This is a genomic window from Mycobacterium sp. smrl_JER01 (assembly GCF_048513595.2).
Taxonomy (GTDB): domain Bacteria; phylum Actinomycetota; class Actinomycetes; order Mycobacteriales; family Mycobacteriaceae; genus Mycobacterium.
The window spans coordinates 1193592-2111208 of the sequence record NZ_JBLXXK020000001.1 but is presented as its reverse complement, the minus strand read 5'-3'; the positions used below and the strand labels follow the sequence as shown (position 1 = coordinate 2111208).

The 917617-nt window shown below is 67.3% G+C and carries 829 protein-coding genes, 2 tRNA genes, 1 other RNA gene, 11 pseudogenes and 1 riboswitch (2 of these 844 only partly in view); of the genes and pseudogenes, 356 read left to right on the top strand and 487 right to left on the bottom strand.

Annotated features, from left to right (window positions below; all coding sequences use genetic code 11):
* A protein-coding gene (locus tag ACNUDN_RS09925; protein ID WP_419125095.1) for a 3-isopropylmalate dehydrogenase crosses the window boundary here: on the bottom strand, positions 1-600 show its 5' portion. The gene continues 411 nt to the left of window position 1, outside the view; 600 of the gene's 1011 nt are visible here — the first part of the coding sequence; it begins with the start codon at positions 598-600; the stop codon falls past the left edge of the window.
* Between the two features lie 8 nt (positions 601-608).
* Positions 609-2195 (bottom strand): phosphoglycerate dehydrogenase, encoded by a 1587-nt coding sequence (serA, locus tag ACNUDN_RS09920; protein ID WP_419121779.1) that lies wholly within the window; start codon positions 2193-2195, stop codon positions 609-611.
* A 32-nt stretch (positions 2196-2227) separates the two neighbouring features.
* Here serA and ACNUDN_RS09915 point away from each other — a divergent pair, with 32 nt between their 5' ends.
* Positions 2228-3658 carry a phytoene desaturase family protein gene (locus tag ACNUDN_RS09915; protein WP_419121778.1) on the top strand — a complete coding sequence of 477 codons (1431 nt, stop codon included), beginning with the start codon at positions 2228-2230 and terminating at the stop codon, positions 3656-3658.
* A gap of 51 nt (positions 3659-3709) precedes the next feature.
* Positions 3710-4306: an NAD(P)H:quinone oxidoreductase gene (gene wrbA / locus ACNUDN_RS09910; protein ID WP_419121777.1), complete on the top strand. Its 597-nt coding sequence runs from the start codon at positions 3710-3712 to the stop codon at positions 4304-4306.
* 67 nt (positions 4307-4373) lie between these two features.
* On the opposite strand, the gene ilvC is transcribed toward wrbA, so the two are convergent.
* From ilvC to ACNUDN_RS09895, 3 genes are read right to left on the bottom strand one after another with little or no spacing between them, the layout of a single operon-like run.
* A complete protein-coding gene (gene ilvC, locus ACNUDN_RS09905) occupies positions 4374-5375 on the bottom strand; it encodes a ketol-acid reductoisomerase (protein WP_419125094.1) in 1002 nt (333 codons plus the stop codon).
* 51 nt (positions 5376-5426) lie between these two features.
* The gene (ilvN, locus tag ACNUDN_RS09900; RefSeq protein ID WP_011779352.1) at positions 5427-5927 is read right to left on the bottom strand and encodes an acetolactate synthase small subunit; all 501 of its coding nucleotides are present in this window, start codon (positions 5925-5927) and stop codon (positions 5427-5429) included.
* A 46-nt stretch (positions 5928-5973) separates the two neighbouring features.
* Positions 5974-7839, bottom strand: coding sequence for an acetolactate synthase large subunit (locus ACNUDN_RS09895; protein WP_419121776.1), 1866 nt, complete (start codon positions 7837-7839; stop codon positions 5974-5976).
* Positions 7840-8218: 379 nt separating this feature from the next.
* Here ACNUDN_RS09895 and ACNUDN_RS09890 point away from each other — a divergent pair, with 379 nt between their 5' ends.
* Positions 8219-8614, top strand: a complete 396-nt coding sequence (locus ACNUDN_RS09890) for a PH domain-containing protein (RefSeq protein ID WP_419121775.1) — start codon at positions 8219-8221, stop codon at positions 8612-8614.
* Positions 8615-8628: 14 nt separating this feature from the next.
* Here ACNUDN_RS09890 and ACNUDN_RS09885 read toward each other — a convergent pair whose 3' ends face one another.
* Positions 8629-9459 carry a DoxX family protein gene (locus ACNUDN_RS09885; RefSeq protein WP_419121774.1) on the bottom strand — a complete coding sequence of 277 codons (831 nt, stop codon included), beginning with the start codon at positions 9457-9459 and terminating at the stop codon, positions 8629-8631.
* A 136-nt stretch (positions 9460-9595) separates the two neighbouring features.
* Between ACNUDN_RS09885 and ACNUDN_RS09880 the strand changes: the two genes are divergently transcribed.
* The gene (locus tag ACNUDN_RS09880) at positions 9596-10717 is read left to right on the top strand and encodes a PQQ-dependent sugar dehydrogenase (RefSeq protein ID WP_419121773.1); all 1122 of its coding nucleotides are present in this window, start codon (positions 9596-9598) and stop codon (positions 10715-10717) included.
* A gap of 17 nt (positions 10718-10734) precedes the next feature.
* Here the strand turns inward: ACNUDN_RS09880 and ACNUDN_RS09875 are convergent, their stop codons facing one another.
* Both ACNUDN_RS09875 and ACNUDN_RS09870 read right to left on the bottom strand, forming a co-directional pair.
* Positions 10735-11067, bottom strand: a complete 333-nt coding sequence (locus ACNUDN_RS09875) for a DMT family transporter (protein WP_419121772.1) — start codon at positions 11065-11067, stop codon at positions 10735-10737.
* 5 nt (positions 11068-11072) lie between these two features.
* A complete protein-coding gene (locus ACNUDN_RS09870) occupies positions 11073-11813 on the bottom strand; it encodes an SDR family NAD(P)-dependent oxidoreductase (protein WP_419121771.1) in 741 nt (246 codons plus the stop codon).
* A 115-nt stretch (positions 11814-11928) separates the two neighbouring features.
* Between ACNUDN_RS09870 and ACNUDN_RS09865 the strand changes: the two genes are divergently transcribed.
* A complete protein-coding gene (locus ACNUDN_RS09865; RefSeq protein WP_419121770.1) occupies positions 11929-12588 on the top strand; it encodes a TetR/AcrR family transcriptional regulator in 660 nt (219 codons plus the stop codon).
* Here ACNUDN_RS09865 and ACNUDN_RS09860 read toward each other — a convergent pair.
* The 5 genes from ACNUDN_RS09860 to gatC form a co-directional block, all read right to left on the bottom strand.
* Entirely contained in the window at positions 12536-13894 is a 1359-nt protein-coding gene (locus ACNUDN_RS09860) for a sensor histidine kinase (RefSeq protein ID WP_419121769.1), read from the bottom strand. The genes ACNUDN_RS09865 and ACNUDN_RS09860 overlap by 53 nt on opposite strands.
* On the bottom strand, positions 13895-15397 hold the full coding sequence (gene gatB, locus ACNUDN_RS09855; RefSeq protein ID WP_419121768.1) for an Asp-tRNA(Asn)/Glu-tRNA(Gln) amidotransferase subunit GatB: 1503 nt from the start codon (positions 15395-15397) through the stop codon (positions 13895-13897).
* 93 nt (positions 15398-15490) lie between these two features.
* Positions 15491-16522, bottom strand: a complete 1032-nt coding sequence (locus ACNUDN_RS09850) for an ATP-dependent 6-phosphofructokinase (protein ID WP_419121767.1) — start codon at positions 16520-16522, stop codon at positions 15491-15493.
* Positions 16523-16539: 17 nt separating this feature from the next.
* Positions 16540-18057 carry an Asp-tRNA(Asn)/Glu-tRNA(Gln) amidotransferase subunit GatA gene (gene gatA, locus ACNUDN_RS09845; RefSeq protein WP_419121766.1) on the bottom strand — a complete coding sequence of 506 codons (1518 nt, stop codon included), beginning with the start codon at positions 18055-18057 and terminating at the stop codon, positions 16540-16542.
* Complete coding sequence (gene gatC / locus ACNUDN_RS09840; protein ID WP_419121765.1) at positions 18054-18353, bottom strand: Asp-tRNA(Asn)/Glu-tRNA(Gln) amidotransferase subunit GatC; 300 nt, start codon at positions 18351-18353, stop codon at positions 18054-18056. The genes gatA and gatC overlap by 4 nt, the downstream gene beginning before the upstream one ends.
* An 81-nt stretch (positions 18354-18434) precedes the next feature.
* Here gatC and ACNUDN_RS09835 point away from each other — a divergent pair, with 81 nt between their 5' ends.
* Positions 18435-19094: an ACT domain-containing protein gene (locus tag ACNUDN_RS09835; protein ID WP_419121764.1), complete on the top strand. Its 660-nt coding sequence runs from the start codon at positions 18435-18437 to the stop codon at positions 19092-19094.
* Positions 19095-19130: 36 nt separating this feature from the next.
* On the opposite strand, the gene ligA is transcribed toward ACNUDN_RS09835, so the two are convergent.
* The gene (gene ligA / locus ACNUDN_RS09830) at positions 19131-21224 is read right to left on the bottom strand and encodes an NAD-dependent DNA ligase LigA (protein WP_419125093.1); all 2094 of its coding nucleotides are present in this window, start codon (positions 21222-21224) and stop codon (positions 19131-19133) included.
* Positions 21225-21311: 87 nt separating this feature from the next.
* Here ligA and ACNUDN_RS09825 point away from each other — a divergent pair, with 87 nt between their 5' ends.
* Together ACNUDN_RS09825 and ACNUDN_RS09820 are read left to right on the top strand one after the other, a co-directional pair.
* A complete protein-coding gene (locus ACNUDN_RS09825) occupies positions 21312-21761 on the top strand; it encodes an MmcQ/YjbR family DNA-binding protein (protein WP_419121763.1) in 450 nt (149 codons plus the stop codon).
* A 38-nt stretch (positions 21762-21799) separates the two neighbouring features.
* Positions 21800-23446, top strand: a complete 1647-nt coding sequence (locus ACNUDN_RS09820) for a 4-coumarate--CoA ligase family protein (protein ID WP_419121762.1) — start codon at positions 21800-21802, stop codon at positions 23444-23446.
* Between the two features lie 15 nt (positions 23447-23461).
* Here the strand turns inward: ACNUDN_RS09820 and ACNUDN_RS09815 are convergent, their stop codons facing one another.
* Positions 23462-24472 (bottom strand): uroporphyrinogen decarboxylase/cobalamine-independent methonine synthase family protein, encoded by a 1011-nt coding sequence (locus ACNUDN_RS09815; protein WP_419121761.1) that lies wholly within the window; start codon positions 24470-24472, stop codon positions 23462-23464.
* A 35-nt stretch (positions 24473-24507) separates the two neighbouring features.
* On the opposite strand from ACNUDN_RS09815, the gene ACNUDN_RS09810 reads away from it, so the two are divergent.
* Positions 24508-25146 carry a sensor domain-containing protein gene (locus tag ACNUDN_RS09810; RefSeq protein ID WP_419121760.1) on the top strand — a complete coding sequence of 213 codons (639 nt, stop codon included), beginning with the start codon at positions 24508-24510 and terminating at the stop codon, positions 25144-25146.
* A gap of 19 nt (positions 25147-25165) precedes the next feature.
* On the opposite strand, the gene mnmA is transcribed toward ACNUDN_RS09810, so the two are convergent.
* The 6 genes from mnmA to ACNUDN_RS09780 all read right to left on the bottom strand — a co-directional run bounded on the left by mnmA (position 25166) and on the right by ACNUDN_RS09780 (position 31153).
* Positions 25166-26239, bottom strand: a complete 1074-nt coding sequence (mnmA, locus tag ACNUDN_RS09805) for a tRNA 2-thiouridine(34) synthase MnmA (protein ID WP_419121759.1) — start codon at positions 26237-26239, stop codon at positions 25166-25168.
* 2 nt (positions 26240-26241) lie between these two features.
* Positions 26242-27447, bottom strand: a complete 1206-nt coding sequence (locus ACNUDN_RS09800; RefSeq protein WP_419121758.1) for a cysteine desulfurase family protein — start codon at positions 27445-27447, stop codon at positions 26242-26244.
* A gap of 46 nt (positions 27448-27493) precedes the next feature.
* Positions 27494-28354 (bottom strand): lysophospholipid acyltransferase family protein, encoded by an 861-nt coding sequence (locus ACNUDN_RS09795; RefSeq protein ID WP_419121757.1) that lies wholly within the window; start codon positions 28352-28354, stop codon positions 27494-27496.
* Positions 28351-29211 (bottom strand): GNAT family N-acetyltransferase, encoded by an 861-nt coding sequence (locus ACNUDN_RS09790; RefSeq protein WP_419121756.1) that lies wholly within the window; start codon positions 29209-29211, stop codon positions 28351-28353. The genes ACNUDN_RS09795 and ACNUDN_RS09790 overlap by 4 nt, the downstream gene beginning before the upstream one ends.
* A 151-nt stretch (positions 29212-29362) precedes the next feature.
* Positions 29363-30319: an electron transfer flavoprotein subunit alpha/FixB family protein gene (locus ACNUDN_RS09785; RefSeq protein WP_419121755.1), complete on the bottom strand. Its 957-nt coding sequence runs from the start codon at positions 30317-30319 to the stop codon at positions 29363-29365.
* A 42-nt stretch (positions 30320-30361) separates the two neighbouring features.
* A complete protein-coding gene (locus tag ACNUDN_RS09780) occupies positions 30362-31153 on the bottom strand; it encodes an electron transfer flavoprotein subunit beta/FixA family protein (RefSeq protein ID WP_419121754.1) in 792 nt (263 codons plus the stop codon).
* Positions 31154-31360: 207 nt separating this feature from the next.
* On the opposite strand from ACNUDN_RS09780, the gene ACNUDN_RS09775 reads away from it, so the two are divergent.
* Genes ACNUDN_RS09775 through ACNUDN_RS09765 form a run of 3 tightly spaced genes read left to right on the top strand, consistent with a single transcriptional unit; the run spans position 31361 to position 35018 of the window.
* On the top strand, positions 31361-32188 hold the full coding sequence (locus ACNUDN_RS09775) for a class I SAM-dependent methyltransferase (RefSeq protein ID WP_419121753.1): 828 nt from the start codon (positions 31361-31363) through the stop codon (positions 32186-32188).
* The gene (locus tag ACNUDN_RS09770; RefSeq protein ID WP_419121752.1) at positions 32185-33777 is read left to right on the top strand and encodes a 1,4-alpha-glucan branching protein domain-containing protein; all 1593 of its coding nucleotides are present in this window, start codon (positions 32185-32187) and stop codon (positions 33775-33777) included. The genes ACNUDN_RS09775 and ACNUDN_RS09770 overlap by 4 nt, the downstream gene beginning before the upstream one ends.
* A gap of 2 nt (positions 33778-33779) precedes the next feature.
* A complete protein-coding gene (locus ACNUDN_RS09765; RefSeq protein WP_419121751.1) occupies positions 33780-35018 on the top strand; it encodes a glycosyltransferase family 4 protein in 1239 nt (412 codons plus the stop codon).
* 80 nt (positions 35019-35098) lie between these two features.
* Here ACNUDN_RS09765 and ACNUDN_RS09760 read toward each other — a convergent pair whose 3' ends face one another.
* A complete protein-coding gene (locus ACNUDN_RS09760; protein WP_419121750.1) occupies positions 35099-35836 on the bottom strand; it encodes an acyltransferase in 738 nt (245 codons plus the stop codon).
* 119 nt (positions 35837-35955) lie between these two features.
* On the opposite strand from ACNUDN_RS09760, the gene ACNUDN_RS09755 reads away from it, so the two are divergent.
* Together ACNUDN_RS09755 and ACNUDN_RS09750 are read left to right on the top strand one after the other, a co-directional pair.
* Entirely contained in the window at positions 35956-37341 is a 1386-nt protein-coding gene (locus ACNUDN_RS09755; protein WP_419121749.1) for an outer membrane protein assembly factor BamB family protein, read from the top strand.
* Positions 37342-37477: 136 nt separating this feature from the next.
* A complete protein-coding gene (locus ACNUDN_RS09750; RefSeq protein ID WP_419121748.1) occupies positions 37478-39028 on the top strand; it encodes an alanine/glycine:cation symporter family protein in 1551 nt (516 codons plus the stop codon).
* On the opposite strand, the gene ACNUDN_RS09745 is transcribed toward ACNUDN_RS09750, so the two are convergent.
* The 8 genes from ACNUDN_RS09745 to ACNUDN_RS09710 all read right to left on the bottom strand — a co-directional run bounded on the left by ACNUDN_RS09745 (position 39018) and on the right by ACNUDN_RS09710 (position 45333).
* Entirely contained in the window at positions 39018-39728 is a 711-nt protein-coding gene (locus ACNUDN_RS09745; protein WP_419121747.1) for an esterase, read from the bottom strand. The two genes, ACNUDN_RS09750 and ACNUDN_RS09745, sit on opposite strands and share 11 nt — an antisense overlap.
* 77 nt (positions 39729-39805) lie before the next feature.
* Entirely contained in the window at positions 39806-41011 is a 1206-nt protein-coding gene (locus tag ACNUDN_RS09740; protein WP_419121746.1) for a THUMP-like domain-containing protein, read from the bottom strand.
* The gene (locus ACNUDN_RS09735; RefSeq protein WP_419125092.1) at positions 40969-41967 is read right to left on the bottom strand and encodes a class I SAM-dependent methyltransferase; all 999 of its coding nucleotides are present in this window, start codon (positions 41965-41967) and stop codon (positions 40969-40971) included. The genes ACNUDN_RS09740 and ACNUDN_RS09735 overlap by 43 nt, the downstream gene beginning before the upstream one ends.
* A gap of 64 nt (positions 41968-42031) precedes the next feature.
* Entirely contained in the window at positions 42032-42730 is a 699-nt protein-coding gene (locus tag ACNUDN_RS09730; RefSeq protein ID WP_419121745.1) for an enoyl-CoA hydratase, read from the bottom strand.
* Positions 42727-43572: an NUDIX hydrolase gene (locus tag ACNUDN_RS09725; protein WP_419121744.1), complete on the bottom strand. Its 846-nt coding sequence runs from the start codon at positions 43570-43572 to the stop codon at positions 42727-42729. The genes ACNUDN_RS09730 and ACNUDN_RS09725 overlap by 4 nt, the downstream gene beginning before the upstream one ends.
* Positions 43569-44408 carry an ABC transporter ATP-binding protein gene (locus ACNUDN_RS09720; RefSeq protein ID WP_419125091.1) on the bottom strand — a complete coding sequence of 280 codons (840 nt, stop codon included), beginning with the start codon at positions 44406-44408 and terminating at the stop codon, positions 43569-43571. The genes ACNUDN_RS09725 and ACNUDN_RS09720 overlap by 4 nt, the downstream gene beginning before the upstream one ends.
* An 83-nt stretch (positions 44409-44491) precedes the next feature.
* Complete coding sequence (yczE, locus tag ACNUDN_RS09715) at positions 44492-45109, bottom strand: membrane protein YczE (RefSeq protein ID WP_419125090.1); 618 nt, start codon at positions 45107-45109, stop codon at positions 44492-44494.
* Positions 45110-45180: 71 nt separating this feature from the next.
* On the bottom strand, positions 45181-45333 hold the full coding sequence (locus tag ACNUDN_RS09710) for a hypothetical protein (protein ID WP_419121743.1): 153 nt from the start codon (positions 45331-45333) through the stop codon (positions 45181-45183).
* Positions 45334-45397: 64 nt separating this feature from the next.
* On the opposite strand from ACNUDN_RS09710, the gene yczR reads away from it, so the two are divergent.
* A complete protein-coding gene (yczR, locus tag ACNUDN_RS09705) occupies positions 45398-46840 on the top strand; it encodes a MocR-like transcription factor YczR (protein WP_419121742.1) in 1443 nt (480 codons plus the stop codon).
* Positions 46841-46846: 6 nt separating this feature from the next.
* Here yczR and serB read toward each other — a convergent pair whose 3' ends face one another.
* Positions 46847-48076, bottom strand: a complete 1230-nt coding sequence (gene serB / locus ACNUDN_RS09700) for a phosphoserine phosphatase SerB (protein ID WP_419125089.1) — start codon at positions 48074-48076, stop codon at positions 46847-46849.
* Between the two features lie 56 nt (positions 48077-48132).
* Positions 48133-49878 carry an aa3-type cytochrome oxidase subunit I gene (gene ctaD, locus ACNUDN_RS09695; RefSeq protein ID WP_419121741.1) on the bottom strand — a complete coding sequence of 582 codons (1746 nt, stop codon included), beginning with the start codon at positions 49876-49878 and terminating at the stop codon, positions 48133-48135.
* A 194-nt stretch (positions 49879-50072) separates the two neighbouring features.
* Between ctaD and ACNUDN_RS09690 the strand changes: the two genes are divergently transcribed.
* Together ACNUDN_RS09690 and ACNUDN_RS09685 are read left to right on the top strand one after the other, a co-directional pair.
* Entirely contained in the window at positions 50073-51224 is a 1152-nt protein-coding gene (locus ACNUDN_RS09690; protein ID WP_419121740.1) for an iron-siderophore ABC transporter substrate-binding protein, read from the top strand.
* A 181-nt stretch (positions 51225-51405) separates the two neighbouring features.
* Complete coding sequence (locus tag ACNUDN_RS09685) at positions 51406-52452, top strand: NAD(P)-dependent alcohol dehydrogenase (RefSeq protein WP_419121739.1); 1047 nt, start codon at positions 51406-51408, stop codon at positions 52450-52452.
* 20 nt (positions 52453-52472) lie between these two features.
* On the opposite strand, the gene ACNUDN_RS09680 is transcribed toward ACNUDN_RS09685, so the two are convergent.
* The 4 genes from ACNUDN_RS09680 to ACNUDN_RS09665 all read right to left on the bottom strand — a co-directional run bounded on the left by ACNUDN_RS09680 (position 52473) and on the right by ACNUDN_RS09665 (position 56607).
* Positions 52473-52823, bottom strand: coding sequence for a DUF3349 domain-containing protein (locus ACNUDN_RS09680; RefSeq protein WP_419121738.1), 351 nt, complete (start codon positions 52821-52823; stop codon positions 52473-52475).
* A 73-nt stretch (positions 52824-52896) separates the two neighbouring features.
* A complete protein-coding gene (locus tag ACNUDN_RS09675; RefSeq protein ID WP_419121737.1) occupies positions 52897-53895 on the bottom strand; it encodes an FAD binding domain-containing protein in 999 nt (332 codons plus the stop codon).
* Positions 53892-54434, bottom strand: a complete 543-nt coding sequence (locus ACNUDN_RS09670; RefSeq protein WP_419121736.1) for a (2Fe-2S)-binding protein — start codon at positions 54432-54434, stop codon at positions 53892-53894. The genes ACNUDN_RS09675 and ACNUDN_RS09670 overlap by 4 nt, the downstream gene beginning before the upstream one ends.
* Position 54435: 1 nt before the next feature.
* Positions 54436-56607: a xanthine dehydrogenase family protein molybdopterin-binding subunit gene (locus tag ACNUDN_RS09665; RefSeq protein WP_419121735.1), complete on the bottom strand. Its 2172-nt coding sequence runs from the start codon at positions 56605-56607 to the stop codon at positions 54436-54438.
* A gap of 165 nt (positions 56608-56772) precedes the next feature.
* On the opposite strand from ACNUDN_RS09665, the gene ACNUDN_RS09660 reads away from it, so the two are divergent.
* A complete protein-coding gene (locus ACNUDN_RS09660; RefSeq protein ID WP_419121734.1) occupies positions 56773-57426 on the top strand; it encodes a response regulator in 654 nt (217 codons plus the stop codon).
* Here the strand turns inward: ACNUDN_RS09660 and ACNUDN_RS09655 are convergent.
* Positions 57404-57772: a response regulator gene (locus tag ACNUDN_RS09655; protein ID WP_419121733.1), complete on the bottom strand. Its 369-nt coding sequence runs from the start codon at positions 57770-57772 to the stop codon at positions 57404-57406. The two genes, ACNUDN_RS09660 and ACNUDN_RS09655, sit on opposite strands and share 23 nt — an antisense overlap.
* Before the next feature lie 72 nt (positions 57773-57844).
* On the opposite strand from ACNUDN_RS09655, the gene ACNUDN_RS09650 reads away from it, so the two are divergent.
* Positions 57845-60055 (top strand): PAS domain S-box protein, encoded by a 2211-nt coding sequence (locus ACNUDN_RS09650; RefSeq protein ID WP_419121732.1) that lies wholly within the window; start codon positions 57845-57847, stop codon positions 60053-60055.
* 75 nt (positions 60056-60130) lie between these two features.
* On the opposite strand, the gene ACNUDN_RS09645 is transcribed toward ACNUDN_RS09650, so the two are convergent.
* The gene (locus ACNUDN_RS09645; RefSeq protein ID WP_419121731.1) at positions 60131-60481 is read right to left on the bottom strand and encodes a MerR family transcriptional regulator; all 351 of its coding nucleotides are present in this window, start codon (positions 60479-60481) and stop codon (positions 60131-60133) included.
* 54 nt (positions 60482-60535) lie between these two features.
* Here ACNUDN_RS09645 and ACNUDN_RS09640 point away from each other — a divergent pair, with 54 nt between their 5' ends.
* Positions 60536-61114: an RBBP9/YdeN family alpha/beta hydrolase gene (locus tag ACNUDN_RS09640; protein WP_419121730.1), complete on the top strand. Its 579-nt coding sequence runs from the start codon at positions 60536-60538 to the stop codon at positions 61112-61114.
* Here the strand turns inward: ACNUDN_RS09640 and nrdF are convergent.
* From nrdF to ACNUDN_RS09620, 4 genes are all read right to left on the bottom strand, one after another.
* Positions 61111-62073 (bottom strand): class 1b ribonucleoside-diphosphate reductase subunit beta, encoded by a 963-nt coding sequence (nrdF, locus tag ACNUDN_RS09635; protein ID WP_431961108.1) that lies wholly within the window; start codon positions 62071-62073, stop codon positions 61111-61113. The two genes, ACNUDN_RS09640 and nrdF, sit on opposite strands and share 4 nt — an antisense overlap.
* A 190-nt stretch (positions 62074-62263) precedes the next feature.
* Complete coding sequence (locus ACNUDN_RS09630; protein WP_419121729.1) at positions 62264-62662, bottom strand: Atu4866 domain-containing protein; 399 nt, start codon at positions 62660-62662, stop codon at positions 62264-62266.
* Positions 62663-62732: 70 nt separating this feature from the next.
* Positions 62733-64244 (bottom strand): flavin-containing monooxygenase, encoded by a 1512-nt coding sequence (locus ACNUDN_RS09625; RefSeq protein ID WP_419121728.1) that lies wholly within the window; start codon positions 64242-64244, stop codon positions 62733-62735.
* Positions 64245-64308: 64 nt separating this feature from the next.
* Entirely contained in the window at positions 64309-65049 is a 741-nt protein-coding gene (locus ACNUDN_RS09620; protein WP_419121727.1) for a TetR/AcrR family transcriptional regulator, read from the bottom strand.
* A gap of 107 nt (positions 65050-65156) precedes the next feature.
* On the opposite strand from ACNUDN_RS09620, the gene ACNUDN_RS09615 reads away from it, so the two are divergent.
* Both ACNUDN_RS09615 and ACNUDN_RS09610 read left to right on the top strand, forming a co-directional pair.
* Positions 65157-66338 carry an NAD(P)/FAD-dependent oxidoreductase gene (locus tag ACNUDN_RS09615; protein WP_419121726.1) on the top strand — a complete coding sequence of 394 codons (1182 nt, stop codon included), beginning with the start codon at positions 65157-65159 and terminating at the stop codon, positions 66336-66338.
* 14 nt (positions 66339-66352) lie between these two features.
* Positions 66353-66925 (top strand): hypothetical protein, encoded by a 573-nt coding sequence (locus ACNUDN_RS09610; RefSeq protein ID WP_419121725.1) that lies wholly within the window; start codon positions 66353-66355, stop codon positions 66923-66925.
* 11 nt (positions 66926-66936) lie between these two features.
* Here ACNUDN_RS09610 and ACNUDN_RS09605 read toward each other — a convergent pair whose 3' ends face one another.
* Both ACNUDN_RS09605 and ACNUDN_RS09600 read right to left on the bottom strand, forming a co-directional pair.
* The gene (locus ACNUDN_RS09605; protein ID WP_419121724.1) at positions 66937-67089 is read right to left on the bottom strand and encodes an MFS transporter small subunit; all 153 of its coding nucleotides are present in this window, start codon (positions 67087-67089) and stop codon (positions 66937-66939) included.
* A complete protein-coding gene (locus tag ACNUDN_RS09600) occupies positions 67086-68456 on the bottom strand; it encodes an L-lactate MFS transporter (RefSeq protein WP_419121723.1) in 1371 nt (456 codons plus the stop codon). The genes ACNUDN_RS09605 and ACNUDN_RS09600 overlap by 4 nt, the downstream gene beginning before the upstream one ends.
* A gap of 162 nt (positions 68457-68618) precedes the next feature.
* On the opposite strand from ACNUDN_RS09600, the gene ACNUDN_RS09595 reads away from it, so the two are divergent.
* Positions 68619-69035, top strand: a complete 417-nt coding sequence (locus ACNUDN_RS09595; protein ID WP_419121722.1) for a VOC family protein — start codon at positions 68619-68621, stop codon at positions 69033-69035.
* A 4-nt stretch (positions 69036-69039) separates the two neighbouring features.
* Here the strand turns inward: ACNUDN_RS09595 and ACNUDN_RS09590 are convergent, their stop codons facing one another.
* Complete coding sequence (locus tag ACNUDN_RS09590; RefSeq protein ID WP_419125088.1) at positions 69040-69756, bottom strand: LysR family substrate-binding domain-containing protein; 717 nt, start codon at positions 69754-69756, stop codon at positions 69040-69042.
* A 56-nt stretch (positions 69757-69812) separates the two neighbouring features.
* Between ACNUDN_RS09590 and ACNUDN_RS09585 the strand changes: the two genes are divergently transcribed.
* Positions 69813-70199: a DUF5997 family protein gene (locus tag ACNUDN_RS09585; protein ID WP_419121721.1), complete on the top strand. Its 387-nt coding sequence runs from the start codon at positions 69813-69815 to the stop codon at positions 70197-70199.
* A gap of 102 nt (positions 70200-70301) precedes the next feature.
* Here ACNUDN_RS09585 and ACNUDN_RS09580 read toward each other — a convergent pair whose 3' ends face one another.
* The 6 genes from ACNUDN_RS09580 to ACNUDN_RS09555 all read right to left on the bottom strand — a co-directional run bounded on the left by ACNUDN_RS09580 (position 70302) and on the right by ACNUDN_RS09555 (position 74981).
* Positions 70302-70592 carry a hypothetical protein gene (locus tag ACNUDN_RS09580; protein WP_419121720.1) on the bottom strand — a complete coding sequence of 97 codons (291 nt, stop codon included), beginning with the start codon at positions 70590-70592 and terminating at the stop codon, positions 70302-70304.
* Entirely contained in the window at positions 70589-70753 is a 165-nt protein-coding gene (locus tag ACNUDN_RS09575; RefSeq protein ID WP_419121719.1) for a hypothetical protein, read from the bottom strand. Before ACNUDN_RS09575 ends, ACNUDN_RS09580 begins: the two co-directional genes overlap by 4 nt.
* A gap of 119 nt (positions 70754-70872) precedes the next feature.
* Positions 70873-73041 (bottom strand): class 1b ribonucleoside-diphosphate reductase subunit alpha, encoded by a 2169-nt coding sequence (gene nrdE, locus ACNUDN_RS09570; RefSeq protein WP_419121718.1) that lies wholly within the window; start codon positions 73039-73041, stop codon positions 70873-70875.
* Positions 73008-73454 carry a class Ib ribonucleoside-diphosphate reductase assembly flavoprotein NrdI gene (gene nrdI, locus ACNUDN_RS09565; protein WP_419121717.1) on the bottom strand — a complete coding sequence of 149 codons (447 nt, stop codon included), beginning with the start codon at positions 73452-73454 and terminating at the stop codon, positions 73008-73010. Before nrdI ends, nrdE begins: the two co-directional genes overlap by 34 nt.
* Positions 73455-73594: 140 nt before the next feature.
* On the bottom strand, positions 73595-73849 hold the full coding sequence (gene nrdH / locus ACNUDN_RS09560) for a glutaredoxin-like protein NrdH (RefSeq protein WP_419121716.1): 255 nt from the start codon (positions 73847-73849) through the stop codon (positions 73595-73597).
* A 580-nt stretch (positions 73850-74429) separates the two neighbouring features.
* Positions 74430-74981 carry an NAD(P)H-dependent oxidoreductase gene (locus tag ACNUDN_RS09555; RefSeq protein WP_419121715.1) on the bottom strand — a complete coding sequence of 184 codons (552 nt, stop codon included), beginning with the start codon at positions 74979-74981 and terminating at the stop codon, positions 74430-74432.
* An 85-nt stretch (positions 74982-75066) separates the two neighbouring features.
* Between ACNUDN_RS09555 and ACNUDN_RS09550 the strand changes: the two genes are divergently transcribed.
* Genes ACNUDN_RS09550 through ACNUDN_RS09540 form a run of 3 tightly spaced genes read left to right on the top strand, consistent with a single transcriptional unit; the run spans position 75067 to position 77963 of the window.
* Complete coding sequence (locus ACNUDN_RS09550; RefSeq protein WP_419121714.1) at positions 75067-75684, top strand: TetR/AcrR family transcriptional regulator; 618 nt, start codon at positions 75067-75069, stop codon at positions 75682-75684.
* Positions 75681-76745 (top strand): DNA polymerase IV, encoded by a 1065-nt coding sequence (locus ACNUDN_RS09545; protein WP_419121713.1) that lies wholly within the window; start codon positions 75681-75683, stop codon positions 76743-76745. Before ACNUDN_RS09550 ends, ACNUDN_RS09545 begins: the two co-directional genes overlap by 4 nt.
* A gap of 57 nt (positions 76746-76802) precedes the next feature.
* Positions 76803-77963 (top strand): AAA family ATPase, encoded by a 1161-nt coding sequence (locus ACNUDN_RS09540; protein WP_419121712.1) that lies wholly within the window; start codon positions 76803-76805, stop codon positions 77961-77963.
* A gap of 2 nt (positions 77964-77965) precedes the next feature.
* Here the strand turns inward: ACNUDN_RS09540 and ACNUDN_RS09535 are convergent, their stop codons facing one another.
* Together ACNUDN_RS09535 and ACNUDN_RS09530 are read right to left on the bottom strand one after the other, a co-directional pair.
* Positions 77966-78835 (bottom strand): SDR family oxidoreductase, encoded by an 870-nt coding sequence (locus tag ACNUDN_RS09535; protein WP_419121711.1) that lies wholly within the window; start codon positions 78833-78835, stop codon positions 77966-77968.
* Positions 78836-78899: 64 nt separating this feature from the next.
* Positions 78900-79538: a TetR/AcrR family transcriptional regulator gene (locus ACNUDN_RS09530; RefSeq protein ID WP_419121710.1), complete on the bottom strand. Its 639-nt coding sequence runs from the start codon at positions 79536-79538 to the stop codon at positions 78900-78902.
* Between the two features lie 128 nt (positions 79539-79666).
* Between ACNUDN_RS09530 and ACNUDN_RS09525 the strand changes: the two genes are divergently transcribed.
* On the top strand, positions 79667-81148 hold the full coding sequence (locus ACNUDN_RS09525) for a cytochrome P450 (RefSeq protein ID WP_419121709.1): 1482 nt from the start codon (positions 79667-79669) through the stop codon (positions 81146-81148).
* A 4-nt stretch (positions 81149-81152) separates the two neighbouring features.
* Here the strand turns inward: ACNUDN_RS09525 and ACNUDN_RS09520 are convergent, their stop codons facing one another.
* Entirely contained in the window at positions 81153-81641 is a 489-nt protein-coding gene (locus tag ACNUDN_RS09520; protein WP_419125087.1) for a 2-isopropylmalate synthase, read from the bottom strand.
* 228 nt (positions 81642-81869) lie between these two features.
* Here ACNUDN_RS09520 and ACNUDN_RS09515 point away from each other — a divergent pair, with 228 nt between their 5' ends.
* The gene (locus ACNUDN_RS09515; protein ID WP_419121708.1) at positions 81870-82643 is read left to right on the top strand and encodes a sulfite exporter TauE/SafE family protein; all 774 of its coding nucleotides are present in this window, start codon (positions 81870-81872) and stop codon (positions 82641-82643) included.
* Here ACNUDN_RS09515 and ACNUDN_RS09510 read toward each other — a convergent pair whose 3' ends face one another.
* On the bottom strand, positions 82644-83696 hold the full coding sequence (locus ACNUDN_RS09510; RefSeq protein ID WP_419121707.1) for a phosphotransferase family protein: 1053 nt from the start codon (positions 83694-83696) through the stop codon (positions 82644-82646).
* A gap of 51 nt (positions 83697-83747) precedes the next feature.
* The gene (gene poxB / locus ACNUDN_RS09505; protein ID WP_419121706.1) at positions 83748-85484 is read right to left on the bottom strand and encodes a ubiquinone-dependent pyruvate dehydrogenase; all 1737 of its coding nucleotides are present in this window, start codon (positions 85482-85484) and stop codon (positions 83748-83750) included.
* A gap of 127 nt (positions 85485-85611) precedes the next feature.
* Here poxB and ACNUDN_RS09500 point away from each other — a divergent pair, with 127 nt between their 5' ends.
* From ACNUDN_RS09500 to ACNUDN_RS09485, 4 genes are all read left to right on the top strand, one after another.
* Positions 85612-87129, top strand: a complete 1518-nt coding sequence (locus ACNUDN_RS09500) for a molybdopterin-dependent oxidoreductase (RefSeq protein ID WP_419121705.1) — start codon at positions 85612-85614, stop codon at positions 87127-87129.
* A 44-nt stretch (positions 87130-87173) separates the two neighbouring features.
* Entirely contained in the window at positions 87174-88727 is a 1554-nt protein-coding gene (locus tag ACNUDN_RS09495; protein WP_419121704.1) for an ATP-dependent DNA ligase, read from the top strand.
* 192 nt (positions 88728-88919) lie between these two features.
* Positions 88920-91223 carry a carbon starvation CstA family protein gene (locus ACNUDN_RS09490; RefSeq protein WP_419121703.1) on the top strand — a complete coding sequence of 768 codons (2304 nt, stop codon included), beginning with the start codon at positions 88920-88922 and terminating at the stop codon, positions 91221-91223.
* Positions 91223-91360 carry a CstA-like transporter-associated (seleno)protein gene (locus tag ACNUDN_RS09485; protein ID WP_419121702.1) on the top strand — a complete coding sequence of 46 codons (138 nt, stop codon included), beginning with the start codon at positions 91223-91225 and terminating at the stop codon, positions 91358-91360. Before ACNUDN_RS09490 ends, ACNUDN_RS09485 begins: the two co-directional genes overlap by 1 nt.
* A 55-nt stretch (positions 91361-91415) precedes the next feature.
* Here the strand turns inward: ACNUDN_RS09485 and ACNUDN_RS09480 are convergent, their stop codons facing one another.
* On the bottom strand, positions 91416-92459 hold the full coding sequence (locus tag ACNUDN_RS09480; RefSeq protein ID WP_419121701.1) for a TIGR03857 family LLM class F420-dependent oxidoreductase: 1044 nt from the start codon (positions 92457-92459) through the stop codon (positions 91416-91418).
* 186 nt (positions 92460-92645) lie between these two features.
* Between ACNUDN_RS09480 and ACNUDN_RS09475 the strand changes: the two genes are divergently transcribed.
* The gene (locus tag ACNUDN_RS09475; RefSeq protein ID WP_419121700.1) at positions 92646-94298 is read left to right on the top strand and encodes an acyl-CoA synthetase; all 1653 of its coding nucleotides are present in this window, start codon (positions 92646-92648) and stop codon (positions 94296-94298) included.
* On the opposite strand, the gene ACNUDN_RS09470 is transcribed toward ACNUDN_RS09475, so the two are convergent.
* The 4 genes and pseudogenes from ACNUDN_RS09470 to fabG all read right to left on the bottom strand — a co-directional run bounded on the left by ACNUDN_RS09470 (position 94299) and on the right by fabG (position 98124).
* Positions 94299-94967, bottom strand: coding sequence for a GntR family transcriptional regulator (locus ACNUDN_RS09470; RefSeq protein WP_419121699.1), 669 nt, complete (start codon positions 94965-94967; stop codon positions 94299-94301). It abuts the gene before it with no gap.
* 2 nt (positions 94968-94969) lie between these two features.
* The gene (locus ACNUDN_RS09465) at positions 94970-96163 is read right to left on the bottom strand and encodes an acyl-CoA dehydrogenase family protein (protein ID WP_419121698.1); all 1194 of its coding nucleotides are present in this window, start codon (positions 96161-96163) and stop codon (positions 94970-94972) included.
* A pseudogene (locus tag ACNUDN_RS09460) lies at positions 96160-97327 on the bottom strand (acetyl-CoA C-acetyltransferase). The gene ACNUDN_RS09465 and the pseudogene ACNUDN_RS09460 overlap by 4 nt, the downstream one beginning before the upstream one ends.
* A gap of 56 nt (positions 97328-97383) precedes the next feature.
* A complete protein-coding gene (gene fabG, locus ACNUDN_RS09455) occupies positions 97384-98124 on the bottom strand; it encodes a 3-oxoacyl-ACP reductase FabG (RefSeq protein ID WP_419121697.1) in 741 nt (246 codons plus the stop codon).
* 128 nt (positions 98125-98252) lie between these two features.
* Here fabG and ACNUDN_RS09450 point away from each other — a divergent pair, with 128 nt between their 5' ends.
* Entirely contained in the window at positions 98253-99416 is a 1164-nt protein-coding gene (locus ACNUDN_RS09450; protein WP_419121696.1) for an acyl-CoA dehydrogenase family protein, read from the top strand.
* Positions 99417-99575: 159 nt separating this feature from the next.
* On the opposite strand, the gene ACNUDN_RS09445 is transcribed toward ACNUDN_RS09450, so the two are convergent.
* Entirely contained in the window at positions 99576-100028 is a 453-nt protein-coding gene (locus tag ACNUDN_RS09445) for a MaoC family dehydratase (protein WP_419125086.1), read from the bottom strand.
* A gap of 667 nt (positions 100029-100695) precedes the next feature.
* Here ACNUDN_RS09445 and ACNUDN_RS09440 point away from each other — a divergent pair.
* Genes ACNUDN_RS09440 through ACNUDN_RS09430 form a run of 3 tightly spaced genes read left to right on the top strand, consistent with a single transcriptional unit; the run spans position 100696 to position 105513 of the window.
* On the top strand, positions 100696-101445 hold the full coding sequence (locus tag ACNUDN_RS09440) for a hypothetical protein (RefSeq protein ID WP_419121695.1): 750 nt from the start codon (positions 100696-100698) through the stop codon (positions 101443-101445).
* Positions 101442-103652: an Rv1355c family protein gene (locus tag ACNUDN_RS09435; RefSeq protein WP_419121694.1), complete on the top strand. Its 2211-nt coding sequence runs from the start codon at positions 101442-101444 to the stop codon at positions 103650-103652. The genes ACNUDN_RS09440 and ACNUDN_RS09435 overlap by 4 nt, the downstream gene beginning before the upstream one ends.
* 7 nt (positions 103653-103659) lie before the next feature.
* Complete coding sequence (locus tag ACNUDN_RS09430; RefSeq protein WP_419121693.1) at positions 103660-105513, top strand: putative bifunctional diguanylate cyclase/phosphodiesterase; 1854 nt, start codon at positions 103660-103662, stop codon at positions 105511-105513.
* Here the strand turns inward: ACNUDN_RS09430 and ACNUDN_RS09425 are convergent.
* Positions 105494-106408, bottom strand: coding sequence for a hypothetical protein (locus ACNUDN_RS09425; protein WP_419121692.1), 915 nt, complete (start codon positions 106406-106408; stop codon positions 105494-105496). The two genes, ACNUDN_RS09430 and ACNUDN_RS09425, sit on opposite strands and share 20 nt — an antisense overlap.
* 324 nt (positions 106409-106732) lie before the next feature.
* Here ACNUDN_RS09425 and ACNUDN_RS09420 point away from each other — a divergent pair, with 324 nt between their 5' ends.
* Both ACNUDN_RS09420 and ACNUDN_RS09415 read left to right on the top strand, forming a co-directional pair.
* Positions 106733-107965 (top strand): acyl-CoA dehydrogenase family protein, encoded by a 1233-nt coding sequence (locus ACNUDN_RS09420; protein ID WP_419121691.1) that lies wholly within the window; start codon positions 106733-106735, stop codon positions 107963-107965.
* Positions 107966-109108, top strand: coding sequence for an acyl-CoA dehydrogenase family protein (locus tag ACNUDN_RS09415; protein WP_419121690.1), 1143 nt, complete (start codon positions 107966-107968; stop codon positions 109106-109108).
* Here the strand turns inward: ACNUDN_RS09415 and ACNUDN_RS09410 are convergent.
* From ACNUDN_RS09410 to ACNUDN_RS09395, 4 genes and pseudogenes are all read right to left on the bottom strand, one after another.
* Positions 109095-109656 (bottom strand): annotated as a pseudogene (locus ACNUDN_RS09410) (hypothetical protein). The gene ACNUDN_RS09415 and the pseudogene ACNUDN_RS09410 overlap by 14 nt on opposite strands.
* 86 nt (positions 109657-109742) lie before the next feature.
* Positions 109743-110630, bottom strand: a complete 888-nt coding sequence (locus ACNUDN_RS09405; protein WP_419121689.1) for a universal stress protein — start codon at positions 110628-110630, stop codon at positions 109743-109745.
* A gap of 145 nt (positions 110631-110775) precedes the next feature.
* The gene (locus tag ACNUDN_RS09400) at positions 110776-111888 is read right to left on the bottom strand and encodes a DUF1214 domain-containing protein (protein ID WP_419121688.1); all 1113 of its coding nucleotides are present in this window, start codon (positions 111886-111888) and stop codon (positions 110776-110778) included.
* A complete protein-coding gene (locus ACNUDN_RS09395; RefSeq protein WP_419121687.1) occupies positions 111869-112459 on the bottom strand; it encodes a TetR/AcrR family transcriptional regulator in 591 nt (196 codons plus the stop codon). Before ACNUDN_RS09395 ends, ACNUDN_RS09400 begins: the two co-directional genes overlap by 20 nt.
* Before the next feature lie 26 nt (positions 112460-112485).
* On the opposite strand from ACNUDN_RS09395, the gene ACNUDN_RS09390 reads away from it, so the two are divergent.
* Entirely contained in the window at positions 112486-113730 is a 1245-nt protein-coding gene (locus tag ACNUDN_RS09390; RefSeq protein ID WP_419121686.1) for a sulfotransferase family protein, read from the top strand.
* A 71-nt stretch (positions 113731-113801) separates the two neighbouring features.
* Here ACNUDN_RS09390 and ACNUDN_RS09385 read toward each other — a convergent pair whose 3' ends face one another.
* A complete protein-coding gene (locus ACNUDN_RS09385) occupies positions 113802-114602 on the bottom strand; it encodes an endonuclease/exonuclease/phosphatase family protein (RefSeq protein ID WP_419121685.1) in 801 nt (266 codons plus the stop codon).
* Positions 114603-114649: 47 nt separating this feature from the next.
* Here ACNUDN_RS09385 and ACNUDN_RS09380 point away from each other — a divergent pair, with 47 nt between their 5' ends.
* Together ACNUDN_RS09380 and ACNUDN_RS09375 are read left to right on the top strand one after the other, a co-directional pair.
* On the top strand, positions 114650-115249 hold the full coding sequence (locus ACNUDN_RS09380; RefSeq protein WP_419121684.1) for a hypothetical protein: 600 nt from the start codon (positions 114650-114652) through the stop codon (positions 115247-115249).
* A gap of 269 nt (positions 115250-115518) precedes the next feature.
* Complete coding sequence (locus tag ACNUDN_RS09375) at positions 115519-116196, top strand: Crp/Fnr family transcriptional regulator (RefSeq protein ID WP_419121683.1); 678 nt, start codon at positions 115519-115521, stop codon at positions 116194-116196.
* 20 nt (positions 116197-116216) lie between these two features.
* Here ACNUDN_RS09375 and ACNUDN_RS09370 read toward each other — a convergent pair whose 3' ends face one another.
* Positions 116217-117848, bottom strand: coding sequence for a diguanylate cyclase domain-containing protein (locus ACNUDN_RS09370; RefSeq protein ID WP_419121682.1), 1632 nt, complete (start codon positions 117846-117848; stop codon positions 116217-116219).
* Between the two features lie 540 nt (positions 117849-118388).
* Between ACNUDN_RS09370 and ACNUDN_RS09365 the strand changes: the two genes are divergently transcribed.
* The 3 genes and pseudogenes from ACNUDN_RS09365 (at position 118389) to ACNUDN_RS09355 (ending at position 121475) form a co-directional block, all read left to right on the top strand.
* Positions 118389-119810 carry a hypothetical protein gene (locus ACNUDN_RS09365; protein WP_419121681.1) on the top strand — a complete coding sequence of 474 codons (1422 nt, stop codon included), beginning with the start codon at positions 118389-118391 and terminating at the stop codon, positions 119808-119810.
* Between the two features lie 61 nt (positions 119811-119871).
* Positions 119872-121243: pseudogene (locus ACNUDN_RS09360) on the top strand (HNH endonuclease signature motif containing protein); the annotation flags it as partial.
* Positions 121161-121475: a hypothetical protein gene (locus tag ACNUDN_RS09355; protein ID WP_431959742.1), complete on the top strand. Its 315-nt coding sequence runs from the start codon at positions 121161-121163 to the stop codon at positions 121473-121475. The pseudogene ACNUDN_RS09360 and the gene ACNUDN_RS09355, both read left to right, overlap by 83 nt.
* Positions 121476-121820: 345 nt before the next feature.
* Here ACNUDN_RS09355 and ACNUDN_RS09350 read toward each other — a convergent pair.
* The 3 genes from ACNUDN_RS09350 to pgm form a co-directional block, all read right to left on the bottom strand.
* Positions 121821-121896, bottom strand: a tRNA-Ala gene (locus ACNUDN_RS09350).
* 56 nt (positions 121897-121952) lie between these two features.
* Positions 121953-123221: an MFS transporter gene (locus tag ACNUDN_RS09345; protein WP_419121680.1), complete on the bottom strand. Its 1269-nt coding sequence runs from the start codon at positions 123219-123221 to the stop codon at positions 121953-121955.
* A gap of 13 nt (positions 123222-123234) precedes the next feature.
* Complete coding sequence (gene pgm, locus ACNUDN_RS09340; protein WP_419121679.1) at positions 123235-124881, bottom strand: phosphoglucomutase (alpha-D-glucose-1,6-bisphosphate-dependent); 1647 nt, start codon at positions 124879-124881, stop codon at positions 123235-123237.
* A gap of 139 nt (positions 124882-125020) precedes the next feature.
* Here pgm and ACNUDN_RS09335 point away from each other — a divergent pair, with 139 nt between their 5' ends.
* From ACNUDN_RS09335 to mbtN, 3 genes are read left to right on the top strand one after another with little or no spacing between them, the layout of a single operon-like run.
* Positions 125021-125329 (top strand): acyl carrier protein, encoded by a 309-nt coding sequence (locus tag ACNUDN_RS09335; protein WP_419121678.1) that lies wholly within the window; start codon positions 125021-125023, stop codon positions 125327-125329.
* Complete coding sequence (mbtM, locus tag ACNUDN_RS09330) at positions 125326-126906, top strand: long-chain-fatty acid--ACP ligase MbtM (RefSeq protein ID WP_419121677.1); 1581 nt, start codon at positions 125326-125328, stop codon at positions 126904-126906. Before ACNUDN_RS09335 ends, mbtM begins: the two co-directional genes overlap by 4 nt.
* A complete protein-coding gene (gene mbtN / locus ACNUDN_RS09325; protein ID WP_419121676.1) occupies positions 126903-128081 on the top strand; it encodes a mycobactin biosynthesis acyl-ACP dehydrogenase MbtN in 1179 nt (392 codons plus the stop codon). Before mbtM ends, mbtN begins: the two co-directional genes overlap by 4 nt.
* On the opposite strand, the gene ACNUDN_RS09320 is transcribed toward mbtN, so the two are convergent.
* Positions 128078-128677 (bottom strand): GNAT family N-acetyltransferase, encoded by a 600-nt coding sequence (locus ACNUDN_RS09320; protein WP_419121675.1) that lies wholly within the window; start codon positions 128675-128677, stop codon positions 128078-128080. The genes mbtN and ACNUDN_RS09320 overlap by 4 nt on opposite strands.
* 55 nt (positions 128678-128732) lie before the next feature.
* Entirely contained in the window at positions 128733-129104 is a 372-nt protein-coding gene (locus ACNUDN_RS09315) for a hypothetical protein (RefSeq protein WP_419125085.1), read from the bottom strand.
* A gap of 81 nt (positions 129105-129185) precedes the next feature.
* Here ACNUDN_RS09315 and ACNUDN_RS09310 point away from each other — a divergent pair, with 81 nt between their 5' ends.
* Positions 129186-129380, top strand: coding sequence for a hypothetical protein (locus tag ACNUDN_RS09310; RefSeq protein ID WP_419121674.1), 195 nt, complete (start codon positions 129186-129188; stop codon positions 129378-129380).
* A 127-nt stretch (positions 129381-129507) separates the two neighbouring features.
* Here the strand turns inward: ACNUDN_RS09310 and ACNUDN_RS09305 are convergent, their stop codons facing one another.
* Positions 129508-129819, bottom strand: a complete 312-nt coding sequence (locus ACNUDN_RS09305; protein WP_419121673.1) for a hypothetical protein — start codon at positions 129817-129819, stop codon at positions 129508-129510.
* Between the two features lie 356 nt (positions 129820-130175).
* Between ACNUDN_RS09305 and ACNUDN_RS09300 the strand changes: the two genes are divergently transcribed.
* Positions 130176-130406, top strand: coding sequence for a hypothetical protein (locus tag ACNUDN_RS09300; protein ID WP_419121672.1), 231 nt, complete (start codon positions 130176-130178; stop codon positions 130404-130406).
* Positions 130387-132504, top strand: a complete 2118-nt coding sequence (locus ACNUDN_RS09295) for a DUF1214 domain-containing protein (protein WP_419121671.1) — start codon at positions 130387-130389, stop codon at positions 132502-132504. Before ACNUDN_RS09300 ends, ACNUDN_RS09295 begins: the two co-directional genes overlap by 20 nt.
* A 6-nt stretch (positions 132505-132510) precedes the next feature.
* Here ACNUDN_RS09295 and ACNUDN_RS09290 read toward each other — a convergent pair whose 3' ends face one another.
* Positions 132511-133446: a DUF808 domain-containing protein gene (locus tag ACNUDN_RS09290; RefSeq protein WP_419121670.1), complete on the bottom strand. Its 936-nt coding sequence runs from the start codon at positions 133444-133446 to the stop codon at positions 132511-132513.
* Positions 133447-133704: 258 nt separating this feature from the next.
* Between ACNUDN_RS09290 and ACNUDN_RS09285 the strand changes: the two genes are divergently transcribed.
* Both ACNUDN_RS09285 and ACNUDN_RS09280 read left to right on the top strand, forming a co-directional pair.
* Entirely contained in the window at positions 133705-134397 is a 693-nt protein-coding gene (locus ACNUDN_RS09285) for an HAD family hydrolase (RefSeq protein ID WP_419121669.1), read from the top strand.
* 39 nt (positions 134398-134436) lie between these two features.
* Complete coding sequence (locus tag ACNUDN_RS09280; RefSeq protein WP_419121668.1) at positions 134437-135450, top strand: DNA polymerase domain-containing protein; 1014 nt, start codon at positions 134437-134439, stop codon at positions 135448-135450.
* A gap of 7 nt (positions 135451-135457) precedes the next feature.
* Here the strand turns inward: ACNUDN_RS09280 and ACNUDN_RS09275 are convergent, their stop codons facing one another.
* The 4 genes from ACNUDN_RS09275 to ACNUDN_RS09260 are packed head-to-tail and all read right to left on the bottom strand — an operon-like array spanning position 135458 to position 140986.
* Positions 135458-135772, bottom strand: a complete 315-nt coding sequence (locus tag ACNUDN_RS09275; RefSeq protein WP_419121667.1) for an STAS domain-containing protein — start codon at positions 135770-135772, stop codon at positions 135458-135460.
* Positions 135772-139941: a SpoIIE family protein phosphatase gene (locus tag ACNUDN_RS09270; protein WP_419121666.1), complete on the bottom strand. Its 4170-nt coding sequence runs from the start codon at positions 139939-139941 to the stop codon at positions 135772-135774. Before ACNUDN_RS09270 ends, ACNUDN_RS09275 begins: the two co-directional genes overlap by 1 nt.
* Positions 139941-140285 carry an STAS domain-containing protein gene (locus tag ACNUDN_RS09265; RefSeq protein ID WP_431959735.1) on the bottom strand — a complete coding sequence of 115 codons (345 nt, stop codon included), beginning with the start codon at positions 140283-140285 and terminating at the stop codon, positions 139941-139943. Before ACNUDN_RS09265 ends, ACNUDN_RS09270 begins: the two co-directional genes overlap by 1 nt.
* Before the next feature lie 32 nt (positions 140286-140317).
* Positions 140318-140986 (bottom strand): PAS and ANTAR domain-containing protein, encoded by a 669-nt coding sequence (locus ACNUDN_RS09260; RefSeq protein WP_419121664.1) that lies wholly within the window; start codon positions 140984-140986, stop codon positions 140318-140320.
* Positions 140987-141062: 76 nt separating this feature from the next.
* Between ACNUDN_RS09260 and ACNUDN_RS09255 the strand changes: the two genes are divergently transcribed.
* Complete coding sequence (locus tag ACNUDN_RS09255; RefSeq protein WP_419121663.1) at positions 141063-143699, top strand: ATP-binding protein; 2637 nt, start codon at positions 141063-141065, stop codon at positions 143697-143699.
* 190 nt (positions 143700-143889) lie between these two features.
* Positions 143890-144744 (top strand): class I SAM-dependent methyltransferase, encoded by an 855-nt coding sequence (locus ACNUDN_RS09250; protein WP_419121662.1) that lies wholly within the window; start codon positions 143890-143892, stop codon positions 144742-144744.
* 95 nt (positions 144745-144839) lie between these two features.
* Here the strand turns inward: ACNUDN_RS09250 and ACNUDN_RS09245 are convergent, their stop codons facing one another.
* Positions 144840-146171, bottom strand: coding sequence for an APC family permease (locus ACNUDN_RS09245; protein WP_419121661.1), 1332 nt, complete (start codon positions 146169-146171; stop codon positions 144840-144842).
* Positions 146172-146278: 107 nt separating this feature from the next.
* Here ACNUDN_RS09245 and ACNUDN_RS09240 point away from each other — a divergent pair, with 107 nt between their 5' ends.
* From ACNUDN_RS09240 to ACNUDN_RS09230, 3 genes are all read left to right on the top strand, one after another.
* The gene (locus ACNUDN_RS09240) at positions 146279-147442 is read left to right on the top strand and encodes an LLM class flavin-dependent oxidoreductase (protein WP_419121660.1); all 1164 of its coding nucleotides are present in this window, start codon (positions 146279-146281) and stop codon (positions 147440-147442) included.
* Between the two features lie 19 nt (positions 147443-147461).
* Positions 147462-148307 carry an aminoglycoside phosphotransferase family protein gene (locus ACNUDN_RS09235; RefSeq protein WP_419121659.1) on the top strand — a complete coding sequence of 282 codons (846 nt, stop codon included), beginning with the start codon at positions 147462-147464 and terminating at the stop codon, positions 148305-148307.
* 118 nt (positions 148308-148425) lie between these two features.
* The gene (locus ACNUDN_RS09230) at positions 148426-149100 is read left to right on the top strand and encodes a cutinase family protein (RefSeq protein ID WP_419121658.1); all 675 of its coding nucleotides are present in this window, start codon (positions 148426-148428) and stop codon (positions 149098-149100) included.
* A gap of 12 nt (positions 149101-149112) precedes the next feature.
* Here the strand turns inward: ACNUDN_RS09230 and ACNUDN_RS09225 are convergent, their stop codons facing one another.
* Positions 149113-150093, bottom strand: a complete 981-nt coding sequence (locus ACNUDN_RS09225) for an LmeA family phospholipid-binding protein (protein WP_419121657.1) — start codon at positions 150091-150093, stop codon at positions 149113-149115.
* A 201-nt stretch (positions 150094-150294) separates the two neighbouring features.
* Between ACNUDN_RS09225 and ACNUDN_RS09220 the strand changes: the two genes are divergently transcribed.
* Together ACNUDN_RS09220 and ACNUDN_RS09215 are read left to right on the top strand one after the other, a co-directional pair.
* Positions 150295-151338, top strand: a complete 1044-nt coding sequence (locus tag ACNUDN_RS09220; RefSeq protein WP_419121656.1) for a cupin domain-containing protein — start codon at positions 150295-150297, stop codon at positions 151336-151338.
* Positions 151339-151545: 207 nt separating this feature from the next.
* Positions 151546-152256: a cutinase family protein gene (locus ACNUDN_RS09215; protein ID WP_419125084.1), complete on the top strand. Its 711-nt coding sequence runs from the start codon at positions 151546-151548 to the stop codon at positions 152254-152256.
* 13 nt (positions 152257-152269) lie between these two features.
* On the opposite strand, the gene ACNUDN_RS09210 is transcribed toward ACNUDN_RS09215, so the two are convergent.
* The gene (locus ACNUDN_RS09210; RefSeq protein WP_419125083.1) at positions 152270-153709 is read right to left on the bottom strand and encodes a DUF2252 domain-containing protein; all 1440 of its coding nucleotides are present in this window, start codon (positions 153707-153709) and stop codon (positions 152270-152272) included.
* An 88-nt stretch (positions 153710-153797) separates the two neighbouring features.
* Here ACNUDN_RS09210 and ACNUDN_RS09205 point away from each other — a divergent pair, with 88 nt between their 5' ends.
* On the top strand, positions 153798-154694 hold the full coding sequence (locus tag ACNUDN_RS09205; RefSeq protein WP_419121655.1) for an NYN domain-containing protein: 897 nt from the start codon (positions 153798-153800) through the stop codon (positions 154692-154694).
* Between the two features lie 65 nt (positions 154695-154759).
* On the opposite strand, the gene ssrA is transcribed toward ACNUDN_RS09205, so the two are convergent.
* The 9 genes from ssrA to prfB form a co-directional block, all read right to left on the bottom strand.
* Positions 154760-155128: a transfer-messenger RNA gene (ssrA, locus tag ACNUDN_RS09200) on the bottom strand.
* Positions 155129-155211: 83 nt separating this feature from the next.
* The gene (locus ACNUDN_RS09195; protein ID WP_419125082.1) at positions 155212-157380 is read right to left on the bottom strand and encodes a putative bifunctional diguanylate cyclase/phosphodiesterase; all 2169 of its coding nucleotides are present in this window, start codon (positions 157378-157380) and stop codon (positions 155212-155214) included.
* A gap of 196 nt (positions 157381-157576) precedes the next feature.
* Positions 157577-158422 (bottom strand): DMT family transporter, encoded by an 846-nt coding sequence (locus ACNUDN_RS09190; RefSeq protein ID WP_419125081.1) that lies wholly within the window; start codon positions 158420-158422, stop codon positions 157577-157579.
* The gene (gene smpB / locus ACNUDN_RS09185) at positions 158419-158916 is read right to left on the bottom strand and encodes an SsrA-binding protein SmpB (RefSeq protein ID WP_419121654.1); all 498 of its coding nucleotides are present in this window, start codon (positions 158914-158916) and stop codon (positions 158419-158421) included. The genes ACNUDN_RS09190 and smpB overlap by 4 nt, the downstream gene beginning before the upstream one ends.
* Positions 158917-158918: 2 nt before the next feature.
* Positions 158919-159815, bottom strand: a complete 897-nt coding sequence (gene ftsX / locus ACNUDN_RS09180) for a permease-like cell division protein FtsX (protein ID WP_419121653.1) — start codon at positions 159813-159815, stop codon at positions 158919-158921.
* A complete protein-coding gene (gene ftsE, locus ACNUDN_RS09175) occupies positions 159816-160505 on the bottom strand; it encodes a cell division ATP-binding protein FtsE (RefSeq protein WP_024444307.1) in 690 nt (229 codons plus the stop codon).
* 44 nt (positions 160506-160549) lie between these two features.
* On the bottom strand, positions 160550-161068 hold the full coding sequence (locus ACNUDN_RS09170; protein WP_419125080.1) for an Rv3103c family proline-rich protein: 519 nt from the start codon (positions 161066-161068) through the stop codon (positions 160550-160552).
* A gap of 2 nt (positions 161069-161070) precedes the next feature.
* A complete protein-coding gene (locus ACNUDN_RS09165) occupies positions 161071-162045 on the bottom strand; it encodes a mechanosensitive ion channel family protein (RefSeq protein ID WP_419121652.1) in 975 nt (324 codons plus the stop codon).
* A complete protein-coding gene (gene prfB / locus ACNUDN_RS09160; protein WP_419121651.1) occupies positions 162035-163141 on the bottom strand; it encodes a peptide chain release factor 2 in 1107 nt (368 codons plus the stop codon). Before prfB ends, ACNUDN_RS09165 begins: the two co-directional genes overlap by 11 nt.
* 209 nt (positions 163142-163350) lie before the next feature.
* On the opposite strand from prfB, the gene ACNUDN_RS09155 reads away from it, so the two are divergent.
* Complete coding sequence (locus tag ACNUDN_RS09155; RefSeq protein WP_419121650.1) at positions 163351-164727, top strand: FAD-dependent oxidoreductase; 1377 nt, start codon at positions 163351-163353, stop codon at positions 164725-164727.
* 4 nt (positions 164728-164731) lie between these two features.
* Here the strand turns inward: ACNUDN_RS09155 and ACNUDN_RS09150 are convergent, their stop codons facing one another.
* The gene (locus tag ACNUDN_RS09150) at positions 164732-165103 is read right to left on the bottom strand and encodes a hypothetical protein (RefSeq protein ID WP_419121649.1); all 372 of its coding nucleotides are present in this window, start codon (positions 165101-165103) and stop codon (positions 164732-164734) included.
* Between the two features lie 23 nt (positions 165104-165126).
* Here ACNUDN_RS09150 and hisN point away from each other — a divergent pair, with 23 nt between their 5' ends.
* The 3 genes from hisN to ACNUDN_RS09135 all read left to right on the top strand — a co-directional run bounded on the left by hisN (position 165127) and on the right by ACNUDN_RS09135 (position 168780).
* Positions 165127-165906 (top strand): histidinol-phosphatase, encoded by a 780-nt coding sequence (gene hisN, locus ACNUDN_RS09145; protein ID WP_419121648.1) that lies wholly within the window; start codon positions 165127-165129, stop codon positions 165904-165906.
* A gap of 217 nt (positions 165907-166123) precedes the next feature.
* Positions 166124-167509, top strand: a complete 1386-nt coding sequence (locus ACNUDN_RS09140) for an acyl-CoA dehydrogenase family protein (RefSeq protein ID WP_419121647.1) — start codon at positions 166124-166126, stop codon at positions 167507-167509.
* Positions 167510-167562: 53 nt separating this feature from the next.
* Positions 167563-168780, top strand: coding sequence for an acyl-CoA dehydrogenase family protein (locus tag ACNUDN_RS09135; protein WP_419121646.1), 1218 nt, complete (start codon positions 167563-167565; stop codon positions 168778-168780).
* 9 nt (positions 168781-168789) lie between these two features.
* Here the strand turns inward: ACNUDN_RS09135 and ACNUDN_RS09130 are convergent, their stop codons facing one another.
* Complete coding sequence (locus ACNUDN_RS09130; protein WP_419125079.1) at positions 168790-169788, bottom strand: MDR family oxidoreductase; 999 nt, start codon at positions 169786-169788, stop codon at positions 168790-168792.
* Between the two features lie 158 nt (positions 169789-169946).
* Complete coding sequence (locus tag ACNUDN_RS09125; protein ID WP_419121645.1) at positions 169947-170921, bottom strand: esterase family protein; 975 nt, start codon at positions 170919-170921, stop codon at positions 169947-169949.
* 406 nt (positions 170922-171327) lie between these two features.
* On the opposite strand from ACNUDN_RS09125, the gene ACNUDN_RS09120 reads away from it, so the two are divergent.
* Positions 171328-171717 carry a nitroreductase/quinone reductase family protein gene (locus tag ACNUDN_RS09120; RefSeq protein ID WP_419121644.1) on the top strand — a complete coding sequence of 130 codons (390 nt, stop codon included), beginning with the start codon at positions 171328-171330 and terminating at the stop codon, positions 171715-171717.
* Positions 171718-171762: 45 nt separating this feature from the next.
* On the opposite strand, the gene ACNUDN_RS09115 is transcribed toward ACNUDN_RS09120, so the two are convergent.
* Positions 171763-173178: an HNH endonuclease signature motif containing protein gene (locus ACNUDN_RS09115; RefSeq protein WP_419121643.1), complete on the bottom strand. Its 1416-nt coding sequence runs from the start codon at positions 173176-173178 to the stop codon at positions 171763-171765.
* 168 nt (positions 173179-173346) lie between these two features.
* Between ACNUDN_RS09115 and ACNUDN_RS09110 the strand changes: the two genes are divergently transcribed.
* The 8 genes from ACNUDN_RS09110 (at position 173347) to ACNUDN_RS09075 (ending at position 181156) form a co-directional block, all read left to right on the top strand.
* On the top strand, positions 173347-174450 hold the full coding sequence (locus ACNUDN_RS09110) for a homogentisate 1,2-dioxygenase (RefSeq protein WP_419121642.1): 1104 nt from the start codon (positions 173347-173349) through the stop codon (positions 174448-174450).
* A gap of 2 nt (positions 174451-174452) precedes the next feature.
* A complete protein-coding gene (locus ACNUDN_RS09105; protein ID WP_419121641.1) occupies positions 174453-175631 on the top strand; it encodes an alpha/beta hydrolase family protein in 1179 nt (392 codons plus the stop codon).
* Entirely contained in the window at positions 175628-176830 is a 1203-nt protein-coding gene (locus ACNUDN_RS09100) for a CaiB/BaiF CoA transferase family protein (RefSeq protein WP_419121640.1), read from the top strand. The genes ACNUDN_RS09105 and ACNUDN_RS09100 overlap by 4 nt, the downstream gene beginning before the upstream one ends.
* Positions 176827-177732 carry a hydroxymethylglutaryl-CoA lyase gene (locus ACNUDN_RS09095; RefSeq protein WP_419121639.1) on the top strand — a complete coding sequence of 302 codons (906 nt, stop codon included), beginning with the start codon at positions 176827-176829 and terminating at the stop codon, positions 177730-177732. The genes ACNUDN_RS09100 and ACNUDN_RS09095 overlap by 4 nt, the downstream gene beginning before the upstream one ends.
* Before the next feature lie 6 nt (positions 177733-177738).
* Positions 177739-178359 carry a TetR/AcrR family transcriptional regulator gene (locus ACNUDN_RS09090; protein ID WP_419121638.1) on the top strand — a complete coding sequence of 207 codons (621 nt, stop codon included), beginning with the start codon at positions 177739-177741 and terminating at the stop codon, positions 178357-178359.
* Between the two features lie 38 nt (positions 178360-178397).
* Positions 178398-179636 (top strand): acyl-CoA dehydrogenase family protein, encoded by a 1239-nt coding sequence (locus ACNUDN_RS09085; protein WP_419121637.1) that lies wholly within the window; start codon positions 178398-178400, stop codon positions 179634-179636.
* A gap of 156 nt (positions 179637-179792) precedes the next feature.
* Complete coding sequence (locus ACNUDN_RS09080; RefSeq protein ID WP_419121636.1) at positions 179793-180764, top strand: phosphotransferase family protein; 972 nt, start codon at positions 179793-179795, stop codon at positions 180762-180764.
* A gap of 56 nt (positions 180765-180820) precedes the next feature.
* Complete coding sequence (locus ACNUDN_RS09075; protein ID WP_419125078.1) at positions 180821-181156, top strand: DUF6285 domain-containing protein; 336 nt, start codon at positions 180821-180823, stop codon at positions 181154-181156.
* Positions 181157-181236: 80 nt separating this feature from the next.
* Here the strand turns inward: ACNUDN_RS09075 and ACNUDN_RS09070 are convergent, their stop codons facing one another.
* Positions 181237-181866: a class I SAM-dependent methyltransferase gene (locus ACNUDN_RS09070; RefSeq protein ID WP_419121635.1), complete on the bottom strand. Its 630-nt coding sequence runs from the start codon at positions 181864-181866 to the stop codon at positions 181237-181239.
* Between the two features lie 41 nt (positions 181867-181907).
* Here ACNUDN_RS09070 and ACNUDN_RS09065 point away from each other — a divergent pair, with 41 nt between their 5' ends.
* The 16 genes from ACNUDN_RS09065 (at position 181908) to nuoN (ending at position 198465) form a co-directional block, all read left to right on the top strand.
* Positions 181908-182297: a nuclear transport factor 2 family protein gene (locus tag ACNUDN_RS09065; protein WP_419121634.1), complete on the top strand. Its 390-nt coding sequence runs from the start codon at positions 181908-181910 to the stop codon at positions 182295-182297.
* A gap of 136 nt (positions 182298-182433) precedes the next feature.
* Positions 182434-182853: an Rv3143 family two-component system response regulator gene (locus tag ACNUDN_RS09060; protein ID WP_419121633.1), complete on the top strand. Its 420-nt coding sequence runs from the start codon at positions 182434-182436 to the stop codon at positions 182851-182853.
* A 164-nt stretch (positions 182854-183017) separates the two neighbouring features.
* Complete coding sequence (locus tag ACNUDN_RS09055) at positions 183018-183392, top strand: NADH-quinone oxidoreductase subunit A (protein ID WP_419121632.1); 375 nt, start codon at positions 183018-183020, stop codon at positions 183390-183392.
* On the top strand, positions 183383-183937 hold the full coding sequence (locus tag ACNUDN_RS09050) for a NuoB/complex I 20 kDa subunit family protein (protein WP_419121631.1): 555 nt from the start codon (positions 183383-183385) through the stop codon (positions 183935-183937). Before ACNUDN_RS09055 ends, ACNUDN_RS09050 begins: the two co-directional genes overlap by 10 nt.
* Complete coding sequence (locus ACNUDN_RS09045; RefSeq protein ID WP_419121630.1) at positions 183934-184620, top strand: NADH-quinone oxidoreductase subunit C; 687 nt, start codon at positions 183934-183936, stop codon at positions 184618-184620. The genes ACNUDN_RS09050 and ACNUDN_RS09045 overlap by 4 nt, the downstream gene beginning before the upstream one ends.
* On the top strand, positions 184620-185948 hold the full coding sequence (gene nuoD, locus ACNUDN_RS09040; protein WP_431959721.1) for an NADH dehydrogenase (quinone) subunit D: 1329 nt from the start codon (positions 184620-184622) through the stop codon (positions 185946-185948). Before ACNUDN_RS09045 ends, nuoD begins: the two co-directional genes overlap by 1 nt.
* A gap of 136 nt (positions 185949-186084) precedes the next feature.
* Entirely contained in the window at positions 186085-186954 is an 870-nt protein-coding gene (nuoE, locus tag ACNUDN_RS09035) for an NADH-quinone oxidoreductase subunit NuoE (RefSeq protein ID WP_419121629.1), read from the top strand.
* Positions 186951-188267 (top strand): NADH-quinone oxidoreductase subunit NuoF, encoded by a 1317-nt coding sequence (gene nuoF, locus ACNUDN_RS09030; protein WP_419121628.1) that lies wholly within the window; start codon positions 186951-186953, stop codon positions 188265-188267. Before nuoE ends, nuoF begins: the two co-directional genes overlap by 4 nt.
* The gene (locus tag ACNUDN_RS09025) at positions 188264-190651 is read left to right on the top strand and encodes an NADH-quinone oxidoreductase subunit G (RefSeq protein ID WP_431959718.1); all 2388 of its coding nucleotides are present in this window, start codon (positions 188264-188266) and stop codon (positions 190649-190651) included. Before nuoF ends, ACNUDN_RS09025 begins: the two co-directional genes overlap by 4 nt.
* Positions 190648-191868 (top strand): NADH-quinone oxidoreductase subunit NuoH, encoded by a 1221-nt coding sequence (gene nuoH / locus ACNUDN_RS09020; RefSeq protein ID WP_419121627.1) that lies wholly within the window; start codon positions 190648-190650, stop codon positions 191866-191868. The genes ACNUDN_RS09025 and nuoH overlap by 4 nt, the downstream gene beginning before the upstream one ends.
* Entirely contained in the window at positions 191861-192385 is a 525-nt protein-coding gene (gene nuoI / locus ACNUDN_RS09015) for an NADH-quinone oxidoreductase subunit NuoI (protein WP_419121626.1), read from the top strand. Before nuoH ends, nuoI begins: the two co-directional genes overlap by 8 nt.
* Positions 192382-193155, top strand: coding sequence for an NADH-quinone oxidoreductase subunit J (locus ACNUDN_RS09010; protein WP_419121625.1), 774 nt, complete (start codon positions 192382-192384; stop codon positions 193153-193155). Before nuoI ends, ACNUDN_RS09010 begins: the two co-directional genes overlap by 4 nt.
* Positions 193142-193441, top strand: a complete 300-nt coding sequence (nuoK, locus tag ACNUDN_RS09005) for an NADH-quinone oxidoreductase subunit NuoK (protein ID WP_419121624.1) — start codon at positions 193142-193144, stop codon at positions 193439-193441. The genes ACNUDN_RS09010 and nuoK overlap by 14 nt, the downstream gene beginning before the upstream one ends.
* Before the next feature lie 7 nt (positions 193442-193448).
* Positions 193449-195329 carry an NADH-quinone oxidoreductase subunit L gene (gene nuoL / locus ACNUDN_RS09000; RefSeq protein ID WP_419121623.1) on the top strand — a complete coding sequence of 627 codons (1881 nt, stop codon included), beginning with the start codon at positions 193449-193451 and terminating at the stop codon, positions 195327-195329.
* Positions 195326-196903, top strand: a complete 1578-nt coding sequence (locus ACNUDN_RS08995) for an NADH-quinone oxidoreductase subunit M (RefSeq protein WP_419121622.1) — start codon at positions 195326-195328, stop codon at positions 196901-196903. The genes nuoL and ACNUDN_RS08995 overlap by 4 nt, the downstream gene beginning before the upstream one ends.
* Positions 196900-198465 carry an NADH-quinone oxidoreductase subunit NuoN gene (gene nuoN / locus ACNUDN_RS08990; RefSeq protein WP_419121621.1) on the top strand — a complete coding sequence of 522 codons (1566 nt, stop codon included), beginning with the start codon at positions 196900-196902 and terminating at the stop codon, positions 198463-198465. The genes ACNUDN_RS08995 and nuoN overlap by 4 nt, the downstream gene beginning before the upstream one ends.
* 54 nt (positions 198466-198519) lie before the next feature.
* Here nuoN and ACNUDN_RS08985 read toward each other — a convergent pair whose 3' ends face one another.
* Positions 198520-199122, bottom strand: a complete 603-nt coding sequence (locus tag ACNUDN_RS08985; RefSeq protein WP_419125077.1) for a TetR/AcrR family transcriptional regulator C-terminal ligand-binding domain-containing protein — start codon at positions 199120-199122, stop codon at positions 198520-198522.
* 65 nt (positions 199123-199187) lie between these two features.
* Here ACNUDN_RS08985 and ACNUDN_RS08980 point away from each other — a divergent pair, with 65 nt between their 5' ends.
* On the top strand, positions 199188-200324 hold the full coding sequence (locus ACNUDN_RS08980; RefSeq protein ID WP_419121620.1) for a phosphotransferase family protein: 1137 nt from the start codon (positions 199188-199190) through the stop codon (positions 200322-200324).
* Positions 200324-201439 (top strand): Rv3169 family protein, encoded by a 1116-nt coding sequence (locus ACNUDN_RS08975; protein ID WP_419121619.1) that lies wholly within the window; start codon positions 200324-200326, stop codon positions 201437-201439. Before ACNUDN_RS08980 ends, ACNUDN_RS08975 begins: the two co-directional genes overlap by 1 nt.
* A gap of 20 nt (positions 201440-201459) precedes the next feature.
* Here the strand turns inward: ACNUDN_RS08975 and ACNUDN_RS08970 are convergent, their stop codons facing one another.
* Positions 201460-203001, bottom strand: a complete 1542-nt coding sequence (locus ACNUDN_RS08970) for a flavin-containing monooxygenase (protein WP_419121618.1) — start codon at positions 202999-203001, stop codon at positions 201460-201462.
* 40 nt (positions 203002-203041) lie between these two features.
* Positions 203042-204019: a TIGR03617 family F420-dependent LLM class oxidoreductase gene (locus tag ACNUDN_RS08965; RefSeq protein ID WP_419125076.1), complete on the bottom strand. Its 978-nt coding sequence runs from the start codon at positions 204017-204019 to the stop codon at positions 203042-203044.
* Between the two features lie 124 nt (positions 204020-204143).
* Here ACNUDN_RS08965 and ACNUDN_RS08960 point away from each other — a divergent pair, with 124 nt between their 5' ends.
* Positions 204144-205490, top strand: coding sequence for a flavin monoamine oxidase family protein (locus tag ACNUDN_RS08960; RefSeq protein ID WP_419125075.1), 1347 nt, complete (start codon positions 204144-204146; stop codon positions 205488-205490).
* On the opposite strand, the gene ACNUDN_RS08955 is transcribed toward ACNUDN_RS08960, so the two are convergent.
* Positions 205463-206446: an alpha/beta fold hydrolase gene (locus tag ACNUDN_RS08955; RefSeq protein ID WP_419121617.1), complete on the bottom strand. Its 984-nt coding sequence runs from the start codon at positions 206444-206446 to the stop codon at positions 205463-205465. The genes ACNUDN_RS08960 and ACNUDN_RS08955 overlap by 28 nt on opposite strands.
* Before the next feature lie 122 nt (positions 206447-206568).
* Here ACNUDN_RS08955 and ACNUDN_RS08950 point away from each other — a divergent pair, with 122 nt between their 5' ends.
* Positions 206569-207543, top strand: a complete 975-nt coding sequence (locus ACNUDN_RS08950; RefSeq protein WP_419121616.1) for an NADPH:quinone oxidoreductase family protein — start codon at positions 206569-206571, stop codon at positions 207541-207543.
* An 86-nt stretch (positions 207544-207629) separates the two neighbouring features.
* Positions 207630-210410 carry a helix-turn-helix transcriptional regulator gene (locus ACNUDN_RS08945; protein ID WP_419121615.1) on the top strand — a complete coding sequence of 927 codons (2781 nt, stop codon included), beginning with the start codon at positions 207630-207632 and terminating at the stop codon, positions 210408-210410.
* Here the strand turns inward: ACNUDN_RS08945 and ACNUDN_RS08940 are convergent.
* Positions 210403-211185 carry a glucose 1-dehydrogenase gene (locus ACNUDN_RS08940; RefSeq protein ID WP_419121614.1) on the bottom strand — a complete coding sequence of 261 codons (783 nt, stop codon included), beginning with the start codon at positions 211183-211185 and terminating at the stop codon, positions 210403-210405. The genes ACNUDN_RS08945 and ACNUDN_RS08940 overlap by 8 nt on opposite strands.
* Positions 211186-211370: 185 nt before the next feature.
* On the opposite strand from ACNUDN_RS08940, the gene ACNUDN_RS08935 reads away from it, so the two are divergent.
* The gene (locus tag ACNUDN_RS08935) at positions 211371-212171 is read left to right on the top strand and encodes an SDR family NAD(P)-dependent oxidoreductase (protein ID WP_419121613.1); all 801 of its coding nucleotides are present in this window, start codon (positions 211371-211373) and stop codon (positions 212169-212171) included.
* A 10-nt stretch (positions 212172-212181) separates the two neighbouring features.
* Here the strand turns inward: ACNUDN_RS08935 and ACNUDN_RS08930 are convergent, their stop codons facing one another.
* Complete coding sequence (locus ACNUDN_RS08930; protein ID WP_419121612.1) at positions 212182-212535, bottom strand: Fe-S protein; 354 nt, start codon at positions 212533-212535, stop codon at positions 212182-212184.
* 91 nt (positions 212536-212626) lie between these two features.
* Positions 212627-213166, bottom strand: coding sequence for a cysteine hydrolase family protein (locus tag ACNUDN_RS08925; protein WP_419121611.1), 540 nt, complete (start codon positions 213164-213166; stop codon positions 212627-212629).
* 129 nt (positions 213167-213295) lie between these two features.
* On the opposite strand from ACNUDN_RS08925, the gene gabT reads away from it, so the two are divergent.
* The 4 genes from gabT to ACNUDN_RS08905 are packed head-to-tail and all read left to right on the top strand — an operon-like array spanning position 213296 to position 218468.
* Positions 213296-214648 carry a 4-aminobutyrate--2-oxoglutarate transaminase gene (gene gabT, locus ACNUDN_RS08920; protein WP_419121610.1) on the top strand — a complete coding sequence of 451 codons (1353 nt, stop codon included), beginning with the start codon at positions 213296-213298 and terminating at the stop codon, positions 214646-214648.
* An 18-nt stretch (positions 214649-214666) separates the two neighbouring features.
* Positions 214667-215884 carry an acyl-CoA dehydrogenase family protein gene (locus tag ACNUDN_RS08915; protein WP_419121609.1) on the top strand — a complete coding sequence of 406 codons (1218 nt, stop codon included), beginning with the start codon at positions 214667-214669 and terminating at the stop codon, positions 215882-215884.
* The gene (locus tag ACNUDN_RS08910; RefSeq protein ID WP_419121608.1) at positions 215881-217341 is read left to right on the top strand and encodes an aldehyde dehydrogenase family protein; all 1461 of its coding nucleotides are present in this window, start codon (positions 215881-215883) and stop codon (positions 217339-217341) included. The genes ACNUDN_RS08915 and ACNUDN_RS08910 overlap by 4 nt, the downstream gene beginning before the upstream one ends.
* Complete coding sequence (locus ACNUDN_RS08905) at positions 217338-218468, top strand: CaiB/BaiF CoA transferase family protein (RefSeq protein WP_419121607.1); 1131 nt, start codon at positions 217338-217340, stop codon at positions 218466-218468. Before ACNUDN_RS08910 ends, ACNUDN_RS08905 begins: the two co-directional genes overlap by 4 nt.
* Here ACNUDN_RS08905 and ACNUDN_RS08900 read toward each other — a convergent pair.
* On the bottom strand, positions 218404-219138 hold the full coding sequence (locus tag ACNUDN_RS08900) for a PucR family transcriptional regulator (protein ID WP_419121606.1): 735 nt from the start codon (positions 219136-219138) through the stop codon (positions 218404-218406). The genes ACNUDN_RS08905 and ACNUDN_RS08900 overlap by 65 nt on opposite strands.
* A 10-nt stretch (positions 219139-219148) precedes the next feature.
* Here ACNUDN_RS08900 and ACNUDN_RS08895 point away from each other — a divergent pair, with 10 nt between their 5' ends.
* The 3 genes from ACNUDN_RS08895 to ACNUDN_RS08885 all read left to right on the top strand — a co-directional run bounded on the left by ACNUDN_RS08895 (position 219149) and on the right by ACNUDN_RS08885 (position 221681).
* On the top strand, positions 219149-219385 hold the full coding sequence (locus tag ACNUDN_RS08895; protein ID WP_419121605.1) for a hypothetical protein: 237 nt from the start codon (positions 219149-219151) through the stop codon (positions 219383-219385).
* A 76-nt stretch (positions 219386-219461) separates the two neighbouring features.
* Positions 219462-220160, top strand: a complete 699-nt coding sequence (locus ACNUDN_RS08890; RefSeq protein WP_419121604.1) for an Ntn hydrolase family protein — start codon at positions 219462-219464, stop codon at positions 220158-220160.
* 129 nt (positions 220161-220289) lie between these two features.
* The gene (locus ACNUDN_RS08885; RefSeq protein ID WP_419121603.1) at positions 220290-221681 is read left to right on the top strand and encodes a wax ester/triacylglycerol synthase family O-acyltransferase; all 1392 of its coding nucleotides are present in this window, start codon (positions 220290-220292) and stop codon (positions 221679-221681) included.
* Positions 221682-221795: 114 nt separating this feature from the next.
* On the opposite strand, the gene ACNUDN_RS08880 is transcribed toward ACNUDN_RS08885, so the two are convergent.
* Positions 221796-222458 (bottom strand): TetR/AcrR family transcriptional regulator, encoded by a 663-nt coding sequence (locus tag ACNUDN_RS08880; RefSeq protein WP_419121602.1) that lies wholly within the window; start codon positions 222456-222458, stop codon positions 221796-221798.
* Positions 222459-222560: 102 nt separating this feature from the next.
* Here ACNUDN_RS08880 and ACNUDN_RS08875 point away from each other — a divergent pair, with 102 nt between their 5' ends.
* Positions 222561-225668, top strand: a complete 3108-nt coding sequence (locus ACNUDN_RS08875; RefSeq protein ID WP_419121601.1) for an MMPL/RND family transporter — start codon at positions 222561-222563, stop codon at positions 225666-225668.
* Between the two features lie 362 nt (positions 225669-226030).
* Here the strand turns inward: ACNUDN_RS08875 and ACNUDN_RS08870 are convergent, their stop codons facing one another.
* Positions 226031-227797 carry a DUF3556 domain-containing protein gene (locus ACNUDN_RS08870; RefSeq protein ID WP_419121600.1) on the bottom strand — a complete coding sequence of 589 codons (1767 nt, stop codon included), beginning with the start codon at positions 227795-227797 and terminating at the stop codon, positions 226031-226033.
* Positions 227798-228132: 335 nt separating this feature from the next.
* Between ACNUDN_RS08870 and ACNUDN_RS08865 the strand changes: the two genes are divergently transcribed.
* Positions 228133-228783, top strand: a complete 651-nt coding sequence (locus ACNUDN_RS08865; RefSeq protein WP_419121599.1) for a TetR/AcrR family transcriptional regulator — start codon at positions 228133-228135, stop codon at positions 228781-228783.
* A 104-nt stretch (positions 228784-228887) separates the two neighbouring features.
* Here the strand turns inward: ACNUDN_RS08865 and ACNUDN_RS08860 are convergent, their stop codons facing one another.
* Complete coding sequence (locus tag ACNUDN_RS08860; protein WP_419121598.1) at positions 228888-230300, bottom strand: phytoene desaturase family protein; 1413 nt, start codon at positions 230298-230300, stop codon at positions 228888-228890.
* Between the two features lie 494 nt (positions 230301-230794).
* Between ACNUDN_RS08860 and ACNUDN_RS08855 the strand changes: the two genes are divergently transcribed.
* Both ACNUDN_RS08855 and ACNUDN_RS08850 read left to right on the top strand, forming a co-directional pair.
* A complete protein-coding gene (locus tag ACNUDN_RS08855; RefSeq protein ID WP_419125074.1) occupies positions 230795-231517 on the top strand; it encodes a cysteine hydrolase family protein in 723 nt (240 codons plus the stop codon).
* Between the two features lie 8 nt (positions 231518-231525).
* Entirely contained in the window at positions 231526-231852 is a 327-nt protein-coding gene (locus tag ACNUDN_RS08850) for a hypothetical protein (protein WP_419121597.1), read from the top strand.
* 151 nt (positions 231853-232003) lie between these two features.
* Here ACNUDN_RS08850 and ACNUDN_RS08845 read toward each other — a convergent pair whose 3' ends face one another.
* The 10 genes from ACNUDN_RS08845 to ACNUDN_RS08800 all read right to left on the bottom strand — a co-directional run bounded on the left by ACNUDN_RS08845 (position 232004) and on the right by ACNUDN_RS08800 (position 243735).
* Positions 232004-232612 (bottom strand): hypothetical protein, encoded by a 609-nt coding sequence (locus ACNUDN_RS08845; RefSeq protein ID WP_419121596.1) that lies wholly within the window; start codon positions 232610-232612, stop codon positions 232004-232006.
* Positions 232613-232704: 92 nt separating this feature from the next.
* A complete protein-coding gene (gene fadD8, locus ACNUDN_RS08840) occupies positions 232705-234321 on the bottom strand; it encodes a fatty-acid--CoA ligase FadD8 (protein WP_498450150.1) in 1617 nt (538 codons plus the stop codon).
* Positions 234318-235232, bottom strand: a complete 915-nt coding sequence (locus ACNUDN_RS08835) for an SDR family oxidoreductase (RefSeq protein WP_419121594.1) — start codon at positions 235230-235232, stop codon at positions 234318-234320. Before ACNUDN_RS08835 ends, fadD8 begins: the two co-directional genes overlap by 4 nt.
* Positions 235233-235294: 62 nt before the next feature.
* A complete protein-coding gene (locus ACNUDN_RS08830) occupies positions 235295-236320 on the bottom strand; it encodes an acyl-CoA dehydrogenase family protein (protein ID WP_431959706.1) in 1026 nt (341 codons plus the stop codon).
* A gap of 4 nt (positions 236321-236324) precedes the next feature.
* Positions 236325-237479 (bottom strand): acyl-CoA dehydrogenase family protein, encoded by a 1155-nt coding sequence (locus ACNUDN_RS08825; protein WP_419121591.1) that lies wholly within the window; start codon positions 237477-237479, stop codon positions 236325-236327.
* A 52-nt stretch (positions 237480-237531) separates the two neighbouring features.
* Complete coding sequence (locus ACNUDN_RS08820; protein ID WP_419121590.1) at positions 237532-238539, bottom strand: alpha/beta hydrolase; 1008 nt, start codon at positions 238537-238539, stop codon at positions 237532-237534.
* A gap of 139 nt (positions 238540-238678) precedes the next feature.
* Positions 238679-239593 carry an alpha/beta fold hydrolase gene (locus tag ACNUDN_RS08815; protein ID WP_419121589.1) on the bottom strand — a complete coding sequence of 305 codons (915 nt, stop codon included), beginning with the start codon at positions 239591-239593 and terminating at the stop codon, positions 238679-238681.
* Positions 239590-241374, bottom strand: coding sequence for an N-acyl-D-amino-acid deacylase family protein (locus ACNUDN_RS08810; RefSeq protein ID WP_419121541.1), 1785 nt, complete (start codon positions 241372-241374; stop codon positions 239590-239592). Before ACNUDN_RS08810 ends, ACNUDN_RS08815 begins: the two co-directional genes overlap by 4 nt.
* A 424-nt stretch (positions 241375-241798) precedes the next feature.
* A complete protein-coding gene (locus ACNUDN_RS08805; RefSeq protein ID WP_419121588.1) occupies positions 241799-242599 on the bottom strand; it encodes an SDR family NAD(P)-dependent oxidoreductase in 801 nt (266 codons plus the stop codon).
* Complete coding sequence (locus ACNUDN_RS08800) at positions 242596-243735, bottom strand: acyl-CoA dehydrogenase family protein (protein WP_419121587.1); 1140 nt, start codon at positions 243733-243735, stop codon at positions 242596-242598. Before ACNUDN_RS08800 ends, ACNUDN_RS08805 begins: the two co-directional genes overlap by 4 nt.
* A gap of 74 nt (positions 243736-243809) precedes the next feature.
* Here ACNUDN_RS08800 and ACNUDN_RS08795 point away from each other — a divergent pair, with 74 nt between their 5' ends.
* The 3 genes from ACNUDN_RS08795 (at position 243810) to fdhA (ending at position 247103) form a co-directional block, all read left to right on the top strand.
* Positions 243810-244433, top strand: a complete 624-nt coding sequence (locus ACNUDN_RS08795; RefSeq protein WP_419121586.1) for a TetR/AcrR family transcriptional regulator — start codon at positions 243810-243812, stop codon at positions 244431-244433.
* 152 nt (positions 244434-244585) lie between these two features.
* Positions 244586-245833 carry an acyl-CoA dehydrogenase family protein gene (locus ACNUDN_RS08790; RefSeq protein WP_419121585.1) on the top strand — a complete coding sequence of 416 codons (1248 nt, stop codon included), beginning with the start codon at positions 244586-244588 and terminating at the stop codon, positions 245831-245833.
* A 49-nt stretch (positions 245834-245882) separates the two neighbouring features.
* Entirely contained in the window at positions 245883-247103 is a 1221-nt protein-coding gene (fdhA, locus tag ACNUDN_RS08785; RefSeq protein WP_419121584.1) for a formaldehyde dehydrogenase, glutathione-independent, read from the top strand.
* 85 nt (positions 247104-247188) lie between these two features.
* Here the strand turns inward: fdhA and ACNUDN_RS08780 are convergent, their stop codons facing one another.
* Positions 247189-248013, bottom strand: a complete 825-nt coding sequence (locus ACNUDN_RS08780; protein WP_419121583.1) for a crotonase/enoyl-CoA hydratase family protein — start codon at positions 248011-248013, stop codon at positions 247189-247191.
* A gap of 186 nt (positions 248014-248199) precedes the next feature.
* Between ACNUDN_RS08780 and ACNUDN_RS08775 the strand changes: the two genes are divergently transcribed.
* The 3 genes from ACNUDN_RS08775 (at position 248200) to ACNUDN_RS08765 (ending at position 250645) form a co-directional block, all read left to right on the top strand.
* A complete protein-coding gene (locus ACNUDN_RS08775) occupies positions 248200-249297 on the top strand; it encodes an S-(hydroxymethyl)mycothiol dehydrogenase (RefSeq protein ID WP_419121582.1) in 1098 nt (365 codons plus the stop codon).
* A complete protein-coding gene (locus ACNUDN_RS08770) occupies positions 249297-249920 on the top strand; it encodes an MBL fold metallo-hydrolase (protein ID WP_419121581.1) in 624 nt (207 codons plus the stop codon). Before ACNUDN_RS08775 ends, ACNUDN_RS08770 begins: the two co-directional genes overlap by 1 nt.
* Positions 249921-250027: 107 nt before the next feature.
* Positions 250028-250645: a TetR/AcrR family transcriptional regulator gene (locus tag ACNUDN_RS08765; RefSeq protein ID WP_419121580.1), complete on the top strand. Its 618-nt coding sequence runs from the start codon at positions 250028-250030 to the stop codon at positions 250643-250645.
* A 251-nt stretch (positions 250646-250896) separates the two neighbouring features.
* Here the strand turns inward: ACNUDN_RS08765 and ACNUDN_RS08760 are convergent, their stop codons facing one another.
* From ACNUDN_RS08760 to ACNUDN_RS08750, 3 genes are all read right to left on the bottom strand, one after another.
* Positions 250897-251337, bottom strand: a complete 441-nt coding sequence (locus ACNUDN_RS08760; protein ID WP_419121579.1) for an SRPBCC family protein — start codon at positions 251335-251337, stop codon at positions 250897-250899.
* A gap of 328 nt (positions 251338-251665) precedes the next feature.
* A complete protein-coding gene (locus ACNUDN_RS08755; protein ID WP_419121578.1) occupies positions 251666-251857 on the bottom strand; it encodes a ferredoxin in 192 nt (63 codons plus the stop codon).
* Between the two features lie 110 nt (positions 251858-251967).
* Positions 251968-253287 (bottom strand): cytochrome P450, encoded by a 1320-nt coding sequence (locus tag ACNUDN_RS08750; protein ID WP_419121577.1) that lies wholly within the window; start codon positions 253285-253287, stop codon positions 251968-251970.
* Positions 253288-253359: 72 nt separating this feature from the next.
* Between ACNUDN_RS08750 and ACNUDN_RS08745 the strand changes: the two genes are divergently transcribed.
* Positions 253360-254388, top strand: a complete 1029-nt coding sequence (locus ACNUDN_RS08745) for an AraC family transcriptional regulator ligand-binding domain-containing protein (protein WP_419121576.1) — start codon at positions 253360-253362, stop codon at positions 254386-254388.
* Between the two features lie 57 nt (positions 254389-254445).
* Positions 254446-255054 (top strand): annotated as a pseudogene (locus ACNUDN_RS08740) (IS3 family transposase); the annotation flags it as partial.
* A 79-nt stretch (positions 255055-255133) separates the two neighbouring features.
* Here ACNUDN_RS08740 and ACNUDN_RS08735 read toward each other — a convergent pair.
* Both ACNUDN_RS08735 and ACNUDN_RS08730 read right to left on the bottom strand, forming a co-directional pair.
* On the bottom strand, positions 255134-256453 hold the full coding sequence (locus ACNUDN_RS08735; RefSeq protein ID WP_419121575.1) for a cytochrome P450: 1320 nt from the start codon (positions 256451-256453) through the stop codon (positions 255134-255136).
* Between the two features lie 160 nt (positions 256454-256613).
* On the bottom strand, positions 256614-257897 hold the full coding sequence (locus ACNUDN_RS08730; RefSeq protein ID WP_419121574.1) for an amidohydrolase family protein: 1284 nt from the start codon (positions 257895-257897) through the stop codon (positions 256614-256616).
* A gap of 231 nt (positions 257898-258128) precedes the next feature.
* Between ACNUDN_RS08730 and ACNUDN_RS08725 the strand changes: the two genes are divergently transcribed.
* Both ACNUDN_RS08725 and ACNUDN_RS08720 read left to right on the top strand, forming a co-directional pair.
* Positions 258129-258569, top strand: a complete 441-nt coding sequence (locus ACNUDN_RS08725; protein ID WP_419121573.1) for an SRPBCC family protein — start codon at positions 258129-258131, stop codon at positions 258567-258569.
* An 878-nt stretch (positions 258570-259447) separates the two neighbouring features.
* Positions 259448-260017, top strand: coding sequence for a DUF4334 domain-containing protein (locus ACNUDN_RS08720; RefSeq protein WP_419121572.1), 570 nt, complete (start codon positions 259448-259450; stop codon positions 260015-260017).
* A gap of 170 nt (positions 260018-260187) precedes the next feature.
* Here ACNUDN_RS08720 and ACNUDN_RS08715 read toward each other — a convergent pair whose 3' ends face one another.
* Positions 260188-261810 carry an AMP-binding protein gene (locus ACNUDN_RS08715; protein WP_419121571.1) on the bottom strand — a complete coding sequence of 541 codons (1623 nt, stop codon included), beginning with the start codon at positions 261808-261810 and terminating at the stop codon, positions 260188-260190.
* Between the two features lie 144 nt (positions 261811-261954).
* Positions 261955-263424, bottom strand: a complete 1470-nt coding sequence (locus tag ACNUDN_RS08710; RefSeq protein ID WP_419121570.1) for a flavin-containing monooxygenase — start codon at positions 263422-263424, stop codon at positions 261955-261957.
* A gap of 261 nt (positions 263425-263685) precedes the next feature.
* Here ACNUDN_RS08710 and ACNUDN_RS08705 point away from each other — a divergent pair, with 261 nt between their 5' ends.
* On the top strand, positions 263686-264360 hold the full coding sequence (locus tag ACNUDN_RS08705) for a TetR/AcrR family transcriptional regulator (protein ID WP_419121569.1): 675 nt from the start codon (positions 263686-263688) through the stop codon (positions 264358-264360).
* Positions 264361-264380: 20 nt separating this feature from the next.
* Here ACNUDN_RS08705 and ACNUDN_RS08700 read toward each other — a convergent pair whose 3' ends face one another.
* Together ACNUDN_RS08700 and ACNUDN_RS08695 are read right to left on the bottom strand one after the other, a co-directional pair.
* The gene (locus tag ACNUDN_RS08700) at positions 264381-265421 is read right to left on the bottom strand and encodes an LLM class F420-dependent oxidoreductase (protein ID WP_419121568.1); all 1041 of its coding nucleotides are present in this window, start codon (positions 265419-265421) and stop codon (positions 264381-264383) included.
* Complete coding sequence (locus ACNUDN_RS08695; protein ID WP_431959694.1) at positions 265421-266545, bottom strand: NAD(P)H-dependent flavin oxidoreductase; 1125 nt, start codon at positions 266543-266545, stop codon at positions 265421-265423. Before ACNUDN_RS08695 ends, ACNUDN_RS08700 begins: the two co-directional genes overlap by 1 nt.
* A 219-nt stretch (positions 266546-266764) precedes the next feature.
* Here ACNUDN_RS08695 and ACNUDN_RS08690 point away from each other — a divergent pair, with 219 nt between their 5' ends.
* Complete coding sequence (locus ACNUDN_RS08690) at positions 266765-268303, top strand: carboxylesterase/lipase family protein (RefSeq protein WP_419121567.1); 1539 nt, start codon at positions 266765-266767, stop codon at positions 268301-268303.
* A gap of 67 nt (positions 268304-268370) precedes the next feature.
* Here the strand turns inward: ACNUDN_RS08690 and ACNUDN_RS08685 are convergent, their stop codons facing one another.
* From ACNUDN_RS08685 to ACNUDN_RS08670, 4 genes are all read right to left on the bottom strand, one after another.
* Positions 268371-269465 (bottom strand): acyl-CoA dehydrogenase family protein, encoded by a 1095-nt coding sequence (locus ACNUDN_RS08685; protein ID WP_419121566.1) that lies wholly within the window; start codon positions 269463-269465, stop codon positions 268371-268373.
* The gene (locus tag ACNUDN_RS08680; RefSeq protein ID WP_419121565.1) at positions 269462-270538 is read right to left on the bottom strand and encodes an acyl-CoA dehydrogenase family protein; all 1077 of its coding nucleotides are present in this window, start codon (positions 270536-270538) and stop codon (positions 269462-269464) included. The genes ACNUDN_RS08685 and ACNUDN_RS08680 overlap by 4 nt, the downstream gene beginning before the upstream one ends.
* 192 nt (positions 270539-270730) lie before the next feature.
* Complete coding sequence (locus ACNUDN_RS08675; RefSeq protein WP_419121564.1) at positions 270731-273124, bottom strand: acetyl-CoA acetyltransferase; 2394 nt, start codon at positions 273122-273124, stop codon at positions 270731-270733.
* A 157-nt stretch (positions 273125-273281) separates the two neighbouring features.
* The gene (locus tag ACNUDN_RS08670) at positions 273282-273755 is read right to left on the bottom strand and encodes a DUF4334 domain-containing protein (RefSeq protein ID WP_419121563.1); all 474 of its coding nucleotides are present in this window, start codon (positions 273753-273755) and stop codon (positions 273282-273284) included.
* Between the two features lie 227 nt (positions 273756-273982).
* Here ACNUDN_RS08670 and fadD11 point away from each other — a divergent pair, with 227 nt between their 5' ends.
* A complete protein-coding gene (gene fadD11, locus ACNUDN_RS08665; RefSeq protein ID WP_419121562.1) occupies positions 273983-275779 on the top strand; it encodes a fatty acid--CoA ligase FadD11 in 1797 nt (598 codons plus the stop codon).
* 14 nt (positions 275780-275793) lie between these two features.
* On the opposite strand, the gene ACNUDN_RS08660 is transcribed toward fadD11, so the two are convergent.
* The 17 genes from ACNUDN_RS08660 to ACNUDN_RS08580 all read right to left on the bottom strand — a co-directional run bounded on the left by ACNUDN_RS08660 (position 275794) and on the right by ACNUDN_RS08580 (position 296211).
* Positions 275794-276816 carry an AraC family transcriptional regulator gene (locus ACNUDN_RS08660; protein ID WP_419121561.1) on the bottom strand — a complete coding sequence of 341 codons (1023 nt, stop codon included), beginning with the start codon at positions 276814-276816 and terminating at the stop codon, positions 275794-275796.
* Positions 276817-276864: 48 nt separating this feature from the next.
* A complete protein-coding gene (locus tag ACNUDN_RS08655) occupies positions 276865-278334 on the bottom strand; it encodes a flavin-containing monooxygenase (RefSeq protein WP_419121560.1) in 1470 nt (489 codons plus the stop codon).
* Positions 278331-279170: an SDR family NAD(P)-dependent oxidoreductase gene (locus ACNUDN_RS08650; protein WP_419121559.1), complete on the bottom strand. Its 840-nt coding sequence runs from the start codon at positions 279168-279170 to the stop codon at positions 278331-278333. The genes ACNUDN_RS08655 and ACNUDN_RS08650 overlap by 4 nt, the downstream gene beginning before the upstream one ends.
* 303 nt (positions 279171-279473) lie before the next feature.
* Positions 279474-280424, bottom strand: coding sequence for a metal-dependent hydrolase (locus tag ACNUDN_RS08645; RefSeq protein WP_431959683.1), 951 nt, complete (start codon positions 280422-280424; stop codon positions 279474-279476).
* Between the two features lie 463 nt (positions 280425-280887).
* Positions 280888-281706, bottom strand: a complete 819-nt coding sequence (locus ACNUDN_RS08640; RefSeq protein WP_419121558.1) for a crotonase/enoyl-CoA hydratase family protein — start codon at positions 281704-281706, stop codon at positions 280888-280890.
* Positions 281707-281732: 26 nt separating this feature from the next.
* A complete protein-coding gene (locus ACNUDN_RS08635; RefSeq protein WP_419121557.1) occupies positions 281733-282602 on the bottom strand; it encodes an alpha/beta fold hydrolase in 870 nt (289 codons plus the stop codon).
* A gap of 827 nt (positions 282603-283429) precedes the next feature.
* On the bottom strand, positions 283430-284593 hold the full coding sequence (locus tag ACNUDN_RS08630) for a DUF7802 domain-containing protein (RefSeq protein WP_419121556.1): 1164 nt from the start codon (positions 284591-284593) through the stop codon (positions 283430-283432).
* Positions 284590-285471 (bottom strand): metal-dependent hydrolase, encoded by an 882-nt coding sequence (locus tag ACNUDN_RS08625; RefSeq protein WP_419121555.1) that lies wholly within the window; start codon positions 285469-285471, stop codon positions 284590-284592. The genes ACNUDN_RS08630 and ACNUDN_RS08625 overlap by 4 nt, the downstream gene beginning before the upstream one ends.
* Positions 285472-285861: 390 nt before the next feature.
* Positions 285862-286356: a hypothetical protein gene (locus tag ACNUDN_RS08620; protein ID WP_419121554.1), complete on the bottom strand. Its 495-nt coding sequence runs from the start codon at positions 286354-286356 to the stop codon at positions 285862-285864.
* A 5-nt stretch (positions 286357-286361) separates the two neighbouring features.
* On the bottom strand, positions 286362-287918 hold the full coding sequence (locus tag ACNUDN_RS08615) for a virulence factor Mce family protein (protein ID WP_419121553.1): 1557 nt from the start codon (positions 287916-287918) through the stop codon (positions 286362-286364).
* Positions 287912-289078, bottom strand: a complete 1167-nt coding sequence (locus ACNUDN_RS08610; RefSeq protein WP_419121552.1) for a virulence factor Mce family protein — start codon at positions 289076-289078, stop codon at positions 287912-287914. The genes ACNUDN_RS08615 and ACNUDN_RS08610 overlap by 7 nt, the downstream gene beginning before the upstream one ends.
* A 2-nt stretch (positions 289079-289080) precedes the next feature.
* Positions 289081-290712, bottom strand: coding sequence for a virulence factor Mce family protein (locus ACNUDN_RS08605; protein ID WP_419121551.1), 1632 nt, complete (start codon positions 290710-290712; stop codon positions 289081-289083).
* Between the two features lie 10 nt (positions 290713-290722).
* Positions 290723-292306 (bottom strand): MCE family protein, encoded by a 1584-nt coding sequence (locus ACNUDN_RS08600; RefSeq protein ID WP_419121550.1) that lies wholly within the window; start codon positions 292304-292306, stop codon positions 290723-290725.
* Positions 292303-293328: a virulence factor Mce family protein gene (locus tag ACNUDN_RS08595; RefSeq protein WP_419121549.1), complete on the bottom strand. Its 1026-nt coding sequence runs from the start codon at positions 293326-293328 to the stop codon at positions 292303-292305. Before ACNUDN_RS08595 ends, ACNUDN_RS08600 begins: the two co-directional genes overlap by 4 nt.
* On the bottom strand, positions 293325-294536 hold the full coding sequence (locus ACNUDN_RS08590; RefSeq protein ID WP_419121548.1) for an MCE family protein: 1212 nt from the start codon (positions 294534-294536) through the stop codon (positions 293325-293327). The genes ACNUDN_RS08595 and ACNUDN_RS08590 overlap by 4 nt, the downstream gene beginning before the upstream one ends.
* 6 nt (positions 294537-294542) lie before the next feature.
* Positions 294543-295412 carry an ABC transporter permease gene (locus ACNUDN_RS08585; RefSeq protein ID WP_419121547.1) on the bottom strand — a complete coding sequence of 290 codons (870 nt, stop codon included), beginning with the start codon at positions 295410-295412 and terminating at the stop codon, positions 294543-294545.
* Between the two features lies 1 nt (position 295413).
* Positions 295414-296211, bottom strand: a complete 798-nt coding sequence (locus tag ACNUDN_RS08580) for an MlaE family ABC transporter permease (protein WP_419121546.1) — start codon at positions 296209-296211, stop codon at positions 295414-295416.
* A 150-nt stretch (positions 296212-296361) separates the two neighbouring features.
* Between ACNUDN_RS08580 and ACNUDN_RS08575 the strand changes: the two genes are divergently transcribed.
* The 3 genes from ACNUDN_RS08575 (at position 296362) to ACNUDN_RS08565 (ending at position 298815) form a co-directional block, all read left to right on the top strand.
* On the top strand, positions 296362-296541 hold the full coding sequence (locus ACNUDN_RS08575) for a hypothetical protein (RefSeq protein ID WP_419121545.1): 180 nt from the start codon (positions 296362-296364) through the stop codon (positions 296539-296541).
* 343 nt (positions 296542-296884) lie between these two features.
* Positions 296885-297556, top strand: a complete 672-nt coding sequence (locus ACNUDN_RS08570) for an Abi-alpha family protein (protein ID WP_419121544.1) — start codon at positions 296885-296887, stop codon at positions 297554-297556.
* A complete protein-coding gene (locus ACNUDN_RS08565) occupies positions 297553-298815 on the top strand; it encodes a DUF445 domain-containing protein (RefSeq protein ID WP_419121543.1) in 1263 nt (420 codons plus the stop codon). The genes ACNUDN_RS08570 and ACNUDN_RS08565 overlap by 4 nt, the downstream gene beginning before the upstream one ends.
* A gap of 78 nt (positions 298816-298893) precedes the next feature.
* Here the strand turns inward: ACNUDN_RS08565 and ACNUDN_RS08560 are convergent, their stop codons facing one another.
* The 6 genes from ACNUDN_RS08560 to ACNUDN_RS08535 all read right to left on the bottom strand — a co-directional run bounded on the left by ACNUDN_RS08560 (position 298894) and on the right by ACNUDN_RS08535 (position 306904).
* Positions 298894-299661: an AfsR/SARP family transcriptional regulator gene (locus tag ACNUDN_RS08560; RefSeq protein ID WP_419121542.1), complete on the bottom strand. Its 768-nt coding sequence runs from the start codon at positions 299659-299661 to the stop codon at positions 298894-298896.
* 43 nt (positions 299662-299704) lie between these two features.
* Positions 299705-301489, bottom strand: a complete 1785-nt coding sequence (locus ACNUDN_RS08555; protein WP_419121541.1) for an N-acyl-D-amino-acid deacylase family protein — start codon at positions 301487-301489, stop codon at positions 299705-299707.
* A 216-nt stretch (positions 301490-301705) separates the two neighbouring features.
* Complete coding sequence (locus ACNUDN_RS08550) at positions 301706-302566, bottom strand: SDR family NAD(P)-dependent oxidoreductase (protein WP_419125072.1); 861 nt, start codon at positions 302564-302566, stop codon at positions 301706-301708.
* 47 nt (positions 302567-302613) lie between these two features.
* Positions 302614-304278, bottom strand: coding sequence for a thiamine pyrophosphate-binding protein (locus tag ACNUDN_RS08545; RefSeq protein WP_419121540.1), 1665 nt, complete (start codon positions 304276-304278; stop codon positions 302614-302616).
* Between the two features lie 64 nt (positions 304279-304342).
* Positions 304343-305806 (bottom strand): flavin-containing monooxygenase, encoded by a 1464-nt coding sequence (locus ACNUDN_RS08540; RefSeq protein WP_419121539.1) that lies wholly within the window; start codon positions 305804-305806, stop codon positions 304343-304345.
* Positions 305807-305953: 147 nt separating this feature from the next.
* On the bottom strand, positions 305954-306904 hold the full coding sequence (locus ACNUDN_RS08535; RefSeq protein WP_431959683.1) for a metal-dependent hydrolase: 951 nt from the start codon (positions 306902-306904) through the stop codon (positions 305954-305956).
* A gap of 208 nt (positions 306905-307112) precedes the next feature.
* On the opposite strand from ACNUDN_RS08535, the gene ACNUDN_RS08530 reads away from it, so the two are divergent.
* The gene (locus ACNUDN_RS08530) at positions 307113-307823 is read left to right on the top strand and encodes a TetR/AcrR family transcriptional regulator (RefSeq protein WP_419121538.1); all 711 of its coding nucleotides are present in this window, start codon (positions 307113-307115) and stop codon (positions 307821-307823) included.
* A 21-nt stretch (positions 307824-307844) separates the two neighbouring features.
* On the opposite strand, the gene acs is transcribed toward ACNUDN_RS08530, so the two are convergent.
* The 11 genes from acs to ACNUDN_RS08475 all read right to left on the bottom strand — a co-directional run bounded on the left by acs (position 307845) and on the right by ACNUDN_RS08475 (position 323530).
* Entirely contained in the window at positions 307845-309827 is a 1983-nt protein-coding gene (gene acs / locus ACNUDN_RS08525) for an acetate--CoA ligase (protein WP_419121537.1), read from the bottom strand.
* Between the two features lie 50 nt (positions 309828-309877).
* Positions 309878-310903: an alcohol dehydrogenase catalytic domain-containing protein gene (locus ACNUDN_RS08520; protein WP_419121536.1), complete on the bottom strand. Its 1026-nt coding sequence runs from the start codon at positions 310901-310903 to the stop codon at positions 309878-309880.
* Between the two features lie 80 nt (positions 310904-310983).
* Entirely contained in the window at positions 310984-312111 is a 1128-nt protein-coding gene (locus ACNUDN_RS08515) for an NDMA-dependent alcohol dehydrogenase (protein WP_419121535.1), read from the bottom strand.
* A 97-nt stretch (positions 312112-312208) separates the two neighbouring features.
* Entirely contained in the window at positions 312209-314020 is a 1812-nt protein-coding gene (locus ACNUDN_RS08510) for a DUF3556 domain-containing protein (protein WP_419121534.1), read from the bottom strand.
* Between the two features lie 44 nt (positions 314021-314064).
* Complete coding sequence (locus tag ACNUDN_RS08505; protein ID WP_419121533.1) at positions 314065-314856, bottom strand: enoyl-CoA hydratase; 792 nt, start codon at positions 314854-314856, stop codon at positions 314065-314067.
* On the bottom strand, positions 314853-315998 hold the full coding sequence (locus ACNUDN_RS08500; RefSeq protein WP_419121532.1) for an acyl-CoA dehydrogenase family protein: 1146 nt from the start codon (positions 315996-315998) through the stop codon (positions 314853-314855). The genes ACNUDN_RS08505 and ACNUDN_RS08500 overlap by 4 nt, the downstream gene beginning before the upstream one ends.
* Complete coding sequence (locus ACNUDN_RS08495) at positions 315982-317844, bottom strand: acyclic terpene utilization AtuA family protein (RefSeq protein WP_419121531.1); 1863 nt, start codon at positions 317842-317844, stop codon at positions 315982-315984. The genes ACNUDN_RS08500 and ACNUDN_RS08495 overlap by 17 nt, the downstream gene beginning before the upstream one ends.
* Positions 317841-319808 (bottom strand): acetyl/propionyl/methylcrotonyl-CoA carboxylase subunit alpha, encoded by a 1968-nt coding sequence (locus tag ACNUDN_RS08490; RefSeq protein WP_419121530.1) that lies wholly within the window; start codon positions 319806-319808, stop codon positions 317841-317843. Before ACNUDN_RS08490 ends, ACNUDN_RS08495 begins: the two co-directional genes overlap by 4 nt.
* A complete protein-coding gene (locus ACNUDN_RS08485) occupies positions 319805-320650 on the bottom strand; it encodes an enoyl-CoA hydratase/isomerase family protein (RefSeq protein WP_419121529.1) in 846 nt (281 codons plus the stop codon). The genes ACNUDN_RS08490 and ACNUDN_RS08485 overlap by 4 nt, the downstream gene beginning before the upstream one ends.
* A 14-nt stretch (positions 320651-320664) precedes the next feature.
* Positions 320665-322299: an acyl-CoA carboxylase subunit beta gene (locus ACNUDN_RS08480; protein ID WP_498450149.1), complete on the bottom strand. Its 1635-nt coding sequence runs from the start codon at positions 322297-322299 to the stop codon at positions 320665-320667.
* Between the two features lie 619 nt (positions 322300-322918).
* Positions 322919-323530 (bottom strand): TetR/AcrR family transcriptional regulator, encoded by a 612-nt coding sequence (locus tag ACNUDN_RS08475; protein WP_419121527.1) that lies wholly within the window; start codon positions 323528-323530, stop codon positions 322919-322921.
* A gap of 128 nt (positions 323531-323658) precedes the next feature.
* Between ACNUDN_RS08475 and ACNUDN_RS08470 the strand changes: the two genes are divergently transcribed.
* Together ACNUDN_RS08470 and ACNUDN_RS08465 are read left to right on the top strand one after the other, a co-directional pair.
* Positions 323659-324774 carry a DmpA family aminopeptidase gene (locus tag ACNUDN_RS08470; protein ID WP_419121526.1) on the top strand — a complete coding sequence of 372 codons (1116 nt, stop codon included), beginning with the start codon at positions 323659-323661 and terminating at the stop codon, positions 324772-324774.
* A 68-nt stretch (positions 324775-324842) separates the two neighbouring features.
* On the top strand, positions 324843-326195 hold the full coding sequence (locus ACNUDN_RS08465; protein WP_419125070.1) for an APC family permease: 1353 nt from the start codon (positions 324843-324845) through the stop codon (positions 326193-326195).
* On the opposite strand, the gene ACNUDN_RS08460 is transcribed toward ACNUDN_RS08465, so the two are convergent.
* Positions 326196-327815, bottom strand: coding sequence for a PucR family transcriptional regulator (locus ACNUDN_RS08460; RefSeq protein ID WP_419121525.1), 1620 nt, complete (start codon positions 327813-327815; stop codon positions 326196-326198). It lies immediately after the preceding gene.
* 81 nt (positions 327816-327896) lie between these two features.
* On the opposite strand from ACNUDN_RS08460, the gene ACNUDN_RS08455 reads away from it, so the two are divergent.
* A complete protein-coding gene (locus ACNUDN_RS08455; RefSeq protein WP_419121524.1) occupies positions 327897-329387 on the top strand; it encodes a CoA-acylating methylmalonate-semialdehyde dehydrogenase in 1491 nt (496 codons plus the stop codon).
* 173 nt (positions 329388-329560) lie between these two features.
* The gene (locus tag ACNUDN_RS08450) at positions 329561-330949 is read left to right on the top strand and encodes an aspartate aminotransferase family protein (protein ID WP_419121523.1); all 1389 of its coding nucleotides are present in this window, start codon (positions 329561-329563) and stop codon (positions 330947-330949) included.
* Between the two features lie 64 nt (positions 330950-331013).
* Here ACNUDN_RS08450 and ACNUDN_RS08445 read toward each other — a convergent pair whose 3' ends face one another.
* From ACNUDN_RS08445 to ACNUDN_RS08430, 4 genes are all read right to left on the bottom strand, one after another.
* Positions 331014-332312, bottom strand: a complete 1299-nt coding sequence (locus ACNUDN_RS08445) for an HNH endonuclease signature motif containing protein (RefSeq protein WP_419121522.1) — start codon at positions 332310-332312, stop codon at positions 331014-331016.
* 28 nt (positions 332313-332340) lie between these two features.
* On the bottom strand, positions 332341-332985 hold the full coding sequence (locus ACNUDN_RS08440) for a DsbA family protein (RefSeq protein WP_419121521.1): 645 nt from the start codon (positions 332983-332985) through the stop codon (positions 332341-332343).
* Positions 332986-333165: 180 nt separating this feature from the next.
* Entirely contained in the window at positions 333166-334437 is a 1272-nt protein-coding gene (locus ACNUDN_RS08435; protein ID WP_431959674.1) for a L,D-transpeptidase, read from the bottom strand.
* A 208-nt stretch (positions 334438-334645) separates the two neighbouring features.
* Positions 334646-335182 carry a sigma-70 family RNA polymerase sigma factor gene (locus ACNUDN_RS08430; RefSeq protein ID WP_419125068.1) on the bottom strand — a complete coding sequence of 179 codons (537 nt, stop codon included), beginning with the start codon at positions 335180-335182 and terminating at the stop codon, positions 334646-334648.
* 124 nt (positions 335183-335306) lie between these two features.
* Between ACNUDN_RS08430 and ACNUDN_RS08425 the strand changes: the two genes are divergently transcribed.
* The 4 genes from ACNUDN_RS08425 to ACNUDN_RS08410 all read left to right on the top strand — a co-directional run bounded on the left by ACNUDN_RS08425 (position 335307) and on the right by ACNUDN_RS08410 (position 340760).
* Positions 335307-337532 carry a heavy metal translocating P-type ATPase gene (locus tag ACNUDN_RS08425; RefSeq protein WP_419125067.1) on the top strand — a complete coding sequence of 742 codons (2226 nt, stop codon included), beginning with the start codon at positions 335307-335309 and terminating at the stop codon, positions 337530-337532.
* Between the two features lie 105 nt (positions 337533-337637).
* On the top strand, positions 337638-338354 hold the full coding sequence (locus tag ACNUDN_RS08420; protein WP_419121520.1) for a superoxide dismutase: 717 nt from the start codon (positions 337638-337640) through the stop codon (positions 338352-338354).
* Between the two features lie 148 nt (positions 338355-338502).
* Complete coding sequence (locus ACNUDN_RS08415) at positions 338503-340143, top strand: PepSY-associated TM helix domain-containing protein (protein ID WP_419121519.1); 1641 nt, start codon at positions 338503-338505, stop codon at positions 340141-340143.
* Positions 340140-340760, top strand: a complete 621-nt coding sequence (locus ACNUDN_RS08410; protein ID WP_419121518.1) for a DUF5134 domain-containing protein — start codon at positions 340140-340142, stop codon at positions 340758-340760. The genes ACNUDN_RS08415 and ACNUDN_RS08410 overlap by 4 nt, the downstream gene beginning before the upstream one ends.
* Positions 340761-340763: 3 nt before the next feature.
* Here ACNUDN_RS08410 and ACNUDN_RS08405 read toward each other — a convergent pair whose 3' ends face one another.
* Positions 340764-341465 carry a zf-HC2 domain-containing protein gene (locus ACNUDN_RS08405; RefSeq protein WP_419121517.1) on the bottom strand — a complete coding sequence of 234 codons (702 nt, stop codon included), beginning with the start codon at positions 341463-341465 and terminating at the stop codon, positions 340764-340766.
* A 136-nt stretch (positions 341466-341601) separates the two neighbouring features.
* On the opposite strand from ACNUDN_RS08405, the gene ACNUDN_RS08400 reads away from it, so the two are divergent.
* Positions 341602-343554 carry a cytochrome c oxidase assembly protein gene (locus tag ACNUDN_RS08400; RefSeq protein WP_419121516.1) on the top strand — a complete coding sequence of 651 codons (1953 nt, stop codon included), beginning with the start codon at positions 341602-341604 and terminating at the stop codon, positions 343552-343554.
* 37 nt (positions 343555-343591) lie between these two features.
* Here ACNUDN_RS08400 and ACNUDN_RS08395 read toward each other — a convergent pair whose 3' ends face one another.
* Positions 343592-344023: a BlaI/MecI/CopY family transcriptional regulator gene (locus ACNUDN_RS08395; RefSeq protein ID WP_419121515.1), complete on the bottom strand. Its 432-nt coding sequence runs from the start codon at positions 344021-344023 to the stop codon at positions 343592-343594.
* Between the two features lie 355 nt (positions 344024-344378).
* Between ACNUDN_RS08395 and ACNUDN_RS08390 the strand changes: the two genes are divergently transcribed.
* Positions 344379-345854 (top strand): PepSY-associated TM helix domain-containing protein, encoded by a 1476-nt coding sequence (locus ACNUDN_RS08390; protein ID WP_419121514.1) that lies wholly within the window; start codon positions 344379-344381, stop codon positions 345852-345854.
* A complete protein-coding gene (locus ACNUDN_RS08385; RefSeq protein WP_419121513.1) occupies positions 345854-346333 on the top strand; it encodes a hypothetical protein in 480 nt (159 codons plus the stop codon). The genes ACNUDN_RS08390 and ACNUDN_RS08385 overlap by 1 nt, the downstream gene beginning before the upstream one ends.
* Before the next feature lie 125 nt (positions 346334-346458).
* Here the strand turns inward: ACNUDN_RS08385 and ACNUDN_RS08380 are convergent, their stop codons facing one another.
* The 4 genes from ACNUDN_RS08380 to ACNUDN_RS08365 form a co-directional block, all read right to left on the bottom strand.
* Positions 346459-347508, bottom strand: a complete 1050-nt coding sequence (locus ACNUDN_RS08380; RefSeq protein ID WP_419121512.1) for a substrate-binding domain-containing protein — start codon at positions 347506-347508, stop codon at positions 346459-346461.
* A gap of 69 nt (positions 347509-347577) precedes the next feature.
* Positions 347578-348618, bottom strand: a complete 1041-nt coding sequence (locus ACNUDN_RS08375; protein WP_419121511.1) for an ABC transporter permease — start codon at positions 348616-348618, stop codon at positions 347578-347580.
* Entirely contained in the window at positions 348615-350183 is a 1569-nt protein-coding gene (locus ACNUDN_RS08370) for a sugar ABC transporter ATP-binding protein (RefSeq protein ID WP_419121510.1), read from the bottom strand. Before ACNUDN_RS08370 ends, ACNUDN_RS08375 begins: the two co-directional genes overlap by 4 nt.
* Positions 350180-351217 (bottom strand): NAD(P)-dependent alcohol dehydrogenase, encoded by a 1038-nt coding sequence (locus tag ACNUDN_RS08365; RefSeq protein ID WP_419121509.1) that lies wholly within the window; start codon positions 351215-351217, stop codon positions 350180-350182. The genes ACNUDN_RS08370 and ACNUDN_RS08365 overlap by 4 nt, the downstream gene beginning before the upstream one ends.
* Before the next feature lie 177 nt (positions 351218-351394).
* Here ACNUDN_RS08365 and ACNUDN_RS08360 point away from each other — a divergent pair, with 177 nt between their 5' ends.
* Positions 351395-352315, top strand: a complete 921-nt coding sequence (locus ACNUDN_RS08360; protein WP_419121508.1) for a sugar-binding transcriptional regulator — start codon at positions 351395-351397, stop codon at positions 352313-352315.
* Between the two features lie 46 nt (positions 352316-352361).
* Positions 352362-353135, top strand: a complete 774-nt coding sequence (locus tag ACNUDN_RS08355; RefSeq protein WP_419121507.1) for an SDR family oxidoreductase — start codon at positions 352362-352364, stop codon at positions 353133-353135.
* 22 nt (positions 353136-353157) lie between these two features.
* On the opposite strand, the gene ACNUDN_RS08350 is transcribed toward ACNUDN_RS08355, so the two are convergent.
* Entirely contained in the window at positions 353158-354015 is an 858-nt protein-coding gene (locus tag ACNUDN_RS08350; protein ID WP_419121506.1) for a helix-turn-helix transcriptional regulator, read from the bottom strand.
* 95 nt (positions 354016-354110) lie between these two features.
* Here ACNUDN_RS08350 and ACNUDN_RS08345 point away from each other — a divergent pair, with 95 nt between their 5' ends.
* On the top strand, positions 354111-355271 hold the full coding sequence (locus tag ACNUDN_RS08345) for an aldo/keto reductase (RefSeq protein WP_419121505.1): 1161 nt from the start codon (positions 354111-354113) through the stop codon (positions 355269-355271).
* A 49-nt stretch (positions 355272-355320) separates the two neighbouring features.
* On the opposite strand, the gene ACNUDN_RS08340 is transcribed toward ACNUDN_RS08345, so the two are convergent.
* Entirely contained in the window at positions 355321-356613 is a 1293-nt protein-coding gene (locus ACNUDN_RS08340; RefSeq protein WP_419121504.1) for an MFS transporter, read from the bottom strand.
* Positions 356614-357113: 500 nt separating this feature from the next.
* On the opposite strand from ACNUDN_RS08340, the gene ACNUDN_RS08335 reads away from it, so the two are divergent.
* Positions 357114-357656 (top strand): TetR/AcrR family transcriptional regulator, encoded by a 543-nt coding sequence (locus ACNUDN_RS08335; protein WP_419121503.1) that lies wholly within the window; start codon positions 357114-357116, stop codon positions 357654-357656.
* Here ACNUDN_RS08335 and ACNUDN_RS08330 read toward each other — a convergent pair.
* The 8 genes from ACNUDN_RS08330 to ACNUDN_RS08295 form a co-directional block, all read right to left on the bottom strand.
* Positions 357600-358760, bottom strand: a complete 1161-nt coding sequence (locus ACNUDN_RS08330; protein ID WP_419121502.1) for a sulfotransferase family protein — start codon at positions 358758-358760, stop codon at positions 357600-357602. The genes ACNUDN_RS08335 and ACNUDN_RS08330 overlap by 57 nt on opposite strands.
* Positions 358757-359539, bottom strand: a complete 783-nt coding sequence (locus ACNUDN_RS08325) for an SDR family oxidoreductase (RefSeq protein WP_419121501.1) — start codon at positions 359537-359539, stop codon at positions 358757-358759. The genes ACNUDN_RS08330 and ACNUDN_RS08325 overlap by 4 nt, the downstream gene beginning before the upstream one ends.
* Positions 359540-359543: 4 nt before the next feature.
* Positions 359544-360671, bottom strand: a complete 1128-nt coding sequence (locus ACNUDN_RS08320) for a hypothetical protein (RefSeq protein WP_419121500.1) — start codon at positions 360669-360671, stop codon at positions 359544-359546.
* Positions 360672-360838: 167 nt separating this feature from the next.
* Complete coding sequence (locus ACNUDN_RS08315; protein WP_419121499.1) at positions 360839-361690, bottom strand: mycofactocin-coupled SDR family oxidoreductase; 852 nt, start codon at positions 361688-361690, stop codon at positions 360839-360841.
* 143 nt (positions 361691-361833) lie between these two features.
* The gene (locus ACNUDN_RS08310; protein WP_419121498.1) at positions 361834-362349 is read right to left on the bottom strand and encodes an SRPBCC domain-containing protein; all 516 of its coding nucleotides are present in this window, start codon (positions 362347-362349) and stop codon (positions 361834-361836) included.
* A 194-nt stretch (positions 362350-362543) separates the two neighbouring features.
* Positions 362544-363605 carry a 4-hydroxy-2-oxovalerate aldolase gene (dmpG, locus tag ACNUDN_RS08305; RefSeq protein ID WP_431959665.1) on the bottom strand — a complete coding sequence of 354 codons (1062 nt, stop codon included), beginning with the start codon at positions 363603-363605 and terminating at the stop codon, positions 362544-362546.
* Entirely contained in the window at positions 363602-364534 is a 933-nt protein-coding gene (locus ACNUDN_RS08300) for an acetaldehyde dehydrogenase (acetylating) (protein ID WP_419124196.1), read from the bottom strand. The genes dmpG and ACNUDN_RS08300 overlap by 4 nt, the downstream gene beginning before the upstream one ends.
* A gap of 12 nt (positions 364535-364546) precedes the next feature.
* Positions 364547-365332 carry a 2-keto-4-pentenoate hydratase gene (locus ACNUDN_RS08295; RefSeq protein ID WP_419121495.1) on the bottom strand — a complete coding sequence of 262 codons (786 nt, stop codon included), beginning with the start codon at positions 365330-365332 and terminating at the stop codon, positions 364547-364549.
* Between the two features lie 221 nt (positions 365333-365553).
* On the opposite strand from ACNUDN_RS08295, the gene ACNUDN_RS08290 reads away from it, so the two are divergent.
* Entirely contained in the window at positions 365554-366408 is an 855-nt protein-coding gene (locus ACNUDN_RS08290; protein WP_419121494.1) for an alpha/beta fold hydrolase, read from the top strand.
* Here the strand turns inward: ACNUDN_RS08290 and ACNUDN_RS08285 are convergent.
* Genes ACNUDN_RS08285 through ACNUDN_RS08270 form a run of 4 tightly spaced genes read right to left on the bottom strand, consistent with a single transcriptional unit; the run spans position 366395 to position 370542 of the window.
* Positions 366395-367249: an SDR family oxidoreductase gene (locus ACNUDN_RS08285; RefSeq protein WP_419121493.1), complete on the bottom strand. Its 855-nt coding sequence runs from the start codon at positions 367247-367249 to the stop codon at positions 366395-366397. The genes ACNUDN_RS08290 and ACNUDN_RS08285 overlap by 14 nt on opposite strands.
* 42 nt (positions 367250-367291) lie before the next feature.
* Positions 367292-368131, bottom strand: a complete 840-nt coding sequence (locus ACNUDN_RS08280; RefSeq protein ID WP_419121492.1) for a mycofactocin-coupled SDR family oxidoreductase — start codon at positions 368129-368131, stop codon at positions 367292-367294.
* A gap of 2 nt (positions 368132-368133) precedes the next feature.
* A complete protein-coding gene (locus ACNUDN_RS08275) occupies positions 368134-368931 on the bottom strand; it encodes a mycofactocin-coupled SDR family oxidoreductase (protein ID WP_419121491.1) in 798 nt (265 codons plus the stop codon).
* Complete coding sequence (locus tag ACNUDN_RS08270; protein ID WP_419121490.1) at positions 368932-370542, bottom strand: flavin-containing monooxygenase; 1611 nt, start codon at positions 370540-370542, stop codon at positions 368932-368934. It abuts the gene before it with no gap.
* 129 nt (positions 370543-370671) lie between these two features.
* Between ACNUDN_RS08270 and ACNUDN_RS08265 the strand changes: the two are divergent.
* Positions 370672-371436, top strand: a pseudogene (locus tag ACNUDN_RS08265) (FAD-binding oxidoreductase); the annotation flags it as partial.
* 449 nt (positions 371437-371885) lie between these two features.
* Here ACNUDN_RS08265 and ACNUDN_RS08260 read toward each other — a convergent pair.
* A complete protein-coding gene (locus ACNUDN_RS08260) occupies positions 371886-372455 on the bottom strand; it encodes a polysaccharide deacetylase family protein (RefSeq protein ID WP_419125066.1) in 570 nt (189 codons plus the stop codon).
* A 477-nt stretch (positions 372456-372932) separates the two neighbouring features.
* Between ACNUDN_RS08260 and ACNUDN_RS08255 the strand changes: the two genes are divergently transcribed.
* A complete protein-coding gene (locus tag ACNUDN_RS08255; protein WP_419121489.1) occupies positions 372933-373457 on the top strand; it encodes a glyoxalase superfamily protein in 525 nt (174 codons plus the stop codon).
* Positions 373458-373523: 66 nt separating this feature from the next.
* Positions 373524-374072 (top strand): GNAT family N-acetyltransferase, encoded by a 549-nt coding sequence (locus ACNUDN_RS08250; protein ID WP_498450148.1) that lies wholly within the window; start codon positions 373524-373526, stop codon positions 374070-374072.
* 108 nt (positions 374073-374180) lie between these two features.
* Here the strand turns inward: ACNUDN_RS08250 and ACNUDN_RS08245 are convergent.
* The 6 genes from ACNUDN_RS08245 to ACNUDN_RS08220 form a co-directional block, all read right to left on the bottom strand.
* A tRNA-Met gene (locus tag ACNUDN_RS08245) sits at positions 374181-374254 on the bottom strand.
* Between the two features lie 100 nt (positions 374255-374354).
* The gene (gene htpG, locus ACNUDN_RS08240) at positions 374355-376310 is read right to left on the bottom strand and encodes a molecular chaperone HtpG (RefSeq protein ID WP_419121487.1); all 1956 of its coding nucleotides are present in this window, start codon (positions 376308-376310) and stop codon (positions 374355-374357) included.
* An 82-nt stretch (positions 376311-376392) separates the two neighbouring features.
* On the bottom strand, positions 376393-377781 hold the full coding sequence (locus ACNUDN_RS08235; RefSeq protein ID WP_419121486.1) for an FAD-binding oxidoreductase: 1389 nt from the start codon (positions 377779-377781) through the stop codon (positions 376393-376395).
* Positions 377782-377995: 214 nt separating this feature from the next.
* Positions 377996-381376 carry an ATP-binding protein gene (locus ACNUDN_RS08230; RefSeq protein ID WP_431959660.1) on the bottom strand — a complete coding sequence of 1127 codons (3381 nt, stop codon included), beginning with the start codon at positions 381374-381376 and terminating at the stop codon, positions 377996-377998.
* Between the two features lie 60 nt (positions 381377-381436).
* Complete coding sequence (locus ACNUDN_RS08225) at positions 381437-384469, bottom strand: UPF0182 family protein (RefSeq protein WP_419121484.1); 3033 nt, start codon at positions 384467-384469, stop codon at positions 381437-381439.
* 88 nt (positions 384470-384557) lie between these two features.
* Positions 384558-385580: a YlbL family protein gene (locus ACNUDN_RS08220; protein WP_419121483.1), complete on the bottom strand. Its 1023-nt coding sequence runs from the start codon at positions 385578-385580 to the stop codon at positions 384558-384560.
* Positions 385581-385693: 113 nt separating this feature from the next.
* Here ACNUDN_RS08220 and ACNUDN_RS08215 point away from each other — a divergent pair, with 113 nt between their 5' ends.
* The 3 genes from ACNUDN_RS08215 to ACNUDN_RS08205 all read left to right on the top strand — a co-directional run bounded on the left by ACNUDN_RS08215 (position 385694) and on the right by ACNUDN_RS08205 (position 389334).
* Entirely contained in the window at positions 385694-387070 is a 1377-nt protein-coding gene (locus ACNUDN_RS08215; RefSeq protein ID WP_419121482.1) for a zinc-dependent metalloprotease, read from the top strand.
* Between the two features lie 62 nt (positions 387071-387132).
* Positions 387133-387954 (top strand): cyclodehydratase, encoded by an 822-nt coding sequence (locus tag ACNUDN_RS08210; RefSeq protein WP_419121481.1) that lies wholly within the window; start codon positions 387133-387135, stop codon positions 387952-387954.
* 42 nt (positions 387955-387996) lie between these two features.
* Complete coding sequence (locus ACNUDN_RS08205) at positions 387997-389334, top strand: macrolide-binding ATPase MABP-1 (protein WP_419125065.1); 1338 nt, start codon at positions 387997-387999, stop codon at positions 389332-389334.
* A 19-nt stretch (positions 389335-389353) separates the two neighbouring features.
* On the opposite strand, the gene ACNUDN_RS08200 is transcribed toward ACNUDN_RS08205, so the two are convergent.
* The 3 genes from ACNUDN_RS08200 to ACNUDN_RS08190 all read right to left on the bottom strand — a co-directional run bounded on the left by ACNUDN_RS08200 (position 389354) and on the right by ACNUDN_RS08190 (position 392203).
* The gene (locus ACNUDN_RS08200; protein WP_419121480.1) at positions 389354-389629 is read right to left on the bottom strand and encodes a WhiB family transcriptional regulator; all 276 of its coding nucleotides are present in this window, start codon (positions 389627-389629) and stop codon (positions 389354-389356) included.
* A 151-nt stretch (positions 389630-389780) separates the two neighbouring features.
* Positions 389781-389972: a hypothetical protein gene (locus ACNUDN_RS08195; RefSeq protein ID WP_419121479.1), complete on the bottom strand. Its 192-nt coding sequence runs from the start codon at positions 389970-389972 to the stop codon at positions 389781-389783.
* Between the two features lie 110 nt (positions 389973-390082).
* Entirely contained in the window at positions 390083-392203 is a 2121-nt protein-coding gene (locus ACNUDN_RS08190; RefSeq protein ID WP_419121478.1) for an ATP-dependent DNA helicase UvrD2, read from the bottom strand.
* 82 nt (positions 392204-392285) lie between these two features.
* Between ACNUDN_RS08190 and mrx1 the strand changes: the two genes are divergently transcribed.
* On the top strand, positions 392286-392537 hold the full coding sequence (mrx1, locus tag ACNUDN_RS08185; RefSeq protein WP_419121477.1) for a mycoredoxin Mrx1: 252 nt from the start codon (positions 392286-392288) through the stop codon (positions 392535-392537).
* A gap of 76 nt (positions 392538-392613) precedes the next feature.
* Here the strand turns inward: mrx1 and nudC are convergent, their stop codons facing one another.
* The gene (gene nudC / locus ACNUDN_RS08180) at positions 392614-393540 is read right to left on the bottom strand and encodes an NAD(+) diphosphatase (protein ID WP_419121476.1); all 927 of its coding nucleotides are present in this window, start codon (positions 393538-393540) and stop codon (positions 392614-392616) included.
* Positions 393541-393577: 37 nt separating this feature from the next.
* Positions 393578-394657, bottom strand: coding sequence for a potassium channel family protein (locus tag ACNUDN_RS08175; RefSeq protein WP_419121475.1), 1080 nt, complete (start codon positions 394655-394657; stop codon positions 393578-393580).
* A 46-nt stretch (positions 394658-394703) separates the two neighbouring features.
* On the opposite strand from ACNUDN_RS08175, the gene ACNUDN_RS08170 reads away from it, so the two are divergent.
* Positions 394704-395108 carry a DoxX family protein gene (locus tag ACNUDN_RS08170; RefSeq protein ID WP_419121474.1) on the top strand — a complete coding sequence of 135 codons (405 nt, stop codon included), beginning with the start codon at positions 394704-394706 and terminating at the stop codon, positions 395106-395108.
* Positions 395109-395154: 46 nt separating this feature from the next.
* Here ACNUDN_RS08170 and ACNUDN_RS08165 read toward each other — a convergent pair whose 3' ends face one another.
* Complete coding sequence (locus tag ACNUDN_RS08165; protein WP_419121473.1) at positions 395155-398439, bottom strand: ATP-dependent helicase; 3285 nt, start codon at positions 398437-398439, stop codon at positions 395155-395157.
* On the bottom strand, positions 398436-401567 hold the full coding sequence (locus ACNUDN_RS08160; RefSeq protein WP_419121472.1) for an ATP-dependent helicase: 3132 nt from the start codon (positions 401565-401567) through the stop codon (positions 398436-398438). Before ACNUDN_RS08160 ends, ACNUDN_RS08165 begins: the two co-directional genes overlap by 4 nt.
* A 110-nt stretch (positions 401568-401677) precedes the next feature.
* On the opposite strand from ACNUDN_RS08160, the gene ACNUDN_RS08155 reads away from it, so the two are divergent.
* A complete protein-coding gene (locus ACNUDN_RS08155; RefSeq protein ID WP_419121471.1) occupies positions 401678-402460 on the top strand; it encodes an alpha/beta fold hydrolase in 783 nt (260 codons plus the stop codon).
* A gap of 4 nt (positions 402461-402464) precedes the next feature.
* Positions 402465-402761 (top strand): MGMT family protein, encoded by a 297-nt coding sequence (locus ACNUDN_RS08150; RefSeq protein WP_419121470.1) that lies wholly within the window; start codon positions 402465-402467, stop codon positions 402759-402761.
* 75 nt (positions 402762-402836) lie between these two features.
* On the opposite strand, the gene ACNUDN_RS08145 is transcribed toward ACNUDN_RS08150, so the two are convergent.
* From ACNUDN_RS08145 to ACNUDN_RS08135, 3 genes are all read right to left on the bottom strand, one after another.
* Positions 402837-403691, bottom strand: a complete 855-nt coding sequence (locus tag ACNUDN_RS08145; protein ID WP_419121469.1) for a TIGR02569 family protein — start codon at positions 403689-403691, stop codon at positions 402837-402839.
* 36 nt (positions 403692-403727) lie between these two features.
* On the bottom strand, positions 403728-404906 hold the full coding sequence (moeZ, locus tag ACNUDN_RS08140; protein ID WP_419121468.1) for an adenylyltransferase/sulfurtransferase MoeZ: 1179 nt from the start codon (positions 404904-404906) through the stop codon (positions 403728-403730).
* Between the two features lie 94 nt (positions 404907-405000).
* Positions 405001-406059 (bottom strand): DUF3152 domain-containing protein, encoded by a 1059-nt coding sequence (locus ACNUDN_RS08135; RefSeq protein WP_419121467.1) that lies wholly within the window; start codon positions 406057-406059, stop codon positions 405001-405003.
* A 189-nt stretch (positions 406060-406248) separates the two neighbouring features.
* Here ACNUDN_RS08135 and fasR point away from each other — a divergent pair, with 189 nt between their 5' ends.
* Positions 406249-406923, top strand: a complete 675-nt coding sequence (gene fasR / locus ACNUDN_RS08130) for an HTH-type transcriptional activator FasR (protein ID WP_419121466.1) — start codon at positions 406249-406251, stop codon at positions 406921-406923.
* 163 nt (positions 406924-407086) lie between these two features.
* Here the strand turns inward: fasR and ACNUDN_RS08125 are convergent, their stop codons facing one another.
* Entirely contained in the window at positions 407087-407338 is a 252-nt protein-coding gene (locus ACNUDN_RS08125) for a DUF3107 domain-containing protein (RefSeq protein ID WP_419121465.1), read from the bottom strand.
* Between the two features lie 430 nt (positions 407339-407768).
* On the opposite strand from ACNUDN_RS08125, the gene ACNUDN_RS08120 reads away from it, so the two are divergent.
* Positions 407769-408605 (top strand): hypothetical protein, encoded by an 837-nt coding sequence (locus ACNUDN_RS08120; protein ID WP_419121464.1) that lies wholly within the window; start codon positions 407769-407771, stop codon positions 408603-408605.
* Positions 408606-408649: 44 nt separating this feature from the next.
* Here the strand turns inward: ACNUDN_RS08120 and ACNUDN_RS08115 are convergent.
* Positions 408650-409344, bottom strand: a pseudogene (locus tag ACNUDN_RS08115) (ferritin-like fold-containing protein).
* A 386-nt stretch (positions 409345-409730) separates the two neighbouring features.
* On the opposite strand from ACNUDN_RS08115, the gene ACNUDN_RS08110 reads away from it, so the two are divergent.
* Both ACNUDN_RS08110 and ACNUDN_RS08105 read left to right on the top strand, forming a co-directional pair.
* The gene (locus tag ACNUDN_RS08110) at positions 409731-411218 is read left to right on the top strand and encodes a DEAD/DEAH box helicase (protein ID WP_419121463.1); all 1488 of its coding nucleotides are present in this window, start codon (positions 409731-409733) and stop codon (positions 411216-411218) included.
* Between the two features lie 45 nt (positions 411219-411263).
* Complete coding sequence (locus tag ACNUDN_RS08105; protein WP_419121462.1) at positions 411264-412505, top strand: Rv3212 family protein; 1242 nt, start codon at positions 411264-411266, stop codon at positions 412503-412505.
* Here the strand turns inward: ACNUDN_RS08105 and ACNUDN_RS08100 are convergent.
* Entirely contained in the window at positions 412489-413331 is an 843-nt protein-coding gene (locus tag ACNUDN_RS08100) for a ParA family protein (protein ID WP_419121461.1), read from the bottom strand. The genes ACNUDN_RS08105 and ACNUDN_RS08100 overlap by 17 nt on opposite strands.
* Positions 413332-413424: 93 nt before the next feature.
* Here ACNUDN_RS08100 and ACNUDN_RS08095 point away from each other — a divergent pair, with 93 nt between their 5' ends.
* Genes ACNUDN_RS08095 through ACNUDN_RS08085 form a run of 3 tightly spaced genes read left to right on the top strand, consistent with a single transcriptional unit; the run spans position 413425 to position 415627 of the window.
* Positions 413425-414036 carry an acid phosphatase gene (locus ACNUDN_RS08095; protein ID WP_419121460.1) on the top strand — a complete coding sequence of 204 codons (612 nt, stop codon included), beginning with the start codon at positions 413425-413427 and terminating at the stop codon, positions 414034-414036.
* Positions 414033-415130 carry an isochorismate synthase gene (locus ACNUDN_RS08090; RefSeq protein ID WP_419121459.1) on the top strand — a complete coding sequence of 366 codons (1098 nt, stop codon included), beginning with the start codon at positions 414033-414035 and terminating at the stop codon, positions 415128-415130. The genes ACNUDN_RS08095 and ACNUDN_RS08090 overlap by 4 nt, the downstream gene beginning before the upstream one ends.
* Positions 415127-415627: a GNAT family N-acetyltransferase gene (locus ACNUDN_RS08085; RefSeq protein WP_419121458.1), complete on the top strand. Its 501-nt coding sequence runs from the start codon at positions 415127-415129 to the stop codon at positions 415625-415627. Before ACNUDN_RS08090 ends, ACNUDN_RS08085 begins: the two co-directional genes overlap by 4 nt.
* On the opposite strand, the gene ACNUDN_RS08080 is transcribed toward ACNUDN_RS08085, so the two are convergent.
* Positions 415561-415989: a hypothetical protein gene (locus tag ACNUDN_RS08080; protein WP_419121457.1), complete on the bottom strand. Its 429-nt coding sequence runs from the start codon at positions 415987-415989 to the stop codon at positions 415561-415563. The two genes, ACNUDN_RS08085 and ACNUDN_RS08080, sit on opposite strands and share 67 nt — an antisense overlap.
* Positions 415986-416429: a type II 3-dehydroquinate dehydratase gene (gene aroQ / locus ACNUDN_RS08075; RefSeq protein WP_419121456.1), complete on the bottom strand. Its 444-nt coding sequence runs from the start codon at positions 416427-416429 to the stop codon at positions 415986-415988. The genes ACNUDN_RS08080 and aroQ overlap by 4 nt, the downstream gene beginning before the upstream one ends.
* 87 nt (positions 416430-416516) lie before the next feature.
* On the opposite strand from aroQ, the gene ACNUDN_RS08070 reads away from it, so the two are divergent.
* Together ACNUDN_RS08070 and whiB1 are read left to right on the top strand one after the other, a co-directional pair.
* Positions 416517-417473 (top strand): diacylglycerol/lipid kinase family protein, encoded by a 957-nt coding sequence (locus ACNUDN_RS08070; RefSeq protein WP_419121455.1) that lies wholly within the window; start codon positions 416517-416519, stop codon positions 417471-417473.
* Between the two features lie 278 nt (positions 417474-417751).
* Positions 417752-418006 carry a transcriptional regulator WhiB1 gene (gene whiB1 / locus ACNUDN_RS08065; RefSeq protein WP_003929142.1) on the top strand — a complete coding sequence of 85 codons (255 nt, stop codon included), beginning with the start codon at positions 417752-417754 and terminating at the stop codon, positions 418004-418006.
* 106 nt (positions 418007-418112) lie between these two features.
* On the opposite strand, the gene ACNUDN_RS08060 is transcribed toward whiB1, so the two are convergent.
* Positions 418113-419603 (bottom strand): sensor histidine kinase, encoded by a 1491-nt coding sequence (locus ACNUDN_RS08060; RefSeq protein ID WP_419121454.1) that lies wholly within the window; start codon positions 419601-419603, stop codon positions 418113-418115.
* A gap of 47 nt (positions 419604-419650) precedes the next feature.
* A complete protein-coding gene (locus ACNUDN_RS08055; protein ID WP_419121453.1) occupies positions 419651-419866 on the bottom strand; it encodes a biotin/lipoyl-binding carrier protein in 216 nt (71 codons plus the stop codon).
* A 240-nt stretch (positions 419867-420106) separates the two neighbouring features.
* Here ACNUDN_RS08055 and ACNUDN_RS08050 point away from each other — a divergent pair, with 240 nt between their 5' ends.
* Complete coding sequence (locus tag ACNUDN_RS08050) at positions 420107-420202, top strand: 50S ribosomal protein bL37 (protein WP_006245863.1); 96 nt, start codon at positions 420107-420109, stop codon at positions 420200-420202.
* A 94-nt stretch (positions 420203-420296) separates the two neighbouring features.
* Here the strand turns inward: ACNUDN_RS08050 and rsrA are convergent, their stop codons facing one another.
* Together rsrA and ACNUDN_RS08040 are read right to left on the bottom strand one after the other, a co-directional pair.
* The gene (rsrA, locus tag ACNUDN_RS08045) at positions 420297-420611 is read right to left on the bottom strand and encodes a mycothiol system anti-sigma-R factor (RefSeq protein ID WP_419121452.1); all 315 of its coding nucleotides are present in this window, start codon (positions 420609-420611) and stop codon (positions 420297-420299) included.
* A complete protein-coding gene (locus ACNUDN_RS08040) occupies positions 420608-421273 on the bottom strand; it encodes a sigma-70 family RNA polymerase sigma factor (protein ID WP_419125064.1) in 666 nt (221 codons plus the stop codon). Before ACNUDN_RS08040 ends, rsrA begins: the two co-directional genes overlap by 4 nt.
* Before the next feature lie 232 nt (positions 421274-421505).
* On the opposite strand from ACNUDN_RS08040, the gene ACNUDN_RS08035 reads away from it, so the two are divergent.
* From ACNUDN_RS08035 to ACNUDN_RS08025, 3 genes are all read left to right on the top strand, one after another.
* Positions 421506-421997, top strand: coding sequence for an aminoacyl-tRNA deacylase (locus tag ACNUDN_RS08035; RefSeq protein ID WP_419121451.1), 492 nt, complete (start codon positions 421506-421508; stop codon positions 421995-421997).
* A gap of 10 nt (positions 421998-422007) precedes the next feature.
* Positions 422008-422853 (top strand): SDR family oxidoreductase, encoded by an 846-nt coding sequence (locus tag ACNUDN_RS08030; RefSeq protein ID WP_419121450.1) that lies wholly within the window; start codon positions 422008-422010, stop codon positions 422851-422853.
* Between the two features lie 139 nt (positions 422854-422992).
* Positions 422993-423766 carry a class I SAM-dependent methyltransferase gene (locus ACNUDN_RS08025; protein WP_419121449.1) on the top strand — a complete coding sequence of 258 codons (774 nt, stop codon included), beginning with the start codon at positions 422993-422995 and terminating at the stop codon, positions 423764-423766.
* On the opposite strand, the gene ACNUDN_RS08020 is transcribed toward ACNUDN_RS08025, so the two are convergent.
* Together ACNUDN_RS08020 and ACNUDN_RS08015 are read right to left on the bottom strand one after the other, a co-directional pair.
* On the bottom strand, positions 423751-425259 hold the full coding sequence (locus ACNUDN_RS08020) for a DUF7782 domain-containing protein (protein ID WP_419121448.1): 1509 nt from the start codon (positions 425257-425259) through the stop codon (positions 423751-423753). The two genes, ACNUDN_RS08025 and ACNUDN_RS08020, sit on opposite strands and share 16 nt — an antisense overlap.
* A complete protein-coding gene (locus ACNUDN_RS08015) occupies positions 425256-426065 on the bottom strand; it encodes an SOS response-associated peptidase (RefSeq protein WP_419121447.1) in 810 nt (269 codons plus the stop codon). Before ACNUDN_RS08015 ends, ACNUDN_RS08020 begins: the two co-directional genes overlap by 4 nt.
* A 106-nt stretch (positions 426066-426171) precedes the next feature.
* Here ACNUDN_RS08015 and aroA point away from each other — a divergent pair, with 106 nt between their 5' ends.
* The 3 genes from aroA (at position 426172) to ACNUDN_RS08000 (ending at position 429438) form a co-directional block, all read left to right on the top strand.
* Positions 426172-427503, top strand: coding sequence for a 3-phosphoshikimate 1-carboxyvinyltransferase (aroA, locus tag ACNUDN_RS08010; RefSeq protein WP_419121446.1), 1332 nt, complete (start codon positions 426172-426174; stop codon positions 427501-427503).
* A complete protein-coding gene (gene rsgA / locus ACNUDN_RS08005) occupies positions 427500-428480 on the top strand; it encodes a ribosome small subunit-dependent GTPase A (RefSeq protein ID WP_419121445.1) in 981 nt (326 codons plus the stop codon). Before aroA ends, rsgA begins: the two co-directional genes overlap by 4 nt.
* 109 nt (positions 428481-428589) lie before the next feature.
* Complete coding sequence (locus tag ACNUDN_RS08000; protein WP_419121444.1) at positions 428590-429438, top strand: aldo/keto reductase; 849 nt, start codon at positions 428590-428592, stop codon at positions 429436-429438.
* 158 nt (positions 429439-429596) lie between these two features.
* On the opposite strand, the gene ACNUDN_RS07995 is transcribed toward ACNUDN_RS08000, so the two are convergent.
* The 6 genes from ACNUDN_RS07995 to ACNUDN_RS07970 form a co-directional block, all read right to left on the bottom strand.
* Positions 429597-430853 (bottom strand): fatty acid desaturase family protein, encoded by a 1257-nt coding sequence (locus ACNUDN_RS07995; RefSeq protein ID WP_419121443.1) that lies wholly within the window; start codon positions 430851-430853, stop codon positions 429597-429599.
* 72 nt (positions 430854-430925) lie between these two features.
* The gene (locus tag ACNUDN_RS07990; RefSeq protein WP_419121442.1) at positions 430926-432086 is read right to left on the bottom strand and encodes a ferredoxin reductase; all 1161 of its coding nucleotides are present in this window, start codon (positions 432084-432086) and stop codon (positions 430926-430928) included.
* Positions 432087-432183: 97 nt separating this feature from the next.
* Entirely contained in the window at positions 432184-432729 is a 546-nt protein-coding gene (locus ACNUDN_RS07985; protein ID WP_419121441.1) for a DUF6912 family protein, read from the bottom strand.
* A gap of 18 nt (positions 432730-432747) precedes the next feature.
* On the bottom strand, positions 432748-433581 hold the full coding sequence (ppk2, locus tag ACNUDN_RS07980; protein WP_419121440.1) for a polyphosphate kinase 2: 834 nt from the start codon (positions 433579-433581) through the stop codon (positions 432748-432750).
* A gap of 11 nt (positions 433582-433592) precedes the next feature.
* On the bottom strand, positions 433593-435320 hold the full coding sequence (locus ACNUDN_RS07975; protein ID WP_419121439.1) for a BCCT family transporter: 1728 nt from the start codon (positions 435318-435320) through the stop codon (positions 433593-433595).
* A 59-nt stretch (positions 435321-435379) separates the two neighbouring features.
* A complete protein-coding gene (locus ACNUDN_RS07970) occupies positions 435380-436789 on the bottom strand; it encodes a WS/DGAT/MGAT family O-acyltransferase (RefSeq protein WP_419125063.1) in 1410 nt (469 codons plus the stop codon).
* Positions 436790-436957: 168 nt separating this feature from the next.
* Here ACNUDN_RS07970 and ACNUDN_RS07965 point away from each other — a divergent pair, with 168 nt between their 5' ends.
* Complete coding sequence (locus tag ACNUDN_RS07965) at positions 436958-437491, top strand: Rv3235 family protein (protein ID WP_419121438.1); 534 nt, start codon at positions 436958-436960, stop codon at positions 437489-437491.
* Between the two features lie 13 nt (positions 437492-437504).
* On the opposite strand, the gene secA is transcribed toward ACNUDN_RS07965, so the two are convergent.
* From secA to ACNUDN_RS07860, 21 genes are all read right to left on the bottom strand, one after another.
* Positions 437505-440336, bottom strand: a complete 2832-nt coding sequence (gene secA, locus ACNUDN_RS07960) for a preprotein translocase subunit SecA (protein ID WP_419121437.1) — start codon at positions 440334-440336, stop codon at positions 437505-437507.
* 169 nt (positions 440337-440505) lie between these two features.
* On the bottom strand, positions 440506-441165 hold the full coding sequence (hpf, locus tag ACNUDN_RS07955) for a ribosome hibernation-promoting factor, HPF/YfiA family (protein ID WP_419125062.1): 660 nt from the start codon (positions 441163-441165) through the stop codon (positions 440506-440508).
* Positions 441166-441494: 329 nt separating this feature from the next.
* On the bottom strand, positions 441495-442154 hold the full coding sequence (locus ACNUDN_RS07950; RefSeq protein WP_419125061.1) for a ComF family protein: 660 nt from the start codon (positions 442152-442154) through the stop codon (positions 441495-441497).
* A 341-nt stretch (positions 442155-442495) separates the two neighbouring features.
* Positions 442496-442924 carry a QcrA and Rieske domain-containing protein gene (locus ACNUDN_RS07945; protein ID WP_419121436.1) on the bottom strand — a complete coding sequence of 143 codons (429 nt, stop codon included), beginning with the start codon at positions 442922-442924 and terminating at the stop codon, positions 442496-442498.
* 110 nt (positions 442925-443034) lie between these two features.
* Positions 443035-444783 carry an MtrAB system accessory lipoprotein LpqB gene (gene lpqB, locus ACNUDN_RS07940; RefSeq protein ID WP_419125060.1) on the bottom strand — a complete coding sequence of 583 codons (1749 nt, stop codon included), beginning with the start codon at positions 444781-444783 and terminating at the stop codon, positions 443035-443037.
* Between the two features lie 5 nt (positions 444784-444788).
* Complete coding sequence (gene mtrB, locus ACNUDN_RS07935) at positions 444789-446444, bottom strand: MtrAB system histidine kinase MtrB (RefSeq protein WP_419121435.1); 1656 nt, start codon at positions 446442-446444, stop codon at positions 444789-444791.
* Positions 446441-446569 (bottom strand): hypothetical protein, encoded by a 129-nt coding sequence (locus ACNUDN_RS07930; protein WP_419125350.1) that lies wholly within the window; start codon positions 446567-446569, stop codon positions 446441-446443. Before ACNUDN_RS07930 ends, mtrB begins: the two co-directional genes overlap by 4 nt.
* On the bottom strand, positions 446566-447252 hold the full coding sequence (gene mtrA / locus ACNUDN_RS07925) for a two-component system response regulator MtrA (protein WP_024448556.1): 687 nt from the start codon (positions 447250-447252) through the stop codon (positions 446566-446568). Before mtrA ends, ACNUDN_RS07930 begins: the two co-directional genes overlap by 4 nt.
* Positions 447253-447460: 208 nt before the next feature.
* On the bottom strand, positions 447461-448096 hold the full coding sequence (locus tag ACNUDN_RS07920; RefSeq protein WP_419121434.1) for a hypothetical protein: 636 nt from the start codon (positions 448094-448096) through the stop codon (positions 447461-447463).
* A gap of 140 nt (positions 448097-448236) precedes the next feature.
* The gene (locus ACNUDN_RS07915) at positions 448237-448923 is read right to left on the bottom strand and encodes a cysteine peptidase family C39 domain-containing protein (RefSeq protein WP_419121433.1); all 687 of its coding nucleotides are present in this window, start codon (positions 448921-448923) and stop codon (positions 448237-448239) included.
* Positions 448924-449024: 101 nt separating this feature from the next.
* The gene (locus tag ACNUDN_RS07910) at positions 449025-450533 is read right to left on the bottom strand and encodes a serine/threonine-protein kinase (protein WP_419121432.1); all 1509 of its coding nucleotides are present in this window, start codon (positions 450531-450533) and stop codon (positions 449025-449027) included.
* Between the two features lie 27 nt (positions 450534-450560).
* Entirely contained in the window at positions 450561-451715 is a 1155-nt protein-coding gene (locus ACNUDN_RS07905; RefSeq protein WP_419121431.1) for a BTAD domain-containing putative transcriptional regulator, read from the bottom strand.
* A 128-nt stretch (positions 451716-451843) separates the two neighbouring features.
* Positions 451844-453331 (bottom strand): hypothetical protein, encoded by a 1488-nt coding sequence (locus ACNUDN_RS07900; protein ID WP_419121430.1) that lies wholly within the window; start codon positions 453329-453331, stop codon positions 451844-451846.
* A 109-nt stretch (positions 453332-453440) separates the two neighbouring features.
* Entirely contained in the window at positions 453441-454067 is a 627-nt protein-coding gene (locus ACNUDN_RS07895) for a dTMP kinase (protein WP_419121429.1), read from the bottom strand.
* Positions 454068-454135: 68 nt separating this feature from the next.
* Complete coding sequence (locus ACNUDN_RS07890) at positions 454136-454618, bottom strand: hypothetical protein (RefSeq protein WP_419121428.1); 483 nt, start codon at positions 454616-454618, stop codon at positions 454136-454138.
* Between the two features lies 1 nt (position 454619).
* A complete protein-coding gene (gene ahcY / locus ACNUDN_RS07885; protein WP_419121427.1) occupies positions 454620-456077 on the bottom strand; it encodes an adenosylhomocysteinase in 1458 nt (485 codons plus the stop codon).
* A gap of 190 nt (positions 456078-456267) precedes the next feature.
* Positions 456268-456921: a TetR family transcriptional regulator AlkX gene (alkX, locus tag ACNUDN_RS07880; RefSeq protein WP_419125059.1), complete on the bottom strand. Its 654-nt coding sequence runs from the start codon at positions 456919-456921 to the stop codon at positions 456268-456270.
* Between the two features lie 35 nt (positions 456922-456956).
* Positions 456957-457136, bottom strand: a complete 180-nt coding sequence (locus ACNUDN_RS07875) for a rubredoxin (RefSeq protein WP_059099021.1) — start codon at positions 457134-457136, stop codon at positions 456957-456959.
* A gap of 83 nt (positions 457137-457219) precedes the next feature.
* The gene (locus ACNUDN_RS07870; RefSeq protein WP_419121426.1) at positions 457220-457381 is read right to left on the bottom strand and encodes a rubredoxin; all 162 of its coding nucleotides are present in this window, start codon (positions 457379-457381) and stop codon (positions 457220-457222) included.
* Positions 457378-458556 (bottom strand): alkane 1-monooxygenase, encoded by a 1179-nt coding sequence (locus tag ACNUDN_RS07865; protein ID WP_419125058.1) that lies wholly within the window; start codon positions 458554-458556, stop codon positions 457378-457380. Before ACNUDN_RS07865 ends, ACNUDN_RS07870 begins: the two co-directional genes overlap by 4 nt.
* Before the next feature lie 288 nt (positions 458557-458844).
* Positions 458845-460323 (bottom strand): APC family permease, encoded by a 1479-nt coding sequence (locus ACNUDN_RS07860; RefSeq protein ID WP_419121425.1) that lies wholly within the window; start codon positions 460321-460323, stop codon positions 458845-458847.
* A gap of 57 nt (positions 460324-460380) precedes the next feature.
* Between ACNUDN_RS07860 and ACNUDN_RS07855 the strand changes: the two are divergent.
* Positions 460381-461741: pseudogene (locus tag ACNUDN_RS07855) on the top strand (FAD-dependent oxidoreductase).
* Here ACNUDN_RS07855 and manA read toward each other — a convergent pair.
* From manA to ACNUDN_RS07835, 4 genes are all read right to left on the bottom strand, one after another.
* Entirely contained in the window at positions 461686-462912 is a 1227-nt protein-coding gene (gene manA, locus ACNUDN_RS07850; protein WP_419121424.1) for a mannose-6-phosphate isomerase, class I, read from the bottom strand. The pseudogene ACNUDN_RS07855 and the gene manA sit on opposite strands and share 56 nt — an antisense overlap.
* Positions 462913-462917: 5 nt before the next feature.
* The gene (locus ACNUDN_RS07845; protein ID WP_419121423.1) at positions 462918-464033 is read right to left on the bottom strand and encodes a TobH protein; all 1116 of its coding nucleotides are present in this window, start codon (positions 464031-464033) and stop codon (positions 462918-462920) included.
* A complete protein-coding gene (locus ACNUDN_RS07840) occupies positions 464030-465424 on the bottom strand; it encodes a phosphomannomutase/phosphoglucomutase (protein ID WP_419121422.1) in 1395 nt (464 codons plus the stop codon). The genes ACNUDN_RS07845 and ACNUDN_RS07840 overlap by 4 nt, the downstream gene beginning before the upstream one ends.
* A gap of 97 nt (positions 465425-465521) precedes the next feature.
* On the bottom strand, positions 465522-465941 hold the full coding sequence (locus ACNUDN_RS07835) for a DUF3499 domain-containing protein (protein WP_419121421.1): 420 nt from the start codon (positions 465939-465941) through the stop codon (positions 465522-465524).
* 131 nt (positions 465942-466072) lie between these two features.
* Between ACNUDN_RS07835 and ACNUDN_RS07830 the strand changes: the two genes are divergently transcribed.
* A complete protein-coding gene (locus ACNUDN_RS07830; RefSeq protein WP_419125057.1) occupies positions 466073-466495 on the top strand; it encodes a metallopeptidase family protein in 423 nt (140 codons plus the stop codon).
* A 78-nt stretch (positions 466496-466573) separates the two neighbouring features.
* Here the strand turns inward: ACNUDN_RS07830 and ACNUDN_RS07825 are convergent, their stop codons facing one another.
* A complete protein-coding gene (locus tag ACNUDN_RS07825) occupies positions 466574-466975 on the bottom strand; it encodes a WhiB family transcriptional regulator (protein ID WP_419121420.1) in 402 nt (133 codons plus the stop codon).
* 290 nt (positions 466976-467265) lie between these two features.
* Between ACNUDN_RS07825 and cofD the strand changes: the two genes are divergently transcribed.
* The 3 genes from cofD to ACNUDN_RS07810 all read left to right on the top strand — a co-directional run bounded on the left by cofD (position 467266) and on the right by ACNUDN_RS07810 (position 470298).
* Positions 467266-468264, top strand: a complete 999-nt coding sequence (cofD, locus tag ACNUDN_RS07820; protein WP_419121419.1) for a 2-phospho-L-lactate transferase — start codon at positions 467266-467268, stop codon at positions 468262-468264.
* Positions 468261-469601, top strand: a complete 1341-nt coding sequence (locus ACNUDN_RS07815) for a coenzyme F420-0:L-glutamate ligase (RefSeq protein ID WP_419121418.1) — start codon at positions 468261-468263, stop codon at positions 469599-469601. The genes cofD and ACNUDN_RS07815 overlap by 4 nt, the downstream gene beginning before the upstream one ends.
* A gap of 145 nt (positions 469602-469746) precedes the next feature.
* Complete coding sequence (locus tag ACNUDN_RS07810) at positions 469747-470298, top strand: NUDIX hydrolase (protein WP_419121417.1); 552 nt, start codon at positions 469747-469749, stop codon at positions 470296-470298.
* 116 nt (positions 470299-470414) lie between these two features.
* Here ACNUDN_RS07810 and ACNUDN_RS07805 read toward each other — a convergent pair whose 3' ends face one another.
* The 4 genes from ACNUDN_RS07805 to rfbD form a co-directional block, all read right to left on the bottom strand.
* On the bottom strand, positions 470415-471281 hold the full coding sequence (locus tag ACNUDN_RS07805; protein ID WP_419121416.1) for a putative endonuclease domain-containing protein: 867 nt from the start codon (positions 471279-471281) through the stop codon (positions 470415-470417).
* A gap of 248 nt (positions 471282-471529) precedes the next feature.
* Entirely contained in the window at positions 471530-472609 is a 1080-nt protein-coding gene (manB, locus tag ACNUDN_RS07800) for a mannose-1-phosphate guanylyltransferase (protein ID WP_419121415.1), read from the bottom strand.
* 28 nt (positions 472610-472637) lie between these two features.
* On the bottom strand, positions 472638-473513 hold the full coding sequence (locus ACNUDN_RS07795; protein ID WP_419121414.1) for a glycosyltransferase family 2 protein: 876 nt from the start codon (positions 473511-473513) through the stop codon (positions 472638-472640).
* 34 nt (positions 473514-473547) lie between these two features.
* The gene (gene rfbD / locus ACNUDN_RS07790; RefSeq protein WP_419121413.1) at positions 473548-474414 is read right to left on the bottom strand and encodes a dTDP-4-dehydrorhamnose reductase; all 867 of its coding nucleotides are present in this window, start codon (positions 474412-474414) and stop codon (positions 473548-473550) included.
* A 66-nt stretch (positions 474415-474480) separates the two neighbouring features.
* Between rfbD and ACNUDN_RS07785 the strand changes: the two genes are divergently transcribed.
* The 5 genes from ACNUDN_RS07785 (at position 474481) to ACNUDN_RS07765 (ending at position 478783) form a co-directional block, all read left to right on the top strand.
* The gene (locus tag ACNUDN_RS07785; RefSeq protein ID WP_419121412.1) at positions 474481-475962 is read left to right on the top strand and encodes an LCP family protein; all 1482 of its coding nucleotides are present in this window, start codon (positions 474481-474483) and stop codon (positions 475960-475962) included.
* A gap of 1 nt (position 475963) precedes the next feature.
* Positions 475964-476674: a TIGR03089 family protein gene (locus ACNUDN_RS07780; RefSeq protein ID WP_419121411.1), complete on the top strand. Its 711-nt coding sequence runs from the start codon at positions 475964-475966 to the stop codon at positions 476672-476674.
* Between the two features lie 144 nt (positions 476675-476818).
* Positions 476819-477148 carry a hypothetical protein gene (locus ACNUDN_RS07775; RefSeq protein ID WP_419121410.1) on the top strand — a complete coding sequence of 110 codons (330 nt, stop codon included), beginning with the start codon at positions 476819-476821 and terminating at the stop codon, positions 477146-477148.
* A 384-nt stretch (positions 477149-477532) separates the two neighbouring features.
* Positions 477533-477889: a hypothetical protein gene (locus tag ACNUDN_RS07770; RefSeq protein ID WP_419121409.1), complete on the top strand. Its 357-nt coding sequence runs from the start codon at positions 477533-477535 to the stop codon at positions 477887-477889.
* 117 nt (positions 477890-478006) lie between these two features.
* Entirely contained in the window at positions 478007-478783 is a 777-nt protein-coding gene (locus ACNUDN_RS07765; protein WP_419121408.1) for a biotin--[acetyl-CoA-carboxylase] ligase, read from the top strand.
* Positions 478784-478937: 154 nt separating this feature from the next.
* On the opposite strand, the gene ACNUDN_RS07760 is transcribed toward ACNUDN_RS07765, so the two are convergent.
* A complete protein-coding gene (locus ACNUDN_RS07760) occupies positions 478938-480107 on the bottom strand; it encodes an acyl-CoA dehydrogenase (protein ID WP_419125056.1) in 1170 nt (389 codons plus the stop codon).
* 124 nt (positions 480108-480231) lie between these two features.
* Here ACNUDN_RS07760 and ACNUDN_RS07755 point away from each other — a divergent pair, with 124 nt between their 5' ends.
* From ACNUDN_RS07755 to ACNUDN_RS07745, 3 genes are all read left to right on the top strand, one after another.
* Complete coding sequence (locus tag ACNUDN_RS07755; RefSeq protein WP_419121407.1) at positions 480232-480423, top strand: hypothetical protein; 192 nt, start codon at positions 480232-480234, stop codon at positions 480421-480423.
* Positions 480424-480976: 553 nt separating this feature from the next.
* Complete coding sequence (locus ACNUDN_RS07750) at positions 480977-482077, top strand: type III polyketide synthase (RefSeq protein WP_419121406.1); 1101 nt, start codon at positions 480977-480979, stop codon at positions 482075-482077.
* A gap of 11 nt (positions 482078-482088) precedes the next feature.
* Positions 482089-482589: an isoprenylcysteine carboxyl methyltransferase family protein gene (locus tag ACNUDN_RS07745; RefSeq protein WP_419125055.1), complete on the top strand. Its 501-nt coding sequence runs from the start codon at positions 482089-482091 to the stop codon at positions 482587-482589.
* A 367-nt stretch (positions 482590-482956) separates the two neighbouring features.
* On the opposite strand, the gene ACNUDN_RS07740 is transcribed toward ACNUDN_RS07745, so the two are convergent.
* Together ACNUDN_RS07740 and purE are read right to left on the bottom strand one after the other, a co-directional pair.
* Positions 482957-483796: an endonuclease domain-containing protein gene (locus tag ACNUDN_RS07740; RefSeq protein ID WP_419121405.1), complete on the bottom strand. Its 840-nt coding sequence runs from the start codon at positions 483794-483796 to the stop codon at positions 482957-482959.
* 442 nt (positions 483797-484238) lie between these two features.
* Positions 484239-484739, bottom strand: a complete 501-nt coding sequence (gene purE / locus ACNUDN_RS07735) for a 5-(carboxyamino)imidazole ribonucleotide mutase (protein ID WP_419121404.1) — start codon at positions 484737-484739, stop codon at positions 484239-484241.
* Between the two features lie 152 nt (positions 484740-484891).
* Here purE and ACNUDN_RS07730 point away from each other — a divergent pair, with 152 nt between their 5' ends.
* Genes ACNUDN_RS07730 through ACNUDN_RS07705 form a run of 6 tightly spaced genes read left to right on the top strand, consistent with a single transcriptional unit; the run spans position 484892 to position 491493 of the window.
* On the top strand, positions 484892-486382 hold the full coding sequence (locus tag ACNUDN_RS07730) for an aldehyde dehydrogenase (protein WP_419121403.1): 1491 nt from the start codon (positions 484892-484894) through the stop codon (positions 486380-486382).
* Between the two features lie 12 nt (positions 486383-486394).
* Positions 486395-487777, top strand: a complete 1383-nt coding sequence (locus tag ACNUDN_RS07725; RefSeq protein ID WP_419121402.1) for an MFS transporter — start codon at positions 486395-486397, stop codon at positions 487775-487777.
* A complete protein-coding gene (locus tag ACNUDN_RS07720) occupies positions 487774-488973 on the top strand; it encodes an FAD binding domain-containing protein (protein ID WP_419121401.1) in 1200 nt (399 codons plus the stop codon). Before ACNUDN_RS07725 ends, ACNUDN_RS07720 begins: the two co-directional genes overlap by 4 nt.
* 23 nt (positions 488974-488996) lie before the next feature.
* The gene (locus tag ACNUDN_RS07715; RefSeq protein ID WP_419121400.1) at positions 488997-489434 is read left to right on the top strand and encodes a cupin domain-containing protein; all 438 of its coding nucleotides are present in this window, start codon (positions 488997-488999) and stop codon (positions 489432-489434) included.
* Positions 489431-490402: an amidohydrolase family protein gene (locus ACNUDN_RS07710; protein ID WP_419121399.1), complete on the top strand. Its 972-nt coding sequence runs from the start codon at positions 489431-489433 to the stop codon at positions 490400-490402. The genes ACNUDN_RS07715 and ACNUDN_RS07710 overlap by 4 nt, the downstream gene beginning before the upstream one ends.
* A 2-nt stretch (positions 490403-490404) precedes the next feature.
* Positions 490405-491493 carry an NADH:flavin oxidoreductase/NADH oxidase gene (locus ACNUDN_RS07705; protein WP_419121398.1) on the top strand — a complete coding sequence of 363 codons (1089 nt, stop codon included), beginning with the start codon at positions 490405-490407 and terminating at the stop codon, positions 491491-491493.
* Here ACNUDN_RS07705 and ACNUDN_RS07700 read toward each other — a convergent pair.
* Positions 491484-491615: a pentapeptide repeat-containing protein gene (locus ACNUDN_RS07700; protein WP_419121397.1), complete on the bottom strand. Its 132-nt coding sequence runs from the start codon at positions 491613-491615 to the stop codon at positions 491484-491486. The two genes, ACNUDN_RS07705 and ACNUDN_RS07700, sit on opposite strands and share 10 nt — an antisense overlap.
* Positions 491594-492754, bottom strand: coding sequence for a 5-(carboxyamino)imidazole ribonucleotide synthase (locus tag ACNUDN_RS07695; protein ID WP_419125054.1), 1161 nt, complete (start codon positions 492752-492754; stop codon positions 491594-491596). Before ACNUDN_RS07695 ends, ACNUDN_RS07700 begins: the two co-directional genes overlap by 22 nt.
* A 141-nt stretch (positions 492755-492895) precedes the next feature.
* Between ACNUDN_RS07695 and ACNUDN_RS07690 the strand changes: the two genes are divergently transcribed.
* From ACNUDN_RS07690 to ACNUDN_RS07680, 3 genes are all read left to right on the top strand, one after another.
* On the top strand, positions 492896-493582 hold the full coding sequence (locus ACNUDN_RS07690; RefSeq protein ID WP_419121396.1) for a GtrA family protein: 687 nt from the start codon (positions 492896-492898) through the stop codon (positions 493580-493582).
* Between the two features lie 61 nt (positions 493583-493643).
* Positions 493644-494024 (top strand): chromosome condensation protein CrcB, encoded by a 381-nt coding sequence (locus ACNUDN_RS07685; protein ID WP_419121395.1) that lies wholly within the window; start codon positions 493644-493646, stop codon positions 494022-494024.
* Positions 494021-494386, top strand: a complete 366-nt coding sequence (locus ACNUDN_RS07680) for a hypothetical protein (RefSeq protein ID WP_419121394.1) — start codon at positions 494021-494023, stop codon at positions 494384-494386. Before ACNUDN_RS07685 ends, ACNUDN_RS07680 begins: the two co-directional genes overlap by 4 nt.
* Here ACNUDN_RS07680 and ACNUDN_RS07675 read toward each other — a convergent pair.
* The gene (locus ACNUDN_RS07675) at positions 494383-494949 is read right to left on the bottom strand and encodes a YdcF family protein (protein WP_419121393.1); all 567 of its coding nucleotides are present in this window, start codon (positions 494947-494949) and stop codon (positions 494383-494385) included. The genes ACNUDN_RS07680 and ACNUDN_RS07675 overlap by 4 nt on opposite strands.
* Before the next feature lie 61 nt (positions 494950-495010).
* Complete coding sequence (locus tag ACNUDN_RS07670; protein ID WP_419121392.1) at positions 495011-495529, bottom strand: PH domain-containing protein; 519 nt, start codon at positions 495527-495529, stop codon at positions 495011-495013.
* A 403-nt stretch (positions 495530-495932) separates the two neighbouring features.
* On the opposite strand from ACNUDN_RS07670, the gene ACNUDN_RS07665 reads away from it, so the two are divergent.
* Entirely contained in the window at positions 495933-498521 is a 2589-nt protein-coding gene (locus ACNUDN_RS07665) for a glycosyl hydrolase family 28-related protein (protein ID WP_419121391.1), read from the top strand.
* 4 nt (positions 498522-498525) lie between these two features.
* Here the strand turns inward: ACNUDN_RS07665 and ACNUDN_RS07660 are convergent, their stop codons facing one another.
* From ACNUDN_RS07660 to ACNUDN_RS07645, 4 genes are all read right to left on the bottom strand, one after another.
* Positions 498526-499914: an NAD(P)/FAD-dependent oxidoreductase gene (locus ACNUDN_RS07660; protein ID WP_419121390.1), complete on the bottom strand. Its 1389-nt coding sequence runs from the start codon at positions 499912-499914 to the stop codon at positions 498526-498528.
* A gap of 3 nt (positions 499915-499917) precedes the next feature.
* Positions 499918-500583 carry an undecaprenyl diphosphate synthase family protein gene (locus ACNUDN_RS07655; RefSeq protein ID WP_419121389.1) on the bottom strand — a complete coding sequence of 222 codons (666 nt, stop codon included), beginning with the start codon at positions 500581-500583 and terminating at the stop codon, positions 499918-499920.
* 61 nt (positions 500584-500644) lie between these two features.
* Positions 500645-502183: a sugar transferase gene (locus ACNUDN_RS07650; protein ID WP_419121388.1), complete on the bottom strand. Its 1539-nt coding sequence runs from the start codon at positions 502181-502183 to the stop codon at positions 500645-500647.
* Between the two features lie 144 nt (positions 502184-502327).
* Positions 502328-503047, bottom strand: a complete 720-nt coding sequence (locus ACNUDN_RS07645) for a GAF domain-containing protein (protein ID WP_419121387.1) — start codon at positions 503045-503047, stop codon at positions 502328-502330.
* Between the two features lie 133 nt (positions 503048-503180).
* On the opposite strand from ACNUDN_RS07645, the gene ACNUDN_RS07640 reads away from it, so the two are divergent.
* Positions 503181-504296 (top strand): glycosyltransferase family 4 protein, encoded by a 1116-nt coding sequence (locus ACNUDN_RS07640; protein WP_419121386.1) that lies wholly within the window; start codon positions 503181-503183, stop codon positions 504294-504296.
* 18 nt (positions 504297-504314) lie between these two features.
* Here ACNUDN_RS07640 and ACNUDN_RS07635 read toward each other — a convergent pair whose 3' ends face one another.
* From ACNUDN_RS07635 to ACNUDN_RS07620, 4 genes are read right to left on the bottom strand one after another with little or no spacing between them, the layout of a single operon-like run.
* Positions 504315-505628 carry an O-antigen polymerase gene (locus ACNUDN_RS07635; protein ID WP_419121385.1) on the bottom strand — a complete coding sequence of 438 codons (1314 nt, stop codon included), beginning with the start codon at positions 505626-505628 and terminating at the stop codon, positions 504315-504317.
* Complete coding sequence (locus ACNUDN_RS07630; RefSeq protein WP_419121384.1) at positions 505625-506794, bottom strand: hypothetical protein; 1170 nt, start codon at positions 506792-506794, stop codon at positions 505625-505627. The genes ACNUDN_RS07635 and ACNUDN_RS07630 overlap by 4 nt, the downstream gene beginning before the upstream one ends.
* Positions 506787-507932: a glycosyltransferase gene (locus ACNUDN_RS07625; protein WP_419121383.1), complete on the bottom strand. Its 1146-nt coding sequence runs from the start codon at positions 507930-507932 to the stop codon at positions 506787-506789. Before ACNUDN_RS07625 ends, ACNUDN_RS07630 begins: the two co-directional genes overlap by 8 nt.
* Positions 507929-509134: a YveK family protein gene (locus ACNUDN_RS07620; RefSeq protein ID WP_419121382.1), complete on the bottom strand. Its 1206-nt coding sequence runs from the start codon at positions 509132-509134 to the stop codon at positions 507929-507931. Before ACNUDN_RS07620 ends, ACNUDN_RS07625 begins: the two co-directional genes overlap by 4 nt.
* Before the next feature lie 381 nt (positions 509135-509515).
* On the opposite strand from ACNUDN_RS07620, the gene ACNUDN_RS07615 reads away from it, so the two are divergent.
* On the top strand, positions 509516-511549 hold the full coding sequence (locus ACNUDN_RS07615; RefSeq protein WP_419121381.1) for a hypothetical protein: 2034 nt from the start codon (positions 509516-509518) through the stop codon (positions 511547-511549).
* 38 nt (positions 511550-511587) lie between these two features.
* On the opposite strand, the gene ACNUDN_RS07610 is transcribed toward ACNUDN_RS07615, so the two are convergent.
* From ACNUDN_RS07610 to ACNUDN_RS07600, 3 genes are all read right to left on the bottom strand, one after another.
* Entirely contained in the window at positions 511588-513078 is a 1491-nt protein-coding gene (locus tag ACNUDN_RS07610; RefSeq protein ID WP_419121380.1) for a sugar transferase, read from the bottom strand.
* Between the two features lie 280 nt (positions 513079-513358).
* Positions 513359-513955 (bottom strand): arsenate reductase/protein-tyrosine-phosphatase family protein, encoded by a 597-nt coding sequence (locus tag ACNUDN_RS07605; RefSeq protein WP_419121379.1) that lies wholly within the window; start codon positions 513953-513955, stop codon positions 513359-513361.
* Positions 513956-514817: 862 nt separating this feature from the next.
* Entirely contained in the window at positions 514818-516137 is a 1320-nt protein-coding gene (locus ACNUDN_RS07600) for an IS256 family transposase (protein ID WP_419121378.1), read from the bottom strand.
* Positions 516138-516193: 56 nt separating this feature from the next.
* Here ACNUDN_RS07600 and ACNUDN_RS07595 point away from each other — a divergent pair, with 56 nt between their 5' ends.
* The gene (locus ACNUDN_RS07595; RefSeq protein WP_419121377.1) at positions 516194-516610 is read left to right on the top strand and encodes a glycosyltransferase; all 417 of its coding nucleotides are present in this window, start codon (positions 516194-516196) and stop codon (positions 516608-516610) included.
* 202 nt (positions 516611-516812) lie between these two features.
* A pseudogene (locus tag ACNUDN_RS07590) lies at positions 516813-517145 on the top strand (UDP-glucose 6-dehydrogenase); the annotation flags it as partial.
* Between the two features lie 23 nt (positions 517146-517168).
* Here the strand turns inward: ACNUDN_RS07590 and ACNUDN_RS07585 are convergent.
* Positions 517169-518397 (bottom strand): IS3 family transposase gene (locus ACNUDN_RS07585; RefSeq protein WP_419120833.1). Its coding sequence is split into 2 segments (ribosomal slippage): positions 517169-518085 and positions 518085-518397, totalling 1230 coding nucleotides; the frame shifts between segments, so codons are not numbered across the junction.
* Positions 518398-518408: 11 nt separating this feature from the next.
* On the opposite strand from ACNUDN_RS07585, the gene ACNUDN_RS07580 reads away from it, so the two are divergent.
* Positions 518409-519482 carry a UDP-glucose dehydrogenase family protein gene (locus ACNUDN_RS07580; protein ID WP_419125053.1) on the top strand — a complete coding sequence of 358 codons (1074 nt, stop codon included), beginning with the start codon at positions 518409-518411 and terminating at the stop codon, positions 519480-519482.
* A 108-nt stretch (positions 519483-519590) separates the two neighbouring features.
* Here ACNUDN_RS07580 and ACNUDN_RS07575 read toward each other — a convergent pair whose 3' ends face one another.
* The gene (locus ACNUDN_RS07575; protein WP_419121376.1) at positions 519591-520871 is read right to left on the bottom strand and encodes a lipopolysaccharide biosynthesis protein; all 1281 of its coding nucleotides are present in this window, start codon (positions 520869-520871) and stop codon (positions 519591-519593) included.
* Positions 520872-521748: 877 nt separating this feature from the next.
* Here ACNUDN_RS07575 and ACNUDN_RS07570 point away from each other — a divergent pair.
* Together ACNUDN_RS07570 and murB are read left to right on the top strand one after the other, a co-directional pair.
* Entirely contained in the window at positions 521749-523071 is a 1323-nt protein-coding gene (locus tag ACNUDN_RS07570) for a UDP-N-acetylglucosamine 1-carboxyvinyltransferase (protein ID WP_419121375.1), read from the top strand.
* A complete protein-coding gene (gene murB, locus ACNUDN_RS07565; protein ID WP_419121374.1) occupies positions 523068-524054 on the top strand; it encodes a UDP-N-acetylmuramate dehydrogenase in 987 nt (328 codons plus the stop codon). The genes ACNUDN_RS07570 and murB overlap by 4 nt, the downstream gene beginning before the upstream one ends.
* A 144-nt stretch (positions 524055-524198) precedes the next feature.
* On the opposite strand, the gene ACNUDN_RS07560 is transcribed toward murB, so the two are convergent.
* From ACNUDN_RS07560 to ACNUDN_RS07540, 5 genes are all read right to left on the bottom strand, one after another.
* Positions 524199-525119: a hypothetical protein gene (locus ACNUDN_RS07560; protein ID WP_419121373.1), complete on the bottom strand. Its 921-nt coding sequence runs from the start codon at positions 525117-525119 to the stop codon at positions 524199-524201.
* 322 nt (positions 525120-525441) lie between these two features.
* A protein-coding gene (locus ACNUDN_RS07555; protein ID WP_085981177.1) for an IS3 family transposase occupies positions 525442-526589 on the bottom strand; the annotation gives its coding sequence in 2 pieces (ribosomal slippage) (positions 525442-526313 and positions 526313-526589; 1149 coding nt in all).
* A 292-nt stretch (positions 526590-526881) separates the two neighbouring features.
* A protein-coding gene (locus ACNUDN_RS07550) for an IS3 family transposase (RefSeq protein WP_419120833.1) occupies positions 526882-528110 on the bottom strand; the annotation gives its coding sequence in 2 pieces (ribosomal slippage) (positions 526882-527798 and positions 527798-528110; 1230 coding nt in all).
* Positions 528111-528403: 293 nt separating this feature from the next.
* The gene (locus ACNUDN_RS07545) at positions 528404-529657 is read right to left on the bottom strand and encodes an O-antigen ligase family protein (protein ID WP_419121371.1); all 1254 of its coding nucleotides are present in this window, start codon (positions 529655-529657) and stop codon (positions 528404-528406) included.
* A gap of 168 nt (positions 529658-529825) precedes the next feature.
* A complete protein-coding gene (locus ACNUDN_RS07540) occupies positions 529826-531118 on the bottom strand; it encodes a glycosyltransferase family protein (protein WP_419121370.1) in 1293 nt (430 codons plus the stop codon).
* 406 nt (positions 531119-531524) lie between these two features.
* Here ACNUDN_RS07540 and ACNUDN_RS07535 point away from each other — a divergent pair.
* Positions 531525-532753, top strand: a protein-coding gene (locus ACNUDN_RS07535) for an IS3 family transposase (protein ID WP_419120833.1) whose coding sequence is annotated in 2 segments (ribosomal slippage) — positions 531525-531837 and positions 531837-532753 — 1230 coding nt in all. Because the reading frame shifts where the segments join, the coding sequence is not laid out codon by codon here.
* Here ACNUDN_RS07535 and ACNUDN_RS07530 read toward each other — a convergent pair.
* From ACNUDN_RS07530 to ACNUDN_RS07515, 4 genes are all read right to left on the bottom strand, one after another.
* Positions 532731-533210 carry an SGNH hydrolase domain-containing protein gene (locus ACNUDN_RS07530; protein WP_419121369.1) on the bottom strand — a complete coding sequence of 160 codons (480 nt, stop codon included), beginning with the start codon at positions 533208-533210 and terminating at the stop codon, positions 532731-532733. The genes ACNUDN_RS07535 and ACNUDN_RS07530 overlap by 23 nt on opposite strands.
* Before the next feature lie 126 nt (positions 533211-533336).
* Positions 533337-534152 (bottom strand): ExeA family protein, encoded by an 816-nt coding sequence (locus ACNUDN_RS07525; RefSeq protein ID WP_011896180.1) that lies wholly within the window; start codon positions 534150-534152, stop codon positions 533337-533339.
* Positions 534149-535636 carry a DDE-type integrase/transposase/recombinase gene (locus ACNUDN_RS07520; protein WP_041801157.1) on the bottom strand — a complete coding sequence of 496 codons (1488 nt, stop codon included), beginning with the start codon at positions 535634-535636 and terminating at the stop codon, positions 534149-534151. Before ACNUDN_RS07520 ends, ACNUDN_RS07525 begins: the two co-directional genes overlap by 4 nt.
* A gap of 113 nt (positions 535637-535749) precedes the next feature.
* Complete coding sequence (locus ACNUDN_RS07515) at positions 535750-536046, bottom strand: hypothetical protein (protein WP_419121368.1); 297 nt, start codon at positions 536044-536046, stop codon at positions 535750-535752.
* A gap of 107 nt (positions 536047-536153) precedes the next feature.
* Here ACNUDN_RS07515 and ACNUDN_RS07510 point away from each other — a divergent pair.
* A protein-coding gene (locus ACNUDN_RS07510; protein ID WP_419120833.1) for an IS3 family transposase occupies positions 536154-537382 on the top strand; the annotation gives its coding sequence in 2 pieces (ribosomal slippage) (positions 536154-536466 and positions 536466-537382; 1230 coding nt in all).
* Positions 537383-537753: 371 nt separating this feature from the next.
* Here the strand turns inward: ACNUDN_RS07510 and ACNUDN_RS07505 are convergent.
* From ACNUDN_RS07505 to ACNUDN_RS07480, 6 genes are all read right to left on the bottom strand, one after another.
* A protein-coding gene (locus ACNUDN_RS07505) for an IS3 family transposase (protein WP_085981177.1) occupies positions 537754-538901 on the bottom strand; the annotation gives its coding sequence in 2 pieces (ribosomal slippage) (positions 537754-538625 and positions 538625-538901; 1149 coding nt in all).
* Positions 538902-539139: 238 nt separating this feature from the next.
* Positions 539140-540738, bottom strand: a complete 1599-nt coding sequence (locus ACNUDN_RS07500; protein ID WP_419121367.1) for an acyltransferase family protein — start codon at positions 540736-540738, stop codon at positions 539140-539142.
* Between the two features lie 413 nt (positions 540739-541151).
* Positions 541152-542654, bottom strand: coding sequence for a tyrosine-protein kinase domain-containing protein (locus ACNUDN_RS07495; protein WP_419121366.1), 1503 nt, complete (start codon positions 542652-542654; stop codon positions 541152-541154).
* 103 nt (positions 542655-542757) lie between these two features.
* Entirely contained in the window at positions 542758-544527 is a 1770-nt protein-coding gene (locus tag ACNUDN_RS07490; RefSeq protein WP_431961092.1) for a DUF4012 domain-containing protein, read from the bottom strand.
* Between the two features lie 194 nt (positions 544528-544721).
* Positions 544722-545144 carry a hypothetical protein gene (locus ACNUDN_RS07485; protein WP_419121364.1) on the bottom strand — a complete coding sequence of 141 codons (423 nt, stop codon included), beginning with the start codon at positions 545142-545144 and terminating at the stop codon, positions 544722-544724.
* A 245-nt stretch (positions 545145-545389) separates the two neighbouring features.
* On the bottom strand, positions 545390-546358 hold the full coding sequence (locus ACNUDN_RS07480; protein WP_419121363.1) for an endonuclease/exonuclease/phosphatase family protein: 969 nt from the start codon (positions 546356-546358) through the stop codon (positions 545390-545392).
* Positions 546359-546572: 214 nt separating this feature from the next.
* On the opposite strand from ACNUDN_RS07480, the gene ACNUDN_RS07475 reads away from it, so the two are divergent.
* Together ACNUDN_RS07475 and ACNUDN_RS07470 are read left to right on the top strand one after the other, a co-directional pair.
* Complete coding sequence (locus ACNUDN_RS07475) at positions 546573-548213, top strand: acyl-CoA carboxylase subunit beta (protein WP_419121362.1); 1641 nt, start codon at positions 546573-546575, stop codon at positions 548211-548213.
* 40 nt (positions 548214-548253) lie between these two features.
* Entirely contained in the window at positions 548254-548535 is a 282-nt protein-coding gene (locus ACNUDN_RS07470) for an acyl-CoA carboxylase subunit epsilon (protein WP_419121361.1), read from the top strand.
* Between the two features lie 89 nt (positions 548536-548624).
* Here ACNUDN_RS07470 and ACNUDN_RS07465 read toward each other — a convergent pair whose 3' ends face one another.
* Complete coding sequence (locus ACNUDN_RS07465) at positions 548625-549065, bottom strand: hypothetical protein (RefSeq protein WP_419121360.1); 441 nt, start codon at positions 549063-549065, stop codon at positions 548625-548627.
* 331 nt (positions 549066-549396) lie between these two features.
* Between ACNUDN_RS07465 and ACNUDN_RS07460 the strand changes: the two genes are divergently transcribed.
* Positions 549397-550023 carry a Maf family protein gene (locus ACNUDN_RS07460; protein WP_419121359.1) on the top strand — a complete coding sequence of 209 codons (627 nt, stop codon included), beginning with the start codon at positions 549397-549399 and terminating at the stop codon, positions 550021-550023.
* 146 nt (positions 550024-550169) lie between these two features.
* Here the strand turns inward: ACNUDN_RS07460 and ACNUDN_RS07455 are convergent, their stop codons facing one another.
* The 4 genes from ACNUDN_RS07455 to ACNUDN_RS07440 all read right to left on the bottom strand — a co-directional run bounded on the left by ACNUDN_RS07455 (position 550170) and on the right by ACNUDN_RS07440 (position 552444).
* Positions 550170-550580 (bottom strand): hypothetical protein, encoded by a 411-nt coding sequence (locus tag ACNUDN_RS07455; protein WP_419121358.1) that lies wholly within the window; start codon positions 550578-550580, stop codon positions 550170-550172.
* Between the two features lie 361 nt (positions 550581-550941).
* Entirely contained in the window at positions 550942-551331 is a 390-nt protein-coding gene (locus ACNUDN_RS07450) for a hypothetical protein (protein ID WP_419121357.1), read from the bottom strand.
* Between the two features lie 212 nt (positions 551332-551543).
* The gene (locus ACNUDN_RS07445; protein ID WP_419121356.1) at positions 551544-551912 is read right to left on the bottom strand and encodes a hypothetical protein; all 369 of its coding nucleotides are present in this window, start codon (positions 551910-551912) and stop codon (positions 551544-551546) included.
* A 163-nt stretch (positions 551913-552075) separates the two neighbouring features.
* Positions 552076-552444, bottom strand: coding sequence for a hypothetical protein (locus ACNUDN_RS07440; protein ID WP_419121355.1), 369 nt, complete (start codon positions 552442-552444; stop codon positions 552076-552078).
* Between the two features lie 275 nt (positions 552445-552719).
* Between ACNUDN_RS07440 and ACNUDN_RS07435 the strand changes: the two genes are divergently transcribed.
* The 7 genes from ACNUDN_RS07435 (at position 552720) to ACNUDN_RS07405 (ending at position 560272) form a co-directional block, all read left to right on the top strand.
* On the top strand, positions 552720-554018 hold the full coding sequence (locus tag ACNUDN_RS07435; RefSeq protein ID WP_419121354.1) for an acyltransferase family protein: 1299 nt from the start codon (positions 552720-552722) through the stop codon (positions 554016-554018).
* An 82-nt stretch (positions 554019-554100) separates the two neighbouring features.
* Entirely contained in the window at positions 554101-555000 is a 900-nt protein-coding gene (locus tag ACNUDN_RS07430) for a sulfurtransferase (RefSeq protein ID WP_419121353.1), read from the top strand.
* Positions 554997-555410, top strand: coding sequence for a SufE family protein (locus ACNUDN_RS07425; protein WP_419121352.1), 414 nt, complete (start codon positions 554997-554999; stop codon positions 555408-555410). The genes ACNUDN_RS07430 and ACNUDN_RS07425 overlap by 4 nt, the downstream gene beginning before the upstream one ends.
* A gap of 67 nt (positions 555411-555477) precedes the next feature.
* On the top strand, positions 555478-556731 hold the full coding sequence (locus tag ACNUDN_RS07420; protein ID WP_419121351.1) for a sensor domain-containing phosphodiesterase: 1254 nt from the start codon (positions 555478-555480) through the stop codon (positions 556729-556731).
* Between the two features lie 206 nt (positions 556732-556937).
* Positions 556938-557267, top strand: coding sequence for a hypothetical protein (locus ACNUDN_RS07415; protein WP_419121350.1), 330 nt, complete (start codon positions 556938-556940; stop codon positions 557265-557267).
* Positions 557268-557798: 531 nt separating this feature from the next.
* Complete coding sequence (locus ACNUDN_RS07410; protein WP_419121349.1) at positions 557799-559601, top strand: ATP-binding protein; 1803 nt, start codon at positions 557799-557801, stop codon at positions 559599-559601.
* Positions 559602-559954: 353 nt separating this feature from the next.
* A complete protein-coding gene (locus ACNUDN_RS07405) occupies positions 559955-560272 on the top strand; it encodes a hypothetical protein (RefSeq protein ID WP_419121348.1) in 318 nt (105 codons plus the stop codon).
* 130 nt (positions 560273-560402) lie between these two features.
* Here the strand turns inward: ACNUDN_RS07405 and ACNUDN_RS07400 are convergent, their stop codons facing one another.
* Complete coding sequence (locus ACNUDN_RS07400; protein ID WP_419121347.1) at positions 560403-560948, bottom strand: nucleotidyltransferase family protein; 546 nt, start codon at positions 560946-560948, stop codon at positions 560403-560405.
* A 253-nt stretch (positions 560949-561201) separates the two neighbouring features.
* Here ACNUDN_RS07400 and ACNUDN_RS07395 point away from each other — a divergent pair, with 253 nt between their 5' ends.
* Positions 561202-561645, top strand: a complete 444-nt coding sequence (locus ACNUDN_RS07395; RefSeq protein WP_419121346.1) for an STAS domain-containing protein — start codon at positions 561202-561204, stop codon at positions 561643-561645.
* On the opposite strand, the gene ACNUDN_RS07390 is transcribed toward ACNUDN_RS07395, so the two are convergent.
* Together ACNUDN_RS07390 and ACNUDN_RS07385 are read right to left on the bottom strand one after the other, a co-directional pair.
* Positions 561616-562341 (bottom strand): RNA polymerase sigma factor SigF, encoded by a 726-nt coding sequence (locus ACNUDN_RS07390; protein ID WP_419121345.1) that lies wholly within the window; start codon positions 562339-562341, stop codon positions 561616-561618. The genes ACNUDN_RS07395 and ACNUDN_RS07390 overlap by 30 nt on opposite strands.
* A gap of 62 nt (positions 562342-562403) precedes the next feature.
* Positions 562404-562838, bottom strand: a complete 435-nt coding sequence (locus tag ACNUDN_RS07385) for an ATP-binding protein (RefSeq protein WP_419121344.1) — start codon at positions 562836-562838, stop codon at positions 562404-562406.
* Positions 562839-563196: 358 nt separating this feature from the next.
* Between ACNUDN_RS07385 and mbp1 the strand changes: the two genes are divergently transcribed.
* On the top strand, positions 563197-563433 hold the full coding sequence (gene mbp1 / locus ACNUDN_RS07380) for a microaggregate-binding protein 1 (protein ID WP_419121343.1): 237 nt from the start codon (positions 563197-563199) through the stop codon (positions 563431-563433).
* Between the two features lie 120 nt (positions 563434-563553).
* On the opposite strand, the gene ACNUDN_RS07375 is transcribed toward mbp1, so the two are convergent.
* The 3 genes from ACNUDN_RS07375 to ACNUDN_RS07365 form a co-directional block, all read right to left on the bottom strand.
* Complete coding sequence (locus tag ACNUDN_RS07375) at positions 563554-564438, bottom strand: type IV toxin-antitoxin system AbiEi family antitoxin (RefSeq protein WP_419121342.1); 885 nt, start codon at positions 564436-564438, stop codon at positions 563554-563556.
* 201 nt (positions 564439-564639) lie between these two features.
* Complete coding sequence (usfY, locus tag ACNUDN_RS07370; RefSeq protein ID WP_419121341.1) at positions 564640-564948, bottom strand: protein UsfY; 309 nt, start codon at positions 564946-564948, stop codon at positions 564640-564642.
* 31 nt (positions 564949-564979) lie between these two features.
* Positions 564980-565372, bottom strand: a complete 393-nt coding sequence (locus ACNUDN_RS07365) for a hypothetical protein (protein ID WP_419121340.1) — start codon at positions 565370-565372, stop codon at positions 564980-564982.
* Between the two features lie 165 nt (positions 565373-565537).
* On the opposite strand from ACNUDN_RS07365, the gene ACNUDN_RS07360 reads away from it, so the two are divergent.
* Complete coding sequence (locus tag ACNUDN_RS07360) at positions 565538-566137, top strand: restriction endonuclease (RefSeq protein WP_419125052.1); 600 nt, start codon at positions 565538-565540, stop codon at positions 566135-566137.
* On the opposite strand, the gene lat is transcribed toward ACNUDN_RS07360, so the two are convergent.
* Positions 566124-567455 (bottom strand): L-lysine 6-transaminase, encoded by a 1332-nt coding sequence (gene lat, locus ACNUDN_RS07355; RefSeq protein WP_419121339.1) that lies wholly within the window; start codon positions 567453-567455, stop codon positions 566124-566126. The two genes, ACNUDN_RS07360 and lat, sit on opposite strands and share 14 nt — an antisense overlap.
* Before the next feature lie 49 nt (positions 567456-567504).
* On the bottom strand, positions 567505-567984 hold the full coding sequence (locus ACNUDN_RS07350; protein WP_419121338.1) for an Lrp/AsnC family transcriptional regulator: 480 nt from the start codon (positions 567982-567984) through the stop codon (positions 567505-567507).
* Positions 567985-568116: 132 nt separating this feature from the next.
* Here ACNUDN_RS07350 and amaB point away from each other — a divergent pair, with 132 nt between their 5' ends.
* Positions 568117-569670 carry an L-piperidine-6-carboxylate dehydrogenase gene (gene amaB, locus ACNUDN_RS07345; protein ID WP_419121337.1) on the top strand — a complete coding sequence of 518 codons (1554 nt, stop codon included), beginning with the start codon at positions 568117-568119 and terminating at the stop codon, positions 569668-569670.
* 84 nt (positions 569671-569754) lie between these two features.
* Complete coding sequence (locus ACNUDN_RS07340; RefSeq protein WP_419121336.1) at positions 569755-570564, top strand: SDR family NAD(P)-dependent oxidoreductase; 810 nt, start codon at positions 569755-569757, stop codon at positions 570562-570564.
* Positions 570565-570585: 21 nt separating this feature from the next.
* Here the strand turns inward: ACNUDN_RS07340 and ACNUDN_RS07335 are convergent, their stop codons facing one another.
* Positions 570586-570948, bottom strand: a complete 363-nt coding sequence (locus tag ACNUDN_RS07335) for a carboxymuconolactone decarboxylase family protein (RefSeq protein WP_419121335.1) — start codon at positions 570946-570948, stop codon at positions 570586-570588.
* 49 nt (positions 570949-570997) lie between these two features.
* Positions 570998-572374 (bottom strand): cytochrome P450, encoded by a 1377-nt coding sequence (locus ACNUDN_RS07330; protein WP_419121334.1) that lies wholly within the window; start codon positions 572372-572374, stop codon positions 570998-571000.
* 49 nt (positions 572375-572423) lie between these two features.
* Between ACNUDN_RS07330 and ACNUDN_RS07325 the strand changes: the two genes are divergently transcribed.
* Positions 572424-573071: a TetR/AcrR family transcriptional regulator gene (locus ACNUDN_RS07325; RefSeq protein ID WP_419121333.1), complete on the top strand. Its 648-nt coding sequence runs from the start codon at positions 572424-572426 to the stop codon at positions 573069-573071.
* A 24-nt stretch (positions 573072-573095) separates the two neighbouring features.
* Here ACNUDN_RS07325 and ACNUDN_RS07320 read toward each other — a convergent pair whose 3' ends face one another.
* From ACNUDN_RS07320 to ACNUDN_RS07305, 4 genes are all read right to left on the bottom strand, one after another.
* On the bottom strand, positions 573096-573410 hold the full coding sequence (locus tag ACNUDN_RS07320) for a heme-binding protein (RefSeq protein ID WP_419125051.1): 315 nt from the start codon (positions 573408-573410) through the stop codon (positions 573096-573098).
* Between the two features lie 33 nt (positions 573411-573443).
* Positions 573444-573770, bottom strand: coding sequence for a heme-binding protein (locus ACNUDN_RS07315; protein WP_419121332.1), 327 nt, complete (start codon positions 573768-573770; stop codon positions 573444-573446).
* 28 nt (positions 573771-573798) lie between these two features.
* Positions 573799-574161 (bottom strand): hypothetical protein, encoded by a 363-nt coding sequence (locus ACNUDN_RS07310; RefSeq protein ID WP_419121331.1) that lies wholly within the window; start codon positions 574159-574161, stop codon positions 573799-573801.
* A gap of 299 nt (positions 574162-574460) precedes the next feature.
* On the bottom strand, positions 574461-576590 hold the full coding sequence (locus tag ACNUDN_RS07305) for a winged helix-turn-helix domain-containing protein (protein WP_419121330.1): 2130 nt from the start codon (positions 576588-576590) through the stop codon (positions 574461-574463).
* A 168-nt stretch (positions 576591-576758) separates the two neighbouring features.
* On the opposite strand from ACNUDN_RS07305, the gene ACNUDN_RS07300 reads away from it, so the two are divergent.
* The 3 genes from ACNUDN_RS07300 to ACNUDN_RS07290 all read left to right on the top strand — a co-directional run bounded on the left by ACNUDN_RS07300 (position 576759) and on the right by ACNUDN_RS07290 (position 582988).
* Complete coding sequence (locus ACNUDN_RS07300) at positions 576759-581381, top strand: ATP-dependent helicase (protein ID WP_419121329.1); 4623 nt, start codon at positions 576759-576761, stop codon at positions 581379-581381.
* Entirely contained in the window at positions 581381-582133 is a 753-nt protein-coding gene (gene nei2 / locus ACNUDN_RS07295) for an endonuclease VIII Nei2 (RefSeq protein ID WP_419121328.1), read from the top strand. The genes ACNUDN_RS07300 and nei2 overlap by 1 nt, the downstream gene beginning before the upstream one ends.
* A 171-nt stretch (positions 582134-582304) precedes the next feature.
* Entirely contained in the window at positions 582305-582988 is a 684-nt protein-coding gene (locus ACNUDN_RS07290) for a GAP family protein (RefSeq protein ID WP_419121327.1), read from the top strand.
* A 27-nt stretch (positions 582989-583015) separates the two neighbouring features.
* Here ACNUDN_RS07290 and ACNUDN_RS07285 read toward each other — a convergent pair whose 3' ends face one another.
* Both ACNUDN_RS07285 and ACNUDN_RS07280 read right to left on the bottom strand, forming a co-directional pair.
* On the bottom strand, positions 583016-584170 hold the full coding sequence (locus ACNUDN_RS07285) for a 2-oxo acid dehydrogenase subunit E2 (RefSeq protein WP_419121326.1): 1155 nt from the start codon (positions 584168-584170) through the stop codon (positions 583016-583018).
* Between the two features lie 34 nt (positions 584171-584204).
* Complete coding sequence (locus ACNUDN_RS07280) at positions 584205-586535, bottom strand: thiamine pyrophosphate-binding protein (protein ID WP_419121325.1); 2331 nt, start codon at positions 586533-586535, stop codon at positions 584205-584207.
* 182 nt (positions 586536-586717) lie between these two features.
* Between ACNUDN_RS07280 and ACNUDN_RS07275 the strand changes: the two genes are divergently transcribed.
* A complete protein-coding gene (locus tag ACNUDN_RS07275) occupies positions 586718-587203 on the top strand; it encodes an Lrp/AsnC family transcriptional regulator (protein ID WP_419121324.1) in 486 nt (161 codons plus the stop codon).
* A 58-nt stretch (positions 587204-587261) separates the two neighbouring features.
* On the opposite strand, the gene ACNUDN_RS07270 is transcribed toward ACNUDN_RS07275, so the two are convergent.
* From ACNUDN_RS07270 to ACNUDN_RS07260, 3 genes are all read right to left on the bottom strand, one after another.
* On the bottom strand, positions 587262-587687 hold the full coding sequence (locus ACNUDN_RS07270) for an MTB12 C-terminal domain-containing protein (protein WP_419121323.1): 426 nt from the start codon (positions 587685-587687) through the stop codon (positions 587262-587264).
* Between the two features lie 145 nt (positions 587688-587832).
* The gene (locus ACNUDN_RS07265; RefSeq protein ID WP_419121322.1) at positions 587833-588972 is read right to left on the bottom strand and encodes a fatty acid desaturase family protein; all 1140 of its coding nucleotides are present in this window, start codon (positions 588970-588972) and stop codon (positions 587833-587835) included.
* Positions 588973-589081: 109 nt separating this feature from the next.
* On the bottom strand, positions 589082-590137 hold the full coding sequence (locus tag ACNUDN_RS07260; RefSeq protein ID WP_419121321.1) for a ferredoxin reductase: 1056 nt from the start codon (positions 590135-590137) through the stop codon (positions 589082-589084).
* 69 nt (positions 590138-590206) lie between these two features.
* Between ACNUDN_RS07260 and ACNUDN_RS07255 the strand changes: the two genes are divergently transcribed.
* Together ACNUDN_RS07255 and ACNUDN_RS07250 are read left to right on the top strand one after the other, a co-directional pair.
* Complete coding sequence (locus ACNUDN_RS07255; RefSeq protein ID WP_419121320.1) at positions 590207-590875, top strand: TetR family transcriptional regulator; 669 nt, start codon at positions 590207-590209, stop codon at positions 590873-590875.
* A gap of 10 nt (positions 590876-590885) precedes the next feature.
* Complete coding sequence (locus tag ACNUDN_RS07250) at positions 590886-591665, top strand: enoyl-CoA hydratase/isomerase family protein (protein WP_419121319.1); 780 nt, start codon at positions 590886-590888, stop codon at positions 591663-591665.
* A 154-nt stretch (positions 591666-591819) separates the two neighbouring features.
* Here ACNUDN_RS07250 and ACNUDN_RS07245 read toward each other — a convergent pair whose 3' ends face one another.
* From ACNUDN_RS07245 to ACNUDN_RS07220, 6 genes are all read right to left on the bottom strand, one after another.
* Entirely contained in the window at positions 591820-592590 is a 771-nt protein-coding gene (locus tag ACNUDN_RS07245; RefSeq protein ID WP_419121318.1) for an SDR family NAD(P)-dependent oxidoreductase, read from the bottom strand.
* Between the two features lie 13 nt (positions 592591-592603).
* Positions 592604-592960, bottom strand: a complete 357-nt coding sequence (locus tag ACNUDN_RS07240; RefSeq protein ID WP_419121317.1) for an RNA-binding protein — start codon at positions 592958-592960, stop codon at positions 592604-592606.
* 502 nt (positions 592961-593462) lie between these two features.
* Positions 593463-594320, bottom strand: a complete 858-nt coding sequence (locus tag ACNUDN_RS07235) for a pseudouridine synthase (protein ID WP_419121316.1) — start codon at positions 594318-594320, stop codon at positions 593463-593465.
* Complete coding sequence (locus ACNUDN_RS07230) at positions 594317-596047, bottom strand: glycerol-3-phosphate dehydrogenase/oxidase (protein WP_419121315.1); 1731 nt, start codon at positions 596045-596047, stop codon at positions 594317-594319. Before ACNUDN_RS07230 ends, ACNUDN_RS07235 begins: the two co-directional genes overlap by 4 nt.
* 15 nt (positions 596048-596062) lie before the next feature.
* On the bottom strand, positions 596063-597784 hold the full coding sequence (locus ACNUDN_RS07225; protein ID WP_419121314.1) for a hypothetical protein: 1722 nt from the start codon (positions 597782-597784) through the stop codon (positions 596063-596065).
* 79 nt (positions 597785-597863) lie between these two features.
* The gene (locus tag ACNUDN_RS07220; RefSeq protein ID WP_419121313.1) at positions 597864-599279 is read right to left on the bottom strand and encodes an NAD(P)H-quinone dehydrogenase; all 1416 of its coding nucleotides are present in this window, start codon (positions 599277-599279) and stop codon (positions 597864-597866) included.
* Positions 599280-599362: 83 nt separating this feature from the next.
* Here ACNUDN_RS07220 and ACNUDN_RS07215 point away from each other — a divergent pair, with 83 nt between their 5' ends.
* The gene (locus ACNUDN_RS07215) at positions 599363-599836 is read left to right on the top strand and encodes a gamma-glutamylcyclotransferase family protein (RefSeq protein ID WP_419121312.1); all 474 of its coding nucleotides are present in this window, start codon (positions 599363-599365) and stop codon (positions 599834-599836) included.
* A gap of 1 nt (position 599837) precedes the next feature.
* Here ACNUDN_RS07215 and ACNUDN_RS07210 read toward each other — a convergent pair whose 3' ends face one another.
* Complete coding sequence (locus tag ACNUDN_RS07210; RefSeq protein ID WP_419121311.1) at positions 599838-600446, bottom strand: TetR/AcrR family transcriptional regulator; 609 nt, start codon at positions 600444-600446, stop codon at positions 599838-599840.
* Between the two features lie 144 nt (positions 600447-600590).
* Here ACNUDN_RS07210 and ACNUDN_RS07205 point away from each other — a divergent pair, with 144 nt between their 5' ends.
* Positions 600591-601337: an SDR family NAD(P)-dependent oxidoreductase gene (locus ACNUDN_RS07205; protein WP_419121310.1), complete on the top strand. Its 747-nt coding sequence runs from the start codon at positions 600591-600593 to the stop codon at positions 601335-601337.
* A 55-nt stretch (positions 601338-601392) separates the two neighbouring features.
* On the opposite strand, the gene ACNUDN_RS07200 is transcribed toward ACNUDN_RS07205, so the two are convergent.
* Positions 601393-602115: a GGDEF domain-containing protein gene (locus ACNUDN_RS07200; protein WP_419121309.1), complete on the bottom strand. Its 723-nt coding sequence runs from the start codon at positions 602113-602115 to the stop codon at positions 601393-601395.
* Positions 602116-602122: 7 nt separating this feature from the next.
* Here ACNUDN_RS07200 and ACNUDN_RS07195 point away from each other — a divergent pair, with 7 nt between their 5' ends.
* Positions 602123-602443, top strand: coding sequence for a hypothetical protein (locus tag ACNUDN_RS07195; RefSeq protein WP_419121308.1), 321 nt, complete (start codon positions 602123-602125; stop codon positions 602441-602443).
* A gap of 488 nt (positions 602444-602931) precedes the next feature.
* Here ACNUDN_RS07195 and ACNUDN_RS07190 read toward each other — a convergent pair whose 3' ends face one another.
* From ACNUDN_RS07190 to ACNUDN_RS07180, 3 genes are read right to left on the bottom strand one after another with little or no spacing between them, the layout of a single operon-like run.
* Positions 602932-603885 carry a LysR family transcriptional regulator gene (locus ACNUDN_RS07190; protein WP_419121307.1) on the bottom strand — a complete coding sequence of 318 codons (954 nt, stop codon included), beginning with the start codon at positions 603883-603885 and terminating at the stop codon, positions 602932-602934.
* Positions 603886-603921: 36 nt separating this feature from the next.
* A complete protein-coding gene (locus ACNUDN_RS07185) occupies positions 603922-605112 on the bottom strand; it encodes a DUF3500 domain-containing protein (RefSeq protein WP_419121306.1) in 1191 nt (396 codons plus the stop codon).
* Between the two features lie 16 nt (positions 605113-605128).
* Entirely contained in the window at positions 605129-605878 is a 750-nt protein-coding gene (locus tag ACNUDN_RS07180; RefSeq protein WP_419121305.1) for an RraA family protein, read from the bottom strand.
* Positions 605879-606187: 309 nt separating this feature from the next.
* Here ACNUDN_RS07180 and ACNUDN_RS07175 point away from each other — a divergent pair, with 309 nt between their 5' ends.
* The 5 genes from ACNUDN_RS07175 to ACNUDN_RS07155 all read left to right on the top strand — a co-directional run bounded on the left by ACNUDN_RS07175 (position 606188) and on the right by ACNUDN_RS07155 (position 609780).
* On the top strand, positions 606188-606976 hold the full coding sequence (locus ACNUDN_RS07175) for an SDR family NAD(P)-dependent oxidoreductase (RefSeq protein ID WP_419121304.1): 789 nt from the start codon (positions 606188-606190) through the stop codon (positions 606974-606976).
* Positions 606977-607052: 76 nt separating this feature from the next.
* On the top strand, positions 607053-607649 hold the full coding sequence (locus tag ACNUDN_RS07170) for a VOC family protein (RefSeq protein WP_419121303.1): 597 nt from the start codon (positions 607053-607055) through the stop codon (positions 607647-607649).
* Positions 607646-608380, top strand: a complete 735-nt coding sequence (locus ACNUDN_RS07165; RefSeq protein WP_419121302.1) for a hypothetical protein — start codon at positions 607646-607648, stop codon at positions 608378-608380. Before ACNUDN_RS07170 ends, ACNUDN_RS07165 begins: the two co-directional genes overlap by 4 nt.
* Positions 608381-608483: 103 nt before the next feature.
* On the top strand, positions 608484-608936 hold the full coding sequence (locus ACNUDN_RS07160) for a PPOX class F420-dependent oxidoreductase (RefSeq protein ID WP_419121301.1): 453 nt from the start codon (positions 608484-608486) through the stop codon (positions 608934-608936).
* A gap of 187 nt (positions 608937-609123) precedes the next feature.
* Positions 609124-609780 carry an SDR family oxidoreductase gene (locus ACNUDN_RS07155; RefSeq protein ID WP_419121300.1) on the top strand — a complete coding sequence of 219 codons (657 nt, stop codon included), beginning with the start codon at positions 609124-609126 and terminating at the stop codon, positions 609778-609780.
* Positions 609781-609804: 24 nt separating this feature from the next.
* Here the strand turns inward: ACNUDN_RS07155 and ACNUDN_RS07150 are convergent, their stop codons facing one another.
* From ACNUDN_RS07150 to ACNUDN_RS07140, 3 genes are all read right to left on the bottom strand, one after another.
* Positions 609805-612669 (bottom strand): MMPL/RND family transporter, encoded by a 2865-nt coding sequence (locus ACNUDN_RS07150; protein WP_419121299.1) that lies wholly within the window; start codon positions 612667-612669, stop codon positions 609805-609807.
* A 192-nt stretch (positions 612670-612861) separates the two neighbouring features.
* Positions 612862-614037 carry a M20 family metallopeptidase gene (locus tag ACNUDN_RS07145; protein ID WP_419121298.1) on the bottom strand — a complete coding sequence of 392 codons (1176 nt, stop codon included), beginning with the start codon at positions 614035-614037 and terminating at the stop codon, positions 612862-612864.
* Positions 614034-615185 carry a M20 family metallopeptidase gene (locus ACNUDN_RS07140; protein ID WP_431959599.1) on the bottom strand — a complete coding sequence of 384 codons (1152 nt, stop codon included), beginning with the start codon at positions 615183-615185 and terminating at the stop codon, positions 614034-614036. The genes ACNUDN_RS07145 and ACNUDN_RS07140 overlap by 4 nt, the downstream gene beginning before the upstream one ends.
* A 60-nt stretch (positions 615186-615245) precedes the next feature.
* On the opposite strand from ACNUDN_RS07140, the gene ACNUDN_RS07135 reads away from it, so the two are divergent.
* Complete coding sequence (locus ACNUDN_RS07135) at positions 615246-616049, top strand: purine-nucleoside phosphorylase (RefSeq protein WP_419125050.1); 804 nt, start codon at positions 615246-615248, stop codon at positions 616047-616049.
* Here the strand turns inward: ACNUDN_RS07135 and ACNUDN_RS07130 are convergent.
* Positions 615995-617116 carry an AbrB family transcriptional regulator gene (locus ACNUDN_RS07130; protein ID WP_419121296.1) on the bottom strand — a complete coding sequence of 374 codons (1122 nt, stop codon included), beginning with the start codon at positions 617114-617116 and terminating at the stop codon, positions 615995-615997. The genes ACNUDN_RS07135 and ACNUDN_RS07130 overlap by 55 nt on opposite strands.
* Positions 617117-617205: 89 nt before the next feature.
* On the opposite strand from ACNUDN_RS07130, the gene ACNUDN_RS07125 reads away from it, so the two are divergent.
* Together ACNUDN_RS07125 and ACNUDN_RS07120 are read left to right on the top strand one after the other, a co-directional pair.
* Positions 617206-617655 carry a MarR family winged helix-turn-helix transcriptional regulator gene (locus tag ACNUDN_RS07125; RefSeq protein WP_419121295.1) on the top strand — a complete coding sequence of 150 codons (450 nt, stop codon included), beginning with the start codon at positions 617206-617208 and terminating at the stop codon, positions 617653-617655.
* A gap of 56 nt (positions 617656-617711) precedes the next feature.
* Positions 617712-619310 carry a phospho-sugar mutase gene (locus ACNUDN_RS07120; RefSeq protein ID WP_419121294.1) on the top strand — a complete coding sequence of 533 codons (1599 nt, stop codon included), beginning with the start codon at positions 617712-617714 and terminating at the stop codon, positions 619308-619310.
* A gap of 49 nt (positions 619311-619359) precedes the next feature.
* Here the strand turns inward: ACNUDN_RS07120 and upp are convergent, their stop codons facing one another.
* Positions 619360-619983 (bottom strand): uracil phosphoribosyltransferase, encoded by a 624-nt coding sequence (upp, locus tag ACNUDN_RS07115; protein WP_419121293.1) that lies wholly within the window; start codon positions 619981-619983, stop codon positions 619360-619362.
* A 51-nt stretch (positions 619984-620034) separates the two neighbouring features.
* On the opposite strand from upp, the gene ACNUDN_RS07110 reads away from it, so the two are divergent.
* Both ACNUDN_RS07110 and ACNUDN_RS07105 read left to right on the top strand, forming a co-directional pair.
* Entirely contained in the window at positions 620035-620340 is a 306-nt protein-coding gene (locus ACNUDN_RS07110) for an ESX-1 secretion-associated protein (RefSeq protein ID WP_419121292.1), read from the top strand.
* Complete coding sequence (locus ACNUDN_RS07105) at positions 620340-621488, top strand: C40 family peptidase (RefSeq protein ID WP_419121291.1); 1149 nt, start codon at positions 620340-620342, stop codon at positions 621486-621488. The genes ACNUDN_RS07110 and ACNUDN_RS07105 overlap by 1 nt, the downstream gene beginning before the upstream one ends.
* 4 nt (positions 621489-621492) lie before the next feature.
* Here ACNUDN_RS07105 and ACNUDN_RS07100 read toward each other — a convergent pair whose 3' ends face one another.
* Both ACNUDN_RS07100 and ACNUDN_RS07095 read right to left on the bottom strand, forming a co-directional pair.
* A complete protein-coding gene (locus ACNUDN_RS07100) occupies positions 621493-624585 on the bottom strand; it encodes an ATP-binding protein (RefSeq protein ID WP_419121290.1) in 3093 nt (1030 codons plus the stop codon).
* 232 nt (positions 624586-624817) lie between these two features.
* Positions 624818-625699: an LLM class F420-dependent oxidoreductase gene (locus tag ACNUDN_RS07095; protein ID WP_419125049.1), complete on the bottom strand. Its 882-nt coding sequence runs from the start codon at positions 625697-625699 to the stop codon at positions 624818-624820.
* 150 nt (positions 625700-625849) lie between these two features.
* Here ACNUDN_RS07095 and satS point away from each other — a divergent pair, with 150 nt between their 5' ends.
* Complete coding sequence (gene satS, locus ACNUDN_RS07090; protein ID WP_419121289.1) at positions 625850-627097, top strand: protein export chaperone SatS; 1248 nt, start codon at positions 625850-625852, stop codon at positions 627095-627097.
* A gap of 249 nt (positions 627098-627346) precedes the next feature.
* The gene (locus tag ACNUDN_RS07085; protein WP_431959594.1) at positions 627347-630373 is read left to right on the top strand and encodes a beta-propeller fold lactonase family protein; all 3027 of its coding nucleotides are present in this window, start codon (positions 627347-627349) and stop codon (positions 630371-630373) included.
* Positions 630374-630424: 51 nt separating this feature from the next.
* On the opposite strand, the gene ACNUDN_RS07080 is transcribed toward ACNUDN_RS07085, so the two are convergent.
* The 3 genes from ACNUDN_RS07080 to ACNUDN_RS07070 form a co-directional block, all read right to left on the bottom strand.
* Positions 630425-631513, bottom strand: coding sequence for an adenosine deaminase (locus ACNUDN_RS07080; protein ID WP_419121285.1), 1089 nt, complete (start codon positions 631511-631513; stop codon positions 630425-630427).
* A gap of 10 nt (positions 631514-631523) precedes the next feature.
* Positions 631524-632840 carry a thymidine phosphorylase gene (locus ACNUDN_RS07075; protein WP_419121284.1) on the bottom strand — a complete coding sequence of 439 codons (1317 nt, stop codon included), beginning with the start codon at positions 632838-632840 and terminating at the stop codon, positions 631524-631526.
* Between the two features lie 80 nt (positions 632841-632920).
* Positions 632921-633343, bottom strand: coding sequence for a cytidine deaminase (locus ACNUDN_RS07070; RefSeq protein WP_498450147.1), 423 nt, complete (start codon positions 633341-633343; stop codon positions 632921-632923).
* 216 nt (positions 633344-633559) lie between these two features.
* On the opposite strand from ACNUDN_RS07070, the gene sdhC reads away from it, so the two are divergent.
* From sdhC to ACNUDN_RS07050, 4 genes are all read left to right on the top strand, one after another.
* A complete protein-coding gene (gene sdhC, locus ACNUDN_RS07065; protein WP_419121283.1) occupies positions 633560-633988 on the top strand; it encodes a succinate dehydrogenase, cytochrome b556 subunit in 429 nt (142 codons plus the stop codon).
* Positions 633989-634002: 14 nt separating this feature from the next.
* Entirely contained in the window at positions 634003-634476 is a 474-nt protein-coding gene (locus ACNUDN_RS07060; protein WP_419121282.1) for a succinate dehydrogenase hydrophobic membrane anchor subunit, read from the top strand.
* A gap of 13 nt (positions 634477-634489) precedes the next feature.
* Complete coding sequence (sdhA, locus tag ACNUDN_RS07055) at positions 634490-636244, top strand: succinate dehydrogenase flavoprotein subunit (protein WP_419121281.1); 1755 nt, start codon at positions 634490-634492, stop codon at positions 636242-636244.
* Positions 636245-636314: 70 nt separating this feature from the next.
* Positions 636315-637097, top strand: coding sequence for a succinate dehydrogenase iron-sulfur subunit (locus tag ACNUDN_RS07050; RefSeq protein WP_419121280.1), 783 nt, complete (start codon positions 636315-636317; stop codon positions 637095-637097).
* 50 nt (positions 637098-637147) lie between these two features.
* Here the strand turns inward: ACNUDN_RS07050 and ACNUDN_RS07045 are convergent, their stop codons facing one another.
* A complete protein-coding gene (locus tag ACNUDN_RS07045) occupies positions 637148-638362 on the bottom strand; it encodes an AI-2E family transporter (protein WP_419121279.1) in 1215 nt (404 codons plus the stop codon).
* A 74-nt stretch (positions 638363-638436) separates the two neighbouring features.
* Entirely contained in the window at positions 638437-639300 is an 864-nt protein-coding gene (locus tag ACNUDN_RS07040; protein ID WP_419121278.1) for an alpha/beta fold hydrolase, read from the bottom strand.
* Between the two features lie 106 nt (positions 639301-639406).
* Between ACNUDN_RS07040 and ACNUDN_RS07035 the strand changes: the two genes are divergently transcribed.
* Entirely contained in the window at positions 639407-639919 is a 513-nt protein-coding gene (locus ACNUDN_RS07035; protein ID WP_419125047.1) for a CGNR zinc finger domain-containing protein, read from the top strand.
* A 40-nt stretch (positions 639920-639959) separates the two neighbouring features.
* Here the strand turns inward: ACNUDN_RS07035 and ACNUDN_RS07030 are convergent, their stop codons facing one another.
* Entirely contained in the window at positions 639960-641180 is a 1221-nt protein-coding gene (locus ACNUDN_RS07030) for a glycosyltransferase (protein ID WP_419121277.1), read from the bottom strand.
* Positions 641181-641236: 56 nt separating this feature from the next.
* Between ACNUDN_RS07030 and idi the strand changes: the two genes are divergently transcribed.
* A complete protein-coding gene (idi, locus tag ACNUDN_RS07025; RefSeq protein WP_419121276.1) occupies positions 641237-641782 on the top strand; it encodes an isopentenyl-diphosphate Delta-isomerase in 546 nt (181 codons plus the stop codon).
* Here the strand turns inward: idi and ACNUDN_RS07020 are convergent.
* From ACNUDN_RS07020 to ACNUDN_RS06995, 6 genes are all read right to left on the bottom strand, one after another.
* Positions 641779-642801 (bottom strand): DUF5914 domain-containing protein, encoded by a 1023-nt coding sequence (locus ACNUDN_RS07020; RefSeq protein WP_419121275.1) that lies wholly within the window; start codon positions 642799-642801, stop codon positions 641779-641781. The genes idi and ACNUDN_RS07020 overlap by 4 nt on opposite strands.
* The gene (locus ACNUDN_RS07015; RefSeq protein WP_419121274.1) at positions 642798-644327 is read right to left on the bottom strand and encodes an FAD-dependent oxidoreductase; all 1530 of its coding nucleotides are present in this window, start codon (positions 644325-644327) and stop codon (positions 642798-642800) included. Before ACNUDN_RS07015 ends, ACNUDN_RS07020 begins: the two co-directional genes overlap by 4 nt.
* A gap of 26 nt (positions 644328-644353) precedes the next feature.
* Positions 644354-645301 (bottom strand): phytoene/squalene synthase family protein, encoded by a 948-nt coding sequence (locus ACNUDN_RS07010; RefSeq protein ID WP_419121273.1) that lies wholly within the window; start codon positions 645299-645301, stop codon positions 644354-644356.
* On the bottom strand, positions 645301-646833 hold the full coding sequence (crtI, locus tag ACNUDN_RS07005) for a phytoene desaturase family protein (RefSeq protein WP_419121272.1): 1533 nt from the start codon (positions 646831-646833) through the stop codon (positions 645301-645303). The genes ACNUDN_RS07010 and crtI overlap by 1 nt, the downstream gene beginning before the upstream one ends.
* Complete coding sequence (locus tag ACNUDN_RS07000) at positions 646833-647930, bottom strand: polyprenyl synthetase family protein (RefSeq protein ID WP_419121271.1); 1098 nt, start codon at positions 647928-647930, stop codon at positions 646833-646835. The genes crtI and ACNUDN_RS07000 overlap by 1 nt, the downstream gene beginning before the upstream one ends.
* 91 nt (positions 647931-648021) lie before the next feature.
* A complete protein-coding gene (locus ACNUDN_RS06995) occupies positions 648022-650286 on the bottom strand; it encodes an MMPL family transporter (RefSeq protein ID WP_431961088.1) in 2265 nt (754 codons plus the stop codon).
* 121 nt (positions 650287-650407) lie between these two features.
* Here ACNUDN_RS06995 and ACNUDN_RS06990 point away from each other — a divergent pair.
* Both ACNUDN_RS06990 and ACNUDN_RS06985 read left to right on the top strand, forming a co-directional pair.
* Positions 650408-651022 (top strand): annotated as a pseudogene (locus ACNUDN_RS06990) (carboxymuconolactone decarboxylase family protein); the annotation flags it as partial.
* 43 nt (positions 651023-651065) lie between these two features.
* Positions 651066-651236 (top strand): hypothetical protein, encoded by a 171-nt coding sequence (locus ACNUDN_RS06985; RefSeq protein ID WP_419121270.1) that lies wholly within the window; start codon positions 651066-651068, stop codon positions 651234-651236.
* Here ACNUDN_RS06985 and ACNUDN_RS06980 read toward each other — a convergent pair.
* On the bottom strand, positions 651226-652158 hold the full coding sequence (locus ACNUDN_RS06980) for a sigma-70 family RNA polymerase sigma factor (RefSeq protein ID WP_419121269.1): 933 nt from the start codon (positions 652156-652158) through the stop codon (positions 651226-651228). The genes ACNUDN_RS06985 and ACNUDN_RS06980 overlap by 11 nt on opposite strands.
* 124 nt (positions 652159-652282) lie before the next feature.
* On the opposite strand from ACNUDN_RS06980, the gene ACNUDN_RS06975 reads away from it, so the two are divergent.
* Together ACNUDN_RS06975 and ACNUDN_RS06970 are read left to right on the top strand one after the other, a co-directional pair.
* Positions 652283-653794, top strand: coding sequence for an APC family permease (locus ACNUDN_RS06975; protein WP_419121268.1), 1512 nt, complete (start codon positions 652283-652285; stop codon positions 653792-653794).
* A 16-nt stretch (positions 653795-653810) separates the two neighbouring features.
* The gene (locus ACNUDN_RS06970; protein ID WP_419121267.1) at positions 653811-654674 is read left to right on the top strand and encodes a universal stress protein; all 864 of its coding nucleotides are present in this window, start codon (positions 653811-653813) and stop codon (positions 654672-654674) included.
* 133 nt (positions 654675-654807) lie between these two features.
* Here ACNUDN_RS06970 and ACNUDN_RS06965 read toward each other — a convergent pair whose 3' ends face one another.
* On the bottom strand, positions 654808-656304 hold the full coding sequence (locus tag ACNUDN_RS06965) for a gamma-aminobutyraldehyde dehydrogenase (protein WP_419121266.1): 1497 nt from the start codon (positions 656302-656304) through the stop codon (positions 654808-654810).
* Between the two features lie 123 nt (positions 656305-656427).
* Here ACNUDN_RS06965 and ACNUDN_RS06960 point away from each other — a divergent pair, with 123 nt between their 5' ends.
* The 4 genes from ACNUDN_RS06960 to ACNUDN_RS06945 all read left to right on the top strand — a co-directional run bounded on the left by ACNUDN_RS06960 (position 656428) and on the right by ACNUDN_RS06945 (position 660210).
* Positions 656428-656949: an Lrp/AsnC family transcriptional regulator gene (locus tag ACNUDN_RS06960; protein WP_419121265.1), complete on the top strand. Its 522-nt coding sequence runs from the start codon at positions 656428-656430 to the stop codon at positions 656947-656949.
* Positions 656946-658331, top strand: coding sequence for an aspartate aminotransferase family protein (locus ACNUDN_RS06955; protein ID WP_419121264.1), 1386 nt, complete (start codon positions 656946-656948; stop codon positions 658329-658331). The genes ACNUDN_RS06960 and ACNUDN_RS06955 overlap by 4 nt, the downstream gene beginning before the upstream one ends.
* A 170-nt stretch (positions 658332-658501) precedes the next feature.
* Complete coding sequence (locus ACNUDN_RS06950; protein WP_419125046.1) at positions 658502-659233, top strand: FadR/GntR family transcriptional regulator; 732 nt, start codon at positions 658502-658504, stop codon at positions 659231-659233.
* Between the two features lie 77 nt (positions 659234-659310).
* The gene (locus ACNUDN_RS06945; RefSeq protein WP_419121263.1) at positions 659311-660210 is read left to right on the top strand and encodes an SMP-30/gluconolactonase/LRE family protein; all 900 of its coding nucleotides are present in this window, start codon (positions 659311-659313) and stop codon (positions 660208-660210) included.
* Positions 660211-660218: 8 nt separating this feature from the next.
* Here ACNUDN_RS06945 and dhaL read toward each other — a convergent pair whose 3' ends face one another.
* The 6 genes from dhaL to ACNUDN_RS06915 are packed head-to-tail and all read right to left on the bottom strand — an operon-like array spanning position 660219 to position 666671.
* The gene (dhaL, locus tag ACNUDN_RS06940; RefSeq protein WP_419121262.1) at positions 660219-660851 is read right to left on the bottom strand and encodes a dihydroxyacetone kinase subunit DhaL; all 633 of its coding nucleotides are present in this window, start codon (positions 660849-660851) and stop codon (positions 660219-660221) included.
* Between the two features lies 1 nt (position 660852).
* Positions 660853-661857 carry a dihydroxyacetone kinase subunit DhaK gene (locus tag ACNUDN_RS06935; RefSeq protein ID WP_419125045.1) on the bottom strand — a complete coding sequence of 335 codons (1005 nt, stop codon included), beginning with the start codon at positions 661855-661857 and terminating at the stop codon, positions 660853-660855.
* Between the two features lie 23 nt (positions 661858-661880).
* Entirely contained in the window at positions 661881-662927 is a 1047-nt protein-coding gene (locus ACNUDN_RS06930) for an ABC transporter permease (RefSeq protein ID WP_419121261.1), read from the bottom strand.
* On the bottom strand, positions 662924-663916 hold the full coding sequence (locus tag ACNUDN_RS06925) for an ABC transporter permease (RefSeq protein ID WP_419121260.1): 993 nt from the start codon (positions 663914-663916) through the stop codon (positions 662924-662926). Before ACNUDN_RS06925 ends, ACNUDN_RS06930 begins: the two co-directional genes overlap by 4 nt.
* Positions 663913-665439, bottom strand: a complete 1527-nt coding sequence (locus ACNUDN_RS06920; RefSeq protein ID WP_419125044.1) for a sugar ABC transporter ATP-binding protein — start codon at positions 665437-665439, stop codon at positions 663913-663915. Before ACNUDN_RS06920 ends, ACNUDN_RS06925 begins: the two co-directional genes overlap by 4 nt.
* The gene (locus tag ACNUDN_RS06915) at positions 665436-666671 is read right to left on the bottom strand and encodes a type 1 periplasmic-binding domain-containing protein (RefSeq protein ID WP_419121259.1); all 1236 of its coding nucleotides are present in this window, start codon (positions 666669-666671) and stop codon (positions 665436-665438) included. Before ACNUDN_RS06915 ends, ACNUDN_RS06920 begins: the two co-directional genes overlap by 4 nt.
* Before the next feature lie 294 nt (positions 666672-666965).
* On the opposite strand from ACNUDN_RS06915, the gene ACNUDN_RS06910 reads away from it, so the two are divergent.
* From ACNUDN_RS06910 to ACNUDN_RS06865, 10 genes are all read left to right on the top strand, one after another.
* Positions 666966-667670, top strand: a complete 705-nt coding sequence (locus ACNUDN_RS06910; RefSeq protein ID WP_419121258.1) for a cysteine hydrolase family protein — start codon at positions 666966-666968, stop codon at positions 667668-667670.
* A 47-nt stretch (positions 667671-667717) separates the two neighbouring features.
* Positions 667718-668287 carry a type 1 glutamine amidotransferase domain-containing protein gene (locus tag ACNUDN_RS06905; RefSeq protein WP_419121257.1) on the top strand — a complete coding sequence of 190 codons (570 nt, stop codon included), beginning with the start codon at positions 667718-667720 and terminating at the stop codon, positions 668285-668287.
* A gap of 98 nt (positions 668288-668385) precedes the next feature.
* Entirely contained in the window at positions 668386-670050 is a 1665-nt protein-coding gene (locus ACNUDN_RS06900) for a GMC family oxidoreductase (RefSeq protein WP_419121256.1), read from the top strand.
* A 38-nt stretch (positions 670051-670088) separates the two neighbouring features.
* Positions 670089-670790, top strand: coding sequence for a gluconate 2-dehydrogenase subunit 3 family protein (locus tag ACNUDN_RS06895; RefSeq protein WP_419121255.1), 702 nt, complete (start codon positions 670089-670091; stop codon positions 670788-670790).
* Entirely contained in the window at positions 670787-671905 is a 1119-nt protein-coding gene (locus ACNUDN_RS06890; protein ID WP_431959582.1) for a mandelate racemase/muconate lactonizing enzyme family protein, read from the top strand. Before ACNUDN_RS06895 ends, ACNUDN_RS06890 begins: the two co-directional genes overlap by 4 nt.
* Positions 671902-672546, top strand: coding sequence for a bifunctional 4-hydroxy-2-oxoglutarate aldolase/2-dehydro-3-deoxy-phosphogluconate aldolase (locus ACNUDN_RS06885; protein WP_419121253.1), 645 nt, complete (start codon positions 671902-671904; stop codon positions 672544-672546). Before ACNUDN_RS06890 ends, ACNUDN_RS06885 begins: the two co-directional genes overlap by 4 nt.
* Positions 672543-673625, top strand: coding sequence for a PfkB family carbohydrate kinase (locus ACNUDN_RS06880; protein ID WP_419121252.1), 1083 nt, complete (start codon positions 672543-672545; stop codon positions 673623-673625). The genes ACNUDN_RS06885 and ACNUDN_RS06880 overlap by 4 nt, the downstream gene beginning before the upstream one ends.
* A 33-nt stretch (positions 673626-673658) precedes the next feature.
* Positions 673659-674342, top strand: coding sequence for a gluconate 2-dehydrogenase subunit 3 family protein (locus ACNUDN_RS06875; protein ID WP_419121251.1), 684 nt, complete (start codon positions 673659-673661; stop codon positions 674340-674342).
* 13 nt (positions 674343-674355) lie between these two features.
* Positions 674356-676017 (top strand): GMC family oxidoreductase, encoded by a 1662-nt coding sequence (locus ACNUDN_RS06870; protein ID WP_419121250.1) that lies wholly within the window; start codon positions 674356-674358, stop codon positions 676015-676017.
* 78 nt (positions 676018-676095) lie between these two features.
* On the top strand, positions 676096-677082 hold the full coding sequence (locus tag ACNUDN_RS06865) for an SMP-30/gluconolactonase/LRE family protein (protein WP_419121249.1): 987 nt from the start codon (positions 676096-676098) through the stop codon (positions 677080-677082).
* A 118-nt stretch (positions 677083-677200) separates the two neighbouring features.
* On the opposite strand, the gene ACNUDN_RS06860 is transcribed toward ACNUDN_RS06865, so the two are convergent.
* A complete protein-coding gene (locus tag ACNUDN_RS06860) occupies positions 677201-678025 on the bottom strand; it encodes an alpha/beta fold hydrolase (protein WP_419121248.1) in 825 nt (274 codons plus the stop codon).
* 182 nt (positions 678026-678207) lie between these two features.
* Here ACNUDN_RS06860 and ACNUDN_RS06855 point away from each other — a divergent pair, with 182 nt between their 5' ends.
* Complete coding sequence (locus ACNUDN_RS06855) at positions 678208-678501, top strand: hypothetical protein (protein WP_419121247.1); 294 nt, start codon at positions 678208-678210, stop codon at positions 678499-678501.
* 89 nt (positions 678502-678590) lie between these two features.
* On the opposite strand, the gene ACNUDN_RS06850 is transcribed toward ACNUDN_RS06855, so the two are convergent.
* Complete coding sequence (locus ACNUDN_RS06850) at positions 678591-679436, bottom strand: helix-turn-helix transcriptional regulator (protein WP_419121246.1); 846 nt, start codon at positions 679434-679436, stop codon at positions 678591-678593.
* Positions 679437-679495: 59 nt separating this feature from the next.
* On the opposite strand from ACNUDN_RS06850, the gene ACNUDN_RS06845 reads away from it, so the two are divergent.
* Complete coding sequence (locus ACNUDN_RS06845) at positions 679496-681196, top strand: AMP-binding protein (RefSeq protein ID WP_419121245.1); 1701 nt, start codon at positions 679496-679498, stop codon at positions 681194-681196.
* Positions 681193-682929: an AMP-binding protein gene (locus tag ACNUDN_RS06840; RefSeq protein ID WP_419121244.1), complete on the top strand. Its 1737-nt coding sequence runs from the start codon at positions 681193-681195 to the stop codon at positions 682927-682929. The genes ACNUDN_RS06845 and ACNUDN_RS06840 overlap by 4 nt, the downstream gene beginning before the upstream one ends.
* A gap of 53 nt (positions 682930-682982) precedes the next feature.
* On the opposite strand, the gene ACNUDN_RS06835 is transcribed toward ACNUDN_RS06840, so the two are convergent.
* Both ACNUDN_RS06835 and ACNUDN_RS06830 read right to left on the bottom strand, forming a co-directional pair.
* Complete coding sequence (locus ACNUDN_RS06835) at positions 682983-683153, bottom strand: hypothetical protein (RefSeq protein WP_419121243.1); 171 nt, start codon at positions 683151-683153, stop codon at positions 682983-682985.
* Between the two features lie 111 nt (positions 683154-683264).
* Complete coding sequence (locus tag ACNUDN_RS06830) at positions 683265-684533, bottom strand: metallophosphoesterase (RefSeq protein ID WP_419121242.1); 1269 nt, start codon at positions 684531-684533, stop codon at positions 683265-683267.
* Between the two features lie 208 nt (positions 684534-684741).
* On the opposite strand from ACNUDN_RS06830, the gene ACNUDN_RS06825 reads away from it, so the two are divergent.
* Positions 684742-685959: a D-alanyl-D-alanine carboxypeptidase family protein gene (locus ACNUDN_RS06825; RefSeq protein ID WP_419121241.1), complete on the top strand. Its 1218-nt coding sequence runs from the start codon at positions 684742-684744 to the stop codon at positions 685957-685959.
* Here ACNUDN_RS06825 and yhjD read toward each other — a convergent pair.
* The 3 genes from yhjD to ACNUDN_RS06810 are packed head-to-tail and all read right to left on the bottom strand — an operon-like array spanning position 685956 to position 688447.
* On the bottom strand, positions 685956-686999 hold the full coding sequence (gene yhjD / locus ACNUDN_RS06820; protein ID WP_419121240.1) for an inner membrane protein YhjD: 1044 nt from the start codon (positions 686997-686999) through the stop codon (positions 685956-685958). The genes ACNUDN_RS06825 and yhjD overlap by 4 nt on opposite strands.
* 14 nt (positions 687000-687013) lie before the next feature.
* On the bottom strand, positions 687014-688027 hold the full coding sequence (gene trpS / locus ACNUDN_RS06815; protein WP_419121239.1) for a tryptophan--tRNA ligase: 1014 nt from the start codon (positions 688025-688027) through the stop codon (positions 687014-687016).
* A 33-nt stretch (positions 688028-688060) separates the two neighbouring features.
* Positions 688061-688447, bottom strand: a complete 387-nt coding sequence (locus tag ACNUDN_RS06810) for a MarR family winged helix-turn-helix transcriptional regulator (protein WP_419125043.1) — start codon at positions 688445-688447, stop codon at positions 688061-688063.
* A gap of 90 nt (positions 688448-688537) precedes the next feature.
* Between ACNUDN_RS06810 and ACNUDN_RS06805 the strand changes: the two genes are divergently transcribed.
* Together ACNUDN_RS06805 and ACNUDN_RS06800 are read left to right on the top strand one after the other, a co-directional pair.
* On the top strand, positions 688538-689158 hold the full coding sequence (locus ACNUDN_RS06805; RefSeq protein WP_419121238.1) for a TIGR03086 family metal-binding protein: 621 nt from the start codon (positions 688538-688540) through the stop codon (positions 689156-689158).
* Positions 689159-689205: 47 nt separating this feature from the next.
* A complete protein-coding gene (locus ACNUDN_RS06800) occupies positions 689206-690219 on the top strand; it encodes an esterase/lipase family protein (RefSeq protein ID WP_419125042.1) in 1014 nt (337 codons plus the stop codon).
* Between the two features lie 17 nt (positions 690220-690236).
* On the opposite strand, the gene ACNUDN_RS06795 is transcribed toward ACNUDN_RS06800, so the two are convergent.
* Positions 690237-691061, bottom strand: coding sequence for an exodeoxyribonuclease III (locus tag ACNUDN_RS06795; protein WP_419121237.1), 825 nt, complete (start codon positions 691059-691061; stop codon positions 690237-690239).
* A gap of 89 nt (positions 691062-691150) precedes the next feature.
* On the opposite strand from ACNUDN_RS06795, the gene ephH reads away from it, so the two are divergent.
* From ephH to ACNUDN_RS06775, 4 genes are all read left to right on the top strand, one after another.
* On the top strand, positions 691151-691981 hold the full coding sequence (gene ephH / locus ACNUDN_RS06790; RefSeq protein WP_419121236.1) for an epoxide hydrolase EphH: 831 nt from the start codon (positions 691151-691153) through the stop codon (positions 691979-691981).
* A 54-nt stretch (positions 691982-692035) separates the two neighbouring features.
* Positions 692036-692155: riboswitch (SAM riboswitch) on the top strand.
* Positions 692156-692193: 38 nt separating this feature from the next.
* Complete coding sequence (locus ACNUDN_RS06785; RefSeq protein WP_419121235.1) at positions 692194-693528, top strand: bifunctional o-acetylhomoserine/o-acetylserine sulfhydrylase; 1335 nt, start codon at positions 692194-692196, stop codon at positions 693526-693528.
* Positions 693528-694655, top strand: a complete 1128-nt coding sequence (gene metX, locus ACNUDN_RS06780; protein ID WP_419121234.1) for a homoserine O-acetyltransferase MetX — start codon at positions 693528-693530, stop codon at positions 694653-694655. Before ACNUDN_RS06785 ends, metX begins: the two co-directional genes overlap by 1 nt.
* The gene (locus tag ACNUDN_RS06775; RefSeq protein WP_419121233.1) at positions 694652-695383 is read left to right on the top strand and encodes a class I SAM-dependent methyltransferase; all 732 of its coding nucleotides are present in this window, start codon (positions 694652-694654) and stop codon (positions 695381-695383) included. Before metX ends, ACNUDN_RS06775 begins: the two co-directional genes overlap by 4 nt.
* Positions 695384-695438: 55 nt before the next feature.
* Here the strand turns inward: ACNUDN_RS06775 and erm are convergent, their stop codons facing one another.
* The 3 genes from erm to ACNUDN_RS06760 all read right to left on the bottom strand — a co-directional run bounded on the left by erm (position 695439) and on the right by ACNUDN_RS06760 (position 697612).
* The gene (gene erm, locus ACNUDN_RS06770; protein WP_419121232.1) at positions 695439-696227 is read right to left on the bottom strand and encodes a 23S ribosomal RNA methyltransferase Erm; all 789 of its coding nucleotides are present in this window, start codon (positions 696225-696227) and stop codon (positions 695439-695441) included.
* Between the two features lie 237 nt (positions 696228-696464).
* The gene (locus ACNUDN_RS06765; RefSeq protein ID WP_419121231.1) at positions 696465-696758 is read right to left on the bottom strand and encodes a DUF3017 domain-containing protein; all 294 of its coding nucleotides are present in this window, start codon (positions 696756-696758) and stop codon (positions 696465-696467) included.
* Positions 696755-697612, bottom strand: a complete 858-nt coding sequence (locus ACNUDN_RS06760) for a bifunctional methylenetetrahydrofolate dehydrogenase/methenyltetrahydrofolate cyclohydrolase (protein WP_419121230.1) — start codon at positions 697610-697612, stop codon at positions 696755-696757. The genes ACNUDN_RS06765 and ACNUDN_RS06760 overlap by 4 nt, the downstream gene beginning before the upstream one ends.
* 58 nt (positions 697613-697670) lie before the next feature.
* Between ACNUDN_RS06760 and ACNUDN_RS06755 the strand changes: the two genes are divergently transcribed.
* Positions 697671-698867, top strand: coding sequence for an NADH:flavin oxidoreductase (locus ACNUDN_RS06755; protein WP_419121229.1), 1197 nt, complete (start codon positions 697671-697673; stop codon positions 698865-698867).
* Here the strand turns inward: ACNUDN_RS06755 and ACNUDN_RS06750 are convergent.
* Positions 698851-699414 carry a TetR/AcrR family transcriptional regulator gene (locus ACNUDN_RS06750; RefSeq protein WP_419121228.1) on the bottom strand — a complete coding sequence of 188 codons (564 nt, stop codon included), beginning with the start codon at positions 699412-699414 and terminating at the stop codon, positions 698851-698853. The two genes, ACNUDN_RS06755 and ACNUDN_RS06750, sit on opposite strands and share 17 nt — an antisense overlap.
* A 475-nt stretch (positions 699415-699889) precedes the next feature.
* Here ACNUDN_RS06750 and ACNUDN_RS06745 point away from each other — a divergent pair, with 475 nt between their 5' ends.
* Positions 699890-702448, top strand: coding sequence for an FHA domain-containing protein (locus ACNUDN_RS06745; protein WP_419121227.1), 2559 nt, complete (start codon positions 699890-699892; stop codon positions 702446-702448).
* Positions 702449-702581: 133 nt separating this feature from the next.
* Positions 702582-703142, top strand: a complete 561-nt coding sequence (locus ACNUDN_RS06740) for a TetR-like C-terminal domain-containing protein (protein WP_419121226.1) — start codon at positions 702582-702584, stop codon at positions 703140-703142.
* Positions 703143-703235: 93 nt separating this feature from the next.
* On the opposite strand, the gene ACNUDN_RS06735 is transcribed toward ACNUDN_RS06740, so the two are convergent.
* The gene (locus tag ACNUDN_RS06735) at positions 703236-703538 is read right to left on the bottom strand and encodes a hypothetical protein (RefSeq protein WP_419121225.1); all 303 of its coding nucleotides are present in this window, start codon (positions 703536-703538) and stop codon (positions 703236-703238) included.
* Positions 703539-703738: 200 nt separating this feature from the next.
* On the opposite strand from ACNUDN_RS06735, the gene ACNUDN_RS06730 reads away from it, so the two are divergent.
* On the top strand, positions 703739-705454 hold the full coding sequence (locus tag ACNUDN_RS06730) for an HNH endonuclease signature motif containing protein (protein ID WP_419125041.1): 1716 nt from the start codon (positions 703739-703741) through the stop codon (positions 705452-705454).
* Between the two features lie 131 nt (positions 705455-705585).
* Here ACNUDN_RS06730 and ACNUDN_RS06725 read toward each other — a convergent pair whose 3' ends face one another.
* The 5 genes from ACNUDN_RS06725 to ACNUDN_RS06705 form a co-directional block, all read right to left on the bottom strand.
* Positions 705586-706824, bottom strand: coding sequence for a globin domain-containing protein (locus tag ACNUDN_RS06725; protein WP_419121224.1), 1239 nt, complete (start codon positions 706822-706824; stop codon positions 705586-705588).
* Between the two features lie 153 nt (positions 706825-706977).
* On the bottom strand, positions 706978-707670 hold the full coding sequence (locus tag ACNUDN_RS06720; protein ID WP_419121223.1) for a hypothetical protein: 693 nt from the start codon (positions 707668-707670) through the stop codon (positions 706978-706980).
* Positions 707667-708389, bottom strand: coding sequence for an Rv1363c family protein (locus ACNUDN_RS06715; RefSeq protein ID WP_419121222.1), 723 nt, complete (start codon positions 708387-708389; stop codon positions 707667-707669). Before ACNUDN_RS06715 ends, ACNUDN_RS06720 begins: the two co-directional genes overlap by 4 nt.
* Before the next feature lie 34 nt (positions 708390-708423).
* Complete coding sequence (locus ACNUDN_RS06710) at positions 708424-708813, bottom strand: Rv2576c family protein (protein WP_419125040.1); 390 nt, start codon at positions 708811-708813, stop codon at positions 708424-708426.
* A gap of 37 nt (positions 708814-708850) precedes the next feature.
* On the bottom strand, positions 708851-709243 hold the full coding sequence (locus ACNUDN_RS06705; protein ID WP_419121221.1) for a hypothetical protein: 393 nt from the start codon (positions 709241-709243) through the stop codon (positions 708851-708853).
* A gap of 142 nt (positions 709244-709385) precedes the next feature.
* Between ACNUDN_RS06705 and ACNUDN_RS06700 the strand changes: the two genes are divergently transcribed.
* The gene (locus ACNUDN_RS06700; protein ID WP_419121220.1) at positions 709386-709901 is read left to right on the top strand and encodes an Rv2253/PknI dimerization domain-containing protein; all 516 of its coding nucleotides are present in this window, start codon (positions 709386-709388) and stop codon (positions 709899-709901) included.
* A 28-nt stretch (positions 709902-709929) separates the two neighbouring features.
* On the opposite strand, the gene ACNUDN_RS06695 is transcribed toward ACNUDN_RS06700, so the two are convergent.
* Genes ACNUDN_RS06695 through ACNUDN_RS06660 form a run of 8 tightly spaced genes read right to left on the bottom strand, consistent with a single transcriptional unit; the run spans position 709930 to position 719045 of the window.
* Positions 709930-711408, bottom strand: a complete 1479-nt coding sequence (locus ACNUDN_RS06695) for an MCE family protein (protein WP_419121219.1) — start codon at positions 711406-711408, stop codon at positions 709930-709932.
* A complete protein-coding gene (locus tag ACNUDN_RS06690) occupies positions 711408-712544 on the bottom strand; it encodes an MCE family protein (RefSeq protein ID WP_419125039.1) in 1137 nt (378 codons plus the stop codon). The genes ACNUDN_RS06695 and ACNUDN_RS06690 overlap by 1 nt, the downstream gene beginning before the upstream one ends.
* Positions 712545-712576: 32 nt before the next feature.
* Entirely contained in the window at positions 712577-714073 is a 1497-nt protein-coding gene (locus ACNUDN_RS06685; protein WP_419121218.1) for an MCE family protein, read from the bottom strand.
* A 2-nt stretch (positions 714074-714075) separates the two neighbouring features.
* The gene (locus ACNUDN_RS06680) at positions 714076-715152 is read right to left on the bottom strand and encodes an MCE family protein (protein ID WP_431959567.1); all 1077 of its coding nucleotides are present in this window, start codon (positions 715150-715152) and stop codon (positions 714076-714078) included.
* Positions 715152-716180, bottom strand: a complete 1029-nt coding sequence (locus ACNUDN_RS06675; RefSeq protein ID WP_419121216.1) for an MCE family protein — start codon at positions 716178-716180, stop codon at positions 715152-715154. Before ACNUDN_RS06675 ends, ACNUDN_RS06680 begins: the two co-directional genes overlap by 1 nt.
* Positions 716177-717364, bottom strand: coding sequence for an MCE family protein (locus ACNUDN_RS06670; protein ID WP_419121215.1), 1188 nt, complete (start codon positions 717362-717364; stop codon positions 716177-716179). Before ACNUDN_RS06670 ends, ACNUDN_RS06675 begins: the two co-directional genes overlap by 4 nt.
* Positions 717365-717374: 10 nt before the next feature.
* Positions 717375-718220 (bottom strand): MlaE family ABC transporter permease, encoded by an 846-nt coding sequence (locus ACNUDN_RS06665; RefSeq protein ID WP_419121214.1) that lies wholly within the window; start codon positions 718218-718220, stop codon positions 717375-717377.
* 12 nt (positions 718221-718232) lie between these two features.
* Complete coding sequence (locus tag ACNUDN_RS06660; RefSeq protein WP_419121213.1) at positions 718233-719045, bottom strand: MlaE family ABC transporter permease; 813 nt, start codon at positions 719043-719045, stop codon at positions 718233-718235.
* 217 nt (positions 719046-719262) lie between these two features.
* Between ACNUDN_RS06660 and ACNUDN_RS06655 the strand changes: the two genes are divergently transcribed.
* A complete protein-coding gene (locus ACNUDN_RS06655) occupies positions 719263-719718 on the top strand; it encodes a hypothetical protein (RefSeq protein ID WP_419121212.1) in 456 nt (151 codons plus the stop codon).
* Positions 719719-719736: 18 nt separating this feature from the next.
* Here the strand turns inward: ACNUDN_RS06655 and ACNUDN_RS06650 are convergent, their stop codons facing one another.
* The 5 genes from ACNUDN_RS06650 to ACNUDN_RS06630 are packed head-to-tail and all read right to left on the bottom strand — an operon-like array spanning position 719737 to position 724177.
* The gene (locus ACNUDN_RS06650) at positions 719737-720285 is read right to left on the bottom strand and encodes a pentapeptide repeat-containing protein (RefSeq protein WP_419121211.1); all 549 of its coding nucleotides are present in this window, start codon (positions 720283-720285) and stop codon (positions 719737-719739) included.
* Entirely contained in the window at positions 720286-720852 is a 567-nt protein-coding gene (locus ACNUDN_RS06645) for a GTP-binding protein (RefSeq protein WP_419121210.1), read from the bottom strand.
* Positions 720833-721210 carry a DUF742 domain-containing protein gene (locus tag ACNUDN_RS06640; protein ID WP_419121209.1) on the bottom strand — a complete coding sequence of 126 codons (378 nt, stop codon included), beginning with the start codon at positions 721208-721210 and terminating at the stop codon, positions 720833-720835. The genes ACNUDN_RS06645 and ACNUDN_RS06640 overlap by 20 nt, the downstream gene beginning before the upstream one ends.
* Before the next feature lie 7 nt (positions 721211-721217).
* Positions 721218-721607 carry a serine protease inhibitor gene (locus ACNUDN_RS06635; protein WP_419121208.1) on the bottom strand — a complete coding sequence of 130 codons (390 nt, stop codon included), beginning with the start codon at positions 721605-721607 and terminating at the stop codon, positions 721218-721220.
* Complete coding sequence (locus ACNUDN_RS06630; protein WP_419121207.1) at positions 721607-724177, bottom strand: ATP-binding protein; 2571 nt, start codon at positions 724175-724177, stop codon at positions 721607-721609. Before ACNUDN_RS06630 ends, ACNUDN_RS06635 begins: the two co-directional genes overlap by 1 nt.
* A 313-nt stretch (positions 724178-724490) precedes the next feature.
* On the opposite strand from ACNUDN_RS06630, the gene ACNUDN_RS06625 reads away from it, so the two are divergent.
* Entirely contained in the window at positions 724491-724643 is a 153-nt protein-coding gene (locus ACNUDN_RS06625) for a hypothetical protein (protein ID WP_419121206.1), read from the top strand.
* Here ACNUDN_RS06625 and ACNUDN_RS06620 read toward each other — a convergent pair.
* A complete protein-coding gene (locus ACNUDN_RS06620) occupies positions 724622-725248 on the bottom strand; it encodes a class I SAM-dependent methyltransferase (RefSeq protein ID WP_419121205.1) in 627 nt (208 codons plus the stop codon). The genes ACNUDN_RS06625 and ACNUDN_RS06620 overlap by 22 nt on opposite strands.
* 17 nt (positions 725249-725265) lie before the next feature.
* On the opposite strand from ACNUDN_RS06620, the gene ACNUDN_RS06615 reads away from it, so the two are divergent.
* Complete coding sequence (locus ACNUDN_RS06615; RefSeq protein WP_419121204.1) at positions 725266-725730, top strand: tRNA (cytidine(34)-2'-O)-methyltransferase; 465 nt, start codon at positions 725266-725268, stop codon at positions 725728-725730.
* 6 nt (positions 725731-725736) lie between these two features.
* Here ACNUDN_RS06615 and ACNUDN_RS06610 read toward each other — a convergent pair whose 3' ends face one another.
* The 4 genes from ACNUDN_RS06610 to ACNUDN_RS06595 all read right to left on the bottom strand — a co-directional run bounded on the left by ACNUDN_RS06610 (position 725737) and on the right by ACNUDN_RS06595 (position 731895).
* Positions 725737-726378, bottom strand: a complete 642-nt coding sequence (locus ACNUDN_RS06610; RefSeq protein ID WP_419121203.1) for a nitroreductase family protein — start codon at positions 726376-726378, stop codon at positions 725737-725739.
* A 17-nt stretch (positions 726379-726395) separates the two neighbouring features.
* Positions 726396-729689, bottom strand: coding sequence for an error-prone DNA polymerase (locus ACNUDN_RS06605; protein ID WP_419121202.1), 3294 nt, complete (start codon positions 729687-729689; stop codon positions 726396-726398).
* A gap of 31 nt (positions 729690-729720) precedes the next feature.
* Entirely contained in the window at positions 729721-730908 is a 1188-nt protein-coding gene (locus ACNUDN_RS06600) for a GGDEF domain-containing protein (RefSeq protein ID WP_419121201.1), read from the bottom strand.
* Between the two features lie 120 nt (positions 730909-731028).
* On the bottom strand, positions 731029-731895 hold the full coding sequence (locus ACNUDN_RS06595) for a MaoC/PaaZ C-terminal domain-containing protein (RefSeq protein ID WP_419121200.1): 867 nt from the start codon (positions 731893-731895) through the stop codon (positions 731029-731031).
* Between the two features lie 80 nt (positions 731896-731975).
* Here ACNUDN_RS06595 and ACNUDN_RS06590 point away from each other — a divergent pair, with 80 nt between their 5' ends.
* Together ACNUDN_RS06590 and ACNUDN_RS06585 are read left to right on the top strand one after the other, a co-directional pair.
* A complete protein-coding gene (locus ACNUDN_RS06590) occupies positions 731976-734006 on the top strand; it encodes an SDR family oxidoreductase (RefSeq protein WP_419121199.1) in 2031 nt (676 codons plus the stop codon).
* A gap of 26 nt (positions 734007-734032) precedes the next feature.
* Positions 734033-735100: a nucleoside hydrolase gene (locus ACNUDN_RS06585; protein WP_419125038.1), complete on the top strand. Its 1068-nt coding sequence runs from the start codon at positions 734033-734035 to the stop codon at positions 735098-735100.
* Here the strand turns inward: ACNUDN_RS06585 and ACNUDN_RS06580 are convergent.
* Genes ACNUDN_RS06580 through imuA' form a run of 4 tightly spaced genes read right to left on the bottom strand, consistent with a single transcriptional unit; the run spans position 735087 to position 738363 of the window.
* Positions 735087-735512 (bottom strand): organic hydroperoxide resistance protein, encoded by a 426-nt coding sequence (locus tag ACNUDN_RS06580; protein WP_419121198.1) that lies wholly within the window; start codon positions 735510-735512, stop codon positions 735087-735089. The genes ACNUDN_RS06585 and ACNUDN_RS06580 overlap by 14 nt on opposite strands.
* 13 nt (positions 735513-735525) lie before the next feature.
* Complete coding sequence (locus ACNUDN_RS06575; RefSeq protein ID WP_419121197.1) at positions 735526-736017, bottom strand: MarR family winged helix-turn-helix transcriptional regulator; 492 nt, start codon at positions 736015-736017, stop codon at positions 735526-735528.
* Positions 736018-736066: 49 nt separating this feature from the next.
* Positions 736067-737641 carry a DNA polymerase Y family protein gene (locus ACNUDN_RS06570; RefSeq protein ID WP_419121196.1) on the bottom strand — a complete coding sequence of 525 codons (1575 nt, stop codon included), beginning with the start codon at positions 737639-737641 and terminating at the stop codon, positions 736067-736069.
* Positions 737638-738363, bottom strand: coding sequence for a DnaE2-dependent mutagenesis accessory factor ImuA' (imuA', locus tag ACNUDN_RS06565; protein WP_419121195.1), 726 nt, complete (start codon positions 738361-738363; stop codon positions 737638-737640). The genes ACNUDN_RS06570 and imuA' overlap by 4 nt, the downstream gene beginning before the upstream one ends.
* A 157-nt stretch (positions 738364-738520) precedes the next feature.
* Between imuA' and ACNUDN_RS06560 the strand changes: the two genes are divergently transcribed.
* From ACNUDN_RS06560 to ACNUDN_RS06535, 6 genes are read left to right on the top strand one after another with little or no spacing between them, the layout of a single operon-like run.
* Entirely contained in the window at positions 738521-739516 is a 996-nt protein-coding gene (locus tag ACNUDN_RS06560; protein WP_419121194.1) for an alpha/beta hydrolase, read from the top strand.
* Between the two features lie 3 nt (positions 739517-739519).
* Positions 739520-740359 carry an SDR family NAD(P)-dependent oxidoreductase gene (locus ACNUDN_RS06555; RefSeq protein WP_419121193.1) on the top strand — a complete coding sequence of 280 codons (840 nt, stop codon included), beginning with the start codon at positions 739520-739522 and terminating at the stop codon, positions 740357-740359.
* Positions 740360-740367: 8 nt separating this feature from the next.
* Positions 740368-741309 (top strand): ferritin-like domain-containing protein, encoded by a 942-nt coding sequence (locus ACNUDN_RS06550; RefSeq protein ID WP_419121192.1) that lies wholly within the window; start codon positions 740368-740370, stop codon positions 741307-741309.
* A 2-nt stretch (positions 741310-741311) separates the two neighbouring features.
* A complete protein-coding gene (locus ACNUDN_RS06545) occupies positions 741312-742814 on the top strand; it encodes a flavin-containing monooxygenase (RefSeq protein WP_419121191.1) in 1503 nt (500 codons plus the stop codon).
* A 13-nt stretch (positions 742815-742827) separates the two neighbouring features.
* Positions 742828-743691 carry a MerR family transcriptional regulator gene (locus tag ACNUDN_RS06540; protein WP_419121190.1) on the top strand — a complete coding sequence of 288 codons (864 nt, stop codon included), beginning with the start codon at positions 742828-742830 and terminating at the stop codon, positions 743689-743691.
* Between the two features lie 18 nt (positions 743692-743709).
* On the top strand, positions 743710-744273 hold the full coding sequence (locus ACNUDN_RS06535) for a TenA family protein (RefSeq protein ID WP_419121189.1): 564 nt from the start codon (positions 743710-743712) through the stop codon (positions 744271-744273).
* An 82-nt stretch (positions 744274-744355) separates the two neighbouring features.
* On the opposite strand, the gene guaA is transcribed toward ACNUDN_RS06535, so the two are convergent.
* From guaA to ACNUDN_RS06515, 4 genes are all read right to left on the bottom strand, one after another.
* A complete protein-coding gene (gene guaA, locus ACNUDN_RS06530) occupies positions 744356-745915 on the bottom strand; it encodes a glutamine-hydrolyzing GMP synthase (RefSeq protein WP_431959557.1) in 1560 nt (519 codons plus the stop codon).
* 283 nt (positions 745916-746198) lie between these two features.
* Positions 746199-746879, bottom strand: a complete 681-nt coding sequence (locus ACNUDN_RS06525) for a response regulator (RefSeq protein WP_419121188.1) — start codon at positions 746877-746879, stop codon at positions 746199-746201.
* Positions 746880-747320: 441 nt separating this feature from the next.
* The gene (locus tag ACNUDN_RS06520) at positions 747321-748157 is read right to left on the bottom strand and encodes a cysteine peptidase family C39 domain-containing protein (protein ID WP_419121187.1); all 837 of its coding nucleotides are present in this window, start codon (positions 748155-748157) and stop codon (positions 747321-747323) included.
* An 18-nt stretch (positions 748158-748175) separates the two neighbouring features.
* Positions 748176-749912, bottom strand: a complete 1737-nt coding sequence (locus ACNUDN_RS06515; protein WP_431959554.1) for an FAD-dependent oxidoreductase — start codon at positions 749910-749912, stop codon at positions 748176-748178.
* Positions 749913-750141: 229 nt separating this feature from the next.
* On the opposite strand from ACNUDN_RS06515, the pseudogene ACNUDN_RS06510 reads away from it, so the two are divergent.
* Positions 750142-751009 (top strand): annotated as a pseudogene (locus tag ACNUDN_RS06510) (type IV toxin-antitoxin system AbiEi family antitoxin).
* Positions 751010-751177: 168 nt separating this feature from the next.
* On the opposite strand, the gene ACNUDN_RS06505 reads toward ACNUDN_RS06510, so the two are convergent.
* Both ACNUDN_RS06505 and guaB read right to left on the bottom strand, forming a co-directional pair.
* Positions 751178-752305 carry a GuaB3 family IMP dehydrogenase-related protein gene (locus ACNUDN_RS06505; protein ID WP_419125036.1) on the bottom strand — a complete coding sequence of 376 codons (1128 nt, stop codon included), beginning with the start codon at positions 752303-752305 and terminating at the stop codon, positions 751178-751180.
* Positions 752306-752345: 40 nt separating this feature from the next.
* Positions 752346-753905, bottom strand: a complete 1560-nt coding sequence (gene guaB, locus ACNUDN_RS06500) for an IMP dehydrogenase (protein WP_419121186.1) — start codon at positions 753903-753905, stop codon at positions 752346-752348.
* Between the two features lie 160 nt (positions 753906-754065).
* Here guaB and ACNUDN_RS06495 point away from each other — a divergent pair, with 160 nt between their 5' ends.
* Positions 754066-754470, top strand: coding sequence for a DUF5319 domain-containing protein (locus ACNUDN_RS06495; protein ID WP_040540522.1), 405 nt, complete (start codon positions 754066-754068; stop codon positions 754468-754470).
* 22 nt (positions 754471-754492) lie between these two features.
* On the opposite strand, the gene ACNUDN_RS06490 is transcribed toward ACNUDN_RS06495, so the two are convergent.
* The 3 genes from ACNUDN_RS06490 to ACNUDN_RS06480 all read right to left on the bottom strand — a co-directional run bounded on the left by ACNUDN_RS06490 (position 754493) and on the right by ACNUDN_RS06480 (position 757228).
* On the bottom strand, positions 754493-755725 hold the full coding sequence (locus tag ACNUDN_RS06490; RefSeq protein WP_419121185.1) for an anti-sigma-D factor RsdA: 1233 nt from the start codon (positions 755723-755725) through the stop codon (positions 754493-754495).
* A complete protein-coding gene (locus ACNUDN_RS06485; RefSeq protein WP_419121184.1) occupies positions 755718-756296 on the bottom strand; it encodes a sigma-70 family RNA polymerase sigma factor in 579 nt (192 codons plus the stop codon). The genes ACNUDN_RS06490 and ACNUDN_RS06485 overlap by 8 nt, the downstream gene beginning before the upstream one ends.
* A 155-nt stretch (positions 756297-756451) precedes the next feature.
* Entirely contained in the window at positions 756452-757228 is a 777-nt protein-coding gene (locus ACNUDN_RS06480; RefSeq protein WP_419125035.1) for a tetratricopeptide repeat protein, read from the bottom strand.
* 501 nt (positions 757229-757729) lie between these two features.
* On the opposite strand from ACNUDN_RS06480, the gene ACNUDN_RS06475 reads away from it, so the two are divergent.
* Positions 757730-758020: a WhiB family transcriptional regulator gene (locus tag ACNUDN_RS06475; protein WP_067952340.1), complete on the top strand. Its 291-nt coding sequence runs from the start codon at positions 757730-757732 to the stop codon at positions 758018-758020.
* 114 nt (positions 758021-758134) lie between these two features.
* Here the strand turns inward: ACNUDN_RS06475 and ACNUDN_RS06470 are convergent, their stop codons facing one another.
* Together ACNUDN_RS06470 and ACNUDN_RS06465 are read right to left on the bottom strand one after the other, a co-directional pair.
* On the bottom strand, positions 758135-759028 hold the full coding sequence (locus tag ACNUDN_RS06470; protein ID WP_419125034.1) for a DUF4349 domain-containing protein: 894 nt from the start codon (positions 759026-759028) through the stop codon (positions 758135-758137).
* Positions 759029-759241: 213 nt separating this feature from the next.
* On the bottom strand, positions 759242-760303 hold the full coding sequence (locus ACNUDN_RS06465; protein ID WP_419121183.1) for a 3-deoxy-7-phosphoheptulonate synthase: 1062 nt from the start codon (positions 760301-760303) through the stop codon (positions 759242-759244).
* A 297-nt stretch (positions 760304-760600) separates the two neighbouring features.
* On the opposite strand from ACNUDN_RS06465, the gene ACNUDN_RS06460 reads away from it, so the two are divergent.
* Positions 760601-761125 carry a nuclear transport factor 2 family protein gene (locus ACNUDN_RS06460; RefSeq protein ID WP_419121182.1) on the top strand — a complete coding sequence of 175 codons (525 nt, stop codon included), beginning with the start codon at positions 760601-760603 and terminating at the stop codon, positions 761123-761125.
* On the opposite strand, the gene ACNUDN_RS06455 is transcribed toward ACNUDN_RS06460, so the two are convergent.
* The 3 genes from ACNUDN_RS06455 to groES all read right to left on the bottom strand — a co-directional run bounded on the left by ACNUDN_RS06455 (position 761118) and on the right by groES (position 763809).
* The gene (locus ACNUDN_RS06455) at positions 761118-761486 is read right to left on the bottom strand and encodes an Rv1352/Rv1906c domain-containing protein (protein ID WP_419125033.1); all 369 of its coding nucleotides are present in this window, start codon (positions 761484-761486) and stop codon (positions 761118-761120) included. The genes ACNUDN_RS06460 and ACNUDN_RS06455 overlap by 8 nt on opposite strands.
* A 308-nt stretch (positions 761487-761794) precedes the next feature.
* On the bottom strand, positions 761795-763420 hold the full coding sequence (groL, locus tag ACNUDN_RS06450) for a chaperonin GroEL (RefSeq protein WP_419121181.1): 1626 nt from the start codon (positions 763418-763420) through the stop codon (positions 761795-761797).
* Between the two features lie 86 nt (positions 763421-763506).
* Positions 763507-763809, bottom strand: a complete 303-nt coding sequence (groES, locus tag ACNUDN_RS06445; protein ID WP_003929249.1) for a co-chaperone GroES — start codon at positions 763807-763809, stop codon at positions 763507-763509.
* A 491-nt stretch (positions 763810-764300) separates the two neighbouring features.
* On the opposite strand from groES, the gene ACNUDN_RS06440 reads away from it, so the two are divergent.
* From ACNUDN_RS06440 to ACNUDN_RS06415, 6 genes are read left to right on the top strand one after another with little or no spacing between them, the layout of a single operon-like run.
* Entirely contained in the window at positions 764301-767093 is a 2793-nt protein-coding gene (locus tag ACNUDN_RS06440) for a DUF4040 family protein (RefSeq protein WP_419121180.1), read from the top strand.
* Positions 767090-767533, top strand: coding sequence for a cation:proton antiporter subunit C (locus ACNUDN_RS06435; protein ID WP_419121179.1), 444 nt, complete (start codon positions 767090-767092; stop codon positions 767531-767533). Before ACNUDN_RS06440 ends, ACNUDN_RS06435 begins: the two co-directional genes overlap by 4 nt.
* Positions 767530-769059 carry a monovalent cation/H+ antiporter subunit D family protein gene (locus ACNUDN_RS06430; protein ID WP_419121178.1) on the top strand — a complete coding sequence of 510 codons (1530 nt, stop codon included), beginning with the start codon at positions 767530-767532 and terminating at the stop codon, positions 769057-769059. The genes ACNUDN_RS06435 and ACNUDN_RS06430 overlap by 4 nt, the downstream gene beginning before the upstream one ends.
* Positions 769056-769427: a Na+/H+ antiporter subunit E gene (locus tag ACNUDN_RS06425; protein ID WP_419121177.1), complete on the top strand. Its 372-nt coding sequence runs from the start codon at positions 769056-769058 to the stop codon at positions 769425-769427. The genes ACNUDN_RS06430 and ACNUDN_RS06425 overlap by 4 nt, the downstream gene beginning before the upstream one ends.
* Positions 769424-769681: an MrpF/PhaF family protein gene (locus ACNUDN_RS06420; protein WP_419121176.1), complete on the top strand. Its 258-nt coding sequence runs from the start codon at positions 769424-769426 to the stop codon at positions 769679-769681. The genes ACNUDN_RS06425 and ACNUDN_RS06420 overlap by 4 nt, the downstream gene beginning before the upstream one ends.
* Positions 769678-770019: a cation:proton antiporter gene (locus ACNUDN_RS06415; RefSeq protein ID WP_419121175.1), complete on the top strand. Its 342-nt coding sequence runs from the start codon at positions 769678-769680 to the stop codon at positions 770017-770019. The genes ACNUDN_RS06420 and ACNUDN_RS06415 overlap by 4 nt, the downstream gene beginning before the upstream one ends.
* 4 nt (positions 770020-770023) lie before the next feature.
* On the opposite strand, the gene ACNUDN_RS06410 is transcribed toward ACNUDN_RS06415, so the two are convergent.
* From ACNUDN_RS06410 to glmS, 12 genes are all read right to left on the bottom strand, one after another.
* Entirely contained in the window at positions 770024-770467 is a 444-nt protein-coding gene (locus tag ACNUDN_RS06410; RefSeq protein ID WP_419121174.1) for a nuclear transport factor 2 family protein, read from the bottom strand.
* Complete coding sequence (gene tsaD, locus ACNUDN_RS06405; RefSeq protein ID WP_419121173.1) at positions 770464-771486, bottom strand: tRNA (adenosine(37)-N6)-threonylcarbamoyltransferase complex transferase subunit TsaD; 1023 nt, start codon at positions 771484-771486, stop codon at positions 770464-770466. The genes ACNUDN_RS06410 and tsaD overlap by 4 nt, the downstream gene beginning before the upstream one ends.
* Complete coding sequence (gene rimI, locus ACNUDN_RS06400) at positions 771483-771935, bottom strand: ribosomal protein S18-alanine N-acetyltransferase (protein ID WP_419121172.1); 453 nt, start codon at positions 771933-771935, stop codon at positions 771483-771485. Before rimI ends, tsaD begins: the two co-directional genes overlap by 4 nt.
* Complete coding sequence (gene tsaB, locus ACNUDN_RS06395; protein WP_419121171.1) at positions 771932-772564, bottom strand: tRNA (adenosine(37)-N6)-threonylcarbamoyltransferase complex dimerization subunit type 1 TsaB; 633 nt, start codon at positions 772562-772564, stop codon at positions 771932-771934. The genes rimI and tsaB overlap by 4 nt, the downstream gene beginning before the upstream one ends.
* Complete coding sequence (gene tsaE, locus ACNUDN_RS06390; protein WP_419121170.1) at positions 772561-773040, bottom strand: tRNA (adenosine(37)-N6)-threonylcarbamoyltransferase complex ATPase subunit type 1 TsaE; 480 nt, start codon at positions 773038-773040, stop codon at positions 772561-772563. Before tsaE ends, tsaB begins: the two co-directional genes overlap by 4 nt.
* Entirely contained in the window at positions 773033-774121 is a 1089-nt protein-coding gene (locus tag ACNUDN_RS06385; protein ID WP_419121169.1) for an alpha/beta fold hydrolase, read from the bottom strand. The genes tsaE and ACNUDN_RS06385 overlap by 8 nt, the downstream gene beginning before the upstream one ends.
* A complete protein-coding gene (gene alr / locus ACNUDN_RS06380; RefSeq protein ID WP_419121168.1) occupies positions 774118-775326 on the bottom strand; it encodes an alanine racemase in 1209 nt (402 codons plus the stop codon). Before alr ends, ACNUDN_RS06385 begins: the two co-directional genes overlap by 4 nt.
* Positions 775327-775459: 133 nt before the next feature.
* The gene (gene gad, locus ACNUDN_RS06375; RefSeq protein WP_419121167.1) at positions 775460-776836 is read right to left on the bottom strand and encodes a glutamate decarboxylase; all 1377 of its coding nucleotides are present in this window, start codon (positions 776834-776836) and stop codon (positions 775460-775462) included.
* A gap of 10 nt (positions 776837-776846) precedes the next feature.
* Positions 776847-778259, bottom strand: a complete 1413-nt coding sequence (locus tag ACNUDN_RS06370; RefSeq protein WP_419121166.1) for an NAD(P)H-hydrate dehydratase — start codon at positions 778257-778259, stop codon at positions 776847-776849.
* A gap of 77 nt (positions 778260-778336) precedes the next feature.
* Entirely contained in the window at positions 778337-778705 is a 369-nt protein-coding gene (locus ACNUDN_RS06365; RefSeq protein WP_419121165.1) for an STAS domain-containing protein, read from the bottom strand.
* Between the two features lie 273 nt (positions 778706-778978).
* The gene (locus ACNUDN_RS06360) at positions 778979-779869 is read right to left on the bottom strand and encodes an alpha/beta fold hydrolase (RefSeq protein ID WP_419121164.1); all 891 of its coding nucleotides are present in this window, start codon (positions 779867-779869) and stop codon (positions 778979-778981) included.
* On the bottom strand, positions 779869-781734 hold the full coding sequence (gene glmS / locus ACNUDN_RS06355) for a glutamine--fructose-6-phosphate transaminase (isomerizing) (protein WP_419121163.1): 1866 nt from the start codon (positions 781732-781734) through the stop codon (positions 779869-779871). The genes ACNUDN_RS06360 and glmS overlap by 1 nt, the downstream gene beginning before the upstream one ends.
* A 56-nt stretch (positions 781735-781790) precedes the next feature.
* On the opposite strand from glmS, the gene ACNUDN_RS06350 reads away from it, so the two are divergent.
* The 3 genes from ACNUDN_RS06350 (at position 781791) to ACNUDN_RS06340 (ending at position 784168) form a co-directional block, all read left to right on the top strand.
* Complete coding sequence (locus tag ACNUDN_RS06350) at positions 781791-782645, top strand: dienelactone hydrolase family protein (protein ID WP_419121162.1); 855 nt, start codon at positions 781791-781793, stop codon at positions 782643-782645.
* Between the two features lie 66 nt (positions 782646-782711).
* The gene (locus tag ACNUDN_RS06345; protein ID WP_419121161.1) at positions 782712-783749 is read left to right on the top strand and encodes an LLM class F420-dependent oxidoreductase; all 1038 of its coding nucleotides are present in this window, start codon (positions 782712-782714) and stop codon (positions 783747-783749) included.
* Positions 783746-784168, top strand: a complete 423-nt coding sequence (locus ACNUDN_RS06340; RefSeq protein WP_419121160.1) for a PPOX class F420-dependent oxidoreductase — start codon at positions 783746-783748, stop codon at positions 784166-784168. Before ACNUDN_RS06345 ends, ACNUDN_RS06340 begins: the two co-directional genes overlap by 4 nt.
* Positions 784169-784180: 12 nt before the next feature.
* Here ACNUDN_RS06340 and ACNUDN_RS06335 read toward each other — a convergent pair whose 3' ends face one another.
* A complete protein-coding gene (locus ACNUDN_RS06335) occupies positions 784181-784756 on the bottom strand; it encodes a TetR/AcrR family transcriptional regulator (RefSeq protein WP_419121159.1) in 576 nt (191 codons plus the stop codon).
* Between the two features lie 43 nt (positions 784757-784799).
* Here ACNUDN_RS06335 and ACNUDN_RS06330 point away from each other — a divergent pair, with 43 nt between their 5' ends.
* On the top strand, positions 784800-785942 hold the full coding sequence (locus tag ACNUDN_RS06330) for an acyl-CoA dehydrogenase family protein (RefSeq protein WP_419121158.1): 1143 nt from the start codon (positions 784800-784802) through the stop codon (positions 785940-785942).
* Here the strand turns inward: ACNUDN_RS06330 and ACNUDN_RS06325 are convergent.
* The 13 genes from ACNUDN_RS06325 to ACNUDN_RS06265 form a co-directional block, all read right to left on the bottom strand.
* The gene (locus ACNUDN_RS06325; protein WP_419121157.1) at positions 785917-786531 is read right to left on the bottom strand and encodes a diacylglycerol-binding protein; all 615 of its coding nucleotides are present in this window, start codon (positions 786529-786531) and stop codon (positions 785917-785919) included. The genes ACNUDN_RS06330 and ACNUDN_RS06325 overlap by 26 nt on opposite strands.
* Positions 786532-786541: 10 nt before the next feature.
* The gene (locus tag ACNUDN_RS06320; protein WP_419121156.1) at positions 786542-788074 is read right to left on the bottom strand and encodes a hypothetical protein; all 1533 of its coding nucleotides are present in this window, start codon (positions 788072-788074) and stop codon (positions 786542-786544) included.
* Between the two features lie 6 nt (positions 788075-788080).
* On the bottom strand, positions 788081-788386 hold the full coding sequence (locus tag ACNUDN_RS06315) for a type VII secretion target (protein WP_419121155.1): 306 nt from the start codon (positions 788384-788386) through the stop codon (positions 788081-788083).
* A 60-nt stretch (positions 788387-788446) separates the two neighbouring features.
* Entirely contained in the window at positions 788447-789784 is a 1338-nt protein-coding gene (gene glmM / locus ACNUDN_RS06310; RefSeq protein WP_419121154.1) for a phosphoglucosamine mutase, read from the bottom strand.
* A 139-nt stretch (positions 789785-789923) separates the two neighbouring features.
* Positions 789924-790430 (bottom strand): hypothetical protein, encoded by a 507-nt coding sequence (locus ACNUDN_RS06305; RefSeq protein WP_419121153.1) that lies wholly within the window; start codon positions 790428-790430, stop codon positions 789924-789926.
* 301 nt (positions 790431-790731) lie between these two features.
* The gene (gene rpsI, locus ACNUDN_RS06300; RefSeq protein ID WP_419125032.1) at positions 790732-791127 is read right to left on the bottom strand and encodes a 30S ribosomal protein S9; all 396 of its coding nucleotides are present in this window, start codon (positions 791125-791127) and stop codon (positions 790732-790734) included.
* Between the two features lie 104 nt (positions 791128-791231).
* The gene (gene rplM, locus ACNUDN_RS06295; RefSeq protein WP_419121152.1) at positions 791232-791675 is read right to left on the bottom strand and encodes a 50S ribosomal protein L13; all 444 of its coding nucleotides are present in this window, start codon (positions 791673-791675) and stop codon (positions 791232-791234) included.
* Between the two features lie 159 nt (positions 791676-791834).
* The gene (locus tag ACNUDN_RS06290) at positions 791835-793043 is read right to left on the bottom strand and encodes a GAF domain-containing protein (protein WP_419121151.1); all 1209 of its coding nucleotides are present in this window, start codon (positions 793041-793043) and stop codon (positions 791835-791837) included.
* Positions 793044-793075: 32 nt separating this feature from the next.
* Complete coding sequence (locus ACNUDN_RS06285) at positions 793076-793426, bottom strand: glycerol dehydratase reactivase beta/small subunit family protein (protein ID WP_419121150.1); 351 nt, start codon at positions 793424-793426, stop codon at positions 793076-793078.
* Positions 793419-795359 carry a diol dehydratase reactivase subunit alpha gene (locus tag ACNUDN_RS06280; protein ID WP_419121149.1) on the bottom strand — a complete coding sequence of 647 codons (1941 nt, stop codon included), beginning with the start codon at positions 795357-795359 and terminating at the stop codon, positions 793419-793421. Before ACNUDN_RS06280 ends, ACNUDN_RS06285 begins: the two co-directional genes overlap by 8 nt.
* Positions 795266-795847, bottom strand: a complete 582-nt coding sequence (locus ACNUDN_RS06275) for a propanediol/glycerol family dehydratase medium subunit (RefSeq protein WP_419121148.1) — start codon at positions 795845-795847, stop codon at positions 795266-795268. Before ACNUDN_RS06275 ends, ACNUDN_RS06280 begins: the two co-directional genes overlap by 94 nt.
* Positions 795844-797565 (bottom strand): propanediol/glycerol family dehydratase large subunit, encoded by a 1722-nt coding sequence (locus tag ACNUDN_RS06270; RefSeq protein WP_419121147.1) that lies wholly within the window; start codon positions 797563-797565, stop codon positions 795844-795846. The genes ACNUDN_RS06275 and ACNUDN_RS06270 overlap by 4 nt, the downstream gene beginning before the upstream one ends.
* An 8-nt stretch (positions 797566-797573) precedes the next feature.
* The gene (locus ACNUDN_RS06265; RefSeq protein WP_419121146.1) at positions 797574-798002 is read right to left on the bottom strand and encodes a diol dehydratase small subunit; all 429 of its coding nucleotides are present in this window, start codon (positions 798000-798002) and stop codon (positions 797574-797576) included.
* A 64-nt stretch (positions 798003-798066) separates the two neighbouring features.
* Between ACNUDN_RS06265 and ACNUDN_RS06260 the strand changes: the two genes are divergently transcribed.
* The 3 genes from ACNUDN_RS06260 to cobA all read left to right on the top strand — a co-directional run bounded on the left by ACNUDN_RS06260 (position 798067) and on the right by cobA (position 800722).
* A complete protein-coding gene (locus tag ACNUDN_RS06260; RefSeq protein WP_419121145.1) occupies positions 798067-798780 on the top strand; it encodes a (2Fe-2S)-binding protein in 714 nt (237 codons plus the stop codon).
* Between the two features lie 185 nt (positions 798781-798965).
* Positions 798966-799619 (top strand): LuxR C-terminal-related transcriptional regulator, encoded by a 654-nt coding sequence (locus ACNUDN_RS06255; protein WP_419121144.1) that lies wholly within the window; start codon positions 798966-798968, stop codon positions 799617-799619.
* Positions 799619-800722, top strand: coding sequence for a uroporphyrinogen-III C-methyltransferase (cobA, locus tag ACNUDN_RS06250; RefSeq protein ID WP_419121143.1), 1104 nt, complete (start codon positions 799619-799621; stop codon positions 800720-800722). Before ACNUDN_RS06255 ends, cobA begins: the two co-directional genes overlap by 1 nt.
* Here the strand turns inward: cobA and ACNUDN_RS06245 are convergent.
* Positions 800647-801357 carry an MIP/aquaporin family protein gene (locus ACNUDN_RS06245; RefSeq protein WP_419121142.1) on the bottom strand — a complete coding sequence of 237 codons (711 nt, stop codon included), beginning with the start codon at positions 801355-801357 and terminating at the stop codon, positions 800647-800649. The genes cobA and ACNUDN_RS06245 overlap by 76 nt on opposite strands.
* Before the next feature lie 127 nt (positions 801358-801484).
* Between ACNUDN_RS06245 and ACNUDN_RS06240 the strand changes: the two genes are divergently transcribed.
* A complete protein-coding gene (locus tag ACNUDN_RS06240) occupies positions 801485-801883 on the top strand; it encodes a GlcG/HbpS family heme-binding protein (protein ID WP_419121141.1) in 399 nt (132 codons plus the stop codon).
* A gap of 2 nt (positions 801884-801885) precedes the next feature.
* Here the strand turns inward: ACNUDN_RS06240 and glpK are convergent, their stop codons facing one another.
* Entirely contained in the window at positions 801886-803403 is a 1518-nt protein-coding gene (gene glpK, locus ACNUDN_RS06235) for a glycerol kinase GlpK (protein ID WP_419121140.1), read from the bottom strand.
* Positions 803404-803505: 102 nt separating this feature from the next.
* A complete protein-coding gene (gene adh / locus ACNUDN_RS06230) occupies positions 803506-805029 on the bottom strand; it encodes an aldehyde dehydrogenase (RefSeq protein ID WP_419121139.1) in 1524 nt (507 codons plus the stop codon).
* Positions 805030-805165: 136 nt separating this feature from the next.
* On the opposite strand from adh, the gene ACNUDN_RS06225 reads away from it, so the two are divergent.
* Entirely contained in the window at positions 805166-805699 is a 534-nt protein-coding gene (locus ACNUDN_RS06225; protein ID WP_419121138.1) for a TetR/AcrR family transcriptional regulator, read from the top strand.
* Here the strand turns inward: ACNUDN_RS06225 and ACNUDN_RS06220 are convergent.
* From ACNUDN_RS06220 to eccCa, 6 genes are all read right to left on the bottom strand, one after another.
* Entirely contained in the window at positions 805665-806591 is a 927-nt protein-coding gene (locus tag ACNUDN_RS06220; protein WP_419121137.1) for an alpha/beta hydrolase, read from the bottom strand. The genes ACNUDN_RS06225 and ACNUDN_RS06220 overlap by 35 nt on opposite strands.
* Before the next feature lie 86 nt (positions 806592-806677).
* Positions 806678-807979 (bottom strand): helix-turn-helix domain-containing protein, encoded by a 1302-nt coding sequence (locus ACNUDN_RS06215; RefSeq protein ID WP_419121136.1) that lies wholly within the window; start codon positions 807977-807979, stop codon positions 806678-806680.
* A 253-nt stretch (positions 807980-808232) separates the two neighbouring features.
* On the bottom strand, positions 808233-808529 hold the full coding sequence (locus tag ACNUDN_RS06210) for a WXG100 family type VII secretion target (RefSeq protein ID WP_419121135.1): 297 nt from the start codon (positions 808527-808529) through the stop codon (positions 808233-808235).
* A gap of 12 nt (positions 808530-808541) precedes the next feature.
* A complete protein-coding gene (locus tag ACNUDN_RS06205) occupies positions 808542-808874 on the bottom strand; it encodes a WXG100 family type VII secretion target (RefSeq protein ID WP_419121134.1) in 333 nt (110 codons plus the stop codon).
* A 79-nt stretch (positions 808875-808953) separates the two neighbouring features.
* Complete coding sequence (locus tag ACNUDN_RS06200) at positions 808954-810138, bottom strand: type VII secretion-associated protein (RefSeq protein ID WP_419121133.1); 1185 nt, start codon at positions 810136-810138, stop codon at positions 808954-808956.
* On the bottom strand, positions 810135-813638 hold the full coding sequence (gene eccCa, locus ACNUDN_RS06195; protein WP_419121132.1) for a type VII secretion protein EccCa: 3504 nt from the start codon (positions 813636-813638) through the stop codon (positions 810135-810137). The genes ACNUDN_RS06200 and eccCa overlap by 4 nt, the downstream gene beginning before the upstream one ends.
* A 55-nt stretch (positions 813639-813693) precedes the next feature.
* Between eccCa and eccD the strand changes: the two genes are divergently transcribed.
* Both eccD and mycP read left to right on the top strand, forming a co-directional pair.
* A complete protein-coding gene (gene eccD, locus ACNUDN_RS06190) occupies positions 813694-815043 on the top strand; it encodes a type VII secretion integral membrane protein EccD (RefSeq protein ID WP_419121131.1) in 1350 nt (449 codons plus the stop codon).
* Positions 815040-816374, top strand: a complete 1335-nt coding sequence (gene mycP / locus ACNUDN_RS06185) for a type VII secretion-associated serine protease mycosin (protein WP_419121130.1) — start codon at positions 815040-815042, stop codon at positions 816372-816374. Before eccD ends, mycP begins: the two co-directional genes overlap by 4 nt.
* On the opposite strand, the gene eccB is transcribed toward mycP, so the two are convergent.
* Both eccB and ACNUDN_RS06175 read right to left on the bottom strand, forming a co-directional pair.
* Positions 816342-817727 (bottom strand): type VII secretion protein EccB, encoded by a 1386-nt coding sequence (gene eccB, locus ACNUDN_RS06180; RefSeq protein WP_419121129.1) that lies wholly within the window; start codon positions 817725-817727, stop codon positions 816342-816344. The two genes, mycP and eccB, sit on opposite strands and share 33 nt — an antisense overlap.
* A 43-nt stretch (positions 817728-817770) precedes the next feature.
* Entirely contained in the window at positions 817771-818322 is a 552-nt protein-coding gene (locus ACNUDN_RS06175; RefSeq protein ID WP_419125031.1) for a CGNR zinc finger domain-containing protein, read from the bottom strand.
* Between the two features lie 100 nt (positions 818323-818422).
* Between ACNUDN_RS06175 and ACNUDN_RS06170 the strand changes: the two genes are divergently transcribed.
* The 4 genes from ACNUDN_RS06170 to ACNUDN_RS06155 all read left to right on the top strand — a co-directional run bounded on the left by ACNUDN_RS06170 (position 818423) and on the right by ACNUDN_RS06155 (position 821523).
* The gene (locus ACNUDN_RS06170) at positions 818423-819466 is read left to right on the top strand and encodes an EamA family transporter (RefSeq protein ID WP_419121128.1); all 1044 of its coding nucleotides are present in this window, start codon (positions 818423-818425) and stop codon (positions 819464-819466) included.
* 10 nt (positions 819467-819476) lie between these two features.
* Entirely contained in the window at positions 819477-820142 is a 666-nt protein-coding gene (locus ACNUDN_RS06165) for a cutinase family protein (protein WP_419121127.1), read from the top strand.
* Between the two features lie 75 nt (positions 820143-820217).
* Entirely contained in the window at positions 820218-820835 is a 618-nt protein-coding gene (locus ACNUDN_RS06160; RefSeq protein WP_419121126.1) for a cutinase family protein, read from the top strand.
* A 16-nt stretch (positions 820836-820851) separates the two neighbouring features.
* Positions 820852-821523: a cutinase family protein gene (locus ACNUDN_RS06155; protein ID WP_419121125.1), complete on the top strand. Its 672-nt coding sequence runs from the start codon at positions 820852-820854 to the stop codon at positions 821521-821523.
* Between the two features lie 18 nt (positions 821524-821541).
* On the opposite strand, the gene truA is transcribed toward ACNUDN_RS06155, so the two are convergent.
* From truA to infA, 8 genes are all read right to left on the bottom strand, one after another.
* Positions 821542-822420 carry a tRNA pseudouridine(38-40) synthase TruA gene (truA, locus tag ACNUDN_RS06150; protein ID WP_419121124.1) on the bottom strand — a complete coding sequence of 293 codons (879 nt, stop codon included), beginning with the start codon at positions 822418-822420 and terminating at the stop codon, positions 821542-821544.
* A gap of 7 nt (positions 822421-822427) precedes the next feature.
* Positions 822428-823051, bottom strand: coding sequence for a 50S ribosomal protein L17 (rplQ, locus tag ACNUDN_RS06145; RefSeq protein WP_419121123.1), 624 nt, complete (start codon positions 823049-823051; stop codon positions 822428-822430).
* A 98-nt stretch (positions 823052-823149) separates the two neighbouring features.
* The gene (locus tag ACNUDN_RS06140; protein ID WP_419121122.1) at positions 823150-824214 is read right to left on the bottom strand and encodes a DNA-directed RNA polymerase subunit alpha; all 1065 of its coding nucleotides are present in this window, start codon (positions 824212-824214) and stop codon (positions 823150-823152) included.
* A gap of 79 nt (positions 824215-824293) precedes the next feature.
* Entirely contained in the window at positions 824294-824899 is a 606-nt protein-coding gene (gene rpsD, locus ACNUDN_RS06135; RefSeq protein WP_221357967.1) for a 30S ribosomal protein S4, read from the bottom strand.
* An 18-nt stretch (positions 824900-824917) separates the two neighbouring features.
* Entirely contained in the window at positions 824918-825331 is a 414-nt protein-coding gene (gene rpsK / locus ACNUDN_RS06130) for a 30S ribosomal protein S11 (RefSeq protein WP_011778694.1), read from the bottom strand.
* Positions 825332-825337: 6 nt separating this feature from the next.
* Positions 825338-825712, bottom strand: a complete 375-nt coding sequence (gene rpsM, locus ACNUDN_RS06125) for a 30S ribosomal protein S13 (protein WP_419121121.1) — start codon at positions 825710-825712, stop codon at positions 825338-825340.
* A gap of 160 nt (positions 825713-825872) precedes the next feature.
* Positions 825873-825986, bottom strand: coding sequence for a 50S ribosomal protein L36 (rpmJ, locus tag ACNUDN_RS06120; protein ID WP_003879483.1), 114 nt, complete (start codon positions 825984-825986; stop codon positions 825873-825875).
* 33 nt (positions 825987-826019) lie between these two features.
* The gene (gene infA, locus ACNUDN_RS06115) at positions 826020-826241 is read right to left on the bottom strand and encodes a translation initiation factor IF-1 (RefSeq protein WP_003418601.1); all 222 of its coding nucleotides are present in this window, start codon (positions 826239-826241) and stop codon (positions 826020-826022) included.
* A 263-nt stretch (positions 826242-826504) separates the two neighbouring features.
* Here infA and ACNUDN_RS06110 point away from each other — a divergent pair, with 263 nt between their 5' ends.
* Positions 826505-827059: a hypothetical protein gene (locus ACNUDN_RS06110; RefSeq protein ID WP_419121120.1), complete on the top strand. Its 555-nt coding sequence runs from the start codon at positions 826505-826507 to the stop codon at positions 827057-827059.
* Between the two features lie 5 nt (positions 827060-827064).
* Positions 827065-828501, top strand: coding sequence for a flotillin family protein (locus tag ACNUDN_RS06105; RefSeq protein WP_419121119.1), 1437 nt, complete (start codon positions 827065-827067; stop codon positions 828499-828501).
* On the opposite strand, the gene dosR is transcribed toward ACNUDN_RS06105, so the two are convergent.
* The gene (dosR, locus tag ACNUDN_RS06100) at positions 828489-829142 is read right to left on the bottom strand and encodes a hypoxia response regulator transcription factor DosR/DevR (protein ID WP_419121118.1); all 654 of its coding nucleotides are present in this window, start codon (positions 829140-829142) and stop codon (positions 828489-828491) included. The two genes, ACNUDN_RS06105 and dosR, sit on opposite strands and share 13 nt — an antisense overlap.
* A 129-nt stretch (positions 829143-829271) precedes the next feature.
* On the opposite strand from dosR, the gene ACNUDN_RS06095 reads away from it, so the two are divergent.
* On the top strand, positions 829272-830684 hold the full coding sequence (locus ACNUDN_RS06095; RefSeq protein WP_419121117.1) for a wax ester/triacylglycerol synthase family O-acyltransferase: 1413 nt from the start codon (positions 829272-829274) through the stop codon (positions 830682-830684).
* A complete protein-coding gene (locus ACNUDN_RS06090) occupies positions 830681-831682 on the top strand; it encodes a magnesium transporter (RefSeq protein WP_419121116.1) in 1002 nt (333 codons plus the stop codon). Before ACNUDN_RS06095 ends, ACNUDN_RS06090 begins: the two co-directional genes overlap by 4 nt.
* Here ACNUDN_RS06090 and ACNUDN_RS06085 read toward each other — a convergent pair.
* The gene (locus ACNUDN_RS06085; RefSeq protein ID WP_419121115.1) at positions 831632-836089 is read right to left on the bottom strand and encodes a cation-translocating P-type ATPase; all 4458 of its coding nucleotides are present in this window, start codon (positions 836087-836089) and stop codon (positions 831632-831634) included. The genes ACNUDN_RS06090 and ACNUDN_RS06085 overlap by 51 nt on opposite strands.
* Positions 836090-836288: 199 nt before the next feature.
* Between ACNUDN_RS06085 and ACNUDN_RS06080 the strand changes: the two genes are divergently transcribed.
* A complete protein-coding gene (locus ACNUDN_RS06080; protein ID WP_419121114.1) occupies positions 836289-837164 on the top strand; it encodes a universal stress protein in 876 nt (291 codons plus the stop codon).
* Between the two features lie 39 nt (positions 837165-837203).
* Positions 837204-838868, top strand: a complete 1665-nt coding sequence (locus ACNUDN_RS06075) for a cation:proton antiporter (RefSeq protein ID WP_419121113.1) — start codon at positions 837204-837206, stop codon at positions 838866-838868.
* Between the two features lie 10 nt (positions 838869-838878).
* Here the strand turns inward: ACNUDN_RS06075 and ACNUDN_RS06070 are convergent, their stop codons facing one another.
* The 4 genes from ACNUDN_RS06070 to ACNUDN_RS06055 form a co-directional block, all read right to left on the bottom strand.
* Positions 838879-840534, bottom strand: coding sequence for an HAD-IIB family hydrolase (locus tag ACNUDN_RS06070; protein ID WP_419121112.1), 1656 nt, complete (start codon positions 840532-840534; stop codon positions 838879-838881).
* A gap of 61 nt (positions 840535-840595) precedes the next feature.
* Positions 840596-841867, bottom strand: a complete 1272-nt coding sequence (locus ACNUDN_RS06065) for a hemolysin family protein (RefSeq protein WP_419121111.1) — start codon at positions 841865-841867, stop codon at positions 840596-840598.
* Positions 841868-841870: 3 nt separating this feature from the next.
* The gene (locus ACNUDN_RS06060) at positions 841871-843325 is read right to left on the bottom strand and encodes a CHASE3 domain-containing protein (protein WP_419121110.1); all 1455 of its coding nucleotides are present in this window, start codon (positions 843323-843325) and stop codon (positions 841871-841873) included.
* A 108-nt stretch (positions 843326-843433) separates the two neighbouring features.
* Complete coding sequence (locus tag ACNUDN_RS06055; protein ID WP_419121109.1) at positions 843434-843988, bottom strand: redoxin domain-containing protein; 555 nt, start codon at positions 843986-843988, stop codon at positions 843434-843436.
* A 214-nt stretch (positions 843989-844202) separates the two neighbouring features.
* On the opposite strand from ACNUDN_RS06055, the gene ACNUDN_RS06050 reads away from it, so the two are divergent.
* Entirely contained in the window at positions 844203-845093 is an 891-nt protein-coding gene (locus ACNUDN_RS06050) for a universal stress protein (RefSeq protein ID WP_419121108.1), read from the top strand.
* Between the two features lie 28 nt (positions 845094-845121).
* On the opposite strand, the gene ACNUDN_RS06045 is transcribed toward ACNUDN_RS06050, so the two are convergent.
* From ACNUDN_RS06045 to ACNUDN_RS06020, 6 genes are all read right to left on the bottom strand, one after another.
* Positions 845122-846321, bottom strand: a complete 1200-nt coding sequence (locus ACNUDN_RS06045) for an alpha/beta hydrolase family protein (RefSeq protein ID WP_419121107.1) — start codon at positions 846319-846321, stop codon at positions 845122-845124.
* A gap of 135 nt (positions 846322-846456) precedes the next feature.
* On the bottom strand, positions 846457-847059 hold the full coding sequence (locus ACNUDN_RS06040) for a hypothetical protein (protein ID WP_419121106.1): 603 nt from the start codon (positions 847057-847059) through the stop codon (positions 846457-846459).
* Entirely contained in the window at positions 847056-847943 is an 888-nt protein-coding gene (locus tag ACNUDN_RS06035) for a universal stress protein (protein WP_419121105.1), read from the bottom strand. The genes ACNUDN_RS06040 and ACNUDN_RS06035 overlap by 4 nt, the downstream gene beginning before the upstream one ends.
* Before the next feature lie 207 nt (positions 847944-848150).
* Positions 848151-849152, bottom strand: a complete 1002-nt coding sequence (locus ACNUDN_RS06030; protein ID WP_431959521.1) for a zinc-binding alcohol dehydrogenase family protein — start codon at positions 849150-849152, stop codon at positions 848151-848153.
* A gap of 5 nt (positions 849153-849157) precedes the next feature.
* Complete coding sequence (locus tag ACNUDN_RS06025; protein WP_419121104.1) at positions 849158-849436, bottom strand: DUF1876 domain-containing protein; 279 nt, start codon at positions 849434-849436, stop codon at positions 849158-849160.
* 143 nt (positions 849437-849579) lie between these two features.
* Positions 849580-851187 (bottom strand): sensor histidine kinase, encoded by a 1608-nt coding sequence (locus ACNUDN_RS06020; RefSeq protein WP_419125030.1) that lies wholly within the window; start codon positions 851185-851187, stop codon positions 849580-849582.
* A 231-nt stretch (positions 851188-851418) separates the two neighbouring features.
* Here ACNUDN_RS06020 and ACNUDN_RS06015 point away from each other — a divergent pair, with 231 nt between their 5' ends.
* Complete coding sequence (locus ACNUDN_RS06015; RefSeq protein ID WP_419121103.1) at positions 851419-851667, top strand: hypothetical protein; 249 nt, start codon at positions 851419-851421, stop codon at positions 851665-851667.
* Here the strand turns inward: ACNUDN_RS06015 and ACNUDN_RS06010 are convergent, their stop codons facing one another.
* The 7 genes from ACNUDN_RS06010 to ACNUDN_RS05980 are packed head-to-tail and all read right to left on the bottom strand — an operon-like array spanning position 851668 to position 858433.
* Complete coding sequence (locus ACNUDN_RS06010; protein WP_419121102.1) at positions 851668-852822, bottom strand: site-2 protease family protein; 1155 nt, start codon at positions 852820-852822, stop codon at positions 851668-851670. It lies immediately after the preceding gene.
* Between the two features lie 17 nt (positions 852823-852839).
* Positions 852840-853094 carry an acyl carrier protein gene (locus tag ACNUDN_RS06005; RefSeq protein ID WP_419121101.1) on the bottom strand — a complete coding sequence of 85 codons (255 nt, stop codon included), beginning with the start codon at positions 853092-853094 and terminating at the stop codon, positions 852840-852842.
* Positions 853095-853103: 9 nt separating this feature from the next.
* Positions 853104-854405: a dihydrolipoamide acetyltransferase family protein gene (locus ACNUDN_RS06000; RefSeq protein WP_419121100.1), complete on the bottom strand. Its 1302-nt coding sequence runs from the start codon at positions 854403-854405 to the stop codon at positions 853104-853106.
* The gene (locus ACNUDN_RS05995) at positions 854402-855379 is read right to left on the bottom strand and encodes an alpha-ketoacid dehydrogenase subunit beta (protein WP_419121099.1); all 978 of its coding nucleotides are present in this window, start codon (positions 855377-855379) and stop codon (positions 854402-854404) included. The genes ACNUDN_RS06000 and ACNUDN_RS05995 overlap by 4 nt, the downstream gene beginning before the upstream one ends.
* Positions 855376-856347: a pyruvate dehydrogenase (acetyl-transferring) E1 component subunit alpha gene (gene pdhA, locus ACNUDN_RS05990; protein ID WP_419121098.1), complete on the bottom strand. Its 972-nt coding sequence runs from the start codon at positions 856345-856347 to the stop codon at positions 855376-855378. The genes ACNUDN_RS05995 and pdhA overlap by 4 nt, the downstream gene beginning before the upstream one ends.
* Complete coding sequence (gene acsA / locus ACNUDN_RS05985; protein ID WP_419121097.1) at positions 856347-858164, bottom strand: acetate--CoA ligase; 1818 nt, start codon at positions 858162-858164, stop codon at positions 856347-856349. Before acsA ends, pdhA begins: the two co-directional genes overlap by 1 nt.
* The gene (locus tag ACNUDN_RS05980; protein ID WP_419121096.1) at positions 858161-858433 is read right to left on the bottom strand and encodes a hypothetical protein; all 273 of its coding nucleotides are present in this window, start codon (positions 858431-858433) and stop codon (positions 858161-858163) included. Before ACNUDN_RS05980 ends, acsA begins: the two co-directional genes overlap by 4 nt.
* Positions 858434-858592: 159 nt before the next feature.
* Between ACNUDN_RS05980 and ACNUDN_RS05975 the strand changes: the two genes are divergently transcribed.
* The 3 genes from ACNUDN_RS05975 to ACNUDN_RS05965 are packed head-to-tail and all read left to right on the top strand — an operon-like array spanning position 858593 to position 860446.
* Positions 858593-859027 carry a PNPOx family protein gene (locus ACNUDN_RS05975; RefSeq protein WP_419121095.1) on the top strand — a complete coding sequence of 145 codons (435 nt, stop codon included), beginning with the start codon at positions 858593-858595 and terminating at the stop codon, positions 859025-859027.
* Positions 859017-860198, top strand: a complete 1182-nt coding sequence (locus ACNUDN_RS05970) for an Rv2629 family ribosome hibernation factor (protein WP_419121094.1) — start codon at positions 859017-859019, stop codon at positions 860196-860198. The genes ACNUDN_RS05975 and ACNUDN_RS05970 overlap by 11 nt, the downstream gene beginning before the upstream one ends.
* Positions 860195-860446, top strand: coding sequence for an ANTAR domain-containing protein (locus ACNUDN_RS05965; RefSeq protein ID WP_419121093.1), 252 nt, complete (start codon positions 860195-860197; stop codon positions 860444-860446). The genes ACNUDN_RS05970 and ACNUDN_RS05965 overlap by 4 nt, the downstream gene beginning before the upstream one ends.
* On the opposite strand, the gene ACNUDN_RS05960 is transcribed toward ACNUDN_RS05965, so the two are convergent.
* Positions 860424-860867, bottom strand: a complete 444-nt coding sequence (locus ACNUDN_RS05960) for a DUF2267 domain-containing protein (protein WP_419121092.1) — start codon at positions 860865-860867, stop codon at positions 860424-860426. The genes ACNUDN_RS05965 and ACNUDN_RS05960 overlap by 23 nt on opposite strands.
* A gap of 77 nt (positions 860868-860944) precedes the next feature.
* Positions 860945-861799, bottom strand: coding sequence for a universal stress protein (locus ACNUDN_RS05955; RefSeq protein WP_419121091.1), 855 nt, complete (start codon positions 861797-861799; stop codon positions 860945-860947).
* Between the two features lie 177 nt (positions 861800-861976).
* Here ACNUDN_RS05955 and ACNUDN_RS05950 point away from each other — a divergent pair, with 177 nt between their 5' ends.
* From ACNUDN_RS05950 to ACNUDN_RS05935, 4 genes and pseudogenes are all read left to right on the top strand, one after another.
* On the top strand, positions 861977-862384 hold the full coding sequence (locus tag ACNUDN_RS05950) for a DUF5709 domain-containing protein (RefSeq protein WP_419121090.1): 408 nt from the start codon (positions 861977-861979) through the stop codon (positions 862382-862384).
* Between the two features lie 12 nt (positions 862385-862396).
* Positions 862397-863122 carry a GAF and ANTAR domain-containing protein gene (locus ACNUDN_RS05945; RefSeq protein ID WP_419121089.1) on the top strand — a complete coding sequence of 242 codons (726 nt, stop codon included), beginning with the start codon at positions 862397-862399 and terminating at the stop codon, positions 863120-863122.
* Positions 863119-863934, top strand: a complete 816-nt coding sequence (locus ACNUDN_RS05940; RefSeq protein ID WP_419121088.1) for an ANTAR domain-containing protein — start codon at positions 863119-863121, stop codon at positions 863932-863934. Before ACNUDN_RS05945 ends, ACNUDN_RS05940 begins: the two co-directional genes overlap by 4 nt.
* Positions 863935-864007: 73 nt before the next feature.
* Positions 864008-864637: pseudogene (locus tag ACNUDN_RS05935) on the top strand (dienelactone hydrolase family protein); the annotation flags it as partial.
* Positions 864638-864653: 16 nt separating this feature from the next.
* Here the strand turns inward: ACNUDN_RS05935 and ACNUDN_RS05930 are convergent.
* Positions 864654-866759 carry an adenosylcobalamin-dependent ribonucleoside-diphosphate reductase gene (locus ACNUDN_RS05930; protein WP_431959514.1) on the bottom strand — a complete coding sequence of 702 codons (2106 nt, stop codon included), beginning with the start codon at positions 866757-866759 and terminating at the stop codon, positions 864654-864656.
* A gap of 291 nt (positions 866760-867050) precedes the next feature.
* Here ACNUDN_RS05930 and ACNUDN_RS05925 point away from each other — a divergent pair, with 291 nt between their 5' ends.
* The gene (locus ACNUDN_RS05925; RefSeq protein WP_419125029.1) at positions 867051-867668 is read left to right on the top strand and encodes a TetR/AcrR family transcriptional regulator; all 618 of its coding nucleotides are present in this window, start codon (positions 867051-867053) and stop codon (positions 867666-867668) included.
* Between the two features lie 12 nt (positions 867669-867680).
* On the opposite strand, the gene ACNUDN_RS05920 is transcribed toward ACNUDN_RS05925, so the two are convergent.
* The 3 genes from ACNUDN_RS05920 to ACNUDN_RS05910 all read right to left on the bottom strand — a co-directional run bounded on the left by ACNUDN_RS05920 (position 867681) and on the right by ACNUDN_RS05910 (position 872440).
* On the bottom strand, positions 867681-869360 hold the full coding sequence (locus tag ACNUDN_RS05920) for a sensor histidine kinase (protein WP_419125028.1): 1680 nt from the start codon (positions 869358-869360) through the stop codon (positions 867681-867683).
* Between the two features lie 93 nt (positions 869361-869453).
* Entirely contained in the window at positions 869454-870398 is a 945-nt protein-coding gene (locus tag ACNUDN_RS05915; RefSeq protein WP_419121087.1) for a 1-phosphofructokinase family hexose kinase, read from the bottom strand.
* A complete protein-coding gene (locus ACNUDN_RS05910; protein WP_431959511.1) occupies positions 870395-872440 on the bottom strand; it encodes an erythromycin esterase family protein in 2046 nt (681 codons plus the stop codon). The genes ACNUDN_RS05915 and ACNUDN_RS05910 overlap by 4 nt, the downstream gene beginning before the upstream one ends.
* A 165-nt stretch (positions 872441-872605) precedes the next feature.
* Here ACNUDN_RS05910 and ACNUDN_RS05905 point away from each other — a divergent pair, with 165 nt between their 5' ends.
* The 9 genes from ACNUDN_RS05905 (at position 872606) to arcC (ending at position 881968) form a co-directional block, all read left to right on the top strand.
* Entirely contained in the window at positions 872606-873703 is a 1098-nt protein-coding gene (locus ACNUDN_RS05905; RefSeq protein WP_419121086.1) for a 4Fe-4S dicluster domain-containing protein, read from the top strand.
* The gene (locus ACNUDN_RS05900; protein ID WP_419121085.1) at positions 873696-874544 is read left to right on the top strand and encodes an FAD/NAD(P)-binding protein; all 849 of its coding nucleotides are present in this window, start codon (positions 873696-873698) and stop codon (positions 874542-874544) included. Before ACNUDN_RS05905 ends, ACNUDN_RS05900 begins: the two co-directional genes overlap by 8 nt.
* Positions 874545-875393 carry an NADH-quinone oxidoreductase subunit B family protein gene (locus ACNUDN_RS05895; RefSeq protein ID WP_419121084.1) on the top strand — a complete coding sequence of 283 codons (849 nt, stop codon included), beginning with the start codon at positions 874545-874547 and terminating at the stop codon, positions 875391-875393.
* A complete protein-coding gene (locus ACNUDN_RS05890) occupies positions 875390-876682 on the top strand; it encodes a Ni/Fe hydrogenase subunit alpha (protein WP_419121083.1) in 1293 nt (430 codons plus the stop codon). Before ACNUDN_RS05895 ends, ACNUDN_RS05890 begins: the two co-directional genes overlap by 4 nt.
* Positions 876679-877164, top strand: a complete 486-nt coding sequence (locus tag ACNUDN_RS05885) for a hydrogenase maturation protease (RefSeq protein ID WP_419121082.1) — start codon at positions 876679-876681, stop codon at positions 877162-877164. The genes ACNUDN_RS05890 and ACNUDN_RS05885 overlap by 4 nt, the downstream gene beginning before the upstream one ends.
* Before the next feature lie 128 nt (positions 877165-877292).
* The gene (gene arcD / locus ACNUDN_RS05880; protein WP_419121081.1) at positions 877293-878771 is read left to right on the top strand and encodes an arginine-ornithine antiporter; all 1479 of its coding nucleotides are present in this window, start codon (positions 877293-877295) and stop codon (positions 878769-878771) included.
* Positions 878771-880024, top strand: coding sequence for an arginine deiminase (locus tag ACNUDN_RS05875; protein WP_419121080.1), 1254 nt, complete (start codon positions 878771-878773; stop codon positions 880022-880024). The genes arcD and ACNUDN_RS05875 overlap by 1 nt, the downstream gene beginning before the upstream one ends.
* 14 nt (positions 880025-880038) lie before the next feature.
* Positions 880039-881043 carry an ornithine carbamoyltransferase gene (locus ACNUDN_RS05870; protein WP_419121079.1) on the top strand — a complete coding sequence of 335 codons (1005 nt, stop codon included), beginning with the start codon at positions 880039-880041 and terminating at the stop codon, positions 881041-881043.
* Positions 881044-881047: 4 nt separating this feature from the next.
* Positions 881048-881968, top strand: a complete 921-nt coding sequence (arcC, locus tag ACNUDN_RS05865; RefSeq protein ID WP_419121078.1) for a carbamate kinase — start codon at positions 881048-881050, stop codon at positions 881966-881968.
* Positions 881969-882043: 75 nt separating this feature from the next.
* On the opposite strand, the gene otsB is transcribed toward arcC, so the two are convergent.
* Complete coding sequence (otsB, locus tag ACNUDN_RS05860) at positions 882044-885589, bottom strand: trehalose-phosphatase (protein WP_419121077.1); 3546 nt, start codon at positions 885587-885589, stop codon at positions 882044-882046.
* A gap of 190 nt (positions 885590-885779) precedes the next feature.
* Between otsB and ppsA the strand changes: the two genes are divergently transcribed.
* From ppsA to ACNUDN_RS05835, 5 genes are read left to right on the top strand one after another with little or no spacing between them, the layout of a single operon-like run.
* Positions 885780-888074, top strand: a complete 2295-nt coding sequence (gene ppsA / locus ACNUDN_RS05855; RefSeq protein ID WP_419121076.1) for a phosphoenolpyruvate synthase — start codon at positions 885780-885782, stop codon at positions 888072-888074.
* Entirely contained in the window at positions 888071-890728 is a 2658-nt protein-coding gene (gene mgtA / locus ACNUDN_RS05850; RefSeq protein WP_419121075.1) for a magnesium-translocating P-type ATPase, read from the top strand. The genes ppsA and mgtA overlap by 4 nt, the downstream gene beginning before the upstream one ends.
* A gap of 12 nt (positions 890729-890740) precedes the next feature.
* Positions 890741-891541, top strand: a complete 801-nt coding sequence (locus ACNUDN_RS05845; RefSeq protein ID WP_419121074.1) for a universal stress protein — start codon at positions 890741-890743, stop codon at positions 891539-891541.
* A gap of 28 nt (positions 891542-891569) precedes the next feature.
* On the top strand, positions 891570-892451 hold the full coding sequence (locus tag ACNUDN_RS05840; protein ID WP_419121073.1) for a universal stress protein: 882 nt from the start codon (positions 891570-891572) through the stop codon (positions 892449-892451).
* A gap of 2 nt (positions 892452-892453) precedes the next feature.
* Complete coding sequence (locus ACNUDN_RS05835) at positions 892454-894763, top strand: heavy metal translocating P-type ATPase (protein ID WP_419121072.1); 2310 nt, start codon at positions 892454-892456, stop codon at positions 894761-894763.
* Positions 894764-894792: 29 nt separating this feature from the next.
* On the opposite strand, the gene ACNUDN_RS05830 is transcribed toward ACNUDN_RS05835, so the two are convergent.
* On the bottom strand, positions 894793-896265 hold the full coding sequence (locus ACNUDN_RS05830) for a bifunctional aminoglycoside phosphotransferase/ATP-binding protein (protein WP_419121071.1): 1473 nt from the start codon (positions 896263-896265) through the stop codon (positions 894793-894795).
* Positions 896266-896391: 126 nt separating this feature from the next.
* Between ACNUDN_RS05830 and ACNUDN_RS05825 the strand changes: the two genes are divergently transcribed.
* Both ACNUDN_RS05825 and ACNUDN_RS05820 read left to right on the top strand, forming a co-directional pair.
* Positions 896392-897375 carry an Acg family FMN-binding oxidoreductase gene (locus ACNUDN_RS05825; protein WP_419121070.1) on the top strand — a complete coding sequence of 328 codons (984 nt, stop codon included), beginning with the start codon at positions 896392-896394 and terminating at the stop codon, positions 897373-897375.
* Between the two features lie 4 nt (positions 897376-897379).
* On the top strand, positions 897380-898225 hold the full coding sequence (locus ACNUDN_RS05820; protein ID WP_419121069.1) for a universal stress protein: 846 nt from the start codon (positions 897380-897382) through the stop codon (positions 898223-898225).
* A gap of 40 nt (positions 898226-898265) precedes the next feature.
* Here the strand turns inward: ACNUDN_RS05820 and ACNUDN_RS05815 are convergent, their stop codons facing one another.
* The 3 genes from ACNUDN_RS05815 to ACNUDN_RS05805 are packed head-to-tail and all read right to left on the bottom strand — an operon-like array spanning position 898266 to position 900684.
* Positions 898266-899027, bottom strand: a complete 762-nt coding sequence (locus ACNUDN_RS05815) for a universal stress protein (RefSeq protein ID WP_419121068.1) — start codon at positions 899025-899027, stop codon at positions 898266-898268.
* Positions 899028-899065: 38 nt separating this feature from the next.
* A complete protein-coding gene (locus ACNUDN_RS05810) occupies positions 899066-900112 on the bottom strand; it encodes a zinc-dependent alcohol dehydrogenase family protein (protein WP_419121067.1) in 1047 nt (348 codons plus the stop codon).
* Positions 900109-900684 (bottom strand): Rv1733c family protein, encoded by a 576-nt coding sequence (locus tag ACNUDN_RS05805; RefSeq protein ID WP_419121066.1) that lies wholly within the window; start codon positions 900682-900684, stop codon positions 900109-900111. Before ACNUDN_RS05805 ends, ACNUDN_RS05810 begins: the two co-directional genes overlap by 4 nt.
* A gap of 170 nt (positions 900685-900854) precedes the next feature.
* Here ACNUDN_RS05805 and ACNUDN_RS05800 point away from each other — a divergent pair, with 170 nt between their 5' ends.
* Complete coding sequence (locus ACNUDN_RS05800; protein WP_419121065.1) at positions 900855-901397, top strand: GNAT family N-acetyltransferase; 543 nt, start codon at positions 900855-900857, stop codon at positions 901395-901397.
* Here ACNUDN_RS05800 and ACNUDN_RS05795 read toward each other — a convergent pair.
* The 3 genes from ACNUDN_RS05795 to ACNUDN_RS05785 are packed head-to-tail and all read right to left on the bottom strand — an operon-like array spanning position 901375 to position 903789.
* Positions 901375-902265 carry a universal stress protein gene (locus ACNUDN_RS05795; protein ID WP_419121064.1) on the bottom strand — a complete coding sequence of 297 codons (891 nt, stop codon included), beginning with the start codon at positions 902263-902265 and terminating at the stop codon, positions 901375-901377. The two genes, ACNUDN_RS05800 and ACNUDN_RS05795, sit on opposite strands and share 23 nt — an antisense overlap.
* A gap of 4 nt (positions 902266-902269) precedes the next feature.
* Positions 902270-903082, bottom strand: coding sequence for a ribosome hibernation promotion factor (locus tag ACNUDN_RS05790; RefSeq protein ID WP_419121063.1), 813 nt, complete (start codon positions 903080-903082; stop codon positions 902270-902272).
* Positions 903079-903789, bottom strand: a complete 711-nt coding sequence (locus ACNUDN_RS05785) for an SRPBCC family protein (protein WP_419121062.1) — start codon at positions 903787-903789, stop codon at positions 903079-903081. The genes ACNUDN_RS05790 and ACNUDN_RS05785 overlap by 4 nt, the downstream gene beginning before the upstream one ends.
* Positions 903790-903965: 176 nt before the next feature.
* On the opposite strand from ACNUDN_RS05785, the gene ACNUDN_RS05780 reads away from it, so the two are divergent.
* Positions 903966-904397, top strand: coding sequence for an Hsp20/alpha crystallin family protein (locus tag ACNUDN_RS05780; RefSeq protein WP_419121061.1), 432 nt, complete (start codon positions 903966-903968; stop codon positions 904395-904397).
* A 109-nt stretch (positions 904398-904506) separates the two neighbouring features.
* On the top strand, positions 904507-905220 hold the full coding sequence (locus ACNUDN_RS05775; protein WP_419121060.1) for a hypothetical protein: 714 nt from the start codon (positions 904507-904509) through the stop codon (positions 905218-905220).
* On the opposite strand, the gene ACNUDN_RS05770 is transcribed toward ACNUDN_RS05775, so the two are convergent.
* Positions 905221-906072 (bottom strand): universal stress protein, encoded by an 852-nt coding sequence (locus ACNUDN_RS05770; protein ID WP_419121059.1) that lies wholly within the window; start codon positions 906070-906072, stop codon positions 905221-905223. It lies immediately after the preceding gene.
* Between the two features lie 161 nt (positions 906073-906233).
* On the opposite strand from ACNUDN_RS05770, the gene ACNUDN_RS05765 reads away from it, so the two are divergent.
* From ACNUDN_RS05765 to ACNUDN_RS05755, 3 genes are all read left to right on the top strand, one after another.
* Complete coding sequence (locus ACNUDN_RS05765) at positions 906234-907898, top strand: NAD(P)/FAD-dependent oxidoreductase (protein WP_419121058.1); 1665 nt, start codon at positions 906234-906236, stop codon at positions 907896-907898.
* 82 nt (positions 907899-907980) lie between these two features.
* Complete coding sequence (locus ACNUDN_RS05760) at positions 907981-909465, top strand: ATP-binding protein (RefSeq protein WP_419121057.1); 1485 nt, start codon at positions 907981-907983, stop codon at positions 909463-909465.
* Positions 909466-909530: 65 nt separating this feature from the next.
* Positions 909531-910385, top strand: a complete 855-nt coding sequence (locus ACNUDN_RS05755) for an LLM class F420-dependent oxidoreductase (protein WP_419121056.1) — start codon at positions 909531-909533, stop codon at positions 910383-910385.
* A gap of 6 nt (positions 910386-910391) precedes the next feature.
* Here the strand turns inward: ACNUDN_RS05755 and ACNUDN_RS05750 are convergent, their stop codons facing one another.
* The gene (locus ACNUDN_RS05750; protein WP_419121055.1) at positions 910392-911135 is read right to left on the bottom strand and encodes an LpqN/LpqT family lipoprotein; all 744 of its coding nucleotides are present in this window, start codon (positions 911133-911135) and stop codon (positions 910392-910394) included.
* 89 nt (positions 911136-911224) lie between these two features.
* Here ACNUDN_RS05750 and rfbB point away from each other — a divergent pair, with 89 nt between their 5' ends.
* The 5 genes from rfbB to mmsB all read left to right on the top strand — a co-directional run bounded on the left by rfbB (position 911225) and on the right by mmsB (position 916508).
* Positions 911225-912232, top strand: a complete 1008-nt coding sequence (gene rfbB, locus ACNUDN_RS05745) for a dTDP-glucose 4,6-dehydratase (RefSeq protein ID WP_419121054.1) — start codon at positions 911225-911227, stop codon at positions 912230-912232.
* Positions 912229-912840, top strand: coding sequence for a dTDP-4-dehydrorhamnose 3,5-epimerase family protein (locus tag ACNUDN_RS05740; RefSeq protein ID WP_419121053.1), 612 nt, complete (start codon positions 912229-912231; stop codon positions 912838-912840). The genes rfbB and ACNUDN_RS05740 overlap by 4 nt, the downstream gene beginning before the upstream one ends.
* A 77-nt stretch (positions 912841-912917) precedes the next feature.
* Complete coding sequence (locus ACNUDN_RS05735; protein ID WP_419121052.1) at positions 912918-914438, top strand: CoA-acylating methylmalonate-semialdehyde dehydrogenase; 1521 nt, start codon at positions 912918-912920, stop codon at positions 914436-914438.
* Between the two features lie 8 nt (positions 914439-914446).
* Complete coding sequence (locus tag ACNUDN_RS05730; protein WP_419121051.1) at positions 914447-915610, top strand: acyl-CoA dehydrogenase family protein; 1164 nt, start codon at positions 914447-914449, stop codon at positions 915608-915610.
* 16 nt (positions 915611-915626) lie between these two features.
* Positions 915627-916508: a 3-hydroxyisobutyrate dehydrogenase gene (mmsB, locus tag ACNUDN_RS05725; RefSeq protein WP_419121050.1), complete on the top strand. Its 882-nt coding sequence runs from the start codon at positions 915627-915629 to the stop codon at positions 916506-916508.
* Between the two features lie 18 nt (positions 916509-916526).
* Here mmsB and ACNUDN_RS05720 read toward each other — a convergent pair whose 3' ends face one another.
* Positions 916527-917288 carry an HAD family hydrolase gene (locus tag ACNUDN_RS05720; RefSeq protein WP_419121049.1) on the bottom strand — a complete coding sequence of 254 codons (762 nt, stop codon included), beginning with the start codon at positions 917286-917288 and terminating at the stop codon, positions 916527-916529.
* Between the two features lie 103 nt (positions 917289-917391).
* On the opposite strand from ACNUDN_RS05720, the gene ACNUDN_RS05715 reads away from it, so the two are divergent.
* Positions 917392-917617, top strand: partial view of a response regulator gene (locus tag ACNUDN_RS05715; protein ID WP_419121048.1) — the 5' portion only. The gene runs 437 nt beyond the window's last position; only the first 226 of its 663 coding nucleotides appear in the window; its start codon is at positions 917392-917394; the stop codon falls past the right edge of the window.

Genomic DNA, 917617 nt, shown 5'->3' with positions numbered 1-917617 from the left:
GTATTCGGCGGCCACCGCCTGGACGGTGCGCCACCACAACGATCCGGCGTGGGTCAGCACGTTGTTCTTGTGCACCAGGGTCAGCTGCTTGCGCCGCTTCTGGGCCCGGCCGAACGCGTCCTGTACCACCCGGCGTACGCCATAGGCGGTGTTCACGCTGACCTCGGTGGCGATCTCATGTGGGGTACCGACGCGAATGGCGCCCCCGTTGCCGGTGTAGGGCCCCTCGGTGCCCTCGCGAACGACGACGAAGTCGATCTCGGGATTCCCGGCGAGCGGACTCTGCACCCCCGGGTACAGACGTCCGGGTCGCAGGTTGATGTGGTGGTCGAGTGCGAAGCGGATGCGTAGCAGCAGCCCGCGTTCGAGCAGCCCGCTGGGCACCGACGGGTCTCCGATCGCACCGAGCAGGATGGCGTCGTACCCCTTCAGCTCGTCGAGAACCGAGTCCGGCAGCACTTCACCGGATTTGTGGTACTGCCGCGCGCCGAGGTCGTACTCGGTCTTGTCCACGCCGGGCAGGACGGCGTCGAGCACCTTGAGTGCTTCGGCGATGACCTCGGGCCCGATGCCGTCACCGGGGATCACCGCCAGCTTCATCGTCGCGCTCATGTCAGGTCCACCACTTCCAGCGTCGCTGCGTTGACGTCCTTGCCGATGGCGGACAGGACGTCGTCGGGCACCTCGCGGTCGAGCCGCAACATGATGGTCGCGCCGCTGCCGTCGGCATCCTGGCTGAGCTGCGCGGCCAGGATGTTGACCGCGGCGGCGCCGAGCAGGGTGCCGATCTTGCCCAGCGCACCGGGCTGATCGTCGTAGTTGATGATGAGGTTGACGCCTTCGGCGCGCAGATCCAGGTTGCGTCCGTTGATCTGGACGATCTTTTCCACTAGCTGCGGCCCCGACAGGGCTCCGGCGACATTGACCGTGGATCCGTCGGCACCGACCGCACGCACGTCCACCACGCTGCGATGATTCGGGCTTTCCGACGCGGTGTTGATCGACGCCTCCACGCCGCGCTCGGCGGCCAGCGCCGGAGCGTTGACGAAGGTGACCGGATCTTCGATGACCGAGGAGAACAGGCCGCGCAGCGCCGAAAGCCGGAGCACCTCAACTTCTTCGCTGGCCAGCTCGCCCTGCACCTGCACCTGCACCGACACCGGCAGCTCACTAGAGAGCACACCCACCAGCAGACCCAGTTTGCGCACCAGATCCAGCCAGGGCGCCACCTCTTCGCCGACGACGCCCCCGCCGACGTTGACCGCATCCGGGACGAACTCACCGGCCAGCGCGAGCTTCACGCTCGCTGCGACATCGGTGCCGGCCCGGTCCTGGGCCTCGACGGTCGACGCACCGAGATGCGGGGTCACCACGACCTGCGGCAGCTCGAACAGCGGGCTGTCGGTGCACGGTTCGGTGGAAAACACATCCAGGCCCGCGCCGCGCACATGGCCGCCGTTGATGGCGTCGGCGAGTGCCGGTTCGTCGATGAGGCCGCCGCGGGCCGCGTTGACGATGATCACGCCCGGTTTGGTCTTGGCCAGTGCCTCCTTACCGATCAGGCCGGCGGTCTCTTTGGTCTTGGGCAGGTGCACGGAGATGAAATCGGCACGTGCCAGCAGTTCGTCGAGGGACAGCAGTTCGATGCCCAGCTGGGCGGCACGCGCCTGGGACACGTACGGGTCGTAGGCGGTGATGTGCGCGCCGAATGCGGCCAGGCGCTGGGCCACCAGCTGACCGATCCGGCCGAGACCCACCACCCCGACCGTCTTGCCGAAGATCTCGGTGCCCGAGAACGACGAGCGCTTCCAGGTGTGCGCGCGCAGGGTGGCGTCCGCGGCGGGGATCTGGCGCGCGGTGGACAGCAGCAGCGCCACCGCATGCTCGGCTGCGCTGTGGATGTTCGACGTCGGCGCGTTGACCACCAGCACACCGCGCGCGGTCGCCGCGTCGACGTCGACGTTGTCCAGGCCCACCCCGGCGCGGGCGACGATCTTGAGTTTCGGCGCTGCCGCGAGAACCTCGGCGTCGACCGTCGTCGCCGAGCGCACCAACAGCGCATCGGCGTCGACGACCGCGGCCAGCAGCTTTTGCCGGTCCGGCCCGTCGACCCAGCGGACCTCGACCTGGTCGCCCAGGGCCTCCACCGTCGATTGGGCCAGCTTGTCGGCGATCAGTACCACAGGAAGACTCACGAGGCCTCAGCCTAATGGGCTCTAATGGCCGGGTGGAATTGACCGTCGTAGGAAGTGGACCGAACGGACTGGCCGCGGCCGTGATCTGCGCCCGAGCCGGGGTATCGGTGCGGGTCATCGAGGCGCAGTCGACACCGGGAGGCGGGGCACGCACCCTGCCCGACCCGGAGTTCGCGACGGTACGCCACGACATCTGCTCGGCGGTGCACCCGTTGGCACTGGCCTCACCGTTCTTCGCCGAGTTCGACCTGCGGGCCCGGGGGGTGAGCTTGACGGTGCCCGAGATCTCCTACGGCAATCCACTGCCGGGCCGCGAGGCCGCGATCGGCTACCGAGACCTGCAGCGCACCTGCGCCGAGCTCGACGACGGCGCATCCTGGCGAAGGCTGCTCGGCCCGTTGGCCGCTGACTGCGACGGTGTGGTGGGACTGATCCTGGGCGACAAACGCTCGATCCCACCGAGCATTCCCTCGGCGTTGCGGGTTGCTCCGAGGCTGTTGGCGCAGGGCACTCCCGCGTGGGGCACCTTGGCCGGCGAGGACGCCCGCGCATTGTTCACCGGCGTTGCCGCGCATACTATTTCGCAGATGCCGTCGCTGGTTGCCGCCGGCGCCGGCCTGATGCTGGCGACACTCGGTCACGCGGTGGGCTGGCCGATTCCGGTCGGGGGCTCGCAGGCCATTCCGGACGCGTTGCTCGCCGACCTGCGCGCGCACGGCGGTGAACTCGTACTCGGCGAGGAGGTCAGCACACCGCCATCGGGGGTGGTGCTGTACGACACGGCGCCGACAGCACTGCTGCGGATCTACGGCGACCGGTTGCCCGCCCGATACGCCAGGACGCTGCGCCGCTACCGCTACGGTCCCGGGGTGGCGAAGGTCGACTTCGTGCTGTCCGGCGAGATTCCGTGGCGCGATCCCCGGTTGGCCGGCGCACCGACGCTGCATCTCGGCGGCGATCGGGCCACGATGACATTGGCGGAGAAGGAGATCGCAGCAGGCCGGCATCCCCGGTGGCCGATGGTGCTGGCAGCGCTTCCCCATGTCGCCGACCCGACGCGCATCGACACCCAGGGGCGCCGCCCGCTGTGGACCTATGCGCACGTGCCGGCGGGCTCGACCGTGGACATGGCCGAAACCGTCACCGGGATTTTCGAGCGGTTCGCACCCGGGTTCCGCGACCTGGTGCTCGGGGTGCGCAGCGTGCCGGCGGCACGCTTGTCCGACCACAACGCCAATCTCGTCGGCGGCGACATCGGTGTGGGGGGCAACAACATGGTCAGCGCCCTCACCGGCCCGGCCGTGCGCTGGAACCCGTGGTCGACCCCGATCCCCGGGGCTTACCTGTGTTCGTCGGCGGCCCCACCGGGCGGCGGGGTGCACGGGATGGCCGGGTTCTACGCCGCGCGCACCGTGCTGCGGCGCGAATTCGGCGTCGCCGAGCTGCCATCGCTGTCACCCTGACCGGGATTTCCGAACCCTGCCCGTGGATCCGCGCTGCGTAGGCTGGCCGCTATGACGAAACTTGCAGTGATCTACTACTCGGCGACCGGACACGGTACGGCGATGGCCAACCGTGTCGGGGCGGCCGCCGAGGCCGCCGGCGCCGAGGTGCGGGTACGCCACATCGCCGAGACCCGGGATCCGGAGTCGTTCGCCGGAAACCCGGCATGGACAGCGAATTACGAAGCGACCAAGGATCTTCCGGCGGCCAGCGGCGACGACATCGTCTGGGCGGATGCGGTGATATTCGGCTCGCCGACGCGCTTCGGCAACACCGCTTCGCAGTTCCGCGCGTTCGTCGACTCGCTCGGCGGGTTGTGGGCCAAAGGAATGCTCGCCGACAAGGTGTACTCGGCGTTCACCTCGTCTCAGACCGCCCACGGCGGCCAGGAGACGACGCTGATCACGTTGTACATCTCGCTGATGCACTTCGGCGGCATCATCGTGCCGCCCGGATACACCGACGGGGTCAAGTTCGCCGACGGAAACCCCTACGGCGCCGGACACATCACCGGCCCGGAGAATCGCGACGAGCTCGCTGGGGCCACACTCGACGCTCTGGACCATCTGGCGCGCCGGGTGGTCGAAATCGCGGGCCGGCTCAGCTGAGCACTTCAACGATGGGGCGCGTTCGGCCGACCCGGCAGGCCGGCCGAACGCGCCCGATTCGTCACTACTAGGCGGTCTCGGTGATCGGGCGGTCCACCCAGCTCATCAAATCGCGCAGCTTCTTGCCGGTGACCTCGATCGGGTGCTCGGCGTTCTTCTTGCGCAGGTCCTCGAGCTCCTTGTTGCCACCCTCGACGTTGGCGACCAAGCGCTTGACGAAGCTGCCGTCCTGGATATCGGAGAGGATGTCCTTCATCCGCTTCTTGGTGTCGGCGTCGATGACCCGCGGCCCGGACAGGTAACCGCCGAATTCTGCGGTGTCACTGACCGAGTAGTTCATCCGCGCGATGCCGCCCTCGTAGATCAGGTCGACGATCAGCTTCAATTCGTGCAGCACCTCGAAGTACGCGAGCTCGGGGGCGTAACCCGCCTCGACCATCACCTCGAAGCCGGCTTTGATGAGCTCCTCGGTGCCGCCGCACAACACGACCTGCTCACCGAACAGGTCGGTCTCGGTCTCGTCCTTGAAGGTGGTCTGGATGACACCCGCGCGGGCTCCGCCGATCGCCTTGGCGTAGGACAGCACCAGCGCCAGGCCTTCACCCTTGGGGTCCTGCTCGACGGCGACCAGGCACGGAACACCTTTACCGTCGACGAACTGACGGCGCACCAGGTGACCGGGCCCCTTGGGGGCGACCATGCCGATGGTGACGTTGGCCGGCGGCTTGATCAGACCGAAGTGGATGTTGAGGCCGTGACCGAACAGCAGCGCGTCGCCGTCTTTGAGGTTGGGCTCGATGTCGCCTGCGAAGATGTCGGCCTGGGCGGTGTCGGGCGCCAACACCATGATCACGTCGGCCCACTTGGCGACCTCGGCAGGCGTGTCGACCTCCAGGCCCTGCTCGGCGACCTTCTCGCGCGACTTCGAGCCCTCCTTGAGGCCGACCTTCACCTGGACACCGGAGTCGCGCAGGCTCAGCGAGTGCGCGTGCCCCTGGCTGCCGTAGCCGATGACGCCGACCTTGCGGCCCTGGATGACCGACAGGTCCGCGTCGTCGTCATAGAACATCTCAACTGCCATCTTCGTGAATCTTCTTTCTGTTCTTTGCTTTACAGGTATTTACTTGGTGCTGATACCGCGTGGGCCGCGGGACAGCGACACCACACCGGACTGCACGATCTCCCGGATCCCGTAGGGCTCGAGCACCCGCAGCAGCGCTTCGATCTTTCCAGGCGTGCCGGTGGCCTCGACGGTCAGTGACTCGTTGGAGACATCGACGACCTTGGCGCGGAACAAGTTGACGGCCTCGATGACCTGCCCACGGGTTGCGGCGTCGGTGCGGACCTTGATCAGAGCGAGTTCACGCGAGACCGAATTCTCCTCGTCCTGCTCGACGATCTTGATCACGTTGATCAGCTTGTTGAGCTGTTTGGTGATCTGCTCCAGCGGAGACTCCTCGACATCGACCACGATGGTCATGCGCGAGAGGTCCTTGTGTTCGGTGGCCCCGACGGCCAGCGACTGGATGTTGTAGCCGCGCCGGGAGAACAACGAGGCGACACGGGCCAAGACGCCCGGCTTGTCCTCGACGAGCACCGACAGGGTGTGGGTGATGCTCATCTGCTGGCTCCGTTCTGCGCGCAGGCGCTTGACACCGGGCTACTCATCACGCGTGCCCCTCTTCGTTGTCGAACAGCGGCCGGATACCGCGCGCCGCCTGGATCTCGTCATTGCTGGTGCCGGCTGCGACCATCGGCCACACCTGGGCGTCGGCGCCGACGACGAACTCGATCACCACCGGACGGTCGTTGATCGCTCGCGCCTGTGCGATCACGTCAGCCACATCTTCTTCACGCTCGCAACGCAATCCGACGCAGCCGAGCGCTTCGGACAACTTGACGAAGTCGGGGATGCGGCGGGTGTGGGTGGCCAGATCGGTTTGGCTGTACCGCTCTTCGTAGAACAGCGTCTGCCATTGCCGCACCATGCCCAGGTTCCCGTTGTTGATCAGCGCGACCTTGATCGGCACCCCCTCGATCGCGCACGTCGCCAGCTCCTGGTTGGTCATCTGGAAGCAGCCGTCGCCGTCGATCGCCCACACCTCGGCCTCCGGCCGGCCCATCTTGGCGCCCATGGCCGCGGGGACCGCAAAGCCCATGGTGCCCAGACCGCCGGAGTTGATCCATGTCTTCGGCTTCTCGTAGGAGATGAACTGCGCCGCCCACATCTGGTGCTGGCCGACTCCGGCCACGTAGACCGCATCCGAACCGGCCATCTTGCCCAACGTCTCGATCACGAACTCCGGTGACAGGCTGCCGTCGCTCTGCGGACCGTAGCTCAACGGATACGTCGACTGGATTCCGCGCAGGTACTCCCCCCAGGTGTCGTGACCGGCGGGGTCGAACGACCCGTCCCGGCGCAGGACTTCGATCAGCTCGGTGATCACCGCCTTGACGTCACCCACGATCGGCACGTCGGCGTGCCGGTTCTTGCCGATCTCGGCGGGGTCGATGTCGGCGTGGATGACCTTGGCCTCGGGCGCGAACGAATCCAGCTTGCCGGTGACCCGGTCGTCGAAGCGGGTGCCCAACGCGACCAGCAGATCGCTGCGTTGCAGTGCGGCCACCGCGGCGACCGTGCCGTGCATGCCGGGCATACCCATGTTCTGCGGGTGGCTGTCCGGGAACGCGCCCCGCGCCATCAGCGTGGTGACCACCGGAATACCGGTCAGCTCGGCCAGCTCCAGCAGCTGCTCGGTGGCCTCGCCGCGGATGACGCCGCCGCCGACGTAGAGCACCGGCTTACGGGACTCGGCGATCAGCTTCGCGGCCTCGCGGATCTGTCGGTTGTGCGGCTTGGTGTTCGGCTTGTAGCCGGGCAGCTCGAACTGCGGCGGCCACGCGAACGTGCACTCCCCCTGCAGGATGTCCTTGGGGATGTCGACCAGCACCGGGCCCGGCCGGCCGCTGGCGGCGATGTGGAACGCCTCGGCGATCACCCGGGCGATGTCGTCACCGTTACGCACCAGGAAGTTGTGCTTGGTGATCGGCATGGTGATACCCGAGATGTCGGCTTCTTGAAATGCGTCGGTTCCGATCAGGCCACGGCCGACCTGTCCGGTGATGGCCACCATCGGGATGGAGTCCATGTACGCGTCGGCCAGCGGGGTCACCAGGTTGGTCGCGCCCGGACCCGATGTCGCCATGCAGACCCCGACCCGACCGGTGGCGTGCGCGTAACCGCTGGCCGCGTGGCCGCCGCCCTGTTCGTGCCGAACCAGGACGTGGCGCAGCTGCTGGGAGTCGAACAGCGGGTCGTAGACCGGCAGAACCGCACCGCCGGGGATGCCGAAGATGACGTCGACACCGAGTTCCTCCAATGAGCGGATGACCGCCTGCGCGCCGGTCATCTGCTGCGGATCAATACGTTTCGGCTGCGCCTGGGCTGTCGCGGAGTTGCGCTTCGCGGCAGTCGCTGTCCCGTTCGTCGGGGTCACCGACTGCTCGGGCGGTCGCGTGGTGGGTGCGCTCACGGTGTCCTCTGGTCTTTCTTCTCGGCTGATCTTCTCAAATCGGTGCGCAGGCAACAAAAAACCCCCGTCAGCCGGTGGCTGTACGAGGGTTGCGCGTCGATGCGGTTGTGCTATGCCCGGATCGGGGCTAGCGCGGCATCAACGCGCAACCCAATTACTACGAGCGTCCCGGGGGTCTGCATAGCAGACGACGGTAGCCGCCGAACTGGCCAAAGGTCAAATTCGGGGCGCGACGAGCGCTCGCGCGAGGAGCCGAACACCCCGACGAGCGCTCGCGCGAGGAGCCGAACACCCCGACGAGCGCTCGCGCGAGGAGCCGAACACCCCGACGAGCGCTCGCGCGAGGAGCCGACGACAGCCACGGTGCAATGATGGCGATATGCGCACTCCCTCGGCCTCGGAGTCAGCCCCGGTCGTCATCCGGATCTCACCGATGGCACATGTGGCGATCGGCTTCCTGTCGGTGGCACTGCTCGCCGTGGTGTTCGCCGGTCCCCCGTGGTTCCTGCTGCTGTTCCTGATCCCGATGTTCCTGTCGGTCGTGGTGATGCGTTACCGCACGGTGGCCGGCCGGGACAGTGTCACGGCCCGCACCCTGCTGGGTAGTCGGACCGTGCGCTGGGAGGAGATCGACGGGCTGCGGTTCGGTCGCACTGCGTGGGCGGTGGCACAACGTCACGATGGGACGCAGCTGTCCCTGCCCGCTGTGACCTTCTCCACGCTGCCGCTTTTGACCGCAGCCAGCGGCGGCCGGGTGCCCAACCCCTACCAATAGCGGCGACGAGCTCCTCAGGCCAGCGGGTTGGCGCCGTTGAGCAGCACCCAGATCGCCACTGCGGCACCCACGCCCAGCAGCAGAGCGGCAAAGGAACCGATGAACGGCCGTCGGGCCCAACCACGGCCGGCGTCCAGACCGTAGCGGCCCGGGCCGACGAGGATGATCGCCGCGACGACGCACACCAGCACGAGCAGGTACTCGTGACCGTCGGTCAGAAAATCCGAAAGCCGGGCTTCCTGACGCGCGATGGTGACCTCGGCCAGTACCGCGGTCACCAGATAGGCGAGGGCGCCGGCCGCGGCGACCGGGGTGAACAGGCCGATCACCAGCAGCACGCCCGCGGCGATCTGGCCACCGGCGGCGACGTAGGTCAGGATGTCGGCGTGCCGGAAGCCGACATCGGTCAGTAGGTCGCGGAATCCGTCCAGTCCGGACCCGCCCCACCACCCGAACACTTTCTGCAGGCCGTGCCCGATCAGCAGCACACCCACGGCGACACGCAACAGCAGCAGGCCGAGATCCTGGGTCCCTCTGCGGTCGTCGCGCCGGTCCGCGTCCAGGACGCCGACCTCGGTGGGGGCCGCCGTCGAGCCGTAGGCGCCGGGGGCCAGCCCGGCACCGGGCTGCACGTACGGCAGCGGCTCCGGATCGTTCAGCAGCGTGAACGGCTGCTGACCTGCCGGCTGGCCGGAGTCATAGCGCGGGATGGCGGTGGTCTCGAAGTCACCGCCGTAGTTCGGGGAGGGCAGATCGTCTTCCGGGTCCACCAGGCTCGCCGACTTGGGCCGCCCAGTCGTATCGTCGGGCCGCTGCCAGGGGCCGGGGTCATGGGGGCTCGTCACGACAGCCAGGGTAAGTGCTGTGCAGTGCGGAACCGGGGATTGGCGCGGCGCGTTGAGCACGCGTTTCCGCGGCTCGTCCCAGGTCGCCGCGGGAGCGCGTGGCGGACATGCTGCGAGGATCCGTAACCTGGCCTGCATGAGCGAGCGTCGGTCGTTGGGGCCTCTGATTGTGCTGCTGAGCGCAGCACTGCTTGCCGGCGCGGGCTGCGCCCGATTCGACTCCGCGCAATCGCAACCGTTCACGACCCCACCCCGTCTGGCACCGGGTCCCACGACGACGCCACCACCGCCGCCGCCGCTGCCCGCCAAACCCTTTCCGAAGGAATGCCCGGCGCCCGGCGTGATGCAGGGCTGTCTGGAAAGCACCAGCGGGCTGATCATGCTGCCCGACAGCCAGTCCGCGCTCGTCGCCGAGCGCACCACCGGCGCGGTCAAGGAGGTGTCGGTCCGCGCGGAGCCCATCACCAAGATGGTCATTCCCGTCGATCCGGCCGGTGACGGTGGCCTGATGGACATCGTCATGTCCCCCACGTTCGCCCAGGACCGTTTGATGTACGCCTATGTCAGCACCCCGACCGACAACCGGGTTGTGCGGATCGCCGGGGAGGATCCACCGAAGCCGATCCTGACCGGCATCCCCAAGGGGGCCACCGGAAACACCGGTTCGCTGATCTTCACCAGCCCCACCACGTTGGTGGTGCAGACCGGGGACGCCGGCAATCCCGCGCTGGCCGCCGACCCCGGGTCGCTGGCAGGCAAGCTGTTGCGCATCGAACAGCCGACAACTGTCGACCAGGCGCCCACGACGACGGCGCTGTCCGGCCTGGGGCCCGGCGGTGGGACATGTGTCGATCCCGCCGACCAGTCGCTCTACGTCACCGACCGGACACCCACGGCAGACCGGCTACAACGCATCACCAAGGACTCCCGGGTCACGACGGTGTGGACCTGGCCGGACCGTCCCGGCGTGGCGGGCTGCGCCGCCCTCGACGGCACCGTGCTGGTCAACCTCGTCGACACCAAACAGACCGTGGCAGTCCGGCTGGCGCCGGAGACCGGCGCGGTGACCGGGGATCCGGAGGTGGTCCGGGAGGATCAGCACGGCCACGCCTGGGCGTTGAAGGTCTCACCGGATGGCAACGTCTGGGGAGCCACGGTCAACAAGACCTCCGGCGATCCGATGAGGCTCGACGATGTGGTGTTCCCGCTCTTCCCGCAGGGCGGCGGATTCCCGCGTACCAACGCCGACAACACGTAGCCCGGAAGCGGTGTCGCCTAGGGACCCGAGATCGTTGCCTCGGTCAGGCTCAGCCCGACCACACCCACCACGATCGCCGACAGGCAGCACAACCGCGTCGCCGAGACCGGTTCCCCGCCGGCCACGATGCCGGTGAGCGCCACGCCCACCATTCCGATGCCGACCCACACGGCATAGCCGGTACCGGCGGGCAAGGACTTCATCGCCATCGCCAGAAGCGCGAAACTCGTTACCGCGCCCACGATCCCCACCACGCTCGGCCAGAGTCTGGTGAGACCGTCGGAGTGTTTGAGCGCGGTCGCCCAGATCACCTCCAGCAGACCGGCAACGGTCAGCAGCAGCCACGCCATGACGGTCAGGCGTTGGCGCCGGTATCGACCGTCAGCACCGCTCCGGTGATGCTGCGGCCGCCGGGACCGGCGAGGAACGCGACGAGGTCGGCGATGTCGGCAGCATCGGCGTAGCGCCCGAACGCACTCTGGGCGCGCTGTTCGTCGGCGGTGGGGCCGTCCGCGGGATTCATCTCGGTGTCGGTGGACCCGGGTTGCACGAGATTGACGGCGATTCCGCGGGGGCCGAGATCGCGTGCGAGTCCCTTGGTGAGCCCGCGCAGTGCCGATTTGCTCATGGCGTACAGCGCGACACCCGGGCCCGGCACCCGCTCGGCGAGATTGCTTCCGATGCTGATGATCCTGGCTCCGTCGCCCATGTGCCGTACAGCGGCCTGGCTGGCGACGAACGCCGCCCTGGCGTGGATGGCCAGCGCGCGATCAACCTCGGCGACCGAGACCTCGTCGAACGGACCGAACGGGAAGATCCCGGCGTTATTGACCAGCACATCGAGTCGTCCGAACTCGCCGGCCACCCGGTCGACCGCGACGGCGACCTCGTCCGGCGTGGCGCTGTCGGCCTGGATCGCGAGCCCACGTACGCCGTGCGCGGTGATGCTGCCCACCACCGCATCGGCCCGGTCCTTGGATTTCGCGTAGGTGACGGCGACGTGCGTGCCGTCCTGCGCAAGTCGTCGTGCGATCGCCGCGCCGATGCCGCGACTGCCACCGGTCACCACCGCCACCGCACCGTTGTGCCCAGGCATCGTCCCAACCTCCATTTTTATGTCGTTCGATACATAATTATCAGCGCACGTTATACCATGTCAAGGATTAAGCTGTCGTTCGATACACAAGGGATGGAGACATAAGGGGTACGCGATGGCTACTCGGGGCCGGCCGCGGGCATTCGACCGCACGGTGGCACTGCACCGGGCGATGAACGCGTTCTGGGAGCACGGCTACGAGGGCACCTCCATCAGCGACCTCACCACGGCGATGGGCATCAGCTCGCCGAGTCTGTACTCCGCGTTCGGCTCCAAGGAGCAGCTCCTGCGGGAAGCCGTCGCCTACTACGACCGCACCGAGGGCGCCGCGGTCGCCGAGGCGCTCCGCGACCGGGCCACGGCACGGGAATCCATCGCGGCCGTGTTGCGGCACAACGCCGTTGCCTACTGCGCCCCCGACACCCCGGCCGGCTGCATGATCGTGCTCACCGCCAACACCTGCAACGACGACAACCGCGCCGTACACCGGCATCTCGCCGAATGGCGCTCCACGCTCGAATCCGAGTTCGCCGAGCGGATCCGGCGCGGTATCGCCGACGGTGACGTGCCCGCCGACACCGACGTCGAGACGGTCGCCGCGTTCTTCAACACCGTCAATCACGGGATGGCGGTGCAGGCCCGAGACGATCCCGACCCGGTCAAACTCACCCGCATCGCCGAATCGGCGATATCGGCATGGGATCGCCTGGTGACCGCCCCCGCTACGACGGCCCCGGCAGACGGAGCATCAATCGGGTCCCGCCCTGCGGGCTGACCTCCAAAGTTGCTGTCCCACCATGAATCTCGGCCTGTTGGGCCACCAGCGCCAGCCCCAGGCCTGAGCCCGACCGGGAAGCGGTGGTGCCGCGATGGAAGCGTTCGAACACCTCGGCGCGCTCGCCCTCGGGCACTCCGGATCCGTTGTCGTCGACGGCGATCTCCACCCCGGATTGCGAGCTGACCACGCTGAGCCGAATCTGGGTCGCGCCACCGTGTTTGACGGCGTTGGCGATGGCATTGTCGATGACCAGGCGCAGACCCGCGGGCATACCCAACATCAGCACGGTCGTCGACGACGCCAATGACACCTCCAGGCCGGGATAATTGCGCATCGCATCGTGGGCGGCGCGGTCGAGGAGTTCGGCGACATCGACGGGCACGAAGTCGTCCACCGTCGTGAGCTGCCCCTGGGCCAGCCGCTCCAGGGCGGTCAGGGTCGCCTCGATCCGGGACTGGGTGCGAATGACGTCGCCGATGACCTCCGCGCGCTGCTCGGCGCCCAGATCCAGGGTCGAGAGCACCTCCAGGTTGGTCCGCATCGCGGTCAGCGGGGTGCGCAGTTCGTGGGACGCCACCGATGCGAAGTCCCGCGCGGTCTCCAGCGCCGCCCGGGTGCGCTGCTGTTCGTCACCGATCCGCGCGAGCATCCCCTCGACCGCCTCGGAGATCTCGACGGCCTCCCACACCCCGCGCACCTGAACCTCGTCGGGATTGGACTGCGCGTTGATGGCGCGGGCCTGCTGGGCGAGCATCCGGAACGGATTGACCATGATGAGCGAAATCAGCCAACCGATCAGCAGGGTGATCACGATGACGCTGGCGCAGATCCAGAACACCCGCCAGTGCAGCGAGTCGATACGGGCCAGGGTATCGGCCAGCGGGGCCCCCAACGCCACCGACGCCGTGCTGGTGGTGATGGTGCGCACCCGGTACTCGACACCGTCGATGGTCGCGTCGGCGTAGCCGCTGGGAAGCTCGGGCAACACGATGTCGTCCGGGATAGACACCGTCGTGCCGCCCAACCGCGCAGTCCGAACTAGTCCACCCTCAGCCGGTTCCGGACCGACGCCGTCCTGCGCGCTGCGCAGCAGGGTGTTGACATCACCGAGGCTCGACAACGAATCCAGCCGGCGGTCGAGTTGGTCATACTGGTCGTTGGTGACGCCCACCCACACCCAGACACCCAGCGTGAGTACCAGGATGATCACACCCAACTGGGCGAGGATGACGATCGACCGCAACGACAGCAACCGCAGCGGATGCTGCAGGACGCGAAAGACCAGGTCCTGGACGCGGGTCATCTAGCCGCAGGCGGCCATGACGAGTTCGCGCACCCGCGCCGCATCGGCCTGCCCCTTCGTCGCCTTCATGACCGCACCCACGATCGCCCCGGCCGCCGCCACCTTGCCGCCACGGATCTTCTCCACGATGTCGGGGTTGGCCGCCAGGGCTTCGTCGACGGCGGCCTGGATCAGCGACTCGTCGCGCACCATGGTCAGCCCTCGATCGGTCATCACCTGTTCGGGCTCACCCTCACCGGCCAGCACACCCTCGACGACCTGGCGTGCCAATTTGTTGGACAGCTTGCCGTCGTCGACGAGCTTGACCACCGCGGCAACCTGGGCCGGGGTGATGGGCAGCGCGTCGAGCTCGACACCTGCCTCGTTGGCCTTCTGCACCAGAAAGTTGGCCCACCAGGCACGGGCCTGCTCGCTGGATGCGCCATGCTCGACGGTTGCGGCGATCAGGTCGAGGGCTCCGATGTTGACGAGGTCGCGCATGACCTCGTCGGAGATACCCCAATCCTGCTGAATCCGCTTGCGCGCCAACCACGGCAGCTCAGGAATCGTCTGCCGGAGCCGTTCGACGAGCTCGGCGCTGGGCGCCACCGGCTCGAGGTCGGGCTCGGGGAAATACCGGTAGTCCTGCGCGGTCTCCTTACTACGGCCCGGTGAGGTGTAACCGTCCTCGTGAAAGTGCCGGGTCTCCTGCACAATGGTCCCGCCGGAGCGCAGTACGGCGGCCTGCCTGCGCATCTCATAGCGGACCGCCACCTCCACACTTTTGAGGGAATTGACGTTCTTGGTCTCGGTGCGGGTGCCGAACTCGGTCTGGCCGACCGGTTTGAGTGAGACGTTGGAATCGCAGCGCATCGAACCCTGGTCCATCCGGACGTCGGATACGCCCAAGCCGCGCAACAGGTCTCGCAGCGCAGTGACGTAGGCGCGGGCGATCTCCGGGGCGCGTGCGCCGGCGCCTTCGACGGGTTTGGTCACAATCTCGATCAGCGGAACACCCGAGCGGTTGTAGTCGATCAGCGATGTGGTCGCACCTTCGATGCGGCCGGTGTCGCTGCCCAGGTGGGTGAGCTTGCCGGTGTCCTCCTCCATATGAGCACGCTCGATGTCGACCCGCCACGTGGTGCCGTCGTCGAGCGGGACTTCCAGGTAGCCGTCGATCGCGATGGGCTCGTCGTACTGCGAGATCTGATAGTTCTTCGGCATGTCCGGGTAGAAGTAGTTCTTCCGGGCGAACCGGCACCACGGCACGATCTCGCAGTTCAGGGCCAGGCCGATGCGGATAGCGGACTCGACGGCGGTCTGATTGAGCACCGGCAGCGAGCCCGGCAGCCCCAGGCACACCGGGCACACCTGCGTGTTGGGTTCGGCGCCGAACCGGTTCGCGCAGCCGCAGAACATCTTGGTCGCCGTCGACAGCTCGACGTGGACCTCCAGGCCCAGGACAGGATCGTAGTCGGCGATGACCTCGTCGTAATCGAGCAGCTCACCGGTGGTGACAGACATGACCACGATCCTAATGGGTGGCTTTTGCGCCGGGCGCAGGCACGAAGTCACGCGGTCAGGGCGCAATCGCGATGCGCCGTCGCGCTGTGTGGCTCAGCCGAAGAACTCCGCGGCGTCGTCGTAGCGGCTCTGCGGGACCAGTTTGAGTTGCCGGACCGCATCGGCGAGCGGCACCCGGCCGATCTCCTGACCGCGCAGCGACACCATCATCCCGAACTCACCGGCGTGGGCGGCGTCGGCGGCGTTGACCCCGAACCGGGTGGCCAGCACCCGGTCGTAGGGCGTCGGCGTGCCGCCGCGCTGCACGTGCCCGAGCACGGTGACCCGGACCTCCTTGTTGATCCGCTTCTCCACCTCGACGGCCAGCTGTTGGGCAACTCCGGTGAAGCGCTCGTGCCCGAACTCGTCGGTGCCGCCCTGCTTCAGCGACATCGAGCCTTCGGCGGGTTTGGCGCCCTCGGCCACCACGCAGATGAAGTGCGAGTCACCGCGCACGAAGCGCTGTTTGACCAGCCGGCACACCTCCTCGACGTCGAAGGGCTGCTCGGGGATCAGCGTCATGTGCGCGCCCGAGGCCAGGCCGGCGTTCAGCGCGATCCAGCCGGCGTGGCGGCCCATCACCTCGACGAGCATCACCCGCTGATGGGACTCGGCGGTGCTGTGCAGCCGGTCGATGGCGTCGGTGGCGACGTGCAACGCGGTGTCGTGACCGAAAGTCACATCGGTGCAATCGATGTCGTTGTCGATCGTCTTGGGCACCCCGACGACGGGGACGTTCTCCTCGGAGAGCCAGTGCGCGGCGGTCAGCGTGCCCTCTCCCCCGATCGGGATCAGCACGTCGATGCCGTTGTCCTCAAGGGTCTGCTTGATCTGGTCCAGACCGGCGCGCAGCTTGTCCGGATTGACCCGCGCGGTGCCGAGCATGGTGCCGCCCTTGGCGAGCAGCCGGTCGTTGCGGTCGTCGTTCTTGAGCTGGACGCGACGATCTTCCAGCAACCCCCGCCAACCGTCCTGAAACCCGACCACCGAGGAGCCGTACCGCGCGTCGCAGGTGCGGACCACCGCTCTGATCACCGCATTCAGTCCGGGACAGTCGCCGCCACCGGTCAGCACTCCGATTCGCATGTGACCATCCTCCCCTGTTACAGCGCGGTTGGCAGCGGACCCCGTGCGGCTTCGTAGGCGGCACCCACCCGGTAGAGCCGGTCGTCGGCCAGTGCGGGCGCCATGATCTGCAACCCGACGGGCAAATTGTCGTCGTCCGACAGGCCCGACGGCACCGACATCCCGCAGTGTCCGGCCAGGTTCAGCGGAAGCGTGCACAGATCGAACAGGTACATCGACAGCGGATCGTCGACCTTCTCGCCCAACCGGAACGCTGTGGTCGGAGTCGCGGGCGAGACCAGCACGTCGACCTTTTGATAGGCCTCGTCGAGGTCACGCGCGATCAACGTACGCACCTTCTGCGCCTGGTTGTAGTAGGCGTCGTAGTAGCCGGCCGACAGCGCATAGGCGCCGATCATGATGCGCCGTTTGACCTCGGGGCCGAATCCGGCGGCCCGGGTCAAAGCCATCACCTCCTCGGCGCTGTGGGTGCCGTCGTCGCCGACCCGCACGCCGTAGCGCATACCGTCGAACTTCGCCAGGTTCGACGACACCTCCGAGGGCAGGATCAGGTAGTACGCCGGCAGCGAGTAGTCGAAATGCGGGCAGTCCACCTCGCTGACCTCGGCGCCGAGCGCGCTGAGTTGTTCGACGGCCGCGGTGAAGGACGCGAGCACACCCGGCTGGTAGCCCTCGCCAGTGCGCAGCTGTTTGACCACACCGATCCGCACGCCCGTGAGGTCGCCCCGGGCGCCGGCGCGGGCGGCGGCCACCACATCGGGCACCTCGGCGTCCACCGACGTGGAATCACGCGGGTCGTGCCCGGCGATGACCTGGTGCAACAGCGCGGTGTCGAGCACCGTGCGGGCGCACGGCCCGCCCTGATCCAGCGATGACGCACAGGCGATCAGCCCGTACCGCGACACCGTGCCGTAGGTGGGTTTGACCCCGACGGTCGCGGTGAGCGCCGCCGGCTGGCGGATCGAGCCACCGGTGTCCGAACCGATGGCCAGCGGAGCCTGGAAGGCGGCCAGCGCCGCCGCGCTGCCGCCGCCCGAGCCGCCGGGCACCCGCTCGACGTCCCAGGGATTGCGGGTGGGCCCGTACGCGGAGTTCTCCGTGGAGCTGCCCATGGCGAACTCGTCCATATTGGTCTTGCCCAGGATCGGGATGCCGGCGGCGCGCAGTCGGGCGGTGACCGTCGCGTCATACGGCGACGTCCAGCCCTCAAGGATCTTCGAGCCGCAGGTGGTCGGCATGTCGACGGTGGTGAAGACGTCCTTGAGCGCCAGCGGCACACCGGCCAGCGGCGACGCGGGAGCGTCTCCGGCCGCCACCGCCTTGTCGACCGCGGCGGCGGCAGCCAGCGCCCGGTCCGCGGCGACGTGCAGGAACGCGTGGTACTGGCCGTCGGTGGCCGAGATCTGGTCCAGGCAGGCCCGGGTCACTTCGGTCGACGACACCTCCTTGGCGGCGATCTTGGCGCTGAGGGCGGCGGCGTCGAGCCGAACCAGCTCGCTGCTGGTCGCCGATCCGGTGCGCGGCGCGTCGGTCATTCGGCCTCTCCTAAGATCCGCGGCACCGCGAAGCGGCCCTCGGTGGCACTCGGCGCAGCGGCCAGCGCCTGCTCCTGGGTCAGGCTGGGCTGCGGCTCGTCGGCCCGGAATACGTTGACGTCCTTCAAGGGATTGTCGGTGGCCTCGACGCCGGCGACATCGACGGCCTGGATCTGGCTGACGTGGCCGAGGATGGCGTCCAGCTGCCCGGCGAAGCCGTCGAGCTCACTGTCGGTCAGGGCGAGGCGCGCGAGGCGGGCGAGGTGCGCAACCTCGTCCCGGGAGATCTGTGACACGACCACGAAGCCTAGTTCACCCGTGCCGGGGCGCCCGTGCCCGAGTCGCCCGCCTGCGCCTGTCCGTGAAACAGTGTGGCCGTGCGTTCGTATCTGCTGCGGGTCCAGCTGGAGGACAGGCCGGGCAGCCTCGGCTCTCTGGCCGTGGCGCTCGGCTCGGTCGGCGCCGACATCCTGTCGCTCGATGTGGTGGAACGTGCCACCGGCTACGCGATCGACGATCTGGTTGTCGAGCTGCCACCGGGGGCGATGCCCGACATGCTCATCACCGCCGCCGAGAACCTCAGCGGTGTCTACGTCGACAGCATCCGGCCGCACACCGGTCTGCTGGAAGCTCACCGGGAGCTGGAGCTCATCGACCACGTCGCCGCGGCCGACGGAAAGCTCAAGAGACTGCAGGTGTTGGTCGACGAGGCGCCCCGGGTGTTGCGAGTCGGCTGGTGCACGGTGGTGCGGCTCACCGAGACCGGGTCCGAACGGGTGGTGGGAAGTTCCGGAGCCCCCGAAACCCAGGCCGCGCAGACACCCTGGCTGCCACTGCAGCGCGCCGAGGCACTCGACGCCGGCGCCGAGTGGGTGCCGCAGGTGTGGCGTGACATGGACACCACGCTGGCGGCCGCACCGCTGACCGATCCGCACACCGCGATCGTGCTGGGCCGCCCCGGTGGTCCCGCGTTCCGCCCCAGTGAGGTCGCCCGGCTCGGCTACCTGGCCGGGATCGTGACGACGATCATCGGCTGATCATCGGCTGACCATCGGCTGGACGGGCACGCTACGTCACGCCGTCTTCACCCCGTCGGGGCCGTTCGCCAGCAGGCTGCGGAATCCGTCCTCGTCGAGCACAGGCACGCCGAGCTCGACGGCCTTGTCGTATTTGGAGCCGGGAGCATCGCCGGCCACCAGGAAGGCGGTCTTCTTGGAGACCGATCCGGCCGCCTTCCCGCCGCGGGCGATGATGGCCTCCTTGGCCTCGTCGCGACTGAAACCGGTCAGTGAACCGGTGACCACGATCGACAACCCCTCCAGGGTGCGTTCGATGCTGGCGTCGCGTTCGTCGGCCATCCGAACCCCGGCCGTGCGCCATTTGTCGACGATCGCACGGTGCCAGTCGACGGTGAACCATTCGGTAACCGCCGCCGCGATGGTGGGACCCACACCCTCGGTGGCGGCCAGCTGCTCTTCGGATGCTGCGACGATCGCGTCGAGGCTGCCGAACTCGGCGGCCAGCGCGCGGGCCGCGGTCGGGCCGACGTGGCGGATCGACAACGCGACCAGCACGCGCCACAGCGGCTGCGAACGCGCCTTGCCCAGATTGGTCAGCAGCCGCTTACCGTTGGCCGAGAGTTCGCCGGCCTTGGTGGTGAACAGATCGGTGCGCAGCAGATCCTCTGGTGTGAGGTCGAAGAGGTCACCTTCGTCGCTGATCGCGCCCGCCTGCAACAGCGCCGCGGCGGCCTCGTACCCGAGCCCCTCGATATCGAAGGCGCCGCGCCCGGCAACGTGAAACACCCGCTCCCGCAGCTGGGCCGGGCAACTGCGCGAATTGGGGCAGCGGATGTCGGCGTCACCCTCCTTGGCAGGGGCGAGCCGGGTGCCGCACTCCGGACAGTGGGTGGGCATGACGAACTCACGTTCACTGCCGTCACGCAGGTCGACGACCGGCCCGAGCACCTCGGGAATCACGTCACCGGCCTTACGGATCACCACGGTGTCGCCGATGAGCACACCCTTGCGTTTCACCTCGGACGCGTTGTGCAGGGTCGCCAAACCGACCGTGGAGCCCGCGATCTTGACCGGTTCCATATAGGCGAACGGCGTCACGCGGCCGGTGCGCCCGACATTGACCCTGATGTCGAGCAGTCTGGTCTGGGCCTCCTCGGGCGGGTACTTGTAGGCGACCGCCCAACGCGGTGCCCGCGAGGTTGCCCCGAGCCGACGTTGCAGCCCCACGGCGTCAACCTTGACCACCACGCCGTCGATCTCGTGGTCGACGTCGTGGCGGTGCTCGCCCCAGTAGGCGATGCGCTCGGTGACGGCCTCGAGTCCGGTGACCCGGGAGGTGTGCGCCGAGACCGGCAGCCCCCACGCGTCAAGCGCGCGGTAGGCGTCGTGCAACGTGGTGAACGGGAACCCCGCGGCGCTTTCCACGTGGCCCAGGCCGTGACAGATCATCCGTAACCGCCGGCGGGCCGTGACCGCGGGGTTCTTCTGCCGCAGCGAACCCGCGGCACTGTTACGCGGATTGGCGAACGGCGGCTTGCCCTCGGCGACCAGGCCGGCGTTGAGGTCCTCGAAGTCGGCGATCCTGAAGAACGCCTCACCGCGCACCTCAAGCACTCTTGGCAACGGGAATTCCGCTGTGCCGGTCAGTTTCTCGGGGATATCCTCGATGGTTCGGGCGTTGAGCGTGACATCTTCGCCGGTGCGCCCGTCACCGCGGGTGGCCGCCCGTTCCAGACGGCCGTCCCGGTACACCAGCGCCAGCGCCACTCCGTCGATCTTGAGCTCGCACAAATACTGGGCATCCGCACCGATCTCGGTCTTGATCCTGGCCGCCCATCCGGCGAGTTCCTCGGGGGTGAAGACATTGTCGAGGCTGAGCATGCGCTCCAGATGCTCAGCCGGGGTGAAATCGGTGGCGAATCCGGCCCCGCCCACGAGCTGGGTGGGCGAATCCGGGGTCCGTAGCTCGGGATGCGCTGCTTCCAGCGCCTCCAACCGGCGCAGCATCGCGTCGAAATCGGCGTCGGTGATGATCGGCGCATCGCGCACGTAATAACGGAACTGGTGATCCCGCACCTCGTCGGCGAGTTCCTGCCACCGGCGGCGCAGATCGGCATCAGGCGCATCGTCGGCCTGTTCGGCCAGCACTGCCTCGGGATCAGGACTCACCCTGGCAGGCTATCGAAGGGCGCTGACAGCGGTCCGCCGGCCGGCCCGCGCGCGTAGGCTGCGGACATGCCGCACCCGATCATGTTCGGTGACGACGATCCGGGGCTGGCCGAGGTGCGCGCCATCGCCCTCGGGTTCCCCGACGCATTCGAGAAGGTCTCCTGGGGACGGCCGGTGTTCTGTGCGCCCAAGATGTTCGCCATCTACGGGGGCAGTGTCAAAGGCAGCGCCGGTAACGGTGTCAAAGGCAGTGTGAAAGGCAGTGTCAAAGGCAGCGCCGGCAGCCAGTACACCCAGTACCCGCAGTCGGTACTGGTCAAGGTCGACGACAGCGACCGCAACGCGCTGCAACAGGACCGCAGATTCTTCTTCCCCGCCTATCTGGGACCGTTCGGGTGGCTGGGACTGGACCTGACCGCCGCGGCGGTGGACTGGACCGAGGTCACCGAGCTGATCGACGCCTCGTTTCGGATGGTGGCGTCGAAAAAACTGATCGCCCGCCTCGACCAACGCTGACCCGTGGACGCGCCCGTCATGGTTCGATCGGAGACACCATGACCTTTTCGAGCCCCTTCCCCGAAGTCGACATCCCCACCGCCAGCGTCTACGACTACCTCTTCGCGTCGTTGTCATCGTCGTCCGGCCATGACGAGGACCCCCACCTCGACCGGGTCGCGCTGATCGACGCGAAATCCGGCCGGCAGACCACCTACCGCGAGATGCTCGCCCGCATCGACTCGTTCGCCGGCGCCCTGGCCGCCCGCGGGATCGGCGTCGGTGACGTCGTCGGCCTGCTGGCACCCAACAGTTCGGCGTTCGCGGTGGCGTTCCACGGAATCCTGCGCGCCGGCGCCACCGCCACCACGATCAACGCCCTGTTCACCGCCAAGGACATCGCCAAGCAGCTCACCGACTCCCAAGCCCGGATGCTGATCACGGTCACCGCGCTCTTCCCCCAGGCCGCCGACGGCGCGACCGCGGCGGGCCTCTCCGATGACGATCTCGTGGTGCTCGACGGTGCGGGTCGACACGGATCAGGCGTCGGCGCCGGCCATCCCAATGCCGCTGACCTGCTGGCGGAAGGAGCGGGAACCCCTGCGCCACAGGTGAACTTCGCACCGTCGTCGCATCTGGCGGTGCTGCCCTACAGCTCGGGGACAACAGGCAACCCCAAGGGGGTGATGCTCACCCACCGCAATCTGGTCGCCAACGTCGCGCAGATCCGCCCGCTGCACGGGATGCAGCCCGACGACACCGTGCTGGCCGTGCTGCCGTTCTTCCACATCTACGGGATGACGGTGCTGCTCAACGCCGCGCTGCATGCCCGTGCCCGGCTGGTCATCATGCCCAGCTTCGACCTGGGCGAGTTCTTGGGCAACATCGCCGCGCACCGATGCACGATCGCGTTCATCGCACCGCCGGTGGCGGTGGCGCTGGCCAAGCACCCCCTGGTCGACGATCATGATCTGTCCTCACTGAACGTCGTGATGTCCGGGGCCGCGCCGCTGGACGCCGACCTCGGCCACGCCGTGGCGAAACGCCTGGGCTGCAAGGTCGTCCAGGGCTACGGGATGAGTGAGCTGAGCCCGGTCAGTCACATCACCCCGTTCGACGGGGGGCAGGCCGACGTCCACGATGACGCCCCGCTGAGCTCGGTCGGCTGGACGGTGTCCAACGCCGCGTCCAAACTCGTCGACCCCGAGACCGGTGAGGTGATCGAGGTTCCCGAGGAGGGACTGAGCAGGACGGGCGAGCTGTGGTTCAAGGGCCCGAACGTGATGGCCGGTTACCTCAACAACGAGGAGGCGACCCGACAGACCATCGATGAGGACGGCTGGTTGCACACCGGCGACCTCGCCCAGGTCGATGCCAGAGGCCTGGTGTACATCGTCGACCGGCTCAAGGAGCTGATCAAGTACAAGGGCTATCAGGTCCCGCCCGCCGAACTGGAAGCCATCTTGCTGACCCATCCCGACATCGCCGACGCCGCGGTGGTCGGTGTGCGCGATGAGGAGGGCGAAGAGGTGCCGAAGGCGTTCGTCGTGCGGCAGGCAGGTGCCCAGCTGACCGGCGACCAGGTCATCGACTACGTGGCGGGGCAGGTCGCCCCGTACAAGAAGGTCCGTCAGGTCGAGTTCATCGACGCCATCCCCAAGTCGGCGTCGGGAAAGATCCTGCGTAAGGATCTGCGCACCTCCTGATCGGGCTATCGGCCCTCAGACCGCCTCGGGGTCCTGGGCCAACCCGTCGGCGGCACGCTGGGCCAACTCGATCGCGGTGCGCGCCCAGCCCGGCGTCGCGGCGGCCAGACCACAAGCCGGTGTGATCCCGATGCGTTCGCGCAGCACGGTGCGGGCGAATCCGAGCCGATCGGTCACCTCGGCCACCGCGGCGGCGATCTGCTCCGCGGACGGACGCACCGCCGGGGCGGCGCTCGGCACGGCGCCCAGCAGCACCGTGCGATCCGAGTCGACGAACGCGCCGATGCCGTCCAGATCCGCCGGGGCGAGGGTGTTGATGTCGACCGAAACCGCACTCACCGCACTGCGCTGCAACAGTTTCCACGGCAGTTCGGCTGCGCAGCTGTGCACCGCAACCTCACCGCCCACCGTCTCGACGCATTCGTCGAGCAGTGCCGTGACCACCGATTCGTCCACCGGGTGCACGGGGTTCAGACTCGTCACACCGGTCAGCCGTCCAGCCAGTGCGGCGGCCAGCAACGGCTCGTCGAACTGCACCACCACCGCGGCCTCCAGCCGGCGAGCCAGCTGCGCCCGGTGCGCCGCGACACCTTCGGCCAACGATGTGGTCAGATCGCGCACCGCACCGGCGTCGGTGATGGCGCGGTGCCCGCCGGGCAACTCCAGCTGGGCCGCCAGGCTCACCGGGCCGGGCGCCTGCACCTTGACCACCCGCCCACCGCCGCGCAGGCCGGCCCGCTCCCAGGCCTCCTCGAGCGCATCGAGGTCCTCGTCGAGCAGACTGGTCGCACGCCGGGTCGCCGCGCTGCGACCCGCAGCGATGCGGTAGCCGCGGGGCACGGTGTCGAGTCCGATGTCGACGAGGAAGGCACCGGCGCGCCCGATCATGTCGGCTCCCACCCCGCGACCGGGCAGCTCCACGAGATGCGGCAGCCGGTGCAGCTCCCCGACGATCACCTCGGCGGCCTCGCGTGCCGAGTGGCCCGGCCAGGATCCGATGCCCGTCGCGGTTGCGAAAACGCTCACTCGCCTGACGATATTCGACGGATTAGGGTCAGGGTATGACGGGCCGCGCATCAGCGTCGTTGTGGTGCGCCGCGGCGATCCTGGTTGGCGGGTGCACGCACCATGTCGCGGGGACGGCGCTGCGACCGGTGCCGGCCATCGACGAGGATTCCCAGTCGCCGGTCGACGTCGACTCGGTGCTTCTCGACCGCGGACGACTGCAGGCCGTCACCGGCGCCGGCGAGCACCTCACCATGGTTCCGGGAACCGAGAGCAAGGTACCGGTCGACATCGATTTCATGATGGAAAGCGTTCCGGCGCAATGCGAATGGGTCTATGCCGAAAGCCAGGTCTTCGGCTCGGAGGTCGAGGAGTTCCACAAGCAGACCTACCAGAATCCGCCCGGCGGGGCGCTCATCTCCCAGGCCGCCGCCGGCTACCGCGACGCCCCGACGGCCAGGCGCGCATTCGACGCCGTCGCCGAACAGATCGCCGGATGCGACGCGACGCAGCACGGCCCGGCACTGGTCGGCGGGGTGACGAGAACGACGGACTCGGTGCACACCAGACCGGGCGGGTGCGGCCGCGATTACCAGGTGAAGTCGGCGGTGCTGGTCGAGATCACCTTCTGCGCCTTCCCGGCGTCGGTGTCCGACATCGTGATGACCAACATCCTGGCCAACGTACCCGGGTGAGCGGGCCGGGCGGTTGTCGTCAGTCGGCGGACGAGATGGTCGCGCTGCCCAGCACCTCGTCGCCGTCGGGGTCGCGCCGGTAAAGCACCAACGTCTGCCCCGGCGCCACGCCGCGCAGCGGGCTGCGCAAGCTGACCTGCAGGCCGTCGTCGCACAGTTCCGCGACCGCGTCGGCCACCCCGCCATGGGCGCGGACCTGCACCGCGCACTCGACCGGTCCGTCGGGAGCGACCCCGGAGGTGAACACCGGGGCGGCACCTCGCAGCCTGGTCACTTCGAGGTCGGACACGTCGCCGACCTGCACGGTGCCCGTCACCGCGTCGATCCCGGTCACGTAGCGCGGCCGACCGTCCGGGCCGGGGCCTGCGATACCCAGGCCCTTGCGCTGCCCGATGGTGAACCCGTGCACCCCGTCGTGTTCGGCGAGCACCGCGCCGCTGGAGTCGACCACACTGCCACGACGCACCCCGATACGCGCACCGAGGAACGCCCTGGTGTCTCCGGACGGGATGAAGCAGATGTCGTGGCTGTCGGGCTTCTCGGCAACCGCCAGGCCGCGGCGGGCCGCCTCGTCACGGATCGCCGACTTCGGGGTGTCCCCGATCGGAAACATCGCGTGCCGCAACTGTTCGGCGGTCAGCACCGCGAGCACATAGGACTGGTCCTTGTCATGGTCCACCGCGCGCCGCAGTCGCCCGTCGGACAGCCGCGCGTAATGCCCGGTGGCCAGCGCGTCGAAGCCGAGGGCGAGCGCGCGCGCCGCCAACGCCGAGAACTTGATGCGTTCATTGCACCGTACGCACGGGTTGGGGGTCTCGCCACGGGCGTAGGACTCCACGAAGTCGTCGATCACGTCTTCTTTGAAGCGGTCCGCGAAATCCCATACATAGAACGGAATCTCCAGCACATCGGCGACGCGGCGCGCGTCAGAGGCGTCCTCCTTCGAGCAGCACCCACGGGAACCGGTACGCAACGTGCCCGGCGCCGACGAAAGCGCCAGGTGTACGCCGACCACGTCGTGGCCGGCATCGACCATGCGGGCGGCGGCCACCGACGAATCCACTCCGCCGCTCATGGCGACCAATACCCGCATCGCTAGTGCCGTCCCGAGCTGGCCAGCGCCGCCTGCCGGGCCCGCTGAACCGCTGCCGGGAGTACGGCCAGCACCGCATCGACGTCGGCCTCGGTGCTGGTGTGTCCGAGTGAGAGCCGCAGCGAGCCGCGGGCGTCGGCGGGGTCGACACCCATCGCGGTCAGCACGTGGGAGGGCTGGGCCACCCCGGCCGTGCACGCCGATCCGGTCGAGCACTCGATACCTTTGGCGTCGAGCAGCATCAGCAACGAGTCGCCCTCACACCCGCGAAAGGTGAAGTGCGCGTTGCCCGGCAGCCGCCTGTCACCCGGCGCCCCGTTGACGTCGACGTCGTCGACGGCATCGAGCACACCGTCGATCAGACGGTCACGCAGCGCCCGCACCCGTTCGGCACCGGAATCCAACGCACCCACCGCCGCCTGCGCGGCAGTGGCCATCCCCACCACCCCGGCGACATCCTGAGTGCCCGAACGGACGTCACGTTCCTGCCCGCCGCCGTGCGACAACGGCACACATGAGGTCTCGCGCCGCAGCAACAGCGCCCCGACACCCATCGGGCCGCCGAATTTGTGTGCCGTCACGCTCATGGCCGACAGTCCGCTCGCCGCGAAGTCCACCGGAAGCTGACCCACCACCTGCACGGCGTCACTGTGCATCGGAATGTCGAATTCTGTTGCCACCGAGGCGAGCTCGGCGATCGGCATGACGGTGCCGATCTCGTTGTTCGCCCACATCACCGAGATCAGCGCCACGTCGGCCGCATCACCGATGGCCGCACGCAGGTCGGCCGGACTGACCGCGCCGGTGCCGTCGACCGGCAGCCAGCTCACCTCGGCGTCTTCGTGGTCGACGAGCCATTGCACCGCGTCGAGCACCGCGTGGTGTTCGACGGGCGTGGTGATGATGCGGCGGCGGTGTGGTGACGAACTGCGCCGCGCCCAGTAGATGCCCTTGATCGCCAGATTGTCGCTCTCGGTCCCGCCCGCGGTGAAGATCACCTCCGACGGGCGGGCCCCCAACGCCTGCGCCAACGCCTCACGGGACTCCTCCAGCCTGCGCCGCGCCAGGCGGCCGGAACCGTGCAGTGAGGCCGCGTTGCCGACCGTCGCCAACGCGGCCGTCATGGCCTCGATGGCGACGGGGCGCATCGGGGTGGTGGCGGCATGGTCGAGATACACCGGCTGGGGTGTGGGCACCGACGCAGACATAGCCGTTCCAGGATAGCCGTCGCGTCGCCGGTCTTCGCGATCGCGCTCAGGCGACCAGCGCGTGACCCTCGCCGCAGCCCGCACTCGCCACCGACGCCGGCGTCCAGGCCGCACCGCGCACGGCGGTCTCGCACCGGGCCGCCAGCTCGCGCCGGTCCCCGCTGGGCACCTGAAGGGACTCGACCTGGATGTGGCAGACGGTGCGCCGCGCGGTGATGACCCGCTTGATCGAGGTCAGCAGGGAGTCGTCGCCGACGAACGCCGGGACGGTGGAGGGCCGCCCGTCCTTGTGCCGGTAGCTCAGCCGCAACGGCTGGACCGGCCGCCCGGCATCGATCGCCGCCTGGAACATCGCCGGCCGGAACCGGCCGTATCCGAGCCCACACCATGTCGTGCCCTCGGGGAAGGCCACGACGGTGTGCCCGGCGCGCAGGCGCTCGGTGACTTCGGCGACCGCCGCAGGCAGCCTGCGCAGGCTGGCCCGATCGATCGGGATGACCTTCATCAGGCGCACGACCATACCCAGCGCGGGCCAGTCCACCAGGTCCGCCCTGGCCACAAAGGAACCGGGCAGGACCGTGCCGATGGCGAACACGTCCAGCCAGGACACGTGCCCGCTGACCACCAGCACCCCGCGCAGGTTACGGATCGGCCCGCCGGAAACGGCCATCCGAACACCCAGGCTGCGCAGCATCAGCCGGCAGTATCCGCGCTGCAGACGCGCCCGCCCCGGCAGTGGCACCGCCAGCAGCCACACCCCGGCGAACAGCGTCGCCGCGGCGCACACCCGCAGCGTGGTCCGCAGCGCGACCACCCAGCGCCGCCCGGGACCGTCGCCGCCGGCGTGGACGCATCCCGCGCCGCAGGTGGCCCGCTGCAACCAGGCGTGTTCGGAGGCCAGCGTCATGACCGCGGTCCGTCCGTGACGGCGGCCGCAGCCCCAACCGACCGCAGTCGGCGCAGGTAGCGGATGTCGGCCCGGCGCTTGTCCAGCAAGGCCGGGAAGTCGCCGACACCGAAGTCCGCATCGTGGGCGGGCTCGCCGCAGACCTGAGCTCCCAAGCGCAGGTAGCCGCGCATCAGTGCGGGCATGGCCAGGCGGGCCGGCGGCTCGATGTCATCGAGCCCGCGGCCGTCGACCACGACCGGCCGGTACGGGTGGACCGTGAACTCCGCCGGTGCGGCGTGGCGGCGGGCGACGAAGTCGCGCACCCCGCGAAGGCGGCTGCCCGGCGGCGTCTGCCCCTCGGGGTCCTCGATCGGCACCGAGACGCAACCGGTCACGAAGTCGTAACCGCTGTGGTCGAGGTAGGCGAGGATGCCCGCCCACATCAGCAGCACCACCGCACCGTTGCGATGCCCGTCGCGGACCACCGCCCGCCCCATTTCGACCAGTGACGGCCGCAGCCCGTCGAGGGCGGAGACGTCGAATTCGGTCGCGGTGTACAGGCCGCCGGCGGCGATCGCGCCTGGCGGGGGCAGCATGCGGTAGCACCCGACGAGTTCGCCGGAGGTGTCCTCGCGGACCAGGAGATGGTCGCAGTACTCGTCGAACCGGTCGGCGTCGCGGCCTCCCGACCGACCGTCGTCGTCGAGCGTGAAGCCCGGTTCGGTGGTGAACACGTCGTATCGCAGCCGTTGCGCGGCCTCGATCGACTCGGCGTCACTGCACAGCAGCAGGGAGTAGCGGGGATGGTCGGACGCGGATTCGGTCGGGGCGATGCTGTCGAGTTGGCTGGAGATGAGTACAGAGGCAGTGCTCATAGCTGCACGGTCGCCGAGCCGGTGGGCTTGGCGGCAATCGGTGCGTGACGTGTTCGTGAGCGCTGGGTGACGGTTGGGTTGTCCCGCAGACCCGAAAGACCCCCATCCGCGTGCAGGATGGGGGCCTTTCGGAGCGTTCGAGCAGCGGCGGCTACCCCTTGCGGGCCTTGACCGCCTCGGTCAGCTGCGGAGTGACCTTGAACAGGTCCCCGACGATCCCGAGATCGGCGATCTCGAAGATCGGCGCCTCTTCGTCCTTGTTGACCGCGATGATCGTCTTCGACGTCTGCATACCGGCCCGGTGCTGGATGGCTCCGGAGATGCCCAGCGCGATGTAGAGCTGCGGGGACACCGTCTTGCCGGTCTGACCCACCTGGAACTGGCCCGGGTAGTAGCCGGAGTCGACCGCGGCGCGCGATGCGCCGACGGCACCACCGAGCGAGTCGGCGAGTTCCTCGACGATGTTGAAGTTGTCGGCACTGCCGACGCCACGTCCACCGGCGACGACGACGGTCGCCTCGGTGAGCTCCGGGCGGTCGCCGGCGACAGCGGGCTCACGCGCGGTGATCTTGGTGGCGTTCTCGGCCGGCGCTGGCACCTCGACGTTGACCACCTCGCCGGCACCGTCGGCCGGCGCAGCCTCGATCGCGCCGGGGCGCACGGTGATGACCGGGGTGTCCCCGACCGCTTCGGCCTCCACGGTGTAGGCGCCACCGAAGATGGAGTGGATGCCCTTGTTGCCTTCCTGGACGTCGACGACGTCGCTCAGGATGCCCGAGCCGATCCGGGCGGCCAGCCGGCCCGCGATCTCCTTGCCGTCCGCGCTGGAGGCCATCAAGACCGCGGCCGGTGCCGCGGACTCGGCAAGCGAAGCCAGCACGTCCACGTACGGCGTGATCAGGTAGTTCTCCGCGTCGTCGGATTCGGCGACGTAGATCTTCGCCGCACCGGCGGACTTCAGGCCGTCGATCAGGCCCTCGGCGGTGCCGGGCTTGCCGACCACGACGGCGGAGGGCTCACCGAGCGCGCGGGCCGCGGTGATCAGTTCGGCGGTGACCTTTTTCAGCGCACCTTCGGCGTGCTCGGCGAGCACAAGTACTTCAGCCATGGGTTTGGTATCTCGTTTCTCAAGTACGGAAGGAATGGTCGGTTAGATGATTTTCTGGGCAACCAGGTATTCGGCGATCTTGCTGCCGCCGTCGCCTTCGTCGGTGACCTTCTCGCCCGCGGTCTTGGGCGGTTTCGGGGTTGAGGACAGCACCTTCGACCCGGCGTTGGCCACACCGACCTCGTCGCTCTCGACTCCGATCTCGGCGAGGGTGAGCTTGGTGACTTCCTTCTTCTTGGCGGCCATGATGCCCTTGAAGGACGGGAAGCGGGGCTCGTTGATCTTCTCGTTGACGCTGACCACGGCAGGCAGCGACGCCTCGAGGGTGAACAGGCCGTCGTCGGTCTCGCGCTCGCCGGTGACCTTGCCGTTCTCGACGGTCAACTTGCGCACGTGGGTCAGCTGCGGCAGCCCCAGGTACTCGGCGATGATGGCGGGCACGGCGCCGCCGGTGCCGTCGGTGGCCTCGTTGCCCGCGATGACGAGCTCGGTGCCTTCGATGGTGCCCAGCGCACGGGCCAGCGCCCAGCCCGTCTGGACCATGTCCGAGCCGTGCATGCCCTCGTCGACCAGGTGCACCGCCTTGTCCGCGCCCATCGACAGGGCCTTGCGGATCGCCTCGGTGGCCCGCTCGGGACCGGCGGTGAGCACCGTGACGGTGCTGTCCCCACCTTCACGCTCCTTGATCAGCAGCGCTTCCTCGACGGCGCGCTCGTTGATCTCGTCGAGCACGGCGTCGGCGGCTTCCCGATCCAGGGTGTAATCGCCGTCGGACAGTTTGCGCTCAGACCATGTGTCTGGGACCTGTTTGATCAGGACCACGATATTCGTCATGACTCTGGTTCGTCCTCCTCGAAAGGGGCCGGTGGTCGACCCGCCATACCACGTGTGACGCAGGCACCACCATGTTACCAGCGGGTAACTTTGGGTGCGTCGCACGAACACCATAGCTGGTCGAAGTTTGCGATCGACCGGCCCCGCGATCACGTCGAGCTGACGAAGAGTTCGCCATCGGTCCGTTACGGGTTAGCCTGCCTTGCAATGAGCGCATCTGTTACCGACGGTCCCGTCGGCGAGCCCGTCCCGATGGCGTTGACCGGTGAGCGGACCGTTCCCGGCGTGGCGGAGGAAAACTATTGGTTCCGCCGCCACGAGGTCGTCTACCGCCGGCTGGTCGAGCGGTGCCGTGACCGCGACGTGCTGGAGGCGGGGTGTGGTGAGGGGTATGGCGCCGACCTGATCGCCGAGGTCGCCCGGTCGGTGATCGGTCTGGACTACGACGAGTCCGCCGTGGCCCACGTTCGGGCCCGCTACCCGCGGGTCGACATGCGCCACGGCAACCTGGCCGAGTTGCCGCTGCCCGCCGGGTCGGTCGACGTGGTGGTGAACTTTCAGGTGATCGAGCACCTGTGGGACCAGGGTCAGTTCGTCGCCGAGTGCGCGCGGGTGCTGCGCCCGGGCGGGCTGTTGCTGATGTCGACACCCAACCGCATCACCTTCTCCCCCGGCCGCGACACACCGGTGAACCCGTTCCACACCCGTGAACTCAACGCCGCCGAGCTGACCGAACTCATCGAATCGGCCGGTTTCGCGATGGAGGCGATGCTGGGGGTCTTTCACGGCCCGCGCTTGGCCGAGATCGACGCTCGTCACGGCGGCTCGATCATCGACGCGCAGATCACGCGTGCGCTGGCCGACGCCCCCTGGCCGGCCGACCTGCTCGCCGACATCACCTCCATCACAGTCGACGATTTCGACCTGGCCCCCGGCTCGGTGGAGGGATCCGGCACAGACATCGACAACAGCGACATCGACAACAGCGACATCGACGACAGCCTCGACCTGGTGGCGATCGCGGTGCGGCCGTGACAGATCCGCACCCGCAACCGGCACCGGGGCTGTTCACCCTGGTTCTGCACACCCACCTGCCGTGGCTGGCTCACCACGGCCGCTGGCCGGTCGGCGAGGAGTGGCTCTACCAGTCCTGGTCGGCCTCCTACCTGCCGTTGGTACGAGTGCTGCGCACACTGGCCGCCGAGGACCGCACCCACCTGGTCACCCTCGGGGTGACACCCGTGGTGGCCGCTCAGCTCGACGATCCGTACTGCCTGCAGGGAATGCAGCACTGGGTGGCGAACTGGCGGCTGCGCGCCCTGGAAGCGGCAACCATCCGCGCCACCTCGTCCTCCTCACCCGCATCTTCCTCCTCACCCGCATCGGAGCCGAGCGCCCTACGCCGGTTCGGATCTCGCGAGCACGCCGAGGCCGAGCGGGAGATGGGCGAGTTCGACGTGCTGTGGCGCCACGGCGGCAGCCCGGTGCTGCGCGAGCTGCTCGACGGTGACGTCATCGAACTGCTCGGCGGGCCCCTGGCGCACCCGTTCCAGCCGCTGCTGAATCCACGACTTCGCGAGTTCGCGCTCGGTGAGGGCCTCGCCGATGCCCGGCACCGGTTCGGGCATGCGCCGACCGGGATCTGGGCGCCCGAATGCGCGTACGCACCGGGCATGGAGACCGGATACGCCGCGGCCGGGGTGAGCCACTTCATGGTCGACGGCCCGTCGCTGCGCGGCGACACCGCGCTGGGCCGACCGGTCGCCGCTTCGGATGTGGTCGCCTTCGGACGGGACCTGCAGGTCAGCTACCGGGTGTGGTCGCCGCGGTCCGGTTACCCCGGCCACCCGGCGTACCGCGATTTTCACACCTATGACCACGCCACCGGCCTCAAGCCGGCCCGGGTGACGGGGCGTAACGTGCCGTCGGAGGCCAAGGCGCCCTACGACCCGGCCCGCGCGGACGCCGCGGTCGACGCGCACGTCGCCGATTTCGTCGAGACGGTGCGGCAGCGTCTCCGAGACGAGACCGACCGGATCGGCCGTCCGGCTCACGTCGTGGCGGCCTTCGACACCGAACTGTTCGGCCACTGGTGGTACGAGGGCCCGGTCTGGCTGGAGCGGGTGCTGCGCGCGCTGCCCGCCGCCGGGGTGCGGGTGGGCACCCTGTCTGACGCCATGGCCGCCGGATACGTCGGCGCTCCGGTGGAACTGCCCCCGAGTTCGTGGGGGTCCGGCAAGGACTGGCAGGTGTGGTCCGGCGAGAAAGTCGCCGACCTGGTCCACCTCAACAATGAGGTCGTCGACACCGCGTTGAGCACCGTCGACAAGTCCCTGGCCCGCAGCACATCGCTGAGTTCCTCTGCCCCAAGGGATTTCGTGGCGGACCAGATCCTGCGGGAGACGCTGCTCACGGTGTCCAGCGACTGGCCCTTCATGATCAGCAAGGACTCGGCGGCCGACTACGCCCGCTACCGCGCACATCTGCACGCCCACGCCACCCGGGAGATCTCGGCGGCGGTGGCATCGGGACGCGACGAACAGGCACGGCGACTGGCCGAGGGATGGAACCGCGCCGACGGTCTGTTCGGGGCCTTGGACGCACGGAGGCTGCCCAGCCTGTGAAGATGAAGATCCTGCTGGTCTCGTGGGAGTATCCGCCGGTGGTGATCGGCGGCCTCGGTCGCCATGTGCACCATCTGGCCACCGAACTCGTCAGCGCCGGCCACGAAGTCGTCGTACTCAGTCGTCGCGCCACCGCCACCGACCCGCAGACCCATCCGACCACCGACGAGGTGCACGACGGCGTGCGGGTCATCGCGGCCGCCGAGGATCCGCACGAATTCGCGTTCGGCACCGACATGATGCCCTGGACGCTGGCCATGGGCCACGCCATGATCCGTGCCGGGCTGACGCTGACCGACTGGCGACCGGACATCGTGCACGCTCACGACTGGCTGGTCGCTCATCCCGCGGTGGCGTTGGCCCAGTTCTTCGATGTGCCACTGGTTTCGACCATTCACGCCACCGAAGCGGGCCGGCACTCGGGTTGGCTCTCGGGTGCGGTGAGCCGTCAGGTACACGCCCTGGAGTCCTGGCTGGTCCACGACTCGGACTCGCTGATCACCTGTTCGGCGTCGATGCGCGACGAGATCAGCGCGTTGTTCGGACCGGACCTCGGCGAGATCACGGTCATCCCGAACGGGATCGACACCGACGGGTGGCCCTTCGTCGGACACCGTCGCCGCACAGGACCCGCACGCCTGCTGTACTTCGGTCGCCTCGAGTACGAGAAAGGGATCCACGACGCCATCGCGGCCCTGCCCCGTATCCGCCGCAGCCATCCGGGCACCACGCTGACCATCGCCGGTGACGGCACCCAACTCGCCTTCCTGCTCGAGCAGGCGCGTCGGCACAAAGTGGTGAAAGCCACGAATTTCGTCGGGCGCGTGGATCATTCACAGCTGCTGCAGCTGCTCCACGGTGCTGACGCCGCGGTGCTGCCATCGCACTACGAACCGTTCGGCATCGTGGCACTCGAAGCGGCCGCGGCGGGGACCCCGCTGGTGACCTCGACCGCCGGAGGACTCGGCGAAGCGGTCATCGACGGGGTGACAGGCCTGTCGCACCCACCGGGGGACGTGAGCGCGCTGACCGCCGCCGTGCGCGCGCTGCTGGACGCCCCCGACGACGCCAACCGGCGGGCCGTCGCCGCCCGGGACCGACTGACCTCGCAGTTCGCCTGGCACACAGTGGCCGCCGACACCGCCCAGGTGTACCTGGCGGCCAAGCGGGCCGAACGCAGACCACAGCCGCGACGGCCCATCGCGCAGCGCCCGCTGCCCGACTACGGTCGCCCCGGCTGACCCTCGTCCCTCGGCCGGATCGTCAGCCGGCGGGTTTCGATGGCCGTCTTCCTCACCGACCTCGTCCCTCGGCCGGATCGTCAGCCGGCGGCCTTTTTACGCTCGATGTCGGCCAGCGCCGCAGCCAACGCGGCACGCTCGGCGGCCGACGTCTCCCAGGACAGTTTGCGGTTCTTGACGATCTTGGCCGGCGCGCCGACCGCGATCGAATAGTCCGGGATCTCGCCCTTGACCACCGCGTGCGCCCCCAGTACACAGCCGCGGCCGATGCTGGTGCCGCGCAGCACGGTCACCTTGGCCGCGACCCAGGTGTCGGGCCCGATCCGCACCGGGCTCTTGACGATGCCCTGATCCTTGATCGGCAACTCGATGCTGTCCATCTTGTGGTCGAAATCGCAGACATAGCACCAGTCGGCCATCAGCACCGAATCACCCAGCTCGATGTCGAGGTAGGTGTTGATCACGTTGTCGCGTCCCAGCACCACCTTGTCGCCGATGCGCAGCGAACCCTCGTGGCAGCGGATGGTGTTCTTGTCCCCGATGTGAACCCAGCGGCCGATCTCCATCTGCGACAGCTCGGGCGTCGCCTGGATCTCGACGTCCTTGCCGAGAAACACCATGCCGCGGGTGATGATGTGCGGATTCGCCAGCTTGAACCTCAGCAGCCGCCAGTAGCGCACCAGATACCAGGGCGTGTAGGCACGGTTGGCCAGAACCCATTTCAACGAGGCCAGGGTGAGGAACTGGGCTTGGCGAGGGTCCCGTAGACGCGAGCCCCGCCAGCGCTTGTGCAGCGGCGCTCCCCACATCGTTGTCATGCCCGCAGAGCCTACGCGCCCGCTCATGACATTCCTGGGTCGCAGCGCTCCTGCTCTGCGAACGGGTCAACGGTTACCCTCACGTGGGCTCGACGTACACCGCGATCAGAAGGGATCCCGTGCTCCGGCGAATCATCGCATCGACCTCGACGCTGCTCATCGCAGGTCTGCTCGCCGGCTGCGGCACCACCGATTCCTGGGTGCAGGCACGCGCCGCCGATGGCTGGGCCGCACAGTACGCCGACGCTGCCAACAGCAGCTCCACCTCTGTCGCGGGTGCGGACACCCTGCGCCTGGAGTGGGCGCGGTCGGTCAAGGGCAGGCTCGCCGCGCAGGTGGCGTTGGGCTCCGGCAACTTCCTGGCCGCCAACGCACAGACCGAGTCAGGTTGCTCGTTGATGGTCTGGGAGACCGACAACCGTGCTCGCCAACGCTGGTGCACGAGGCTGGTACAGGGTGGCGGCTTCGCCGGCCCCCTCTTCGACGGCTTCGACAATCTGTACATCGGGCAGCCGGGCGCACTGCTGTCGTTCCCGACCACGCAGTGGATTCGGTGGCGTCAACCGGTGATCGGGATGCCGATGACCGCCCGGATCCTGACGCCCGGGCGGCTGCTGGTGGTCACCCACCTGGGTCAGGTGCTGGTGTTCGACGCTCATCGCGGCACCGTGACCGGGACTGCGCTGGACCTGGTTGCCGGCGTCGATCCCACCGACTCCGAGCGCGGACTCGACGACTGCCGCCTCGCCGGTCCGCAGTGCCCGGTGGCGGCCGCACCCGCCTACTCCGAGGTCTCCGGAATGGTGGTGCTGACGCTGTGGGAACCGGACACCGACGCACCCGTTCTGGTCGGGCTGCGCTACCAGCCCGGACAGACTCCGCATCTGGTCCGGGAATGGACCAGCAACGCGGTCGGGGACGGACCGTTGGCCAGCCCGGTGTTGTCCGCCGACGGATCGACGGTGTACGTCAACGGCCGCGACGAGCGCTTGTACGCGCTCAACGTCGAGGACGGCACCGAGAAGTGGTCGGTGCCGCTGGGATACCTGGCGCAGACCCCGCCGTCGGTGACACCGAGCGGGTCGGTCATCGCCGGCGGGGGTCCCGGTTCGCGTCTCACCGCGGTCCGTGACACCGCCGAAGAGGGCGAGGTGCTCTGGACCCGGGACGACACCTCCCCGCTGACCACGTCGAGCCTCGCCGGGGTCGGGTACGTCGTCGTCCGCGACAGCGGTGACGCCGACACCGATGACACCGACACCGATGACGCCGACACCGATGACGCGGGCACCGATGACGCGGGCACCGAGGGTGCAGGCACCGACGACGGACGCTCAGACGGGCCGCTCGCGTTGCGGGTGTTCAGCCTCGGCGACGGCAGCACCGTCGACACCCTGCCCTTGCCGAATGCGACCGGATGGCCGGTCGGGGTGTCGATCGGCCACGACGGACGCGTGGTGACCGCCACCAGTGACGGCCAGGTCTACGGGTTCGTCCCGGCGTGATCGACAGGCTTGTTCACGCCGGCGTCACGACTTGGTAATTCCGATCTTGCGAAGCGGCTTCGGCGTGCACACTCGCATGTGAGCGTGCACACTCTGATGATCCGAAAACGTCAAGAAACCTAACGGGGGGACGCGAGTGTCGGAATTTCTCGGTGCCGTCAACGACCTTGTCTGGCACGAAACGCTGGTCTATCTGTGTCTGGCCGCAGGAGTCTTCTTCTCGATCAGATCCCGCTTCGTGCAGGTACGCCAGGTACCGGAGATGGTCCGGCTGATGCTCAAGGGTGAGAAGTCGCCATCGGGTGTGTCCAGCTTCCAGGCGCTGACCATGTCGCTGGCCGGCCGAGTCGGGACCGGCAACATCGCCGGCGTCGCCACCGCCATCGCCTTCGGCGGACCCGGCGCGCTGTTCTGGATGTGGGCGGTCGCCTTCCTGGGCGCGTCGACGTCATTCGTCGAATGCACGCTCGGACAGATCTACAAGGACCGCGACAAGCTCACCGGTGAGTACCGCGGCGGACCCGCGTACTACTTCAGCACTGCGCTGTCGCACACCGCGGCGGCCGGGGCGATGAAGGTCTACGGCTACATCTTCGCGGCCGTCACCTTGCTGGCCATGGGGCTGCTGCTGCCCAGCGTGCAGTCCAACTCGATGGCGTCGGCGATGAACTCGGCGTGGGGCTTCTCGCAGTGGTGGGTGGCGGTGGGCACCGTCATCGTGCTGGCGTTCGTCATCATCGGTGGCGTCAAGCGGATCGCGACGTTCGCGTCGATCGTGGTGCCGTTCATGGCGGTCATCTACATCGTTCTGGCGCTGATCATCGTGCTGATGAACGCCTCCGAGGTGCCCGCGATCCTCTCGCTGATCTTCTCCAGCGCGTTCGGCTTCGACTCGGCTTTCGGCGCGATCATCGGCTCCGCGGTGATGTGGGGCGTCAAGCGCGGTATCTACTCCAACGAGGCCGGCCAGGGCACCGGTCCGCACGCCGCGGCCGCCGCCGAGGTGTCACACCCGGCCAAACAGGGCCTCGTACAGGCGTTCGCCGTCTACATCGACACGCTGTTCATCTGCACCGCGACCGGCTTCCTGATCCTGTCCACCGGGGCCTACCGGGTGTTCGAAGGCGAGAGCGCCACCGGAGCGGTGATCCGCGAGGGCGGCGCCATCCTGCCCGAGGGGGCCGAGGTCGGGCCCGCGTTCGCCCAGGCCGGCTTCGACACGCTGTGGAGTGGTGCGGGCTCCAGCTTCATCGCCATCTCGCTGGCCTTCTTCTGCATCACCACGATCATCGCGTACTACTACATGGCCGAGACGAACCTGCGCTTCCTGCTCGGCAGGGCCGCCACCTTCGACGTCCCGTTCATCCGCGGCACCCTGGGCACCAACCTGACGATGGTGCTGCAGGCACTGATCCTGGTGTCGGTGACCATCGGCGCGGTCTCCACCGCATCGGAAGCGTGGACGCTGGGCGACATCGGCGTGGGGCTGATGGCGTGGCTGAACATCGTGGGCATCCTCATCCTGCAGCAGCCCGCCTACAAGGCATTGCGGGACTACGAAAGGCAGAAGAAGCTGGGTCTGGACCCGATGTTCGACCCGGTCGCCCTGGACATCAAGAACGCCACCTTCTGGGAGAACTACGATCCCGCGACCGGCAAGGACAAACAGCCGACGGTCATTGGCTGAGGGTGAGCCGCTCCGCCAGCATGGACGCCACCGCCGACCGCGGGACGGTGGCCTGCAGCGCACCCCCGGCACCGGGCATGATCTCCCCCTGGCCGAAGTAGAAGATCAGCGAGTCCTCGGTCAGGACGAACTCCTGGTACTTGGCCGGATCCAACCCGTCGGTCGCCGAGATCGGCGCGTCGACGCCGAGTTGGCGCGAGATGTCGGACTGCACGATCGGGAAGATGACGTCCAGCGGCTGGGTGCCCGGCCGGAACAGTCCTTCGAAGGTGATCGGCGCCCTGTTGACGACGTCCCAGTTGAATGCCTTGAACCAGGTCTGCGGGTGCGCACCGCCGACGTTCTCGTACACCTCGAAGACCACGCTGCGGGTGCCACCGTCGTCGGGTCCGGTCCGGTAACCGGTCCCCCGCGCATCCAGCACGTAGGGCAGGTTCCACGATCCCGGCATCTCCGAGACGTTGACGAACCCGTCACGGGTCTGGGTCAGATACGCGGCCAGCGCCTGCTGATCCGGGTAGTCCACCGGGAAGGCGTAATCGATTCGGTAGGTGGGATTCTCGGCGTGCACGTGACAGATCTGGTCGTCATCGACGGTGCCCCCCAGCTCCGCGCAGGCCGACTGGGCGGCGGCCCCGGGAGCGGACAGCAGGCCCGCCGAGACACCGGCAGCAGTCAGAGCAGCGGCGAATACGCGCATCGTCGGAGTCCTCGCAATCGGCGCCTCGTGATGGTCGGCGCAAGTTCGAAACAGGTACGGCAAGGGTACGTGAGCTTTCAACGTGACGGACGACATATGAATGCCGTTGCCCGGCTTGCCACCCCGGAGCCGAGCCGGGCTATGACCACCGTCACGTGGGACGGCCCCCGCAGCCGGAGCCGGGTGCGCAGGGCATCCGGATCGACGTCGACGCCACGGACCAGGATCTCCACCACGCCGGCCTGGTGGCGGGAAAGGGCCTGGCGCAGGTGCCGCTCGTTGAACGCCAACTGTTCGAGCACCTCGAAACCGCGCACGTCACCGGGTAGCCGGTCACCGGACAGGTAGGCCAGGTCCGCATCGAGTTGCCACAGGCCGTGCCGGGCGCCGTAGTGGCGGACCAGACCCGCCCGCACCACCGCACCGTCGGGGTCGACGATCCAACGACCTGCCGGAGCGACCCCGCATCCGTCGGATTCGGCGTCGGTGATCTGCTCACCGGTGTCCAGTAGCGTGGCCCGCCGCCGCACGGCGCCTTCGGTCAGACCCCGCGACCACAGACACGCTTCGCGCACGCTGCCCGCCAGCGAGGTGACCTCGATCTCGCCGTCGAATCCCAACTGTGTCAGGACCGCGAAATCGATTCCGGGAGCTGTCTTTACGACGTGGTCGCGGTTGCGGAGAACGGTGAGCAGATCGTCCAGCGGCGGTACGTAGCTGCGCGGGTCGAAGCGACGCTTGGTGCCGCTTCGGCGCGCCGGGTCGACGACTACGACGGCGTCGGCGGTCACCGGGCGCAGAGCGTCGGCCCGGCAGAGCGGGATGGACTCGCCCACGTTGTGTCGGGCCATCGCCAAGCGCACCGGATCGATGTCGCTGCCCAGCACGAAGCCGGCCCATTTCCCAAGTGCCACAAGCTCGGCACCAATCGAGCAGGTTGCGTCGTGCACGACGGCACCGGCCAACCGGCGCGCCCGGTGCTCGGTCACAGGCGCGGCGGTCGCCTGCTGCAGCGCCTCGTCGGTGAACAACAACCGTTCGGCGTCGGCGAACTTCGCGGCGGCCTTGCGTCGCAATCGCACGGTCTCCACGAGCACAGCGGTCCGGTCGCCGAAATGCGCTCTCGCCGAGGCGATATCCGATACCAGGGTGGAATCGGCCAACCGGTACCGGGAGACCTCGGCCAGGGCCTGCCGCCCCGCATCACTGCGGAGGTAGGCCACGTCGCCGAGGCCGAACTCTACGACGGTTTGACCCCTGTCACCATGACGTTGTAGAACCACCCCTTGGGCACCAGGCGACGCCAGACGTTGGCGTCGACCCACGACAGTGTCGTCCAACTGCCGAACGCGAACTTCGCCCAACCCCAACCCAGCCGACCCGGCGGCACGGCCGCCTCGAAGGTCCGGACCGGCCAGCCCAGCATCGCGGCGGTGAACTCTTCGCTGGCCGTGCGCACCTCGACGGCACCCGCGTTGGCGGCCATCCGCTCGAGATCGGCGGGATCGAAGGTGTGCAGATCGACCACCGCCTCCAGTGCCGCGGCGCGCGACGACTCATCGAGTTCGGCCTGGGGCCGCCGCCAGTCGGCCAGCATCGGCAGCTTGGTGACGTTGGTCGCGATGCGCCAGGTCAACGTCGAGAGCTCGCGGGCGTAGCGGTTTCCCACCGTCGTCGGCTCACCGGCGAACACGAATCGCCCACCCGGCTTGAGCACCCGCACGACCTCACGCAGCGACAGCTCCACATCCGGGATGTGGTGTAGCACCGCATGCCCGACCACCAGGTCGAACGTGTTGTCCTCGTACGGAATGCCCTCGGCGTCGGCGACGCGGCCGTCGATGTCGAGCCCCAGCGACTGACCGTTGCGGGTGGCCACCTTGACCATGCCCGGCGACAGATCGGTCACCGAACCGCGTCGTGCCACGCCGGCCTGGATGAGATTGAGCAGGAAGAACCCCGTCCCGCAGCCCAGCTCCAACGCCCGGTCGTAGGGTAGTTCGCGCTGCACCTGCTCGGGGACCGCGGCGTCGAACCGGCCGCGCGCGTAATCGACGCAGCGCTGGTCGTAGGAGATCGACCACTTTTCGTCGTAGGTCTCGGCTTCCCAGTCGTGATAGAGCACCTGCGCGAGCTTGGTGTCGTGCATGGCGGCTTCGACCTGCTCCTTGGTCGCGCGGGGCGTCGGAGCCGGAACGGCGACATCAGGCGTCGGAGCCGGAACGGCGACATCAGGCATCGGAGCCGGAACGGCGACATCAGGGCAGGCGCCGGGTTCCTTTGTTTCCGTCATGCAGGGCAGCCTAACGTCCGTCGGCGCTGCGACCGTCACGGCGGGTGAACGAACCCTTCGCCGCGGCCAGGACCTCCCCGGGATAGTCCGCGAACCGCGCCGCCCACGCCAGCGCCGCGTCGTAGACCGCGTCCGGGGCCACCATCTCGTCGATCAACCCCAGCTGGAGCGCTTCACGGGCATCGACGAAACGACCGCTGAACACCAGATCTCTGGCCTTGCTGTGACCGATGGCAGCGACGAGCCGGGCCGCGGCGGTGCGCTGCGGTGCCCGCCCGGCGAGAATTTCGGTCGCACCGAATTTGGCGTTGTCTCCGCTGATCCGCCAATCGGCGGCCAGCGCCAGGTCCAGCCCGGCCCCGAGTGCGTAGCCGGTGACAGCCGCCACCGTGGGTTTCGGCAGCGACGCCAGCGCGCCGATGGCGTCCTCGGCGACCTGTTCGGCGGCCGCGCTCTCCTCGACGGTGAGCGTCTGCAGCTCGGGCATGTCCTCGCCGGCGGAGAAGATCTCGTGTCCGCCGAACACGATGACCGCCGAGACGTCGTCGCGGTGGCACAACTCGGCAGCGGCCGTACCGATCTCCCGGTACGCCTGCCGGGTCAGTGCGTTGGTCGGGGGACGCGAGAGCAACAGCGTCGCGACGCGACGGTGGTCGGCACCGGCCGGGCCCTCCGGCTCGGGGACCACGACGCTGACGAACTCCCTCACGCGAGCGGCGCCCCATCGGTGTAACCCTGGGGTGCGCGCCTGTTGCGGGCCTCGTTGTAGCGGTCGCTGTTGAAGAACTCGATCTCCCAGTTGCCGCCCTCCCGGGCGGCCAGCGACGGTTCGACCGCGACGATCCGGCGCTCCACCGCGAGCACCTCGGCCACGGTGCGTCCGTTGAGCGCGTCCAGCTGTGTCCATGTCGGGGGGAGCAGAAAGCTGCGCCCCTCGGCGAAATCGTCGAGGGCGGCCTGCGGCGTGACCCAGTCGGCCCTGTCGGTCTCGGTGTTGTCGCCGTCGGCCCGCTGCCCCTGCGGCAGCGCACCGACGAAGAAGTAGGTGTCGTAGCGCCGGGTGCGCTCCTCCTTGGGTGTCACCCAGTTGGCCCACGGACGCAGCAGATCGGCTCGCAACATCAGCTTTTCCGAGCGCAGGAACTCGCCGAAGGACAACGACTTGTTCTCCAGCGCCGCGCGCTGGTCGCGATACACCGACGCGTCGTCGACCAGCAGGTCCGGATCGTCGGCGGCACCGGCGAACAGCACCCCGCACTCCTCGAACGTCTCCCGGGCCGCGGCACACACCAGCGCCGCGGCGAGCTCCGGGTCCACGCCGAACCGCTCGGCCCACCAGTGCTGGTCGGGTCCGTGCCAGGCGACGTCAGCGGTGCGGTCCCGGTCGTCGACCCCGCCGCCCGGAAACACCATCACGCCGGCGACGAACTCCATGGCCGAATGCCTGCGCATCAGGAAAACCTCGAGGCCCTTACCGATGCCGTGGGTCTGGTCCCGGATCAGCATCACCGTCGCGGCGGGGCGGGGCACCAGCGGATCGGGGTTGGTCATGCACGTCTCCTGTGTGCGGCGCGGCTGCGGGTGCGGCGCGCGAAGTAGCGTCCGTCGATGTCGTCGAGCGCGATGGACTGCCCGAAGGCCTTGGACAGATTCTCGGCGGTGAGCACATCGTCGAGCAGACCGGAGTCGACCACCTTGCCTTCGGACAGGATCAGACAGTGCGAGAAGCCCGGCGGGATCTCCTCGACGTGGTGGGTGACCAAGACCAGCGCCGGCGCGTCGGGATCGGCGGCCAGGTCGCTCATCCGCGCCACCAGTTCCTCGCGCCCGCCCAGATCGAGTCCCGCTGCCGGCTCGTCGAGCAGCAGCAGCTCCGGGTCGGTCATCAGGGAACGGGCGATCAACACCCGCTTGCGCTCACCCTCGGACAGGGTGCCGAAGGTGCGCTCGGCCAGGTGCTCGGCGCCGACGCTCTCCAGCATGTCGACCGCCTGCTCGTAGTCGACATCGTCGTACTTCTCCCGCCACCGGCCCAGGACTGCGTAGCCGGCCGACACCACCAGGTCGCGTACCGTCTCGTCGTCCGGGATGCGCGGGGACAGCGCCGCACTGCTCAGGCCCACCCGCGAGCGCAGTTCCGACATGTCGACACGACCCAGTCGTTCACCGAGCACGTAGGCCGTGCCCGAGGAGGGATGCTCCATCGCTGCCGCCATGCGCAACAGTGAGGTCTTGCCGGCCCCGTTGGGGCCGATCACGACCCACCGCTCGTCGAGTTCGACCGACCAGGTCACCGGCCCCACCAGCAATCGGCCGTTGCGGCGCAGCGTGACCTTGGCGAAGTCGATCAACAGGTCGGGGTCGGCTGCTGGCACCGGGTCATTCACGTCATCGGACCTGTCGTCGACTGGCACCCGCCCATCGTAGTCAGGGCGTGCCCGGCCGGCCGTAGGCGCCGTTGCGGACCGATTCAGCCGCCGGCGACTCCGAGGGCGCCGCGCGGCGCGCCCCGGTCACCGGTGCCGGCGCGCTGCGCTCGATCCACCCGCGCCCAGCCGCTGACGGCCAGTACCCGCGGTGGTGTCAACCGGACGAACACCCCCACCAGCGGGCCGATACCGAAGGCGTACACGACGGTGCCGACACCGACGGTGCCGCCCAGCAGCCAGCCCACGAACAGGACGGCCACCTCGATGCCGGTGCGGACCACCCGCACCGACATCCCGGTGCGGACCACCAGACCGGTCATCAGGCCGTCGCGTGGACCGGCACCGAGGCCCGCGCCGATGTAGAGCACCGTGCTGAACGCGTTCACGATGACGGCCGCCAGCATCAACGCCGTCCGGACGGGCAGTGTTGTCGGCGCCGGAATGAAGAACAACGCGACGTCGACGGTCACCGCGATGACGATGACGTTGGCGATGGTGCCGATCCCGGGTCGGTTGCGTAGCGGGATCCAGGCCAGTAGCACCGCCACCCCCACCACCGCCGAGGCCAGACCGATCGTCATGCCTGTTCGCCCGGCGAGTCCCTGGTGAAAGACGTCCCAGGGGTCAAGGCCGAGGCCCGCCTGGACCATCATCGCCATCGACACCCCGTACCCGATGAGCCCGGCGAGCAGCGCCGCGCCCCGGATCGCCGCGTGGTTGCGGGCCGTCACTAGGCGTGGTCCGGAAAGTGCATCCGGATGGCGTCGAGTTCGTTGTGCACCCGTCGTGCGTCGGAGTCGCGTTCGTCGAGGGTGGATCCGATCGACGGCAGGTAGTAGAGGTCGGCCAGTCGCTGGCCCAGTCGCGATAACCAGTGAGTCATGTGGCCAATGATCACGGTCAAGTGGCTTGCCTATCAATATCCAGTTGGGCGATACTGGCCATCAATGACTGAAGCAATTGCAGCCAGATCCCTGGATGTGGACCTTTTGGTTCGTGAACTCGGAAACTGGCGGACATCAAGTGGCAGCGGACCTGCCTACCACGGTCTCGCCGACGCGGTGCGGCTCCTGATCATCGACGGTCGCCTCCCGGTCGGTGCGCGAATGCCCAGCGAGCGCGTACTGGCTGATGCGCTGCGGGTGTCTCGCACCACCGTCACGGCGGCGTTCACGCAATTGCGCGACGACGGTTACCTCCACGCGCGGCGGGGCGCCCGCAGTACCACCGCCCTTCCGCTGCGCCCCGTGCCGACGGCGCCGCCGGCCGCCGCGACGGCCAACCTGGCGGCCGCCACCCTGGCTGCCCCGGCGGCCATCACCTCGCGCGCCTTCCTCGAAGCGGCGCACGAGGTCACCCCGTATCTGCACGACATCGGTATCGAGTTGACCGGAGTGCCGCCATTGCGCTCAGCGATCGCGCAACGCTACTGCGACCGCGGGCTGCCGACCGACCCTGACGAGGTCATGGTGACCACGGGGGCGCTCCATGCAATCGGGCTGATTCTGGCCACCTACACCCAGCCCGACGACCGCGTGCTCGTCGAGCAGCCCACCTATCACGGAGCGCTGGCGGCAATGGCCTCGCGGGGCCTGCGGCCGGTCCCGGTGGCAATGGCGCCCGACGGTTGGGAACTCGACGCGGTGGAGGCCGCCGTCCGGCAACTGGCACCCAATCTGGCCTATCTGATCCCCGACAACCAGAACCCCACCGGCATGACGATGCCTGTGCCGGAACGAAACCGGTTGGCCCGCATCATCAGTGACACCCGCACCCGGACCATCGTCGACGAGACCATCACCGACATGTGGCTCGACGAGCAGGTCCCCGCCCCGCTGGCCGCATCCATGACCGGTCGCCGCGACCTCGTGCTGACGGTCGGGTCCATGTCGAAGTCGTTCTGGGGCGGCCTGCGCATCGGATGGATCCGAGCCGACCGCAGCACGCTGGCCACCATCGCCGCGCAACGGCCGGCGATCGACATGGGCACACCGATCCTGGAACAGCTGGCCGCCGCAGAGCTGCTGGCGGCCGCCGACCAGGTGCTGCCCGAACGCCGCGACATCCTGCGCTCCCGTCGGGCCCTACTGCTGCACCTGCTCGCCGAGCACCTTCCGGACTGGCGCCCGGCACCGGGAAAGGGCGGCATGTCGCTGTGGGTGCGGCTACCCGCTCCGATGAGCTCGGCGTTGTCGGCGGCCGCCGCACGCATAGGACTCGAGATTCCTCCCGGGCCCCGATTCGGAGTCGACGGCACCCTGGAGCGTTTCATCCGGGTCCCGTACACATTGCCCGACGACGAACTCGTGGCCGCGGTCGAGGTGTTGGCCCGGGCGTGGCGCACGGTCACCGGGCTCGCGGGTCCGGAACCCGCCGCCGTGGTGGTCTGAGCGACGCTAGTCCGGGATCGCGACGCGGCGCACGACACCGTCGAGAGCATCCGCCGCCTCGATCTCGCCGCGGGTCACCCCGAGGATGAACAGCACAGTGTCCAGATAGGGATGGCTCAACGATGCGTCGGCGACCTCGCGCAGCGCCGGCTTGGCGTTGAATGCCACGCCGAGTCCGGCGGCCGACAGCATGTCGATGTCGTTGGCGCCGTCGCCGACTGCCACCGTCTGCTCCATCGGCACGCCGGCCTGTTGCGCGAAATCGCGCAGCGCCTTGGCTTTTCCCGGCCGGTCGACGACATCGCCGACCACCCGGCCGGTGAGCTTTCCGTCGACGATCTCCAGTTCGTTGGCCGCGACGAAGTCCATCATCAGCTCGTGCGCGAGTGGTTCGATCACCTGGCGGAAACCGCCGGACACGATGCCACAGTGGTATCCGAGTCGGCGCAGCGTTCGCAGTGTGGTGCGTGCGCCGGGGGTGAGTTCGATCTGCTCGGCGACGTCGTCGAGCACCGACGCCGGCAGACCTTTCAGGGTCGCCACCCGCCGATGGAGCGACTCGGCGAAGTCGAGCTCACCGCGCATTGCCGCCTCGGTGACCTCGGCCACCGCCGCCTCGGCCCCGGCGTGCGCGGCCAGCATCTCGATGACCTCGCCCTGGATCAGCGTGGAATCCACGTCGAAGACGATCAGTCGCTTGGCACGCCGCGACAGGCTGTAGTCCTCCAGGGCGATATCGACGCCCTCCTCCACCGCGACCCGCGCCAGCACCGCCTGCAACTGGCGATAGACGCCGGTGGGCACCGACACCCGCAACTCCAGGCCGGTCACCGGATAGTCCGACACTCCGCGGATGAAATCGATGTTCACCGCGAGGGCGGCGGCTTCCCGGGCGACGACGGCGAAGGCCCCCGCGCTGATCGGGCGGCCGAGGACCACGATCGTGTGGGTGGACGGTTCCCGCATGACCGGAAGCCCGTCGCTGCTTTCGATGGTGACCTCGAGGCCGACCGCGTGGATGGCGGCCTCGACCTCGGCGCGCAGTTCGGATCCCCGCGCGACGACGGGGTCGGTGGCGACGAGCACACCGAGTGTCAGCCGCCCGCGGATGACGACCTGTTCGACGTTGAGCAGCGCGACCCGGTGTCGCGCCAACACCTCGAACAGCGCTGAGGTGACGCCTGGCTGATCGCGCCCGGTGACGGTGATCAGCAGCGACGCCGGGTGCCGCGAGATGCCCTCAGTCGAGTAGTGCGCTTCGCTCACGCCCTGGGTGCCGCCCACGTGCTCGGTCAGGTACGGACGTTCTCGTGGTCGAGTCGGGTCACGTCGCCGTCCTCGGGTCCGTGCGCCCGGCCCACGTGCGCCTCGGCGCGCATCCGCTCGATCATGTGTGGGTAGTGCAGCTCGAACGCCGGTCGCTCGGAACGGATCCGGGGCAGCTCGGTGAAGTTGTGTCGCGGCGGCGGGCAACTGGTGGCCCACTCCAGCGAGTTGCCGTAACCCCACGGATCGTCGACGGTGACGACCTCGCCGTAGCGCCAGCTCTTGAAGATGTTCCACAGGAACGGCAGGGTCGACAGCCCGAGGATGAACGCGCCGATGGTCGACACCACGTTGAGGGTGGTGAAGCCGTCGCTGGGCAGGTAGTCGGCGTAGCGGCGCGGCATGCCCTCGTCGCCGAGCCAGTGCTGCACCAGGAACGTGGTGTGGAAGCCGATGAACGTCAACCAGAAGTGCACCTTGCCCAGCCGCTCGTCGAGCAGCCGGCCGGTCATCTTGGGGAACCAGAAGTAGATGCCCGCATAGGTCGCGAACACGATGGTCCCGAACAGCACGTAGTGGAAGTGCGCGATGACGAAGTAGCTGTCGGTGACGTGGAAGTCCAGCGGCGGGCTGGCCAGCAGCACACCCGAGAGCCCACCGAGCAGGAACGTCGCGATGAACCCGATCGAGAACAGCATCGGTGTCTCGAACGTCAACTGGCCCTTCCACATCGTGCCGATCCAGTTGAAGAACTTGATCCCGGTGGGCACCGCGATCAGGAAGGTCATGAACGAGAAGAACGGAAGGAGCACGGCGCCGGTGGCGTACATGTGGTGCGCCCACACCGCCACGGACAACGCCGCGATGCCGAGCGTCGCATAGATCAGCGTGGTGTAACCGAAGATCGGCTTGCGGCTGAACACCGGGAAGATCTCACTGACGATGCCGAAGAACGGCAGCGCGATGATGTACACCTCGGGGTGGCCGAAGAACCAGAACAGGTGCTGCCACAGCAGCACACCCCCGTTGGCCGGGTCGTAGACGTGGGCACCGAGATGGCGGTCGGCGGCCAGGCCGAACAGCGCGGCGGTCAGGATCGGGAACGCCAGCAGCACCAGGATCGAGGTCACCAGGATGTTCCAGGTGAAGATCGGCATCCGGAACATCGTCATGCCCGGAGCACGCATGCAGACCACCGTGGTGATCATGTTGACGCCACCGAGGATGGTGCCCAGACCACCGACTGCCAGGCCCATGATCCACAGATCGCCACCCGCGCCGGGTGAGTGGATGGCGTCGGTCAGCGGCGAGTACGCCGTCCAGCCGAAGTCCGCGGCACCACCCGGGGTGATGAAGCCGGCCGTCGCGATCAACGCGCCGAACAGGAACAGCCAGAACGAGAACGCGTTCAACCGGGGGAAGGCCACATCCGGAGCGCCGATCTGCAGCGGCAGCACCAGGTTGGCGAACCCGAAGACAATGGGGGTGGCATAGAACAGCAGCATCACCGTGCCGTGCATGGTGAACAGCTGGTTGTACTGCTCATTCGACAGGAACTGCAGCCCCGGCGCGGCCAACTCGGTGCGGATGAACAGCGCCATCAGGCCACCGATGAGGAAGAACGCGAAGCACGCGACGCAATACATGATGCCGATCAGCTTGTGATCGGTGGTGGTGATCAGTTTGTAGATCAGGTTGCCCTTGGGGCCCAGGCGCTCCGGGAACGGCCGCCGAGCTTCGAGTTCTCCGATTGGGGGCGCTTCGGCTACCAACTGGTCCTCCAACCTTCCGTATCGCTGACCGGAATACCCGGATCGAACAGTCGGCGAACCGACATTCGGTATGAATCCTAACCCCCCGGGCCCGCCGCGGTCGGGGTGGTCCTACAAACCGTCGTAATTGGCGTCGTGACGATCCCGTGACGCACCCTGACCAGGCGCAAACAGCCGGATGTTAACGTCGGCGCGTGCGGTGGACGGGAGTGCGGGCGCGGTGCCGGGTGTCTCGGTCGGCGGCCCTGACCGCGGTGGGGACCGCCGGCCTGCTGGTCGTGCTCACCGGGTGCGGCTCCGCTGGGGACACCCCGGCCACCGGAGCCGGCCAGAATGCCGTCATCACGAGCACGACCCGCGTCGCCGGTGCGGGTGTGCTCGGCAATGACCGCCGACCCGACGAGTCATGTGCGCCCGAGCCGGTGCGCCTCGACGACGGACCGCCCGAACGCGAGGTGCGCAACGCGACGGGGCACGGTGTCTCTCCCCCGATCCCGGAGGTGACGCAGGTGCGCGCCGATCCCCAGCGCATCGTCGTACTCTCCGGCGATCAGCTCGACGCACTGTGTGCGCTCGGACTGCAGTCCCGGATCGTGGCCGCCGCGCTGCCCGACGGTTCCGATGCTCAGCCGTCCTACCTGGGCGCGGTCATCCACGAACTACCCGGGGCGGGTAGCCGCAGCGACCCCGACCTGGAGGCCATCCGGACAGCCGAACCCGATCTGATCCTGGGCTCGGTCGCGCTGACCCCGACCGATCATCCCGAGCTGTCGGCGATCGCTCCCACGGTGTTCACCGGTCCCGCGGGTGCGTCCTGGAAGGACAACCTGAGGCTCGTCGGAGCGGCGACCGGGCGCGCGGCGGCCGCCGACGAGGTGATCGAGGGGTTCGACCGCGCGGCCGAGACCACGGGACGGGACAACGACGCCACGCACTTTCAGGCATCGGTCGTGCAGTTCACCGACGCCACCATGCGGGTGTTCGGACCCGACAGTTTTCCCGGCAGCGTGCTGGCCGACGTCGGAGTGGATCGGCCGGCCGGGCAGCGGTTCACCGACAGGCCGTACGTCGAGGTCGGCATCTCCGACCAGGATCTGGGCGATTCGCCGGACTTCTCGATCGCCGACGGTGACATCGTCTATGTGTCCTTCGACACGGCTGCAGCCCGCGAACGTGCGCCCGCGGTACTGGAGAGCGACGCATGGCGGCGACTGTCGGCCTATCGGGACGGCCGGGTGTTCGCGGTGAACAACGAGGTCTGGCAGGGCGACCAGGGTGGCGGCAGTGTCGTCGCCGCACGCGGCATGCTCGCCGACCTACGATGGGTCAACGCGCCCATCAACTGACGTGGCGCCCGGGACTAACCGGGCCACCGAAGAAGTTGGATATCAGAGGCCGCATCGTCGCGGCACACCGCGTGGCGTTCCCACCGTCGTGGCGTTCCACCGCATCGGCTGACGCCCGACCACGTGCCAACCCACTCGACCACATGCAGACAACTCGACCACATGCAGACAAGAGGTATCGATGAGCACTGTTTCCGCCTACGCAGCAACGGCTGTCGACGCGCCGTTGACCAGGACGACCGTCACTCGACGCGAGGTCGGATCCCACGACGTGGCGTTCGACATTCATTACGCCGGGATCTGCCATTCGGACATCCACACCGTGCGCGGGGAATGGGGCCCGGCCGCCTACCCGGTGGTGCCAGGCCACGAGATCGCCGGCGTGGTCACCGAGGTGGGGTCCGAGGTCACCAGGTTCGCCGTCGGTGACCGGGTCGGGGTCGGGTGCTTCGTGGATTCCTGCCGCGAGTGCGCTGAGTGCCGCGCAGGCGATGAGCAGTACTGCACCGGCGGCGGGATGGTCGGTACGTACAACGCCGTCGGCCGTGACGGTGAACCCACCCAGGGCGGGTACAGCGGCGCGATCGTCGTCGACGAGAACTACGTGTTGAACATCCCGGATGCCCTTCCGCTGGACAAGGCGGCGCCGCTGCTGTGCGCCGGCATCACCACGTATTCGCCGCTGCACCACTGGGATGCCGGTCCGGGAAAGAAGGTAGCGGTGATCGGCCTGGGCGGTCTCGGCCACCTGGCCGTCAAGCTGGCCGTTGCGATGGGCGCGGAGGTCACCGTGCTCAGCCAGTCGTTGAAGAAGATGGAAGACGGGCTGAGATTGGGCGCCAGCGCGTACCGCGCCACCAGCGATCGCGACACCTTCAAAGACCTTCGGGGCAGTTTTGACCTGATCATCAACACCGTCTCGGCCAATCTGAACCTCGACGACTACCTCAAACTCCTCAAGCTCGATGGAACCCTCGTCGAACTCGGCATGCCCGAGCATCCGATGCAGGTGCCGGCCGGCTCGCTGATCTTCGGGCGGCGCAGCATCGCAGGTTCGTTGATCGGCGGCATCGCCGAGACCCAGGAGATGCTGGACTTCTGCGCCGAGCATGACGTCACCCCGGAGATCGAGGTCATCGAGCCGGACTACATCAACGAGGCCTACGAGCGCGTGCTGGCCAGCGACGTCCGGTACCGATTCGTCATCGACACCAGCTCACTGCGGTAGCCGCCGGTCGCGGCTGTCTCTCACTGCGGTGGCGACTGGCCCAGGGACGTCTCACCAGTGTTCACCCCGGCCAGCGGCCAGCCGGCCGCGGCCAGTGTGGCGGCCACCCGCGCGACGTTCTCCGGCCCGGCGTCGTGGTGGGTGACGTCGCAGATGAAGGCCTCGATCTCGTCGGCGTCGATCGCCGTGCCTGAAGCCGTTGGGGACCGCTCTTCGGTCAGGTGTGCGATGACCTGTCTGACCTGCTCCTCGGTCAACGGCGTGGCACGCAACAGGGCCAGCAGTGGCACGCGGTCCGGACCCGGAACTCCGCCGGGATAGCCGGCACGTAGCCAGTCGAGAATCGAGTGGAACAGGGACTTGGCGGTCACGGCATCAGTGTCCTCTCCCGGACCCGCGGCCGCGTACCCGCAGTGGGGTGTTCGGGCCATGTTTGGGCCGCTGTCACCCGGCATTCACTCGGCGCCCCGCCGCCACCGTCAGCGCTCGAATCACGCTGTTCCCGGCAAGGGTGACCTTGAACGCATTCTGATGCAGTGGCGTAGCGCCGTCGAGCAGCGCATCGGCGGCCGCCCGGAACGTCTTCGGCGACGCGGGACGCCCGACCAGCAGCGCTTCGGCGGCAGGCACCCGCCACGGCCGAGCAGCCACTCCGCCGAGCGCAACGGCGGCGTGCTCGATGACCTCACCGTGGAACCGCAGGGTTGCGGCCACCGAGACCAGTGCGAACGCGTAGCTGTGCCGGTCCCGCACCTTCAGATACCAACCATGGCTGGGTCCGGCGATCGGCGCAAGCTCCACCGCTGTGATCAATTCCGTTGCGCCGACCGTATTGTCACGCTCAGGCGGGTCACCGGCAAGCACGAAGAACTCACCGATCGGGATCGCCCTGGGGCCCTGCGGCCCCCTCACATGCACCACCGCGTCGAGTGCCGCCAGCGCCACCGCCATGTCCGACGGGTGGACGGCGATGCAGGGCGCGCCGGTTCCGAACACCGCATGCTCGCGGTGCAGTCCGTCCCGCGCCCCGCACCCGGATCCGGGATCGCGCTTGTTGCACCGATCGAAACCAGGGTCCATGAAGTACGGGCAGCGCGTCCGCTGCATCAGGTTGCCACCGACGGTGGCCATATTCCGGATCTGGGTGGTCGCTCCCGACAGAATCGCTTGCGACAGTACGGGATACCGGGACCGCACCAGAGCGTGGTTGGCGGCTGCGCTGTTGGAGACTCCGGAGCCGATCAGCACGGTGCCGTCGTCGCGAAGTTCCACCCGGTCGAGACCGAGACCTCCGACGTCGACGAGCCGCGTCGGATTCTCCACAGCCGACTTCATCAGATCGAGCAGATTGGTGCCGCCGGCGTAGAAGCGGGCTCCCGGGACGGACGCCTCGGTGATCGCAGCCTCGACGGTGTCGACCCGTCGATAGTCGAAGGCCCTCATGATGCCTCGTGCACCGCGGTGATGGCGCTGACGATGTTGGCGTACGCCCCGCAACGGCAGATGTTGCCGGCCATCCGTTCCCTGATCTCGGTTTCCGACAGCTGTCGCGGCCCGCTGGTGATCTCGTCGGCAGGACCGTCGAAAGATGCGGCGGACAAGTCACCGCGGGCGTACTCGGTCAGCATCGCGCGGGCTGAACAGAGCTGACCGGGAGTGCAGTAGCCGCACTGGAATCCGTCGTGGTCGACGAACGCCTGCTGCAGCGGGTCGAGCCGGTCGCCGTCGGCGAGTCCTTCGACCGTTCTCACGGTGCAGCCGTCGATCGACACCGCGAGTATCAGGCAACTCAGCACCCGTCGGTCATCGACGTCGACGGTGCACGCGCCGCACAATCCGTGGTCACATCCCTTCTTGGTTCCGGTGAGCGCCAGCCGTTCTCGCAGGACGTCGAGCAGGGTAGAGCGCACATCGGTGCACAGCCGGTGTGCTCGACCGTTGACCGTCAGTTCGATGTCGTGGGTGACTGGCGGGACGCTCATGTCAGTCCTCTCGATCGGCGTCGAACGGTTCCAGCAGCGCTTCCACCGTTATCGGCAATTGCCGCAGCCTTTTCCCGGTGGCGTGGTAAATCGCGTTACCGATGGCGGCCGGCACACCACAGATACCGATCTCACCGACGCCGCGCACACCGATCGGGTCCAGTCCGTAGTCCGGGGTATCGATGAAGGTGATGTCGAACGACGGCCGGTCGGCGTGGGTCGGCACGTAGTATTCGCCCATCGACCGACCGGTGCGGGGATCCTGGGGTACCTGCTCCAGCAGCGCCATCCCCAGCCCGAACAGGATCCCGCCCATCACCTGGTTGACGGCCAGTTTCGGGTTGAGTATCCGGCCGCAGTTCATCACCGCGACCCAGCGGGTCACCGTGGCCCGCCCGATCAGCTCGTCGACTTCGACTTCGCAGAAGTGCGCACCGAACGACTGTGACACCGTGTCCTGGTTCGGGTCCGAACCGGTGGACGCCGTGAACGACAGCGCGGCGGCACGTTGCGACCCGGTGGCGTTGCAGGGCAGGGCATCCGCCCTTCGCCGCCACTCCTGGGCCGCCGCGAACACCGCGGAGCCCACGCTCGCCGATGTCTGCGACGCGCCACTGTAGGGGGCGTCCGGGAACGACGAATCCCCGGACTCGAAACTCACCCGCGACAACGGCAGACCGGTGGTGTCGGCGGCCAGCTGGGTCATCACGGTGCGCACCCCGGTGCCGATCTCGTGGGTGGCGACAGTGAACCTGACGTGCCCGTCCGGCCCGGTCTGCACGCCGCAGCACGCGGGCATCCTGCGTCCCGGGTAGGTGGCTGTGGCCATCCCCCATCCGACCCGTATACCGTTGCGTTGCAACGAGCGTGGTTGCCGAGGTCGACTTTCCCAGCCGAACCGACGTGCCCCGGCGCGGTAACAGCGGGCCAGATGCGCGCTCGACCACGGCCGCCCGTCGGTCTGATCCACCGTGGCCAGGTTGTCCAGCCGCAGAGCCAGCGGGTCTCGGCCGAGGGCGCAGGCGAGCTCGTCCATCGCCGTCTCCAGAGCGAACAGTCCCGGCGCCTCCCCCGGACCGCGCATGAAACATGGTGTCGGTGAATGGATCCGAGCGACCGTGTGGGTCACCGCCAGCCGCGGGGACCGATAGAGAAAGCGGGTCGACAGACCGGCGGGTTCGCAGAAGTGGGCCACCGTGGAGGTCTCGGTCAGCGTGTGATGTTCGGTGCTCAGGACTGCACCGGCCGGATCCGCGACGAGCGTGACCTGCTGTTCGGTGCGCGGCCGGTGTCCGGTCGAGCTGAACATCTGGTCACGGGTGAGGACGAGTTTGACCGGACGGGATAGCTCGCGGGCGGCGACGGCACACAGCACCACGTGCATCCACAGAAAGCTCTTGGAGCCGAACGCACCACCCACCAACGGAGAGACCACCCGGACGTGGTCCTCGGGAATGTTCAGATACGCGGCCAGTACCCGGCGCTCGCCGGTGATCCACCGGGTGCAGTCGTGGACGGTGAGATGTCCGTCTTCCCAGTGCGCAACCGTGGCCGACAGTTCGATCGGGTAATGGGTGTTGATCGCGGTGCGGTACGTCTGGTCGACCTTGACGCCTGAGGGTTCGGCGCTCGGCCCGCGGAAGTCCTGCAGCTTCTCGTCGGTGAGCTTCACGAAATGGTCCGGGCGATAGGCACCGTGCCGGATCGACTCGGCATCGTCGTCGGTGACGTCCCCGGATGCGACGACCCGGCCGGCGTCGAGATCAGCGGGGGCGTCGATGTAGTCCACGTCCATCGACGAGGCGGCATACATCGCGTTCTCCGGCGAGTCGGCGACCACGAGCGCCAGGTGTTGGCCGACATGCTGCACGGTGAGATCCGACAGCGGTGGCCGCCGCTCAACCGGCAGATCCCAGGTCAGCTCCCTCGGGAGAGCCTGCAGCGGTGGGCAATTGGTAGGAGTCAGCACATACAGCACCCCACGCGCCGCGCCGGCGCGCGCCGCTGCGCTGTCCAGGGACTCGGCGGTGACTCGGCCGTGCGGTATCCGCGCCTGGACCAAGGCCGCGTAAACCACACCCTCGACCCGGGTGTCGGCGCTGTAGCGGGCATTCCCCGTCACTTTGTCGACACCCTCGACGCGACTGACGGGTTGTCCCACGGAAGCCTCCATGGGAGTCAGCTTTGTACCGGCCGCGCTGCGCGTCGTCGCGGCTGCCGGGAGTCTCGGGTTACCGCTAGCACCCAGACCGCAGCGCCGGGCGGCTGGCCGCCGCTGCGCCGGCTCGGCGGGTGCAAGAATGGGGCCGCCATGCTCACGCCGGGGGTCGGAGGAAAGATGAGCGCACCGAGGGTCGTCGTCGCCGACGACGATGTGCTGCTGCGCGAGGGACTTGCCAGCTTGCTGGAGCGGTCGGGCTTCGCAGTCGTCGGGCAGGCCGGTGACGGCGTGGCGCTGCTGGAGACGGTGCGGGCACAGCGCCCGACGCTGGTGCTGACCGACATCCGGATGCCGCCCACGCACACCAGTGAGGGGCTCGACGCCGCCCGGGTCATCCGTGACGAGTCCCCCGACATCGGCATCGTCGTGCTTTCGGCGCACGTGGACGTCGACCACGCGATGGAGCTGCTGGCCGGCGGCCATGGCATCGGCTACCTGCTCAAGACGCGGGTGACCGATGTCGCGGACTTCGTCGACACGTTGCAGCGCATCGCCAACGGCGCGTCGGTCGTCGACCCGGCCCTGGTGGCGGAGTTGGTCTCGGCGCGCAAGCGCGACGACCCGTTGGCCGCGCTGAGCCCTCGCGAACACGAGGTGCTGACGCTGATGGCCGAGGGGCTGTCCAATGCCGGCATCGGGCGCCGGTTATGGGTCACCGAGGGCACCGTGGAAAAGCATGTGCGCAGCATTCTGACCAAGCTCGATCTGCCCGAGACCGGCGACGATCACCGCCGGGTCCGCGCGGTGATCATGTATTTGGAGAGCCGCTGAGGCGGTTGAGCAGCTCTCGGACCGCGCCTGGTGACAACGTCATCTTGGCGAGGAATCCGAGTGCCGGGCTGGCGGCGATCAAGTCGGCGAAGTCCTGCTCATCGTGGGTGGAGGTCAGGATGACCGGAACGTCGCTCAGCTGTGCTGCGACGTCGAATCCGCTCTCGCTGCCCAGGTCCACGTCGACGAGGGCGACGTCGGGGTGCAGTTCCTCGGCGCGCCGCAGCGCCTCGGCGGCGTCGCAGGCGGTCCCGACCACCACGATGCCGCCGCGCTCCAGCATTGTGCGGGCGGCCTCGCGGAAGTCGGCGCTGTCATCGACGATCAAGCACCGCGGACCAGTCATTCGTCCAGCTTGTCAGGACCGCGGGCCGACGGCATTCCTGTTAACGGGAAACATCGGGATTACCATCAGCCGGTGACCTGGCAATCGGTGCCCGCCCGCTTTGTGGAGCAGGTGGTGCGGTCCCCGGCCCGGCCGCTCGGTCTGGGCATCGTGGTGGCGGTCGGCTTTTTGATCGCCGAGGTGCTCGCGGTGTTCGCACTGAAGAAGGTGGCGCCGGAGAACGCCTTCGGCGCTCTGCTTCTGCTGGGTGTCTTGGTGGTGTCGGCGGGTTGGGGATTCGGTTTGGCCATCGCCACCTCACTGGCGAGCGCGGCCATCTACGCCTATCTGCACCTCGAAGGCCGGGACAGCCTGGTTCCGGCGCTGATCATCTTTCTGACCCTCGCGTTCCTCACCAACGCCCTGGTGGGTCAGGCCCGGTTACGCGCCGCCGAGGCCGAGCAACGCCGCCATGAGGCCGATCTGGCCGCCGAATTGGCCCGGGTGATGCTGCGGGCTCCGGCCCTGGGCCCAGCGCTGCGTGACGCCGGCCGACGGTTCGCCGAGGTGCTCGGATTGCCGTGGGCCAGGCTCACACTCGGCGCGGCGGATGCCGACGCCGAGGAACTGGCCATCGCCCTGCTCGACGGCTCCGATCACACCGGAACGTTGCTGGTCCCCAGGAGTCTGCGGCCGGCGTCGGTCCGCCGGGTTCATCGCATGGTGCCCGCGCTGCAGGCGCTGATGGCTGCGGCGTGTGATCGAGAGGCCATCACCGCCGAACTGGAGGTCCACCGTCGCGAACTTGAGCGCTTCTTCGCCGTCGCCTCGGATCTGCTGTTCATCGGAACATGCGAAGCCGGGCCGGCCCGGCTCACCCGGGTCAACCCGGCTTTTGAACGGGCCCTTGGCTATTCGGCAGAGGAGTTGGTGGCCCGACCGTTGGTCGAGTTCATCCTTCCCGATGATCGCGACGCCACCGCCGTGGCACTGGCGGCGGTGCCGCATCGCGCGGGCGGCGCCCAGTTCGAGAACCGGAGCCTGCGCCGGGACGGCACCGTGCGGTGGCTGGAATGGAATGTGGTGTTCGACCATGGCGTGCTGGTAGGCGGTGCCCGCGACGTCACCGAACGAAAGCAGGAACAGGAACGCCTGCGCGCGGCGCGCACCCAGCAGGCGGCGCTGCGCCGGGTGGCCACCCTGGTCGCCCGCGGCGCCGATCTGGCCGACGTGTACCACGTCGCAGTCACCGAACTCGCGCACAGCCTCGGAGTCGGCCATGTCACGCTGCTGACGTTCGAACCCGATGACCACGTCCTGGTCCGGGCCGGCCTCGGCAACTACGATCAGCCGGGATTCACGGCGGGAGACCGGTTTTCCCTGACCGGTGACAGCATCAGTTCGAGAGTGCGTAGCACCGGTGCGCCGGCACGCATCGACGACTATGCCCAGGTGCCCGGTGAGATCGCGGACCGTTTACGCGAGCTGGGTGTCCGCTCCGGGGCGGGCGCGCCGTTGATCGTCGACGGCCGGACCAGAGGCGCTCTGCTGGTGGGTTCGGCTGCGCCGCTGGCACTTCCGGACAGCGCGGAGGCTCACATCGGAGATTTCGCGGACCTGATCTCGACGGCCATCGCCAATACCGAAACCCGCGCCGAACTCACCGCGTCACGGGCGCGCATCGTGGCTGCCGCCGACGAAGCCCGCCGGGGTTTCGAGCGCGATCTGCACGACGGTGCGCAGCAGCGGATCGTCTCGCTGAGCCTGCAGCTGCGGGCGGCCGAAGCCGCCGCCGAGGACGACGCGGTGCGCGGTCAACTGTCGACTGTGGTCGACGGCCTGGCGGGGCTGCACAGAGATCTGCAGGAGTTGTCTCGTGGCCTGCATCCGGCGGTGTTGTCCCGGGGCGGGTTGAGGCCGGCGATGCGCAATCTGGCACGGCGTTCGGCGGTACCGGTCGAAGTGACCGTCGAGGTCGACGGCCGCCTGCCCGAACCCGTCGAGGTCGCGGCCTACTACGTGGTGGCGGAAGCGTTGACGAATGTCGCCAAACACGCGCAGGCGGACTCGGTGACCGTCCAGGTGGGCTTGGACCGCGAGCCGGACGGGTCGACATCGCTGCGACTGTCGGTCACCGACGACGGCGTGGGCGGGGCATTGTCGGGCGCCGGCTCCGGTCTGGTGGGTCTGCGCGACCGGGTGGAGGCGCTGGCCGGCCGGTTGACGGTGACCAGCCACCCGGGTGAGGGAACGAGCATCCGCGCAGCCATTCCGATCGAACCGTCGCACTCGGCATCGCGATGACAGGCGCCATCGAAACATTGGGGCCGGTGTGGCCCGCGTCGACGCAGGGAGCTCGGGTCCTCAACTCGCCGGCCCTTAACTCGGGGAAGTGAGGCCACGCAAGCGCGCCCGCTTCGCGTCGAGGGTGTTCTGCTGTTCATCCAGTCGTGCGGCGATCGCGTCTAGCTCCGCCCGTAGGTCAGGACACATCCGCAGCGTCACGCCGTGGTCACCGTCTCGGACGCAGTCGAAGTAACGCCGGATCGTGGTGATCGAAAGCCCTGCGCCGATCAGGGTTTTGATCTGGCGGACGCGGGCGACGTCGGGTTCGGAGTAGATCCGGTAACCGTTGGCGTCGCGGCCCGCCACCAGAACTTCGCAGTCCTCGTAGTGCCGCAGCGCCCGCGCCGAGACTCCGGTGCGGGCGGCAAGCTCTCCGATCAGCATTGCGCCCCTCGCACTTGACCTTCTCGCTGACGGCAACCCTTACCGTCGTGCGTCATGGCAGCAACAACCAACAGATCAGCCCACATCTTCCACGGCTACCACGCGACGCCTCAGGACCATTGGTTCGGTTGGCTCGCAGAGCAACTGGGCGGTCGAGGATTCGCTGTGACAGTTCCCGAGTTACCCGAGCCCACGGCGCCGGCACCGGACCGGTGGGCGACCGTCGCCGCCGAGGCGATCGGCGTGCCGGATTGCTGTGGGGTCGTGGTCGCCCACAGTCTGGGCTGCCTCACGGTGCTGCGGCACCTGTCGTCAATGGCCGGTCCGTGGCGGTTGGCAGCGCTGGTTTTGGTGGCGGGGTTCGTCGACACGTTGCCGGCACTACCTGTGCTGGACCACTTCATCGGCGATGGTGTGGATCTGTCCGGGCTGGCCGACCATGTCGATTCGTTGACCATCCTGCGCTCCGACGACGACCCCTACGTTCCGACCGGGCACACCGATCGTCTGGCTGGCCTCCTGGGCACTTCGGCACAGGTGGTTCCCGGCGCGGGCCACTTCCTGGCGGCCGACGGTGTGACCTCGTTACCGCACGTCCTTGACGTGATCGCGGAACCGCGCGCGGCGAGCTAGAAGTCCCAGTCCTCGTCTTCGGTGTTGACGGCCTTGCCGATCACGTAGCTCGACCCCGAGCCGGAGAAGAAGTCGTGGTTCTCGTCGGCGTTGGGGCTCAGTGCGGACAGAATGGCGGGGTTGACGTCGGTTTCGTCACGCGGGAAGAGCGCTTCATAGCCGAGGTTCATCAAGGCCTTGTTGGCGTTGTAGCGCAGGAACTTCTTGACATCTTCGGTGAGCCCGACCTCGTCGTAGAGGTCCTGGGTGTACTCGACCTCGTTGTCGTAGAGCTCGAAGAGCAGTTCGTAGGTGTAGTCCTTGAGCTCCTGCCGGGTCGCCTCGTCGGCCAACGCCAGACCGCGCTGGTACTTGTAGCCGATGTAGTAGCCGTGTACGGCCTCGTCGCGGATGATCAGCCGGATCATGTCCGCGGTGTTGGTGAGCTTGGCCCTGCTGCTCCAGTACATGGGCAGATAGAAGCCGGAGTAGAACAGGAAACTCTCCAGCAGCGTCGAGGCCACCTTGCGCTTGAGCGGTTCGTCACCCTTGTAGTACTGCATGACGATCTCGGCCTTGCGCTGCAAATTGGGGTTCTCTTCCGACCAGCGGAACGCATCGTCGATCTCGGCCGTCGAGCACAGCGTGGAGAAGATGTTGGAGTAGCTGCGCGCGTGCACCGACTCCATGAAGGCGATGTTGGTGTAGACGGCTTCCTCGTGCGGGGTCAGCGCGTCCGGGATCAGGCTTACCGCCCCCACGGTGCCCTGGATGGTGTCCAGCAGCGTAAGGCCGGTGAACACCCGCATGGTCAGTTGCTTTTCATGCTCGGTCAGGGTGTTCCAAGACGGGATGTCGTTGGACACCGGGACCTTCTCCGGCAGCCAGAAGTTTCCGGTGAGACGCTCCCAGACCTCGGCGTCCTTGTCGTCCTGCAGGCGATTCCAGTTGATGGCCGAGACACGGTCGATCAGCTTGATGCCATCACTCACGAGAACCCCATTTCACCTGGCTTTTTGTGTGGCGTCGCGAAATCTCCCGCGCCGCCAACAACACTACAACTGGTGTGCGACATCTCCGCGCAGTACGAGATGTTGTGTGTCGCGTGTCGCCCGAGCCACCGCAGACGTCGCGGTGGCGGCCGGCCCGGGAGCGCTCCGCGCTCGGGTTTCACGCCGGCTGACGGTAGAAGACCATGCCGCCGTGGTGCAGTTCGTCATCGGAGACGAAGGTGCCGTCCGCGGTGAACCCCGAGTCGTCCCAGTAGTCGATATGGTCCCCACGCACCTCGTACCTTCCGGTGTAGGCGCTCGCGCGGTCGCCCCTGGCTTCGTCGTAACGCCCATCCGAACGCAGTTCCTGGCGGATGTGACCGTCGGCGGTCACCCACATCCCCACGTAGGGATGCGCCGGACCGGCGTCATCCTCGGCGCTGGAGTTGCCGATGTCGGCCCGGCCCGACCGGTCGGGTTCGACGGTGGCGCTGCAGCCCAGGATCAGCGCGGCGGTCAGGGCGCCGATGATCGGTGCTGCGCCGCGGGTGCTGCCGGGTGGCCGATGAAGTGTCATGGGGCCGAAGGTAGGGGCGCCCGCCTCGGTCTGGCAGGACGTAGCACTCCCTGGTTCAGCGCCCTCCGGTTCAGCCGGTGAAGGAGTACTCGGCTGCCTTGAAGCGCTTGGTGGCCAGCCAGTACTGCCAGGTCATCCCGCTCCACAGGGTGCGGTTGACGCCGTGTTCGTCGAGGTACCAGCTGCGGCATCCACCGGTGCTCCAGACGGTGCCGCCGAGCTCGCGTTGCAGTTCGGCGTTGTACCGGTCCTGCGCCGACCGGGTCGGCGTCAGTGCCTGCGCGCCGGCCTTGTCGACGGCGGCGATGGCCTTGGCGGCGTAGCGGATCTGCGACTCGATCATGAAGACCACCGAATTGTGTCCGAGCGCGGTGTTCGGGCCGAGCAGGAAGAACAGGTTCGGCATGTCGGCGACGGTGATCCCGCGCAGCGCGGCGATCCCTTCGCGGTTCCACCGGTCCACGAGGTCCTCTCCCCCGGGCCCCTTGATGTCGACGTAAGTGTAGGAGTCGGTGACATGGAACCCGGTCGCAAAAACCACCACGTCGACCTCGCGCTCGCGGCCGTCGGCAGTGACGATCCCGCGCGGGCTGAATCGGGAGATGCGGTCGGTGATCACCTCGGTCTTCGGGTCGGCGATACCGCGGTAGTAGGTGTCGGAGTTGAGGATTCGTTTGCAACCGGCCCGATAGTCCGGGGTGAGTTTGCGGCGCAGATCGCGATCCTTGACGGATCGGCGGATGTTCCACTTGCCGGCCATCTCCCCGAGTTTGAGCAGCCGGGGTTGCTTGGTCATCGCGAATCCGACGGCTTCGTGCAGCCAGTAGATGCCGGCTCGCATCGCGGCCCTGGTGCCGGGAACAGTGGTGAACACCCGCTGCAGGCCCTCGGGGATCGGATTGTTCGGTCGCGGCATCACCCAGGCCGGGGTGCGTTGGTAGAGCTGCAGTTCTCCGACGTCGTCGACGATCTCGGGCACGATCTGGATCGCGCTGGCACCGGTCCCGATCACCGCGACCTTTTTGCCGGTCAGGTCGACGTCGTGGTCCCACTGCGCGGAGTGGAACGCGACGCGTCCAGCTCCCACGTACTCGTCGAGTCCGTCGAAGTCCGGGATCAGCGGGATGTGCAGGCCGCCTGCACCAGAGACGACGAACTGCGCGATGAACTCGCGTCCGTCCTTGGTGAAGACGTGCCAGCGCAGCTCTTCTTCGTCCCAGATCGCCCGGTCGACGTGCGCGCCGAACTCGATGTAGCGCCGCAACCCGTACTTGGCAGTCACACCGAGCAGGTAGTCCTGAATCTCGGGCTGGAAGGACCACATGTGTGACCAGTCGGGCTTGGGTTCGAAGGAGAACGAGTACATGTGCGACGGGATGTCGCACGCACAGCCGGGATAGGTGTTGTCGCGCCAGGTGCCACCGATCTCGTCGGCCTTCTCCAGGATCAGGAACTCGACCCCGCGCCGCTGCAGTTCGATGCCCATGCCGAGTCCGGAGAAGCCCGAACCGATGATCAACGTGCGCGTGCGCACCGGCGTCTGGCCGGCGGAGGTGGTGTCAGCGTGTTCAGCCACGGTCATGCAGTGACTGTACCTGGGAACGCCGGTACCAGGCAGACCGCTCAGGTTGAGTGGTTGCGGCGCTTCAGGCGACCTGTTCGCGGCGCTTGACACCCTCGTGCAGCGGTACGTCCGGGTCGATCTTGATGCCCAGCACCTCACAGGTGCCGTTGATCGAGCCGACCATGATCGTCGTGAGGTAGTCGACGAACTTCTCCGACGGCAACCGGCGAGGGCTGTCGCGCTCGGCCCCCAACCACCAGTCGGTCGCCGAGGCCGCCGCGCCGAACGTCGCGAAGCCGGCGAGCTCGAACGCCGCGTAGTCGAGTTCCATGTCCCGCAACTCGTTGTTGAACATGTCGGCCATCGCCAACGTGATGTGCCGGCCTTCGTTGAGGGCCCGCATCGTCGACTCGCTCTGCTCGGCGAACCGGCCCTGCATCAGAAATCGCACCACATTCGGGTGCTCGTCGACCAGACGCACGTACTGCTCGACGGCGCGGAAGACGACCGTGCGGGCGGCGTCGGTGGAAAGGTTGATCGACGGGAAGATCGCCGCCCACAACATGTCGCGCATGCGTTGCCCGATCGCCTGGAACAGATCGGACTTATCGGTGAAGTGGCGGTAGATCTTCGGCTTGGCGGTGCCGGCCTCCTCGGCGATCTCGCGCAGCGACACTTCCGGGCCCAGCCGGTCGATGGCGCGGAAAGCGGCGTCGACGATCTCCGAGCGCACCTTCTTGCGGTGCTCGCGCCAGCGCTCGCTGCGGGCGTCCACCTTGACACCCGACTCATCGGCGGAACGCGCCCTCGACCCTCGTCGCACTCGATCACTGTACCCGCTCGACGCCGCTGACCTGCTGAGACCGTCACGGACCGAGATGGCCGAGTTTGGGTACTATCGCTGCGACAGCCGCTCGACGAGAGAGTTCTATGACGCAGCGATACGACCTGGTCATCGCAGGTGGAGGACCGTCCGGTTCGGCCGCCGCATGGCAGGCCGCGCAGACCGGCGCCAAGGTGCTGGTGTGTGACAAGGCACAGTTTCCGCGTGACAAGCCCTGCGGTGACGGACTGACCGCCCGCGCGGTCAGCTATCTGCAGAAGATGGGCCTGGCCGACGAGGTCGCCACCTACCACCGGGTGAACCGGGTCACGGTGTTCAGCCCGAGTCGCTGGGAGCTGTCGTTCCCGAAGCGTCCCGGTATGCCCGATCACGGCCACACCGTCAGCCGCACTCATCTGGACACTGTGCTGCTCAAGCACGCCGAGTCCGCAGGCGCCGAGATCCGCCAGGGCGCCGAGGTCACCGGCCCCGAATTGGATGCCTCGGGCCGGGTGATCGGTGTGGTCCTCAAGGGCGGCGAGAAGGTGTACGGGGACGCGGTGATCGCTGCCGACGGCGCGTACTCGCCGATCAAGCGGGCGTTGAAGATCGATTCGCAGTACAACGGCTATCAGGCGATCGCGATCCGCTCCGAGATGCCGGCCAACCGCGAGGACTCCGACTCACTGGACATCTATCTCAAGTTGATGTTCGAGGGCGACCAGCTGCCGGGGTACGGCTGGGTCTTCCCGATGGGCGACGGCATCTTCAACATCGGTTTGGGCTACGTCAACAGCTACAAGAACTGGCAGTCCATCAACGCCACCCAGTTCCTGGGCGAATTCCTGCGCACCCTGCCCCCCGAATGGGACTTGCCGCCCATCGAGGAGCTCAAGAAGAACAAGAGTGTGCGCGCCTGGCGCCTACCGATGGGCTTCACCGCGTGGCCCCCGTGGCGTCCGGGCGTGCTGTTCACCGGCGACTCGTTGGGAGCGGGCAAGCCCGCCTCGGGTGCGGGCATCTCCAAGGCGCTCGAATCCGGTTTGGCCGCAGGCGAATGCGCGATCGCGGCGTTGACCAACGGCGGTCCCGACGACTTCACCAACTACGCGCAGCGGATGGAAGCGGCGTGGGGTCGGGAGTACAAGCGTGGCCGCTACATGCATAAGCTGATCGGCCAGCCCAAGCTGGCCAACGCCGGCGTCAAGCTGATCGACAACGCGGCATTCCGCGACCGGATGCTCAAAGCGCTGTACAAGAAGGCCCAGGGTCCACAGCACACGTTCTGACCGGCACAGCGCGCATGGCCGACAGCGGTGCGGCTCGGCTCGGCGTCGAAGCCGCTGAACGTCTTTCGTCTCTGGGTTGGCCCGAGGTGGAGGTCGAACGCGGTTTGTCCGACGCCGAGTTCGCGGGCATCGAAGCCGATTTCGGGTTCGAGTTCTCCGACGAGCACCGGGCGTTCCTGGCGGCCCGGCTCCCGGTCGGTCCCTCATGGCCGGACTGGCGCCGCGGAGGGCGCAGAAGTCTGAACAAGTGGCTGGGATTGCCGGTCGAGGGTGTGTTGTTCGCCGTGGAGTGGAGTCAGTTCTGGGGCGACGGCTGGGGCCCGCGCCCAGTCCGGATGAAGGACGCAGTGCGGACCGCCCGATATCGACTCGCCCGTGTCCCGCAATTGATTCCGGTGTTCGCCCACCACTACCTGGCCGCCGGCCGGGCAGCCTCCGGCGGTCCGGTGCTGTCGGTGGTGCGGATCGACGTCGCGGTTGTCGGCAGCGACCTGGTCGATTACGTGGACAATCAGTTCGGCTCGGGCGGGACGCGAACGGCAGGCCCGACCAGGAGCGTCGATTTCTGGTCCGGCCTGATGTCGTGAACCGAATCCGGTCAGGCGCCGAACAGTCTGCCCGCCTTGATCAGCAGTTCGTAGAGACCGTAGGCGAACGGCACGGCCACCCAGATCCACGCCAGGGCGATGTACACCTTGGGCACCGTCGGCGTGTACTCCCGCAGGTCGGTGTCGGCGGGCTGGTCGGTCATCGGACAGCGTCCTTTCGGTTGGATGTGCTCGACTGGTCGGGCTCGTGCCACTTGTCGTTGACCGGCCGGATCAGTTCGTTGGCGATGAACGCCACGATCAACAGCGCGATCATGATGGAGAACGACAGGGTGTAGAGCGCGGGCCCTTCCCGGCCGGCCTCGGCCTGCCGGTCGGCGACGTAGTTGACGATGATGGGCCCGAGCACGCCGGCCGCCGACCAGGCTGTGAGCAGCCGGCCGTGGATCGCGCCTACCTGGAAGGTGCCGAACAGGTCGCGCAGATATGCCGGCACCGTGGCGAAACCGGCACCGTAGAACGACAGAATCAGGATCGTGGCGATCAGGAAGACGACCTTGCTGGAATTCTCCATCAGCGTGATGGTCAGATACAGCAGCGCCCCGACACCGAGGTAGAGCCGGTAGGCGTTCTTGCGGCCGATCTTGTCCGAGAGGCTGGACCATCCGATGCGACCGAGCATGTTTCCCAGCGACAGCATCGCGACGTATCCGGCTGCGGCCGCTGCCAGCCCGGTCGCCGCGCCGCCTGCCGAGGGGAAGTAGTCCTGGTAGATCGGGGATGCCTTCTCCAGGATTCCGATGCCGGCGGTGACGTTGAAGCACAGCACAACCCACAGCAGCCAGAACTGCGGCGTCTTGATCGCATTGTTGGCCGAGACCTGACCGCCGGTGACAATCGAGTTGCTCTGCACGGGTGGGGGCGTCCAGTTCGACGGCTTCCAGTCCGGCCGGGGAACGCGGATCAGCAGCCATCCCAGCGACATGAAGATGGCATAGACAGCGCCGTGCACGGCGAAGGTCTTCGCGATGCCGACGGTGTCCGCGCCGAATGTGTCGAGCATCGCTGTCGACCATGGCGAAGCGATCAGCGCGCCACCACCGAACCCCATGATGGCCAGCCCTGTCGCCATGCCGGGCCGGTCCGGGAACCATTTGATCAGTGTCCCGACCGGCGAGATGTAGCCGATGCCCCAGCCGATACCGCCCAGCAGTCCGTACCCCAGCAGCACGAGCCAGAACTGCCCCATCAGCAGCCCCGCCGACCCGACGAACCATCCACCGCAGAAGCAGCAGGTCGCCGCGAACATCGCCGCCCGCGGGCCGGCGCGATCGACCCAGGTGCCGAAGATTGCTGCCGAGAGTCCGAGGACGACGATGCCGACCGTGAACGGCAGGGCGCTGAGGGTGCCCGAGATTCCGAGCGACTCCTCCAGCGGCAGTTTGAACACGCTCCACGAATAGGCCGCGCCGACCGACAGGTGAATGGACAAAGCCGCAGGTGGGACCAACCAGCGACTCCAGCCCGGTGCGGCGACGATGCGCTCTCGGCTGAAAAACGACGCAGTCATGGCCGGTGGCATACCCAATCGGGCGAGAAATGTGACCCCGGTCATTCATTTCGCCCGAGCCGGTGCGGGAACTTTGTCGAACTGCCCGATTCTCGGGGCTTCGACGATCGGCCGTGCAGCTGTCCCGCGGTCAGAGAGCTGTCGCGCCGTAGGGTTGGGCCCGTGGAGCAGAGAGTCAGCCTGATCACGCTCGGTGTCGACGATCTCACCCGCGCGCGGCACTTCTACGAGCAGGGGCTCGGCTGGGCACCGGCGGCCGCACCAGAGGGTGTGGTGTTCTACCAGTTGCCTGGAATCGCCTTGGCGTTGTTCGGTCGGACCGACCTCGCCGCGGATGCCCGCCAGCCGGTCGACGGCCGCTTCAGTGGGATCACCATCGCCATCAATCAGCGCACCGAATCCGATGTCGATGCGGTCCTGGCGCAGGCCGAAGAAGCGGGAGCGACGATTCTCAAGCCGGCCGAGCGGGTGTTCTGGGGCGGATACTCGGGCTACTTCGCCGATCTCGACGGCCATGTCTGGGAGGTGGCGCGCAACCCCGAGTGGACGATCAACGACGACGGCACGTTGACCATCTGAGCGTTCAGCGCCGTCCGCGGCCTGCCCGTCCCGGTTTACGGGCGACCTTCCCGGCGGCGGCGCGGGCAGCCTGCTTGGCCAGAGTCTTCTCCCGCGCGGTGCGTTTCGGCGCCGTGTGGTCCTGCCCCCGCGACGAACCAGGTTTGCGTCCCCGCACGATCCCGATGAACTCCTCGACCAGTGCAGACTGCTGCCCTTCGGGGACCGCGAGTGCCACCGGGCAGCTGGGTGCGTCGGTGATCGGGCGGTACGTGAGGTCCTTTCGGTGGTGCAACCGCGCCAACGACTGGGGCACGAGCAGCACACCCAGCCCGGCGGCGACGAGTTCGATTGCCGCCGCGGTGGTTTCGGGTCGACGCTGAACGGGCTCACCGGGAATCTCAGGCCAGGCGAGGACGTCGTCGAGCGGGAGCAGTACCGGCTCTGCTTCGAGATCCGCCATGGCGATGGTGTCGGCCACGCTGAGGATGTGGTCGGTGGGTACGACGGCGACCGTGGCTTCTTCGTACAGCGGGATGACCGCCAGCCCCGATGTGTCCGCGGGTAACCGGAGCAACGTCACGTCGACGGTGCCGTTCGACACGGCGGCTGCGGCGTCCACGGCGGCAACGGCGCACAACTGCAAAGGCGCGTCGGGGTGGCGCTCGGCCCAGATGCGGGCCCACTTCGCGGGTGTCCCGCCGGGGACGTATCCCACGGTCAGCGCGGTCTGCGAGGACAGCGAAGACGAAGCCACCGCATCAGGCTACCGGCGCACGCTGTCGATATGGTGGTGCCATGAGCAGGCCGAACGCGCAGTCCATGAAGCCCGCCACGGCGGCCAAGAAGCTGGACGTGTACTTGCCCGCAACGCCTGCAGAGTTCCAGGAGAACGCGATCACCCGCGACGAACTCGCGGCCTTGCAGGCCGATCCTCCGCAATGGCTCATGGATCTTCGCAAGAACGGGCCGCACCCCAAGAACTTGGTGGCGGCCAAACTGGGTGTTTCGATCGCCGGCCTTGCGCGGGGCGGGGTGGTGGATCCGCTCACCACCGAGCAGATCGACGCGCTGCTTGCCGACAAACCGGACTGGTTGGTCGCCGAGCGCGAAAGCTATCAGAACGTGCTACGCGAAGAACGGCGGCTGAAGGCGTTGCGCGCCGACGAGGTGCGCGAACGCTGAGCACCTTCGCTTTGGCGGATATGAGTGCTCCCATGGCCGGGGTCGTTTCACTACTGCGTCCACCGCGACCGCGTCGCGCACACAGGTGCCGGTGTGATGAGATCACGCGGGCTTGCGTCCACGCAGCAGGTAGACGGCCGGCAGAACTCCCGAGGAGGTCACCAGCCCCATCGCTGCGCCCCACAGCCACTTCGGGCCGTTGACCTCGGCGGCGTCGCGTCCGGCGAGGTCACGCAAGGCCCACACGCGCATTCCGGCGTCGAGTGCGGTGATGGCGATGATCGTCGCCTTGCCCGCCGGAGGTAGATCTCTCCACGCCTTGGCCGCCACGGCCCACCCCGCTCCCTGTGCATGATGTCCGGTCTCAGCACCCAGGTTAGCGCTGGATGTCACCGGTCGAATCTGTCGTTGAGACGATCGAAGAGGCGGTCGATGCGCTGTTCCAGGCGACTCCCCTTCCCCCACCTGTCCCACGCATAGATGAGGACGAACATCGCGACGACGATTGCGAAGACCAGCGCGATGACGAGGATGGCCTCACTGACTGTTGACATCGCGTGCCATCGCTCCGACGCTGTCTGCTGCGACCCTGCGCCGCGAGAGTGCTGTCACGGTAGTCCGGACAGGCCGGCGACTACTGTGACTGCACTTTCGCGCACAGCCGTGGGGCGACTCACAGCATGCAGCTGACGCAACCCTCGACTTCGGTTCCCTCTAGGGCCATTTGGCGCAGCCGGATGTAGTACAGCGTCTTGATGCCCTTACGCCAGGCGTAGATCTGCGCCTTGTTCACATCGCGAGTGGTCGCGGTGTCCTTGAAGAACAACGTCAGGCTCAACCCCTGGTCGACATGCTGGGTGGCCGCGGCGTAGGTGTCGATGACCTTCTCGTAGCCGATCTCATAGGCGTCCTGGTAGTACTCCAGGTTGTCGTTGGTCATGTAGGGCGCCGGGTAGTAGACCCGCCCGATCTTGCCTTCCTTGCGGATCTCCACCTTGCTGGCGATCGGGTGGATCGAGCTCGTCGAGTGGTTGATGTAGGAGATCGACCCGGTCGGCGGCACGGCCTGCAGGTTCTGGTTGTAGATGCCGTGAGTCTGCACCGACTCCTTGAGCCGCTTCCAGTCATCGGTGTTCGGGATGCGGATCCCGGCATCGGTGAACAGCTGGCGCACCTTGTCGGTCTTGGGCTCCCACACCTGGTCGGTGTACTTGGCGAAGAACTCCCCCGACTTGTACTTGGACTGCTCGAAACCCTTGAACGCGGTACCACGTTCGATCGCAATGCGATTCGATGCGCGCAGGGCGTGGTAGAGCACGGTGTAGAAGTAGATGTTGGTGAAGTCGACACCTTCTTCGGAGCCGTAGAAGATCCGCTCCCGCGCCAGATAGCCGTGCAGGTTCATCTGCCCCAGGCCGATCGCGTGCGAGTCGTTGTTGCCCTGCTCGATCGACGGCACCGAGGTGATGTGGGTCTGATCGCTCACCGCGGTCAGCGCCCGGATCGCCACCTCGATGGTCTGTGCGAAGTCCGGCGAGTCCATCGCCTTGGCGATGTTGAGCGACCCCAGGTTGCACGAGATGTCCTTGCCGACCTTGGCGTAGGACAGGTCGTCGTTGAACTCCGACGGCGTCGAGACCTGCAGAATCTCCGAGCACAGGTTGGAGTGGGTGATCTTGCCGGCGATCGGGTTGGCCCGGTTCACCGTGTCCTCGAACATGATGTACGGGTAGCCCGATTCGAACTGCAGCTCGGCCAACGTCTGGAAGAACTCGCGCGCCTTGATCTTGGTCTTGCGGATACGCGCATCGTCGACCATCTCGTAGTACTTCTCGGTGACCGAGATGTCGGCGAACGGAACTCCGTACACCCGCTCGACGTCGTAAGGCGAGAACAGGTACATGTCCTCGTTCTTCTTGGCCAGCTCGAAGGTGATGTCGGGAATCACCACGCCCAGCGAGAGCGTCTTGATGCGGATCTTCTCGTCGGCGTTCTCCCGCTTGGTGTCCAGGAAGCGGTAGATGTCGGGGTGGTGCGCGTGCAGGTAGACCGCGCCTGCACCCTGGCGGGCGCCGAGCTGGTTGGCGTAGGAGAACGAGTCCTCCAGCAGCTTCATGATCGGGATGACACCGGAACTCTGATTCTCGATGTTCTTGATCGGTGCGCCGTGCTCACGAATGTTGGTGAGCAGCAACGCGACTCCACCACCACGCTTGGACAGCTGCAGCGCGGAGTTGATCGAGCGCCCGATGGACTCCATGTTGTCTTCGATGCGAAGCAGAAAGCAGCTGACCGGTTCGCCGCGCTGCTTCTTGCCCGAGTTGAGGAAAGTCGGGGTGGCCGGCTGGAATCGGCCGTCGATGATCTCGTCGACCAGCTTCTCGGCCAGCGTGGTGTCGCCGGCGGCCAGTGTCAGCGCGACCATCACGACCCGATCCTCGAAGCGTTCGAGGTAGCGCTTACCGTCGAAGGTCTTGAGGGTGTAGGAGGTGTAGTACTTGAACGCGCCCACGAACGTCGGGAACCGGAACTTCTTTGCGTACGCGCGATCCAGCAGTTCCTTGACGAAGTTGCGCGAGTACTGGTCGAGCACCTCGCGCTCGTAGTAGTTCTTCTCGATCAGGTAGTCGAGCTTCTCGTCCTGACTGTGGAAGAAAACCGTGTTCTGGTTGACGTGCTGCAAGAAGTACTCGCGCGCCGCCTGGACGTCCTTGTCGAACTGAATCTTGCCGTCGGCGTCGTACAGATTCAGCATCGCGTTGAGCGCGTGATAATCCATCTCGCCCGGAAGGGCGTGCACGCCGGTGGTTACAGGTTCTGCAGCTGTGACGGTGGGTGGCACGTCTGGTCCTTCCAGAAGTCAGTGAGTCCGGCGCGGACGGCGAAGACGTCGTCCGTCGTCCCCATGAGTTCGAATCGATAAAGAAACGGGACGCCGCACTTGCGCGAGACGACGACGCCCGCGTAGCCGAATTCGGCGCCGAAGTTGGTGTTGCCCGCGGCGATCACACCGCGGATCAACGACCGGTTGTGTTCATTGTTGAGAAAGGCGATCACCTGTTTGGGCACATAGCCCCCGCGCTCGGGATCAGGACCGTTCGCGTGACCGCCGCCGTAGGTGGGCAGCACCAGCACATACGGCTCGTCGACCTCGATGCGTCCGTGGATCGGAATCCGGGTGGCCGGGATCTCCAACTTCTGGACGAAGCGGTGGGTGTTCTCCGAGACGCTGGAGAAGTACACGAGATTGCCCATGTCGCACCCCTCCCCTCGTACTCGCTGATCCGATACCCGCTTGCTGCTACTTGCCTGCTGCTACCGGGGTGGCACTACCCGGTCTCCCGCTGTCCGGCCGGTCTCCCGCTGTCCGGTCGTGACCCGTCGGCCCCGACGGGTCACGCCGTTGCGATGGCCGCCCCGGCCAGTGCCTTGATCCGGTCCGGACGGAACCCCGACCAATGCTCGTTTCCGGCCACCACGACCGGGGCCTGCAGGTAGCCGAGCGCCATCACGTAATCGCGTGCCTCATCATCGAGGCTGATGTCGACCACCTCATAGGCGATGCCCTGCTTGTCGAGAGCCTTGTAGGTGGCGTTGCACTGCACGCAGGCAGGCTTGGTGTACACGGTGACGGGTGCTGGCTGAGTCATCTGCGGTACGGCTCCTAACGCCACGAGGGGGCAAAACGACAAACGGGCTGGCAACTGCATTGTTGGTGCTTTTCGCTATATAACAGCGGCCCGACCACTCCCAAAATTCCACACCGCCGGGCCAGGGAGTCAGCGGGTCGGTGGGCCGACGACGCCGGATCTTCTCGCCCCGGCCGGCCCCAATATCTTGGGGGTCCGTCGGTGTTCGAAACACTACACCTAGTGGCCGACAATCAGAAGAGATACCAGATGTTCTGAATGACATTTATGAAATTCCCAGGTCGTAAGCCTTTCACCGGGCATCGGTCCGGCGTGTCGCAGGTCACATCGGCGTGTCGCAGACGTGACGCTTCCGGATCGTTCCGGTGTATCAGCACCCACCGACAACAGGCGGCTGCACCACGACCACCCCCCGGCCCGACAGCAAATGCCCGGCCTCCACCACGAACGCCCGAGCACACGCAGCAAACACCGCAGCCGACACCGGGGCCAGGCCGGGTGCCCGATGCGCGCCGAACGGCGAGCTGCCGCGACCGGTCCCCGGTGCGATGATCACACCCGGGCGGGCCGCGGCCCGGCATCAGCCGATCTCGGCGGCCAGCTTTCCGACGATGCCGCCTACCCGCTCCACGAGCTCGGCATGCTCCCGAGGGTGCCTACCGTCCAGCGTCGCCGTCGGGATCGACAACTCCAGATCCTCGACAATCCTGGGGCCGGCGATGCCGAACGATTTACGCGTTTCGTCGTGAGCCCACACTCCGCCGTACTGGCCCAGCGCCGCACCCACCACGGCCAGGGGTTTGCCCTTGAGCGCGCCGTCGCCGTACGGACGCGACAACCAGTCGATGGCGTTCTTCAGGACACCCGGGATACTGCCGTTGTACTCCGGCGTGATCACCAACGCCGCGCCGGCGCGTGCGGCTGCGGCACGCAGTGCGGCGACCGGCTCGGGCACGTCCTCGTTGTCGATGTCCTCGTTGTAGAACGGCAACTCTCCCAGCCGGTCGAACCGCTCCAAGGTCACGTCGGCGGGCGCGGTCTCGACGGCCAGTTCCGCCAGTTGGCGATTGACCGAAGCCGCACGCAGACTGCCGACCAGAACCAGCACCGTCTTGTTCGCGCTCTGCGTCATCTCTGCCCTCTTTCTGTTGTTCGACTCTTACCAGAGGCCAACCGGACCCCAGTCCGTTAAATTCCGCCTGAGCTAAAGTGGCCAGGTGAGTCCTGTGGAGAACCGGAACGGACTGCCGGCCCTGCCGGTAAGCGATCCGGCCCCGCCCGAACGCGGCGACGCAGCGCGCAACCGGGCGTTGTTGCTCGACGCGGCCCGGCGGCTGGTCGACGAGCGCGGCGCCGAAGCGGTGACCACCGACGACATCGCGGCGGCCGCCGGCGTCGGCAAGGGCACCCTGTTCCGTCGGTTCGGCAGCCGAGCCGGCCTGATGATCGTGCTCCTCGACGAGGACGAGAAGGCTCAACAGCAGGCGTTCCTGTTCGGCCCGCCGCCGTTGGGCCCGCAGGCGCCGCCGTTGCAACGTCTGCTCGCCTACGGCCGGGAACGGCTGCAGTTCGTCGAGACCCATCACGCCCTGCTCTCCGACGTCGGGCGCGACCCTCAGATGAAGTTCAACGCGCCGATGACGCTGCATCACCGTCATGTTCGGTTGCTGCTCGAATCTGCCGGTACCACCGGTGATCTCGACGCCCAGGCGGCCGCGTTGCTCGCCCTGCTCGACGCCGACTATGTGCATCATCAACTTCACGACGAGAACCGCACTCTGACCGACCTGGGTGACGCGTGGGAGTCGGTGGCGCGCAAGCTCTGCGGCACATGACCGGCTCCGGGATCTCGACCCGGAGACAGTGGATCCTGCATGTCGACCTCGATCAGTTCCTCGCCTCGGTGGAATTGCGGCGCCGGCCCGAGCTGTCGGGCCTACCCGTCATCGTGGGTGGCAGCGGTGACCCGACCGAGGCACGCAAGGTCGTCACCTGCGCGTCCTACGAAGCGCGGGCGCTGGGTGTGCACGCCGGGATGCCGCTGCGCTCGGCAGCCCGGCGGTGCCCGGACGCGACGTTTCTGCCGTCGGACCCCGAGGCTTACGACACCGCCTCCGCACAGGTGATGGCCCTGCTCCGGAACTTCGGGCACCCCGTGGAGGTGTGGGGCTGGGACGAGGCCTACCTCGGAGCCCAGGTCGACGATCCGGTGGAGCTGGCACACCGAATCCAGCACGTCGTCACCGCGCAGACCGGTCTGTCATGCTCGGTCGGCATCAGCGACAACAAGCAGCGCGCCAAGGTCGCCACCGGTTTCGGCAAACCGGCCGGCGTGTATGTGCTCACCGACGACAACTGGATGCCCACCATGGGTGCCCGTGCAGTCGACACCCTGTGGGGAGTGGGCCCCAAGACCGCGAAGAAATTGGCCGGCATGGGAATCACCACGGTGGCAGATCTCGCCGGCACCGATCCGGAAACCCTCACGGCGGCCTTCGGTCCGTCGACCGGACTGTGGATCCTGTTGTTGGCCAAGGGCGGCGGCGACACCACGGTCAGTGCCGAACCCTGGGTGGCCCGTTCGCGCAGCCACGTCGTCACCTTCGGTCAGGATCTCACCGATCCCGCGGAAATGGCCGAGGCGGTGACAGAACTCGCGCAACGCACCTTGGCCGAGGTCACCGCCCACCATCGCACGGTCGCCCGGGTGGCCGTCACCGTGCGCACCGACACGTTCTTCACCCGCACGAAGATCCGCAAACTCGCTGCGCCGAGCACTGATCGCGACCGGATCGTCAGCACGGCCGTCGAGTTGCTCGCGCAGTTCGATGTGCAGCGTCCCGTCCGACTCCTCGGAGTACGGCTGGAACTCGTCATGCCGGACCAGCGCGGCTGACGACGACCGGCGGCCCGGCACGAACCGGCTGTCGGCACCGCGTCCTAGGCTCGGGGAATGCTGGAGACCGTCGCGATCCGCGGCTACCGCTCACTGCGCGAACTGGTGCTCCCGTTGCGGCGGCTCACTGTGATCACCGGCGCCAACGGCACCGGAAAATCCTCGCTGTACCGGGCACTGCGCTTGCTGGCCGACTGCGGCCGCGGCGAGGTCATCTCGTCGTTCGCTCGTGAAGGCGGCGTGGAGTCGGCGATGTGGGCCGGCCCGGAACACCTCGGAGCGGCTCGCCGCACCGGCACCGCGCAGGGTGGACCCCGCACCCGGCCGGTGTCGATCGAATTAGGTTATGCGACAGATGATTTCGGCTACCTCATCGACCTGGGCCTACCGCAGGCCCGGCAAACGGCCTTCGGGCGTGATCCCGAGGTCAAACGCGAGTTGGTGTTCGCCGGTCCGGTGGCCCGCCCGGCGACCACCCTGGTGCGCCGGATACGCGGGCTGGTCGAGGTTGCCGGCGAGCGCGGCTTCGACGAGCTGGCGCGCAACCTGCCCGCACACCGTAGCGTGCTGGCCGACTGGGCCGGCGCCGCGCCCGAACTGGTGATGGTGCGGGAGCGCTTGCGGGACTGGCGATTCTACGACGGGTTCCGGGCCGACGCCCAGGCACCCGCCCGGCTACCCCAGGTGGGCACCAGAACACCGGTGCTCTCAGATGACGGCGCCGACCTGGCCGCGGCGGTACAGACCATCCTCGAGACGGGCGCAGAGGATCTGCCCCGGGCGATCGCCGATGCATTCGACGGCGCCTCGGTGTCGGTGGCGGTCACCGACGGTCTCTTCGACCTGCAGCTGCACCAACCCGGAATGCTGCGAGGGCTGCGATCCGCCGAGATCTCGGACGGCACACTGCGTTTCCTGCTCTGGGCGGCGGCGCTGCTGAGCCCGCAACCGCCCTCGCTGATGGTGCTCAACGAGCCGGAGACCTCACTGCATCCCGATCTGGTCCGTCCGCTCGCTGGACTGATCGACGCCGCCGCCGACCGGACCCAGGTCGTGGTGGTCACCCACTCGTCGACGCTACGGGAATGTCTGAAAACCGAGCCGATGGGGTCCGACGGCGACCGGTGGGAGATCGAACTGCTCAAGGACTGGGGTGAGACGAAGATCGCCGAGCAGAACCTGCTGTCGACCCCGCCGTGGGACTGGGGCAGTCGATGACCTCAGCGGTCCTTGGCCGGCCGCAACGCGCGGGTGAAGAGCACGTTCACCTGCTTCATCGCGATGCTGTAGGGCAGCCACATGGTCCGTTTGAACAGATACAGCGCCCGGATGTCCTGTGAGGTGTAGACCAGGTAGCGGTTTTTGACGACACCCTGCAGGATCTTGTCGGCCGCGGTCTCCGGGGAGACCGCATGTCCGGAGAAGCGGCCGGTCCACTTGCGGACGTTCGGATCGTCGCGGTCCACCCCGGCGATGTGCACGGTGTCCACCAGCGGCGTCCGCACCGCGCCGGGCACCACCACAGACACCCCGATCCGGTGCCGAGCAAGGTCGAACCGCAGCACTTCGGACAGCCCGCGCAGCCCGTACTTGCTCGCACTGTATGCCGCGTGCCACGGCAGGGCCACGATGCCGGCGGCCGAGGACACGTTGACCAGGTGTCCGCCGCGGCGGGCCGTGATCATCGGCGGCACAAAGGTCTCGATGACGTGGATGGGGCCCATCAGGTTGATGTCGACCAGCGACTTCCAGTGGTGGTGGGTGAGTCTGTCCACGGTGCCCCAGGCGGACACCCCGGCGATGTTCATCACGACGTCCATCGCGGGATGCGCGGCGTGGATGTCGGCGCCGAATTCGGCGACCGCGTCATAGTCGGTGATATCGAGGGCACGATGGGCGGCGACCACGCCACCGAGCGCGGCGGCGTCGGCGACGGTCAGCGCGAGCTTGTCGGCGTCGCGGTCGGTGAGGAACAGTTCGGCGCCCCGCGCCGCAAGGTTGAGCGCCGTCGCGCGCCCGATCCCGCTCGCCGCGCCGGTGATCAGACAGCGCTTGCCGGTGAAATCGTCAAACCTGTTCCGCTGTGCCATGAGACGGACACTACCGGCGCACAGCCGGCGCCCCGTACCTCGAACCGATCAACCGCCCGGCCTGCTACCGCGTCGCACCCAGGTCGCCGGCGCCCCACAGCCCGCTCTGCCAGAGCCGTTCGACGATCTCGACGGCGCGGGCGTGGTCATCACCTCGGCCGACGAACGCCGAGTCGTGCGCGAGCGTCATCGAGGTCACAGCGACCAGCGTGCGCACCAGTGCCGGCAGGTCATCGGAGATCGGGCGAGCGCCCGAGTCCTGTTCGACAACCCCGACGATCTTGGCGATCACGGTGTCCTGAAAGTCGTCCATGATCTCGCGGATCTGCGCATCGGTGCCGCGAGCCAGACTGCATGCGCTCATGATCGGGTCGTTGCGGGAGAACACCGTCGCGGCGTAGCCGACCATGCGCTTGGCGAAGTCCGACGGGGATTCCCCCGGTCTGCGCGGCGCGAAGTCGTGAGTGAGCTGATCCAACTCGGCCATCACCTCGGCGACGATCACCGCGAGCACCGCGTACTTGGAGTCGAAGTAGAAGTAGAAACCCGAGCGCGCCACTCCGGCGCGTTCACTGATCGTGCTGACCGACAGATCGGCGAACGAGCGTTCCTGAAGCAGATCGTGCACCGCGGCGACGATGGCATCCCGCTGGCGATCGCCTCTGCTACGACGCAAGTCGGTGGGAGCGGGATCGGCCGTCATGGCTGTCAACCATCGCACCGCGACACCTCCGACACAAACCGTTGCTAACTTGACAGGCGTCAAGTCTCTCGGTCAGGATGGCGGACAGAGTGACATCGACCACAGCCGGTGACGTCAGGAGTGTTCAGGTGCCCACAGTTTCGACCACGGATTACTATCTCGACCAGGCCAAACGCCGCCTGAAGCCGACCCCGGTCACCATTCCCGGCATGGGCCTGGTGGAACGACGCCTGAAGGAAAAGAAGTGGGACCAGTTCGTGCTGGCCGATCCACCGGCCGGAAGCGATCTCAAACCCGTCCTCGGTGATGCGGGTCTGCCGATCCTGGGTCACATGATCGAGATCTTCCGCGGCGGACCCGACTTCGTCCTCGAGCTCTATCGCAAGCACGGGCCGGTCTACTTCGCCGAGTCACCGGCGCTGTCGTCGGTGATGGCGCTGGGTCCCGACGCCACCCAGGCCGTGTTCTCCAACCGCAACAAGGACTTCTCGCAGCGCGCCTGGGACCCGGTGATCGGCCCGTTCTTCGATGGCGGTCTGATGCTGCTGGACTTCGAGGAACATCTGTTCCACCGCCGGATCATGCAGGAGGCGTTCACCCGCTCCAGGTTGACGGGCTACGTCTCCCACATCGACTCGGTGGCCTCGGCGGTGCTCGCCGACGACTGGGTTGCCGACGATCCGCGGTTCCTGTTCCACCCGGCCATCAAAGAGCTCACCCTCGACATCGCCTCCGAGGTGTTCATGGGTGTCCCGGCCGGCACCGATCGGGCGCTGGTCACCACGGTCAACCAGGCGTTCACCACCACCACGCGCGCGGGCAATGCGATCGTGCGTAAACCCATTCCGCCGCTGACCTGGTGGCGGGGAATCAAGGCCCGGCAGACCCTGGAGAATTACTTCTCCAGCCGGATCGGCGAGAAGCGGCGCTCGGAGAGCACCGACATGTTCAGTGTGCTGTGCCATTCGGCCGACGAGGACGGTCAGAGCTTCACCGACAACCAGATCGTGAGCCACATGATCTTCCTGATGATGGCTGCGCACGACACGTCGACGTCGACCATGACCACCATGGCCTACCACCTGGCCGCCAACCCGCAATGGCAGGACCGGCTGCGCGAGGAATCCGCACGCATCGGCGACGGCCCGTTGGACATTGAGGCGCTGGAGAAGCTCGAAACCTACGACCTGGTGATCAACGAGTCGCTGCGGATGATGACCCCGCTGCCGTTCAATTTCCGCCAGGCGGTGCGCGACACCGACCTGCTGGGCCACTACATCCCGGCCGGCACCAGTGTGGTGACCTGGCCGTCGATCAATCACCGGCTCCCGGAGCTGTGGACCGACCCAGAGACATTCGATCCCGCCCGGTTCGCCGAACCACGTAATGAGCACAAGAAGCACCGCTACGCGTTCGCGCCGTTCGGTGGGGGTGCCCACAAATGCATCGGCATGGTCTTCGGGCAACTGGAGATCAAGACGGTCATGCATCGGCTGCTGCAGAACTACCGGCTCGAACTGCCCCGACCCGGATACCAGCCCCGCTACGACTACGGCGGCATGCCCGTCCCGCTCGACGGCATGCCGATCATGCTGCGCCCCCGGCGCTGAAACCTCAGTCGGCCAGAAGGCGGTTGGCGCACGCGACGACCGCGCGTAGCGCCGACTCGGTCGGATCGGCGGACCACCCCAGCGCCCACCGGGCGCTGCCACCGTCACTGCCGAGGATGAACGTCGCGGTGTGCGTACCGGCAGGCAATTGATGAAAGGCCGTCATCTCCACGGCGACTCCACGCTCGTAGAGCATCGCGGTCAGCGCTGCCACCGGGCCGCACGCCGCCGCATGTGCCGTGCCGATGCGATCCCCGAACGCCAGCGTCGCCTGATAGGTACGGGCCTGCGGGCCCAACCTGCCCGACGGCCGCTCACCGTCGACACAGGACCATTGCCCCAGCCGCACCGGTCCCGAGGTGGGCGCGTACTCGTCGCAGAACTCGTCGAACGACTTGGCCTCGGCCAGCTCGCGCAATGCCGCCGGCATCCGGCCGGTCACGACATCGGAGAAAGTCACATTCGAAGACGTCACGGCCGACGCACGCGTCATGGTGGCCTCATCTGAGCTGACGATCGGGGAATTCATGTGCCGGCCTTCTGGATCCGAGAGGGAGCGACCGACGACGTAGCACGACCCACAGCGAGGGGTCGGTCAGGATCAGACCCCGCTGCGGGTTGCTACTACGAGTCGCCTCGGCACGTCAGCGATGCTAGACCTGCGTGGTCACATCGTGCAAACCCTTATCTGACGGCGGAACCGCTCGGCGACGAGGGCACAATGTTGCCGGTGTCCTGGTCGCATGCGGTGCTGCTCTTCGCGGCCGGAATCATCGGTGGGTTGACCGGCAGCATCGCCGGCCTGGCGTCGGTGTCGACCTATCCTGCGCTGCTGTTGGTGGGGCTGCCCCCGGTGACGGCGAACGTCACCAATACCGTCGCCCTGGTCTTCAACGGTGTCGGCTCGGTCCTGGGGTCCCGGCCCGAACTGGCCGGCCAGGGTGCGGCGCTGCGACGTATGCTGCCCTTCGCCGTCCTCGGCGGCGTGACCGGCGCGGCGCTGCTGCTGTCCACGCCCGCCGAGGGTTTCGAGAAGATCGTCCCCCTGCTGCTCGGATTCGCCTCGCTGGCGATCGTGCTCCCGGTGCGTCCGCGTGCGGATCCGGCGCTGGCGTCACGGCGCAGGCAGACCGCGGCAGCGGCGCTGCAGGGTCTGGCGGTACTCGCGATCTGCATCTACGGCGGCTACTTCGGCGCCGCGGCGGGGGTCGTGCTGCTCGCACTGTTCCTGCGACTCGGTGGGGAGACACTGGCGCACGCCAATGCGGGCAAAAACGTCATCCTGGGGGTCGCCAACGGTGTCGCCGCGCTGGTCTTTGCGGCGGTGGCGCCGGTGCAGTGGGCCGCAGTGCTGGTGCTGGGAGCGGGCTGCCTGCTGGGCTCGCGGCTGGGTCCGGTGGTGGTGCGCCACACCCCGGACACACCGATGCGCATCGCCATCGCCGCCGCGGGTTTGGCGCTCGCGGTCAAACTCGGCGTCGACGCCTACCGCTGATCATACGAACGGGTTGTTCCCCCTGGACACGTGTGTTCCCCACGCGATCAGGTTCTCCGCCGAACTGTGCAACCGCTCCCCCGCCTCGGCGCTGGCCTGTCCGGCGAGATAACGCGACCACGTGCCCTCGATGACGATGGCCAGTTTGAAGCAGGCCATCGCCACGTACCAGTCCAGCTGCGACGTCGGGCGACCGCCGGCGCCGAGGTAGGCCTCCAGGAGTTCCCCGCGGGTCGCCAAACCTCCGAGGGCGGCCAGCTCCGATCCGGCACCGATCGGGTTCGGGCCCTCAGGCCAACAGACGAGCATCCATCCGAGATCGAGCAACGGATCTCCGATCGTGCACATCTCCCAGTCGATGAAGGCAGCCAGTTCGGGTGTTTGGCGCCGTAGCAGCACGTTGTTGAGATGGCAGTCGCCGTGCATGATTGCCGGCTCGGCGTCGTCGGGTCGATGTGAATCCAGCCAATCGGCGAGCACATGTACCGACGGGAACGACTCGGGCGCGTAGTTCTCGTGGCGATAGCTGTCCAGCAACCGCAGGAACTGCGGAACCTGGCGCGCCAGAAACGATCCCGGGCGTTTGAGGGCGGCCAGCGGGCTGCCCTCCCAGTTCACCGTGCCCAGTGCGCCCAGGCTCGCCGCGTACGACTGGCCGACCCGGCGACGCATTCCGGCATCGCGGACATAGGCCGGGTCGACCTCGGTGCCCGGGTTGAAGCCGTCGACGGACTGCATCAGATAGAACACCACCCCCAGCACATCGAGGTCCTCACATCCGGCGATCAACTCCGGGTGGGGAACCGCGCTCCCCTTCAGGGTCCGCAACACCGCGATCTCGCGGCGCATCGTATTGTCGCTGGTGGGTCTCGGGTGTGGCGGCGGACGACGCAGCACCATCGGTTCACCGTCCACCCGCAGCCGCACGACGATGTTCTGCGATCCGCCGGTCAGCGGCTCGACATCGGTGACGGCCTTCCCGATCCCGCTGGCCCGCACCCAGTTCCGCAGCGCGTCCTGATCGGTGTCGGTGAGCGTCACGTCGACTGGCATGCCGCCATCGTGTCAGGTCCGAACCCGAGGGCGGGGCGGAACGGTTGCGGCTCAGTCCAGGATGCGGCGCGCCACGTTGGTGGTGACCAGGTCGAGTAGTTCGTCTGCGCGCCCCGCAAGGATCGTCCTGATGGCGTACAACGAGAAGCCCTTGGCCTGTTCGGCGGTGATGGCGGGCGGGATGGAGAGCTCCTGCCGGGCGGTGACGACGTCGACGACCGCAGGTCCGTCGACGGCGAACGCTTCGGTCAGCGCGGCCACGAGCTCGTCGGGTCGCTCCACGCGTCGGCCGAACACACCCATCGCCTGTGCGACGGCCGCGAAGTCCGGATTACTCAGCTCGGTGCCGAAGTTCACGATCCCGGCAGCTTTCATCTCGAGCTCGACGAAGTTGAGTGAGGAGTTGTTGAACACTACGACCTTGACCGGAAGCCGGTTCTGGACCAAGGTGATCAGTTCGCCGAACAGCATCGTCAGTCCACCGTCGCCGGCCAGCGCCACCACCTGCCGCTGCGGGAACGCGGTCTGGGCGCCGATGGCGTGCGGGACCGCGTTGGCCATGGTGCCGTGGTTGAACGACCCGATGAGCCGACGGCGGCCGTTCATCGCCAGGTAGCGGGCGGCCCACACCACCGGAGAGCCGACGTCGGCGGTGAACACCGCATCCTCGGAGGCGAGCCGATTAACCAGTCCGGCAACGTATTCCGGCCTGATCGGGGTGCGGTCGCGATCGTTGACGGCAAGGTCGTCGAGGGTCTTGCGGGTTTTGCGGTAGTGACGCAGCGCGCGGTCGAGATGCGTTCTGTCGGTCTTCTGCCGCAGCAGTGGTTGCAGCGCGGTCGCGGTGTCGGCCACGGTGCCGACCAGGCCGAGGTCGATCGGTGCGCGCCGGCCGAGGTGCCGGCCGCGGATGTCGATCTGGATGATCTTGGCGTGATCGGGATAGAACTGCTGATAGGGGAAGTCGGTGCCAAGCATCAGCAGGGTGTCGGCCTCTTTGATGGCCTTGTAGCCGGACGCGAAACCGAGCAGACCGGTCATACCGACGTCGTAGGGGTTGTCGTATTCGATGAACTCTTTGCCCCGCAACGCATGTACCACGGGTGCGTTCAGGGTCGCGGCGAGCCGGACCAGTTCGTCGTGGGCTCCCTCGACGCCTGCGCCACCGAGAATCGTGACCGCCTGCGCGGCATTGAGGATGGACGCCGCGTCGCGCAGCGCGGCGTCGTCGGGTCGGAGCACCGATCGGGTCGCGACCACCGGCCGACTCTGCCAGGGGGTGGCATCGGTCTTCTGCAGGAAGATCTCGCCGGGGACCACGATCACGGCGACGCCACGTTCCTCCACCGCGGCCCGCATCGCCATGTGCAGGATGCGCGGCAGCATCTCAGCGGTGCTGACCATCTCCCGGTAGACGCTGCACTCGCCGAACAGCTGCTGGGGGTGGGTCTCCTGGAAGTACTCGGAGCCGATTTCGGCGCGCGGGATGTGGGCGGCGATCGCCAACACCGGCACCCGGCTGCGCTGTGCATCGAACAGCCCGTTGATCAGGTGCAGGTTGCCCGGGCCGCAGCTGCCCGCACAGACTGCCAGTTGCCCGGTCAGTGCCGCGTCGGCGGCTGCGGCGAACGCCGCGGTCTCCTCGTGGCGGACGTGCTCCCACGAGATGTCACCAGCGCGGCGCAGAGCATCGGTGAATCCGTTGAGACTGTCGCCCGGCAGGCCGTAGACCCGACGGATTCCGCTGGTGCGAAGAGTCGCGATGACGTGATCGGCAACTGTAGCCACCTCTCCCACCGTAGTGGTGAACCGGGCGCGCTACCCGACAACCAGGGTGCTCGTGCGCGCCCGAACCGCACGGGGACGACATGCTTCGGTAAGGACTTGACGGGCGCTGCGCCGGTAGTTTGGCCTTATGACCTCGTTGGGCGCCAAGGCGATGGGCGGCGTCGCAGCAGCCGCGGTGGCGCTCGGGGTGGCCCAGTTGGTCGGTGTCGCGTTCGGCCCCGAGGCCGACGTTCGCACCGCTGTCGGAGCCTCGGTCATCGAGCTGACTCCGGGCCCGGTCAAGGATTGGGCGATCGACACGTTCGGCACCGCCGACAAGCTCGCGCTGACGGTGATGGTGCTGATGGCGATCGCGGTGATCGCCGCGTTCGCCGGGATGGCCGAGTCCAGGCGCAGACCGATCGGCAGCGCGGCCATCGCCGCCGCCGCCGGTGTCGGTTGCGCCGCGGTGCTCTCCCGCGCGGGCGCCACCGCGGTGGACCTGATCCCCACCGTCATCGGCGCCGCCTGTGGCATCGGAGTCCTGCGCCTGCTCGATTCGGACCGTTTCGGTGACCAGGCCGCCGGGTCGGACACCGACGAGGGCAGACGCCGGTCCCTGGTGACGCTGGGGTTGCTGGCGGTTGGTGCGGCCGGTGGGGTGGCGGGCGTGGTCATCGGTCGGTTGACCTCCTCGGTGGCCGGCGACCGCGATGCATTCACCCTTCCTCGCATCGACCGGGCCGCCCGTGCGATCCCGGAGGCGGTGCAGCCCAAGGGCGTTGAGCTGCCGTCCTTCGTGACGCCCAACACCGACTTCTACCGCATCGACACCGCGTTGACCGTCCCGCAGCTGAGTCGGCAGGACTGGCGGCTGCGCATCCACGGCATGGTGGACCGCGAGGTCACCCTCGACTACCAGGACCTGGACCGCTTCGAGGTGGTGGAGCAGGTGATGACCCTGACCTGTGTCTCCAATCCGGTTGGCGGTGACCTGATTTCGAACGGGGTGTGGACGGGGTATCGGGTCAGGGATCTGCTCGCCGAGGCCGGTGTGCAGACCGATGCGGACATGGTGTTGTCGATGTCGGTCGACGGGTGGACCGCCGGCACCCCGGTCGAGGCGCTCACCGCCGACGATGCGCTGCTGGCTGTCGGTCTCAACGGTGAACCGCTGCCGATCGAGCACGGTTACCCGGCCCGCCTCGTGGTTCCCGGACTCTACGGCTACGTTTCGGCCACCAAATGGGTGACCGGTCTGGAGCTGACCCGCTTTGACCGCGCGGAGGCGTATTGGACGCGGCTGGGCTGGTCGGCCCGCGGTCCGATCAAGACCGCGTCGCGCATCGACGTGCCGCGCAGCGGCCAGGACGTGCCGGTTGGTCCGGTGACGTTCGGCGGTGTCGCGTGGGCCCAGAGCCGTGGGGTCCGTGTCGTCGAGGTCCAGATCGACGACGGCGATTGGCAGCAGGCCGAATTGGGCGAGGCTTATTCGGGCGATACCTGGCGGCTGTGGAGCTTTCCCTGGCAGGCCCGCGAGACCGGTTTCCACACGATCACCGTGCGCGCCACCGATGACAGCGGTTACACCCAGACCTCCGAGCGGGTGGACCCCGTCCCCGACGGTGCGACCGGTTGGCATTCGATCACCTTCGCCGTCCGCTGAGCCCGCCCGTCCGGGTTGTCGGTGCCCCGTGCCAGGGTGGTGTCGTGTTATTGGAAGACGTCGCCTCCGCCTCTGCCGACGTCGCGGCGTCGGCGGCGAGGTCGGTCAAGATCGCGCGGCTCGCCGAGTTGCTGCGGACGGCCGGCGCCGACGGCGATGCCGGGCAGGTCGACATCGTGGTCTCCTGGCTGTCCGGCGAGCTGACCCAGCGTCAGATCGGCGTCGGCTGGGCTACGCTGCGATCGCTGCCCGACCCCGCCCCGGAGCCCACCCTGGCGGTGCGAGATGTCGACGCCCGATTCGGCGAGATCGGTTCCACCTCCGGCAAGGGTTCGCAGGCGCGCCGCGCCGAACTGATCGCCGAGCTGTTTGCCGCGGCCACCGCGGTCGAGCAGACCTTTCTGCGTCGACTGTTGACCGGTGAGCTGCGCCAGGGAGCACTCGTCGGGGTGATGGCCGACGCGGTGGGCAGGGCCGCGGCCGTTCCCGCCGCGACGGTGCGCCGAGCGGCCATGCTGGGCGGGGACCTTCCGGCAGTCGCTGCCGCAGCGATCACCGAAGGTGAGTCCGCGCTGGCCCGTTTCACACTGCGGGTCGGCAGACCGGTGGGTCCGATGCTTGCGCAGACGGCAGGCGGGGTCGACGAAGCGCTGGACCGTCTGGGTGGTCTCGCGGTGTTCGAAGCGAAACTGGACGGGGCCCGGGTGCAAATTCATCGTCGCGGCGACGAGGTCGCGGTCTTCACCCGCAGTCTCGACGATGTGACCGGCCGGCTGCCCGAGGTGGTCGCCGCGACACTGGCGCTGCCGGTGACCGACCTCATCGCCGACGCCGAGGCGATCGCACTCAAGCCGGACGGCCGCCCGCACCGGTTTCAGGTCACCGCGTCGCGTTTCGGCCGCCGCGGCGGCCCGGCAGACACCCCGTCCGCGCGGCCGCAGACGCTGTCGGTGTTCTTCTTCGATGTGCTGCACGTCGACGGGGTCGACCTGCTCGATCTGCCCACCGAGCAGCGCATCGCCACGCTGGACGCTACGGTGCCCGCGGCCCAGCGCGTCGACCGTCTGGTGACGTCGGATCCGGCCGCTGCCCGGGAGTTTCTCGACGTAACGCTGGCGGCGGGACACGAAGGTGTGATGGCCAAGTCACCGGCCGCCCCGTACGAGGCCGGCCGCCGCGGTGCGGGTTGGCTCAAGGTCAAGCCGGTGCACACCCTCGATCTGGTGGTGCTGGCGGTCGAATGGGGCTCGGGCCGCCGTACGGGCAAGCTGTCCAACATCCACCTCGGTGCCCGGGACCCGGCCACCGGCGGTTTCGTCATGCTGGGCAAGACGTTCAAGGGTATGACCGACGAGATGCTCGCCTGGCAGACGCAGCGCTTCCTGGAGCTGTCGGACGGGGACACCGACGGATACGTGGTGCGGGTCCGGCCCGAGCAGGTGGTCGAGATCGCCTTCGACGGTATCCAGACCTCGTCCCGATATCCCGCCGGGATGGCGCTGCGGTTCGCCAGGGTCCTGCGCTACCGCGACGACAAAACCGCCGCCGAGGCCGACACCGTCGACGCGGTTCGCGCGTTTCATGATCGGGCAGGCTGAGCCGGCACGCGCTGAGGTGACACCGCGCTGAGGTCACACCGGCCTGCGCTCACACCAGGCTGCGGCGACACGGAAGCTGACCTGGCATTAGGGAGTTTCTTCACACATGCGCTTTGTCCGGTGCCAGTATCGACACAGGCACCGACCGAGGACGCAACGCCGTCGAGCCGACGGGGAGACCGGGGGGACAACGTGGCCACACCTACCGCCGCATCGGACCGTATCGAAGAGACCGACGGGCACATCACCTATGTCCGCACGGATAAGGATCTTCCGCCCGTCGCCGTCATCGACAGATCGCCGATCACGGTCAAACACAAGATCATTTTCACGGTGGTGGCACTGGCCGGGGCCGTGGCGTGGGCAATCATCGCGTTCTTCCGCGGGGAGACCGTCAACGCCGTGTGGTTCGTCATCGCCGCGATCTGCACCTATGTGATCGGTTTTCGGTTCTACGCCCGGCTGATCGAGATGAAAGTGGTCCGTCCCCGCGACGACAAAGCCACTCCGGCAGAGGTTTTCGAGAACGGTACCGACTACATGCCGACGGACCGGCGGGTCCTCTACGGTCATCACTTCGCTGCCATCGCCGGGGCGGGTCCGCTCGTCGGGCCGGTCCTGGCCACCCAGATGGGTTATCTGCCGGGCGCGATCTGGATCATCATCGGAGCTGTCGTCGCCGGTTGTGTGCAGGACTACCTGGTGATGTCGATCTCGGTGCGACGGCGGGGACGGTCGCTGGGACAGATGGCGCGCGATGAGCTCGGCGTCGTCGGCGGTATCTCGGCCATCGTCGGCGTGCTGGTGATCATGGTGATCCTGCTGGCGGTGCTGGCTCTGGTGGTGGTGGGCGCACTGGCCGAAAGTCCTTGGGGGGTCTTCTCCATCGCGATGACCATCCCGATCGCGATGTTCATGGGCCTGTATCTGCGGTTCTTGCGCCCCGGCCGGGTCTCGGAGGTTTCGCTGATCGGGGTGGGCCTGTTGCTGCTAGCAGTGGTAGCCGGCGGCTGGGTCGCCGAAACGTCTTGGGGCGAAGAGTGGTTCACGCTGTCGAAGGTCACCCTGTCGTGGTGCATCATCATCTACGGCCTGGCGGCGTCGGTGCTTCCGGTATGGTTCCTGCTGGCCCCGCGTGACTACCTGTCGACCTTCATGAAGGTCGGCACCATCGCGCTGCTGGCCGTAGGCATTCTGCTGGCCCGGCCGGTGATGGAGGCGCCGGCGATCTCGACGTTCGCCGCCAGCGGTTCGGGCCCGGTGTTCGCCGGCTCGCTGTTCCCGTTCCTGTTCGTCACGATTGCGTGCGGGGCGTTGTCGGGTTTCCACGCGTTGATCTCGTCGGGCACCACCCCCAAGCTGCTCGAAAAAGAAAGCCAGATGCGGCTGATCGGCTACGGCGGGATGCTCACCGAGTCCTTCGTCGCGATCATGGCGCTCATCACGGCGGCGATCCTCAATCAGCACCTCTACTTCGCGATGAACGCACCCTCGGCCGCGACAGGCACCACCGCGCAGAGCGCCGCCGACTACGTCAACGGACTCAGCCTCTCCGGCGCACCGATCAGCGCCGCAGAGATCGACGACGCGGCCAGGAGCGTCGGGGAGCAGTCCATCGTGTCGCGGACCGGCGGAGCGCCGACGCTGGCTTTCGGCATGTCCGAGGTGCTCCACCAGGTCTTCGGCGGGGCGGGACTCAAGGCGTTCTGGTACCACTTCGCGATCATGTTCGAGGCGCTCTTCATCCTGACCACTGTGGACGCCGGTACCCGCGTGGCCCGGTTCATGCTCTCCGACGGGCTCGGCAATCTCGGCGGTCCCCTCAAGAAGCTGCGTAACCCGAGCTGGCGGGTGGGAGCGTGGGTCTGCAGCGTCATCGTGGTCGCCGCCTGGGGATCCATTCTGCTCATGGGCGTCACCGATCCGCTCGGCGGCATCAACACACTGTTTCCGTTGTTCGGCATCGCCAATCAGCTTCTGGCGGCGATCGCGTTGACCGTGGTGACGGTCGTGATCATCAAACGAGGCCTGCTGAAGTGGGCCTGGATACCCGGTATCCCGCTGGCCTGGGATCTGGTGGTCACGATGACGGCGTCCTGGCAGAAGATCTTCTCCGGCGACCCCCGGGTGGGTTACTGGACGCAGCACTTCCAGTACCGCAACGCCCGCGACGCCGGACAGACCAGCTTCGGTGCCGCCAAGGATGCCGGGCAACTCGACGCCGTCATTCGTAACACGTTCATCCAGGGCACCCTGTCGATTGTGTTCGCGGCCCTGGTGATCATCGTGGTGTCCGCCGGAGTCATGGCGGCGATCAAGGCGATTCGCGGGCAGGGCAGTCCGCTGACCGAGGATGACCCGACTCCCTCGCGAATGTTCGCACCGTCGGACATGTTCATGACTGCAGCAGAGAAGGAGGTGCAGAAACAGTGGGACGCTCTGCCGAAGGCGCGCGCCGGATCCTCGGCCACATCGGCTGGTACTGGAAATCCCTGATGGGCGACAACCACTATCAGCGCTATCTGCAGCATCACGGGCGAACGCACCCTGGTCAGCAGGCGATGAGCGAACGCGAGTACTGGAGGCACCGCCACGCGGCGGCCGACGTCAATCCGGGCGCTCGGTGCTGTTGATCCGGGCGGATCGGGCCCACTTGAGCAGCGGTCGGCGTCGCACCGCGCGCCGGGATCAACCGCCGGCGCGGTAGGCGGCGACGATCGGTTCGAGTTCGTCTGGAGTGGCGCCGTGCATGATCACCGCGTCCGCCCCGTAGTCCAGTTCGGCACGAACCCGGTCGGCACACTCGCGGGCGGACCCGGTCGCCGCCGGCTCCAGCCATTCCCCGGGAATGAGGGTGGCGATGTGTTCGATCTGTTCGGACGTCGCCTTGTGGTCGATTCCACCGGCAATCGACTGCACCACCGCGTCCTCCCGGAATCGTTGCAGCACAGCGGGATCCCATCTGTTTGTGGTGACCAGCAGGTCGCCGTAACCCTGCAGATAGGTCGCCAGCCGGGCCACCGTCTTCTTCAGCCGCAGCTCCTCGGGCACATGGTCGCCGACGGTGGCCAAACACGACCACACCCGCACGTCGGCGGGATCGCGGCCGGCCCGCTCGGCAGCGGTCTTGACCGTCTTCACCGCGCGTTGCAACGTCTCGGGCGTGAAGTAGGTGTGCAGAATGACATCATCGAATTCGCGCCCGCCCAACGCCAGCGTCCGGGGCCCGAAGGCCACGAGCGCCAGCCGGATGTCCTCATCGAAATCGGGGTCCAGAAACAGCACCGGGTAGCTGCCCAGCGGCCCGTCATGATTGAAAATCAGCTCGCCGCGCCAGAGCCTCCGCACTACCTGCGCGAAATCCTCCATCTGTGCTGTCGTCACGTCGGGAACCCCGAAGGCGTTGTAGAGCGCCGCGATACCGCGGCCGATGCCCAACGTGAAACGTCCGCCCGAAAGCCGGTGCATGGTGGTCGCCCACGATGCGGTGATCAAGGGGTGGCGGGTGTTGTGATTCGTTGCCGCGGTGGCGATCCGCATCCCGGTGGTGACCGCCAGCGCCGCGCCGGTCAGCGAGGAAGCTTCCTTGACATTCCACCGTTCGGAGATGAACCCGGTGCCGAAGCCCAATTGCTCGCCGCGTCGGGCCTCCTCCATCAGGCTGGCCGGCCCCTCCCCGCCAGCACCAGCCAGCAGGTAGAAGCCCAGTTCATCGAGGACTCGATCGGTCACGCCCACGCTCCTTGCTGATGTCCGCAATTGCAGGACAAGCGCGTGCTCGTGGGTCGCCGACCGGGCCATCCGACCTCTTCGATCCGGGCGACAACGCTGGACTCAGGTCCGGCGACAAGCCCGCCGACCATACAACTTCTCGACATTTGTCCACTCTAGGAACGTCTCCGTCTAGAGTCCATAGGCATGAACGAGCCGATACAGTTCACCGTCCCGGCCGCCGCCGACGCCGTCGCAGCAGTGATCGGCGACCGCGAGTTCATCGTGCAGGGGCAACGCCGCTTCACCTATGCACAGATCGTCGAGCGGTCCACCCGGCTGGCCGCCTACCTGCACTCGCAGGGGCTGGGCTGTCACACCGACCGCGACGAACTTGCCGGTCACGACGTGGGTCAGGACCTGCTCGGTGTCTACGCCTACAACGGCCCTGAGTACGTCGAGGGCATGCTGGGCGCCTGGCGCGCCCGGGTGGCTCCGTTCAACGTGAACTACCGCTACGTCAAGAGCGAACTGGAGTACCTGCTGTCGGATTCCGGTGCCACCGCGCTGCTCTACCACGCGTCGTTCGCGCCGCGACTGAACGAGATACTCGCCGGCTTGCCGAAGCTGAAGGTCCTGATCCAGATCGCCGACGATTCGGGGAACGAACTGCTTCCTGGCGCAGTCGATTACGAGTCGATCGTGGCGCATGGTCCGACCCAGGCTCCACCGGTCGAACCGTCACCGGACGATCTGTACGTGCTCTACACCGGCGGCACCACCGGGATGCCCAAGGGTGTGCTGTGGCGCCAGCACGACATCTTCATGGCCTCCTTTGGCGGGCGCAGTCTTTACACCGGTGAGGTGGCGAAGTCCTACGCCGACATCGCCCAGCGTTGCACCGAATCGCCCGGCACCAAGCTGATGGTGCTGCCACCACTGATGCACGGCGCCGCCCAGTGGGCCGTCTTCACGGCGATGAACACCGGACAGACCGTGGTGTTCTCACCGGTCACCGATCATCTCGATGTCGACGATGTCGTGGCGGCGATCGCGCGGGAACAGGTGCTGGCGGTGACCGTCGTGGGCGACGCGATGGCGCGTCCGCTGGCCGAGGCGTTCGAGCGCACCGGCGCCGACCTGTCGTCACTGGCCGTTGTCGCCAACGGTGGGGCACAGCTGACCCCGACGGTCAAGCAGCGCCTGATCGACGCCAAGGAGAATCTGATGGTCATCGACGCTGTCGGCTCCTCGGAGACCGGCGCCCAGATGTCGCACGTGTCGGCGCCGGGTGCGGTCTCGACCGGAAAGTTCACCGCCGGACCGGACACCTTTGTCGCCGCCGAAGATCTGACCGCCATTCTGGATCCCGGGCACGAGGGCATCGGGTGGCTGGCGCAGCGCGGGCTGGTCCCGCTGGGCTACAAGGGCGACGCCACCAAGACGGCGGCGACGTTCCCGGTGATCGACGGCATCCGCTACTCGGTGCCCGGTGACCGGGCCCGCCACCTCGCCGACGGTGCGGTGGAACTGCTCGGCCGCGATTCGGTCACCATCAATTCCGGCGGCGAGAAGATCTTCGCCGAAGAGGTCGAATCGGCGATCGCATCGCATCCCGCGGTCGCCGACGTCGTGGTGGCAGGACGGCCGAGCGAGCGTTGGGGCCAGGAAGTGGTCGCCGTGGTGGCCCTCGCCGACGACGCCACCGCCACCGCGGACCAGCTGATCGAGCACGCTTCCGCGGCGATCGCACGCTACAAGCTGCCCAAGGCGGTGGTGTTCCGGCCCACGATCGAGCGCAGCCCGGCCGGCAAGGCCGACTACCGCTGGGCGCGCGAGCAGGCCGTCACCGGCAGCTGATCACTCGATCACCCCGTGGGCACGTAGATGGTCGGTCAACGGCCCCGAGGCCGCCCGCAGATGATCTGACATCGCCACCCGCGCTGCCTCACCGTCGCGTGCTCGCAGCGCCACCAGTAACTCCCGATGGTCGCGGGTCGAATGTGCGGGCCACCCGTGCAGCGTCGGATACACCGACTCCAGGGCGAACTTGGTGATCTGCCCCATCAGCTGGGCGAGCTTGGGTGAGCGTGCCGCGAGGTTGACCCCGCGGTGGAATTCGTGGTTGAGCCGCACCGCAGCCTCGTGGTCGCTGCGCCGGTAGGCCGACTCCAGCCGCTCCTGGACCGCTTCGAGGCCCCGCAGCTGCTCGTCGCTGATCAGTTCGGCGGCGCGGCTGGCCAGCACACCACCGATGTGGGCCTGCACCTCGGCCACGTCGGTGATGTCGCGACGGGTGATGGGTGACACCACGAACCCGCGGCGCGGCACCTGCCGCAGCAGCCCTTCGGCCCGAAGCCCGAACAGCGCCTCGCGCACCGGGGTCACGCTGACGCCGAGTTCGTCGGCCAGCTGTTCGAGCCGAATGTACTGACCGGCCGGATAGGTCCCCTCGAAGATGCGTCGCCGCACGACTCGAGCGACGTCCTCGGCGAGCTGCGGCCTGGCCGCGAAGTCCGGAATGCTCACCGTCAGACCCGGTAGTCCGCCAGCAGCCGCTTGCTGATGATGTTCTTCTGGATCTCACTGGTGCCTTCGCCGATCAGCAGAAAAGGCGCGTCACGCATGAGCCGCTCGATTTCGTACTCCTTCGAGTAGCCGTAGCCGCCGTGGATGCGGAAGCTCTGTTGGGTCACCTCGGCGCACATTTCGCTGGTGAAGTACTTCGCCATGCCCGCCGCGACATCGTTGCGGTCACCGGAGTCCTTCAGTCGGGCCGCGTTGACCATCATCAGGTGGGCGGCCTCGACCTTGGTCGCCATCTCGGCGAGTTGGAATGCGATGGCCTGATGTTCGGCAATGGGCTTACCGAATGTGGTGCGCTGCTGGGCGTAACGCACTGCGAGCTCGAACGCGCGCACTCCCACCCCGCAGGCGCGCGCTGACACGTTGACCCGACCGACCTCGACCCCGTCCATCATCTGGAAGAACCCACGCCCAGGCTCCTCACCGAGGATGTCGGTAGCCCGCGCCCGGTATCCGTCGAAGATCAGCTCGGTGGTGTCGATGCCCTTGTAGCCGAGCTTGTCCAGCTTTCCCGGAATGGTCAGGCCGGGCACGATCTCGCCGAAGCCGGTGGGTTTTTCGACCAGGAACGCGGTCAGGTTCCGATGGGGTTTGTCCGCTCCCTCGTCGGTCCGGACCAGCGCGGCAACCAGGTTGGAGCTGCCGCCATTGGTCAGCCACATCTTCTGACCGTCGATGGTGTAGGTGCCGTCGCCGTTGTCGCGTGCCCGTGTCCGGATGGCGGCCACATCGGAGCCCAGTTCGGGTTCCGACATCGAGAATGCGCCCCGGATCTCACCGGTGGCCATCCTCGGCAGGTACAGACTCTTCTGTCCGTCCGTGCCGTGTTGGCGGATCATGTACGCCACGATGAAATGGGTGTTGATCACCCCCGAGACGCTCATCCAGCCGCGCGCGAGTTCCTCCACGCACAGCGCGTAGGTCAGCAGCGACTCCCCCAGCCCGCCGTACTCCTCGGGGATCATCAGACCGAACAGACCCATGTCGCGCATGGCGTCCACGATGGCCTGCGGATAGATGTCGCCGTGCTCGAGCTCCTGGGCGGTGGGGATGACTTCTTTGTCGACGAACTGCCGTACCGTCGAGACGATTTCGGTCTGGAATTCGGTCAGGCCCAAGGTTTGCGCCAGCCTGGTCACGGCCTCACCCTTTCCACGATCGCCGCCAAGCCCTGGCCGCCGCCGATGCACATCGTCGCCAGGCCGTAGCGGGCGTCGCGGCGGTGCAACTCGCGCGCCAGTGTCGCCAGCATCCGCCCCCCGGTGGCTCCGACCGGGTGCCCAAGAGAGATTCCCGAACCGTGCACGTTGGTGCGCTCCAGATCACCATCCGCGAAGTTCCACTCGCGCATACAGGCCAGGGCTTGGGCGGCGAAAGCCTCGTTGAGCTCGATCAGGTCGATATCGGACAGCTGCAGACCGGCCTTGTTCAGCGCGACCTCGGTGGCCGGAACCGGGCCGATGCCCATGACGGCGGGCCCCACCCCGGCGACACCCCACGACACCCCACGACACCAGCCGTACCAGCGGGCGCAGACCCAGTTCGGCCGCCTTTTGCGGCGTCGTGACCAGGCACATCGCGGCGCCGTCATTCTGTCCGCTGGAATTGCCCGCCGTCACCGTGGCGGCCGGATCCGACGCGCCGAGAACGGGTTTGAGCTTCGCGAGCGATTCGACCGAGGTGTCCGCGCGCGGATGCTCATCGGTGTCGAGGATCTGCTCCCCCGACCGGGTGCTGACCGTCACGGGGATGATCGTCTCGGCGAGCAGCCCCTCCTGTTGAGCTGCGATGGCCCGCCGATGTGACACCACGGCCAGTTCGTCCTGCTCGGTGCGCGGGATGCGGTATTCGCGGCGCAGGTTCTCCGCGGTCTCCAGCATTCCGCCCGGCACCGGGTGGTTCTTCCCGCCGGCGGTGGTGCGGCCGCGCTTGAGCGCATCGTGCACGGTGATTCCGGTGCGCTCCCCGCCCCAGCGCATGTCGGTGGAGTGGAACACCGCGTTGGTCATCGATTCGGTGCCGCCGGCGACGACGAGATCGTTGCCACCACAGGCGACCTGCATCACCGCCTGGATGACGGCCTGCAGACCGGAACCGCACCGGCGGTCGACCTGCATGCCCGCGACGGTCACCGGAAGCCCCGCGTCCAGCGCGATGACCCGTCCGATCGCGGGCGCCTCCATGCTCGGATAGCAGTGCCCGACGATGACGTCCTCCACGGTCTCGGCCGCGACGCCGGTGCGGGCGAGCAGGCCCTGCAACGCCGACACCCCGAGCTCGACAGCGGTCAGGCTCTTGAACATCCCGCCGTAGCGCCCGATCGGGGTGCGCACGGGTTCGCAGATGACTGCTTCGCGACTCACAGGTGCCGCCCGCCGGTGACCTCCAGGACGGTGCCGGTCATGTACGACGACAAATCCGAGGCAAGGAACAACGCCACGTCAGCCACCTCCACCGGCTCGCCGGCGCGTCCCATCGGGACCTCGGCGACTTTGGAGTCCCAGATGCGTTGCGGCATGGCTTCTGTCATCGCGGACCGGATCAGTCCCGGCTGGATGGCGTTGACCCGCACCCCGAGGTAGGCGAGTTCCTTGGCGGCAGCCTTGGTCATCCCGACGATGCCGGCCTTGGCCGCCGAGTAATTGGTCTGGCCGATCATTCCGACCTTGCCGGAGATCGACGACATGTTCACGATCGCGCCACGCTGATGTTCCCTCATCACCGCCGAGGCGGACCGCAGGCCGTTCCAGGTTCCTTTCAGGTGCACGGCGATGACCTGGTCGAACTGCTCCTCGGTCATCTTGCGCATCGTGGCGTCGCGGGTGATTCCGGCGTTGTTGACCATGATGTCCAGGGCACCGAACCCGTCCACCGCGGCCGCGATCAGCGCGTCGACTTCGGCGGAGTCGGTGACGTCGCAGCGCACGGCGCGGGCCACGTCGCCGCCGCCGAGTTTCTCGGCGGCGGCACGGGTGGCGTCGAGGTTCACGTCACCGAGCACCACCCGTGCCCCGTGGTCGACGAACCGTTGCGCGATGGCCAGGCCAAGCCCTTGGGCCCCTCCGGTGATCACCGCGATCCGACCTGCGAGCAACGACATCCGTCCACCATCCTCACGCCACAGCGACGCCCCGGCTGGAGCAATATCGTATCTAATATACGATTCTAATATACGATATTGAGATCCTGACGCATCCACCTCCCGCAGCACTCCGAGGAGCTCAGACAGTGCCAACCAGTCCGGTCGGTGATGAAGACTTCCACGAGATACTTTCTCAGACAAAGCATTTCGTGCGTAACACCGTGGTCCCACGAGAGCAGGAAATCCTTGCGCACGACCGCGTCCCCGACGATCTGCGTGAGCAGGCCAAATCGATGGGTTTGTTCGGCTATGCGATTCCTCAGGAGTGGGGCGGGCTCGGGTTGGACCTGGCCCAGGACGTCGAACTCGGCATGGAACTCGGGTACACCTCACTGGCGCTGCGGTCGATGTTCGGCACCAACAACGGGATCGCCGGCCAGGTTCTCGTCGGCTACGGCACCGAGGAGCAGAAGTCGACGTGGTTGGAACGCATTGCATCAGGCGAGGTCGTCGCATCGTTCGCGCTGACCGAACCGGGTGCGGGTTCCAATCCGTCCGGCCTGCGCACCAGAGCCGCACGCGACGGCGACGAGTGGATCATCAACGGCCAGAAGCAGTACATCACCAACGCCCCCACCGCCGACCTGTTCGTGACGTTCGCCAGGAGCAGGCCGGCCGACGACCGGGGCGCCGGGATAGCCGTCTTCCTGGTGCCCGCCGACACCCCCGGCGTCGAAGTCGGCCCCAAAGACAAGAAGATGGGACAGGAAGGCGCCTGGACCGCCGACGTCAACTTCACCGACGTACGGGTGCCGCACGCCGCCCTGGTCGGCGGCAGTGAGGACATCGGCTACCGCGCCGCGATGACCTCCCTGGCGCGCGGGCGCGTCCACATTGCCGCGCTGGCCGTCGGAACCGCTCAGCGCGCCCTCGACGAATCGGTGACGTACGCCGCGACCGCAACCCAGGGTGGCACCCCGATCGGTGACTTCCAACTGGTCCAGGCCATGCTCGCCGACCAACAGACGGGGGTGATGGCGGGTCGGGCGCTGGTTCGGGATACGGCCAGACAGTGGATCACCGGCACGGATCGCCGCATCGCACCGTCGGCGGCCAAGCTGTTCTGCACCGAGATGGCGGGCAAGGTCGCCGATCTGGCGGTCCAGGTGCACGGCGGCGCCGGCTATATGCGCGAGATGCCGGTCGAGCGCATCTACCGCGATGTGCGTCTGTTGCGGCTCTACGAGGGGACCAGCGAGATCCAGCGACTGATCATCGGAGGCGGTCTGGTGAAAGGCGCCAGGAGATGAGCGCTACGGCGTGCAGCTAGTCCCCATTGTCCCGGGTTAGCTTTCGAGCGTCCGGGAGCGCCCGGGACGCGCGAAGGTGCACCCACGGTTGCACCCAACCCTGCAAGACGACCGTCTGTGCACCCTCGGCGCAACTGGTCAGCCGAGGCGTGCAGCGAGTCAGCCGATGAACCGCACGATCGACTCCGCGACCGCGGCCGGTTTGTCCGAACCCGCGATCTCGACGGTGGTGCTGACGGTCGCCTGCACCGCATTCTCCAGCTGGGCGACCTTGGTGATCTCCGCGCGCGCCCGCAGCTTCGCGCCGACGCGCACCGGGGTGATGAAACGAACCTTGTTGTAGCCGTAGTTGATGGCCATGGCCACGTTGTCGACCGCATACAGCTGATGGGTGAAGTGCGGCAACAGTGACAGCGTCAACAGCCCGTGGGCGATGGTTCCGCCGAAGGGTCCGTCGGCCGCGCGCTCGGGATCGACGTGGATCCATTGGTGGTCGTCGGTGGCGTCGGCGAACAGGTTGACCCGGTCCTGGGTGATCTCGAGCCACTCGGTGGGACCCAGTTGGGTGCCCTCGGCGGCGACGAACTCGGCGAGATTGTCGAACTTCTTCACGCTGTCTCCTCCACTCACGCTGTCTTCTTCACTCACGCTGTCTTCTTCACTCACGCTGTCTTCTTCACTCACGCTGTCTTCTTCGACCTGAGGCGCAGGCGACGCCTCCAGGCGGGTCAGCAGACCTCACAGTGCCACAGCGCCGCCTCCACGCTTTCCACCGGAGCGGCCCCGGCCGCGACATCCCACACCGGAGCGGCCCAGGGATGCGCCGAAGTCGTTGCGCGTGGAATCGACAGCTAACGCTGCGGGTCGCCATCGTCACTCGTCGGCCAGGTTGCGGCCATTGAGCTGTAACACCACCGATGGGAATGACGACGGATTCTGTTGAGGCCCACAAGTTAGCGAATCCGACGCTGGATTCGATGTGACATCGGCCAAATAGCGCGTTGCGCGATTGGTGACGTTCGCCAGAACCGAATTCCGGTGTGCACGAACAGCCCGATCCCGCCGAATTATTCTTGCCATCGCCGCTTCTGAGGTATGCCTAAGAGCGTTGTTTTGTATCCGGAAATCGAAAAGGAGAAAATGCCCGCTCGCTAGCTAGAAATGAAGTGACTGGTAGCGAGATACTTGAAGACGTCGTTTCGACACAAACACCGGACCCATAGTCGTGGCCGGCGTGGAGAGCTTTTCGCACCACCGACCATCAACGATAGGAAATGCAATGCCAATTGCTTCATTCGATTCCAGTCCTGCCGGCCTTTTCGAACTCGCGAGTAACCACAGCTGGTGGGACGCCGACGCGGAATGCACGCTGGTGATGTCGCAGCCTCACCTGGACCCCGATCTGTGGATGGAGTATCTCCGCGGGGCGGAGCGCAGCTACCGCAAGCATGGAGTCGACCGCGCTCTTGACGTCGATGAAATCCGTGATGGTCACGACACAGCGATGTTTTGGGCAACATTGGACGGGACGGGGCGGGTGATCGGCGGTGTCCGCGCCAAGGGTCCGTTGACCGGTGCCGACGACTCGCACGCCGTGGTCGAGTGGGACGGTCAGCCGGGGTTGGCTGCGGTGCGCAAGATGATCGACGATCGGGCGCCTTTCGGCATCCTGGAGATGAAGTCCGCCTTCGTGACCGATGACCCGGCACGCAACAAGGGGGTGACCCGCGCGCTCGCGCGTAGCGGATTTCATGCCCTGGCCGTGATGGATCTGCAGTTCTGCATGGCCACATCGGCCCCGCACGTGCTCGACAAGTGGCGCTCCTCCGGGGGGGTCGTCGCGGCGATCCCGGCCACGCCCTACCCGGACCCTCGATACCGCACCAAGATGATGTGGTGGGACCGCAGAACGTTCGTTCAGCACGCCGAGCCCGCCCAGGTGTCGAAGATCTACAACGAGATTCTGGACCTGAACCGTGCGCGGGTCGCCGCCGGACATACCGACACACTGCGCGATAATGCCCTGTGACGTTTGAGCACTCTGCTGCGCAGGGCGAGGAGGTTGCCGGCAGGGTCGAGGACCAGGGCGCCTCGGTCGCAACGGTCCTCGACCCCGATCAGCCCGCCGATCGGCAGGTGCTGACCGCGCTGCGCAACGATCCGTCCATCGCGTTCATCGACAGCGGCGCACGCCAGGCGGACACTCTGGCTGGTTTGCGTCCCGCCCCGTCGGCGGAACTGACCGCTGAGCCGCGCCGGTGGGTGTACTACCCGTGGCGCCGCACCGTGGTCAGTGTTCTGGGCCCCCGCGGCTTCGCACGGGTCCGGTCGGACCGCAACCGCAACCTCATCACCGGGTCCGAGCAGCAGAAACTCGGGTCGCTGCGGATCGGAGTGGTGGGTCTGAGCGTCGGCCATGCGGTCGCGCACACGCTGGCGATGCAGGGGCTGTGCGGCGAGTTGCGCCTGGCGGACTTCGACGATCTCGAGCTGTCGAACCTGAACAGGGTCCCGGCGACGGTGTTCGACCTCGGCGTCAACAAGGCCGTGACCGCTGCACGCCGGATCGCCGAGGTCGACCCGTATATCGTTGTGCGCGTAGCAGATTCCGGATTGGCCGAGGCGAACATCGACGACTTTCTCGCCGGTCTCGACATCCTGATCGAGGAGTGCGACTCACTCGACGTCAAAGCTCTGGTCCGCGAGGCCGCGCGAGACCGGCGCCTTCCGGTGATCATGGCCACCAGCGATCGGGGCCTCATCGACGTCGAGCGATTCGACTTGCAGCCGAACCGCCCCATTTTTCACGGCTTGCTCGGCGAGGTCGACGCATCGGCCCTGGCCGCGCTCGACGGACCGGCCAAGATTCCGCATGTACTTCGGATCATCGACGGGGCAAAGCTCTCTTCTCGCGGTGCGGCCTCGCTCGTCGAGGTCGGACAGACTCTTGCGACGTGGCCGCAGCTGGTCGGCGATGTGCTCGTCGGTGCCGCGGCAGTGGCCGAAGCGGTCCGCAGAATCGGTTTGGGCGAGCCACTTTCGTCTGGCCGGGCCCGCATCGACACCGCCGCCGCGTTGGCGGATCTGGTGGATCCGTTGCAGCGATCGGCGCCGCCCGGGCCCAGCGGCACAGACCACGACGAGACCGCCGGCCGCGCAGCCGGCGACGACGACGGTCCCCACCTCGGTGACGCAGTGCATGCCATGGCGGTCGCAGCCAACAGGGCACCGTCGGGCGGCAACATGCAGCCGTGGCACATCGAGGCCACCGCCAACGCCGTGACCATTGCACTGGCACCGCAGTACCAGTCCAGCATCGACGTTGCCTGGCGCGGCAGCGCCGTGGCCGTCGGCGCCGCGGCGTTCAATGCTCGTGTCGCCGCGGCGGCCCACCACGTGCTCGGTGCCGTGCACTTCACCGAAGGCGGGCCCGCATCCCCGTTGAGCGCGGTGATCGAGCTGGGTGACGGCTTCGACGACTACCTTGCCGGGCTCTATCCGGCCCTTGAAACACGAGAGACGAACCGGCGGCCCGGAACCGCAGCTGCGCTGTCGTCGGCCACGGTGGAAACGTTGTGCGCGGCGGCCCACCGAGAGGGCGCCCGGTTGGAGCTGGTGACCGATCGGGACGTTCTCGATCAGATGAGCGCACTGCTGGCAGAGACCGATCGCATTCGCTATCTGACGCCACACCTGCACGCCGACATGGCCTCGGAGTTGCGCTGGCCCGGCGACGGCGATCCGGATTCCGGGATCGACGTGCGAAGTCTCGAGCTCGGCGCGGGTGAGCTCGTCACCCTCGACATCCTGCGGCGCCCCGAGGTCATGTCTTTGCTGCGGGATTGGAACGCCGGAGCCGCACTCGGAGCCGACACTCGGGCTCGGATTGCCCGCAGCTCCGCTCTGGCCCTGGTCCACACCGCGGACCCGTCGCTCACCGGATATGCCCGTGGCGGTGCGGCGGCCGAAGCGGTGTGGATTTCGGCTCAGCTGCAGGGATTGTCGGTGCAGCCGATATCGCCGGTCTTTCTCTACGCCGAGGGCCCCGACGAACTCACAGCGCTGTCACCGCGATTCACCACCGAGCTGGCCACACTGCAGTCGCAGTTTCGTCACTTGACATCTGCGACGTCGACTGAGGTGACGACCTTGATCCTCCGACTGGCCCTGGCGCCGCCCGCATCGGTCCGCAGCCGGAGACGTCCGCTCAGATTCGCCACACCGCCCGTATTCTGACTGCACGATGTCTGACAGCGACACTCTCCGCAGTCTCGACCTGGTCGTCACCTCGGTGGCCACCAAGCTGATGGCCGCCAACGCGGCCACCTCAGTCGAGGTGAGCCAGCAGGTGCTAGCCGAACTCGTCTCCTATCTCGGTGTCGATGTCAGCTTCCTGCGCTACAACGACCACAAGATCCGCGCGTCCAGACTGGTCGCCGAGTGGCCGGTTCGGCCGGGCGTACCCGACCCCGACCCACTGGCGCTGGTGTACTTCGCCGATGCCGATCCCGTGTTCGCGCATTCTGAACACGGCAAGAAGGTCATGGTGTTTCGTCCCGAACCGGCCACCGACGACTACCAGAAGCGCATCGAGGAGACCCGTGCCGTGCCGGCCACCTCGATGGCTGCGGCGCCACTGGTCTCCGGCGAGGTCACCACCGGGATCCTCGGGTTCATCAAGTTCGGCGACCGCGTGTGGAGCGCGGAGGAACTCAACGGTCTCGAGGCGATCGCCTCACTGTTCGCTCAGGTCCAGGCGCGGGTGCAGGCCGAGGAACAGCTGCGTTATCTCGCCGAACACGACGACCTGACCGGCCTGTACAACCGTCGCGCCCTGCTCGCCCATCTCGAAGAGCGGCTGGCCGAGGGCGCACCCGGCCCGGTATCTGCACTGTTCTTCGATCTCGATCGCCTCAAGGCGATCAACGACTACCTCGGCCACACCGCCGGGGACTGGTTCATCCGGGTGCTGGCCGAACGGCTGCGCCGGGGCGCCGACTGCCCGTGTCTGATCGCGCGTCTCGGGGGTGACGAGTTCGTCGTCGTGCCCGCAGCACCGATGGACGCCGAAGAAGCCGAGGCGCTCGCCTGCCGATTGCAGTCCACGTTGCGGGAACGGGTCTCCATCGAAGGCGAGATGCTGACACGCACGGTGAGCATCGGTGTGGCCCTCGGTTCACCAGGACGGGACACCACCTCCGATCTGCTCCGCCGTGCCGACCAAGCGGTGTTGAACGCGAAGAGTTCCGGGGGCAACAAGGTGGTGGTGTTCACCGACGACATGTCGCTGAAGAACGAGTTCGACAACGACATCGAGTTGCACCTGCAGAGTGTCATCGAGAACGGCGCCCTGCTCCTGCACTACCTGCCCGAGGTCGACATGCGGACCGGGGAGATCCTCGCCGCCGAAGCCTTGGTCCGGTGGCAGCACCCGACTCGTGGTCTGCTCTCGCCCGAATCGTTCATCGGTGTCGCGGAGTCGATCAATCTGGCCGGCGAACTGGGCCGCTGGGTGATGCGCTCGGCCTGCGCCGACTTCGCCGCCTGGCGATCACGCGGTGTCGGAAAGGACGCGGTGATGCGTATCAACGTCTCACCGGTGCAACTGGTCACCGATGGCTTCGTGGAATCGGTGGCCGGCATCGTCGACGAGTTCGAGCTCGGCCACGGATCGATCTGCCTGGAGATCACCGAAAGCGTTGTGGTGCAGGACATCGAGACCACCCGGGTTACCCTCAACGGTCTCAAGGAGGCCGGGGTCCGGATCGCCATCGACGACTTCGGCACCGGGTACAGCGCGCTGTCCCACCTGAAGTCGTTGCCGGTCGACACTCTCAAGATCGACAAGGGCTTCGTTCGCGAACTCGGCTCGAACCCAGGCGACCTCGCGATCGTGCGGGCCATCATCGCGCTGGCCGAGGCGTTCGGTCTGGAGCTGGTGGCCGAGGGAGTCGAAACCGAGGCCGGCGCTTTGACGTTGCTCCGACACGGCTGCCACCGGGCTCAGGGTTTCCTGCTGTCGCGTCCGATCCCCGGAGATGCGATGGAATCCCTTCTTGCACAAGGACGTATCCCGGTCAATTTCTCCAAGTTGTGACCGCGCCGGCGGTGTGCTGCGACGCGGGACGTCCTATCGCCTCAACCACCGAGGAGTCCGAGGTCAACAGCTCGACCCGACCGAATCGACTGGCCTCGGTGCCGACCAGGGCGATACGCAGCGGGGTGCCGGCGCGCAGTCCGGGCAATGCCGCGCCGCGGCCCGCGGCGCGGCCCCGGCAGATCAGCACTCCGTGCCGGGCCCGGACCCACACCGGACCGTCCTCGGTGGCGAAGACCGCACCGATGACCTGACCGTCCTGGAAGATCAGGCGCTCGAACCGCGTCACCGGGTTTCGGTGGATGTCCCGGCTGTCGGCCTCGGACTCCAGCCATGCCAGAACCGAGCCGACGGGGTCATCGGGATCGGGCGTGAGGGCACCGACTTCGGTCACCTTGAACAGGGTTCCGTCGCCGTCAGACCGTGTCGCCGCGGTCCAATCCGTGACCCTGGTGTACAGGTATCCCGACGGTGACGGAACGCAGCGGGCCGCCCAGTCCCGCAGCCGCGCGCCCTCGAAAGGCGGAACGGTGCGCCCCCGCACCGGTGCGGTTGCGCCCATGAGATGCACGGGCAGGTCGGGGTCTGTGTGACGGAGCGCGTCCAGGTCGAGGTCCGCGGTCAGCTCACGAAAGTACTCCGCTGTGTGCGCATCTGACCCGACGCGCAGCCACCCGCCGGCGCTGCCGAGCGTGGCCGGGGTTGCGGCTCCCGAGGCTTCGGTTCGTAGGTCGGTACGTGGGTCGCTTCGGTCGGCGACAAAGACCTCACCGTCCTGCTCGACGGTCGCGATCGCCGTCGCCAAACCGCCCAAGCCGGAGTCGGTGCAGATCACGTCGACTTCGTCGTCCCATTCGGGCTCGCAGCACAAAGTTATTCGCCTCTTGTTTGCCATGGCCGAGCTTCCCGACCGTCTCAAGGCTATGACATCAGCGATATGAGGAACAAACTCGCGCGAGGCCGCGGGTTGCCACAGCCGTGATGGGGTCTGAGGGGATTTGCCATCACAGGCTGTGGCAACAGAGAAAAGCTATACCAGGAGCGGGTTGTCCGGCGCCCCCGACCCGGGCACGGCGTGGCGGCCCGGCGATTCACCCCCCCAACGTCGCGGCGGTGAGCCGGCGCCCCGCGCCACGTCGGGAGCCGGCCACCCCGGGCTGTGCATCAGTTAACTAACTAGGTTTACTGTGTGTCAGGAGACACGGCAGAGGGGACATCCATGGATCTGGAGTGGTCGGAGGCCGACTTGGCCTTCCGCGACGAGGTTCGCGCCTTTCTCGGCGACAAGCTGACGCCCGACCTGCGACGCGCGGGTCGCTTGATGACCAGCGTGTACGCCGATCACGACGCCAGCATGCGGTGGCAGCAGATCCTGCACGAAAGGGGTTGGGCGGCGCCCGCGTGGCCGGTCGAACACGGCGGCTGCGACTGGAGCCTGGCCCAGCACTACATCTTCAGCCGAGAGTCGACACTCGCCGGCGCTCCATCACTGTCCCCGATGGGCATCCGGATGGTCGCCCACGCGATCATCAGGTTCGGCACCGAGGAGCAAAAGACCTACTTCTTGCCGCGGATCCTCACCGGTGACGTCTTCTTCTGCCAGGGTTACTCGGAACCGGAGGCGGGCTCGGATCTGGCCGCGCTGTCCATGGCGGCTCTCGACGACGGTGAACACCTGGTGTGCACCGGCAGCAAGATCTGGACCACCCACGCCCGGGAGGCCAACTGGATGTTCGCGCTCGTGCGCACCAGTCGTTCGGAGAAGAAGCAGCGCGGTATCACCTTCGTCCTCATCGACATGTCCAGTCCCGGGATCGAGATCCGGCCACTGGTGATGACCTCCGGTGAGGAAGTGCAGAATCAGGTCTTCTTCGACGACGTCTGCGTCCCGAAGGCCAACGTCATCGGCGAGATCGACGATGGCTGGACGGTCGCCAAGTATCTCCTGGAGTTCGAGCGCGGGGGCGGCGCCGCGGCACCGGCGTTGCAGGTGATGGTCGAGGAGATCGCCGCCGCGGCCGCCGAACAACCCGGTCCCGACGGGGGCCGGCTTGTCGACGACCCGAGCTTCGGTCGCAAATTGGCCGATGTCCGTATTCGCACCGAGGTCTTGGAAATCCTCGAATATCAGGTGCTGGCCGCGGTGGCCGGCGGCGGCAACCCAGGAGCCAGATCCTCGATGCTCAAGGTGCTCGGCACCGAGCTGAGTCAAACGATCACCGAACTCGCGATGGAGGCCGCGGGCCCACGCGCTCGGGTGTACCAACCACATGCCACCTGCCCGGGCGGGCCCATCTCGGAGTTCGTGCCGCCGGCCGACGGCTATGTCAGCGGTCAGCCGTGGCAGGCGGTGGCGCCGTTGCGCTACTTCAACGACCGCGCCGGTTCGATCTATGCCGGCAGCAACGAGATTCAGCGGAACATCCTCGCCAAAGCTGCATTGGGGCTCTGAATGGACTTCACACTCACCGACGAACAGGAATTGCTGCGCGGGGGCCTCACCCGCTTCTTGGCCAGCCGCTACGACCTCGCGCAGAGCCGGGCCGCGGCCAAGAGTGGTCCAGGCTGGCAACCCGAGGTCTGGCGCGCCTTCGCCGACGAGCTCGGGATCCTCGGCGCGACCCTGCCCGAGGATGCCGGCGGGATCGGAGGCGGACCGGTCGAGATGATGATCATCGCCGAGGCCTTGGGATATGCACTGGTCATCGAACCGTTCGTGGACACCGCCGTGGTGGCGGCCGGCCTGCTGCACCGCGCCGGCGGTGACAAGGCCGCAGAACTGTTGGAGCGCATCGTCTCCGGCGACACGGTGGTGACACTGGCAGCCGCCGAACCGGCCTCGGGTGATCACTGGCAGCACGTCGGCACCACTGCCGTGCGCGACGGTGACAGCTGGCTGCTCAACGGCGCCAAGATCGTCTCGGCCGGAACACCGCTGGCCGATTGTGTGCTCGTCAGCGCGAGGACGGCCGGCGAATGTGCCGACGCCGACGGAATCTCCCTGTTCGTCATCGACACCAGCTCGGCGGCGCCTGGTCTGGAGATGCACCACTACCGGACCGTCGACGACCGCCGGGCCTCGGATATCGCGTTCGAGAACCTCCGGCTCCCGGCGACCGCAGTGCTCGGCGAGCCGGGCGGTGCGTGGGCCTCGCTCGCGGTGGCCCGCGACGAGGGCGCGGCCGCAGTCTGCGCCGAAGCGGTCGGATGCATGCGCAAGGTGCTGGCCGACACTGTCGAATACTGCAGGCAACGGCAGCAGTTCGGCCAACCCATCGGCAGTTTCCAGGTACTGCAGCACCGGATGGTGGACATGTACATGGAGGTCGAGCAGGCCGCCGCCGCCACTTTGTTGGCAACCCTCAAGCTCGGTGCCGACGATGCGACGCGGGCCAGGGCCGTGTCGGCGGCCAAGGCGACGGTGGGCCGGGCCGCGCGGTTCGTCGGACAGCAGGCCGTGCAGCTTCACGGCGGCATGGGCATGACCGAAGAACTGGCGATCGGCCACTACTTCAAGAGGTTGACCGCACTGCAGTTCGAGTTCGGGTCCACCGACCACCACCTCGGCCGGTATGCCCGGCTCACGACGCCGTGACCCGGCGGTGCGCGTGCACCCGGCGGCGGATGCCGAGCAGCATCTTCCGCTCCATGACGAAGTGCGCGATGTCGTAGACGGGGTTGCCGCTGTACCCGGCATTGCCCCGAGCGAGCAGGCGGGTCCGGTCCCCGACCGGGCGCAGGTGGAATGACCAACTGCCCGAAGCCTTCTCGCCGTGTTGGATCCGCTCGTAGTCCTCGGTTGACATCAGCACCAGATGCGAACACGGCACCACCGCTGCGACGATCTGCCTACCCCGGTCCCCGCCCCGGCGCGCCAGCCACACCGTGTCGCCGACCTCGAGCTGCTGCCATTCCGGGTGAATCACCGCGGCGTTGTGGATATCGGCGCCGACGGCACGCTCGAGCACGCTGTAACTGTAGAAACCCCCCCCGGTTCTCGCCGATCTGGGCGAGCCAGGGCCACACCGCCGCAGGCTCGGCGTCCACGGTGACCGCCCGGGTGGTGCGGACGCCGTCACCGACGAGATCGTCACCGGGCAGTGCTTCGCAGACCTCCGCACGGGTCGCTCCCCAGCAGTACATCCACGGCCGGATCCGTGTGCGGTAACCGACAACCAGCGCCGCCAACGCCGCGATCGCACACAACCAGCGGAGTCGGCGGCTTGGGTTCACGACTTTCTCGCCACGATCACCGGGCCCCGCGCCGACTGCACGACCTGTGAGCCGACCGAACCCAGCAACATCCCGGCGAACCCGCCGCGGCCGTGACTGCCGACGACGAGCAACTGTGCGTTCGCGGCCTCTTCCAACAGCCGACGCGCCGGCTGGTCACGGCACACCACCCGCCGCACGGCGACGTCGGGATAGCGCTCCTGCCACCCCGCCAGCCGCTCCGCCAGCAGCATGTCCTCCTCCGGCTGGATCTCAGACCAGCCGGCACCGGGCAGCTCATAGCCGGCGTCGCTCCAGGTGTGAACGGCCACCAGGTCGACGCCGCGGCGCGATGCCTCGTCGAAGGCGATCGCGGTGGCACGCTCGGACGCCGGCGAACCGTCCACCCCCACGACGACCGGGGCCTGCGCAGGATGCGGGATCAGAGGATCCTCGTCGTGGATCACCGCGACAGGACAGTGCGCATGCTGCACCAGTCCGGAACTCACCGAGCCCAACAGCCGGCGCTCCCACTTGCCCAATCCGCGACTGCCGACCACGAGCAGTTCGGCATCCTTGGTCAGGTCGGTGAGGGCCGCCACCGGCTGACCGGACACGATGACCTCGCCGACGCCGAGGGTGTCCCCGCCGGCCGTGGCCGCGTTCACCACGGCCCGCACGTCGTCGAGAATGCGACGCGCCTCTTCGCGTTCGTCTTCGAAGTACGCGGTGGGCAGCGGTGCCTGAATCCAGGACTGCATCGCGACGCCGGGCAGCACGTGCGCCAGCGTCAGCGGGACCCCGCGCATGGCGGCATCGCGTGCCGCCCAGTCGACCGCGACCCGGGATGCTGCCGAGCCGTCGACGCCGACGACGATGCCGTTGGGTGCTGGCTGGGTGGACATCTGGTGCGCCTCCTCACCTATGGTCGGCGGCGCCGTCGCCGCCCGACATCTACGACGTTAGCTCCGGCCCGGACCGTGCATCAGTGGTATGCCGTCACCAGGCCGTGGGACCAAAGTCCTTCCCGAAGACGTCAGGCCGGGCCTGTCAGTCCGCAGTGGTCGGCGCATCGGCGACGCTCATCAGCTGCACTCGGGGCCGGTCCGGCACCCGGTCGGCGAGGAACCAGCGGAACGCGAGATTGCCGCGGGGATAGCCGACACTCGTCAGCGAATTCGGGTGGTCGGTCATCCCCCGCGACACCACGACCGTCACCGTGCCGTCGTTGTTGGGCACGGCGGTGGCGCCGTTGACCGAACTGCGGGCATCGCAGATGCCGGGTACCGCCATGAACTGGTTCCAGACCACCAGGTTCCAGAACCGGCACGCCGGGGGCCGATGGGTGATGACCAGGGCCTCGTGTTCGGCAAGATCGAAACTCCCGTACGCATAGCACGCATCTCGGGCGGACCAGCCGAAGTTGGCGTCCGGCACCTGATAGGGATCGGCGAAATCGTTTGCCATCATTGCCGTCTCATGTCCCAGCCGATGCTCCTCGGCGTTGCGGACGCCCACCGACAGCGGCAGGATGGCGAACATGGTGCGCAGCCACGCTGCGGCGGCCCGCAGCGCCGCCGCGGTCTCGGCCTGCCCGTGACGGAACGGATCGGGAGGTTCGAGCGCCTCGATGGACCATCGCACCGGGCGACCGACCAGCGGGTCGGCCTGATAGTCGCGGGTCATCAGCACCGCGGCCTCCGGCTGAGGGCCGAAGTCGAAGCTGAAATTGCCGTCTGCATCGATGTCGAGTTCGTCGTCGCGCAGGATCGCCACGATCCGATCCGACCAGGCGCCGGGTGCCGGTTCGTTGTACGCCGTCACCGAGAAGTACACGCTGTCACCACGATTGCCACTGATCCGGTATCTGCGCGTCGGGTCGACCGGGCACAGGTGGTAGAGGGCGTCGGTGTTGTCGCCGCCCCAGCGCCGGTCGGGTCGAAACGGGGAGTTCACCTCCAGCCACCGTGGCCTGCTGCGATCGGCGAACAGGTAGGTGTCCAGCGCCACCCCGAGGGTGGTCGCGATCATCCGGTAACCGTCGGCGATGTGACGGTCGTCGGTGACGGCTTTGGGACCGGTCATGAACGACTCGTCGAGCATCCTGAGGGTTTCTAGTAATTCGCGCCACGCTTCGGTGGCCTCATGCGCGTCGGCGGTCATCGATGATTCCTCTCGTGATCAGTCGGGCGGTCCGGTCAACCCATGCCTCGTCGACATCCGCACCGCGGGTGATCAACGCCAGCAACGTCATTCCGGTGACCGCCTCGGCCAGGTCCACGGCGGTGACGCCGTCGCGAACCGCGCCGCGCCGCACCGCGGACGCCAGATACCCGTTGAGGTCCCGCACCAGCACGTCGGCGAAGCGCTCCAGCAGTGCGGTGTGCAGCGTGGGATCGGACGCCATCTCGGCGATCAGTCCGGGTAGTGCGGCACGGGCCGCGGGGGTGCTGAGCACTGCGAGCGTGCGTGTGATCATCTCTCGCACATCACCTTCCAGCGTTCCGGTCGACGGGAGCTCGGTCGCCGCGCTGATCGGAAACACCGCCTCGTGCACCAGATGTGCCTTGCCCCGCCAGCGTCGGTAGATGGCGGGCTTGCTCGTCCCCGCGCGGGCGGCGATGGCGTCCAGCGACAGCTCGGAGTACGAGGCCTCGCTGATCAACTCGACGGTGGCCCGCAGCACCGCCTCGTCGATGTCCCGGTTTCTCGGCCGTCCTGCATCTGTCGCCATTACGATACTGATAGTAACATAATAGTGTGACGGACAGCACAGAGCGCACGGTCCATCTGGACGACCTGGCCGAGCCCCGCTACAGCCCCCAGGCTCAACAGCTTCGGGAGATGATGGCATCGATGGCCGACCAGTGCCCGCTGGACAGCGAGGTGCTGCACGCGCGAGCCAGGGATGCCACCGGCCTGCACGACTTCGGCCCCCAGGACTACCGCGAGCGGCTGGACCGCTACGTCGCGGAGCTCCGCGAGATCGACATGCACGGGCCCGGGATCGTGAATTTCCACGCCCAACTCGTGCAGTGGCTCAAGAACCGGCTGCTTCTCACCGAGCTGCTCAACCGGCACCCGGAGATCGTCGACATCGAGCTGGCGCCGCCGGTGGTGATCGCCGGCCTCCCGAGGTCGGGTACCACACATCTGCACAACACCCTGGCCGCTGCGCCGACTTTTCGCAGCCTGCCGTACTGGGAGAGCGTCGAGCCCTTCCCGTTGCCGGCCGAAACCGGGCTCGACCCCGATCCGCGGATCGCACGGATGGACGTCGCGGTGCAGACCATGGAACTGCTGATGCCGCATTTCACCCTCATGCACGAGATGACCACCACACACACGCATGAGGAGATCCAACTGCTGGCCAACGACTTCTCGACGATGCTGATGGACACCCTGGCCCATGTCCCGCGCTGGACCGACTACTTCTGGAGTACCGACCAGACGTCGTCGTACCGATACCTGGCCACCCAGCTCAAGGCCCTGCAGTTCCTGCGCGGCGGACGGCGATGGGTGCTGAAGTCACCACAGCACCTCGGCCAGCTGCCGGTTCTGGACGCGGTGATGCCCGGCGTGGTCGTGGTGTTCACCCATCGCGATCCGGTTCCGGTGGCCCTGTCGATGATTGCGATGGTCACCTACTCCGAGCGGATGCACCGTGACACCGTCGACGTCACCGCCGTGGCGCACGCCTGGGTGGACCACCTGGAACGCCTGCTCGGCGCGTGCGTGCGCGATCGCGATCTCATCCCGTCCGACCGATCCGTCGACATCGCTTTCGACGACTTCATGGCCGATGAGCTGGGCACCGTCGAACGTGTCTACGACGTTGCCGGCGAACCGTTTTCGCCGGCGGCTCGCTCGGCGGTGGAGAAGTACCTGAGCGAGCACCATCGAGGGAGACACGGCCGGGTTCACACCTCGGCGGAGATGTTCGGTCTGGATCCCGGCGAACTGCACGAGCGATTCGCGCGCTACCGCAGCCGGTTTCTGCCCTGATCCCGCAACAGCGGCACCTTCGGCGAGCCTGTCGGTCGGGGGTCCACCGGACCGGCGCCGCGCCCGGCCGGTCACGACGCGCGTGAGCCCGGCCGATAGACCGCCGCCTGCGAGCGTTCCAGCTGCACCACCAGCGGTCGGTGGTCAGAAAGCGGGGCCTGCGGTGTGTCACATCCGGTGGCGACGAGCCCCGGATCGTCGGTCAGGACGTGGTCGAGTTGGGTGGACGGCCGATCGGCGGGATACGTCGGTACCGACGCGAGCTGCCGCAGACCCGACCAGCGCCGCGCCGCCGTCGCCGACATGTTCAGGTCGCCGGTGAGTATCCGCGGCCACGGCAGGCCGCCGACGTCGCGCATCAACCGATGCAACTGAAATCTGTTCCAGCCGGGAACGAAGGACAGATGGGTGTTGACCACGGTCAGGTCGCCCAACGGGGTGTCGAACTGACCGATGACGGCAGCGCGGGGCTCCTCGTCGATGACCCGCACCTGCCGCGGAGCGGTGAGATACATGGGGAAGCGGAAGGGAATCCGAGGCAATCTGACAACCTGCCAGTTCAGCGCGGGATACCGCGACAACAGGGCCACCCCGTACGCCGCGGTGCCCGGTTGCTCCTCTCCGGTGGCGGCCATCCAGGTGGCCCCCGGTGTGCCCGAGATCGCCGCGACGAACCGATGGCTGCGTGCACCCATCGCCTCGGCGGCCAATGCGGTCAGGTCGGCCAGCCCGGACCTGGCCTGAATCGAGTCCACTTCCTGGAGCGCGAGGATGTCGGCGTCCAGGTCGGCCACGCACTCGGCGAAGCGATCGAGGTCCACACCGTCACCGACAGTACGTCCGTGCAGGATGTTGAACGTCACCACCTTCATGGGTATCCCACTACCCATCCTGCACCGGAAACCCACAGCGGAGCGACATGTCCCACCCCCAACCCAGCGCCGACCTGCGCGCCGAGCTGCGCGAGGCGCTGCGGCGGGCCGCGTCGGCCCTCAAAGCCGACGGCCCGCCGTTCGCGCTGGCCGGAAGTTACGCGCTCTGGGTGCACGGCGGCCCGGAACCCAGCCACGACGTCGACTTCGTGGTGGCCGAACGTGATGCCGAGGCGGCGGCGGCCACGCTGACTCAGGCGGGCTTCGAGATTCGCAGGCCGCCCGAGGACTGGTTGTTCAAAGCCGCCCTCGGAGTGGACCGACCCGCGCTGGTCGACGTGCTCCACCGGATCAACCGGGTCCCGGTCGACACGGCGCTGATCGCACGGGCCGATGTGCACGACGTCTTCGCGCTGAGCGTGCCGGTCCTGACCCCGACGGAAGTCATGACTCAGAAACTGAGGGCGCTCAACGAACACCACTGCGATTTCTCCACCCTCATCCCCCTGGTTCGCGCGGTCCGCGAGCAGCTCGACTGGCCCGAGCTGCACCGGCGCTCCTCGCGGAATCCTTTCGCGACGGCGTTCCTGTCACTGTGCGACGCCCTGGACATCGCCGAACGCCGGGATCGACCGCCGACGCACTGACGTCGGCGTTGCCGGACTCCGAGGCTCCCGGCAAACAGACTGGGAAACACCACGATTCGATCACAGCGACCGGCCTTGCAGCTCGCCGGAACGGACCGTGACGAGTGCCGTAGCGGTCCGCACGAGCGGCCGCGCAGCGGCGGCCGGCGCCACGCCGCGGGTTCGCGAGATGGCGGAGTAGCTGCTAGGTTACGCGTGCACTTGATCTTGTAGTGCCTGTCGCACCGGGGGCCGAGCGCGGTTCAGGCGCCCGACGTGAGAGAGACAGCGTGGACGAGGTACTGGCGCGGGCCGCCATCTTCCAAGGCGTGGACCAGAGCGCCGTGGCGGCACTGTCTCGCCAGCTCCAGCAGGTCACGTTCCCCCGCGGCCACCGCATCTTCAACGAGGGCGAGCTCGGCGACCGGCTCTACATCATCACGTCGGGGACGGTGAAGGTCGGCTGCCGCACCCCTGATGGTCGCGAGAGCCTGCTGACCCTGATGGGTCCGGCGGATATGTTCGGCGAACTCGCCATCTTCGATCCCGGGCCCAGGACGTCGACGGTCACCACGCTGACGGCGGTCCAGGCGGTCACCATGGACCGTGACGCGCTGCGGTTCTGGATCGCCGAACGCCCCGAGATCGCCGACCAGTTGCTGCGCGTGCTGGCTCGCCGATTGCGCCGTACCAACGACGCCCTGTGCGATCTGATCTTCACCGATGTCCCCGGCCGCGTGGCCAAGCAGTTGCTCGACCTGGCCCGCCGATTCGGCACCCAGCAGGGCGACTCCCTACGGGTAGATCACGGGCTCACCCAGGAGGAGATGGCCCAACTGGCCGGCTCTTCCCGCGAGACGATCAACAAAGCCCTGGCGGACTTCGTGCAGCGCGGCTGGATCGAGCAACGGGGCAAGACGACCATCATTCGGGACCCGGCGAATCTGGCCCGGCGAGCGCGCCGCTGAGGTCCGCGCCGCTGAGGTCATTACCCGCGGTTCGGCGGTCCGGACTCGGCGTCCTCGAAATAGGCTGTGGCGGCGCGACCTTGGGCTTTGGCCCGATACATCGCGATGTCGGCGTCCCTGAGCACCTCGGACAGGCTGCGGTCGTCTGCGGGGTCGACCACGGTGATACCGATGCTCGCGCCGATCTGCAGGGTCAGTGGTCCGACAACGATGTCCTCGTCGAGTACCCGGTGCAGACGTTCGGCGATGCGGTCCAGATCGCCATCGCCCAACGGTCCCGTCAGCAGCACCACGAACTCGTCACCGCCGATGCGGGCGACCAGGTCCTGGGCCCGTGTCGCCGACCGCATCCGGTGGGCGGCCCGGCGCAGCACCTCGTCGCCGATGGTGTGGCCATGACCGTCGTTCACCGCCTTCAGCCGGTCCAGGTCGATGAACAGCACCGCCGACAACCGGTCCGCACCGGTCCGCGTCAACCCCGTCGCCGCCTGGTCCAGGGCATAGCCGCGATTCGGCAGGCCGGTGAGCCAGTCGTGCGTCGCCTCGTGCAACAGGCGCTCACGCGCATCGTGGTGCTCGGTGATATCGGTGAAAGACATCAGCACAGAGGAGTTCTCAGGATCGTCCGGCGTGACCAGGCAACCGTGCCCGGTCACCCAGACGCGGGTGCCGTCGAGCCGGTCGATACCGATCACCTGCCCGCGCACGCTGAGCCCGGTGTCGAGGATCGACCGCAGCGGCTGCGACTCCGCGGCGATGCGACGGCCCCGGGCGTCGTACATCGACACCGCGTCGGCATGACTGCTGTGGTGCGTGCCGACCAGAGTTTCGGCGCCCTGCCCCAGGATCTGACGGGCCGCGGCGTTGGCGAACTGGAACCGTCCGTCGTTGCCCACGATGATCACGCCGTCGTGGAGCAGATCGAGCACGTCATGCAGGCGTTCATCCCCTGGTCCGGCATCGGCGACGGTGTCGCACACGACCACGTAACCGTCGTTGGTCCTGATGGCCAGCACGCGCACTCGCAGCGGCGCGCCGTCCGCGTCGACGTGTGTCGCGATCGCGCGCCCGTTCACCGCCGAGAGCTCGCGCGGGTCGAGTCCGGCACCGACGGCCCGCTCGATCGGCGTTCCCACGACCTCCTGCGCGGATCTGCCGTAGAGGTCGTGTGCGTCGGCGTTCCATTCGGTGACGATGCCGTCGACGGTGGTGGCGATGATGGCTTCGGTGGGCTTGTTCACCCGCACCCGGTCAGCACCGAGCCGTACCGGCAGCGGCTCACGGAAGATGACTTCGTACACCGCAGTGCCGGCCTCCATCCGCAGCGCCGCCACGGCCTGGACCACCAACTCGGTGCCGTCGACCCGCAACAGCGAGTATCGGGCGGGCGCAGTGGAATCGCCGTCCTCGCGTAAAGCAGCCAGGGTGCTGGTGACGGCGGCCAGCGACAGCGGGTGAACGAAGTCCGTCAGCGACCGGCCGACGATGTCCGTGGAGTCGGTCGCACCGAGCGCCCGCACCGCGGGTGTGTTGACGTAGCGGACCGTGTCGCCATCGTGAATACAGATCGGGACCAGGCTTCGATCCAGCAGCCGGCGATAGTGGGCCTCGGCGGCCGCAAGATCGTCACCGGCACTCCCGGGGTCGCGCATCAGGACCCGGCGCGGGTCTGCAAGTCCACACCAACCCCCGAACGTGCTCGGTCCCAGCAGTGGCGCACTCCAATCGGCCGTCTCCCCACGGCCTGACAGCAGGCTAGCAAGCGCCCACCAGTGAAAACACAGAAACGGCACAACGTGATCGCCGATCGCCCGTGCGGTAACCCGGCCACCGGTCCGCGTGACGCGCGACACGTCCCCGGACGTGGGCCCCATGGGACGGCAGGGATTGGATATGTTCGCGTCGATCGGCCCCTCTGCCGGCCCTCGCGAACCCCGCGCGCCCTTGGGCAACACGCCCCGACGCGCGGCAATCTTTGCATTCAGCTACTTGGTGATGAATAGCTGACACTCGACGTAGAGCTTGTTACTCAGGTTAGCCTCAGCTAATCTTCAGGTGCCGTATCCGCTTGAATCATTGAGTTAAATCCGGGAGCTACCGTGCAATTGGCCTACAGTGCCGACTCGGTCCAGCAGCGTTGGACCGCTCTTTCTTCACCATCTCCTCGCCCGACAAAATTGCTGGGTGCAGCCGTGGCTATCGCCGGCGCATCGGTCATCGCCATCAACCCGGTGGTCCCGACCCTGCCCGCCACCCAGGATCGCGCGGTGGAGCTGTCCGCGTGGATCGACCCGATCGGCGTCTGGGGCGACACCATCACGACCACCGTGGGCAACCTCGGCGCCCAGGGGTCCGGCCTGTTCACCGAAGGCCTGCCGGCGGCGTGGGAGATCATCACCAACTCGTCTCTGTACAGCGAGATCGCCTCCGCTGTGTTCAACCCGGTACCGGGCTTGGAGCGCTTCTTCGGCAATCTGTCGACCTACGCCGGCACGATCAAGACCGGGTTCGCCGAATCGAGCGCGGGCTACACGGAGCACTTCGCCGAGTTGCCCGCGGCGTTGCAGACCGCGTGGGACTTCGTGCTCCAGGGACAGTTCACCCAGGCATTCGCCACGGTCACCAGCTGGAGCATCTTCGGACTCGGTGAACTGGGCTGGCCACTGGAACCGGTCTTCAAGATTCCGGGCGAGATCGCGCGGGACTTCGGCCTGACCGCCGTCGGGGCCGTGCTCGACGCGGTGTTCGTCGGCAACAACGCGACCACGGGCTACGCCTACTCGCTGCTCAGCCCGCCGATCACCGCGATCTACCAGCTCACCGACATCCTCAACGTCGTCTCCGCGTCGATCTACGACGGTGACTGGGTCACCGCCGTCAGCGAGGTGATCAACGCGCCGGCCAAGGTGCTCAACGCCTTCCTCAACGGTTATCAGCCGAGCGTCGCCGCCGAATGGGAGTTCTTCCCGGGCCTGTTCAGCAAGGACGGCCCCATCGACGCGTTCTTCGTCCAACTTCCCAAGGCGATCGCCGCGGCGCTGGCGGGATTGTCACAGCAGGATGCCGACGAGACCAGCACGGCCGCAAGCGAATTGACAGCGGTGTCGTCGACCGATCTGAGCGCCGATACCGACCTGGTCTCGCTGACCGTCAGCACCGGAACCGACGAGGACGCCCCGGGAAGCGCTGCGGAGCAGGCCGGTATCACAACACCGACCGAGCCGACGCCCGCTGAGGGAACCGTGCCGGCAACCGGCGAGGGCGAAACGGACGAGACCGTCACCGACCCGACCGACGTCACGGACGAGGGCACTGGTGAGGACGCCGACGAGGGCCCGGTCGACGAGGACACCGTGGACGAGGACACCGTGGACGAGGACACCGTTGACGAGGACACCGTTGACGAGGACGCCGAGGACAGTGCGAACGTCGACGAGTCCACTGACACCGACTCCGACGAATCGGCGGCCGATTCCGACGACAAGTCCGTCGGCGGTGACAACGACCGTGATAGCAACAGGTCCGACAAGTCCGGTGGCGACGGCTCGGACAAAACCGACAAGTCCGGTAGCGACACCTCAGGCACGTCCGGAAAGTCCGGCGGCGACGCCTGATTCAGCACGATGCAGGTTCGGCCCCTTCGGAGACGAGGGGGCCGAACTTGTCGGTGGTCGAATGTATGTTCGAACCATGTCGGGGAGTGCTTTGCAGGTCGCGGTGAGGGCGTTGTGTGCGGCCTTCGATGAGGTGGCCGCCGGTGAGGTCGACCTGTTGACCCGAGACGAGTTGGTCGATGTGCTCGATGATCTCGAAACGTTGGGATGTCGGCTGCCCGCGGTGGGTCACCGGTTGTTGGCCCGCCTGCAGGTCGAGGCGACCCCGCAGCAGATGGGCGCCAAATCGTGGAAAGAGGTGCTGTCGGTCCGGTGGCGGATCTCGACCCGCGAGGCCCACCGCCGGCTCACCGAGGCCGCGGTGTTGGCGCCGCGCCCCGCGGTGACCGGACCCGCGCTGCCACCACTGTTGCCCGCCACCGCCGCCGCCCAGGCCCACGGGTTGATCAACGCCGAACATGTCGAGGTGATCAGCAAAGCCCTGGCCAAGGTGCCCGGGTTCATCGACACCGCCACCCGCGACCAGTTCGAGGTCGACCTGGTCCGCACCGCGGTCGGGATCGGCCCCAAAGAACTCAAAGACGCCGCCGAGCGCACCCTGTTCCTGCTTGATCAGGACGGACCCGAACCCGATGACACCGAACGCGCCCGCAAACGCGCGCTCACCAAGCACAAACAGCGCACCGACGGCATGGTCGACCTGTCGGCGACGCTGACCCCACAAGCGTGGGCGGTGTGGGAAGCGATCTTCGCCAAATACGCCGCCCCCGGCATGTGCAATGCCGATGATGACCAGCCCTGCACCTCGGGCACACCGTCACAGGCCCAGATCGACAACGACCACCGCAGCCTGGCCCAACGTCAACACGACGCACTCCTGGCCATCGGGCGGATCGCGTTGATGAGCGGGCAACTCGGACACCTCAACGGGTTACCGGTCTCGGTCATCATCCGCACCACCCTCCAAGACCTGCAGTCGCGGGCCGGGATCGGTGTCACCGGCGGAGGCACCATGGTGCCGATCGCCGAGGTGATCCAGATGGCCCGCCACGCCCACCACTACCTGGCAGTGTTCGACCGCGCCACCGGATCAGCGCTGGACCTGCTCCGCACCAAACGCATCGCATCGCCGGCCCAGCGGATCATGCTGATCGCCCGCGACGGCGGCTGCACCAAACCCGGCTGCACCATCGGCGCCTACGGCTGCCAGGTCCACCACGCCACCGCCGACTGGACCGACGGCGGCAACACCAACATCGACGAACTCGGCCTGGCCTGCGGCCCCGACAACCGCAGCGTCACCACCCACAGCGGCTGGACCACCACCATCAACGACCGCTGCGAAGTCGAATGGACCCCACCCCCACAGCTGGACACCGGCCAACACCGCATCAACTACCACCACCAACCCGAACGACTCCTCCACCCACCCGAACCCCACCACCACAGCTCGACACCGGCCAACACCGCATCAACTACCACCACCAACCCGAACGACTCCTCCACCCACCCGAACCCCACCACAACGACACCGAACACAACGACACCGAACCGGACAACACCAACAGCGACAACACCAGCACAGCCGACCCGGACACCCCCACCCCCGCCGACACCACCGACCAACCCGGCGGCCCCGCACCACCCGACCACCAAGCCGCCTGACCGTGGCGCTCAAGACTGGGTCGCATGCCTGGCATGCCTGGCATTTCACTCGCGGCTACTGTCGCCACCCCGGCGCTTCCACATGTCCGACGATCGCTTCCACATACCCGCGAGTCCACATACCCGACGAGTCCACATACCCGCCGATGACGACCGGTCCTTGCGACCGGTCAACGTGGGTGGCCAATGCCGGCGCTGGGACGATCCTCGGCGCCGGTCAGCGGACGCAGGTAGGCGGACCCACTGGGTCGACTGCGCCCGGCGAATATGCGCGGAAAGCAGCGCGATGCGAAATCAAGAATCCCGCCCCGACCAGTGGTCGAAGCGGGATGTCTCATGCGCTTGTGGTGGAGCTAAGGGGATTCGAACCCCTGACCCCCACACTGCCAGTGTGGTGCGCTACCAACTGCGCCATAGCCCCTTGATGTTGTGCTCATCGAAGCTACACCACGAGAGGTTGCCGCTCAAAATCGCTGGTCACGGCACTTCTCCGCCCGCCTCTGGACCCAGCGGGCGGGCCTGCGTGTGGTCGGTGGACGGGCGCGGGCGGGTTTCGGGGGCAAAGATCCACCCGACCGCCGCGATACCCAGGATCAGGCCACTGACCAGGAACGCCCATCCGAAAGACGTGTACTGCGCGATCAGGCCGACCAGCAGTGAGCCGCCGATCGAGCCGAAGTCGGCCATCATCTGGAATGTCGCGATCGCTGTTCCGCCCCGCGACTTGTTACCCACCACATCGGCCACCGCGGCCTGCTGCGGGGAGACGAAGATCCCGGTAGCTGCACCGGCCACATACGCCGCGGCAAGGAACACCGGAAGCGACGTCGTGAATCCGACCAGCGCAGTCGACACCGCCGCGAGCGTCAGCCCGAAGATCATCAGCTTGCGCCGCCCCAGCCGGTCCGACAGGTACCCGCTCGGAATGACCACGGAGATGTTGCCCACCGCGAACGCGGTCAACGCCAGGCCGGCCGCGCCCGGCCCACGTCCCAGCACCTCGACGACGAACAACGGCACCAGCGCGATGCGCAGTCCGAAGGACGCCCACCCGGTGGCGAAATTCGAGAACAGCGCCGCTCGGTAGGCCCGGTGCCGGAACACCGTCCGGAACGGCACCGGCGTCTCGACCTCGTCGTCGGCCTGGCCGATGACCGTCGAGTTGCGCAGGCTGACGAATACGACGGCGGCCGCGACCAACAGCGCTGCGCCGTAGATCAGGAACGGCGCCGAGAGCCCGAATCCCACCGTCAGACTTCCCAGGATGGGGCCGCCGACGGACCCGAACATGAAGCCCGAGGAGAACAGCCCGGCCACCCGTCCGCGCGCATCGGGGGGCGAGATGCGGATCATCAGGCCCAGCGACGACACCGTGAACATCGCCGAACCGACACCGCCGAGCGATCGGAACAGCAGCAACTGCCAATAGGTTTCGGCAAAGGCACAGGCCGCGGTCGACAGCGCGACGATCAGCAGCCCGCTGATATAGATGCGGCGCTCCCCCAGCTTCTGCACCAGCAGCCCGGCCGGCGGCGCGCCGATCAGGCGCATCACGGCGAACGCGGTGATGACGAAGGTCGCGGCGCTGATGCTGACCCCGAAATGCCGCGCATACTGCGGCAGCACCGGAGCAACCACCCCGTAGCCGAGCGCCACCACGACATTTGCGACAACCAGCACCCACACTTCGCGGGGGAGTCGCCGTTTCGTCGCGCCCGGACAGTCGCGGTCCGTGCGCGAGCTCACGAAGCGACCGGCCTCACGAAATGACCGCCGCCACCACTTCGCGCGCCGCGTCCTGAACCTCGGCGAGATGCTCGGCGCCGCGGAATGATTCGGCGTAGATCTTGTAGACGTCCTCGGTGCCCGACGGACGCGCGGCGAACCACGCATTCTCCGTCGTCACCTTCAACCCGCCCAGAGGTGCCCCGTTGCCGGGAGCGGTGGTGAGCTTCGCCGTGATCGGTTCACCCGCCAGTTCGGTGGCGCTCACCTGCTCGGGTGACAGTTTGGCCAGTCGCGCCTTCTGCTCCCGATTCGCCGGGGCATCGATGCGCGCGTAGGTGGGCGCACCGTAGGTCGCGGCGAGTTCGGCATAGCGCTGCGACGGCGACTTGCCGGTGACCGCCAGGATCTCCGAGGCCAACAACGCCAAGATGATCCCGTCCTTGTCGGTGGTCCAGACCGACCCGTCGCGCCGCAGAAACGACGCGCCGGCGCTCTCCTCGCCACCGAACCCGATGGTGCCGCCGATCAACCCGTCGACGAACCATTTGAAGCCCACCGGAACCTCGACCAGGCTGCGGCCCAGTCCCCCGACCACACGATCGATGATCGACGAGCTCACCGCCGTCTTGCCGACCGCGGTCTGTGCGGCCCACTCCGGTCGGTGGCCGAACAGGTAGTCGATCGCCACCGCGAGGTAGTGGTTCGGGTTGAGCAGACCGCCGTCGGGGGTCACGATGCCGTGCCGGTCGGAGTCGGCATCATTGCCGGTCGCGATCTGATAGGACTCGGTGCCGCTGGTCATGGTGCCCACGAGCGCAGCCATTGCATTGGGTGAACTGCAGTCCATCCGAATCTTGCCGTCGGTGTCCAGCGTCATGAACCGCCAGGTGGCATCCACCAACGGGTTGACCACGGTCAGATTCAGGTTGTGCTGCTCGGCGATCGCGCCCCAGTAGTCCACCGCGGCCCCGCCGAGGGGGTCGGCACCGATGCGGATCCCCTCGGCACTGATCGCGTGCAGATCGACCACGTTGGGCAGGTCGGTCACGTACGCGTCGAGGTAGTCGTGCCGCTCGGCGGTGCCCAGCGCCCGCGCCAGTGGCATGCGCTTGACCGGCCGCAGTCCGTCGCGCAGGATCTCGTTGGCCCGCTTGGCGATCACGCTGGTGGCGTCAGTGTCGGCGGGGCCTCCGTTGGGCGGGTTGTATTTGAACCCACCGTCGCGCGGCGGGTTGTGCGACGGGGTCACCACGATCCCGTCGGCGAAGTCACCCTCGCGGCCACGATTGAACGACAGGATGGCGTGGCTCACCGCCGGGGTCGGGGTGTACCGGTCAGCCGAGTCGATCATGGCGACAACGTCGTTGGCCGCCAGCACCTCCAGCGCCGATGCCCATGCGGGTTCCGAGAGTGCGTGGGTGTCGCGGCCGATGAACACCGGCCCGGTGGTGCCCTGCGCGGCACGGTACTCCACGATGGCCTGGGTGGTTGCCAGGATGTGGGCCTCGTTGAACGCTGCGTCCAAGCTGGAACCTCGGTGACCCGAGGTGCCGAACGCCACTTGCTGATCCACGTTGTCCGGGTCGGGCGCGACGGTGTAGTAGGCCGTCACCACCGCGGCGATGTCGATGAGATCCTCGGGTTGCGCCGGCTGTCCGGCGCGGGGGTTGGCCGCCATGGTGTTGATTCTGCTACCTGGGCGCGCCGGACAGCACGCTGGATCCTCGATGGACGGCGCACCGTCACCCGCACAGCCGACCTCGCCAGGCGGTTGTGAGGGTAGCCTATCTTTATCTAACGAGGTAACCTCTGCCGCCATGACCACGTCATCGTCAGCGTCATCGTCAGCGTCGCCCTCCGCGTCGCCGCCCCCGCCTTCCACGCCAGAGATCAGCGCGGCCTTGGAGGAGATTCTGCGTGACGACCTGAACGTCGACATCAGCCGTGTGAACCGCGAGTCTCGCCTCATCGACGACGTCGGCCTGGACTCGGTGGCCTTCGCGGTCGGCATGGTTGCCATCGAGGACAAACTCGGCGTCGCCCTGTCCGAAGAGGATCTGCTCACCTGCAACACCGTGGGCGATCTCGAATCGGCGATCCTGGCGAAGGTGCCTGCGGCCCGGTGAACATGCTCGCGACCGCGTTGTCCCGGGCGATGACGCAGAGCACTCGCGACCTGGTGTTGCTCGACCGTGCTAGCGGAGAATGGACCCGCCATCCGTGGCAGGAGGTCCACGCGCGGGCCGAGAACGTCGCTGAGCGCGTGCTGGACGGGCCGCAGGGCGCCGTCGGGCTCGTGGGTGAACCCACCGTCGAGTTCGTCGCCGCAATCCAGGGCGCCTGGCTGGCCGGCCGAGCCCTGTCGATCCTCCCCGGACCGGTACGGGGCGCCGACGAACGGCAGTGGGCACACGTCACCGCCGACCGCTTCACCGGAATCGGCGTCACGCAGGTCTTCAGCCACGGCTCCTACCCAGATCTGTTGCGTGGGAATACTTCTGGGCTGACAGTCCACGACGTCGCACTGGCCGGCACTGCGCGGCGGTCGACCACGCTGTCCCCGCAGGCCGCCCCGGACTCCGACGTTGCGGTGCTGCAGGGCACGGCGGGATCGACCGGCACACCACGCACGGCCCTGCTGTCTGCTGAAGCGGTGATGAGCAACGTGACCGCGCTGCTGCAGCACACTGCGGTGGACGCGTCCGACGATGTGGGCCTGACCTGGCTACCGCTCTATCACGACATGGGCCTGACGTTTCTTCTCACCGGTCTGCTGTCCGGGGCCGAGATGTGGGTCGCGCCTACCTCGGCGTTCGCCGCGTCACCGTTTCGATGGCTCAACTGGCTGTCTCAGAGTCGTGCAAGCCTCACCGCCGCACCGAACTTCGCGTACTCGGTGATCGGTAAGTACGCACGCAGAGTCCCAGACGTCGACCTCGGCCGGCTACGGTTCACCATCAACGGTGGCGAGCCGATCGACTGTGCGGGCTTCCAGCTCTTCCTCGACGAACTGGCCGCCTTCGGGCTCGATCCCCGCGCGGCCGCACCGTCCTATGGGCTGGCCGAATCCACCTGCGCTGTCACCTCCCCCAAGCCCGGAACAGGGCTCGTCGTCGAGGAGACCGTCGACCCGGAGACCGCCGCCGTGCGCCGGCACGCCGTTCTCGGCGCGCCGATTCCTGGCATGGAACTGCGGATCTCGGACGTCGAGGACGCCGGACCCGTCGGGGGTCGGTCGGTCGGCGAGATCGAGATCCGCGGCACCTCGATGATGACGGGCTACCTGGGACAGGACCCGCTGACACCCGGTGAATGGTTCCGCACCGGTGATCTCGGCTACCTCACCGATGACGGGCTGGTCGTGTGCGGCCGCATCAAAGAGCTCATCACCATCGCCGGCCGCAACATCTTCCCGAGCGAAGTCGAACGGGTCGCAGGCCAGGTTCGGGGGGTACGCGAAGGCGCTGTGGTCGCAGTCGGCACCGACGGCGATTCGGCCAGACAGGGCCTGGTCATCGCCGCGGAGTTCCGAGGCCCCGACGAAGCGGGAGCCAGAAGCGAAGTGGTGCAACGAGTCGCGGCACAGTGCGGGGTGGTTCCCGCCGACGTGGTTTTCCTCTCACCCGGATCGCTACCACGGACTTCCTCGGGCAAACTGCGGCGCCTGGAGGTCAAACACGATCTGGAGGCGGCACGGGTATGACCACATCCGTCCCCATCGACATCGAAGGTTACCGCGACCTCCTCACCGCGGTTTTCGACGACCGGGTCACCACCTGGACCACGGAAGCCGAATCCTCGGAACGGTTTCCCCGTAAACTGATCGAACACCTCGGCGCCGCCGGAGTTTTCCGCAGCAAGTGGGGCCCCGCCGGCGGCCAGCATCCCGACGTTGCGAAGCTCAACGAACTGGCGTTCCGGCTCGGCCACTTGGGCTCGGCAGGGATCGGGGTGGGTGTGAGCCTGCACGATTCGGCGATCGCGGTGCTCCGCAGATTCGGCAAGTCGGAGCACCTGAAAGCGGTGTGCGAGCAGGCCATCGACGGCGAAGCCGTGTTGTGCATCGGCGCTTCCGAGGAGTCCGGCGGATCCGACCTGCAGATCGTCGAGACCGAAGTACGTTCTGTCCGAGACGGTTTCCACATTTGTGGGGTCAAGAAGTACGTCTCACTCTCACCCATCGCCGATCACATCATCGTCGTCGCGCGTGGCGTCGACCACGATCCGCACAGTCGTCACGGCAACGTCCTCGTCATGGCCGTCCCCACCACCCAGGTCGAGGTCCAGACGCCGTACCGCAAGGTCGGCGCCGGACCGCTGGATACCGCGGCCGTCCACATCGACACCTGGGTGCCGGCCGACCATCTGGTGGCACGTGCCGGGACCGGGTTGGCCGCCATCTCGTGGGGCCTTGCACACGAACGCATGTCGATCGCAGGACAGGTGGCCTCGTCATGCCAGCGCGTACTGGGCGTGACCCACGCGCGCATGGTCCAGCGCCGTCAGTTCGGCGCGACCCTGTTCGAACACCAGGCACTGAGAATGCGGATGGCTGACCTGCAAGCCAGAGTCGACCTTCTTCGCCACGCGCTCAACGGGATCGCCGCACAGGGGCGGTTGGATCTGCGGGCCGCCGCCGGTGTCAAGGTCAGCGCGGCCAGACTCGGCGAAGAAGTGCTCTCCGAATGCATGCACATCTTCGGCGGTTCGGGCTATCTGGTCGACGAAACTCCACTGGGCCGTTGGTGGCGGGACATGAAGCTCGCCCGTGTGGGCGGCGGCACCGATGAAGTGCTCTGGGAGCTGGTCGCCGCCGCCATGAAGCCGGATTTCGACAGCTACGACGAGATGATCGGCGGCGCAACGCTATCCGACTAGGACGGGCGGTTCAGCGCGTACAGTGCCATCCGGCGGTTCGACATTTGGTGCTCGCCGAGGAAGTCGCACCGGGCGTACTCGCACAACCGGCGCGCCCCCACGTTACGGTGGTCCGGGTCGAACATGATGCGACGGCATCGAGGCTCGATGGTGAACAGGCTGGCGGCCAGCCGCGGCAGCAGGATGGGACCGAAACCGCGATTGACGATGTCCAGGTCTGCGATGGCGGCGTGCAACCCGAGGTCGTACGGATCCGCGTCGTACCGGGGCGCGATGGAATCCTTTGCGGCACGGTATACCTCGATGTAGCCGTGCGGCTCACCCCGGAACAGGCCGATCAGCGGACGCGAGTAGGTGCCGCCCAGCTGCGCGCGCAGGTAACCGTTCCACCATTGCACCGGCCGGTCGTACTCCCACGCTTCGGCCAGATGTGGGCGGTTCATCCACTCCGAGATCATCGCCGCATCAGATTCGGGGTCCACCAGGCGGACGTCGTAGGGGTCGTCGAGATGCGGGATCGGCGGCGGCGGTACCGCACGCACCTCGTCGCTGAGCTCGGTGAGCTCCCTGGGCAGGATCGGCAGCGCGTCAGTCATCGTGACCGCAGAGCCTACCCGAGCAGGTGAGGGTAGGTTTGCCTACATTCGACAGTTATGTGAGCAGTAAGGCACCGGCGGCGATCAGAGCCGCCACTTTGGCCAGTTCCAGCGCGACGTACGCGTAGTGCGCACGCGAACGAGGTCCCTCCGCTCCGGCCAGGACCTGATCGGATCGCCGGGTCAATGCCGGCCGCACGAACAACATCTGGGATGCCAGCATCGCCGTCGCCGCGACCAGCGCCACCAACGCCGGCATGGCCGAGCCGTCCTTCGGAGTGAAGATCATCGCCGCCGCGGCCAGCACCCATTCGCATATGTTGAGGGCGCGAAAGACCAGCCTGCCGATGCCCAATCCGACCTGCAAAGTCACGCCGGGAGCCCGAAACTTCAGCGGCGCCTCGAGGAACGAGATCGCCAACACCATGCCGAGCCAGATGAAGGTTGCCGCGATCGCCAGGCCGAGAACTCCGTGCACGACGCGCAGCTTAGGTGAGATCCTGAAGCGGTGGACTCCGACCGCGTCGCCGAACTCCGTCGGTGGGAGGACGCCGGAGCGGTGTGGCGGGTGGTCAGCCGGACCGCATCGTCGGTGACTGTGGCCCTGCTGCGCTGCGACGGCGGTGAGGCGGTCGCCGAGTTCACCAGTGCAGATCCCCGTCTGCGGGCCTTCATCGGAGACCGCGCCGGCAGCGAAGACTGACCCCTACGCGAACGGGGCCATCTCCCTCGGTGGGAGATGGCCCCGTGTCACCACTGGAGGCTGACGTCGCGTCGGCCTACCGTCTCGGCGAGTTCCGCTTCGAATCGGGGTTGTCTGGCGTCGATGATTATTTGACGTCGACGTAGTAGACGCTGGCGCCGGTTTTGCTGTTCTGGTAGATGCGGCGGTCGTAGCGGTTGTCGCGGACCGTGGAGCGGATGTCGCCGCCCTTGTGGACGCCGACCACCGAGGCCTCCGACAGCGGGGCACCCGAGAGGCGGTTGACCACGACCCGGTGGCCCTGGGCCTCCAGCTGGGCGATGGTGGCATCGGCGTTGCCGGCGGTGGGTGCCGCCGCGGCGGGGGCAGCCAGGCCGACTACTGCGGCCGACAGGCCGGCGGCGATGGCGGTGGTGGCGGCAATGGTGAGGTTTTTCATGGTGTGCTCTTCCCTGTGTCGGGGTCGCAGCCGTGGAGCGTGTCGCGCGGTTTCGACTCGGTGGTGGTGATTGGTGGTGTTCGATCTTTCCGATCTGACGGCTTAAACCAGCAGGTCAGGCAGATAATTCCGGTGGCAGGAATTGCACGGCCGATGGCCGGAATCCACCCCCGCACCCCCGCCCCGGACATCGCCACAGCGCACCGCACGCGCCGTCGGCGACCGGCGCCCGGACACCCCCGCCGGCGCCATTCGTACCCTTTGGCTCGACTCGACGGGACCGCTCTGACGGCGGGTGCGCAGTGGCGGCGGAAGTTACGCACCGAGCAATTGGCGGTTTGCGACATCCGCGCTGCATGCGGCGTTACGGTACGGGGCAGGGGTCAGCACGGAAGGACGCCGCTCTTGGCAACGAAGCCGCGGTTGACGACGACACCGCTCTCGGCAACGACGGCGCGGTCGGCGACGACGGCGCGGTCGGCGACGACGGCGCAGCTGCCAACGACGGCGCTCTCGACAACGACACCGCGGTCGGCGACGACGGCGCAGTTGCCAACGACGGCGCAGTTGCCAACCACGGTGGGTGACCTGGATGCCCCGCGTGCGTTGCACGGCCGAGTGATCGGCCGTGTCGGGGCGCTGGCCGCGGCGCTCGGCATCGGAATCGCCATCGCGAACGGCTCTGCCATCGCGGCCGCCGACGACGACTCGACGAATACGGGGTCGTCGTCCACGCCGGCGTCTGCCCGCGCTTCGGCGCCCGAGAGCTCGAGGGACGAGCCTGGCGGCGCGAGAAGCGATGCCGAGGGCACCACATCGACTGCATCGAGGACTGCATCGAGCCGCGAGAGTGATCTCACCGTCGCTGGGACGGCACCTCAACGACCCGGAGTGCACCCTCGCGAAAGGCTCCGCGGCGGGGCGGTCGGCGATGAGGACGAAGTCGACGCCGGCTTCGAGGACTCCGACGCCAACGACAACGACAACGAGGACGCCAACGACAACGAGGACGCCAACGACAACGAGGACGCCCGCGACGACGAGGACGCCCGCGCCAACGAGGCCGACGACGCACCTCACCCCGATAGTGCTGTCACGGTCGCCATACCAGAGGTTGTGCTACCCGCAGAGCACTCTCGCGACGGACGTGATGAACCCGCCGGTCCCGAATCAGCCGCCGCGTTTGCGCTCGCGGGGTCCGCGCGACGGGAGACCGTCGCCGCGGCGACCACGCCGCCGGAACAATCCGCGGCGACCACCACCGAGTTCTCGACGCCGGCTTCACCCATCGGCACGCCGCTGGGCACCGAGCAGCAACTCGAGGCCGAACGCATCGCCGCTGCGACCGTGAAGACCTGGCCGGTACGGCTGATGAAGGTCGTCCTGGGCCTCGGCTGGCTTGCCACCGCTCACCGGGAGTACAGCGAGATCAACGGGCCCGACTGGGACAACCTGGTCCAGCTGTTCCGGGCTGTTGACGAGTACGCAATGGGCGCTGCCTTCCAACAGCAGTTACTCAACCCGATGTCACCGACAGTCGTCACACAGGTCTCTCCGCCGCACAGCTGGTACGGCCAGCACGTGCAGGGATCGCGCATCCTCTACGACAACCCGGACACCATCTACCGCTTCATGGGCGTGAACATGAGCTCGACTTACCTCATCAGGGGGACCTTCCTCGGGGCACTGCCCGCCGAAACGAGTTTCAGTGTGCTCACCGGGCTTTCGGGTGTCACGGGGGACTATCTCGGCGGCCGCGATCTCGATGTCGACGATGACGGTTCGTTCACGATCACCGTCAGCGGTGCTGCCGCTCTGCCGGGCCAGCGCAATCACCTGCAGCTGACTCCCGACACCACGCTGATCGCAGTGCGGAACACGCTGTCGGACTGGACTACCCAACTACCGATGAGCCTGACCATCGAACGGCTGTCCGGCCCGCGCAACAGTCTGTTCAGTCAACTCGGGGGATTCGCGATCCCCGGGCTGGGCCCGCTGGTCACCAAGAGTCCGCTACTAACGACTGTGGTCTCGTTGATCCCGCCGATGAGGCAACCGCCGCGAATAGTGCGTGGTGTGTTCACGGCGGTCATCATGGCGCTGGGTCTGGGTATGGAGGCCAAGTACATCAAGGTCGCCACCACCGACCCGGACACCGGCCTGCGAGTGGCGCCCAATGTGTTGAAACCTCCGACCCGAAACGCCGAGTTCCTCGCCACACAGCGACAGAGCGCGGGGTATTTCCAGCTGCGCGACGATCAGGCTCTGGTCGTCACCGTGACACCCGGTAGCGCGCGCTACTTCGTCGTCCCGGTCACGAACCTGTGGACGATCACCGACAACTACTGGGACGAACAGACCAGCCTGAACAATGCCCAGGCCCTGCCGAACCCGGACGGTACCTACACGATCGTCATCTCCCCGACCGATCCCGGGGTGCACAACTGGGTGTCGACCGGCGGGCTGAACAAGGGCACGGTGTCGATCCGGTTCCAGGACCTCGACGTGACGTCACCGGATGCGCCGATGGTGACGGCCGCCGTGGTGCCGCTGTCGGCACTCGATGCCACGGCGCCCGACCCAGTGCTGCCGCCGACGACGGTGTACGTCACCGCCGCACAGCGTCAGGACCAGCTCGGGGTTCGGCGGGCCGGATTCGACAAGCGGTTCGCCGTCGTCAACTGAGGCGCTTCAGTGCTTGGCCTTTTTGCCGAACGGCAACAGGTGCACCACCGTGGCGACCACCGCCCCCACGACGAGTCCGATGACCGCCGACGCAGCAGTGTTGATCAGCCACGCAAGCAACCCTCCGACACCGGCGAGGTGATGGACGTATTGCTCGGCGTGGTGAACCAGTCCGTACGGCCCATGCCAACCCAGTTCGTCACTTCCCACCAGCAGGATGTGACCGCCCACCCACAACATCGCCACCGTGCCGATGACTGACAGCGCCGACAGCAGTTTCGGCATACCGGCGACCAGACCGTGACCGAGTCTGCGGGTGAACGCCGACGAACGCTGCGTCAGTTTCAGGCCGATGTCGTCCATCTTCACGATGCCGGCGACCACGCCGTACACCGCGGCGGTGATCGCCACGGCGACGACCAACAGGATGATCAGCCGCGGCACGAAAGGCTGATCGGCCACCTCGTTGAGCGCGATCACCATGATCTCCGCCGACAGGATGAAATCGGTGCGGATCGCTCCGGTCACCATGAACTTCTCGGCGTCGGCGCCCTGGATCGCTGCCGGCGCCCCGTGCGTGTCGTGGCCCCGGATCATGCCCCACACCTTCTCGGCGCCTTCGAAACACAGATAGGTGGCGCCCAGCATCAGGATCGGGGTCAACAGCCACGGCACGAACTGACTGAGCAGCAGCGCCGCGGGCAGGATGAACACGACCTTGTTGCGCAGCGATCCGATCGCGATGCGCTTGATGATCGGCAGCTCGCGCTCGGCGGCGATGCCGTGCACGTACTGAGGTGTCACGGCGGTGTCGTCGACCACCACGCCCGCGGCCTTGGCGGTCGCCCGGCCCGCCGCGGCACCGATGTCGTCGACGGACGCCGCTGCCAACCTGGCCAGCGCCGCGACGTCATCGAGCAGCGCGAACAGCCCCCCGCTCATGTCGTCATCCTGAGCGCATGCGCCCCGAGCGCGTCGCCGGTCATGGGCGAAGATTACCCAACGGGCCCGCCCGCGGCCGGACGGATCGGATCCGCCGACGGTTTGGCATGTGAGCGCAGGGGTACCTGCGAGGAATCCCTCGACAGTCAGGTGGACCATGAGACCTCAGGCAGAGCATCTGTTCGTCGCCGCCGGCACTGACGGCGGTGCCGTGGCCGGCCAGACGGCCGGGCACCGACTGATTTTCCGGCGTGGCGCATGACCGGCGACAAGTCCTCCCCCGCTGTGCTTTTCGACATCGACGGCACCCTCGTCGACTCCAACTATCTGCACGTGTACGCCTGGGTGCGCGCCTTTGCCACCGAGAAACTGCCGGTGGACAGTTGGCGCATCCACCGCTGTATCGGCATGGACGGCACCACGCTGGTCCGCACCCTCGTCGGGGACGCGGACGAGAACGTGCTCGACGCGCTCAAAGAGCGCCACAGCACGTTCTACAAAGAGAACGCAGAACTGCTCGCTCCGCTGCCGGGGGCCCGGGAGCTGCTGCGTGCGGTGGCCGCGCGAGGCCTGCAGGTGGTGCTCGCCACTTCGGCGCCCGAGGACGAACTGCAGATGCTGCGTGAGGTGCTCGACAGCGAGGACGCGGTGGCGGCGATGACGTCGTCTGAGGACGTCGACACCGCCAAGCCCAAACCCGACATCGTGCAGGTCGCGATGGAGCGTGCCGGGGTCACCGCAGACAATGCAATCTTCGTCGGTGACGCGGTGTGGGACTGCGAGGCGGCGCGCCGCGCGGGTGTGCCGTCGATCGGCGTGCTCAGCGGCGGGGTGTCACGGGACGAACTCACCGAGTCCGGTGCGGCGGCGGTCTTCGAAGACGCCGCCGAACTGCTGGCCGCACTCGATTCGTCCCCGATCGGTGATCTCGCCCGCCGCGTCGACAGCTGACACAGGCTGCTCCGACGGATGCGCGCTTAGGCTGGTCCGATGGGCAGGGGTGAGCAGCGCCACGGCGTCGAGCTGACCAACCTCGATCATCCCTTGACCGACGACGCCGCGGCGACCAAGCGAGACCTCGTCGACTACCTGGACGCCGTCGCCGACCGGATACTCCCGGTGCTGTCCGGTCGACCGCTGACCGTGTTGCGGGCGTTGCGGGGGCGAGAACCGTTCATGCAGAAGAACGTGCCCAAGTACACCCCCGACTGGGTGCGGACCGTCCCCATCTGGGCAGAAGCCTCGCAGCGGGAAATCCACTACGCGCTGTGCGACGACCGTCGCACCCTGCTGTGGCTGGCCAATCAGCGGGCCATCGAGTATCACCCAGCCCTCGCTCTGGCCGACGACATCTATCGCCCGACGCATCTGATCCTCGACCTGGACCCGCCCGATGATGCCGACTTCGCCGCCGTGGTGGCTGTCGCGCACCTGGTGCGGCTGGTCCTGGCCGACAGCGGGTTGTCCGGGGCGGTCAAGACCAGCGGCTCCCGTGGCCTGCACATTTTCGTACCCATCGACGTACCTATCGACCTGCCCATCGACTTACCCATCGACTACGTACCCACGGACGACGGCGCAGCGGCGGTCGACGACGTCGCGGCCGCCACCCGTGCGCTGGCAGCTCGCGCCGCGGCGCTCGACCCCACCATCGCCACGACCGCGTTCATCGTCTCCGATCGCGAGGGCAAAGTGTTCGTCGACGCCACCCGCGCCGGCGGGGCGACCGTGGCCGCGGCCTACAGCCCCCGCCTGCGTCCGGGTACGCCGGTGTCGTTTCCGGTGGCATGGGGCGATCTCGACCAGGTGCATCCCTCGGATTTCACGATCCACACGGCCCTGGACCGGTTGGACGGACGCGACCCGTGGGCCGAGGCGATGCCGGCCCCGCAACAGCTGCCCGACGAGCTGATCGCGCAGGGTCGGACCATCCCGGTGGCGCGGGTGGCGGCCATGCACGAGGGCAAGCGGCGCGCCCGCCGGAAACGAGAACAGTCCGGCTAGTGTGGGCCTACCCGCCGGCGGGCTTGACCGTGGTGACCTTGGTCAGGCCGCAGACCGTCAGAACCGGCAGCAGAATCGGGTTGACGACGAGATCGATCGACTCGGCGTGGTCGAAGAGAACGTTGATCGCGCCGCTGTCGAGATACTCGATGCCGCTGAGGTCGACCTGTAGGCGCGCCCCGTCGTCAGTGCCCGCCGCGACCGCGTCCTCGATGAGGCCGGCGAACTGAGCGACGTTGCTGAGATCCAGTTCGCCGACAGCCCTCAGCACCACCGAACCGTCGTCGTCACGGTCGGTGTGCAGCTGCAGCGGTGTCGCCATCACGCGATCCTCGTGTTCATTCGGACCGTGGTGCCGTTGGTCTCGGAATCGATGGTCACATCCTGCATCAACGCGTGCATGAGTGCGATGCCCCTCCCGCGATGCACGGCAGGCACGGCCGTAGGCGGCTTCCAGGTGCCGGTGTCGACGATGCTGAGGTGCACGCCATCGGGTGTCGCGATCGCAGATAACCGCACCCGCCCGTCCGGACGCTCACGGTGACCGTGTTCGATGGCGTTGGCCAGCGCCTCCCCCACGGCGATCAGCACATCCAACGCCTGTTCCTGCGGCACGCCCACCCTGGTCAGCCAGTCACGCAGCGCGGTGCGACTGGCCGCCAACTCTGCGACGTCGGCGGCCAGTTCGAGATCCAGCGGGGCGGGCTGACGGTAGAGCAGCAGTGCGACGTCGTCGTGATAGCCGTCGGTCGGGGCGAGCTTGGCCATGATCGCGTTCGCCAGCTCGTCGAGCGCGGTGGCCCGATTGGCCTGAACGACGTCGGTGGCCCTGGCGATACCGTCGTCGATCGATTCCCGGCGCCGTTCGACCAGCCCGTCGGTGTACAGCAGTAACGTGGCCCGCGGCGGCATCGTCTCCCGCGCTTCGGTGCGGTGCGGCGGGGTCTTGAGCCCCAGCGGTGTCGCCCGCGCGCCTTCCAATAGTCGGGTCGACTTGTCCGCGGAAACCAGGATCGGGGGTGGGTGACCGGCGCACGAATAGACCAGCGCGCCCGTCTGCGGGTCGAGCACCGCGCAGAACGCGGTCGTACACCGCGCGCCGGGCAGCCGCGCGGCGAAGCGGTCCAGCGCCGAGAGCGCGGCCGCCGGGCTGGGGTGCTCCAGCAGCAACGCGCGACAGGCACTGCGGAGCTGTCCCATGATCGTTGCCGCCGCCAGGCCGTGTCCGACACAGTCACCGACGATCAGCCCTATCCGTCCGTCGTCGAGGTTCACCACGTCGTACCAGTCTCCGCCCACCTGCAGCGGACTGGTGGCCGGCTGATATCGCACGGCGAAACCGCTCGACAGTGACGGTCCGAGGATGGCGTGCTGCAGCGCGAGCGCGGTCTCGCGCTGTTGGTCGATCTGGTGGACCCGCTGCAGACCCTGACCGAGGCGGCCGGCGAGCACCGTGAGCAGGGTGTGATCGTCGGCGGTGAAGCGGCGCTGCTCGGACAGTTCGATGTACATCACGAGCACACCGCGCGGATGCTGCAGGGCCACCCCGGCCGCCCCGGCCGTGGACGTGTCCGGATCGAGGAACTCGTCGTTGCGCAACGCGGTGATCCCGTCGCGGGTGCGCGGCGACAGATCGTTCCAGCCGGCGGGCTCTCCGATGCACACCACATCCGGGTCCGCACCGCGCACCGCCGGCTCGTCACCGCCGGGCCACGTGACGGCGATGACCCGGTGAGCCGCCCACACGCGGGCGAACTCCTCGGCTGCCGCGGCCACCGCGTCGTCGAGAGTGTCTGCCTGGGAGAGCTTTTCGTTCAGTGCGGCCAACGCGGTCTCCCGCTGCACCACGTAGTGCTCGGCGCTGACGTCGCGCAGCGTACCGACCACGACGTCACGACCGGTGTCGGGGTCCTCGGCGCGGGTGAAGGTCATCGCCACCCACAGCTGATGCCCGTCCCGATGGGTCACCGGCACCGAACTGAGAGTGCCGTGCGGCTCCGACAGCAGGCTGGTGAACGCCTCCCGGCCCCGCCGGTACGCCTCGGGATCGGTGTCCACCGACGGCCACCACGGGTGATCGGGCCGGTACGGCAGCCCGGTCGCGTCGAAGCCCAGGATGTCGGTGAACGCCGGGTTGATCTCGACGACGGCGCCCTCGTCATCGCAGATGAAAAACGCCTCCTGAAGGGAGTCGATCAAGGCCGAGCGCCATCGGGCGTGATGTTCCCGCAACCGCGCGAGTTCGACGTTCGCCCGCACCCGTGCCAGCAGTTCGGCGGCGGCGAACGGTTTGACGAGGTAGTCGTCGGCGCCGGCCCGCAGGCCACTGATCGAGGCTTCCTGGCCGGCCCGCGCGGACAACAGCAGCACCGGAACCGCGGAGGTGCGGCGGTCGGCGCGCAACTCCGCCACCAGCCCGAGGCCGTCCAGACGCGGCATCATGACGTCGCTGATCACGATGTCGGGCGCACCGGCGCGAACCGCCTCCAGGGCCGCCATACCGTCGACGACAGCGTCCACTCGATAGCCGTCGGAACGCAACAGCCGGGTCAGATACTCGCGCATATCGGCGTTGTCGTCGGCGATCAACACCCGGGTGGGCTGAGTCGCACCCGCCGCATGCAAGGTCAGATCCGTTGAGGTGTCATCGGATTCAGGCACAGATCCGTCCATGTCGACCGGTATCCACCGCAACGCCTCCTCGACGTAGGCGTCGGCGCCGCCGACCCCGCCGCGGTGGCCACCCGCCGGCGCGATCGCATCCTCAGGCAGATGCGCAGTGCCGAACGGCAGCCGGATCGTGAAGGCGGTCCCCCGACCTTCGGCGCTGACGGCGTCGATCGAACCGCCGTGCAGGCTGATCAGTTCCTTGACCAGAGCCAACCCGATACCGCTGCCCTCGTTGGACCGTGCCCTGGCGTTCTCGATCCGGTGGAAACGTTCGAACAGCCGGGGCATCTCGTCGGCCGGGACGCCGGTTCCGGTGTCGACCACTGTGACGACGGCGTGGTGGCCCTCTCGGCGCACCCGCACCGACACCGTGCCGTCGAAGGTGAATTTCAGCGCGTTCGACAGCAGGTTGAAGATGACCTTCTCCCACATGTCCCGATCGAGGAAGACCGCTTCGCCGAGCGGTGCACAGTCGACGTCGAGAACCAGGCCGGCGCGTTCGATGGCGGACCGGAACACACTGGCCAGTTCGGCGGTCAGTGCCGCGAGATCGACCGGCTGATAACGGGCCTGCGTGCGGCCGGCTTCGATCCGAGAGAAGTCCAGCAGCGTGTTGACCAGCTTGGTGAGACGTAACCCGTTGCGCCACACCACGTCCAGTTCCTGACGTGTACTCTCGTCGACACCCTCGTCCCGGCGCAGTTCGGCGACCGGGTCCAGGATCAGCGTCAGTGGGGTCCGGAACTCGTGGCTGATGTTGGAGAAGAAGGTGGTCTTGGCACGGTCGAGCTCGGCGAGCTCCTCGGCTCTGCGCTGCTGGGCGCGATAGCTCCGGGCCAGCCCGATGCCCGCGGCGATGTGCCCCGCCACCAGGGTGACGAAGCCGCGGTAGCTGTCGTCGAGCAACCGGTAGCGGTTGAGCGCGGCGACCAGGAACCCGCTCGGTGACCCACCCTGCTGCAGCAACGGGACCACCAGAGCGTGCACCGGTGGGTCGCGCCAGTCCCCGGTCGGCAAGGCCGGATAGCTGTCACTGTCCAGGTCGACCAGCACTGATTCGCCGCGTGCCGGCTCCGCGACCGGCCAGAGGCCGTCGCCGTCGGGATCCAGCCGGTCCGGAACGGCCGGATGGCCGGCCGTGATGCCGCTCGTGCCCGCCAGTCGCGCCGACCCGTCCTCGTCGAAGAGGTAGGTCAGGGTGAAGGGTAGATCACGCAGGTTCTGGGCCAGTTGCTGATCGGCGAAGCGCAGGATGTCGTCCTCGGCGCGCACCAGGCTGGGATCGGATCCGAGATCCCGCAGCGTCGCCATCCGCCGCTCCCCGATGACCTGCAGCGTGTCCTCGCTGACCACGCACAGCATGCCGACCACACGGCCGCCGTCGTCTCGCAGCGGACTGTAGGAGAACGTGTGGTAGGTCTCCTCGGTGTATCCGGCGCGGCGCAGGAACAGCAGCAACGCCGTGTCCCACGTCGCCTCGCCGGTGGACAACACCCGCTCGATCCGGGGCCCGATGTCGTCCCATATCTCGGCCCACACCTCGCGTGCCGGCAGGCCCAGGGCCCAGGGGTATTTCCGTCCCAGCGTGTCCCGCCGATACGCGTCGTTACAGAAGAAAGTCAGATCCGGCCCCCATGCCATCCACATCGGGAACCGTGACGTCAGCAGGATGCTGACCGCCGTCAACAGGCTTTGTGGCCACCGGTTCGGCGGCCCCAGCGGCGTGCTCGCCCAGTCCACCTTGGCGTGGTCGCGGCCGACCTCACCACCGTCGGCGAAAACGGCTGCAGGCGAAGAAGCTTCGTTGTCGGCGCCGCTCATCACAGACCTTCGGTCGATGCCAGGGCGTCGGCCACCGTGCGGTGCGGACGCAGGACCTTGTCCAACTTGGTGACCTGGATGGGACGGATCACCTCGGCATTACCGGCCACCACGCGCACCGCGACACCGTCGACGCGGCCGCTCTCGGCGCAGTCCAGCAGGGCGTTCAGGCCGGCGCTGCCGAAGTAGGTCACATCGTCAAGTGCGACGATCAGCATCTGGACCGAATGCGCGGCCGCCGCGGCCACCGCGGTCCGCAGGGCTTCGGCGAGTTGTCCGACACTGCCGGAATCCACTTCGCCCCGCACGTGCAGCACCACCGCACGGTCGTGCACGTCCTGCATGATGTCCAAGGGTCTCACGCCGGCGGTGACCGTCACCCGACGCGCTGGTGCACGGTCAGCAGGAGGTGGTCGAACTGCCTGCGCAGATCGTCCTGGGCCAGCTGCACCTGGGGAAACTCGGCGACGATCTGGGCGGCCAGCGACCGCAGTTTGACGTTGGTCTGTTGTGAGCGCCACTGCAGCAGCTCGAAGGCCTGCTCGGCGTCAACCCGGTACACCAGCATCAAGGCGCCCTTCGCTTGTTCGATGGCCGCGCGCGTGGCGAACAGGTCCGGCAGCGAAGTGTCGAGGACGTCTCGGCGGGCCTGATCGAGTGTCTCGGTGAGATCCACGTAATGGCCCTCGGTACCGACCACAGCTCCCTCGTCATCGATCATCCGGTCGGCCAGCACCAAAACGGTGTGCTCTCGGCCCTGGGTGTCGATGAAGCGGTGTCTGCTGGAGAAGGCACCACCGGCGTGCAGGGCCTGATCGAGCAGCTCCTGGACGTGGCGACGGTCATCGGGATGCTTGTGCGCCAGCAGCAGTTCGGTGGTGGGGGTGACGGCACCCGGTTCGTAGCCGTGCATGCGGGTCACCTCGTCGGACCATTCCCAGCGCTGCCCGAGGAACCAGAACCGGAAGCTGCCGGCACGCAGATCGCCACCGGTCCGTCGCGACTCGCCTGATTCGAGGTCGGACGAGCTGACGGCGCGCGGCATGGCCGCATTATTCCACTTGTCACCGGCGCGCATACAGAACAGCAGGTCTGCGGCCTCGCTGGGATAACATCGGTGGGTGACGCTCACCGAGCGCGCGCAGGAGTTCGAGCAGCTTGCGGCCCGAGCGGTGGCTGCACGCGCCGGGTGTGGCGCCGGGGTGCTGGTGCGCGGTGAGTCCGGCGCGGGTAAGACGGCGTTCGTCGAGGCATTCGTCGCCGGGCTGGCAGCGGACACCCGCGTGCTGTGGGGGGCCTGCGATCCGCTGTCCACCCCGAGGCCGTTGGGCCCGCTGCACGACCTCGCGTCCAGTTTCAATGCTCACACCCGGCACTACCTCAGCAGCGGCGCTCAGCCGTACGACATCTACGCGGCGGTGTTCGACGACCTGCGCGGGCAGCCTTCGGTGCTGATTCTCGACGACCTGCAGTGGGCCGATCAGGGCACCGTCGACCTGTTGCGGTTTCTGCTGCGCCGCGCTGCGCAGTCGCACCTGCTCACCATCGGCATGCTGCGCGATGACGAGCTCAGCGTCACCCATCCGTTGCGCGGCCTGCTCGGCGACGTCGCCCGTTCGCCGCACGGGCGGACGTTGACCGTCGCGCCGCTGAGCGTGGCGGCGATCGAGGCGCTGGCCGGTGACCGCGACGTCGACGCCGCTCGGCTGCACCGGCTCACCGGGGGTAATGCGTTCTTCGTGTGCGAGATGCTCGACCACGACGGCACGGACCTGCCGGCGACCGTGCGCGACGCGATCCTGTCCCGCACCGCCGATCTGGATCCCGCGGCCTGGGAGCTGCTGAGCTTGTTGACCTGCGCACCGGGTGCCCTCGGCGATCATCTGCTGGCCGCGCTCGGGGTGTCGGTGCCCGTGCTGGAGCGTCTGCACCGGGCCAAGCTGATCCGTCGCGACTCGCGTGGGGTCGCGTTCCGCCACGACCTGTGCCGGAATGCGATCGCCGGGGTCATCGCGCCCGGCGCCGAACCGGCACTGCATCGCCGGCTGCTGCGCGCTCACCGCGACGCCGGCGACGAGGACCCCGCTGTGCTGACCCATCACGCGCTCGGCGCCGGGGACCGCGCGTTGATCACGGTCGCCGCCGCCGAGGCGGGCCGGACCGCGGCACGGTCGGGCGCCCACACCCAGGCGTGCGATTTCTTCCAGATCGCACTGGAGCGAGGTGGTCTGCTCGGCGAGGACGCCGAGGCAGAGCTGCTGGAACAGTTGGCCGACGAGTACTATCTGACCGATCGTCTCGACGACGCGATCGGCGCGTGCCGTCGCGCGATGCGGATCCGCCGGCAGCTGCGCGCACCCGTCGCCGTCAGCGCCAATCATCATTCACTGGCGGTCTACGAGTGGTACAGCGGCAATCGGGCCGCCGCCGACGCGCATGTGGCCGCCGCGATCGCGGCACTCGATGACGCCGGCGCCCAGAATGATCCGGCCCGGGCGCGCCAGCTCGGGCACAGTTTCTCGATGAAAGCTTTCCTGGCGGTCCAGTCCAGCCAGGTCGCCGAGGCTGCCGCGGCGCTGCACCGGGCAGGTGAAATCGCCGGTGCGGCGGCCGATCCCGGACTCTCGGTGCGCGTTCGCCTGATCGGGTACTACTGCGACATTCTGACCGGCAGGAGCGGTGCGCGTGACCAGCTGTTGTCTGAACTATCTGCGGGCCCAAGGCATATCGATGAGACGTATTCGGGGGGTTATACCAATCTGACGTATTTTGACGTCGAACAGCGACGTCTCCGCGCGGCAGCCGCACTGCTGGATGCCAGCATCCCGTTGATGATCGAGCACGATCTGCCGATCTGCCGCATGGTACAACTCGGGTCGCGCAGCCGGCTCAATCTGCTCGTCGGAGACTGGGAGGCTGCAACGGCTGACGCCGACGCCGTGCTGGGCAGCCCCAGCGCCCCGTTGGCCCGGACCTGGCCGCTGCTGATCCGCGGTCTGGTGGCACTACGGCGCAACGGTGACGACGACGGTGGCATCGATGAGGCCTGGCAGCTGGCCTGCCGGTTCGGCGAACTGGTGCGGGTGTTGCCGGTGGCATCGGCGATCGCCGAACGAGTATGGCTCACCGGAGTCGACGACCCGCGGCTGCCGCAATGCCGGTCGTTGTTGCGGGACGCGCCGCAGACCGGTCTGCAATGGTCACGCGGTGAGTTGGGAATGTGGTTGCGCCGCATCGCCGTCAAGGATCCCCCCGCTCACCGCACGGTCGGCTGCGCGGCGGATTACCCGGCTGACTGCGCGACGGATCTTGCCGAGCCGTACGCGCTTGTGGCAGCCGGGGACCACCACGCCGCCGCGGCGTCGTTTCGCCGGCTCTTGATGCCCTACGAGGCGGCGCTCGCGCTGGTCGAGTCTGCGGAGCCGGCGGCCGTGCGAGACGCCCTCGACAGCCTCGACCGTCTGGGCGCCGAGGCAGTGGCGGCCAAGGTGCGCGCCGACCTGCGCGCGGGAGGCGCGATCGCGGTGCCCCGTCCCCGGCGCGCGTCCACGCTGTCGAACCCGGCCGGGCTGACCGCACGCCAGGTGGAGGTGTTGCACCTGCTCGGGGCGGGCCTGACGAATGCCGAACTGGCCCAACGGTTGTTCCTGTCGGTCAAGACGGTCGATCATCACGTGTCGGCGATACTCACCAAGCTCGAGGTGACCAGGCGCCGCGACGCGGTGCGGCGGGCCCGGGAGGTCGGCATTCTGCGCTGAGTCGCTGCCGGCACCGGTCGATGGGACGCCGGTCAATGGGACGCCGGTCAATGGGACGCCGGTCAATGGGGACAAAGATAGAAAGATAGGTAGTCATCCCCGATGTGGCGCGGCAACCCCGGATGGGACGGTTCGAACAACCGGCCGGTGCGATCGTGGCACCGCCATCGAGGAGATGCGAGGAACGAGAATGCACACGACAGATATCGGCGTCGTCGGCGACCGGGACGCCGATGGCGAACTCAAGACCAAACACCGAGCCCTGTGGGCCTCCGGCGACTATCCCGCGGTGGCCGCGGAACTCATCGCGGCGCTGGGGCCGCGTCTGGTCGACGCCTGTGGGATCCGCGCGGGCCAGCGGGTGTTGGATGTCGCCGCAGGCTCGGGGAACGCGGCCATCCCGGCTGCGGCGCGGGGAGCCTCGGTCGTGGCCGCCGACTTGACCCCGGAACTGTTCGAGGCCGGCCGGGCAGTCGCCGCGCAACGCGGAGTCGAACTCGAGTGGGTGCAGGCCGACGCCGAAGCGATGCCGTTCGCGGCCGACGACTTCGACGTCGTGATGTCTTGTGTGGGTGCGATGTTCGCGCCACACCACCAGGCGACCGCAGACGAACTCATCCGGGTGACGCGGCCGGGCGGCACCATCGGTTTGATCAACTGGACGCCCGAGGGTTTCATCGGCAACCTCTTCGCGACCATGAAACCGTACGCCGCGCCACCGCCGCCCGGCAGCAGCCCGGCGCCGCTGTGGGGCAACGTCGACCACGTGCGGGAACTGTTCGGGGACAGGGTCACCGACCTCACGCTGCAGCGCGAGACGGTCCGGATGCAACGGTGTCCGACACCGCTGGACTTTCGTGAGTACTGGAAGTCTCACTACGGGCCGACCATCGCGGTGTACCGGTTCAACGCCGACAATCCCGAGCGGGTTGCGGCTCTGGACCGCGATTTCCTGACCTTCCTGCAGGAGTGGAACCGATCCGATCAGCCGGGTCGCGCCGTCTACGACGCGGAGTACCTGCTGGTGACGGCAACCAAGCGCTGAGCACCCGGGCACCACATACCGGACCGGGCCGTACCGGACCGGCGCGATGGCCGCGCAGCGGTCATGTGTCCGGGGGCGGGGTCAACGCGGCGGTTTTAACGACCAAATCTTCTCTCGACGACCAATCTTCTCTCAACAACGTAGAGCACCACTCCGACTGTCAGCAGGGCAGCGGCCAGCAGCCACACCTGGGCGCTCTGCTGGGTCATCAACAGCACGCACGAGGCGACGCCGAGGACGGGTACAAGGGTCCAGACCCGGAAGTGGTCATGGTCGACACGGTCGCGCCGCAGCACCAGAACCGAAATGTTGGCCGACAGGAACACGAACAGCAACAGCAACACCACGGTCTCGGCGAGCGTGGACAGGTCACCGGTCAGCGTGAGCAGCATCGCCGCCACCGTCGTCACCACGATGGCGACCCATGGCGTGCGCCGGTTCGGCAGCACGCGGGCGAGCACGTCCGGCAACAGACCCTGCTCGGCCATCCCGTAGGTCAGCCGGCTCGACATGATCATCGTCAACAACGCCCCGTTGGCGACGGCGACCAGAGCGATGAGGCTGAAAGACCAGTCGGGGATGGCCACCCCCGAGGCGGCCACCACGTCGAGCAGCGGACCTGAGGACTCCGCGAGTTCTTCGGGGGGCAGCGCGATGGCACTGGCAAGGCCGACCAGCGCGTACACCACACCCGCGGTGAGCAGCGCGGCGAACAATGCCCGCGGATACACCCGGCTCGGATCTCTGATTTCCTCCACGACGTTGGCGGAGGTCTCGAACCCGACGAACGAGTAGTAGGCCAGGATGGCGCCGCCGAGGACGGCCAGGCCCGGGGCGGTGGCATCGGGAAACTCCCCGACCCGGGACAGGTCGCCGTCGCCGCGCCCCATCATCATCGCCACCACCGCGATGACGATGACCAGACCGGTCAGCTCGATCGACGTCATCACGACGTTCGCCTTGAGCGATTCGCTGATGCCTCGCGCGTTGAGGCAGGCAATGAGGACCAGGAAGATCGGTGCTGCCACCTGTGCCGGGATGTCGACGAACGTGGCGAGATAGTCACCGGAGAAGGCCAGCGCCAGACCTGCGGCGCTGGTGACACCCGCCGCCAGCATGCTGAAGCCCACCAGGAAGGCGATCAGCGGCTTGCCGAAGGCGCGTTCGGCGAAGACCGCCGCCCCACCGGCACGCGGATACTTCGTCACCAGTTCCGCATACGAACCGGCGGTGAGCAGCGCCAGCAGCATCGCCACCACCAGCGGAGCCCACAGCACCCCGCCCACCTCGGCGGACAACTCTCCCATCAGCGCGTAGACGCCCGCGCCGAGCACGTCGCCGAGGATGAACAAAAACAGCAGCGGACCGGTGATCCTGCGCGCCAAGCGTGTCGGCGCGGCGGATGCCTCCGCGGTGACGTCGGACATTTCCCCCCTTTCCCGACGGTGCGGGCTGACCACGCAGGTACCCGCTCGTCGGGCGATCTCACGCGGAAACTCCCGCTGCGGGACGCGCGGCCGGACAGAATGGGTAGATGCGCTTCGGAAACTTCATGGCCCCGTTTCACCCCGTCGGACAGAACCCCACTCTGGCGCTCGAACGCGACCTCGATCTGATCGTGGCGATGGACCGGCTGGGTTTCCACGAAGCGTGGGTGGGTGAACACCACTCGGCCGGGTTCGAGATCATCGCCTCTCCCGAGGTCTTCATCGGTGTCGCAGCCGAACGCACCAAGCACATCAAGCTCGGCACCGGGGTCAGTTCGCTGCCGTATCACAATCCGCTGATGCTCGCGGACCGCATGGTGCTGCTCGACCACCTCACCAGGGGGCGCGTGATGCTGGGTTGCGGCCCGGGACAGCTCACTTCGGACGCACACATGCTGGGAATCCCCGCCGACGAACAGCGGCCGCGCATGGAGCAGTGCCTGGACGCGATCGTGCGTCTGCTGCGCGGCGAGACCGTCACCATGCACACCGACGGGTTCACGCTGCGGGATGCGCGCCTTCAGCTCAGCCCGTACAGCCAACCGTGTTTCGACATCGCGGTCGCGGCGTCGTTCTCCCCTACCGGTCCGCGCGGCGCGGGACGGCACGGGATCGGGATGCTCTCGATAGCCGCCACCGCCAGGCAGGGCATGGATCTGCTTGCCCAACACTGGAATACCTGGGAGGAGGTGGCCCACCACCATGGACACGTGGCTGACCGGTCGAAGTGGCGGCTGGTGGGGCCGATGCACTTGGCCGAGACCCGCGAACAGGCCGAACGTGAGGTGGAATACGGGATAGCGGAGTTCTCCCGATACTTCTCACACATCCTGCCCGCCGGTCCCGTGCAGGGCGACACCCCGGCAGAGATCATCGCGAACAATCACGCGACCGGGTTCGCCGTGATCGGCACCCCCGAGGACGCCATCGCCAAGATCGAGGAACTGGTCGATGCCAGCAACGGAGGATTCGGCGCGTTCCTGCTCTTCGACCACGACTGGGCTGCGCCCGCGGCGAAATCTCGCAGCTACGAACTGTTCGCGCAGTACGTGATTCCGCATTTCACCGGGCAGCTTCGTGGACCCGTGGCCTCCCGGAACTGGGTGACCGGGAGCGGCCGCACATTCGTCGACCAGGCCGCGCATGCGATCGGCAAGGCGATCGAGGACCATGCTGCCGAGCAGCAGACGAATCAACGATCGGCGACATGATCGGCGCGCAACGGATTCGATGATTGAGCCACACCCTGACCTCGACGGCGTACTGCGCGGTCATCTGCAGCGGTGGCAGCTTCGCACCGACGGACCGGTCCGGGTGGGTGGTCACTCTCTGGTGATTCCGGTGCTCACCGAGCAGAACATGGCGGCGATACTGAAGGTCGGCCGGCTCGACACCCCCGGGGAGCACGAGCATCTCGTGCTGCGGCGCTGGGCCGGCAACGGGGCGGCGCGTCTGCTGCGCGCCGATCCGCCCACCCGAACGGTGCTGCTCGAACGTTTACGGGCACCGACGCTGGCCGCGTTGTCCGACACCGACGCCTGCGCAATCGTCGCCGAACTGCACACCCGACTGCACGTCCCCGCGATGCCGCAGCTGCCGTCGCTGATCGATCAGGTGGCCCAGTGGACCGACGAGCTCGACCGGCTCCCGCGCAGCGCACCGATCCCGCACCGGCTCGCCGAGCAGGCCGCAGGCCTGGGTCGCGAACTGGCCGCCGAGCCGGGGCGGCGGCCGGGCGCGGTGTTGCACGGCGATCTGCATTACGGCAACGTGCTCGCCACCGACCGCGGAGCATGGGCGGCCATCTCGCCGCAGCCATTGAACGGTGATCCATCTTTCGAGTTGGCCCCCATGTTGTGGCACCGCTGGACTGAGATCGTCCCGGAGGTCCGCGAGGGAATCCGACGCCGCTTCTGGATGCTGGTCGACGCGACAGGTCTGGACGAAGACCGCGCCCGGGCCGCGACCCTGATCCGCGTGATGTTCGCCGCGACGCGAGAACTGTTGTCCGGCAATCAGCTGTCCGCAGACAGGTTGACCCGGTATGTCGCGATCGCCAAGGCGATCCAGGACTGAGCCATGCGCCGGTAGCTGCGACGCCGGCTGAGCGGCCCCGTTACTTGAGTGAAAATTGTGACGGATGGGTATTCGTCTGCGGTCATACTCGATCATCCCCAGGTCAAGGAGAGGCCCTGTGAGTGTCGACACCACAGTTCGGCGCGCCTGCGGGCGCGTCGCGACAGCCGCCGTGGTCGCCACGTGCGCGACCCTGACGGTTCTCGGGGCACCGACCGCCGCGGCCGCCGACTGCCACGACATCGAGGTGGTGTTCGCCCGGGGCACCGACGAGCCGCCCGGGCTCGGCGTCGTGGGTAAGGCACTGGTCGACACGCTCCGACCGATGGTGCGGGACCAGACCATCGGCGCCTACGCCGTCAGATATCCCGCATCCTGGGACTTCCTGCAGGTCGCCACCGGCGCCAATGACGCCAGCAGACGAGTGCAGGCCGTCGCCGCGACGTGCCCGGACAGCAAGATCGTGCTGGGCGGCTACTCGCAGGGTGCCGCCGTCATCGACGTCGTCGCCACCGCACCCATCGCCGGCCTGGGCTATACCGCACCGCTGCCGGCGACGGTCATCCCGCGTGTCGCAGCCATCGCGGTGTTCGGCAACCCCTCGACACGGCTGGGCCGGCCGCTGACCATCCTCAGCCCGGACTTCGGCGCGCGCACCGCCGACCTGTGCAACACCGGCGACCCGGTGTGCTCCCGCGGCGAGGACTTCACCGCTCACGTGCGCTATCCACAGTCCGGGCTGGTCAAACTGGCGGCCCAGTGGGTCGCCGAACATGTGCAGCAACGGGTGTGACGAATTGTCGGCTCAGAGCCGCGCGAAGCAGACATTGGCGTCCTCACGCGGAATCGAGGCGTCCCGGCTGGAGAACGTCCCGACCACCGCGCCATCGGTCACCTCGACGCTGTCAGCCTCGATGCCCAGCGGGTAATTGTCGTTGAGCCGCTGCGTCAGGTCATCCAAAGCGTCCTGCACGGCGACCTTCGGGAGGGGTCCGTTGACCTCGAGCACCTCAAGGTTCAAATCGCCGCCGGCGACAACGGGTTTGGCGGTGACGCTGGAACCGCCGGCATCCAGGACGATGGTTCCCGCGGCGGCATCGGCGCTGACACCGGTGACCAGGCTGCCGATGCCGGGCAGGTTGGCCGCGACCGTGTCCTTGATGCCGTCGGCGGTCCAGGTCAGCGTCGCGGTCAGCGATCCGATGGTGCCCTTCGACGTCGCAGTGCCCTGCAGCCGCACGTCTCGCAGCGTGACGTCAGCGGTCATACCCTCCGCGGCCTGTACCCGGTCTCCCGCGGTGCGCACCGAGATGTTCGTGTAGTGGCCGGTGAGGTGCTGCCACAGGAACGGCGGGTCGACCCCGTAGGAGATCGTCGCGCCGTCCTGCACGATGCACTCGGCGATATCGACCAGGACCGCGTCCGCGCGGTGACGTGCGTACAACTCGGCACCGGCGAACCCACCGGCGAGCACTGCCACCGCGATGACGGCGAGCAGCACGATCATCTGCCGGTTCGCCAAGACGCCGCGGCGTCGGCCCCGGAGGTCCCGCGGCACAGCGGCGTTCTCGGGGCGCACGCGCGGCGGCGGTGGTGGAGGGCCAGAGCGCGGCGGTGGTGGAGGATGCGGCGGACGGAACTGCTCGGTGGGAACTGCGTCCGGTGGTCGCGCGCGAATGCGCTCGGTGCGAGCGTCGGGCCCCTGCGCGCGCGGCAGCCGTCGGGTCGCGGGATCGTCGCGGCCGCGCCGGCCGGGCGGTCCGGGGCGGTGCGGCGGGTTCGTCACCGATGCAATTCTGCCTCACGCCGCGGGTCTGACCGGAGGCAAACCGCAACGACACCGATCCCGGGGAGTCGAAGCTCACCTCGACGTCACGTGCCTTACCGCCAGCAGGTAGTGCGATGAACCCGTCAACCGCAATGACAGCACCGCGCCGGTAGAGCAGAGTCACCTGCAGCAGATTCTCGAGCCGAGGGAGACACCATCGTGACCACGTCCACTGTGCGCAGCAGCCACACCGCCTCGTTGCGCGACGGGGAGATCGTCGAGGAATCAGACCTCGGCTCGATACGCCGCGTCACCGCCGACAATCTGCCCATCCTCAAAGGCCTCTCCATCAAACGGCTGCTGCTCAACCCGGGCGCGATGCGTACCCCGCACTGGCACGCCAACGCCAACGAACTCACCTACTGCGCGTCGGGCACCGCGTTGGTCTCGGTCCTCGACGACCACAGCAGCTTCTCCTCGTTCATCGTCACCGCGGGGCAAATGTTCCATGCCGCATCCGGCTCGCTGCACCACATCGAGAACATCGGCGAGGATGTCGCCGAGTTCATCATCGCCTTCCGCAGTGAGCGCCCCGAGGACTTCGGCCTGGGCGCGACGCTGGGGGCATTCTCCGACGCGGTGCTCGGCAACACCTACGACCTGCCTGCTTCCGATTTCGCCGAGATCCGTCGCGACACCACCGATCACAAGCTCGCGGCGCGCACCGGCGCGCCGGACATCCCGGCCGTGGCGTACTTCGGCAACCCGCACAAATTCGACATCGAGGCGCAGGCCCCCGGACTCAACTACGTCAGCGGCAACGCCCGATTCGCGCGTGACCAGTTCTGGCCGGTGCTCAAGGACATCTCGATGTACTCGCTTCGGGTCGCCGAAGAAGGTATGCGCGAACCCCATTGGCATCCCGTCACCGCGGAGATGGGCTATGTGCAGCACGGCGACGCCCGGATGACGGTGATGAATCCTGATGGCACACTTGACACTTGGACGATGAGCACCGGCGACATGTATTTCATCCCGCGCGCCTATCCGCACCACATCGAGAACATCGGCACCGACGAGTGGCACTTCCTTATCTTCTTCGATCAGCCCTTCCCCGCCGACATCGGCTACCGCGCGTCAGCGAGCGCCTACTCGCGCGAAGTCCTGTCGGCCGCGTTCGACACCCATATCGACGATCTGCCCCGGTTTCCGTTCACCCCGGCCGATCCACTCATCGTGCCCCGCACCAACCCTGTCGACTGAACCGTCGACTGACGCAGTCGACTGGCGCTCGGCGACCCCGTGCGCACGCCGGCCCGCGCTGAACGTGCCCTCCCCTGCCATTTGTGCGAACATCGAACCGTGGGGTTGTCAGATCATCTAATCGGTTTGCGACGCTCCGCCGTCGCCACCGGTGTTTGCTCGATTTTCGTGTTTCTTGTTGCGCCGCAGGCGATTGCGCAGCCCGATCTGCCGCCGCCTTCGCCACCTGCGTCACCCGGGCCTGTCGGTGCGGGTCCGGCGCCCGGGCCCGCACCGCCCGGACCCGGTGTGCCTGCAGCAGTCGCCGCGGCTCCGGCCGGTCCCGGATGTCCGGACGTCGAGGTGATCTTCGCCCGCGGCACCACCGAGGCCCCCGGGTTGGGCGCCATGGGTCAGGCCTTCGTCGACGATCTGCAGGACAAGGTCGGCGACAAGACGGTCGGGGTGTACGCCGTCGACTATCCGGCGAGTCCTGATTTTCCCACCGCGGTCGAGGGCATCACCGACGCCAGCACGCGGGTGCAGGAGATGGCGATGACGTGCCCCGACACCAAGCTGGTGCTCGGTGGCTACTCGCAGGGCGCGGCCGTGATGGGTTTCGTGACAACGGAATTGATTCCAGACGGGGTTTCGGCCTCCGAGGTGCCGCAGCCGATGCCGGCCGACATCGCCGACCACGTCGCGGCCGTGACGCTGCTGGGCACCCCGTCACCCCGGTTCATGGACGTGATCAATCAGCCACCCGTGACGATCGGGACGCTGTATCAGCCCAAGACGATCGAGTTGTGTGTGCCCAACGACTTCGTCTGCTCGCCCGGCAACGACATCGGTGCACATGCCCGCTACATCGCCGACGGTCTGGTGTTGCAGGCCGCGGACTTCGCCGCGGTGAAACTGGCCGAGACCTCCGCGCGGTGACCGCTCGCAGGGACTAGGCGCCCCGCTCGACCGGGATCCGTCCGGCTTCGACGGCTGCCACCAGGGTGGCGTGGTCGGCTTCGGTCTGATCGGCGTAGCGGCGGGCGAAGGCGCACATCGCGTCGTCCACCCGCTCCGAGCGACCCAGGTAGCCGGCGATCATGGACGCTCCGCTGGTCCTGGCGTGGCCCTTGGCCAGCAACTGCCCGACGACACCGGTGTAATCGACGAGCGCCGCGGGATCGATCGCGTCCAGCGGGATGGTGCCCTTCATGTTGCGAAACTGTCGGACGTAGTACTGCAGGCCGTCCATGGTGGTCCACCCCAACAGCGGATCGCTCACCGTTTGCAGCGCCTGCTGATACTCCACCACGCGTTGCCCCTGATGGGCATGCCACGCCGACTCGCCGTGAACGTGACGTGCCAGGACCGAGCGCCGCGCCTGCTTGAGTTGGAGAAACACGACATCTTCCGGCGAGGACCCTTCCAGCAGAGCGACATACGCGCGCAGACCGACACTGCCCACCCCGACCACCTTGTGCGCGACATCGACCAGGGTGTAGCCGCCGAGCACCCGACGCCAGTGGGTGGCCAGCGTGGGCAGATAGTCGTCGAGCGCCCGCGCCAGCGCGTCGGCTTCCCGCTGCCCCAACCTGGTGATCAGGGGTGGCTCCTCGACGATCCTGCGCACCCCGCCGACCTCCTGGGTGAATCGCGGCAGAGCGCGATCACTGGTGCGGTTGCGTGCCCGCCGTGCCGAGCGTCGCACCTCGTCGGCCAGTGGTCCTTCGGCCTCGCCTTCGAGCCGGTCGACATCGAGCCGGGTGAAGGAGCGGGAGAACAGCGGTTGATCGGCCAGCCTGCGCAACTCCGAGCGGTAGGCCGTGACGCAGGAGCGCACCGCCGACCCGCAGTCGTCCTCATCCGCGCCGTTGTGCCGCCCCGCCACCCAGATGCTGGCGACGAGGCGGCGCAGATCCCATTCCCAGCATCCTGGATGGGCCTCGTCGAAGTCGTTGAGATCGATCACCAGGTCACGTTCCGGCGATGCGTAGAAGCCGAAATTGCCCAGATGCGAGTCGCCACACACCACCGGGCTGATGCCGGTGGCGGGCAGCCGGGCCACATCGTCGGCCATCACGACGGCCGTACCGCGCAAGAATCCGTACGGGGATGCGATCATTCGTCCCACCCGGACCGGGACGAGACGGTCCAGCCTGCCCTGGTGGCTGACCTCGATGAGGTGCACCGGGTCCGGTCGGTCGGGCGGCGGCGACCAATCAGCCAGCGACCGCCGTGGCACCCGTTTGCGCAGGCTCTTGCCCAGCGCATACCGCTCGGCCCGCGTCACCGGCCGCTGTCTCAACGAGTGATACGCACTGCTGTCGGTGTCGGCCAGCACCGTGTGTCTGGCAGGCTCTGCGCCCGCGCCGGCTCTACTCACTGTTCCCATGGTGCGCGATCGGCGGAGACGGCGCGCCCAGACCGGTAATTCACCCCAACCCGGCCGGCCGGCCGACGCGTCGGCAACACTGAACGTCATGACCGATTCCGGCGATGCCCGCGTCGCGGTGTATCTCGACTTCGACAACATCGTCATCTCGCGGTACGACCAGGTACACGGGCGCAATTCGTTTCAAAAGGACAAGGCCAAGCCGCCCGAGGATGGACCGGACCGACTGGCCCGCGCCACCGTCGACGTGGGTGCCATCATCGACTTCGCCTCGTCCTTCGGCACACTGGTGCTCACCCGCGCCTATGCGGACTGGTCGGCCGATATCAACGCCCACTACCGCGGACAACTGGTGGGCCGTGCGGTCGACCTGGTGCAGTTGTTCCCGGCGGCGGCCTACGGAAAGAACGGCGCGGACATCCGCCTCGCGGTCGACGCCGTCGAGGATATGTTCCGGCTGCCCGACCTGACCCATGTCGTCATCGTGGCCGGCGACTCCGACTACATCGCGCTGGCTCAGCGGTGCAAGCGACTCGGCCGCTACGTGGTCGGCATCGGTATGGCCGGATCGTCGAGCCGAATGCTGGCCGCGGCGTGCGACGAGTTCGTCACCTACGACGCGCTGCCCGGAATACCGGCGCCGCCCGCACCGGCAGCGGTGGATTCCACACCGGCGCCGCGACGACGATCCGGGAGAGCGGGAAAGTCGAAAACCGCCGACGAGGCCGAGACACCGGACCCGCAGGCCGCGGCCACCGGGCTGCTGACCCGCGCGCTGCGGATCGGTTTGGAAAAGGACGACGTCGAGTGGCTGCACAACTCCGCGGTGAAAGCCCAGATGAAACGGATGGATCCGTCGTTCAGCGAGAAGTCGCTGGGATACCGCTCGTTCAGCGACTTTCTGCGCTCCCGCGCGGACGTGGTGGAACTCGACGAGAGTTCCACCACCCGACTGGTGCGGCTGGCCGAGCCGGTCGGGACCTAGCCGGACCGGACACAAAGCCAGAAAAGCTCAGGCCCCCGGTTTCCCGAGGGCCTGAGCTGGTATTCGAGTGGAGCTGCCGGGAATCGAACCCGGGTCCTACGGCATTCCCTCGAGGCTTCTCCGTGCGCAGTTCGCTATGCCTCTACTCGGATCTCCTGATCACGCGAACAAGTCAGGATGACGATCCCAGTCGCTGTTTGGTGTCCCGAAGAGTCCCGCGACCGGACTCTTCAGTTGATCCCTCTAGATGACGCCAGGCTCCGGGTCGAGGGCTTTCCCGGTCTGACGGACCAGCTGTCGCTTAGGCAGCGAGAGCGTAGTCGCGCTGATTGGAATCGGCGCTTAATTGGTTGCAACGACGCTTACGGTGGTCAATTGCCTGCACCGGCACGCTTCCCTTGATTCGATGCGCGAAGTCGATACCGTTCAGCCCCTTGTCTGTGAAACTTCGGCACACCCGCCGACCGTCGGCGGACACTCCATACTACCGGCCTCTTCAACATCGGCCAGCGAGTATTTAATCCGGCTGCATCAGATCGGTCGGCACGGCGGGCGCGAGCCTCCGATCACAGGCCTCGCCGATCACCTCGGCGAGCTCGGTGACCGGCACCGGATAACCGAACAGGTGCCCCTGCGCCAACGTGGCGCCGGCACGCAACACCATCTCGGACTGCGCCTGCGATTCGATGCCTTCGGCCATCACTTCCAACCCCAGGTCCCGGCAGAGACCGATGACCGAGCGGTACAGCGTCAGATCCCGAGCAGGGTCACCGCCGGAGGCGAGGCTGCGGTCGAGCTTCACGATGTGCAGCGGCAGGCGGTGCAGGTAGGCCAGGGAGTTGAACCCGGCGCCGAAATCGTCGAGCGCGATCTTCACGCCGAGCCCGGCCAGCCGGTTCATCTGCGCAGCCGCCCGGTCCAGGTCGACGATCGGCACTGTCTCGGTGATCTCGAGCACAAGTCGGCCGCGGGGAATCCGATACTGCTCCAACACCTGACGCACCTGACGTTCGAAGCCGGGGTTGCCCAACCGCGCCGCTCCGATGTTGACATGGATGTCGAGATCCAGTCCCGTCCCGTGAATTTCCCGACACGCCAGGTCCAGAACCAAAGCGTCCAGGTCAGCGCCCATGCCGGCCGCCTCGGCCAGTGCCACGAACGTCTCCGGGGAGATGTCGATTCCGTTGGGCGCCGTCCATCGCGCCAGCGCCTCCACCGCCACCGGCGTACCCTCGGGCAACCGCACCATCGGCTGGTACACCAGCCGGAATCCCAGCGGGGCCCCGCCGTCGGCGTTGCGCAGCATCGTCGGAAAATCGACGACCACACCCGAGGAGGGCTGATAGACCACCGCGGTGTCCTTGCCCATCCGCTTGCCGGCGTACATCGAGATGTCGGCCTGCCGCAGCAGATCGTCGGAGGTCTGGGGCATTCCGTCGAGGTCGGGGCGGACCAGTCCCATGCTCGCTTTCACCCGCACCGAGGAGCCGTGCACCGGAAATGGGTCACGCAGCGCGATCCGTAGTCGCTCGGCGACCGCCTCGGGCTGTTCGACCTCGCCCACGATCAGGATTGCGAACTCGTCGCCGCCGACGCGAGCAAGGGTGTCCGCGTCGGTGACGCACCGCTGCAACCGTTCCCCGACCGCGTACAGCAGCTCGTCACCGGCCGCGTGCCCGAACCGGTCGTTGACCTCCTTGAAATCATCGAGGTCGACGAAGATCAACACGAAGCGACCGTGCTTCATCGCTTCCTCGAGCCGGGCGGCGAACAGGATGCGGTTGGGCAGCCCGGTCAGCGGGTCGTGATGGACCTGGTAGGCCAGGCCGCGCTGGGCCCAGTAGAGGCGCTGCGTCAACAGATTCTGAGAGCGCATCGCCAGCACCTGGCGCACGGCGACCAACGTGACCATCAGCACCGTCAGAACCACCGCGATCGGTGCGAGCGGCCGTCCGATCAGGACGTGAAATCCGAACAACACCGCGAGACCGAGAAAGCCGACATAGGGCAGCACCAGCTGCGCCCAGTCGATCCCCGAGCCGGGCTCGGCATCGTGGTTCACCGGCGTGTCCAGCACGGCGAACGCCAGGATCATCGGGCCGACGATCAATCCGATTCCGCCCCACAGGTCCCCGCCGTCCACACCGACCGATCGCAGGTAGGCGACCAGCCGGTCGGAGGCGGCCATGGTGAGGATGCCGCCGGCCAGCAGCAGGTAGTTCTTCCGGTACGGCCGTCCCGGTTCGTAGAACATCGCGAGTACCACCGCGGCCGCCACCAGCAGCACTTCGGTCACCGCGAACGCCACCTCGACGGACGGCACGCCGGACCGGGGCAGCGACTCGGTCGAACCGGCGCCGAACCCGCCCATGACCACCAGGATCAGGAACGCGATACCGGCGATGACGCCGTCGAGGGCGTTCGTGACCGCGGGCGGGCGCAGCGGACTGTCCGGCGGCCCGGTCACCCCGCCGGCCGACCGCAGCAGCAGGACGATCGCCCCCGCCGCGAGCAGGGGCAGCGACAGGTAGGCCACCCGCGCGGGCACCGGCGCCAGGTCGGCCCCGGCCCGCCACCATGCCATCTGGCTGCAGATCCAGACCACGATCGCGGCTGCCAACAGCAGCCGCCACCAGCGCGCGGCGCCGGCCACCTGCCGTGCGGCCGCCACGCCACAAACAGCCATCCCCGCGCTGGTGCTCACCTGCAGTATCGCCTCGCCGCGGCGAGCCAGCTCGTCTCCCCAGAACGCGAACGCGTTGGCCACCGCCAACAGCGATACCGCGGCGACGGTCACGAGCCGCAAGCGCCCGACTGCCACGCGTCTCCTTCCCAGGGCGCGCCGTATGCCCGACCATCGCGGCGCCCAGGGACGACGGTAGCTAATTTGTGGCGATCATCGCGACGGAACCGAGCGCCAACACCATGCCGACCGCCTGCCAGGGCCTCACCCGCTCCCGCAACACCACAATCGCCAACAACACCGTCGCAGCGGGATACAGCGCGATCAGCACCCCGGCCAGAGACAGCATCGAGGACTGCAATGCCAGCAACGTCGCCACGTTCGCGGCGGTGTCGAGTACCCCGGCCAGCACTGCCAGTCGCAGTGGGAGGCCGCGCTCCAGCACGAGGTTGGCGGTCATCAGCGCGACGACCACCACCACTGCGGTCGCCGCCAGCCTGCCGAGCACCAACGGCCAGAGCTCTGCCTCGGGCGGAACCCGGTGCAGGACCACGAAGTTCATCCCGAACGCGACCCCGGCGCCGACCGTCAGCCATGCGACTTTTGGGGTGAACCGGTGCGGTGTGGCGTCCCGGTCCTCGGTGCCACGACTGACCAGCACCACCGCGATTAGCGCCAGCACCACACCGAGCCCGGCCAGTGCGCTGGGCCGCTCCCCCAGCGCGACGCCCACCAGGACCGGAATTCCGGCCACCAGGACCGCCGTCAGCGGGGACACCACCGCGATCGGACCGGCCCCCAGCGCCGCGTAGAACCACCACACCCCGAAGGCCTGTACCAGCCCCGCCAGGACGCCCCACCCCGCGGCCGCTGCGCTGAGATGCCCGCCCATCGGGATCGCGGCGAGCACGAGCAGCACCAGCGCCATCGGATAGGAGACGATGACCACCCGCAGGGCGGCCACCCGGCGCGAAGCGATACCGCCGACGAAGTCGCTGACGCCGTAGCCGAGGGCTGCGACCAGCGCGCTGAGGATGCCTGTCAGCTGGTCATGCCCTTGACACGGCGCCCGAGCTCGCGGGTGACCTCCCGTTCGGCGTCGCGGCGGGCCATGTCCTGGCGCTTGTCGTGGGCCTGCTTCCCGCGCGCCAACGCCAGTTCCACCTTGACTTTCCCGCCGGTGAAGTACAACGACAGCGGAACCAGAGTCAGGTTGCCGTCGCGGATCTTGCCCAGCAGATTGTCGATCTCGCTGCGGTGCAGCAACAACTTGCGGTTGCGCCGCGGTGCGTGATTGGTCCAGGTGCCGTGGTGATACTCCGGGATGTGCAGGTTCCGCAACCAGATCTCGCCGTCGTCGACGGTGGCGAACGCGTCGGCCAGCGAGGCCTGTCCTTCACGCAGACTCTTGACCTCGGTCCCCACCAGTGCGATCCCGGCCTCATAGGTGTCCAGGATCGAATAGTTGTGCCGCGCCTTGCGGTTGGTCGCGACGATCTGGTTGTTGCTGTCCTTGGGCGCCTTGCCCTTCTTGGCCATCGCTACCGCCGGACGTAGAGCCGCAGTGTCACGTATGCCGTGATGCCCGACATCGCCAGGCCGAGGAACAACATCCACGGCGCGCTGTAGTAGAGGATGTCGGCGTAGTCGACCTTGGCGATCAGGTTGGCTTGATAGAACTGGTCGAGCGCGTTCTCCAGGAACAGCGCCCGCACCAGAATCAGTCCGACGATCGCGATCACCACCCCGATGAGTGCGGCAAGCATCGCCTCGACCAGGAACGGCAACTGGGTATACCAGCGGGTGGCGCCGACCGAACGCATGATGCCGATCTCGGTGCGCCGGGTGTACGCGGCGACTTGAACCATATTGGCGATCAACAGCACCGCGCCGATGGCCTGCACCAGCGCAACGGCGAACGCCGCGTTGCTGATGCCGTCGAGGACCGCGAAGAGCCGGTCTATCAGGTCCTTCTGATTGAGCACGTTGAGCACCCCGGGTTGACCGCGGATCGCGTCGTCGAAATTCTGGTGCTGCTCCGGATCGTCGAGCTTGACCACGAAGGAAGCCGGGAACGCATCTCGGCCCGCGACGTCCTTGTACTGCGGGAACTTGCGGATGGCATCGTCGTAGGCCTCGTCACGGTTGAGGAAGCGGACCGAGCGGACGTCGTCACGATCCTCGATCGCCTGCCGCAGCGCCTGGCACGGATCAGCGTCACAGGTCGGATCGTTGGCCGACACGTCGTTGGTGAGGAAGACCTGGCTCTCCACCCGGTCCAGGTAGATGGCCCGCGACTGGTCGGCCAGCCGGATGATCAGCATGCCGCCGCCGAACAGACCGATCGAGATCGCCGTGGTGAGGATCATCGCGACCGTCATGGTCACGTTGCGGCGAAGCCCGGTCAGGACTTCATTGACGAGAAAACCGAAGCGCACTTAGCGGTCCATTCCGTAGACGCCGCGCTGTTCGTCGCGAATCAGCCGGCCGAGTTCGAGTTCGACGACACGTTGGCGCATCGAGTCGACGATGTGGTGGTCGTGGGTGGCCATCACCACCGTCGTGCCCGTGCGGTTGATCCGCTCGAGCAGGTCCATGATGTCCTTGCTGGTCTCGGGATCCAGGTTTCCGGTCGGTTCGTCGGCCAGCAGCACCAGCGGCCGGTTCACGAACGCCCGAGCGATCGCGACCCGCTGCTGCTCTCCACCGGACAGCTCGGCGGGCAGTCGGTTGGCCTTGCCGGACAGACCGACCATCTCCAGTACGTCGGGCACCACACGGTTGATGGTGTCGGCACGTTTGCCGATCACCTCGAGCGCGAAGGCGACGTTCTCGAAGACGGTCTTCTGCTGCAACAGCCGGAAGTCCTGGAACACGCAGCCGATCACCTGCCGCAGGCCCGGGATGTGGCGCCCGGAGAGCTTGTTGACGTGGAATTTCGACACCCGGATGTCACCCGAGGACGGGTTCTCCTCGGCAAGCAGCAGCCGCATGAAGGTGGATTTGCCCGAGCCCGACGGACCGATGAGGAAGACGAACTCACCCTTGTCGATCTTGACCGACACGTTGTCGAGCGCCGGACGCGCCGACGACTTGTACTGCTTGGAGACGCGGTCGAGGGTGATCATCACGGCACGCCAGTGTAGCGGTGCACCCTGGCCTCACCCCGCCACTAGGGCGGTGGCAGTGTCGTCGGCGTCTGACCCGGTGCCACCTCGGTGGTCGGGGGCGCCTGAGTGAAGGTCTGCGGCCCCAGTGGGCCTGGTCCGTCCGGATCGATCACAGTCGTCGTCGGACCGAACGGCACCAGCGGTCCGATCGGTCCTGGTGTCGTGGTGGTCGGCGGCTCCGGTGACGTCGGGGTCGGCGGCTCGGTCGTCGTGGTCGGCGGCTCGGTCGTGGTCGTCGTCGTCGTGGTGGCCGTCGTGGGCGTGGGCGTGGTGGGCGCCGGTTCACGGGGTGCGACGTTCGTTCGCGGCACCCAGGTGTAGTTGGGGTCGGGCACGTAGCCTGGCGGGACGACCTGGTTGGCCGGTGGCGGCGTCTGCGCGGGCACCCCGAAATTCTCATAGACCCAGAACAGTGCAATGAACGCGACGATCAGACCGAAGGTCGACACCCGGATTCGGCGTCCGAACATGTAGGCGCGTGAGTGGCGGTCCGATCTGCGCCAGTTCTGCAGGCTCGGCATCCTCACGGCTTCGGCTCCGATCGGCTGGGCACCCCGGCGTCGGTCTTCACCGTGTCGCCGGTGGCGCTGATGTTGCTCACCGTCGGGGTGTGATCCTGGGTGGCGATGCCCGCGCCCGCCAGCGCGGCGATGATCAGGATGCGAAGCCGGCGTCCGACCTCGTACTGCTTGCCCGGCAGGGTGCGCGCCACCATCCGCAAGTTGACGGTGTCGACCTCGATGCTCTCCACCCCCATCAACTGGGGCGTGTCCAGCAGTAGCGCACGCAGCTCGTCGTCCTGCATCGCCCGTTCGCCGACACCGTGCAACACCTCGTTGACGCTGTTGAGATCCACGGAGGTGGGCACCGGGATGTCGACGACGGCGCGGGCCCAGTCCTTGGACATGTTCAGCGACTGCACGATGTTGCCGTTGGGGACGGTGAACACCTCACCCTCGCTGGTGCGCAGCTTGGTGACCCGTAGCGTCACCTCTTCGACGGTGCCCTGGGCGGCATCGGGCGCGCCGATCATGTTCAGCTGCACCAGATCACCGAACCCGTACTGGCGCTCGGTGATGATGAAGAACCCGGCCAGCAGATCCTGGACCAGCTTCTGGGCGCCGAAGCCGAGCGCGGCACCGATCACCGCCGCGGGGGCCACCAGCGAACCGATCGGTATCGCGAGAATGTCGGTGATCTGCACCGCCACCATGACGAACAACAGCGCCACCGACACCCACGAGATCACCGAGGCGACCGCCTGCCGGTGTTTGGCGGTCTCGGTGCGAACCAGTTGATCGCTTTCCCGGTACTGGGCGTCGATGCGGCGGGTGACCCGTTGCGCGGACCAGTTGATGAACCTCGCCGCCAGCAGCCCACCGATCAACAGCAATGCGATCGGCACGCCGCGGCCCAGGATCCAGACGCCGGTGTCGCCCTCCCAGAACCCGCGCCAGGTGCCGGAGAGATCGACGGCGAGCAGTCGCTCAGTCGTCATCTTTTTGATTGCGCCACCGGATCCCGGCCTCCAGGAAGCCGTCGATGTCGCCGTCCAGCACCGCCGCCGGGTTTCCCACCTCGTACTCGGTGCGCAGGTCCTTGACCATTTGATAGGGGTGCAGCACGTAGGAACGCATCTGGTTGCCCCACGAGCTGCCGCCGTCACCTTTAAGTGCATCCATCTCGGCGCGCTCTTCCTGGCGTTTGCGCTCCAGCAGCTTTGCCTGCAGCACCCGCATCGCCGACACCTTGTTCTGCAGCTGGGACTTCTCGTTCTGGCAGGTCACCACGATTCCGGTCGGGATGTGGGTCAACCGGACCGCCGAGTCGGTGGTGTTGACCGACTGTCCGCCGGGGCCGCTGGACCGGTAGACATCGACGCGGACATCGGTTTCGGGAATGTCGATGTGGTCGGTGGTCTCGGTGACCGGTAGCACCTCGACCTCCGCGAACGACGTCTGGCGCCGGCCCTGGTTGTCGAACGGACTGATCCGCACCAACCGGTGTGTGCCCTGCTCGACCGACAACGTGCCGTAGGCGAACGGGGCGTGGACCGCGAAGGTCGCACTCTTGATACCGGCCTCCTCGGCATAGGAGGTGTCGTAGACCTCGACCGGATACCTGTGCTGCTCGGCCCATCGGACGTACATCCGCATCAGCATCTCGGCCCAGTCCGCGGCATCGACGCCGCCGGCACCGGACCGGATGTTGACCAGGGCCTCCCGCTCGTCGTACTCACCCGAGAGCAGGGTGCGTACCTCCATCGCCTCGATGTCCTCGCGCAACTTCTTGCGTTCGGAGTCGGCCTCGGCAACTTCGTCGGGTCCGCCCTCTTCGGCAGCCAGCTCGTAGAGCACGGGGAGGTCTTCGAGCCTGCCGCGCAGTTCCTCGATGCGTCGCAGTTCACCCTGGGCGTGCGACAGCTCGCTGGTCACCTTCTGCGCGCGGGTCTGGTCGTCCCACAGCTGCGGGTCAGAGGCATCGGACTCCAGCTGCCGGATACGCTCGCGAAGCCCGTCGACGTCAACGACGCGCTCCACGGTGGTCAGCGTGGCGTCGAGGGCGGCGATGTCGGCTTGGCGGTCGGGATCCACGGGACAACACGTTACTCACTCCGGCGACGGTGCCGGGCATGGCTGTCCGGGTGGAAGCACCGGCCGATTCGGCGGCGACCCGCCTCCCGGATCGCCACCGAATGCTCTCGACCGCCATCCCCGCGTTCTAGAGTCGGGTCTGCACCCTCGTCCGGCCGCGTCGCGACAGCCCTTGCGCGTAAGCCGGGCAGCGACAGAAGGCAGCCCACATGCCCCCTTTGCGTCCCTACCATGTGGCCGTCGTCGGCGCCGGACCCTCCGGGTACTTCGCCGCGGCGTCCCTGTTGAAGTCCGGTTCCGCCGACGAGAACCGCGACGTGCGCGTCGACATGCTTGAGATGCTGCCCACCCCGTGGGGTCTGGTGCGCTCCGGCGTGGCCCCTGACCACCCGAAGATCAAATCGATCAGCGCTCAGTTCGACAAGACATCACTGGATCCGAGGTTCCGCTTCTTCGGCAACATCGTCGTCGGTGAACACGTGCACCCAGCCGAGCTCGCCGAACGCTACGACGCCGTCGTCTATGCGACCGGCGCGCAGTCCGACCGCGCACTGGGCATTCCGGGCGAGGATCTCCCGGGCAGCGTGGCCGCCGTGGACTTCGTCGGCTGGTACAACGCCCACCCCCATTTCGAGGCGATGGCACCGGATGTCTCCGGAGGCCGCGCGGTGGTGGTCGGCAACGGCAACGTGGCCATCGACGTCGCGCGCATACTCGTCAGCGACCCCGATCTGCTGGCCCAGACCGACATCGCCGACCACGCGTTGGATTCGCTGCAGGCCCGCGGCGTGGAGGAAGTGCTCATCATCGGCCGGCGCGGCCCCCTTCAGGCACCGTTCACCACGCTGGAACTGCGCGAGCTGGGCGACCTCGAAGCCCTCGGCGATGTCGACGTCGTCGTCGATCCCGCCGATTTCGCCGACATCACCGACGAGGACCTCGAGGCTGCTGGAAAGACCGTTCGCAACAACGTGAAGGTACTGCGCGGTTACGCCGACAAAGCCCCCAAGGGCGCCCGCCGCCGGATCGTGTTTCGGTTCCGGACGTCGCCGATCGAGATCAAAGGCGACGGCCGCGTCGAGTCGATCGTGCTGGGCCGCAACGAACTGATCCGTGACGCCGACGGGCGGGTGAGCGCCAAGGACACCGGCGAGCGGGAGGAGGTGCCGGCACAGCTCGTGGTGCGCGCGGTCGGTTACCGCGGGATCCCGACACCGGGTCTACCGTTCGACGAGCGGTCGGGCACGATCCCCCATGTCGACGGCCGGGTCGAGGGTAGCCGCAACGAATACGTGGTGGGCTGGATCAAGCGCGGCCCGACCGGCGTCATCGGAAGCAACAAGAAGGATTCGGCGGACACGGTGGAAACCCTGCTCAGCGATCTGCGTGCCACCGAACCCGGAGAGGTCGCCGTCGACCATCTGGATCAGGTGCGGAGCTGGCTGCTGGAACGTCAGCCCAAACTCGTCACCATCGAGCACTGGAAGCTCATCGACGAGCACGAACGGACCGCCGGTGCGGGTTCGGGACGGCCGCGGGTGAAGTTGACCAACGTCGCCGACCTGCTCCGCATCGGCCACGGCTGACGCCTCAGGGCTGCGGCGGCGGCGGAGCTTGCGGATCGGTCGGCGGCATCGGTTCGGGACGCGATCCGAACGCCCACTTGTCCGGGTTGCCCGGCGAATACATGACCGGCATCAACTGGCCCATCGTGGGCCATTCGTCGACGTCGACGGCCATCCGGGTGTAGACGGTGTACTCGTTGACCGTGGGACCGTTGATCACGCCGGTGATCGTGACGAACTGCTCCCCGCTGACCCCGTCCGGCCGGGGGCTGACCCCGGTGATCAGCAGCGTGCCCTGCACCCAGTCGCTGCCGGCGCCCCGCCTTCGCATGAGCCACGGCCTCGCCAGAAGCACGAGCGCACCGACGAGCAGCAGGATCATCGCGAATTCGAACACACCGCCATGGTAGGACGGCACCTATGAGCACCCTCGCCGACGACATGACTCTGGCACTGCAACTGGCCGACGAAGCCGACGCCGTGACGATGGCGCGCTTCGGCGCTGTCGATCTGCGGGTCGAGACCAAGCCGGACCTGACGCCGGCGACCGACGCCGACCTCGACGCCGAGAAGATGCTGCGCACCCGCCTGGCGGAGCACCGCGGGCAGGACTCGGTCTTCGGGGAGGAGTTCGGGGGCACCAAGGAGTTGCGTGGCAGGCAGTGGGTGCTCGATCCGGTCGACGGCACGAAGAACTTCGTGCGCGGGGTTCCGGTGTGGTCGACACTGATCGCCCTGCTGGTCGACGGGGTGCCGATGGTGGGGGTCGTCAGCGCACCGGCGCTGGGGCGCCGGTGGTGGGCTGGCGCGGGTCTGGGCGCGTACACGTCGTTCGGCGGACAGACGCGACAGATCTCGGTGTCCGGCGTGACCGACCTGGAGGCGGCGAGCGTGTCCTACTCCGATCTGAGCACCGGCTGGGACGAGAAGCGGTCGCGGTTCGTCGAGCTGCTCGACACGGTCTGGCGGGTGCGGGGGTACGGCGACTTCTGGTCGTACTGCCTGGTGGCCGAGGGCGCGGTCGACATCGCGGTGGAGCCGGAGGTCAAGCTGTGGGACCTCGCACCGCTGGACATCCTGATCCGGGAGGCAGGCGGGCGCTTCACCGACCTGTCCGGTACGCCCGGACCACACGGCGGCAGCGCGGTGGCTTCCAACGGGCTGCTCCATGATGCTGTGCTCTCGGCGCTCGGCGGCTGAGCCGCCCTGTGGGCCCGGCGGCTGAGCCGCCCTGTCAGCCCAGCGGCTGAGCCGCCCTGTCAGCCCAGCGGCTGAGCCGCCCCTCGACCGCCACGTAGGCTTGTGACATCGCTCACAGACAGGCGTACCTTACTCAGCAGTCAGTTCAGATACCTTACTCTGGAGTCAGTTGCGCGACCGCGTATCTCCCATGACCAGACGAGGGCAGCCGAGATCAATGACGAACACCCTGCCGTCCAGGCGTGACGGCCACGAGAGCGCCGTCGGCCTCCAAAAGCACCGACGCACCATCACCGACATCGGGTTGGCCCTCGTCACTCCCGTTGTGGGACAGGAGTTTCTGGACAAGTACAACCTGCGCGAGCCGCTCAACCGCGGCATCCGGTACGGCGTCAAGCACGCCTTCTCAGCCGCTGGGGCGTCGACGCGTCAGTTCAAACGTGTCCAGGGACTGGGTAAACCGGCCACCCGTCTGAAGCCCAGCGGGGCCGATTACTTCGACCTCACCCCCGACGACGACCAGAAGATGATCGTGGCGACCGTCGAGGAGTTCGCCGAAGAGATCCTTCGACCGGCGGCCCATGACGCCGACGACGCGGCAACCTACCCGCCCGAGCTGATCGCCAAGGCCGCCGAACTCGGCGTGACCGCCATCAACGTGCCCGAGGACTTCGAGGGCATCGCCGAGCACCGCTCCACGGTCACCAACGCGCTGGTGGCCGAGGCGCTGGCGTACGGCGACATGGGACTGGCACTGCCGATCCTGGCCCCGGGAGGCGTGGCGTCGGCCTTGACCCATTGGGGCAGCGCCGATCAGCAGGCGACCTATCTGGCCGAGTTCGCCGGTGACAACGTTCCGCAGGCATGTGTCGCCATCACCGAACCGCACGCCCTGTTCGACCCGACCGCATTGAAGACCACCGCGGTGCGCACTCCGAGCGGATACCGCCTCGACGGCGTGAAGAGTCTGGTACCCGCCGCCGCCGATGCCGAGCTGTTCATCATCGCGGCTCAGCTCAACGGCAGGCCGACGCTGTTCATCGTCGAGGCGTCCACCCCGGGTTTGACGGTGACAGCCGATCCCAGCATGGGCGTTCGCGCCGCCGCGCTGGGCCGCGTCGAACTGGACAAGGTTTCCGTCCCACTCAGCGCACGCCTGGGCGAGCAGGATGCACCGGCCGCCGAGTACGCCCGGGACTACTCGGAGGCGATCGCACTGTCCCGCCTCGGCTGGGCGGCGTTGGCGGTCGGCACTTCCCATGCGGTGCTCGACTACGTCATCCCCTATGTCAAGGAACGCACCGCGTTCGGTGAACCGATCGCCCACCGGCAGTCGGTGGCCTTCATGTGCGCCAACATCGCGATCGAACTCGACGGCCTGCGGCTGATCACCTGGCGCGGCGCCGCCAGAGCCGAGCAAGGACTGTCGTTCGCCCGCGAGGCCGCCCTGGCCAAGAAGCTCGGCACCGACAAGGCGATGCAGATCGGCCTCGACGGGGTCCAACTCCTCGGCGGCCACGGTTACACCAAAGAACACCCGGTCGAGCGCTGGTACCGCGATCTACGGGCACTCGGCGTCGCCGAAGGCATCGTCGTTCTCTGACCGAATGTCCTCCGTTCTCTGACCGAGTGTCCTCTAGGAAGGCTTGACGAATCATGGCGATCAATCTGGAAATGCCCAAGAAGCTGCAGGCGGTCATCGAGAAAGGCCACCAGGGCGCGGCCGAGATGATCCGGCCCATCTCACGCAAATACGACCTCAAGGAGCACGCCTACCCGGTCGAACTCGACACGCTCGCAGACCTTTTCGAGGGCCTTTCGGAGGCCAAGACGATCTCGTTCGCCGGCACGGACGCCTTCGTGGGCGGTGCCGCGGACGCCAAGAAGTCGAACGTCAACGGCGCCAACATGTCTGCGCTACTCAACGCGCTGGAGATCTCGTGGGGTGATGTGGCACTGCTGCTTTCGGTACCCCGCCAGGGCCTGGGCAACGCGGCGATCTCCTCGGTGGCCACCCCGGAACAGCTGGAACGGCTCGGCAAGGGCGTCTGGGCCGCGATGGCGATCACCGAGCCCAGCTTCGGATCGGATTCGGCGGCGGTATCGACCACCGCCGTGCTCGACGGCGACGAGTACGTCATCAACGGCGAGAAGATCTACGTCACCGCCGGTTCGCGCGCCAGCCACATCGTGGTCTGGGCAACCCTGGACAAGACGAAAGGCCGCGCGGCCATCAAGTCGTTCATCGTGCCGCGCGAGCACCCGGGGGTCACCGTCGAACGCCTGGAGAACAAGCTCGGCATCAAAGCCTCCGATACCGCGGCCATCCGTTTCGAGAACGTCCGGATCCCGAAGGACAATCTGCTCGGCGACCCGGAGATCCAGGTGGAGAAGGGCTTCGCCGGCGTCATGGAAACCTTCGACGCCACCCGTCCGATCGTGGCGGCCATGGCTGTCGGAGTTGCCCGCGCCGCTTTGGAGGACCTCCGCAAGATCCTCACCGACGCCGGTATCGAAATCTCCTACGACAAACCGGCACACGCCCAGAGCGCCGCCGCCGCGGAATTTCTGCGCATGGAGGCCGAATGGGAAGCAGGTTACCTGTTGGCGGTCCGGTCGGCGTGGCAGGCCGACAACCGGATCCCCAACTCCAAGGAAGCCTCGATGGGCAAAGCCAAGGCGGCGCGGGTGGCCAGCGACATCACCTTGAAGGCTGTCGAATTGGCCGGCACCGCCGGCTATTCCGAGCAGATGCTGCTGGAGAAATGGGCTCGCGACTCCAAGATCCTGGACATCTTCGAAGGCACCCAGCAGATCCAACAGCTGGTGGTCGCGCGTCGGCTGCTCGGTCTGTCCTCGGCCGAACTGAAGTAGAGCGCCGGGTCAGAAGCCGTCGTGGACGACCACGCGGGTCCGCCCGGTGACACCACCACCAATGATCGTCGCGAGCACATCGGCGACGTCGCGCACCGGGACGTCCTTGGTGATGCGACTCAGATGCGCTGGCAGTAGCTCGGATTCGATCTGCGCCCAGACCTCGCGGCGCGGACCTATGGGCAGCAGCACCGAGTCGATTCCGGACATTGTCACGCCGCGCAGAATGAACGGCAGCACCGTCGTGGGCAGCTCCGGCGATCCGGCGAGGCCGGAGATGGCAGCGACACCACCGTACTTCAGCGTGCTCAAGGCGTAGGCCAGCGTCGGGCCGCCCACGCAGTCCACGACAGCGGCCCAGTGTGCCTTGCCGAGGGGGCGCACCTTGTCGTCGGGGCCCGGGACGCGGTCGATCACCTCGGCGGCGCCGAGATCGCGCAGCAGGTCGCGCGCCTCGGCTTTGCCGGTGGACGCCACCACCTCATAGCCCATTCCGGCCAGTAGGTCCACGCTGAGGCTCCCGACCCCGCCGCTGGCTCCGGTCACCAGCACCGGCCCGTCGGAGGGGCGAACCCCGTGTGCGCGAACGGCGTTGACGCTCATGGCCGCGGTGAAACCAGCGGTACCGATCGCCGCGGCGTCGGCGGTGCTCAGCGTCGACAGCTTGACCAGATAGTCGGCGGGATAGCGCGCCGCCTGTGCGTAACCGCCGTGCCGGCCGGTGCCGATGTCCTGACCGTGTGCGATAACGCGGTCGCCCACCGCGAAGTCCGGCGACGTGCTCGCGATGACCGTGCCTGCGACATCGATTCCCGGGATCAGCGGATACGCGCGGGCCACGCCGCCCTTCGGTGTGACCACGAGGGCGTCTTTGTAGTTCACGCTGGAGTACTCGACGTGGATCTCGACGTCACCTTCGGGCAGGAACGACTCGTCCACCACTTCCTGGCGCAGCACGATCCCACCCTCGGCATCCTCGTGAGCCACCATCGCGTTGATCTCGGTCATGACTGCCGTCTCGGTCATGACTGCCACAGTAAGCCAGCCGCGGCGGCGCACGACCGCGGGAGCCGTGATCACCCCAAGCCCTGATCATGCACCGAGGGTGGCCGAAAACATGGAAGCCCCCGACCTTGCGGCCGGGGGCTTCGATGTGTCTGTGCGCGTCAGAGCAGGTGTGCCTGCAGGTCGGGCTTCATGGCCTGCAACTCGCGACCCCAGTACGCCCAGTTGTGCGTGCCGTTGTCGGGGAAGTTGAAGACGCCGTTGTTACCGCCCGCGGCGATGTAGTTGTCCTGGAACGTCCGGTTCGTCCGGATCGTCAGGCCTTCGAGGAAGGTGGCGGGCAGGTCGCCGCCGCCGAGCTCGTTGGGCTGACCGTTGCCGCAGTACACCCAGATGCGCGTGTTGTTGGCGACCAGGTTCGGGATCTGCACCATCGGGTCGTTGTACTGCCAGGCGGGATCGGTCTCCGCGGGGCCCCACATGTCGTTGGCCTTGTAGCCGCCGGCGTCACCCATCGAGATGTTGATCAGGAAGGGCCACCAGCCCTCAGACGGGTTCAAAAAGCCCGACATCGAACCGGCGTAGGTGAACTGGGTCGGGTGATGCGCGGCCAGCACGAGCGAGGAACCACCGGCCATCGACAGACCGACAGCAGCGCTGCCGGTCGGCTTGACGTCGCGGTTGGCCTGCAGCCAGCCCGGGAGCTCCTGGGTCAGGAAGGTCTCCCAGTTGTAGGTCAGGCAGCCGTTCTTCCCGCATGCCGGCTTGTACCAGTTGGCGTAGAAGCTCGACTGACCGCCGACCGGCATGACCACCGAGATACCCGAGTCGAGGTACCACTCGAATGCCTGGGTGTTGATGTCCCAGCCGTTGAAGTCATCCTGCGCGCGCAGACCGTCGAGCAGGTAGAGCGCCGGCGAGTTCGGGCCTCCGCTCTGGAACTGCACCTTGATGTCGCGGCCCATCGACGGCGAGGGCACCATCAGGTATTCGACCGGCAGACCCGGCCGGGAGAATGCTCCGGCGGTCGCCGAGCCTCCGGCGAGGCCCACCACGCCCGGGAGCATCAACGCAGCCATGGCTGCGACGCCGAATCGGCGCGCCCACGAGCCGCGAATCCTGTCAAGAAGTCTCATACCGTCAATCCATCCATCTTCCGGTACCGCCTGGCGCGGCGTGTCCTGTGATTCTCGGGCGGACATAGACGCCACAGACACCACAGCGATGGCTTTCACCGCGCTGTCCCACCGCTCCGAATCAGCCAAAGGCACGCCGGAGTGGGCCGAGAAAACTTCAGTTGTCGCGGTTGCAGTAAAGCATGCGCTCACGGCGGGAGAAAGCCCAGCCACGCCGAATGGCAACTTTTCATGCCGAGCCGCGAATTTACCGCAGCGACGAACCTGTGCGTGAACTGGGTAGAAACCGTGATGTTACGGCCGGTGGCGCCGTTCTGAGCACGACAGCACGCAGATGACCCCACAACCTTCACAATGGGGAGGAAGGATTCCACTCACCGCGACGGTGTGAGCCGGGGAGGTTTCGATGGCCGACACATTGCGTGACCGCGTCACCAAGTTCTTCCAGAAGAACTTCGCCAACCGGGTGATGCGGCACCTGCCTTTCCAGACACTGCTGGAGACAACCGGGCGGAAATCCGGCGAGCCCCGCACGACACCGATCGGCGGCCGCCGCGTCGACGACAGCTTCTGGTTCGTCTCGGAGTTCGGCGACAAGTCCGACTACATCCGCAACATCATGGCCAACCCCGACGTCCGGGTGCGACTCAATGGACGCTGGCATCGCGGGACAGCGCACCTGCTTCCCGAGGATGATGCCCGGGAGCGTATGCGCACGCTCCCGCAGTACAACAACGTCGGCGTCCGCACGTTCGGAACCAATCTGCTCACCGTGCGGGTCGACCTCGCCGACTGATCAGCACCAAACTTCACGAGTTGTCCCCTACATCGCCGGGCTCGTTCACGGGCCCAGGTCGTCTTCGAGGAGAAGGTGGCGTTCGGGGTGGTGGTATCCGTTGATGCGGTGTTGTCCGGTGTCGAGGTCAGGCGGCGGGAGCCATTCAGTGCGGTTGCTGCGGTCCTTGCGGGTAGTCCAGCCGGTCTTCTCGATCATCCGGTTGTCCGGTCCGCAGGCCAGCGTGAGGTCGTCGATGTCGGTCTGACCATTGTCTTTCCAGTCGGCGACCGCGTGGTGGACCTGGTACCAGTAGCCGGGAACGGTGCAGCCGGGGCGGGTACAGCCGCGATCGCGCGCATGCAGGACGATCCGCTGGGCGGCGTTGGCCAATCGTTTGGCCCGGCCGAGGTAAAGGGATCGGCCGGTGTGGCCGTCGAAGACGTAGAGGTAGTGGTGGGCGTCGGCGGCCAGGCGGATGAGGTCGGACATCGGCAACAGTGACCCGCCGCCGGTGACCGCGACCCCGGCGCGTTTTTCCAGTTCCTGCAGAGTCGTGGAAACGATCACGGTGACCGGTAATCCGTTGTGGGTGCCGAGTGCACCGGATTCCAGGTTGCGGCGCAGCAGGGCTTTGAGACCGTCATGGTTGCGCTGCCCTTCGGTGCGGGTATCACCACCCGCGGCCTGCGGCGACGGTGGGCCACCCACACCGGCCGCGCCGATCTCCGTCGAAAGCTCGTCACAGGCGCCCGATTCGTCTCCGCCCGACGGCCCCTCGGCGGGCATGTTGGCCCCGGGTGCTGCCTCCTTGGCCAGGGTCGCGTCCAAGTAGGCGCGGGTTTCGGCATCGAGGTAGCCGGAGACCTTGCTGAATCCGTCGCGCTGCTGCCTGCCGATCCTCAGCCAGCGTTTCCGGGCCAGGTCGTCGTCGCTCGGTTCGGGTCCGTCCTGATCGATCATCATCAACAACCGCCCTGCGGCCGCGTCCAACTCTTCAGGACCCATCCCCGAGCCCTTTCGCGCCAGGTGCGCATCGGCGGCGGCGCGGGTCTCGACGTCGACCCACGCGGGCAGCTTCTTGTGAAAGTTCGCGATCACCGCGACATGCTCTTCGTCCAACAGGCCCTCGGCTTGGGCGGCGGCGGTGGCTTCCCACATCGGCGCCAACGGCTGCCCCGTCATCGCCCGGCGCGGTCCCAGCATCTTGGCCCGCCGCAGCCGCCGTCCGGCGTCAGCACTGCTGACCCGCAGCGCGGTGGTCAGCACATTCTTCCAGGATCCCGCACCCACGCGACCGGGTTCGGTCTCGTCGACCAACCGGGCCAACACCTTGTGCTCGAGGGCCGGAACGCTGCGCACCACCGTGGTCAGCTCCGCCAGCAGCCCGATCAACTCACGATGGGAGAGCTCGTCGGCCGCCTTGGACAGGATGGCGACCTGTTGGCCGATCGCCGCCACCGCCTCTCCCACCGAATCCATACATCGAACAATAGTTCGATACACCGACAAGTTCACCCCGCGCAACTGGCCAGGCGCAACGGCCGAATCGTGCCCCTCCTGCCCATTGACCGAGCCACAAATCTAAAAGTAATGTCACTTTTACTTACTTATAGGCGTCACTTTGACTTATCGACCGAGGAGATCGCGATGGAATCGTTCGTCCACCTTCGAAAAGGCACAACGCCCAAGCGCATTCATGCCGACCTCGACGGACTGAAGGACGATGAGCTCGGCCGTGGCGGCTTCGTCGGCCGCACCGCCAACATGTACCGGAGGCACGACCCCACGACCTATCGCACAGTCGGCCCGCTCCGCCCCACCGACGTGCTCAGCAGCGAGCTCAAGCCTGGTGACGCCACCGATGCGAGCGGTGGGCCCATGTTGATGTTCTCCAACCTGGACTGCCAGGTGCTGCTCTCGCGGCGCACCGAGCAGATGCCGTTCTTCGTCCGCCACGTCGACGGCGATCTGCTCTCGTTCGTGCATCGCGGATGCGGCTCCCTGGAAACCGAATTCGGGCCGATGGACTACCGGCAGGGCGACTGGATCTACATCCCGAAGGCCTGTACGTGGCGGCAGGTGCCCGCCGAGGAGAGCACACTGTTGATGATTCAGGCGACCGACGAGTTCCGGGTACCGCCCGCCGGCGTGTTGGGTCGGCACTTCCCATTCGACCCGGCACAGACGGTCATTCCCGAACCCCAGCCGATCGACGACGGCGTCGGCCCGCAGGTCGACGGAGAGTACGAGGTCCGTCTGATCCACGACGGCGGGCCGACAAGCCTCTTCTACCGGCACCATCCTCTGGACGTCGAAGGCTGGCGGGGCGACAACTTCCCGTTCACGTTCAATATCGACGACTACACCGTCGTCACCTCCGAAAGCGTGCACCTGCCACCCACCGTCCACCTGTTCATGCAGGCCACCGGCGTCTACGTGATGAACTTCCTGCCGAAGCCCGCCGAGACGGCCCCGGGCACCGAGCGCACGCCGTGGTATCACCGCAATGTCGACTACGACGAAATCGCGTTCTTCCACGACGGGTCGCTCTACGGCATCCCGATGCCGCCCGGGCTGATCTCCCACGCCCCGCAGGGCGTGCACCACGGGGCGCCGGAGCAGGCCCGCGAACGCGCGCGCCGCAAGTTCGACGACTACCACCGGGTGGACTGGTCGGTGATCGCCATCGACACCCGACGGCGGTTGATCCCGTCGCCGGAGATCCTCGCCAACGATCTTGGGCAACACTGACGATGACGAAGCACGAGTATGACCGTATTCCGTACCTGGTTGCCTACCAGAACAATTCGGGTGTCCGTGACGTCTACGGCGGGGTGGCCGAGTTGGTGGTATTGGAGAGCTACCTACTCAGACCTCAGACCGTGGCCTCCGAGACCGTGCTGGTGTTCATGCACCCGATCGGTGGGGGCGCCTATCTGCCGATGATCAATGCGCTAGCCCGCGCCGGCCATCACGTCATCTACTGCAACAGCAGATTCCGCGGCACCGACTCTGCGCTGCTGATGGAGAAGGTCGTCGAAGATCTCGGCGAGTGCATCAAGGACGCCAAACACCGGCTCGGCTACTCGAAGGTGGTTCTGGCCGGGTGGAGCGGCGGCGGTTCACTGTCGGCGTTCTACCAGCAGCAGGCGCAGAGTCCGACGGTGACCTCCAGCCCGTCGGGGGACGGGCCCGACCTCACCGCACTCGGCCTGATCCCGGCCGACGGCATCATGCTGCTGGCTGCACACATCAGCAGGCATGGCACCCTGACCGAGTGGCTGGACGCCTCGGTCCTCGACGAATCCGACCCGGGCAAGCGCGACCCCGAACTTGATCTCTACAACGTCGAGAACCCCAACCAGCCGCCCTACCCGCCGGAGTTCTTGGAGCGTTACCGCCGGGCTCAGATTGCCCGTAACCGGCGGATCACCAGCTGGGTCAAGGAGAAGCTCGCCGGACTCAAGGCCGCCGGCCGACCTGACGACGAGTTCGCGTTCGTCGTGCACGGAACCATGGCCGACCCGCGCTGGCTTGATCCCACCGTCGATCCGAACGAACGCACTCCGGGAACCTGCTATCTGGGCGATCCTCAGGTGGTGAACATGAGCCCGGTCGGTTTGGCGCGATTCTGCACGTTGCGCAGCTGGCTGTCCCAGTGGAGTTTCGACGACGCACGCGGCGACGCCGTCACGTGCGGGCCCGACATCGCGGTGCCCGCGCTGGTGATCGGCAACCTCGCCGATGACGCGTGCACGCCCAGCCACACCCGCCGCATCTTCGAGGCCGTCGGGTATCAAGATAAGGAGATGCACGAGATCTCGGGAGCCAACCACTACTACGCCGGGCCGGACCAGCGCGACAAACTCCGCCAAGCCGTAGACATCGTCACCGACTGGCTCAGGCGCCACGACTTCGCGGGCACCCGGTGACGACCGGTCCGCTCGACGGCATCCGGGTGATCGAGGTCGGCACGCTGATCTCGGGCCCGTTCGCCGGGCGCCTCCTCGGCGACATGGGCGCCGAGGTCATCAAGATCGAGCCGCCCGGCGCCCCTGATCCGTTGCGCACCTGGGGCCAGGCCGAACTCGACGGTCACCACTTCTTCTGGACGGTTCACGCACGGAACAAGAAGGCGGTCACGCTGAACCTGCGGGTGCCCGAGGGCCGGGGCCTGTTCCTCGATCTCGTCGAGCACAGCGACGTGATCGTCGAGAATTTCCGGCCCGGCACCCTGGAGAAGTGGGGGCTCGGGTATGACGTGCTCCGCGAACGCAATCGCGGCATCATCCTGGTGCGCGTGTCTGGTTACGGACAGACCGGGCCCGACGCGCACAAGGCCGGCTATGCCTCGGTTGCCGAGGCGGCCAGCGGCCTGCGCCACATGAACGGCTTCCCCGGCGGCCCTCCCCCACGGCTGGCGTTGTCGCTTGGCGACAGCCTGGCCGGGATGTTTGCCGCCCAGGGCGCGCTGGCCGCGCTGTACCGCCGCTCCGTGACCGGCGACGGTCAGGTCGTCGACGCGGCATTGACCGAGTCCTGTTTGGCGGTGCAGGAGTCCACCATCCCCGACTACGATGTCGGCGGCGTGGTGCGGGGGCCTTCTGGCACCCGGCTTGAGGGCATCGCGCCGTCGAACATCTACCCGACAGCGGACGGCAGCTGGGTGGTGATCGCCGCCAACCAGGACACGGTGTTCCGGCGGTTGTGCGCGGCGATGGGCCAGCCGGAGCTGGCCACCGATGAGCGATTCGCCGATCATGTTGCGCGCGGACGCAATCAGGATGAGCTGGACAAGATCATCGCGGCGTGGGCCGCAGAGCGTCAGCCCGCCGACATCATCACCACCCTGTCAGAGGCCGGGGTGATCAGTGGGCCGATCAACACCGTCGCCGAGGTGGTGCGGGACCCCCAGTTGCAGTCGCGCGGCATGATCGCCGACCACTGGGACGAGCGCATCGGACGAAACGTCAAGGGGCCGGGCGTGGTTCCGGTGCTCTCGGAGACGCCGGGCACCATCCGTTTTGCCGGGTCGGGTAAACCCGGCCAACACAACCACGAGATCTACCATGATCTGCTCGGCAAGACCGAGGCCGAGCTGGAGCGGCTGCGGGCAGGAGGTGTGCTGTGAGCGCAGTGCCCGGACACGTCGACATCCGCGACGTGTCGCTGCGTGACGGTCTGCAGATCGAGGCTCCGATTCCGTTGTCCGCCAAGCTCGAGCTGCTCGCCGCGATCGCGGCCACCGGCGTAAGGGAGATGGAGGCCACGGCCTTCGTCTCCCCGTCGAAGGTTCCCGCGCTGGCCGACGCCGCCCAACTCGCCGCCGAGTTGCCCGACTTCGGCGACATCGAGTTCTCGGCCCTGGTGGCCAGCCCGAACGGCGCCAAGCGCGCGATCGCTGCCGGGCTGCGCTCGATCGAGTACGTGGTGTCGGCCGCCGACGGCCACAGCCGAGCCAATGTGGGGCGGTCCTCGGCAGAGGCGACCGCACAGATCCCCGATATCGTCACCATCGCCCGCGCCAGCGGCGTATCGGTGGAGGTCATCATCGCGACAGCCTGGGACTGTCCTTTCGACGGGCCCACCGCGCCACAGCGGGTCCTCGACATCGCTGCCGCCGCCACCGACGCCGGAGTGGACCGGCTGGCGATCGCGGACACCATCGGCACCACGACACCGCGGCGGGTGGGCGAACTGATCGCCCTCCTGCGCCCTCGGATCGGCCATATCCCGTTGGGGGCGCACTTCCACAACACCCGGGGCGCCGGTCTGGCGAGCGCGTACGCCGCGGTGAGCGCAGGCGTCACCCGGCTGGATGCATCGGTGGGCGGCCTCGGCGGGTGCCCGTTCGCTCCCGGCGCCAGCGGCAACATCGCCACCGAGGACCTGGTCTACCTGTTGCGTGACAGCGGGATACACGTCGACATAAATCTGGAGGCGGCGATCTCTGCCGCTGCGGTCGCGCAGCGCGCCGTCGGTCATGAGTTGCCCAGCGCGCTGCTGCGGGCCGGCGACCGGATCGTGGGGTAACCCAGCGTGCCGACGGGGACGCCGGGGTCGCTGAGCGCCAAGGGCCGTCAAACCCGCGAAGCCATCGCGCAGGCAGCCCGGAAGTTGTTCGCCGAACGCGGTTTTCACGGCACTACGTTGACCGACATCACCTCAGCGGCCGGCAGATCGCCGGCGGTGTTCTATCGCTACTTCGCCGACAAGGAAGATCTGCTGGCCGCGCTCGCCGAGTCCTTCCTTCACGATGTGGTCACACCCTCCGGCCTCAGTCTGCAGCTTCCGGAATCGGCCGACGACGACGCGTTCTTCACCACGGTGGTGACCGGGTATTGGACGATGTTCAAACAGAACATCGGGATCATGATCGCGGTGGCGCAACTGGCGGCCACGCAGCCACGCTTCGCCGAGGTGCAGAACGAGTTCCGGCGCTTCGGGATGGAGATCGTGGCGGCCTCGGTCTACCGCGCGCAGGAACAGGGCTACGGACGGGAGCTGGATCCCCGGCACACCGCAGCCGCGATCGCGCTGCTGTTCGAGAACTTCACCACCGTGTTCGTCGGCTCCTCGGGTCTCGGCTTCGATCTCGACGACGAGGCGGCGATCGCGACGCTGTCACGGATCTGGAAGAAGACTCTGTACGGAGATTGACCACAACGACGTTCACAAACGACGTTCAAAGGAGAACCGTGGACTTCACCCTTCCCGATCACCTTCCCGGACTGCTCGCCGAGATGGATGCGTTCATCGAGGCCGAGATCAAGCCGCTGGAGCGTGAACACATCCAGTACTTCGACCACCGGCGTGAACATGCGCGCACGGACTGGGACAACGGTGGCGTCCCCCGACGGGAATGGGAAGAGCTGCTCGACGAAATGCGCAGACGCGCGGACGCGGCGGGCTGGTTGCGATACGGTCTACCGTCGCAGTTCGGCGGTCGGGACGGCAGCAACATCGACATGGCCGTCATCCGGGAACATCTGGCCCACAAAGGTCTCGGGCTGCACAATGACCTGCAGGACGAGTCCTCCATCGTGGGCAACTATCCGCAGGTCATCATGATGGACCGGTTCGGCACCGAGGACCAGAAGCGGGAGTGGACCAACGCACTCATCACCGGTGAACGCTCGATGGCATTCGGGTTGACCGAACCCAACCACGGCTCGGACGCCACCTGGCTGGAGACCTCCGCGGTACAGGCCGGTGGCGAGTGGATCATCAACGGCGCCAAGCGGTTCAACACCGGCGTGCACCGTGCGACGCATGATCTGGTGTTCGCCCGCACCTCCGGTGAGGCGGGTCAGGCGCGGGGTATCACCGCGTTCCTGGTTCCCACCGACGCCCCGGGATTCTCGGTGCCCTACTACTGGTGGACGTTCAACATGCCCACCGATCACGGTGAGGTGCTACTGGAGGACGTGCGGGTGCCCTCGCACGCCGTGCTCGGCGAGGTCGATCGAGGGCTCGAGGTCGGGCAGACCTTTCTGCACGAGAACAGGATCCGGCAAGCAGCCAGCAGCCTGGGCGCTGCCCAGTACTGCATCGACCGCGCCGTCGCCTACGCCAACGACAGGAAGGTATTCGGCAAACCGCTCTCGACGCATCAGGCAGTGCAGTGGCCGCTGGTGGAGTTGCAGACCGAAGCGCAGATGGTGCGGCTGTTGGTGCGTTACGCCGCATCGGAACTTGACCGCAACCATCACATGGAGGTGTCGGACAAGGTGTCGATGGCCAACTACCGTGCCAACCGCCTGGTGTGTGAGGCGGCCGACCGTGCGATGCAGGTCTTCGGCGGCGTGGGCTACAGCAGACACGAGCCGTTCGAGCACATCTACCGGCATCACCGTCGCTACCGGATCACCGAGGGCGCCGAGGAGATTCAGATCCGCCGGGTGGCGCAGCGCCTGTTCGGGTTCGGATCGCGATGAGCGCTTGCGCGAAGAGCCGAGTGCCGCGATGAGCGCTTGCGCGAAGAGCCGAGTGCCGCGATGAGCGCTTGCGCGAAGAGCCGAGTGCCGCGATGAGCGCTTGCGCGAAGAGCCGACGAAACCGATGAGCGCTTGCGCGAAGAGCCGACGAAACCGATGAGCGCTGATCTGGCCCGTGCCCTCGAGGACGTGCTTCGACCGTCGCTGGGCGAACTGAAGGTCGAGGACCTTCAGCGACTCACCGGCGGTGCGAGCCGGACCACGTGGTCGTTCACCGCCCGGACCGGTGCCGCCGCTCGGTCGCTGATCCTGCGGACCGGCGAGCGAGACGCCCTCCACGCCGGGATGCAGCTTGAGGCGCAGGTGCAACAGCGCGCTGCCGCGGCGGGCGCGCCGGTGCCGCACATCGTGACAGCCGATGACTCTCCCGGGGCCGTGGGTGTTCCGTTCCTCATCTGTGCGGCCGTTTCGGGCGAGACGATCGTGCGGCGCATCTTCCGCGGCCTCGACGACGCCGGCCGATCCCGCCTGCTCGGCCAGTGCGCGACGGCTCTTGCCGCGATCCACCGCGCCGATCCGGACGGAATCGCACTGAGTACGCCTGACGAGCTGGGTGCCTGGCGCGCGCGCCTGGACGAGATCGGCGACACCACAGCCACATTCGAGTGGACGTTCCGCCGCTTGGCCGATGAGCGTCCCGATCCGTCACCGCTGGGGTTGGTGCACGGCGATTTCCGGATGGGCAACCTCATCGTCGCAGACAGCGGCCTGGCGGCGGTGCTGGACTGGGAGCTCACCCACATTGGCGAGGTGTACGAGGATCTGGCCTGGTTCTGCATCCGGGCCTGGCGATTCGGCGCCCCGGAATCGGTCGGGGCCGGGGGTCTCGGCAGCGTCGAGGCGTTTCTGCAGGCCTACGAATCCGCATCCGGTGTGCCGCTGGACCGGAAGGTCTTTCGCTGGTGGTTGACGGTGGCGACCGTGAGATGGGGCGTGATCTGCCGACACCAGGCGCAACGTCATCTGTCCGGAGAGACACCGTCGGTGGAGCTCGCCGCAATCGGCAGGCGGGTCAGTGAAACCGAGTGGGACTTGCTGGACCTGCTTTCCGGACGGGGGCCGCGATGAGCGCCAGCGAAGAGCAGACCACACCGATGAGCGCCAGCGAAGAGCAGACCACACCGATGAGCCGACGCCCCACCGCGGCAGAGCTCGTCGCCGCCGTCGCCGATTTCCTCGATGGCCAGGTTCGCGCCGTGGGAGGTCAGGTCGGGTTCCATGCCCGCGTCGCGGCCAACGTACTGCGTACGGTCGAACGCGAGCTACTGGACGCGGGCGACGGACCGGTTCGTGACGCGCTTGCCGGTCTCGGATTTGCCGATGAAATCTCCCTGGCGCAGGCTGTCCGCAACGGTGAGCTCGACGATCGCGGCGACGAGCTGATGGCGTGCCTCCGGGTGTTGGTCCGGCACAGGTTGTCGATCGACCACCCGGGTTATGCCGATGCTCATGAGTCCTGAGATCAGCGCCACGCAGCTGGTCCCGAGCGGTGACCTGGGTCCGGATGGCCTCGATCAGCAGCGCCGATCAGCGGGGGTCGTCACAGTCGCCGGATGCGCGCCAGCCAGGCCGGTTCATCGACGACTGTGCCGACCGGGACGCCCAGGGCTTCGGTCTGAGCTTCGGTGACCACGCCTCGGGAGGTGGTGGTGTCGAGCGCTTCGAGCTGCCACCCCGAGGCGAACGCGGTACGGATGGTGCTTTCGCTGACTTCGGGCCCCAGCCCGCGGCCTGCGTCGGACAGTGCCAGGATGTGCACGAGCGATCCGGGCCTGGTCGCGCTGTGCAGGCTGTCCACGTACCTGACTCGGTCACCGTCGTCGAAGATGTGGAACAGCGCGCTGTCGAGGATGGTGTCGTACGTCGTCGAGTCACCGAGGTCCAACGCGTCGGCCACCTGGAACCGGGTTTCGACGCCGCGCTCGGCCGCGTTGCGTCGGGCCTGTCCGACGGCGGTCGGCGCCCCGTCGACACCCAGGACGTCGTATCCCGCCCGGGCGAGCATGATCGTGTGCTCGCCGGTGCCGCACCCGACATCGAGCACTCGGCCGCGTACAAGACCGGCGCGTTCCAGGGCGACGATCGCCGGCTGCGGCTCACCGATGACCCAGGGCGGGCTCTGGTTCTTGTAGAAGTCGTCGAATCGGGAGATCGTGGGTGTCAGCTTCATGCACACGAGTGTTCAACCTGAACTGCAGTTGAGGTCAATGGATGTCGACTACTCCGACGGACGTCGCCGACCGATTGTTCGACGCGATCGAGCGCGGCGACCTCGAGACCGTGGTCGGGTTATTCGACCCCGACGTCACGATGCACAAGACCGGCGATGCGCGCGACAGCGACCGTGCACGCCTGGTCAAGATCATCAGCGGGTTCATCGCTTCCACGGCCGAGCGCCACTACCGGGTCCTCGACCGTCGGCAGTTCGACGGCGGCTTCGTCCAGCAGCATGTTCTGCATGCCACCACTGCCCACAGGGTGTCCATCGCGGCGCGGGTCTGCATCGTGGTCCGATTCGGCCCGGACGGCCTGATCACCCGCATCGACGAGTATTTCGACCCGGCTGAGTTGCGACCTTTACTCACCGACGGGTCGCAGTAGCCGGGGCGGCCAGTTCCTCGCTCCGCGAGCAGTATTCACCACGGGGCGCGACCCCTCGCGCGACAGACCCACCTGGGTGTCATCATTTTCGGCGACTTGAGGCACCACACCTGGCCACGCCGCTACCATCGCGCTCATGGCTGTACCCCCTCCCGACCCGGCGCGGACGACCGAACCGCTGCAGGTTCTGGTCTACAGCGACAACCCCAGGACCAGGGAGCAGGTCCGTCTGGCGCTGGGGCGGCGAATCCATGCCGAGCTCCCCGAGCTGAGCTATGTCGACGTCGCCACCGGGCCGATGGTGATCAGCAAGATGGACGAGGGTGGCTTCGATCTGGTGATCCTCGACGGCGAGGCCACACCGGTGGGCGGGATGGGAATCGCCAAGCAGCTCAAGGACGAGATCGACGACTGTCCGCCGGTGCTGGTGCTGACCGGCCGCCCGGACGACGCCTGGCTGGCTCGATGGTCGCGCGCAGAGGCCGCCGTGCCGCACCCGATCGACCCGATCCGTCTGGGCGACGCGGTCGTGTCGCTGCTACGCCCGGTCGCATAACGCGACGGTGACGAAACCGCCTGGTGCACTTGCCTGTTCGAGGCAAGCAGAGATCGCCGGGTGGCGCCACTAGCGATACTAACCAAAATGTGTGGCTTGCATCCCAAACCGGGCTAGGCTGTGCGGTAGCTCACATCGACAGCCCCGAGGAGCTGCTGCACAGCATGAATTTGTACACGCCGATCCTGGTGCTTGGTGCGATCGCCGCTGTGTTCGCTGTCGGGTCGGTGGGAATCGCCCTGCTCATCGGTCCGCGGCGGTACAACCACGCCAAGCTCGAGGCCTACGAATGCGGCATCGAGCCGATGGATGCCGGTAACCCTGCCGCTGCGGCGACCGGCCAGCGGTTCCCGATCAAGTACTACCTGACGGCGATGCTCTTCATCATCTTCGACATCGAGATCGTCTTTCTGTACCCGTGGGCGGTCGCGTTCGACAGTGTGGGCACGTTCGGGGTCATCGCGGTGGCGCTGTTCTTGTTCAACGTCTCGGTGGCATATGCCTACGAGTGGCGTCGAGGAGGCCTGGTATGGGATTAGAGGAGCGGTTACCCGGAGGGATCCTGCTGTCCACGGTGGAGAAGGTCGCCGGCTACGTGCGCAAGGGGTCGCTGTGGCCGGCAACGTTCGGGTTGGCGTGCTGCGCCATCGAGATGATGGCCACCGCCGGTCCGCGATTCGACATCTCCCGGTTCGGCATGGAACGTTTCTCGGCGACGCCGCGGCAGGCCGATCTGATGATCGTCGCCGGACGGGTCAGCCAGAAGATGGCGCCGGTGCTTCGCCAGATCTACGACCAGATGGCCGAGCCGAAGTGGGTGCTGGCCATGGGAGTGTGCGCGTCGTCGGGCGGGATGTTCAACAACTACGCCGTCGTGCAGGGCGTCGACCACGTGGTCCCGGTGGATATCTATCTGCCCGGCTGCCCACCGAGACCCGAGATGCTGCTGCACGCAATCCTCAAACTGCACGACAAGATTCAGCAGATGCCACTGGGCGTGAATCGCGAGGAGGCGATCAGGGAAGCCGAGGCGGCCGCGCTGGCGATACCGCCGACCATCGAGTTGAAGGGGTTGCTCCGGTGAGCGCGTCCAGCGGCGCCGGGGACCCGGGTCCTGAGGTGATCGGGATACGTCGCGGCATGTTCGGCGCCGAGGGCAGCGGTGACACCTCCGGTTACGGCAGGCTGGTGCGTCCGGTTGCCCTGCCCGGCAGCTCGCCCCGCCCCTACGGCGGCTATTTCGACGACATCGTCGATGCACTGTCCGCGACGCTGGGTGAGGACACATTTGCCGAATCGATCGAGCGGGTGATCGTCTTCCGCGACGAACTGACCCTCGAAGTACATCGCGATCGCCTCGTCGCGGTCGCTCAGGCGTTGCGCGACGACCCTGCACTGCGGTTCGAACTGTGCCTGGGGGTCAGCGGTGTGCACTATCCGGGTGACGCGGGCCGGGAGCTGCACGCCGTCTACCCGCTCATGTCGATCACGCACAACCGTCGCGTACGCGTCGAAGTGGCCGCCCCCGACAGCGATCCGCACATTCCCTCGCTGTTTCGCGTCTATCCGACCACCGACTGGCACGAGCGGGAAACCTACGACTTCTTCGGTCTCATCTTCGACGGCCATCCTGCGTTGACGCGCATCGAGATGCCTGACGACTGGGTGGGCCACCCGCAGCGTAAGGACTATCCGTTGGGCGGGATCCCGGTCGAGTATCACGGAGCCGAGATCCCTCCGCCCGACGAGCGGAGGGCATACAACTGATGACCACCTCGCAGCGTCCACCCGATCGCGTGGTCGTCGTCGGCGGCCAGGACTGGGATCAGGTTGTCACGGCCGCTCGCCGCAATGCCGCCGAGAACGCCGGTGAGCGCATCGTCGTCAACATGGGTCCGCAACACCCGTCGACCCACGGAGTGTTGCGGCTCATCCTTGAGATCGAGGGCGAGACGATCGTCGAAGCGCGGTGCGGGATCGGCTATCTGCACACCGGCATCGAGAAGAATCTGGAGTTCCGCACCTGGACGCAGGGCGTGACGTTCGTGACCCGGATGGACTACCTGTCACCGTTTTTCAACGAGACGGCTTACTGCCTCGGGGTGGAGAAGCTGTTGGATGTCACTGCCGACATCCCTGAGCGGGCCTCGGTGATCCGGGTGATGATGATGGAGCTCAACCGGATCTCCAGCCATCTGGTCGCCCTGGCCACCGGCGGTATGGAGCTCGGCGCGATGACCGCGATGTTCCTCGGTTTCCGCGAACGCGAACTGATCCTGTCGGTGTTCGAGACGATCACCGGACTTCGGATGAACAACGCCTACATTCGGCCGGGCGGCGTGGCCGCCGACCTGCCCGACGAGGCACTCCCCCAGCTCCGCGACCTGCTCGCGCTGCTTCCGACGCGCCTGCGCGATATGGAAAATTTGCTCAACGAGAATGTCATCTGGAAGGCGCGCACCCGGGGGATCGGATACCTCGACCTGACCGGCTGTATGGCACTGGGGATCACCGGTCCGATACTGCGATCGACCGGACTCCCCCACGACCTTCGCAAATCTCAACCCTATTGCGGCTATGAGACCTACGACTTCGACGTCATCACCGACGACCAGTGCGACTCGTACGGGCGCTATCTCATCAGGGTGAAGGAGATGCGCGAGTCGATCAAGATCGTCGAACAGTGCGTCGAACGACTCGAGCGTCTGACCGGTGAACCGGTGATGATCACCGACAAGAAGCTGGCGTGGCCTGCCGACCTCAAGGTCGGACCGGACGGACTGGGCAACTCCGCTGAGCACATCGCCAAGATCATGGGGCATTCGATGGAAGGTCTGATCCACCATTTCAAGTTGGTGACCGAAGGCATCCGCGTCCCTGCGGGCCAGGTGTACGTGGCCGTCGAGTCGCCCCGCGGCGAGCTCGGGGTGCACATGGTCTCCGACGGTGGGACACGGCCCTACCGGGTGCACTACCGCGATCCCTCCTTCACGAATCTGCAAGCGGTGGCGGCGATGTGTGAGGGCGGGATGGTTGCCGACGCGATCACCGCGGTGGCGTCGATCGACCCGGTGATGGGCGGAGTGGACCGCTGATGAGCGCTGGCGCGAAGAAGAGACAACCGCTGATGAGCGCTGGCGCGAAGAAGAGACAACAACTGATGAGCGCTGGCGCGAAGAAGAGACAACAACTGATGAGCGCTGGCGCGAAGAAGAGCAAAGGCTGCAGATAGTGACCATCTTTCTTGAGCTCGGGCAGCGGCCCGACGAACCCGGACCGCCGATCCACGGCGCGTCGGCATACCCGGCCGATGTCCGTGATCGGCTGGCGGCCGACGCGGCGACGATCATCGGCCGGTATCCGGAGTCGAGATCTGCGCTGCTGCCGCTGCTGCATCTCGTCCAGTCACAGGACACCTGTCTGACACCGGCCGGAATCGGGTTCTGTGCACAGCAATTGGGCCTGACAGACGCCGAGGTGACGGCGGTGGCGACGTTTTACTCGATGTATCGGCGTACACCGACGGGGGACTATCTGGTCGGGGTCTGCACCAACACGCTGTGCGCCATCATGGGCGGCGACGCGATACTGGAATCCCTGGAGAATCACCTGGATATCGCCCCGGGCCAGACCACCGACGACGGCAAGGTCACCCTCGAACACGTCGAGTGCAACGCCGCCTGCGATTACGCGCCGGTGGTGATGGTCAACTGGGACTTCTTCGACAATCAGACACCGTCGTCGGCGCGCGACCTCGTCGACGCGCTGCGCGCCGGGGCGCCACCGCGTCCGTCACGGAGTGCAGCGTTGTGCACGTTCCGCGAAACCGCGAGAACTCTTGCCGGCCTTGCCGGTACGGACGCCGTCACAGCCGGGCCGGTCGGCGCCGCGACCCTGGCCGGGTTGCGATTCGCCCACGACCATGACATGTCGGCACCGGCGGCAGGCACCCCGTCGGATTCGACCACCGGGGACACCGAGTCAGAGCAGGCCGAAGCCACCGAAGCAGTCAGGGACCAGCCGGCACCGGCGCCGTCGGCCAGTGTGCCGGCCGACGGGTCGACTCCGGAGACCGATCCGCAAGCGACGGATTCGCGATGACTCCGCTGACCCCGGTGCTGAGCCGATTCTGGGACGAGCCCGAGCCTTGGTCGCTGCAGACGTATCGACGGCACGGCGGATACCAGGCGCTGGAGCGTGCTCTGGCGATGAGCCCGGACGACGTGATCACCGCGGTCAAGGACTCCGGTCTGCGCGGTCGCGGCGGGGCCGGCTTTCCCACCGGCACGAAGTGGTCCTTCATCCCACAGGGGGACGAAGGCGCCGCAGCCAAGCCGCACTACCTGGTGATCAACGCCGACGAATCCGAACCCGGCACGTGCAAAGACATCCCGTTGATGCTGACAGCGCCGCACTTCCTGGTGGAAGGAGCGATCATCGCGGCCTACGCCATCCGGGCCCACCACGCGTTCATCTATCTGCGCGGTGAGGTTGTGCCGGTGCTACGGCGATTACACGCCGCGGTCGCCGAGGCGTACACCGCCGGTCATCTCGGCTACGACATCCACGGGTCCGGTTTCGATCTGGAGCTCGTCGTACATGCCGGGGCGGGCGCCTACATCTGCGGTGAGGAAACCGCTCTGCTCGACTCGCTGGAGGGCAGGCGCGGACAGCCCCGACTGCGTCCACCGTTCCCCGCCGTCGCGGGTCTTTACGCGTGTCCGACGGTGGTCAACAACGTCGAATCGATCGCCAGCGTCCCGCCGATCCTGCGTAACGGTGTCGACTGGTTCCGGTCGATGGGCTCGGAGAAGTCACCCGGGTTCACCCTGTACTCGCTGTCCGGCCACGTCACCACACCGGGTCAATACGAGGCGCCGCTGGGCATCACGCTGCGCGAGCTGCTGGACTACGCCGGCGGCGTACGCGCCGGCCACACCCTGAAGTTCTGGACCCCCGGCGGATCGTCCACCCCGCTGCTGACCGACGAGCATCTGGACGTGCCGCTCGACTACGAAGGCGTGGCTCAGGCCGGATCGATGCTCGGCACCAAGGCCCTGCAGATCTTCGACGACACGACGTGCGTGGTACGGGCGGTCCGTCGCTGGACGCAGTTCTATGCCCATGAGTCGTGTGGTAAGTGCACCCCGTGCCGGGAGGGCACGTACTGGTTGGCGCAGATCTACGAACGCCTGGAGACCGGCGCGGGTACCGAGGCCGACCTCGACAAGCTGCTCGACATCTCCGACAGCATCCTCGGCAAGTCGTTCTGCGCCCTGGGTGACGGCGCAGCCAGTCCGATCATGTCTTCTCTCAAGCATTTTCGCGCTGAGTACCAGGCCCACCTGGCGGGGGGATGTCCTTTCGACCCTTACGCATCGATGCTCGCCGCACCGGAAGGAGTGGGCCTATGACGCTGGCCGAACCCGAACGCCAAGCGCCACCGGTGGAGATGGTGACGCTGACCATCGACGACCACGAGATCACCGTCCCCAAGGGCACGTTGGTCATCCGCGCCGCCGAACTGATGGGGGTTCAGATTCCCCGCTTCTGCGACCACCCGCTGCTCGACCCCGTCGGTGCGTGCCGGCAGTGTCTGGTCGACGTCGAGGGTCAACGCAAACCCCTGGCCTCGTGCACCACAACGGTTGCGCCCGACATGGTCGTGCGAACACAGTTCACCTCCGAGGCCGCCGACAAGGCGCAACACGGGGTGATGGAGCTGCTGCTCATCAACCATCCGCTCGACTGCCCGGTCTGTGACAAGGGCGGAGAATGCCCGCTGCAGAATCAGGCCATGTCCAACGGGCGGGCCGAGACCCGGTTCGACGACGTCAAGCGTACGTTCCCGAAGCCGATCAACATCTCCGCACAGGTCCTGCTCGACCGGGAACGCTGTGTGCTGTGCGCACGCTGCACCCGTTTCTCGGACCAGATCGCCGGGGATCGCTTCATCGATCTCATGGAACGCGGTGCGCGCCAACAGGTCGGCATTGCGCCGGGCGAGCCGTTCCAGTCCTACTTCTCGGGCAACACGGTGCAGATCTGCCCGGTCGGTGCTCTCACGGGCACCGCCTACCGGTTCCGGGCCAGACCGTTCGACCTGGTCTCCAGTCCCAGTGTCTGCGAGCACTGCGCTTCGGGTTGTGCACAGCGGACCGATCATCGGCGCGGCCGGGTGTTGCGACGACTCGCCGGAGACGACCCCGAGGTCAACGAGGAGTGGAACTGCGACAAGGGCCGCTGGGCTTTCACCTACGCAACGGTCGGTGACCGGATCACCACCCCCCTGATCCGGGACGCCGACGGCGCCCTCCGACCGGCCTCCTGGTCGGAGGCCCTCGGCGTCGCGGGCGCCGCTCTGGCTGCCGCACGTGGCAGCGCCGGTGTGCTCGTCGGGGGCCGCAACTCTGTCGAAGAAGCCTACGCCTACTCCAAATTCGCACGAATCGTCCTGGGCACCAACGACATCGATTTCCGGGCCAGACCTCACAGCGCTGAGGAAGCTGAGTTCCTGGCCGCGCACGTCGCGGGCCGGCCGATGAACGTCACCTACTCCGACCTGGAGAACGCGCCCGCGGTGCTGCTGGCGGGACTGGAGCCGGAGGAGGAATCGCCGATCGTCTACCTGCGGTTGCGCAAAGCAGTCCGCAAGCGGGGTTTGCGGGTGATCTCGGTGGCAGCGATGCTCTCCCGCAGCCTCGCAAAGCTCGACGGACGGCTGATCCGATCCGCACCCGGTGCCGAAGCAGTGGCGCTCGACGGACTCGCGGCCGAGGAATTGCTGGCGATGCCCGGATCGGTGATCCTGGTCGGCGAGCGCCTCGCCACATCACCGGGAGCGCTGGCCGCCGCGGCACGCCTGGCGGCGTCCACGGGTGCACGGATCGCCTGGATTCCGCGCCGCGCCGGAGACCGGGGCGCAGTCGAAGCCGGCGCGCTGCCGAACATGCTGCCCGGCGGCCGACCCGTCGCGGACCCCACTGCACGACGACAGACCGCTGCCGCCTGGCATGTCGACGATCTGCCCGACGCCTCGGGACGGGATGTGACCGCAATCCTGGCCGCTGCCGGTGCGGGCTCGTTGGCGGCACTGTTGGTCGGCGGGGTCGAGCCGGCCGATCTGCCCGACCCGGACGCCGTGCTGACCGCGCTGGACAGCACCCCGTTCGTGGTCAGTCTGGAGTTGCGCCACAGCGCCGTGACCGAGCGGGCCGACGTGGTGTTCCCGGTCGCTCCGGTCGCGGAGAAGGCCGGCTCATTCGTCAACTGGGAGGGCCGGATCCGCCGTTTCGAGCCATCGCTGCGCACCAACGCCGTCACCGACCTCAGGGTGCTGAACTTCATCGCCGACGAAATCGGTATCGATCTGGCGATTACGACCGCCACCGCCGCCGCCGACGAGCGCGCCCGACTCGGACTGTGGTCGGGTGATCGCCCTTCCGTATCGGCGGTCGAGTCGCCGCCGCAAGCGCCGGCCGAGGGGCAGGCCGTGTTGGCCGGGTGGCGCATGCTGCTCGACGCAGGCCGGCTGCAGGACGGCGAACCCCACCTGGCCGGTACCGCCCGCACCCCGGTGGTCCGGCTGTCCGTGGCGACCGCAGCCGAGATCGGTGCGCAGGGCGGAGATCTGGTGACTGTGGGTACCGATCGGGGTTCGATCACCCTGCCGCTGGAAGTCGCCGACCTGGAGCACCGTGTGGTGTGGCTGCCGTTGAACTCGCCGGGCAGTGAGGTCCATCAAAAGCTCGGGGTGACGACCGGGGCCGTGGTGTCGATCGAACGGAGCCGGGTGTGACCTACCCGGATCCGACGCTGTTCGGTCACGACCCGTGGTGGCTGATCGTGGCCAAGGCACTGGGCATCTTCGTCTTCCTGGTCCTGACGGTGCTCTCGGCGATCCTGCTCGAACGCAAGATCCTGGGGCGCATGCAGTTACGGTTCGGACCCAACCGGGTCGGCCCACGCGGACTTCTGCAATCGCTGGCCGACGGAGTCAAGCTGGCCCTCAAAGAGGGCCTGGTCCCCGCCGGGGTGGACAAGTGGATCTACCTTGCTGCACCGGTCATCTCGGTGATCCCGGCGTTCATGGCGTTCGCGGTGATCCCGCTGGGCGGCGAGGTCTCGGTGTTCGGCCACCGCACCGCACTGCAGCTGACCGATCTGCCCGTGGCGGTGCTCTACATCCTGGCGGTCACCTCGATCGGCGTCTACGGCATCGTGCTGGCCGGCTGGGCCTCCGGATCGGTGTATCCGCTGCTGGGCGGACTGCGTTCGTCAGCGCAGGTGGTGTCTTACGAGATCGCCATGGCGCTGTCGTTCGTCGCGGTGTTCATCTACGCCGGGACGATGTCGACGTCGGGCATCGTCGCCGCACAGAACCAGACCTGGTACATCGTGTTGCTCCTGCCCTCGTTCCTGGTCTATCTGACCTCGATGGTCGGCGAGACCAACCGGGCACCGTTCGATCTGCCGGAGGCCGAGGGTGAGCTTGTCGGCGGGTTCCATACCGAGTACTCGTCGTTGAAATTCGCGATGTTCATGCTCGCCGAGTACGTGAACATGACCACGGTGTCGGCGTTGGCCACCACGTTGTTCCTGGGCGGATGGCAGGCGCCGTGGCCGATCAGCATGATCGACGGTGCCAACAGTGGCTGGTGGCCGCTGCTGTGGTTCACCGCCAAGGTGTGGCTGTTCCTGTTCTTCTTCATGTGGTTGCGCGCCACCCTCCCCCGGATGCGCTACGACCAGTTCATGGTGCTGGGGTGGAAGATCCTGATCCCGGTGTCGCTGGCATGGACCATGGTGGTCGCATTCGTGCACAGCCTCATCGGCCCCGACGACCGGGACTGGATCACCGCGTTGATCGGTCTGGCCATCGTCGCGGCATTGATCGGCTGGGCGGCGTTGCGCGCCAGAGCACCGCGGCCCGTCCCCGAACCCCCGACCCAGCAGGTACCCGACGGCGGCTTCCCGGTGCCGCCGATCCCGGCGAAGGAGCGTGCAGATGTCTAAGTTCTTCGACGCGGTCGCCGGTTTCGGCGTCACGTTCGGCTCGATGTTCAAGAAGCCGGTGACCGAGCAATACCCGGAGAAACCTGGTCCGGTGGCCAAGCGCTACCACGGCCGTCACCAACTCAATCGGTACGCCGACGGTTTGGAGAAGTGCATCGGCTGCGAATTGTGCGCCTGGGCCTGCCCAGCCGACGCGATCTTCGTCGAGGGCGCGGACAACACCGAATCCGAACGCTTCTCCCCCGGGGAGCGTTACGGGCGGGTGTATCAGATCAACTACCTGCGCTGCATCGGGTGCGGTCTGTGCATCGAGGCCTGCCCGACCCGCGCGTTGACGATGACCAATGACTATGAGATGGCCGACGACAACCGTGCTGATCTGATCTACGGCAAGGACAAGTTGCTGGCTCCACTGGCACCCGGGATGGAAGCACCGCCGCACCCGATGCAACCCGGCTGCACCGACGAGGACTACTACCGCGGCAATGTCCGGCCGGTCGCCGAGGACGCCACGTGATCGAGACGATCGTGTTCTGGGTCTTCGCGGTCCTGGCGGTCGCCGGCGCCCTCGGCGTGGTGGCCGCACCGAAGGCTGTGTATTCGGCGATCTCGTTGGCGATCACGATGATCGCGCTGGCTGTTCTCTACATCGCTCAGGATGCGCCGTTCCTGGGAGTGGTGCAGATCGTGGTCTACACCGGCGCAGTGATGATGCTCTTCCTGTTCGTGTTGATGCTGATCGGTGTGGATTCCTCCCAGTCACTGGTGGAAACGATTCGCGGGCAACGGGTTGCGGCGGTCGTCGTCGGCATCGGGTTCGGAATCCTGTTGATCGCCGGCATCGGAACCGTGTCGGTGGCCGGCTTCGCCGGCCTGGAGCAGGCCAATGCCTACGGCAACGTCGAGGGCCTGGCGGCGCTGATCTTCATCGACTACCTGTGGGCGTTCGAGTTGACCGGCGCGTTGCTGATCACCGCCACACTGGGCGCGATGCTGCTGGCGCACCGGGAACGATTCGACCGGCGCAAGACCCAACGTGAACTCGCCGCGGAACGGTTCGAACCCGGCGGTCATCCGACCACGCTGCCCAACCCCGGGGTGTACGCACGGCACAACGCCGTCGATGTGCCCGCCCGGCTGCCGGACGGGTCGGGTTCCGAATTGTCGGTGAGCGCGATCCTGCAGCTGCGCCCGGTGCCGACGGATACCGATGAGCGCTTGCGCGAAGAGCCGACAGATACCGATGAGCGCCCCGCAGGTCGGGGAGGTACCGATGAGCCCCGATAACTATCTGTATCTGTCGGCGCTGCTGTTCACAATCGGCGCAGCGGGAGTGCTGTTGCGGCGCAACGCGATCGTCATGTTCATGTGTGTCGAGTTGATGCTCAACGCCGCCAACCTGGCCTTCGTCGCGTTCTCGCGGATGCACGGCCAACTCGACGGCCAGGTGGTCGCGTTCTTCACGATGGTGGTTGCGGCGTGCGAGGTCGTCATCGGCCTGGCCATCATCATGACGATCTTCCGGACCAGACGCTCCGCCAGCGTCGACGCCGCCAGTCTGCTGAGGCACTAGGAACCAGATGACTGCACCCGTGTGGCTTCTGATCGCGTTCCCGCTCGCCGGTGCGGCGACCCTGCTGTCGACGGGCCGACGTTCCGACCGGTGGGGACATCTGCTCGGCACCGCGGCCGCCCTCGCGTCGTTCGTGTGTGCCGCAGCGCTGTTCACTGACATGCTCGGCAGGGAGAGCGAGCGTCGGGCCACCCACGAAACCCTGTTCAGCTGGGTTCCGGCGGCCGAACTGCAGGTCGACTTCGGGCTGCAGCTCGACCAACTCTCGATGTGCTTCGTCCTGCTGATCACCGGCGTGGGATCGCTGATCCACGTCTACTCGATCGGGTACATGAAACAAGACCCGGGGCGACGCCGATTCTTCGCCTACCTGAATCTGTTCCTCGCGGCCATGTTGCTGCTGGTGCTCGCTGACAACTATCTGGGCCTCTACATGGGCTGGGAGGGTGTCGGTCTCGCGTCCTACCTGCTGATCGGCTTCTGGACGCATAAGCCTTCCGCGGCCACCGCAGCCAAGAAGGCGTTCATCGTCAACCGGGTCGGCGACATCGGCCTGGCGGTTGCGTTGATGATCATGTTCACCACGATCGGTGCGGTGTCGTTCACCGAGGTGTTCGCGGCCGCACCGGGTCTCGGCGAGGGCACGCTCACGGCGATCGGGTTGGTGCTGCTGCTGGCCGCGTGCGGCAAGTCCGCCCAGGTGCCTCTGCAGTCCTGGCTGGGTGACGCGATGGAAGGTCCGACACCGGTGTCGGCGCTGATCCACGCGGCCACCATGGTGACCGCCGGCGTGTACCTGATCGTGCGGTCGGGTCCGGTCTTCGATCTCGCCCCGCACGCCCAGACCGCTGTCGTGGTGGTCGGCGCCGTGACGCTGCTGTTCGGCGCGGTCATCGGGTGTGCGAAGGACGACATCAAGAAGGCGCTGGCGGCATCGACGATGAGCCAGATCGGCTACATGGTGCTGGCCGCCGGCCTCGGTCCAGCCGGATATGTGTTTGCCATCATGCACCTGCTGACGCACGGCTTCTTCAAGGCGGGCCTTTTCCTCGGTGCGGGTTCGGTGATGCATGCGATGGACGATGAGGTCGACATGCGGCGCTACGGCGGTCTACGCAAGGCCATGCCGATCACCTTCGTCACGTTCGGACTGGGTTACCTTGCGATCATCGGCATTCCGCCGCTGGCCGGGTTCTTCTCCAAGGACGGCATCATCGAGGTCGCGCTCGGCGCCGGTGGCGCCAAGGGGGTGATTCTGGGTGCTGCGACCATTCTCGGGGCGGGTCTGACCGCCTTCTACATGACGCGGGTGATGCTGATGACGTTCTTCGGGGAGAGGCGTTGGAAAGACCAGTCACATCCGCACGAGGCGCCTGCGGTGATGACGGTGCCGATGATCCTGCTGGCCTTCGGTTCGGTGACGGCCGGTGGTGCGCTGGCCATCGGCGGCACCCTCGAACACTGGCTGGAACCGGTGGTGGGCGCACACGAGGTCCATCACGTGCTGCCGGTGTGGGCGGTGACGGTGATCGTGCTGTCGGTCGTCGCCGTCGGCATCGTCGTCGCCTACCGGATGTACGGCACCCGTCCGGTTCCCGCGCAGGCACCCGAGGGCTCGATGGTGACGGTGGCCGCGCGCCATGACCTGTATGCCGATGCGTTCAACGAGCAGGTGCTGATGCGGCCGGGCCAGAGATTCACGACGGCTGTGGTGGAACTCGATGACGAGGCCGTCGACGGGGTGGCCGGCGGCATCGCCGCCGGGGTGTCCCGCGTCTCGAAGGGGTTGGGACAGTTGCAGACCGGATTCGCCCGCTCCTATGCGCTGGCGATGCTGGCGGGCGCGGCGGTCATCGTCGCGATGATCCTGGCGGTGAACCTGTGGTGACCTCGATTCCGCTGTTGACCGTGCTGTGGGCTGTTCCGATGGTGGGCGCGGTCGTGGTGATGTTGCTGCCCGCCGCGGCACGCACTCTCGCCAAATGGGTTGCACTGACTATGTCCCTGGTGGTCCTGGCCATCGCTGCCGTGATCGCCGTCGGGTTCGATCCGGCCGGCGAGCAGTTCCAGTTCGTCGAGAACTACCGCTGGATACCGTCTTTCGGAACGGGATACATCCTCGGGGTCGACGGCATCGCGTTGGCACTGGTGGTGCTCACCGCGGTGCTGCTGCCGCTGCTCATCGTCGCCGGCTGGAACGACGCCCGCGATGAACGCAGCTGGGGCGGACGATCCGTGCACATCTATTTCGCCCTGACGTTGGCCGTCGAAGCCATGGTGCTCATCTCGCTGGTCGCGCTGGACATCCTGCTGTTCTACGTGTTCTTCGAGGCGATGCTGATCCCGATGTACTTCCTCATCGGCGGTTTCGGCGGCCAGAACCGCAGCCGCGCGGCGGTGAAGTTCCTGCTGTACAACCTGTTCGGCGGCCTGATCATGCTGGCCGCTGTCGTCGGCCTGTATGTCGCAACCGCGGGTAGTGACGCGTTCGAGGCGGGCACTTTCGACTTCCGCGCGATCGTGGGCGCGGTCTCCAGCGGCGAGTTCGCCGTCAATCCGATGGTGATGCACCTGCTGTTCGGTGGGTTCATGTTCGCGTTCGCCGTCAAGGCTCCGCTGTGGCCGCTGCACCGGTGGCTGCCCGACTCCGCGGTCGAGGCAACCCCGGCCAGCGCGGTGCTGATGATGGCGATCATGGACAAAGTCGGAACCTTCGGCATGATCCGCTACTGTCTTCCGCTGTTCCCGGACTCCGCGGTGTGGTTCGCTCCGTTGATCATCACGCTGGCGGTGATCGGCATCCTCTACGGCGCCGTGGTGGCGATCGGGCAGACCGATGTCATGCGGCTGATCGCCTACACGTCGATCTCGCACTTCGGATTCATCATCCTCGGTATCTTCGTGATGACGACGCAGGGACAGTCCGGATCGACGCTGTATATGGTCAACCACGGCATCTCGACGGCGGCGCTGTTCCTGATCGCCGGTTTTCTCGTCTCCCAACGCGGCTCGCGGCTCATCAGTGCCTACGGCGGGGTCCAGAAGGTGGCGCCGGTGCTTGCAGGCACCTTCCTGGTGGCCGGACTGGCCACCCTGTCACTGCCCGGGCTGGCACCGTTCATCAGTGAGTTCCTGGTGCTGATCGGCACCTTCACCCGTTATCCGGTGTTCGCGGTGCTCGCGGCCGGTGCGCTGGTGCTCTCGGCGATCTACATCCTCTGGATGTACCAGCGGATGATGACCGGACCTGTCCCGCCGGCACTGGCCGAGGGTGAGAACAGAATCCGTGATCTGTTGCCACGCGAAATGGCTGTCGTCGCACCGTTGATCGCGCTGCTGGTGGTGCTCGGAATCTATCCGAAGCCCGCACTCGACGTCATCAACCCTGCGGTGACGCATACGCTGACGACGATCGAGCAGTCCGACCCAGCACCCAGAATGGCGGAAGGCCCGCTGCGATGAATCTGCCCACTCCTTCGATCGAGTACGGTCTGATCTCCCCGATGCTCATCGTGCTCGGCGCCGCGGTGCTCGGAGTGCTCGTCGAGGCGTTCCTGCCACGCGGTCGTCGATACGTGGCCCAGGTGGCGCTCAGCCTCGGTGCGCTGGTGGCGGCGTTCATCGCCGTCGTCCTGATCGCGCGAGATGTTCACGGCACCACGGGGTCCGGTGCGCTGATGGGTGCGGTCGCAATCGACATGCCCGCGTTGTTCCTGCAGGGCACCATCCTGCTAGTCGGTGTGCTCGGGATCCTGTTGATCGGAGAGCGGCAGACGTCCGCGCCGGACGGACAACCGCGAGGCCTGGATGCCTTCACACCGCAGGCCTCGTCGGTCGCCGGAAGCGTGGCCGAGAAGATGGCCACCAAGGCCGGTGCGATCCAGACCGAGGTATTCCCGTTGACGCTGTTCGCGGTCGGCGGAATGCTGCTGTTCCCGGCCGCCAACGACCTGCTGACGATGTTCATCGCGCTCGAGGTGCTGTCGCTACCGCTGTATCTGCTGTGCGGCCTGGCACGGCGGCGTCGACTGCTGTCCCAGGAATCCGCGCTGAAGTACTTTTTGCTCGGCGCGTTCTCGTCGGGGTTCTTTCTCTACGGCGCCGCGATGCTCTACGGCTATGCGGGCACCCTCACCTTTCAGGGCATCGCCGATGCGGTCGCCGCGGGCACCGGCAAGACGTCGCTGGCGCTGATCGGCATCGGGTTGCTGCTGGTGGGGGTGCTGTTCAAGGTCGGTGCGGTGCCGTTCCATTCGTGGATCCCCGACGTCTACCAGGGCGCTCCGACCCCGATCACCGCGTTCATGGCGGCGGCAACGAAGATCGCGGCGTTCGGTGCGATGCTGCGGGTCTTCTACGTCGCCGTCCCCGAGTTGCGTGGCGACTGGCGGCCGGTGCTGTGGGCCGTGGCGATCCTGACGATGGTGGTCGGCACCGTCACCGCGGTCACCCAGAACGACGTCAAGCGCATGCTCGGCTACTCTGCCGTGGCGCACAGTGGTTTCATCCTCACCGGTGTGGTGGCCGCCAATGCGGCGGGCCTGTCGTCAACGCTGTTCTACCTGTTCGCCTACGGGTTCTCCACGCTCGGTGCGTTCGCCGTCGTCAGCATGGTCCGCAACGCCGAGGGCGAGGAGGACACCGCGGTGGCGCGTTGGGCAGGACTGGGCAAGCGGTACCCGGCGGTCGGGATAGTGTTCTCACTGTTTCTGCTGGCCTTCGCCGGCATTCCGTTGACGAGCGGTTTCGTCAGCAAGTTCGCGGTTTTCAAGGCTGCCGGCGAAGGCGGCGCGATCCCGTTGGTGGTGGTCGGTGTCGTCGCCAGCGCCATCGCCGCATACTTCTATGTCCGGGTGATCGTGCTGATGTTCTTCACCGACCGCCCCGACGACGCGCCGACGGTGGCGGCACCGAGCATGCTGACGACCGCTGTGGTCACCGTGACCGCGGCCGTCACGTTCGCCCTCGGCGCACTGCCGCAGCCGCTGTTGGACCTGGCGAACTCGGCCGACCGGTTCTTCTGAACGCAAGCGTCGGGTTGCCGGTGCGCTCCCCCGCCGTGGACGCCACAGGGCGGCTCAGGTGACCAGGCCGTGCAGCAGGATGTCGGTGGTGCCGTCGATCCAGGCCGGTCCGGCGAGGTCGTCGGGCGCCTGCAGCAGCGCCAGCAGGGTGGCACCGCCGATCAGGTCGACCAATCGGTCCGGGTTGACGTCCGGACGTACCTCGCCGCGTTCGACGGCTCCCTGCAGCCGGGTGCGCACCGCGGCGAACAGGTCGGTGAAGCGGGCCCCGACCCGTCCGGTGAGATCGGCGTCGGCGGACATGTCGGCGATCAATCCCGGCAGAGCGGCCCGCACCACCGGGCTGGTGAACACGTTGCGCGCCGCCTCGATCATCGCCCGCAGATCGGCGGCGATGTCGCCCGGCGGTGATTCGATCGCCGTGGGCGTGACCGGGAAGGCGGCTTCGTGCACCAGTTCTGCCTTGCTGGACCACCGGCGGTACAACGCCGTCTTGGTCGTCCCGGCACGTTCGGCCACGGCGGCCATCGTGACGTTCGAATAGCCGATTTCGACAAGTAGTTCCGCGGTGGCCTGCAATATGGCAGCGTCAATGCGCGGATCGCGCGGGCGTCCGGCCCCTGGGGTCTTGTCACCCGGCGACAGGTCTGTTTTCATATCGCTACCCACGGTATCGTATTCGAGCAGTGCCACGACCGCGCCGTGGCGGGAAGGACGCATCTGTGACCACCGAACCAGCAGTCGACAATGTCGACCGGCTACAGCGCTCCAGCCGCGACATGTCCAACGTCCCCGCGTTGCTGTCACAGTGGTTGTCCACCGTGCTGCCCGACACGACCCCCGACATCACGGTCCAGAGCGGCATCGACGCCAACGGGATGTCCTCCGAAACGATTCTGTTGCATGGGCGGTGGCAGCAGGGCGGCGAACCGGTGGAGCAGAACTGGGTCGCCAGGGTCGCACCCGCGGAAGCGGACATCCCCGTGTTCGAACACTACCGCCTCGATCACCAGCACGAGGTGATGAGACTGGTCGCCGAGCTGACCGACGTCGCGGTACCGCCGGTGCGCTGGCTCGAACGTACCGGGGACGTGCTCGGCCGGCCATTCTTTCTGATGGACCGGGTGGACGGCATCGTGCCGCCCGACGTCATGCCCTACACGTTCGGCGACAATTGGCTCTACGACGCCACTGCCGAGGAACAGCGCCGGCTGCAGGACAACACCGTCGAGGTGCTGGCCAAGCTTCATTCCATCCCCGACGCCCGGCAGGTCTTCGGATTTCTGCAGGACGTCGACCCCCCCGGGGAGACCGCACTGCACCGCCACTTCGGCTGGCTGAAGAACTGGTACGAGTTCAGCGTTCCCGACATCGGCCGCTCGCCATTGGTGGAGCGCGCGCTGGCCTGGCTGGAGGATCGCTTTCCCGAGGAGGTGGCCGCCACCGAACCCGTTTTGGTGTGGGGCGATTCGCGTATCGGCAACGTCATGTACCAGGACTTCACCCCGGTCGCGGTGCTGGACTGGGAGATGGCCACCGTCGGGCCGCGCGAGTTCGACCTTGCCTGGATCAGCTTCGCGCACATGGTTTTTCAGGAGCTGACCAAGCTTGCCGGACTGCCGGGAATGCCCGACTTCCTGCGCGACGAGGACGTCCGGTCCACCTACCGCGAGCTCACCGGCGTGCAGATCGGTGACCTGACCTGGTTCCACGTGTACTCCGCGGTGGTCTGGTGCTGCGTATTCATGCGCACCGGCGCGCGCCGGGTGCACTTCGGGGAGATCGAGAAACCCGCCGACGTCGAATCGCTGTTCTACCACGCCGCACTGCTGAAACGACTGATCGGAGAGACCGACTGATGCTCGGACCGATGGACGAATACCCGATCCACCAGATACCCCAACCGATCGCCTGGCCAGGGTCCTCGGATCGCAACTTCTACGACCGGTCCTACTACAACGCCCACGACCGCACGGGCGACATCTTCGTCATCACCGGGATCGGCTACTACCCGAACCTCGGCGTCAAAGATGCCTTCCTGCTGGTGCGGCGCGGTGCTACGCAGACGGCGGTACACCTGTCCGACGCCATCGACCAGAACAGGCTCGATCAACACGTGGGCAACTACCGTGTCGAGGTCATCGAGCCGCTGCGCAAGCTCCGTGTCGTGCTCGACGAAACCGAAGGCATCGCAGCAGATCTCACCTGGGAGGGGTTGTTCGACGTCGTCCAGGAGCAGCCGCACATCATGCGACGCGGCACCCGGGTGACCCTCGATGCGCAGCGCTTCGCGCAGGTCGGCACCTGGAGCGGTCGACTGACCGTCGACGGCGAGGACATCACGGTCGATCCGGCGCGCTGGATCGGCACCCGCGACCGCTCCTGGGGCATCCGCCCCATCGGCGAACCCGAACCTGCCGGCCGGCCCGACGACCCGCCTTTCGAGGGCATGTGGTGGCTCTACGTCCCGATGGCGTTCGACGACTTCGGCATCGTCATCATCATCCAGGAGGATCCGCACGGATTCCGCTCACTGAACGACTGCACGCGGATCTGGAAGGACGGACGTGTCGAACAGCTCGGGTGGCCAAGGGTGAAGATCCACTACCGTTCCGGCACCCGGATTCCCACCGGCGCGACCATCGAGGCCACCGGATCCGACGGTGCGCCGCTGCGCTTCGACGTGGAGTCCAAGTTGCCGGTGCCGATCCACGTCGGAGGCGGCTACGGCGGCGACTCGGACTGGGTGCACGGCGTATGGAAAGGTGAGAACTTCACCGAGCGCCTCACCTACGACATGAACGATCCGGCGATCGTCGGGCGCGCCGGCTTCGGTGTGATCGACCACGTGGGCCGCGCGGTGTGCCGCGACACCGACGGCACCGAGCGCGAAGGGTGGGGCCTGTTCGAGCACGGCGCGTTGGGCCGCCACGATCCGTCCGGCTTCGCCGACTGGCTCACCGTCGCACCCTAGGATTCACCGACCGACGGGGCTCACCCACCGACGGGGCGCTCCAGGCTGGTCTCCAGGACGGCCCCATCCGGAAGCTCGCTGCCTCCATACAGTTTCGGCGGCGTACGCCCGAACACCATGGACTCCTCGATCCGGTCGAGCCGGTGGTCGATCGCGTCGAGCACGTAGTTGTGGCGCACGTTCCACGGCCGGTGGGTGCCCGACTTGGGCAGTACATGCGCCGCGCGATGCACGTAGCCCGCGTTGATGTTCCACGCCGGCTTCTCCGGCATCGGGGTCTGCCCCAGATGCGGGTAGGCGTGGGTGTACCCGTGCGCATCCATGTACGCCAACAACTTCGCCACCGCCCGAGCGGTGAGGTCGGCCCGCAGAGTCCAGGATGCGTTGATGTAGCCGACGCACCACGCCATGTTGGGCACGTCCTCGAGCAGATGCTCCTTGTAGACGAAACGGTCGGCAGGCTTGACCTGCTCGCCGTCCACACTGACCACGATCCCGCCCAGCGCCTGCAACTGGATACCGGTGGCCGTGACCAGCACGTCGGCGTCGATCCGCCGGCCCGATTGCAGCACGACGCCGTGGGCGTCGAGGTGATCGATCCGGTCGGTGACCACCTCGGCGCGCCCGGCGGAGATGGCATCGTAGAAGTCGCCGGACAGGATCAGGCACAGGCGCTGGTCCCACGGGTCGTAGCTGGGGTTGAAGTGGGTGTCGACCGGATAGCCAGCCGGTAGATAGTGCTTGGCGACGGCACGGATGGCGCGCCGGCTGAACCGCGGCGCCTTGCGGGCGATCGCGTACACGGCCACGATGAAGAGGACGTTGTAGAGCCAGGCGAGGCGATAGCCGAGCCGCCGCGGCGGGACCTTGCGCAGCAGGTTGACAATCGGATTGATCCGTTGGCCCGACAGCAGATACGTCGGTGAGCGCTGCACCATGGTCACATGGGCCGCCCGCTCGGTCAGTGACGGGATAAGGCTGATCGCAGTGGCGCCGCTGCCGATCACCACGACGTTCTTACCGCTGTAGTCGAGATCCTCGGGCCAGTGCTGCGGATGGACGACCTCGCCGGTGAAGTTCTCCAGCCCCGGGAAGTCCGGACGATAGGGGTGGTCGTAGTCGTAGTAGCCGGTGGCAAAGAACAGGAAACGTGCGCGGTGGACGCGGGATGCGCCGTTCTGCTCGGCCTGCACCGTCCAGGTGTCGGTATTGGAGTCCCAGTTCGCCGACGTCACCCGGGTGTCGAACCGGATGTGCCGGTCGATGCCGTGCTTGTGCGCGGTCTCGGTCAGGTAGGTGCGGATGTCCGCGCCGTCGGCGACGTTCTCGGGGCGCGTCCACGGTTCCCAGGGGAACGACAGCGTGAAAATGTCGCTGTCGGAGCGGATCCCCGGGTAGCGGTGCAGATCCCAGGTGCCACCGATCCGCGATCTGCGCTCCAGGATGGTGTATTTGAGCGCAGGATTGCGCTCCTGGATGCGGTAGGCGGCGCCGATCCCGGAGATGCCCGCGCCGATGATCAGAACGTCGGAGAACTCTGTCTCCGGATAGACCTGGTCCACAGGCAACCTCCTTTGGTCCGCCTACGTACCACCCTAGGACTCAGTCGCTGAGCGCGTCGACGATCTGAGCAAGCGAATCCACGTCGATCGGCCCGGGCTGGTACAGACAGATCCGATCGGAGACGCCGCGCACGCGGTCGCGGATGTGCTCGGCGATCTGCGACGGCGTCCCGCATGCCGCGATGGTGTGCAGCACGTCGTCATCGATCAGCCAGCCCATCTCCTGCCACCGGCCCTGTTTGGACAGCGCGTTGAGCTCGGGTTGCAGATCCCCCCAACCATGCACGTCCAGCACGGGACGGTAGGCCGGTGTCGAACCGTAGAAGGCCAGCAGCCGGCGAGCAGCACTGTGATCGGGATCCTGATCGGCAACCGACACGATGATCTCGGGGACGATCGCCAGATCGGCGCGGCTACGCCCGGCCGCGGCCAGTCCCGCGTCGACATTGGCCAGGGTCACCTCGTGCAGGAAACGACGCGACCCGAACGGCATCACCAGCAGCCCGTCGGCGACCTCGGCCGTCATCGTGGTCAACTTCGGACCCAATGCACCCACGAAGATCGGAATCGGGTCGAAGTGGACGCGGGGACTGAACGTCGGAGTCATCAAGGTGTGCCGGTAGAACTCGCCCCGAAAGTCCAGTCGCTCCCCCGTGCTCCAGGTTCGCAGGATGGCCCGCAACGCGCCGACGAGTTCGCGCATCCGCTCCACGGGACGGTCGAAGTCCGCGCCGAAGCGTTTCTCGATCTGGGTGCGGATCTGGGTGCCCAGACCCAGCGTGAAGCGGCCGCCGGTGAGCACCTGATGATCGACGGCCTGATGCGCGAGGTGAATCGGGTTGCGGGGGAACGCGATCGCGACGTTCGTCATCAGATCCAGTCCGCCGACCCCCGCGGCCAGCGTCAACGGGGTGAACACGTCGTGCGGTCCTTCGAACGTGAAGACCCCACTGGCCCCGGCATCCCGCAGCGCGCGGGCCCGGTCGGCGGCGTCGGTGGGTCCGAACAACGCGGTCATCACCTGCACAACGAGCGAGCCTAATGCCGATCCCGCCCGCCAAACAGCCGCCACACGCAGATTTGCACCCCGAAATCACCAGATATCGGCGAGAAATGGCGAGGATGAAGCCATGGTCGGTGTGATGGTCGATGTCGTGATCGTTGGCGCGGGGTTCGCAGGACTGTCGGCGGCGCGGGAACTGACCCGGCTCGGACACGACGTCCTGGTCGTGGAGGGGCGGGACCGGGTCGGGGGCCGCAGCTACACCGCAACGGTCGGAGGTGTCCCGGTCGATCTCGGGGCCACGTTCGTCGGGCCGACCCAGGACGCGGTGCTGGCCCTGGCTGCGGAGCTGGGCTGCGAGTCGGTGCCGACCTACGGGCGTGGCAAGAACCTGATCCGCTGGCGCGGATCGGTGCGGACCTACCGCAGCACCATTCCTCGGCTGTCGATCATCGAGTTGCTCGACGTGTCCCGTATTCAGTGGCGCTTCGACCGCATCTGCCGCAAGGTGCCCGTCGACCGGCCCTGGACCTCCCCCGCGGCGGCCGACCTCGATGCCGTCTCGCTGGACGGTTGGCTGCGGTCGGTGCACGCCGGCGCGTCCACCCGCGATCTGATGGCCATCATGGCCAGGGTGACCTGGGGCGCCGAACCCGACGGGGTGTCGATGCTGCACGCGGTGCGCTACGTGAAGGCCGCCGGGGGCCTGCACCGGATGCTCGACGTCCAGGGCGGCGCCCAGCAGGACCGGTTCCTGGCCGGAACCCAGCAGATCACCGAGCGCATGGCCGAGGAACTCGGCGATCGCGTCATCCTCGGAGCGCCGGTGCGGCGCATCGCACGTCATGCCGGGAAGACACTGACCGTGAGCACCGATCGCGGCGACCACACCGCTGCGTCGGTGGTGGTCGCGGTGGCTCCCGAGCACCGCGAGGGCATCGAGTTCGATCCGCCCCTGCCCGCCGAATACGGTGAGATGAACCGGCATTGGCCCCAGGGCCATCTGAGCAAGGCCTACGCCGCGTATGAAACCCCGTTCTGGCGGGCCGACGGGCGATCCGGGGAGGCGCTGTCCGACGAGGGGCCGGTCTTCATCACCTTCGATTGCAGCCCCGGCGACGCCGGGCCCGGAGTCCTGCTCGGATTCACCGACGCCCGGACCTTCGACCCGCTGCCGGCGCGACAGCGTCGCGAGGTCGCGCTCGCCGGATTCACCGCCCTGTTCGGCCCGGCGGCCGCGCATCCGCTCGACTATCTCGACCACCGTTGGGGCGCCGAAACATTCGCACCGGGTGGGCCGACCGCGGCGGTACCTCCGGGCGCCTGGACCGCGCACGGTCGGTGGTTGAACGCCCCGATCGACGGGATCTTCTGGGCCGGCACGGAGACCGCCGACAGGTGGACGGGATTCCTCGACGGCGCGGTGCGCTCCGGTCTTCGCGCGGCCGGCGAGGCGCATCAGGAGCTGGTGCGCCGGTCCGGGTAGTCCCCGGCCTCGGTGACCGAGCGGACCAGCCACCGCAGGTGGTCGTTGACCTCGTCGGGCCGCTCCAGGATCGCGCAGTGCCCACCGGACAGTTCGACGAACCGCGCCAGATTGGGCGCGCTCGCTGCGATGCGCCGCGACGACACCATCGGCAGCAGGCGGTCCTTGTTGCTCCCGATCACCAGAGTCGGCACCGTGAGGTTCTTCAGCGCGATGTGGCGCGGACCGAGATGGTCGACCAGGACGCGGGCCCACCCGCCACGGCCCGCCGGCGGGGTCGCGTTGAACAACTCGTAGACGAAGTCGGCGACCGCGGGGTCGGCGTCGCGGCCCACCGCGATCGATGAGACGAACCGTCGGCTGGGCCGGTCGGCGGCCCGTACCAACGGTGCCCCGCCGAACGTCCGTAGCATGCCGCCGGCTGCCCGCACCCTGGCCTCGGCGAAGCGCGGCGGCACCGGCAACAGGTGGACGTTGCGCAGCAGGTCGCCGGTAGTGGTGTTGATCAACGCGACTGCGTCGGCGCGCTGGGCCACGCGGTGCGGCAGCCGCTCCGACCAGGACGAGATCGCGATGCCACCCATCGAGTGGCCGGCGATGACGGCGCGTTCCCCGGGAGCCAGCGTGGCCTCCAGCACAGCATCCAGGTCGCCGGCCAGGTAATCCAGGCTGTACCCGCCGCGACGTGGCGGGATTCCGCTACGGCCGTGGCCCCGGTGGTCGAATGCGATCACCCGGTGATCGCGGGCCAGGTCGGCGATCTGATACGCCCACACCCGCAACGCGCAGGTGATGCCGTGCGCGAGCACGATCGGGTAGCCGTCCTCGGGCCCGAACACCTCGGTGTGCAGCCGCACACCGTCCCGGGAGCGCACCTCGACGATGCGTCCCCGCGGGATCGCCGCAACCGGCGCGAAGCGGTGGCCCGGTCCTCGAGAGTCGGTGCCTCGTGCCATGTGCGCTCCTGGGGTATCGGCGACTTTGCCGGGATAGGTGACTGTACCCGGCGGACACCGGCGGCGGGGTCGCCCGGCGGTGTGGGTTAAATGGTCAGCGGGGAACACCAGAGAGGCCGGGAATGCGGGCGATACAGATAGCCGAACTCACGGGGCCGCAGGCCGCCGAACTCGTCGAGGTCGACGAGCCCACTGCCGACGCGGGCGCGGTGGTGGTGGATGTCCATGCCGCCGGTGTGGCGTTTCCCGACGCGCTGCAATCCCGCGGGCTCTACCAGTACAAGCCGGCAATGCCCTACATTCCCGGTGCCGAGATCGCCGGCGTGGTGCGCAGTGCGCCCGCCGGAGCGCACGTGCAGGCCGGCGACCGGGTGGCCGGTCTGACGATGATGTGCGGCGCGATGGCTGAAGTGGTTGTCCTGCAACCGGAGCGCGTGTTCAAGCTCCCGGACTCGTTGTCCTTCGAGGCCGGGGCGGGCATCCTGTTCAACGATCTGACGGTGCAGTTCGCGTTGCGCACCCGTGGCCGGTTGCAGCCCGGCGACACCGTGCTGGTCCACGGCGCGGCAGGCGGTATCGGGACGTCGACGCTGCGGCTCGCCCCTGCCTTCGGCGCGTCCCGCACCATCGCCGTGGTCAGCACCGAGGAGAAGGCCGCTGTGGCCCGCGCCGCGGGAGCTTCCGACGTCGTGCTTGCCGACGGTTTCAAGGATGCGGTGAAGGAACTCACCGGGGGCCGCGGGGTGGACATCGTGGTCGATCCGGTCGGTGGTGACCGGTTCACCGATTCGCTGCGTTCGCTGGCGCCGGGAGGCCGCCTGTTGGTCGTCGGGTTCACCGGGGGCGAGATCCCGACGGTGAAGGTCAACCGGCTGCTCCTCAACAACGTCGACGTCGTCGGCGTCGGCTGGGGCGCCTGGACCCTGACCCACCCCGGCTACCTGCAGGAACAGTGGGCCGACCTGGAACCTCTGCTGGCGTCGGGGGCGGTGCCGGCGCCCGAGCCGGTGGTGTACCCGATGCACCGGGCCGCCGAGGCGATCGGGTCCCTGGAGGACCGTTCAGCCAGGGGCAAGGTCGTCCTGTCGGTCCGGTAGCAGAAGTGGATTCCGCCGGGTGCGATGACCGCTCCCGGGTTGGCAATGGGCCCGAAGTCATGCACGGGACTTTGCCCGCTGAGATGATGGGCGATGTGTCAGGAGCTGACAGGGGTCCGTTCGATGATCCGCACGTTGCCGGATTCCTGGCCGCCGCGGCATCGCGGCCCCGTGGGCTGGTCATCGAAGGTGAGGCGGGGATCGGCAAGACCACCTTGTGGCTGACCCTGCTGGATCGGGCCCGCGAACTCGGCTTCCGGGTACTCACCGCCCGCATCGGTCAGGCGGAATCGGTGATGGCGTTCGCGGCCCTGGCCGACCTGCTTCGCGACGTCGCAGACGGCCACTTCGAGGCACTGCCGGCATTGCAGCGGCTGGCGCTGGATCGCGTGCTGCTGCGCGCGGGCAGCGACGGCCCGCCGACCGACCAGCGCGTCGTGGCCGCGGCGTTCGGCGCCGTGCTGCACGACCTCGCGACCGAGGCACCGGTGCTGATCGCGATCGACGATGTGCAGTGGTTGGACGCCTCCAGTCGCGCGGCGATCGAGTCCGCCGCCCGTAGGCTGCACGGAGCCTTCGGTGTGCTGGTGACCGAGCGGTGCGCCCCCGGGGCGGGAAGCACCGTCGGCTGGTTGCGGCTCGAAGAACCAGACCGGGTCCGGCGGGTGGGTGTGCCGCCGATGGACACCGGACAGCTGCACGCCCTGATCTCCGAACGACTCGGGCGTACCCTGGCCCGGCCTGCGGTGCTCCGCATCGCCGAAATCTCCGGCGGCAACCCATTCTTCGCCATCGAGCTGGCCCGTGCCGTCGCCGACGGGCCGGCCGCCGGCGAACCGGCGCTGCCCGCCACCCTTGCCGATGTGGTGCGGCGGCGAATCGAGACGCTCGACGATTCGACCCGATCTGTGCTGCTCAGCGTCGCCTGCGTGGGACAGGCCGACGTGCAACTGCTGGCCCGCGCCCACGACGCCACCACCGAAGCGGTGACCGAACGGCTCGAGCAGGCGCGGGCGACCGGCATCATCACCCTCGGCGGGAATCAGGTGCGCTTCACCCACCCCCTGCTCGCCAACGGGGTGTACACCGAAGCCGGGCCCACCGCACGACGCGCCGCGCACCGCGCGATGGCGGCGGTGGAATCCGAACCCGAACGCAGAGCCCGCCACCTGGCGTTGGCTTCGGCGAGCGGAGACGACGAGCTCTTCGCCGCCCTCGACCAGGCCGCCGATGCGGCCCGCGCCCGGGGCGCGCCGGCGGCGGCCGCGGAACTGGTGGACCTGGCGATCGGTCTGGGCGCCGACAGTCCGCTGCACCGCATGAAGTCCGCGGAGAACCATTTCTTGGCGGGCGACACCGCCAAAGCCGGCGCAGTGCTCGGACGGGTCGGCGCGATCGAGCCACCCGTGCTGCGCGCGCTGGCGTCGACCCTGCTGGCAACGGTGCGGATGTATGAGAACCGGCACCAGGAAGCGATCGCACTGCTGCGCAGCGCGCTCGACGACGGGGCCGGCAACATCCCGGTCCTGGTTCAGGTGCTACTGCGACTGTCGTTCGCACTCAACAGCCACGGTGAACTCGACGACGCCCGCCGGCACGTCCGCGACGCGGTCAAACTGGCCGAGGAGCTCGGGATACCCGGCATCATCAGTGCCGCGCTGGCCTGGTCGGTGTACGTCAGGTTCCAGTGCGACCAAGGGCTCGACGAGGTCGCCCTCGGCCGCGCGATGGACCTCTACGACAACACCCTCGATGTGCCGATCATCTTCCGGGCACCGTTCGTGCACGCGCTGGCGATGTCATGGACCGGACAGCTCCAACAGGCGCATCGGGAGCTCACCGAATTGCGGAAGGTGTGCCTTGAACGCGGCGCCGAGAGCGACCTGATGACGGTCGCCGGTTTCCTGGCCATCAACCACCTGTGGCGGGGCCGGATCCCCGAGGCCGAGGCCGAGGCCTCCGAAGCCGTCGAGCGTGCCGAACAACTCGGCGGTGACGATGTTCTCATCATTCCGTTGACCATCCGCGGCACACTGGCCGCCTATACCGGCCGGGTGGACCAGGCCCGTGCGGACGCCGGCTGGGTTCTCACTGCCGTGCGGAACCGTCAGACCTCCCACATCGCCGACTGGCCCGGGATGACGCTGTGCTTCCTGGAGGAGTCGCTGGGAAATCATCGGGCGGCCTTGGAGGCGTTGGACGTGTCGTTCCTGGATTCCGGGCGGACGCCGACCACCGAGATGATGTACGCATGGCATCTGCCCGACGTCATCGAGGCGATGGTCGGGGTCGGACGACTCGACGACGCCGACGTGCTCGCGGCAGCGCTGGAGCGCAACGGGGCCGAGCGGGCAAGGGCCTGGATGAAGGCGGTGGGGGCACGCTGCCGCGCTGTGCTGGAGGCCGCGCGCGGTGACGTCGTCGCGGCTGAACGGACGGCGCACCGCGCGATGGCCGAACACGATCTCCTTCCGATGCCGTTCGAACGTGCCAGGACCCAGCTGTTGCTCGGGCAGCTCCAGCGCAGGTTGCGTCAGAAAAGCTCGGCGGCAAGGAATTTGACGGAAGCGCTGCAGACGTTCGAGCATCTGGGAACACCACTGTGGGCGCGGCGGGCCCACGCCGAGCTGTCACGCGCCGCGGTGGCGCCCTCTGACGGGCTGAGCCGGTTGACGCCGTCGGAGCAGCGGGTTGCCGAGATGGCGGCCGCCGGCGCGACCAACAAGGACATCGCGGCGGCGATGTTCATCAGCGCCAGAACCGTCGAGCACAACCTGACCAGGATCTATCGCAAGCTCGGGATCGGCTCACGTGCCGAACTGCGTGGCCGGATCGACCCGGCCGACGGATCCGGCGAGGCTAGGTGATCCACTCCGGCTGCCGGTCCACGTCGACGGCCGAGAAGTCCTTGTGCGCCAGACCGGCCAGGGTTCCACCGTCGACCACGAACTCCGCACCGGTCGAATAGCTCGACTCGTCGCCGGCCAGGTAGACGACCAGGTTGCTGACCTCGTGCGGTTGGGCGATCCGGCCCAGTGCCGACTGGAAGATGTCTTCGGGGACCCAGTCGGCCATCGGCGTCTTCACCAGCCCTGGATGCACCGAGTTCACCCGAATCCCGAACGGCCCCAGCTCAAGAGCCGTGGATTTGGTGAGGCCGCGCACGGCGAACTTGCTGGCGGTGTAACCATGGCAGGCCACGGTGCCGGCCATACCTTCGATCGAGGACACGTTGATGATGGATCCGCTGCCTGCGGCCTTCATGGTCGGGGCGACCGCTCGGATACCGAGGAAGACACCGGTGAGGTTGATGTCGAGGATGCGGTGCCATTCGGAGAGCTCGTAATCCTCGATGGTGCCGATGTTCAGAATTCCGGCGTTGTTGACCAGGATGTCGAGGCCACCGAACTCGGCGACGGCCAGGTTCACCGCAGCCTCCCACTGCTCGGGGCGGGTGACGTCGAGATGCACGTAGCGTGCGACGTCGCCCAGTTCGGCGGCGACCACTTCACCGTCGGCGTCCAGGATGTCGCCGCACACCACCCTCGCCCCGTGGGCGGCCAGCACGCGAGCGTGCGAGGCGCCCATCCCCCGGGCGCCGCCGCTGATGAGTGCGACCTTTCCGGCCAGCCGTCCGGTCATGAATCCTCCTGCGTGGATCGCTGTTTGGAGCACATCGCGGTCCAGGCCGGGCTGCGACGGGACACCAGCGCACCATACGCGCCCCGGACTGTGGATGGTCAGGTTTTCCAGACTCCGGGACGCTGCGCCACCCGCCGCACCGCGATCACCGACGGTCCCGTTGCCCGGTGCGCCATACTGTGCCGATGCGTCATCGACTGCACGGCAAGGGAATCCTGGTGACGGGCGCGGCGTCAGGTATCGGGGCGGCGACCGTGTGTCGGTTGCTCGACGAAGGCGCGTCGGTCATCGGCTGCGATCTGGCGCCCGAACCGCCGGCCGCCCCCACCGGTGACGTCGGCCATGTCGGAGGCGACATCCGGGATCCGGCGACCGTCGAGCGGGCGGTCGCCGCGGTGGTGCGGGCTGCGGGCCGACTCGACGGCGTGGTCCATTCGGCCGGAGTGGGCGGCGGCGGACCCATCCATCTGCTGCCGGACCAGGAATGGGACCGCGTCCTCGACGTCAATCTCAAGGGCACCTTCGTGGTGCTGCGGGCCGCGCTGGCCCAGATGATGGCCCAGGACCGCATCGACGGTGAACGGGGTGCGATCGTGACGCTGTCGAGCATCGAGGGTTTGGAGGGCACGGCGGGCGGCAGCGCGTACAACGCCTCCAAGGGCGGTGTGGTGCTGCTGACCAAAAACGCCGCAATCGACTACGGTCCCAGCGGCATTCGGGTCAACGCCATCTGCCCGGGCTTCATCGAGACACCGTTGTTCGACTCGGTGATGGGCCTCGCGGGGATGGAGGGTCCGCGGGAGGGGCTGCGCCACGAGCACAAGCTGCGTCGCTTCGGCCGGCCCGCCGAGGTCGCCGCGGTCGCCGCATTCCTGGTGTCCACCGACGCAAGCTTCGTCAGTGGACAGGCGATCGCGGTCGACGGCGGCTACACCGCAGGCCGCGACCATCACGTCACGGAGTTGATGGGCCTGGGCGAGCAGTGACCGCTCGCGGTCACCACACCACCGCGATGGCCGCCGCCAGCAATGAGAGCGCCCCGACGGAGTAGAACAGCGGACGTGGCACCGCTTCTCCGGTGCGCCGTTGGCGCGCACTGCCCATACCGAGCAGCGCGCCCAGGATCACCAGGATCACCAACTTGATGCCGATCTTCGGGTAGTTCAGGTCGATCCCGGCAGGCCACGGCGCGGCCAGCGCCAAGCCGGTGAGCAGCGAGACCAGCAGGCCGTAGTCCATCAGCCGGGTGGTCCGGAAGCGGCCGGCAGCCGCTTCGGCCGCCCAGGCTCCGAAGGTGACGGCGAAGCCGACGATATGCAGCAAAACAACTACAGAACGTAGTACTTCCATGCGGTGAGGCTACCGCAGCCGTCCACCGGTCACCGCAGGAATCGCCGGGAGCGGCGCGTGGAGATACCCCCGCCGCACCGGAATCAGGCGCTCACGACAGACATTCGGCCGCGGTGGACAGTTCGGCCTTCATGTTGCGGCCCATCATCTCCAGCGCCGCCTCCCCGAGCTTGGGATCGATGTGTGCGACGGCGTCGGGCGGGACCACCATCTCGTAGTGCCGGACGTACCCGTCCAGAGCGGTGTAGAGGATGCACTGCTCGGTGACCTGGCCGGCCAGGATGATCCGGCGCGCGCCCAGGCGGCTCAACAGGTAGTCCAACGGGGTCGCATAGAACGCGCTGTGACGCACCTTGGTGAGGAAGCGGCTGCCCGGGGCGGGAACCACGGGACGGACCAGTTCGGGCCGGGCCCCCTGCAGTGCCGCCTCCACGATGCCGGCATGGGTGGCGGTGAAGTCGCCGTAGTTGTCGTTGACGTAGATCAGGTCGACGTCCTCGCGATCGGTGGCCCGCGCGACCAACTCGGCGACCGGCCGCACGACCGGAACCACGCTGTCGGCGAGTTGCTCGGCGTCGGGGTGTGTGTAGGTGTTGAACATGTCGATCACCAGAAGCGCGGTTTCACTCATGGACGTACTGATAACCGCAACGTGCGGAGTTAATCCAGGCGACAATGGCGCCGTCCTGTACAACCTGAGGGGTCGGCATTGTCCAGCGCGGATACATACCGGGCCGCGCCGTCTTCCTACGCTTGCCGCATGACAACCTCCCTGCTCGGCGGGCCCACCCTGCCGCAGCTGCGCACCGTGCGTACCGAGATCCCCGGCCCGCGCTCCGTCGAACTCGCACGCCGCCGCACTGCTGCGCTGCCCGCCGGGCTGACCAGCGCTGCCGGTGTCTACGTCGCCGCGGCCGGCGGCGGCGTGGTCGTCGACGTGGACGGCAACTCCTTCATCGATCTCGGGAGCGGCATCGCCGTCACCACGGTCGGCAACTCGGCCCCGGCGGTGGTCCAGAGGGCGGCCGCACAGCTGGCCGACTACACCCACACCTGTTTCCTGGCCACCCCCTACGCGCCCTACATCGAGGTCGCCGAAGCCCTGAATCGGCGAACCCCCGGCCGCGACGACAAACGCACCGCGCTGTTCAACACCGGCAGCGAGGCGGTCGAGAACGCCGTGAAATACGCCCGCGCCGCGACCGGGCGGCCCGCGGTCGTGGCATTCGACCACGCCTTCCACGGCCGTTCACTGCTCACGATGACGATGACGGCGAAGAACCGCCCGTACAAGCACGGCTTCGGGCCGTTCGCCCCCGAGGTGTACCGCGCCCCGATGGCCTATCCGTTCCGGTGGCCGTCGGGCCCGCAGAACTGTGCGGCCGAGGCGATGCACCACTTCGCCCAGCTCGTCGACGCCCAGATCGGCGCGGACTCGGTGGCCTGTGTGGTGGTCGAGCCGATCCAGGGCGAAGGCGGATTCATCGTGCCTGCGCACGGGTTCCTGCAATCGGTCGCCGATTTCTGCCGCGAGCGTGGCATTCTGCTCGTCGCCGACGAGGTACAGACGGGCATCGCCCGCACCGGCGCCTGGTTCGCCAGCGAACACGAGGGCCTGGTGCCCGACCTGGTCACCACCGCCAAGGGGCTGGCCGGTGGACTGCCGCTGGCCGCAGTCACCGGGCGCGCGGATGTCATGGACGCCGCGCCCCCGGGCGGGATCGGCGGAACCTACAGCGGCAACCCGGTCGCCTGCGCGGCCGCGCTGGGAGTGATCGAGGAGATCGAGAACGGCCGGCTCATCGAGCGTGCCCGTACCCTCGGCGAGATGATGACCGCCGCGCTGGGCTCGGTCGCGGCCACCTCCGGTGTGGTCGGCGAGGTCCGCGGCCGCGGTGCGATGATCGCCGCCGAACTCGTCATGCCGGGTACCCGGGAACCGAACCCTGACGCGGTCGCCGCGATCACCCGCTACTGTCACCGCAACGGTGTGTTGACCCTGACCGCGGGAACGTACGGCAACGTGCTGCGCTTCCTGCCGCCGCTGTCCATAGCCGACGAACTGCTCACCGAAGCGTTCGACGTCGTCCGCGACGCATTCGCGTCGCTGTAACCACGAGGAGTTGACCCGATGACCACCACCGCAGCGGCGCCCAAGAAAACCGTCTACGCGCCCTTGGAACTCTTCGACACCGCACGGTTGCTCGACGACGACGAACGTGAGATCGCCGCCACCGTGCGCAGATTCGTGGACTCGGAGCTGAAACCCAACATCGAGCATTGGTTCGAGTCAGCAACTCTGCCAAGGGAACTGGGCAAACGTTTCGGCGAGCTCGGCCTGCTCGGCATGCACCTGCAGGGCTACGGATGCGCGGGCACGAACGCCGTCAGTTACGGGTTGGCCTGCCTGGAACTCGAGGCCGGTGACACCGGCTTCCGCAGCTTCGTTTCGGTGCAGGGATCCCTGTCGATGTACTCGATCTACCGCTACGGCTCCGAGGAGCAAAAAGACGAGTGGCTGCCCCGGCTGGCGGCCGGTGAGGCCATCGGTTGCTTCGGCCTGACCGAACCCGACTTCGGATCCAACCCGGCCGGTATGCGCACCCGCGCGAAACGCTCCGGAACCGGTGAGAACGCGGACTGGGTGCTCAACGGCACCAAGATGTGGATCACCAACGGCAACCTGGCCGACGTGGCGACGGTGTGGGCACAGACCGGCGAAGGTCCCGGCGATATCCGGGGATTCCTGGTCCCCACCGACACACCGGGATTCACCGCCAACGCGATCCACCGCAAGCTCTCGCTGCGCGCCTCGGTGACCTCCGAGCTGGTCCTCGACAACGTGCGACTGCCCGCGTCGGCCCAGCTTCCGAAGGCCGTCGGGTTGGGCGCACCGCTGTCGTGCCTCAACGAGGCGCGCTTCGGCATCGTCTTCGGGGCGCTCGGCGCCGCCCGCGACAGCCTGGAGACCACGATCGCCTACACCCAGACCCGCGAAGTGTTCGACAAACCGTTGGCCGCCTACCAGCTGACCCAGCAGAAGCTCGCCGACATGACCGTCGAGCTCGGCAAGGGCATGCTGTTGGCAATCCATTTGGGCCGTATCAAGGATGCCGACGGTGTGCGGCCCGAGCAGATCAGCCTCGGCAAACTCAACAACGTGCGCGAGGCCATCGCGATCGCCCGCGAATGCCGCACCCTATTGGGTGGCAGCGGCATCACGCTGGAGTATTCGCCGCTGCGCCATGCCAACAATCTGGAATCGGTGCTCACCTACGAGGGCACCTCGGAGATGCATCTGCTGTCCATCGGCAAGGCGTTGACCGGCCACGCGGCGTTCCGCGCATGACGGCGCCGATTCGACACCTGATCGAAGGCCGATGGATCGACGGCGGCGGCGAGACGCTGGTCAGCGTGAACCCGGCCCGTCCGCACGCAGTGGTCGCCGAAGGTCCCGGCGCCCGTGCCACAGATGTCGGCCACGCGGTCGCGGCCGCAGCCGCGGCTGCCTCGGCCTGGGCGGCCACCCCCGTGCACCAGCGCGGCGCGGTGCTGCTGGCCGCGGCGGAGGTGGTGGAACGCCACGCCGACCGGTGGGGGCTGGAATTGGCCACCGAGGAAGGTAAGACGCGCGCCGAGGCTGTCGGAGAGGTACGCCGGGCCGCACAGATCCTGCGCTACTTCGGCAACGAGGGTGACCGCCGCTCGGGCGAGATCTACGCCTCACCGCGGGCCGGTGAACAGATCCTGGTCACCCGCAAGCCGCTCGGTGTCGTCGGCGTCATCACCCCGTTCAATTTCCCCATCGCGATCCCGGCGTGGAAGATCGCGCCGGCTCTGGTCTACGGCAACACCGTGGTCTGGAAGCCCGCGAGTTCGGTTCCACTGCTGGCGATCCGGCTCGCCGAGGCGCTGACCGGGGCCGGTTTGCCGCCCGGTGTGCTCAATCTGCTGATCGGCGGCTCCGACATCGGCGACACACTGGTCGGTCATGCCGGCGTCGACGGCATCACGTTCACCGGTTCCACCGCCGTGGGCCGCCGGATCGCGTCCGCGGCCGCCGCTCGGGGGGTGCCCGCCCAGGCCGAGATGGGCGGCAAGAACGCCGCGGTGGTCCTCGACGACGCCGACATCGATCTCGCGGTCGAGCAGGTGCTGCTGGGGGCGTTTCGCTCGACCGGTCAAAAGTGCACGGCCACTTCACGATTGATCGTCACGGCGGGGATAGCCGACGCGTTCCGGGAGGCGCTGGTGGCACGGGCACGTGCCCTGCAGGTGGGCGACCCCGTCGACGATGCGACCCAGATGGGTCCGGTGATCAGCGATGCGGCGCAGCGCTCGATCACCGCGGGCGTCGATGCAGCGCAGCGGCAGGGGGCGACGGTACTCACCGGGGGTCAGCCGTACAGCGAGGGCCTCTGCGCCGCGGGCTATTTCGTCGCTCCGACCATCGTCGAGCTCGACGAGACGCCGGTGGACGTGTGGACCGAGGAGTTGTTCGGTCCGGTGCTGGCACTGCGAACCGCCGGCGACGCCGACGAGGCGTTCGCCCTGGCCGATGACAGTGAATTCGGATTGTCCGCTGCGGTGTTCACCCAGGATGTGACCCGGATGCTGCAGGCCGTGGAGCGGATCGACGTCGGGGTTCTGCACATCAACTCCGAATCGGCGGGCGCCGATCCGCACGTGCCGTTCGGCGGGGCGAAGAAGAGCGGACTGGGGCCCAAGGAGCAGGGTGGCGCCGCACGCGAGTTCTACACCCACACCACCACCGTGTATCTGCGTGGCGGGCAGGCGGGTGCGTGACGGGCGCACTGGACGGCATCGTCGTCATCGATTTCAGCCGGGTACTGGCCGGCCCCTATGCCACGATGCTGCTGGGAGACTTCGGAGCCGAGGTCGTCAAGGTCGAGCGGCCGGGCACCGGCGATGACACCCGACACTGGGGGCCGCCCTACGATGACGCGGGCACGGCCACCTACTTCAACGCCGTCAACCGCAACAAGCGCTCGGTGGCCCTCGACCTCTCGGATCCCGACGGGCAGCGGCGGGCCCGCGAGTTGGTCGCCGGTGCGGACATCGTCGTGGAGAACTTCCGTCCCGGCACGATGGAACGACTCGGACTCGGCTACGACGACCTGTGCACCGTACGCCCTGACCTGATCTACTGCGCCATCACCGGTTTCGGCCGCGGCGGCGGGGCTGCGCTGCCCGGCTATGACCTACTGGTTCAGGCGGTCGGCGGTCTGATGAGTGTGACCGGTACCGGGCCCGGCCACCCCACCAAGGTCGGGGTGGCTGTCGTCGACGTACTCGCGGGCCTGCATGCACTCAGCGGCATCCTGGCCGCGCTGGCCCACCGGGACCGTACCGGTCAGGGCCAGCGGGTCGACACCGATCTGCTTTCGGTGCTGCTGTCCTCACTGGTCAACCAGGCCTCGGGATACCTGGGCGCCGGTGTGGTGCCCGGCCCGATGGGCAACCGGCATCCCAGCATCGCGCCCTATCAGACCTTCGAGACCGCCGACCGCCCCATCGCGGTCGCGGTCGGTAACGACAAGCAGTTCCGGGCGTTCAGCGCCGCGATCGGACGTCCCGAGCTCGGCGGCGACGAACGGTTCACCACCAACCCCGCCCGGGTGGCGAACCGGGAGGTACTGTGCGCCTTGATCGAACCGGCGCTCACGGCGCACGGCGCCGACCACTGGTATCAGGCATTGACCTCGGTGGGGGTACCCGCGGGTCCGATCAACGATCTGTCCGAGGCGTTCGCCTTTGCGCGCAGCCTGGGCATCACTGCGACCGTGGAGGTGCCGGGAAGCCCCGCGCCGCAGGTGGCCAACCCGATCACCATGTCGGTCACCCCGGTCAGCTATCGCGGCGGTCCGCCTCCGCTGGGAGACGCCGGCCCGACAGCAGCTGCCGCGCCTTGACCGCCAACCACAGTCTGGTTCGCGAATCCGCCGAGTTCAGGTCGTCGTCGAGCAGTTCGCGGATGCGCTGCACCCGATGACGCATGGTGTGCCGGTGGATCCCCAGATCGGTGGCCGCGGCTTCCACCTGCCCGCTGCGCCGCAGGTATGTCGCCAGCGTCGTGACGAGGTCGTCGTCGCCGGCGCCCAGCGGATCCAGTTCGCTTGCCAGCACCCCCAACTCGTGCGGGTCCCGACGGTCGAGCAGCAGGCTGAGCGCCCCGAGGTCGTCGAAGTCCGTCAGGTCCGCATCGCTGGACTGGGCGGCTGTGCGGGCCTGCCGCAACCCGGTCGCGATGCCGGGACCCCGCACCACCCGGCTCACTCCCCCGCCGGCCGCCATTCCGGATTGCTCGATCGCCATCCGGATCCGCTGCCGGCTTCCCGCCGCGGGCAGCACGATCACGATCTCGGCGCCTGCGGAGGTCATCAGGAAGGGACCTGTCTCGGTGAGCGTGCGGCCCAGCCGTTGCTCGGCGGCCAGCACCGGGCCGGACCCGTTGAGCACCACCACGACGACGTCGCCGCCGGGTTCCAGGCCGAAGTAACGCAGTACCCCGCCGTCGACGGTGTCGTTTCCGGCGAGCAGCTGCCGGGTCACCGCCGAGCGCAGGCGCTGTTCGGCGTCCACCACGCGCGCGGTGCGCGCCGCCGACGGCCGAGCGGTTCTACGACACGGCCGCTCGCGCGCGGTCCGCCTGCGCGAACTGCCGATCGAGGACCGCCCCGCGGTTCTGCGGGCATATGCGAGTCAGCGCGCGTTTTCACGCTCTCCGGCGTACGTCGCGCGGAACTACTTCGGCGTCGACCCGACCGCGGGTTGCGAGGACTTCACACCTCTCGCGCCGCGCTACCCGGTGTTCCTGGTCGAACCCTGACACCTCGCCCACCCAGGTGTCGGCCCGTGCTCGATCGTTTAGGCACCACCCGGGCGAGCATGAGACCATCGCGCAGGTGACCGTTGTATTGGCCTTGCGCTGCGCCGACGGGTTGGTACTCGCGGCTGACTCGCAGATCACCGAACCCGACCGGGGGCTGAGCTATCCGGCCCAGAAACTGCACGCCCTGGGCAAACATGCCGCCTGGGCGGGCAGCGGCTCCCGTGCCGTCCTGCACGATCTGGAGCAGATGTTCGAGGCCCAGCCCGAGACGATCGTGGAAGCCAGCGACGTGGGACGGGCACTGCAGACCCGGGTGGTGCCGGTACTCGAACATCACTACGAGAACTTCATCGAAAAGGTCCCGGGGCAGGATGCAAGCGGATCCACCCCCGCGACCTATCTGCTCGCCGCCGGCTACTCCGACGGCAGGCCGTTCATCGTCGACGTCGACCCGCACGGCCTGATCGGCCACTACGAAGACATCGGTTTTCAGGCCATCGGCAGCGGAGCGCCGATGGCGCAGCAGGCGCGTGCACTGCTGTCGAACTTCCGGATGAACGAACGCCCGGTGGCCTACGGCGTCATCGCAGCCCTGCGGGTGCTCTATGCCCTCGACGAGACCTCGCCGACGGTCGGTGGACCGATGGATGTCTGCCGAATCACCCCCGAGGGCGCCGAGCACCTCACCCCGGACGACATCGAGAAGGCATGCGCAGAGGTTCGGCGCTGGCGGGAGCTGGAGCGCGAAACCCTCGACCGGCTGTTCGACTGACCGCGCCCACCCACCGGTCGCGGTCGAGTCACGTCCCCGGCGCAGTGGAATCCCCGGTATTCACCTGCGCTCGCGCGCCCTCGGGTGCACACTCGCCACAGCGGGGGGCTGAGGTGGAGGTGCGCCCCGATGAGCACAGCGATCGCTCCGCTGGACCTGGGTTGGTTACTGATGGAGTCGCCCGGTGGCACGACGCACGTCGGAGCGATGCTGCTGTTCAAAAAGCCCCCCGGCCGCGGGTCGCCGGTGCCGGCGATCGTCGAGGCGTACCGCGGCTGCCAACCCGTGCCCCCGTTCAACTACGTGCCCGAACTCCTCGGCGCGGCCGCACCGCACTTCCGGCAGGCCGATAGCTGGGACCCGCACTATCACGTGCAGTACCTCGCCCTGCCGAGCCGCAGTTCCTACGAGGACCTGCTGCGGCTCGTCGCGGACCTGCACGAGCCGATGCTGGATCGTCACCGGCCGTTGTTCCGGTGCTGGGTCATCGACGGGGTTCCGGGCGGCAGATTCGCGATCTACACCAAGACCCACCACAGCATCATCGACGGCGTGTCCGGTCTGCGGAAGTTGTACGAGGGGTTGAGCCGGTCCGACGAACCCGGCGTTCCGACACCGGCATTCGCGCTGCCGCAGCCGCTACGGGAGCCCTCGGCGTCGCCACCGGTGCTGCACCGGATCAGCGATGCGATTCACGGCGCCGTCACCCAGGTCGGTGCCCTCAATCAGATCTCGCTGGGCGCACTACGCAAGGCGCTCAGCGCGATGTTCGGATCGCAGGTGGAGGGAAGTCTGCCTTTTGTCGCCGGGCACGCCCCCACGAACGCGCCGCCGCGCCAAGCCCGCGGCTTCGCCACCCTGTCACTGCCCCTGCCGGAGATGCATCGGATCGGCCATCGGCATGGTGCCACGCTCAACGACGTCGCGGCTGCCCTCATCGACCACGGTCTGCACGCCTACCTGCGGGACAACGGCCAGGCGTATCCCCACGAGTTGGTCGCGATGTGTCCGGTGTCGCTGCGCGACGACGGCGACGACGCCGTGGGGACCCGTGTCTCGGCGATGTTTGTGCGACTCGGCCCGCCGGAGGCGCCGGTGGCCGAGCGCCTGCGCACGGTGGCCCATTCGGTCGCCACGGCCAAGGCGGAACTCGGCGCCATGTCGGCCGATGCGGCGATGACCTACGCCGTCGCACTCATCGCCCTCGCCGGCGCGGGCGCATCGACCCACCTCGACCGCGTGGGCCACCCGGCCTGCAACTTGGTGATTTCGAACGTCCCCGGCGACACCCGGGCGCACTACCTCAACGGGGCGAAACTGACCGGCATTTTCCCGGTGTCGGCGCTGGCGGCCTCCATCGGACTGAACGTGACGCTCAGCTCCTACTGCGACCACATGGATTTCGGGTTTGTCGCCAACACCGCCGCGATCAGCGACGTCGGCGCGCTCGCCGAGCACACCCGGAAGGCTTACGCGCAGTTGATGGTTGGGACCGTGCCTGCTCTGAACGGACTGGCCTGAGACGAGCGACGCCCGCAGCGGTGGTGCGAGTCACCGGATCAGACCGCTTCGGAATGTCCTGACCCGGTAATCAGCTCGGAGCACTGACGCGCGGGCGGCGACGCCGACGTCGAGTCACCTGTCGCCGTCGGCATTGCCGGACTTCGGCGAGGCGATCTGACGCTCGACCGCACCGGTGATGTCCGATGTCGTGACCACGAGCGCGGTCGCGAACTCGATGAGCTGAGATCGGCTGACCTCGACCTGCTTTCGATACCACTGTGCAGCCAGCTCGAGTAGACCGCTGCTGACGGTGAGTGCCGTCAGCGTCACCGTGTCGTCCGTTCCGGCGCGCTCGCCCAGAAGCTGGCGGATCTGTCCGACCATGATGCGGGTGAGGACGTCGGTTACCTCCTGGCGGCGTGGCGCGAGGGCTTCGGCCGTCTGCAGTTCGACCAGTAGCCGCTGCCGCCTGGGATCCTCGTCGAGGAAGCCGAACGCGAACTCCAGGATGGTCCTGGCACGCGCTTCGAGCTCGAGAGGCGCGTCCGAGAGGGTGGCCATGATGCCGCTGAGCGCGAGGGTGAACTGATCGTCGAAGGCGGCGAGCAACAACTCCTGGCAGTCGCGGAAGCTCTCGTAGAAGTACCGGTCGTTGAGCCGGGCCCGCCCGCTGATGGCCCGTACACGCAGGTTCCGGACCCCGTCCTCGGCGATGGCATCAAGAGCCGCCTGGATGAGCTGATGTCGGCGTAGCTCGCGCCGCTGATCAGCGGTGAGGCCGCGGTGAATTGCCATCGAAGGGTTGTACACCTCCCGGTTCCGGTGCGGGGGCTTGCGGCGCCACCCAAGTTTGGTGAAGAGTGTCACCTACATTTGTGGTGAAGTGCTTCACCAGTGATGATAGGGGCTGTCGATGGATCAGCACGCGCAACTCCGCGAAGATCGCGTGACACACCGCGGGCCGTGGAAGCCGCGGTGACCCTTACCGGCGCAGGCGCGCCGCGAAGCGTCGCTACACCGCCCCCGCCACCACGACGCGGCGAATACAGCCCCCGCCTCGCGGCATTGGGCCGGTTCACCATCAGGCACAAAGCGCTCGTGATCGCCACGTGGATCGGTGTCGCTGCCGCACTCGCGGTGGTCTTCCCGCAACTGGAAACGGTGGTCCGCCAGCAATCGGTGCAACTACTGCCCAACGACGTGGCGTCGTTCAGCGCAGTCGAGGACATGGCTGCCGCGTTCGATGAACACGGCGCCAAGACATCGATCGTCGTCGCGATGGAAGATCCGGCTGGGCTCACCCCGTCAATGCGCCAACGCTACGACACGCTGGTCGATGCGCTACGCGCCGACACGGATCATGTCCTTCTGGTTCAAGACCTCCTGGCCGACCCGGACACCAGTTCGCAGGCGATCAGTGAAGACGGCCTAGCCTGGTTCCTACCAGTAGGCATCGCCGGTACGTTCGGCGATCCCACGGCTGCCGCCTCGGTGCAAGCGGTACGCGCGCATGCTGAATCGGTATTCGCCGGGACATCGAGCGCGATCTTCGTCACCGGGCCGGCCGCGACCTTTCACGATCAAACTGCTGCCGGCGAGCACGACGCGACGCTTGTCAAGGTAGCCAGCGCCGTGCTCATCGCGCTGATTCTGTTGCTCGTCTATCGCTCCGTCTTCACCGCACTGCTGCCACTGCTGGTGGTCGGGGTAAGTGTCGCGGTGGCACGGGGCGTGCTGTCGGGCTTCGGTGAGATCGGCATGCCGGTCTCACAGTTCACCTCCATCTTTCTGATCGTCATACTGCTGGGCGCGGGTACCGATTACAGCGTCTTCTTCATCAGTCGATACCACGAACAGCGCCGGCTCGGTGTCGAAGCCGAAGAGGCCATCATCAATGCCTGTGGAAGCATCGGGCGGGTCATCTTGGCCTCGGCCGCGACCGTGGCGCTGGCGCTGGCTTCAATGGTGTTTGCCCGCCTCAGCATCTTCCAGGGCCTGGGCCCAGCCTGCGCCATCGCTGTGCTGATCGGCTTCCTGGCCACCGTCACGCTGCTCCCGCCTGTGATGTCCCTTGCTGCCAGGCGCGGCATCGCTGAACCGCGCGCCGATCTGTCGCGCCGCTATTGGAACCGGATCGCCGTCACAGTGGTGCGACGGCCGAAGCCGATGCTGGTCGCCAGCATGGTGGTACTGCTGGCCCTGACCGGTGTCGCCGCCACCATGACCATCAGCTACGACGACCGTAAAGGGCAGCCCGCCACCACCGACAGCAACCAGGGCTACCAGCTGCTGGACCGGCACTTCGACAAAGACACCGCCATCAGCCAGTTTCTGCTCGTCCAGTCCGAGACCGACATGCGAAGCGCGAAGGGACTGGCCGACCTCGACCAGCTCGCATCGCGTGTCGAGCAGGTCCCCGGGGTCACCCGGGTATCCGGCGTCACCCGTCCCACCGGCGATCGGCTCGAGCAGGCGCAGCTGTCTTGGCAGAACGGCCAGATCGGGGACAAAATGGCCGAGTCCGTCGCCAAGGGCCGGGCCGGTGAAGCAGACCTCGCCAAGCTCACCGACGGGGCAGATCAACTGGCCGGCGGGCTCGCCCAGCTCGACGCCACGCTCCGACACGCTCTGACGCCACTCTCGGGACTGTTGACCCAGGCCGAGGCAGCGGGCCGGGAGTTGCAGGCGGCCCGCCCGCTGGTCGAACAACTCAATGCCGCCGCACCCGCGGTTGATCAGGCACTCCGCAGTGGACCCGAGCTGCGCCCACTGACTCGACAAGCGTCCGCCGCCATCGAAGCCATCGGACCCCTCGCCGAGAGCCTGAACACCACACCGTGGTGTGCCACCACGCCCCAATGCACGCAGCTGCGCGACCAGGCACGGATTCTCGTGACGTTACGGAACGGTGGCTTCTTCGAGTCAGTGGCCGATCTGGGTGACCACATCGGCCGACAAACGACGTTGTCCGACACCATCGGCAGTCTCCAATCCGCCGTCACGACGATGCAGCGAGCGTTGGGCGCGACCGGCAGTCCGACGGACCTCGTGGACAACATGCGCCGCCTCCAAGACGGAGTCGCCCGCCTCGCATCAGGGGCCCAGGCCCTGGCGCTCGGTGTGCACACCCTGGCCGACAGCAACATCCAGATGCTGAGCGGGATGGGACAGATCGCCGTCCAGCTGCAGAATTCCGCCCGGGCCGCAACAGGATCCGACGCCGCTTCGGGGTTCTACCTGCCGCCGAGCAGCTTCGATAATCGCCAATTCAGTGATATGGCAAAGCACTTCATCTCCGCTGATGGACGCACCGCCCGATTCGCGGTGACGTCTGTACATGACCCGTTCTCGGCGGAGGCGATGCAGTTGAACGCCCGCATCATCGACACAGCCGAAGCCGCTACACCGAATACTTCCCTGACCGGCACCTACATTTCGATGGTCGGCTTCCCGGCGGTCAATTCGGACCTGCAGCAGTTGTTGTCAGCGGATTTCCTCAGCCTCGGTGTGGCAACGCTGATAGTGGTCGGCATCGTCTTGATCCTGTTGTTGCGCGCCATCATCGCCCCCCTCTATCTTCTGGGGACTGTGGTGCTGAACTACGCGGCGGCGCTGGGCATCGGAGTGCTGGTGTTTCAGTACGGATTCGGACAAGCCATCGCCTGGCCGGTACCGCTGCTGGCCTTCATCCTGCTCGTTGCAGTCGGTGCCGATTACAACATGCTGCTCATCTCACGACTGCGAGAAGAGTCCAGCCGCAACACGCGGATCGGTGTGCTGCGTACCGTCGCGAGTACCGGATCCGTCATCACCTCAGCGGGAATCATCTTTGCGGTCAGCATGTTCGGCCTGATGACCGGATCGGTCGACATCATGGTCCAGGCCGGCTTCATCCTCGGCTGCGGGCTTCTGCTGGACACCTTCGTCGTCCGCACACTGACGGTGCCGGCCATCGCCACCCTGCTCCGGGAGGCGAGTTGGTGGCCGGACCGGTCGCATCGGTGACCGGCCATGCCCGCGCCGCACCGTTCTGTCAGGCAGCCGGATCGGAGAACCCAACGCAGGACGCACGATCTCCCCCGCGGGTGATCACCCGTCCGCCATCGTCGCCTTTCTTCGTCATTGCTGGTCGTGTCGAGTGATGGCCCGGCGGCGAGCGATCTCCGTAGTCTCGCAACGGCGGTCGAGTGAGGCGGCCCAGATCGTGGTGGCTTCAGGCCCGAACCCGTGAAGTGGGGAAGGCTGAGTCACAATGGCATGGGTCGACGCAAACGGGACGGCGGCTTTGCTTGCGATTGCCGGTGCAAAGCACCGAGCGGGCGACTCGTCACGGTAGGCGACCACTAGCAGCCAACCAGGCGGTCCGCTTACCCGGCTAAGTGGCGAACGCGCTTGTATCTCGGGCGGCGCCAGGTCGCCTGGAATGGCACCGGGCCGTTCGGAATCCAGGGTTGTTCGGAGATCAGGTCATCGATGCGGACTCTGCCGCGTTCGATCACACCCACCGCCGCGTCGATCACCAGATACTCCTGGGACTGCCTGTGGATCGGTTGCGACTCGATGTAGGTGATGATCAACTCCCCCGGCTCGAAGTGACACCGCCGCTGCACCGCCTCGATCAACCGCGGGCCGTACAGGTGCCCGTCCCCGAAGTTCCAGCCGAGCAACACGCCGGCCATCTGGTCGCCGTCGAACATGCCGTAGGTGTCGATGTCGGGACCGAGCGTGCACAACAGCAGCGAATTGTGCGCCCGTCCGTGCGCATGGAGCGAGCGGAAACATGTAGAGATCCCGGCGGTGAAGTCTGCGTTGTCGCCCAATCCTGCCGCGACCAGCTGGCGGCGGATGGTCAGGGCGGGCTTGACGACGTGGTCGTCGATCTTGTGCTCGGCGCCCGGGGCGAACGCCCAGATGCTGGTGCACCAGTTCCCGGCGTATTGGCGCATCGCGGGAAGGAACGACACCAGATCGGGACGAAGATTGCCCAGGATCGGGAAGAACGTCAGACCCACCACACACAACACCAACAGCCAGGGATTCATATTCAGAACCCCGAAACCGTCCCCGGCAGGGAAGGTGAGGAACAAGAACGCGGTGATGTACATGAACAACGCGTTCCATTCCAACGGATTCGCCGCCGGAAAGGTCGCGATGATGGTCAGGTGGAAACCGATCATCAGCACCACCGCCGCCAGGGTCACCCACTTGTTGGTCGACAACAGCAGCACCAGCGGGGTGATGATCTCCACGAAAGTCCCCAGCACGTGCGCGATCATCGCCGCCGGCCGTGACGGCCGCAGATCCTCGGGATAAGAACGGAAGAAGATCGGCTTGATCCGCCGCGGCATCCACGGCGCATTGCACATCATCGGGGGGATGACGAACGCGAAGTTTTTCGTCAGCTTCGACACCCCGGCAGCCACCCACACCAACACGATCAACAGCTTGGCCGCCACCACCATGTCGACCGGCGGGAAGAAGGAAAAGAAGATCAACGCGGGCAGATACTGCTCACCACGCGCCGCCAGGAACGCCACCTTGTCCCGCAAGCCCAACAACACCAGCAACACCACCGCCGGCACCACACTCCACGGCCGCACCAAACCGTGCTCGACAGGCAGATCACCGGTCCCCTCCCCCGGCAACACCAGCGCCACAACCAGACTCACGATCAACACCAGATACAGCCCGACGTCGACGGCAGTCCGCTCATCGCCACGAGTCAACGGCACATGATCCGGCCACGGCGGCTGACGGATCGTGCGGCGCCGCGCGAAGTAGAGGTAGCCACCGACCCGCGGCGTGAAGTGAAGCGACAGCGGACCCCACGCCCCGCCCAATCCGGTCACCTCGAGTAGAACGGTCCACAGGACGAGCTTCTGGTAGACGATGAACTCCGGCCACCACGACGCCAGGTCCAACGGATTCAGACCCGAGGTCAGCGTGGCCACCACGACACCGCCCACCACGTACAGCGCGGCCAACTTGGCGATATAGATCAGAATGACGACTTTCGGTAGACCCCAGCCGAACTCCGCTGCGAACAGGCATCCCAGCTTGACGCGCTCCAGATACGGCCGCGCCAAGAAATTCTTCGTGTCATACCCTGGCAACGTCGGTTGCAAGAATCCCATCGTCCCGCGTCTCCTTACATCGACCTTGACTTGAGCGCCTCCGGACCGCTGAGGCATAGACGACCGCATCGACCGCTGTTGGTTGGTCTCACCTCTCCCCGGGAACGGATTCATCTCAGAAGCCAGTCTTTACTGTCTGGCGTGAAGACGTGAGTGCTCACCACAGAGGTGAACTGCTCACAGTGTCTCCTTCGGAGATCAACAATCCGCGGTGTACGGGCGACACCGCTGAAGGCCAGGCGTTTTGCCGCGCCGTGGTCACAAGTAGGGCTGTGCCCTAGAGTACAAAGTGAGCTACTGCTCATGTCAAGGAAATCATCGCGTCGGGAGTCGCAGTGTCGTCACCGAACATCCGCAGGCCCGCACGAGCAGCGAGTTCCGTTCGGCGAACGCCGACCCAGGAGCGGTCACTCGCACTTGTCCGCAAGGTGCTGGAAGCCACTGCTCAGGTTTTGGCCGACGTCGGGCTTGACGGGATGAGCACCAACAAGATCGCCGCCCGCGCGGGAGTTTCGATCGGGTCGGTGTACCAGTATTTTCCCAACAAAGAGGCTTTACTCGACGCGCTTGTCGATGACCGGGTCAAGCGCTTGGAAGCGCTGGCCGCCGGACGAATGGAGGCCTATCAGACCCATTCCTACGCGGACGCCACCGAGGCGATGCTGCGGGCCACCATCGAGTTCTGCACCACGGAACCACAACTGGCATCCATACTTTTCGCACGCATCGCTGTACCACCGAACACTGCCTGCCACGTTTCCGCCGCCAGGAACGTCTTGGGCGTGACACGGTCATACCTGCTTCGACACGGTGACGAACTGGGGGTTCCTGATGTCGATCTGGCGGCGACCATGTCGACACATGTGATTGCTCACTTCGCCCCCTGGATCGCGCTGTCGATCGAGCCGGAAGTAGAGCGCGAGCGGATGATCGAAGAGGTCGTCCGGATGTTGTCGCTGTGGATCACAGCACCCCGACAGCGGTGACGCGATGCTTCCAGATCCACCCGGCTCTCGATGGATGGAAGAATGTGCGCCACCGCCTCCTGAGGAATCGAAAACCCTGTGGCCCCTGGACGAGCCGAGACCGACTACCCCAACCGGCGTAGCGCGGCACGCGCGGCAAGGTGTCCACACATGCCATGCACCCCACCCCCTGGCGGGGTAGAGGAAGAGCACAGGAAGTAGGAACCCACTCCGAGCCAGTACGGATCGGCGGACAGTCGAGGCCTGGCGATGAATGACGCGATGTCCATGGCGCCGCCATTGATGTCACCGCCGACATTGTTGGGGTTGTCTCGTTCGAGATCGGCCGGCGTCTGCACGGCCGTCGCGGCGATCCGCTCGCGGAACCCCGGCGCAAAACGCTCGATCTGGCTGACAATCGCTTGCGTGGCGTCACCGGTATACCCGTGCGGCACGTGAGCGTACGCGTATATGGGCACCATGTCGCCGGAACCGCGGCCGGGATCCATCAGTGCTTGCTGACCGATGACGAGGAAAGGCCGCTCCGGCATCTGTCCGCGCGCAGTCGCGCGTTCGGCCACGACCACTTCCCGCTCGCTACCGCACACATGCAACGTACCTGCACGGCGGGCGTAGGGACTCGTCCACGGGATCCCTTGATGCACAGCGAAGTCGACCTTGAACGCTGCCGGACCGTAATGATGCCTGTCTAATGCCCGGCGGACACGCAGGGGCATGCGATCGCCGAGCAGCTTCATCGGAAGACGCGGACCGGTGTCAAACATGACGAGGTCGTAGCCGGCGATCTGAGCGGCTGCATCGATGCTGACCCCCGTCTCGATTCGCCCACCCAATGAACGCAGAACTCCGACCAAGCCGTCGGCCAGCCGCCCGGTGCCTCCGACGACACACGGCCAACCGTAGCGATGCGCCACCGCACCGAACATCAATGCCAGCGCCGACGTCGGCGGTCGGTTCAGAGGTACCCACGTGTGGGCTGCGTTTCCGGCGAACAACGCACGCGCCTGCGGGGTGCGGAATATGCGTGACAACGCCGTCGCCGGAATCATCGCAGGAATACCGAAAATTCCTAATCGAAACGGCCGCCGGGGGATTTTGACCATCGGCGACAGCAGATCATCAGCAAGGAGGTCGTAATTCTCGGACAACCACCCGAACAGAGCACGCCAGCGCCGTCCGTCATCACCCAGCGCGGTCGCAGTGGCGTCCAAAGATCTGTAAAGCACCCCTGCTTCGCCGCCGTCGAGCGGATGCACCAGATCGACTTCCGGCCAGGCCCACCGCACACCATGCGGTTCCAGATCCAAAGATCGCATGAACGGTGACGACACCGCGGTGGGCACGATTGCAGCGCAATGATCGTGGATCAGGCCGGGCACGGTCTGCTCACTGGAGCGTAGACCTCCGCCGAGGGTCGCCGCCGCCTCGGCAACCGTGACCTCGATACCTTCCTTGGCAAGTGTGATGCCGGCTGCGAGCCCGTTGGGTCCAGAACCGATCACGAGTGCTGATGTCATCGAGATTCCACCGTCCGGGTTCTGGGTGCCGTCCTCACCCTCTGGGCGCGAACGCTTTTGCCACGCAGGGCAGATTTGACGCGCAATGGCGAGGGTCTTCCGCTGAGTGTATGTATACCGGTCGGCGACGACAGTCGTCCACCATTCACCTGCCCCTTCTCAACGCTTCGCTGCGGGCAACTCATCTCATCGCCTATCACTACTCGGCGGTGTGAATCGGCGTTCAAGGGCGCCCGGTGATGTGACGCGCGGTGATGACGAGAGCACACGCAGGTATCTCACCCCGCGCTCTGCGATCGTGTCGAGAGCCGTCTCGACGAGCTGTCGACAACGTTGCTCGCGGCGTGCATCAGCGGTCAGACCGCGGTACATGGCCATCGGAGCAGAGACACCTCTCGTAGCGAAAGGGCTTGCAATAGCTGATCCTTTGGTGAACACTAACGATATCACCGTATTGGTGAAGCGCTTCACCACCGATAGTGAGGACAGTGAAGATGCCGACCGGTCAATTGCTGATGCAGTCCGTGGTGCGCCATCTCACGGCTCGCCTGACATCCCGAAACCAGGATGAGAGCGAGTCCGCCCGGCACTACTCAGGCTTTTCGGCGCTCCAGGAACTCGACCCGAGGGAGTGCGCGCTTCTGGTCCTAGGATGCCAGGCAAGCGACTTCGACGACCACGTCGATTCCCTCCAGACCCTCAACAGGATCAGCGCCGCCGTAGATGCCATCCGGCGACTCTGCGGCGAGGTGATCTTCTCACCGCTTGCTTTGGACTCCCTTGAAAGACAGATTATCCCGCCGACCAATCGAGAATTCTCCGCCCTTGCACTCGACAGGCGGTTCCAGCACGGTGCTCCGTGCGCCGAGATCCACCCTGCAGTCGGTGTACGGCCAGACGATGCCGTCGTCCGGAGGACACGGCTGGGCGCGTTCGCGACCACAGAACTCGACATACATCTGACGAACTGCGGGGTGACGACGCTGTTCATTTCAGGTGTGGAAACCAGTGGCGCGGTGTTGTCCACAGTCCGCGAAGCCGCCGACCGGGACTATCGCCTTATCCTGTTGGCCGACTGCATATCCGACTGCGACACGGCCAAGCATCAGCTTCTCTTCGAGCAGATCTTTCCCCGCCAGGCAGAGATCACGACCGCCGACATATTGGCACGGCAACTGCGCAGGAACTCGATCGCGATGCGTTCGACCACAGCGTAGGACACGACATGAAGACATTCGGGGCCACCGTCAAGAGGACGAAACTGATGAACAAATTCGACCGCAACCTGGTTGACTACGTATTGCTGTGGACACCATTCGGGGGACCTCCGGAGGAGGAGATCCTCCCCCGGTTCGGTTTTCAACCGGCACAGCTCAATCGGCGATTCCGCCGGATTGTGCGCCGGATGATCAATGCCGAACAGGGCCTCAACGAGTCGGACAGGGAACTTCTCGCCGCAGTTCGCCGCGCCTATCCCGACATCTTCGACGACAGCGGCGTCGCTTCGCCGCCTGCGCAGAGCGTCGTTCCCGTTGGGCATTCGGCAGGCTGAGGCCCCCGGCTACGTGATCCACCGCCGATACAGTGCGGCTATTTCTCTGGTAGATGGTTTCCTGTAAAACGCTGTGACTCGTGCGGATCTGCAGGCTCCGCCCAAGAGGCTGCCCGGACATCGACACACAAACCGCGCCGTCACATGAGCTTCACACCACCGGGTCGCCTTTGAGACGGTCAAAACGTCTACGCACCATAGGGACTCGCTTTCCCCAACCGCGGATCGGATCGACCGTTTTGGCGAACGCCAGCGACGAATCGTCGAAGCGTCTCAGGAAGTGCTCGATCCTGTCGAGCACCGGACTCAACTGAGCGATCATGGGCGCGAGCTGCTCGACCGCCGGGGCGATAGTGGTTATCGCTGGTGTCAGCGCGGCTACCGAGGGCTCCGCACTGTCGAGCACCGGGGCCAACTGGGCAATGTGCGGCTCCAGACGCTCCAATACGGGTGCGACGCGGTTGACCGTCGCCTCGAGGCTTTCGATGACCGGCACCGCATCAGCGATTGTCGATACGGACACGACGAGACGCTCGATCAGGCCGTCGTTTGCGATAAGACGTTCCAGGAACCCGTCATCAGTGAGAATCCGGTACACCAAGCCACCTGGCGCCAGCGTCCGATCGATCAAACCGCCCCGCGACAGCGCCTGAGCGAGTGCCCGGTCGCCGTCGCCCAGCGAAGCAAGCCGGGCGATGATTTGCAAGAACCCGGCAGGTGTCACCGATCTTGTCATGCCGCAGGCGATATGAGCGGTCACGCTCGACATTCTCCGGGGTAACGCGGTCGACCGTTCGACCACCGCCCGACCGAACACGAGCGCGCTGTGCGTCATCCCCGCATTCGCGCATGTCAACCGACGGCGCGGGGTGCACCCGACCAGAACTGCGCCCGTAAGGCCTTCTTGTCGGGCTTCCCCAGGGCCGTCATCGGAAGCGATTCGGCGATGATCACCTGCTTGGGCGATTGCACAGATCCCTTGCGCTCCTTGACTGCCGCCTGAATCTCCGCAGTAAGGACGGCCACGGCTTGCTCGTCTGACGGAACGTCGGGACGCAACACCACCACCGCGGTGACTGCTTCGCCCCATCTCTCATCGGGAGTACCGATCACACAGACTTGTGCGACCGAGGCATGCTCGGCGACAACATCTTCCACCTCGCGCGGGAACACGTTGAACCCGCCGGTGACAATCATGTCCTTGGTTCGGTCGACGATGTACCAAAAGCCATCTTCATCCTCGCGGGCGAGGTCACCAGTGTGCAGCCAGCCATCACGGAACGTCTCGGCCGTGACTTCGGGCAGGTTCCAATAGCCTCCGGACAGCAGCGCCCCCGATACACAGATCTCACCAACCTCGCCGCGCAGCACCGGCTGGCCATCACCGTCGAGTAAAGCGGTACGGGCAAAGAGTGTCGGCTTGCCGCAGGAGGTCACCCGTTGGTCGTCGTGGTCACCCTTGGCCAGGTAGCTGATCACCATGGGGGCTTCTGCCTGACCGTAGAACTGCGCGAAGATCGGACCGAACCGTCGGATGGCCTCCTTCAAGCGGACCGGGTTCATCGCCGAGGCGCCGTAATAGACCGTTTCCAGTGAAGACAGGTCCCGGGTGTGGCTGTCGGGGTGATCCATCAAGGCGTAAATCATCGACGGCACAAGCATCGTGGCCGTGATAGCTTTCTCCTCGATCGTCTTGAGCACTTCTGCCGGGTCGAAGGTGGGCAGCACGATCATCTCGCCGCCTTTGACCACCGTCGGTACGAAGAAGGTCGCTCCCGCGTGCGACAACGGAGTGCACATCAGAAAGCGGGGGCGATCCGGCCATTCCCACTCCGCCAGCTGGATGGTCGTCATCGTGGTGACGCACTGCGCCGTCCCGATCACGCCCTTGGGTCTGCCGGTCGTACCTCCGGTGTAAGCCAGACCGACAATGTGGTCCGGCTCCAACTCTGCCGCAACCAGGGGCTCAGGAGCGTATCTCGCTGCATCGGCTGTCAGATCGACGGCGACGCCGGCCAACTGCTCGGGCACAGGGCCGATCGTCAGAATCTGCTTGAGGCAAGGCACTCTGTCCAACAAGGCGTGTGCCCGTTCCGTGAAGGCCGGATTGGGATCGATGATCAGCGAGGTGACTTCAGCGTCGTTCAACGCGTATGCGTGATCATCGAGCGACCCCAACGGATGCAGGGCGATGCGACGGTGACCACTGGCTTGCGCGGTGCCGCTGATGATCAACACCTCTGGCCGATTCATGGACAGAAGGCCGGTGGTGGAACCGCTGCCGGCTCCGAGTGCCTCCAACGCCTGAAGGTACTGGCTGATCCGTTCGGAAAGCTGCCCTCCGGTCAGTGTGGTCTCTCCGAGGACCAGAACCGGCCTGTCCGCATTGCGTTTGAGAGCGCCGACCATGAGGTGACCGGAATGTACTGGAGATCTGAGCAGGTCATTGCCTGCATCTGCGTTACTCACACCGGATCCCAACTGAACACGTCATGCGCGCCTTCTGGTGGTGTCAGGCTCGAGCGCATTGCCGGAAGCGCCTCACTTGCAAGGAGTTCAGCGGTCCATCCGCCGTCTTTCTGCATCGACCGCACAGGCCGGGGCTGATCGAAGAGGTAGATCTCATTTCGCCTGATCCCGAACACCTGGCCGGTGACTTCCCGGGCAGCATCCGATGCCAGAAAAACCGCCAACGGAGCCACCTTCTCGGGTGTCATCGTTTTGAGTTTGGCAGTGGTGGCCGGGTCGAGCGGGACCGATCCCGCCATGCGACTCCATGCCCACGGGGCTATGCAGTTTGACCTGACGTCGAAGCGCTGCATCTCGAGGGCGATCGATCGGGATAGGGCGACAACGCCGGCCTTCGCCGCCGAATAGTTGGCCTGCCCGATTGTCCCGATCAGACCGACGACGCTCGTCAGGTGGACAAAACTGCCGCCGCGCTGTTCGCGGAACACCTCAGCAGCAGCGCGGCTGACGTAGAACACACCGGTGAGATGCGTGTTCAGCACCGCCTCCCAGTCACCGCCGGACATCTTGTGGAACATCGCGTCGCGCAAGATCCCGGCGCAGTTGATGACGATGTCCAATTGGCCGAATTCGTCCTGGGCCGTTCTGATGATGTCCCGCGCGCTGTCCCAGGTGCTGACGTCGTGGCCGTCCACGACGGCAGAACCACCGTCGGCACGGATGGCGTTCACCGTCTCTTCGGCCGGGCCCGCCGATGCGCCCTCACCGCTGACGGACGCACCGAGATCGTTCACCACCACCGACGCACCCGCTGCGGCAAGTGCGCGAGCGATCGCCCGTCCGATTCCCCCTCCCGCGCCCGTCACCATTGCGACGCGGCCGTCCAGACGCACCGTGTCCTTCGCTTCCATAGATCGTCGCCCTTTCTGGACTACTGTTGATTCGGCATGCGATTCGGCCGTCATCGTGAACGTCAGCCGCTGGTCGTCGTCCGGCTCTCGATCAACTTCGCGCCGAGTTCTTCTCGGTGTTCATACGAGGCCCCGTGCGCACGTTCCAGCGCTGCACAGCGTTTGAGCCAGAGGTGCAGATCGTGCTCCCAGGTGAATCCGATGCCGCCGTGCACCTGGAGTGCCGTGGCATTCACCTGCGACCCGGCAGCGCTGGCGGCCCCCTTGGCCGCATGGCACATTGCAAGCGCATCGTCTGTTCCATGGGCGAGCGCATAGGCCGCCGCCCAAGTGAGGGACCGTGCGGCCTCGATCGCGACAGCGGAGTCGGCGAGTTTGTGTTTGATCGCCTGGAATGAACCGATCACTTTTCCGAACTGCTCCCGCTGCATCGAGTAGGACACAGTCATGTCCAGCAGCGCTTGCGCACATCCGACCAGCTGTGCTGCAGCTCCCACGTATGCGGCAGCGTTGGCGTACTGCAACGCTTCGGGATCCTCTGTCAGTACAGTGGACGCGTCGAGATCGAAGGCAGCCCGGGCAAGGCATCGGGTGGGATCCTGCGCAGATACCGCGGACCAGCTGATGCTCTGCGCGGGAACCAGATGCAACACGTGACCATCGGCCACCAGTACCGCATCGGACACCTCACCATAAGTGACCAGATCCTGATCCCCCAAGCTGACGGACAGCAGCGCGGACCCGCCGGAAACTCCCGGCAGCCAACGTTGTTGAATCTCCGTGCCGGCGTAGCGACCGATCACCGCCGCCACCACCGCTGTTTCGCTCACCGGTCCAGGTGCTGCGGCTCGGCCCAGCTCCTCGAGCGCGAGTACCTGTTCGATATAGGAGGCCCCGGCGCCACCGAATTCCTCGGGCACCACCAATCCCAGCGCACCCAGCGCGGCCAGCTCCGACCAAAGGTTGGTCACCAGCGGTTCGGGATCGTCCCATGCCGCCCGGACCGCGCCGGCAGGCACTCGACGTTCTACGAGTGCCCGCATGGCATCACGGAATTCGACCTGTTCGTCGGTCAGATCAAACAGCATCGTGTCATCCCTTCGGCAGGCCGAGCACCCGCTCGGCGATTATGTTGCGCTGGATCTCCGTTGTGCCGGCGTAGATCAACGCAGCACGCGAGGTCCAGTACCGTGCCCTGAACAGCGGAGGGGCTTGGTCGCCGTCGGCGCCGTCCTCGAGTTCGGCCGCCGGACCCAGCACCCGCATACCCAACTCGTAGATGCGGTTCTGCATCTGAGACCAACACAGCTTGCCCATCGCTGCCTGCGGACCCGGGTTCTTGTGCCGGGCCAATTCGGACAGGGTGCGCAGCGACATATACCGGTACGCCTCGATCGCCTCGTGGATGGCACCGACCTCCTCGCGGATCCTGGGGTCGGACCGCAGGTGGGCGGGCAACATGTCCACCACTTCGCGCAATGCGCTGGCGAAGATCTCGGCCGACGTTCCGGCCCCCCTCTCATGGCTCAGGGTGCGCGTGGCTACCTTCCAACCGTTGCCGATCCCGCCGACGACGTTCTCCATCGGCACGGCCACGTCGGTCAAGAAGACTTCGCCGAACTCGCGCTGCCCGTTGATCTGCACGATGGGGCGTACTTCCACGCCGGGGTCTTTCATATCGATCATCACGAATGTCAGACCGCGATGTTTCGGTGCGTCCGGATCAGTGCGAACGAGCGTGAACATCCAGTCCGCCCACAGCGAGTAAGACGTCCAGATCTTCTGGCCGTTCACCAGGATCCCGCTCTCGCCTACCTCGCCGCGGGTGCGCACCGACGCGAGGTCGCTGCCTGCAGAGGGCTCGCTGAACCCCTGGCACCAGAGGTCGTCACAGGACAGGATTCGCGAGAGCCACCGTGCCTGCTGTTCCTGACTGCCTACGTCGATGAGGGTCGGGCCGGCCAGTGCCAGCCCCAAGCGGTTGAGACGCTCCGGCGCGCCGGCCCGGATGTACTCCTCGAAGAACAATGCGGTGCACAACGGGTCCATCCCGCGGCCTCCGTAGGCGGCCGGCCAGTGGACGGCAGCCAGGCCAGCGGCGAAAAGCTTCTTCTCCCATTCACGATGGGCCTCCACGCCTTCTTTGCTGTCCATCGGCGGAAGCTCTTCCCGAGGATTGTTCGCAGCGAGCCAGTCACGGGCCTCGTCGCGAAATGCCCGCTGGACGGCGTCGAGCTCTAAATCCACCACAATCACCTAACTTTCTTGTGTGCATCGGCGAACGCCGCCGCGTCGACTATCAGAGGTACTTGCGCAGGTGTTCCACGAGGCCTCGTCGAAACTCCCGCATCGTCGGCGCCGTGGCGGCCATTACGTCGGCACCGTGATACATCCCCGGAACGGTGACGAGTTCGCATGGCACTCCGGCTGCTTCCAGTGCCCGGGCGTAGGCGACAGCTTCGTCATAGAACAGGTCGAGGTCACCCACGCCGACCCATGCCGGCGCCAAACCGGCCAAGTCGGTGCGCCGCGCAGGCACCGCATATTCAGGTGCATCCGTCAAACGCGGCGGGCGTCCCAGGTAGGCCGTCCAACCAAAAACATTGGACTGAGGCGTCCACACGAACCGCCCCCGGTCACCGTGACCGCCACGTAACGTTGTGCGGTCGTCGAGCATCGGATAAACAAGCCCCTGAGCGCGCACCTCGATTCCCTCGTCATGGGCGCGTTGTGCTACCGCTGCCGACAGTCCACCACCGGCGCTGGCACCGGCAAGAGCGACACGTCCGGGGTCGACGCCCAGTTCGTCGGCGTTGAGGTGAATCCACCGCAGCACCGCCATACAGTCGTCGAGCGCTGCAGGAAAAGGATGTTCGGGCGCCAGTCGGTACCGCGGTGAGATCACGACGGCGTCCAGTTCGCGTGCGAGCTGGCCACTCAGCGGTGCCTCGATTTGAGGAGATCCCATGATGGTGCCACCCGCGTGCAGGTGCAGCACCGCCGCGCGAGGGCTACGCGCCGTCGGTGTCGGCCGGGTGACGAGTACCGGCACCGGGGGATGACCCGGGACGACGGCCTTGTCCACCCGCACACCGGGTCCGGGTCTGCCAGGGACCCTGAACACCAAACGATTCACCGGCAGCGATCTCGGTGTCACATTCTGGGTGAGAAACGGCAGGGCCGGGGTACGCAACTCCGCGGGCACGTTACCTAGGGCAGACCGAACCGCAGCGCCGCGCCGGACGACCCAGGCGGCGCCCAATGCGGTGATCGCCAAAGCGGTTTTGAACCGCCGGGTCAGCGTCATCGCAGCCCACCCAGATGCCTAGAAGTCGGCCGAAGTGGTGACATGGTCATGGTTGGCAGAAGCTCCTTGTCGACAAAGGTTTGCGGATCCGGCGCGCACACGTAAGTCGAGTCGTGTTCGGGCCAGGGGTTTCACCGGATCAGGAACGGGGTTCTGACAGGTACTCGTCGAGGATCCGCAAGACCGCTTCTGGCTGATCGAGATGCATGAAATGACCGGCGTCTGCAATCTCTTCGGCTCGGCTGCCCGGTGCGAGGCTCTGCGCACTCATCGCGGCGAGTCGGTGGTCGACGGCACCGTCGTCGCGGGCGTAAAGCAGCAGCATCGGATGGACTGGGTCCACACCGCCGGCAAACCGTTGCAAATAGCGGTAAGGCTCAGCAGGAGGTATGGGTCTCAGGTTGGCGCGATAATAGGATACCGCTGCGTTCCGGTGCCGTACGTCGGGGAGAGCGTCCCACACTTCGGCAAGGTGCTGACGGCTGTCGAATCCGGGCGGACACCACTGCCGCCACAAGGTGGGAATGATTCGATGCAGTTGCCGCTCAGCCAATCCCGGAATCTGTTGAACGAAGACGTACCAGCTTCTGCGGAGCTGTCCCGGAAGCAGCGCCAGCCACTGTGCGGCGTTGTGCTGTGGACCCATGCCGGCTACCAGCGGTACGCCCATCGACACGATCCGTCCGAACGGACAGTGCGGATACGCAGCCAACGCGCCCGCCGCCAAACCACCCCAGTCGTGTCCGATCAACACCGAGTCAGCGTTGCCGCCCAACTCGTGGTGCAGCGCGATTGCATCGAACATCAAAGCGCCGAGGTGGTAATCGTTGTCGCGCGGAATTTCGGTGGGGGCGTAGCCCCGGGTGAACGGCGCGACGACTCGATAACCGCGCTGCGCAAGGGCAGGACCCATGTGCCGCCACGTCCAGGCGGTGTCGGGGTACCCGTGCAAGCACAAGGCCAGCGGCCCGTCGGTAGGACCCCAGGCCAGCGCGTGAACGCGTAAGTGCGGCAGGCGCAGGTCGAGGTGTTCGGGTGTGGTGGTGCTGGTCACGCTGCCCCACCGGTAGCGACGGGGGCCGGCAGCGGGCTGCGGGGCCGGTCAGCGCGCAGGAAGCTACCCGTGCGCCGAGAACCCAACACCTCGGTGGGTTGACCGTCGCGGAACACCACCTGCCCGGCGACCAACACCGCGCTCACCGTGGCGTCATTACGGTTGACCATCCGCGAGAGCCCACCATAGGCCTCCACCGGAGCCTCGTGATAGTCATCAAGGCTGCGATCAAGACGCTCGGGATCAACGACGAGCACATCAGCCCAATCACCCACCCGCAGATGCCCGGCATCCAGGCCGTACCAATCCGCGAGCTCCCCGGTCAACCGATGCACCGCCTGTTCGACACTCATGAACGGTTGACCGCGACGCTGGGCATCCCGCACATGGCGTAACAATCTCAACCCACAGTTGTAAAATGCCATGTTGCGCAGATGCGCCCCGGCATCGGAGAACCCCATCTGAACGCCCTTATCCTGGGCGAACTTCCGCAACACCTGCGGACGGTGATTCGAGATCGTGGTGCGCCACCGCAGCTTCTTCCCGTGCTCGAGCACCAAGTCCAGATAGGCATCCACCGGATGCACCCCGCGGCGCTGCCCCACCGCCCCGAACGACAACCCCACCACCGACTCATCCGGACACGCCACAATCTCAGCATCGAAGAAATCCCGATGCCAGGCCCGCGGACCGAACTTCGCGTCGTAATTCTTGCGGAACCACCGCCGATAACCCTCATCGGCGAGCAGTTCGTTGCGCTCCACTTCCTCCTTCAGATGCAGCGCCGCCGCACCCGAACCGAACTCCTCGAAAATCACCAGATCAATACCATCGGCATACACCTCGAACGGCACCGGCAAATGCTGAAACCGGAAATCCCCACCCAACGCGTTGGCCACCCGCGCCAACGTCCGGAAATACGCCGACGCCATCGGCAACGACTTCGCATCCGCAGCAGCCAACAAACTCGTCTTCAACGCCGCACCCCGCCCCAACCGCGAGGACCGCAACGCCTGCAACACCACATCCCACGGATGAGTGATATCCGGAGCCGACTGCAGCACCCGACCATAAGAGCGCACCAACCCACGCAACCGCGCCAACTCCCGCGCCCGCGCATAGGTCGAAGGCAACGTCCGCGACCGCGCAACATCCCCATCGACCTTGTCGAACAACAACTGCTGCGACGACATCCCCACAAAACCCTCATCCAGGGCCTCGGTGACCATCGACTCCATCAACGCCAACTCCGCCGCACTCGGACGCACATCCTTACGCGTGGCCCGATCCAGCCCCATCACCGCCGTACGCACATCCGAATGCCCGATAAAAGCAGCCACATTCGGACCCAACGGCAACGACTCCAACGCCGCCGCATACTGCCCCGCCGAATCCCAATCCTTATGCTCAGACACGATCGACACCACACTGTCATGCGGGATCGCCTCCACCCGACCGAACAGATCCGCCGCCTCGACGGCATCCACATGCACCGTCGACAACGAACACGACCCCATCAAAATCGTGGTCACCCCATGACGCACCGACTCCGACAACGACGGCGCCGCCAAAACCTCCGCATCGTAATGGGTATGAATATCAATAATCCCCGGCATCACCCACTTACCCCCAGCATCGATCACCGTCGAGGCCTCCCCCACCTCCAACGGCGACTCCGACACCGCCACCACCCGGCCATCCCGAATACCGAGATCACGCACCGCCGACCCCGAACCCGTCCCGTCGAACCAACGACCACCACGAATCACCACATCAAACACAGAAACCAACCCTCCTCATCGACGGGACACCCCGAATGTAACCCCCGAATGGACACACACGCAATACCTGTCCAACCATTGCTCACAAAGAAGGCCGCTCTGCGGTCCGTCAGACCGTCCCGACGTTCGACAAACCCGTGAGTGGGGGCATCATCGCGGCTGTGGGCATGACGATGCTCCGCTGAGATCAGCCCGGAAGCGTCGCGATCTCCACGTCGCCGCGGTCCACGCGTCTAGGCGGGCGGCGACGGGTTCGCGGAGCTTCCCTCGGAGTGCCGCCGTGGCCAAGCATCGCGGCCGGCGGCCAGCGCCGGAACCGCACGCAACGGAGGATCGGGAAGGCGAGCGCGACGACTTGGCTGCAGTCGGCGGCACGGCCTGCTGCAGCGCTACTGGACGGTGGACAACCCTTGGACGGGCGCCATCAGCGCGCGAGATCGGCCCCGCCGGAGACGGTCTCGCCGCCATCGATCGTGATGATGCTGCCGGTGATATACGCCGCGCGATCGTCGATCAGATAGGCGATCAGGTCGGCCACTTCAGTGGGATCGGCGACACGATCCAACGGGTTCGGCTTGATGTTGCGCCGGTTTCCATAGGCGAGAATGGGGCCCACCATGTCAGTGTTCACCTTGCCCGGCGCGACCCCCACCACTCGGATCCGATCACGAGCCCATTCCACCGCCAACGTCCGGGTCAACATGGTGACTGCGGCTTTCGACGCGTTGTATGCGCTCAGTCCCACGGAAGGGAGGAACGCCGCGACGCTGGTGACATTGACGACCACTCCCGGCCCATCGGACGCGAGCAAACGTTTGAACCGGGACGTGAGATACCACGTCGCCGTTACGTTGACCTCGAACGCATGTCGCCACTCCGCCGGTTCGATATCCTCCGCGCGCTTGGCAGGTGGAAGGACGCCGGCATTGTTCACCAGCGCATCGAGACGGCCGAACCGCGTTGTCACGATGTCCACCAGGGCATCCAGATCGGCGGTCACGGCCAGGTCGGTCGGCACGCTGAGACATGCACCGCCCGCGCTGATGATCGACTCGCTGACCTGCTCCAGCGCCGACTGCGAGCGCGCAGCCAGCACTGTCAGATAACCCTGCGACGCAAGCTTTATTGCGGTCGCAGCACCGATTCCCCTGCTTGCGCCGGTTACGACGGCGACCCGCTGCCGCGCTTCACCGCACCCCTCTGTCGGATGTCCGGTGATATTCACAGGCCCACCACCAAACCGAGTTCGCGGCCGACCAACCTGCGATGGAACGCGGGGATTCCCAGCATCACCTGAGACGTCTTGGCCCGTTTGAGGTATAGGTGCGCGCAGTGCTCCCAGGTGAAGCCCACACCGCCGTGCAACTGCATCATCTCGCGCGCCACGGTCATGTACGCCTGCGAACACAGCGCCGCGGCGGCATGGGCGCGCAACACCAGATCGGTCGACTGTCGATCCACCGCGTCCAGAGCCGATTCGCAGGCGACGCGAGCGTTCTCGATGGCCAACGCCATATCGGCACAGCGATGCTTGACGGCCTGGAACGATCCGATCGCCCTGCCGAATTGCACGCGCGTGCGCAGATAGTCGAGTGTGATCTTGAAGGCTTCCTCAGCTCCGCCCAGTTGCTCAGCGGACAACGCCGCGGTGATCGACGCGAAGAACCTGCCCACCGCATCGGCCGCAAGGGATGAAGACGTGATCTCTTGTGCCGATGCGTTTGTCAGGTCGACCTTCGAGAACCGGCGTGTCTGATCCATTCCCAACAGCGGCGTGACGTTGACATCCTCATCTCCGGCGTTCACGAGCAATACCACGTCTCGGCCCTGGACAGCCGTGAGGACGATCAGCTTGTCGGCGACATGTGCGTCGAGGACGAGATCCAGCGTGCCGCTGACGCTGAAACCGTCCGTGTCGTCGGCGTGAATGCAATCCAGGACATTGCCCGCGGCCCAGGGTAGTTCCGGGTGGGCGGCAGCGAACGCGATCAGGGAACCGCCCGTGGCGATGTCGGGCAGTAGTGCCGTGCAAGCCTGCTCCGAACAAAGGCGGAGCAGCGCTGTCGTCGCGAACACGGTGGACAGAAAGGGACCAGGGTGCACACGGGCTCCCATCTCTTGCAGCACGATCCCGAGTTCTCGCCAGCCATAGCCCATCCCGCCGTACATGGTCGGCACGATGAGCGACGGCAGCTCCAATTCGTCACAGCAAAGCTGCCAGACGTCGGGGTCGTACCCGTTGCGACTCTCCATCGCGTCACGTACCGCCGGCTCCGGCGAGTACTTCAGCAGAAAGCTGCGTAGCAAACTCCGCAGCTCCTCGCGCTCCTGCACATCAGTGGACATGTCTGCCTCGATCATCACATCGCTCCATCCTGCGGGGGTCCTGGGCGCTCGGACGGCGCACCTCTCATCTCGACCGCTATCGTGTGGGCATGGCGGCACGGGTGGACCGGCAATCCCGGCGCGGCGACGGCGAGGCCAAGTCCGCATCCCGACGCGGTGACATCATCGAGGCCGCGGTGAACGTGTTCGCCGAACGCGGCTATGTCGGCGCTTCGGTCCGTGAGATCGCCGAACGACTCGGCATCTCCAAGGGAAACCTGACGTACTACTTCGCCGTCAAGGATGATCTGCTGTTCGAGATCGTCACCGACCTGCACGACAGCTTTTTGCAATTGGCAGCCTCGTGGTCGATGCCTCCCGGCACGTCCGCACGCGACGTGCTCCACAACGCGTTGCGGGCTCACGTGTTGCTGGTCACCGAGCGCCTTCACCAGACCCGGGTGTCCTACGAGGCATTCCGCTATCTCACCGACAACCGTCGTGCCACGATCATCGACAAGCGCGACCGATACGAAGCCGCGCTTCGCGTGCTGATCGATCAGTGTCGGCGCGACCTCACCGGCGCCGACGACAGTTGCGCTGCCGTGCAGGCTCGCACGGTACTGGGCATGCTGAACTGGCCCTATCAGTGGTACTCGACGCACGGCTCAGTCGACCCGGAACAGCTCGCCGACATCGTGACAGAGATGGCGCTGCGCAGCCTGCAACTCTGAATCGACGACGGAATGCGCCGGCTCGGGCGCGCCTTGGGGCCGGCGCCGCATCAAGATGCCACCGGGATTCCTGTGACCCATCTTGTGACGCACCCGCTCCTCTGGCATGATCCCAAACGACACCGCTAGGACGTTCGTACTAACGGTCGGCGTTGACTATAACCGGCGAATCAGGCTCGGGGAAGTCGGGATTGCGCCAATGCCAGGAAGGACGCCACATGGCTGAAGTGCTTCAATCCGACCTCGTCCGCATGGCTGAACAACTTCTCACGGCCCAGCCCAGCGGGGCTGACGAACGTCACGTGCGCGAAGCTCGGTTCGATGCCGGCTTGGCATTCGTCAATTTTAGGGTCGGGGACGGAGGGCTGAGCGCTCCGCAGTCGGCACAAGCCGCCGTCGATGCCGTGTTCACCGCCGCTGGTTACAGCGATTGGCGCGACGCCAACGTCATCGGACTGGGAATGGCCGCGCCCACCTTGCATGAGTATGGGACTGCCGAGCAGCGCCGGCTCCTGCGGCCACTGTTCAGCGGCGAGCATGTGTGGTGCCAACTGTTTTCCGAACCCGGAGCCGGTTCGGATCTCGCATCCCTCGCCACCAGCGCCGTTCGTGATGGTGACGAATGGATCGTCAACGGCCAGAAAGTGTGGACCAGCCTCGGCCACATCGCCCGCTATGGCCTGCTGTTGGCGCGCACGGACCCGTCCGCTCCCAAGCACAAGGGGTTGACGTACTTCATCCTCGACATGTCACTACCAGGCGTCGATGTCCGTCCCATACGCCAGATGACGGGCGAAGCAGAATTCAACGAGGTCTTCATCAGCGATGTCCGTGTCCCGGACTCGATGCGGGTCGGTGATGTCGGAGCGGGTTGGGCGGTGGCGCTGACCACGCTGGCCAATGAGCGCACGTCGCTGGGCAGCGTCAACGAAGATCGATGCAGCGGCCCCATCTCGCAGGCGGTCACGCTGTATCAGGAAGCGGCTCGCAGCGGTCCGGTCGAGCCGGCGACGCTCGACCGCCTCATCGACCTGTGGTGCCGGGCCGAGGCCGCCCGGCTCATGAACACCAGCGCCGGCAATGACGATTCGGTCGGGCCACGAGGGTCGCTGGCGAAGTTGCAGATGGCCGAGCTCAATCAGGCGATCTACGACTTGTGTATCGACTTGATGGGCCCGCAGGGCATCCTCTTCGACAGCTACGCCCTGACGCAGCCCACTGCGGCCGGTGTGCACGGTGGCGGCGAGCCGCGTCGCGCCTACCTGCGGACACTTGCGAACTCCATCGAGGGCGGAACGTCTGAGATCCAGCGCAACATCATCGCCGAACGCCTGCTGGGTCTCCCAGCGGAACCGCGAGCCGACAAGGACCTGGCCTGGAACCAGACCCGCCGTTCCTAGACGGCGCCGTCGGCACGCAAGCAGAGCCCAACGATTGGAGATACAAGACATGTCCGAGAACAAGGCTGTCGTCTACGCCGGCGCGGGCAAGGTGGATGTCGTCAACATCGACTACCCGTCGTTCACCCTCAAGGACGGACCGGGAGTCAACCCGGCGAGTGTGGGACGCCAATGCCCGCACGGGGTCATCCTCGAAGTGGTGTCGACGAATATCTGCGGCAGCGACCAGCACATGGTCCGCGGCCGCACCACTGCTCCGGTGGGTCTGGTCCTCGGGCACGAGATCACCGGTGAAGTCGTCGAAGTCGGTAGTGATGTCGAATACATCAAGGTCGGCGATCTGTGCTCGGTGCCCTTCAACATCGCTTGCGGACGCTGTCGCAACTGTAAAGCCGGCAAGACCGGCATCTGCCTGAACGTCAATCCCGATCGACCCGGTGCGGCCTACGGCTATGTCGATATGGGCGGTTGGGTCGGCGGGCAAGCCAAGTACGTCATGGTGCCGTATGCCGACTGGAATCTACTGAAGTTTCCCGATCACGACCAGGCGATGGAGAAGATTCTCGACCTGACAATGCTCTCGGACATCTTCCCGACCGGATTCCACGGATGCGTGACGGCAGGTGTCGGTGTCGGTTCGACTGTGTACATTGCGGGCGCGGGGCCCGTCGGCCTGGCTGCGGCCGCCAGCGCGCAGCTCCTGGGCGCCGCGGTGGTGATCGTGGGTGACCTGAACGAGGACAGGCTCGCCCAAGCTCGCAGCTTCGGATGCGAGACGGTGGATGTCTCCCAGGGCGACCCCGAGGCGCAGATCGAGGAACTGCTCGGCGTTCCGGTCGTGGACTGCGCCGTCGACGCAGTCGGGTTCGAGGCACGCGGGCATGGGGCTGCGGCGAACACGGAAGCGCCTGCCACGGTGCTCAATTCGCTGATGGAGCTTACCGCGGCAGGAGGCTCCGTCGGCATTCCGGGGCTATATGTGACCGGAGATCCAGGGGCGAGCGACGAGGCCGCAAAGCGGGGAGCATTGTCGTTGAGTCTCGGTACCGGATGGGCCAAATCGCTGTCGTTCGCGACCGGCCAATGCCCGGTCATGAAGTATCACCGGCAGCTGATGATGGCGATCCTCCATGACCGGGTCCAGATTGCGGACGCAGTCAATGCGCGCGTGATCGGCCTCGACGACGCGCCGCAGGGCTACGCGCAATTCGATTCAGGCGAAGCCACCAAGTTCGTCCTCGACCCGAACAACCTGATCCGCACAGCATGACAGGAGAGCGGCCCGCGGCTCAGCGTGGCACAGGCTGAAGCGAGGTTCTGTGTCCGAGGGTGTCGCACCCTCGGACACAGAACTGCTACTCGCCGGTGAACCGTGGTGGCCGCTTCTCAAAGATCGCTGAAAAGCCCTCTGCGACATCCTTGGACGGGCCGAAAGCGGCATTCCAGGCGGCCACATAACGAAGATTCCGCGCGATAATGTCTGCGCGCTGCTCTTCGAGAACGTTCTTGATCCCCGAGACCGTCAACGGCGGGTTTGCCGCTATCTCGGAGGCGGTGCCGTGCGCGGCAGCCAGGGTGGCGTCGGCATCAGCGAACACCTCGTTGACCAAACCGATCTTCTCAGCCCGGTACGCGTCGATGTCTTTGCCGGTCAACGCGAGTTCTCGCATGTGCCCGTCGTTGAGGATCATCGGCAACCTCGCCAGACTGCCGACGTCCGCGACAATTGCCAATTTGACCTCTCGCACCGAGAATTTCGCATCAGCGCTGGCGTAGCGAATGTCAACCGCTGAAATGAGGTCTACCGCTCCGCCGACGCACCAGCCGTGCACCGACGCGATCGTCGGAGTTCGGCATTCGGCAACGGCGTTGATCGCCTTCTGCATACGGAGCACCTCGCGGTGGATATGAGCTCTCGAGCGGGCGCTCGCACCGTCGGCAAGCGAGGTGGTGAACGTCTCACCCATTGCCGCTACGTCCAGACCGTAACTGAAGTTTCGTCCCGAACCGGTGAGGACGATGGCCCGAACATTGCGATCGGCGTCCAGGTCGGCGAAGACCTGTGGCATCTCGGACCAGAAGGCCGGTCCCATCGCGTTGCCTTTTCCCGGGCCCACCAACGTCACCCGCGCAACATGGCCGTCTAGCGACACCGCTACTGATTCGTATTTCTGGTTCATGACCGGACCGTACCGTGTCTCGTCCGAATCCATATCCCGGTTTCCGGTACATCCCTGTCGAGCAGGCCGGTCTGCCTCACACCTCATTCTTTTCTGCCGCACAACGCCATCCAACCCAGAGACGCATACACGCGTTTGGTTACAATGCTTTTCGCAGAAGCAGTCCCTTCCGATCGGAGCGCCAACATGACTCAGACTGTGCGGGGTGTGATCTCTCGGGCGAAGGCTCGTCCGGTCGAGGTGGTGGACATCGTCATTCCCGATCCGGGCCCGGGTGAGGTGGTGGTCGACATCCAGGCGTGCGGGGTGTGCCACACCGATCTGCACTACCGGGAGGGTGGGATCAACGACGAGTTCCCGTTCCTGCTCGGTCATGAAGCGGCCGGTCTGGTGGAGTCCGTGGGTGAGGGCGTGACCAATGTGGAGCCCGGCGATTTCGTGGTGTTGAACTGGCGGGCGGTGTGCGGTCAGTGCCGGGCGTGCAAGCGGGGTCGCCCGCATCTGTGTTTCGACACCCACAACGCCGCGCAGAAGATGACGCTGACCGACGGCACCGAGCTGACCCCGGCGCTGGGCATCGGTGCGTTCGCCGACAAGACGTTGGTGCACGAAGGCCAGTGCACCAAGGTCGATCCGGCCGCCGACCCGGCCGCGGCCGGGCTGCTGGGCTGCGGGGTGATGGCCGGTCTGGGCGCGGCGATCAACACCGGCGCGATCAACCGCGACGACACCGTGGCGGTGATCGGCTGCGGCGGGGTCGGTGACGCGGCGATCGCCGGGGCCCGGCTGGTCGGCGCCAAGACGATCATCGCCGTCGACATGGACGACCGGAAACTGGACTGGGCGCGCGAGTTCGGCGCCACGCACACCATCAACAGCGCCCAGCTTGCCGGCGAAAAAGACCTGGTCAAGACCATCCAGGACCTGACCGACGGCGTGGGCGTCGACGTGGTGATCGACGCGGTGGGCCGGCCCGAAACCTGGACGCAGGCGTTCTACGCCCGCGACCTGGCCGGCACCGTGGTGCTGGTCGGGGTGCCGACCCCGGACATGACCCTGCAGATGCCGTTGATCGACTTCTTCTCCCGCGGTGGGTCGTTGAAGTCCTCCTGGTACGGCGACTGCCTGCCCGAGCGCGACTTCCCGACCCTGATCTCGCTGTATCTGCAGGGCCGGTTCCCGCTGGACAAGTTCGTCACCGAACGCATCGGGCTGGACCAGATCGAGGACGCGTTCCACAAAATGCACCACGGTGAGGTCCTGCGTTCGGTGGTGGTCCTCTGATGGGCAACATCCAGCGCCTGGTCACCCACGGCACCTTCGAACTCGACGGCGGCAGCTGGGAGGTCGACAACAACATCTGGATCGTCGGCGACGACACCGAAGTCGTGGTGTTCGACGCCGCCCACACCGCCGACCCGATCATCGAGGCCGTCGGCGGCCGGCACGTGGTGGCGGTGGTCTGCACGCACGGCCACAACGACCACGTGACCGTCGCCCCGCAACTCGGCCAGGCACTCGACGCCCCGGTACTGCTACACCCCGCCGACGAAGTGCTCTGGCGAATGACCCACCCCGACAGCGACTTCCGCTCGGTCTCCGACCGCGACACGCTGCAGATCGCCGGCACCGAACTCCGTGCACTGCACACCCCCGGACACTCCCCCGGCTCGGTGTGCTGGCACGCCCCAGAACTGAACGCCGTGTTCAGCGGCGACACCCTGTTCCACGGCGGCCCCGGCGCGACAGGTCGGTCGTTCTCAGACTTCCCGACCATCCTGGAATCAATCTCGGGCCGACTCGGCAAACTGCCCGGCGACACGGTCGTCTACACCGGTCACGGCGACTCGACCACCATCGGCGACGAAATCATCCACTACGACGAATGGGTGACCAGAGGCCACTGAACCACCCCGGCCAACAGCACAGCTCAGCTGCCCATACACCACAAGCAACTGACCCCTGCCGCGCCGGCCGGACCACCACGTGTTCCTGAATCGACGGAGGCCGACGAATGGCCAGGCGGTTGGCGCGATCAGGCTTGGCGCGCAGTAGGTTGTTGGATGCAGCGTTGGAGCTATTCGCCGAGCGTGGCGTCGACGGGACATCGTTGCAGGTGATCGCCGATCATCTCGGCGTCAGCAAAGCGGCGGTCTACTACCAGTTCCAAACCAAGGAAGACATGGTGCTGGCCGTCCTACAGCCGTTCTTTGACGATGTCGCACGGCTGGTGCGGATCGCGGAGTCCATCCATCAACCCGAATCCCGTCGTGACGCCACCATCGGCGGCTTCATCGAATTGGTGATTCGCAACCGACAGCTCGGTCACCTCGTATACGGCGATCCCGCTGTGCTCGAACTGATTCGAGGGCATCAGGAGCTTGTCGATTGCCGCGATCGCCTCCACAACCTGCTGCTCGGCTCGGCCACGGACATCAAGTCTCGGGTGACGGTGGCAATGATCACTGCGGGGATTGTCGGGTGCAGCGCCGATCCGCGGCTGCGCGACATTCCCGAACCCGACTTGCACCGCATCACGGCCGACTGCGCACAACACCTGTTAGCGGTGCCACCGACTCATCGAGATAGCGTCGACGTCGTGGATCAGCGCATGCATTCTTCAGCCGAATGATGTTCAGTTTGCGCTCTTTCGAGCGCAAGACTTGGATCGTTGTGGAGTGGAGGCCCATGCCCGCGTGACCGAGCGGGCGCCGTGCCGGTTGCGGCGTGGTGGTGCTCACCGGGACTCGGACTCCGAATCTCGGGCGGTGGGGCGGGCACGGCTCGGTATCCCTATCCGGGCCGTGCCCGCCGTTCTCAGCGCTACAGCCAGTCAGGCAGTGACCACGTCACGTGAACCTTCCCGGCTGATGGGTTCTGAGATCAACCGTTCTTGACCTTGAGCACCTGCTCGCGCAAACCGTCTGTAGCGGTGTTCAAGCCGCTCTTGAGAGCTATCTTGAGCAAGAGCTCCGGAATCGGTATCAGCAGTTCCATCGCCATGTCGAAGCGCACCGCAGTCACGTCGTTGTCCGGGGTCAGGGTGTACTTGGCATCCTGGGACTTGAGCTGACTGGAAGACACAAGAGCCCAGCTGACGCTGTTGTCGGTCCACGTGTACTCGGTGACGACCGTGTCGGTCCGCCCGGCGGCCTTGACCGTCATCTTGACCTGCCGCGGACGGCCGTCCTCGTGGGTATCCAGCACCTCGGCTTGCTCATACTGGGATGACCAGCTCGGCAGAGATTCGATGTCCGCGAGGACGTCGAGGATCTCCGAAGGTGTAGCTTCGATGACCAACTCACGTGAATCGCTGATTGCCACTCGTGACTCCTTCCGGGCTTACCCTTCTGGGTAAGCCAATTCCGTTGCAGTGGCGCTGAATCAGATCGGCATAACCGAGCTTGAACGGATGCAGGATCGACATCAGTGCCGTGGTAGGGCCAAAGCCGTACCAAGGTGCCCGCCCGGGGTGTCGGGCTAAGAAACTATACGATCGCTAATATACATAGCCGGGGGCCAGTTCAGCAATGCACGCAGCGCAGGTGACCGCCGTGGCAGCCGTTACCGCTACGCGGAGGTGAAAGCGCACGATCCCCCTCCGGCAGCGAAGGTTCGGCGCACCCTATCCGATGCCCACCCGGGACTCTTCCTAGTCGGTTCGTGTGATTGCCGCGCGCGGGCAGTCGGTGATGGCCTGTTGGGCGAGGTGTTCATTGTCGGCCGGGATCGGATCGGTCTTGACCACAGCCACAGCGTCGTCGTCGAGCTCGAACACCTCTGGCGCAAGCCCCTCGCATATCCCGTTACCCTCGCACCGGTCACGATCCACAACCACCCGCACAGCACTCTCCTTAAAATCGAGTTCACCTTGTCAACAACACATTTCACACAATATTGGATACCGGTCCCGCATCACGGCCACTCGATTCTGCTAGCTGACCGAGGTGTGGCTCAGCTCCGTCTGATGCGCAACGGCACCGACACCGGCCCCTGCAAGGACGGGGTCGTGCCCCACCGCACCGGCCCGGCCAACTCCAGCCCGTCGACCTCGTCGAGCAGGTAATTGATCGCGGTGATCGTCTCCAACCGTGCGAGATGGGCGCCCAGACAGAAATGCAGACCGTAGCCGAAACCCAAATGGCCGCTGGTGTTGCGGTGAATGTCGAAACGATCGGGATCGGCGAACTTGGCCGGGTCCCGGTTGGCCGACGCGTTCAACAGCATGACCTTCGCACCGGTCGGGATCACCGTGCCGCCGATCTCATAGGGGGCGGTGGCGACCCTGGTCACCCACTGCACCGGCGCACCCCACCGCAGCATCTCCTCCACCGCGCCGGGGATCAGGCTACGGTCGGCCTGCAACTGAAGGAACAGCTCGTGGTCCTGGGCCAGCTTGATCAACAGCATCCCCAACAGATTGGTGGTCGTCTCATTCCCGGCGACCAGCAGCATCGACGTATAGAGGAACGCTTCCTGATCGGCGAGGTCACCGGCGTCGATCGCCAACTGAAACTGGTTTATCAAGTCCTCAGCCGGCGCGTCGGCGCGCCGGCGGATCTCGGCGTCCAAAAAACTGCGTAGCCATAAGAAGGACTGCAGAGTGCGCGGAAACCGGCGCAGGCCCTCCGCTACTCCCCCCGCAGAGAACAACCCCGATGTCACGATGTCCGACACTTCCTTGAACCTCGCCTGCTGCGAGCGCGGCACACCAAGGACGCGGGCGATGACGGCGATCGGCATCGGGATGGTCAGCGCCGGCACCATGTCTACCGCGGCCCCGGCTTTCATCGCCGCGAGCGCCGCACGGGTCAAGTCGTGGATGTCGGACATCTGAATCTGCACCGAGCGCTTGCTGAACAGCGGTGCGGCGATACGCCGCAGCCGGGTGTGCTCGGGCGGCTCGGCGGTCGCCACAACACTGGTGACGACCGCTTGCAGCCCGATGCCGTCCTTGGACGACAACACAGCGTTCTCGCGCACCGCGGCGTGCACGCCGTCATACCGTCCGATCATCCACACATTGAGCGCTTCGTTGACCACGACGGGATGCTCACGAATCCGCTCCAAGTCCGCATACGGGTTGGCGATCTTGTCCGGCAGTGTCGGGTCAAAAGTCGTGCGCGGCACCGACGCCGGCGCCGAGCCCGACCGCGGACGGCGCGCATCCCGATACATGCCAACCGCGATCGAGCGCCCGAGATCGGGAGCCGACTTGCCGGCCGCGGAAACCAGCGCGCGCCTTGAGGGCTTGAAAGCAACATCGGTTGACATAGCGGTGACGTTAGGACAACGCCCACCCACAGGTAATGACCAGACCAGACAATAATTTGATACTTTCAGACAATGGCCGCCGAGATCGCACCTCACGCGGATATCGCCCGGTCCAGCACCCCCAGCCGCTACATCCTCGAGACTGCCAAGCACCACGGCCTCGACGCCCAGACATGCCTGCGTGGCACGGGTCTGACGCGTGAGGAGCTGATGAGTCCCACCACGGAAATCCGTGCCAGCCAGGAAGTGATGATCATCCGCAATGTGATCGGGCGCCTCGGTGATCTACCTGGGCTTGGTCTGGAAACTGGATCGCGTTACACCTTCGCCGACATCGGCATCCTCGGGTATGCCGTGTTGTCCAGCCCCACCGTGGGCGACGCGATAGACGTGGCACGCCGCTACGTCGCGCTCACCACCACCTACCGCAGACTCACCGCGCCACAAATGACCGAGGCAGAAGCCGTCATCGCATTCGACGATGCGCAAATCCCCCCGGACGTCCGACGCTTCTTACTGGAGCGCGATTTTGCGATTTTCCTCAAACTCGTTCCGCCACTGGCGGGCGGCCTGATCCACTCAACAACGACGATGCGGGTTGAAGTCACCGATCCGCAACTGCCGGCCGGTCTGATGAAGATCGACAACCTCAACGTGATCGTCGAGAACACCACACGCAATGCGGTCATCCTGCCCGCGCGCCTAGTGGATCAGCCCATGCCCGCGGCGGATCCACAGACCGCGGCCATCTGCATTCGCCAATGCGAGGAGTTGTTGAACAGGCGTACCACCCGCAGGGGGATGTCGGCGTCCATCCGCACGCGCATCATTCAGGACTCGACAGAGATTCCTTCGATGACCACCATCGCCAAAGAGCTGTGCATCACCGAACGCACCCTGCACCGCCGACTCGCTGTCGAAGGAACGAGTTACCGTGCACTGCTGGACGAAGTCCGCGCAACACTGGCCACCGAACTGCTCAACTCGGGGCTCAGCGTCGAGGAAACCGGGCGTCGGCTTGGCTATTCAGAAACCGCCGCGTTCACCCGTGCCCACACCCGTTGGTATGGACGACCGCCCAGCAAGTCCAACCACCGATGAATGAATCATCCCCCGGGTTTGATGCACACCTTCTTTCGAGGGAAGGTTGTCCACATCGTGCCGAAGAAGTACGACGAGGAGTTCAAGGCCCGGGCGGTGCGGTTGGGCCACCGACCATGCCGAGGAGTACGCCGCCCGCACGGACTGCATCTACTGCGGTGGCCAAGCGGTTGGGGTGTCGGGAATCGCTGCGACGGTGGGTCAACCAGGCCGAAGTCGACACCGGCCAGCGTGACGGGGTGCCTAGCGATACCGCACAGGAGTTGCGCGAACTCAAGCGCAACAACCGTGAGCTTGAGGCTCCATCGAGATCCTCAAGGCGGCGACAAGTTTCTTCGTGCAGGAGAGCGACCCGCGACACTGGACACCGTCATCACCGAGGTGCTGGCCGGCTTCTACGAGCCTGACGAGCACGGCCGCCGCACACCCGAGTCGCTCAACGGCGCGACGAAGCTGTGGGCTCACCTGCTACGCCAAGGCATCGACGTGACCCGCTGCTCGGTGGAGCGGTTGATGCGGGCCGACGGCTGGCGCGGTGTCGCACGGCGCAAGAAGGTCCGCACCACGATCGCCGATCCCGCCGCTGCCCGGGCCGCTGACCTGGTCAAGCGTCAGTTCCGGGTGCCCGCCCCCAACGTGCTGCTGGTCGCGGACTTCACCTACGTCCGGGCTATCCAGCAGGGCGTTTGTCTATCCTTGGACTTCGAATAAGCCGCGCACCAATAGTTTTCATCGAACGAACCGCTCAGCGTTGCTTGATGCGCAACGGCACCGACACCGGGCCCTGCAACGACGGGTTCTTGCCCCACCGCACCGGGCCGGCCAACTCCAGACCATCGACTTCATCGAGCAGACAATTGATCGCGGTTATCGTTTCCAGGCGTGCGAGATGGGCGCCCAAGCAGAAGTGCAGACCATGACCGAAGCTCAGATGACCCGTGGTGTTGCGGTGAATATCGAAGCGGTCCGGATCGGCGAACTTGGCCGGGTCCCGGTTGGCCGAAGCGTAGAACAACACCACCTTCCCGCCGGTGGGGATCACGGTATCGCCGATCGGATACGGCGCGGTGGCAACTCTGGTCACCCACTGTTCCGGCGCGCCCCACCGCAGCGCCTCTTCCACCGCGCCGGGAATCAGGCTGCGGTCGGCCTGCAGCTCCCGAAACAACTCGTGATCCTCGGCCAGTTTGATCAGCAGCATCCCCAGCAGGTTGGTGGTGGTTTCGTTGCCGGCGATCAGCAGCAGCGTCGTATAGACGAACGCCTCCTGATCGGCGAGGTCACCAGCGTCGATCGCCAACTGGAACTGGTTTATCAAGTCCTCAGCCGGGGCGTCGGCGCGCCGCCGGATCTCGGCGTCCAAAAAGCTGCGCAGCCATAGGTACGACTGCAGAATTCTCGGAAACCGGCGTAACCCCTCGGGCAGCCCACCGGGAGCAAAGGCCGCCGACACGAGCCTGTCCGACACTTCCTTGAATTTCGTCCACTCCGAGCGCGGCACCCCGAGGATCCGGGCGATGACAGCGATCGGCATCGGGATAGTCAGCGCCGGCACCATATCCACCGTGCCCCCGGCTTTCATCGGCGCGAGCGCCTCCCGGGTCAGGTCGCGGATATCGGAGGTCTGGATCTGCACCGACCGTTTACTGAGCAACGGTGCGACGATCCGCCGCAGCCGGGTGTGGTTGGGCGGCTCGGCGGTCAACACCGAACTGACCACAAACGATTGCAGCGCAATCCCATCTCGGGACGACAACACCGAGTTCTCGCGGACCGCAGCGTGCACGTCCTCGTAGCGTCCGATCATCCACACCCCGAGTCGCTCGTTGACCACGACGGGATGCTCACGTATCCGCTCCAGGTCCGGATAGGGGTTGGCGATCTTTTCCGGCCGTGTCGGGTCAAACATCGTGCGCGGCAGCGACGCCGGCGCCGAACCCGACCGCGGACGCCGCGCATCCCGATACAGGCCGATCGCGGTCGTCCGCCAGATCTCGGGCGCCGACTTGCGGGCCGCGGAGGCGAGAGCGCGCGCCGAAGGCTTGAAGGCAACATCGTTTGACATGCCTGCCACGCTAGGTCCGCACCGGGGCCAACAGAATGACCTTTTCAGACATCAGTTTGATACTTTCAGACAATGCTCGCCGAGATCGCCTCAGCGCAACACGGGCGACAGGGTCAGCGTGAAGTTGCGACACGTTGCCGTCGCAACCAGAGGCCCGTGGTCACCGGGTGACGGGAAGCCCGAATATGCGAGCTGCGTTGAGGCCGAGGATCTTCGAGCGGGCGTCGTCAGACAGGCGCACCATCTGCCGCTCAACGGACGCCGCCGAGTGCGGCCAGGAGCCTTCATGGTGTGGGTAGTCGTTCGCCCACAACACATTAGCGACCAGATCGTTCTCCTCCACCGCGGCTAAGCCGGCGTGATCCTCCTGGAACGTCGCGAAACACTGACGCCGGAAGTACACCGACGGCAGCTCAGGAAGCTGGGGACGCACGAAGAAGTGATGAGCCCTGTAGGCGTAGTCCATCGTTTCGAGCAGCCACGGCAGGAAGCCGATGCCGGACTCGACGAGCCCAACCCGCAGGCGCGGGTGACGCTCGAGGACGCCAGATGCGATCAGCTGGACCGCCGGCTCGATCGTTGTTTCCATCGAGTGACACACATAATTCACCACTGCGCCGCCGTCGCCGGTGACCGCTCTGGGGTCACGCCCAGTCGAGACGTGGAAAGTGATTGCCAGACCTGCGTCCTCTATCGCGGTCCACAGCGGCTCGAACAAGGGGTCGTTGTACTCGAGCTTGCCTGGTGTCTTCGGGCCGTAGATCGGCGAATTGCCCAGACACACACCCACAAAACCCTTGGTAGCTGCCCACGCCACCTCTGCCAACGCGCCGTCTAGGTCACCCGCAGCGATCGACGCCAGCGGCAGCGTCCGCCCTCCGTGCCAACCGTCGGAAGAAAATGTCTCGTATGCCCAACGGTTCCATGCCCGGCACATCGCCATCGCAAACACCGGGTCGGGCGTGGCCCAGCCGAAGAGGCCCTTGGTGGGGAAGATCAGCTCGACGTCAACCCCATCGGCCTGCTGGTCGGCGAGTCGCGTCGCGATATCGCGTGCTGCGGCGCTGCGCCGCTGGTCTTCGGCCTCCATTCGGGAGCCCATCCTCGTCGCCTCCGAGGCAGGGGCCTTGACACGCATCGGCGCGGTGCCTTCCGTTATCAACCACTCCGAGCCGTCGTCGCGGCGCTCCATGCGCGGCAATCGGGGAAAGTACACAGGCTCGATGTGGTCGAGCAAGTAGGTGGGTGGCTCATTGGCGTGGCAGTCGGCAGAGACCACGAACAGTTTGCGGGGGTCGTCCGGTCTGATCGTCCGATCCCAGCCATCATCGCCGGGTGTCGCCAGGCGCCAAGCGTTAGCTGCCAACGAATTGTCCGAAGTGGTCACGAGAACCTCCCGATCAGGTTTGCTGTCCGTGGTAGCTCGCCAGAGGTGCTTCAGCACCCGCAGAAATCTCGGCCATGAAGTCGTCGTGCACACCGGCACGGGGTCGGACCTGAACGAGAACAGACGTCACAGAGGCAGATCTTCTATCTACCAACTAGACAGCGTGTCTTGCAATAGCTAGCGTGTGCCACATTCTCAGGCGCGACTGCCATCAGCGAATGGCGGTTCTGTACACGAGTACGTGACAATCGCATTGGCTTGCCCTGACGGGCTGGAAGGAGTTGCGGAATGGCAATAAAAGGGTCCCGGGAAGTCAGCATCGAAGCAACGGCCGACGAGATCCTTGACGTCATTGCGGATATCGAGTCAGCCCCGAGTTGGACCTCGCAGTACCAAAGGGCAGAAGTACTCGACACGTACGAGGACGGACGCCCGCGGCGCGCGCAAATAGGGGTCAGGGCCGCCGGAATGACCGACACTCACGTCATCGAGTACACATGGGCCGATAACAGCGTCCGTTGGACGCTGTTATCGGCTGGTCACGTCAAATCGCAGAATGCGACGTACACGCTGACACCCGCGGACGCCAAAACCAGAGTTCGCTTCGACATGGCCATCGAGCTGACGGTTCCACTTCCAGGCTTCGTCGTGAAGATGGCCCTGAAGAGTGGCCTGGATACCGCCACCGAGGGGCTGCGCAAACGGGTTCTCGAAGTCAAGAACGACTGATGTCGGGGCGCGACGTTGGTCAGTTTCACTACACCGCAACGCCGCTCAGTTAGCAGAGCGAAGGCCTCAACGCTGCGTCGCGCTATCACCGCCCGGCGGCTGAGGCACATTCCTTACGCGGGGAACAGCGGTGGTGACCGCCGATCGACGGCGCCACAACCCACTGCGGAAACGCGGCTTCCGCCGTCGAGCCCGATCACATCAGCAGAGGGCCGCGCCACACGGGACGGAACGGGGCGCAGCGTCAGCGCTGATGTCACCCAGGCTGCCTTGCGTACCGGGGCGGGAAGAAGTCGCTTGACCAGAGATCGGCCAGAACGCCGATAAGCACGTCCCGGGGATGCGCCCACTCCCCGGTCACCGCGTAGTTCTGGAAGAGGTTCCAGCTGCAGCGTGAAGAGATGGAGGCGCAATCTGGCCTGCTGTTCCGTCGACTCGGGCCACGTGGAACGCACGAACGGCATCGCATCGAAGACAGCCTCGAAAAGCACATGTGACCTGCCGAAGAGACTCGGATCCTCTATCGCCGCCTCGGCCCACGCTTGCAACAAACCTTTGTGCGATTCGAACCATCCGATGACGCGATCCATGGCCGACTCGGCAGCCCTACGCGATCCATCGGCCAGGGCACTGTCGAGCGTGGCGTAAATCGGGCTCCATGCGGGCGCATCTGCAAGGCCCCGGCCCGTGGTCGCGCACTCGCGACCACATCCGCCACGTGAATGCGCCGGCCATTCAACCCCAAAGCCGCGACGCACGTCGCATTGCTGCACACGCGGTGCCGACGCTCATCGTGACGACGGTGGTTGCCAAGCATCTCAGCATCTTTCAGCACCGCAGGGTGTACGGGTTGACACATGGCAGGTAGTGTCGTAGCTATGTCTCTACTTGCAGAAGTACTACCGGATGCCCCGACCACCATGGAGGGTGCATTCGAATTGTTCGACTCCCTGCCCGCTGTCGAAGCTGAATCAATGCTCGGCACCTGGCATGGCGCCGAGATGCCGACCGGCCATCCGGTGGATGGAATGCTGGCCAACAGCGGCTGGTGGGGCAAGCAGTTCCTGGACCCAGAGACAGTCCATCCGCTGTTGTTCACCACAGCGGATGGGCGCGGTCTGTGGGCACTCAACCCTGCCCCTGCATTCCTCGGACTGGCGCTTGCGACAAAACTGCCCGGTCTCGGGAACCGCAACTTCGTCGGTAATGTGGCTCCGCTCAAGCCGGTACTGCAAGCCCGCAGTCCCAAAGCCAGACTCCGCACCACGCGCTACCGGGGCGTGGAAACCGCGACCATGATCTACGACCAGCTTCCGGTCAACGATGTGTTCCGTCTCCTCGACGGCACCGCCGGGTCGGAGACCGTGCTGGGCGTCATGGATATGCGGGGAATGGAGCAGCCCTACTTCTTCCTGCTGCACCGCGACGATTCCCTAAAACTCGTATAGTTTTCGCGGCAACGTCGATCGCCACTCGGTCGCGCAGGCCGCTACGGCGTAGATCGCCTCGATCACCCATCCTTCACCGACACAGGGTGGTGATCCGGGCGCGGATTAGCGGCACCCTGGACGATCGCGATCTACGCCGGCCCCACACATGTGGTGGGGCCGGCAGGGACTCACGCAGTCGCCGACTCGAAAAGTGCCCTCGCACTTGGGTAGTCAGCCTTCCCATTGGGCGCCCGCGGCACACGCTCGGCGATGTGCAACTCGCGCGGCACCTTATAGCTCGAGATCCGGCGCTTGGTGTCGGCTATCAGTTCGGCGGCTGCTATCTCGGTGCCCTCCGCGAGTGACACGACACCGACGACACAGTTACCGAAGCGCTCGTCAGGAACACCGAACACGAGCGCATCCTCTACGGCCGGGTGCCGCTTCAAAGCCTCCTCGACCTCCTCGGGGAAGACCTTCTCGCCGCCGGTGTTGATGCAGTGCGATCCGCGCCCCAAGAGTTCGACCGACCCATCGTCGGTCACCCGGGCCATGTCGCCGGTGAAGGTGTAGCGCACACCGGCCACCTCGCGGAACGTGCGGGCCGATTTCTCGGGATCCTTGTAGTAGCCCAGCGGTGAGAGTCCGCCACTGGCGACCATGCCGATCTCGCCCGAGCCGGGCACGACCTCTCGCCCGTCATCAGTGAAAACCTTTGTGGTGGCGGGCCGTCCGAACCGCGCGGTCTGCACCACCGGAGTGTCCTTCGTGGTGACCGACAAGCCCATGCCGCCCTCGGTGGAACCCAGCACATCAATGATGGCCAGTTGCGGCACGTGGGACAACAACTGCTGCTTCAGGTCCGCCGAGAACATCGCGCCGGAGGAAATCAGCAATCGTAGCGATGACAGATCTCTGTCATCCTTTTCGGCGTCCAGGACGCGCAACAACGGCCGGGCGAACGCGTCACCGACGATGACCACATTCTGCACCCGGTGGCGCTCGACCACCGACCACACCTCAGCCGGGTCGAGGCTGCGATGCTCAAGGAGACAGGCTGTGCCGCCGAACATGTGCGGCACCATGACTCCCAACCAGCAACCCGTTCCGTGCATGAGCGGCGGGGCCGACATCGCCACCGGCCGGTTCGCGTCGGCCATTGCGGCCACCGCAGACAGAATGTCATCAGCCGACTCGGGCGCCGAAAGACCCAGAAACGGTGCGTAATTCTGCACAAGGAAACCCGTGAAGTCCGACACCGGATACATGACGCCTTTCGGCAAGCCCGTGGTGCCGCCCGTGTACAGCATGTAGATCTCCGACCCGTCCGGCTCTCGGCGGCCGAGCGGCTGGTGCGCGGCGAGCAACTCCTCGTAGCGAACCGCCGTCTCCACGTGCGCGGAGCCATCTGACGCTGGGCCGTCGTCCACCTCGATCAGAAGCTTCAGCTTGGGCAATCCTTCGGCCACCCGCGCAATCCGATCACCCAGCGACGAGTGGAACACGATCGCCTCGGCATCGGCATTGTCGAGCAGATAACGCAGTTCGTGCTCGAGATACCGGTAGTTCACGTTGACCGGGCTGCCGCCGATCTTCAACGCGGCAAAGTTCGTCTCACAGTATTCGGGTGAGTTGTACAGATACATAGCGACTTTCGAGTTCGACTCGAGGCCGGCGCCGACGAGCGCAGCGGCCAATCGCGATGCTCGGTCTTCGTAGTCGCGCCACGACACGCAGCGCTCGCCCTGAACCACGGCGAGTCCGTCACCCCTGATGTCGGCGACCGCCTCCCAGATCGACGCGAAATGCATCGGAACACCCCGCGACGAGCGAACCTCAGTGTCAGGTACCAGTGTCTCTCCGGCCATAGCATCCCCTTGGCTGTCGTAATCAGACATTCGGATGTCTGAAGGTGAACGGGTCGGGTGAAGTCGTTCCGCGCCTACCGCGCGCTGTCACGAACGCAGGAGCTGTCGGTTCAGGCGGTGATCCGCTGGGCGGTACTGGGCCAGCATCGCGCGATGCCGCTGTGGGGCCCACGGCCACAACTCTGGTAGACCGTCGGCGCCGAGGTACCAGCTCCGGCATCCTGACGCCCAGATGGTGTCGGGCAGCGCTGCACGAAGCTCGGCGTTGTAGCGGTCGGTTGCCTGTTGGGTGGGCTCTACGGTGGCGAATTCGCTGCGCTGCCATCGCTGAATCCAGCCGAGAATGTAGCGGGCCTGGGTATCGGCAACCTCGGTGAGACTGTAGTTGCCCACCGGCGTGTGCGGACCCATCAACATGAAGTGGTTGGGGAATCCGGGCACGGACACCGTCATGTAAGCACGCGGGCCCCCGCGCCACGCATCGTCGAGGGTGATCCCGTCACGGCCCACCACCTGCATCGGTCGCTGGTAGGCGTGAGCGTCGAACCCGGTGGCGAGCACGATGACGTCAACCTCGTGGAGCATACCGTCAGCGGTACGCAGCCCCGTCGGCTCGATACCTTCGATCTTGTCGGTGACAAGGCTGACGTCCCGGCGCTGCACTGCCGGATAGAACGAAGCGGAGAACACCAGTCGCTTACACATCGGCTGATAGTCAGGAGTCAACGCCTGACGAAGCTGCGGGTCGCGCACCGACCGCAGATGTACCCGGCACGCCGCCTGCATCGCCCATCTCCGCAGGCCCGGTTTGATCATGGCCACAGCGGCCCGTTCCATGGTGACCCGAAGTGTGTCGTAGCCCAGCCGGCTCAGCGCGGGAAACCGGCGATGCAAGGAACGAGTGACCTTTCGGTAGCGCGGATTGACCATAGGCGCGATCCACTGCGGGGTGCGCTGAAACAGCGTCAGGTGGTCGGCGACCCCGCCCAATGCGCCGACGATCTGGGCACCGGTAGATCCGGTACCGATGACAGCCACCCGCCTTCCCGTCACCGGCACGTCATGATCCCAGCGCGCAGAGTGAAACAGTGCCCCCGCAAACGAATCCGCCCCGGGAATGTCGGGAATGTTGGGAACACGCAGGACCCCGCACGCCGAGATCACGAAATCAGCTTCCTCGGTGCTGCCGTCGGCGAACGAGAGCATCCACCGGTCGTCGATGAAGAGCGCCTCAGTGACCTCGTGGCCGGTACGTACATGGGCGTCCAGAGCAAAGCGGTCGGCGACCGAGTCGAAATAGCGCCAGATTTCGGCGCCACTGGAGTAGAACTGGGACCAGTCGGGATTGGGGGCGAATCGGAACTGGTAGAACCGCGACGGGACGTCGCAGGTCAGCCCCGGATAGGTGTTGTCGCGCCAGGTTCCCCCCAGAGTGGGAGCCTTCTCGTAGATGGTGAAAGTGTCGATTCCCGCCATCCAAAGGCGGGCGCCCATGCACAGGCCCGACATGCCGGCGCCGATGATGGCGATCCGCGGACTGCGCCTGGTCGTGCTCACTGGGTTACCTCCGTCATCTTGACCTGCACGAGAAACTGCTGCTGGGAGATTCGATCGATGATGATCGCCCTGGACCCACACCGCTTTGGCGACTCCGGGTGGCGCGGTTGAGGACATCCTCGGATAAGGCCTCCCGGACGAGCAGCGTGGAACGAATCGCCTGCGCACCGCATCGGTGCCATGATCGGGCAGCCGATAAATGTACGAGCGCTAATATACATAGTGCTATGGTTTGCAGCAACACCCCCGACCAGGAGAGTGATGTCAGCAAACCCGGCGCGACCAGGACGCACCACCCCGTCGTTGCGCGCACCAGGACGCCCGAAGGCTGCGGAGGGCCTCGACACCCGTGAGGCCCTGCTCCGCGCTGGGCGTAGCCTTTTCGCGACACGAGGTTTTGCCGGTGTAGCAGTCAGTGAGATCGCCGAAGCAGCCGGGATTTCGGTGCCGATGATCTACCAGCGCTTCGGCAGCAAGGCCGGGCTTTTCGTCGCCGTCGCCGAGGACGTCTACGCGCACGCCCTCGAGCACATGCGGTCGGCGATGATAGGTGTCGATACTTTCGACGACGCCGTCGACCTCGTGCTGCAGAGCTTTGCCAGCATGTACCGGGTCGACCGCGAAGTACCGGCCATGGTGCTCACCGTGCTCATCGAGGTCAACCGCGACGAGGCGATGGCCCAGGAGCTACAGCCCACATTGCGCAGTTTCCGCGCCTTCTTCGACAGCATTGCCTCGCTCGCCCCGCCTGCACTCGCGGCCGATGCACGCTCCCGTCGTGATCTGTCCCGCGCGCTGGTGACCATGTGCAGCGGCTTGACCGCCGCGGCCGTGACGATTCCCAACGCTGCCGAGTACGAACGCATGGTCGGCGCGATACGTCATTTCACGAGGGTGCATCCCGGCGAAGCGGCCGGCACACCGCGTCGCCGTTGAGCGCACGCAGGCTGCACTGCTCACTCCAGGACTGTATCGGCCAGTAGCGCCAAGTCCTCCGGAAGGCCCTGTACCGCAATCGTGTCGACGACAGTGCTCTCCCACCGCGTCAGATCCTCGCGGATCTTGGCGGCGGGCCCGATAAGAGCAACCTGCTCCACCATGGAGACCGGGATTGCCGCGCCGGCCGCGGCTCTGTCCCCGGACAGGTAGAGCTTCTGGACCCGCTCGGCGACATCAGCGAACCCCATTCGAACAAAGACGTCGAAGTGAAAGTTGGCGCCGCGGGCACCCATTCCACCGATGTAGTGCGCCAGCATCGGCCGTACCCGGTCAGCCGCTCGATCGAGGTCGTCGTCGATCACGACCGGTACGGTGGCGACGACCTCGAAGGTCGATGGACGCCCACCGGAGCGACGATCGAACCCGACGGACAGCGCGTTGCGGTAGTACGCGTCGTGCGCGGGGGCGAAGAACATCGCGTGCCAGCCGTCGGCGATCTCGGCGGCAAGTGCGATGTTGCGGGGCCCCTCGGCGCCCAATTGGATCGGCAACCCGGGGCGGAACGGATGCAGCATCGACTTCAGTGGTTTACCGAGTCCGCTGACGTCCCCGTCGCGCATCGGCAGCTGGTGAAATTCGCCCGAATAAGTCAGAGGCTGCTCGCGAGCCAGCGCTTGTCGAATAATCTCGACGTATTCACGTGTGCGGACCAGTGGGCGGGTGAACGCCACGCCGTACCAGCCCTCAGACACCTGGGGGCCCGACGCACCGACGCCGAGTACCGCGCGTCCGGCGCTCAGATGGTCAAGAGTGTTGGCCGCCATCGCCGTTGCCGTCGGTGTTCGAGCCGGGATCTGCGCTATTGCACAACCGAGCCGAACCCTGCTGGTCAGCGCCGCACACCAGGCCAGGGGCGTGAACACGTCCGAACCCCAGGCTTCGGCGAACCAGATGCTGTCGAAACCCCGGTCCTCGATCTCCTTGACCCGGTCAGCGAATCGATCCGGAAGGCGCCCACCGATCAGACCGCCGACATCGATCCCGACCTGCAGTCCCATCAGTCCTCGGCCAGCGACTCGAGCCGTCCCATGGTGTCGATGAACTCCTCAACCATGTCGAGGACGACGGTGCGGGCGGGCCGTACCCGGTCGAGCGAGCCGACGACCTGGCCGACGAAATAGGTTGCCAACTCGCGTGCCTTGGCATCCGGGTTGCCGGCCGCCTGGTTGATGCGCGACTGCGAGTCACCTATCAACGCAGATTGCAACGGCATACCGAGCGGCGCCGGACTGTCGGGCCGATCCCATTCGTCGGTCCAAGCCGTGCGCAACATGCGCGCCGGCTTGCCGGTCAACGATCGTGACCGCACGGTGTCCGATGAGCTTGCGGCCAAGAACTTCTCCTTGACCGCCAACGGAGTTTCCGCTTCTTCCGTTCCCAGCCAGACCGACCCACACCACACGCCCTCAGCGCCCAGCGCCATTGCCGCGGCGATCTGACGACCGCGGGCAATTCCGCCGGCGGCCAGGACTGGCAGCGGATCGACCGCATCGACGACCTCTGGGACGAGTACCATCGTCGCCACCTCCCCGGTGTGGCCGCCGGCTTCGGTCCCCTGCGCCACAATCAAATCCACTCCCGCGGCGGCGTGCCGTCGGGCATGCGCCACGGTGCCCGCCAGAGCGGCCACCAAGACACCCTGTTGGTGGGCGCGGGCGACCACGTCGGCCGGCGGTGGTCCGAGCGCGCCGGCGAGCAGTCGAATGTCATGGCCGAATGCAACGTCGAGGAGCGGTGTGTACGCCGAGGGTGAGACGTTGAGGCTGCCGGCGTTCCCGCGCGGTTGACCGGTCGGCACCGGTACCTCGTAGCGGTTGAGCAGGTCCTCGACGAAATCGCGGTGCCGGACCGGCAACAGATCGGCGACCCCACCGGGGCCTACCCCGCCATGCTCGGCGCCGACATAGCTGGTCGGCAGCAACAAGTCGACACCATAGGGTTTTCCCCCGGTCTGTTCCTCAATCCAGGTCAGTTCGCGGTCCAACTGCTCCGGACTGTGCGCGGTAGCACCAAGGATCCCCAACCCACCTGCATTCGACACCGCGGCAACCACGTCGCGACAGTGACTGAAAGCGCAGATCGGGAATTCAACGCCGAGAAGATCGGCAACTCTGGTTCGCACGCTTCTCCTCCATGGGCTGGCGTGGCTCGGGGTGAACCGAAGCGCCACGGATCGTCCACTTGTTCAAATGTACGAGCGCTAATATACATAGCGTCACGACCTCCCGGCGGTTTTGAGGCCACCGATGTGCAAACGATCCGGAATTTTCGGCCTGCCCGAAATTCGACCGGCATCCGCTGAAGGAATTGCCCGGCAGCGACTGGATACAGGGAGAACGCCATGCACCGCTTCGCCGTTCGCGTCACCACGACTGCCGGAACTGTCGAGGGTTACACACAGGACGGGGTGCACCGCTGGCGATCCATCCCTTACGCCCGCCCCCCGATCGGGCTGTTGCGATTCCGCGCGCCACGACCGCCGCAGCCGTGGTCGGGCGTGCGGCACTGCCGCACGTTCGGCGCCTGTGCTCCGCAGGAACGTCGTTATACCGCGATGGGCGTGGGCAAATACCAGCGGATGGACGAGGACTGTCTGACCCTCAACGTGGTGACACCCGAAGTCTGGGACGACCAGCCGCTGCCGGTCATGGTGTTCATCCACGGCGGCGCTTACATGTTCGGCAGCTCTGCCACGCCGGTGTACGACGGTGCTGCGCTGGCCCGTCGGGGATGCGTGTACGTATCGGTCAACTACCGCCTCGGCGCACTGGGTTGTATCGACCTGTCGTCGCTGTCGACATCCGATGTCACGATTGAGAGCAATCTCTTCCTGCGTGATCTGCTGATGGCTCTGCGTTGGGTGCAGGACAACGTTGCGGCCTTCGGCGGTGACCCCGACAATGTCACGCTGTTCGGCGAGAGTGCCGGCGCCCACGCGATCGCGACGTTGCTGGCGGTACCGGCTGCCGAAGGTCTGTTCACTCGGGCGATCTCGCAGAGTCCGGTAACCGCGCTGGCTCGGCCCCGCGAGGTAACGGCCGAATTCGCGTCCCGGTTTGCGACGCTGCTCGGCGGACGCACGCGCCGCGAAGCTCATGCTCTCATGCAGGCTTCCCCGGCCGCACTTGTGGCAGCGCAGGGCCACCTGATAGACGAAGCGATGCGCTCAATGATGGGCAGTGTTCCTCTCGGGCCGGTTTTCGGCGACGATGTCCTGCCGATGGAGCCGATCGAGGCGATGCGCCGCGGACGGTCGCACCGGATACCGCTCATTGTGGGAACCAACGCCGACGAGGCCCGCCTGTTCACGCGGTTTCTGCCCCTTCTGCCGACGACCGAGCCGAAGATCGAGGCGCTGCTGGCGGGGGTGGAACCCATTGATCGCCAACGCATCATCAACGCTTATCCCGGCTATCCCCGGCGGTCGGCATGCATCCGCTTCGGCGGTGATTTCGCCTTCGGTGCGGCCGCTTGGGAGATCGCCGACGCCCATGGGAAATCGGCACCGGTCTACCTGTACCGATACGACTATGCACCGCGTGTACTGCGGTGGTCAGGTCTGGGCGCCACCCACGGGACGGAGTTGCTCGCCCTGTTCGACCTCTACCGAACCAAGTCCGGTTCGCTGCTGCGCGTGGGGGCGGACCGCCGGTCGGCATTGCGCGTCAGCGATGAAATGCAAAGGCGTTGGCACGCGTTCAGCCGTTTGGGGATGCCCGGAGCCGATTGGCCGACTTACACCAGCACTGACCGTGCGGTGATGGTCTTCGACAGCGAACTGCGCATCGAACTCGACCCCCATCGCGAGCGACGAGAGGCTTGGCAGGGCTTCGCGTTCGTGCGATCACCACACGAGGACCTCGATGCCGACGCCGAATGACCGCACAACCCGGCGAGCCTGCACGACGAAGCGTCGTCGTCCTCGTCGCTGCGCGCGGCGGGGTGTTTTAGAGGCCGATGAGTTGTGCGAGTCGTTCGCGGTGTGTTTCGGGCTGGCCGAGTAGCTGTTGGCTGGCGCGGGCGCGTTTGAAGTACAGGTGTGCTGGTAGTTCCCAGGTGAAGCCCATGCCGCCGTGGAACTGGATCATCTGGTGAGCGGTGGTGACGAACGCCTCGGTGCAGTACGCGCCGGCCAGCGCTGCAGCCGCGGGCAGGTCAGCACTGCCCCCGGCCGCGGCGAACATCGCGTAATAAGCCGCCGAGCGGGCGGTTTCGACCTCGACGAAAACATCGGCGGCCATGTGCTTGAGCGCCTGAAACGCTCCGATCGGCTGGCCGAACTGCACCCGGGTCTTGAGGTAGTCCACCGAGATATCCAGCGCGGCCTGCGCGCCACCGACCTGCTCGAGCGCCAAAGCCACCACGGCAAGATCGAGGGTGCGCGCCAACACCGCCGTCGCATCGGCCACCTCACCCAACGGCGCACACCGCACCCCGTCAAACGACAGATCGGCCAGCTTACGGGTCTGATCCAACGTCGGCTTGGCTGTCGCAACCACACCCGGGCCCTCCCCGGCCACGGTGAACAACCCCACCCCCTCGGCCGTGACCGCCGGCACCACGATCACATCGGCGACATGACCGTCAAGCACCAATTGCGCGCTACCACTGACCGTCCAACCGTCCCCTTCGAACCTCGCCTCGACCGCGGTCCCGTCCCCCGGCAGCACCAGCGTGCCGATGGTGGTGCCATCGGCGATACCCGGCAACAAGCGCTGTTTGGCCTCCTCGTCACCGGATTCGACAATCGCCGTCGCCGCCAACACCACCGAGGACAGAAACGGCGCACACAACAACGCCCGCCCCATCTCCTCCATCACGATGCCCAACTCCACCCAGCCGAACCCCTGACCGCCATACGCCTCCGGGACAGCCAAGCCGTGCACACCCAACTGCTGAGCCAACATCAACCACACCCGCTGGTCATAACCGCGCTCAGTGCCCATCAGGGCGCGAACATCGGCCTCGGCCGAATGCTCGACCAAGAACCGCCGCACAGTGGCACGCAACTCACACTGCTCATCGGTGAAATCCTCAATCACGACGCCCGCTCCCCCGCCGGCCCCACACTGCGCGCGGTACCACCTTTGCGAACCTCCCGGAAAGGAACTCCCTTATCGGGTTCATGTCCCTTCGGCAAGCCCAGAACACGCTCACTGATGATATTGCGCTGAATCTGATCCGAGCCCCCACCAATGGAATTGATGAACCCGAACATCAAATCCCGATCAACGGGATAGTCCAACGGATGCTCGTAGTCATAGAGCAGCGACTGCCGACCCTGCAACCGGAACCGCAAATCGTTACCGCAGTGCAGAATCCGCGACATCGCCAACTTACCCACATTGGCCAGATCAAACGACCCCCGACGAGCCTGCATCACCGCACGCTGCCCCGTCCAGGTATTGGTCAACCGCCACGACAAATTCTTCACGATCTCCTGACGCACCACCGCATCACCGTCGCGGCCCGCAGCGCGGGCCAACTCGATCAGGTCGCCCACCACCTCATCAAAGCCTCCGCGCGACCTGCGCGACGTCGATGCTCCTCCCCCCATCCCTGCACGCTCGGCGGCCAGAGCCGTCTGAAGCACCTTCCACCCATCGCCGGGGTCGCCGATCATCCGAGCCGCCGGAACCCGAACATCAGTCAGGAAAACCTCGTTGAAATCAGTATCACCGGTGATCTGCCTGATCGGCCGTACCTCGATACCAGGACTGTCCATATCCACCACGAAGAAACTCAACCCCGCGTGCTTGACCACATCCCAATCCGTACGGGCCAACAACAGCGCGAACTGCGCCTCATGGGCATAACTGGTCCAAATCTTCTGACCATTGACCACATAATCATCACCATCACTGTCAGCACGCGTCTGCACCGCCGCCAAATCCGAACCAGCACCCGGCTCGCTATACAGCAAGCAGCCGACCCGAAGCCGTCCGCTCAACAACCCCGGCAACAACTCATCCCGAATCCGCCTACCCCCAAACACCTTCAACGGATCGCCAAGCAAGCTCAGGTAAGGATTCCTGACGAACGGATCAAGATCAACAACCGCTCCCGGAGCACCCACCGCCTCAAACTCTTCACGAGCAGCACGCGCCTGCACCACCGACAGACCACGCCCAAAACACTCAACAGGCCACGTCGGAACTACCCACCCAGAACCCACCAACGCATCCCGCCACACCCCATCATCAACCCCTCGCCAATTCTCCGAAATCCACCCACGAACCTCCCCACGAACGTTCGGCAACTGGTCTGTCGTCATATCCTTCTCGCTCGCTGGAAGCTGTGCTCGTCGTTACCCGTTGACCCAACGCGGTGGGCGTTTCTCGGCGAAGGCCTTGACTCCCTCGACCATGTCGGCGCTGAAGAACAGTTCGTCGAGTGCCTCGCAGTGGTGGCTGACGGCGTCGACGGGATCGGCGATGCCCACCGTCTCTTCCATGACCTCCAGACACGTCCGGACAGACGTCGGTGACGACTCGAGGATCTCAGCTGCGAGTTCCCTGGCCACGGTGACGGCCTGCCCCGCCGGCGCGACCCGGTTGACCAGCCCTCGCTGTTCGGCTTCAGCGGCTCCCATCCGCCGACCGGTGAGGATCATCTCGGTGGCGACGGCGACGGGCAGTTTGCGCGGCAGCCGTACCAGTCCGCCGGCAGCTGCTGCGAGTCCCACCTTCACTTCACTGAGCGCCAGTTGGGCGGCCGCGTCGGCGACGATCAGATGGCACGCCAGCGCGATCTCCAGCCCGCCGCCCATGGCAAAACCATTGACTGCAGCGATGATCGGCTTGTCCATATGCCTGCGGTTTGTCAACCCGGCGAAACCCGACAGCGGTACGTACAGCGGCTTACCGGAGGCGGTGTAGATGAGGTCGTTTCCCGCCGAGAAGGCCTGTGTGCCCGCACCTGTGACGATCGCCACCCAAAGGCTGGGGTCGGCGAAGTAGGCGTCGAAAATTTCCTCGAGCTCCAGGTGGGCCGGCGGGTGCAGTGAGTTGCGCGCCTCAGGCCGGTTGATGGTGACGACAAGCAGGTGTCCGTCTCGCTCGATCTGGACGAATTCGTAAGAATCGCGGAATCCGGGCGCGCGCGGCGGCCGCAGCTCGTCCATGCGACGGCGAGTGGTGGTGACTCGATTGCCGATTGGCAGTGCCCGCACATAGATCCGCTGACCAGCCGGGTGTTCGCCGGTGAGCAGGTCAAGAATCTCGTCGTCGTCCTCAAGTCCCATTGCCAGGAACCGTTCATCGGTGATTTCCAGCCGGCCGACGACGATCGCCGTGCGCTTCCCGTTCTTGCTGTGCTTGACCGTCCAGGTCTCGACCGTTGCCCAGCCCTCGGGATGATCGTTGACGGGCACGGCCGGCCACGACTCGATCTCAGCTTGCAGGTCGGCGCTGCCGTCCTCGCGCCAAGGCGTCGGATCGGTGCCGTACACCCCGACCGAGTGTTTCGACAGCGCACCGCCGTTGGCTTCCACAAGGCCTAGATCACCCCGGCGAGCACGGCAGCGTTGCACGGTCTCGGCGATGGCGTGCATCGAGTAATTGTTTCCTGCCCCGCCGAAGAACGGCAGCCCACCTGTGACAGTGAGACCGCGGGGATCGTCGTGGCCGAGACCGAGCCCGTCCGCGATGTTGGACACCGCGATCGGGAAGCACGAGTACAGATCGAAGGTGGCGACGTCGTCGACGGTCACGCCTGCCATGTCGATGGCGTGCCGGACCGCCATGACCGCTGCCGGGCTGCGACTGAGGTCCTCACGGTCCATGATGTCGCGCTCTTTCAAGTCGGCATGCCCGTGCAGGAAGACCAGGCGGTCCTCTGCGATACCGAGCCTTCGTGCCGCGCCCAGAGACATGACAAGGATGGCGGCGCCTTGATTGACCTTTTCGCGCGCAACAAGGAGCGCGGTGTAAGGATCGGCGATGGGGCGGTTGCGTTCCGTCGCCGTGGCGAGTTCGGCTGCACTACGCCGTGTGGGTGCTGCCGCGTGCGGATTCGCCGCTGCCACTTCGGTGAAAGGTTCGAAGAGTTGAGCCATGTCGTTGGCATACTCGTCACGCCCCAGCTTCAGCCGGTATCGGCGGGCATTCTCGAAGAGCGCGTACTGACTCGGCGCGTCAGTCAGGCCGTGGCCGGCCCGGAACACCGATACCAGGCCGCGGAGTCCGTACCCGCGATCCTCCAGGTCGCCGGCCACCTCCTCGGAGAAGTCGGGAGGGTTGTCGGATCCGGCGAGGTGTTGGATCGTCGAGATCGCCTCTGCGCCGAACATTAGCGCGGCGTGACTGTCGCCACCCGCGATGGTCCGGCACATCTCGGTGACGAGGTGTTGAGGAGTCTGTCCGCCGATTGTCTCCAGGATGGCGCGGGCGGGCTTGGCCCCGAGGCGGTCGGCCACCGACCGCGGAAAGTTGTTCGACCGCCCCAGCCGGGCGCTCGCATGGGGCGTCGAGTTCTCGAACTGGCGGACCGCGCCCACGGTGTCGATGACGGCGGCGACAGATTCGACGGCCACTCCGGTGTCCTCCAGTGCAGCGCGCGCCGCTTCGGTCGCCAACTCGACCGGCGACAGCCCCCGGTAGTCAGGATCGGTGATGCGCTCCGAAGCCTGTCCCACTCCAACGATTACCGGTGTGCGATCGTCCAACTCGTCCAGCGATGGAGCGATCAATGTTCTCGCCATAGCGCCTCTCCTGCTACTCACCGGCAACTCAAAATCTGATTGATGAAATGGGTGATGCGCTCAGGTCGCCCTTCGAACGCGTCATCCCGAGGGGTGCGCGTTCGCCGGCCGGCCACATGGGCCGGCCGACGAACGCGGGGCGGTCCGCCGGGGACCGTCAGGCCTGCACGCGCTCCAGATAAAAGTAGTAGTGACGGCCGTTGTCCAAGCCGAGAACAGCCTTGCCGTTCATGATCCCGAACACCGCGTTGTCGTCGATCTTCTTGAAGTGATCGTGTGCCGGTTGGCCGTCGTAGACCATGGTGGCCGTGACCTCACCGCGGAACTCCTCGAGCCACAGGCTGGCCTCACCATTGCCCATCTCCAGGTTCGAGAATTTGTTGCCGTCCTCGTCAAGCCACACCAGCGGCTGCACATCGTCGGCCGCTTTGAATGTCTTCCCAAACCAGCCGGCGTCCTTGAGGTGACCGCACATCACGTGGCCGGTGTTGAACTCGCCACCCTCCCACTCGCCGATCATGCCTTCGATCGTCATCGGCTCCAGGGTTGCCCAGAACTCGTCGAGCTCGGCATCGGACATGGTGCCGCCGCGCTCTTTGAACTCCGTGAACTGCTTGCGCGCCAGATTCATTGACTGCTCCTCGGGTTGGTCTGAAAGCTCCCGCCGCGCACAACCACGTCTGGGTCTCGCAAGACGAGAACGAAACGAACGAGCGCTAATATACATAATGTTAGGGTGCCCAGCAATAGACCGCAGACGAGCCGCACCCCGGATGGCCATCACGGCACCGCATGGGTGGCCAACAGGCCATCACGCGGCTGAGCACTGCGATCAGCTGACCTGGAAGGGCCCTCTACGTGAGCAGACCTCGCTTCGGAACGCTTCCGGCGGCGTTTCAGCACACCGCTTCGATCTCACCTGAGTCGGTGGCTTTACGCACGCCGGGCGACGGCCAGACGCTCACCTGGCGCGAGTATGCGCATCAGGTGCGTGCATTCGCCGCCGGGTTCGCAGGTATCGGCGTAGGCCGTGGCGACACCGTCGCGTTCATGATGAGCAACCGCATCGAGTTCTACCCGCTCGAAGTCGCCGCGCAGCACGTCGGGGCTACCTCGTTCTCCGTGTACAACACGCTCCCGCCCGAGCAGTTGGCCTACGTGCTCGACAACGCCGGGGCGCGCGTACTCGTCTGCGAGGCTGAGTTTCTGGACCGAATCCACCACAGCGGTATCGAACTCGACCGCGTGATCTGTGTCGACGGAGACGACTCGCAGGCGATGTCGGTGTCGGCGTTGATCAACGCGGGCAGTTACGCCTTCGACTTCGACGCGACATGGCGCGCCGTGCGGAGCGACGATGTCGCCACCCTGATCTACACCTCAGGAACCACCGGCCGCCCCAAAGGCGTCGAGACCACACATGCCAGTCTGATGTTCCAGGTCTACAGCCTCGCCGAGGTACTTGGCATCGAGTTCGGGGATACCACGACCTCGTACCTGCCGACAGCGCACATCGCCGATCGCGTGGCCGGGCTCTACATTCAGGAGGCGCTCGGCACCCAAGTCACCTGCGTCGCCGACATCAAACAGATCGCAGGAGCGCTGATTGACCTGCACCCGAGCACCTGGGGTGCAGTGCCGCGCGTGTGGGAGAAGCTCAAGGCCGCTATCGAGCATCGCGTAGATAGTGAGACCGAAGCCGAGACAAGGACCGCGATGCAGCAAGCCTTGGAGGTTGCCGCATTGCGTGGGTGCCTTCAGTTGGCCCGCCAACCCGTTCCCGCCGAAGTCGTCGCCGCGTGGGAACACGCAGACGCGCAGGTGTACGGCGGATTGCGGGCAGCGGTGGGTTTGGACAAGGTTCGCTGGGCAATATCCGGCGCTGCGCCGATCCCGAAAGAGACTCTCGCGTTCTTCGCCGGCATCGGCATTCCCATCTGCGAAGCATGGGGAATGTCCGAGCTGGCGGCCGTCTGCAGTGTCAGCCCTCCCGGTGAGGGCAAGTCCGGCTCAGTCGGAAAACTCCTTCCCGGCATGCAGGCGCGGCTGTCCGCCGACGGAGAACTTCTGGTGCGAGGCCCGCTGGTGATGAAGGGCTACCGTGGCTTGCCCGAGCAAACTCGCGAGGCGATCGACGCCGACGGATGGTTACACACGGGCGACATCGCCGTCATCGATGAGGAGGGCTACCTCTCGATCGTGGATCGGAAGAAAGACATCATCATCAACGCCGCCGGCAAGAACATGTCACCGGCCCATATCGAGAACACGATCAAGAGCGTCACCCCCCTCATCGGCTCGATGGCACTGATAGGCGACGCGCGCCCCTACAACACGGCGTTGATGGTGCTGGACGTCGAGACGGCCGGAGCCTTCGCACAACAGAATGGATTGTCCGATTCCTCAGCTGAGGCGCTGTCGACCCATCCAGGTGTGGTAGCCGCAGTCAAAACCGCCGTGGAACGTGGAAATCAGCGACTGGCACGGGTGGAACAAATCAAGCGTTTCCTGATTCTGCCGACGTACTGGGAAGCCGGATCTGACGAGACCACCCCCACGATGAAACTCAAGCGAAAGGTGATCGCGACTAAGTACGCAAAGGAGATCGAAAATCTCTATCGCGACCATCTGCACAACGACGTCCACGAACCGTAGGCGCAGTCGCCACGTCACGACTCGCGAGATCGCACTTTGCGCGTGTGAGCACCGGGCGCGGTTCCGTTCCACCGCGTGAACGCGTGCGTGAAGCTGCTTGCGTCGCTGTATCCGAGCCGATGAGCGACCTCACCCACGCTCAAACCCACGGTTCCCATGAGTTCGGTGGCGATCGTCGTCGTCACCTCTTCGCGCAGGGCACGGTAGCTGGTCCCTTCTTCGTGCAACCGGCGGCGCAAGGAGCGCTCACTGAGATGCAACTCCTGCGCGAGCTGGCGGTGTGACGGCATCGCGGCGGGCTTACGCGCCAGGAGCGTCCGCACCACAGCTGACAGGTTGCTCCGATGTCGATACGAGTCGAGCAACCGTTCGCACTCGGCTTGACAGAGCCGGCCCACACTTTCGTCGGCGGTGGGAAGGCATCGCTCCACGACAGCGCCGGGAATGCGCAACTGATGCCTTGCCGAGCCCCGCACGACGGTAGCCGGCGCGTACATCTGGGCTAGTTCATCGGCGATGGGACCGCCGAATTTGGTAAGCACCGTAACGTCTTCGAGGTCCATCCCGACCATGGCATCCACCTGAGCGACGGCCGCAAGGTCACGTTCTGCCAGCAGCTCGCGGACATCCACCGGGAGATGGTCATCGTGCAGCGTGACGACCAGCATGCCCGTCTCGTCACCAAGTTCGGCCGCCACGAAGGCCGGGGCAAGCTGGTTGAAGCGAACCGCGATTCGGATCGCCTCACCTATCGTCGCGCTGGACATGATGGCGAACGCCCAGATGCCCAAATCCCCGATGGTGACGCGCCGACCTGCTTCCAGGCCGACACCGGTGACATCCCCGAGCAACGCCTTGAGTTGCCGAGCGATCTGCAACTCCTGACTGCCGGTGACCATCGTCGACTTGTCGCGAAGCGAGTCGACGCTCAGCCCGGTCCCGAACAGAACCTGCTCAGGGTCTGCACCGCGCTCCTGGCCGACTTCGACCAGGAGCCGGCTACTTACTGCATTTCGCAGATGATCCCAGAATTCCATCGACACCATTCGACATCGCCGGCGTGGGGTCAGTCCCGACCCGATGGCTCACAGCGCCACGAGCTGCCGATCCAGCCGATGGTCGGCAAGGCGGGGCTCGGCGAGCATCTTGCGGTGCTTCTGCGGCGGCCACGGGAACAGTGCCGGCAGCCCATCCGGTCCCAGGTACCAACTCTGACATCCGGACGCCCATACCGTGCCCGGCATCGCGGCACGCATCTCGGCATTGAACCGGTCCGTCGCCTCTTGGGTGGGTTCGACGGTGACGAATTCGCCCCGCTGCCAACGCTTCAACCAACCGACAATGTATTGGGCCTGAGTATCAGCGATCTGGGTCAGGCTATACGTGCCGAACGGACTGTGCGGGCCCATCAACATGAAGTGGTTCGGGAAGCCCGGGAGCGACACGGTCATGTACGCCCGGGGGCCACCGCGCCATGCGTCGTCGAGTGTGATGCCATCGCGGCCGACGAGGTTCATCGGACGCTGGTACGCGTGCGCGTCGAAACCGGTCGCCAAGACGATGATGTCCACTTCATGCAGCACACCGTCAGCGGTTCGCACGCCGGACTTCTCGATGGCTTCGATCTTCTCGGTCGCCAAACTGACGTCGGGGCGTTGAATCGCCTTATAGAACCTGCCCGAGAACACCAACCTCTTACACATCGCCTGGTAATCGGGCGTCAACGCCTGGCGCAGGGCAGGATCCTTCACCGTGTTCAGGTGGCGGCGGCACATCGCCTGCCATATCTTGCGGCGCAGCCCCGGCTTGACCATGCCGATCGAGCCCCACTCCGCGAGAACTCGATTGCCGTCGTAGGCCAACCGGTTCAACATCGGAAAGCGCCGATACATCGCGCGCGTGATCGGACGATAACTCGGGTTGGACATCGGCATGATCCATTGCGGCGTCCGCTGAAACAGCGTCACGTGGCTGGCCACCCCACCGAGTGCCCCGACGAGCTGCACCCCGGTCGACCCCGTTCCGATGACGGCCACCCGGCGCCCTCGCACCGGCATGTCGCGGTCGAAATGCACCGAATGCAGAAGTTCACCGCCGAACGAATCCGCTCCAGGGATATCGGGGACGTTCGGGATACGCAGCACACCGCATGCCGAGATCAGGAAATCGACCTCGTCGGTGCTCCCGTCGGCGAACGAGACCTGCCAATGGCCGTCGACGAAGCGGGCGTCTGTTACTTCGCAACCCGTCCGCACGTAGTCGCGCAATCTCAACTGGTCTGCCACGGAGTCGAAGTAGCGCCAGATCTCCTCGCCTTTGGAGTAGCGCTGGGTCCAATCCGGGTTGGGTGCGAATTTGAACTGATAGAACCGCGACGGGATGTCGCAGGTGAGGCCCGGGTAGGTGTTGTCACGCCAAGTACCCCCGAGCTCAGAGGCCTTCTCGTAGATCGTGAACGACTCGATCCCTGCCATCAGCAGGCGGGCGCCCATGCAGAGACCGGACATACCGGCTCCGATGATGCCGATTCTCGGGCTGGACTGTGGTTTGTTCATCGAGTTGACTCCTCAACTTGGTCGCGTGTGCGTAGCTGGCGGAACACCCTGCGGCTGGCAGGAAGTCGCACCATCAGTTCGTCGGCAATGGGGCCCAACACGCCCCGTAAGGCGTACTGCGGCAGATAAATTCTCGGATAGATCGTGCGTGCGGCCCTGCGTTCGATGCCACGGGCGAGCGCCTGAGCAACGTCCTCGGGCCGAGCTCGCGCGCGCATCGGTTTGGGCAAGACGAAGAGCGGATCGGCGGCCAGACCCGCGATCAACGGCGTGTCCACCTGACCGAAATGCGTGACGCCGACTGTGACACCCGTCGAGGCCAATTCGATCCGCGCCGCCCTCGCGAGCGCCTCAACAGCCGCCTTGCTCATCGCGTAGGCGCCGGCGCCGGGCACAGGCACGAACGCGGCCACCGAAGACATCACCACCAGATGCCCACGACTGGCGAGAAGATGCGGGACCCCAGCACGGACAGTGTGAATCACACCGTGCAGGTTCACCGAAAGTGTCCGCGCGTGTTCTTCCTCGCGTCCGGAATCGACACTACCGAGCCGGGGGTAGATTCCGGCGTTCGCCACCAGCACATCGATTCCGCCCTGCGTGGCGGCGACTTGGTCGATAGCGCGCCGCAGAGCGGCGGCATCCGTCACGTCGGCGGCGGCACCTATCGCCCCACCGCCGATTCGAGCAGCCTGCGCACCGGCTTTCTCACCGTCGACGTCGAGAATCGCCGGTTTGGCGCCACGAAGCGCCATCTGCTCGGCGAGGGCGAGCCCGATCCCCGAGGCGCCGCCGGTGATGACCACCGTCTTACCGGCCAGATCGAGTCGAGTCATGACACCCGCTGAGTCGACATCAGCACGCACAGTGGCTGATCGGATTGCTTCATGGACTTAGTCTCGCGTTCACCGTGACCAAGGTCCATGCTCGAAACGGCCAGAACGTTGTTCGATCGGGCCAGCGCAGACGCCCCGTCTGGCGGCACACACATCATCGGTCGCCGATCGATGTGGCAACCTGGCTTACCGAGACATACTGCAGCGCAATGGCTCCTGCACCATGCCGCTCCCGGAACCACTCGCGTGGTCCTGCAAATCCGCATTCTGCAGCCATCGAGGCGTGGTCGGGGTGTGGGGTGTTCACGCGGCGCCGTAGTAGTGGGCCATGTCCTTGCCCGCGGCGTAATCGAGCATCCAGGTGTGATACCACTGCGGCACCGGGAAATCCTTGGGATGACGGCCCGGCATCTGCGAGAGCACCACCCCCACCAACATCTTCACCAACCGCAACGTCGACACCCCCGCCAACAACTGCGGCTCCCTGGGCGCAAACAACCTGCGCAGCAACGGAACCCGATAAATCACCTCGTTCGGCGAAACCACCCGACGGAACCCCTGCGCATCGATTCCGATCTCCGCGGCCGGCACATGATCGGCAAACCCATCAACGACGATGTCAAGCACCTCCCCCAGATGCCGCCACGTCCGCCTCACCGTGGACAACCGATACCGCCGACTACCCACCACCCCCTCATAGATGATGTCGGCCGAACTGCGATGCTCGATCTCCTCGATGTAATGCCACAGAAACAACGACGCCACCCGCGCATCACCGCTGTACAACACATCACGGCGCTCGATGAAAAAACTGAAAATCGGCGGGAACGACGCCTCGATATTGGCCACATACGCCAAGTGAAACTTCAAATCCTCCGCCGCATACAACCGCTCATAAGACTCGATCACCCGATCCAACACACCCGACAACCCCGGATAACTCGCACTGAGCGCCTTCACATGACGACGATGCGCCGCCGAATGCTGCGACTCCTGAGCCAAGAACACCTCAGCCTCAGCCCGCAACTCCGGATCCGCAATACCGTTCTTCAGCGCCTCTTTGACCGCCAACACGATGTAACGCTCAAACCCCACCGCAATAAACGAGATCGCATTGGCCATCACCCCCGCCGCCGGATTACCCGGATGCCACTGAAACGGCACCGACTCATCAATATCAAAACTCATCTTCCGGAACTTCACATCCGACACACCCACCACGCCCTTTCCACACCACCGGCAGAACGCAGCCATGGCCACCCTGCCAAGTCCCAAACCCCGACCACCGCCGAGGACAATGAAACGGATCCTAAAGACGAGTGGACACCCATGTCAACGCTGTCCAGCCACCACAACAGCCCCGACCCGACTCAACGAGATTCCCGCCTCCGACACCGAGCGGATGATCGCTGGAGCATCCCGGAAGCGAGCGCCGCAGTGCTCCCAGGGCGCGCGGGCCGCCGGCTCCGGCAAGTGCGACAACGGGGCGCAGATGGCACCGTCGGGATGAGTGTGATCGGCGCCAGGCCCGTAAGTCAAAGCGGCTCCGCGGTAGGACAATCAACGGCAGGCAGGCAAGCGCCGGCGACGTTTATGGATATTCAAGAAGCCGGTCGGGGATCACCGACTCCGCTGCTGTCACGGCACACCCGCAACCGTCCTGAACCCACACACGGGGCATCATCGCCACAATGAAAGAACCGAGCATCGGAACTTGTTAGTTTCGGCCGAACTTCTCGAGACGCGCCTTGACGCTGGCCGCAACGACCGGAGAGGCCAGCAGCTCAGCCATTGCCGTTTGCTCGGCATCGAGTCCTGCTTCCAGCGGAACCCGGCCCGCCGAGTTCAGCAGTGCCTTTGCGTGCCGCAGCGGCGTACGGCCATGGCAGGCCATCTCGCCTGCGAGCGTCAGCGCAGCATTAACGGGATCATCGGCCAGCCGCGTGACCAGGCCCAGGTTGGCCGCCGTGGATCCGCTCACCTTGCGGCCCGTGAATGTGAGGTCCTTGGCGGCGTCACGCCCAACAAGTTCGGGGAGCAGCTGCGTGCCCGCCATGTCGGGGATCAACCCCCACTGCACCTCCATCACCGAAAGCTCGGCGTCCGGCGATGCCACCCTGATGTCGGCACCGAGCGCGATCTGCAGCCCGCCTCCGTAGGCCACCCCGTCGATGGCGGCGATGACCGGCACAGGGACCTCCGACCAGATCAGCACGGCCTGTTGGCCAAGCGCTTTGGCACCCCCGATGCGTTCTTCGGCCATCAACGGGTTCACGGTACCGCCGTCAACCCCACCGGCGATGCGGGCGAACTGGCCGAAGTCGAGGCCGGCGCAGAAAGCCCGTCCAGCCCCGCTGACCACCACCGCGTTGACCCCCTCATCGCAGGCGATCCGCTTTCCGGCCGAAACCAGACCTTCGAACATCGCGATGTCCAGGGCATTGAGTTTGTCTGGCCTGTTGAGCTGAACATGCGCAACGGCGCCGTCCACCTCGACGATGACCCGTCCGTGGTCGACTCTGCTCTCGTCGGTCATTCCCGTTCCTATCCAACAGATTTCGGTCAGTGCTCGGCGGTGTGCCGGGCGAGGAAGTCAAGGACTGCGCTCGCGAAGATGTCGTTGCGGTCACCGGCGACCATGTGCCCGGCGCCCTGCACGTCTGCGAACTCCACCGCCGGGAACCGCGCCAGGAACCGGTCGGCACTGTCCCGATTAACCAGATCACTCATCTGGCCACGGACCAGGAGCATGGGTACCCCGCTGCTCAGAATGGCGTCGACAGCTGCATACAGACGGGCGTGATCGCCTACCTCCACCGGTCCGAGCGTGGCCATCCCGGAGATGAATCGCGGATCCCAGTGCCAGTACCAGCGACCGCCCCGCCGGCGCAGGTTGGTGGCCAACCCGTCCAGGTCTGTGGGACGCGGCCGGTGGGGATTGAACTGCGCGATCATGTCCGCCACCTCGTCGATCGAGTCGAAGCCGGACTCCATACCTTCGGCCATGAAGGTGAACACGCGCTTTGCACCGGATTCGTCCATTTCCGGCACGATGTCGACCAGCACGACCGCGCTTGCGGCCCCGGGTGCCAACTCGCCGGCGAGCAGCATCGCGGTGAACCCCCCGAGGGAGGCTCCCACAAGTACCGGTCGTGGCGGTAAGACGCGGAGCACCGCAGCCACATCGGCGGCGAAAGCAACCACGCGGTAGTCGCCGGCTTCCGACCAGTCCGACTGTCCATGGCCACGGAAGTCGATCGTGACGGCCTGCCAGCCGCGTTCGGCTGCCGCGGCCGCAGCTCGAGCCCACGATCGCCGGGTCTGCCCCGCACCATGCAGGAACACGACGGCGGGGGCTTCCGGATGACCCAATCGATCAGCCGCGATACGCACTCCATCGTGGCCGGTGATCCAGGACTGTTCGGCTGCCACAACGATCACGTTAAACTAGCGCTCACTAATCCGTGCAGGATGTCCCCATCCGCCGACGGCAAGGGATGCAATGGCCGGCACGGATACTTCGTACGGAACGTCGCTGTGGCCATGGGTCCCGCAGCCAGGGCACACAGCGTGATATTGAGGCGCGCCCATTCATTCGACAGCGTCTGGTCATGCTCTTACGGCAGCTCGAGCCGCGCCGGTGTGCACCACCAGCGGAACCGCCATGGCGAGACGACCCGTGACGTTGAGAACCCGTCCGCCGTTCCGCGGCATCTCGGTCGGCGCACTACTGAGATCACCTACCTACTAAACCATTCCGGTGCGTGCGGCATCCTCGTCCGGTCAGATCTGGCAGCGCACATCGATCCCGCGATTCAACAGGCGGGTGCGGTGACCGATGTGATCGTCGCGCCGCTACCCGGAGAACAGTGGTGTGCCGATGCGACCGATCGGCGGCGACGGAGCTTCGCCGACCCTCTGTGAAACCTCGGAGCGACCCACACCGCGGTCACGCCCCGAGCAGGCGCAGGAACTCGTCGCCGTTCTGACTCGCAGGGCAATGGCAGACGTGTGCGTCGTATCCACCGACTCCGCTGAGGGCTCATGTCGCAAACGCTATGAGCCTGGTCGGCAATTGTGGCCGCGTGGTGATGACCGCAATTCCGCACCCGACCGACACCTCGGTGGCACTTTCACTGTTCGACCGGACCTTGTCAGAGAAGCAGGTTCGTAGGCCGTTGGTCGGCTCGTCGAACCCACGCAGCGACATCGCGCGCATGCTCGTGTTGCCACCGGACGGGCCAGGTGAAGCTCGAGCTTCACGCGGACGTCACTTGTCGTGGAGGGTTCACTCGCCCGCTGAGCACATGGCGATGCAACGTCCGGTAGGGGGTGATGAGCCAAGCACATGCGACGGTGCACACAAGTGCGTAGCGCAGGGAGCCCACTGGCGTGCCGTCCGCGGTGACACCGCCCCCGGCAGCGAGGTAGTCGCCGAGGGCCACCGTCCACAGCGCAGCGAGGCACACCAGATAGCCGACGCCGAAGATCGCCGGATAGGTGGTCGGAAACCCCGGTCCGCCGTCGATATGCAGCGGCCGCGAGCGAGTGCGCCAGAACGACGTGAACGCGACGACCACGGCGAACACGGCGATGACCCAACCCAGCGTTGCGATCACGCTCCGGTTCTCCAGGCCCATCCGCGACAGCATCAGATTGACCGACAACAGGGCGCCCAGGGCCGGGGTCAGCACGCCGGCCAGAAGGCTCCTGCCGGCCACGGCCGCCAGTCGAGGGCGGCGTCGGCCGGTTGCGGCCCCGAAGCGTCGACCGAGTAGTGCGTGCGCGAGCACCGCGAAGGCGATCGGATTGACCAGGGAGAAATTGACTAGGCTGAACAGCGGAACCGACGCCAGGCCGATGTCGCCCATGCCGGGCAGCTCGTAGTCCCAGATCCACCACTTCAATTGGGGCCCCAGGTGGTCGAATACCTCGTAGAAGCAGTGGTGGGCGACTCCGACGCAGATCGCTCCGCGGATCAATCCCCACCGTCCGTCGAAGAGGCCGCGCTGGCGCACCAGAACATACGCCGGGTACAGCAGCGCCGGATACAGCGCCAGAATGTAGAGCGGCATGCGACCGAAGAATGCACCCGCGGTGAACTCGTTGTGGATGAAGATGACCGCGCCGTCATCGAGTCCCAGCGCCGAGGGAAGGAAATAGATCGGCACCTCGATCGCGATGCAGTACACCGCCGCAGCCGCCCACACGCCGACGTAAGAGCCGTCACCGCAACGTCGCCAGACGGTGATCGCGTGGGCCAGACCCAGAGCGGCAGCGACGATCATGACCAATTCGATGATGTTCAGCGTCCAGTTCTCCAGCCCGAACGGACTGTTCACGTAAAAGAAATTCTCCAGTACACGGTGGGAGATGCCGCCGATTCTGGCCGCCAATTCAAGGAACCGCTCGCCGGGATTCATGCCGCGGGTCCGTTGTCCGGTCGCACACCGTAGAACATGGTCATGTCCTCACCGCGCCCCCAATGGTCAAACCACGTTGCGGCCCAGTCCGGCAGAGGCTGATTGTCGTGGTCATAGCCGGGCATGATGGAGGCGACCGCACCGCGGACCATCGAAAGCCGCTCAAGGACAGGAACAGTGGCGAATGGATTGCGCGGCGTGATGCCGAGTCGTCGGGTCACACGTGATCCGTAATGCGGCGCGTCGCTCTCGCCAGGTACGTGCTTCTGGAATTCCTGTAGCAGCATCCGTTGGCATTGCAGGACATGGCGAATCATCGGGATGAACGACCGGATCTTGTAGACGGGATCACCCACCACGTGGTCATAGACCATCACTGCCGAACTCCGATGCTCGACCTCTTCGCAGAAGTGCCACAGGCACAATGAGGCCACCCGGGCGTCACCGTCGCCGAACAGGCTCGCGCGGTTGTCGATGATCATCTTGAAGAACGGCGTGAACGTTCCCTCCAATGCCGCCGCATAGGCCAGCAGGTAGCGCAGATCGCGGTCGCGATGTAGCGCGTCGTAATGCTCGACCGTCTTGTCCAACGCTTCCGCCAGGCCCGGGTACCGCGCGATCAGTGCCTTGACATGGCGGCGATGACAGGACGTGTGCACCGACTCCTGTTGGAGGAACAACTGTGCCTCGCGCCGGACCTCGGCATCGGTGATGACCGCGTCGGCATCCTTCATCGTCTTCACCAGGTATCGCTCCAGGCCGATCACCCAGAACGAGATGACATTCATGGCAACCGCGACCTCAGGATTGCTACGGTTCCAGAGGAATTCGACGCGGTCGAACTGAAACGGGATATGGCGGACGACCAGGTGACTCATGGCGAGAACCTCTTTGCAGACGGGTGACGTTGCCGCCCCAGCCTAAAACCTGAGTTAGTGCTCATGTCAATACGCGAAGACTGCTGGTCGTCGGCCTGATCAGCTGGTCACGGTCAAAAGTATTGTCAGTGCGGCTGTTTCCAGCACGGAGCACCCCCGCGACCCCTGTCGGCAGGACCAGACCATGCGATGATCGGCGCGACTGCTCACATTCGGCTCTGTCGACCGAGGAAGTGCTGCGACCAAATCACCCGCAGGATCAGTGGCAGCGCTGAGCGGAAAACGGAGTTCGACGGAACCGCCGTCCATGGACCATAAGAGGCCAGTCGAAGTCGAATCAGACCTCAGCACGTGCACTTCCGCAGCAGGCTGTGGTCAGCATCCCAAAACTCAGGCGCTCTCCCGCGACGCGACGTATGCCGGCGAGATCTGGGCGACCGCCACCCCGCGACGAGTGACCACCAGGGTCTCTCCCCCCGTCACCCGCTCGAGGTAATAACCTGCACTTCGCCGGAACTGGTCCACCCGGCAGATGCCGTCGTCCCCCGGATTCTGTGCGTCCCGATCGTCACTGACGCCGTCAGCGGTCGGTCGAATCTGCGCCACCAGCAACCCCCGCCAGAGCACGTCGATGGTCTCCCCCGCACCTACCCGGTCGAACAGTCGCCCGGCGCGCGTTCGCACGTCGTCAAGCCTGCACATCAACGCGTCGGCCGAGCGCACGACCGAAGGTTCCTTCGGTCCGCCATCGATGGGTACGATCCGGCCGGCGACGGCGCCCCGACGGATGACCTCGATCGTCTGCCCACCGAGGACTTGCTCGAAGTAGCCACATGCGTTGCTCCTGAGTTGACCCAGGCCGATGCGACAGTTGCTCTGCTGCATAGGATTCAGCCGGCCGGTGCCAGCATCTCCTTCCACCCGTCGTCTCCTGTGTTCGCCGAGTCGGTGACGTTGAATTTCGTCCCATCGGAGGCCACGACCACACCGGCCTGAGGGTTGAACACCGCGGACGGGCCTGGGGTCGGTGTGTAGACGCACGGATTCGGCTGCTGGCCGCTGCAGGCCACGCTGCCCTGCCTCGGCGGGGACAGCGGCTGGCTGATCGGTGGCGGCGAACCCCCCGGGGGCAGCAGGTCCGCCGGCAACGGATTCATGCCGTTGTTGATGCTCGGAGCGGGCACGACCCGGCCTGGTTGCACCGCCTGATCACAGCGCGCGCCCGGTGCCGGACAACTCAGCACCTGGTTCGGATCTCCGTACCACGGGTTGGTGCCCAGTGGTACGTATGGTTCGTTGCTGCGGCACTCCTGCGGCGTGGCCGCCCGCTTTCCGGGCACGTCGGCGCACGGGTAGTTGCGGGCACCACGAACCACGTTGCCCTGAAAATCCTTCGGGATCTTGCAGTACATGCCCTTGGGAATGGGCGCCAGCGACGTGTCGGCAGGTGAGCGCCACTCCGAAGCGGGCAGGAATCCTGTCATGCACGCCGGAGGTAGGTTGATCGCCAGCGCGAAGTTCAAGCCGAGGTAACCGGGCTTGGAGGCGAGGATGGCCTCTAGGGCGGGGCCCAGCTGCGGCAGTATCACCAGTGATTGTTCGAGGCCCTTGCTGTAGCGCTTCAGCATGTCCAGCACGATCGCCGTGTTGCCCAGCGTCTGGGGTAGCGAGTCGCGGAGTTGGCCGAACACTTCGGTGCCGGCGTCGAGAGTGGGCGCCGCCTGTTGCAGGACGCCGCGCAGAGCCGGGTCCTGTTCGGCGCTCTGTGCGGCCAGCACATTCAGGTTCGCCGACCAGCGCTCGATCGCGTCTGCGGAGTTCACCTGGCTGTCGAGGATGGGCGCGCTGTGGGCGATGATGTCGTTGACCGGGCCGATGTTGTCCTTCAAGTCCCGGGCGAGCGCCGTCGTTCCGTCGACCAGGCGCTGCAGGTCGGGCCCGAGCCCGCCGACTGCCTGAGAAGTCTCGGTGAGCAGTGTGTCGATCTTCTCCTCGGGTAACGCCGCCAGCGCGCGTTCGGCCGAGTCGAGCGCCGGCCCGATCGCCGCGGGCACCGTGCCGTTGGCGATCGTCTGTCCGTCAGCGAGGTACTGGTCAGTCTCGCCGGTGGACTCCAGGTCGAGGTACTGCTCACCGACTGCCGACACGGAACGGACATTGGCGGTCGCGTCGACCGGAATCTTCTGGTCGGTATCGATGCTCATGCTTGCCCGCGCGCCCGTCCTGGTCGGCTCGACGGCGGTCACCTTGCCGACCGTGACACCGCGGTAGGTCACGTTGGCCGTCTCATACAGACCGCCCGCGACCGGCAGGTCGACATACAGCGTGTACCGGCCGATGCCGACCTGAGCCGGGAGCCGCAGGTAATACGAACCCAGGACCGTGACCGCGATGACGGTCACGATCGCGAAGATGATCAGTTGGATTCTGATGAGGCGGGTCAGCATATTCCGTTCCCCCGTTGCACCAACGGGCCGCCCGGCGCGTCAAGCGCGTTCGGGGTGAACCGAATGTCCGGGATCATCGTCGCCGGATCGCGGCCCCAGGACTGCTCCAACGCCCGCAACGCCCCGGAGAATCCGGTGCCGGTCAGCAGCGTGTTGTCCAGCGCGCTCAGGGTGAGGTCGACAGTGAGGGAGGCGTTGATGTAGTCGCCGCGGACGATCTTGGGCACCGAATCGACATGGAAGGGGAAGGTGATGAGCCAGTTGAGTGCTCCCACCACGTACGGAGAGGCCTTACCGAGTTCGCACAGCGGACGTTGAAGGAGTTCCAGGTTGGTGTGCAGGTCTTCGCTTGCCGGGGCGACCGCGGCGTCGACGGCCTTGCTGGTGCGCCCCAGGGCCTCGATCGCGTCACCGAATCGGTCCCGGGTGTCGGCGAAATGCTCGACCAGTGGCGGGAATTCGGTGAGTACCCGGTCCAGGGTGTCGCTGCGCTGCGCGGCGATGGTCAGTAGTTCGTTCGTCGAGTCGATCGCTCGGGTGATGTCATCACTCTGCTGGTTCAGCTCACCGGTGAAGGTGTCGAGCCTGCCCAGGAAATCCCGAATATCGTCTGCGCGGCCCGTAACGACGTTGTAGATCTCGTTTTGGATCACCTCGAGGTTGGGGATACCGCCGCCGCGCAGGAGGAGCGCGAAGCTCGCCAGTACTTGTTCGGTGGTGGGGAAGGCGGACGAGTTCTTGAGCGCAATGGTGTCTCCGCTCTTGAGCGGCGTGGGTGAGGGGTTTTCCGGCGCGGCGAGTTCGACGTGTTGCGAACCGAGCAGACTTGTCTGGCCGATCTTCGCGACCGCATTGGCCGGCAACACGACGTTCGGGTTCAGCCCCAGCGTGAGCGTCGCCACCCAGTCGTTGAGCTCGATGTCGCGCACGCTGCCGACCTCGATGTCGGCGACTCGGACCGGGCTGTTGACGTTGAGCGCCAACGTGTTCGGCATCTGCACATGGACCGTCATAGCCCCCCGCCCGGTGCCGGCCCCGGTCGGCAGCGGCACATTGGCGATGCCCTTCCACGACCCGCAGGAGGTGAGGACGAGTGCTGCTGCGGCCAGGGCGGTGGCCCGTTTCGCGAACCTGCTGTACGAACGAACAGACCTGTCCATGATCAGCCTCCTACCTCGGCGGGGAGCGGTGGCCCTGCGGGCACAGAGGGAACCGCTGGGGGTGCTGCAGGGGCGATGGCGCTCAGCGGGTCACCGGGAATGACACCCGGCGCCGGCCCGGGCGCCGGCCCCGGCTGCGGATACCACGGTGGTGGCAGTGGGTTTCGCTCGTCGTATGCGTTCGGCGAGCCGGGTAGGTTCCCCCCGGGCGGCACGCCGAAAGCCGGGGGCGCCGGCGGAGGCGCGACATCGGGTCCCCCCATCAGCGCTGCCAGCGAATCCGGGGTCAGCATGTTCGCGGTGAACGGCTGCACTTCGACCCCCTGCATCCCGGGCGCAACGGTCCAGCCCGGCTCGTGGTTGCCGTGCGAGAACAACGTGTCGCGCGACCAGATGCCCGGGACGGTGGTGTCCTTGTAGCCGGGCGGCGGCCGCAACCGCTCCTCGGAGTAAGACACCATCTTCGGCAGCGTGTAGGCCGTATTCGCCAAGTTCATGCCGAACGGCAGGTAATTGAATTTGATCGCGTCGAGGATCGGCGCCAGATACTGCGCACACAACTCGGCGGACTCCTGGTAACCGAGTCGGCTGCCGGCCTGGATCGCGCTGCAGAGAAATTCCATCGGGTTGGCGAAGTTGGGGACCGCGGGTATTGCGACGAGCGCATTGCCCATCGCCGGGTTCAAGTCGTTCATCAGGTTCGCGAGGGCGTTCGGCATAACGTGCAGGACGTTTTCCAACGCATCCCGGGTCTCGGGCTGCACGAGGGCGGTGGTGACCTCTTCGAGGTTGTTGATGTCGTGGACCAGCACCTCGCCGTTGTCGTCGATGAACTTGCGCGTGGTCGAGAGGACCCCATTGAGGTTGTTCAGTGCGTCGGAGAGTTCCCTGTCGGTGTTGGTGAACTTGGCGGTGAAGTCGGCCAGATCGTCATTCAGCGCGACGAATTGCCGATCCTGCTGGTAGAGCGCGTTGACGAACATTGCGAGGCTGCGCACCACCGCGAAGAAGTCGCCGCGGCCCTCGTTGACGGCGGTGACCGCTTCCGAGAGGCTCTTCAGCGTCGCATTGATCTGCTGTCCTTTGCCCCCCAACCCGTTGGCGGCGGACTCGATGATGTCACCGAACGGGCCCTGCGGCTGTTCTGGGGTCGGGCCCAGACCCTCGAACACCCGGCTCAACGAGTTGCGCAGGTCGTCCCACTCGACGGGCACCTGCGTGCGCTCGATCGGGATGACGGCGCCGTCCTTCATCACCGCGCCGCCGGTGTAGGGCGGGGCCAGTTGTATTGTGCGGGAGGCCACCAGGCTGGGGTTCAGAATCGCCGCTGAGGCGTCTGCCGGAACCTTGTACTTGTTCGCGTAGTGAAATGTGACCTTCATCTTGTCGCCGGCGGGCTCGATAGCGTCGATCTTCCCGACCTGCACGCCCATCATCGTCACCTTGTCGCCGGTATACAGGGCGACCGTTGTAGGGAAGTACGCGATGACCGTGTTCGTGGTCAGCTTCTTGTACAGCTGCCAGCCGAGGACACCGGCAACAAGCACCACCACCACAACAAAGCAACCAAAGATGATAGGACCACGAGAACTACTCGGCAGCCTCAGGTTTCGGACGTTGAAGATCGTCGACATCAATCAGCCCCTAGCCTTGCGATCCCGGTGGGAGGAACGGCGGATTGCCCGGGAGCGGCGGTTGTCCGGCCGGCGCCGGCTGCGGTCCGGGTCCCGGCGGCGGGGGCGACCCTGCCGGAGCAGGTGGCAGTGGCGCGATCCCGGGCGTGAAGTCCGGCGGCGACGGCTGAGGCTGCAGAGGGACCGTGCGGGCGCCGGGTGGTGCAGGCGGCAGCGGGACCCGCGCGCCGGGCACGCTCGGAGACGACTGTCCGGGAACAGCTGCCGCGGGCACACCGGGCGCCGGCCACGGCCCGTGGGCGTCAGGTGCGGATGTGGCCACGTTCGGCCGCTGCGCCTCGTAGTTCGGGCCGTACGGATTATCACCGAACGGGCCGACGGTCAGATCCGCACACGGCAGTGGGTTATCCGGCCTCGGCAGGCCATCGGCCGGCGGGGTGTACGAGCACGGTGCCCCCCGTGGCACAGCGGGCCCCGGATTCTCGGGGGTGCCCTCGATCGGCGTGGGCGCCGGCGGCGGTGCACCATTGGCGAACCCCGTGCCGTTCGGGTCGGGCCACTGGAATGCCGGCAGGCCCGCGCCGCGCCAGAAGTTCTCCGGATCGATCCCGCGCTTCTTGAAGGCCGCGTCGACGAATGGCTGCAGCACCTGGTACGGAAGCAGGTTGCTCAGATGGGCCTTGAAGAACGGTCCGGAGGCGACTCCCTCACCCAGTGCCCCGATATATCCGGATAGCGTGTCGAGCCCCTGCGTCAATTCGAACTTGCGCTCGCGCAGGACGTCGGTGACCGTGCGCAACTGCTCGAGTACGGTATTGAGGTTCTGGTTGTCGCTGATGAATCCCGAGACCTGCGTAGAAATCGCGCTCACGCGTTCCAGTACGTAGTCGATGGCCTGCCCGCGTTCGTTGATCGCTCCCAGCAGCGACTGCGCGTTCACGAGCAGTCGGTTGATCTGCTCACTGTTGTCACCGACAACCGTCGCAACCTTGTTGGCATTGGCCAACAATTGGTTGAGCTTCTCGTCGCGCTTACCGATGGTGTCGGAGAATCGTTCGACTCCTGTCAGAGCCTCACTGAGGTGGGGGGCGGTCTGGTCGAGTGTCTCGGAGAGCACGTTCAGTGATTTCTTGACCGTGTCGAGCTCCCACTCCGATGCGGCTTCAGTGACGTCGGTGAACGCGTCGTAGATCTGATAGGGCGTGGTGGTTTGGCCGACCGGCAGCACCCCGTTCGGTCGCAGCGGCTGCGAACCCCGGCTCTCGATCGCCAGGTTGCGGCGCCCCAGCAGGGTATCGGTGCGGATCATGGCTCGGCTCTGGTCGCCGATCCTCTGGCCGCCGAGCCCGAACCCGATGACCACCTTGTCGTCCTCGATCTCGATGGAACGCACCTGGCCAATGTTCACACCGGAGATCTGCACCTTGTCGCCGGCATTGATCCCGCCGGTGTCCTTGAACTGCGCGTAATACACCGGTGTGGCGAAGAGCATCGGCACGCTGACGAAGCTCTGCCCCACCCCGACAACCAGCAGCACGACGATGACACCCATCAGCCCACTGCGGAGCCGGTTCGTTTCCGTCAGGACCCTCATTGCGGCGTGCACCTGCCTGTCGGCTGCGACGTCAACTTCACGGTGCGGACCGGGCCGCCGGGCTGCAGGCCGTTCAGCATCAGCGAGATGTCGCAGGCGTAGAAGTTGAAGAAGTCGCCGTAGAGCCCGACCCGGCCGATTCTCTGCAACGCGGGTGGGGCCTTGATCATCAGATCGTTGATCTCGTCTTTCTTGTCGGCCTGGGGCTGCAGAACGGTCTCCAGCTTGCGGACAGTCTCGTGCAGCAACGGACGGTTGTCGGCGAGAAGGTCGGCGATGGTGCCGGCGGTGTCGCTGATCTCGGCTACCGAGTCGGCGATCGAGTCACGACGGTTGTTCAGCCCGGAGATCAAACCCTCGAAGTTGCGGATCGTCTCGTCGAACTGCTTCTGGTGTTTGACGGTGGTCGCCAGCACGGTGTTGAGATTGTCGATCACCTCCCCGATGGCCCGGTCGCGCTCGGCCAGTGTGGAGGTGAATTCCGCGGTCTGGTCGAGGATGTCGGTGATCGTGCCACCCTGGCCCTGGAAGATCGTGATGATCGACTGAGCGATCGTGTTGGCCTTCTGCGGGTCGAGAGCGCGGAACAACGGCCGGAACCCACCGATCAAGGCGTCCAAGTCCAGCGCCGGTTCGGTGCGCTCCAGCGGGATCGTGCCGCCCGCGGGAAGCGGCCTGTTGTCGTCGCCGCGCTTGAGCTCCAGGTAGCGGTCGCCGATCAGGTTCAAGTACCGGATCGACGCGGTCGTCCCCTGATACAGCGGCTGGGACCGGTTGACATCGAAGTGCACACGAACCTGCCCCCCGTCGATGAGTTCGACCTTGGAGACCTTGCCGACCTCGACCCCGGAGGCGCGGACGAACTGGCCGCTGCGCAGGCTGCTGGCGTTGCTGAAAATGGCTGAGTAGCTGGTCGTACGGTCGAACCGCACCTGACCGAACACGACGATGATCACCGCGGTGAACAACAACAGCACCGCTGAGTAGGCGCCGAACTTGAGGGCATTACCTGTGGGTTTCATGGGTTGATCGTGTACTCCCCCACCTGGCGTCCCCAGACGTATTCGGCCAAGATCGGCTGCCCAATCTCGAAGTGGTTGTAGGGCGCAGCCGACGCGCCGGTGTCCATCACGATCATCGGTGCCGGCCAGAGGTCTCGGGTGGTGTTTTGCCAACACCCCGGCCGGCCCGCTGGCCCGCCTCTGGCGTTCACCCGGGGCAGATTGTCCGGATACACGTAGGGATTCAGGGCGCCGGCAATCGATGACCCGGCTTGGAACGCATAACCATTACCGGAAAGCACTTTCAATCCCGGCTCTTGGAGATCGGACATGGCCCGAAGCCAGCAGACCAGCGCGGGACTGTTTCGGTCGAGCACCTCCGAGGTCGTGATCAGATCCTCGACACCGCGCACCAGGTACGGGCCGGCTTCCTCGAATATGGGCGCAGTGGTGTTACCGAATCCGATCGACGCCAGCAACGCCGAGTCCAGGCTGTTCTGTTGTTCGTTGAGGGTGCGCGCGGTAGTCACCGCGTTGTCCAAGAAGTCCCACAGATCCGGGGACGCGTTGGTGTAAACGTCGGCCAGATCGCCCAACCGCTGAATGTCGTAGCGTATCTGCGGCATTCGAGGATTCAGATCGGCCAAGATGACGTTACCGTCGACGATCGATTGGCCGAATCTCTCACCCAACCCGTCCAACGCCTGTGCAGTCGCGGTCAGCGTGGTGTTGAGCTTGATCGGATCGACCTTCTCCATGATCGACACCACCGTCTCGAACAACGTGTTCAACTCGGTGGTCACATGTGTCGCGTCGATCACATCCCGGCTCGAAATACTCTGTGCGGCAGGATTTTCTGGTGATGTCAACGATACGTACTTGTTACCGAAGACCGTGGTGGCCACGATCTTGGCCTGCACATTGGCTGGGATCAGCTCGATGTACTTCGGGTGGACCTCCAGTGTGAACTTGGCGTCGGCCTTCCCGTCCACGTCGACCGACTCGATCCGGCCCACCTTGCCGATCTCCACGCCGTTGTAGGCCACCCGCGCGCCGGGATCCATCACCAAGCCCGCTCGGTTGGCGAGCATTGTCAACTGTGTCTTCGGAGTGAGGTCGCCGCGGAACTGCAGGAAGACCAAGCCCAAGACCATGGCCACGATCACCCACAGCGTCGCCCCCACGGCCACGTACCGGGGCTTTCTGGATTCATTCAACGGCGCCGTCATCGGCCATCACTCCGCGAGGTTGAAGTTCGCGTCGACGCCGTAAAGCGCCAACGCGGCCAACAGGACCACACACACGATCAAGACCAGCGACGCCCGCATCGACTTGCCGACCGCTTCACCCACTCCCACCGGGCCGCCGGTGGCGGTGAAACCGTAATAACAGTGGTTGACCATCACGATGACCGCGATGACGAGGGCCTGCACGAAGGACCAGAACACGTCGTCGGTTCGCAGAAACGTACGGAAGTAGTGCTCGTAGGTGCCGGCCGACTGCCCATAGAAAACGGTCGTGGTCATCTGTGCGGCCAGAAACGACATGATGAGCGCCAACGCGTACAGCGGCAGGATCACCGCGAAGCCGGCCAGAATTCGGGTGGACACAAGGTAAGCGATTGACTTGATGCCCATCACTTCCAGCGCGTCGATCTCCTCACTGATGCGCATGGCGCCGAGTTCTGCTGTGGCTCCGGCTCCGACCGTTGCGGCGAGCGCGACGCCGGCCACTACCGGAGCGGCGACGCGCACGTTGATCAAGGCGGCGAAAAATCCGGTGAATGCTTCGACGCCGATGTTGCCCAGCGAGGAGAACCCTTGGATGGCGATCAGCGAGCCGCCCGACAAGGTGACGAAGCCGACTATGGCCATCGTGCCCCCCACGACGGCCATCGCGCCCGTGCCCATCCCGATCTCGGCGACCAGCCGAAGAGTTTCCCGCCGATAGCGCTGCAGAACCCAGGGGATGGCTGTGATCGCCTGCACGACAAACCAACCCACCTGCCCGCTGGCGGCGAGCGCACGGGTGGGAGCGCCGGCCACGCGTACCGTGCGGGCGTAGGTGCGGGGATACCGCGTGCGCAGGACAGTAGACGCAGTCATCTCAGCTACCCGTCCCGAACCGCACACCGATCGTGGTCAGCACCACGTTCACCGCGAACAGCGCGATCACACAGAGGACCAGCGTCTCGTTGACAGCGATGCCCACCCCCTTTGAGCCACCAGACACCGTCAGACCGCGGTAGCAACCCACCAAGCCCGCGATCAGGCCGAAGGCGCTGGCTTTCACCACGGAGATCACCACCTCCGGCAGACCGGTGATCAAGGTCAGCGTCGCCAGGTAGGCGCCGCCCGAAACGCTCTGCAGCGAGACACCGAAGACGAATCCGCCGACCAGTCCGATCGTGATCACCGCGCCGTTCAGCATCATCGCGACGAACGTCGAGGCAAGCACGCGGGGCACCACCAGACGGTGGATCGGGTCGATGCCCAGCACCTCCATGGCATCGATCTCCTCGCGGACGGTGCGGGCTCCGAGGTCAGCGCAGATCGCCGTGGACCCAGCCCCGGCAACGACCAGCACGGTCACCAGCGGCCCCAGTTGAGTCACCGCCCCGAGCGCCGCCCCCGCACCGGAGACGTCGGCCGCGCCGAACTCGCGCAGCAGGACGTTCAGCATGAAGATGATCAGCACGGTCATCGGTATCGAGACCGCGATCGTGGGCAGCAGCGATACCCGCAGGAGAAACAGACCCTGCGCGATGAATTCACCTATCTGGAATGGGCTCCGGAACAAGGCTTTACCGGTCAACACGCACATCCGGACGAACCCGCCGACAGCTTCGCCCGCAGGCCGCGTCTGCGCCCGGACGTAATCGCGGAGGCCGGACGATGCTGTCATCTCAGCCGCCCAGACAGGTGCTCGACCCGTGCGCCGGTAGCAGTCTCGTCGACCCGCGGTCGGTGTCCTCCGGCCGAATCATTGAGCACGGCGCTCCCCCTGTGGCCGATCAGGCGTCGGTCGTGAACGGGCGGACCGAGCGTCGGGGTCGTGGGCCCCCTCGCCGGATTCCCGAATGCCATTCCGCCGTGCGTCCTCGATCCACGCGCTGACAGCGTCGACAAGGCGCGCGGGATCGACGAAGCGTTCCCGTCGGCTCGACATCGGGTCCACGATTTCGCCCGTCACCTTCCCATTCGGTCCTACTACGAGGCGCAACACGAGCACTGAGTGACGATTCACTGAGAGCCTGTCGGCCGGTTCACGCTCGGTCATAAAACCTCGTCTGCGTTTTGCCTTGATCCGTTGTAGTCGGACCGGCATAGCACTCCATGAGGTTTGGCACGTCAACTGCTGAGTTCAGCTCTGAGGTTTGGATGAGCTTTGCCAAAGGTAATGTCGGCCGGCAGCGACCGGCGTCCCGAAACCGGGTGAAGAGCTGATCGCCGTAGACGCGAGCCGACACCGCTGCAGCGCCGGCACGCGTGCTCGTCGAGTGGAGGGCGGGACAGGTCTGCGCGAGAAAGTCCGGGATTGGTGAATTTTTCCGAAAGTCGGGTATTAGCTTTCAGACATGGGGAATTCCGCAAATCCGTGGAGCTTTTTAGGCGTCGCTTCGGAGGTGGCGCGCTTCTGGCTCCGTACGAGTATCCGGACCGAGGAGATGCTCTTGGAGCTGCTGCCCGACACTGACCGGGATCCGCCCGCCACATCGGCCCCGACGCCGACCCCGGCACAGCCCGCCGCACCGTCCGACCCTTTGCCGGCGAGGATGCGTACGTTGCTCGACCGGGCGCTGGATCAGAACGCCGCGAGCAGCCAGAAAGAGTTGTTCAGCCACATCCTCGATCAACTTGTCGCCGATGAGGCCCGGATCATCGGTGCGCTGTCGGACGGCTCGCGTGCCGCTGTGGTGAGCGTCTACGACCGGACCAGAAGCCGCGGGTCCGGTCCGGCCGTTCTCGAGAACGCCTCGCTGATCGGTCGCACCGCCAACGTCGCGCTACCTGAGATGGTGCCGGCCTATGTCAGTCATCTGCTGTCCCTGGGATTGGTGAGAATCGGCCCGGAGGATCCGGATCTGAAGGAGGATTACGAGGTGTTGGTGGCAGAACCAGCAGTACTCGAGGCCTCGAAAGCAGCCGCCCGCGGGCCACTGGCCGCCAAGGTCGACAAGATGACACTTTCCTTGTCCGACTTGGGACGCGCGCTCTGGGACGCCACTATGCGCGAGGACAGCATGTGACGACTCTTGTGGTGGCCGTGCAGAGCTGGGAGGAGATCAAGCAAGACGCCAGCGCGTACTGGTTTATCTACCTGTCTATGCCGTTTGTTGCAGCCTTCGTCGGATGGAGCACCAAGATTCTGGCGGTAGAGATGATCTACCGCCCACTCGAGTTCAAGGGCATCGGGCCGATCGGCTGGCAAGGCATCGTGCCGCGACGCGCCGGAAAAGTCGGGTCGAAAACCATTGAACTGCTGACAGCCAACCTGCTCAAGCCCGAAGAGCTCTTGGACCGTTTCGACGCCGATGATGCTGTCGAGGCACTGCGCACGCCACTGTCGCAGATTGTTGACGACATCTCCCGCGACCTCGCCACCCAGATCCGGCCCGGCTTGTGGGAGTCGTTGCCGGCCAGTGCCCGCGACGCCATCCGGGCTCGAATCCGCGCCCAGGCACCTCATCTCGTCGAAAGAATCCTCGACGAGATGAAGTCCGATCTGAGCAGATATGTCGACTTCCGATTCCTCGCTGTGACCACGCTGGTGCGCAACAAAGACAAGCTGATGAGACTGATGCGCGGGGTGACCAATGACGCGATGGCGTTCGTTCGGCGCAGTGGTATCTACTTCGGTCTGCTGATCGGGGTCGTGCAGATGGTTGCGTGGGCGCTGTTCAAGAACCCCTGGATCATGCCGGCATTCGGCTTCGCGGTGGGCTTCCTCAGCGACTACGTCGCATTGAACATGCTCTTCCGACCGATGCGTGAGAAGAAGATCCTCGGCCTGTTTTGCTTCCAGGGACTGCTTCACGCCCAACGTGACAAGATCACGCGGGACTATGCCAGGATATTGGCGGAGGACCTCTTCTCACCGGAGATACTGTTCGAAGGCATCTTGAAAGGACCTGGCGCGGACAAGTTGTTTGCGCTCGTCGCGAAAGAAGTCGACGCAGCTGTCGACGCACAGACCGGCATCGCGGGGCCGCTCGTCGTCGTGGTGGTCGGCACCCGACGCTACCGGGCGCTCAAGGACCGCGTTGTGCATTTGGTGTTCGAACGTATGCCCTCGACGATGTCGCAGGCCCATGAGTACGCGACGAGTGTTCTTGACCTGGAGAAGACGATCATCGAGAAGATGAACGGGCTGACCGACGAGGAGTACGAATCGATCCTGCGGCCCGTGTTCAAAGACGACGAGCCCTTGATGGTGGCGGTAGGGGCCGTCCTCGGCGGCGTCATCGGCGAGATCCAGATCCAGATCATCGAACTTCTAGGGCATTGAAATCGGCTGCCACCAAGCAGATCGGCCCACACACGAGATCGGCTGCATAGTTCGATGCGAGTGGGGTATTACGCCGGGTCAGACCTGTCCGGGATCAGAACGGATGAGCTCAGCGAGCCGCGTGGTAGCCGGTTCGGGGACAGCATCCAATTCCTGCTGGAGAATCATGCGGCAGAGCTCGTACTGACGCAGGGCTTGGGATCGCGCCCCAAGACGGACATTCAGTCGCATAGCCATGCGATGTGCATCTTCGCGGCAGGGGTCGATGGCCAGTATCCGCGCGACCACGTTCATGGCCTGCGTGTGATTCCCGAGATCGAAATGTGCGTCGGCGAGCCGAGCCAGTGCTGTCAAGCAGATCGACCGAAGCCGCTCTCGCTCGAGCAGATCCGAGATGTCCGACCCTGCAGACAATTCCCCGCGATAGAGACTTACTGCCTGTTCGTACGATTCGATTGCCGCTGCCGTGGAGCCTGCTGCGAGCAGACGATCCCCGGCGCTCACGGCCGACTGAAAGTCCAGGAGGTCCACCCCTACACCCCCCGTCAGATTCAGCGCGTATCGACCGTGCATATGCAGAATCGGCGGCTGGCCGGCGAGTGCGTCGGTGAGGTGGTCCTTGAGCGAATGCATCAAGGTGTTCAAACACGGTCCGGCGAGTGTCGTCGCCGAGTTCGGCCAGATGTGCTCCAGAAGCCAATCACGCGACACCCCGACACGGGGTTGCAGGGCCAGGCACGCGAGCAGCTTTTCGGCCTTGCCGCCCGGCCGCAGCGAAACCGGTTGCCCCAACGCGAGAACCTGAAACGGCCCAAGCAGTTGTATGAAAACCCCTGCGCTCGACATGAGAACTACGACAGGTCGAGGTGTTCGGGTGCGGTGGTGCTGGTCACGCTGCCCCACCGGTAGCGACGGGGGCCGGCAGCGGGCTGCGGGGCCGGTCAGCGCGCAGGAAGCTACCCGTGCGCCGAGAACCCAACACCTCGGTGGGTTGACCGTCGCGGAACACCACCTGCCCGGCGACCAACACCGCGCTCACCGTGGCGTCATTACGGTTGACCATCCGCGAGAGCCCACCATAGGCCTCCACCGGAGCCTCGTGATAGTCATCAAGGCTGCGATCAAGACGCTCGGGATCAACGACGAGCACATCAGCCCAATCACCCACCCGCAGATGCCCGGCATCCAGGCCGTACCAATCCGCGAGCTCCCCGGTCAACCGATGCACCGCCTGTTCGACACTCATGAACGGTTGACCGCGACGCTGGGCATCCCGCACATGGCGTAACAATCTCAACCCACAGTTGTAAAATGCCATGTTGCGCAGATGCGCCCCGGCATCGGAGAACCCCATCTGAACGCCCTTATCCTGGGCGAACTTCCGCAACACCTGCGGACGGTGATTCGAGATCGTGGTGCGCCACCGCAGCTTCTTCCCGTGCTCGAGCACCAAGTCCAGATAGGCATCCACCGGATGCACCCCGCGGCGCTGCCCCACCGCCCCGAACGACAACCCCACCACCGACTCATCCGGACACGCCACAATCTCAGCATCGAAGAAATCCCGATGCCAGGCCCGCGGACCGAACTTCGCGTCGTAATTCTTGCGGAACCACCGCCGATAACCCTCATCGGCGAGCAGTTCGTTGCGCTCCACTTCCTCCTTCAGATGCAGCGCCGCCGCACCCGAACCGAACTCCTCGAAAATCACCAGATCAATACCATCGGCATACACCTCGAACGGCACCGGCAAATGCTGAAACCGGAAATCCCCACCCAACGCGTTGGCCACCCGCGCCAACGTCCGGAAATACGCCGACGCCATCGGCAACGACTTCGCATCCGCAGCAGCCAACAAACTCGTCTTCAACGCCGCACCCCGCCCCAACCGCGAGGACCGCAACGCCTGCAACACCACATCCCACGGATGAGTGATATCCGGAGCCGACTGCAGCACCCGACCATAAGAGCGCACCAACCCACGCAACCGCGCCAACTCCCGCGCCCGCGCATAGGTCGAAGGCAACGTCCGCGACCGCGCAACATCCCCATCGACCTTGTCGAACAACAACTGCTGCGACGACATCCCCACAAAACCCTCATCCAGGGCCTCGGTGACCATCGACTCCATCAACGCCAACTCCGCCGCACTCGGACGCACATCCTTACGCGTGGCCCGATCCAGCCCCATCACCGCCGTACGCACATCCGAATGCCCGATAAAAGCAGCCACATTCGGACCCAACGGCAACGACTCCAACGCCGCCGCATACTGCCCCGCCGAATCCCAATCCTTATGCTCAGACACGATCGACACCACACTGTCATGCGGGATCGCCTCCACCCGACCGAACAGATCCGCCGCCTCGACGGCATCCACATGCACCGTCGACAACGAACACGACCCCATCAAAATCGTGGTCACCCCATGACGCACCGACTCCGACAACGACGGCGCCGCCAAAACCTCCGCATCGTAATGGGTATGAATATCAATAATCCCCGGCATCACCCACTTACCCCCAGCATCGATCACCGTCGAGGCCTCCCCCACCTCCAACGGCGACTCCGACACCGCCACCACCCGGCCATCCCGAATACCGAGATCACGCACCGCCGACCCCGAACCCGTCCCGTCGAACCAACGACCACCACGAATCACCACATCAAACACAGAAACCAACCCTCCTCATCGACGGGACACCCCGAATGTAACCCCCGAGTGGACACACATGCAATACCTGTCCAACCACTGCCCACACAGGAGGCTGAAGTGCTCTCCCGTTATCGGGCAACCACTCTCATTCGCGGGAATCACGACGGTGACGCCGCAAAACCGTGACGCGAGTATCGGTGATCGTCGTGCCGGCAGGTCGACAAACCCGACGCCTCAGGGTTGCTGTGGCCTGGTGGACCGTGCGACGGCTTCGACGAATCGCAGGGAAAGTCCAGGCGAGAACCGCTCCAGGTACCACGACGGTTTCCATGACGCCGGCATGACGGCGATCGCATCGCGGCGGACGACGGCACGAAGCGCGCGCTCAGCCAAGGGCTCGGGTGCCATCGGACGGAAACCTTTGGGCAGGCCGAAGAATTCCTTGCCGCCCTTGCCGTTCGGTCGTCCGCGGCCGTAAGCGCCGCCCGTCAGAATCGGCGTCTTGATCACGCCGGGACACAGCGCTGTCACGGTGACCCCGTGCCGAGCAGCCTCGATCCGCAGAGCCTTCGAGAGCCCGACCACGGCGTGCTTACTGGCCGAGTAACTCGCCATACCGGGACTTGGGATCAGACCGGACATCGAAGCGGTGTTGACGATGTGCCCGTGGCCCTGCTTGATCATGACCGGGTAAGCAGCTTGGATGCCGTGCACCACCCCGAGCAGGTTCACGTCGAAGACGTCGGTCCAGTCGGCCAGGGTATAGGAGTCCACCTCGCCGCCGACGCCGATGCCGGCGTTGTTGAACAGGTAGTCGAGGTGCCCAGACTTCTTCACGACTTCGTCGACGACGCCCTGGAATGCCGCGGCGTCACGAACGTCCAATTCGACTGCGTGGGCGATGCCGCCCAGCCGACGCAGGCGACGGGCAAGTCGTTCGCCGGAGTCAAGCTGACGATCGGCGATCCACACCTCGGCGCCGGCATCAGCCAGTCGAGCGACAAGCGCAGCCCCGATACCGGAGGCCCCGCCGGTGACGAGGGCGACCTTTCCACGTACCGCGGAAGCGATGGGATCAATCCGCTGAGAGCGCATCGTGAACGTCCTTCGTAATCCCTCGGGTTGCGTGCCCGGGGTCTCGGTCATCGAGCGGCCTTTTCAGATCCGAGCTGGGTCAGAAGTCCACCGCCAGCCTGCGCATCGGGGTCCACACAGACGTTCACCAGTGCGGGCTTGCCCGAGTCGACGGCACGCTGCAAGGCCGGTGCGATGTCCTCCGGTCGTTCGACGAATTCGCCGTGGCCTCCGAAGCCTGCCACCATCAGGTCATAACGTTGGTAGCCGAGCTCGCGTCCCGTACCCGCAGCGGCAGGGCGTGCAGTGAATCCTGCGTTGTTGAACACAACACCGACCATAGGCAGCTCGTGCCGGATCAGGGTGTCGTATTCCATCCCGTGCCAACCGACTCCACCATCGCCCATGAGGACGAAGACGGGACGGTCCGGGCGTGCGACCTTGGCGCCGAGGGCGAACGGCACCCCCACACCCATGCAGCCGTTCGGTCCGCTCGTCATGTAGTTGGCCTCAGACAAGCTCGGAATCCACCGACGGGCGAACTCCAACGTCTCGTGTCCGTCGACGATGAACACCGCATCGCGGGGGAGGCAGCGGCGAACCTCCTCACACAGGCGCAACGGAGCGATGGGGATGGCGTCACTGAGGGTCTCACGATCGGGTTCTTTGGCCAGATCCTTCATCACCAGGTCGTCGGCCCAGGACCGGGCCGCGTCGCTGATGCCGCCGGCGACGGCGAGGCGCTCGGCGAGCTGATCGAGAAAAACCCCGGCATCGGCAACCACGCCGACCTCGGGAACGCGACCACGGCCGATTTCATCGGCATCGATGTTGGCCACGACGAACCGTGTGTCGGCGGCGAAGCGGGGCGGACGCAGGTGACCGTTGAGCCAGTTCGCCCTCGTACCAACGGAAACGACGACATCCGCGTCGCGCTGTGCGCGGTTACGCGACGCGACCAGGCTCAGAGGGTGGTCCTCAGGGACGATGCCGCGTGTCTGGGGGGTGGTCACCAGGGGGATGCCGGTGGCGTCCACGAACTTCGCCAGCTGTGCGGCCGCGTCGGCCCAGACGATGCCACTGCCGGTCAACAGCAGGGGCCGCTCGGAGGCACGAATCAGCGCGACCGCTGCATCGAGCTCGGCCTCGGGAGCCGCGGCGCGGGCGGGGGGCGCTGCCGGTGCCGGCCAGTCGATCAAGGCCGGGTCGACCTCTTCGAAGAGCACGTCGTTGGGAATCTCGACGTACACGGGTCCCTTGCGGCCGCTGTTGGCTTCCTTCAATGCGATCGCCAAGACCTCGGGGATCCGTCGGGCGAGCTCGATTCGGTGCACGTTCTTGCAGGCCGGGCGGAACATCGACATCTGGTCCTGTTCCTGGTACGCCTCCAACCCCCAGTCACCGCGGCTGGGCCCACCACCGATCAGAACCACCGGAGCTGCATCGAGCAGGGCGTTCGTGAGACCCGTCAGCGCGTTCGTGGTGCCTGGTCCCAAAGGTGTGCAGCACACGCCCGGCCGCTTGGTCAGCCGGCTGTAAGCGTGGGCGGCCATGGCCGCGCCTTCCTCGTGACGCACGTAATAGGTCGAGATGCCGGCCTCGATACACGATCGCACCGGAGGTGAGTGCGGCCCACCGATACCCATCATGAAGAACAGGTCGGTCACACCCTGATCAGTCAGCGCCCGACCAACCAGGTCCGAGCCCCGCACTGTTGCATTGTCATCGGCCATGTGTCTTCCTTTGGTTTGTCGGGAGGGAAATGGTGGGGGGCGGTGTCGGGCCTCGCCGGATGAATCAGGCTGGGGCCTGGCGGACGTCGAAGTCGCCGACCACTGGATCACGCAGCAGTTCGGTATGGCGTTCGGGTTCCCACGGAAAGAGCTCCGGAAGTCCGTCCTTGCCGAGATACCAGCTGTTGCACCCACCGACCCAACTGGTCTTGGGCAACGCGGCTTTGACAAGCTCGTTGTAGTGCGCAGTCGCTTCCTCGGTGGGCACGGTGCTGGCCAATCGTCCGTCTCGGATGTGTTTGATCCACCACAGCGCGTAGTTGGCCTGATCCTCGGCCGCCGGGATGAGCGACTGGTTTCCCAACGGCGAGTGCGGACCCAGCATCATGAACATGTTCGGGAATCCGGGAACCGCGACCGACCGATAGGCCCGCGCCCCGTCTGACCACACGTCGGCCAGGCTGTCGCCGTTCTCCCCGAAGACCTGCATCGGTTGGTGATAGGCACGCGCGTCGAAGCCAGTTGCATACACCAGCACGTCGAGCTCGTGCAGGCGTCCGTCGGCGGTCACGACACCGCGGGGTTCAATGCGATCGATCCGCTCGGTCACCACCTCGACGCCACGCTGCTGGATCGCGGTGTAGTAGCGGGGGCCGAGGATCAGCCGTTTGCACAGCGGCTCGTCCTTGGGAGTCAGCTTCGTACGCAGATCTCGGTCGCGCACCGACAGTTTCAGATTCCAGCGGCAGAGAGCACTGATCACGTGGCGTTGCACAGACGGGCGGATCGGCGCACGCCCCGGACCGCGCCGCACGGCGAGTCCCCAGAACCGATACCCCGGACGGGCCAGCGTCGGCCAGCGTCTGAGAGCGGCCTTGGTCCAGGGCCCGTAATGCGGATTTGAGCCCGGAAACACCCATTGCGGGGAACGCTGGAACACCTTCAGTTGGCGGACCTTGCCGCCGAGCGCCGAAACGATCTGCACGCCGGTGGAGCCCGTTCCGATCAGCCCGATCCTCTTGTCGGCGAGGGTCACCGAGTGATCCCAGCGCGACGAGTGAAACGCCGGACCGGCGAAGGTGTCGATGCCGGGGATGTCGGGCAGCCGGGGCACTCGCAGCACGCCGGTCGCCAGCACCAATACGTCGAACGGCTCGTCCCCCGCCGCGGTCGTGATCCACCATTGACCATCGCGATGGCGGGCTGCTTCGACCGGCGTGGCGAGTCGAATCCGCTTGCGCAGCCCGTACTGACTGGTGACGCGTACCAGATAGTCCTGGATCTCGGCGGCCGGCGGGAGCACCCGAGAGTATTCCGGGTTCGGCGCGAACGAGTAGGAGTAGTAGCGAGACGGCATATCGCAGTGCAGGCCCGGGTACGTATTGTCGCGCCAGGTGCCGCCCACTTCGGACGACTGCTCGAAGATGACGAAAGAGCGGATGCCGGCGTCCTGGAGTTTGACGCCCATACAGATGCCCGACATGCCGGCGCCGATGATGGCTACCCGTGGCGAGTTCGCGGTGGACACAGTGGATCTCCTTTAGATCGTCGCCGACGCTCAGACGATGCAATTCATGCGAAATCAACGCATGCGCCGCCACGACGCCGCCGGGCAACATCGTGGCTACAGCCCATCGCTTTCAGCTAAGCCTTGGTGTGCTGTCGGTGTGCGGGGTCACGCGGCGCCGTAGTAGTGGGCCATGTCCTTACCCGCGGCGTAATCGAGCATCCAGGTGTGATACCACTGCGGCACCGGGAAATCCTTGGGATGACGGCCCGGCATCTGCGAGAGCACCACCCCCACCAACATCTTCACCAACCGCAACGTCGACACCCCCGCCAACAACTGCGGCTCCCTGGGCGCAAACAACCTGCGCAGCAACGGAACCCGATAAATCACCTCGTTCGGCGAAACCACCCGACGGAACCCCTGCGCATCGATTCCGATCTCCGCGGCCGGCACATGATCGGCAAACCCATCAACGACGATGTCAAGCACCTCCCCCAGATGCCGCCACGTCCGCCTCACCGTGGACAACCGATACCGCCGACTACCCACCACCCCCTCATAGATGATGTCGGCCGAACTGCGATGCTCGATCTCCTCGATGTAATGCCACAGAAACAACGACGCCACCCGCGCATCACCGCTGTACAACACATCACGGCGCTCGATGAAAAAACTGAAAATCGGCGGGAACGACGCCTCGATATTGGCCACATACGCCAAGTGAAACTTCAAATCCTCCGCCGCATACAACCGCTCATAAGACTCGATCACCCGATCCAACACACCCGACAACCCCGGATAACTCGCACTGAGCGCCTTCACATGACGACGATGCGCCGCCGAATGCTGCGACTCCTGAGCCAAGAACACCTCAGCCTCAGCCCGCAACTCCGGATCCGCAATACCGTTCTTCAGCGCCTCTTTGACCGCCAACACGATGTAACGCTCAAACCCCACCGCAATAAACGAGATCGCATTGGCCATCACCCCCGCCGCCGGATTACCCGGATGCCACTGAAACGGCACCGACTCATCAATATCAAAACTCATCTTCCGGAACTTCACATCCGACACACCCACCACGCCCTTTCCACACCACCGGCAGAACGCAGCCATGGCCACCCTGCCAAGTCCCAAACCCCGACCACCGCCGAGGACAATGAAACGGATCCTAAAGACGAGTGGACACCCATGTCAACGCTGTCCAGCCACCACAACAGCCCCGACACGCCCCGAAGGTCGGTTTGACAGCGCCGAAAGGCGCAAACACAATCGCAAATATGCACAGTCGGCACTTTCCTCAGACTCGGTCGCGATAGCCACGATGCGAACTCATGGCTGGGGTGGTTCGACTCCATCAACGGACGAAGAGGCGATCGAGCGGATACTCGACGCGGCCGACCAGGTGATCGAAGACGAGGAGGGGGACTTCCACGTCGCAAAGGTGGCTCGCGCGCTGGGCATCTCCCGGCAGACCGTCTACAACTATTTCCCCGGCACCGGCGCGCTGCTCGAAGCGGTGGCCGTCAGGTCTGCGGTCCGATTCTCCGACCGGGTCGCCGAGCATATGGCCGGGATGACGGACCCGGTGGAGACCATGCTGGAAGCTCTGGCCTACACCTTGGACTCGCTGGCCGAAGAGAAGGAACGAGGTATCCGGCTGTTCTTCACGTACGACCTCTCACGGGCCACGAAGCGGATCACCTCCCAGGAGTCTTACCAGTTCTACCGAGACATGCTGCAGCGGTTCGACGTGGACTGGTCGGCGGTGGGAATGGGCGACGTCGAGCTGGAGGAAGTCGGCGAATACCTGCTGCGGATCATCGAGCTTTACATGGTCAACCCGGGTGAGGTCAGGACCGGGGACGTGCTGCGGGCTTACCTGCGACGCTGGGTCGCACCCGTACTCCGCTCTGAGGTCGAAACGCACAGCCGTACGAAGGCGACGGCGGAGTCGCCGGCTCCCCAGCGGAGCCGGCGACGCGCGACCTCGGCCGCCAACAGTGCACCCCTGACCAAGACCTCATCGCGGTAGCCCACCGGCCGCATCATCGGTTCAGGCAGGGGATCCTGCACCAGTGGAATCTTCGGACCGGATCGCCTCGAACACACCCGGGTCGACCAGCGTCGACGTATCGCCGAGCTCCCGCTTCTCGACCACGTCTCGCAACAGCCGCCGCATGATCTTGCCGCTGCGCGTCTTCGGTAGCTCCGGTACCACATGAATCTCGCGCGGTTTGGCGATGGGTGAGATCTCACGTGCCACTTCGGCGCGAAGTTCGTCGACCATCTGGTCCCGGGGGTAATCGACCGCACTGGACTCCAGGATGACGAACGCGCAGATGGCCTGTCCTGTCTGCTCGTCGGAGGCGCCGACCACCGCGGCCTCGGCAACGTGGGAGTGGCCCACCAGTGCCGATTCGACCTCCGCAGTCGAGATTCGGTGTCCCGACACGTTCATCACATCGTCGATACGCCCCAACACCCAGATGTTTCCGTCGGAGTCATAGCGAGCGCCGTCTCCCGCGAAATACCAGCCCTCCTCGGCGAACCGCGACCAGTATGTCTCTTCGAACCGTTCCGGATCCTTCCAGATACCGCGGGGCATGGAAGGCCAGGGTTGGTCGAGCACCAGATATCCGGTGGCCTGCTCCCCGTGGTCGGCGCCGGGAGGTAGCTGTTCTCCGCTGTCGTCGACGATCTTCGCCGAGATGCCGGGCAGCGGGGCCATCGCCGAGCCCGGCCGCGTCGCGGTGACTCCGGGTAGCGGGGAGATCATGATGGCCCCGGTCTCGGTCTGCCACCAGGTGTCGACGATGGGGGTCCTGTCCGCGCCGATGACTTTGCGATACCAGCGCCAGGCCTCCGGATTGATCGGTTCACCGACCGAACCCAACAGCCTCAGACTGGACAGGTCGTGCGCGTCCGGGATCGCCCGGCCCAGCTTCATGAAGCTCCGTATCAGCGTCGGAGCAGTGTAATAGATGGTGACGCCGTATTTTTCGATGATCTCGAAGTGGCGGTGCTCGGTTGGCGAGGTCGGTGTGCCCTCATAGACCACTTGTGTGACGCCGTTGGAGAGCGGACCGTAGACGAGGTAAGAGTGCCCCGTCACCCAGCCGATGTCGGCCGTACACCAGTAGACGTCCGTCTCGGGCTTGACGTCGAAAACGTTGAAGTGGGTATAGGACGTTTGGGTCAGGTATCCGCCGGTGGTGTGCACGATTCCCTTGGGCTTGCCGGTCGTGCCCGACGTGTACAGCACGAACAACGGATGCTCGGAATCGAATGACGATGGCGTGTGATCCTGCGACGCGTGCTGGACTGTCTCGTGCCACCAGAGGTCGCGACCGTCGGTCCAAGCGACGTCAACGCCGGTGCGGCGCACCACAAGAACGTGGTCGACGAAGTTGAGATCCGAGACTGCCTCGTCGACAGCACCTTTCAGCGATGCCGGCTTTCCGCGGCGGTACTGACCGTCGGCGGTGATGACCAGTTTGGCCTCGGCATCCTCGATCCGGGCGCGCAGCGCCGCAGAAGAGAACCCGGCGAACACCACACTGTGCACCACTCCGAGCCGCGCGCATGCCAGCATCGCCACGATCGCCTCGGGCAGCATGGGCATGTAGATCGCGACACGGTCGCCGGCGACGAGTCCGAGCTCGCTCAGGACGTTGGCCGCTTTGCAGACCTCAGCCTGCAGCTGTGAATAGGTCAGCGTCCGGCTGTCACCGACCGGCTCACCTTCCCAGTGGATGGCGACCCGGTCACCGACGCCGGCCTCCACATGCCGATCGACACAGTTGTAGGCGACGTTCAGCGCCCCACCGATGAACCACTTCGGGAAGGGACGCTGCGACCAATCCAGCACCTGGCCGAAGGGTGTGTCCCAGTGCAGGCGCTGGGCTTGCTCGGCCCAGAACGCCAAGCGGTCGGCCTCGGCACGCGCATACAGGTCGGCAGTGGCATTCGCCTGCTCGACGAACTCAGCCGGTGGCGTAATCGCTTCATGATGCTCGCGGGCGAGTGTGGTGTCCATAATGGGAGCGCTCTTTCCGGTAGTGACAACGTGTTCCGAACAAGCCGATGTCAAGGCTTCAGCACGACTTTGACCTCATCGCCGGATCGGGACTCGGCGATGGCGTAGCCTTGCGCCGCATCATCCAGAGGCAGAGTGGTCGTGAAGATGCCGTCCACGTCCAGCCGACCGGACTGCAGCAGCGGAATCAACTCCGGCCAGGTGCTCTGCACCGGTACCGTGGTCAACCGGAAAGTGACACTGCGCATGAGGCCGGCCAGTGCGGGGAACGGAAAAGGTTGCATGTCATGCGCGCCGATCACAGAAACCGTGCCCCCTGGGCGTACCACATTGAGGGCGTCGGTCATGGACGCATCCGTGGCGACCGCATCGATCACGGCGTCCACTCCGCACCCGCCGGTGGCATCGAGAATGGTCTGCGCGGCAGGTACCGCGATCGGCGTGCCACCCCACTGCGCAGCGCGCTGCAATCGGCCGTCGACCTGATCGACGGCGAACACGGTTGCGGCTCCTTGAGCGAACGCGCTACGCAGTGCGCACAGACCGACGGCGCCAAGTCCGAACACTGCGACGGTGCCGCCGAGCGGAAAGTCGGCGCGCCTGGCCCCTGCCCATCCGGTCGCAAGGTTGTCGGTGAGCAGCAGTGCCTGTTCGACGCTGATCCCGTCCGGCACCTTGCACAGTTGGAAGTCGGCCGCGGGTACCGCAAGCAGTTCAGCCTGCGCCCCTCCGAGGACCCCGCTACCGAAGACCTGAAAGCCCTGGTGGCACATCACCGGATCGCGGGTTGCACATCCAGGGCACGCACCGCACCCCGTCACCGACGACACCATGACATGGTCACCGACTTTGACGCTGTGTACGTCCGGTCCCGCGTCCACCACGACGCCGACTGCCTCATGGCCGAGCGCGACCGGCCCGGGCAGTGGGAAGTCCGCCTCGTAGAAGTGCAGGTCGGATCCGCAGATGCCGGCGGCGCTGACCTGGACGATCGCTGCGTCGGGTCCCGGCAACACCGGATCCGGACGATTGTCGACGCTGATGCTGCGTGGTGCATCCACGACTACGGTACGCATATCGGTGTGCTCACTTTCCTCGAACGATCTACTTGTCGGCGGCCCGCGTCACCACTGGTGACCCGTTTCTGCGAAATCTCTTAGCGGTCGGCGTCGGTGTATCGAATCACCCCGCGAATGTTCTTTCCTTCCAACAGATCCTGATAGCCTTCGTTGATCTGTTCGAGCCGGTACTGGCGGGTCAGCATGTCGTCCAGATTGAGCTTGCCGGCTTTGTACATGCTCAGTAGCTGCGGAATGTCATAGTGGGGGTTGCACCCTCCGAAGAGGGCACCTTGCACGTTCTTCTGCATCAGCGTGAGCAAGGCCAGGTTCAGCGAGACGTTCGTCTCGGCCATCGGGGCCATGGCGGTCAACACGCAGGTGCCGCCCTTGCTGGTCAGGAACATATAGGTGTCGAGGTCGGCGCCGTCCAGGTCACCGGTGGTGACGATCACCTTCTTCGCCATCAGCCCCCACGTCAGTTCCGCGATGCCTTCGAATGCGGACCCAGCGTCTGGATAGGCGTGTGTGGCGCCGAACTTCAGCGCCTGGTCCCGCTTCCACTCCACCGGATCGATCGCGAAGATGTAGCGAGCGCCGGCATTCACCGCCCCCTGCAGCGCCGCCGTGCCGACGCCGCCTACACCGATGATGGCAACATCGTCACCGGGCCTGACGTCGCCGACGCGGACAGCAGAGCCGTAGCCGGTGGTCACCCCACAACCGACCAGGCAGGCGAGCTCGAAGGGTATGTCGTTGTCGATCTTCACCACCGAGCTCTTGTGGACCACCATGTAGGGAGAGAATGTGCCCAGCGCCGAGATCGGGTAGACGTCATGGCCCTTCGCCTGGATACGGAAGGTGCCATCCGATATCGCCGGCCCGGCCATCAGCTTGGCGCCGAGATCGCACAAGTGGCGCAGCCCGGCCTGACATGACGGGCAGCTGCCGCAGGACGGGATGAAGGAAAGCACCACGTGATCACCGGGCGCGATACCCTCCACGCCAGGTCCCACCTCGGTGACGATGCCCGCACCTTCATGTCCTCCGAGGATCGGGACCCCGCCCATCGGCAGCTTGCCACTGGTCATGTGGAGGTCGGAGTGGCACATCCCCGACGCTTCCATCTGGATCTTGACCTCGTCCCTCTGCGTGTCGCCGATCTCGATCTCCTCGATGGTCCATGGCTCATTGAGCTCCCAGACCAATGCACCTTTTGTTTTCATCGGACCTCCATGTGTTAGCTGACTTCAGGTCGTGCGGGACGTGAGGCAGTCGCGCTGTTCCGCACCCGCGTTGAGTTGGGCATTACGGGAAATCGGCTTATCGAGATGTGTTGCCGTCGGCTACCGGTCCGGCTCCACCAGTCGATTCGGCGGCATGGCGAATTCGTTCGTAGCCGGCGCGGCGCCAGGTCACCTCGAACGGAACCGGGCCGTTCGGAATCCAGGGTTGTTCGGAGATCAGGTCATCGATGCGGACTCTGCCGCGTTCGATCACACCCACCGCCGCGTCGATCACCAGATACTCCTGGGACTGCCTGTGGATAGGTTGCGACTCGATGTAGGTGATGATCCACTCCCCCGGCTCGAAGTGACACCGCCGCTGCACCGCCTCGATCAACCGCGGGCCGTACAGGTGCCCGTCCCCGAAGTTCCAGCCGAGCAACACGCCGGCCATCTGGTCGCCGTCGAACATGCCGTAGGTGTCGATGTCGGGACCGAGCGTGCACAACAGCAGCGAATTGTGCGCCCGTCCGTGCGCATGGAGCGAGCGGAAACATGTAGAGATCCCGGCGGTGAAGTCTGCGTTGTCGCCCAATCCTGCCGCGACCAGCTGGCGGCGGATGGTCAGGGCGGGCTTGACGACGTGGTCGTCGATCTTGTGCTCGGCGCCCGGGGCGAACGCCCAGATGCTGGTGCACCAGTTCCCGGCGTATTGGCGCATCGCGGGAAGGAACGACACCAGATCGGGACGAAGATTGCCCAGGATCGGGAAGAACGTCAGACCCACCACACACAACACCAACAGCCAGGGATTCATATTCAGAACCCCGAAACCGTCCCCGGCAGGGAAGGTGAGGAACAAGAACGCGGTGATGTACATGAACAACGCGTTCCATTCCAACGGATTCGCCGCCGGAAAGGTCGCGATGATGGTCAGGTGGAAACCGATCATCAGCACCACCGCCGCCAGGGTCACCCACTTGTTGGTCGACAACAGCAGCACCAGCGGGGTGATGATCTCCACGAAAGTCCCCAGCACGTGCGCGATCATCGCCGCCGGCCGTGACGGCCGCAGATCCTCGGGATAAGAACGGAAGAAGATCGGCTTGATCCGCCGCGGCATCCACGGCGCATTGCACATCATCGGGGGGATGACGAACGCGAAGTTTTTCGTCAGCTTCGACACCCCGGCAGCCACCCACACCAACACGATCAACAGCTTGGCCGCCACCACCATGTCGACCGGCGGGAAGAAGGAAAAGAAGATCAACGCGGGCAGATACTGCTCACCACGCGCCGCCAGGAACGCCACCTTGTCCCGCAAGCCCAACAACACCAGCAACACCACCGCCGGCACCACACTCCACGGCCGCACCAAACCGTGCTCGACAGGCAGATCACCGGTCCCCTCCCCCGGCAACACCAGCGCCACAACCAGACTCACGATCAACACCAGATACAGCCCGACGTCGACGGCAGTCCGCTCATCGCCACGAGTCAACGGCACATGATCCGGCCACGGCGGCTGACGGATCGTGCGGCGCCGCGCGAAGTAGAGGTAGCCACCGACCCGCGGCTTGAGGTGTCCCGACAGCGGACCCCACGCCCCGCCGATACCCAAGACCTCCAGCAGCACCGTCCACAGGACGAGCTTCTGGTAGACGATGAACTCCGGCCACCACGACGCCAGGTCCAACGGATTCAGACCCGAGGTCAGCGTGGCCACGGCGACGCCTCCGACGACGTAGAGCGCCATGAGCTTCGCGAAGTAGACCACGATGACGACCTTGGGTAAGCCGTAACCCGACTCACCCCAGAACAACGTCCCGAGCTTGATCCGCTCCAGGTATGGACGAGCCAAGAAATCCTTCGTGTCAAAACTCGGCAACGTCGGCTGCGAGAACCCCATCGTGGCCTCCTTTCTGGTCAGATACTCGGGCGCGTGTGCGCGGTTCAGTCGGTGAATGTGGGCGAACGCTTCTGCAGCATCGCCGAGGCTCCTTCAAGGAAGTCGCGCGAACGCAGCAGATGCGACTGCCCGTCGACCTCCCGGTCCATTGCGGCGGACAGCAAATCGAGGGCAGCGGAGTTGATGGCACGCTTGGTCAACGCGAAGGCCTTCCGTGGACCGGAAACGAAATGATCCACTGCTTGCCGCACCGCGTCGTCGAGCTGTTCGCCCGGTACCGTCCGGTCGATCAAGCCCATGTCCGCGGCAGCTCTGGCCGGCAGCCGTTCGGCCCGCAAAGCCAGGCTCAGGGCCCGCGCCCGCCCGATCGACGCGGTCACCAGCAGTGACGCGCCGCCGTCCGGCATCAGACCGATCTTGGTGAAAGCCAACATGAAGTAGGCGTTCTCGCTCGCGATGACCAGGTCCGCGGCCAGGGCAATGGGCATGCCGACCCCGACGGCGGGTCCGGCAACCCGGGCCACCACCGGTATCCCTGCGCCGAGGATGGCGCTGACGATGCGGTTCGCGGCGCGCACACCCTCTTCGGGTTCATATCCGTTCGCGTTCGAAGCGGATGCCAGATCGGCGCCCGAGCTGAAGCAATCCCCGGTACCGGTCAGAACCAGGGCGCGCACGTCGTCACGGATTGCCTCGGTCTCGATGACGTCGCCGAGCTGGAGCATCGTGTCGTACGTCAGTGCGTTCATGCGGCGTGGACGATTGATGGTGATGGTGCTGACCGAATCGGCCCGGCCGACGACGATCTCGTCGCAGGAGCCGCCGCCCGTGGTCATCCGACGAACCCGTCCATCGAGGACAGAACCCTGAGCATCACTTCGTCGGCACCTCCGCCGATGCTCTGCAGCCGCATATCCCGGAGGAACCGGGCCGTCCAGGTTTCCTCGATGTAGCCGATTCCGCCGTGAACCTGCATGCACCAATCACTGACCTGGCGGGCCAACCGACCCGATTTGTACTTGGCGATCGTCGCCATCCGCGTGGGGACCTCACCGGCCATCATCGCCTCGACGATCGCGTGCGAGTACTGGCGCAGAAGGTCGACTTCCGCCGCGAGTTCGGCGTAGGTGTACTGCAGGTACTGGTTGGCAGCCAGCGGAGCTCCGAAGACAGAGCGTTGCTGAGCATAGGCTTTGGTGCGCTCGAGGGCTTCAGCGCAACCGACGTATGTATAGAAGACCGCCCAGGTGCGTTCGATGACGAACTGCACCATCTGCTGTTGGAAGCCGCGTCCGACCTCACCCACGGTGTTACGCACCGGCACCCGGACCTCGTCGAAGCTCAGCAAGCCGGTGTCGGAGGCACGCATACCGAGCTTGTCCAGCTTCTTGGCCACGCTGAACCCAGGGGTATCGGTGGGAACGATGATCTGGCTCATTCCGCGGTGGCCGCCCTCGTCGGATGTCCTAACCAACGTGCAGATCCAGTCGGCCTGAAGCGAATTGGTGATGTACATCTTGGAGCCGTTGATCACCCAGTCGTCGCCGTCGCGACGTGCCCGGGTGCGGATGCCCGCCACGTCGGATCCCGCGTCCGGTTCGGTGACCCCGATGGCGGCGACCATCTCGCCCCGCATGGCCGGGGCCAGGTATTCCGATTTCAACTCGTCGCTTCCGTGTTCGTGCAACGAGGGTGTCGCCATGGCGACCTGTACGCCGAGAGCCATACCGAATGCCCCCAGGGAGCAGTGGCCCATCTCCTCGGACAGGACCATGGTGAATGACGGGTCAGCGCCTTGACCGCCGTATGCCGGATCGTATTCGAGGCCGAGCATGCCGAGATCTGCCATCTCTTTGAAGATCTGGTGCAGGGGCATCATCCCTGCCTGCTCCCATTCGTCGGCATGGGGATTGATCCGCTCATCGACGAATCGCCGTACGCTGGCTCGGAACGCGTCGTGCTCAGGCGTCAACTGCATTGGGGGTCCTTTCGCTGTGGGCAGCATCAACCTCGGGGATCCGTGCGAGCGCCGGATGGTGCAGCAGCGACTCCGGAACCCATACCGGTAACTCCAGCAGCTGCTGGGCAGCCGCCTTGCCCTGTGGATCGATGCGGAGGGATGTCGTGCCGCCTCCACCCAGCGCTTGGTGCAGGACGAAATTCAGGGAGTGACTGCCGGGAAGAAGAAATCGCTCGACACGACGTGCGTCGTAGTGTCCGAGAAACTCGGCAACGCGCCGAACCGTGACCTGAGCGTGAAGTATCGGCTCGAAGTCCGGATCGCGGGCGGCTACACCGATGTTGACGTTGTCGCCTTTGTCACCGCTGCGTCCGAAAGCGATCGCGAGCAGCGGTAGCTCGATACCCTCGCGCGCATTCTCGTCGGCGACGTCGACGTCAGTTCCGTGTGAGCTTGACCGCGCTTCACACAGCACCACCGGGACGTCACCCCACGCCGAGTGGTCGCACACTTGGCCGTCGACCTCGACCTCCGCGGTGATCAGTTCGCGCGGAATCAGGAACGATTCCAGTCTCAAGACCGGTGACGCTTTGGGCAGACCGCCACCCATGCCCCCGATCCCGCACGGACCACCGAGGCCGATCGAGGGGAATTCCCGAATGAAGGCGGTGAGCGCGTTCGCGTCGTCGTGGTGCAAGGCAATGCGCACCATGACTTCGCGGGCTGCGGAGACTCGGGCGTTGGGGCCGTAGGTGTCTTCGGCCCCGATGATCTCGATCAGCGTGTTGCGGAATGCCGGGAAACCCCGGTCGGCAAACATCTTCTCGGACCGAGCAAGCAGGTCCCGCGCGGCGCGGCGTCCGCGCCTGTCTGCGTCGCGACCGCCGAGGAAGAACTGCACCTGGGCGCGGTAACCGTCAGGCACCTGTGCGCAAGCTTTCAAAGTCGGAGTCGGTGCCAGACCCCGCGCACCCTGTACCGATACCCGGTTGGGGCCAACCTGCTCGACGTGCACTTCTGTCCAGTCACACACCACGTCCGGCAGGAGATAGGCCGCTGGATCACCGATCTCGTACAGCATCTGCTCGATCACGGTGCGCCGATCGACCAGCGCGTCGGTACCCGCAGGGGCGGTGATCTCGAAGCTGCCGTCATCGCCGACCATGACGATCGGGAATCCGCTGTTGGCCCAACTGGGCGTGTCCTCCCAGTCGGTGAGCAACCCACCGGTGGACTGCGGCCCACATTCGATCAAGTGGCCGGCCAGACTTCCACCGGATAGTTCGTCGAAATCCTCTGGTTGCCAACCGTACTCGTAGATCAGTGGACCGAGCGCCAATGCGCTGTCAGCGCATCGGCCGGTGACGACCACATCGGCCCCTGCGCTCAGCGCTGCGGCGATGGGCCGCGCGCCGAGGTAGGCGTTCATGCTGACCGGGCGATCCGGAATCGGTGTGCCGCGTGTCATCTCACGGATGTCAAGATCGCTCAGCCGCTTCTTCTGCGGGATCAGGTCGTCACCAATGACGGACGCGACGCGGACGTCGACGCCCGTCGCCGCGGCGATCGCACGTAACCGCTCGGCTGCTGCTCGGGGGTTGATGCCACCGGCGTTGGTGATCACCTTGACGCCGGAATCTCGCATCTGGCGGAGGTTGGTTCCTATGGTCGTGACAAGATCGTGGGCGTAACCGTGTGCAGCGTCCTTCATCCGGGCTTTGGTGAGGATGGCCATCGTGATCTCGGCCAATCCCTCATAGATCAGGTAATCGCACCGTCCATCGGCCAGCAGTTGCGGGGTGGACAGGTACGAATCACCCCACATCCCTGAGGCGCCACCGATGTTGACGGTTATCTCGCTCATTCCACGTCCTCGGTGGTCGCCGGATCGATTCGAACCACGATGTCGTGCAACGCCACCTGAACTCCGGCGTCGACGATCTCGGTCACTGTCCCGGAAACATCGGCAACCAGTGGCTGCTCCATCTTCATTGCTTCGAGAACCAGCAACCGCTGACCAGCCACCACCTCGGCGCCCACGTCGACCAATCGGGCTGTGACGGTTCCATGCATCGGCGCGGCGATGGCGCCGGTACCGGAACTCTGCGCGCTCTCCGGCGGGGCGAAGAGCACGTCCCGGACGTCGAGATCGAGGTGGGCGAGACGGACCAGGATACGATCCGCTCCGTCAAACCAGTAGTCAGGCGAGACGTTCGCACCGTCGATGGACAGTCCGTCCGCAGCGTCGCCGACAACCGCAACATGCGTGGTGCCGTCGACTTCGATGTGCAATTCATCTCGCATTTGAGTGACGTGGACATCCACCAGCCGATCCCTGAACGAAAGGCGCTGCGTGGCGCGAAGGCTGCCGGTGGTGGACCACCCCGACAAACCGGGAGATCGTTGGCTCGCGGCAACCCCGCGCTCACGATGTAGCAGTGCCGAGGCCAGAGCGAGTTCGCTCGATGACGGTTCTGGATCAGCAGCCAGGTCCGCTTCATCGAGAAGCGCAGTTGTGACGTCCCCGTGGGCGAACTCGCCGTGCCGCAGGATCCGCGACAGAAAACTGCGGTTGGTGGCGAGCCCGAGAACCGTTGTGCGTTCGAGCGCATTGATCAGGCGGCGACGGGCCTCGTCACGGTCGTGTCCGTAGGCGATGATCTTCGCCAGCATCGGGTCGTAATGTGGGGTGACACAGGCACCGGTGTCGATTCCGGCATCGACCCGGACACCGTCTCCACCGGGTGGCACCCATCGTTCGACGCGGCCGGTGACCGGCAGATAGCCGTTACCTGGATCCTCGGCGTAGAGGCGGGCTTCGATGGCGTGCCCGGCCAGCTGTACATCTTCCTGTTCGACCGTTAGCGGCTCGCCGGCTGCGATCCGCAGCTGCCAGGCCACCAGGTCCAGGCCGGTGACCAGTTCGGTGACCGGGTGCTCGACCTGCAAGCGGGTGTTCATCTCCAGGAACGCGAAGGTCCCGTCGGTGTCGAGGAGAAATTCCACGGTGCCGGCACCGACATAATCGACGGTTTTGGCTGCCGTCACCGCAGCTTCACTCATCGCGCGACGAATCTGATCGTTGATGACCGGACATGGCGACTCCTCGATCACCTTTTGGTGTCGGCGCTGCACCGAGCAGTCGCGCTCTCCGAGGGCAATCGCGTGGCCATGTGTATCGGCCATGATCTGGATCTCGACATGCCGAGGGCGCAGTAACGCCCGCTCCAGTATCAGCGTGTCGGAACCGAACGCAGACAATGCTTCTCGCCGTGCTGCGGCCAATGAATCGGGCAGTGCGGCAGGATCACGGACCAGCCGCATGCCTTTACCGCCGCCGCCGGCAGCCGCCTTGACCATCAACGGGAAGCCGATGACAGACGCCTCGGCCAGCAGCCGCTCGTCATCCTGCTCGACGCCTTGGTACCCCGCCAGCAGCGGTACTCCGGCGTCTGCCATCAACCGCTTGGCCGCCGCCTTGTCCCCCATGGCGCGGATGGTTTCCGGGGAGGGCCCGATGAACACAAGTCCCGCGTCCAGGCACGCCTGAGCGAACTCGGCGTTCTCCGAGAGAAACCCGTAGCCGGGATGCACCGCCGTGGCACCGGAACGCTGCGCCGCGCCGATCAACCGGTCGACGTCCAGGTACGACTCGCGCGCCGGCGCGCCGCCGATGCGCACTGCTTGGTCGGCCGCCCGCACATGCGGGGCTTGCGCGTCGGCGTCCGAATACACCGCGACGGTGCGGTAACCCAAAGCTGCCGCGCTCCGCATCACCCGCACTGCGATCTCACCTCGGTTGGCGACCAGGACACTGCTGAAGTTCATGCGTCACCTTCCACGCCGCCGTCGGCACGCACCGAAGCCGAATTCGTCCACGCCGGTTTGGTCCGATGCAGAAACGCGTCGACCCCTTCCTTGGCCTCCGCCCCGAGCATGGCTTCGGCGAACCGCTCGGCGGAGTGGTCCAATAGTTCACCGGGCCTCAACCGGGTTGAGGCGTTCACCAACTCCTTGGTCATCGCGTTCGCGCCCGGCGCACACCTGCGCACACCGCTTATCGCCTTGGCGACAGCAGCGTCGAGAGCCTTGGCGTCAGCGACGACCTCATCGACCAACCCCACCTCGGCGGCGCTTTCTGCGTCCAATCTCGAGGCAGTCAGCATCAGCCGCCGCGCGGCGTGTCGGCCGGTACGAGCGACGACGAACGGAGCGATTTGTGCCGGCGGCAGCCCGAGGGTTGTCTCAGTCAGAGAGAACTTGCTGTCGGCGGTCGCGATCACGAGGTCGGCCACCGCAGCCAACCCGACGCCGCCTCCCATCGCAGCGCCGTCCACACCGGCGACTACGAGCAGCGGCAGGTTGTCGATGAGCTCGAGCAATGTGCCGTAACGGCGATTGGATGCTGCGATGGCCGCAGGATCACCACCGTCCTGGAACACCTGCCGGAAACCCTTGATGTCTCCACCCGCGCAGAACACCCCACCGGCGCCTCGCAGAATCAGCGCACGGAAACGTCCGCGATCAGCCTCGACGTGCGCACATACCTTCGTAATGCCCTCGACGACAGCCTCTGACAACGCATTTCGGTTCTCCGGCCGGTTCAGCGTCATATGCAGGACGCCGCCTTCATCAGTCACCGACAGGTCGACCAACTCGGCTTCAGTCATTCCCATCCCCTCACTCACATCCGAGCCACGCCGAAGGACACCGGGCGCGGCTCGATGCGCTCGGCTTCTTCGGCGGTTGTCAGCAGGAACGCCAGGACGCGCCGGGTGTCGCGGGGGTCGATCACCCCGTCGTCAAGGCCACGACCCGACGTGTAGAACGCGTCTGATTGGCGCTCAAGCAGTTCGGTGATCTCCCGTCCCGTCTGGGCGACGGCGTCAGGATCGAGAGTGACGCCCTTACGTTCGGCGGATGCCTCCGCGACGATCCGCATGGTCGTCGCCGCCTGCTCAGGACCCATGAGACCTACGCGGTTGTTGGGCCACCCGAAGATGAAACGGGGCGCGTAACCGCGGCCGCACATTCCGTAGTTTCCGGCGCCGAAGCTGGCCCCGGTCAGGAAGGTGAACTGCGGCACGCTTGCCGTCGACACCGCCTGGATCATCTTCGATCCGTGCTTGATCATGCCGCCGCGTTCGGCCGCTGTGCCGACCATGTATCCCGTGATGTTCTGCAGGTAGGTGATCGGTGTGCCGATCTGACTGCAGTGCTGGATGAAGTGCGCCGCCTTGGTCGCACCGTCATTGTCGATCGGTCCGTTGTTGCCGATGAACGCCACCGGACGCCCGTGCACCTCAGCCTCGATGCACACCGTGGCCGGCCCATAGCGCGGCTTGAAGTCAGTCAGGTCCGAGCCGTCGGCCAGACGCGCCATCACCTCGCGCACGTCGTAGGGCGTGCGATAGTCCAACGGCACCACCCCGGCAATCTCGTCAGGGTCATAAGCGGGGTCAGCGAAACCCGTTGGCGCCGAGTGCAAGCGACCATGCCCCCAAGCAAGTCGACCGACCACCTGACGGCAGAGCCGAATCGCGTCGTTGTCATCCTCGGCCAAGTGTTCGACCAAACCGGAGACTTCGGCGTGCATCTGTGCCCCGCCGAGGTCTTCGTCGGTCGCAACCTCCCCGGTGGCCGCTTTCAACAGCGGCGGACCGGCAAGGAACGCCTTGGCGCGCCCCCGCACGGCGATCACCACATCGGATAGGCCGGGCATGTATGCGCCGCCGGCCGTCGACGATCCGTGCAGGACGGTGATGACGGGGATCCCCGCCGCCGACAGGCGTGCCAGATTGGCGAACATCTGTCCACCGGCGACGAATCCTTCTACCCGATACGCCGGAATGTTGGCGCCGGCACTCTCCACCAGATGGATGAACGGAAGTCGATTCTGGGCCGCGACGGCCTGTGCCCGCATAATCTTGGGGCTGCCGGCGGCGTTCAGCGCTCCGGCATTGATTCCGCTGTCGGTGACGACGACCATGCAGCGCGTTCCGGAGATGAAACCGATCCCGGCGATCTGATTGGCGCCAGGGACGGAGGTGTCCCGGCCGGCGTCGGAACCGCTGTCGTTCATGGCGAAACCTGCCATGTTCTGCAACTCAAGGAACGGCGCACCCGGGTCCAGCACTCGCGACAACCGTTCCCGCGGCAAGAGCTGGCCTCGCCGAGCGAAACGTTCTGCCGAACGCTCCGAGGCGAGACGAGCCCGATCCTCCAAGCCGCGCAGCTCGCCCACCAGGGCGAGCATCGCCTTGCGATTACGCTGGAAGTCCTCGCTCGACGTCGAAATCCTGCTGCGATAGACGGCCATCAGCGGACGCACCGAGTCGACGTATTGATGTCGGTGTCCCGGTCGGAAGTGGGCCTGCGTCGATGTGCATTCACGGCCGCGACTCCCGGATCGAAGCACGGGCCGTGCCCTCCACCCCTTCCTGACCGCACCGCCCCGGGCCGCTCAGAACATCGCGCAATACGCACCGGCGGGTGAAACATCAGGAACGGGCCTCCTCCATTGGCAGCAGCTGGCACACGAATGTAGTACGTGATTGGACAGGTATGCAAGCACTGTCCACCCGACGCGACGCTGCCCGGACGACTCGCCGGGAAGCCCGCGTGCCTGCGCGCAGAACAAGGAGGCATCCGGGTCAAGCAGTGCCGTTTCAGCCAGCCCGCCACATGCTCATCGATCTCGCGTCAATCACCGCGCTGACGGGGTGGTGCGCCACACCCGGACCCAGAAGTCCGAGCCCCTTCAATACCCCTGGGCTGCAATTACATAGCGGTCGGTGCAGACGAACGAGGACCACTGGCCATCCAAACGCGACGGAGTGCGTGAGAGTATGTCGTCGACCCGAGCGGCAGGCCGACGACGCAACAACTGGTGCAGAGTCTGCGACCCGCAGTTTCAAACTGGGCGATGCAGTTCTTCGTCAGACCGTCTCGGGGAGCCTTGCTCCGGTGGCCAGTTCGGCGTACTGGCGCATGAGCCGCAGGGCGGTCGCCCGATCGAACTGGGGATCGCGCGCGACGATGCGGTACCCGAAGTAGTCCTCCATCGCCATCAGTGACATCGCGATGTCCTCGGCGCCACCGGTCAACGTGAACGCCCCGGCTTCGGCCCCGGCGTTCAACAGGTCCCGGTAGAGGCCGACCTGACGGTGGTAGATGCCCTGCACATCGGCGCACCGATCGAGTTCGAAGCCCGCGGCCAGCACGGCGCGCCAGATGGCCCGCCACTCGGCGTCCTCGGGCCCGGTGGGCAGACCCGCCGCGATGGTGACCGCCAGCTGTGCGGGCGGTTCCCCGGCGTCGGCGGCCAGCCGCAGCCGTTCGTCGTAGAACCGGACGTCCGAGCGTAGCGCCAGCTCCGACAGCAGCGCCGGCATGTCCTTGAAGTAGTACCGCACCGCGTTGGTGGTCAGCCCGAGTTCGGCCGCCACGTCGGCGAGTTTGAGGGTGGCCAGATCGTGGCGCTCGATGAGCGCGATCGCCGCGTCCATGATGTCGCCCCGCCGTTCCACCTGCCGATTCGGCCGCGCCATGCCGTGGTCACCTCCCCCGCTGCCGGATATCCGTCGAACATATTCTGCCGTTCCTCTTGCGTCGGGGATCACACGGGCGCATAGTTCTTTTCCAGTTGGTAAAAAAACTACCGGAACGAGCGTGATCAGTGCGTGCCAGAGACCTCGGCGTCGTCATCGGGGACCATCCCACCGGACCGGCCAACGCCATCACCGATGTCGCAGGCGTGCGGGTCGGCCACACCACCCTCGATGCCGCCGGACCCCCGGCCGTGCACACCGGGGTGACCGTCGTGATCCCCCACGACGACATCTGGACCGAACCGGTGTTCGCCGGCTCGCACCGGCTCAACGGCAGCGGTGAGCTGACCGGCTTGGAGTGGATCCGCGAGTCCGGCGAGCTGACCTCCGCGATCGGGCTCACCAACACCCACAGTGTCGGCGTGGTCCGCGACGAACTGGTGGCCGCCCAGGTGCGCGCCCGCGGCGAGGGCCTCTACTGGTCGCTGCCGGTGGTCGGCGAGACCTACGACGGTCTGCTCAACGACATCAACGGGTTTCACGTCCGGCCGGAGCACGTGCGCTCCGCGCTCGACGGGGCTTCGCCCGCCGCGCCTGCCGAGGGCAACGTCGGCGGCGGAACCGGGATGATCTGCCACGGGTTCAAGGGCGGCATCGGCACCTCGTCGCGTGTCACCGAGACCGCCGCGGGCCCGTACACGGTGGGCGTGCTGGTGCAGGCCAATCACGGCCGCCGCGAACGACTCCGGATCAACGGCGTCCCCGTCGGCGAACTGATCGGCCCGTCCGAAGTCGCGCTGCCGGATCTGCCCGCACGCTATGAGCCCGGTTCAGGGTCCATCATCGTCATCGTCGCCACCGACGCGCCGCTGCTCCCTCACCAGTGCACGCGACTGGCCCAGCGCGCGGCGCTGGCGGTGAGCCGGCTCGGGGGCACCGGCGAGCAGTACAGCGGCGACCTGATGCTGGCGTTTGCCACCGGCAACCGCGGGATCCCGCCCTACGCGTGGGACGAGGATCCGGCCGCGTCGAGGCCTGAGGTCGCACTCCGAATGGTCGCTCCCCAGTTGATGACCCGGCTGTTCGATCTCACGATCGAAGCCACGGAGGAGGCCATCGTCAACGCGATGGTCGCCGCCACCACCATGACGGGCCGGCATGGCTTCACCGCCCACGCCCTGAACCACGACCTGTTGCGGCAGGCGCTGCGTATCGACACCCCTCAACCCCAGGAGATTTCGTGACCACTGCACCCACCAGAACCGAGGGGCGGCGCCTCACCGGGCACCTCGGACCCGTCGGCATCGTGTTCATGGTCGTCGCGGCGGCCGCACCGCTGACGGTGATCGGCGGCAACATGCCGTTGGCGATGGGACTGGGCAACGGCGCGGGCGCGCCGATGGGGTTCGTGATCGCCGCGTTGGTGCTGCTGGTGTTCAGCGTCGGGTTCGTGACGATGACGCCGCATGTGCCCGAGGCCGGTGCGTTCTTCTCCTACGTGACCGTCGGGTTGGGGGAACGGATGGGCAAGGGCATCGCGGTGGTCGCACTGATCGCCTACACCGCCATCCAGATCGGCATCTACGGCTACATCGGCTGGGCCATCAACGACACGGTGATCCACTACGGCGGACCCGTGATCCCCTGGCCCGTCTACTCGTTCGCCGTGCTGGCGATCGTCGCCGTGCTGGGTTACCGGCACATCGAGCTCAGCGCCAAGGTGCTCGGCGTGGCGCTGGCCCTCGAGATCGGCATCGTCGTGGTGCTCGACGCGGTGATGGTCGCCAATCCCGGCCCGGCCGGCGTCACACTGGCCTCCTTTGATCCCGCCGTGTTCACCAGCGGCACCATCGGCATCGCGATCCTGTTCGCGCTGACCGGGTTCATCGGGTTCGAGTCCACCGCGGTGTTCCGTGACGAGGCACGCCACCCTGAGCGCACGATCCCCCGCGCCACCTACGCCGCCGTCATCCTGATCGGCGCCTTCTACGCGATCACGGTGTGGGCGTTCGTCGTTGCGATCGGGCCGGATCAGGTGGGCGCGGTCGCCCAGCGCACCCTCGACGGGGACGGCAACATGCTGCTGGACACCACCGGGGACATGCTGGGCACCGTCGGCCGCGACATCGTCAACGTCCTGTTGCTGACCAGCCTGTTCGCGTGCGTGCTGTCGTTCCACAACGTGATCGCCCGCTACCAGTTCGTGCTGGCCGGCAAGGGCCTGCTGCCGGCCCGGCTGGCCAAGGTGCACGACAACCATGAGTCGCCGTCGTTCTCGTCGGTGGTGCAGACCGTCACCGCCACCCTCATCATCGCGGTGTTGGCGATCCTCGGAATCGACCCGCTGGTCGGGGTTTTCGGGTCGATGGCCGGTGTCGCGACGGTCGGGATGGTCACCCTGATGCTCACCACGTCGATCGCCGTGCTGGTCTTCTTCCTGCGCCACCGGGACCGGGTGTCGGGCCGGGTCTGGACCACGCGGATCGCTCCGGCACTGGCGGTGGCCGGTCTGCTGGCCAGCCTGTGGCTGGTGTTGTCGAACTTCACGCTGGTCACCGGCGGCAGTGCGACGTTGAGCACCGTCCTGGCCGCGGTTCCGTTCGTGGGGCTGATCGTCGGCTTCCTGGCCTGGCGGCCCTCGCGCTCGTTGTCGCCGGCGGAATGATCAGGTGACCTCATTGAGGCTGGCGGGCTCGATGCGCTGCCGCGCGTCGAGCACCATCAGCGCCACCGACAGCGAGGTCATCGATTCGGCATCGTCGAGGTCGACACCCAGGGTCTGTTCGATAGTCGCCAACCGCTTGTAGAGGGCGGGTCTGCTGATGTGCAGCCGCTGGGCCAGCGCGGCTTTGTTGCCCGCGAGGCCGAGGTACTCGCGGAGCACCTCCACGTCCGCGGCCGCCCCGCGGTCGAGCAGGGGTTTGAGTTCGGTTTCGGCGAACCGCTGCACGCGTGGATCGTCGCGCAGCAGGGCCATCAGGCCGCGCAACCGGACGTCGGAGGCGCGGAAGTACGGCCGTGCGCTGTCTCGCATCGCCAGCGCGACCTCCGCGACGTGGGCGGCCTCGGCCAGACCGCGGATGGCGTCGGTGACGTCGACTTCCGGTGTGCCCACCGCGCACACCGAGCGAGCGACGCCGTCGACCCGGCGCAGATCCTTGTGCAGCCGCGCGCCGAGGTCGGCGAGCGCCTTGTCCGGGCCGCCGCGCGCGGTGTTGACGGTGAGCAGTGCCGCGATCTCTCCGTCGCGGCGGCCGGCGAAGACGCCGGTGTGGCCCGCGACGTTGACGGTGTGGGCGACGGCGTCGAGCAGGGAGATGTTGCGTCGTTGCGCGGCAAGCGGATCGGTGGACGTCCCGGTGCGCTCGACACGGACCACCACCGGGTGGTAGCGAGCCGCCTTGCGCAGCCCGAGGGCGTGCGCGCGTGCCGCGACCTCCCGCTCGTCGGCCACCCGGCCGCCCAGCACGTCCTCGATCAGTCCGCTCTGCGCCTGCTGGCGCAGACCGGTGTTGTTCCGCTCGATCATGCGGTTGAGCGCCAGCGCCGCCGAGGCCCGTTCGAGCACCATCGTCGCCCGGGCCCGGTCGGCCGGTGTCATAGGCACGATCAGCCGACCCCACTCTTCGCCGCGCGGTCCGACCGCGGTGAGCGCCCACCGCTCGGGACCGCCGTCGGGGGTCGGTGTGCGGCGGGACCGGTTCTCCCAATCGTCAAGCAGGGTGGCGGTTTTCGCGCCGCTCGTCGACACCGCGATGGCCTGGTGGGCGAGATCCTCCAGGACGACCGGCAGGTCAAGGATCCGTGCCGCCGCGTCGACGATGCCCGCCACCGAGGCCCGCTTCATACTCAGCTCGGTGAACACTTCGTGGACTCGCCGGTCGAACGCGACCTCGTCGTACTGTTCGGCGACGATGCGCCGGTGCACGATCTCGGTGACGTCGACGAACCTGATCTGCCGGTGCAGCACGACCAATGCGAGATCGAGCTTCCCTGCCAGTGCCGTCAAGGATGCGGGAAGCGCCGGCATGCTTGCACCGAGTTCGACGACGACTCCCAACGCGCCGGCGTCGGCCAATCCCTGGAGGTAGCGTGTCGGCGTGCGGCCCAGACCGGCGCCGGTGGTCAGTACCAGCTCACCGCCCTGCAGCAGCGAGGACAGGTCGGCCACGCCGCCGACGTGCAGCCAACGGACCGGCTCGGACCATCGGCACCGGCTGAGGATCTCGGGAGATCCCCGCTGGACCACGGGCAGCTCGACGACTTCACCCACCGTCACGGCCATTTACGCAGTGTAAGCGATCCCGCGGATATTGATACGACGTGTAAGGGTGCGAAGAGCCTCCGGAGCCCCACACTGGACACCATGACGACGACCATTGGGCATTGGGTTGATAACAAGGTGTTTGCCGGCGAGTCCTCCGCGACGGCGCCGGTGACCAATCCGGCCACCGGTGCGGTGACCGGTCAGGTGGCGTTGGCGTCGGTCACCGACGCCCAGCACGTCATCGATGCCGCCGCCGCGGCGTTCCCGGCCTGGCGGGACACCTCGCTGGCCAAGCGCACCCAGGTGCTGTTCGCCTTCCGGGAGCTGCTCAACGAGCGCAAGGGTGAGCTGGCCGAGATCATCACCAGCGAGCACGGCAAGGTCGTCTCCGACGCCCTCGGCGAGGTCAGCCGCGGCCAGGAAGTCGTCGAGTTCGCCTGCGGCATCCCCCACCTGCTCAAGGGCGGCTTCACCGAGAACGCCTCGACCAACGTCGACGTGCACTCCATCCGCCAACCGTTGGGCCCGGTCGCGATCATCTCCCCGTTCAACTTCCCGGCCATGGTCCCGATGTGGTTCTTCCCCCTCGCCATCGCCACCGGCAACACCGTGGTCCTCAAACCCAGTGAAAAGGATCCTAGCGCCGCGCTGTGGCTGGCCGAGCTGTGGAAGGAAGCCGGGCTGCCCGCCGGGGTGTTCAACGTGCTCCAAGGCGACAAGACCGCCGTCGACGAACTGCTCACCAACCCCAAGATCAAGTCGGTGTCGTTTGTCGGGTCGACCCCGATCGCCCAGTACGTCTACGCCACCGGCACCGCCGCCGGCAAACGGGTCCAGGCCCTGGGCGGCGCCAAAAACCACGCCGTGATCCTGCCCGACGCCGACCTGGATCTGGCCGCCGACGCCATGGTCAACGCCGGCTTCGGCTCCGCCGGCGAGCGCTGCATGGCCATCAGCGCCTGCGTCGCGGTCGGACCGATCGCCGACGACCTGGTCGCCAAGATCACCGAGCGCACCACCGGCCTGAAAATCGGTGACGGCACCAAGGACTCCGACATGGGCCCCCTGGTCACCAAGGCCCACCGCGACAAGGTCGCCTCCTACATCGACGCCGGCGAAGCCGCCGGCGCCAAAGTCGTCGTCGACGGCCGCCAGGTGACCGCCGACGGGGGTGCTGACGGGTTCTGGCTGGGCCCCACCCTGCTCGACAACGTCACCCCCGACATGACCGTCTACACCGACGAGATCTTCGGCCCCGTCCTGTCGGTCCTACGCGTCGAGACCTACGACCAAGCCCTCGAGCTGATCAACACCAACCCCTACGGCAACGGCACCGCGATCTTCACCAACGACGGTGGTGCGGCCCGGCGGTTCCAGAACGAGGTCGAGGTCGGCATGGTCGGCATCAACGTGCCCATCCCGGTGCCGATGGCCTACTACAGCTTCGGCGGCTGGAAGGCATCCCTGTTCGGCGACTCCCACGCCCACGGCCTCGACGGCGTCCACTTCTTCACCCGCCAAAAAGCCATCACCACCCGCTGGCTCGACCCCAGCCACGGCGGCATCAACCTCGGATTCCCCACCAACTGAGGTCAAGCCGGCTGACGGCCGGCACCGCGAGCGTGCGTGTTTGCATCCCGATACCCGGTGTGTCGCCCGCAGACACGCACGTTCGCGGTGGTGAGCCCCCCCCGCTTCTCGCGCCTCGCGCCTCGCGTCTCCCCCATCCCGGCCCGCCCTCACGTCTCGTCAAAGGATCGACAGTGACCATCACCGAACAGCCCCGCGCTTCGCTGCCCACCGGCGAGGATCTCGACGCGGCGATCGCGCGCGGCAAGCGCGCCTATGAGTTGGATCGCAAGCACGTCTTCCACTCGTGGTCGGCGCAGGCGCAGATCAACCCGATGACGGTACTGGCCGCCCGCGGCTCCTACGTCTGGGACGGCGACGGTAACAAGCTGCTCGACTTCTCGTCCCAGCTGGTCAACACCAATATCGGCCACCAGCACCCGAAAGTCGTTGCCGCCATTGCAGAACAGGCGGCCACGCTGTGCACGATCGCCCCGCAGCACGTCAACGACGCCCGCTCGGAGGCGGCCCGGCTGATCGCCGAACGCACACCGGGCGATCTGAACCGCATCTTCTTCACCAATGGCGGCGCGGACGCTGTCGAGCACGCGGTGCGGATGGCGCGGCTGCACACCGGCCGCTACAAGGTGCTGTCTCGGTACCGCTCCTATCACGGCGGCACCGAGACTGCGATCAACCTCACCGGTGACCCCCGCCGCTGGCCCAACGATCACGGCAACGCCGGGATCGTCCACTTCGACGGCCCGTTTTTGTACCGCTCGACGTTCCACGCCGAGACCGAGGAACAGGAATCCCAGCGCGCACTGGCCCACCTCGATCGCCTGATCCAGATGGAGGGACCGTCGACGATCGCCGCGATCATCGTGGAATCAGTTCCCGGCACCGCAGGCATCATGGTGCCCCCGCCCGGCTATCTGGCCGGGGTCCGCGAGATCTGCGACCGGCACGGCATCGTGTTCATCGCCGACGAGGTGATGGCCGGATTCGGCCGTACCGGAGCGTGGTTCGCGATCGATAATTTCGAGGTCGTGCCGGACCTGATCACCTTCGCCAAGGGGATCACCTCCGGTTATGTGCCCCTCGGCGGCGTGGCCATCAACGAGGCGATCTACTCGACGTTCGCCGACCGTGCCTACCCGGGCGGTCTGACCTATTCCGGGCATCCACTGGCAACCGCGTGTGCCGTCGCAACGATCGCCGCGATGGAGGACGAGGGCATGGTCGCCAACGCCGCGCGGATCGGCGAGCAGGTTCTCGGCCCCGGGCTGCGTGAGCTGGCCGCCCGGCACCGCTCCGTCGGCGAGGTACGTGGGCTCGGCGTGTTCTGGGCCATCGAGCTGGTTGCCGATCAGCGGACCCGCGAGCCGCTCGCTCCCTACGGTGGGTCCAGCCCGGCCATGGCGGCGGTGCTGGCGGCGTGCAAGTCCGGCGGGCTGCTGCCGTTCGCGAACTTCAACCGGATCCATGCGGTGCCACCATGCAACGTCACCGATGACGAAGTCGCTGAGGGCCTTCGCATCCTCGACTCCGCGCTCACCGTAGCGGACGAGTACGCGGTCTGATCGCACGTCATCCGAGACACAGATATCGCTCTGCACCAACTATTTTCAGGGCCCGCACAGTGACTCAGTTGGTCGCCGGCGGTCGCGGTTCGTAGGGGTCGTACCACCACCAGTCTGCGCGTTCCCCGGTCGGACCGCGATAAGGCGGGACATCCGGTGGGGGTGTGCTGGGTGGCCGCGCCAGCGAGCCGGCGTGCAGTGTGCGCCCGGCACGGTCGGTGACGGTGACGGCCGGGGCGGGTCCGGTGATGGTGATGGCCCCACAATGGTGTTGGCGGTGATGCCACGGACACACCAGCACCAGATTGTCGAGCTCGGTTTCCCCACCGTCCTCCCAATGCCGGATGTGATGGGCGTGCAACCCGCGGCTGGCGCCACACCCGGGCACCGCGCACGTCGGGTGGCGGTGTTCGAGCGCGCGACGCAACCGCCGACTGATCGTGCGGGTGCTGCGCCCGGACCCGATCACCTGACCGTGGCGTTCGAACCACACTTCACAGGTGGCATCACAGCCCAGATACCGGCGTTCGGCAGCGGTGAGCAGCGGACCCAGGTGCAGTGAACCGACCTTGTCTCGGACATCGACATGAACCACCACTGTGGTGCGCTGCCCGTGCGGCCGACGCGCCACGTCGGTGTCCCATCCTGCGTCGACCAATGCCAGGAATGCATCCACCCGCTTGGGCATCGGCGGACGCACGCCGGGAGCATCACCGTCGGTGTCCGCGCGCTCGCCGACGTCGAGTTCGTCGTCGAGTGGCCCGTCGGTCTCTGCGTGGTCGCGTCTCCACTCGGCGATCAACCCGTCATGCTGCGACGCCAGCGCGGCCTCGAACTTCGCCGAGGCGATCGTCGGCAATGTGATTGTCCAGCAAGTCAACTCGCCCTTGGCGCTCTTGCTGATCCCCGGCCGCGGCTCCGGGCGCGACGTGGGCGCTGGCTGTGGCTCCAGCTTGATCGCCGTACGCAACTGCGCCACCGTCGCATTCTCGGCCAACTCGATGTAGTGGTCGTCCGATCCCTCGCCGCCGCGCTCGACGATCACCCCGACCTGATCCAACGACAACCGACCTTCCCGCAAGGCGGCCACACAGCGCGGGAACCCCCTGATGCGGTCGGCGATCGCCGTCACCGTCTCAGCGTTGCGCGGAGAACAACCGGTCTTCCACGCCACCAACGCTTCAACCGACCGACAACCGGTGCCTCCCCACAACTCGTCACCATCGATCTCGGCGACGATCTCGACGATGCGGCCGTCGATCGCGTTGCGCTGTCCCGTCAACTCGGCCAACTCTTCGAACAGCAGCCCAAGACGCTCATCAGGACTCGCTGCAACCGCAGATGAGCCGACACCGGGAGACATGGCCCCAGCATGCCAGCGGGGTACGACATCACCCCCGCAGCGCCTGTTCGATCGCGGCCCCCAGATCTTCATACGTCCTGATCTGCAGCTGCTCCCCGTCGAGGAAGAACGTGGGAGTGCCCCGCACCCCCAACGCGGTGCCGTCGGCGACGTCCTCGTTGATGCGGTCAAGGGTTTCGGCAGCGTTGTACACCTCGTCGAAGGCGGTCAGGTCGAGCGCGAGATCGGCTGCGAAACCCCGGAATACATCATCAGCCGGTTCCTGCCGTTCACCCCACTGGGATTGGGTGTCGAACATCTTCCGGTACATGTCCTCGAAGCGATCCTGCTGCGCCGCGGCTTCGACGGCGCGCGCCGCGCGCTCTCCGTTGACATGACCGGGCATCGGGAAGTAGCGCGCGACGAAGTTGACCCGTTGACCGTACTGTTCGCGTAGTTGCTCGACGACCGGGAACGCCGCCCGACAGCCTTCGCACTCGAAATCGAGAAACTCGACGAACGTCACGTCGCTGTCGGGCACGGAATTGAGCCGATGGCTGCTGTCGCGGACCACCTGCGCGCCGGCCGGCATCTCACCCGGCGCGGAGTCCCGACTCGAGAGGTACACACCGGCGCCGATCGCCACGGTGATGACCACGAAGAGCGTGGCCAGAATCCTTGTCAGAGAAGACATGAGTACGGTCCTTTCCGTCCGCAGGTCTCTCCCGACGAGGGCAACGCCAGGGACAATCTACGGGGCATCTACGTAGATAGTATCCCTATCCCGGCGGCCAGCAGCTCCCGCACCAGGCGTGACGGACCGCTCGGCCCGAGCCAGTACAGCGGGGCGCTCACGTGTGGCGCGCCCGGCGGGTCACGAGTTCAGCGCACTGCCCGCGACCCACTGCTCCCACGGCACGCTCCAATCCCCGTTGTTCCACTGCGGCAACGGGGCTCCGCCGGTGTTGCGGACCTCCACCACGTCCCCGGGGTTGGCGAATTCGTAGTACCACTGCGCATTCTCCGCACTCAGGTTCAGACATCCCGCGGACACGTTGGTGTTCCCCTGCGCCCACACCGTCGCCTCGCGCTCGTGCAGGTAGATCCCGTTGGGGCTGATCCGCACCGCGTGCGGGACGCTGATCTTGTACCCGGAGGCCGAATCGACCGGTAAACCGTACGTCGACGAATCCATCAGCACCGGGTTCTGCTTCTCCATCACTGTGTACACGCCCGGCTGGGTCCAGAACGCGATGGTCCTGCCTCCGACGGTCTCCGTCCCGCCTCGGCCCATCGACGTCGGCATCGTCCGGATCAGTTTCCCGTTCTCGAAGACCTCGACCTGTTTGGTCTTGTCATCGGCGATTGCGATGCGTGACGGCCCGATGCGGAAGCTGACCTCCCTGTCCCGGTCACCGAAAAGACCACCGCCCAAATCGGTTCCGTACAGGTCTGCCTTGACCTTCACCTCGGTGCCGGACGGGAAGTACTCACGCGGGCGCCAATGGGCCTTGCGGTCATTGATCCACGACCACGCGCCCTGCACGTCGGGGGACGTCGTCACGCGCAGCCGCTTCTCGGCGGCGGCGCGATCCACGATGCCGGAGTCGAAGGTGGCGACGATGACGGTCCCGACGCCGTAGACGCCTCCATCGGACAACGGCGCGCCCGAGGTCATGCCCAGCGTCACCCCCACCTGTCCCTGCGGTGACACGGTCGAGAACTGCGAGTTCCGCGTGACCATGCCGCCGTCGGTGCCGGCAGCGGTCGCGGTGAGGGCGTAGGTCCGTCCGTACCCCAGCGGCTCGGCCGGTTCCCAACTGGACCGGTCCGCCGCCATCCGACCCGCGACGGCCCTGCCCTGTTCGTTGTGCATGCGCACATCCGCCAGCGTGCCCGAGGATGCCTCGACCTTGACCTGGCCGACCGGGAGGACTCCGGTGAACCCATCTCGGGGCTGGATGTCGATCGACACCGGTGCGGCGGCCTGGCCGGAGGCGTCGTCAGCCTCCAGCATGTCCGCAACCGCCGCCGCGTGCGACGACCGTGAAGTGAACACACTGGCCTGCGATGCCGTCACGAGCATGCCCACCGCCACGAATACGGTTACAGCGACGAGTTTTCGGTGTCCAGCCAGCAATTCCATCACAACTATCGGTGTCGGGGAGATCGGTCAGGTAACTACGTACCCACATAGTAGATGGTTGAAGCGGAGTCGGCCTCGAACGCCGATCTGCAGTGCGGGCGCGGCGTGTTCAGACATCCACCGCAACGGGGATTCACGGCCCTGGCGCGAGATCGTCGTCAACCGACCGGGTCGATTCCCGGTCACCGTTGCGACCGGCGGTGCGCAATCAGCCGGTGCGGTCGTCCTCGGTCACCGCACGCAATAATTCGTCCCGGGCGCGGGCGACCCGCGAGCGGATGGTTCCGATGGGGCAGCCACACACCTCGGCGGCTTCGGCATACGTCATACCCATGACCTGGGTGAGCACAAGTGCCTCGCGACGCTCAGGGTCGAGCGCATCGAGCAGGATCCGGATCTCGACCATGTTCTCGATGCGCCCGCCGCCCAGGACGTCATCCAGGTCGACGACATACGCCGGACGCGGACGCGACGAGTTGTACCGGATCTGATCGATGACGACACGCCGCGCGATCGAGAGCAGCCAGGTCTTGGCCGTCGACCGGCCGCTGAACCGCGGGAGTGACTTGATGGCGCGCAGGTAGGTCTCTTGGGTCAGATCCTCGGCACTGCCCGGATCCGAAAGGTAGGCGATGGTCCGCCAGACATCGCGCCGGGTGGCCTCGATGAACTCGGTGAGCGCCTCCCGATCACCCCGGCCGGCCGCCTTTGCCAGCAGGGTCACTCGGTCGTCGTCGCCGGCCATGGTCACCAGCAGAGACTATGTGATGATCCCTGGGAACTTCTCGCCGTACCCCGACGACCGATATCGAAGGGCCATCGGGAGGATTCGTACAGTGCAGGAGGTGAGCACCACGACGTCGACCGACATCACGGTGGCCGAATACCCAGAACGCGAGTCGACGCGGCTCCAGTTCGACGTGGACGGTATGTCCTGCGGCGCTTGCGCGAGCCGCGTGCAGGTCGTCCTGAACAAGCTGCCCGAAGTACGCGCTTCGGTGAACTTCGCCACCCGGGTGGCCACCGTGCAAGCGCCGGCTGGCATCGACGCCGACATCCTCTGCGAAGCCATCCGTAACGCCGGCTACGACGCCCGCCCGCGCCAGGTCGGCGCGGACGACGCGGCAGACCCGGACGCCGACCACGCCAGAAGCCTGCTTCTGCGCCTGGCGGTGGCCGCCGTGCTGTTCGTTCCCCTCGCCGACCTTTCGGTGATGTTCGCAGTGGTGCCGAGCACCCGCTTCGCCGGCTGGGAGTGGGTGTTGACGGCGCTGGCTCTGCCCGTGGTGACCTGGGCGGCATGGCCGTTCCACCGGACCGCGCTGCGCAGGGCACGCCACGGCACGGCCTCGATGGAGACCCTGATCTCGGTCGGGATCGCCACGGCGTCTGTGTGGTCGCTCTACACGGTGTTCGGCACGAACCACGCTGTCGAGGGCACCGGGATATGGCAGGCGCTGCTGGGCAGCGACGCCATCTACTTCGAGGTCGCAGCCGGTGTCACCGTCTTCGTGCTGGCAGGCCGGTATTTTGAGGCGCGCGCCAAATCCAAGGCGGGAAGTGCCCTGCGCGCGCTCGCGGCGCTGAGCGCCAAGGATGTCTCGATCCTGCTTGCGGACGGATCGGAGTTGGTCATCCCGGTCGACGAACTCGCCGAACAGCACCGGTTCGTGGTGCGGCCCGGCCAGACCATCGCCGCCGACGGCTTGGTCATCGACGGTTCGGCCGCAGTCGACATGAGCGCGATGACCGGTGAAGCCAGACCACAGCGTGTCCGCAGCGGTGACAACGTGGTCGGGGGGACGGTCGTGCTCGACGGGCGTCTCGTCGTCGAAGCCGCCGCCGTCGGCGCCGACACCCAGTTCGCCGGGATGGTCCGCCTGGTCGAAGAAGCGCAGGCCGAGAAGGCCGACGCGCAGCGACTCGCCGACCGGGTCGCCTCGGTATTCGTGCCCTGCGTCTTCGTGATCGCGGCACTGACCGCGGGCGGCTGGCTGCTCGTCGGCGCGACTCCGGACCGGGCGGTTTCGGCCGCACTGGCTGTGGTGGTGATCGCATGCCCGTGCGCCCTGGGATTGGCAACACCAACCGCGATGATGGTGGCCTCCGGACGGGGTGCCCAGCTGGGGATCTTCATCAAGGGCTACCGGTCCTTGGAGACCACCCGCTCTGTTGACACCGTCGTGTTCGACAAGACCGGGACCTTGACCACCGGCCGGTTGACCGTCAGCGCCGTGACACCTGCAGTCGGGTGGCGCGGTGAGGACGTCTTGGCGTTCGCCGCTGCAGTTGAATCGGCGTCCGAGCACGCCGTCGCGCTGGCCATCTGCACGGCGGTTGAACGATGTGCCGACGTCGAGGATTTCCACTCGGCGGCCGGCCGCGGCGTCAGCGGTACCGTCTCCGGTCGAGCTGTGCGGGTCGGCAAGCCGTCCTGGATCGCGCCGTCCGGTGTCACCGTCGCCCTTTCCAACGCGCGCCGGCAAGCCGAATCCCACGGCGAGACAGTAGCTTACGTCGAAGTGGACGGTCAGGTCTGCGGTGTGATCGCCGTCTCGGACAGGATCAGGGACTCGGCCGCCGAGGCCGTCAGCGCGTTACACGCCAAAGACCTTCGGACGGTGCTGCTGACCGGGGACAATCCGGCATCTGCGGCGGCGGTCGCCGCGGTGGTCGGCATCGAAGAAGTGATCGCCGATGTGCTGCCCGACGGTAAGGTCGACGTGGTCGAACAACTGCGTGCGCAGGGCCGGGTGGTGGCCATGGTCGGCGACGGAATCAATGACGGTCCAGCACTGGCCTGCGCCGATCTCGGGATGGCGATCGGCCGCGGCGCGGATGTCGCGATCGGCGCCGCCGACGTGATCCTGGTCCGTGACGATCTCAGGGTGGTTCCGACGGCGCTGGGCCTGGCAGAAGCCACGATGCGCACCATCAAGGTGAATCTCGTGTGGGCGTTCGGGTACAACGTCGCGGCGATTCCGGTGGCGGCGGCCGGCCTGCTCAATCCGTTGATCGCCGGCGCTGCGATGGCCTTCTCGTCCTTCTTCGTGGTGTCGAACAGCTTGCGACTTCGCAGTTTCGGTCCCGACTAGTCGTTTCGGTGCTGAGTCGTTTCGGTGCCGGGTCGTTTCGGTGCTGAGCGCCGATCGTGACCGCGTTTCTGCTTGAACACCGAACTGCCGGGGAAGAAGGAACACATGAGACACCGCCTCGCCCTTGCCCTCGCCGCTGTCGCCGCCCTGGTCGCGCCAGGGGTTGCAGCCACCCACCAGGCGCCGCCGGCGCATGCGCAGCAGGCGTTCACACTGCCTGCTCTCCCCTACGCATCCAGCGCTCTGGAGCCCGTCATCGACACCGAAACGATGACGCTGCATCACGACAAGCACCACCGGGCCTACGTGGACGCACTCAACGCAGCGGTCAGCGCCGACCCGTCGCTGCAGGGCCGGTCCGTGGAGGATCTGGTCGCCACCGCGGGCACGCTCCCCGCGGTGGTGCGCAACAACGCCGGCGGCCACTGGAACCACAGCTTCTTCTGGACCACCATGGCCGCACCGGGCCAGGGCGGCGCGCCGTCGGCGGAGCTGCAGAGTGCCATCGATCGCCAATTCGGTTCACTGGACGCCTTCACCGCCGAATTCAATGACGCCGGAACCAAGCGCTTCGGATCGGGGTGGGCATGGTTGGTGGTAGACGGCAACGGTGACCTGGCCGTCACATCCACACCCAATCAGGACAACCCGCTGATGGACGTCGCCGATGTCAGGGGCACTCCGCTGCTCGGGAACGACGTGTGGGAGCACGCCTACTACCTCAAGCACCAGAACCGCCGAGGCGAGTACCTGGGCGATTGGTGGCAGGTGGTGGACTGGAACACCGTGTCGCAGCGCTACGCCGCGGCCACCGCCCGCTAACCACACGACATCTCGGCGCGCTCGGGTCCCACCCGGGCGCGCCGTCGTCGTCCGGGTGGGAACCAAACCCTGTGATCGTGCGACTAAGTCTGCGATGCCGAGGATGCCAGTGCCTGGCAGCCAGACCGGCCCGGCCCTAGGGGATTCAATGACGACGACGGTGAACACGACTCGACGAGGGGACGCCGCCGTTCTGCGGCGGATCTGGCGTCTGCACTTCTGGGTGGGCTTGTTCGCCGCCCCGATGCTGGTGGTTCTGGCCTGTTCCGGTTTGGTCATTCTCTACAGCCAGCCGATCAACGACTGGTTGAACCGGGATCTGTTCCTCGTCGACCAGGGGACCACGACAGTCCCGCTCGACACACAACTACAGGTCGCGACCGGCCACGTCAGCGCGGACTTCCACCTGGATGCGATCACTCCCCCGGCAGCACCCGACAGGTCGACGCGGGTCGACTTCGTGAACCCCGAAGATCCGCCGTATCCGCACGGCGAGGGCAACGCCACCCAGGTGTTCGTCGACCCGTACACGGGCGGGTACCTGGGACAGCGTGAAGAGTTGTCGGGCGTCGTCGGCTGGGCCAACCAGTTGCATCGCCTGTTCGGCAACGACGGTCCGCAGGTGCAACTGCCTTCACTCGGGCATCTGATCGACCCATCGTCCTACCCCGAGGCCACCATCCCGGTCGGGGTCGGAAATCTCTGGCTGGAACTCAGCGCTGTGTGGATTCTTGTCCTGCTTGCCAGCGGCATCTACCTCTGGTGGCCGCGCGCCATCGAATCGGCCAAACCGCTGCTGCGTGTCCGGTGGAGCAAGAAGGGCAGGATCCGATGGCGTGATCTACACGCCCTGACCGGTGTCGTCATTGCGGTCATCCTCATCGGCTACGTGCTGTCCGGGCTCACATGGTCGCGGTACTGGGGTGAGAACTGGCGTGCATTCTCGGCGCATGTCGCGCCCTCGGTCTCGGTGGACGCCCCCTCGACGCCCGCCGTCCTGGGTGACTATGACCGGCTCGGGCGACGCATCGCCTGGGCGGCTCAGGACGACCCGATGTACGCGTCAGCGGTGACCGGATCGGCGCCGGCGCAACTGTCGCTCGACGACGTGAACCGGATCGCCGACGACGAAGGCATGGTGCCTGGCTACGCCATCATCCCGCCCGCCGACTCGACGCGGGACGGCGAAACCGTCTATGGCCCCTATGCCGTCGTCAACGCATGGCCACAGAAGATCTCCGAACAGCGCACGCTGTACCTGAATCAGTTCACCGGAGCGACCATCACCAACGCCACCGCCGACCAGGACGGCGCCCTGGCGCGTCTGACCAGCTTCGGCATCGCGATGCACATGGGCAACCAGTACGGCATCCTGACCCGGATCATGGCCACCGTCGCCGCGCTCGGCGTGATCCTCAGTGTGGTGACCGGTGTGCTGATGTGGTGGAAGCGGCGGCCTCCGGGCAAGAGTGGATTGCCCGGCCCGGCCAGCGCCGGCACGCGCGCCGAAACCCCCAGGCGCGCAGTCATCGCCGTATCGGCGGCCGCAGTTGCGCTCGGGGTGATCTACCCCGTCTTCGGGGTGTCACTGCTCGTGGTCCTCGCCGCGGAGACAGTTCTGAGCATCCGTCGACGCTCGACAGGCAAGCCAGGCGCCGCAACGCAAGTAGAGCCGGGGCCGGTGATCACGCAGGTCGCTGATGACGACGGCGGGGTACCGGTTGGACGGGTCACATCGGACGACGATGGCGACGACGTGATGGTCGAGGCATCGACGACGCCGAGATGATCGACGATGCCCTGCTGCGGTGGCTGGTGACAGCCCTGTTCGTCATCAGCGCCGCTGACTGCCTCGGGGCGATCGTGTCCGATCGCCGCACATGGCACCGTGCACTCGGTCACGCGCTGCATGCCGCGATGGCCGTGGCAATGGCGGTCATGGCCTGGCCGTCGGGAGCGGCGCTGCCCACGACCGCACCGATGCTGTTCTTCCTCGCAGCAACCCTGTGGTTCGCCGGCAGCACAGCTGTCCAACCCGGACACCGCGCGGTCAACGCCTATCACGCAGCCATGATGCTGGCGATGTCCTGGATGTATGCGGTGATGAGTGGCCGACTGATACCGCACCCTGCCGACGGTGTCAGCGCCGGCGCCGGCCACGGCGGGCATCACGGGTCACATTCGTTGCCGGGCATGGACGCCGCCGACACGGCGGCACCGCTGTTCATCGACGGCCTGAACTGGCTGTGCGCCGTCGGTTTCGCGGTGGCCACCGCTTGGTGGCTCTATCTGTACTTCGCGCGGCGCCACGCGGAGCCGACCGCACGGCCGCGGCAGTTCTTCGGCATTCTGTGCCAGGCGATGATGGCGGCAGGTATGGCCATCATGTTCGCCGTGATGCTGTGACGATCAGGCCGCCGACCCGTCGGTGGGCCACAGGTGACCACGTTGACGGCCGCGAGAAGCATTGCGCGGCAACACGATCTCCGCGTCTGCGGCGCCCTGCTCAGGAGTCGGTGGACTCGTCGACGATCGTCGCCATAGCAGTATCGCCAGGCAGGCACCGACGAGGACGGGCACGTGGGTGAGCACACGCGTCACCGTCACCGCCCCGGAAAGGGCATCGATGACGATGTAGACCGCGAGCGCGATGGCGAATGCGGAGAGGACACCTGCCAGACCCGCGGCCGCCGTCGGCCAGCGCGCCGCGACCACCATGACGACCCCTAGCGCAAGCGACCATGCGGTGGACTCGTTGAGAAGGTGCCCCCCTGGGCTGGCGCCGTGGTGGTGCGAAAGACCGACGCTGAGCCCAGCCGCCTGCCCGATGCTCAGCGCGATCTGGGCCAGACCGGTGCCCAGCAGGGCCCAGCGCGGCCAGTTCGCGGGACGCGGCTTCGGGTGCCGGCGGGGCCCGGGGGCAGTGACCGCCGTCAGTGACTCCGGACGCGCCAGCCGGCGCAGCGCGTCGGCCTGGGCACTGACTGCGCCGTACCACTGCCGGCACTCAGCACAGCCCGAGAGATGCTCGTCGACCCGTACGGAGGGAACCGGCTCCCGCTCACCGTCGAGCCGCGCCGACAGCGCTTCCCGAGCCACCTCACACTTCACACCGTCATTGTCGCGCACACCGGGCTGATGGTTCCCGACCCCGATCGGCGCGATCCCTCCCTGATCACAGCTACGACGACCAGTCGTAGACTACGCACGTCAACGTATGGTCGACAGGAAGTCCAGGTGAGGCCATATGGGCACCCGACCGACGAGGCGAGCAGGGTGGGCGAGCCCGGCACTGACTGCCTGGACGATCGCCGTCGCGGTCGCTGTCGGCGGCTACGCCTCAACGTCCGCGGCAGCCCGGTTCTCAGCGACGGGCCGGGGCTTCCCAGGCGCGGTGACCAACCTCGCTGAGTATCTGGGCTCCTTCGCAGCGTCACTCACCGCAGCATTCTGCTTCGGGCTGCTCGTCGTCGTGGTCACCACCGCGGTACCAGATGACGAAGGTCGAATCGACGCCGCGGCGTTCCGCTTTCACCTGTGGGTGGAGCGGGCCTCGGTGGTGTGGTTCGTTCTGGCAGCGGCAATGGTTCTCGTTGACACCGCCAGCGCCTCCGGAGTGTCGGTATCTCGGGTGGTTGCCAGTGGCGCGCTCGCTGACGCCCTGGCCGCATCGGAATCGGCACGAGGCTGGGGCGCGGCCACGGTGGCAGCCGGGGTGGTCGCCGTCGGAGTTCGTTTCACCCTGCGGTGGCCGGGCCACCTCGCACTGCTGATACCGGCCGGCATCGGCGTGATCGCCCCCGCGGTTACCGGCAACGCCGGCGAGGGTCCCGACCACGACATCGCCACCAGCGCGGTCATCGTCTTCGCACTGGCCCTCGCGGTGCTCTTCGGTGTCAAGATGGCCGCCTCGCTGACACCCGCACCGGGCTCGCCCGCCGAGCGCCGGGGACAGCGGCTCGCAGTGGTGGCCGGTGCGGCAGCGATACTCTACGGCGCGGTTCTGCTGTTCGTGATGGTCCGCGGCACAGAGCTTCTCGGCTCCGGGTATGGGCGTCTCGGGCTGACAGCCGGGCTGTTGCTCGCGGCAATCCTGGCAACCGATGTCGCGCTGGTACGCAGAACGGCGACGCCGCCGCGGCCGGTGGCGGTGGCCGGTGCCGCGGCGATGGTCGTGGTCCTCGCCGCGGTCTCGGCGATGGCTGTGCAACCGGCACCGAGGTTCCTGGTTCACGACTTCACCGTCTGGGATGTATTTCTCGGCTATCGGCTGCCCGGACCTGTGACCGCGGCCAACCTCCTCACCACGTGGCGCCTCGACCCGCTGTTCGGGATCGCGTCATTGATACTCGCACTGGCCTATGGCGCGGGAGTGCTCGTACTGCGACGTCGGGGTGATGTCTGGCCGCCCGGTCGCACCCTGACCTGGACCCTGGGCTGCCTTTTCCTGCTCCTCGCGACGAGTTCCGGTCTGCGCTCCTACGGGTCGGCGATGTTCAGCGTGCACATGGCCGAACACATGGTCCTGAACATGTTCGTCCCGGTGTTGCTGGTACTCGGCGCTCCGATCACGCTCGCATTGCGGGCCCTGCCCGCAGCACACCGTGGTCAACCACCCGGCCCACGCGAATGGGTGCTGCGGCTGGTGCATGCGCGGGGCACCCGATTCCTGGCCAATCCGATCGTCGCCTTTTCACTGTTCGTGGGATCGCTGTACCTGGTCTACTTCACACCGCTGTTCGACACGTTGATCCGGTACCACTGGGGCCACGAACTGATGAGCATGCACTTCCTGCTGGTCGGTTATCTCTATTACTGGGGCATCATCGGCATCGATCCCGGTCCGAGGCGGCTGCCGTTCCTGGCCCGACTCGGACTGTTGTTCGCGGTCATGCCGTTCCACGCGTTTTTCGGGATCGCGACGATGACGATGGCCTCGGCGCTCGGCGGCGGCTTCTACGGACACCTCGCCTTGCCCTGGGTGGCCAGCCTGTCCGACGACCAGCACTTGGGCGGGGCGATCGCGTGGGGGGCCAGCGAGGTGCCGGTCGTGATCGTGGTGATCGCGCTGGTCGCTCAGTGGGCCAGGCAGGACCGTCGCGCCGGCATCCGCCACGACAGGCACAGCGACAGCGGCTACGACGACGATCTCGACGCCTACAACGCCATGCTCCGCGAGCTGACGCGCACCCGCGAGTAGGCCCTCAACCATCGAAGTGCCTGTTGGGCAACGACTCTCAGTGATAGAGCAGCTGACTCCCAGCAGATTCCAGTTCGCGCACATCACCGGCGCGTCCGCTCTCCAATCGGGTCAGCGCATGACGCAACGCGGCTGCCTCGTCGGCCCCCACCCTTCCGACGAAACTCATCAGAGCAGCTTGTCGGTGGCTCTTCTCCGTCACATCGTCGAGCGCATCGACCATCAGGCCGGCGATCAATTCGTCACGACCGCCCGCCGCGATGTATCGAAACGCACGTTCGTCGCGGATCTGGTCGACGAGCTCTTTTTCCGCCAACCGGCGCAACACGGTCATCACCGTGGTGTAGGCCAGTGGCCGGCGCACGCAGAGCGCCGCATGCACCTCACGCACTGTTTTGGGCGCGGCGCTGTCCCAAAGTTGCTCCATTACCGCACGTTCGAGTTTGCCGAGTTGCCTGAACTTCGCCACCTACGCCTCCGCACTCGCCCTCACAGAACGCTTCGTAGTCTCAGTCGCGCCTACCGGGTAGAAGTTCCCGGCGCTTCACAGATCTTCGCGGACCTCGCGCTCACAACACGAGTTCGTCGGTACGGACCGGCATTCTGGGACGCTTGGATCAGACCTGGGCGGCAGCCTGACCACTTTGCACTGCCCCGAGAGCAGTGCCTTCACCGCTATCAGTCGGTCACGTCGGCATGGAAGTTCCCCAGCGGCCCCGCATTTGCTCAGCATGATCTGCTGTGCGACGGTGTGTCCAGAACCGGGCCCGCGTCCACCCCGAGCGGCCTCCGGCATGAAATCCTCGCCGAGAGTAAAGGCCACGATGTCGCTGACCGAAACCGAAGAGAGTGCCGATCCCAAACCTCGGCGCTCCGACGGCCGCCGATCGTTCTTTCTGCGCCTGCACTTCTACGCCGGCGTCTTCGTCGGACCCTTCATCCTCGTCGCCGCGCTCAGCGGGGCGTTGTACGCGCTGGCACCGAGCATCGAGCAGATCGTGTACCGGGACTACCTGCGCACCGCCGAGGCCGCAAGCTCACTGCCGGTGGCCGATCAAATCCGCGCCGCCCAACAGGTTCGGCCCGACCTGACGGTTGTCGCGGTGCGCCCGGCCACCGAGCCGGGTGAGACCACCCGGGTGATGTTCACCGATCCCGCACTCGGGCCCTCACAACGTCATGCCGTGTTCGTCGACCCCGCCACCGGCGCATCGCGGGGAGAGTTGACCGTCTACGGCAGCAGTGGCGCACTGCCCATGCGGACCTGGATCAGCAATCTGCATCGCAGCCTTCACCTGGGCGATCCGGGACGTATCTACAGCGAACTCGCTGCCTCATGGCTCTGGGCGATCGCCCTGGGTGGGATCTACCTGTGGATCAGCCGGTATCGCAGGATGAAGTCCCGAGAGCCGTCCCGCGCCCGGCTACTCACGGTGGACCACAGTGCCAAAGGTCGTCGCGGCACGCTGGGCTGGCATGGCGCCCTGGGCTTTTGGATGGCGGGCGGACTGCTGTTCCTCTCAGCGACCGGTCTCACGTGGTCGACCTACGCGGGCGCCAACATCAGCGAGCTGCGGTCCGCGCTGTCGTGGACCACCCCGACGGTGTCCACGCTGCTGAGCGTGGACGACACTGCCCCTGCGCCGACCTCTACAGACCAGCACGCCGACGATGGCGGCCACGCCGCTCATGGCGACCCAGCCCACAGCACCGCCACACCCGCGCCCGCTCCGCCCGTCGACCAGGTGGACCTCGTACTCAAATCGGCCCGCGCCATCGGGATTGACGGCAAGGTCGAAGTCGGTGTCCCTTCTGAGCCGGGCACCGCCTTCACGGTCATGCAGACCCGGCAGCCGTGGGTGCTGTCGAACAACTCAGTCGCCGTCGACGGGACCTCCGGCACGATCACCGACGTGTCCTGGTTCGCCGACTGGCCGGTAGCCGCCAAGCTCACCGCATGGGGCATTCAACTGCACATGGGCCTGCTCTTCGGCCTGGCGAACCAACTCGCTCTGGTCGCGTTGGGTGCCGCCCTGTCGGCGGTCGTGGTTCTCGGCTACGTGATGTGGTGGCGCCGCCGGCCCACCCGTGGCGACCGCATCGCGGGTCGCCCGCCGCGGCGGGGCGTCCTCGCCGGCCTAGACCCGCCGGTGGCCGTCGCGGTCGTCCTCACCGCCGCGGCGATCGGATGGTTCATCCCGTTGTTGGGGGTCAGTCTGATCGCTTTCGTCGTGGTCGATGTGCTGGTCGGCGCGATGAAACGTCGGCGTGTTGCCACCGAGCCCGCTTCTGCACGCTGATGCGCCGTGAGGACCCCGTCGAATCACATGTCGATTCGACCCTGCGGTCCATCGAGCGCCGGGTGCTGGGCGAAGTGTGGATCGGTTCGCCGCGAGCAGGCGCCGGCTCTGCTCTGGCCGTCACCCTCGGCATCGTAGCGCTGGCGAGCGCGACCTACGCGTATCGCCTGGGGCACGCGGCGGCGTTGATCGCCGATTCGCTATTCCTCGCGGCTGCGTTGATATCTCTTGCGGCGCTGACCTTCCGCCGCTTCATCTGGTGCTGCGCGGCAGCCTACCTGTGCGGAATCGCCACTGTGACCGGTGTCGGGGCTTTCTGGTGGTACCGGACTGCCGAGGTGGATTCGGCGCCGGTCTCGACCGCACTGGGTTGCCTGCTCGCGGCTGCGCTCACGCTGGGGTGGCTCAGCGTGTTGCTGACACCGGTGCAGCGTTCCCAACCTGATATGCGTCAACGGCACCGGCGTCAACGGCACTGACAGAGTCAACTCGCCACCACCACGACAACTTCGGCTCACGACAACTTCCGCTCACGACAACTTCCGCTCACGACAACGAGGACCGGCCCCGATGGCGGGCCGGTCCTCGTCGTCAGCTTGGTCCGTCAGGGTTGAGTCTGCCCCGGGATCCCCTCGTAGGCGATGTCGCCGGTCTCGAGGTTCTTGGTGATCAGGTCGGACAGCCCGTCGAGGAACTGCTGCCGCTCGGTGACCACGTGCTCGATCGCCACGTCGACGTTGTCCTGAGTGATGGCGGGCATGACATACACCGGCTCGGTGTTGACCTCCTCACCCTTGGCCAGCGCGTTGGCCACAGCGAGACCCGCTGCGAGCTCGACGGTGCCGTTCTGCAGGGACGTGCCGATGAACTCACCGCTCTTGACCGCGTTGAGACCGTCCTCGATACCGTCGATACCGACGATCGGCACCCCGTTGCGGCCCGATTCCTTGAGCGCCTGCAGCGCGCCGAGACCCATGTCGTCGTTCTCGGCGACGACGGCGTCGATCTGATTTCCGAATCCGGAGATCCAGTTCTTCATCTTGTTGACGGCCTCGTCACGTTTCCAGTTGGCGGTGTCCTTGGCCAGCACCCTGATCTCCGGATAGTTCGCCAGTACCTGCTCGATGCCCTTGGTGCGGTCGATCTCACCGGACTGACCCAGCGGCCCCTGCAGGATGACGATGTTGCCGCGACCACCGAGGTGGTCGGCCATCATCTGCATCTCCTGCATGCCCGCGGCGACGTCGTCAGGCTGCACGCTGCCCGCGACGTCGGGGTTGTTCAGCGCCGCGTTGACCGCGACCAGCGGGATGCCTTCGGACTTTGCCCTGGCGACCTGCGGTCCCAGCGAGTCCGCCTGGATCGGGACCACGATGATCGCGTCGACGCCCTGGTTGACCATCGAGTCGACCTGGTTGGCCTGCGTGGCGACATCGAGGTTGGCCGAGTTCCAGATCAGTTCGATGTTGTTGTCCTTGGCATAGGCCTCCATGCCCTCCTTACCCGCGGTGATGAACGAACTCATGTCGTACACCGAGACACCGATACGGGTGGTGTCGCTGTTGGCCGCCGTGTCCCCCGCCCCGCAGGCGGTCAGCCCGAGGCCGAGCACGCCGACCGAGGCGATCGCCGCGATTCTGGTGGTGAGTCTCATGTCATTCTCTCTTTTCATTGCAGTGTTTCGACGGTGAAAGGCCCTGCGCCGGTCAGTGTTCGGGTGGAATCAGGTTCGCCTCCTGGATGACCACACGTCGACCGCGACCGCGGCGACGATCAACACGCCCTTGATGACGTCCTGCCAGTACGCCGGGACCACGAGGATGTCCAGGCCGTTGTTCAGCGTCATGATCATGAACAGCCCGAGCGTTGTGCCCCAGATGCTGCCGCGCCCGCCCATCAGACTGGCACCACCGATGACCACCGCGGCGATGGCGTCGAGTTCGTAGCCCTGCCCCAGGTTCGGCGGGCCGGAGATGACGCGCGAGGCCAGCATCACGCCGGAAAGCCCGGCGAGCAGACCGGAGAACGCGTACACGCTGAACAACACGTTTTTGGCGTTGATGCCGGCCAGTTCGGCGGCGTTACGGTTGCCGCCGACGGCGTACACGCGCATCCCGTAGGAGGTGCGTTTCATGATGATGGCGAGCGCGATGATGCCGATGATCATGAGCAGCACCGGGATCTGCAGACCGAGGATCTTGGTGTTGGCGATCGAGCCGAACTCGGCGGGCAGACCGTTGATCGGTGCACCCCCGCCGATGACGTAGGCCACGCCGGATCCGGCGGTCAGGGTGCCCAGCGTGGCGATGAACGGTGGGACGTTGATGCGCGACACCAGGAATCCGTTGATGCAACCGAATGCCAGCCCGACGGCCATCGCGACCGTGACCGTCATCCAGACCTGCCCGGGGTTGGCCTTGGCCGTCGCCGCGCCGGCCATCGCCGACACCGCGATCACGCTGCCCACCGAAAGGTCGATACCGCCGGTCAGGATCACCAACGTCTGCCCCAGCGCGATCAGCGCGAAGGGCGCGGCGGCGACCAGGATGGTGACCAGGTTCTCGGGTGTGGCGAAGCGTGCACTGCGGTAGCTGAAGTAGGCGATCACCAGCAGCACCACGATCACCATCGAGTAGCGCAGCAGGATGCCCGAGAACCATTGCCGGGAAAACAGTTTCACCGGTTCGCCGGTGACCGGCGACGCCACCGTCGGGGCCTTGGACGGCCCCGGTGGCTGCTGGTCTGCGTCGACGTCGGTCGTCATGGTGCCTCCTGCTGCGTCGTGGTCGTGGGTCCACCGTCAAGTGCGGTTGCCAGGCGGAAGACCGACTCCTGAACCTCTGGATGATCGAGTGCGTCGCGGTCGAGCTCGCCGACCAGGGCCCCGCCCCGCATCACGAAGGCCCGGTGTGACAGGCCGACGATCTCGGGCATGTCCGACGACGCCATCAACACCGCCATCCCCTGGGCCGCGAACTCGGTGACGATGCGGTAGATCTCGCTGCGCGCCCCCACGTCCACCCCGCGGGTCGGTTCGTCGAGCAGCAGCACGTTGACATCGCCGGTGAGCCAGCGCGCCAGCACGACCTTCTGTTGATTGCCACCCGAGAGCGTGCCGACCTCCTGGCCGAGCCCGCGGCTGCGCAGACGGACCGACGACATCACATCCGAGACCGCCTTGGTACGGGATTTGCCGCGCAGCCAGCCCGCGAGCGAGAACGACGACAACCGTGGCAGGGTCCCGTTGTCGAGCACGCTCATCGACAGCACGACGCCGGAGAGCTTTCGGTCTTCGGGCACGATGGCCATGCCCGCGGTGATGGCCGCCGCGGGATGGTTGCGCTTGACGGCCTTGCCCCGCACCGTGATCGTTCCCGCAGTTGAGGTGCGGGCGCCGAAGATCGCTTCCAGCAGCTCGGTGCGGCCGGCGCCGACAAGTCCTGCCAGGCCGACGATCTCACCCGCGTTCACGGTGAACGAGACCGGCCCGGTGGCGCCTTCCACCTGTAGGTCACGCACCTGCAGCACCGGCTCGGTACCCGGGGTGGGCCGCTCGGGGAACAGCGCATCGAGTTCGCGGCCGATCATCGCTGTGACGATCTCGTCGTCGGTCACATCGTCGATGCCCTTGTCGAGGATCAGCCCGCCGTCGCGCAGCACCACGACCCGGTCGGCGATGGCGCGGATTTCGGCCATCTTGTGGGTGGTGTAGACCATCGCGACACCGTGCTCGCGCAGCGTGCGCACCACCGTGTAGAGACCCTCCACCTCGCGCTCGGAGATCGCCGATGTGGGTTCGTCGAGCATGACGACCCGCGCGCCGGTGCGGGCGGCCTTGACGATCTCGACGATCTGGCGCAACCCGACGGGCAAGCTGCCCATCCGGGCCGACGGGTTGATCTCGATCCCGAAGACGGCCAGCGCATCGCGCGCCTCGTCGACCATCGCCCGTCGGTTCAGAAACGGCCCGACCTTGATTTCCCTTCCGACGAAGAGGTTCTCGTAGACCGTCATGTCCTCGATGGAGGCCAGCTCCTGGGGCACGATGGCCACCCCGTGCCGGACCGCGTCCTTGGTGTTGCCCGGCGCCAGTGTGGCGTCGCCGACCTCAACCACACCGTGGTCGGCGGTGTACTGGCCGCTGATGATCTTCATCAGCGTCGACTTTCCCGCCCCGTTCTCGCCCGCCAGCGCGGTGACGGTGCCCGGTTGCAGTTCCAGCGCGACCCCTTTGAGCACCGGCACACCGCCGAAGCTCTTGTGGATGTCGCTGCAGCGCAACAGTGATCGCGTCGCGTTGTCCGTTACCGGGGCGTGTGCGGCGTTCACGTGGGCACCACGATCGACTTCAGACTGGCCGGATCGGAGTCGCTGTCGAGGGCCTCGCCGACGTGCTCCAGGTCGTAGCGACCGGTCACCATACCGTCGAGGTCGACGGCGCCGGACGCCACCAGGTGGATTGCGGCGGGCCAGGTGTCGGTGTAGCGGAACACCCCGGTCACGGTGATCTCGTGGTTGGCGATGTGACTGACCGGCAGCGCGTATTCGTCGGCACCCATTCCCACCAGCACGACGTGCCCGGCCGGTCCCACGGCCTTGATTCCGCTGACCACTGCCGCCGGCACCCCGGTGGCGTCGACGAACGCATCGACGGGATCGATCGCGGCGATGTCGACCTCGGTGGGGTCGAGCGCTTCGGTCGCGCCGAACTGCAGCGCCTTGTCCCGACGCGCGGCGACGAGATCGGTGATGACGATGCGGGCGGCGCCGAATGCCCGGGCGGCCTGCGCGCAGATCACGCCGATCGGTCCCGCACCTGCGATGAGCACCGATGTGCCGGGGGCGACCTGGGCCTTGCGCATGGTCGCTATCGCCACCGAGAGCGGTTCGAGCAGCGCCGCCGCCTCGTCGGAGACCGCGTCGGGGACCGGGTGGGCCATATCGTCGTCGATCAGCACGTACCGGCAGAAAGCGCCGTCGACGGGTGGGGTGGCATAGAACTTCATGTGCGGGCACAGGTTGTACCGTCCGGCTTTGCACTGCGCGCAGCGCCGGCACGGATGCTGCGGCTCGACCGCGACGCGCTGCCCGATCCGTCCCGGGTCCACGCCGGCCCCGACCGCGGCGACGCGCCCGGACAGCTCGTGCCCGAGGACCATCGGCTCATGCACGACGAAGTCGCCGATGCGACCGTGCAGGTAGTAGTGCACATCGGACCCGCAGACGCCGACGGCGGCGACCTCGACGAGGACCTGGCGCTCACCGGGCGTGGGTACCGGGCGATCTTCGATGTGCAGGGTCCGCACACCCGTCATCACGCTGGCGCGCATGGTGGCCGGTGTGGATTGGACCGTTGCGGTCATCTCGTTCCCCTTCGTTCAGCCGGCCCGGCCGCCGGGTAAGCACCCACCCGGCAGCCGCTCGTTTGTTACGCCTGCTGCTCATCTGATTACTTGTGATGTGGATCATCGTCTGCGCTAAGCTCATGTGTCAAGCGGCGCCGCTCATATGAGCAACCGCCCGTCGTGGAGGAGGGCGTCATGGGACCTGATGAGTTGTTCCAGCGCGCGGTGATCGCGCGGCGCTACTACCTGGAGGGCCGCACCCGCGTCGAGATCGCCGAGGAGTTCGGACTGTCCCGCTTCAAGGTGGCCCGGATGCTGGAGGAGGCTCTCGAGACCGGGATGGTCGAGATCACCATCCACGATCCGGGATCGATCGACGTGGAGATGTCGACCGCGTTGCAGCGCAAGTACTCGCTGCAGCATGCCTACGCGGTCGCCGCGGAGTCCAAGAAGGCCGCCGACAAGGTCGAAGCAGTCGCCAAAGCAATGGCCGACCTGCTGCAGTCGATCCTGCGCGACGACGATGTCATCGGCGTCGACTCCGGCCGGACCATGACCCACATCGCGCCCTACCTGACGTCACTGCCCAAATGCAACGTGGTGCAGCTGACCGGGTTGGCCGGCGCCATCACCTACAACGGCGCGGATCTGACCCGGCGCATCAGCGAGATCACCGGCGGCACGTCGTGGCCGCTGTACGCACCATTGGTGGTGTCCGACGCCCGCACCGCCGAGAGCCTGGCGAGCAACCAGCAGATCCAGGAGACCTGCGCCCAGCATGCCAACGTGACGTGTGCGCTCGTCTCCGTGGGGGCCTGGGGGCCGGACACCTCGCAGGTCTATCCGTCGCTGAGCTTGGTGGAGGCCAACGGTTTTCAGGCCGCGGGGGTGTGCGCCGAGACGTGCGCCCTGCTTCTGGACGCCGAAGGCAACCGGGTCGGCGGCCTCGACGAACGCCGAATGGGCATCAGCGAGGACACGCTTCGGGCCATCCCCACGGTGATCGCGCTCAGTACCGGTCCGGCGAAGATCGACGCGACCCGGGCAGTATTGAAATCCGGCCTGATCTCGGGTTTGGTCACCGACACCGAGGTGGCGGCCGCGGTGCTCTCCTGAAAACCCTGACTTCCGACAATCAACCCCACGAGGACGAGGACGACATATGACATCGGAGACCCAACCGGTTGTGGACCTGAACTTCCCGCTCGACGACAAGGTTGCCGTGGTGACCGGCGGTGGATCCGGCATCGGTGCCGCGATCGTCGCGGCGTTCGCCGCCAAGGGCGCCCGGGTGGCGGTCGTCGACCTCGATGGGGACGCCGCGTCGGCGCGGGCCACCGAGGCCGGGTCGGACAGTCGCGGATTCTCCTGCGACGTATCAGATCCCTCTTCCGTGGCGGCGACGGTGGACGCCGTCGTCGACGCCTTCGGCCGGATCGACATCCTGGTCAACAGCGCCGGTGTGGTGATGCTGGCACCGGCCGAGGAGTTGGATCTCGGCGCATGGGACAAGACCATCGACATCAACCTCAAGGGCACCTTTGTGGTGTGCCAGGCGGTGGGTCGACACATGCTGGCGGCCGGGCGCGGCGCGATTGTCAACATGGCCTCGCAGGCTGCGACCGTCGCCCTCGACCAACACGTCGCCTACTGCGCATCGAAATTCGGCGTGGTCGGCGTCTCGAAGGTGCTGGCGGCCGAATGGGGTCCGCGCGGGGTGCGGGTCAACACCATCTCGCCGACGGTGGTGCTCACCGAGCTCGGGCGCAAGGCCTGGGACGGACCCCGCGGCGACGAACTGAAGAAGCTGATTCCGGTGGGCCGGTTCGCCTATCCCGATGAGATCGCGGCAGCCGCAGTGTATCTCGCCTCCGATGCGGCAGCGATGATCACCGGCGCCGATCTGCTCGTCGACGGCGGATACACCATCAAGTGACGCGCCCGGTCCGAAGTGTTGTTCACCGCACGCGGTGCGGCGTCCCCACGTCGTGATCCCCGACCACCCCGAGTAGGCGCAGCTTGTTGTAGGACTCGGTGGCGGGATCTGCGCTGAGGATGATCAGCCGTTGACTGTCGTTGTAGGTGGCGAGTCGTTCACAATCCACGGTCACGGCGCCAACCTTGGGATGTATCAGGGTCTTTCGCTGCACATGACGCAACGCAACGTCGTGGCGTTCCCACAGCACACGGAACTCGGCACTGCGAGCCAGCAGTCCGTCGACCAGGGCGACGACATCGGCATCGGTTCGCCGGCGTGCCCACGTCGCCCGAAGGTCGGCCACCCGGATACACCCATGCAGCTCACGGTCTTCGGGTGGATAGATCCCCCGCGTGTCGGGCTCGATGAACCACTGCCAGGTCATGCTTGCGGACGCATCCTGTCGTTTCGTACGCCGGTCGCCCAACAGCAGTGTGCTGAGCCGGTTCTGCGCGAGCATGACCTCCAGGTCGGAAACCACGAACGCCGCACAGTCATCGAGTTGGTTGAGCAGATGGATCAGAGCCGGTCGCACGGAGGTGCTCGACGCGCCCGCTTCGGGTGCGTGGTGTCCGGCGAGTCGGTATAGATAGTCACGTTCGTCACGCGAGAGTCGCAGCGTGCGGGCCAGCGCCGAGAGCACATGGGTCGAGGGTTGCGGCGAACGGCGCTGCTCCAGCCTGGTGTAGTAATCCACCGACATCCCGCTGAGCTGCGCCACTTCCTCACGCCGCAGCCCTGGTGTTCGTCGACCCGTACCCGCAGGCAGTCCGACGTCACCGGGTTGCAGCGCCTCGCGTCGTCGTCGCAGAAAGCCCGCCAAATTGTCCCGGTCCATGCGTCCCACCCCGCAAGTCTCCCGTATACCGCAACCCACTGCCAGGGTCCGGCGATCCCTGGCAGCGCCGATCTACGCTCTGAATACTCGGCACCGTGAGTGACCCCGAACAGCCCCGCACGCAGCGACCCTGGCAACCTACCCGTCGCCGTCTGCTCCAAGTCGGTGGCCTGGCCTCGACCCTGACGGTGGGTGGTGTGTGGGCATCTCTCGGCAACAGCCAGGATCCCACATTCGGATCCGCTGTCTCGCTGGCGAATTCACCGCAGGCACCGGCGGCGCCGGTGGCCGCCGGATTGATCCACCGAACCATCCCGGGGACCGACATCTCACTGCCCGCGATGGGGCTGGGCACATTTCAGACCTTCGACGCGATTGCCGAGGATGAGCGCAGGATCCGGGACGAAGTGCTGCGCCGCTTCTGGGCGGGTGGGGGCCGGGTGGTCGACACGTCACCGCTGTACGGGCTTGCCGAGGAGAACCTCGCCCGCGCGGCCGTCGGCGACGGTTTCCACGACGAGTTGTTCCTCACCAACAAGGTGTGGTCGACAGGCGCCTATCTCGGCGACGAATCCCACGCCGAACAGAGCCTGCAGACCTCCATGCAGCGAATGTCGCGGTCTGAACCCATCGACGTCATGCAGTGTCACGCCCTGGTCAACGTCGACATGATCATGCCGGTGCTGCATGCATGGAGAGCTGAAGGCCGCATCCGCCGGCTGGGCGTCACCCATCACGACCCCGCCTACTTCGAGCCCATGGCCACGTGGATCACCGACGGCGACCTCGACTTCGTCCAAACGCGCTATTCGATCGCCGAGCGCCGGGCCGAGGAGCAGATCCTGCCGTCGGCGGCCGATCACGGAGTCGCGGTCACGGTCAACATGCCGCTGGAGAAGGGTCGCCTACACCAATTCGTCGGCGACCGACCCTTGCCCGATTTCGTCGCCGACATCGGAATCCAGACGTGGTCGCAGTACTTCCTCAAGTGGGTGCTCGCCCATCCCGCGGTGACGGCGGTGCTGCCGGCCACGTCGAATCCCGAGCACCTGGCCGACAACATGGCCGCCGGTCACGGACCATTGCCCGACCCCCAGATGCGAGCTCGAATGCTGGATCACCTTCGCGCCATGCCGGGCTTCGACCAGTTGACCAGCCAACCGTGGTACCCCGGCAAACAGTATGCCGGCATCATCAATCGCGACATGTCCGCGATTCGGGCGCGCAGTTCGTGGCGCTCGACCCGGTGGGTCTGATGGTCACCCAGACCACGACGGACCGTGCGCGTCGGGACAACCACCGGGTTCACACCTTCGTGAGGTCTCTGCCACGAGTCTCGCTGATACGCCAGACCGCCAGCATGGTGATCAGGCCACATCCCGACGCGAGAGCAACCAACGGGGTTCGTGAAACATCATGGGCATGGAGGCTACTCGCGATCAGAGGCGTGAAACCCGCGCCCAAGAGCGCTGCAAGCTGGTAACCCATCGACGCGCCGGTGTAGCGAACCGCAGTTCCGAACATCTCGGAGAACAACGCACCGATCGGTGCATACATCAGGGACTGAATGATCTGTGCGATGACCATCGCCACCACGAGAAGTGTTTGTGTCCGCTGATCCACCAGTGCGTAAAAGGGCCACGCGTAGAGGATGATCCCTACCGCGCCGGCAACCATCACCACTCGACGGCCCACCAGGTCTGATAGCGCCGAGAACAACGGAATTGCGACCAGTCCGGTGATCGACGTGAAGATCAAGGCAGTCATCACATCAGTCCTGTGATAACCGATCGCTGTGGCGTAGCTGATCATGTAGGTGCTGATGAGGGCTGTCAGAGCAAACGGCCCGATACCCACCGCGCACGCGAGAATCAGCGTTCGAGGCTTCTTGAGTACCTCGAGAAACGGGGCGCGAGGTATTGTGACAGCCGAATTCTTGCGTGCTGACTCGAATACCGGACTCTCGGTTACCGAGAGTCGCACATAGATTCCCACGGCCAGCAGCAACAGACTGACCAGGAACGGTATGCGCCAGCCCCAGGTCAGGAACGACTCGTCGGGAAGCAACGTGATCGCGGTGACAACAGCCACGGAAAGAAGTGAGCCGATCGGTGACCCCATCTGCATCACGCCATTCCAGAAGCCGCGTCGATCCGCATCGGCGTGCTCGGTCACCATCAATGTGGCACCGCCCCACTCACCCCCGATCGCAATGCCTTGAATGACACGCAAAGCAACCAACAGGATTGGAGCGCTCACGCCGATCGCGGCGTAGGTGGGCAACAGTCCGATCAGGAAGCTGGCCACGCCCATCAAAACCATCGTGACCACCAGCATCGTCTTACGCCCCACGCGGTCACCGAAGTGTCCGAACAAGATTCCCCCGACTGGTCTGGCGACATAGCCGGCAGCCAGCGTGCCGAACGCGGCGATGGTTGCCACGGCCGGATCTGAATCCGGGAAGAACACCAGACCGAACACCAGTGCACTCATCGTGCCGTAGACCAAGAAGTCGTAGTACTCGATAGCTGTCCCCAGCAAACTGGAGAGTGCGACGCGACGCAGCAGAGCAGGATCTGGCCTCGGCGCCTCATTCATCGTGAATCTCCCGGAACAGTCAGACGGTTGGTCGATCTTCGCACTTCGAGTGCACGATTCACCCGGTCTGTCTCGCCGACCGGAACGACATCTTTACACCTGCGGGTCAGTGCCGTGCGCTCACGGCATCACTGTCTGCATGACACTGGTAGCTCGTGTTCCGTTGAGCGAGAGATCAATCCCGCAATCCGGTTCCCGCACCCTACCGTGCCGTCATCGGCGATCCACAGGGCTGCCGTCTGAACACTCACTCTCTGCGCACGCAGCAACGATGCTCTCACGGTCGCGGAGACCGGCTTCCGCGAGGAGAGACATTGCTCAGCCCTCCGTCACAGGGAAATTCAGCGACTCCAATCTCGTGGCGGGGTCGTTCGGCGACGCCCCACCGCGCAAGGGATCGCCCGAAACCCGCCCCGGCCGCGGCGGTGGGTCCCCGGATCGAGAACCTCCCGCTGGGTCCGCGAGCGATCCCTGAGCGAATCATCGCCGCGGTACTCGCAATGACCGACGAGGTGTACGACACGTTCCGAATCAGACCTGTCGCGGACCGCGCTGACGTATCACCGAGCACCCTCTACCGGTATTTCCCGTCCAAGGACGCTCTCTTGGTGGCGGGACTCGACCTCTGGCTGTCACGATTGCTCTCGGAGGTAGAGCGTGAGTCCACTCCGATGCCCGAGCCGCTCTGCCGCCTCCGTTACCTGACAGCCCGAGTCACGTCCGAATTGCGCCGACATCCGCTGCTCGCTGATGCCTTCGTGCGCGCGTACCTGCTGGCCCCATCCGTGCGTTCTGACTCGGATGGGTTGCGTGACAGCATAAGTGGGGCATTTGCCCACGCACTCGGTCCTGCCGGCGCACGACGAACAGCAGTCAGCGATCTGGTCACAGACATTTGGACCGCCAACATACCCGCGATCATCCAGAACAGAATCTCCGTCGAGGACCTCGAGGAACGGCTGGAGCGCACGGTACGTGCCGCCGACTTATACCGCGGTACCACCGTCTGCTGCGAACCGCGCCCTGACCTGCTCGGCGGTTAAACCGTAGTCGGTCAGGGAATAACGGTGTCTGGGTGCACCGGGACCCTCTTTGCCCTGTGCAGAGGCTTGTTCGATGGCGAGCGCAGCCTCCTCGGTCAGCGGCAGTCCGAAGTGCCGATACACATTGTGGGTCGTCGCCACGGGGTCGGCCACGAAGTCGAAGTAGTCGACATCATAGAACTGATCGGGGTTGTGTGAGACACGGGCCTGCCTGAATCTCTCGATTCCCTCGGACCATGTGTCGAGGACATCCTTGCCGATCTGTGCGCCGACGAAGGTGTTGGACCAGCCTTCGGTGGAGTGTTGCGCCAGTGAACACATCGATGCGAGCAGGGTTTCCGGCGGGCGATGGCACTGCACGATCAGTGCGTCCGGGTACGCGGTGAGGATGGCGTCCAACGAGAACAAGTGGCTGGGATTCTTGAGCACCCAGCGCTTCCCGGCGTCGTTGAGCCCGATCAGCTGCAGATTGCGACGGTGCCTTTGATAGGCAGGCGCCCAGTCCTGCTTCTGCAGCCACCGTGCATAGGTGGGAATGTGAGCCAGCGATTCGTAGGACACGGAATGGATGGACTGGCGGAGCAGCTGCCAGCATTCTTCGAGAACATCTTCGGCGATGTAGTGCAGTCCCAGGAAATCGGGATTCTCCTGGTGCGCTTTCGCGTAGTAGGCACGTAACCGGCGATACTCGGGATAGGACTCCCACTCCTCGCGGGCAGGGCGAGGTTGGGGGTAATCAGCGAGCCAGAGTTCCAGTCCCTGGTGAGCCGGGTCTGCGCCGAGGAGTCGGTGGAGCGCGGTGGTGCCGGTACGAGGCAAGCCGGTGACGAAAATCGGCCGCTCGATCGCGACGTCAGTCGAAGCCGGATAGCGCTTCCAGGCCGCCTCGCTGTGCAGCCTTGCCACCAGCCCGCCGAGGAGGTAATGCCGCGTCATGGCGGCACCCAAGGGGGTGAAATCCGCCTCTCTGCGGTAGGAGTCGAGCAGGACCTCCAACGCGCCGCGAAAGTTGTCCTCGTCGCTGCCGAAGTCGTGGTGACCGGCCTTGTCGATCGCTTCGTCGCACAGGTCGTCCACCGCACCGACGTCGGTTCTTGGTGTCATGATTTGTACTCTCCACAGTTGACGTCAAGGGTTTGGCCGGTGACGCCGGCCGCCATCTCGCTGATGAAGAACAGGATCGCCGAGGCGACGTCGTCTTCGGTCACCAACCGCTTCAAGTCGGAGCCTGCCGCGGCGGCGTTGTACACATCGTCGATCGAGCACCCGGCGTCCCGGGCTTGCAGCGCGAAGTAGTCCTTGAGGACCTGGCCCCAGATGTATCCGGGAGCTACCGAATTGACTCGAATGCCCAACGGTCCGAGCTCGCTGGCCAGTGACTGGGACATCGCCAGCAGCGCCGTCTTGGCCAACTTGTACGGGCCGTATGTCGGGTCGGAATGTCGAATGACCATCGAGCTCAGGTTGACTATCGAGCCGCGGGATTGGGCGAGCGCAGGTGTGAACGCCTGCGTCGTCCGCAACGCGCCGAGAACGGTCAGTTCGAGGGAATCTCTGATGTGGTTGAAGGCGGTACCGGAGAACGGCTTCATCGACGGATACATGAACGCGTTGTTGATCAAGCCGTCGACCCTGCCGTACGTGGCCATCGCGGTATGGACCAGGTTGGCCACATCGGCCTCGACGGTGATGTCGGTGGGCACGGCCAGCGCCCGTCCACCCGCGGCGCTGATATCTCGTGCCAACTCCTCGATGCGGGCGGCGGTCCGCGCGACCAGAACCAGGTGGGCACCCTCGTCGGCACATCGACGCGCAAGCGTGGTGCCCAACCCGGGGCCTACCCCGGTGATCACGATGACGGCGTCGTTCAGCAGTCCACTCACGTGATCAACCCAACATTCTCTGGCTGATTTGCCTCTGACGCAGTGCGATTCGCTCCCGCCAGTCGCCGTCGGAGATCTTGTTGCTCTCGTAGAAGGGCAGCGCGTCGGGAATTGCGGCGAAGTCGACCACCTCGACGCTCGGACCGTCGGCCGCGGTCATCTCCCGCGCCAATCGCTGCCACCGGAACTGCAGGTATCCGCGGGTATGGCCCAATGTCTCGACCCAGTTCGTCACCCGAGGGTTCTGGTCGGCGACGACGATCCGGATCATTCCGTCTGGATCAACCTGGGTCTGGGCGCCGTTCAGCGATGTTTGGTGGTTGATGTAATCCAATGAGATGTACCACAGGCTGCCCAGCTGGAAGCCTTGGTAAGGGGCGTCATTCGCCGGCAGCGAGATGACCAGCGCCTGGTCCTTGCTGATGTCGTAGTGGCCGGCTGAGGAGTACTGCGTGGTCAATCCCCCGGGCGTGGAGCGGGGCGCCACCAGCGTGTTGACCGGAAGGTTGAGATAGAACCACTTGGGGAACTGGAGCCAGGTTTGCACCCGGTTGATGAGTTCGTCCGCAGCGCTCTGGAATTGCTTGTGCACGTCTTCTCGGGTCGGTCGCGGCGGAGCGGTACCGACGGTGTCCGTTCGGTGTACCGCCAGCGATCCCCGCCGCTGGGACCAGTCGTTGTACACCTCGCGGATCACCAACTGCCCGGACCTCTTGGGTTCGAATCGCCATTCGAAACTGCCGTCCGGCGCAACGTCGAGTTCTCGGTCATCGAAAGCCACTTCACTTTCGGGGACGGAGTCTGCGGTGTACTCGCCGGCGAGGTACTGAAAGCTCAGGTCGGTGGTCGTCCCACGGGATCCGGTGACGACGTACTCGTGTCCGCCTTTCATCCTGGTGCCGAAGTACAGCGTGTCCGGGTTGTCGAGTCCCATCTTGGTGAGCGGCCCGGTGCCCGTGAGCAGAAACGGGTGGTCCGGGTGCTGGTTGAAGGCCAGGTGTGTGCAAGCGGAGATGCCGCCGGCCAGATACTGAAGGCCCTCGAGCAGGTCAGCTTCGTCTTCGATGTGTGGCGCCGTTGCAATCAGTTCTTCGGCTGCGGCGATCGCGCGTGCCAGGGGATCAGACAGCATGTTTGCGATGCTAGGAGGAGTACCGATCGATGCGCTGTGGAGACGTCCGCTCAGTGGCACGGTTTGTAGGTAAACCTGGTCTTTTCACTGATGATTCGGCCTCCATCGGCAGATCAGCCCGCCGGGGCACGCTCTGAGAGTGTTTCGTCTACAGCAGCGGGCCACGTCTAGTACTTCATCACGCCTCGGTCGATGGCGAGCTGCGAACCCGAGATGGTCTTCGACGCGTCACTCGCAAGCCAGGCGACCACCTCGGAGACGTCCTCAGGTGCCATGAAGCCTGGACGGGCTTGCCCGGCAAGTTGACTCGGCGGCTGAAAAGGCATGGGAGCAAAACTGTGGAGAAAGCTCGGGTGCGTGGTGAACAGATCCGCCATCGCGCCGTGTTCGATCATCGGGGTGTCGACCGAGTAGGGGTGAATCGAGTTGACGCGAATGCCGAATTCCCCAACCTCCAAGGCGAGGGCATTGGTGAGTCCGACCATGCCGTGCTTGGACGCCGAGTAATGTCCGTTACCCGGTGTCGCCTTGAGACCCGCCACCGAACTCACCATGATGATCGATCCCCCGTTGCCGGCCTCGATCATCGCCGGTACTGCTGCACGCACAGTTTTCCAGGCGCCCGACAAGTTGACCTGAATTACGGTGTCCCACTGCTCTTCGGTCATCTCGAACAGGCGTCCCCAGCTCAACACGCCGGCATTGACCACCAACACGTCGAGTCGTCCGAATTGCTCGATGCCCTCGGCAACCACCTGGTGTTGAGCGGCGAGATCGCGGACATCGACTGTGCGCGCGAGGATCTTTCGACCGGTGGCTTCGACTTCGCGCACCGTCTCGGCAAGTTGCTCTGAGGTCGCCGGCGGGTAGGTGACACTGTCGGAAATCGGCCCACAGATGTCTGTCGCGATGATGTCGGCGCCATCGATTGCGAGGCGGAGCGCACGTGCGCGTCCCTGAGCTCGCGCGGCGCCGGTCACCAACGCGACGCGCCCGTCCAACGGCTTGGCGGTGGTCATGGGTTCTGTCCTTCTACTCGGCGGGCAGCGCTTCTCCGCAGCCGCATCAGTTCATTGCAGGTGCACTGCGCCTAGGTTCTCGCTGTCTCGGCTGGAGCGATCGGACCCCGCGCTGCGCGAAGTTCTTCGTTTGAAGCAAGCGACTATCGACCTGATAGCGGGCTCGATGCCGGGAGCCCGGCATAGACGAGTTCGCTGCGGCGCTTGAGTGCAACTGCAGTGTCGTCGAACGCGCGTTTCACCCAATCCCCCGTTTCGGTCATGATGTCGCGTGCAAATTCACCGAGGAAGGCATCCGTGGAGTAGTACCGGCAATTCCCCTCGGCAGTGGGTTCGATGACTTGGTCCCGCCTTGCGGCGTAGGGCGATTCGGGAGTTGCGCGGAGTTCCCAGGACAAGAGGCGTTCCGGTACGAACGCGCACACATACTCGACGTTGAGGAAAGTGCCGCCGACGCCTGTGTAGTCGGCGAGCACCATCTCGACCGGTGCCCCCATTTCCAGAGTTGACCTCGCCGACAGACAGAATGGATTCCACTCAGGGTACTGATCGAGATCTGTCAGGACATCCCACACCACCTTGCTGGGCGCAGCGATCTCGACCGTGACCGAGCGGACGAGTGTCGTCGAGTCATAGTCGGGTATGAACAGTTCGGACATGTGACGGCCTCCGCTACTCGGCTTGCGGTAAGCCTGTCATGAGGCTGCGCGTGGCGCGTCAGACCGTACCGCTGAACGGGATATGCGGAGCGCCACGCACGGAGGCATGCACGGTGGAGGTCTGCGGGAAGCTCTGCCAGACAGCGTCATTCACCCGCGGGCACCGCGCCACCGGAACCGTTGAGCGCTGCTGTCTACGCCCCGGTCGTTTCTGTGGAGAGTTGCTCGCGTTTGATTTCCAGGGCGATGTCGATGAGTTGGTCTTCCTGGCCGCCGATGAGTTTGCGTTGTCCGGCGCGGTGGAGCAGTTGGTGGGCGGGCACTCCGTAGCGTTCGGATTGGCGGATGGCGTGTTTGAGGAAGCTGGAGTACACCCCGGAGTAGCCCATGATCAGCGCGTTGCGGTCGAGCAGGCACTCGGCGGGCATCGCCGGGGCGACGACCTCTTCGGCGGCATCGGCGATGTCGAAGAAATCGATACCGGTCTTGACACCGATCTTGTCGAACACCCCGATCAACGCTTCCACCGGCGCGTTACCCGCACCCGCGCCGAACCGGCGGCACGACCCGTCGATCTGCTTGGCCCCGGCCCGCACCGCCTCGATGCTGTTGGCCACCCCCAACCCCAGGTTCTCGTGGCCGTGAAAACCGACCTGCGCGTCATCGCCGAGCTCGGCGACCAACGCACTGACCCGGTCGGCCACGCCCTCCAGGACCAGCGCACCCGCCGAATCCACCACATACACGCATTGACAGCCGGCGTCGGCCATGATGCGGGCCTGGGCGGCCAGCTTCTCCGGCGGGATGGTGTGGCTCATCATCAAAAAGCCCACGGTCTCCAGGCCGAGTTCACGGGCCAGGCCGAAGTGTTGGATGGACACGTCGGCCTCGGTGCAGTGGGTGGCGATCCGGCAGATCGACCCGCCGTTGTTCTGCGCTTCCTTGATGTCGTCCTTGGTGCCCACACCGGGCAGCATCAGGAACGCGATCTTGGACTCGGTGGCCGTCTCGGCGGCCAGCTTGATCAACTCCTGCTCCGGGGTCTTGGAGAACCCGTAGTTGAAGCTCGACCCGCCCAGCCCGTCGCCGTGGGTGACCTCGATGACCGGCACCCCGGCCGCGTCCAGCGCGGCGACGATGGCGGCCACCTCGTCCTTGGTGAACTGGTGACGCTTGTGGTGCGACCCGTCACGCAGCGACGTGTCCGTCATCCGGACGTCCCATATGGGGTTGAAGTAGATGTCTTCGGTGCTCATGCCTGTGCTCCTCCAGCGGTAGCGGCCAGAGATTCCTTCGCGATCTCTTCGCCGACCTTCGTCGCTGCCGCGGTCATGATGTCCAGATTTCCCGCGTACGGCGGGAGGTAGTCACCCGCACCCTCCACTTCGACGAACACCGTCACGACATGGTTGCCGCCGTTGACCACCGACGGCTCATCGAACTGCGGCTCGTTGAGCAGCCGATACCCCGGCACATAGGTCTGCACCTCGGCCACCACATCCTTGATCGACGCCGTGATCGCCGCGTGGTCGGCGTCCTCGGGGATCGCGCAGAAAATGGTGTCGCGCATGATCATCGGCGGCTCCGCCGGGTTCAAGATGATGATCGCCTTGCCCCGCGCCGCGCCACCGATGTTCTGCACCCCGGCGCTGGTGGTCTTGGTGAACTCGTCGATGTTGGCGCGCGTCCCCGGACCCGCCGACGCCGACGACACCGACGCGACGATCTCCGCGTAGGGCACTCCCCCTTGTCCGCGACAAGCCCGCTCCACCGCGTACACCATGGGGATGGTGGCCTGGCCACCGCAGGTGACCATGTTGACATTCGGCGCGTCCAGGTGCGCGCGCAGGTTCGCCGGCGGGATCACGCCCGGCCCGACCGCGGCCGGGGTGAGGTCGATCGCCCGGATACCGGCCTCGGCGTACCGCGGCGCGGCGGCCTTGTGCACATAGGCGCTGGTGGCCTCGAACACCATGTCCGGCTTCTCGCTGCGGGCCAGCAGCCAGTCCACGCCCTCGTGCGAGGTTTCCAGTCCCAGCTTGCGGGCCCGCGCCAACCCCTCACTCTCGGGATCGATGCCGATCATCCAGCGCGGCTCCAGCCACTCCGAACCCAACAACTTGTACAGCAGATCGGTGCTGATGTTGCCCGACCCCACAATCGCCACAGATGCCTTGTCAGGCATGAGAACTCCTAATTACTCGAAACTCAGTTCCACTGAACCTAAACCGGTGAAGTCGGCGACAAAACAGCTGCCCGCGGGTGCATCTATCGCACGTGTGCACGATCCCGGCAACACGATGTCGCCGGCCTTGAGCCGGACACCGAAACTCTCCACCTTGCGCGCCAGCCACGCCACCGCCGTCACCGGATTGCCCAACACCGCATCACTGCGCCCCTCGGCGACGACCTCTCCGTTATTGGTCAGCACCGCGTCAATGTTCTTGATATCGATGTCCTTGGGCGACACCCGCGCCTCCCCGAGCACCCAGCCGGCCGAGCTGGCATTGTCGGCGATGGTGTCGCACAACTTGATCTGCCAGTTGGTGATCCGGGTGTCGATCAGCTCGATGGCAGGCGCGAACGCCGCCGTCGCGGCCAGCACGTCGTCCTCGGTGCAGCCGGCGCCGGGCAAATCATCGGACAAGATGAAGCCCACCTCGACCTCCACCCGCGGATACAGATAACGACCGGAACGGACCGGAACGTCTTCGAAAACCTGCATCTCGTCGAGCAGATGCCCGTAGTCGGGCTCGTCGACGCCCATCATCTTCTGCATCGCCTCCGACGACAGGCCCACCTTGTGCCCGACCACCCGCGCACCCTCAGCCACCCGCTGACGAATATTGATCAACTGGATCTCATAAGCATCCACCACATCGATCCCAGGATGGGCATCGGTCAACGGCGAGATCGGCACCCGACTGCGCTCCGCCTCAGCCAGATCTGCGGCGAGCTTCTCGCGCACCTCAACGGACAACATCGGACGTCACCTCCTCAAATCCGTCAATGAGCACTCGTCCCCGCGCACAACCCTGGCATCGGCTGGGCGCGAACTGGCGATTGCACAATTGTGCGGATTTCGGCGAGATCGGGCAGTGGGGCGTCCACTCACCGGAAGTCGGCTGGTTCACACCCGGCGCGTCATCCCGCTCTGCGGCACCCAGGATGCCCTCCTTTGCGGCGATGAGGTGGAATCGCAGGATGACAGTCGACTACCGCGAGACCCGCCGTGAAGTCAGCACTCCGTCTGGAGTGCTGCGTTATCACGAGGCCGGTGACGGCCCTCCCCTCCTGCTGCTTCACGGATCGGGCCCCGGTGTCTCCGGTTGGCGGAACTACCGGGGTAACCTCGGCGTCTTCGCTCGGCACTACCGCTGCCTTGTGCTGGAGTTTCCGGGTTTCGGGGTCAGCGACGACTTCGGTGGCCACCCGATGCTCGACGCCCAGGAAGCGGTGGTGAAGTTCGTCGACGCGCTCGGCCTGGAAAAGGTGGACGTGATCGGCAATTCGATGGGTGGTGGTGTCGGAATCAACTTCGCCATCAACCACAGCGACCGCGTCAGCAGGTTGGTGACCATCGGCGGTATCGGCACCAACATCTTCAGTCCCGGTCCCAGCGAGGGGATTCGGTTACTTCAGGAGTTCACCGAGGAACCGACCCGGCAGCGGCTGATCGACTGGCTGCGCTCGATGGTCTATGACCAGGCCCTGGTGACCGACGAATTGATCGAGGAACGTTGGGAACTGGCCACCGATCCCGAGACGCTGGCCTCGGCGCGACGCATGTACGGCAAAAAGGCCTTCGCAGCGATGATGGAGATGATGCGCAGCGCCGACTTCCCGATGCCTTGGGCGACGATGCACAAGGTTGCGGCCCCGACTCTGCTCACCTGGGGGCGAGACGACCGGGTCAGCCCGTTGGACATGGCGCTGGTGCCGATGCGGACGATCCCGAACGCCGAACTGCACGTCTTCCCGAACTGCGGGCATTGGGTGATGATCGAAGCCAAGGCGGCCTTCGAGCAAACCGTGCTGGCGTTTCTCAACGGCGCATAGCTCGCCGGAACCCGAGGAACCGCGCCGTGTACCGCGCCAGCCCGCGTGCGGGCAGCGGCGCGGGCCAGGAATCCGACCGAAAGTAGGCGTCGGATCCACCGTCGACGAAGATGACGCTTCCGCAGAGGAAGTCAGCGGCATCAGAGAGCATGAACACCATCCAATCCGCGAGCTGGCCGGGGTCGCCGAATCCGCCGACCGGCACCGGGAACGCGTCGATGGCCTTGGCCTCCGTCGGGTCGGCCAACTGCTCGGCCAGCAACGGGGTCATCACCGCTCCCGGGGCGATCGCGTTGAGCCGGATCCCGGCGCCCGCCCACTCCCGCGTGACGGCGTGACGGCGTACCCATCGGGCGACCGCGATCTTCGAGGCGGCGTAGATCATCGGTGCCGAACGCTTCCCGAACCAACGAACCGCACGCAACGCCCGCTCGGGGTCGCCGGCCAGTAGCGCTCGGATTGCGCGCCGCGGCACCAGCGGAGTGACCGTGGTCGAGTTGCTGGCGACGACGACGACCTTCGCTCCCCCGGTTCGGCCGAGAGCAGACCGCAGCGCGGTCAGCAGGTCGACGACACCGAAATAGTTGACCTGCGCGATCAGGTGGTCTCGCCCCGGGACGGGACCGAGTCCGGCGGCCAGAACTGCCCCGTCGAGGGCCCCCGAGCATCGCTGCAGTACCGCCTCACTGGCGGCGCGGCGCCCCTGCGCGGTGGACAGATCGGCCCTCACATCGGCGTCCTTGATGTCCACTCCGATCACCGAGTGGCCCGCCGAGCGCAGCCGCTCGGCGGCCGCACGCCCCATTCCCGACGCCGAACCGGTGACCACATACGTTCCCATGCAGCATTCCTCCGTTCACCGCGGCCCCGCGGATTGTTGATGTCAATCGGGTTGCCGCTCAGTGCTACCTGCGTCCACGGGCAGGGCGACGGCGGTGATGTAACGAGCTTCGTCGGAGGCCAGGAACAGACTGGCGTTGGCCACGTCCATCGGATCGACCCACGGGATGTCGAGCATGTTCATCGGGCGCGCTGCCGCGGCGAACTCCGCACGCGTCGGCGGACGGTCGAGGTCCGGCCGGAACGCAATACTGACAGCGTCGTTCTGGATCAGAGGCGTGTCGACGTTGGTGGGATGGATCGTGTTCACCCGGATCCGTCGCGGTGCCAGTTCGTTGGCCAACGTACGCATGAGCCCCACGACGCCGTGCTTGGCGGCGGTGTAGTGGCCCACTCCGGCCAGTCCCCGCAGCCCCGCGATCGAGCTGACCAACACCATCGCACCTCCACCACGCGCGATCAGATGCGGCACGCTCACCTGGCAGGTGTGAAAGACCCCGGTGAGGTTGACATCGAGCATCGTCTGCCACGTCCGCTCCGGAATGTCGAGGGCCAACCCGCGCGATGTGATACCCGCTGTGGCACAGACGATGTCCAGTCCGCCGAACGCTCGAACCCCGTCCTCGACGGCGGCGCGCAGCGCGTCGACGTCGCGCACGTCGGCGGTCGCGGTGGTCATCGCCGCCCCGGTCGCACGCACGTGCTGTGCCGTCTCTTCCAGATCTTCACGGGTGGCAGGTGGCACCACTACGGTATCGATACGCCCGCACAGATCGATTCCGATGATCCCGGCGCCCTCCTGAGCGAACCGCAACGCCTGGGCGCGGCCGATACCCCTGGCAGCACCAGTGATCAACGCAACCTTTCCGCTGAGCCTGCCCACTGCTACGTCTTCTGGGTCAGGCCGGCGTCGACAACGATCCGCGTGCCGGTGATGTAGCGCGCCTCATCGGAGGCCAGAAAGCACACCGCGTTCGCGACATCGGCCGGCTCCACCCACGGCACCGGCAGCAGGTTGCGGGCGGCGAGCACCCGGGCGGCGTCGGCCTCTGTCGGGTTCTCGATGTCGGGGCACAGCCGCCGGTAGGTCGCCTCGTTGCGGACCATCGGGGTGGCCACCGCACCGGGATGCACTGTGTTGACACGGATCATGCGCGGGCCCAGTTCGTTGGCCAGCGTGCGGGCCAAGCCCACCACAGCGTGCTTGCTGGCAGTGTAATGGGCGGTGTTGGCAGTACCCCGAATTCCGTTGGTGGAACTGATGATCACAATCGATCCGCCGTCGGCGCCGATGTGCCGGACCGAGGCCTTGACGGTGTGCCAGACGCCGGTGAGGTTGACGTCAAGAGTGTCTCGCCACGCCTGGGCACTCAGTTCCCAGGTCGGCGCACCGGGCGCATGGATGCCGGCGTTGGCGACGACGACGTTCAGGCCGCCCAACTCGGCGACGCCGGTGGCCACCACACCGTCGAGCGCAGCCATGTCCCGGACATCGGCGACACCGGTGAAACAACGACGCCCCCGGCTGGTCACCGCCTCGGCGGTATCGGCCAGATCCGCTGGGTCACCGACATCGACAGCGATCACGTCGGCACCGTTGTCAGCGAGACGTTCACAGTGTGCGCGCCCGGTGCCGCGTGCCGCGCCGGTGACGACCGCAACTTTGCCGTCCAGCCCTGCCATTCATGCACCCTTGAGCAGACTGAATCCCTTGTAGCCGGCGTTGGCGACCTCCGCGCAGATGTCGAGGTATGCGGCGAAACCACCGATGAAGAGCATGAAGACTCTCGGCTTGCCCGGCACGTTCGCACCCATGTACCAGGAGTTTGCTTTGGGGAACAGCGTCGCGTCGGCACGCCTGTTACATTCGGCCACCCATTCGTCCACCGCGTCCGTGGTGGCCTCGATGGCGGCGAGGTCATGCTCGTCGAGGTAGTCGATCGCGTCGGCGATCCAGTTGATGTGAGCCTCGGCGTGCAGCACCATGTTCGCCAGTACCGCGGGGGCACCTGGGCCGGACACGAGGAACAGATTGGGGAATCCGTCGACCCCGAGTCCGAGATAGGTGCGGGGTCCGTCCGACCAGTCGTCGACGAGCTTCTGTCCGCCCCTGCCGACGATGTCGATCTTGGCCAAGGTACCGGTCATCGCGTCGAAGCCCGTCGCCAACACGATCGCGTCGACGTCGAAATGCGTTCCTCCGACGATTATCCCGGTGGAATCGATCGACTCGATCGGCGTCTCTTTGACGCTGACCAGCTTCACGTTGGACCGGTTGAACGTCGTGAAGTAATTGGTGTCGGTGCAGATTCGTTTCGTGCCGATGGGGTGATCATTGGGGATCAACAACTCCGCGACCGCGGGGTCGTCGATCATTGCCCGCACCTTTTCCTCGTAGAACTTGCGGGCTTCCTCGTTGGCGTCGAGGTTGATCATTTGGTCGCTGAAGGTCTTCGAGAAGAGGACACCTCCCAGTTCCCAGCGCTTTTCGAAGGCAGCCCGCCGCTCCTCCGGGGACACCTCCATCGTCAGCTTCGGGTGCGCCACATGCGGGGAGCCTCCGCCGCTGCGCCACGACATCCGGCGCCGCTCGTCGTAGGTGGCCTTGGCGTGGGTGATCTCGTCGGCGCTCAACGGCCGATTGCCGGCGGGCACGCTGTAGTTCGGCGTGCGCTGGAAGACGTAAAGCTGCGCCGCCTGTTCTGCGATGATCGGAATCGACTGGATGCCCGAGGAGCCGGTGCCGATGACGGCGACGCGCTTGCCGGTGAAGTCCACGCCCTCGTGCGGCCAGTGCGCAGTGTGATAGACGTCGCCGCTGAAAGTGTCGAGGCCGCTGATGTTCGGGGTCAGCGGTGCCGACAGCGGACCGGTCGCCATCACCACGAAGCGCGCCGAGACAGTCTCACCGCCGTCGGTGGTCACCGTCCAGAGCAGAGCATCCTCGTCGAACACTGCAGAGACCACCCGGGTGTTGAACGTGATGCCGGTGCGGAGGTTCAGTTTGTCGGCGACCCAGTTGATGTACTGCAGGATCTCACTCTGGGTGGCGTACTTCTCGGTCCACGTCCACTCCTGTTGAAGCTCATCGGAGAACGAGTAGCAGTAGTCGAGGCTCTCGACGTCACATCGGGCACCGGGGTACCGGTTGAAGTACCACGTCCCACCCACCTCCGGCGCGGCCTCGAACACTCTTACCGACCGGCCTTGCTCCCGGAATTTGTGGAGGGCGTACAGACCGCCGAACCCGGCGCCAACCACGACGACATCGACCTGACTCTGATTCGCACTCACGTTGTGAAGGCTAGGACGCGCGCACGAAGCCCCGCCGAACGTCTCCCAGTGAATGGTCATCGGAAATTCGTCCCGTCCACTGGCAACCACCGCAGGATGGCGGGTCTGTTCTCGGTCACAATGCTGCGCATGAGCGACGTCGAAACGGGTAGCTGCGCCCTGGCCTCCCCCCGCGCGATACCCCTCACCGTCACCGAGGTGATCGAAGAGAGCCGGGACGCCCGATCGCTGGTGTTCGCCGTACCCCGGGAAGACCAGGACAAGTTCGATTACCGGCCCGGACAGTTCCTCACCCTGCGCATTCCCAGTGACCAGACCGGATCGGTGGCGCGGTGCTACTCCCTGGCCAGCTCGCCCCACACCAGCGACGCACCGAAGGTGACCGTGAAGCGCACCGACGGTGGATACGGCTCGAATTGGTTGTGTGACAATGTTTCCGTCGGTGACACCATCGAGTCCCTGCCGCCATCGGGACTCTTCACCCCACGCGATCTCGACGGCGACTTCCTGTTGTGGGCCGCGGGCAGTGGCATCACCCCGGTGATGTCGATATTGAAATCTGTCCTCGTGGCAGGCTCGGGGCGAGTTGTGCTGTGCTATGCCAACCGCGACGAAGCATCGGTCATCTTTGCCTCCGAGCTGCGCGAACTGGCCGCACGCCATGCGAACCGACTCACCGTGCTGCACTGGTTGGAGTCAGTTCAAGGTCTGCCCAGCCGCGCGCAGCTGAGTAACTTCGCTCGGCTCTATTCCGGATATCAGTCCTTCATCTGCGGTCCGGCTCCGTTCATGGCGGTGGTCAAGGAGACACTGACCGAAGCGGGAATCCCACGCGACCACATCCACCTCGAAGTGTTCCAGTCCCTCGACGGGGACCCGTTCGCCGAAGTGGCTGTCGAGGCTGTGTGCCGCTACTTCGAGGGCGGCCGGCTCCACGCATCCGCTCGAAGCTCACCGCCGCGACAGCCTGGCCATGTGGCACGCCTCGGTCGGTGACGGCAGGGAGGGCGTGCGAGCCTTCCTGGAGAAGCGACCACCGACATTCACTCAGTTGTCGAGCGATACACCCGATCTCGGCTGATCCCGGCCGATCTTCACGCCGGTCTCCGCACACACCTGGCGCCCGAACTGGGCAAGGTGCTGCCTGGTAGCCGGGCGACGAGTCTCCGGATCTCCGGGTGATCGCGTACCGGCCGGATCTGATCGCCGGCTCGCAGCTTGGGTGGGTGCAGCACTGGCCGGCGTCCTGTGCTGTCGACTCTGTGCATGGGTTCTTGTTCGGATACCCGTCGACACAACGGGGGTTGGTCGGTGCCGGTCGACCAGACTTCGGCGGCCGCGATTTACCGACCCATAGCGAGGAGTTCGCTCACGGTGACGAACCTAAAGCCCTCGGATTCAAGGCCGTCGATGATCTGTGGCACCGCAGCGCGTGAGGCCGATCGACTTTCCGCCATGACGTGCAGCAGAATGATCGACCCTGGTCGGACATTCTCGACAGTGTCCGTGACGATCTGCTCGGTGGTAGGGGTGCCGGCAGAGTCTGGTTCGAGATCCCAGGTGACGGTGGTTCGTCCATGGTCGGCAAGGTAGCGAGGAAGTGCCCAGAGTTTCTTGCCGTAGGGCGGTCGAAAAGTCACCGTCCCGCGATAGCCGGTCCGGGCGATAGCCGCATCGGTTCGTTCGATCTCCTCGGTGACAGTCGCGGACGAGACAAGCATCATCCGGCGGTGCGTGTAGGTGTGATTGCCGATCTCGTGGCCGGCTCGCGCGATTGCTCGGCCTTCGGCCGGGTACCGGTCCAAATCGGCGCCAGTGAGATAGAACGTTGCCGGAACCTCCTTTGCAGCAAGTATTTTGAGGATCTCGAAAGTCCGCTCCGTCGGCCCATCGTCGAAGGTCAGTGCCAACACCTTTTCGGTGGTGTCCACCCTGTCGACAATCTCGCCGGCCAGCTGAAAGGTCCTCGACTTCGACAACGTATAGGCGCCGAAGACGGTGACCAACACCACCACCAGAGCGACTGACGCGCCGACTACGCATTTCCGCATGGCGTCCGTGTCTACCAGAGCGCCGCCCGCCGGCACGAATCAAGATCGAACCAGCAGGCGAGGGTTGTTGTTGTCCAGGAAAATCGCTGGCTGCGGACTGGCGGATGACCGGCCACGCGCTTGCCCATGATCGGGCTCGCGACGAGGCTTGAAACCCCCGCTCACCGCCCGTAACGTCAGCATGCAGGGTTCGATGTGACCCGCCGCCCGCGCCGAGGAATCGGTCTGGTGAACACATCAGGATCGGCCACCATCGCACTCGGCTACGAGCAGCGGTGCCGCCACAGCTCAGCAACGCGGGCACTGAATGCAGACCGGCACCGGAACGTAGGTGAAATGATGGATCTGACTGTTGACGACGCTAAACGCGCCGCCCGCATACTGCGCGATCAACTAGCTGACACCGACCTCACGCATTCCAGAGCCCTGGAGATCGTCGCCCGACAACTCGGATTCCGGGATTGGAACACCGCCGCAGCGCGGCTTTCATCCAAGAGAGGCATGAGCGCACCGGTTCCCGTGCTCCGCAGTCTCGATGAAGCCCGCGCCCGCGAGTTCTACATCGACTACCTGCACTTCGACATTGAGTGGGAACATCGATTCGACTACGCCCAGTCGGTCCTCTACCTGCGTTTGCGTCGCGATCAGTTCGTACTCGACCTGTCCGAGCACCACGGCGACGGCTCCCCCGGTTCGACGGTATGGGTACCCGTCAGCGACGTCACCGCATTGCACAACGAACTCCACGCCACCGGATACGAGCGGATGAACCCCGGCATCGACGTCGACTCGCCAGGCGGCCCAACGATGGAAGTCATCGACCCGTTCTCCAACACCATCCGCTTCTGCCAGACCGTCCCGTAGCGGCACCGACCGATCCGCGATCAGAATTCGTTTGAGTCCCGTGCTGCCCCGCTGCAACCATTACCTATGCCCGTCAACGAGTTCATTTGCGTCAGGCAGGCCGTGCCTGAGGATGCGTCGGCCGTTGCGCGGGCCCATGTCCGGTCGTGGCAGGTGGGCTACCGAGGGTTGCTTCCGATCGGCTATCTGAACGCGTTGAGACCTGAGGAAAGAGCCAGCCGGTACGCCTTCGACCAGATGAACCCTGACGGTCCCTTCACCCAGGTCGCTCTCGTCGGGGACATGATCTGCGGTCACGTCACCACTGGTCGCTGCCGAGACGACGACCTACAAGGCAATGGGGAGATTTGGGCAATATATGTCGACCCGCCCCATTGGGGCTGCGGGATCGGGAGCCGCCTGATTGCCGCCGGTTGCGCGCATCTGCGCAATCGGGGTTATCACAAGGCGTCCTTGTGGGTTCTGTCGGGTAACGACCGCGCCCGTCGCTTCTACGGTTCGGTGGGGTGGCGCTGCGACGGCGCCGAACGCACCGACTCCATCGGCGGCCACCCCGTGCACGAAGTGCGATATCAGCGGTCGCTGCAAAGCACAAAGGATGCGTCTCACTTCTGAGCTGAGGGGGCGCAACGCGATAGAGCAGCTTCGCGATCGTCCACAGATGCGTTCACAACTGGCATGAAAACGGCCCCCGGAACGAAGTCCGAGGGCCGTTCTACCTAGTAGCGGGGACAGGATTCGAACCTGCGACCTCTGGGTTATGAGCCCAGCGAGCTACCGAGCTGCTCCACCCCGCGACGGGTGAACGCTAGGTTACCGGGACTCCGGCGCAGCCTCCAAATCGCCTGCTCAGAGGGCTCGAAGCGGAGGTTTTCCCAGCAGAGAGCCGCCCTCCGCCTAGGACTGGTCCCCAACCGTGCGGGTCAGCCGGTCGGCCAGCAGCCCGGCGAACCGCGCCGGGTCCTCCAGCGCGCCGCCCTCGGCCAGAAGCGCGGTGCCGTACAACAATTCAGCGGTACCGGTCAGTTCATCGTCGGCGCCGCGACTCTTGTGCGCCTCCCGCAGCCCGATGATCAGGGGGTGGGTCGGGTTGAGCTCCAGAATCCGCTTCTCGACCGGAACCGGCTGTCCGGACGCCCGGTACATGCGCGCCAGCGCAGGGGTGATGCCGAAGGTGTCGGTGATCAGGCACGCCGGCGAATCGGTCAGCCGGGTCGACAACCGCACTTCCTTGACGTGGTCACCCAGCGCGTCCTTCAGCCAGGCGGTCAGGTCGGCGAATTCCTGCTCGCGTTCCTGACGTTCGGCCTCCCGATCGGCCTTGTCGGCCTCGGAGTCGAGGTCCACCTCACCCTTGGCCACCGACTGCAGTGGCTTGCCGTCGAACTCGTGGATCGACTCCACCCAGACTTCGTCCACCGGGTCGGTGAGCAACAGCACCTCGTAGCCCTTGGCCTTGAACGCCTCCAGGTGCGGTGAGTTCAGCAGTTGCTGACGCGATTCGCCTGCGGCGTAGAAGATCTGGCCCTGCTCCTGCGGCATCCGTGTGACGTACTCGGCCAGTGTGGTCGCTTCGTCGTCGCTGCGCGTCGAGGCGAACGAACAGACGCGCAGCAGCGTGTCCTGGTTGTCGGTGTCGGTCAGCAGGCCCTCCTTGAGGACCCTGCCGAATTGGGTCCAGAACGTGCGGTACTTCTCCGGCCGCTCGTTTTGCATCTCGGTGATCGTCGAGAGCACCTTCTTGGTGAGACGGCGGCGGATCGCCCGGATCTGTCGGTCCTGCTGCAGGATTTCGCGGGACACGTTCAGCGACATGTCCTGTGCGTCGACGACGCCCTTGACGAACCGCAGATAGGGCGGCATCAGCTGGTCGCAGTCACCCATGATGAAGACACGCTTGACGTACAGCTGCACCCCGACCGCGGCGTTCTGGTTGAACAGGTCGAAGGGTGCATGCGACGGGATGAACAGCAGCGCCTGGTATTCGAAGGTGCCCTCCGCCCGCATCGCGATGATCTCCAGCGGCTCATCCCACGCGTGGGCGACGTGCTTGTAGAACTCCGTGTACTCCTCGTCGGAGACCTCGTCGCGCGGCCGGGCCCACAGCGCCTTCATCGAGTTCAGGGTCTGCGTTTCGACGGTGACCGACTCCTCGCCGCCGTCCTCGGACGCCGGCGTGCGGCGCTCGACCTCCATCCGGACCGGCCAGGCGATGAAGTCCGAGTACTGCTTGACGAGCTCCCGGATCTTCCACTCCGAGGTGTAGTCGTGCAGCTCGTCTTCGCGATCCTCGGGTTTGAGGTGCAGCGTGACCGAGGTGCCCTGGGCAAGCTCGCCGCCGGATTGGTCGACGGACTCGATGGTGTAGGTGCCTTCCCCGGTGGACTCCCACCGGGTCGCCTCGCTCTCACCGGCCTTGCGGGTGATCAGCTCGACGCGGTCGGCCACCATGAAGCTCGCGTAGAAGCCGATTCCGAACTGCCCGATGAGTTCCTCGCTGGAGTTCTTGTCCTTGGCGTCCTTCAATTGCTGCCGCAGCTCGGCCGTCCCCGACTTCGCGAGCGTTCCGATCAGCCGCACGACCTCTTCGCGGGACATGCCGATGCCGTTGTCGCGCACCGTCAGTGTGCGGGCATCCTTGTCGACGTCGATCTCGATGTGCAGATCCGACGTATCGACGTCGAGTTCCTTGTTCCGGAACGCCTCCAGCCGCAGCTTGTCCAGCGCGTCGGAGGCGTTCGAGATGAGCTCGCGCAGGAACGAGTCCTTGTTGCTGTAGACGGAGTGGATCATCAGATCCAGCAGTTGGCGTGCCTCCGCCTGGAATTCGAGCTGCTCGACGTGCGCGGCCATGTGCATTCCCCTTCGACAAAACGACCTCGGATGCCGGAGAAAAATAGTAACCAGTGCCGCCGGGGAGCCGTCGCGGTGGCGGCTACCCCATCATCCGGATGACCTGGCCGGTCGCCAGCGTGCGTGCCGGGTCGTAGCGGTCGGCGAGACCGGCCAGCCAGTGCAGCGTGTCGTCGTTGTACACCCGCGACGGGCGCCGCGGGTCGTAGGACGGTGCGAAGTTGGGCATCTGCCCGCCGGTCGACCACGGCGCGACAGCCTCCGTCACGGCCCTGGCATGGCCGATCACCATGTCGGCGATCTCGGGTGCCCGCACACCGATGGTGGCCAGCGAGAACGCGGCGTCACGGTGGCAGAACGCGCTGCGGTGCGCAGCCTCGCGGGCCAGCGCTCCCCCGAGGTGGCGCAGCTCGACGATCACCTGCGGTGACCCCGAATCCGGGCCTGCGACGGCCAGCAGCGCCTCGACGGCCTCGGCCGGAAGCTCGCGCAGCAGCGCCTGATCCTCGGTGATCGGCATCGGGTCCACCGGGTCGGCGTGCACCGCTCCGATCGCGGCGTACGGCAGCACACCGACGGTGTCGAGCACCGGCGTCGCGACCGCACGCAGCCGCGCCAGCGCCTGCTCGGCCTGGGTGTGATCACCGACGGCGGCATAGCGCACCGCCACGGTCATCCTGCCGGCCAGCGGCCCGGGAAGCCCGGGGAGCGGCGGAAGCTGCTGGATCGCGATCGACGTGTTGATGGTCTCGGGCAGATCCGCGCACCACGCACCCCAGGCGCGCAGCACCGCAGCGGTGTCGGCGCCGTCGAAATAGACCGCACCGCCGTAGAACTCGGCCAAGGCCAGCAGGTCGATCTCGGCTGACGTGACGATACCGAGGGTGGCCTTGCCACCGCGCAGACCCCAGAACAGATCGGCGTTCTCGTCCGGCGCGGCGCGCACCAGCAGTCCCTGGCCGGTCACCACGTCGAACGAGCGCACATGATCTGAGGACAGACCGTACGTGCGTACCAACGGACCGATACCGCCACCGGTCAGGAACCCGACCACCCCGACCCCCGGAGCCGAACCGCACAGCGGCGCAAGCCCGTGCGGCGTCGCGGCGTCGAGCACGTCCTGCCAGCGTGCGCCCGCGCCCACCCGGGCCGTGCGGGCGAGCACATCCACGTCGCAGTGCTTCATCGCCGAGGTCTGGATCAGGATGGTGTCCGCGCCCACCCCGACGGCGCCGTGGCCGGTCGCCTGCACGGTGACGGTGAAGCCCTCGGCCGCCGCGAATCTGACCGTGCCCGCGACATCCTGCGCCGACGTCGCCAGCACCACCGCAGCCGGGGTGACGGGCGCCGCCACGTTCCACGGCGTGCAGCGTTCGTAGCCGGGCTCGCCGGGGAGCGCCACATGGGTGGTGACCTGATCACGCAGCGCATGCAACGCCTCGGTGCGCGTCAGATCGGTCGGAATCGTCATCGGGGTGCCTTTCTCGGAGTGCTCACGACGGGGAGAAGCATCGCCGATGCAGCTTGGCGGCGCCTTGGAGCCTCGATTTAAGAAACGTCCAAGGCGTCGGCCGCCGCGAAAGTGCTCTCCCGGTCGTCAGAGCACCGTGGCGGCTACCGTCAGTGCACCGTCGCGAACCGGGGGCCGCAGCGGGCCTCCCCCGCGCCCGCCGAGATGCCGAAGCTCAGGCCAGCGCGCGGGCCGCGGTCGCGACGGCAGCCATGCCGATGCGATCGGCGTCGGCCGCCAACTCTTCGGCCGCCCGGGTGCGCTCGGCCGACCGTGCGACCAGCTCGCACTCCAACAGCCGGCACCGCAGCATGGTGGGCACTCCCCCGTTGCGCTCGGCGATGTCGCGGGCCAGCGTCACGTCGGCGAGCGCGCGATCCGCGTCCCCCCGCAACGCATACAGCCGCGCCGTCGCCAACGCGACCGGACCGGCCAGCCCCACCTGCCCGATCACCGCGATCCGGTCGCGGAACGGCTCCAGGGCGGCCAGCAGAGCATCAGCGAACTCCGGCAACCCGTGATCCGCGGCCAGATGCGCCAACAGCGCCTGATGGCCGAGCGTGGTCCAGATGTGACCGCGGTTTCTGGCCCCGGCCGATTGTCGCAGCGTCTGGATCGCCTCGGCGCGGCCTTGCGGGCCGGACTCCAACGTGAGCAGGGCGGTCCGCACCACACCCACCATGCTCTGGCCGCCGGTCTGCTTGTCGGCGTGTACCCCGGCCCAATCCTGCCCGATCGGGCCGCCCCGCTCCCGCAGCAGCGATGCGGTCGCCAACAGTCCGCTGCCGGCTTCGTAAAGCTCGGTCTGTTCGTGCACATGGGTGGCGATAGCGTGGTGACGCGCCGCTTCGGCGAAGTCACCGACCCACATGGCCAGCACCGCCTCCATCCACCGCAGCTGGGCACGCAGGACGGGAAGCCGCAGCTCCTCACTGCCGGCAATGCCCGCTTCGACGTGCGCGCGCGCCGCGGCGACGTCGCCGAGGTTCATCGCCGCCATCGTCGCCACCGAATGCGCGATCACCGAATCCTCGCGCGATCTGCTGTGCCCCAGTGTGTTCAGCCGCGCCACCCACTGCAGCGTCTGGTGGCTGAGCGTCGCGACACCGGAGAAGGTGATGAGCCGCCCCACCAGGACGTCGGCGAGGACATCGACGTCCCCGGTGTCCTCGGCCACCCGCTCGGCCCGATCCAACAGAGCCTGCGCGACACCGGGATCGGGGTGGTAGCAGTGCCCCACCGCCAACGCCGGTAACACCCGCGCCGCCGACGACGCATCGCTTTCGGCCAGGGCCGCGGCACGCCCCAACAGCGCCAACAGCTCGCCCGCATCGTTTCCCGGCGCCAGCCAGGGCCATCCGCCGCTGGCCCGCAACAACGCACTGGCCACCCGCCCCGCACTGGGGGCGCGGCCGGTCCGCAACGCCTCCCCCAGGTAACGCTGCACACTGTCGAGCACCAGCTGGCCCCGGCCGGCTCTGGAATGTGCCTCAAGCAGTTCGACGGTGAGCGCGTCTCGTTCGGCGTCGTCACGTTCGGCTGCCGGTTGCCGGTCGTAGGCGTCCAGTGCGGCCTGCCACCAACGCGCCGCGATATCCGAACTCCATTGCGCGGTGGCTTCTTCGGCGGCGAGCCGGCAGGCCGCCACCACCGCAACGGGCTCGACCAGAGGCTGGGCCGCGATCAGGTGCTGCGCACGGCGCGTCGGCGCATCCGGGGCGTTGCTGTCGGCGAGCACCTCGGCGACCTTGGCGTGCATACGCTGCCGGCGCAGCGCCGGCATACCGGCCAACAGTTGTTCGCGCAGCAGGCCGTGGGCGAACGCGTAGCCCTCACCGGCATGGGCGGTCAGGACGATGCGTTCATCGGCGGCCTCGTCGAGGTAATCGGCGAGGGTGTCCAGATCCAGCCGGGTCGCCTGCGCCAGCACCGGTACCGCGGACGCGTCGATCACGTCACCGATCACCGCAGCAGCACGCAGCATCTGGATCACAGCCGGATCCAGTGCAGCCAAACGTCGTTCGAGTACCGAACGGACCGCACGCGGAATCTCGCTGCCCGCACGCTCGGCTCGCGGCAACCGCGCGTACTCAGACACGAAGAACGGGTTTCCACCGGTGCGGTCGGCCAACTCGGCGATCTCAGCGGCGGTGACCGCCTCTTCGGCGACCTCGTCGACGAGGGCGGCGACGTCCGCGGAGGACAACGCGGGCACCTCGATGTGCCGGTTGTCCTCGCCGCGCGCCACCGTGCTCAGCAACCGCGCCACCTCCGGCGTGTGCTCCCCGTCGCGGACCGTGACGATCATCAGCACCGGATGGTCGCGCAGGGCACCGGCGATATAGGCCAGGCACGCAGCCGAGGCGGTGTCCGACCACTGCACGTCGTCGACCACCACCGCCAACAGGCCGGGCCGCGACTCCAGCAGGGACTGAACACGTTCGTAGACAAGGAACCTGGCGGTGTCGGGGTCGGCGTTCGGGGGAAATTCCAGCACTGCGTCGGCGTCGGCGCCCAGCTCGCGGACCAGATGCCGCATCGGCCACCACGGCGGTGTCGCCTGTTCGTCGGGACACCCGACCCACGCCACGTCGCCGCCTCGGGCCCGCACCAGACCGGTGATCTCCTCGGCCAGCCGGGTCTTACCGATCCCCGGCGGGCCCGTCAACACCAGCCAGCGCGTCGCCCCGGCCGCCACCCGCGCCAGAACATCTGCCGCCCTTGCCAACTCACGGCCCCGGCCGACCAGCGCCGCCCGTTGAGAGGCGACCTCCACCACCGGGTTCGGCACCGCCGTCACCTCCGGCTGCGGCACGGTCGCCGCGCCGGTCCACTCCGGGGACCGCGGCCAGCCGGTGAGCTCGGGGGCCTGCCGCAGAATCGCGGTCTGCAACGCGCGCAATTCGGGCCCGGGTTCCAGGCCGAGCTCGTCGTCGAGCAGCCGCGCATGGCGTGTGAAGCTCTCCAACGCCTCGGCCGCGCGGCCGGCCCGGTACAGCGCCAGCATCTGCAGCCGGCAGCCCCGGTCGGCCAACGGGTCAAGGGACCGCAGCCGCGACACCTCGGTCAAAGCCGCGGGCACCTTGCCGAGCGCCAGCAGCGCAACGACCTTGTTCGCCAGGCACTCCGTGCGCATCTCGGCCACCCGCGCAGCATCCGCCCGCACCCAGTGCGCATCGGCCATGTCCTCCAGCAGGTCCCCCCGCACCAGACTCAACGCCGCATCGGCCGCGGTGAGCGCCTCCACCCAGCGCTCCCCCTCCACCGCCGCGGCCGCGCGGGCACAGTCGGCGGCGAAGACCGTGACGTCCACCTCGTCGGGGGTGACCTCGAGGAAGTAGCCGGGCGGCTGACGGACGATCGGCGAGGCCATCTGCGAATCCCGCAGCGCCCGGCGCAGGTTGGAGATGTACACCTGCAGGCTGGCCGTCACACTGGCCGGTACGTCATCGCCCCACACCGCGTCGGCCAGCCTGTCGGTCGAGACCACCCGACCCTGCGCGAGCAGCAGCGCGGCCAACACCGCCCGCTGCTTGCGCGGACCCACATCGATCACACGCCCCCCGTGGACCACCTGCAGTGGTCCGAGCAACCGATATCGCACCGGCGTCGGTGACTAGTTGGTGGCCTGGTACTCGCTCACCGCGTCATCGAGGCGTTGCAGCGCCTCGCCGTACTGGGCGAAGTCACCGCTGCGCTGGGCATTCTGCAACGCGTCGAGTGCGGCGTTGACATCCTGCAGCGCAGCAGCTTTCGCCGCAGACAGCTGAGTCGGTGCGGTCGGTGGCACCGCTACCGGCACCTCCGGCTGTTGCTGCTGGGCCGGCGGTTCGTTCTGCTGCGCCGGCGGCGTCGCGGCCTGCGCCTGCTGCCCGGCCGGCGGACGCTGCTGCTGCGGCTGCGGCGCCTGACCGGCCGGCGCCTCCGTCGTCGCCGGTCCGGTGGCGGTGGCGTCGGCACCTGGGCCGAACAGATCGGTCAGCGCGTCGCGCACCGTCGGACCGTAACCGATCTGGTCGTTGTACATCATCGCCACGCGGATCAGGCGCGGATACGACGATGCCGCATCGGTGGTGCCGGGCGAGGCGTACACCGGCGCCACGTAGAGCAGCCCACCCTCGCCGAGCGGCAGGGTCAGCAGGTTGCCCCAGCGGATCCGGTTCTGGTTGTCGCGTCCGATGACACCGAGATCCTGGCTGACCGCGGTGTCGGTGCTGATCGCGTTGAACGCGAGCTTGGGACCGTTGACCTGACCGGGGATGGTCAGCACCGTGAGCTTGCCGTAGGTCTCAGGATCCGAGCTGGCGCTGATGTAGGCCGCCAGGAAGTCACGCCGAAACCGGTTCATCGCGCTGGTCAGCTGGAACGACGCCTGATTGTTGTTCTCGGCGAGGTCCTTGGCGACGATGTAGTACGGCGGCTGGTAGCTGCTGGCCGTCGGGTTCGGGTCCAGCGGCACATCCCAGAAGTCCGACGTCGAGAAGAACGTCACCGGGTCGTCGACGTGGTACTTGGCCAGCAGCGCGCGCTGCACCTTGAACAGGTCCTCCGGGTAGCGCAGGTGCTCCTGCAGCTCCGGACTGATGTCGCCCTTGGGTTTGACGGTGTCCGGGAACACCTTCATCCACGCCTGCAGCACCGGGTCCTGCTCGTCCTGGGCGTAGAGCGTCACGGTGCCGTCGTAGGCGTCGACGGTGGCCTTCACCGAGTTACGGATGTAGGACACCTGCTTGTCGGGCTGCAGCCGGTTGAGCGCCACCTCGTTGGAGTCGGTGGTCGCCGACGACAGCGACATCAGTTCCGAGTACGGGTAGTTGTCCAGCGTGGTGTAGCCGTCGACGATCCACACGATGCGCTCGTCGACGATCGCCGGATACACAGCGGTGTCGGTGGTCAGCCACGGCGCGACCGCCTCCACCCGGTCCGCCGGGTCACGGTTGAACAGGATCTTGCTGTTCTCGCCGATCACGTTGGAGAACAGGAAGTTGCGCTCGGCGTACTTGGCGGCGAACAGGCTGCGGGTCAGCCAGTTGCCGATCGGCACGCCACCACTACCGGTGTAGGTGTAGTTCCGGGTGGCGGTGTTGGTCTCGTAGTCGTACTCACGCGGAGCACCGTTCTCACCGACGATCGCGTAGTCGGCGGGAGTGTTGGCGATCACCGGGCCGTAGTAGATGCGCGGCTGGGCCAGCGGGGCGGGCCCGGGCGAATCCACCTCGCCGTTGGCGCCGACGACGCTGGCGAGGAACTCCGGGTATCCGCCGTTCTGGTTGGGATCGTTGGCGATTCCGCGCACCGTGTTGGCCGGCGACGCGATGAATCCGTTGCCGTGGGTGTAGACGGTGTGCCGGTTGATCCAGTCGCGCTGGTTGTCGATCAGGCGATCCGGGTTCAGCTCACGGGCGGCGACCACGTAGTCCCGCAGGTTGCCGTCCTCGTCGGGGTAGCGGTCCATGTTCAGCTGGTCGGGGAAGAAGTAGAAGTTCTTGCCCTGCTGGAACTGGGTGAACGCCGGGCTGACGATGTTCGGGTCGAGTACACGGATGTTCGACGTGGTGGCGCGGTCGGCGGCCACCTGCTGGGCGGTCGCCGCAGTGTTACCCGGATAGTCGCGGTACTCCACCGCCTCGTCGGTCAGACCGTACGCCTGCCTGGTCGCTTCGATACTTCGGCTGATGTACTCGCTTTCCTTCTGCGCGGCGTTCGGGCGCACGCTGATCTGTTCGACCACCAGCGGCCAGCCGGCGCCGACGATCAGCGACGACAACAGCAGCAGCACGACCCCGATCGCCGGGATCCGCAGGTCACGCAGCACGATCGCCGAGAACACCGCCGCCGCGCAGATCACCGCGATGGCCAGCAGGATCAGCTTGGCCGGCAGGACGGCGTTGATGTCGGTGTAGCCGGCTCCGGTGAACGGCTTACCGCCGCGGGTGTGGCTGAGCAGTTCGTAGCGGTCGAACCAGTAGGCGACCGCTTTGAGCAACATCAGAATGCCGACCAGCGAGATGAGCTGGATGCGGGCGGCCTTGCTGAGCGCACCGCTGCGTCCGGACAGCCGGATACCGCCGAAGATGTAATGGCCGAGCAGGTTGGCGATGAACGCCAGGAACGTCGCGGCGAACAGGTACGTCAGCAGCAGACGGTAGAACGGCAGATCGAAGGCGTAGAAGCCGAGGTCGATGCCGAACTGCGGGTCGGCGACGCCGAAGCTGCCGCCATGCAGGAACAGTTGCACCCGCTGCCAGTAGTTCTGCGCGACCAGGCCGGCCAGCAGGCCGATCGCGACCGGAACCCCGATCCCGACCAGACGCAGCCGTGACATCACCGCGGTGCGGTAGCGCGCGACCGGGTCGTTGGGTCCGGCCGTCGGCACGAACACCGGCCGGGTGCGGTAGGCCAGCGCCAGCGCGGCGAAGACCACGGCACCGAAGATGACGGCCACGGCGACGAACAGCAGCAACCGGGTCACGATCTGGGTGGTGAACACCGAGCGGTAGCCGAGCTCGCCGAACCACAGCCAGTTGACATAGGTGTCGATCAGGCGCGGTCCCAACAGCAACAGCACCACGACGACCAGGGCGAGGGCGATCAGCACCCGGCTTCGACGCGTCAGATTCGGCATTTTCGCCGCGGGCCGCATACCCACTCGATCACTCCACTCTCGGAAATTCCCAGCAGACTTACAGGTGTGACAACTCAGCCATCACTGTACGCATCGGCTCCGCACCGCTGACTCAGCAGCGGGGAGGTTCGCCACCAGCGGAAAGGGTGCGCAACCCGTCGATGGCGTGCTCGAGGGTGTCGACCTTGAGCAGCTCGATGCCGTCGGCGTCGGCGGTCTTGGCCTCCGCGCAGTTGTCCGCGGGCACCAGGAACACCGTCGCCCCAGCCTCCTTGGCTGCCACGATCTTATGGGTGATGCCGCCGATGGAGCCGACCTTGCCGTCACCGGTGATGGTGCCGGTGCCCGCGACGAACTTCGATCCGTTGACGTCGCCGGTGGTCAGCTTGTCGACGACGGCCAGGCTGAACATCAGCCCGGCCGAGGGCCCGCCGATGTTGGCCAGGTTGAAGTCGATGGTGAACGGCGCCCACGGCGCGTCGCGCACGCTCACCCCGAGGACGCCCTGGGTCCGGTCCGGGTGCGAACCGAGGGTGATCTCGGCGGTGCCCATCGGGGCGTTTTTGCGGCGGTAGTCGACGACGACCGTGTCACCGGGTTTGGTCTCCTTGAGCAGCTCCTGGAACTGCGACAGTGAGGTGACCGGGGTGTTGTCCACCGCGTCGATGGCGTCGCCTGCCTGCAGCTTGTCCTGCGACGGACCGTCCTGCTCGATGCTCTCCACGGTGACCGCCATCGGGTACTTCAGATACTCCAGTGCCGCGTACTCGGCGCTGTCCTCGGACCGACGGAAGTCGCTGGTGTTGGCCTCGTCGATCTCTTCTCGGGTCTTGTCGGGCGGGTAGACCAGGTCGCGGGGCAACAGCTGGTCCCGTCCGGAGGCCCAGAACACCAGCGCCTGGCCCAGCGTCAGGCCGTCGCGCTGGGACACCGTGGTCATGTTCAGATGCCCGGTGGTCTTGTGCAGGTCAGCGCCCTCGATGTCGACGACCTGCTTACCGTCGACCTCCCCCAGGGTGTCGAAGGTCGGGCCGGGCCCGAGCGCGACGTAGGGAACCGTCACCACGGTCAGCAGCATCCCGAAGATCACAATCGGCACCAGCGCGACGACGAGGGTGGAAATCCGCCTGTTCACGCCGCCCACAGTAGAGGTCGTCGCCGGTGGTGAGCCGCGACGACCACCGCGGTTCACTCTCAGCGTGACCCGGGCACCCGCACGGCGCGGCCGTGGTGAGTACCGTTGGAGGCATGGCTGACGTGCCTTTCGGCTTCTCCGCCGGCGACGACCCCGAGCGGGACAAACGTAAGAAGGACCCCGATCCGGGGGCCAATCCCTTCGGCGCGGGCCTGCCGGGCGGTGAATTCGACATGTCTCAGCTCGGGCAGATCTTCTCCAAGCTCGGCGAGATGTTCAGCGGCGCAGGGTCCTCGATGGCGGGCGGGAAGTCCGCCGGCCCGGTGAACTACGACCTGGCCCGCCAGCTGGCGTCGAGTTCGATCGGTTTCGTCGCGCCGATACCCGAGCAGACCGCCTCGGCCGTGGCCGACGCGATCCGGTTGGCCGAGACCTGGCTGGACGGAGCCACCCCGCTGCCTGCGGGCACCACCAAGGCGGTGGCCTGGACGCCGACGGATTGGCTCGACCACACCATGGACACCTGGAAGCGGCTGTGCGATCCGGTGGCCGAGCAGATTTCGACGGTGTGGGCTCAGGCGCTGCCCGAAGAGGCCAAGGCGATGGCGGGTCCGCTGCTGGCGATGATGTCTCAGATGGGTGGGATGGCGTTCGGATCCCAACTCGGCCAGGCGTTGGGCACCCTGTCCAAGGAGGTGCTCACATCGACCGACATCGGACTGCCGTTGGGTCCCAAAGGGATCGCTGCGCTGATGCCGGAGGCGATCGAGACGTTGTCGGAGGGTCTGGAGCAGCCGCGCAGCGAGATCCTGATGTTCCTGGCGGCCCGGGAGGCCGCCCACCACCGGCTCTTCACCCATGTGCCGTGGCTGTCGGGCCAGCTTCTCAACTCTGTCGAGGCGTTCGCCAAGGGCACCAAGATCGACATGAGCGGGATCGAAGAATTCGCCCGCGGGTTCAATCCCGCCTCGCTGACCGATCCGTCGGAGATGGAGCAGCTGCTCAACCAGGGCATCTTCGAGCCCAAGGCCACCCCGGAGCAGACGGTTGCGTTGGAACGGCTGGAGACGACGCTGGCCTTGATCGAGGGTTGGGTGCAGACGGTGGTGTCCGACGCACTCGGAGACCGTATCCCCGGCACCTCGGCGCTGAGCGAGATGCTGCGCAGGCGGCGCGCCACCGGTGGACCCGCCGAGCAGACCTTCGCGACGCTGGTCGGCCTGGAGCTGCGGCCGCGCAAGATGCGCGAGGCCGCCGATCTGTGGCGCAAGCTGACCCAGGCGGTCGGTACCGACACCCGCGACAGCGTGTGGCAGCACCCCGACCTGTTGCCCAGCGGCCCGGACCTCGACGAGCCGGCCGGGTTCATCGACCGGATGATCGGCGGCGACACCAGCGACCTCGACAGCGCGATCGAGCAGGCGCTCGACGAGGCCCGCGGCGAGATCCCCGGCGACGAGGGCACGAGCGGAGACGACAGGCCTTCTTAACCGGGCCTTCCTGGCTGTGGATAACCCGGTTCGGCGCCGCCGTGACATGACAGCCTCGAAGCATGACGCGGTACGCGCTGAGCACGGCCACCCCGGTGCTGTCTCGGCCCGACGGCACGGTCCAGGTGGGCTGGCATCCGCGCCGCGCGGTCGTCGTGCACCCGCCCGCCGGTGTGTCCGCCTCGGTGCTCACCGAACTCCTGTGCGCCCTGCAGAACGCCGCCAGCGTCCAGCAACTGCACCAACTGGCAGCGGGCCACGGCATCGCAACGGCGGTCGTGACCGGGCTGCTCACCCACCTCATGGACCGCGGCGTCGTCACCGCGGACGCCGCACTCGACGACCGGTCGGTCTCGGTGCGGTTGCACGGCGGCGGCCCCCTGACCGATCTGCTGACCGCATCGTTGCGGTGCTCGAATGTGCGGATCAGTCACAGCACCAGGACCCATGCCTCCAGCGCGCGCGCCGACCTCGTCGTCCTGACCGATTATCTGGTGGCCGATCCGCGGGTGGTGCGCGATCTGCACGACGCGAAGGTCGCTCACCTGCCGGTCCGCGTCCGTGACGGCACCGGGCTGATCGGCCCGCTGGTGATCCCCGGGGTGACCAGCTGTCTGCGCTGCGCCGACATGCACCGCAGCGACCGCGACGCCGCCTGGCCGGCGGTTGCGGCTCAACTGTGCCGCACCGTGGGCAGCGCCGACCGGGCGACCTTGCTGGCCACCGCCGCGCTGGCACTCAATGAAATCGACCGGGTCGTCCGCGCGCTCCGCGGAGATCACGCCGAGAGTCCGTCCACGCTGGACACCACGCTCGAATTCGAGGTCGCCCGCGGCCGTGTCACCGAATGCCGATGGTCGCGGCATCCGGACTGTGCGTGTTGACATCTGCCGTTGCCAAGTCGTTGGTCGAACTTCACGCACGTGGTGGATGATGGTCTGGTGAGTGAGATCAAGCGGGGTCGCGCGGCACGCAACGCCAAGTTGGCGTCGCTGCCCGTCGGCATGGCAGGACGCGCCGCGCTCGGCTTCGGCAAGCGCCTGACCGGCAAGTCCAAAGACGAAGTCAACGCCGAACTGATGGACAAAGCCGCCCAACAGCTGTTCACCGTGCTGGGCGAACTCAAGGGCGGCGCGATGAAGGTCGGCCAGGCGCTGTCGGTGATGGAAGCCGCGATCCCCGAGCAGTACGGAAAGCCCTACCGCGAAGCGCTGACCAAGCTGCAGCGGGAGGCCCCACCGCTGCCCGCACCCAAGGTGCATCGCGTGCTCGATCAACAGCTCGGCACCAAATGGCGTGAGCGCTTCCAATCCTTCGACGACAAGTCGGTGGCCTCAGCCAGCATCGGTCAGGTTCACAAGGCGGTGTGGTCCGACGGCCGCGAGGTCGCCGTCAAGATCCAGTACCCCGGCGCCGACGAGGCACTGCGCGCCGATCTGAAGACCATGCAGCGCATGGTCAGTGTGCTCAAGCAGCTCTCCCCCGGCGCGGATGTGCAGGGCGTGGTCGACGAGCTGATCGAACGCACCGAGATGGAACTCGACTATCGGCTCGAAGCCGACAACCAGCGCGCATTCGCCAAGGCCTACGCCGGGGACCCGCACTTCCTGGTTCCCCATGTGGTCGCCAGCGCGCCGAAGGTCGTCATCCAGGAATGGATCGAGGGTATCCCGCTCTCGCAGATCATCCGCGAAGGCACCCAGGAGCAGCGCGACCTGATGGCGACGCGGCTGTTCGAGTTCTGCAACGACGCACCGGGCCGGCTCGAGATGGTGCACGGCGACGCCCACCCCGGCAACTTCATGTTGCTGCCCGAGAACAAGATGGGGGTGATCGATTTCGGTGCGGTCGCGCCGATGCCCGGCGGCTGGCCGATCGAGCTGGGACTGACACTGCGCTACGCGGTCGACAAGAACTACGACAAGCTCCTACCCACCATGGAGAAAGCCGGTTTCATCCAGAAGGGGCAGAAGGTTTCGACGAGTGAGATCGACGACATGCTCAAGCAGTACGTCGACCCGCTCCAGGTTCCGGTGTTTCACTACACCCGAAAGTGGCTGCAGCGCATGACGACACTGGAACTGGACAAGGCCGCCGGCCAGATCAAGGCCGCCCGCCAGATGGACATCCCGCCCAAACTTGCGATCCCGATGCGGGTGATCGCGTCGATCGTCGCCATTTCGTGTCAGCTCGACGCCCACGTACCCACTCGCCGCATCGCCGAAGAGTCGGTACCGGGATTCGCCGACCCCGACGCCGGGTAGCGTCGGGGCCGACTGAATCTCACGCGGCGACAGGCTCTTTCGCGTCCTTTCGCGGGCGTCCACGAGGCCGCTTGCGGGCGATGACCGCACCGCGGTCGAGGATCTCGCCGCCCCAGACACCCCACGGTTCCTGGCGTTGCAGTGCGGCATTGAGGCATTCACGCCGAATCGGGCAGTCCGCGCACAGCGCCTTCGCGCGTTCCAGATCGCGCGGATCGTCGGCGATCCACAGGTCGGGATCCTCGACATGACATGGCACCGCTGGCTTCGTCATCTCACATGTCGGCGAAGACATGTCCGGTCCTCAGCTTCCTGGTCGTTGGTTATCGGTTTGTGTATTGGCTCTTTCGAGGATCTGTGACCAGGTCTTCCGTCTCGGAGAAACACGAAGGCCACGGATCCGGTGATTGCGGGTCCGTGGCCTTGGGAGGCGGTTGGGGGAGAACCTAGAGGTAACCCCTCACGGACGCGGCAACCGTGCCGTCGGCGGCGCGGCGCTTACGCGGCGCGGCGGCGGCGGCGATGGCGGCAGCAGGATGCGCGGGATGCGCCCCCTGCGGGGCGCGGAGGGTCCGCGACATTCCGGCAGCGACTACGCCGGAGAACGTGATGTTGCCGTTCGTGCTGTCACTGTTCATGGTCGGGGCACCCTCCTTTCGCACATGGCCTTCGTCAGTGTGTCTTCGAGGCTAGACGGTACCACCGAAAACCCACAACACATTTTTTACCAGCACTTTTGGCGCGATCTTTACGATTTTTGGCGGCCCTTGACCAGTGCGAGAACGTCAGGCCCGTACTGCTCGAGCTTGCGCGCACCGATGCCGGGAATGGCCACCAGCGCCGCGTCGTCGGTGGGTAGCGTCTCGGCGATGGCGATCAGCGTGTTGTCGGTGAACACCACGTAGGCGGGCACGCTCATCTCCTTGGAGATCCGCAGCCGCCAGTCCTTGAGCTCGGCGAGCAGCTGTTCGTCGATGTCGGAAGGGCAACTTTCGCAGCGGCGCAACATGATCGCGGCGGGCGACGTCAGCGCGGCGTTGCAGACCCGGCACCGGGGAGCCGGGCCGCGCGGCTTGCGGGCCCTGCTCGGACCGTCGTCGCGCTGCGACTGCGGCGCGATGCCGTTGAGGAACCGGGACGGGCGGCGTCCCTGCCGACCACCGGGGTTACGTGCCAGCGCCCAGCTGAGCGTCAGATGCACTCGTGCCCTGGTGATTCCGACGTAGAGCAGCCGCCGCTCCTCTTCGACCGGTTCGCTGTCGGGCCCGTGGGAGAGCGCATGCGAGATCGGCAGGGTGCCGTCGGCAAGCCCGACCAGATACACCGCATCCCATTCCAGACCCTTGGCTGCGTGCAGTGAGGCCAGCGTCACGCCCTGCACCACCGGGGGGTGGCGGGCATCGGCACGTTGACGCAATTCGCTGAGCAGACCGCGCAGATCCAGCTGCGGACGCTGAGCCACCTCGTCGTCGACGAGTTCGGCCAGCGAGGACAACGCTTCCCAGCGATCTCTGGCACGGGTGCCGGGTGGCGGTTGAGCGGTCAGCCCGAGCGGTTCCAGCGTGGCCCGCACGAGCTGCGGCAGCTCGCCGGTGGTGTCCCCGTCGCTGCGATCGGCTTCCCGCTGCAGCGCCAGCAGCCCTTGGCGGATCTCCTGGCGGCTGAAGAACCCCTCACCGCCGCGCACCTGGAAGGCGACACCGGCCTCGGTGAGCGCCTCTTCGTACGCCTCCGACTGCGCGTTGATGCGGTAGAGCACCGCGATCTCGGAGGCAGCCGTGCCGCTTTCGATGAGCTTGGCGATGCTGCGGGCCACCGCAGTTGCCTCGGCGACCTCGTCGGGATACTCCTTGAACTGCGGGTTCGGCCCGGGCGGACGTTGACCGACCAGGTGGAGCCTGCTGCCCGCCATCCGTCCGCGGGCCGCCGCGATGACCCGGTTGGCCAGCGATACCACCTGCGGGGTGGAGCGGTAGTCACGCTCCAAGCGCACCACCGCGGCGTCGGGGAAGCGTCGGGAGAAGTCGAGCAGATACCGCGGGGAGGCGCCGGTGAACGAGTAGATGGTCTGGTTCGCGTCGCCGACGACGGTCAGGTCGTCCCGGCCGCCGAGCCACGCATCGAGCACGCGTTGCTGCAGCGGTGTCACGTCCTGGTACTCGTCGACCACGAAACAGCGGTACCGGTCCCGGAACTCCTGGGCGACCGCGGCGTCGTTCTCGATCGCCGCGGCGGTGTGCAACAAGAGATCGTCGAAGTCCAGCAGCATCAGATCGCTGCGGCGGGTCTTGAGTGCCTCGTACTGGGCGTAGACGGTGGCGATCTTCGACGCGTCGAACGGAATGTCACGACCGCTCTCGGCGACCGCCTGCGGGTAGGTCTCCGGCGTGATCAGCGACGCCTTGGCCCACTCGATCTCACCGGCGAGGTCGCGGACGTCGTCGGTGCCGGTCGGCAACCCGCCGCGATTGGCGGCCTGGGCGACCACGGCGAACTTGCTGTCCATCAGCTGCCAGTCGGTGCCGCCGACCACCCGCGGCCAGAAGTACGCGAGCTGGCGACGCGCAGCGGCGTGAAAAGTCTGCGCCTGCACGGACTCGGTCGACGGCCCCGCTTCATCGCCGCCGAGGGCACGCAGACGCCCACGCATCTCCCCCGCCGCCCGCTGGGTGAAGGTGACCGCCAACACCTGGCTGGGAGCCACATGTCCGGCGGTGACCAGATGCGCGATGCGCCGGGTGATGGTGCGCGTCTTGCCGGTGCCGGCACCGGCGAGCACACAGACCGGCCCGCGCGGCGCGAGCACGGCCTCCTGTTGCTCGTCGTCGAGATCGCCGAGCAGCCGGTCGCGGGAGGCTGTCGGGGACATGGCGACCATCATGTCAGCGCCGCCCGACAAGCGCGGGCCTCGGGACGGGCATTTCGGACGCGTCGGCTACGTTGATGGGCTTATGAGCACTGACGGAGCCACCTTGACGATGTACACGACCACGTGGTGCGGCTATTGCTCGCGTCTGAAGACGGCGCTGAAATCCGAAGGCATCGCCTGGACCGAGGTCGACATCGAGGCTGACCCGGCCGCCGCGGAGTTCGTCGGCTCGGTCAACGGCGGCAACCACGTGGTGCCCACGGTCAAGTTCGCCGACGGTTCGACGCTAACCAACCCGAGCATCAAACAGGTCAAGGCCAAGCTGGCCGGCTGAGCCTCGACCCACCGGAGCCCACGGGCGGCGGTGCCGGCGAAATCCCGGTCACCGGTCCTCCGGTGCGGTCAGCCGGTCAGTCCAGTGCAGCCCAGGACTCGATGATCTCCCGGGCGATGGAGATCGATCCGGGCAGCAGCAGACCGGAGTTGCTGTTCGAACTCCAATCGCCCTTGTCCAGCGCCTCGCGAATCTCGGATCGGGTGAACCAGGCCGCTTCGGCGATCTCACCGTCGTTGAAGGAGAACGGCTGGTCGGGGTCGCCGACTGCGTGGAATCCGACCATCAGCGACCGCGGGAACGGCCACGGCTGTGATCCCAGGTATTCCACATCGGTGACGGTCAGCCCGATCTCCTCGGCGATCTCGCGAACCACGCAGGACTCGAACGATTCTCCGGCCTCGACGAAGCCGGCCAGGATCGAGAACAGCCGGGGCGGCCACACCGTCTGGCGGGCCAGTACCGCACGGTCGTGGCCGTCGTGCACCAGGCAGATCACCGCCGGGTCGATGCGCGGGAACTCCTCGCGACCGGTCACCGGGTCGATGCGCGCCCAGCCGCTCTTGATCGGCGTGGTGGGGGCACCGTCGACGGGACTGAACTTCGCATGGTCGTGCCAGTTCAGCAGCGCCGTCGCGGTGGCGACGAGTTGGGCGCTCACGTCGTCGAAGACATCGCCGGTGCGCCGCAGATCGAGCACCTCGGTCGCGGCGTCGGGGTCTTCTGGGGGCTCCAGCTCGGAGCGCACCGCCCACACGTGCCTGCCGTCGCCGAGCTTGCCGAGGAACACAGCGTCTGCGGGCGGCGCATCACCTGCAGCCGCGGCCCGGTTCAGCACCGCACGCCCGTCGGAGATCAGCACCTGGTTGCGGCGGTCGACCCGCAGCAGCAGGGCCTCCGACCAGCCCGCGACCGCGGCGTCGATGTCGGTGCGCAGCGTGTCGGCGCGGTCGGCGCCGACCCGCGACAGCAGCGGCACATGGCGTAGCCGAAACGGTGTCATCGCCGCCTTCTGTCCGTCGCCCGTCCGCGGAGCGGACTCACCTGTCGTCGTCCGCGGAGCGGATGTAGAGCAACCGGTCCCCGAGCTCCAGAGCGTCCACCTCGGGGTCGTCGACCCGGACGAGTTTTCCGGCGCGCACCACACCGAGCACGATGTCGGCCTGATGTCTGGGCGAGCTGCCGGCTTCCTTGGGGCTCACTTCGCGTTCGGCGATCGCGAAGCCACGGTCCGGGGTGAGCAGATCCTCCATCATCTCGACCACACTCGGGGTCTGCACGGCGATGCCGAGCAGCCGGCCCGCGGTCTCCGAGGTCACCACGGTCGAGTCCGCGCCGGACTGTTGCAGCAGGTGTTGGTTCTCGGCCTCACGCACGGCGGCGATGATCTTGGCGTTCGGCGCGAGTTCGCGGGCGGTCAATGTCACCAGCACGGCGGTGTCGTCGCGGTTGGTGGCCACGATGATCGATTTGGCGTGCTGGGCCCCGGCCAGCCTGAGCACTTCGGAGTCGGTCGCACTGCCGCGGACGGTGACCAGTCCGGCGCTCTTGGCCCGTTCCAAAGAAGCGGCGTCCTCGTCGACCACGACGATGTCAGCGGGCGCGACCTCGTCGCCGACCATCGCCGCGGCGGCGGTGCGGCCCTTGGTGCCGTAGCCGACGATGATGATGTGGTTGCGCAATCTGTTCCTCCAGCGCTGGATTTGATAGACCTGCCGCGATTGCGTGGTGAGGGTTTCGACGGTGGTACCGATCAGCACGACCAGGAACGCCACCCGCAGCGGGGTGATGACCAGGACGTTGACGAGCCGGGCGCCGTCCGTGACCGGTGCGATGTCGCCGTACCCGGTCGTCGACAGGGAGACCGTCGCGTAGTAGAAGCAGTCCAGAAGCGACAGATGGCCGTCGTAGGCGTCCCGGTAGCCGTCGCGGTCGATGTAGACGATGAACACCGCGGCGAACAACGCCAGCAGTGCGTAGACAACCCGGACGGTGATGCGCCGGACGGGGCTCACCGTTTCGGTCGGGATCTGGACGCGATCGGTGAGCGAGTGGACCGGCATTTCGGCCAGCGACTGGTCGAACCGACTCAGCCGTCGGCGCAGACGTCCCTTAGCCACGAGGGCCGATCAGAGAGTGGGGCAACCGCACCAGCACAATGTAATCATGACCACGTCCTCCACGGCACTGCAGTCGAACACCCCGTCCTCCCGCGGCGCCAGGATGGGCGCCTGGCTGGTGGGGATGGGCATCCTGCATTTCGCCGCCCCCAAACCGTTCGACACCATCGTCCCCGAGGAACTGCCGGGCACTCAGCGCTTCTACACCTATGCCTCCGGCGCCGCTGAGATCGGCGTCGGAGCCCTGCTGCTGGCCCCGAAGACGCGCAAGGTCGGCGCGTTGTCGGCCATCGCGTTGTTCGTCGGGGTTTTCCCGGGCAACGTGAACATGGTCCGGATGTGGTTCCAGGATCCGACCAAGACACTTCCGATGCGGATCGGGGCGATCGCCCGCCTGCCGCTGCAGATCCCGATGATCACGCAGGCGTGGAAGGTCTACCGCGAAAGCTGACCGCAGTCACCGCCACGCAGAAGTCACCGTCACGCAGAAGTCACCGTCACGCCGCGTCGGGGCGCTCACCCAGCAGCGCTGTCAGCGCGTCCTCGTCGGGCAGTTCGGTCGGGACGACGGTGCGTCCTGACCGAACGTAGTGGAAGGCCGCTCGCACCGTCGACACCGGGCGATCGTGCAGACGGGCCCAGGCCAGCCGGTACACCGCAAGCTGGATCGCATTGTTCTGCAACTCTTCTCGAGTCGCCGGCGGCTCACCGGTCTTCCAGTCGACGACCGTGACACCACCGTCGTCGTCGGCGAAGACCGCGTCGAGGCGCCCGCGTACCACCCGTCCCGCGATCACCATGTCGAAGGGAACTTCGACCTCGATCGGGGTACGGGCGGCCCACGGCGACAGGGCGAACGCCGACTGCAGTTCTTCGAGCTCGCCGCGGTCCTGGCGGTCGGCATCCGCCGCGCCGGGCAGGTCGTCGAGGTCGAACAACTTCTCCGCCTGGAAGTACCGTTGGACCCATTCGTGAAATGCGGTGCCCAGCAACGCCTGTGAATCGGGGCGGCGGGGCAGTCGGCGCTGGAGCCGCTGCGCGACAGTGTCCGGATCGCGCCCGAGTTCGACCAGTGCGCTGACCGACAGCTGCAGTGGCAGGGGCGGCGCAGGGCGCTGCGCGGCCCGTTCACGTTCGGCGAGCAGCGCATCGACATCGGCGCCCCAGCCGTGCACGTCAGGCCGCCCCTCATCCCCGGGGCCGGAAGTCATCGCCTCGGCCACCAACTGCGCACCGCGGTCGGTGTGGGCACGGCGGTCCGCCAGCGGATCCACCGGCCACGTCGCCTGCACGATCTGATCTCGCGACGGGTTGGTGTCGCCGTCGGCGGGGGCATCGGCCCAGACGTCGACGGATCCGCACGGCGCGCCGGCTGCGGCCGAGGCGTCCAGGACGTCTTTGAGTTCGGCCAGGAACACCGAGGGCCCTCTGGGTTTCGACTCGGTGGCACCCCAGTGATGACCCGATACCAGCAATGTGTGCTCAGCGCGGGTGATGGCCACATACAGCAGCCGACGTTCTTCGTCGGTGCGACGCTGGTCGAGGCTGCGCTTGTGGTCATAGATGGCGTCCGACAGACCTTTCCGGTCGCAGACGGCGGAGGTGTCGAGGACCGGTACGCCGTGTTCGGACACCGCGGCGCAGTCACCGCGCAGCAGCGGCGGCAGGTCCGAGGCGTCGGTGAGCCAGGTGCGCGGCGACGCGGTCGAGGGAAACACCCGCCCGGCCAGATGCGGCACGGCGACGATCTGCCACTCCAGACCTTTGGCGGCGTGCACGGTCAGGATCTGGACACGGTCGCAGGAGACCGTGACCTCGGCCGGGGCCAACCCGTTCTCCACCTGTTCCGCGGTGTCGAGGTAGGCGAGCAGAGCCGACAGAGCGGCTCCGCGACGGGAGGCGAAGTCGGCCACCACGTCGCCGAATGCGTCGAGATGTTCGGTGCCCACCCATCCGGCCGACACCGGCTGGGCCGCACGCACTTCGGTGTCGATTCCCAGCACCCGGCGCACCTCGGCGAGCAGATCCGGCAACGGGCTGTCCAGGTGGGCGCGCAGTGCGGTGAGCTCCCGGCCGAGCGCCACTATCCGCGCGTAACCCGCCTCGGAGTACGCCGCGGCGGGACCGGGGTCGCAGATCGCGTCGGCAAGACATGCGGCATCGGCGTCGGGGCCCAGCGCGGCGACGATCTCGGCCGTCGCCGATGACGGGTCCGCATCGCGGGTGCCCGCCGCCGGCTCGACGCCGACGAGTGCGACCGCGCGACGCCACAGCGCTGTGATGTCGCGGGCGCCGAGCCGCCATCGCGGTCCGGTGAGCACCCGGACCGCCGCCGACCCGGCGGTCGGGTCGGCGGCCAGCCGCAGCATGGCGACCACATCGGCGACCTCCGGGACCGCCAGCAGGCCCGACAACCCGACCACCTCGACCGGCACGCCGCGCCTGCTCAAGGCCTCGGCCATCGGCGCGGCGTCGGCGTTGCGGCGCACCAGTACCGCGGCCGTGGGTGCTGACCCATCCGTCGAGCCGGTGTGCCACCGGTTGGCGATCTGCTCGGCCACCCATTCGCGTTCGGTGCCGACATCGGACAGCAACGCGCACTGCACACTGCCGGGCTCGGCCCCGGGACGGGGCTGCAACGCTCGCACGGCCACCGAGCGGCGGCGGGCATCCGTCGAGACCTGGTTGGCCAGATGGAGCACTTCGGGCGGATTGCGCCAGCTGGTGCGCAGCTCCAGAGTGGGCGCGGGGGTGCCGTCGGCCAGCGGGAAGTCGGTGGTGAAACGCGGCAGGTTGGTCGCCGAAGCGCCGCGCCACCCGTAGATCGACTGGATCGGGTCCCCGACGGCGGTCAACGCGAGCCCGTCGTCGGCGCCGCCACCGAACAGCGCGGACAGCGCGATCCGCTGGGCGTGCCCGGTGTCCTGATACTCATCGAGCAGCACCACCCGGTAGCGCTGTCGCAGTTGCTCGCCGACCTGCGGGAACCGCGACGCCAGCCGGGCGGCCGAGGCCATCTGCATGCCGAAGTCCATCACACGCTCCTCGCGCATCCGCCGGTGCAGCGCATCGATGAGCGGGACGAGCATCGTGCGCTCGGTCTGGGTGGCGAGCATGCGCAGCAGCCACTGGCTGGGACCGCGGTCACGCTGGTACCTGCCCGCGGGCAGCGTGAGGACGAGCCGCTCGAGCTCGACATGGGTGTCGTGCAGTTGGTCGGTGTCGACGAGATGCTCAGAGAGCTGCCCCGCCAGCCGCAACACCATATTGGTGATCGCCGCAGGCGACTTGTCGGTGTCCAGCGGGTCTGGATGCTCGCAGACAACCCGGAAGGCCAACTGCCACAACTCGGTTTCGCCGAGCAACCGGGTGTCGGGCTCGACCGGCAGCAGCAGACCGTACTCGCGCAGAAGATTGCCGGCGAACGCATGGTAGGTACTGATCGTGACGGGATCGTCGGCGACGTCGGCACCACCGGGCGCGAGCGTCAGGCCGGCACCGGCCAGCCGCGCCAGTCGCGCGCGTACCCGGCGCAACAGTTGCCCGGCTGCCTTACGGGTGAAGGTCAGTCCGAGCACCTCGCCCGGACCGGCGTAACCGTTGGCGACCAGCCACACCACCCTGGCCGCCATGGTCTCCGTCTTACCCGCCCCGGCGCCGGCGATCACCACCAGCGGACCCGGCGGGGCGGCGATCACCGCGGCCTGCTCGTCGGTCGGCTCGAAAAGGCCGAGTGCTCTTGACAATTCAGCCGGACTGTAGCGCGGACCTGACGTAGTCATGCCTCACTCCTGGCGTTGTGCGCCGGACACATGGCCCGGACCGGGCAATGCGCGCACCCGTCGTTGACCCGCGCGGTGAACTGCGGGCCCTGCGTTGCCGCCGCCGCAGTTCGTACGTGCCCACCCCATTCGGAACGCCCCTCGGCGGTCAACGCATCCTGGTGACGCTCGGTGGCACCGCCACCGGTCGCCTTGCCGAGATAGACCAGTCGACCGCCGCCGGGTTCGTCCCCCTCGGCGAGCAGGCCCGCGGCCACAGCCAGTTGGTACATCGCCAGCTGTGCATGCCGCTGGGCTTCGTCCTTGCTCGCCGGACTCTTACCGGTCTTGAGGTCGACCACCACCAGCCGCCCCTGTGCGTCGCGCTCGAGCCGGTCCAGGCGCCCGCGCAACCGCACCGCCGGCGTCTCACCGTCGGCTTCCCCGATCTGGCCGTCCACCTCGACCTCGGTGCCGACCTCGGTCAGCTCGCCCCGGGTGTGCTCCCGCCATCTCAGGAAGGTGTCCAACATCTCCAGATGCCTCTGCCGCTCATTGTCCGAGTACCATTTCGCGTCGAAAGGCAGTGCTTCCCAGACTTTTTCGAGGTCGTCGGACAGCTGCGCCGCTGAGCGGCCCGACTCGGAGACCAGGGCATGGACCACCGATCCCAGCGCAGAACGCACGTCGCGGCCGCGGGCGCCGCCGTGACGTTCGAGCAGCCAGCGCAGCGGACAGTCCGCGAGCATCTGCAATGTCGACGGCGACAGCGTCACCACCTGCTCACCGGTCTCCCACAACGGGTCATCGCTGGACAGCGCGCGCGCCGCATACCACGACGCGGGGTCGGCGCCCCCGACACCGGCTGCAGCCAGTCGGCCCAGTTGTGCCGCCGCACAGTCCCGTTCCGATTCGTCGACCGTGCCCGGCGCAGCGCACACCACGGCCCGCAACCGGCCGACGAGGGCAGCCGGTGACAGCACCTGCGGCGCCCGGACCGGGGTTGCGGTGTGTGGCACCGGTTCGGTGGCCAGTGCGGCGATCTCGTGGCAGAACGAGGACGGCAGCATCGCCTGGTCGCCGGCGTCGCTGTCGACCGCGGTCACCAGCAGGCGGTTGCGGGCACGGCCCATCGCGGCGATGAGCAGCCTGCGCTCCTCGGCCAGCAGTGGCGCCCGTCCGGACAGCGCACGCTGACCGGCGTCGACCACCCCGTCGATCACATCGACCAGGTGTTGGGTTGCCAGCACACCGCCGCGCGGGGAGACGTTGGGCCACAGTCCTTCCTGCACGCCCGCGATCACCACGAAGTCCCAGTCCCGGTCGAGGGCGGAGTGTGCGCTCAGCAGCGCCACCGCGTCCGGTGTGGGGCCGTCGGGGCGCGCCGGGGGCAGTGCCAGCGACCGGATGTGATCGACGAGGCCGCGCAGCGACGCTCCCGCCGTCCGCGCGACGTACTGCTCGGCGACGTCGAAAAGCGTAGTCACGGCGTCCAGATCGCCGTTGGCCTGCGCGCCGGCCGGGCCACCGCGCTCGATGGCCGTCAGCCAGCGCCGCTGCAGGCCGCTGCGCTGCCACGCCTGCCACAGGGTGTGCCGCGGATCGCGGCCGTCCTGGGCGCTGCGGCGGGCGGCGGCCAGAACGGCGGCCACCCTGCGCAGTGCACGCGCCTGCTCGTCGGGTAGCGCGGGGATGTCCTGTCGCAATGCGCCGACCAGGAGGTCCCCGAACCCGTCCGGCGATCCCTGCTGACCTGCTGGCGCGGCCCGACGTAGCGCGCGCCGCAGCTGTCGCAGCGACACCGGGTCCACCCGCCCGATCGGTCCGGTGACCAGGGCCAGTGCCCGGTCACCGTCGAGCTCCTCGGCGGTCGCCTCCAGGACCGTCAGCAGGGCCCGCACTGCCGGCTGATCGGCCAGCGCAGCGTCGGTGTGCGGAAGGTCTAGCGGCACACCCGCCGCGGTCAGGGCCCGTCCCAACGCGGCTCCCATCCGTCGAACCGATCGGACGATGACAGCCATCTGCGACCACGGCACCCCGTCAACCAGATGTGCCCGGCGCAAAGCGTCGGCGATCAGTGCCGATTCGGCGTGCGGGGACGCCGCGATGCGCACCCCGACCGATCCTGCCGCCTCGTCACCGCGGAACACCCGCGCCGCGTCGGCTCCTGGCAGCCGGCGCCCGACAGCCTCGATGACGTCCGCGACCGGTGCCGAGCAGCGATGCGAACGACTCAGCCTCAGCACGGCCCCCTCGCCACGCAACAGCGCCGGATCGGCGCCCCGGTAGCTGAACACCGTCTGGTGTGGATCTCCGGAGATCACCGTCAGGTCGGCGCCCTGGGCCAGCACCTGCACCAGCCGTGCCGCCTGCGGGTCGAGGTGCTGGGCGTCGTCGACGAGCAGCAGCCGAACGCGGGCGCGCTCGGCAGCCAACAGGTCGGTGTCCACGGCGAAGGCCTCCAGGGCAGCGCCGACCAGTTCGGCGGCCCCCAGCGCCGGCACCGTCGCCTGGGGTGCGGCCATGCCCACCGCGGCACGCAGCAACATGATCTGTTCATACGCCTGCGCGAAACGCCCTGCGGCCTGCCATTCCGGCCGGCCGGCGGAGCGCCCGATGCGTTGCAGCGCAAGTGGATCGATGCCGCGCTCGCTGCAACGAGCCAGCAGGTCGCGCAGTTCGGTGGCGAACCCCACCGTGCTCAGTGCCGGCCGTAACCGCTCCGGCCACCGCACCGGGGACGCGTCGCCGTCCTCGATGTCGCCGGCCAACAGCTCGCGGATGATGCCGTCCTGCTCGGCGCTGGTGATCAGCCGTGGGGGCGGGCTCCCGTTGCGCGCGGCGGCGAGCCGCAACACCGCGAAGGCGTACGAGTGCAGGGTGCGCACCAGCGGCTCGCGCACCGCGGCCCGCTCGCCGGCGCGGAGCAGCGAGGCAGTGACGGCGGCCCTGGCCTGGACCCCCAGCCGTGCCGAACCTGTCAGCAGCAGAACCGATTCCGGGTCACAACCGGCGGCGATGTGCGCCGTCGCGGTGTCGACCAGCAGGCTGGTCTTGCCGGTGCCGGGCCCGCCCAGCACTCGGACCGTGCCTCGCGTGCCCGGTCGGCACAGCGCCTCGGCGGTCAGTTCGGTGTGTGGCGCGGACATGCACGCATGACATCACGGGGGTCCGACATCGAACGCCAGACAGTGGCGCTGCGCAGGTCGCGACCCCCTGGGATGGTCACCGCCCGGTGCGCCTGGCAGCATCGGCACCTGTGACCGACCTGTTGTGCACCTACCGTTTCGGACCGCCCGGACCCGCCCGGGTGTTGGCGATCCACGGACTCACCGGCCACGGCAAGCGCTGGGAGAGCTTGTTCGCCGGCCATCTGCCCGACGTCACCGCGATCGCCCCCGACCTGTTGGGTCACGGCCGTTCCTCCTGGGATGCGCCGTGGACCATCGACGCCAACGTGGCCGCGCTTGCCACGCTGCTCGACGCCGAGGGCGGCGCCCCGGTCGTCGTCGTGGGACATTCGTTCGGTGGTGCGCTGGCGTTGAACCTCGCTGCGCTGCGTCCGGATCTGATCGCCGGGCTCGTGCTGTTGGATCCGGCGGTGGCACTGGATGGGCGCTGGATGCGAGAAGTCGCCGACGACATGTACAACTCCCCCGACTACACCGACCGCGAGGAAGCTCGCCGGGAGAAGCTGGGCGGTTCCTGGGGCGAGGTGGCCGAGGACGAACTGGACCGGGAACTCGACGAGCATCTCGTCGATCAGGCCGACGGCCGGGTCGGCTGGCGCATCAGCATCCCGGCGATGCTCAGCTATTGGAGTGAGCTGACGCGCCCGGTGCCGGTTCCGCGGGACGGGACACCCACCACGCTGGTGCGGGCCGCCCGCACCGACCCGCCCTATGCCGGGGCGGAACTGATCGCCACGCTGGATGCCGGGCTGGGCACGGATCTGACGGTGCTGGAGTGGGATTGCGACCACATGGTGCCGTTGGCCAAACCGGCCGAGACCGCAGCCGTCATCCGGAACCTCCTGGGTTGACGGTATGGCGGCGATCACCGAAGAGCAGGTCGAGAAGGTGCGCGCGTTGGTCGCGGCCGTCCCGCCCGGTCAGGTGAGCACCTACGGTGACATCGCCGACGCCGCAGACCTTTCCAGCCCCCGGATCGTCGGCTGGATCATGCGTACGGACTCCTCGGACCTGCCCTGGCACCGGGTGGTTCCGGCCTCGGGCCGGCCTGCGCCACACCTGGCCACCCGCCAGCTCGAGCGGCTGCGCGCCGAGGGGGTGCTGGCCGTCGACGGCCGGATACCGCTGCGGGAATACCGCCACACCTTCTGAGCGCCGGCTGAGCACTTCGGTTGCGACACGGGGCCGAGCCCGACCCGCAAAACCGTGGCGCCGAAGACGACAGGGTCAGAGCGCCAGCCGCACCAACGCCGCGGTGCGGGCCAGTCCGGGAAACGCCGCGGCCGTCGACCTCGGGTGCAACGCGTGTACGGCCAGCCGGAACATCAACGCGCGCAACAGCATCTGCGACCACTCCGGTAGTGCCGACCATCGTTCGATGAGCGCGTCGTCGGCTTCGCCCCAGGCCAGTGCATCCACCACCACCACCCCGGCGGCCCAGGCCGGCGGTCGCCAGTAGGGGGTGATGTCGGTGATACCGGGCGCCGCCGTGCCGGCGAAAAGCACTGTGCCGTAGAGGTCTCCGTGCACGAGCTGACTCGGGCTCTTGGTCGGCCGGCGTAGGGTGGCAAGCTGGTTGATCAGCTCGACGGACTTCTGCCCGTCCGCGGTGCCCGGGGCGACGCGCGCCCCCGGCGGCAGCGAGTGCAGCGGGCGTTCCTCCCACGCCGCCCGGTCGGCGGCGATGAAGACGTCGACGTCACCCCATGGCGCGATCGGGGGCTGCGTCAGGAACCGGGGCCGTTCCAGCTTCGCGGTCGCCTCGTGCAGGCGCACCGCGGCCGAGACCACCTCGTCGTGACGCGGCTCCGGAGTGCCGGCGACGTAGGTGTCGGCGCGCCAGCCCGCGACCACGTACCGCCCGTCGGTGGAACGCACCGGCCGGGCCAGCCGCACCCCGTCGACGAACAGCGTCTCGCGTACCTTCGCCGACCAGGCCGCCCGGGCATGGTCGGCGACCATGGACAACACCACCTCGCCGCAGCGCCAGCCACCTTCCCAGCTCGACCCGAGCGGCGCCGGCTGCACGCCCGACAACCCGAAGGCTGCGAGGACGTGCTCTGGCGGTCGTTCGGCGGTCACCGCCACAGCCTAAGCGCAGCGAGAGCCAACCCGGCGTTAGTACATGACCATGTCGGGTTCGAGTTGTTTACCCCACGCGACGATCCCGCCCTGCACGTGCATGGCGTCGGAGAAGCCGGCCTTCTTGACGATGGCCAGCACCTCGGCCGATCGGATACCGGTCTTGCAGTAGAACACCGGGGTGCGGTCGACTTGGAGTTTGGCCAGCGCCTCGCCGGTCTCGAAGGCGCCCTTGGGGATCAACTCGGCGCCCTGGATGCGGTTGATGTCCCACTCCACGGGTTCACGGACGTCGATGAGCGCCAGCGGCTTTCCCGAGTCCAGCAGCTCGCGAAGTTCGCGCGGGGTGATCGTCGACTCGGCGGCGGCCTCGGCGGCGGCGTCGGAGACCACACCGCAGAACTCTTCGTAGTCGATGAGTTCGGTGATCTTCGGGGTGGACGGGTCCTTGCGGATCTTGATCGTGCGATAGGTCATGTCGAGCGCGTCGTAGACCATCAGCCGGCCCAGCAGTGGCTCACCGATGCCGGTGAGCAACTTGATCGCCTCGGTGCCCATCACCGACGCGATGGATGCGCACAGGATGCCGAGCACCCCGCCCTCGGCGCACGAGGGCACCATTCCCGGCGGTGGCGGCTCCGGATAGAGGTCGCGGTAGTTCAAACCCAGTCCGTCGGGGGCGTCCTCCCAGAACACCGACACCTGGCCCTCGAAGCGGTAGATCGATCCCCACACATACGGCTTGCCGGCGAGTACGGCGGCGTCGTTGACCAGATACCGCGTCGCGAAGTTGTCGGTGCCGTCGAGGATCAGGTCGTACTGGGAGAACAGTTCGACCGCGTTGTCGGGTTCCAGGCGGAATTCATGCAGGTTGACGGTCACCAGCGGGTTGACCTCGAGAATCGAATCCTTGGCGCTCTGGGCCTTCGACCGCCCGATGTCGGACTGTCCGTGGATGATCTGACGCTGCAGGTTGGATTCGTCGACGACGTCGAACTCGACGATGCCGATTGTGCCGACGCCCGCGGCCGCCAGATAGAGCAACGTCGGCGACCCCAGGCCGCCGGCGCCGATGACCAGCACCCGGGCGTTCTTGAGCCGTTTCTGCCCGTCCAGGCCCAGATCGGGAATGATGAGGTGCCGGCTATAGCGTGCGACCTCTTCACGGGTGAGTTCGGCCGCTGGCTCGACCAGCGGCGGCAACGGTGTCGACACCGGGAATCTCCTTGTTTTGGCTGTCAGAACCATCTCAGCAGGTAAGGCGTGCAACAGCAACGAGGGCCCCACCCTTCCCGGGGTCCGCGGTGATTCAGGCGATGGGGTATGGCCAGGGATTGAAACGGCACGTCAGGCCGTCGGCCGTCACGGTTCCCGGGTCGAATTTGGCGGCGTCGTTGTTGTTGGTCGAGAAGGTCTGCTGCATCATGATCGGCGCCAGCGCGCCGTTCTCCGGGCACTGTTCGTGGCGCTGGTAGCCGATGGCGTGTCCGACCTCGTGATTGATCACATACTGCCGGTACGAGCCGATGTCTCCCTGGAAGGGCACCGCGCCGCGCACCCACCTGGCCTCGTTAATGAACACCCTGGGCTGACCTTCGAAGGCCGGGTTGTAGCAGGAGGCTTCCAGCTGGATGTCGTATCCGCAGCCGTCCCGGATCGTCATCGGCGACGTCAGCGACACCCGGAAGTCGGGCACGACACCCGATGCGGGGTCCACCCGGGTGAAGGCGAACTGGGGATTGTGGGTCCAACTCTTCGGATTGGCGAGTGTCTCGCTGACCATGCGGGCGAAGCCGTCGTCGCCGCCGAAGGTGGTGGTGTCGACCCCGTCTTCGACCTCGACGGTGTAGGTGAAAACCTTGGTGGTGCCCTGCCCGACCTGTTCGGTGGTGCCCGGGACGACGCGCCAGGTGCGGGCGCCGGCCTCGGTGAACGGTCCGCCGTCGGGCAGGATCCCGGTCGGCAGGTTGGCGTCGAACTCGGTCAATCCTTTGGGCGGGGCTCCGACGATGGCCGTACTGGCCACGCCGATGGTCGGCGGCCCCTGCACGGGCCCCTCGTCGTCGGCTGCCCGCGGCACACTGGTACCGCTGATGGTCTGGTAGACGACGACCACGGTCAGCACGACCAGCAGCGGCAACGCGTATGCGCGCCACCCGTAGGTGGAGACGAAACGCCCGATCCAGGTCTGTTTGCGCCACCGTTTGCGGTCGTCGCGGTTGGACCTGACCCGGCCCGGCTGCTCGGCCAGCGGGTCACGCTGCGCCCGCAGCGGCTCGCGCCACTGGTCGCGCAGCACCGGCACGCGACCGTCCCCGTGATGCTCTGGACCCGCTTGTCCCCCTCGCATGCGGGAGTCGTAGGTCACCGCAACAGGATGACACAACACCGATGTCTCGCTGCTCTGGCGCGCCACCGAGGGTGCGGGTAACCGCGGGCACGGCACGCTCGGATGGTGAGACACCTGTCCTGACGCGTATGGTCGCCCGACGGTAGTAGTGTCATTGCGAGCGAACTCACGACGCCGGTCGCTCCGGCTCTAGATCTCGAGGTTCTGATGAGCGAAGTGGCCAAGTCGGTGCAGCGACGAGGAGGGCAGCCCGCCAACGGCGCCGGCCCTTCCGGTGCGGCCCGGCGTGGCAACCGGCTGCCGCGCGACGAACGCCGCGGCCAGTTGTTGGTCGCGGCCAGCGAGGTGTTCGTCGACCGCGGTTATCACGCCGCCGGGATGGACGAGATCGCCGACCGCGCAGGTGTCAGCAAACCTGTTCTCTACCAACACTTCTCATCGAAGGTTGAGCTCTATCTCGCGGTCCTGCAGCGCCACGTCGACAATCTCGTCTCAGGGGTGCGGCAGGCGCTGCGCACCACCACCGACAACCGCCAGCGGGTACGCGCCGCAGTGCAGGCGTTCTTCGATTTCATCGAGCATGACAGCCAGGGCTACCGACTGATCTTCGAGAACGACTACGTGACCGAGCCGCAGGTCGCCGCGCAGGTCAAGGTCGCCACGGAATCATGCACCGACGCGGTGTTCGACCTGATCAGCCACGACTCCGGGCTGGAGCCGCACCGCGCCCGGATGATCGCCGTCGGACTGGTCAGCATCAGCGTCGACTCGGCACGGTATTGGCTCAACAACGAGCGGCCGATCGACAAGGACGACGCGGTGGAGGGCACGGTCCAGTTCATCTGGGGCGGACTGTCGCACGTGCCGCTGACCCGGTCCTGAACAGAGTTGTCGCGAACCGCTGACTGCGGCGGGAACGGCCATCGCCGAGCCTGGCGCACTCCCTTCCCGCGTCGACTCATGGGCCGTCGACTCGTGGGCCGTCGACTCGTGGGTCGTCCACTCATCGGCAAATCCGGGCGACCCGCGATACCGGGCAACTGGGCTATTTGGTGACCTCGGCGCCGACGGCGCCGACACCGAACCCGACCCTGCGGGAGTCGGCGGCACCGATTTCGACATAAGCGATCCGCGCCGAATGCACCAGGAAGCGGCGCCCCTTCTCGTCGGTGAGACCCAGCACCGTCGGATCGCCACCGAGGGCGTCGGAGACCAACTTCTCCACCTCGGCCGGCGTCTGCGCGCTGGAGAAAATCAGTTCGCGCGGGCTGTCGGTGACACCGATCTTGACCTCCACGGTGGAAACCCTTCTGTTCGTCGGCTCGGCTACCCCAAGGAGATTAGTGGACGTCGGTCGGCCTCGGCGGTGCCGCACCCCCGCGCGGGCAGGGAACCGAACGACTTTCGCCGACGGCGAACGCACCCGGCGATTTTCGGCGGTGGCCAGGGCGGCACACCGCCGATGCCCGGTCGGCAACGATTCCGAACCGCGACGATTTACGAACAGCGACAATGACGAACCGCGACAATGACGAACCGCGACGGTTTCCGAACAGCGGCGGCGTGGTGGCCGCGGGGCGCTGGAAACTCCCTCGCCACGGCCATAACACCGGGGCGACCGAACCGAGTCCCGACCGTGACCGCGCAGCAGGCGCGTCCGCCTCATCTGTCACTTCTGTCTCAGTAGCATCGGGCCGGACATCGGAAGAGACGACTGGGAAAGCTGCATGAACAGGTCATACACCGCCCATTCCCCGTACTCGCTGACGCCCACCGAGCGGATCCGCGGCCCTCGGGACGGCGGCGCTCACGGGCACGATCCGGACCGCTACGACGATCTCGACACCGACGCGCTCCCGCCCTTCCCCGGCGACCGCTACGGCGCTCCCTCGGGCGACTACCACGGCCGGCAAGAGCCCGACGGCTACGGCGACGTCGAGGACTTCGAGGACTACGACGACTTCATCGATGAGCAGCGCGCCGACCGCCGGTGGATGTGGATAGCGGGCGTCGCGGGCGCCATCCTGTTCGTCGCGGTGATCGCCGTGAGCCTGATGCTCGGCGGCGCGGACAGCGGTTCGGTGTCGGCCACCGTCGCCTCCCCCACCGCGACCTCCAGCGCGGCACCCGAGCCCTCGGCCGCGCCGTCACCGCGCGGTGCCGCCCCGGCGGCACCGTCGCTGCCCGCCGAGACCGTCACCACGGTGACCCCGTCGGCAGAGACCCCGGCCCCCGCCGTCCCGGCACCCCTGCTCCCCGAGCCGCAGGCGACTCCACCGCCGGCCACCGCCGCGCCGGGCACGGTCACCTACCGGATCACCGGCAACCGCCCGCTGATCGACCTGGTCACGGTCATCTACACCGACGCGCGCGGAGCCCTGCAAACCGAGATGAACGTGGCACTGCCCTGGTCGAAGACGGTCGTGCTGGACCCGGGCGTGACATTGAGCTCGGTCACCGCCACCAGCGTGTCCGGTCAGCTCAACTGCTCGATCGTCGACGCCAGCGGGTCACTGATCGCAGCACAGAACAACAACTCGATCATCACCAACTGCACCCGCTGACATCAGCCGGCCGCACGCCGGGCCGACGCGACCGCAGGGACCACTCAGCCCAGGCCGAGCTCCCGCATCCGGCTGGCGTGGGTGTGCTGCAGCCGGTCGAAGAACTCGGTCATCTGTGACAAGCCGCCGCCCGACATCACCAGTTCGACCAGCTCGTCGTGGTCGGCGAGCACGAATTGGGCCTGGGTGATCGCTTCGCCGAGCAGCCGCCGCGACCACAACGCCAAGCGGTGCCGCTGCCGATCGCTGGCCGTCACCGCCGACCGTACCTCGGCCACCACGAACTGGGAGTGACCCGTCTCGGCGAGCACCGAACGCACCACGTCGGCCACCTCGCCGGGCATCACGTCGGCGATCTCCAGATAGAAATCGGCGGCCAGCGCGTCCCCGACGTAGGTCTTGACCAAGGCCTCCAGCCACGTGCTCGGGGTCGTCAGCCGGTGGTAGTTCTCCAGCGCCGAGGCATACCGGGTCATCGCCGGGACGATGTCGACGCCACGGCGTGCCAGCGCATCGCGCAGCACCTCATAGTGGTTCATCTCGGCGGCCGCCATGCTGGCCATGTTGATCCGCCCGCTCAGATTGGGCGCCATCTTCGCTTCCTCGGTGAGGCGGTAGAACGCCGCGACCTCGCCGTACGCCAGCAACGCGAACAACTCCTCGATACCCGGATGATCCGCGGAAACGCGTGGCGCTGCGGAATCCTTCGGCTCACCGGCCGGGACGGAGGGTGCGGCATCGGGCGGCGTCGAGGTCATGGTGCAACCTTAAACGCCGGCGGCGCAGATGATCGCGTGCTGCAAACCCTGGCTCACGGGGAGCCGAAGCACCTGGCTTCGTGCCACGACGAGAGCTGGTTGCCCCGCCGCCGGGGCGACACGAAACCCGCACCTGAGCTGGGTGACTACCCCGGTTCGCAGCCAACCGGTTACCATGAACGTGGTGTCGGCGCAGCTGCCGACGGATCGCACCTGGTCACGCCGGCTGGTATCAGCCGCAGGCACCTTGGCAATGTGCGTGCACGCGACAGCCCGCCTCCTCAGTGCAGGGCTCGCGAAGTTCTCTTCACAACTCGTGCGCGCGTGGAACGCATGAGGAATAAGTGAAAGGCTTCGTTTCCCTCGCATGACACCTGTAACCACACACCCCAATCCCACATTCGCCCAGCTCGGAGTCCGCGATGAGATCGTGCGCGCACTCGCCGAGAACGGTATCGAGCATGCGTTCGCAATCCAGGAGCTGACCCTGCCGCTGGCCCTGGCCGGCGACGATCTGATCGGCCAGGCTCGCACCGGTATGGGCAAGACCTTCGCCTTCGGGGTTCCGTTGCTGCACCGGATCACCACCGACACCGAGCGTCCGCTGACCGGCATCCCGCGCGCCCTGATCGTCGTCCCCACCCGCGAGCTCTGCATCCAGGTGTACGAGGATCTCGTCGGCGCCTCCAAGTACCTGATGGCCGACGAGACCCGCAAACTGACGGTGACCTCCATCTACGGCGGCCGACCCTACGAGCCGCAGATCGAGGCGCTGCAGAAGGGCGTCGACGTGGTCGTCGGCACCCCGGGCCGGCTGCTCGACCTGGCCCAGCAGGGCCACCTGCAGCTCGGCGGCCTTTCGGTGCTGGTGCTCGACGAGGCCGACGAGATGCTCGACCTGGGCTTCCTGCCCGACATCGAGCGGATCCTCAAGCAGATCCCGGCGAAGCGTCAGGCGATGCTGTTCTCGGCGACGATGCCGGACCCGATCATCACCCTGGCCCGCACGTTCATGACCCAGCCGACTCACATCCGCGCCGAAGCGCCGCATTCGTCGGCGACCCACGACAGCACCGAGCAGTTCGCCTACCGCGCGCATGCCCTCGACAAGGTCGAGATGGTCGCCCGGATCCTGCAGGCCGAGGGTCGGGGCGCGACGATGATCTTCACCCGCACCAAGCGCACCGCGCAGAAGGTCGCCGACGAACTCGCCGAACGCGGGTTCAAGGTCGGCGCCGTGCACGGCGATCTCGGCCAGGGCGCGCGCGAGAAGGCGCTGAAGTCGTTCCGCACCGGTGAGGTCGACGTACTGGTCGCCACCGACGTCGCGGCACGCGGCATCGACATCGACGACATCACCCACGTCATCAACTTCCAGATCCCCGAGGACGAGCAGGCCTACGTGCACCGCATCGGCCGCACCGGCCGCGCGGGCAAGACCGGCATCGCCGTCACGCTGGTCGACTGGGACGAGCTGCCGCGCTGGTCGATGATCGACAAGGCGCTGGGCCTCGACACCCCCGAGCCCGCCGAGACGTACTCCAGCTCGCCGCACCTGTACTCCGAGCTCAACATCCCCGCCGACGTCGGCGGTTCGATCGGCAAGCCCGCACGCAGCACCGCCGACAAACCCAAACGTGAGCCGCGCGAGCGCACCGAGCGGCCGGCCCGCAACCGGACCCGCCGCCGCACCCGTGGTGGCCAGCCTGCCGGCGCCCATCCCGAAGCAACCGCCGAACAGGACGCCCCCGAGGCCTCCAACGACGGCGCCGAGGGTGCCGAGGGTGCCGCGCGGCCCGGCCGGCGGCGTCGCCGCCGGCGGCCCAGCAAGGCTGCCACGGCGGGCACCAACTAGCCGACTCCCCGCCGAATTCCCAGCCGAATTCCCAGCCGAATTCCCTTGGTCAAACCGGAACGCCGCACTCGGGCGGACCTGCTCGCTGCCGCCGCGATCGCCGCTGTCGTCGTGGTGGTGGCCGCGGTGGTGTGGTGGACCAGCGACGCCCGGGCCACCATCAGCAGGCCCGCCGCACATCCGGTACCCAGCCTGGAACCCGCAGTGGCAGTGCCGGATTCGCTGGCAGAGCGATGGACCGCCAGCAGCGCCCAGACCACTTTGCCGGTGGTCGTCGGTGGCGCGGTCGTCACAGGTGACGGACGCACGATGGAAGGCCGCGATCCCGATACCGGCACCGCGCTGTGGAGTTACGCCCGCGATCTGGACCTGTGCGGGGTCACCTGGGTCTACCACTACGCGGTGGCGGTCTACCCGGACGCCCGCGGCTGCGGCCAGGTCAGCACCGTGGACGCCAGGACCGGCATGCGGGGCCCGGCGCGCACCAGCTACGCCGACCGCCACGTCACGCTGTCCGGTGACGGCACCACCGTGCTGTCCGCCGGACCGACCCGACTGGAGATGTGGCGCTCGGACATGGTCCGGATGCTCAGCTATGGCGCGCTGGACGCCCCGATCAAACCGGGCGTTCCAGCCGCACCGTTGTGCCGCTTCGTCTCCGTGGCCGCCAGTTCCAGTTCGGTCTCGGTGCTGGAGTCGTGCGAGGGTCAGGCCGATCTACGGTTGACCTTGCTGCGCCCGTCCGACGAGGAGGACACCCCGGAACTGAAGTACGTCCAGCAGAACGGAGTGGCCGACGGTACCGGCGCCCGCGTCGTCGCGGTCACCGACTCCGCCACCGCACTCTACGTGCCCACCCCGAAGCCACGGCTGGACATCATCGACGACACCGGGGTGGTGATCGACAGTACGGTCGTCGACGGCCCCCCCGCTCCTGACGCCACCGCGTCCCGCGCCGGCGATCTCATCACGTGGTGGACCGGAAACGCGCTGATGGTTTTCTCCGCCAACAACTTTCAGTACAAGTACACAGTCGCGGCAGCCGGCGAGGACGCCCCGGTGGGTCCCGCGACGATGATGGCGGGCCAGCTGCTGGTGCCGGTCAGCAGCGGCTACGACGTGTTCGACCCGGTGACGGGCACCGGGGATCGGCACATTCCGGTGCAGCGATCCTCGGCAAGCGGACCGGTCGTGCCCGCGGTGGCGGGCTCGATACTGCTGGAGCAACGAGGCGACGAGCTGGTCGCGCTCGGCCCCGGTGAGCGACCGATCACACCTCGGGGGTGAACGTCGCCAGCGCTTTACCGCTCTTCCAGTGCTTGAGCAGCGCATTGGCGAATTCCCGGTAGGCCATCGCACCCTTGTTCTTGCGGCCGGTGAGCACCGAGGACCCCGAAGCGCTGGCCTCGGCGAAACGCACGGTCCGCGGGATGGGCGGGGCCAGCACGGGCAGGTTGTACCGGTCGACGACATCGAAAAGGACGTCGCGGCTGTGCGTGGTGCGGGCGTCGTAGAGGGTGGGCAGTGCGCCCAGCATGGTCAGCTCGGGATTGGTGATGGCCTGGACGTCGGCAACGGTGCGCAGAAACTGTCCCACGCCGCGATGCGCCAGCGTCTCGCACTGCAGGGGCACGATGACCTCACCGGCGGCGGTCAGCCCGTTGAGGGTCAACACCCCCAGCGACGGCGGGCAGTCGATGAGGATGACGTCGAAATCGGCGCTGATCTTGTCGAGAGCACGTTTGAGCGCGTGTTCGCGGCCGGCCCGCATCAGCAGCATGGCCTCGGCACCGGCCAGGTCGATGTTGGCGGGCAGCAACGTCATACCCTCGGGGGTCTCCACCAGCGCGGCGTCGGGTTCCACATCGCCCAGCAGCACCTCGTGCACCGACACCGGCAGCTTGTCCGGGTCGTGGCCGAGCGAGAAGGTCAGCGAACCCTGTGGATCCAGGTCGACGAGCAGCACCTTCTTGCCCAGTTCCACCAGGGCCGCGCCGACCGAGGCCACCGTGGTCGTCTTGGCCACCCCGCCCTTCTGGTTGGCGACCGCCAGTACCCGCGTCACATCACCCCTCGTGCTACCCCGCGTGCCACCCCTTGTGCTACTGCCCATCGTGCTGCCCATCCTGACATGTCGGTCCACTCCATGCTCATGTTCACCCTGCACATGCCGGCCAAACCGCGACGTACGGCAGAATCGGATGCTGTGAGCGTCCTGCAGCACCGGCTGATCCTGCTCCGTCACGGCGAGACCGAGTGGTCGAAATCGGGCCAGCATACGAGCCGCGCCGAACTTGAGCTCACTGAACACGGCCGCGGCCAGGCACTGGCCGCGGCGGACACCCTCGATCAGCTGGGGCTGGAGGATCCGTTCGTGGTGAGCAGCCCCCGTGTCCGCGCCCAGACCACCGCCGAGTTGGCGGGCCTGCGCGTCGACCAGACCGACGAGCTGGTGGCCGAGTGGGATTACGGCGACTACGAGGGCACCACGACCGCCGATATTCGCAAAGCGGTGCCGAACTGGCTGGTGTGGACCCACGGCTGCCCCGGCGGGGAGACGTCCGCGCAGGTCTGCGCGCGTGCCGATCGAGCCATCGCGATGGCACTCGAGCACATGGAGTCCCGCGACGTGGTGTTCGTCGGCCACGGCCACTTCTCCCGGGCGGTGATCACCAGGTGGGTCGAGCAACCGGTCTACGAGGGCATCCGGTTCGCGATGCCCGCCGCCTCGATCGCGGTCTGCGGCTTCGAGCACGGCGTGCGCCAGCTCAGCGCGCTGGCCCAGACCGGCCACCCCAACCCGGCCGTGTCGACGTGACCCGCGAACCCGTTTTCGTCATGGCCGGCCCGGAGGGGGCGGTGATCGGTGAGGGCGTGCACACCGCATTCCCGCGGATCGCCGACGCCCGGGCCGCCCTGGCCTCGCACAGCGCGCCGATCATCTTGGGCGCGTTGCCTTTTGACATCACTCAGCCGGCGGCGCTGATGCGGCCCCAATCGGTGCGGTTCAGCGACGCGCTGCCGGACTGGCCCGCACGCGACCCGGTGTCGGTGCAGGTCACCGAGACCACCCCGGATGCCGACGAACATCGCAGGCGAATCGGGGCGGCGTTGAGCCGGCTGCGCGATCCCGACGACCTGTTGCACAAGGTTGTGCTGGCGCGTGCACTGCGATTGACCGCCGAGGGCCGTGTGGATGCCAGGACGGTGCTCAACCGGCTGGCCGCCGATGACGCGCAGGCCACCAAGTACCTGGTCGATCTGTCGGCAGCCGGGGACGGGTACTCCGGCACCGCCCTGGTCGGCGCGAGCCCCGAACTGCTGGTGGCCCGCCGCGGTCGCCAGGTGCTGTGCCGTCCATTCGCGGGTTCGGCCCCACGCTCGGCCGATCCCGACACCGATGCCGCCAACGGGGCTGCATTGGCCGCGTCCGAGAAGAACCGGCACGAACATCAACTGGTCGTCGACGCGCTGCGCGCCGCGCTGGAACCGCTGTGCACGGACCTGCAGATCGCCGAGCGCCCGCAACTGAGCAAAACCTCGGCGGTCTGGCATCTGTCCACCCCGATGTCGGCGGAGTTGCGTGAAAAGTCAACCACCGCACTGGATCTGGCCGTGGCGCTGCATCCGACGCCCGCCGTCGGCGGCTCCCCGACCGAACAGGCCGTCGAGTTCATCACCACCACCGAGGGCGACCGGGGTTTCTACGCCGGCACCGTCGGATGGTGCGATCAGCGCGGCGACGGCCGCTGGGTGGTGTCGATCCGGTGCGCTCAGCTGTCCGCCGACCGGCGCACCGCCGTCGCCCATTCCGGTGGCGGCATCGTCGCCGAATCCGACCCCGACGACGAATTCGACGAGACCACGACGAAGTTCCGCACCATTCTGTCGGCTCTGGGGGTCCAGCAGTGAGTGAGCTCATCCGTCCCGCGCGTCCCGGTGACGAGACCGAATTGACCGCCATGATCCACGAGTTGGCTGACTTCGAACGCGCCGCCCGCGACTGCTCGGTCACCGAAACACAGTTGGCCGAGGCACTTTTCGGTCCGGCTCCGACCGTGTACGGACATCTGGCCGAAGTCGACGGGCAGGCTGCCGCGATGGCGCTGTGGTTCCGCAACTTCTCCACCTGGGACGGTGTCGCGGGCATCTACCTGGAGGACCTTTTCGTGCGTCCACAGTTCCGCAGGCGCGGTCTGGCCCGCAAGCTGCTGGCCACCTTGGCCCGCGAGTGCGTCGAACACGGCTATTCCCGGTTGAGCTGGGCGGTGCTGGACTGGAACGTCAACGCGATCGCGCTTTACGACCGCATCGGCGGCACGCCGCAGAACGAGTGGATCACCTACCGGGTCTCGGGCCCCCGCTTGTCGGAGCTGGCTTCCGAATCCGTTGCGGAATTCGGTTCTTGAGCCAGCCAGTGCAGACCTGACGGGCTGAACAACAACGCCAGCACCGCGATCGCCGCGACACCCACCACCACCGCATAGCGCAGCTGACCCGAGCTGTAGACGTACCAGGCGACCCCCAGCAGCACCAGGTTCGCGAACACCGCGATACCGCGCCCCCATCGGCGCCCGGACCACAGCGCCCAGCCGGCCGCGCTGACCCCCGACCCCATGATCGCGAACCAGCCGGCGGTTCCGTAGCCGCTGATCGCGATCTCGTGGTGCCCGGCGGCTTCCCGGACGACGAGCACAACCGCCATCACCAGCGCGAGAATGCCCTCCAGCGCCGCCAGCGCCCCGGCGATGCGAACCGTCCGCGGCGTCACCGCCCCAGCCTGTCCGACAGAAAGCGCACGGCCATCTCGTAGCCGAGCGGCCCGGCACCGGCCACCACCATGTCCGCGGCCGCCGACACATACGAGTGGTGCCGAAACGGTTCGCGGGCGTGGATGTTGCTCAGGTGCACCTCGGCGACGGGCAGTCCGACCGAGCGCAGCGCGTCGGCGATGGCGACCGAGGTGTGGCTGTAGGCGGCGGGGTTGATGATGATGCCGGCACAATCGGCACGCGCGGCGTGGATCTCGTCGACCAGCACACCTTCGTGGTTGCTCTGCACCGCGCGGATCTGCAGGCCGACCTCGGCGGCCACCTCGGCCACCCGCGCCTCGATCTCGGCGAGCGTCGTCGACCCGTACACCTCGGGCTGTCGGGTGCCCAGCAGGTTCAGGTTGGGCCCGTTGACGAGTAGCAGTCGGCGTTCGGTCACCGTTGTACGGTACCGGCGCCACCGCTGATCACGGCCGGAAGAACCGGCCCGGCCGGCGACCCGACCCGCCGGTTAGGCTCGAGCCCCGTGCGCGCCGTGCTGATCGTGAACCCGAACGCGACCTCGACCACACCGGCCGGGCGTGACCTGCTGGCGCACGCGCTGGAAAGCCGGGTGCGGCTCAGCGTCGCCCACACCGACCATCGCGGTCACGCCATCGAGATCGCCCAGCAGGCGGCCCGCGGGGGCGTCGACGTGCTGATCGTGCACGGTGGCGACGGCACGGTCAACGAGGTGGTCAACGGCATCCTCGGGGAATGCGGCCCGGACAACCGCGGACCCGCGGTCGGCGTCGTGCCCGGCGGCTCGGCCAACGTGTTCGCCCGGGCGCTGGGCATCAGCCCAGACCCGATCGAGGCCACCAACCAGCTCGTCGATCTGCTCGGGGCATTTCGGCACGGCCGGCCCTGGCGGCGCATCGGGCTGATGGACTGCGGGGAACGATGGGGGGTCTTCACCGCGGGCATGGGTGTCGACGGCGACGTCGTCGCCGCCGTGGAGGCGCAGCGGGCCAAGGGGCGCAAGGTGACGGCGTCGCGCTACATCCGGGTGGCGATCCGTGAGGTGCTGGCCAGCGCCCGCCGGGAACCGAAGCTCACGCTGCAGCTGCCCGACCGGGAACCGGTGACCGGGGTGCATTTCGCGTTCGTGTCGAACTCCAGTCCGTGGACCTATGCCAACTCCCGGCCCGTGTGGACCAATCCGGACACCACGTTCGAGACCGGGCTGGGCGTGTTCGCCACCACGAGCATGAACATCTGGGCCAACCTCGGTCTGGTGCGGCAGATGAACTCGCGCAAACCCCGCCTGGAGGCCAGGCATTTGATCCGTGAAGACGATCTGCCGTGGCTCCAGGTGAGCGCCGACAGCCCGATCGCGTGCCAGATCGACGGAGATTACGTCGGCACGCGCGAAATGATGCGGTTCACGTCGGTGCCGAACGCGCTGGCGGTCGTCGCTCCGCCGCCCAAGATGGGACGATAGCTGCCCTGAGCTGCATAGATGGCAGCGGCGAGCGGGTTTACGCACGCGATTTAGGGCGCAGCTGGGTAGAGCGTAGTACAACGGAGTTAGGGCTCGGGTAACGGGACCCGGTAGTGAGATAGCCCACGTGTTAACGAAGTTCTATTGACATCTGTTCAGCCTGTGAAAGCATCGGATGCAACAGCGCAGAAACATTTGGTGCGCTCGCGTTAACAGCCGGAGTAAAGCTCGTGTGTCTTGTTGCGCACACGGGAGATATTGACGAGGAGTTTGATCTTATGGATTGGCGCCACAAGGCGGTCTGTCGTGACGAGGATCCGGAACTGTTCTTCCCGGTGGGAAACAGCGGCCCGGCGCTCGCCCAGATCGCTGACGCGAAGCTGGTCTGCAACCGCTGCCCGGTGACTGCAGAGTGCCTGAGCTGGGCTTTGGAGTCCGGCCAGGATGCCGGCGTGTGGGGTGGCATGAGCGAGGACGAGCGTCGCGCGCTCAAGCGCCGCAACGCCAGGACGAAGGCCCGTACCGGGGTCTGAGCCTTCCCGACTTACCGAGTGACGGCCCCGACGAATGTCGGGGCCGTCACTTTGTGTATTCAATTCGTTCGAATTCGGCCGACTTAACAGAATTCGCCGGATGCGCTCAGTATTGGCTGACACGGACGCGTCTGCCGATCGGAACCCGCAGAATCACATCGGTGCCGCCGGCCTCGCCCTGATGCATCCCCAGGGAGCCGTCGAGTTCGGCCGAGACCAGGGTTCGCACGATCTGCAGACCGAGCCGGTCGGACTTCTCCAGGCTGAACCCTTCGGGTAGCCCGCGGCCGTCGTCGTGGACGACGACGTCGAGCCAGCGGGCGGAGCGCTGGGCACGGATGGTCACGCAACCCTGCGGGGTGGCGGCATCGAATGCGTGCTCGATCGCGTTCTGCACGAGTTCCGTGATGACCATGATCAGTGCGGTGGCGCGATCGGCGTCCAGCACGCCGAGATCGCCGACCCGGCTGATCCGGATCGGCGAGTCCACCGCGGCGACGTCGTTCATGATCGGCAGGATGCGGTCGATGACCTCATCGAGGTTGACTTCCTCGTCGACCGACATCGACAGCGCGTCGTGCACCAGTGCGATGGACGACACCCGGCGCACCGATTCCATCAGCGCTTCCCGGCCTTCGGGGTTGTTGGTCCGGCGCGCCTGCAGGCGCAGCAGCGCCGCAACGGTCTGCAGGTTGTTTTTCACCCGGTGGTGGATCTCGCGGATCGTCGCGTCCTTCGACAACAGCGCGCGATCCCGGCGCTTGACCTCGGTGACGTCGCGGATGAGCACGGCAGCACCCATGGCCACTCCGTGCACCCCCAGCGGCAGCGTACGCAGCAGAACGGTGGCGCCGCCGGCGTCGACCTCCATCCGCATGCTCGAACCGCCGGTGAGCGAATCACGGACGTGATTGGCCAGCTCCTGCGCCTCGAACGGGTCCGAGATCAGCGGGCGGGTCACGCTGACGAGGTTGTGACCCTCCAGTTCGGCGGACAGGCCCATCCGGTGGTACGCCGAGATGGCGTTCGGACTGGCGAATGTGACCACACCGGCTTCGTCGAGCCGGATGAATCCGTCCCCGACCCGTGGGCTCGATCGCGACATCGCCAGGTCGCCGACGTTGGGGAAGGTGCCTTCGGACAGCATCTGCAGCAGGTCACCCGCGCAGTCCACATAGGCCGCTTCCAGGGGGCTGGCCTGTCGGGGTGCGAGCGACGTCTGGTGGGTCAGCACCGCGACCACGGCATTGCCGTGGCGCACCGGAACCGCTTCGACGTTGAGACCGGGCGAACCGAATTCTCCGTCCACCGTGGCGCGTCCGATGGCGCCGGACCGGAACGCCGCCGCCACGATCGGGATGTCCTCGGCCTCGGCCAACGTGCCGACCGCGTCGGCGAGCAACACCGTGGGAGCGGTATTCGGGCGCACCTGCGCCACACACACCAGCATCCCGTCGTCGCGGCGTACCCACATCAGGTAGTCGGCGAACGAGAGGTCGGCCAGCAGCTGCCACTCCCCCACCACGGCGTGCAGATGGTCCACGGCGTTGCCGGGCAGCACCGTGTGCTCGGCGAGCAGGTCACCGAGGGTGGACATGACGGGTTTCGGAGGAGGGGTTCAGGCGATCCGTGGTGTTCAGGACGCTAACTGATGACCGCGATGAGGTCGCCGGCCTGGATGACGTCTCCGACCGACACGCTGACCTTGCTGACGGTCCCGGCGACCTCGGCGAGCACCGGGATCTCCATCTTCATCGACTCGAGCAGCACCACGGTGTCGCCTGCGCCGATCTGATCGCCCTCGCTGACCACGACCTCGAGCACACTGGCCACGATTTCCGCGCGAACGTCCTCGGCCATCTTCACCTCACTCTTTCCCGACGCTGTACCGCGTCTATCGAACCACACGACGCTGTGGATTGACGGTGTGGACTGACGACTGTGGACCGACGGCTGTGGACCGACGGCTGTGGACCGACACGGTGGACGGACACTGGGGACCGACCGCTGTGGACGGAGCATCAACCGGTCCGTGAGACAATGGCGACAACCCCCGCTCCGGCGGGCACCGCAATCAGTCGAGCTATTCGGAGGTACATCATGGCCAAGCGTGGCCGTAAGAAGCGCGATCGCAAACACAGCAAGGCCAACCACGGCAAGCGCCCCAACGCCGGCTCGAAGTCAGTAGGCCGCTGACCTTCAGCTCGTCGTAGCAGACCGCCCGGCACTCCCACAGGAGGCCGGGCGGCTTTCTGTCCGGTGACCGACGGCTGGTGCGCCGTCGAGGCGGTCAGCCCCGACGGATGATCGTGGTCTGGCTGATCTGGATGCGCAGCCGCTCCCGCAAACCCTCAGGAGCCCGCTCGCCGCTGCACTTGGTGGCGATCAGTTTCTTGACGCGTTCCTCGATGCCGTAATGGCGTAGGCACGTCGGGCATTCCTCGAGGTGTTGACGCAGCTTGTCGCGGGTCTCCACGGTGCACTCACCGTCGAGAAGCGTCCAGACCTCGGCGATGACGGCAGCGCACTCGGGATGCTCGGGATCGATCGGCCCGACCGGAGGGGACCATCGGTCTTCGTCGGGAGTGCTATCCGCGCCGCTCATGACGTGACCTCCTCGGGTGCGTCGAACTGCTCGCCGCGGATGAAGCCGCGGTCGCGGGCCACATCGGCCAGCAACTCGCGCAGCTGCCGCCTGCCGCGATGCAGCCGCGACATCACCGTTCCAATCGGGGTTTCCATGATCTCGGCGATCTCCTTGTACGGGAAGCCCTCGACGTCGGCGTAGTACACCGCCATCCGGAACTCGTCCGGCAACGCCTGCAGGGCTTCCTTGATCTCATTGTCGGGCAGCGACTCCAGCGCTTCGACCTCGGCGGATCGCAGCCCGGTGGAGGAGTGCTCGGCGTTGGCCGCCAACTGCCAGTCGGTGATCTCCTCGGTCGGATACTCGGCGGGCTGGCGTTGCTTCTTGCGGTAACTGTTGATGTAGGTGTTGGTCAGGATCCGGTACAGCCACGCTTTGAGGTTGGTGCCTTCGCGGAACGACCGGAAGCCCGAGTACGCCTTCACCATCGTTTCCTGCAGCAGGTCCTCGGCGTCGGCAGGATTGCGGGTCATCCGCAGCGCACCGCCGTAGAGCTGGTCGAGCAGCGGAATGGCATCGCGTTCGAACCGGGCGGTCAGCTCGGCGTCGGTTTCCTCCGGCACGGGGGCCGCATCTGCGTCCAGGGTCGCCTCAGCGGCCGACCCGTTGGTGTCTGTCATCGTGGGGAACACCGTCCCTTCTGTAGCGGCGCCGCCGATCACGTCCAGCACAAGCACTGAACTCGATGGGACCTGCATGGCCATGACTGGCACCGTCAATCCCCTTCCGTTGATCCTAAAGGCTGACACCGACTACTCACGCTGACCGGCCGCAAGGCCGTCCACAGCTGTGGTCAACAACATCGGTTACCGGGGTGGTTGTTCCCGAGGCTCACGCCCCTAGGCTGTGCCGGTGGCCCGTGCAGCGACCCCGGCGATCGCAGCCCTGGTTGCTGCGGGTGTCCCGCATGATGTGCTCCGCTACCGGCACGATCCGCGGGCCGCATCGTTCGGCGAGGAGGCGGTCGCCGAACTCGCGCGCGAGGGCGCGCTGGTACCGGCGCAGATCTTGAAGACGCTGATGGTGGCGTTACCCACCGGTCTCGCTGTCGCGGTGCTGCCGGTGCCGTCGAAACTGTCGCTCAAGGCCGCCGCCGCCGCGCTCGGCGCGGCGCGGGCGACGATGGCCGACCCCACTGATGCGCAGCGCTCGTCGGGATACGTGGTGGGCGGTATCTCGCCCCTGGGTCAGCGCCGCTTACTGCCCACCGTCGTCGACGCGTCGGCGCTGCGGTGGGATCGGGTGCTGTGCAGTGCGGGAAAGCGCGGCTGGGACGTGGCGCTGGATCCGCGCGACCTGGTGCGCCTGACCCATGCCGTCACCGCCGAGATCTGCGCGCTCTAGGGTGAACGTCATGTCTCTCGCGGGAAAAACCATGTTCATCTCGGGCGCGAGCCGCGGTATCGGGCTGGCGATCGCCAAACGCGCCGCCGCCGACGGCGCCAACATCGCACTGGTCGCCAAGACCGCCGAGCCCCATCCGAAGCTGCCGGGCACCGTGTACACCGCAGCCGAGGAGATCGAGGCGGTCGGTGGCCAGGCGCTGCCGATCGTCGGCGACATTCGCGACGGGGATGCGGTCGCTGCGGCGGTGGCCCAGGCCGTGGAGAAGTTCGGCGGCATCGATATCTGCGTCAACAATGCCTCGGCGATCAACCTCGGCTCCATCGAGGAGGTTCCGCTCAAGCGCTTCGACCTGATGAACGGCATTCAGGTGCGGGGCACCTACGCAGTGTCCCAAGCCTGCATCCCGCACATGAAGGGGCGCGACAACCCGCACATCCTGACGCTGTCCCCGCCGGTCCTGCTGGAGCCCAAATGGCTCAAGCCCACCCCGTACATGATGGCGAAGTTCGGAATGACTCTGTGCGCGTTGGGGATCGCCGAGGAGCTGCGCGATGCCGGCATCGCGTCGAACACGCTGTGGCCGCGCACGATGGTGGCGACGGCCGCCGTGCAGAACCTGCTCGGCGGCGACGAGTCGATGAAGCGCTCCCGTAAACCCGAGGTGTACTCCGACGCGGCCTATGCGGTGCTGACCAAGCCGTCGAGCTTCACCGGGAACACGCTGTTGTGCGAGGACGTGCTCCTGGAGTCCGGGGTCACCGACCTCTCGGTGTACGACTGCGTGCCCGGCTCCGACCTGGGGGTCGACTTCTGGGTCGACTCGGCCAATCCGCCCGGCTACACCCAACCCTGACCGCGAAAGTGCAGTCTCGGTAGCTGCGTCGGCTTCGGCGCTACCGTGTGTGCACGCTCGCGGCCTTCGTGACGCTGCACGGCCGCCGCGACCGCGGCGGACCGCCCCATCCGCGGCGTCGTCGTGGCACGCTGGAGGCGTGTCATCGCCGACAATCTGGTCCGCCGGCCGCTACGACGCCGTCGGAGAACGCATCGCACACATCGCCGGGCAGGTGGTCGACGCCGTCGCGCAGCGACGACCGCTGACCGACCAGGCGCTGGTCGACCTCGCATGCGGTACCGGTAGCGCCGCAGCGGCTGCGGCTGCCCGCGGTGCGCGGGTGACCGGCGTCGACGTCACCCCGGAATTGATCGCGCTCGCGGCGCGCCGTGCCGCGCAGGTGACCTGGCTGGTCGGCGACGCCGCCGACACCGGCCTGCCATCGGATGCGTTCGACGCGGCGGTGTCGAACATGGGCATCATCTTCGTCGAACCCCAACGGCAGCTCGCCGAGATCACCCGCATCCTCAAACCCGCAGGGATTGTTGCCTTTTCGGCGTGGGTTCGCGGTCAGAGCAATCCGCTGTTCGATCCGGTGCTCGCGGTTCTGGGCCCGCCCGGGTCGACAGGGTTCTCGCCTGACCAGTGGGGTGACGCCGACGTCGTCACCGCCCGGTTGGCACCGCAGTTCGACGACATCGAGATCCGGACCGGCGAACACCGCTGGGAGTTCGACTCGCTGGCCGCCGCCATGCACTTTCTGCGTGCCGAGTCACCGATGCACGTCGCGACCTTCGAACGCGCCGGAGCCAAACAAGCCGAGTTGGCCACCGCGTTCGAGGACGCACTGCGGGCCCACGCCGACCCGTCGGGCAGGGTCGCGTTCTCGTCGCCGTACGTGGTGGTCAGCGCCGTCTACTGCGCGGCGTAGAGGATCCCGCGGCCGATCGCCTCCCGCACCACCGGCAGCGCCGCGGTGGCCAGCGCGTCGGAGTCCACGCCGTGGAAGGTGGCCAGCAGCTCGACCAGGGTGCCCAAGGCAACCTCACCCCGGCACCCGGCCAACAACGCGCGCGAGACCTCGTCCACGCCGATGACCGCGGCGGGACCGCCCGGGCGACGCACCGCGGCACCGACCACCTGCCAGCCCTCGGGTCCGGGCAGGGACTGCTCTTCGAGGAACACCGGCGCGGTAGACAACCGGGTGGCCAGCAGTTGCTCGTCGCTGGTGTCGTGCAGGTACTCCCGGCGGGCCAGGAATGCCTCGACCTCGGGCCCGGTGAGCGCCTCGTCAGCTCCGGTGATCTCCTCCAGCACGTGCTCGGGGCCGCGGGTCTCCCCCACCTGTAGTGCCCGCAGCGTGATCATCCCCATACCGACCCCGGCGATGCCCTCGGCGTCGAACCAGTCCAGCCATCGACCACCGCGGCGCGCGGCATCCTCGGGCAGTTCCCCGGCGTCGGAGGTCCACAGCGAGACATAGCTGATCGGGTCGGCGAACTCACGCTGCACCACCCAGGCGTGCAGCCCGGTGCCGGCCAGCCATCCGCGGACCCGGTCCCGCCAGTCGTGCCCCGCGCGCACGATCCAGTTCGCCATGATCTGCGCGGTACCGCCCGGCTCCAGGTGGTCGCCGGCCTGTCGAATCATGTTCTCGCAAAGGGCGTCGCCGGCCATCCCTGAATCGCGGTAGATGTAGTCGAGCGCACCGACGCCCACCACGAACGGCGGGTTGGACACGATGAGGTCGAAGCGCTCTCCGGCGACCGGCTCGAACATGCTGCCGCAGCGCAGATCCCACGACATACCGTTGAGGCGGGCGGTGGCGGCGGCCAGCGCCAGGGCCCGCGGGTTGGTGTCGGTGGCGACGACCGCTTCGCTGTGCCCGTCGAGGTGCAGCGCCTGGATCCCGCATCCGGTGCCGAGGTCCAGCGCGCGTCCGACGGGCCGGCGGATGACGGCGTGGGCCAGCGACACCGACGCGCCACCGATGCCCAGAACGTGGTCGCGTTGCACCGGGCCCGGCCGCAGCGCCGCGTCCAGATCGGAGACCACCAGGAAGTCGCGGGTCCCGTCGCTGTGCGGGCGGATGTCCAGTGCCGCCCGGACCGTGCCGGCCGGTGCCGGTTCGACGACGCCGTTGGCGATCAGCGCGTCGATCGGCGTGCCCGGCAGGGCCGACGCGACGTGGTCACGTGGCTCGGCGGCGCCGAGCAGGAACAGACGCACCAGAACCGCGAGGCGGCGGCGGTCGGGTGCCGCGCGGTCGGTGGCCCGCAGCGCCGACCACCATAGGCCCCGGCTGAACGCGGCGCCCGCGTCGGCTCCGAGCAGGTCGGCGACCCCGTCGGTGGTGTAACCGGCGCTGCGGAGGTCGGCGGCCAGGGCGTCGGTGACGCCGGCCGCGTGCAGCGGGTGACTCACAGCAGCGTGCCCTGCTCGGCCTCGGGCTGGTGCTCGACCGGCTCGATGAGCTCCGGGCCGTTGTTGCGCACGCTGTTCACCAGCTTGGAGACCTCACGGATCTCGATGCGGTCGAGGTCACCGTGTCCACGCAGCAGCCCTTCGTCGATCGGAGCGTCGGGATCCAACCAGCGGTCCCAGTCCGCTTCGCTGACGGTCAGCGGCATGCGGTCGTGGATGTCGGCGAGCGGCCCGACGGCATCGGTGGTGATGATGGTGCAGCTCAGCAGCGGTGGTGCGTCCTTGGGGGCGTCCTTGGGCCGCCAGGTGGACCACAGACCCGCAGCGAACAGCGGCTCGCCGTCGTCGGAGTGCAGGTAGAACGGTGTCTTGGCGCCCTTCGCGCCTTTCCATTCGTACCAGCCGTCCATCGGCACCAGACACCTTTTGCCCTTGGCCGAACCCCGGAATGCCGGCGAGGACGTCACCTTCTCCGAGCGGGCGTTGATCAACAGCGGGCCCTTGGTGTCCGGGTTCCCGTCCGCGCCGGCTTTGGCCCACGGCGGCACCAGGCCCCAGCGCATCAGCCGTACCCGGCGGGTGGCCTCGTCGTCGGGGTCGGTGTGGCGTTTGACCACGACGGCCACGTTGGTCGTCGGAGCCACGTTGTAGTTGGCAGCCGGGTAGTTGGCGGCCGGTTTTTCCTGGGCGGCCGGTTTTCCCTGGGTGTCCGGTTTTTCCTGGGCGGCCGCCGTGGCCTCGTCGATGGCCTTGATCTTCTCGGCCAGCAGCGCCGGATCGGTCGTCACCGCGAATCGCCCGCACATGCAGTCCATCGTTGCAGAGCCGCGAATCGGCAGTAAAGCGCGACGCCGGGGGGTGCGTTCGCACGCCGGATCACGACGCGGAACCAGGACAGGGAACAATGTACGGGTGAGCACCTGGCCGGCCCCGGCGACCGCGACCCCGATCCATTCCACCGTCACCGTTCCCGGCTCGAAGTCTCAGACCAACCGGGCGCTGGTGCTGGCCGCGTTGGCGGTGCCGCAGGGCGCGTCGTCGGTGCGCGGCGCGCTGCGCAGCCGGGACACCGACCTGATGATCGCCGCAGTACACGAGCTCGGGGTGACGGTGCAGCCCGCCGATGGCGAGGACACCGATCTCACGGTCAGTGGTTCGTTGGCACCGCGGGCCGGTGCCCGCATCGACTGCGGGCTGGCCGGAACGGTGCTGCGGTTCCTGCCGGCGGTGGCGGCGCTGACCACCGAGGCGGTCACGTTCGACGGTGACGAGCAGGCCCGGTCGCGGCCGATCGCACCGCTGCTGGACGGTCTGCGCGCGCTCGGCGTGCGCATCGACGGCGACGGGCTGCCGTTCACGGTACGCGGCGCCGGGGCGGTTCGCGGGGGCACCGTGGAGATCGACGCGTCGGGGTCCTCGCAGTTCGTGTCGGGTCTGTTGCTCGCCGGCGCCGCCTTCACCGAGGGACTGACCGTGGTGCACACCGGGGGCGCGGTCCCGTCCGCACCGCACATCGCGATGACGGTGTCGATGCTGCGCGAGGCCGGTGTGCAGGTCGACGACTCCGCAGCCGACCGCTGGCGGGTGCATCCGGGAGCGATCGCGGCCCGGCACTGGGTGGTCGAGCCCGACCTGTCCAACGCGGTGCCGTTCCTCGCGGCCGCCGTGGTCAGCGGCGGCACGGTGCGGATCATGGGTTGGCCCGCCGACAGCATCCAGCCTGCCGACACCATCCTGTCGATCCTGACCAGCTTGGGAGCCCAGGTGCGCCAGGGCGATTCCTATCTCGAAGTGCACGGGGCGACGACCTACGACGGGATCGACGTCGATCTACGCGATGTCGGTGAACTCACGCCGTCGGTCGCCGCGATGGTCGCCCTGGCCACCCCGGGTTCGGTGTCACGGTTGCGCGGTATCGCACACCTGCGAGGGCACGAGACGGACCGACTGGCGGCGCTGAGCGCCGAACTCAACCGTATCGGCGGTCGGTGTGAGGAGACCGAGGACGGGCTGGTCATCACCGCACAGCAGATGCACGGCGGCCGGTGGCACTCCTACGCCGATCACCGGATGGCCACCGCCGGGGCGATCGTGGGCCTGCGGGTGCCCGGCGTCGAGGTCGAGGACATCGGCACCACCGCCAAGACCCTGCCGGACTTCCCGCAGATGTGGGCCGACATGCTGGCCGGTCAGACCGACGTCCAGGCCGGCGCCCTGCCCGCGAAGGGGAATCAGCCTCGTTGAGCAGACGCGAGTACGACGAGTCCGATGTCCGGATCCGACCCGGGCGGGGCTCGCGGCCGCGTACCAAGACCCGCCCCGAACACGCCGATGCGCTGCAGGCGATGGTGGTCACCGTCGACCGCGGACGCTGGGGCTGTGTCCTCGGGGGTGATCCCGGCCGCCGGGTCACGGCCATGCGGGCCCGCGAGCTCGGACGGACGCCGATCGTGGTCGGAGACGAGGTCGACGTGGTGGGCGATCTGTCCGGGCGCACGGACACGCTGGCCCGCATCGTGCGCCGCGGCGAACGTCGAACGGTGTTGCGCCGCACCGCCGATGACACTGATCCGACGGAACGTGTCGTCGTCGCCAACGCCGACCAGTTGCTGATCGTGGTGGCCCTGGCCGACCCGCCGCCCCGCACCGGCCTGGTGGAGCGCGCGTTGATCGCCGCGTACGCCGGTGGCCTGACGCCGATCCTGTGCCTGACCAAGACCGATCTGGCACCGGCCGAACCGTTCGCGGCCCAGTTCGCCGATCTGGACCTGACGATCACCGCGGCCGGCCGGGACGATCCGCTGACGAGCGTGGAACCGCTGCTCGTCGACAAGGTCACCGTGTTGCTCGGCCATTCCGGGGTGGGCAAATCCACTCTGGTGAACCGGCTTGTGCCACAAGCTTTTCGAGCTACCGGCACGGTCACCGACATCGGCCGGGGCCGGCACACCTCGACTCAGTCGGTGGCACTGCCCCTGAAATCGGGCGGATGGGTGATCGACACCCCGGGTATCCGGTCGTTCGGACTGGCCCACATCGAACCCGATGACGTCATGTTGGCGTTCTCCGACCTTGCCGACGCGATCGAAGGTTGTCCGCGCGGTTGCGGCCATATGGGTCCGCCCGCCGACCCCGAGTGCGCGCTCGACGAGTTGACCGGTGCGGCGCAGGGCCGCGTCCAGGCCGCGCGCAGACTGCTGGCCGCGCTTCGGGAAGGCTGACGCCGGGGCTCAGGGAAGGCTGGGGCCTGACGTGCACGTTGTGTCCTGAGATGGGGTTTGCCGCACAGGCCCGCCGGGCACGCTGTCGGACGACACAGGAGGAGTAACTTTGAGCCACACACCAGACATCGAGTTGAACGACGGCAGGACGATCCCCCAGCTGGGCTTCGGCGTGTACCAGATCCCGCCCGAGGACACGGCCGCCGCGGTGAAGTCCGCGCTGGAGATCGGCTACCGCCACATCGACACCGCGGAGATGTACCAGAACGAGCAGGGCGTCGGACAGGGCATCAGGGATGCCGGTGTCGACCGCGCCGAGGTGTTCGTCACCAGCAAGCTCAACAACGGATTCCACAAGCCCGATGACGCGCGACGGGCGTTCGACGCGACACTCAAGGCGCTCGACTTCGACTACGTCGACCTGTTCCTGATCCATTGGCCGCTGCCCACGCTGTATGACGGCGACTACGTGTCGACGTGGAAGACGTTGGAGGAGTTCAAGAACGACGGGCGCGCCCGCAGCGTCGGGGTGTCCAACTTCCAGGTCCCGCACCTGCAGCGGTTGGCTCAGGAAACCGGCACCGTGCCCGCGGTGAATCAGATCGAGGTGCACCCGTACTTCGCCAACGACGAGGTGCGTGCCTACGGTGCGCAGCACGGCATCGCAACCGAGGCGTGGTCACCCATCGCCCAGGGCAAGGTGCTCGACGACCCGGTTGTCGCCCGCATCGCCGAGGCGGCGGGCAAATCGCCGGCTCAGGTGGTGCTGCGCTGGCACATTCAGCGCGGCGACATCGTGTTTCCGAAGTCGGTGACGCCGCAGCGCATCAAGGACAACTTCGCGCTGTTCGACTTCGAGCTCGGAGAGGACGACATGTCGGCGATCTCGGGTCTGGACCAGGGCGGGTCCGGCCGCATCGGACCCGACCCGGACACGTTCGACTACATCCCCGACTAGACCGAATCCCCGACCAGACCGAATCGCCCGGCAGACCGCAGCCCGGCTGGGGTCGGGGACTCGAGGGTCGGTCCGACCACAAAATCGCCTGCTGTCGACTGACAGCAGGCGATTCTGCGTTACCGATTTTGCGTTTGCCGATTTTGGCTTGCCTAAGATCAGGCGGCCAGCTGGTGGCGCTTGACCGCCGTCTTCTGGGCCACCTTGGCCCGTCGGCGCGCACGCACCGCCGCGATGGCCGATTTCAGGCCGCGCCGCTCCGTCGGATCCAACTCGGCGAACATCCGCTCGCTGCGCGTCTCGGGGGCGTCGTCGGCGGTGTCGGTGAGGAACCGGTCCGGCAGCGACAGTTTCGCGATGGTGCGCCAGGACTTGCCGTACTGCACCAGGAAGTTTCCGGTGGTGTAGGGCAGGTCGTACTTGTCGCAGATCTGCCGGACCCGTATCGAGATCTCGTAATACCGGTTGCTGGGCAGATCCGGAAACAGATGATGCTCGATCTGATGGCACAGGTTGCCACTCATGAACCGCAGCACCGGCCCGTTCTCGAAGTTGGCGCTGCCCAGCATCTGCCGCAGGTACCACTGGCCACGGCTCTCGCCGACCATGTCGGTCTTGGTGAATTTCTCCGCCCCGTCGGGGAAGTGGCCGCAGAAGATCACGGCGTTGGCCCACACGTTGCGGATCACGTTGGCGACGGCGTTGGCGGTCAGGGTCGACTTGAAGGTCGCCCCCGGGGACAGGGAGGTGATCGCCGGGGCGGCGATGTAGTCCTTGACCACCTGGTGGCCGGCTTTGATGCCGAACTCCTTGACGCGGCCCATCGTCTCTTTGCGGTTGTCGCGGCCCTTGAAGATCTTGCCCAGCTCCAGATGCTGCAGGCCGACGCCCCACTCGAAACCGACCGCCAGCATCGTGTTGTAGAACAGGTTGAGCATGTTCATCGGCCGCCAGCGCTGATCGCGGGTGACACGGATGACGCCGTAGCCCACGTCGTCGTCCATGCCCAGGATGTTCGTGTACTTGTGATGCATGAAGTTGTGGGTGAAGCGCCAGTGCTTGGAGGCCCCACTCATGTCCCATTCCCACGACGAGGAGTGGATCTCCGGATCGTTCATCCAGTCCCACTGACCGTGCATGACGTTGTGGCCGATCTCCATGTTCTCGATGATCTTGGCCACGCCCAGAGTCGCGGTGCCGGCCCACCAGTACTTGCGTTTCGCGCTGCCGGCGAGCATCACCCGGCCGGCCACCTCGAGCGCGCGCTGGGCGGCGATGGTGCGGCGGATGTAGCGCGCGTCGCGCGCGCCGCGGGAATCCTCGATGTCCTGGCGGATCGCATCGAGCTCACGTCCCAGGCTCTCCACGTCCGCGTCGGTTAAGTGCGCGAATTCGGGTACGTCTGTGATTGCCATATGTGTCAACCCTCCTCTCGTCTACCTACGCTACCGTAACCTACGTAGCCGTAGGTTACTACCCAGTAAAGCCTAGACGTCGAGAACACAATCTCCCGACGCGGCCGACACACAGGTCTGCACCCGGCTACCGGGTTCGTGCTCGACACCGGTCCGCAGGTCGCGCACGTGCCCGTCGAGCAGCCCGACGACACAGGACTGGCAGATGCCCATCCGGCAGCCGAACGGCATCTGGATACCGGCCGCCTCACCGGCGTCCATCAACGAGGTCGCACCATCGACCACGGCGGCCTTGCCCGACCGGGAGAACTCGACGGTGCCCCCGCTCCCGTGGGCCGCCCGCGCCACCGCGAACCGCTCCAGGTGCAGCCGGTCGGCGATACCGGCCGCGGTCCACGTGCGTTGCGCCGCCTCCAGCATCGCCTCCGGCCCGCAGGCCCAGGTCTGCCGGTCCCGCCAGTCCGGGACGATCTCGTCGAGACGATTCAGGTCGAGCCGACCCTCGGTGCGGGTGGCACGCAGCTGCAGCCGGTAGCCGTCGTGCCGGCGGGCCAGCTCGGCCAGTTCGGCGGCGAACATCACGTCGTTTTCGGTCGGCGCCGAGTGCACGTGGGCGATGTGACCCGGGCCGCCGATTCCCTCCCTGCGCACCAGGGTGCGCAGCATCGACATGACCGGGGTGATCCCCGAGCCGGCGGTCAGGAACAGCACCGACGCCGGGGCCGGGTCGGGCAACACGAAGTTTCCTTGCGGCGCAGCCAATCTGACGATTGTGCCGGGTGCGACACCGCCCACCAGGTGCGTGGACAGGAAGCCTTCGGGCATGGCTTTGACCGTGATCGCGATGGTGCGCGAACCCCGGCCGGCACCCCGGTGCTCATCCGGGGGGCTGGTCAGCGAGTAGGAGCGCCAGCGCCACCGGCCCTCGACCAGCAGGCCGATACCGATGTACTGGCCGGGTTGGTAGTCGAACGAGAACCCCCAGCCCGGTTTGATGACCAGGGTGGCCGAATCGACCGTCTCGCGGCGCACCTCGAGCACCCGGCCGCGCAGCTCGCGCGCCGACCACAGCGGGTTGGCCAGCTTCAGGTAGTCGTCGGGCAGCAGCGGGGTGGTGATCCTGCCGACAACGGTGCGCAGCGCGTGCCAACCCGGGTTGGTTGTCGCGCCCGCGATCTTCGGTCGCACGGTGTCGGCGACCTTGGCGGTGTTCTTGATGGTGTTTTTGGCCATGATGGCTCCTACCCGGCTTGCGGTGGCTGTGAGTGGCTACCCATCAACGCGACGCGTGAACCTACGGTACCGTAACTTACGCTACCGTATCCAGCACTCAGAGCAGCTCCAACAGGAACGGAAGCTCCTGTGGCGCGTACCACGCCAGGTCGTGGTCCTGGGCGTCGCCGACCGTCAGCTCGGCGTCCTCGTCACCGAGATCGGCCTCGTCGATCACCGCCACGGCGGCCAGTACTGCGGGCTCGGCCGCGGCCGTGTCGACGTAGGCCGCGATCACCCGGCCGATCGCGACGTCGCCGGTCATCCGCACGACGGCGTCGTCGAGATCAGGCCGCACGGTGACGCCGTCGGTCTCGTCGTCGACGTCGGCCTCGATGACCACCCGCCGGGGCGGCAGATCGCCACCACCCTCGTGATCGCCACCACCCTCGTGATCGAGGAGACCCTCGTGATCGAGAAGACGCAGCGACGCCATCGCGGCCTCCCGCAGGGCGACGTCGGCGAGCTCGTCCTCGTCCCCCTCGGCGTAGGCCTCGCGCAGCGTCGGCGTCACCGCGAAGGCGGTCCCGTTGACCGGACGCAGGGTTTCGTCGGTGATCAGGCGCTGCAGCATGGTCAGCGTTGCGGGGACGTAGACGCGCACGAGCCGAGAGTAGCCGCCTTACTCGATGTCACCCATCAATGTCGCGGCGTGATCGTCGACATAGGTCGACAACTCCCGGGCCGCGCGGCGGTAGTTACCGCTGCGCACCGGCTTCTTGGGCAGCTTGACCGTCGGGCGTTCGACGTCGACGTAGTCGATGGTGGACAGCAGGTGGGCGATCATGTTGAGCCGCGCGTGCTTCTTGATGTCGGACTCCACGATGAACCACGGGCTCATCGGGGTGTCGGTGTGCACCATCGCCTCGTCCTTGGCTCGCGAGTAGTCCTCCCAGCGGTACACCGACTCCAGGTCCATCGGCGACAGTTTCCATTGCCGCACCGGGTCTTTGAGCCGGGAGCGGAAACGCCGCAGTTGCTCCTCTTCGGACACCGAGAACCAGTACTTGCGCAGCAGCACACCGTCTTCGATCAGCATCTGCTCCAAAATCGGCGTCTGGCGCAGGAACAGGGCGTGCTCGGCCGGGGTGCAAAAACCCATCACCTTCTCCACGCCCGCGCGGTTGTACCAGGACCGGTCGAACAACACGATCTCGCCTTTGGCGGGCAGGTGCGCGATGTAGCGCTGGTAATACCATTGCCCCCGTTCGCGATCCGACGGTGCAGGCAACGCCGCGATCCGCGCGATGCGGGGGCTCAGGTACTCGGTGATCCGTTTGATCGTCCCACCCTTACCCGCGGCGTCGCGCCCCTCGAAGACGATGACGACGCGAGCGCCGGTGGCCCGTACCCATTCCTGCAGCTTCACCAATTCCGTTTGCAGACGGAACAGTTCGGCCTGGTACACGTCGTTGGGGAGCTTCCTCGCCTTTGTTCTCGTCTTTGTCTTGGCCATTCGGGATCACCTCAGCGCGATGCGGATGGTTCGTCGTCGTCGGCGTCGGGGTCCTTCTCCACCGAGATGACGAAGTCGTCGCCGTGCCGGGTGACGCCGGTGATCACCGCGGTCTTGATCGCCTCGGTGGCGTACTGCCGCCGGACCACCGCCGGATCCTGCCGCAGATCCTTGACCAGCGACACCGCCAGCCCGATCATCACCAGCAGGAACGGCAGCGCAGCCACGATGGTGATGGTCTGCAACCCGGTCAGCGCGTCCTCGCCGCCCACCAGCAGCATGACCGCGGCCACCGAACCGGTGGCCACGCCCCAGAACACCACCACACCCCAGCGGGGTCGAATGGTGCCCCGCTGGGACAGCGAGCCCATCACGATCGAGGCAGAGTCGGCGCCGGTGACGAAGAAGATCGCGACCAGCAGCATCACTAGGACGCTGGCGACCGTCGCCAGCGGGAACTGGTCGAGCAGCGTGAACAGCTGCTGCTCAGCCCCACCCTCGCCGGCCAGATCGGTGCCCTCCTGTTGGACGTTCATCGCCGAACCGCCCAGCACCGCGAACCAGACCAGGGACACCGCGCTGGGAATCAGCAGCACACCGGTGACGAACTGCCGGATGGTGCGCCCCCGCGAGATCCGCGCGATGAACACGCCGACGAACGGCGCCCACGACACCCACCACGCCCAGTAGAAGACCGTCCAGGACTGCAGCCACACCTCGACGTCGGGGCCCTCGGCCCCGGTGCGGGCCGCCATCTCGGCGAGGTCGGCGAAGTAGCTCCCCACCGCGGTGGGCAGCAGGTTGAGGATGAAGATCGTCGGGCCGACGACGAACACGAACAGCGCCAGCACCATCGCCAGCACCATGTTGATGTTCGACAGCCACTGGATGCCTTTTGCCACCCCCGAGACCGCCGAGACCACGAAGGCCGCGGTCAGCACCGCGATGATGATGATCAGGATGGCGTTGCCGGTCTCGCCGATGCCGCCGACGATCTGCAGACCGCTGCGGATCTGCAGGGCACCCAGCCCGAGCGAGGCCGCCGAGCCGAACAGCGTGGCGAAGATCGCCAGCATGTCGATGACCTTGCCCCACGGACCGTTGGCCCGCGACCCCAGCAGTGGTTCGAACGCGGCGCTGACCAGCTGCAACCGACCCTTGCGGTACACACCGTAGGCGATGGCCAGCCCGACGACGGCGTAGATCGCCCACGGGTGCAGCGTCCAGTGGAACAGCGTGGTGGCCATCGCGTTCTGGACCGCGTCGGGACCGCCTTCGGCCCCGGTGCCCGGTGGCGGCGTGCTCAGATGGGACAGCGGTTCGACCACCCCGAAGAACATCAACCCGATGCCCATGCCGGCGCTGAACATCATCGCCACCCACGACACACCGTTGAACTCGGGTTCCTCGTCGTCGCGGCCCAGCGGGATCGTGCCGTAGCGGCCCAACGCCAGCCACAGCACGAAGACGACGAACATCGACGTCGAGAGCACGAACAGCCAACCCGTGTTGGTCATCACCCAGGTCAGCGCCGTGTCCGCGGCACCGGCGAGCGACTCGGTGTTCAGAAAACCCCAGGTCAAAAAGCAGGCGGCGATGACCGCGGTGACTCCGAAGACCACCCAGTCGATGCCGCGGGACTCCGTGGCGGGCCCGTCGTCGCGCGGTATCCCCAACACCGGATGGTTGATCGGTTTGCGCTCGGTCTTGGCGGTTATCTCTTCTTCAGAAGTCGACATCACAGCTATTCGACTCCCGTTGGCGTCCGCACGTCAATTCACGGACAGCTACCGACGCGTCATTTCGCCGCCTCCACGAGCTCGTCGAGCGATTCCCGCAGCAGGCTGGGCAGCATATCGACGTCGCTCATCGCATCACGGTCGGCGTTGATGCCGAAGTACAGCATCCCGTTGTAGGACGTCACTCCGATGGCGAGGGTCTGGTTGTGCAGCAGCGGCGGCACCGCGTAGGTCTCCAGCAGTTTGGTGCCGGCGATGTACATCTGGTTCTGGGCTCCCGGGGCATTCGTGATCAGCAGGTTGAACAGCCGCGCCGAGAAACTGGTAGCCACCCGGATGCCCATGGCGTGCAGTGTGGGCGGCGCGAATCCGGACAACGTGATGATGGTCCGGGCGTCGACCAGGCTGGCCGCGGTCGGGTGCGTCTCGGTGGCATGGGAGATCTGCGACAGCCTGACCACCGGGTTCGCCTCACCGACCGGAAGATCGACCAGGAACGGGGCGACCTCGCCGATCGCCTGCCCCGGGCCGGTGGAGTCGATCTCGGCGTCGGGATACACCGACATCGGCGCCATCGCGCGCACCGTGGTCGACGCGGTCACCGGTTCTCCGCGCGAGAGCAGCCAGTTGCGCAGCGCGCCGGCGACCATGGCCAGCACCACATCGTTGACGTCGCAGTCGTAGCGGGCACGCACGATCCTGAACTCGTCGAGGCTGCCCGCGGCCACCGAGAACCGCCGATTCCGCGACACCGTGGTGTTCAGCGGGCTGTTCGGCGCCGCGCCGCGGGCGACGGTGCGGGCCAGGTCGGCGACCCGACGTCCCAGCTCGACGAGTTCACCGGTGTTGGTGACGGCCTCGGTCACCGCCGAGCGCACGGCGGCGGCCTGCGCCGTCGGCCGCATGACCCATTCCCCCAAGGCCCCCACCAGCAGCTGTCGGTCGCTGGGTTCGCGGCCCGGGATCCAGATGTCTTCCCCGAACTCGGGTGGCTTCTGGGTGCGGTCGGCGATGACGTGCCCGATTTCCAGCGCCGACATCCCGTTGACGAGCGCCTGATGGGATTTGGTGTAGATCGCGACCCGGTTCTTGGCCAGCCCTTCGACGAGGTACATCTCCCACAGCGGCCGCGACTTGTCCAGCGGCCGCGATCCGAGTCGGGCCACCAGATCGTGCAGCTGGGCGTCGCTACCCGGCGACGGCAGCGCGGATCGCCGGACGTGGTAGGTGATGTCGAAGTCGCGGTCGTCGACCCAGACCGGACGGGCCAGGCCCAGGGTCACCTCCCGCACTTTCTGCCGGTAGCGCGGTATCTGCGGCAGTCGCTGCTCGACGGTGGCGAGCAGGGTCTCGTAGCTCAGCCCGTGGCGCGGCTTGCGCAGGATCTGCAACGAGCCGACGTACATCGGCGTCGCCGAGTTCTCCAACCGGTAGAAGGAGGCATCGGACGCCGACAACCTGGTCACCATCTGCGGCGCCGCCTCCCTCGCGTACATGTCTCGACGTCGGAACATGTCACGGTAACGGCAATTTGTGAGCGCGCGCATAACGGGTGCTCCGGGGTGCGCGCGGTGCGTGCGATCATGGAGCGGTCTGCAACTCTCCGGCAGATCCACCTCGACCGTTGGAGAGTACGCATGACCGCATCCCGAATCCCGGCCGTCGCGGCACCGCCTGAGCTGTGGAAGATCTCGCCGGTTGTCGACTATGAGCCCGCGGCACTGCCGCTGGGCTCGCGGGCGCAGCGGTGCGCCGCCCCGACCGGCGTCGCATTGCACCGCACACCGCAACATTCACGACCCGCCCACCGGCCGCCGGCATCCGAAACGGCGCCGCCCCGGTCGGCCGTGGTGTTCGCCGAGGCCGTGTTGCGTCAGGTGATCGAGGTGATCGACCGCCGCAGACCCGTCACCCAACTGCGCGCGCTGATGCCCCCGGTGCTGATCGATTGTGTCCTCGCCCGGGCCGCGGCGCCGCGCACCGGAAGCGCGACGCTGCGACGGGTGCGGGTCCGGTCGGTCGACACCGGATCCGGCGCAGCGGCCGACGACGGGGTCACCGCCGCGGAGGTGTTCGCGTCATTCACCCGCAGCGGACGGGTCCACGCCATCGCCGCCCGCATCGTGCGTCACCAGGACAGCTGGCGCGTCGCTGCCCTCGACATCGGGTGATCCCGGCGGGCGGTCAGCGGCGCTTGGCGTGCCGCCCGGCTTTCTGCTGCTGACGGGCAGCCTCGCGGCGCTCCTTGCGGGTGCCTCCGGTCGACGGCGCACCGCCGGACCGCTTGACCTCGACGCCACCGTCCTCGGACGGACCGGTGTAGGTCAGCGGCTGGGATTTGTCGTCGATTCCCTTGGCGCGCAACCCGCCAGATCCTGCCGGCACCACCGGACGCTCCTTGGTGGCCACCGCCCCCGTCTGTTGCTGGGCCTGCTGCGCGGCCGCGGCGGCGAACTCGGCGAGCCCGGCCGGAGCGGCCTGCGCGGCAACCCCCGGCGTCGTTGCCGGCGCACGTTCGACCTGGACGTTGAACAGGAAGCCGACCGACTCCTCTTTCATGCCGTCGAGCATCGCGACGAACATATCGTAGCCCTCACGCGCGTATTCGACCTCGGGCCGCTGCTGGGCCAGACCGCGCAGACCGATGCCCTCGCGCAGGTAGTCCATCTCGTAGAGGTGCTCGCGCCACTTGCGGTCCAGCACGTTGAGCAGCACATTGCGCTCCAGCTGGCGCATCGCGCCTTCACCGGCGATTTCCTCGATCTCGCGCTCACGCTGGGCGTACGCGCGCTCGGCGTCGGTGATCAGCGCCGCCAGCAGCTCGTCGCGGGTCAGCTCGCCGGGCTCGCCCACGGCGTCGGAGTCGATGAGGTCGTGGTGATCGATGCCCACCGGGTAGAGCTGCTTGAGGCCCTCCCACAGCGTCTCGAGATCCCAGTCCTCGGAGTACCCCTCGGCGGTGGCACCGTTGACGTAGGCGGTGATGACGTCGACGAGGATCTTGTGGGCCTGGTCGGCGAGGTTCTCCCCCTCCAGAATGCGGCGACGCTCGGCGTAGACCACCTTGCGCTGCTGGTTCATCACCTCGTCGTACTTCAGAACTTCCTTGCGGATGTCGAAGTTCTGCTGCTCGACCTGGGTTTGGGCGCTCTTGATGGCACGCGAGACCATCTTGGCCTCGATCGGCACGTCATCGGGCAGATTCAGCCGCGTCAGCAGCGTCTCCAGGGTTGCGCCGTTGAAGCGGCGCATCAGCTCGTCGGCCAGCGACAGGTAGAAACGCGACTCGCCCGGGTCGCCCTGACGCCCGGAGCGGCCGCGCAGCTGGTTGTCGATGCGGCGGGACTCGTGCCGCTCGGTGCCCAGCACGTAGAGCCCGCCGGCGGCGATCACGTCCTTGGCCTCGGCGGCGACCTGCTCCTTGATGCCCGGCAGCTCTTCGTGCCAGGCCTGCTCGTACTCGTCGGGGGTCTCGATCGGGTCGAGGCCGCGCTGACGCAGGCGCCGGTCCAACAGGTAGTCGACGTTGCCGCCGAGCACGATGTCGGTACCGCGGCCGGCCATGTTGGTGGCGACCGTGATCGCCCCGAGCCGACCGGCCTCGGCGATGATGCCGGCCTCCTGCTCGTGGAATTTCGCGTTGAGCACGTTGTGCGGGATGCGACGCTTCTCGAACTGGCGCGACAGGAACTCCGAGCGCTCCACACTGGTCGTACCGATCAGGACCGGCTGGCCCTTCTCGTAGCGTTCGGTGACGTCGTCGACGACCGCGATGTACTTGGCCTCTTCGGTCTTGTAGATCAGGTCGGACTGGTCGGCGCGGATCATCGGCCGGTTGGTCGGGATCGGCACCACGCCCAGCTTGTAGATCTCGTGCAGCTCGGCGGCCTCGGTCTCGGCGGTACCGGTCATGCCCGCGAGCTTGTCGTACATGCGGAAGTAGTTCTGCAGCGTGACCTGGGCGACCGTCTGGTTCTCGGCCTTGATCTCGACGTGTTCCTTGGCCTCGATGGCCTGGTGCAGACCCTCGTTGTAGCGCCGGCCCACCAGCATGCGGCCGGTGAACTCGTCGACGATGAAGACTTCGCCGTTGCGGACGATGTAGTGCTTGTCGCGCTCGAAGAGCTCCTTGGCCTTGATGGCGTTGTTCAGGTAGCTGATCAGCGGGGAGTTGGCGGCCTCGTAGAGGTTCTCGATGCCGAGCTGGTCCTCGACGAACTCGACGCCCACTTCGTTGATGCCGACGACGCGTTTCTTGATGTCGACCTCGTAGTGCACATCGGCCTTCATCAGCGGGGCGAGGCGGGCGAACTCGGTGTACCAGTTGGATCCGCCGTCGGCGGGCCCGGAGATGATCAGCGGGGTACGGGCCTCGTCGATCAGGATGGAGTCGACCTCGTCGACGATGGCGAAGTTGTGGCCGCGCTGGACACAGTCTTCGAGGCGCAGCGCCATGTTGTCGCGCAGATAGTCGAAACCGAGTTCCCAGTTGGTGCCGTAGGTGATGTCGGCGGCGTAGGCCGCGCGCCGCTGGTCTGGGGTCAGGGTCCCGAGGATCACGTCGACGTCGAGGCCGAGGAAGCGGTGCACGCGACCCATCTGCTCGGCGTCGCGTTTGGCCAGGTACTCGTTGACCGTGACGATGTGCACACCCTTGCCGGGCAGCGCGTTGAGGTAGGCCGGCAGCACCGAGGTCAGGGTCTTGCCCTCACCGGTCTTCATCTCCGCGACGTTGCCGAAGTGCAGCGCGGCGCCGCCCATGATCTGGACGTCGAAGTGGCGCTGGTTGAGCACCCGCCAGGCCGCCTCGCGGACCACGGCGAAGGCCTCGGGCATGATGTCGTCGAGGTCCTCTTTGCCGCTCTCCAGGCGTCCGCGGAACTCGTCGGTCTTCGCCCGCAATTCAGCGTCGGAGAGCTTCGCGATGTCGTCGGACAGGGTGTTGACATAGTCAGCCACCCCCTTGAGGCGCTTGACCATGCGGCCCTCGCCGATACGGAGCAACTTCGAAAGCACGCTGGCTACCCTTTTTCCTCGCTGGATGCGTTTCGCAAATAGACGGACACCATCGTAGGTGACGCGCCGAAATTGCTGGTCGCGCATCTCCGCGCCGACGTGTTCTGACGACGAAAACCCCCGGGAACCGGCTCCCGGGGGTTTTCGCGGTCTTGTGGATGCAGGATGGTCAGGCGAGCTTGATCAGCCCGTAGTCGAACGCGTGGCGTCGGTAGACGACGCAGGGCCGGTCGCTTTCCTTGTCGTGGAACAGGAAGAAGTCGTGGCCCACGAGTTCCATCTCGTAGAGGGCATCGTCGACCGTCATGGGCGTGGCGGGGTGTTCCTTGACACGCACGACCCGCCCGGGTTCGTGGTCGTCGACGGCCTCGACGCCCTGACCGTCGGTCGCCACCGTCTCCTGCACGGGCGGGGCGAACACCCGCTCCAGGTGGTCGAGCGAACAGGCCTCGTGCAGCGAGGTGGGGGTCTTGTCGCCGTAGTGGATCTTGCGGCGGTCTTTGCTCTTGCGGAGCCTCGCCTCGAGTTTGCTCACCGCGCCTTCGAAGGCGGCGTAGAAGCTGTCGGCGCAGGCTTCACCGCGCACCACGGGTCCGCGACCCTTGGCGGTGATCTCCACGTGCTGACAGTTCTTGCGCTGGCGGCGGTTCTTCTCGTGATCGAGCTCGACGTCGAAGAGGTAGATGGTGCGGTCGAATCGTTCCAGACGAGCCAACTTCTCGGCGACATAGACGCGGAAGTGATCGGGCACCTCGACATTGCGCCCTTTCACCACCACCTCGGCGTTGGGAGTCGCGTCAGTCGACCCTGCCGGATTGGTGGGGTCCATCAAAATCGTGCTGTCGGCGTCCACGGAATAACTTGACATACTTGGCAACTCGATTCTCTCTCGCGATCGCACGCCCCGTGCGTGCCGTACTGAACAGACGTCGCACCGACTGGGCATTCTGGTCGCGCCACTCGCCGGTGCAAGGTGTCGACTACTCACCTCCCATCGCTGGCGCGATACCGGCATCTCGCTTCTGAGTGCCGCCGTGAAATGTTCACGGTTGGTTGGTGCCGACGGTAGTCGCTGTTCACCTGACGTGCCACTGATTCGCCCGACCTGTTCTCAGTTCTTCACGTCCGGTTGATCCGGCAGTAATGGGTCGGCGCGGGTCAGGCGTGCGCCAGCGCCAGCACAGCAACGACCTCGATACCGGCTGTTTGCAGGACGCGGACCGACTCCGCGGCGGTCGCGCCGGTGGTGACGATGTCGTCGACGATGACGACGGGGCCGGTGACGGGGGCGGCCAGCCGTACCCGGCCGGCGACGTTGCGCTGCCGTGCGGCCGGCGAGAGTCCGACAGAGTCGCGGGTGAACGCTGTGAAGCGGAGGACCGGCGCGACGGTCAGCAGAGGTCTACCGGCGCCCGGGTCGGGTGTCGCGGTGGCGGGTGTCGCGGCGGCGCGGGCGATGCGGGTGACGGGGTCGCCGCCGCGGCGGCGGGCCGCCGACCGACGGGTCGGAGCCGGCACAAGCGTCAGCGGTGCGTCGAGCACGCCCCAGGTGAGCAGCTGCACGATCGCGGTGCCCAGCGCAGCGGCGAGGGGTCGCTGCAGGTCGGCTCGACCGTGCTCCTTGAGCGCGACGATGGCCTTGCGCCGCGGACCGGCATACCGGCCGAGGGAGAGCACGGGTACGCCGGGGTCCAGGCGCGGCACGACGAGGTGGGGTTCGTCGGGCCTGACCTTCAGGTCGCGCGCGCATGCCTCACACCATGCGGTGGCCGGAGCGTCGCACCCGCCACACTGCAACGGAAGGACCAGGTCGAGCATGGGTGCGAGTGTGCCTCCGAGGTCCGACAGCCACGCCTCCCGCCACCGCCGCTCCCGCACCGCACCGCCCGCCTCCCGCGCCGCCGCCTCCCGCATCGCCGCACCGCCGCATCGCCAAAGTGCACTCACGGTAGCTCCGAGGGCACGCACGCTACCGCACAAGCACTTTCGCGGAGGACGGCCGGACGAAGACGCCAAAGGTGCGCGAGACCCTCGCGGGAGGGCTCGACGCCGATTGAGCCGCGAGGGTGCAGTCACGGTAGCTCCGACGGCACGCGCGCTACCGCAGGAGCACTTTCGCGGCGACGCGCCCTACCGCAGGAGCACTTTCGCGGCGGCCGCTACTCGGCGACGATCGAATCGCCTTGTACGGTCACGGCGACCGGCTCCAACGGCCGCTGCGCCGGACCGTTGACCACCGCGCCGTCGAGGCTGAACTTGCTGCCGTGACAGGGGCAGTTGATGGTGCCGTCGGAGACGTCGTTGATCAAACACCCGGTGTGGGTGCACACCGCCGAGAACGCCTGGAAGTCACCGGCGACCGGCTGGGTCACCACCACCTGTCCGACGATGACGCCCGACCCGACCGGCACATCGGTCGTCGACGTCAGCGCCTCGCCTTGCGCCGAACCACCGGGCGCTGATGCACCGTCCCCGGAATCCGACGAACCCGAGGACTCCGATCCGCGTGAACACGCGGCAACAGCCACGGCCACAAGTCCCGCCCCCGCGCCGGCCAGCACCGTCTTGCGTGGAACTTCAACCGCCATGTCGAACCTCTTCCCGAAGTAGGAGTTGCTGCCAGAAGGGCTGTCCCGGCAGCAGGTCCAGTGTTCCTCGAAGTGGTTGCCGCAGGATTGTTCTGCACAACTTTCCGTCCTCAGCCGGGCAGCACGGGCAGCGCCCCGGCGAACATCAACGGACGCACCTCGGCCCATCCCGGGTCCTCGGCCCCCGAACCGGACAGCTGCAGCACGCCGCGTCCGTCGGCGACGTAGACGGCTGCGGGATTGGCAACCACCGTTCCGACCGGCATCAGCAGGTTTCGGCTCGGCCCATCGGAGTTGACCCCGTCGAGGTTGACATAGGACACCGGGTTCTGCGGAACGTTGCGGGTGACGACGATATCGTCGCCGGTGCGCCAGGACAGCGATACCGCAGTCTCTCCCAGGCCGTACCCGAGCCGACGCGGATAGGTCAGTGCGTAGTTACCGTCGGTGGTCTGCTCGACACCGGCGAGCACGATCCTTCCCTCGATCACCATCGCCGCGCGGGTGCCGTCGCGCGAGAGCTGCAGTTCGGCGATCGCACCCGGGAATCGGGTCAGCACCGCGCTCGCGTCGACCGGGATGCGGGCCGGCTGTCCTGACGCGTCCTGGATGACGCGCACCACGTTGTTACCGTCGACGACAACCCAGATCGCGTCGTCGAGCGACCAGCTCGGCCGGCTCAGGCTGCGGGCATCCATGGCCTGAGAAGCGTTGCCGCCCAGGGGTCCCACCCACAGCGACGACGCCATGTCGGGCGCGCCGGGGCGCAGCATCACGATCGAGGCCACTTCCTGGCCGGACCGGGACAGTGACGCCGCGGTCTGTCCGGGCATCTGACCGAAGGGGCCCGGCACCCGCGGCGCGCGCTGTCCGTCGAGCCGCACCAGGCTGCCACCCACCAGGGCGTGCAGGCCGGCGGCGGCCCCGTCGACGGCGCCGGGATCGGTCGCCGCGACGGCGGCGGTGTCCCATCCGTCGGCGAACCGGTCGTCGAGGGCGGCACCGTCGGCGTTGATGACGTACGGCCCGTTGATCCCCGACCGCGACAACGTCCAGATCAGTTGCGCGGCAAGCAGTTGCCTGCTGTGCGGATCGGTGGTGGAGAGGTTCTCCAGGTCGATGCGGGCGCCGCCGTACCCGCGCCCGATGCCGGTCTTGCCACCGTCGGCGCGGGTTACCGGTCCACGCAGCCGCAGCGGCGGGCCGAGCAGGTTGCGCACCGTCTTGTCCATCTCCGGGCGCGGCCCGGCGATCAGCTTGCTGACCAGCTCGGTGGCCAACTGGTCCGGCTCGGACACCGCGACGTAGCGGGGGTCGGGCACGACGGTCTTACCTGTCGGGTCGGCGAAGTACAGCGTGTGTCGTTTGTAGGTGGCCTGGAACTGCTGCCAATCCAGGAACACACCGTTGGGCAGTCGGTCGATACGCCACCCGTCCGATGTCTTGACCAGTTCGATCGGGCCCGGGTCCGGCAAGGCGCCGGCGCCTGTCTCGAAGACCCCCATATCGGACAGCGAGCCCAGGATGTCTGCCCGCATCGTGACCAGAACCCGTTCCGGTGACCGGGTTTCGACGAATACGACGTTGTCGATCAGCAGCGCACTGCCGGCGTCGTCCCAGGCATTGGAGGCCGACTCGGTGAGAAACTGGCGCGCGGCGAGGTGGCGGTTGGACGGATCGGCGGTCGCTTTGAGGAATTCGCGCAGCAGGATGTCGGGGTCCATGCCCGGCGTGGGTTTGGGCAGGCTCGGGGGCGGCGGCCGGTCGACGGTGCCGATCGCCTGCGGAGATGACGAGCTGGGCACTCCGGCACAGCCGGTCAGCATGACCATGAACGCGCAAAGCCACAGCGCAGCAATGCGTCTCACACGCTTTCTCCTGCCGGTTCGCGATCGCGCAGGTTTCGGCGGCCCGAGCTGGGTGTGGAGACTTCGATCGGTTTGACCGGCAGCGGGCTGCTGGTGACCTTGTGGCCGCGCACCAGCGGAAGGGTGAGCCGGAAGCAGGCACCCTTACCCGGTTCACCCCAAGCTTCCAGCCGGCCCTGGTGCAGCCGCGCGTCCTCGATGCTGATGGCCAGGCCCAGGCCGGTGCCGCCGGAGCGGCGCACCCGGGACGGATCCGCGCGCCAGAACCTGCTGAACACCAGCTTCTCCTCGCCGGGGCGCAGCCCGACTCCGTAGTCGCGGACGGTGACGGCGACGGTATCGACGTCGGCGGCCATCCTGATCTGCACCGGCTTGTGTTCGGCGTGATCGATGGCGTTGGCGATGAGGTTGCGCAGGATGCGCTCGACACGGCGCGGGTCGACTTCGGCGATCACGTCGTCGGTCGGGAGGTCGACGATCATCTCGACGCCGGCTTGTTCGGCGAGGTGCCCGACGTTGTCCAGGGCGCTCTGCACGATCGAGCGCAGGTCGACGGCCTCGACGGCCAGTTCGGCGACGCCGGCGTCGTGGCGCGAGATCTCCAGCAGGTCGTTGAGCAGCGATTCGAACCGGTCGAGTTCGTTGACCATCAGTTCGGTGGAGCGTCGCAGCGCGGGGTCGAGGTCTTCGGCGTGATCGTGGATCAGGTCGGCTGCCATCCGCACCGTCGTCAGCGGGGTCCGCAGCTCATGGCTGACGTCGGAGGTGAACCTGCGCTGCAGGTTTCCGAACTCTTCGAGCTGGGTGATCTGACGGTGCAGGCTTTCGGCCATGTCGTTGAACGACACGGCGAGTCGCGCCATGTCGTCCTCGCCGCGGACCGGCATGCGCTCGGTCAGGTGGCCCTCGGCGAACCGTTCGGCGATGCGCGACGCCGAGCGCACCGGCAGCACGATCTGCCGGGCTACCAGCAGGGCGATCGCGGCGAGTAGGCCGAGCAGCACTACGCCGCCGGTGGCCATGGTCCCGCGCACCAGGGCGATGGTGGAGTCTTCGTTGTTGAGCGGGAAGATCAGGTAGAGCTCCAGGTTGGTGACCGGCGACGATGTCGGGCTGCCGATGATCAGCGCCGGGCCGGAGAACCCGTCGGCGTGCACGGTGGAGTACTGGTAACTGACCTGTCCGGCTTTGACGAAGTCGCGCAGCGTATCCGGGATCTGGTTGACCGGACCGGCGGCGGTCGCGGCGCGGGGGCCGTCGCCGGGCACCACGAGTACCGCGTCGAAGGTGCCGGCCAGACCGGCGCCGGCCTCTGCCTTGCGGTCGATGAGCGTGTTGCGGGCCAGCTGCAGGCTGCTGTCGAGTGAGCGGGTCTCTTCGCCGCCGACGATGCCGCTGACGGTGGTGCGGGCGCGTTCGATTTCTTCGGTGGCCGCTTCCACCTTGACTTCCAGGATGCGGTCGGTGATCTGGCTGGTCAGCACGAAGCCGAGCACCAGGATGACGGCCAGCGACAGCCCGAGCGTCAGCGTGACAACCCGCAGCTGCAGGGATCGCCGCCAGGCCAGGCTGAGCGCCCGGCCGAGCACGCCGAGTCCGCGGAGGAGTGGGGCCGACCGACGGTGGATGCGCCGGCGGGAACCGAAGATCACCGTGACCGCCCGGACTTCCCGGTGGTCACGGCCACCGCGGGTGGTGAGATCACGGCCACCGCGGGTGGTGAGATCACGGCCACCGCGGGCGGTGAGATCACGGCCACCGCGGGCGGTGAGATCACGGAGGTCCGGCCTTGTATCCCACTCCTCGAACGGTCAGCACCACCTGCGGGTTCTCCGGGTCCTTCTCGACCTTGGCCCGCAGCCGCTGGACATGCACGTTCACCAAACGGGTGTCGGCGGGGTGACGGTAACCCCACACCTGTTCGAGCAGCACATCACGAGTAAACACCTGTCGAGGTTTACGTGCCAGCGCCACCAGCAGGTCGAACTCCAGCGGGGTCAGCGAAATCTGCTCGCCCTGCCGGGTGACCTTGTGGGCCGGGACGTCGATGTCGACGTCGGCGATGGACAGCAGTTCGGCGGGTTCGTCCTCGTTGCGCCGCAGCCGCGCGCGCACACGGGCGACCAGCTCCTTGGGCTTGAACGGCTTCATCACATAGTCGTCGGCGCCGGATTCCAGGCCGAGCACCACGTCGACGGTGTCGGTCTTGGCGGTCAGCATGACGATCGGCACCCCGGAGTCCGCGCGCAGCACCCGGCAGACGTCGATGCCGTTCATGCCGGGCAGCATGAGGTCGAGCAGCACCAGGTCGGGCCGGAGTTCACGCACGGCGGTCAGCGCCTGGGTGCCGTCACCGATGACGGCGGTGTCGAAACCCTCCCCCCGCAGCACGATGGTGAGCATCTCGGCGAGCGAAGGGTCGTCGTCGACTACCAGGATCCTTTGCCTCATGGTGTCCATGGTGTCACCAGATGGCGATAATCGGCTGCTACCACGCGGCGCGTTTTGCGTGTCGACCGGCTTTCCTGCGTGATTTGCCGGCCGGCGCGGGGCTCCACCGCCGAGGCGGTGCGTGCATCGGAGCCGGACGCATGGCCCGGACGATGGCCGGGCTGCGCCGCGGCAGCGATAACGGCCGGGCTACGCCGCGGCAGCGATAACGGCCGGGCTACGCCGCGGCGTCGATGATGTCGCGCTGCTCGGTGATCGAGCGCAGCGTCTCGTAGCCGATCTGGCGGATGCTGGCGACGACGGGGCTGCCGCACAACTGCCTGGACGACTCGCCGCGCACCACCCAGCCCAGCGAGGCACTGCCGGCCAGCGCCCGGTGTGCGGCATCTACTTCGAGATCGCCTTCGGGATCGCCTTCACCGGCCAGCGCGAGCACCAGTTGCTTGCGGGAGTACAACGTGCCACAGGCATCCATGACGACCGGGTTGGTCCACCATTCCTCGAACGGGATCCGGGAGCCGCTGAAGATGTGGTCGCCGCTTCTGGTGCGGATCGGCACCGGCGGGTACATGGCCAGCTTCGGGACGTATTCCTCGGCGCCGTGGTGCCGGCTGCGGATCCTCATCAGGGTCAGCCCGGCGATCGAACACAGCGTTTTCGGGTTGGGCACGCCGGCGGTGTCGACCCAGGTGAGTTGTCCGAGCCCGGCCCGGGTGATCAGCGACGGTGTGGCGGCGCCGTCATGCAGCAGAATTCGGAGTTGCTGGGCCAGTTCCCAGGCCAGCGCGGACGTGCCTTGGTCGAACCGCGCGGCGGTCGCCTTGATCCCCTCTACCTGATCGTCCAATTCCACCAGTACACGAGCTGTAAGCACCGATTGACCCCCCGATCCCCCATGATCGCCTGTGCCGCCGAGGCGACCGCTTGAGGGCAGCGTACGCGCGCGGGCCGCACTTCGCTCGACGTTCGCTGCCCAGCTGTCTCCCACCGCCCTCAGCCCGGCTGATCGGTGATGACCATGTCGTGACCGCTGGTCTGCCAGGCAGCCTCGAACACCGCGAGCGACACCTGCTCATCGGCGCCGTCCTCGGTGCCGCTGTCGTTGAGGTGCACCACCCCGGCGCCGGCGTCCACCCCGGTGACCACCAGATCGTGGTCCCCGATGGTGCGGTCGCCGTCGACGTCCCAGAGTGTTTCGGCGTTGACGCCGGCGATCACCCTGCGTCCGGCGCCCAGGGCGTCCTCAAGGGCACCGATGCCCGTGGGCGCGCCGACGGTGTCGGCGACGTCGTCGTCGGTGTAGATCGAGTCGATGCCGTAGTAGGCCAGCAGGATCGGCAGATCACGGGAGTCGGTGCCATGGCCGGAGTCCAGATCGTCCGGGTCCGCCGGCGGCAGGTAGATCACGCCCGGGTGGTGGGCGCTGGGTGTGGCGCCGGCCAGCGCGACGATCTCGGCCTCGGACGGCTGATATCCGGTGAGTTGCCCCACCACGTCGGCGGTGGCCATCAACGAGCAGTCGTCGAGGGTCTGCTCGACCCAGAAGCCGGTCGCGTACGCGGGGTCGCCGTAGCGGCCGGGCGACGCCGCCGTGGCGGTGCCGCAGGCGAGGCCGACGGTGGCGGCGCCGACGAGTGCGGCGACGGTGACGGAGCGGACGGTGACGGTGAGGTGCTTCATGACCTTCTCCTCGATCGGGCGCTGTTGCGCGGTACCGGAGAAGGATCGCGGTGCGGTCTGGCCGTTTTGTTGGAGGATTCTTGAGGCCACCGATTCGGCCGCTACGTGGAGTCCACCCACCAGCTGTAGAGCGCGTTCATGTCGTTGCCCTGCGCGGTTCCCAACATCAGATCCGAGGTCTTGGTCCAGACGATGTCGGCCCGACCGGCGAAGGAGCCGCACGCCAGCTTGCCTTCGGGGGTGTCGGGGCTGTCCCCGTAGTCCCAGTCGACGGGGGACTCGCCGGCGCCGGGGCAGGCGGTCAGTTGATCCTCGGTGAGCACGGCGGTGAAATCGTCCTCCAGCTGGTCGCGGTCGCTGTAGAGGGCATAGAAACCGCGTTCGTGGCCGTCTCCGCTCGCGGTCGGTTTGCAGTCCACCGCGGCGATGGCGTTGTCCCAGTCCTTGTTCGGCGTGCATGTCGTTGCATCCGGGACCAGGGCCAGCAGTTCGCGTTCCCCCGGGGTCAGCACACCGGCGGCGGTGGCGGGGACACCTCCGGCGTCGTCGGGAGCCCGGGTGACGGTCACGGTCGTCGACGCTGACCGCATGTCCCCCGCCGACGGGACCACCGTCCAGGCGATGACGCCGACGGCGACGACGACTGCGACGACGGCGAAGGCGCCGCCGATCAGCAGCGCGCGGCGCCCCCGGGGGCGCGCGGGGGCCGCAAGCTCCGGCACCGGCGCGGCGGGGACGGTCGGCAGCGCATGGTGGGCGACGGTGTCGGCGGGTGGCCGGGCACCGGACAGTGCGTCTTCGGCGGCGCGGGCCAGGGCACCCGCTGTCGGGTAGCGCTCGTCGGCGCTTTTGGCCATCCCCTTGGCGATGACGGCGTCCAGCGAGGCCGGTATGCCCGGTCGCACGTGGCTGGGTTTGGGCGGTGTCTCCATCAGATGTGCGGCGATGAGCGTGCTGACGTTGTCGGCCGGGTACGGGCGCGCACCGGTCAGGCACTGGTAGAGCACACACGCCAGCGCGTAGACGTCGACGCTCGGCGTCACCGGTTTGCCGCCGAACCGCTCGGGCGCCATATAGGCGTAGGTGCCGATGGTGGAACCCTTTTCGGTGAGGGTCCGGTCGGTGGCCGCGCTGGCGATGCCGAAGTCGACGAGGTAGGCGAAGTCGCCGGAGGTGACGAGGATGTTCTCGGGTTTGACGTCGCGGTGCGCGATTCCGGCGGCGTGTGCGGCGTCCAGGGCCGCGGCGACCTGCCCGATGAGCGAGACCGCCCGCCCGGGTTCCATCACCCCGACACCGGTGAGCACGGTGGCCAGGTCGGTACCGTCGATCAGTCGCATGTCGACGAACAGGTGGCCGTCGATCTCGCCGAAGTCGTGGATCGGTACGACGTGCGGCTCCTGCAGTCGCCCCGCGGCGCGCGCCTCGCGTTGCAGCCGTTCGCGGAATACCGGGTCGTGGGACAGGGTCTCGGGAAGAAGTTTCACCGCCACCACGCGTCCTTTGACGGTGTCTTCGGCTTCGTAGACCTCGCCCATGCCGCCACGGCCGATGAGCCGGGTGAGGCGATAGGGGCCCAGTGTGGAGCCGACCCGCGCGCTGTCGCTCATCGGTGGCGCTTCGCGGCGGCGACGCGATCACGCATCGGCGGCCGACCCGGTGGGATGCTCGGTGTCGGGATGACCAGCGGTGGAATGCTCGTAGGTGAAGACGTGCCCACAGATCCGGATCTGGTCGCCATGGGTCAATGGTGCACTGCCCTGAATCCGTCGCGCGCCCACCTCCACGCCGTTGGCCGATCGCAGGTCGTTGATCGCGAAGCCGGTGCCGGTGTCGATGATGGCGGCGTGGTGCCGGCTGACCTTCGCGTCGTCGAGCACGATGTCGTTGTCGGGGAGGCGACCTATTCGGGTGGCCAGGCTGTTGAGCGGATGGCGGATGCCGGTGGCCTCGACCAGCCAGGCGACCGCGGCGCCCGAGTCGATCTGGGTGCGTTGCTCCAGCACGGTTTCGGCGCCGGCGGCTGCCCGTGCGGGCCCGCGGATGTCCAGTGGGAGCTGGCGCAGGATCTTGCCGTGCAGGTCCTGCACTGTGGGCCCGGGATCGATGCCGAGCTCGTCGGCGAGTGTGGTTTTGAGCCGCTGATAGGCGGCCAGCGCCTCGGACTGGCGCTCGGTGAGGTAGTAGGCGCTGATGAGTTGCACCCAGATCGGTTCGCGGTAGGGGTTTTCGACAGCCAGCTGTTCCAGCTCCCCGATGACGTCGGCGGCGCGGCCGCACGCCAGTTCCGCTTCGGCATGGTGGGTGGCGACCGTCAGCCGCTCCTCGTCGAGCGCCGCGGCGAACGGCCCGACGAACGAGAACGCCCGCAGATCCTCCAGCACCGGGCCGCGCCAGTGCCGCAAGGCGGTGGACAGCCGACGGCGCGCGGTCTCGAAGTCGCCGACGGCGGCGGCCTGCACACCGGCGGCTTTGTCGGCGGCGAACCGGTCCAGATCGCAGGCGGTGTCCGCGACTTTCAGCCGGTAGCCCGGGGGGACACTGTCCAGTACGTGGTGCGGGGTCAGCAGCCGGCGCAGGTTCGACACATAGGAGTGCAGGCTGGTGCGTGCTCCCGCCGGCGGGGATTCACCCCAGAGCGCGTCGATGAGGGAATCCACGGCCACGGGTCGGTTGCGGTTGATCACCAGCATGGCCAGCAACGCCCGCAGTTTGGGGGTTCCGACCGCGGTGTCGGCGCCGTCGACGGTGAGCTTGAGCGGACCCAGTACGGCGAACTCCAGTGCCCCCATTGCTCGCGTTCGCCTCTCCGTCGGTAGTTGGCTGTGGTCATTCTGACCCACGATCGCCGTCGGGCGGCTGCCCCAGACACGGTTTGGGGGGCGTGGGCTGCTGCCCACGCCCCCCGGCGCCGCTGTTCTCAGTTGCGGTGCCGAAGCCCGAGCGCGAGGGCCGCCCCTCCGAGCCCCAGCGCTCCGGCAGCTCCGGCGACCCAGATCGGCACCGAGGTGCCGGAGTCGGTCGGTGACGTGGCCGCGGCCAGCGCGACGTCGCTGTAGCCGGGCAGCGGCACCTGGGCGGGCTGGGTCAGACCGGGCAGTTGCACGGTTTCGGTGATGTCGAACTCGCGTTCACCGGACACCGTGGTCCACTGTCCCCAGGCTTCGACGGCGCCGTCGATCAGCACGTGGCGCGCGCCGATGGCGGTGTCGTCGCCGAGGTCGGTGACGGACGTGACCCGGAAGGGCTGCGAGGTGCCGGTGGCATACCGCAGCCGCACCAGGACGTCCCGGTAGGACGGCGGGGTGGGCAGTTTCGGCGCGGGGGCCTGGCCGGGCGCCGGCACGCGGCCTCCTCCGGTGAAGCTGCCGACCGAGACGTTGCTGACCGCGCCGGACGGGGTGGTCACCACGGCGGTGAACCCGTAGTTGCCGGGTGTCGGGGTCTGCAGCACGATCTGCTGCAGCGGCGGGATGGTGACGATGCGGGGCGCGCCGTCGTAGGTGTAGGCCAGCCGCAGCGGGCTGCGGTACGGGTTGGTCAGGATGGGCCGGTAGTAGGAGTCGTAGCTGATCCAGCTCGAATTCCAGGTTGTCACTTCGTGATTCCACGAGGTGGTGCCCTCCGAGCTCGCGTCCAGGACCAGGTTGGTCATGTCCTCCAGCTCATCGGCCGCGGCCGGCTGCGGATCGACCGGCACGGGGTCGGAGCTGCGGGCGAGATCCTCGTCGGATTGCGGGGCGGTCGCGACGTCGGCCCCTGGCGCCGCAGCCGGAGAAGCGTCCTCTGGTGCGGCGGGGTCCGCAGAGGGTGAAGCGTCCGCAGGCGACGCCGAGGGCGGGGTGTGCGAAGGGCCGGCGTCGGTGGGGTCCACCTCCGGGGCCTGCTGCTCCGGCGCTTCCTGCGCCGGCACATCCTGCACCGGGGCCTCCTGCACCGGCGCCTCCTGCACCGGCGCCTCCTGATCCGGCGCCTCCTGATCCGGCGCCTCCTGCACCGGGGCTTCCTGGACCGGGGCGTCCTGCACCGGGGCCTCCTGCTCCGGCGCGTCGGCGGTCGCCGGCTGCTCGACCTCTGCCGCAGCATCGTCGAACGCCCCACCGTCGTCCCCGGTGTCGTAGGCGACAGAACCGCCGTCGTCGCTACCGGTATCAAAGCCCCCGTCGTAGCCCCCGTCGTAGCCACCCGCGTCGTAGCTGCCGGCATCGGAGCCGCCGTCGAAGCCGCCGCCGTCCTCTTCGTCTTTCTTCATGACCGTCGAGGCCGGCACGGTCTGCGACGCGACGGCGCAGTTCGGGGCGGCCGAGATGGCCGGGCAGACCGGGGCGGCCGCGGCGGTGCCGGCGAACCCGAGGGCGGCGCTGCTGATCAGGCCGGCGGCCACGGTGGCGCGGATAACGTTCTTCATGTCGTCTCCTGTGCTGTGGTCCTGCGGATTTCGTCTGATCCGCAAGTGGTGAGCACAGCGTGGCGCCGCGGCCTGCCGGGATTCTTGAAGGATTCTTGAAGCGCGCCGGTCAGTGCAGCCGGCCGGCGAGTTCACCGGCGTCGACGTCCGGCGGAACCACCACCCACGGCCCACCCCACTGCGCTGCTGCCAGGTCGGAGTAGACCGCCGCGGTGCGGCGTTGCAATCCGTCGTCGCGCTCGTAGGCGTCGCGCGCCCGCTCGACGTCCTCGGCCGCCCTGCGCACCGCCCGCTGAGCCGCGAGCTCCGTCGGAACATCAAGCAGCACTTGCCAATCCGGCTTCGGTAGGCGCAGCCGTCCATACTCAAGGTCGTGCACCCATCCGACGACGTCGCCGTCGGCGCCTTGGTGCAGGCGCGCCGCGCTGTACGCGGCGTTCGACGCGACGTACCGGTCGAGGAGCACCACCGAGTAGGTGGACGTCAGTAGCTCGATTTCGTCGCGGGCACCGGCGCGGTCCATCGCGAACAGCACGGCCATCGCGTATACCGATTCGGCGAGATCGCCGTGCTCGCCGCGCAGCGCCTCGGCGGCCAGGTCGGCGGGTACCGAGACGGTGTATCGCGGGAAGGCCAGGGTGGCCACCGAGCGGCCGTCGGATTCGAACGCGGCGCGCAGCCGGTCGGTCAGCGTGCGTTTGCCTGCGCCGTCCAGACCCTCGATGACGATGAGCACCGGCCGAGCCTAATCGGTGGGTCCGGCGCGCCCTGGGACTACCTGGGCGCCTGCGCGCCGAAGCCCGGTCAGGACCCGATGCGGTAGGACTGCAGGACGACGGCGTTGCTCGGCGGATCGAGGAACACCCGGGTGCTGCGGCGGTCCCCGCCGAAGGCCATGTTCAGCTCGATGCCGGTCAGGAAGGGCCCGGGCGGCAGCTCGGGTTCGAGCACCTTCTGCACCGCCGGCACCTGCCCGCTGTCCTCCGGATAATTCCTGGCGACCAGCGTTTCCATCGTCTCGGGCCGCACCTCGACGACGGCGTCGATCCACACCACCTTGGTTCGGGGTGCGTCTTCGGCGCCGCTGTTGTCCCATTGGATCCACGAGGCCGATACCGGCCCGTCGAGGGCGGGGAACGTGACCGCCAGCTCCTCGGTGTCGTGCCGGACCTCGGGGGCGGGCCGGGACGCGGTGACGGGTTCGTCGAGCCCCTCGGACGGCTGGCCCTGACATGCAGTCAGGGCCAGCGTCACTGCGAGTGTCACCGCGGTGAGCAGTTTTGCCACGTCAGTAGCGGTAGTGCTCCGGCTTGTACGGGCCTTCGACGTCGACGTTGATGTACTCGGCCTGATCCTTGGTGAGCTTTGTCAGCGTGCCGCCGAGAGCCTCGACGTGGATGCGCGCCACCTTCTCGTCGAGGTGCTTGGCCAACCGGTACACCTCGTTGTCGTACTCGTCGTTCTTGGTCCACAGCTCGATCTGCGCGATGACCTGGTTGGAGAAGCTGTTGCTCATCACGAACGACGGATGGCCGGTCGCGTTGCCCAGGTTGAGCAGCCGGCCCTCGGACAGCACGATGATCGAGTTGCCGTTGTCGAACACCCACTCGTCGACCTGCGGCTTGATGTTGATCCGCTTGGCGCCGGAGCGCTCCAGGGCGGCCATGTCGATTTCGTTGTCGAAGTGGCCGATGTTGCCGAGGATGGCCTGCTTCTTCATCGCCTTCATGTGGTCGAGGGTGATGATGTCCTTGTTGCCGGTCGAGGTGATGACGATGTCGGCCTCACCGATCCCCTGCTCGACGGTGACCACGTCGAAGCCGTCCATCAGCGCCTGCAGGGCGTTGATGGGGTCGATCTCGGTGACCGCGACGCGCGCCCCCTGGCCGGCCAGCGACTCCGCGCAGCCCTTGCCGACGTCGCCGTAACCGCAGATGAGCACCTTCTTGCCGCCGATGAGGACGTCGGTGCCGCGGTTGATGCCGTCGATCAGCGAGTGCCGGGTGCCGTACTTGTTGTCGAACTTGCTCTTGGTGACCGAGTCATTGACGTTGATCGCCGGGAACGCCAGGGTGCCGGCGGCGGCGAACTGGGTCAGGCGCAGCACGCCGGTCGTGGTCTCCTCGGTGACACCCTTGACCGACTCGGCGATCTTGGTCCACTTGTCCTTCTCGTTCTCGAAACGCGAGCGCACGAGCGACAGGAAGACCTTCCACTCGGCCGGGTCGTCGTCCTCGGTGGGCGGCACGACGCCGGCCTTCTCGAATTCGGCTCCGCGCAGCACCAGCATGGTGGCGTCGCCACCGTCGTCGAGGATCATGTTGACCGGTTCGCCGGGCCAGGTGAGCATCTGCTCGGCGGCCCACCAGTACTCCTCGAGCGTCTCGCCCTTCCATGCGAACACGGGCACACCCTTGGGCTCCTCGGGGGTTCCGTGCGGGCCGACGACGACGGCCGCGGCGGCGTGGTCCTGGGTGGAGAAGATGTTGCAGCTGGCCCAGCGGACCTCGGCGCCGAGGGCCACCAAGGTCTCGATGAGCACGGCGGTCTGCACGGTCATGTGCAGCGAGCCCGAGATCCGCGCGCCCTTGAGCGGCTGGACGTCGTGGTACTCGTGGCGCAGCGCCATCAGGCCGGGCATCTCGTGCTCGGCCAGTCGGATCTCTTTGCGCCCGTATTCGGCCAGCGACAGGTCGGCGACCTTGTAGTCGATCCCGTTGCGGACGTCGGCGGTCAGAGCAGTCATGTAGAGCCCCTTTATTTCGTCAATTGCCTCTGAGCGCACGGGTGCGCCGATGGCGGCACCCATGCGAACAACCCCGGCCTGCGGGCTCGCGGGACAGGCGCTACGGCGCTCTGCCGGCCAGGGGCGTCTATGACACCGTAGCGCCTCGGGCCTGGGATCAGGGCACGGCCCCGTCCGCCCGCCGGCGTTCTCAGGGCTCGATGACCCCGTAGCGCTCGGCGAACGGCGTCATCAGTCGGGCCAGGTCACGGGCTACATCGTGCCCGCGGGCGGGGGTTGCACCGGAGTCGGCTTCCGGGGGCATGGAGATGTAGCTCATCGCCAGCCGGACGATGGCGCGGGCCAGCACCCCGGCGTCTTCCTCGCTGCACCGCACCCAGCTGGTCATGAAGGAGTCGGTGAGCTTGGTCGAACAGTGGGTGATGATCGGCGCGCTGTCGGTGGTGATCAGCTGCAGCAGGTCGGGCTTGGAGGTCCCGGTCAGCAGGGAGATGACCAGCGGGTCGGCCGCGGACTCGGCGAAGAAGTCGCGAAACCCTTGCAGGAACGCCGCATAGACGTCGCCGACGTTGCCGTTGATGGCGCCGTGGATCTGGTTGACGAGCCGGTCGGCCAGGCGCATCGCGTAGCCCTGGGCCAGACCCTGGCGCGAACCGAATTCGTTGTAGATGGTCTGCCTGCTGATGCCGGCGGCCTTGGCCACGTCGGACAGCGTGATCGCCGACCAGTCGCGGATGAGCAGCATCTCCCGCATCCCGTCGAGGATGGAGTCGCGCAGCAGCACCCGCGACGCTTCGGCGTAGGAGATTCGCTTGTCGGTAGGGCCGCTCACACGCGCGACAATAACCGGTCTCGTCGCGGCGCTCCCGGCCACCGCGGTCACGGCCGGGCGACCTCGACCATTTCGAAGTCGGACTTGGCCGCGCCGCAGTCCGGGCAGCTCCAGTCGTCGGGGATGTCGTCCCAGCGGGTCCCGGGCGCGATGCCGTCCTCGGGCCATCCTTTGGCTTCGTCGTATTCGAAACCGCACTGCACGCAGACGAACAGCTTGTAGTCCATGTCGTTTCCTTCCGTGATGTTGAGTCTGCGTTCAGGGCGAGGGTCTCTCGCACTTTCCCGCCCTGAGCGCAGAACCAATGGATCTAGACGGTGACAAAGTCGATCTTCTCCAGCACCGCGCAGTCCGGGCAGCTCCAGTCGTCGGGAACCTGGCCCCATTCGGTGCCGGCCGGAAAGCCCTCGCGCGGTTCACCTTTGGCCTCGTCGTAGACATAAGCACAGCCGGGGCACCGGAACGCGCTCATGCCTGGCCGCCTCGGACCTCGCCATTCCCATGACGGGCCAGCACCTTGTCCTTGACCCGGGGGTGGATGTTGACCCGGGTGATGTCGCCGTCGTAGTGCTCAAGCACGCGATGGTCCATCACTTTGCGCCACAACGGCGGGAAGTAGGTCAGACCGATCATCGACGCATAACCACTCGGCAGGTTCGGGGCGCCGTCCATGCTGCGCAGCGTCTGGTAGCGGCGGGTCGGGTTGGCGTGATGGTCGCTGTGCCGCTGCAGGTGGTAGAGGAACAGGTTGGTCACGATGTGGTCGGAGTTCCAGCTGTGCACCGGCGCGCAGCGCTCGTAGCGCCCGTTGTCGAGCTTCTTGCGCAGCAGGCCGTAGTGCTCCAGGTAGTTGACGGTTTCCAGCAGCGTGAAGCCGAACACCGCCGAGATCAGGATGTAGGGGACCAACGCCCAACCGAACACCGCGATCAGCGCACCGTAGAGCACCACCGACATCGCCCAGGCGTTGAGCACGTCGTTGGACCAGTACGTTCTTGGATCCCAAATGCTCCGCCCACTACGCTCCAGCCGCTTGGCCTCCAGTTCCCAGGAGGATTTGAGGCTGCCGAACACGCTGCGCGGCAAGAACTCCCAGAATGTCTCGCCGAAGCGCGCCGACGCCGGGTCTTCCGGGGTCGCGACGCGGACGTGGTGGCCGCGGTTGTGCTCGATGTAGAAGTGTCCGTAGCAGGTTTGAGCCAGGGTGATCTTGGCCAGCCACCGCTCCAGCGAGTCCTTCTTGTGCCCCATCTCGTGGGCGGTGTTGATGCCGACACCACCGAGCAGTCCGACCGACAGGGCCAGGCCGATCTTGGCCGGCCAGCTCAGGCCGCCGTCGAAGCCCAGCCAGCTGAGGTTCGACGCGGTGAACAGGTAGGCGCCGAAGATCACGCTGGCGTACTGGAACGGGATGTAGGCGTAGGTGCAGTAGCGGTAGTACTTGTCGTTCTCCAGCCGCTCCATCACCTCGTCGGGCGGGTTCTGGCCGTCGGGGCCGAACTTGAGGTCCAGCGCCGGCAGCAGGATGTAGAGCAGGATCGGGCCGATCCAGAGCGGCACCTGTGCGGCGGTGTGCCAGCCGAACTGATTGAGGGCCCAGATCAGCGGCACCATCACGAACAGTGCCGTGGGGGCGATCAGGCCCATCAACCACAGGTAGCGCTTCTTGTCGCGCCATTGCTCGACGTCGATCTCGGACTTCTCCGGTGCAGTCACCTCAGTGCTCCTTGCTGTGAGTGCGGTCACCTCTCGCTTTGGACTATAGCGCGCAATTTGTCGTTCGTCTAGACATAACGATCCGATTTGTAAAACACGCAGGTCGCGCACGGGTCACTGAAGGTGCAGTCGGTGAGAACGTCCGAACAGAGTCCGATCGCGCGCGGCGTCACCCGGCCGGTCCCCGCACTCAGCGGGTCCTGAGCGGGCGTGGGTGCTTCAGTGCGCCCGATTCCCCAGCAGCGAGTGCCGGCGGCCGTAGAGGAAGTAGACGATCACGCCCAGGCCCATCCAGATCAGGAACCGCATCCAGGTCAGCCCGGTCAGGTTCAGCATCAGCCATACACACGCGATGATCGCCAGGATGGGTAGCAGCGGCACCCACGGTGTGCGGAAGCCGCGCTTGAGATCGGGCCGGGTGCGCCGCAGCACGATCACCCCGGCCGACACCATCACGAACGCGAACAACGTGCCGATGTTGACCATCTCTTCGAGCTTGTCGATCGGGAACACGGTCGCGGTGATCGCGACGACCACGCCGACGATCAACGTGATCCGCACCGGGGTGCCGTGCTCACCGGTCTTGGCCAGCTGCCGGGGCAGCAGACCGTCCCGCGACATCGCGAACAGCACCCGGGTCTGGCCCAGCACCAGCACGATGACCACCGTGGTGAGACCGGCCAACGCACCGATGGAAATCACCTTGGCGGCCCAGTCCACGCCGTTCAGCGAGAACGCGGTGGCCAAGTTCTGCGTCTCGGCCTCGCGCAGCTCCCGGTAGCTCACCATGCCGCTCAGTACGACGGCGACGGCCACATACAGGACGGTGACGATGCCCAGCGAGGCCAGGATTCCGCGCGGCACATCCCGCTGCGGATTCTTGGTCTCTTCGGCGGTGGTCGCGACGATGTCGAAGCCGATGAACGCGAAGAACACGATGGACGCGCCCGCAAGAAGGCCGTACCAGCCGTAATGACTACCCTCGGCGCCGGTCAGAAGCGAGAACAGCGACTGGTCGGCCCCGGTTCCGCCTTCGCCGGGCTCGGGCGACGGGACGAACGGCGAGAAGTTCTCTGCCCGGACGTAGAAAGCGCCGACGATGACGACCAGCAGCACCACCGAGACCTTGATCGCGGTGATCGCCAGGCTCACCCCGGCCGACAGTTTGGTGCCCATCGCCAGGATCGTGGTGACGATCGCGATGATGACCATCGCTCCCCAATCCACTTGGAAGCCCGCCAGTTCCGTGGTGCCACCGGCAAACCCGAACACGGTGCCCAGATAGCTGGACCAGCCCTTGGCGACGACGGCGGCTGCCACGGCGAACTCCAGGATCAGGTCCCAGCCGATGATCCAGGCGACGAACTCTCCGAAGGTGGCGTAGGAGAAGGTGTACGCGCTGCCCGCGACGGGCACGGTGGAGGCGAACTCGGCGTAGCACAACGCTGCGAGCCCACACGCGATCGCGGCGATGATGAACGACACCGAGATCGCCGGGCCGGTGATGTTGGCCGCGGTGGAGGCGGTGATGGTGAAGATGCCGGCGCCGATCACCACGGAAACGCCGAAGACGGTCAGGTCCCACCAGTTCAGCTCCTTGCGGAGTCTGGTACCCGGCTCGTCGGTGTCGGCGATCGACTGCTCCACCGACTTCGTCCGCCGCCAACCCACCGTCTGCGCAGCCGGTTCCTGAGCCATCGACCGTCCCCCTTTCGTCATCGTTGCAGCGGAATCTACCCATTACCGTGGATTTCGATGACTCAGACCGCCAAACACGCCATCGTGATCGGGGCCAGCCTCGGCGGGCTGTGCGCCGCGCGGGTCCTGTCGCATCTGTACCGCCAGGTCACGGTGTATGACCGCGATCATCTGCCGGACGGACCGGCGCACCGTCCGGCCGTCCCGCAGAGCCGGCATGTGCACCTGCTGATGGCGCGCGGGGCCCAGGAGTTCGAGTCGCTGTTCCCGGGGCTGCTCGCCGACCTGGTGGCCGCAGGCGTGCCGATCTTGGAGAATCGGCCCGACTGCATCCATTTCGGCGCGGCCGGCCACGTGCTCGGAACCCAGCACCGGTTGCAGGACGAGTTCACCGCCTACGTGCCGAGCCGGGTGCATCTGGAGTGGCAGATCCGGCGCCGGGTCGCCGAGATTCCCAACGTGACGGTGGTCGACTGCGGTGTCGACGAACCCGTCTTCGACGGCCACCGTGTCACCGGCGTGCGGACCTCGCACGGATCGACCGTCGACGCCGACCTGGTCATCGACGCCACCGGGCGCGGCACCCGGCTCCCGGTCTGGTTGGCGCAGTGGGGTTTCCAGCGGCCACGCGAGGACATCGTGGATGTCGGGATCAGCTACGCCACCCACCAGTTGCGCATACCGGAGGGGCTTGTCGCCGAGAAGGTGGTGGTGGCCGGCGCGTCGCGTGCTCAGCCCCGCGGGTTGGGCATGCTCCATTACGAGGACGGCACCTGGGGTCTAACCACCTTCGGGGTCGGCAAGGTGGATCCGCCAACGGATTTCGCCGGTATGTGCACGCTGGCCGACGAAGTCCTGCCCGCACATCTGAGCAACGCGGTGCGCCGCGCCGAACCGTTGGGCGAGGTGGCGCTGCACAAGTATCCGACCAGCCGCTGGCGCCGCTACGACAAGCTGGACCGTTTCCCGGCCGGCATCCTGCCGTTCGGCGACGCGGTGGTGAGCTTCAATCCGACGTTCGGCCAGGGTATGACGATGACGGCGTTGCAGTCGGCGCATCTTCGCCGGGCGGTGTTGAGCGCAGACCCGCAGCGCATGTTCCTCAGGTCGACCGCCAAGACCACCTATCCGGTGTGGACGATGAACGCCATCGGCGATCTGACCATGCACGGCGCCCACGGCGTCATGCCGTGGTGGTACCGACCGGTCGGCGGTCTGTTCGACCAGTTCCTCGGCGCCGCAGAAACTGATCCTGTTCTGGCGGAGTGGTTTCTGCGCCGGTTCAGCCTGCTCGACAGCCTCTAATGGTTCCGTCGGCGCGGCTGATCGGCCGCACCATCGGACACAACATGACGCTGTGGGCTAGATCCCGACGGTCGTCCGGAACAGCCGGGTCGGCTCGTGTGCGACCAGCCTGATCGGCCCGTCGTCAGCCGAAACCCACGCTGCCGCACCCTGTTTGAGCACCACGGTGCCACCCTTGGCGTGTACGGTGGCGGCGCCCTGAGCGCACAGCAGAATCTGCGGGCCATCGTGGCGGGTGGGGGCGTCGATCTCGTGGCCGAGTTGCTCGCCCTCGATGCCCAGCACCGATACCGAGAATTCGGGCGCAGGAGTGGGATAGACGATTTCGGCGCCGTCGCGGTGGGTTTCGGGTCTGACCAGCACATCCTCGGCCGGGGTGAAATCCAGTACGCGCAGCAGTTCCGGCACGTCGACGTGCTTGGGGGTCAATCCGCCGCGCAACACGTTGTCGGAGTTGGCCATCACCTCCACGCCGATGCCGTGCAGGTAGGCGTGCAGATTTCCGGCGGGTAGGTACAGCGCCTCCCCTGGGGCGAGTGAGAGCCGGTTCAACAGCATCGATCCCAGCACCCCGGCGTCGCCGGGGTATCGCTCACCGAGCTCGAGCACCGTCTTGGCTTCGCGGGCGAACTCGCGCTGCCCTGATTGCACATATCTGATCGCACCGTCGAGCACCGCGGGCACCAGCACGTCGAGGTCGGGCTGCGGGAAGGTGATCCAGGTGGTGAACAGAGCCCGCAGTCCGTCGGCGTCGGATTGACCGTGCAGCAGGTTGATGAACGGGTCCAGTTGTGCCACGCCGAGCGCCCGCATCAGTTCCACCGATCGCGCCGCGGGCTGGAAGCCGGCGAGCGCCTCGAACTGGCTGAGCGCGACGATGATCTCGGGCTTGTGGCTGCGGTCGCGGTAGTTCCGGTTGGGCGCGGTGATCGGTATGCCTCTGCGGTCCTCGCGGGTGAAGCCCTCGATCGCCTGTTCGGTGCTCGGGTGCGCCTGCAGCGAGAGGGGTTCGTCGGCGGCGAGCACCTTCACCAGGAACGGCAGGGTGTCGCCGAATCGTCCACGCACCGCGGCGCCGAGTTCACCTTCTGGATCTGCGCGCAGGGTGTCCAACAGGGATCGCTCGCCGTCGTCGGTCTGCAGATGCGCCGGGTCGGCCGGATGGGCACCGAACCACAGTTCGGCTTGGGGATGCGCGGTGGGGCTTTTCGCCCCGACGAACTCGGCAATCGCGGTCCTCGAACCCCACGCATAGGTTCGCACCGCGCCTCTGAGCAGATGCACTCGCCTCAACCTCGAACCAGACGCTGGTAGACCGCCGCCATCTCCAGGCGGAGGGCCAACAGCGCCAATTGATGTTCGGGACCAGTGGATCCGGGCATCGTGGCTGAGCCCGGCTCGTTGTCCCCCCCTGGTGCCACGACGTCGGGAACGTCGTTGGCGTTGACGACCTGGACATCGTCGAAACCGCGCAGCCGCGCCGACACCACGGGTCGCTCGGCGTCCGAGGTGAGCACGATGGTGCGGGTGCGCCGCGGCAGCGGCCCGTCGATCTCCTCGTCGTGGAAGATCGAGGCCTCCCCCGCGCCCGCGTCCCGGCCCCAGCCCATTCCGATCGCGACCAGCGCATCGCTCAACTCCGCGGCGGCGACGCTCTGGTGGCCGACGCGCAGCATCACCGTGGCGGCGTGGCGGGCCAGCGCCAGGGTCGCGGCGGAGTCGCCGGCGAACACCACCTCGCGGCCCCGCATCCGATCGGCCAGTCCCTTGGCGGGATTGGTGAAAAGCTCTCGCCCGGCGCTGTTTCGGTACGCCTCGGCGTCCAGCGCGTCCGCCAGTGCGGCCAGGTCGACGGCGTAGCCGGGGATGATCACCTGCAGCGCAGCCAGGCCGGCCGCCAGATAGCGGACCAGGGTGAAGTCATCGGGCACCGGGATCCGCGGCGGCAGCGCGACCGAACGGCCGGCGGTCGCGTCGCGCAGCGGGCCCTCGTAGGGCGCGGCGACGATCACCCGGGCACCGCGGCGTACCCCGGTGGCGGCCGCGGTGACCAGCGCGGGGTCGCCCGGATCGTCGCCGGCGACGATCATCGCGTCGAGCGCGCCGATCCACGGCGGCGCCTCGGCAGCCATCACGATGGGCGCGCCCACCGAGCCGCCGAGCAGCGCGGCCAGCATGCTGCCCGCGGTCGCGGCCCTGCCGTGGCCGGCCAGCCAGATCACGGTGCGCGGCAGCGCGTCGGATCGGACCGCGTCGAGATCACCTTCGTCGAGCGCGGCAGCGGTGGCACGCACCTGCGCGCCGGCCATCGATGCGGCGCGCAGCAGGCCGAGACGGTCGGCGGCCAGCAACCCCGCGGCGTCGTCGAGGTCGACGCCGGCAGCCGACAGCGGGCCGGCGTTCACGTCGATTCCTCGGCAGCCGAGCTGATGTACCCGCCGATCTCGTCGACCAGCTCCTTGACTTCCTCGGCGCTGCGGGCTTCGACGTTGAGCCGCAGCAGCGGCTCGGTGTTCGACATGCGCAGGTTGAACCAGCTGCCGTCACCGAGGTCGACCGTCACACCGTCGAGGTGGTCGATCGCGTTGACCCGGTTCCCGAATGCCCGCAGGACGACGTCGACGACCGCGGGTGCATCGGTGACGGTGTAGTTGATCTCGCCGGAGCCTTCGTAGCGCTGGTAGTCGGCCATCATCTCCGACAGCGGGCGGTCCTGTTCACCGAGGGCGGCAAGTACGTGCAGCGCCGCCAGCATGCCCGAGTCGGCTCCCCAGAAGTCGCGGAAGTAGTAGTGCGCCGAGTGTTCGCCGCCGAAGATGGCTCCGGTCTCGGCCATCAACGACTTGATGTAGGAGTGGCCGACGCGGGAGCGCACCGGCGTGCCGCCGCGCTCGGTCACCAGCTCGGGCACCGCACGGGAGGTGATGAGGTTGTGGATGACCGTCGCACCGATCTCGCGCTGCAGTTCCCGCGCGGCGACCAACGCGGTCACCGCCGACGGGGACACCGCCGTTCCGGTTTCATCGACGACGAAACAGCGGTCGGCGTCGCCGTCGAACGCCAGCCCGATATCGGCTCCGACGGCGCGGACGTGCGCCTGCAGATCGACCAGGTTGGCCGAGTCCAGCGGATTGGCTTCGTGGTTGGGGAAGTTGCCGTCGAGTTCGAAGTACAGCGGCGAAAGCGTGACCGACGAAAGGGGTCCGAGCACGGCGGGCGTCGTGTGGCCGGCCATCCCGTTACCGGCGTCGACGGCGACGTGCAGCGGGCGTAGACCGGCGATGTCGACCAGCGAGCGCAGGAAGTCGCCGTAGTCGGCCAGCACGTCGCGATCGGAGACGGTGCCGCGCGGTCCGTCGTGGCCGGGCACACCGGCGATGACCTCGTCGCTGATCGTGGTCAACCCGGTGTCCTTGCCCACCGGTTTGGCTCCGGCGCGGCACAGTTTGATGCCGTTGTAGGCCGCCGGGTTGTGGCTCGCGGTGAACATCGCGCCCGGGCAGTCGAGCAGGCCCGAGGCGAAGTAGAGCTGATCGGTGGAGGCCAGACCGATCCGGATGACGTCGAGCCCCTGGCCGGTCACCCCCTCGGCGAAGGCCGCGGACAGCCCCGGCGAACTCTCCCGCATATCGTGACCGATCACGATCTGGGTGGCGGGCTGCGCCGCGTCGCGGACGAGTCGGGCGAACGCGGCGCCGACGTCGCGGACGAAACCCTCGTCTATCTCCTCGCCGACGAGTCCACGCACGTCATAAGCCTTGATGACGCGCTGCACCGCCGCGGCGGGACGAGACATGGGGCTCCTTCGACGATGAGACTGTCGGTGTTCAGCCTAGCCGTCGCGGGCGGTCCGTATGCCGACTCACCCTCGGAGGGCGGCGGTGCGGAATCGATCAGTCCGTCGGGTCGGGCAGCACCCGCAGGTGCCCGCGGCGGCGCCCGTTGGTCTCCGGGCGCCGGGCCGACGGGGCCATCAGCGCGCCACCGTGGACGCCGGTGACCGGGTCGGTGAAGCCGGTGGTGAACCCGGCGACGGGCGCGGCCGCTTCGCGCCCTTCTCGAACCGCGTCGGCCAACGCCACCAGATCGTCGTCGTCGGGATGGGACGGCAGCGGGCCGGCGTGCCGGACCAGCTCCCAGCCGCGCGGCGCGGTGATCCTGCCGGCATGCATGACGCACAGATCCCACGAGTGTGGCTCCGACACGGTGGCCAGCGGGCCGACGACGGCCGTGGAGTCTGAGTAGACGAAGGTGAGCGTCGCGACCGCATAGTGCGGGCACCCTGGCCGGCAGCAGCGACGGGGAACATTCACAGCGGAAGGTTATCGTGCGTGGTCGTCCCGGCTGCGTCGGACACGCGCGGACGCGGGAGGCCCGAAGCCCAACCGTTACGATCTTTTTCGTGACGAGGGGCCAGCACCGGGGGTCGCGGCGGGGCCGGGAGATGCGCGGGCCGCTGCTTCCGCCGACCGTCCCGGGGTGGCGCAGCCGCGCCGAGCGCTTCGATATGGCGGTGCTGGAGGCCTACGAGCCGATCGAACGGCGCTGGCACGAACGGGTGGCGATGCTCGACGTCGCGGTCGATGAGATTCCGCGCATCGCGCCCAAGGATCCCGACAGCGTGCAGTGGCCTGCGGAGGTGGTCGCCGACGGTCCGGTGGCGCTGGCGCGGCTCATCCCGGCCGGGGTGGATGTGCGAGGCAACTCCACTCGCGCGCGAATTGTGTTGTTCCGCAAGCCGATCGAGCGTCGGGCGAAGGACACCGACGAGCTGACCGAGCTGTTGCATGAATTGCTGGTGGCGCAGGTGGCCACCTATCTGGGAGTGGAACCGGCAGTCATCGACCCGACCCTGGACGAGGACTAGCAAGGGGTGAGCGTGGCGCGCCCGCAGGTCACCGTTGCGCGTGCCGCGGCCCCGGTGAACTGGTGGCGCGGTCGCGGATCAGATGATGCCGCGCTTGAGGCGCCGGCGCTCCCGCTCCGACAGGCCGCCCCAGATACCGAAGCGTTCGTCGTTGGCCAGTGCGTACTCCAGGCACGCGTCCTTGACCTCGCAGCCCTGGCAGATGCGCTTGGCCTCGCGGGTGGAGCCGCCTTTCTCGGGAAAAAAGGCCTCCGGATCGGTCTGGGCGCACAGTGCGCGCTCCTGCCACTGATCCTCGTCGGCGATATCGAAATCGTCGCCGAAAAAGTCACTATTGTCGGGCACCAAACTTAATTGGGGACGCCCATTTCCTGCACTTGGTGCCGGTCCGGTCTGGATGTGCGGCGCACTTCCTACCGAGCCGAGGAGCCTGCTGTCGAACCGAAGCGAATCACCGTAATCGGCCTGTTCAAATGCCATGTTCCCCTCCTCCACGGGTCTCGTAGTTCCGTATATGCCAGCCCCACTGTGAACGTGTGGCCATCCCAATTCGAACAAGTGATCGAATCTCGGTCTGCGACACCGGAACCGGCCGGAGAACCGCGAAATGACACTGCTGTGATTACACACGCGTTAGCTACTCCGGTCAAGCGCTAGAACAGGAATTCATACCATTCCGTGACTTGAATTCGGCGCGTCGCGCTGTGGCGTGTCTATCACGTCCCTCCCGCGGCGCACGTCCTGTGCCCAACGGCCTAGTCTCGTTCGTTGTGAAGGTCACGGTTCTGGTCGGTGGCGTCGGCGGTGCGCGCTTCTTACTCGGTGTCCAACATCTGTTGGGGTTGGGGCAGTTCGGCACTCACGATACCAATGAGCACGAAGTGACTGCTGTGGTCAATGTGGGCGATGACGCCTGGATGTTCGGTGTGCGCATCTGTCCCGACCTCGACACCTGCATGTACACCCTCGGTGGTGGCATCGACCCGGAACGCGGCTGGGGACATCGCGATGAAACCTGGAACGCCAAGGAGGAACTCGCGGCCTACGGCGTGCAGCCGGACTGGTTCGGCCTCGGCGACCGCGATCTGGCCACCCACCTGGTGCGCAGCCAGATGTTGCGCGCGGGCTATCCCCTCTCCGATGTCACCGAAGCGCTGTGCCGGCGGTGGGCGCCCGGAGCGCGACTGCTGCCCGCCAGCGACGACCGCAGCGAAACCCACGTCGTGGTCACCGATCCCGGCCCCGGCGAGTCGACCGGGGAGAAACGGGCCATCCACTTTCAGGAGTGGTGGGTCCGCCACCGGGCGCAGATCCCCACCGAGAGCTTCGCGTTCGTCGGCGCCGACAAGGCCTCGGCCGCACCCGGAGTCACCGACGCGATCGAGAACGCCGACATCGTGTTGATCGCGCCGTCCAACCCGGTGGTCAGCGTCGGCGCCATCCTCGCGATCGGCGGCATCCGCGGCGCGCTGCGCGCGACCAAGGCGCCGGTGATCGGCTACTCCCCGATTATCGCGGGGAAGCCGTTGCGCGGCATGGCGGACACCTGCTTGAAAGTGATCGGACTGCCCAGCACCTCGGAGGCTGTCGGCAACCACTTCGGCGCGCGAGCGTCGACCGGGATCCTCGACGGGTGGCTCGTGCACGAGGGTGACGACGCCTCGATCGAGGGTGTCGCCGTGCGTTCGGCGCCGTTGCTGATGACCGACCCTGCCGCCACCGCCGAGATGGTGCGCGCCGGAATGGAACTGGGCGGGGTCACGCCGTGAACGATCACGGCACCTCGGCACGCGTGGAAGTGCTTCCGGTGCACGGACTTCCGGAGTTCCGCCCCGGCGATGACCTGGCCGCGGCCATCGCCGGCGCCGCGCCCTGGCTGCGCGACCACGACGTCGTCGTCGTCACCAGCAAGGTGCTGTCCAAGACCGAGGGGCGGATGGTCGACGCCCCGTCGGATCCTGAGCTACGGGATATTTTGCGGCGCAGGCTGATCGACAACGAAGCGGTGCGGGTGCTGGCCCGCAAGGGACGCACCCTGATCACCGAGAATGCGCTCGGGCTGGTGCAGGCCGCCGCCGGGGTGGACGGTTCCAACGTCGACTCCAACGAGTTGGCGCTGCTACCGGTCGATCCGGACGGCAGCGCCGCTGCGTTGGTGGCCGCGCTGCGGGAGCGCCTCGGTGTGACGGTCGGCGTGGTGGTCACCGACACGATGGGGCGGGCGTGGCGCACCGGCCAGACCGATGTCGCGATCGGTGCGGCCGGGCTGACGGTGCTGCACGCCTATGCCGGTGAGCACGATCAGCACGGAAACGAGTTGATCGTCACCGAGATCGCGGTGGCCGACGAGATCGCCGCCGCCGCCGATCTGGTCAAGGGCAAACTCACCGCGGTCCCGGTCGCGGTGGTGCGCGGGCTGACGCTGCGCGACGACGGCTCGTCGGCACGCAACCTGGTGCGCGCCGGCGAGGAAGACCTGTTCTGGCTGGGCACCGAGGAGGCGCTGGCACTGGGCCGCTCCCAGGCTCAACTGATGCGCCGGTCGGTGCGCGCGTTCAGCGACGCGCCGGTGCCGGGCGGGCTCATCGAGGCGGCCGTCGGCGAGGCGCTGACCGCCCCGGCACCGCACCACACCCGGCCGGTGCGATTCGTCTGGGTGCAGGACGGTGCGGTGCGGGTGCGGTTGTTGGACAAGATGAAAGATCGCTGGCGCGCCGACCTGACCGGCGACGGCCGGGAGCCCGAGTCCGTCGAACGACGGGTGGCCCGCGGGCAGATCCTCTACGACGCGCCCGAACTGGTCATTCCGTTCATGGTCCCCGACGGGGCGCACAGCTATCCGGATGCCCGGCGGACCGCGGCGGAGCACACCATGTTCACGGTCGCGGCGGGCGCCGCGGTGCAGGGGTTGCTGGTGGCGCTCGCGGTGCGCGAAGTGGGCAGCTGCTGGATCGGGTCGACGATTTTCGCGCCCGAGCTGGTGCGCGCCGAGCTGGATCTGCCCGGCGACTGGGAACCGTTGGGCGCCATCGCGATCGGCTATCCGCGTGAGCCGTCCGGGCCGCGAGACCCGGTGCCCACCGACACCCTGCTGGTGCGTCGATGACATTCACCGCGCGCACGCCCGAAATCCGGCGACTCTCGGCGACAGGTTCGCAGTCTTCGGGTTCGTCTGCGGGTTCGTCTTCGGGTTCGTCGGCTTCGGGGCCGGTGGTTGCGGTTGCGTGTTGCCGGTTGTGTGGGGTGTGGGCATGAGTCTGCACCGGTCGGCGGTCGAGGTGCTCAGCGCGTGGCGGCCTGCCGATCATGCGCAGGATTCGTTGCGGCACGCGGTGTTGGCATTTCTGGACGTCCGCGACGACGCCTGCCTTCGCGAATGCGTGCCGGGCCACATCACGGGTTCGGCACTGGTCCTCGATCACAGTGGGCAGCATGCGCTGCTGACCCTTCATCCGCGGATCGGCCGCTGGCTGCAGCTCGGCGGTCACTGTGAGCCCGAGGACGAGACGATCGTCGCCGCGGCGCTGCGGGAGGCGACCGAGGAGTCGGGTATCGCCGGGTTGACGATCTCGCCGGAACCCGCGGCGTTGCACGTGCATCCGCTGACCTGCTCGCTGGGTGTGCCGACACGCCACCTGGACGTGCAGTTCGTGGTGCGCGCGCCCGAGGGTGCTGAAGCTTCGCGCAGCGACGAGTCGCTCGATCTGCGCTGGTGGCCGCTCGACGCGCTACCGCAGGACTGCGATTTCGGCCTGGCCCAACTCGCCGCCGTCGCCAAGGCACATCCCCACCCCGCGGCCTAACCCTCTCGCCCCCTGCCCTCGCCCCCTCGCCCCTCGCCCCTCTGCCCTCGCCCCCGCCCCTCTGCCCTCGCCCCTCGCCCCTCGCCCCTCTGCCCGCGAAAGTGCTCACACGGTAGTCAGGAAGCCCTCGGCACTACCGAGAATGCACTTTGGCGAAGCGCCCACGCTCGTCTGACCCTGGCGATCACGTCGGCGGGAACGTCTTCCTTGATCACTTTGATGTGCAGCCAGCCGCGGTCTCGGATCAGTCGCAACCGCTGCTCGTCCCAGATGTACTGCCCTCTGTTCTTCTGGTGATGCTCACCGTCGTACTCGACCGCGATCTTGACGTCCTCCCACCCCATATCCAGGTAGGCAAAAGGCACACCGCGACTGTCGATGAGCGGGATCTGGGTCGCTGGACGCGGGAAGTGCTTCATCAAAAGCAACCGTAACCAGGTTTCCTGGGGCGACTGCGCACCGCCGTCCATCAGTTCCAGTGCGGCGCGCAAACGCTTGAGTCCACGCGCGCCTCGGTACTTGGCGATAAGCGGCGCCACCCCGTCGGGCGTCAGACCCGTCGCGTTGGCCAGCGCGTCGAGATGCACCACGGCGCTGTTCAACGGCAGGTGACGGCCCAGGTCGAACGCCGTGCGCCGGACAGCGGCGACGGTGATATCGCCGATCCGCGTGACCTCATCGCAGCCGATGCGTTCGTTGCGACAACCGATCCCGGCCGGCGGGCGCTTGCAGTCGTGGATCAGGTCGACGGGCGCGTCGACGCTCATCCACTGCGCCCCGTGCAGCGCCGCGGCCGCTCGTCCGGTCACGATCGCGCGCCGACCCGACCACAGCCATGCGCCTGCCGCGTTGTCGATCAGCGACGGCGGCTGATCACGGGGCATATACACATCGGGATAGATCCGGCGATAGGAGTAGCGGAGCTGGCCCGGCGTCACCAAACCGCCCGCGACCGCTTCGCTGCCCAGAAAGACCTTGCCCATGCGGAAAGCCTGGGACGGTGGGGCGACACACCAGGGCCCAACCGCCGGGGTTATCCACAGACCCGCACTTCTGCACAGCCCCGCGAAAGTGCACAGCCCCGCGAAACGGGAACTCCCACCCGCGAAAGTGCACTCACGGTAGCCGCAACACCCCCGCAACTACCCGGCGTGCACCCTCGCGACTCCCGACACCCCCGCAACTCCCGACACCCTCGCGACTCCCGACACCCTCGCGACCCCCCGGGCAGCTAGATGTCGGTGGAGAACCGGATTCCGCCGTCGGGGATGGTGATTCCCGGCCAGACGCGAGCCCCGCGCAACAATTCGCAGCGCGCGCCGATGTCCGCGCCGTCACCGATCACGCCGTCGCGGATCAACGCGCGGGGTCCGATGTGCGCGCCGAAGCCGATGATGGAGCGCTCGATCACCGCTCCCGCACCGACTTTCACGCCGTCGAAGATCACTGCGCCATCCAACCGCGCCCCGCCGGCGACCTCTGCGCCGCGGCCCACCACGGTGCCGCCGATCAGCAGGGCACCCGGGGCCACCGACGCGCCGTCGTGCACGAGGCTCTCCCCGCGATGACCTTTGAGCGCAGGTGATGGCGCGATGCCGCGCACCAAATCCGCCGAGCCGCGCACGAAGTCCTCAGGTGTGCCCATATCGCGCCAGTACGAGGCGTCGACGTAGCCGCACACCCGCTTACCGTCGGCCAGCAGCTGCGGGAAGATCTCGCGTTCCACCGACAGCGCACGGCCTTTGGGCATCGCGTCGATCACGGCCCGCTTGAACACATAGCAGCCGGCGTTGATCTGATCGGTCGGCGGGTCCTGGGTCTTCTCCAGAAACGCTGTCACCACGCCGTCGGAATCGGTTGGCACACAACCGAATGCACGCGGGTCCCCGACACGCACCAGGTGCAGCGTCACGTCGGCGTCGCGTTCGGAGTGCGAGTCCAGCAGCGCCTTGAGATCGCAACCCGACAGTACGTCGCCGTTGAACACCACCGCGGTGTCGTTGCGCAACTTCGAGGCCACGTTGGCGATGCCGCCGCCGGTTCCCAGCGGCTCGTCCTCGACGACGTAGTCGATCTGCAGACCGAATTTGGATCCGTCGCCGAACTCCGACTCGAACACCCCGGCTTTGTACGACGTACCCATCACGACGTGTTCGATGCCGGCCTCGGCGATCCGGGACAGCAGGTGGGTCAGGAACGGCAGACCCGCGGTCGGCAGCATCGGTTTGGGCGCCGACAACGTCAACGGACGCAGGCGGGTACCCATACCGCCGACCAGCACGACCGCATCGACCTCAGCGGGATTGACCATCACCGTCGCCTTTCGCCCCGTACCCGATCTACACCCGACCGGACCTGCGGCGGGAATTGCGCACGACCACCCTCGCCCGTGCGCTCAAAGCCCCCCGGAAAGCCCAGCGTAGCGGCGCCTGCCACCACTTCGGGTACCGATCTGCCAGGAAAGTGTAGGTGCTGACATGGTGGGCGGCCAGGTTGCGGGCGGGGTCGCGTCCGGTGGCATGGCCCTTGGCGTGCAACACCTCCGCGGACGGCACGTACACGTTCTGCCAGCCGGCGCGGCCGAGCCGGTCGCCGAGGTCGACGTCCTCCATGTACATGAAGTAGCGCTCGTCGAATCCGCTGATCTCCGAGTAGGCCGAACTACGCAGCAGCAGACAGGAACCCGAGAGCCAGCCGACCGTACGCTCGCTGGGGTCGGCGCGGTCTTGGCGGTAGGCCGCCGTCCATGGGTTGGACGGCCACACCGGTCCGACGACGGCGTGCATGCCGCCCCGGATGATCGACGGCAGGTGTCGCGCCGACGGATACACCGTCCCGTCGGGGTCGCGGATGAGCGGACCCAGCGATCCGGCGTGCGGCCAGCGGCCCGCGGCGTCCAGGAGCAGGTCGATGCTGCGTGGCCCCCACTGCACGTCGGGATTGGCCACGATGAACATCTCCGAGCGCGACGTCAGCCCGTATTCGGCGACGGCGCGGTTGACGGCGGTGCCGTAACCGAGATTGGCGCCCGTCCGGTACAGCTTGGCGAACGGGTAGCGCTCGACGGCTTCTTCGGGTGCGCCGTCGGTGGAACCGTTGTCGGCGATGATGACGGTGACCGGGCGGTCGGTCGCGTGCGCCAAAGTGGCGAGGAACCGGTCGAGGTGCGAGCCCGGTGAATATGTCACCGTCACGACATACAGTTCGTCGCTCACGCGGGCATCACCAGTTCCACGGCGTAGAGAGTAGCTACCCGGCGGCTGTGGCGAGCGCCTCGGCCAGCGCTTCACGCCAGGGTCGCAGCGCGGTCAGCCCCGCTTCGGCGGATTTGACCGAGGACAGCGCCGAGTACGGGGGGCGCGGGGCGGGACGTGGATGCCGGTCGCTGCCGACGGGTCGCACCCGGGCCGGGTCGGCGCCGAGCTCGGCAAACACCGCCTGGGCCTGCTCGAATCGGCTGATCGCGCCGGCGTTGGCGGCGTGCAGGATCGGCCCGCGGACCGAGCCGGCGGCAACCTGCAGTAGGGCCTGGCACAAGTCGGCGACGTAGGTCGGCGAGCCGATCTGGTCGGCGACCACGTCGACGCTGTCGCCGCCGAGGGCTGCCCGCCGCATCACGGCCGCGAAGTCCGATCCGTCGCCGCCTTCGTAGATCCACGCGGTGCGCACCACGTACGCCTCAGGCAGAGCGTCGAGCACTGCCCGCTCACCGTCGAGCTTGGTGCGTCCGTAAACCGACAGCGGGCCGGTGGGGTCGTCGATGTCGTAGGGGTGCGGCGTCGCTCCGTCGAACGCGCCGCTGAAGACGTAGTCGGTGGAGATGTGAATCAGGGATGCGCCGGCCTGCGCGCAGGCGTGCGCGACGTTGCCGGCGCCGACGACGTTGACCGCGCGGGCACGGTCGGGTTCGGCTTCGGCGGCGTCGACCTTGGTGAAGGCGGCACAGTTGACGACGATGTCGCCGGCGCCGACGACCCGCGCGGCGGCGGCAGGGTCGGTGATGTCCCATTCGGCGGATGTGAGCGCCACCACGTCGTGACCGGCCTGGCGCGCCTGACCTGCCAACACGCGCCCGACCAGGCCCCCAGCTCCGGAAATTACGATTCGGCCCGTCACATCACGAGTTTGGCACGCCGGTTCTGGCTGCCCGGAATGCGGCCTGCTCGCCAGTAACCTGGGCGGATGCCTGCTGCTCACTTGGTCCGCGCCATATCTGTGGCCATGGCAGTCGTCGTCGTCATCGGAACGGGCGTCGCCTGGGGCAAGATCCGGTCGTTCGAGTCGGGGATCAACCACATCAGTCCGGTCGCTCTCGGTGAGGGTGGCGAGGACGGGGCGATCGACATCCTGCTGGTGGGCGCCGACAGCCGCACCGATGCGCACGGCAATCCGTTGAGCGACGAGGAGCGCGCCATGCTGCGCGCCGGCAACGAGGTGTCCACCAACACCGACACCATCATCCTGATCCGCATCCCGAACAACGGGAAGTCCGCGACGGCCATCTCGATCCCCCGGGACTCCTATGTGGAGTCGCCTGGTCTCGGCAAGATGAAGATCAACGGTGTCTACGGTTCGGTGCACCTGGAGAAGATGAAAGAGCTCGTCGAACAACAGGGCGTGGATCCCGATGCGGCCGAGCCCGAGGCACAGGCCGCCGGTCGTGAGCAGCTGATCAAGACGGTCGCCAATCTGACCGGTGTGACCGTCGACCATTACGCCGAGATCGGGCTGTTGGGTTTCGCGTTGATCACCGACGCCCTCGGCGGTGTCAATGTGTGCCTGAACAACCCTGTCTACGAACAGCTCTCGGGCGCCGATTTCCCCGCGGGCTGGCAGCGTCTCAACGGCGCGCAAGCGTTGGCCTTCGTGCGGCAGCGCCACGACCTGCCGCGCGGCGATTTGGATCGGGTCACCCGCCAGCAGGCATTCATGGCGTCGCTGGCGCACGAGGTGATCTCGAGTAAGACGTTGTCGAGCCCGACCACATTGAGCAATCTGGAGAACGCGGTACAGCGCTCGGTGGTGCTCTCCGATGGTTGGAACATCATGGATTTCGCCGAGCAGCTGACCAAGCTGTCCGGCGGCAACGTCGCGTTCGCGACCATCCCGATCCTGGAGGAGGCGGGCTGGAGTGACGACGGTATGCAGAGCGTGGTGCGGGTGGATCCGTCGGCAGTCAAGGACTGGGTCACGGGGCTGCTGCACGACCAGGACGAGGGCAAGACCGAGGAATTGACCTACAGCAACGACAAGACCACCGTCGAGGTCGTCAACGACACCGACATCAACGGATTGGCCGCTGCGGTGGCATATGTGTTGACCGGCAAGGGTTTCACGCAGGGCCACGTCGGTAACAACGAGGGCGCCAAGGTGACGAACAGCCAGGTGCAGGCCGCCGAGACCGAGGATCTGGGAGCGCAGGCGGTCGCCCAGGAACTGGGTGGTCTGCCGGTGGTGGCGAACGCCGAGGTGCCGCCCGGGGCGGTGCGGGTGGTGCTGTCGGCCGATTACACCGGACCCGGTTCGGGTCTGGACGGCACCGATGTGACGTTGATGGGCGCTGACCCTTCCACGTCGGGGATGCTTTCGGGTGCGGGCGAGGCGGTGCCGGCACCGTCGCCGATCATCACCGCCGGCTCCAACGACCCCCAGTGCGTCAACTGATATGACCAATCTCAGCTCGGCGATCCTGGACCCGTTGATGGCCGCCAACCCGGCCGGGCCGCGGATCACCTATTACGACGACGCCACCGGGGAGCGCATCGAGCTTTCGACGGCGACGCTGGCCAACTGGGCGGCCAAGACCGGCAACCTGCTGCGTGACGAACTCGGCGCCACCCCGGGCAGCCGGGTTGCGGTGCTGCTGCCCGCACATTGGCAGACCGCGGCGGTGCTGTTCGGGATCTGGTGGATCGGCGCGGAGGCGGTCTTCGGCGGTGATGCCGACATCGCATTGTGTACGGCCGACCGGATCGACGACGCCGACGCCAGTGTCGGCGTCGGTGAGGTCGCGGTGCTGTCGCTGGACCCGTTCGGCAAGCCGGTGCCCGACCTGCCGGTCGGGCTGACCGATTATGCGACCGCGGTGCGCGTGCACGGCGACCAGATCGTGCCGGAGCGGTCACCGGGGCCGGCATTGGACGGCCGGTCGGCCGACGAGGTGCTCGCGGCGGCGCGGGCGTCGGCGTCGGCGCAGGAACTGACCGGGAGCGATCGGGTGATGTCGTCCGCGGCGTGGGAAAGCGGCGACGATGTGGTGCAACAGCTGCTCGCGTTGTACGTGGTCGGCGCGTCGCTGGTGCTTGTGGCAAACCCTGATCCGGGGCTGCTGGAGCGCAGGCGCGAGACCGAGAAATTGACGCGCGCGTCTCTGTGACCATATCGTTTCTGAAGCCTCACGCTGTTCACAGATTGGTCGCGCATACTTGCATTTGCCGGACTCGGACGGTTTTGGCGAAGTCTTGGCGAAGTCGGGCTCCTTCCGCTGGACGTGGAGCCCTTAGCGCGGGGAGGACCGCCGATGCTGTCGATTACCGCTGCGATCGTGGTCGTCGCTCTGTTGGGCGCTTGGCATCTCCGTAACCGGCGGCATGCGGGCTGGCAGGCCAGTGCGGACGGCCGCTTCTTCATCCTGTGTGGTTATCCCTTGGTCGCGGTCGCCGCGTACTTGCTGACCATCGCGCCGGGGACCACCACCTGGGAGTGGGCAATGGGCAATGCGTGGGCGCTGGCCGCCGTGCTGTCGTTCGTGGCGGGATTCAACGCGCTCAACGCGGTGACCGCCGAGCACGCGAGGTCGGCGGCGCGGATGGAGACCATCGAGCCCGCGACGGGCAGCGTTCGGTTCTGACCCCGTGGCATGACTCTTCTCTTCGGACCGGAGCGGGCCGGACCAGGCCGGACCGTGCCAGGCGGGTCCGGACCGGCCAGGCCGGACCTGCCAGGCCCGTCGAGAATCGATGCGTCCAGCGTCGCCTCACCCGTCACATCTGCCACAGAACTGACAACTTGACGCTGACCTACCGCCTCAGCGAACAATTAGCCCGGGCAAACAAATGACGGGTTTTGTAACCGATCGTTGACGCAACCGCCACTCTGACCTTATCGTTTGTTCCAGCCAGGATGTTTTCGACCATCATGCAGCCCACGGCCACGTGGCGGACGTCTTCGGAACTGGCAAACTGAGACCCTTGCAGTGTGAAACACCAAGGGGTTGTCGGGGCAGGGGGCGTCAATGGAGTCGACCATCACAGCGATCGTGCTGGTGACAGTGCTCTCGGCGTGGCATCTGCGGAATCGCCGGCATCCTGGCTGGTTGGCCAGCGACGCCGGCCGTTTCTCGGTGTTATGTGGATATCCGCTGGTCAGCATCGCCGCGTACTGGTTGGTGACGGCTCCCGCGGCAACCGCCTGGGAGTGGGCGTTCGGCAATGCGTGGGCCCTCGCCGCGATGGTGGCATTCGTGTGGGGCTTCGATGCGCTCAACCGGGCAACGGCCGTCCACGCGGAACGATCCCAGGCTTTCGAGACCGTGACCCTTGCAAACGCGGCAACGTCGGATCCCGACCTGCCACCCCAATCCGCGCGATAGCCCGACCGCCAGGTGCCGCTCGACCGGCCCGTCTGACGCGAGATTCCCCGACCGGATTCGACCACCTCCCGAATTCGAGCAGGCCGCCAAACGAAGCCAACCGCTACGCTCGACGCTGTGCGTCCGCCACTGAACATTGACGAGCTCCGCGCCGCCATCTCGGGAACCGAGTGGCGGCAGATCGATGTCGTCGAGGAGACCGGCTCGACGAACGCAGACCTGATCGCGCGTGCGGCCGCCGGGGAAGACGTCGCCGGGGTGGTGCTGCTGGCCGAGCATCAGACGGCCGGGCGCGGTCGGCACGGTCGGAGCTGGTCGGCACCGCCGCGTACGCAGATCTCGATGTCGGTCGGGGTGGACACCACCGGTGTGCCGGCGGAACGGTGGGGTTGGCTACCGCTGCTGACCGGCCTGTCCGTGGCGCACGTCGTCCGGGAAGACTACGGCGTCGACGCGGGCGTCAAGTGGCCCAACGACATTCTGGTCGGCACCCGGAAGCTGGCCGGAATTCTGGCCGAGGTGTCCGCGCCGGTGATCGTCGTCGGCCTCGGCCTGAACGTCAGCCTCACCGACGATGACTTACCCGACCCGAACGCGGTATCGCTGGGAATGCTCGGCCATGACGCCGATCGAAGCGTGCTGACCGCGGCGGTGCTGCAGGAACTCAGCACGCAGGTGCGCCGCTGGCGGGCCGGCGATGACGGGGTCGCCGCCGACTACCGCAACCTCAGCACCACCGTCGGCACCCAGGTGCGTGCCACGCTGCCCGGTGGTGCCGAGATCGTCGGCATGGCAACGGGGATCGATGATGCCGGACGACTGCAGATCAACGAGGCCGGGACGACGATGACGGTGTCGGCAGGCGATATCACCCATCTGCGCGCCGCAGAATAGCCACCGCGGGACCCCGGCGCCCACGGCCAACGCCGAACCACCCACGGCGCGCCGAAAGTGCACTGACGGTAGCGCCCCGGTGCGCGGGACTACCGAGGATGCACCCTCGCGGGGCCACAGCGCCAAGCTCGCGAGCCAACGCCCCGAAGAGGCCCTACTTCAGCAGGGCGCGGCTCATCACCACACGCTGAATCTGGTTCGTGCCCTCATAGATCTGGGTGATCTTGGCGTCGCGCATCATCCGCTCGACCGGGAAGTCGACGGTGTAGCCCGCACCGCCGAACAGCTGCACGGCATCGGTGGTCACCTCCATCGCGACATCCGACGCCAGACACTTCGACGCCGCCGAGATGAACCCGAGGTTGCCCTCACCGCGCTCCGCTCGCGCGGCAGCCGAGTACACCATCAGCCGGGCGGACTCGACCTTCATCGCCATGTCGGCGAGCATGAACTGCACAGCCTGGAAGTCGCTGATCGACTTGCCGAACTGTTTGCGGTCCTTCACATAGTCCAGCGCCGCATCGAGGGCGCCCTGCGCGATACCGACAGCCTGGGCGCCGATGGTGGGACGGGTGTGGTCCAGCGTCGCGAGCGCGGTCTTGAAGCCGGTGCCGGGATCGCCGATGATGCGATCGCCTGGAATCCGGCAGTTCTCGAAGTACAGCTCGGTGGTCGGTGAGCCCTTGATCCCGAGCTTGCGTTCTTTGGGCCCGATGGTGAAGCCCTCGTCGTCGACGTGCACCATGAACGCCGAGATGCCATTGGCGCCCTTGTCGGGGTCGGTCACCGCCATCACGGTGTACCAGGAGGACTTGCCGCCGTTGGTGATCCAGCACTTGGTGCCGTTGAGGATCCAGTCGTCGCCGTCGGCCTTGGCGCGGGTGCGCATCGCGGCTGCGTCGCTGCCCGCCTCGCGTTCGGACAGCGCGTAGGACGCCATCGCCTCACCGGAGGCAATCGACGGCAGCACCTTGCTCTTGAGTTCGTCGGAGCCGCGCAGGATCAAGCCCATGGTGCCGAGCTTGTTGACCGCCGGGATCAGCGACGCCGACGCGTCGACCCGGGCGACCTCCTCGATGACGATGCACGCCGCGACCGAATCCGCGCCTTGACCGTCGTATTCCTCCGGCACGTGTATCGCGTTGAAGCCGGAGGCCACCAGTGCGTCGAGCGCTTCTTGTGGGAAGCGCGAGTTCTCGTCGACGTCAGCGGCGTGCGGAGCGATCTCCTTCTCCGCCAGCGCGCGGATCGCCGACCGCAGCTCCTCGTGTTCCTCGGGCAACTGGAACAGATCGAACGACGGATTTCCGCCCCAACTAGCCATCTTCATCTCCTTGCTACTCATCAGTAACTTTAGCCTGCCCGCGACGCGGGGCGAAGCCGGCTCTCAGGAAAAGCTCAGTCCGCGAGTTGGTTCGCTCTCAGCGTCCGTGGGTACCGTCAGAGACATGCAGGTGTACATCGAGGGCCCCGCCTTCCGCCGTACCGCGCATTGTGAGTGTGGGTGGAACGCTACTCCGCGCTGGCTGCGCGCCTCCGCGGTTGTCGACGCAGGCATGCACGCGGCGCAGACCGGGCACGTTCAGGCCGCCGCGGCGGTGCAGTCCGCCGAGCCGATTGTGGTGCTGCGGGCGTCGTAGTTCTGTGCCGGTGACATCGTTTTCTCCGGCGACATCGTCTTTTCCGGTGACTTCGTTCTCTCCGGCGACATCGTTTTCTCCGGCAGACGGCGCCACGTGACCGATGTCACGTTGGACCGGTGGCCGCTGTATCCCGGCCGGCGTAATGCGACCCGTCAATATTTGCCCAGGCAATTTTCGTAGAACGGCTGCGACTCGATACTGCGAGAACCCCTCGTACGCGACTGCCCGGGCCTTCCCCGTATGGCAGGTGTGGTCGAGCCCTGAGCCGCAGTCCGAGTGACGCTCCCGTTGTGCGCTCCGTCTTCAGTGCGCGCCGATCTGCGGAGCAATGCCGGGTGAGTCACGATGCCCGAAGGATCGACTCCGAGCAATTGTTCAGGAATCTCCGCATTTCTGCGAATCCGTCGGTAATTACCTGTATTAATTCACAGAAATACCCTCTGATCTGGGCTTATACCACCGCATTATGCACACCCCGGCCCAATGTGGACAATTTCACGAACGACTGCGAATTGAACTAGCGGCGCCACTCTGTTCCGTTTTGATTCGCATGACTGATACCTCATTTCTCGCCCCACCCCTACGTGGACGACTGCCATTTCCCGACGCTGCGCATATCGCCGGCACGGCAGTCGCGTTCACCGAGCACCGCTACGCCCAGGAGGAAGTGGCCGCCGCACTCACCGATTTCACCGATCCGGCGTTCACCCGCTTCTCCCGGTCCAGCGGCGTCGAGCACCGCAACCTCGCGCTGCCAGTGCACCGCTACCCCGAGCTCACCGGGTTCACCGAAGCGAATACCGCCTACCTGGAAGTGGCGGCCGATCTCGGAGCCCAGGCCGTCGAGGCTGCCCTGGCAGACGCCCACCTCGATCCCACCGAGGTGGATGCCATCGTGACGGTCTCGAGCACCGGGGTTGCGGTACCCACTCTGGACGCGCGGATCTTCACCAGGGTGGGCTTGCGGCCCGACGTCAAACGTCTCCCGCTTTTCGGCCTGGGCTGCGTCGCAGGCGCCGCCGGTCTGGCACGAGTGCACGACTATCTGCGCGGCTTCCCCGACCAGGTCGCGGTGCTGTTGTCGGTCGAGCTGTGCTCGTTGACGCTGCAACGCGACGACACCTCGATACCCGCGCTGATCGGCCTGTGCCTGTTCGGCGACGGCGCGGCAGCGGTGGTTTCCGTTGGTGCACAACGTAGTCCAGCTACGCCGCAACCAGGTCCGCGAGTCGTCGCGACCCGCAGCCGACTGTTCCCCGACACCGTCGACGTGATGGGTTGGAACGTCGGCTCGACCGGATTTCAACTGGTCATGTCGCGGGAGGTCCCGGCCATGGCGCAGAACCATCTCGCTGACGAGGTGAACGCATTCCTCGGTGAACATAGTCTGACCATCGACGACATCGCGACGTGGGTGTGTCACCCGGGCGGACCGAAGGTGCTCGAGGCGATCGACGGCGCGGTGCGCCCGCCGGTGGACGCCCTGCGGCACAGCTGGGATTCGATGCGTGAGCACGGCAACATCTCGTCGGCGTCGGTGCTCGACGTCCTCAGGCGGACGGTGCAGGAGCCACCGCCTTCTGGATCGTTCGGCGTGATGCTGGCGATGGGTCCGGGGTTCAGTTTCGAGCTGCTGCTGCTGAGCTGGTAGGAGCGACGATGATCTACTACCTGTTCATCCTGCTCATCGGCGCCGAGCGCTTGGTGGAGTTGGCCGTCTCACGCCGCAACGCGCAGTGGTCATTTGCCCACGGCGGCCGGGAGTTCGGCCAGGGCCACTACCCGGTGATGGTGAGCATGCATGCGCTGCTTCTGGTTTCATGTGTCGCCGAGGTGGCCACCCAGCACCGCCCGTTTCTCCCGTGGTTGGGATGGCCGATGGTGGCGCTGGTGGTCGCAAGCACGGCCATGCGGTGGTGGTGCGTCGCGACGCTGGGCCGGCACTGGAATCCGCGGCTCATCGTGATACCGGGGGCACCCCTGGTTCGTCGCGGGCCGTACCGTCTCATCCACCATCCGAACTACACGGCGGTGGCGGTCGAAGTGGCCGCTCTGCCGCTGGTGCACTCCGCATGGTGGACGGCCGTCGTGTTCACCCTTGCCAACGCCGCGGTGCTGCGCGTCAGGATCCAGGAAGAGAACCGGGCGCTCGGCTATGCCTGACCGCCGCGTCATTGTCGTCTCGCGGCGTCAGCACTCGCGCCGGAGCATGCTTGGCGGCTGGGCGTGTGGGTCTCGGTCGCACCTAACCCTTCCCGCAACCGACGATGGGCATTGAGGTCGACGGCATTAGGTCACGGGCACTGGATCAGGGGCACTGGTCAGGGCGTTGGGTCAGGGCGTTGGGTCAGGGCCACTGGTCAGGGCGTTGGGTCAGGGGCACTGGTCAGGGCATCGAGACTGATGGGCCGTGGGGTCGACGGGCATTGAGACTGCAGTAGCGGCGAGGTCTACTCGCACTTCTTCGCCCTTACCGCAGTCTCAACGCCCGAAGCCACCCTCACCGCAGTCTCAACGCCCGAAGCCGCCCTCACCGCAGTCTCAACGCCCGGGCTGCCGCCACCCGCGCAACGATGTCCTTCGGGTTTGTCCGGGCGACGACCCTGACGACGATCCACCCAGCCGACTGGATGTACTCCAACCTCACGATGTCGTTGCGATAAGCGGTCTGGTCATTGCGATGGTGCTCGCCGTCGTATTCGACTGCGACCTTGAGGTCTTCCCAACCCATGTCGAGGAAGTACCTCGGATAGCCGGCCGAACTGAGCACCGGAATCTGTGTGGTGGGCCGGGGGAAGCCTTCCTCCATCAGAAACAGTCGCAGTTTGGTCTCCTGCGGTGACTGGGCGCCGGCGTCGACGAGGGCCAGCACCTCGTCCAGACGCCGGAGCCCGCGATTGCGTGGGTGACGCTGCGCCAGTTCGAGGACATCGTCGGCTTTGAAGTGCGTCGCATACGCCAGCGCGTCGAGTCTGGCGACGGCTTCGCCGACAACTCCCCGTCGGGCGAGATCGAAGGCTGTTCGCACTGGTGTGGTGACAACCATGCCGCGAACGCGCATGACCTCGTCGTCGAGCAATGTGTCCCAGCGGGTGACCACCCCTGCCGGCGCGCGATGGTTGGGCCAATTCAATTCGATTGGAGCGTCGGCCTTTACCCATTTGGCACCAAGCAGAGCCGACGCCGCCAGACCGGCGATCACGCCTTGTCGGCGTGACCACAGCCATGCCGCCGTGGTCCGATCGGCCAAGCTCGGCTCCCCGTATCGAGGCCCGTAGACGTCGGGAAGGAGCTTACGGTGATGAGCGCGTAACGCATGGCGGGTGAGCTCACCGCGGCGCACCGCCTCGCTGCCGATGAACACTCCCATCACCGCAGACTGTCAAAAGTCGGACCGGCGCCGCCCGGGTTATCCACAGGCCGCGAGGCGCTGAGGCCCTCCAGACTGCACCAGCGGCGGACGGGCCCGTCGAGACTGCACCCACGGCGGGCCTTACTCGAGCTTCTTCGCCCTCGCCGCAGTCTCAACGGCAGAGCCCTGCCATTACCGGAATGCTGGTTGCAGGATTGTCCACAGGCTCACTTCGATGTTGGCCGAGGCCCGTCGAGACTGCATCAGCGGGGCGGACGGGCATCGAGACTGCATCAGCGGGGCGGACGGGCATCGAGACTGCATCAGCGGGGCGGACGGGCGTCGAGACTGCACCCACGGCGGGCCCCACTCGAACTTCTCCACCCTCACCGCAGTCTCAACGGCCGACCGGCAGACCGGCAGGCCCCAGGCCCCAGGCCCCAGGCCCCAGGCCCCAGGGCTACTCCCCCAGCAGCTTCTGCCTCAGCGCCTCGTCCTTGTGCAACACCATCTGCTCCAGCGACCCTTGGAATGCCGCCATGCGTTCCCGCAGCTTAGGATCCGCAGCCCCGAGGATACGCACCGCCAGCAGCCCGGCGTTGCGCGCGCCGCCGATCGACACCGTGGCCACCGGCACCCCGGCCGGCATCTGCACAATCGACAGCAGCGAGTCGAGACCGTCGAGCCGGGCGAGCGGCACCGGCACCCCGATCACCGGCAGCGGTGTCGCCGACGCCACCATGCCGGGAAGGTGTGCCGCGCCACCGGCACCGGCGATGATCACCTCGAGTCCCCTACCCGCGGCCTCGGCGGCATAAGACAACATGCGGCCCGGTGTGCGGTGTGCGGAGATCACGCCGACTTCGAACGGCACGTCGAATTCGGCCAGGGCCTCAGCGGCCTCCGACATCACCGGCCAGTCGCTGTCGCTGCCCATGATCAAGCCCACCCGAGGCGTCATGTCGTGTCATCCCATCCGTCGGCGTACGGCAGCACTTTACTCACGAGCCGGCGCCACCCCGCACCGAGCATGTCCCCACGCACACAGAATTACTCAGCACTGTGTTGCCAAGAACATTGATGTCGGACGCACCGATGGCGACACTCACACACATGACGTTAGTAACCTCGGTCACACCATCGCCGGCCCGCGGCGCCGGCGGCCAGACACGCGACATCCTGGATCCGGCCACCGCCGCCGTGATCGCCACCGTCGCCGAGCACACCGCCGCCGACGTCGACGCCGCCGTCTCCCGCGCCCGCGCCGCCTTCGATTCCGGCCCGTGGCCGCAGCTGGTCCGCAGCCAGCGCGCCAAGCTCCTGCTGAAGGTCGCCGACGCGATCGAGGACAACTCCGAGCGCCTGTTCCGCCTGGAGACCCGCAACAACGGCCGGCCGATCACCGAGACCCGCGCTCAGCTCTCCCGGGTGCCGGAGTGGTTCCGCTACAACGCGGGACTGCTTGCCGCTCAACGCAATGCGGTACTGCCCGGAGACGGCCCGTATCTGACCTATCAGCGCCGACGGCCGCTGGGCGTGTGCGGCATCATCACCCCGTTCAACCATCCGATGCTGATCCTGGCCCGCAGCCTGTCCGCGGCGCTGGCCAACGGCAACACCGTCGTGGTCAAGCCCTCGGAGCTGACCCCACTGACGACGCTCGAGCTGGCCGACATCCTCGCCGACACCGGGGTGCCTGACGGCGTGGTCAATGTGGTGACCGGTGGCCGCGAGGCCGGGGTGGCACTCACCGAACATCCCGACGTCGCGAAGATCACCCTGACCGGCGGCACCGAGGCCGGACGTTCGGCGTCGGTGGCGACGGCCGCGCGGTTCGCCCGGATGACCGCCGAGCTCGGCGGTAAGACCCCGGTAGTGGTGTTCGACGACGTGGATCCGACGGTGGCCGCCGAGGGGGCGGCGTTCTCGGCGTTCATCGCCGCGGGCCAGTCCTGCGTCGCGGGTTCGCGGTTCCTGGTGCAGCGCGGCATCTACGACGAGTTCGTCGACGCGCTGGCCGCACGCGCCGACGCGATCCGGGTCGGGGATCCGGCATCGCCGGAAACCCAGATGGGCCCGGTGATCAGCGCGCGTCAACGCGACAAGATCACCGCACTGATCCGCACCGGCGTGGACGAGGGCGCGCGGCTGGTCGCCGGCGGTGCCGCCCGCGACCTGCCGACCGAGCTACAGGACGGTTTCTTCGTCCCGCCAACCGTTTTCGCGGACGCGACGATGGCCATGACGGTGGCGCGGGAGGAGATCTTCGGCCCGGTGGCCGTGGTCGTTCCGTTCGACGACGAGGCCGATGCGGTCGCGATGGCCAACGACAACCTCTACGGCCTCGGCGCCGGCGTGTGGACCACCGACGTCGCCCGGGCGCACCGGGTCGCCGACGACATCATCGCCGGCATGGTCTGGATCAACGACCATCACCGGCTGGAACCGTCGCTGCCCTGGGGCGGGGTCAAGGAGTCCGGGATCGGAAAGGACGCCGGCACCGAGTCTTTCGATGACTTCTCGTGGGTCAAGACGGTCGTGGTGCGCACGGCGGCCACCCCCGTCGACTGGTACGGCGCCGCCACCGACACCCGGCTGAACTGAAGGAGAACTCCAGTGACGACCAAGACTGACTCCGGCGCGGACCGACGCACCGGTTGGCGCGGGGAGATCACCCGCGTGCAGTGGCTGGTGCTGGCTGGCACCACTTTGGGCTGGGGCTTGGACGGCTTCGCGGCCAGCCTCTACGTGCTGGTCCTCGGACCGACGATGTCCGAGCTGCTGCCCCACAGTGGAATCGAACCGGTCGCCGGCAGCATCGGCCTCTACGGCGGCATCACCGTCATGTTGTTCCTGCTCGGCTGGGCGGTCGGCGGCATCATGTTCGGCGTACTGGCCGACTACTTCGGCCGCACCCGGGTGCTGTCGCTGGGCATCCTGACCTACGCGGTGTTCACCGCGTTGGCGGCGTTCTCGGACACCTGGTGGCAGCTCGGCATTCTGCGGTTCATCGCCGGCGTCGGCTCGGGCGTCGAGGCTCCGGTGGGGGCGGCGCTGATCGCCGAAACCTGGCGCAACCGCTACCGGGCCCGCGCCGGCGGCATCATGATGAGCGGCTATGCGGGCGGATTCTTCGCCGCCGCAGCGGTATACGCCGTGCTGGGTCATTACGGCTGGCGCCCGATGCTCGCACTCGGCGCGGTGCCGGCGCTGCTGGTGTGGTTCATCCGGCGCTACGTGCCCGAGCCCGAGGAGTTCGACGCCCACAATCGCGCCCGCAGGGAGCGCAAGCGCCTGGGTCGCACCGTCGCCCACGACCAGTTCGTGTTGCGCCGCCTGTTCACCGCGCCGCTGTTGAAGCCGACGCTGGTGTGCACCGCGCTGGCGACGGGCTCGCTGATCGCCTTCTGGAGCGTGTCGACGTGGTACCCGCAGATCATCCGGCAGTTCACCACCGCCGACGGGCTGACCAAGGAGATGGCCGATCACCGGGTGGCGATCGCGTCGATGCTGTTCAACGCCGGGGGCATCGTCGGCTACGCGATGTGGGGCTTCCTGGCCGACGCGTTCGGCCGCCGGCGCACCTTCGCGCTGTGCTTCGCCGTCTCGGCATCGGCGATCGTGCTGACGTTCGGATTCGACCGCAGCTACACCGAATTCCTGTTCGCGATGCCGATTCTCGGGTTCGGATTGTTCGGCGCGCTGTCGGGCACCTTCATCTACGGGCCCGAACTGTTCCCGGTCAGCGTGCGGGCCACGGCGCTGGCGCTGTGCAACAGCGCGGGCCGGTGCGTCACCGCATTCGGACCGCTGGTCACGGGCATCATCGCCACCTCGTGGTTCGGCGGGAACCTGGGTCTGGCCACCGCCTCGGTCGCCGCGCTGGGCCTGATCGCACTGGTCGGGCTGGCCTTCGCCCCCGAAACCCGCGGCCTGCCACTGCCGGCCGAGCCCCACGCCGACGAACATCCCATCGAGTCAGAGAAGAGCGGAAAATGACCGCAACGCAACCCTATTCAGGCGCCACTGCCGCAGTGGTCGGCGGTTCGATCGGCGGGCTCACCGCAGCGCTGCTGCTGCGTGATCTCGGTTTCGACGTCGACGTCTACGAGCGCACCCCGTCGGCACTGGACGGGCGCGGCAGCGGCATCGTGCTGCAACCCGACACGGTGCGCTGGTTCACCGAGCGCAGCTCGCAGTCGCTGCACGACCTGAGCACGTCCACCCGGTTCGTGCAGTACCTGAACCGTGACGGTCAGGTGGAGTTCCGGGAGGAGCGCCGCTACGACTACACGTCGTGGGGCACGTTCTACCGGGCACTGCTGGCCGACCTGGGCGACGGGTCCTACCACCTCGGCGAGTTCGCGTGCGGCTTCGACCAGACCTCGGATCACGCGACGGTCCGGTTCGTGTCCGGCAGAACGGTGTCGGCGGATCTGGTGGTGTTCGCCGACGGGATCACCTCGGCGGCGCGGCAGCGTTTCGACCCGGCAGCCCGGCTGCGGTACTCGGGGTATGTGGGGTGGCGGGGCACGTTCCCGGTGCGCGATCTCGATCCGCAGACCCGTGCCGCCCTTGACGACGCCATCACCTACAACGTCGTCCCGAACTCGCACATCACCATGTATCCGATTCCCGGTGAGGACGGCACCGCCGCCGAAAACCGCTTGATGAACTACGTCTGGTACCGCAACGTCCCCGAGGGGCCGGAGCTCAGCGAGCTGCTGACCGACAAGCGCGGTTTCACCTCCCCGGTGTCGCTGCATCCCGGTCAGGTCCAGGACCGTTACGTCGATGAGCTCAAAGATGCTGCCAGGCAGCAGCTCTCACCGTCGGTGGCCGATGTGGTGCTCGCCACCGAGCAGCCGTATCTTCAGGTGGTCGCCGATGTCCGGTCGTCACGGATGGCGCAGGGCCGGGTCGCGTTGATCGGCGACGCCGCGTGCGGGGCGCGTCCGCACGCCGCCGCCGGTACCGCCAAGGCCGCCGCGGACGCGTGGGCGATGGCGGCGGCGCTGTCCGACGCTCCCGGCGACATCGCCGGCGCGCTGGCCAAGTGGGAGCCCGCGCAACTTCAGCTCAGTGACGCGCTGCTGCGACGGGTGGTCGCGATGGGTGAGCGCTCACAGTTCAGCAACACATGGACTCCCGGTGACCCCGATCTGCGTTTCGGGTTGTACGGGCCCGGCATCTGACCCTCTAGAGACAGGCACATACGATGACAGAACACAGCTTCCTGGCCGATCTGCCGCTGGCCGGCACGACGGTGGCGGAGAATTTCGAGGGCTGGCCGGACTGGCTCAAGGCCGAATTCGATGCGCACGCGTTCGACGGGCACGTGGGGTCGCGGCTGCTCAGTGCGAACGACCGGGTCCGGGTGTGGGAGATCCGGTTGGCGCCGGGCGAGCGCTGGCACGCGCACCGCCATGTGCTGGACTATTTCTGGACCGCGGTCAACGCCGGCACCAGCCGCCAGCACACCTTCGACGGCACCACCCGGGATGTGTCCTATCAGGCCGGTGAGACCCGGCATTTTCATTTCGGGCCGGGCGAGTATCTGCTACACGATATCGAGAACGTCGGCGACACTGAGTTGGTGTTCACCACCGTCGAGCATCTCGACAGCACCAACAGCCCACTGCCGGTGACGCGATGAGCGGGTTGATCGACGTTCACGCCCACTGGCTGCCGGCGGAGCTGTTCGCGCTGCCGGCCGGTGCGGCGTTCGGGGCGATGTATGACCGCGACGGTGAGCTCTATCTCGATCAGATCCCGCTCTCGATACCCACCTCGGCGATGAGCGATGTGTCCGCGATCCGGAAGGACATGGAGGCCAAGGAGATCGGTCTTCGGGTGCTGTCCGCGCCGCCGTTCGCGTTCCCGCTGGGGGCCGATGTGCAGGACGTGGCGTATGCCGAGTCGTTCAACGCGGCGCTGACCCGGGTGGTCGACGACGCCGACGGTGCGCTGGCGGGGCTGGGCCTGGTCGCGCTCGGTGACCCGGCGATCGTCACCACACAGTTGGAGGCGTTGACGTCGACACCGCTGATCTCGGGGGTGGCGATCCCTCCCCTGGTCGGCGGCACGTCGTTGGATGCCGGCATCCTGCGGCATGTGCTCGCCGAGGCGACCCGGCTGGATCTGGCGGTGCTGGTGCATCCGATGCAGCTTCCACGCGCCGAGTGGCAGAGCTACTACCTGGCCAATCTGATCGGCAATCCGGTGGAGACCGCCACGGCGGTGGCGAGCCTGCTTCTGGGCGGGGTGAAGGCCGAGTTGCCCGGTCTGCGAATCTGTTTCGTGCACGGTGGGGGGTGCGCGCCGTGGCTGCTGGGCCGCTGGACCCATGCGTGGAAGGCGCGCCCGGACGTGCGGCGGTCGTCACAGATCCCGCCGGAGACGGGGTTCGGCGAGTTGTTCTTCGACACGGTGACCCACGACGCGCGGCAGCTGGGCCTGCTGCAGGAGGTGGCCGGTGCGAACCGGATCGCCTGTGGCAGTGACTATCCGTTCGACATGGCCGAGCCGGATCCGGGTCGCTTCGCCGTCGCTCACGGTCCCGGGCGCGACGCGCTGGTGCGCGCCGCCGAGGAGTTCCTCGGACGTGGGTCGGGGCGGGAGTGACCATGGCGCACGTGTTCGATCCGTTGACGGTGCGGGAGGTGACGTTCGCGCACCGGGTCTGGATGTCGCCGATGATGCAGTTCGCCGCGGTCCCCGACGGTCCCGGGACCGGGACGCCCACCGATTGGCATGTGGCGCATCTGGGTGCGCGGGCCGCTGGTGGCGCGGCGCTGGTGATGGTCGAGGCGACCGCGGTGGCCCCACAGGGACGCAGCAGCGGGTACGACCTGGGCCTGTGGAATGACACACAGGCCGACGCGCTGCGCCGGCTCACCACCTTCATCCGGTCGCTGGGCGCGGTGCCCGGCATCCAGCTGGTGCACGCGGGTCGCAAGGGCTCCACCGGCCGGCCCTGGCCGGACCCCGACCGTGAGCAGAGTTCCTGGCCCACAGTGGGGCCCAGCGCGATACCGTTCGGTCGGCTGCCCGCACCGGGTGAGCTGACCGGCGAGCAGATCGCGGCGCTGGTGGAGGCCTTCGGTGCGGCTGCGGCCCGCGCCGCGTACGCCGGCTTCGAGGTGCTCGAGCTGCACGGTGCGCACGGCTACCTGATCCACGAGTTCCTCTCCCCGCAGGCCAATGCGCGCACCGACGGCTACGGCGGTTCACTGACCAACCGGATGCGGTTCGCCACCGAGGTGGTCGCCGAGGTGCGGCGCCGCTGGCCCGAGCATCTGCCGCTGTTCTTCCGCGCCTCGGCCACCGACTGGCTCGCCGGTGACACCGAGGACCCGCGGCCGGGCTGGACGGTCGCCGACACCGTCGAGTTGGCGGCGGCGGTCGGCGAACTCGGGGTCGATCTGATCGACGTGTCCAGCGGCGGCATGGTGCCCGACGCGCCGATCGCGGTCGGGCCGGGCTATCAGGTACCGTTCGCGCACGCGGTCCGCGCGAAGACGGAAATGCCAACCGCCGCAGTCGGATTGATCACCGATGCCGAGCAGGCCGCGGGCATTGTGGCCGGTGGGCAGGCCGACGCGGTCTTTCTGGCCCGCGAGCTGCTGCGCAATCCGGTGTGGCCGCGGCAGGCGGCGGCCGCGCTGGGGCGGACGCTGCCATATCCGCCGCAGTACACCCGCGCCTACACCTGAGCGCGACGCAACACCGCGCGACGCAACACCGCGCGACGCAACACCGCGCGACGCAACACCGCGCGACGCAACACCGCGCCTACACCTGGGCGCGACCGCGTCAGCCGCCGTGCGGATCCCATCCGTCGGTCCACTCGGCGTGGGCCAGCCAGTGCGCGGCGCGTTCGGCGCGTTCGCGCAACGACTCCGGCGACTCGAAACCCCCGACGATGTTGACGTGTCCGATCTTTCGGCCGGGACGTTCGTCCTTGCCGTAGAGGTGCACCTTGGCGTCGGGCATCCGCGCGAACAGGTGGTGCACCCGCTCGTCCATCGACATCGCGGGCGTCTCGGCAGCTCCCAGCACATTGCCCATCGCGGTGGGGGCCAGCGCGGCGGTGTCACCGAGCGGGTAGTCCAGCACCGCGCGTAGATGCTGCTCGAACTGCGAGGTGCGGGCACCGTCCATGGTCCAGTGCCCGGAGTTGTGCGGCCGCATCGCGAGCTCATTGACCACCAGGGCGCCGGACACGGTTTCGAACAGCTCCACCGCCAGCACGCCGACCACGCCGAGCGCCGACGCCACCGACAGCGCCAGTTCCGAAGCGGCCGAACCCATCTCGTCGGACAGTCCGGGCGCCGGTGCCAGCACGGTGACGCAGATGCCGTCGCGCTGAACGGTTTCCACCACCGGCCAGGCCGCACCCTGCCCGAACGGTGAGCGGGCGACCAGCGCGGCCAGCTCGCGGCGCATCTGTACCCGTTCCTCGATCATCACCGGCACCCCGTCGTCGAGGTATTGGGCGACCACCGCGCGCACCTCGTCCGCCGATGCCGGCATCACCACGCCACGGCCGTCGTAGCCGCCGCGCACCGTCTTGATCACCACCGGCCCGACCTCGGCGGCGAAGGACACCGCGTCGTCGACCGACGACACCTCCGAGAAGCGCGGTACCGGCGCGCCGAGTTCGGACAGCCGCCGGCGCATCACCAGCTTGTCCTGTGCGTGCACCAGCGCGGCGGGCGGCGGCAGCACGTTGATCCCGTCGGCCACCAGCTTCTCCAGCAGCTCGGTGGGCACGTGTTCGTGGTCGAAGGTGACCGCGGTGGCGCCCTGCGCGACGCGCCGCAACGCGTCGAGGTCGGTGTGTGAGCCCAGCACCACGTCGGGGGTGACCTGGGCGGCCGATTCGTCGTCGCGGACCGCCAGCACGCGCAGCGTCTGGCCGAGCGCGATCGCGGCCTGGGCCGTCATGCGGGCGAGCTGGCCGCCGCCGATCATTGCCACGACGGGACGGGGACCATGGGCGCGGGCGGGGTTCGGCGGCACGCATACATGGTGACATGACCGGCGCCACAGGGTTGACCTGCGGTTACACAGCGATGCGGCATCTGGGCAGCCGGTTACGTAAACTGGCTCCTTGTGTCCTTTGCCGATGCGACGATCCGCCGCCTGCCGCGGCCGATCCGTCCCTACGCCGAACGGCACCACGAGCTGATCAAGTTTGCCATCGTCGGTGCGACCACGTTCGTCATCGACTCTGCGATTTTTTTCACCCTCAAGCTGACCATCCTGGAGCCCAAGCCGGTGACGGCGAAGATCATCGCCGGCATCGTCGCGGTGATCGCGTCCTACATCCTGAATAGGGAGTGGAGCTTCCGCGACCGCGGCGGCCGTGAGCGCCATCACGAGGCACTGTTGTTCTTCGGTGTCAGTGGGGTGGGCGTGCTGTTGAGCATGGCCCCGCTGTGGGTGTCGAGTTACGTGCTGATGCTGCGCGTGCCGATGGTGTCGCTGATGACGGAGAACATCGCCGATTTCATCTCGGCCTACATCATCGGCAACCTGCTGCAGATGGCGTTCCGGTTCTGGGCGTTCCGCCGCTTCGTGTTCCCCGATGAGTTCGCCCGCAATCCGGATAAGGCGCTGGAGTCCACGCTGACCGGCGGCGGTATCGCCGAGGCGCTCGAGGACGAGTACGAGCTGCGCCATCCCCCGGCCGCGACGACCGGTGACGCGGCGAATGTCACCCCGATGCGGCTGTCGCGTCGCCGGCGGGCGTCCCGGCAGGCAGAGTCGGTCGAACCGAGGGTGTCGAAGACCTCTTAGGCGGTGCCGTCGGAGGTGTCCGGCGCTGCCGAATCGACGGTCCAGACATAACCTGAAAGACGTGCCGGGCCGACACCGCCGCTCACAGCCGCAGGTGTGGGCCCTCGCACTGGGCGGGGCCGGCGGGGCGCTGATCCGGTTCGCGCTGTCGGAGGCCTGGCCGCGGCCGCATCAGCTGCTGGTCTGCACCCTCGTGACGGTGGGGCTGGCGTTCCTGGTCGCCACCGTGGTGCTGGCGTCCGGGCGGACGTCGGCGCTGCGTGCCGTGGTGTTGGGCGGGTGTGCGAGCGCGGCCAGTCTGAGCGTGTATGCGGTGCTCACGGTGAGTCAGCCGCCGCTGTTGTCGATCGCGTTCCTGACGTTGACGCCGCTCGCCGCGATCGCGGGCTTGCTGGCGGGGCTGGGCTGGGCCCGGAAGGTCGCGCGGGTGGGGGCCCGATGACCTGGCTTCTGGTCGCACTGGGCGGTGCGACGGGTACCGCGCTGGGCGCGCTGTTGGCTCGCAGGCCGCGCTGGCAGCTGGCGGGCACGGCCGTGGTGTGCGCGCTGTTGGGGGCATTCGCCGTGCAGTCCCATTCGGCGTCGCTGACCGCGCTGGTCGGGGTCGGGGTGCTCGGTTCGGCGGCGAGCATGGTGGCGGTGAGCACGGCGGGGCCGGTGTGGCTGGGCGGCGATGCGATCCTGCCGACCGCGATGCGGGTGGCCCGGCGGTTGCTGGTGTTCTGCGCGGTCGGGGTGACGTTCGCGCTGGCCGGGTATCTGGCGCTGCGGGCGGGCATCACGTTGGAGCGCAAGTTGCGTTAGTCGCAGCCGAGCGCTTCGGCTTTCACCCATCCCCCGTACTGGTAGAGGTAGGTGTACTGCCACTGGGCCACCGAGAACCGGTAGTCGCGGGGCACGTCGCGCATGATCACGCTGCGGGTCGGCGAGGTGAAGCACTGGTCGAAGATCCGGCGGGCGCGGGGCAGGTGGTAGCGCCAGCTGACGACGATGACGGTCTGCCATCCGTGCAGGTCGGCCAGCTCGCGGGTCATCATGGCCTCGCCGCGGGTGGTGGACGGCTCGGGTTTGCGGCAGATCACGTCGATGGCGGCGCGCGGCCGGCAGGCGTTCGCCATCACCCGGTCCTTGGCGTGGTACGGGTTGGACAGCAGCACGGTGCCCGCGTAGCCCTGTTCGGCCAGTTCCAGTCCGTATTGCTCGCGGCCGTCGTGTTCACCGCCGAGGACGACGATGGCGTCGGCGCGGGTGAGCGGATCGGCTCGGGCGTGGGCGAACAGCACGGTTCCGCTGGCCCCGTTGAGGAACAGCACCAGCACCAGCACCGCCACCGAGGTGGGAACCAGGAAGCGGCGGCGACGGGTCACGGGCGTCGCCGGTCGTCGGACACCTCCGCCACGCTAGGGCAGCGCCGGCGGGCGCGCAGATTCAGCTCGGCGATTCCTCGGAGCCCAAGGTGTCGAACACCTCGTGGTAGAGCAGCGAGTGCACTCGCTCGACGCGCGGGATGTCCTTGAATTCGAGCGGGTCCTGGGAGGCGGATTCGATGATCAGGGTTCCGGTGCGCAACATCCGGTCGACGATGCCGTGCCGAAACTCCACGCTGTTGATGCGCGCCAGCGGGATGTCGATGCCGGCGCGGGTGAGCAGGCCGTGCCGGTACATGACGCGGCGGTCGGTGATGACGAAGTGGGTGGTCCACCAGTTCAGGAAGGGCCACACCGACAGCCAGCCGATGAGGATGAGCCAGATCGCCGCGATGACGGCGAACACGATGTTCTTGGCGTTCTGGTCCCAGTTGAGGGTGTTGACGTAGCCGGCCACGAACGCGGCCGCTGCGGACGCGATGATCAGGACCACGGCTGGGATGGTCAGCCGCCCCCAGTGCGGGTGGCGGTGCAGGACGACGTGTTCGTCCTTGGCCAGCACATTTTCCGGGTAACCCACGGCAGCACTGTACTGGGGATTCACCCGATCGCACCCGAGTTGGGGTGGCTTTGCCCGCCCGGCGCGTACATTCTCCTGCGTGGACTGCAGGTGTGGCCATGAGCGCTCGACGCATCAGCATTACCGGGCCGGCTCGGATTGTGCGCTGTGCGACTGTCCGCGGTATCGGCCGGCGCTGGGGCGTTGGCTGACCAGCCTGTTCCGCAGTTAGCCGGCAAATGCGGCACGGCCGGGCCCGCGGCCCGGTGGGCGCCGTTGCGGCCGGGCGCGGGCATCCGGCAAACCCGTCGGTGACGCTTCGGTGACAACCCCTCGGCGCCAAGGCCTTTCGCCGCTGTCCAGGCGGGCCGGCGGGGTGATTCATGCCATACTCACGCGAGCGACAACTGAACGGGGGTCCGCGATGGACAGGCAGCTATGCCGCGTGTGCGGGGTGGTCATCGCGGCGGGGATCGGGTTGGCTCTCACCGGCCACGGCGTGGCGGCCGCCGACCCCGCCGGTGCGTCGGAGACCGCGGCGGCCGGCGGGTCGGTATCGACGGGTCCCGATTCGCGGTCGACGGGCCCTGAGTCAGACGGCCCTGAGTCGGAGGGCCCTGAACCCGCCGACTCCGGGTCGACCGACACCGAACCCGAGGACACCGACACCGACACCGAGTCCGAGGACACCGAGCCCGCCGAACCGGCGGACCCGGACCCGACAGAGCACGAGCCGACGGAGCACGGGCATGCGGGCCCAGACGCAGGCGCCGACGCAGGCGCCGACGCCGACGCCGACGCCGACAAGGAAACCGGTACCGAAGGCAAACCGGATGCCAACCCGGACGCCGACCTTGGGGGCCGCGACCATGGCTCCCCCACCAACCTGACCTCCGATACGGACACCGCCACAGCCGAACCCACCGACGCCGAACCCACCGACGCCGAACCCACCGACGCCGTGTCAGGGTCGGCCGGCCAGACACCAGTTGCCGCAGCGGTACCCACCGCCGTCGCGCCGATCGCCGCCGCGGCAATCACCACCCCGGTCAGCTTCGTCGGGAAGTTCCTGCACGCGCTCAGGGGCGGCGACCAGAGCCGCGGGTCGGGTTCACCGTTCCTGGCGGCCTTGCTGGCGTGGGCGCGGCGCCTGGACGCCGGGGCGCCGAGTTCGGGGAAGGGCGCGACCATGCTGTCGCACACCAGCTCCCAGAGCGGGGCCACGGTGAACGTCCGCGATTACGGCGCGGTCGGTGACGGTGTCGCCGACGATTCGGCCGCCATCAAGGCCGCCGAGGCGGCGCTGACCTCCGGCGGTCGGCTGTACTTCCCGGAGGGCGATTACCGGTTCGCGCAGCAGAATCCGGCCGGCAACGCCGCGGTGCTGCTCAAGGGACTGTCCAACGTCACGGTGGAGTTCGCGCCGGGTGCCCGGCTGCTGATGGACAACCTCGCCGCCAACGGGCACGGCACCAGCCACGGTCTGCGGGTCGAGGGTGCCGCTTCGCATGTGACGATCCTCAACGCGACGATCGAGTGGGTCACCCGGCCCTCGGATCGCAGCTTCGGCGACGGCATCTCGGTGCTGGGCTGGCCCTCGGATTCACCTCCGCCACCGCAGTGGACCGGGTCGACCGGCAAGGTCGAGTTCGTCTCGATCGTCAACGCCCGCATCGTCAATGCCCCGCAGACCGGCGCGGTGTTGATGGGCGCCTCCGATGTGACGGTGACGAACATGACGGCGGTCGGAACCCTGGCCGACGGGCTGCATGTCAACGCGAGCCGACGGGTCACCGTCACCGGCTTGACCGCGCAGGACACCGGGGACGACGGTTTGGCGTTCGTCACCTACCATCACGACACCCAGCCGTGGACGTACGGTCCCGGCGACGGCCCGTTCAACCAGAGCGGCCTCGGTGAGTGGAACAACGGCGGCTCGGTCGCCACCGACGTCACCGTGACCGGTGGGCGCGCCAACGGGTTCCGCGTTCAGGGTGGCTACGACATCACCATCAGCGATGTCACCATCTCCGGTAAAGAGTTCGGCTTCCACGTCAACTCCGCCAAGGCGCTCGGCCCCGGCGACTGGACCAGCCTGGCCTCGCGCGACATCCGGATCTCCGATGTCACCATCGACAACGTCCAGACCGGTGTGGTGTTGGCCACCAACAACATCGACGGCACCGACGACCCGAAGTGGTGGGATTTCTCCGGTGTGGTGATCAGTGACATCGAGATCCGCAATGCGCAGAACTGGTCGGTGGCGGTGGAGACCCCGCCGACGGTGACCAGTGCGCTCGCCGGTATCACGCTGCGAAACATCGACGCCGAGACCGGGGTGGACGCCGACGGACCGAATGTCGGCGGTAACGGCGGCATCCTGTTGGCGTCGCTGCGGGATTCGGTGATCGAGAACGTGCGACTGGTCTCCGCGCACGCCGCCGACATCAACCTGTTCGGTGCGGGCCAGATCCGCAACCAGCTCGACGTCGACGCGTTGCCGTCGTCGAACCTGACGGTGGACGGACTGACGCTGGTCGGGCCGGGCCGGATCCTGATCCAGGACATCGCCGGTGTGCAGTTCGGCGCGGTGTCCTCCTCGGGCGCCGACAGCGCCGCGGTGGTGCTGTTCCGGGTCGGGGACGCCTCGTTCGGCACCATCACCGCAGACCTGCCGGGCCGCGGCTCCGGTGCGGGCTATGGGGTGCGCCTGCTGCAGGTTGTCGACGTCGACATCGACGACATCGTGGTGACGATGGACGACCATCTCGGAAGTAGTTGGTGGGCGGTCGAGTTCGGGGGCGGCAATCCGCAGGAGGGCATCGCGGGCCGCAATGTTCACGTCGGGCAGGTCACCTACACCAGCGAGCGCGACGCCACCGGGTCGGATGTGGTGGTCCAGGGCGGACCGTACGGGCCGGTGAACTGGTCCATCGACGTGACGTGGCGCCATTCCGGTGAGCCGACTCCGCAGTGGCGTTCGGCGACCTACGGCGACGTCGGCCCCGTGTAGGGTTTCAGCTCCGCAGCACGCCGCTCTCGTGGTAGGCGGTGTCGGTGTTGACCTGCCACGGGTCGACGTTCTCACCGAAGCAGCGTGCGACGCTGCGCATCGCGCTGAGCATGGCGTGGTCCTGGTTGTCGTAGTGGTGCATTCCGTTGCGCCCCATCGGGTACAGCGACGGATAGTGCTGCCGTAGATAGTCCCGGATGCGCACCACGCTGCGGTCGCGGACCGGATCGTAGATCGGGTAGGCGAATTGCGATCGCACGATCATCACCCGCTGCAGGTCGGCCGCGCCGACGCCGAGGGTCTGCAGATCCGCGGTGACGAGGTCGGTCAGGTGCTCGTCGTCGGCGTCCCACAGGTGGCCGCCGGGGGCGATGAAGTACTCGAAGCCCAGGAACGTGCCGTCGAAGCCGGCCGGGCTGAGCCGGTCCGACCAGCGCCGGTAGTTCTGGATCCGCCCGGCGTGGAAGTCGTTGCCGGGGGTATAGATCCAGTTGAACGGGATGTCGTGGTGAGCGCCGACGGCGACGGCGACGGTGATCAGCGACCGGTGCCGCAGCGCGGCGGCGACCGCCCGGATGTGCCGCGGCGGGGCGGGGTGCAGGGCCTCGATGAGCAGCCGCAGCGGCATGCTGGAGAACACCGCATCCCCGGTGGTGGTGCTGCCGTCGGCGAACGTGGCCGTCCAGGTTCGACCGTCGTAGCCGAGGGCGTGCACCGGGGTATTCAGCGTCGGGGCGGCACCGCGCGCGGACAGCGCCGCCGCCGCGGCCTCCCACAGCTGTCCGGGTCCGTAGCGCGGGTAGCGGAAGACGTCCTGGGTGGCCGGGTCGTGGCGCAGCCGCCAGCCGATCGGCTTGATGCGCTGGTTGGCCCAATCGCTGGTCAGCTCTTCGGGTTCGGCGAGCCAGGTCTTGCGGACGTAGCCGTCGAAGAAGGTCTCGTACCAGTGCCTGCCGAATTCACGCACGCCCCACTGGCGGAAGTTCTCGACGCGGTCGTTGGTGCGGAGGTTGCGCCGCAGCCGCGACCACGTCAGGCTGCTCAGGCCGCGCAGACCGCGTCGGTAGCCCATCTGGGTCAACAGGTCTCGGCCGATCAGCGGGTAGCGGACGTAGTGACCGTCGACCAGCATCGCCGAGCGCCGGCCGACGGCCAGCCATTCGTCATGCGGCAGCAGGGATTTCCACAGATCGTGGATGTCTTCGTTGCGGGTGAAGAACCGGTGCCCACCCGGGTCGACGCGCCAGTCCCCGTCGGTGGGGGTGCGCGCCAGACCGCCGACCTGCGGGGACGCTTCGAACACCCGCGGTGTCACTCCCCGCCGCACCAGTTCCAGCGCGGCGGTGAGGCCGGCCGGGCCGGCGCCGATGATCAGCGGGTCGCGGGTGGCCATGGTTCAGCGTCCGCGTCGCTGCGGGAAGTCCCGGTAGCGCTCGACGAGGTCGTCGATGTGCCGGTCGGTGAGCTCGTTGAGCGGGGTGTCGAGGAAGACCAGCTGGGCGTATTGGCTTTGCAGCGGCAGGAATCCGCTCAGTAGCGGCTCGGCGGTGGTCCGGATGACGAGGTCGACCTCGTCGATCTCGAAGGCGGCGGCGATGTCGCGGCCGTCGCGCTGGGCGCGCCGGTGGGCGGCGCGCAGTTCGTCGGCGGCGTCGTAGGCGGCCAGGACGTTGATGTGGAAGCCCTCGCCGGTCATGGCTGCTTCGGCGGCGGCCGCGGCGGCGGCGAACTCGGCCGGCAGGGCGCCGCGGTCACCGTGGACGCGCACCGCGCACCCGGCGGGATCGAAGTGGGCCGGGATCAGCGCGGTGAGGAAATGCAGCGACGCGGCGTACACGGCGTCCAGTTCGTGGGTGGGGCGTCCCAGATTGGCGCGGCTCAGGTTGTAGACCGTGACGGTGTGGACCTGGTTACGCTGCAATGCCAGCAGGATCTCGACGACCTTCTCCGCGCCGCGTCGATAGGCATCGAACAGCGTGACGTTGTTGGCTTGGGCCCAGCGTCGAAGCCCGTCGGGTATCAACCCCACATGCGCCGGCTTCATGGCGACCACAACCCCCACCTGGCGAGCACCCCGGCCGTCAATGTAGCCCATCGCTGTGGCACGGGACCGCGAAACCGGCTCAGTCCTCGCCGGGCCGCAGCACTGCCAGCACGGTCATCACCAGGATCTTGAAGTCCAGCCGCACCGACCAGTTCTCGATGTAGTAATTGTCGAACTCGGCGCGGTCGGCGATCGAGGTCTGTCCGCGCAGTCCGTGCACCTGGGCCCAGCCGGTCATGCCGGCCTTGACCCGGTGGCGTTCGCCGTAGCGGCGGATCTGGATGTCGAACAGGTCGACGAACTCGGGCCGCTCGGGGCGCGGTCCGACCAGGCTCATGTCGCCGCGCAGCACGTTGACCAGTTGGGGCAGCTCGTCCAGTGAGGTCTTGCGCATGATCTTGCCGATCCAGGTGCGCCGGTCTTCGCCCTCCACCCCGCCGGGGGCGGCGCCGTCCTTCAACGCGAACGCGGCGGCCGACGGGTCCGCCGGACGCATGCTGCGGAACTTCAGGCACTGGAAGACCTTGCCGTCGCGGCCGATCCGGTCCTGCCCGAAGAAGATCGGCCCTGGGGAGCTGAGTTTGACCAGCAGCGCCAGGGTCAGGAACACCGGCGAGATGAGTAGCAGCCCCAGTGCGGCCATCACCCGGTCGGAGGCGTGTTTGACCGCGAAGTGCCAGCCTTTGGGGTCGGTGTGGTGGAGCACCATCACCGGGATCCCGCCGAGATGCTCGATGAAGGAGCCCACGCTGACGGCGTCCATCACCCGGGGCACCACCCGCACCTGCAACCCGAGCGACTGGGCGGTCTTGACCGCCCGGGTCAGCTGCTCGTCGGGAACCTGGCTCGGCGCGACGAGCAGTTCTTCGGCGCCGGTGGCACGCACGGCGAGGTCGACGCTGTCGGGGGTACCGAAGTAGGGCACGTCGATCAGTTCGGCGTCGGTGGGCCGGTGGGTGTCGAGCACCCCCACGGGGCGTAGACCGTAGTCGGCCACCTGCCGCATCCGGACGATGAGCTGGTGGGCGATCGGGCCGGACCCGATCACCAGAACCGGTGCCGTGGTGTGGTACTTGCGCCGGTAGTGCCGCTGGATCATGTTGCGCAGCAACCGAAGCAGCGGTACCAGGACCGCGGCGAACAACCAGATCTTGACCATCAGCTCACTGGGGCGCACGTACTGACCGGCCGGCTCGTTGGCGGCCAGCGGCGGCACCAGCATGATCACGATCGCCATCGTCACCAGGGTGGCCACCGCGACCGAGGTCTCCATCGGCTCGAAGTCGTCGAAGAAGCTGCGGCTCAGGTTGCGCCGGTACAACAGCCGCGACGCCAAGAGGATCAGTAACAGCGGCACGAAGATCCACGAGTAGAGCGCGATGTTGCGTGCCGTCACGTCACCGGCGACCGACCACTGGCCCAGCAGTACCGCGCCGGACGCGGCGATGATGTCGATGACGATGGTCAGGATCGAGAACCATGGGTCGGTGCGCAGTCGTTGCGCCCAGCCGGGCAGCTCGGACGGGTCGTGCCGGATCCGCGCGGGCGTCTCGTCGGGGCGTGGTTCGGCGTTCCTGCGATTGCCTGTGTCGACGTCGGCTGCCAGGCCTGGTTGCATGTGTTCTGTCCCCCGAGACGCTTCCTCCGGGAACAACTTTAGGTGTGCTGCGCCGCGCACGCGCCCATTTTGGCAGCATGGCGTACGGCGTTGCCAGCGGAGCGGGCACAGCAACGCCTCCCGACGTTGCTGGCAGCGGTGATGTCAGCGCTGTGTGCCGGCCTCCGGGCCGAACGCCCGCTCGGCGACGATCTGCGCCAGGTCGGTCATGATCTGCAGGTGGCCGGTGCCCCACAGCCTGGGCTTGTTGTCGAAGACGCACAGGGTCCCGATGGCATTTCCGCTCCGGTCGGCCAGCGGAATGCCCAGGTAGGCGACGACCGCACCGGCCTGGACCACCGGGTGATTCTTGAACACCGGGTCGGTGCGCGCATCCTCCAGAACCAGCGGCGCACCGTTTGCCACAGCGTACTGGCACACCGACTCCTCCAGCGGTGTTTGCCTTTCCTCGGCAGCCAGACCCGTCATTCCTGAGGTGCTCTTGAAAAATTGCCGATCGGTGTCGATCAAAGACACCGCGGCGTACGGCGCGTCCAACGCGTCGGCCGCCGCGCGGGTGATCCGGTCATAACCCTCCTCGGGCGGCGAGTCCAGCAGCCCGGTGCTGTAGAGCGCGCGCAGCCGTGCGGGATCGTGCACCGCGGCCGACACGTCCGGCATCGCGTCGGAGGCGAAGACGCCGGCCTCGGCCAGCCGGGTCAGCACGTCTTTGGTGGCGGGGTCGTCGGCGCGCATCAGGTCGGCCACCATCTGCGCCCCAACCGCGCGGGCGACGTAGGCGCCGACGTCGTCACCGGCGGCCCGCGCGCACTGGTCGAGCATGCGGTGAAGGGTTTCATCGAACCCTGGCACTGGCGCGGTCACACCGCGAACGCTATCGGACCGGCCGATGTTTCACAGATGAACGCGTGACGCATATGAACGGCAGCGTCAACCTGTCGGGGACGGCGATCCGCCACGTAGCCTGGAGCGCACCGCAGAGGATCAGGGAGGGCCTGTGGTCGACCTGTTGTTCGACGCTCGGCACATACGCCAGAGCGGCATCGGCACCCACATCCGCACCCAGCTTCCGCACCTGGAACAGGCCACCGCCGAGCACGGTATGTCACTGGCGGTGCTCGCCGATCCGGACACCGTGCCCGAGGTGCGCGCCGGCACCCGGGTGCTGACGGCTGCTCCGGCGTCGGCGCCGATGTATTCGGCTGCCGAACAACAGGTCTGGCGGCGGGCGTTCGATGCCGCCCGCCCGCGTGCGGTGTGGCTGCCGCACTACCCGTATCCGTTGGCCCGGCTGCTGCTTCGGCATCGCGCGATGTTGACCTATGTGACGGTGCACGACACCATCCATTTGCTGCCGGAGAGTATCAGCGGTCAGAGCCGGGTCCGCCGGTTGTACGCGCGGGTGATGCTGGGCGCCGACGCGCGATGGTGCCGTCGGATCTTCACCCCCTCGGAGGCGACCGCGGCAACCCTGACCGGGATCGAACGCTCGGCACGGATCCTGGTCACTCCGATTCCGGTGGACGAGATCTGGTTCGAACCCACCGATCCGGGCCTGTCCCCGGTGACCGGCCCTTATGTGTTGTATGTGGGAAACACCAAGCGGCACAAGAATCTTCCGCTGGTGTTGGAGGCGTTCTCCAGGCTGGAGGGTGCCGATGTCCCGACGTTGGTGATCGCCGGTGGCGGTGCGTCGCTGCGCACCGCCGATGACCGGGTGCGCCGCCTCGCCGACGCGATGGGTGAGCGTGTGGTGGTGTTGGGGCAGCTGGATTTCGCGGTGTTGCGGGCGCTGGTTGCCTCGGCGCAGCTGTTGGTGATGCCGTCCCTCTACGAGGGGGCGGGGTTGCCACCGCTAGAGGCGATGGCGTCGGGCACCGCGGTGGTGGCCTCGGACATCCCGGCGGTGCGCGAGACGTGCGGTGACGGCGCGGAGTTCTTCGATCCCTACGACGCCGACGCGCTGGCACGGCTGATCGGCACTTACTGCACCGACGAGGCGGCGCGCGCCGAGCTGGCCCGGCGGGGCCGCGACCATGTGCTGGCCCGCCAGCAGCAGATCCGCCCCACCGCGGCGGCCGACGCGATCTGCGCGGACCTCGCGGCCGGCTGAGCACGGACGCAGGTGTGCTCAGCCGCCGCGCGGGCGCAGCCGGGCGGCCAGCACGGCACCGGCCGCGGTGAGCAGCAGCAGGAAGATCACGATGCCGTAGATCAGGATCTGCACCCGCCACACCTCCAGGAAGCAGTACCCGATCACCCCGGCCGACGCGGCGATGACGGGGCTGAAGCTGAACATTCGCGCGAACGCATAGCCGGCGACGCCGTAGGCCAGGATGGTGTAGAGCCAACCCCAGGCACCGTATTCGGCGTAGGTGTCGGCGAACACCGAGTTGGTGAAGAAGTTCCCGGCGAAGGACATCGAATAGCCGTACACCGAGGCTTGTTTCCAGCTGTCGTCCTTGGCGACCTTGTTGAATTGCAGGAAGGTCGGTTGCACGGCGGCCAGCGATTCGGTGGCGTCGCTGCGTTTCTCCCAGGCGCCGCGGCCCACCGCGTCGGCGACGCCGAGCGAAACCTGCGCCGGGACAGCCAGATACGCCCCGGACTGGTAGAAGTTCATCGCGACCGGGTTGCTCACCCCGGCTTCGCGGTAGTAGTTGGCGTTGCGCACATAGTTGAGCATGGTGAGCACGCTGAACCCGGTGACCAGGATGACCGCGACCGCGATCAGTGTGCGGGTTGGTGATCCGGTGCCGGGTTCGCGGGGTTCGCGTCCGCGCACCCAGACCGCCGCGTACACCGCGCACGCCATCAGCAGCGACAGCCGGGACGCGATCATCGCGTTGGCGATCAGCAGCAGCACCCCGGCGAGCATGTAGGGCCAGCCGATCACCTTCTTGCGCCACAGGTACACGCCCAGCGGGGCGGCCAGGATGGTGGCGTAGCGCAGGGTCTGCGGTCCGGCGAACCCGGACAGCGCGTTGCTGAAATCGTTGGCGGTCTGCGCGCTCAGCGATTCCACGATCGCGCCGAGGCCGCCGACCTTGCCGAAGGAGTAGAGCACCCCGACGGCACCGGCGGCCAGGATGACGAAGAAGTACCGCCGCTCGAACCAGGCGCTGTTGGTGCGGTCGGTTCCGGTCAGCGGCCGGGACCGGTGGATGCCCCACCAGTAGCCGACCATCGACACCATCACGATCGCGGAGTACCACAGCATCAGCAGCCCCAGGCCGCGGGCGCTGACGGGGGCGGGCGCGGCGAACCCGGTCAGCGCCTCGGCCATGTTCTGCGACGATCCGAGCTGGTGGCTCGCGACCAGACCGAACCAGGACAGGAACGACAGCAGCACCGGCGCCAGCAGCAGCGTGGCCGGGGTGAACCAGGCCGGCGCCCGTGACGAGGTGGTGGCGTGGCGCACGTCCGGGGTGTCGGTGAGCGTCATCGGCGGAACCGTTCCCGCATCCGCTGCGCGCCGAAGGCCGCGGCGTAGTCGGGGGCGCCTCGCACCGCGGCGGAGTGGTAGACCACGGCGGTGATCGCCTCGGCGGCGACGAATGCGGCGAAGATCGCGGCGGTGGACTGCCACGCCAGCAGCACGCCGACACTGATGACCAGATAGATCAGGGTGCTGGCGCCGCGAATCCAGAACACCAGCACCGTCTTTCCGGCTTTGCGCAGCGCGGCGAACGGCACCGTGGAGATCAGCATGGCGGCTTTCCACAGCGCGGCCAGCAGCAGGGCGGCCACCCCGACCCCGTCCCAGGCCGGGCCGAAGATCAGCGCACCGAGGCCGCCGAATGCGGCGGCCAGCACGACGGTCATCCCGACGGCGAACACCGCGACGAACGAGACGAGTTCACCGCGGTGGCCGTGCGCGAGCAGCCGGTACCGGCCGTAGGCCAGGATGGGTTCCACCGCGCCGGCGACGGTGGAGATGACGCGGAAGGTCACCGATGCGGCGGGCCCGACGATGACCAGCAGCAGCGAGGTGATCGCCGGTTGCACGGCGCCGACCACCGCGGTCTCGGCGGTGACCCAGCCGGAGCGCCGCACGTCGGGCGGAAAGCCCATGTTCGGCATGGTTTTTCGGGGTTGGTAGCGGACCAGGACGGCGAGGAAGGCGCCGGCGGCGAGCACCCGCACGCTGTACGGGTGCTGCTGGGTGGCCAGCCAGAGCGCGATCCCGCTGGCCACGATCAGCAGTGTCGCGCCGAACCCTTCGCGCTGCCAGGCGCCGGTGACGACTCCGACCGAACGCGACATCAGCAGCCCGGTCATCACCCCGGTGCAGCTGGCCAGCAGCACCGGCGACGACGCGACGGCCGGCCCGAGGATCAGCAGCCCGGCCGCGGCGAGGCTGACCAGCACCACCCATCCGGGCAGTCCGGGGTCGCCGTCGGCGTCGGGGGTGGCCAGCCGGCCCTCGACGACGAACGCGTTGACAAGTTGGGCGAGGTAGACGCCGACCGCCAGGGACAGCGCGAGGAAACCCTGGGTTTCGATGGGGGCGATCCGGGCGTAGATCGCGATGAAGATCGCCGGGAAGACGTTGAGCGCCAGGCCGGCCGTCACCTGGACGGCGGTGTGCAGGTGCCTGCGGTCAGCCATCTCGGCGGGTCGCCAGCGTCTGCGCGACCACGCCGGCCATGGCGGCGCGGAAGGTCTGCGGCGAGAACTGTTCGGCGTGCCGCCGGATCCGGTTCGGGTCGTAGGCGGCGGTGTCGAATGTCGCGAACGCGTCGGCGAAGCCGGCGATCACCTCGGCGTTGTCGGTCCCGGCGTCGTCGGTCCCGGCGTCGTCGGGGGTGACGAACCGGCCGGTGACACCCTCGACGACACTGTCGAGGGCCCCTCCGACACCGAGCGCGATCACCGGGGTGCCACAGGCCATCGCTTCGACGGGGGTGATGCCGAAGTCTTCTTCGCCGGGCATGACCATGGCGCGGGCCCGCCGGTAGAGCCGGCGGAATTCGTCGTCGGAGACGCGCCCCAGGAAGGTGACGTCGCCGTCCTGGGCGAGCTTGCGGCATTTGGCGGCGTCGCGGCCGTCGCCGGCGACCACCAGTTTCACCCCGGCCGCCACCGCGGCGCGGATCGCGATGTCGGGGCGCTTGTAGTAGACCAGCCGCCCGGGCAGCAGGAAGTAATCCTCCCGCGTCTCGGCCGGGTCCGGGGTGTAGAACGCGACGTTGACCGGCGGGTGCACCACCTGGGCTTCGCGGTTCCAGTGGTTGCGGATGCGCTGGGCCACCGCGGTGCTGTTGGCCACCACGGTGGTGATCTTGGGTGCGGCGGCCAGTTCGGTGCGGATCGCCAACCGGGACAGCGCGGCCAGGGCGAGCTGTCCGGGCAGCGACGACGCCTCCTCGGCCCGCATGGCTTTGTCCCACGCCCACCGCGCCGGGGAGTGCACGTAGACGACGGTCGGCGGCGGCCCGGCGGCGTGTACGGCGGCGGCCGCGGAGAAGTGGTGGCTGATGATCACCGCGTCGGCGGCGCCGAAGTCGCGGCGCCGGAACCAGGCCGGCGCCAGCGGCAGCAGCGGCGCGTAGCTACGGTAGCCGGCCTTCCGGTAGGCCGTCGACAGCGGCCCGGTACGCACCTGGGCTCCGAACGACGCGCTGACCCGGGGGTCGACGATGGGGATGTGGATCGGTGCGTCCGGCCACTGTCGGGACAGTTCGGCGACGACGTTCTCCGAGCCGGCGATCTCGGTGAGCCGCTCGTGCACGATCGCGATGTTCATCGTGCGCTCTCCGCGGCGCGGCGCCGCGCCGGTCGTCGGGCCGGCTGCCGGCGCTGGGTGAACACCGCGGCGGTCGGTGCGGCGGTGGCGGCGGCCAGCGCGCGCAGCATCAGCACCTGTGCGGTGGTGTCGCCTTCGATGCGGGCCACCAGCACCAGGGCGGTGGCGTCGCCGAGCGCCTCGGGGGTCAGGGTGGGGTCACCGACGGCGCCGCCGGCCACGATGCGGGTGCCGTCCGGTGCCGCGACGGAGTCCAGCAGCCGGGCCACCTCGGCCGCCCCGGAGGACGGTGACGCGCCGACGACGAGGATTACCCGGTCGGTGCCGGTGCCCGGGCACTGGGCGTACAGCGTGCGGGCCAGCCGGGCCTGCTCCTCACCCCACGCGTCCCGCGGCGGCAGGTCCACGTCGACGGTGGGCAGCAGCACGCTGTCGACACCCGCGGTGAGGTTTTTCACCACCGACCCGTGACCGGAGCGGCGCCGCCGGGCCAGCAGCAGCGCCACCGCGCCCGCGCCGCCGACCAGTGCGCCGAGGATCGCGCCGATGAGCCACTGCTGGGAGCTGGGATGGTTCGGGGTGGGCGGCTGCACCACCAGCAACGAACCGGCCTCGGCGGCCTGCAGTTCCACGCTGTCGCGTACCCGCTGGATGTCTTGCACGCGCGCCGGTTCGGCGGCGCTGGCGCGCTGCCATTCGGCCAGCCGGGGCAGGATGGTCCGCAGCTCGGCGTCGACGCGCTGCTCGAGTTCGTTGCGGTACAGGTCGATCGCGGTCTGCACGGTGCGGATGGCGTCCTCGCGTGAGGAGCTGCTGTAGCTGATCGTGACCACCGGGGACTCGTTGGCCTGCGCGACGTTGAGTTCGGCGGGTTCGTCCATGGCCATCTTGCGGGCCACGGCCTGGCTGAAGCCGTCCCCGGTGAGGTAGGCGATCTCGCCGGCGACGAAGGTGGCGGTGTTGTCCTGGTTGTCGGGGGTGATCTGGCTGGCCCCGCCCGCGATGGCGGTGAGGTCGGCCGGGTTCTTCAGCCGCACAAACGCGGTCGCGGTGGTGTCGGATCCCAGCGCGCCGAAGACCAGTCCGCCGAGTAGCGCACCGGCGCAGAGCCCGATCAGGCCACCGACGAGCAGTTTGGCCATCATCAGCCGCGTTTCCAGCGCGGAGATCTGCGCGATCGTGGACGCGGGCACTTTCGACACGTGGTCAGACAACTCTGAGGCGCTCCGTCCGTGAACCTGCTGCGATCCACCATGGTAGAGAGACGCGGGCGATTTGCCGGCCAGACACCCGATTTTGTGCCGGGCGCCGGCAGACCCGGACGCCGCCCTCCGCCTTGCCCGGTTCGAAACGTGTCGCTGCCATGCGATTTCAGCAAAGGTGTGGTTGCCCGCCCCGGCTGGGATGCTGCGGCCAGTACGGCATGCGGGTTTGCGATCGAACCGTTGCGACAGTGGCCAGGCGCTGCGCCGACCGGGCGTTGCAGCGCGGCGCGTTCCGCACCGCGGTAGCTGGTTTGCCGGTATCGTCCGACGCCGGGGGATGACCTTGGTGAAGCCTACTCACTGGAAACCGGAGCGGCAGTGTCTGTTGTGTTCGTTGGTGCCCGCGACGCCGGCCGGGAGGGGTTCCCGATGAGCGCGGGGACGCCGCGATCAGACAAGCGCGGCAACGCCATTGGGCGAGTGGCCGGCGCGCTGGTGTCGGTGCTGCTGGTGGTGACGGTGGCCGGCCCGGGCGCCGCGCACGCCGACCCGTTGAACACCGAACCCGGGGCGGGCGCCGAGGTCGCGCTGTCGTGGCGGGCACTCGGGCTGCCCGGCGAGGTCACGTTGGTCGGCGCCAACACCAATCAGGACTTCACGGTTCCGGTGCAGTCCGGGTTCAGTCCGCAGCGGCTGCGCGGACTGATCCACGCCCCGGTGGATTTCGCCGCCGGGTTCGTCGAGATCACCGACAGTGGGGGTACCCTGCTGGCGACGGTGGACCTGCCGCAGGTGACCCCCGGGCAGGCGGTGGTGCCGTTCGACGTCGACATCGCCGCGGCGCAGGTCCGCGATGATGCGCTCGGATTGTCTTTCACCGTGCGGGAACCCGTGCGCGCCCCCGAGCTGCGCTGCGGGCTCGGGGAGCAGGTGATGCTCAGCGATCTGAGCGCGGTGTTCGCCGGGGCCGAGCCCGCCCCCACCACGATCGCGTCGTTCTTTCCCGCGGTGTTGCAGCGGGTGACCCTTTACGCGCCGATCGACGCCGACGACGCCGAACAGCAGGCGGTGCTGACGCTGACCTCGGCGCTGGCCCGGATGTACCGGCCGCAGACGCCGCAGATCGACGTGGTCAGCCAGCCGCGGGGCGCCACTCCCCCGGCGGCGGCGCAGTTTACCCGTGCGATCGTGGTCGAAAACGGTGACGCCGGAATCGAAGTCGTCAACCCTGACCGGGCTGATGTGTTCCTGAGGGTGACCGGCCGCGGTGATCAGCTCACCGATCAGGCCTCGCTGGTGGTCAACCGGTTGCAGTCGCTGGCGCAGGTGCCCGACGCCCGGGTGGAGCAGGCCGGCTCGGCCGCCGCGGCCGACGCCGATGAGATGACGTTCGGAGAGTTGGGTATCAGCGGGGAACGCGAGGTGCTGCGCACCGCCGATCTGACTGTCGGGGTGGACCGTTCGGCGCTCGGCGGGCGCGTGCAGGGTGTGCAGGTGCATCTGCTGGCGACGCACACCCCGGTGGCGGATCTGGATTCGGCCAGTGTGGTGATCGGGGTGAACGGTCAGGCGGTGCACAGCGCACCCCTGGACGGCAGTGGCCGGCTGGACACCACGTTCGAGGTGCCGGGCGAGTTGCTCAGGCAGCGCATCAATGTCGAGTTCGGTTTGGCGTTCAGTCCGCGCCAGCTGTGCAGCCCGACGATCGCGCCGGTGACGTTCCAGCTCGATCCGTCCTCGACGCTGACGATGCGCCGTGGCGGCCCGGCGCCGGGCGGGTTCGGCGCGGTGCCGTCGGAGTTCAGCCCGGAGTTCCTGGTCGCGCTCGATGGCGGCAGCCCGAATCAGCTCGACTACGCGGCCGCGGTGGTGGCCGATATCGCGCAGCGCACCGGCACGGCGCTGCAGCCCCGCATCGTCGATGTCAAGGCGGCCGCCGACGCCCGCACCGGGGCGCTGATTGTGGCGAATTCCGCGGCGATCGGGTTGACGTCGGTGCGCCCGCCGATCGGCGGGGACGGTGCGGCGGTCCAGGTGGATCTGAGCAGTCAGCTGCGCGCCGACATCACCGGCGGGCTGGGGTCGATCCAGGTGTTCGCCGACGCGCCGCGCGACCGGACCGTGGTGCTGGTGACCACCACCGGGGCGTGGTCGCTGGTGGAGCCGCTGTTGGGTTACATCGACGGGCTGCCCGACGGCTGGTCCAGCCTGGACGGCAACCTGTTGGCCGCCGGCGCGGCCGGCGACGTCACCAACCTGACGGTGTCCGGCGGCGAGACCGTCGCCGCCTCCCCCGCCGCCGAGCCCGCCAACTGGCCGGTCTGGGCGGCGGTGGCCGCGGGCCTGGTCGTGGTGGCGCTCGGGTTGAGCGTCGGGCTGCGCTGGATGCGGCGACGCGGGAGCGCGCAGTAGGTCGCGCGAAGTAGAAGCGAAGTCGGCGCGGGGGTTGTTCAGTACGCGCCGGAGTGGCTGAGCATCGCCCGGACCGTCTTGATGGCGATGATCAGGTCGGAGATCATCGACCAGTTCTCGACGTAGAACAGGTCGAGGCGGACCGAGTCCTCCCAGGACAGGTCGGAGCGTCCGCTGACCTGCCACAGGCCGGTGATGCCGGGACGGACCAGCAGCCGTTTCATCGCGTGGTCGTCGTAGGTCTGGACCTCTTTGGCCAGCGGCGGGCGGGGCCCGACGACGCTCATATCGCGTTTGAGCACGTTAATGAACTGCGGCAGCTCGTCGATGCTGTACTTGCGCAGGATCCGACCGACCGGGGTGACGCGGGGGTCTTGGCGGATCTTGAACAGCACACCGCCTTCGCTCTCGTTCTGCGCGGCGAGCTTGTCGACCATCTTGTCCGCCCCGTCGACCATGGTGCGGAACTTGATCATCTGGAATGGCTTGCCGTCCAGGCCGATTCTCTCCTGGCGGTAGAACACCGGTCCGCGGCTGGTGAATTTCACCGCGAGACCGACCGCGAGCAGGACCGGCAGTCCGAAGAGCAGCACGGTACTGGAGAACAAAAGGTCGAACAGCCGCTTCTGGAATCGCTTGGCGCCGTTGTATTGCGGCTTCTCGACGTGGATCAGTGGCAGGCCGGCGACGGGGCGCATTTGCAGGCGCGGGCCGGCGATGTCGACCACACCGGGCGAGACGAGCAGGTCGATGTCGAGTCGTTCGAGTTCCCAGGACAGATCACGGATGCCGCGGCCGTCGAGGCGCTCGGTGGCGGTGACCGCGACCGCGTGGCTACCGGTGATGCGCACCGCGTCCACGACATCGGATTCATCGCCGTAGGTGGGTACCGCCCCGACGCCGGGAACCTCGACCCGGTCACGACGCATCGGGCCGGGCAGGCAGGCACCGACCACCTGGTATTCGGATCCCGGTTCACGGGCCAGCGATTTGGTGAGATCACGGACTGCCGACGGACTGCCGACCACCAGCACGCGGGTGATGCAGCTGCCGTTCTTCTTGCGGGCCCGGACCACCACCTGGCGCGCGATCCAGCGCCCGAGCGCGAGGAAGAGCAGGCCAGCAGGCAACGCGATGACGAGGTAGCCCCGGGCGATCTCCAGCTTGAACAGCATCGAGACAATCGCGACCCCGCCGAACACCGACAGTGTGGCCAACCAGACCCGGCGGTACTCCTCCGCGCCGGACCCGATCACCCGAGGCGAGCGGGAGCGGTTGATCGACAGCGCCAGCATCCAGATGACGGCGATCCCGACCGATACAAAGATGTATTCGATGTAACGGTAGGTGGCCACGGCCTCGGTTAGCCCGCCGAACCGCAGCCACTGAGCCAACCCCACCGCGAGAATGACGCCGACGAGATCGATCGCCACAAGGCGCAGTGCGTACCCTTGTTGCCACGTCGGGATCTTGCCCGGTATCGGAACGATGTTTGCTGGAGCCTCCAGCCGATCATTGACTGCCGTCACATTCCCCCCCGGTCTTCTCCCCCGTGTGCAGGAACTTTATCCCAGATCTCGTTGAGATCTCAACCGAAGCGAGTTGTTCGCTCAGCAATTTACATGTAAGTCACTCCACAGAAGGAGGCGTTCACATTCGGCACCATCGGCGCGTTGTGAATGCCAACCTTTGATGACACCGACCAGCACCGGAACTTTCGCAGTTCGGCAGCGTCCTTAAGAAACTGGGCCTGTTTGCTAAAGCGGAGGAACTCGGCATGGGTCCAGCTGCTGGGCCAACGCAAAGAGGTCACACTGCCCTCGAACCGTCATCGTCCCGACATAGTTCCATGACAGGCGGCAACAGACACGCAATTTGAGAGCCCACGGCCTCAAATACAGCGGTGCCTTCACCGATAGGGTCTGATACGTCCAGCTCATCATTGGCGGGGAGCTGCGATCGGAAGTCGCTCAGATCCGCGAGTCCCTGTGCGCCACACTCCGTCGTCAGCCGAGAAGCTTCGCGCAGAGTGAAGGTTCTGCTCAACTTGTGGGGGGCCATTTCGAGAACTTCGTCTCGGTGAGCGCGGGTCATCGTCAGAATTAGGTCCGCAACCGAGGCGATTTTCGAGTTAAGTTGACGAGCAACAAAACCTGCGGCATCCCCACCCAGGGACTCAAGAACGAGCGCTGCTTGGCCGTGCACGCCGTGGTTGACGACAGCCCGAGTTCCGGCGCTGGATGCTAAGAAGCTCGTCCACCCGCGCTCTGCTGCATACGCCACGGCAAGTCGCTCCGCGGTCGGCGAGCGACAGATGTTTCCCGTACATACGAATAGGACGTGCACGGCAGTCTCCTCTCGGTGCGCCAACAAGCTCACTACGATGCCCAATGTATCGCCCACCATGCGTACGGTCGTGTCGATGACTGCGACCGGACGTTTACATCTGAGCCCTTGCGGGTCAAAGCAATAGCTCCACACATCTATTATCAGCTGGACGCGACACGCTGACGAGAAGCGGACTAGTCTGAACACCGCGATCGCGATCGTCGCAATCCCTCACCTGCAGACCGCCCGGTGAGGACTTTTCGCACAGCGACGGCCCAAGGGGGAGTACACGCCAGTGAAGGAGCCGATTCCAGGAAGGCAGTTGCTCGTGGCCTCGACGGGCGGCCACCTGGCGCAAATTGTTAAGTGGGCGCCGCGTATCGGGGCTGCTGAAGACTCCCTATGGGTGACATTCGAGTCACCGCAAAGCGAATCGCTCCTTGATGGGCGTCGCGTACTGAAAGTGCCGTACGTCGCCCCCCGGGACGCTATTAACTCCGCGAGAGCCTTCCATACCATGATGACGGCTATCGACTGGCGTTCCGAGAGTTTCACGTCCGCTGTGACAACTGGTGCTGCAGTTGGTCTTTCGGGCTTGGCCGCTGCGCGAATACATCGCGTTCCAGCGTTCTACTTCGAGAGCGTATCTAGGGTTAATGGACCATCGCTCACAGGCCGGCTCGCAAGCCTCGATCCCTGGATCACCACATCCTGCCAGTACGAGCACTGGGCGAATAGGAGATGGCACTATCGAGGATCGCTGTTCGATAACTACGTAGCCGTGGAGAGAACGCCCAATTCGCACCCCAGGCTCTTCGTGACACTCGGCACCATACGTCCCTACCGATTCGATGCGATGGTTGATGCCATCCTCTCTACTGGGCTTGCGGATGACCGAACCGTGTGGGAGGAATTGTCAATACCTGTGGATCGGGGTGTTTTAGGCGACCTCCGTTCCGGTGTGCTGATCGCCGTCTGACGGTGCTGTTGGCGGGGTGATGTCGGCGGGACGTTCGAGCAGTTTGCCTTTGTGGAAGACCGCGCCAGCGCGGACGAGAGCGACCAGGTGTGGGGCGTTGACGGCGCGCCATCGAGCCTGGGCAGCGTCAATGAGCTTGTAGGCCATCGCCAGACCAGCCGCCCGTGACCCCGGCCCCTTGGTCACCTTGGTTCTCAAACGCACTGTGGCGAAGGTGCTTTCGATCGGATTCGTGGTGCGCAGATGGATCCAATGCTCGGCCGGATAATGGTAGAACTCCAGCAAGGTGTCGAGGTCGTCGGTGATCTTGGCGGCCGCTTTCGGGTACTTGGCGCCGAAGTCGACTTCGAACGCCTTGACCGCAAGCTGCGCCTTGTCGATATCCTCGGCGTTATAGATCTCCTTGAGCGCCGCCAACGCAGACGGATGCGCTGTTTTCGGTAGTGCGGCAAGAACATTGGATTGCTTGTGGAACCAACAGCGCTGCTCTTTGGTGGCCGGGAACACCTCCCGCACCGCCCTCCAGAACCCGAGCGCACCGTCACCGACAGCCAGCACCGGGGCGGCCATGCCGCGCCGTTTACAGTCGCGCAGCAGATCAGCCCACGACTCGGTGGATTCCCGGTACCCGTCGGTGATCGCCACCAGCTCCTTGCGGCCATCAGCGCGCACCCCGAGCATCACCAGCAGACACAGCTTTTCCTGGTCCAGGCGGACCTTGAGGTGGATGCCGTCGACCCACAGATACACGTAATCGGTGCCCGAGAGATCGCGGGCGGCGAACGTGCGGGCCTCGTCTTGCCACTGGCTGGTCAGCCGAGTGATCGTTGACGCGGACAACCCCGCCCCCGAGCCGAGGAACTGCTCCAACGCCGGGGTGAAATCGCTGGTCGAGAGCCCATGCAGGTACAGCAGCGGCAACACCTCGCTGATCTGCGGGGACTTACGCGCCCAGGCCGGCAGGATCGCTGAGCAGAACCGCCGACGCTGGCCGGTGTCGGGGTCGACACGGCGGTCGTTGACCCGAGGCGCTTTCACCTCGACCGCGCCGGCGGCGGTCAGCACCTCACGGGCCTTGTGATAGCCGTTGCGCACCACCAGGCGGTGGCCGTTGTCGTCGAGCTGATCGGCGAACTGCGCCACATACGCGGCGACCTCGGCCTGCAACGCCGCGGCCAGCATCTGCCGAGCCCCGTCGCGGACAATCTCATCCAACAACGACCGACCAGCACCGCCGGCATCGCCGTTGGCGTCCTGGGCATCGTGAACTACCGTGAGCATGGGCGTACCTTCCCAACCAGCGCGCCAACGCCGGTCTTGATCGAATACCTGATTCCGTGAAGATCATCCTCGGGAAGGTGCGCCCACTTTCACGCCGCCCCACCGAGGCTCATCCACAGGTTTCGATCATTGCTCCCGTGTGGCAGTTGGGAGTGACCACTCGTGACGACTTGCCGGGATCGGCAGTTGACCAGCTGACTCGCAATGAATTTGAATCACAAGTCAGTCAGGCAGATGTGGTCATCACCCACTCGGGCGTAGGCACCCTGATGGAGATCCTCGATATGGGTGTATTCCCGGTTGTTGTGCCGCGACTGGCAAGACGGGGCGAGCACGTCGACGATCACCAATTGCAGGCAGCAGGAATTCTCCGGGACCTTGGCATCGCCGCAGTGACAGACGCCGAAGACTTGTCACGAGACACGATTATGCGAGCGGCGGCTCACACCATTGCGAAACAGGGAGCCTGTTGACGACAAATGTAATCATTCGTAGTCCCGTTAGATTTTCGGATTCCTTTGCCTGCGGCGTCATGCGACCCACAGTCTGCGTGCCGCACGGAACCGAAGCCGTAACGCTGGAAAGCCACATGAACACTTGTTTAAGAGACGACTCAGCTGGTTTGAGTCGCGCCTTCCCGGAATTCCGCTGGCCGACAGTACGGAGGAGAAAATTATGAGCCGGAATATTGCTGTATTCGGAACCGGATACTTAGGTGCAACTCACGCGGCCTGTATGGCAGAGCTTGGGCACGATGTCCTCGGGGTGGATATCGACGAGGGAAAGTTGTCGAAACTGGCTGCTGGCGAACTCCCATTCTTCGAACCCGGCCTGCCGGAAGTCCTTCGACGAAATCTTGATGCGGGCAGGCTGCGGTTCACAACTTCTTATGACGAGGCTGCAGAATTCGCGGATGCGCATTTTATAGCGGTCGGAACACCGCAGAAGCACGGCGAACTCGCGGCAGACATGCGACACGTCGACTCCGTAGTCGGGGCCTTGCCCCCGTGTAGTGGACACGGGATTTGTGGTTACGCGGCTTGTGGCAGCGTAGTGGATGTGTGGGTGTTTTCGTAGCTGGCCGGGCTGGAATAGGCGCAGCGGGAGTGCCTCCGTTTCAGGTTGTAGCGGACCAGCCAGCAGAACACTTCGCGGCGGCAGGTGGGCGCGTCGGGCCAGTTGCTGCGGTCCTGCAGGATCTCGCGTTTGAGGGAGGCGTTGAACGACTCAGCGAGTGCGTTGTCGGCACTTGACCCCACCCCGCCCATAGACTGGACGACGCCCAGATCTGCGCAGAGTTCGGCGAAATCGGTTGAGGTGTACTGACTTCCGTGATCGGAATGGAACACTGCACCGGCCAGCGAGCCGCGCAGCGCCTCGGCGGCTTTGAGTGCATCTTCGACCAGTTCGGTGCGCATATGCTCAGCGATCGCCCACCCGGCGACTCGGCCGGAGAAGCAGTCGATCACCGTCGCCAGATACAGATTCGACCCGGTCGCCAACGGTAGGTAGGTGATGTCTCCGACATACTTTTCATTCGGTGTCGCTGCGGTGAAATCCCGGCCGAGCAGGTCCGGAACCTTCTGGTTCGCCGGATCCGGCGTCGTGGTCTTCACCCGTCGTCGGCGGCGGTAGCCGGCAATCCCGGCGGTGCGCATCACCCGTGCCACCCGCTTGTGGTTGACCCGCTCCTGGTCGGGGACACCGTCGTTGAGCTCAGCGGTGATCCGCGGCGCACCATAGGTGCTATCCGCATCGTGCACAGTGCGGATACGCGCCTCGAGTGCCTCGTCCGCGGCCTGACGCGCAGCACGGCCGCCAGCGCCGGCCAACCAGGCATAAAACGAGGAACGCGCGACCTCGACGACCGCGCACAGCCACTTCACCGGATAGGCGTCGAGGTGGTCGGCGACGAACTGAAAGCGGCTCACCAGTTCGTCTCCCCGGCGAAATATTTGGCCGCCGACCGCAGAATGTCACGCTCGGTCGACAACCGAGTCTGTGTGGCACGCAGCTGCTGCACCTCGGCTCGGAGCCGGGCCAGCTCCTGATCAGGGGTTTCCGCACCCGGCGCCGGCTGTCCTGCCGGAGTCAGGTTGCGGTGCCGGATCGGCACCCCGGCCGCTTTGCACCACGCCGATAACGTCACCCCACTGATACCGAGCTCGGCGGCAATCTCGGTGACCGTCGCGCCCTCGGTATCCCGGTACAGCGCTACCGCGTCTCGTTTGAACTCTTCGGGATAATTTTTCCTTGCCATCGGTGTCGATCATCTCGCTTCCCCCGCCAATCTTGCGGGATTCAGCGTGTCCAACACCTGGGGTCAGGGCCCTCGAGTCCCTCGCTCCACTACTGCGTAAGCCCTCAGTAATTCTTGGCAAATCGACCGTTCCTGCTGGGACAGCCGCGCGGCTACAATCCCGAGTTCGCGACCTATCGCCCGCGGCCGAAGAAATCGATCTTGCGTGGAATCCTGAGTTCTTACGTGAAGGGTTCGCAGTAAAGGACACTTTGCATCCTGATCGAATCGTGTTGGGTGTCTCTGGATCGAGCACAGGTGTGGCAGAGTCGACCGCGCGTGATGTCTATGCGTCGCTCATCGGGGAAGGAATTCCATTTCTTGTCACAGATTTGGCGACGGCAGAGCTTGTAAAAACCTCAGCAAACGCCTTTCTCGCAACCAAGATATCGTTCATAAATGCAATAGCCGAGGTGTGTGAGGCGACTGGAGCCGACGTTTCTGTATTGGCGGACGCTATCGGATACGATGCGCGGATCGGCCGAAAATTCCTCAATGCTGGAATTGGCTTCGGCGGTGGCTGTCTACCGAAGGATATTCGTGCGTTCATTGCGATGGCCGGTGAGCTTGGTGCCGGACAAGCGTTCGCGCTGCTTAGGGAAGTCGACAGCATAAATATGCGACGCCGCAACAAGATGGTTGAGCTTGCGCGTGAGGCTGCCGGAGGATCGTTCATCGGCGCGCGAGTCGCGGTGCTAGGGGCGGCTTTTAAACCAGATTCGGACGATGTGCGTGATTCGCCGGCACTGAACATTGCCGGTCAAATCCAGCTTCAAGGCGCAGCGGTTAGCGTCTACGATCCTGAGGCGATGCAGAACGCACGCCACCTCTTTCCGACATTGCAGTACGCACAAGATGTTGAAACTGCGTGCAGCGGGGCTGATGTAGTCATGATCCTGACTGAATGGAAGCAGTTTGTGGCATTAGACCCCCAATCCCTTGCGAAATCGGTTCGCCAGCGTGTTCTCATTGACGGCCGCAATTGCTTAAACCCACAGACATGGCGAGCTGCCGGTTGGCAGTATCGTGGAATAGGCCGTCCCTAGCCAACGTAGGTTTATCTGACACAGGAATTCCCGAAGATACCCGCTAGCTGGAGTCGTGTCGGATCGTCCGAATCTGAGGCATGCCAGTGATTCGCTGGTTGCGAAAATCTACCTCCTTCTGAAGCGTCGTACCGATGAACGCGCAATCCTTCGCGCATCGGCGAGCCGTGGTATTAAAAAATACGCAACAGGCACATCCATCCGGTACCGACAGATCAGAATATAGCCCGCGAACAATATATACTGCCCAACGACCAGAGCCACTGCTCCACCTATCGCGCCAAAATCAGGCACCAGCACAACAGTCAGTCCGACATTTGCCAATAGGCAAGCAATTATTATAGGCGTGCCGAATGCTGGGCGACCGCTTCCCGCTAAAGTCGGATAAATGATCTTGCAAGCTGCCGCTGGGGCAAGGCTCAAGGCGAGGATCTGAAGAATAGGGCCCGCTGCCGCATATTTCACTCCGATTAGCGATGTTAGGACCAGCGGCGCAGCTAATGCAATAAATCCGGCAAGCCCCATAAAGGCCCAGAACATCCAGCAAGCGATACGCGCGCTACGCCCAATAACAGAGGTTCCCTCTTCTCTCCGCGCAGCGTTCGAGAAAAGTACCATGCCGAGGGCTGTGGCGATTTCAAGAAAGATCTCATGCACGCGAACTGCGGCGAAGAATTCACCGGCAGCGGCTGCACCTGATAAATGTTCAATGATGAACATCGATACCCGTGTGCACAATGTGATCAATAAAAGATTCACGGCGAATATCACACCATACCGCAGCATTCCGACCAATTTGCGGACTTGCAGTGCCATCCTACCAATTCCCCGAGATGCAAGCCAGAATGCGACAGGAAGCGTCACCGCGTAGCCGAGCACATGCGCCCATAAAGCGTTTTGAAGCGTCACTGCGCCGAGAAGCAACAGTCCAATCGAGGAGAGCATCAAAGCCACACGAGGCATCGATTCGCTCAAGCTGAAGGCTGAAATAGCGCCAGACCCTAAGAACTTCCCCTGGAGCATCATGAGGAGTATCGCGCCACCTACGCCAACGAAGATGATGCCTAAGGCTTGAGCCGTCGTATGATTCGGTAGATCGCGGCCATAGATGAAGAATACGACACTCGCCGACAGCAACGTCAGCACTGGCCACACTAGGAGTGCTGTCCCTAGCGCTTCGCTCGGAGATAATCGCCGCTGACCTATTTCATAGGCGATTGATTGCCGAAGCCCTAGGCTGCCGAGTGTCGCTGCGAGGAGCATCGCCGTCGTAATGATTCCGAACCACCCGAACTCCTCCGGAGAAAGAATACGCGCGAAGATAAGAAAAGCGACAAACTGGGCCAGCCGAAATATGCTCCGGCCAAACAGGACCGTGAAAGCCTGCATTACGAGGTTGCTACGCCCACCGCCTTTATTCACGGCTACTCATCGGCAATTCCCCTAGTGTCAGTGATTTTTCAGGCGCGCTCATGGGCGCAGGACGGGGACCATCTCTCGCTACGACAGGTGCCAGCTCCAGCCTGGATTGCAGGCACTGAATTCCCTCTCGCGATTAAACGAGAATGGTGAAGATGCCTTCCGATGTCAGCCTCCCCGCAGTAGTTCCGAACTCATACTCCCCGCAGTGATGTACGAGGGGAACCTTAGCGGTCTACGGGACAGCGTGGCACGCACGCATACCGATCTAAGGCGTGTCGTGATCTGATCTGCGCGGAGCTCCTAGAGCGTAGTTCATCGCAGCGCGCCGAATACGTCGGTCGAACAGAAAATCCAACGCCGACAGTGCCTGAGCAGTTGAACATGCGAACCTGGGGGCGACACTCGACTTGGCAAGAAGAAATACAGTGCCGCAGAACCCTTCGGTCCACCGATGTCGGAGCTGCGCCGGTTTGATGAGCGGGCTAGTATCTGCTGGGACATAGACCCGAGACTTCTTGAGCGAAACTGGAATTGGCTCGAGTGATCCGCGGGCAGGCCAAGTAATGGCAAACCGAAGGGGGGTGCTGGGTTGAAGAGGCTTCGTTGGGATTCCGTGCGGCGGTTAGCGACCAGCAAACTTGTGAAGGCGCGCGCGAAAGTCGCCCGTGTAACGGTCTCATACAGTGTTCCTGCACGACCTCCCAGGCCTACACGCCAATCCGCACTTCCTGGCAGTCCAAACCCGTTGATGGTGAGGCTCTTCGAAGCCGAGCAAGGCGACAAGAACGCCGCATCCTCAAGCGCCGGTTAAGGGCGATAGCATTTCTGCACGAATGGAGCCTTGATGTACGCAGTTATCGACGGTGGAGTACCGCCTGTGGGCCGAGTGCGCGTCAGCGGGGCGAAGAATTCGGCAACCCGATTGCTCGCCGCTGCACTGCTCACAGACGATTCTGTAGAGTTGAGCAATTTCCCAACACGCCTCGTCGATGTTGGACATAAGGTGAAGTTCTGCCGTGATATCGGCGCCGAAGTCACTATGGACGATGTGGCCGAAACCATAACTATCGACTCGGCGTCACTCGAGTCGCGCTTACTTTCCCGCGATCAGTTCGACGTACCTATCCGAACGACTTACCTCCTCGCCGCTGGACAACTCATCCGGTCGGGCATCGCGCGCATCCCCTACCCGGGAGGCTGCCCGATCGGCCCTGGCAACGGTGGAGGCCGTGGTTATGACCTCCACTTAATGGTTTGGGAGCAGCTCGGGTGTACCGTGGCTGAGCGCGCCGATCATATCGAGATCACTGCTCCGAAAGGATTGGGCGGCGGCAAGATTGACTTTCCTATATCTACTGTTGGCGGCACCGAGAATGCCTTGCTGACGGCTTCAGTTGCTAGTGGACAAACAGAGATTTCGAACGCGTACATCACACCTGAGGTAAACGATCTCATCGGATTGCTACGGCGAATGGGTGCCGATATCACTGTGTCTGGCACCAGCCACGTCCGAGTCAACGGCCGAGGTGGAACTCTCGCCGGCGCTCGCATGCCCGTCATGACCGACCGCATCGAAGCGCTGACGTGGATCGTTTTTGCCATTCTCAGCGGTGGGGAGCTCACCGTCGAAGGAGTACCGTTCGAAGCGATGGAAGTACCGCTAATCCACATCGAGAAGGCCGGAGTAGACCTATTCCGGAACGGCACATCCATCCACGTGACCCCTGAGTGCCTAGTGTCTGGTGAAGTCCAGCCATTCGAATTGGCATGCGGTTCTTACCCCGGCGTGATCTCGGACATGCAGGCCTTCTACGTGCTCCTGGCGCTCGCTGGCGCTGGCAAATCTCGAATCTACGACTATCGATACCCCGAACGGATTGCTTTCGTCTCTGAGCTCGCGAAACTTGTTCGGGGCGAGCATCTTACGGCGAAGATTGGCGCCATAACCGTTCAGGGCCCCGCCCTATTCATGCCCGGTGTAGCGAATTCGACCGATCTGCGCGGATCAATGGCGGTAGTCATAGCGGCACTCTGCGCGAAAGGACGATCCGTTATACAAGATGTACAGATGGCGCTCCGCGGGTACAACAATCTGCAAAGCAAGCTGCAACAACTCGGTTCACGAATCACGGTATTCGAAGACGCGAACGAACCTGTGAACGCATGACTCCGGCCCACGCAATGCCGATCGAGTCATCGACCGTGCGGGAACTCGAACGCTGTGCCCCTGGTGCTGTCACCTACAACGTCCTGCTTTCCCGGATCACGCGGTGGCGCATTGGCGGGTATGCAAGTGCCTTAGTCGAGCCCAGGAACTCGTCAGAGGCCTCCAGTGTGATGGCTGCTTTGTCAAGGTTGACTGTTCCAGTAGTGGTTATTGGCGAGACCACTAACATCCTGTTCGACAGCCGTGGATTCGACGGCATCGTGATCCGGATCGGTCCAGCCATGGCGGAAGTGGCAATCAACGGCACGTGCATACACGCCCAAGCCGGGGCTTCAGTGCCGGCACTCGCACACGCCGCTGGCCGAGCTGGTCTTTCCGGCATTGAACACACGGTAGGAATTCCGGGGACACTCGGCGGACTGGTCCTGATGAATGGAGGAAGTCAGCGACGTGGTATCGGTGACAATGTTCTACAAGTGACTTGCGCAGATCTGAACGGAGGTGTCCGCCAGCTTGACGCGGTTGAGTGCGGCTTCTCCTATCGTAAGTCTTCGTTGCAGGCAGCGAAGGTCATAGTGACCGATGTTATCCTTGAGCTCTCGCGCGGTGATCCTGCGGTCATCGCGGACACTATGAACAACATTCTCGCCGAACGGGCTTCGAAATTCCCGTCGGATTATCCGAACTGCGGATCGACGTTTCTGTCCAACCCCGAAATGTATTCGACCATCGGGCCTCCGGGTCGCGCGATCGAGGAGGCTGGTTTGAAAGGGTACCGGATTGGTGGTGCGCAGGTGTCGACGAAGCATGCCAACTTTCTCTTGAACCTTGGCCACGCCACGTCGGATGATATCCTCCGTCTCATCGCCCACATCCGGGACACGGTCTTTACGCGGACCGGATACCTAATGGATTGCGAGGTCAGACATATAGCTCCTGACGGGGTAGTCCGACCGGCTCACGAGAAGGCGAGTGAGCTGTGAAGAATCGCGTCAAGACAGATGAGCAATCGTAGGCCGCATCGAAAACCCAGACGCCCTCGCCCGCTGTCGCGCAACCGGTCCGAGTCGGCTAGACACTTGCTAGCTTGCTCAGGCCTGGAGGACTTGGCCGTAACTATGCACGCTCTACGAGTCAATCACGACGTCGCCCGCGTTATCTGAGAAGCTGACTTCCCGCCATCCCTTCGGCAATCGCTTGAAGCGCGGGCTACGGACGTAGACCTTCTCGGCCGCGAAACCTTCACCGGGAGGGAGCGAATTGGTCTCGCCAAACGCGATGCCCGACGGCACGTAGCGGCGCGCGTTCCACTCGGGAGGCTTTGTGTCGTTGCCACCCTCAACCCAGGGACGAATGACTGTGGAATCGTACCCCCTGAGCTGCCCGCCTCCACCGCAGTCGATGCTCGCGGGTTCGTTAAACACAACCCTTCGAACATGATGAGTTGTCCACCCAGGTCCGTATGTTCCGATCGCTCTAACGCCATTCACCACGACGTCGCGGGAGACCAGGCCTGGATGCGTGCGCGAGGAAAAACTGTTGATGTCAACAGCATGTCGACATCGTACTCCAAGGACTCCGTTCACTGTGGCGCCAACAACACCATTCAGATACAGCCCGACGCCGTTCGGCGCTTGGCCGTTCGCGGCATCGTATATGTCCTCGGCCGAAGCTCGGCTGACCGTCGAGTCCACGCACTGGTCGATGTGGATGCCATACCTACCGGACTTCCCGGAAACGTGGATGTCGGAGACGGAAGGACCGACTCCGTACCGAAGGGTAACGGCCACTTGACGATTTCCCTTGTTATGGAGCTTGAAACGCCCGCCCTCAACACTCGGCTCAATCACCATGCCGAAGCGGAAAATTCGACGCTCCGCTGCTCCCGTGTGCGCAAAGCGCAGTGGCCGATCTAGTTCAATTCGCTTGGACGCGATGCCTGCAACGATAGCCCCCTCGCCAGACAGGTATTCGCCAGGACGCTCTTCGTTATCGACATCAGAAGACCACAGCATCAGCCAATCACCAATGCGGAGTGCGTCCGTCATGTCCACCGGAGTCGATACAGCGGAGTCTCCTACTTCAGATGGGTCGAAAACCTCGTTGAAACCCAACTGCTCGCGGGCGCCGGTTAGAGTCAGGACGCATACCGCAGACGGCCCAACCTCGACATTCGACCCAGTCATGACGACCTTGATTGAGACTCCAGGCGCCTCGATGACTACATCGGTGTCCCAGTAGTAGGTCTTACCAGGACTGAATCGCAACTCACCACCGCCCCGGGCGACGAGGGCATCCGCTGCGCGTTGAATGCTCTGGCAGGTCCCCGATAGTCGGACCACTTTGTTCTAGAGCCGTATGTGATTGATGTCAGTCGATCTGGCAGCCTTCCACGGGGTGGTGGGTGTGGCTGCATCGGGCAGAGTACTCGGCCGGGGTGAGGTAGCCCAGAGATGAGTGCCGGTGTCGGTTGTTGTGGTCGTCTTTGAAGTCCTCGATTACCACCCGCGCCTCGAGGAGACTCGTCCAGTGGTTGCGGTTCAGGCACTCCTTCCGTAGCCGGTTGTTGAAAGATTCGATGTGTCCGTTGTTCCACGGCGTGCCCGGTGGGATGTAGGAGATTCCGATGCGGTCGCCGCAGAACTGTTGCAGCACATGTGAAATGAACTCCGGTCCGTTGTCCATCCGGAGCACCAGCGGCGGCCCGCCCCACAAAGCGAATGCCTTGTCCAACTCCACCGTCAACCGCTCGGCGGTGATCGAGCGCTCCACGATGTTCAACAACGACAGCCGGGTGTGCTCGTCGATCATCGAGCAGATTTTGATGGCCTTATCGTCGACGGTGGAGTCGAACTGAAAATCAATCGCCCAGACCACCTTCGGCGCATCTGCTTCGATCTGCGGCATCGTGGAGACGCCGGCGCGTTTGCGAGGGTGGTAGATCCGGACCTGCAGACCCTCTTCTTTCCACAGCCGGTGCACCTTCTTCTTGTTCACCAGTACGCCCTGGTCGTGCTTGAGGTGCGCCCACGCGCGCCGGAACCCGTGCAGCGGGTGTTCGCGTGCGTAGATGCGCAGCGTGGCCCTCAGATCCGCATCGGGATCGGCGGGCGTCTGTGCGACCGGGGTGCGGGCATAGGTGGAGCGGGGCAGCCCAACCGCTCTGCACGCCAACCGTTTCGACAGCTTCATCGTTGTGACGAGCATGTCCACGGCGCGGCGCTTAGCAGCCGGGTCTAAAATTTTCCCCGCGCCACCTCCCGCAATGCGTCCTTCTCCAGCTCGGCATCGGCGAGCAGGCGTTTGAGCCGGCCGTTCTGCTCGCGGAGCTCCTTGAGTTCCTTCGCCGCGTCGGTGTCCATCCCGCCGTACTGGCGGCGCCAGTTGTACAACGTCGCCGCCGACACCTCGAGCTCGCCGGCGATCTCCTCCTGGGTCTTGCCCGCCGCAGCCAGCTCGTCTGCGCGTCGCAGCTTGCGCACGATGTCTTCCGCGGAGTTCCGCTTCCGTCCAGCCATATTCTCTATCGTCCTATCCGGCCCAGGTCACGGGCAACAGGACTCTAAAACAAGATGGCCCCGTTCACCGGGGACATGCCAGCTCGGTCCGTCGTCCGTTATTCCATCCTCGGAGCAGTAGTCCGAGAGCAAGACCAATCCGGGCGAATGATGATTCGAACCAACAGGATCCGCTGTTGACATACCGGCCGCCACCGTCTCTACCCCAAGAGCCACTGTGCATAGGCCCGCGCAGTGGATGAGGCGTCGACGATTGGGCCTTGCCCCCGTGTAGTGGACACGGGATTTGTGGTTACGCGGCTTGTGGCAGCGTAGTGGATGTGTGGGTGTTTTCGTAGCTGGCCGGGCTGGAATAGGCGCAGCGGGAGTGCCTCCGTTTCAGGTTGTAGCGGACCAGCCAGCAGAACACTTCGCGGCGGCAGGTGGGCGCGTCGGGCCAGTTGCTGCGGTCCTGCAGGATCTCGCGTTTGAGGGAGGCGTTGAACGACTCAGCGAGTGCGTTGTCGGCACTTGACCCCACCCCGCCCATAGACTGGACGACGCCCAGATCTGCGCAGAGTTCGGCGAAATCGGTTGAGGTGTACTGACTTCCGTGATCGGAATGGAACACTGCACCGGCCAGCGAGCCGCGCAGCGCCTCGGCGGCTTTGAGTGCATCTTCGACCAGTTCGGTGCGCATATGCTCAGCGATCGCCCACCCGGCGACTCGGCCGGAGAAGCAGTCGATCACCGTCGCCAGATACAGATTCGACCCGGTCGCCAACGGTAGGTAGGTGATGTCTCCGACATACTTTTCATTCGGTGTCGCTGCGGTGAAATCCCGGCCGAGCAGGTCCGGAACCTTCTGGTTCGCCGGATCCGGCGTCGTGGTCTTCACCCGTCGTCGGCGGCGGTAGCCGGCAATCCCGGCGGTGCGCATCACCCGTGCCACCCGCTTGTGGTTGACCCGCTCCTGGTCGGGGACACCGTCGTTGAGCTCAGCGGTGATCCGCGGCGCACCATAGGTGCTATCCGCATCGTGCACAGTGCGGATACGCGCCTCGAGTGCCTCGTCCGCGGCCTGACGCGCAGCACGGCCGCCAGCGCCGGCCAACCAGGCATAAAACGAGGAACGCGCGACCTCGACGACCGCGCACAGCCACTTCACCGGATAGGCGTCGAGGTGGTCGGCGACGAACTGAAAGCGGCTCACCAGTTCGTCTCCCCGGCGAAATATTTGGCCGCCGACCGCAGAATGTCACGCTCGGTCGACAACCGAGTCTGTGTGGCACGCAGCTGCTGCACCTCGGCTCGGAGCCGGGCCAGCTCCTGATCAGGGGTTTCCGCACCCGGCGCCGGCTGTCCTGCCGGAGTCAGGTTGCGGTGCCGGATCGGCACCCCGGCCGCTTTGCACCACGCCGATAACGTCACCCCACTGATACCGAGCTCGGCGGCAATCTCGGTGACCGTCGCGCCCTCGGTATCCCGGTACAGCGCTACCGCGTCTCGTTTGAACTCTTCGGGATAATTTTTCCTTGCCATCGGTGTCGATCATCTCGCTTCCCCCGCCAATCTTGCGGGATTCAGCGTGTCCAACACCTGGGGTCAGGGCCCATTATAGGTGGAGTCATCGTCTATCGCGACGAGCAGCATATGACTGCGACGTATTCTCGGAGTTTGGCCACAAAACTCGAATCTCAGTTGGAGAGGTTCTTGCCGAAGAATTAGATCTAGAATCTTCAAGTACCTTTTCAGACAAAATCAGTGCAGTGTTCTGTGACCGCATGGATCTAAAGGCTGCGGCGTCTGAGGTCCGTACAGAAGCTAGGCCGAAATTAAGTTACAGAACGCGGCGATAACGTACTGGCTTGATTGTGACTTGAACGGCGGCTGAGCGTCTCTTGTGCGGCCAGGATTGCGATGATGACCCAAAGCGTCGATACTTTTCCACCAAAAACGAGACCCGTGAGGCCGCACAGCATTGCGAAAAATATCAGCCCTGATGCGAGGGAGGGGCGCGTCAATGACCCGTGCCATAGCAGGGATAACATAAATAGAGTCAACAGCGTAGCTCCGATAATACCTGTTTCGAAGGTCGCATTGATCCATGAATTATGCGCGTGCGGCGGGATGTAGCCAGAAGAGAAGAAGTAACGAGTCAGATCGCTGTAAAAACTGGAGAAGCCGTATCCGAGGATGGGGTTTTCGCGGATCAGGCCTAGGGAGTTTTCCCAGATAACTGTGCGCCCGGTCAGGGTAAGCGTATTGGAGCCGTCACGTTCGATGGCGGACAGGAGTTGATCTGAGTTCTGCCACGCCGTCACAACGGCTATGAGCATGGCGATTGCGAGTAGGATCCGCTGACGGCTGCTCGCTCGCCCAAAGATGAGAAACCAGAGAACAATGAAGGTGAATGCAATAAATGCACGAGCCTGCGTCGCCAATAAGGTGGCAGTCAGTAGTAGATAAATCGACGCAGTCCATACAGGCCTGGTAAAATCGGATCGATAGCGAAATCTGAGAATCGTTAGTACGACCAATGCGGCGCCCATCACCAGCGCGAGACGTTGCGAATGTTGCATTGGACCGTTCAGGCGCCATGTGATGTCCGGTAGGACCGCTATGTGCGGAGCGATAAGAAGTAATGCCCAGGATGCTACCGCCAACGCGACGGCTACCCTCACAAACTCTTGCGCAAAATCCATAGCAGAAACGTGGGCATACGAAACCGCGATTCCGACCGTAATGATCAGGATGGTGGAGTCGATAATTGTATCTGCAGCATTCTGCGACCACATGAATGTTCCGAGACACCAGATGCAGTAGATAGTGAGGACAGCCATTGCGCCTGAGAATGCAATGTAGAGATTCTGTGCTGCCTGCCGGGTACGGATTATCAGCAGCAATGTTGCAAGGAAAGCGAAGGCGGCGATGTTCAAACGGTAGGTGCCGTCTAGTCGCGGTGTTTGCATCTCCAGCAGCAGCGCCAGGCATATAACCACTCGACACGCGCCCCTCGCATCATGGCGGACTGCGGTGGTGGTAATGGGGGGCCGAGTGAATCCGCCCCGTGCCGGTGCTGCTGTCATGTTAGGCAAGATCCCGACGCCCGTAGAGGTGGCACCCAACTGCTTCGGAGCCGACGAGCTGGTAATTCGAAGATTGAACTGAGGGGCGCATACCTTTTCCTGAGATGGCGACGGACGGAACGGTTCGCTTCAGGCGACATCATGCGCCCGGGGCATTTCCCTGCGATACTACGGCTCGGTAATGCGCGTGGGGCTCGCTTCGTGAACACCGTCATTATTAGACAACGGCATCCCCCGGGAAGAACTAAAGCCGCTCGTACCGACGCGACCGGCTAAGTCAATCTGCGGACGCGCGGCCAACGCTTTCGTTTTGCAATATCGAACGAGCATCGCGCCCGAGTTCAGCGCGAAGTCAAGCGGGCGCGGTCGAGGCTCCTGCGGAGCTTGATACATTGAAAGGTAGCGCGGAATCGCCGATTCCAGGCTCATCTCGGATGCGACGGCAATTGCGCCTCCGTCGTCTGCTGACCTAATTGCGTCAACTACGCTTCGCAGAGATGGGGCATCATCGTCTAACTCATTGCGTTCTGAAAAGTTTGTCTCGGCAAGCTTTCGCCAGTTTGCGTTGGTCACTAACACTGGAAGATTGGAGTCCGCGAGTGGTGTGAGTAGAACTTTTCGCAACAGTGCAGCCTCTACTAAGCTTCTTCCCGTTCCGACGACGGCATCCGCGAGGGAAATGAGTTGCGAGGCATTAACAGTGAAATATGGATCCGTGATCACATAGTCGGTCGCGGCTTTTGCAGTGCACACCTCATCGAGTGCCACTCCATCCTGTACGACACCGATTATCAATGCTGACGCATCGACTCCCTGCTCTCTCAGTGAACGCGTGAGCATCAATGTTTGGTTGATGGACTTTATATAGTAATTACTTATACGGCATACCCTGAGAATGATTGTTCTGTCGCCGACTAGTTCTCGAAGTGCCGCGATTCTCTTTTTGTCCTGAGGAGGCACCGCGACCCGTTGGGGTAGGAAATGAAACCGAGACTTGCGAAGATTCCGACGACGCTGTAGATGGCGCATGTTCTCTTCGCTGAAGCAGATTATGTCGGACGCGTAGGGGAAGAAGGCTTTCGAGTTCGGTCCTCCGGGCCGAGTTAGATAGACTTTGGCCTGGTTGCGATGGCCAATCCATCGGCCAAAAAAATGGGATTTGTTGTCGAACGAATGAACATGTGTTGGCGAGAAAGAGTCACCAAAGCTGAGCGTCTCCGCTATAAACGATCGCAATGACTTTTTCGTGAAATCAACGTGGGTGACCGATAGTCGGTCATCTTTGAAAGGCAACGGATAGATATCGCCGATAATCAAGATCTCAACGGATGTAGGTGGCCACGCTGTTTTAAAGGCGAGAGCCAGATCGCGAACCGTGTAGTAGTGCCCGCCCTGACCTGTACTGACGCCCGAGTAACAAGAGATGACCAGCAGAACTCGCTGTGGCGGGGCCGTCTTCATTATCTCCCCCTGGCTGTGTGAAGCATCGGTTCAAATTCTAACGGCGGACTGATCCACCGTCGACGCGTGCGGAGCAAATTGCGTGTCCGTGCCGCCTGTGTTACATCCGACTCATCGCCGACCATGGGCGCAGATTGACGGTAGCTGACAATGCTGTTGGGGTGTAAATGGCGGGCGTTGGTGCTCGCCCAGTGGCTGGCCGTATGGGACTCTCGTCGAGTCAACGAGTCTGGTGTGCAACTAGTATGGGCGGTACGGATCGAATACGTGAAGGGGTCCGGTAATCGCGCGAGCGCACCCAAGGGGGCCTTCCTAGGTGAACAGAAGGTTGAGTGGGCCCTGACCCCAGGTGTTGGACACGCTGAATCCCGCAAGATTGGCGGGGGAAGCGAGATGATCGACACCGATGGCAAGGAAAAATTATCCCGAAGAGTTCAAACGAGACGCGGTAGCGCTGTACCGGGATACCGAGGGCGCGACGGTCACCGAGATTGCCGCCGAGCTCGGTATCAGTGGGGTGACGTTATCGGCGTGGTGCAAAGCGGCCGGGGTGCCGATCCGGCACCGCAACCTGACTCCGGCAGGACAGCCGGCGCCGGGTGCGGAAACCCCTGATCAGGAGCTGGCCCGGCTCCGAGCCGAGGTGCAGCAGCTGCGTGCCACACAGACTCGGTTGTCGACCGAGCGTGACATTCTGCGGTCGGCGGCCAAATATTTCGCCGGGGAGACGAACTGGTGAGCCGCTTTCAGTTCGTCGCCGACCACCTCGACGCCTATCCGGTGAAGTGGCTGTGCGCGGTCGTCGAGGTCGCGCGTTCCTCGTTTTATGCCTGGTTGGCCGGCGCTGGCGGCCGTGCTGCGCGTCAGGCCGCGGACGAGGCACTCGAGGCGCGTATCCGCACTGTGCACGATGCGGATAGCACCTATGGTGCGCCGCGGATCACCGCTGAGCTCAACGACGGTGTCCCCGACCAGGAGCGGGTCAACCACAAGCGGGTGGCACGGGTGATGCGCACCGCCGGGATTGCCGGCTACCGCCGCCGACGACGGGTGAAGACCACGACGCCGGATCCGGCGAACCAGAAGGTTCCGGACCTGCTCGGCCGGGATTTCACCGCAGCGACACCGAATGAAAAGTATGTCGGAGACATCACCTACCTACCGTTGGCGACCGGGTCGAATCTGTATCTGGCGACGGTGATCGACTGCTTCTCCGGCCGAGTCGCCGGGTGGGCGATCGCTGAGCATATGCGCACCGAACTGGTCGAAGATGCACTCAAAGCCGCCGAGGCGCTGCGCGGCTCGCTGGCCGGTGCAGTGTTCCATTCCGATCACGGAAGTCAGTACACCTCAACCGATTTCGCCGAACTCTGCGCAGATCTGGGCGTCGTCCAGTCTATGGGCGGGGTGGGGTCAAGTGCCGACAACGCACTCGCTGAGTCGTTCAACGCCTCCCTCAAACGCGAGATCCTGCAGGACCGCAGCAACTGGCCCGACGCGCCCACCTGCCGCCGCGAAGTGTTCTGCTGGCTGGTCCGCTACAACCTGAAACGGAGGCACTCCCGCTGCGCCTATTCCAGCCCGGCCAGCTACGAAAACACCCACACATCCACTACGCTGCCACAAGCCGCGTAACCACAAATCCCGTGTCCACTACACGGGGGCAAGGCCCAACAGCGGCACATCTCTCAGACGGACATATCCAGTCAGTTAGATCGATAAGGCTGGCTCCAGGGACGGAGGCTACTACCTCAGGTTGAGAGCGATCGCGCTCCCCAAGCGCTTGGTCGCGGGGAGTTGCGCACGCGAGAAGGTCATCTCTATGTCCTGCGACACACTCTGGAAGGCTGGTGTTCTGGACTGGAGTATCGCGGAGCACGACTATAGGGGTGCCCTGGGCAGCAATGGGTTTCAGTTGGTTTACCGCCGCAGGAACCACGTCGCGAGTCCGGACCGGATACGAACCGTACGAAAGCACCAGCCCTGCAGGCCTAGCCTGGCCCGTAAGATACTCGGTAACCCTCTGATTCCATACGACACATTCGTCGTACGGGCTGTTGTGCGTCGTCGACGGTGACCATGTCGGCGTCACCGATGGTGGTGATGATGCTGTGATGAGAACGGCCCCGCTCGGTGTGGTGAGCGGGGCCGTGGTGGTCTCGGTGACGGAATCGTCGCCGCGGTGATGCAGTTGTGGTCGTGGTGGTGGGAGTTTCGTTCAGTCTGAAGCTGTTTCGCTGATCGCGATGCGGGCAGCTTTCTCCCCGACGATGGAATGACCGGCAGCGAACGCGGCCGTCAACGCGTGCAAGGCGAGGTTGTTGACCGCGCGGGGGTGCCCGCGCGAGGCGTTGTGAATCAGTGTGACGGCGTCGTCGGCGAACAGGGTGTCGGAGCGGCCGGCGATCTTGGTGTGGTGGCTGATGTAGTCAGCGGTGTCGGCCGGGCTCATCCCAGGCAGGGCGTAGCGCACCGCGATGCGCTGATCCAGGGCGGCCAAGACACCCAGGCGCAGCCGATGCCGCAGGGTCGGTTGGCCGACCAGCACGACCGCGAACGGGGATCCGGAGTCCATGTCGTGGTTAGTGAGAAGTCGGATCGCTTCGAGTTGATGGTTGTCGAGCAGGTGTGCTTCATCGACCACCAGCACTGGGTTGCGGCCCCGTTCGGCGTGTTCAGCGGCCAGGGCCTCGGCGGCCTGAGGAGCGAGGCGGGCGGTGTGAAAGACCGGGGTGTGCCCAAGGGCGGCCACGATGTGGGTGAGCATGCCGCGAACGCCGATGGTGGGGTTGGCCAGGTAGATGATGACGTGGCGAGCCGGGTCCAGGGCGGTGGCGGCGGCGCGGATGGCCACCGTCTTGCCGGCGCCGACTTCGCCGGTGATGACCCCGATGGCGCACTGATTGACACACCAGCTGATCCGGGCGATGGCTTCACTGTGGCCGGGGTGGCGGTGCAGCATCGACGGAGCCAGGTTGCGCCCGAACGGCATCCGACTGAACCCCCAATGTGACTGCAGCCGTTCAATACTCATGCCGACATCCCATCTTCATGGGCAGCGCTGTCGGAGCCGAGGTCGGTGATGGAGAGCTGGCCGGGAATCTGACCGTCTTGTTCAGCTGTGCCGATCGTGGTCTGACCGTCCGCTCCGTAGAGGGCGTGGTAGCCGATACGTTCGTCATGGCGCAGCTGCTCATGATGGGCCGCGGCGGTCAGCGCAAGGTAGTCAATCCCCGTCGCCGGTGTCGGATCGTCACGGGTTTCAGGTCGGGCTTTCGGGTGGGCGTGGCGGGTGATGGTGTGAGCGACCGCGGCACCGAAACTCTGGTCGCGGTAGCGGACCTCGATGGACTCCAGATCGAAGGGACTGAACACCAGCTCCACCCTGCGCCCGGCCAAGGCGGGATCAACTCGGTAGGTGTTGGAATGCAGCGAGACCGTGGCGGTCTTGGTGACCACCCGAAACTCCGACCACAAGAACGCCTCGGTCAGATCCGCCGCGGTCGGCAATGCCGGCGACCCGCCGAGGCGGTCCCAGCCGTCCTCCCACCGATCCAGCGGGGACTGTCCAGTTTCGGAGTGGGTGCGGCGGTGATACTCGGTTTCGGTCCAGGCCATGAACAGTCGGTTGAGCTCCAACAGAGCCCCACGGTGGTCCACCCCCGCGGCGGTAAGGTCCTCGGCGCTGGTGTCGGTGACTTCAACGAGGAACTGGTCGCGCACGGTGCGGAAGAACCGCTCGATCTTGCCGCGGCCCTGCGGGCGCCCGGGTGCTGAATGCACCAATCGGATCCCGAGTTTCGCGCATGCCCGCAACAGCCACGCATCCACAAAGGCTGAACCGTTGTCGACATAGATCGAGGCGGGAACGCCGCGGGCCGCCAACGCCGGCTTCAGGGCGGCGGCCAGGCGCACAGTGTCTTCAGCGAACCCGAAGCGGTGCCCGACCACCAGCCGAGAGTGGTCGTCGAGGAAGGCGAACAAGTAGGTTTTGCGGTCTCCGACCCGCGGGCCGTGCAGGGCATCGCCGACCCACAGTTCGTTGGGATCAGCGGCTTCGAATCGGCCGAACACCTCGCCTGGCTGACCGGCGGTCGGGCCCATCAACTCACACCGGTGGAAGTGGCGCAGCAGCGTCGACTCCGAGGGCGCCCACCCCGTCGCGGTCCGCAGGATCCGGGCCACCTGAGCCACGGTGCGGGCCGGGTTCTCCCGCTTCAGTGAGACCGCCAGCTCCAACACCTGGGTGTCGGTGCGGGTGCCCAGCCGCCGCGGCTCAGGCACCAGCGCTTCGAACCCGCCCGTCCGGTAGCGGCGGATCCAACGGTCCAGCGTCGCCCGCGCCACCTGCACCTGGGCGCCGAACGGATCGATATGCCGGCGATCAGCGATCTCGCGGACCAGTTTCCCGCGCTGCTTGGTCGACAGCCCTTGCTCGAGGGCGGGGCAGATCAGCTGATACCGAAACAGCCCGATCGCCTGGGCCCGTTCCCGACGTTTGTGGTCCTCCAACGACACCGCCACGTTCTCCTCACACTGTTGACGGCCCGGCCCGAAACCGATTGTCGGGCAGGTGCCTTGGCGAGGATCACCGATCACGTGAGCCCCACGTCAGGGGCAACTGGTGTTGCTCAGATGCGCCGGGCAGCCGGCGGCCAGCACGGCGCCAACAACCTGCCGCCGCTGACCGCCACCATCACCAGCGGTGGCGTCATCACGCCCAGCACCCCAGCCGGGCCGAACCGCGCACCGATCGCCGCGGCGGCGGTGGCGATCGCGGCCACCAGGTCACTCCAGCCGCAGCCAGACCCATCTGGGATTGCCACGTCGATCCCGGTGCCCACCGCGACCTGGAGGAACCACGCCCGCATCGACTCGACACGCCCGGTCACCCGGCGCAGCCATCCCCGCACCGTGCTCGCCGGCACCCCCAGGTTCTCTGCGATTCGGCGATGCCCCCAACGGGCCCTGACCCCAGGTGTTGGACACGCTGAATCCCGCAAGATTGGCGGGGGAAGCGAGATGATCGACACCGATGGCAAGGAAAAATTATCCCGAAGAGTTCAAACGAGACGCGGTAGCGCTGTACCGGGATACCGAGGGCGCGACGGTCACCGAGATTGCCGCCGAGCTCGGTATCAGTGGGGTGACGTTATCGGCGTGGTGCAAAGCGGCCGGGGTGCCGATCCGGCACCGCAACCTGACTCCGGCAGGACAGCCGGCGCCGGGTGCGGAAACCCCTGATCAGGAGCTGGCCCGGCTCCGAGCCGAGGTGCAGCAGCTGCGTGCCACACAGACTCGGTTGTCGACCGAGCGTGACATTCTGCGGTCGGCGGCCAAATATTTCGCCGGGGAGACGAACTGGTGAGCCGCTTTCAGTTCGTCGCCGACCACCTCGACGCCTATCCGGTGAAGTGGCTGTGCGCGGTCGTCGAGGTCGCGCGTTCCTCGTTTTATGCCTGGTTGGCCGGCGCTGGCGGCCGTGCTGCGCGTCAGGCCGCGGACGAGGCACTCGAGGCGCGTATCCGCACTGTGCACGATGCGGATAGCACCTATGGTGCGCCGCGGATCACCGCTGAGCTCAACGACGGTGTCCCCGACCAGGAGCGGGTCAACCACAAGCGGGTGGCACGGGTGATGCGCACCGCCGGGATTGCCGGCTACCGCCGCCGACGACGGGTGAAGACCACGACGCCGGATCCGGCGAACCAGAAGGTTCCGGACCTGCTCGGCCGGGATTTCACCGCAGCGACACCGAATGAAAAGTATGTCGGAGACATCACCTACCTACCGTTGGCGACCGGGTCGAATCTGTATCTGGCGACGGTGATCGACTGCTTCTCCGGCCGAGTCGCCGGGTGGGCGATCGCTGAGCATATGCGCACCGAACTGGTCGAAGATGCACTCAAAGCCGCCGAGGCGCTGCGCGGCTCGCTGGCCGGTGCAGTGTTCCATTCCGATCACGGAAGTCAGTACACCTCAACCGATTTCGCCGAACTCTGCGCAGATCTGGGCGTCGTCCAGTCTATGGGCGGGGTGGGGTCAAGTGCCGACAACGCACTCGCTGAGTCGTTCAACGCCTCCCTCAAACGCGAGATCCTGCAGGACCGCAGCAACTGGCCCGACGCGCCCACCTGCCGCCGCGAAGTGTTCTGCTGGCTGGTCCGCTACAACCTGAAACGGAGGCACTCCCGCTGCGCCTATTCCAGCCCGGCCAGCTACGAAAACACCCACACATCCACTACGCTGCCACAAGCCGCGTAACCACAAATCCCGTGTCCACTACACGGGGGCAAGGCCCAACCACGGGACCGCAAGACCAGCGCGTTCCAAATAGTCTGTGCGCCATACCCCCTGCGCAACAGTGCCATCACTGGCAGCAACACGTGTGTGACTCGGCATGACCGGCATCGAGCCCGCCGCGGACGCACCGGGCCGGTGACGCCGTGGACACGGCGGACACGGGCGAAACCCCAGCAGGCCAATACGCCGTCGGGGCAGGACGGGCAGTCCATCTGCCCGGACGCCAGCCGGGACTCGACGTGAACGAGATCAGCCTCTACCGTCACCATGAGTGCCTCTGGCAGGTCCCCGATAGTCGGACCACTTTGTTCTAGAGCCGTATGTGATTGATGTCAGTCGATCTGGCAGCCTTCCACGGGGTGGTGGGTGTGGCTGCATCGGGCAGAGTACTCGGCCGGGGTGAGGTAGCCCAGAGATGAGTGCCGGTGTCGGTTGTTGTGGTCGTCTTTGAAGTCCTCGATTACCACCCGCGCCTCGAGGAGACTCGTCCAGTGGTTGCGGTTCAGGCACTCCTTCCGTAGCCGGTTGTTGAAAGATTCGATGTGTCCGTTGTTCCACGGCGTGCCCGGTGGGATGTAGGAGATTCCGATGCGGTCGCCGCAGAACTGTTGCAGCACATGTGAAATGAACTCCGGTCCGTTGTCCATCCGGAGCACCAGCGGCGGCCCGCCCCACAAAGCGAATGCCTTGTCCAACTCCACCGTCAACCGCTCGGCGGTGATCGAGCGCTCCACGATGTTCAACAACGACAGCCGGGTGTGCTCGTCGATCATCGAGCAGATTTTGATGGCCTTATCGTCGACGGTGGAGTCGAACTGAAAATCAATCGCCCAGACCACCTTCGGCGCATCTGCTTCGATCTGCGGCATCGTGGAGACGCCGGCGCGTTTGCGAGGGTGGTAGATCCGGACCTGCAGACCCTCTTCTTTCCACAGCCGGTGCACCTTCTTCTTGTTCACCAGTACGCCCTGGTCGTGCTTGAGGTGCGCCCACGCGCGCCGGAACCCGTGCAGCGGGTGTTCGCGTGCGTAGATGCGCAGCGTGGCCCTCAGATCCGCATCGGGATCGGCGGGCGTCTGTGCGACCGGGGTGCGGGCATAGGTGGAGCGGGGCAGCCCAACCGCTCTGCACGCCAACCGTTTCGACAGCTTCATCGTTGTGACGAGCATGTCCACGGCGCGGCGCTTAGCAGCCGGGTCTAAAATTTTCCCCGCGCCACCTCCCGCAATGCGTCCTTCTCCAGCTCGGCATCGGCGAGCAGGCGTTTGAGCCGGCCGTTCTGCTCGCGGAGCTCCTTGAGTTCCTTCGCCGCGTCGGTGTCCATCCCGCCGTACTGGCGGCGCCAGTTGTACAACGTCGCCGCCGACACCTCGAGCTCGCCGGCGATCTCCTCCTGGGTCTTGCCCGCCGCAGCCAGCTCGTCTGCGCGTCGCAGCTTGCGCACGATGTCTTCCGCGGAGTTCCGCTTCCGTCCAGCCATATTCTCTATCGTCCTATCCGGCCCAGGTCACGGGCAACAGGACTCTAAAACAAGATGGCCCCGTTCACCGGGGACATGCCACCTCCGTGCACTACAGCGCGGCACCCTGCGAGCCCGCCAAGACTTCAGCGGGGTGCCGCGCGACCCATCAGTACGTCCTCACCCTGACGGTGCACACCAACACCAGCAACTCCGCAACAATCCGGGCCTCCAGATCGGCAACCTCAACGACGATCCACTACCCCATGGTCGTCATCCCGAAAGACGGCCAACACGGGCGGCCTGTGTTCGATAACACCGCGATACCCAGATACGGACAGGAACTCTTAGTGCTAACTTTCAGTTTCCAGGCGCGGTCGAGAGCCACTGATTGAAGCGCGGGAAGCCACTGTGCCGCGTGTGAGTCGCCGACGACAGCCACCTCCACACTGGAGGATAAGTCCCCATAATCGCAGAATCGCGGTTCCGTCTCTTCGAAGGATAGGTGGCATCCATCAAGATATATCGCCGGATTGTCGTCCGGTGCCGCCTGCGGACTGGGCGAAATAACGTCTATAGCCCCCACAAGCGCGGCGGGACTTTCAACCGGGTTGTCCCCCAACACCTCCGCGCCGAAAGGCTCCTTCTCAACGCCAGGCGGCGGTACATACTTCGAAATGTAGTTCGTCGGGGCCGGCCGCGGAGTTAGGCTTGCCAGTAACAACCCCGCGACCAAGCTGACAGCGATGCCGAGGAAAGCCAAAGTCAGTGACTTCCGGACCGATTCGATGAGTTCCTCAGATCGGCGGAGTGGGTTTTCGACAAATCGCAGTGATAACCACGCCGGAAGCACCGACAAGAGGGCCAGCCCGACACCCTCGGTGACTGAGGTCTCGCGCAAACCTTCCGTCACCCAGTAGCCGCCAATCACAATGAATGGCCAGTGCCAGAGGTAGATGGAATACGAACACCCACCGATCCATAGGACGAGTCTGTTGGTGCACATGCGGATCGGCCCATACGGACCAGCGGCGGGTCCTGAAGCAATTACTAAAGCCGCTCCAACAGTGGGTATCAGCGCAACCATGCCTGGGAACGGGACGGTGGTGGTGAGCAGAAAACCAGTCCCAACGATGCTCGCCAAACCTATCCAAGCGAACGCTGCTGCGATCGACATCGGTAGTTTCGCGAGGGACGGTAGGGCCAGCGCCACGAGCCCGCCAATTGCCAGTTCCCAGAGTCGAGTCGTCGTTACGAAGTAAGCCCTGCCTGGTTCCGCGTCGGTCAAATAGGAGGACCATGCAAGTGAAGCAACTGCGATCAACGCAAGTCCCGCAAAGGTGGCTTTAGTTATTGAGAAGCGGATTAGCCTGACGAGGACAGCGATACCAACAAGTAACAGAGGCCAAAAGACGTAGAACTGCTCTTCGACCGAGAGACTCCAGAAGTGTTGGATCGGACTTGCCGCCGCATCTTGCTGTAGATAGTCGACAGCGCGATCCGCTAAACGCCAGTTCACTAAGTAACCGCCGGCCGCAGCGATATCGAATCCGATATCGCGCCAGCGTGTCTCTGGAAGTATTACGAACGTCGCGATTGCGGTTGCGATCAACGTAAGGAGGCTAGCCGGGACGAGCCGTCGCGCGCGTCGCGCATAGAACTCACCAACGTTAACCATTCCCCGACGGGAGGCGATTTGCTCTCGGTGCAGAATCGACGTCATCAGGAATCCCGAGACCACAAAGAAGACGTCCACCCCGATGAAACCGCCGGGCAGCCACGGCACACCAGCGTGCCAGATAAGCACAAATAGGACGGCTAGTGCCCGCAGCCCCTCGATATCAGGACGAAACGGCATTTTTTGAGGCGTACCGTCGCGTAAGCGACGACCGCGGCTACCCCTCGGTTTTGCAAATGAGGGCACACCCGACCTCACTCTTGGTACCGGCCATTATGTCGTCGCAGACCCATGTGCGGGAGATTACACCTCAGCTGCAATATCTGCTTCTGAATAGCTCTGACCGCGGAACGCTTTGCGGCGCTTGTAAAACCAATTTTCGAACTCACCCATATCGCTACCACTTTGCAATACGCCAACGGAAACTGAACGTTCGCTGCGAAATAGTTTCGAAAATCCTGTGCGCTAGCTGAGGGGGCAAAACCGCAGCGCGCTGTTGCGCCCTCCATATCTGCAGGATCTTCTTTTGTGCTGCGCTACGACCTTTTGAACCCCGAATGAGATCCCAATATCCCGGGACAGCTATGGGATCGCTAAGCGTCGTCTCGGCGACGCCTGCGACCACCGGAGGATTCGACCATCCCCCGGTCGTCGCTTGTGGCGATACTGTTCTCCTGCAAAGTTTTCGAAGGCGTCTCCTCGCGATTGACCTCATCGCCACCGGACGACCGCTTCGTTGCATTACCTTGGCCGTAGTACGTGTAGTTGTACGAATAGGAATCGCGCCCACGCGTCGGCATCATCGTGAAGACTGCGCCCAGCAAAGGAGCACCGACGCTCTGAAGGCTACTCACCGCATGCGTGAGCTGCTCGCGTTTGGTCTGCCCGAATTTGGTCATGATCAATACGCCATCTGCTCCCGCAGCCAGAATCGCAGCATCGGTTACCGCCAACAGCGGGGTGGAATCGACGATTACGTAGTCAAACTTCTCGCGAAGTTCCGCCAAGAGCTTTCGTGCAGATTGAGAGCCAAGTAGTTCACTGGGATTGGGTGGCACTGCGCCCGATGTGAGGACTGTCAAACCTGGAAATCTAGTGCGCTGCAGCGCGTCTGAAAGACTTGCCCCTCCACTGAGAACGGTGCTGAAACCCACCGCTCCAACTAGGTCGAGGTACTTAGCCAACGTCGGCCTCCGCATGTCCCCGTCGATCAGCACGACATTGTGTTCCGCCTCCGCGAGGGCCAGTGCAGTGTTGATGGCGGTTGTGGACTTGCCTTCATGCGGCATGGAGCTGGTGAAAACCATTACCCTGGGCGGATCATCGACCGCTAGGAACTTGAGATTCGTTCGGAGCTTTCGAAAGGACTCCGCGATGACTGAGTTATCGGTGTCAAACGAGATGGCCGGTTGTCTCCGGCGATCCTTATCCATCGGGATGCTGCCCACAAGGCCCACGCCAGTAGTCGACTCAAGATCGTCCCTACTCTTCACGGTGTTGTCCAGCACATCCCTCAGAACGGCGAATGCCAAGCCGAGCAACAAACCCAGAGCAAAGCCGCCGGTTATGTTCCGTACAGTTTTTGGAACAACGGGATGATCCGGTATCGAGGCACGCTGTTCAACGACCACTCTCGAATCCGGCACTGTCCCATTCTCGGGTGTTTCTAACTCACGCACCATCGAAACAAACTCATCGGAAAGAGTGTTCGCGACGTCACGAGCGCGAACCGGTGAGGCGTCCAGTACCCGAACATCGATCAGTACTGTGTCAGGCTTAGCGGTTGCCCTCACGTTCTCCTGCAGCTGCGCTGCACGCATATCGAGCCCAAGCTTGTCGATCGTGCGCTGCGCCAGCGTCTCACCCATGAGCAGTTCGGCGTACGACACAACCCGCTCCTGGGAGAGTCGATTTCCTTGATAAATATCGGAAAGCGACGAACCCGATGTTGTGGAGACGAAGAGTCTCGTCGATGCCTGATACATGGGTGTGGTTACCAAAGTAAGCACCACCGCGCCCAGGACTCCGGCCACTGTCGTGACGGCAATAATCACCCATCCGCCGCGAAGCAACTTAACGAAGTCCTGCAGGTTCAACGCCACTCCCTCATCGCTACTCGATATCGCTGGACGATACTGTGCCTCTTCTTCGATGTAATCATCTGTGCGACTTCTGAACAGACTGACCCAGTCGGGGCAATCATCCAGAACACTCCGGCACGGAGACTACCGGCTTCACGCTATCTACCAACGGTTGAACCGGTACACGAGCTGCGCCTGGAGAGGTCGGTTCCGATAGTCGGAAACTCAGTTCGCCTGCCTGCCCGGGTGGAATAAGGACTTGCGCCTCATATGTTGGATGTCCTCGTTCAGCGCCTGTGGTTATCGGAATGCGTTCACCATTCGCCAGCACACTCACCAACGATGAGTTGGCTGTGGCCAAGAGTCGAACCGAGCTAACCATCGTTCCCTTGGGAACGTCGAACGGTACGTCACGAAAGAGCCCTTCAGTGCCGGCAACATAGTCTGTAAGCGACTCATTTGGCACTGTGTTCCTTAACCGCACTGTCACTGTGGACATCCGCGTATCGCCGGTGCATCCGTCGGCTACGTACTCGATCTCCCGCTCAAGGTAGTAGTCCATCTTGTTTCCACCAAGGTTGTTGATGACTACGCCGGCATACGGAGCATTATCACCAGGCACGCTGTGCGCAAGTGGTGTCTCCTCGAGTAGTTCTTGGGTCTCGGGAGACGAACTCCAAACCGCAATTCGTCGTTCGCCCACCGCCTTACCGAGGGCGTCGAACAAGGCTTTTGGTGACTTGACGGGACCAGTAACCTTTCCGACGACCTCGTTAGCAATATCCTGCAGATAGTTCTTGCGTGCGGTCTGGTCGTCGGGGAATCTGGTGTACGCAGTAGACTCCGTCAGCTCGACGACATTGTCCTTTGTGACTACTTCGCCGTCGGGCATCGTCACAGAACCGACGGCAGACAGGATGTAACTGAGCGCAACTGGATCAATTGCAATGACACCGTCGACGTTCATACCCGTCTCGTCCGCCCACATCGACTTCCAGATTTGCGCCGCGTACGGAAAGTGTGAGCTCTGGTTGCTGTTCCGAAAGTCTGTCTGTGGTTTCGTGTAGCCATACTGCTGCTCGAACTCAGGGCCCAGATCCACCGTTGCGACAGCTTCCGTGAGTTCCGTGTTCTTTCCGAGATCGTCCACCGTCGGCGTCCCGTTATCGAAGCGCAGGATGCCAAAACCGCCCAACAGACCTCCGGTGCCCCTAGCTTCGGCGTTTGTTTGGAATCCCATAAAGTATGTGCGCGGGCCATCGGCACCCATCATCGATGGTGCGACTTTCGCGGCGAGCGCCGTGTTCTCTAGCACGCTTGCCAGATCACCTGTCTGTGCTTGCAGTTGCGAACGCGCGTCCCTAAGTACCGACAGATAGCCGGGATCAACGATATCGCGGGCATCTTCGTTGAGACGAGCCGCATCCGCGGACAATCTGTTTAATTCGGGCTCCTGCTCGCGGAGCAATTGAACGTCTACTCGACCGTCCTTGTAGATCTGGTCGGGCGCAATGGTCACGCCCACTTCGGCTGTCGGGCGCAGGACATCAGTCGCGAGCCCCAACACGACAGCGGAAATCTGCTGACCGCTCGCAAACGGGCGACCGAGCCACGGTATAGCTGAAGCGATCGACCACGGCGCCGAATGCGTCGCATCATTGGCGGCCTGAGCGTGATACTGAGCATTGTCGGCGAACCTGGTGGCTTCGGTGGAATCTCCCTGCAAGAGAGCGTCCTTCGCCTGCTGGCCAAAGGACCGCGCCTGTTCCAGGTTGGACTTCGCGTCAATCGCTTTGACGCCCAGCCAAGCACTAAAAGCCACGAGAAGGACCAGGACAGCCGCACTGCCCCAAAGGATTCCGCGACGACCCCGAAGCGCTCTTGGCACGCGTCTGCCGGACCTGGCTGTTCCACGGCGATCGGAACTGTCATCGTCGCGGTCTGGATCGTCGTCAGAATTACGCCGCGCGAACTTGCTCACTCAGTAGCTTCCCATGATTGGAGGCCCGTGTGAGCCCACAAACGACAGATGGGACTGCCGTAAACCAGCAGCCCCATCCGACTAACCGACATGGATGCAGATCAGCAGCCTCGGCTGACCGTCACCTTGAAGTTTCCGTAGGGACCGATGACCGCGCTGACGCCGAAGAGGCAGGCCTGGAAGTTGAGCTGCCCGAGCCAGCCGAACCAGCGCTTGATGAAGCCGGGGATGAGGGCGGCCGTGTTGAACTCCAGGATGGTGGTCCGCGACGGAGCGCCTTCACGATCGGCGGGCCCGAACCAGACCCACCCGGCCTGCTGAGCGATGCCGGCAGCGCCAAGCGCCGGGGCCGCGGCGATATTGGCCAGCTCGGTCATCGCCGGAGCGGTCGGCATGGGCAGCGCGATGTCCGCATTCGCCGCGACAGCCGGCGTCAGAGCCGCCGCTGCTGCCACCGCCGTGGCCGCCGTCGCCACCTGAAACCTGGTGCTTACGTTCGAAAATTTCGCGGCCACAGTAGCCATGTCCCCCTCATTTCACTCCGGTTGAGTTAGCTGAAATATGTCAGACACCCGGAGACCTGTCAACCGGAACGCGCTTTATAGTCGTGACATTTCCGAGCGCTACCAAAAGTGGCTTCCACCTGGGCTTCTCTGCTTCCTCGAACCGGCCCCGATCTAGCGTCTGAATGTCCCCTGGCGCCCTTTTCTGGCGACGGATTGGCACACGATTAGCATGTTTGCTGAGATTGCGTTTGCATAGGTTTTTCTCAGGATGGGGTGCTTGCGATGGGAATTTTGACGGTGGCTAAAAGTGCTCGGTGGTCGGTGCCAGCCACCGTGACGGCGCGCAGTTGCCTGACCAGCGCCCGGCGCATCAGCACGTGGTCGATCGTGATCAGCGCGGGGACCCACCCCAAGGACGCAAAGGATGGGAAAGTGGGCGCGTAGCCGGAACCGCCCTGGCGCACGCCGTCTCGGTACCCGTCGCTGAGCAGCTCCCGGAACTGGCGCATGTCGGGTGTGCTGTTGAAGTCTCCGGCTGCGATGACCGACCCCTCCGCGGCGGCGTCGGCGAGACCAGTCAGCCTCGACTTGGTCGCGGCAATTCCGTTGCGCCAACTGTCCAACGAGGCCATCGGAGACGTGACATGCACACTCGCCACGATCGGAGCCACGGGTAGTTCGGGGACGGACACCCACGCAGCCACCATGCTGGAATTCCAGAACCGGGTCGGCGAGATCGGCGTCAGCGGGTGCCGACTCCAGATTCCGTTACCGCCCGCACCGCCCGCGGGAAACAGCATCGAATGCGGAAACGTCTCGTGAATGCCGGCCTGGTGAAAGTCGCGCACCGCCTCCGCCGTCAGCTCCGTCACCGTGACGACGTCGGCACCACTGCGCGCCAACTCCACGAACTGCACCGGATCGGCGCGCCCATAGCGCAGATTCGACGACAACACCCGCACCTCGACGCCGTCACCAACCCGCGGTGCGGTCCCCGCGGAATACCAGCGCAGCTGGATACCGAACGACACCGCCACCACGACCACCGCCAGCACCGAGAGAACCACCTGGCGCGCCAAAACCGTCACAATCATGGCCGCCACGGCGACCAGCACGGTGTAGGGCGCACCCACCGCGATCACCAACGTCGCCAGGTTGGAGACCGGCAGCGCCCGAATCACCACAGTGAGAATCGAAAAGGCCAGTGCGACAACCGCGAACGCGAGCGCCACGGTTCGGCGCCACGAGCGGACGCGATGCCTGCCGGAAACGATAAGGCGAACCCTCCCCTGCACCGCCCCCGCGGATGAGCGCACGCTACCAACCCCCGGGCGCGGCCGCAGAAAACGAGATTACCCATCCCCGACGCAACCGGCAGCCGTTTTCTAAGGGACTAATAAGGGCCACCTGCGACACCGTGAACCCGCGCCGTTAGCATCAGAACCTATGACCAGCGTGACGGAACCAGCTTCGACGCCTGCCGACGCCCACGAGATCGACATCCACACCACCGCGGGCAAGCTTGCCGACCTGCGCAAGCGCGCCGCAGAGGCCCAGCACCCGGTCGGTGAGGCCGCCGTGGAGAAGGTGCACGCCAAGGGCAAGCTGACCGCCCGCGAGCGCATCCTGGCGCTGCTCGACGAGGGCTCGTTCGTCGAGCTCGACGCGCTGGCCAAGCACCGCTCCAAGAACTTCGGGCTGGAGAAGAACCGCCCCACCGGCGACGGCGTGGTCACCGGCTACGGCACCATCGACGGCCGCGACGTGTGCGTGTTCAGCCAGGACGCCACCGTGTTCGGCGGCAGCCTCGGCGAGGTCTACGGCGAGAAGATCGTCAAGGTCCAGGAGCTGGCCATCAAGACCGGCCGCCCGCTGATCGGCATCAACGACGGCGCCGGCGCCCGCATCCAGGAGGGCGTCGTCTCCCTGGGCCTCTACAGCCGCATCTTCCACAACAACATCAAGGCCTCCGGGGTGATCCCGCAGATCTCGCTGATCATGGGCGCCGCGGCCGGCGGGCACGTCTACTCCCCCGCCCTAACCGACTTCGTCATCATGGTCGACCAGACCAGCCAGATGTTCATCACCGGCCCCGACGTCATCAAGACCGTCACCGGCGAGGACGTCACCATGGAGGAGCTCGGCGGCGCCACCACCCACATGGCCAAGTCGGGCACCGTGCACTACGTCGCCTCCGGCGAGCAGGACGCGCTGGACTACGTCCGCGACCTGCTGTCCTACCTGCCGCCCAACAACTACGCCGAGCCGCCCCGCTACCCGGTCGCCCACGCCGACGCCCCCATCGAGGAGAGCCTCACCGACGAGGACCTCGAACTCGACACGCTGATCCCGGACTCGCCGAACCAGCCCTACGACATGCACGAGGTCATCACCCGCATCCTCGACGACGACGAGTTCCTCGAGGTGCAGGCCGGCTACGCGGGCAACATCGTGGTCGGGTTCGGCCGCGTCGACGGCCGCCCGGTCGGCATCGTGGCCAACCAGCCCACCCAGTTCGCCGGCTGCCTCGACATCAACGCCTCGGAGAAGGCCGCCCGGTTCATCCGCACCTGCGACTGCTTCAACATCCCGATCGTGCTGCTGGTCGACGTTCCAGGCTTCCTGCCCGGCACCGACCAGGAGTACAACGGCATCATCCGGCGCGGCGCCAAGCTGCTCTACGCCTACGGTGAGGCCACCGTCGCCAAGGTCACCGTCATCACCCGCAAGTCCTACGGCGGCGCGTACTGCGTGATGGGGTCCAAGGACATGGGCGCCGATGTCGTCGTCGCCTGGCCGACCGCACAGATCGCCGTGATGGGCGCCTCTGGCGCAGTGGGCTTTGTCTACCGCCAGCAGCTCAAGCAGGCCGCCGCCGACGGCCAGGACGTCGAGGCGCTGCGCCTGCAGCTGCAGCAGGAGTACGAGGACACCCTCGTCAACCCCTACATCGCCGCCGAACGCGGCTACGTCGACGCGGTCATCCCGCCGTCACACACCCGCGGTTACGTCGCCACCGCGCTGAAACTGTTGGAGCGCAAGGTCGTCCAGACCCCGCCGAAGAAGCACGGCAACATCCCGCTGTGAGCCCCGGCCCGACCCGCCCGCACCAGACAAGGACTGCGCCATGAATCACGACGCCGACATCGTCGAGGTCTCCGACCCGCGGGACATGACCATCGACGACCCGCGACCCCCGGACCCGCACTTCCAGGTGGTCAAGGGTGAGCCCACCCTTGAGGAGCTCGCCGCATTGGTGACCGTGCTGGCCGGTGCCGGCGGCGGCGCCCCGGCCGACCCGGGCCCGCAGGAACTCAACCCGTGGGGCCACCCGGTGGACAAGCTGCGCTACGACGTCACCAGCTGGCAGCGAGTCACCCTGCTGGAACGCATGCACATGCGGCGGTAGGTGATCGACGCACGATACCGACACGACGAACTCCGGGCAGCGATCAGCGATCGGCGGCCCGGAGTTCTTCGTCTGTGCTGCAACCGATCTCAGCAGCCCCGGCTGTAGCCCAGCTTGGTCGTGCCGTACGGGCCGATGGACAGCGTGATGCCGAAGATGCACGTCGAGAAGTTGATGTTTTGGGTGAACCAGCTGTAGAGCGGCTTGATCCAGCTCGGGATCAACGCCAGTGGGGTGAACTCGAAGAACGTCGTCGGGCCGTCCTCGCCGGGACCGGGTCCGTGGAACCACCACCACTGCTCGGGGATCGCCCCGGCGCCGAGCAGCGGCGCGGCCATGAAGCCCGACGCCGTCATCCCGGACGCCATCACGTCCGACATCGCCGGCGCTGCCGGCGCGGGCAGCCCGACGATGTCGGCCTGCGCGGCGACCGCGGGTGTCAACACCGCGGCACCGGCAATGGCACACGCGGCGGCACTCACCTGAAATTTCGTGCCGACTGTCGAGAGTCGGGTCGCCACAGCGGACATCTCGCCCCCACCTTTCTTTTGACGAATCTGGGCAAATGCTGACAGAGGTCTGCGCCGCCGTCAAAAGAAACTCCGGTCACCGAAACTCCGCGGCACTGACCTCACAGCGGCCCCTCCTACCTGCAGAAACGCTGCCCCGTCAGGCTGTCCGCGGGTCTCCTTCGACCGATATCGTCCACGACATCGGCGATGCGGAAGCCGAATATTAATCTCGCGAAACGAACAATTAATGTGGCGGTTCGAGCAAGTGCGGATCGTCGGGCCGATGTCCGGCGAAAGTGCACGCTGCGGTCCCCGATAGCATCGCGTCCATGACCAGCGTGACTCATCGATGACGCGAGTCGTTCTCGCGTCGGCATCCCAGGGCAGGCTCGGTGTGCTGCGCCAGGCCGGTATCGATCCGGAGGTGATCGTCTCCGACGTCGACGAAGACGCGTTGATCGCCTCGCTCGATGCGGACCTGCCCCCTGAGGCAGTGGTGGCGAAGTTGGCCACCGCCAAGGCGGTCAGTGTGGCGGCGGCACTGCCGGAGGATCTGCTCGCCGACTGCGTGGTGATCGGCTGCGACTCCATGCTGTTTCTCGACGGCGCCCTGCGCGGGAAACCAGGATCGGCCGAAGCCGCTCGCGCGCAATGGGAATCGATGGCCGGCTCCGTCGGGCATCTGCTGACCGGGCACGCGCTGCTGCGCATCGTCGGTGGCGTCATCACCCACACCGAAGGCGACACCGGCACCACCGCAGTGCATTTCGGCACCCCGACCGACGCCGAGATCACCCGCTACATCGCCAGCGGTGAACCCATCCAGGTGGCGGGAGCGTTCACCCTGGACGGACTCGGCGGCTGGTTCGTCGATCGCATCGAAGGCGACCCGTCCAACGTGATCGGGATCAGCATGCCCCTGGTGCGCCGCATGGTGCAGGGCACCGGACTCTCGATCGCCGACCTCTGGAGCTGACGCGCACGGCCGACTGACTCAGTCGTCGTCGGAGATCCCGGCACCGCCGTCCGAGACGCCGCTGCCGCCGTGGGCGCCGTCACAACCCGGCGCACAGCAGAACGGGGACTGCCCGACGGACAGCCCCCTCTGCGTTCAGGTTTCGATCAGCAGCCTCGGCTGAAACCGACCGACAGCGTGCCGTAGGGCCCGATCCTGGCGTTGAGACCCAGGAAGCAGGCGGTGAAATTGATCTTTGCGAACCACCCGAACAGCGGCTGCAAGAATCCGGGTACCAGCGCCAGCGGATAGAACGAGACGATCGGGGTGTAGGCGGGCCCGTCGTCCTTGGTGCGGCCGAACCAGATCCACGAACCCTGCTCGGCGATGCCGACCGACGAGATCAGTGGCGCCGTCACGAGGTCCGACATGGCCGGCGCCGCGGGCACGGGCAGCGTGATGTCGGCCTGGGCGGCCACCGCCGGCGTCAACGCCGCGGCCGCGGCCACCGCGCAGGCCGCGGTTCCCACCTGGATCTTCGTCCCGGCGCTGGATAGTTTTGCGGCGACTGTGGACATGTCCCCCACCCCCTGGATTGAGTTAGCTGAACATTCCCACATCAGCAATGTGATGTCAATCACAGTTAGCTGACACAACTAGTTCAGGGGTGCGTGAAAACTCCGGTTTTGAGCGCGATTCCGCGATTGCGGCGCCTGGCCACCGAGGACTTCCCCGAGGCCCCGGCGCCTTCCAGCGAATTCACTTGACATGAATGCATACGCCGCAAAGTTTGCTCAGCGGGAGGCCGAGGAGGCTTTACGCAGGTAGAACTCGCGCCAGGCTGGTCGATAGCAGTCGCCCACGCGGCACCGCGGCGTGAAAGCTGCTGCACAACCTCGCATTTCGGAATCGGACGCCGCCGATCCCGCCCGGGACGGCTCAGGAGCAGCCGCGACTACCGGGGCGCTTCACGTACAGAATGACGCGCTTGGTCTTCTGTGAGATGTTGCGGTTCGGACCGGGACTCTGCGCGCACACCTCCCAGTTCTGCTGGTTGATGACCTCGCGAATGTCCTTGCGGTTGACGAACCTCAGGTCGAGTTCGGCGTTCCCGGTCGCAGCGTGCAACGTCCGCACCGCCTTCTGCAGGACCAGGCCACGCAACTCCGGCATCACCAACGGCGCGCTGGCGGGCTGCTGCGGCAGCGTCCTGGTCGCCTCATTGGCCGCCCCGGCCACCGGAGCGGAGACCCCCATGGTCAGACCGAGCGTCACGCACGCAGTCACCACGGGTACGGCAATGGATACGGCAATCTTCTTCAGCAACATCGCAATTCCTCACTCGAGTTCCTGACAACCCTAACGGGGAGCTCACAGGCAACTCACAGCCCAAGGTCACGATTTGCTTACGATGGCGTCAGCTGTCACTCTCTGTCAATTTGCGGCTTTTCGGTGGTCAGCCTAATTGTCTTGGGCCGCAGCCGGGTTGACTTATCAGGACAGTCCGCGGGCGGCTTCTGCGCGTCGCGCCCGGGTAACGATCAGCAACCGACGTAGCGGCGCGCCAACGCGAACGTCACCGTGCGTGGCCGTTCACCAACGGTGACGGTGCTGCCCGCAGACGGCGACTGCCCGCACACCACCCAGTTGGTGTAGTTGTAGATCACCTGGTTGAGATCGCGGTTGTAGAGGTTGAACCGCACGTTCTGCTCACCGGCGGTGGCGATGACATCGTCGACCGCGTTCTGCAGTACCTCGCCGCGGTAGCGGCCCATCTCCCAGGTCTGCCCCACAGTCGGTGCCGCGGCCGCGGTCGGCGCACCGATGCCGACCCCCGTCGCCATCAGGCCTGCGGCCGCGGCCACCACCGCGACATTTCGCTGCTGCCTCGTGAACCCCTTCAGCTTCATTTCGAGAAGCTTAGAGGCAGCGCGATGTTCAACCCGGGTGAAACACGACGATCCGCCCGGACACTTTGCCCGGGCGGATCCCCTCACCCGGGCCGACGGGCCGTGGCCGGGGGCGCTGACGTGCGATAGCTTGTGGCGCTTGACGCGCCGTCGCTTGTGGGGCTTACGCGCCGCAGTGCTGGGCGCCCGGACGCTCCACCAGCAGCGTCACCGATTTGGTCTTCTCCGAGAGCGCGGTTCCCGCCTTCGGCGACTCCCCGCACACCACCCAGTCCTCCAGGTTGTACACCGCCTCGTGGTTGACGGCGACGGTCTTGAAGGTCAGCGGAGCGTTCTCGACGACGGCCTCCACGTCCTGCTCCGCGCGATAGAGCACCTCGTCCTTGAGATCGGGCATCACCCACATCGCATTCGGCTCCTTGTACTGGATCTGCGCATCGTCGGCGTGCGCGGAAGCCGGCCCCGCCGCGGCGACGGTCCCGGCCAGCACGGCGCACGTCGACACCGTCGCGGCCACCAAAGCTCTCTTCACTGTCAGCCCCTTGCTGTCGATGGTCAGGCGGCACAGCAGCTTTGCTACGCGTTCTGTCTGAGTTCCCTGATCACTGTATGGCCGCCATCGCGTGCGGTCCCGAATCCCCAGCACATCCGCAGAAACCCGGCAGTAAGCGCGCAGCCGCTCGCACTGCGGAGTGCGGCGGCCCCGGTTAAGGTGATGTGAAACACCTTCCGGCCGCCGCAATACACGCGTATGGATCTAGAGCTAAGATCTCATACAACTGCGAAACGCAGGCCGGGGGGCAACAGATGGTCACAAAGCTCGATCAATGGCGCGCATCGTCAGATCGCCGCCGCCGCCGTGCGGAACGAGCAAACTACCGCCTGGACATCCAGGGCCTACGTGCGGTCGCCGTCCTGGCCGTCTTCGCCCATCATTTGTGGGGAAATCCAGCCGGCGGATTCACCGGGATCGACGTGTTCTTCGTCATCACCGGATTCTTCGTCACTGAGAATTTGCTGCGAGCCGCCGGCGACGACGGCACACCGTCGCTGCGCCGGTTCTACTGGGACCGGCTGCGTCGCATCGTCCCGGCCGCCACCGTCGTCCTGGTCCTGACCGTCGTCGCCTCCGTGTATGTGCTTTCGCCGGCGGCCACCCGCGACATCGGCATCGACGCGCTGTTCGCGTTCTTCTTCATCGCCAACTGGCATTTCGCGGTGGCCGGCACCGACATCGTCGCCGCGACCGACACCGCGTCTCCGCTGTTGCACTACTGGCCGGTGTCGATCGAGGAGCAGTTCCTGATCGTGTGGCCGGCGCTGATCGTCGGGGTCACCGTGATCGCCGTGCGCGGCGCCTGGAGCCACACCCGGTGGCTGGCCTCCATTGCGGCAGCCACCGGTGTACTCGTCGCCGCCTCGCTGACCTGGTCGGTCTACGTCAGCGCAGCATCGCCCACCTGGGCCTACCTCGACACCGCGGCACGGGTGTGGGAACTCGGCGTGGGCACCCTGCTGGCCACCGCGGTCGGCACCCTGGCCCGCATCCCCGACCTGCTGCGACCGCTGCTGTCCTGGGCCGGGCTCGGCCTGATCGCGGCGAGCATGTTCCTCATCGACGGCACCGGCGGGTTCCCCGCCCCTTGGGCGCTGCTGCCGGTGACCGGCGCCGCGCTCGTCATCGCCGCTGGCGTCGGACGCGAGCCCACGCTGCAGGGGCTGCTGCGCAACCGCGCTGCGACCTACCTCGGCGACCTGTCGTACTCGCTGTACCTGGTGCACTGGCCGGTGATCGTGCTGCTCGCCGCGCTGATGACCGTCGACACGTACTTCTACGCCAGCGTGCTGACCCTGGCGTTCGGGCTCGCGCTGGCCTGCCACCACTTCGTCGAGAACCCGCTGCGGGACGCGAGCCCGGCGGCCTGGCGGCAGGCCCGCGAGGACATGCGGCACGGCCTCTTCCACGTCGAGCTCAGGACCAAAGTCGCCGCCGTCGCGGCACTGGTGCTGATCACCCTCAGCGTCATCAGCTTCGCCATGCGCCCCGACGCGCTGGAGAGCCGCACCACCCCGGCATCGACCTATCCGACCAGCATCAACCCGTAAACCTGGAGCTGTTCGGCGGCGCCCAAGATTTGGACACGATTGCGGCCAGAACGCGTCCCACCTGCCCGGTAGGCTCGTGCACGTGCCGCTACCTGCTGATCCCAGCCCTGCCCTGCAGTCCTACGCCCACCCGGAACGGCTCGTCACCGCCGACTGGCTGTCGGGCAACCTCGGCCGGCCCGGCTTGGCCATCGTGGAGTCCGACGAGGACGTCCTGCTCTACGACACCGGCCACATCCCCGGCGCGGTCAAGATCGACTGGCACACCGACCTCAACGACCCCAACGTGCGCGACTACATCACCGGCGAGCAGTTCGCCGAGCTGATGGACCGCAAGGGCATCTCCCGCGACGACACCGTCGTCATCTACGGCGACAAGGCCAACTGGTGGGCCGCCTACGCGCTGTGGGTGTTCACCCTGTTCGGCCACCCCGACGTGCGCCTGCTCGACGGCGGCCGCAACCTGTGGATCTCCGACGGCCGCGACACCACCCTCGACGTGCCCACCAAGCAGTCCAGCGGCTACCCCGTTGTCGAACGCAACGACGCCCCCATCCGCGCCTACAAAGAGGACGTGCTGGCCGTCCTGGGCAAGCAGCCGCTGATCGACGTGCGCTCCCCGCAGGAGTACACCGGCGAGCGCACCCACATGCCCGACTACCCCGAAGAAGGTGCCCTGCGCGGCGGCCACATCCCGACCGCGGTGTCCATCCCGTGGGGTAAGGCCGCCCAGGACAACGGCAAGTTCCGCAGCCGCGCTGAACTTGACGAGCTCTACGCCGACTTCCTGGCCCCCGGCAACGAGACCGTGGTCTACTGCCGGATCGGCGAACGCTCCAGCCACACCTGGTTCGTACTGACCCACCTGCTCGGCGTGCCCGGCGTGCGCAACTACGACGGCTCCTGGACCGAATGGGGCAACGCGGTACGGGTACCGGTGGCCGTCGGTGACGAGCCCGGCGCCGCGCCCGGCACACCATGAGCGCCATGCCGGGCGCCCTGGCCGAGGTGGTCTCGGACTTCCAAGAGGTGGAGGGCCAAGACAAGCTGGCCCTGCTGCTCGAGTTCGCCGGAGAACTGCCGCCGCTGCCCGAGCACCTCGAAGAGGCCGCCATGGAGCCGGTGCCGGAGTGTCAGTCCCCGCTGTTCCTGCACGTCGACGCCGACGACCGCAGCCATGTGCGGCTCTACTTCAGCGCACCTGCCGAGGCCCCGACCACCCGCGGGTTCGCCGCCATCCTGGCCACCGGCCTCGACGGCCACTCCGCCGAGGACATCCTCGCCGTCCCCGACGACTTCTACACCGACCTCGGACTGGCCAAGCTGATCAGCCCGCTGCGGCTGCGCGGCATGTCGGCGATGCTCTCGCGTATCAAGAACCGCCTCAAGTAGCCGCCTCGACGTTTAACATCGTTGCATTCGGAGCAAACTCCCCCGAACCTCGAAGTTGGGCTCTGAGATGACGGACGATGTCGATGAAGCGGCGACCGGTCTCGGGCTCGTCCCTGCCTTCCAGAGCGTGGTGTCGTTGCCCACCGAGACCGTCGTCGGTTACGAGGCGCTCGCCCGGTGGCCCGGCACCCGGCTGACCCCCGCCGATGTCTTCGACCACGCCGAGTGCAGCGGCACCCTCGATCGGCTCGACCGCGCCTGCATCGAGGCGGCCGCCCGCGGCGCGTTGAGCGGCAACTCGTCGCCCGGGATGCTGCTGTTGCTCAACTGCGAACCCGCGACCGTGCACGTCGATCCGAGCAACGACGACGCGCTGGCCGCCGCCGCCGAGAAGTTTCACATCGTCTTCGAACTCACCGAACGCGGACTGCTCGCCAACCCGCAGGCGCTGCTGCGCAAGGTCGCATCGCTGCGGTCGCTGGGCTTCGCGATCGCCCTGGACGACATCGGGGCCCACCGCGACTCGCTGGCCCTGCTCGACATCGTCGCCCCCGACATCCTCAAGCTCGACCTCGGCCTGGTCCAGCAGCACGCCGACCAACACCAGGCCCGCACCGTCGCCGCCGTCATCGCTCACCACGAACGCACCGGCGCGATGATTCTCGCCGAAGGCATCGAAACCGACTCACATCTCGAACAAGCCCTGGCCTACGGCGCGACGCTGGGCCAGGGTTACCGCTTCGGCCACCCCGGCGCGCTCACCATCCCGCCGCTGCGGTGTCCGTTACCCGCCTCCTGGGCCGAGTGCCCGACCGCCGTACAGCTGTCGGCGTTCGAAGCGTCCACCCCGGGCATGGCGCCGCGCATCGTGCGCAAACGCACCCTGCTCGAGCTGTCCCGCTACATCGAACGGCTCTCCATCACCGCCGATAGCCCGCCGATCGTGCTGGCCACCGTGCAAAAACACGACAACTTCCAGTCGGCCACCAGCACCATGTACACCACCATCGCCGAACGCTCGCCGCTGGTCGCGGTGTTCGGCGAAGACCTGCCCGGCGACCTCGGCAACGGCATCCGGGGGGTGCGTCTGGAACCGGACGATCCGCTGGCGCAGGAATGGGTGATCGTGGTCATCGGCTCGGACAGTTCCGCCGGCCTGATCGCCCGCGAGCTGCCACCGCCGCCCGGCACACCCGACCGGGATCGGCGCTTCGAGGTCGTCATCACCTTCGACCGGCAACGGGTCGCGACCGCCGCCCGCTGCCTGCTCGATCGACTCCCCGCCCTGGCCGGCGCGCTGACCTCGGCCGCGATTCCATAGCGGGTGGCATTCGCCGGCGCTCGGCGTTCGGCGGTAACACCTGACATTCGCCGGCGCTAGGCGGTCGGCGGCGCTTGGCGTTCGGCGGTAACACCTGGCATTCGCCGGCGATAAAACGGGCAGCCGCGGACAGTCCGGCTTCTGCCGGCGCGGTATCCAGGGTGATCAACAGCATTCCGCCGCGGGATGTTCAGGGAGGGGTAGGAATGGCCAAGACCACCAGGGGGCGCGAGCGCGCACGCAAGGTCGTCGCGTGGAGTGCGGTACTGGCGGCGCCGGTCGCGCTCGTCGCACTGTCCAGCGCGACCGCGTCGGCCAAGGAGATGGGCGTCGATCGCACGGTCAACAGCCGCCAAGCCGGGTCGGTGTCCGGCGACGCGACCTTCGGCGAAGTGCGTGGTGCCAGGGGCAATGGCGTCTACGCGCAGGGCGAGATCAAGGAATCGATGAAGGCCGTTCCGGACCGCCTGCCCGGCACTCGCGCGCGCCCGTTCAATCCGAACTGGAAGCCGGGCCCCGGCATGGGCGGCTGGTGAGCTAGTCGTCTCCGCCACATCCGCCACACCCGCCGCGGCAGCCACACCCGCCACGGCGGTCACGCCCATGACGGCCGTCGCTGGCCTGCTTAACCGCCGACATTGCACCCAGGGCCGCTACACCTCGGCCATCACGACCCTCACCGCAATCTCGACGCATAAGCGAGCACGCCACAGGCCCACGCCACGGCCGCTCCGTGCCCGCAACGGCCGTCGCGGGGTTGCGGCGATCGCGGGGGTGGCGCCGACGGCCGTCGCTGGGTCGCGGCGACAGCGGGGGTGGCGCCGTGGGGCCGTCGCTGGCCTGCTTAACCGCCGACATTGCACCCAGGGCCGCTACACCTCGGCCACCACGACCCTCACCGCAATCTCGACGCAGAACCAAACACGCATCAGTCGCAAGCTGTGACGGTGCGAAAGGTTACCGGCGGGTAAGGGACCGGCTCGCCGACACTCGAATTGGGCCGCTTAAACTGCCCGGGATATCGTCTTTTAGGAAGCTCTTAAAGAACCATGCCATCAGGAGGCGCAGTGGCCAGTCACGCCAGCTCGAAGATCTCCAAGGTGCTCGTCGCCAACCGCGGAGAAATCGCTGTCCGAGTGATCCGCGCAGCCAAAGACGCCGGACTGCAGAGCGTGGCTGTGTACGCCGAACCCGACGCCGACGCACCCCACGTCCGTCTCGCCGATGAAGCGTTCGCGCTCGGCGGCCAGACCTCCGCGGAGTCCTACCTCGTCTTCGAGAAGCTGCTCGACGCCGCCGAGAAGTCCGGCGCCAACGCGATTCACCCCGGATACGGGTTCCTCTCCGAAAACGCCGACTTCGCCCAGGCCGTCCTCGACGCCGGGCTGATCTGGATCGGCCCCAGCCCGCAGTCCATCCGTGACCTCGGCGACAAGGTCACCGCTCGCCACATCGCCGCACGCGCCGACGCTCCGCTGGTGCCCGGCACCCCAGACCCGGTCAAGGACGCCGACGAGGTCGTCGCGTTCGCCAAGGAGTACGGCGTACCCGTCGCCATCAAGGCCGCGTTCGGTGGCGGCGGCCGCGGCATGAAGGTCGCCCGCACCATCGAAGAAATCCCGGAGCTGTTCGACTCGGCCACCCGCGAGGCCGTCGCCGCCTTCGGCCGCGGCGAGTGCTTTGTGGAGCGCTACCTCGACAAGCCGCGCCACGTCGAAGCCCAGGTCATCGCCGATATGCACGGCAACGTCATCGTCGCAGGCACCCGTGACTGCTCGCTGCAGCGCCGCTTCCAGAAACTGGTCGAGGAGGCGCCCGCGCCGTTCCTGACCGACGCGCAGCGCAAGGAGATCCACGAGTCCGCCAAGCGGATCTGCAAGGAAGCCGGCTACTACGGGGCAGGCACCGTGGAGTACCTGGTCGGCCAGGACGGCCTGATCAGCTTCCTCGAGGTCAACACCCGCCTGCAGGTCGAACACCCGGTCACCGAGGAGACCTCGGGCATCGACCTGGTGCTGCAGCAGTTCAAAATCGCCAACGGCGAGGCCCTCGACATCACCGAGGACCCGACCCCGCGCGGCCACTCCTTCGAATTCCGCATCAACGGCGAGGACGCCGGCCGCGGCTTCCTGCCCGCCCCCGGCCCGGTCACCAAATTCGAGCCGCCCACCGGCCCCGGCGTGCGGATGGACTCCGGAGTAGAGACTGGCTCGGTCATCGGCGGCCAGTTCGACTCGATGCTGGCCAAGCTGATCGTGTCCGGAGCTACCCGTGACGAGGCGCTGGCCCGGTCGCGTCGGGCCCTGGCCGAGTTCAATGTCGAGGGCCTGGCCACCGTCATCCCATTCCACCGCGCCGTCACTGCCGATCCCGCCTTCATCGGCGACGGCTCCACGTTCGACGTGCACACCCGCTGGATCGAGACGGAGTGGAACAACACCGTCGAGCCCTTCACCGGCGGCGATCCGATCGACGAGGAAGACACCATCCCCCGCCAGACCGTGGTGGTCGAGGTCGGCGGCCGTCGCCTCGAAGTGTCGCTGCCCGGCGACCTCGCCCTCGGCAATGGCGGCGCGCCCGCTCACGGCGCCATCCGCAAGAAGCCCAAGCCGCGCAAGCGGGGCGGCGGCGGGAGTTCGGCCGCTTCCGGTGACGCCGTCACCGCGCCGATGCAGGGCACCGTCGTCAAGGTCGCCGTCGAAGAGGGCCAGACCGTGGCCGCGGGCGACCTCGTCGTCGTCCTCGAAGCCATGAAGATGGAAAACCCGGTCACCGCCCACAAGGACGGCGTCGTGACCGGCCTGTCCGTCGAGGCGGGTGCGGCCATCACCCAGGGCACCGTGATCGCGGAGCTCAAGACCGCCGAGTAGACGTCACCACGATCCGCGCAGCGGGGCGCCATCATCGCGATGGCGCCCCGTTTTGCTGCACCGTGCTTTTGTTGCGAATTCACAATGCCGACAGCCGCCGAACGGTTTCGGACGGATTGCCAGGGCCGGCTAGCGACGTTCGACACCGGTCGCGGCTGCCGCAGCGGCGCAACCAATTCCGGCAAAGAGCCGTGCGGCCGCCGATCCCGCATTACAGTTTGCCCAATTGGTTCATCGGTTTGCCGTCGGGGCGAGCTGTCGAAGAACCGAGGGGTGGGACGGCCCCGCTACCACCGGCCACGCCGACGGGAGCGGGGCCGAGCCATGTCCAGAGCCCATGGCAAGCTGTCCGCGTGGAACCCGTCGAGATCAACGCCGGCGCGTGGTACCTGCGCGCACTGCGGGCCGACGCGCGCGTCGACGACCGCCCGGCGCTGGCCCTACTGGGAGAACACCGTCCAGACTATGTCGAAACCCTTGCTGCACACTGGGATTCAGAGACCCTGTACTCCTGGGCGGTATGTGAGCCCACCACGGGCGAGCTTCTCGCCGAGGTGACGCTGGACCCGTCTTCCGGCGACATCGCCACCCGCGCACGACCAGGCCACGAGCCGGCCGCCCGGACCGGGGCCGAGGCGGTGCAGCGGTTCGCCGCCGCCATGCTCGACTGACCCGGAGCAGCGGGACGGCAAGGACAGCGCGCGCCAAACCGCAAGGTCAGAACGCGGCGAAGCGTTCCCGCGCACCCAAACCGCAAGGTCAGAAAGCGGCGAAGCGTTCCTGCGCACCCAAACCGCGAGGTCAGAGGGCGTCGATGTCGCGGCCGGTGCCCAGATCCGCACAGTCCACGACGACGACGTCGTCGCGCCGGCGCAGAAACGGCCCCGCGCCGTCGTCGCCAGACAGCACGCCGAGCAACTCCGGCCAGTGCCGGCGCGCGATGACCACCGGATGCCCCGGCCGACCGTCATACACGGCGCGGGCCAGCCCCGACTCCGCCGACGCGGCCGTCAGCACCCGCCGCACCGCCGCGGCGGCGACGTCGGGAGTGTCCACCGTGGTCAGCACCAGGTAGTCGGCCGTCTGATCGACCGCCCGCACACCGGCGCGCACCGAGGCGCTCAACCCGTCGGCCCAGTCCTCGGCAATCACGGCCCGCGCGGGCGCGGGGACGTCGACGACGGCGGCGCCGAGCACCACCACCACGTCCCGGCAACCGCCGTCGTGCAACGCCGCCACACCGGCGCGCAGCCAACTCCCCTCTGCGGCGAGCACTTTCGGCATCCCGAAGCGGGTGCCCGCTCCGGCGGCCAGAAGTACCCCTGCCGACGAAAATTGTTGCGCCACAGATAGTTTCTGCTCTCAATAGGCAGCGAGCACGACGTCAGTCCGCTGCTGAGGATTTGCTAATAACCTCGGACAATATCTGTCCAAGATCAGCCCGAGGGCGTAGGGTCGGAGTCAGGTTGAATTCACAGCCCTGATAAAACGTCATCGTCACCACACGAGCCCGCGAGGGTCCGTGGAGGCTTTGAGCACCTAGGGCCCCGCCTTGACGTGAACCCCCGGCACGAATCCACACTCCTGAACGGAGATCACCGTGCATCACGTCCCACAACACTCCACATCTCCGACGGATACGGCGACCGACAGCGTCGTTTGCCACACCGCCCAGTTCGACACCCGCTGGCTCGAACCCGCCACCGCCGTCGTCGCGGGACACGGCGAGCTCGACGCGGCCAACGGGTTGGAGTTCGTCAATTACGCGCTGAGCCACTCCGGCCGGGCGCACTGGATGGTCATCGACCTCTCCGGGCTGACCTTCTTTTCCACCGCCGGGTTCTCGGCGCTGCACACTCTCAACGTGCAGTGCGTCAGCGAGGACATCCGGTGGGCGCTCGTTCCCAGCAAGGCCGTCAACCGACTGCTGCGGATCTGCGACCCGGATTCGGCGCTGCCCATCTGCGCGGACATCCCCACTGCGCTCACCGCAGTGCAGCAGGATCCGCCCAAGTCACTCGAGCTGATCCCGAAGACGGGCTAGCGACTTCGCCAACAGCCGGGAGACGTGCATCTGCGAGATACCGACCCGCTCGGCGATCTGCGTCTGCGTCATCGACTCGAAGAAACGCAGCACCAGCACTGTGCGCTCGCGCTCCGGCAGCGCAGCCAGCAGCGGACGCAGCGATTCCCGGTTCTCGATCTGATCCAGCGTCAGGTCCACATCCCCGAGCGTGTCGGCGATCGCGGGAGCATCCTCGTTCCCGCTGCCGCCGCCGCTGTCGATCGACAACGTGTTGTACGAGCTGCCCGCGACCAAGCCCTCGATCACCTCGTCGCGATCCATCTCCAATTCGGCAGCCAGCTCGGTGGCGGTCGGCGCGCGCCCCAGCCGCTGGGAGAGATCGGCCGTCGCCGCGCCCAACCGCAGATGCAGCTCTTTGAGCCGGCGCGGCACCTTCACCGACCAGCTGTTGTCGCGGAAGTGCCGGCGAACCTCGCCCATAATGGTCGGCACCGCGAACGACACGAAGTCCGAACCGGCCGTCACATCGAATCGGATGACGGCGTTGACCAGCCCGACGCGCGCGACCTGCACGAGATCGTCGCGCGGTTCGCCGCGGCCGTCGAAGCGGCGGGCGATGTGGTCGGCCAACGGGAGGCAGCGTTCGACGATGCGGTCCCGCTGACGCTGAAAGGATGCCGAACCCTCTTCGAGTTCGGCCAAGGCGCGGAACATCTCGGCAACGTCCGCATATTCAGAGCTCGACCTTGACGATGAGCCCTGGGACGAGGACCGGGTCACTGCAACGAACTCGCTCGTCTCGTCGTCATGGAGATGCCGAATACCTCGCCGTCGCCGGAAGCTTGTCCGTCAGAGAACGTCGTCACCTCGTCGGTCAACGAACTCAGCACATGCCAACTGAAGCTCCCGGGCGCCAGAATGTCGGTGCTGTCGCACGTCGTCGAGGCGTGCACCACCAATGCGTCGGGCTTCGGGTCCACCACCACCAGGAGCGTGGAGTCGGGCACCGCCGACCGGATCAGCCGGGTACAGGCCTCGTCGACGGCCAGCCGAAGATCGGCGACGGCGTCGAAATCGAGATCCTCGAAGGTGCCGATCGCGGCCACGAGGGTGCGCAGCACCGCCAAATTCTCCAGCGTGGCGTCAACGCGCAGTTCTACCGACTGCGCGCCGCGGCGCTGACCGTTCTTGTGGCTCGCAACGTCGGCCATCTGACCTCCCAACAACTTCCAGGCGACACTACCCCAGGCGGAACTGCCGCTATCCACGGACGCACCGGGCGTCTGCGGGCGGCCGAACGGCGTCCGGGGACCGTGGGCTGTGGACCGAAACACCGAATCGTTGCGCCGGATCCTCGAGAACGCGCTGCGGAAGCGATGGCGCGAACGATGGGGTCGTCTTCATGGTGCGAGTCCAATACCCCACCCGCTGCCCGCGCCAAACCCCGATGCTGAGCGGGTTCGTGAGACGGGTGTCACCCGTTTAACCACCCCAGACCCCGGGAAGCCTGCAGGTGACTCAAAGTCGGGGTCTTGCAGCCCCAACTCCACCCACCAACGGAAGGCAGACATGTCTGACCAGAACAGTGGTCCCGAAGAGGGCATCAAGGGCGTCGTCGAGGACGTGAAGGGCAAGGCCAAGGAAGCCGTCGGCACCGTCGCCGGTCGCGACGACATGGTCCGCGAAGGCAAGGCCCAGCAGGACAAGGCCGACGCCCAGCGCGAAGCCGCCGAGAAGGAAGCCGAAGCCGAAGCCGCCCGCGGTGGCGCCAAGGCCGCTGAGAAGCGTCAGGAATCCAACCAGTAGGACGCTCTACGCTACGAGCCCAGCCGGGAAACCGGTTGGGCTCGTAGCGTTTTCTCGGTCGGCTCGGTCGGCCTCGGTCGGCTTGGGTCGGCTCGGTCGGCTTACCTCGCGAGATTGCGCTCACGGCCGTCGGCGGCGCCGCGTGCACGGCCGTGGACGCAATCTCGGTGCATAACCTCGTGCGGCGAACGCCGCAGCGACACGGGCCAGCACGAACGACGGCGAATGCTCCTTGACGACCTTGATGTGGATCCAGCCGCGTCGCTCCAACCGCTCGGCGCGGCCGATGTCGTAGACGTAGGTGTCGCGGCTCGCATGGTGATGAGCGCCCTCGTAGTCGAGGCCGACCATGGGTTCGTCATAGCCCATGTCGAGGTAGGCGACCTCGCGACCCTCACCCACCCTGATCTGTGTGCGAACCGGATCCAGCCAGTGGTCGATCAACGTCAAGCGCAGCCAGGATTCCCGCGGCGACTGGGCTCCACCATCCATCAGGCTCAGCGCTTCGACGGCCCTACGGATATGTCGCGCTCCCGGGTAGCGCTGGGCCAGGGCCAGCACGTCGACGGCCTTGACATCAGTGGCATGGGCGAGAGCGTCGAGGTGTGCCACCGCCGGGTTCCTGGGCCGGTGCCGGGCCAGATCCAGGGCGGTGCGCTCGGGGGTGGTGACCAGTATGCCGGCCATCTGCACGACCTCGTCGCCGTCGATCCGTTCGTTGCGGACGACGATGCCCGGCGGTGGACGGCCGCCCCGCCCGATCAGCTCGATCGGCGTATCGGGGGTAACCCATTTCGCACCGTGCAGGGCCGCCGCGGCGGCGCCGGCGATGACAGCGCCCCGGCCGGACCACAGCCATGCACCAATAGTGTTGTCCCGCAAAGTTAATGGTGAATTCGCCGGCGCGTACACATCCGGGAAGAGTCGGCGGTAGTTCCACCGCAGCGCCGATCGCGTCAGCGCTCCGGACGCGATGGCGTCGCTGCCTACGAACACTCGGTGCATGTGGCGATAGTCGACGCCGCCGCCGACAGGAACGGTCCTTAACCGCCCAGATTGCGGTCAGGGCTGTGGATAACTCGGCGCAACGACCCTCACCACAATCTCGGGAGTTAATCCGCAGCCGACACCGCCCGGGGCCGCAACCCGCAGCCGCCGACGTCTGGCGCCGACGGTTGCCGGCGCTGAAGCCCTACGCCCGGACGCTCAGCTGTTGGGGCGCTGCCGTGGCATGCCCGGATGCTGGGCGTACCAGAGCTCTTCGAGCCGGCGGACGCGGTGATGCTCGACCATCAGCCAGCCGCCACCGACCACGAATCCCGCCAAGGCGAAGGCGCCAAGCATGACGCCGACATCGTGATTGGTGGTGGCGAACGCCGCGAGGGCCGCGACGAAGCTGACGAGCGAGAGACCGATCACCACGAGCCCCGGCATGATCTTGTTGTCCTTCATCGACTCACCGGCGTGAGGTCGCGTGGTCCGCACGTGGTCGACGGGATCTTTGGGACCCTTCATCGGTAACTCCTTTGACCTGCCCTCCAGTGTGCTACCAAGCGGGCAGCGAAGGAAGACTCAAAATGGCGCTGAGCACCATCAGGGCCAGCAGGGACCAACCGGCGACCTGCCAGGCCAGCCACGCGCTCGGCTCATGACGCACCCGGTAGCTGCAGACCAGTGACCAGACTCCGCCGGCCAGCAGAATCGCCGGTGCGCCGAGCGCGAGCATCGCCCGCTGCGGCGCCCCGCACCCCGCCGCCTGGGCCAACGATCCGGTGCACGTCCCGATCCACACCACGGCCACGAACAGAAACGTCGCGCCGGCGGCGGCGAACCCGAAGCCGACCCGCAGCGCGTCCCGCACGCCAGGTTCGGCCACACCTGGTCTGGCGTAGTCGGCACCACGTCGCACCTCGCGGGTGTGGCGGGACAGATCGGTCATGGTGTCGTTTCTCCGAGGTCAACAGGCCGATGATGGGCGGGGAGTTCCCGGCCATCAGGCCTGATAAACCCGAAGTGTCGGCGCTGTTGCCTACTATTCCGGCGTGACGAGGCACCGACCGCGGCCGGCTCCAACCAGTCCCCGACGGCAGCCGGCGTGACCAGACTGCGACGGCGGCCGGCGGCAACCAGTCCCCGACGGCGCCCGGTCACGACCGGACTCCGCTGGAAGCTGTACGCGGTTCTCGGTGTCGCGGCGGGCGCCACCACCTCCCTGGCCGGCGCCGACTGGAGGTGGAGCGTGCTGACGGCATTGCTGGTTCCGGTCGCCGCCGTCGCGGCGCCTCGCTTTCTGCACGCCCTCGTGATGGGAGCCGCCACCCCGGGCGCGCATGAGCGTGCCGTCGACACCGAGATGTCGGGCACCGAGTTCGAAGACCACATCGCCCGTATCGCCCGCAGCTGCGGAGTACCGGTGATCATGACGCCGCTGTCCGGCGACTGGGGCGTCGACCTCATCATCGGCTCCCGGCCCCACCGGCTGGCCGTCCAATGCAAGCGGCAGTCACGTCCGGTGGGCGCCGGCGCCGTCCAGGAGGTGGTGGCCGGGGCGCCGATGCAGGACTGCACCCAGACGATGGTGGTCACCAATCACGAGTTCACGCCCGCGGCACGCACACTCGCCGAGAGGCACGGCTGCGTGCTGGTCGGCGGCACGGACCTACCGCGGCTGCGCTCCACCATCCGCCGGCTCACATCGACGTGAGCGCCACCCGCACCGCGTCGATCGCCGCGTCGACCTCGGCCGTCGACACCGTCAGCGCCGGGCGGAACCGCACACTGTCTCCGCCACAGCCCAGCATGATGACCCCACCGCTCCATAGGCCGGCAACCAGCGCGTCGCGGTGCGCCGCGCTGGGCATGCTGAACGCGCACATCAGCCCGCGACCCCGCACGTCACGCACCAATCCGGGGAACTCGATAGCCAGCTCGTCGAGCCGCTCGCGCAGGTAGCGTCCGCGCTCGGCGGCGCGCGCGAACAGGTCGTCGACCTCGATGACCTCCAGGATCCGCCGCGAGCGCACCATGTCGACCAGGTTGCCGCCCCAGGTGGAGTTGATCCGCGAGCTGACGGTGAATACGTTCTCGGCGATCTGATCGACCCGGCCACCGGCCATCACACCGCACACCTGTGTCTTTTTGCCGAATGCGACGACATCGGGCTGCACACCCAATTGCTGGTACGCCCAAGCGGTTCCGGTGATACCGCAACCGGTCTGCACCTCGTCGAAGATCAGCAGCGCGTCGAACTCGTCGCACAACTGTCGCATCGCCGCGAAGAACTGCGGACGGAAGTGGCGGTCGCCGCCCTCCCCCTGGATCGGTTCGGCGATGAAACACGCGATGTCATGCGGATGGGCCTGGAACGCTGCGCGGGCCTGTCGCAGCGATTCGGCTTCCAGCGCGTCCATATCGGCGCCGGGCCGCAGGTAGGGGGCGTCGATGCGGGGCCAGTCGAACTTCGGGAACCGCGCCACCTTGTTGGGGTCGGTGTTGGTCAGCGACATCGTGTAGCCGCTGCGACCGTGGAACGCGCCGGTCAGGTGCAACACCTTGGTGCCCAGCGCCGGATCGCGCCCCTCGGCCTCGTTACGCCTGCTCTTCCAGTCGAACGCCACCTTCAACGCGTTCTCGACGGCCAGCGCGCCACCGTCGACGAAGAACAGATGAGGTAGCCGAGGGTCGCCCAGCACGCGGGCGAAGGTGTCGACGAACCGCGCCATCGGCACGCTGTAGACATCGGAGTTGCTCGGCTTGTTCACCGCGGCGGCGGCCAGTTCGGCGCGGAATGCCTCGTCGCCGGCCAGGCCGGGATGGTTCATCCCCAGCGCCGAGGACGCGAAGAAGGTGAACATGTCGAGGTATTCGCGGCCGGTGCGGGCGTCCACCAGGTAGGAGCCGTGCGACCGGCCGATGTCGAGCACCAGGTCCAGACCGTCGGCGAGGATGCTGCGGGCCAGCACCTCACGCACGTCGGCGGGCGCCAGGGCCGCGGGGCGCGCTTCCGGAAGAACAGCAGTCATGCCGCCGATCTTATCGGAAGTTTTACGCCTGAGCGACTGCTGAACGCAATTAGTCCGGTATGTAGCGTCTGTCGCTGTAAAATTTCTGTAAGATGATCGTGCTGCGTGTCTTCACGTCGGCGGCGGTGCGAATCTTCTGCAGCAGGCCCTCCAGGGCCCGCGCCGATTCGACGTGGACCAGCAGCAGATAGTTGTCCTCGCCGGCCACGGAGTAACACGCCTCGATTTCGGGGATGTGTTCCAGCCGCGCGGGGGCATCATCGGGTTGAGAGGGATCGAGAGGAGTGATGGCCACGAACGCCGACAGCTTGCTGCCGACGGCCTCCGGGTCGATGCGCGCCGCGTACCCCCGCACCACACCGCGCGCCTCCAGCCGCCGGACCCTCGACTGCACCGCCGACACCGACAGCCCGGCCGTCGCGGCCAAGTGGGCCAGCGTGGCCCGCCCGTCGGCGACCAACTCCCGGGCCAGCACGCGATCGATCTCGTCGAGCGGTGCCTGCGGCGCAGGGTCTGCGGGTTCGGTCATGGCCGCACTGTATCCGAGCACACCGGTTCCGTTGCCCGACCGGCGAGTTCACCGACTACACGCACGGATGGCCGGCCGGATCGGCCTTCATATCCACGACCTGTACGACCTCTACGAGAAAGCCGCGTGCTCATGACCACCGCAGTGACCCCCGCCCTGCCCACCGCCGAGGCCCTCCGCACCCGGGTTCGCGACGCGTTGACCGCCGTCGGCGCCTCCGTCGAACTGGCACCGGCCGGTGCCGAGGGCCTGCCGGCCAGCACCCCGATCACCGGAGACGTGCTGTTCACCGTGCCCGCCTCGACGCCGGCGGACACCGATTCCGCGATCACCGCTGCCGCGCAGGCGTTTTCGACGTGGCGGACGACGCCGGCGCCGGTGCGCGGCGCGCTGGTGGCCCGGCTGGGCCAACTGCTCGTCGAGCACAAGGCCGCGCTGGCGTCCCTGGTGACCATCGAGGCCGGCAAGATCACCTCCGAGGCGCTGGGCGAAGTGCAGGAGATGATCGACATCTGCGAGTTCGCCGTCGGTCTGTCCCGGCAGCTCTACGGCAAGACCATCGCCTCCGAACGTCCCGGGCACCGGTTGATGGAGACCTGGCATCCGCTCGGCGTGGTCGGCGTCATCACCGCGTTCAACTTCCCGGTCGCGGTGTGGGCGTGGAACACCGCGGTGGCTCTGGTGTGCGGCGATACCGTGGTGTGGAAGCCCTCCGAGCTCACACCGCTGACCGCGATCGCCTGCCAGGCGCTGCTGGAACGCGCATGTGCCGACGTCGGCGCGCCGGCGGAGGTGGGGCGGCTGGTGCTCGGCGAGCGCGAGGTCGGCGAAAAGCTGGTCGACGATGCGCGGGTGGCGCTGGTGTCGGCGACCGGTTCGGTGCGGATGGGCCGCGAGGTCGGTCCGCGGGTCGCGCAGCGTTTCGGTCGCGCACTGCTGGAGCTGGGCGGCAACAACGCCGCGATCGTGACCCCGGCGGCCGACCTGGATCTGGCGGTGCGCGGCATCGTGTTCTCCGCGGCAGGCACGGCCGGTCAGCGCTGCACCACGCTGCGTCGGCTGATCGTGCACTCCTCGGTGGCCGACGAGCTGGTGTCGCGCATCGTCGCGGCATACCAGCAGCTGCCGGTCGGTGATCCGTTCGCCGACGGGACCCTGATCGGGCCGCTCATCCACACCGCCTCCTACCGGGACATGGTCGGCGCGCTGCAGCAGGCCCGCGCCGAGGGCGGTGAGGTGATCGGCGGTGACCGCGTCGACGTCGGTTCCGAGGTCGAGGAGGGTGCTTTCTACGTGACGCCCGCGGTGGTGCGGATGCCCGCGCAGAGCGCCGTCGTGCACACCGAGACGTTCGCACCGATCCTCTATGTGCTGACCTACGAGACACTCGACGAGGCGATTGCGCTGAACAACGCTGTGCCGCAGGGTTTATCGTCGTCGATCTTCACCCTGGACATGCGGGAGGCGGAGCGGTTCCTGGCCGCAGACGGGTCGGACTGCGGAATCGCCAACGTCAACATCGGCACCTCGGGCGCGGAGATCGGCGGGGCGTTCGGCGGCGAGAAGGAGACCGGCGGTGGCCGCGAGTCCGGTTCGGATTCGTGGAAGGCCTATATGCGGCGGGCGACCAACACCGTCAACTACTCCACCGAGCTGCCGCTGGCCCAGGGCGTCCACTTCGGCTGACCCCCCTGGCGCGAACGTGCGAGTCTGCGGCCGACACGCCGTCATTGCGGCCTACTTCGCGCACGCTCGCGGCAGACTCGGGGCATGGATCTCTCACACAAGACCGCCATCATCACCGGAGGAGCGTCCGGAATCGGGCAGGCACTGGCCACCCAACTGGCATCCCAGGGTGTCAGCGTGGTCGTCGGTGATCTCGACGAGGCCGCCGCACACGCCACCGCGACGGCGATCCGGGATGCCGGCGGTGCCGCGGCCGCGCTGCGCGCCGACGCCGCCGACAGCACCGACATCGAGGCGCTGATCACCCTGGCCGGTCGCGAGTTCACCCCGGTCGACATCTACGTCGCCAACGCCGGCATCATCGGAAAGACCGGATTGGCAACCGAATCCGACTGGGATGCGGTCCTGAACGTCAATCTGCGTTCGCATATCCGCGCCGCCCGGCTGGTGGTGCCACACTGGCAGTCGAGGGGTTCGGGGTACTTCGTGTCGGTCGCCTCGGCCGCTGGGCTGCTCACCCAGCTGGGCGCGGCGGGCTACGCGGTGAGCAAGCACGCCGCGGTCGGGTTCGCGGAGTGGTTGGCCATCACCTACGGCGACGACGGCATCGGGGTCAGCTGCGTGTGCCCGCTCGGCGTAGACACCCCGCTACTGCAGGCGGTCCGCAGCACCGACGATCCGGACGCACGGCTGGGGGCGTCGTCGATCGACCACTCGGCCGGTGTGATCACCGCCGCAGACGTGGCCGCGGCGACCATCGAGGCGATGCGCGAGGATCGGTTCCTGGTGCTACCGCATCCCGAGTTGCTGGAGATGTACCGGCACAAGGGTGGTGACTACGATCGCTGGATCAGCGGGATGCGCCGGTATCAGCGCACCCTGCGCGCACTCTGAGGCACCCCCGCCCGGGCCCCGTCAGGTGGCGGCCGTCTTGCCGGCGAACTCGGTGAACGCCGAGAACGCCCGCGCGCCATAGATCGTGGCCGGCCCGCCCTGCATCATGATGGCCACCGCGATCGCCTCGGCAGCCTCTTGCTCGGAGGCGCCGGCATGGGCCGCCCCCTTGGCGTGTGAGGCGATACAGCCGTCGCAGCCGTGCACGATGCCGATCGTCAGGGCCATCAGCTCCTTGACCTTGCGGCTCAGCGCGCCGTCGGCGAGGGCGGCCTCGCTCATCGCGTTGAACCCTTGATAGACACCGGGAATCAGCTGCCGCAAGGCGCGATGTTCGGGCCTGAGCCGGGCCAGTACGTCGTGGTAATGCTGTTCACCGTCCATGGCCCCAGTGTTTCCGCCCCGCGCTGCTGCCGAACAGGGCCGAAAGTACTCAGCGGCGGGCCAGGGTGAGCTGGAAGCCGCTGGGCATCAACGTCAGTCGCTGGTGGACCTGCAACCGGTAGTCGGGGTCGGCGATGAGGTCATATCTGCGCAGCAGCACGGCGAGCAGCAGGATCGCCTCGTGCAGCGCGAACTGCCGGCCGATGCACGACCGGGGCCCGGTACCGAACGGTTTGTACAGCCCGGCCGGGCGCGCCTTGACCTGCTCCGGCGAGAACCGGTCCGGGTCGAACGCCTCGGGATCGCCGCCCCAGCGCGGGTCGCGGTGCAACGCCATCGTCAACGCCAGCACCCAGTCCCCCTTGCGCATCGGATGCACGCCGGCCAGCACGGTGTCCTGGCGGGCGGCCCGGTAGTACCCGGGCACGGTGGGTTGCAGCCGCAACGCCTCGTCGAACACCCGGCGCACATAGCGCAGCTTGGCGATCCGCTCGAAATCCGGGCGCTCGTCGGCACCCCACACCTCGGCGACCTCGGCGCGGGCCCGCTCGGCCACCTCCGGGTGTCGGGACAGGAAGTACAGCGCGAAAGACAGTGCACCCGAGGTGGTTTCATGTCCAGCGACCAAGAAGTTGATCAGCTGATAGCGGATGTTGGCCCGGTCCAGATCGGATGTCAGCATCAGCTCGAGCAGATCGTCGTGACGACCCAGACCGCCCCGGACCCGCTCGGCGATGATCTCGTCGGCCAGTGCGTGCATCTTCGCGGCGTGGACGCGGACCTGTCGTTCGGCGCGGCGGGCCACGAAGCGCGGCAGAAACGTCTGGCGGAGCACCCCGATCCGGTCGGACCCGGTGAGCCCGGCCACCATGTGCTCGACGAACGGATGCACGTCTTCGGATTCGAAGCAGCCGAACGGATATCCCGCCGCGCACCGTCCGATCGTCTCCAGCGTCACGCGGGTGGTGTCGGCGGAGACGTCGATGGCCTGCCCGGTACCGGCCCGTTGGTCCCAGCGCGCGACCAACTCGTCGGCGACGTCGAACATGATCGAGTGGTACCGCTGCATCGCCTGCCGACTGAACGCCGGCATCAGCACATCGTGGGCCTTCTGCCAGTTGGGTTCGTCGTTGTAGGCGGTGAACAGACCGTCGCCGCCCAGCATCCGCAGCGCCTCGATATCGGGTCCGACATGCTTGCAGAACCGGCTCTCGTCGTTGAGTTCGGCGACCGCGTCCGCGCCTACGGCGACCACGTATTGCGCTCCGAGGTAACGGAATTCGATCACCGGGCCGAGCTCGGTGAGCCCGGATCCCGGTTGGGTCAGCGTATCGACGTCGACGCCGAGCACGTCGCCCAGGATCGGAATTCTCCGTGGTGGGTGTGGCAGCTTCGCAAACCCCTGCCGGTCGCCGAGGATGGTCATATGTTCAACCCTCCGCCGTTATTGCACATGTGTCAAGTAGAATCGGTCCATGGCTGAAGCACGGCGCAGGCTCTCGCCCGAAGATCGTCGCAACGAACTGTTGGCGCTAGGCGCCGAGGTGTTCGGTCAACGGCCCTACGACGAGGTCCGCATCGACGAGATCGCCGAGCGCGCCGGTGTCTCCCGGGCGCTGATGTATCACTACTTCCCGGACAAGCGAGCATTCTTCGCCGCGGTGGTGCACGCCGAGGGGCAGCGACTGTTCGATGCGACCAACACCCCTGCCCTGCCCGGCCAGACACTGTTCGGGCAGGTCCGCGCCGGCGTGCTGGCCTATCTGCGCTACGACGAGGAGCACCCGCACGGTGCGTGGGCGGCCTACATGGGCATGGGCCGCTCGGATCCGGTGCTGCGTGGCATCGAGGACATCGACAACGACCGGCAGGCCAACCGGATCCTCGGCCGTATCGCCGAGGCGGCCGGGGAGATCGACGCCAAGGTCGAGCGCGACCTGCGCGCGACGCTGTACGGCTGGCTCGCGTTCACCTTCGAGATGTGCCGTCAGCGGCTGATGGACTCCTCGCTGGACGCCGACTTCATCGCAGACCTGTGCGCGCACAACCTGATGGACGCGCTGGGACGGGTCCCCGGCATCCCGGCCGTCCTGGCCGAGGCCGTCGCCCCTGACCAGCGCTGACGACCGACGTCCGACCGGCCGGACTCAGGGCTGTCGGCAGCGGTTCCGGAAGTCGATCAGGGGTTGCCGAATGCCCCGCAGCTCCGCGGCCGCCTGCGGGTTGGCGTCCATGAAGGCGGTGACCGCGGCTTTCTTCTGATCCGGGTTCAGCTCCTTGAGCGAGGTGTAGAACTCGTTGACCGGCGGATGGGTGAACAGGTAGGCCGAGGTGGCCGCGCTGACGCCGGTCACCACACCGGCGAGGTCGGCGGCCGTGCAGTTCGGCGGCTGGGCTGCGGCGGTGCCGACGGCAGCCATCACGCCGGCCGCGCCGACGGTCGCGGCGGTCAGCCGCCGCATGAAGAGGTATCGCACCCAGCGATGGTAAGCCGTTCAGCCACCGCAGCGGTTGCGAAAATCGGTCATCGGTTGCCGGATTCCCTGCAGTTCCGCCCGCACCTGCGGATTGGCGGTCATGAAGTCCTCCAGCGCCGCCCGCCGCTCTTCCTGCGGACGCCCCTTGAGGGTGGAGAAGAATTCGTTGACCGGCGGGTGGGTGTACAAGTAGGCGGTGGTGGCCGCCATCACCCCGGTCATCACCCCGGTCAGGTCCGCCGACGAACAGTTCGGCGGCGGCGGTTGGGCGGCCGCGGGGGCTGCGCAGAACACCGCCGCGCACGCGAGGACCGCGGACATCGGGGCCAGGGGATGCAGCGCCATGAAGTTCTCCTCGATCATTCCGTGTGTGTCAACGTCCGCGGCCGCCGCCGAAACCACCGCCACCACCGGGCCGGCCACCGCCCGGCCGTCCTGGATTGCCGAAGTCGGGACGCCCAGGGGCGCCGATACCGGGCGGACCGGGATCGACGTCGATATCGAAGTCGACGTTCCACCACTCGTCACAGTCATACCAGTTGAGGTCACACGGGTAGGGGACGTACGGCCCCGACGAACCACTGGGACCATCCCCGGTGTTGGTGCCCCGGACATCGCCCTGCGAACAGATCGTGGTGCCGCCGGCGCTGGTGCAATCCGCCGCGGCCGGAGGCGCCGACGCGAGCACGGTCGAGACCGTCACGACCAACGCGACAAGCAATGACTCCAGGCGCATCGCACACTCCCCAACTGCGTCGGCCCGTGCGCAGCCCAACGGCCCGCGCACCTGTCGCCAGGGTAAGAACCGGCACGAAACACCGGCATCCCCCACAACGGGTGAAAACGGCGAAAAACAAACCGGCCGCCGGCGTCGCGCACGTAGTGTGCAAAGTGCCTGGGGTCACGCCGAATCGGCTGTCCCTAGCAGCTGGACGCGCGGCATGACCCCAGGCCTTCCCGCACCCGCGAGTCTGCGCGTCCTGGCACGCCAACCCGTGGATGTGGACCGGCCGCCTCGATGCCCTGCAGCCGAAGCTAGTCGGAGATCAGGCCGACCCTTATCGCCTCGGCGACCGCTTCGCCGCGCGAGGACACCCCGAGCTTGCGGTAGATCGCCGTGGCCTGGCTCTTGGCCGTCTCCCGGCCGATGACCAACTCCTCGGCGATCTGCTGCAAGGACCGATGACTCGTCAGGTAGGGCAGCAGCCGCAGCTCCGCGGCCGTCAACGGGCGGCTGCCCCCGGCGGCCATCGCCTTGACACGCGCAACCCGCTGCACCAACGCCACTGCATCGGGCTCCCGCAGGCACCCACGCTCGGCGGCCGCCAGATGCCGGGTCAGCAGCGGCGCGTCCTGGATGACCGCTGCCGTCCAGGCCAGCAATCCGTGACCGAGAAGGGCTGTGCGCGCTGACAACTGGCCCAGCCGATCGAGCAGAGTCTCGGTGATCCGCACCGACTGGCGGGCTGCCGCCTGGTCACCGACGCGCGCCGCCATCACCGCGCTGGTGGCGTAGACGACGATCATCGGGACCACGTCGCACAGGTCATACTTGTCCACCAATGTCCGGGCGGCGTCGCTGCGTTCCACCGCGCCGTCATCGTCGCCGGCCGACAGGTCCAGCACCGCCAGATGTGCCAGCGCCGCCGCATGAAAGCCGGGCAGGTCTTCGATCACCGGCAGCGCCGACTCCAGCAGGACCCGGGCGCGCGCCGCGTGCCCCCGCATGGACTCGGCGGCACCCTCCATAACGGTGGCCGCACCCCACCACGGGTTCACCAGATGGTTGCCGGCCGCCCGGACGATCTGGGCCTGGCGCACCACGTCGTTCACCCCACCCACTCCGACAAGCGAACTGATCAGTGCCACAGCCACTTCCACCGAAGGCGTGCCGTCGGACAGAGGTCCACCGTGATCGCTGCGCAGTGCCAGCATCACCGAACGCTGGATCAGTTCGGCGTCGGCGACGGTGACGCCCAGCCACGCGCGTGCGACGGCGGCGTCCGGATATTCGGCGAACGTCCGCGTATCGAGCAGGGCCAGCCGCCGGGCGAGCACACCCGCGCGTCCGTCGAAGCCCAGCCGAACCGCGTCGCGGCACACCAGCGCCGCCGCGCGGGCCCGATCCCCCGCATCGAGGGCGTGCCGTAGCGCGGCGTCGATATCACCTTCGCGTTCCAGTAGATCCGCGGCGCGGGCGGCCAGCTCGCGAAACCGGTCCGGTGCCGATGTCCGGAGCCGAGCCTGCAGGACGTCACCGAACAGATGGTGGTAGCGGAACCAGATCCGGTGGTGATCAAGGGCGATCAGGAACGGATTCTCGGATCCCGAGAGCATGTCCAGCATGCGTGCCGAATCCTGGCGGCCCAGCACCGTGTCGAGTTGCTCGGCGTTGAAGCGATCCAGCACCGAGGATTCCAGCAGAAATGTTGCGGCGGCGCGGTCGAGGCGATTGACGACCTCCTCGACCACGTAGTCGACGACGAGGTTGCTGCGTGAGGTGAGCGCGGTGAGCGCGGTACCGTCCCGCAGCGCCATGGCGGTGAGGATGATCCCGGCCGGCCAGCCCTCACACAGGTCGATGACGGCCCCGACCGTCGCTTCGTCGCGCGGGCCACCCATCGAGTCGAGGGCTGCGGCTGCCTCGTCGGCGGAGAACTTCAGGTCCTCCAGACCGATTTCCACCACCGAGCGCTGCAGTCGGCGCCGCGCAAGTTCGAGCGGGAGCAGGTATCTGCCGACCAGCGCCGGAGTCGTCGTCGCCGGTGCGGCGTCGAGCAGCATCTGCAGGGTGCGCACCGACTCCGGGGTGGACAGCTTGTGGACGTCGTCGAGCACAATCACCAAGGGACCGCGGTCCTCCAGTATCTGCACCACGGCCGGCAACAGATGAGTCAGCACGGCACGCCCCGGCCCACCCAGGTAGCGCAGCACGTCGCTGCGGGGATCGGCGCCCGCGACCACCGCCGTGGCGATGTGCAGCAGCAGGTGTGCGGGGTCGTGGTCGAGATGGTCGAGCCGCACCCAGGCAAACGGACGTGCGTCGGCGTCATCCCAGAGGGCCGCCGCCGTCGTCTTGCCGTAGCCGGCGGGTGCGGCCATCACCACGAGATCGCCGCCGCCGGCCACCGTGAGCCGTCGCAGCAACTCCGGACGGCGAACCACGCGGTCGGCTGTCCGCGGCCGACCTATGGTCGCGGCCGGAATACGCGGCCGCCAGTCCCCCGCCACCACATCAAGATCCTAAGTCGGGAACGGGGCTGACATGCGGTTTTGACCACGTTCGCGGCGGCCGCGCGAAGGCTTGTCGGTGCCCGAGGGCACCATGGACACGTGCCCGTGACCACCGATCCGCTGTCGCGCTTCAGCCCCCTGACGCGTGAGTGGTTCGCGGGTACGTTCGTCGAGCCCACCCCGGCGCAGGCCCAGGCCTGGACGGCGATCGCGGCCGGAGAGAACACCCTGGTCATCGCCCCCACCGGATCGGGTAAGACGCTGGCGGCGTTCCTGTGGGCTATCGACGGCCTGGCCCGCGAGCCGCGGGCCACCCCGGGTCAGTCGGACAAGGCCGCCGCCAGGGCCGCCGGTGGCGGCAGGACCGCCCGGGGCACAACTCCCGGCAAGGGCACCTGGGTGCTCTACGTGTCCCCGCTCAAGGCGCTGGCCGTCGACGTCGAACGCAACCTGCGCACCCCGCTGACCGGCATCTCCCGCATCGCCGAGCGCACCGGCCAGCAGCCGCCGGCGATCAGCGTCGGGGTGCGCTCCGGGGACACCACCCCGAGCAAACGCCGTGAGCTGATCACCAGGCCGCCCGACATCCTCATCACCACCCCGGAGTCGCTGTTCCTGATGCTGACCTCGGCGGCCCGCGACACCCTGGCCGAGGTGCAGACGGTGATCGTCGACGAGGTGCACGCCGTCGCCGGCACCAAGCGGGGTGCGCACCTGGCCCTGTCGTTGGAACGCCTGGACGCGATGCTGGACAGACCCGCCCAACGCATCGGGCTGTCGGCCACCGTGCGCCCCGCCGAGGAGGTGGCCCGATTCCTGTCCGGCGCGGCCCCGACGACGATCGTGGCGCCGCCGGCGGCCAAGACCTTCGACCTGACCGTGCAGGTTCCGGTGCCCGATATGGCGAACCTGGAGGACAATTCGATCTGGCCCGACGTGGAGCAGCGCATCGTCGACCTGATCGAAGCCCACAACTCGTCGATCGTGTTCGCCAACTCGCGCCGCCTGGCCGAGCGATTGACCGCACGCCTCAACGAGATTCACGCCGAACGCCTGGGTGTCGAACTCGGTTCCCACAACCCCGGAGTGGCCGGCGGCGCACCGGCACACCTGATGGGCAGCGGGCAGACCTTCGGGGCGGAGCCACTACTGGCCCGCGCCCATCACGGCTCGGTCAGCAAGGAGGCCCGCGCCGACGTCGAAGACGCGCTCAAGAGCGGACGCCTCAAAGCGGTCGTCGCGACCTCGAGCCTGGAACTCGGCATCGACATGGGTTCGGTCGACCTGGTGATCCAGGTGGAAACCCCGCCGTCGGTGGCCAGCGGGCTGCAACGCATCGGCCGCGCCGGCCATCAGGTCGGCGAGATCAGCCAGGGCGTGCTGCTGCCCAAGCACCGCACCGACCTGATCGGGTGCGCGGTCAGCGTGCAGCGGATGCTGGCCGGCCAGATCGAGACCATGCGGGTGCCCGCCAATCCTCTCGATGTGCTGGCCCAGCACACGGTGGCGGCGTGCGCGCTGGAACCGGTCAACGCCGAGGCATGGTTCGACACCGTGCGACGCAGCGCCCCGTTTGCCACGTTGCCGCGCAGCGCGTTCGAGGCGACGCTGGACCTGCTGGCCGGCAAGTACCCGTCGACCGACTTCGCCGAACTGCGGCCGCGCATCGTCTACGACCGCGACGCCGGCACCCTGACCTCCAGGCCCGGGGCACAGCGGCTGGCCGTCACCTCCGGTGGGGCCATCCCCGACCGTGGCCTGTTCACGGTGTTCCTGGCCACCAACGCCGATTCCGAAAAGCCATCCCGGGTCGGCGAACTCGACGAGGAGATGGTCTACGAGTCCCGTCCCGGCGACGTCATCTCGCTGGGAGCGACGAGCTGGCGGATCACCGAGATCACCCACGACCGGGTGCTGGTGGTCCCGGCGCCGGGCGAGCCGGCGCGGCTGCCGTTCTGGCGTGGTGACGGTGTCGGCCGGCCCGCCGAACTGGGTGCGGCGATCGGCGCGTTCACCGGGGAGTTGGCCCGCCTGGATCGCGATGCCTTCGATTCCCGTTGCGCCGAAGTCGGTTTCGACACCTTCGCGACCGACAACCTGTGGCAGCTGATCTCCGATCAGCGCGAGGCGACCAGGGCGGTGCCGTCGGACACCACGTTGCTGGTGGAACGCTTCCGCGACGAACTCGGCGACTGGCGGGTGATCCTGCACTCCCCGTACGGGCTGCGGGTGCACGGGCCGCTGGCACTGGCGGTCGGCAAACGACTCTACGAACGCTACGGCATCGACGAGAAGCCCACGGCCTCCGACGACGGCATCATCGTGCGGCTGCCCGACACCGACGACGCCGCCCCCGGCGCCGACATCTTCGTCTTCGACGCCGACGAGATCGAACCGCTGGTCACCACCGAGGTCAGCTCCTCGGCGCTGTTCGCTTCCCGTTTCCGCGAATGCGCCGCCCGCGCGCTGCTGCTGCCGCGCCGCCACCCCGGCAAGCGTTCGCCGCTGTGGCACCAGCGCCAGCGGGCGGCCCAGCTGCTCGACGTCGCCAAGGGTTATCCCGACTTCCCCATCGTGCTCGAAGCGGTCCGGGAATGCCTGCAGGACGTCTACGACGTGCCGACCCTGACGGACCTGATGTCGCGGATCGCCCAGCGCCGGGTGCGTCTGCTCGAAGTCGAGACGCCGACTCCGTCGCCGTTCGCCGCGTCGCTGCTGTTCGGCTATGTCGGCGCGTTCATGTACGAGGGTGACAGCCCGTTGGCCGAACGTCGAGCCGCCGCACTGTCTTTGGACCCGACGCTGCTGGCCGAGCTGCTGGGCCGGGTGGAGCTGCGGGAGCTTCTCGACGCCGACGTGGTGGCCACCACGGCCCGTCAGCTACAGCATCTGACACCCGAACGGCTGGCCCGTGACGCCGAAGGAGTGGCCGACCTGCTGCGCCTGCTCGGGCCACTGACCACCGAGGAGATCGCCACCCGGTGTGTGTCCGGCGAGATCGGTGGCTGGCTGGAAGGACTGCTGAGCGCCAAGCGGGTGGTGCAGGTGTCATTCGCCGGGCAGTCATGGTGGGTTGCCGTCGAGGACATCGGACGGCTGCGCGACGGAGTCGGCGTGGCGGTGCCGGTCGGGGTTCCGATGGCGTTCCTGGAGCAGGTGGTCGACCCACTCGGCGAACTGTTGTCGCGCTATGCCCGCACCCGGGGCCCGTTCACCACCGCCGAGGCGGCGGCGCGCTTCGGGCTGGGCCCGCGGGTGGCGGCCGATGTGCTGGGCCGCCTCGCCGTCGACGGCAAGCTGGTCCGTGGCGAATTCACCGACGTGCCCACCGATTCCGGAGAACAGTGGTGCGACGCGGAGGTGCTGCGGATCCTGCGCCGGCGATCGCTGGCGGCGCTACGGGCACAGATCGAGCCGGTCAGCACTGCCGCGTTCGGCCGGTTCCTGCCGGCGTGGCAGATGCTCGGCGCCGAGACCGTGTCCGGTGTGGACGGGCTCGCCGCGGTCATCGATCAGCTCGCCGGGGTCCCGATGCCGGCGTCGGCGGTGGAACCGCTGATCCTCGGTCAACGGGTCCGCGACTACCAGCCCGGCATGCTCGACGAACTGCTCGCCTCCGGCGAGGTGCTGTGGTCCGGCGTCGGGTCGTTGTCGGCCGCCGACGGCTGGGTGGCGTTCCATCTCGGCGAAACCGCCCCGCTCTCGCTCGCCCCGCCCGGCGACCTCGACCTGACCGAGGTGCATCACACCGTCCTGGGTGCGCTGGCCGGCGGCGGCGCCTATTTCTTCCGTCAACTCGCCATCGACGGGGTCACCACTGATTCACTGAAAGAAGCTTTGTGGCAGCTGATCTGGGCGGGATACGTCGGCGGTGACACCTTCGCCCCGGTGCGGGCACTGCTGGCGGGTACCCGCGGGTCGGGACAGCGCCGATCGGCCGCACCGTCGCATCGGCACCGCCGCGCACCGCGGCTGAGCCGTTACAGTTTGAGCACCTCCAGCCTGAGTGCGCACCGCGACTCCGACCCGACGGTGGCCGGGCGCTGGTCTGCGCTACCGGTCGCCGAGGTCGACACCACGGTGCGGGCGCACTACCAGGCCGACCAACTGCTGGCCCGGCACGGGGTACTGACCAAGGGCGCGGTGGCCGGCGAGAACTTCAAGGGCAACATCCCTGGTGGGTTCGCGGCCATGTACAAGGTGCTGACCACGATGGAAGAGGCCGGCCGTTGTCAGCGCGGCTATTTCGTCGAATCCCTGGGCGGCGCCCAGTTCGCGACGGCGAGCACCGTCGACCGGTTGCGGGCTCACGCCGACAGCATCGACGACACCCAGCAGGCCCGGCGCGCGATCGCGCTGGCCGCGACCGATCCGGCCAACCCGTACGGCGCCGCATTGCCGTGGCCGGGTCGCGGCGGCGACGGTGACACCGCGCATCGACCCGGCCGCAAGGCCGGCGCGCTGGTGGTGCTCGTCGACGGGGAACTGGCGTGGTTCGTCGAACGCGGTGGACGTTCGCTGCTGAGCTTCACCATCGACGCCGAGGTCAGCAATGCCGCAGCAGCGGCGCTCGCGGAACTGGTCACCCGGCAACGTGTTCCGGCGCTGCTGGTGGAGCGCATCGACGGAGTCCCGGTGCTGGAGTGCCGTGACTCCGTGGTCGCCGAGGCGTTGGCGACCGCCGGGTTCTCCCGCACCCCGCGCGGGCTGCGGCTGCGCTGATGCCCGAGGGAGACACCGTGTTCCGCGCGGCACTCAAGCTGCGTGAGGCGTTGGAGGGCCGGGAGTTGACCCGCTGCGACGTCCGCGTCCCCCGCTACGCCGCGGTGGATCTGCGCGGACAGGTGGTCGACGAGGTGCTCAGCCGCGGCAAGCACCTGTTCATCCGGGTCGGGCAGGCCAGCATCCACTCGCACCTGAAGATGGACGGCGCATGGGTGATCGGCCGGGTCCGGGTGCCGTCCTACAAGATCCGGATCGTGCTGGAGACCGCACAGTCCCGCGCGTCGGGCATCGATCTCGGTGTCCTGGAGGTCCTCGACCGTGCCACCGACATGGCGGCCGTCGCCCACCTCGGGCCCGATCTGCTCGGACCCGACTGGTCGGCGCAGCGGGCTGCGGACAACCTGATGGCCCAACCGGATCGCCCGCTCGCCGAGGCCCTGTTGGATCAGCGGGTGATGGCAGGCGTCGGCAACGTATACGCCAACGAGATCTCGTTCGTGTTCGGACTGCGCCCCGGCACCCGCGTCGGCGAGGTCGGTGACCCGCTACGGCTGGTGAACCGGGCGCAGCAGATGTTGTGGCTCAATCGAACCCGGATCAACCGCACCACCACCGGCAACACCCGACCGGGTCAGGACGTGTGGGTATACGGTCGTGCCGGACTGCCCTGTCGGCGCTGCGGCACCCGGGTCGAGACCGACAAGGGCGGCGACCGGGTCACCTACTGGTGTCCCCGCTGTCAGAAGTGACAGTAGGCGCGGGCTTCGGCAGGTCCTGCCATGCACTCGGCCCGACACGCTCTTAGTGTTCGCTTAGTCTTTGGCTTCGGCCCGTATGGTCGCAGGTGTGCCCCTCTCCGATCCCACCACCGCGCCTGATCGCCGATACGGAGGCACCGAGCCTGGACGGCTTCCGCGCCGATGACGAGTCTACTGCTGGCGTTGGCTGGGCTGGCGTTTCTCGACTCCCTGAGTGTGCTCAACATCGGTGTCGTATCAGCGGTGGTGTACGGCAGCCGGCTGAATCGCCAGTCCGCCCTCCCCGGCGGACTGAGCTTCATCGGTGGTGTCTTCCTGGTCACGTCCGTCTTCGGTCTGGGTACGGTACTCGGCCTGAACTTCTTGACCGATCTGACCAACTTCGAGATAACCCCCGGGATCCGATATTGGGGAGAGCTCGCCATCGGCGTGTTCCTGATCATCCTCGCCTTCTTCCCGCTGGTGACCCAGACTGCCGCCCCGGGCTGGGCTATGGCCGCCATGCGTCAACGCCCGTGGTTGCTCGGATTCGTCGGCATCGCAGTCGGTCTCGGCCAGGCACCGACAGCCATTCCGTACTTGGCCGGTCTGGCGATGATCGCCGCTCAACAGCCGCTGCCCACAGGTTGGCCCGCCATTGTGCTCGCATACTGCGCTGTCGCCCTGCTGCCCTGCGCACTCGTACTCGCCCTGTCGACGAGCCGCAGCAAACGAGCAGACCGAGCACAGCGCTGGCTGGTTCGGACACTGACGCGTTACGGACCCATCGGGGTGCGCATACTTTTCGTCGTCGCCGGTGTGGCGCTGGTAGCCGACGCGCTCATCCATCGCAGAGCCCTGGCCTGAGTGTCGTTCACACACCGAAACCAGGGATCAGCCTTCGAGATCGGCGTCGGTGAAACCCGATTCGAGATACTTCTTCACTGCCGTCAGATACCTGGCCGCATCGGCACCGTCGACGATACGGTGGTCGTAGGTGATCGAGAGATAGGCCATCGGCCGCACTTCGATGCGAAGTGCGTCGTGATCGTCGCGCACGGGTACGAGCCGCTCAATCACCGCACCTGTTCCCAGAATTCCGGTCTGGGGTTGGTTGATGATGGGAGTGTCGAACAGCGCGCCACGACTGCCCGTATTCGTGATGGTGAAGGTCCCGCCAGCGAGTTCGTCGGCGGTGATGGTGCTCGATCGGACCCTCTCGGCGAGCTCGGCGATCTGCTGCGCGATGCGGGCCAGACCGAGCTGGTGCGCGTCCCGGATCACCGGCACCATCAGACCCTTCGGCCCGTCCACCGCGATACCGAGGTGACATCCGTCGTGGTAGGTCACCTCCGTGACATCGGCATCGAGTGAGGCGTTGAGCATGGGATGGTCGGGCAGCGCAGCGACGGCAGCCCGGACGAAGAACGGCAGGAACGAAAGCTTGGTGCCGGTGCGCGCATGGAACTGCGACTTGTGGGCCTTCCTGAGCCGCGCAACGGTGGTGAGGTCGACCTCCAGCACAGTGGTCAATTGCGCTGACACGCGAAGAGATTCGACCATCCGGGCGGCGATCGTGCGCCGGATTCGCGGCAGCTTCACCGCATTCGCCGTGGTTGGCACCTCCTGCGCCACCGATGGCGGCGCCACCTCAGCCGCGCCGCTGTGAGCTTCCGTGGCCGTCGCACTGTTCGGTTCGGGGGCCGACACCTGATGTGAGGCAGTAGGCGAGGCACCGCCGTTACCCCCGCCGTCGGTAGCCCTGTCGTCGAGTTGGACGGCGGCGAGTTCGGCTCCGACGGCGACGACGTCGTTCTCGTCGACGAGCAGCCGCATCACAGTGCCCCCGTGCGGGGACACGATCTCGGTGTCGACCTTGTCGGTCGCCACTTCGAGCAGCGGTTCCTCGGCCTCGACACGGTCCCCCACCTGCTTGAGCCACCGAGTCACCGTGCCTTCCTCGACGCTCTCACCGAGCGCAGGCATGTACACCACCCCGTCAGCGACGCCCGCGGTGCGACCCTGTGCACCCTGTTGTGTGCTCGTCATCTGGTGACTTGTCTCCTCGCCCTGGCTCGATCTGTCAGTCCGCGATGTCGAGCGCGGCGCGGACGATGCTCTCGGTGTCGATTCCGTGGTAGCGGTAGACGTCCTGCATGGTTCCGACCTGACCGAAGCGGGTGACACCGAGCGCGGTCGCCTTCACCCGCTGGATGTTCGCCAGGTAAGCCAACGTGTGCGGGTGTCCGTCGAGGACGGTCACCAACGGAGTGGCCCGGTCGGCCGGGAACAACTGGTCGAGGATCCAGGTCTCGCCCGGACCGCGCCCCTGCCGCGCCTGCCATGCCTCGAAGAGCAGGCCGGGACTGGTCACGCACACCACGTCGGCGGCCGTCCCCTGCTCTTCCAGGCGGTCAGCGGCGGCCAGCGCCTCGGTCACGACGGTGCCCATGGCCGCAATGGTGACCTTCGCCGAATCGCGTCGCCGCAGGCAGTATCCCCCGGCGACGACCTGCCGGCGACGACGTTCCCGCGCGGCCGGGTCTGCCGGGACATCCGCGAGCGCCTGGTCCACAGGTCGCGTCGAGAGCCGCAGATACGACGACGTCCCGGCGGGATGCCCCAGCCGGGCGATGCTGGCCAACAGCGTCCACTCCACGTCGATCGCGAACGCCGGCTCATAGCTGATGCACCCGGGCTGCTCGATCCCGATGGACGGGGTCTTGATCGACTGGTGGGCCCCTCCTTCTGCCGCCAGCGTCACGCCGGACGGTGTCCCGACCAGGATGGACTGTCCGCCGGCGTAGATGCCGAACGACCACGGTTCCAGCGCACGCTCGACGAAAGGGTCGTAGAGCACGCCGATGGGAAACAGCGGTTCACCCCACCGGCTCCAGGTCGCACCGAGTTCGCCGATGAGTCCGACGAGGTTGGTCTCGGCGATGCCGAGTTCCATGTGCTGACCGGTCGGCCGCTCGTTCCAGTGCATGATGGTTTCCGCGTCGTCGGCAAACCAGTTGTGGCGCTCGGCCGCCGACCACACCCCGACCTTGTTCACCCAGCCGCCGAGGTTGGTGGTCGAACTGACATCCGGGCTGACCGTCACCACACGCTTGGCGGCTTCGGGCGCCTCCCGGGTCAAATCGAGCAGGACCCGTCCCAGCGCCGCCTGCGTGCTGGACGTGCCTTTCGGCGTCCGGCCGATATCGGTCGGCACGGCGGGCGGCGCGCTCGCGGGAATGGGTTCGCGGCACAGGTTCTCCGCTGTCGCGGCACACAACCGGCCCGCCTCGGTATCGGCGCCGAAACGACCCCATGGCCGTTCGGGGTCCATGTGCAAAGTTGTGGCAAGGGAATGGAATTCCTCGACGCTGAGCAGCGCCGAGTGGTTCTGCGGATGTCCCTGGGTGGGTAGTCCGTACCCCTTGATGGTGTAGGCGATGATCACGGTCGGGCGGGTGTCGTCGATCTGCCGGTAGGCCTCGATCAGCGCCGCCATATCGTGCCCACCGAGGTTGCGCACGGCCTGGGAGAGCGTGTCGTCGTCCAGCGTCGCAATCAGGGCTTCGATGTCGGAGCTTCCCGCTCCCTGGCCCGGCAGCCGTCGGCGGATCTCGTCGGCGTCGCACCGCAGCAGCCGCTGGTATTCCGGGTTGGGCATCTGCAGAATTCGGGATCGCAGCGCATCGCCGCCCGGCTTGGCGAAAATGGACTCGAGCAGGCCGCCGAACTTGACCGTGATCACCTGCCACCCCGCGGCCGAGAACATGTCCTCCAGCCGGCGTGCCGCGATGTTGGGCACGACCCGATCCAGCGACTGACGGTTGAGGTCGACGATCCACACGATCTCCCCCAGGTCGGCGATGCCCGGGTCGATCACGGCCTCCCAGACGGCGCCTTCGTCGAGTTCGGCGTCACCGACCAGCGAGTACTGCCGCCCGGTACCACCGGTTCCGTACTGGGTGTTGACGAAGCGACGTGCAATCGCGCCCCAGATCGGTGCTGTGGCACCGATTCCCACCGACCCCGTCGAATAGTCCACCGGATCGGGATCCTTGGACCGGCTGGGGTAGGACTGCAGGCCGCCGAACTCGCGCAACGTGGTCAGGTACTTCTCGTCGAGACTGCCCAACAGATAGTTGAGGCTGTGCAGCACCGGTGAAGCGTGTGGTTTCACCGACACCCGGTCACCGGCACGCAACTGTTCGAACCACAAGGCCGTCATGATGGTCACCAACGACGCACTCGACGCCTGATGACCGCCCACCTTCATCCCAGTTGTGTTGGGCCGCACGCGGTTGGCGTGATGGACCATCGTGGTCGACAGCCACAGCACCCGCTTCTCGATCTCCTCGAGGACGGCGAGCGTGGACTGCTGCCGGTCGATCACGGGCGTCGGAGCATGGGCGTTCATGGTGTGCCTGCCTGTTGCGGTTGCGCGGGCCGAAGTGGAAGGCCATCCACTCACCTCGATACAGCAGATGAGCAGATAGCTCAACAAAGTGCAGCATCAGGACGCATCAGATGCAATAATCGACCAGAAATTTGAGCAACCTGCACACCAGGTTGCCACCCATGGAACGGGAGCTGAGCAGAATGCCCACACCACGCCCCACCGTCGACGAGGTCGATGCACGCATCCTGCGAGCTCTGACCGCCGACCCGCGCGCCACGGTGGTCGGCCTTGCCGAATCGACGGGGCTGGCACGCAATACCGTTCACTCCCGCTTGGCGAAGCTGGAGGCTGACGGCGTACTGCAGACCTTCGAACGCCGGGTGGATCCGGCCAGCCTCGGGTTTCCGCTCACCGCGTTCATCATGGTGGCGGTCACCCAGCGCAAGCTGGCCAGCATCGCCGGCGCACTGGCCGACATCGCGGAAGTCATTGAGGTACACGGACTCAGCGGGGTCACCGATCTACTGGTGCACATCGTGGCCCGTGACGCCGATGACCTGTACCGGGTCGCCGGTCAGATTCTCGACGTCGACGGCGTGGAGAAGACGACCACCGGGCTGGTGATGCGCCGGTTGGTCGACTTCCGGTTGACACCGCTGATCGACACGATCGCCGCATCGGGTTGAGCGCTTACGCGCTTCCCCGCGTCCCCTGAGCTTCGCGCGCCTTGATGGGCGCAGCGAATCACACGGTGCAGGCGACCCCGGCGACGTCGGTGGCGATCACACACGCCGACGGGTTGGACAGCTTCCACGCCCCGTCCTGGTTCACCCAATAGATGTTGTGGGTTTTGGTCCCGAAGATCGGAATCGTCACCGCCAACTGCGCATCGAGCTGATCACCATTGAGCACCGGATTCTGCACCTGCCAGTTGACCATGCCACCGTAGGTGTTCAGACGATTGGCGATGTTGTCGGCGGTGGGTACCGCGGCCTGTCCGCCGGCGAGCAGCGCGGCCCGGTCACCGGCCGGAGCCCCGGTGTCGAGCACCTGCCGAAGCTCGGCGGTGAGCTGACCGGCATCGGGCACCGCGGGCTGGGCCCACGCCACACCCATCCCGCTCACCGCACCTGCAGCCAACACCGACATCGCCGCCAACGCAGCACGCATGAACGCTTCCTTCCGCACGAGGGTCCGACCCAGCACACCCCACCATGCGGTCACATGCCCCACAAGACCTACGTCTCGGCGCCCACGCCGCACTCCCCCGGCCCGAAAACTCCGGGACCGGGGGAAATGCGGCAGCGGCTCAGGTTCAGAACGGCAGGGCGAATTTGACGATCTTGCGGACCACCGTCGCGAACTGCCGCGGCAGCGGCCCGGTGTTGTACGGCACGCCGTAGCGCTCGCAGATCTCGCGCACCTTCGGGGCGATCTCGGCGTGCCGGAACGCCGGGATGTCCGGGAACAGGTGGTGCTCGATCTGGAACGACAGGTTGCCGCTCAAGATGTGGAAGAGCTTTCCACCGGTCAGGTTCGCCGAGCCGAGCACCTGCCGGAAGTACCACTGTCCGCGCGTCTCGGCCTTGGTCTCCTCGATGGAGAATTCTTGGACATCCTCGGGGAAGTGTCCGCAGAAGATGATCATGTAGGCCCACACGTTGCGCATCAGGTTCGCGGTCATATTGCCCGCGAACACCCACGGCGCGAACGGTCCGGCCAGCAGCGGGAACGCCACGTAGTCCTTCAGCGTCTGGCGCTTGGTCTTGCGCCAAATGCCTTCGAGGATCTCGCGCTTGTCGGTCAGCGTGATCTCACCGGCGGCGATCTTCTCGCTCTCCAACTCGTGCAGCGCAACCCCGTACTGGAACAGCACCATCAGCAGGAAGGCATACACCGGGTTGCCCAGGTAGTACGGCCGCCAACGCTGATCGGAGCTCATCCGCAGGATGCCGTAGCCGATGTCGCGGTCCAGGCCGACGATGTTGGTGTAGGTGTGATGCATGTAGTTGTGCGAGTGCCGCCACTGGTCGGCCGGGCATGCGGTGTCCCACTCGAAACCCTTGCTGGAGATCGCCGGGTCACCCATCCAGTCGTACTGGCCGTGCATGACGTTGTGGCCGATCTCCATGTTGTCGATGATCTTGCTCAGACCCAACATCGCCGTGCCCGCGAGCCAGAACGGGGGGAAGATCCCGCCGAACAGCAGGGCCCGGCCGCCGATCTCCAGGCCGCGCTGGGTCTTGATCATCCGCCGGATGTAGGTGGCGTCGCGTTCGCCGAGATCGGCGATCACGCTGTCCTTGAGCGCATCGAGTTCACGACCGAACGCCTCGGCCTGCTCGGGGGTCAGGGTCACGGGTTTGCCCGCGACGGTTTTGGTAATCGTGCGCGCCGCGGCAGCGGCGGTGTCGGGGCCGGTGGTACCGGGGGTGGGGTCCAGAACTTCAGTCATGATTCCTACCTCTCTGTGTCGCCGAGATGTCAGCTGGAGCGAATCGCGATCGAAGATGCCCTGCAGCAAGCATTTTCGGCGGCGTTGATGGACGGATGTAGATGACGGATCACAGGTCGATGTCGACGTCGCCGACCGGTGCGGACACGCAGATCTGCACGTCCTCCTCCTCGGTGGAAGACACCGCACCGGTGATGACGTTGCGCACCGCACCGCTGGTCTTGCGGCGGGTACAGGAGAAGCAGATACCCATACGGCATCCGCTCTCCGGCGTCAGGCCCGCGTCCTCGGCCTGGTTGAGCAGCGGCCTGCCGTCGTCGACGACGTCGAACCCGCTGTCGCTGAACGTGACTCGGCCCCCGCTGGATTCGCCGTCGAACGTCGGCGGCACGAAGCTCTCCGAGGCCGCGTCGGGGTAGACCTCGCGAACCGCGTCGACGAGCGCGGGCGGACCGCAGGCGAACACCGCATCGGCGTCGATGGCCCGATCTTCAAATCGTGCAGGCAGGTCCGAGCCGGCAGTATCACGGGTGTACCCGTGCAACACGGTCACGTTCGGCATCGTCCGGGCAATCTCGGCGAGCTCGTCGCGGTAGCACGCCTCGGCGGCGGACCGTGCGTAGTGGATGAACACCACCTCGCCGCTGTGCCGGCGCGCACGCAGCGTACGCAACATCGACATCACCGGGGTGATGCCGCTGCCGCCGGAGACGAACAGCAGGCGCCGCGGTGCACCGGCGGACAGGGTGTCGGGAAGGGTGAAGTCGCCCCCGACCGAGTCCAGGCCGACGACCATGCCGGGTCGAGCGTGTTCGAAGAGGTAGGTCGAGACCAGTCCCCCCTCGTGCCGACCGACCGTCACCTCGATGTTCGGATCATTTTCGGCATTGGCCGGCGAATAAGGCCGGGTCCGGCGGCGACCGTCGATCTCGACGGACAGGTTGATGTGCTGGCCGGCCCGGAAGCCGGCGAATGCCCGGTTGGGCGCCAGCGTCAGCGTCACACTGCGCGGCGTGCTGCGCCGTACCCCGACCACCCGCGCCCGGGCCTGCCTGCGCGTCCAGGTGGGATCGACCAATTCGGTATAGCGGTCCACGCCGTGCGGACCGGTCAGCAGGTCCAGCAGGGCAGTGCGCCGCACCTTGGTCAGCGTTTCAGTGAACATGTGTACACCGTGCGCCCTGACGCCCCCGGACGTCAAGAGATCGATGCAGCGTGTGGTAGTTTTCACACAGTGAACAGTCGTACGCCCAGCTCACGATCGGGCCGTTCCAGGTCCCGGGAGAAGGACACGCTGTCACGCGAGGAACGCAAAGAGGCCACCCGCCGGGCGATCGTCGCCGCTGCGCTGCACCTGCTCGCCGAACGCAGCTTCGGCGGGTTGAGCCTGCGCGAGGTCACCCGGGAGGCCGGCATCGTGCCCGCGGCCTTCTACCGGCACTTCGAATCGATGGAATCGCTGGGCCTGGTCCTGATCGACGAGTCGTTCCGCGCACTGCGCGAGATGCTGCGCGGTGCGCGGGCGGGCAGGCTCGACCCGAACCGGGTCATCGAATCCTCGGTCGACATCCTCATCGAAAGCGTGCAGCAACGCCGCGAACACTGGCGCTTTATCGGACGCGAACGCTCAACCGGAGTGGCGGTGCTGCGCTACGCGATCCGCACCGAGATCCGGCTCATCACGTCCGAATTGGCCATCGACCTGGCGCGCTTCCCCAACCTCAACACCTGGAGCAGCGAGGACCTCAACATCCTGGCCAGTGTTTTCGTGAACTCGATGATCGTCATCGCCGAGTCGCTCGAAGACGCCACCGACCCGGCGAGCATCGCCGAGATCCGCCGGATCGCGATCAAACAACTTCGGATGATCACCGTCGGCGTGGCGGGCTGGCGCAGCGATTAACGTGACCGGCATGTCGCCCGTCCTCGAGGTGAGCCACCCGCGGCCCGAGATCACCGTCCTGACCCTCAATCGGCCCGACAAACTCAACGCTCTGTCGTACGAGTTGGTCGAGGCGCTGCATGACGCGCTGGACAGGATCGCCGCGCACCACACCTGCCGCGTCGTGGTGCTCACCGGCGCGGGCCGCGGATTCTGTTCTGGGCTCGATCTGCGCGCACCCAATCCCGACGCCGCCGGCGCGGGCACCGAGTTCCCGCGCTCCGGCATGCGCTGGCAGGAACGCATCGCCGACCTGACCGCCAAGATCCACCGGCTGCGCCAACCGGTGATCGCCGCGGTCAACGGGGTCGCCTACGGTGGCGGACTCGGGATCGCGGCCGCCTGCGACCTGCGCGTCGCCTCCCCGTCGGCCCGGTTCTGCACCCAGTTCATCAAGCTCGGACTCGGCGGGTGCGATATCGGGGTCAGCTACACGCTGCCCCGCATCATCGGCGCCGGACCGGCATTCGACATGATCCTGACCGCCCGCACCGTCGACGCCGACGAGGCGCTGCGGCTCGGCCTGGTCTCCCGGATGACGGATTCGGTGGTCGACGAAGCGCTGTCGATAGCCGAAACACTCTGCGGCTATGGCAAGTTCGGGCTCGAATCCACCAAGCAGGTGCTGTGGGCCAATCTCGACGCGTCCAGCCTGGAGACCGCGCTGCACCTGGAGAACCGCAGCCAGATCCTGGCGTCGACGAGCGGCGAGATGCGTGAAGCAGCATCGAAAGTGTTGCGCAAGAACTAGTCTTGCCCGAACTTCCCCACCCTCACCGCAGACTCAACCTCACACCCCAGCCATCCCCCATCGAGACTGCACCAGCGGCGGACCCCACTCGAACTTCCCCACCCCCACCGCAGACTCAACCCCACACCCCAGCCAACCCCACACCCGGGCGGACTCAGCGCGGGGTGCCGCCGCCATCGACCATGACGACCTGACCGGTCAGGTAGCTTCCGGCGTCCGACGTCAGAAGCAATGCGGCACCGACCATTTCGTCGGCAGTCGCCAACCGGCCGAGCAGCGTGCCACCGACCATGCCGTCGATGGCCTGCTGCGGGTTCTTGCGCATCATGTCGGTGTCCACCGGCCCGGGAGCCAACGCATTGACCCGGATGCCGTGGCCGGCGAACTCGGCCGCCATCGACCGGGTGAACGACATCAGGGCCGCCTTCATCGACGCGTAGATCGACAACATGGGCGCGAAGACGAACGCGCCGACCGATACCATGTTCAACACCGCGGCGTGCTCACTGGCCTTCAAGTGCGATAGCGCCTCCTGCACCAGCAGCACCGGGCCGCGCAGGTTGACGTCGAACGACTTCGCCATCGCGTCGGCGGTGATCTGCCCCAACGGCATGGCCAGGGCATTGGCGGCGTTGTTGACCAGCACGTCCACCCCACCGAACTCGGCGACCGTGCGCTCGACGAGCGCCCCGAGGTCGTCGACCTCACCGAGGTGGGTGGGCACGCCGATCGCGGAGCCACCGAGATCGCGGAGGTGGCGGGCCGCCTGCTCACACGCGTCGGGCTTGCGGCTGGCCACCGCGACCCGCGCGCCGGCCAGCACGTAACCCTCGGCCAGCGCCAGCCCGATCCCGCGGGTGCCCCCGGTCACGATGACGGTCCGGCCCGTCATATCGAACAACCGGTCGAATGCGGCGCGGTCCACTAGCTGCGGTCCACTAGATGCAGCCACCCACGCTGATACGTCGGCCCACGTCGGCACACACACTGACGTTGGGTGCCGGCACGTACACCGGCGGTGGAGGTGGTGGTGCCACGTACACCGGCGGCGGTGGGGGTGGCGGCGGCGGCACACCAGGCGGGGGCGGCGGTGGAGGTGGCGGCGGCGGGGGTGGCGGGGGTGGCAGCGCCTCGTTGAGTTCATAGAACGGATCGGCACAGCCCGACACGTCGACGTGCACGCCGCCGATGGAACCGCATACCGCGGCATGCACCGGGGCAGGGCTGAGCACCGGAATCGACGCTCCCAGGAACACCGCCGCGGACGCGACGAGCCAGGTTCTGCGCAAGGCCACTCCTCTGATCGCGGGCGCACATCCGCGCCGACAACGTGCTGATTGTGGCAGCCCGCACGCCATCGCGCGGCTTAACGCGCTTCTGCGCCGCCCACTCGTCACCCGCGAGCGGGTTCGTCAGCGTAGCTCTGAGGAGCGGCCGCACCGATTTGCCGCAACCGCGTCCCGGCGTCCCGATTCCGCACATCTGCACAGCGCCTGACCGTGTAGCCGCGAACCGGTCCGAGGCCGATCCCGTAGCCGAAACCCCCATCACCGCGCAAAGACGTGACTCGGCGAACATGATCACGCTTTCCCTAGTCAGCGCGGGTGTTTACGGCATCGCCGATTAGCACAGCGAACTGTCCACCGATGACGTAGATTTGGTTTCTGTGCGACGCCGGGCGCCGAGGCGGACGCACCGACACGGACACGCATGTTCGCTGTCCACGGCGCACGTGTGCGCTCAGATCGCGACCGAGCGATCGTCGAGGGGAGTCGCGATCTGAGCGCACACCTGGGCTCACAGCGTCCGGGTGCTGGTGAACCGCCGGGGTACGCCGGTGAGCGGATCGGTGAACGCCAACGTCTGCGCGAGCAGCTTCAGTGGCGTCGAGAAGTCACCAGAAGCGATGTCGATGACCTTGGGGTACAACGGATCCCCGGCGATCGGAATGCCCAGCGAGTTCATGTGGACCCGCAACTGGTGGGTGCGTCCGGTGCGGGGCGTGAGTCGGTACCGCCCGGCACCGCAGTGCTCCACCAGGGTCTGCGCGTTCGGCTCCCCCGGCTCCTCGACGGCCTGTAAGCTCCCGCGCCGCTTGATGATTCGGCTGCGCACCGTCACCGGGAAGTTCCCGGTGCACGGTGCGGCCGACATCGCGAGGTAGGTCTTGACCACCTCCCCGCGGGCGAACAAGGTCTGGTACGCGCCACGGACCTCACGACGCGTCGTGAACACCAGGACCCCGGCGGTCAACCGGTCCAGCCGGTGCGCGGGGCTGAGTTCGGGCAGATCGAACTCGCGCCGCAACCGCACCAACGCGGTCTGGGCCACATGGCTGCCTCGTGGCATGGTGGCCAGGAAGTGCGGTTTGTCGACGACCAGCACATTGTCGTCGCGGTACAGCACCGGGATGTCGAACGGCACCACCACTTCCTCGGGCAGGTCGCGGTACAGGTAGACCACCGAATTGGGTTGCAGCACAGTGGATGCGGTCACCACTGAGCCGTCGGCGGTGACGACCTCGCCACCGAGCACCTTCTGCGCGGCCGCCTCACCGAACCGGTCGGCCAGTTCGACCAGCACCGCTCCACCGCGCAACCGCACCCGCGCCGGCCCCAGCCCGTCACGCACCGGCAGCGGGGCCGGCCGCCTCACTTGAGCGGCACCGGTTCGAGGATCTCGGCGCGCGCCTCAGGCGCCGCCGCCCGCAACGCGTCGGCGGATTCATCGTCGGGCTGGGTCTGGGACAGCACTTCGGCCTCCACCCGCGCCAGATAGGTCTCGACCTCGCGGTCGACATCCTCGGCGCTCCACCCGAGAAGAGGTGCGACGACCTCGGCGACCTCGCGGGCGCAATCCACACCGCGGTGCGGATACTCGATCGAGATCCGCATCCGCCGCGCCAGGATGTCCTCCAGGTGCAGTGCCCCCTCGGCGGCGGCGGCATAGGCGGCCTCGACCTTCAGATACACCGGGGCGTCGGTGATCGGCTCCAGCAGTTCGGGCCGGTCCACGGCAAGTGCGAGTACCTCTGCGATCAACGATCCGTAGCGGTCCAGCAGGTGCCGCACCCGGTAGGGGTGCAGATCGTAACTGGCACCCACGCTTCCGGTTTGGTTCACCAGCGCGAAGTACCCGTCGGCGCCCATCAACGGAACCTTCTCGGTGATCGACGGTGCCACCCGGGTGGGGATGAACTCGGCGGCCGCGTCGATGGCGTCCTCGGCCATCACCCGGTAGGTGGTGTACTTGCCGCCCGCGATGGCCACCAGCCCCGGGGCAGGTACCGCCACCGCGTGCTCACGCGACAACTTCGACGTCTCCTCGCTCTCCCCGGCCAGCAGCGGGCGCAGCCCGGCGTAGACCCCGTCGATGTCGTCGTGGGTCAGTGGGGTGGCCAGCACCTTGTTGACGTGGCCGAGGATGTAGTCGATATCGGCCTTGGTGGCGGCCGGGTGCGCGAGGTCGAGATTCCAGTCGGTGTCGGTGGTGCCGATGATCCAGTGCGTGCCCCACGGGATGACGAACAGCACCGACTTCTCGGTGCGCAGGATGATCGCGACCTCGCTGACGATGCGGTCGCGGGGCACCACGATGTGCACCCCTTTGGAGGCACGCACCCGGAATCGGCCGCGCTGCTTGGACAGTGCCTGGATCTCGTCGGTCCACACCCCGGTGGCATTGACCACGACATGGCCACGGACGTCGGTCACCGCGCCGTCCTCGGAGTCACGCACCCGCACCCCGGTCACCCGGTCGCCCTCGCGCAGCAGCGCCACCACCTGTGTCGAGGTCCGCACCACCGCCCCGTAGTGGGCGGCGGTGCGGGCCACCGTCATGGTGTGCCGCGCGTCGTCGACGACGGTGTCGTAGTAGCGGATTCCGCCGACCAGCGAGCTGCGTTTGAGTCCCGGCGACAGTCGCAGCGCGCCCGCCCGGGTCAAGTGCTTCTGCGGCGGAACCGATTTCGCCCCGCCGAGCTGGTCGTAGAGGAAGATTCCGGCCGCGATGTAGGGCCGCTCCCACCATCGGTTGGTGAGCGGGAACAGGAAAGGCAACGGCTTGACCAGGTGTGGCGCCAGTGTCGTCAGCGACAGCTCACGCTCGTGAAGGGCCTCGCGCACCAGGCCGAACTCCAACTGCTCGAGGTAGCGCAGCCCGCCGTGGAACATCTTGCTGCTGCGGCTCGACGTGCCCGAGGCGAAGTCGCGGGCCTCGACGAGCGCCACCTTCAGGCCGCGGGTGGCGGCGTCGAGCGCGGCGCCGGCGCCCACGATGCCACCGCCGATGACGATGACGTCGAACTGTTCGCCGCCGAGCCGCTCCCAGGCACGGATGCGCTGATCGGGGTGAAGCTTGGATTCTCGCTCTGGCTGGCCCACGCAGTACTCCCCTAGTTACCGGTCAGTACCTACCAACCCTACGTGCAGCGCGACCGCCGGGCCCGGCAGACCTGCGCCGGATCCGAGCACCACAGCCGTGGCGGCACCGACCTGGATACGTTCGCCGCCGGCCCCGTAAACACCGGTTGTCGAACCGGTGAAGACATCGTTGATCCAACCCGCCCCGATGACGCGCACCGCCTCGACATTGCTGCTGCGCGGAACACCACAGGTGAGAAAGCCCACAAGTCCAGAGCTGGGACCCTCGGCGTCGGTGTGTCTGCCGCCGATCAGCGTGACGCCCACGAAGCTGTCCGGCCGCGCCTCGAGCAACGCGCTGGTCCCCAACCCGAATGCGTTGCACGGGCCGCATTCGCCGGCGATCTGGTAGATCGGTCTGGCGTTGGCGCCGGTCAGCGCGGCAGCGCCGGCGGCGATCCCGCCGCCGTTGTCCACACCGTCGAACATCACCACCGCGCGCAACCCGGCGATCGCGTTGCTGGTGGTGGCATAGGCCGCCGCGGAAGCGGCCAGGTTGCCGCCGGCGGACTGACCGGCGAGCACGTATTGGGTCGGGAGAGTCACCGGATGGCCGGCGGCCAGCTCAGCGCTCGCCGTCAGCGCGTGCCGGTCACCGGCGAACAGCTCGGCGACGGCGCGGTGCATCGGCTTGCCGTTGACCCAGCAGGTCCCCTCGGCGAACGGGTTCGACGGCACCGTCGGCACCACCACCAGGCTGTTGGTCTGCTCGGCGAGATGCACGGCCAGCGCCGACACGTTCGCCTTGGAGCGGAAGAACCCGTGCTGCAGGTAGATCAGCCCCGTCGGCGGCTCGTCCTGGTTCGGGAAATACCAGTCGGCGTCCAGCGTGACCCCGCAGCCGCAGTTCACCTCCAGCGGCGAGGTCCGGCGGGTCACCAGACTGCCGGGCGGGATGGCCGGCGTCGGATCGAACAGCCGGACCAGGCCCGACAACGTGGTGAACAGCCACGACCCGATCAGCTGGAGCAGCGACGGCTGGGCGGGTGGGCCGGCCAGATCGTCCGTTGCCGCCGCCGCCCGCAGCGTGGTCATGGCGGTGGAGACGGACCCGGCCGGGTCGACGACCTCGGCGCCCGCCCGGGCAGCCGCGTCCGCCGGCAGGTCGACCGGCGCCTCCGCCGACGGGTCGGCCGGAGTTTCGGGTGCATCGTCGTCCCCGGACGCGCCCGGGGGCATGTCAGTGTCGGCGGGCAGGACAGCATCGGATGGGGCCGGCGAGACTGCGGCCGGGGTGGGCGGCGCCGGGTCACGGTCGACCGCATGGATGTCGACGCCAGGGTCGCCGTCACGGTCTACCGCCACGATATCGGCGGCCCCGGAGTCGGTACCGGCGTTGATGTCGGGCTCCTCGGTCACCGGGCCCGCGTCGTCCGCCGTCCCGCCGGGACCATCGTCCGCCGTCCCCCCGGGACCATCGTCTGCCGTCCCGCCGGGACCATCGTCTGCCGGATCGTCGACATCGGCGGCATCGTCAGGGTCGTCCGTATCGCCCGCATCGTCAGGGTCGTCCGGTGTACGGGGGTCCGGGGTGTCGTCCCGGTCGCGATCGATAACCGATTCGGTGGGCGACCTGCCCACGTCGCTACGGTCGGTCCCGGTCGCGGCCGTCGTATCGGTGTCAGCGAATGCCGCCGTCGGCGCCAGCAGGAGCGCGACGACCACGCCGACAAGGACTACCACCCAGCGCATGACCATGGCGCCCATAATTCAGCAAATTGCCGGATCAGACAATTACCAGGGTATGACGGCCTACGCCGCAGTCGGCAAAACCGCGTCAGTCCAGGTCGTCGTGGGCCATCAACCGGCGGGCGGCCTCCACGATGGACCCGGACAGCGACGGATACACCGACAGCGTCTGCGCCAGGTCCGTCACCGAGATGCGGTTCTGCACGGCCAGCGCGATCGGCAGGATCAGCTCCGAGGCGATCGGCGCCACCACCACGCCGCCGATCACCACCCCGGTGGCGGGCCGGCAGAAGATCTTGACGAACCCGTGCCGCAACAGCGACATCTTCGCGCGGGCATTGGTGCTCAGCGGCAGCATCAACGTCCGGGCCGGCACGCTGCCGTCGTCGATGGCCGCCTGCGGGATGCCGACCGCGGCGATCTCGGGACGGGTGAACGTCGCCGAGGCCACCGTGCGCAGCCGGATCGGCGACACCCCTTCCCCCAGCGCGTGGTACATCGCGATCCGGCCCTGCATCGCGGCCACCGAGGCCAGCGGCAACAGACCGGTGCAGTCCCCGGCGGCGTAGACGCCCGACGCCGGGGTGCGCGACACCCGGTCGACCGGGATGTAGCCCCCCGGCTTGAGTTCGACCCCGACTCGCTCGAGCCCCAGACCGGCGGTGTTGGGGACCGAGCCGACGGTCATCAGCGCGTGGCTGCCCTCGACGACGCGACCGTCGGCGATCGCCACCTTCACCCCCGTCTCGGTGCGGGTCACCGAATCGGCACGGGCGTTCTTGACCAACGTGACACCACGCTCGTTGAACACCTCCTCCAGCGCGGCGGCGGCGTCGGAATCCTCATGCGGCAGGATCTGGTCACGGCTGGCCACCACCGTCACCGTCACCCCGAGCTCGGTGTAGGCGTTGCAGAACTCCGCACCCGTCACGCCCGACCCCACGATGACCAGATGGGTGGGCAGCTCGTCGAGGTCGTAGACCTGCCGCCAGGTCAGGATGCGCTCGCCGTCGGGCACCGCGTTGGGCAGCACCCGCGGGCTGGCCCCGGTGGCGATCAGCACGACGTCGGCTTTGAGCACGCCGACCTTGCCGTCGGTGGTGGTCACCTTGACCCGGTGGTGGGCCATGCCGGCGATGTCGTCGACGAGTTCGCCGCGGCCGCCGATGATCGTGACGCCCTGGTTGAGCAACTGGCTGCCGATGTCGGCCGACTGCGACGCGGCCAGCGTCTTCACCCGGTTGTTGATCTGACGCAGTGAGATCTTGGCGTCGTCGATGCCGATGTCGTAACCGAGGCCTTCGGCACGGCGCAGCTCGGTCCGGACCCCGGTCGAGGCGATGAAGGTCTTCGACGGTACGCAGTCGTAGAGCACACAGGCCCCGCCCAGGCCGTCCTGGTCGATCACGGTCACCTGGGTGACGTCGCGTCCCCGCGCGGCAGCCACCAGGGCCGCCTCGTATCCCGCTGGTCCTCCGCCGATGATCACGATGCGCGTTACCACGGTGCCAACCTATGCCACCTCGCCGGCCGAGGCGTTCACATACAGGTCCCGCCGCAGGACGGCGGGGCGTCTAAGCTTCTCGCGTGCCGATCTACGCCGCCTACGGATCGAATATGCATCCCGAGCAGATGCTTCAGCGGGCCCCGCACTCCCCCATGGCCGGGACGGGCTGGTTGCACGGGTGGCGTCTGACCTTCGGCGGTGCGGACATCGCCTGGGAGGGGGCGCTGGCCACCATCGTCGAGGACCCGACCTCCAAGGTGTTCGTCGTGCTGTGGGACGTCACCAAGGAGGACGAGGAGAACCTGGACCGCTGGGAGGGCTCCGAGCTCGGATTCCACAAGAAGATCCGCTGCCGGGTGGAGCGCACCTCCTCGGACACCGACACCGACCCGGTACTGGCCTGGCTGTATGTGGTCGACGGGTGGGAGGGCGGCATCCCGTCCGCGCGGTATCTCGGGGTGATGGCCGATGCGGCCGAAATCGCCGGGGCGCCAGCCGAATACGTGCACGATCTGCGAACTCGGCCGGCCGGCAACGTCGGACCGGGCGCTTAGCTCAGACCGGGGGCCAGTTCAGCAGCGCCGCGTCGGCGACCCGCTGGAGTTCCCGGCGGCCTGCCCCGTTGGCCGCCTGGACCGCGATGCCGTTCCCGATGGTCGCGACGTAGCGGGCCAGCAGCCCGGGATCGGTGCCCGGCGCCAGATCGCCGTCCTTGATCGACTTGCGGAATCGCTCACGCAGCCGCGACACCGTCTGCTGTCGGTAGGCGATCAAGGTATCGCGCGCCGACTGTCCGGTCTCGCCGGATGCCAGCGAGCCTTGCACGATCAGGCATCCTGCGGGCCCGCCCGGACGGGTGGTGGTCAGCACGCTGCCGCGCAGAAAGGCCGCCGCCACATCGCGCGCCGTCGGTTCCTGCAGTGCGCGGGTGAAATATCCGGCCGGGCCCTCCACATAACGCTGCAAGGCGGCCTGAAACAGCTGCTCCTTGTTGCCGAACGCCGCGTACATACTGGTGCGGGTGATGCCCATGGCGTCGGTCAGGTCGGCCAGTGAGGCCCCTTCGTAGCCCCGCTCCCAGAACACCCGCATCGCCCGCTCGAGCGCCTCGTCGGCGTCGAAACTCCTCGGCCTGCCGAGGGACGGTGTTCCTGAGGCACTCATGACACGCACGAGCGTACCCCTTCTGGACCGATCGGTAGCGAAGGGCGGCGATCAGACAGCGTTATGTACCGATCAGTGCGTAAGTGCTACGGTGGCCCAGTCACTTATGTACCGATCGATACCGAATGCAAAGGGTTCCCCCTCATGGGCTTACTTGAAGACAAGACCGCGGTCGTCACCGGCGCCAGCTCCGGCATCGGACTAGCTGCCGCACAACGGTTCGCCGCCGAAGGGGCGCATGTCTTCATCACCGGCCGACAGCAGGCCGCTTTGGATGCCGCCGCCGCGGCCATTGGCCCGGCGGCCACCGCCGTGGTGGGCGACATCGCCCGCTCCGAGGACCTCGACCGGCTCTACGACGCGGTTCGCATTCGTGGTCGCGGCCTCGACGTACTCTTCGCCAACGCGGGTTATGCCGTGTTTGGCCCGCTGACGCACGCCACCGAGCATGACTACGCGCAGAACTTCGACGTCAACGTCCGCGGGACGTGGCTGACGGTGCAGAAGGCCGTCCCGCTGTTCAACAACGGCGCCTCGGTGATCCTCAACTCGTCGATACGGGCCGACGACGGATGGGAGAACTTCGGCTTGTACTCGGCGTCGAAGGCGGCGGTGCGTTCACTTGCCCGCAGCTGGGCCCGCGAACTCAAGGACCGGGGCGTGCGGGTCAATGCCGTCTCGCCGGGATCCATCGACACCACCGCCGTCGAGAAGGTGGTCGGGTCCGATACCGCAGCGGCGTTCAAAGCCGAACTGGCCAAAGGTGTTCCGATCGGCCGGCTGGGCCGCGCCGAGGAGGTGGCGGCGGCTGTGACGTTCCTGGCGTCGGCCGACAGCAGTTTCGTCTACGGCGCGAACCTCGACATCGACGGTGGAGAGCACCAGTTCTGAATGTCGGGTCTGCGCGGCGACACCGGAAAGGGTTGCGGTTGACGGTGAACAGTCTTCACAGCGGGGCAGAACCAGAGCAGGCTGTCGCATTACCGCCGTTACGTTTCGCGGTGAACATCGCCTGGTCCGCTCGCTCGATGGTGGCATCGAGCAGCGCAGCAGGGTCACCGTCAGCAGCAAAGTCGGCGACGGCCACGCCGGCAACGCCGACGCTTGCGGTGACGGCGTAGTCGCTTTGGGTAGCGATCGCGGCTCTGACTCGATCGAGGTCGCGTTGGGCCGGCCGGCCCGGGGCGAGGTCGACGACGACGAATTCTTCGCCGCCTACCCGTGCTACCAGCGCACTGCCCCGCACTGCGGACTTGATGTGCCGCGCGGTGCCTATCAGCACCGCGTCGCCCACCTTGTGACCGAAGTTGTCGTTGATCTCCTTGAAGCGATCTAGGTCAATGACCATCACGGTGACCTCGGTGTCCGTCGCGGCGGCATTCTGCACGAGGTCTACACACTGCATGTGCAGGCCGCGTCGGTTGAGCAGACCGGTCAGCGGATCGCTGATCGAGTGATTGGCGTCGTTCCTGAGAGCCCAGATCGCGGCTTGGATGCCCAGCGGTGTTCCGACGAGGAGCGCCGTCGACAGAAGTGTCCTTGCCGTGAAACCGGCAACGTCGAGCTCCGCGTCGATACCGATCCGAACGGCCACGGCCACCGTCGTTGCTAGAATCCAGGTTATATGGCCGACAAGCGCTTTGGGCCCTTCGAAGAAGATCAGATACACCGAGAGCATGGTGAAGAAACTCAACCCGAACGAGCTCATCACCCAGCTCGCATCGAGCACGACCATCACAGTGATCGCGATGTCGGCGGTGACGACGAACGCGACCGACGCCCACCGCGGCGGCCAAGGACGGAAACACCACACCCACGCCCAGAACAGCTGCAGCACGACAAACACCGCAACGGCAAACCGCGACGCTGAGTTTCCGGCGGAAGGCAGCAGGACCACCGCCGAGATCACCGCGTCGAAGCCCGTTCCCAGGCCGATCAGTACCTGGACCGCCGTGGAGATTGACCGCTTGCTGAAATACTGCACCTGTGCGGGGTAATCGACCGGCTCACTCCACCAGCCGCGGACGAGACGGCCGAACCGCACCACACTTCTCAAGTACGCCAACTCGCCACCCCCGTCAGCGGCACCACCACCGAGCCGGCCGGCTCGGTCGGCCGGCGAACCTGAGGCCGTCTGGCCCGGCAACAACTATAGATGCCAGATCCGGCGACGAATTCACACGACCCTGCACGCCACGCCCCTGCGCTCGCAAGGGCCGTGATGGTGGGCGCAAAGTGCACCGGACGTTGCCGGGCGTTACGAGCGGCGTGCCCTCAGCGGGAGGGAACCAGCGGACTCGTCGGGACGGGCGGTGTCGGCAGCAGGATGCGAACTGGGTTCGGTGGCTCGGCCGCAGAACAGGCACACCGGGCGGCCATGTCCAGCGATGGGTAAGGGCGAAAAGTGTTGTAGGTGTGTTCGATGACGGACATCTAGTGGTTGCGGAGTCGATCGACCGACACCGTGGCCGCCCTGGACTTTGATCTACAGGCCATCGGGACGAATGGGGGCGTCTTCTCCCGGGAGATCGGTGGCAAGTTGCTCCCGAATCTCCTTTGGCACCTGCACGCCCCGCACACGCAGCTCCGCGATGAAGCGGGCGGCGAGCGGGTCGGGCGCTGAAGGAGTGATGGCCACGAGCTGGCGGAACCAGCGGGGTGAGAAGGACCGTACGGCGCCGGGGAAACCCATGCCGACCGCACTGATTGGTGTGATGGCGACACCGAGCCCCGCGGCGGCGAGCTGGGGTGCCGATGCGGTCACGGCCGTTCTCATCACCGGATCCGGGCGGACGCCGGCCTCGGCCAGTGAGTAATCGAGCCAGGAAACCAAACCGTTCTCCGGGGCGAAGTGAACAAGGGGGACTCCGTCGAGTTGATCGAGTCGTACCGCGGGCTGTTCGGACAGAGGATGATCCAATGTCGTTGTCAGGACGACCTCTTCGTCCGTCACCGGGGTGATGGTGAACCGTTCAGGGATGGACGTGGGGGCCGCGGCGAACGTCACGTCGACCTCATCGTCGTCGAGCACCTGCAAGAGCACATCCATCGAGGTCGATTCCCGCAAAGTGAATCTCACTGCGCTTTCGTTCTGGAGCCATTGGTGGATCACCGGGGCGAGGAATGCGACTGTAAGGCTTTGCGCGCAGGCAAGACGCAGCGATCCGCTGGCGCCTTCCCCGACGACGCGTGCTGAGCGTACGGCCGCTGCTGCCGCATCGAGTGCTCGCCGGGCGTCGGCCAGGGCGGCACGACCGGCGGATGTCAACCTCACTCCCCGCCCTTCGCGTTGGAACAGCTGCGCGCGTGTCTCGCGTTCGAGTGCGGCAAGCTGTTGAGACACTGCGGGTTGCGACGAATGCAGCGCTTCCGCGGCTCGGGTGATCGATCCGTGGTCAGCCACTGCCACCAGGGACTCCAGGGCCCGCAACGACACCATCTCCGCAGGCTACCTGCTCAAAACTTCACTGCGCCTCTAGCGCGCGTGCGCCGTGTGGTGATGGTGGGCGAGGGTGTCAACTCCGAAGTCGCCCGTTGGATCCCTCCAGACCGCATGAACATGGTTGGCGCGGCGCTGGGTATTGTCGTACTCGATCAGGATCTTGGGGCCTTGGATGCGGTAGTAGTGCGGTTCACCGGCCTTCACCGCCCCGGCCCACGCCACGTGTAGTGTGTCCAACTGGTCATCTCCCCGGTATCGAACCTGGTACGACTCGGCGATCGGTTCAGCCGCCCGGGTGAAGTACAGATCGAGAAGCGTCCGGAGGACATCCCGCTGCGTCGCGGTCATGGCGGCCGCCGGCAGGCCTTTCGGGACCCCGGTCAGTGCGACCTGTGCGTCGTCTTCGGCTGAGTAACCAGAGCCGGACTGCATGGCCTCGTTGACCTGGACGAGCTGGTTAGCCACCGTGCTATCGCTGAACCGGCTTCGGAACACATCGGGCAAAGGAAGCCGCTGGTTGCCCTCGGAGACCAGGGAGCGGTTTGCTCCGACGAGATCTGAGACCGCCCGGGGATGAATCAGTGCATGCGACCGCTGGTCGTGGTCAAAAGAGCTCATCAGGTCGAGGGCGACGTCCTGCACGCTGACCAGCGGTTGCAGAACACTGCCGAGCAGTGGTGCGGCCGCCGGGTCCGCCCCCAAGAACAGCGGAGTGGTCGATACGATGCGTCCGTCGACGATCAGTTGGTTGACCGAGACGTGATGGCCGCCGAATCGCCACCCCCACAGTCGATCACCCGGGGTTCCGAACACGCTCATGTAGTACATGCCGGGGTCTCTGCCCCGGTCTCGCTCGAAGGTCATAGACCACCCCTCCAAGCGGTCGAGCACGTTCTCCATGCCCATGACCGTGACCAGGGTGACGTACCCGGCCTCCGAAAGCCCGGTCGCAAGAATTTGCATCGCCAGGCGATGCTGCGCCGGACGCTGGTCGACCAACGGGAGGCCGCCGTGATCGGTCGGAGTGTAGAACCACAGCAGGCGCTCATTCTCCGAGGTCCCTGGAGGTCCAAAGGTGGCTCGTGCGCGCTGCTGGTTGGACAGGCTGTCGAGCCATCCCGCAACTTTCGCGGCCAGCTCGACGGCAAGAGGCCGGGTCGCGTCGAGCGCATTGATCTCAGCGGGCGTACGAGGCGCTCGGAAGGTGAACGTATCGAGGGTCATTGGTGGATCTATGGTTTCAGTCTGCGCTGCCGTACAGGTAGTCGATGAGGCCGTCGACCGGCTCGCCGGCTTTCAGCAGGTCATCGAACCCATTCTCGGACGAGGCGATCTGCTCGGCCCGCTCGAGGACAGTGTGGATGAGCTTATGTGGGATGCAACAGATTCCGGTCTCGTCGGCGATGATGAGATCGCCGGCCGTGACCTGGATATCGGACAACCGGATCGTCCCGTTGACCTCGGTGGTGATGCTGCGCCACTTTCCGGTGACCGGAGTGTGATCTCGCGACCACACAGGGAAGTCGAGGGAGCGTGATCTGCCCAGATCACGGACACCACCGTCGACTATTGCGCCCGCCAGCCCTTGTCGCTTTGCCACCGATGCCATCAAGCCGCCCATGTTCGATATTTCGGCAAGGCCCTCGATGACCAAGATGTCCCCGGGGCCCGCAGTCCGCAAGGCGAGGATTTCAGCCATCCGCCAATCCTTGTCCGATACGGCGGCGAATGCTGATCGCGACTGGGCCACGTTTCGCACCGTCGTGGCGTTTCCGACGATTCGTTCCTCGGGCATAGACGGGCCCAGCCGTGACGTCGGGATCGCACCGTGGACACCCAACTCATCGAGCACATCGGAGACGGTGCTGGACAGGTCATCGAGGGCGAGGAAGCGCTGGATCGTTGTCGGGTCGGTCGGTGGAAGCGGATCGTGAATTGTCGCCCAGTCGAACCTCACGTCGACAGACCCCACGGGCCTTCGGTCAGTCATTCAAGCCTCCTCGCTAAAACACGTTGTCATGCAATCGGTTCCGACGCGAGCAGCGTCATTTCCGTCAATCGCCCAACAGTATCCAAAGCCCACCTCCACGCGCCCTTCGATCTTTGAATGGCTGCCATTTGTCGCCCTTATAGATGCCGCCCCGACGTCGATGGCTAGCCCTATGCGTTGCCGCACCGCACTTGCCAATGCGATTCAAATCACTTACCGTTCAATATCACTCGCTGCTCACAGACGAGATTCGAAGGTTCTTCCTATCTGGACGTCATCGGATGACGGCACTATCAATGGAGATGGCATATGGACTACCTGCTTTCAAAAAAGACGGCAATCGTCACCGGTGGGGCGTCGGGTATCGGGCTCGAGACAGCGAATCAATTGCTCGCCGAGGGCGCCAACGTCCTGGCCGTCGACCTTGACGTCGCTCCCCTGGTTTCTCGGCAGGACCCGCAGCTGCGGTCATTCCAGTGCGACCTCACGGATTCGAATTCGGCGCCGGCTGCGACCGCTGCAGCGCTGGAAGCCTTTGGCTCCATCGATGTCCTGATCTCCTGTGCCGGCATCGCACCCGTTCGCAGCAGCGCGCTCGCGGGAACCGACGCCGATTGGCAGCACACGCTCGATGTCAACTTTCTGAGCATCGTGCGAATGTGCCGCGAAGTGGTGCCTCACATGAAAGCGGCCAACGCCGGATCGATCGTCAGCGTTGCTTCCGATGCCGGCCGCATGCCGGACCCCTTCTTCGCTGAGTACAACGTGTCCAAGGCGGCGATCCTCATGTTCATGAAAGCACTGTCGATCGAATTGGGCGGCACGGGAATTCGCGCCAACAGCGTCAGTCCGGGGCCCGTGCGCACGCCGATGTGGGACCGGCCGGGCGGATTCGGCGATTCTGTCGCTGAATCGTTCGGGATGGAGAAGGAAGCCGCTATTCAACACTTCGCGGTGAATGTACGCAAGCTTCCTCTGGCCCGACTCGGCACGGTGGCCGAAGTGGCCGCGGTCAACCTCTTCCTCGCGAGCCCGCTCTCGTCATTTGTCACCGGCGCCGAATACACAGTCAACGGTGGGAGTATTCCGACCGTCTGATGCAAAGCTCGCTATCTGCAAGTACTAGCAGTCTCGCACGTATGATCGCGCAGAACGCGAACTTGCCTGCGAAAGAATGGAATTGGATACACATGCGATGAGTCGATTTATCCCTACCGCAACCAACGTCGACCATATCGGGTGGTCGGTTCAAGACCTGGATGCTGCCGTAGCTTTCTGCGTCGAGGTTCTCGGGGGCCAGGAAATTCTCAGAGCCGGGCCTTTCTCCGATCCCACCGGTGACTGGATGTCTACACATTTCGACGTCGCTGCGAGGGCCTCGGCATCTCTTGCGCTCGTCAGGATGGGCGCGACTCAAGTGGTGGAGTTCATCCAGTGGAACACCGCTAATCGTGAAGTGGCGTGGCCGCTGAACAGTGATGTCGGCGCGTCGCACCTTGCGATCCACGTGCGCGACATCGACCAGGCGATGGGATACCTGCAACAGCACGGATGCAGCCCGTGCGGCGACCCTATCCTCCTGGAAGGTGTACCCCATGCCGGTCTGACAATCCTCTACGTCCGAACACCCATCGGGCTGATGGTGGAGTTGGTGTCCCGTCCCGCCGGTGATCTCCCCTATGAGGCCACCACTGATGCCCGACTCCTCATGCCGACGCAGGAGTGGAACAACGGACAAGCTGTACCTACGAACTCGAAGGAAACGTCATGAGTATTGAGACTGTCGCCGGCCCGGATGTCGTTCCGCTTCCTCGAGAGATCATCAAGGATGCTCGAATGATGATCATCGGGTACCGGCCCGAGAACCCGACCGCGGCGCGGCGAGCCCTCCCCGACCGGTTGGCACCCCATCCCGACGGGATCGTGCTCCTCAACCTCTGGACCGCCGAGGATCCCGGACGCTCATCAGGGCTGGGGACCTACGGGCGCCTTTCCTGCGGCTACATCGCCCCGGAAGTCAGCGGATACGACACCCAGACAAGCGATGGTAGTTCAACTGGGCATGGCCGCTTCTTCGCCCACCACTGGTTGGAGTCAGAGGGCATGCGGTCCTTTGCCAAGGCATCGTGCGGGAACCGCGCGGAGGTCGGATGGGTGAAGCACACCGAGCCGCGTCCCGGCGAACTGATCCAGGAGCTCTACGTCGACGACAAGGTTGTGGTGAGAACGACCTCGACTGTCGGTACCGAGACGATGGCATCGGTTGGCGGGCACCTGAACTACTTCACGAACTTCGCCGGCTCAGACGGTCGCGAACAGATCGCACGGGTGGCGGTACCGTTCGTCGCCGATGTCAAGGAAGCAAAGGTCAACTCAATCGAATGGCTCTTCGATACCGACCACCCCGCCGCGGCGCTGACCCCCGGCTCGGACCCGGATGTGGCCAGCGTTCTCTTTGGTGACATCACCTGGGCACCGTTCACGGTGGCCGAAATACTCTGAGGTCCCCAGTAGCAACAATTCCGTGACGACAGACTGTCGCATACGAAAGTAGTTCAGGGGCTTACGCGTTCACGACAGGTACGTACTGTGAGAGGTAAAGACGATGGCTTATGACCTTCATCCGGAGGCCCGCGCGCTCATTGAGTCACGCCCGTGCGCCCATCTGGTGACAATGCGGCCTAACGGCCGCCCCCACGTGTCCTTCATATGGATCGATGTCACGGATGACGGGCAAATCCAGTTCGGAACACCGCCGTGGCGGGTCAAGGGGAAGAACCTCGCACACGATCCTCAGTGCACTTTCTCCATCCAGGACAATCAAAAACTCGAAAGCGGTTTAACCCGGCATCTCCTCATCGATGGTGTCGCGTCGATCGACGACGACCTCGAACGCGGTCAGAGATTCATGGATCAGCTGTTTCACAAGTACACCGGTGCCCCCAGATTCGAGCTGAACGAAGGCGGGCATCTCCTCGTCACTGTTGACATCACGCGGGTAACTGGTGTTGGACCTTGGCACACCGGCAAGACGACATCCTATGGAACGCCTATCTGATCTCACCCCGATTCACGGGTTGCCACGTGCAACAGCATGCATCAAGGCGACAGCGCCCGCCCTGCCGGCGAGGACGCAGGGCACAGCGACCCATTCATTGCCTTACCGTGACCTTATTTTCCTCTTACTTTTCTTAAGAAGCGGGTAGGGTGGCTCGAAAGCGGCCGACGCAACGGAAGGAACCCGCATGCTTCCCACACCCCAGCGGATCGTCCTGGTCACCGGCGCATCGAGAGGAATCGGCGCCGAAGTGGCCCAGCTCAGCGCGGGCCCCGACACCCACGTCCTGGTCAACTACCGCGGCCACGCCGAGCGCGCCGAGGCGGTGGCCGCAGCCATCCGGGCCGCGGGAGGGCATGCGTCCACCCTCGCCGCCGACGTCCACGACGAGGCCGACGTCACCGCAATGATCGACACGGTCCGGGCCCGCTTCGGCCGCCTGGACACTCTCATCCTCAACGCGTCCGGGGGTCCGGAGCTGGGCGCCGACCCCGGCTACGCGATGCGCCTCAACGGCGACGCCCAACGTCGGCTCGCGACGCTGGCGCTGCCACTGATGCCCGTCGGCGGCCACATCGTGTTCGTCACCAGCCACCAGGCCCACTTCTATCCGCACAAGGCGGTGCCCAAGGGCTACGCCGGCGTCGCCGCGAGCAAACGGGCCGGCGAGACCGCGCTCTACGCCATGAGGCCGGACTTCGACCGGGCCGGGATCCACTTCACCGTGGTATCAGCGGAAATGACCGACCATGTCGTGGTGCCGGCGGTGGTCACCGCGGCGACCACCGCGCACCCGTCCGGGATGGTGTACGTCGGCCGGGCCGCCTATCTGATGACCGCCTGAGCCCGTCACGTCCGGTACCGGGGGTCAGCTCGGTGACACCGGGGTCGCCGGGCTGGGCCACGGTGACGGCCTCGGCCGGGTCCGGATGCGCTGTGGCCACCAGAACCAGCGGCCCATCAGCGCGGCGATCGACGGCGTCATGAACGACCGGATCACCAGGGTGTCGAAGATCAGGCCCATGCCGATCGTGGTGCCCACCTGACCGATGATGGTCAGGTCGCTGACCGCCATCGTCATCATGGTCAGCGCGAACACCATTCCCGCCGCGGTCACCACCGAACCGCTGCCACCCATGGTGCGGATCAGACCGGTGTGCAACCCCGCATGCACCTCTTCCTTGAGCCGCGAGACCACCAGCAGGTTGTAGTCCGCGCCCACCGCCAACAGGATGATCACCGCCATCGGCAGCACCATCCAATGCAGCTCGATACCGACCAGGTGCTGCCACACCAGCACCGAGAGCCCGAAGGACGCCCCCAGCGACAGCACCACCGTGCCGACGATCACCGCCGCAGCCACGATCGCCCGGGTCAGGATCAGCATGATGATGAAAATCAGTCCGATAGCGGCGATTCCGGCGATCAACAGGTCATAGCGGGTGCCGTCGGCCATGTCCTTGAACGTCGCCGCGGTGCCGCCGAGGTAGATCGTCGAGCCCTCCAGCGGCGTGCCCTTGATCGCCTCCTTGGCCGCGGTCTTGATCGCGTCGATCTTCTCGATTCCGGCCGGGGACAACGGATCACCCTCGTGGGCGATGATGAAGCGCACCGCATGACCGTTGGGCGAGATGAACTGTTCGATGCCACGCTGGAAGTCGGCGTTGTCGAACGCTTCCGGCGGCAGATAGAACGTGTCGTCGTTCATCGCGTCGTTGAACGCATCGCCCATCGCGGTCGCATCCACGCCCATCGCGGCCGCCTGCTCCAGCTGCCCGTTCTGGGTCTGGTACATCGTCAGCATCATCTCGCGCTGCGACTTCATCGACTCGATCTGCGAGGGCATCAATGCGACCAGCTGCGGCATCAGCGCGGCCAGGCGCTCCAATTCCGGAACCAGGTCCTGGATGTTGTCGGTCAGCAGGTTCGTCCCGTCGATCAGATCGAACAGCGACCGCATCGACCAGCACACCGGGATGTTGTAACAGTGCGGTTCCCAGTAGAAGTAGTTGCGCACGGGGCGGAAGAAGTCGTCCAGATTGGCGATGTGATCGCGTAGCTCGGTGATGTCGGCGGCCATGGTCTTGGTCTTGGTCACCATGCTCTGGGTGATCTCGGCCATCTGCCCCATCAACGCCTGCATCTTCTCCATCGTGTTGATGGTCGTCTGCAGCGCGTCGGCTTGGACGAGCATGTCGTCCATCCGGTCGAGCATGTACTTCTCGTTGAGCTGCTGGGTGGTGCCCTGCCGGCTCATGATGTACGGGATCGTCGTGCTGCTGATCGGAGTGCCGTCCGGGCGGGTGATGGTCTGCACCCGACCGATACCCTCCACCCGGAACAGCGCTTTGGCGATCTTGTCGATGACGATGAAGTCGGTCGAGTTGCGCAGATCGTGGTCGGTCTCCACCATCAGCACCTCGGGATTGAGCCGTGCCGGGGAGAAATGCCGCTCGGCGGCGGCATAACCGACATTGGACTGGATGTCGGCAGGCAGGTAATTGCGGTCGTTGTAGCTGGTCTGATAGCCGGGCAGCGCCAGCAACCCGATCAGCGACACCGCGACGCTGGCCACCAGGATGGCGGCCGGCCACCGCACGGTGGCCGCGCCGATCTTGCGCCAGCCCCGGACCCGCATCGCACGCTTGGGGTCGAGCAACCCGAACCGGCTCGCGACCGTCACCACGGCCGGACCGAACGTCATCGCCACCATGATCAGCACGATCATGCCCAGCGCCAGCGGCACACCCAGGGTCTGGAAATACGGCAGCCGGGTGAAGCTCAGACAGAAGGTGGCACCGGCGATGGTCAGCCCGGACCCCACGATGACGTGCGCCGTGCCGCCGAACATCGTGTAGTAGGCCGACTCCGCCGTGGCACCGGTCCCGCGTGCCTCCTGATACCGGCCGATCAGGAAGATGGCGTAGTCCACCGCGATCGCGATGGCCAGGGTCACCAGCAGGCTGGTGGCGAACGTGGAGAGCCCGATGATCTCGTGGAAGCCCAGGAACGCCACCGCGCCGCGCACGGTCATCAAGCTCAATCCGACCATCACCAGGATCAGCAGCGTGGTGACGATGGAGCGGAAGAACAGCACCAGCATGACCGTGATGACGAGGAACGTCAGCGCCTCGACTACCCGCATGCTCTCGTGCCCGGCGTTCTCCTGTTCGGCAGCCAGCGCCGACGCTCCGGTGACGTAGGCGCGGACACCGTCGGGGGGTTGGCTCTCGGCCACCACGTCCTGGACGGCCTTGACCGATTCGTTGGCCAGCGCCTCACCCTGGTTGCCGGCCAGATAGACCTGGAAGTACGTGGCCTTGCCGTCGGCGCTCTGGGCGCCCGACGCGGTCAGCGGATCGCTCCAGAGGTCCTGAATGTGCTCGACATGGGTGGTGTCGGCGTCGAGCCGGCTGATCAGATCCGCGTAGTAGCTCCTGGTGTCGTCGCCGAGCGGCTCCTGCCCTTCCAGCACGATCATCACCGAGCTGTTGGACTCGTACTCCTCGAAGACCTCGCCGATGCGCTGCATCGAGATCACCGCCGGCGCCTCGTCCGGGCTCATCGACACCGACCGCAGCTTGCCCACGGTCTCCAGCTGGGGCACCGAGATGTTGAGGAACGCCGCGATCGCGATCCAGATGAGAATGATCGGGATCGAGGCACGACGGATGAAGCGGGCGATGCCGAAAAAGTGCGGTTTCGACTGAGTGTCTTCGCCTGAGCGACTCATCGAAGCCCGTCCACCGTGCGACTCCTCCAGAGGGTTACTCGAAAGTCGTTACGGCACTGCCGCCTTCGACAGACATGTCCAAATCTGTAGAGATACACTAACCAATTGGCCAACCGAGGACAAGCCGCCCGCCGCGACAGTGGCCCGCCACCCGGCCGAGCCGCAATGTGACCGAGGCTACAGCGGGGCACCTCAGCTGTGCTGTGCTGCGTGGTCGATCAGGTTGACCATCAGCCGCACCCCGACCCCGAGCGCCCGTTCGTCGAGGTCGAACGTGGGCTGATGCAGATCCAGCTGCGGGCCGCGTCCACTCCACACTCCCAGCCGCGCCATCGCGCCGGGCACCTCCTCCAGATACCAGGAGAAGTCCTCGCCCCCGCCGGACTGCCTGGTATCGGCCAGCACGTCCGGCCCGATCTCCTCGATCGCGTGCATCATGATGCGCGTCGAGATCTCCTCGTTGACCACCGGCGGCACACCGCGGCGGTACTGCACCACATGCTCGATTCCCAAGGGGGCAAGCAGGGAGGAAATCGCCTCCTGCACAATATCTTCCAACGTCAGCCAAGTCTCCCGGCTGGCGGTCCGGATGGTTCCGGCCAGCGTGCCGGTCTGCGGGATCGCGTTTGCGGCCACCCCGGCGTGCACCGCGCCCCACACCATCACGGTGCTGTTGCGGGGGTCGATGCGCCGCGACAGCACCCCCGGCACCCCGGTGATCAGCGTGCCCAGCCCATAGACCAGATCCCCGGTCAGATGCGGACGCGATGTGTGCCCACCCGGCGAGTGCAACGTGACCTCGATGTGATCGGCCGCCGAGGTGATCGGCCCGGCCTTCACCGCGACCCGGCCCACCGCCAGATGCGGATCGCAGTGCAGCGCGTAGATCCGCGACACACCGGTCAGCGCGCCGGCGGCGATCGCGTCGATCGCACCGCCGGGCATCAGCTCCTCGGCCGCCTGGAAGATCAGGCGCACCCCGACGGGCAGTTCGGCCTCGCCCGCCATCGCCAGCGCCGCCCCCAGCAGTATCGCGGTGTGCGCGTCGTGACCGCACGCGTGCGCGACATTGGGGGCCTCGGACGCGAACGGCAGCCCGGTGCGCTCGGCCATCGGCAACGCGTCCATATCGGCGCGCAACGCCACTCGCGGCGCGTCGTCGGGCCCGAAATCACACGTCAGACCGGTCCCCCCGGGCAGCACCTTGGGGTTGAGGCCGGCGTCAGCGAGCAACGACGCGACGAACTGCGTGGTCGCGAACTCCTGCCGACCCAACTCGGGATGACGATGGATGTGCCTGCGCCACCCGACCAGGTCGTCGTAGTGCTCACTGAGCCAGCGTGCGGCCGCATGCTTGAGCACACTCATGACGTCCGCCTCTGCCACTGCTCGAGCACCCGGCTCCTCTCCTGGTCTGATTCGGCCAGCCTCACGACAGTACGGGCCAACATGATCGCCCCCTCCACCACCGCGGTGAACGCCGGCTGGTGGATGGACGCTCCCCCGGCGTCGATGCCGACGATCGGGTGGATGCCGGGCATCACCTGCGTGACGTTGCCCATGTCCGTACTGCCCAGCGGTAGCGTCGCCTCCAGTTCCGCGGGCACCGGCACCCGACCCAGCCGGGTCATCTCGGCGCGAAACGTCTCGGCCAGCCACCCGTCGGGGGTCAGCTCGTCGTACGCCGGCGCGGTGTCGGAGACGCTGTGCTCACACCCGGTCGCCACCGCCCCGGCGGCGAAACACCCGGTCATGCGAGACTCCAACTCCCGCAACGACTCCGAGTTCGCCGCCCGCATCGTGTAGCGCATCTCGGCCCGGCCCGGGATCACATTGGAGGCCTGGCCGCCGTCGGTGACGATACCGTGCACCATCTGGCCGGGGGCCAGCTGCTGACGCAACAAGCCGATCGCCACCTGCGCCACCGTGACGGCGTCGCCGGCGTTGACACCGAGGTGCGGTGCGACCGCGGCATGCGATTCCCGACCGGTGTAGCCGATCGTCATCTCCGAGAGCGCCAGCGAACGCGCGGCCGCGATGTCGACCGGGCCCGGGTGCAGCATCACCGTGGCGGCGACGTCGTCGAACACCCCGGCGTCGAGCATCAGCGCCTTCCCGCCGCCCAGTTCCTCGGCGGGGGTACCGAGCAGCACCACCGTCAAGCCCAACTCGTCGGCCACCTCGGCCAGCGCCAGCGCGGTGCCCACCGCCGACGCCGCTATGATGTTGTGCCCGCAAGCGTGCCCCATCTCGGGCAGCGCGTCGTACTCGGCGCAGATGCCGACCACCAGCGGGCCGCCGCCGTAGACCGCGCGGAACGCGGTGTCCAGGCCTGCCACGCCCGCCGAGACCTCGAAACCACGCTCGGCGACCAGGGCCTGGGTCTTGGCGCAACTGCGGTGCTCGTCGAAGGCGAGCTCCGGTTCGGCGTGGATGGCGTGCGACAACTCCACCAGGTCACCGCGTCGTCGCTGCACGGCGTCCTGGACGCGTGTCGACGGGGTGGCAGTGGGCATGCCGGCCAGTATCTCACTGCACATCAACCGCAACTGACCTACACGAGCGCCCCAGCTAAGCTGCCGGCTGTGGACGACCCGGCAGCAGAGGCCCTCCTGGCAGCCGACACGCTGCGCGATCGCACCGGCGCCGACACCTACGACGTCGCCGTCGTCCTGGGTTCCGGCTGGGCACCGGCCGCCGCGCAGCTGGGCGACCCGACCGTCGTCGTCCCGATGGCCGAGCTCCCCGGCTTCAGCCCGCCCAGCGCCCAGGGCCACGGCGGACAGGTGCTCTCGCTGCAGGTCGGGGGGCACCGCGTGCTGGTGCTGCTGGGCCGCGTCCACGCCTATGAGGGCCACGACCTGCGTCACGTCGTGCATCCGGTGCGCACCGCCTGCGCGGCCGGGGCGCGCACGGTGGTGCTGACCAACGCCGCTGGCGGATTGCGGTCCGACTTCGCGGTGGGTCAGCCGGTGCTGATCAGCGACCACCTGAACCTGACCGCGCGCTCACCCCTGGTCGGCGCGCAGTTCGTCGACCTCGTCGACGCGTATTCACCCCGGTTGCGGGACCTGGCCCGCGAGATCGACCCGTCACTGTCCGACGGTGTCTATGCCGGGCTGCCCGGCCCGCACTACGAGACGCCGGCCGAGATCCGGATGTTGCGCACGTTGGGGGCGGACCTGGTCGGGATGTCCACGGTGCACGAGACGATCGCCGCGCGAGCCGCCGGCGCCGACGTGCTGGGGGTGTCGTTGGTGACCAACCTGGCGGCCGGGATGACCGGCCAGCCGCTCTCGCACGCCGAGGTGCTGGAGGCAGGCCGTCAATCGGCTGCGCGGATGGGTTCCCTGTTGTCGTCGGTGATCGACCGGCTCTGATCCGCGCCGAGCCGACGGCCGACCCACACCACGGCGCGGGCCATCAGCGGTGCGGCGAAGAGCATCAGCAGGATCCGCACCACCTGCGCGGCGATGATGAACGTGACGTTGGATCCGGTCTCGACCGCGGTGGCCAGCACCGCGTACACCCCGCCCGGGCTGGTTGCCAGATAGCCCTCCAACAGCGTGAGGTCCGCGACCCGGGCGAGCATGACGCCCAGGCCGGCGGTCGCCACACCGATGAACACGATCAGCCCGAGTGCTGCGGGCAACAGCCGCCCGACGGTCTTGAGTGACTCCCGGGTGAAGGCCAGCCCGGCCTGCCAGCCGATCAGCAGGTAGCCGGCCTGGACCAGCAGCACCGGCACCGAGAGCCCGAAGGACAGGCCACTGACCTCGAGCGCGACCGTCAACGCCAGCGGGCCCAGCAGGCCGGCGCCGGGCAGCCGGATCAGCCGACCACCGGCCGCCCCCACCAAGATCAGCCCCGCCAACATCGCCAGGCTCAGATACCAAGGCGCGGTGGTGGTTTCGGGTGGGATCGGCCTCCCGGAGCGGTCCGCATGGTAGATCAGCGTGACCACCACCGGCATCGATGCGGTCACCAACGCCACCCGCAGGTACTGCACGACGGCCACCACCCGATCGTCACCGCCGAGCTCACGGGCGATGGCCACCAACCCGGACGCGCCGCCGGCGACCAGCGCGAGCGAACCGGTCAGCGCGGTGACGTCGCGGCGCAGCCCGAGCAGTGCGCCGGCGAGCACGCTCAGCGCCAGAGTGCCGACTGCGACGGCCAGCACGATCGGCCAATCGTCCTTCAGCGCCGCGAAAGCGTCCTGCTGCACCATGGTGCCGATGTACACGCCCAGCACACCCTGTGCGGCGACCCCGAGCTTGCGGGGCACCCGCAGCGGACCGGCCGACAACAGCGCGAACGCGATGCCGACGACCAGGGCCGCGAACAGCGCCGCCGACGGCACGCCGAGTCTTGTCAGCGGGATGGTGACCGCGCAGGACACCGCGAGCAGCGCCGCCCAGCTGAGAAGTTTCTGCCACCATTTCATCGCAATGGCAAGTATGCTCTTAGTAAATCAAGATCTCAACAGGAGCAATGCGACGTGACACACAGCTATTGTCAAGGTAAGTCTTGGCAATGACGACGGATCCAGTGCGCGCCTTCTCGGCGGCGACGGAGCTGCGGGAGTCCATGATGGCCGTCACGCGCCAACTGCGCCGGCACCGCCCCGACAACGGACTGACGCTGAGCCAGATGCAGTTGCTCGGTGAGATCAGCCGCGCCGGTGTCACCACCCCGGCCGAACTGGGCATCCGCCTGCACGTCAAGGTGCAGTCACTGACCGACTCGCTCAACGAACTCGAGAACCGGGGCCTGATCGACCGCAGGCCCGACGCCACCGACCGGCGCCGCCAGCTCGTCGAGATCACCGGCGACGGGACGACCCTGCTGGAAGCCGACCGCGCCGAACGCGACGCCTGGCTGCACCAGACCATGCGCGACAACCTCACCGAGCTCGAGTTCGACCTGCTGATGCTGGTGGCTCCCGTCCTGCGCAAACTCGCCAACGCCGACCCGGTGCGCTAGCGACGATTACACCGACGGGGTGCGGGGAGACGCGGCGAGCCGGGCACAATGGCGGGGTGACCTCGCCTTTGCCAACGGCTGTGCAGCAGTGGCTGTCCCACGACCCCGACCCGGGTTCGGCGGCCGAGCTGGCCGAGTGCGGCGAGGACGAGCTCGCCGACCGCTTCGCCGCGCCGCTCACCTTCGGCACGGCCGGCCTGCGCGGACCACTGCGGGCCGGACCCAACGGCATGAACCTCGCGGTGGTGTTGCGCGCGACCTGGGCGGTGGCCACGGTCCTGGCCGACCGGGGGCTCAGCGGTTCACCGGTGGTGATCGGTTATGACGCCCGGCACCGCTCGGCGGAGTTCGGCCGCGCCACAGCTGAAGTCTTTGCCGCCCAGGGCTTCCCGGTGACATTGATGTACACCGCGGTGCCCACCCCGGTGGTGGCGTTCGCCGTCCGGAACACCGGCGCGGCAGCCGGTGTGCAGATCACCGCATCGCACAATCCGCCGCAGGACAACGGCTACAAGGTGTACTTCCCGGGCGGGTTGCAGATCGTCTCACCCACCGACCGTGACATCGAGGACGCCATCGCGTCGGCTCCACCGGCCGACGAGATCCCCCGGGCCGGCGTCGACGCATCAGGGGCCGACCTGGTGCGCGCCTACCTGGAGCGGGCGGCCACCGTGCGGCGCACCAGCGGCCCGGTGCGCGTCGCGCTGACCCCGATGCACGGTGTCGGCGGCGAGTTCGCGCTCGACGCACTGGCATTGGCCGGATTCGACGATGTGCACATCGTCGAGCGCCAGTTCGCACCCGACCCCGACTTTCCCACGGTGGCGTTTCCCAACCCCGAGGAACCGGGCGCGTCCGACCTGCTGCTGCAACTGGCCGCCGAGACCGACGCCGACATCGCCGTGGCGCTGGACCCCGACGCCGACCGCTGCGCCATCGGGGTCCCGACACCGACGGGCTGGCGAATGCTCTCCGGCGACGAAACCGGTTGGCTGCTGGGTGATTATCTGCTGGCGCAGACCGAGGGCCCGGCAGTGGTGGCCAGCACCGTGGTGTCGTCGCGGATGCTGGCGGGCATCGCCGCCGAGCACGGTGCCCGCCACGTCGAGACGCTCACCGGCTTCAAGTGGCTGGCCCGCGCCGACGACGGCCTGGACGCACCGCTGGTGTACGCCTACGAGGAGGCGATCGGGCACTGCGTGGACCCCGAGGCCGTGCGCGACAAGGACGGGATCAGCGCCGCGGTGCTGGCCTGCGACCTCGTCGCCGCGCTGCGCGCCCGGGGGCGCACCGTGCTCGACGCGCTCGACGATCTGGCCCGCCGCCACGGGGTGCACTCCACCGTCGCGGTCACCCGCCGGGTCGACGCACCCCGCGACGCCGCCGCGCTGATGCAGCGGCTGCGCGGCACGCCACCGGCCAAGGTTGCCGGGATCGCGGTCAGCGTCACCGATCTCGCGCCGCGCACCGATGCACTGGTGTTCACCGGAGGCGACGCCTCGGTCTCGGTGCGGGTGGTGATCCGCCCCTCCGGAACCGAACCGAAACTCAAGTCCTACATCGAGATCCGCTGCGGCGGGGAGTTGGCGGCCGCCAGGGCGCGGGCCGCCGAAGTCCAGGACGCGGTGGCCCTGGCCGTAGGCGGCTGGGCCTGACGGCGCACGCGTGAGACACTGCACCCGGTGCGCGCCCTGACGCCAGAAGCTAACGCGGGCCGAACTGCCGGTCGCCGGCATCGCCCAAACCCGGGACGATGTAGGCGAAGTCGTTGAGACCCGAATCGATCGTCGCGGTGAACAGTCGCAGCTTGGGCGCGATCCGCTCGACCGCGGCGATGCCTTCGGGGGCCACGACGACGCAGATCGCGGTGACGTCGACGGCGTCGCGCGCGTAGAGCAGTTCCAGCGTGTGCGCCATCGAGCCACCCGTGGCCAGCATCGGGTCCAGCACGATCACCGGCTGCCGGCTCAGATCGTCGGGCAGCGACTCCAGGTACGGCGTGGGCTGGTGGGTGTCCTCGTTGCGCGCCACCCCGACGAACCCGACCCGGGCCTCCGGGATCAACTCGTGGGCCTGATCGACCATGCCGAGCCCGGCGCGCAGCACCGGAACCAGCAGCGGCGGGTTCGCCAGCCTGGTGCCCGCCGTCTCGCACAGCGGGGTGCGCACCGAGACGACGTCCACGGCAAGCTCGCGGGTGGCCTCGTAGACGAGCATCAGGGTGAGGTCGCGCAACGCCGCGCGGAAACCGGCGTTGTCGGTGCGCTCGTCGCGCAGCGTGGTCAGCCGCGCCGCGGCCAGCGGGTGGTCGACAACGCGCACATCCATGGATCCCGACCTTAACGGGAACCGACCGGTCCTTCCCGGCGTCCTATCCATATGCTCGCCCGACTGGCCGCCGACACCGCGTCGATCCGCGCATACGGCGCCGACTGCACCGCCCACGCCGCCGCCCTGGACGCCGCGACCACCCGCCTGTCCGCCGCCGCCGACGCGCCAACCGCCTTAGGGCCGGTGGGCGCCCGTTTCGTGGCAGCGCTGGCGCAGGCGGCTCGGGAGCAGGCGCGGGAACTGGGCCGACTCGGCGCGGCGATGGCCGCCGGCGGTGCCACGGCGTCGGACGCCGCACACGCCTACCTGATCGCCGAGGACGCCTCCGCGTCGCGGATCACCGGGGCCGGGTGATGCCCGGTCCGACGGTCGCCGCGCTCACGGCACCGCTGCGACGCGTGCAGCAACTGGTGGGTCCCGGACGATCCGCTGCCGAGGACCCAGCGGACGCGCTGGGTCGGGTCCGCGACATGCTCGACGACGTCGCGATGTCCGCCGGTCAGGCGTGGAGCCGGACCGAGCAGTCGTGGTGGGGTACCGGGGCCGATGCCGCGGCGGAGTTCGCGGCCTCGACGGCAGCAGCGATCGATGCCGCCGCCGAACGGACCGCGCACCTGGAGGTGGCCGCGTCGGACGCGGCGACCGCAGTGGCCGGGGCGCACCGCCGCCTGCAACTCATCGTCGACGAATTCGAATCCACGGCAAGCTCTTTGGAACCGAATCTGAATTCACCGGGGGTGGCGCGCACGCTGCTGGCCGAAGCCCGGGACGCGCTGAGCCGGGCGATCGCGGTGGTCGAGGAGCTGTCCGCCGAGTTGGACCGCCGCGCCGCGACGCTCGAGGCTGCCGGCGGGCCGACGTCTCCGGCGGAGGCTGCATTGTCGGCTGGGGCACCGTCCGGCTCCGGCGCCCCGGCGGGCGGAGTACCGTCCGGCTCCGGCGCCCCGGCGGGCGGAGTACCGTTCGGCGGCGCCCCGCTGGGCGGAGTACCGTTCGGCGGCGCCCCGATGGGCGCACCAGGATTCGGGTCCGGTGGTTTCGGCGAGCTGGCCGCCGCGTTCACCCACCCGGAGGGTGTCGAGACACCGGAGGCGGCGTCCTTCGGCGAGGGGGTGGCGGTGCGGCTGCCGGACGGCACCGTGGTGACGGCGCCGAACGCGGTCGCCGCCGGCGCGGTCCGGCACGCGCTGACCCAACTCGGCGTGCCCTACCAGTGGGGCGGGACCACGCCGGGCGTCGGGCTGGACTGCAGCGGCCTGACGCAGTGGGCCTACCGCGAGGCCGGGCTCGATATTCCGCGCCTGGCCCAGGAGCAGGACGTCGGTGGTGCGGTACCTGCGGGCGCGTTGGCACCGGGCGACCTGGCGGTGTGGGACGGCCACGTCGCGATGATCGTCGGGGGCGGCATGATGGTCGAGGCCGGCGACCCGGTGAAATTGTCACCGATCCGGACATCGAACCTCAATCAGGGGTTCCAAGGGTTCTGGCGCCCGACGGCGTGATTTGTCATGTCATCGCCTCGGCCCACTGCTTGTGTCCTTCGAATCCCAGAGATGTCGACATTGCGCGATAGCGATCCCGGTAGTCGCGGTAAGCAACGTCGTCGCCACGTGCCCTGCTCAGCATCGCGTCCAGTCGCAGCAGATGAAGCTGGTGGTAAACGAAACCAGTGTCGACCGGCGTCGCGGCAAGCCGTGCCACAGCGGCGTGCGCTTGGTCGACGTCTTCGTCGCGACCGCGATTGAGCAGCGCCTCAACAAGGACGCTGGTGCACCATCCGCGGTTGGTCATCTCTCCTGCCGCGACCTCGCGGTCAAGCACGACTTTGCACAGGTCGATCGCCCCGTCGTAGTCACCGGCGCGGTTCTTTTCCATTGCGAGTTCGATGTCGACGCACCACGCGGCGACGATGAGGTTCCGGTGATCCAGAGCTGCCTGACGAGCACGGTGCAGCAGGGTGAAACCCAGATCACGATCAGCGTTCGAGTGACGGACCAGGACTATTCCGCGAGTGAACTCGGCGTTGGTCAGGCCGAAGTCGTCGCCGATCTGTGCGGCGATCTCCAAGGCCTCGGCCGTATCCTGCAGGGCATCGTCATCGGACACCAGTGCGCCACTTTCGATGGCGATGTACTTGAACATGACGACAGCGCAGAACGTGAACTTGTCTACTCTGCGGGCGAGCGCGACTGCTTCGTCGAAGTCGACTCGCCATCCAGGCAGTCCCAGACAACACCGGGACGACGCGCGCAGAGCCAGCGCGAACGCCAGCGGCGACCCGAGGATCAGATTGCCCATCACGGGGTCACCTCCCGATGCGTCGATCACCCGCTGGCTCAGTCTCAGAGCTTCAGCAGCTTCACCGGTAGCCCACTTGATGATTACGGGTGTAATCGACAGGCCGACAGTCAAACGGGGATCAGCAATCGAATCAAGGAGTTGCACTTGGTGCGACGCCAGTTGTGATGCCTCCCGGTACTTCCCGTGGAACTGCATCAATGTGGCATGCCCGGTCATACCCATTACCGCGGAGGTCTTATCGCCTGCGGCAGAGGCTAATCGGTTCAGCTCGTCGAAACCGTCGTCGTCCAAACTTCCGCCGACCCGCCAGGCCGTCGCACACAACAGGGTTCTCGGCGCGATACGCATGGCCATGCGCCCGGGGTCGTCGACGGGTAACCTGTCGGCCACCTGACGTGCCCGCTCCCAACTGACCCGCGCACCGGCGATGTCGCGGTGCGTCAACCAGTTCCCGGCGCGCATGTGCCACCGATATGAGGCCTGAAGATCACCTGCCGACTCCAAGTGGTCGGCGATCAAGGCAGCCTTCTCGTCCGCCGACCCCGGATCTCGAGCTTCGATAGCGGCGGCCACGCGACGGTGCAACTCATTCCGCTCGGCCTTGAGCTGTGACTCATAGGCAACCGCGCGGATCATCGGGTGGTGGAAGACGCACTCTGGTCGACCGGTCCTCGCGACCACCTGATCGATCAGATGGGCCGACACCAGCGCGTCAACCGCTGGGTCGACACCCACGTCCGCCAACAGGTCGGCACCGAATCGCGCACCAATGACCGCCGCAGCGCACAGCGTCCGCTTGGCCATCGGATTCAGACGGTCGATGCGCGCCGCGATGGTGGCCTCCAGTGTCGCCGGTACGATGATCTCGGCAACATCTGCGGTCGACGCGTATTCGCCGGGTCTGCCACGCAATACGCCCCGCTCGGCCAGTTCGCGCACGATCTCTTCGGCGAAGTAGGGAGTGCCGGCAGCTCTCTCGTTGATCATCCGGCCGATCGGTTCGACTGTGGTGTCCGATCCGAGCAACTCGGCCATCAGCGCGGTGGATTCTTCATCGCTCAGCGGTTCGAGCCCTATGGTCTGCAAACCCGGTAGAAGTGCCAGTGCGCCTTCGTACTCAGGGCGGTAGGTAATCACCACCAGCGAGGGAGTCCGCGCGATCACCGCCAGGAACTCGAAGAACATCGACTCGCTGACCGAGTCGATCCAATGCGCGTCTTCCACGACGTAGACCGCCGGCCGACCCCGCGCCAACCACGCCGCGTTCACCAGAGCCGTCAACCGCCGACGCCGCGCGTCGGGATCAATCTGAGGAAGTTCGACATCCGGATCCGCTATTCCGAGCAAGTCATCGAGCAGCAGCATGTCATCCGAAGCTGCATCGGGATGCCTTCTGCGAACCCAATCGCGCGCAATCCGGGGGCTTAGGCCCTCCACTCCGTTGGTCACCCGCAGAAGTCGGCTCACAGCGTGGAAAGGGATCTGGCTGGTGTGCGATTCACAGAACGTGACGAACACCTCGAACCCGCGCGAAGCGGCGATGGCCGAAATCTCCCGCACCAGACGGCTTTTCCCGATCCCGGGCGGGCCCACCACGCTGACCACCGAGCCGTGACCGTCGATCGCGCGGTTCAACAAACCGTCGACCGCCCTCAGCTCGCACCCGCGGCCCACGAGGTTTGTCTCAGTGCGGCGAACCGGTCCGCGATGCTCAGCCATGCCGATGAGCCGATGAGCGGGAACCGGCTCGCGAGCCCCTTTGATGCGGACCAATTCACGCTCACCCAGAGCTGCAGTGCCCTCGACCAGGCGCGCAGTCGACGCACTCAGCATCACACCACCGGGCGACGCGACGGACTCCATCCGCTCAGCCATGCCCACCTGCTCTCCGATCGCGGTGTAGCCGAACGGTCTGGTCCCGATCTCGCCGGCGATCACCCTGCCTGAGTTCAACCCGACCCGCAGGCTCAGGTCGACACCGTCGCGGTTTCGCACATCGACTGCCAGCCGGTCAGCTTCTTCCTGAATGCCCAAAGCGGCCAGGCAGGCGCGGACCGCGTGGTCCTCCAGCGCGATCGGTGCCCCGAATACCGCCATGATTCCGTCACCGGTGAACTGATTCACCGTGCCGCCGCACTGCAGGACCACTGCCGAGCAGCGGTCGGCAAGCTCGGCCATAATCTCGCGCATTCGCTCCGGCCCAACTGTGGAGGCGATGTCCATCGAACGCACCACGTCGGCGAACAAGACCGTGACTTGCTTGTACTCCGCCGATGCTCGCGACGGTCGAACTGGCACGCCGCATTCGCTGCAATACTTGGCTGTCGCGCTCAATTGCGTGCCACACCGGCAGGTTACGTCCGCTGAGGTCAACGCACCGCTGCCGTCCCCGGCATCGTTCACGTCGATATCGTGTCACTGCTGCTCAGACGTGTCTGCCATATCGTGGTCGCAATCAGGGTTTCCAAGGGTTCTGGCGCCCGACGGGATGATGCACCGCGCATTCCAGTCGCAAGTCAAAAGTCGCGAATCAGTGGTGAGGTCCGGTGCGGACCCGCAACCACTTCGCGGCCAGATCGGTGATCCACGCCTCCGCGGCAATCGGGTCCGCGGGTGGACTCGCGACGAGCACCAGTTCGTCGATACCCGCGTCGGCCAGCCTGGCCGCATCACCGGGCACCGGATCCTGCAGCGCGACGGCCAGCCGCAACTCGGTCGGGTCGCGCCCCACCTCGCGGCACAGTTCCCGCAGCTTCGCCGCCCGGGACGCCGCTTCCTCGACATCGGCGAGGTTGAAGCCGTACCAGCCGTCGCCCCACCGGGCGACCCGGCGCAGCGCCGCGTCGGAGTTACCGCCCAGCACCACAGGGATCGACCGGCCGTGCGGCCGGGGGTTGCAGCGCACCCGGTCGAACGAGACGAATTCCCCGGAGAAGGACGCCACATCGTCGCGCCACAGGGTGCGCATCGCCGCGACATACTCGCTCAGTCGACGCGCCCGTCGCTCGAAGGGCACCCCGAGCGCGTCGTACTCCTCCCTGGACCAGCCGAGGCCCACGCCCAGCGACAGCCGGCCGCCGGTCATCCGGTCCAGCGACGCGGCCTGCTTGGCCGTGATGACCGGGTTGTGTTCGGGCAGCAGCAACACCCCGGTGGCCAACTCGATCCGGTTCGTCGCCGCCGCAGCGAAGCTCAGCGCGACCAGCGGATCGAGCCAGTCGGTGTCCGACGAGACGGCGATCTGGCCGTCCTCGCTGTACGGGTATTGCGAGGATGATTCGTCGACCATCACCACGTGCTCGCCCGCCCACAGCGTCGCGAATCCGGATCGCTCGGCCGTGGCGGCCACCGCGTCGATCACGGTGCGTTGTGCACCCGCGCCGATGCCGAGGCCGTGCAGACCGAATCTGATCACCTCGCGATCATCGCAGGCTTGACGAACACGCCGAGCGACGAACGGGTTGCGGTACGGCAACGGTGCGGCACAGCCTGACCACCCTCCCCGACGCACCCCGTGGACATCCCCTCAGCCCCGACAGGCCAGGTGGTTAGGCTGTGCCGCATGGCTGCTGACATCGTGCCGATCGGGCTGAAGCTGACCAAGGGCGACGTGTACACCCTGTGGGCGCCGCGCTGGCGCGCCGACGGCGACGAATGGGAAGCCTTCCTCGGCAAGGACGAGGACCTCTACGTGCTCGAATCGGTCGCCGACCTGGCCGCCTTCGTGCGCACCGACACCGACAACGACCTGGTGGACCATCCGGCCTGGCAGAAGCTGACCGAGGCCAACGCCCACCGGCTCGCCCCGACCGAGGACAACACCCACGACCTGGTCGTGCTCGAGGAACTGCTCTCGCAGAAGCCGACCGAGGACAGCGTGCGGGCGCTGCACGGCGCGCTGGCCGTGGTGTCGTCGATGGGCTCGGTGTGCGAACTGCCCGCGGTCACCAAATTCTTCAACGGCCACCCGATGCTCGGGACCGTCGGTGGCGGGGTCGAGGCGTTCTCCGGCCGCGCCGGGCGCAAACGGTGGGCCGAGATCGAGAAGATCATCGCCAAGGGCTGGGACAACGTGATCGAGGCGCTGGACGCGATCATCACCATTCCCGAGGTCGACCGCGCTGTCGCGGAGAAAGCCCAGGCCGAACTCGACGAGGCGGCCCCCGAAATCGTCGACGACCTGGTCATCGACGACATCGTGGACACCGAGGAGGAGGTCGACGAGCTCACCGCCGCCGCCGAGACCAGGGTGCTCGGCAGCGACAAGGACTTCTGGGCGCGGGTCGGGATCGACCCGGTGCGGATGATGACCAGCAGCGGGACGTTCTACACGCTGCGCTGCTACCTCAACGACCAGCCCATCTTCCTGGGTCGCAACGGCCGCATCAGCGTGTTCGGCTCCGAGCGCGCACTGGCGCGCTACCTGGCCGACGAGCACGACCACGACTTGTCAGACCTGGCCACCTACGACGACATCCGCACCGCGGCCACCGACGGCTCGCTCAATGTCGAGGTCACCGACGACAACATCTACGTGCTCACCGGCATCGTCGACGATCTCGCCGAGGGGCCCGACGCGCTCGACCGCGACCAGCTGGCGCTCGCCGTCGAACTGTTGCGCGACATCGGTGACTACGCCGAGGAGGCGAGTGTGGAAGCCAAGCTCGCGCCCGACACCGCGCTGGGCCGGGTGATCGGCCACGTACTGGACCCGAAATCCGTGGCTCGCCCGAACGCGCCGTTCGCCGACGCGGTCGCCCAGTGGGAATCGCTGGAGTCCTTCGTGGAGTCCCGCCTGCGCCAGGAGTGAATCCGGCGCCCTTCGGTGTGGTGCGTCAACCGTCGACGGCGGACGACACGCGATACGTGACAGCACACGACGCACGCGCCGGCGCGGCTTGGGCCGACGGCGGCGAACGCGGGTGAATGTCTGATGAACGCCTGGATATTTTCTGCTCCGTCAACGGCCTTCGGCGCCGGTTTGCGATAATACTGTTCTCACGCATCGCAGAAGTGTGGCTAGCCGAGTCTGGCCACTTCACGAGGGTGAGTGGCGTTGATGAAACCATCCCGCATGGGGGCTCTTGTCTTTGCTGCAGGTCTGGGATGGGCGACCATCACAGGAGCAGGGACGGCCACCGCCGATTCGCCCGACACCGATTCGGTGTCCCGGCAATCGTCGTCGGAGTCCTCCGAGACGTCGCCTGACGCCTCCCCCGGTGACTCCGCGCGGCCGTCGACCCCGACGCGGTCCACCGAGTCGGCCGATGCGTCCGCGGCCGAGGACCCCGAACCCGGTGACGATGCACCCGACGACGCGGATCTCGCCGAGGACGGCGGGGACGAACTCTCCGGGGGCGAACTCGCCGAGGACGAACTCGCCGAGGACGAACTCTCCGAGGACGACGGGGACGAGCTCTCTGAGGATGGTGCCGCGCCTGACATCCCCGACTCCCCCCTCGAGGACGGATCGGATGCTGAGCGCTCGGAGATCGCCGACGGTCACCTGCAGACTTCGCAGTCTGGCAGCGCAGTCTGGAATGCCAGGCCGGCCGCGCAGCTGACGACGAATCGAGAGCAGGAGCAGGAGTCCGCAACTGCCGAAGCCGGCGCGGTCGCCGGAGACGATGCCGAACCGCAACGCCTGGCGGCCGAGATGTCGGCCGACGTGCCGCCTGAAGCGTCCGTGACAAGCGTCAGCGTCATCAACAGGTCTGCCCCCGAGACGCAGCCGGTGAAGGTTCAGCGACCCGTGGCCGCAAGGCCGGCCGCAAAGTTCTGGTCCGCGCTGGGCTCCATCGTCTCCGATGTGCTCGGTGTGGTGCAGAGCCTGGCGGCGTTTCCCGGCGGTAAGGGATCGGGCGAGCCGACACTGGCGTGGGTGGTGGCGGCGTTCGTGCGACGCGAGGTCGGCAGGATCCTGTTCAACTCGGATCCCACCGCCGCACCGGTGCAGATCGTCCAAACCGGCGACGGACTCATCCGCGGCGCAGTCAACGCGTTTGACGTCGACGGAGACCGACTGACCTACCGGCTCGTCTCTGCCCCGAGGTATGGCACCGTCGTCGTCGACGCCGACGGCTGGTACACCTACACCCCCGGCGCCGGGTTGACCGCGGCGGGTGGTGTCGACACCTTCACCGTCGAGGTCTCCGACGACGGGTTCCGCCTTCCCTTCCTGGGAACCACCGGCAAGGCCGAGGTACCGGTCAGCGTGACCCTCACCGCCCCCAACGGGCCTACTGTTGCAGTCGGGAACGGTCCGGTCCGGATGGCGCTCAGCCCGGACGGCAGCCGCGCGTACGTCCTGGTGGCTGATCAGACCGTGTCGGTGATCGACACCGCCATCGGTTCCGCAACCAGGGGCACCGTCACCGGCACGATTGACGTCGGCGCGGCCCACTATGTCGAAGACGACAGCGGAACACCCGTCGCGTTCATCCAGGACAGCAGTGAGTTCTCGGCAATCGCGTTCAGCCCCAACGGAAAACGCCTCTATGTCGTCAATTCCACCGCCGGGACGGCCACGGTGATCGACACCGACCTGGCCAGCCCGGGACTCCATTCCGTGCTCGACACCTTCGGGGTGGGCGCCGGCCCGACGGCGATTGCGCTCAGCCCGGACGGCTCGGTGGGTTACGTCGTCAACGGCACAGACGGCAACGTGTGGGTCATCGACACCGCCACGAACCGCAAGATCGGCGTGATCGACGTCGGTCGCCGCCCCTCGGCGGCAGCGGTGAGCCCCGACGGAAGCACGCTGTATGTCACCAACTTCGCCGACGACAGTGTCTCGGTGATCGACACCAGCACCGGCACGGTGACCGCGACACTGGCCGTGGGCGGCCGCCCCACCGATGTCGTGGTCAGCGCCGACGGTCGTCGCGTCTACACCGCGAACTTCCAGAGCAACAGCGTGTCGGTGATCGACCCCACCACCGGCACGGTGACCGACATCCTGGTCGGCGGGTCGCCGTCGGCCCTGGCACTCAGCCCCGACGGGAACCATCTCTACGTCACCGAGTCCTACGCCAACCGGGTAGCGGTGATCGACCTCGCCGCGCGTGCGGTGGTGACCCGCATCGCGGTCGGCGACGGCCCCGAGGATCTGGCGCTCAGCGCCGACGGCAAGCGCGCGTTCGTCAGCAATCTGTACGACGGCACCCTGTCCGAGCTCGCCCTGGACCCGTTGCCGGTCGCGGCTCCGGCCACCCAACTACTGGGCTCCACCAAGGGCTTCCACGTCTACAACGTCGGCGGCGAGCAGTTGACGTTGACCTTGCGCGGAGGCATCTACGAGAACGGCGGCCCAGGGTTGGGAACGGTCGTCGCTCCAGGCACCTACCTCGACTTCGAGGTCGTCAAGTATTTCTTCGACGACAACTTGGCCTATGCCTACTTCTCGCTGCCAGATGGCCAACAGCCGTACTACGCCCGGATGTTCGTCTTCGGACTGTTCTACAGCCCGGAGACCGGTTGCGGCGCAGCGTCTCCCCGTCAGTGCCAGACGAACGGCGACCGCCTCGAGATCTACCTCCTCGATGCCCCGGGTACCGTGATCAAGCTCGACGGACCGTCCGGGCAGCAACAGGCGCAGATTCTCAACCAGCTGTGCTACGCAGGCTCGCTGGCCACCTGTGACTTCGATAGTTCCCGAGGTGAGCTCTACTACAACGATCCGGTGCCCGCACCAGGATCGCTGATCAACGACACGAGCGTCGAACAACGGCGCGAGATCACGGTCAGCCGCGAGATCACGAACACGATCAGCTGGAAACTCACCTTCAAGGCGGAAACGGGCGAGGCCGTGAAGAGGATCGTCAACCTCTCCTTCCAGGTCGAGTTCGGACATCAGTGGAGTGAGAAGAGGACCTTCACCGACAGAACCACGGTGATCGTGCCGCCGCACACCGCGGTGCGGGTGTACTCGTCGGATCCCGTCGATCGCCTCTACGGCCGGTTCGTGCTGACGATGTACAACACCACCTGGGATCTGACCAACGTCTACTTCGACAGCGCCGACAAGGTCGAGTCCGGGATACTCACCTACAAAGAGACGCCGATCACCACCCCGGCGGTCAGCTGATCGGCAGGGGCTGCGCGCGAGGGGTGGCCCTTCTCACCCCGCCAACACGGCTCACCCCACCAACACCGCATAGCGGGGTTTGATCACCTCGTCGATGATCGCCAGCCGCTCGTCGAACGCGATGAACGCCGACTTCATCGCGTTGATGGTGAAGCGCTCCAGATCGCTCCACCCGTAGCCGAACGCCTCCACCAACCGCAGCATCTCCATGCTCATGGTGGTGTCGCTCATCAGCCGGTTGTCGGTGTTGACCGTCACCCGGAACCGCAGCCGCGCCAGCAGATCGAACGGATGCTCGGCGATGCTGGCGACGGCCCCGGTCTGCACGTTCGAGCTGGGACACATCTCGAACGGAATCCGCTTGTCCCGCAACAGCGCCGCCAGCCTGCCCAGCTTCGGGCCGCCCTCGGCGTCGAATTCGATGTCGTCGACGATACGCACCCCGTGCCCGAGCCGGTCGGCCCCGCAGAACGCGATCGCCTCGTGGATCGACGGCAGACCGAACGCCTCGCCGGCGTGAATGGTGAAGCGGGCATTGTTGCTTCGCATGTACTCGAACGCGTCGAGATGCCGACTGGGCGGATAGCCGGCCTCGGCGCCGGCGATGTCGAACCCGACCACACCCTTGTCCCGGAACCGGATCGCCAGCTCGGCGATCTCGCGCGAACGCGCCGCATGCCGCATCGCGGTCACCAGGCAGCGCACCGTGATCGCTCGGCCGTCGGCGGCCGCGGACTTCTCCCCGTCGGCGAAACCGGCCAGCACCGCGTCGACCACCGCGTCCAGGGACAGTCCGCCGTCGATGTGCAGTTCGGGCGCGAACCGGACCTCGGCGTAGACGACGTTGTCGGCGGCGAGATCCTCGACGCACTCGCGGGCCACGCGGTGCAGCGCGTCCGCGGTCTGCATGACGCCGACGGTGTGGGCGAACGGCTCCAGATAGCGCACCAGCGACCCACTGTGGGCCGCGGTGCGGAAGAAGGTCGCCAGACTGTCCACGTCACCGGCGGGCAGCTCGCCGTAGCCGTACTGCTCGGCGAGCTCGAGCACCGTCGAGGGCCGCAGTCCGCCGTCGAGGTGGTCGTGCAGCAGCGCCTTGGGCGCGCGGCGGATGTTGTCGAGTGTCAACGGTGTCTTCACGAGAACCTCCTCACATACTGATCCGGTCGATGATGAGCGGGCGCCGGGCCGGCGCGGTGTCGCCGACGCTCCACGCGCCGTCAAGCTCGGCCGCCGCACCCGCCAGCCGTTCCGGGGTATCGGTGTACAGGGTGAACAGCGGCTCGCCCGCGGCGACGGGTTCGCCCGGTCTTCGGTGGATGCGCATCCCGGCGCCGTACTGCACCTGCTCGCCGGGGATCGAGCGGCCCGCTCCGAGCCGCCACACCGCCAGTCCCACCGCCATCGCGTCGATGTCCCCCATCGTGCCACCGCGCGGCGCACTGACGGTCTCCGAATGCGCACCCCGGGGCAGCGCGTCCGGCGACAGACAACTGACGTCGCCGCCCTGCGCGGCGACCAGGTCCCGGAACCGGTCCATCGCCGTGCCGTCCCGCAGCGTCTGCTCCGGATCCACCCCGTCGAGGCCCGCAGCGTCGCACATCTCCCGGGCCAGGGCCAGCGTCAGCTCCACCACGTCGGCGGGACCGCCGCCGGCGAGCACCTCCAGCGACTCGACGACCTCGATGGCGTTGCCGACGGTGCATCCCAATGGGGCGTTCATATCGGTGAGCAACGCTCGGGTCAGCACCCCGTGCTCGGTACCGAGTTCGACCATGGTGCGGGCCAGCTCCCGCGATTCGGCCTCGGTGTCCAGGAACGCCCCCGAGCCCACCTTGGAATCGAGCACCAGCGCCCGGGTGCCTTCGGCGATCTTCTTGCTCATCACCGAACTGGCGATCAGCGGCAGCGACTCGGTGGTGGCGGTGACGTCGCGCAGCGCGTAGATCTTGCGATCGGCCGGGGCGAGCTCGCCGGCGGCGAAGATCGCCGCGCCGATCGCGCAGAGCTGTTGGCGGATCTGGGCTTTGGAGATCTCGGCGGTGAATCCGGGAATGGACTCCAATTTGTCCAACGTGCCGCCGGTGTGCCCCAGGCCGCGCCCGGCCGCCTGCGGCACCGCGCCGCCACAGGCCATCACGACGGGCACCAGCGGGATGGTGATCTTGTCGCCGACGCCGCCGGTCGAATGCTTGTCGACCAACGCCAGCGGCTTTCCGGGGGCGTCGGAGCGGCGCAGATCGGTGAAGTCGAGCCGCTCCCCCGAGGCGATCATCGCCGCCGTCCAGCGGGCGATCTCGGCGTTGGTCATGCCGCGCAGGTAGATCGCCATCAGCAGTGCCGACATCTGCGCGTCGGCGACCCGGCCGTGGGTGTAGCCGTCGATCACCCAGTCGATCGCCGCGTCGGAGAGGATGCCGCCGTCGCGCTTGGTCCGGATGATCGACGGAGCATCGAGAGGCGACATCGGACGCGGAGCATCGAGAGGCGACATCGGACGCGGAGCATCGAGAGGCGAGGCACCTGGGGAGTCGGAGGCGCGATCGGTCACGGTGTCTCCTCGACCGGTACTCGACCCCGCGCCAGATCCTCCGGTCCGAACGCATCCGGCAGCAGCTCGCTCAGCGGCCGTGGCCCCAGCGGGTGATCGATCAGCAGTCCCGGCCCACCGTGCTCCAGCAGCAGCTGCCGGCACCGCCCGCACGGCATCAGAACCTCCCCGTCGGGGCCGACACACGACAGTGCGACCAGCCGTCCGCCACCCCCGGAATGTAGGGCGCAGACCACTGCGCACTCGGCACAGAGACCTAGACCATATGAGACATTTTCCACATTGCATCCGGCCACCATGCGGTGATCGTCGACCAGCGCGGCCGCTCCCACCCGGAACCGCGAGTACGGCGCGTAGGCATGCTTGGAGACGTCGATTGCCTTGCGGCGCAACATTTTCCAATCGATATCCATAGTCATGTCATGACATCCGAGTTGATTCTGAATGCATTCCGAACACTCCGTCCCGTGACCCGAAGTCCCAGATAGGGCACCCTAACTTCTACCCTTGAACCAGGGCATACGGCCTCACGCTAGTTCGTTCAACACTACGTAGGGGATTAGAGTCGCCCCGAGGTTTGGGGCTCCGTTTTCAGGACCGAGCTTCGGACGTCCACCGATGGCGTTGGAGGGCACATGAGTACCGCGGCAGCAGCCGACACCGACACACCGGCACCGCGATCACAACCGACGCGACGCCGGACTTTCTACCGCGGTGATCCGGGCATGTGGTCCTGGCTATTGCACCGCATCTCGGGCGCGACCATCTTCTTCTTCCTGTTCGTCCACGTGCTCGACACCGCCCTGGTGCGGGTCAGTCCGCAGGCCTACAACGAGATCATCGAGACCTACAAGACCCCGATCGTGGGTCTGATGGAGATCGGTCTGGTCGCCGCGGTGCTCTACCACGCGCTCAACGGCATCCGGATCATCCTGATCGACTTCTGGTCGGAGGGTCCGCGCCACCAGCGCACGATGCTGTGGGTGGTCGCCGGAGTCTTCATCGCGGTGATGATCGCCTCGCTCGGCGTGATCGGGATGCACATGGCGGAGAGGTTCTTGTGATTACAGGAAAGAAGATGGCCGAGAACCCCTACGACCACATCAGCGACCGCGGCGGACCGGCTCCGGTCATGCAGCGCAGCTTCGACCGGCCCGCCGGTCTGGACAACCCGCGCGCCCCGCGGCGCGCCGGCGGGATGCCCAACTTCGAGAAGTACGCCTGGTTGTTCATGAGGTTCTCCGGTGTCGTCCTGGTGTTCCTGGCGCTGGGCCACCTGTTCATCATGCTGATGTGGGAGAACGGTGTGTACCGCATCGACTTCAACTACGTCGCGCAGCGCTGGGCCTCCCCGTTCTGGCAGACCTGGGACCTGCTGCTGCTGTGGCTGGCCCAGCTGCACGGCGGCAACGGCATGCGCACGATCATCGCCGACTACAGCCGCAAGGACTCCACGAAATTCTGGCTGAACGCATTGCTGGCACTGTCGATGGCGTTCACGCTGGTGCTGGGCACCTACGTGCTGCTGACGTTCGACGCGACGATTTCCTGACTGGAGAGCTGCAATGATTGTTGAACACCGTTACGACGTCGTCATCGTCGGCGCCGGTGGGGCAGGCATGCGGGCGGCCGTGGAGGCCGGGCCCCGGGCCCGCACCGCGGTGCTGACCAAGCTCTACCCGACGCGCTCGCACACCGGCGCCGCCCAGGGCGGTATGTGTGCCGCGCTGGCCAACGTCGAAGAAGACAACTGGGAGTGGCACACCTTCGACACCGTCAAGGGCGGCGACTACCTCGCCGACCAGGACGCCGTCGAGATCATGGCCAAGGAGGCCATCGACGCGGTGCTCGATCTGGAGAAGATGGGGATGCCGTTCAACCGCACCCCCGAGGGCAGGATCGACCAGCGCCGCTTCGGCGGCCACACCCGTGACCACGGCAAGGCCCCGGTACGCCGCGCCTGTTACGCCGCCGACCGCACCGGTCACATGATCCTGCAGACGCTCTACCAGAACTGCGTCAAGCACGACGTCGAGTTCTTCAACGAGTTCTACGCCCTCGACATCACACTGACCGAGACCGCGTCGGGCCCGGTGGCCACCGGCGTCGTCGCCTACGAGTTGGCGACCGGCGACATCCACGTCTTCCACGCCAAGGCGATCGTGTTCGCCACCGGCGGGTCGGGCCGGATGTACAAGACCACCTCCAACGCCCACACCCTGACCGGCGACGGGCTGGGCATCATCTTCCGCAAGGGACTTCCGCTGGAGGACATGGAGTTCCACCAGTTCCACCCGACGGGTCTGGCCGGGCTCGGGATCCTCATCTCCGAAGCCGTGCGCGGCGAGGGCGGCCGGCTGCTCAACGGTGAGGGTGAGCGCTTCATGGAGCGCTACGCGCCGACGATCGTCGACCTCGCGCCGCGTGACATCGTCGCGCGCTCGATGGTGCTGGAAGTCCTCGAAGGCCGTGGCGCCGGACCGAACAAGGACTACGTCTACATCGACGTGCGCCACCTCGGCGAGGACGTGCTGGAAGCCAAGCTGCCCGACATCACCGAGTTCGCCCGCACCTATCTGGGCGTGGATCCGGTCAAGGAGCTGGTGCCCGTCTACCCGACCTGCCACTACGTGATGGGCGGCATTCCGACCACCGTCAACGGTCAGGTGCTCTCGGACAACACCACCGTCATCCCGGGCCTGTACGCCGCCGGCGAATGCGCGTGCGTGTCGGTGCACGGCGCCAACCGGCTGGGCACCAACTCGCTGCTGGACATCAACGTCTTCGGCCGCCGCGCCGGTATCGCCGCGGCGAATTACGCACTGGGACATGACTTCGTGGAGCTGCCGGAGAACCCCGCCGATATGGTGGTCGGCTGGGTCGGCGACATCCTCTCCGAGCACGGCAACGAGCGTGTCGCCGACATCCGCGGTGCGCTGCAGCAGTCGATGGACAACAACGCCGCGGTGTTCCGCACCGAGGAGACACTCAAGCAGGCGCTGACCGACATCCACGCGCTCAAGGAGCGCTACTCGCGAATCACGGTGCAGGACAAGGGCAAGCGCTACAACAGCGATCTACTCGAGGCGATCGAACTGGGCTTCCTGCTGGAGCTCGCCGAAGTCACCGTGGTCGGCGCGCTCAACCGCAAGGAATCGCGCGGCGGGCATGCCCGTGAGGACTATCCCAACCGCGACGACACCAATTACATGCGCCACACGATGGCCTACAAGCAGGGTAATGACCTGCTGTCCGAAATCCGTTTGGACTACAAGCCCGTGGTCCAGACGCGGTACGAACCGATGGAGCGGAAGTACTAGTGATGACGGCTGACGAGCGCTTGCGCGAGGAACCGAACAGCACTGACGAGCGCTTGCGCGAGGAGACGAGATGACCTCCGTTCTGGAGAAGCCCGACACCGGCGATTCCGAACTGCCGCCCGTGCCCGAGGGCGCGGTGATGGTGACGCTGAAGATCTCCCGGTTCAACCCGGAGTCCCCCGACGACGCCGGCTGGCAGAGCTTCCGCGTGCCGTGCCTACCCAGCGACCGGCTGCTGAACCTGCTGCACTACGTGAAGTGGTACCTGGACGGCACTCTGACGTTCCGCCGGTCCTGCGCGCACGGGGTGTGCGGGTCGGACGCGATGCGCATCAACGGCGTGAACCGGTTGGCGTGCAAGGTGCTGATGCGCGACATGCTGCCCAAGAATCCGAAGAAACAGTTGACCATCACGATCGAGCCGATCCGCGGACTACCGGTGGAGAAGGACCTCGTCGTGGACATGGAGCCGTTCTTCGACGCCTACAAGGCGATCAAGCCGTACCTGATCACGTCGGGCAATCAGCCCACCCGCGAACGGATTCAGAGCCAGACCGACCGCGCACGCTACGACGACACCACCAAGTGCATCCTGTGCGCATGCTGCACGACGAGCTGTCCGGTGTACTGGAGCGAGGGGTCCTACTTCGGACCGGCCGCGATCGTCAATGCACACCGGTTCATCTTCGACAGCCGTGACGAGGGTGCCGCCGAACGGCTCGACATCCTCAACGACGTCGATGGGGTGTGGCGCTGCCGTACCACGTTCAACTGCACCGAAGCCTGCCCGCGCGGCATCGAGGTGACCAAGGCGATCCAGGAGGTCAAACGCGCGCTGATGTTCGCGCGCTGAACGCTGCCACCGGCGTGCCGCACAATGTGTCGCACGGCGCGCCGGTTCCGTCAAGAGTCGGCCGTCTCCTCGGCCTCGGAGGGGCTTTCCGCGCTGTCGCCGTCCCCGTCGTCGCTCGCGCTGTCGCCGTCCCCGTCGTCGCTTGTGCCGGTCTCGTCCGGCGCCGCGGATCCCATGTCCTCACCGGCGCGCATCGCCACCTGCTCGTCGTAGTACCGCAGGATCACTGCGACCGCCGCGGCCACCGGCACCGCGAGGAACGCACCGATCACCCCGAACGTGGTGGCGCCCAAGGTCACCGCCAACAACACGAGCACCGCGTGCAGCTTCATCGACTTCGACTGCAGCCACGGCTGTAGCACGTTGCCTTCCAGTTGCTGCACAGCCACGATGATGCCCAGCACGATCAGCGCGTTCACCGGGCCGTTGGCGACCAGTGCCACCAGCACCGCCAGACCGCCGGCCACGAAGGCGCCGACGATCGGCACGAATCCGCCGATGAACGTGATGATGGCCAGTGCGTAGGCCAGCGGCACGCCCATGATGACCAAACCGATGCCGATCAGCACCGCGTCGACCAGGCTGACCACCGCCTGAGTCCGGATGAACCCGCTGATGGTGGCCCATACGCGCTCCAGGATTGCGGCCGCATGCGGGGCCGCGGGCATCCCCACGGCGCGGCGCAACCACGGGATGAAGCCGGGCCCGTCCTTGAGCAGAAAGAACGTCACCACCACCGCGGTGAAGAAGGTGACCAGCGCCGAGGTGGCGGCCCCGACGCCGGTGAACAGTCCCGCGGCGATCTGCGCGCTGCTGGAGTTCAGGGTGTCGTTGATCGCTTCGACCGCCGAATTCAATTGCGCTTCACTGATGTTGAGCGGCGGCCCGTCCAGCCAGTCCCGCACCTGCACCACACCCGCGGTGGCCTGCTCGGCGAGCTCGGCGGCCTGATCGACGATCGCGGGCGCGACGGCGGCGATCAGGCCGGCCACCACGGCCAGGCCCATGACCATGACCAACAGCGCTGCGGCCGCCGGGGGCACCTTCTTGCGGCGCAGCCAGCGCACCGGCGGCCACAGCACCGTGCACACGAGCAGCGCCAGCGCCACCGGCAGGATGATCACCCAGGTCTTGCCGACCACCCACGACAGCACCCACAGCGCCGCGGAGACCGCGACCAGTTGCACCGCCGCGGTTGCCGCCGACCGAAGGTGGGCTTTGAACACCGAGCCGCGACCGGCGACCTGCGCCGTCTTATCGTCCACCCGCCTTTTCTACCCAATGCTGATGAACATGAACTGTTCGAGCGGGCCGCCGCGTCCAGCCGGTCCCCCGGTGACTAGAGGCGGCGCGACAGGAAGTCCCGGATCAGGGCTGTGACCTCTGCCAATGCGCTCTCCAGCAGAAAGTGACCGCCGTCGAGCAGATGGATCTCGGCGTCGGCCGCATCCTCGGCGAAGGCGCGCGCCCCGTCGGGACCGAAGAACGGGTCTTTGTCCCCCCACACCGCGAGCAGGGGAACACCGCTGGCGCGCAGGTAGTCGTGCAGCGCCGGATACAGCTTGGGGTTGGTCGCGTAATCGAGGAACAGCTTGAGCTGGATCGCGTCGTTGCCCGGCCGGGACAGCAGGGCGAAATCATGATGCCAGGTGTCCGGACTGACCACGCTCTCGTCGGGCACCCCGGTGAGGTACTGGGATCTGGTGGCCTCGAAGGTCAGGATCTGGCTGAGCGCGGCCGCGGTCTGCGGCGTCTGCTCACGCTGGTAGTCCCACGCGGGCGCCCAGCCCTCAGCGACGAATCCGGCGTCGTAGCCGTTGCCGTTCTGCGTGATGATCGCGGTGATCGACTGCGGATCGCGCAGCGCCAGCCGCCAACCGATCGGTGCGCCGTAGTCCTGGACGTAGATCGCGTGCCGCGTGCTGCCGAGCTGTGCCAGCAGTCCGGCGACCAGCGCGGCGAGTGCATCGAAGGTGTAGTCGAACTCGTCGACCGACGGCGCGTCCGAGTAGCCGAAGCCGAGGAAGTCCGGCGCGATCACCCGGTACCGGTCGGCGAGTTGGGGAATGAGGTTGCGGAACATGAACGAGCTGGTCGGGAAGCCGTGCAGCAACACGATCACCGGGGCGCCGGGGTCACCCGCCTCGCGGTAGAAGATGCGGTGACCGTCCACGGTCGCGAAACGATGATGGACCACAGACATGAATAACTCCTTTAAATAGTTTTACCGGTTAGGTACAGTGAACCCGAGGGTGTGTAACCTGTCAAGTGAACTTTGGGGGTTAGCAATGGCGATGGACGGCTATGCGATGGAGATCTACGCGACGCACGCGGACGACGAAACGTTCCTGCTCGACCTGCTCAACACCACCCCGGTGGTCGACGGTGTGCCGACCGACGCGCTCGCCGACCTGCGCGCCGCGACGCCGTGGCTGGCCCGCCACGGCGTGCCCGCGACGGACCGTGAATGGGGGCGGCTGACCGAAGCCCGCGCGGCGCTGCAGGCGGTGATTCGCGGCGAGGCGGCGGCCACCACCCTGCAGCGGTTTGTCGACCAGACCCGCCTGCTCCCGACCGCCACCGAATCCGGACTGCGATGGCGCCTCGACCACGGCGACGCCTCCGGCGCGGCTCGGGCGGTCATCGCGTGGGACGGACTGCGCATCACCAGTCCGGGACGACTACGACCGTGCGCCAACACCGAATGCCGGCTGTTCCTGATCGACCGCAGCAAGCCCAACACCGCCCGCTGGTGTTCGATGGCGATCTGCGGCAACCGGATGAAGGCCCGCCGCCACTATCGACGCACGCGCGCCGAGTGAGCCCGACACCGTCGGGCCGCACGCGGATCCTTGCGCCTGGCTAACCGGGGATCGAGTTCTCCACGATGTCCGCAGCGCGGCGCACCCCGCCGGTGGCCGCGAAGCCGGCGGCCACCTCGGCCGCACCGGCCGACCGCGTCAGCGCGGAGTTCACCGCGGCCCGCAGTCGCGGCGCGCTGAGCCGGCGCGCAGGTAATCGGACCCCGCAGCGCGCCACCTCGATGCGGCGAGCCACCTCGAACTGGTCGCGACCGAAAGGCACTGCGCACACCGGGATTCCACGGTCCAAAGCCTTCTGAGTGATGCCCATACCGCCGTGGGTCACCACGCACACCGCCCGGTCCAGGACCAACGAATGCGGAACGAAGCGGGCCAGGGTGACGCCGGGCCGATGGCACAGTTCCCCGTCCTCGTCGGCGGGCAGGCTCGCCACCACATGGACGTCATCACCGGCGAACGCCCGCACCGCCGCCGACACCAGAGCCCGGTCGGCCTGCCCGACCGAGGAGGTCGTCACCAAGACGATGGGTCGGTCGATGTCGTCCAGCCACGCCGGTGGCTGCGCCGGAGGATCGAAGATCGCCGGCCCGATCAACTCCACCGAGTCGCCCCACCGGGTGTCCGGGTACTCGAAGGGCTTACCGGTGGCCACCAGCAGCCGGGGCGCCCGGCGTAGTAGCTGATCGGCCGAACGCACCTCGGGCAACCCCAATGCGGCCCGCACCGGCCGAACACCGGCCCGGAACGGCCGGTCGAAGACCATGCCGGTCACCATGCCGACGCCCCAGTTGCTGACCGCGCCGATCGGACCGCGGAGGGGTCGGGCACCCGCCCCGAACGGCGGCAATCCCGGCGAGCGCAAATACGGGATGAACGGCGAGAACACCAGCCACGGCCGGGACTGCGCCTCGGCGGCCGACAGGGCGCCCCAACAGTTCGCGTCCACCAGGATCACATCGGGATCCACCGCACCGACGGCGTCGGTGAAGTCGTCGACCTCCCACACCGCGCGCTCGGTCAGTACCCGCACGGTCTCCGCCGCGGATCTGAGCACCCCACGCGTGGTGTGCGCACTCTGCAACTGCTCGATGCGGGCGTCCACAGGAGCAGCTTTGAAACCCTGACCGAGGCACAGGTCCACCCCCGCGGCCAGCGTGCGCACATGGATCTCGTGTCCGCGAGCGGCCATCTCGTTGAGCAGGGCGCAGAACGGGTACAGGTGACCGATCGCCGGCGCGGTGTAGGCCAGGACTACCGCCACCGTGCACCCCGCAACCTCACACCGATCCGAACCGCCGGCGGCAACGAATCACCGGCATGCGCCACGCCAACACCGCCGAGCTGGTGGTTCTGCTCGACGAAGACGGTCAACCCATCGGCTCGGCCCCCAAGACGCAGGTGCACCATGCGGCCACCCCGTTGCACCTGGCGTTCTCCTGCTACCTGTTCGACGAGGCGGGCCGCGTCCTGTTGACCCGCCGGGCCCTGCACAAGCGCACGTTCCCCGGCGTGTGGACCAACACCTGCTGCGGCCATCCCGCACCGGGCGAATCGATCGCCGGCGCGGTGACCCGACGGGTGCGCGAGGAACTCGGACTGCAGATCGCCGACCTGCGCTGTGTGCTGCCCGACTTCCGCTACTACGCGGTCGCCAGTGACGGCGTGGTGGAGAACGAGATGTGCCCGGTGTTCTGCGGCCGGGCCGTCGGTCCGGTGCGCCCCGCCCCCGACGAAGTCGCCGACCACGTGTGGGTGCCGTGGCACCAGCTGCGGGCGGCCGCCGCGCTGGGCTGGGCGATCAGCCCGTGGGCGACCGAACAGGTTCCGCTGCTGGACGAGGCTGGGATCGGACACCAGAGCTAGGACCTCAGCTCGAAAAGCCGCTCGGCGTAGGCGAGATCGTCGCGCCACAACCGGTTGGCGGCCTGGCGCATCAGTGGCCGGATCACCGGCGCCGCGACCAGACCCACACCGAAGCGCGGGCGGTCCGAGTGCGCGACGACCGCCTCGATCACCGCCGTCCGGGGCCGGCCGTCGGGACCCGGACCCAGCGGAGTCGCGTGGGTCTCGACCACACTGCCCCTGCCCTCCCCCTCGACGATGCGCATCACCACCGTGCGCGGGCCGGGCGTGGTGAACTCGGCGATGACCGGCACGCCCAACCGGCCGATGTGGAACGTCACCTCGACCACGAAACGGTCCAGGTCCTCGGGAAGGTCGTCGTCCGCCGCGGGCGCGCTGAGCACCCGCAACCGGGTGAACGAGTAGGGGTGGAACCACGCGCCGTGCCACGGGTCGAGTCGGTTGGCGACGATGTCGCGGGGCTCGCAGACGCCCTCCAACCGGGTGACCGCAGCCAGCGTCGGCTCGCCCGGGCGCAGCGGCACCACCGGCGCGTCCGTCGGCGCTGACACCGGGGTGCCAGCTTCGGTGCCAGATTCGGGGTCCAGGCGCACCCAGCACAGCACGCCGTCGTCGTACGCCGGATAGGGCTTCCACGTGCCGTGCCGGCGCTCGCCGAGCCGCAACCCGTGCCAGGGGCACACCAGCGTGCCGCAGTCCACCGGCGCGGTCGCCAGGTCGGCACCCAGATGCGGGCACGACCGCGGCGCGACCAGCAGCGCACCGTCGACACCCCGCCAGGCCACCAGCTGCCGACCGGCGACCGTGGTCCCGAACGCCTTCGTCGAGATCTGCGAACTTCCCCCGATGACGAACCAGTTGCCGCCCGCTCTGCGGCCGGCGCGGCGCAACGCGGCATCGATCACCTTCGGGTTGGCGTCCTGCCACGTCGGCGTCTGAGCCGACCACGGGGTCGACGGCACCAGCTCGAACGGCCACGCCTTGGCGACCCGGGCCCGCAGCACCGACAGCGCGCTCACCGGGCACCCCCGGCCGAGGTGGCCAGCCTGCGCAGCAGCGTCGAGCGGCCGCTGTTGGGCACGGTGTGCAGCGCATGTCCGGCGAGCCCGAATTGCGCCAGCAGCTCGTTGGCGGCCGTCCAGCCCGTTGTCGCCGCCCGTTCCATCAACGCCACCGGCAGGTCGATGCGGACACCGTCCCCGGCGAGTTTCAGGTGCGGATCCGGGGTGGCCACCGTGGGCCGGTCGGCGAAGTCGCCGGGGGCGAATCGCGGGCAGTCGTCGCGGCGCAGCAACCGTTCGGCCACGATGGACGCGGTCGCGGTCTCCGGGTAGAGCTCGTGCATCCGCGCGATCAGGCCGTCGCGCACCTCGGCGTCGCCGTCGCGGACCGAGTAGGCGTGCAACTCCACCACCGAGCCGCCGGTACGCATCGCCCAGTCGGCGGCCTCGCGTTCGTAGCGCTCCAGCACACTGATGTTGTCCAACGGCTCGCGGCCCCCGGTGCCGACGAACGCAGCCCGGTCGTGCCGCACCGGGCGGTCCAGCCACAACCGCAGCACCACGAACGGCGGTGCGGTGCCCATCGCGTCGATCCGCTCCCGCCACAACGGATCTCCCAGACCGGGCGACGCCGCCACCACTCGGCGCAACGCACCGACGTCGGTGGCCAGCACCGCGGCGTCGGCCGACCACACCTTGCCCTGCCCGCCCGACACCGTCACCCCGTCGGCGACCGTCACCTGTTCGACCTCGGCGCCGGTGTGGAACACCACCCCGCGGCCCTCCAGATAGCTCCGCAGTGGATTCCACAGGGCCACATCGAAGTTCGCGTTCGCGACGTCGAAGATCAAACCCTCACTGGAACCCAGGAAGTAGATGTGGAACATGGTGACCAGCTCACCGGCCGACAGCGTCTCGGGCCGCGCGAAGAAGCTGCGCGCGAACACCTCGAAGGCCAGATGCCGTGCGGCGTCGGGAAAGTTGATGTCCCGCAGGAAAGTCGCCGCGTCGCGGCCGTCGAGCAGGTCATAGGTCTCGGGCACCGACACCGCGGCCAGCGGCGCGGCGGCCTTGGCATCCAGGCGTACCAGGTCCCGCAACCGGAAGGTGGGGCTGCGCAACGCGAATGCCAGCGCGTTCAGCGGCGGGGTCTGCGGCAGCCCGCGGAACGTGTCGCGCCGGCCCGCCCCGTCGATCAACGGATAGTCCTCGACCGGGGTCAGCGCCGACAGGCCAGGGTCGCTGCGCCGCAGCATCGCCCGCAGGTTGTAGTACTGCCGGAAGAAAGCGTGAAAGCCGCGGTTCATCGCGACCGGGGTGCCGTCGGCCAGGGTGTCGGCCCAACCGCCCACCCGCCCGCCGAGGTAGTCCTGCTTCTCGATGACTTCGACCTCGACACCGCGCTCGGCCAGACCGGTGGCCGCGGCCAGACCCGCGATCCCGCCGCCCACGATCACCACCCGTCGGCGCTGCGCGCCCGCGGCGGTCCGCCCCGGTGAGCCCGGCCAGGTCTGCCGACGGCGATCGAAGCCGTTCCGGCTCACGGAATCCTCTCCACGCTGATCCACCCTCACGCTTTTCGAAGTCGCATACGGTTCACCCACGCCTTACCGATGCCCGCTACGGCCACCGCCAATCGTCGGGGTTTACCTACCGTCGCACGCCGACCGAAAATCTCGAAGTCGATCGCCTCGATACGCGCCAGGATGTCCGAGTACAGCGTCAGCGCCGCACCGACGCACGGCCGCGACGCCGGTGCCAGCGCGTCGATCCCCGGCCGCGCCTGGTCATAGACCCGGCGCGCCACCGCGTGTTGTTCGGCCAGCGCGGCCCGCACCCGGCCGTCGGTGCGCCGGTGGGTGTGGCACCAGGTCAGCAGTTCACGGTCGACTCCGTGCACGGCCAGCTCGTCGGCCGGCAGGTACACCCGTCCGCGGGTCAGGTCCTCGTCGACATCACGCAGGAAGTTCGTCAGCTGGAACGCCTTGCCGAGTGCGGCCGCATACGGCGCCGCCTCGTCGCGCGGCCCGACGGTGCCCAGCACCGGCAGCATCTGCAGCCCGATCACCTCCGCCGAGCCGTACATGTAGCGCTCCAGCGACTTGCGATCCGGATAGTCGGTGACGGTGAGGTCCATCCGCATCGAAGCCAGGAAGTCGTCGAAAAGATCCCAGCCGATGTCGTAGGTCCGTGCGGTGTGCACCACCGCGGTCAACGTCGGGTCGCCGTCGCAGGACCGGTTCTCCACCAGGCAGTCGTAGAGCCTGGTGGACAGCTGCTGTAGCCGCTGCGCGCGCTGTTCGAGGGTCAAGGTGCCGGCCAGATCGTCGAGGATGTCGTCGGCAACCCGGGCGAACCCGTAGAGCGCGTGCACCGCGGGACGCTGTTTGGGCGCCAGCAGCCGGGTCGCCAGGAAGAACGTCTTGCCGTGCGCGGCGTTGATGGTCCGGCAGTGCCGGTAGGCCTCCCGCAACTGCGGATCCCGTACACCCGCCGCATCGAGCTCCATGCTGATCATCAGAGATTGACCTCCGAGGTGAGACGGCGGACGGGGACGCCGGTGACCCGGTCGGCGGCCAGCCGGCCCGACAGGATCGCGGTCGGCACCCCGACCCCGGGAACGGTGGACGAACCGGCCAGCACGACGTTGTCGATGCCGCGCACGGTGTTGGCCGGCCGGAACGGTCCGGTCTGGGCGAAGGTGTGCGCCAAGGCGAACGGAGTGCCGGCCGCCATGCCCTGCCTGCGCCAGTCGGCCGGCGTGACCACGTGCAACACCTCGGCGTCGTCACCGACACCGGGCATCCGGGACCGCACCGCCGAGAGCATCTGCTCGACGTAGCCCGACCCGGCCGCGTCCCAGTCCAGACCGCCGACGTCGGTGTTCGGCGCCGGCGCCAGCACGTAGAGCAGGTCACGTCCGGCCGGCGCCAACGACGGATCCCCGGCCGTCGGCCGGGTGACCAGCAGCGACGGGTCGCCCATCACCCGGCCGTCGTCGATGATGTCGCGGAACGTCTGCTTCCACGCATCGCCGAACAGGATGGTGTGATGGCCGGCCTCTCGACCGGCGGTGTCGTCTCGACCGGCGGTGTCGACAGCCGCGCAACCCACGTGGGCGACCACCGCCGACGGCGCCGGCCGCAGCCGCAGCGGCCGCCGCGGGGTGCGGCCGACCAGCCGGTAGGTGTCGGGCAGTTCGGTGGTCAGCACCACCGCGTCCGCGGGCACCCGCCCGCCCTCGACGGTGCGCACCGCGCTGACCCGGGACCCGTTGAACTCCAGCTCGGAAACCGTTGCGCCGTAGACGAATTCAACGCCGGCGCGGGTGGCGGCGGCGGCCATCGCATCCGGCAGCGCGCGCATCCCGCCGCGTGGGAAGTACACCCCCGCGACGGTGTCCATGTAGGCGATGACCGCGTAGACGGCCAACGCGCTCTGCGGCGGCACCCCGGCATAGAGCGCCTGGAACGTGAACACCCGCAGTAACCGCTCGTCGTCGAGGAAGCGGCGCACGACCGGTTCCCAGCGGCGGAAACCGCCGAGCGCGACCAGCTTGGCCAGCGACGGGGTCACCAGTGACAGCGGCGAGTCGAAGTTGTTCGCGATGAACCCGTCGAACTCGGTGCGGTACAGCTTGGTCAGCCACTCCCGCAGCCGCAGATAGCCGTCGGCTTCCTTGCGGCCGGCGAACCGTTCGATCTCGGTGGCCATCGCCGCGGCCTCGGTGTGTACCGCCAGCGCACTGCCGTCGGCGAACTTCGCGTGATACGCCGGGTGCACCGGGTCGATGGGCAGGCAGTCGGCCAGCGACTCACCCACCGCCGCGAACGCCTCGTCGATGATGTCCGGCATGGTCAGCACCGTCGGCCCGGTGTCGAGCCGGTAGCCGTTGACGTCGGCGCGACCGACCCGCCCACCCGGGTGCGCACCGCGCTCCAACACGGTGACCCTGCGGCCCCGGCCGGCCAGCTGCAACGCCGCCGACAGCCCGGACAACCCGGCGCCGACGATGACGACGTGATCGGTTTTCCCGCCGAGTGCGCGCATCACGCGGCCCGCTGGGTGCAGGCGACGGCCATCTCGGCCAGCGCGGTTCGGGGGATGTCGGGGATCGGCGCCCCGTCGAGGAACCGCAGGGCCGCGTCATGTCGTTGCCCGATGAGATCCTCGATCCATTGCACGGCCCCGCTGGCCGCGATCAGCGTGCGCCAGCGGTCGACACCGTCGGCGTCGATCTCGGGACTGCGCATCAACTCGGCGAGTTGACGCCGCACGCCCGGCTCGGCCAGTTCGTAGGCGGCGACGACGACGCTGGTGGCCTTGCCCGCCTCCAGGTCGGTGCGGGCGGGTTTACCGGTCTGCGCCGGCGAACCGAACACCCCGAGGATGTCGTCGCGCAACTGGAACGCCTCCCCGATCGCGGCACCGTAACCCGACAACGCGCCGGCCACCTCGACGCCACAACCGGCCATGGCAGCCCCGAGCTCGAGCGGACGGCGCACCGTGTAGTTGCCGGATTTGCGGCGCAGCACGTCGAGCACCTCGGTCAGGGTCGGGAACGTCTGGCAGCTGTTGAGCAGATCGGAGAGCTGACCCACGGCCAACTCGGTCCGCATATCGTCGTAGCGGGGCAGCACCCGGGCCAGCGCGTCAGCGCCGATCCCGCTGCGCCGCAACATCTCCTCGGCCCAGACCAGGCACAGATCGCCGAGCAGGATCGCCGCGGACTCACCGAACCGATCCGCCGATCCGGCCAACGCGCGGTCGCGGTGCCAGCGCGCGAACACCACATGTGCGGTGGGCCGGGCCCGGCGCAGCGAGGAACCGTCCATCACGTCGTCCTGGATCAGCGCAAAGGTGTGCAACAACTCCAGGCTGGCCGAAGCCCGCAGGGCCGCCGCGTCCTCGGCCGCACCGCACAACCAACCCAGGTACATGAACGTCGACCGGACATACTTGCCCCCGTCGAGGAAACTGCACAGCAGTTCGCCCGCCACCTCGACACCGGCGCCGTCGAGGCGTCGGACGCATTCGCCGCGGACGAACTCGCCGAGTTGCTCGCGCACCTCGGTCCGGACGTTGTCCCGCCAGATCCTCAGCTCTGGTTCCGCCAGCTGCGTGCCGGCACGTTCACCTGTGCTCAAAGCGCAGACCCCTCCTTGTGTCGACCCATGCGTGACCACCGCTTGTGGTCCATTCGAACCTGCGACCGCTCCGGATTGGTCGGATGCGTCATTAATTTCTGACGATCAGCCGGCGCCGCGGCATGGCATGCCGGGCGGGGCTGCGGGGTGCACCGATGCCCAGTCGGGTGTGCCACCGGGCCAGCGGTGCGGGCGCCCACCAGTTCCACCGTCCCATCAGATGCATCACGGCAGGTAACAGCACCATGCGCACCAGCGTGGCATCGATCAGCACCGCCAGCATCAGACCGAGCCCGAACATCCGCATGAACGACACCTGGGCGGCGATCAGCGCACCGAACGAGATCGACATGATCAACGCCGCCGCGGTGACCACCCGTCCGGTGTGCGCCAGACCGAGCGCCACACTTTCGTCGTTGTCTTCGCGGGTGCGGCCACTGGCGAGCCAGAACTCGCGGATTCGGGCGATCAGGAAGACCTCGTAGTCCATCGACAGCCCGAACGCGATGCAGAACAGCAACACCGGCATGTTGACCACCAGCGTCCCCGTCGGGGTGGTGCCCAGGGCGCCGAGGTTGCCGTCCTGGAAGATCCACACCAGCGCGCCGAAGGCCGCCGACAACGACAGCGCGTTGAGGATCAGCGCCTTGACCGGGAGCACGACACTGCCGGTCAGCAGGAAAAGCAGGGCGAAGGTGATCACGGCGATGATGGCGAGCACGACGGGCAGCCGGGCGGTGATGGACTCGACGCTGTCCCGGTTGATCTGCGCGATACCGGTCATCTGGACCGCCCGGTCGCCGGGACCGGGCAGTGCACGCAACCGGTCCAGCTGCAGGTCGGAGTCCGCCGAGAAGGACGGCGCGGTGCTGCCGACGGTCAGGTACGCCGCCCCGTCACGCTCTGCGGCCGCCCCGGTCGGCGGGCCGACCCGGCGGCCGTCGACGAACGTGCCCGTCGGTGCGACCACCATCGACACCTGCGGGATCGTCGAGGCCGACAGCGCGTAGCCGTCGTAGTCCTGCGGTGTCAGACCTACCGCGTCGGGCACCACCACGGTCACCGCCGCCTCGGAGTTGTCCGAGAACTCGGTGCGGAGCAGATCCCCCACCTGATGGGCGCTGGCCGAAGCCGGCAGCACCCGGTCGTCGGCCAGACCCCAGGACACCCCGAGGAACGGCAGACCGAGGCTCACCAGCAACACCGCACCGGCCAGCCCCACCGGCAACGCCCGGCGGGTGACCAGTTTCGTCGAGCGGTACCAGAACTTCTGCTCCGCAGGCGGCTCGGTCAGCGGGCCGCGCCGGAACAGCCGGCGGACGTCGAACGCATCCAGCCGGTCACCGGCGAGCACGATCGCCGCCGGCGTGACCAGGATCGCCGCGCCCGCGCACAGCGCGACGGTTGCGATGCCGGCGTAGGCGAACGATTTGAGGAAGTACATCGGGAACAGCACCAGCGTCGCCATCGACAGCGCGACCGTCAGCGCCGAGAACAACACGGTGCGGCCCGCGGTCGTCATCGTGGTGATCAACGCACGGTCGCGGGCTGCTCCCGCGGCGATCTCGTCCCGGAAGCGGCTGACGATCAGCAGCGTGTAGTCGATCGCCAGTGCCAGACCGAGCGCGGTCGCCAGGTGCAGCGCGAAGATCGACACCTCGGTCCACATCGCGACCAGCCGCAGCACCGACATCGATGTCACGATCGCCAGCCCGCCGACGGCCACCGGCAACGCCGCGGCCAGCAGACCCTTGAACACCCAGACCAGCACCAGGAAGCTCAGCGGTATGGCGATCGCCTCCATCACCAGCACGTCACGCTGGGTCTGGGCGTTGATCTGGGCGTAGACGATCGTCGACCCGCCGGAGAGCACAGTGATGCCCTCGTGCCGCGGCAACACCGTGGCCTCCAGATCCTCGACCAGGGCCGCGGCCCGGCGGGGGACGACGTTCTCGCCGCCGCTGAACTCGGCGATCACCAGCCCGGTCCGGGTGTCCGCCGAGGTCAGCGACGCGGCCTGCTCCGGCCCCACCGTCCACGCCGAGACCACCTTGACCACGGCCGGGTCCGACGCGACCCGCTCGGTGATGTCGGTGCCGGCTGCCCTGGCGGTGGGACTGTCGACGCCCTGCGGATCGGTGACCGCGAGGACCAGTTGCATGTCGCCGCGGCCGAACGTGTCCACCAGGGTCTGCGCCGCCCGGGTGGACTCCGCCGTCGGATCCTGGAAGCCACCGGCGGTCAGACTGCCGGCCACCGGGATGCCGAAGATCGCGGCGCCGACCATGACCAGCGCCGCCACCGCCACGATGCGGCGCGGTGCCGCAATGGCCCACAACGCAATTCGATGCAGCAGAAGGCGCCTCTTCTCGATCACCCCCGGCGAGCGCCGGACTGAGGGACAGCCTGTTCCCTGGCCCCGCCGGTTGAAAACACGGTGCGGCGAAATGTCCGCGTTCTGTCACACCTGGGTTCTGTCACATCGTGGGTTCGTGCCTCGTCTTTCCACTATGACGACCACCCGAATCGAACCCCTGCCCCCCGCCCGCGCCTCGCTGCTGACCCGGCTGATGTGGCGCTACGCCAAACGCCGCTTCGGCGAGGTGCCCGAACCGTTCGCGATCTACGCTCATCACCGCGGACTGTTGTTCGCCGGCGCGGTGCACGAGGGACTGCTGGAACGGGCGTCCTCCCGGCTGCCGGCAAGCGTGCGTGAACTGGCCGTCTACTGGACCGCGCGGCAGATCGGTTGTTCGTGGTGCGTGGATTTCGGCTCGATGCTGATGCGCCTGGAGGGTCTGGACCTGGCCCGGTTGCGCGAGATCGACGACTACGCGACGTCGCCGCGTTTCAGCGACGACGAGCGCGCCGCGATCGCCTACGCCGCGGCGATGACCGCAGACCCGCACGCCGTCACCGATGAGCAGGTCAACGACCTGCGCCGCCGGTTCGGCGCCGACGGGGTCATCGAGCTGACGTATCAGATCGGGGTGGAGAACATGCGGGCGCGGATGAACGCCGCGCTAGGCATCACCGAGCAGGGCTTCAACTCCGGGGACGCCTGTCGGGTGCCGTGGGCGGCATCCGGGTAGGGAGGACCGCCACCCATGGTCGGTTAGGGTGGCCTAACCGACCATGCGATTCGGCGTACTCCTGAACATGGGCGCGGCCCTGCGGGTGTCCTTCCGCGACGGTGACCACCCGCACGTGCTCCAGGCACCCGCACGTCACCTCGGCCCCGACGGCCGTCCGCTGGAGTCGCTGCGCATATTCGGCGACCACGTCATCCCGCAGCTCACCCGCTGACGTTGCCCGAATCGCCGGCCACCGGCGTCCGCAACGGCGAGCCGGTGAATTTGTCCGGGTTGGCAATGTCGTAGATCGCCACCACGCGCCCGTCGCGAACGGCCAACGCCTGGATGCGCGGGGTGATCTCCGGCGCCTCACCGGTGGCTTCGACGCCCGGCGAATAGAGTCCGAGTTCGCCGTTGACCAGGCCCAGTCTCCCGCCGGCCAGCAACCGGTGCGGTCCGTAACGGTGGGTCAGACCGATGAGGAACCGGGCCACCTTGTCGCGACCGTGGATCACCCGCACCGCCGTGGGCGCCCTGCGATTCGCATCGCCGGTGAACGTCACATCCGGATGCAACAGCGCCACCACCTGGCCGAGGTCACCGGAAGCCATGGCGGCCAACAGCTTTCCGACCACCTCGGCATGGTCGGCGGCCGGCGGCGGCGCGGTCGCGACGGCGCGCCGGGCCCGCGAGGCCAGCTGGCGCGCCGACTCCGCCGACGACCCGAGCACCTCGGCGATCTCGGCGAACGGCACCGCGAAGCCGTCGTGCAGCACGAACGCGACCCGCTGATCGGGCGTCAGGTTCTCCAGCACCACCATCGCGGCAAAGCGGGCGTCCTCGTCGGCGACCACCGCCGCCAGCGGGTCGGCACCGTTCAGTTCGGTGACCACCGGCTCGGGCAGCCACTGACCGAAGTAGGTTTCGCGCCGGTGCGACGCCGACCGCAGCCGGTCCAGCGCCAGCCGACTCACCACCGTCGTCAGCCACGCTTTCAGGTTGTCGATCGGTGGCGTGCGGTGCCCGGCCCAGCGCAACCAGGCGTCCTGGACGATGTCCTCGGCGTCGGCCACGGTGCCGGTGAGGCGGTAGGCCACCGACAGCAGGTGCGCGCGGAGTTGCTCGAACTCCCCGACCCGCGTGCTCGCGGTCATGATTTGAGTGTAGAACCGGCCACCACTGCACCAAAATGAGACGGATTTCGTCGCGAAGTTTCCAGCATGCAACGATTTCCGCGTACGAGGCGCGCAACAGACACCGGAACCGTATATTCCGCGCATGGCAATCAAGGAGGACCCGCCGGTCCCCGCCGTCGGCGGTAAGGGCCTGCAGGCCGGGGCACTCGGTTTGGTGGGCAATGTCGTCATCGGGCTGGCGGCCGTCGCCCCGGCCTACAGTCTGGCGGCCACCCTCGGCTACGTGGTGCTGGCCGTGGGCGAGAAGGCACCGGCGATGTTCGTGCTGGCATTCATCCCGATGCTGCTCGTCGCGTTCGCCTACAAGGAGTTGTCCCAGGACACCCCCGACTGCGGCACGACGTTCACCTGGGGCACCAAGGCGTTCGGTCCGTGGATCGGTTGGATCGGCGGCTGGGGTCTGGCGGTGTCGGCGATCATCGTGCTGGCCAACGTCGCCGAGATCGCCGCCATCTATCTGTTCAACTTCCTGGGCCTCGATCAGCTCGCCGAGAACGTGTTCGCCAAGGTCTCCCTCGGCTCGTTCTTCATCATCGCAATGACGCTGCTGTCGGCGCGCGGCATCGTGGTCAGCGAGCGCATGCAGAACGTGCTGATCACCATCCAGTTCGGGGTGCTGATCGTGGTCAGCATCATCGCGCTGGTCCGGGTGTTCGCCGGCAATGCCGGCGCCCAGGCCATCACCCCGCAGCTGTCGTGGCTCTGGCCGGGCGGGCTCGACTCCAGCGCCATCGCCGCCGCGATCATCCTGTGCATCTTCATCTACTGGGGTTGGGACGCCTGCCTGGCCGTCGGCGAGGAAACCAAGGACCCGGGCCGCACACCCGGGATCGCGGCGCTGATCACCACCGTGATCCTGGTGTGCACCTATGTGCTGGTCGCCTACGCGATCCAGTCCTTCGCCGGATTCAGCTATGTCGGTATCGGTTTGAACAACCCGAACAACACCGACGACGTGCTGACCGTGCTCGGCGAACCGGTCGCAGGCACCATCGCGGCGTCGGCGCTGCTGCTCACGGTCTCGGTGTCGGCGCTGTCGTCGACCCAGACCACCATCCTGCCCACCGCCCGCGGGACGCTGTCAATGGCTGTCTACGAAGCCATTCCGCGCCGGTTCGCCTACGTTCACCCCCGGTACATGACACCGGCATTCGGCACCATCGTGATGGGTGCGTCCGCGCTGTTCTTCTACATGCTGCTGACCGCCCTGTCCGAGAACGCGCTGGCCGACTCGGTGGCGTCGCTGGGCCTGGCGGTCGCCTTCTACTACGGCATCACCGCCTATGCGTGCGTCTGGTACTTCCGCCGCACGGTGTTCGCCTCGATGCGCAACCTGTTCTTCCGCGGGATCTTCCCGCTGCTGGGCGCGCTGGCCATGACCTGGGCGTTCTTCCAGAGCGCCTACGACATGATCCAACCCGACTACGGCTACACCGCATTCGGACCGCTCGGCGGAGTGTTCGTCCTCGGCGTCGGCATGCTGGTGCTCGGCGTCCCGTTGATGCTGGCCTGCTTCGCATTCGGCACCAAGCGGTTCTTCCGCGGCGAGACGCTGAACGCGACCACCGAGGTCAAGGTTCCGGATACCTTCTGAGAAAGCAGGTCCCGCAATGCATCTGACAGTCGGCTACCTTGCCACCCCCACCGGCGACGACGGTGTCGCGCTGGCCAGCGCGTTGGCGCGGACCTTCGGCGCCAGCGTCGACGTGGTGCTCGTGGTCCGCGAGGAACTGCCCGACGGCCACCCCGGCCGGCTCGAATACCAGCAGATGCTCGTCCAGCGCGGCGAGCAGTGGATCAGCAAAGCCGTCGCCGCGCTGGCCGCCGACGGCGTGAACGCGGCGTCGTCGGTGATCGTCGGAGAGTCGTTCGCCCAGACCCTTGTCGACTTCGCCGAGCAGAAGTCGTCGGACCTCATCGTCGTCGGCGGTGCCCGGGACGGGTTCTTCGGCAGGCACACCATCGGGCCGGTCACCGGGGCGCTGCTGCACTCGTCGTCGATCCCGGTGGCGCTGGCTCCGCGCGGCTACGCCGAAGACCCCGACGAGTCCATCGAGGCGGTGACCGCAGCGGTGCCCACCCGGCCGGGTGACGACAACCCGCTGCCGTTCGCCATCGCACTCGCCGGCGCGGCCGGTCTGCGGATCCGGATGCTGTCGCTGGTGTCGGCAGAGAACCTCGCGCAGGCCGGCAGCGCCAAGGAGGTGCGGGCACTGCAGCGCACCGCCGCCGAGGAGAACCTGGCGATCGCCGCCCGCGCTCTGCCCGACGCCCCCGAGATCGAGTCCCTGGTCGCCGACGGGATGACGCTGGAGTCGGCGCTCAAGAAGCTCAAATGGGACGACGGCGATCTGCTGGTGGTGGGCTCCAGCCGATTCGCCGCGCCGCAGCGGATCTTCCTCGGCTCGACGGCCGCGCGGATACTGGCCGGTGTCGACGTCCCGGTGATCGTGGTCCCCCGCGACGGGGATTGACTGCGCGGGGTGGCCACGGAGCGCGGTGGCGGCGGGCACCGCGAAGGTGCACTGCCGGTAGCTCAGCACCGCCTCGCACTACCGTGAGTGCACCCTGGCGCACCGACGCCCAGGGCCTCACACCGGCCGGACCCTACCGCTTGGTGAAAATCGTGCGATGCCAATCCTTGTCGGCCACACCGGTGATATCGCTCATCACATGCTTGATCGACAGGTACTCCTCGAGCGAGTACTGGCTCATGTCCTTGCCGAAGCCCGACGCGCCGAAGCCACCGTGCGGCATCTCGGAGATGATCGGGATGTGGTCGTTGATCCACACGCAGCCCGCGTGGATCTCCCGCGACGCCCGCTGGGCCCGGTACACGTCGCGCGTCCAGGCTGAGGCCGCCAACCCGTAGGCGGTGTCGTTGGCCTGCCGGATCGCGTCATCGTCATCGGTGAACGACCGCACCGCCAACACCGGCCCGAAGATCTCGTCACGCCACACCTCCGAGGACTCGGACACGTCGGCGATCAACGTCGGCCGGTAGAACGACCCCGGGCCCTCCGGGGCGACACCCCCGGTGACGATCCGCCCACCCTGGCCGGGGGCGCGCTCGACCATGCCCGCAACCTTCGCGCGGTGCGCCGCCGAGATCAGCGGACCGAGATCGGTGTCCGGGTCGTGCGGGTCGCCGACAACGACTTTGCCCATCACCTCCGCGACCCCGGCCACGAAATCGTCGTAGAGCGGCTGCGCGACGATCGCGCGGGTCGCGGCGGTGCAGTCCTGTCCGGTGTTGATCAGCGCCCCGGCCACCGCACCCTGGATCGCGGCATCGAGGTCGGCATCGTCGAACACCACGAACGGGGCCTTACCGCCGAGCTCGAGTTGGGTGCGGTGCCCATGCTCGGCCGCGGCCAGCATCACCTTGCGGCCCACCGGCGTGGATCCGGTGAACGTCACCATGTCGACGTCGGCGTGGCCGGCCAGCGCGGTACCGACGTCGGCACCGGAGCCGGTCACCACGTTGAGCACACCGGCGGGCAGACCGGCCTCGGCGGCCAGCCGGGCCAGCGTCAACGTCGTCAGCGGGGTGATCTCGGCGGGTTTGATCACCACCGAACATCCGGCGGCCAACGCGGGCAACACTTTCCACACCGCCATCTGCAGCGGGTAGTTCCACGGGGTGATGGTCGCGACCACCCCGACCGCCTCACGACGGATCGACGAGGTGTGATCGCCGGAGTACTCGCCCGATGCCTTGCCCTCCAGGTGGCGGGCGGCGCCGGCGAAGAAGTCGATGTTGTCCACGCTGCCCGGGACGTCGAACTCGGTGGCCAGCCGCAGCGGCTTTCCGGTCTGACTGACCTCCTCGGCGGCCAAATCGGCCGACGCCTCCGCGGCCAGGCCGGCCAGCTTGGCCAGCACCGTCGAGCGCTCGGCCGGGGTGGCCCCGGCCCACCCGCGCAACGCGGCCCGCGCCGACGCGACCGCCGCGTCGACGTCACCGGGCTGGGCCAGTGCGTACTCGGCGACCGGCGCGCCGGTGGCCGGGTTGATGACCTGATGTACCGGCCCGCGGGTGTCGACGGGCGCTCCGTCGATCCAGCTGCCGGCGACGACGGGAGGCGAGGAGACTGCGGTCATGGCGCCAACGCTATCGCGCACCGCCAGACAAAGCTACGCATTACCGCAGCAGTGGACACCCGCAACGATTGATTTCATGGTCATGGTTGCCTGCAACGACGGATTCCGTGCACAATCTCTGGCATGGCCAACCCGGGGTTACCGCACGCCGTCGGCCCTGTCTCGTTCCGGGTCAACCAGTCGCGCCCCGGCGCGGCCTTTCAGCTCGACGAGCTGTCCAAGGCGATCATCGAGAAGTTGCAGCAGGACGGCCGACGGTCCTACGCCGGCATCGGCAAGGCCGTCGGGCTTTCGGAGGCCGCAGTGCGCCAGCGGGTCCAGCGCATGGTCGACGCCGGGGTGATGCAGATCGTGGCCGTCACCGATCCGATGCAGCTCGGCTTCGCCCGCCAGGCCATGATCGGCATCAAGTGCACCGGCGACACCACCAAGGTCGCCCAGAAACTCGCCGAGATGGAGTCCGTCGACTACGTGGTACTCACCGCAGGATCGTTCGACGCGATCATCGAGGTGGTCTGCGAGGACGACGACAGCCTGCTCGAACTTCTCAACACCCAGATCCGCGCACTTCCGGGAGTGATATCCACCGAAACCCTTGTTTATTTAAAACTTGTTAAGCAGCAATACAATTGGGGTACACGATGACAACAACCGATATCGCTCCGCAGGTCGGCTCCGACCTGAGCGCCAAAGCCGACCGCCATCTCTGGGGGCACTTCGCCCGGCATGGGCACGGCATCACGCCGCCGATCATCACCCGTGGTGAAGGTGTGCACATATGGGACAGCACCGGCCGCCAGTACATCGACGGGCTCTCGGGCCTGTTCGTCGTACAGGCCGGGCACGGCCGCAAGGAGCTCGCTGAGGCGGCCGCCAAGCAGGCCGAGCAGCTGGCGTTCTTCCCGCTGTGGTCCTACGCGACGCCGACGGCGATCGAACTCGCCGACCGACTCGCCAGTTACGCTCCCGGCGACCTGAACCGGGTCTTCTTCACCACCGGCGGCGGCGAGGCCGTCGAGAGTGCCTGGAAGTTGGCGAAGAACTTCTACAAACTGACCGGCAAGCCCGGCAAGTTCAAGGTCATCTCGCGGGCGATCGCCTACCACGGCACGCCACAGGGCGCGCTGGCCATCACGGGCCTGCCGGACTTCAAGAAGCCGTTCGAGCCGCTGACCCCCGGTGGGTTCCGCGTACCCAACACCAACATCTACCGCGCGCCCGCGCCGTATGACACCGACCCGAAGGCGTGGGGGCGGTACTGCGCCGATCGCATCGCCGAGGCCATCGAGTTCGAAGGCCCCGACACCGTGTGTGCGGTCTTCCTGGAGCCGGTGCAGAACGCCGGTGGCTGCTTCCCGCCGCCGCCCGGGTACTTCGAGCGGGTCCGGGAGATCTGCGACGAGTACGACGTGCTGCTGGTCTCCGACGAGGTGATCTGCGCATTCGGGCGCATCGGATCGATGTTCGCGTGCGAGGACATCGGCTACCAGCCCGACATCATCACCTGCGCCAAGGGCATGACGTCCGGCTACTCGCCGATCGGCGCGATGATCGCCAGCGACCGGCTGTTCGAGCCGTTCAACGACGGCAAGACCGTGTTCGGGCACGGCTACACCTTCGGCGGGCACCCGGTGTCCTCGGCGGTGGCGCTGGCCAACCTCGACATCTTCGAGCGTGAGGGCCTCAACGACCACGTCAAGCAGAACGCGCCGGTCTTCCGGGCCACCCTTGAGCAGCTGCTCGAGCTGCCCATCGTCGGTGACGTCCGCGGCGAGGGCTTCTTCTACGGCATCGAGCTGGTCAAGGACAAGGCCACCAAGGAGACGTTCAACGAGGACGAGAGCGAGCGGCTGCTGCGCGGCTTCCTCACCTCCGCGCTGTTCGAGGGCGGCCTGTACTGCCGGGCCGACGACCGCGGCGACCCAGTCGTGCAGCTGGCGCCGCCGCTGATCAGCGGCAAGAAGGAGTTCGACGCGATCTACGACATCCTTCACCGCGTGCTCAGCGAAGCGAGCCGGATGCTCTAGTCCTCGCGCCGAGAATGTGCATTCCGCGCGCGCTCACCCCAGAGGGCGCCGCGCGGGGTGTGAGTCCGGCGCTTCGCTCGCGATTCCTCCCCCAAACCCGCGGTGTTTTACTGGTCGGACCACCGGCCATGGGTTAGGCTTGGTCTCCAGCGGAGGGAGGACCCGTGGCCATGGAAGCTACTGGGTACCACATCGAACCAGTTCGTCGGTTGAAGGTCGCTGATGCCGTTGCTGCCCAACTCGGACGACTCATCGACGCCGGCGAATTCCAACCTGGGCAGAAACTCCCCGCCGAGCGCGTGCTGGCCGAACGATTCGGTGTGGGGCGCAGTTCGATGCGCGAGGCGTTCCGGAGCCTCGAAAGCCAGGGCTTGGTCCGCGTCGAGCACGGCATCGGAGTGATCGTCCTCGACCCTGCTCAGCGTGAGCAGAGCGCGAACACCACCATGCTCGTCGTCGGTGAGTACACCGTGCCGGAATTGTTCGAGATCAGGCTGCCCCTGGAGCGGGACGCGGCCGGCCTGGCCGCCAAGCGGATCGGACCGAACGAAGCGGCCGAGTTGCATGCCATTCTGGCCAAGGCCGAGGACCCGAACATCTCGGACGCGGACTACATCGAGCTCGACGCCGAGCTGCACATGGCCATCGCCCGTGCGACGAAGAACTCCCTGTTCGCCAGCGTGATGACGGGCCTGCGGCCGTGCTTCTTCCAGTACTCCCAGCAGGTCCTGCAACTTCCCGACCGCCGCAAACGGGCGCAAGAGGGCCATCGAAGGATCGTCGACGCCGTGGTCGGCGGAAAAGTGAAGGAAGCCCGGGCGGCTGCGGTCGCACACATCCGCGACGTGGAAGAAGATCTCGTCGAGTACCTCGCCGCCGAGGAGCATCAGCCAGACCTCTGACCGTCCCGCGCGGTCTGCCCGCCCTCGCGGGTTGTTCAGTCATCAGATCACCTGTTATGCAGTCAGGAGGCACGCTCGTGCACCAGCCGTACCTGGAAGCCACTGATTCGCGTCTCGACAGACTCGTCACGTCGGCCGAACCGCGGCAAGTCGCCACCGGCTTCGTCTTCACCGAGGGGCCGGTATGGGACGGACACGGTCAATGGCTGACGTTCAACGACATCCCGGCCGATCGCATGCTGCGCTGGGACCCGCGCGATGGAGTGCGTGTGGTTCGCGAACCCAACAACATGGGCAACGGGATGACCGATGGCCCCGATGGTGGGCTGCTCGTCTGTGAACACGCCACCAGTCGGCTCGTGCATATCGACGGGCAGCGGGCGACCGTGATCGCCGAACGCTTCGGCGGTAGGGAACTGAACAGCCCGAACGACGTGATCGTCAGCTCTTCTGGCGTCATCGTCTTCACCGACCCGTACTACGGCCGCACCGGGTTCGTCGGAGTGCCGCGGCAGCCCGAGCTGGCGTTCACCGGTGTGTACGCGCTGCGCCTCGATGCCGGACAGCCGCCACCCGAACCGACCCTGCTGACGGCGGACATGGGATCGCCCAACGGACTGTGCCTGTCGCCCGACGAACGCTTCCTCTACGTCGCAGACACCGAGCAGTTCGAGATTCGCCGCTATCGCTTCCACGATGACCACCTCAGCGACGGGACGGTCTGGGCGCGGACCCTCGGCGGAGAGGCCGACGGTCCGGACGGTCTGCGGGTGGACGAGTTGGGCAACGTGTACTGCGCAGGCCCCGGCGGCATCCACGTCTTCGCCGCGTCAGGAGAGCCCCTCGGCAGAATCCGGTTTCCGGAGGTCGTGGCGAACCTGACGTGGGGCGGCCCGGACGGCCGCACCCTGTTCGTCTGTGCTTCGACGTCGGTGTACGCACTGACGACTACGGTGACGTCCGGCCGGCGCCAGTGACACCGGAGTCAGCGCACCATCGAGGTCGCGGCGCGCACGATCAACGCCATCGACGCCGCACCCGCATCGATGTTGCCCCTGGTGCGCTCCCTGAGGTAACTCGCCCGGCCCTTCCTGGCCACCATGTCAGCCGTGCCGTCTCGACCGCGTTCGGCAGCGTCCGCCGCGCTGTCGAGAGCGTCGGCGAGCGAGCCTCCGGCGGCTAGGACGCGCTCCAGTGCACCGACCGCAGGGGCGAGTGCGTCGTACAGCGTCTTGTCCCCCAACTCGACCTTCCCGCGTTCGGCGACGCCACCGGCACCCGCCCGGAACATCTCGGCCACCATCGGTGCATCCAGCGATTCGGCCGTCCCCGCCGACTTGGCCATCCGCAGGAAGAACGTCCCGTACAACGCTCCGCTGGAACCACCGATGGTGTCCACCAACGTCATTCCCGAGTCCTTGAGGACGGCCGCAGGCGTCCTCTCGGACGCCGACGCCACCGCGTCGCGGACTGCCGCGAAGCCGCGCGCGAGATTGGAGCCGTGGTCGGCGTCGCCACTGGCGGCGTCGAGATCGCACAGCGCGTCCTCGTGGTCGGTGACCTGTCGCGCACACTCCTCGATCCAGCGGACCAGGGCGGCAGAGTCGATCTTCTCCATGTCAGGCCTTCCATCGCAGTGCGGGGGTGTGGATCGGGCGCTCCCACAGTTCGAGCAGTTCGTCATCGAGTTCGAGCACCGTCAGCGCCGCTCCCGCCTGATCCAGTGAGGTCACGAAACTGCCCACCAGTGACAGTGCAGGTTCGAATCCGCGCTCCCGTAGTCGACTCGCGACCTCGCCGTAGAGCAGGTAGAGCTCGCTGTCCGGAGTACCACCCATCCCGTTGACCAGAACCAGCAGCCGGGCGCCGGTTGATGGCCGCAGGTCGGTGAGAACGGCATCCAGCATCAGGTCCGCAAGCCGGCCGGCGCCGAGCATCGGGGCGCGTTCGCGGCCCGGCTCCCCGCTGATCCCGATTCCGAGCTCGATCTCACCGTCCGGCAGATCGAAGATCGGTCGGCCTCTCAACGGTGGTGTGCACGAGGACAGTCCGACCCCGAACGATCGGGAGCGGGCGTTCACCCGTTCGGCGATCTCCTTGACCTGCGCCAGTGAGTTGCCCAGTTCGGCGGCCGCTCCGGCGATCCGCTCCACCAGCACCGTCGCTCCCAGACCGCGCCCGCCGGCGTTACCGGACGCTGTCGCGACGTCGTCGTCGACGAGGACCGACGCGATGTCGATGTCGTCGTCGTCGTCGAAGTCGAGTATCTCCTCGGCCATCCCGAAATTCATCACCTCGCCCGGGAAGTTCTTGATCACGTGCAGCACCCCGGCGCCGCCGTTCACGGCCCTGGTCGCGGCCACGATCTGGCGGGGCACCGGCGAAGTGAACACCTGCCCGGCCACGGCCGCGTCGATCATTCCCGGCCCGACGAAGCCGGTATGCAAAGGCTCGCAGCCTGATCCGCCCCCGGCGACGATGCCGACCTTCCCCGCCACGGGGGCGCCCGCGCGCAGAATGATCCGGTTCTCACGGTCGACAACGATGATGTCGGGGTGCGCTGCGGCCAGACCCGCCAGATAGTCGTCGACCACACTTTCCGGCGTGTTCAGGATCTTGCGCATGAGGTGGTCAGCGACGGTGCCGGTCATGAGCGACCTGCCGAGGTGCGCCGGCGGACCCATTCGCCCAAGGCGATCGCCGCCAGGATCACCACACCGGTGATCAGCAACTGCGTCGGCGTGGTCAACTGCATCAGCAGTACGCCCTGGGACAGCACGCCGAGGACGAGCACGCCGAGCAGCGTGCCCAGGATGGTCCCACGCCCCCCGAAAAGCGCTGTCCCGCCCAGAACCGCAGCCGCGATGGCCGTCATCTCGATCCCGGAATCACCCTGCGCGAACGAGCCCGCACTGAGGAAGCCGGCAACGATCACGCCGGCGAATCCGGCCAGCGCACCACTGAGCGCGAGCACACCGAACTTGAGTCCGCGGACGTCCAGCCCCGCCAACCGCGCGGTCTCGGTGTTCGATCCGACCAGGTACAGCCGGTAGCCCAGAACAGACTTGTGCAGCAGCACGAAGATCAGCACCAGTACCACCGCGGTGTACAGCAGAGGTCGGTTACCGCCCAGCGTCGAGTCGAAACCGAAGTAGTAGGTGAACTCCGGATCGATGATCGGGATATCGACGTTTCCGGGCGAAAGTGCCTGCGCCACTCCGATACACACGGTCCCGGTGGCCAATGTGACCAGAAACGACGGGAAGAGGCGTACCAGTCGGGCCACTCGTGCGGTGAGCACACCGTTGACGATCCCGACCACCGCGCCCGCGCCGACCGCGGCCAGCACCGCTACCGGCCACGCCATCCCGGCGTCGAGAATCCGCGCGACCACGACTCCCGACAATCCGATCACCCCGGCCACCGAAAGGTCGACCTCGCCTGCGACAAGACAACAGGTGATGCCACACGCGACGATCGCCAATGCCGCGCTGTCCTGGACCATGGCCAGCAGATTGCCCGGCAACAGGAACATTCCGTCCGGGGCTGCGAAGGCAAAATAGGCGACCAGGACTGCCAGCACGCCCGCCGCGGCCGCCGGACCCGCGAGATCCATCGCGGGCCTTCCGACCGGAATCGCGCTGGGTGCCAGAGGGACATTGGTATCCACCTCCCCGGCTCTCAGGTCACTCATGCGACTGTTTCCTTTCGCCTCGGCGCCCGCATCAGTAACACGGCCGCACCTATGACGACACCGCGGACGATGTCCTGTCCGGAGCTCGGCAGGCCGACCGCCTGAATCCCGCTCCCGAGGAATCCGATGAGTATGGCGGCCAACACCGTCCCGGCGATCGAGCCGCGACCGCCACCCAGGCGAGTGCCGCCGAGGATCACCGCGGCAAGGGCGTCGATACCGAGTCCCGGCATCGACAAAGCGTCGCCGAAGCCTGTGCGGCCGACCAGTATCACTCCGCCGATCCCGGCGCACAGACCGCTGATCGCGAAGACCGCGGCCCGGTGCCGGGCCACGGAGAGTCCGACCAGGCGAGCCATCTCGTGGTCGGAGCCGGTGGCGCGCAACCACAGACCGAATCGACTGCGACTCAATGCGACTGATGCCACGAAGACAACCAGGGCTCCGTAGAGGATCACCACCGGTACACCCAGGAGACTTCCGGAGAAGGACGCGCCGAGCCGGCCCGCCACGTCGACCGCCGACAAGCTGACGGTGAGCGCGAGGCCCTGCACCACTCCCAGAATCGCCAGGGTGGACAGAAAGGAGGGAATCTTCAAACCCAGGACCAGCAGTGCGTTGACCGCGCCCAGCCCGGTACCGACGAGCAGACCGAGCGCCACCGCCGCCACCGCGGGCAGGCCCCACGCCGTCACCGCTTGGGCGACCAGGACCGACACCAGCGCAGTGATCGCCCCGATCGACAGATCCAACTCGCCGGCGAGCAGCACGAACGTCAAGCCGACCGCCACCACGACCAGTGTCACGTTCTGTCTCAGTACATCGGCGAGGTTGGCCGGTGACCCGAAGCCCGGCGCCAGCACCGAGAACAGCAGAACCAAGCCGACCAGAACACCGGCCAGCAGCAGCAACCTCGGCTCGACCGACCAGCGCGCCGTCGCGATCGGTGACCACATTCGCCTGGGCTCGAGGGTCGGCATCTGGGTCATGGCTGTTCTCCCGTCGCGGCGATGAGCAAAGAGTTCTCGTCGGTCTGCGCACCCTCGAGTTCATCGACGACCCGGCCGGACCTGACGACGAGGATCCGGTGGCAGACCGCGGCCAACTCGTCGAACTCCGAGGAGACGAGCAGTATCGCGACACCCTCGGCTGCAAGCGAATTCAGCAGCAGCCGGATCTCGCGCTTGGCTCCCACGTCGACACCCACGGTCGGGTCGTCGAGCATGAGGACCGCCGGAGGGTGGCCGAGCAGCGCGCGGGCCAGGATCGCCTTCTGCTGATTGCCACCACTGAGGTTGTCGATCGGCAGAGACATCGAGTCGGCTTTCACACCGACCTCCGAGCATTTTCGCGAGGCCGAGCGGAACGCGGCGGTCCTGCGCAACAGCCCGCCTCGACCTGTGTACACGCCCAGTCGGGCGGAGACCGTGTTCTTCCAGAGCGCCTGGCCCGAGAAGATGCCCTGGGTCTTGCGATCACCGGGCACCAAGCAGATGCCCGCTCGCAGCGCCGCTCTGGGCGAGTCGACGACAACCCGCTGACCACCGACGGCGATCGTGCCGTCACGGATGGGTTCGTCACCGAACAGCGCGTGCAGCACGTTACTGCATCCGCTGCCCAATGTTCCTGCCAAACCCACGATTTCGCCAGGGCGCACGGTGAGATTCAGGTCGGCGACCGTACCGGACCGTGTCGACAGATTGCTCACCGACAGCGCCGGGTCCACGTGATCGAACGACGTCGTACCTGAGGTTCTGGTGGCCTCGGTCGAAATTGCTTCGCCCAGCATGAGGTGCACGAGTTGTTCGGTGTCGAGTGCCGACGCGGGTTCGGTCGCCACATTGCGACCGTCCCGGATGACGGTGACGGTGTCGGCCAATTCGAAGACCTCTGCCAGATGGTGGGTTACGTAGAGAATCGACACACCGGTGTCGCGGAGCCGGCGCAGCAGCGCCATCAGATGATCCTGTTCGGGTCGCGACAGCGCGGCCGTGGGCTCGTCGCAGATCAGAACCCTGGCCTCTCCCGAGAGTGCACGCAGAATCTCGACCATCTGGCGTTGGCCCACCGTCAGCTCGCCGCACAGCGCGTCGAGCGGCATGGCGACCCCGAGCCTCGCCACGAGATCGGCGGCAGTGTCGCGGACGCGCCGGCGATCGAGCAGGCCGAGCCGGTTGACCGAGGGGCGCCCCAGCACGATGTTCTCGGCCACCGTCAGGTCGGGAAGTACGCTGAGCTCCTGGTAGACCATCGCCATGCCGAGCCGGTCTGCGTCGGCTGGGCGGGTCGGCCTGATCTCTTTGCCGTCGAGCAGAATTCGGCCGCTCGAGGATGAGTACACCCCGCGCAGCAGCTTCATGAGCGTCGACTTTCCGGCGCCGTTCGGTCCGACCACGGCGCGGATCTCACCTCGCCGCACCGTCATGGTCACGTCGCGCAGGGCAGTCGTGGCGCCGAACGACTTCGTCAGGTTCTCCACGCGCAGCACATCGGCGCCGATGTCGAGACTCATGTCCACGGCAGAGCCCTGCCTCCCCAGTCGTTGGAATAGGCCTGTGCGACATTGGCGCTGGTCGTCGGCGTGCCCTTGGCGGTCACGACGAGCGGGACGTCCTTGCCGAGCAGGATCTTGCCCATCACATGCGCGTCGGCCCGGCCCAGTTGGGCGATGGGCAGGCTGTAGGCCACCGCGACCGGCCAGCCACCGTCGAGCAGCTGCGTCGCGGTGCCCTGCTCGAGGTCGAAGGCGATGATCCAGACGTCGCGGCGGCCCGCCGACCTGATGGCTGCCGCCGCTCCCGCATAGCGATAGCTCAGTACCGCGATCACGTGTGCGTCCGGATTGGTGGCAAGGACTTGCGCCACCGCGGACTCGACCTCCGTCGACTCGCCCGCCGGCGCGGCGCGCACGAAATTCAGGCGTGCGACGGATTGGGTTTCGGGAGCTTTGACGCCCTGCTCCAGCCCGATCTCCCGGGCGATGTCGAAGTAGGCCGGCTGGCGGCTGGGGATGAAGACGACGTCGGATTCGGTGATGCCGTTGCGCGCCAGGATCTCGGCCATCGGAAGGGCCAGCGAGCGACCGCATTCGACCTGGTCGGGCATCAGGGTGCAGGTGGTCGGGTAGTAGGCCGAACTGGGCGCCACCACGCTGGTCGTGGGTATGTCGGCGGCCTGGTACTTGCGCATGGCGGCGCCGAACAGGTTCCAGTTGACCGCCAGCGTTCCTGCGACGGCGATCTGGGATCCCACCAGAGCCTGAGCACCGCGGATGTCCCGGTCGGCACGCCCCTGAACGTCATAGACGGTCGGCTTCGGCGCCCATTGCGAGACCTCGTCGAGCCAGAATTCGTTCCAGCCTGCGACCGCCGGCACGTAGAGCCCGTACCACTGGTGGCCTATCCGCGGAGCACGTCGCTGCAGCTCGGCGACTTCCTCCTCGGACAGTGTGACCTCGGGTGCCCGCCAGTCCACCGCGTCGTTCGCTGTTCGGTCCAGCCACCAGGCGATGGCCTCGTCCACCGAGGTAGCGACGGGCTCACGTCCGTAGGGGTAGTAGCGGGACGACCATCCGGCAACCTCGCGCTCGGGGGCGCCGCACGCCGCCAGCGCGCCCGCGAGCGCGGGCAGGGTCAGGCCCATCGCGGCGCCGGCACGCAGGAAGTGCCGGCGTGGCAGACCGCCTGCACGGCGACGTTCGACGAGTTCGCGCACCTCGCGCGACGGCGGTTCGGGCGGTGGCATGTGACAGTCCTCAGGGTCCGAACGCGGCTGGCCACAGTCGCGGTTGGTTATCAGGTGGTCTGAACTCTGCACGGTGGCGGGCGTCACAGTCAAGAGAAGTCGCCGAATTGGCCGAAAATCGGAAATTCCCATGCCGCAGTGCATCTCTGAATGACATTCGGCCCTGCCCTGCGTGAGTTCGAGCGATTCACGCGCCCATTGTGACGGTTGACACCCTGTGCCCGCAGCTCCTATGGTTGCTTATCAGACCACCTGATAACACCGGGTACTGCAAGGAAATCGAGGAGAGCGCGAATGTCATCACTGGATTACACGTACGACAACATCGACAAGGTCATCGATCGCTCCGCGCGGGTGGCCCCGACCATCGATCCGGCCAAGACGATGCTGCTCGTGATCGACATGCAGAAGGCGTGCGTCACCCCTGGTGGGGCGATGTACATCGAAAGTGTCGGAGGTGCGCCCGAAGGCAAGGACGTCGTTCAGCCGGTCGTCAATGTCATCGAGGCCGCACGCGCGAAGGGTATTCCGGTGGTGTACTCGCTGTGGGGACTTCGCCCGGACGGCAAGGATGCCGGCGTGGCGGAAGCCAAGTGGCCGGCCGCCATGCCGCTGAGCACGTTCCCGGGCGCTTGGGGCAATGGCGGCGACGAACTCGACGACGCCATCAAGCCGCTGGACGACGAGCCGGTGTTCCGCAAGCACCGCTTCAGCTCGTTCTACGGCACCCCGCTGAACGAATACATGCGCGCCGCCGGGGCTGACACTTTGGTCATCGCCGGAGTCTCGACGGGCAACTGCGTGATCACCACCGCCATCGACGGGGCCAATCAGGACTACAAGATCGTCGTGCTCGCCGATACATCCGCCGCCATCCCTGCCACGCTCGAGGATCAGCCGCTGGGGTACGGCCAGCACTGGGAGGCACTTCGCAACATCCAGGCCAACCACGGAGACGTGCTGCTCAGCACCGAATTCCTGGAACTGATCGGCGCCTGAAACCACCCGAATCAGCCCGCACGACTGATACCGACGGAAGGAAACACATGAACTTGAACGGCGTACGCGTAGCCCTGATGATCGAGGACGAATACCAGATTCTGGAGGGCTGGTACCCGCATCTGCGCCTCCAGGAGGCCGGGGCGACCGTGACCGTGGTGGGCAACGGCCGCAAGGACACCTTCGAGAGCAAAGAGCACTACCCGATGACGGCGGATATCGGCGCTCCCGACGCCGACCCCGCAGACTTCGATGCGGTCATCGTCCCGGGCGGTTTCGCACCGGACAACATGCGGCTGCACCCGGAGATGATCGAGTTCGTCCGCAACATCCACCAGGCGGGCAAGCTCACCGCCAGCATCTGCCACGGTGGCTGGGTCCTGGTTTCGGCGGGCGCGTTGAAGGGCCGGAAAGCCACGGGATACGCACCGATCCGCGACGACGTGGTCAACGCGGGCGGTACCTGGCTCGACCAGGCCGTGGTGGAAGACGGCCACATCATCACCGCGCGCACGCCGGTCGACCTGCCGCCGTTCCTCGCCGCGATCGTGGACTACCTGGGCCGTGAGGTCGCCGCGAAGTCCGGCGCCGAACAGCTCCAACCTGTGAACGCCTGACTCGACAAGAGGCCGCGGGGCCGACGGGATGCCGTCGGCCTACCGCGTGCTGCCCACAGCAACCTGGCCGCTGCGGCCGTGACCGAAAGCCGTGAACTATGAGTACGAAGAACGATCCCGTCGACGTCATCGTCGTCGGACTGGGAGCCTGCGGTGGCACCGCCGTCAAGGTGCTGTGCGAAGCAGGGATGAAAGTCGTCGCGTTCGACAAAGGCCCGTGGCTCAATGCCGCCAAGGACTTCTCGGGCGACGAGATCAAGTTCGTCAATCGCAACTATCTGTGGCCCGATCCCACGCTGTATCCCCGCACGCTGCGCCACGACGAGAATTCCGAAGCGAAGCGGTTCCAGTTCTCCCCCACCCCGCAGCTTGTCGGCGGCGGAACGAACCACTGGGCCGGTTGGGTGCCCCGACCGCGCGAATCCGACTTCATGCTCAGATCACTGCACGGTGACCTGCCCGGGGCGAGCCTGGCCGACTGGCCGTTCCGTTACGACCACCTCGAGCCCTACCTCACCAAAGTGGAATGGGAATTCGGTATCGCCGGTATTGCCGGCGCCGACAAGTACGAGCCGTACCGCAGCAAGGGCTATCCGAGCCCGCCGCTACGGCCGACCCGGTGGGGCAAGAAGTTCTACGACGCCTGCAACAAGATGGGCATCAACGCCTTCCCGCTGCCGCACGCCATGGTCACCACCGAGCACAAGGGCCGAAAGCCCTTCAACCACACCAGCTTCTGGAATCAGTATGGCGACCCCAGCGGCGCCCGGTCGAACACGCTGACCACCTTCGTGCCAGAGGCCGTGGCCACCGGCAATCTCGAAGTGCGTCCGGAGTGCTTCGTGCGCCAGGTCAAAGTCGGCAAGGACGGGCGCGCCACCGGCGTCGTCTACCTCGACACCGACGGTAACGAGCACGAACAGGACGCCGGCATCGTCATCCTGACGCTCGGCGCGATCGAGTCCGCCCGCCTGCTGCTGATGTCGCGTTCAGCGCAACACCCCGACGGTTTGGCCAACAGCAGCGGCCAGGTCGGCAAGAACGCCACCTTCCATGAGTACCTGTTCGCGGTCGGCCTGTTCGACAAGGAGATCGACGATCCGCTGTACGGCTGGACCGGTAACTACATCAGCGGCGGGTCGTTGCAGTTCTACGAAACCGACCACGACAGGGGTCACATCGGCGGCTGCATCATCGCGGCGTCCCAGATCACCCATCCGGTCAACTGGGTGTTCCCGGGCCGGCCGTCGTGGGGTGACGCACTGAAGGACGCTGACCGGAACTTCTTCAACTACGCGATGAAGATCGGGTTGATCCTGCACGACCTTCCGGTCGAGAAGAATCGGGTGGATCTCGACCCGACCGTGACCGACACGTTCGGCATGCCCGTGGCCCGCATCACGCACCGCCCCCATCCGAACGACGTCGCGATGGGTAAATGGCAGGTGGACAAGAACATGGAGATTCTGGAAGCGGCCGGCGCACGCAAGACCGTTCCTGTCTACCTCGACGAGATGACCGGCAACACCTGCCATCAACACGGCACCGCCCGGATGGGCTTCGACCCCAACACCACGGTGCTCAACGAGTGGTGTCAGGCCCACGACGTGGACAACCTCTTCGTGCTCGACGGATCCAGCTTCCCCACCTCAACGGGGGTCAATCCGACCCTGACGATGATGGCCAACGCCTGGCGATGCTCGGAGTACATCACCGACGTCTACGCCAAGGGCCGGGAAGAACGCCTGGCTGTCCCCCGCTGAACCCAGCCAATCGCAGACTATCGAGAAGGGTTGTCCCCATGGGATTGAAAGCATCCTGGGAAATCGTCGGTGAACCGGTCGATCCGGACAGTACCGACAAACTGTTCTTCACCGACCATGAATGGGCCACCGTCGAAGCGGCCACCGCCCGGATAATCCCCACCGACGCTGACCCGGGCGCACGCGAGGCACGTGTGGTGGTGTTCATCGACCGGTACCTGTCGGGAATCGACTTCATCTTCGCCGCCGCCGACGGCAGCGGATTTCTCAAGATGACCGGCCGGTTCGCCGATGCCTGGCGCGACCGGCAGACCCGGATGCAGCACACCTATCGGCAGGGGCTCGTCGCGCTCGACGAGTCCACCCGGTCGAGCTTCGGTCGCGACTTCATCGAACTCTCCGAGTCCGAGCAGGACCAGGCACTCGAGTTGTTCTCCGGCGCACCGAAGCCCACGAAGGTGACGCTCGGCACCTCGGAGGCGGTGACCACCTTCCTGCAGGGCACCTTCGACGAGGGCATGGACTTCTTCACCGCGCTGTGCCTGCACACCCGGCAAGGGTTCTACTGCGACCCCGTCTACGGCGGCAACAAGAACCGCATGGGCTGGGAGTTCATCGGATTCCCCGGTCCGAAGTCCCTCAGGGACACGATGGACGGCACCTACGACACCCATGAGTACTTCGAGCCGACATACGACTGGGACGAGTTGATCCCGCATCTGAAGGCGAACCCGACGTGAAAATCACCTCCGTACAAGCTCATCCGCTCGGCAGTGCCCTCGATGAGCCACTGCGCTGGGGCGCCATGCTGGTCAACTCCAAAGGCGGCGTCGTCGTCGAGATCCAGACCGACGAAGGCCTGGTCGGTATCGGCGAAGCCGGCTTCTCCTCGGAGTATTTCCCGACGGTCGGACCGATCATCAACAGCCAGTTGGCGCCGATGCTGGTGGGCCAGGACCCTCGCGACATCGAGTCGCTATGGCATCAGATGCTCAACGCGACACACATGTGGGGACGCCGCGGAATCGAGACGTACGCGCTGTCGGGCATCGACATCGCGCTGTGGGATCTGTTGGGCAAGATCGCCGAACAACCGGTCTATCGACTGCTCGGCGCGTCGAAATCCCGTGTCCGCGCCTACTTCGCACCGTCACTCAAAGCCACGGAGGCCACCGTCGACGAGTGCGCACGCGCCGTCGCCGACGGCTTCACCGCCATGAAGCTGCGTGCCAGCGGCGATCTGGGCGACACGGTCGACATGGTCTCGAAGGTGCGCGACGCCGTGGGTGATGCCCAGTTGATGGTCGACGCGAACATGCTCTACGACCGGCGCGACGCCTTGGTGCTGGCCCGCGAACTCGAGAATCTCGATGTGTACTGGCTCGAGGAACCCATCCTCGCGCGCAGCCTCACCCAGTACGTCGACGACCACACCTGGCTCGCCGACCGCGTGTCGATCCGGCTGGCCGGAGGTGAATCTCTGCTCACCCGTTATGAGTTCATCGATCTGCTGAACCGGCGCACCTTCGACATCCTGCAGCCGGACTGCACCAGCGTGGGCGGAATCTCCGAAGCCAAGCGGGTAGCCGACCTGGCAGGCACCTGGAATCTGCAGTGTGTCCCCCACATCGCCTGCTCCTCGGGCACCGGGATCGCGCTGGCCGCCGGGCTGCACATGATCCTGGCGTGTGAGAACACGCCGCTGATCGAGGTCGACGCCTACGGCGGTCCGGGCTGGGACGGCATGCTGACCCATCCGCTCACGGTCAAGGACGGCTACGTCGATGTCCTCGAGGCCCCGGGCCTCGGTGTCGAACTGTCGCCCGACGCGATGACGCGGTTCGCGGTGTCATGACCTCGGTGCAGTCGCTAGATCTGCGCAGCCACCTCGAAAAGTGCCGGATACTACCGGTTGTCGATGTGACCGACACAGATGACGCCCGTCATTTGGGATCCGCTCTGCTCGCATCAGGGATGGCAGCTCTCGAACTGACGTTGCGGCGCCCCGGCGCACTCGACGCCGTCGCCGCTGCCGCCGAGGACACCAGGATGCTGGTCGGAGCGGGTACCGTGCTCACCGCCGGCCAAGCCCGGGACTGTCTGGCCGCGGGCGCTCGGTTCGTCGTGTCGCCCGGGACCGATCGCGAGGTCATCACCGCATGCCTGGACGCGGGTGTACCGGTTCTGCCCGGCGTGGCCACCCCGACCGATCTGATGGCGGCGATCTCGATGGGGATCGACACGGTCAAGTTCTTTCCCGCGCAAGCACTCGGTGGAGTCACCACCATCCGGGCGCTCGCCAATCCGTTCCAAGCTGTCCGGTTCGTCCCCACCGGCGGCATCGACACCACGAACGTGCCCGCATATCTGGCCGAGCACTCGGTGCTGGCCGTGGGTGGAAGCTGGATGGCGCCGAAAGAACTCATCCAGCGCCGCGATTGGGGGGCGATCAGCGATCTGGCCCGGCAGGCGCTGCGGATGGTGGATCGGGAATGACCGCGCTGTCGGTGCGCCACGCCGCGCAGACCCGCTACGACGTGCTCGCGCTGGGTGAGGTGATGCTGCGTCTGGATCCCGGTGCCGGCCGGATTCGGGACGCGAGCACCTTCGACGTGTGGGAAGGCGGGGGCGAGTACAACGTCGCACGAGCGTCGGCAGCGTGCTTCGGGCTACGCGCCGGCATCGTCACGGCATTGGTGGACAATGAGATCGGCCAGCTGATCGCCGGCCTCATCCGCCGCGGCGGCACCGACACCTCGCAGATCATGTGGGTTCCCGACGACGGAATCGGTCGATCTGCCCGCAACGGACTGAATTTCACCGAACGGGGGTTCGGTGTCCGGCGTGCTCTTGGCGTGTCGGATCGAGCGCACACCGCGGTCAGCCAGCTCAGGCCCGGAGACATCGACTGGGACCGACTCTTCGGGGCCGTCGGCGCTCGATGGTTTCACACCGGCGGTGTCTTCGCCGGTCTCACAGCCGAAACCGCAGATGTGGCACAGGAGGCGATGGCCGCGGCGGGCCGGCACGGCACCGTCGTCTCCTACGACGTGAACTACCGGCCCAGCCTCTGGCAGGGACGTGGTGGCGCGGACGCGGCGATCGAGGTGGGCCGCCGGCTGACCAAGCACGCCGATGTCCTCATCGGTAACGTCGGCCACTTCGGTGGTCTGCTGGGAGTCTCGTTACCCAACAACGGATCCGACGACCCGGACATCCACCAGATCTTCGAGGCGACCCAAGCCGAGTTTCCGCACCTGTCGCTGATCGCGGCGACGAGGCGCACCGAGCATTCCGCGTCGCGCATCGACTGGGGCGCGGCGGTGTGGGACGGCAACCAGGTCGCCTCCTGCGTCACCCATCGCGATCTCGAGGTCTTCGACCGTGTCGGCGGAGGGGACGGATTCGTCGCCGGTCTGTTGACCGGCATCCTCGGCGGTCGCGACCTCGATGCCGCCACTGCCCTCGGTGTCGCCCACGGCGCGTTGGCCATGACGACCCCCGGCGACAACTCGATGGCCCACGGCGACGAAGTCGAAGCGCTTGCGTTCGGAGTAATGGCAAACCGCCGTTAGCAACCACACGGCAGCTCGGACAGGAGTATGCAGATGACAACAGTGAACGTGCAACTGACCGGTGCGCCGGGCAAGCCACCACTCGGCGGGTGGGTGCCGCAGGTCGAGTTCGACACTGCGACAACGATGTTGCTGAACGCGCTGGCCGACACCCTGATTCCGCCAGGCGGCGGCTATCCCGCACCAAGCGCGGTGGACATCGTGGGGTTCTTCCGGCGCTACGTCACCCCGAGTGGGCAGGAGGCGCGGTGGTACCCCTTCGTCTCGGTCGATCACATCGCTTGTGTCGCAGAGTGGCTCGGCGCTGACTTCACCCGATCCGACGAAGCGGCCCGGGTGACGGCCGTCGCACAACTGGAACGCGAACACGTCGAGGAGTTCAGCCGGTTGCGCGACCTCGTCTACCACGCGTATTACTCACGGCCGGCGGTGATCTCCGCGATCAACGCCCAGTCGCCGGCGGGGCGCGACTACCGGATCAGCCCGCAGCCCTACGGCTACGCCGACACCATCGACGACTGGGACGAAGAACTCCTGAGCCGCGTACAGGGGACGTATCAATGCACCGAGGACGTCGTGCGGGTGGCGCTACCCGACACACTCGCCGGACCGAACGAGACCGTCGAGAGCGCCTGGCTCATCCAGGGCGGCACAGCACCCTTCGACGCAGACAGCACAGTCGACGCCCTCCGTGTCGCCAGCAGCGGCACTCCCTGAAAGAGAGATCACCGTGGCAACTTTCTCCGAAACAGATGTACTTGTCATCGGATCGGGGGCCAGCGGCGCCGCGATCAGCAAGCGACTGAGCGATGCCGGCATCCGCGTCATCTGCCTCGAGCAGGGGGACTGGCTTCATCCGATGGACCACCCCCATTTCTACGACGGGTGGGAACTGGAACGGTTGCGCGCATTCGACTGGCACCCGTCAGTTCGACAGTGGCCGGAGGATTACGTCGTCACCGGCAACGCCGCACCACAGATGATGAACGGCGTCGGCGGAACGACCCTGCACTACGCCGGTGCGTGGCCGCGCTTCAAGCCCGTCGACTTCCGTAAAGGCACCGAGCACGGCATGGGTGGCACGATCGATTGGCCGATCAGCTACGAGGAACTGGCGCCGTACTACGACATCAACGACGCCGAGATCGGCGTCGGGCGGCGCGCCGGGGATCCCGGCAACCCACCGCGTCCACCGGGATGGGGACCGGCCAGTCCGGGCGGCAAAGTCGGCAATCGGATGGCTTCCGGTTTCGACAGACTCGGGTGGCACTGGTGGCCGGCCGACAACGCGATCCTGACGAAGCCCAAGGACGGGCGGCTCCCCTGCAACTCGTGTGGCTCGTGTCTGGCAGGCTGCCCTCGGCATTCCATCAATTCCGTCGACACCACCTACTGGCCCAAGGCACTGAACAACGGGGTTGCGCTGCGGACGAACGCTCGGGTCGAACAGATCACCACCGAACGCGGCCGGGCCCGCGGTGCCGTCTACATCGACAGGACCAGCGGCGACCGACACGAGGTGCGGGCGCAGATCGTGGTTCTGGCCGCCACCGCCATCGGCACGCCACGGTTGATGCTGATGTCCGCCCAAGCCGGCCACCCCGATGGGCTGGCCAACAGCAACGGCCTGGTGGGGACGCACCTGACGTTTCACAGCTGGTCCTTCGAGGACTTCTGGTTCGACGAACCGTTGGAAGGCTTCAAGGGACCCGAACCCGCAGTGCTGTACTCGCAACAGTTCTACGACACCGACACCTCGAGGGGATTCGTCAACGGATTCTCCCTCCAGGTCGGCACGGCACTCGGCGCAGCGAACAGCGCGCTGGGCACCAACACCGGAAATGTCGCCCCCTGGGGTGCCGACCACCGAGATTTCTTCGACCGGCACTTCGGCCACCACGCACTGATCTACGTGCAGGGCGAAGACATCCCCATGGAACACAATCGGGTCACCCTCGACGAGACCGTCACCGACTCGAGCGGCCTTCCGGTACCCAGTGTCAACTATGTGCTGCACGAGAACGACCGCCGGTTGATCGAATGGGGCCGCCTTCGCGCGCACGAAGCAGCACACGCGGCCGGCCGGGTGACGGACACGGCGAGTACCGGAATCGGTGGGATCTCGGGTCCGCCGCCTGGTTGGCACATCATGGGCACCTGCCGGATGGGTAACTCGCCCGCCGACTCGGTGACCAACAAATGGAATCAGACGTGGGAGATCCCCAACCTGATCATCGCGGATGCCAGTTCGCTGCCGTCCGGCGCGGCGGTCAACCCGACCAGCACGGTACAGGCGATCGCCGTTCGCGCTGCCGAGTACATCAAACGCCGGTTCGGCGACATCGCTTCACAGCACAAGACGCCCAGCAATTCCGAAGCACCGGCGATGTAGGCCTCCTTCTGCGGCCGAACGAGCATTTCCGTTCGTGATGAGAGGGCGCTCGCCGGAGCAGTTCGGCAGACTCGGGTCATGACCAAGCCGCCGATCGACCCAGTCCGATGGCAGGCGCCGCCCGTCGCGGCACTGCCCGATGTCCCGTCCGCAGACGTCACGCTGGTCGTCGTGCCGGGAGGTGAGCCCGAAGACGTCGTCGTCGATGCGGACGGCAACCTGTGGACCGGCGCCCTCGATGGTGGCATCGTGCGGCTACAGCCCGACGGCAGTGCACCCGCGGTCGTCGCGAACACCGGGGGCCGCCCACTCGGGCTGACCTTCGCGCGCGACGGGCGGCTGCTGATCTGCGACAGCCCGCGCGGCCTGCTGGCGATGGACCCCGGCACCGGCCAGATCGAGACTCTGGTGGACTCCATCGGCGGACGTACGCTGCAGTTCTGCTCGAACGTCACCGAAACCGCGGACGGCACAATCTATTTCACCGAGTCCACGAGCGCCTTCACCGTGGGCGACTACCTCGGCGCGATCCTCGAGGCGCGCGGGCGCGGCGCGTTGCACCGGCTCGACCCGGACGGTCAGGTCTCCACGCTGCTGGACGGTCTGTACTTCGCCAACGGCGTGACGCCGACCGCGGACGGATCGGCGTTGGTGCTCGCCGAGACACAGGGCCGCCGGCTGTCGAAGTACTGGCTGACCGGACCCGCGGCCGGCACCCTGACACCGTTGGCGGTGAATCTGCCCGCGATGCCCGACAACCTCTCCACCGGTCCCGACGGCCGGATCTGGTGTGCGATGGTCACACCGGCCAATCCGCTGGCCGACCGGCTGGCCGCAGGCCCGCCTCTACTGCGCAAGCTGGTGTGGCGCCTACCGGCCCGCATCCAGCCGAAACCGCAGCCCGTGGTGTGGGTGGTCGCTTTCGACGCCGACAGCGGTGCCGCCGTCGCGGGTATGCGCACCACCCACCCCGACTTCAGCATGGTGACCGGTGTGGTCGAATCCGGCGGGCGGCTCTGGATGGGCAGCATCGGCTCGCCACACCTCGGCTGGATCACGCTGTAGCGCTGGGGAACCCACCGTCCGGCGCCGAAAGTGCATCCTGGGTAGCGGCGCAGGGCCCAGCACTACGCTGGATGCACCTTCGGTGAGGCTGGATGCACCTTCGGCGAGGCTGGACCACCTACCCTCTGAGGAAGCCGAGCAGGTCGGCGTTGATGGTCTCGGCGTGCGTGGTCGGCATCCCGTGCGGAAAGTCTTTGTAGGTCTTGAGAATTCCGTTCTGCAACAGTTCGGCGGACTTCGGCCCGGACGCGACGTAGGGCACGATCTGGTCGTCCTCGCTGTGCATCACCAGAACCGGCACCGTGATCTTCTTGAGGTCCTCGGTGAAGTCGGTTTGGGAGAACGCGACGATACCGTCGTAGTGCGAGTACGCGTCACCCATCATCCCCTGGCGCCACCAGTTCTCGATGATGGCCTCCTGCGGCTCCACCCCGGGACGGTTGAACCCGTAGAAGGGTCCGGCGGCCAGTGCACGGTAGAACACCGAGCGGTTGGCGAGCAGTTGGGCCTGCAGACCGTCGAAGGCGTCTTTGGGCGTGCCCTCGGGATTGCTCTCGGTGCGGACCATCAACGGTGGGACCGCACTGATCAGCGCGGCCTTGGCGACCCGGCTCTCACCATGACGGCCCAGGTAGCGCACCACCTCGCCGCCGCCGGTCGAATGCCCGACGTGAATCGCGTCGTGCAGGTCGAGGTGAGCGGTGAGTTCGGCGAGATCGTCGGCGTAGTGGTCGATGTCGTGTCCGTCCGGAGTCTGGGTGGACCTCCCGTGGCCACGTCGGTCGTGGGCGATCACGCGGTAGCCCTGCTGCAGGAAGAACAGCATCTGGGTGTCCCAGTCGTCGGAGGACAGCGGCCACCCGTGACTGAACACGATGGGCTGCCCCGACCCCCAGTCCTTGTAGAAGATGTCGGTGCCGTCGGTGGTGGTGAAGATGCTCATGCACCTACCTTGGTTCCACCGACCCCACTAAGCAACCGCGCTGACCGCCATCGGTCTGTTCCGGCTAACCCCCACCGGAATCGGATTCCTGCCAATCGGCATTCAAATCCTGCCAACTGAAATGAAGAACCATCGCGGTCCGGTTTATCCGGGCAGAGCCAAGCCAGGAAGCAGGAACGGACATGTTGAATCTCATCATCCCCACCGCCGCCGCAGCAGCTTTGACCGGAGCCGTCATCGGATTGGCGTCCCCCGCCGCGGCCGCGCCGACCGGAGGTGACGCACAGGACACGATCAGCCGACTCGAGGCCGACGGCAACCGCGTCATCGTGAACAACCTGACCGGCACGCCGCTGTCGCAGGCCACCGTCGCCGCAGTGCAGCCGGGCGGCGACATCCGCTCCACTGTGCAGGGCGACGACAGCGCATCCCAGCAGGTCATCACCGGCAAGGTCTACTACGTCGACGTCCGCTGAGGTCGACGTCCGCTGAGGCTCACACCAGCGAAGCGGCGACACAGACAAGGGGCACCTCCCTTCCCCCGGGGAGGTGCCCCTTTTTCCGGTCAGGGGAGCAACCGCAGCCGGCGCGCCTTCGACACCGATTCGTAGCGGCTGCTGGTGCCGAGCTTGGTGGCCGCGCTGCGCAGATAACTCTTGACCGTCTCGGTCTTCAGCGACAGACGTTGCGCGGCTTCGAGATTCGTGCATCCGAGGGCAACCTGAGCCAGCACGTCGAGTTCGCGAGCGGTGAGCGGCGCGACTGCATCCGGCTCGGCGGCCGGACCGGACAACGCGTCGGCCAGCGCCCGCAACCGCTCCTGCAGTCCGGCCGGCGCGTCGACGGCGAGGCGCCGCAGCTCGGCGTGCACGGCGCGGAGGACCTCGGCGTCGGGCCCGCCCTCCCCGCTGTTGGCCAGCTCCGCGTCGCGCATCCGCAGCCGCCGGTCCACCTCGTCGCGGATCCGGAACTCCTCGGCGAGGCGTCGCGCCGAATCGACCACGAGATCGGCGACGCGTCCGCCGAACGGTGCGCCGGTGCGGTATGCGCCGTACAGCATCGCCCTCGCGTGTCCGTCGACCAGGACCGGAACCGCCAGCACCGACTGGATGCCCTCGGAGAGCACCGGCCCGTCGTAGTCATGGGTGATGGTGGACGCGTTGCGGTAGTCGGCGACCGACAGCGGGCGTCCGGCAACCATGCTCGCCCCGCCCAGCCCGGAGTTCGACCGCACCGCCAACCCACGCAGCCCACCGGTGCGGACGCCGTGGTACTCGGTGATCACCAGCGTGTCACCGTGCACCTCGCCGCCAAACATCACCGGGACATCGCCGAGCAGCGCGATCCGGCGCAACTCGGCGCGCACCGCGTCGGAGTCGCGGGGCCGCAGCAAGGACGACGGGGCGGACATGGCTCCTACCCTCTTTCGGGGGTGGTGGACGGACGACTGTGACCTAGATCCTATTGGTCATGGCGACCAACACCGATGTGTTCCGTGCCCTGCGTAACGCCCGCGATCATCTCGTCGAGGTCATGGCCGACTACGACAAGGCCGTGGAGACCTTCGAGTGGCCGCGGATCCCCGGGACGTTCAACTGGGCCACCGACTGGTTCGACGCCATCGCGACGGGCAACGACCGGGTCGCCCTGTGGATCGTCGAAGAGGACGGGTCCGAACAGAAGATCACGTTCGACCAGATGGCACGTCGGTCCGATCAGGTGGCGTGCTGGCTGCACGGACTCGGGGTCGGCAAGGGCGATCGGGTCATCCTGATGCTGGGCAACCAGGTGCAACTGTGGGAGTGCATGCTGGCGGTGGCCAAGCTGGGCGCGGTGATCATGCCGACGACCGCCGCGCTGGGCCCCTTCGACCTGGTCGACCGGATCAGCCGGGGTGCAGCGGGGTTCGTGATCGCCAACTCCGCCGACACCGCGAAGTTCGCCGCGGTGCCCGGCGATTACGTGCGCATCGCCGTCGGCGAACCGATTGCGGGTTGGCACGACTATGCCGACACCGCCGCTGTCGAAGCCGGCGCGTCGCATGACGCGCAGACCGAGGCCGACGATCCGCTGCTGGTCTATTTCACCTCGGGCACCACCAGCAAGCCCAAGCTTGTCGAGCACTCTCAGATCAGCTATCCCCTAGGCCACCTGACGACGATGGCGTGGATCGGGGTGCGGCCCGGTGACGTGCACCTGGCGATCAGTTCGCCGGGGTGGGCCAAGCATGCGTGGAGTTGCTTCTTCGCGCCCTGGATCGCCGAGGCCACGATCTTCGTCTACAACTACCCCCGTTTCGACGCGGCTGCGCTGCTGGGCCAGCTGCGCCGGGCCGGGGTGAACACGTTCTGCGCACCGCCGACGGTGTGGCGAATGCTGATCCAGGCCGACCTCGGCGAGCGCCCCGAAGGCCTGCGCGAGGTTCTGGGCGCCGGAGAGCCGCTCAACCCCGAGGTGATCGGCGCAGTGCAACGGGCGTGGGGCCTGACGATCCGCGACGGGTTCGGTCAGACCGAGACCACCCTGCAGATCGGCAACACCCCCGGTCAGCCGGTCAAGGCCGGCTCGATGGGACGACCGATGCCGGGTGTGCCCGTCGTGCTGGTCGACCCGCTGACCGGGGACCCCTCCGACGAGGGTGAGATCTGCCTGGACCTGAGCCAGACCCCGCTGAACCTGATGACCGGCTACCTCGGCGACGACGACCGCAATGCGCTGGTGATGCGCGACGGCTACTACCACACCGGTGACGTAGCCGCCCGCGACGCCGACGGCTACATCACCTACATCGGCCGCACCGACGACGTGTTCAAGTCCTCGGACTACAAGGTGTCGCCGTTCGAACTGGAGAGCGTGCTGATCGAGCATCCCGCGGTGGTGGAGGCCGCCGTGGTGCCCCAACCCGACGACACCCGGCTGGCCGTACCGAAGGCCTACATCGCTCTCGCCGACGGGTGGAGCGCGGACGAGGATACGGCCAGAGCGATCCTGGAGTACTCCCGTGACCACCTCGCGCCGTATCTCAAGGTGCGCCGGGTGGAATTCTTCGACCTGCCGAAGACGATCTCGGGCAAGATCCGCCGGGTGGAGCTACGCCGCCGAGAGCAGGACGCGCATCAGGCCGGGCAGGCCATCGACTCCGAATACCGCTACGAGGATCTGGTGAAATGACGAACGAATCCTATGACGCCGGCCCGACCGACACCGCGATCATCGAGGAGACCATCGGCGCGAACTTCGAACGGATCGCGGCGACCCACCCCGACCGAGAAGCGCTCGTCGACGTCGCCGGCGGCCGGCGCTGGACCTACGCCGAACTCGACCGGGAAATCGACACTGTCGCCAAGGGTTTGATGTCGCTGGGTATCCAGAGCGGGGACCGGATCGGTATCTGGGCACCGAACTGCCCGGAATGGACGATCACGCAGTACGCAACCGCCAAGATCGGCGCGATCCTGGTCAACATCAACCCGGCCTACCGCACCCACGAACTACGCTACGTGCTCAACCAGTCCGGCGTCGCGACGCTGATCTCGGCCACCGAGTTCAAGACCTCGGACTACGTCGCGATGGTCGACGAGGTGCGCCCGGATGTCCCTGCGCTGCAACGCGTTGTGTTCATCGGCGGCCTGGACTGGGACGACCTGCGCGCCGCGGCCGGCCGGGTCGACGACGCGCTACTGCGCGACCGCGGTGCGTCGCTGTCCAACCGTGATCCGATCAACATCCAGTACACGTCCGGCACAACGGGTTTCCCGAAAGGCGCGACCCTGTCGCACCGCAACATCCTCAACAACGGCTACTTCGTCACCGAACAGATCCGCCTCACGCCGGGCGACCGGCTGTGCATCCCGGTGCCCTTCTACCACTGCTTCGGCATGGTGATGGGAAACCTGGGCGTCACCACACACGGTGCGACGATGGTCATCCCGGCACCGGCCTTCGATCCCGCGCTGACCCTGCGCGCGATCGAAACCGAAAGGTGCACCGCGGTCTACGGGGTGCCGACGATGTTCATCGCGATGCAAAGTCATCCCGAGTTCGCCGAGCGGGACCTGTCGTCGCTGCGGACCGGCATCATGGCCGGCGCCATCTGCCCGGTAGAGGTGATGAAGCGCTGCGTCGAGGAGATGAACATGTCGGAGATCTCGATCGCATACGGCATGACCGAGACTTCCCCGGTGTCGTGCCAGACCCTCATCGACGACGACCTGGAGCGCCGGACGTCCTCGATCGGACGGGTCCACCCGCACGTCGAGATCAAGATCGTCGACCCGGACACCGGTGCGGTCGTCGAGCGCGGCACGCCCGGGGAGTTCTGCACCCGCGGGTACTCGGTGATGCTCGGTTACTGGAACGACAAGGCCACGATTTCTGCGGACGCGACGACTTCTGCGGACGCGAAGTCTTCTTCGGATGCGACGACTTCTGCGGATGCGACGAACAGATACCACCGGGACGCGATCGACGCCGAGGGCTGGATGCACACCGGTGATCTGGCCGTGATGCGACCGGACGGCTACTGCAACATCGTCGGCCGGATCAAGGACGTCGTGATCCGCGGTGGGGAGAACATCTATCCCCGCGAGATCGAGGAGTTCCTGTACACCCACCCCGATATCGAGGACGCCCAAGTGGTGGGGGTTCCCGACGCCCGATACGGCGAGGAGTTGTGCGCCTGGATCCGGATGCGCCCGGGACGCCCGGGGCTCGACGCCGCCGCAGTGCGGGACTTCGCCGCCGGCAAGCTCGCGCACTACAAGATCCCGCGCTATGTCCATCTGGTCGAGGAGTTCCCGATGACGGTGACGGGCAAGATCCGCAAGGTGGAGATGCGTGAGGTCAGCGCCCGCCTGCTCGCCGCCCAGCCTTCCTCACCACATACCAACCAACAGCGCCGTTAGGCACCGACACGAAAAGGGGCGCCCCCACCACCAGGGGCGCCCCTTCCGCGCGCCTACGCCAGCCGCAGGGGCGGCGCGGGCTGCGGCACCAGGGGGGTGGCGCGGGACTGGAAGCAGGGGTGGCGCCGCATGGCCTCTTCGAACTCGCGGGAACGGCGCTCGCTTGCCTGGAAGGCCGGGTGCCGGTCGATCCGCACCACGGCGGAGGCGCTCCTATTCGTCATGTCAACGCTCCTCCCGCGGATGTCCTGGTCACTTCAGCGTGCTGTCCGCACCTGAGCAAAACCGTCGGAGTTGGCCGTGAACTTGCTGAGATTTACCCGACGGTCCGATCGCTAAACGTCGGCGGACCGCAGCGTGAGCAGGCTGATGTCGGGCGGGGCGCCGATGCGCACCGGCGGCCCCCAGAACCCCGCGCCCCGGGTGACGTAGAGCTGGGTGTCCTGGACCTGCGACAACCCGGCCAACGACGGCTGCGCCAGTGCGACAACGTAGTGAAACGGCCACATCTGCCCGCCATGGGTGTGCCCGGACAGCTGCAGATCGACGCCGCGCGCGGCCGCTTCTGTCACCTGGACCGGTTGGTGGGCCAGCAGGATCGTCGGTCCGCCGCTGTCCGCACCGGCGAGCGCGCGGTCGAAATCCGGCGGATCAGACCGCTGGGCACCGGCGACGTCGTTGACGCCGGCGAGGTCGAACGCGGCAGCACCCCGCCGGATCCGGGTGTTCTCGTTGCGCAGGGGCTGCAGTCCGAGACGTTCCAATTCCCGAATCCACTCGGCGGTGTCGTCGACGAAGTACTCGTGATTACCGGTGACGAAGAACGCGCCGTCGCGCGCCGAAAGGTCCCCGAGCGGCCCGGCGGCGGGGCCCAATTCCTCGACGGTGCCGTCGACCACGTCACCGACGACGGCGACCAGGTCCGGCTCGGTCTCGTTGATGATCCGCACGATGCGCTCGGTGTGGGCGCGTCCGAGCAGTGGCCCCAGATGGATGTCGGCCACCACCGCCACGCGGTACCCGTCGAACGCCCGGTCCAGCCGGGGCAGCCGGACCGGAACCTGCAACAGTTGTGGTGGCCCTAGCGCGGACGCGACACCGGCGCCGGTCAGTCCGACGGCAGCCGCACCCGCGGCCACCGCCGACGCCCGGGCCAGGAAAAGCCGCCGGTCGACCCGCGCCTGGGCGTCCTGAGCCGGGGCGTCCTGAGCCGGAGTGTCCGGAGCCGGAGTGTCCGGAGCCGCGGCGACCGGGGCCGGAGTGTCCGGAGCCGGAGTGTCCGGAGCCGCGGCGACCGGGGCCGGAGCCCGGCGGGACCGGCGGATCCGCAGCGCCAGCCGCACCGGCTCGAGCACCAGCAACGCCAGGAACAGATAGGTGAGCAGGCCGAACCACAAATACCCCGGCCAGGCGAGCCACCCCGATTCCGCGACGCCGAACACCCGGGGCACCAGCAAGGCGGCCAGCAACAGCAGCAGCAGTGCCGCGACCAGCCCGGACCCCCACCGTCTGACGTGGCCCGGTTCGGTGGTGTCCCTGACCGTCCGCTTCCACACGTACAGGTGCATCAACGCCAGGATCGAGCCGAGAACAACTATGAACATGCACGCCCTTCGCGTTTCACCGGTGTGTGCGGGGGTTCGGTGTCAGGGAGTTTCACCGATGTAAGCCAGCCTAGTTACCGACGGTGGCCGACCGGCCGCGCGCGCTCCCGCGCACTACCCCCTCCAGCCACATCCGAAACTCCATTCACATCCGTCACCCGCGTGGCTCCCCGATCGGGCACCGCCGATCGCCTAATCTGCGCAGACGATGGCCACCTTACGGACACTCTTGGTGCGAGCGTCGGCGCTGGTCAGCGTCGCGATGATGACGCTGGCCCCGGTCGCTGCGGCCCAACCCGATCCCGCGGTGGAAGCGAACACCTGCCCCTATCGGGTGTCGACACCGCCCGCGGTGGACGCCTCGGAGATCCCCGAGGTGGGTGAGCCCCCGGCTCCGCTTCCGGTCCCGCCCACACCGCTGGGCGGCGACGCCCTGTCCGGCTGCGGCATCATCGCCGCGCCCGGATCGCCGCCGGTGCCCGGCGATGTCTCCGCCGAGGCGTGGCTGGTCGCCGACTTAGACACCGGGGATGTCATCGCCGCGCGCGACCCGCACGGCCGGCACCGCCCGGCCAGCGTCATCAAGGTTCTCACCGCGATGCAGGCGATCACCGACCTGCCGCTGCACAAAGTGGTCCCGGGCACCGAGGAGGACGCCGCACAAGAGGGCACCAAGGTCGGCGTCGGGCCGGGCGGGCACTACTCGGTCAACGACCTCCTGCACGGCCTGCTGATGTACTCGGGCAACGACGCCGCGCACGCGCTGGCCATGCAGATGGGCGGGATGCAAACCGCCCTGAACAAGATCAACGTGACCGCAGGCAAGCTGGGTGCGCGGGACACCAGGGTGGCCACCCCGTCGGGCCTGGACGGGCCCGGCATGAGTACCTCGGCCTACGACATCGGCCTGTTCTACCGGTACGCCTGGCAGAACCCGGTCTTCACCGACATCGTCGCCACCCGGTCTTTCGACTTCCCGGGCCGCGACGGCGCAGGCTATCCCATCGAGAACGACAACAAGCTGCTCGCCAACTATCCGGGCGCCCTGGGCGGGAAGACCGGTTACACCGACGACGCCGGGCAGACATTCGTCGGCGCCGCCGATCGCGACGGCCGCCGCCTGGTGGCGGTGCTGCTGCGGGGAACGCGGCAACCGATCGCCCCCTGGGAGCAGGCCGCCCGGCTGCTCGACTACGGCTACGCCACCGCGCCGGGTACCAAGGTCGGCACCCTGATCGAACCCGACCCGTCCTTGGGGGTCACCAGGCCGGATCCGGCCACCGCGGGCACGACGGCGACCGCCAACGCCGTACTTCCCGATGTCGACGCGACGCCGGTGCGGATCGGGGTCGGGGTCATCGGCGCGATCATCGTGTTCGTCCTGATCATGGGGGCGCGCGCCTTGAACCGCCGGCCCGCCCGTTAACGCCGGCGCCAACGGGACAGACCGGCCGCCGCCAGCGCGCCCGTCGCCGCAGCGGCGGCCGCCTGCCAAACCTGCAGCCCGGGCCGCTCCACGATCCGGTTGTTGATGACCGCCGGCACCGGCGCCTCGATCGTTTCCTCGACCATGTTCTCCGGCATCGTGGCCGCCCACGCAGTGGAGAACAGGATCAACCGAGACACGATGTAGGCGAACACCATCAGACCGAGCACCGGACCGAAAGTCGCGCCGGCCGGGCCGGTGAGCACCGACTGCAGGTAGACCGTCGCGAAGAACTTGAAGATCTCGAATGCCACCGCCGCGATCAGCCCGGCCCGCACGCTGCTGCGGAAACTCACCGATTCCCGAGGCAGCCGGAAGATCATGTAGGTGAACAGCGCCCACGACACCATCACCGCGACGACGATCGAGGCGACCCGCAGCAGCAGACTCAGGCCCGGTGCGTCATCGATCCCGAAGCGTGCCAGCAGGCTTGCCATCACCGAGGTGTTGCCCAGCGCGGTCAGCGCGAGGGTCACGATGATGGCGGCGAACGTGGTCAGCAGCGCCACCAGATCCGAAAGCTTGGTCTTGAGGAAGCCGGGCAACTCGTCGCGGTACAGACCCCACATCTGGCTGAGCGCCTCGCGTAGATTCGCCATCCAGCCCAGGCCGGCCCAGGCCGCCGTCGCCAACCCGATGACACCGACGGTGCCGCGCGATTTGATCGCCGAGTCCATCAGCTCGATGAGCTGCTGCCCGAGTTCTCCGCTGACGGTGGCACGGATGCGGTCCTCCACCGCCTCGAGCAGCTCGGGTTGATTGGCCAGCACAAAGCCACCGACCGAGAATCCGAGCATCAGCAGCGGGAACAACGCGAAGATGGTGAAGTAGGTGACGCCGGCGGCGTAGAAGTCGCCTTTGGATTCGTTGTAGCGCTGCTGCGCCCGCATCACATGGTCGAACCACGGCATCCGGGCCCGCAGGCGCTCCACCAATCCGGGTTTGTCCTCGGAGTCGGGTGATGCGGGTTTCTCGGTCATCCGACCCCCTCCGGTTAGCGCGACGCCAGGAACCCTAGCCGCTCATATACCCGGCGCAGCGTCTCGCCAGACACCTCGCGGGCCCGCTGCGCTCCGCGCGCCAAAACACCTTCGAGCTCGGCCGGGTCGGCGAGCAGCTCGTCGACCCGGTTTTTGATCGGTGTGACGAACTCGACGACCGCCTCGGCGGTCTCCTTCTTCAGATCGCCGTAGCCGCGGCCCGCGTACCCCTCGACCAGCTTGTCGACGTCGGCGCCGGTGACCGCAGACTGGATGGTCAGCAGGTTCGACACCCCTGGTTTGGCCTCACGGTCGAAGCGGATCTCGCGTTCGCTGTCAGTCACCGCCGACCGAATTTTCTTGGCGGTCTTGGCCGGATCGTCGAGCAAGCTGATCAAGCCGGCGTCGGTGTCGGCGGACTTACTCATCTTCGCCGTCGGGTCCTGCAGATCGTAGATCTTGGCGGTGGCCGTCGGGATCATCGCCTCGGGCACGACGAAGGTGCCGGGGAAGCGGGCGTTGATGCGTTGGGCGAGGTCGCGGGCGAGCTCGAGGTGCTGGCGTTGGTCCTCGCCGACGGGCACCAGATCGGTGTCGTAAAGCAGGACGTCGGCTGCCATCAGCACCGGATAGGTGAACAGCCCGACCGTGGTGGCCTCGGCGCCCTGCTTCTGCGATTTGTCCTTGAACTGCGTCATCCGCGACGCCTGTCCGAACCCGGTGAAACAGCCCAGTACCCAAGCCAATTCGGAGTGGGTGGGGACGTGGCTCTGGACGAAGACGGTGGCGCGGTCGGGGTCGACGCCCAGGGCAAGGTACTGCGCGGCGGTGGCCAGGGTGCGTCGCCGCAGCGTCGCCGGATCCTGAGCGACGGTGATCGCGTGCAGATCGACGACGCAGAAGTACGCGTCGTTGCCGTCCTGCAGGCTCACCCACTGGCTGACGGCCCCCAGCGCGTTGCCCAGATGAAGGGAGTCGGAGGTGGGTTGAGCGCCCGAGAACACGACGGGCTTGGCGGTTTCGGTCATGATGGTGTCATCTTCCCACTGGCACCGGCCGCGTCATCCCGGGGTCATGCGACGCAGCGCGCGCAGGAAGACCCGGCGTTCCTCCGGGGTCAGTCGGCCCAGCCACCGTTCCTCGCCGCGCTGGATGTCGGCCTGGACGGCGGCCTTACGGTCGCGCCCGCGGTCGGTGATCGCCAGCAGCCGCACCCGACGGTCCTCGGGATCGGGGCACCGCTCGATGAGGCCGTCGTTCTGCAACTCGTCGAGGGTACGGATGATGCGTGTTTTGTCGGCGTGGATGGCCTCGGCAAGGGCCGCCTGGGTGCGAAACACCGCTTCGTCGAGAGCCGAGAGCACCGCATATCCCCACATCGTGAGGCCGTGCTCGGCGAGCACCGGCTCCTCGGCGGCGAGCAGTTCGCGCATCAGCGGCGCCAGCATCGCCGCGAGGTCCCGCCGTGGCCGTGCCGTCTCACCCACCGGCGAATCATAAGCATTGAACAATGGTAAGCATTCGCCTATCGTATGCATATGCTTACTTTCAGGGATCATCACCGCACCGCGGTCCACGCCTCGATCGACGTCGTGGCCGGCGTCCGAACCGAACATCTGACGCTGGCGACGCCGTGCGCCGGATGGACTCTGGCCGATCTGCTCGCCCACATGACCGCCCAGCACCACGGCTTCGCCGCCGCGGCGCGTGGCCACGGCGCCGACCTCTCCGTGTGGCGCACCGAGCCTTTCGCCGCGGCGGTCGCATCCGATCCGGCCGGCACCTACGCCACCGCAGCCCAGGAAGCCTTGACCGCCTTCGCCGCCGAGGACATCGACGACACTGCGTTCGCGCTACCCGAACTCGGCCCCGGCATTTCCGTCCCCGGCCGGACCGCAGCGGGATTTCATTTCGTCTATTCCCTCGCCCACGGCTGGGATGTCGCGGCGACACTTCGGATCCCGTACACCCTGCCCTCCGTGGTCCTCGCCGCCGCCCTACCCGTCGTCATGGCCGTTCCGGACGGAGATGTCCGCGATGCCGACGACTTCCCGTTCGCGCGCGCCCTGCACAGCCAGGACACCGATGACGACCTCGCTCACATCCTGCGCCATCTCGGCCGCGACCCGAATACTGTTACGGCGTGCTCAGGTCCTTGAAGCGGGTCCCAGTTCGCGTCGGCGCCCGGCTTCTCACGGGTGTCACCATGCTCGCCGGCGCGGCGTTGTTGGGCGCCGGAACCGCCCACGGCGCACCGCAACCCGAGGGCCGCGCGGTCGTCATCGTGTCCGGCGGGGATGCCACCAGCCCGTTCACTACGCCCGATCAGGCGTGCAGATCGGGGTTGGCGGCCGGCAACACCGACACCGCGTTGCGCCAGGATCTCCTCGACCACGGCCACCGGGTATTCACCTCACCGGCGATGGCCGGCCGCGGACCGGTGGTCGCCCAGGGTGGCTTCGGCGCATTCGGCGACTGCCCGATCACGCTGCCGGAGATCATGACGGTGGACTCCACCGCCAGCATCGACACCGCCGGTGAGCATCTGGCCCGCTTCCTGACCTACCTGCACGACACCTACGGCGTCACCGAGATCGACGTGGTCGGCCACTCAATGGGCGGGCTGTACTCGCGTTCGGCGTTCCGAGTGCTGCAGAACCTCGGCTCACCCATCCGGATCCGATCCCTGACCACCATCGGCACCCCCTGGCAGGGTTCGTATCTGTCCGACTACGCCAACGGCATCACACCGAAGGCCGACTGCCTGGGCGATCGGTTCTGTGAGGCCGCCATGGACGGCATGCAGGCCGAGGTACAACGCCTGATGGCGGGATCCGGCCGCGAGGTCAACCAGGCCTTCCTGATGGGGCCGGATGGCTGGAACGAGTATCAGGCCGGGGTGCTGGACGGAATCCCGGTGACCCTGATCGCCGGCAACCGGTTCACCGCACCCGAGGGCAACCCCGCCAACCCGACGGTCTGGCCCAACGACGGCCTGGTCGCCACGACAAGTGCGCTGGCCACCGACATCAGTGCCCGGGTCTTGCCGCACCGTCGGTGTGTCACCTTCGACGACACCCACAGCATTTTCGTCTCCGACCAGGCGGGCCTGCCCTGGTCGACGGGGCTGACCTGGGACCCTCGGGTTCACGACGTGGTCCGCAGCGCCCTCGAACGCCCCATCGAAAGCGCTGCCGGAGCGGATCGCGCGGGCTGCTGAGCGGCCGCACCCGCATGTCACCCGTAGTGCACGGTCACCGGGCAGTGGTCGGACCAGCGCAACGCATAGGCCTGCGGGCGTTCGGTGCGCACCGCGGTGACCCGCTCGGCCACGCCGGGCGTGGCCAGGTGATAGTCGATGCGCCAGCCCGCGTCGTTGTCGAATGCCTTGCCGCGCCATGACCACCACGCGTACGGGCCCGCGACGTCGGGGTGCGCGCGGCGCACCACGTCCACCCATCCGGTGGCCAGCAGCTCGGTGAGCCACCGACGCTCCTGCGGCAGGAAGCCCGCCTTCTTGAGATTGCCCTTCCAGTTTTTGATGTCGTTCTCGGTGTGGGCGATGTTCCAATCACCGCACAGCACGGCCTCGTTCCCGCCCCGGGCCGCATCCGCCAGCAGTGCCGCCATCCGCTCCCCGACCGCGGCCATGAACCGTTCCTTCTCCAGCTGACGATCCGTCTCGGCCTCACCGGTCGGGACGTACACACTGGCCACCGTCACTCCGGCGGTGTCAACCTCAAGGTAGCGCCCGTGTGCGGCGAATTCGTCCGATCCGCAACCGATCCGGACGTCGTCGAGGGCCGATCGGGACAGCAGCGCGACGCCGTTGCGGCCCTTGACGTGCGGCGGCGCTGACGCCAGCTGCCAGCCGTCGGCCAGGACCGGGGCCAGCGCGTCGGCCAGCTGCTCGTCGTCGGCGCGGGTCTCCTGCAGACACACCACGTCGGCCACCGTCTCCTTGAACCACGCCAGCAGGCCGAGGTTCTCCGCGGAGCGCTGCCTGACCGCGGCGCGGATGCCGTTGACGTTGACGGTGCTGACCGTTACGGGGCGCGTCACGACCGCAGACCCTAACCGAGCGGGCCGACGGCTTCGATCGGCACCACGGGGTTCTTGCGATACCGCCGGTATCACCTTATGGTCGGCGCATGGCACTGCGAGAGCCGATTCACGCCGGGTCGGGCGAGCCGATCCTGTTGCTGCACCCGTTCCTGTGCTCCCAGAACGTCTGGCGCACAGTGGCCGCGCAGCTCGCCGACACCGGCCGCTTCGAGGTGTACGCGCCGACCATGGTGGGCCACTGTGGAGGCGCCCCGTCCCCGACGTGGCTCCTCGACACCCACGCGCTGGTGGACGACGTCGAACGCCGGATGGACGAGCTGGGCTGGCGGACCGCGCACATCGTCGGCAACTCGCTGGGCGGGTGGGTCGGCTTCGAGCTGGAACGGCGCGGGCGCGCCCGTACCCTCACCGCCATCGCACCCGCCGGCGGCTGGCCGCACCACTCGCTGTCGAAGTACGAGACGGTGCTCAAGTTCATCCTCGGCGGACCGGCCCTGATCGCTGCCCGCCTGCTCGGGCCGCGCATCCTCAAGCTGCCCGGCGCGCGCCGGCTGGCCACCCTGCCGGTCAGTGGGCCCGCCGACGGCCCGTCCGACGAGGATCTGAAGCTGCTCGTCGAGGACGCCACCCACTGCCGCGCCTACCTGCAACTGCTGGTCAAGACGCTGCGGCTGCCCGGCCTGCTGGAACTGGCCGGGCTCGGTGCGCCGACCCAACTGGTGGTCTGTGAACGCGACCGGGTGTTCCCCGCGCCGCGTGGACACCGCTACTTCCTCACGCATCTGCCCGAACACGCCGAGTCGGTGCGCCTCGCCGACGTCGGACACATCCCGATGCTGGAAGCTCCCGACATCGTCACCGAACTGATCGCCAGATTCGTCGACGCCCATTCCACCCCGCGACAAGCCATCAGCTGATTCCGGCGGGCACCCGCTGGCACCGTCCACGCCGGGTGAGATACAGTTCATTTCGGTCATGAGCGCCAGCGTCAAGCCCCGGCTCGCTGGCCGGCAACCCTCCAACCGCGGTGGGGTGCCCCGGGAGACGACCAGGTTGAGTAGCCGACCACGGCTATAAGGCAAGCGCGGGTCCGCCGTGAAACGGGCCCCCTGTTTCATGGAGGAACGTCATGACCGAACCCACGGCGAACTGGGCTTTCGAGACCAAGCAGGTGCACGCGGGGCAGGTCCCCGACTCCGCCACCAACGCCCGGGCCCTGCCCATCTACCAGACCACCAGCTACACCTTCGACAGCACCGACCACGCCGCCGCGCTGTTCGGGCTGGCCGAACCGGGCAACATCTACACCCGGATCATGAACCCGACGACCGATGTCGTCGAACAGCGCATCGCCGCCCTCGAAGGTGGTGTCGCGGCGCTGTTCCTGGCCTCCGGACAGGCCGCGGAGACCTTCGCGATCCTCAACATCGCCCAGCACGGCGACCACATCGTCTCCAGCCCGCGCCTGTACGGCGGGACCTACAACCTGTTCCACTACACGCTGCCCAAGTTGGGCATCGAGGTGACATTCGTCGACAACCCCGACGACCTGGAGTCGTGGCGGACCGCCGCCCGGCCGAACACCAAGGCGTTCTTCGGCGAAACCATCTCCAACCCGCAGATCGACGTCCTGGACATCCCGGGCGTCTCGGGCGTCGCGCACGAGATCGGCGTCCCGCTGATCGTCGACAACACCATCGCCACGCCGTACCTGATCGCACCGCTGAGCCACGGCGCCGACATCGTCGTGCACTCGGCCACCAAGTACCTCGGTGGGCACGGCACCGCGATCGCCGGCGTGATCGTCGACGGCGGCACATTCGACTGGACCAACGGCCGCTTCCCCGGCTTCACCGAACCGGACCCCTCATACCACGGTGTGGTGTTCGCCGAACTGGGCCCGCCGGCCTACGCCCTCAAGGCGCGGGTGCAGTTGCTGCGTGACCTGGGCTCGGCCGCCGCACCGTTCAACGCGTTCCTCATCGCCCAGGGCCTGGAGACGCTGAGCCTGCGCATGGAGCGCCACGTGGCCAATGCCCACCGGGTCGCCGAGTTCCTGGAGGCGCATCCGGACGTGGTGTCGGTCAACTACGCGGGCCTGCCGTCCTCGCCGTGGTACGACCTCGGAAAGAAGCTGGCGCCCAAAGGAACCGGAGCGGTGCTCGCCTTCGAGCTGGCCGGCGGTATCGAAGCGGGCAAGGCGTTCGTCAACGCACTCACCCTGCACAGTCATGTCGCCAACATCGGTGACGTGCGGTCGCTGGTGATCCATCCGGCGTCCACCACGCATCAGCAGTTGTCTCCCGAGGAGCAGATCGCCACCGGTGTGACCCCCGGCCTGGTGCGGCTCGCGGTCGGCATCGAAGGCATCGACGACATCCTCGCCGACCTGGAGCAGGGTTTCGCCGCGGCCAAACCGTTGCGGTCCGCGACCGTCGACCCGCACACGGTTGCGTCGTTCTGATGACCATCGTGGACCTCATCACCGATCGTGTGGCGCTGCCGCCGGAAGGCGAGATCGGCATCGTCGACATCGGCCCGCTGACGCTGGAGAACGGCCAGGTCATCGACGACGTCTGCATCGCGGTACAGCGCTGGGGTGAGCTCTCGCCCAGCCGTGACAACGTCGTCGTCGTGCTGCACGCGCTGACCGGGGACTCCCACATCACCGGACCCGCGGGTCCCGACCACCCGACGCCGGGCTGGTGGGACGGGGTGGCCGGCCCGGGCGCCCCGATCGACACCGACCGGTGGTGCGCGATCTCGACGAACGTGCTGGGCGGTTGCCGCGGCTCAACCGGACCGGCTTCCCCGGCGGCCGACGGAAAGGCTTGGGGCTCAAGGTTTCCGGCGATCACTGTGCGCGACCAGGTGGCCGCCGACGTGGCAGCCCTGGAGCGGCTGGGGATCACCGAGGTCGCCGCGGTGATCGGCGGCTCGATGGGTGGCGCCCGAGCTCTGGAGTGGATGATTCAACACCCGCACTCGGTCCGGTCGGCGCTGGTGCTGGCGGTCGGTGCCCGTGCGACCGCCGACCAGATCGGCACGCAGAGCACGCAGGTCGCCGCGATCAAGGCCGATCCGAACTGGTGCGGGGGCGACTATCACGGCACCGGACGCTCCCCCGACAGCGGTCTGGAGATCGCCCGGCGGTTCGCCCATCTGACCTATCGCGGGGAGAGCGAGCTCGACGAGCGGTTCGGCAACGACGCGCAGTCCGGCGAGGATCCCACCACCGGCGGGCGCTACTCGGTGCAGAGCTACCTGGAGTACCAGGGCCGAAAGCTGGTGGCGCGCTTCGACGCCGGCACCTATGTCGCGCTCACCGATGCGTTGTCCAGCCATGATGTCGGCCGCGGGCGCGGGGGCGTGGCGGCCGCCCTGCGCAGCTGCCCGGTGCCCACCGTCGTCGGCGGCATCACCTCCGACCGGCTCTATCCGCTGCGGTTGCAGGCCGAGCTCGCCGAGTTGCTGCCCGGTTGCGACGGCTTGGACGTCGTCGACTCCGAGTACGGCCACGACGGCTTTCTGGTGGAGACCGATGCGGTGGGCAAGCTGATCCGGCGCACGCTGGAGCTGGCGTCACGGTGAACGGCAGCCCGGACCGCCGTTCGCTGTCATTCGGTGTGGAGGCGGCCGCCTACGAGCGTGGACGACCGTCCTATCCACCCGAGGCCATCACGTGGCTGCTGCCCGAAACCGCCCGCGACGTCCTCGATCTCGGTGCGGGCACCGGGAAGCTGACGACCCGGCTGGTCGAACGCGGCCTCGACGTCGTCGCCGTCGACCCGATCCCGGAGATGCTGGAGCTCTTGAGCACGTCGCTGCCCGAGACCCCGGCGCTGCTCGGTACCGCCGAGGAGATCCCGCTGCCCGACAACAGTGTGGACGCGGTGCTGGTGGCCCAGGCCTGGCACTGGTTCGACCCGGTGCGCGCCGTCAAGGAGGTGACCAGGGTGCTGCGGCCCGGGGGTCGCCTGGGCCTGGTCTGGAACAATCGGGACGAACGACTGGGATGGGTCAAGGAACTCGGCGAGATCATCGGCCACGAGGTCGACCCGTTCACCCAATCGGTAACACTGCCCGAACCGTTCGCCGGCGTCGAGCGCCATCAGGTCGAGTGGACCAGTTACCTGACCCCGCAAGCCCTGATCGATCTGGTCGCTTCACGCAGCTACTGCATCACCTCACCCGAGCAGGTGAGGGTCCGCACGCTGGACCGGGTCCGGGAGCTGCTGGCCACCCACCCGGCGCTGGCCAACGGCACCGGTCTGGCCCTGCCCTACGTCACGGTGTGCATCCGGGCCACATTGGGCTGAACGGCGGGGCGGTTACCGCCAGGGTGCTCTCACGGTCGTGGTCACGCGGGTCTCACTACCGTGATGGCACTTTCGCGAAGGTATGGGCCACCCGGAACAGCCGCACCCACTGCGCCGCGGTGAGGTCGCGGGGTAAGGCTCCCTCGATCCCCTCCCGGTGCAGCCAGGCGACGACCGCGCGACGCGTCCGGCGATCGCACACACCCGACACCATGGCGGCCAGACCGCGTCCCCTGCCGGTGAAGACCGCGCTCACGAAACCCTGGTACCGGCCGCGGTCGCGCACCGGCAGCAGCGGATCCCGGCGGCGCGTCACCGCCAGCAGTCCGCCGTCGACGGTCGGGCGGGGACGGAACGCATCGGCTGGAACCCGGCACTGCAGACCGAACTCAAACCACGGCCACCATTGGGCGGTCATCATCGTGGCCCCGCCGACACCGGCGCGTCGGCGTGCGACCTCCCACTGCACGAGCAACACCGCGTGGGTCCACTGCGGTGCGTGCAACAGCTTGCGCAGCATTGCGGTGGTCTGGTGAAACGGCAGATTGCCGACGACAACATGGGGATGGCCGGGGATGCGCCAGCGCAGGAAATCGCATTCGACGATCGACGTCGAAGGCTCTGCCCGCGAACGCAACCACCGGGCGTGGCGCGCGTCGATCTCGACGGCGGTCAGTGGACGGTCGAGGTCCTGCAGGCGCAGGGTCAGGGCGCCGCGACCGGGACCGATCTCGACGATGGGACCGGAGGTGGCAGCGACCAGCCCGACAATTCGGTCCGTGATCGCGGGGTCGACGAGGAAGTTCTGGCCGTGCTCGTGACGGCCGCCACGGTAAGTGGACATGAAGAGGCTCCGCGGGATCGGCTGGGAGGGACGATCGGCGCGGCGGAGCGCTGAGGTAGGAGACGGTCCGCCGCTAGCTGCGGCGGATCCGGATCACTGCGATGTTGGTGTCACCCATTCGGCCAGCGTGGCAGATCATCGGCGGGGCTTTCCACCGAATTACCGCCAGGGTGCTCTCACGGTCGTGGTCACGCGAGCTTCGCGACGCTGGTGGCACTTTCGCGGAAGGGTGCGAACTCAGCTGGTGCCCAGCGGGTCGATGGTCCACGCGATGTAGAGCATGGCCGCACTCACCGAGGCGGTGGTGACGAAATCGACGGTGCGGCTGCGCACCGCCAGCAGTCCAACCCGTTCGTCGGGAAGGGCCAGCCGCAGCGCCGACGCCACCGCCACCCCAATCGCCATCACCAACGCGCCGCGCCGCCAGTAGCCGGTCGCCACCAGCGCGAACGCCGCAATGAGGAACAGGCCGACGACAAGGATCGGCCACTGCCCGGTGAACACCTTGCGCGCGAACTGCCTCACGGTCACGGGGTCGCGAGAGCCTCGGCCCGCTCCACGACGTTGGTGAGCAGGAACGCCCGGGTCAGCGGGCCGACGCCGCCCGGGTTCGGCGAGACATGCCCGGCCACCTCCCACACGTCCGGGTGCACATCACCGACGAGTTTGCCGGCCTCGTCGCGGCTGACCCCGACATCGACGACGGCCGCACCGGGACGGACCATCTCGGCGGTCACCATGTGCGGCACCCCGGCCGCGGCGATGATGATGTCGGCCTCACGGGCGATCTGGGGCAGGTGCCGGGTTGCGGTGTGGCACAGCGTGACCGTCGCGTTCTCCGAGCGCCGGGTCAGCAGCAGCCCGAGCGGACGGCCGACCGTGACACCGCGGCCGATGACCACGACGTGCGCGCCCGCGATCTCCACCTGGTAGCGCCGCAGCAGATGCACGATGCCGCGCGGGGTGCATGGCAGCGGTGCAGGTTCGTTGAGCACCAACCGGCCCAGGTTCATCGGGTGCAGGCCGTCGGCGTCCTTGCCCGGGTCCACCCGTTCCAGCGCGGCGTTCTCGTTGAGGTGCTTCGGCAGCGGCAGCTGGACGATGTAACCCGTGCAGTCCGGGTTGGCGTTGAGCTCGTCGAGGGTCTCGAGCAGAACCTCCTGGGTGATGTCGGCGGGCAGATCACGCCTGATCGAGTTGATGCCCACCTTCGCGCAGTCGGCATGTTTACCGCGCACGTACGCCTGCGAGCCGGGGTCGTCGCCGACCAGCACGGTGCCGAGCCCGGGGGTGTGCCCCGCCTCGGTGAGACGCGCGACGCGCTCGGTGAGGTCGACGAAGATCTCGTCGCGCGTGGCCTTGCCGTCCAATGTGCTTGCACCCACGCGCCTCATTGTGTCAGGCAGTGTTGTCGCGGGCCGCAGGCGTGGCATGCTCGGCGACATGACAGTCCCACCCGATGTGTTCAGTCCGGCCAAGCTCGGTCCGCTGACCCTGCGTAATCGCATCATCAAGGCTGCGACGTTCGAGGCGTCGACCCCCGACGCGCTGGTCACCGAGGATCTGATCACCTACCACCGACTGCCCGCTGCCGGCGGGGTGGGCATGACCACCGTCGCGTACTGCGCCGTCGCACCGGGCGGTCGCACCGATGGCTGGCAGCTGTGGATGAGACCCGAGGCAGTGCCGGGGCTGCGCCGGCTCACTGACGCGATCCACGCCGAGGGCGCCGCGATCAGCGCCCAGATTGGGCACGCGGGGCCGGTGGCCAATGCCCGCACCAACAAGGCCCAGGCGCTGGCGCCGGTCAGGTTCTTCAACCCGTTGTCGATGCGGTTCGCCAAGAAGGCCACCCGCGAGGACATCGCCGAGGTGACCGAAGCGCACGCCAACGCCGCAAGGCTGGCCATCGACTCGGGGTTCGACGCCGTCGAGATCCACCTCGGTCACAACTACCTGGCCAGCGCGTTCCTGTCCCCGCTGATCAACCGGCGCACCGACGAGTTCGGTGGCTCCCTGGCCAACCGCGCCAAGGTGGCCCGCGGCGTGGTGCAGGCGGTCAAGCGGGCCGTCGGGGACCAGATCGCGGTCACCGCCAAGCTCAACATGTCCGACGGGGTCCGCGGCGGTATCCCGTTGGAGGAGTCGTTGCAGACGGCCAAATGGCTCGAGGAGGACGGTGGCCTCGATGCACTCGAGCTGACCGCGGGCAGTTCGCTGCTCAACCCGATGTTCCTGTTCCGGGGCGACGCCCCGGTCAAGCAGTTCGCCCACGCGTTCAAACCGCCGCTACGGTGGGGCATCCGGATGACCGGCAAGAAGTTCATGCGGGAGTACCCCTATCACGAGGCCTACCTAATGCGTGACGCCATGACGTTCCGCGCCGAGCTGACGATGCCGTTGATCCTGCTCGGCGGGATCACCAACCGCGAGACGATGGACCGCGCGATGGCCGAGGGCTTCGACTTCGTGGCAATGGGAAGGGCGCTGCTCGCCGAGCCGGATCTGCTCACCCGGATCCAGGCCGACAGCGCGGTGAAGTCGATCTGCGATCACTGCAATCTGTGTATGCCGACGATCTACAGCCACACCCACTGCGTACGGACCGGCTCGCCGTCACCGGTCAGCTCGGGGCGATGAGCGCTCGGGCGCAGTCCTCGACGATGACGTCCGCTCCGGCCGGGATGCTCTGACGCGCCCGCAGGTGACGCCGCACGATCGCGGCGGGCACATCCATGATGGCGGCGTTGACCCGGGCGCTGTCGTCGGGCAGTTCGGCGAGCACCTTTCGCAGCTTGCGCTGTAACCGTTTCCGCCGCCCCACCACGGTGTCGGGCCAGTCCCCCGACCCGAGTTCATTCGGGTCGGCGAGCAGCACCTGCGCCTCGACCGGGTGGTCTCGGCACCACTGCACGAGGCGCAGCGCGCCGGCCACACAGCGCTGCTGGGCGTCGCCGTCCTGCGACAGGGCCTCCATCAGTTCCTGTTGACACCGTTCCTCGGTGCGCATCCACAGTTCGCCACACAACGCCGCGCGAGTCGGGAACCGGTGGTAAACCGACCCACTCGGCGCGCCGGTACTGCGCGCCACTGCCGACATCGTGACGGCGTACGGCCCCTGCTCGGCCAACAACTGCGCGGCGGCGTCGAGCAGGACGTCGACGGTGTATCGGGCGGGCCGCGGCATTGCTCCACCCTAAAATAGCGATTCCCCTCTGAAATGGATCTCGCATGTGTGGACACCCTCAAACGCGCCGCCGAGCGCTGCTGTCGAGCGCCGGCAGGCCGGGATGCGAGCACGCTGTTCGCCTGTCCTGCATCGGCTTTCGCAAGACCGACCCAACCGGCACGCTCGACCGCGTAGCCGATGAACACCGCGGGCGTGTCGCGACGACCGCCACAGTGCGACCAGCCATCGAGGCCGGGTAGCCCTTCCAGGTCACTGCGAGTGCGCACCCGACCGAACGCGTCATCGCGCCCCGGCGCCTTCCGCGGCTCGGCCCGGGACAGGGCGACGCGGGTCGACGCCGGGCGCTCACGGTGAGAACGGGCAGATAACGGCGCTGCAACAGATCACCCACACCGCCAGGTGGAGCCACCCCCTCCGAGCGCGGACCGATATGGTTGACCGCGATGTCTAATGTCGCCGCCGGAGCGGCTCCGTGAGCCGACCAGCACCCCCCGCGCTGACCGTTCGGTATGACGGATCCACGCGTACCTTCGCGGCCGGCAACGACGTCGTCGTCGGCCGGGACCTGCGCGCCGACATCCGGATCGCCCACCCCCTGATCTCGCGCGCCCATCTGGTGCTGCGCTTCGACCAGGGCCGGTGGGTCGCCATCGACAACGGCAGCCTCAACGGCATCTTCGTCAACAACAGACGGGTGCCCGCCGCCGAGATCACCGACGGCGCCCAGGTCCACATCGGCAACCCCGACGGACCCCTGCTGGTGTTCGAGGTCGGCCGCCATCAAGGTTCGGCCGGGTCGCCGCCCCCGACGGTGGCGGTTCCGCTCGCCGACCGGTCGGCCCCGGCGCGACCCAGCGGCACCTGGCCGTCGCAGCCACCCCCGCCGACGGGCCGCCCTCCGGTGCAGCGCCCGTATCCGAGCGCGCCCCGCCCGTCCCGGCCCGTCCCGGTCCAGCAACCCATCTCGTCGCCGGCGATGGAGTCGGCCACCGTGATGGGGCCCGCCGCGGCGCCGCGCTCCGGTGGCGACGGCAACATCGCGACCAGCATGCTGCGGATCCTGCGGCCCGGACGGCCCACCGAGACGCCGCCGGGATCTATCAAGATCGGCCGGGCCAGCGACAACGACATCGTCATCCCCGACGTGCTGGCCTCCCGCCATCACGCGACGCTGATCCCCGGTCCTGCCGGGACCGCCGAGATCCGCGACAACCGCAGCATCAACGGCACATTCGTCAACGGCTCACGGGTGGACAGCGCCGCGCTCAACGAGGGCGACACGGTCACGATCGGCAACGTCGACCTGGTGTACCGCGACGGCACCCTGGTCCGTCGCACCGAGACCGCCGCCGCGACGGCCACCGGCGGCCTCGATGTGCACGGTGTCACCTGGACGATCGAGAACAACAAGACCCTGCTCGACAACATCTCGATGTCGGCTCGCCCCGGCACCCTGACCGCGGTGATCGGACCGTCCGGTGCCGGAAAGTCCACGTTCGCGCGGTTGGTCGCCGGGTACACCCATCCGACGACGGGCCAGGTGTCATTCGAGGGACACGACGTGCATGCCGAGTACGCCTCGCTGCGCTCCCGGATCGGGATGGTTCCGCAGGACGACGTCGTGCACGGCCAGCTCACGGTGCGACAGGCCCTGATGTATGCCGCCGAACTACGGCTGCCACCGGACACCACCAAGGCCGACCGCGAACAGGTCGTCAACGAGGTGCTCGAAGAGCTGGAAATGACCAAGCACCTCGACACCCGAGTCGACAAGCTCTCCGGCGGTCAGCGCAAGCGCGCGTCCGTCGCGCTCGAGCTGCTCACCGGACCGTCGCTGCTGATCCTCGATGAGCCCACATCGGGTCTGGACCCGGCGCTGGACCGTCAGGTCATGACGATGCTGCGGCAGCTCGCCGACGCCGGCCGTGTCGTACTCGTCGTAACGCACTCACTGACCTACCTCGACGTGTGCGATCAGGTGCTGCTGCTCGCCCCGGGCGGCAAGACCGCGTTCTACGGACCGCCCAGCCAGATCGGCCCGTCGATGGGCACCACGAACTGGGCGGACATCTTCAGCGCCGTCGCCGGCGACCCTGATGCCGCCGCGCAGCGCTACCTGGCTCAACACGGCCCCCCGCCGCCGCAGCCACCGGCGCTGACGCCCTCGGAACTGGGCAGCCCGACCCGCACCAGCCTGCGCCGACAGTTGTCCACCATTGCGCGGCGTCAGATCCGGTTGGTCATCTCCGACCGCGGCTACTTCGCGTTCCTGATGCTGCTGCCATTCATCATGGGAGTGCTGTCGCTGTCGGTACCGGGCGACGTCGGGTTCGGCGTGCCGAGGACGGCGATGGAGGGCGGCGAAGCGCCCAACGAACCGGGACAGATCCTGGTGATGCTCAACGTCGGCGCGATCTTCATGGGCACCGCGCTGACGATCCGCGCGCTCATCTCGGAACGCGCAATCTTCCGGCGCGAGCAGGCGGTCGGGTTGTCGACGTCGGCGTATCTGATGGCGAAGGTGGTGGTGTTCACCGCGTTCGCCGTCGTGCAGTCCGCGATCGTGACGTCGATCGCGATCATCGGAAAGGGCTGGGGCCCGGGCGCGGTCGAGAGCGGCGCGGTCATCGGCAACCGGAGTCTGGAGTTGTTCACCGACATCGCGGTGACATGCGTGGCCGCGGCGATGGTCGGCCTGGCGCTGTCGGCGCTGGCCAAGTCCGCCGAGCAGATCATGCCGCTGCTGGTCGTCGCGATCATGAGTCAGCTGGTGTTCTCCGGCGGCATGATCCCGGTGACCGACCGCGTGGTGCTCGATCAGATGTCGTGGTTCACGCCGGCCCGGTGGGGTTTCGCGGCCTCCGCCTCGACCGTCGACCTCATCCGGCTGGTGCCGGGGCCGTTGACGCCCCAGGACCGGCACTGGGAACACAACTCGGGCGCCTGGCTGTTCGACATCGGCATGCTTGCGGCGATCAGCGTGGGTTATCTCGCCTTCGTCCGCTGGCGGATCAGGCTCAAGGCCGCGTGATTCTGGCACAGACCCGCAGGTGTTTTCTGCCGGTCTGCCAACTACTGGCGTCGGCAACTAAATCTTCGGAAAGCCGGGCAACTGGCCAGAACCTTTGTACGCTCTGCGCGCAGACCATAATTGGGGGGAATGCGTGTCTGACGTCGACATATCACAGCGAGCCGCCGCCTTCGAAGCCACCTTGGCTGAGCTCCAGCAATGGGGCATCGATCGGTTCAGCATAGAAGGGGTGGCGGTGCGCTCACAGCTGAGCAGCGACTACCTCCAGCAGACGTGGGCGAGCAAACGTCATCTCATTGTCGAAGCGCTACTCAGCTACAGCGACACGATTATCTCGATGCCCGATACGGGTTCCCTGCGTGGCGATCTCAACGAACTCGCGCTGGCGATCGCCGCGCTCGTCAACGAGCCCGTGGGACGTCGGATCACACGCATGATGGTCGTCGATTCCAAATCGCAGGCCGTCGACCACGACACCAGGACGCGATTCTGGGCGGTGCGCCTGACTGCGATCGAGGTCATCTTCAGCAGGGCCGCCGAACGCGGCGAGCTACGTGACGATGTGAAACCGGTAGTCGCATTGAACCTATTGGCGTCTCCGCTACACACCCTGGCCCTATACAGCGACCTGCCGGTCGATCCGCAATATTGCCGCATGATCGCCGACCTGGTCGCCCGCGCTGTCGGAACTTAGGTGCGTGTCCGCTCAGCGGACTGCGGCTGTCTTGTCCGCTCAGCGGACTGCGGCTGTCTTGTCCGCTCAGCGGACCGAAGCTGTCTTGTCCGCTCAGCGGACGTCGACGTAGTAGACGCTGGCGCCGGTCTTGGTGTTCTGATACGTCCGGTCGTAGCGGAAATCGCGGATGGTGGAGCGGATATCGCCGCCCTTGTTGACCCCGACCACGGACGCCTCGCGCAGCGGGGTGTCGGAGAGCCGGTTGACCACCACGCGGTGGCCCTGGGCCTCCAGCTCGGCGATGGTGGCATCGGCGCCCCCGGCGGTCGGCGCCGCCAACGCGGGGGCGGCCAACCCGAGGGCGGCAGCCGACAGTCCGGCAGCAACAGCGGTGGCAACGGTGAGATTCTTCATGGTGGTGTCCTTGTCAGTGGTGTTTCTCTTCGGTGGTATTTCTCCGGGCGGTCTGACAGGTAGAACTAGCCGCCCCGCACAAACCATGTCGTTTGGCAGAAATTCGACCCCGAGCTGGCAGAACCTGCCCGGACTGTCAAGGTCGGACTGTCATCAGATGTCCGACCTGGATGTCCGACCCCTCCTCTATAGTCGAACACATGTTCGATCAACGCGTTCCGGAGCCTGACCAGCTTGCTGGTCTGTCCGCGTCCGAGTTGATCGACGCAGCGCGGGCCTGCGCTCGCGCCGAGAATGCAGTCTGCGCACGCAAGTTGGCGGTGATGGCCGAGATTTTCACCCGCCGCACCGCCCTGGCACCCGATGACCGCGAGTCGTGGTGGGTCGACCCGGAGGCCGCAGTGCTCGCCGAACTGGCCGCGGCACAGAACATCACCCAGGGGCTGGCCTCCCACCAGACCTTCCGGGGCGTCGCACTGCGCGATCGCTTGCCCAAAGTCGGGGCCCTCTTCCTGGCAGGACTGATCAGCGACATGCTGGTCCGCACCATCATCTGGCGCACCTACCTAATCACCGACGCGGCGGTGATGGCCGCGGTGGACGCCGCATTGGCCGGCCAGATCGTCGCATGGGGAGCGTTGTCAGCGGCCAAAACCGAACTGGCCATCGACGCCTTGGTCGAGCGCCACGACCCCGATGCCGTCAGGACCAAGAAGGACGCAACCCCCGGCCGATGCGTGCAGTTCGGCAGTCGGGTCGATGAACCGGGATTTACCAGTATCTGGGCGCGCATCTATGCCACCGATGCCGCGACCGCGGAACGGGTCATCAAAGAGATGGCCCATAGGGTCTGCCCCGACGACCCCCGATCCCTCGAAGAGCGCCAAGCCGAGGCCTACACCGCACTGCTCGCCGGTATCCCCACGCTCGCCTGCCACTGCGGCGCCGAGGACTGCGAGGCCGCCTCGGGTCCCCGGCCCGTCCGCGACGCCACCGTCTACCTCATCACCGACCGAACCACCGCAACCCTGGACGACGTCGCCGAACGGAAGCCGGCCGAGACACCCGAGACCGAGCCGACAGCAGAGCCAACGGCCGAGACTGCGGCCGAGGGAGACCACGATGTCACCACATCTCGGGATCTTGAGGGTCCGCCGAATCTCGGACGCCAGAACCACGTGCCGCCGGACTCCCCGCACCGAACAATCGCGCCGAAGCCGGAACTCAAGCCGAACATGTCCGAGGGGTCGGCGTACGTCTTCGGCACCGGCCTGGCCCCCACCTCGCTGCTGGAGGCAATGTGCCAGGACGGCTCCACTCGTGAAATCGTCCATCCCGGCCTGGCCGGCCCGGAGCCGCGCTATGCGCCCTCTCAGGCCTTGGCGGAGTTCGTCCGTTGCCGCGACCTCACCTGCCGCTTCCCCGGCTGTGACACGCCGGCAACGCTCGCCGATATCGACCACACAGTACCCCACCCGGTCGGCCCGACACATGCGTCAAACCTCAAGTGCCTTTGCCGTTTTCATCATCTCCTCAAGACCTTTTGGGCCGGGGCCGGCGGCTGGCGGGACCGCCAGCACCCCGACGGCACCGTCGTGTGGACCGCACCCACCGGACACACCTACACCACACTTCCCGGCAGCCGACTGCTGTTTCCGACCTTGTGCCGCCCCACCGCCACGCTCTGGAAAGGGCAACCACCCACACCCGACATCCGCCCGAACCGCGGCGCGATGATGCCCAAGCGCCGAAACCCTCGGTCCCACAATCGCACCCGCGCCATCTATGCGGAACGACGGCGCAACCAGGCCGGTCGACTACAACTATCGCCCGATGATGAGACAGAGTCCGGGGCTTACCACCACGGCCGCTCCGATCGGCTGCCCGGTCACGGGCACGACCCACCACCGTTCTGAGCGGACGGTTCGCCCCATCGGGCCCGCACGCCCCTTCCGGGGGTCGTTGTCGGAAGTGGTTTTCTCCGAACAGCGTTGCCATCCGAACGGCGTTGCCATCCGAACAGCAGGGCCATCCGAACAGCAGGTGGCTATCCGAGCAACCAGTCGTTGGGCGAGAACAGTTCGCAGTGCAACTGGCTGCCCGGCACCGCCCGATCAAGGAGCTGACCACGTAGCGCCTGTACGAATCCGCTGTTCCCGCAGAGGTATACCTGCGCATCCGAGGGCAGCTCCACGAGCGCGAGATCCATCAGCCCGGCATGCGCACCCGGCGTCCCCGCTGTCCGACCGTCTTCGTACCAGACGTCCAGTCGCGCATCAGGCAATGCCGCTACCAGCTCATGCTGCCGCTCCCGCAACGGATGCGCACGGTCGTCGCGGTCGGCGTGCAGGACCCGCACCGCAGTGTTCGGCGCCGAAGCGACCAGATACTCCAGGATCCCGATCATCGGAGTGATGCCGATCCCTGCCGAGATCAGAACCACCGGCTTGTTTGCGTCCGGAGCGGGTAGATCACCGAACGGCACGGTGACGTCCAGGATGTCGCCGACGCACACATTGGCCGCAATCCACGACGACACCTCACCGGCCGGGCCGGCGGCGACCGCCTCGACCGGCTTGACAGCGAAGGTCAACCCGTCCTGCCCCGAGGCGTTGACGAGACTGTACTGACGGAGCTGACGAGCGCCGTCAGGCAGTGTGACTCCGACCGAAACATACTGTCCCGGCGCAAAACCGCCGAAGGGTGCGCCAAGTGCACGCACCGTGACGAGCACCGCACCCGAGGGATCGTCCACCCTCGACACCACCCGGGCACGGCGGTACACGTCGCCGTCGGCCACTCCGGCGCTTCGGTAGAGATCGCGCTCCAGCTCGATCAGCGTATCCGCCATGATCCAGTACACGCTGTCCCAGGCTGCCGCCACATCAGCGGTCACAGTGTCGGCGCCGAGCACCTCGACGATCGCGGCGAACAGATGTTCGTGCACGATGGGGTACTGGTCGGCGGTAACCCCGAGCGACGCATGCTTGTGCCCGATCCGGGACAGCAACTCGGCCGGGTGCGGCAGTTCCGGGTCCACCAGATGAGTGGCGAACGTCGCGATCGACGCAGCCAGCGCACGCTGCTGGGCGCCCTGGGCCTGATTGCCGCGGTTGAACAGGTTGCGCAGCAGCTCCGGATGGGCGGCGAACATCCCGCGGTAGAACTGCGTGGTGATCTCGTCGATGTGCGCCCCGATCAGCGGGAGGGTCGCGGAGACGAGTCGTGCGTGCGCGGGTTCCAGTTCCCTTGGGGCGGTATCGCGTTCGGCGGGGGCGACGGTCATCGGGTGTCCTCTCGAAGGTGGTACCCGTGACGTTAGTAATTCCGCATCTGGGATGCGACTTTTAGGGACGTGCCGTCAAACACGTCACGACGTGCGGATTTTAGACCTGCGAGAACGCACGTGACGTGCCCGCGGGCCGGTCGAGAAGCGGCGTCAGACCGGGTCGAACGCCGAAATCATCCACGTCCCGTCGACCTTGGTCAGCGTGACGATCACACTGCTGGCCGTCATCGCCGGCTCGGGCCTGTCCTGGCTGCTGGTGGTCTGGTTCAGGAACACCAGCACCTTGGCTGCATCCGGCTGCAGCTCGATGACGCCGGCGCGCACGACAGAGGCTTGGGCCGAGATGCCGCGATCCTTCACGGCGGGAGCCACCACATCGTCGGTGAACGACGTGTAGTAATCCAGGAATCCCCCGGTCAGCTGCGACCGGGCTTCCGCCAGGTTGCCCTCCAGGGTGTCGGGGGCATACGACAGCAGAGCAACGGTGCCGGCCGAAGCGGCGTCGACGACTGCGGTGCGGGCCGCCTCGCCGATCCCGGCGTCAGGCCGGTACTGGCCGAAATATAACGTCGCGGCCAACGCGATCGACGCCGTCAGCAGCGCCGCGATCGTGATCGAGCGCCAGCGAGCCCGCAGGACTGCGCCGAAACCCCGCCGCGACGCGGCGGGCTCCACCTGCTCCGCGGCGTCCGCGGCGGGCTCCACCTGCTCCGCGGCGTCCTCGGCGGGGTGCGCTTGCTCCGCGGCGTCCTCGGCGGGCTCCTCCTGCTCCGCGGCGTCCGCGGCGGGGTGCTCGTCCGACGTCTTTTCACGGACTTCGCCGGGCGACGGGTCGACGGTCATGGCACGAACTCCACTTTCGACATCTTGATCTGGTCGCCGTCACGCGCGACGTTGACACTCAACCGCCACGACCGCGGATCGTCCTTGGCTCCGGCGGCGTTGGTTACCGTTGTCGCGGCGGTGACCAGCACGACCGCAGAGTCCGGCGTCATCGACTCCACCGCGGCCGCGGTCACCTGCGCCTCAGTGGTCACCGCCGCATCCTGGGCGACCTTGACGAAATCATCTGCCGCGGCCTCGAAGTCCTCACGGAACTCGCCGGTGGACACGTCGAGGATGCGCTGCACGTCTGCCTGGGCATCACCGAAGTCGATGGACAGCAGGGTCACCACCACCTGCCTTGCGGCAGCACTGAATTCCGCGGAAGCCTGCTCTGTCTGCATCATGGCACGGTGCTGCCAGGTCATGTAGCCGCTCGCGGCCAGCAGCGCTGCCGTACACCCCACCGCGACGACACCGGCCACGGTGCTGCGATGCGGCCACCGCCAGCGGCGAGACGGCGAGCCGTTCGGCTGCTCCCCTTCGGCAACATCGGCCACGACCGGCTCGTCGGCGTGCTGACGAAGCCGGATGGCCGCTGCGCGGGCACGTGCGGCGGCGGCGCGCGCCTCGGCCTCGGCCGCCTCCGCTTCGGCCAGTTCGGCCAGCAATTCTCGATCGTCGTCGGCCAGATCGGCACCCTCGACGGGCTTGCGTGATTCGTCGGACGTCACGCCCATCCTCTCTTCGGCCGGCCCGCGGCGCCGGCCGTATTCACCAGTGGCGCATCGCGCACAGCGCACCCTTCGGACCGCTGTTGCTGGCGACAACCACGCCGTCGACCGCCAGTTCGCACCGGAACTGCGGGCTGATCGCCGCCAGCCCGCTGGTCGCCGTCACCATAGCCCACCGATTCGGGTCGGCAAGGAAGGTCTCGAAGACCCAGGGTCGATCCGGTCCGACCTCGACCACCGCCCGGGGGCTGAATACGTAGGGATTGTGGCTGTAGTCCGCCCACGTCGGCGGATCCGCTTCGCGGTAGTAGATGTCGGCCGACACCGGCTCTTCGGCGGTGACGCGATAGCTGATGTGGTGCAGCGGCGGCTGGGCGTGGGCAGACGCACCGGTCCCGATCCCGATCCCGATCAGGGATCCGGCCAGCATCGGGAACACGAGCGCGGGAGCAGCCGCGCGCAGAGCGCTACGCATTGTCCCCGGGCCTCCAGATGGCGGCGCCGTCGGTGGAGACACAGGTCAGGAACAGCCCATCGGGAGCCTGCGCGACCCGATTCTCGTAACCGGTGCAATTGGCGCCCAACTCCTTGATGCCCATCATCGACGGTGACCGGAAGTAGCGCGGCTCATAACGCCTCGGCGATCCGCAGAACACCAACCGGCCCCACGACGTGGTGGCGAAGACGTAGCGAGAGGTGTCCGCACACGGGGCACCCAGCACCACCCCCGGCGTGATGCCCGGGACACAGTAGGGATCGTTGCAGTGCACCGGATCCGGCGCGGGCTGCGCCTGGGCCGGATGGACGGCGGTCGTCACCGCAGCCAGCACTGCCGCCACCAGAACCGGGATCGATCGCACCCTGCCACTGTGACACGAAGAGGGCCGTCGCGGGGCGAAAATGTCGAGCTGGTCTGTGAATTCGCTGTCGGACAAGCCGGTGAAATGCTACTGTCGGTCGCTTCGGTAGGGCCGCCCGGCCGCATACGATGAGGAACAGCGCATGCAGCGAAGAACCGTAACTCTCATCGCCGCAACGATATTGGGTGCGACAGTGGGGGCGACGCTGTCCGCTCCCCCGGCGGCCGCCAACCCGGACTGGGGACTCAACGGCACGTATGTCGCGACGTCCAACGGTGAATGGGCACGCAAGAACGAGATCTTCTTCGACCAGGCCAGCATCCGCAGCACCTGGACCATCACCACCGACTGCAGCTATCCCGGCGAGTGCACCGGCACCGTGACCAGCGACTGGGGCTGGTCGGCGCCGATCTACCAGAAGAGCGGCGTCTGGTACGTCAAACGCGCACTGGAGAATTGGGTCCCGTGCCCGGACGGGACCGCCGCCCCCGGCCTGGGGATCTACCGCTTCCGGCCGACCACCCCGGACGGCACCGCCACCGACCCGTCCTCGACGACACTCGTCGGCGAGGATCAGGCCACCGGAGTCAGCGGCGCCTGCGGGATCAACAAGTCGGTGTTCATCAACATGCCGTTCAAGCTCGTCAAGCAGAGCTGAGTCTCATTGCGCTACTGAGCTGGTAGCGCTACTTCGGCAGTAGCAACTCCTCCCACGTCTTGGCCGGCGAGGCCAGATCGGACTGGTTGTACACGCCGCCGCCGGGCGCGGCGTACTGACCGGTCTCGGGGTCATAGGTGGTGACAGCCACGGGCGGCGGACCAGCCGGGGCAGGCGGCGGCGGTCCAGCCGGGGCCGGCATGGGCGTGCCCGCGATCGGCCCGAAGATGTGGTCACCGAAGTCGACCCGGTCGTCGGGAGGAATGCCCTGGGACACCAAATTGGGGTCGAACGGATACGGACCGAGCGCGTGCTGGCGCAACGCGATCGGCTCGTAAGGCCGGTCGCTCTCGCAGATCTCGACCGTCGGAGCCCGCTTTCCCGGTTGCCCCATACACGGATAGTTCCGGGCGCCACGCACGGCGATCGGTGAGTCCTGGGGAAGCTTGCAGTACAGCCCGTCGGGGGTGTCGACGTCGCTGAGGTCCTCCGGCGACCGCCACGACGACGGCGGCAGGAAGCCCACCGTGCACGCCGGCGGATCGTTCATCGTCACGGTGAAGTCGCCCAACGCCATCCCGGTCGGGTTGTTCTTCGGCGCTCCGAAGGACTGGGTGGACGCCAGGTACGGCGGCAGTAGCACCAACAGTTGTTCCAGTGATGCGTTGTAGGTGAGACCCACCTGGCCGACGGTGGTCAGGTTGGTCAGCAGCACCGGCAGCGTCGGACGGACCTGGTCGAGCAGCGCCGAGACCTCGTTGGCCGCGCCCGGCCCGCTCTGCAGGATCGTGCGCACCTGCGGGTCGTCGGCGGCGACCTGTCCGCTGACGCCGGCCAACGAGCCGGCCCACGTGCGGATCGCGTCCGCGGTCTCAACCTGTCCGTCGAGCAACGGGCGGCTGTCGTCGAGCAGCGTTCTGGTGTTGTCCGCGACCGCGTTCGCGTCGGCCGCCAGTCGCGACGACGAGTCCAGCAGCGAGCCGAGGTCATACCCGGCACCGTCGAGGCCCTGGAACGTCTCGTCCAGTAATGCCTCCAGCTGACCTGACGGGATGCTGTCGACCAGTGCGCTCACCCGGTCCAGCATCGGACCGACGGCCTGCGGGATCGACGTGCTCTGCACATCGATCACCGACCCGTTCTCCAGATAGGGGCCGGATTCGGTGCGGGGCCGCAGGTCCACGTACTGCTCGCCGACCGCGGACACGCTGCGCACCTCGGCCTGCAGGTCGGCGGGCACCCGCGGCGAGGTGGACAACGACAGGGTCGCCTCCGCCCCGTCCCGGGTGGCCCGCACGTCGGTCACCTTGCCGATCTCGACGCCGCGGTAGGTGACATTGGAGAACCGGTACAGCCCGCCCGTCGAGGGCAGCTGCATCGTCACGGTGATGCGACCGATGCCCAGCAGTGTCGGCGCCTGCAGGTACACGAAAACCATGGTGCCGATACCGATCACCGATGCGATGGAGAAGATGATCAGCTGAGTGCGGATGAAGCGGGTCAGCATCAGTTGCCACCCGTGGCGGCGACCGCGGGATCCACCAGCGGAGGCGGAGTCGCGACATCGGCGGGCGGTGGCGTCAGCGGCATGTGCAGCGGGTCGTAGGTGTAGGACAGGTACCACGGATCACCGGGGGCGGGCACCAGGGTGGCGCCTTCCTGGCCCCACCGGGTACCCAGGAACAGCGTGCGTTTGAGCCGTGAGATGGTGAAGTCGAACTGGATGAACTGATTCATGTAGTCACCGCGGATCGCGCGGTCGATGAAGTCCTGGGTGTACGGGTAGGTCGGCAGGTAGGCGATCGCGGTCGCCAGGTCGGGGCCCACGTCGGCCAGCGCCTTGATGGTGGGCTCGAGATTGTTCAGGTTGCGCACCAGGTCGTCCTTGGAGTCGGCGAGCAGCCCGGAGGCAGTGGTGCTGAGGCCGCCCAGCTTTTCCAGTGCGGTGGTCAGTCGCGGACGCTCGCGGTCGAGTACATCGAGCGCCGGTGGGATCCGTTGCAGCGCATCGGTCAGCACACCGCGCTGGGCGGCGAAGGTACCCGCGACCCGGTTCAGCGCGGAGATGGAGGCGTTGATGCCGTCGCGCTGGTTGTCGAGCATCGCGACGACGGTGTTCAGTCGGCGCAGCAGATCGCGGATCTGATCTTCGCGGCCGTTGAGCGCGGCGTTGAAGTTCTGCACGATGTCGCCGATCTGGGTCAGGCCGCCGCCGTTGATGACCACCGACAGCGACGACAACGTCTGCTCGGTCGACGGATAGGTCGATGACCGCGACAACGGGATGGTCGCTCCCGGCGCCAGTCTGCCGGCCGGCTCCTCGCCCAGCGGTGGATTCAAGGCCAGATGCATCGACCCCAGCAGGCTGGTCTGACCGACGGTGGCGACCGCGTTGGCCGGGACCGCCGTGCCGGGGCGCACCGACACCTCGACGTCGGCATGCCAGTCCTGCACCGTCATCCGGCCAACCGTGCCGACCACCACGTCGTCGACCAGGACCGGCGAATTGGACTCCAGCGAGCCGACATTGGCGATCTGGACCCGATAGGTGACCGCGTCGGCCCCGGTCCCGACGGTGCCGGGAAGCGCCAGCGAGTTCAGTCCCTGGAACGTGCACCCGGAGGCCACAACCGTCACACCCATGACCAGCGCACCGATACGCAGTCGGGCCCGGCTCACGGCGCCACCCCCGGCTGAGGTGCTTCAGCGGGCAGCAGCAGGTCCGGCAGGGTGGTGGGACCGGGCGCCGGCAGGGCCGAGGAGGCTGCCGGAGCCGGCGGCACCCCCGGGGGAACCGGCGCACCGGGGTACAGCGCCGGCGACGGGTTGGCCGGAAGCCCGTGCGGCGCATAGGCGCCCGGCGGCCGGGACGGGTCGTACCAACCGGGTGGCGGTGGCTGATCCCCGATCGCGGTGTACGCCGACACCGCGGGCGGAAGTTCCATCGCGCCGGGCGGCATACCCACCCCGCCCGGGGCCAGCGCGGGATCGGTGTAGTGCAGGTTCTCCGGGCTGGGCGCCTTGGCGAGATAGGAGTTGAACGGGAACGGCAGATAGTTGAAGTTCAGCAGGCGCAGCGCCGGCCCCAGGTACTGCGCACAGATCCGGGAGGTCTCCGAGGCCGTCACGTTCGACAGCGCCCCGATCGCCGAACAGACCAGCGAGACCGGGTTGGCGAGGTTGGCCAACGCGAACGCCCCCATGGCCGTACCCGTGTCGGGGTTGTAGATGTTGTAGCCGTTGGCCAGTGCGTTCGGCGCGGCATGCAGCACGTTCTTGAGCGCCATGCTGTCGTCCGACAACACCTGGGTGACCGCGCCGAGCCGCTGGATCTGCTCGGCGGTCTGATCGCGGCTGCCCGCGACGAACCGCCGCACCTCACCGATCGCCACCGAAAGGTTGTCCAGCGCGGCGTCGAGATCGGCCCGGCTGCCGTCCAGCACGCTGGTCAGTGATGCCAACCGATTCTGGAACGCCACGATCTGAACATTGCTGTCCCGCAACGCGGTGACGAACACCTGCAGGTTCTTCACGACGTCGACGATGTCGCCGCTGCCGTCGGCAAGAATGCGGCCCGCACCCGAGAGTTGCGCGATCGCCTCCCGCAACCTGGCCCCGTTACCGTCCATCGCGTCGGCGGCGGTGTCGATGAAGCGACCCACCGCCGTCGTCGACACCGCACTCGAGGGGCCCAGGTCGGTGGCCAACCGGGTCAGCTGTTCCTTGATCTGATCCCACTCGACCGGAACCGCGGTGCGGTCCTGCCCGATCTCGGCACCGTCGGACAGGGTGGGACCACCGGGCGCCTCACTCGACCCGTAGGCCGGGGTCAGCTGCACATAGCGGGCCGCAACCAGATTCTGGGCGACGATGACCGCCTTCGCGTCCGCGGGGATCGGCACATCGTGGTCGATCGCCAGCGTCATCCTGGCCCTGGTGCCCTGCGGTTCGATCGAGCGGATGGTGCCGACCGGCACGCCCGCCACCCGCACCTGGTCCCCGGGATAGATGGCGGTCGCCGAGCTGAAATAGGCCACGATGGTCTTGGGCCCGAAGAAGGTCTGCCGGACCACGAACGCCGTCCCGGCGACCAGCAGCGCCACCAGCGCGACGATCAGCACGGCGCGCATCCCGGCGGGCACCCGCGGAATCCACTGCCTGTTGGCGGTCATCGTCAGCCTCCGGGGATTCCGTTGTAGGGGAACGGGAATTCGGCGCGTGGGCCGGCGTTGTCGGGCGGTTGTCCGGCGTCGACGCCCCGGCGGTAACCCAGCGCGTAGTCGAAGAACGGCTGCAGCGTCTGCATCGGGTTGAGGTTGGCCACCATCACGTTGTAGTAGAAGCCGTTGTTGATGGCTTCCCCCTGGGCGAGTTGATATTTGGCCAGGCCGGTGAGCGCCTTGGCGATGTTGTCACTGTTGCGTTCCAGCATCGCCGACACGGTGTTGAGCCGCTCCAGGGTGGGGGCGAGTTCCTGCTCGTTGTCGGCGACCAGGCCGGTGAGCTGTCGCGCCACCGCCGAGGTGTTGGCCAGCAGGCTGACGATCTCGTAACGGCGCTGCTGCAGAACAGCGAGCAGGTCGTCGGCGTTGAGGATCAGCGTGTTGAGCTGATCGCTGCGTTCGGAGAGGATTCCGGTCACATCGGCCGCGCTCTCCAGCAGCGCGCCCAGCGATTGATCGCGACTGTTGAGCGACCGCGACAACTCGGTCAGCCCGTCGAAGGTGGGCGCCAGTTGAGGCGAGATCCGCTCGATGGTCTCCGACAGGGTGTCCAGCGAGCGGTTGACCGCGGCGGTGTCGGTATCGGCTGTGTTGGAGGAGAACTCGCCCAGCGCATCGGTGAGCGAGTAGGGCGAGGAGGTCCGGGTCACCGGGATCACCCCGCCAGAACCCAACTTGGCGTCACCGGCCGGATCCAGTACCAGCATCCGTTCACCCAGCAGGCTGCCGGTCCGGATGTGGGCGGCGGTGTACTCACCGAGGCGGACCTTGCCGTCGACGACGAACGTGACCTGCACGCTGCCGCCGTCGAGTGCGACGTCGGAGACCGTCCCGACCGTGACCCCGGAGACCTTGACCTCGTTACCCGGCGACAACCCACCGGCTTCGGTGAACACCGCGTGATACCGCACCGAGGTCGCCATCGACCACAGCTGCTGCGGCTGCAGGCCCACGGCGATGATCAGCGCGATCACCACCACGCCGATGAAACCCGAACGGGCCAGGGAAGTTCCGTCATATTTCAGCATCAGGGCTCGGCACACCTTCCGGTGTTCTGAACGATCCAGGGGAAGTAGGCGGTGCGGCCCTCCAGGTCGGTGACACGGACCGACATACCGCACAGGTACTGGTTCACCCAGCTGCCGTAGGAGCCCAATCGGACCAGCTTGCGATAGTTGGCCGGCGCTTTCTGCAGCATCAGGTCCAACCGGGCCAGATCGGTCTCGTTGGCCAGCAGCGGGGCAGTCCGGTTCAACTCGTCGATGGTGCCGGCCAGCGGCGCCCGGGCCTGCCCGAGCAGATCGGCCAGTGAGGCGGTGCCGTCGTCGAGGGCGGTGATGGCCTCTCCGATCGGGTCACGGTCGGCGGCCAGACCGGTGGTGAGCCGCTCCAAACCGTCGATGGCCGAGGAGAATTGATCACCGTCGTCGGCGATCGCCTCCAGTGTCTGGTTCAGGTTGTCGATGAGCTGCTGCACCGTCGCGGAGTTGTCGGCGATCGAGTTGGCGAACGACGAGGTCCGCGCGAACAACGACTCCACCTCACCGCTGTTGCCCTGCAGAATCTGGATCAGCGAGTTGGTCAGTGCATTGACGTCCTGCGGGTTGAGGCCCCGGATCACCGGCTTGAGCCCGCCGAGCAGCAGATCCAGATCCAGCGCGGAGGCCGTGCGGTTGCTCTCGATCCGCGATCCCGGCGGCTGGATCGTCGTCGGTCCGGGCTCGTCGACGAGCTCGAGGTAGCGGTCCCCGACCAGGTTGAGGTAGCGCACGGCGGCGGTCGTGGCGGTCGTCAACCGGATGCCGCGGTCGGCGTCGAAATCCACCACCACCGAGTTGTCCGGTTGCAGTGCAACGCTTTTCACGGTGCCGACCCGGATCCCGGCGACCCGCACCGAATCCCCCGACTTCAGACTCGACGCATCGTCGAACACCGCCGAGTAGCGGTTGACCGGGCCGGACCGATACTGCGCCAGGATCGCGAACAATGCGGCGCTGAGCAGCACCATCACCACCGCGAAGGCGCCGAACTTGATCGATGTCGACCGCACGCTCATCCGGGATGCCCCACCTGTGCGGTGTTGCGCGGTGGCCCGTCCAGCGGGCCGTAGAGCATCTGTTTGAGACCGTCGGAATTGAGCAGGATGCCCTGGTTGCCGTACTGCGCCGGGTTGGCGCCGATATCGGCGACGACGAACTGCGGCCGCTCCTGGAAACCGATGGTCGGCAGGCCCTGACAGACCGGGCCACCGGTAGCCGCCACCTTCGGCAGGTTCGCCGGGTAGCGGTACCGCTCGCTACCGAGGAAGAACGACTGCAGCAGCAACACCCCGGGCACCGGGGTGCCCGGCCCCTTGGCCAGCACCGTCGCGCCTTTCAGCCCACAGTTCAGCGCCTCGTGATACTCGCTGGTCAGGTCGGTGGTGGGGACCAGCAGGTCGAGCACCTCGGTGATGGCGGCCCGGTTGCCGCCGATCACATCGGTGCCGATGTCGGCCAGCCCGATCGCACTGACCAACAACGCATCCAGGTTCTGTTGCTCACCGACCAGGGTGTCCGAGATCCGGGTCGCGTGCTCGGCCACGGCAAGCAGGTCCGGCGCCGCATCGGCGTAGGCGTCGAGTGCCTGCGGTGCGACAGCGAGCTCATGCTCGAGGTTGGGCAGGCTGGGATCGATGGCGGCCAGGAACGTGTCGATGTCGCCCAGTGCACGGCCGAACTGCTCACCGCGGCCGTCGAACGCCGAGGCCAGCGCCCCCAGCGTCTGGTTCAACTTGGCGGGTTCGATCTTGGCCAGCACCGCGGACAGCTGCTCGAACACGGTGTTGATCTCCACCGTGACGTGGCCGGCAGCGAGTACCGCACCAGGCTGCAGCGACGCCGTCGAGGGCTGCGGCGGCGGCACCAGTTCGACGAACTTGGCGCCGAAGACCGTCGAAGAGGTGATCTCGACTGCGACGTTGTCAGGGATGAGGCCGAGCTGCCCGGGATTCATCGCCAGATGCAGTGCAGCCTGTCCGTCTGGCAGCGCCTCGATCGAGGACACCGTGCCCACCTGCGCGCCGTGCAGCTTCACCTCGGCGTCGGGGTTCATCACCAGACCGGCGCGCGGCGAGAGCACCGTCACCGGCACCGTCGCGGTGAAGCTTCCGCGGAACAGACCGATCGCGACCACCACGACGCCCACCAGCGTCGCCACCGTGACCAGGCCGACCACCGCCCGCCCCGTCCGTCCGCTCACCGGCACTCCCCTACCCAGCCAGATCGAAGTTGCCGTTGGTGCCGTAGATGCACAGCGACACCAGCAGGGTGACCGAGATGACGACCACCAGCGAGGTGCGCACCGCGTTGCCGACCGCCACGCCGACCCCGGCCGGACCGCCGGCGGCGAAGTAGCCGAAATAGGTATGCACCAGCAGCACCGCCAGCGCCATCAGCACGGCCTGCAGAAACGACCAGAGCAGGTCGATCGGGTTCAGGAACGTGGAGAAGTAGTGGTCGTACAGGCCAGCGGACTGACCGAACAGCATGACGGTGGTGAACTTGCTGGCCAGGAAGGACAGGATGACCGCGATCGAGTACAGCGGGGTGATCGCGATCATCCCCGCCGCGATGCGGGTGCTCACCAGGTACTCCACCGGACGGATCCCCATCGACTCCAGCGCGTCGATCTCCTCGTTGATCCGCATTGCGCCCAGTTGTGCGGTGACACCGGCGCCGAAGGTCGCAGCGAGCCCGATTCCGGCGACCACCGGGGCCGAGATCCTGACGTTGATGAACGCGGCGAGGAACCCGGTGAGGGCCTCGATGCCGATGTTGCCCAGCGAGCTGTAGCCCTGCACCGCCAGCGTGCCGCCGGCGGCCAGCGTGAGGAAACCCACGATGACCACCGTGCCGCCGATCATCGCCAGAGTGCCTGCCCCCATGCTGATCTCGGCGATCAGCCGGACGATCTCGCGCCGGTAGCGCACGACCGCGAAGGGAACACCGGCCAGCGCCCGCAGATAGAACAGCGTGTGGTCGCCGATTCCGGCCAGTGCGGCCACCGGCCGGTCCAGTTCCCGCGTCAGGCGGGGATACACACCGCGAAGTGCCATCGTCGTCCCCCGCTATCCGGTCGTCATCCGGATACCGATGGCGGTGACCACCACGTTGACGACGAACAAGGCCATGAACGCGTACACGACGGTCTCGTTGACCGCGTTGCCCACCGCTTTGGCGCCCCCGCCGCTGATGGTCAGGCCCCGGTAGCACGCGACCAGCCCGGCGATCAGCCCGAACAAACAGGCCTTGACACCGGAGATGATCAGTTCGGGCACCCCGGTCAGCAGGGTGATGCCCGCGGCGAACGCGCCGGGGTTGACGTCCTGGATGAACACCGAAAACGCGTAGCCGCCGAGGATCCCGATGATCACGACGAGGCTGTTCAGCAACAGCGCGACCAGTCCGGACGCGAGCATGCGCGGTGTGACGAGCCGTTGCACCGGATCGATACCCAGCACCTGCAGCGCGGCGATCTCTTCACGGATGGTGCGCGATCCGAGATCGGCACACATCGCGGTGGCTCCCGCGCCGGCAACGATCAACACGGTCACCAGCGGACCCACCTGGGTGACGGCGCCGAACGCGGCACCGGCGCCGGAGAGGTCGGCGGCGCCCAACTCGCGCAACAGGATGTTGAGCGTGAAGCTCACCAGCACCGTGAACGGGATGGCCACCAGCAGCGTCGGTACCAGCGCAACCCGTGCGATGAACCACGACTGGTCGAGGAACTCCTTCCATTGGAAGGGCCGCCGGAAGATGAACTTGACCGCATCCACCGACATGGCGAAAAGTCCGCCGACGGCCTGGAACGGCCCGGACAGCCCGCCGGAGAGAGTCGGTATCCCCGACGACCAACGGTCGGCGGCTTTGTTCACCATTCGTCGGCAACTCCTCTGCACCTGACCGTGGACGGGGCGAGCATGTGTGCGTCTCGGGCGGAATTTGACCACATCGAACGCGGCCCGGGTGTCAAAATTGCCGCATATAGACAATTTCGCCACAGTGTCAAGTACGGGCCGACGAGTTTGGACGTTCCACGACCCGGTGACAGACACCTTTGCCAGACTGTGGGTCAGCACATCCGGGAGGCATTCGATGGTCAAGACCGCGGCCCGCACTGTCCTCACGCTGGCCGCCGTCGCGGCAGCGATGCTGTGCGCACCGGCCGCGCACGGCGGCGTCTTCTACGGCAACTACCAACTCGTCATCCCCGATCGCTACGACTTCCACACCTGGGCGTGGTCGGTGTCCAACTGCAAATCTGCAGCCCCGGACTGCGTGCACGTCAACGCGATCCCGATGCCGATCGCCAAAGCATTCGAGTACCGCGCCGACGCGCATCTCGCCGACGGCCGCTACACCCTGACCGTCGATGTTCCCGACGGATTACGGTGCGGGAACGTCTATTACGGACCCATCATCGCCACCCGAGACGTCTACTCCTGGGATGCAGTGACCCTGCAGGGCACCTTGGAATCGTCGTTCGCCGCGGGCTGTGACGGCGCACCTGGCGGCACCCTGACCTACCCGATCACCCTGGTCCGACTCTAGGACCGGGCGCACCGCACATCAGCCGATGAGCAGACCGTGGGCGGCGGCAAACCCCATCGCCTGTTCGATGTCGATCCTGGCGCCGCGCAGCTTCGCCGTCGTCCAGAACGACGGATCGGTGCGCGCACCGCGCAGGTCGGCGTTCTCCAGGCGGACATCCTGCACGCGGGCTCCGGTCAGGTCGGCGCGGACCAGCACCGCCTCACGCAGGTCGGCGCCCACCAGGCTCGCCTCGCGCAGCCGACAGTCCGACAGATCGGTCTTGCGAAGATCCACGCCCGCCAACACCGCCAGGGTGAAGTCCGACTCGACCACCGTCAACGGTCGCAGCCGGCATTCGGTGAAAGTCGAGCCGAGGAAGCTGCAGTGCCGGAACACGCTGTGCCACAACGATGTACGCCGGAACGTACAGTTCCGGAAGGCCGATCCGACATGCTCGGAGTCCGACAGGTCGGCGCCGGTGAAGTCGCATTCGGTGAACAGCACCCGCTCGGTGCGCAACCGGCTCAGATCCTCGTCGCGGAACTGTTCCCCGGTGAACTCACGGTCGGTTTCGTGGGTGTCCATTCAGCCGGTCGGGGCCATCCGACTCAACGCGTACTCGGTGACGGTGATCAAGGCCTGCTTGGCCGACTCCCGGTCACGGGCGTCCACGGTGATCAACGGCACCTGCTCGGACAGCGCCAACGCGGTACGCACCGCGCTGAGCGGGTGGCGCGGCCCGCCGTCGAATTGATTGACCGCCACCAGGAACGGCAGGTTGCGCGCCTCGAAGAAGTCCACCGCGGCAAAGCTGTCGGCCAGTCGCCGGACGTCGACGAGGATGATCGCGCCGATCGCCCCGCGCACCAGGTCGTCCCACATGAACCAGAACCGCCGCTGTCCCGGCGTGCCGAACAGGTAGAGCACCAGGTCCGCTCCGAGGCTGATGCGCCCGAAGTCCATCGCGACCGTGGTGGTCGACTTGTCCGGGGTGGCCTCCAGACCGTCCACCCCCTGCGAGGCCGCGGTCACCAACGCCTCGGTACGCAACGGCACGATCTCCGACACGGCGCCGACGAACGTCGTCTTGCCGGCGCCGAAGCCGCCTGACACCACGATCTTGGTCGATGCCCTAGAGCGCCCTGAGACCACGCAATGTCCTTCCGATGAGTTCTCGTCTTTCCTCGGCCGTCGCGGCTTCACCGAGGGTGGCGTGTACCCGCACATAACCCTGCATCACCAGGTCGCCGACGAGTACCCGCGCCACGCCGAGCGGAAGTGAGAGATGCGCGGCAATCTCGGCGACGGACGGACGTTCGGCGCACAACGCCAGGATCTGGCCGCGGACGTCGGTGGCCGGCCAGCGCGACGGCCCGCCGGCGGCGACCACACCCACCGGCGCCTCCAACGGTAGCTGCACCGTCGAATCCGTCCGTCCGGCGGTCAGCGTGTACGGGCGCACCAGATTCGGTTCGGCGGGTTCCCCTTCCGGCTTGTCGTGCGCGCCCATCGCAGGCTCACGAATGTTGGGGGCTGCGCCGCGGCGACTGCACCACCGCACCGACCCGCTCGACGAGAATCGCCATCTCGTAACCGATCTGACCGATGTCGCAAGTGCGGGCCGCCAGCGTCGCCAGACTGGACCCGTCGCCGACCCGCATCAGCAGCAGATAGCCGTTCTCCATTTCCACCACGGACTGCAGCACCAGACCGCCGTCGAACAGTTGCGCGGCGCCGCTGGACAGGCTCGCAAGCCCGGATGCCACCGCGGCCAACTGGTCGGCCCGCTCCCCCGGAATGTGCTCGCTGGCCGCCATCAGCAGACCATCGGCCGAGACCAGGATGGCGTGTGAGACCCCCGGTACCTCGCGGGCGAACCGGGCGACCAACCAGTCGAGCGAAGACATCAGCTGTCGGAACCTCCGGTTTCCTGAGCTCGCCGGCGACCGGCGTGGACGCCGCCGAAGTGGCTGCCGATGCTGGTGCGGACCGCCTCCGGGTCGCGTGCGGCCGATGCTACCGGCCCCGCGTCGGCATGACCGGGCACCAGTCGCGCCCCCGGCCGCCGGACCGGCAGACCCTCCTCGGTGCGGTCGAGCACCGGCGCGGACTCCGCCGCCGCGGCCGCCGACCAGCCGTGATCCCACACCGACTTCCAGTTCAGGTCAGAGCTGTGCGACAGCTCGTGCGGGTCGACCAGCCATTCCGAGAGCATCTTCTGGTAGATGCTGTCATCGGAGTCCGAGTCCGAGCGACTGTCGGAGCGGCTGTCAGTGTGGGTGTGGGTGTCGGTGTGGGTGTGGCGGGCGCGACCGTTGGCCGCGGGTACCGGGGCGGATGGGGCCGCAGCGGCAGCCGGCGCGACAGGGGCAGCCGGCGCGGCAGGGGCAGCCGGCGCGGTTCGCGGCGCGAAGAACGCGGCGACGTCGCTGGCGCCGGGCTGACGCCGCGGCAGTGGCGACGACACCGGCGACGACACCGGCGACGAAACCGGCGCCGGGACCCGCTCACCGACCGATCCGACCTCGGGTACGGGCGTCTCGCCCATCACCGCGCCGGCCGGTTCGGCGATCACCGCGGTGGGCGCCCCGGAGCGGGTCGGCCGGCCGTGCTGCGCGGGTGCGGTGTGGACCAGCAGGCGCGCCGGGACGTACACGCCGGCGGTGGTACCCGAGTCCGCCTGACCGGCGACCGTGCTGCGCAGCCGCACCACCAGACCGTGCGCCGCCGCGAGACGGCCGACGACGAACAGCCCCATATGCCGGGCGGTGTACGGGTTCACCTCACCACCGGACTCCAGCCGGGTGTTGGCCACCCGCAGATCCGATTCGGTCATTCCCAACCCGGTGTCGCTGACCTCCACGACCAGTCCGTTGTTGGCGGTCGGCACCGCCGACACCCGGACCTGCGCGGTCGGCGGCGAGTAGCGCAGCGCGTTGTCCAGCAGCTCGGCCAGTAGATGCACCAGGTCACCGGCCGCCGACCCGTCGATCTCCACGTCGGGCAGGCCGGCGCTCACGACGCGGGCGTAGTCCTCGACCTCGGAGGCGGCGGCGTTGACCAACGCGGTGACCGGCACCGATTCGGCCTGCTCGCGCGCCACCTGCGCTCCGGCCAGCACCATCAGATTGGAGCCGTTACGGCGCATCCGTGCAGCCAGATGGTCCAGCCGGAACAGGCTCTCCAGCCGCTCCGGGTCGTCCTCGTCGCGCTCCAAGCGGTCGATGAGGGCGAGCTGTTGATCCACCAGCGACCGGTTGCGCCGCGACAGGGTCTCGAACATGTCGGTGACCTGAAGCTGCAGCCGCGCCTGTTCACCGGCGAGCATCACGGCCTGCTGGTGCAGTTCGTCCACGGCATGAGCGACCTGGCCGACCTCCTCGGTGGTGTGCACCGGGATCGGCTGAACGGGGAACTCCTTACCGTCGCTGCGCACGTGCTCGACCTCGCGGGCCAGATCCTCGTGAGCCACCTTCAGCGCGCTGTCACGCAGGGTCCGCAACGGCCCCACCATCGAGCGGGCGACCAGCGTGACCAGGATCAGTGCGGTCAGGATCGCCGCACCCACCAGCGCCGCGTCGCGAATCGCGGCGGCGCGGGCATCGTCGGCCTGCTGCGCCACCGTCGCCGGGATGTCGTCGGAGGTCGCCGCGATCACGCCGGCAGCGATGCGGTCGGTGATCCGCTGGGAGTCGAGCAGCTCGGCGTTACCGACGAGCTCGGTGGCCGGCTCGGACAGCAGGCTCATCCGGTTGACCATCTCCGAACGCAGCGCCGTGGCCTGCTCGGTCGCGCCACCGAGATAGCTGCCCATCGCGGTCACGGTCGCCGGCTCGGTGCCCGCGATGGTGACCAGCGCCGATCTCAACAGCGGTTCGGGCAGTTCGGAACCGCGGTTGACCAGCATCCGCTGCATGGCCATCTGACCGCGAGCACCGACCGCCCGGGACAACGCCTCGGCCTCGGCGCGCACCTGTTGGTCGTCGACGCCCACCAGACCGGTGATGGCGGTCTCCGCGGTGATCAACAGCGGGACATACGTCATCACCCGGGTGCGCAGATCGATCGAGTCGGCGGTCACCTTGTCGAGCAGGTTCTGCCCGTAGTCGAGCAGCGTGTTGGTGGCCAGGCGGACGCTGTCGTCGACCGGGGTGACGTCGAGCAGATGTGCCAACTCGGACTTGCTCGCCTCGAACGCGATCAACGCCTCCCGGGTGTCTGCACCCTCGGTCGCGGTGACCATCGCCGACTCCAGGTCGGCCATATAGTCGGCGACGGCGGGCACCATGGCGGCACGGTCGGCGGCGTGCCCGAGCTGCACTGCCTCGCCGGCGCCGGCATAGATGCGCAGTCCACCGAACAGGCAGGCCAGCAGCAGCGGCACCACGACGATGGCCAGTACCTTCACCCGCACGGGCCAGTTGGGCAGCGCCCAGCGCGCCGGACGCGCACGGGTCACAGATCGAGGATCGGTCATACGGCTTCCTGACGATGGCACCCCGACGGGGCGGACACGGCGGCCTGGCAATTTGACGAGTATGCCAGCCCCGAGTCCGGGCTTCCACTGTCGGCACTGAACAGGTAGAGCCCGCGGGTACCGCACCGGCGCCCGAACCCCATTGCCAGCAAACCTGTTTCGGCGACGGCAGGAGCTTGTCGACCGAACCGGTAGACGATTGTTACTGCTCCGAGGCCCGCAGGTCGGGCCGACACGGGAACAATTGCGAAGGTACGTCGCGTGAGAAATGCGTCACATTGGGTAGTGTTGTATTCACAACCGGAGGTGCGAAATGGTCCGCAACGGCGTGGAGGTGGCCACGCTGGCCGATGCCTCCGAAATCGGTGACTCCCCCTTGATGCGAGCGATGAGCAGCGAAGTGGTCGATGTCGACACACTCGCCGGTCTGGTCTCCATCGCCAGCTACGAAACCTGCTTGGACTGAACCGTTCTCCGCAGGATCGCGACGAGGAAGTCCGAGCCTGCGGTGAACGGGCGCAGATCCCAGCTGGACAACAGCAGATCGGGCTCCAGCCCAGCCCGGCGGGCGTCGTCGAGGAACTCCGCATGGTCGTAATCGCGCCCCGCACCGAAGCCGATCACCGCCCGCCCGTCAGTTGTCAGGTGGGCATATAACCGTTCCAGCACCGGGACGCGGGTACTCGGGGCGAGGAACGTCATCACGTTGCCGGCGGACACGATGACGTCGAACGGTTCGGCGATGCCCCGAGCAGGCAGGTCCAGCTCGGCGAGGTCGCCGACGAGCCACCGCGGACCGGGATGGTCCTGCTCGGCCGCCGCGATCAGCGCCGGGTCCACATCGACGCCCACCACCTGATGACCGGCCGCCGCCAGATGGCCACCCACTCTGCCGGACCCGCACCCGGCGTCGAGGATGCGTGCACCACGTGGCGCCATCGCGTCCACCATGCGGGCTTCGCCGGCCAGGTCGTCACCGGCGCGCGCCATCGCCCGGAAGCGCTCGATGTACCACTGCGAGTGCCCGGGATCGGCCTCGACTTTCCGCATCCAGATGCTCGTTTCGACCATGGTGGCATTATCCCGGTGTGTTCAAGGTGCTGTTCTTCTCGCCGCGCATCGCGCCCAACACCGGAAACGCGATCCGGATGGTGGCCGGCACCGGCTGCGAACTACACCTGGTCGAGCCGCTGGGCTTCGACCTGTCCGAACCCAAGCTGCGCCGCGCCGGCCTGGACTACCACGACCTCGCGTCGGTCACCGTGCACCCCGACCTGGACACCGCGTGGGCGGCGGTGACACCGGCACGGGTGTTCGCGTTCACCGCACACGCGGCCGAGTCCTTCGCCGAGGTCGCCTACCGGCCCGGCGACGTGCTGATGTTCGGTCCCGAGCCGACCGGCCTGGATCAGCACACCCTGTCCGACCCGCACATCACCGCGCGGGTGCGGATACCGATGCTGAGCGGCCGGCGCTCGCTGAACCTGTCCAACGCCGCCGCCGTCGCCGTCTACGAGGCGTGGCGTCAGCACGGCTTCAGCGGCGCGGTCTGAGCCGGCCTACCAGGTGTCCCAATGGGTCAGCTGCTCGGCGGGCAAGCGCTTGGCGGGGCGGAAGTCGGTGCCCTTGGTGTAGGCGATCGGGAACAGCCCGGCCTGGCTGTAGTCGTCGAACGGGATGCCGAGGATCTCGGCGGCCCGCCGTTCACCGTCGCCGAGCAGGTGCAGGGTGGTCCACGCCGAGCCCAGTCCACGGGAGCGCAGCGCCAGCATGAAGCTCCACACCGCCGGCAGCAGCGAACCCCAGTAGCCTGCGCTGGCGCCCGACACCGTGTCCTGCGGCTTGCCCTCCAGACACGGGATCAGCATCACCGGCACCTTGTCGAGATGTTCGTTGAGATACCTGGCCGAATCCTCGATACGTGGCCGCTGCTCGTCGCGCATATCGCCGAGTGTCGGCTTGGCCTGGTCCAGATAGGGCGTGGCGTTGGTCCGGTAGATCTCGGCGAGCGCCTTCTTTTTCTCCGGGTCGCTGACGAAGATCCACTGCCAACCCTGACTGTTCGACCCCGTGGGCGCCTGCAGCGCGATGTCGAGACATTCCATCAGCACCTCTCGCGGTACCGGCTTGTCGAAATCCAGCCGCTTGCGCACGGAACGGGTGGTGGTCAGAACTTCGTCGGCGGTCAGGTCGAGGGTCATTGCCCGAGACTACCCAGCTAGCGAAAGTCACGGGACTTCGAGGACACCCGCAGGTCGATCGGCCCCATCCGGTCGGCGACCACGGTGACCGCGCCGGTGGCGTTCTGCACGATACCGCGCACCACCAACGCCGTGGCGGTCTGCGCCAGCCTGCGATGGCGCGCCCAGACCCCTTGCGAGCAGAGCACATTGACCATTCCGGTCTCGTCCTCGAGGTTCATGAACGTCACCCCCTGTGCGGTGGCGGGGCGTTGCCGGTGGGTCACCGCTCCGGCCACCAGTATCCGGGTGCCGTCGGGCACCGACAGCAGTCGGTCGGCGGGCACCACCCCCAGCGCATCGAGGTCGGCGCGGAGAAACTCGGTCGGGTACCGGTCCGGCGACACCCCCGTCGCCCATACGTCGGCGACCGTGAGCTCCAGATCGGACATGCCGGGCAGCGACGGCACGTGTGACGCCGACCCGACTCCCGGCAGCCGGTCGGGCCGCTCGGTGGCCGCCGCGCCCGCAGCCCACAGTCCCTCACGCCGGGTGATCCCGAAACAACCCAGCGCCCCCGCGGTCGCCAGCGCCTCGGTCTGCGGCACGGACAACTGCACCCGCCTGGTCAGATCGGTCAGAGATGCGAACGGCCCGTGGGCCTTCCGCTCCTCGACCAGATGTTCGGCCAGTTCGGTGCCGATGTGGCGCACGCTACCCAGGCCCAGCCGGACGTCCAGCCCGCGGTTCTCCAGAGTGGCGTGCGCGAGACTGGCGTTCACGTCGGGTCCGTGCACGGCGACGCCGTGTCTACGGGCGTCGGCGACCAACGTCTGCGGCGAATAGAAGCCCATCGGCTGCGCTCGCAGCAGCGCGGCGCAGAACGCCGCGGGGTGATGCAGCTTGAACCACGACGAGTAGAACACCAGCGACGCGAAGCTCAGCGAATGACTTTCCGGGAAACCGAAATTGGCGAACGCCTCCAACTTCTCGTAGATCCGCTGGGCCACCTCGCCGGTGACGCCGTGCTTGTCGGCCATCCCGTCGAAGAACCGCCCGCGCAGCCGGCGCATCTTCTCGGTGGAACGCTTCGAACCCATCGCCCGGCGCAACTGGTCGGCCTCGGCCGGGGAGAATCCCGCGCAGTCGACGGCCAACTGCATGAGCTGCTCCTGGAACAGCGGCACCCCCAACGTCTTTCGGAGCGCCGATTCCATCGACGGATGGTCGTAAGTGACCGGCTCCTGCCCGTTGCGCCGTTTGATGTAGGGATGTACCGATCCGCCCTGGATCGGACCCGGCCGGATCAGCGCCACCTCGACCACCAGGTCGTAGAACATCCGCGGTTTGAGCCGGGGCAGGGTGGCCATCTGCGCCCGCGACTCCACCTGGAACACCCCGACCGAATCCGCGCGCTGCAGCATCTCGTAGACGGCCGGTTCGGACAGGTCCAGCTTGGCCAGGTCGACCTCGATGCCCTGGTGTTCGGCCACCAGGTCGATGGCGTAGTGCAGCGCCGAGAGCATACCGAGGCCCAGTAGGTCGAACTTCACCAAACCGATTGCCGCGCAATCATCCTTGTCCCATTGCAGGACACTGCGGTTCTCCATCCGGGCCCATTCGACCGGGCACACGTCGGCGATCGGACGGTCGCAGATCACCATGCCTCCGGAGTGGATTCCCATGTGCCGGGGCAGGTTGGAGATCTGCCTGGCCAGGTCGATCACCGCGTCGGGAATACCCTCGACATGGGTGGTGTCGGCCAGATTCCCCCACTGGCTGATCTGCTTGCTCCAGGCATCCTGCTGCCCCTGTGAGAACCCGAGCGCCCGCGCCATGTCACGCACCGCACTGCGACCCCGGTAGGTGATCACATTGGCGACCTGAGCGGCGTACTCCCGCCCGTAACGGTCGTAGACATACTGGATCGCGTGCTCGCGCAGATCGGATTCGATGTCGATGTCGATGTCCGGTGGCCCGTCGCGGGCCGGGGACAGGAAACGTTCGAACAGCAGACCGTTGGCGACCGGATCGACGTTGGTGACCTTGAGCGCGTAGCAGACCGCGGAGTTGGCCGCCGAACCCCGCCCCTGGGACAGGATGTTGTTCTCCCGACAGAACCGGGTGATGTCGTGCACCACCAGGAAGTAGCCGGGAAAGTTCAACGCCTCGATGACGGCCAGTTCGCGCTCGATCTGCGCGTACGCACGCGCAGCGCGCTCCGGGGGTCCGTAGCGCTCCAGGGCACCCTGCATCACCAGATGGCGCAGCCAGCTGTTCTCGGTGTGCCCGGCGGGCACGGCGAACGGCGGCAACTGCGGGGCGATCAGGTCCAGGCCGAAGGCGCATTGTTCGCCGATCTCGGCGGCCGCCGCCACCGCCTCGGGACACTGCGCGAACATCCGGGCCATCTCGTCTCCCGAGCGCAGATGCGAGCCGCCCAGCGGCGCAAGATGACCTGCGGCCTGCTCGACCGAGTTGCGGGCCCGGATCGCACCCATCGCCATCGCGAGCCTGCCACGTGCCGGCTCGGCGAAGTGCGCGGCCGTGGTGGCGACCACGCCGACCCCGAACCGGGGCGCCAGCGCGGCCAGTACCGCATTGCGTTCGTCGTCGAGCGGATGTCCGTGGTGGGTGAGTTCGACGCAGACCCGGTCCGCACCGAAGCGGTCGACCAGGCCGGCGAGCGCGGCCCCAGCCGCCTCTGGGCCTCCTGACGAAAGAGCTTGACGGACATGCCCTTTGCGACACCCGGTGAGGATCTGCCAGTGTCCTCCGGCGGCCTCGGTCAGCGCGTCGAAGTCGTAGCGCAGCACCCCCTTCTCACCGCCGGCCAGATGCGCCGCGGCCAGCTGCCGCGACAGCCGCCGGTAGCCTTCCGGCCCGCGGGCCAGCACCAGCAGGTGCGGCCCGGGCGGGTCCGCCACGTCGGTGCGGGTTCCCCCGCCCAGGGACAACTCCGCACCGAACACCGTGGCGACGTCGAGTTCCCGAGCCGCCTCGGCGAACCGCACCACCCCGTAGAGGCCGTCATGGTCGGTCAGCGCGATGGCCCGTAGCTCCAGCCGCGCCGCCTCCTCGACCAGTTCTTCGGGCGTACTGGCGCCGTCGAGGAAGCTGTAGGCCGAGTGCGCGTGCAGTTCGGCATAGGGCACCGAGGCTCCCGGTCGAGTCAGATCCGGCGCCTCATACCGTCCCCGCTTGCGCGACCAGGCCGGGCTGTCACCACCGTCACCGATCTGGGCATCGATCGGCCAGCCGGCGCGGCGTGGTTTTCCGTCCAGCACCCGCCGCATCTCGCCCCAGCTCGGCGGTCCGGTATGCCAACCCACCGAGCCAGTGTATCGAACACGCGTTCGACTGTCAGGCGGTCTTGCCGTCGAACCCGCCGCCGTCGAATCCGCCGCCGTCGCCGCCGTTGGCTTCGTCGCCGTCGCCCGCTTCGAGATCGGGGCGCAGCACATAACGGACCTGGTTACCGCCGGCCATCCGTGCCTGCTCGATGGCCTGGGTGGCGATACCGATCAGCTTGTCGAGGACGTCGTCGGGCGGTTCGGCGGCCAATGGCGGCAGCGGGGTGCAGACCACCCCGATGCTGGCCGTCAACCGCTGCGGTGTCGCCGCGATGGCACCGCGGATTCGCTCGACCAGCGGCGATGCGTCGACAGTGGTGAATGTGTCGGCAATGAGGAAGTCGTCGTCGGAGACGTGCGCGACGATCGCGTTGTGCCGGACCGTCTCGCGCAACGCCTGTCCGACCGTCACCCGGGCCCGGTTGCCGCCGCCGGATCCCGACAATCCCAGCAACAGCGAAAAGCTGTCCAGGTTCACCGCGACCACCACCAGATACTGGTCGTCACTGCGACTGCGCGACGCCAGCAGGGTGGCCACCGAGCGGTAGAACGCGTCGCGGTGCAGTAACCCGGTGAGCTGCTCGATGTCCCCGTGGTAGGCGTCCGGCTGGAGCAGCTTGATCACCGCGCGGCAGCAGAACGCGACGAAGATGTTGAGCAACAGCACCACCAGCAACGCACTGATCGCGAGCCACGGGTCCACCTGTACCTGCCGCACGAACAGCACACCGAGCACGACCGCACCCAGCGACCAGGTCAGCGCCAGCAGCCTGGCGGTGTGGAAACACACGACGAAAACGCTCAGCAGCACATACGTCGTCGCTCCCAGGAAGCCGACGACTGGACTCGACACCATCAGTGCCGACACCCCGATGGCAACCGACCCGAACACCACACAGATCAGCGACTGTGCTCTGGTGGGCCAATGATCGCGCAACCAGAACGTCGCCACCGCCAGCGCGCCGACGGCGATGACACCCGCGGCGATACGTGCAGGTAGCCCCGGAGAGCCGACGCTGCTGAACGTCATCCCGACCGGAAGCAGCCCCAGGGCCGCGATGCACACCGCCACCATGCGACAGGTCGCGGTCTGCAGTCCGCGCGCGGCCAGGACCGCAGTAAACCAGTAGTACTGATCGGAACGCCACAGCCCAGGGCCGATCGCGGAAGCGGATGAACTCCGCAAACCGTCAAACATCCGCCCACCCCCACTGAAAGCGTCCCGGCTCCAGTTCAATCACCCGGCGCATGGCGAACGCTACCAGTCCAGCAAACGAATTCACAGGATCAATATCAACTGCGCCGTCTCCCACCCCGATCAACCGGCGAACTCGACCTCGCCGTCCTCAAGCACCAGCCGGGCGCCGGATCCATCGGGACCGGCGGCCTCGGTGCGAAACACCGCGCGCCCGTGATCCAGGCGCCAGATCGAGGTGGTCAAGGTCTCCCCCGGGAAGACCGGCGACGTGAAGCGCGCCGTGATCGCGGTGATCCTGGCGGCGTCGCCGCCACCGAGTTCGCCGACGAGCGCGCGGCCGGCCACACCGTAGGTGCACAGCCCGTGCAGGATCGGTGTGGGGAATCCGGCCAACTGCGCGAACCACGGGTCGCTGTGCAGCGGGTTGCGGTCCCCCGAGAGCCGGTAGATCAGCGCCTGATCCGCCCGGGTGGGCAGCGCCACCCGGGCGTCGGGGTCACGCTCGGGAATCTGCGGTGCCTGCGGGCGTTGCCCGGGCCTGCCCCCGAATCCACCCTCACCGCGGATGACCAGCGTGGTGAGCGTTTCGGCGATCGCCTTCCCGGAGTCGGGGTCGGTGCCGGTGGCCTTGAGCATGACGATCGCGTTCTTGCCTTCCCCCTTGTCCTGGATGTCGGCCACTTCGCTGACGACGCTGAGCGTGCCGGCCGGCGGCAGCGGCGCGAACACCCGGATGCTCTGTGACCCGTGCAGCAGCCTGCTGAAGTCGAACGACCCGATTTTGCTCGCGGCGCCGGCCGGTGAGCAGGCGATCACCGCGTAGGTCGGGAGCACCTGCTGGGCGATGTCGTGACTGTTCTCGGTGGTGAAAGCGAGGTCGTCCACACCGGCCCCGACGCCGAGCGCGTACAGCAGGGTGTCGCGATCGGTCCAGGTGAACTGGTGCGGGGACGTCGTCGCGCCAATGGCGTCGGGGTCGATCGGCATGGCCCGAGAGTAGCCCCTGGGATGGGCCCCCGAGGTCGGCCGTTGTTGACGGAGCGACCGGCGCGGGCGACCATGTCCGCATGCGCTATGTCGTTACCGGCGGTACCGGGTTCATCGGCCGTCGGTTGGTCAGCGAATTGCTCACCCGTCCCGACACCACCGCGGTGCATGTGCTGGTCCGGCGCGAGTCCCTGGGACGGTTCGAACGACTGGTCCGCCACTGGGACGACGTCCGGGTGCGGGCGCTCATCGGAGATCTCACCGTCCCCGACCTCGGGCTCGCCGAGGCGGACGTCGACGGTCTCGGGGGCATCGACCATGTGGTGCACAGCGCGGCGATCTACGACATCACCGCCGCGGCGGACCGGCAGCGCGCCGCGAACGTCGAGGGCACCCGGGCGGTGATCGCGCTGGCCCACCGACTGGACGCGACGTTGCACCACCTGTCCTCGATCGCGGTCGCGGGCACGTACCGCGGGGTGTTCACCGAGGACGACTTCGACGTCGCGCAGGATCTACCCACGCCCTACCACCGGACCAAGTTCGAGGCCGAGCTGCTGGTGCGCTCGGCAGCGGGGCTGCGCTTCCGCATCTACCGCCCTGCGGTGGTGGTCGGCGACTCCCGCACCGGGGAGATGGACAAGATCGACGGTCCGTACTACTTCTTCGGCCTGTTGGCCAAACTCGCCGCCCTGCCCAGCTTCACCCCGATGCTGTTGCCCGACGTCGGCCGCACGAACCTGGTCCCGGTCGACTTCGTGGTCGACGCCGTCGTGGCGCTGATGCACACCGACGGCCGCGACGGCCAGACCTTCCACCTGACCGCACCGAAGACGACCGGCCTGCGCGGCATCTACCGCGCGGTGGCCCCGGCGGCGGGTCTGCCACCCCTGGTCGCGCCACTGCCCCGCGCGGCCGCCGCGCCGCTGCTGCAGGTCACCGGACGGGCCAAGGTGCTGCGTGACATGGCCGCCACCCAGCTGGGTGTCCCGGGTGAGATCCTCGACGTCGTCGAACTGGCACCGAGGTTGCGCTGCGCGCACACCGAGGCGGCTTTGCACGGATCCGGGATCAGCGTGCCGGATTTCGCGTCGTACGCGCCGGCGCTGTGGCGCTACTGGGCGCGTCACCTCAACCCGGACCGGGTCCGACGCGACGATCCGGCAGGACCTCTGGTCGGCAAGCACGTCATCATCACCGGCGCCTCGAGCGGTATCGGTCGCGCCTCGGCGATCGCGGTGGCAGCCCGTGGGGCGACGGTGTTCGCAGTGGCGCGCAACGCCGACGCTCTCGATGAACTCGTGGCCGAGATCCGCGGCTCCGGCGGCGACGCACACGCGTTCACCTGTGACGTCACCGACTCCGCAGCCGTCGAGCACACCATCGGCGACATCCTCGGCCGGTTCGGGCACGTCGACTATCTGGTCAACAATGCGGGCCGGTCGATCCGGCGCTCGGTGGCGGCCTCCACCGACCGGTTACACGATTACGAACGGGTGATGGCGGTCAACTACTTCGGACCGGTGCGCATGGTGCTGGCGCTGCTGCCGCACTGGCGGCAACGCCGGTTCGGACACGTCGTCAACGTCTCCAGTGCCGGCGTGCAGGCCACCAGCCCGAAGTACAGCGCCTACGTGCCCAGCAAGGCCGCCTTGGATGCGTTCGCCGAAGTGGTTGGCACCGAGACGCTTTCGGACCACATCACATTCACCAACATCCACATGCCGCTGGTCAGGACGCCGATGATCGCCCCGTCCCGTAGGCTCAACCCGATGCCGCCGATCTCTGCCGAACACGCTGCCGCGATGGTGGTGCGCGGGTTGATCGACAAACCCGCGCGCATCGACACCCCGGTCGGCACACTGTCCGATCTCGGCCGGTATCTGACTCCGAGGCTGTCCCGGCGAGTGCTGCACCAGCTCTACCTCGGCTACCCGGATTCGGCCGCGGCGCGCGGTATCGCGCAGGACCGTGCCACCGCAGGTCAGGCCACTGTGGGCCGGGGCGAGCCCAGGCGGCGGCCCCGACGCCCGGCCCGCCCGGAGCCCGCGCTGCGGGTGCCGCGGCCGGTCAAACGGGCGGTGCGACTGGTGCCCGGCGTGCACTGGTGAGCGACGCCGCGCGCACCGCCGACCCGATCGGCGGCGGACGACACCCGGTCTTCGTCGACGTCGACACCGGCGTCGACGACGCGATGGCGCTGGTGTACCTGTTCGGCAGTCCCGAGGTGGATCTGGTCGGCATCGCCAGCACCGCGGGAAACGTTGGCGTGCAGGACGTCTGCCGGAACAACCTGGCGCTGCTGGAGCTGTGCGGGATCACCGGCGTCCCGGTGTCGAAGGGTTCCGAGACGCCACTGAGCGCTCCGCTGCGCACCGCGCAGGACACTCACGGCCCGCAGGGCCTCGGCTACGCGCGGCTGCCCTCGCCTGCCGCGGACCCAACCGGTTACGACGCCGCGCAGGCGTGGGTGCGTGCCGCCCGCGCCCATCCCGGCGCACTGATCGGCATCGCGACCGGTCCGCTGACCAATCTGGCGTTGGCGCTGCGCGCCGAACCGGAACTGCCGCAGTTACTGCGACGGTTGGTGATCATGGGCGGGGCGTTCGACTACCGGGGCAACACCACGCCGGTGGCGGAGTGGAACGTCAGCGTCGACCCGGAGTCGGCGGCCGAGGTGTTCGCGGCCTGGGCCGGGCCCGAGTTCGATGCCGGCGCCGATACGGATCAGCTCCCGATAGTGTTGGGGCTCAACCTGACCGAGAACGCCGAGATGACCCCGCAGCTGCTGAGCCGCCTGGCCGCCGCCGCCGGTTCGACGTCCACCCCGATGTCGGAGCTCGACGTCCGCGGCACCCTGTCGACGGCGTCCAATCCGCTGATCCGGGTGCTCGAAGACGCGATGCGGTTCTACTTCGAGTTCCACCACGACCAGGGCGAGGGGTACCTCGCCCATCTGCACGACCCGTTGGCTGCCGCCGTGGGGCTGGACACCGCACTGGTGCGCTGCCGTCCGGCACCGGTGGACGTCGAGCTGACGGGGACGCTCACCCGGGGTATGACGATCGCCGACTGGAGCCGACGCTGGGGACGAAAGCCCAACGCCCGCATCGGAACCGAGGTGGATCCGACCCTGTTCTTCGACCGGTTCATCACCCGGGTGGGCGCATTCGCCCGGCAGCTGCCCGAGGTCAGTCGTCGGTGACCACCAGCGTGACCTCGATATTGCCCCGGGTGGCATTCGAGTAGGGGCAGATCTGGTGCGCCTTCTCGGCCACCTTGACCGCCGTGTCATGGTCGACGTTGGGCAGGGTGATCTCCAGCTCGACGGCCAATTCGAAGCCCCCCTGACCGTTCTGGCCGATCGCAACCCGCGACCCGACAGCGGAGTCGGACACGTCGACCTTGTCCTGCCGGCCGACCAGCCGCAACGCGGAGTGGAAGCAGGCGGCGTAGCCGACGGCGAAGAGCTGCTCGGGGTTGGTGCCGTTGCCGCTGCCGCCCATCTCCTTCGGGATGGCAAGATCGAGATCGAGCCGGCCGTCGGAGGTGCGGCCGTGGCCGTCGCGCCCCTCGCCGGTGGCCAGCGCCTCTGCGGTGTAGAGCGGTTTCTGCATGGATTTGCCTCTCTTAGGAATTGCTTGGCTTTACTGAACTCTCGGGGTGGCCCGAGGTGATTGGGGTGTCGCTCGGTGCGGAGTCGGTGAGCGACGCGGTGAGCCGGGCGATCGAATTGCGCAGGTCGGCGGCCTCGTCGGCAGTCAGACCCGTCAGGCTGAAGAGCTGCTCGGGGATACAGCCCGCCTTGCGCTGCATCCGCGCGCCGGCGGCCGTCAAGGTCACCTCGACCTGACGTTCGTCGGTTGCACTGCGGCGGCGGCGCACGATTCCGCCCGCCTCCATGCGTTTGAGTAGCGGAGACAGGGTGCCGGAATCGAGTTGGAGCCGGTCACCGAGGCGGCCGACCGAGATGCTGCCCTCCTCGCCGAGGACGAGAAGCACCAGATACTGCGGATAAGTCAGGCCGAGCTCGGCCAGCAGCGGACGGTAGGCCGCGGTCATGGCCCGCGAGGCCGAGTACAGCGCGAAACAGAGATGTTCGTCGAGACTCAGAGGCGCCATGGCGAAAACCATAGTGCACAACTGAATTGTGCACAATCAGTATGTGACGCTACTCATAGACTCCTTCGAGGTACCACTGTCGGTGCCGGTAACACAGCAGTAGAGCCTGCGCCGGATCAGCGCCCACGAGCACCTGCGCCCTGGCCGTTCTGCCGTTCTTCGCCGGCGCCGGATCCCACCACCGCTCGTCTACCGGCCAAGGGCCCGCCCACCACGACAACCGACCGGACCGCCCCGGCGCCTGCAACCGCGAGGGATCGGTGGAGAACAGCCCACGCCCGGTCACCCGTACCGGATCCCCCCGGGCGTCCAACAGTTCGACAGGATCGTCGAGCAACACCGCGGGTGACGGTTCAGGCAACCGACCCGGCCACGGTTGGGTCGGATCCGCCTGGGGCACAAGCTCATCGCCGAGCGGTGTGAAGGTGATGCGTTCGGCCGGCCCACGTCCCCCACTGAGCACCGGCACCTTGACGGCCTCCGGACCCAGCAGCCCCTGCACCCGCACCAGCGCGCGCCGCGCGCGCAGCCTGTCCTCCTCGCCGACCCCACCCCACAGCGGTAACTGCAGAGCCTCGGCCGACACCACTTCCACCGGCCGCAGCCGCAACACCGTGATCGGCGCCGCGGGCCGATCCTGCGGATGACGACGGTTCAGCCACCCGTCCAATTGCCAGCGCACCCGATCGGCGGTGGCATCCTCGGTCAACGGTTCCGCACATCGCCAGACGCGTTCCAACTCCTGCCCGGAGGCGGTGACGGCGTGGATGGCCAGCCGGGTACACCCCACGCCCGCGGCCGCCAGACTGCGGTGCAACTCCCCCGCCAGCGACCGCCCGGCGAAGGCGGCTGCGTCGACCCGTTCGACGGGTGGGTCGCAATTCATCACCACGTCGAGCTCGGCTTCGGGTTCACGCCCCGAGGGGCCCCTCGCCGATTCACCACGAGCGATGCGATGTGCCGCCACGGCGTCGGCGCCGAACCGGGACGCCACATCGCTGCGTGGAAGCTCGGCGAACTGACCTATCGTCCGTATTCCCATACGCCACAACAGATCCGTCAGATCTCTACGCGGATCCGCGGCCAGGCTCGGCTCAGCCGCCAGCTGCCGGATGGACAGTTCCGACAAGAAGCCGGCATCGCCTCCCGCGTCGATGATCCGCCCCGCCCTGGCGGCGAAGACCGCGGTGGGCAGCTGGTCGGCAACCCCGACCTGACATTCGACCCCTGCGGCGGCGACCGCGTCGACCAGCCGTTCTGCGGCGGTCTGTTCGGAGCCGAAGTACCGAGCCACCCCACGCACCGACAGTGCCAGCAGACCGGGCCGCAACACCTCCGCGCGCGGTACGAGATCGTCCACCGCGGCCGTGACGTTCTCGAAATGCCTGGCGTCCCGGGCCGGATCGGCAGTCACCACGTGCAATTCCGGGCATCGAGCCTGAGACTCCCGGCGTCGCAGACCGCGGCGCACCCCTACCGCGCGTGCGGCCGCCGAACAGGCGATGACCCGGTTGGCGAGGGTGACCGCGACGGGCACGGTCGCCGGCAGACCGGCCGCCGCCGCAGCGGCGACGGCAGGCCAGTCCATACACCACAGCGCCAACACCCTGGACGGCGTCATCATCCGCCCACAGCGCGTGCCGGATGCCCGACGGCCCGGCCGCGGGCCCGCATGGCCAACCGCACCCGGCTGATCCGCCCACACCCGGGGTGGGGTGACCCACCGTGCCCACCGTGCCCACCGTGCCCACCCGCGATCTCATAACCGCTGACCCGTGCCTCCAGCCGGGCCGAGGCCCCCTGCCAGTCACCGTCGGTGACCAACAGGGTGCAGCCGCGCTGACGGGCCCGGGCCACCACTGCCCTGGCCCGGGTCGCCGGCACCGTCCGGCCACCAAGCCCCAGGACCACCAGGTCCATTCCGTCCATCAGGACCGCGGCCACCTCGACCGGATCGGCACCGGGTTCCGGGATGACCGCGATCCGGCTCAGATCGGCACCCATCTCCACCGCCGCCAACAACCCCACATCGGGCTGGCCGATGATCGCGACATGACCGCCCTCGGCGGTCACCGCCGCGACCAAGCGCAACTGCAGCGATCGGGCTCCCGAGAGCACCGCCACCGTGCCGCGCGGCAACGAATCCGGAAGCAGTTCAGCCAGGGAATCGGGCACCGGCAGCAAACAATCCGGAGATCCAGAAGACGCGTCAGGCCCCGCAGTGGACGTCGCCATCCGCCGCGTCCCACCCACCTTGGATGAAACCGATGCGATCTGCTTGCGGAGCTGTTCGACCTGTTCAGCGCGGGTGGCAGGACACCGCTTCAGGCTTTGTGGCGTCGTCACAGCAGTACCTTTCACACCATCCGACACATCCGTTGTTCGAAACTTTGTTCGATGTCGCCAGTAAACACCCACCCACCGACAGCGTCAACCAGACCAACGCTGCCATCACCAAATAGTGACATTGACAAATGTCACTATTTGGAGTTGTATCCGTCACATGCTCAGCGCCGAGTCGGCAGTCGACCAACTGCAGCGTGGTTCCCGGCGATCGCGCGGTGCCGCATTCGCCAGCAGCCTGACCCTGCGACCCCTCAGCACCGTGCTCCCACCCGAGCAGGCGTGGGGTCTGTGGGCCTCCCGGCAGATCGTCGCCCGCATCATGGACACCTTCGGTCCGTCGCTGGCCGGCAGCACCACCGAACCGGTGGACACCGTCACCACCGCGGGGCGCCGCATCGTCGGCGAATGGGTCTGGGGCCACGGAGTGGACCGTCGGCGCGCCGAGGGGGCGATCTATTTCGTCCACGGCAGCGGTTACGCCCTGTGCTCCACGCGCACGCACCGCCGCCTCGCCGCCTGGCTGTCCCGACTGGCCGACGTCCCGGTGTTCAGCATCGACTACCGCCTGGCGCCCCGGCACCGATTTCCCACCGCCGCAGACGATGTCCGCAATGGGTGGGACTGGCTCACCGGAGACCACCGGATCGCCCCCGAGAAGATCGTCGTCGCAGGTGACTCGGCGGGTGGTCACCTCGCCGTCGACCTGATGCTGCAGTCCGATGTCAGCCACCCTGCGGCAATGGTGCTGATGTCCCCGCTGGTCGATCTGACCTTCCAGCTGGCCCGCTCCCGCGAAGCACACCGGCCCGACCCCGCGATCCGGTCCCGCGACGCCGCGCGCCTGGTGGAGTTGTATTGCACCGGAACCGAATCCGACCACCCCCGGCTTCAACTCGACATAGCCGGCGGGCGCACGCTACCTCCGACGCTGATCCAGGCCGGCGGTGCGGAGATGCTCGCCGCCGACGCGATCACACTCGCCGAGGACCTGCAGGCCGCCGGCGCCCGGTGCGAGCTACAGATCTGGCCCGACCAGGTGCACGTCTTCCAAGCCCTGCCACGACTCACACCCGAGGCCGCGCCGGCGATGCGCGCCATCGCAGCCTTCATCACCGACACCCTGCGCTCCGAGCGCATCGAACAGGCGGGTTGAACCATGTGGCCTTTCGGCACCAAGCGCTCCCAGGGCGCCGACGCGGTGATCACCGGCGCCGGCAGCGGTATCGGCGCAGCCTTCGCCGCCGAGTTGTCGCGCCGCGGCGGCCGGGTGGTGTGCAGCGACATCGATCTCGGCGCCGCCACCGCCACCGCCGAGGCGATCACCGCCGGCGGCGGGACCGCAATCGGGCTGCACTGCGATGTGACCGTCGCCGACGAGGTACATCGCCTTGCCGACGAGGCACAGTCGTGGTTCGGCGGCCCACCCACCCTGGTCATCAACAACGCCGGGGTCGGCGCGGGCGGCGCCGTCATCGGGGCCGCCGAACTCTCCGACTGGAAGCGGGTCCTTGACATCAACCTGTGGGGCCCGATCCACGGTTGTCATGTCTTCGCACCGATCCTGCGCGCGGCCGGCCGACCCGCCGGCATCATCAACGTCGCATCCGCTGCCGCGTTCGGCGCCGCGCCCGGCATGGCCGCCTACAACGTCAGTAAGGCCGGCACCTTGTCCCTGTCGGAGACCCTGGCCGCCGAACTCGCCGGCACCGGCGTGCACGTCACGGTGCTCTGCCCCACCTTCGTCAAGACCAACATCGTCAAGGCCGGAGCCGCATCCGGTGCCATCACTTCGCAGTCCAGCGATCTCGCCGACCAGCTGATGCGCTGGATCGGCTTCTCCTCCGAACGCGTCGCCCGCACCTGCCTGGACACCCTGGACCGCGGCGGCCTCTACTGCATGCCCCAGCCGGAAGCCAGAATCGGTTGGGGCATCAAACGTTTCACCCCGACGGTGTATACCCGCGCCGCCGGGCTAGCCACCCGCGTCACCACCTAGGAGGATCAATGGCGATCGACATGGACGTCATGCTGGCCAAAATCAAGGACCGGCAGTGGGCGCTGGCCGACATCGACTGGGACGCACCCGGCGCCGAGAAGATCACCGACGAGCAGCGCCCCAAACTGAAGGCGTTCATGGCCGATCTCTGCTGGATCGAGAACATCGGGGCGCGCGGCTTCGCGGCGCTGGCCAAGAAGGCGCCCACCCCGACGATCGCCGAGATCTACCGCTACTTCCACGCCGAGGAGCAGCGGCATGCCAACGCCGAACTGGCACTGATGAAACGGTGGGGCATGCTCGACGACGGAGCGGCGGGAGATGGGCGGGTCGAGATGCCCGAACCCAACGTCAACATCCGGCTGGCGATGGACTGGCTGGACACCTACGCCGACAACATGTCGCTGTCGATCCTGGGCACCGTGATCCCGATGCTGGAGGTCGCCCTCGACGGCGCGTTGCTGAAATTCCTGCTCGAAGAGGTCGACGACCCGGTGTGTCACCAGGTCTTCGAGAAGATCAACAACGATGAATCCAGGCACATCGCGGTCGATTTCGAGGTTCTCAACATGATCGGCCATGCCGACCTACGCCGGCTGGCCATCGAGTTCGTCGGCAATGTCGCCACCCCCGGCCTGATCATCGGCGCCCTGATGTACATCCCGCTGCTCAACCGGATCCGCAACGAGATCGTCGGCATGGGTTTGGAGCCCGAACGGCTCTACAACGCCGTGAAGCGGTTCCAAACTCTCGGCGAGCGCGGGGAGTTCACCCACCGGGTGCCGACCTACCGGGTACTGCGCCGGCACGCCGCGATGGTGGTCAAACCACGCCATCCCTACCACCTGCTGGCCAACTCCATGGTCTGGGCATCCGACCTCTATCCCCGGGTGCTGCTCAAACCGATCCCGAGTTGGTTCAAAGAACTCACCCACGAACCGGCGGCCTGACCGTGCCCACAACCAAGACAATCCACAACACCCTGATCGTCGGCGCCGGCTTCACCGGCCTGGGTACGGCGATCAAGCTGAAACAAGCCGGCGTCGACGACATCGTCATCGTCGAACGCGGCGACCGGGTCGGCGGCACCTGGCGCGACAACACCTATCCCGGTGTGGCCTGCGATATCCCGTCGCTGCTGTACTCGTTCTCGTTCGTCAAGAACCCGTCGTGGTCACGCGCCTACCCGTCGGGCTCCGAGATCTGCGAGCACATCGAGGACATCGCCGACCAGCACGCCCTGCGGCCATTGATCAGGTTCGACACCGAGATCACCGGGCTGAGCTTCGACGGGCAGGCCGGAGTCTGGACCGCCACAACCAACAGACGCAAGCGGATTCAGGCCCGCACGGTGGTGCTGGCCTCGGGACCGCTAGCCGATCACACGTTCCCCGACATCCGGGGTCTGGACAGTTATCAGGGGCACAAGATCCACAGTGCGGCCTGGGATCACGACTACGACCTCACCGGTAAGCGGGTGGCGGTGATCGGCACCGGCGCGAGTGCGGTGCAGATCGTGCCGGAGTTGGTCGACAAGGCGGCTTTCGTCAAGGTCTTCCAGCGCACCCCCGGCTGGGTATTGCCCCGGCTCGACGTGCCGATGCCCGCAGCGCTACAGGCCCTGTTCGCGAAAGTACCTGTCGCCCAGGAACTCGCTCGCCAGGCGCTGTACTGGGGGCACGAAGCGAGTGCCGCGGCGCTGGTGTGGAACACACCGATCAGCCGGCTGGTCGCCCAGCTGGGCAAGGTCCATCTGCATCAGCAGGTCAAGGACCCCTGGATGCGTCGCCAGCTGACCCCCGACTTCACTCCGGGCTGCAAACGGATGCTGATCTCCAGCGACTACTACCCCGCGCTGCAGCGGGACAACTGCAAGCTCATCGACTGGCCGATCGCCACGCTGAGCCCGGCCGGCATCCGCACCAGTGACGGCGTCGAACACCATCTCGACGCCATCGTGTTCGCCACCGGTTACGACGTGCATCTGTCCGGACCGCCGTTCCCGGTCAGCGGGCTGGACGGGCGTTCACTGCAACACGAGTGGGCAGCCCACGCCGAGGCGTACAAGAGCGCCAGCGTCCACGGCTACCCCAATCTGTTCTTCATGACCGGTCCCAACTCCGGTCCGGGACACAATTCGCTGCTGGTCTACGTCGAGGGGCAGATCGCCTACGCGGTCCGCGCGATCACCACGATCCTCAACGAAAACCTGCGCTACCTCGACGTGCGCGCCGACGTGCAGCGTCGCCACAACGAGCACATCCAGCGGCGGCTGGCCAAGACGACCTGGATGTCAGGGTGCACCAGCTGGTACCTGACCGCCGACGGTTTCAACGCCTCGATGTACCCGGGCTTCGCGACACAGTATCTTCGACAGATGCGACAGTTCCGGTTCGAGGACTACACCGCGGTAGCGCACCAAGCGCGGCCACGGATGGCGATCTCGACGGCCTGAGAAACAACCTTCGATGTCGGGGCCGATCCAGACCATCCTGCGGCGGGTTCGCCGCGGCTCTCGCGACGTCGTCGAGAACGCGGTGTCGCAGTTGTTCGACGCTGCGGTGCAACCACACGCGGTCGCCGATTCCGGCGAATACCGGATCGACGATCTGGCGCGGCTGGCGGGGACCACCACCCGCAACATCCGGGTGTACCGCGATCGGGGTCTGCTACACCCGCCGCTGCGGGTGGGCCGGATCGCGCTGTTCAACGACACCCACCTGACGAGGCTGCGGCTGATCACCTCGTTGCTGGACCGTGGCTACAACATCGCCCACGTCAAGGAGATGCTCTCGGCGTGGGAACAGGGTAAGGATCTCGGCGACATGCTGGGCCTTGAGTCGGCGATAGCGGGCAGCTGGGCAACCGAGAAGCCGCAACGTATGCCGGTGACCGCCGCGCGTCGACTCATCGCCGACGAGGCCGGCTTCGACCGGCTGGTCTCGCTGGGCATCATCCGGCTCGAGGATGACGAACAGGCCACCATCGTGCGACCGACGTTGGTGGAGGCGTTCACCGAGATCCGCCAGTACGGGGTGGCTTTCGGCAAGCTCATCGACATCCACGAACAGGTGAGCCCGCTGCTCGACCAGATCAGCGCGATTCTGGTGCAGGCGGGCCTCGAAGAGGTCGTCGACAAGATCAACCCCGGCGCCGCCCTGCCCGACGATGTCGAAGTCGCCCAACTGATCACCACCCTGGTGCGGTTCCGCACCCAGGCCGTCACCGCGGTCGGGGCCACCTTGGCATCCTCGATCGAATCGCAGGTGGAATCCGTGGTCGCGCAGATGCTCGGCGACCTGATCGAGAAGCAGACAGCCGCCGGAGAGTAGAGCCACTATCCTGCGAGCGTGCACGACGATCTGTGGGACGCCGCGACCCGACACCGCTTCCTCGATCAGGTGCGGGACGGCACCATCGGCGACTCGGAGTTCAACCGGTGGCTGGTCCAGGACGCGTTGTTCATCGCCGACCTGCTCACATTCCAGGCACGCCTGCTGGCGCGCGCGCACCGGACCGCACAGTCCACACTGGCAGCCGGGTGTAGCGCGCTGGTGGACGAACTCGACTGGTTCGACGAACAGGCGGCCCGCCGCGGGATCGACCTGGACCGGCCCGCACTGCCGGCGACGCTGGCCTACCGGGAGCTTCTGCAACGACTCGACACCGCCGCATTCGATCGTGCCCTGACCGCACTGTGGGTCATCGAAGAGGTCTACCTGCGCGCATGGACCACGGCGACGTCAGAGTCCTCACCTTTCGGCGAATTCATCACGCACTGGACCGATCCCGGCTTCGCCGCATACGTCCAGGACCTCCGCGACCTGGCCACCCCGGACGGTCACGCCGAGGTGATCGCCGAGGTGCTCACTCTCGAAATCGCCTTCTGGGACATGGCGCTGAGCACTAGCTGAGGTGAACCTCGCGGCTCGCATCGGCACTCATCTCGGTGCGACGTCTCTCCTGTTGCGGGCAATCGCCAGGGCGGCGACGGCCTCACTCCCACTCGATGGTGCCCGGGGGCTTGCTGGTGATGTCGAGCACCACCCGGTTGACCTCGGGCACCTCGTTGGTGATCCGTGTCGAAATGCGCTCCAGCACTTCGTAAGGGACCCGTGTCCAATCCGCGGTCATCGCGTCCTCGCTGGACACCGGACGCAGCACGATGGGATGACCGTAGGTCCGGCCGTCGCCCTGCACACCCACCGAGCGGACGTCGGCGAGCAGCACCACCGGGCACTGCCAGATCTGGTGGTCCAGCCCCGCCGAGGTCAGTTCCTCACGGGTGATGGCATCGGCCCGGCGCAGCGTGTCGAGCCGGTCGGCGGTGACCTCACCGACGATCCGGATTCCCAGACCGGGGCCCGGGAAGGGCTGGCGCGCAACGATTTCCTCCGGCAGGCCGAGTTCCCGGCCCACCGCCCGGACCTCGTCCTTGAACAGTAACCGCAGTGGTTCGACCAGGGTGAACTTCAGGTCCGCAGGTAACCCGCCGACATTGTGGTGACTCTTGATGTTGGCCGCACCGGATCCGCCACCGGACTCCACCACGTCGGGATAGAGCGTGCCCTGCACCAGAAACTCGACCTCGCCGTCGACGGCGCCCAGCGTGTCACGCACCGCGCCTTCGAAGGCCCGGATGAATTCGCGGCCGATGATCTTGCGCTTACCCTCGGGATTGGTCACGCCCGAGAGCGCCTCCAGGAAGCGGTCGGCGACATCGACGGTCACCAGATTGGCGCCGGTCGCGGCGACAAAATCACGCTGCACCTGCGCGCGCTCGCCGGCGCGGAGCAAACCATGGTCGACGAACACACACGTGAGCCGGTCTCCGATGGCGCGCTGCACCAGCGCGGCGGCCACCGCCGAATCGACCCCGCCGGAAAGTCCGCAGATCGCGCGGCCGTCACCGACCTGGGCGCGCACCTGCTCGACCAGCGCGTCGGCGATGTTGGCCGGGGTCCAGGTCGCGTCGATTCCGGCGAATTCGTGGAGGAACCGGCTGAGCACCTGCTGACCGTGCGGGCTGTGCATCACCTCGGGGTGATACTGCACGCCGGCGAGCCTGCGGCCCGGGTTCTCGAACGCCGCCACCGGGGCACCCGCGCTGGTGGCGACCACCTCGAAACCCTCGGGGGCGGCCGTCACCGCATCCCCGTGACTCATCCACACCGGCTGCGTCTCGGGCAGGTCGGTATGCAGTTGCCCACCAGCCACTCTCAGTTCGGTGCGGCCGTACTCGCTGGTTCCGGTGTGCGCGACGGTGCCGCCGAGCGCCTGCGCCATCGCCTGAAATCCGTAGCAGATACCGAAGACCGGGACGTCGAGGTCGAACAGGCCCGGGTCCAGCTGCGGAGCACCCTCGGCGTAGACGCTGGCCGGCCCGCCGGACAGCACGATGGCGCGGGGTTCGCGGGCCTTGATCTCCTCGACGGAGGCGGTGTGCGGGACGACCTCGGAGTACACCCGCGCCTCGCGGACACGCCGAGCGATCAGCTGTGCGTACTGCGCGCCGAAGTCGACGACCAGGACCGGGCGGGGGGCTGCAGATTCCACCGGGTCAGTCTAGTGAGCCGGCCCGGCCAGCGTGATCGCCGGAGTGCCTGCAGGTCGGCACACCCCCCCTGCCGCCGACCCGCGGCAGCACTGCCGACGATCACGCTGATTCCCCCAGGGCTCTTTCGAGCACTGGCAACGCTAGCCCGCGGCCGTCGACCCTGTCTGTCGACCGAACGGCCGATATCGGTTGCCGTTCGGCCGTCAGAACGATCGCCCGCCGCCGCTGACAGAGGTCGCCGCCGCTAGTAGAAGTCGCCGCCGCTAGTAGAGGTCGCCGCCGCTAATAGAGGTCATTGAGACTGAGGATGCCATCCTCGATGGCGCGCGCCAGCAGTGCTGACTTCGTCGGGGCGGGCCGGCCTACGCCGGCGTACTTCGCCCGCGCCCGCTGCAGGTGAGTGCGCACCGTCGTCGGTGCGATGAACAGCCGCTTGGCGACGAGGTCCTTGCTCTCGGTCTGAAACCACGCCACCAGGACCTGCATCTCCCGCTCGGTGAGTTTGATCCGCCCGACGGTGCTGTCGTTGAGCATTGCCTTGCCCATCCGCGGGCCCACATAGGGCGTTGCGGTGTGGGCGGAATGGATCGCCTCGATCAGGTGCCTTTTGCCCTCGGACTTCACCAGGTAGGTCACCGCGCCCAGATCCAGGCACCGCAGAATCACCTCGTCGGTGGTGATGTGGGAGTACACGACGACACGTTGATCGCGGTCGGCAAGCGCGGACAGCGTCTGAAAGTCGGGCCGGTTGCCTTCGATCTGCAAATCCAGCAGCACCACATCGACTTTGCCGTCGCCGGACGGGTACTTCGCGAAGTACTCAGCCGGCCGCAGGAAACTGTCGACGAGTTCGATCGGCGGGTCAGCGTCCTTGCACCACGCCTGAATTCCTGCGTGCACGACATCGTGATCGTCGATGATCGCGATACGCACCGGTCGCCGCGCCTCGTTCTCGCGGGACATCCCCCGGCACCTCCCCCCAACAAGACAGCTGCGACAGATGTCTCCTACCCTGCGGATATTTAAACGCAGCCCGCGGGCCCGCCGCGATGGGAAAGCCCGACGTCGTTGCGAGCGGCACCGCTCGGCTGCCCGCCACATCGCGCCTCCGCGGTGGCGTAACGCTGGGCAAACCGCGCTGACCCTGGGCTGAGAACCCCCCAGGACGGCGGTAACGCCCACCTCAGCGAATTAGTACGTTCGACTGACACGAATGCGACCGGCAAGCCCGTCGATCACCTATGTGCAAGCGGGCCACCGTCGGGCAGACAACGCATCGGTTTCGCTGGGACGGACCGTGGCGACGTTCGAGCTCCGGCACGGCGCCCCTCAGGGTGACGCCGAGGTCGCCATGTCCGGTCGTGAGTTGTGGCGCCTCACAGGCCCCAGCGGCACCAGTCGCCGTCAGCGGGTCACGATGAGTTCGTGTTCCCCGGTCGCCCATGCGGACTCGAAGGTGTCGATACTGACCTGTTCGCCACGGGTGTCGTCGCCGCCGCTGTCGCCGAGATAGACGATGTCGTTGTCGAAGTCGATCGCGGCGACGGTGATCATGTGGCCACAGTTGGTCCGGTCCCCATCGGTGTCCCAGATGATGCGGGAGTTCACGCACACCATCGCCTGCTGCCCGTTACCGAGATAGTCGGCCAGCGCGTCGATGCCGGTGTCGAGTCCGCCGGCGGCGGCCTCATCATCGTTGGTGTAGTCGGCGTCGATTCCGAAGTGCTTGAGCAGCAACAGCAGATCCGTCGAGCAGGTGCCGTGCCCGACGCCACCGTCGGCCGGGTCGATACTCTCGTCGTACACCGGCTCCCCCGGGGAGCACTGGCTCGGGGTGTCGGCGGCCAGGTCGATGATCTCGCGCTCGGTGGGCGGATCGCCGGTGATTTCGCCGACCACCATGCGGGTGGCCATCAGACCGCAGTCACCTTCACTCTGTTGCTCCCAGAACCGGGTGGCTGCTTCGGGATCGCCGAAGACGCCGCCGACGATCTCGGTGCCGGCCTCCTCGGGCATCCCCTCGGCCTTGTCGCCGGCGGCATCGAACTGTCGGGCCGACCGTGTCCCGTCATGCCCGCGGCAGGTGAAGTTGGGGGCTGCCACCGAAGCAGCCGCCGCCGATGACGGCGCCGGAGTAGCCGGTGTCTGGGGTGTGGCGCTGGAACCGCACGCAACCCCGAACGCCACCGCCCATCCGGCGACAACCGCAACGGCGAGTTCGCTTCTCGAGAGTAGAGCCACCCCGAGAAGCTAACAGAACTAACCCGCTGAGCTGACCGGTTCGATCGGGATCCGACGCAGCGCCGCGGGCGCATCCGCGGGCACCACCGGGCTCTTGGGCTCGATCGGCGACAACCGCCGATACGGCTGGCCCTGCTGCGGTCGCAGATCGTCCTCGCCCTTGTTCGGCCACAGCGACGCCGCCCGTTCGGCCTGCGCGGTGATCGAAAGCGACGGGTTCACACCGAGGTTCGCCGAGATCGCGGCGCCGTCCATCACCGACAGCGTCGGGTAGCCGTACACGCGCTGATAGGGGTCGATCACCCCGCGCTCAGGGCTCTCGCCGATCGCCGCGCCGCCGAGGAAGTGCGCGGTCAGTGGAATGTTGAACAGTTCACCCCAGGTCCCGCCCGCGACGCCGTCGATCTTCTCGGCGATGCGCCGGGTCACCTCGTTGCCCGCCGGGATCCAGCTCGGATTGGGTTCGCCGTGACCCTGCTTGCTGTCGAGCATCCGGAAGCCGAACCTGGTCTTGCGGGTGAACGTGGTGATCGAGTTGTCCAGGTGCTGCATCACCAGCGCGATCATGGTGCGTTCGCTCCAGCGGCGCGGATTGAGCAGGCGCAGCGTCCCCCGGGGATCCTCGCGCGCGGTCACGAGCAGCTGACGCCAGCGCGGGACATCGGTACCGAGCGGACCGGTGCCGTCGGTCATCAACGTCTGCAGCAGGCCCATCGCGTTGGAGCCTTTGCCGTAGCGCACAGGTTCCACATGGGTGTCCGAGGTCGGGTGAATCGAGGAGGTGATCGCGACACCGTGGGTGAGGTCGAGATCGTCACCGACCTTCAGCCGTCCGGCGCCGACGATGGACTCGGAGTTGGTGCGGGTGAGCACGCCGAGTTTGTCGGACAGCTTCGGCAGCTTTCCGGCGTCGCGCATCTTGAACAGCAGCTTCTGGGTGCCATAGGTGCCCGCAGCCAGGATCACGTGGTTGGCAGTGAACGTCTTGCGGCGTCGCCGCAGCTTGCCGCCGGTGCGCGCGGTCCGGACCTCCCACAGCCCGTCGGCACGCTGTTCGAAGCCGGTGACCATGGTGAGCGGATGCACGTGCGCACCGGCTTTCTCGGCCAGTCCGAGATAGTTCTTCAGCAGGGTGTTCTTGGCCCCGTAGCGGCAGCCCGTCATGCAGGAGCCACACTCGATGCATCCGGTGCGCGCCGGACCGGCACCGCCGAAGTAGGGGTCGGGCACGGTCTTCCCCGGGGTCTTCTCGTTGTCGGGACCGAAGAACACCCCGACCGGGGTCGGCACGAAAGTGTCGCCGACGCCCATGTCCTCGGCGACCTCCTTCATGATCCGGTCAGCATCGGTGAACGTCGGGTTGGTGACCACGCCGAGCATCCGCTGCGCCTGGTCGTAGTGCGGCATCAGTTCGGCGCGCCAGTCGGTGATGGCCTTCCACTGCGGGTCGTTGAAGAACGGTTCCGGCGGCACGTACAGCGTGTTCGCGTAGTTCAACGATCCGCCGCCGACCCCGGCGCCGGCCAGGATCATCACGTTGCGCAGCAGGTGGATGCGCTGGATCCCGTACATGCCGAACTGCGGGGCCCACAGGAACTTCCGCAGGTTCCACGACGTCTTGGCGAACTCCTCGTCGGCGTAGCGACGACCGGCTTCCAGCACGCCGACGCGGTAGCCCTTCTCGGTCAGGCGCAGCGCGCTTACGCTGCCGCCGAACCCCGAGCCGATGATCAGCACGTCATAGTCAGGCTTCATCGACCCAGTATGAACTTACCGGCCGGTAGACCGCTAGACAGGCATGCCTAATTTGTAAAGAAGATCTGGTCTGGGCGCCGCGCGGCCCCTTCGCCGCCGAGCCCGAGTGTGACGATGTCTTCACGCTCGGACCCGTCTGCGCGGATACCTTCACACCCGGCCGTCGCTCACGGCCCGCGCGCCCGCCCGACGGGCACCTGGTGTCGGACTGCGTCGGCACACTGCGCCCATGGGGGAACCATTCAGGGGCAGCGAAGCCGTGACCTGCGGTATGACCTGGGGTGAGCTGCAGCGCAACCACGTGCGGCTGTTCCGTGACGTCTACATCGCCGCCGATGCCGAGTATCACGGCGGCGACGCGAGCGCGCGCGGGGTGGCTGTGGTCAGGGCGCACGGCGACCGTCGCGGGACGGTCCGCGGCGGCAGTGCACGGCGCCGCCTGGATCGACGCCGGTGACCCGGTGGAACTGATCCACCACAATCGCCACCGTCTACCGGGACTGCGTATCCGCGGCGACACCATCAGCGACGACGAGGTCGCGGTCATCGACGGCATGGCGGTGACGACACCGGCGCGCACAGCGCTCGACCTGGCGTGCTGGTATCCGCGGTTGGAGGCGGTGACTGCCATCGACGCCTTGCTGCGTGCCACCGGTCTCGATGTCGCCGAGGTCGCCGCGCTTGCCGATCGGCATCCCGGCCGACGCGGGATCGTCTCCGCCCGACGAGTCCTGCAGACAGCCGACCCGGGCGCGCAGTCGCCGAAGGAAACCTATGTGCGGCTGCTGCTGATCGACGATGGTTTGCCGCCGCCGGCCACCCAGATCCCGGTGCGCGACGACACGGGCTCGATCGTCGCCTATCTCGACATGGGCTGGCGCGACCTCAAGGTCGCCGTCGAGTACGACGGCGAACAGCACCGCACCATGCGGTCGCAGTACCGCTGGGATGTGCGCCGACTCGAAATCGCTGCCCGACGCGGTTGGATCGTGATCCGGGTACTCGCCGGCGACGACCCCGCCGACATCGTGCGGCGGGTGCGCGCGGCGCGTGCGCGGCGGATGCCTCGTCCACCGCAACTGCACCGCCCAGCGTGAAGATGTCGGCACATCTGGAGCCGAGCGTGACGATGGCTTCACACTCGCTGCAGTCCGACCACGACGGCGGGCCCGCAGCACGGCACCTCAGCCGCCGCCGCAGCACGGCACCTCAGCCGCCGCCACAGCTCGGAACCTCAGCCGCCGCAGCACGGCACCTCAGCCGCCTCAGCTGCCGACGGTGAGACCGACCTTCTGGAATTCCTTCAGATCGCAGTAGCCGGCCTTGGCCATGGACCGCGCCAGCCCGCCGACGAGGTTCAGCGAGCCGAACGGATCGTCGGACGGGCCGTTGAGCACCTGATCGAGCGACGGCCGCTCCTCGTCGGCCACCTGCAGCAGCGCGCCGCGCGGCAGCGACGGGTGCGCTGCTGCGGCCGGCCAGAACCAGCCGCCGCCGAGCGCCTCGGCCGACACCGCCAACGGGGTGCCGAGCACGACCGCGTCGGCCCCACAGGCGATGGCCTTGGCCAGATCGCCGGAGGTGTGGATGTCACCGTCGGCCAGCACATGCACGTAGCGCCCGCCGGTCTCGTCGAGGTACTCCCGCCGTGCCGCCGCGGCATCGGCGATCGCGGTGGCCATCGGCACGCTGATGCCCAACACCTCGTCGGAGGTCGTCACCCCCGACGTCGAGCCGTAACCGACGATGACTCCGGCCGCCCCGGTACGCATCAGGTGCAGCGCGGTCCGGTGGTCGAGCACACCGCCGGCCACCACCGGTACGTCGAGTTCGGAGATGAACGTCTTGAGGTTGAGCGGCTCACTGTTCTGGGCCACCCGTTCGGCGGAGATGATGGTGCCCTGGATGACGAGCAGGTCGATGCCGGCAGCCACCAGCGTCGGCGTCAGCGATTGCGCGTTCTGCGGGCTGACCCGCACCGCGGTGGTGACCCCGGCTTCCCGGATGCGCGCCACGGCGGCGCCGAGCAGGTCGAGATCCAGTGGGGCCGAATGCAATTGCTGCAACAGCCGGGTCGACGCCGACGGGTCCGGATCGTTGTCGGCGGCCTCGACCACCTGCGCGATCTTGTCCTCGACGTCGGCGTGGCGACCGATGAGCCCCTCGCCGTTGAGCACGCCCAGTCCGCCGAGCCTGCCCATCTCGATCGCGAACTCCACCGACACCAGGGCATCGGTCGGATGTGCCAGCACCGGGATCTCGAAGCGGTACGCGTCGAGCTGCCACGCCGTCGACACGTCCTTCGACGAACGGGTGCGCCGGGACGGCACGATGTTGATGTCGCCGAGTTCGTAGGTGCGACGGGCGGTCCGGCCCATGCCGATCTCCACCATGTCTCGCATGTTCACTCCCCTGTGTTGGCCCGTGCCGACCCTAGCGGGTGGTGTAGTTCGGGGCTTCCACAGTCATGGTGATGTCGTGTGGGTGGCTCTCCTTGAGCCCGGCCGCGGTGATCTGGACGAACTGCGCCTGCTGAAGCTGTTCGATGGTCGCCGAGCCGGTGTAACCCATCGCGGCGCGCAGGCCGCCGACGAGCTGGTGGATCACCGTCGACAGCGGGCCCCGGAACGGCACCCGGCCCTCGATGCCCTCGGGCACCAACTTGTCCTCGGAGAGCACGTCGTCCTGGAAGTAGCGGTCCTTGGAGAAGGAACCCCGTGTGCCACCACCCGCACTGTTGGACCGGCCCTGCATGGCCCCCAACGATCCCATGCCGCGGTAGCCCTTGAACTGCTTGCCGTTGACCAGGATCAGATCGCCGGGCGATTCCGCGGTGCCGGCCAGCAGAGATCCCAGCATCGCGGTCGACGCGCCGGCGGCCAGCGCCTTGGCGATGTCGCCCGAGTACTGCAGCCCTCCGTCGGCGATCACCGGAACGCCGTGCGGCGCGCACGCCGCGACCGCTTCCAGGATCGCGGTGATCTGCGGGGCGCCCACCCCGGCGACCACACGGGTGGTACAGATCGAGCCGGGCCCGACGCCGACCTTCACCGCGTCCGCACCTGCCTGCACCAGCGCGGCGGCCGCGGCCCGGGTGGCCACATTGCCGCCGACCACCTCGACCCGGTCCCCGACGGCGACTTTGAGCCGGTGCACCATGTCGAGCACACCGCGGTTGTGGGCATGGGCGGTATCGACGATCAGCACGTCGACCCCGGCGTCGGCGAGCGTCATCGCGCGGGTCCAGGCGTCGTCGCCGACACCGACGGCAGCCCCGACCAGCAGGCGTCCGTCGCTGTCCTTGGTGGCCAGCGGGAACTGTTCGGTCTTGACGAAGTCCTTGACGGTGATGAGCCCGGTGAGTTTGCCGTTGCCGTCGACGATGGGCAGCTTCTCGATCTTGTGGCGGCGCAGCAGCCCCAGCGCTGCTTCGGCGGACACGCCCTCCTGCGCCGTGATTAGCGGAGCCTTCGTCATCACCTCCGAGACCGGCTTGGACTGGTCGACCTCGAAACGCATGTCGCGGTTGGTGATGATCCCGACGAGGGAACCGGTGTCGTCGACGACGGGCAGACCGGAGATGCGGAACCGCGCGCACATCGCGTCCACCTCGGCCAGGGTGTTGTCCGGGGAGCAGGTGACCGGGTCGGTCACCATGCCGGCCTCAGACCGCTTGACCGTCTCGACCTGTCCGGCCTGTTCGGCGACCGGCAAGTTGCGGTGCAGCACACCCATACCGCCGGCACGGGCCATCGCGATCGCCATCCGCGACTCGGTCACGGTGTCCATCGCCGAACTGACCAGCGGTACCTTCAGCCGGATCTTGCGGGTCAGCTGACTCGAGGTGTCCGCTGTGGCCGGGATCACATCCGAGGCGGCGGGCAACAGCAGGACATCGTCGAAGGTGAGCCCGAGCATCGCGACCTTGGTCGGGTCGTCGCCGCCGGTGGGCACGGGAACGGCGATGGGGATGCTGCTTTCGGCGATCGACATAGGGGTGAGGCCTCCGGTAACAGATGCAGCCAGGTGACAAACCACCTGAAAAGCACATCTTATCGGCTCACGAACCCGCGCAGAGCTTGCTGTATGCGTTCACCGCGGCGTGCCGGGCATGCGCTGGCGCGATACCTGGGAGGCTGCGTAGTCTGGGATCGTGCGAGACCACCTGCCACCAGGATTGCCGCCTGACCCGTTCGCCGACGACCCGAGCGATCCGTCGGCGGCGCTCGACGCTCTGGAACCAGGTCAGCCGCTGGATCCGCAGGAACGCACCGCGGTCGAGGCAGATCTCGCCGACCTCGCCGTCTACGAGGCCCTGCTGGCTCACAAGGGAATTCGCGGACTCGTCGTGTGCTGCGACGAATGTCAGCAGGATCACTACCACGACTGGGACATGCTGCGCGCCAACCTGTTGCAGCTGCTGGTCGACGGCACCGTCCGTCCACACGAGCCGGCCTACGATCCCGAGCCCGATTCCTACGTCACGTGGGACTACTGCCGCGGCTACGCCGACGCCTCGCTCAACGAGGCCACCTCGGATTCCGACGGCTATCGCTGAGCGTTCACGCCCCGAACCTCGATCAACCCGCCGCACCCGGCACCGGTAGCAGAATCACCGGTGTCGTCGTCGGCAGCGGTGCAGGCGCCGGGGATGGCGCCGGCTCTTCCTCGACCGACGGCACCGACGTGGGCGCAATCGCTGGGGACGACACCGGGGACGGCACCGTGACCGACGTCGTCGTCGGCAGGGCGGCCCGCGTCGTCGACTGAACGGTCACCGTCGTCGACGTCGGGGACGTCGGGGACGTCGGGGACGCACCCACCGAGGTCGTGGTCGTCTCCGGCACCCGTGTGGTGGTCGGCGAGGGGGTCGCAGCAGCCGAGGTCGTGGTCGCCTCCGGCGGCCGGGTGGTCGTCGGTGCCGGGGTGGTCGGCGCCGGGGTCGTCGGTGCCGTGGTGGTACCCGACGGCGACGGGGTCGCCTCTGGCGCTGTCGTATCCGGCGCTGTCGTATCCGGCGCTGTCGTATCCGGCGCTGTCGTGTCCGGCGCTGGCGACGGGGTCGCCTCCGATGGCGTCGCCTCCGGTGGCGTCGTATCCGACGGCGACGGGGTCGCCTCGGGTTCGGTGGTGTCCCCCGACGGGGAGGTACCCGGATCGAGGACGATCAGCGGCAACTCGGGGAAGGTGGGCAACGGCGCACCGGGCGCAATGGTCGCCGCAGGATCCTGCGCCTCGACCTTGACCGTGAGCTCCTGCCACTGGGTGACCAGTTCCTGTCTGCTCTCCAGATCGTTCACGGTCGCGACGGTGGTCGTGACGGCCTCCAGCTTCTGCTGCGCGCCCTGCCAGTCGCCCTGCTCGATGAGCTGCTGCACTTGCTGCATCTCGGTCTGGGCGGCGAGTATCACCGCGTCGTCGCGGGGTTGTGCCTGCTCGCCGAACAGCATCGTGCGCAGTCCGTACATCGCGTCGCCCGGTCCGGATCCGGCGATCACGGCGCCGAACCCGCCGATGGCCAGCATCGCCGCGGCCGCCGAACCGACCACCGCCAGCGACAGCCGCCTGCGCGGCGCAGGCCTGGTCGCCCGGTCCAGCGCGGCTGCGGCATCCTGCACGGGCAGTACATGACCCATCGGGGTCTCGCGCACATCGTCGCGCCAGCCCGCCAACAGGTTCGCCAGCTCGGCCTCACCGTGGTCGGTGACGTACGGCTGCTGCTGCGAGGCGAGCGCGTCGAGGAACTGATCGGTGCGATTGATCTCGTCGAGCGACGGATCGCCACCGTTGTTCCCGCGTCCGAAATCAGGCATGGTCGCGTCCCGTCGCCATGATCTCGGTTTTGAGCCGGGTCAGCGCCCGGTGCTGGGCCACTCGCACCGCACCCGCGGTGCTGCCCACCGCGTCGGCGGTCTCTTCGGCGCTCATGCCGACGACGACACGCAGTATGAGGATCTCGCGCTGTTTCTCCGGGAGAATCTGCAGCAGCGCGGCCATCCGCGCCGAGGACTCGGAGTCGATGGCCAGCTGCTCGGGCCCGGCCTCGCCGGAGAGGCGCTCGGGCACCACGTCCATCGGATCGGCCTTGTTCCGCCCGGCGGCGCGATGCGCGTCGGCTACCTTGTGCGCCGCAATCCCGTACACGAAGGCCAGGAACGGTCGTCCCTGATCCCGGTAACGCGGCAGCGCCGTGATGGCGGCCAAGCACACCTCCTGAGCTACGTCATCAGCTGAAAGACCGCTGCGTTCCGCGGTCCCCACCCTGGCCCGGCAGTACCGGACCACGAGGGGGCGGATGGTCTCCAGCACCTCCCGGAGCGCATCCCGATCGCCGGCCACAGCTTCAGCAACGACAGCATCGAGACGTTCTCCCGAAATTGTCATCGTGAGCAGGCTCTCCAGCGTTACGTCGGGGACACATCCCTCAGGGGAGGTGGCGTGATCAGTCGGGTGATTCGGTCGGATATCAGTCGGTATCGGCCGGTTCCAGTCGGTGCCGGCTCAGCTAAACAATAACGATCCAATGGCCCACAACCCGGTTACCGCGGGCGCCACACGCCGCCCCATCTGGTCACGGTTCCGGCGGCGCTGTCGCGGAGTTCCCGGATCTGCGCCGGCGAGTAGTCGTCGTTGCCCACCGACGTGCCGATGTCGGCGAGCAGCGACGCCACCGCCCACTGCAGCGGGACGAGGCCCAGCTGCAGTGCCCGATTCAGCGCGCGGCCGGCCTCCCGCCGGCACTCATCGAGATCGCCGCGGCTGCACAGCGCCGCCGCGAGCACCACGTCGGATTTCACCTCATGGCGCGCCGACCCGAGATCGGCGGCCAGCAGCACGGCCCGGGCGGCGTGGTCGACGGCGGTCGCACCATCACCGCGGAACATCGCCAGCTCGGCCGACACCCAGCACAACCGCACCAGCGATCGCGGTGAACCCGTCGCCTCGATCAGCGCCGCGGCGCGGTCGAGCGCTCGCTCTGCCGCGGCGAACCGCCCCACCCCCAGCGCATCGGCGGCCAACCCGATCAGCGCGTCGGCGCCGGCCTCGCCGGTCGCCGCGATCGCGGCCGCCCTGCCGTCCCAACCCCGGGCCCGGTCGTGCCAGCCCAGCTGGCGCAGGAACGAGGCCCGGGTGCTCATCGCCAGCGAGGTCAGCGTCTCGGACGGCCGTAGGCGGCAGAGTCGGTCCAGATCGGTGAAAGCGACGGCGTAATGGCCCTGCCCGCCCGCAGCGACGGCACGCAGCCACAGCTGGCGGGGTCGGGTGGCCGGCGGCAGCGGCCAGGTGCCGGGCGCGGCGCCGAAGGCCGCGTCCATGAAAACGTCGTCGGCGAAGGCCTCGTCGGGGAAGGCCTCGACGGGGAAACCCTCGTCGGGGAAAGCGGCGTCGGGGACGTTTGCGGCGACGACCGCACCGGTGCTCATCGCTGGGCGACGGTATCAACCCCGCAGTGATTTGAAAATCACGTTAGTTAACAGTTCATGGATGCCGTGTTACCGCAATGTCAACGAGACAGCAGACAAAGGTTGCCAAATGTCTGGCGTGACGCAATGTCGATCAGCGAAATGACCGGTCACCGTCATTCCGGACCGCACCGTTTACCACTGGTCTCGTTGACTAAACGTTCCTTCGATGAACGTGACGTAAATTCTCGGCCTGCCACTATGTGGTTCCGCACACGACAAGGCTATTGACGGCAATTCGGAAGCCCTTCTACGTTGTGTGCACGAGTGGTCATCGGCGACTGTGCTCGGATTTGTTCCAACGACCCAGAAACTCGCGCGACGCGAAATGGGTCCGCAGGGAGGGATTTTCCTATGCCACAGCCGCAGCAGCTACCCGGTCCGAACGCAGACATCTGGGATTGGCAGATGCAGGGCGTTTGCCGAGGCGTAGATTCGTCGATGTTCTTCCACCCTGACGGCGAGCGGGGTCGCGCTCGCGCTCAGCGCGAGATGCGCGCCAAAGAAATGTGCCGTCGTTGCCCGGTGATCGCGCAGTGCCGTTCCCATGCCCTCGCCGTCGGTGAGCCCTACGGCATCTGGGGTGGCCTGAGCGAATCCGAGCGCGAGCTTCTGCTCAAGCGCGGAATTCGCCGCAGCGCATAGCGCCGGAGTACAGCGAATAGCGCCGGAGTACGGCACGTTCCGCCGAAGCGCAGCCCATGGCGCCGACAGCACAGCGCAGTCGCGCTGGGCGCCCCTCCGAGTCTGGTCCGGTGTCTAGTCTCTGTCGCCGGCGTCCGCGCCACCCGGCGGCGCATCTGCCGGCTGGGCATCCTTCGGGGTCGAAGCCGCGGTGTGCGTCGTATTCGGCCCCGTCGTGTCCGGCCCCGTCGTATCCGGTTTCTGGGGCGTAGCGGTCGCCACGCTGCGCTGCGACCAGCGAATCAGACCGTAGACGAGGGCGCCGATGACCAGCAGCACGCCCAGCCACGGCAGCAGTAGCCCGAACAGCAACACCCCGTTGCCGACCACCCTGACCAGCGCATCCCATCCACGCTCGACCTGGCCCAGGAATCCCTCGTAGCGCTGCGGGGCCGGTCCGCCGATCCGTTCCGCGGCGAAGCTCACGTTCACGGTGCTGTAGGCGATGCGATCGCCGAGAGCGTCGCGCTGAGCGCGCAGGCTGTCCAGTTCGGCCTGCCGCTCCGCGAGCGCGTCTTCGGCCTTGATCAACGCATCGGGGTCCCCGGCATCACCCATGATCGCCAGCAGGCGGTCCACCGAGGTCTGCAGCGCGCGGATCCTGGCGTCCAGGTCGACCCGCTGCGCCGTGACGTCGTCGGCGGCGGTGCTGGCGGTCTCGACGGTGCCCAGCGCCTTGAGCTGACGAATCACTTCGTCGAGTTCGGCCGCGGGAACCCGGAGCACGATCATCGTCAGGGCGCGGCCGGTTCCGGACCCCGCGTCCTCGGACCGGCTGTCGACGCGGCCCTCGGCACGCTCGGCGATGACGGCGGCCTCGTCGGCGGCCTCCGACGGATCCGGCACGGTCATCGTCAGCGACGCGGTCTTGACCACATCGCGCTTGGACTCCGGGGGCACCGGCGCAGGGCCGAACTCGGGCACCGGCCCGGCAACGGAGTCCGCGACCGCGCCGGAGCCGCCCGGCATCGTCTGGATCGCCGGCGACTCGCTGACGGGTCCCGACGACGCGGCACACCCCGTCAGCATCCCCAGCGCGGCCACCCCCGCGACCACCAGCGTCACCATCCGAGATACCGGGCTCATGCGGCAAACCTACTGTGCGGGTGCCGCGCCCACCACGGACTTTCTCCCCCAATCCGGCTTCGCCCTATCGGCGGTCCGGCGCCCAGCCGCCGACCTTCACACGGTCCGGCCGCGCGCAAGCTCACGCAGCACCAGATCTGTTGTCTCCCAGTCCATGCACTTGTCCGTAACGGACTGCCCGTAGGTGAGCGGCCGGGCTTCGGGCGCCTGCGCCCCTGCGACGAGGAAACTCTCCAGCATCACCCCGCTGACCGGTAGGCCGTCGCGAACGAGCTGCGCCACCTCGGCGGCGACCCCGGCCTGACGCACGTGGTCCTTGCCGGAATTGGCATGGCTGCAATCGATCACCACACGGGCGGGTAGCCCGGCCGCAGCGAGCATCACCTCGGTCGCACGCACCGAATCCGCCCCGTAGTTGGGTCCACCGGTGCCCCCGCGCAGGATCACGTGACAGTCCTCGTTGCCCTCCGTACTGACCAGCGCACCGCGTCCGAGGTCGTCCATCCCAAAGAAAACATGTTGGGCTGCAGCGGCTTTCACACCGTCGACAGCGACCTGAATGTTCCCGTCGGTACCGTTTTTGAATCCGACCGGCATCGAAAGACCCGAGGCAAGTTGACGGTGTACCTGAGATTCGGTGGTACGGGCGCCGATCGCGCCCCAGGCCACCGCGTCGGCGATGTACTGCGGGCTGGTGGGCTCCAGGAACTCACAGCCGACCGGCAGTCCGACGTCGATGACATCGAGCAACAGTTGCCGGGCAACGCGCAGCCCGCGGGCGACGTCGAAGGAACCATCCATGCCGGGGTCGTTGATCAGGCCCTTCCAGCCGGTCGTGGTTCGCGGCTTCTCGAAGTAGACGCGCATGACGATCTTGAGCCGATCATCGAGGTCCTCGGCGACCTTGGCCAGCCGGGCCGCGTACTCCAGCGCCGCGGACGGATCGTGCACCGAACACGGTCCGACGACCACGAGGAGGCGGTCGTCGCGACCGGCGAGGATGGCGGCGATCTCGTCGCGGTCGCGGGCCACCCGCTCCGCACGCCGGGCACCGAGCGGAAATTCGGTGAGCACCTGTTGCGGGCTGGGGATCTCACTGAATCGTCGGATCCGCCGGTCCGCGGTCGCCGGTGCCGCGACGGTCTGGGATGAATTCATGTCGGGTGCCTTCCTGGTACGGGCACCTGCATCGAAACTTCCGGCGCCCTTGAATGACGAAAGGCAGCAACCGTGTGGTCACTGCCTGGGCTCCGGGTGGATGCGTGCTTAGCGCTGCGCGTTATCGGCTCCGCCCGGAGCCTGCATAAAGCGCCAATAGCCGGCACGCACACCGATGTTCACGCGGCCTAGGGTACCCGGTGACCCCGGTCTGGCAAATTCGGACCCGGCATACCGGTCCTACCAGGGAGAACCGCACCCTGTCTGCGCCGCCCACGGGCGACCACCATCGCAGGTATGACCTCGACCCGATGGACCACCACAATCCCCGCGACGCTACTGGGCACCGCCGCCATCGTGGCGGGCAGCAGCCTCATCGCCGCGGGCGCCGGCAGCGCCCACGCCGAACCGTCGCCCGGCGGTGAATCGCGCAACGCCCAGGTGGTGCGGGAGGCATTCGCGACCGGGGTCGGCGCGCCTGACACGTTCTATGCGATCCTCGCCGACGAGGTGACCTGGACGGTGGCCAGGGCCGACACACCGGCGACGTACACCGGTCGACAGCATTTCCTGGACAGCGGCGCCCAGCCGGTCGTCGACCGCCTGACCGGGCAGATCGACGCGGAGGTGCACGAAATGGTCGCCGACGGGGGCCGGGTGGTCGCGCGGTGGCGGGGCACCGCGACCGCACTGGACGGCCAGCCCTACGTCAACGAGTACAACTGGGTGATGACGATGGCCGACGACCGCGTCACCCACGTCGTCGCCTACCTCGATTTCGTCGCACTCGACGCTCTGCTGCACCGCGTGCCGCTCAGGTGACCCTCGCCCAGGGCTGACAGTTGCGCGACTCGAACGCCTGCACCGTGGAGTTGATGTTCGCATACATCGGCCCCATGGAGATGTTCGTCGAGACGACGTGGTCCTTGTTCGCATCCGGTGTGCTGTAGGTGAACCACAGGCACATCGAGTCCTGTGTCGGCACATCGTTGATCCAGATGCCCCACGTCGAACCGGATCCGGCCGTCCGGTACAGACCCGGCGCGATGTCGGTACCGACGAGAAAGAACCCGTTCCCCGGGATCGGGTCCATCGGCTGCGCGGCGGCCGGGGGTACGCACGCCACCGTCGCCGCCGCGACGACGAACCCGGCCGCGGCGGGACGCATGCGCTTCAGGGGCAGTTCCATCACGACACCCGTTCACCGTTCCCACCGGCAGCGTATGCCTCGCGCCGAGCCGGTACGCCCGGATTTCAGAACCGGGATCAGCTCGTCGTCGTCCGGTCGCGCCATCGCGGTGACGACCGGACCGGCGTGCGCGGCGAGTTGCACCGCGTAACCGCCGACCGCCGTTGATCAACACCGCCTGCCCGGCGCGTAGCACGCCCGCCTCAGCTCGGGCAGTGCGGCGGGCTGATACCCGAGAGACGAAAACACCCCCGGCCCAGGGACCGGGGGTGTTTCGACTCGACGGGTCAGTGCTCGACGGATCAGTGGTGGTGATGCCCGTGGCCGTGGCCGTGGCCGTCGTCTTCCGGCTCGGCCGGCTTCTCGACAATCGCGGTCTCGGTGGTGAGCACCATCCGGGCCACCGACGCGGCGTTCACGACCGCCGACCGGGTGACCTTCACCGGATCGATGACGCCGTCGGCGATCAGGTCGCCGTACTCCAGGGTCGCAGCGTTGAAGCCTTGACCCGCGGGCAGTTCGGCGACCTTGTTGACCACGACCGCACCGTCGAGGCCGGCGTTGGTGGCGATCCAGTACAGCGGCGAGGACAGGGCCGAGGCAAAGACCTCAAGCCCGACCAGTTCGTCACCGGAGAGCTGCGAACGCAGCTTGTCCAGGGCGCTGCCGGCCTGCACCAGCGCGGCACCGCCACCGACGACGATGCCCTCCTCGACGGCGGCCTTGGCGGCCGCGACCGCATCCTCGACGGCTTCCTTGCGCTTCTTCAGATCCGTCTCGGTGGCCGCACCGACCTTGATCACGGCGACCCCACCGGACAGTTTGGCCAGCCGCTCCTCGAGCTTTTCGCGATCCCAGTCCGAATCGGAAGCCTCGATCTCGGAACGCAACTGCGCCTTACGCGCGTCGATGGCGTCCTGGGTGCCGCCACCGTCGACGATCACCGTGCTGTCCTTGTCGACGACCACGCGGCGTGCCGTGCCCAGCACATCCAGGCCGACCTCACGCAGCATCAGCCCCACGTCGGGGTTGACCACCTGGCCGCCGGTGACGACCGCGAGATCGTCCAGGAACGCCTTGCGGCGGTCCCCGAAGAACGGCGCCTTGACCGCCACAGCTTTGAGCGTCTTACGGATCGCGTTGACCACGAGAGTCGAAAGCGCCTCGCCTTCAACATCTTCGGCGATGATCAGCAGCGGCTTACCCGCCTCGGCGACCTTCTCCAGCAGCGGAAGCAGGTCGGGCAGCGAGCTGATCTTCTCGCGGTGCAGCAGCACCAGCGCGTCCTCGAGCACCGCTTCCTGCGAATCGAAATCGGTGACGAAGTAGGCCGACAAGAAGCCCTTGTCGAAGCCCACACCCTCGGTGATCTCCAGTTCGGTGTTCAGCGTCGAGGACTCCTCGACCGTCACGACACCGTCGTTGCCGACCTTGGTCATGGCCTCGCCGACCAGTTCGCCGACCAGTTCGTCGCGCGACGAGACGGTCGCGACCTGGCCGATGGCCTTGGCGTCCTTGACCGGGGTGGCGGCTGCCAGCAGCGCCTCGGACACGGCGTCGGCGGCCTTGGAGATGCCAACACCGAGCGCGATCGGGTTGGCGCCGGCCGCGACGTTGCGCAGGCCGGCCTTGACCAGCGCCTGGGCCAGCACGGTGGCGGTCGTGGTGCCGTCACCGGCGACGTCGTTGGTCTTGGTGGCCACCGACTTCACCAGCTGGGCGCCCAGGTTCTCGAACGGATCCTCCAGGTCGATGTCCCGCGCGATCGTCACGCCATCGTTGGTGACGGTGGGCCCGCCCCAGGACTTGGCGAGCACCACGTGGCGACCACGCGGGCCGAGCGTCACCTTGACCGCATCGGCGAGCTTGTCGACGCCGACCTCCATGGCGCGACGCGCGGTTTCGTTGAACTCAATCTGCTTACTCATGAATGTCTTTCCCTAGGGACGGGTAAACGCGCACCGCCCCGGACATCACCAGCATGCGGGAACGTCCGGGGCGGAGTCACGGGTTCTTACTTGGAGACGACGGCCAGCACGTCGCGGGCCGACAGGATCAGGTACTCCTCGCCGTTGTACTTGATCTCGGTGCCGCCGTACTTGCTGTAGATGACCACGTCGCCCTCCGACACGTCCAGAGGAATCCGCTTCTCGCCATCCTCATCCCAGCGGCCGGGGCCAACTGCGACGACGGTGCCTTCTTGCGGCTTCTCCTTGGCGGTGTCGGGGATGACCAGACCGGAAGCGGTCGTGGTCTCGGCCTCGTTGGCCTGAACGAGGATCTTGTCCTCGAGTGGCTTGATGTTCACGCTCGCCACGATGGAGCCCCTTCACTCTGATGTTGATGTGGGTGTTGCTTACTCGGCGGCCGTTGTCCGCCCTCGCGCCGTCGTCGCGGGTGTCGACACAAGGGTTGAACCGACTGCCGCCTAGCACTCTATACACGAGAGTGCTAGCACTCAAGGTCGAGGTGTCTGTGTTATGCCGGCAGCGAACCCCAGGCCGCCACCCCCATCACCTGCACACCGGCGCCCGCCCATCCGCCGACCGGCCTGCGGACCGGCACTTTTGTATACTCCCACCCATGCTGTCCAGGTGCCGGAGTTGGTGTACGGCGTATCAACCTGCGCGGCTGTCACCGCACCCTGGCACCAACGGATACATCTCCACCTGGGGTGCACAGCTCGCCGGTACGCCACCGGCAATCGCACTCGGGTAAGCATCGATCTGCCCTCATCTGACGCGTGGCGCGGATGACCTGTGCGCGGTTGATGGTGGTTTCAAGACTGTTCCGATCAAGGGTGGGTCGTTGCTGTTCGTATTGATGTCGACGGTTCTCGTGGTGTGCGCTGCCGCGTCACCGTCGACCCGGCTGCTCGGCCGCAACGCCGGCTGGGTGCTTGCGCTGCCGCTGCTGATCGCCGCGGCACTCGTCGTCCTGGTCGCCGAGGAGTCACCAACGGGGTCGGTGACACAGCAGGTGCCCTGGTTCCCCACCCTGGGTGTCGATCTCGCCCTGCGACTGGACGGCCTGTCGCTGCTGTTTTCGCTGCTGGTATTGGTCATCGGCGCCGCCGTCCTGGCCTACTGCTCCCGCTATCTCTCGACCGGCGGTCGACACGGCTCGCTGTATGTGTGGATGACCGCCTTCGCCGCCGCGATGTTGTTGTTGGTGCTGGCCGACGACCTGGTGGTGCTGTTCGTCGCGTGGGAAGCCACCACCTTGTGCTCGTTCTTCCTCATCGCCCGCTCGGGGCCGTCGGCGCGCGAGCCTGCGATCCGGACCCTGCTGGTGACGGCGGCGGGCGGGCTGAGCCTGTTGGCGGCGGTGGTGGTGATGGCGGTGGGCACCGGCACCACCCGGATCAGCGAGGTTCTCGTCGATCCGATCTGGGAACGTGACGGTACGTTCGCGTTCTGGGTTGCGCTGCTGCTGGCAGGCGCGGCCTTCACCAAATCGGCGCAATTCCCGTTTCAGGCCTGGCTTCCCGACTCCATGGTGGCCATCACCCCGGTGTCGGCGTACCTGCATGCCGCGGCGATGGTCAAGGCCGGCATCTACCTGCTCCTGCGGTTCTCGCCGGCGCTGGCCGGGGTGACGATCTGGATGGCACTGCTGGTTGTCGGCGGTCTGATCACCGCGCTGATGGGGGCACTCGCCGCGCTGCGCCGCAACGATCTCAAGGAGCTACTCGCCTACTCCACCATGAGCCAGCTGGGTTTGCTGGTGGCGACGATCGGGCTGGGCACCGCCACGGCGCTGACCGCCGCGGTGGTGCACACCACCGCCCACGCGCTGTTCAAGTCGGCGCTGTTCATGCTGGTCGGGGTGATCGACCACCAGGCAGGCACCCGCGATATCCGCAGGCTCGCCGAGCTTCGCCTGAAGATGCCGGCCACCGCGACTGCCATCGTCCTGGCCAGCGCGTCGATGGCCGGGGTGCCGCTGCTGCTCGGCTTCGTGAGCAAGGAGTCGATGTTCGCCGCGTTCGTCGACGCGCCCGGTCCGGACTGGATCGCCGTGGCGGGCACCGCCGCGGTGGCCGCCACCGCGGTGCTCACGTTCGCCTACTCCGGCCGGATCGTGCTGGGCGCCTTCACCGGGCGATCGGGCACCACGGTTTCCGATCCGGGACCGGCGTTCTGGGCCACACCCGCCCTGTGCGCCGCGGCCGGGTTGGTGTTCGGTGTCGCGCCGTTCACCCTGGACGCGTTGATCTCGGCGTCGGCATCGGCGTCGGCGGGCACGGCGGTGCCGGCATATCTGGAACTGTGGCACGGGTTCAACCTCCCGCTGGCCATCTCGGCGACGGTGATCGGATTGGGCGTCGCCCTGATCCTGGCCCGACGTCGGGTGGATCAACTCCTGGCGCCTGTCCGGGCGCCGATCTCCGGCCTGAACGTGGTCGACGGGCTGCGCGCGGGTCTGATCCGAGCGGGCGCGGTGGTCGGCAGCTGGACTCCGGGAACGAGTCCTCGCCGACACTTGACGGTTCCGACGGTGTGCCTCATCGGCGTCGCCGGCCTGGCCGCGGTGACCATGGGCGGCGGGCTGCCCGCAATCGTCGGCCAACCGAGCCGGCAGCTGGACTGGCTGCTGCTGGCACTGGTGGTGGCGGGGGTGATCGCCGCCGTGCGCGCGGAGTCCCGGATCGCGGCGATCGTCGTGACCGGGGTGGTCGGGTTCGCGATGACGCTGTGGTTCTTCGTGCTCGGCGCCGCTGACGTGGCCCTGACCCAGCTGCTGGTGGAGATCCTGACCGTCTGCGTGATGGTGCTGCTCCTGCGCCGGCTACCGCTGCGGTTCTCCCGCGAACGCATGGGTCGGCGACTGCCTGCCATCGCGCTCGCCGTGGGAGCCGGCACGGCGGCCGGCCTCGGGGTGTGGGCGCTGACCGGTCGCCGAGAGATGTCCGCGGCGGCGACCTACTACCTGAGCGAAGGCGAGCAAACCACCGGCGGGGCCAACATCGTCAACACCATCCTGGTCGATTTCCGCGCGCTGGACACCTTGGGCGAACTCACCGTCCTGGGCATCGCCGGCGTCTCGATGGCGGCTCTGCTGTACTCGCGCCGGCCCGCCCCGGTGAAGTCTGCGCACCTGGTGCCGAATTCGCCGATCCTCGGCGCCGCGGACAACTCGGTGTTCGTCCAGACCGTGACCAGGGTGGTCATACCCGCTGTCGCGGTGTTGTCGCTGCTGCTGTTGTTGCGTGGCCATCAGGAGCCCGGTGGCGGATTCATCTCGGCACTGGTCGGGGGTGCCGCTTTCGCGCTGCTGTACCTGGCGGCACCGTCGGACACCGCCGCTCGCCTGCGCTGGCCCCATCTGGTGTTGATCGGCGCCGGCATCGTGGTCGGAACCGGCACCGGCTTCCTGGGGTATTTCGCCGGTTCGTTCCTCAAACCGCTGCACGCCGATGTGTTCGGGATCCACCTGACGACCGCGCTGGTTTTCGACGTCGGCGTCTACCTCGCGGTGATCGGGATCGTGCTGGCGGCGTTCAATCTGTTGGGCCGCCAGCATCAGGTCGGACACGAGGCCGTCCGCACGCCGCGCAGCCGAGACCGTGACCAGCGCGACGAAACGAGGTCGCGATGACCGTGGCACTGACCGTCGGGATCCTGGTCGCCGGCGCGGTCTATCTGTTCGTGCAGCGCGAGATGCTGCGGGTGATCCTCGGATTCATCCTGCTCAGTCACGCCGCGAATCTGGCGCTGATGGCGGCCGGCGGCACGTCCCGCCGCGGCGAGCCTTTCGGCACACCTGAAGACACGGCGACGATCGCCGATCCGCTGCCGCAGGCTTTCGTCCTGACCGCGATCGTCATCGCCTTCTCCATCACGGTGTTCATGCTCGTGCTGGCGGTGACCGGCCATCACGACCATGACGGCACCGACGACGCGGACTGCACCGACGACCCCGACGGCAGCCGCGATCCGGACAGCGCAGGTTCCGAGGCCGGCGCCGGGGACCCGGCCCCCGAGCACCACACCAATGACGCGACGAGTGCTGCCAACGATCCGGAGAGTGCTCGATGAACTCCATGCTCCTGCCGCTGCTCGTCGGCATCCCCATGTTCGCGGCCGGGACGCTGGTCATGATCAGCGAGCGCCCCAGAATCCATGCCGCCGTCCTGTTGACCGTGTCGTCGGCGTCGATGGTCGCCGGTGGGGCGCTGACGGTGCAGCTGGCCCAGGGTGGCGCCATCGCGCACGGGGTCGGCAAGTGGCCGTTCGGTATCGCGATCCCCTTCGCCGCAGACCTTTTCACCGCGTTGATGCTGACGGTGACGGGCCTGCTCACGGTGACCTGTGTGGCGTTCGCGATGGCGTCGGACCGGGCCTCGTCCCGGTACTTCGCACCGCTGGTGCTGGTCCTGATCGCGGGCGTGAACGGGGCGCTGCTGACCGTCGACCTGTTCAACCTGTTCGTCTTCATCGAGGTCATGTTGCTGCCCTCGTACGGGTTGTTCGTGCTGTCGGCGCCGGCCAAGGCCCCGCTGCGCCAGGTTGCCGGGGCGCGGCTGTACGTGTCGATCAACCTGTTGGCCTCCACGGTGTTCCTCACCGGTGTGGCATTCGTCTACGGCACCGTCGGCACCGTGAACATCGCCGAACTGGCCGGACTGGCCCGCCACGACGACACGCTGGCGATCTCGCTCGCCGTGTGTCTGTTCGCGCTGGGCATCAAAGCCGCCGTGGTGCCGGTGCACGGATGGCTGGCCCGCGCATACCCGGCGACGTCACCGGCGGTCACCGCACTGTTCTCCGGCCTGCACACCAAGGTCGCCATCTATGCGATCTACCGGATCTACGCGGTGATCTTCGACGGTGACGCCCGCTTCCTGTGGATCGGCGTGACGCTGTTCTGCGTCACCATGGTCATCGGGGTGCTCGGCGCGGTCGGGGAGAACACCACCCGCTCCATCCTGGCGTTCAACATGGTCAGCGGAATCGGCTACATCCTGCTCGGCGTCGCGTTGTTCACCGAGGCCGGACTGGCGGCCGGCATTTTCTATCTGATCCACCACATGATCGTCAAGGCATCGCTTTTCCTGTCCACCGGGGCGATCGAAGTCCGTTACGGCACAGGCCACCTCGGGGTGCTGGGCGGCCTGGCCAAACGGGAGCCGGTGATCGCCGCCGTCTTCTTCATCGGCGCGCTGTCACTGGCCGGACTACCACCGTTCTCCGGCTTCGTGGCCAAGTACGCGCTGGTCGCGGCCTCTCTCGACGCCGGACAGATCATCGCCGCCGCCCTGATGATCGTGGTCAGCCTGCTCTCGCTGCTGTCCATGCTCAAGATCTGGTCCGGGATGTTCTGGGGCGGCGACACCGCCGGGGGTGACGCGAACCGCGCACAGCCCGCCGACGGGTCACCGACCGCAGTACGCACCGCCGAACGGCCGAAGATCGGTGCCGCACTGGCCGCTCCGGCAGTCGTGCTGGCGATCGTGACACTGGCCCTCGGGTTGGGAGCCGAGCTGTTGTTGTCTCTGTCCCAGACAGCCGCGCTCGGCCTGTTGGATCCGACGAGCTATCTCGAGGCGGTGCGCAACTCGTGATCTCCTGGCTCACCTGGCCGTGGCGCATGCTCGCCTTCCTCGCATGGTTCGCCAAAGAAGTCGTCGTCGCCAATGTGGCGGTGCTGCGTGACAACCTCACCCCGGGGCAGGACTCCGTACCCGGCATCACACGCTTTGCCACCCGCTGCCGGACTGACACCGAGATCACCACGCTGGCCGCGATCATCACGCTGACACCGGGAACGTTGACCATGGGCACCGAAGAGGTTTGGGTCGACGGCCGGCACATCCGCGTGCTGTTCGTGCACAGCATGTACACCGACACCCCCGATATGGTGCGGGCCGACCTGGCCGACATGGAGACGCACATGCTCAAAGCCCTGCGGCGGGAAGGAGAACCCCGATGACCGCAATCGAGATCGGCATCCTCATCGTCGGCTGCGCATGTCTGGCGTCCACCTATCGCATGCTTGCCGGACCCACCGAGGCCGACCGGGTGGTCGCCGGCGATCTGCTGCTCTTCGGGATCGTCGGGCTCATCGCACTGGTCGGGGTTCGGATGTCCAGCCCCTACACGTTCGACATCCTGGTCGTAGCCGCCCTCGTCGGATTCCTCGGTGCGCTTTCGTTGGCACGCGCGCTGACCCGGGGTAAGCGATGAACGGGGTCGCCGCCACGATCGGCAACATCACCATCGTGCTCGGTGCGCTGGTCTTCGCCACCGCCGCACTCGGACTCGTCCGGTTCCCGGACGCCTACACGCGCATCTCGGCGGTCGGCACCGCCGGAGGTATCGGCATCGTCCTGGTGGTCGGCGGTGCCCTGCTGCATCAACCCAACTTCGCGGACCTGGTCAAGGTCCTGGTGATCGTCGCTGTCCAGCTCACCACCTCCGCGGTCGGCAGCATGGCCATCGCCCGCTCGGCATACCTGTCGCACACGCCGGTACTGAACCTGCGTTTCGACGAGCTGACCCAGCCCGCCGAAGACGACGGGTGAGCCGCTACGCGAATCGGCTGGGATCCATCAGCAGATGATCGGACACATCGCCGACCATCTCCACCTCGACGGTGCGGCCGGTGAAATACCAGTTGCGGTCGTCGCGGGCGAACGTGTCGGCATAACGCCCGACCACGATGGGTTGCAGGGTGACGGTGTCGGTGCGCTGGACGACGCAGAACGTCGACCGCGCGGCCGCGGTGTCCCCGTCGATCTCGACGACCGGGTTGAGGACCAGGTGCCGGGTGCGCGGGGTGTTGCCGTGCTCGGGGAACCGTCGCGTGGTGGCGGCGAACAGCTTCGCGATCGCCTCGGCACCGGCCACTTTCATGAAGTGGCCGCGCCCGAGGAGTTCACCGACGCCGTCGAAGTCCCCGGCGTCGATCAGCTCGGCGTAGCGGTACAGCAGCTCGATGATCGCCAGCTTGTCGCCGAATTGCCCGCTCATGCCACCTGCCCCCGCACCACCGGCAGCCCCGGATCACTGGCCGCATCCAGCGGCGACGGCTGCGCCCCCGCGGCGATCAGATGCGCCGCGAACGACGCGATCATCGCCCCGTTGTCGGTGCACAACCGCGGCCGCGGCACCCGCAACGTCATTCCCGCTGCGGCGCAACGCTGTTCGGCCAGTTCCCGCAACCTCGAGTTGGCCGCCACCCCGCCGGCGATCAACAGCGTGGACACTCCGAGGTCGTGGGCGGCCCGCACCGCCTTGGCGGTCAGGACGTCGGCGACGGCCTCCTGGAATCCGGCGGCGATGTCGGCCTGCGACGCCTCGGGGTGGCTCTCCACGTACCGCGCCACCGCGGTCTTGAGTCCGGAGAAGCTGAACGCGTACGGATCGTCACGCGGTCCCGTCATCCCCCGCGGGAACGTGATCGCCGCCGAGTCACCCTCGCGGGCAAGCTCGTCGAGCACCCTGCCGCCCGGATACCCCAGCCCCAGCAGCCGGGCGATCTTGTCGTACGCCTCACCGGCGGCGTCGTCGACGGTGGCGCCCAACTCCACGATGGGCTCCCCCAGGGAACGCACATGCAGCAGGTTCGTGTGCCCACCCGACACCAGCAAGCCGATGCATTCGGGGAGCGGGCCGTGATCGAAGACGTCGGCGGCCAGATGCCCCCCGAGGTGGTTGACCGCGTAGAACGGCACCTGCCATGCCGCGGCGTACGCCTTGGCCGCCGCCACCCCCACCAACAGCGCGCCCGCCAGCCCCGGCCCGATGGTGGCGGCCACGACATCGGGCTTGGTCACCCCCGCCGCCGCCAGCGCCCGGCGCATCGTCGGCCCCAGCGCCTCCAGATGTGCGCGCGAGGCGATCTCGGGCACCACGCCACCGAAGCGGGCGTGCTCGTCCACACTGGAGGCCACCTCATCGGCCCGCAGTGTCACCGTCCCGTCCGCACCGAGCTCGGCGACGCCGACACCGGTCTCATCGCACGAACTCTCGATCGCCAGGATGATCATCGCCGTTCCCGTTTCATCGTGTAGGCATCCGCACCACTGACCCGGTAGTACCGCTTGCGCACCCCGACCGTGACGAAACCTTCGCTCTCGTAGAGGGCGATCGCGGCCGCATTGTCGGTCCGCACCTCCAGGAAGATCGGCGCGTCGCCGGCATGTTCGATCAGCCGGGTCAGCATCGCCCTGCCGATGCCGTGCCCCTGGTAGGCGGGATCGACGCCCACGGTGTGGATCTCGTACTCGTAGGGTCTGATCCGGCCCAGCCGGGCGATACCGGCGTACCCCACCACCTTGTCCTCGACCCGCGCCGCGACGTAGTGGGTGTGCTTGGCCGCCAACTCGGCCAGGAACGCACTCTCGGGCCACGGATCGTCGCCGTCGAACAGCTGGGCCTCCAACTCTGCGCAGCGCCCCGCATCGCCGGCAGCCAGCGGGCCGTACTCGACGTTCACCGTGCGGCCGCCGATGACGGCTTGGCGTCCGGCCGACGCAGGTACAGCGGTACCAGCGGCTCAGGTTCGGTCGACCAATCGTTCACCACCGCAACGATTCCCGCCGCGCTGGGATACTCCGGAGCCAGCCTCGGCAGCTCGAACAGCGCGGCATGTTCGGGTGACCCGGCCACGGCGGCGGCGCCGGCGGGCACGTCGGCGACCGAGTTCACCGCGGGCCCGTCGACCCGCACGCCGTCGCGGTAGCGCGCCCAGTACACCTCGCGCCGGCGGGCATCGGTGACCACCAGCACCTCCCCGGCGGTACCCACCGCGATCGCGTCGAGACTGCACACCCCGCGCACCGGCACCCCCAACGCATGACCGAACGCCGCCGCCGTCGCCATCCCGACCCGAAGACCGGTGAACGGACCCGGACCGCAGCCCACCGCGACCGCGTCGAGTCGATCCACCGGAATTCCGGCGGCCCCGAGGGCATCGACGATGTTCGGCGTCAACCGTTCGGCATGCGCCCTGGCGTCGAATGTCACCTGTTCGGCCAGCACGTCGATGGAGTCACCGTCGACGTGCACCACACCGGCCGTCACCGCCGGTGTCGCGGTGTCGATGGCCAGCACCAGTCTGCTCATGGTCTGCTCCACTGCCAGATCGCGGTGCGCGCGTCGGTGTCGGGTGCGCGTTCCAGCCTGATGTCGAGATGGCTGTCGGACAGCCGTTCGGCCAGCCCTTCGCCCCACTCGACCACGACCACGGCGTCGTCGAGATCGGTGTCGAGGTCCAGCGAGTCCAACTCGGCGAGCAGATCCACCGAGGACTGATCGAGCAGCCGGTACAGGTCCACATGCACCATGGCCGGGGATCCTGCGCGGCGGGCCCGATGCACCCGGGCGAGCACGAACGTCGGCGACACCACCGGGCCCTCGACGTCGAGCGCTTGGGCGATCCCTTTGGCCAGCACCGTCTTTCCCGCACCGAGCGGACCCGACAGCACGACCACGTCGCCGGCCCGCAGTCCGCGAGCCAGCGTGGCGCCCAGCGCGACGGTGTCGTCGGCGCCGAGCAGTTCCGCACTCCCCGATTCCGGTCTGCCCGAGCGTTCATCCATGCGACCGCACCCGCTCCTTCATCCGCCGGGTGAGCGCCACCAGCTTCGACGGGGTGGCGCGTACCACCAACCGCACCAGCGCGTCGTTGATCACCTCAGGACGTTCCAACTGGACGAGATGCCCTGCCCCGCCGACGATCACGAGTTCGGACTTGGCCAGCGCCTCGGCCATGTCGCGTGAGTACTCCATCGGCGTCAGCAGGTCGCGGTCACCGCACGCCACCAGCGTGTGCACCCTGTCGAGGGTCTCATACGCCGCGGTTTCATCGTGGACTTCCAGGGCGTGCAGGAACTCCACCAGGGTGGTGATCGCGGTGTCGTGCATCATCCGCTCGGAGAACGCCACCACGCTGGGGCTGATCTTCTCGTCGCCGTAGGACGCGGCCCGCAGGATCGGACCGATCACCGAGCGTGCGGCACCGCGGCCGCGGTGGAAGATCTTGGGCGCATACCGCGCGGCGAAGCGCACCGCCTCCAGCGCCGGGTTCTTCAGGATCTCACCCAGCGGTGATCGCGAAACCCCTTCGGCGGCCGAGGATATCAATGCCACACCGATGATCCTGCTGGGATAGCGTTGCGGATACTGACGGGCATGGGAGAGCACGGTCATCCCGCCCATCGAGTGGCCCACCAACACCACCGGCCCCCGGGGGACCATCACCGCGAGCACGCTCTCCAGGTCCTGACCCAGCTGCTCGACGGTGTAGGTCTCCGGCGGCGCCGTCCCCGACAGACCGTGACCGCGCTGATCGTAGAAGACCATTCGGACCTGGTCGCCCCACTGCTCGCTGAGCCGGGCGCGCTGGAAGTGGAACGACCCCATCCGCAGGCAGAAACCGTGCGCGAACACCACCGTCAGCGGCGCGTCGACGGGCCCGACCTCGCGCACCGTGAGCGGGACGCCGTCGGGCGTGGTCACCACACAGCCCCGGTCTGCGTCGAGCAACTCGAAGTCCTCGTCGCGGTGCGGGTCGTCCTCGGTGACGCGCCGACGCAGGGACTGCGCCACCGACACCCCGGCGGCAGAACCGACCGCGGCCACACCGGCCGCGCCGGCCAGCCAGCCTGCGCGCTGGCTCATCGCGCACCGCCCCCACCGGGGTGGCGCTCGGGTGCGAGGTAGGTCCGCACCATCCGGCCCCGCGGGCTCGTCACCACCTCGTAGTTGATGGTGCCGAGCATCTCCGCCCAGTCCTGGGCGGTCGGTTCCCCATCGGTGCCGGGACCGAACAGGATGGCGCGGTCCCCTTCCCGGACGTCCACCGGTCCCGGCCCCAGATCCACCACGAACTGGTCCATACAGACCCGCCCGACGTTCGGATACCGGCGGCCGTTGATCGACACCTCGAAGCGGTTACTCAGGCTGCGGAACACGCCGTCGGCGTATCCGACGGGCACCAGCGCCAGCGTGGTGTCAGTCGGTGCCGTCCAGGTGTGTCCGTAGGACACCGCGTCGCCGGCCTGTACCGGACGAACCATCGCCACCGGGCAGCTCACCGTCATGGCCGGCCGCAGACCGAATCCGCCGCGCTCGGGGATCGGGGTCTGCCCGTAGACCGCGATGCCCGGCCGCACCATGTCGAACGCGAGGTCGGGGCGGGTCAACGTCGCGGGCGAATTGCTCAGGTGCACGACCTCGTAGCGGACACCGCGCGCCCGGGCGGCGGCGGCCATATCGGTGAGCCGACGGGCCTGCACCTCGTTGAAGGGGTGCTCGGGGGTGTCCCCGTGCGCCAGATGCGACATCAAACCCCGCACCCGTACCGCACCGTCGCTCACGGCCCGCCACAGCGCGTCCACCACGGCCGGATAGTCGGCGGGGCTGACCCCGTTGCGGTTCAGCCCGGTGTCGACCTTGACCGTGACATCCGCGGTCACCCCGGTGCGGGTGACCGCGTCGAGCAGGTCGGCCAGTTGACGCTCCGACGACACCGCCAGGTCGATGCCGGCCGACAGCGCCGGCGCGAAATCGGTGCCGGGCGGGTGCAGCCAGGCCAGCACCCGGGCGGTGATGCCGTCGCGGCGCAGCGCCAGTGCCTCGCCGAGGGTCGCGACACCGATCTCGGCCGCGCCCGCGGCCAGTGCAGCGCGCGCCACCTCGGCGGCGCCGTGACCGTATCCGTCGGCCTTGACCACCGCCATCACCGCGGCCGAACCCGCGTGTTCGCGCAGGACAGCCACGTTATGGGCGATGGCGTCGAGGTCGACGACGATCTGCGGCACGGCCGACCGGTCAGATGTGGGCGGCTTCGGCGATGCGGAACTGGCAGTCGGATTCAAGGTCATGGGTCACCAACGCCGATTGTCCCAGAGTCATCCGCCCGGCCGCGTAACAGGTGAGGCACCTCGGCGGGCCCGACCCCCGGGGCGGCGCAGACGGCGCCGCGGTTGCGGCGACGGGTGAGCTTCACCGGCCCGGTCAGTGGGCGAAGTGCTCCTCGTCGGCGAAGCCGCCGATGCCGACCTTGTCGAGCTTGCCCAGCACTTCGATCAGGTCGTCGCGCAGTGCGCGGGCCAGGTTGGCCGAGAAGCCCTCGCGCACCACGATGCGCAGCACCGCGACGTCGGAGGCGTCGTCGGGCATCGTGTACGCGGGCACCTGCCACCCGTAGCTGCGCAGCAGCGACGAGATGTCGAACACGGTGTACTTGACGCCGTCCACCAGCTTGAACGCCACCACCGGGATCGCCGAACCGTCGGAAATCACCTCGAAGACCGACAGCGCGTTCAGTTCGTGGGACAGCCACTGCGCGGTCTCGGACAAGCACTTCATCACCGAGGTGTAGCCCTCCCGGCCCAGCCGCAGGAAGTTGTAGTACTGGCCCACCACCTGGTTGCCGGGCCGCGAGAAGTTCAGTGTGAAGGTCGGCATGTCCCCGCCGAGATAGTTCACCCGGAACACCAGTTCCTCGGGCAGATGCTCCTTGTTGCGCCACACCACGAACCCGATCCCGGGATAGGTCAGGCCGTATTTGTGGCCACTGACGTTGATCGACACCACCCGCGGAAGCCGGAAGTCCCACACCACGTCGGGGTGCAGGAACGGCACCACGAAGCCCCCGCTGGCCGCGTCGACGTGCACCGGGATGTCCACACCCTTGTCCCGGGCCAGGGCGTCGAGCGCGGCGCAGATGTCGCCGACCGGCTCCAGCTCTCCGGTGTAGGTGGTGCCCAGGATCGCCACCACGCCGATGGTGTCCTCGTCGACCGCGTCGACGACCTGTTCGGGGGTGATGACATAGCGACCGTCCGCCATCGGCAGGTAGCGCGCCTCGACGTCGAAGTACCGGCAGAACTTCTCCCACACCACCTGCACGTTGGAACCCATCACCAGGTTCGGGGTACGCCCCTTCCAGCCGTCACCGACGCGCTCGCGCCAGCGCCATTTCATCGCCAGACCCGCCAGCATCACCGCCTCGCTGGAACCCACGGTCGACACCCCGATCGCCGTGGACGGGTCGTCGTCACGCAGATCCTCGGCGTGGAACAGATCGGCGACCATGCACACGCAGCGCTGCTCGATCGCCGCGGTGACCGGATACTCGTCCTTGTCGATCATGTTCTTGTCGAACGTCTCCGACATCAGCTCGCCGGCCTCGGGATCCATCCAGGTGGTGACGAAAGTCGCCAGATTCAACCGGGAACTGCCGTCGAGCATCAGCTCGTCGTGGATGTACCGGTAGGTCAGCTCCGGTTCCATCGATTCGTCGGGCAGCCGCAGCGCCGGGATGGGTGAGGTGGACAGGCGCCCGGTGTAGGCCGGGGTCAGCGACGAGTGACGCGAGACGTTGGGCATGAGGTCCTTTCTAGAGGATGGAGGCCAATGCCGTCCGCAGATGGGCCAGGATGCGCGACGCCGACGTCGGGGCCGCCGCCGGCCCGGGATCGCGGGCCGACAGGTCGGCGGCCCGGGAATGCACGAACGCCGCAGCGGCCGCGGCCTCACCGGCGGGCAGACCGGCGGCGAGCAGAGCGCCGATGACACCGGAGAGTACATCGCCCGATCCCGCGGTGGCGGCCCACGCGTTGCCCGCCTCATTGAGGTACACGGGTCCGCCGGCGTCGGCAACGACGGTGACGTTGCCTTTGAGCAGCACCGTGACCCCCAGCCGGTCGGCGAGCCTGCGGGTGGCGCCGACGCGGTCCTCCCCCGGGGGCGTCCCGGCCAGCCTGGCGAACTCACCGGCGTGCGGGGTCAACACCGTGGCAGCGGTCCGGTTCGCGACGAGGTTCGGGTGGGCCGACAGGATGGTGAGCCCGTCGGCGTCGACGATGACGGGCAGGTCGGATTCCAGCGCGAAGACCAATGCCGCCGCGGCGGTTTCGTCGGTACCCAGCCCCGGCCCCACCGCCCACGCCTGCACCCGTCCCGCGGTCGCATGGCTCGACGTGGCGATCACCTCGGGCCAGTGCGAAACCACCTCCGCAGCAGCGGTTCCCGCATAGCGGACCATCCCCGAGGTGGCGGCCACCGCGGCGCCGGTGCACAGGATTGCCGCGCCCGGATAGGTACCCGAACCAGCCATCACCCCGGTCACTCCCTGGGTGTACTTGTCATCGTGCGGCCCCGGGACCGGCCAGCTCGCAGCCACGTCGGCGGCGTCCACAGCGGCCAGTCCGGTGGGCCCGAGGTCCAGGCCGATGTCGACGAGTTCCACGCGGCCACAGTCACCGAGGGCGTGGACGGGTTTGAGGCCGCCGAACGTCACGGTCAGCGTCGGTGACACGTGCGCCCCGTCGCAGGTCCCGGTCTGCACGTCGACACCGCTGGGCAGATCCACCGACACCACCGGAATCCCGGCCGATGCGACGGCGTCGAACACGTCGGCGGCTCCGGGCCGCAACGGGCCGGAACCGGAGATTCCCACCACCCCGTCGATCACCAGATCTGTTCCGCGCGGCACATTTTCGACGATGCGACCGCCGGACCGCCGAAAGGCCGCCAACGCTTTCTGATGAGCCCGTGGCGGATTGAGCAGTACCGCCGAGGCGCCCGCACCGCGGCGGCGCAGAAATGTCGCGGCCCACAACGCATCTCCGCCGTTGTCACCCGATCCCACTACAGCGCAGACTTGCCTACCGCTGACCGTTCCGAGCTCCCGGGCGATCGCGGTGGCCAGACCGAACGCGGCCCGGCGCATCAACCCGCCCTCGGGCAGCGCGGCCAGCAGTGGGGCTTCGGCATCGCGGATCTCGTCGGCGCTGTAGTAGTACCGCATGCGCACAACGGTACGTGGGGTGTCACGCCGATGTGACGCCGATCGGGCCGGTGCACCGGGATCCGGCGTTCAGGTCGTCAGCCCGGTCGGCCGCGTACCGCCTCGGCCACCGTGGGGTACAGGTCGATGATGCTGTCGATCGACATCATCCGGATCGGCCTGCTGGTCGCGGGCCCCTCGGCGACCACGCGCAGCGAGATGTTCGCGCGCTGGGTCAACGCATGGGTCCCGACCAGCACGCTGATACCCGCGGAGGACAGAAACCCGACGTCGGTGATGTCCACGATCAGCACGTCCGGCGAATCCGCCAGCGCGACGTCGAGATGCGTCTCCAGGGTGGGCGCGGTGAGCACGTCCAGGTCTCCACAGACATGCAGCACCAAAACCTCACCATTGCGGCGGGGCGTGACCGTGAATCTGCCACGCGTGTGTCCAGTCGAATTCATATGCCGTCCCCCGGCTAGTGATAGGCAGCGCAGGCCCTTACGCGCGATGACGCGGGCCGCTCTGCTGGAGTCCACACGTGCACGGCCACGCCGACGGACGAACTTCAGACGGCTGTGGCGACCGTTGCTGCACAACGGTTCATTACCTGGTTTATCGGCCTCGGCGTCGTCGCCGTTATCAATGACTGCCGAAAAGTTTGCCAAGCCGGCACATTGATCACCAAACGCGCTGGTCACGGTGTGAGGTCAGTTGTCCGTCACCCCAGAAACGCGTCACCCCAGAAACGCGTCACCCCAGAAACGGTGCGTCCGGTCGGCGATCCGCTCGACGAACTCACCGGTGAGGGCGTGGGACGCATCGCCCCAGAGTTCGACGGTCCCGCGCGGCAGCAGCCGCCGGGCGGTGGCGGCCGCGCGGGCGGCATCGTGGATCACGCTGCGCCCGGCCAGGACCGCCAGCACCGGGATGTCGAGCGCGCGCAGCTGCGTGTCGGTGAAGCGGGCCGGCAGCGGCTGACGCAACACGTACTCACGGCTGCCGGAAGTGATCAGCGCGGTCACCGGATCGGACTCGTCGACGGCGGCCCCACCGGAAAGCCGACCCAGCACCCACGCCCTGTAGCCTGCGGGCACGTGCGGCGACGCCATCGGGGCCACCATCAGCATCGTCGTCAACGGGATCGGCGCGAAGGTCAGCACGGGATCGAGCAGCGTCAGCGAGGCCGCCGCGCCCGGACGGCGCACCGCGTAGTTGGTGACCGTCCAACCACCGAACGAGGCGCCCATCAGATGCGCGCGGTCCAACCCGAGGGCGGCGAGCATCTCACCGAACCACTGGGCTTGATCCCCGGAGCCCGCGATCGGCTTGTGCTGCACCGACATTCCGGGCTCACCGATCAGGTCGAGGGCGTACACCGTGCGCCGGGCGATCAGACCGGGCACATTGGGACCCCACATGGGCGCGGCGGCGTTGCGGCCCGGCGCCAGCACCACCGGCCGTCCGGGCGGCCCGGCGAAGCGGTAGACCCGAACCGTCCCGAAACCGGTCGGCACGTCGTAGGTCTCATCGGGCTGCGGCAACCGGGCCAGCGCGTCGCGGTACGCCGCGGCGTAGCGCGCCTGTGCCGCGGCGTCGCGGAAATGTCCGACCCGGCCGCCAGGCACTACTCGACGGTGACCGACTTCGCCAGGTTGCGCGGCTTGTCGACGTCGTAACCGCGCGCCTGGGCCACCCCCGCCGAGAACAGCTGCATCGGAATCGTCGACAGCAGCGGCTGGAAAAGCGTTGACACCGCCGGTATCTCGATCAGGTGGTCGGCGTACGGGCGCACCGTGTCGTCGCCTTCCTCGGCGATCACGATGGTGACGGCACCGCGGGCCTGGATCTCCCGGATGTTCGACAGCAGCTTGGAGTGCAGCATCGCCGCGTTCTTCGGGGACGGCATGACCACGATCACGGGCAGGTCGTCCTCGATCAGCGCGATCGGGCCGTGTTTGAGTTCCCCGGCGGCGAAACCCTCGGCGTGCATGTACGCCAGCTCCTTGAGCTTGAGCGCACCCTCAAGTGCCACCGGGTAGCCGACGTGGCGGCCCAGGAACAACACCGTCTGCGACGACGCGAACCGCTTGGCCAGCTGCACCACCGGTTCGGAGGTGGCCAGCACCCGCGAGATCAGCTCCGGCATGGCCTCCAGGTCGTGGTATTCGCGCGCCACCTCGTCGGGGTATTTGGTACCGCGGGCCTGCGCAAGTGCAAGTCCGACAAGGTAATTCGCTGCGATCTGAGCCAGGAACGTCTTGGTCGACGCGACACCGATCTCCGGCCCGGCGCGCGTGTAGAGCACCGCGTCGCATTCGCGCGGGATCTGGCTGCCGTTGGTGTTGCAGATGGCCAGCACCTTGGCCTTCTGCTCTTTGGCGTGGCGCACGGCTTCCAGGGTGTCGGCGGTCTCACCGGACTGGGAGATCGCCACCACCAGGGTGTGGCTGTCCAACACCGGGTCCCGGTAGCGGAATTCGCTGGCCAGCTCGACCTCCACGGGCAGCCGGGTCCAGTGTTCGATCGCGTACTTGGCCAGCAGCCCGGAATGGTAGGCGGTGCCGCAGGCGACCACGAACACCTTGTCGACGTCCCGCAGTTCCTGATCGGAGAGCCGTTGCTCGTCGAGCACGATCCGGTTGTCGGCGAAATGCCCCAGCAGCGTGTCCGACACCGCGGCGGGCTGCTCGGCGATCTCCTTGAGCATGAAGTACTCGTAGCCGCCCTTCTCGGCAGCTGAGGTGTCCCAGTCGATGTGGAAGGTGCGGTAGTCCTGGGTGTCGGCCCCGTGGAAGTCGGTCACCCGGTAGCCGTCGGCGGTGACCACCACGGCCTGATCCTGCCCGAGCTCGACCGCGTCGCGGGTGTGCTCGATGAACGCCGCCACATCCGAACCGACGAACATCTCCCCGTCGCCGACACCGAGGACCAGCGGCGTCGACCGACGTGCCGCCACGATCGTGCCCGGATCGTCGGCGTGGGCGAACACCAGCGTGAAGTGTCCTTCCAGCCGCCTCAGCACCGCCAGCACCGAGGCCGGGAAATCGCCCGCGGTTTCGCCGTGCGTGTACTCACGGGCGACCATATGCACGGCCACCTCGGTGTCGGTGTCGCTGGCGAACTCCACCCCGGCGGTCTCCAACTCCGAGCGCAGCGCGGCGAAGTTCTCGATGATCCCGTTGTGCACGACCGCGACCTTGCCTGCGGTGTCGCGGTGGGGATGGGCGTTGCGGTCGGTGGGGCGGCCGTGGGTCGCCCACCGGGTATGGCCGAGCCCGGTCGCACCGCCCAAGGTGTCGGCACCGTTGTCGGCGAGAGCGGTCTCCAGGTTGGCCAGCCGCCCCGCCTTACGGCGGACGGTGAGCCCACCGTTTCCGTCGAGCAGCGCAACACCGGCCGAGTCGTACCCCCGGTACTCCATGCGGCGAAGCGCGTCGACGACGATGTCGCAGGCAGGCCGCTGCCCGACATAGCCGACGATTCCACACATAGCCAACCAGGGTACGGCAGAACACGGCCCGAACCGGGTTGGGATACGGTCATCTGGTGGCCGGCACGAAGAAGCTCTTTGCCGCGTTGACCCGACGCGGACCGCATCGCGTTCTGCGCGGTGACCTGGCCTTTGCCGGGCAGCCGGGCGTCGTGTACACCCCTGCTACGGGCAAGAATCTGCCCGCGGTGGCGTTCGCTCACGATTGGATCACATCCGCAGATCGTTACCGGGCGACCCTGGAGCATCTGGCGTCGTGGGGCATCGTCGCCGCCGCGCCCAACACCGAGACCGGGCTGGCGCCCTCGGTGCTCAACCTGGCCTATGACCTGGGCACCACGCTCGACATCGTCACCGGGGTGCGGTTGGGACCGGGAGACATCAGTGTCCATCCCGACAAACTGGGTCTGGCGGGACACGGATTCGGCGCCTCGGCTGCGGTGTTCGCCGCGGCCGGCATGAGCGGCGGACCGAAACGGCCGAAAGCCGTGGTCGCGGCGTATCCGACGATCTCCAGTCCGGCAGCCGAGGAACCCGCGTCGGGGCTGACCGTGCCCGGCCTGATCCTCACCGACCCGGGTGACCCGATGACCTTGCGTTCCAATGCGGTGGAGCTGGCGCGGGCATGGAAGCCGGCGACGCTGCGGGCCACCTCCAAGACCAAATCGGGTGGGCTCGTCGAGGGACGTCGGCTGGCACCGGTGGTGGGCCTGCCGGGCGCCGACCGGAGCACGCAGAAGATCGTCCGAGCGCTGATGACCGGATATTTCCTGCACCTGCTGGCGGGTGACAAGACCTATCGGGACTTCTCCGGCGCCGAGACCGAGTTGCCCAAGGCGGCGGTGCTGGATCCGTTCGCCGACGACCCGGTGGACCTGGAGAACAAGATCGTCGCGCTGCTGAAGCCCTGACCGCGGGGCCCGCGCCGGTGTAGGCCCGGCATTCCTCAACCAACCGGTTGGGTGTATACCTGACGAATGCGGACCGGAATATTCCTCAGCTATGCGGGCGGATTCCTCGAGGCGGTCGACGAAGTCGTCGAGTGCGAGAAGATCGGCGTCGACATCGCCCTGGTCGCCGAGGCCTACTCCTACGACGCGATCAGCCAGCTCGGCTTCCTGGCCGCCAGGACGTCGCGCATCGAGCTGGGAACCGGGGTGGTGCCGATCTACACCCGCACCCCGGCCCTGATGGCGATGACCGCGGCGGGCCTCGACTACGTCTCCGACGGCCGCTTCCGACTGGGGCTGGGGACGTCCGGCCCGCAGGTGGTGGAGGGCTTTCACGGTCTGCCGTTCGACGCGCCTTTGGGTCGCACCCGCGAAGTGGTGGAGATCTGCCGTCAGGTGTGGCGGCGAGAGCGGCTGGACTACCAGGGCAAGCACTACCAGCTGCCACTTCCGGCGGAGCAGGGCACCGGGCTGGGCAAACCGCTCAAGCTGATCAATCATCCGGTGCGCGAACAGATCCCGATCACCATCGCCGCGCTCGGACCGAAGAACGTCGAGCTGACCGCCGAGATCGCCGAAGGATGGCAGCCGGTGTTCTTCTACCCGGAGAAGGCCGACGAGGTCTGGGGGGACGCGTTGCGCGCCGGCGCCGCCCGGCGCGACCCGGCACTGGGGCCACTCGACGTGATGGTCAGCGCCAGCCTCGCGATCGGCGACCACGTCGAGGACCGATTGGCTTGGGCCAAACCACAATTGGCGCTCTACATCGGCGGCATGGGAGCACGCGGCAAGAACTTCTACCACAATCTGGCGACCCGCTACGGGTTCGGCGAGGTGGCCGACCATATCCAGGACCTCTATCTGGCCGGGAAGAAGAGTGAGGCCATCGACGCGGTCCCCGACGAACTGGTCCGTCAGACCTCGCTGGTCGGTCCGGCCGGGTTCGTCAAGGAGCGTCTGGCCGCCTACGCCGAGGCCGGTGTCACGACAATGCTGGTTCATCCACTCTCCGGCGACCGACGCGAAACCGTGGAGTTCGTCGAGGAGCTAAAGTCGCTGCTATGACCGACCTGACCGACAAGGTCATCGCCTTCCTCAGCGAGGGCACCCGCACGGCCAAGCTGGGCTACCTCGCCGCCGACGGGCGACCACTGGTCGCGCCGGTGTGGTTCGTCGTCGACGGGCAGCAGCTGGTGTTCAACACCGGCCGGGACACCGCCAAAGGGCTTGCGCTGTCGCGTGATCCGCGGGTGGTGGTGTGTGTCGACGACGAGCGGCCGCCGTTCTCGTTCGTACAGGTCCAGGGGACGGTGACGCTCGGCGAGGACCCCGATGAGGTGTTGTCGACCGCCACCCGGATCGCCGGACGCTACATGGGCGCCGACCGTGCCGAGGAGTTCGGCCGCCGCAATGGCGTCCCCGGCGAGCTGGCGGTGCGCCTGACGCCGACGAAGGTGATCGCAGCGTTCAACGTGGCGGATTAGCGGCGAACCGGCTCAGGCCCGGATACCGCTGGTCAGGATCGCCGCGAGCTCACGGTATGCACGCGCGTCGTCGAGCCCGGTGCGGTCGCGGACCACCCGCTGCTGGATGCGCACCATCATCGTGGCGGCCAGGTCGGCCGCGAACGCCGCCGGCACGTCGCGGAAGTCCCCCGAGGCGACACCCTCGGCGATCAGCTCCTGCACCCGCCCGGCCGCGATGCGGGTGTTCTTCTCGTAGATTCCGCGGGCCGGCGCGAACGCGTCGAGGTCGGCCATGAATCGGTCCGATGCGGATTCCAGCGCGACGCCGACAGCGGTGAGATAAGCCACGATGCGATCCCGGGCGCCGGCGACCGCGGCCACCCGAGCCTCGACCGACGCGGTCGCCGATCGGAAGAAGTGCACGGTCGCGGCCTGCACCAACTGCTCCTTGCTGGTGGCCAGCGTGTACAGCGTCGACTTGGAACACCGCAGCCGCGCGGCGATCTCGTCGAGCGTCAGGTGTGCAAAACCCTCCGCGAGGAACAGCGCCGTCAGCGCATCGAACAGTTCGGTCCGTCGCGGGGTGGCGAAGGCAGGGTCGCTCACGCAACGATAGTACTACATATGGTCCTGTAGTACTGTCCGAGGTATGGCCGTTGACCGACTCCTGCCCACCGAAGAAGCTCGCGAACTGGTCGACCTCGCCCGGCAGATCGGCGACAAGGTCCTCGACCCGATCGTCGATCAGCACGAGAAGGACGAGACCTACCCCGACGGGGTGTTCGCGACGCTCGGGGAGGCGGGGCTGTTGAGCCTGCCCTATCCCGAAGAGTGGGGCGGCGGCGGTCAACCCTACGAGGTGTACCTGCAGGTACTCGAAGAGCTGGCGGCGAAATGGGCCGCCGTCGCCGTCGCGGTCAGCGTGCACAGCCTGTCCTGCCATCCGCTGATGAGCTTCGGCACCGACGAGCAGCGGCGGCGCTGGCTGCCCGACATGCTGGGTGGATCGGCGATCGGCGCATACAGCCTCTCCGAACCGCAGGCCGGTTCCGACGCCGCCGCGCTGGCGTGCAAGGCGGTCGCCACCGACGGAGGCTATCGAGTCAACGGCTCCAAGGCGTGGATCACCCATGGCGGAATCGCGGACTTCTACAGTCTTTTCGCCCGTACCGGCGAAGGCGCACAAGGTATCTCGTGCTTCCTGGTTCCGGGTGAACTCGACGGCCTGACGTTCGGCAAACCGGAAGAGAAGATGGGCCTGCACGCGGTGCCGACCACCACCGCGCACTACGACGACGCCTTCATCGATGCCGACCGCCGCATCGGCACCCAGGGCCAGGGACTGCAGATCGCTTTCAGCGCGCTGGATTCCGGACGGCTGGGTATCGCGGCCGTGGCCGTCGGGTTGGCTCAGGCCGCGCTCGACGAAGCAGTGTCCTACAGCCGGCAGCGGTCGACGTTCGGTCGCAAGATCATCGACCATCAGGGCTTGGCATTCCTGCTGGCCGACATGGCCGCCGCCGTCGACGCCGCACGGGCCACCTACCTGGACGCCGCCCGTCGCCGCGATGCCGGTCTGCCCTACTCGCGACATGCCTCGGTGGCCAAACTCACCGCCACCGATGCGGCGATGAGAGTGACCACCGACGCCGTGCAGGTGTTCGGGGGCGCCGGCTACACCCGCGACTACCGGGTGGAAAGGTACATGCGGGAAGCCAAGATCACCCAGATCTTCGAGGGCACCAATCAGATTCAGCGACTGGTGATCAGCCGGCACCTGGCTCGAGAGTGATGGTGTCACACACCAGCGGACCGGGCCGTGGCCGCCGCGCGGCCGCAAGCTCGCCGAGCAGTGCGGCCACGACGCCGAACGCGAAATACAGCGGCACGAGAAACGGCGCGACGCCGAACAGTGCATCCGCATCGCGGTGGTAGGCGAACACACCGGAGTGCACCAGCGCGATCTCGACGGCGGGACCGACGAGCGCGATCACCGCACCGCAGCCCGCACCCGGTCCGTCGCCGAGCGCACACCAGGTCAGGATCGCGGCAGCCCCGATCAGCGCGGTGACGGGTACCACCGCCGCAGCGTGCACCAGTGCGGTGGTGACGTACATCCCGACCACCGCGGCAACTCCCGCGAGCCCCTGCCGAGCGGTGACGTCCGCCCGCGGTGCGGGCAGGTGCAGCCGTAACTCGGCCAGCGTCACCGTGGCGGCCCCGACCAACAGCGGGAACCAGAACGGACTGCTCCACACGAACGGCACCGCGTCGACGCGGTAGGCCGTGGTGCCGGTCGCGACATGGCTGTGGTCACCGATCAGTGCCGCGATGCCGCCGACGACGAACAGCACCGCCGCTTCGATGACTCGCAGCCTCACGTCCGGGACGCTACCCCGGCGGTTCCCCGACCTGTGGCACTTCGTCGGCGGCGATCTCGCACGGCGTCCGGTCCCCCGCTGTGGCTTCCACCGGTGGGATCGGCTCGGCCGGCGGCGGCGCCGGGGGCGGCGTCGGTGCGGAGACCGCTTCGGCGTCCCCGTCGGTGCCCGCACACGGCTCCGCGCCGGGCGGCGCATCGACAGGCTGCACCGCCGAGGGCGTCTCCTGCGGGTCCGGCTCCCCGTCGACGGCTTCGTCGGCGTCTCCGGGCTCGTCGGGCCCGCCCAGTTCCTCCACCCCGTCAGGTCCGTCGCGGTCGGAGTCGGATTGTTCAGGTTCAGGTGCGTCCAAATCCCCGTCGTCCACCGTCAACGGGTCAGGTTCGTCCAGGTCCTGCGGGTCGCGCAGATCGGAGAGCTCGCTCGCGGAGCCGCCCAGCAGCCCGCTCAGCAGATCGGCGAACGGCTGACCCAGCCCGGTCAGCCCGCCACCGAGCCCCGGGACACCCGGGAGTCCCGCGCCCATCCCGGGGCTCATCGACTCCAGTGGCGACGCCGGCAGGGCGCTCGCCGGCCCGGGCGGCGAGCCGGCTGTCGGCGGCGCGGGCAGCGGGGCGGGTAGCGGGGGCGCGGCCCCAGCACCAGGACCGGCGGTCGGCGCGTCGAACGCGGCCGGAGTGACCCGCGCCGCGACGGGTGCGGTCACGTCCCCAACCTGCGCCGTCTCGGGTGCCCCCCGCACACCGCCGACGCAGGCAGGCTCGGCATCGGCATCGGCATCGGCATCGGCAGAGCACCCACCCGGGTGGCCATGGGTAGCTGACGGCGAGGGCGCCCAGGGGCCCAGATCGCCGGGGATGTCGAACACCGGCAGGTGCCCGGTGTCGATATCGGCCACCGACCGCTGATAGGCCGCGGACACGTCCGCCACGGCACGTCGCGTCGCGTCAAGCCACTGCGTGGCCACGGCGTCCTCGACGAACGGCCGCACCTGCTGGTCGACGAGTTCGCTGGCCGCCGCCCGGTCACCGACCCCGGTGAGCACCGTCGCGGCCGCCGCGGTCCACGGCGCCCGCGAGCCGGCGGAGCGCTCCTCGACCGCGACGGCCGCATCGGCCTTCACCCCGACCGCCCGCCACAGGTCCTCACGCAGCATCGTCAACGCCCGCACGGCCGCTCTGACCGTCTTCGCGACCGCGGCGGACGCGTGACCGTGCCGGCGCAGGAACTCCGCGGCGCTGTCGCCGCCGGCACCGTGCCACGCCGCCGACAGCCGGGCCAGCTGCCGATCCTGGACCGACAGGGCATCCTCGGCCGCCCGAGCGGCGTCATCGAGCGCCGCGCAGTCACGATGCAGCGCGGCGAGATCCAAGCCGTCCTCGGTTCCGTACCAGTCCCGCAGCTGAGCGGCATGCGTGGTGAGATCCGGATGGGTGAACCCGAGCTGATGACAGGCCCAGACGTAGTTCTGTGCGTCGTCGACCGCAGCTCTGCCCTGCGCCAATCGGGAGGCGGCATCGACGTCGCGGCTCTGCTCGGACACTGCGACCTACCCGACCCGCTCGGCCGCGCGCAGGTCGGCGGCGTGATAGCGATCTGCCGACCCGTGCAGCACGGTCGCGATCTCGGCGGCCGCCCGCGACCATTCCCGCAGGGCGGTGGTCAGACCGAACAACGCCCCTCGCACCGCGTCTCCGTGCGCCGCGTGCGCCCGCCCCGCTGTCGCACCGCCGAACTCCAGACCGTTCAGGCGGCTGCGCAGCACACCGTCGAGGATCGCCGCGGCTGTCTCGTATTCGCGCGCGATCGCGTGCACCACCACCGTGTCGACACGCGCCGCGCCTGCAGTCCCCATATCAGATTGGACGCGGTCCGCGCCCAGACGGTTCCCACCGGTTCAGTGTTGGGCGCTGACTCAGTGTTGGGCGCTGACCGACTCCGCGACGCGCGCCGCCATCTGTCGCGCCGTGTCTTCGTCGGCGGCCTCCACCATGACCCGGACCACCTGCTCGGTTCCGGAGGGACGCAACAGGATCCGTCCGGTGTCACCGAGCTCTGCCTCGACCCGCGCGACCGCGTCGCGCACCGAGGGCGCATCGGCGACAGTGGCCTTGTCGGTCACCGCGACGTTGATCAGCACCTGCGGGAGGGTCTGCATCGGCTCGGCGAGAGCGGCCAGGCTGCGACCGGTCTGGGCCATCCGCGCCATCAGCCGCAGACCGGTGACGATACCGTCGCCGGTGGTGCCGAAACTCGGCAGCACGATATGCCCGGACTGCTCGCCGCCGAGGGCGTACTGGCCGGCGCGCAATTCCTCGAGGACGTAGCGGTCACCGACGCCGGTGGTACGGACCTCGATACCTGCGGCCCGCATCGCCAGGTGCAGCCCCATATTGCTCATCACGGTCGCGACCAGCGTGTCGGAGACCAGCTCACCGGCTTCCTGCATCGCCAGCGCCAGCACCACCATGATCGCGTCGCCGTCGATGACCCGTCCGTGCGCGTCGACGGCCAGGCATCGGTCGGCGTCACCGTCATGGGCCAGTCCCAGGTCGGCACCGTAGGACACCACAGCCGACTGCAGCGCGTTCATATGGGTCGAGCCGCAGCCCTCGTTGATGTTCAGGCCGTCGGGTTGCGCATGGATCGAGATGACATTGGCGCCTGCGGCCCGGTAGGCGCGCGGCGCCGCGTCCGAGGCAGCGCCGTGCGCGCAGTCGACGACCACCGTCAGCGCGTCGAGCCGGGTGGTCGCGGCCTTGCCGACGTGGCGCAGATACCGCTCGAGGGCGTCCTCGGCATCCACGACGCGCCCGATACCCGCCCCGGTCGGGCGGCGGCCCGGACCCTGCTGCACCAGCTCCTCGATGCGGTCCTCGGTGGCGTCGTCGAGTTTGTGCCCGCCGGGGCCGAAGATCTTGATGCCGTTATCGGGCATCGGATTGTGCGAGGCCGAGATCATCACGCCGAAATCGGCGTCATAAGCACTCGCCAGATAGGCCACCGCGGGTGTCGGCAGGATGCCCACCCGAAGCGTGTCGACGCCCTCGCTGGCGATGCCGGCGATCACGGCGGCTTCGAGCATCTCGCCGCTGGCCCGGGGGTCGCGCCCGACCACGGCGACCCGCCTGCGGGTCGCGCCGGTACTGCCGAGTCGTCGAGCCGCCGCCGCACCCAGCGCCATCGCCAGTTCGGCGGTCAGCTCCTGGTTGGCGACCCCGCGCACCCCATCGGTGCCGAACAGTCGAGCCATCGTGACAACCTCTCACAGGTCAGGGCCCCGGAGCCAATTGCGCCTGGGCGTGATTATCCACGCCGCCTGCGCGTCAGCTGCTCACGAAACGGCTCACCGCCCGCACCTTTTGCGATGCGGGCGGTGAGGGTCGGCTCAGTTACCGATCGTTGTTGCTGGGCAGCGGCACCGAACCGCCATCGGCGCCGCCGGTGCCTTCGGGTGCCCCGAGACCCTCGCCGGTGCCGGTCTCAGCCTCGGGAGCGGTCCCCTCGGCCGGGGCCTCCGGTGCCGGAGCCGGGGTCTCTGCCGGCGCAGCCGTCTCTGCCGGGGCAGGGGTCTCGGCCGGGGTGGTCGAGACGCTCTGGACGACCACCAGGTCACCACCCGGCAGGCCCGAGCACACGGTCTGCGTGCCACCTTCGGTGCCGACCTGGGTGGCCAGCGCACTCACATCGGCCGGAGTCGCGCCGCAGATGGCAGCTGCCGCCGCGGCCACCGTGTCAGCGCTGCTGCTCTCCAGCAGCGTCACGCTGCCGATCGACAGACCGACCTGGCCGTCCGACGGGGACTCCGCGGGCTGTGCGTGGGCCATCCCGAGACCGGCAGTGAAGAGCAGCGATCCACCGAGGAAAGCACCCGCTGCGGCGTTCTTGACGAAGCTCATCAATCACTCCTTTGCAGTTCACGAAGTCATGGGCGGGACGCTCCCACCGGCGCACCAGGCACCTGACTCCAGATTCCGAGGGTTGCGTACCCGCTCGTCGGAGTTCAAACCGCGCACCCCGGCCGCGATCGACAGTTAGCCACCGCTCATTAGCTGACGCGGCGTCTGCACTGGTTGACCGGCTGCCGCTGCTCGCCAGAAGCCGCCCTGTGGGACGGGCCACATCCGGGCAACGCAGCGGAAACGACCGACGCCCGGCCGCTCGCGATGCGAGCAGGCCGGGCGCCAGGACGTCGATCGGTCAGCGCTTGCTGTATTGAGGCGCCTTACGGGCCTTCTTCAGACCGTACTTCTTGCGCTCGATGGCACGCGGGTCACGGGTCAGGAAGCCGGCCTTCTTCAGCGCCGGACGGTCCTCGGGCTGCACCAGGATCAGCGCGCGGGCGATCGCCAGACGCAGCGCACCGGCCTGTCCGGACGGGCCGCCGCCGTCGAGGTGGGCGTAGATGTCGAACTGCTCCAGCCGGTCCACGGTCACCAGCGGCGCCTTGATGAGCTGCTGGTGCACCTTGTTGGGGAAGTAGTTCTCCAGGGTGCGGCCGTCCAGGTTGAACTGGCCGGTGCCGGGAACCAGGCGCACCCGGACCACGGCCTCCTTGCGGCGGCCGACGGTCTGGATCGGACGGTCGATGATCACCGGCTCACGGTGCGCCGCCTCTTCGGCCGCGAAGGTGTCGACCTCGACGACGTCGCCGGCGGCGTCCTCGACCACGTCGGTCACTTCGGTCACGTCGGTTTCACTCACTGGGCCACCTGCTTGATCTCGAACACGGCCGGCTGCTGCGCGGCATGCGGATGGTCGGGGCCGGCGTAGACCTTGAGCTTCTTCTGGATCTGCCGGCCGAGCTTGGTGTGCGGAAGCATGCCGATGATCGCGTTCTCGACGACGCGGGTCGGGTGCTTCTGCAGCAGCTCGCCGATGGAACGCCTGCGCAGGCCGCCGGGGTAACCCGAGTGGCGGTAGGCGAACTTGTTGTTGAGCTTGTCGCCGCTGACGGCGATCTTGTCGGCGTTGACGATGATGACGAAGTCACCGCCGTCGACGTTGGGCGTGAATGTCGGCTTGTGCTTGCCGCGGAGCAGCTTGGCTGCTTCGACGGCGAGCCGGCCGAGCACCACGTCGGTGGCGTCGATGACATACCACGAACGCGTGGTGTCACCCGCCTTCGGCGTGTACGTAGGCACAGCGCTTACCTTCTCTTTCTCGGGTGGTTCCCGGGGCGAGCCGGGTGCCGGTCAGGGCCTGCGCTGGAAAGATCGTCCTCGGCGACCGGCAGGGACCCAAGGTTCTCGGCGAGCCAGCGCACGCCAACGACGGAGCTTACGCGTGCATATCCGTGCAGGTCAAAACGCGGATATCCGCGACCATCGCGACAGCATGCCGGAATCGCCGGATGCGACGACCGCGGCGTGCACCGTCGAGCTCGACTCCACCCGCAACCGGGTGACACCGGGCGCCGCGGAATTGGGTAACAGCGGACCGGAGTAGCGGTCCAGGGCGGCACCGACATCCCCGGACTCCAGGGCGGCCAGCACGTCGTCGAGATCGCTGGTGACGGGTTCGAGCAGGCGATACGGCTTCGAGCCGACGAACTGCGCCCCGATGGCCCGCCGCAGCCGCGACATCTCGGCCCGCACGGACACGACATCGAGGTCTGCGTCGTCGAGCAGCACGGCGAGATGGTCGGCGCTGAGGCCCTCCGGGTGGCGGGTGAGCAGCAGCAGGATGTCGGCGTGCCTGGGTGCCAGCGTGGTGGTACGCAGCAAACCGCTGTCGTCGCGCACCGACCAGGTGGCCCGGTCGGCGCCCAGCACCCTCAGTCGCGCCCCAGGCTGCGCCGCCACCGGATCCTCGGCGGTCCGGGTCAGCCGCTGGACGGCCAGATACTTGCCGACCGCCAGCGCCGTCGCCCGCACCAGCGCCAGGGTCTGGGGAGTCGCGGCCGACGCGTGGCCGGTGAGGTCGATGGCGCCCAGGACCACCCCGGTGGTCGGGTCGTGCACCGGCGCCGCCGTGCAACTCCACGGCTGCGCGACCCGCGAGAAGTGTTCCCAGCCGCGGATTTGTATCTCACTGCCGAGGACCAGCGCCGTGCCCGGGGCGTTCGTGCCGGTGCTGCGCTCGCTCCAGTCGGCGCCGGGCACGAAATTCATCGCCTCCCCCTTTCGGCGGGCGCGACGGTCACCTTCGACCCACAGCAGGGTGCCGCGGACGTCGGTCACCGCGACCATGCACCCGGCGTCGGCGGCGTCGGCGACCAGCAGGCGCCGAATCATCGGCATGGCCAGGGTCAACGGGTTGTCGCGGCGCAGGCTCTCCAGCACGGTGTCGGTCGCCGAGCGCGGACCCTGACGATCGGGGTCCACGCCCCGGCCGAGACTGCGGCGCCAGCTCTCGGCGATGACGTTCGGCAACGGCATATTGACGAGCTCGGCCGGATCCACCTCGCCCGCGACGACGAGTTCGTGCAGCGCGCGCACCTGCTTCTGCGGCACGCGGCTGCCCGAACCGCCCTCGAAGAACTGGTGAAGCAGCGGGGACTCCTTCCGCAACGCCTACTCACCACAAACGGTAATAGATGCGGTCAGATGCGCAGGGGAATGCCGACGACGATCCGCGCCGCGTTGTGGCCTGCCGCCCGGGCGAAGTCCAGTGACGCCGGACCGTCCGAGGTGAGGTCTGCCACCGGGTCGCGCAGCAGACCGTGCGCGACGCTGACCCGGCCGTCGGCGTCGATGCCGACGCCCACGTCCAGCGACGAAAGCCGCGCGGCGGCCCGGGCAAGATCCTCCGCGTCCGCCGGGACGCGCGGACGGCTGACCACACACGGCACGCCCTCCTCCTCGACCCCGGCGAGCACCTGGCGTTCGACGTCGCCGGGGGCGACGCTGCAGACCTGGATCGCCGGCTTCTCCGGCTGACCGCCCTCAAGCACGATGCGGCTCCCCCGCGGCGTAGGCCTCGACGAGACCGGACGCGACCGCGTTGCGAGGTCCCTCGGTCCCCCGGACGTTGCCCGTGCCGCAGACGATGCCGTACGGGGCCACCGCGTCGGCGATCAACTCCGGGATCTCGAAATCCAGGGCGCAGCCGCCCAGCAGCACCACAAAGCCGATGCGGCGCAGATCCCGCGCCGGCGCGACCGAGCGCAGGGCGCGCAGCGCATTGACCACGAACACGCGCTGCTTGGCGGTGCGGCGCACCTCGCGGATCCGATCCAGTGAGTGCCGGGTCGGAATGGGGTTCATCGCGTCGCCGGCGAGCGTGACCACCCGGGCGAACGCGGTCGCCGGCAGCGGCGTCTCGAAGAACTGCGCGGTGCCGTTCTCCAGCCGGATGTGGAAGAAGCTCTCGGCCTTGCCCAGCGGGCAACGCTTGATCTCCTCGGCCAGCTCACCGTTGTCCAGCCCCAACTCGGTGTCGATGAGCTTGGTGACGAGGTCGCCGGCACCGGCCAGATGCACGGCCTGGATGGCCCCGTCGGTGCCGATCACCGCGGCATCGGTGGAGCCGCCGCCCATGTCGAGCACGACCAGCGGCCGATCGGTACCCGGTGTCGTCAGGGCACCGCGCACCGCCATCTCGGCCTCCACGCCGCCGACGATGGCGCAGACCCGTTCGGCGCCGGCGATGCGCAGGCGTTCGGCGATCGCATCGGCAACCGCCTGCATGCCGCTCTCCTTCGTGCGCACCATCGCCGCGAGGGCCACCGCGTTCTCCAGCGCGACCTCGCCGGCGACGCCGCCGCGGACCTCCTGCGGCACCAGCGTGTCGATCGCGAGCAGATCGGTGATCTTGACGTCGCGGATGTCGTGCTTGGACAGGTCGGCCATGTTCTGCCGCACGTGGGCGATCATCCCGCCGGCGTTGGTGCCCGATTCCCCGACCACGTCCACCAGGGGGCCGACCCGCTCCACCTCGGCCATGATGTCGGCAGCGCCACGCGAGACATCCACCGCCGCAACCCGGTTCGGCCCCAACAGATCGAGTGATCCGGCGGGGATGGCGCGGTCGGCGACGTCGCCGGACGGTGTGCGCACGACGACGGCCGACCGGTTGCCGGTCAGCGCGCGGGCCACCGGGGACACGACCCGGGTCTGTTCGGCGTCCAGCCCGAAGATGGTGGCCAGGCCGTAGGCGTTGGACAGGGTGCGGATCGATTGACCGGGCGCGGCGACCTCGACGGCGGCCAGCATCCCGACCGGTACCGCGTCGACGCGCGACACCTCGTCGATGATCGGGATCCGCCTGCTCACCCGGTTGGCCACCAGGACCGCGTCGTCGTTACCGAGGATCGCGGCGACGACGTCGACGCCGCGCGCCACGGCGGCTTCGATGCCCTGTGCCGCGTCGTCGAAGTCGATCCCCTTGGGGATCAGCGCGATCACCGGCTCTGCGCCGTCCAGGCCCGGGAGCGCGGCGAACTCGACGATGACCCCCACGCCGAGGCCGCGGCCCCCGGGCGTTCGCGGATCGTGTCCGATCATGGTGGATTCGGTGATGATCGTCTCGGTGATGGTCTCCATCGCCAGGCCACTGATCACCGGGGTGGCCTCGTTGAGCAGTACCACGTCGAGGTCGCCGAGGCTGATGCCGGCGTCCCGGGCCGCCCACGTGACGGCCTTGAGCACACCGTCGGCGTTCTTGACGGTGCCCTTGACGCCGGTGGTGTGGGTCAGTGCGACACCGACGTATCGGATCGACCCGTCCGGATCGATCTGCGCGACACTGGCTTCCGTCGTGGAGTTACCGATGTCGACCCCGACGACGAGACTCAGGCGAACACCGCCTTCACCTCGACCGGCTTGGCGCCCTTGACGATCTGCTCGGTCTCCTTGAGGTGCAGCAGCGCGGCCTTGGCCTGCCACCGGGGTCGCGCCATCTGATCATTGAGCGTCGGGACAGGCTGCGGCGATTCACCTTTGGCGTACTGGGCCGCATTCGATCCGATGCTGCGGTAGGTCTCCAGCGTCAACAGCGGGCACTGCGGGAACAGCTCGAGGCTCGACAGCCGGGGCAGGTCGCGTTGATGGATCATCGAGGTACCCCGCGACAGGATGCCGATCCCGATGCCGGACCCGGACAGCTTCGCCGCGGTGTGTGCGATGACGGCCAGATCGGAGCTGTGACGCACCCGCACGATGCGCGCGCTCACCTCCTGCTCCTCGACACCGGCCAGGATCTGGCGGAGTACCTCGCCGTGGGACACGTTGACGATGGTCTGACTGAAGAAGTCGGCGAACGCCGGCGACACGCCGATCACCACTTCGTCGGACCGCGAACCCCGTTCTGCGGGACCGACTTCGTCGAAGGCGACCGAGCGCTGCTTGTGGGACTCGATGGTCGACACCGTCACTGCACCTCTTCTTCCGGATTCGCCGCGCTCGTCACATGGCGCAGCCGCTTCATCTCTTCCCAGCGCCGGCCCGAGGGGCGGTAGCCGGTGCCCGGGCCGAGGTAGTCGTTGTCGTCATTGATCGCCGACAGCGGCGTGAAGTCGGGCGTCATGATTGCCGAGGTCTGCAGCATGTCGCCCGAGACGCGCTGCCGCAGCGCTGACAGCAGGTTGGAGGCCATGTCGGAGAAGCCGGTGGCTTCGAGCGCCTTGACCAGATCGAGTCCGGTGATCCCCCGGTCCATGACCTGCTGGGCCCCCTTGAGGTCCTCCAGCACATCGCGCGGGATCAGATCTGCGGATCCGTTGGCGTACACGGCCGCCTCGATCTCGGCGTCGGTGATGGCGGGCAGGTCGAGGTAACCGAACACCGCCTGCAGCGCCTTGGCCGCGCGCGTGCGCACCGCCAGGATCTCGGATTCCCTGACATGGCGCAGTCCACCGTCGATCTGCAAGTCACGCTGGATCGTGTTGAAGTCGTCGAAATCGTCGCTGTCGACGTTGGATCCGGCTAACATGTTGTCGTAGTTCGGCGTCGCCGAGTATCCGGAGCAGACGAAGTCGGTGCCCGGCATCATCTGCGGCATCAACCGCGCGGTGCGGCGCATCGGCGAGTGCGAGAACGATTGGTCGTTCCCGGAGGCGCATTCGAGATCCAGCGCCGAGGCGATCATGTTCTCCGCGGCGACGGCCCGGATACCCGCAGGCACGGCGCCCGGCACGCCGATACACGAGATGGAACCGTTCTGCAGTCCCTGCACGCCGGCACCCTTGGTCACCATGATGCAGCGAATCTCCAGGTACAGCATGGACTTTCCCTGTGCGTTACCCATCTGCACCTCGGATCCGGTTCCGGAGGTGAACCGCATCTTGATGCCCCGCGACGCATAGGCCGCGGCCAGGAACGCCTTCGACCACGGGGTGTCGTCACCGTCGACGAAGACGGGTTCGGTGCCGTACACCGAGATCGTCTCGGCGTAGCCGGTGATGCCGCGCATGCCGAGCTCAAGCTCGGTCGCCTCCTCCAGCGCGCACTGTGTCATCGGCCCGCCCGGATTGACCTGGCCGCCGATCTGCAGGGCCATCGCCACCAGCGGCGCGTAGCGCACCACGCCAAGGGTGGTCTCGACCTCGGCGAAGCCGCGGATGGCGGCTTCGGCGGCGTCACAGACGACCTGCAAGGGGTTGTCGCGCGCGCTGGTGCAGTGGGCCTGGTTGGCCGGTGTACGGCGGGCCCGCATCTTCTGCATGGCCATCATGATCTCGACGATGTTCATCGTCTTGGCCACGTCGAGCAGCTTCGCCGCGGTCAGGCCGCGGGTGACTGCGATGACCTCGGTCCGGGACACGTTGGGATCGACCAGCATCCGCGCGATCTGCACGGCCGGGATCGCCATCGACGCCTCAGTGGTCTCGATGTCGATCGCCTTGTCGGCGATGAACTGGTCGATGAAGTCGAAGTCGGCGCGGGCGACGCCGTCCATCTCGACGATCACCCCGTTCTCGACCCGAACGCTGGGCCTGGGGTCGAACTCGCTGTCGAGGGCCACCATGCCCACCTCGGGCCATTCCTCCACGAACCCGTCGAGGTTGACGGGTCGGCTCTCGAGGGCCTCGGTGCGCAACGACCGGCGCGCGCCGGTGACCGTCGAGCGCTGGGGAGTTTCTGCAGCGGTCATGTCGTCTCCTATTCGCTTGCGGCCAGGATGTCGCGGCGCTCGTAGACGTCGGCCGCCTCACGCACCAGCTCGGCCAGCATCTCGGCCTGGTACTGCGACGACAGCTCCTCGGCGATCGCCTCGAGCTCTTCCTTCGAGGACGCGTTCGGTCGCAGCGCGTTGTAGATCTCCAGGACCCGCTCGTCAGAGATCGCGGTCATCTCCGCAGCGCGGCGCAGGTTCGCACCGAGCTGAGCCCGGCCCGACTTCTCCGAGATCTGGGCCTGCAGTCGCAGGGTGTCCGGGCTGATCCGCAGGTCGGCGGCCTTGATGTCACCGGCCACGACGGCCGACATCGTGATGGCGTCGATCGGCTTACCGGTCGGCGTGCGCAGCAGATCGCTGCGGTTCACACTCAACGGGTAGTCCACCGCAGGATCGAGGTTCGGTTCTGACATGGGCCCAGTGTGGCTCGGGTCACGTTGCACCGACGTTGCAGTTTTCGTCTACCGTGATCGACCCATGGAAGGCAGGCCGTTTCCGCAACGCGTGGCGCGCCTCGGCGAGTACTTCGCCCTGGCCGGTGCCGCCGGCGACGGATGGCGCCCGATGGACGAGCTGTACGACGACGCCGTGCTGACCGACCTCGTCGGGGCGACCCGGGCGGCGATGGCGCGCTACGCGGCAGCCGAACCGACGGACGTTCCGGCCCGAGTGGCTGCGTCGTCCCTGCACTTGTCGGTCGCGTCGCGGCTCGTCTCTCCGGTCATGGGTGGCTTCGCGACGCGGTCGGGGGTGCCGGTGCTGACCCCCGATGTGCTGAGGTGGCGGCGGGCCGGCCATGCGGTGCAGTTCGCGGCCGGTCCCTTGCCGTGGGTCGACACGCAGAACCCCGCCACCGCCGCAGAGTCCGTCGATCGGACACTGCTGGCGGCGGTCCTGCAGCCGCTGGCCGACCGCCTCGACTCGGCGGCCGGTTTGTCGCCGAAAGTCATGTGGGGCAACGTGATGTCGGCGGCCAACGGCGCCGTCACGGTGATGGGCCTGCGCGATGCCACCCTGGTGCCCGCCGGACGCGAGCTGGTCGGATCCCTGATGCAGCGGCCACGCCTGCACGGCAGCGCGTCGATGACCGGATCCACCTTCCGCAGGCGAAGCTGCTGCCTGTTCTACCTCGCCCCGGGCGGCGGACTCTGCGGGGACTGTGTGCTGGCAGACCCGACCGACTCACACTGAGCATCCTGGGTGAGATCGATCGCATTGCAACGTCGATGCAACGCGAGCCTGGCTAACATTCGCCCGCCGACCGACCGACGGAGTCACCGATGAGCCTGTCCCCTTCGGGATATGCAGCGCAGTCAGAGCTCGATCGCCACCTGCGATCTCGCGTCAGCCCGAAAATCGCTTCTGCCAGAGGAGGTTTGAACCCTGTCCGGCGAAAGCGCATCGCGGTGGTGATGGACGACGAGCTGCTGCATCACGGAGTCGTGCACATGATGACGCGCACCGACGCCGTGCAGTTGGTCGCCGACATGCGGCCCGGCCCCGACGCGCCGGCCCGGCTGCGCGAACTGCGCCCCGAACTGCTGGTGCTCGGCGCGGGCGACCGTCTGCACCTGCCGGAGCTTCTGGCCGCACTGGATCCGCGCCCGCGCGTCATCGTCGTCGTCGACACCCAGGATGCGCGCACTGATCTCGTTGCGCTGATCCGCGCCGGCGCCGACGGGCTCATCGACCGTCGATCGCCGTCGGGCGAACTGCTCGCCACGATGATGCGGGTCGTCAACGGACATTCGGCGCTCGACTCGGCGAGCACCAACGCGGTGATCGCCCGCCTGCGAACCGCCGACGTCGCGCCGGACGCCGCCGTGCTGCCGGCGCTGACCCGCCGTGAACACGAGGTGTTGCGCCTGGTCGCCGCCGGGCAGGACAACCGCGCGATCGCGCGCACCCTGTTCATCAGCGAGGCGACCGTCAAATTCCACCTGCACAACATCATGGGCAAATTCGGTGTACACAAACGCGCCGCACTGGTGGCGACCGCACTGCGCGGCAACTGGAGTAACACCCCGTGATGGGCGTGGCCGTCGCGGGCTCCTCGCCGAGAGCCGTCGAGATGACGGCCTCGCTGCTCGATGCAGGCCTCGCCGTGACGGTCGCAAGTCCAGCGCCGGTCCCCTACTTCGACGACGCGGCCACCCGCGGGCTGCTCACCCTGCGCCGGCGCGACCTCACCGCGCGCGACATCGACTTGGTCACCATGGTGTTCGCCTACACCGGAGATCCGGTACAGAACCGCCTCATCCGCAAACTCGCGCAATGCAGGCACCGGGTCTGTGTCATCGAGCCCGGCGAACCCGAAACCGTCGCGGCATCCCACACCGGTCGGGTGATCCTCGTCGGCGGCGGACCCGGTGACCCTGGTCTGCTGACCGTCGCCGGCCGCGACGCACTCGCGGCCGCACAGGTCATCGTCACCGACCGATTGGCCCCGGTCGGGATGCTCGCCGCCGTCGCCCCGCACGCCACCGTGATCGATGTGTCGAAGATCCCCGGTGGCCCCCGCACCGAACAGCACGTGATCAACGATCTGCTCGTCGAACGCGCCGCCGCCGGCAACACCGTCGTCCGGTTCAAAGGCGGTGACGGCTTCGTCTTCGGAAGGGGCGGTGAGGAACTCGACCATTGCGTGCGTGCCGGGATTCCGGTGCAGGTGATCCCGGGGGTGAGTTCGTCGATCGCGGCCCCGGCCGCCGCCGGGATCCCGGTCACCCACCGCGGGCTGACCCAGGGCTTCACGGTGGTCACCGGCCATGTGCCGCCCGGCCACCCTGAATCGACGATCGACTACGCAGCTCTCGCCCGGACCAACACCACCCTGGTATTGATGATGGCCGTGGCCAATCTGGAGGCGATCACGGCCGCGCTCATCGCCGGCGGCATGGCCGCCGACACTCCGGCCGCGGTGATCGCCGATGGTTGTCTGTCGTCGCAACGCGAGGTCAGGGGCACCGTCGGCACCATCGCCGCCGCAGCCGTCAACGCCGAGATCCGCCCGCCGGCGACGACCGTCATCGGTCCGGTGGCCGGCTTCGCACCGGGTCAGGTCAACGCCCCGGCCAGCACCGCCGCCAGCGCCGCACCCACCATGGGTCCGACCACGGGCACCCACGAGTAAGACCACATCACATCGCCTTTGCCTTTGATCGGCAGGAGCGCATAGGCGATTCGCGGGCCCAGATCTCGGGCCGGGTTGATCGCGTAACCGGTGGGCCCGCCCAGCCCGAAGCCGATGGCCATGACCACGAACGTGACACCCGCATAGCCGAGCGCGTCGTTCACCTCAGGGTTGGTGAGCACCCAGAGGATCAGCACAAATGTGGCGATCACCTCGGTGGTGAGGTTCCAGACGGTGCCCTTGATGGCCGGCGCGGTACAGAAAATCCCCCGGGTGCCGGAGTTGTCGTCGTTGTGGTCGAACTGCAGCTTGAGGGCCATCCATGCCAACGTCGCTCCCACGATCGCGCCGAGCAACTGTCCGGACCAGTAGAACGGGACACTGCCCCACGGCACCCCGTCGCTGATCGCGACAGCCAGCGTGACCGCCGGATTGATGTGCCCGCCAGAGGGACTGGCGACACTGGCACCGGTGAACACGCCGAAGCCCCAGCCCAGCACGATCACCAGCCAATCGCCACCACCGCCGTGAGAAAACGAATTCGGCAGCACGACGGCTGCTATCGATCCGCTGCCGATCAGGACCAGCAGCGCGGTACCAAGAAACTCCCATACGAAGATGTCGGTGTAGTCCACACCTTCAGTGTCAGCACCGAAAACAGCGAAAAGACTGTGCGATACGATCTCCCAACCTGGATCTGTCCTCGCACCTGTGCTTTCGGTTAGGTTGTGGCCGATGTCACCCGCGGAATAGCATTGGCAGATGACCTCTTTGCCGTTGACCAAGGCCCAGACCATCCTCGACGCTGCGATCAGGAAAGCCCACGAGATCGGCCAGCCGATGAACATCGCGGTCGTCGACGACGGCGGTCACCTCGTTGCGTTCGCGCGGATGGACGGCGCCATCAAGGCCAGCATCGACATCTCGACCCGCAAGGCACGCACATCGATCCTGATGAACGCACCGACGGCGGCGCTGTCGGATCTCGTGCAGCCGGGCGCAGAACTCTATGGCCTCGAACAGCTTTCGGGTGGTCTGGTGATCTTCGGCGGCGGCATCCCGCTGGAGGTCGACGGCACCGTGGTCGGCGCGATCGGGGTCAGTGCGGGAAGTGTCGCACAGGACGTGGCTGTTGCCGAGGCCGGCGTCGCCGCCCTCTGAGGTCAGTCGACGTCAACCCAGTCCAGGGTGCGCTGGACGGCCTTCTGCCACCCGGCGTATCCCTCGGCGCGCTGCTCCTCGCTCCATGCGGGCGACCACCGCTTGTCCTCCTGCCAGTTGGCCCGCAGCTCGTCGCCGTCCTTCCAGAACCCGACCGCAAGCCCCGCGGCGTAGGCTGCACCCAGCGCAGTCGTCTCGGCCACAACAGGTTTGACGACGTCGACCCCGATGACGTCGGACTGGATCTGCATGCACAGCTCGTTGACGGTGATCCCGCCGTCGACCTTCAGGACCTCCAGGTGCACACCGCTGTCGGCTTCCATCGCGTCGACGACATCACGGGTCTGGTAGCAGATCGACTCCAGTGTGGCGCGCGCCAGATGAGCGTTGGTGTTGTACCGGGACAGCCCGACGATCGCGCCGCGGGCGTCGGAACGCCAGTACGGCGCGAACAGCCCCGAGAACGCCGGCACGAAGTAGACGCCGCCGTTGTCGGTGACCTGGCGTGCGAGCGCCTCGCTCTGTGCGGCACCGCTGATGATGCCGAGCTGGTCGCGCAGCCACTGCACCGCCGAGCCGGTCACCGCGATCGAGCCTTCCAGCGCGTAGACCGGTTTCGCGTCACCGAATCGGTAGCAGACCGTCGTCAACAAGCCGTGCTCCGAGCGCACGATCTTCTCACCGGTGTTGAGCAGCAGGAAGTTTCCGGTGCCGTAGGTGTTTTTGGCCTCACCGGCAGACAGGCACACCTGGCCCACCATCGCGGCCTGCTGGTCGCCGAGAATGCCCGTCACCGGGATCTCGACGCCCAGCGGCCCGCCCGAGCGCGTGGTGCCGTACGCCACGGGCTCCGACGAGGAGGCGATCGTCGGCAGCATCTGACGCGGAATTCCGAAGAAGCCCAACAGTTCGTCGTCCCAGTCGAGCGTCTCGAGGTCCATCAGCATCGTGCGACTGGCGTTGGTCACGTCGGTGATGTGCACACCTCCGCGCGGACCTCCGGTCAGATTCCACAGCACCCAGGAGTCGCACGTGCCGAAGAGCGCGTCACCGGCTTCGGCGGCCTCGCGCACCCCGTCCACGTTCTCCAGGATCCACTGCACCTTCCCCGCCGAGAAGTACGTCGCCGGAGGCAGACCGGCCTTCTGCCGGATGACGTCGCCGCGACCGTCACGATCGAGCGCCGAGCAGATCCGGTCGGTCCGGGTGTCCTGCCAGACGATCGCATTGTAGAAGGGGCGCCCGGTGTGGCGGTCCCACACCAACGCGGTCTCGCGCTGGTTGGTGATGCCGAGCGCCACGATGTCGGAGGCCGACAGCCTGCCCTTGTTCAGCGCGGTCTGCAGCACCGAACCGGTGCGCTCCCAGATCTCCACCGGATTGTGTTCCACCCAGCCGGCTTTCGGCAGGATCTGCTCATGCTCGAGCTGATGCCGCGCCACTTCACGGCCGGAGTGGTCGAAGACCATCGCCCTGGTGCTCGTCGTCCCCTGATCGATGGCTGCCACGAAATCGCCCACGTGTGCTTACTCCTCGCTGGTCACCGAAGACACGAACTCGCACGGAACACCTGGTTCCGTGCGAGTTTGCGCCTATTGCGTCAGATCAGAAAACCTGGGGGCTCAGAAGAAACCGAGGGCCTGATCGCTGTAGCTCACCAACAGGTTCTTGGTCTGCTGGTAGTGGTCGAGCATCATCTTGTGGTTCTCCCGGCCGATGCCGGACTGCTTGTAGCCGCCGAACGCGGCGTGCGCCGGGTACTGGTGATAGCAGTTGGTCCACACCCGGCCGGCCTTGATGTCGCGACCGGCGCGGTAGGCGGTGTTGCCGTTACGGCTCCACACACCGGCGCCCAGACCGTAGAGGGTGTCGTTGGCGATGCTGATCGCCTCGTCGTAATCCTTGAACGAGGTCACCGCGACCACCGGGCCGAAGATCTCCTCCTGGAACACCCGCATCTTGTTGTGGCCGGTGAAGATGGTCGGCGCGACGTAGTAGCCGCCGTTGAGATCGCCACCGAGCTGAGCGCGCTCACCGCCGGTGACGAGCTGGGCGCCCTCGCTCTTGCCGATCTCGATGTAGGACAGGATCTTCTCCAGCTGATCGTTGGAGGCCTGCGCACCGATCATCGTCTCGGTGTCGAGCGGATCGCCCTGACGGACGGCCTTGGTGCGGATCGCGGCCAGCGCCAGGAACTCGTCATAGATGTCGGCCTGGATCAACGACCGCGACGGGCAGGTGCACACCTCGCCCTGGTTGAGGGCGAACATGGTGAAGCCCTCCAGCGCCTTGTCCTGGTAGCTGTCGGTGGCGGCCAGCACGTCGTTGAAGAAGATGTTCGGACTCTTGCCGCCCAGCTCGAGGGTCACCGGGATCAGATTCTGCGAGGCGTACTGCATGATCAGCCGGCCGGTGGTGGTCTCACCGGTGAACGCGATCTTGGCGATGCGGTTACTCGAGGCCAGCGGCTTACCGGCCTCCACGCCGAAGCCGTTGACCACGTTGACCACACCGGCGGGCAGCAGATCCTCGATGACCTCCATCAGGTACAGGATCGAGGCCGGGGTCTGCTCGGCCGGCTTGAGGACCACGGCGTTACCCGCGGCCAGCGCCGGGGCGAGCTTCCAGACGGCCATCAAGATCGGGAAGTTCCACGGGATGATCTGTCCGACCACACCCAGCGGCTCGTGGAAGTGATAGGCCACCGTGTCGTCGTCGATCTCCGACAGCGACCCCTCTTGCGACCGGATCGCACCGGCGAAGTATCGGAAGTGATCGACGGCCAGCGGGATGTCGGCGTTGAGCGTTTCGCGGATCGGCTTGCCGTTGTCCCAGGACTCGGCGAGCGCGATCGATTCCAGGTTCTCCTCGATGCGGTCGGCGATCTTGTTCAGGATCACGGCGCGCTCGGCGGCCGAGGTCTTACCCCAGGCCGGCGCGGCGGCGTGCGCAGCGTCGAGGGCCTTCTCGATGTCGGACTCGTCGGAGCGGGCCACCTCGGTGAACGGCTGGCCGGTGACCGGCGTCGGGTTCTCGAAGTAGCGTCCAGCGTTCGGCGCCACCCACTGGCCGCCGATGAAGTTGTCGTAGCGGGACTTGAACGACATCAGGGAGCCGTCAGCCCCGGGGCGGGCGTACACAGTCATGTGAATCTCCTGCTCGTGTGGTGTGCGTCACTGAACCTACGCCCGCAACCGTTGCACCACGGTTGCACGGCCGGGCAGACTTGATCGCATCGACCGACCGCGCCGCACCCCCCGCCAGCAGCGCTCCCGTGACACGGTGAACACGCTGGTGGAGGCCGCCGCCCAAGTGTTCGCCCGCGAGGGCGTCGCCACCACGACAAATCGGATCGCCGAGCGCGCCGGGCTGTCGATCGGCACCCTCTACCAGTACTACCCCGACAAACTCGCACTGCTGCGCGCGGTGGCCGAGCGACACGTCCGCGAGGCCGACGAGCGGTTGTGCGAAGTGTTCGCCGATTTGCGCGCCGAGACTCCCCCGTTCGACGCGACCATGCGCACGTTGCTCACAGCGTTGGTGGGGTTGCATGCGGATCAGCCGCGGCTGCATTCGCTGCTGCATCGGATGATGGCGCCCACCATCGAGCAGCTCGGCGCGATGCACGACTTCGAGGAGCGGATCTGCGACGAGGTGTCGTTCCACCTGAAACGCTGCGACCGCGGCGGAGACGACACGGAACTGACGGCGCGGACGCTGGTGCACACCATCGATGCCCACCTGCACCGCGTGCTGGAGTTCGACATCGACGCGCTGATGGTCACTGTGGACCGGCTTGCTCCGCCACCTGGGTGAGCACGGTCCGTATGGTGTCACGAAGCTGACTCAAGCCGGGCTCCTCGATCGGGAAGTGCCCGCAGTTGTCCAGCATGACGAGCTCGGTTGGCCCTGAGATGCGCTGCAGGAAGCGGATACTCAGCTCCGGCGGGGTCCAGTCGTCGGCGGCGGGTGCGACGAGGGTGACGGGCGCACCGCGGTAGGACTCGGGTGCGGTGTGCACGTAGTTCATCCAGCCGGCCAGGAAGCCGAGCGGGGCAGAGCCTCCGCCGCCCCGCGGGTCGGTGGCGCACAGCAGCGACAGCCGGTGGTCCCGACTCATGCCGGCCATGTCGGCCAGCCAGCGCATCGGTACCCGGACCCGGCCCAGCACCGGGTCGAGTGCGCGCAGCATCACCGGCGCGGGCCGCCCCAACCACGCGAACCGGGCGGCTGCCGACCGCGCGGCCGGGTCGGACATGTCGAGCAGGCAGGTTGCCACCACGGCGGCGACGCGGCCGGTGCGGGCGGCGGCCTCATAGGCCAGCATGCCGCCCATGCTGGCGCCGAACAGCACCAACGGGCGTGCGTCGGCGGCGTGTTCGGCGACCACCAGGTCGCACAGCAGGTCGACCCAGTCCTCGTAGCGCACCCGCGACGGGTGCGGCTCGACAGTGTCGCCGTAGAGCGGCAGGTCAGGGGCGAGCAGGTCGACGCCGCCTCCGGCCACGGCCGCCGCGACCGGCCAGAGCGCGCCGCTGTACCCGCCGCCGCCGTGGACGACGAGCATCCGCACCGGGGCGTCCGCGCCCGCGGCGGTGCGCGCGATGTGCACGGAGCGGCCCCGCCACTGCCACCAGGTGCTCACCGGCGGGGTCAGACCGCGCCGGTAGGCCTCGGGCAGGAACTCGGCGTAGCGCTGGTAGTCCATACCTGATCATCGGATGGTTCTGCCGGCGTCGACAACTCGCGTTCCGCGGCCGGGTGAGCAGCCGTTTCCGCGTGCTGCTCAGGTTTTCAGCCCAGTTCGTAGTCCAGGCCGGCCAGATGTCCCCGGGCCCGGGCCCGCGCCACCGCGGTCAACCCGGCGCAGTCCCGTAATGCCTGCCATCCGTCCCGGTCGTCGCGGCCCTCCGGCAGCTCCAGCCAGCGCCTCAGCAGATCCGCGCGTCCCTGTCTGCTCTCGGCGAGCACGGCGTCGCGCAGGGTCGCCGACAGCTGCGTGCGCAGCCGCGCGATCGCCGGCGACACCGACTGGGTGAGCAGCGGCCCCGGGTAGCGGGTGAGGGCGGCTTCGACGTCGCCGGCGTCGAGGGCCTCGAAGACCTCGCCGATGTCGCTGGTGATCCCGGTCAGGAGCCGGTACGGCCGGGATCCGAGGTTCTCGGCGCCGATGACCTTGCGCAGTCGCGACATCTCGGCGCGCACCGTGACGACATCGAGGTCTTTGTCGTCGAGCAGCACTGCGAGGTGGTCGGCGGACACACCCTCGGGGTGGCGGCTGAGCAGCACCAGGATGTCGGCATGCCGGCCGGTCAGATAGGTGGCCTGCAGATGGCCGTAGCGGTCGGTGGTCACCCACCGGGGCCGGTCACCGCCGAGCACCACCAGGTGCGGCCGGCGCGCCGCCGGTTCCACCGCGACCCCGGCCAGCCGTAACAGGGCGAGGTGGTTCTCGACGGCCACGGCGGTCGCACGCACCAACGCCAGGGTTTGCGCGGACGCAACCTGCGCACCTCCGGTCAGGTCGATGGCGCCCAGCAGCGCTCCGGTGGTGGGGTCGTGGACGGGTGCCGCGGTGCAACTCCAGGGTTGGACCACGCGGGAGAAGTGCTCGGATCCGCGAATCTGCAGTTCGCGGTCCAGGGCGAGCGCTGTGCCGGGGGCGTTGGTGCCCGCACTGCGCTCGCTCCAGTCGGCGCCCGGCACGAAATTCATCGCCTCGGCCTTTCGGCAGGCCTTCGGGTCACCCTCGACCCACAGCAGCGTGCCGTCGGCCGCGCTGACCGCGACGACGACGCCGGAATCGAGCGCATCGTCGACCAGCAGCCGCCGGATCACCGGCAGCGCCGGTGCGAGCGGATGGGTCTCACGCAGTCTCTCGATCGCGGCCACCGCGGCCCGCGCACCGTCGAGGTCGGGGTCCACACCGCCGGCGAGGCTGCGCTGCCAGCTCTGCGCGACGACCGGGCGGACCGCGTTGGAGTTCAGATAGGTCGCATCGACCTCACCTGCGACGAACAATTCGTGGACAGCACGCAGCCGCGAGGATGCCGGCAGGGCCGATGCCCGTCCGGTCGATGTCTCCGAAGCTGCCATGCGGCGTTCCTTTGTGTCCGCCCTGTGTGTCTGCCATCTGGTGTCTGCCATTTGGCGTCTGCCATCTGGTGTCGGCCATTTGGTGTCTGCCATTTGTGTCGGCCATCACACCTGCTCCCAGCCTATCTCAGCGCGCGTGGTGGCAGTCGCGCTTGCCGAGAGTCGCGCTCGCGAGAGCGCGCCGTGTGAGCGTACTGTGCGGCCCCCGATCGGCTCCCCTCCTCTCGGGGGCCGCACAGGTCTGGTGCGGGCGTCAGGCGCCCCAGGCGGTGGCCGCTTTGAGGTCGGTGGCCGCGACGTCGTCCGCGCCGTCGCGCACGGCGTTGCCCAAACTGACCAGGATCTCGTTGAGCGCGGTGGCGGCCTGCTCCCAGCGCGCCTGCTCGATGCGGTACGCCTGGGCCGACTCGCGGGTCCAGGTCGCCTGCAGCGGTGCGATCTGTGCCCGCAGATCGTCGAGGGCACCGTTGAACCGCGCCGAGGTGCGGTGGATCTCCTGACGGACGGTGAACTCGATCTCGCCGAAGTTGTAGGACAGTGTGTGGCTCATCGGGGGCGATCCCTACAGATTCCCGGCAACCGCGGCGATCCGCTGCGAATGCCCGTCGGCAACCTCGCGCAGGACGCGTTCGTTGTCGCGAATCGTCTCGGCGATACGCTGCAGCGCGGCATGCAGCTTCAGCGACTCGGCGTTCCACCGCTCGACCACATCGCGGAATCGTGCCGCCGCCGCGCCGCCCCACACCGACGGCGGCACGTTGCTCATCGCCCCGATGAACGACTGCAGCATGGCGCGGATCTCCTCGTTACGGGCGTCGGTCTTCCCTGCCACCGACACCATGAGGTCGAAGTCGGTGGTCAGAGTCGGACCCGAGGGTGCTGACGATGTCGACATCTGAATTCCTTTCGTGGCCTTTCAAGCGATCTACAGATTGGACGCACCAGCGCGCAGTTCGGTTCCCCCGATTGGGCTTTCAGTTCGACGCCCGGGCCGAGTTCACCGCCCGGCTGCACACCTCGGCGACGGTGGCGTGCTCCCCCGGCGCGGCCTGACAGCCGACCGCGATGCGCACGGTGCCGTCGCTGAGCACGCTCCACCGGGTTTCGCTGTCCGCACGCCGCTCCAGGTAACTCACCACAGCCCTACCGCCGAGTTCACCGGAAGGATCGAGGTCCGTGAAGACCCCACCCGGTTCGGATCGGATTGCCTGCCTGAGAGATTCGGCGATCTCGGCGATGCCGGCCGGTGCGCCTTCGGACTGGGTGATGTGCAGGGCGGGCAACCCGCCGGGCGCCGCGACCCGCACCCGCGCCGATCCGGCCCCGGTGGTGATGCGCTCCTGCAGCCACCCGGCGGGCACCGTGACGCTGACCCGGCCCTCCACCAGCAATCTCGAATCCAGGCCGATGATGTCGTCCGGCGTCGGCACGGAAAGGGACTGGGCCCAAGGCGACTGGGCCGTCCATCCGCCCGCGGCCGCGGTCAGCACCGCACCGGCGAGCAGCACCGCAACCCGGCGAACCGGGCGGGCAGGCGCGTCGACGCGCACCGGCGCCGGCAGCGCCCCGAGCGCCGCGTCGCGGAGTCGGGTCGGGTCGCTGTAGGTGACCGGGACCGGGAGCCGCCGCAGCGCGGCGATGACCGCGGCGGGCAACTGCACCCCGGTGGGAACGTCGATCAGCACCGAGGTCGCCGACGCCAGGTGCGCAGAGAGCGCGCCGCCGTCGCGGGCCAGCACCGAGCACCCGGCCGCCGGCGACAGCACCACGAGATGCTCGGCACAGGCTTCGACCAGCACCTCGCCGACACCGCCGAGCAACGTACCCCGTCGCAACACCACGACATCGGTGACGTCAGCGCCATCGGCGGCGGGGGTGACGTCAGTTGCGGGGGTACTCAGAGCGTGCGCGGCGCCGGCGACCACGTCGATGCGGCCCGACGACCACCAGGTCGGCACGACCAGCACCAGCGGCCTGGCCGGTTCACCGATCACGGCGCCGAGCAGGTCGCGCCACAGCGCAGAAACCCGAACCGGCTCATCGTCGACCAGCGCGACGATGTCGTCGATGCAGTCCAGCGCCGCCGACGTCCACTCGGCCGGCGCGCGCCGCGGGCCGCACACCGTGGCGGGGCCGACCTCGACGACGACCGGGGTCACACCGGCTCCGCCACCCAGGCGAGCTGGACCGACTCCTCCGGCCGGCCCCGGACGACGAGGTTGGCCCGCCCCGGCGGCAGCGGCACCGGCCGGGCCGAGCCGAGCAGCACACCCTCGTCCGGTGCGGCGCTCATCATCAGCCCGGCACAGCCCATGTCACGCATACGCGCAAGGACCGGGTCGAACATCGCCCGCGCCGCACCGCCGGATCGTCGGGCCACGATCAGGTGCAGGCCCAGATCTTTGGCGTGCGGCAGAAAGTCCGCCAACGGGGTGAGCGGATTTCCGGTCGCCCCCGCGACCAGGTCGTAGTCGTCGACCACGACGTAGATGTCGGGGCCGCTCCACCACGACCGGTCCCGAAGCTGCCGCTGGCTGACGAACTCGTCGGGCATCCTGGCGTTGAGGCGTGCTGTCAGTGCGGCCAGCCGCGACGTGGCCGCGATGCCGGACGCCGCGTATCCGGTGAGCGGACCCCCCTCGACCACACCGAGCAGGGTGCGCCGGAAATCGATGATCTCCAGTTCGACCTCACCGGTGGCTGTGGCGAGTTCGGTGCACAGTAGGCGCAGTGTCGCCGTCTTGCCGCATTCGCCGTCGCCGAGCAGCAGGAGATGCGGATGCTCGGCGAAATCCAGTGTGCGCGGGGCGAGGTCGCGCTCCCCGAGGCCGAGCACCACTTCACCGCGGCGAAGCTCGACAACCTCGATGTCGGCGCGGTCGATCCGTCCCGGCAGCAGCTCCACCGGTGGGGCGACACCCCCGCGCAGGATCGGCACGCCGTCGGGCTCCGGCAGCGCGATCACCATCTCGCGGCCGTCGCGGGTCAGACCGCGCCCCGGTGGACGGTCGGCGAGTTCTCGTGCGCGTCTGCGGTCCATCTCCGAATCGGCCGGATCGCCGAGCCGCAGCTCGATTCGGGTGCCCAGCTGGTCCTTGAGCGCCGGCCGCAGGTCGGCCCAGCGCGACGCGGCGATCATCACGTGAACGCCGTAGGACAGCCCGCGGGCGGCGAGCGCGGTGATCGCGGTTTCCAGTCCCTCGAACTCCTGCCGCAGCGTGGCCCACCCGTCGACGACGAGGACGATGTCGGCGTAGGGGTCGCCATCGCCTGGTGTGGCCTCCCGGCCGTTCAGCACCGCTTCCAGTTGCGCGACGATGCGGCGGCACAGGTCGGCTTCCCGGCGTCCGGCCACCGCCCCCACGTGGGGCAACTCCCGCATCGCCGTCAGCCCGCCACCGCCGAAGTCCAGGCCGTAGAACTGCACCGCCGTAGCATCGTGGGTGGCAGCCAGGGCGGCGACGATCGTCCGCAGCGCCGAGCTCTTACCCGAGCGGGGCCCGCCCACCACCGCGACATTTCCTGCCGCGCCGGACAGGTCGACGACCAATGGTTCCCTCCGCTGCTGAAACGGACAGTCGATCACGCCGATCGGCACCCGTAGCCGCTGGGGAGCGACAGTCGGCAGCACGTCTCCCAGGCGCGGTGACCGGTTCAGCGGCGGCAACCAGACGCGATGGGCCGGCGTGCCATGACCGGCGAGCCGTCCCAGCACCGTGTCGAGCAGCGGACGCGAAGCGGTCGGCGGCACCAGGTCGCGGGGTGCGACCTCGTGGCGCAGGTCGAACCGTCGCACCCCCGGCTGCGGGTCGTGCTGCGGTCGACGAACGGGGAAGCCTCCGGAGACGAACGCAGCCTGGAACCGGGTCAACGATCCGGTGGCGGTGCTCAGGTAGCCTGCTCCCGGCTGAGCCGGTAGGTGGAACGCATCCGGCACACCGAGTACGGCCCGGGACTCGCTCGCGGAGAATGTTTTCAGGCAGATGCGGTAGGACAGGTGGGTTTCCAGTCCACGCAGCCTGCCCTCGTCCAGACGCTGACTGGCCAGCAGCAGGTGCATTCCGAGAGACCGTCCGAGGCGGCCGATGGCGACGAACAGGTCGGCGAAATCAGGGTGCTGACTGAGCAATTCGGAGAACTCGTCGACGATGACCAACAGCGCAGGCAACGCGGCGAGGGTGCGGTCCCGGGCCCGCGCTCGACCGTATTCGTCGATGTTGGTGAGGTTGCCGGCCGCCCGCAGCATCTCTTGCCTGCGATTGATCTCCCCGGACAGCGCTTCCCGCATGCGCGCGACCAAGGGAGCCTCGTCGGCGAGGTTGGTGATGACCGCGGAGACGTGGTTGACGCCGTCCAGCCCGAGAAACGTGGCCCCGCCCTTGAAATCGACCAGCACCAGGTTGAGCACATCCGGCGGATGGGCGGCGATCATCCCCAGCACCAGTGTGCGCAGAAACTCCGATTTGCCGGAGCCGGTCGCCCCCACACACAACCCGTGCGGCCCCAGACCGCAGGCCGCCGCCTCTTTGATGTCGAGTTCGACGGCGGAACCGTCCTGCGCCACCCCGATCGGCACCCGTAGCAGTTCGGCACGGCTGCGTCGCGACCACACCTGGACGGGGTCGAAGTCCTCGGGATCGTCGATACGCATCAGCGCCGGCCAGTACGGGGCATCGCCTGCCGATTCGACCGGCATGTCCCCGCGGTGCCGCGAAAGCCGGCGCGCACACGCCACCGCGTCGGCCAGGCAGAGTCGATCCCACACCGCAGCGCTCGTCACACCGTCGACCGACACCGCCACCTCGGCTCCCGGCCCGGGCCGCAGCACGATCGCCGTCACACCGTCGGCCCGTCCCGGTCCCGCGGTGCCGTCGACGATCAGCACGTGCCGCGCACCGGACCGCTCGGCGCTGTGGTGCGGCAGCCATTTCAACCAGTCCCAGTCCCGATCGTCTCCCACCGCTGCGATCGAGACCAGCTGGGGGCGGTGCAGCACCGCCAGCTGACACACCAGAGCCCGTGCCACAGCACGGATCGCGCAGGACCGCCCGGTCAGCTCGATCGATCCGCCCGAGGCCACCGGCACCGCGACCGGCACGGCGCCGACCACCGCCCGGTGCTCGATCAGCCGGTGCAGCGCACCCACCGTCACGGGATCGGTCTCGTCATCGGATTTCAACTCCGGCGCCACCGCGGTGACGGCGGCGGGCCGATCTCCGATCCCGATGCGTACCGACCCGAAGTCGGGATGGTCTTCGGTGCGTTCCCACATCCGCTCGCCACCGACCAGCGTCCACAACGCGGCGGGCTCGGGGTGCCGGTCGCGCAGCGATCTGCGGTACTCCTCGGCGGCAGCCGCCAGGGTCTCGTCGAGATCGTCGAGATAACGCAGGTAGACGGCGCGCTGCTGGTCGAGTTCAGCATCACGGCCGTTGCCGCGACCCCCGTAGGCCAGCGTGCCGATCAGCGACAGCACCATCATGGCCGGAAAGAGCATAAACATCGGATTGCGTGGTGTGGGTGCCGCGTTCAGGTAGAGCGCCACCATGCCCACCATCGCGACGAGCATCGCCAGCGGCATCAGTCGCGCCAAGGGATTCACCGGCGTCTGCGCCGGCGGATCCGGCGGGGTCCGCACCACGAGGCGCCCGGCGTCCATGTGTGAGTAGACGCACCACCGGGCCGCCCGGTTCCATCCCGGCGGGCGAAAATTCGTGCGTGGTCGCCCTGATTCGCCGAGTTACGTTGAACCCGTGACGGATACGTTGTGTAGGCTCGCGGTACAGACGGCCGGTCCAGGCGGATCGACCGCGATGGATCTGGTCCTGCCCGCGGACCGTCCGTTGGGTGAGCTGGTCCCGTCGATCGTCGACGCGGTGTTCACCGAGACACCCGGACCGCGGCACTGGCAACTCACCCGGATCGGGGGACACCGCCTGGAGCCGTCGTTGTCGTTGCGCGACAACGCTGTTGCCGACGGTGACCTCGTGCTGCTCACCGAGCTGGTGTTGCCGTCTCCGCGTCCGCTGCCCACCGAGGACAGTGTGCTCGTCGCGGCGGGGTCCCCCGCCGACGACCCGGACAGCGGACGTCGGGCCCGCATCGCCGCCGCGGTCGCCGGTATCTCGGCCAGTGCGCTGGCCGCGGTCTGGGCGGGCCACGTGAGCCCGGCCCCGTGGCAGGTCTGGCCGGTCGCGGCGGTGTCCGCGGCGGCGGCGATCGGGTCGGTGGCCGCCCCACGTGACGACCGGGGATCGACGGCCGTGTTGAGTTGCACCGCGGTGCTGTTCGCCACCGCAACCGGGTTTCTGGCGGCACCGCGGGCACCATGGGTGACGCTGCTGCTGCTCGCCTGCGCGTCGGGCTTCACCATGTCGGTGTTGCTGGCGAGGATGACGCCGCACCGCACTCTGCTGACCGGGTTGGCGGCCACCACCGGCGTGAGCGCCGCGGCGGTGGTGCTGGGCGCGGCCGTTCCCCGCCCGGAGTCGGTCGCGGCCGCACTCACCGTGCTGGCGCTCGGTGCGCTCGCCGTGGCGCCCAAGGGGGCTGTCCTGGCGGCAGGTCTGACCCCGGATGGCAGGCGAGCCGACGATGACCGCGCGACTGCCGCACATGACACGCTGACCGGGCTGGTCAACGGATGGTCTGCCGCCGCGGCCGCCGGATGCGTTGCCGCAACGGCGATCACCCTGTTCACGAGGGGGCCGGCGAACCCTGCATTGGCGTTGTCGACCAGCCTCGGAGTGGCGCTGGTGCTGCGGCGGCGTGTACATGTCGGCGCCCACCGCCGCATCGCCACCGGCGCGGCGGGGCTGGCCGCACTGGCCGCCGGCGCGGTGCTCCTCGTGGCGGCGATGCCCGCGCAGGCGGTCTGGATGTGTGCCGCCGCAGCAACGGTGTGCACACTGGCCATCACCTCGGCGGGGCTGGCTCGGTCACTGAACCCGTTGCGGCGCAGACTGATTCAGTTCCTCGAGTATGCCGCCCTGGCCGCGGTGGTACCGTCGGCCTGCTGGGTCGCCGACATCTACGGCGCGGTCCGAACCCTGAGCCTGCCATGACCGGATCGGCGTGGTGGTGGCGGGTACCCACCGCGGTGGCCCTGGCGGTGCTGCCGGCCACCGCAGACGCCGGCGCCGTGAGTCCGCCACCGGTGGATCAGTTGCGTCTGCCCGCCGCCGGGCCGGCAGCCCCGGCGCGTCCCACCGCCCAGCACGACGACTGCGTGGCGCCGCCCCGCGGGCACACCGGCCGGCCCGGGCAGCTCAGCGGTATCGACCTGCCCACCGTGTGGGCGCTGACCCGTGGCGCCGGGCAGACGGTCGCGGTGATCGACACCGGGGTGGCGCGACATCGACGGCTGCCGCACCTCATCCCGGCCGGTGACTACGTGTCCGGCCAGGACGGTACCGCCGACTGTGACGGTCACGGCACCATCGTGGCCGGCATCATCGGCGCCACCCCGGATCTCGACGATCCGGACGGCTTCACCGGTATCGCGCCCGAGGTGTCGCTGCTGGCGATCCGGCAATCCAGCGCCAAATTTCACCCGGTCGACGACCCCGCCGGATCGGGTGTCGGCGACGTCGACACCCTCGCCGCGGCGGTGCGGACCGCTGCGGACCTGGGGGCGACGATCATCAACATCTCCACGGTGGCGTGCATGCCGGTTGACGCCGCGCTCGACGATCAGGCCCTGGGCGCGGCCCTGGCCTACGCCGTCGACGTCCGAAACGTGGTCGTGGTGACCGCGGCGGGCAACGTGGGCGGTACCGGCCAGTGCCCGCAGCACAACCCCCGCGACCCCGCGCATGCCGACCAGGTGTCGTCAGTGGCGAGCCCGGCCTGGTACGACGATTATGTGCTCACCGTGGGCTCGGTCGGCCCCGACGGGATCGCCTCGGAATACAGCCTCGCCGGTCCGTGGGTGGACGTGGCCGCTCCGGGCGAGTTGGTGGTCTCGCTGGCCGCCGCGGGTGACGGTCTGGTGGACACCGCACCGACCGGACGTCCCATCTCGGGGACCAGTTACGCAGTTCCGGTGGTGTCCGCTATCGCCGCGCTGGTCCGGGCCCGATCACCGGAACTGTCCGCACGCCAGGTGATGCGGGTCATCGAGGACACCGCACAGCAGCCGGCGCCGGGATGGGATCCGGTGGTCGGCCACGGCGTGGTCGACGCCCTGGCCGCGATCAGTGCGGGCGGACCGGGACAACCCGCGCGACCCGCCGTGGTGACGGTGCCGCCACACCCGCATCCGCCGACCCCGCCGCACCCACCCGCGACGGCCCTGCGGGGCGCGCTGATCTGCCTGGCACTGGCCGGCGGCGTCGCGGTGACCTCGGCGGCGATGCACCGGTCACGGCGCGCCGACAGCGTCGCTGACGACTGATGCCGCCGGGCGGCTGAGTTCCGGGCCGGGGGGCAGGGACGACAGTACCGGCCATGGGGCGGGTTCTGCGCTGGCCGTGATGCCTAGCGCTGCAGCGGTTTCCGCGTCCCGGATGCCGAACCGTAGCCCCGCAGCGGTGACCAGGAACAGCGATCCGGCGCCGGCCCCGGAACCGGTCAGCGAGACCGACCGGACGAACACACTGCGTCCCGCGGGCACCGAGACGGCGTCGATCGCGGGACCTGCGCCGTCGGCCTGCGCCAACGGGACGGAGCGGGCGGCCGCCGGGAGTTCGGCAGCCACCAGCACCGCGGTGTACGAACCGGATCGGCCCGATTGGCGGCGCCATCGGGCGCAGATCACCGGATCGCGCGAGAGGTTCGCGCGATCCGGGAACGTGGCCACGGGCAGGATGTTCGTCACCGGTACCGCACCGATGTCCGCGGCGGACACGGTCGGGATCTCAGCACCCGAGCGGGAGTCGGTGTAGCGGATGAGGTCGGCGGCGACCTCACCGACGCGCTGCAACCCGTCGGGTAGCACCACGAAGTGGTCGACGCCGTCGGCCGCCGGCACCTGCACCACGGTCCCCACCGCATACCGGCTCATCGTCAGCGGTCCGGCGGCGCCGAGGGCGGGGATGCGCGGCGGCTCGATCGCGGGAGCCTCCGGAATCGCATCCAGCAGCAGCGGTGAAACTTGCTGCGGCACAACGCCATCGAGCCGCAGCGCGCGGACCACCGCGGCGTGCCGCAGGTCCACGCGGGCCCGCCACCCCCCGTGGAGCAGGTAGGTCACCGCTGCGCTCGCCCCGCGCGGGCTCACCAGCACGCTGCGGTCGGCCGCCGACGCCGCATCGTCGAGGGGGCCGGCCAGCACGGTGGTGCCGGATCGTTCGTCGTCACACACCGTCCACCCGGACTCCTGCTTAGTCAGCGGCGGCGAGATCTGCTGCGGAGCACCGGGAATGCCCATCTGCGGTCCGAGTTCGGCGTTGTCGACAGCCCGCTGCGAAACCACCCGCGCTTCGGCTGCGGCGCCGAGGATCAACCGCGCGGAGGCCAGATTGAACACCGGATGCATGACGCCGTCGATCCTGACGTACATCGCCCCGGAATCGCGGACCACCACCAGCGGCGCGTCGCCGATCGCATCGGCCGGACGCACAAAGGCGAGCACCGCGCACACCGCCAGCCCCACCACAGCGAGCACAACGCCCACCGAGAACGAAAGCGTCTGCGCGCGAAGCGGATCGTCGAGCAGCCTTGGATCGCCACGTACCAGGGCATGCTCCATCCGGCGGGCCAGAAAGCGGTGCCCACTGACCTGCAGGCGTGTCGTCGGTTGTGCCATCACTCCCCCAGGCCAGCGTAGCTGCGCACCGGCGGGGGTCAGATCACCTGTTGGACCGGCGCTCCCGATAAGCCGCGACATGCTGACGGTTGCCGCAGTTGCCGGTGTCGCAGAACTTGCCGGACCGGTTGCGGGACAGATCGATCAGCACCGCCTCGCAGTCGGGCGCGGCGCAGATCTTGAGCCTGCGCAGTTCTCCGCCACGGATCAGGTCGGCCAACGCCATCGCCATCTCGGCACCCATGCGTTGCCACAACGGGTCGTGAATCGAGGCCAGGTGCAAATGCCACTCGGGCATCTCGGGGTGACGGGTCAGCCACGGGGACGCCTTGGTGTCAGACAACAACGCGTTGACCTGATCGACGGCGCGGACCTCGTCGCCGGCGGACTCCCAGATCCGGCCCAGCCGAGCCCGCAATCGGCGCACCGCTTCGAGTTCGGCGGAGTCGTGGTCACGCCGGCCGGTCCAGCCGAAGTGCTCCAGATACTCGTCGAGCGCGGCCAGGTCGGACAGCTGCTCACCGTCCACCCGATCGGTGTTGATCAGGACACCGACCGCCCGCAAAGTGAGTTCGGTGTCATAAGTGAAAACCATTTGACTCATGACTCCTTCCGGCAGTAGCGTCATGACCAAAGTTCATTTTACTCATGTCATCCCTCGTCAACTGCTGTCAACTCACTGGAGGTGGTTACCCATGGCTGCGCTGGATACGACCCGTCAGTCCCGGGCCGACCACTCCTACCGTTTCCGTACCGGTCTACTCTTCGCCATCGGCTCCGCATTGGCCTTCGGATCCTCGGGGCCGTTCGCGAAGTCGTTGATGGAGGCCGGGTGGAGCCCGACCGCCGCGGTCACGGCGCGACTCGCCGGCGGCGCACTGGCGATGGCGGTATTCGCCACCGTCATCCGGCCCGGCTGGCTGCGCGAGGCACGGCAGCACGCCAGGACGGTGGTGCTCTACGGGCTGGTACCGATCGCCGGCGCGCAACTGTTCTACTACAACGCCGTGGCGCACCTGTCGGTCGGCGTCGCACTGTTGCTCGAGTACACCGCACCGATCCTGGTCGTGGGATGGCTGTGGGCCACCACCCGGCGACGCCCCACCACCATGACACTGGGCGGGGTGGCGCTGGCAGTGGCCGGGATCATGCTGGTACTGGGCATCGTCGGGCCACACGGACTGACCGGAACCCAGATCAACCTCACCGGTGTCGGGTGGGGCCTGGCCGCAGCGGTGTGCGCGGCCTGCTACTTCCTGATGTCGGACAAGGTCGGCGCCGAGCGACCGGACGGACGCACCCCGCTGCACCCGATCACGCTGGCCGCGGGCGGACTGGTCGTCGGCGCCGTCGCGGTGGCCGCCCTGGGTGTGTCGGGCGCCATGCCGCTGACGTTCACCGCGCACAACGCCGTGGTGGCCGGCTGGACCACCTCCTGGATGGTCCCGGTCATCGCACTGGCCCTGATCCCGACGGCGATCGCCTACACGCTCGGCATCGTCGGGATCGCCCGATTGCGCCCGCGGTTCGCGTCGCTGGTCGGACTGTCCGAGGTGATGTTCGCGGTGCTGGCGGCCTGGGTGCTGCTGGGCGAGGCGATCTCGGCCACGCAGGCGGTCGGCGGGGCGGTGGTCCTGGTGGGTCTGGCGCTGGCCCGGCAGGGTGACCGCAGCGAACTCGACAGCGCCGACACCGTGACCTGGCCTGACGCCCCGCCACAAGGAACTTCGGTCAGCTAACATTGTCGGGATGAAGATCGATCTTGATGCCCGACTGCGCCGGATCGCCGCGGTGCTGGCCGGGATCCTCGTCGCCGCCGCGACCCTGGTCGTCGCACCCGCCCCGCTGCCGGTGGCCCGCGCTCAAGGCTGCCCGGACATCGAGGTCGTCTTCGCCCGCGGCACCGACGAGCCTCCCGGACTGGGGCGGGTGGGGTCGGCCTTCGTCGACTCGTTACGCGGGCGGGTCGGAGGCCGCTCCGTCGGCACCTACGCCGTGAACTATCCGGCGAGCTTCGACTTTCTCGCCGCGGCCGCCGGCGCCAACGACGCCAGCCTCCACGTCCAATACATGATGGCCAACTGCCCCGGCACCCGCCTGGTGCTCGGCGGGTACTCCCAGGGCGCCGCGGTGATCGACGTGATCGCCGCTGTTCCGATCCCGGCCGTCGGCTTCACCGCACCGCTGCCCCCGAACGCCCCCGACTTCGTCGCCGCCCTCGCGACATTCGGCAACCCGTCGACCAAGCTGGGCCTACCGATCACCGCCAGCCCGGTGTGGGGCTCGCGCGCCATCGACCTGTGCAACGGCGCCGACCCGGTGTGCTCGGGGGGCAACGACATCGCCGCGCACAGCAACTACGGACCGGCGGGGTACCCCGACCGGGCGGCGGCTTTCGTCGCCGGACTTCTCTGACCCGACGATGAGTTACGGTGTCTTGTGCTTCCTGATCGATTGAGCCGCCGGGTTTTCGCGGCCTCAGCAGCGGTGATGGCGTCAATGGCGGCCACCGCCGTCCTCCCGGTCGCCACCGCGTCGGCCCAACCCTGTCCCGACGTCGAAGTGGTGTTCGCCCGCGGCACCAGCGAGCCGCCGGGCGTCGGGCGGGTCGGCCAAGCCCTCGCCGACACCCTGCGTGACCAACTCGGTGGCCGCACGGTCGGCACCTACGGGGTGAACTACCCGGCCAGCTACGACTTTCTGAACACCGCGGTCGGCGCCACCGACGCGACGGGACGCATCGCCTATATGGCGGCACAGTGCCCCAACACCCGCATCGTGCTGGGCGGCTACTCGCAGGGCGCGGCGGTCGTCGACATGCTCGCCGGCGTGCCACCCCTCGGGGAGCGCATCGGCAACATAGGCTCGGCACCGCCGCTGCCCGGCGGGCTGAACGGAAACGTGGCGGCGGTGGCGGTGTTCGGCAACCCGTCGGCCAAGTTCGGCGCTCCGGTGTCGGCCCGAGGAGCATTCGCCGGTAAGGCGATCGACCTGTGCGCCGACGGCGACCCGATCTGCTCGGGCGGCCGCAACCCGTTCGCGCACACCAGCTATGAACGCTCCCCCTTCATCGGCCAGGCAGCCGGATTTGCCGCGGGCCGGGTCTGACCGCGCGCGGCCGATTATGATCGGCGAAGTGATTCGTCAGCTGCGAAAATTTCGCGTCCTGTCCGCGGCGGCCGCGCTGCTCGTCGTCGCGGCCACCCTTGTCGCGCCCCCGGTCGCCTCGGCCCAGGCCTGTCCCGACGCCGAGCTGATCTTCGCGCGCGGCCGCGTCGAGTCCCCCGGCGCCGGGCAGATCGGCAACGCACTGATCAGCGCCCTGCGATCCAAGACCGGCAAGGACATCGACCTGTACGCGGTGAAGTATCCCGCCAACACCGAGATCGACGTCGGCGCCAACGACATGAGCCAGCGGATCCAGTACATGTCGGCCAACTGCCCCGACACCCGCCTGGTCCTCGGCGGGTACTCGCTGGGCGCGGCGGTCACCGACGTCGTACTCGCGGTGCCGATCTCGGCGTTCGGTTTCAAGAGCCCGTTGCCCGCCGGCGCCGACCGGCACATCGCCGCGATCGCACTGTTCGGCAACGGCATCGCCTGGGTCGGTCCCATCTCCAATTTCAATCCGCTGTACCAGGAACGCACGATCGAGCTGTGCCACGGCGACGACCCGATCTGCAACCCGACGGATCCGGAGAACTGGCAGGACTACTGGCCCGACCATCTCGCGCCCGCCTACATCAGCGCCGGCATGGTGAACCAGGCCGCCGACTTCATCGCCCCGCGGCTGTAGCCGGAGACCCGGACAGCGCTAGCCGATCTCGTCGGCAGTGCGCAGATCACGGGTCACCACGGTGCGCGCGGCCAGCTCGGCATCGGGGGGATAGTCCACCCCGACCAGGGTGAGCCCCCGTGCCGGAGCGGCGGCGAAGTCGCTGGAGCGGCGCGTCGAGTGCAGCAGCGCGGCGCACCACACCGCGTCCCTGCGGTGTTCCCCGACGGCCAGTAGGGCGCCGACCAGCGAGCGCACCATGTTCCAGCAGAACGCATCGGCGCTGACGTGCACCGCGACGCGGTCGCCGTCGCGTACACAGTCCAGCCGCTGCAGTTCGCGGATCGTCGTCGCACCGTCGCGGTGACGGCAGAAGGCCGCGAAGTCGTGCAGCCCCAAGAGCTCTCCGGCCGCCGCAGCCATCGCGTCCACATCGAGGGGACGCGGCCACGCTGTGACGAAACGGGCGTCCTGCGGTTCGGTTCCGTACGGCGCCGTCGTGAGCCGGTAGACATAGTGCCGGCGCAGCGCGGAGAACCGGGCGTCGAATCCCGGTGCCGCGCGGGTGATCCGCCGGACGCGGACGTCTTCGGGCAGCATCCGGCCCAAGCGCCGCACCAGGGGCCCGAACTCCGGCTCGCCGGCTCGGGTGGTGCGGGGATAGGCGTGCGCGAGCGCGTCACCAGGGACATCGACGTGTGCGACCTGGCCGCTGGCATGCACACCGGAGTCGGTGCGCCCGGCGGCCCGGGTGACCACCGGGGTCCGGAACACCGTCGACAACGCCTCGTCGATGACGCCGGCGACGGTGCGCTGCGCGGCCTGAGCGGCCCATCCGGCGAACTCGGTGCCGTCGTAGGCGACGTCGAGGCGCAGACGAACAAACCCGCCACCGGTGCCGGTGGCGGGTTCGTTCATCGGATGACTACTTGTCGTCGTCGGCCTTGTCCGCTGCTGCCTCGGCCTGCTCGTCGGCCGGGACGGACTCGGTGCCCTCGACCTCGACCTGAGCCTCGTCGGCGATCGGTGTCTCGTCGATCGCCTGCTCCTCGTCGGTCGTCGGCCCCTCGGCGGCTTCCGGCTCCACGGCGGCCTGCGGCGCCGCCGCGCTCGCGACCTTCTGAGCGCTCGCGCTCGCGACCTTCTGAGCCGCATCCGCGCGACGCGCACGGTTGGCCTCCGAGGTCACGGTCTTCTCCCGCACCAGCTCGATGACCGCCATCGGGGCGTTGTCGCCCTTACGGTTCTCGACCTTGATGATGCGGGTGTAGCCACCGTTGCGGTCGGCGAAGAACGGCCCGATCTCGGCGAACAGGACATGCACGATGTCCTTGTCGCGGATCTTCTTCATCACCTCACGCCGGTTGTGCAGCGTGCCCTTCTTGGCATGGGTGATGAGCTTCTCCGCGTACGGCCGCAGCGCCCTGGCTTTGGGCTCGGTCGTCTTGATGCGGCCGTGCTCGAACAGCGAGGTGGCCAGATTGGCCAGCAGCGCCTTCTGGTGTGAGGACGAACCGCCGAGGCGAGGGCCCTTGGTGGGTTTGGGCATTGCGACTATCTCCTGTTAGTGGCCGACCCCCGTATCAGGTAGGGCCGGGACGGATCTCGTGGCGCTGGTGCGCGTGGAGAGCTGTTGAGGTCTCGCGCCTAGAGCTGTTCGGTCTCGGCGTAGTCCTGGTTGTCGTCGGCTTCATAGCCCGAGTCGTAGCCGGCGTCGCTGTTCCAGGTTCCGGTGGCGACGTCGTAGCCGGCGACCTCGGACGGATCGAAGCTGGCCGGGCTGTCCTTGAGCGACAGGCCGAGCTGGTGCAGCTTGATCTTCACCTCGTCGATGGACTTCTGGCCGAAGTTGCGGATGTCCAGCAGGTCGGACTCGGTGCGGGCGACCAGCTCGCCGACGGTGTGCACACCTTCGCGCTTGAGGCAGTTGTACGAGCGCACCGTCAGGTCCAGGTCATCGATCGGCAGCGCGAAGTGCGCAGCCTGATCGGCCTCCGCCGGCGACGGGCCGATCTCGATGCCCTCCGCTTCGATGTTGAGTTCCCGTGCCAGACCGAACAATTCGACCAACGTCTTGCCGGCCGAGGCCAGTGCGTCACGCGGGCTGATCGAGTTCTTGGTCTCGACGTCGAGGATCAACTTGTCGAAGTCGGTGCGCTGCTCGACGCGGGTCGCCTCCACCTTGTAGGTGACCTTGAGCACCGGCGAGTAGATGGAATCGACCGGGATGCGGCCGATCTCGGCGCCGGAGGCCTTGTTCTGCACCGCGGGGACGTAGCCGCGGCCGCGCTCGACGACCAGCTCGACCTCGAGCTTGCCCTTGTCGTTGAGGGTGGCGATGTGCATCTCCGGGTTGTGCACGGTGACACCGGCGGGCGGGACGATGTCACCGGCGGTGACCTCGCCCGGTCCCTGCTTGCGCAGGTACATGGTGACCGGCTCGTCCTCCTCGGAGGACACCACCAGGCTCTTGAGGTTCAGGATGATGTCGGTGACGTCTTCCTTGACCCCGGGCACGGTGGTGAACTCGTGCAGCACACCGTCGATGCGGATGCTGGTGACGGCCGCGCCGGGGATCGACGACAGCAGCGTGCGGCGCAGCGAGTTTCCCAGGGTGTAACCGAAGCCCGGCTCCAGCGGCTCGATGACGAACTGGGAACGGTTCTCGGCGATGACCTCTTCGCTGAGCGTGGGGCGCTGAGAAATCAGCATGGTGTTCTTTTCTCCTTCTCGGCAACCGCTATTTGATGCCGTTAGGTGGCCTGGTCCCGGCTGGATTACCGGGCCAGGGTTACTTCGAGTAGAGCTCGACGATGAGCTGTTCGGTCAGCGGCACGTCGATCTGCGCGCGCTCGGGCAGCTGGTGCACGAGGATGCGCTGACGCTCGCCCACGACCTGCAGCCAGCCCGGGATCGGGCGCTCGCCGGCGGTCTGGCGGGCCACCTCGAACGGCAGCGTGTTGATCGACTTGTCCTTGATGTCGATGATGTCGTACTGCGACACCCGGTAGCTGGGGACGTCGACCTTCACACCGTTGACGGTGAAGTGGCCGTGGCTGACCAGCTGGCGTGCCATGCGCCGGGTGCGAGCCAGGCCCGCGCGGTACACGACGTTGTCCAGCCGGCTCTCCAGGATGCGCAGCAGGTTGTCGCCGGTCTTACCGGGAAGGCGGTTGGCCTCCTCGTAGTAGCGACGGAACTGCTTCTCCATCACGCCGTAGGTGAAGCGGGCCTTCTGCTTCTCCTGCAGCTGGGTGCGGTACTCGCTCTCCTTGATCCGGGCGCGACCGTGCTGGCCGGGCGGGTAGGGGCGCTTTTCGAAGGACTGATCTCCACCGACGAGGTCGACGCCGAGGCGGCGCGACTTGCGGGTGACGGGTCCGGTATAACGAGCCATTTTCTAGTTCCCTCTCCCCTAGACCCGGCGCCGCTTGGGCGGACGGCAGCCGTTGTGCGGCTGCGGTGTGACATCGGAGATCGCCCCGACCTCGAGGCCTGCGGCCTGAAGCGAACGGATGGCGGTCTCACGACCCGAGCCCGGGCCCTTCACGAAGACGTCGACCTTCTTGACGCCGTGCTCCTGCGCCTTGCGGGCGGCGTTCTCTGCGGCCAGCTGCGCGGCGAACGGGGTGGACTTACGCGACCCCTTGAAACCGACATGTCCCGACGACGCCCAGGCGATGACGTTGCCCTGGGGATCGGTGATGGACACGATGGTGTTGTTGAACGTGCTCTTGATGTGAGCGGCGCCGTGCGGGACGTTCTTCTTCTCCCTGCGACGGGTCTTCTGCCCCTTCTTGGGGGCACCGCCCTTCTTTGCCTGTGCCATCCGGGGTTACCTGGCCTTCTTCTTGCCGGCGATGGTGCGCTTGGGGCCCTTGCGGGTGCGCGCATTGGTCTTGGTCCGCTGGCCGCGCACCGGCAGGCCGCGGCGGTGCCGCAGACCCTGGTAGCAGCCGATCTCGATCTTGCGGCGGATGTCGGCCTGCACCTCACGGCGCAGATCGCCCTCCACCTTGAGGCTGCCCTCGATGTAGTCGCGCAGCTGCGTCACCTGATCATCGGTCAGGTCCTTGGTGCGCATATCCCGGCTGATGCCGGTGGCCTCCAGGATCTCCTGGGAGCGGGTACGGCCGATGCCGTAGATGTAGGTCAAAGCGATCTCCATGCGCTTGTCGCGCGGGAGGTCGACGCCCATTAGTCGGGCCATGTGTGCCATTCCTCGTGTTCGCGGAGGTCTGATCCCAGTCCGTTCCCGGGTCTGCCCGGGGTCCGGCCTCCGTTCCGGACGTGTTCAGGCGGCGTATCCGCCTGGTGGTACTGGGAGGTCATCATTGAGTTGTATGGGTTGTGCCGATCAGTCGCGCTGATCAGCCCTGCCGCTGCTTGTGACGGGGATCGGAGCAGATCACCATGACCCGCCCATGCCGGCGGATCACCCTGCACTTGTCGCAGATCGGCTTGACGCTCGGGTTCACCTTCACGGCTGTCGTCGATCCTTCTTCTCGTAGGTCGTATTACTTGTAGCGGTACACGATGCGGCCGCGGGACAGGTCGTAGGGCGAGAGCTCCACCACGACGCGGTCCTCGGGGAGGATACGGATGTAGTGCTGCCGCATCTTTCCGCTGATGTGGGCGAGAACCTTGTGTCCGTTCTCCAGCTCAATGCGGAACATCGCATTGGGCAGGGGTTCGACGACACGACCCTCGACCTCTATGGCACCGTCTTTTTTGGCCATACTGTGTAGCGATCCTTGCTTTCGTTTCGTATCGGCTTGCTGGCCTGGTCGGCGCAGCCTTCGATCCGACTTGAAAACGTGGGCCGGATCCGGGGAATTCCCGGGTCGAGGCATCCTCGCAGAGGTTCCATCGACTCGGAGTTCCCGATGGGGCACGCAAAAAGTCGGCGCGGAAGCCGCACCGTTGATCCATGGTACTCGCGATACGCCCCCACCCAAAATCAGCGTGTGACCGGCCCGGGCGCAGATGCGAAGATCGTCTCGTGACGGCGGTCTATCTCGCGGCGTTCGGCGTCGGCGGCGTCGCGGTGCTGACGGCGCTGCTGCTGACCGACGTCGAGTTCGGCGCGGGGTCCGGGGGCGGTCTCGGCGCCGACGGGCTGCCCTTCCTGAGTCTGACCAGCTTGTCGGCCGGTCTGCTCGGGGGCGGCGCCGGTGGCCTGATCGCGACCTGGGTGGGGTTGGCCACCCTCGGCTCGGCGATCGTGGCGGTGGTCACCGGTCTGCTGCTCATCGTCGCCTTGCAGGGGCTGCTGCTCCCGCTGCTGCGCCGCCAGCAGGCGAACTCGCAGCGCGGCCGCGCCTCCTACATCGGGCTGCTGGGCACCGTCACCCTGGAGGTGCCCACCGACGGCTGGGGTGAGGTCGCGTTCGTCGACGCCGAGGGCAACCGGGTCCACGCCCGCGCGGTCACCACCGAGCCGGACACCCTGGCCAAATCCACCCCGGTGTACATCGCCGACGTCGACGATGACTTCATCCATGTCGTGACCATCCCCGGGGCGGATCCCGACGCTTCCCCCTCAGAGAGGAACTGACCCGCATGTCCGTCCTGATGATCATCATCATCGCCGCCGTCGCGGCACTGCTCCTGTTCGTCGCGCTGCCGCTGATCTATGTGAAGAACTACATCAAGGTGCCGCCCAACGAGGTCGCGGTGTTCACCGGCCGCGGCACGCCGAAGGTGGTGCGCGGCGGGGCCCGGTTCCGGGTACCCGGCATCGAGCGGGTCGACATCATGAGCCTGGAACCGTTCAACGTCAGCATCAATCTGCAGAACGCGCTGTCCAACAACGGCGTGCCGGTCAACGTGGAGGCCGTGGGCCTGGTCCGGATCGGCTCTGCCGACGAAGCCGTGCAGACCGCGGTGCAGCGCTTCCTGACCTCGGATCTGAGCGAGTTGCAACGTCAGATCAACGAAATCCTCGCCGGCAGCCTGCGCGGCATCACCGCCACCATGACCGTCGAGGACCTCAACTCCAATCGCGACACCCTGGCCCGCAGCGTGGTCGACGAGGCCGGTGGCGATCTGGCCCGGATCGGGATGGAGGTCGACGTCCTCAAGATCGCCGGCATCTCCGATCGCAACGGCTATCTGGAATCCCTCGGCCAGCGCCGCATCGCCGAGGTCAAGCGCGACGCCGCGGTCGGCACCGCCGAGGCCGAGCGGGACTCACAGATCCAGTCGGCGAAGGCCCGCCAGGCCGGCTCGGTGGCCCAGGCCGAGGCCGACACCGCGATCGCCACCGCCAACCAGCGCCGCGACGTCGAGCTGGCCCGGCTGCGGGCACAGACCGAAGCCGAGAACGCCCAGGCCGATCAGGCCGGCCCGCTGGCCAACGCGCGCGCCCAGAAGGACGTGGGCATCGCGATCGAACAGGCCGAGGCGGCCCGGGTGCAGGCCCGCATCGAGGTCGAACAGCGCCGCGCCGAACAGTCCCAGGCCGCGTTGCAGGCCGACGTCATCGCCCCGGCCGAAGCGCAGCGCGCGGCCGACATCGCCCGCGCCGAAGGCCAGCGGCAGGCCACCATCCTGGCCGGCCAGGCCGAGGCCGACGCGCGCAAGGCGGCCGCGGACGCGCTGCGGGTGGAGCGGCAGGCCGAGGCCGACGGCATCAGGGCCCGGCTGGTTGCCGAGGCCGCGGGTAAGAAGGAGATCGCGGCCGCCCTGAACACCTACTCACCCGAAGCCGCCCGACTGCAGACGCTGCCGGACGTGCTGGAATCCGTGGTGAAGGCGACCGAGGCCGCGGCCGGCCCGCTGTCGGAGATCGACCGGCTGTCCATCATCGGGGGTGCCGGGGACGCCCAGGACGCCGTCGGCGGCCTGCTCGGTGTCAGCCCGCTGGCCGTGGCGAAGATCGTCGAGACGCTGAAGTCCTCGGGTATCGATCTGGCCGCGATGCTCAACCGGCCGCAGGCCCAAACACCGGCCACGCCGGCCGAGAAGGAGCCCGAGCAGCAGACTCAACCGCTCTGAGTGCCGCCACCGCGGCGGTCCAACCTGGACACGAACGCGGCCGCCTGGGTGCGGCGCTCCATGCCGAGTTTCGTCAGCAGCCTCGAGACGTAGTTCTTCACCGTCTTTTCCGCCAGGAACATGCGGTCGGCGATCTGTTTGTTGGTCAGGCCCTCGCCGAGTAGATCCAGCAGCACCCGCTCCTGGTTGCTCAACCCGGACAGCGGGTCGGCGTGCTCGGCGGCACTGCGCAACTTCGACATCAGGGCCGCCGCGGCGCGGTTGTCGAGCAACGACCGGCCCGCGCCCACTTCCTTGATGGCCCGAGCGAGTTCCATGCCCTTGATGTCCTTGATGACATATCCGCTGGCGCCGGCCAGGATCGCGTCGAGCATCGCCTCGTCGGAGGTGAACGAGGTCAGCATCAGACACCGCAGCCCGGGCAGCCTCGACAGCAGGTCGCGGCACAGTTCGATCCCGTTGCCGTCCGGCAGCCGCACGTCGAGCACCGCGACATCGGGTGCGACGGCGGGGATCCGGGCCAGCGCCTCGGACACCGAACCCGCCTCGCCGACCACGTCCAGCTCCGGATCGGCACTGAGCAGGTCGATCAGTCCCCGCCGGACGACCTCGTGGTCGTCGACCAAGAAAACCCGGACCATGGCACAACCTTTCGCCACCCTGGATTGGATCGTCGGCCACGGCGGGTGCCGCCGGTAGGGCCGCAGGTCCCCGCTCGGCAGGGACCTCGGACTCTGCCACCGGCGCCGTGCCGCGCCGATAGTCGTGATGTGGAGCGGTTGAACGCCTTCGACGCCGGCTTCCTCGACGCCGAGGACGCCGATCGGCATGTCAGTCTGGCGGTCGGGGCGGTGTGCGTGATCGAGGGTCCGGTACCGGATTTCCACGAGGTGGTCGCGGCGATCAGTGCGCGGATCATGAAAGTCCCCCGGCTGCGGCAGGTGGTGCGCCGACAGTGGTTCGACCTGTCGGCACCGGTGTGGGTCGACGATCCCGCGCTGGACCTGGCCCACCACATCCGTCGGGCCGCACTGCCGCACCCCGGTGATGACGAGGCGCTGTTCCGGTTTACCGCCGAGGCGATGGAGCCACGCCTGGACCGCGAGCGCCCGCTGTGGCAGGCCTGGGTGATCGAGGGCCTCGCCGACGGTCGCTGGGCGCTCCTGATGAAGGTGCACCACTGCATCGCGGACGGGATCGCCACCATGCACCTGCTCGCCGGTCTCAGCGACGGCGGCGAGGGCGAAACCTACGCCGACGCCATCCGCGCCGCGCACCAGGGCGCCCGTCGGGGTCTGCCGGTGCCGACGCCGACGCTCAACCCGCTGCGGTGGATGCGCGCCGGGTGGAACACCGCATCGGTGCTGGCGGCCACCACGGCCGTCACCGTCGAGGGTCTGGTCACGATCGTGGGCAGCCTGGTGCGGGATTCGAAATCCTCCCTCAACGGCCCGGTCACCACCCTGCGCCGCTACAGCGCCGTACAGGTGCCGCTGGCCCAGGTGGCCTCGGTCTGCCAGGCCTTCGACGTGACGCTCAATGATGTTGCGCTGGCGGCGATCACGGACAGCTTCCGGGCGACGTTGACGCGCCGCGGTGAACAACCCCGCCACGATTCGTTGCGCACCCTGGTCCCGGTGTCGGTGCGCTCCCCCGATGCCGGCGACCGGATCGACAACCGCGTGTCGGTGATGCTGCCGTATCTGCCGGTGGACGAGCCGGACCGGGTGGAGCAGCTGCGGATCGTGCACCGGCGCCTGGACCGGGCCAAGGCCGGCGGTCAGCGCCAGGCCGGCACCGCCGCGGTGACCGCGGTCAAACTGGTGCCGTTCGCGCTGGCATCGCGGGTCATCCGGGTGCTGACCTCACTGTCGCAGCGCGGGGTGGTGACCTTGGCGACCAATGTGCCGGGGCCGCAACACCGATTGCAGATGATGGGTCACGACGTGGTGCGCATGCTTCCGGTGCCGCCGATGGCGCTGCGGTTGCGGACGGCGGTGGCGATCCTGAGCTACGGTGACGACCTCGTTTTCGGGATCACCACCGATTTCGACACGTTTCCCGACGTCGATGACCTGGCCGCGGGCATCGCCGCCGCGGTGGCCGGGCTGTCGGCTGCCGCACGCCGGCCCCGCGCCGGACGGCCCGCGCTCACGGTGGTCGAGCCGGGAGGCCGGGAATGACGCCGGTTCCGGCGGTTGTCCCTGCGCAGAACGATCTTCTCGGCCCCCCGGATCAGGCGTTGCACCACGCCACCCGCGACGTTCCGATCTTCGCCCCGGACATCCCGGTGGAAGCGGTGCTCGAGGCCATGCGGGGCAGGCGATTCGACAGCGCTGCCGCGGTCGCGGTGCTCGACGAGGATGGGCTGCTGCTCGGGATCGCGACCGTCGAGGCGGTGTTCGCCGCCGACCCCGGACAGCGCCTGCGTGACATCATGGATGCCACCCCGCCCGCGGTCGACCCCGGCACCGATCAGGAACACGCCGCGTGGCAGGCGGTGCAGCGTGCCGAGCCCTACCTGGCGGTCGTCGAAGGCGACGGCCGGTTCGCCGGTCTGATCGCCCCGCACCGGCTGCTCAAGGTGCTGCTGCAGGAACACGACGAGGACCTGGCCCGGCTCGGCGGCTTCCTCAGCAAGGTGGAATCCGCGCGCACCACCAGCGTCGAATCGGTGCGCAAACGCCTCTGGCACCGGGTCCCGTGGCTGGTCATCGGGTTGCTCGGCGCGATGGCCTCGGCGGTTCTGATGACGACGTTCGACGAACAACTCAACGCCGATCTGGCGATCGCATACTTCGTCCCGGGCATCGTGTACCTCGCCGATGCCGTCGGCACCCAGACCGAGACGCTGGCGATCCGCGGGCTCTCGGTGGGCGTCGGGATCCGGCGGATCGCGGTGCGCGAGGCGCTCACCGGTTTGTCCGTGGGCCTGCTGCTGGGGGCGCTGATGTGGCCGGTGGTTGTGGTGATGACGTCCAATGCCGCTCTGGCCCTGGCGGTTTCGCTGACGATCGTGGGTGCCGGCACGCTGTCGACGATGGTGGCGCTGAGCCTGCCCTGGCTGTTGCATCGCCTCGGTAAGGATCCGGCGTTCGGCGCCGGACCGCTGGCGACGGTGTTCCAGGACCTACTGTCGATCCTGTTCTACTTCGGCGCCGTCACCGTGCTGCTCACCTGAACCGGTCAGATCGAGGTGACCGGCGATGCGGGCCAGCGTCGCGGGGGCGATCGCCGAAACCGCGGTGGCCGCCGAGGCGGCGAGCAGCCCCTGGGCCCATCCCACCGGCGTGACCGGTGTGCACCCGAACAGCCGGCTCACCCCGGGAGTACTGATGATGGCCCCCATCGCCGCGAGGCTGCCCAGCGAGGTGAGTACGACCGCGGGGCTGCTGGAGTCGATGAGCGTCTGCATCAGTTGCGTTCCCACCAGCCCGATCAGCGCCACGGTGGAGGCGTGCCGTGCGGTGCCGGTCGGGCGGGCGATCGACCAGGCCAGGGTCGCGCCCGCCGCGGTGGCCACACCGCGCACCCCGATCTCCTGCCACAGCGCGGCCTCGTCGTGCGGGCCGGGCGCGGTGAGCTTCTGTTCGCTGACGGCCAGAGCCCCGGCCGGGAAGGCGTCGGTGAGCAGGTTCACCAGTAGCATCTGCCGGGTGTTGAGCGCCGAGTCCCCGGTGAGCACGGTCGTGATCAACGCGAACACCACCTCGCCGGCGTTGCCCCCGAGCAGCACCGACACCGCGGAGTGCACTCGGCGCCACAGCTGGTGACCCTCGTCGATCGCGTCCAGGATGGCCTCGATGTGCCCTCCGAGCAGCATCACGTCCGCGGCGGTCCGCGCCGGGTCGCTACCCCGGGCCACCACCCCGACGCCGACGCTGGCTGCCCGGATCGCCGCGGCGTCGTTGGCGCCGTCGCCGACCATCGCGGTGACCTGACCCAGTCGCTCGAGGGTCTGCACGATGTCGATCTTGTGTTCGGGAGACATCCGGGCGAACACCCGGCAGTCCAGCACCGCACCCTCGCGCTGGCCGGATGTCATTTCCTCCCAATCGGTTCCGGTGAGGACCTGGTCTTCCTCGACGGTCAGGCCGAGTTCGGAGGCGACAGCCTTGGCGGTGACCGGGTGGTCTCCGGTGATCAGCCTGACCCCGATATTGCGCCGCTGCAGCTCGGTGATCAGATTGCGCGCCTGCGGCCGTGCCGTGTCGGCCAGACCGACCAGACCCACCAGGGTGAGTCCGTCCCGGCACAGCTCCTCGAAGTACGCCGTGTCCCGTACCGCGGCGGCGGCCTGGTCGGCGTCCAGCCGCCGCTCGGCCACGGCGAGCACCCGCAGCCCGTGTGTGCCCATCTCGGCCACCAGCTGGGCGAACTCGCCGTCCGGGTCGGTCAGCGCGGCCACCACGGTCTCCGGGGCACCCTTGACGGCGATGACCTCACCGTTCAGCGCCGCGGCGAACGGCCGGTCGGACTGGAACGGCAGGAACGCATCCCGGATGTCGAGATCGGTCATACCCTCGCCCTCGGCGGCCTCCCGGATCGCCTGATCGGTGGCGTGCTGGGCGCGATGGCCCGCGCGGGCGAACGTGGTGCGAGCCGCCAGACCGAGGACCTCCGACGGCGTGCGGTCCGCCACCGGTCGAATCGCCTTGACACGCAAGTGATTTTCACTGAGCGTGCCGGTCTTGTCGAAGCAGACGACGTTCAGCCGGGCGAACGCCTCCACTGAATGGGGGTTGCGGACCAGCACGAACTTGTCGCTGAGCCGGCGGGCGGCCGTGAGCTGGGCCAGGGTCGCCACCAGCGGTAGACCTTCGGGTACCGCCGCGACCAGCACCGACACCGCACTGGCGAGCGCATGTTTGAGGGGCAGCCCGCGCACCGCTCCGACGGCACCCACCAGCGCGCCACCCGCGGTGCTGATCGGCAGGGCCCGCGTGGTGATGTGCCGCAGTTGAGTGTGTAGCCCGATCTCGCGAGATTTCCTGGGCGCCATGGCCATCGCCCTGCGCATCTCCATGCCGGCCCCGACGGCGGTCACCACCGCCAGCGCGGTACCGGACAGCATCGTGGTGCCGCCGTAGAGCATGCACCGTCGTTCGGCCAGCGGCGCCCCCGGGGTGGCAGCGGTGTCCTTGACCACCGGCAGCGACTCCCCGGTCAGCACCGACTCGTCCACCTCGACGTCGGAGGTCGAGAGCAGCCGGGCATCGGCCGGCACCACCTCGCCGCCACGGACCTCGATGACGTCGCCGACCCGGAGCCGGTCGGCCGCGACGTTCTCGTGCCCGCCGGCCTCGAGCGGCCCGGTACACCTGCGCGCCGGCGGCTCCTGCACGGCCAGTAGCCGATTCAGGACATGTTCGGCATGAAGCTGCTGTTCCGCCGAGACCGCCGCATTGGCCAACAGCACGCTGGCTACCAGGACGGCATCGACCGCCGAGCCGAGCAGGGCGCTGGCCGCGGCGCCGGTGATCAGCAACGGGGTGATCGGGTCGTCGAGATCGGCCCGCATCTCGACGGCGAATTCGCGCATGGTGCGAACGGCACCGGCCAGGTTGCCCGACGGGCGCTGTTCGCCCGCGGCGCCCGCAGCGCCCGCGTCGGCTTCGGGCGGTCGGGGCAGCAGCCGTTGCACTTCCTCGACCGGGACGGCGTGCCAGTCGTGGTGCGACTCCGGGTTCGGCAGTGCGGCCCGGAAGGGTTTGCGAGCGGCGGCGAAACCGTTCCACAGACCTGCGGCGGCGCCTGCGCTCACCGAGGCCGGACCGCGCCCGACCACGCCGGGCACCAGCATCAACGCGCCGAGGGCCGACGCTGACGCGGCCAGGCTGACGGCCCGGGTGCTGGCCGCACGCGCACCGGGTAGGGCCGCCAGGATGCGCCACGCGGCGGTGAGGTCGGGGACGAACACGTCGGCGCCCCACGGCACGGCCTGATCGGCAGCCATCACCCCGATGGTCAGATGCGCCCCGTGCGGCGTGGTCATCTGCGCGGTGGTAACCAGGGCCACGGTGGCACCTTCGGTCGCCAACGCGGCCACCGCACTGGCCACGGCGTGGCCGATCGAGCCGTCCACTGCGTAAAGGTCATCGAATCCCTGTGCCAGGGAACGTAACCCGTCGTCGGCCACCGAGAGCACCCGCAGACCGCTGCGGCGTGCCTCGGCCAACAGCGCGGACGCATACGGATCCCGAACCCGGCTGACGAGAACGTCGCCGCTGCCGGTCGCTCCGGTGACCTCCGAGAGCGGATGCCATCCGGCCGTCAGTTCCCCGCTCTCCAGCGCCGCCCTGGCCGCCTGCCACGCCGCAGTCCGGTCCGAGTTCGTCACACCTTCGATACGGCTGACGGTCAGCTCGTCGGTGTACAGAACCCGGGGGTCGATGACGATGGCGTCGACCCGGTCGAGCTGGCGAAGTGCGCGCGGCGCCAACACGACACCGTCGCGGTGCGCGGTCAGGCCACGCGTCATCGCCGCGCCGAAGCCGTCTCTGGTGGCGCGCAACGGTTTCGGCACCGCGACCAGGGCCGCCGCGGCGGCAACTTCGGCGTCGCCGGTCAGGCCGGCGATGGCGGCGGCGGCTGCGCCCCCGACTACGGCAGCGCGGTTGGCGTACCGGTCGGCCGGTCCCTCGGCGCGCGACACCGCGGGGGCGGATCGCACCGCGCCGCCGGTGATGGGCCGCTGCGCCAGGTCGGGTTCACACTGCTGCCAGGCGCGTCGTGCGTTCCACGCCTCTGCCAGCAGGACGGTCCTGCCCAACGCCTCGGCGGCCGCGGCGGACGGAGCCGCGGTGAGGGCCGCCGCGGTCGAATTCGCCACGGCGAACAGCATGTCGGTCGCATCGGGGCCGACCCGGTCCTCGATCCGGCGCCGCAACCTCGGCGTGTGGTCCAGGAACGCCGCCGGCACCCCGACGACACTCGCCAGCCTCGGTAGGCCCAGCAGACTTCCGGTCAGCGCCAGACCGACTGCGGCGGTGGACACCACCGCCCCGGCGGCACGCGCCGCCAGCACCTCGTCGTCCCCCGGAAGGCCCGCCCGCACCGGCTCGCGGCCGATGACCCCGGCGCTGCGCTCGGCGATTGAAACGATCTCCCGGAGCCGGTCGACGGCCGGGCCGGCCCCGGATCGGTCCCCGGTTCGGTCGAGGGTGACCAGCACCCGTCCGATGGGAGTGACCAGCACCGCGTCAACGACGCCGGGAGTGCCCCACAGCGCGCTCAGCACCGCATCACCGATCTTCTCTCCGTCGGCACCACGTTCTCCGTCGGCACCGCGTTCTCCGTCGGCACCGCGTTCTCCGTAGGCACCGCGTTCTCCGTAGGCACTGCGCAGTCCGCGGACCTCGATCCAATGCCGGGCTCCCTGGGAGCTGACCCGTCGGGCCCGGGGACCGCCGAGCGCCTCGACCGCGACCCGGGACAGGGCGCGGACCAGTGCGGCGGGATCCGGCGCGGTCTCGATGTCCCTGGCGGTCTGGGCCACCGCACCGACAGCGGATCTGGTGGTGTCCGCCGCGATTCGAGCGCTGGAGGTCGCCAGCACCAGCGGCAACGCGACAAGCTGTTTCAGCACGACGGGACAACCCCGGCAGGTACGGACATGGCGCCATTGTGTTTGTGCTGATCAGCCACCCAAAAGGGCCACAGGTCCTCGGGATGGGGTGGCTCAGGGGTCCAAGGTCTCTAGAGCCGGGCTCCCCGAACCCATACCGTGGTGATGCGGGACGGCTGCACCTGCCGCCGCCCAGCCGAGAACAGGAGACGCAGACAGCATGGCCGCTGCCACCGAGATCGGGAAGATCGTCGTCGGTGTCGACGATTCGCCGTCGTCACAGCCTGCCCTGGAATGGGCCGCTGCCGAGGCCGGCCGGCGCGGAGTGCCGCTCGTCATCCTGTACGCCACCACGCTGCCGATCGGGGCGTGGCCGGTGGTGCCGGTGCCGACCGGCTTCCTCGACTGGCAGCGGCAGATCGGTCAGGACATCCTGACCGACGCTCGCCAGATCGCCGAGCGGCTCACCGCCGGCGCCGTGCCGGTGACCATTGAGTTCGCTGTCGCGACCCCGACCGCGGCGCTGGTCGAGGAGTCCCGCACCGCGGGGATGGTGGTGGTCGGGTCCCGGGGCCGCGGTGGACTTGCACGAATGATGCTGGGCAGTACCAGCACGGGCCTGGTGCATCGCGCTCACTGCCCGGTCGTGGTGGTGCACGACGAAGCGTCGCCGCCGCAGCCGGGAGCGCCGGTGTTACTGGGTTTCGACGGTTCGGCGGCCTCCGAATCCGCCGTCGACATCGCGTTTCAGGAGGCCTCCCAGCGCGGGGTGGGGCTGATCGCGCTGCACGCGTGGTGGTCACCGGGCGCGTTCGAGATGCCAGGCTTCGACTGGGACGAGATCCGTCCCGAGGTCGATCGCGAAGCGGCCCGCCAGCTGGCCGAATGGCAACAGCGATACCCCGGCGTGTCGGTCGAGCGCGTCGTCGTTCCCGACGAGCCGGCACGCCAGCTGGTGGCCCGATCCGACGACGCCCAGCTCGTGGTGGTGGGCAGCCACGGCTACGGTGCCGTGACGGGCACGCTGCTCGGCTCGGTCAGCGGCGCGGTGGTGCAGGCGGCGAAGGTTCCGGTCCTGGTGGCCCGCCGGCCATGACCGTGGTGACCCTCGCCGGCCGCGGCTGACATCGCCGCCATGGACCTTCATCCGTTCGCCACCATCGCGCTCGTCCTGGCGATCGCGACCGCCGCAGGTGTGGTCGCCGTGCGGCTGCGTCAGCCGCTGATCGTCGCATTCATCGTGGTCGGGATCGCTGTCGGACCGGTGGGCGCGGGCTGGGTGTCCAGCGACAGCACCGTCGAACTCCTGGCCCGGCTCGGGATCGCCATCCTGCTGTTCCTGGTGGGGCTGCGCCTGGACCTGCAGATGATCCGCAACACCGGCCCGGTGGCGGTCGCCACCGGCCTGGGGCAGGTGGTGTTCACCTCCGTCATAGGGTTCTTTCTGGCTGTCGCGCTGGGCATGGACACCGTTACGGCTGTCTATGTGGCTGTCGCGCTGACGTTTTCGTCGACCATCATCATCGTCAAGTTGCTGTCGGACAAGCGTGAGCTCGACCAGCTGCACGGGCGGATCGCCGTCGGCTTCCTGATCGTCCAGGACATCGTCGTGGTCCTGGTGATGATCGCGCTCACCGCGTTCGGGCAGAGCACCGGCGACATGCTGGGTTTCGGCATCGTCGCGGTGCTCGCCAAAGGTCTGGGCCTGCTCGTCGGCACCTGGCTGATGATGCGTTACGTGCTGCCATGGCTGCTCCCGCAGATCGCGCAGTCCCAGGAACTGCTGATGCTGTTCGGCGTCGCCTATGCGGTGTCGGTCGCGGCGTTGAGCGAGTGGCTCGGTTTCAGCTCCGAGGTCGGGGCGTTCCTGGCGGGAGTGTCATTGGCGGGCACCCGGTTCCGTGATGCGGTCGGCGCACGGCTGACCAGTCTGCGGGACTTCCTGCTGCTGTTCTTCTTCCTGAATCTGGGCGCGCAGCTGAGTTTCACCGACGCCGCACGGCAGCTCCTGGAGGCCTCGGTCCTGTCGGCTTTCGTCCTGATCGGCAATCCGCTGATCGTGATCGTGATCATGACCGCGATGCGCTACCCGGTACGCACCAGCTTTCTGGCCGGGCTCACCGTTGCACAGATCTCGGAATTCTCGCTGATCCTGGCGGCGTTGGGGCTCAGTCTGGGCCATATCTCCAACGCCACGGTCAGCCTGATCACCGTGGTCGGCTTGATCACCATCGGCGGTTCGACCTACATGATCATGTACTCCGAACAGCTCTTCGCGCGGTTGCAGCGCTGGCTGGCGGTGTTCGAACGCAAACGTGTCCGCAGCCCGTCGACGGCCGAGGACGACGACGAGTTCGACGTCATCCTGTTCGGCCTGGGCCGTTTCGGCAGTCACCTCGCCGAGCGACTCACCAGCGCGGGGCACCGGGTCCTCGGTGTGGATTTCGACCCGCACGGGGTGAGCAGGCACCGCCGTAACGGTGTGTCGGCGACCTTCGGCAGCGCCGAGGATCTCGACCTGCTCGAGGCGCTGCCACTGGACCGGGCCCGCTACGTCATCAGCGCGATCCCGGTCCTGCAGACCAACCTCGCGTTACTGCAAGGACTTCGACAGCACCACTTCGCCGGCGCCGTCGCGTTGACCGCCCACACCCGATTCGACGCCGAGCGCCTGCGCGCCACTGGAGTCGACATCGTGCTTGAGCCTTTCTCGACCGCCGCCCACACCACCTCGGAGACCTTGCACGACCTTCTCACCACCGACGGGCCCGACCCCGGCGACGAACGGCAGCCCGGATGAACGCCGGATTTCAGTCGGGCTCGCCGAGGTAGCGGGTCCGCACCGCGTCGGCGATGCGGATGCGGAGCCGTTCTGCTTCGGCGGCCCGGTGGGCGAGCAACTCGTCTTCCCAGGACGCCACTTCGGCCGCCAGTTCGGCGTCGGCGATGGTGTGTCCGAGCCAACGGGAGAAGTCGCCCCGCTCCAGATGGAACTGCAGGGCCTCGGGGGTCAACTGGACCACCGCCTCCCCGAAGTCACGCAGCGTGGCGGCCGGCGCGACGAACCGGCCGTCGGGCTGGTGGAAGTAGAACCGCCGCTCCCGCGGAAGCGCGACGTCGGCGTACTTGTGCCGGTGCCGGATGTGCGTAGTCCGGCGGGTGGCGACGGTGAAAGGCCGTGGCCGAGCGGTCCCGTGCCGCACGGTGGCCTGCGGCACCGGATACGGCACGGCGCCGGTGCGATCCGTGAGGTGGGTCTCCAACACCACGTCGCTGGCGTCGATCTCCTCGGCAGGCAGCGTCGCCGGCGCGAAGGACGACAGCACATAACCACCCCGGCGCACCCAGCGCTGTTCCTGCCCGGGCCCCAGAAGATGGGCCTCATCCCAGATCACCCAGTGCGGGAAGCCGTGTCGCTCACGGTGCGCCTCGACCACCGTCCGCAGTCGATGTGCGTACCCGCGCTTGGCATCCCCGTCCAGCGCCGACAGGTCCACGACAAGACTTGTTCGGGGATGCAGCATTTCGACCAGATCAGTCGGCTCGAGAAGACGATGCCTGCTGTCGACCAGGACGACGTTGTCCAGTTCTCTCAGCTCGGTGTGGTCGCCCTCCGGGTCGACGACCAGCACGCCATACCCGGCGAGGATCCACTGTTCGGCCATCAGGCCGATGAGGTGGCTCTTGCCGGAACCCGGCGGCCCGGTGACCACGATGCGTCCCTGACTGCCCGGTAGTTGGGCCGGGGTCTGGTCCTCGAACGTGCCGACATGGATCCATCTGCGGATCGGGCACCACCGCCGTGCGCCGCTCAGAATCGGCCCGTCCAGCAGCCTGGCGACACCCTTGCCGTCACGGTCGTCGAGGACCAGATCGGCATGCGCCTTGACCGAGGCGACCGAATTGGCCACGGCGACGCCGATCTCGGAGGCTGCCATCATCGACAGGTCGTTCTCGGCGTCACCGATCGCGATCGTGTTGTGCAGTGAGCGGTTCAGGCGCGACAGCAGGCTGTGCAGCCCGCTGCCTTTGGTGACCCCGGCGGGCAGCACCATCAGCGCGTCCCGGTTGCGGACGATCTGACAGTCCAGGCCCAACACGCCGATCGCCTCGATGACATCCGGGGCGTACTGAGCGTCGGCCGCGATCAGGGCGGCACCGCGACGGAAAGGGATGCGCCGCCGCGTCAGTTCGGTGTCGAGGGCCGGCTCCACCGGAGCGGTCAGCACCGTTTCCTGCCCGTCGATCACCGCCACGGCACCGTTCTCCAGCACGAGCGCGTCGGCGTGGTCGGCGATGCCGGGGAACTCCGCATACAGTTCGGCCGCGATGCGGCCGGTCACGAAGACGACGCAAACCCCTCTGTCCCGGCTCCGCCGAATGGCGCGCAGCGCCTCGTCGGACAGCGCACCGGCCGAGGTCAGCGTTCCGTCGATATCGGCCGCCACGATCTGAAAGAACGCCATCTCACCCCAATTCCGAGCTCTCCGCCCGCATCCCAACCTAAGCTGCCGGCGGGACTGGTCTCTAGGGTCCTTGGACACCCAGCCGCACCTCGGTGATGGCGTGTCTGTCCACCGCCGTGACCTCGAAGCGGTATCCGCCGATGTGCACCTGGTCACCGGCGCGGGTTGGTATCCGTCCGAGACGGCTGAGGATCAGGCCCGCGATCGTGGTGTAGTCGCCCTCCGGTAGCTGCGAGGGGTCGACGCCGAGGTCGACCAGATCGTGGATCGGAAACGATCCCGGCAGCAGCCGACTGCCGTCCGGTAGTACCCGTACCGCCCTGACGTCCTCGTCCTCTTCGTCGTAGATCTCGCCGACGAGCTCTTCGAGCAGGTCTTCGAGAGCCACGACCCCGGCGATACCGCCGCGTTCGGCGACTACCAGGGCGAACTGTTCGCGCTCGGCCATCAGGCGCGACATGGCGCCGGTGACCCGCAGGCTGTCCGGGAGCAGCAGTGCCGGGCGCACCACGTCGGCCACGGTTCCGGTGCGGCCCAGCAGGTCGCGCAGGTGCACCACGCCGATGGCATCGTCGAGCTCGCCGGCCGGCACCACCGGTGCCCGGGTGTGCCCTGAACGCGCCAGTGCCGTGAGCGCCTGTGGCACCGGAAGGTCCGCGCGAAGCCGGAACACCGAGGTTCGGGGGACGACGACCTCCCGCAGCGCTCGTTCGTGGATTTCCAGTGCGCCGGAGATGATCTTGCGCTGTTCGTCGTTCAGCCCGCTGTGCGCGACGATCAGCTCACGCAGCTCCCCGAAGGTCGGTTCTTTCTTGCCGACATCCGGGTCGCCGCCCAGCACCCGCACGACGAGGTCGGTCGCCCTGCCGAGCAGCCACACGACCGGAGTGGCCACCAGCGCCATTGCCCGCAGCAACGGCGCCACCAGCACCGCCCAGCGGCGTGCGTACTGCATGCCCAGGCGTTTGGGGGCCAGCTCCCCGACCACCAGCGTCGCCGCGGTGACCAGCACCGTGACGGTGGTGATGCTGACCACGCCGGCGGCCCGGCCGAGGAATTCGAGCCGGGCCTGCAGTGGTCCGGCCAGCGAGACGGCCGCGGCCGCCGAGGCCAGGAAACCGGCCAGCGTGATGCCGAGCTGGATGGTGGCCAGGAACCGGTTCGGTTCCCGCGCCAACCGCACGACGGCCCGCTCGGCACGACCACCGCGCCGTTGCATATCGCGCAGCTGTCCTTCCCCCAGCGAGATGAACGCCGCCTCGCTTCCCGACAGCAGACCGTTGACGAGCACGAGAAGGGCCACCAGCGCCAGGTCGAGCCAGTACCCGTTCACCGGCTACCGCGACCGGGACTGCGCGGCATCGACAACAGTGTTCTGCTGCAGCGGGACAATCCACTCCACCACCGCGCCAGGGCCGTCCGCATTGTTGCAGACCGTCGCTGTCCCGCCGAACTGTGCCGCCCGCGCAGCGATGTTGCGCCGCCCGTGCCCCAACACGTCCTGGTCGGACACGCCGATACCGTTGTCACGGACGATGATTCGCAACCGATCCGTGGACACCTCGACATTCACCGCGACAGCGGTGGCCCCTGCATGCCGGGCCACGTTGCTCAGCGCCTCACGCACGACCGCGAGCACCGCGGCGTACAGTTCGGGGCACAGCGGTGCCGCGTCGACCGGGCCGTCGAACTGCAGAGTCGGGCTGAATCCGAGCGCCGGCGCGCTGCCCTCGACCACGTCGATGACTGCCGAGCGCAGCCTCGTCGAGCGGCCGGTCGGGGCGATCGTCTGGTGCAGGTTGAAGATCACCTCCCGCAGGTCCCGGATGATGGCATCGGTTTCGTCGATGAACGGCTCCAGGTCGGGGTTGCGCCGGGAGCTCGCCGAGGTCAGCCCTAGCCCCAGACCGAACACCCGCTGGATCACCCGGTCATGCAGGTCCGCCGCGATCCGCGCCTGTTCCTCGCGCAGCTCACTGTCGACCAGCAGATCGGTGCTGGCGCGCAGGCTCAGTCGCATCTGCTCGACGGCGTCGGCGATTTCGGTGGTCTCACGCAGTCCCGGTCGGGGCAGCGGTCTGTCGTCATCGCCTGCGGCAACCTCTTTGACCCGTTGCACCAGCACCCGCACCGGTTGGGTGAGCAAACGCCGGATCACGATCACCGCACCGACGACGGTGAGCAACAGAATCACCGCGCCGACCGCCTGCACCGTGGTCGCCGTCCGCTGCACGGCCTGGATGTGCACGACCTGCGCCTCGCTCAGAGCGGCGGTGTAGGCGCCCAGCGCCCGCAGTTCGGTACGCAGTCGGTCGAACAGGCGCTTGCCCTCCAGCGCCATGCCGGCCTCCGTCTGCGGCGACACCGGACCCTCGCGCCGGACCGCGATGTGCGGCTCGGCCGCCTCGGTCGTCCACGCCGCGGCAGCCGCGGTGATGCGATCGAGCAGCACCCCGGCCTCGGGATCGTCAGCGAGGTCCGCCCGCAGCCGGGTGAGAGTTTCTTCGGCGGTTGCCACCCCCGCGGCGTAGGGCTCCAACGTCACGGCGCTGCCGGTGAGCAGGTAGCCCCGCTGTCCGGTCTCCTGGTCGACGTACGCACGACGCAGCACCTCGACGTCGCGTTGGACCGAATCGAGCTGAGTGCTCAGCTCGTCGACCGCGCGGGCCACCCTGATCTGCCCGATGACCGCAACCGTCGACACGGCAAGGAACACCGCGGCGATCACGCCCAGACACGCCCAGATGAGCTGTTTGAGCGAGAGCCGCCGCGGGCCGCTGTTCTCGGACATGGAAGTCGCTGTTCCCAATCTGGTCAGAAATGGGCTGAGATCAACCCTGCTCGTGCGCCGGCTGCCGACGCAAGGGCACTTCGGCCCCCATCTGCCCATCGGGCCCGATCAGCAATGCCGGATGCGGGACTCGACCTCGTCGGCGGGAAGCTCTCGGGTGCAGAAGAACCAGTCCTGACACTCGATTCCGTCGGTCTGGTCTGTCATCCGACTCTGTGCGGTACCGCACGAACCGGCCGGAGGAACGATCACCGCGTCGCCCGGGCGCCAATCCGCAGGGGTTGCGACATCGAATACCTCCATCGACACATCGTCGATTAGCGGAAAGGTGACCTCGACATCGCGCATGTCGCGGTAGGAGATCCGGTCCTTGATCGTGCGTAACCAGGCAATATGGCTGTACAGACCATCCACCGACAACCCTACCAATTCCGTGTTATAGGACCGGAATTCGCTCTGCATCGAGGCGAAGGTGATGAATTCGGTGGTGCACACCGGGGTGAAGTCGGCCGGGTGCGAGAACAGGATGACCCACTTGCCGAGATAGTCGGTGGGAAAGTTGATCTCACCCTGGGTGGTGGCGGCGGTGAACGACGGAGCCGGGTCCCCGATGCGGGGCATCGTCACAGCGGCAGTCGTTCCAGGCCCTTCGGTGGCGGTCATTGCGGAATTCCTTTCTGCGGCCTACGACGCACGACAGTATACCCCCTAGGGTATAAGACTGTCGAGGGTTGGAGGACATGCTGACCCGAAAGCGCTTGCCGGGTGTCCAAAGACCCCAACGCAGGCGACCAACGACTCCGGTGCGGGCAGGCTGGCCCCCCTAGGCTCGGAGCCGGAACCGACGACGGACCGTTGACCGAAAAGGGGGCCCGTGATGGGCACTTCCAGTGACAGGACCGGAATCGTGGTCGGCGTGGACGGGTCGGCATCCGCCATGGCGGCCGTCGAGTGGGCAGCCCGCGAAGCGCAGCTGTGGGACCGGCCCCTGCACGTGGTCCACGTGGTGCCGCCGATCGTGATGCCGGCCACACCGTGGCCGGAACTGCCGGTCGCCTACGCCGAATTCGCCGAGGACCAAGCGCGCCAGATCACCCGGGACGCGTACAAGGTTGCCGTCGAAGCCGCTCCCGGTCGGATCGCGCAGATCACCACCGCGGTGCTCGGCGGGCCGATCCTGCCGACGTTGATCGAACTGTCCGAGACCGCCGACCTGGTGGTGACCGGGTGCCTCGGAACCGGCTCGGTGGCCCGGGCGTTGCTCGGGTCGGTCAGCTCCGGCGTCGTGCACCGCGCCCACTGCCCGGTGGCGGTGATCCACGGCGAGAGTTCGCTGTCCCCGCAAGCTCCCGTCGTGGTCGGAATGGACATGTCCCCGACGTCGGAGCTGGCGGCCGCGCTCGCCTTCGACGAAGCCGACCGCCGTCACGTCGAACTGATCGCGGTGCACGCGTGGTCGGATATGGGTCCACTGGGTTTCGCCAGTATGAACTGGGCACCCATCGAGTGGCGCAATCTCAAGGAGCACGAAGAGAACGCGTTCGACGACTACTTGTCCGGGTGGCGTGATCGCTACCCGACGGTGACCGTACGACCGGTGGTGGTCGCCGACCGGCCGGCGAGCCGCCTGCTCGAACAGGCGCAGCAGGCTCAGCTCGTGGTGGTGGGCAGCGACGGCCGCGGTGCCGCAACAAGTGCGGCCCTGGGCTCGGTAAGCAGGGCGGTCGTGCATTCGGCGCAGGTTCCGGTGATCGTCGTCCGGCGGTGAGCCGGCGGTCGGAGGTCGGCCGGGCAGTTCAGCCGGTGGCCGAGTCCGGCTCGCCGGGGTGGTCCGTTGCGGTGATGAGCCCGGACCGGACGAGGGCGTCGGTGACGAAGTCATGCACCGGCCGGGACTGGAAAAAACCGGTATGCCCACCGCGATACCAGGCGATGTTCGGCCGGCCCCAGTGTTCCCACAGCCGGGTCACCTGCTCCCGGGGATGCACCACCTGATCGGCGAGACCGGCGTAGATGAACCGGCCCGACATCGGCACCAGGGGCTCCAGGGACAGCGGCGAGATCATCCGGCCGAGCGGGGCGGCGAGCAGAATCGTCTGCCACCTGGGATCGTCGTGCGCCAAACCGGAGTGGCGGCCGAGTAGGTCGATGAGATCGGCGACCGGGACGCCCAGCACCGCGCAGGTCAGTTCGTCGTCGAGGCTGGCCACCAGCGCCGCGATGAAGCCGCCGAGAGACAGCCCATACACACCGATTGCCGCGCCCGGTTGCTCGGCGCGGATCCAGCCGAGAAGGCTGCGGATGTCCCATACCGCGTGCGCGGTGGCGTGCATGTCGTCGAGCACGTCCTCGCCCGGGAACACCGCCCCGCGGGGCAGGTTGCGACCACGCGGACCGTGCATGGGCAGCACCGGCAGCACCACGTTGAGTCCCAGCTCCTCGTGTAGGTACCAGGCCCGGAACAACGCCAGATCCAAGGCCGCGCGACCCATCTCGGTTCCGTGGATGCACACCAGCCACGGTCGCGGTTTTCGGTGACGCAGCAGCAGACCGTACCCTCGGCGGTTGGCGGCGTAGCCCGTCCAGCGGTCGCCACCCGGTTCGCCGGGGTGGGGAAGATAGTCGCTGTCCCAACGCATCCGGGCGTAGGTGTGGTTGCGTCGGCGCACCGGTGCGATTTCGACGTCGGTGAGCGGATGCGGCGTCGGGAAGAACGCCCCGGGTTTCCCGATCCACCCCAGGGAGCGGTAGAAATCCCGGGCCGCGAGGACTTCGCCGTGAATCCGTTGAAACGCCTCGGGATCGCTGAGTGGTCGCCGGGCCCGCAGCCCGAGCAGGACGACCTCGTCGCGCAGTGCCTCGGCAGCCAGCGCCATGGTCGGCCGGGCGATCGGCAGCTGCGGGGATTCGCCGTCGAGGTAGTCACGCCAGGACCGCGCGTAGTAACTCCCGGCCCTGGCCAGGGGACGTAGGGTGTTGAACAGCGAGGGAGCCACGGGCACAACGCTAACCGTCGCGGCGACAGTCGCCGCAGAGCCGTTGGTCCTCGCGAAAGTGGAAAAGGTCAACAGGATTGGGCCGGGACCGACACCGCTCCCCGCCGGCATCGGCGCACAAGATCCTCGGCACGCTCACCCGCCCCGGTGACTCAGCCACCGCGCCTGGCGGGTCAGCGTCCGGTTGACGATCGCCACCGCGGCCTTGAGGTGCCGATCGGCCTGATCGACGTTGGTGATGAACTCGGCGTCGTAGTTGTTCAGCGTCTGCCCGAGCACCGAAAGGCACATGTGCGCCGCCGCATGGGCGTCCACCGCGGCCGCGTTGAGTTCCGCGGTCAGATCCCGATCCGGGGCGGGTAGATGGGCGGACAGGTCGACCCCCGCGGCATCGTGCATCCGCTGGCATGCCGCAGCGAGCCCGGGGCCGTCCATGCTCCCCAGCGCTTTTCGCGAATCGTCGAGGGCCTGTTGCAGATCGGTGACGTGCGGATAGGCGGTGGACCACCATTCGGCGAGCGCGGCGCGTTCTGAGGGTCCGATGCGGTCGGTGGTCGGTCCACCGCCGCCCAGCACGATCGCGACGATGCCCGACGCGACGGCGACAGCAATGACGATCGCGAGCCCGACGAGCACCGGGAAGCTGCGATACCAGGCGCGACGCGAAGTGACCTCGGGCCCGGCCTCGAGCGCCGGCGGGGGCACGGCCGGGGGTGTCGGCACCAAGGGCTCGGTCATCGCGGCCGGACCACCGTCACGGGTATGTCGACCGAGTGGGCCACCGCGGAACTGACCGACCCGAGCAGCATCCCGGAGAATCCGCCCCGGCCGTGGCTGCCCAGGACGACAAGCTGTGCAGCACAGGATTTTCCGATGAGGTGGCGGGCCGGCTCGTCGAACTCGACGTGCCGGTGGATTCGCACGTCCGGATACTGCTCCTGCCAGCCCGCCAGACGTTCGGCGAGGACCTCTTCGGCGTACTGCTTCTGGTCTCGCCACGCCCGCCCCTGTAGTGGCAGTCCGCTGCTGTCGCTCCACACATGCACCGTCACCAGGTCGACCCGTCGTCGGGCCGCCTCGTCGAAGGCCACCGCCGTCGCCGCTTCGGACACCGGTGAGCCGTCGATGCCCACCACGACCGGCGCCGATGCATCGGGGAGCCGTCCGCCCTTGGTGTGCACGACCGTCACGGGACCGTGGGCGTGGTGCAGCAGACCGTCGCTCACCGACCCCAACACGAGCCGGCTCACAGTCCCCATGCCCCTACTGCCCACCACGACAAGCTGTGCATCCTTGGAAACCTCCACCAGCGCGGGCAGCACCGACGAATACCGCACCTCGGTGCGGACTTCGATGCCCTGCCCCGATGCCGCCGCCATCGACAGCACCTCGGTACGCGCGCGGGACAGGGTCTCTTCGGCGTTCTCCCGCTGACACTGGGCGACGGTGTCCTGCAACGGCACCATCGGCCAGGTCACCACGGTCGGCGCGATGATGTACACCACGGTGAGCGGCATTCCGAACAGCTGCGCTTCCCGGGCGGCCCACCGCAGCGCCGCACCGGACTCCTGCGACCCGTCGACCCCGACCACGACGCCGAACTGCGCCGAACTGTCCGCCATCTGTCGTCCGATCACTTCGAGTAGCGCCCGGCGATGTAGGTGCTGGCCACCACCATCACGGCGATGACGACGGCAATGAGCACGGCGGCTGTCGGCCAGTCCATGGTCGCCCTCCTGATATCGCCCGATCCTGCACATCACGCTAAGGCTGCGCACCGGAACAGCATTAGGGCCGTTGGTCCCGTTCTGAAGGTGCCGATTGGCGCTCTAGACGACCAGTACTGCAGCCCCGGCGATCCGGCCCGCGCTCAGATCGGCGAGGGCGACGTCGGCCCGCTCCAGCGGATAACGCGGCGCGGTGACCTCGATGTGGTGCGTCTCGACGAAGGCGAGGAATTCCCGCGCATCCGAGCGTGTGTTGGAGGTGACCGACCGCAGCTGGCGCTCCTGGAACAGGTGTCGCTGGTAGTTGAGCACCGGAATGTCGGTGAGATGAATCCCCGCGACCGCGAGTGTGCCGCCCCGGTCGAGCGCCGCCAGGGCAGGTAGGACGAGTTCTCCGACCGGCGCGAAAAGTATTGCGGCATCGAGCGTCACCGGCGGGGGATCCGCGGCGCCCTGCGCGGACGCCGCCCCCAGGGCCAGTGCCAGTTCGCGCGCCCGCGCGCCCCGCGTCATCACGTGGACCTCGGCCCCCTGGGCGAGGGCGACCTGTGCGGTGATGTGTGCGCTACCGCCGAATCCGTAGATGCCGAGCCGCCCTCCGGTCGGCAGCTCCGCACGCAACAAGGAGCGGTAACCGATGATGCCGGCGCACAACAGCGGCGCCAGCTCGGCCTCGGAGTAGCCGCTGGGCAGCCGGTGTACGAAATCAGCGGGCGCGGTGAGGAATTCGGCGTATCCCCCGTCGGCGTCCCAACCGGTGTAACGCGACTGCGGGCACAGGTTCTCCCGACCGCCAATGCAGTACCGGCACGTCCCGCAGGTATGGCGCAGCCATGCCACGCCGACCCGATCACCGACGGCAAATTCCGTACCGGCCTCTGGTCCCAGCGCCACGACCTCACCCACCACCTCGTGACCGGGTGTGACATGCCGGTGATGCACCGGCAGGTCGCCTTCGACGACGTGCAGATCGGTCCGGCACACCCCGCACGCCCGGACGGCGATGAGCAGATCGGAGCCGGCTGGCTCCGGGGTGCGGGCGGTCGACAGTTGCATTGGACGGGCGGCGATCGGTCCCGGAGCGCGCACCCGCCACGCACGCATATCGGTCAATCCAGCGCCGCCACGTGTTCGTGGGTGACGGTCTCGATGTCGCGCGCAGTCCGCTCCAGCAGTCGACGCGCCAGATCGGACAACGCCCGCGCCACGGCCAGTTCGTCCCCGATGGCGGGAACGTCCCGGTCGGACGGATTGCACCGGGCCAGACCGACGCCGGTCACATGTGTTTCGTCCCAGACCAACCATGCCGTGGCGCGGGTCTGACCGTCGTGCTCGTCGACCGAGACGCCGACCGTCCACTCTTTCGGTGCCCGGATCGAGTCCGTCATGATGAACTCCTTCGCTCGATGTCGACCGGTCTGCACGAGGCTAACGCCTGCCTGAACCACGCCGTAGGGCCGAATGGATCTAGCCGACCGGCCGTTCGGCGCGGTGGCCGGGCAGGTGCTGCGATCAACCCGCATTCACCGCCTCAGCCGCGGGACAGCGGCACACGCCACGTCAGTCGCGTACCCCCACCCGGCGAACTGTCGATGTCGAACGCGCCGCCGGCGACCCGGGCCCGCGAGGCCAGGTTCCCGAGGCCGCTGCGTCGGCGATCGTCCGCGGCGATGCCCCGGCCGTCGTCACAGATCCTGATGTGGACATCGTCGCCGACGGTGACCTCCACGCTGATCGCCGATGCCCCCGAATGACGGACAGCGTTGCTGAGCCCCTCCAGCACGACCGCCTCGGCATCGTCGACCAGGGAGGCGGCCACCAGGTCCATCGGACCGGACAAGGACAGCGTCGCCGCCACGTCACGGTCTTCGGTCAGGCGCCAGAACACATGCCGAATGCGGGTGGCCAACGCCCCGTGCGCGTGCGTCGGCTTCTGCAGGTTGAAGATCGTCGACCTGATCTCGGAGATCACCGCCTGCAGATCGTCGATCGACGCGGACAACCGGTGGGAGATCTCCGGTGATCGCACGCGGGCGGCGACTCCTTGCAGGTCCAGACCCACTGCGAAAACCCGCTGGATGACCTGGTCGTGCAGATCGTGGGCGATGCGCTCCCGGTCGGTGAGCATCGCAAGTTCGGTGGCCGCACAGCGGGCCCGGGCCATCGTCAGCGCGATTGCCGCGTGGTCGGCGAAGTGACGCACCGGGACGAGGTGGCCGGCGTCGAATCCGGGTGCGCATCTGCCGCGGGCCAGCGCCATGACACCGACGCACTGCTGGTCCGCGCGCAGTGGCACCACGATCGCCGGACGTTCACCCGCGTCGGTGAAGGCCGGGATGGGCCGGCGGAACGCCTCGGTGATCATCGGCTCACCCGTCCTGAACACCGTGCCGGTGGTCGAGCCGCACACCGGAACCTGTTGGCCGAGAACATCTTCCGCGCATGGACCGAAGGCGGCGGCCACGGTGAGCGTAGCGGCTTCCCAGGCCGGGCGGTCGGGTTCGGTCGGTATGAGAACGATCCCCTGCTCTGCGTCGGTGAGCTCGCAGGCACGGCGCGCGATCAGCTGCAACGGACCCAGGTAGGGTTCGTCGTCGGTGAGCACGGCGGCGGTGATCTCTCGGCCTGCTTCGGTCCAGCGCGCGGCGGCACGGACCTGTTCGAACAGCCGGGCGTTGTCGAGGGCCACCGCGGCAATCGAAGCCAGCGCTCGGGCCGAGACCTCGGCGCCGTCGGTGAAACTGAAATCCGGCCGATCGTCGGCGAGGTACAGACTGCCGAACGGCTCACCGCGAACGTGGATCGGCACCCCCAGAAAAGCGCGCAGCGCGGGATGGCCGCGGGGGAATCCGGCCGCCGCGGGGTGGACGGTGAGGTCGTCGAGGCGCACCGGGTCGGTGCCGTGGCGCAGCAGGCCCAACACACCCGCACCGACCGGAAGGCGGCCGATGGCGTCCACTGTCGCGGTATCCACCCCGTCGTGCACAAACGAGGTCAACGCGTCATCGTCACCCCACACCCCGATGGCACCGAAGCGGGCCGCGGTCATCGCCTTGCCGGCGCTCACGATGCGGTGCAGCGTCGCGTCCAATTCCAGCTCGGAACCGATCTCGATCGCCACCTGCAGCAGCTGGCCCATCCGGTCGCGGTCGACGGCCAATTCGCCGAGCAGTTGGTGAATGCGCCGCAGATCGTCGGGGCCCCGCGACCCGCATACAGACTGATTTCGGTCTCTCACGGTCACCCCCGTACGGATGCGTCAATTGTCGCAGCCGACGGTGCGGCCGTACATGGTTGGCGGGGACGAAATTTCCGACAAAACCGCAGATCAGAGCGCCTGCCGTTACGGATAGCAGTAACATTGCACGTCATGGCCGCCGCTCGGTTGCACTGCGGTGAGTGTGGACTCGCCTTCTACGGTCGCGCCGACGCCAGGTACTGCTGCGCGGCGTGCAAACAACGCGCCTATCGCAGTCGGGAACGCCGCCGCACCGCCGCCGACGTCGTACCGCCGGCCGCGGCGGTCGCCCGGGCACGCCGGATCCGGCGCGAGGCCGCCGCCCTGCGCCGGCGGGCACAGGCGGTGCGGCGAACGGTCCAGGCCGCCCACCGCGGCTGACTACGGTTGCGCGCCGGGCCGCTCCACACGACCGGCCCCGGCCAGGGCGCGCACATCGATCAACCTGGCGATGTCGAGAGCGGTCACGATACCCACGGCCCGGCCCGCCTCCAGCACCACGATGCGGTTGCCGGTGCTGCGATCGAGGCGCTCCAGCACCTCGATGAGCGGCTCCCCCGGACCGGCGGTCGCCATCCGGTCCCCCGGGACAGCGATGTCGGCCAGTGGAGTGCCACCGCGCTCAGCCGGCGGGACGCCGCGGATCTGGGTCAATGTCACCAGGCCGGTGCACCTGCCGTCGGCGGAGGCCACCGGGTAGGCCGAATGTCGATCCGCCAGAAGCACCTCCTCGACAAAACGGTCCACCGGCATCGCTTCGGTGACGGTGCGCGGATATCGGGTCATGACGTCAGCGACCCGGAGCCCGGCGAGCGCCGTGCGGGCCTGCACGGCGGCTCTCTCCGCGCGCGACGCGGTGAGCAGGAACCACCCGATGAACGCCAGCCACGCTCCGGCGATGACGGCGCCCAGCAGCAGTTCGAGCAGGCCCAGCCCGATCAGACCGTAGGCGACCGCGCTGCCTGCCCGCGTCGCGTCCACTGCCGCGCGGACGGGATCGCCGTGGCGGTGCCAGAGATAGGCACGCAGGATGCGTCCACCATCCAACGGTGCGCCCGGCAGCAGGTTGAACACCGCAAGGACCGCATTGGCCACCGCCAGCCACGTGACCACCGCAGTGACCAGCGGAGAGGCCCCGGCCGCCGTCAGCGCCGCCGAGGTCGCGGCGAACAGCCCGGACAGCGCCAGGCTCAATGCGGGACCCGCTGCGGCCATTCGGAACTCGTCCCGTGGCGTGCTCGCGTCCCCGGCGAGCCGTGCCATCCCGCCGAACAACCACAGGGTCACCTCCGGCACCGGGATGCCCGCACGGCGGGCCACCACCGCATGGGCGAGTTCATGGGCGAACAACGCCGAGGCGAGCAACGCCGAACCGCACAGACCGGCCAGCCAGTACGCCGCCCGCGGATAGCCCGGTGCCGTCTGCGGGAGGGTGCTGGCCAGGCTCCACGCGAACAGCCAGACGACGACCACCACACTCCAATGGACACTGAGGGTGAGGCCGCGCACCCTGCCCAGCACCAGAGGGCTGCCCACTCTCGCCTCCCCGCCGCTCACGACGACGTCGCGTGGTTCCCGACGTACCGGACGACATCGGCGAGCGTGCGCAGCTTCTGGTAGTCCGATTCGGGGATCTCGACTGCCAACCGCTTGTGGATGCCGACGAGAAAGTTGAGCCAGTCCATCGAGTCGAGGTCCACCTGATCGCGCAACAACGCGTCGTCGTCGATCTCGCCGGGTTCCACCTCGGGGGCGATCGAAGTCAGCACCGACAGGATGTCGACGCGGATGTCCTGCTCTGTTCTCATGGCGTCACGTCACTTCTCGAGTTGTTCTGGCTGCTGGAGCAATTGGTCGATCGCGGCGAGGAACATCGCGCCACGGTGCCCGTCGCTGGCCCGGTGGTCGGCAGCCAGCGTGGCCGACACCGCGGTGCCGATCCGGATTCCGCCGTCCACCGCGCACACCCGCTGCGCCGGCTTCCCGAACCCGACCAACGCCACCTGGGGTGGGTAGATAATGCCGAACACGGCGTCGACCCCCTGGTCCCCGAGGTTGGTGACGGTGATCGTGGGGTCCGACATCTCCGAACTGCGCAGGGAGCCGGCTCGGGCACGGGCCACCAGGTCGGTGAGATCGGACATCACCTCGTCGAGCTTCTTGCCCGCCACGTCGTGGATCGCGGGTGCGACCAGGCCGCCGTCGCGCAGCGAGATCGCGACACCGACGTGAACGCCGTCCGCGGGGATGAAACCGTCGTCGCGCCAGAACCCATTGAGCTCCGGGAAGCGCTGCGCGGCAACCGCAACCGCCTTGACCTGGAGTACGGCCAGAAGGATGCGGTCGGTGATCGAACGTTGTGCGTTACGCTCGGCCAGCCATTGCAGTGCCGGGTCCAACAGGATCTCGTGGACCAGGTAGTAGTGCGGGATCTCACGCTTGGACCGGCCCATCGCCGCGGCGATCGCGCGCCGCATCTCCGCGCCGCGACCCCCGGGAGCGGCTTTGGCCGGCGGACCGGCTTGCGGTGGCGATTGCGGGATCGACGCCGCGGCGTGCTCGACGTCGGAGAGCGTGACCGCGCCCTGCGGGCCGGTGCCGGTCACCGCCTCCACGTCCACGTGCAAGCCGACGGCGAGCCGGCGCGCGGCCGGTGACACCCAGCGACGGTGTCCGGAGGGGACCGCCGCAATCGGCTGCCTGGCAAGCTCGGCCGGGCCCGATTGCCTCGCAGGCTCGGCGGGGCCCGATTGCCTCGCAGGCTCGGCGGGGCCCGATTGCCTCGCAGGCTCGGCGGGGCCCGATTGCCTCGCAGGCTCGGCGGGGCCCGATTGCCTCGCAGGCTCGGCGGGAGCCCCCCGCGACGCCTCCGCGACGGTCTCCCCGGGCGCCAGCAGCCTGGCCAGCGGGGTGCCCACCGACACCGTCTGCCCGACCGGGACCAGCAGTTCCCCGACCGTGCCGTCCTGCCAGCATTCCACCTCCACGGCCGCCTTGGTGGTCTCGACCACCGCGACCACCTGGCCGCGAGTGACGCTGTCACCCGGCTTGACCAGCCATTCGTTGAGCGTGCCCTCGTCCATGTCGGCGCCGAGGGCGGGCATCGCGAAATCGATCACTGCAGCCCCCCGAACAGCCCCCGTACCGCGGCGACGATGGTGTCCCGCTGCGGCAGCGCCGCCTCTTCGAGATGGCGGGCGTACGGTACCGGCACCTCTGCGCTGCACACCCGCGCGACCGGAGCGTCGAGGTCGAAGAAGGCATGCTCGGTGATCTGGGCGCTGATCTCGGCGGCCAGACTGCCGGTGCGCCAGCCCTCGTCGACGACCACCGCCCGATGGGTCTTGGATACCGAACCGACGAACGTCTCGGTGTCCAGCGGTCGCAGCACCCGCAGATCGACGACCTCGCAGGCGATTCCGGCCATCGCCAGCTCGTCGGCGGCGTCGAGCGCCTTCGGCAGACAGCCGCCGTAGGTGATCACCGAGACATCCGCACCAGGCCGGCGCACCACGGCGCGGGCGATATCTGTCGGTCGCAAGGTCTCGATGTCCGCCGAGGTGTTGTAGAGCAGGACATGCTCGAACACGATCACCGGGTCGGGATCCTGCAAGGCCGTGCAGAGCATGCCGTAGGCGTCTTCGACGGTGGCGGGGGCCACCACCTTGATGCCGGGGATGTGGGCATACCAGCCCTCCAGGCTGTGCGAGTGCTGGGCGGCCAACTGGCGTCCGGCGCCGGTGGCCATCCGGATCACCAGCGGCACCGAGAACTGTCCCCCGGACATGTGGCGCAGCGCCGCAGCGGTGTTGACGATCTGGTCCAGCGCCAGCAGGCTGAAGTTGACCGTCATGATCTCGACGATCGGCCGCAGCCCGCCCAGCGCCGCTCCGATTCCGATGCCGACGAATCCCAGCTCGGACAGCGGGGTGTCGCGCACCCGGTCCGGCCCGAACTCCTCCAGCAGACCTTTGGACGCGGCGTAGGTACCGCCGTAGCGACCGACGTCCTCACCCATCAGCAGGACCCGCGGGTCGTCGCGCAGCGCGTCCCGGATGGCGTCGTGCACAGCGGTGCGATAGCTCGTCTTCATCGGTCTCCCCCAGACGCCGTGACCACATCGCGCGCCAGATCCTCGACGTCTTCCCATGTCCCGGCCTCGGCGAATGCGACGGCGTCGTCGATCTCGACAGCGGCCGCCTCCTCGATTGCGGCCACGTCGTCGGCTCCCAGCAGCCCTTCGCCGATGCAGCGGTCGGTGAACAGCTGGATCGGGTCGCGCTGACGCCACTGCTCCACCTCGGTCTTCTCCCGGTACAGCTCGGGGTCGAACATCGAGTGCGGCCGGAACCGGTAGGTGCGGAACTCCACGAAGAACGGGCCGCCGCCACGACGGATGTGTTCGACACCCTCCTGGGCGGCGAACCGGCACGCGGCGACATCCATCCCGTCCACAGTCAGAGTCGGCACGTTGTAAGCGGCGACCTTCACGGCCAGATCGGTCTGCGACTGCTCCAGTGCGAGAGCGGTTCCCATCGCGTACAGATTGTTCTCGCAACAGAACAGCACGGGCAGACGCCACAGGGCCGCCATGTTCAGGGATTCGTGGAACGCGCCCTCGGCGACCGCACCCTCACCGAAGTAGCAGGCGGTGACCGCGGACCGCCCCTGGTAGGCGTCGGCGAGGGCGAGCCCGGCCGCCAGCGGCAACCCGCCGGCGACGATCGCGTTACCGCCGTAGAACCGCCGGTCGGCATCGAAGAGGTGCATCGAACCGCCTCGCCCGCGGGAGCAGCCCTGGACCTTGCCGAACATCTCGGCCATGATCGCCGTCATCGGCACCCCTCGGAGCAAGGCGTGCGCATGCTCGCGGTAGGTCGCGACCACGGCGTCGCCAACCGCCAGCGCGCGCAGCGAGCCGGCGGCAACCGCTTCCTCACCGACGTAGAGGTGCAGAAAGCCACGAATCTTGCTCGCGCTGTACAGTTCTGCGCACTTCTCCTCCATCCGGCGGACCCGCACCATGTCCGACAGCAGGTCGTGCGCCTCGACGGTGTCCATCACGGCGTCGCCGTCGCGGCACCGACCCCGCCGGCGGGCTCGACGGTGGCTGCGGTCTCGATGGTCGAGGTGTCGCCCTCCGGCAGACCGAGCTCTCGCGCCTTGAGCAACCGGCGCATGATCTTCCCGCTGCGGGTGTGCGGCAACGCGTCGGTGAACTCGATCGACTTGGGTGCGACAGCGGCCCCGAGTCGTTTCCGGGCGTGCGCGAGCAACTCTCGCCGCAGTGCCTCGTCGGCCTGGTATCCGTCGCGGAGCGTGACGAACGCTTTCACCACCTCGCCGACGGTGGGATCGGGCACCCCGATGACGGCGGCTTCGGCGACCACCGGGTGGTCGGTGAGCGCGTTCTCGACCTCGAACGGACCGATCAGGTGCCCGGCGGACTTGATGACATCGTCGGCGCGGCCGACGAACCAGAAATACCCGTCCTCGTCGCGCTTGACCATGTCACCGGTCAGGTACCACCCGTCGGCGAACGTCTTGCGGTACCGCTCGTCCTGGTGCAGGTAGCCCCGGAACATCGACGGCCAGCCCGGTTTGAGCGCGAGTTCACCCTCCACGTCCGGGGTGTCGATCACCTCGGTGGACCCGTCGTCGTGCCGGCGCACGATCGACGCCTGCACCCCGGGCAGGGGCCGGCCCATCGATCCCGGTTTGATGTCGAACGCGGGCGTGTTGGCGATCATGATCCCGCCGGTCTCGGTCTGCCACCAGTTGTCGTGAATGGGCAGCCCCAGTACGCGTTTGCCCCACCACACCGCTTCGGCGTTGAGCGGCTCACCGACGCTGGCCACGAACCGTAGGCGCGGAAACCGGAAGCCGGCCGCCAGCTCGGCTCCGGCCTTGACCAGCATCCGGATCGCCGTCGGCGCGGTGTACCACACCGAGACGCCCTGGCTTTCCAGGATGCGGTACCACCGTTCGGCGTCGAAGTCGCCCTCGTCGACCACCGATGTCACTCCGTGCAGCAGGGGCGCGATCACACCGTAGGACATCCCGGTCACCCAGCCCGGATCCGCTGTGCACCAGTAGATGTCGTCGTCGTGGAGGTCGAGGGCGAACCGCCCGGTGACATAGTGCATGGTGACTGCGCCGTGAACGTGCAAGGCGCCCTTGGGTGTTCCGGTGGTCCCGCTGGTGAAGTGCAGCAGGGCGGGGTCGTCGGCGGTGGTGGGTTCGACGGGTGCGCCGTCGACGGCCGCGTCCATCCACCGCCAGAATCCCATCGTCTGGGGATCGGAGCCCTCGGCGGCGTGGTCGTCGATGACGAAGACGTGCTTGAGCGAGGTCAGCGAGTCCCGGATGGCCGCGACCTTCTTGCGGTAGAAGGCCCTCGTCGTGATCAGCACCTGAGCGTCACCGATGCTCAACCGCGTCGCGATGGGCTCGGGACCGAACGCGGAGAACAGCGGCGACACCACACTCCCGTTGCGCAGCGCACCGAGGATCGTGATGTAGAGCTCGGGGCACCGGCCCAGCAGGGTGAATACCCGGTCGCCCTTGTTCACCCCCAACGAGCGCAGCACGGCGGTGAACCGGGTGGCGAGTCGGCCCAGCTCCGCGTAGCTCAGGTCCCGGACACTGAGCCCGCCGTCCCAACCGGACGCCGACACGAACCGCAGAGCGGTCCGGGTCGACGCCGGCCCCTCGGCGTGCCGGTCGACGGCCGCATAGCCGATGTTGCACAGGCCCTCACCCATGCCCCCGCACAGGTTCGGCGCCGTCGACCAGTCGAAGGACGCACAGGTACTTTCATAGTCAACGAGATTCGGTGCGACCCGCCAGTCCTGCGCGGTCTTGTGGATGACGGTCACGACGACGCGCCGGCGCTGGGCGGATGCAGGACGCCGATCCGCGCCGCTGCACCCAGGTTGGCCATCACCCGCTCGAGTAGCGCACTGTAGGCGGTGCCGTCGTCGTGCAGTTTACGAAATCCGCGATGCAGCAAGAAGACGTCGAGCCTGCGGTCGATCGGCCACTGGGCATAGATTTCGCCGGTGAATTCCGAGCGCAGGAATTGCCATGCGACGTCGTCGAGTTGGCGTTGAGTCGGGGCGGGACGGTCGGTCGACGTCACGGGCATGGTCGCTTCCTTCCGGGGGCGGATCGACCTCATCGTTTTCCGTGACCGGCGCCACACAATAGAGACGAAAGTCACCAGTGCCCAACAGGTGCCTTAGGTCCCTGAAAGGGTGTCCGCTTGACCCTGCCCGTGCCCCGGCGGCGCCGGTGACCATCAGGTATGTCTTCACCAGCGACCCGGTCGGCCAAAGACGCCGTGCGGACCTTCAACAAGCACGTGCTCAACCCGGTCATGCTGCTGCTTGCGGGCCGCAGACACTGGTACGCCGCGGCGATCCGGCACACCGGGCGCACCACGGGCAAGGCCCGCACCACACCCGTCGTCGCAGAACGAGTCGCCGATGGATTCATCATCCCGCTGCCCTACGGCACCGGCGTCGACTGGCTGCGCAACGCACAGGCCGCAGGGCACGCGACGATCACCGCCGACGGACGGTCCTTCGACGTGGGCGACCCGCAGCTCATCGACGCGCCCACCGCGGCCGCCGCACTGTCTGCACGCAGACGGCGCACCTTCGAGCGCTTCGGGATCAGACACTTCGTCAAGTTCACCTTCGCCGACAGATCCGACAGCGAGGCCCACCATGGCAACTGACCGGGCAACGGACCGGGCAACGGACCGCCTGCACACCGTCGTCGACGCACCCGGACCCTTCGTCTCTCTCTTCATCGACGACAACCGGGACAATCCCGACGCCGAGCAGCAGACCGCCGCGCGGTGGCGGGCGATCCGACGGCATCTCGAGGACAGCGGGGTGACCGAACACGTCGTCGGTGCCGTCGAACGGGCGGTTCTGCACAGCGAGCCGGGGGTGGGACGGTCCGGCCGGGCGGTGATCGCGGGTCGTGAGGGCGTGCTTTTCAACGTGCACCTCCACACACCGCCGTCGATCACGGTGCTCAGGGTGTCGGAGTATCCCTACCTGCTGCCGCTGCTGGACCTGACCACGTGGCCGCCCTCATATGTGTTCGCTGCAGTCGACCATCTGGGCGCCGACCTCACCTCACACCGGGACGGCGTCGTGCGGCACGAAACGGTGCAGGGGCCGGGCTACCCGGTCCACAAACCCGCCAGTGCCGGCTGGCAGGGGTACGGCGACCTGCAGCACACCACCGACGAAGCCGTGCGGATGAACGCCCGCGCGGTCGCCGACCGGCTCACCGAACTCGTCGACGACGGTGCCGGGGAACTGGTCTTCCTGTGCGGTGCGGTCAGTGCCCGAGCCGACATCGACGGCTATCTGCCGCACCGCGTCTCGGAGCGGGTGGTGTCCCTGGCGGCGGGGCCGCGGGGCGGACGGGCCCGCGAACATGAGGTGGCAGACCGCATCGATGCCGAACTCGGGCGCCGCCGAGGGCGTGCGACGGACGCGGCGATCGCGCGGTGGCGAGCCGAGACCGCACGGGGCTCGGGCCTGGCCGTCGAGGGCCTTGCCGACGTGTGCGCGGCGCTGCGCTACGGTGCGGTCGACACGTTGATCCTCGGCGACGTCGGCAGCGCCACCGTCGTGTGCGGCCGGCAGCGGACCACGATCGCGCCGGACGCCGACGCGCTCTCCGAACTCGGGGAGGCGCCGAGCCGGATCGCGCTGGCCGACGAGGCCGTGCCGTTCGTGGCGCTCTCGATCGATTCCACGCTGGTGCGCGCCGACGACACGGCGGCTCCGGCCGACGGGCTCGCCGCGCTGTTGCGCTATCCGCTCGAACCGGTCATCGGCCGCCGGCCGAGCTCCTCCTCGGCGACCTCGTGGGGTGACCGGCGATGACGGTCACCGACGGCCGCCGCACCCTGTGCGCGGCCCAGGGCATTCTGGTCGCGCTGCAACAGTGCAGCCTCGACGACGCACTGCTGGACCTCATCGGGACTGCGCGGCGCCACAACGTGGCCCCGTTGCGGCTGGCGACCGCGCTCCTCACCAAAGCTCAGGGCACGCCGGCGCCGGCGGATGACCCGCTCGACGCCGTCGTCGATGTCGCGTGGGGACCCCTGCTCAAGGCCGCAAGACTGCCCTGACATCGGCGGGCAACTGGTCCAGGGCCTTGGTGAGTTGGGCCGGCGGGAGCAACCGCAGCACCGCCGCGGTCGCGGTCGAGGCGGCCTTCGGCACATCCTGCACCGCGATGTGGGCATCCCGTGCGAACCGCACGATGTAGGTCTTCTCGTCGAACTTGACGGGCACCGCACCGGGATCCCATCCCGCGTAATACACCCCCCTGATGAGGTCGGGCAGCTGCGCGGCGAAGTGCGCGGCCGCTTCGACGGTGAGCCGGTCCCGCAGAGTGTGCAGCCAGGCCCGCAACACCCCGTAGGCGAATTCCCGATCGTCGGTGTCGAATTCCCGGGCGACCTCGTTGACCCAGGTGTGCGCCGAGTGCATCGCATGTTCGAGTCCCGAAACTTTCGCCGACCCCGGGACTTTGGATGTGGTGCTCATGTGCGCCTCCTGCCGTTTCCCCACAGCAGACCGCGGCGGCACAGTACCCGGACAGGGCCGAAAGTCACCGTGACGGTCTAGGTCCGCCGGGCGACGATCACCGGGATCCGGGAGCCCTCCGCGACGGCCGTACTGACCGATCCGAGCAGCTTCCCGGCCAGGGCGCCCCGGCCGTGGCTGCCCAAGACCACGAGTTCGGCGCGTTCGGCTTGAATCAGCAACTGGCGCGACGGATTCGCGAAGCGCACCAGCAGGTGCACCGCAACCTCCGGGTACCGCTGCTGCAGGTCGGACAGTGTCTCACGCAGGAAATCCTCGGCTTCGCGCTCCAGCGTCGAGGACTGAGGGTCGTGCGCGGCCGGGGTGTCCGCGTCCTTGCACACGTGCAGTGCCAACAGATCGGCCGCCCGTCGGGACGCCTCGTCGAACGCGATCGCCGCCGCCGACATCGAGGTCCGCGAGCCGTCGATGCCGACCAGGATCGGCCGCCGCCCGGGCCCCGCTTTCGGTGGCACGTCGTCGTGCACGATCGCGACCGGGCACCGGGCGTGGTGCAGCAGCCCGACGCCGATCGACCCCACCGCGCGATCACGCCGCCCCGTCCGTCCGTGACTTCCCACCACGACCATCTGCGCGGCAGCGGAGACGTCGACCAGTTCGGGCACCGGCTTTCCGTGCATTTGCCTGGTCTCGACGACAGTGCCGGTGTCACCGCCGACCGCGGCGCGTCCCACCGATACCGCTTCGGCCAACACCTGGGCCGCCTCGCCTCCGGGCTCCTCCCCGGCTCCCGCGTCGGAGACCACATGGACGATGGTGAGGGGGACGTGGCGTAGCCGGGCTTCCTCACCCGCCCAGCGGACCGCGGCCAGTGATGACGGGGATCCGTCGGCCCCGACGACGACTCCGTGCGGTGCAGTCGCTGCTGACATGCCGGCTCCTTTCGGAGGGTGACGATGCTGTCACGGTAACCGCCACGGCCCGCGCCAAGTGGAGGCATTGGTCGCGAATCTGGTGCCAAAAGACCTCTGGGGAAGGCCGCACAAGAGGATCAGACTCCAGGTACGGCAACGCGAGCGTGGTTGCGCGCAAGTGAGGAGAACACCGCGATGAGCACATCGGACTTCGCCGCCGGCGAGTACAGCGTCGACGACGACGACCAGTTGCAGCCCGAGGACACCCTCGTCGACCGCGGCCTCGACGACATCCTCGACGAAGGTTTCTCACCCCCCGAACACCGCTACAGCCGTGGTGAATTCGAGGAAGCAGATCCGGCCGCGCGGATCAACACGCTGTTCGACGACGACGAGCGGCAACGTTCCGATGCCGCAGAACGGGAGACGGAGTTCCCGCGTCGGCGTGAGGTCGGTCGCAGCCGGGCCGGCCGGCTGGTCGCTCCGGACCTGGGTTTCGGTGAGGATTGCGAGGCCGATCTGGTCGCCGACGATGTCGGCATCAGCGGTGGGGCCGCCTCCGCGGAGGAGGCCGCGGTGCACATCATCGACGACGACGAATGACCGCGGGCAGCGATGGACAGTGACCGCGCCGCCGGGATCTGGGCGGCAGTCGCGCTGCGCGCGATGCGCGAAAAGACAGCGCTGTCACCGCAGCACGCGTGCGGGGAATGTGTGGATGCGCTCACCGTGAGCGGGGCCGGGCTGATGCTCGCGACATCGCCGGACACACTCGAGCCGGTGTACTTCACCGGCGACCACGCCGGCGAGGCCGACGACCTGCAGAGCACCCTGGGCGAGGGGCCGGGCATCGATGCGTCGGCCACCGGCCAACCGGTACTCGTCGACGATCTATCGTCGGCCGCCGTCCGGCGACGGTGGCCCGTGTTCACCCCCGAGGTGGCCCCGCTGGGAGTTCGGGCCGTGCACAGTTTCCCGCTCGCGCTCGGCGCGATCCACGTGGGTGCGCTCAACCTCTACAGCGATGCCCCCCGCGACTTCAGCCGGGACGACCTGGTGGACGCGCTGATCTACGCCGATACCGCACTGTTGCTCGTGCTCGACACGCGCAGCGGGATCGACACCTCCACCGAAGGCGCGATCTCGGACGGTCAGACCCCGGCGCTGTGGCGTGCCGAGGTACATCAGGCGGCCGGAATGGTGTCGGTGCAGCTGGGCATCTCGGTGCTCGACGCGCTGGTCCGATTACGGGCACATGCCTACTGCCAGCACCTGCCGCTGCCGGCGGTCGCGCGTGCGGTGGTGGAACGCCGGCTGCGTTTCCAGGACGAACCGTCATGACCGCCGGTCCGAACCCGTCGGTCACCAGCACGTTCGTCGAGCTGGCCGAGATCCTGGTCGCGGACTTCGACCTCGTCGATCTGCTGCACCTGATCGCGGCCCGGGCACAGGAAATCCTCGGCGTCGACGCGGTCGGTCTGCTATTGGCCGACAGCCACGGCGGGCTCAACGTCATCGCCGCATCCACCGAACAGGCCCAGGTTCTGGAACTTTCGCAGTTGCAGAACAGCGAGGGGCCCTATCTGGACTGCTACCGGTCGGGGCTTGCGGTGAGTTGCCCGGATCTGCGCACCGAGACCGCGCGTTGGCCGCTGTTCGCCCCCGAGGCGCTCGCCGCGGGATTCGCCGGCGTGCATGCGCTGCCGATGCGTCTGCGCGATGAGCTCATCGGCGGGATGAACCTGTTCAGCATCGCCCCGGGCGATCTCGACCACGACATCCTCGCCGTCGGGCAGGCGCTGACCGATGTCGCCGCCATCGCGCTGCTTCACGAACGCACCGCGGGCCAACACAAGCTGCTCATCGAAGGCCTCCAGACTGCGCTGAACCGTCGCCTGGCGGTCGAACAGGCCAAAGGCGTCATCGCCGAACGGACCGGTGTGGAGGTCGATGAGGCATTCGAGATGCTGCGCGCCTACGCCCACGCCCAGCAGCGCAAGCTCGCCGACCTCGCCGACACCGTCATCCACGGCGGGTTGACACCGCCGCGCCGTGACCCCGATCAGGACCGACGTCGCGGCCCAGACCACGCGACAACGACCGACAAGGACGACAAGGACGACAAGGACGACAAGGACGAGAAAGAGAGGTAGGGATATGTCACGCACCCACGACCCCGAGGCGGGTCGCCGGCGCAGCACCGGCATCGTGGACGCCCCGGTCCGGATTCCGGCCGGCACGGTGGCCGTGGACGGCTATCTCACGGTCCCCCAGGATGCCAGAGGTGTAGTGGTGTTCGTTCACGGCAGCGGAAGCAGCCGGCACAGCGTCCGCAACCGCTATGTCGCCGAGGTGTTGAACGCAGCGGGTTTGGCGACTCTGCTTTTCGACTTGCTCACTCCGGCCGAAGAAGCCGACCGCGCCAACGTGTTCGACATCGGGCTGCTGGCCGGCCGACTCCTCGACGTCACCGAATGGCTGGCGATCCGCCCGGAAGTCCGTTCGTTGCCCGTGGGCTATTTCGGTGCCAGCACCGGCGCGGGCGCGGCCCTGACCGCCGCGGCGGACGAGCGGGCCGACATCGCAGCGGTGGTGTCCCGCGGGGGCCGGCCCGACCTGGCCGGCGCGCACTTGAGCGAGGTGACCGCGCCGACCCTGCTGATCGTCGGCGAACGCGACGAGCTGGTGCTCGAACTGAATCGCCAGGCACAGCAGGCGATTCAGGGGGAATGCCGGGTCGCCGTGGTACCCGGTGCGACGCATCTGTTCGAGGAGCCCGGGACCCTGGAGCAGGCCGCCGCCCTGGCCCGGGACTGGTTCGTCCGGCATCTGGCACACCAGTCCGCAGCCACGTGACCCCGGCCTCCGACGGTCACATCTCGCAGGACCGGCCCACACACCCCCCACTGAAATCCGGGCCGGCCTGGGCCAGCGCCGGTGCCGGCGCGGCGAAGGTCAGCACCTGGCCCGGGCGGCTCCCATACCGGTAGACGGTGATGCCCTTGACCTTGGCCGACCAGGCGGAAAGGTAGATCGCACGGACATCCTCGACCGACGCCTCCGCGGGCAGGTTCACGGTTTTCGAGACGGCGGCATCGACGTGTCGCTGCACCGCCGCCTGCATGCTCAGGTGCCACCGCGGTGCGATCTCGCCGGCGACCGGGAACGCCGCGCGCACATCGGCGGGCAGCTGCCGATGACCGCGGACCCCGCCACTGCGCGCGATCTCGGTGACCAACTCCTCGGTGTAGAAGCCCCGCCGCCGCGCCAGCCGGTCGAAACACGGGTTGACCTCCAGCAGGTGTCTGCCGAGGACGGCGCGGGTGTAGGCGATCGCGAACATCGGTTCGATCCCGGCGGTGGTGCCCGCGATCAGTGCAATGGTCCCGGTCGGCGCCACCGAGGTGACCTGTGCGTTTCGCCGGGGTTGCCCCCGCGCCAACCGGCTGTCGGCGAACGCCGGAAACGGGCCGCGGTCGGCGGCCAGCTGCCGCGAAGTCTCGTGCGCGGCGCGCTGGATGCGACTCATCACCGCACCGGCCAGCCGCACCCCTTCGTCGCTGTCATACGGAATTCTCAGTGCGGCAAGCATTTCCGCAAGACCCATGACGCCGAGGCCGATCTTGCGGGTGGCCCGGGTAGCCGCGCCCAGCTCGTCGAAAGGGTACCGGCTGACGTCGATGACGTCGTCGAGAAAGCGCACGGCCAGCGCGGTGACGTCGGCCAGACGGTCCCAGTCGACACCGTCACCGGCGACCAGGTGGGCCAGGTTGATCGAGCCGAGGTTGCAACTTTCGTACGGCAGCAGCGGCACCTCACCGCAGGGGTTGGTCGCCTCGATACGGCCGAGCCGGGGAACCGGATTGGCCCGGTTGATCGGATCGAGGAACAGCAGCCCCGGGTCGCCGCAGGCGTGCGCCGCCTCGCAGATGGTGCCGAACAGTTCGACCGCGGGCATCGTGGCGACCGTGCGTCCGGTGCGCGGGTGTACCAGGCGGTGCATTCCGTCGCCCCGAACGGCGCGCATGAAGGCATCGCTGACGCCCACCGACAGATTGAATTGCGACAGACGGTCCGGCGACTGCGCCTTCGCCGTGACGAACTCCCGGATGTCGGGGTGCGACACGTCGAGCACACCCATACAGGCCCCGCGCCGGCGGCCGCCCATGGCGACGACCCCGGCGGCGGTGTCGAAGAGTCCCAGGAATGACACCGGCCCGCTGGCGCAGCCGCCGGTGCTTGCGACCCGGTCTCCGGCGGGCCGCACCCGACTGAACGCGAAACCGGTTCCGCCGCCGGCCTGTTGCACCTCCGCGGCCTGACCGAGCGCGGCGAAGATCGACCGCAGCGAATCCTGCACGGGCAGCACCACGCAGCCCGACAACAAGCCGAGTTCGGTGCCGGCGTTCATCAGGGTGGGTGAGTTCGGCAGAAAGTCCAGGCGGCGCAGGGTCGTCGCGAACCGCTCGGCCCACTGTCCGGAAGATCCCGGGCGGTGCTGGTCCTCGGCGGCGGCGACCCAGCTCGCGACGCGGTCCATCATCTCGCCGGTCGACTCCGTCGGGTGTCCCTGCTCGTCGCGGCGCAGATACCGTTCGCGCAGTACGGTCGCCGCGGCCAGGCTGAGCTTCAGTTCGTCGCGAACTTCGAGAAGAGTTTTGGCCGAACGGATTTCGGCATGGCGTTGCCGGTAGATGATGTAGGCGCGGGCGACGTCGCCGAGTCCGGCCTCCCCCAGCCGGGCCTGCACCTGCTCCTGGATCGTCTCGACGGGTGCGATGCCGGGCCCCAGCGCGTCGGCGACGTCCGCCGCCACGGTGGCCGGCATGTCAGGGTCCTCGCAGGCCACCTCGCGTGCGGCGCGTGAGACCGCCGACTCGATCCGACTCACGTCGAACGCAACCAGCGTCCCGTCGCGGCGCCGGACCTGGGCGGGTCGGCGTCGCGACGCCGGGCCCCGGTGTGTCGCGGCGGTCATCGATCCCCCTTCGGTGCGCACCGATACTGCGCCGAACGGACGCGCATCGGAAGGGCACGATGCCCTCGGCGGCGGGGGCGAAAGTCCCTCCCGAGCAGCGCGTCCGGAGCGCGGCGCGCGAGGGACTTTCTCCCCCGATCGGGACACCCAACGGCCCTAACGGTCTGGTTGCGTCCACGACGATGCTGAAGAACGACGACGCTGAAGCCCGGACGCTGACACCGGTGACCTGAGGAGCTGACCATGACCGTGCTGGATCAACAACAGGCGGTGGACCAGAACGAGACCGCCGTGCACGGCGCCGAGGAACAGCTACGTGCCCAGGTGCGCGATGCGGCGATCGCGAAGATCGGGGCGCACGGGTTTCGGACGCCGGTCCGGGCCATCGCCGCGGCCGCGGGTGTGGGCCAGGATGTGGTATTCGACCTCTACGGCTCCAAGCGCAATCTCATCAGGGCCTGCGACGACTACGTGGTGGACACCATCCGCACCTCGAAAGCCCGGGCGCTGCAGTCACATGACCCGGGCACCTGGCTGGCCGCGCTCGCCGGCATCGAATCGTATGCCCCGCTGATGGCCTACCTGGTTCGCAGCATGGAGGACGGTCAGGGGCTGGGTTCGGACTTGCTGGATCGAATGATCGAGAACGCCGTCGACTACCTCGACGACGGGGTCCGCGCCGGCACCATTACCCCGAGTCGTAACCCGCGGGCGCGCGCGATGTTCCTGGCGCTCAACAACGCCGGGGGTTTCCTGCTGTACCGGCGGCGGCATCGCACCCCCAGCGATATGGCTGCGGTGCTGCGTGACTATGCCGCCGACATGCTGACGCCGGCTCTGGAGCTGTACACCAACGGCCTGATGACCGATGCCACCGTGCTGGACGCGTTCACCGACCCTGCCCGATAGCCCGCCCGGACATCACCTCAGTGGCGCACTCCAGTACAGCCGGGTGCCGCCGGCGGGACCCGGTTCGACGGTGAACGTGCCACCTGCGTCGGCGGCCCGCTGCCGCAGGTTGGTCAGCCCACTTCCGGTGATGTCGGCGGGGATGCCCCGGCCGTCGTCGACCACCTCGATGGACAGTAGATCCGCCGCGGAGACACTGACCGCCAGGCTGGTCGCCTCGGCATGGCGGATCGCGTTGCTGACCGCTTCGCGCACCACGGCTTCGGCGTGGTCGGCCAGAACGCCGTCGACAACGGACAACGGTCCCGAGAACTGGACGGTGGTGTGCACCCCGGGGGTGTTGAACGCGGCGATGGCCTCATCGAGGCGCTGGCGCAGCCGGGTGCTGCCGCCGTGCCCGCTGTGCAGGTCGAAGATCGCGGTCCGGATCTCGTGAATCACCTGCTGCAGGTCATCCACACATTCGGTGAGCCGTCCCTGGACCTCGGCCGATCGGGCCCGCGGGATGGTGCCCTGCAGCGCCAGCCCCACCGCGAACAGCCGCTGGATCACATGGTCGTGCAGGTCGCGGGCGATCCGGTCGCGGTCGGTGAGCACGTCGAGCTCACGCAGCCGGCGCTGGGTGGTGGCCAGCTGCCAGGCCAGCGCCGCCTGGTCGACGAACGCCGCCATCATGTCCAGTTCGTCGGCGCTGAACGGCGGCGCCCCATCCGGCCGCAGCGCCACCAGCACCCCGGCCACCGAGTCGGTCGTCCGCAACGGCAGCACCAGCGCCGGGCCGGGTGTCGCGTGCTCGGGGTCGAGTTGCAGCGCATCGAAGCGCCGGGGCGTCCTGCCGCCGAAGGCATCGCCGATCGCGCCACCCTCGGCCGGGATCGCTGTCAACGCAGCTGCCGGGCTGTCACCGGCGGTCGCGGCCACCACCAGCTCGTCGACCGGTCCGGTCAGGTCATCGAGGTCGGGACGCACCGCGACCAGTGTGGACTGGGCGCCGCTGAGGTGTCGCGACTCGTCGGCGACCAGCCGGAACACGGTGGACGGATCGACTCCGGAAAGCATCTCGGTGCCGATGTCGCGGGTGGCCTCGATCCAGGACTGCCGCATCTTGGAATGCTCGTAGAGCCGCGCGTTCTCGATCGCGATGCCCGCCGCGGCCGCCAGCGCCTGGACCAGCACCTCGTCGTCCTCGCTGAAGGGTGCCCCGCCTGCCTTCTCGGTCAGGTACAGATTGCCGAACACCTCGTCGCGGATGCGCACCGGCACTCCGAGGAAGGTGCGCATCGGTGGGTGATCGGCCGGGAAACCCACCGAGGCCGGGTGCTGGGAGATCCGGTCCAGCCGGATCGGCTTGGGATCATCGATCAGTACGCCCAACACACCGCGCCCTTCGGGCAGGTGCCCGATCAACTCACGGGTGGCCTCGTCGATGCCCTGATAGATGAACTCGACCAGTTCGTGGTCGTGTCCGCGGACCCCGAGCGCGCCGTAGCGGGCGTCGACCAACTCGATCGCGGTGCGCACGATGGTGCGCAGGGTTTCGTCGAGTTCCAGCCCGGAGGTCACCACCAGCATCGCGTCCAGTAGCCCGTCGAGCCGGTCCCGGCCTTCGACGATCTGCTCGACGCGGTCCTGAACTTCGTTGAGAAGCTCACGCAGCCGCAGCTGCGACAGCGTGTCCCGCAGCGGACGCATGCTGGTCTCAGCGTCCGACTTCCCCTCGCCGGTCACGGGTCCATCGTGCCACCAACGAAACGGGAATGTGACAACTCGACGCGAATTACCACGTCACAGCCTTGAATATGGTAGGTGCGCTTCGAAGTATCGGTCGACGTCCTCGCGGCCGAAGACCGAGGTGCCCGGGGTCTGCAGCTTCGCCGAAGCCGCGGCGATTCCGTACCGGACCGCCCGGGCCAGCGGCCAGCGGTGCGCCAGTCCGACCGTGATGCCGGCGACAAGCGCGTCACCGGCCCCCACACCACTGACCGCGGTGACCGGAACGGCCGAAAACCGTTCACTGTCAGCTGCTGTCGCCAGCATCGCACCCTGGGAGCCCAGCGATACGACCACCGCGTCGGTGATGCCGGCGGCGATGAGTTCCCGGGCGGCGGCCAGTTGTTCGGCCTCGGTGCGCAGCGGACGGCCGACGCACTCGCGGAGCTCACGAACGCTCGGCTTGAGCAGGTGGACACCGGCGGTGACATGACGAAGCCCGCCGCCGGAGGTGTCGAGGATCAGCAATGCGCCGGTCTGGTTGCAGATCTCGGCCACTCGTTGATAGAAGTCGGACGGAACCCCCGGCGGCAGACTGCCGCTGGCGACGACGTAGGCCGCCGACGCCGCTGCCTGCCGGAGCACCTGCAGGCAGCGTGCCTGCTCATCGGATGTCAGGACCGGCCCGGGTAGCACAAAGCGGTACTGTTTGCCGCTGGCCAACTCGTTGACGGTGAAGCTCTCCCGCGTCGAGCCCGCGATGGCCACCGGGACTCCTGCAACGCCCGCGGCGTCGACGAGGTCGATCACCCGGGACCCGGTCGCCCCGCCGGCGGTGAACACCGCCGAGACCGAGGCCCCGAGTGCGCGAGCGAAGCGCGCCACGTTGACGCCACCCCCGCCGGCATCGTAACGCTCTGCGCGACAACGGATCTTTTCGGTGGGAATGACTTCGTCGGCCTCGGCGGTGACGTCGAGCGCGGTGTTCATCGTCAACGTGACGATCGCCGCGCCGCTCATAGCCCGCTGGGATAGGTCTCGGGCGTCTCGCCGGCCACCCACAGGCTGTCGATCTCGAGCGGTTCGAGCGCGCTGGTCCTGTCGATGTGGATGATCGCGTCGAACTGTTCACCGGGGCGGACGTGATAGTAGTGGCTCTGCCGTTCGGTCGCGGGCAGGTAGATGACGCCGATGGCGCGGCCGAGCCGCACGTCGTCGAGCGGCTGGGCGACAGCTCGGCTGATCATCGCCGACACCAGGAACTCGGGCCGGTCCACTTCGTGGAACAACTCCTCCACGCTGCCGTTGAGCGCCGGCCGGACCACCTTGCGCTCGGCGGCACCACCCCATTCGGAGGCGGCCGTGACGGTGCCCGAGTAGGTGGTGAAGCCGATCAGACGCGCCTGGTCCCCGAATCTCTCCCGCGCCAACTGCCCCAGGGTTAGCTGACCGTCGGCGCCGACCTCGGTCGCCCGTGCATCGCCGACATGAGAATTGTGTGCCCACACCACAATCCGGGCCGGCTCCGGTCCGCCCTGCCGGTCCAGGTGCCGCAGCAGCGCCTCCAGGGTGTCGGCCATATGCCGGTCCCGCAGATTCCAGGAGGTGACCCGACCACCGAACATCGCGCGGTAGTACACCTCGGCATCGCGAACCGTCTGGGCGTTCTGCTGCGCGTAGAACAGCTCGTCCTCGGCGATCATGCCGTCGCGGCGCAGGTATTCCACCGCATTTCGGTGCAGTTCGACGAGCTGTTCGACCGCCTGGCGTTCGCAGGACAACCCGGCGCCGAACGCCGCGGCAAAACCGTAGGCCTGGCCGTCGTCGGCAGAGGTGTGGTCGAAGCAGGCATACCGGTCGCGGGCCCGCTGCGCGGCAGCCGGGTCGACGTTCTCCAGGTATCCGATCACCTCGCGCATCGACCGGTGCAGGCTGTAGAGATCCAATCCGTAGAACCCGGTCTCCCGGCCGCCCTCGGCCCGGCGGTCGGCGTTGGCCGCACGCAGCCAGCCGACGAAATCCCGGACGACGGTGTTGCGCCACATCCACGCCGGGAATCGCTCGAAACCGCTCAATGCCTCCTCGGCCGAACCGTCTGCGCCCAGGCCCCGGACGTAGCGGTTCACCCGGTAGGCATCGGGCCAATCGGCCTCGGCCGCAACCGCGCAGAAGCCCTTCTCCTCGATCAGCCAGCGGGTGATCTCGGCCCGCGCCTCGTAGAACTCCCGGGTGCCGTGCGAGCTCTCACCGATCAGCACGACGCGGGCATCACCGATCAGCTCTTCGAGCGCTTCGCGCGGTGGCACACCCGACGGCGCGTCGACGGCGCAGCGGTCGACCACCTCGGCGGGCGTCTCGGCCAGGCGGATCCGCGCCGTCGCGATACCGACCGTCGGCGTCTCGAGCAGCTCACGCACCTCGTCGTCGCTGACCTGCCGGAAATCCCAGAACGACTCCCCCACCGCGCGGAACGGGGTCGGCATCGACGCACACACCACGTCGTCGACGAGCGCGGCGAACTCCTGACAGGTCGATTCCGGCGCCGCCGGTACCGCGACGACGATCTCAGCCGGTTCCATCTCACGCAGCGCCTGCACCGCGGCCAGCATGCTCGCCCCGGTGGCCAGTCCGTCGTCGACGAGAATCACGGTCTTACCGGCCAATTCGAGCGGTGGACGACCGGCACGGTAGGCCGCTTCCCGCCGCAGCAGTTCGCGTCCCTCCCGCTCGGCCACATCCCTGAGTTGTTGCGGAGACACCCGCAGCGCGCGCACCACATCGTCGTTGACGACAACCCGTCCGCCGCTGGCCAACGCCCCCATCGCGAACTCGTCGTGCCCGGGCGCGCCGAGCTTGCGCACGATGAAGGCATCCAGCGGAGCACCCAGCGCGGCAGCGACCTCCCAGGCCACCGGCACCCCGCCGCGGGCCAGACCGAGGACCACCACCTTCTCTCTGCCCCGGTAAGCGCCGAGCAGGCCGGCCAGCACCTGACCGGCTTCCCGACGATCGCGGAACACTCGTCTGGGCTGACCCCGTAGGGCCCGTCGCGCTGTGGTCATGCAGCGACGGTAGCCACCGGCCATGCCGGAAGCTGTGGCACAAAGTCACTTCCCGCAAGTCTTGGGTCACTTCCCGCAAGTCTTGGGTCACTTCCCGCAAGTCTTGGGTCACTTATTCGGCCAACCGTCGCACGCCGCCGGGCGATCGGGGGCACCATGGCGGCCATGAACGTCGCGGTGATCGACGCCGCAGGCCTGCACAAGCTGGTGTCCGTGCTCAAGGACATGGGTTTTCGTGTGGTGGGCCCCACGGTGTCCGGCAATGCGATCACGCTTGCCGAGCTCGACAGCGCCGACGAGCTGCCGCGGGGCTGGGGGGTCGACGTCGGCCCCGGTCACTACCGGCTCCACCGCCGCGACGACGACGCGGCGTTCAACCATTCGGCGGGACCCCAATCGTGGAAGCAGTTCCTCCACCCGCCACGGCAGCGGGTGTGGACTTCCGACGGCGCACCGGCACCGGATCCGGTGCGCTACGCGTTCCTCGGGGTCCGCGGCTGCGACCTGGCCGCGATCGCGAAGCTCAACGGCGTGCTGGGTGCGACCGCACATCCTGACCGCAGTTTCGCCGACCGCCTCGGCCGGGTCTTCGTGGTCGCGGTGAACTGCACCGAGCCCGGGGCGCTGTGCTTCTGCGCTTCGATGGGAACCGGTCCCGGCGCAGGCCCCGGCTACGACCTGGCCCTGACCGAACGAACCGGCACCGGAGGTCCCCGCTACCTCGTCGACATCGGCAGCGCGGCCGGCACCGAGGTGCTCGAGCGGGTACCCCACCGCGAGGCCGATCGCCCTGAAATCGATTCCGCGCGAAACGATGTCGCCGACGCGGCACAGCACATGGGCCGGCAGATGCCCGTCGGCGATCTACGCGGCCTGCTGGTGGACTCCCGCGAGTCGCCACACTGGGACGAGGTGGCATCGCGGTGTCTGACGTGCGGCAACTGCACCATGGTGTGCCCGACCTGCTTCTGCACCAGCGCCGAGGACGTCACCGATCTGACCGGAACCCACGCCGAGCGGTGGCTGACCTGGGCGTCGTGCTTCGAATTCGACTTCACCTTCGTCCACGAAGGCAGCGTGCGCCAGTCCGGTTCGTCGCGGTACCGGCACTGGCTCACCCACAAGCTCGGGACCTGGCACGACCAGTTCGGCACCTCCGGCTGCGTGGGGTGCGGCCGCTGTATCGCCTGGTGCCCGACCGGAATCGACATCACCGAGGAAATGGCCACGCTGGCCGACCTGGCGGATTCCGGCGATGACTGAGTTCGCCGCACCGAACTCCGCGATGGCGCCGGTGTCCTACCGGGTGGTCGACCGCAGCTGCGAGAACCGCGATTCGGCGACGCTGCGCCTGGCGCCGGTGGACGAGCCCTTGCCCCCGGCCAGACCCGGAGAATTCATGATGATGTACGCGTTCGGGGTCGGCGAGGTCGCCATCTCGGTCAGCGGGGTCCCGGGCGGGGCCGACCCGACCATCACCCACACGGTGCGGGCGGTGGGTGCGGTCAGCCGGGCGCTGCACGACGCGCAGCCCGGTTCGGTCATCGGGCTGCGCGGACCCTTCGGAACCGGCTGGGGGCTGGAGCAGGCCGCGGCCGGAACCGACGTGGTCATCGTCGCCGGCGGAGTGGGACTGGCACCGCTGCGACCGGTCGTGCACGCCGCCCTGGCCGAGCGAGACCGGTTCGGCCGAGTGACGCTGATCGTGGGTGTTCGGTCCCGCGCGGACTTTCTGTACCGCGACGAACTCGACGACTGGGTGGGCGACAAGGCCATCGACGTGCACCTCACCGTCGATGTGCCGGTGCAGGGCTGGCCCGGTGAAACCGGCAACGTGTGCGAACCGCTGCGCCGGCTGGCGGTGCGGCCGGACGCCACGGCGGCGTACCTGTGCGGCCCGGAGGTGATGATGCGCAGCGGCGCGGCCGAATTGCTGAGAAAAGGTCTGCCGGCCAACGCCATCCGGGTCTCCCTCGAACGCAACATGCAGTGCGGTGTCGGCTGGTGCGGGCACTGCCAGCTCGGGCCGCTGCTGCTGTGCCGGGACGGGCCCGTCGTCGGCTACCACGTCGCCGGGCCACTGCTGCAGATCAGGGAGCTGTAGATGGATGTGCCCAGCTTGGCGGTCTGGAAGTTCGCGTCGTGTGACGGGTGCCAGCTCACGCTGCTCGACTGCGAAGACGAATTGCTCACGCTGGCAGGCCGGGTGCGGATCGCCACGTTCCTGGAGGCGTCCAGCACGGTCGTCGCCGGCCCCTACGACGTATCGCTGGTGGAGGGCTCGATCGGCACTGCCGCCGACGCCCGGCGGATCGTGGAAATCCGTTCGCAGTCCAAGATTCTGGTGACCATCGGGGCGTGTGCCACCGGCGGCGGAATCCAGGCGCTGCGCAATCTGGCCGATATCGACGAGTTCACCTCGATCGTCTACGCACAACCCCGCTACATCGACACGCTGGCGACCTCGACCCCGGCTTCGGCACACGTGACGGTGGACTATCAACTGCAGGGCTGTCCGATCGACCGCGGTCAGCTCCTCGAGACCCTTGCGGCCTTGCTGGTGGGCAGAAAACCTCGATTGCCCGCCAAAACCGTGTGCACCGAATGCAAGAACCGCGGCGTCACCTGCGTCGTCGTCGCCGAGGGCACCCCCTGCCTGGGCCCGGTGACCCACGCCGGCTGCGGTGCGCTGTGCCCGTCGCTGTCGCGGGGCTGCTACGGCTGCTTCGGCCCGGCCGCATCACCGAACACCGGGTCACCCAACACCGGGTCACCGAACACCGGGTCACCGAACACCGGGGCCCTGATCCCGCTGCTGCGCCGGGACGGGATGTCGGCAGCCGACGTCGAACGGGTGTTCGCCACGTTCAACGCCACCCGGTTCGCCGAATCCCGCAGCACCGAATCCCGTCACGACGAATCCCGCAACAGCATCGGACGGACCGACAGGTGAACACCGGCAACCGGACCCTCACCGTCGGCGCACTGACCCGGGTGGAAGGTGAAGGCGCACTGCACGTCACCCTGAACGACGGTGTCGTCGAGCACGTCGAGCTCAACATCTACGAGGCCCCACGGTTCTTCGAGGCGTTCCTGCGAGGACGTGCCCACACCGAACCGCCCGACCTCACCGCCCGGGTATGCGGTATCTGTCCGGTTGCCTATCAGGTCAGTGCCTGCAACGCCATCGAGGACGCCTGCGCGGTGACCGTCGACCCCGAGCTGGTGGCGCTGCGCCGGTTGTTGTACTGCGGGGAGTGGATCCACAGTCACGCCCTGCACATCTACCTGCTGCACCTGCCCGACTTCCTCGGTTACCCCGACATCATCGCGATGGCCAAGGACCATGCCGAACTCGTCGAGCGCGGACTGGCCCTCAAGAAGGCGGGCAACCGGGTGATGGAACAGATCGGTGGCCGCGCGATCCACCCGGTCAACGTGCGGCTCGGTGGTTTCTACTCGGTCCCGACCCGCGCCCAGCTCCGGCCGCTGGCCGAGCTGTTGCGCCGCGCCCTCGACGATGCGCTGTCCACCGTGGCGCGCACCGCGCGGCTGGAGTTCCCCGACGCCGAGTTCGATCACGAGTTCCTGGCGTTGACCGCTCCGGACCGTTACCCGATCGAGGGCGGGACCGTGGCGCGCAGTTCGGGGGCGGCGTTCGCGGTCCGGGATTTCGGCGAGCACGTGGTGGAATCGCAGGTGCCGCACTCCACGGCGCTGCACGCCACCCTGGACGGCGCCCGCTACCTGACCGGCCCACTGGCCCGCTACTCGTTGAACTCGGCCCGCCTCTCACCGATCGCGGCACAGGCCGCGACGGCTGCCGGACTCGCGGCGACCTGCCGTAACCCGTTCCGCAGCATCGTTGTTCGCGCGGTGGAGGTGGTGTACGCGATCGAGGAGGCGCTGCGGCTCATCGAAGATTACCGACGACCGTCGCGACCCTACGTCGAGGTGCCGGCACGCGCCGGTGTCGGGCACGGCGCCAGCGAGGCACCCCGTGGTCTGTTGTACCACCGCTACGACATCGGTGACGACGGTCTGATCCGTACGGCGACGATGGTGCCGCCGACGGCCCAGAACCAGGCCGCCATCGAACACGAGATGGCGGTACTGGTCGGCGCCAATCTGGCCCTCGACGACGCCGAGCTGACCGCTCTGTGCGAGAGGTCGATCCGCAACCACGACCCGTGCATCTCGTGCGCCGCCCACTTCCTCACCGTGAAGGTCGAAAATCGTTGACCGTCCTGGTGATCGGCATCGGCAACCCGTTCCGCTGCGACGACGGCATCGGCCCGGCGGTCGCCACCGAGCTCGAGCGGGCGTCCCTCGACGGGGTGCGGGTGCTGACGTCGACCGGTGACCCGGCCGAGCTTCTCACCGCCTGGACCGGAGTCGACGTGGCGATCATCGTCGACGCCGGGGTCGGCGCACACCTGATCCCGGGCCGGATTCGGCGGTGGCGGCCCGGCGCCGGCCCGGCGCCGGCCGCGGTGAGCTCACACACCCTCGACCTACCGGCCACCTGTGCGCTGGGGGAGGCGCTCGGGCGCATGCCGCGCCGTCTCGTCGTCCTCACCGTCGACGCGGCCGAGGTCGGGTTCGGCGCGACCCTCAGTCCCGCCGTGGCCGCCGTCGTACCTGCGGTGGTCGCAGCGGTGTGCACCGAGATCGGGCGACACCGCACCACAGCGACGCCACTCTCCGGAGAGCGGTGGAAGTGATTCCGCCGCAGGGACCAACGGCTTGCGATCGAGGACCAAAGACCCCTCAGCGCGCCCACCGGCTGTCATAGCCTCAGCGTGACAAGGCGGCATCCGCGACCTTGCCCCCTCCGGATGTGGGAGACACGATGTCACAGTCCGTTATGCCCGCGCCTGCAGAACCCCGACGCGCCGGCCCCCGACCGGGTCTGGGTCTGGCCGCGCTGACCGCGATCGTGGTCGGATCGATGATTGGCAGCGGGATCTTCGCGTTGCCGTCGCAGATGGCGGCCAGTGCGGCACCCGGCCCCCTGTTGATCGGCTGGCTGGTCACCGGTGTCGGCATGCTGATGCTGGCCTTCGTGTTCCAGACCCTGGCCACCCGCAAGCCCGACGTCGACGGTGGCGTATATGGTTACGCCCGAGCAGGATTCGGCAACTACATCGGGTTCACCTCGGCGTTCGGATACTGGATGTCGGCCTGGGTGGGCAACGTCGCCTACCTGGTGCTGCTGTTCTCCACCCTGGGCTACTTCTTCCCGGGCTTCGAAGGCGGCGCGACGGTGCCCGCGATCATCGGCGCCTCGGTCGTGTTGTGGATCGTGCACGCGCTGACATTGCGGGGTGTGCAGACCGCCGCGTTGGTCAACGTCGTGGTGACCATCGCCAAGGTGGTCCCGATCGTCGTGTTCATCGCCCTGGCGGCCGTCGGCTTCAAAGCCGGTCTGTTCACCGCCGACTTCTGGGGCCGCACCACCCAGATCGACGGTGTTCCGCTCGGGGACACCATGACCCAGGTCAAGAACATGATGCTGGTGACGGTGTGGGTGTTCATCGGCATCGAGGGAGCCGCGGTCTACTCCCAGCGTGCCGCCCGACGCTCCGACGTCGGACGCGCCACGGTGCTGGGGTTCGCGGCGGTACTGGCGCTGCTGCTGATGGTGAACCTGCTGTCCTACGGTCTGATGGCCCAGGCCGAGTTGGCCGGGGTGCCCGATCCGTCGATGGCCGGGCTGCTGGAGAACGAGGTCGGCAGCTGGGGCGCGGCGTTCATCTCGATCGGCCTGGTCATCTCGCTGCTGGGCGCCCTGATCGCCTGGGTGCTGCTGTGCGTCGAGATCCTGCGACTGCCCGCGTTGGAGAATGTGCTGCCCAAGGCGCTGGCCAAGGAGAACGCGCACGGCGCGCCCGCCACCGCGCTGTGGTTGACCAACCTGTGCGTGCAGGCGCTGCTGTTGTGGACGCTGGCCAACGCGAGCACCTACACCAACCTGATCTACCTGGCGACCTCCCTGATCCTGCTGCCCTACCTGTGGTCGGCGGCCTACCAGGTGCTGCTGGCGGTGCGCGGTGAGACCTACGAGACCGGTCCGGGCCGGACCCGCGACCTGCTGATCGGTGTGGTGGCCCTGGCCTACGCGGTGTGGCTGCTCTACGCCGGTGGCTGGGAGTACCTGTTGATCGCTGCGGTGTTCTATCTGGTCGGCACGGCGCTGTATGTGTGGGCCCGCCGGGAGAGCAGGCTGCCGGTGTTCTCCAAGGGTGAACTGGTGGTGGTCGGGGTGGTTGCGGTGACGTCGGTCGTCGCGATCGGGCTGTTGGCCACCGGGAACCTGGTGGTGCTGTGATGCCCGGATCCCGGGTCGGTGTGTGGTCGGAGACCGGCAAGCTGCGGCGGGTCATGGTGTGTGCCCCCGGCCTGGCCCACCAGCGCCTGACCCCGCAGAACTGCGGCGAGCTGTTGTTCGACGATGTCATCTGGCTTCAGCAGGCTCGCCGCGACCATTTCGACTTCGTCGCGAAGATGGAAGACCACGGGGTCGAGGTCCTGGAACTGCAGGATCTGCTCGCCGAGGTGGTGGCCATCCCGCAGGCCCGGGCCTGGGTGCTGGACCGCAAGGTCACCGACGACCAGGTGGGACTGGGATTGCGGCACGAGATCCGGGCCTGGCTGGCCGAACTGCCCGCGGATCGGTTGGCGGAGTTGCTGATCGGCGGGGTCTCCTACCAGGACGTGCCCGAGGACGTCGGGGGCGGTTTCCTGGCGGCACTGCGCGAACTCGACCCCGCGGGGTTCGTCCTGCGTCCCTTGCCCAACACCCAGTTCATGCGGGACAACTCGTCGTGGATCTTCGGCGGTGTGACGTTGAATCCGATGTACTGGCCGGCCCGCCGTCAGGAGACGCTGCTCACCACGGCGGTCTACACATTTCACCCCGCCTTCGCCGACGAGAAGTTCGACATCTGGCTCGGAGATGCCGAAGGCGCTGCGCTCGACCATGGTTCGGCCACGCTGGAGGGCGGCGACGTGATGCCGGTCGGCAGGGGTGTGGTGGTCATCGGCATGGGTGAGCGGTCCTCGCACCAGGCGATCACCAAGGTGGCGCGCAACCTTTTCGCAGCCGGCGCGGCCGAGCGGGTGATCGTCGCGAGCCTGCCCAAGAGCCGCGCGGCGATGCACCTCGACACCGTGTTCACGTTCTGCGACTACGATCTCGTCACCGCGTACGCCCCGATCGTCGACGGGATCGTGCCGTTCAGCCTGCGCCCCGACGACCGGGCCCCGTCCGGCCTGGACATCCGGCGCGAACCGAAGGCGCTGATCCCCACGATCGGTGACGCGCTCGGGGTGACCTTCCGCGTCGTCACCACCGCCGGCGACGTCTACGGCGTGCAGCGGGAGCAGTGGGACGACGGCAACAACGTCGTCGCGCTCGAACCCGGCCTGGTGATCGGCTACGACCGCAACATCCTGACCAACACCGCGCTGCGCAAGGCCGGTGTCGAGGTGGTCACCATCGACGCCAGCGAGCTGGGTCGCGGACGCGGCGGCGGCCGCTGCATGACCTGCCCGATCCTGCGGGACCCGATCTACACCTGAGGAGTGCACAGCTCGTGGCGTTCAACAACCGAAACCGCAGTCTGCTCAGTCTCATTCATCACACCGACCGCGATCTGCACTATCTGCTCGACCTGTCGCGTGATCTCAAGAGGGCCAAGTACTCGGGCCTGGGCCGGCAGAGCCTGGCGGGCAAGAACATCGCGTTGATCTTCGAGAAGACCTCGACCAGAACGCGCTGCGCGTTCGAGGTGGCCGCCCACGACGAGGGTGCCCACGTCACCTACATCGATCCGGCGTCCTCGCAGATCGGACACAAGGAGTCGATGAAGGACACCGCCCGGGTGCTGGGCCGCATGTACGACGCCATCGAATACCGCGGCGCCAGCCAGAAGACGGTCGAGGAGCTCGCCGAATACGCCGGGGTGCCGGTCTTCAACGGGCTCACCGACGAATTCCACCCCACCCAGATGCTCGCCGATGTGCTGACCATGACCGAGCACTGCCCGAAACCGTTGACCGACATCGCGTTCGCGTTCGTCGGCGACGGCCGCAACAACGTCGCCAACTCGCTACTGCTGGTCGCGGCGAAACTCGGGATGGATGTGCGTATCGGCGCGCCCCCGGACCTGTGGCCGCACGAGGATCACGTGTCGATGTGCGAGGAGTTCGCCACCACCTCCGGGGCACGCATCCTGATCACCGACGACCCGGCCAAGGCGGTACACGGGGTGGACTTCATCTACACCGACGTGTGGGTCTCGATGGGCGAGCCGGTGCAGACGTGGGGCGAGCGCATCGACGAACTGCTGCCGTTCCAGGTCAACACGAATCTGATGGCCGCCGCCGGCAACCCGAGAGTGAAGTTCCTGCATTGCCTTCCGGCCTTCCACAACTGTGAGACCAAGGTCGGTGCGACCATCGCCGCGCAGTATCCCGCTCTCGCCGGCGGGATCGAGGTGACCGACGAGGTGTTCGAGAGCCCGGCCAACATCGCCTTCGAGCAGGCCGAGAACCGGATGCACACGATCAAGGCCGTCCTCGTGTCGGCGCTGTCCTGACCCGATGCGGATCGTCATCGCCCTGGGCGGCAACGCGATTCTGCGCCGTGGTCAGCCGCTGACCGCCGAGAACCAGCGTGTCAACATCCGGTCGGCGGCGCGTTCCCTCGCCACCGTCGCCGACGGCAACCAGCTCGTCATCGCCCACGGTAACGGCCCACAGGTGGGCCTGTTGGCGCTGCAGGCGGCGGCCTACCACGACGTGGCCCGCGAGGTGGCCCCGTACCCGCTGGATGTCCTCGGGGCTCAGACCGAGGCGATGATCGGCTACGTCATCGAACAGGAGCTGGGCAACGTGCTACCGGCCGAACAGCCGCTGGCCACGGTGCTGACCATGATCGAGGTCGACGCCGACGACCCCGCCTTCGACCATCCCACCAAACCGATCGGGCCGGTCTACGACGAGCAGACCGCGCGGCAGCTGCAACAGGCCAGCGGGTGGACGTTCGCACCCGACGGCGAATACTTCCGGCGGGTGATCGCCAGCCCGCAACCCCGGCGCATCTTCGAGATCGGCCCGATCCGGACGCTGGTCGAGCACGGCGTCACCGTCATCTGTGCCGGCGGCGGCGGGATCCCGACCGTTTACGACGGCACCGGCCAGCTCCACGGCGTCGAGGCGGTGATCGACAAGGACCTGGCCTCGGCGCTGCTGGCCGAGCAACTGCACGCCGACATGCTCGTGATCGCCACCGACGTCGACGGGGTCTACACCGGCTGGGGCACCGCCGAGAAGACCCTGCTTTCTCAGATCACCCCGGACGAACTGCAGGCCATGGAGTTCGCTGCCGGGTCGATGGGGCCCAAGGTGCAGGCCGCCTGTCGCTTCGTGCGCAACACCGGCAACGTGGCCGCAATCGGCGCCCTGACCGATATCGCGCGCATCGTCGCCGGTGCCGCCGGAACCCGCGTCGCCGCTGAGTGACGCCGCTGAGTGACGCCGCTCGATGTCCCTCGGACGCATGCCGGCGCCGGATGACTGCGCCACCGAATCGGCGCCTCACTGAACGAATTCGACGGTCGACCCGGCGGACAACGTCCTGGTGTCACCGCGGCATTCGACGATCACCGGTGACGCGTCACCGGGCTCGGCGCTGAGCGTGGCGCTGCGCCCAACCACGCTGATCCGCAGCCGGTGCCCGCGGTAGCGGAACGTGAACGTCAACCTACCCAGGGTGGTGGGCCACAGCGGCCCCACCACGATGCGGTCCCGGCGCAGTTCCAGACCGGTGAAACACCGTTGCAGCAGATCGACACTACCCGCCATCGCCGCCAGATGGATCCCCTCGGCCGTCGTGCCGTGCTGGATGTCGACCACGTCGGAGGCCATCACCTGCCGGAAATAGTGCATCGCCTGACGACGGTCGCCACGCGCGAGCACCCAGGAATGCACCACAGCGCTCAGCGTCGAGCCGTGTGAGGTGCGCTTCTGGTAGTAGTCGATGGTGGCCGGGATCTGCTCCGGACCGAACGGGTAACCGAGCCGGTCGAACAACTCGTAGAGTTCGTCGGCCGACAGCAGGTAGAACAACATCAGGCTGTCCGCCTGTTTGGCGGCCTGGTAGTTGTTGACGCTGTCCCCCTCGGCTTCCAGGATGCGATCGAGGCGCTGCAGATCGTCGTAGCGCTGCCGGTAGCCGTCCCAGTCCAGCTCCTGGAGAGCTTCATAGCCCTCGAACTGGCTGATCACCCCGGCGTGAAACGGGACGAACATCCGGCGGCTGACATCCTCCCAGCGCTCCAGATCGTCGTCGCCGATGCCGAGCGATTCCAGCAGCGCCAACCGGTAGGACAACGGGAGCCGCTCCAGCGCTTCCAGCGCGCGCACGATGACCCACACCGCCATCACGTTGGTGTAGGCGTTGTTGTCGACACCGTCATAATCGCGACCCGGATAACCGGAGTGGAATTCATCGGGCCCGATCACGCCGCGGATCACGTAGCGGTCGCGGTCGGGGTCGAATGTGGCTGCGCTGACCCAGAACCGGGCGATGTCGGCCAACATCTCGGCGCCGTAGTCGATCAGGAAACCGAAGTCGCCGGTGACCTGGAAGTGCTGCCACACGTTGTAGGCGATCGCCAATCCGACGTGGTGGGCACGCGCGCTGGCGTCGGGATTCCACCGCCCGGAACGCGGGTTCAGGTGCAGGCGCTGGCTCTCCTCACGTCCGTCACTGCCGGACTGCCACGGGAACATCGCGCCCCGGTAACCGGCCTGTAGCGCGGCGCGGCGGGCTTCGGGCAGCCGCCGGTAGCGGTACAGCAGCAGCGAACGGGTCACCTTGGGCAACCGCATGTTCATCACCGGGAACACGAACAGCTCGTCCCAGAACACATGTCCCCGGTAGGCCTCGCCGTGCAGCCCCCGGGCCGGCACCCCGACGTCGAGGTCGGCGGTGTGCGGCGACAGCGTCTGTAGTAGATGCAACTGGTGCAAACGCACCAGCCGCAGCAGGTCGGGCTCCTGACCGATATCGACGTTGAAGCGCTCCCACAGATGAGCCCATGCCAGCCGATGCCACCACTCCAGATCGTCATAGCCACCGGCGGTGGCCAGTTCGCGCTCGGCGGCCACCACCGGTCCGGAGATACCGTGGTCGCGACTGGTGAACACCGCGGCCACCTTTTCCAGGGTGACATCGTCACCTGCGCACAGATCGACGGCGATGAGGTGGCCGATGCTGCGGTCCTCGCCCACGACACGGTAGTCGGGTTCCGGCACGGCCGAGATCGTGCTGCGCACCGCGATCGCCACCCGGATCTCCGATTCGACCGTCCGCGCCTCCAGCAGCACCGAATCGGCCGACAGTTCCCGCATGCTCTCGACCGCCAGATGCTGTGACGCGAGCTCCAGGTATCGCTGCACCCCGTGGTTCTGCACGCCGCCGTCGACGACGGACCGGAATTCCAGCCGGCCCGACCAGTTCTCGGCATACACGGTGGTCGTCATGGCCGCCACGTGCGGGCGGTGCATCGCGACCAGCCGGCGCTGCCGTACCCGGGTGATCCGTCCGGCCTCGTCGGACACCACGAACTCCCGGGTCAGGGTGCCCCGGCGCAGATCCACCGTCGCCACATAGGATCTGACGTCGGCGGCGTCGATGTCGAACCACGAGCCGTCGTCGATGCGGAACGTGACGGGCAACCAGTTGGGCAGGTTCACCAGGCTCTCGTTGTCGATCGTGACACCCGAGACCTGATCGGTGAGACGGTTGTACACCCCGGCCACATAGGTCGCCGGGTAGTGGAATCGGGATTCGCAGCACTCCGGCGCGGCCCCCCGGACGGCCAGGTAGCCGTTGCCCAGCGTGCACAGCGCCTCGCGGAGTCGTTCGTCCTCGGGCAGGTAGCCGCCGAACGTGAGGGTCCACGGATCGTTGGCTGTGTCCTGCTCGACGGCAAGCTGCTCGGACAACCGGGTCAGGAACCGGCAGACCGCCTCGGGGTTCTCCAGGGCGAACCGCGCCGCAGAGCGCCGGTCGCCGGACTCGGGATTGCGGACCACCACACCGATCCCCTTGTGCCGGACCGCCTCGAAACCGTCCTCATCGGTGAGGTCGTCGCCGATGTAGATGGGCAGCAGCAGCTCGGTGCCGTCGATCCGGCCGAGGATCCAGTCGACCGTCCCGCCCTTACCCCAGTCGACGTCGGGCCGCAGCTCGATCACCTTTCGCCCGGGCGCGGCCCGCAACCCATTGCGCTGCGCGGTGATCCGCACCGCGGCGACCACGTCGTCGACGCGGTCGGCGGCGACGTGACGATAATGCACGGCGACAGAGAAGCGTTTGTCCTCGATCAGCACGCCGACGACTCCGTCGAGCCGGGCCTGCAGTTCGGACAATGCACCGGCGAGCGCCCGGACCGCGTCGAGTCCGGCTTCGTTCTCGTGGTGCACACCGTCCGGTGACACCAGCTCGAAGCCGTGGCTGCCCGCGTACCAGATGCCCGGCACCCCGACCCGGGCCTGCAGGTCGGCCAGGCCCCGCCCACTGATCACCGCGACCGGGCACCGGGTCGCGAGCCCGGCCAGAACTGTCCTGACGCCGGGAAGCAACGCCGCCGCAGCCGGGTCGCCGACGATGTCGGACAGCGTGCCGTCGAAGTCCAAAAGCACTGCAGGCCTGCGGGTCTCAACCAACGGCGCGATCTCGCTGTAGGACCGCAGCGCGTCGGCCATGGTGGAGATGCGCCGGTAGCTGTCCCGCACGGTGATCGCCACCAGATCCGACACCACCGCGTCGGCACCGCAGTGCCGCAGATCGTCGGCGTAGCCGGCCCGATCCAGCCCGATCACCAGGGCGAAACCAGCGTCGCGGGCCGCCGTGATGCCCGCCGGCTCACCGTCGACGAACACGCACCGTGCCGGCGCCACCGCGAGCTGCCCGGCCGTCGCGTGCAGCACCTCCGGGTCGGGTTTTCCCTCGACGGCGGCGACGGCGATCTCGACGGCCTGAAGTTGACGCACCAGATCCGCGCTCACGCCCGCCCCCGGTCCCAGGATCACCGCGTCGTGGTAGCGCGGATCGATGAACACCGGCAGCACCATTGCTGTCTTCTCCTCTACTCCCCGTCTCGACCGACTTCATCGCAGCGCGCCCGGTGCGGCACCGGGAAGGGCCCGAAGTCCCTGGCTCACCGACCAGGGACCTCCGGCCCTATGGATCGGGGACTTTCGGCATCCGGCCCGCGGTCCTCGGACGCTACGCAACGGCGGTGGACGAGCGCAGGCTGTGCCCATGACAGCAGGAACTGCGGACTCCCACATCCGCGACATCTCCACCCTGACCATCCGTGATGCCGAAGAAGCCGGCGGCAAGGGCGCGAACCTGGGCGAACTCGTCGCTGCCAAGCTGCCGGTGCCACCGGGGTTCGTGCTGCTGCGGTCCTGCTATCTGGACTCCATGCGCCACGGCGGGGTGGACACCGAACTGGCTGCGCTGCACCGCGAAGCGCTCGACAGTGTCGCCGACAACAGCAAGCTGACCGAGTTGTGCGGCCGGATGCAGGGTCTGGTGCACAAGGCCGGGATGGGCGACGCGATCCGGCGACTGACGTTGCCCGCCTACCACGCGCTGGGACCGGATGCGGTGGTCGCGGTGCGTTCCTCGGCGACCGGAGAGGACGGCGCCGACGCGTCGTTCGCCGGGATGAACGCGACCATCACCAATGTCTGCGGGGACGACGCCCTCGTCGATGCCGTGATCCGATGCTGGATGTCGCTGTTCAGTCCGCGGGTGGTCACCTACCGGGCCAGCCGGGGGTTCTTCGGCGCACCCGCCATGGCCGTCGTGGTCCAGCAGATGGTCGCCTCCGACAAGGCCGGGGTGGCGTTCACCGCCGACCCGAGCACCGGCGCTCGGGACCGGGTCGTGATCGAGGCCGCATACGGACTGGGCGAAGTCGTGGTGTCGGGCGAGGTCGAGCCCGACACCTACATCGTGTCCAAGGAGACGCTGCAACCGCTCGACATCAGGTTGGGCCGCAAGAACTTCAAGATCGTCCGCGGACCGGACGGACATGACGCGACCGTGCACCTCGACGACGCGCAAGCCGAATCGCGGGTGCTCGCCGACGACGAGCTGCGCGCCATCGCCCAGCTGGCCATCGCCATGGAGAAGCACAGCGGTTGCCCGCAGGACACCGAATGGGCGATCTCCGCGGGCCGCACCATCCTGGTGCAGGCCCGCCCGATCACCACGCTGGGCCACACCGCACCGCCGACCACCGCCGAACGCTCGACGGCCACCGAGCACGTGGTGCTGGCCCGCGGGCTGGCCGCGGCCCCGGGTATCGCGACGGGTCAGGTCCGCGTCCTGGCCACGCCGGACGAAGGCCAACGCCTACAGGCCGGGGAGATCCTGGTCGCCCAGATGACCAACCCCGACTGGCTGCCGACGATCCGCCGCGCAGCCGCGCTGGTCACCGATACCGGTGGGATGACGTGTCACGCGGCAATCGTGGCGCGGGAGTTGGGCGTTCCGTGCATCGTCGGCGCACGCACCGCCACCCGGGATCTGCACGACGGCACCACGGTGACCGTGGACGGGGCCCGCGGCGAGGTGGTCTCGGGGCGCGTCGAGCCGGCGGTGGTGTCGGTGTCCGACCGCTCGGCGCCCGCCGCTCCGGCCGCCGAGGTCACGGCGACCAGACTCTATGTCAACCTGGCCATGCCCGAACACGCCGAAGCCGTTGCCGCCCAGCCGGTTGACGGTGTCGGACTGCTGCGCGCCGAGTTCATGCTGACCGAGGCCCTGGGCGGCAGGCATCCGCGGGACCTCATCGCACGCGGCGAGCAGGAGACCCTGATCACCAAGATGGTCTCCTCGGTCGGGCGCATCGCCGCGGCGTTCGCGCCCCGCCCGGTGGTCTACCGGGCCACCGACTTCCGCAGCAACGAGTTCCGCGGACTCATCGGCGGCGACATCTACGAACCCGTCGAGCACAACCCGATGATCGGGTACCGCGGCTGCTACCGGTACATCAAAGAACCCGACCTGTTCGCGCTGGAGCTGGAAGCGTTGGCGCGGATCCGGGAGTCCTCGCCGAATGTCGCACTGATGATCCCGTTCGTGCGCACCGGCTGGGAGCTCGAAGAGTGCCTGACCCTCGTCGATGCCAGCGCGCTGGGCCGCCAGCGCGGGCTGCACCGGTGGGTGATGGCCGAGGTCCCCTCCGTCGTGCACTGGCTGCCGCAGTACATCGGGATGGGTATCGACGGGGTGTCCATCGGCAGCAACGACCTGACCCAGCTGGTGCTCGGGGTGGACCGCGACTCCGATGTCTGCGCGGAGCTGTTCGACGAGTCCGATCCGGCCGTACTGCACGCCATCCGCCGGATCATCGACACCGCCAACAAATTCGGGATCACCTCGTCGTTGTGCGGGCAGGCGCCGTCGACGAATCCGGCGTTCGCCGAACACCTGGTGCGACTGGGCATCACCTCGGTATCGGTGAATCCCGACGCGGTCGACGCCACCCGGCGCGTGATCGCCGCCGCCGAACGACGGGTGATGCTCGAAGCCGCCCGATGACGGCGGCACCGGCGACGGCGGTCGCCGATCGCGCCCGCATCTCGAACCTCTCGGTCACCGATGCGCTGGCGCTGCTGGGCACCTCCGCCGACGGTCTGTCCAGCGCGGAGGCGGCGGCGCGGCTGACCGCCGCCGGCCCCAACGTGGTCCGCACGCACGCGGTCAGCGCCGCCGCCGTGCTGCGCCGTCAGCTCTCCAACGCGGTGCTCACACTGCTCGCGGTGACCGCGCTGCTGTCCTTCTTCCTCGGCGACGACACCCAGGCGGTCATCATCGGGGTCATCCTCATCGTCAGCGTCGGACTCGGCTTCGTCAACGAGTACCGCGCCGAGAAGGCCTCGGCCGCACTGCACACCACCGTGCGTCACACCGCGGTGGTGCGCCGGGACGGACGCTTCCAACGGTGTGATGTCAGCACCCTGGTCCCCGGCGACGTGATCCGGTTGCAGATCGGTGAGCTGGTCCCCGCCGACGTCCGCCTCGTCGACGTCACCGGACTGGAATGCAACGAGAGCATTCTCACCGGCGAGTCGACCACGACGGAGAAGTCCAGCGACCCCGGTCCGGCCGACAGCACCCTCGGCGACACCCGCAACGTGGCCTACATGGGGACCGTGGTGAGCGCCGGCGAGGGTGTCGCGGTGGTGTTCGCCACCGGAGCCAAGGCCGAATTCGGGCGCATCGCAGTGGGTCTGGGCGAGCGCCAGCCCGAGACCACATTCCAGATCGGTCTGCGGCGCTTCTCGTACCTACTGCTGCGGGTGGCACTGACCCTCACCGTGATCATCGTCATCACCAACCTGCTGCTCGGCCGACCGCCCATCGACGCGGCCCTGTTCGGGCTCGCCATCGCCGTCGGAATCACACCGCAACTGCTGCCGGCGATCGTCAGCACCAGCCTGGCCACCGGATCACGGCGGCTCGCCGGGCTCAAGGTGCTGGTCAAGCGGTTGGTGTGCATCGAGGACCTCGGTGACATCGATATTCTCATCACCGACAAGACCGGCACGCTGACCGACGGCCGCGTCGTCTTCCTCGACGCCGTCACACCGGCCGGCACCGGATCCGACCAGGTGTTGCGGTATGGACTGATGGCCACCGACCTGGACCCGGCCGCGGCAGGGGTCAGCGCCAACGACCTCGACGCCGCGCTGTGGGCGGGCCGCGATCCACTCGACGGGGTGACACGGGTGGCGTTGCTGCCCTTCGACCACGATCGGCGCGCCAGCTCGGCACTGATCGACGACCGCGGGTCACGGATCCTGGTGGTCAAGGGCGCACCCGAGCAGCTGTTGGCCCGGTGCGCCGACGCCGGACCGCAGGCACAGCGCACCCTGGCGGCGCTGTTCGCCGACGGCAGAAGGGTTGTCGCGGTGGCCACCCGCCCCGCCGATGACCTCGACGTGCTCACCCCCGACGACGAATGCGAGCTGGACCTGCGGGGGTTCCTGATCTTCGCCGACACCCCGAAGGCCGCCGCCCGGGAGTCGCTGGCCCGACTGGCCGCCCTCGAGATCGAGGTGAAGATCGCCACCGGCGACAACCCGCAGGTTGCCGAAAAAGTCTGCACCGAACTCGGTTTGACATCCAAGGGCACGTTGACCGGTGCCGAGCTGGACCGCCTCGATGACAGCGAGCTGGCGGTGGTCGCCCGCGACCACACCATCTTCGCGCGCATCTCCCCCACCCAGAAGGCCCGCATCGTCTCGGCGCTGCGTCGCACCGGACGTTCCGTGGGTTTCCTCGGCGACGGTGTCAACGACGCGCTCGCGCTGCACGCCGCCGACGTGGGGATATCTGTCGACACCGCAACCGATGTCGCCAAGGACGCCGCGGATGTGGTGTTGTTGGAGAAGGACCTCGGCGTGCTGGCCACGGGCGTCGCCGAGGGACGGCGCATCTTCGCCAACACCGTCAAATACGTGCTGATGGGCACCTCGAGCAACTTCGGCAACATGTTCAGTGCCGCGGCGGCGTCCGCGGTGCTCCCGTTCCTGCCGATGTTGCCGAGCCAGATCCTGTTGAACAATCTGCTCTACGACTGCTCGCAACTGGCGATCCCGGCCGACCGGGTGGACGAGGACCAGCTCCGTGCGCCCGCGCACTGGGACATCGCCTTCATCCGGCGGTTCATGCTCACGTTCGGACCGGTGAGTTCGCTGTTCGATTTCCTCACCTTCGGGCTCATGCTCGGTGTCCTGCAGGCCGGACCGACCGAGTTCCGGACCGGGTGGTTCGTGGAATCCCTTGCCACCCAGACACTGATCATCTTCGCCATCCGCACCAAACGAGTCCCGTTCTTTCGCAGCCGGCCCGCCGGTGCGCTGGTGGTGGCGACCGGCGCATCGATCACCGTCGGCATCGCCCTGACCATCTCACCGCTGGCCGGTCAGCTGGGATTCACTCCGCTGCCGTGGCAGTTCTTCGCCGCGCTGGCCGCACTGGCGCTCGGCTATCTGGTACTGGTGGATGTCACCAAGTCGATGTTCTACGGTCCGTCCTTTGCCGCAGAACCCTCCCGGGCCGTCGAGCGAACACACCGCACCCGTGGTCATGCGCACCGGGTGCATCGGCGCGCCGCCCGGTTCAGCCGGATGACCAATGGCCCTAGGGCGCAGCGTCGGCACTCAATACTTTCTCATCAGGGCGTTTGAACGGAGGACACCATGGCAACCGAGAACTCGTCCCCGCCGGTGGTCGCCGGCATCGACGGTTCGCCGACCGCGATGCGGGCCGTGTTGTGGGCCGTCGACGAAGCGGTCTGGCGGGACACCTCGGTGCAGTTGATCTACGCGACGAAACCCGGCGACCGCAGCGCACCCGACTACGCCGAGGATGTGCGCCGCGGCCACGACTGTCTGCGTGAGGCACGGACCGCGATCGAGGCCACCGGCAAGCGGGTGCACGTCGAGACCTCGGTGGTGGACGGCCCGGCCGCGCTCGCACTGGTGTCGGCATCGAAGCACGCCCAGATGGTCTGTGTGGGGTCCCTCGGCATCGGCCGGTACGCCAGGTCCCTTCTCGGTTCGACGGCCGCCGAGGTCGCGGAGAAGGCCCACTGCCCGGTGGCGGTCATCCGCCCCGATCTGCACGGCAGCGATCAGGGTTTCAGCTGGATCGTGGTCGCGGTCACCGACCGTCCGGAGAACGGCGCCGTCGTCGAGCACGCGCTGCAGGAGGCGCGGCTGCGCCGGGCCCCGGTGTTGGCACTCGGCGACGGCCAGGTGGCGGGGTCGACCGAGGCACTCGAGCAGCAGATCCGGCCCTGGCACGAGCGTTATCCCGAGGTCCGCGTCTATCCGATCGCCAATCGCGCCGATGTCGCGCACTTCCTCAAGAAGCACGACGAGCCCGTCCTGCTGGCCGTCATCGGCAGCACCGACGCCGACGAGGTCGCGCAGATCGTCGGACACGGTCACTCGGTGCTTCGGCACGGCGCCACCTCGGCGCTCGTGGTGCGGTCCTGAGCGCGTCCAGCAAGCCAAGGAGGCACACATGTCGAAATCCTCAAACGAACTCGGAATCCTCGTCGGTGTCGACGGTTCACCCGAGTCGCACGCCGCGGTGCGCTGGGCCGCGGCCGAAGCCGTGCTCCGCCAGAGCCCGGTCACGTTGCTGCATGTGGTGTCCCCGATCGTGGTCACCTGGCCGATCGAGGCGGTCGTGGCCAGTTTCTACGAGTGGCAGGAAGACAATGCCCGCCGGGTGATCAAACAGGCCGAGGAGACGCTGGCCGCCACCCTGGCAGGATCGGCACCGCCACCGGTGAACGTCGACGTGCGCCACGACGGTGTGGTGCCCGAGTTCACCGACGCATCCGACCATGCCGAATTGCTGGTGATCGGTAGCCGCGGACTGGGTCCGGTCGGCGGCGCGGTGCTGGGCTCGGTGAGCCGCGCACTGCTGCACCATGCGCGCTGCCCGGTGGTGATCACCAAAGAGGGCGGGGTGTCGCGCACCGACGAGAAACTGCCGATCCTGCTCGGTGTCGACGGATCGCCGGCGTCCGAGCAGGCGACGGCGTTCGCCTTCGACGAGGCCTCGCGCCGCGGGGTCGATCTGGTGGCGCTGCACGCCTGGAGCGATGTCGCGGTGTTCCCGATCCTCGGGATGGACTGGCACCAGTACGAGCAGCAGGGTCACGAGATCCTCGCCGAGCGCCTGGCCGGGTGGCAGGAGCGCTACCCCGATGTCGCTATCCGTCGCCGGATCGTCTGCGACAGGCCGGCCCGCTGGCTGATCGACGAGTCCAAGCAGGCGCAGTTGGTGGTGGTCGGCAGCCGCGGCCGCGGCGGTATCACCAGCATGCTGCTGGGCTCGGTCAGTACCTCGGTCGCCGAATCGGCGCTGGCACCGGTCGCCGTGGTACGAGGCTGACGGTGCCGGTCCCCCGGTGGCGTCCCGCCCCGGAACCGGTGTTGGTGGCGCTCACGGTCGGCGCACTGACCGCCGGTGGCGTCGCATGGCTGCTCGGCGCGCCACAGATCGCCGACTATTGCTGGGCCGCAGGCACTTTCGTCGCGATCGTGCCCGCGGCGCTGTGGGTTCTGCTGGCCCTGCGCTCCGGCCGGCTCGGGGTCGACCTCATCGCGGTGCTGTCGCTGGTGGGCACCCTGTTGGTCGGGGAGTACCTGGCGGGCGCGCTGATCGCGGTGATGCTCGCAGGGGGACGCGCCCTCGACGCCGCAGCCACCCGCCGCGCTTCCCGCGATCTCACCGCGCTGCTGGAGCGGGCGCCGAAATCGGCGCGTCGCCGCAGCGGCGATCAGATCGCCGTGGTGCCGCTCGCCGAGGTGGCTCCCGGCGACGTGCTGGTCGTCGCACCCGGCGACGTGGTGCCCGTGGACGGCCGGGTGGTCGCCTCGGTCGCGGTGCTCGACGAATCGGCGCTCACCGGTGAATCGGTCCTGGTGGATCGTGGCGTCGGGGTGCCGGTGCGCAGCGGTGTGGTCAATGCCGGTGGCGTGTTCGAGCTGGCCGCGACCGCCACGGCCGAAGACAGCACCTACGCCGGAATCGTGCGGCTGGCTCGGCAGGCCGGCGCCGAAAGCGCACCCGTGGTGCGCCTGGCCGACCGCTACGCGGCCTACTTTCTGCCGCTGGCGCTGGTGCTGGCCGGCGCTGCGTGGCTGTTGAGCGGCTCGCCGGTACGCGCGGTGGCGGTGCTGGTGGTGGCCACGCCTTGTCCCCTGTTGCTGGCCGCACCGGTGGCGATCGTGTCGGGTCTGTCCCGGGCCTCGCGGGCCGGGGTGGTGATCCGCAGCGGAGCCGCGCTGGAAAACCTCGGCCACGCAACGACTCTGGTGATGGACAAGACGGGAACACTCACCATGGGGCAGCCCAAGGTCGTCGACGTCGTCGCCGCACCCGGCACCGACCCGGCCGAAGTTCTGCGTCTGGCGGCATCGGCGGATCAGGTGTCGCCCCACGTGCTCGCCGAAGCGATCGTCGCCGAGGCTCGGGCACGCGACGTGCAGCTGTCGCTGCCCACCGAGGCCACCGAGGTGCCCGGTCGCGGCGTCAGCGCCGTCCTGGACGGGCAGCGGGTCACCGTCGGCAAACTCGACGACACCGCCGCCACATCGCCGTGGGCACAGCGCGCCGTGAACCGGGCCCGACTGGACAGCGCGGCGCTGGCCTGGGTGTGCGTCGATGCCGGTCCGATCGGGGCGGTGCTGCTGCGTGATCCACTACGCCGCCAGGCGCCGAGGACGATGCGCCGCTTGCGCACAGCCGGTTTCACCCGCCTGGTGATGCTCACCGGCGACCGGGCCGAGCCGGCGAGTGAAGTCGCCACGGTGCTGGGCCTCGACGAGGTGTACGCCCAGCAGACACCCGCCGACAAGGTCGCCGCCGTGCACGTCGAGCGTGAGCGTGCAGTCACCGTGATGGTCGGTGACGGCATCAACGACGCGCCGGCGCTGGCTGCGGCCACGGTCGGGGTCGCGATGGGAGCGCGGGGCGCCACCGCGTCGTCGGAGGCCGCCGACGTGGTGCTCACCACCGATCGTCTCGACCGGCTCGCCGACGCGATGGACATCGCCCGCTGGTCACGGCGCATCGCGGTGCAGAGCGCAACGGTCGGCATGGCCCTGTCACTGCTGGCGATGGCGGCCGCCGCGCTGGGGTGGCTGCCGCCCGCGGCGGGGGCTCTGCTGCAGGAGGCCATCGACGTGGCGGTGATCGTCAACGCCTTGCGCGCGCTGCGGGGCGATCCGCAGACCAGGGTCGAGCTCGCTGCCGGCACCGAGACCATGCTGCGCGGATTCTCCGCCGAGCACGACGAGCTGCGTGACTCACTCGGTCAGATCCGGGACAGCGCCGACCGCCTGGTGCAGGGGCCCGACGCCGCCGCGCTGCGCTCGGTGATCCGGTCCTACACGCTGCTCACCGAGCGGATACTGCCCCACGAGCGGGCCGAGGAGACCCGGCTTTACCCGGCGCTGGCCGCTCCGCTGCACAGCAGGGAGGCGACCGCCACCATGAGCAGGACCCACGCGGAGATCCAACGGCTCGCCGACCGCATCGGCACCCATGTGCAGCTGGCCGAGAGCGCCGGAAGTATCCAGGCCTATCAGGTCGACGATCTGCTGGCCTGTCTCTACGGGCTGTATGCGCTGCTGCGCCTGCATTTCGTGCAGGAAGAGGAGAACTACTTCACGCTGGCGCCCAACGACAGCGACGCGTGAGCCAGACCTCATGGTCCAGACCGCATTGTTCAGACGGCGGCCAGGCACACCCGGTGGGCCTGCGCCACCGAATCGGCTGGCGGCCCCGCCGTGTCGACCCGATGCGCACCCGACCACTCGGTGTCCCACCGGGCCAGCTCGGCCGCCGTCTCCGGAGTCGCATCCGACACCGTCGCACCGCGTTCGACGATCCGCCGCTGCGCGTCGGAAACCGGTAGCGTACAGCGTAATTCGACGATCGGTGCATATGTCTGGGCCGCCACGGCATGCGCCCGGCGCCGCTGGTCCGCGTCGCGCCACGTGCCGTCCAGGATGACCGAATGCCCGGCGCTCAGCCACGCCCGGGCACGGCTGAGCACTTCGTCGTAGACCGCCGACACCTTGTCGGCGGCGTAGAGCCCGGAATTCAGCTCTCCGACAACGCCACCGACCACTCCGCCGCGCAGCAGCTCGCGTCGCACCTCGTCGGTGGAGATCACCTGTGCCCCGGTCTCTTGCGCCAGACCTCGGGCCACCGTCGTCTTCCCGGTGCCCGGCCCGCCGCCGACCAGTACCAGTTGCACGCTGCCCGAGCGCAGATGCGCACGCGCGATAGACAGGTGGCGCTGCGCGTCGGCACCGGCTTCGGGATGGCCCTGGCCGACGCGCACGCAGTCCACCTTGGCGCGCACCAGCGCGCGGTAGGCCACGCAGAAGTGCCGCAACGAGCTCGCCGGGAAGTCCTCGGCCTGCCGACAGTACTCGTCGAGGAAGAACTCGGCGAGATCGCCACGGCCCTGGAACTCCAGATCCATGGCCAGGAACGCGGCATCGTCGATGCCGTCGACGTAGCGCAGCCGGTCGTCGAACTCCAGGCAGTCCAGCAGCATCGGCCCCTGCGGGGTGCAGAAGATGTCCTGGCTGAGTAGGTCACCGTGGCCGTCGACGATGTGAGCACCGGCGATCCGCCGCTCGTAGAGCGGGCCACGACCGGCCAGGTAGCGCTCGGAGAGCCGCTCGATGTCGGTGACGGCGTCGTCGGCGACGACGGTGCCCACATGTCTGCGCAGTTCGCTGAGATTCTGCTGCCACCGCTGCGACAGGACCTCCCGGCTCGCTTCCCGGTCGATGTGCGGTCCGCGCTCGGCGCCGCGGTGGAAGCGGGCCAGCAGCTCTGCGATCGAGGTGAGCCAGCGCTGGACCGGGGCTCCGGCGCGAACGAGCTCGGCGAGCCGCTGCGAGTCCGGATACCTGCGCATGACGATGACAGGCTCGCTGTCCCCGCCGGGAGCCCGGAAGGACCCCACGCCGAGGTAGCTCGACGGCGCCAACCGCCGATTGAGCTCCACTTCCCGCCGGCAGGCGCGGTCCCGACGCTCGGTGGTCCCGAAGTCGAGGAAGTCGGTGACCACGGGCTTTTTCACCTTGTAGGCCCGGTCACCGACCAGCGCAACCAGGCCGGTGTGTGTCTCGTGCACCTCGGCACCGAGGTTTCCGGCGGCCATCGAGAACCCGTCGTCCATAACGGTGATCCTGCCCGGGCCCGGCACGGGCCGGGCAGGGTCACCCGGTCCCGGCGTTGAGGACCATTGGCCCTGCCGGTCAGGTGCCGGTCGCGGCATCGTTGAGGAACCGGAAGGAGGTGGGCCATGCGCGACGTGACGGTGGATACCGCGGTCATCACCGACGCGGTGGCGCTGGCCTCGCGCGCGCCGTCGCTGCACAACAGCCAGCCCTGGCGGTGGGTCAGCGAAGGCTCCGCGGTGTCGCTCTTCCTCGACCGCACCGCCGCACCACGGCACACCGACCCCACCGGACGCGAACTGGTCATCAGCTGCGGCGCCGTGCTCGACCACTTCCGGGTGGCCATGGCCGCGGCCGGCTGGGCGTGCAACGTCGACCGATTCCCCAACCCGAACAACCTCGACCAGCTGGCCTCCGTCGACTTCACCCCGATGGACTTCGTCACCGAGGCCCACCGCCGGCGCGCTGACGCGATCGGTCGCCGTCGCACCGACCGGTTGCCCTTCGCCGCGCCGATCGGCGGGAACGCGTTCCTGAGCCGGCTCACCGCAGCACCCGCCGCGGCGGGGGTGTCGTTGCACGTCATCGCCGACCAGTCGCGAGCCGAACTGATCCGGGCCTCCGAACTGGCCCGGTCGGCCCGCCGCTACGACTCCGCCTACCACGCCGAGCTGGTCGGCTGGACGGCCGATGTCGAAGTCGCCGAGGGGATTCCCGCGGCGGCGCTGCTCTCCGGGGTCGAGAACGACCACATGCCGATGAGCCGGGACTTCCCGACCGCCGGCCGGTCCGATCGCCGCGCCGAGCTGACCGAGGATCAGGCCGAGATCGTGGTGCTCTGCACCGCCGACGACACCCGCGCCGACCACGTCCGGTGCGGTGAGGCGCTGTCCTGGGTGCTGCTGGAGGCCACCCTCGCCGACCTCGCGACGTGCACGCTGACCCATCTCACCGAAGTGTCCGAGAGCCGCGACATCGTGGCGGCCCTGACCGGGTCGACCGACACCCCCCAGCTGCTGGTGCGGGTGGGGACGGCACCGGCCACCGCGGACCTGGGCCCGCCGACGCCGCGGCGCCCCGCCTCCGACGTGCTCGAGATCAGAGGCTGACACCGTGCCGAGATCGCCCGCGGTGATCGCGGGGATCGACGGGTCCGAGGCAGCCACCGCCGCGGCCGTCTGGGCGATCGACGAGGCGGCCTGCCGGGACATTCCACTGCGGCTCGTGCACGCCGTGACCCCGGCCCACGGCACCGAGGTCGGAGCCGGAGATCTGGCACGCGCCGGACACATCGTGCATACCGCGGTCACCGCGGTCGAGGCGCAGGGCAGGCCGGTCAAAGTGGAGGCCCAGATCCTGCGCGGCGCACCGGCGGACGTGCTGCATGCCGAGTCCCGCGACGCCGCACTGCTGTGCGTGGGGTCCTCCGGCACCACCCGCGCCGGAAGCGGCCGGGTCGGATCCACCGCCGCGGCGGTGGTCCCGACGGCTCTGTGCCCGGTGGCGATCATCCGTGCCGCCGGCGACGGCGCAGGCCCGGCGCGGTGGGTGGTGGCCGAAGCCGGCGACTGCCCGGCCGGTGAACTGACCCTGGCGCGTGGGGTGGACGAGGCACTGTTGCGCGGCGCCGCGCTGCGAGTGGTCGCAACCTGGCCCTCCCGCTACCCCGACATCCACGACGACCGGGCCGTGGCCGACAAGAACCGGCTGGTCCGGGCACACTGGGAACGCCGGCTGGCGCCGTGGCGCCGACGCCACCCCGAATTGGACGCGCACGCCGTCGCGCTCCCGGGCAGCATCCTCAATTACCTTGCCCGGCACCGGGACGACATCGGGCTGGCGATCGTCCCGCATGAACGCGCGGCCGGGATCACCGAGCTGACGGCCCCGGCCGGTGACGAGAACACGCCGTCGGCGTGCTTCGACATCATCGTCTGCGAGGCGGGTGGACTGGTGTGAACCGGCGGGACACCGGCCGGATCACCGTCGCGCAGGTCGGTCACGAGCGGACGACGACCATCGAGCAGTCCGGATAGCCCAGGATGGGATGGCAGTTCGGCATCCGTACCGAAGCCAGTTCTCGCGCGTCCCGGCTGCCCACCACCGCCAACCCGACCCCGCCCGCCGTCGACTCGCGCCGCGCGTACTGGTGACCGGTGCCGGCCGAGACGAGTTCGACGTGCACATCCGGATACCGGCGTACCCAGCTGGCGGCGCGTTGGTCGATCTGACGGACGGTGGCGTGCCGCAGCCTGCCCTCGTGCATCGCCAGGTGCACCACCGCGTCAGAGTCCTCGTCGTCGGTCAGCACCACCGAGACCACACCCTCGGTCTGTGCAGTTCCGTCCGCACGGGTCCGGATGATCGCCACTGGGCAGGCCGCGGCGTCGGCGAGAACGGTCGCCAGCGAGCCGATCCATGGACCTTCGCGGCTCTCCGTCGACCGAGAGCCGATGCAGACCATCGCCGCACCGCGCGACTCTGCGAGCAGAACCGGCCCGGGAGCCCCGACGGCCGACACCGTCTCCACCCGAAGCGATCTGGGTGTCGCGAACGCGACACTTTCCGCGTGGGCGAGAACAGCGTCGGACCCGGGCGCGTCACCGTTGGGCGGGGGCGTGGGCACCGCATGAACCAGACGTAGGCACGCGTCCCTGGCCAGCGCCTCGACGCAGGCCCACCGCACCGCGTTGAGCGAGGTGGTGGAACCGTCCACCCCGACGACGACCGGCCCGTCGCCGAGCGACGGTGTCGTCGTCATGGTGTCCTCGTCATGGTGTGGTCGTCATGGTGTCGCCGTCATGGTGTCGCCGTCACCAGAACCTTCAGTGCGCCCGAATGCGCGGCATCACCGAAAACGTCATAGGCCGTGTCGAACTCGTTCATCGAGAACCGGTGGGTGATCATCGACGCGGTGTCGAGCTGATGGTTGGCCACCAACCGGATCAGCGTGGGCGTCGACCGGGTGTCGACCAGACCGGTGGTGATGGTCAGATTCTTGATCCAGATCTGCTCGAGGTGCAGTGTCGCGGGGGCGCCGTGCACGCCGATGTTGGCGACATGCCCGCCCGGGCGCACCAGCCGCACCGATTCCTCGAAGGTCTCGGGCAGGCCGACCGCCTCCATCGCCACATCGGCGCCCAACCCGCCGGTCAGCTCGTCGATGACCGCGCGGGCGTTCTGCGTGGCGGAGTTGACCGTGGTGTCGGCCCCGAACTTTCGCGCTGCGTCCAGCCGCGCATCGGCGACGTCGATCACCACGATGTGGCTCGGGCTGTACAACTTCGCCGTGAGGACCGCGGCCAGCCCGATCGGTCCGGCCCCGACGATTGCGACCACGTCACCCGGACCGACGGCACCGGCGAGGACACCGACTTCGTAGGACGTCGGCAGGATGTCGGCCAGCACGATCATCTGCTCGTCGCTGACACCGGCGGGTACTTTGTGAGTCGAGTTGTCCGCGAACGGAACCCGTAGGTACTCGGCCTGGGTTCCGTCGATCAGATGCCCCAGGATCCATCCGCCCCCGCCCAGACACTGGCCGTACTGGCCCGTTCTGCAGTACCGGCATGCCCCGCACGCGCTGATACAGGAGACGAGCACCCGGTCACCCACGGACAACGTCTGCACCGCAGAGCCCACCTCGGTGACGGTACCCACCGCCTCGTGCCCGAGGATGCGTCCCGGTTCCACCTCCGGCACATCACCTTTGAGGATGTGCAGATCGGTTCCGCAGATCGTCACCGCGTCCACCTTGACGATCACATCGGTGCTCTGCTGGATGACCGGGTCGGGTACCGACCGCCAGGACCGACGTCCAGGTCCGTCGTAGACCATCGCCTTCATATCCGACCCTCCCGGTCTGCGAGATCGCCGAGATCGCGATCCCATGCTTGGAAACGCAGGCGGTCCAGGCGCATCCGGACCACCAGCCACACGGCCACCCCCAGACCCGAGACCACCGACCACAAGGTGAGAGCGATGACCACCGCCTGGGCGGCCGCGTCGGAATCCGAGGGCACCCGGATGGTGCGGTTACCGGCATCGTCGACCCATATCGCCACCTGGTCGCCGGCACTGCGCTGTGTGGTCCGGATCTCGGCGGTGTGGGTGCCGCCGGCGAAATCCCAGCTGATCTCGGTGACGTAGGCCTTGCCGTAGGGCTCGGGCACCTCGCGGCTGTCGGTCACCGCGGTGGCGGCGACCTCGTGCCGAGCGAGTCTTTCGCTCGCGAAAACTTGGACCAGGCGGTCGTATTCGGCGGTCCCGAGCGCGCCGGCGATCGGAACGGTCAGCATGCTGAGCGCGACGACGAGCACCAGCGTGACCGCTTCGACACGGTCGGTTGCCCGCACGAGCGGGCTGCGAGCCAGGAGCCTGCGGGCCCACACGCCGAGGCCGAAGGTGAAGGTCTGCACGTTGGACTCCCGTCGCGATCGGTCCGACCATTGGTGATGAGACCGATCATGGTCGACCCCGGCCGTCACCAAGCAGAGGCGAAGGTCCCCTGGTGAGGTGTCGAACGCCTCCACTGCGGCCGGGGCAGCGCCTGTCGCGGTTCCGGCCCTCGCAGGGTAGACAGAAACCCGTGAATACGCGGGCCTGCGACATTCGGGCGCTGACGAACGACGATTACGATGCCGTCATCCGCCTCGCCACCGAACTGGACGTGGAGGAACGGTACCGGCGGTTCCTGACGCGCTATCCCAGTTACATCGCCGAATGGGCCCTGGCACTCACCACACCGCCGCAACCGGGTTGCGTGTCAGGCGCGCAACCGGGTTGCGTGACAGGCGCGCAACCGGGTTGCGCGCTGGGCGCTTTCGAGTCCGGTGAACTGATCGGCATCGCCGACTACAGCACGACGGCCACGGGTGACTGCGCGGAGGTCGCCGTGTTGGTGGCGCACGAACAGCACCAGCGCGGTGTGGGCACCCTGCTGCTGCAGGAGCTGGGTCGGCGGGCGATGGCAGCCGGCCTGCACTGCCTCACCGCCGATGTGCTGGCCGACAATCAGCCGATGCTGCAGGTGATCCGGGATGCCGGTTGGCCGGTCACCGGGCGTCGGGACGGTGAGATCGTGCGTATCCGCGTCGACCTCGATCGGCTCAGGACTGACGTGCGACGATGACCGGGACGCGGGCCGCCTGCGCCACCGTCGAACTCACCGAACCAAGCAGCAGACCCGCGAAGCCGCCCCGCCCGTGGCTGCCGACAACGAGCAGTTGGCCGCGCGCGGATTCCTCGATCAGCCGGTGCGCGGGGTTGTCCTGCCCGACGACCCGGTGCACGATGACATCCGGGTACCGTTCACCCCATCCCGCGAGCCTCTGGGCCAGTTCCTCGTCGGCCTGCGCCTCCAGATCCTCGACCGTCACATCGACGGCGAAATCGGCACTGTTGATCCAGGTGTGGACCGCCACCAGCTCCACACCCCGCCGCGATGCCTCGTCGAAAGCGATCCCGATGGCCCGCTCGGACGACGGGGACGCGTCGACGCCGACCACCACGGGTGCCTGCGATTCGGGACCGGCCGCCGGCTCGTCGTCGTGGATCACCGCAACCGGGCAGTGCGCGTGGTGGAGCAGTGCGGTGCTGGTGGAGCCCAGCAACAGGCGGGCCAGTCCGCTCAGACCCCGGTTTCCGACGACGACCAGGTCGGCGTCTTTGGACAGATCGAGCAGCGCGGGCTTTGCCGGGCCGGTCAGGATCACCTGATGGACCGGAACCGCACGCCGGTCCTGTAACGCCTCGGCCACCGCATCGACCGCCTCGTCGACGATCTCGGCGGCCCGCCGGTCGCGGGCGGCCAGGTACTCGTCGCTGATCGGCAGGTCCAGCCACGGGCTGATGTCCTCGCTGGACTGCACATGAACCACGGTGATCGGCACGTCGCGCAGCGACGCTTCGCGCGCGGCCCATTGCGCTGCCGCCAGCGATCTCGGCGATCCGTCGACCGCGGTGACGACTCCGCGTGGCTTGGGCAGGGGTTGGGACATGGACTCACCTTCCGTTGGGGGATGCCTCGGCCGGGGTGATCAGCCCGTAGGCACCGTCGTAGCGTCGGTACAACACCGCCGCGCGGCCTTGCGCGGCGTCGATGTAGAACAGGAACGGCAGATCCAGCAGGGCCAACCGTTCGATCGCCTCCTGTTCCTGCAGGCAGGGCAGTGGTTGCGGACTGATCGTCACCAGTCCCTCATAGGGCGCCACTTCCGCGGCGATCGCCGGCGCCACCAGCGCGAGCCGGTATCCGGTGGGCCCTCCCCGGTACACGACCGCGGCTGTGCCCGAGGCTGATTCGGTGAAGAGGTGGAAGTCGTAGTCCAGCAGTTCCATCTCCGACACCGCTTCGTCGACCGTGCACGGTGTCATCGAGAACGATTTGCGGCGCAGGATCTGCTGCTCGCCGGCAGCGCCGTCGAGCGCGCGGGCCCGGCGCTCGGACGCCGCCTGCTGCCGCCAGGGCGGCGCTGCCTCCGGGCCCTTGGGGGTGGCCCAGCGCGCGGCGACGTGTTCCAGCTGCCGGCGCAACCGTGACTCCAGGATGTCGATGGCCTCGGTCGCGGTGCCCGCCTCCACCTGCGCGCGTACCGTGCGATCTCCGATCACCAGGTTGGCCTGGGCGATCACCGGACGTTCCACGGCCGGGTCGTGGTGCCTGCCGAGTCTGACCCGCGCGCTGGTGACCGGCCGGTGGGCGTGACGGGCCAGGGTGCCGATCTTGGTCTGCACGTACTCGGCGATGCCCGGAAACTCGCCGTGGGTCGTGACGTCGACGTCGATGGCCTGGGTAACCTGCGCTCCGTTGCTCATGGTTTGTTGGTACGCCGTGGGGTTTCGGCTCCGTTAGGGCCGAAGGTCCTCGGTCGGATGGCCGTTACCGTGTCATCGGACCACACACTGTGCTCGGCGCGGCGCTTGATGCCGAGCAGTATCCCGCGGGTGATGAATGCCCTTGCCGGACCGGCGAGTTCGGCCAGCGCGACCTCGCCGGGATGCCGCAGCGCCAGCCGGGACCGGATCAACAGCCGGCTGCGGTCCTCCCAGTGCGGGGCCAGGTGGAACGACCAGACCATCTCCCACGGCAATCGCGGTGGCGCGGCCCGCAGCACGATCGACTCCGGCGCGACCACCTGCGCCACGGTCAGGTCGACGCCGTCGGGCAGCCCGAGCCAGCCCCTGGGCACCAGCCGGACCGAGTCGCCGACGTCGAGTTCCTGCCACTGCGGGTGGATGCGGTCGGCGTTGTGGTAGTCCAAACCCAGTGCGCCTTCCAGCTTCTCGAAACTGTAGAGGCCGCCGCGGTCCTGACCCATCTGGACCAGCCAGGGCCACACCTTGTCGACAGGCGCATCGATCCAGACGCCTTCGGTGGCCCGCAGCACCGGTGCGGCCAGCAGCTCGTCACCGGGCAGGACGCCGGCCGACTCGTCTTTGGTGGTGCCCCAGTCGCGGAAGTACCGCCTCGCGGCGTACAACACCCCGGCAGCTGCGAGGACCTTCGCCATGCGGATTGCCATGACTCCACCATCGCGGCCACGGCGCCGGGCACGCTAGGGCCGGTAGTCCCCTAGATCTCGGGGGTCCGGCAGACGACCCGGATCAGGGGACTTCCGCCCCTAGCGACTGCCGAAGGACGGTGGTCGGATGCCAGTGGCGGTGCACCCCACCGTCACCGAACCAACAAGGAGTGAACATGAACAACGTTGCGGTGCAGCAACATCGCCGTTCGCCCTGGCCGGAGGTCTCCGAGCTCTTCTCGGGCTTCCCGTCATGGGCCGATCTGCGGCCGATGTTCGGCAAACATCTGATCAAGGTCGAGGACGACGTCAAGGACGGCGAGTACGTGCTGCAGGCCGAGATCCCCGGCGTCGACCCGGACAAGGACGTCGACGTCACCGTCCGAGACGGTGTGTTGACCATCAAGGCCGAACGCAGCGAGAAACAGGAGTCCAACGGCCGCTCGGAGTTCTCCTACGGGTCGTTCACCCGCGCGGTGACGCTGCCTCCCGGAGCGGACGAGGACGGCATCAAGGCCACCTACGACAAGGGCATTCTGCGGGTCTCGGTGCCGTTGAAGGAATCCGAGGTGCCGGAGAAGCACATCGCCGTGGAGGCCACGGACTGAGTGGCGCACCGGTTCCGGGGCGGGCGAGGGGTCGCCCCGGGACCAACGGTTCGCACCGGCATGACTTTCGGCTCTAATGGCGGCCCGTGCAGGGGAATACGGTGCGGATATGGGAAAGCAACGACCATTCCTGGCAGACGTCCTGGCAGCGGTCGGTGTCGCCGCGCTCTACCGGGCGCACGTGCGACCCTGGATCCACACCTGGGGCGCCCGCGCCGACGAGGTTGCCGCGGCCCTGCCCGGTGACGAGCTGGTCGACCCCCAGGCGCTGCGCACCACGAGGGCGGTCACGATCCATGCTCCCCGCCACGACGTGTGGCCGTGGTTGGTGCAGATCGGTGAGGATCGGGCCGGCTTCTACAGCTACTCGCTGCTGGAGCGGGCGGTCGGGGCCGATGTGCACAATGCCGACTCCATCCACCCGCAGTGGCAGCGGTTGCAGGTCGGCGACACGGTGTGGCTGGCCCGCCGGTACGGTCCGCACGCCCGCCAGATCGTGGCCGCGCTGGAACCGAAGTCACACCTGGTCCTGGTGTCCCCCACCGACTACCAGCGGCTGCGCCGCGGCGGAAAAGCCTCCGGCTGCTGGTCTTTCACGCTGCGCCGGGAGGTCGGCCAGACCCGGCTGTTGGCCCGCGGCAGTGGCGGCCCGGTCGGCCACTTCTGGTTCGACATCCCGCATTTCGTGATGGAACAGAAGATGCTGCGCGGAATCGCCGAGCGCGCCCAGCGGGCCCGCAGACGGGAGATCGCCGCGAGCATCGCGCGCCACCCGTCGACTCCGCGGGTCGGTCGCCCCGTGCGCATCGCGCACGGAACCTGATCAGCTGTGCACGACCAGCACCGGCCGCTGCGACCGGTGCAGCGTCGCCATCGCGACGCTACCCAGCAGGATCTCCCGCGCCGCCGACCGGCCGCGGGACCCGACGGCCAGCACAGCGGCGTCGCGGCGGTCACCGCACCGGATCACCTCGTCGGCGATCGCGCGTTCCCGCAATTGCAGCAGCCGAGGCGGCTGCTTGAGTGTGATGAACTCCAGACCCCGAGCCGCCGGCCCCGCCACCACAGCCCCGTCGTCATCCTCCGCGGCGGCCAGCACCACCGTCCGGTCCGGGAACAGACGCCGAACCGTCGCGACGGCCGCCTCGGCGCCGTCCGATCCGTCGTACCCCACGATCACGGGACCGCGGGCAAGCGCATCGAACTCCGCGGCGAGCAACGGGTTCGGCACGACCAGCACCGGGACCGTGGAGTAGTGGGCGACCATATCGCAGACGCTGCCGATGACCGCTTCACTGCTGTCCAGACCGCGATCCCCGATCACGATGACGTCGGTGTGCAACTTCTCCGCCACCTGCGCCAGCCGCAGTCCGTCCGAACCGATCGTGCGTTTGACGATCGGTTCGGCGTCCCATTCGGCGGCCTTGGCCAACGCGACCCCGGTGGCGGCGATCGCGTCGGCCTCGCGGGCCCCTTCGCTTTCGATCAGCTCGACCAGTTCGTCGGCGGTGCGTGCCGCCGCGCGCAGCCGGCGGCGCAGCCGCGAGCTGGCGAACGGTGGCGTCCAGACGTGCGCGATCCACGCGTGCGCGTTCGGAAACAGCACCGCGCCCGCGTTCACGGCCGCGTTCGCCGCCGGCGAACCGTCGTATCCGACCAGCACATTCGTCGGCATGTGTGCTCCCCTGTCCCGGACGCGGCCGCGGCTGCTGCCACCTGCTGCACCGACGGTATGGCCCGGCGCCGCCGGTCGGCTAGGGACCAAATGCCTTCAGCTGCCGGTGCGGGCCTGCTCCGACCCGATTTCCGCTGGACACGGGGCGCATACTGGACTCGATGACTGGACCCGAACACCAGCCCCGCAAACCCGTCATACTCACCGTCGACGACGACCCCGCCGTGTCCCGCGCAGTGGCCCGCGACCTGCGCCGACATTATGGTGAGAAGTTCCGCATCGTGCGTGCGGAGTCGGGTCCCGACGCGCTGGAAACTCTCAACGAGCTGAAACTGCGCGGCGAGACGGTCGCGGTGTTCGTCGCCGACTACCGGATGCCGCAGATGAGCGGTATCGAGTTCCTGGAAGCGGCGATGGACATCTTCCCGATGGCCCGCCGGGTGCTGTTGACCGCCTATGCCGACACCCACGCCGCGATCGACGCCATCAACGTCGTCGACCTCGACCACTATCTGCTCAAGCCGTGGGACCCGCCGGAGGAGAAGCTGTACCCGGTGATCGACGCGCTGGTGGACGCGTGGCGCGCGACCGGGGACCGCGCCATCCCGCACACCAAGATCATCGGCCACCCGTGGAACGCGCGGTCGACCGAGGTGCGCGAGTTCCTGGCGCGTAACCGGCTCTACTACACGTGGTTCCGGTCCGACGAGCCGCGCGGGGCGCAGCTGCTGGAAGCCGCCGGCCAGGACGGTCTGACACTGCCGGTCGTGATCACCGAGCAGGGCGAGACGCTCGTCGATCCCAGCGACACCGAACTGGCCGGCACGCTGGGGCTCACCACCGCCCCCGCCGAGGAGTTCTACGACCTCGTCGTCATCGGCGGCGGCCCCGCCGGGCTGGCGGCCGCCGTCTACGGCGCCTCGGAGGGCCTCAAGACGGTGCTCATCGAGCGCACCGCGACCGGCGGGCAGGCCGGCCAGAGTTCGCGCATCGAGAACTATCTCGGCTTCCCCGACGGACTGTCCGGTTCGCAGCTGGCCGAACGGGCCCGCAGACAGGCCGAGAAGTTCGAGGCGGAACTCATCACCGCTGCCGAGGTGACCAGGCTCGAAGTCGACGGCAACGCCCGCACCGTGCATCTGTCCGACGGACGCACCATCGGAACCCGCGCCGTGATCCTGGCGATGGGCGTCGAGTACCGCCAGCTGGACGCCGAAGGCTGCGAGACCCTCACCGGTGCCGGTGTGTACTACGGCGCGACGGCGTCGGTGGCCGCCGACTGCGACGATGACGAGGTCTACGTCGTGGGCGGCGCGAACTCGGCCGGGCAGGCCGCGATGTATCTGTCGCGCACCGCGAAGTCGGTGACCATCGTCGTGCGGCGCACGCTGGAGGATTCGATGTCGCACTATCTGATCCAGCAGATCCGGGCGCAGGACAACATCAAGGAGTTGCCCAACACGGTGGTGCACGCGGTCAAAGGGGACGGCCACCTGGAGGGCATCTGTCTGCAGAACACCCAGACCGGTGTGCGCGAAGAATTCCAGTGCGGGCGGATGTTCATCTTCATCGGTGCCGAGCCCCGTACCGAGTGGCTCGACGGCGTGGTGGTGCGCGACGACCACGGGTTCATCCTGTCCGGACCGGACCTGCGCGACGTCAGCGGTTGGACGCCCGAACGGCCGCCGCATCACCTGGAAACCAGCGTGCCCGGGGTGTTCGTGGCCGGCGACGTCCGCGCCGAGTCGGCCAAGCGGGTGGCCGCGGCCGTCGGCGAGGGATCGATGGCGGTGATGCTCGTGCACCGCTATCTGGCCGAGACGTAGCCCCCGGTGCGCCCGGTGCCGGAATCAACGCCGCGCGATCCACGTTGCACTACTTCACTGCCGGTGTAGGAAGGGACCCGCCATGGGTGAGAAGTGTCTGCCCGAGGAACTGCGCACCCTGTTCCTGTTCGAGGCACTGACCGAGGAGCAGCTGGCGAGGTTGTGCGCCAACGGGCACATCCAGATGTTCGAGCCCGGCCCGGTGCACACCGAAGGTGATCCGGCGACCTGCTTCTACGTGCTCATCGAGGGTGAGCTGGTGATGTCCAAGCGCTCCGGCGGGGTGGACATCGAGACCAACCGGACCTCGCAGCGCGGCGTCTACTGCGGCGCGTGGTCGGCCTACATCCCCGGCGAGGAACACGTCTACCAGGCCTCGGTGCGGGTGACCCGGCCGTCGCGGTTCTTCGTGCTCGACGCGGACGCGTTCGCGCGGTTCATGCAGGACGAGTTCCCGATGGCGGTGCATCTGCTGGAGGGCCACATGGTCGGCGGATTGCGGCAGCGTCAGATCCTCGGGCAGCGCGAGAAGCTGCTCGCCCTGGGCCAGCTGTCGGCAGGGCTGACCCACCAGCTCAACAACCCGGCCGGTGCGACCGCCCGCGCGGTCGCCGATCTGCGCGAGGGGGTGGGCAAGATGCGACACAAGCTCGCCATGCTCGCCGACGGCAAGTTCACCCCGGCGGCGCTCAAGGTCCTGGTCAGCATCCAGGACGAGGTCGCCGAGCAGGTGGCCAAGTCGAAGTCCCAGGAGCTCTCGGCGTTGGAGACCTCCGACCGCGAGGACCAGATCGGCGACTGGCTCGACGACCACGGCATCGCCGCCGCCTGGGACTACGCACCGACGTTCGTGGAGGCCGGTCTGGACGTGGACTGGCTCGAACGGGTGGCGGCCTCCATCGACGACGTGGACTGCTCGGCGACGCTACCGGGGGCGATCGGCTGGCTGAAGTACACCATCGACAACGAACTGCTGATGAACCAGATCGCCGAGGCCAGCAAGCGCATTTCGGCGCTGCTGGCGGGTGCCAAACAGTACTCGCAAATGGACCGCGCCGAATACCAGAGCGCCAACGTGCACGAGTTGATCTACAGCACCGTCAAGACGATCTTCGGCGACAAGGTCGGCAAGGACAATGCGGTCCGTCTGGTGTGGGACAAGGATCCCTCGTTGCCCGAATTGCAGTGCTACCCGGGCGATCTGAACCAGGTGTGGACCAACATCATCGACAACGCCATCCAGGCGATGGCCGGGCAGGGCACCCTGACCATCCGCACCTACCGGCAAAGCAACGACGAGGGCATCGTCGTCGAGATCTGCGACGACGGCCCGGGGATCCCCGAGGACATCGTCGAGCGGATCTTCACACCGTTCTTCACCACCAAGCCGTTCGGGGAAGGCACCGGCCTCGGGCTGGACCTGGCCTGGCGCATCGTCGTCGAGAAACACCACGGCCATATCGCCGTGGAGTCCGAACCCGGCAACACCCGTTTCATCGTGTCGTTGCCGTGGCAGGCGCCGGCCCCGGCGAGCCCCGCCGAGTCGGGAACCGCTCGGATTCGGTGATCAAGATGGGACGAAACCGGGTAGTGACCGCTGGAAGGGCTCGACTGCGATGAAAGGGATTGCCCATGACCGATACTGAAGGTCCGACGCTCAAGCCCGCCCTCGGCCGGTTCGGGGTGTGGACCGGTTCGCCGGTGACCCCGGACCAGGCCGTCGAGATCGAGAAGCTGGGATACGGCACGGTCTGGGTCGGGGCCTCCCCGGCCGCCGACCTGGCGTTCGTCGAGCCGATCCTGGAGAAGACCGACAACCTCCAGGTCGCGACCGGCATCGTGAACATCTGGACCGCCGACGCCGGCGAGGTGGCCAAGTCCTACCACCGCATCGAAAAGGCGTTCCCGGGTCGGTTCCTGCTCGGCGTGGGCGTCGGGCACCCCGAACACACCCAGCAGTACACCAAGCCGTATCAGGCGCTCGTCGAATACCTCGATACCCTCGACGCGGCGAAGGTGCCGACCAGCCGCCGGGTGCTCGCGGCGCTGGGTCCCAAGGTGCTTCAACTCGCCGCGCAGCGCAGTGCGGGTGCGCATCCGTATCTGACCACTCCGGTGCACACCGGTCAGGCCCGCGAACTGCTCGGGCCCACGGTCTTCATCGCCCCCGAGCACAAGGTGGTGCTGACCGACGACGCCGAGCGGGCCCGCGAGATCGGCCGGGCCACGGTCGACTTCTACCTCGGGCTGTCCAACTACGTGAACAACTGGAAGCGGTTGGGTTTCGTCGACGAGGACCTGAACCGGCCCGGGAGCGACCGGTTCATCGACGCGGTCGTGGCACACGGGTCACCGGACCAGATCGCTGCGCGACTGAGCGAACATCTGGCCGCCGGAGCCGATCACGTCGCGATCCAGGTTCTGGGCGGAGCCGATGAACTGCTCTCGACGCTGGAGGAGCTGGCCGGCCCACTGGGCGTCAGCTGAGCGCGCTCAGGGCCTGATCGTGGTGCCTGCGTCGATCACGGTCATCGCCTCGGTCAGCACCTGCTGCTGACCGGCGGGCCCCTGGGCGTCGAGAGCCAGCAGATAGGTGTGGTCGGCTCCGTTGATCACGACGGTCTTGCGGGCCACGAAGTTGGGCACGCCGTCCACCTCGGCCGTCCCGGCGATCGCCGAGGCCGGGTAGCCGCCCAGTTCGTCGGGTGTGCCCTGCGCCGGGCCCTGCCAGCCCGGCAACCGGGTGACCGCGTTGGGCGCGAGTTCCAGGATCGTGTCGACGTCGAAGGTGCCGCCTTCCAGCCGCGCCATCCGGACCAGGATCGCCGGCGGATTCGGTGTCTCCTTCGCCGAGGACAGATAGATGGCGCCGTAGGCGTCGGGCGGTACGTCGGCGGCGTCGGTGACGGCTTCCCACCCGTCGGGCATCGGCAGGTCCACCGCCGGGACTCCCGGCTCGTTGGCCTTGACGATGGTCTGCGTCACGCCGCGCGCGGTCAGATACTCCCCGACGGTCTGCCCGGTGGCGGCGCCGACCGGGGCTGCGGTGGTCGGCCCGGTGGTCGGCGCGGTGGTCGGCCCGGTGGTCCCCGTCGCGGCCGTCGCGTCGGTGGTCTGCGCCGATGTCGTCGCGGTGGCGCCGTCCCCGCCTCCGCCGTCCCCACCGCAGCCGGTGACCGCGAGGCCGAGCGCCACCGTCACCGCCGCGAGCGCGCTGATCGTCGCCGCTGGGCGCATGTCGTGTCTCCCCTCGCCGACCGGTTCAGATCAGGAGAACACAGGGACGCCCGACGCAGCGCCGAAAGCCCTAGATAGGCTCAGTGGTCATGCGGTTGCTGGTGACCGGCGGCGCGGGATTCATCGGCGCCAACTTCGTGCGCAACGCCGTGGCGACGCGTCCCGACGTGCGCCTGACGGTGGTGGACTCGCTGACCTACGCGGGCAGCCGGGAGTCGCTGCGCGACGTCGAGGGGCAGATCCGCCTGGTCGAGGGCGACATCACCGACCGTGCACTGATCGGCGCTCTGGTCGCCGACTCCGACGCGGTGCTGCATTTCGCCGCCGAGACCCACGTCGACAATGCGCTGGCCGACCCCGCACCGTTCGTGCACGCCAATGTGCTCGGCACGTTCACGGTGCTCGAGGCGGTGCGCCAGGAGTCGGCGTCGCGGCCCGTCCGGCTGCACCACGTGTCGACCGACGAGGTGTACGGCGATCTGGCACTCGACGATCCGAACCGGTTCACCGAGTCCACCCCGTACAACCCGTCGAGTCCGTACTCGTCGACCAAGGCGGCCGCCGACATGCTGGTGCGGGCCTGGATCCGGTCTTACGGGGTGGCGGCGACGATCTCGAACTGCTCCAACAACTACGGGCCCTATCAGCATGTGGAGAAGTTCATCCCCCGCCAGATCACCAATGTGCTGACCGGGCGGCGCCCCAAGCTGTACGGCACCGGGGCCAACGTGCGGGACTGGATCCACGTCGACGATCACAACAGCGCGGTGTGGCGGATCCTCGCCGACGGGTCGATCGGGCGTACCTATCTGATCGGCGCCGACGGCGAACGCGACAATCTGTCGGTGCTGCAGACGATCCTGCGTTTGATGGGCCGTTCCCCCGACGACTTCGACCATGTGACCGACCGGGCCGGTCACGATCTGCGGTACGCCATCGACCCCACCCCGCTGCGCGCCGAACTCGGCTGGTCCCCGGCGCACACCGACTTCGAGGACGGGTTGCGCACCACCATCGACTGGTACCGGGACAACGAATCCTGGTGGGGGCCGATCAAAGACGCGGTGGAGTCGAGGTATGCGGAGCGGCGGCAATGAACGCCCGTGAGCTGACCGTCCCCGGCGCGTGGGAGATCACCCCGGTGGTGCACACCGATGCGCGCGGCGCCTTCTTCGAGTGGTTCACCGACCGCGCCTTCACCACGATGACGGGGCACCGGCTCGACCTGCGGCAGGCCAACTGCTCGGTGTCGCGGGCCGGGGTGTTGCGCGGAGTGCACTACGCGCAGCTGCCGCCCGGCCAGGCCAAGTACGTGTCGTGTCTGCGCGGCGCGGTGGTCGACGTTGTGGTCGACCTGCGGGTGGGCTCGCCGACCTTCGGGCAGTGGGACGCCGTCACGCTCGACGACACGTCGCGCCGGTCGGTGTATCTGTCCGAAGGGCTGGGGCATGCCTTCCTTGCGCTGCAGGATGATTCGACCGTGAGCTATCTCTGCTCGGCCGGCTACGACCCGGCACGCGAGCACACCGTCGATCCGCTCGACCCGGCGCTGGGCATCGACTGGTCGGCGTGGCTGCCGACGCAGGAGCTCATCCTGTCCACCCGGGATCGGGACGCACCCACCCTCGCCGAGATGCGCACCTCCGGCCTGCTGCCGACGTGGGAGCAGGCCACGGCGTTCGTCGACGAACTGCGGCGAGGCTAGGAATCTGTGATCGGTCTTGCGAAGGAACCCGGCCCATTACTAGGATATCCAAGTATCTGCTCCCGGAAGGCTCACCCATGACCACTCGCATCCCCCATTTCATCGACGGGAAGCGCAGCGACCTCGCATCCACCCGCACCGCCGACGTGTTGAACCCGAGCACCGGCCAGGTCCAGGCACAGGTGCTGCTGGCCTCGGCGGCCGACGTCGACACCGCGGTCGCCTCCGCGGTCGAGGCCCAGCGGGAATGGGCCGCCTGGAACCCACAGCGCCGCGCCCGGGTGATGATGAAGTTCATCGAGCTGGTCAACGCCAACGTCGACGAGCTGGCCGAGCTGCTCTCGATCGAGCACGGCAAGACCGTCGCCGACTCCAAGGGCGACATCCAGCGCGGCGTCGAGGTCATCGAGTTCGCGATCGGCATCCCGCATCTGCTCAAAGGTGAGTTCACCGAGGGCGCCGGTTCGGGCATCGACGTCTACTCGATCCGCCAGCCACTCGGCGTGGTCGCCGGGATCACCCCGTTCAACTTCCCCGCCATGATCCCGCTGTGGAAGGCCGGCCCCGCGCTCGCATGCGGAAACGCCTTCATCCTCAAGCCTTCCGAGCGCGACCCGTCGGTGCCGCTGCGGTTGGCCGAACTCTTCGTGCAGGCCGGTCTGCCCGCGGGTGTGTTCCAGGTGGTGCAGGGCGACAAGGAGGCCGTCGACGCCATCCTCACCCATCCCGACATCCAGGCCGTCGGCTTCGTCGGCAGCTCCGACATCGCGCAGTACATCTACTCGACCGCCGCCGCCAACGGCAAACGCTCACAGTGCTTCGGCGGCGCGAAGAACCACATGATCGTCATGCCCGACGCCGATCTCGACCAGGCCGTCGATGCGCTCATCGGTGCCGGCTACGGCAGCGCCGGCGAGCGCTGCATGGCGATCAGCGTCGCGGTGCCCGTCGGCGAGGAGACCGCGAACCGCCTCCGTAATCGCCTGGTGGAGCGCGTCAATCAGCTTCGGGTGGGACACAGTCTGGACCCGAAGGCCGACTACGGGCCGCTGGTCACCGGGGCCGCACTGGAGCGGGTGCGCGACTACATCGGCCAGGGCGTGGAGGCCGGCGCCGAACTGGTCATCGACGGCCGCGAGCGCGCCACCGACGAGCTCAGCTTCGACGACCAGGACCTGTCGAAGGGCTTCTTCATCGGCCCGACCCTGTTCGACCACGTCACCCCCGATATGTCGATCTACACCGACGAGATCTTCGGCCCGGTGCTGTGCATCGTGCGCGCGTCGGACTACGAAGAAGCGCTGCGGCTGCCGACCGAGCACGAATACGGCAACGGTGTCGCGATCTTCACCCGCGACGGAGACGCCGCCCGCGACTTCGTGTCCAAGGTCCAGGTCGGCATGGTCGGCGTGAACGTGCCGATCCCGGTTCCGGTGGCCTACCACACCTTCGGCGGCTGGAAGCGGTCCGGCTTCGGTGACCTCAACCAGCACGGGCCGGCGTCCATCCAGTTCTACACCAAGGTCAAGACCGTCACCGAGCGGTGGCCCTCGGGCATCAAGGATGGCGCCGAGTTCGTCATCCCCACGATGAAATAGCCATCGCGATGGACTATTTCGGCCTGGACGACGACGAGCGCGTCATCGTCGAGACGGCGGCCGCGTTCGCCGACAAACGGCTGGCCCCACACGCTCTGGAGTGGGACGAGACCCACCACTTCCCCACCGATGTGCTGCGGGAAGCCGCCGAGCTCGGCATGGCGGCGATCTACTGCCGCGATGACGTCGGCGGCAGCGGACTGCGACGTATCGACGCGGTGCGCATCTTCGAGAAGCTCGCCACCGCCGACCCGACCGTGGCGGCGTTCCTGTCGATCCACAACATGTGCGCGTGGATGGTCGACAGCTTCGGCACCGAGGAACAGCGCAAGCAGTGGGTGCCGCGACTGGCGTCCATGGACGCCATCGCCAGCTACTGCCTGACCGAGCCGGGCGCCGGATCGGACGCAGGTGCGTTGCGCACCAAGGCCGTTCGGTCCGGGTCCGACTATGTTCTGGACGGGGTGAAGCAGTTCATCTCCGGTGCCGGATCCTCGGACGTCTACGTCGTGATGGCCAGAACCGGCGACGACGGACCGCGCGGCATCTCGACGTTCGTCGTACCCAAGGACGCGGCCGGCCTCAGCTTCGGCACCGACGAGGTGAAGATGGGCTGGAACGCCCAGCCCACCAGGCAGGTCGTCTTCGAGACAGTCCGGGTGCCCGCCGACGCGCTGCTGGGCGGCGCCGACGGCGAGGGCGCCGGGTTCGGCATCGCGATGAAGGGCCTCAACGGCGGTCGCATCAACATCGCGGCCTGCTCGCTGGGCGGCGCCCAGGCGGCCTACGACAAGTCGGCCGCCTACCTGGCCGACCGACAGGCATTCGGCGGGGCGCTGCTCGACGAACCGACCATCCGTTTCACATTGGCCGACATGGCCACCGCATTGGAGACCTCGCGATCGCTGTTGTGGCGCGCCGCAACAGCTCTCGACGATGACCACCCCGGCCGCGTGGAGCTGTGCGCGATGGCCAAACGCTACGTGACCGACGCCTGCTTCGAGGTCGCCGACCAGGCTCTGCAGCTGCACGGCGGTTACGGCTACCTGCGCGAGTACGGCCTGGAGAAGATCGTCCGCGATCTGCGGGTGCATCGCATCCTGGAAGGCACCAACGAGATCATGCGGGTGGTGATCGGGCGCAGCGCGGCCGCTCGAGCCCGCGCATCCTGACATGAGGGGTTGTTCGATGACGACGATTGCGTTCCTGGGCCTGGGCAACATGGGCGGACCGATGGCGGCCAATCTGGTGGCGGCCGGACACACCGTGCACGCCTTCGACCCGGTCGAAGAACTCAAGGTGGCGGCGCAAGCCAAGGGCGCCACCGTGTTCGACGGCGCATCGGCGGCCGTCGCCGATGCCGATGTGGTGATCACCTCGCTGCCCAACGGCGCCGTCGTCCGGGCCGTCTACGACGAGGTGGTGCCGGCGGCCAAGACCGGTGCGCTGTTGATCGACACCTCCACCATCTCCGTCGACGACGCCCGGACCATCCACGCCCAGGCCACCGCGCAGGGTCTGGCCCAGATCGACGCCCCGGTGTCCGGGGGTATCAAGGGCGCCACCGCAGGCACGCTGGCATTCATGGTCGGCGGCACCGACGAAGCCGTCGCCGCGGCTCGCCCGGCGCTGGAACCCATGGCGGGCAAGATCATCCACTGCGGCGCCTCGGGCGCCGGGCAGGCGGCCAAACTGTGCAACAACATGGTGCTGGCCGTGCAGCAGATCGCGATCGGCGAGGCGTTCGTGCTCGCCGAGAAGCTCGGGCTGCCCGCACAGTCGCTGTTCGACGTGATCACCGGGGCGACCGGCAACTGCTGGGCGGTGCACACCAACTGTCCGGTGCCCGGTCCGGTCCCGACCTCACCGGCCAACAACGACTTCACACCCGGCTTTGCGACCGCGCTGATGAACAAGGATCTCGGCCTGGCGATGGCGGCGGTGGATTCGGCCGGCGCGTCGGCTCCGCTGGGCACCCACGCCGCCGAGATCTACCGGAAGTTCACCGAGTCCGATCCGACGAACGCCGCGCTGGACTTCAGCGCGATCATCGAGACGCTGCGCAGCTGACCGGGTGGCCGGGCGCTGTCAGGCGGCCGTCGGCCGCCCGTGCCACGACACATGCACGCGCTGGCAGTCGGTCACGTGCAGCGGCCCAACAGGCGCGTCGCCGTCCACCAGGACCGTGGCGATCCCGGCGGCGATCGCGGACCGTTGACTGCACTGCGACCCTGCGAACGCCAGTGAGTCGTGCGGCCTGGCGCCGAGTTCGGTCAGGGCGGCCTGGTAGAGCTCGCCACGCGGCGCATCCTCGGTGGTCACGATGGCGCCCACCACGCCGTCACCGACGAGCTGGCGCACCAGCGGTTCGACCCACGGATGACAGCCGGTACTGACCACCCCGACCCCGATACCGGCGCTGTAGGCCTCGGCGATCAGTTCGGCCATCCCCGGTCGAGCGGTGACGTCGGCGTCGAGCACCGTCTCGGCGAGGATCATCGCCTTCGTCGCGCAGATCTCGTCGACCAACAGTTCGGCGAGCACATCGCACTCGGTGCGCACCCCCCGCTTGCGCAGCTCGGCGGCGACCCGCCGGTGCTCGTCGGGAAGCACCAGCAACTGCCGGTACCGGGCCGGCGACCACTCGATGTCCAACCCGAGTTCGGCGAACGCGGCGTTGAAGGCCGGGCGGTGGCCGGCGCCCTCGATGTCGGCGACCGCGTCCAGATCGAAGACGACCGCGCTCAACGTGGTGATGGCGGGTGCCGAGGCGCGTCCGGCCTCGGGAGCCCCGGGCCAGTCCCACCAGAAACGACCGGCTCGCCATGCTCTCTGCTCTGTGGGGTGCACCTCTCGATGGTGTCCCACGTCACATCCGGGCGCCTCCCCCGTGTGGGGGATTCGCCGGGTCAAGTCGAGGGGAGACCGGGCCGCCCGCCTCTAAGGTGGGGCCATGGTGGCAGCCTCGCCGGTGCGGATCGTGCTGGTCGACGACCATGAGATGGTCATCGAGGGGCTCAAGGCGATGCTCGCGGCGTTCGGCAGCCGGGTGAGCGTGGTGGGGCAGTCCGTCGGCGCCGACCACGTGCTGAAGGTGGTCACCGACCTCGACCCGGACATCGTGCTCTGCGATGTGCGGATGCAGGGTTCCAGCGGTTTGGACGTGTGCCGGCAACTGC

What these genes read in the sequence shown, in the direction of transcription:
- ACNUDN_RS09065 (WP_419121634.1), top strand. Translation starts at nt 181,908, where the DNA reads ATGTCGACTACTCCGACGGACGTCGCCGACCGATTGTTCGACGCGATC.
- ACNUDN_RS07995 (WP_419121443.1), bottom strand. Translation starts at nt 430,853, where the DNA reads ATGGCAATCACAGACGTACCCGAATTCGCGCACTTAACCGACGCGGAC.
- ACNUDN_RS06715 (WP_419121222.1), bottom strand. Translation starts at nt 708,389, where the DNA reads ATGGGCGTGACGTCCGACGAATCACGCAAGCCCGTCGAGGGTGCCGAT.
- ACNUDN_RS05905 (WP_419121086.1), top strand. Translation starts at nt 872,606, where the DNA reads ATGAACGTCGCGGTGATCGACGCCGCAGGCCTGCACAAGCTGGTGTCC.
- glmM (WP_419121154.1), bottom strand. Translation starts at nt 789,784, where the DNA reads ATGGCTCGACTGTTCGGCACCGATGGGGTGCGCGGGGTCGCCAACCAG.
- ACNUDN_RS08365 (WP_419121509.1), bottom strand. Translation starts at nt 351,217, where the DNA reads ATGACCGCAACGGTCCAATCCACACCGGCCACCATGCGCGCCAGCGTG.
- guaB (WP_419121186.1), bottom strand. Translation starts at nt 753,905, where the DNA reads ATGTCGATCGCCGAAAGCAGCATCCCCATCGCCGTTCCCGTGCCCACC.
- ACNUDN_RS09765 (WP_419121751.1), top strand. Translation starts at nt 33,780, where the DNA reads ATGAAGATCCTGCTGGTCTCGTGGGAGTATCCGCCGGTGGTGATCGGC.
- ACNUDN_RS07060 (WP_419121282.1), top strand. Translation starts at nt 634,003, where the DNA reads ATGGCCGAGAACCCCTACGACCACATCAGCGACCGCGGCGGACCGGCT.
- satS (WP_419121289.1), top strand. Translation starts at nt 625,850, where the DNA reads ATGGCTGCTGACATCGTGCCGATCGGGCTGAAGCTGACCAAGGGCGAC.
- upp (WP_419121293.1), bottom strand. Translation starts at nt 619,983, where the DNA reads ATGGATGTGCGCGTTGTCGACCACCCGCTGGCCGCGGCGCGGCTGACC.
- ACNUDN_RS08720 (WP_419121572.1), top strand. Translation starts at nt 259,448, where the DNA reads ATGTCTCTACTTGCAGAAGTACTACCGGATGCCCCGACCACCATGGAG.
- ACNUDN_RS08480 (WP_498450149.1), bottom strand. Translation starts at nt 322,299, where the DNA reads ATGGCCGTCTATCGCAGCAGGATTTCGACGTCGAGCGAGGACTTCCAG.
- ACNUDN_RS09395 (WP_419121687.1), bottom strand. Translation starts at nt 112,459, where the DNA reads ATGGCGACAGATGCAGGACGGCCGAGAAACCGGGACATCGACGAGGCG.
- ACNUDN_RS07460 (WP_419121359.1), top strand. Translation starts at nt 549,397, where the DNA reads ATGACGCGAGTCGTTCTCGCGTCGGCATCCCAGGGCAGGCTCGGTGTG.
- ACNUDN_RS05790 (WP_419121063.1), bottom strand. Translation starts at nt 903,082, where the DNA reads ATGAGCAACGGAGCGCAGGTTACCCAGGCCATCGACGTCGACGTCACG.
- ACNUDN_RS06900 (WP_419121256.1), top strand. Translation starts at nt 668,386, where the DNA reads ATGAGTACGAAGAACGATCCCGTCGACGTCATCGTCGTCGGACTGGGA.
- nuoD (WP_431959721.1), top strand. Translation starts at nt 184,620, where the DNA reads ATGACCACCTCGCAGCGTCCACCCGATCGCGTGGTCGTCGTCGGCGGC.
- ACNUDN_RS08550 (WP_419125072.1), bottom strand. Translation starts at nt 302,566, where the DNA reads ATGCGCTCTCAGCGGATTGATCCCATCGCTTCCGCGGTACGTGGAAAG.
- ACNUDN_RS09880 (WP_419121773.1), top strand. Translation starts at nt 9,596, where the DNA reads ATGAGCGAGCGTCGGTCGTTGGGGCCTCTGATTGTGCTGCTGAGCGCA.
- ACNUDN_RS07650 (WP_419121388.1), bottom strand. Translation starts at nt 502,183, where the DNA reads ATGCAACCAGGCCTGGCAGCCGACGTCGACACAGGCAATCGCAGGAAC.
- ACNUDN_RS08475 (WP_419121527.1), bottom strand. Translation starts at nt 323,530, where the DNA reads ATGGCGCGGCCGAATCGGCAGGTGGAACGGCGGGGCGACATCATGGAC.
- ACNUDN_RS08645 (WP_431959683.1), bottom strand. Translation starts at nt 280,424, where the DNA reads ATGGCTGCGTTCTGCCGGTGGTGTGGAAAGGGCGTGGTGGGTGTGTCG.
- ACNUDN_RS09130 (WP_419125079.1), bottom strand. Translation starts at nt 169,788, where the DNA reads ATGACCGAGATCAACGCGATGGTGGCTCACGAGGATGCCGAGGGTGGG.
- ahcY (WP_419121427.1), bottom strand. Translation starts at nt 456,077, where the DNA reads ATGACTGCTCTGACCGCCGACGTCCGCAACGGGATCGACTACAAGGTC.
- ACNUDN_RS08295 (WP_419121495.1), bottom strand. Translation starts at nt 365,332, where the DNA reads ATGTTGTCCGTTGAGGTGCGCGAGAAGCTCGCCGCAGATCTGGCTGAG.
- ACNUDN_RS07205 (WP_419121310.1), top strand. Translation starts at nt 600,591, where the DNA reads ATGGGCTTACTTGAAGACAAGACCGCGGTCGTCACCGGCGCCAGCTCC.
- adh (WP_419121139.1), bottom strand. Translation starts at nt 805,029, where the DNA reads ATGACTGTGTACGCCCGCCCCGGGGCTGACGGCTCCCTGATGTCGTTC.
- ACNUDN_RS05785 (WP_419121062.1), bottom strand. Translation starts at nt 903,789, where the DNA reads ATGGCAATCCGCATGGCGAAGGTCCTCGCAGCTGCCGGGGTGTTGTAC.
- ACNUDN_RS09400 (WP_419121688.1), bottom strand. Translation starts at nt 111,888, where the DNA reads ATGACCGCCGACGCGCATGAGGCCACCGAAGCGTGGCGCGAATTACTA.
- ACNUDN_RS08640 (WP_419121558.1), bottom strand. Translation starts at nt 281,706, where the DNA reads ATGACCGACGAGAGCAGAGTCGACCACGGACGGGTCATCGTCGAGGTG.
- ACNUDN_RS05830 (WP_419121071.1), bottom strand. Translation starts at nt 896,265, where the DNA reads ATGGACGACGGGTTCTCGATGGCCGCCGGAAACCTCGGTGCCGAGGTG.
- ACNUDN_RS08875 (WP_419121601.1), top strand. Translation starts at nt 222,561, where the DNA reads ATGATAGGGGCTGTCGATGGATCAGCACGCGCAACTCCGCGAAGATCG.
- ACNUDN_RS08190 (WP_419121478.1), bottom strand. Translation starts at nt 392,203, where the DNA reads ATGTCCCCGACAGCCTCCCGCGACCGGCTGCTCGGCGATCTCGACGAC.
- ACNUDN_RS06015 (WP_419121103.1), top strand. Translation starts at nt 851,419, where the DNA reads ATGGCCGCCGCTCGGTTGCACTGCGGTGAGTGTGGACTCGCCTTCTAC.
- otsB (WP_419121077.1), bottom strand. Translation starts at nt 885,589, where the DNA reads ATGGTGCTGCCGGTGTTCATCGATCCGCGCTACCACGACGCGGTGATC.
- ACNUDN_RS07730 (WP_419121403.1), top strand. Translation starts at nt 484,892, where the DNA reads ATGACGTTAGTAACCTCGGTCACACCATCGCCGGCCCGCGGCGCCGGC.
- ACNUDN_RS05945 (WP_419121089.1), top strand. Translation starts at nt 862,397, where the DNA reads ATGGACAGTGACCGCGCCGCCGGGATCTGGGCGGCAGTCGCGCTGCGC.
- ACNUDN_RS07750 (WP_419121406.1), top strand. Translation starts at nt 480,977, where the DNA reads ATGACTGATACCTCATTTCTCGCCCCACCCCTACGTGGACGACTGCCA.
- ACNUDN_RS05765 (WP_419121058.1), top strand. Translation starts at nt 906,234, where the DNA reads ATGACTGGACCCGAACACCAGCCCCGCAAACCCGTCATACTCACCGTC.
- ACNUDN_RS09385 (WP_419121685.1), bottom strand. Translation starts at nt 114,602, where the DNA reads ATGAAGGTGGTGACGTTCAACATCCTGCACGGACGTACTGTCGGTGAC.
- ACNUDN_RS06835 (WP_419121243.1), bottom strand. Translation starts at nt 683,153, where the DNA reads ATGACGAATAGGAGCGCCTCCGCCGTGGTGCGGATCGACCGGCACCCG.
- ACNUDN_RS09080 (WP_419121636.1), top strand. Translation starts at nt 179,793, where the DNA reads ATGAGCGCTGATCTGGCCCGTGCCCTCGAGGACGTGCTTCGACCGTCG.
- ACNUDN_RS05875 (WP_419121080.1), top strand. Translation starts at nt 878,771, where the DNA reads ATGCCCGGATCCCGGGTCGGTGTGTGGTCGGAGACCGGCAAGCTGCGG.
- ACNUDN_RS06430 (WP_419121178.1), top strand. Translation starts at nt 767,530, where the DNA reads ATGAACTCCATGCTCCTGCCGCTGCTCGTCGGCATCCCCATGTTCGCG.
- ACNUDN_RS08315 (WP_419121499.1), bottom strand. Translation starts at nt 361,690, where the DNA reads ATGACCACCGCCAAGCCGTTGGACGGGCGCGTCGCGTTGGTGACCGGC.
- ACNUDN_RS08460 (WP_419121525.1), bottom strand. Translation starts at nt 327,815, where the DNA reads ATGGCCGTGACGGTGGGTGAAGTCGTCGAGCTGCCCGTGGTCCAGCGG.
- ACNUDN_RS05920 (WP_419125028.1), bottom strand. Translation starts at nt 869,360, where the DNA reads ATGCGTCCGCTGCGGGACACGCTGTCGCAGCTGCGGCTGCGTGAGCTT.
- ACNUDN_RS07435 (WP_419121354.1), top strand. Translation starts at nt 552,720, where the DNA reads ATGGTCACAAAGCTCGATCAATGGCGCGCATCGTCAGATCGCCGCCGC.
- ACNUDN_RS06580 (WP_419121198.1), bottom strand. Translation starts at nt 735,512, where the DNA reads ATGCAGAAACCGCTCTACACCGCAGAGGCGCTGGCCACCGGCGAGGGG.
- ACNUDN_RS06170 (WP_419121128.1), top strand. Translation starts at nt 818,423, where the DNA reads ATGGCTGCGCTGGATACGACCCGTCAGTCCCGGGCCGACCACTCCTAC.
- ACNUDN_RS07335 (WP_419121335.1), bottom strand. Translation starts at nt 570,948, where the DNA reads ATGGACGGTGAACAGCATTACCACGACGTACTGGCCCGGCTCAGGCCC.
- ACNUDN_RS07320 (WP_419125051.1), bottom strand. Translation starts at nt 573,410, where the DNA reads ATGCGGCGGCTGACCGCCGCGACCGTCGGCGCGGCCGGCGTGATGGCT.
- rpsD (WP_221357967.1), bottom strand. Translation starts at nt 824,899, where the DNA reads ATGGCTCGTTATACCGGACCCGTCACCCGCAAGTCGCGCCGCCTCGGC.
- ACNUDN_RS08440 (WP_419121521.1), bottom strand. Translation starts at nt 332,985, where the DNA reads ATGTCTTCTCTGACAAGGATTCTGGCCACGCTCTTCGTGGTCATCACC.
- ACNUDN_RS09315 (WP_419125085.1), bottom strand. Translation starts at nt 129,104, where the DNA reads ATGGTGTTGGCGATCTCGTTCCTCGAGGCGCCGCTGAAGTTTCGGGCT.
- ACNUDN_RS05995 (WP_419121099.1), bottom strand. Translation starts at nt 855,379, where the DNA reads ATGAAGACGAGCTATCGCACCGCTGTGCACGACGCCATCCGGGACGCG.
- ACNUDN_RS08795 (WP_419121586.1), top strand. Translation starts at nt 243,810, where the DNA reads ATGGCGGCACGGGTGGACCGGCAATCCCGGCGCGGCGACGGCGAGGCC.
- ACNUDN_RS07665 (WP_419121391.1), top strand. Translation starts at nt 495,933, where the DNA reads ATGGACAGGCAGCTATGCCGCGTGTGCGGGGTGGTCATCGCGGCGGGG.
- ACNUDN_RS07270 (WP_419121323.1), bottom strand. Translation starts at nt 587,687, where the DNA reads ATGCGTGCTGCGTTGGCGGCGATGTCGGTGTTGGCTGCAGGTGCGGTG.
- ACNUDN_RS07330 (WP_419121334.1), bottom strand. Translation starts at nt 572,374, where the DNA reads ATGACCATCCTCGGCGACCGGCAGGGGTTTGCGAAGCTGCCACACCCA.
- ACNUDN_RS07900 (WP_419121430.1), bottom strand. Translation starts at nt 453,331, where the DNA reads ATGAAGAACGTTATCCGCGCCACCGTGGCCGCCGGCCTGATCAGCAGC.
- ACNUDN_RS09290 (WP_419121670.1), bottom strand. Translation starts at nt 133,446, where the DNA reads ATGAGCGGGGGGCTGTTCGCGCTGCTCGATGACGTCGCGGCGCTGGCC.
- ACNUDN_RS09710 (WP_419121743.1), bottom strand. Translation starts at nt 45,333, where the DNA reads ATGACTCACTGGTTATCGCGACTGGGCCAGCGACTGGCCGACCTCTAC.
- ACNUDN_RS08945 (WP_419121615.1), top strand. Translation starts at nt 207,630, where the DNA reads ATGGGCGATGTGTCAGGAGCTGACAGGGGTCCGTTCGATGATCCGCAC.
- ACNUDN_RS08780 (WP_419121583.1), bottom strand. Translation starts at nt 248,013, where the DNA reads ATGAACCAGAAATACGAATCAGTAGCGGTGTCGCTAGACGGCCATGTT.
- ACNUDN_RS09675 (WP_419121737.1), bottom strand. Translation starts at nt 53,895, where the DNA reads ATGAGGGCCTTCGACTATCGACGGGTCGACACCGTCGAGGCTGCGATC.
- ACNUDN_RS06720 (WP_419121223.1), bottom strand. Translation starts at nt 707,670, where the DNA reads ATGACCGTCGACCCGTCGCCCGGCGAAGTCCGTGAAAAGACGTCGGAC.
- ACNUDN_RS07260 (WP_419121321.1), bottom strand. Translation starts at nt 590,137, where the DNA reads ATGTTCACTGAAACGCTGACCAAGGTGCGGCGCACTGCCCTGCTGGAC.
- ACNUDN_RS06175 (WP_419125031.1), bottom strand. Translation starts at nt 818,322, where the DNA reads ATGGTTTTCACTTATGACACCGAACTCACTTTGCGGGCGGTCGGTGTC.
- eccB (WP_419121129.1), bottom strand. Translation starts at nt 817,727, where the DNA reads ATGGCACAACCGACGACACGCCTGCAGGTCAGTGGGCACCGCTTTCTG.
- ACNUDN_RS08560 (WP_419121542.1), bottom strand. Translation starts at nt 299,661, where the DNA reads ATGTCGAGCGCAGGGGTTTTCATACAACTGCTTGGGCCGTTTCAGGTT.
- ACNUDN_RS09865 (WP_419121770.1), top strand. Translation starts at nt 11,929, where the DNA reads ATGGCTACTCGGGGCCGGCCGCGGGCATTCGACCGCACGGTGGCACTG.
- ACNUDN_RS06665 (WP_419121214.1), bottom strand. Translation starts at nt 718,220, where the DNA reads ATGGCACTTCGCGGTGTGTATCCCCGCCTGACGCGGGAACTGGACCGG.
- ACNUDN_RS07600 (WP_419121378.1), bottom strand. Translation starts at nt 516,137, where the DNA reads ATGCTCACGGTAGTTCACGATGCCCAGGACGCCAACGGCGATGCCGGC.
- ACNUDN_RS09250 (WP_419121662.1), top strand. Translation starts at nt 143,890, where the DNA reads ATGCACACGACAGATATCGGCGTCGTCGGCGACCGGGACGCCGATGGC.
- ACNUDN_RS08610 (WP_419121552.1), bottom strand. Translation starts at nt 289,078, where the DNA reads ATGGACAGGTCTGTTCGTTCGTACAGCAGGTTCGCGAAACGGGCCACC.
- ACNUDN_RS08500 (WP_419121532.1), bottom strand. Translation starts at nt 315,998, where the DNA reads ATGCAGTTGACGCCTGAGCACGACGCGTTCCGAGCCAGCGTACGGCGA.
- ACNUDN_RS06470 (WP_419125034.1), bottom strand. Translation starts at nt 759,028, where the DNA reads ATGCCGGGCGGCTCCGGCGCGGTCGCGGACTCCGTTGCCGGGCCGGTG.
- ACNUDN_RS07050 (WP_419121280.1), top strand. Translation starts at nt 636,315, where the DNA reads ATGACCTCCGTTCTGGAGAAGCCCGACACCGGCGATTCCGAACTGCCG.
- ACNUDN_RS05795 (WP_419121064.1), bottom strand. Translation starts at nt 902,265, where the DNA reads ATGTCCCAACCCCTGCCCAAGCCACGCGGAGTCGTCACCGCGGTCGAC.
- ACNUDN_RS07680 (WP_419121394.1), top strand. Translation starts at nt 494,021, where the DNA reads ATGACCTGGCTTCTGGTCGCACTGGGCGGTGCGACGGGTACCGCGCTG.
- ACNUDN_RS08620 (WP_419121554.1), bottom strand. Translation starts at nt 286,356, where the DNA reads ATGCAGCAGAGCAACTGTCGCATCGGCCTGGGTCAACTCAGGAGCAAC.
- ACNUDN_RS09790 (WP_419121756.1), bottom strand. Translation starts at nt 29,211, where the DNA reads ATGAGCACTGCCTCTGTACTCATCTCCAGCCAACTCGACAGCATCGCC.
- gad (WP_419121167.1), bottom strand. Translation starts at nt 776,836, where the DNA reads ATGCCCAACGTCTCGCGTCACTCGTCGCTGACCCCGGCCTACACCGGG.
- ACNUDN_RS05895 (WP_419121084.1), top strand. Translation starts at nt 874,545, where the DNA reads ATGGATGTGCCCAGCTTGGCGGTCTGGAAGTTCGCGTCGTGTGACGGG.
- ACNUDN_RS08925 (WP_419121611.1), bottom strand. Translation starts at nt 213,166, where the DNA reads ATGAGTGAAACCGCGCTTCTGGTGATCGACATGTTCAACACCTACACA.
- ACNUDN_RS08915 (WP_419121609.1), top strand. Translation starts at nt 214,667, where the DNA reads ATGACCACCACCGCAGCGGCGCCCAAGAAAACCGTCTACGCGCCCTTG.
- ACNUDN_RS06490 (WP_419121185.1), bottom strand. Translation starts at nt 755,725, where the DNA reads ATGCCTGATTTCGGACGCGGGAACAACGGTGGCGATCCGTCGCTCGAC.
- ACNUDN_RS06370 (WP_419121166.1), bottom strand. Translation starts at nt 778,259, where the DNA reads ATGCGGTACTACTACAGCGCCGACGAGATCCGCGATGCCGAAGCCCCA.
- ACNUDN_RS07525 (WP_011896180.1), bottom strand. Translation starts at nt 534,152, where the DNA reads ATGAGTATTGAACGGCTGCAGTCACATTGGGGGTTCAGTCGGATGCCG.
- ACNUDN_RS08655 (WP_419121560.1), bottom strand. Translation starts at nt 278,334, where the DNA reads ATGAACAAACCACAGTCCAGCCCGAGAATCGGCATCATCGGAGCCGGT.
- ACNUDN_RS06215 (WP_419121136.1), bottom strand. Translation starts at nt 807,979, where the DNA reads ATGGCAGCTTCGGAGACATCGACCGGACGGGCATCGGCCCTGCCGGCA.
- ACNUDN_RS07760 (WP_419125056.1), bottom strand. Translation starts at nt 480,107, where the DNA reads ATGGCTAGTTGGGGCGGAAATCCGTCGTTCGATCTGTTCCAGTTGCCC.
- ACNUDN_RS08170 (WP_419121474.1), top strand. Translation starts at nt 394,704, where the DNA reads ATGACCACGTCCTCCACGGCACTGCAGTCGAACACCCCGTCCTCCCGC.
- nuoK (WP_419121624.1), top strand. Translation starts at nt 193,142, where the DNA reads ATGAGCCCCGATAACTATCTGTATCTGTCGGCGCTGCTGTTCACAATC.
- ACNUDN_RS06570 (WP_419121196.1), bottom strand. Translation starts at nt 737,641, where the DNA reads ATGATGACGCCGTCCAGGGTGTTGGCGCTGTGGTGTATGGACTGGCCT.
- yczE (WP_419125090.1), bottom strand. Translation starts at nt 45,109, where the DNA reads ATGGCGATGATGGTCCAGGCGGGCCTCGGCCTTGACCCCTGGGACGTC.
- ACNUDN_RS07560 (WP_419121373.1), bottom strand. Translation starts at nt 525,119, where the DNA reads ATGACGGACGCACTCCGCATTGGTGATTGGCTGATGCTGTGGTCTTCT.
- ACNUDN_RS07365 (WP_419121340.1), bottom strand. Translation starts at nt 565,372, where the DNA reads ATGACCGATCTGTCCCGCCACACCCGCGAGGTGCGACGTGGTGCCGAC.
- ACNUDN_RS06930 (WP_419121261.1), bottom strand. Translation starts at nt 662,927, where the DNA reads ATGAGTGACCTGAGAGCCGGGGAGGTGGATACCAATGTCCCTCTGGCA.
- ACNUDN_RS09135 (WP_419121646.1), top strand. Translation starts at nt 167,563, where the DNA reads ATGGCGATCAATCTGGAAATGCCCAAGAAGCTGCAGGCGGTCATCGAG.
- ACNUDN_RS08580 (WP_419121546.1), bottom strand. Translation starts at nt 296,211, where the DNA reads ATGACAGCATCGTCCGGCCTCCGCGATTACGTCCGGGCGCAGACGCGG.
- ACNUDN_RS07475 (WP_419121362.1), top strand. Translation starts at nt 546,573, where the DNA reads ATGACCAGCGTGACGGAACCAGCTTCGACGCCTGCCGACGCCCACGAG.
- ACNUDN_RS09795 (WP_419121757.1), bottom strand. Translation starts at nt 28,354, where the DNA reads ATGACGCTGGCCTCCGAACACGCCTGGTTGCAGCGGGCCACCTGCGGC.
- ACNUDN_RS06030 (WP_431959521.1), bottom strand. Translation starts at nt 849,152, where the DNA reads ATGCGTGCGTGGCGGGTGCGCGCTCCGGGACCGATCGCCGCCCGTCCA.
- ACNUDN_RS08200 (WP_419121480.1), bottom strand. Translation starts at nt 389,629, where the DNA reads ATGTCTTCGCCGACATGTGAGATGACGAAGCCAGCGGTGCCATGTCAT.
- ACNUDN_RS05955 (WP_419121091.1), bottom strand. Translation starts at nt 861,799, where the DNA reads ATGTCAGCAGCGACTGCACCGCACGGAGTCGTCGTCGGGGCCGACGGA.
- ACNUDN_RS09415 (WP_419121690.1), top strand. Translation starts at nt 107,966, where the DNA reads ATGGACTTCACACTCACCGACGAACAGGAATTGCTGCGCGGGGGCCTC.
- ACNUDN_RS09120 (WP_419121644.1), top strand. Translation starts at nt 171,328, where the DNA reads ATGGCCGACACATTGCGTGACCGCGTCACCAAGTTCTTCCAGAAGAAC.
- ACNUDN_RS07485 (WP_419121364.1), bottom strand. Translation starts at nt 545,144, where the DNA reads ATGGCTACTGTGGCCGCGAAATTTTCGAACGTAAGCACCAGGTTTCAG.
- ACNUDN_RS07710 (WP_419121399.1), top strand. Translation starts at nt 489,431, where the DNA reads ATGAGCGGGTTGATCGACGTTCACGCCCACTGGCTGCCGGCGGAGCTG.
- mmsB (WP_419121050.1), top strand. Translation starts at nt 915,627, where the DNA reads ATGACGACGATTGCGTTCCTGGGCCTGGGCAACATGGGCGGACCGATG.
- ACNUDN_RS06840 (WP_419121244.1), top strand. Translation starts at nt 681,193, where the DNA reads ATGACGAACGAATCCTATGACGCCGGCCCGACCGACACCGCGATCATC.
- ACNUDN_RS07770 (WP_419121409.1), top strand. Translation starts at nt 477,533, where the DNA reads ATGGAGTCGACCATCACAGCGATCGTGCTGGTGACAGTGCTCTCGGCG.
- ACNUDN_RS06365 (WP_419121165.1), bottom strand. Translation starts at nt 778,705, where the DNA reads ATGAATTCGACTGGACACACGCGTGGCAGATTCACGGTCACGCCCCGC.
- cobA (WP_419121143.1), top strand. Translation starts at nt 799,619, where the DNA reads ATGGGCGTGGCCGTCGCGGGCTCCTCGCCGAGAGCCGTCGAGATGACG.
- ephH (WP_419121236.1), top strand. Translation starts at nt 691,151, where the DNA reads ATGGCACTGCGAGAGCCGATTCACGCCGGGTCGGGCGAGCCGATCCTG.
- ACNUDN_RS06935 (WP_419125045.1), bottom strand. Translation starts at nt 661,857, where the DNA reads ATGCGCAAGATCCTGAACACGCCGGAAAGTGTGGTCGACGACTATCTG.
- groL (WP_419121181.1), bottom strand. Translation starts at nt 763,420, where the DNA reads ATGAGTAAGCAGATTGAGTTCAACGAAACCGCGCGTCGCGCCATGGAG.
- ACNUDN_RS06260 (WP_419121145.1), top strand. Translation starts at nt 798,067, where the DNA reads ATGGAAGGCAGGCCGTTTCCGCAACGCGTGGCGCGCCTCGGCGAGTAC.
- ACNUDN_RS06980 (WP_419121269.1), bottom strand. Translation starts at nt 652,158, where the DNA reads ATGACCGCGAGCACGCGGGTCGGGGAGTTCGAGCAACTCCGCGCGCAC.
- ACNUDN_RS09405 (WP_419121689.1), bottom strand. Translation starts at nt 110,630, where the DNA reads ATGTCCACCCAGCCAGCACCCAACGGCATCGTCGTCGGCGTCGACGGC.
- ACNUDN_RS05980 (WP_419121096.1), bottom strand. Translation starts at nt 858,433, where the DNA reads ATGCCCGTGACGTCGACCGACCGTCCCGCCCCGACTCAACGCCAACTC.
- gatB (WP_419121768.1), bottom strand. Translation starts at nt 15,397, where the DNA reads ATGTCTGTCACCACCGGTGAGCTGCTCGATTACGACGAGGTCATCGCC.
- ACNUDN_RS06635 (WP_419121208.1), bottom strand. Translation starts at nt 721,607, where the DNA reads ATGTCTTCGCTCGACTGGTTGGTCGCCCGGTTCGCCCGCGAGGTACCG.
- ACNUDN_RS07945 (WP_419121436.1), bottom strand. Translation starts at nt 442,924, where the DNA reads ATGGCGGTTGAAGTTCCACGCAAGACGGTGCTGGCCGGCGCGGGGGCG.
- yczR (WP_419121742.1), top strand. Translation starts at nt 45,398, where the DNA reads ATGACTGAAGCAATTGCAGCCAGATCCCTGGATGTGGACCTTTTGGTT.
- ACNUDN_RS06555 (WP_419121193.1), top strand. Translation starts at nt 739,520, where the DNA reads ATGTGGCCTTTCGGCACCAAGCGCTCCCAGGGCGCCGACGCGGTGATC.
- ACNUDN_RS08400 (WP_419121516.1), top strand. Translation starts at nt 341,602, where the DNA reads ATGGGCACCCGACCGACGAGGCGAGCAGGGTGGGCGAGCCCGGCACTG.
- ACNUDN_RS08630 (WP_419121556.1), bottom strand. Translation starts at nt 284,593, where the DNA reads ATGAATCCCGGCGAGCGGTTCCTTGAATTGGCGGCCAGAATCGGCGGC.
- ACNUDN_RS06655 (WP_419121212.1), top strand. Translation starts at nt 719,263, where the DNA reads ATGGTCAAGACCGCGGCCCGCACTGTCCTCACGCTGGCCGCCGTCGCG.
- ACNUDN_RS06415 (WP_419121175.1), top strand. Translation starts at nt 769,678, where the DNA reads ATGAACGGGGTCGCCGCCACGATCGGCAACATCACCATCGTGCTCGGT.
- ACNUDN_RS08545 (WP_419121540.1), bottom strand. Translation starts at nt 304,278, where the DNA reads ATGGCCGATGACAATGCAACAGTGCGGGGCTCGGACCTGGTTGGTCGG.
- mbtN (WP_419121676.1), top strand. Translation starts at nt 126,903, where the DNA reads ATGACCACATCCGTCCCCATCGACATCGAAGGTTACCGCGACCTCCTC.
- ACNUDN_RS06330 (WP_419121158.1), top strand. Translation starts at nt 784,800, where the DNA reads ATGGCCGTTGACCGACTCCTGCCCACCGAAGAAGCTCGCGAACTGGTC.
- ACNUDN_RS09540 (WP_419121712.1), top strand. Translation starts at nt 76,803, where the DNA reads ATGCTGGAGACCGTCGCGATCCGCGGCTACCGCTCACTGCGCGAACTG.
- ACNUDN_RS09260 (WP_419121664.1), bottom strand. Translation starts at nt 140,986, where the DNA reads ATGCCGCGCGCCGTCAGCTCGTCCGACCTCGAATCAGGCGAGTCGCGA.
- erm (WP_419121232.1), bottom strand. Translation starts at nt 696,227, where the DNA reads ATGTCCACTTACCGTGGCGGCCGTCACGAGCACGGCCAGAACTTCCTC.
- mycP (WP_419121130.1), top strand. Translation starts at nt 815,040, where the DNA reads ATGACCGGATCGGCGTGGTGGTGGCGGGTACCCACCGCGGTGGCCCTG.
- ACNUDN_RS05845 (WP_419121074.1), top strand. Translation starts at nt 890,741, where the DNA reads ATGGCAACCGAGAACTCGTCCCCGCCGGTGGTCGCCGGCATCGACGGT.
- ACNUDN_RS07250 (WP_419121319.1), top strand. Translation starts at nt 590,886, where the DNA reads ATGTCGCCCGTCCTCGAGGTGAGCCACCCGCGGCCCGAGATCACCGTC.
- ACNUDN_RS08800 (WP_419121587.1), bottom strand. Translation starts at nt 243,735, where the DNA reads ATGATCGAGGCAGACATGTCCACTGATGTGCAGGAGCGCGAGGAGCTG.
- ilvN (WP_011779352.1), bottom strand. Translation starts at nt 5,927, where the DNA reads ATGAGCATCACCCACACCCTGTCGGTGCTCGTCGAGGACAAGCCGGGC.
- ACNUDN_RS08590 (WP_419121548.1), bottom strand. Translation starts at nt 294,536, where the DNA reads ATGACGGCGCCGTTGAATGAATCCAGAAAGCCCCGGTACGTGGCCGTG.
- ACNUDN_RS08690 (WP_419121567.1), top strand. Translation starts at nt 266,765, where the DNA reads ATGCACCGCTTCGCCGTTCGCGTCACCACGACTGCCGGAACTGTCGAG.
- ACNUDN_RS08600 (WP_419121550.1), bottom strand. Translation starts at nt 292,306, where the DNA reads ATGAGGGTCCTGACGGAAACGAACCGGCTCCGCAGTGGGCTGATGGGT.
- ACNUDN_RS06475 (WP_067952340.1), top strand. Translation starts at nt 757,730, where the DNA reads ATGCCACAGCCGCAGCAGCTACCCGGTCCGAACGCAGACATCTGGGAT.
- infA (WP_003418601.1), bottom strand. Translation starts at nt 826,241, where the DNA reads ATGGCCAAAAAAGACGGTGCCATAGAGGTCGAGGGTCGTGTCGTCGAA.
- ACNUDN_RS06910 (WP_419121258.1), top strand. Translation starts at nt 666,966, where the DNA reads ATGTCATCACTGGATTACACGTACGACAACATCGACAAGGTCATCGAT.
- ACNUDN_RS08150 (WP_419121470.1), top strand. Translation starts at nt 402,465, where the DNA reads ATGGCGGCGATCACCGAAGAGCAGGTCGAGAAGGTGCGCGCGTTGGTC.
- ACNUDN_RS09870 (WP_419121771.1), bottom strand. Translation starts at nt 11,813, where the DNA reads ATGCCTGGGCACAACGGTGCGGTGGCGGTGGTGACCGGTGGCAGTCGC.
- ACNUDN_RS08985 (WP_419125077.1), bottom strand. Translation starts at nt 199,122, where the DNA reads ATGAAAACAGACCTGTCGCCGGGTGACAAGACCCCAGGGGCCGGACGC.
- rfbB (WP_419121054.1), top strand. Translation starts at nt 911,225, where the DNA reads ATGCGGTTGCTGGTGACCGGCGGCGCGGGATTCATCGGCGCCAACTTC.
- ACNUDN_RS06975 (WP_419121268.1), top strand. Translation starts at nt 652,283, where the DNA reads ATGGCAATCAAGGAGGACCCGCCGGTCCCCGCCGTCGGCGGTAAGGGC.
- ACNUDN_RS06855 (WP_419121247.1), top strand. Translation starts at nt 678,208, where the DNA reads ATGTTGAATCTCATCATCCCCACCGCCGCCGCAGCAGCTTTGACCGGA.
- ACNUDN_RS08715 (WP_419121571.1), bottom strand. Translation starts at nt 261,810, where the DNA reads ATGCATTTCGCGTCGATCTGGGAGGCGGTCGCCGACATCAGGGGTGAC.
- ACNUDN_RS08975 (WP_419121619.1), top strand. Translation starts at nt 200,324, where the DNA reads ATGCTCGGACCGATGGACGAATACCCGATCCACCAGATACCCCAACCG.
- ACNUDN_RS08015 (WP_419121447.1), bottom strand. Translation starts at nt 426,065, where the DNA reads ATGTGCGGGCGATTCGCGGTGACGACCGATCCGGCGCTGCTGGCCGAG.
- ACNUDN_RS09485 (WP_419121702.1), top strand. Translation starts at nt 91,223, where the DNA reads ATGGGCGACAACCACTATCAGCGCTATCTGCAGCATCACGGGCGAACG.
- ACNUDN_RS06345 (WP_419121161.1), top strand. Translation starts at nt 782,712, where the DNA reads ATGCGGACCGGAATATTCCTCAGCTATGCGGGCGGATTCCTCGAGGCG.
- ACNUDN_RS09890 (WP_419121775.1), top strand. Translation starts at nt 8,219, where the DNA reads ATGCGCACTCCCTCGGCCTCGGAGTCAGCCCCGGTCGTCATCCGGATC.
- ACNUDN_RS09860 (WP_419121769.1), bottom strand. Translation starts at nt 13,894, where the DNA reads ATGACCCGCGTCCAGGACCTGGTCTTTCGCGTCCTGCAGCATCCGCTG.
- ACNUDN_RS06160 (WP_419121126.1), top strand. Translation starts at nt 820,218, where the DNA reads ATGGCGTCAATGGCGGCCACCGCCGTCCTCCCGGTCGCCACCGCGTCG.
- ACNUDN_RS06270 (WP_419121147.1), bottom strand. Translation starts at nt 797,565, where the DNA reads ATGACCGCTGCAGAAACTCCCCAGCGCTCGACGGTCACCGGCGCGCGC.
- ACNUDN_RS08570 (WP_419121544.1), top strand. Translation starts at nt 296,885, where the DNA reads ATGGGGAATTCCGCAAATCCGTGGAGCTTTTTAGGCGTCGCTTCGGAG.
- ACNUDN_RS06755 (WP_419121229.1), top strand. Translation starts at nt 697,671, where the DNA reads ATGACAGTCCCACCCGATGTGTTCAGTCCGGCCAAGCTCGGTCCGCTG.
- ACNUDN_RS09210 (WP_419125083.1), bottom strand. Translation starts at nt 153,709, where the DNA reads ATGGGAACAGTGAGTAGAGCCGGCGCGGGCGCAGAGCCTGCCAGACAC.
- ACNUDN_RS08120 (WP_419121464.1), top strand. Translation starts at nt 407,769, where the DNA reads ATGAACAGGTCATACACCGCCCATTCCCCGTACTCGCTGACGCCCACC.
- ACNUDN_RS07265 (WP_419121322.1), bottom strand. Translation starts at nt 588,972, where the DNA reads ATGACTGAAGTTCTGGACCCCACCCCCGGTACCACCGGCCCCGACACC.
- ACNUDN_RS08930 (WP_419121612.1), bottom strand. Translation starts at nt 212,535, where the DNA reads ATGGAAGTACTACGTTCTGTAGTTGTTTTGCTGCATATCGTCGGCTTC.
- ACNUDN_RS07990 (WP_419121442.1), bottom strand. Translation starts at nt 432,086, where the DNA reads ATGGCCAAAAACACCATCAAGAACACCGCCAAGGTCGCCGACACCGTG.
- ACNUDN_RS07040 (WP_419121278.1), bottom strand. Translation starts at nt 639,300, where the DNA reads ATGTCTGTGGTCCATCATCGTTTCGCGACCGTGGACGGTCACCGCATC.
- htpG (WP_419121487.1), bottom strand. Translation starts at nt 376,310, where the DNA reads ATGGCCGCGCACGTCGAGCAGCTCGAATTCCAGGCGGAGGCACGCCAA.
- ACNUDN_RS07455 (WP_419121358.1), bottom strand. Translation starts at nt 550,580, where the DNA reads ATGTCCACAGTCGCCGCAAAACTATCCAGCGCCGGGACGAAGATCCAG.
- ACNUDN_RS08830 (WP_431959706.1), bottom strand. Translation starts at nt 236,320, where the DNA reads ATGCTGTTTGATCTGACCGACGAACAGGTCGAATTCCGTGATGCCATG.
- ACNUDN_RS07635 (WP_419121385.1), bottom strand. Translation starts at nt 505,628, where the DNA reads ATGACGCTCACCGACACCCCGGACGTGCGCCACGCCACCACCTCGTCA.
- ACNUDN_RS07375 (WP_419121342.1), bottom strand. Translation starts at nt 564,438, where the DNA reads ATGCACCGAGTGTTCGTAGGCAGCGACGCCATCGCGTCCGGAGCGCTG.
- gatA (WP_419121766.1), bottom strand. Translation starts at nt 18,057, where the DNA reads ATGACCGACGCGCCGCGCACCGGATCGGCGACCAGCAGCGAGCTGGTT.
- ACNUDN_RS06920 (WP_419125044.1), bottom strand. Translation starts at nt 665,439, where the DNA reads ATGAGTCTCGACATCGGCGCCGATGTGCTGCGCGTGGAGAACCTGACG.
- ACNUDN_RS08435 (WP_431959674.1), bottom strand. Translation starts at nt 334,437, where the DNA reads ATGGAATTGCTGGCTGGACACCGAAAACTCGTCGCTGTAACCGTATTC.
- ACNUDN_RS07740 (WP_419121405.1), bottom strand. Translation starts at nt 483,796, where the DNA reads ATGGGAGTGTTCATCGGCAGCGAGGCGGTGCGCCGCGGTGAGCTCACC.
- ACNUDN_RS07180 (WP_419121305.1), bottom strand. Translation starts at nt 605,878, where the DNA reads ATGACTGACCGAAGGCCCGTGGGGTCTGTCGACGTGAGGTTCGACTGG.
- ACNUDN_RS09115 (WP_419121643.1), bottom strand. Translation starts at nt 173,178, where the DNA reads ATGGATTCGGTGGGAGAGGCGGTGGCGGCGATCGGCCAACAGGTCGCC.
- ACNUDN_RS08380 (WP_419121512.1), bottom strand. Translation starts at nt 347,508, where the DNA reads ATGAGACTCACCACCAGAATCGCGGCGATCGCCTCGGTCGGCGTGCTC.
- ACNUDN_RS09110 (WP_419121642.1), top strand. Translation starts at nt 173,347, where the DNA reads ATGGAATCGTTCGTCCACCTTCGAAAAGGCACAACGCCCAAGCGCATT.
- ACNUDN_RS06865 (WP_419121249.1), top strand. Translation starts at nt 676,096, where the DNA reads ATGACCAAGCCGCCGATCGACCCAGTCCGATGGCAGGCGCCGCCCGTC.
- hisN (WP_419121648.1), top strand. Translation starts at nt 165,127, where the DNA reads ATGAGCACCCTCGCCGACGACATGACTCTGGCACTGCAACTGGCCGAC.
- ACNUDN_RS08775 (WP_419121582.1), top strand. Translation starts at nt 248,200, where the DNA reads ATGACTCAGACTGTGCGGGGTGTGATCTCTCGGGCGAAGGCTCGTCCG.
- ACNUDN_RS09165 (WP_419121652.1), bottom strand. Translation starts at nt 162,045, where the DNA reads ATGACGACTGAGCGACTGCTCGCCGTCGATCTCTCCGGCACCTGGCGC.
- ACNUDN_RS09440 (WP_419121695.1), top strand. Translation starts at nt 100,696, where the DNA reads ATGCCAATTGCTTCATTCGATTCCAGTCCTGCCGGCCTTTTCGAACTC.
- ACNUDN_RS09105 (WP_419121641.1), top strand. Translation starts at nt 174,453, where the DNA reads ATGACGAAGCACGAGTATGACCGTATTCCGTACCTGGTTGCCTACCAG.
- ACNUDN_RS08595 (WP_419121549.1), bottom strand. Translation starts at nt 293,328, where the DNA reads ATGAAACCCACAGGTAATGCCCTCAAGTTCGGCGCCTACTCAGCGGTG.
- nuoN (WP_419121621.1), top strand. Translation starts at nt 196,900, where the DNA reads ATGAATCTGCCCACTCCTTCGATCGAGTACGGTCTGATCTCCCCGATG.
- pdhA (WP_419121098.1), bottom strand. Translation starts at nt 856,347, where the DNA reads ATGGACACCGTCGAGGCGCACGACCTGCTGTCGGACATGGTGCGGGTC.
- ACNUDN_RS06060 (WP_419121110.1), bottom strand. Translation starts at nt 843,325, where the DNA reads ATGTCCGAGAACAGCGGCCCGCGGCGGCTCTCGCTCAAACAGCTCATC.
- trpS (WP_419121239.1), bottom strand. Translation starts at nt 688,027, where the DNA reads ATGACCGAAACCGCCAAGCCCGTCGTGTTCTCGGGCGCTCAACCCACC.
- ACNUDN_RS08160 (WP_419121472.1), bottom strand. Translation starts at nt 401,567, where the DNA reads ATGTCCGCGCCACACACCGAACTGACCGCCGAGGCGCTGTGCCGACCG.
- ACNUDN_RS06875 (WP_419121251.1), top strand. Translation starts at nt 673,659, where the DNA reads ATGACAACAGTGAACGTGCAACTGACCGGTGCGCCGGGCAAGCCACCA.
- ACNUDN_RS05730 (WP_419121051.1), top strand. Translation starts at nt 914,447, where the DNA reads ATGGACTATTTCGGCCTGGACGACGACGAGCGCGTCATCGTCGAGACG.
- ACNUDN_RS09050 (WP_419121631.1), top strand. Translation starts at nt 183,383, where the DNA reads ATGGGATTAGAGGAGCGGTTACCCGGAGGGATCCTGCTGTCCACGGTG.
- ACNUDN_RS09820 (WP_419121762.1), top strand. Translation starts at nt 21,800, where the DNA reads ATGACCTTTTCGAGCCCCTTCCCCGAAGTCGACATCCCCACCGCCAGC.
- ACNUDN_RS07465 (WP_419121360.1), bottom strand. Translation starts at nt 549,065, where the DNA reads ATGTCCGCTGTGGCGACCCGACTCTCGACAGTCGGCACGAAATTTCAG.
- ACNUDN_RS08660 (WP_419121561.1), bottom strand. Translation starts at nt 276,816, where the DNA reads ATGGAATTCTGGGATCATCTGCGAAATGCAGTAAGTAGCCGGCTCCTG.
- ACNUDN_RS08430 (WP_419125068.1), bottom strand. Translation starts at nt 335,182, where the DNA reads ATGGCCGGCGACGACGACCGAGTGACCCTGCTGGCAAAGGCGGCCGGC.
- ACNUDN_RS06435 (WP_419121179.1), top strand. Translation starts at nt 767,090, where the DNA reads ATGACCGTGGCACTGACCGTCGGGATCCTGGTCGCCGGCGCGGTCTAT.
- ACNUDN_RS07175 (WP_419121304.1), top strand. Translation starts at nt 606,188, where the DNA reads ATGGACTACCTGCTTTCAAAAAAGACGGCAATCGTCACCGGTGGGGCG.
- ACNUDN_RS07310 (WP_419121331.1), bottom strand. Translation starts at nt 574,161, where the DNA reads ATGCGCCTGGAGTCATTGCTTGTCGCGTTGGTCGTGACGGTCTCGACC.
- ACNUDN_RS07865 (WP_419125058.1), bottom strand. Translation starts at nt 458,556, where the DNA reads ATGGGCCTGATCGCCCCCACGGCACTGTTCGTGATGGTGCCGCTGATC.
- ACNUDN_RS08960 (WP_419125075.1), top strand. Translation starts at nt 204,144, where the DNA reads ATGGTCGATGTCGTGATCGTTGGCGCGGGGTTCGCAGGACTGTCGGCG.
- ACNUDN_RS06050 (WP_419121108.1), top strand. Translation starts at nt 844,203, where the DNA reads ATGGGCACTTCCAGTGACAGGACCGGAATCGTGGTCGGCGTGGACGGG.
- ACNUDN_RS06625 (WP_419121206.1), top strand. Translation starts at nt 724,491, where the DNA reads ATGGTCCGCAACGGCGTGGAGGTGGCCACGCTGGCCGATGCCTCCGAA.
- ACNUDN_RS06800 (WP_419125042.1), top strand. Translation starts at nt 689,206, where the DNA reads ATGCTCGCCGGCGCGGCGTTGTTGGGCGCCGGAACCGCCCACGGCGCA.
- ACNUDN_RS07695 (WP_419125054.1), bottom strand. Translation starts at nt 492,754, where the DNA reads ATGATCGGCGGCGGCCAGCTCGCCCGCATGACGGCCCAGGCCGCGATC.
- ACNUDN_RS09240 (WP_419121660.1), top strand. Translation starts at nt 146,279, where the DNA reads ATGCGCTTCGGAAACTTCATGGCCCCGTTTCACCCCGTCGGACAGAAC.
- ACNUDN_RS08940 (WP_419121614.1), bottom strand. Translation starts at nt 211,185, where the DNA reads ATGACCGGACGGCTGGCCGGAAAGGTCGCACTCATCAGCGGCGGCGCC.
- ACNUDN_RS06590 (WP_419121199.1), top strand. Translation starts at nt 731,976, where the DNA reads ATGCGCTATGTCGTTACCGGCGGTACCGGGTTCATCGGCCGTCGGTTG.
- ACNUDN_RS08100 (WP_419121461.1), bottom strand. Translation starts at nt 413,331, where the DNA reads ATGGGCAGTAGCACAAGGGGTGGCACGCGGGGTAGCACGAGGGGTGAT.
- ACNUDN_RS08255 (WP_419121489.1), top strand. Translation starts at nt 372,933, where the DNA reads ATGGATCTGACTGTTGACGACGCTAAACGCGCCGCCCGCATACTGCGC.
- ACNUDN_RS08250 (WP_498450148.1), top strand. Translation starts at nt 373,524, where the DNA reads ATGCCCGTCAACGAGTTCATTTGCGTCAGGCAGGCCGTGCCTGAGGAT.
- ACNUDN_RS07545 (WP_419121371.1), bottom strand. Translation starts at nt 529,657, where the DNA reads ATGACAGCAGCACCGGCACGGGGCGGATTCACTCGGCCCCCCATTACC.
- ACNUDN_RS07165 (WP_419121302.1), top strand. Translation starts at nt 607,646, where the DNA reads ATGAGTATTGAGACTGTCGCCGGCCCGGATGTCGTTCCGCTTCCTCGA.
- ACNUDN_RS08300 (WP_419124196.1), bottom strand. Translation starts at nt 364,534, where the DNA reads ATGCCTGACAAGGCATCTGTGGCGATTGTGGGGTCGGGCAACATCAGC.
- ACNUDN_RS08625 (WP_419121555.1), bottom strand. Translation starts at nt 285,471, where the DNA reads ATGAGTCACCTGGTCGTCCGCCATATCCCGTTTCAGTTCGACCGCGTC.
- ACNUDN_RS06080 (WP_419121114.1), top strand. Translation starts at nt 836,289, where the DNA reads ATGGCCGCTGCCACCGAGATCGGGAAGATCGTCGTCGGTGTCGACGAT.
- ACNUDN_RS07875 (WP_059099021.1), bottom strand. Translation starts at nt 457,136, where the DNA reads ATGGACTACAAGCTGTTCGTCTGCGTGCAGTGCGGTTTCGAATACGAC.
- ACNUDN_RS07825 (WP_419121420.1), bottom strand. Translation starts at nt 466,975, where the DNA reads ATGGCATTTGAACAGGCCGATTACGGTGATTCGCTTCGGTTCGACAGC.
- ACNUDN_RS06925 (WP_419121260.1), bottom strand. Translation starts at nt 663,916, where the DNA reads ATGACCCAGATGCCGACCCTCGAGCCCAGGCGAATGTGGTCACCGATC.
- ftsE (WP_024444307.1), bottom strand. Translation starts at nt 160,505, where the DNA reads ATGATCACCCTCGACCGCGTCTCCAAGCAGTACAAGTCGTCGGCGCGT.
- ACNUDN_RS09195 (WP_419125082.1), bottom strand. Translation starts at nt 157,380, where the DNA reads ATGGCTGTTTGTGGCGTGGCGGCCGCACGGCAGGTGGCCGGCGCCGCG.
- ACNUDN_RS08335 (WP_419121503.1), top strand. Translation starts at nt 357,114, where the DNA reads ATGACCGACGAGGTGTACGACACGTTCCGAATCAGACCTGTCGCGGAC.
- glmS (WP_419121163.1), bottom strand. Translation starts at nt 781,734, where the DNA reads ATGTGTGGAATCGTCGGCTATGTCGGGCAGCGGCCTGCCTGCGACATC.
- ACNUDN_RS06575 (WP_419121197.1), bottom strand. Translation starts at nt 736,017, where the DNA reads ATGGCGCCTCTGAGTCTCGACGAACATCTCTGTTTCGCGCTGTACTCG.
- ppk2 (WP_419121440.1), bottom strand. Translation starts at nt 433,581, where the DNA reads ATGGCCAAGACAAAGACGAGAACAAAGGCGAGGAAGCTCCCCAACGAC.
- mgtA (WP_419121075.1), top strand. Translation starts at nt 888,071, where the DNA reads ATGACGGCGGCACCGGCGACGGCGGTCGCCGATCGCGCCCGCATCTCG.
- ACNUDN_RS09825 (WP_419121763.1), top strand. Translation starts at nt 21,312, where the DNA reads ATGCCGCACCCGATCATGTTCGGTGACGACGATCCGGGGCTGGCCGAG.
- ACNUDN_RS07950 (WP_419125061.1), bottom strand. Translation starts at nt 442,154, where the DNA reads ATGCTCGACCTGGTCCTTCCGTTGCAGTGTGGCGGGTGCGACGCTCCG.
- ACNUDN_RS09535 (WP_419121711.1), bottom strand. Translation starts at nt 78,835, where the DNA reads ATGGCACAGCGGAACAGGTTTGACGATTTCACCGGCAAGCGCTGTCTG.
- ACNUDN_RS08040 (WP_419125064.1), bottom strand. Translation starts at nt 421,273, where the DNA reads ATGACAGACACCAACGGGTCGGCCGCTGAGGCGACCCTGGACGCAGAT.
- ACNUDN_RS08855 (WP_419125074.1), top strand. Translation starts at nt 230,795, where the DNA reads ATGCCGACCGGTCAATTGCTGATGCAGTCCGTGGTGCGCCATCTCACG.
- ACNUDN_RS07105 (WP_419121291.1), top strand. Translation starts at nt 620,340, where the DNA reads ATGCCCGGTCCGACGGTCGCCGCGCTCACGGCACCGCTGCGACGCGTG.
- ACNUDN_RS06460 (WP_419121182.1), top strand. Translation starts at nt 760,601, where the DNA reads ATGACCTCGACCCGATGGACCACCACAATCCCCGCGACGCTACTGGGC.
- alr (WP_419121168.1), bottom strand. Translation starts at nt 775,326, where the DNA reads ATGACCTTGAATCCGACTGCCAGTTCCGCATCGCCGAAGCCGCCCACA.
- ACNUDN_RS06610 (WP_419121203.1), bottom strand. Translation starts at nt 726,378, where the DNA reads ATGACCCTCGACCTGACCGCCGACGAAGTTCTGACCACCACCCGTTCC.
- ACNUDN_RS05760 (WP_419121057.1), top strand. Translation starts at nt 907,981, where the DNA reads ATGGGTGAGAAGTGTCTGCCCGAGGAACTGCGCACCCTGTTCCTGTTC.
- mrx1 (WP_419121477.1), top strand. Translation starts at nt 392,286, where the DNA reads ATGAGCACTGACGGAGCCACCTTGACGATGTACACGACCACGTGGTGC.
- ACNUDN_RS06620 (WP_419121205.1), bottom strand. Translation starts at nt 725,248, where the DNA reads ATGGTCGAAACGAGCATCTGGATGCGGAAAGTCGAGGCCGATCCCGGG.
- acs (WP_419121537.1), bottom strand. Translation starts at nt 309,827, where the DNA reads ATGGACACCACACTCGCCCGCGAGCATCATGAAGCGATTACGCCACCG.
- nuoF (WP_419121628.1), top strand. Translation starts at nt 186,951, where the DNA reads ATGACTCCGCTGACCCCGGTGCTGAGCCGATTCTGGGACGAGCCCGAG.
- ACNUDN_RS06695 (WP_419121219.1), bottom strand. Translation starts at nt 711,408, where the DNA reads ATGCTGACCCGCTTCATCCGCACTCAGCTGATCATCTTCTCCATCGCA.
- ACNUDN_RS07280 (WP_419121325.1), bottom strand. Translation starts at nt 586,535, where the DNA reads ATGAACGCCCATGCTCCGACGCCCGTGATCGACCGGCAGCAGTCCACG.
- eccCa (WP_419121132.1), bottom strand. Translation starts at nt 813,638, where the DNA reads ATGGACGCCGGGCGCCTCGTGGTGCGGACCCCGCCGGATCCGCCGGCG.
- ACNUDN_RS09760 (WP_419121750.1), bottom strand. Translation starts at nt 35,836, where the DNA reads ATGACAACGATGTGGGGAGCGCCGCTGCACAAGCGCTGGCGGGGCTCG.
- ACNUDN_RS07140 (WP_431959599.1), bottom strand. Translation starts at nt 615,185, where the DNA reads ATGCCCACTGCCACCCCGTCGACACGCGTCCAGGACGCCGTGCAGCGA.
- ACNUDN_RS06315 (WP_419121155.1), bottom strand. Translation starts at nt 788,386, where the DNA reads ATGGGGACTGCAGGCGCGGCGCGTGTCGACACGGTGGTGGTGCACGCG.
- ACNUDN_RS06725 (WP_419121224.1), bottom strand. Translation starts at nt 706,824, where the DNA reads ATGACCGTCGCCCCCGCCGAACGCGATACCGCCCCAAGGGAACTGGAA.
- ACNUDN_RS05770 (WP_419121059.1), bottom strand. Translation starts at nt 906,072, where the DNA reads ATGCCGACGAATGTGCTGGTCGGATACGACGGTTCGCCGGCGGCGAAC.
- ACNUDN_RS07160 (WP_419121301.1), top strand. Translation starts at nt 608,484, where the DNA reads ATGGCTTATGACCTTCATCCGGAGGCCCGCGCGCTCATTGAGTCACGC.
- ACNUDN_RS06690 (WP_419125039.1), bottom strand. Translation starts at nt 712,544, where the DNA reads ATGGGTGTGACGGTTGTGGCCTCCGGGTGCACGTTCCAGGGACTGAAC.
- ACNUDN_RS07325 (WP_419121333.1), top strand. Translation starts at nt 572,424, where the DNA reads ATGGCTGAAGCACGGCGCAGGCTCTCGCCCGAAGATCGTCGCAACGAA.
- ACNUDN_RS06845 (WP_419121245.1), top strand. Translation starts at nt 679,496, where the DNA reads ATGGCGACCAACACCGATGTGTTCCGTGCCCTGCGTAACGCCCGCGAT.
- mbp1 (WP_419121343.1), top strand. Translation starts at nt 563,197, where the DNA reads ATGTCTGACCAGAACAGTGGTCCCGAAGAGGGCATCAAGGGCGTCGTC.
- ACNUDN_RS07575 (WP_419121376.1), bottom strand. Translation starts at nt 520,871, where the DNA reads ATGCAGGCTTTCACGGTCCTGTTTGGCCGGAGCATATTTCGGCTGGCC.
- ACNUDN_RS06240 (WP_419121141.1), top strand. Translation starts at nt 801,485, where the DNA reads ATGACCTCTTTGCCGTTGACCAAGGCCCAGACCATCCTCGACGCTGCG.
- ACNUDN_RS08705 (WP_419121569.1), top strand. Translation starts at nt 263,686, where the DNA reads ATGTCAGCAAACCCGGCGCGACCAGGACGCACCACCCCGTCGTTGCGC.
- lat (WP_419121339.1), bottom strand. Translation starts at nt 567,455, where the DNA reads ATGACTGCTGTTCTTCCGGAAGCGCGCCCCGCGGCCCTGGCGCCCGCC.
- ACNUDN_RS06165 (WP_419121127.1), top strand. Translation starts at nt 819,477, where the DNA reads ATGAAGATCGATCTTGATGCCCGACTGCGCCGGATCGCCGCGGTGCTG.
- ACNUDN_RS06730 (WP_419125041.1), top strand. Translation starts at nt 703,739, where the DNA reads ATGTTCGATCAACGCGTTCCGGAGCCTGACCAGCTTGCTGGTCTGTCC.
- ACNUDN_RS09785 (WP_419121755.1), bottom strand. Translation starts at nt 30,319, where the DNA reads ATGGCTGAAGTACTTGTGCTCGCCGAGCACGCCGAAGGTGCGCTGAAA.
- ACNUDN_RS07830 (WP_419125057.1), top strand. Translation starts at nt 466,073, where the DNA reads ATGCGCGGGCCGCTGCTTCCGCCGACCGTCCCGGGGTGGCGCAGCCGC.
- ACNUDN_RS09600 (WP_419121723.1), bottom strand. Translation starts at nt 68,456, where the DNA reads ATGACTGCGTCGTTTTTCAGCCGAGAGCGCATCGTCGCCGCACCGGGC.
- ACNUDN_RS05960 (WP_419121092.1), bottom strand. Translation starts at nt 860,867, where the DNA reads ATGAGCACCACATCCAAAGTCCCGGGGTCGGCGAAAGTTTCGGGACTC.
- ACNUDN_RS07570 (WP_419121375.1), top strand. Translation starts at nt 521,749, where the DNA reads ATGTACGCAGTTATCGACGGTGGAGTACCGCCTGTGGGCCGAGTGCGC.
- ACNUDN_RS08340 (WP_419121504.1), bottom strand. Translation starts at nt 356,613, where the DNA reads ATGAATGAGGCGCCGAGGCCAGATCCTGCTCTGCTGCGTCGCGTCGCA.
- fdhA (WP_419121584.1), top strand. Translation starts at nt 245,883, where the DNA reads ATGTCCGAGAACAAGGCTGTCGTCTACGCCGGCGCGGGCAAGGTGGAT.
- ACNUDN_RS06420 (WP_419121176.1), top strand. Translation starts at nt 769,424, where the DNA reads ATGACCGCAATCGAGATCGGCATCCTCATCGTCGGCTGCGCATGTCTG.
- ACNUDN_RS07390 (WP_419121345.1), bottom strand. Translation starts at nt 562,341, where the DNA reads ATGTTCCGCGCCTTGGCCGAACTCGAAGAGGGTTCGGCATCCTTTCAG.
- ACNUDN_RS08605 (WP_419121551.1), bottom strand. Translation starts at nt 290,712, where the DNA reads ATGTCGACGATCTTCAACGTCCGAAACCTGAGGCTGCCGAGTAGTTCT.
- ACNUDN_RS08885 (WP_419121603.1), top strand. Translation starts at nt 220,290, where the DNA reads ATGAGCACAGCGATCGCTCCGCTGGACCTGGGTTGGTTACTGATGGAG.
- ACNUDN_RS08770 (WP_419121581.1), top strand. Translation starts at nt 249,297, where the DNA reads ATGGGCAACATCCAGCGCCTGGTCACCCACGGCACCTTCGAACTCGAC.
- ACNUDN_RS08330 (WP_419121502.1), bottom strand. Translation starts at nt 358,760, where the DNA reads ATGACACCAAGAACCGACGTCGGTGCGGTGGACGACCTGTGCGACGAA.
- nuoL (WP_419121623.1), top strand. Translation starts at nt 193,449, where the DNA reads ATGACTGCACCCGTGTGGCTTCTGATCGCGTTCCCGCTCGCCGGTGCG.
- ACNUDN_RS05940 (WP_419121088.1), top strand. Translation starts at nt 863,119, where the DNA reads ATGACCGCCGGTCCGAACCCGTCGGTCACCAGCACGTTCGTCGAGCTG.
- ACNUDN_RS05735 (WP_419121052.1), top strand. Translation starts at nt 912,918, where the DNA reads ATGACCACTCGCATCCCCCATTTCATCGACGGGAAGCGCAGCGACCTC.
- ACNUDN_RS09625 (WP_419121728.1), bottom strand. Translation starts at nt 64,244, where the DNA reads ATGACCGTGGCTGAACACGCTGACACCACCTCCGCCGGCCAGACGCCG.
- ACNUDN_RS09500 (WP_419121705.1), top strand. Translation starts at nt 85,612, where the DNA reads ATGACCTCGTTGGGCGCCAAGGCGATGGGCGGCGTCGCAGCAGCCGCG.
- ACNUDN_RS07190 (WP_419121307.1), bottom strand. Translation starts at nt 603,885, where the DNA reads ATGGTGTCGTTGCGGGCCCTGGAGTCCCTGGTGGCAGTGGCTGACCAC.
- ACNUDN_RS06700 (WP_419121220.1), top strand. Translation starts at nt 709,386, where the DNA reads ATGCAGCGAAGAACCGTAACTCTCATCGCCGCAACGATATTGGGTGCG.
- ACNUDN_RS08735 (WP_419121575.1), bottom strand. Translation starts at nt 256,453, where the DNA reads ATGTCAAACGATGTTGCCTTCAAGCCTTCGGCGCGCGCTCTCGCCTCC.
- ACNUDN_RS08820 (WP_419121590.1), bottom strand. Translation starts at nt 238,539, where the DNA reads ATGACGCTGACCCGGCGGTTCAAAACCGCTTTGGCGATCACCGCATTG.
- ACNUDN_RS08055 (WP_419121453.1), bottom strand. Translation starts at nt 419,866, where the DNA reads ATGGCCGAGGACGTTCGCGCGGAAATCGTGGCCAGTGTGCTCGAGGTC.
- ACNUDN_RS07975 (WP_419121439.1), bottom strand. Translation starts at nt 435,320, where the DNA reads ATGTCGACTTCTGAAGAAGAGATAACCGCCAAGACCGAGCGCAAACCG.
- ACNUDN_RS06540 (WP_419121190.1), top strand. Translation starts at nt 742,828, where the DNA reads ATGTCGGGGCCGATCCAGACCATCCTGCGGCGGGTTCGCCGCGGCTCT.
- ACNUDN_RS06850 (WP_419121246.1), bottom strand. Translation starts at nt 679,436, where the DNA reads ATGTCCGCCCCGTCGTCCTTGCTGCGGCCCCGCGACTCCGACGCGGTG.
- ACNUDN_RS06265 (WP_419121146.1), bottom strand. Translation starts at nt 798,002, where the DNA reads ATGTCAGAACCGAACCTCGATCCTGCGGTGGACTACCCGTTGAGTGTG.
- ACNUDN_RS07150 (WP_419121299.1), bottom strand. Translation starts at nt 612,669, where the DNA reads ATGAGTCGCTCAGGCGAAGACACTCAGTCGAAACCGCACTTTTTCGGC.
- ACNUDN_RS06710 (WP_419125040.1), bottom strand. Translation starts at nt 708,813, where the DNA reads ATGCTGGCCGGATCCCTGATCGGGATCGGGATCGGGACCGGTGCGTCT.
- ACNUDN_RS08110 (WP_419121463.1), top strand. Translation starts at nt 409,731, where the DNA reads ATGACACCTGTAACCACACACCCCAATCCCACATTCGCCCAGCTCGGA.
- ACNUDN_RS09735 (WP_419125092.1), bottom strand. Translation starts at nt 41,967, where the DNA reads ATGCCTGATGTCGCCGTTCCGGCTCCGACGCCTGATGTCGCCGTTCCG.
- ACNUDN_RS07780 (WP_419121411.1), top strand. Translation starts at nt 475,964, where the DNA reads ATGACCAATCTCAGCTCGGCGATCCTGGACCCGTTGATGGCCGCCAAC.
- ACNUDN_RS07705 (WP_419121398.1), top strand. Translation starts at nt 490,405, where the DNA reads ATGGCGCACGTGTTCGATCCGTTGACGGTGCGGGAGGTGACGTTCGCG.
- ACNUDN_RS08030 (WP_419121450.1), top strand. Translation starts at nt 422,008, where the DNA reads ATGTCTCTCGCGGGAAAAACCATGTTCATCTCGGGCGCGAGCCGCGGT.
- ACNUDN_RS09875 (WP_419121772.1), bottom strand. Translation starts at nt 11,067, where the DNA reads ATGGCGTGGCTGCTGCTGACCGTTGCCGGTCTGCTGGAGGTGATCTGG.
- ACNUDN_RS09585 (WP_419121721.1), top strand. Translation starts at nt 69,813, where the DNA reads ATGAGCAGGCCGAACGCGCAGTCCATGAAGCCCGCCACGGCGGCCAAG.
- ACNUDN_RS06005 (WP_419121101.1), bottom strand. Translation starts at nt 853,094, where the DNA reads ATGAGAACAGAGCAGGACATCCGCGTCGACATCCTGTCGGTGCTGACT.
- ACNUDN_RS06600 (WP_419121201.1), bottom strand. Translation starts at nt 730,908, where the DNA reads ATGTTTGACGGTTTGCGGAGTTCATCCGCTTCCGCGATCGGCCCTGGG.
- ACNUDN_RS08675 (WP_419121564.1), bottom strand. Translation starts at nt 273,124, where the DNA reads ATGGCGAGAACATTGATCGCTCCATCGCTGGACGAGTTGGACGATCGC.
- rsrA (WP_419121452.1), bottom strand. Translation starts at nt 420,611, where the DNA reads ATGAGCGGCGCGGATAGCACTCCCGACGAAGACCGATGGTCCCCTCCG.
- ACNUDN_RS06595 (WP_419121200.1), bottom strand. Translation starts at nt 731,895, where the DNA reads ATGCCGATCGACCCCGACGCCATTGGCGCGACGACGTCCCCGCACCAG.
- ACNUDN_RS07605 (WP_419121379.1), bottom strand. Translation starts at nt 513,955, where the DNA reads ATGGTGGGCGATACATTGGGCATCGTAGTGAGCTTGTTGGCGCACCGA.
- ACNUDN_RS09285 (WP_419121669.1), top strand. Translation starts at nt 133,705, where the DNA reads ATGACCGGCGACAAGTCCTCCCCCGCTGTGCTTTTCGACATCGACGGC.
- ACNUDN_RS07450 (WP_419121357.1), bottom strand. Translation starts at nt 551,331, where the DNA reads ATGTTGCTGAAGAAGATTGCCGTATCCATTGCCGTACCCGTGGTGACT.
- mtrA (WP_024448556.1), bottom strand. Translation starts at nt 447,252, where the DNA reads ATGGACACCATGAGGCAAAGGATCCTGGTAGTCGACGACGACCCTTCG.
- ACNUDN_RS06860 (WP_419121248.1), bottom strand. Translation starts at nt 678,025, where the DNA reads ATGAGCATCTTCACCACCACCGACGGCACCGACATCTTCTACAAGGAC.
- ACNUDN_RS08750 (WP_419121577.1), bottom strand. Translation starts at nt 253,287, where the DNA reads ATGTCAACCGATGTTGCTTTCAAGCCCTCAAGGCGCGCGCTGGTTTCC.
- ACNUDN_RS09075 (WP_419125078.1), top strand. Translation starts at nt 180,821, where the DNA reads ATGAGCCGACGCCCCACCGCGGCAGAGCTCGTCGCCGCCGTCGCCGAT.
- ACNUDN_RS07860 (WP_419121425.1), bottom strand. Translation starts at nt 460,323, where the DNA reads ATGGCTCAGGAACCGGCTGCGCAGACGGTGGGTTGGCGGCGGACGAAG.
- ACNUDN_RS07420 (WP_419121351.1), top strand. Translation starts at nt 555,478, where the DNA reads ATGACGGACGATGTCGATGAAGCGGCGACCGGTCTCGGGCTCGTCCCT.
- ACNUDN_RS08670 (WP_419121563.1), bottom strand. Translation starts at nt 273,755, where the DNA reads ATGAATCTGGCGCGCAAGCAGTTCACGGAGTTCAAAGAGCGCGGCGGC.
- ACNUDN_RS07130 (WP_419121296.1), bottom strand. Translation starts at nt 617,116, where the DNA reads ATGAAATGGTGGCAGAAACTTCTCAGCTGGGCGGCGCTGCTCGCGGTG.
- ACNUDN_RS05930 (WP_431959514.1), bottom strand. Translation starts at nt 866,759, where the DNA reads ATGACCGCCGCGACACACCGGGGCCCGGCGTCGCGACGCCGACCCGCC.
- nrdI (WP_419121717.1), bottom strand. Translation starts at nt 73,454, where the DNA reads ATGGGCAATCTCGTGTACTTCTCCAGCGTCTCGGAGAACACCCACCGC.
- ACNUDN_RS08060 (WP_419121454.1), bottom strand. Translation starts at nt 419,603, where the DNA reads ATGTCCACCCTCGGTGACCTGCTCGCCGAGCACACGGTGCTGCCCGGC.
- ACNUDN_RS06640 (WP_419121209.1), bottom strand. Translation starts at nt 721,210, where the DNA reads ATGGGCGCGCACGACAAGCCGGAAGGGGAACCCGCCGAACCGAATCTG.
- ACNUDN_RS08360 (WP_419121508.1), top strand. Translation starts at nt 351,395, where the DNA reads ATGGGACCTGATGAGTTGTTCCAGCGCGCGGTGATCGCGCGGCGCTAC.
- ACNUDN_RS07540 (WP_419121370.1), bottom strand. Translation starts at nt 531,118, where the DNA reads ATGAAGACGGCCCCGCCACAGCGAGTTCTGCTGGTCATCTCTTGTTAC.
- ACNUDN_RS08290 (WP_419121494.1), top strand. Translation starts at nt 365,554, where the DNA reads ATGACAGTCGACTACCGCGAGACCCGCCGTGAAGTCAGCACTCCGTCT.
- ACNUDN_RS09170 (WP_419125080.1), bottom strand. Translation starts at nt 161,068, where the DNA reads ATGCCGAGCCTGCAGAACTGGCGCAGATCGGACCGCCACTCACGCGCC.
- ACNUDN_RS07010 (WP_419121273.1), bottom strand. Translation starts at nt 645,301, where the DNA reads ATGATCAGCATGGAGCTCGATGCGGCGGGTGTACGGGATCCGCAGTTG.
- truA (WP_419121124.1), bottom strand. Translation starts at nt 822,420, where the DNA reads ATGAACGAACCCGCCACCGGCACCGGTGGCGGGTTTGTTCGTCTGCGC.
- fabG (WP_419121697.1), bottom strand. Translation starts at nt 98,124, where the DNA reads ATGTCGTTGCTCGCAGGTCGGATCGCGGTGATCACCGGAGGGGCCCAA.
- ACNUDN_RS06480 (WP_419125035.1), bottom strand. Translation starts at nt 757,228, where the DNA reads ATGGACGCGGCCTTCGGCGCCGCGCCCGGCACCTGGCCGCTGCCGCCG.
- ACNUDN_RS07660 (WP_419121390.1), bottom strand. Translation starts at nt 499,914, where the DNA reads ATGGCCACCCGCGACCCGCTGATCATCGGCGCCGGCCCGGCCGGCCTC.
- ACNUDN_RS08510 (WP_419121534.1), bottom strand. Translation starts at nt 314,020, where the DNA reads ATGGGGTTCTCGCAGCCGACGTTGCCGAGTTTTGACACGAAGGATTTC.
- ACNUDN_RS06965 (WP_419121266.1), bottom strand. Translation starts at nt 656,304, where the DNA reads ATGACCGCAGTCTCCTCGCCTCCCGTCGTCGCCGGCAGCTGGATCGAC.
- ACNUDN_RS07170 (WP_419121303.1), top strand. Translation starts at nt 607,053, where the DNA reads ATGGAATTGGATACACATGCGATGAGTCGATTTATCCCTACCGCAACC.
- purE (WP_419121404.1), bottom strand. Translation starts at nt 484,739, where the DNA reads ATGACGCCTCGGGTGGGCTTGATCATGGGCAGCGACAGCGACTGGCCG.
- ACNUDN_RS07700 (WP_419121397.1), bottom strand. Translation starts at nt 491,615, where the DNA reads ATGGGATCCGCACGGCGGCTGACGCGGTCGCGCCCAGGTGTAGGCGCG.
- manB (WP_419121415.1), bottom strand. Translation starts at nt 472,609, where the DNA reads ATGGTCAATCCCGCTGAGGTCGATGCGGTCGTGCTGGTCGGCGGTATG.
- yhjD (WP_419121240.1), bottom strand. Translation starts at nt 686,999, where the DNA reads ATGACCGAGAAACCCGCATCACCCGACTCCGAGGACAAACCCGGATTG.
- ACNUDN_RS07085 (WP_431959594.1), top strand. Translation starts at nt 627,347, where the DNA reads ATGAAACCATCCCGCATGGGGGCTCTTGTCTTTGCTGCAGGTCTGGGA.
- crtI (WP_419121272.1), bottom strand. Translation starts at nt 646,833, where the DNA reads ATGCGCGCACTCGGCGGGAAAACCGATCACGTCGTCATCGTCGGCGCC.
- ACNUDN_RS09420 (WP_419121691.1), top strand. Translation starts at nt 106,733, where the DNA reads ATGGATCTGGAGTGGTCGGAGGCCGACTTGGCCTTCCGCGACGAGGTT.
- ACNUDN_RS08385 (WP_419121513.1), top strand. Translation starts at nt 345,854, where the DNA reads ATGCGCCGTGAGGACCCCGTCGAATCACATGTCGATTCGACCCTGCGG.
- ACNUDN_RS09510 (WP_419121707.1), bottom strand. Translation starts at nt 83,696, where the DNA reads ATGCCAGTCGACGTGACGCTCACCGACACCGATCAGGACGCGCTGCGG.
- ACNUDN_RS09055 (WP_419121632.1), top strand. Translation starts at nt 183,018, where the DNA reads ATGAATTTGTACACGCCGATCCTGGTGCTTGGTGCGATCGCCGCTGTG.
- ACNUDN_RS08275 (WP_419121491.1), bottom strand. Translation starts at nt 368,931, where the DNA reads ATGGCAGGGCTGGACGGCAAAGTTGCGGTCGTCACCGGCGCGGCACGC.
- hpf (WP_419125062.1), bottom strand. Translation starts at nt 441,165, where the DNA reads ATGGACCCCACCAATCCGGCAGGGTCGACTGACGCGACTCCCAACGCC.
- ACNUDN_RS07470 (WP_419121361.1), top strand. Translation starts at nt 548,254, where the DNA reads ATGAATCACGACGCCGACATCGTCGAGGTCTCCGACCCGCGGGACATG.
- ACNUDN_RS06550 (WP_419121192.1), top strand. Translation starts at nt 740,368, where the DNA reads ATGGCGATCGACATGGACGTCATGCTGGCCAAAATCAAGGACCGGCAG.
- ACNUDN_RS09605 (WP_419121724.1), bottom strand. Translation starts at nt 67,089, where the DNA reads ATGACCGACCAGCCCGCCGACACCGACCTGCGGGAGTACACGCCGACG.
- ACNUDN_RS08410 (WP_419121518.1), top strand. Translation starts at nt 340,140, where the DNA reads ATGATCGACGATGCCCTGCTGCGGTGGCTGGTGACAGCCCTGTTCGTC.
- ACNUDN_RS09515 (WP_419121708.1), top strand. Translation starts at nt 81,870, where the DNA reads ATGTTGCCGGTGTCCTGGTCGCATGCGGTGCTGCTCTTCGCGGCCGGA.
- ACNUDN_RS08935 (WP_419121613.1), top strand. Translation starts at nt 211,371, where the DNA reads ATGCGTCATCGACTGCACGGCAAGGGAATCCTGGTGACGGGCGCGGCG.
- ACNUDN_RS09670 (WP_419121736.1), bottom strand. Translation starts at nt 54,434, where the DNA reads ATGAGCGTCCCGCCAGTCACCCACGACATCGAACTGACGGTCAACGGT.
- fasR (WP_419121466.1), top strand. Translation starts at nt 406,249, where the DNA reads ATGAGCGAAGTGGCCAAGTCGGTGCAGCGACGAGGAGGGCAGCCCGCC.
- ACNUDN_RS05750 (WP_419121055.1), bottom strand. Translation starts at nt 911,135, where the DNA reads ATGCGCCCAGCGGCGACGATCAGCGCGCTCGCGGCGGTGACGGTGGCG.
- ACNUDN_RS06660 (WP_419121213.1), bottom strand. Translation starts at nt 719,045, where the DNA reads ATGGTGAACAAAGCCGCCGACCGTTGGTCGTCGGGGATACCGACTCTC.
- ACNUDN_RS07275 (WP_419121324.1), top strand. Translation starts at nt 586,718, where the DNA reads ATGCCCACACCACGCCCCACCGTCGACGAGGTCGATGCACGCATCCTG.
- ACNUDN_RS08465 (WP_419125070.1), top strand. Translation starts at nt 324,843, where the DNA reads ATGGTCGTCGCGGCGGCCGCACCGCTGACGGTGATCGGCGGCAACATG.
- ACNUDN_RS06785 (WP_419121235.1), top strand. Translation starts at nt 692,194, where the DNA reads ATGACCGAACCCACGGCGAACTGGGCTTTCGAGACCAAGCAGGTGCAC.
- ACNUDN_RS07385 (WP_419121344.1), bottom strand. Translation starts at nt 562,838, where the DNA reads ATGGCCGACGTTGCGAGCCACAAGAACGGTCAGCGCCGCGGCGCGCAG.
- ACNUDN_RS08910 (WP_419121608.1), top strand. Translation starts at nt 215,881, where the DNA reads ATGACGGCGCCGATTCGACACCTGATCGAAGGCCGATGGATCGACGGC.
- ACNUDN_RS05910 (WP_431959511.1), bottom strand. Translation starts at nt 872,440, where the DNA reads ATGACCACAGCGCGACGGGCCCTACGGGGTCAGCCCAGACGAGTGTTC.
- ACNUDN_RS08530 (WP_419121538.1), top strand. Translation starts at nt 307,113, where the DNA reads ATGCGAACTCATGGCTGGGGTGGTTCGACTCCATCAACGGACGAAGAG.
- ACNUDN_RS08420 (WP_419121520.1), top strand. Translation starts at nt 337,638, where the DNA reads ATGAGACACCGCCTCGCCCTTGCCCTCGCCGCTGTCGCCGCCCTGGTC.
- ACNUDN_RS07840 (WP_419121422.1), bottom strand. Translation starts at nt 465,424, where the DNA reads ATGTCTCGTCCCGCCGCGGCGGTGCAGCGCGTCATCAAGGCTTATGAC.
- ACNUDN_RS07625 (WP_419121383.1), bottom strand. Translation starts at nt 507,932, where the DNA reads ATGAACATCGCGATCGTGCACGAGCGGCTCACCGAGATCGCCGGCTCG.
- ACNUDN_RS06895 (WP_419121255.1), top strand. Translation starts at nt 670,089, where the DNA reads ATGGGATTGAAAGCATCCTGGGAAATCGTCGGTGAACCGGTCGATCCG.
- ACNUDN_RS07715 (WP_419121400.1), top strand. Translation starts at nt 488,997, where the DNA reads ATGACAGAACACAGCTTCCTGGCCGATCTGCCGCTGGCCGGCACGACG.
- ACNUDN_RS09205 (WP_419121655.1), top strand. Translation starts at nt 153,798, where the DNA reads ATGACCGATTCCGGCGATGCCCGCGTCGCGGTGTATCTCGACTTCGAC.
- ACNUDN_RS06950 (WP_419125046.1), top strand. Translation starts at nt 658,502, where the DNA reads ATGGAAGCTACTGGGTACCACATCGAACCAGTTCGTCGGTTGAAGGTC.
- ACNUDN_RS08320 (WP_419121500.1), bottom strand. Translation starts at nt 360,671, where the DNA reads ATGCTGTCTGATCCCCTGGCACGCGCGATCGCCGCAGCCGAAGAACTG.
- ACNUDN_RS07905 (WP_419121431.1), bottom strand. Translation starts at nt 451,715, where the DNA reads ATGGGGGCACTGGAGTTCGCCGTACTGGGTCCGCTCAAGCTCACCGTC.
- nuoI (WP_419121626.1), top strand. Translation starts at nt 191,861, where the DNA reads ATGTCTAAGTTCTTCGACGCGGTCGCCGGTTTCGGCGTCACGTTCGGC.
- sdhC (WP_419121283.1), top strand. Translation starts at nt 633,560, where the DNA reads ATGAGTACCGCGGCAGCAGCCGACACCGACACACCGGCACCGCGATCA.
- ACNUDN_RS09475 (WP_419121700.1), top strand. Translation starts at nt 92,646, where the DNA reads ATGAACGAGCCGATACAGTTCACCGTCCCGGCCGCCGCCGACGCCGTC.
- ACNUDN_RS06650 (WP_419121211.1), bottom strand. Translation starts at nt 720,285, where the DNA reads ATGGACACCCACGAAACCGACCGTGAGTTCACCGGGGAACAGTTCCGC.
- ACNUDN_RS08485 (WP_419121529.1), bottom strand. Translation starts at nt 320,650, where the DNA reads ATGACTGAAGCCGAGTTGGTCGACCTGTCGGTGACTGATGAAGGCGGC.
- ACNUDN_RS06305 (WP_419121153.1), bottom strand. Translation starts at nt 790,430, where the DNA reads ATGAGCTTCGTCAAGAACGCCGCAGCGGGTGCTTTCCTCGGTGGATCG.
- ACNUDN_RS06680 (WP_431959567.1), bottom strand. Translation starts at nt 715,152, where the DNA reads ATGCTGAAATATGACGGAACTTCCCTGGCCCGTTCGGGTTTCATCGGC.
- ACNUDN_RS09265 (WP_431959735.1), bottom strand. Translation starts at nt 140,285, where the DNA reads ATGCAGGACGTGCACGACCGTGCGGTGGTGCTGCACGTGCGGGGCGAA.
- ACNUDN_RS08195 (WP_419121479.1), bottom strand. Translation starts at nt 389,972, where the DNA reads ATGAACAGTGACAGCACGAACGGCAACATCACGTTCTCCGGCGTAGTC.
- nei2 (WP_419121328.1), top strand. Translation starts at nt 581,381, where the DNA reads ATGCCCGAGGGAGACACCGTGTTCCGCGCGGCACTCAAGCTGCGTGAG.
- rplQ (WP_419121123.1), bottom strand. Translation starts at nt 823,051, where the DNA reads ATGCCCAAACCCACCAAGGGCCCTCGCCTCGGCGGTTCGTCCTCACAC.
- ACNUDN_RS05915 (WP_419121087.1), bottom strand. Translation starts at nt 870,398, where the DNA reads ATGAGCGGCGCGGCGATCGTCACGTTGACGATGAACACCGCGCTCGAC.
- ACNUDN_RS05975 (WP_419121095.1), top strand. Translation starts at nt 858,593, where the DNA reads ATGTCTTCACCAGCGACCCGGTCGGCCAAAGACGCCGTGCGGACCTTC.
- ACNUDN_RS09610 (WP_419121725.1), top strand. Translation starts at nt 66,353, where the DNA reads ATGGCCGACAGCGGTGCGGCTCGGCTCGGCGTCGAAGCCGCTGAACGT.
- ACNUDN_RS09575 (WP_419121719.1), bottom strand. Translation starts at nt 70,753, where the DNA reads ATGTCAACAGTCAGTGAGGCCATCCTCGTCATCGCGCTGGTCTTCGCA.
- ACNUDN_RS07870 (WP_419121426.1), bottom strand. Translation starts at nt 457,381, where the DNA reads ATGAGCGCGTTCCGGTGCCCCGGCTGTGCTTATGTCTACGACGAGGCC.
- ACNUDN_RS08535 (WP_431959683.1), bottom strand. Translation starts at nt 306,904, where the DNA reads ATGGCTGCGTTCTGCCGGTGGTGTGGAAAGGGCGTGGTGGGTGTGTCG.
- ACNUDN_RS08965 (WP_419125076.1), bottom strand. Translation starts at nt 204,019, where the DNA reads ATGACCGCGTTGTTCGGACCCACCGACGCCGCCGACCGGGCCCGCGCG.
- ACNUDN_RS09685 (WP_419121739.1), top strand. Translation starts at nt 51,406, where the DNA reads ATGAGCACTGTTTCCGCCTACGCAGCAACGGCTGTCGACGCGCCGTTG.
- ACNUDN_RS06205 (WP_419121134.1), bottom strand. Translation starts at nt 808,874, where the DNA reads ATGTCGACATCGTCAGCACCCTCGGGTCCGACTCTGACCACCGACTTC.
- ACNUDN_RS09850 (WP_419121767.1), bottom strand. Translation starts at nt 16,522, where the DNA reads ATGCGAATCGGAGTGCTGACCGGTGGCGGCGACTGTCCCGGACTGAAT.
- ACNUDN_RS06985 (WP_419121270.1), top strand. Translation starts at nt 651,066, where the DNA reads ATGCGATTCGGCGTACTCCTGAACATGGGCGCGGCCCTGCGGGTGTCC.
- ACNUDN_RS09140 (WP_419121647.1), top strand. Translation starts at nt 166,124, where the DNA reads ATGACGAACACCCTGCCGTCCAGGCGTGACGGCCACGAGAGCGCCGTC.
- ACNUDN_RS08350 (WP_419121506.1), bottom strand. Translation starts at nt 354,015, where the DNA reads ATGGACCGGGACAATTTGGCGGGCTTTCTGCGACGACGACGCGAGGCG.
- ACNUDN_RS06880 (WP_419121252.1), top strand. Translation starts at nt 672,543, where the DNA reads ATGACCGCGCTGTCGGTGCGCCACGCCGCGCAGACCCGCTACGACGTG.
- ACNUDN_RS06155 (WP_419121125.1), top strand. Translation starts at nt 820,852, where the DNA reads ATGATCGGCGAAGTGATTCGTCAGCTGCGAAAATTTCGCGTCCTGTCC.
- ACNUDN_RS07415 (WP_419121350.1), top strand. Translation starts at nt 556,938, where the DNA reads ATGGCCAAGACCACCAGGGGGCGCGAGCGCGCACGCAAGGTCGTCGCG.
- ACNUDN_RS08615 (WP_419121553.1), bottom strand. Translation starts at nt 287,918, where the DNA reads ATGCTGACCCGCCTCATCAGAATCCAACTGATCATCTTCGCGATCGTG.
- ACNUDN_RS08355 (WP_419121507.1), top strand. Translation starts at nt 352,362, where the DNA reads ATGACATCGGAGACCCAACCGGTTGTGGACCTGAACTTCCCGCTCGAC.
- ACNUDN_RS05815 (WP_419121068.1), bottom strand. Translation starts at nt 899,027, where the DNA reads ATGACGACGACACCGTCGCTCGGCGACGGGCCGGTCGTCGTCGGGGTG.
- ACNUDN_RS07155 (WP_419121300.1), top strand. Translation starts at nt 609,124, where the DNA reads ATGCTTCCCACACCCCAGCGGATCGTCCTGGTCACCGGCGCATCGAGA.
- ACNUDN_RS09305 (WP_419121673.1), bottom strand. Translation starts at nt 129,819, where the DNA reads ATGAAAAACCTCACCATTGCCGCCACCACCGCCATCGCCGCCGGCCTG.
- ACNUDN_RS06825 (WP_419121241.1), top strand. Translation starts at nt 684,742, where the DNA reads ATGGCCACCTTACGGACACTCTTGGTGCGAGCGTCGGCGCTGGTCAGC.
- ACNUDN_RS08515 (WP_419121535.1), bottom strand. Translation starts at nt 312,111, where the DNA reads ATGAAAACAAAAGGTGCATTGGTCTGGGAGCTCAATGAGCCATGGACC.
- mnmA (WP_419121759.1), bottom strand. Translation starts at nt 26,239, where the DNA reads ATGCGGGTATTGGTCGCCATGAGCGGCGGAGTGGATTCGTCGGTGGCC.
- ilvC (WP_419125094.1), bottom strand. Translation starts at nt 5,375, where the DNA reads ATGTTCTATGACGACGACGCGGACCTGTCGGTCATCCAGGGCCGCAAG.
- ACNUDN_RS09300 (WP_419121672.1), top strand. Translation starts at nt 130,176, where the DNA reads ATGCGGCGTTACGGTACGGGGCAGGGGTCAGCACGGAAGGACGCCGCT.
- ACNUDN_RS06075 (WP_419121113.1), top strand. Translation starts at nt 837,204, where the DNA reads ATGGACCTTCATCCGTTCGCCACCATCGCGCTCGTCCTGGCGATCGCG.
- ACNUDN_RS06685 (WP_419121218.1), bottom strand. Translation starts at nt 714,073, where the DNA reads ATGACCGCCAACAGGCAGTGGATTCCGCGGGTGCCCGCCGGGATGCGC.
- dosR (WP_419121118.1), bottom strand. Translation starts at nt 829,142, where the DNA reads ATGGTCCGGGTTTTCTTGGTCGACGACCACGAGGTCGTCCGGCGGGGA.
- ACNUDN_RS07915 (WP_419121433.1), bottom strand. Translation starts at nt 448,923, where the DNA reads ATGAAGCACCTCACCGTCACCGTCCGCTCCGTCACCGTCGCCGCACTC.
- ACNUDN_RS07035 (WP_419125047.1), top strand. Translation starts at nt 639,407, where the DNA reads ATGGAGATCTACGCGACGCACGCGGACGACGAAACGTTCCTGCTCGAC.
- ACNUDN_RS07630 (WP_419121384.1), bottom strand. Translation starts at nt 506,794, where the DNA reads ATGGCTGACCGCAGGCACCTGCACACCGCCGTCCAGGTGACGGCCGGC.
- pgm (WP_419121679.1), bottom strand. Translation starts at nt 124,881, where the DNA reads ATGGCGGCCAACCCCCGCGCCGGACAGCCGGCGCAACCCGAGGATCTC.
- ACNUDN_RS06410 (WP_419121174.1), bottom strand. Translation starts at nt 770,467, where the DNA reads ATGAGCGGGCAATTCGGCGACAAGCTGGCGATCATCGAGCTGCTGTAC.
- ACNUDN_RS09355 (WP_431959742.1), top strand. Translation starts at nt 121,161, where the DNA reads ATGGACCCCACCCCCACAGCTGGACACCGGCCAACACCGCATCAACTA.
- ACNUDN_RS09630 (WP_419121729.1), bottom strand. Translation starts at nt 62,662, where the DNA reads ATGACACTTCATCGGCCACCCGGCAGCACCCGCGGCGCAGCACCGATC.
- dhaL (WP_419121262.1), bottom strand. Translation starts at nt 660,851, where the DNA reads ATGGAGAAGATCGACTCTGCCGCCCTGGTCCGCTGGATCGAGGAGTGT.
- ACNUDN_RS09430 (WP_419121693.1), top strand. Translation starts at nt 103,660, where the DNA reads ATGTCTGACAGCGACACTCTCCGCAGTCTCGACCTGGTCGTCACCTCG.
- ACNUDN_RS06025 (WP_419121104.1), bottom strand. Translation starts at nt 849,436, where the DNA reads ATGACGGACTCGATCCGGGCACCGAAAGAGTGGACGGTCGGCGTCTCG.
- ACNUDN_RS05970 (WP_419121094.1), top strand. Translation starts at nt 859,017, where the DNA reads ATGGCAACTGACCGGGCAACGGACCGGGCAACGGACCGCCTGCACACC.
- ppsA (WP_419121076.1), top strand. Translation starts at nt 885,780, where the DNA reads ATGACAGCAGGAACTGCGGACTCCCACATCCGCGACATCTCCACCCTG.
- ACNUDN_RS09555 (WP_419121715.1), bottom strand. Translation starts at nt 74,981, where the DNA reads ATGACGCAGAGCGCGAACAAGACGGTGCTGGTTCTGGTCGGCAGTCTG.
- ACNUDN_RS08235 (WP_419121486.1), bottom strand. Translation starts at nt 377,781, where the DNA reads ATGACGATTCCGACCGATCTGACGCGCACCGAGGCGTTGCATGCGCTG.
- ACNUDN_RS09025 (WP_431959718.1), top strand. Translation starts at nt 188,264, where the DNA reads ATGACGCTGGCCGAACCCGAACGCCAAGCGCCACCGGTGGAGATGGTG.
- ACNUDN_RS06140 (WP_419121122.1), bottom strand. Translation starts at nt 824,214, where the DNA reads ATGCTGATTTCTCAGCGCCCCACGCTCAGCGAAGAGGTCATCGCCGAG.
- ACNUDN_RS05950 (WP_419121090.1), top strand. Translation starts at nt 861,977, where the DNA reads ATGAGCACATCGGACTTCGCCGCCGGCGAGTACAGCGTCGACGACGAC.
- ACNUDN_RS09245 (WP_419121661.1), bottom strand. Translation starts at nt 146,171, where the DNA reads ATGTCCGACGTCACCGCGGAGGCATCCGCCGCGCCGACACGCTTGGCG.
- wrbA (WP_419121777.1), top strand. Translation starts at nt 3,710, where the DNA reads ATGACGAAACTTGCAGTGATCTACTACTCGGCGACCGGACACGGTACG.
- murB (WP_419121374.1), top strand. Translation starts at nt 523,068, where the DNA reads ATGACTCCGGCCCACGCAATGCCGATCGAGTCATCGACCGTGCGGGAA.
- ACNUDN_RS09070 (WP_419121635.1), bottom strand. Translation starts at nt 181,866, where the DNA reads ATGAAGCTGACACCCACGATCTCCCGATTCGACGACTTCTACAAGAAC.
- ACNUDN_RS06675 (WP_419121216.1), bottom strand. Translation starts at nt 716,180, where the DNA reads ATGAGCGTGCGGTCGACATCGATCAAGTTCGGCGCCTTCGCGGTGGTG.
- ACNUDN_RS06970 (WP_419121267.1), top strand. Translation starts at nt 653,811, where the DNA reads ATGCATCTGACAGTCGGCTACCTTGCCACCCCCACCGGCGACGACGGT.
- ACNUDN_RS08585 (WP_419121547.1), bottom strand. Translation starts at nt 295,412, where the DNA reads ATGACTGCGTCTACTGTCCTGCGCACGCGGTATCCCCGCACCTACGCC.
- ACNUDN_RS07125 (WP_419121295.1), top strand. Translation starts at nt 617,206, where the DNA reads ATGACGACGGATCCAGTGCGCGCCTTCTCGGCGGCGACGGAGCTGCGG.
- ACNUDN_RS05840 (WP_419121073.1), top strand. Translation starts at nt 891,570, where the DNA reads ATGTCGAAATCCTCAAACGAACTCGGAATCCTCGTCGGTGTCGACGGT.
- ACNUDN_RS07285 (WP_419121326.1), bottom strand. Translation starts at nt 584,170, where the DNA reads ATGACGAGCACACAACAGGGTGCACAGGGTCGCACCGCGGGCGTCGCT.
- ACNUDN_RS09270 (WP_419121666.1), bottom strand. Translation starts at nt 139,941, where the DNA reads ATGAGCGGCGCCGACAACGAAGCTTCTTCGCCTGCAGCCGTTTTCGCC.
- tsaE (WP_419121170.1), bottom strand. Translation starts at nt 773,040, where the DNA reads ATGGATGAACGCTCGGGCAGACCGGAATCGGGGAGTGCGGAACTGCTC.
- arcC (WP_419121078.1), top strand. Translation starts at nt 881,048, where the DNA reads ATGCGGATCGTCATCGCCCTGGGCGGCAACGCGATTCTGCGCCGTGGT.
- ACNUDN_RS05965 (WP_419121093.1), top strand. Translation starts at nt 860,195, where the DNA reads ATGACGGTCACCGACGGCCGCCGCACCCTGTGCGCGGCCCAGGGCATT.
- ACNUDN_RS08310 (WP_419121498.1), bottom strand. Translation starts at nt 362,349, where the DNA reads ATGTCCGAACTGTTCATACCCGACTATGACTCGACGACACTCGTCCGC.
- ACNUDN_RS07805 (WP_419121416.1), bottom strand. Translation starts at nt 471,281, where the DNA reads ATGGGCAAGGTCTTTCTGGGCAGCGAAGCGGTCGCGGGCGGTTTGGTG.
- ACNUDN_RS06885 (WP_419121253.1), top strand. Translation starts at nt 671,902, where the DNA reads ATGACCTCGGTGCAGTCGCTAGATCTGCGCAGCCACCTCGAAAAGTGC.
- ACNUDN_RS09665 (WP_419121735.1), bottom strand. Translation starts at nt 56,607, where the DNA reads ATGGAGGCTTCCGTGGGACAACCCGTCAGTCGCGTCGAGGGTGTCGAC.
- ACNUDN_RS06090 (WP_419121116.1), top strand. Translation starts at nt 830,681, where the DNA reads ATGACGCCGGTTCCGGCGGTTGTCCCTGCGCAGAACGATCTTCTCGGC.
- ACNUDN_RS07110 (WP_419121292.1), top strand. Translation starts at nt 620,035, where the DNA reads ATGCTCGCCCGACTGGCCGCCGACACCGCGTCGATCCGCGCATACGGC.
- ACNUDN_RS09615 (WP_419121726.1), top strand. Translation starts at nt 65,157, where the DNA reads ATGACGCAGCGATACGACCTGGTCATCGCAGGTGGAGGACCGTCCGGT.
- ACNUDN_RS06055 (WP_419121109.1), bottom strand. Translation starts at nt 843,988, where the DNA reads ATGACCGCCACCGAAGGGCCTGGAACGACTGCCGCTGTGACGATGCCC.
- ACNUDN_RS09280 (WP_419121668.1), top strand. Translation starts at nt 134,437, where the DNA reads ATGGGCAGGGGTGAGCAGCGCCACGGCGTCGAGCTGACCAACCTCGAT.
- tsaB (WP_419121171.1), bottom strand. Translation starts at nt 772,564, where the DNA reads ATGAGCAGACTGGTGCTGGCCATCGACACCGCGACACCGGCGGTGACG.
- ACNUDN_RS08835 (WP_419121594.1), bottom strand. Translation starts at nt 235,232, where the DNA reads ATGGAAGCGAAGGACACGGTGCGTCTGGACGGCCGCGTCGCAATGGTG.
- ACNUDN_RS06525 (WP_419121188.1), bottom strand. Translation starts at nt 746,879, where the DNA reads ATGTCCCGCGAGAACGAGGCGCGGCGACCGGTGCGTATCGCGATCATC.
- whiB1 (WP_003929142.1), top strand. Translation starts at nt 417,752, where the DNA reads ATGGATTGGCGCCACAAGGCGGTCTGTCGTGACGAGGATCCGGAACTG.
- ACNUDN_RS07145 (WP_419121298.1), bottom strand. Translation starts at nt 614,037, where the DNA reads ATGAGTGTGCTCAAGCATGCGGCCGCACGCTGGCTCAGTGAGCACTAC.
- amaB (WP_419121337.1), top strand. Translation starts at nt 568,117, where the DNA reads ATGACCACCGCAGTGACCCCCGCCCTGCCCACCGCCGAGGCCCTCCGC.
- ACNUDN_RS05755 (WP_419121056.1), top strand. Translation starts at nt 909,531, where the DNA reads ATGACCGATACTGAAGGTCCGACGCTCAAGCCCGCCCTCGGCCGGTTC.
- ACNUDN_RS07075 (WP_419121284.1), bottom strand. Translation starts at nt 632,840, where the DNA reads ATGTCGCCTCTCGATGCTCCGTCGATCATCCGGACCAAGCGCGACGGC.
- ACNUDN_RS06220 (WP_419121137.1), bottom strand. Translation starts at nt 806,591, where the DNA reads ATGGACTACCAGCGCTACGCCGAGTTCCTGCCCGAGGCCTACCGGCGC.
- nudC (WP_419121476.1), bottom strand. Translation starts at nt 393,540, where the DNA reads ATGACACCGTTTCGGCTACGCCATGTGCCGCTGCTGTCGCGGGTCGGC.
- ACNUDN_RS07185 (WP_419121306.1), bottom strand. Translation starts at nt 605,112, where the DNA reads ATGACCCTCGATACGTTCACCTTCCGAGCGCCTCGTACGCCCGCTGAG.
- ACNUDN_RS08215 (WP_419121482.1), top strand. Translation starts at nt 385,694, where the DNA reads ATGGCTGACGTGCCTTTCGGCTTCTCCGCCGGCGACGACCCCGAGCGG.
- ACNUDN_RS08285 (WP_419121493.1), bottom strand. Translation starts at nt 367,249, where the DNA reads ATGGGAACGTATGTGGTCACCGGTTCGGCGTCGGGAATGGGGCGTGCG.
- ACNUDN_RS06805 (WP_419121238.1), top strand. Translation starts at nt 688,538, where the DNA reads ATGCTTACTTTCAGGGATCATCACCGCACCGCGGTCCACGCCTCGATC.
- ACNUDN_RS09725 (WP_419121744.1), bottom strand. Translation starts at nt 43,572, where the DNA reads ATGACCAACCCCGATCCGCTGGTGCCCCGCCCCGCCGCGACGGTGATG.
- ACNUDN_RS08850 (WP_419121597.1), top strand. Translation starts at nt 231,526, where the DNA reads ATGAAGACATTCGGGGCCACCGTCAAGAGGACGAAACTGATGAACAAA.
- ACNUDN_RS09640 (WP_419121730.1), top strand. Translation starts at nt 60,536, where the DNA reads ATGGCAGCAACAACCAACAGATCAGCCCACATCTTCCACGGCTACCAC.
- ACNUDN_RS05775 (WP_419121060.1), top strand. Translation starts at nt 904,507, where the DNA reads ATGGGAAAGCAACGACCATTCCTGGCAGACGTCCTGGCAGCGGTCGGT.
- ACNUDN_RS09155 (WP_419121650.1), top strand. Translation starts at nt 163,351, where the DNA reads ATGCCCCCTTTGCGTCCCTACCATGTGGCCGTCGTCGGCGCCGGACCC.
- ACNUDN_RS06035 (WP_419121105.1), bottom strand. Translation starts at nt 847,943, where the DNA reads ATGGCGGACAGTTCGGCGCAGTTCGGCGTCGTGGTCGGGGTCGACGGG.
- ACNUDN_RS05810 (WP_419121067.1), bottom strand. Translation starts at nt 900,112, where the DNA reads ATGAAGGCGATGGTCTACGACGGACCTGGACGTCGGTCCTGGCGGTCG.
- ACNUDN_RS07225 (WP_419121314.1), bottom strand. Translation starts at nt 597,784, where the DNA reads ATGGTCATGCGCTGGGTGGTAGTCCTTGTCGGCGTGGTCGTCGCGCTC.
- ACNUDN_RS07910 (WP_419121432.1), bottom strand. Translation starts at nt 450,533, where the DNA reads ATGAGCGACAGCGCGCGGGTCGGCTCCACACTGGGCCCCTATCGCCTC.
- ACNUDN_RS08765 (WP_419121580.1), top strand. Translation starts at nt 250,028, where the DNA reads ATGGCCAGGCGGTTGGCGCGATCAGGCTTGGCGCGCAGTAGGTTGTTG.
- rpsK (WP_011778694.1), bottom strand. Translation starts at nt 825,331, where the DNA reads ATGGCACAGGCAAAGAAGGGCGGTGCCCCCAAGAAGGGGCAGAAGACC.
- ACNUDN_RS06505 (WP_419125036.1), bottom strand. Translation starts at nt 752,305, where the DNA reads ATGGTGGAGATCGGCATGGGCCGGACCGCCCGTCGCACCTACGAACTC.
- ACNUDN_RS09335 (WP_419121678.1), top strand. Translation starts at nt 125,021, where the DNA reads ATGACCACGTCATCGTCAGCGTCATCGTCAGCGTCGCCCTCCGCGTCG.
- ACNUDN_RS09800 (WP_419121758.1), bottom strand. Translation starts at nt 27,447, where the DNA reads ATGTCTGCGTCGGTGCCCACACCCCAGCCGGTGTATCTCGACCATGCC.
- ACNUDN_RS09425 (WP_419121692.1), bottom strand. Translation starts at nt 106,408, where the DNA reads ATGGCAAACAAGAGGCGAATAACTTTGTGCTGCGAGCCCGAATGGGAC.
- ACNUDN_RS09660 (WP_419121734.1), top strand. Translation starts at nt 56,773, where the DNA reads ATGAGCGCACCGAGGGTCGTCGTCGCCGACGACGATGTGCTGCTGCGC.
- ACNUDN_RS09235 (WP_419121659.1), top strand. Translation starts at nt 147,462, where the DNA reads ATGATTGAGCCACACCCTGACCTCGACGGCGTACTGCGCGGTCATCTG.
- usfY (WP_419121341.1), bottom strand. Translation starts at nt 564,948, where the DNA reads ATGAAGGGTCCCAAAGATCCCGTCGACCACGTGCGGACCACGCGACCT.
- ACNUDN_RS08210 (WP_419121481.1), top strand. Translation starts at nt 387,133, where the DNA reads ATGACGCGGTACGCGCTGAGCACGGCCACCCCGGTGCTGTCTCGGCCC.
- gabT (WP_419121610.1), top strand. Translation starts at nt 213,296, where the DNA reads ATGACAACCTCCCTGCTCGGCGGGCCCACCCTGCCGCAGCTGCGCACC.
- ACNUDN_RS05740 (WP_419121053.1), top strand. Translation starts at nt 912,229, where the DNA reads ATGAACGCCCGTGAGCTGACCGTCCCCGGCGCGTGGGAGATCACCCCG.
- idi (WP_419121276.1), top strand. Translation starts at nt 641,237, where the DNA reads ATGCGCCACGCCAACACCGCCGAGCTGGTGGTTCTGCTCGACGAAGAC.
- ACNUDN_RS06340 (WP_419121160.1), top strand. Translation starts at nt 783,746, where the DNA reads ATGACCGACCTGACCGACAAGGTCATCGCCTTCCTCAGCGAGGGCACC.
- ACNUDN_RS07755 (WP_419121407.1), top strand. Translation starts at nt 480,232, where the DNA reads ATGCAGGTGTACATCGAGGGCCCCGCCTTCCGCCGTACCGCGCATTGT.
- ACNUDN_RS08415 (WP_419121519.1), top strand. Translation starts at nt 338,503, where the DNA reads ATGACGACGACGGTGAACACGACTCGACGAGGGGACGCCGCCGTTCTG.
- ACNUDN_RS06040 (WP_419121106.1), bottom strand. Translation starts at nt 847,059, where the DNA reads ATGACCGAGCCCTTGGTGCCGACACCCCCGGCCGTGCCCCCGCCGGCG.
- ACNUDN_RS08870 (WP_419121600.1), bottom strand. Translation starts at nt 227,797, where the DNA reads ATGGGATTCTTGCAACCGACGTTGCCAGGGTATGACACGAAGAATTTC.
- ACNUDN_RS06915 (WP_419121259.1), bottom strand. Translation starts at nt 666,671, where the DNA reads ATGCCACCGCCCGAACCGCCGTCGCGCGAGGTGCGCGAACTCGTCGAA.
- ACNUDN_RS07350 (WP_419121338.1), bottom strand. Translation starts at nt 567,984, where the DNA reads ATGACCGAACCCGCAGACCCTGCGCCGCAGGCACCGCTCGACGAGATC.
- ACNUDN_RS09125 (WP_419121645.1), bottom strand. Translation starts at nt 170,921, where the DNA reads ATGAGACTTCTTGACAGGATTCGCGGCTCGTGGGCGCGCCGATTCGGC.
- ACNUDN_RS06210 (WP_419121135.1), bottom strand. Translation starts at nt 808,529, where the DNA reads ATGAGCCACACACTGTCCTACAACTTCGGCGAGATCGAGTTCACCGTC.
- ACNUDN_RS06830 (WP_419121242.1), bottom strand. Translation starts at nt 684,533, where the DNA reads ATGTTCATAGTTGTTCTCGGCTCGATCCTGGCGTTGATGCACCTGTAC.
- ACNUDN_RS07810 (WP_419121417.1), top strand. Translation starts at nt 469,747, where the DNA reads ATGAGTCTGCACCGGTCGGCGGTCGAGGTGCTCAGCGCGTGGCGGCCT.
- ACNUDN_RS09370 (WP_419121682.1), bottom strand. Translation starts at nt 117,848, where the DNA reads ATGCGCGACCCCGGGAGTGCCGGTGACGATCTTGCGGCCGCCGAGGCC.
- dmpG (WP_431959665.1), bottom strand. Translation starts at nt 363,605, where the DNA reads ATGAGCACCGAAGACATCTACTTCAACCCCATATGGGACGTCCGGATG.
- ACNUDN_RS09780 (WP_419121754.1), bottom strand. Translation starts at nt 31,153, where the DNA reads ATGACGAATATCGTGGTCCTGATCAAACAGGTCCCAGACACATGGTCT.
- ACNUDN_RS07070 (WP_498450147.1), bottom strand. Translation starts at nt 633,343, where the DNA reads ATGACTATGGATATCGATTGGAAAATGTTGCGCCGCAAGGCAATCGAC.
- ACNUDN_RS09380 (WP_419121684.1), top strand. Translation starts at nt 114,650, where the DNA reads ATGTCCCACCCCCAACCCAGCGCCGACCTGCGCGCCGAGCTGCGCGAG.
- ACNUDN_RS08505 (WP_419121533.1), bottom strand. Translation starts at nt 314,856, where the DNA reads ATGACCACGGGCGGCGGCTCCTGCGACGAGATCGTCGTCGGCCGGGCC.
- ACNUDN_RS09275 (WP_419121667.1), bottom strand. Translation starts at nt 135,772, where the DNA reads ATGGCGACACCGCTGCAGCTGCACACCGACCGTGACGACGACGGTTCG.
- ACNUDN_RS08955 (WP_419121617.1), bottom strand. Translation starts at nt 206,446, where the DNA reads ATGGCACGAGGCACCGACTCTCGAGGACCGGGCCACCGCTTCGCGCCG.
- ACNUDN_RS08725 (WP_419121573.1), top strand. Translation starts at nt 258,129, where the DNA reads ATGGCAATAAAAGGGTCCCGGGAAGTCAGCATCGAAGCAACGGCCGAC.
- ACNUDN_RS06105 (WP_419121119.1), top strand. Translation starts at nt 827,065, where the DNA reads ATGTCCGTCCTGATGATCATCATCATCGCCGCCGTCGCGGCACTGCTC.
- ACNUDN_RS09745 (WP_419121747.1), bottom strand. Translation starts at nt 39,728, where the DNA reads ATGCGCGTATTCGCCGCTGCTCTGACTGCTGCCGGTGTCTCGGCGGGC.
- ACNUDN_RS07425 (WP_419121352.1), top strand. Translation starts at nt 554,997, where the DNA reads ATGAGCGCCATGCCGGGCGCCCTGGCCGAGGTGGTCTCGGACTTCCAA.
- ACNUDN_RS06955 (WP_419121264.1), top strand. Translation starts at nt 656,946, where the DNA reads ATGACAACAACCGATATCGCTCCGCAGGTCGGCTCCGACCTGAGCGCC.
- ACNUDN_RS06465 (WP_419121183.1), bottom strand. Translation starts at nt 760,303, where the DNA reads ATGAATTCATCCCAGACCGTCGCGGCACCGGCGACCGCGGACCGGCGG.
- ACNUDN_RS06560 (WP_419121194.1), top strand. Translation starts at nt 738,521, where the DNA reads ATGCTCAGCGCCGAGTCGGCAGTCGACCAACTGCAGCGTGGTTCCCGG.
- ACNUDN_RS06515 (WP_431959554.1), bottom strand. Translation starts at nt 749,912, where the DNA reads ATGAAGCCTGACTATGACGTGCTGATCATCGGCTCGGGGTTCGGCGGC.
- ACNUDN_RS05900 (WP_419121085.1), top strand. Translation starts at nt 873,696, where the DNA reads ATGACTGAGTTCGCCGCACCGAACTCCGCGATGGCGCCGGTGTCCTAC.
- ACNUDN_RS05825 (WP_419121070.1), top strand. Translation starts at nt 896,392, where the DNA reads ATGCGCGACGTGACGGTGGATACCGCGGTCATCACCGACGCGGTGGCG.
- ACNUDN_RS07315 (WP_419121332.1), bottom strand. Translation starts at nt 573,770, where the DNA reads ATGGCGCTGCATCCCCTGGCCCCGATGTCCGCGGTCCTCGCGTGCGCG.
- ACNUDN_RS09060 (WP_419121633.1), top strand. Translation starts at nt 182,434, where the DNA reads ATGGCTGTACCCCCTCCCGACCCGGCGCGGACGACCGAACCGCTGCAG.
- ACNUDN_RS06905 (WP_419121257.1), top strand. Translation starts at nt 667,718, where the DNA reads ATGAACTTGAACGGCGTACGCGTAGCCCTGATGATCGAGGACGAATAC.
- arcD (WP_419121081.1), top strand. Translation starts at nt 877,293, where the DNA reads ATGTCACAGTCCGTTATGCCCGCGCCTGCAGAACCCCGACGCGCCGGC.
- ACNUDN_RS07195 (WP_419121308.1), top strand. Translation starts at nt 602,123, where the DNA reads ATGGTGAAGAAACTCAACCCGAACGAGCTCATCACCCAGCTCGCATCG.
- ACNUDN_RS09530 (WP_419121710.1), bottom strand. Translation starts at nt 79,538, where the DNA reads ATGACGGCCGATCCCGCTCCCACCGACTTGCGTCGTAGCAGAGGCGAT.
- ACNUDN_RS08490 (WP_419121530.1), bottom strand. Translation starts at nt 319,808, where the DNA reads ATGAACTTCAGCAGTGTCCTGGTCGCCAACCGAGGTGAGATCGCAGTG.
- ACNUDN_RS08650 (WP_419121559.1), bottom strand. Translation starts at nt 279,170, where the DNA reads ATGACTCGACTCGATCTGGCCGGTAAGACGGTGGTCATCACCGGCGGC.
- smpB (WP_419121654.1), bottom strand. Translation starts at nt 158,916, where the DNA reads ATGGCCAAGAAGGGCAAGGCGCCCAAGGACAGCAACAACCAGATCGTC.
- ACNUDN_RS07775 (WP_419121410.1), top strand. Translation starts at nt 476,819, where the DNA reads ATGCTGTCGATTACCGCTGCGATCGTGGTCGTCGCTCTGTTGGGCGCT.
- ACNUDN_RS08520 (WP_419121536.1), bottom strand. Translation starts at nt 310,903, where the DNA reads ATGCGTACCGTAGTCGTGGATGCACCACGCAGCATCAGCGTCGACAAT.
- metX (WP_419121234.1), top strand. Translation starts at nt 693,528, where the DNA reads ATGACCATCGTGGACCTCATCACCGATCGTGTGGCGCTGCCGCCGGAA.
- ACNUDN_RS06020 (WP_419125030.1), bottom strand. Translation starts at nt 851,187, where the DNA reads ATGGGCCAGCTGCTGCAGGTGGCGATCGAGATCGGTTCCGAGCTGGAA.
- ACNUDN_RS08950 (WP_419121616.1), top strand. Translation starts at nt 206,569, where the DNA reads ATGCGGGCGATACAGATAGCCGAACTCACGGGGCCGCAGGCCGCCGAA.
- ACNUDN_RS06750 (WP_419121228.1), bottom strand. Translation starts at nt 699,414, where the DNA reads ATGCCGCGGCCCGCCCGATACACCGTCGACGTCCTGCTCGACGCCGCC.
- tsaD (WP_419121173.1), bottom strand. Translation starts at nt 771,486, where the DNA reads ATGATCATCCTGGCGATCGAGAGTTCGTGCGATGAGACCGGTGTCGGC.
- ACNUDN_RS05780 (WP_419121061.1), top strand. Translation starts at nt 903,966, where the DNA reads ATGAACAACGTTGCGGTGCAGCAACATCGCCGTTCGCCCTGGCCGGAG.
- ACNUDN_RS07340 (WP_419121336.1), top strand. Translation starts at nt 569,755, where the DNA reads ATGGATCTCTCACACAAGACCGCCATCATCACCGGAGGAGCGTCCGGA.
- ACNUDN_RS09655 (WP_419121733.1), bottom strand. Translation starts at nt 57,772, where the DNA reads ATGACTGGTCCGCGGTGCTTGATCGTCGATGACAGCGCCGACTTCCGC.
- ACNUDN_RS08745 (WP_419121576.1), top strand. Translation starts at nt 253,360, where the DNA reads ATGGCCGCCGAGATCGCACCTCACGCGGATATCGCCCGGTCCAGCACC.
- ACNUDN_RS06385 (WP_419121169.1), bottom strand. Translation starts at nt 774,121, where the DNA reads ATGAGCCAGCGCGCAGGCTGGCTGGCCGGCGCGGCCGGTGTGGCCGCG.
- sdhA (WP_419121281.1), top strand. Translation starts at nt 634,490, where the DNA reads ATGATTGTTGAACACCGTTACGACGTCGTCATCGTCGGCGCCGGTGGG.
- ACNUDN_RS08880 (WP_419121602.1), bottom strand. Translation starts at nt 222,458, where the DNA reads ATGGCAATTCACCGCGGCCTCACCGCTGATCAGCGGCGCGAGCTACGC.
- ACNUDN_RS06960 (WP_419121265.1), top strand. Translation starts at nt 656,428, where the DNA reads ATGGCCAACCCGGGGTTACCGCACGCCGTCGGCCCTGTCTCGTTCCGG.
- ACNUDN_RS06070 (WP_419121112.1), bottom strand. Translation starts at nt 840,534, where the DNA reads ATGGCGTTCTTTCAGATCGTGGCGGCCGATATCGACGGAACGCTGACC.
- ACNUDN_RS07965 (WP_419121438.1), top strand. Translation starts at nt 436,958, where the DNA reads ATGACCGCATCCCGAATCCCGGCCGTCGCGGCACCGCCTGAGCTGTGG.
- ACNUDN_RS09520 (WP_419125087.1), bottom strand. Translation starts at nt 81,641, where the DNA reads ATGACGCGTGCGTCGGCCGTGACGTCTTCGAATGTGACTTTCTCCGAT.
- ACNUDN_RS07210 (WP_419121311.1), bottom strand. Translation starts at nt 600,446, where the DNA reads ATGAGTGCCTCAGGAACACCGTCCCTCGGCAGGCCGAGGAGTTTCGAC.
- ACNUDN_RS08495 (WP_419121531.1), bottom strand. Translation starts at nt 317,844, where the DNA reads ATGAGCGAGATAACCGTCAACATCGGTGGCGCCTCAGGGATGTGGGGT.
- ACNUDN_RS08050 (WP_006245863.1), top strand. Translation starts at nt 420,107, where the DNA reads ATGGCCAAGCGTGGCCGTAAGAAGCGCGATCGCAAACACAGCAAGGCC.
- nrdH (WP_419121716.1), bottom strand. Translation starts at nt 73,849, where the DNA reads ATGACTCAGCCAGCACCCGTCACCGTGTACACCAAGCCTGCCTGCGTG.
- ACNUDN_RS08390 (WP_419121514.1), top strand. Translation starts at nt 344,379, where the DNA reads ATGTCGCTGACCGAAACCGAAGAGAGTGCCGATCCCAAACCTCGGCGC.
- ACNUDN_RS06810 (WP_419125043.1), bottom strand. Translation starts at nt 688,447, where the DNA reads ATGCTGGCGCCGCTGATGCGCGAACTGCTCGCCGCCGAGGAGCCGGTG.
- ACNUDN_RS09810 (WP_419121760.1), top strand. Translation starts at nt 24,508, where the DNA reads ATGACGGGCCGCGCATCAGCGTCGTTGTGGTGCGCCGCGGCGATCCTG.
- ACNUDN_RS08455 (WP_419121524.1), top strand. Translation starts at nt 327,897, where the DNA reads ATGACGACGACCATTGGGCATTGGGTTGATAACAAGGTGTTTGCCGGC.
- ACNUDN_RS08165 (WP_419121473.1), bottom strand. Translation starts at nt 398,439, where the DNA reads ATGACTACGTCAGGTCCGCGCTACAGTCCGGCTGAATTGTCAAGAGCA.
- ACNUDN_RS09645 (WP_419121731.1), bottom strand. Translation starts at nt 60,481, where the DNA reads ATGCTGATCGGAGAGCTTGCCGCCCGCACCGGAGTCTCGGCGCGGGCG.
- ACNUDN_RS07785 (WP_419121412.1), top strand. Translation starts at nt 474,481, where the DNA reads ATGCCTGCTGCTCACTTGGTCCGCGCCATATCTGTGGCCATGGCAGTC.
- ACNUDN_RS06735 (WP_419121225.1), bottom strand. Translation starts at nt 703,538, where the DNA reads ATGAAGAATCTCACCGTTGCCACCGCTGTTGCTGCCGGACTGTCGGCT.
- rpsM (WP_419121121.1), bottom strand. Translation starts at nt 825,712, where the DNA reads ATGGCCCGACTAATGGGCGTCGACCTCCCGCGCGACAAGCGCATGGAG.
- ACNUDN_RS08375 (WP_419121511.1), bottom strand. Translation starts at nt 348,618, where the DNA reads ATGACGACCGACGTCGACGCAGACCAGCAGCCACCGGGGCCGTCCAAG.
- ACNUDN_RS08445 (WP_419121522.1), bottom strand. Translation starts at nt 332,312, where the DNA reads ATGTCTCCCGGTGTCGGCTCATCTGCGGTTGCAGCGAGTCCTGATGAG.
- ACNUDN_RS07500 (WP_419121367.1), bottom strand. Translation starts at nt 540,738, where the DNA reads ATGCCGTTTCGTCCTGATATCGAGGGGCTGCGGGCACTAGCCGTCCTA.
- ACNUDN_RS07970 (WP_419125063.1), bottom strand. Translation starts at nt 436,789, where the DNA reads ATGGTGACCAGGTTGTCGGCGTCCGATGCCTCCTTCTACCGGTTGGAG.
- ACNUDN_RS06630 (WP_419121207.1), bottom strand. Translation starts at nt 724,177, where the DNA reads ATGACCGATCCTCGATCTGTGACCCGTGCGCGTCCGGCGCGCTGGGCG.
- ACNUDN_RS07445 (WP_419121356.1), bottom strand. Translation starts at nt 551,912, where the DNA reads ATGAAGCTGAAGGGGTTCACGAGGCAGCAGCGAAATGTCGCGGTGGTG.
- ACNUDN_RS06485 (WP_419121184.1), bottom strand. Translation starts at nt 756,296, where the DNA reads ATGACAATTTCGGGAGAACGTCTCGATGCTGTCGTTGCTGAAGCTGTG.
- ACNUDN_RS07720 (WP_419121401.1), top strand. Translation starts at nt 487,774, where the DNA reads ATGACCGCAACGCAACCCTATTCAGGCGCCACTGCCGCAGTGGTCGGC.
- ACNUDN_RS09545 (WP_419121713.1), top strand. Translation starts at nt 75,681, where the DNA reads ATGACCGGCTCCGGGATCTCGACCCGGAGACAGTGGATCCTGCATGTC.
- ACNUDN_RS07290 (WP_419121327.1), top strand. Translation starts at nt 582,305, where the DNA reads ATGACGAGTCTACTGCTGGCGTTGGCTGGGCTGGCGTTTCTCGACTCC.
- ACNUDN_RS08860 (WP_419121598.1), bottom strand. Translation starts at nt 230,300, where the DNA reads ATGACATCAGCACTCGTGATCGGTTCTGGACCCAACGGGCTCGCAGCC.
- ACNUDN_RS09775 (WP_419121753.1), top strand. Translation starts at nt 31,361, where the DNA reads ATGAGCGCATCTGTTACCGACGGTCCCGTCGGCGAGCCCGTCCCGATG.
- ACNUDN_RS09320 (WP_419121675.1), bottom strand. Translation starts at nt 128,677, where the DNA reads ATGACTGACGCGCTGCCGATCCTGCCCAGGGAGCTCACCGAGCTCAGC.
- ACNUDN_RS08700 (WP_419121568.1), bottom strand. Translation starts at nt 265,421, where the DNA reads ATGGGACTGCAGGTCGGGATCGATGTCGGCGGTCTGATCGGTGGGCGC.